The following is a 650,941-nucleotide window of genomic DNA, read 5'->3' as shown; positions in this document are numbered from 1 at the left end:
GTGTGTAGCCCAGGTCATAAGGGGCATGATGATTTGACGTCATCCCCACCTTCCTCCGGTTTGTCACCGGCAGTCATCCTAGAGTGCCCACCATTATGTGCTGGCAACTAAGATCAAGGGTTGCGCTCGTTGCGGGACTTAACCCAACATCTCACGACACGAGCTGACGACAACCATGCACCACCTGTCTCCTCTGTCCCGAAGGAAAGCCCTATCTCTAGGACGGTCAGAGGGATGTCAAGACCTGGTAAGGTTCTTCGCGTTGCTTCGAATTAAACCACATACTCCACTGCTTGTGCGGGTCCCCGTCAATTCCTTTGAGTTTCAGTCTTGCGACCGTACTCCCCAGGCGGAATGCTTAATGTGTTAACTTCGGCACCAAGGGTATTGAAACCCCTAACACCTAGCATTCATCGTTTACGGCGTGGACTACCAGGGTATCTAATCCTGTTTGCTCCCCACGCTTTCGCGCCTCAGCGTCAGTTACAGCCCAGAAAGTCGCCTTCGCCACTGGTGTTCCTCCACATCTCTACGCATTTCACCGCTACACGTGGAATTCCACTTTCCTCTTCTGTACTCAAGCTTTGCAGTTTCCATTGCGACTCGGGGTTGAGCCCCGAGTTTAAACAACAGACTTACAAGGCCGCCTGCGCGCGCTTTACGCCCAATAATTCCGGACAACGCTTGCCCCCTACGTATTACCGCGGCTGCTGGCACGTAGTTAGCCGGGGCTTTCTTCTCAGGTACCGTCACCTTGAGAGCAGTTACTCTCCCAAGCATTCTTCCCTGGCAACAGAGCTTTACGATCCGAAAACCTTCATCACTCACGCGGCGTTGCTCCGTCAGACTTTCGTCCATTGCGGAAGATTCCCTACTGCTGCCTCCCGTAGGAGTCTGGGCCGTGTCTCAGTCCCAGTGTGGCCGATCACCCTCTCAGGTCGGCTACGCATCGTCGCCTTGGTGAGCCGTTACCTCACCAACTAGCTAATGCGCCGCGGGTCCATCTCTAAGTGATAGATTGCTCCATCTTTCCCGATTCAGTCATGCGACCGTATCGCGTATCCGGTATTAGCATTCGTTTCCGAATGTTATCCCAGTCTTAAAGGCAGGTTACCCACGTGTTACTCACCCGTCCGCCGCTAAGTATCAGAGGTGCAAGCACCTCTTCAACTCCGCTCGACTTGCATGTATTAGGCACGCCGCCAGCGTTCGTCCTGAGCCAGGATCAAACTCTCCAAATTGGTGTTTGACTTGCTCAAAAACTTTTATCGCTTTTTCGCTCATCCCGAAGGATTTGCGAGGCAGTTTGTTACTCGTTGTTCAGTTTTCAAAGAGCAATCTATTCTTTCGTTTGTGTTGCTTGTTTTGCTTGCCGTCCGCGTGTTTCTCTCGGCCGGAATTAGAATATATCATGTTAACGTCTATTTGGTCAAGCGTTTTTTAAAAAAAGTTTTAAAAGTTTTTTAAATGCATCATTTTCTCGTTGATTGCCATTGTTTGTCTGTGCATTTATCGACTAAATAATATTACATCATCTATAAATAATGTTCAATCATATAATAAACTATAACTAAAGGTACACAAAGGAGTCTAACCCCAGTAAAGGAGCAGCCAAATGTCTATAACAGAAATTGAACGTATTCGTGCCATACTGCCAAGACAGTTGGAAAGGAGTCGGCACCAGTGCAGCCTCGGGATGGTTGCTTCATATACCCGAATTATCAAAGTCACCGCCGGAGGCACTTGGTATTCACATTCTGGATGCTCAAGGACAGTCCATTACTGAAGGAGAATCCACTTTGCCGTTCACAATGCAGAGCATTTCCAAAGTATTTACTCTTATTCTAGCTCTAATGGATAACGGAGAAGCTGCGGTTTTTGACAAAGTAGGCATGGAACCGACCGGTGATAACTTTAACTCGATGCTTAAGCTGGAGCTTGTACAACCAGGAATCCCATTCAATCCATTGATTAATGCAGGTGCCATTGCGATTTCATCATTAATAGCGGGTAGCAGCCCTGCTGAAAAATCGGCTCGAGTGCTCGATTTTCTGCGTCTTCTTTCTAATAATGATGCTCTAAATTATGATTTGAATGTATACCGTTCGGAATCGGATACGGCTAATCTCAATCGTTCTATGGCTTATTTCCTTAAAGATAACGGAGTGCTTGAAGGTCAGGTTGAGGATGTCCTTGACGTATATTTCCACCATTGCTCCGTATGTGTGACGTGTGCTGACTTGGCTCAAATGGCACTTGTACTTGCACATAACGGTAAAAATCCAATCACAGGAAAAACGCTCATCCCGCGCCGCTACGTTCAGATTGCCAAAACATTTATGATTACTTGCGGCATGTACAATGCATCCGGTGAATTTGCCATTCAGGTGGGCCTCCCTGCAAAAAGCGGTGTATCCGGTGGAATCCTTACTATGGTCCCAGGCCTTTACGGGATTGGCTTGATTGGTCCAGCCTTAAATCGGAAAGGAAATAGCATCGCGGGGGTAGATCTCCTTCAGTCGTTGTCGCAGAAATTCGATTGGAGCTTGTTCTAAATAAAGCTGATTGTACAAAAGAAAGGAGCCCCAATAAAGGCGGCTCCCCCACTATGTCAGGTGCTGAATGTAAAGCGTGAATATTAATCTACAAGCTTTACACTCTTATTCAATACAAAAAATTGCTCTGCCTTATCGCGATGCTCATCCGTAATTTGTCCGCTTAACGCTTTGTAAGCGAGAAATACTGCTGTAGCATCATCAACAAATCCTACGACCGGCAAGAAATCAGGAATAAGATCAATGGGCAATATCCAATACGCTAATGCGCCAACCGCTGTAGCCTTAGCAGATAAAGGTGTCTTAGGATCAGTCGAACAATAGTAAAGCGTTACGACTTCCTTCGCGAACGGTACCTTTGCAGCATGCCGCTTCACTTTTCCCCAAAAGCCTTCCTCCACATACTTGGCTTGCTTCTCATGATCCCCAATTTTCTCTATCCATTTATTTATATCAATTTCCTTTGATTCCGCCGTAGCAGCTCCAAGCTCGTTATTCTTTGCCATCTCTAGGTCTACCTCTTTCGTGGTTTCACTTCCACAGGCTGAGCATTGTGTTTCCAACTGTTCGTCCATTTCGTTACCGCAATTTGCGCATTTGAGAACAGACATCCTGTCCACCTCCTCATGTACTCTTATTTATACTTTCCATATACCACAATAGTTTCATCTTGCAACATAAATAGCATGAATGGTTATTAAGTTAAATATGTAAAGCTGCCTATAATAACGCAAATGATACTGAAAGCTGCTTGGCTTTCTACATTATTTTTATTAGGCTGTCCGAACCTGCTTCGCTTTATAGGGTCCGTGTTTGAGGATAATTTTCTTCATTTGGCTATTTTCACTAAGAGATACCAAAAAAGCACACAGGCGAAACTCACCCGTGTGCTTCCTCTTCTATATAATGCTATCTCATTTACTTGCTAAGCATACTGCTTGTTGATTGACCGCTAACCATTCCGCTGTAATACCCATTCTGTCTCAGCAGCTGCAAATGTGAGCCTTTCTCGATAATAGCTCCATCTTGGAGCACGACAATTTGATCAGCTTGCTGAATCGTATTGAGCCGATGGGCAATAACAAAGCTCGTACGGCCTTTCATAAGCCGCTGCAGCGCCTCTTGTATTTTAATTTCTGTAACAGTATCAATGCTGCTTGTAGCTTCATCGAGAACCAATATAGTAGGATCAGCCAGTATAGCCCTCGCGATAGCCAATAGTTGTTTCTGTCCTTGACTGATCCCGCTGCCATCCATCTTCAGTATTGCATTATAGCCGTCATGCAGACGCGTAATAAATGAATGGGCATTGGCCAGCTTCGCCGCCTGCTCTACCTCAGCATCGGTCGCATCAAGCTTGCCATAGCGAATATTTTCACGTATCGTCCCCTCGAACAGGAATGGGTCCTGCATAACGAATGCCATATGTGAGCGCAAACTTTCGCGTTTGATCGTTCGGCTGTCATAACCGTCAATCTTGATGCTGCCAGAGCTCGGATCATAAAAACGGCACAGAAGCTGGATGAGTGTTGTCTTGCCCGCTCCAGTTGGGCCAACGAGCGCAATAGTTTCACCCGGCTTCACCTGAAAGCTGACATCTCGAATGGTTGATGCGCGGCTCTCGTATGCAAATGTCACATTCTCAAATACAACAGAGCCTGCCAGCATACTTAGATGGCGAGCAGCAGATTCATCATTCCGCTCCTCCTCCTCACTAAGCACATCAAATACCCGTTCCGCACCGGCTATGGCCGAGAGCAAAGTGTTCCATTGATTAGCCAAATCATTAAGCGGTCTCGTAAATTGCCTGGAGTATTCTGCGAAAATAACGATAACACCTACCGTAATGGCATCATTTAATACAAATATAGCTCCAACTCCTGCGATGATAGCGAAGCTTAAATTGTTCAATGCATTCATAAGCTTCGGTATAAAACCAGATATCGTCTGTGCCCAAAAGCCCGAAACTCGGATCCGCTCATTCCGCTGCTTGAACTCCTCAATAACGGTCTGTTCCTGAGAGAAAGCTTTAACAATGCGCTGACCGGAAAGCGTTTCTTCAATGTAACCATTCAAATCGCCTAAATTACGCTGTTGTGCTTTGAATAATCGACCGGTTTGTTTCGTTATCCATTTCATTCCGAGCAGCATAAGCGGCACAACGATGAATGTAAGCAATGTAAGCATGGGACTAAGCGATAGCATCACTGCTACCGTGCCTATTAGTAGAAGGGCGCTTGAGAATACTTGAATAACCGAGCTGTTTAACGAAGCACTTACGTTCTCTATATCATTCGTCACTCGGCTCATTAGCTCCCCATGCTGACGCTTGCTGAAGTAAGGGATGGGCAGTCTATGCAAATGTTCAAACAATTGGACGCGCATGCGATAAACCGTTTTCTGTGATATCGTAATCATCCAAATGCTTTGCAGCCACATCGTAACGGAATAAAGAGCATACGAGGCAGCCATTGCAACCAGAAAAACGACGAACCCGCTGTCTTTATTCATAATAAATCGATCGATTGCGGTTCCCGCCAAATAAGGACCTAGCAGAGACAATGCCGAGCTTAAAATAACCATAACGACAACCGCGGCGAGCCTGCTTTTGTATTCGGTTAAGTACCCCCACATTTGCTTTAAGGTGCGAGATGCATTCTGGGCTCTTGGTTTTTTCTTCGACGTTCCTGCGGCAGCTTTGCTTTGCCCTGGTTGTTCTATGACTCTTTCAGGCTTTGGATATTGAAAGGGATCCTTTAATTGCTTAAGCATGGGATATACCTTCCTTTCCAAACTGCGATTCATAGATTCTAAGATATAAGCTTGATTCCTTAATAAGTAATTCATGAGTGCCCTGAGCAATCAGTTCACCCTCATCAAGCAATAAAATTTGATCCGCTCCTGCAGTTGAGCTAATCTTTTGTGTAATAAGAAGCGTCGTGCAGTTCATATGCTTCAGTCCACTCAATAACGCCGCTTCGGTCTTCACATCAAGAGCGCTCGTGCTGTCATCCAGCAGTAAAATAATAGGCTTTCGCACAAGTGCCCGTGCTATGGTCAACCTCTGCTTCTGACCACCAGATAAATTAACGCCTTTTTGGCCTACGATAGTATTGTACTGTTCAGGGAGCTTCATAATCGTCTCATGAATTTGAGCCAGCTTTGCAGCTTCAATAATTTCTTCGAGGCTGGCGTCTTCCTTGCCCCAACGAATATTTTGCTCCACACTGCCTGTGAACAGCATAATATCTTGCGGCACATATCCGATTTGCTTGCGCAGCTGTTCCAGTTTCAATTGTCGATTATCTATTCCATCAATTGTTATCGTTCCACCCTGCACGTCATAAAGCCTTGGAATTAGCTGAACAAGCGATGACTTGCCTGAACCGGTTGCACCCATAATGGCAATAGTTTGACCCGACTTCGCTTCGAATGAAATATTTCTCAAAACCGACTGCTCTGAATCTGGATATTGAAAGGAAACATTCTCAAATGAAATAGAGCCCTGTCTAAGTTTTACAACTGCATGGCTGTCTATCGAATCCTTAAGATCGATCTCGGTTATTAGAACCTCCTCAATCCGCTGCGCTGATGCACGAGCTCGTGAGAAGTTGACAACAATCATCGACATAATTGAAAGGGCTGCTGTCGTTCTTGTCGCGTAGTTAACAATAGCGACCACTTCTCCAACCGTTGCACCGCTGTTATCAAGCTCGATTCGGCCGAACCACAAAACCGCCATCACGCTAGCGTTCATAACTAGCAATACAATGGGCATCGTCGTCTCCGTTAAACGAAGCGCCGACACTGTTCGATTCATAAGCATTTCACTTGAATGGGCGAAGCGCTTGGATTCATGTTTCATCCGAACAAATACTCTAATGATTCGCATTCCTATCAGATTTTGCTGCATAACGCTATTCACTTGATCAAGCTGCTGCTGAACGGAACGAAATAACCCCTCTCCCTTCTTCAGCACCCAGAGCAGGAACACGGCTAGAAAAGGTACTGCCGCTGCAAGGCACAAAGCAAGCTTAGGTTGAACAATAAATGCCATAACGATGCTGCCAATAACCAGCAGTGGAGCCCGCAGCATTATTCGAAGGCTCATGAACACCGTGTTTTGCAGCTGCATAACGTCATTGGTTAGTCTTGTAATCAGTGAAGATTCCGGGAAACGATTGAAATTGGCGAATGAGAACGCTTGAATTTTGTCGTAGAGCCGCTCTCTTAAATCAAAGCCGAAGCTTTGGCTCACATGAGAGGCAAAGAAGGAGCTTAATATTCCTACTGTGAAGGCGACAATGGAGCATCCAATAAGGACACCGCCCCAATTCAGCACAGTCGATAAATCATTATGACCGATACCGTAATCAATAATTCTTGAAATGATATAGGGCTGAAGCAATTCTACTATCAGCTCGACCAGCATCAGCAACAGCGCAATCACGGCAGCAAAACGATATTTTTTCAGAAAAGAAAATATAGTCAGCATCTTCGATCCTCCAAGTAGAGTAGGTCTTGTTTCTATCGCTACTAGGCGCGAATATACTTATTATATAGGTTTGGAATAAAAATGGCATTTATTTATAATTACAAAGATTTATATGCGAGTCTGTATGTGGGGAATGAGTTGTTTTTCGAAAAAATATGCATTTTCTTATACGCCTCTTATATCCTCATAGTATACTCGGAACATAATGTCATGATTGTAATTGCCGAAGCCCTTGCCATACAAGGTTAGCCCGCCAACATGAGTCGCATCTTCCTTTACCCCGATCCGAAACGTCCAATAATTGCGATCAAGACCGATTTCCCCAATCCCAACCGATGACATATGTTGACCATCTATCAATGTTCCGTCCTCTTGTATCCGGATGACCTTTAATAATCCATACTGATTAATTCGATCCTGCCACCATGCCGGAGAGAATCTCCCTCTTACATCCCCATAATCTCCAGGACTTGTCCACATGCCGATTTCCTGCCCATTTAATGAAAAAGAAATATCTGACGGCCAGTTTTCATTCACCCCGGGTGCTTCCGAGCCAAGCTCCATCGTGATTTCAAGCGCAATTGGACGTTGTCCAGTTAATAAATAATTCGGAACCTTGTATTCAACATAGCCTTTGCCAAACCATAGGATGCCAGCATTCATCCGATCCGGTTCTAGAAAGAAACGCGGATCATCGAACTGCCCGATCATTTTGTCAACTGTAGCAATCCCGCAGGTCGGAGTAATTTCAAATTGTGTAAAATGTCCGACCGGTATGCTAACTTCATGCACTTTCTTCACATCCATCAGAGGATCAGGCAGCTCAATTGAAATAGATCGTTCCGCGAGTGTGCAAATTTTATGTGTGCCTCCTTGCTTGCGAACCATTTTGGTTTGAACGATTCCTGCCTTCTCCAGCTTCCGAATATGCATCGTTACGATTGCACTGCTCAATCCAAGCGATTCTGCAAGCTCCTTTACATTCATAAAATCGGAAGCAAGCAAATTAATAATCGATAATCTAACCGGGCTGGCCAATGCTTCATATAAAGGCAGCCAGGCTTCGTCTGTATTTGCGTGAATCATCCCATTTCCCCTTCCTGCTTTTGTTTGCGGCTATTATATAACAATAGAAGGGCATCCCAAGAGCTGCATTCGCAGCTTTCGGATACCCTCGATTTGCTTGTATATGATTATAGCTTAATACGGATAACGTTCCATGATGCTTTGCCAAGAGTTGCTTCAATTTTACCAGAATCGCTAATTGCAGCATTCCCTGCTGTATGCGGAGTTACACGGTTAGGAGCTTCTGCGGTGTTCGTCATTTGCAGATCCTCATGCTCAAGCACGATATGCTCTATGATTTGGAAGGAACCGAAGCTGCGAAGATCGATTTCAAAAGGCAGCGCTTCTTTAATGTTGCGGTTGACTGCGAAGATCGTTACCTCTTCCTTCTCTTCGTTATGAACAGCTACCGCCTCAAGATAAGGCACATCCGTGAAATCCTTCGAGTCATATTTCGGCGACTTAACAAGCGGTACGAGCACCGTTCCCCGGCCAAAAATACTTGCATGCATGTATGGGAAATAAATCGTTTGCTTCCACGCAGGACCGCCATTTTGCGTCATGATCGGAGCAATTACGTTAACAAGCTGCGCAATACATGCCATTTTCACTCGGTCTGCACGCTTCAGCATACTAATAAGCATACATCCTACGACGAGAGCATCCTCATGGTTATAAACGTCCTCCAGCTGCGGCGGAGCGATTTGCCAAGGATCCAGCTTTTTATCATGCTCATTTGAATGATACCATACGTTCCATTCATCAAAGGAAAGATTAATTTTTTTCTTGCTGCGTTTTTTCGCTTGAATGTAATCACATGTTGAAATGACACTGTTGATAAAGGAGTCCATACCCATAGACTGCGCAAGAAAATTCATCGTGTCCTTCTGCGAATTACCGTAATACTGATGAATGGAAATATAATCAACCGTATCGTATGACAAATCCAATACAGTTGCCTCCCATTCTGGAAATGTCGGCATACCGTTACCGGAGCTTCCGCAAGCTACAAGCTCAATCGACGGATCGACCCAGCGCATCGCTTTGCCCGTTTCGTTAGCCAGACGGCCGTATTCCACTGCGGTTTTGTGTCCGATCTGCCATGGACCATCCATCTCATTGCCTAAGCACCAAGTTTTTATATTGTGGGGTTCCTTGTAGCCATGCTCGGCACGAAGATCACTCCAATAGGAGCCGGATGCATGGTTCGAATATTCAATTAGATTACGAGCATCGTCAATGCCGCGAGTTCCTAAATTAACCGCCATCATCGCTTCTGTATTAGCTTTCTTGCACCAGTCCATAAACTCATTAAAGCCAACCCAGTTTGGTTCAATCGTTCTCCAAGCCAGTTCAAGCCTGCTAGGACGCTTATCTACAGGACCAACGCCATCCTCCCAATTGTAACCGGATACAAAATTGCCTCCCGGATAACGAACAATCGGAACATCAAGCGCTTTGACAAGCTCAAGCACATCCGTACGAAAGCCCTTATCATCTGCTTCTGGATGATCAGCTTCATAAATACCACCGTACACCGCACGTCCAAGATGCTCAATGAAAGAACCATATATCCTTTTGTCGACTTCCCCGATTTGAAAATCCTTATCTACGGTCATAGATGCCTTGCTTGCCATGTGCATTCACCCCATTATCAAATTAACAAAACTATTAATAAATTGCTTATTTATTAATAATAGTATCTATAAATAATATTAAACTACAGCTTCGTAATTAATTCAAGCCTTAATTTTACCACCATTGAATTAATGAATATATTAATTCATGGGTGGTAGTAAGGAAGCTCTGCACGGATATGATCTGAAGGTTATAGTTCCTTCGGTAAAGTAGTTCAAAATCCCTATTAAATAATGAATGTTCTCTTGAGTTAGTCCTCCTTTTCGACTACTATGGAACTATAAGGTAATTCAAGTTTTAGATAACGGCAGGAGTTGAGTACATGAGCAGCCATGCACGCTCACTAGAAGATGCAGCCGAGCATATCATTGACACCCTGAAGCATTTCCTTAAGGTGAATACATTGTTTATCGCAACAAATGACGGCTTTGCCAATCGAATAATTCGAGCATTTAACCGTCACGAGCAACTGATACAAAATCAAGCTCATACTCCCATGCCGCTAAGCTTCTGCAGTCTCGTTTTTTCACAATCGGACTCTGTGCTTATTATTCCCAATACGCTTGAAGATGCTAGAACGGCAGCTTTGCCAATCGCAGAGCAGCTTGGCGTATGTTCATTTGTTGGAGCAGCTGTAAGAACGTCTGATAATCAGACTTGTGCTGCGATTTGCATGCTGGACCGCGAGCCCATTCATCTAGATGAAAGACAAATTGCATTTATTGAATCTTTGTCTTCCTTTCTCGGCTACATCATTGAGCTCGAAAATGCGAGCGTAACCGATAGTTTGACAGGATTATTTAATCGCCGTTATTTGTCCCATATATATAATCATGAATCGGACAAGCAGTTTAGCGTAATGTTCATTGATATCGACGATTTCAAGGATGTGAACGATTCGTTCGGCCATGATTTTGGCGATCTCCTTCTACTGGAAATATCCGCAAGGCTCAGACAAAGCGTTCGAAAAACAGACATCCTCGTAAGATACGGAGGCGATGAATTTCTCATTTGCTTTCAACACTTAGTGGATAATCACGACATCACGGTTGTTGCAGACAAAATTAAGGCTTCCATTAAACAGCCGTTTACGATTAACGGACAGCTCATTCACATTTCCGCCAGCATTGGCATAAGCGCCACTCCCGGCAAAGGCTCCAACCTAAAGAAGCTTATAAGCGATGCCGACCAAGCAATGTACGGCATTAAACAGAATGAAAAGAACCCATAACGGGTTCTTTTCATTTTGTACGCAAATTTAGTGTGAAATAATGCAAATATAAGTTAGTACTTCAGCACCTACTGTACGCTATAACACTACCCTCTCTCCACCCCATGACCTTGCACATCCGTCATAACCTTGGCCAACCAAACATACAATGGTATGAATCGTATTTTCGAATGCGGAGGGATGACGGATGAACCAAGATGAGATTCGCGCACTGGAGCGATCCATCGATGAAATAACGGAAATTGCGCAGGGCTTTGGGCTTGATTTTTATCAAATGCGATATGAGATTTGTCCTGCAGATATTATTTACACATTCGGTGCATACGGTATGCCGACAAGGTTCAGCCACTGGAGCTTCGGAAAAACGTTTAATAAAATGAAGATGCAATATGACTTTGGCCTGAGCAAAATCTACGAGCTTGTTATCAACTCTAATCCCTGCTACGCCTTTCTTCTGGACGGAAACTCCTTAATCCAAAATAAACTCATTGTCGCCCACGTGCTCGCGCACTGCGATTTCTTCAAAAACAATGCCCGCTTCGGCGTGACGAATCGCAATATGGTTGAAAGCATGTCTGCTACCGCTGATCGCGTCCATCAATATGAAATGGAATACGGCACCGAAGCTGTTGAGAAATTTATTGATGCCGTTCTCGCTATTCAGGAGCATGTCGATCCAACGCTCATTAAGCCATACCAGCTGGATAAGAAACGGTACATTGAAATGGTGCAAAAAGATAGCGAGCGCTCCGAATGGAATATCCCTTCAACCCAGTACGATGATTTATGGAATTTAGATCCTGACAGGACGGCTGCTGCAGCTTCTGCTGCCGATTCACAAGCGACAGATGCCAAACGGTTCCCGCCGCGGCCGGAGAAAGATGTCGTTTGGTTTATTGAGGAGTATTCGCCTACACTGGAGGACTGGCAGCGAGATATTATGTCCATGCTCCGCGACGAAATGCTCTATTTCTGGCCGCAAATCGAGACAAAAATCATGAACGAAGGCTGGGCTTCGTATTGGCATCAGCGCATCATTCGTGAGCTTGATCTTACTAGTGAGGAGACTATTGAATTCTCTAAACTGAACTCCTCAGTCGTGCAGCCTTCAAGGCACACCTTAAACCCCTATTATTTGGGCCTGAAAATTTTCGAGGATATCGAGCGCCGTTTCGATAAACCAACGAAAGAGGAACAGGCGCGCTTCGGACGTGTGCCCGGTAAAGGAAGAGAGAAGATGTTCGAGGTTCGCGAGCTGGATTCCGATATTTCATTCATCCGCAACTACCTGACGAAGGATCTGGTTAATGACCTTGATCTTTATATTTTCGAGAAAAAAGGACCTGAGTGGAAAATTACCGATAAGTCATGGGAGAACATTCGCGATCAGCTAGTTTATTCTAAAGTAAATGGCGGGTTTCCTAGTTTGATGGTGAAGGATGGAGATTTCAATCGCGTAGGCGAGCTTTATTTAATACATGAATACGAAGGTATGGAGCTGGATCTCAAATACGTCGAGCGTACGTTGCCTTATGTTGTACAGCTTTGGGGGAAAAATGTTCATCTAGAGACATTTGTAGAGGATAAAAAGATCGTGTTCAGCTGCGATGGGAAGAAGACGAGTAGGAAGTTTGTTTAATTTATAAGGAGGTTGCTTCTTAACTCTTCAATGAAGAACTATCATACATGAAGCTATACAAAAGGAACCCGATATAATTCGATCGGGTTCCTTTTGTTCGTAAAACAAGTGACTATCATTACAAAGATAATCTTCGTTTCGTTTCAACCTATAATCAAACAAAAGTCAAACATAGTCATATTATTTTATCTCAGAAATTCTTTCATATAAGAAATCCACGACATGTTTGACTTCCATTTGGCCGCTAACGCCATGCTTCAAGGCTCCCAGCTTCATCTGCAGTAGGCAGCCCGGATTGCTGGTGAGAAGATAGCTGGCCCCCGTTCGGTTTGCATGCTCCATCTTATGCTCGAGAATTTGACCTGCCATCTCGGGTTGAGTCACGTTATAGATACCTGCAGAGCCACAACAACGGTCTGCTTCTTTCATCTCCACGAAATTGACATTGGCTACTTGTTTCATAAGCTGCCTAGGAGCATTCGAACTCTTCATCACGTTGCGTAGATGACAGGAATCCTGGTAGGTGACCATCACCGGCTCATTAGCGCACGCATTCCGTTCGGCGAACGCCGGAATTCTTCCATGTTCGAACAACAGCATACTTACGTCTATCACTTGAGAAGCAAACCACTCAGCAAGCTCGCGATATTCGGAATCTTCATGCAGCAAATGATCGTATTCCACGAGCAAAGCACCGCAACCGCCAGCATTAGAGACGATATAGTCGATCTCCGCGTCTTTGAACACTTGCACATTCGTGCGAGCAAGATCTTTTGCCCGCTCCATCTCACCGCTGTGTGCGTGAAGTGCCCCGCAGCATACTTGCTCAGTCGGAATGACTACCTCGAAACCAGCTTCGGACAGCAGCTTTACTGTATTGACATTCGTTTCCGAGAACAAAACATCCATGATACAACCCCGAAATAAAGCGACTCTGGCAATTGTTTCCCCTTTGGCTGGATAGACGGTGCCTAACTGTTCAACAACGCCTTTGGCGGTCGCGTCCGGCAAGATTTGTTCCATCTCGCGCATATAGGCCGGAAACAACTGCATCATGCCGCTTCCTCTGACTAGCTTTCGCAAACCTGACTTTTGATAAATCGAAAGCGATCTCCCTAGCCATTTTAGCCTTCCACGGTGTGGAAAGACACCATCGAAGAAAACCTTGCGAAGTCCTTTAACAGGAACACTGTGGACATCATGATCCTCGATCGCATCTCGAGCTTGCTCAATCAATTGTCCGTATTTAACATCAGCCGGGCAAGCCGGCTCGCAAGCTCTGCAGCCGAGGCAGTGGTTCATTTGATCCTGGAACGCCTGATCCGGATCCATAATACCGTCGGCGACCGCTTTCATCAGCGCGATTCGCCCCCGAGGAGATTCCTGCTCGAGACCCGTTTCCTTAAAGGTAGGACAAGCAGGCAAACAAAATCCACATCGCATACAGTTCGTTAATTGATCATAGTCGAGCTTCAATTGCAGCGTCTTGGACATTGGATTGCTGAGTGCAATTGCCGGTTTATTCTGGATTGATCTCTCTGCATTCCCATTAGCCACGTGTAATCACCACTCTTTTTCTAGTCTCTTTAGCAAACATCTTGCCTGGATTCAGTAAGTTATGCGGGTCGAAGGCTTGTTTGATGCCACGCATCACTTCAATGCCTGTCTTTCCGATTTTCCATTCCAGGAATGGAGCTTTGACCAACCCGACACCGTGTTCTCCGGTTATGGTCCCTCCCAGTTCGATCGCCGCCTCAAAAATCTCTTCAAATGCCTGCTCTACGCGATGCACTTCATCATGATCCCTTGCATCTGTAGTTGCCGTAGGATGAAGATTTCCATCCCCCGCGTGTCCGAATGTGGCGATTGAAACATTGTACTTACGAGCAATTTCATTAATACGCAGTACCATATCAGCGATTTTGGACCGTGGAACCGTTGCATCCTCCAAGATGGTCGTTGGACGAAGCCGTGCGAGCGCAGTAAAAGCACTTCGCCGTGCTGTTAACAACTTCTCTGCATGCTCTCTACTCTCCGCCACCTCCACTCTATCTGCACTCTCCGCTTCGCAGATTTCTCGAATACGCTCAATATCACGTTCTACAGCTTCCAAGTCGCCGTCCTGTTCGATCAGAAGAATCGCCTCCATATCACGTGGAAGGCCCAGCTTGGCAAAATCGTCTACGACCCGAATCGTTGGATTATCCATAAATTCAAGAGTTGCAGGGATAATCTTGGCTTCAATAATTCGAGATACCGTTCTAGCAGCCCCGTAGAGATCTTTATACATAGCAAGCATTGTTTTCTTACTCTTCGGAGGCGGTACCAGCTTCAAGGTTGCCTCGGTAATAATCGCGAGCGTACCCTCGGAGCCTACTAACAGTTTGGTTAGATCATAGCCCGCGACATCCTTCATCAGCTTCCCGCCAGTCCGAATAATTTCACCGCTTGCCAAAACGGCTTCAAGACCAATTACATAATCCTTTGTCGTGCCATATTTCAAACCGCGAAGTCCCCCTGAGCACTCGGCGATATTGCCGCCTATCGTCGATATTCGCATACTGCTGGGATCCGGCGGATAAAAAAGTCCAAGCGATTCGATATGTGTGATAAATTCCGCCGTTATGATCCCCGGTTGTACCGTTGCCGTTAAATTTTCCAAATCGACTTCTAAAATTTGATTCATACGATGCATCACCATCACGACCCCGCCATGGACGGGAACTGTGCCGCCACATAGATTAGAACCAGAGCCGCGAGATACAACCGGTACGCTGTAGAATGCTAAGTTTTTCATGATTTCCGCTACCTGATATGTATCCTTTGGATAAATCACGCCGTCAGGGAGGCTTTGAAGCATAGGTGTCCCATCATAAGAATGTGCAACCAATGCCTCTTTATCGTCCCTAAAGTTTTCCTCTCCGACAATTTGGCGAAGCTTGCGAGTTAAAACCCGATCCAGCACGGTGACTTCACTCCCTCTATTCGATATAAGTCAGGTCATCTGATGTGTTACTCGTCAGGTCGTCAGATGACTTTTCTCAGATTATATGCTAATCTTATTACGTTGTATAGTCCTTTTATTATGTCGTGTTCACTTTTAATCAATGGAGGCTTCAATGAAAATAAATACCCAAAAAGGCCATGAGCTGGTCGCTAACCACATTTTACTCAAGATTCAGGATAGAGAATGGCAACCTGGAGAACGGATCCCATCGGTCGTCGAATTGGCCGAGCTTTACGGTGTAGGACGTTCTACTATTAGAGAGGCAGTGAGCGCGCTTAAAGCAATGGGGTGGCTAGATGTTCGACAAGGAGGAGGAACTTTTGTAAAATCGGTGCTTCCAACAGATGTCAAACATGATGCAACTCATTTATTTACTGACGCCGATTCATTAATCGAGCTCCTTGAAGTCCGTATGGCGTTGGAAATTAGAGCTGCATCTCTTGCTGCCGAAAGACGCATCTCCACAGATTTGCTTCGATTAAGAGAACTAATTGCTGAAATGGAGATTGGACTTGAACGTAATGATACGTCAGAGGGCGAACGTGCCGATGTTGAGTTTCACATGGCTATAGTGAGAGCTTCCGGGAATTCCCTGCTGATTCAGCTGATGGAATCAATGTCTGATCGGTTTAACGAGTCCATCCGTCAAACCAGGGAACTTTGGTTTTATAGTGAGAAGGCATCAGCTTCTCGCTTGCTTCACGAGCATCAAATGATATATGAAGCCATTGAGCAACAGGATAAGAAATTAGCTGAGAGCTTAATTACTGACCACTTATCCAAAGTTGAGCAGGTACTCCGGGAGGCTTTAAAAGCCTAATGTATATGCTCAGCTTGTATAATAAATCTCTTTGATAAAAATATCATTCTTGCAGGCATAGCTTTACTTATCGGTTTATGGAGCCGCAGGCTGCACCTGTCTGGCTCCTTTTCCCCCTTGAATCACACGCCTTCGACAAGCTCGATGCCTGCTTCCGCACACGCTTCACACAACTCAACTGCGGGAAGCTTGTCCGTAATGACGCGGTGTACTTGCCCAAGATCGGCAAAGGAGATAAAATCCTTAGCGCCGAATTTCGTATGGTCCATCAGTACATTGACTTCCGAGGCTTGGCGTATGGCCGTTTTTTTGATTTCCGCTTCATACATATTGGAATTGCTGAAGCCATGCTCGGCAGACAATCCGGTCGTTCCCAGGAACACTCGGGTATAAGCCATTGATCCGATCATATTTTCGGCAAATGGCCCGATTACTGTCGAGGTCGCCTCCAAAATCATGCCCCCGGACAAAATCGTCGGTATCCGCTTCTCCTGCAGCTCATTCGCGACGTTAAGTGCATTCGTGACGACCGTAATCGCAAAGCCCGGCTTGAGCGCGCGTACCACCTCAATCGTCGTTGTTCCCCCATCGATAAAGATGTATTCTCCAGCTTGAATGAGCGCTGACGCCGTACGGCCAATACTTGCCTTCTCATCCGCCATAAGCCCAGTTCGATCCTTCAGGGCGATATCCTTGCCGAGCAAAATCGCACCGCCGAACGTCCTTCGCAAAATGCCCGCCTGCTCCAGCTTCTCCAAATCCCGGCGAATCGTCATTTCCGTCACCGCGAACATCGTTTTCATATTATTCATACGGATTTCTCCGTGTATCTCGAGCTGCTCCTTTATCCGTTGCTGCCGATCGTTTAAGCTGGTAGGCATGCTTCGCCACTCCCATTACTATATTTCATTTACGTCTCCTTATTATTGCAATGGTTCAGCCAATGTTCAACTCCCAATTGTACCGAACGGACTGTCCCGGCTGCAAAATAAGCAAACGGCGCTGCTGCGATTCTTCCGCAATACCCTCTACCAAGCCGTTCGACGGCTCAATGCCGAGTACGTAGGTGCCTGCGCCCGCCATTTTCCACTGCACCAAATGAGGAAGCGTATCCGTAGACCAGCTTAACGCTGCGGTCAAAGGAATGGTTCGATTACCTGCTTGTGGAAAATGCGGCTGAAATAGCTTAACCTCCGCCTGCACAGTCGGCTCCAGCCTATGATAATAGACGCGCTCCTGAAAACCCGCCTCTGGTTCCTGCCACCGATCATAGTCTGCATATGACGCAGCAGCATCTCTTGGTGTAACCGAACCGGCAGGAAACTGGATCGTTGACTCTGGAGACAGGAGCGGATAACCAAAATTAAAATGGTAAAGCATCATATGAGGCGCAGGCTCGCTGCCTGCATTTCCCACAAGGTCGGTCACTGTTATTTTGTTCTCTCCAAGGCGTGAGCGAATTTCGCGGTGCATACGCAAATGGCCGCCAAATAATGCGGTTTCCTCGACGGTGCCTCGGATCACCATCTCATATTCATCTCCCTGCCATTCTCCCTCGGCACATACCTGGCGAGCCGGCAGATGGTGAACGCGTCCGTGCAGCCCATAGCTTTTGCCTTCATACGTAGAAGGTGCACCGATATTTATCAAACCACAGGTCATCATGAGACCGCCGGAGGCCGTTCGCAGCCAGCCTGCTCCCTCCGGCTCGTAATACATCGGATGAACGTCGCCTCCAGCAGACTGCCAGCTAATAGGGACGCCGCCAAATTCAGCCAATGAGAAATCAAGGCCTTTGGTCGGGGTGACGGTATACGCTAGCCCTGCACCTGTCCTCACTTGAATAAATTCCATGCCGCGCTCCGGCCCCTCATCCCCCAAATAGCGCCGGATGCCGCCGATTTGCTCGATGCGTCCCACATGCGCAGTCAGTTCCTTGCGCGTCCAGTGCCGGCCATATAAATACATCGATTATTCCTCTATGACAACAGGCATACGCCGGATGTTCGGGTCCGTGAAAATATCAAACTCATCGCGGCTTGTGCTGGAGAACTCCGACACGACCGCTCCCTCGCTCCCAGCTTGGAACCAGTGCAGCGTCTCCGGCGGAATCGTATGCTGTTGTCCGGGAAGCAGCACGATTTCATGGAATACGGTGTAATGCGATTGGCTTCTCGGCGGTATGATTGCTTCAATAGTGTCAGATTGCTCGCCCTCCACATAAAGCAGCACTTTGCCTGCCCGGCAGCGGAACGTTTCCATTTTGCCGGGCAAATCGCCTACCACTGGATGCTTATGCTCCGGACAAGTCTGACCGGGAAACAACACAAGCTCCTTCGCACAATAACGGTCCGTATTAATATAAGTCACAAGCTGAAGCCCCTGCGTCTCCAAATCATTGAGTCCAAAGGATGCTACTTCAAGCTGTTCGCGCTCTTCTGGCGACAACACGATTCCTGCAACCTGAAGCAGCTGAGCCGCGCGCGTTTGAGCGGCCTTAACCTGACTGCGGGTGATCATAGCTTTTTCGTCCCCTTTACCGATTCATTTGTCATCTCAAGATCCCGTGTCCCCTGCCACACCGCTGCGTTCATTTGTAATTGAATGCGAGCTTCTGCAAAAGATGGATTTGGCGGATACGCTTCCCACCCTGCTGCAATGCGTGCTTGCACATCAGCCCAACTTGGGATTCCGCTTACAGCATCCGGCCTCTCGACATTGCACGCGCCGGTGCCCACCGCGCCAAGCAGTGTCTCCTCCGGCTGCAAGCCTTGCAGGAAACCGGAGAGAAAGCCGGCAATTGTGCAATCGCCCGCGCCAGTCGTACCTGCTACCTCCACCTTAAAGCATGGAGCGTACAGCTCACGGTTAAGCCAGCCTGCTGCATCGTCTCCAAGGCCGCAGCGGCCGGTATTCTCAAGCCGTGCTGCTTCACTTGTCGTGCGCAAATACAAACCATGCTCGCCGAGCTTGAACACAACGATAGCCGCTCCCATAGCAAGCAGCTCTGAAGAGAGCTCCGCAAGCAAGGAAGCCTCCACATGCTCAATCAGCTGCTCACTGCCATGACTTTCTTTCATCGCCTCATAAGTCTCTCTTCTAAGCATATACAAAATTTCTTCGATGCTGGGCAGGAACAAATCCACATAAGGAAGCACTTCCGCTAGCAGCCGCTGCCAGTCAATCTGCCCCGCCTTCGCATCCGGGTCCGGCTTCGCCATGTCCATGGACGTGGTGGCGCCTGCTTCCTTCGCCTTTTGCATCAGGCGGCTTAGCTCAGCGCCATTGTGCTCATACATGCGCCGCATGAGCGGCGGATAGCCGAAATGAAACAGCCCCGCCTCCTGTAGTGCTTCTTCTGTTATATCCTCCGCTTGAAACGTATCATTGGCTCCTGTGCAATGAAGGAACATCCGATCTACGTGAGGCGGGTTAATGACAATCGAATAGGAGCTAGGCTCCCCATCCGCTACGATCATGCCTTCGGCAAGCGATTCATGCTGTTTTTTTAAAATCGAGAGAATGGCCTCGCCAAAAAAATCATTGCCTACCTTGCCCATCAGCTGTACAGGAATGCCTAGCCGATGCAAAGCCAGCCCTGTATTGGCAACCGCGCCCCCGGTGGAAAGGGCTGCCTCTCCGATATTGAGCAATTTGCCCGGCACCATTTGGAACGGCCCGCCCTGTATGGAAGGAATAATGTCCAGACAGATATGGCCGCCTACGATGACAGGATAAGAAGCCGCTCGTTTTGCCAACTTAGTTCCCCCATTGAATTGGAATGGTCTTGCCGGATCGGTTCGATTCCAATGCTGCTGTGAATACGCGGTGGCTTCCCTCTGACTCTTCCGGCGTTGCGCAGCGGAACGGCTGCGCCATTCCTTCTGCTCCGTTCGCCACCTCATCGCAAAAGGCTGCCCACATTTGAAGAATCGAATCGGAAAAGCCAAATTCAAAGATTGAGCCCGTAATCGTGCCATAAGCCGATTGGTAAGGCGCATCCATCACATGCCACGCTTGGCTTCCGCCGGGCTCATAAGGCAGCCAGGCTAACTGCTTCGGATTTTTTGTCGAAAACTCGGCGGATAATTGTGTCCCCTGGATTCGTATAAACCATGTATTGGCATGGCCGGGCGCAATTCGTTTCGTGGAAAGCACCATCGGAAACTGCTGCTCCTCCGTCTTTACCTCACATGCCAAAATCGCATTGTCCCACGTCTCGCAAGGCGACATGCCGCCTTTGCCATCTGGCCGCTCTTCCACGACCTTACTTAGCAGCGCTCTAACATTTTGCGGCTGCCAGCCGAAGCGAAGCGGCAGATGGAGCACATGCATGCCCAAATCGCCCATACAACCATATTCGCCATTCGTTGCAATTCTCCGCTTCCAGTTGATTGGCTTTAGCGGGTCGAGGTCACTGGAATGCCAGAAACCGGCTTCCACTTCTATGATTTTGCCAAACTTGCCTTCGGTTACCCACTTAGACAGCTGAAGGGCACCCGGATAGAAAGGAAACTCCGAAGAGCAGCGCACGATGACATTCGGATGCGCTTTCATTTCCTTGCGGATGAGCACATTCGCTTCTTGATCAATACCAAACGGCTTCTCCCCGAGCAGATGCTTGCCCGCCCGAATGATATCCGTATACAGCTGGGCATGCAGGTTATGGGGAACAGCGCAATAAACGGCATCCACGTCCGGGTCAGCCAGAAGCTGCTTATAATCCTGATACGTGCGCTTAATGGTCGGCACCGCTTGTTCAAACCAGGTAGTTGCCGCGGGGTTAGCATCGCATACAGCTGTGATAACCGGAGCGAAATCCACATCCGTCAAATGGCACCAGCGCGCTGCCGCGCTGGCGAATTCTTTGCCCATCAGGCCGCAGCCAATGACGCCGAAACGAATTTCTTTTTTAGACATGAGCTCCACCCTCTCCATTCAAAACCGCAAGTGCCGTCTCCGCGCTGTCTCCTTTATGCACAATGCCCATAAGTGCCTGCGTCATGCGCTCCGGATCGGGATGCTGAATAACATTGCGTCCGTATACGATGCCTGCTGCGCCCTGCTCCATTAATTTCACCGTACGGTTAACGATCTCCTCGTCCGATGCCCGACCGCCGCCGCGTACCAGAACAGGAATGCCCGAAGCGACCTCGATAACCCGATGATATTGTTCGATTTGATCACAAGGATCGGCTTTGATGACATCCGCACCAAGTTCAACCGCTTGACGGACCAGTGGCATGATTTTTTGAATGTCGCCGTCGACCATATAACCGCCCTTTTGCTCGTTAGGCAGCATGACAAGCGGCTCCACCATCAGAACCATGCCAAACCGCTCGCATTCGGTTTTCAGCTTTGAGATGTTTTTGACACATTGATAATGCAAATCCGGCTGGTTCGGGAGCAGCAGCAGGTTTACACATACGGCTACCGCATCTAAGCGAACCGCATGCTCGATCGCGTGATCAACTACCTCGCTGAACAAATATTCCGGCAGCTTGGAGCCGTAAATATTCGCAGCGTCTGTTCGAAGCACAAGACCTGGCTTGTGCTTGCCCGGTATATTTTGCAAATGTCTGGCTTGGCCAAGGCTAAGCTGGATACAATCCGGATTGGCCCGTACGACGGTTTCAACAGCTTCCTTCATATTCTCGATCGATGCCAAAAAAGAAAATTCGTTAAAAAAACCGTGATCAATCGCTACGTCAAAGCATTTGCCTTCCTCGCTGAACATCCTCTTCAACCTTGCCTCTGCTGACATTTGGCTTCACCCTTTATTGTTATTTACAAACATCTTATGTTCGTTTATAACATTATTATAAAATGGCGATAGTCATCTGTCTAGCAAAAATTGTAAGTGAAGAAAATATGGCTGCAAGGATAAGGCATCTTTCCATTTGGAGGTGATGTGCGTATGGATCCACTTATCTGCGTTCCCCTAGACTGGAAAGAAGCTCTTCCTAAGCAGAGAGGCTGACCATCCAGGCAAGTGGCCTAGCTCGACAACCTTCTCTCCCCCAATTTAGTTTTACTGGACGCCAGCTCTAGTCTGCTGGCCAAGCGCTTCTGTGAGGAGCAGCAAGGTCAAGCCTTGACCATACAAGGTGGGGAACACGGGAACCTCGTTGTATGCTTCCAGACTTGCAAGCACGGGGGTGCCCCCCGATACTCCTGCGACTACGCCGCGTTCATTAATCTGCCGCAATAAACCCTCTAATGCCTGATCAGCATGCCCTTTCATGGTATGAGGAACTAGATTCTGTTTCACCGCTAAATACAATCCATATGCAATACCCGCGGAGCCCGATGTTTCCTCATAGTAATCAGGATAATCCAATACAGTAGGCCATAGTCCGCTTGCGTGTTGACATTTTGCCAATGCCATTGCCAGCTTCAAATATCTTCCTTTAATTTCGTCCAAAGTGTCACTACCGCCGCTAACTGACTCGACCTCGCTCAGAATCATAGGAATGCCACAGGCGATCCAGGCATTCGCGCGGTTCCAGCTTGCGCCGGACATCCAGTCGGCGGTTTCGCAGTTCCAGCCATGATAGACTAGGCCCGTATGCTCATCTTGAAGGGCACGAAGATGAATCAGTACCTGCTTTAGTGCCTCGTCCGCCAAGTAACGGCTATTTAGCAGCCGGGCTGCACGTGCAAGGAATAACACTGCCATAAATAGCGTATCTGCCCAAATCTGCTCACGAAAAGAAGCATTCTCTGTCACGGTATGCTCAAAGGCCCCCTCCCTCGTCTGCGGAGCCTCGTTCACCATCCAGTACGCAATTTCTCTCGTTTTCTCTTTATAAAACGCCTTTCCCGTCTCAACGTATAACATAGGAAACACCGCATAAGGCGCCATAGTATTAATGACCTTAGTGGCTCCTGATTCTGCAAGGTTTCTGCTGATCCAATCCTCAGTTTCCTCCAAAATCCTTTCGTCTCCGATAGCCAGACCAAATTGCACAGCTGCTACGATGCCGACTCCCGGATTCCAATCCCACTTCTCCCTATTCATGGCCCAATCGCTCCACTGATGGCCTCCCCACTCGTCCGGTCTACTGTGCATCATATATGAATATACGCTGCGCGCGGCTTCCTCCAACCTGCTCCACTTCAATTCCGATCGCATTTCCATTCCCATTTCTACACCTATTTCTGCATCCATCTCCATGCTTATTTCCCCCTCCTCGTTCAAAAAACATCACAAAAAACGGTTGCGGAATTCAGTAGGCGTAAGCCCGTACTGCTTCTTGAAACTCTCTCGGAAATGATCCTGATCCGTATAACCGATGCGGTCACATACCTCGTAGATCTTAATCCCGGGGTTCTCCAAAAGCCGAGAGGCTTCCTCCATGCGCAACCGAATAATCCAGTGATTCATCGTCATGCCGGTCACTTCTTTAAAAATAACATTCAAATATTTGTCGCTCAGTCCCACCGAGCCCGAAACATCCGATAAGGCCAGCTCCCTGCGTGCGTAATGCTCCTTTAAATACTGAAGCGCCTGCTCCACCAACTTTTTCTTCTTCAAGCTGCCTGCCCACTCCTCTGCAGGCAGCCCCTCCATCAGATTTGGAAGCTTCTCCTTCGCCGATTGCAAGGCAAAGTCCGACTCCTGCCGGGCCTCACGCTCTTTGCGCAGCTGACTCGCAGCCCGCATGAACACGGTTTGGATTTCCTGCGGATCGATCGGCTTTAGCACATATTCCAGCACCTGCAGCTTGACCGCCTGCCTTGCATGCTCAAATTCATTCAACCCGGATAAAATAATGCACCGAACACTAGGCTTTCGTGCTTTGACGGCTGCTATCAGCTCAAGCCCGTTCATGCGCGGCATCCCGATGTCAGTCAGCAGTAAATCTGGTGCCTCACGTTCAAGCCAAGCGAGTGCCTCTTCACCGTTCTCCGCGCTTCCCAGCAGCTTAATGCCCATTTTCTCCCACGGAATCGCCTTAACCAGCATGTCACGCACCGTCTTAACATCCTCCGCAATAAGCAGCTTCAGCATCTCTTAGCCCCCATTTTTCAAAACATTTGATCCGGTGGATATGGCAGCACAATCTCTACACATGTCCCGCCTGATACGTCCAAATAACGCAGGCCATATGCTTTCCCACAGTGGAGCTGGATTCTCCGATGAACATTCATCGTGCCAAAGCCGCTGCCTCCGTTCCTTTTGCCCCCTGTTTGATCACTGTTATTGAGATCGCCGTGAGTACCGGCAGGCTGCTCCATGAGCCTACGATTCATAGCTGCAGCATCGCAGCCGCGCCCGTTGTCCTCGACGCGAAGCACGAGCTTTCTCCCATCAAGCCTGACTGAAATGGTTATCCTGCATTCGGCCGGATGATCCGCAAAACCATGCACGATGGCGTTCTCCGCGAGCGGCTGCAGCGTGAGATGAACGATTCGCGCAGACAGCAGCTCTCCCGGCACCTGAATCACGACCTGCAGCTGCTCCAGCATCATCTGCTGTATATGCAGATAAGCCTCAACTTGAATGATCTCCTCCTCTAGGGAAATCCACGTTTCGCCGCGATTCAAGCCGTATCGGAACACATTAGCCAATGAGCGGACAATTTGACCCGTCTCCAAATCACCAGCCATAATCGCTCTGCAATTGATCAAATCGAGCGTGTTGTACAGGAAATGCGGATTAATCTGAGCATGCAGCAGCTCTAGCTGCAGCGCACGCCGCTCCATCTCTTCTTTAAACGAATTTTCGATTAGACTATGAAGCGTGACGAGCATCGAGGCAAACTTCTGATTAAGCTCATCCACCTCATAGATGCCCGTGTCCTGATAAGGCAGCGGCTCCTTAAACTCAGCCACCTCCGGGCGCTGGATCGCTGCGACAAGCCTCGTTATCGGAACGGTGACCCGCACCACAATCCGCCGCAGCCAGAAGCCTGCTACCAGCAAGGCTGCGGCGGCCGTTGCCGCGCCGATTCCAGAGATAGCAAACGTATATTTGTTGAAATGGCTCTCCGGTACGACCGTCAGCAGCCGCCAGCCGTTCTCCAGCGTATCGAACATTACCCTCTGCTTCTCTCCATCTATCCGCTTAACGATGGAACCTTTTGAGCCCACTATCGCCTGCACATAGGGAAGCTCTCCCACTGATTCAAGAAAGCTGTAACGCTCGCTGAAAATAACCCTGTCGTTCTGATCCAACAAGAGATGGTATCCCTTCTCCAGCGGTGCGTTGTCAAACACGCTCTTAATGCTCCTCGCGCTTGCGCCGATTATGACCGTGCCGATGCTCCGGCCGTCCTTGATGCTCGCTTTTTTCCTTGCCAAATAAATCATCGGCCCGCTTGCGCGGTTCGTCAATTCACCCCACCACAGCGACTGCCGCTCCCCGCTGCTCAAGCCCCGAAGCTTGCCCCCGTTGTACAAATCAGCAGCTTTGAAAATGCCCGTTATCGGATAGAAGTTGTCGGTTGCTAGCTCATAAAGCCCGCTTTCCGGTTCAAGCGCGATCGATACCACATAGGATTGCTGCACGACCTCCCGCGAGCCAAAATCGTTCAACAACGACAGCAGCGACAGGTTTTGCAGATTCGTCTGTAGTGCGAAATAGTCGCTAACGGCTTCGTAAGGCTCCTTGTATTCGTTTTCCAATAAGTTCTCGATGGACTGGTTGCTTATTACAAAGGCGGCCACGTTATTCATCGTGTCGAACTGATACCATACGTTCCGGTACACGAAATTCATCGATTGTTCGGCCATCTTCGCAGTATGGACGTTCTGGACACGGATCAGAATATAGCTGGCCGCCGTTGCAAAAAGCGCGATAAAGGTGACGATCAGTACAAAAATCGGAAGGTTCAATCTGGACAGCAATCCAGAATTCCCCCTCCGCTTACGAAGACGACCAGCCATTCCTTCCCCTCCTTGCTTGGAAAAATTCCTTTTATTGGTCAAAGAGCCTCTGCCCCGCTGCATGAGCAGCGGGGCAGGAGGCTATGAGTCTAGCTGTGGTTACTTTCCTGATTTTTGCTTGAAGGACGCTTCAAGCTCTTCCAATATTTTAGTTCCACCCTGCGATTTCCACTTTTCTGCAAAATCATCAAACTTCTTGATGTCCGCGCCCATAATAATTTGCGTAAACACGGAATCGCGAAGCGTATTTAGCTCCACCAGCTTGGCGATCTTCGTCGGAGAATCCAGGTAGTTGGATGCGTCTGTAATCTGGAATTTGTTGTTGATCGCGACGTCCAGCGACTCCGAGAAACGGAGCGGCAGCGATTCGAGGTATCTCGGCCAGCCAGTGAGGCCTGGAGCGAACAAATAGCTTTGCGTGCCGCGGAAATTGCCGTCCTTGTCCTGCTGCGTCTGCGGATCAACGAGGTCCGTAGCCGTTTTCAGCAAGCCGTTGTCCTCCTTGTAGTCCACGCCTTCAATGCCCCAAACCGTAAGCATTTGGTTTTCTAGCGACAACGATTCCTCGATAATAGCCAATACCTTCTTAGGGTCTTTGGTTTTCACGCTGATCGCATTCATCTGGGAGAAAGGTGCACCCATCGGAGCTACCGCAGTGCCGTCAGCACCAACAAGCGATCCGGTCAAGGCTAATTTCTTATAAGGCTGGTTAGCCTGGTCAGGCAAGCTTCCGTCTGAAGCAAGCTCCCCCTTCTTGATAAGCTCGTTCGTCTCGATTTGTGTGTCGTAGCCATTGGCGGTCGACCACCAGCCCATCCACGAGAACAGCTTGCCGCTGTACAGCTTCGTCCGCAGCTGCTCTTCCTTAATCGTTGCGAATTCCTTATCAATCAGGCCTTCGGCATACATTTTTTGCAGGAACAGTAGCGCTTCCTTCATTTTCGGATCGATATCATAATTGCTGAATTTGCCGTCTTGCTCCGTGAAGAAGCCTGGCGTTACGCCGAACGCTCCAAAAATATGGTCAAATGAGTTGTTCGCATATTTCGGCTCGCCGATCTGCGCAGTGTAGCCGCCAAGCGGAATCACGTCCTTCTTCTCTGCCTTGATCTTCTTCAAGGCGTTGTAATAGTCGTCCAGTGTCTGCGGCACCTCGGTTCCGATGTCCGTCAAATAGTCCTTCCGCATCACCAGATCCCAGCGGTAGCCAGCGCCTGGTCCGCCTTGGTAAGGAATGCCGTAAATTTTGCCGTTAACCTTGGCCTTTTCGAACACTTCCTTCGGAACCTCCCGCATAATGTTCGGCGTATCCTGCTCGTTGATCAGATCGGTCAGATCCACGAACGCTCCTTGCTGGGCATATTTTTGAAAATCGTCCACAAAATCAATTCGCACGACATCCGGAATTTCTCCGCTGGACATTTTCAGGTTAAGCTTTGTTTTGTATTGCTGAACATCGACCATCTCAGGCACGATTTTAATTTTGAGCTTCTCTTCAATCGCTTGCTTAACAACATCCTTCGAAGGATCATAAGGCTTGGAAATATCCTGTGCCTTCAGCCATTTGAATGTATAGGGCTCCTGTACCTCCGGCGCTGCAGTCGCTTCATTTGCCGTTGCTGACGGTGACGGTGAAGGCGAGGGAGACGGCGATGCTGCCCCCGAATTCGTGTTGCTGCTGCATCCCGCGACCAGCATCATGCCTGCCAATGCTGCTGCAAGCACCCCTTGCGGCCAAGCTTTCTTTTTCTTTAACATATATAACAGACCTCCTTCAATGTTATGGACTTGCTATATTTACCCTGATGGGGATAAACCGTTCGGAATGAAGCCAATACCTATCCTTTAACAGATCCAATGAGCATACCCTGCTCAAAAAATCGCTGAATAAACGGGTAGATGACAAGCATGGGCAGCGCAACGATCACAATCGCAGCCATCTGAATGCCGATCGTCGGCGGCGGTGTCGAGCCCGCTTGCTCAAGCAGTTCAGGCGGCAGGCTGGAGCTTGCAATAATCGTCCGCAGGACGAGCTGAACGGGCGCTTTGTGCCAATCGGTCACGTACAGCATGGCATTGAAGAAATCGTTCCAATAAACGACAAGATACAGCAGGCCGACAGTTGCAATAACCGGCATCGATAGCGGCAGCACAACTTGTCGCAATATTCTGAATTCAGAAGCGCCATCAATGGATGCGGATTCCCTCAAGCTCTCTGGAATACCTTCAAAAAATGATTTCATAATGATCATATTAAAGGCACTGAAAGCCATCACCAGAATGAGCACGTAATTCGTATTCAACAGCCCTAGTTCTTTGATCGTAATGTAGGTGGGAATCATTCCGCCTCTAAACAGCATCGTGAATACGAAGAAGAGCATAATCACTTTCCTGCCTGGCAGCCGCTTCTCCGCTAATGCGTAAGCGGAAGTAACGGTAAGGAACAATGCCAGGGCGACGCCGCCGACCGTATTGCGGATCGTGTTACCGTAGGACGTATAAATCATCGAGCCCTTCTTCAGCAAGTAGGTGTAGTAATCCAGGCTGATCGAGGACGGGAACAATATCAGCCCGTTCTTCTCACTAAAGATCGAATACGGCGTAAAAGATACGGAAATGACGTACCAGAACGGAAGGACAATAACGATGGTTAATACCGTTAAAATGACATAGTTGGAGGCGACAAACGCTGTCTCGCCTTTTGTGAGCTTCATCTGCTATCTTCCCTTCGTCAGAAAATGCCGGAATCATTGATGCGTTTGGCAATATGATTGGCAACCAGCACCATCACCAGCCCGATCACACCTTTGATCACGTCGGCTGCCGCGGCAAGACTGAGATTGAATTGCTCAATGCCGACACGGTAAATGTACGTATCCAAAATGTCACCTACCTCGAACACCATCGGATTGTACAGGTTGATTACTTGATCAAGACCAGCGCTCATGACATAACCGACCCTCAGAATAAAAATAACGATGATCGTTCCCGTTATGCCTGGCAGCGTAATGTGAATAATCCGTTTGAACCTCGTCGCTCCGTCCATAATGGCCGCTTCGTACACTTCCGGGTTCAGCCCTGCAATGGCTGCAATATAGATGATCGCTGCCCAGCCCATCTCCTTCATCGCGTCGGTGACAACCAGAATCGTCCGGAAGTAGCCGGGCTCAACGAGCAGATAAGCCGGATTTCCTCCGAAAAACTCAATGACCTTGTTCACGATGCCCGTCTCCGGCGAAAGCAGCAGCGTAATGATCCCACCGTAAACGACCCAGGATACGAAACGCGGCAAGTATACGGCGGTCTGCAGCGTCTTCTTGAACCAGACTGCACGAATCTCATTCAATGCAAGCGCTAACAAAATGGGGCATAAAAAACCGCTGATCATTTTGTACAAGCTAATCAGCAGCGTATTCCGAAAGGCGTTGCGGAACATCTCCGACTCGAACAGCATCTGGAAATACTTGAAACCGACCCACTCACTTCCAGAGAAGCCCTGAATGGCATTAAAGTCCATAAACGCGATGCTGATTCCGGACAACGGGAGGTAATCGAACAGGAATACCCATACGGTTGCGGGAAGCAGCAGTACGTACAAAAGCCTAAATTTCCATATCCTCCTTAGCCGCCTCGTCAGTGATGCTTCTCTTCCTTCGGTGAGCTTAGCGGTTACCTGCTCCATCCGGTTCTCCTCCAATCTTCTCTCTGTATGCTGCTAATAAGGAATGTGCTTACATTAGCTAGCTTAACGAAAATCAGAGTGGAGGAAAACCGGAGCAAAGGACAATAATACAGGGTAAAAGTCTTATTTACATTTCATCTTCTTTAAACACTGGCTTAAACTGGATTTCAAAATGAAAAGCCTTGCTGTCGAAGCGGTATTGCTCCAGCAGCTGCGGTCCACATGAATTCGAGCCGACTCCGCTCATCGCGTAATCCAGATGCACAATCGTTTCCTTTCGTTTAACGAGCTCGTAGGTATGGGCAGCAGCCGTCAGATCCTCCGATGTATAATGAGCCGTTTGGAACGAGAACGGCTCGGATGATTGGAAGGCTAAGCCCATGCCAAGGGCGTTCGTTACCATTGCCCGCTCCGTGCCGAACCGAGAGCCGTTTTCCTGCGGCATAATATAATGCTCGAACATTTCGTCGACCGTCAGCCGGTACCTCCCTTTCTTCACGCTCTGCCTTTTGTCGATATAGCTCTCGTGCGGACCGAAGCCGGTATATTCAACCTCCTCCATCCCTTGCGGCATCGTCAGCTGCAGGCCAAACCGCGGTAGAAACGGCAGGTTTCCCCTCACGTTGACCTGAACCTCAAGCGTAATGACGCCAGAGCGGTCGATCCGCCATACGCTCTCGCCATGTAGAAACGGATGGCGAATATAGCCGCCCAAAGAGAAGTTGACGCGGATGATGACGCCGGACTCGCCTTCGTTCTTCCACTTGGCTTCATACACTTTGGCGCCCGCCCTGTCCAAGCCTTGAGCAGTCCATTCCTTCTTCACATTCATGTCATTGTCTGTAGGAGCGCGCCAAATGTTGAAGGCCGTAGGTGCAGCGAGCATAGGTACGCCATGCTTGCTCATCTCGGTAAAGGCCCCCTTGTGCAGATCGAACACGTAAAGGAAGTCGAAGCCCTCCACCGTAAGCCGCTTGCCTTGCTCACTTACCTGAAGCAAAGTGGCGATATCGTTCTGCTCGCTTGCCGGCAGCCATGCTTCAGCGTCAGCAGCGCCCAGCTCAAACTGCTTGAACATAATCTCGTGCCCGGCTTCTGCCCAGCGTGTCTCCTCTTTCTGCCAGCAGGACAACGTCAAAATAAGACCGGCCTGATCAGCAGACGTCGAATACGGAATATTTAGCGCTTGGGATGTATGGGGAGCCACTTTAAGCTGCCAAATCGTTCCTTGCTCTAAAATTCCGCCGTTTCTCTCAACCTTCCAGCGCAGCGCCAGATGAGAGAGGTCGATAAAATCATACAGATTCGTTATTTTGACAATACCAGCCTTGAGGTTCTCCTCCTCGATTCGGACCGGAGCGATGACCTGCTTCAGCTCCAGCAGTCCCGTATGGGGAATCCGGTCAGGAGTTACCAGTCCGTCAATACAGAAATTGCCGTCATTCGGCTTGTCGCCAAAGTCTCCTCCGTAGGCGTAGTAATCGGTGCCATCTGGCGTCTTCGTCTTAATCCCATGGTCGCACCATTCCCAGACACAGCCGCCCATCAGCTTCGGCTCACGGTAAATGATATCCCAATAATCCTTCAGATCTCCCGGCCCATTGCCCATAGCATGGCTGTATTCGCATAGAAACAACGGCTTGGTCTGGGCAGCGTCTGCTGCATAAAGCTCTATTTCCGCTGGTGAAGCGTACATCCGGCTTTCCACATCCAGAGCGTCTACATCAGTTAAACCTTTATTGATGGATGCGGCGCCCTCATAGTGGACCGGCCTAGAGCTATCGCGTCCCCTTGTCCATTCCGCCATGGCGATATGATTTTCCGCGTAGCCTGATTCATTGCCAAGCGACCATATGATGACGGATGGATGATTTTTATCCCGCTCTACCATGCGAATTGCACGGTCGACAAAGGCAGCCCGCCACTCCGGATTCGCCGATAGCTTATGCACCGCTCCATCCGCCCAGCTCTCGGCGATACCCATCCCGTGGCATTCCAGGTCAGCCTCGTCCACCACATAAAAGCCATAGCTGTCACAAAGCTCCAAAAAGCGCGGATCATTCGGATAATGCGACGCGCGGATCGTATTGATATTATGTTTTTTCATAACATGCAAATCCTTGACCATATGAGCAAGCGGAATCGTCTGTCCAAGCTCCGGGTGCGAGTCATGTCGGTTCACCCCTTTGAGCTTCACTGGTTGGCCATTGATCCGGAATACGCCGCCATAAATCTCAATATACCGAAAGCCTACGGGAATTCGGATAACTTCATTGCCCCCGCGCACATAAAGCTGATACAAATAGGGGCGCTCCGCATTCCACAGCTCAGGCTTGTCGACCACAAGCGTCAGCTGCTCTTTCCCAACTGCATGGCTCTGGCAGTCTGCTATAAGGCTCCCTGCATCATCCCGCAGCTCCAGCTCAACAAACGCCGTCTTGCCACCTTTAATCTCGAGTTCCACCTGAAGCCTCGCCTGTTCCCGATCCTCCGACCATTCCTGCTTGGCAAAAACATCACGCACATGAACGGGCTCGCGAGCCAGCATATACACATCCCGGAAAATACCGGAGTAGCGCCAAGCGTCCTGGTCTTCGAGATAGGTGCCGTCGCACCATTTCAGCACAAGAACAGCAATGCGGTTGCGGCCGGAACGAACATGGCTTGAAATATCAAATTCCGCAGGAACCCGACTTCCTTGGCTATAGCCAACAAATGCTCCATTCACCCATAAGTAGAAGCAGGAGTTCACCCCTTCAAACACAATGTGCTTCTCCTTGCTTTCCCACTGGCCCTTCACATTAAATTCTCTAACATACAGCCCGGCCGGATTCTCATCTGGCACAAACGGCGGATCACAAGGGAACGGGTAGTTCACATTCGTATAATGAAGCTGGTCATAGCCGTTCACCTGCCAACAGGAAGGAACGAGCAAATCATCCCAGCTGCTCACATCCGCCGTTTCCCGGTAAAACTCCTCCTTCACCTCATGAACGCTGGCGTAATAACGAAACTTCCAATTTCCGTTCAAGGTTTGAAAATAGGGCGAGTGTGCCCGCTTACCCGCTTGCGCTGACTCCGAAGTTGCATATGGAATATAGGCCGATCTCGGCTCCTCGCGGTTCACGTGCAGTACATTCGGGTCCTTCCAATATGAGTCCTCAATGATCATGTTATTTGCTCCTCTTCTTCTGCTTGATAAAACATATGCCCATGCTAAAATTATAGGATGACGAACTTGGCTAGCCTAGCCGCCATTTCGTACAACATACCGTACAAAACGGACATTCGAGGTGAAACATGAACCTTTTGGAGCTGCGAAGCAACCTGACCGCCATTCCGTTCGAACTCGGCATTCCTTTCGCGGTGTATACAGTCGGCACGGAAAACCAGCCGCTCATGACCCGTTTGGAGGGCTTCTCCGCCAATCAATGGTTCCTCACCTTCTCAGGAACGGGCTCCTTTCGTTTCTTGGGCGAGGACAATTGGAGCCTTGTCCCGCCCGGCACGCTGCTGTACATTCCTTCCGGCCTGCCTCATGAATATGGTCCGCATGGGTCGGACCCCTGGATTATCGGTTACGTCACCTTTATGGAGCAAGCGGACGGCTTTCTAGCTCATCTTGGCTGCGGAAATCAATTTTTTCGTGCCGAGCTTCAGGATGTAAATAGACCGTACGAGCTGCTCTCTGCGATCTGGCAGCATTCCGGTCCGCAATACAACGCTTGGAGAACCTCTGAGCATTTTTTTGCTTTCTGCCTTGAGATCAAGAAACAAACCAAAGCTGGCAACAGCGATAAACCAACTGCCGATTCTGCCCAAACAGCCCGCTATCCGCATTCGGTCGTTCACCATGCCACCCGCTACATGCAGGATCATTTACAGCGCAACATTACGGTAGCTGAGCTCTCTGCACATGTAGGCTATTCGTCCAAGCAGCTTACCCGTTTATTTCGCGAATCGCTCGATACCACGCCACTGCAATATTTGCAAAGAATTCGGCTGCAGGCGGCGGCATTGCTGCTCGAGCAGCACCCGCATATGACGATACGGCAAACCGCCGCTCATGTCGGCATGGAGCCGGTCTATTTCACCCGCCTTTTCCGCCGCATGTTTGGCGTGGTTCCATCGAAATTAAGAGCTTCAAAATAAGCAGCAATTACGCTCATACCTAGGCGAAGAAACGCAAATAAGGACTGTCCCGCTGAGAGCTCCTCTCTGTACGGACAGTCCGATGATGTTTCGCCAACATTAACCCTCTACTGTTTATGATTCCGCGTTATGCTCGCGATATTGGTTTGGTGTCAGCCCTGTGTACTTCTTGAACGAGGTGAAAAAGGTCGTCTTGGACTGAAAGCCAGACCGCTCCGCGATATCGAGCACCGGCCAGTCGGTGGACACCAATAGGCGCTTCGCCTGCTCCAGCCGCTCCTGATGAATGAAATTAGACAGCGTAATCAGATACGTTTCCTTGAAGACGAGCCGCACATAACTGACGGACAGCACCAAATAATCCGCAATGCTCTCCAGCGTCAGCATCGGATCGTGAAGATGCTGCTTCACGTAGTCAAATATTTCCGACGCTAATTCTTCCTTCCGGCTGGAGGTCGAATGCTTGAGCATAGCGGCATCCATGAACTGGTCGAACTGGCTGTACAGCCAGTCTCTGACATCCATTAACGTATCGAATTTTTGCAGCAGCAGATCAACCCCGCCCTGCTCCTGATCGCCCATTACCTTATTGAAGGCTTTGACGATATAGAAAAACAACAGCTTTAGCTGGAACTGGCACTCCGCATACGTCAGATTTTGCAGCTGGCCGAATATAGCATCGAGCTGCTCGCGTGCCTGTTCCTTTTGTGAGGTGCGGACCGACTGAATCAGCTGCTGCACCCGGTTCTCATCCAGATCGGATTTCCGTTCCTGCAAATACGCACCGAAATCCGCTTCCTTGTATATTTTTTTCTCCTCGTCAAAAAATCTTAGCAGCGTTAAATCACATATGCGGTCGTACAGGCTGCGCATATTGTGCTGGATCGGCGTTTGGTTGCTGATCGCCACAGTCACTTGGAATTGCAGCCAGTTCTCGATTTGCTCCCTGGCTTCCTGCAAAGCCGCGAGCGGCTCTCCGCCTTCGCCGCCTCCGCTAATTAACACCACCAAATGATCGCTGCCCAGATCCACGTTTTCGGACACAAACCCTTGGTTTCGCAAAACCTCTCCAGCTATATTGCCCATAGCGTAAAGAAGCAGCTTTCTTGATGCATACGAATAACGCTCCGAGAACGTTTGAAACCGGTTGATGCGGATGACAGCCATGTAAATGTCTGAGCCAAGCAGTGAAGCCAGCTGATCGTTCATAGGCTCTTGGATCGCTTTATTGTAGGTTCCTTGAAGCAGCCACTGCCTTAAAAACTCGTTTTTGATCACTTCCTGATGGTTGCGAATCATGCTGTTCATCTCCTCCATCGTCTTCACCATATGATCGAGGCCGGACTTGATAATCGTAAACTCCGTATGCTTGTTATGCTCACCCGTCTGCACTGCAGGCGCAACCGTCTTCCTAATCTGCCCCGCGAGCTGGCTGAACGGCTTGAATTGCCGGCGTGAATTCCAGTAGCTTAAAGCCCATAAAACAAGCAGCAGAAAAAAACACATCCCTACGATTTTAAACTGGATGATGTCGATATTTTTGCTAATATCCTTCACCTTGACCGTGGAATATAACGTCCAATCCTCAATCTTGAACGCATGGGAATGAATAAGATAGGTTTGCGTATTAATGGTCATTTGATAATTCTCCGGCCCTTGCCGGGCAATTTGCTCCGCATCGAATGCCGCCGAGCCGCCAAGGATCACACGCTTGCCTTCCTCCAAAATCATAATATTCGTCGTCGTGTCATTCAAATTTTGCAGTAAATATTTTTCCAGCAGCCCTTTGTTCAGCAAAATAACGACATAACCCTGACTCTTAATTTTGGAATAATAGGCAGGCGCAATTAAAGCCAAATAGGAGCTTCCCTTAACGGTATGATCATAAAAACTAAGCGTAGACGGCGGCTCAGTCTGAATGCGCTCCAGCATGCCCTGATCGGCAAAATCGGCAAAGGAATGGATGCCGTCCTTCGAATTAATGACCCGCTGCGTCTTCATATTGATCAAATAGGTCGAGTCGATAAAGGACTGCAAACTCATAAATTTGGACACTGATTTCAGGGCCGTTGACATCACCAGCGGATCGTTGTCATCAGACATCAGCCAGTGGAAAATTTCCGGGTCCTGATAAATATTGAGGGCATAAGCGCGAAGATGCTCCAATTGATATTCGAACCCTTGGCTGACGCTCGCCGTCTTGATCTCCATCAAATGGTTAATATCGTTATACGCTTGCTTCGCATATTGCTGTCTTAACAAATAGGAAAAGAGCAGAATAATAACCGTAAATAAAATGGCGATATACAAAAAATTTCGAAGGTATGTTTTCTCTGGCAATAATCGCAATCTGAACTCCCCTTCTCTCTGTTTCCACTCTTGCTCCCCTTCATTAAAACATAATTTGCAGCTTTTCGGATGTTCGAATATTGATTATGCAGTTTGAAATTGGATTCTTTGCCGCAAAAGAAATAACTAATGCCTGTAAAAGACATTAGTTATTTCTGGTTTCTGTTTATTTGGCTGCCAAAAAGGCATCGATTTGCTTCTGCAGCTCGGTTTGAATTTTTTTGGCTAACGGTGCGGCCTCTGCTTTGAACTTGGCCCAATGTTCATCCGGGGCAACAACCCCGTTGAACAACGCGGTGTAGTATTTGGATTCAATGCTGACATATTGAGAGATTTCATTTACGACTGCCGTGTTGTCGAACGTAAAGCCAGCGAGTTTGTCCATTGTGAAATTCGTGACGTCGGCGCCCCATTGATTAAGCTGTTTTGTCAGGTCATCCTGAGCAGCATCCTGACGGTCGGTAGTCGGATTCCAAATCCAAACATACGGGAACCAGGTATAGCCGCTGCCAATAAATTTGTATTGATCATCGCCAATGGCTTCCCAGTTCTGATCCTTAATGCCATAGGCCAGCAGATCATAATTGTCCTTCTGATTCGCCCAGTCCAGGAACTGAATCGCGCGCTCCTTATGCTTGCTGACGGAAGGCACGCTTATGAAGTTATATTGGAGAGCATTCGTCAGAATTGCGCCTTTCTCCTGATTCATGAGCGTGACTGCTTCAAACTCTGCATCCGGATTGACGCTTTTGAGCGCTTGCTGAATGTCGCTCTTTACGCCAAATTCATTATTCGGGAGAATAGCTACTTTGCCTTGCTTGGCTAGCTCTGATTCATCCTTAATGGCAAGCACGTCTTGACTGATGATTTTGTCTTGGTACAGCTTGCGTGCGTTTTCAATCCATGACCATACCATTGGCTCCATTTGGTCAAATAAATTATAGATCTTCCCGTCATTGTTTTTCGTATACAGAATCAGAGATTCCGACAGCGCCGGGCTTGGCGTAATATTCTCCGTGTTATCCGCCCAGTAATGGCGGAAGGCTCCTTCCGAAAGCCCCTTCTTAACGTCTTGCCCTGCAGGCACCATCGGCGTGACATTAGGCACCTTTTCTTTTACAGCATAAGCGAATTTTATCAAGTCATCATAGGTTTTGATCGGCGCTATGCCAAGCTGCTCGCGCAAATCCTTGCGCACGTAGTAAACTCGGCCTTGCACAAATGTGATTCCGTTCGGAATGCCCATAATTTTGCCGTCAAATTTGTTGGCATCCCACATTTCCTGCGGGCGGTTCTTTAGGATATTCGGTCCATATTGCTGCAGCAGATCATCAAGCGGCTCATAGCTTCCCGCCGCAATTTGCTGCGTAAGATGCAGCCATGGCGCGTCAAAAATCAAATCGATGGCTTCACCGGAGGAGAGCGTAACCTGCGTTTTCTGAGCTAAGTCAGCCCATGGCACAAACACCACATCCAGCTTCACGTTTATCGTATCCGCCATTCGTTTCTCAGCCTCTGCCAGCACAGCGTCAAAATCCTTCGGACGATCTCCAGGCACCATGATCTTCAGCGTAACGGGATCAAGCTTAGCTTGTTCGCCGGTTGAAGCCCCATCCGCATTCGTGGCAGCTGAAGGTTCCACGTTCTTGTTGCTGGAGCAAGCGGCCAGCATGCTTACCAGAAGAAGCAGGGTCAAAGCAACTACGATTCCTTTTTTCGCTCTCATTAATAATGACCTCCTGTTTTTATATATTTAACCGAGATGCTCGGGTAAATCAAGCTAAAAATCAGCCCTTTACGGCGCCGATCGTAATCCCTTTCACAAAATACTTTTGCAGGAAAGGATAGAGAAAGACAATCGGGCCGATGGTGAGGCATACGGTCGCCAATTGAATTGCACTGGACGGGGCCGATACTTGGTAGCTAGCGCCCCCGCCTACATAGGCGGACACGTTAAGATTGGATATCAACTGCCGAATCATAAGCTGTAGCGGATGGAGCTTATAGTCATCGATGAACAGCAGTGACAGATACCAGTCATTCCAGAACTGAATCGCATAAAAGAGTGATACCGTCGCAATGACCGGAGTTGATATTGGCAAAATGATTTTGTAGAAGAGCCGGATATCCCCTGCCCCGTCAATCGTAGCCGCTTCATTAATCTCGTAAGGCAGCGATTTGTAGAAGGCGACGAGAATGAAGGCGTAAAACGGATTGAGCAGATACGGGAGAATTAGCGCCCATAGCGAATCCTTCAAATGCAGCCAATTCGAAACCATAATATAAAACCCGACGAGGCCTCCGCCCAGCACCATCGCAAGGTACGTCAAAAAGGCAAGTGTATTTCTGTACTTCACCTTCGGATGTGCGAGCACGTAAGCGAACATGGCCGTAATGATCACTGCTAGAACAGTACCCACAATCGTCACGAACAGGGAGTTTTTATAGCTATTCAGCAATTGATCCCCTTGCAGCAAATACGTATAAGCGTCCAGACTCCATTCGCTTGGAATGAGTTGATAGCCGTGCTTGAGATAGCTAGCCTCGGAAGCAAAGGAGTCGGCCAGCACGATCCAGAAGGGCACCACGCACACAAGGCTGAACAAGGCGATACAGGCATACATCAGCCAAAGAAATGCTTTTTCTCCCCAGCTTCGGTCGTTTCGGATTTTGGTCCGTACCGGCTTGCCGCGCAAAACCAAATCTTCGTTTTTCATAAGCTCCTCCTAAAATAATTTCGAGTCGGGATCAATTTTGGCGGCGAGCCTGTTAAATAGCAGAATGGTGACCAGCCCCATGACCGATTGGTAGAGAACTACCGCCGAGGACATCCCGAAGTTGCCCAGCTGGCGCAGTGCCCGGAACGAATACGTATCAATAACGTCGGTGGTTGGGAACAGAATCGAGTTATCGCCGATAATGCCGTAGATCATCCCAAAATCCCCGAAGAAGATGCGGCCGACTCCTAACAGCATCAGCACCACGATGACCGACCGGATGGACGGAATCGTAATATGGATGATTTGCTGCAGCCGGGTTGCTCCGTCAATTCTGGCCGATTCGTAATATTCCGAGGAGATGCCGACGATCGCAGCCATGAAGATGACCGAGAAGTAACCTGAAAATTTCCATACGTACACCGCAGTTAAAATGAAAGGCCAAAGCTTGGTGCTTTGATACCAGTTAATCTCATGAATGCCGATTTGCTGCAGCCACTGGTTCAATAAACCGTCGGAGCTCATAAACGCCAGCATCATGAGACTGACAACCAGCCACGATATGAAATAAGGCAGGAAAATGAGCGATTGGCTTATTTTTTTCAAAATGACTGAACTGGCTTCATTAATCATGATGGCAAGAATAAGGGCAATGCCGATGCCAAAAATCAGAAAAAGCAGATTGAGATAAACCGTATTAAAGGTAACCCGAAGCCAATCTTGACCGCCGAAAAAAAACTTGAAATTATCCAGTCCCACCCACTTGCTCTTAAACAATCCTTTGACAGGCTGGAAACGCTCAAACGCGATTAAATGCCCAAACATTGGAATGTAGGAAAATAAGGCCAGAAACACCATTCCCGGAATGGCTAATACGTAAAGCTGACGATTTTTTGTGATCTCCCTAATAAAACCCATAAGCACACTGCTCCTTCCCTGATCCCCTTTGACATGCTGCACAAGTTGTCGTTGCGATCATTGCTGATCCGTGCTTTCACCATAAAGCGTATTTCCGCCAGTGAATAGTTCGAATACTGTCTATCAGGTTCGAAAAGCTACATAATGTCCGTCTACAACGAAAACTCGTATGCCAATTCGCACATTTGGAACCTTTTTATCCTTTGATTTTGCTATTTTGAATTTGGGGCACAAAAAAACCGGTCGAGAGTGTATCTCGCCGGTTGAAGCTTTGTTCTCGAACATTCGGATGATTTTACATAATAAATAGAAACACAAGGCGAAAAGGAATAAATAAGCAAAAAAATGCCATTATAAAGATGGCGGAGCTAGCTGGTTTATTTAGGGGGATGAGGAAAATAAAAACGAACATTTCATTTATTCAATCTGTCATGATGATTATGCTGAGTACTGGTCTTCTGAATCATGTCATCATCATTCCGATACTGCTGGACGCAGCAAAAAGGGATGCTTGGATTTCTGTGCTGCTGGGGGGCGCCTGCGCGCTGGTTTGGGTTTTTATCCTGCATTTCAGTATTAACAAAATCAAAAAGCAGCATTTGTTCGAATGGATCACGAAAGCTTACCATCCGATCGTGAGCCGCATACTTGCAGCTGCCGCGAGCATATATCTATTCGTGATATGCACTCTTACAACCAGAGACACCGTATATTGGATTCATCTCACTTTCTCCCCGGATACACCTATTCTGGTATTTACCATAATATTTCTTTTACTTTCTGCAATAAATGCTTTTATGGGTATCCACTCCCTCGCTAATACTGCTGGAATCTTGCTGCCCTTTGTCGTCATTTTGGGCTTTTTTATAATGCTGTCCAATATGCCTCATAAGGATTATTCCTTATTAAAGCCAATGCTTGAGCATGGCATGAAGCCGGTTTGGAAAGGGGCTATGTACGCTGGAGCTGGCTATGTTGAAGTCATCATGCTTTTCTTTTTGCAGCACCACATCAAGTCGCGCCTGTCGTATCGTTCTTTTATGATTATGATCCTGATCATTTTGGGTCTCACCATGGGTCCGATTATTGGCGCAATTGTTGAATTTGGTCCAGATGAAGCTGATAAGCTTAGATTTCCCGCGTATGAAGAGTGGAGATTAATGACCATTGGTCGATACATTGAGCATCTAGATTTTTTTAGCGTTTACCAATGGTTCAGCGGGGCCTTTCTAAGAATTTCCCTGACGATGTTTCTAATTCTCGACATATTCCAGATCCAAAATCGAAAGTTGAAGGCATGGGTGCTTGGCTGCATTTTATCAGCCATTGTCGTGGTCACCGTTATTCCTTTTAGCGATCAGTTTTTTCTGAACATGATGTCTTTGTATATTCTTCCCTATTCGATATGGGGAATGCTGGTTTTTTCAGTCATTATTGCGGGGCTGATCGGTTTGGCCTACCGGAAGGGGAAAGTAACAACATGAAGGATCTTGACCAAGAGGAATCCCAAACATTCAAGGATAAGGTCTCAAAACTATTCGATTCAAGCTCAGATATAAAGCAAATAACAATCTCTTTGTCGCAATCTGACTCAACTGTTCAACTGGTTTATTGTCTGGGGTTGTGCGATGTGAGCAAAGTGGAGCAACACATTATACCAGAGCTAAAAAATATCCCTGAAGGTATCCTTCAATCAGATAAACTGGATCTCCCGCAAAAGCTTCCGTTTCACACGACACCCCTTCAAACAGATGATCTGGAAAAATCGATGCAACAAGTCGTGCTCAATGGCGATCTTCTGCTCATATTTACTCCTTCGAATGATTGTTACTCTATCACCTTGGCTGACCCCCCAAAACGGCAGCCGGAGGAACCGAATACGGAAGTCTCAACGAGAGGGCCTAAAGATGGCTTTACGGAAGAACCATTTACCAATATCGGCCTTATTAGAAAAAGGCTTAAGACCGATTTATTGGCGGTGGAAGAATTCACGATTGGATCCCTAACAGCTACAAAAGTACATTTATTATATCTAAAGGACACGATCAAGCCTCATGTTCTAACCGAGATTAAGACAAAGCTGACCGATATTCAAGTCAATGGGCTTGTAAGCAGCACTCAGTTGGAAGAAACGCTGACCGGCTTCTCATTTTTTCCTTTGATGTCTTATACCGGAAGACCAGACTTTGCCGTAAATTCACTGCTTCATGGCAAATTTGTAATTGTAATGGGAGGTTCGCCTACCGTGATAGTTGCTCCAGTGAGCTTAAATTTTTTGTTGAATACGGCGGAAGATGCGCAGCTGGTTAACATCTTCGTTGCTTTTACGAGGTTATTAAGGCTGACTGGCGTGATGCTATCCCTGTTTTTGCCAGGGTTCTGGATCGCACTCAATACGTTTCATCAGGATCAGATCCCCTTTACGTTGCTTGCAACCATAGTGAACTCGAGACAGGGAGTACCTCTTCCGGCTCCACTTGAGGCGGTGATGATGCTGATATTGTTTGAGATTTTCCGAGAAGCGGGTATGAGATTGCCTTCTTCTTTTGGCCAGACCTTATCGGTTGTAGGAGGATTAATTATCGGTCAAGCAGCCATCACCGCCGGAATTGCGGGTCCTGGGACGATTGTGATTATTGCGATTTCTGTACTTGCCACCTTTACTCTGGTGAATCAGTCATTGGTCAGCGTCGTCAGCTTGTATCGGATTGTCGTGCTCCTGATTAGCGGCAGTCTTGGGTTATTCGGCACTTTAATATGTCTGCTGGCCCTCATTCTTTATTTGGTCAATTTGCGTTCTTTTGGAACCTACTACTTAACTCCTTTAACTCCGCATCATTATAAGGAAATGTATAAAATTTTCTTTAGAATGCCGTGGGGAAAGAAAAAAGTAACGGCCCTGTCATCTGACAAAACAAGAAATAAGGGATGAATACAAAATGAAGTACATCCGATGTATCCTTGTAACAGTGCTCATCTCGACAATGCTTACGGGTTGTTGGGGGGCGAGGGAAATTGAGCATATGATTTATGTAAATACTGTAGGGATCGATTATGTGAATGATCAGGTAGTTGTCTATGTCCAGATGGTTAATTTTAGTGGGATTGCCAAAAAGGAATCCGGACAGGCACAGCCACAGAAGACATTCATCGGCAAGAGCCAAGGGGATTCATTCGATACCGCGATATTCAATCTTTATGCTTCAAGCCCACAAAGGATTGTCTGGAGCAATGTGAAAACCATCGTATTTAGCGACAAGGCTCTAAAACACGGTATTATTAATCAGGTTCTGGAGGTATGGGACCGGTATTATGAATTCCGCTATACCGTTTGGGCCATGGCTACCAAGGAACCTATGGAACAAGTGCTCAATACCTCCTCAATAAGCGATTTATCGGTTATTTATTCACAACTTAACAGCCCTATGAGAACTTATGAACAAAGTTCAATCATTACACCGCTGTATCTCTACAAGTTTATATGGAAATGGAAAGAAAAAGGTCAAACGGTATTATTGCCTTATCTGGATATTGTGAATAGTTGGACGGATAATAATAAGCCTTCTCCCAATCTCGGCATGGGAGGAGTTTGTGTATTGGACAACCGGAAATTCAGAGGCTGCCTGGAGAGCCATGATGTCTTAGGGCTGCGATGGCTGGATAATAATACAATAAGAACGCCCCTGGTAATTAGAGATAAAAAATCCTTCAAAGCTTTAATGGTAATGAATAAAATCAAATCAAAAATTCATCCAAAGCTGAAGCATGGTAAACCAGTCTTCGATATAACAGTATCTATGCAGGCTACCCTTCCTCAAATAAATATGAGTCTTCATAAGACAAAGCTGGAGCAGCAAGCGACAAAAGAAATTAAAGATCAAATTATGGAAACCTACCGAAAAGGTTTAGAAATGAATACAGATGTTTTTGGACTATCAGGCATATTTTATCGTAGTATGCCAAACGCATGGAACAAGTTGAATGATAATGGAAAAATTCCGCTGGATCAGAGCAGCATTGAGAACATCGTCATTAAGGTGAATCTGGTTAATGGTGGAATATCCAAGATGAAGTGAGAATGAGCGCGATCAACTGCATATTTAGCTAGTATAATAAACCCGATCGAATTCGATCGGGTTTTCTCTTTTACTGCGAGTTGATTTATCCGTGGTTTGCGCTCCTCATCTCCCAAACCTCCATCGATTTGACCGTTAAGCTTCCATTACCCCATATCTGTAAGCCTAATGAGTCCACTCTGCTAGGGTATGCCCTTGTCGTTAAGCTTTTCAATCCGTTCGCATAAGCTTCAATCATCGAGCGGTCCAAGTATATATGAAGCTTCACATTTTCCCCGTTTAGCTCAAGCTTGCCTCCTTGAATGCCTTTACTTCTTTCAAAACGATCCAATGTCGTTTTAGTCCGATTTACTTTCAACATAGCATCGACAATATCGTAGTAGAGCAGCGTTTCTTCTTCGCCATTAGGGGAACGGCGAACTTTAATGCCCATTTGCTCCGCTTTATCCGCTTCCAGCTCCAGCATGATTTCCAGCATGTCGCCTTTGACTTCTTTCAGCAGCACATTTGCTTCTTCCAATGACTTATCCTTGAAGGAGACGAGCTTCTCTCCTCGCAAAGTTTGAAGCTCTTCAATCGGCTCAACGCCGAGACGCCCGTCTTCCCGAAGGAAAACGCTAACTGGCAGCCCACCGTTATGCGCCCATCCCGCACTGTAATCGAGCTGTGGCGTTCTCTCTCCTTGCGCAATCGTAAATATAATATTTCTGCTGGTCTTCGGATCAACCATTCCGCTTGGTCCCGTGAAATGAAATTGTCCGACATCGATCAGCTCCGGCTCTTCTTGATCAGGCGTAAATGAAAATTTATTTTTATCAAAAGATCCGATCCAATAGAATACCTCGACATCTGCACCAGGTCCTACAGGACTAATAAGAAACAGATGTTTTTCATTCCCGTTTTTATCCTTTCCAAGCGGCAACAAAACCGGAAGCTCCCACACAGGTCCTAAATAAGGGTATTTTTTTAAGTCAGACGTGTAGAAAGGGCCTTTGTACTCCCAATCCGTCATATTCTTGGACGTATAGGCAAGCGCAGTGCCTGAACCTCCCTCAATCCCGGATCCGATCAACAAATACCATGTATCTCCTTCTTTCCACACAAACGGATCACGGAAATCTCCGAAAAGGCCGATACCCTTTTGTTGTGTGATGACGGGCTCAGGATGCTTGATCCAGCTAACAAGATCATTATTATTATCCTCAAGAAATGTGCTTCTGGCTAAACCGACGCGTTGATTCGGCTTTACGCTATCGTCCCCTGCGGTAAAAAATAGAGCGGGAACTCCGTTCTCATCGTAGGCCGCACTTCCAGACCATACCCCATCGGGGTCTACCGCATTCTTCTCAGGAGCAAGCGCTACCGGCAGATCTCTCCAGTTCACCATATCGTCGCTTACCCAATGGCCCCAATGAATTTGATGCCAATAGGGTCCTTGTGGATTATGCTGATAAAACAAATGGTACTGGCCATTGAAATAAATAGGAGCATGAGGCTCGTTCATCCAATGTGCAGGAGGGCTCACATGATATTGTGGCCGGTGTCTGTCATCCGTTAGTAAGCTTCTGTCCAATTGGATATCATCATACGGAATTTCAGGGGACTTCCCGCCGTGCGGCTGTAAATCCTCCGCAAATATATTGGCAATTTCCTCTGCATCTAAGGCTTGACTGTACAGTTTCACTTCGTCCATCATGCCATTGAACATATTGAGCGGGAACACTCCTGCAAGAATCGTACTTTGATTATTTTTACCTAGCAGCAAATCCGATTTAGAAGGCGAAATCGCTGCTTTATTAGAGCTGGCTTTCGAGGCTACTTCCTTTCCGTTTAAATAGAGCCTCATCATACCATCGTTCTTCGAATAGGTGGCGGCTACAAAGGACCACTGCTCTTTAACAAGCGGTGCATCATCAGCCCATACCTCCTCCCAATTACCGCCTATTCCGAGCTGCAAGGACCATGATCCGTGACGATACATGCCGAGTATGAATCCTTCTTTGTTCTCTCTATCATGCTGATTAACAATGGCCGAAAGCCTTTGTTCGTCGCCCCACTCGTAGGAACGGGGCGCAACCCACGCGGTGATCGTCAACGCGTCGCCCGGCTGCTTCACTCCATCTGCTGGCCTCGTTACCCATGTTGAATAGCCGTCGAATAGCAGAGCTCCCCCCTTCACCCCTCTTCTCCAAGCTGGATCATGCGTATTCGTAAAACGGGCATCATTGAATACATAATTAATAGGATCTACAAACTCGCTAATCTGGTCCCTGACAGTTTTGCCCGCACCTTCATCGAACGACCATTGCGCCATTAATCCTGATTGCTCTCGAGTCTCTTGCGAACTCATAACAAACCATCCTCCTAATACGATTAAAAAGATACATGCAACTGTTATTACTGCCTTTTTGTTTAAAATCATCTCAGCGATACCACCTGAAGATACTCACATACGACCTTCTCAAGCCACTCACTCCTCTTGACTATTAAAAAAGCGGTTGAATAGAAAAAGCAACCTATTCCAACCGCTGTTTCACCACTTTATAGACTTTCGTTTGCAGCCAGCATTTCGCTGCTAGCATGAATGGAGCTTAATTCATAGACCTCAAGAGAGACGATCCTCGCAGCGCCTCCTGCAGCGAATACTTCAAGGAAGCCATTGCTTGATACAGGGAAAATCAAATCCGACATAACGACCTTTCCATCATTCGCAAACACCTCTACCGAAGACCAATCCACGAAGAGCTGCATCTGAATCCGTCCATTCTCCGGTTGCAGCGATGCTTCATGCTTGCAGGCGAATTGCGGATGAAAGTCTGACTTACCCGATTTTGTACGGTCAATAAATAAAGATTGGGTTCTCGTATCGTAACCGACTAGCGTCGCTTCTTCCGCTGAAGCGTTTAATTTCAGCCCCAACTGCTCTGCATCGCCAATCTCAAATTCCACTTTAATTTCGAGTTGATAAGCAGTCATATTCGTTGATATAGGCTGTTCCGATGCAAGCGGGATTTCTTCTTGGAAAAGTTTCGCTTGGCGAAGACTCTGCAGCTCTTGTACAGGCTGCTGCTTCAACCGGATACCTGCTTCATCTGTATGGAGAGACAACACACGTGGAATCGTCATCGCGCTTCTCCAAGTTTCGGTCGGTGTCATGTTCGCATATTTCCAATTGCTCATCCAGCCCATCAATAATCGTCTGCCATCTGAATTCGGAATGTCGGACCATGAAACGCCTGCGTAATTATCACGTCCGTGATCCACCCACAATACCGTGTCGGCTGTATTTTCGTTAGTGAAGGTTCTTCCGTTAAAGTCCCCAACAAAATACTGCGTTCTAGAGCCTTCAGGGCAAGCAGAATTATCACCGATGCTTACGATAAGCACCCACTTCTTCTGCTCTGTTTGCCCATTAACAGGAAGCTCGAACAAGTCTGGACATTCCCATACTCCGTCGTGAGAGCCTTCAGCAGCGCCAAACTCACCAGTGAACACCCATTCTTTTAAATTGAAGGAAGAGTAGAATCGAATATGATCTCCAGCTGCTAGAACCATAACCCACTGTTTAGATTTCTCATGCCAGAAAACCTTGGGATCGCGGAAATCTACAATTTGTTCTTCCGTAAGAACGGGATTTCCTTCGTATTTGATCCATGTTCTACCTTTATCCTTGCTATAGGCTATACTTTGGCATTGTTTTGTTTTCTCCGAATCCGGATACGTTTTATGATGCGTAAAAATAGCTACCAGTCCAGCACCGCCGGAGAAAAAACCACTCCTATCGTTCCAATCCACAACCGCGCTTCCAGAGAAAATAAATCCATTTTCATCCGGCTCAAGCGCAACCGGAAGATGCTCCCAATGAATAAGATCTCGGCTAACGGCATGCCCCCAATGCATCGGACCCCATGTAGTTCCGCCTGGATAGTACTGATAAAATAAATGATACTCGCCTTCAAAGTAGACCATACCATTAGGATCATTCATCCAATGAGCAGCAGGCGTGAAATGAAACTGCGGCCGGTATTTTTCGGTATAAGTTGCTATTGTCATTGTTCATTCAACACCTTTCGAATTTCATCCATGCCAGGCATAGCCGGTATGGCACCCCTCTTCGTTGTGACGATCGCGCCTACTGCATTGGCGAATGTAATCGCATGTTCAACGTCTTCTTTAGACAGCTCTTCTAACTGTACTTTCATTTCTAACAGAGCGAACAATATACCTCCCAAAAAAGCGTCCCCTGCTCCTGTCGTATCAATCGTATCCACTCGGAAGCCGGGCACCTTGCCGCTTTGTTGGCCAAACCGGTAATAGCAGCCTTCCTCGGCCAATGTAATGAGTACCAGCTTCACGCCGTATGTTTCGGAAATATATTTCGAGCCCTTCTCAAGGTCTTTCGTTCCTGTTATAAACGCAAGCTCTTCTTCAGACAGTTTTGTAATATCGGAATATTTCAAGCCAGCAATTATAGCGCTTTTGGCATGCGTCAGATCATCCCATAGTGAAAGCCTTAAGTTCGGATCAAAGGAAATCCATGCTCCGCTTTTTTTGGCATGCTCCAGTGCATGTAAGGTAGCCGTTCTGGATGGTTCGTGCGTCATTGAAATCGAACCGAAATGAAATATCCTCGCTTGATCAATTAAGCTATAATCTACTTCGTTCTCATGAAGTGTCTGATCGGAGCCCGGTTTGCGGTGAAAGCTAAACGATCGGTCGCCCATATCGTCGAGATGGACAAAAGCCAATGTAGTGCTTACCTCACTCGACACTACCAATCCACCGGTATGCACTTCGCATGTTTCCAGCGTTTCTTTAAGAAATGTCCCAAATTGGTCATTTCCGACTTTGCCTATAAATGATGTTTTTTTGCCCAGTTTAGCTAAAGCAGCCAATACGTTAGCAGGTGCTCCGCCGGGATTACATTCAAATTGTTGGTTCCCATTCTCGGACTTTCCAGCAGGCGTAAAGTCAACAAGTACTTCTCCCAATGCCGTAACATCGTAAACCATATCGTTCACCCACCTAATCCATGCGTTAATAATCTCTCTCTATTAAAGTGAAACCGGAACGAAACGGATCGTTCCGTTCCGTCAGCGTATAAACTAGCCCTGAGCTTGCTTGTATCGCTCCAGACCTTTCTGGTAAAGCTCCATTAGCTTATCAAGACCCATTTCATTCACTTGCTTCACATAACTATCCCATTGTTTGTCGACATTTCCGTCAACAATGAACTTCGCTCTCTGTGTGTTCACATATTTGATCAATTCCGGCTCAATTCGATTGATCACTTCCAGCTCTTCAGGCAGGAAGAAAATGCCCGGATAATTTTCAGCTTCCATGACCGGTTCGTAGTATTTCTCTAAATCTTCCTTACGTTGTTTTGCGCGGGGCTCCATGTCAACGATCGTCTGATAATCCTCTTTCGTGATTACACCAGCACCGTTAGGCGCCACTTGTTGACGATATTCTCCCATCGATTTACCTTCCGGCAGCGGTAAATTCACAAGCTTGCCGTTAGCATCCTTCTCATATATCACATCGATTGGGCCCCAGTGAATTTGCGCTGCCATATAAGGTTCATACTGCTGGTCGATCCAGCGCATCGTAACTTCCGGACTTTTGTTCATCTTCGTGATGACAAAAGTTCCTCTGCCAGGACCCCCGCCATTGCCTCTGCCGATCGTCTTCTGGCCTGTTGGGCCGGTAAGTGGGGGCACAAGTGCGTAATCCTTCGCACGATCTGAACCGACAACTTCTTCAATTTCCCACCATACATAGGAACCGAGTGTTTCGTCAGGCGTTTTTCCTTTCGCCAAATATTGAGGAGCATCTTGAGTGAAAGATTCGGGATCAATTAGGCCCTGCTTATACCATTTTTCATTAAAATACTTCAATGCTTCCTTATATTCAGGCTGAATGGCAGTAAAAATGACTTTGCCGTCTCTAACAATACGGTGTTCAAGATTATCCGGCATCCCGAATGCTCCGAACAGACCGGCAATATCCATACACCAGCCCATATGCATAAAACTGAGCGGGATTTCATCGGCAATGCCGTTGCCGTTAGGATCTTGCGTCTTGAATGCCACTAAAGCATCCGTATATTCATCAAGCGTTTCTGGAAATTTGAGGCCGAGCTTTGTAAGCCATGCCGTATTGATGACATGGAAGAAAGGATTTGTGCCGAGTTCATTTTCTTCCCAGGTAGGAAGTCCATAAATATGTCCGTCAGGAGCCGTAATCGCTGCTTTAATGTCCGGTCTTTGCTCCAAAAGCTTTTTTAAATTAGGGGCATATTCCGAAATTAAATCTTCCAAAGGTATAATTGTGCCGTCTTTGCCGTAAGTAATAAGCTCATAGTCGGAAAAACCTGCACCGTAGAACGCATCCGGCAGATCACCGCTCGCCAGAAGTAAATTTTTCTTTTCTCCGTAATCCGTGTCCGGAATGTTGGTCCATTTAATGCTTACATTCGTCGATTGCTCCAGACGTTTGAAAATTTCCATTTGACCATATTCCGGAGCTAGCTGTGCTTTCGGTGCTACCATTTTCAAAGTAACTTTTCCGTTTACGATCGGCAGCCCTTCTTTATTAATCGCTTGTGCATTGGTGTTGCTTTCTGTGTTGCTGCCTCCCTTGCTCTTCGAGCACCCCGTTAGTGCTATGGTCGTTGCCAGTGCGAGACTTAAAGTAATAGACAGTGCTTTTTTCATCTTTGCTGCGCCCTCCTTTTTTATGACAAACTAATTTTCATCTATAACCCACCCGAGAGGCCTTGCCCGGGGAATTACCTCGATACAGCAACTACCCTTTGATGGAACCGATCATCACGCCTTTTACGAAATACCGCTGAAGGAATGGATACAGTATAAGCAGCGGCAAACTTGCGACAATGATGACCCCATATTTAATCAACTCTGTAACTCTCAATTTCGCAGCGTATGACTCCACATCAACCATCATGTTTGAGTTCACCTGGTTTTGTACGAGAATATTTCGAAGCACCAGCTGGAGCGGGTATTTCACCTCTTCATTCAAATAAATAAGAGCGTCGAAGAAGCCGTTCCAGAAACCTACCACATGAAAGAGCACCATGACCGCGATAATCGGTTTCGAGAGAGGAATAACAAATTGAAAGAAAAAATTCGTGTTAGTGCTGCCGTCGATGAATGCGGCTTCCCGCATTTCATCAGGAATCGTGCTCTGAAAAAATGTTCGGACGATAATAATGTTGAAAACGCCTGCTGCGCCCGGAACGACAAGCGCCCAGATTGTATTAATCATGCCAAGATCCTTGATCAGCAGATAAGTCGGAATCAATCCCCCGCTGAAAAACATCGTCAGCATAAAAAACCACATAAACAAGTTTCTTCCCACAAAGTCCTTACGAGATAGCGGATAAGCTGCAAGGAGCGTAAAAGAGACGCTGATCAATGTCCCTAACGTCGCATAGAGCATCGAGTTTCCGTATCCGATCCATATCGAAGCATCATTAAAGATACGTTGATAACCATCCACCGTAAATCCTTTTGGGAAAAGCCATACATCACCTGAATAAATGTAATTAGGATCGCTAAATGAGGCGATAAGGACAAAGAACAATGGGTATAGAATTAACAGCATGCCGATCGTGAGAATCGAATAGTTGAACAGGTCAAATAGAAAATCACTTTTACTTTTTCTTTTAAATAACAAGCTTTTCATTAGTACGCCACCTCTACCACAAACTAGTTTCTGTTAATTTCTTGGCAACACGGTTAACGACGAACAATAAAATGATGTTAATAACCGAATTAAACAATCCGATTGCAGCCGAGAAGCTGTACTGGGCTTTCTGAATCCCTTGCTCGTACACGTAAGTTGGAAGGATATTTGATGTGTCATAATTAAGATCGCTCTGCATCAAAAAGGCTTTCTCGAACCCAACGCTCATAATGTTACCAAGAGCAAGTACGAGCAGAATGATGATAGTCGGTAGAATGCCTGGAATATCTACGTTGAGTATCCTCTTCCACTTGCTAGCTCCATCCATAATGGCGGCTTCATGCAGCTCGGGACTTACACCCGCCAAGGCTGCAAGATAAATAATTGTCGCAAAGCCTGTTTCCTGCCAGATCCCTGACAGGATGTAAAGCGGACGGAACCACCCTGAGTCGGCCATAAAGAGAATCGGTTCCCCTCCGAAAAGGGTGATGATATGGTTGACCATACCGCTGTTCGGAGACAAAAAGACGTTCAGCATCCCTACAAGCACGACAACGGAAATAAAATGCGGCGCGTAAATAACAGTTTGTACAAACTTTTTATACCTTTTGGCCGTTATCTGATTCAGCATAAGAGCCACAATAATCGGTGTGGGAAAGCCGAAAAGAAGCGATAGAAAGCTTAAAGAAAGCGTGTTCTTAATAATGGCCCAAAAATTATAAGATTCAAAAAACCGGATGAAATGCTCTAATGCAACCCACTCACTACCCCATATTCCTTTGCTCGGTGTAAAATCTTTAAAAGCAATTTGAACTCCGTACATCGGATAGTATCTAAATACGAGATACAACAAAACGACCGGAAGCAAGAACAAATACAATTCGTAGTTTCGTTTAATCTGGATCCACGTTTTGCTCTTTATCTTTGAATTACCCTCCAATCTCGTATTAGATAATTCTTTTGTTGTCAAACTCATCTGATCTCCCCCATTAATGAACTAATCACATCCAGAGTGAACGCTTACAAATCGATAATATGATTCCCATGATGATATTGATAAAGCATTGAAGTGAAATATGAAACGTTTCCAATTCAGTTGAAACGTTTCCAATTTAGCAAAAGACTTTCCACTTAACTATAAAACATTAAGTGGTTTCTCCTTTTCTAAATGTGATAGGGATCCGATAAGTGTCTCTATCTAATGTCTCGCCTTCAATTTTTTTGAAAAGCAGCTTTATTGCAAGTCGAGCCATTTCTTCTACCGGCTGACGAATCGTCGATATTACCGGATGGAAATACGTGTGATCTTGAATTCCATCATACCCGATGACCTTAACGTCTTCTGGAACGCGAATGCCTTGCTGTTTTGCATATTCAATATATTTGGCAGCAAACATATCTGTTATTGCAAAAACACCATCCACATCTTGATAGCGTTTAATAAAATTTCCGTAATAGGATTCATCGTCTTGAACCGGATCCGATTCCTCATAAACGATATATTCGACTCCGAGCGCCTCGGCCTCTTGGACGAAGCCCTCTCTTCTATTCATGGTTTCACTGAAAACCGAAGTAACACTGCCCATAAATGCTGGTTTTTTCGATCCTGCCTTAACAAGCTCTCTCAATGCAAGGCGACCGCCTTCGAAATTATCAGACGTCACGCAGGTGATTTTCTTACTGAAATGGCGGTCGATACTAATGATCGGAATATCCGTGCTCACATTATTCTCGATGTCGTTGTACGTAATTCCGACAATCCCTGCTACCTTGTTTTGCTCTAGCATATCCAAATAGTAAAGCTCTTTCTCTGGCTTGCCCCCGCTGTTGCAAAGCATGAGCTTGTATCCTTCACGATCGAGCTCATCCTCAATATAATAAGCAAGCTCAGAGAAAAAAGGATGCCATATGCTTGGAAGCATTAAGGCCACCATTTTTGATTTTTGCATTTTAAAATTACGCGCTACTTCATTCGGTACATAATTTAATTGTTCAATAGCAGCTTTAACTTTCCTTCGAGTCTCCGGTTTCACAGCTCCGGTATTGTTAATTACCCTTGATACGGTGCCGACAGCCACCCCCGCCAAGATTGCGACATCTTTTATACCAGACATGATTGACCTCCGCTTACATATTTCTAATACATGTATAATAACATCAAGTTGGAAACGTTTCAATACTAAATTTGAAACGTTTCCAACTTTACTTTTGCAGCTCAATTTGATCATAAATGGATAAACTATTTCTTACCGCTATGTCCTATGCATCAGCAAGCTTCTTCAATTCCAGCATTTCGCATTACCATTTCACATGGTTTCGTCGCCTAGGCGAATACTTGCTGATATAAGTGCATGGGTCATAAAGAACTGCTCTCTCACTCGAAAGCCCGACCTTAATAAGGTCGGGCTTTCGTATGAGGCCAGAGATTGCTTTCTTGTAAATTGGGCTAATCTTCTGCGATGAAGTGCAATAATATTTTATTATTCCGCGATATCAGACCACAGTACCAGGTTCGTTATCAAGATACTGCTCATTTATTTCGCTATTATTATTTTTTTATGATAACTTCTGCCATTAAAGTGTTTTTACTTTTGATAAGGGTCAATCGTTTGAATCGTACCATCTTCGTTGTAATGCAATTCCGTATATTTGACGCAGCGCTTATGGTTAACGCCTTCCGACAGCGAACAGTCGTGATAGAACAAATACCATTTTTCTTCGAACTGAACGATAGAGTGGTGAGTTGTCCAGCCGATAACTGGCGTTAAGATCGTCCCCTTAAATGTATAAGGGCCCATCGGGTTCTCGCTGACGGCATAAACCAGCTTGTGCGTGGTACCGGTGGAGTAGGAAAGGTAATACAAATCATTGTACTTGTGTACCCATGGACCCTCGAAATAACGCCGATCTTCGTCGCCTGCAAGAATCGGGCTGCCGTTCTCATCGACAATCGAAATTTCCTGAGGATCAGCTTGAAACGAAAGCATATCCTCGCTCATCTGAGCGACTATTGGACCAAGAGCAGGTGCATCCGCATCCGGCCCCGTCGTATCCGCATCGAAAGCGCCATTCTGCCATTTTTCCAGTTGTCCGCCCCATAGACCTCCGAAATACATATAAGCCTGATTGTTGTCATCTATGAACACAGCAGGGTCGATGCTGAAGCTGCCTTCGATATAAGACGATTGCGGTGTAAAAGGTCCGGCTGGCGAAGCGCTCGTAGCAACTCCGATTCGAAAAATACCATCATGATCTCGCGCAGGAAAAAACAGATAATAGGTATCGTTTTTATAAGCAGCATCCGGTGCCCAAAGCTGTTTAGAAGCCCAAGGGATATCCTTCAGATGAAGGGCCTCACCATGATCTACCACAGGAGAATCGAAGTTATCCATAGACAGGACATGATAATCCTCCATTGCGTACTGATCCCCATTGTCATTATCTGGACCGTCATGATCAAGGTCATGTGACGGGTAAATATAAATTTTGCCCTCAAATACATGAGCGGATGGATCGGCAGTATAGATATGAGTAACTAGTGGTTGATTAGGTTTAATAACTGGATTCATAATGGTTTCCTCCAAATTGTTTTTAATTGATTTGTCATGATTGCTAGAGCTGTGCTTAACAAAATCTTTCATTAGTAGAGCAATTCTACTGAATAAAACTTTCTGTTTTATATATGGAATCATTAAATATTTCTTCACATATAAAAACATTATTTTTACATCATATCTAGAGTTTAGCGCTTACATTAAGTAAATACAACCCATCAATTTTTTATCAATAGAGAAAAGAAGATTCTTGCATGTAACAATCATTATCTATCTGCATCACATTCGCCGCTCGGCAGCCGCTCCGCGCTCCATCTGCTGCATTTCTGCAGCACATTAGCCCCACTACCGCCGCTACGCGCTCCATGTGCTGCACTTCTGCATCACATTCGCCTCACCGCCGCCGCTACGCGCTCTATGTGCTGCACTTTTGCATCACATTCGCCGCTCGACCGCCGCTACGCGCTCCATGTGCTGCACTTCTGCATCACATTCGCCCCACCACCGCCGCTCCGCGCTCCATTTGCTGCACTTCTGCATCACATTCGCCCCGCCACCGCCGCTCCTCGCTCCATGTGCTGCACTTCTGCAGCACATTTGCCGCGCCGCCGCCGCTCCGCGCTCCATGTGCTGCATTTCTGCATTACATTCGCCCCGCCACAGCCGCTCCGCGCTCCATGTGCTGCATTTCTGCATCACATTCGCCGCACCACCGCCGCTCCGCGCTCCATGTGCTGCATTTCTGCATCACATTCGCCCCACCACCGCCGCTCCGCGCTCCATGTGCTGCATTTCTGCAGCACATTCGCCGCACCGCCGCCGCTCCGCGCTCCATGTGCTGCACTTCTGCAGCACATTCGCCGCGCCGCCGCCGCTCCGCGCTCTATGTGCTGCACTTCTGCATCACATTCGCCGCTCCACCGCCGCTCCGCGCTCCAGGTGCTGCATTTCTGCAGCACATTCGCCGCACCGCCGCCGCTCCGCGCTCCATGTGCTGCACTTCTGCAGCACATTCGCCGCGCCGCCGCTGCTCCGCGCTCCATGTGCTGCATTTCTGCATCACATTCGCCCCGCCACCGCCGCTACGCGCTCCATGTGCTGCATTTCTGCATCACATTTGCCGCGCCGCCGCTGCTCCACGCTCCAAGTGCTGCATTTCTGCAGCACATTCGCCGCTCCACCGCCGCTCCACACTCCATGTGCTGCATTTCTGCAGCACATTCGCCTCACCGCTGCCGCTCCGCGCTCTATGTGCTGCATTTCTGCATCACATTCGCCCCACCACCGCCGCTACGCGCTCTATGTGCTGCACTTCTGCATCACATTCGCCGCACCACCACCGCTACGCGCTCCATGTGCTGCACTTCTGCATCACATTTGCCCCGCCACCGCCGCTCCGCGCTCTATGTGCTGCACTTCTGCATCACATTCGCCGCTCGAACAGCTCAAAATGTATAGATTAAAAACTTTGAGACAATATAAGCCAGTCAGAAAGTGTAATCCATATAAATAAACCCTGCTTCATTGAATAGGGTTCTATTTTACTAATACCTGATCATTTTGAATAAATGGACACCGGAGGGAACAACTGTGGATAAGAAGAAGGCAGGAACGAATAAACTCTCGATCTTCGCACTAGGCGGCGTATATGAAATAGGCAAAAATATGTATGTTGTTCAATATGAGGATGACATCCTGGTCATTGATTGCGGATCTAAATTTCCCGATGAGAGTCTTCTTGGCATCGATTTGATTATTCCTGACATTTCGTACTTATTAGAAAAGAAAGATAAGGTCCGCGCTTTAATCGTTACCCATGGACACGAAGACCACATTGGCGGCATCCCTTATTTTTTGAAGCAGCTAAATATTCCCGTGTATGGAACGAGCCTTACGCTCGGATTAATTAAAGGAAAGATGAAAGAGCATCGTCTCAGCAATGTAAGCCTTTATGAAATTAAATCCGATTCCTCGATCGAGCTAGGAAGTCTGAAGCTTACTTTTTTCCGTACGAATCACAGCATCCCCGATTGTGTTGGTGTAGTTATTGATACCCCGGAGGGCACGGTTGTACATACTGGTGATTTCAAATTTGATCTTTCCCCCTCAAATAAGCAATTTCCCGACATTCACAAGATGGCACGCATCGGGGAAAAAGGGGTACTCGCATTATTATCCGAAAGTACGAATGCAGAACGACCCGGATTTACTCCTTCAGAGAAGCTGGTAGGAGAACGGATTAAGGAAGCCTTTCAAAAGGCTGAGAACAAAATATTTTTATCCACGTTTGCATCCAATGTAAGCCGTTTGCAGCAGGTTGTGGATGCTGCTATCGCTACAAATCGCAAGCTGCTATTGCTTGGAAGAAGCATGATCAATGTAGTCACGATTGCATTAGACCTAGGGTATTTAAATATACCTGATGGGATGTTGATTGAAGCAAAAGAAGCAAATGAGCTGTCTCGGGAGCAGGTAGCTGTATTATGTACGGGAAGCCAAGGAGAGCCGATGGCCGCTCTTTCCCGTCTTGCCAGCTCAACCTATCCTCATATTGAAATAATGCCCGATGACACGGTTATATTAGCTTCTTCCCCCATCCCCGGCAATGAAAGAAACGTAGCGAACATGCTGAACCATCTGTATATGCTTGGTGCACACGTTATTCATGGGGCGGGTGCTGCGACAGGCATGCATGTATCCGGTCATGGCAGTCAGGAAGAGCTCAAGCTGATGCTAACGTTGATGAAACCTAAGTACTTTGTTCCAATTCACGGAGAATATCGGATGCTGTACCAGCATAAGCAGTTGGCTGAATCCGTCGGTATCGAGAAAGAACAGATCTTCATCCTAAATAATGGTGATGTCTTAGACATTGCAGAAGGGCATATTCAACAGAATCGCAAAATTATGGCCGGGAATACGCTTGTGGATGGATTAGGAATCGGAGATGTAGGAAACATCATCTTGCGTGATCGCAAGCATCTTGCCGAGGATGGAATTCTTGTAATCGTCATTACGTTAAGTCGAACGGAGAGTGTCATTCTATCTGGACCCGACATCATTAGCCGTGGATTTATTTTTGTTAGAGAATCAGAAACCCTCCTCAATGAAGTAGGCAAGCTGGTTGTTAAAACAATCGGAGACCTCCAGGAGAAAGGAAATGATGGGAAATGGTCGATTCTGAAGCATAAAATCAAGGAATCAACTAGCAAGTATGTGTATGCTAAAACGAAGAGAAGACCGATGATCCTGCCCATTATTATCGAAGTGTAAAATAATGCCCTGTTCCCCTTACTCCTCCACGAGTGATTAAGGGGAACTTTTCAATATTTCATAAATCCCTTTTCAAAATCATATAATTGTTCATTACCGTTTACTTGAGGGGGACAACAATGGAAGAGCAAGCATTATTCGAGCATCGATTCTGGCTTCAAATATTAGGGGATCATGCTCGCTTTATCTTCAATGCCTTGTCGCCAAAAGAGCTCCAGACAATCGAAATGGCGAGCATGTTTATCACGCAGTTCGACCAACTGCTTGAACAGTCACGACAACTGGATGCTTCTGCCCAATTATCCGAACTCAACAAACAAGCATTTGAGTTGGCCTCTCAATTACGCCTATTTAAATTAAACCTTCTGGATCGATTGCTGCTTGGAAAGCTGGCAATTGGAATGACTCCAACCTTTATCAATCATATGGTCAATGAGCTAGAAGAATATATCAAAATTGTTACTGCATTGCTGGAAGGAAAGCCCGTTCCGCATTTTTCTTCCTTGCACCATGATTTGTTATGGCTGCCTGATGCAGCCGGGCATGCATCTATAATCGCATCAGATCTTGATAGAGTCGAAAAAAGATTAATAAAAAAGAGTAAACATTTCGAGAAACATTTTAACGCTTTTTATTTAAAAGCAATTGAATTGACTGGGTATACGAGGACAATGCGTGACCACTATCCCGTTTTGGCAAAATTTCATGAAGACGTAAATATAGAAATGTCCATATTTATGGCTTTCTTAATAGAACTCGAAGAGCTCGAATTAAGTGCAGAGCTGTTAAGTCAGCTAAATCCGCTTGTACCTGATCATATGTTTCGTGAGGAGTGCTATTATTTGTTTAAGCTATCTACATGCGGTGCCATTCCTGTACCGCAATGCGATCCAACTAAACCGAGAATCGACTAGCCCCTATACATCTCTACCCTTAATGGGCCCGCAAGAAGGACACTTTTTAATAAGTGCCCGCTTGCGGGTCATTTCTGTCTTTAGCGGCGATTTCAGTCCCAAATGAATACATGCTTGCTCCATTGCGGATAATTAGGTAAGCATAAAAAATGTTATCCGGTGAGAGGAGCGATACCAATGGAAAAGACCAAATCTCGAAAACTGAATATAACATTCAAAAGTGATATGGAACATGAGGATTTAAGCACGTCTAATGAGAAGAAATCGAAAACCGCTAGCGGGGGAAAGGGGAAGATTTGGGAATTTATCGCGTTAGCTACCATCCCCATGGTGCTTGTATTCGGCAACTCCATGCTCGTACCGGTACTGCCTGAAATGCAGAGGGCGCTTAAAATTAGCACCTTTCAAAGCAGCTTGGTTATCACGATCTTCTCTTTGGCAGCAGGGATCTTCATACCGGTAATCGGTTATTTATCAGATCGATACGGCCGGAAGGTTATCATCATCCCGGCACTGATTGTTTATGGGGCTGGCGGTATTCTGGCCGGTTTCGGAGCGGTTTGGAACTCTTATTCCATCATTATTATCGCTAGAGCCATTCAAGGCATTGCGGCCTCTGGAACAGCACCGATTGCTATGGCGCTTGTAGGCGATTTATACAGCGGCGGTACAGAAAGCAAAGCTCTAGGCTTGACCGAGGCTTCTAACGGAGCCGGGAAAGTACTTAGTCCGATTATCGGATCCCTTCTCGCTTTAATCGTATGGTACGCATCGTTTTTTGCCTTTCCTGTGTTTTGTGCCTTATCTTTGTTAGCCGTTCTTTTTCTGATCAAAGAACCGAAAAAAAACCAGAAACAGAAATTAAGCGAGTATATCAACAAAATAAAACAAGTATTTAAGGAAAAGGGCCGATGGCTCATCACATCGTTCTTGGCAGGCTCGTTAGGGCTTTTTATTTTGTTCGGCGTATTATTTTATTTATCCAACATTCTCGAAGAGAAGCCGTACAATATCGATGGTGTCAAAAAAAGCTTTATATTGGCCATTCCTCTCCTTGGTTTGGTTATTACTTCATATACAACAGGCAGTCTGATTAAGAAGAAAGGACTTTTAATAAGGTGGCTTATGAATATTGGATTGCTTACGATGACTCTATCTCTGGCAGCCACCATTTTCTTTTTCAAAAACATTTATGTATTTATTGGGCTGTTAACGATTAGCAGCATCGGCACTGGTCTGCTTCTCCCCTGCTTGAACACGATGATTACTGGAGCCGTCCAGAAAAGCGAGCGCGGAATGATTACGTCACTTTACAACAGTTTAAGATTTCTAGGTGTAGCAGCAGGTCCCCCATTATTTGGTTGGATGATGGAAAAGTCAGATCGGCTAGTGTTCATTTCCGTTTCTTCCTTGTCTTTGATTACGCTGTGCTTAGTATTTTTCTTGATTAAGCCCCCGCGCGAAATTAGCTGATGATTGAACTGTTAATCTGTGGGCACACGCCTGCAACCGTTCGCATATGATGTTTTTGACATTCGTCATTATGAGAAAACAGAAAACATTATAAGAATTGAGGAGATTACAAATGAAATATTCCCCACGTGCTATTTGGCCCTTAGAGTTGTATGATCCGAGCGGAAATCGTCATGCTTCCAAACTTGAAACGGATAATTGCAGTTCTGATAGCTCCGTGCGTGGCCGAACAATGGTCATTGATAAAGGACTCGGTAGAAATGCATTTATGGATCTGATCGAAACAGCCGCCGATTATATGGACTGCGTCAAATTTGGCTTCGGAACGGCCCCTCTTTATAACCCAGAGCTGCTGCTCTATAAGATCAAGTTAGCCAAACAGCACGGCATATCGGTCATGCCCGGCGGCACCTTGCTGGAGACTGCTGTTCAACAGGATGTTGTACCTTCTTTTTTTGATACAATATGTTCTTTGGGCTTTAACAGCATCGAGGTATCTGACGGTACGATCGAGCTCTCCCGCACAATGCGAACTGAGCTGATCCAAGAAGGTGTAAAGCGCGGTCTTCGTGTTGTAACCGAATACGGGAAGAAGCTGTCAGGCTCGCTCATTGATGCCACGCTTCTAGCTGTCACTATGGAGGAGGACTTGGATGCAGGTGCGGATCTTGTAACGGTTGAAGCAAGAGAATCTGGCGTTAGCGTTGGATTGTTTGATGAGGACGGCGAATGCCGAGAAGATGTGCTTGAATCCATTCTAAAATTCATATCAGATCCCAAAAAACTGATGTGGGAGGCGCCGCTTAAACATCAACAAGTATTTTTATTGCGTCAATTTGGTTCGGATGTGCATCTAGGCAATATAGCTCCTCACGACATATTCTCACTCGAGACATTGCGGCGCGGTCTACGTTCAGATACATTTGGGTTTGGCATACGGGAGAAAGAAGCTAAGGAATATTTGTACATGATCTGATACATGATTGGCACGGCGCTCATTTATTTGAGCGCCATTTTTTTCGTTTCTTAGAATATTGCTCCCGCATGGCGTAGAATCTGAAGAGCTTGCACGTGGTCCTGTTCCTCTACGATAACAGTCAATACAATATCGCGCCCTGTTGTTTGATTCTCCACGCCTCCAGAGCTCATTCCACTGGCACTTTCATAATCAGCGCTCAATGTGCCGGCACTAGAATCCTCCGCATCGCCTCCAACTGTTAAATTGCCTAGACCATCGATCCCGCTAGTCAACGAGTTCATGCCTTGATCTGATCCGTCTCCTGCATGAATGGATGCATCCACGATGCCTAAACCTTTTACTCGTGATAGTGCCTCTTCAGCTTGTTCTTGGCTTTCGAAAAAAGCTTGAATATTTTTTTCAGCCATTTTAAATTACCCCCCAATTTTTGATGTTCGTCGTAGTTTTCCTGATTGTGCAGGGATTTATTCGCTATGCTTGGGTAAATACATATTCCTTAAACGCAGTTCCGATGCAGTTTCTTCGTTGTTAGTAATACCCAGCATAATTTAAGCTTGGCGAGCAAAAATAAGAGGGTAATTAAATCCGATAAGTAAGGGGACGAAATGGATGAAAAAGATGTTGATGCTTTTCTGTGCCTTCGCTTGCTTGACTTTCGTTTTGGCTGTACCTGCTTTCGCAAATACCGCTAACACGACGACTGGCACGACGAACAATTATAACAACAAGGGTATGGGAACCTCGATACCCGACACAATTCGTTCAGACATTAATTATGGAGTCAAAAGCACGGAGCGAGCACTTGGAGTAGACGGCTACACAAACAAAAATTACACAAATACAAGGACCGATGGGTACATGAACAGGAATTACACAAATACGAATATTGACGGCAACGCCACTAGAAACTATATGAACAGATCCACCACAGGAACTGCCGTAAATCCAGCGCTGCATGCTAATAACTACAGAACTACAGCCACAACAACAAACAGAGGCAGCAATTGGGGTTGGCTTGGTTTGTTGGGATTGATCGGGCTAGCTGGCATGAAGAGCCGTGACCGTGAACGCACCTAACTAAACGGATAAAACAACACAACCCCTGTCAATTGACAGGGGTTCTTCTTATGATTTCGTATAGCGATTATTCTCCTCTTCTATAACGGCTTGGAGATGCGTTTATCCGATTGATCCTTCAATAATTCGGATACCGTTACAAATTTAAACCCTCGCTTGTCTAACTCAAATAAAATGATTTCTAACGCTTTTACCGTCTGCATCGAGCCTTGAATATAATCATGCATCAGAACGATATCGCCATTACGAGCATTATTAAGCACCTTATTCACAATTTTGTTTACACCAGGACTTTTCCAATCATTGGTATCTTGATGCCAAGACCACATAACGGTTGTATAACCTAGCATTTTTGCAATTTGAATCGATTTTTCGTTATAGTAGCCACCAGGCGGACGAAATAATAATGGTTTTATTCCTGTCAAAGCCTCCAATGCATGTCCTGTTTTCGTAATTTCTTCTTTAATGGTAGTTGAGCTTATCGAACGCAAAAAGTAAACATGATTAAACGTATGATTGGCAACCTCATGTCCTTCCGCTATCTCTCTCATAATCGTTTGTGGGAAACGTTCTACTTTATTCCCAATAACAAAAAAAGTTGCCTTCGCATGATATTGCTGCAAAAGATCGAGTATTTTATCCGTTGTTTGCGGATAGGGGCCATCGTCGAAGGTAAGAGCTATTTTCTTATCCTCCATCGGAACCTCCCAAACGACCTCTCCCCTTTTCTCGTAAAAATAACGATCCTTCTTAATCGGCGCTTCAAATCCCAGCAATATAAAAACAACGAGTAACAACAATAATGCTTTGCGCTTACCATTCAACAATATATAACCTCCTGCCGGTATGCTGCGATATTAGTCAATCTCTTGGCCAATAAGACTGGTGCAGCAGCAATTTTCATCAATATGTACGAAATCAGTCGACAGCTCTTGTTAAGAAGCTGTCGACCGTTTGAGCTGAAGCTATTAACGGAAAGGTCTTGTTACCGCATTGCCAATATCGCGAATAAGAAGAGTAACATCACTTCCTAATGTCTTTACCGGATGCTCCATGGAATGGGTGCCATCTATGGATCTGATTCTTTCATGCAAATTTGGATCGGAAGTAACATGGATATTATATTGCGGATACTGCGTTTTTAATGCCGAATGAACCTGCTTTTCAATAATCGCTTTTTTTCCTGTGTTATCCACATCGATCCCAACAATAGCATCATTATTGTTTACAACGACCGTCGCTTTCTTTACACCGCTTACGAGCTCAGCTCTATTTACAAGCTGTTTGGCTTCTTGCCCCGTTCCTGCTGCATTCATTTTATTATTTGTTATATTTGATCTGTTATTCGTGCGGTTATATTTTTCGTGATACGTGCTGGTGTTTCCGTTATGGTTATATTTTTGATTATACGTGCTGGTGTTGCCATTATTCAAACTGATGCCATCATGTTTCTTCGTCACCACTTTGTTGTTCGGTACTGACTTGGTTGTCATGCGGTTTACATTATTCGTTTTAGTAGTCTTCTCCTTCACCGTATGGCTCTGACTGCATGCAGACAAAGAAATTCCTAATGCAAGTACCAATACGGATGCAGCTATAGGCTTTAAATGCTTATTCACTATAAACACCTCCTGTTTTGATGTTTATAAGGTCTGCAAACTTGAAGGATTCATACATGGAAAATTCGGCGGATTAAATGTTATCCATCTGCGCAAAGTAATATAGCATGATCATTGTAGGAGGAGATACATAAATGTCCAAATCAATTTCCATTCCACAATTCCCAGAGTCTTATTGGGTAGCGGCAAATGGCGCATTATCGTCATTCTCCAAGCTTGAAGAAGATATTGAAGTCGATGCCGCTGTCGTTGGAGGTGGCATTTCGGGCATAACCACTGCCTATCTGCTCGCACAGAAGGGCCTTAAGGTTGCGCTGCTCGAAGCAGGCAAGCTGCTCAATGGAACTACTGCTCACACCACAGCAAAAATAACGGCTCAGCATGATTTAATCTACGATAAACTTATTAAACAAAGCAGTAAGGAACATGCAGCTTTGTATTTCAATGCGTCTACTGAAGCTCTTGCATTTATTAAACAAACCATTTCTGAACAAAAAATCGACTGCGGTTTCTCGGAACAGGATTCTTATGTATTCACGAACTCAGATAACGATACAAAAAAAATAGAAGACGAAGTGTCTGCTTATGAAGCGATCGGCATATCTGGAGCTTTCACAGATCATATTCCATTAGATCAGATTTCCGTCAAAGCTGCTGCGGTCATGTACAAGCAGGCACAATTTCATCCGTTGCAATATTTAATTACGCTAGTTCGCAAATTTATCGATGCAGGCGGCGTTATTTACGAGAATACGACGGCTGTAGATGTGGAAACCGGGCCTATACCAAGAGTTATGACTAGCGGCAGTCATCGCGTTACATGCAAGCATGTCGTATCCTGTTCACATTTCCCATTCTATGACGGGCTCGGCTTTTACTTTGCTAGAATGCATGCAGCGAGGTCTTATGTGCTTGGGGTTACGATTGAAGAAAGCTATCCCGGCGGCATGTATTTAAGCGCAGAGGAACCTAAGCGCTCTATTCGCTATGCAGAAACATCGGATCACTCCCCTTTGATTTTAATTGGCGGACAAAGTCACAAAACAGGACAAGGAATATGCACAATTAATCATTATGAAGAGCTGAAGAGCTATGCAGAGCAGCATTTCCAACTTAAAGCAATTCCTTATCGCTGGTCAGCACAAGATCTTGTAACAGGCGACAAAATCCCTTACATCGGTCGAATTACAGCCTCTTCTCCGAATATTTACATTGCAACAGGTTATAACAAGTGGGGAATGACTAATGGTACAGTGGCTGCGCTGCTTATTCGCGATTTAATTATGGAAGAGGAAAATCCATATGAACAATTATTTTCACCCTCACGGTCTGTCTCTTTAACAGCTGTGAAAAATCTTATCGTTGACAATGCAGATGTAGCCAAACACTTAATTGCAGGCAAGCTAGAGATGTTCAATAAGAAACCAGAGGATCTAGCGAAGGATGAGGGCTCAGTAGTAAGCCTGCATGGCAAAAGAGCAGGTGCTTACCGAAACGAGGATGGCCTGCTCTACCTCGTAGATACAACCTGTACTCATATGGGCTGTGAGGTTGAATGGAATAATGGAGATCGCACCTGGGATTGTCCTTGTCATGGATCAAGGTTCTCGATAAGCGGAGAAGTCATCGAAGGACCTGCAGAAAAACCGTTGAAGAAGCTGCAGCAATAAGCTTTGGTCCATTGGTTTCAATATCGCAAGAGAAAGGTGAGCATCGGTGAATGAGAAAAAAAAGTGGGACTTAGCCGCTTTAGCATCTATACCATTAATTATGACGCTCGCTAACTCCATGCTGATTCCTGTCCTTCCACTCATGCAGAAGAAATTAAATATTACATCCATGCAAGCGAGTCTAATCATTACGGTATATGCAGCCGTCTCTATCATTTGTATCCCGGTCGCAGGGTATTTGTCAGATCGGTTTGGCAGAAAACGAGTTATTATGATTGGGCTCACAATCGCTGCAATCGGAGGTTTAGTATCCGGCTTGGCTGCGTGGTTAATGCATTCTCATGTATATATCACTATATTGGCAGGCCGCTTCATTCAAGGAATTGGCGCTGCTGGCGCCTTTCCCATTGTCCTTCCTTTGGTGGGAGATATGTTTAAGAATGAGGAGGAGGTTAGCAGCGGACTTGGTATGATCGAGACATCCAATACATTCGGCAAAGTGCTGAGTCCAATACTAGGTGCTGCGCTCGCAATTGTCGTATGGTATCTTCCGCTAGCCGTTATTCCTTTTATTTGTGCAATATCGATTGCTGCGGTAGCTTTTCTCGTTAAAGCACCTAAGCAAAACCAAAATTCGGACAACAGCTTCAAAAAATTCATTCGCTCGACCATTTCCATATTGACCCAAAAAGGACACTGGCTATACGCTATATTTACAATCGGCGGAATAGCCATGTTTATTATGTTCGGATTCTTATACTATTTGTCCTCGGTACTTGAAGACCATTATCATATCGATGGCATATGGAAAGGTCTCCTGTTAGCCATCCCGTTAAGCGCCATTTGTCTCGCTTCTTTTATTACAGGGAAAGTTGTCGGTGAGAAAAAAGGAAGAATGAAGTGGCTTACCGTTATTGGCATGGTTATTTTAACAGCAACGATGTTAACCTGCGGCCTTGTCAATACGAAAGGATTAGTTTTTCTTATATCGTTTATGTTTATTAGCGGGGCCGGTATTGGACTTGCTCTTCCCTGCTTGGACACATTGATTACTCAAGGAATCGAAAAGAAACAAAGAGGTACGATTACATCCATTTACAGCAGCACCCGGTTTATTGGAGTAGCAATCGGGCCTCTAATTACAGCATTAATAATAAAAAATGAAATATTGCTTTTTTGCATATTTGCCAGTTGCGCCTTGCTTTGTTCCGTTCTAGCATGGCTGGCAATTAAACCAAGCAAAGACAAAACAGTAACATGAATGCATTGAAATATCACATCGCATCATTATGTGCGAACACTAAAAAACGGTGGTGCAAGCATAGACCTTGTCCCACCGTTTTCCGTATGAATCGATAATTATTAGATTAGGATAAATTCAATTGTTCTAAGTCCTTCGTCACTTTCTCAACCATTTGAACGAAAGAAGCAAGCTCTTGAGAGCGAGCAGCCTGATTGCGCGCCTCATTCGAGGTATGTACTGATTCATGCCGAACATCCGACAGCTTTTTGTCGATCTCTGTTAGCTTGCCTTGAATGCCTTCAAGCGCATTGCGTGATGAGGCGGCAAGCTTGCGTACCTCATTAGCGACTACTTCAAAGCCACGACCATTCTCGCCTGCCCTTGCTGCTTCAATTGCCGCATTAAGTCCAAGCAAATGAGTCTGATCCGATATGCCGCGGATTAAAGTTCCCATCTCATTAATACTATCAAGCTCATCGCGAAGCTCTTCTAGCAATGTATGCGTCTTCTCTTGCGACTGGGAAGTTGAAATCGCAGTTGCGGCAATGGTTTGTGCACCCTCGTCCAATTCCACCATTAGTGATGCGAGCTCCTGAACGGCACTTGTTACGGTTGTAAGCATCATGGAACGATCATCCGCAAGCTCTTGAATCTGCTGCTGCTCTTTCTCGTTATAAGCTTCAAGAACGTACTGGGAGTCCAGATTAAACATTTTGGTCAATACATGCACAACTTTCTGCCATTGATCCGGAATAACCTTTTGCAGTACGGAAGTAGAAATATCTAAATAGGTCATATAAGCACCTAAATACCAGTTTGTCGTCAATCCGATCCTAGAATGGACAGCTCCTATTTTTATCCGTTTTTCTATAAAGGATTCATCTATCAACCCTTCAGTTAGAGACATATAATACCATCTCTGCGTTTCCTTCAAGCGATCCACTGTGCTAAATCCGGAAATAATAGCCATTAATTCAGGCTGCTTACCGATATTTTCATAAAACTGATCGACTACTTCATCGACAATTTTCTCGAAAATTGGCTTACATTCAGCGAGATACTGTAAATCATGCTCGGTAATTCCTGTATAATCAAGCTGCTTTCTACGTTCTCCTGTTACTTTAATCAATTCGCCCGACTCCTTAGGTGTGTAGTAGACAACTATTCCCTATTATATCGAAAAAAAAATACTTTTCATTATTATCCAATCAATTTATTTTCTCACCTAATATGACGAAAGAAAGGCTGGCGAACATTTGTCCGCCAGCCTTAGTCCTAAACTTATGAAGCCTAGCTTAATCGCATTAGCGGTTCAGCAAGCTTCCAACATAGCGGAGCAATTCATTTCCGCATACCGGGCAATAACCATGCTCATCGATAAGCCGCTTCGTCACTTCATTAATGCGCTTCAGCTGGTTCTCATCCGGCGTTTTGGTGGACGTTGTTATTTTTACAATATCCTTCAGGTCAGCGAACAGTTTTTTCTCCACCGCTTCACGCAGCCGTTCATGGCTTGTGAAATCAAATTTTTTCCCTTTACGCGAATACGAGGAAATTCGAATCAATATTTCCTCGCGGAATGCTTTTTTCGCATTTTCCGACACACCAATTTGCTCTTCTATAGATCTCATAAGGCGCTCATCTGGATCCATCTCTTCACCCGTTAAAGGATCCTTTATTTTCGCCCAATTGCAATAGGACTCGATATTATCCAAGTAATTTTCAAATAATGTTCGCGCAGACTCCTCGTATGAATACACAAATGCTTTTTGAATTTCCTTCTTCGCAAGCAAATCATATTCCTTCCGTGCCACCGAAATGAAATTCAAATACCGCTCGCGTTCTTCCTTCGTTATGGATGGGTGCTGATCAAGACCTTCCTTGAGGGCACGCAGCACATCAAGCGCATTAATGCATTGTGTGTCCTGCTTGATGAGTGCACTTGAGATCCGGTTGATGACATAACGGGGATCAATGCCGGTCATCCCTTCCTCGAGGTATTCGTTTTGCATTTCCTTCAAATCCGCTTCCTTGAAGCCCTCTACTTCCTCCCCATCATACATGCGCATCTTTTTAACTAAATCCATCCCTTGCTTTTTCGTTTCCCTCAGCCTAGTAAGAATGGAGAAAATAGCTGCGGCTCGCAGTGCATGCGGCGCAATATGGATATGCCTCATATCGCTTTGCCCGATCAGCTTCTTATATATCTTCTCCTCGTCCGATACCCTCAGGTTATAAGGAACCGGCATAACGATCATCCTTGAATGGAGTGCTTCATTCTTCTTATTGCTAATAAACGATTTATACTCCGATTCGTTCGTGTGTGCAATAATGAGCTCATCAGCGCTAATCAAAGCGAATCGGCCAGCCTTAAAGTTCCCTTCCTGCGTGAGCGACAATAAATTCCAAAGAAACTTCTCATCACATTTGAGCATTTCTTGGAATTCCATCAAGCCGCGGTTCGCTTTGTTCAGCTCGCCATCGAATCGATAGGCTCTAGGATCAGACTCTGATCCAAATTCGGTAATCGTTGAGAAATCGATGCTGCCTGTCAAATCGGCAATATCCTGTGATTTCGGATCAGATGGACTGAATGTGCCGATTCCAACACGGTTATCCTCCGAGATGAAAACCCGCTCCACGACAACATTCTCAATATCTCCATCATATTCGGTTTGAAGCCGCATTTGGCATGAAGGACACAAATTGCCTTCAATTCGAACGCCAAGCTCGTTCTCAATCTCAGGCCGAAGCTCATTCGGTATAAGATGAAGCGGATCTTCATGCATCGGGCAGCCTTTAATCGCATAGACAGCTCCCCGATCTGTTCTCGAGAATCGCTCAAGCCCCTTTTTGAGCATGGTCACAATGGTCGACTTCCCGCCGCTTACAGGCCCCATTAATAATAAGATCCGTTTGCGAACCTCCAGTCTGCGCGCTGAGGAATGGAAATATTCTTCAACCAGCTTCTCCACAGCATGATCCAATCCAAAAATAGCTTCATTAAAAAATTTATACTGCCTACGGCCTCCAACGTCTTCCACTCCATGGGCTTCAATCATTTCATAAACGCGCGCATGTGCAGTCATGGCCGGTGACGGGTCCTTTCGAAGCAACTCAATATAATCCTTGAACGATCCTGTCCATGCAAGCTTCTCACTCTCAGCCTGATACTCCGATATTCGCTTAAAAATGTCCATACCGTGCCTCCTCCCATCGCTTCCGCATTCCACCAGTCTTCCTACGCCCGGGATTTGTTTCTAGACGCTCTATCGAGTAGTGCTAACCAAATTTTATTGAAGTATTACATTCCTATGCTTATTTGGGTAGGAAATTGACCACTATTTTTGTCCTTCATCCAGCATTTTGCGACAAGCGGATCATTTCCTTTGCTATAATGAGGTATTAGCAGCGTCCTAGACGATTAGGAAGGAGATCATTTAAGTGGCTGTCGCACGTGAGGAAGAGCTCTACAATCCAATAAAAAAATACTATGAGGGGCTTGGCTATACGGTCAAGAGCGAGGTGCTTCATTGTGATTTAGTCGCCATTCATCCAGAGCATTCGGAGACGATAATTGTCGAAATGAAAAAAACGTTCAACCTCGCCTTGCTGCTGCAAGGGGTTGAACGTTTACGATTAAATAACCATGTTGTGCTTGCCGTTGAGCGGAACCGCAAAAAGAGCGGCTCCCATAATCAGCGGTTTGGTGACCTGACGGAGCTTTGCCGTATGCTAGGGCTTGGATTTATGACGGTTACCTTCTACAAGACGAAGCCGCCAGTCATCGATATGCTCTGTGCGCCCGGCGATCCCCCTCAGCGCGGCGTGAGGCGCAAGAAGCAAGCTCAACTGCTCCTTGAGTTCAAAGAGCGCAGCGGCGACTACAACGTCGGTGGCAGCACACGACGCAAGCTTGTTACGGCTTACCGTGAGAAGGCACTGCGCTGCGCGCATGTCCTGCATACAGCTGGCCCGCTTGCCCCACGAGAGGTAGCTGCCTTGACCGGATACCGTCACAGCGGAGAAACGCTGCGGAATAACTACTATGGCTGGTTCGACCGAATCGGACACGGACAATACAGCCTTCGGCCTGAAGGAGCAGCTGCCTTAGCCGAGTATAGCGAAGTGATAGCCGATTGGGTTGCTTCGATTAACTCCGCGCAGTAAATTCTCCAATAGCATCCACGAAACGTTCAACGCCCTGTTTGGTGCGTGCACCCGTATTAAAGGTATAATTCAGACGAGCGGTGTTGCGCTGCGGATTCTTCGCGTAGAAGGAGCTTCCTGGCACGAAGGCAACGCCTTTCTGCACCGCTGCACGCAGCAACGCCTCGGCGTCCAAGCCTTCTGGAAGCTCCAGCCATAGGAACATGCCGCCTTTTGGCTTAACCCAAGTTACACCCGGAAGCGCCTGCTGTTTCAGCAGCTCATGCATTTCAAGCATGCGTTCACCATATGATTGGGATATAAGCTTTATATGGTCATCCAGCTTGAAGCCTGAGAGCAGCTGGCTCAATATTTGCTGGTCAATCGAGCTAGATTGCAAGTCAGCTGCTTGCTTAGCTTTCGCCACCATACCTATTACACTGCTGTCTCCAATAGCCCATCCTGTCCGAAGAGCAGGAGCAACCGTTTTGGAAAACGTGCTTGTATAGAACACAATCCCTTTCTCTGCTTGGCCCTCCAACGAGAACAAGGTTGGAAACTGCTCGCTTTCATCAAATTTAATATCCCCGTAAGGATCATCTTCAATAATCGGCATTTGATATTGCTTGCAAAGCTCCAGCATTCTCCGGCGGCGCTCAGTGCTCCATACGCGGCCAGTCGGGTTTCCGAAAGTCGGCACGGCATAAAGCATCGCTGGACGATGCTCACGTATTAGGCGCTCTGCATCTTCCGGAATAATACCGTCCTCGTCACTCTCTGCTGCCACAACCTTTAAGCCATGCAGCGCAAATACTTGCAAACTAGCCAAATAAGTCGGCTTTTCCACAAGAATCGTATCTCCAGGCTCGGTAAGAACGCCTACCAATAAATCAATTGCTTGCTGTGAGCCTGTTGTTAATATCATTTGATCTGGATTTACGAACATTGCCTTAGCCGCCATACGCTCGCAAAGCTGCTCTCGCAGCGGCAAATAGCCTTCCGTCAAACCATATTGCAGAGCGCCTGCCCCTGCTGTAAATACGCGATCAGCAGCTTCACGCACCGCTTCAACTGGAAACAGTTCCTCGGCCGGAAGTCCGCCTGCAAACGAAATCATGTCCTTCCCCTGTGTAAGCTTCAAAATATCTCTAACTGCTGAAGATTTCAACTGCTCAACTCTTGATGAAAAACGATAATTCATAATGTTTGCTCCTCCTTGCAGGCTTTGCTGCTTTACTATGCTCATACTCTCTATGTTAACAATGTGTTCACAACTTTTAAAGTTTTCTTTTTTGCCACCGTTGGGTATAATAAAGACAGCTTATTGGAGGTGCGAGAACAGATGAACTTTATCATCGTAATGACTGTATTTATTTTGTTTATTGGAGCGATGCTGACAAGCTCGTACAACGATGACAAAACAAGCGGACTATAGGCGAGTGCTATGCTTTTAGTCAAAAAAAATGAAGCTTCCCGAGAGCGTTTTGCTCAACACGGGAAGCTTCATTTCGTTAAAATAGCAGGTCAAAACGCTGATTAGCGCTCCAACTCTGCCATTTCTTCCATACAGACTCCACATACATAACGTTCTTTGAAATCACGCACATCAACCATAGAGCCGCAAAATACGCATTTTGGACGGTAACGCTCCAATATGATATGGTCGCCTTGCACAAAAATTTCAACGGGATCGCCCTCATTCATCAAGTAACGTTTCCGTAATGATTTTGGAAGAACAATTCGACCAAGTTGGTCCACTTTCCTAACTACACCTGCTGGTTTCATCACTTTCACCTCTTCTGTGTCTGGTTTCGCAAGCTATTTTTGAGAAACCTCTGCGTTATAATCTTTCGATGATCCTGCGTTATTTCCTGCCCAAATTAATAATTTCTTAGTATTCTGCAATTAATGAATGGATTTCATTGATAATATTCCATATATTGTTAATATTACCCTCGACCTATCCAAGTCCTGGGAATTGATTCTGCCTTAATGCTTCATACACAATAATTGCCGCGGAATTCGACAAGTTAAGTGACCTAACATTATCGGACATCGGCATTTTAATACATGTATCCATGTTTGCATAAATCAATGTTTCTGGAAGTCCTTTCGTTTCTTTGCCAAATACGAAAAAATCCCCATCCTTATACTCAAAATCGGAGTACAGCTTTTGAGCTTTCGTACTAGCATAGAAAAAACGCCCTTCTGGATATAAAGCAAGCACCTCATCGAAGGAATCATGATATTCCACATGTACAGAATGCCAATAATCAAGTCCTGCACGCTTCAATGTGCGATCATCTGTGTTAAAGCCAAGCGGCCTTACGAGATGCAAATGCGCTCCGGTTGCTGCGCATGTACGTGCGATATTTCCTGTGTTTGCCGGTATTTCCGGTTCTACCAAAACGATATGAAATGCCATAGCTCTCAATCCTACCTTTCATTTGGCCTATTATACACGAAATTCCGTAATATTTTTACACCGAATTTACGTACCGTTAATCTTGGGCATAACTTCTACCTTCATAATAGAAACATAATACGCGGTTACCTTGAAGGAGAGTTGAACAATGCGAAAAAAAATTTTGGTCGTCGACGACGAGCCTTCCATTTCCATGTTAATTGCATTTAATTTAAAGCTGGCAGGCTATGATGTACGATGCGTAAGTGATGGTGAAGCTGTATTCGACATGCTAAAGCCTTTTCGTCCTGATTTGATTGTCCTAGATCTCATGTTGCCCAAGATGGACGGCATTCAAGTATGCCGTGAGCTGCGCAAACAAAACAATGCTGTTCCAATCATCATGCTTACTGCTCTGCAGGACGTAACAGACCGAATAGCTGGACTCGATAATGGTGCAGACGATTACTTAACAAAGCCATTTAGTCCGCAAGAGCTTATATCGCGCATTCAGGCTATATTGCGCCGCGTTCATTCCTTGCCTGGTTCAACAGTGGATACAGCGTTTGATATCGGCCGATTAAATGTTCGCGTCGAACAGCGCGAGGTGCAAATCGACGGCAAATGTGTTGATTTGACACCGAAGGAATTTGAACTTCTTCTGTTTCTTTGCCGACATAAAGGCAAGGTACTCAGCCGTCAGCAGCTGCTTCACGGTGTATGGGATTATCATTTCCTTGGCGATACACGTATCGTGGACGTACACATTAGCCACTTGCGAGACAAAATTGAGAAAAATGCCCGTACGCCTGAATATATTATGACCGTTCGAAATGTCGGCTATAAGCTTAACGGCCCTCATATCGCGGACGGCTCATTAGCTTAGCAAGCCCAAAAAACCGCCCATTCCTTCTAAGAAGAAGGGATGGGCGGTTTTCTATATTCTGCCGATAACGAAGCTTCGTAAGACGTTTAACCGTTTCTCTTCTGGAAGTCGATCATAAATTGTGTAAGCGCCTGGCAGCTTTCCAGCGGCACAGCGTTGTAAGTAGAAGCACGAAGGCCGCCCACATCACGATGTCCCTTTAAGCCAACAAAGCCTTCCAGCTCTGATTCTTTAATAAATTTCTTCTCCAGCTCTTCGCTGTGAATACGGAACGTAATGTTCATATTCGAACGACTTTGCGGCTGAGCGCAGCCGATATAGAATCCGCTGCTTCCATCAATTGCATCATAGATCAGCTTTGTTTTGTCATGATTGTATTGCTCTAATTGAGCAACTCCGCCCCTGTCTTTTATCCATTGCAGCACTAGGCTGACCATGTAAACCGAGAAGGATGGCGGTGTGTTGTAGAGCGAAGAACTCTTCACATGCGTATCGTATCTAAACATGGTTGGAATCGTTTTGGGACTTTCCTTCACTAGATCGTCACGTATGATGACAACTGTTACGCCTGACGGGCCTAGATTTTTCTGGGCACCGGCATAAATAACGCCGAACTGGCTTACATCGATCGGACGACTTAGAATATCACTGGACATATCTGCTATAAGTGGGACATTTCCTGTATTCGGAAACTCTTTGAACTGGGTTCCGCCTATTGTTTCATTCGAAGTGAGATGCAAATACGCAGCATTCTCGGGAACTTCGATTTCAGCCATTGTCGGCATACGCATAAATTTGTCTGCTTCGGTAGAAGCTGCTACAACCGTATCGCCTACCAGCTTTGCTTCCTTCAGTGCTTTATCAGCCCAAGCTCCTGTCATGACATAAGCACCAGGTGAACCCGGACGAAGAAGGTTTAAGGGCAGCATCGCAAATTGCGTACTTGCGCCCCCTTGCAGAAATAACACGTGATAATTGCTAGGAATATTGAACAATTCACGAAGCAAGGCTTGAGATTCATTGTTCACCTGCTCATATAATGCGCTTCTATGCGACATTTCCATAATGGACATGCCCGCGCCCTTATAATCTACGAATTGCTCCTGTGCTTGCTTAAGCACCTCGAGAGGTATTGCGGCTGGTCCTGCGTTGAAATTAAATGCTCTTGTCATATTCGGATACCCACCTCAGCTTCTTTATACATGATATGGTTATGATAGCAATTTTGGAGGAATGCATCAAGTATATTCGTATCGATAAATCACAAAAAGTCGAACGTATGTTGAATAACTGTCATTAAATATTCGGATTTCATACAAAAATATTGCTTTTCAATAAAGAAAAGGACCCTTAAAGGGCCCTTTTCTTATGAAACTTATGAATTGATTAACAATCGTAGTATAGGCTGAATTCATGCGGATGAATTCGGATCGCAACTGCTTTCGCTTCTTTACGTTTCACAGCTACGTAATTGTCGATAAAGTCTTTGGAGAATACGCCGCCTTCTGTTAAGAATTCGGAATCTGCCTCAAGCGCGTTCAGCGCTTCATCAAGCGTTCCAGGAACGCTGCGAATATCTTTTTTCTCTTCTTCAGGCAAGTCATACATGTTTTTGTCGAACGGACCATAACCAAGAGCAACAGGATCAAGCTTACGCTTAATGCCATCCAATCCTGCAAGCAGCATAGCTGCAAACGCTAGATAAGGGTTGGCTGTATTGTCAGGCGTACGGAACTCGATGCGGCAGCCTTTAGCCGTTACAGCCGCGATTGGAATACGGACAGCTGCTGAACGGTTTCCTTTGGAGAATACAAGGTTAACCGGTGCTTCATAACCCGGCACAAGACGTTTGAACGAATTCGTGCTTGGGTTAGTAATAGCAATCAATGCTGGTGCGTGGTAAAGCAGGCCGCCGATATAGTGCATAGCCATTTCACTTAAGTTTGCATAAGCGCCTTTATCATAGAATAAAGGTGTGTCGCCATCGAAAATGGAGGCATGAACGTGCATACCGCTGCCGCTATCGCCAAACAACGGCTTCGGCATGAACGTAGCTGATTTGCCATATTGGCGAGCTGTATTGTGAATAATATATTTAAATTTCATAAGATTATCAGCTGTTTTGGTAAGAGTATCGAAACGGAAGTTAATTTCCGCTTGACCAGCGGTAGCTACTTCATGATGGTGGCGCTCTACGCGAAGGCCTGATTCCTGCAAGAGGCGAACCATCTCGCTGCGGATGTCTTGTTGGGAGTCAACTGGAGCTACTGGGACATAGCCGCCTTTAACCGGAACTTTTGAACCTAGGTTTCCGCCCTCTTCTTTGCGGTTCGTGTTCCAACCAGCTTCTTCGGATTCAACGATATAAGAAGATGAATTCATTGTGCTTTCATAGCGAACTTCGTCGAAGATGAAAAATTCAGGCTCCGGTGCGAAAAACGCTGTCGTACCAATACCAGTCGTTTGCAAATATTCTTCAGCCTTCTGAGCGATGCTGCGCGGATCACGGTCATAACGATCACCATCTGGTGTAAATATATTGCTCATAACGTTCAGTGTAGGATGATCAGTGAAAGGATCAATATAAACGGATTCTGGATCCGGCATCATAACCATGTCAGAGTTTTCGATACCACGGAAACCCTGGATCGAAGAACCATCAAACGCTACCCCGTTTACAAAAGTATCAGCATCAACCTCAGCAGCAGGAAGAGTGATGTGGTGTGCATGACCAAGAAGATCTACAAAGCGGAAATCTACAAACATGATGCCATTTTCTTTAATATTGTCCAAAACATTTTGAACTGACATAATAATTTCCTCCATTTCCGAACATTATCTTTGTATTGAACATTTATCGTTCAACTATTGCTCCAAATCCATGTCGTTATTATAAAACTTGGCTTCAATCTCCGTCAATAGTTATGTCAGGTATTTTTTAAACTCATGTCAGGTATACTTACAAAGTTTAAACAGAAGTTCACAATACCTGACTTCCCGCCTAACAAAAAGAACCGTACATCCTTGCAGAAGCAAGGATGTACGGTTCTTTACGCTTATTATATTTTCCATTCTTTAAAAGCTTCAGCAGGCGCTTTCGGTGTATCAAATTGCTTGCCAACAATTGGAGCAAGCTGCTCAAGCTCCTTAAGAAGCTTTGCGAATTGATCGGGGAACAACGATTGAACACCGTCTCCGGTCATCGAATTATCTGGATCGGTATGCATTTCCACGATTAATCCGTTCGCTCCTGCCGCGACTGATGCCTTGGACATCGGCTCTACCAATTCACGGCGTCCTGTGCCGTGGCTCGGATCGGAGATGACCGGCAAATGGCTAAGCGATTGCAGAACCGGAATAGCCGTTAAATCCAGCGTATTGCGTGTATATGTCTCGAACGTACGAATTCCACGCTCGCAGAGCATAACATTCGGATTGCCGCCTGCCAGAATATATTCCGCTGCATTCAGAAATTCATCATACGTGGAGCTAAAGCCTCTCTTTAGCAATACTGGCGTCTGGATAGTGCCAAGCTTGCGCAGCAAATCAAAGTTTTGCATATTGCGCGTTCCTACCTGAAGGATATCAGCATATTCTGCGCACACATCAACATACTCCGGCGTCATGACCTCTGTAATCGTCAGCAGACCGTGTTTCTTGCCTGCCTCAGCCATCATCGCCAATCCTTCAACGCCGACACCTTGGAAGCTGTACGGACCCGTACGCGGCTTGAACGCGCCGCCTCGCAGCACCTGTCCGCCTGCTGCTTTCACTAGGCGAGCAATCTCGTCAATTTGCTCTGGCGTCTCGACTGCACATGGCCCGCCCATAATAACAAGATTGCTGCCGCCGATTTTGACACCTTTAATATCAATAATTGTATCGTCTGGATGGAAATCACGGCTAGCAAGCTTGTAGGATTTTGAAATTTTTATAACATTCTCTACTCCCTTCATTTGACGCAGATGCTCCGCTAGTGTTGGTTCTGCATTTCCGATAATACCAATTACCGTACGGTCCGTTCCTCTCGATACATGAGCTTGAACACCTGCTTTTTCAATATGGGCTACAATTTCATTAATACGAGCCTCTTCAATCTTTGAATTAGTAATAACGATCATAGGGATCACTCCTTAGTATTTTTTAACAGCAAACAATTAGCTTTCTGATAGACGGGATGCTCATATGATACTAATAATCACATTTGCAGCTTTATCTGGTAATACAGATCATTTCACACTTCAACGCATATACGCTTTATAGCTTTTATGCTTTGCGGCTTCTACGCTTTTAATCACTAAAGTAAATATACAAGAGAAGCTGCCTTTCGTCAACCCATATTACAAAAGTTTCTCCTTCCCTTTGTTAAATCATTTCTACCTGTAGTCGTGTTAATCGGGACAACTAACTGGAATAGCAGCAGCTAAGTTACTAGATTAGGGAGTGATCTCACTTTTTCGATTAATCTTTATAAAAAAACGAATCTCATTCCCCTCCATGGTCAAGGGGAATGAGATTCGTTGTATTCAGCCCATTATACTACTCTGTCTTCTCAGCAGTTGCTGTCGCGGCTGCCGCTTCACCAGCAGTTGATTTAACTCGGATATTAGGCAGCAGCTTATTCATATTGACGGTACGACGTATTTCCCAAGTATCCGAATTTGCGTGATCGTATTGCTCCAAGTACGTAATAACTTCTTTGGTTAGCGGCGTCGGTGTGGATGCCCCAGAAGTTACCGCAACTCGGTCTACGCCCTTAAGCCATTCCTGTTTGATCTCGGACACATCAGACACACGATAAGCTTTGACGCCGGCGATCTCCTCTGAAACCTGTGCAAGACGGTTAGAGTTATTGCTCCTCGGATCACCAACGACGATACATAGCTGCGCTTCACCCGCTTGCTCGGCTACCGCTTCCTGTCGAACCTGCGTCGCCATACATATCTCGTTATGAACCTCAGCTGAAGGATACCGCTCGAGTAAGCGGCTAATGATATGACGAATATCCCATTGCGACATTGTCGTTTGATTCGTAATAATAATACGATCTTCCGGCAAATTAAGCGAAGCAATATCCTCTTCGCGCTCAATGAGATGCACGAGATCCGGAGCTACGCCGATTGCTCCCTCCGGCTCAGGGTGATCCTTCTTGCCGATGTAAATAATATGATAGCCTTCCGCTGTTTTCGCGCGAATCAAATCATGAGTTCTCGTCACGTCAGGACAGGTGGCGTCAACGACAGAAAGCCCTTTCTCGCGAGCCCGCTGACGAACCTCTGGCGATACACCATGCGCTGTGAAAATAACGGTTCCAGTATCGACTTGATCCAATATATCAAGTCGATTGGCACCATCCAGCGTAATAACGCCTGCCTGCTCGAAAGCTTCCGTTACATGCGCATTATGAACGATCATGCCCAAAATATATATGGGCCGCGGTAGCTCTAAGTTTTTGGCTGTTTGCAAAGCCAAAACCATGGCATCAACAACGCCATAGCAGTAGCCGCGCGGTGATATTCTAACAATTTCCATTAATTGCACCCGCTTTCTAACCGGATGTACGTAATAGGCTTTATTCTTTTAATTCATCCGTTGCTACTATTATAGACGAATGAGACGTGTCCGGAAAGGCTAAAGGCAGCCAGATTGTAAACTTCGTTCCATTTCCCTCGCCAGTCGTCACTTCAACAGAGCCCTTATGCTCATCAATAATCCATTTGGCAATCGATAATCCAAGTCCCGTTCCTACTGTAACGCCTCTCGATTCGTCTGCTCGATAGAAACGATCGAAGATATGCGGAATTTCATCCGGATTCATTCCGATACCGGTATCTTCAATGATAAAGCCTAATTCTTGATCTCTGCGTATCGCTCTGAGCTCAATATATCCTTCCGGCGTATATTTAAAGGCGTTCTCAATAAATATGAACAGCATTTGCTGCAGATAATTATGGTTTGCATTGACACGTACCCCAGCCAAGGCGGAGAGGTCGCCAACTTGCCATACAGCAGTACGAGGCAGCAGCTGCGCTCTGCGCACGACCTCTTCTGTCAGCGGCAGCAGGTCTAGCGGTGTTTTCTCCATCGTGTAGCCGGCATCTGCGCGCGCCAGAGCAAGCAAATCATTAACTAGCGTGCTCATCCGCTTCGCTTCTGCCGAAATATCGCTCATCGCTTCCTTCGATAAATCCCAGCGCTCATTGTCAAGCGGAAGCCACTCTCCGCTCTCCGGATTCCTATTCGTTTCCTTCATCTTCGTCCACATCCGCTCCAGCAAATCAATATTTCCCCTTATTGTTGTCAGCGGTGTACGGAGCTCATGCGAAGCATCGGAAACGAATCTGCGCTGAGCCTTATAAGCCTCATCCAGCTCGTTATAGGCCATTTCCAGACGCGAGAGCATAACGTTTAACGTACTTACAAGTCTTCCGATCTCATCCTTCGGACCCATTGCTGGAATTCTGACGCTTAGGTCTGAGCCGCTCTCAATTTGCTGTGTTGAGCGAATAACTCTCTCAATCGGACGGAGAGCCTGCCGTGCAATGATTAATCCAACTGTAAATGCGATAAATACAACGACCAGCGATGAGAAGATTAGGATAGTGCGCAGCCCGCTAAGGAATCTTTCCTCATTGTAGGTAAATACACCGATTTGCAGCAAGCCCACCAGGCTGTTATCACTCCGCAAATATATCCCACGTTGGTAAGTAAGCATATCGTATTTGTGTCCGTTAATTTCCACCTTAACCTTAACAAACCCATCCTTTGGTTTTGCTTTCGCTTCTGCATAGGGAATACTAAATGTGGTTGGAAAATTATTGGATTGCGTAATGGCCGATTCTTTATAATTCACCAGTTGAATATACATGTCTTTCTGGTCAATTCGGAATTGTGATCCGACATACAAATCCAGCTTCTTATTCAGAAAATTAGTTGCGCCTATAATATCTATTTTACTGTTTTGAACACGCATCTGTTCTTTGATTTCCGCATACGTATTCCAGTTTACAAAGAAATAAATACAAAGGCCAAAAACGATCATCGTTACAGCTAACAAGCCCGAATACCAGAGCGTTAGCCGAAGCCGAATAGACATAATGTTAACCTGCCTCTCCGCGAAGCACGTAGCCGGTGCCGCGCACCGTTTGTATGAGTCGATTTTTGCCGCCATCCTCTACCTTCTGGCGCAGCATCGCAATGTATACCTCCAGCACGTTTGATTCACCGCTGAAGTCATAGCCCCAAATTTTTTCCATAATAGCATCACGCGTCAACACACGGCGCGGATTCTGCATAAACAGCAGCAGAAGGTCATATTCCTTGGAGGTCAACTCAATTCTCCGTCCAGAGCGAATGGCTTCCCTCGCATCCATATCCAATATTAAATCCTCATAAAGAAGCTGATTGCTAGCTTGTCCCATTGTATCCGGTTTTCTTCGCAGCATGGCACGCGTGCGTGCAAGCAGCTCTTCCAGCGCAAAAGGCTTAACCAAATAATCATCTGCCCCCAGATCCAGCCCTTTCACCCGATCGGTAACATCATCCTTGGCTGTGAGCATCATAATCGGAACCGTACTGCCGCTTTCTCTTACGCGCCGACAAACTTCCCAGCCGTCAACCTGTGGCATCATAATATCGAGGATAAGCAGGTCTGGTTCAATTTTCAGCAATGCCTTAAGCCCTTCCATTCCGTTAGTTGCGGTCGTAACTTCATAGCCTTCAAAGGCTAAGCTTCTTCTAAGCAAAGATATTATTTTCTCATCGTCATCCATGACTACAATATGCTGTCTCACTATTTGTCCCCCTCTATCTGCAACAAAAAACGCAGAGCTTGCTGTCTCTCTGCGTTTTTCTTTTCACCATTTTACAATTTATTCTACTGCATTCTTGTCACCAATTATGACTTGCAGGTTCATTGCCGTTCCTTTGCGAACAATATTGAGCTCTACCTTATCATTAACCTTTTTCTCTTTAATCGCTGCTATTAATGTTTCCATCGAAGCATATTTCTTGCCGTCTATGCCTACGATAACATCAAATTGCTGTACCCCTGCAATATAAGCTGGAGAATTATAATAAACATTTCGTACAATAGAGCCTTCAACCTTATCCATGCCTAATTGTTTTGCTATTTCAGCCGTTACATTCTGAAGCTCAGCTCCAATATAAGGACTAGCAGGCTTAGGAATAGCTTTGTTATTTTTCAAGTTGTCGATTACACCTTGAATGGTACTCGTCGGAATCGCAAAGCCAATTCCTTGCGCTTGCGAGCTTACTGCCGTATTAATGCCAACCACCTCACCGTTCAGGTTAAGAAGCGGCCCGCCTGAATTACCAGGATTAATGGATGCGTCCGTTTGCAGCAAATGCTCATATTTGCGCTCGCCCTGCGAATCTTGAATATCAATTGGACGCTCCTTCGCACTTAGTACGCCGAATGTTACCGTATGATCGAAGCCGTATGGATTACCAATGGCTACTACCCAATCTCCAATGTTGATATCATCGGAATTTCCAAGCGGCAGCGTAGGAAATGCTTTGTCGCCTTTAATCTTAAGTACAGCTAAATCCAGCTGATAGTCTGAACCGAGCAGCTCAGCTGTGAATGGCTCATCATAGCCTTGTACAATAACTTTAATTTGATCCGATTCTCCAACAACGTGTTGATTAGTCAGAATATAACCTGAATCGTCGAAGAAAAACCCAGTTCCGATACCCGATTGCTGCATTTTGCTATCTTCTTGCTTTCCTTCTTCCTGAGTCGTTCCTGGATAGTTATCTCCAAAAAATTGACGGAAGAAAGAATCATCCAACATAGAGCCGCCAGTGCTCCGTTTCGCTGTATTGACATAAGTTTCAATTTTCACTACTGCCGGACTAGCTGTTTTAAATAATTGAGCGATATTGTCCGGTTTGCCAGCTATTGTTGACGCCGTAGAGCTGCCATTCGTTCCTGCAATTGTCGCGGATGAACCGTTAGAGCCGCCTGATTGCGTTTGCACAGTTACAGCCTGATCCTTCGTAAACCAATTATTTAAGTCAGCCGTGTACATTAGCAAGCCTACTACGATAACACCAGCTAGGAAAGACATAAAAATAGCTGAAAAGGATGTACGACGCGGCTCACGAACCTGCCATCCGCTTTTGCTTGTCTGATTCGAAGGTGTAAACGTCCGAATCGGCGATTGCTGCGGCGCTCTTTGCGTTATCCGTTCAGTCGATTGTTCAGGCTCGCTGCTTGGCTCCTGCGAGCTCGATGCCGTATTTCCATAAGGCTCATCTTGAATCAGCTGCCGCTGCTCCTGAGCAGGCGGTTGGCCGGCCCCATTCCCATCCCCCTGCGGGTTAGCTTTGTAGGGTCCGTAAGAATAGTAGTAAGATGGCTTAGCCGATTGTTCTTGCGGTTCAGACCCCGCTTCATGCTGCGAAACTTCCCCATCCTCAACATTTCTGGGAGAGTCTTGACCTTCCGTATTTTTCTTAAAAAAATCGTCATAGCCGTTTTTGTTGTTTTGATCTTCCATGCAAGTTCTCCTCCTTGATTCTTATTCCAATCATGTCTCCGATAAACAATATGTGGATTCATGTTATTTGATATAGTTCTATCATGCACATTCTACCTTAAAACAATCTTAAAAGGAATTTAAACAGAAATAAAAAAAACGCCCCAAAAATAGTTTTGGCGGCGTTTTTTGATTGTTTTCGTTTGAAATCAGCTAGGAAACAGCTGTTCTACCTCATTCAGCTTTTTATTTGCGCGATCGACCCACTCCTGCTCAATATCCGCATCAGGGTCGGATGGCGTCTGAAACTGATCAAACAATGCGCCCATAACGCGAAATGAAGCTTCAGGATCATTTCCTTCGCGATAGACATGCTTAAGTACGTAAGGGGTGCCAAGCTTAATGGTTGCATCAGTATCTTTCGCTTCTATGTCAATATTGCCGTTAATGGCTTCAAATGGAATACGGAGCCATACCTTTTGCGCCTCATCGAGGGCATGGTCGAAGGAGCCGCTATCGTATTCCCAATTGCCGCCAAGCACGAATTGCTGCGATTCCAAAAACGCCTTTGTCTCCAAAAAGCGATGCTCCTGTGACTGCAGCACGGACGAGAGTGTTATCATAACGGTTACTCCTTTACGCTAGCCATCCGTTCAAGACTTAGGCTAGTTGCTAATCGTAAGTATACCCGTCAACTGATCCATTTATGTGCGATTCGCCCAGCCTTTGCGGTGTGCGAGTACGGCAAGCTGCGTCCGATCCTCAAGCTCGCATTTCATGAGCAAATTGCTCACATGCGTTTTTACTGTTTTCACGCTGATGTGAAGCTCCTCGGCTATTTCCTTATTGGATTGACCATCAGCAATGAGCAGAAGCACTTCCTTTTCCCGCTCCGTTAAGCCCTCATCGCCAGACTGAGATGTACGTTGACGCAAGCCTCTGGTCAAAGCCTGCGACACATCCTGGGTCATCACCGGCATGCCTTTGTAGGCTCCGCTAATGGCATAAATGAGTTCTTCTGCTGACACCGTCTTGAGCACATAGCTGACCGCGCCCGCTTCGATTGCGCCATACACTTTGTCATCCTCAAGAAAGCTTGTCAGCATGACAATCTTCATATCAGGAAAGCTTGCCATTATCGTTTTGGTAGCTTCAATTCCATTCATCCCCGGCATCATTAAATCCATGAGAATAATATGAGGCAGCTGCTCCTCGCCAAAGCCCGCCAGCATTTCAATCGCTGCTTGGCCGTCACTTGCCTCAGCTATAACGTGGAATTTGGGCTCAAGCATAAGATAAGTCCGCAAGCCCGTCCTTACCATATCATGATCATCTACAATCATTATTTTTATAGCATCCGGCATACTCATCATTCAAGCTCTCCCCGCAACAATTTTGGTATCGTAACCTTAACTCTTGTGCCGCTTCCAGGCTTGCTCCAAATTTCCGCTGATCCGCCAAGCTTCTGAGCACGCTCTTGCATCGTCGATAATCCATAGGAGCCGCGTTTCACCTCATCTGGATTAAAGCCTGCTCCATCATCCTGTACAATCATCACAACCTGCCTCTCATTATCCGAAAGCGTCAACGTACAGCCCTTGGCCCCTGCATGCTTCACGATGTTCGCCATGGCTTCCTGTGCGATAAGAAATAGCTGATGCTCCTTAGCTTCCGATAAGGGGTCCTTCAAGCGCCATTCCAGCTCGCCCTGCAAATGGTTTTGTCTGCAATAATCAGGAAACCATTTGTCCAGCGCTTCATATAAAGTACGCCCTTCCAGCTCCATAGGGCGCAATTGAGCAATAAAATTACGCATTTGCTTCTGCGCCAGATTGGACATGTTCACAAGCTGCTCCAGAACAGAATCAGCCCGCTCACGATCTACCTGCTGCAGCTTTGGCAAGGAGGATGCGCACATATGAATGGCAAAAAGCTGTTGGCTTACGGTGTCGTGCAAATCTCTAGCCAGCCTCTTGCGTTCTTCCAGCACCGCCGCTTCATTCGATGCCGATTCCGTCATTACATATTCTTCGCCCCGCATTTGCAGCAGCTTCATCCTCTTCTCCATCTGCTCTGCAAGCTCATTGAATTCACGATATACAACGATAAAAGAATTATGGCCGCCTTCCGTTATCCGAACGCCAAAATTTCCGTTAGAAGCCTGCTTTAAGGACAGATGGAGTGTATCAATTCGTCTCCCAATACGCTGAGCCGCCCAATAACCGCACGCAGCGCTCACAAGCAGGAAGACGGAGGCGGCCGCTAGGCGCACTTCCGTCTTTCCTGTTTCATTTATTAAAGCATTCCAGGTCACAGAGCCAAGGAAATAAGACAGCATGGATGCAAGGACAAACATGCCGATTAATTCCCACTTCCCGCTCCTTAGAAAACGGACCATCATCCGTCAATCACCCTACCTTTGTGACGCGCACATCACCAATGAATGTGCTTACGATCAGCTTAATTTTTTTGTCTGCTTCTCTGTACATAGGCGATTGGATATTGATGTTGGTGAACATGCCGCCTTCCTTCTGGCCTAGAATCTTCACATCACCGATAAAGGCGCTGGAGATCACTTGCACGCCTACCTCATAATCATTAGGAATATAAACCTTCACATCGCCGATAAACGAAGAAACATGGATTTTGGTTTCACCCGCAGACACCTGAGCCTTTGTTAAATCAAGCACAGTATCACCGATAAAATGCGAAATGTTAAGCGGCTTCAGATCCCAGTAATCATGGCCAATGTGAATATCGCCAATAAAGCCTGAGCGCGTTTGCACGCCGGAATCGCCATGATTCCACCATTCCACATGCTCTTTATGATTTTGCTTCCATTCGTTAGCGTTTTTCTTATATTCATTCTTATGGTAATGCTTCCACTCTTTATATTCATTTTTATAATACGATTTGTCTTTCGTTTGGTTCTGGCCCATATCCTCTTGCACGCCTTCTTGCTCATTCATAGCGTATTTTTCCTTGCTCAAATTAACTGCAGGCCCCTTCGTTGGATCGGGGTGAAGCGGCGGCGCAGGAGGAACATTCGCTTGATTCTGGTAGGGACTATATGATTTCCAGTCCTCTTCAGGAGGATTTTGAGATTTGGTCTTAGGCCGCCATATTAAATTAATACCAATCAAGATAACGATCACAGGCCATATATAAGGAATAATATCACTTATAGACCAGGTGAAAAAGTCTAAATTATGTCCGAGGAATATACAACCGATAAGTAATACGATTGCCCCCCACCATCTCGTTCCTCCGCCGCCCTGCGAACAGCCCGCCAACAAGCCTCTTATACCGACAATTATGAGGATAACAGGCCAATACATAGATAACATATCACGAATATCAAAGGTCACATGACCTGTTTGCCTAAGCAAAAACAATATGCCAAGTGAAATAATGATTAATCCGGTAAAAAACCGATTAGCAAAATTTCCATTCACGCGTCACCAACTCCTTATGATTCCATCCTCGTTTGATAAATTAAGTATAGCGAACAGCGTGCATGAGAGAAAGGGACGGCCGATTGAACTTGTTATCCGCCTCTAGACCGAGCTATTTCATTTTTCATCCATTTTAAAGTCATAATATTAAAAAAGTCCACTTAAACACAAAAAAAGAGGAACAGCTTTCGTTCCTCTTTTCTTCTTCCTTGGCTTAGAAAATACTACTTATTAGCTTTTTGATTAGCTTTATTAGCTGCTTGTTGACCAGCAGCATTATTTTGGTTTAATTCATTAGCGAATTCTGCATTGTATTTATTTTTTTGTGCCGCATTATTATTGTTGTTATTTTTGTTCTTAGCCATTGTGTTTTCACCTCCCTGCTCAATCCATAATAGTATGGTAATCTTGCCGCATATTATTCAAGTCTTTTTACGATTCTAGATATGTTTGCGGAATAGGCTTCCCTGCCTCGGTCGCTAGGTTGATATTGTTAAGCCATGCTTGTGAAAGCTTGCCCGTTCCTATCCGAAGCACTTGAACCTCGACTTTGCGCTTGCCCCATTGCTCATATACTTGTTTGATCGTTTCAAAATACAAATCGATCTTCTTCCCTTTTATCGCGGATCCTGTATCAGCTACTACACCGTAGCCGTAACCGGGAATGTACAGCAGCGTTCCAATGGGGAACAGCTTCGGATCGGCCGCTATCGTGGACACTTGATCTCTTCGAACCTTAACGCCCGAATAGGTAATCCCATATTGCGGATGCCCAGGACGTTTGCCCGTTGATTCGACCCCTGCCGTATAGCCCGTGGCGATAACCTCGACTGTTTCCAGCTTGGGGTCCTCATACTTACCCAAGCTTGCCGCCTCCTGAAGACCCGCCTTATTGCGCTTGTTTGCCTTTGAAGAGGCATCTGCAATGCTGCTGTTCGTTGAAGCCCCTGCTGCTTCAATACAGCAGCTAGATATATTTAGAGCGATAACGAAAGCAGACATAGGCAGCAGAACAGACATAACCTTTTTCATAAAAAATAAGCTTGTGACCATCTGGGTTACTTCCTCCTCAGAAGAATAATGCCCCGATGGCCCAAGCTTTATGCGTCAATCTTTATTGTTCTTTGTCTGCAATTTGCTTCTTCAGCAAACTTATTAGCTCATTTAGAGGCATTGCTCCAAGGTCGCCTTCGCCGCGTTTGCGAACGGATACCGCCTCGGCTTGCATCTCATTCTCACCTACAACAAGCATATAAGGTGCCTTCTCAAGCTGCGCCTCGCGAATTTTGTAACCCAACTTCTCATTACGCAGATCGCTCTCAACGCGTATTCCGCTTAATTGCAGCTGTTCAGCTACCTTGCGCGCGTAGCCTTCATAAGCAGTAGATACGGGAATGACTTTTGCTTGAAGCGGTGACAGCCATAACGGCAGAGCGCCTGCGAAGTTTTCCAGCAAGAAAGCAGTCATCCGCTCCATTGTGCTTATAATGCCGCGGTGGATCACGACTGGGCGATGTTTCTTGCCATCCTCACCGATATATTCAAGCTCAAAGCGCTCTGGAAGCAAGAAATCAAGCTGAGCTGTCGACAATGTCTCTTCTTTGCCAAGCGCTGTTTTAATTTGAACATCCAGCTTTGGACCGTAGAAAGCTGCTTCGCCCTCTGCTTCAAAGAATGGAAGCTCAAGCTCTTCAACAACCTCACGCAGCATGCGCTGTGACATTTCCCACATTTCATCATTTTGGAAATACTTCTCTGTATCCTTCGGATCGCGGTAGGACAGACGGAAACGGTAGTCCTTAATGCCGAAATCCTCATACACCTTGCGAATCAAGTTAACAACACGCGCGAATTCTTCCTTGATCTGATCTGGACGGCAGAAGATGTGTGCATCATTCAGCGTCATTGCACGTACGCGGTGCAAGCCAGTTAGCGCACCGGACATTTCATAGCGATGCATAGTTCCTAGCTCGGCAATCCTAACAGGCAGGTCGCGATAGCTGCGCATGTCGCTTTTGAATACCATCATATGATGCGGACAGTTCATTGGACGGAGAACCAGCTCCTCATTGTCCATAATCATTTTCGGGAACATATCCTCGCTGTAATGCTCCCAGTGGCCGGAAGTTTTGTACAGCTCAACGTTTGCAAGAACGGGTGTATATACATGCTCGTAGCCCAAGCTTTCCTCAAGATCAACGATATAGCGCTCCATTGTTCTGCGCAGCTTTGCTCCATTAGGCAGCCATAGAGGCAAGCCTTGACCAACTTCACGCGAGAATGTGAACATTTTGAGCTCGCGGCCGAGTTTACGGTGATCGCGCTTCTTCGCTTCCTCTAAGAAATGAAGATGCTCATCGAGCTGCGCTTTTTTCGGGAAAGCTGTTCCGTATATGCGCTGCAACATCTTGTTCTTAGAATCACCGCGCCAGTAGGCACCCGCTACGCTAAGCAGCTTGAAGGCTTTGATTCGGCCAGTGGACGGCAGATGCGGCCCGCGGCATAAGTCAAAAAACTCGCCTTGATCATACATCGTAATAACCGAATCTTCCGGAAGATCACGAATAAGCTCAAGCTTCAGATTATCGTCCAGCTCGGTGAAGATCGCAAGCGCTTCTTCTCTGCTGACGATCCGGCGACGAATATCAAGATTTTGCTGAACAATCTTTTCCATTTCCTTCTCGATCTTAACCAGATCCTCAGGTGTCAAGGATTGCTCCATATCAATGTCATAATAGAAGCCGTCCTCGATAACTGGACCGATTCCCAGTTTAACATTTGCGTTTCCGTACAATCTTTTGATTGCTTGTGCGAGCAAGTGAGCTGTGCTGTGGCGATATACTTCCAGTCCGTCAGCCGATTCTACTGTTACAATCTCGATCGCTGAATCAGCTTCAATCGGTGTATACACATCGACCACTTTTCCGTTCAGTTTTCCTGCTATAGCATTTTTGCGCAGCCCTGGGCTGATCGATCCTGCTACTTCTTCAATAGTTGTGCCTGCCGCATATTCCCTTACTGCGCCGTCCGGCAAAGTGACTTGAATGCTCATCCTCGTTCATCCTCCTATTTGTTTGTCAGCAATTGTTTCAATTTTTATTAATTTCAAGCAAAAAAGAACACAAAAAAAGCACGTATCCCTAAAAAGGGACGAGTGCTTTGTGCTCGTGGTTCCACCCTACTTCGACTGCGCCGGCCGATTGCTCGTGCTCTGCAGTCCTCGTATGTTCTGGTAACGGAGAATTCCGGTACAGCTTACTAGTGCAGCAAATCTCAATAAAGGAACACCGCAGGTTAGGCTATACAGCTTCAAAGGGGTATATTTGCGGATATTATGGAAGGAAATTTCAGCCTAGTTTCCTCTCTCTGAGCCAAACATCAAGCGCAAACACATGTCTTTTTCATTGCCGATTAGATCTTCTATGTGTGTCATTATAGCTCGACTTATGCGCAAGGTCAAGAGTAAGACAGCGGGAAGCGGATTTCCTAAACCTTAACCCGGAGGCGCCGCCTTCGGGTTCGCTATTTGATTCTAAGGCTGAATGAGCTCGTCGAGGCTGCTGCTGCACGATGCGCATTGCACGCAGACGGTAACTCGCTGGTCAAATATCGATTCAATCGTACGAATAACTTGCATTTCCGGTTGTCTCGTATGAATCTTAATATGCTTCGGCGATACGGCTATGAGCGAGCTAATAACCATATCCTCTATATTCATTTCGGTCTCAAGCATTTCTGCAACAATTCGATCTGATGGAGGATTCGGATCAAGGGGTTGAAAACAGTCATCGTAAATCATGAAATCATGCCCCCCCTTATGGAGCAAATGTACCATTGGCACCTTTGTCTCTTGAAGAAAAACAAAATATTTCAACAGGGATATGAATTCCTGATATTGCTTATCCAGTACATATTCATCCAAAGCATAATCTACAACTTCCGACAATTCCTTGCGGTAAGCCTCTAAACGAAATGTCGTGAAGCCTATCAAATTAAGCTGCGTGTGCGTCTGCAAGTACTGCTCTACCTCAGCAGCAACCTTATTTTTTCTTCTTAACCGGTCAGCGTCCAGAAATTTCGATCCTAGACCGTCCCATTCTTTGCCATGCAGCATATCATGGCAATACTTCTCGATTGCTGCTGTATCTGTTGATACATTATGGCTGTATTTTCTGCGAATAATGGACGCGAGCATATCCGGTTCCAGTTCCCCAACAACAAATTCTGCTATCGCCCGCGAAGCAGCCTTATAGACAGCCGGACCATGTAATTTCAGCTGAAAAAACGGCAAAATGGCCTGACACCCTATTTCTAGCTCGGATATAACGGGAAATGCGACAATTGCTCCTTGTTCAGCATTTGAGCCGATATGTAAATCGACGATTGCTTGTTCCGTCAACAAATGGGTTAATTTGTCCACCGATTGCTGGAGGCTTGTAGGCAATGAAATCGTAAATAGTTCCATAAGCTCACCCCTTTCCTTCCTTATCAGTATATGGTCCAGCAACAAGGGATATACGATGAAGAGATTGGAATGTAAGGGAAGCCTGTTTCACAGCTAAAAAAGCCTGCAATCAACCATCCCTCTAATGAGAGGTGATCGATAGCAGGCGTATGAATTGGCATTATTGTGCTGCTCTAAATTAATTTTGCATTACGAAATCAAGACCAGCCTTTTCGTTGCCATGATACGTTTTCAAAATATTATATTTCGTGTCCCGCTGAGCAGGAATTTTGCCGCATTCACGGATTAGTTGAAGAATAAGATCAATGTTCACTTTGTGAGTGGTGCCTGCCGCTGATACGACATTCTCCTCAATCATCGTGCTGCCGAAATCATTGCAGCCGTAGGATAGCGATAGCTTGCCCATCTCAGGTCCCATCGTCACCCAAGAGGATTGGAAGTTTGGAATATTATCCAGCATGATACGGCTGGCCGCGACAATGCGCAAGTATTCCTCAGGCGGTGCCTTCTCCAGCTTCAAATTCGTATTATCCGGCTGGAATGGCCATGAGATGAAGGCCAAGAAGCCCGTCGAGTCGTATTTGTTCGCTATGCATTCGTCCTGAGCATCACGGATGCGCAGCATATGCAGAGCACGTTCCTCAACCGTCTCGCCAAGACCGTAAACCATCGTCGCTGTCGTGTTCATTCCGTGACGATGCGCAGACTTCATGACATCCATCCAGTCTGTCCATGAACCCTTCATACGGCTGATCTTGCGCCGAGTACGGTCATCCAAGATTTCTGCTCCGCCGCCCGGCAAGGAATCGAGTCCTGCCTCATGCAGCTGTCTAATGACTTCATCCAAAGAAAGGCCATCCGAAACAACTTTCATCTTCTGTATTTCAGCTGGTGAGAAGGAGTGCATCGTAATGTCAGGGAAATGCTGTTTGATCTTGCGAAGCAAATCCAAATAGTACGTAAACGGCAAATTCGGATTCGTACCGCCCTGCATTAGAATCTCTGTGCCGCCAACGTCTATTGTTTCCTGAATTTTGCTCAGGATCGTCTCATCAGGAAGCACATAGCCTTCCTTAGAGCCTGGTGCGCGATAAAAAGCGCAGAATCGGCAATATACATCGCATACATTCGTATAGTTAACATTTCGGCCCACGACAAACGTCGTAATAGGCTCAGGGTGATGTCTCAGCATGATCTGATTCGCAACATGGCCCATCTTTTCAATTTGATCCGAAGCTAGCAATTCCATGCCCTCTTCAAGCTCAATACGTTCACCGCGCAATGCTTTATCCAATATGTGGTCTAACGTTCCCATTCCGCAAGACTCCTTTAATTCTATTCTATTACGTATGTTTATCTCCTCATCCTAACATATATTCCCCCTGTAAGTCATCCGCCGCAGCCGCTTTGTATGTGTCAGAAATAAGAAAAAACGGCTGTCCGTTAGGACAACCGTGTCTTTATTTCTATAAAAAGCTAAGCTCGAAGCGCCTGATCCAAATCCTCGATCAAGTCCTCAATGTCTTCCAATCCAACGGAGTAGCGAACTAACCCATCTGTAATGCCGCGCGCATGTCTGACTTCCTTCGGCATAGCCGCATGGGACATCATGGCCGGATAGGATAGAATACTTTCTACTGCGCCCAAGCTAACAGCTACCAGCGGTATTTGCACCCTGCTGAGCAAGGATTTAGCTCGTTCGCCGCTGCCTACATCAAAGGAGACAACTGCGCCGTAGCCAAGCGACTGCTTCTCATGAACGGCACGGCCAGGGTGTCCTTCTAAACCGGGATAATAAACAGCTGTTACTTCCTTATGACCTGACAGCCATTCGGCTAGTCTGCGGGCACTCCGCTCGCTATGCTCCATTCGCGCTTGCAGCGTTTTCATGCCGCGCATAAGCAGCCATGACTCCTGGGCGCTAAGAACGGTGCCTAATCCGTTTTGAAGCTGCTTCAACCGTTTGGCAAGGCCTTCATCAGCGGTAACCGCAAGTCCTGCCAGCACGTCGCTGTGGCCTCCCAGAAACTTAGTAGCGCTGTGGAGGACAATATCAACGCCATGCTCGATTGGACGCTGATGATAAGGCGTCATAAATGTATTGTCCAGCACTGTTAGCAAGCCGTGTTCCTTCGCCCAAGACGTCGTTTCTGCAATATTCGTAATTTTTAGCGTCGGATTAGAAGGAGTTTCCATGAAAACAGCTTTGGTATTAGGCTGCAAAGCAGCTTTCACCGCTTCGAAATCCGTCATATCCACAAATGTCGATTCAATGCCCAATCGATCCAAGATTGATGTCAACAAACGATATGTTCCGCCATAGACATCTTCCGTTACGATTACATGCTCGCCTGCCGACAGCAGCAGGAACGTCGTCGATATGGCTGCCATACCCGAGGCGAACGCAAAGCCACGTGCACCGCCTTCGAGAAGCGCAATATAATCCTCTAACGCTTGCCGTGTCGGATTGCCGGAACGGCTGTAATCGTATTGCGGCGGATTAAAAATATCATGATGATGGAAGGTTGACGCCTGATAGATCGGCACGCTGGATGCGCCTGTATGCTCATCGATTTCCGAACCGAAATGAAGAAGCTTCGTAGCAAAACGACGATCTGAAGGCTGCCCTTTAATGTTCTCATCACTCATCGTCTATAGCACCTCCTGAGTCTCGCTCGCCGCGGCGGCAAATGCTTGTTCCAAGTCTGCTATCAAATCATCAGCATGCTCAATGCCAATCGAGAACCGAAGCAAGCGGTCATCAACACCGATAGCTTCACGAATTTCCAATGGAATATCAGCATGCGTCTGAACGGCAGGATATGTCATGAGCGATTCAACGCCACCTAAGCTTTCCGCGAACGCAATGAGCTTGATATGGCGAAGGATCGGCTCAACATAACGGGAATCTTTCAAACGGAATGACAAGATCCCTGTATTGCCCGAGGATTGCTTATTCTGAATATCGAAGCCCGGATGATGCGGCAGCGCCGGATAATACACATCCTCAACCGCCGGATGCTCCATTAAATAGCCTGCAATTGTTGTCGCATTATACTGATGGCGTTCCATACGCAAAGCTAAAGTCTTCATGCCTCTCATCAGCAGCCATGAATCCTGCGGTCCAAGCACAGCACCGATTGAATTATGAAGGAATGCCATTTCATCGGACAGCTCCTTGCCTTTCGTTACAATTAAGCCGGCAAGAACATCATTATGTCCGCCTAAATATTTGGTCGCGCTATGAATGACAATATCTGCGCCAAGCTCAATTGGACGTTGAAAGAAAGGAGTAAGCAGCGTATTGTCTACGATGGTAATCAAACCCCTGGATTTCGCCCATGCCGCTACCTTTTCAATATCCGTAATCATCATCAATGGATTTGTTGGCGTCTCGATAAGGACTGCTTTCGTACTCGGAGTCCAAAGCGATGACATGGCGTCCAGATCATTCGTATCTACATAGGAAGCTGTAACTCCGAATCTCGACATGATCCGCTCAAGCAGCCGGTACGTACCACCATACAAATCAAGTGATACAATTAAATGATCGCCTTGGCTAAATAAAGCGAAGATCGTTTGCAGGGCAGCCATGCCAGAGCTGCAAGCAAAAGCAGCATCACCGGATTCCAGCTGTGCCGCAGCTTCCTCAAGAACCGCTCTTGTCGGGCTTTTGGTGCGAGCATAGTCAAATCCTGTGCTTTGCCCTAGTTTGGGGTGACGGAATGCTGTCGCCTGATAAACAGGGAAACTAATAGCTCCTGTTACAGGCTCTTTAATTGAGCCGATTTGAGCCAAATGACTTTCGATTTTCATAATGATCTCGCACTCCTCTATTTATATTTAAATGCCTGCACCCAAATCAAACGGTGTTTGTTGGTAAACATAATAGTTCAGCCAATTCGAGAATAGAAGGTTGGCATGCGCGCGCCATGTTGAAAGCGGCACTGCTGCTGGATTATCGCCAGGAAAGTAGTTTTTGGGCACATCTATGCTAAGCCCTTTGGCTTTATCTCGGTCGTACTCATACTTCAACGAGCTTGGATCGTATTCAGAGTGGCCTGTTACGAATATTTGTCGGCCATCTTTTGAAGCTACAATATATACGCCAGAGTCCGCCGAATCTGACAAAATATCCAGATTTTCAATATGCTCGATGTCTTCGCGGCGTACTTCCGTATGACGGGATTGAGGAACAAAAAACAGTTCATCAAATCCGCGCAGCAAATTAACATTTCTTTTCTCAACCGTATGGGGGAAAACACCGAACATTTTGTTGTCCAAATTATATTTGGGTATGTTGTAGTGATGGTAAAGCCCAGCCTGTGCGGCCCAACAAATATGGAAGGTTGATGTAACGCGCCTTGCGCTCCAGTCCATAATCTCCTTCAGCTCTTCCCAGTAGTTCACATCTTCAAATGGCATATGCTCTACAGGAGCACCTGTAATAATAAGTCCGTCATAATACTCATGCGAAATTTCATCAAACGTTTTATAGAAAGCTTCGAGGTGGTCCGTAGATGTATTCTTGGAGGTATGCGTTCTAGGATGCAGCAGCACAACCTCAACCTGAAGCGGCGTATTCCCTATTAGCCTTAGCAGCTGTGTTTCTGTCGTCTCTTTCGTAGGCATTAAATTCAATATGGCGATTCGCAGTGGTCTGATGTCTTGCTGATAAGCAACCGTTTCATCCATTACGAAAATATTCTCATTATTCAAAATTTCTTTGGCTGGCAAGTTATCCGGTACTTTAATAGGCACACCAATCAACTCCTTGTTTAGTTACCAAAGCTGGAGGCTTTGGGCAGTATGGTCGCTTAAATAACAAAAAGACCTTTTCCGTTGTGAGAAAAGGTCGTATGCTCAGTTAAGAAGCCATCCGCCTCTCTCATCTCCCAGAAACATTAATGTTTCCGCAAGAATTAGCACCGTGCATAGTTATGCCGGTTGCCGGGCTTCATCGGGCTAGTCCCTCCGCCTGCTCTTGATAAGAAAGTAGTCTATTCATTTTTCAGCGTTTACTATTCATTCCTTACTTTAATGCATTGTTTTATGCGCGTCAAGAAGGTACTTTGCATACGATAACGGTGTGGGTAAATATAGGTTGTATTTATGCTTGAATGTAAAGCTGACACGGGAGTATACTAGACAAGAATTATGGCGACTAATTGACTAATAAAGGGGTGGAAATGGACATGGAGGGCGACAGACCGAAGCCTGAACAATATCGAATACGATTACTGCCGGTTCTATGTGAATCCGGGCTCAGTCCGCAATCTATGCCGCATATCCAGTTACGATGACTGAATTTGGCAGCAAGGATTAGAACAGCCCCATGCCACCTCTTTAGCCGGCAGTCTTCTCTGAGGAAAGAAAGGAGCGACTCCGGATGAAAATTCGTCTCGTTAACAACGGTGTTTTTACCCCTATTGAAGATATTGAACAAACGCTTTTACCAGCGCCTGAAGGATTTTATTGGATTGACGCGGACGTTGAGGATCTTGTTGTACTGCAGCCTTTGTTCAGTATGCATGATCTGGCTGTGGAGGATTGCCTGAGTGAAGAAGAGCAGCGTCCCAAAATTGAAATATATGAAAGCCATTACTTTATCGTCATAAACAGCATACGCTTCGATGATGAAGAAATCTTTTTGCGCGCATTGAATATTTTTCTCGGCCGCCACTTTATTATTACGGTTACGAAACAGAAAATTAACGAATTGCGCTCCTTGAAACCACTGCTATGGGAGCAGGAAGTGAGCAGTCCCGATTATTTCCTATATCACCTCGTCGATATGGTTGTTGACAATTATTTTCTTGTTGGCGATCGAATTGACAACCGCATCGAGACGCTGGAAGAAGATATTTTGATGCATACCAAAAAATCACACCTGAACGAAATCATTGGTTTGCGCGGTGAAATATTGTGGCTGAGGAAAATTCTTGGACCACAGCGCGACGTCATTGCAACGTTAAATAAAAAGGATTTAAAGCTGATCGACGATCAGCTCCAGAAATATTTTAGCGATATATATGAAAATGCCTTGAAGATAGCAGAGTCCTTTGATACGTATCGCGAACTCATGGGCAACTTACGAGAAGCTTATCAATCCAGCGTATCCAATCGCGCCAATGAAATCATGCGTGTTTTTACCGCTATTACAACAATATTCATGCCGCTCACTTTCATAACCGGTATTTATGGAATGAACTTTGATTTCATACCAGGCCTTCATATTCGAATGGGAAGTTATATATTGCTAGGAATTATGATGCTGCTTGGCGTAAGCATGTTTTTCGTTTTCCGCAAGAAGGAATGGTTATAACAGCTGAGTATACCATTATACGGAAGGGCCGTACTCGTTTTTAGCCATCTGGGCTTTTTACGGATACGACCCTTTTTGCTGTAGCAAGCTATATCCTTTATAATAAAATAATGCTCAGTAGTGCAGTCTCTAACCTTGAAAGGGGGATTGACGTGAATATCAGCCAGCTTGAAACACTCCTAATGATTTCCAAAACAATGAGCTTTCGTAAGGCCGGCGAGCTGCTCAACTTAACTCAGCCTGCCGTGTCGGCACAAATAAAAAGCTTAGAGGATGAGTTCAAGACGGTCCTTATCGATCGGAACCAACCCGTCACCTTAACGGATCACGGCCAAGTATTTCTAGAGCATGCGGAGAAGATGCTCTCCATCGTTGAAGAGCTGAAGCAGCGGCTTTCTGATTTGAATCTAACGCCGCAAGGACATATTTTGCTTGGCACAACCTCAACGATGGCCATACAAATTTTGCCTCGTGTGCTGTCCTATTTCCAAGATCAATTTCCTTTAATCAAAACAACGATTCATTCCATGTCTTCCTCTCAAGTATTATCAAGCGTTGAGAATGGCTCTGTTGATATTGGAATTACCTATTTAACCGAAAAAAATCCGAATGTTTCCTCCTCTGTCCTCTATTATGATACATTTGAGCTCGTCGTTGCGCCTTCTCATCCAATGAGCAAGCTCACACACACGACCGTTGACACACTTAGAGATTTACCGATGATCATGCTGGCTCCCGAAACGCTTGGCCGCAGATTTATCGATCAAATATTGCGTAAGCATAATGTTCAACCAAATGTCGTGATGGAGCTCTCAAGCAGTGAAGAAGTAAAACGAATGGTCGAAATTAATCTCGGGGCAGCTGTTATATCCAAGCTCGCGATCTCGAATGAACTTCGGCTCGGTACTCTGAAGATGATTAAAGTCCATGAATTTGAGACCAGCCATCCGGTAGGCGTCGTCTATAAATCAGGTCGGTATCTGAGCAGTGCAATGCAGCAATTTCTAAGCGATTTAAAAGGAATGCCAGAGCATCAATTCATTAGCAGCGAATAAGAACATAATGGATAAGGAGCGATTCTAATGAAATTCGACTTACATACCCATCACTTCAGATGTGGACACGCCGACGGCAATATTGAAGATTATATCCTTGCAGGCATAGATGCTGGACTTCAGGCAATCGGAATTTCCGATCATTCCCCTTATTTCTATCATAAGGAGGATCAGCCTTCACCAGGCATTGCGATGGCGAGAAGTGAATTTGCTAATTATATAAGCGAGGTATTGCGTCTGAAGGAAAAATACGAGGGCAAAATAGAAGTTTTGCTTGGTATGGAATCTGATTTCTACCCTCAATATGTGGAAATTTACCGTAGTGCATACAAGGATGTGCCCTTCGATTATTTGATCGGTTCCGTTCATCAAGTAGGCAGTGTCAGCATCTTTAATCGCAATCGTTGGAAAAATTTGAATGAAGCTCAGCATATCGAGGAGAAACGGAGCTATTACGGCCTGATCAAACAATCCGCCCGCTCCGGAATGTTCGATATTCTGGGACACATCGATGCCATGAAAGGTTATTATCCCGCATTCTCTGACATCCCTGCGAATGATGAAATTGATGATGCGCTGCGTACAATAGCTGATAACGGTGTATCCATCGAAATTAATACGTCGGGAAGCACCAAGGATGTAGGGGGATGGTATCCTTCTGACGCTATACTAGAGCGTGCGCTTCACTTCGGGGTCCAAGTGACCTTCGGATCTGATGCTCACAAGCCAAGCCGTGTCGGAGATGAATGGGAGCTTGTGCAGAAGCGGCTGAAGGAGATTGGCTTCTCACAATGGGTGTTCTATAGACAGCGTCAGCAGGTCATTGTACCGTTGTAAGTGAATAAATGAACAAAAAAGGGGACCTGCACGCTGCAGGTCCAAAAAGTATATATTTAAAAGGGGGTCTTGTTTATTATAATAGCCCATTAATGTAATGGGACGATAACAAGACTATTTCATTTGTGTAACAAATTTAGAGGAGATGGACAGTCATGTGGCTCGCAACAGCCATCGGCAGTGCTGTATTGTTCGGATTTGCCGGTTGGTGGATGAAAGTATCTCAGATGCGCGGCGGCTCAACCAGACTGCTGCTGCTTGGTTTATACGGATCAGGGGCGCTCGGTTTTGGCGTTCATGCCGCAATAGAAGGCACACTAGACAAGCTTGCTGATCCGATTATATGGATTGCTGGCATTGTAATAGGAGCCGGCTCTGCATGGGGCAATGCCTTGTTTATGAAAGCTCTTCATTATGGACCTGCAAGCTTAACCTCCCCGCTCACCAATATGAATATCATATTAGTCGTCGCATTATCGACTTTGTGGTATAAGGAACCTCTAAGCGCCTCTGAAGCCATTGGAATAACACTCCTATTGCTTGCCGTTGTTTTCATTGCCTATAAACGGAAGGAACCGCTTACGATTAAGGAGAAGCGCTGGTTTATCATTGTTGGAGCAGCCATACTGTTGTTCGCTCTGCGAAATGGAGGACTAAAGGTTACAGAAGAGCTTGGCTTGCCAAGCGCACCTATTCTGTTCATTGCCTATGCGCTCTCACTCGGCTGGTTTTTCATCCCGGATCATCATGCAGCTCCGCGTTCAGCCAAGCGTACTGGGCTGTGGTTTGGCATTATCGCGGGCTTATTCTCATACGGCGGATTGCAGCTGTATGCTGCTGCGCTCTCAACTGGCCAAGCAAATTTAGCTGCTCCCATATTTGCAACAAACAGTCTCGTTGTTGCTGCCTTGGCTATCGCCGTTTACAAAGAAAAGCTGACCCTTGTTCAGTGGGCAGCCTTTGCTTTTACAATTATAGGATTGATCATCATTCGATTGTAAACGAATAAATTAATTAGATAACGGTTTCACAAATTCCCAGTAATTTCTTAATTCAAATGAACTTACTTTAAGTTTGTACATATGCTACAATAGTATTACAAAAAGCGGGGTGATACGGTTGGATTATTCGACAATGTGCCCAAAGTATGAAGCTGCGGCCGACATATTAGGTAAGAAATGGACTGGCAGAATTATTCGGGTGTTGCTCGGAGGGCCTAAACGGTTCAAAGAGATTAAGGAACAAATACCCGAAATGAGCGACAAAATGCTTACGGACCGTATGAAAGAATTAGAGGCACAAACCATTATTAAACGTCAAGTATATCCCGAAATGCCCGTGCGAATTGAGTATGAGCTAACGGAAATGGGAAAAGAGCTTGAACCAGTCATCGAATCCATCCAAAAATGGGGCGAAGAATGGATGTAATATAAGAAACCGCTTAGGCGGTTTTTTTTATTTCCTGGTTTTATTGAAATAAGAGTCCACTCGATTCCTAATCTCTGAGGATGGCTTAATACCTAACTCACTGAGATATGCAGCTTCGAACTTTGCATAATGTCTAACAATAAGCTCTTTTTTCCCTTGGCTCTCATAAACATCCATTAGGAGTGAATTCATTTCCTCCTCCAACGGGTAGACGTTCAAATAGGTATCGAGCCGTTGTTCGGCCATGCTCCAATTGTGTGCGGCAATCTCAGCTTGAATTAATTGGCGCATAAATGCCGTATATTGCTTTCCAAATCCTTCTTCCATAGAAACCTTCCAAAGATATGGCTTGCCATCAAGCAGCGGACCACTATACAGGGAACAAAGCCTATCCACTTCAGCTATACTAAGTTTGTCATCCAAAAAATCATTTTTTGAGCGCTGAAAGGCAAGTAAATCATACTCCTCATCGCCCGTTTCCAGCAAATATCCATCATTTGTTTTTATTATGTCCATGCCAAAACGATACTCTCTAAGCATTTTTTTTAATAAATAAATGGAATTGTGTAAGTTATGAGATACTCGTTCCTCATCCATTTCCGACCATAATAAGTCTGCAAGCTGCCATTTACTAACCACCCGCCCTGGGTGGCACAAGAAATAAGCGAATAATTCCTCCGTTTTGCGCGTTCGAAGGCGGATAACGGCATCTTCTGCATTGCGCACCTCAAAACCTCCAAAGCAGCGGATCGCAGACAAACGCTTCTTAGATTTGATTGGTGCAGCAGATTGATGGCGATTTATGAGGCGCTCCGCAACCCTTTGAACAGCACTGGGCGTTACCGGCTTCAAAATATAGTCAAGAGCTTCTACTCCGAACGCTTCCAATGCATAATCCTTGTAGGCTGTTGTGAATACGATTTCAGTTTTAATCGACAGCTTGCGAATATTTTGTGAAAGCTCAACACCATTCATCTTCGGCATTTCAACATCTACGAAAGCAACATCAGGCTTTATCTCTTCGAGCTTCTCCAGTGCTTCAATTGGATTGGTGAACGCTCCTACAATCCTATAATTAGCATTTCGACCTATAATGACCTTCATCAAATCCAGAATCGGTTTTTCATCCTCAATAATGACCGCTCGAAACATATAAGCCACTCCTTCAAACCTTTTTCCGTAAATAAAGTCTGCTTTTATCAAAACAAGCTATCGTACTTTTCCCAACCCGTTCCCGCTGCTGTCCAAAGGCAAATACATCGTAACCTTCGTTCCCTGTCCTGCCTCTGAATGAATTGTAAACGCTGCTCCAGGTATAGCATCCAGACGCTTGCGAATATTGGATATACCGATGCCGCCGTTCTGATATTCACCTCTTACCATTTGATAGAGCAAATGTTCTGGTATGCCTATACCGTCATCCTCAACATGTACCTGCATAAATCCTTGACCCTTTTGAATTTTAAGTGCAACGATTCCTTCCCCATCCTTCTCAAATAAACCATGGCGGATTGCATTCTCAACAAACGGCTGAATGCATAAAGAAGGAATTTCAACATATTGAAGACTTTCATCCACATCGCAGATGAAAGTGAACCGATCCCCAAACCTTGCTTTTTCGATCTCGACATAAGCATGTATCAAATCCAGCTCCCTCGTTAAGGGAACAACTAAATGGGCACGGTCGGTATCTAGTATGTAACGAATATATTGACTAAGCATGGATAATAAATGAGCTGCCTTTTCACCATCAGTATAGCAAAATGAAATCACACTGCTTAATGCATTGTATAAGAAATGCGGCTTGATTTGAGCTTGATGAAAGGCAAGCTCATTCTGAATCGCTTCTTGAATAGAGGTTTTCATCGCAATCAGCGTTTGTATTCTAGCAAGCAATGTCTCTCCATCGAACGGCTTGGTTATATAATCGTTAGCGCCAGCCTGAAAGCCGAGTGCAATGTCTGGCGGTGTGTCCTTAACCGTAGCGAATAGAATAGGCAAATCAAGAATGGAATAACCCCCGCGCAGCGTACGGCAAAGCTCGATCCCCGATATACCTGGCATCATGACATCCAGAATAACGAGATCCACACGGGGATACTCTTTCATCTTATCTAACGCCTCTTTGGCAGAGAATGATGTTATGACGTTATAGGGATGATTTCTTAAAATACTTAATAGACTATGTATATTAGATGCCTCGTCATCTACGATTAGGATCGTGTGCTCATGCTGACCTAAGATGTCTAATTGGCCATCTAAATGCTCCAATCGCTGCAGCATTTTCTCCTCCATAGATGCTGCAGCTTCCGTGTACCCGGATATTTCCTCCACCTTCGGCAATGAAAACAGCATGCGCGTCCCTTCTCCGGTCTCGGACCAATCCACACGGATCTCCCCGCCCATTCGCTCAACAAGCTTACGGCTTATATATAAGCCTACTCCCATACCGGTATACCCGTCCATCGGGAGCGGCTCCTCAAGCTGCTCGAAATATTCGAATATCGCTGAAAACTTATTTGGAGCAATCCCAATACCCGTATCCTCTACTGTTATCGTAACCATATTTCCCGCCATGCCTGATAATATTTTAATCCAGCCATTATCTGTATGCTTAATTGCATTATAAACTAAATTATAGAGCACTTGACGCAACCGACTCTCATCTGCCATTACCCATATATCAGGCTTTATCGCGTTCTCCAGACGAACTGATTTCCCCACTAACTCAAATTGCAGCATGTCCAATACAATTTGTACGGCAACTCGGACATCAACGACAGTTGAATGCAAGCGCAGCTCCCCATGCTTCAACAGGCTTACATCAATTAAATCCTGTATGAGCATCGAAAGCTTCGTTGAGGTATCCTTGATCAACCATAGATTCTGTTTTTGTCTCGGAAGCAAGTTTTGTTCCTCATTCTCCAATAGAAAGGAGGTCATATTCATAATCCCATGCAACGGGGTTTTGATCTCATGGGAAGTATTCATTAAAAATTCATCCTTCAGTTGATTAGATACCATTAACTTACGGGAAAGGATCTCTGCTTTCTCATGAGCATTCGAGAACCGCAAAGCGAGCAATAGATTAATAAATACAATAAAACCGATTACACCACATTTTCCCGCCCAATCCGTTGGTACTAGATTCTCTGAGTAGAGGCTTGCGTCTACTAGGAAGATCATCAACGAAATGGCTCCTCCAATAAACAGCATTAATTCCCTCTCTTCAAACGATGACTCTTTACTTTGAATATATAAATACATCATCCTAGCTATCATCCACATAACCAATACAGCCAAATAACCGAAAAATAAATATTTTACACTTATATGATAACGATAAGGCAGCACGACAACCCCGAGAAGATAGACAATAAATGGAGCGAGGAGCAGCTTCATGCTCCTTACTGTCATCAGTCTTGACTCCACCGAGCAGAAAAATAAAATAATAACTATCGCGCTAAGAAATTGACTTATTTCCAACAGCTTGTAGGCTGCATCGAAAGGAACGTTCGGGAGCAGCAGCAGAGAAATTTTCTCGCCATATAATGAACCGTCTAGGGACAGAAGCAGCAAATATAATCCACTCAGCAAATAGGCCTTCTTTCTGCGCCCTAGGAAGTAAAGACAGAGATGATATGCGCCGAACATGCCCAGTATACAAATAATTCCAAAGTCTGAACCCAGCTGTATACCATTAAACCTCGTAATATCGGCTTGTGCACCGAATGGAATTGAGTTGACAATACCGCCAGTTACGTACACATAGTTGGATACCTGAATAAGCAATTCAACTTCTTTATCCTTCGAATGAAAAAAAACGGTATAAGGCGTATTGCCCGAGCTGCCCGACGAGGCATAGGCAGACGGTTGTCCGCTTTCACCTTCCTTTTTTCCATTGATGAATAACCGCTGTGCCATGCGAATGCTCTTTATCTTCAAGCCTAATACTTCATCCTCATCTTGCAGCAGTACTTTTAGACGATATGTACCAAAGCCTTTTCGTTTCATGCCGCCATCTGCTGCTTTCCCCTTCCATGTGCCAGGAACATATAAATATGAGATTTCTGCCTCTTCAGAGCCTTGGCGAAAATCAGCGGGTTCGAGCAATTGTCCTTCATAAAACTCCCATTCACCATCCAGCATGACGGTTCCCCGCTGAGAGAAATCCCAATCGGATAAATCGAGTACCCCCTGTTTTGCTAACGGCATATTTCGATTTGGAACCGTTAAAAGGTAGATACTAGCTGCCAACGCTATAATAAGTAGAATAAGCAAAACAAGCTTCATTATTCGGTTAAAACGCTCTGTACGCAACATGACAGCCCCTTATACCTTTCTAAACTCCACTCATTCTATCATTTATTACTCACACAATTCTCTAAAATTATAAAAAGAAAAACCCCTAACAATTGTCAGGAGTTTGAATCTTAGCTGGTGAGAATTGTCTCTCACGTTCAACTGTTATTTCAAACATGCTTTTCTTTATTTAAACGACATCCAAAACAATCACATTCACCGAATTCGCAGCTAAATTCACAAAAATAAGTCCGTCGTCTACTTGTATTACCGCTTCGCTTGGCACCACTTTCTCATCATTCTTCTTGTTGATATTCGGAATATGTACAAGCGCCGAATCACCGGTTAATGTCATCCTTTTACCTGTAGGAGCTGCATTTATGTCTTTCAATTCCAGCTTAATTGCTTTATCAATGCCATCGGCATTCACAAGCTTGATATAGACATCCATACATACGATGTGCCATAACGAGTACTGTGTGGTTATAAAACGAAGAGGGGGTTTGAGTTTGTTTCAACATTTGATGTTACAGTCAACGTAAAGCGTCAATCGTGATCATAATTTAAAATTCTGATGTTAAATCATATTCTGCAGGGAGCAGGCAGCAAGCAAAACAGCCGATCAGGTATAGATACTCTGATCGGTTGTTATATAATTAGGCTGCCCTTGAAGTAGTTTATGTAAGAAGTTAATGCCCCGATGATGCGATCAAGAGAATGCCCATCACTACAACAATTGAAGCTGTTATTCTTCGCGCGCCTTGCGATTCTTTTAATACAAAAAGGCCGAGCAGCGTGCCAAACACGATACCCACCTCACGCATTGGCGCGATAGTAGATACATTAGCATTTTTAACTGCAAACAAGAAGAGCAGATACGAGCCTGGAGACAATATCGCCCCTATCCAAATGATTTTTGAATGATTGCGAATAACACGCTTTAACCGATCAGGCTTTAAAACAGAAGGAGTTAGACCTAGTAAAAACCCAATATTCGTCACTTCCAGCAGCGCAAGCGGTGAAATATATTGCAAGTTTACTTTATCAATCAGTGTGTAAGTTGTAATACAAAGCCCAACGCTCAGAGCCAAAAGTATAGGTTGAATAAGTGTAGGCTTATGCTCTTTTCCCGAGTTCCACCCAACCATTACGATAAATCCGATCAGCATGCAGCAAATACCTAACCAGCCCCATATAGGCAAAGCTTCACCCAATAAGATGACACCAGCGAATGGAATAAGCAAGGTTGGAGTTCCTCGCATGATGGGATACACTTGTGATAATTCACCTGCTTTATAGGTGTAGGCAAGCAGCATCGAATAAATAGCTTGCATAGCAAGAGACAATCCAATCATCATCCAGCCGTTAAAACTTAATTGCGCTTCAGCCAATTCAATTATTAGCACCGGCATTAAAAAAATGGTTGCGGGAGCATATATCACCCATAAGAACACTGGCTTATCCGTACTTTGCTTGGCAAACATATTCCAGACCGCATGTGCCAAACCGGAACATAAGACGAGGACAAGGTTAATGACAATCATGTTAAAAACACCCGCTCCTTTCATTTCTTTCAACACAATAACACACAAACACACATATATACAATATATCGAAATCAAATACAAATAAATTCTCACAAAAAAAACGACTCTAGGTATTACACCCAGAATCGTTGAACATGAGCTCTTATCATCTCCGTTGTTACCTTTATTCATAAACAATTTCTATTCCGCTTGCTTTGTATTTATCTACAATTGCCCTATCAATCTTAGAGTCTGTTACAAACCGTTCAACTTCTGTGCAGCTGCATACCTTAAGTAAAGAGACCTGATCAAATTTACTGCTGTCCGTCAGTACAATAGTAGATTTCGCATTGGCATGCATAATCTTTTTCACCTGCACTTCACCTATAGCATTATCTGTAATGCCCTCTTCTAGAGTAACACCGCTCATACTCATAAAAAATAAATCAGCATGAAAACGAGATGCGAATTCTTCTGCTAAGTCGCCGATAATGCTCTGTTCTTCATGACGAATAACACCGCCGATCATGATCAGCGTATATCGGGGCATGCTGACCAATTCATTAACGATTGGCAGTGAATTCGTTATGATCGTTAGTCGGTCGAACTTTGCCTTAAGCGCCTTTACAATCTGCAAGTTGGTCGTACTTACGTCCAGAGCGATTGACATTCCTTCCGTTACATATCGGGTCGCAATTCCGGCTAATTCCGTTTTCTCCTCTACGTATATCGCTTCTCGAATAGGCAGCGGAATTTCTTTACTATAGTCCGGTTCTTTCAGAATAGCTCCGCCATGAACCCGCCTTAAATATCCTTCGCTTTCCAAAAACTCCAAGTCACGTCTTATCGTTTCAAATGATACGCCAAACAACTCCATAAGCTCAGAGGCGCGGATCGATTTGTCATTATTTAATTTATTAATAATCAGCTCATGCCGCTGCTGTACAAACAAATGTATCACTCCTTTTCGCTATAACTCCCAAACTTCCTATTCTTAATTAATAATCTAACATATATCTTTACCAAGAAGACTAATTAACAAATTTTTAAAGCTCATAATTAGACGACTGACACAGTTACCAAAGAAAACTGCTGTATTTCGCTGCACGATTGAACCTTCAACACTAGACTAAGGTCGGGCGCGTTTCCGGTCCTTAGATGAATGTGTAGGCAGGTTTAAGCATCTATACTGAGGGAAGTAATAGTAAGAGAGGGGTTCAGTGATGAAAAAACAAAGTGCTGTAAAAGCTTGGGCAATGCTTCTGATGTCTCTTCCGAAGGGGATCATGGCATTTGTTATCGCAGTTGTTGGTTTGAGTGTGAGTTTACCACTAGTCATATTATGGGTTGGCCTGCCTATGCTTGCAGTGACATTTACGGCGTGCAGCAGATTGATGAACAATGAACAGCAAGTCGTTGAAGCTTGGCTTCAAGAAGATTCTCAAAAACATTCTGCTGCGGACAAACAAATATCTCTACATTGGAACGGTTGGCGGTCATTATGGTCTCTTCTTGGACAAGGACGAACATACATGGGTATCTTATACAGCCTAATGCAGCTTCCACTAGGCATCGTAGGGTTTACACTTGCTATCGTCCTGCCGGTTACTGCTTATTCGGTTATGCTTTCTCCATTAGCTTATAAGGTAAGTTCCGAGTTATTCGCTTTTGATCTCTTCGAATCGGATTGGGGATTACATCCTCTTTTCCCAGAAATGACTTCATACGAGCGCTCTTGGGTGGCTGGTGTGGTCGGTTTGGTGCTTGTATTCGTGCTGCCATTTCTTTTAAGAAAGATTGGGCTGTTGTATGCTTCATTTATCCAAGCAATAGCAGCATACGATTACAATACAAATTCCGAACATTCTTTTATATCAAAAGGGGCGTAAGCTGCTGTTAATGCAGCGGATCTGCAGCATAGGCATCGGCTATTTGATGGACATGCTATAATAAGTATAGTGTCTATACCTAATCAAATGTTAAAGGAGATGTTCATTTTGGACAATCAGCAATGGATCGCGCCTGAATACTATAATCTCACTTCCGAAATGGAACAGCATCCTCCCGATAAGATTGCGCTTATTTGGTTAAATGAACTTGGTAATAAAGAGGAAATTACATACGGAGAGCTGCGAAAGCAGGCCAACCAGCTCGCAGGAGGTTTAGCAGATCTCGGCCTTCGCCAAGGTGATCCCGTCCTCGTTATGGTTCCAAGGCGCATTATTGCCTATATCATTTATTTGGCTTGTCTTAAACTGGGGCTGGCCATTATCCCTTCTTCCGAAATGCTTCGAGCCAAGGATTTGTCCTATCGCCTTCGGCATTCTGAAGCGAGAGCCGTTATTGCTTGGTCCGAGGTTGCTCATGAAGTCGATAAGATTACGGAAGATATGCCCGCACTGGATTATCGTCTTTCTGTTTCAGGAAATGAAAGCACAATCTCTTCGAATTGGCTGAATCTCGAACATTTAATGATCGATCAGCCTGATACCTTCACAGCAGTAAATACCCGCAGCGACGATATCGCTATTTTGGCTTATACCTCCGGAACAACAGGCAACCCTAAGGCTGTTGTTCATAGTCATGGCTGGGGTTATGCTCATTTGCGAATCACTTCTTCCCTGTGGCTGGATATTCGCGATTCGGATACCGTCTGGGCAACTGCGGCACCAGGCTGGCAGAAATGGATTTGGAGCCCGTTCCTTGCTGTACTTGGAAACGGAGCAACGGGTTTCGTATACAACGGTCCCTTCCAACCAAACCGCTATTTGCAGTTAATGCAGGAGCATGGCATTCAAGTATTATGCTGCACCCCAACGGAATACCGCTTAATGGCTAAGACAGAAAAGTTGAACCAATATGACCTTTCTAGCCTGCGTTGTGCAGTTTCTGCGGGCGAGCCGTTAAACCAAGAAGTCATCCAAACCTTTCAGCGCGAATTCGATATCACCATCCGAGACGGCTATGGCCAGACAGAGAGCACACTAATTATCGGAACTCTAAAGGACACTCCAATTCGGTTAGGCTCCATGGGCAAGTCGATTGCTCCAGGTATTGTAGAAGTAATAGATGAAGATGGTCATCCGCTTCCTCCGGGAGTTGTTGGAGATATTGCTGTACATTTGAGCATGGCGGCATTGTTCAAATCCTATTACAAGGACCCTGAACGAAAAAAAAATAGCTCGCACGGGAACTATTTCGTAACAGGAGACCGAGCAAGAAAGGACGAAGACGGCTATTTTTGGTTTGAGGGTCGTGGAGATGATATTATCATCAGCTCAGGCTATACGATTGGTCCCTTTGAAGTAGAAGATGCGCTTATGAAGCATCCTTCGGTCAAAGAATGTGCTGTCGTTGCGAGCCCTGATAGCATTCGCGGTCATATAGTTAAGGCTTTTGTTGTACTAAAGGATGATTCAACCGCTTCTCCAGAACTGGTTAAGGAGCTGCAGTCGCACGTTAAAGAATGGACGGCTCCCTATAAATATCCTCGTAAAATTGAATTTATTCAGAATCTCCCTAAGACCTCTTCAGGAAAGATAAGGAGAATTGAGCTGCGGGAACAAGAAAAACAGGCAGCACAACAGTAAGTTGGAAAGAAGACTAGTTTGGATAACTAATAAAAATGGCAATAAAAAAGCAGCCCCGATTTGATTTGGGCCGCTATTTTATTGATTCAGCTAGGTTGCTTTCATGTTCGGATCCGGCGTCTTCTCTTGTTCCAAAACTTGATCCATACGCCCATATCATCATCCCGATACAAACGAATTCCTACAATTTTAAAAGGTGTCCAAATTTCACTAAAATAGTAATGAGGCATAAAAATCCATCCTTAACCACAAATTCCCAAGTTGCAAAAACTAAGAAGTATTTTACTTATTCCATTGAGCTAGTATGTTCAGCAGAACGGTTACAGCTTCAGCTCTTGTTGCATGGTCTTGAGGGGCGAATTCATTATTGCCCTTGCCTTTTACGATGCCCGCTTGCTTCACGTAAGCAACGCTCGCTTTCGCCCACGCTGGAATATCGTTGTCATCTGCGAAACTGGTTGCAGCATTCGCTTCTGTGGACTTGCCCAAAGCTTTAGCTAGAATGACTGCCATCTCTGCACGTGTAATCTCTGCATCCGGACGGAAAGTACCATCCTCATAGCCGTTAATAATACCCGCCTGTACCGCTAGAGCGATTGCTTTCTGCGCCCAAGCTGGAATCTTTGCTGTATCTGCGAATGTCAATTCTGCTCCTGCTTCTTGCGGCTTCAATAAATTCATCAGCATGACTGCAAACTCTCCACGAGTCACGGTATGATTTGGCTTGAACGTACCGTCTGGATAACCCGAGACGATTCCGAGGCTCGCCGCTTGCTTGATGTTATCTTCGGCCCAATATCTAGAGATATCACCTAAGTTAATCGTCGGTGTCGGTGTTGGCACCGGGGTCGGGATAGGCGTTGGCACTGGGGTCGGTGTCGGTATTGGTAAACCGCCTCCACCAGATTCAACCTCTTTAGCACGCGTAACAGTGATTGTATATTCCTTCTTCGTAATGCCGTCCTCTGCTGTTACGTGAACGATGAAGGTGTTCTCACCTACTGTCAGCTGTTTTAAACCTAGATCAGTTTCATTAATCGTTGCTGTTGCGTCACTCTTTGTTGCTGTAACTGTCATGCTCGTTACGTTACTTGCTACATTTGCGGTATAAGCCAATGTGCCGCTATCAAACGTCGGGTTCATTGTCACGCCGCTTAATGTCAGTTCGCTTAGTGCTGCATCTGAGCTTTGTGCCCGTCTTACGATAACTGTATATTCCTTCTTCGTGATGCCGTCCTCCGCTGTTACGTGAACGATGAAAGTATTCACACCTACTGACAGCAACTTTGAACCGAGATCAGCTTCGGCAATTGCAGCCGTTTTATCACTCTTGGTTGCCGTAATTGTCGTACTCGTCACATTGTTGGCTACATCTCCGGTATAAGCAAATCTGCCATTTGTAAACTTCGGGCTCAGTGTCACACCGCTTAATGTCAGTTCGCTTAGCGCTGCATCTGAACTTTGTGCACGTATTACAGTAACGGTATAATTTTTTGTAGTACCATCTTCAGCTCTCACATGGACAGTAATGATGTTCTCACCAACTAACAGCTGCTTCGAACCTAGATCATCAGCTGAAATGGTAGCAGTTGCATCATTTTGGGTTGCTTCAACTATCGTACTCGTCACGTTATTAGCTACATCAGCAGTATATGCCAATGTGTCGCTATCAAACGTCGGACTCATTGTCACGCCGCTTAAGGCCAATGCGCTTAACGCTGCATCTGAACTTGCTGCACGTGTTACAGTAACTGTGTAATTTTTGTTCGTGATGCCGTCTTCTGCTGTTACATGGACGGTAAATGTGTTCTCGCCAACGATCAACTGCTTGGAACCTAGATCAGCTGCTGCAATCGTAGCCACTGCGTCACTCGTGCTTGCTGATACAGTCGTGCTCGTCACGTTGTTGGCTACATTTGCGGTGTATGTTAAAGTGCCGCTGGCAAATGTCGGACTTAGTGTCGCGCCGCTTAACGAAAGTTCACTTAGCGTTGCATCTGTACTTTGTGCACGGGTTACGATAACGGTATATTTATTTGTGGTACCGTCTTCCGCTGTTACATGCACGGTGATCACATTCACTCCTACTGATAGCGGCTTCGAACCGAGATCAGCTGTTGTAATCGTAGCTGTTGTATCTCCCTTGGTTGCAGCAACTGTTGTGCTGACCACATCATTAGCTACATTTGCCGTATACGACAGTGTGCCGCTTGCAAACGTCGGACTCAATGTAACACCGCTTAGTGTCAGTGTACTTAACGTTGCATCTGAACTTTTTGCACGTGTTAAGGTAACGGTATATTTATTTGTGGTGCCGTCTTCCGCTGTTACATGTACGGTGATCACATTCGCTCCTACCGATAGCGGCTTCGAACCGAGATCAGCTGCTGTAATCGTAGCCGCTGCGTCACTCGTGCTTGCTGATACTGTCGTGCTCGTCACGTTGTTGGCTACAATTGCCGTGTATGTTAAAGTACCGCTGGCAAATGTCGGACTTAGTGTCGCGCCGCTTAACGAAAGCTCACTTAATGTTGCATCTGTACTTTGTGCACGGGTTACCATGACTGAATAGTTCTTCTTTGTGATGCCGTCTTCTGCAGTTACATGGATGGTCATTGTGTTCGCGCCAACTCTCAGCGACTTCAAGCCCAGATCATCTTCGCTAATCGTAGCCATTGTATTCACCTTGGTTGCCGCTACTGTCGTGCTCGTCACGTTATTAGCTACATTAGCTGTATACGCTAACGTACCGCTTGCAAACGTAGGACTCAATGTCACGCCGCTTAATGTCAGTGCGCTTAGCGTTGCATCTGCACTTTTCGGATTCCTTACATTGGATTGCACAGTCAAAGTTTGTGGCTCAGACTCCGGTTGCAATGCTGTTGCCGCTACACGAACGGAGATAGTATCATTATCCTTAACTGTAATGTTATCCTCTCTGGTTTTAGAAATCGCTTTATACGAATCGTTATTGACTTTGTACTCCATAGTAGCGGTTACACCGCTTAACTTGGTTGTTTCACCGATCGTACCTTGTGTCAAAACTCCAGTTGTCGGTGCTGCTGCTGACTTGATATCCGCTAGAGTAATCGTCAACGTTTGATCGAGCGATGCAGGTTGGGTCGCCCCCTCCGCTAGGCGAATGGAAATCGTTTCGGCAGCATTGACTGCAATATTGTCTACATTTGAACCCGTAATTGCCACATAAGAACCATTGTTAACCTTATACTCCATAGCACTTGTTACGCCTGTTATCTTTGTCGTTCCTGAATCCGTTCCAACGGCCAAAGCGGCTGTTGTTGGTCCTGATCCAGGCTTGATATCCTTTGATTTGACTGTCAATGTTTTTGCGCTTAATACATCTGCCGCTATACGGACAGTGATCGTATCTCCCGCATTTACAGGAATGTTAACCGAATTATTATCATCAATTACATTATAAATACCATCATTAACCGAGTACTCCATGCCGCTTGCAGCATGGTTTATCTTCGTTGTCCCGCCTTCTATCCCTTTCGTCAAATCTATAAACGCCCATAACTGAGGAAAATGATCAGGGAGCATATACCAATCTGAGGTGAAGTTCCAATCGCTAAAAGTGGTCTTGGATTTCATTTCTGCGGTCAGTCTGCCAACACCTTTTCCACTATCCTTTTGGTTTGTTGTTTCGTTGTCGTAGAAGCTATTATTAAGTGAAGTATAATAAAGTTCACCAACTAAGCCGCCTGCATATTCTCCACTCACACTTCCTAATGCATAGCTATCACTAATTGATCCAAAATAACTATAACCAACTAAACCTCCTACAAAAGTACTCTCTATCAAGTCTCCTGTCGCGTAGCTGTTGCTAATTGTTCCTATTTCATTGTAGCCAACCAAGCCACCAGCATAAATTCCGCTTACAGCCACAGCCGTGTAGCTACCGGTTATTTCATTCCTATTATTCCCAACCAAACCACCTACAAAATAAGATCCACTCACAATGCCTGATGCATAGCTATTGCTTATATTTCCATTATTTTGACCAATCAAGCCGCCTACATATTGATAACCATTAACATTTATATTTTCCAACCTCATATTACTAATCGTACTCATGTTATCTGAAATACCGAATAATCCCACATACATATAATATTGGCTTATTCTCAGATTCTTTATTTTATAACCGTTGCCGTCAATGTTCCCTTTAAAACTCTCACTATCATTCCCTATAGGCTCCCAGCTTGCGTAACTGCTCAAATCAATATCTGCCGTCAGTTTGAAATAGAGATCATTGTCTAATTGATTCCTAACATCATCGAGCTGAGCTGCCGTTTCAATCAGATAAGGGTTCTCTATCATGCCCTTTCCTGCACCTATATACACCTTTTTCACAATTTGATTTACAGACGCATCTGGATAACCCAGTGCCTTTACCACGATACTATGATTGCCTTTTTGCAGCACACCGGCCTTTATCGTAATCTTGCCATTGTGAACCGAATAGTCCGTTCCCGAAACAAGCGAGCGCGCCCCATCCATCACCGCCGTGATCGCTTCGCGCCATAGGGCATTGTCTGCGAACGTAATCTCGATGTCCGTCATGTTATTATTATCAGTTATGTCCGCTGTTAAAGATGGCTGGATAAATTGAATATTGTTAATTTCTAAGCTCTTACTGTAGGGCTCTCCATCGCTATCATTAAACGCTCCTGCTTCAATCTTTATTGCGTTTGCCAAGCCTACTAACGTGTCTTTAAAATTGATTTCAAGCGTACTAGAAGTAGCAGTATAGGTTGAATTTGTCACTGTATCGTCTTCACCAAGTGCAATAAAGTCACCCATACTTGTTCTTTTAACTAATATTTTACTTTTCAAATCTTCCAAAGTGCCTGCGTGTGCAGCATAAACATTAAATGTAATCGTTAATGTTTTATTGAAATTTTGAACGACTTTCGTCATTTCCCCGCTATCAAGCTGTACATCACGATAGAAGCATTTTTTTCTTATGCCCCCTTGAGGATCACCGAATACCTCATTTGAACAGGCCGTACTGTTAGTCACAATTTTAGATATAAAATTATAACTATCAGAAATACCCCAGTATCGTACTTCTTTTGTTCCTTCAAAGCTGCAAGTGTTTTGACTTCCAGCACCTTCATCCGCACAATATGTCCAACCTGGACTGCCGTCTGGCCCCGTGTTTTCTACAGCCGCAGATGCAGGCAACGCAAGCGAAGATGAAAACAAAGAAAATACCATTAGTCCTAATAATAAACGAACCATAAAACCTTTTAATAACACTCGCAAAGAGCCTGGTACTCTTTTTATAACCATAGTTATTCTAACTCTCCTATTGATCGAATTGACTGTTTCTAGTTCTCGTACCTATATGTAGCTATAAGATAACAATACAAATACTAGGCCATAGTTCTTTGGAACGATGTAAAAAGGGGAAAATTCCTGATTCTCTACTCTTCTTTATTTATTCTTGGTATTCCTCCCTCTTTTATACTATTTTTTTGTTGCAGTTTATCTTTTTATGTCGAATCTATTCTCGGCACTATTACTATAAGACTATATTCTCAAAAAAAAAACTCCCCAAACGGGGAGGTAAACGTTAAGAAATGGGTGGTTTCATATCAGTATCATTAATTCATTGGCATGCTGCAGCGCTTGCACTCGATTGTTTACCCCAAACTTACGATACATATTTTTAATGTGAAACTTAACGGTTTCGCCTGTTATGTTTAATCGATGGGCCATTTCCTTGTTTGACAAACCTTCTGCGATTAATCGCAAAACCTTTGTTTCTTGTTCTGTCAGAATTTCTTTAACCGAGCCTCTCGGCAAAACACTAAAAGCCTGAAGCAATTGCTTCATATAGCCAGTTGAAACCACACTATTATTTTTAGAGAGATTACTTTTCTGTGCCTTCAAAAAAACAGTCAGCAGCTCCGCCACTTCAGGGCCTTCATCAACAAAGCTTCGAATGTACCCCTCAGGTTCCGCAAGATGTAGCGCAGCTTCAAACTGAATCCCAGCAGCCTCAGTACGACCTAAGCGCCGAAGCATCACGCTTTGCATAATTAATACTTTGATTTGATCCCGGAGGCGATCCTCCTTCTCTAATATACGGTACATCTGTTCCAATAAGTACAGCGCCTCCTCTATCCGTGCACACGCTGCAAGCACTCTAGCCAAGGATAGATACTCTGCCATACGAATCAGTGAAATCTCATCCGTATGCGCCAGACCGCACCTTCTCATCCAATCAAGAGCAGCTTGGAGTGAGCCTTGCTGCAGGGATAGACAAGCTTGTTCGGCTTCTATGCCCAACATAAATAATTCATAATCGGGGGAGTCGATTTGCAGCGTCAACCTTGCGAGCAGCTCTGATGCTCGGTTTGGATTTCCTTTCGCTTGCTGAATTCTAGAAGCACCTATATAGTTGGGAATCGTAATCCGCGCATAAGGCTCTATGTCCTTACGTCCAAGCGCTTTAAAAGCATAATACTCAGCCTCATCCAGCCGATTCCACTCATACATCAATTTGCTGTAGGAAGCATATAAAAATCCAATAAAGGGGTATTCCTTCTTATCCCCCCATACTGTAATCCATTTCATTAGGAATGTTTCTGCACCATGAAGATCGTTGATATGCGCCAAATAATCATCAAATATATCATAAGCTTGGTATCTGTTACGCCCCATCGTTTGATAGAAGCTGCCTTCTGGCACAAGTCGTTCTACCCATTCGAGATTTGCTGACATTTGTTCCAAGTCCTTTTGAAGATAAGAGGAGATTGAACAAAAAAAGTAGATATTGCCCATTACCTTATGCCATTCCCCATCATTCATTTTCCCCTGCAGCATTTGAAACCGGATTTTCACTTTCTCAATTCTGCTGAATGCGGCTTGCCATTCTCCAACGCCCAGTAAGACTGATATATATAATAAATCGATCATCGGCTTCTCCGCAAAAGCGTTTTCCGGCAAAAGAGATACCCACTTCATTAACAAATCATTTTTTGAATGCACTAATTTATGTAGATTTTTCTCGATTAACCGCACGGCATTCTCTATCTGTTTTCCTTCTAAGTAATGCTCTACCGCCTCTTCGTCGAATCCATGATGCTCTAACCAATTCGCCGCAGCAATATGTACTTGGATCCATTTTTCCAGGTTTGTTCGAAACAATATTTGTTGTAAAAAATCAGAAAGCAGATGATGATACCTATACCAATTTCTCTGGTCATCTAAAGGGATAACAAATAAATTCAGCTGCACTAATTGCTCCAATTGCTCCTGACAATTGCTGTGTCCTGTAACAGCCTCGCATAATGAATGATTCATCCGGCCCAGAATAGAGGTTTCCATTAAAAAAGCGCGTATAGATTCCGATTGATGATGAAATACTTCTTCCAACAAATAATCGGATATATGCTGCTGCTGTCCTTTAAATTGTTGAATGGTCGCATCTATGTTCTCACTTCGCTTCAGAGAGATCGCTGCAAGCTGCAAGCCGCTGATCCAACCCTCTGTCTGATGAAACAGCTCCGTGACTTGCTCTTTTGTAAGTAATAAATCGGTCGTATCCCGAAAAAAAACAAGCCCTTCATCCAGCTTAAAACGCAAATCGTCCATAATGATTCGATGGAATTCGCCTTTTGCCAAAAGTCTGGTGGTTGGTATTATTAAATCGGTACGACTTGCGATATACATGTGAATATGGGAAGGTAAATGTTCGAGCAGATAGGTCATAGAATGGTTTATAGAGGAGAGTTCAATGACGTGATAATCGTCGAGAATAATGACGAGTTCGCCGCTTAATAGACTGAGTTCATTAAGAAGTGCTATAATCGCAGGCTCTGTAGACATCGAAGGTCCTTTCTCAAGAAGCAGCCCTACTGTGGAGCCAAAGCCAGGATCTTTCTCCTGGATAGAAGCAATTACGTATTTCCAGAACTGAATCCAATCATTATCCTGCTTATCTAGCGAAACCCACGCCACAAGTGCATTGCATTGTTTCACCCATTCACTTAAAGCAGTTGTTTTGCCGTATCCGGCCTGCGCGGAAACAAGCGTCAACTTGGCATCCATCCCCTCGTTAAGCTTTTGCATCAGCCTAGGACGGTATACTAAAACGTTACGCACATGAGGGATATGAAGTTTTGTACTTACAATCAATGACAGCCCCTCCGGAAGTGTACCATATTTTACAATTAGCAGCCGTTGCAGAAAATATATCTATTTCTCTATTATATCAGATTAGACAGCATTAAAATACGAAAGGATGCTTATTGCTATGCACCTGACTGGCACCCGCAACAGCATCCAAATACGCCTTCAGATCGTCTCTATAACTTAGTGCAATCCATTAAATCGTACTTTCTATCGGAACCATGTCTCTGCGGCGATAAATACCGAGCAGCAATCCCACCATCGCGAAATGAATGATTTGGCTGGTTCCTCCATAGCTCAAAAACGGAAGCTCGAGATTTCCAAATGGAACAAGACCAAATACCATGGATACCGACCAAATAAATTGTATGACGAATAAAACGCAAATACTTGTTGTAACTCGCTTACCATACTCATCTTTTATAAAAATAACAGAAGATATTAGTCTATAAATAAAACCGAAGATAAGAATCAAAACGGACAAGCCTGCAATCCATCCAAAACAGTATATGAAATAAGGCAGAACTCCCTCACTATGGACATACGGAATACGTAGATTGGCTCCTATACCATGTCCCCACCAATTGTTTGTCCCCATCGCTTCCAGCGATTTTGTGAGCATATAATCCGAATTTGAAGAATCCGTTTTTGAATAGAAGAAAGACATAATCCTGCTTCTCAGGTAATTAGAACTTGGTATTGAAGTCAACATTAAGCTGCAAACACCGACTACTCCAATACTAATGGCCATGCTTATGGCCTGCAATGTGCTTTTACGTGTTATCCAAATATGAACCATAAATATGACAGCATATATGCCAATCCATATAAAGACATTCAACTTTGCCAGAAAAATAATCGGCAGTAAACCGCGATAAGCTAACTGGGCTAGCGTTGAATTCCAATTCCAATTTCTCGCTGGCGCAGCCCCAGCCAACCCAAGCAGCATAGCAAAGATAGATATAGTTGGGACATAAAGAGAAAAACCGCCTCCAACCGTTAGCCATGATCTCTGACCATTCACTTGAAGACCAAACCACGAGCCCAATAGTAACAATATGAGACCTAAAATGAAAAAGTGTTCTGAATATTTTTTGAGTTTCTCATAATCAATCACCCAAAATATGGCCATACATGCTAGACCAACGAATGTGTATAATAGCTTTCGTTCAAAAAATAATATGTAGCCCGGTTGGTCAGCCGACGATTGAATGCTGGCCATAGTCAATAATCCTGCTGCAGATAACAGAAGCAGCGGAAACAGAAGACCCCAGTTTGTGTGTGGACGATGAGCTTTGTTCAGATCCCTTCCAATCTCCTTCGGATCACCCATGCTGCTAACAGCATGTTTTACAGCCTCCTCGTCTGACATGCCGTTTGCCAGATTGTCTGACACATGCTCTTCAATATGACAAAGCAGCTCTGACTTGATTTCATCATGAAGTTTTTTGGCTCTAACTTGCTGGCAGACCGTATTTAGAAATCCTTTAATCTCGGGGTTTTCCAATTCTAATATGCTGCTCATGCCTTTCCCTCCCCCAGCACACAATCAACGGCATTACGGAACAAGCTCCATTCTTGTTTTCGTTCCTCTAGCTTAGATATTCCGGTCTCCGTTATGCGATAATATTTGCGTTTGCGCCCCTCATGGGTTTGCCAGTAAGCCTGTACCCATTCTTCCGTCTCCAAGGTGTGGAGGATTGGATAAAGCGTCCCTTCTTTAAATAAGAAGACTCCGCCTGATTTTTTCTCCATTTCTTTAATAATTTCGTAGCCGTACATTTCGTTACGTTCCAATAATTTCAGGATGAGCGTAACCGTACTGCCTTTCAAAAGTTCTTTGTTGATTTTCATCAGAGCATTCTCCTCAATACATCGAATATCTATACATCGATTATCTATGTATATTATATTAATCCTATAAGTGAAATGCAAGCTTCCATTTTCATGCTCAAATCACCTCATTTCCATCCGGATTGACAAAGTTTTCTCAATCAATTATCATTGATAATAATAATCAATATCAAATAAAAAAAAGAGCCCTCGAATTATTCGAGAGCTCCTATCGATTCCAACGGCTCTATACGCCCAGCCATTTTTTGAATAAGTGCTTAGTTGTATCTTTATTGATCGCCGCAATTGATGTCGTAAGCGGAATGCCTTTCGGACATGAGCGTACGCAGTTCTGCGAGTTGCCGCAGCCTTCGATACCGCCATCTGTCATCAGCGCATCAAGACGTTCTTCTTTGTTCATTTCACCTGTTGGATGAGCATTGAACAAACGAACCTGAGAAATCGCTGCTGGACCGATAAAGCTGTTACGATCATTAACGTTCGGGCATGCTTCCAGACAAACGCCGCATGTCATACATTTAGACAACTCGTAAGCCCATTGACGCTTCGTTTCCGCCATACGCGGACCTGGACCAAGATCATAAGTTCCATCGATTGGAATCCATGCTTTAACCCGTTTCAACGCGCCGAACATGCGCTCACGGTTGATGACAAGGTCACGGACAACAGGGAATGTACGCATTGGCTCAAGTTTTACCGGCTGCTCCAGCTTATCAATAAGGGCGCTGCACGCTTGGCGAGGCTTGCCGTTAATGACCATGGAACATGCGCCGCACACTTCTTCCAAACAGTTGGATTCCCAACATACGGGTGCAGTGCTTGCGCCGTCTGATTTTTTCGGATTACGTTGAATCTCCATAAGTGCGCTTATTACGTTCATATTCGCACGATAAGGAATTTCAAATTCTTCATTATAAGGCTGTGATTCGGGAGTATCTTGACGGGTAATGATGAACTTAACCGTTTTTGTAGCAACAGTCGCTTCAGCCATCGTTATTCTCCTTTCTTCTTGTCGCTCGAGTAATCGCGTTTACGAGGCTTAATCAAGCTAACATCGATGTCCTCATAAGAAATCTGTGGACCTTCTTTCGTCCATTTCGCAATCGTCGTCTTCATGAAATTCTCATCGTCACGTTCTGGGAAATCCGGCTTATAGTGAGCGCCACGGCTTTCGTTACGAAGCAGCGCACCTGCTGTCATAGCTTCAGAAAGCTCAAGCATATTCCAAAGCTGACGAGTGAAGGCAACACCCGCATTATTCCAAGCAGACGTGTCATTAATGTTAATATTGGCATAACGCTTCTTCAGCTCTTTGATCTTGACGATCGTAGCTTCCAGCTTGTCATTGAAACGTACGACGGTCATATTGTTAGTCATGACTTCGCCAAGCTCTTTGTGAATGACATAAGCATTTTCAGTTCCGTTCATTTTGAGAATGCTGTTGAATTTATCCGTCTGACGTTTATTTTCGCGATCAAATACGGAGGATGCAATATCCTCAGCCGATTTCTTCAAGCCTTTGATATACTCGACCGCTTTCGGTCCAGCAACCATACCGCCGTAAATAGCGGACAGCAAGGAATTCGCGCCAAGACGGTTACCGCCGTGATATTGATACTCGCACTCACCAGCTGCGAACAGACCTGGAATATTCGTCATTTGATTGTAATCTACCCACATGCCGCCCATAGAGTAATGAACAGCAGGGAAAATTTTCATAGGAATTTTACGTGGATCATCACCCATAAATTTCTCATAAATTTCAATGATACCGCCAAGCTTAACATCAAGCTCCTTCGGATCCTTATGAGACAAATCAAGGTAGACCATGTTTTCTTGATTGATTCCGAGCTTCTGATCGACGCAGACGCTGAAGATCTCACGCGTAGCGATATCCCGCGGCACTAGATTTCCGTATGCCGGGTATTTTTCTTCCAAGAAGTACCAAGGCTTGCCGTCTTTATAAGTCCAAATACGTCCGCCTTCACCACGAGCTGATTCTGACATCAAGCGCAGCTTATCATCGCCTGGAATTGCTGTTGGGTGAATTTGAATGAATTCTCCGTTAGCATAATTAACGCCCTGCTGGTAAACCGCGCTTGCAGCTGTACCTGTATTAATAACAGAGTTCGTTGTTTTTCCGAAAATAATGCCAGGACCGCCTGAAGCCATAATAACAGCATCAGCACGAACTGTATGCACTTCCATCGAACGCAGATCTTGTGCAGAGACTCCGCGGCATACGCCGTCGTCATCGATAACTGCTCCAAGGAATTCCCAGTGCTCGAATTTATTTACCAAGCCTGCTGCTTCCCACCGGCGTACTTGCTCGTCCAGTGCGTAGAGCAATTGTTGACCCGTCGTTGCGCCAGCAAATGCTGTACGTGAATACTTCGTGCCGCCAAAGCGGCGGAAGTCCAGCAAGCCCTCAGAAGTACGGCTGAACATAACGCCCATCCGGTCCATCAAGTGAATAATTCCTGGCGCGGCATCACACATCGCTTTAACCGGTGGCTGATTCGCGAGAAAGTCACCGCCGTAAATCGTGTCATCAAAATGCTCCCAAGGAGAATCGCCTTCACCCTTCGTATTAACGGCGCCGTTGATGCCGCCTTGTGCGCATACGGAATGTGAACGTTTGACCGGCACAAGCGAGAACAGATCGACGTGCACGCCTGCTTCTGCCGCTTTAATAGTAGCCATCAAGCCAGCAAGTCCGCCGCCTATGATGATAATTTTATTTTTAGCCATTACGCTTCGCTCCTTGTCTACAAACTATCCGATATTCGTAAATGCTAATGCAGCGCTTGCTGCTTCCTTAAATTCATCGCCAGTGAAAGCGACAAGAGAAAGGATAAATAGTGCAGAAACCACAACAAAAATGCCCATGCAAATATACGATGAAATCCGCTGAGCTTTAGGTCCGATCGTAATTCCCCAGCTAATCAGAAACGCCCATATACCATTGCTGAAATGGAATACCGCTGCTAGCACACCGATCGTGTAGAGTACAAACATAACTGGATTGGTTGCAATATCGTGCATTAGTGAGCCTAGCTCCTCATGCGTAACCTTTCCAAGGTATACTTGGATGCGAGTCTGATATACGTGCCAGAATACGAATACAAAAGTAATTACCCCTGTTACGCGCTGTGCGGTAAACGCCCAGTTCCGGCCGTATTTAAAGCGTCCCGTATTTGAGTTCGATTGGTAAGCGACATATAAGCCGTAGATACCATGGAACAAAAGCGGGAGATAGATGCCGAAAATTTCGAGTAAAGGCAGCACTGGCATGCTGTTAATAAAAGTTACACCTTTCCCGAAGCCTTCAGGCCCGCGTTCAAACGCCTGGTAATTGGTCAGTCCGTGCACGACGATAAACATGCCGAGCGGAATGATCCCGAGAAGCGAGTGAAGCTTGCGCGAGAAATACGAATTTCCTTTCATGTCATTCCTTCTCCTTTCAATCCTGTGAATTCTGTCATTCTTTTGTCCAAAAAATATAAGTAATTATGAGTTGGCCTTATATATTACTTATATTTCTGCGCGAAGCGTGTGCTTCCCCCCGCCACTAGAGGCTGTTAGTCCTTCACGCTAGACAAACCATTCTACATTGTAACCCTACCATGTATCTCCGTCAACAAAACTCGACACATATTAGTCACACTTCCCATCCTACTCCTTTTCAGCTTATAATGGAATTGCTTATTTTTTATAATTTCTTATAACAAAATGACATAAGGGGTGCGGTCAATGAATGAAGAAATGCATGTGTTCACCGTTATCGTGGAGCAGTCCAGTATGAATAAAGCGTCAGGCTTGCTCAACTTGTCACAGCCTGCACTCTCACGCAAAATAGCTAAGCTCGAACAAGAAATTGGCGCTCCACTCTTTCGCCGCATTGGCAAACGGCTTGAGCTTACGCGGATTGGGCAGTTAACATACGAATACGCGCTTGAGCTGCGTCAGCAGCATCGCAAATATTTGCAGACATTATCTGAGTTCACAGCGCTCGGACATACTTCGCTTACGATTGGAGCAAGCTTAACCACCTTGCAAACAACGCTGCCCGACCTCATTCAAAACTTGACCTCTACGCATCCTGAAATTGATATTAAAGCTGTAACAGGCAAAACCCATGAAATCGTATCTCTCGTCCGGGATCACAAAGCTGACATTGGAATCGTCGCCTCCAGCATCGAGGATTCAACGCTGCGCTGCATCCCTTTATTCGAGGATCATTTATCTCTTGTGCTTCCACGAAACCAAGTGATTGCCGATAAGGACAAGCTAGGCATACAAGACTTAACCGGGATGCCGATGATCCTGTTCTCTAAGGGAACCTGGTACCGGCTCTTGACGGATGAGCTGTTCGATAAGTATCATCTGCAGCCCGATGTTCGTATGGAAATCGACTCTTTCGAAGCAATATTGCGATTGCTGCATACCTGCAGAGCTGCGACCCTGCTCCCGAAATCCTATATGCGCCATCAGCAGCTGGAGGACAACGAGCTCATTATCGTACCTATACGAGAGTTGGAAGATACCAAACGAACAACGTCGCTCATTCATGCAGATTCAGCTGCTTTGAGTCCGTCCATTCGTCTATGGATCAACGAGCTTGCTGCAAGCTTTGCAACTCATAAGGACAGCCGCTTCTGAAATAAGCGGCTGTCCTTCATTCTTCCCATAATTGCAATTCCAAATCCATATGAGTGCACGATCTATCGTATAACAGTAGTCTCGAAATCTTCGATTTGTTCATTTGTTCCTATAATAACCATGACGTCATTAACCGTGAGCAGATCCGTTGCAGTAGGCGCAATAATAATGCCCTCTGGTTTGTTAATCGCTACGATGCTGCAGCCGAATCTCGCGCGCATATTAAGCTCGCGGAGCGATTTCCCATTAATGCATGTCGGAACAGCAAGCTCAGCAATTGTATAGTCTTTGGACAATTCAATATAATCAAGCAAATTCGGCGAAACGAGCTGATGTGCAACACGTATGCCCATATCCCGTTCAGGATAAACTACGCGGTCAACATCCAGCCGCTCAAGCACACGTCCATGCAGAACGCCCATCGCCTTTGCCACAACCTTCTTAACGCCTAAGTCCTTCAACAAAATCGTGGTCAGAATACTTGCGTGTATGTCATCGCCAATGGCTACAACACCGCAGTCAAAGTTGCGAACGCCAAGTGAGCGCAGCGTCTCTTCGTCAGTACAATCGGCTGAGACAGCGTATGTGAGTACACTGCTCATCTCCTGGACAGCTTCCTCATCCTTGTCGATACCTAGCACTTCATGACCGAGATCAACCAGCTCCCGCCCCAAGCTTGAGCCAAATCTTCCAAGACCTACAATAACAAACTGACTTTTTTTACTCCCCACTTACCTGTTCCCCTTTATCCAATCGTAATTTTTCCTTCAGGATGCCGATACAATTCTTTTTCAGTCCGAGGACCTAGCGCATAAGCAAGTGTCAATAGACCAAGACGCCCAGCAAACATCGTAACCGCAAGAATAAGCTTACTGGCGTCGGACAGCTCCGGCGTCAAGCCGAGTGTTAGCCCCACTGTCGCGAAGGCAGACACAGCTTCAAACAATACAAACAGAAACTTCTGGCCCTCGATCATGGAGAGAAGCATCGTTACAACAATAACTAGCACTAGCGATAACAAAGTAATCGTAAGTGCCTTGAAAATACGATCCTTTGCAAGTCGATAGCGGAATAATACAATATCCTCGCGTCCCCGGATCATCGAAATGACTGCTCCGATCAGTACGGCAAACGTAGTTGTCTTAATACCGCCCCCCGTAGAGCCGGGGGAGGCGCCAATAAACATCAGAATAATAATAAAAAATTGAGTAGCTTGTCGCAGTTCTGTCAGATTAATCGAATTATATCCCGCCGTTCTTGGCATAACGGATTGGAAAAGGGCTGATAATACTTTCCCTCCCCATTCAAGGGAGCCCAATGTCAACGGATTAGAAAACTCAAATACAAAAATAATGATAGTGCCAAGTGCAATTAGTGATCCAGTCACGGTTAATACGACCTTACTGTGCAAAGACAGCTTGCGATTATGACGCCATTCCAGCAAATCGGACATGACGACAAAGCCTAAGCCGCCAAATATAACGAGCAGTATCGCAGTTATACTCACAGTGGGATCAGATGCATATAAGGTCAAACTCCGATAACCGCCGAATATATCAAAGCCCGCATTGTTAAAGGCAGATATGGAATGAAATACGCCATAATAAATCGCTTTGCCAAGCGGCATATCAGCAGCAAATCTGGAAGCAAATAATACAGCGCCGACTAATTCAATCGATAGTGAATAAATAATAACCCGACGAATTAATCGTACGATACCTTCCATGCTGGATTGATTCATCGCCTCCTGCAATACGAGCCGTTCCTTCAGAGAGATCCTTTTGCGGAAAACGAGGGCAATAAGCGTTGCCATTGTCATAAAGCCTAGTCCGCCAAGCTGGATCAACGCCATTAATATGACCTGACCTGCCACGGAAAAGTAGGAGCCCGTATCAACGACAACCAGTCCCGTTACACAAGTTGCTGATGTGGCCGTGAATAAGGCATCTACTAATGACAGCCGCGTTCCGCTCGATGAAGCGAAGGGCAATGTTAATAAAAAGGCTCCCAGCAGTATAATAACAGCAAACCCGCTAACTAGAATTCGTGGCGGCGACCACGCTAATTTAGCATTTATTTTCATATTTCAGCCTTCTTCTTCGTTCCGTCATCTATTAAATCGCGATTAGTAAGCATAAAAAAAAGCACTGGAAACTCAAGTGCTCTGTGCGATGAGTCCTGATCCAAGTTGCCTACGAGGTTAGCTGTCGGATTCGGGCCTGGTCAGGCTGCCCTATTCAGCGGTTCAAGTTGCTTTTCCGCTAAAATTCACCCCATGCCGTCGCAGCTGAATAAACGACTTTCCGTCTATTCTTCATGTGCAACAGCTTATGGTTCCCCCGTTTTCCTAAGGAAATTCGGCATTGCTATTCAATTCGTACAATGTTATCGATTATAATCCCTAAGCTGGTCTAACACAAAGCTTGCATTACGCATAAATAGGCGATATTTGACCAAATCAAGGCACTTGATCGCCGTAGCATCCATCAAGCTTGATAGATATCGTTTTATCTCACTTTCTTGAAAACAATCTTATAGTTTCATTGGATAAATCAGGGATTAATATGATAAGGTATGAACATAGTATATCTATACAATGAAGACAATAGGGGTGAACCAATGATTGAATTTATCAAGCCAAATGAGTGGAAACGATTTCTTTGGGTGGCGATTGCCTGCCTCGTTATTTATGTAGCTGTTGATATTGTTCCCATGATTTCGTCCATTTCATCTGGCGAGTACAACACCAAGGTCATCGACAAATCGGCTGCAGAGCAGCAAGCAGCAGACTTCTCCAAAAAGCACACGGGGCTGGATGTCAAATCAGCCAAAGCTGTGCATCAAACGGATAAAGTATTAAATGGTTATTTATCCAAAGAAGAGCTTGCCAAAACGTACAATGATCAATATGATGCAAGCTTTCCTACTGATACGTTTCGAGTGGATCTGAAATTTGTCCAAGGCGGCAATGGTTTCGTATACGTACATATGCAAAGTGGAAAAATTGTTGCCTGGAATTTTCTTATTGATGGTAAAGAATTACCCAAAACAGAAAAATCGAATCAGATTATCGCTTTTCTGACTGGACAAGGCTTCCAAGCAAGCGAGATGAAACTGGGCAAGCTGTTCCCGAACGGTGAATGGAATATAAAGCCTACCAGCTACTCCATCAAAGAGGCGACTTTTAATATAGACGTGAACGCGTCGATCGTCGATGAGCGCACCGTCATCACCAAATACAAACCAGCCTTTATTGCACCGCCAGCTTATATTAATTATGTAAATAGCCAAGATAAGCTCGCCGGACTGCTTACCGGCTTCGGTTATTTCTTTATGAGCTTCGTCTTATTTGTACTGGCGATCATTTACGCGGTTCTGTATCGCAAATTCACTTCATTCAAGTACGGTATTCTTTTAACTATCGTGTATTTCATAACGTCCCTTATTATGAATTTGAACATTATGGACGGCATTCGTTCTACTATGGGCGAGAACACGATGGCAGACCAAACCGTGATGGTTACAGTTGTATTCACCGTATTGCTGATGTTCCCAATGGCTGCTTCTATTTATATCTCACTCGTGGCTGGTGACGGGCTTTGGAAAGCACAAGGACGCAATTTATGGCCGAGATTCGGACAGCCGGGATATGGAGATTATGTTTGGCGCAGCATGGGGATATCTTATTTATTTACTATCATCCTCTTTGCGATTCAGGCCGTTATCTTTATTGGATTAAAGCTTACGATCGGTACGTGGGGTACGACCGATGCGACGCAATCGCCTTATAACATTAGTATTTTATGGCTTATGCCTGTGCTCGCTTGGGCTGCGGCTATTTCTGAAGAAGCTGTATTTCGGTACTTTGGCATCGGACTGTTCCGCAAATGGTTTAAGAATACGTTCGCCGCGGCAATTCTGCCCACGCTTTTCTGGGCGCTTGGCCATGTTATGTATCCTTTCTATCCATCCTCGACGCGTCTTATCGAGCTTATGATTATCGGTCTGTTGTTCAGCTTTATCTTTATCCGTTATGGATTAATTACAGCCATGTTCACCCATGCGATATTTGACAGTGCAGCAGTCGGAATATCACTATTGACGGTTGGAAGTGCGCCTAATATCATTTCTGCAATCTTCTTTGTTGTATTGCCAGTCCCCATTGCGTACATCATTAGACATTTAAGCAACAAAAAAGGGATAAAGCCGTCCGTTAGGACGACTCCTCCCTTAGAGCAGCTATAATCTGCGAAGCTAATTTTTCACCAATAGACAGGGGCCGAAAGTCTTCGACTGAGGCCTCTTTTATTTTTTTGATCGAGCCGAAATGCTTGAGAAGCAGCTTGCGGCGCTTCTCGCCGATACCCGGAATAGAGTCGAGCTTCGATTCAACCATGGATTTACCGCGCTGCTCACGATGAAATGTAATGGCAAATCGATGCACCTCATCTTGAATCCGCTGCAGCAAATAAAACTCTTGGCTGTCGCGCGGCAGCGGCACAATCTCAGCTGGATCACCCGTCATCAGTTGCGCCGTCTTATGCTTCGCATCCTTGACAAGTCCGCACACAGGAATGAACAAGCCCAGCTCATTCTGAAGCACATCAACAGCAGCAGATATTTGTCCTTTGCCGCCATCGACAACGATTAAATCCGGCGCGGCAAGCTCCTCTTTCAGCACGCGTTCATAACGGCGGCGAATAACTTCACGCATCGTTTCATAATCATCCGGCCCTTGAACCGTTTTGACTTTGTATTTGCGATATTCCTTGCGATCCGGCTTGCCGTCTGTGAACACAACCATCGCTGAAACGGGATTTGTACCTTGTATATTGGAATTATCGAATGCTTCGATCCGGCGCACCTCTTCAAGGCCTAACCATCCTGCCAGCGACTGTGACGCCTTGACGCTTCGCTCCTCGTCCCGCTCGATTAAGCGAAACTTCTCATCGAGCATCACCTTGGCATTGTCCGTAGCCATCGTCACAACCTCGCTCTTGCGCCCTCGCTGTGGCATGAGTACCTTTACCTTCAGCCAGCTGTGCAGCGAAGCCATGACGTCATCAGCGCGCGAGGAAGCGGCCTCGTCAGCCCCTTTCACCACTTCCGCTGCCTCTTCGGCATTGTGGGCCGTCTGCTCCTGCTCCAGCTCCGGTGGAAGCGGCAGAAATATTTGCTTCGGCAGCGCAGGGTTATCACTATAATACTGTGTGACGAACGTCATGAAATCATCATAGGCTTCTCCGTAGAATGGAAAGGTTGAACCATGTCGCTCAATCAGCTTGCCTTGACGCATATACAGAATCTGCACGCACATCCAGCCCTTATCGATTGCATAACCAAATATGTCACGGTCGAGAGCATCAGACATCGTAATTTTTTGTTTCTCCATAACTGCATCAATAGCAATGAGCTGATCGCGAAACTCCTTCGCCCTTTCGAATTCAAGCTGTTCAGCTGCTTCTTCCATCTTGCGCTGCAGCTCAATCTTCACTACATCTTGTCCACCGTTCAGAAAACGTGATATTTCATTAATCATCTTGTCATACTCTGCCTGCTCCACATCAAATTCACATGGCGCTATGCATTGCCCCAGATGATAATAGAGGCATACTTTATCCGGCAATGTCTTGCATTTACGCAGCGGGTATAACCGATCAAGCAGCTTCTTTGTCTGCTGTGCAGCATAGGCATTAGGATAAGGACCGAAATACTTCCCCTTGTCCTTAACTATACGCCGAGTGACTTCCAGCTTAGGATGCTTTTCGTTGGTTATTTTAATATAAGGAAAGGTTTTGTCATCTTTAAGAAGGACGTTGTATCTCGGATGATATTGCTTAATTAAGTTGCACTCAAGGATGAGTGCCTCCATATTGCTTGATGTGACAATAAATTCAAAATCTCTGATCTCCGATACGAGCCGTTGTGTCTTGCCGTTATGGCTTCCGTTAAAATAGGAGCGAACCCGATTTTTGAGCACTTTCGCTTTCCCGACATAAATAATGACACCTTCGCTATTTTTCATTAAGTAACAACCCGACTGATCCGGGAGCAAAGCCAGTTTGTTCCGTATCGTCTCTTTTGCTTCCGCAAGCTGCTGTTCAGCCTGCAAATAATCTCTTTGCTGTTGATCCATGCTCTCGCCTCCGACTGCGATACGATTCTGTACACATTTTAGCATAGTTGAACAGTATTTTGTCTTACAATTGTCACCTGTATTTGCTTTACAACTGTTTGACAGTTTGGGTATACTAATAAAAGCTGAATAAACCGATACTACATAGAGACGACCGCTTATGGTTGTGACTTAAGCATTCGGTCTTTTTCAAGGAGGACGTCAACAATGGAAAATGTAAGAGATCCGCGGGAACATTATAACGAGGAACCTCGCCATGACTTGATGGATGTCGTATTCGGCTTTGGCGGCATGCTCGGTCTTATGACCGTCATTTTCGCAGTAGCTGTAATCGTTAAGTTCATCATCTCGTAACAAGCATAAACGAGCCTTGGCCGTCTCATGACAGCCAAGGCTCGTTTTGCAATTTATTAGGAACAAGACGAGTCTACTATACAATACGAAGCGCTTCTCCAGCCGCTTGGCTGTCGCGCGGCTTGGATGATGGAGGCTGCTGCGTCTCGGGAACCCGCTTCTGAGAGGGCCCGTCATAGCGCGTTCGTTCTGTTCGGTCGATTTGAACAATTCTCCCATCATGAACGGTGATCGTCACATGTCCATAGCTAAGCCCATTCACTTGCTCCGCGATTCGCTCCAGCCACTGCTGATCCACTTCTACCGGTTTTGCCATAAGAAATCCCTCCATTTATTCCATTAGTCTTTTGCAGCTTGCTGACCCGATTTCCACTCCACAATGCTTTTTACAATTAGAGTTACGACGGCAAGCATCACTAACAGCGATGCAACCGCGAAGGATGCAGAAAATTGATATTCATTATACAAAATTTCAATATGAAGCGGCAGTGTGTTCGTCTCGCCTCTAATATGGCCGGAAACGACCGATACCGCTCCGAATTCGCCCATCGCGCGAGCGTTGCATAGAATGACGCCATATAACAGGCCCCATTTAATATTAGGCAGTGTTACTTTCCAAAATATTTGCCAGCCCTTGGCACCCAAACTAGCAGCCGCCTCTTCCTCCTGTATCCCCTGTGCCTGCATCAGCGGAATAAGCTCGCGAGCTACAAAAGGTACGGTTACAAATACGGTTGCAAGCACGATACCCGGTACAGCAAAAATAATTTGTATTCCGCGGTGATCAAGCCAAGGCCCTAGAAATCCCTGCGCTCCGAACATAAGCACGTAGATCAAGCCGGAAATGACTGGCGATACAGCAAAAGGCAAATCGATCAGTGTGATCAAAATATTTTTGCCGCGAAAGCGGAACTTGCTAATCGCCCAAGCTGCCGCAACACCAAATATGGTGTTAACTGGAACAGCAATCAATGCAACGATTAATGTCAGCTTCAATGCTGATAACGCATCCGGCTCTGTAATTGCATGAATATACACGCCAACACCCTTCTTCAGCGCTTCGACGAATACCGAAACGAGCGGCAGCAGCACGATTACGCCGAGAAACAGCATGGCTATAATAATTAATGTCCATTTCACTGGGGCGGACTCTGTTATATGCTTAGGGCGTTTCGATGATTCATGCGATGTATGAACGGTTATTGCACCTGCCATAGATGTACCCTCCTAAAGTTTTGTGTGACAAAACAATCCCCATAGGCATAGCGCTTAGTCCGATACTGTGCGGCGATTCATTCGCCATTGCAGTAGATTGATGACCAGCAGCATAAGGAAGGAAACAACAAGCATAACAAGCGCAATCGCGGTAGCGCCCGCATAATCGTACTGCTCCAGCTTTGTCATTATGAGAAGCGGCGTAATTTCTGTCTTCAGCGGCATATTGCCCGAAATAAAGACAACCGAACCATACTCCCCGATTCCCCTTGCAAACGCTAGAGCAAACCCCGTCAACAGCGATGGCATTAGCTCTGGCAATATAACCTTCCAGAACGTTCGCAAACGATAGGCGCCAAGCATGACTGCCGCTTCCTCCGTCTCTTTCTCGAGATCCTGCAGCACCGGCTGCACGGTCCGTACGACAAACGGCAGACCTATAAAAATGAGTGCTATCGTAATGCCGATTGGAGAGTAAGCGACCTTTACGCCAAGCGGCGCCAGAATAGAACCCATCCAACCGTTTGGAGCATAGATGGCCGTTAGCGCAATGCCGGCTACTGCAGTTGGCAGGGCGAAAGGCAAGTCGACTAAGCTATCTATTATTTTTTTCCCGGGAAAGCGATAGCGAACGAGCACCCATGCAATCAATAAACCGAATACAGCATTCACAAGTCCAGCCAAGAATGCGGTCGTGAAGCTCACTCGATAGGACGCAACAACCCTTGCATTCGTGACGGTGCTCCAGAACTCCGACCAGCTGAGCTCTGCCGTTTTAAAAAAAACGGCAGCCAGCGGAATTAATACAATAATACTTAAATAAAACAAGATGAAGCCTAGCGATAAACCAAAACCCGGCAATACGTTGCGGGACTTGGAACCTTTCATGTGAAGTCAGCTCCGATCTTCATGAATCGCAATTTATGATCCTGGCGTATAAATTTTGTCGAAAACCCCGCCGTCAGCAAAGTGTTTCGTCTGTGCTTCCTTCCAGCCTCCAAAGTCCTTGTCAATGGTAAGCAGTTCAAGCGATTTGAACTGATCTTTATACTTGGCTGCAACCGATTCGGAAATAGGGCGGTAATAGTTTTTCGCTGCGATTTCTTGCCCTTCCTCCGTGTACAAATATTGCAGATAGGCTTCAGCAACTTCGCGCGTACCGCGCTCATCCACAACTTTATCGACAACAGCTACAGGAGGCTCTGCCAGAATGCTAAGCGAAGGATAGACGATTTCAAATTTATCTGGACCCAGCTCATTAATCGATAGAAACGCTTCGTTCTCCCAAGCTAACAGAACGTCGCCGATTCCACGTTCTACGAAAGTTGTCGTTGATCCGCGTGCTCCTGAATCGAGTACGGGTACATGCTTATATAGCTCTGTTACGAATTGTTGTGCTTTTGCTTCGTCATTGCCATTTTGCTTAAGCGCATAGCCCCAAGCAGCCAAGTAATTCCAGCGGGCACCGCCAGAGGTTTTCGGATTCGGCGTAATAACTTCTACTTTATCTTTAATTAGATCATTCCAGTCTTTAATGCCTTTCGGATTTCCTTTGCGAACAAGAAACACGATAGTTGAAGTATAAGGTGAACTGTTATGCTCAAATTTAGTTTGCCAATCTGCTTTAATTAGCCCAGGCTCAACGAGAGCGTCGATATCATAGCCAAGCGCTAGCGTTACAACATCAGCTTTAAGTCCGTCTATGACTGCACGACCTTGTTTACCGGAACCGCCATGTGATTGCTTAATCGTAACGACTTGCCCTGTTTCTTCCTTCCAATGCTTAGCGAAAGCTTCATTGAAAGCTACATAAAGCTCGCGGGTCGGATCATAGGATACGTTCAACAGCTCTACTGGAGGCTTAGGCGTTTCTTTAGCAGGCTCCTTGGTCGTCGCAGCATTCGTTTCTTTATTATCAGCCGCCGGTTTGTTTGTTGCTTTATTAACTGCATTATTGCCGCCTTGACCGCAAGCAGTAATAACCAAAATTAATGCCAATAGTATAATGGCCGAACGAACATGAGAAATTTTCTTCATCATTTATACACCCCTTATTAGTTTTACAGGTATGCGGTAACACTTACGGTTAGCTGTGGAAATTTACGAAGTGCTGCCTCGCATGTAGATGTATACTCCGGTTCGTCCGGTAGTCTTACTATTATTCCTACCTGTTTAGTTGGTTATGGAAGAATCTTACCAGCGCACACCATTTCCTGTCAATACTTAATTTCAAAAATATAATAGCTCTTATAAGAATCCTTTATAGGTTGCGGCATAGCGTCTCAACAAAATAAAAAAAGCCTTGGGCGTTCATCCTTTGCAGGACTACTACCCAAGACTGTTTATGGCTTGCTTTTATTATTTGCGGCCGCGCTTATTTTCTCCTGTAACCATAACAACCTCAACATACGGTCTAATACGGTCCATAATCCGCTGGCCTTTGTGCAGCTCGTCCCCATCCTTGCTCGTGAAGCTGAAATGTTTCTCCAGCGCCTCAAGCTCGTAGTTCGAGGTATAGAATGTGGGTTTGCGCTGCATACGATAGTTTAGAATTGCGCCAAGCACATGATCGCGAACCCATGGGTTCAAATTCTCTGCGCCCATATCATCAAAGATAAGCAGATCGGTCTCCTTCATCATTTCGACCGTTTCCTTCAGCTTGCCAGGCTCATGCATAAGCGACTTTAAATCCTCGACAAAGTCTGGCATATACACAATGACGCCCGAATAACCTGCCTTCGCCAGTTCATGAAGCAGATAGCACATCAGGAAGGTTTTACCCGTTCCGAAGCGACCTGCCAAATAAAGGCCTTCCTCCTGCAAGCCATGCTCCTTCGTGCGATCGATATATTTAAGCACTTGTCCTACAGCCTTCGCTCGCTCCAAATCATTCGTTAATATTTCATCTGATGAGTATCCGCGCTGCAGCGCCTTCTCATCGATATAGAAGCTGCGAACCCGGCTGCGAATTTGATCTTCATTCTGCCTGGCAATAAATTTCTTGCATGCCACCTTGCGGTCATACAGCTGAGTAAGCCCATTCACCGTGTCCGAGCTAAGCAGCGTATAATGGCCTTCAAAGTCGTTCGGACAATGATCAAGTCCAGGACAATTGCTGCAGCTGCGATATTCAGTGACATATTGATAAACACGATTAAGATTAAGACGGATTGTCCGCTCATCTAGATCGGGATATTTCTCTCTTAGCTTTAATACAAGCGGTTCTGAGAGCAGTTCCGTCAGCTTGTGCTCCGCTTGCTCCGTTATGGTTTGGCCTGTTGGCCATGCCTTCAGCAACTCGCCCAATGAATCCATCGTCCGCTCACCTCGCCACTATTTATTTTCCGTCTAATTTACGAGCTAGCTTACGCAGCTCCTCGAGCTCATCAGCCGAGACCGCCGAGGCAGGCTGACCCTCTTGTACGATCTGGATAGAAGGCTTGCGCGAGGTCCCTCGGCTGCTCCCGCCTCCCCGACTGCCGCCTTTGCCGCCGCTAAAGCTTGCTGCTGCTTCCTTGCGGCGTTCTTTATCCTGCTCAACCTGCGCCTGCTCACGCACGTAGAGAACGGCCTTCTCGAACGTATCAATTTGCTTCACCAACATGTTGGACGCGACAGCATCCAGAAAGGTCTTCGTTACCCGCTGCGCTTCGTTAGCTCCAAGAACGTAATGGATAAGTACGTTTATAACAGGCGCTGCCAGCTTATAATTAATATCAATTCGTTCGAATACGCGCTCGATCCAATCGGGTATGGCCCCTGGGAAAAACCGCTGCAGAAAACGGGTATGAGGTTCATTCCGCATCAGCATATTGTATTGCTGAACGTCACAACGTCCATGGAGCTGATTCGGTACCGGCAAATAATCCTGCTCTTGTACTTCGTACTCCTCGGTCAGCTCATCTGCATCGGCCGATTCCTCATCTGCCATGACCTGCGTGCGAGCCAGTGTCCGCTGGCGATCGCCCTCGCGTTTCTTATCCTGTCGGTAAAATTGATTCGCCCGAAGCTGGAGCTCATCGACATTCAATTCACCGCTTTGATCAAAAATACCATCCTCATCAAGCAAGCGGCAAATATCAACTACAGTCAAGCTATATTTGTAAGCAACATAATTAACCTGTGCAAGCTGATCGTCATCTCCACGCAGCCTCTCAACAAAACGGCGGTTTGCAGAATTCCTTGGGAATCGCATAATAATTTCACCGTAAGGGATACCCGCAGTTGCTAGTGCAGGACGTGCTGCCGTTTGACGTGAAGAGGCAACCTCAGTTAAGGCTTGCTCGAATTCATTGTCAACTGATTGCATATTAAGCTTAAATAATTCATAGAAAGGCATCGATATGTTTTCTTTCGTCAATTGTGCATCAGCAAGCTCATCCGGTTCATTTGCTCCAAACGATTCACGCAGGGAGATAACGGCATATTTGCCTATCTTATCTCGAAGCAGCATCGTCAGATGCATATTCCGGAAAAACTCAGCAGGCGAAAGCGGCTGAGCCAGCTCGTATTCATAAATAACATCAGCATTTTCCGGCAATCCTAACCGAGATGTTTGTAGCAATCCGACCGCTTCCAGCTTAGAGGCCTGCTCTATTAAATGTCTGCGGGCCCTCTCATTCATGTCCAGACCCAGACCTAGAAATAGCTTGCGCTGGGGCTCTAATGCTGAATAACCGGTACAGCCTTCTGCGATTCCATGATAAAGCTGCTGGTAGAATGCAACTGCAAATGCGCCAACCATCGGTTGATAGATTAACGATATCATTCTATAATCCAAGCTGCTCAGCGAAAAATCACGAAATATGTAGAAACGATGGTGTTCCGTATATTCCAATAAATTATTGATGCGCATTACGCCAGCTCCATTTCAAACTTTCATTCTACTATTCTAGCATAAAACCTGCTCCACGGGATGGGTCGAAAAATAGAAAAATCCCCCGAATGAGGGATTTTTGTATTTAGAACATTTTGTATCCGCCTTTGCGCAAAGCTTGAATCGCCCAGCCGCTTACATAGGCGCCGACGAGCGCTCCGATTACCGGTATGTAATCTACAATCGTATAATGGGCAAAATTTTCTATTGTGGCGGTAGCTGAATCATCCCAAGGCGCCCATATGCCAAGCGGAATCAACACTAGAATAAATCCATAAATCGGAAACCAAGTTGTTTTGAGCAGCATATTCAGAATAAAGCCGATGCCGAACATCATGACCAAAAACAGCACCGTCGCTATAATTAATTGTAACATCCTAAATTCCCCTTTCAGACTCTCGATTATTAGTTTAATTAATGGTGCTATGGAAGTCAATTAGCTGTACACATTTGTCACAAGACCGCCATTTGCTCCCCTTGGCAACATTCGATACAATAGTTTTAGCAACATTAGGGTGCTTGAAAGGAGCGTTTATCCAATGAGTGAGGCAGCACAAACATTAGAGGGCTGGTACGCCCTGCATGATTTCCGCAGTATCGACTGGACAGCATGGCGCTTAGCCGATGAAAGTGAGCGCAGCCGCGCGCTGGACGAGCTGCATTCCTTTTTGCAGCAATGGTCTGAGGTTGAAGCAAATAAAGAAGGCAGTACCGCCGTATATTCCGTAGTCGGCCAAAAAGCTGATTTCATGTTCATGCATTTGCGTGAAACATTAGAGGAGCTCAGCGCAATCGAGACAGCGTTCAACAAAACAACGTTCGCTAGTTTTACTTATCCTGTTCATTCTTATGTAAGCGTTGTGGAGCTTAGCAATTATATGGCACAGCCAGGCGCTGATCCGATGCAAAATCCGGACATCATCGCTAGACTGAAGCCTACATTGCCTAAAGCAAATCATATTTGCTTCTATCCTATGAATAAACGCCGCGATGGCAATGACAACTGGTATATGCTCAGCATGGACGAGCGCAAGACATTAATGCGCAGTCACGGCATGATTGGTCGTCAATACGCGGGCAAGGTGAAACAAATTATTACCGGCTCTGTCGGCTTCGATAACTGGGAGTGGGGCGTTACCCTATTCGCAGACGATGCTCTTCAGTTCAAAAAGCTGATCTATGAAATGCGTTTTGACGAAGTCAGCGCACGTTATGCGGATTTCGGCGAATTTTATGTCGGCAACCTGCTGAACAGCGAGAAGTTCTCAGCATTGCTTCAAATGTAATGTCCATAACAAAGACCGTCCAAGCCTAATCCTTATACAGCTTGGACGGTTTTTTTCATTGGTTTCGTCGGTCAATCACTATGATAGCAGCAAAAAAGGCTTCCGCTCTAGAACAGCACGAATACTGTTTCTATGCGAAAGCCTCTATGATTAACTCTCGTCGTCCTCTTCGTTTTCCTCTAGTTCAAGACGCTTCGCATCCAGATACTCCTTCGTAGCTCTGTCGCGCTCGCGCCCCTTGTCCTTCAGCCGTTCAATCGCTGGCTGAATAAGTAAATCAACTTCCTTCTGCACCGTATAGGCCAAGTCGTAACGTGTCTGCGATTCTAAGAATGATCCGACCTCCATCAATGCATTATAACGATCAAGCTCATCTCTAGTCAGCAACCCGCGAACTTGTACGCTGCAATGTCTCATTATAGGAATTTACCTTTACGAAGGACAAGTGGAATGCCGCCGATAATGAACAGGTATCGAAGGTCGATCAGCTTCTTCAACCATGCTGCTGTCCGGCCTTTATACTTCTTGCCGAAGGCGATTCCGATTGCTTCGCCTTTGCCTAGCGAAGCTACCGTGCCTTTATTGCTGAATGTAAAACCCTTCAGCGGTTGATTGCGAATCGAAGCAACTAGGTTATGCGCGCAAACGACACCTTGCTGCATAGCGATTTGTGCAGTCGGCGGGTAAGGACGGCCTTCCGGGTTGAACATTAAGGAATTATCACCGACAACATAAATATTCTCGGTACCTGGGGAGCGAAGGAATTCATCAACCTTCACACGTCCGCGCATCGTTTCGAAACCGGCTTCTTCAATAAGTCGATTGCCGCGAATACCACCGGTCCAAATCACAGTTGCGGATTTGATTTCTTCCCCTTCTCCGACTACGACACCCTCTGGCGAGCATTCCTTGATAGCCGTACCAATGCGGAACGTAACACCTTTCTTCGTTAATACGTCCATACCGTATTCAACAAGCTCAGGGTCGAAGCCAGGAAGCGCCGTTGGAGCCGCCTCAATATTATAAATTTTGACAAGGGATGGATCAACGTCAAATTGCTTGCATAGCTCAGGAATGCGGTCGGAAAGCTCGCCGACAAACTCGATACCTGTAAAGCCTGCGCCGCCAACAACAAACGTTAAATAATCCGTACGATGAGGCTCACGTTTGTAACGGGCAAATTGGTATTCAATATGTTCACGGATCAATCGAACCGAGTTAATGCTTCGAATATTCATCGCATGTTCCCCAAGACCAGGTATACCAAATGTCTCAGGCTCTCCGCCAAGGCCGATTACCAAATAATCGTATGACAAAGTGCCATCCTCTAGAATAACCTTTTTTTCCTGAGGACGGATCTGAACTACAGTTGATTTAACGAAATCAATTTTAAATTCATCAATCAATTTAGAAATGCTCACTCGCGCATTCTCCGGATTGTCGGTGCCGGCAGCCGGCATATGCAGATGTGTGGTAATGTAGTGATAATCATGCTTATTCACAAGCGTCACGTCAGCTTCATTGTAGTTCAATTCTTTTTGCAAGCGAAGCGCAGTCAAGACGCCGCCATAGCCTGCCCCAAGAATAACAATTTTAGGTATGTTACTCATTGTATGATCCCATCCATTCCTCTTATCTTTGTATAAATATAAACTTATCGCGCGCTTATATCTCATTTATTTAATGTATGCAGCACCGCTTAAGGATAGCGGCTATCAATTTACAATTCTCACATTGTGAAAAATTACACAAGCTAAACCGAAAGTTTAATAATATAATAAGTTCAGTGTGTTCCAATTGATGCATTCTTATCAATGAAGAAACGTTTGCTAATAAATGACAAAATTCTTCACTTTTTGCAACCATTCCCGTGCTTAACATACATCAGAAATTTTACAGAGTTTTCATCCAAAGTACAAGTGCAAAATGTACGAATTTCTTTAGAAGTCTATACAAATTAATTATTTCCATCTTTTTGTCCGAAAGTTTATAATTGAAATCGTGAAGCTAATAACGAGGAGGTGGCTGCATTGTCTAATGCTTTATCATCCGAAAGCCCTGTCGACATTGTAATTATTGGCGGTGGACCGACTGGATTGTTCGCGGCTTTCTATGGCGGAATGCGCCAGGCATCCGTTAAACTTATTGAAAGCATGCCTCAGTTAGGTGGTCAGCTTGCTGCGCTTTACCCTGAAAAACATATTTATGATGTTGCTGGCTTTCCGAAAGTAACAGCCCAAGAACTAGTTGATCGTCTTAAAGAGCAGCTTGAACTTTTTAATCCAGAAATTTGTTTAGAGGAGAAGGTCTCAAGCGTCATAAAGCATGATGAGCGCCTCTTTGAAATAATAACAGATAAGACCTCTCATTATGCCAAAGCTGTTATCATTACGGCAGGTGTGGGTGCATTCGAACCACGTCGACTGGAATTGCCGGAAGCGGCCCGTTACGAGAAAAAGAACCTCCATTATTTCGTAGGAGATCTTCAGCGTTTTAAAGGAAAGAAAGTACTGATTAGCGGCGGAGGAGATTCTGCTGTGGATTGGGCGCTAATGCTGGAACCGATTGCGGAAAGCGTCACGCTCATCCATCGTCGTGACAAGTTCCGGGCACATGAGCACAGTGTCGAGAATCTAATGAATTCAAAGGTGAGCCTAATAACCCCGACAGAAATTACTGCGCTTCATGGTGATGAATATATCCATAAAGTAACGTTAACCAATGTGAAAACAAATGAAACAACCGAACTTGAAGTGGATGCGGTTATTGTCAATTTCGGATTTCTCTCTTCACTTGGGCCGATCTCCAATTGGGGCATTGATATTCAAGGCGGCTCCATTGTAGTCGACACCCGGATGGAAACAAATGTATCCGGCATATTTGCCGCAGGTGATATAACTACCTATCCCGGCAAGCTTAAACTTATTGCTGTTGGCTTTGGCGAAGCGCCGACTGCTATTAACAACGCGAAGGTCTACGTTGACCCAAGCGCTAAGCTCTCGCCTGGGCACAGCAGTAATATGAAGCTTTAAAAAAGACATAAGGGTATCCATACTTGGCGAAATCATGTCATTCACCTATTGCATAGGTATGCATGGCGTGCCGAGGAGGATACCCTTTTCTACAATCAAATAACCGAGGATCGGGTTATACGGTTATGAAATGGACACATCGATTATGTGGTTAAGGCTCTTGTATCTATTATTTATTATGCAGTAATTTTATGCGCTTCTGGGTTTACGCTCCGGCGCTTCATTTCAATGGCTAGCATTCGAATGAATTCTGCTTCTAATTCAAATTGAATAGCTGCATAATAAGTGTCTACTAGCATTTCGTCAGAGAGTAGGTCCATTACTACACACCCTTTCTTCCATCCTTTGGTTATTTCTTTACAATAGTAGCATAGTACTATTCCAAAGGACAACAGTCCTAGTTATGCACATTATACTGTGGATACTGTGTGCACAGTGTGTGAATATGCGTCGAATGACGAGGAATAACAGCGTGGATAATGTGGATATACTTATCCACAGTTATTTTCCTGTCGTTTTCATAAAAAACTTTAATCGAAATCTCATAATCTATTAATGGAATATATTAACGGCATTAGCTATTATACTCATTTTTAAAAAAGCTATTACATCGTAACCTATTTCTCTTGAAGCAGCCTCTTCGAATTACTGCGGCCTAGTATTAACTTCAAATATCCACATTTTACCTTCTTTATCGATGCCGTAATCAAAACCAAGCTGGCCGATTCCTGGATACTTCCGTTCCAATAAGCTAGTTGAGAGCACCGTTAACGCCCGCATTTCTTTCTTCTTAGGTAATACTTGCGAAGAAGAGAAAGAGCGGCTGATGCCTTGCGCAGCCGTCACGAGCGTGCCTCCGCGGCATAAATTCGTTACGAATAGCCCTGGCTTGGCAATCCGCCCCACTATCGCTCTGTATACCCAGCCTGTCGGCGTTTTCACATACTTCACGCGATAATCAATCGGTCTGCCATCTACCGTAGCCAAATAAATTCCCTTTTGTATAATATAGGCTCGACGTTTCCGTTTTCTATTGAGTGAACTTACCATCTCCCCAAAACTAGTAAATCGTTTCGTCTGCGAATAGTAAGTATAACTATATCCATTAGCTTCACGCGTCACCTTAATGACACCATGACCGCCTGCGCCAACTACTGGCTTTACGACAACCATCTGATGGCTATCCAGCATGCTTTTCAAATGGCCTGCCGTAAATCTTTTTGTAGGTGGAATATGTGGAGCAATCTCGGGATGCGACAACAATACTGATGTCTTCGCCCATTTGCTCGCAAGCTGTCTTCCAGGATTTTCAACCAACGCTATCTATCCCCTTTCCTATTGCTTTATCCATAGCATATGACTGAGTGATACATGTCTCTTGGATGAATGACGGAGGCTAGGAGCCTTTATTGGCATTATTGTGAGCTAGCAACTGACATATACCTAGCTTGATTAATATTTCTATATCAAAAAAACCGCCATTCCGGCCTTTAAAGGCTAGAATGGCGGTTTTGGACCTTCCTGATTGATGCTACTTGCCCGATTGCTTCTCCATCGCTGCTTTCAGCTTGTCAGCTAAACTATTTGATAGAGAGGAATTGTCGCTATACTGCTGAATAAGCTTCTCATTTTGTTTACGGTTTACTTTGCCGCCTTGCTTGTCTCCCAGCATCTCAATCACATTGCACGGCCGGCACTGCGCATACTTTCCTGCTTTGCCGTCATGGATCTCCATCTTCTTCCGGCATTGCGGACAGCGTTTATTGGAAAGGGCCGGCTCCGCCGCTCGCCTGTAGCCGCATTCGCGATCAGAGCATACAAGCGATTTTCCTCGTTTTCCATTTATTTCAAGCAGTGGTTTCTCGCATTCCGGACAGCGTGAATGTGTTAAATTATGCGGCTTGTATTCCTTCGTCACGCTAATAACCTCGGATACCCATTTGGAGGCTTGCTCCCGAACATTGCGCATGAACGCTGCTGGGTCGCCCTTTCCTCTTGCTATGCGCTCCAAATCCTGTTCCCATTTGGCAGTCAAATCAGGACTCTTCAGCTCGCCTACGACGAGTTCGACAAGCTGCTTGCCTTTGCCGGTTGGCATGAGTTTATTTTGCGATCGCGTAATGGTATCCGTTCCCAGCAGCTTCTCAATAATATCAGCGCGCGTAGCGGGTGTTCCCAGACCATGCTTCTCCATGCGGGTCAGCAGTGTCGCCTCCGTATATCGTGCCGGAGGCATCGTCCGAAGCTCCCGAATTCTACTTTGCTTGATAGGCAGAGATTGACCAAGAACAAGTGCTGGGAGCAGCTGTGCCGGCTGGCGGTCAGCCTTGCTCGAACCATCGTTGTCCTCTTCCTCATCATCTGAACTAGAGGAGTAGTTATCGGATTGGTAGATTTCCTTCCAGCCCTTTTCCTTCTCAATCTTGCCCTTCGCATAGAGCCGATCCTTGCCAACCGCCAGCACAACACTCGTCTCATCATAGCGGTATGGGCCATAAAATAAAGCGATAAAGCGCCGCGCAATGAGATCATACAGCCTCCGCTCGTCGGTGCTTAATGCTGATAAATTAACATATTGCTCTGTTGGAATAATAGCATGATGATCCGTTACCTTGCTGTCATCTACGATTCGTTTGGTTACCGGAAGCTGAACTCTCAGCAGCTTCCGCGCCAGCTGCGCATAAGGTCCGACAGCGATGCTTTCCAAGCGCCCCTTTAACGTCGGAACCATATCGCTGCTTAAATATCTAGAATCGGTGCGCGGGTAGGTGACCAGCTTATGCTGCTCATAAAGCTTCTGAAGCACGTTCGACGTTTGCTTTGCTGAGAATCCAAGCTTCTTGTTCGCATCTCGCTGCAGCTCAGTCAAATCATAGGCTTGCGGATGAGGCTCTGTTTTCTCAATCGTACGAAGCTTGTCTACCTTCGCATGACCGTTCTGAATTCGCGCCAGAACCGCTTCGCCATCCGAGCGGCTCCATACTCTTCCGTCATGCGTTTCCTGCTCACGCCATAATGCTGTGAACGAACCAAAATCCGCCATTACATTCCAATACGGTTTTGATTCAAAAGTCTGAATTTCCTGCTCACGCTCCATCAGCATAGACAACGTAGGCGTTTGCACCCTCCCAGCAGCAAGCTGGGCATTGTATTTCGTCGTTAGTGCTCTCGTCACATTTAGGCCAATCAACCAGTCAGCCTCAGCCCGGCACACGGCAGAAGCATACAGATTATTATAGTCTTTACCTGGCTTGAGGTTGTTGAAGCCGTCTTTAATCGCCTTGTCTGTCTGCGATGAAATCCATAGCCGCTTAAACGGCTTGCGCCAATGGACAAGCTCCATAATCCAACGGGCTACCAGTTCGCCTTCTCTTCCTGCATCTGTCGCTATAATAAGCTCGTTAATATCTTGGCGTTTGCACAGCTGAGCTACTGCGCGGAATTGCTGCGACGTTTCCTTCATAATTTTTAGATGCATCTTCGGAGGAAGCAGCGGCAAATCTTCTAAATTCCATGTTTTATATTTGGGATTATAATCCTCGGGCTCAGCCAGTGTCACCAAATGGCCCAGTGCCCAAGTAACGACATATTTAGGACCTTCCATATAGCCTTTATGCTTCTGTCCGCAACCGAGAACGCGGGCTATTTCCTTTGCCACACTCGGCTTCTCTGCTAGTACAAGCGATTTCATTCGGTTATTCGCTCCATTTCATATGATGCACTGTTCACGTAAAATCACATCATTTACTATGACGAAACGATACCATAGGCTTGCAGTCGGCGCAACGCTTCAAGCGTTAATACACCCTTCCATTCAAGCTCGGCTTTCGGCCATACATCCTCGAATTGCCCCCAGCCCCATGGCGGAGACCATGAACCGTCCGCCTCTTGTTTGGAAAGCAAATGACTCAAATTTTTTATAACAACGTCGCTTAGTTCATTGTAATACAAAGACACTGGTGACTCTGCGACCTGCACGGGCATTAGGCAGTAGCTGTCCCACTGAGTTGGATCAGTTGTTACACAATTATTGACCATCTCATCCAGCGCTGGTTTAATTTCCGAAAGCACAGAAGGAGGTACGAGCGCTGCAAAGCGCAAGCAATTAAGCAGCTCGTGAAAATCTTTGCGTGAGGATTTCTCATTAATATATATAATCGCGTGCTGTGTCACTTCATCTAATAAATTCGCTGGAACCCTATCCGGGTAGGTGTGGAAATAGCCAACGATTTCAATTGCTGGATTTCCCCAGCCGTCATGCTTCGCATTGTAATTCCACCAAGGAGCACGCGGCGCTGAATCCACTTCAGGAGGCACGATATCCCAGCCGTTCGGCTGTGATGTATGATACGTTTCGACCAAATAGCGAATTGCACTTTGCACAATGGATGATTGGCTGGTTGCTTTCAGTCGCACTAAATGCTGAAGAGCGACAGTGGTAGCAAGCACTGAAGAGCCTTCCAATCGTATATCCGGCTCAAGAGCGCGTCCGAAGCCGCCATCTGCATTCTGATAAGCGGACAGCTCTCGCAATACCGCCTCCGCAGAGGCGCCTTCAAATTCATGTTCAAAAACGGCTTTTTCAAGCGGCCTTGCCTTCTCCTTCAAAAAATGAACCGCTTGCTCATAATGCTCAGTAGACATTGATGGATCGCTCATGATTAGCCTCCTTAAAGTTTTGTGAAGCAAAACTGCTTCGTAAGCATCATCTTAAAGTTTTGTGAAGCAAAACTAATAATTCAAATTATACACGATTATCCATTTTTATACGGGTATTAATTTAATAGATAGACATACTTTCCCTATATAAATTCATGTTGCTTTTTGGCTCGTTTCATTACATTCTGTAAGAGGTGATAGAATTGAAGAGGTGTTCATCATGTGGAATCTAAATGAAGTATCTAAACATGTGCAATTTTATAGAAGAAATCAACGCATTCCTCATATAGAACAAGTAAGAGAGGCGTATTGGCAAGCAAAGCAAGGTGAGATTAAAGGCGCAATTGAGCTCCTTAATTGGAAGAGGCATTGTTTTTATGTGCGCACGCCAGCTGAAATAGAAACGATGGAGCTTGTGTTCGCTTTTTGCCGCGAGCTGTTTGACTCGGAATCCCTCTCTACTGAATCCTGATATATGAGCTCAGTTGGATGCGGTATACGACGTGTGATATAGTTAATTCAGCTTATTCGTAAGAACATTAATAGTCAGGGAGCGCTATCAGATGAATTTTCGTTTTATTGGTATATTGCTTAGTATACTTCTAGTGTTCAGCGGTATTTCCTTGTATATCGGTTGGAACGGTTGGCTATTTCTATCAACTCTATTTGATTGGAGTAATTCAGCAGTCTATTCTATCTGCGTAGCCATTATTGCTTTTGCATATATCATAGGCCGATTAGCTTACTCTACCCCATTAAGGCCGTTTGCAGAAATCATGAAGCTTATTGGTTCTTATTGGTTTGCCGTACTCGAATATGCTGTACTTATTTTGCCGCCTGCAAATTTAATTGCACTTATTTTGAAAACGGCAGGCGCTGATAAATCTGTGTATATCATAGGTGTAGGCAGCATAGCTTTTATTTTGCTGGCTGCTTTGATCGTTCGCGGTACATGGAATGCGTGGAGCCCTGTTATTCGTACGTATAATGTACAAGTTCCGAAGCAAGCCGGACAAATGGACAAGCTGCGTATTGCGATGGCTTCTGATCTTCATTTGGGGACAATCGTCGGCAATCGGCATCTGGAGCGGTTAGTCCATAAAGTGAAGGAAATCAAACCCGATCTCATCCTGCTGCCAGGAGATATATTGGATGATGATATTGAGCCCTTTCTTCGCAAAAAAATGTCTGCCGTGCTTGGCAAGCTGCAAGCTCCGCTCGGCGTGTTCGCTGTAACTGGCAACCATGAATATATTGGAAAAAAGGTACCTGAATTCATTAATGCCATGCATGCAATCGGTATTCGTGTCCTTATGGATGAATCGGTACTAGTCAACGATAGCTTTTATGTTGTCGGCCGCAAGGATAAAGCCTCAGCCGGCTTCGGTTCTGACAGAAGGCTTCCCATTAACGAGCTAATTGCACCGCTGGATAAATCTCGTCCGCTCATTATGCTGGATCACCAGCCGTCCGATCTTGCAAAAGCGGCAGAGAATGGAATCGATATTTCCGTATCCGGCCATACTCATCGCGGCCAAATGATGCCAAATCATCTCATTACACGGAAATTGTTTGAGCTTGATTGGGGTTATCTAAAAAAAGGAAATCTAAACGCCATTGTTTCCTCAGGCTTCGGCACTTGGGGGCCGCCCGTTCGCATCGGCAGTCGGTCAGAGGTCATTCATATCGAGGTTGAATTCATAAATGAATAGAAGGGAGTTATAAGTGCCTGTTTGGCACTTATAACTCCCTTTTCATTACTAATCCACGTCAGCAATACGCCATTCGCTAGTAGTGTTTTTGCCTTTTTGAAACACGTAAAGTGTGCTGCTGCCCCCAGCCTCATTATTTCTCTCTTCTATGACATGGACGACTGCCTCAAACAATGAGCTTTGTTCTTTTATGGATATAGCTCCATCTATCTCTATGCTTGTAATTGTAAATGAAGATATTGGTCCGGATGATGATCTAGAGGCACGAGCACTTTCCGTATAAAGCTCAAGAAGCTTCTCCCCTTCTCCTTCAGCAATATACTTGATCCTCAAATTAATCAGCTCAATAAGCGGTCGCTCCGCCTCGGAGAAGTCCTCAGTGTCCAAAAAAGCAGGAACGGGTGGCTCGCTCTCTTCCATTGACGGCAAGGGAGTAGATGCAGAATCAGCCGCATCATCAGTCGCCGCGCCTTGATCAATTACACCGTAGCGTTCATCAGCCTGGCTTAACAGCTTCTTCAGCCTTTCGGCTGTAGCTTGTCTCATCGTATACAAGGTGCCGGAATGTTCTGATTTGGCGAATTGTACCCTCTTGAATTGTGGTGATATCCACAACAAATAGCGATTCTCTCCAAGCTTAAAGGAATAAGGAGGCGCCGATATATCGACGATACCCTGTTCCTTTTTGGCAAACCTGACCCCATAAACGAACGTTTTGACTGAGTCACGATCTGTCCATTCCATTTCAGAGTTCGGCTCCTCGTTCTCGAAATCAATCATACGCTGCACAACAACGCGTTCCTCGCTCATGCGAAACAGGAACAGCAGCACCGCTGCAAGTACCGCAACGACAACAAGACCAATAATAACCCCGCGTTTCACCCGATCATCCCCTCCCAAAAGATTCAGATATTGAACGGCTTAAGATGTTAAGTATTGTAAATATTTATCTACTTATTTGGATATAGTAAGGGGGCGTTATTTTCCACCGTTTCACCAAATACTATATTGACAAAAATATATTTTTGTGGTATAATAAAATATTTGACTATTTACATATTGGATTTTCGTTGATAATATATACCCCGTAACGAGAATAGTTAGGCTGAATTAAAGTTCATCTATACAACGGAGGGATAATATGAATATTGCAAGTGGAATCAACATGCTGCCAATCTCAGCAGTAATGAGGGGTCAGATGGAAACGATCTATCCTGTACTGATCTGGGATGAAGAAGAGGCTATTTTAGTTGATACAGGATATCCTGGACAGCTGCCTTTAATACAAGAACAGGTAGAGCGCGCCGGGGTTTCCCTAGACAAGCTTACAAAAATTATTATTACTCATGCTGATCTGGATCATATCGGAAGCCTGCCGGACCTGTTGAACAAATTGACGCAAAACGTGGAGGTACTAGCGAGCAGCTTCGAAAAGCCTTTCATAGAAGGCCAAAAGCAGCTGTTAAAGATTACGCCAGAATCCATAGATAAAGCCGTTAACGCATTGCCGCCAGAAGTTACCGATGAATGGAAAGCCGCATTCAGGAAAACATTAGAGAAGCCTCCAGCAGCCGGTGTGGACGCTACAATCAAAGATGGAATGGAGCTTCCGTATTGCGGAGGAATCGTCGTCATTGCGACCCCTGGACACACACCTGGCCATCTCTCGCTTTATCATAAAGCAAGCAAAACATTAATTGCAGCCGACTCTATGGTCGTCTTAAACGACCAATTGCTTGGGCCAAATCCACAATATAGCATTGATCATCCATTAGCCATACAGTCACTCCAGAAGTTCATTCCTTACGATATTAAGACGGTCGTTTGTTATCATGGCGGATTATTCGCAGACCAGGCTAATGAGCGAATTTTACAAATAACAGAACAATAATTTCGTGCTCATCCCGACTTGCCCTCGTGGCTAACCTTTAGTCTGGCAGCTCTATATGCGATGATACAGATGACTTCAGAAGATCGATTAAATCCTCCTCCATATATTGATATTCATCCGGTATATGGAGGCAGATTAATTTCTTGCCCGACAGCTCTTCGCTAAATTTACTTTGCATGCGACGAACATGCTTCTTCTCCATTGCAAAAATAATATCTGCCCAGCCAATTTGTCCTGCTGTCAGCTTAATTCGTGCTTGCTCCTCTGTACCTGCTGACCTTACTTCATAACCATTCACGCCCTGAAATATCGTTTCTGCTGTTAAGCTGCGCCACTTGTTTCGACTGCATACGAATAAAAGCTTTATCAGACTCTCTCCTTCAAAAAGAATATACGAATTTGATTTATCTTCGATATACGAAACAAAACTAATCATAGCCTTTCTCAAAAAAAGATGGCCGATTAGAATCGTATAACTCTTCCAGTCTATCGATCTGGGCGGACACCTCATGCAGCCAGTCCCAATCATTGGTCATGCTCGCCATAAGCCCATAATTATATTGCTCTGCCAGCTTTCGAGCGTAGGTTGCATTCAACTGCATGCAGCTGTTCATGTCCAGCAGCTCATCCTCCGTTAACTGCCTTTTCTGCTGCAGCAGCCACAGCTCTCCGAGCCGCCAATGAATATTCAACATTATGATCAACCCTATCCATTCATAGTTGCAATCATAATCATTATTTCCTCTACGAAAGCCATTTATAAGCTAATCCCATTCTTTCGGCCAGCTTTGATTCTCATGTAGACCATCACATTGCATACAATCAGCATGGCTCCTACTGCGGCATCTGTAAACCCGACGAAAATAGCATTAAATGGATAGCCGCCTAATTTCGTTATATAAAACACCGTAAATGCCCATATCCCCGCCGAGCTAATAATCAATATGAGGCTTTTTCTAAAAAAGAGTGCTAGCCCAGCCGCAATAGCAGCCATTAACACCGAAGTTAGCAGTACATATAAATTATGGTCCTTTTCTATATTTGTCGGAAAGAAAAGTCTCTTCGGATTCGTATAAGAGAAGTACCACTCCTCACCGGGCAATTGCTTGAATGCAGCCGTGTAGGTTGAGGGTCCTGTTTTCTCCATTGGCAGGTTCGAATAAAGTTTATCGCTCGTTTTATACAAATTCACTTCCAGCTCCACTAGAGGATCACCCTCCCAAAACTTTGCCGGCGTTACGTAATATTGATGAAAGAAGAGCGTGTTAATGACTCCTTTGTCATACATCCCACCTATTTCTGAATACTGGATAACAATGGATTTGGTTTCATTCGCTTCAAAAGATAACGAGAACCGGGTTGCTACGGTTTGGTTTTTACCATCTCCATGCATGGACATGGTTTTGCCGCTTATGGGATCAGTAACGGTATAACGCGGTTTAGCATACCAGTTAAGTGTCTTGCTATCCGTTGCCAAACTCCCAGGAATCACCTTATTACCTTCCATGATAGTTAAACTGCGCGATGATGGAGTAAAGAATAAAACATCCAATTGTTTAATGAAGTCATTCTTATTATTAAGTTCATATTGAACCGATACCTTCGCTTCATTCTGATGGGGAGTAGATACATTTGGAATGGTAAACACGACTTTTTCTCGAACTAAGCTAACATTCGATTGCTCATCCAGCTGTAAAAGTCCTGATCCATCGGCAGGTTCATATAATGGCCCTCCATTAGCACTCGCTAATGCCGCTTCAAGCACGAATAAGATTACAGCGGCCGCAACAACAGTCCATATTCTCCTTAAAAACATGGAATCCCCCCTTTCCCACACCCGTATGCCAAGCATTATGCCAGACCCACCTGCTGCTCGCTCCATACCCATAACCTAGCGGCAAGCTCAGCATTATCCGCTCTTCGAGCCGTAGGCGCTATTTTGTTATCTATAAAATATTCGCCGGTCGTCGTGCTTATTTCATTGCTCGAGGCCATGTAAATCGCTGTCGCTGCACCTTCAAGCGCTGTACGAAAAAAGGGTTTAAGCAGCCGATGTACTGTTTTTCCGAAGCCGGTTTTGCGATCTACTCCAATGCTGGTAGCAACCGCTCCCGGATGGACGCAGTTGACGGTTATCTTCGTATCCCTCAGACGCCGAGCAAGCTCCTTTGTAAATAAAATATTGGCTAGCTTCGATTGGGAATATCCTTTCACAACATTATATCCCTTCGTCAAGTTAGGATCCTCGAAATGGATCGTGCCGGCCTTATGCGCTCCTGAAGATAGGTTGACTATTCTTCCTTGCGGCGCTCGTTCAATAAGCTCCAGCAGCTCGTTCGTCAACAGGAAATGACCTAGATGATTGATGCCGATCTGCGCCTCAAACCCATCAGCAGTCGTCGCCCGCTTCAAGGAAACAACTCCGGCATTGTTCACAAGCACATCCAGCTGACTATACTTTTGTTTGAAATAGGCAGCGAAGCTCCGAATGCTCGCAAGCGAGCCTAAATCGCAAATAGCTAGCTCCAGCTTCGTGCTGCCGCTCTGCGAAAGCGCCTTCTCAAGCGCTTGCTCCCCTCGTTCCTTGCTGCGGCACAGCATGACGATATGAGCCCCCTTCTTCGCAAGCTCTACAGTTGTTGCAAATCCCATACCAGAGTTTGCGCCAGTTACGACTACGAGCTTGCCAGCCATATTTTCTTCTCCCATTAACGGCACCTCCATCTATCTCCTTTTGCTAATTACAGCTTATCACGGGCTGGAAAGAGATGCCTATTTAATTTAATAGTCGCTCAAGCAATTCCACATAAAAAAACCGCATGGCGCTTATACACCATGCGGTAATCCAATTATGCTGCTGCGCCACGCAGCATACTCTTCATATAACTGCTGCAAGCGACGAGGAAGTAAATCGTCTGCATTGCAATGTAAATCCCGATAACTACGAAAGAATAGATCCAATTGGATGATTCCATTAAGTTATCCAGCGCCTTCATTGCGAACAGCGCATGTAAAATACCGACAATGACAGGTACATAGAAGATGATACCGATCTGCGTAACGGCAATTTTGCGTATTTCCCCTTTTGTCATGCCAATTCGAGTTAATGCTTTAAACTGTGCTTGATCATCCTGCAGCTCCGTAAAGAGCTTAAAGTAAATCATGCTGCCGGAAGCGATAAAGAACAGCAGGCTGATGAACATGCCGATAAATAGAGTTAATGAAACTTGCTCCCTCATTTGATCATAAATGGAGGCACGTCGGAAATCCATTTTATCCATAAATTTCTCTGGAACCAAATCCCGCAGCTTCTCCACTGTGCCCGATGAATGCTCCCAATTGCTTAGCTCAAAGCCATACATGACGCTGAGCTTCTCATCAGGTACGCTTGAACGAAGCTTGGTATAAGCGAAATCATCCATAACGAAAGTGTAGTAGTTGCTGTCAAACCAGTTCATAACTCTTGCATCCACCGTACCTGTCAGCGCTAAATCAATTTCCTTTCCATTGATCAATCCTCTAACACTGCCTTCTCCAAAGCCTGGTCTACCATGGGTTTGCTTGACGAGCGTCACTTTACCGCTCTCCGGCTGTATGGGAGACTTGCCGAGCGCTTTCGCCAGCTTGTTATAATCGGTCGCTGATATAATAATAGATCGTGTTCCCTTATAATCCATCTGTTCTTGTTCTGTCTTAACCTTGAAGTCGGCAATCTCGATGCCTACCGCTTTCGCTTCACGAATGACAGGAAAGCCGTCTTGTGCAGCAATGCGTTTCAATTCCTTCCGATTAATAACCTCTTGTGATTCCAAGCCCTTCTCCATATAAGCAATCGTATAAGGAGAATTCTCAAGCATACTCTTCTTGCTGCCTATCTGCATAATATACACCGTGCCCAATGCTGTCATAACGACTGCACTTAGGATCGATACAATAAATAGGATGCGTGCATTATCTTTGATTTTGTAGCCTAGCTGGGCAAAAATAATCATATTCGTCCGTTTGTAATAAACGGACGACCTCTTCTGAATGAATCGCAGCAATACAATGCTTAGCTGCGTAAACAAGAAATACGTCCCTATAACAACTGTAATTAATATGGGTAATGCAAATAATATGAAAGTGTCACTAGTCATGACCAGTGCCAATCCATAGGCAACAGCTAAACATACAACCGCAACCACTACGAGCCACGGGGAAAATACTAGCCTTCCCTTCGGCTTGCGTCCCGCCTTCAGCAAATCAATAATTACGGTGCGTCCGATCCGAAGCGCAGTCCACGCCGATATGAGCATAAACAAGGCGAAAAAACCGCCAGCAGTGAGCCCAATTGCTTGCAAGGGTGCTGCGAATGGAATCGTTTCATTCATGTTTAGCAGAACCGCCAGCGCCATGAAGAAAAGCTTGCTAAACAGCATGCCAAGGCCAATACCTACAGCAATAGCTAAAACGGCAATAGCTGCATTCTCATAAATGACAAGCTTTCTAAGCTGAGACTTTGTCATCCCGAACAACGAGAACAGACCAAATTCCTGCTGTCTTGTCTTCAGGAAAGCCGAATTGGAATAGAGCACGAATAAGAAAGAAAAAATAACAATAATATATTCGCAGAACTTCATCCCTTTTTCAATTTTTCCCGCTGCCATAATATGACCGCTCACGACATCCGGATGCGCAAGAAAAGCGGCATAAATGTAGAAAATCATAACTGAAAATACGCTGCTCAGGAAAAACGCACTGTACGACCGCCAATTGCCTCGGATATTACTAAGAGCGAGCGAACGGAACGTCATCGAAATTACCTCCCAGCACGCTGAGAGCGTCTAATATTTGTTGGAAAAACGCTTGCCTGTTCGCTCCACGGCGTATTTCCGAAAAAAATTTGCCGTCCTTTATAAAAACGATACGCTGGCAATAGCTGGCTGAGAATGGATCATGCGTAACCATGAGTACGGTAGCCTTGAAACGTTCATTCATGTCCTTAAGCGAGTCCATAACATCCTTCGCCGACTTGGAATCGAGATTGCCTGTGAGCTCATCCGCAAGCAAAAGCGAAGGCTGATGAATAATCGCTCGCGCAATCGCTGCGCGCTGCTTCTGCCCCCCGGATACCTCGTATGTGCGCTTGTCCAATATCGCCGTAATTTGCAGCAGTTCAGCAAGCGGAACCAGCTTCTGCTGAATAGCTTTAGGAGAAATCCCCTCCAGCACGAGCGGCAATATAATATTTTCCTTAATCGAAAGTGTATCGAGCAAATTAAAATCCTGGAAGACGAAGCCCAGCTCGAGACGGCGGAACAAAGCAAGCTTTTTGTCAGTAAGCTTATAGGGATTGATACCGTTTATTTCAATTTCACCAGAAGTAGGACGATCAATCGTTGACAGCAGGTTAAGAAGTGTAGTCTTCCCGCTTCCAGACGGGCCCATGACGCCAACAAACTCCCCTGCCTCAACTTGCAATTCAATGTCCTCTAATGCCTTATAGGACACATTGCCTTTAGTGCTGTATATTTTGCCAAGTCCTTTTGCGTGAAGTACGCTCATTTATTTGTTCCTCCCCGAATTTAACTGTTTTCTCGTTTGAATAATTTTAGTATAGACGAGGAGGAGACTGTGAACCCATCGATTTTCCTTTCATTTCTGCCAGAGAACCTTACAAGATTGTCACTTACCCTTCTGTAGATTATCCGCATTACTCCCCAAAATATGTATGCCTCGCGGCTGAAATATCATATTAAATGTCGTTCCCTCTCCGAGAATGGAAGCTGCGGTCAACGTATGCCCTAATCGATTGCAAACCTGCTTCGCCAAATAAAGTCCCATCCCCGTTGACTCACCAGCTGTCCGTCCATTCTCTCCGGTGAAGAACGGTTCAAATATGCGCGGGAGATCATGCTGCGCAATGCCAATACCTTCATCTTCTACCTCTACGCTCCCGCCGCCGTCACGATTTGATTGTATTTGGAATACAAGTTTCTTCGTTCCCGGCTTTCCTTTGCTATATTTAATCGCATTGCTTATTAATTGATTAAATACGAATGTCATCCACTTCTCGTCCGTTTCTACAAATGCCTCACCTATCACTCTTGGGAATATAGAATGACGGATACACAGCTTCTTATTCGAATTGATAACTTTACGTGCAAGCTCATGCAGTGCAATTTTTTGGATATGCAAATCGATTTCAAACTTCTCCAAACGCGAGGTATACAGCATCATTTCAAGTCCGCGCGCCATCCGATCCGTTTCTTCCTGCACGCTTAGAATGAGCTGCTTATACTCATCCTGTGTGAGTGACGGCTGCTGCAGCGCATCCTGTGCCAATAAATCAATGACTGAAACGGGTGTCTTCATATGATGCACCCACTGAAGCACGAAGTGGTTATGCAGCTCCTGCTGACGGCGATATTTGCCTAATTCATTCATATATGCACGGTGCTGCTCCTCCAGCATTTTGCCTACTAGCTGCTGTTCTCTCGTGACGAATGATTTCACAATCATAGTAGCCTGCAGCTCATCTGACCTTTCAGTAGCTTCCAGTAATTGCTCGATGTATGCACGCTGACGCAAATAATCAATCATAAGCCATACTCCGAGAAAAAATAACGCTAATACAACCAAATAATAAACCGTTGCATCTTCCACGCTGCCCGGATACCGCTCTCTCTCCAGCAGCAGCATGCTTACTGACAATGAAAGGATAAGCAGTGCAATAAAAATAAATAGCAGCCGATCACGCAAAAACAACGCCAGCTTCATCGCGGCGTCTCCTTATCTATGCTGCTCATATTCAGCTTATATCCTTGACCTCTTACCGTTTCTATAACCTTTGGAAGCCCGAGCTCCTCCAGCTTCTTCCGCAGCCTAGTCACGTTGACTGTCAGCGTATTATCATCGACGAATTGCACGTCATCCCATAACGCCTCAAGCAATTGCTCCCTTGTCGCTACTTCGCTAGGCCGCCTCATCAGACATTCAGCCAGCAGCTGCTCGTTCTTCGTCAGCTCTACACGAACACCCCACCATTCCAGCTCATTCCGATTCAATAACAAGCGTAAGCCATGCAAAGACAACTCGCCAAACAGATTGGCTCCGACTTCAGCCTCAGTTATTGTTGAAGCAAGCCCACCTCCTATACTCGATGCAGACGCATACTCGCCATAGGTGCGCCGAAGAATACTCTTCACCTTAGCCATAAGCAGATCCAGATGAATCGGTTTTGTTATATAATCATCTCCGCCATTCTCGATCGCCATAACTTGATCCATCTCCCCTGCTCGAGCAGAGATAAATATAATCGGGACGCTGGAACGGGAGCGAATTTGCCTGCACCAATAGTAGCCGTCGAAATAGGGCAGGTTAATATCCAGCAGTACCAATTGCGGATCAAACGCCTCAAGCTCAGGCATTATTTCACGAAATTGAGAAGCTTTAGCCGCCTCAAAACCATATTTATCCATATTGCTCTTCAAGATCGAAGCGATCTTAGCATCGTCTTCCACGATATATATTCGGTACATGATGACCCTCCTTAAAGGTTTACGAAGTAAACCTGCTTCGTAAGCATAAGCTTAGGTTTGCGGAGCAAACCTACTTCGTAAGCATGAGCTTAGGTTTACGAAGTAAACCTACTTCGTAAGCGTAGCAGTATCCGCGCCTAGGATCAATTATAGGCTAGCTGGAGGGCCATGCGGAAGTCATTGCGGTTATGTTAATGCCTTTCTTTCCATCAGCGGCTTTGTTCCCATGCCTTCGACTGATCATCGAAATCACGCCAACGCCGCAGTGCCTCCACATCATGTATGACGAAGCCCCAACGCTTCATTTCAGCGATGCCTTCCTCATGGAGCTTATCCAGCAGACGGTCTCCTCCGTCCCTTGTTGCACCGATTGCACTTGCGAAATAATCATGTGACATCGGAATACCGATGCGCAGCTCACCTTTTGTTTGGCGACCATAATGCTCGGCCAGCTTAAGCAGGAAGAGCTGACCCGGATTATACACATCAGGCCATTTCGACTCATTCAGCTGATGATCCAAGGATTGGATCGATTCCTGCATCGCGTGTATGACAGCTACTGCTGCGCTAGGATAGTGTGCCAAGAAATTCAGAAAGGGCTTAAGCGAAAACATAAGCAGCTCCGTTCGGACAATCGCGGCTGCCGAACGAGAATAGAAGCCATCCGCGAGCAATCCCTCGCCGGGAAAGGTTTCATGCTGCTTCAGAAAGGACAGATTGCTCTCTTGGCCTAGATGATCCGTACGATACGTTTTGACCAACCCTGACAGCACAATGAATACCGCTTCCTTGGCATCGCCTTCCTTATAAATCACTTGATTTCGTGCAATTTCTCTTTTCACCCCATACCAGCTAAGCTCCTCCAACTGCTGCGCCGTAAAATATTTGAAAAGCGGTATTTGGCTCAGTATGTTTTTTCTCGATACGCTCATCATCGTTCTCCCCTCTCTGTTATCTTTCCCCAAACAATCTCATCCTGTTGATCATCGGCCCTTCCTGCGTAATTATCTAAGCTTTTTTCTGTGCACTTATTAGCCAGTAGGCAGTACCGACAAATAAGGCTCCGCCTACAATATTGCCAAGCGTAACCGGGATCATATTATGAAACCAGCCGGCAATGGTAATGGTCTCAGGATGCGGCAGCAGCAGCGCTAGTCCGAGGACCGTCATATTGGCAATGCTATGCTCATAGCCTGATGCGATGAATGCGAACAGCATCCAGAAAATAAGAATCAGCTTAGCCGTGTCTTCCTTAGCTCGCATGGAGGTCCAGATTGCTAGACAAACGAGCCAGTTGCACATAATGCCGCGGAAGAAGAGCTGCAGCGTATCGATATGCATTTTTTTGGCTGCTGCTGTAAATAGCAAATGCTCTGGTTTAATATCAGCAAATAAACCCGTTCCGATAATGAGCATGCACAAGGCCATCGCCCCAAGCAAATTGCCCAAGTAGCTCCATATCCAGTTTTGAAGGGTATCCTTCCAGCTCGTCGCTTTCGCCAGCGTACTGACCGTGAATATCATATTATTGCCGGTAAAAAGCTCTGCTCCTGCGAATATAACTAAGGTTAAGGCGATGCCGAATGACAATCCCATCACGAGCGAGGTGACAGGAGATTGTATGGCAGCTAACGAAGCTCCGATTGTAAATATAAGAATAATTCCAATGCCAACATAAGCTCCAGCCAACCCGGCAGACAATAAATAACGAAACTTGCTCTCTGCGAATAACGCTTTTTTGGCTAAAGCAGATTTTACAGCTATCTCTAATGTGTCTTTAAACATTCAAACTGCTCTCCTCTGATGCTGCCCCTCTGTTCAGGCTGGCAGCCCAATCTGTACCTCGTTGCCTTCTACACATATCGGATAGATTCGAACCTGTCCAGTGCTTGGAGCGTATATTGCTCCCGTCTCCAAATTTATTCTCGACACGTAAAGCGGATCGTATAAGTCATGACCCGAAAGTATACCTTCTGACAATGTTCCGCCATTCCAATGAGCGCTCATATTATCTATGGCAAACAGTCTGTCATCACTCGTGCGGAATACGGCAATCTCATTCCCTTCAACTTGAACGGTATGTCCGATGCTAACTCCAAAACGGTCTAATAAGCCAACGCCATAATAACGGATTGCATTTATGTCCTGCAGCGTTCCAATTTCCATTTCTCTCTCCCTTTCTTAGCATGTATTTTATTTGGTAAAATACAAAGTTCGAGTTTTTCTCATCATAAGTTTTCTTTTCTATTTTAACTTTTACAGCTGCATGTTGTTATCAGGAGAAACCCTGAATTTTCGCCTTGCATTCCCCTATTTTCAGAAAGAGAAGGAGATTCCCGCAATTTGGTCCAAAAAAAAGACAGCAGCAGCAGCTCCAAGTAAATGAGATGCTTCTACTATCCAGTAAACTGTGAATGATAAATTAATGAGAGCCTGTATTTTTATTCTCTTCCTTCGGCACGACAAATCGTACCATAGTGCCATTGCCAGGACTGGACGTAAGCTCAAGATGTCCGCCGACGATGCGAGCTCTTTCTTCCATGCTGAACAGCCCAACGCCACGTCCAACTCGGTCGAGGTTAAAGCCTTGACCGTGGTCAATTACTCTAACCTCGACTTCTTCAGCCCGCTCCTCCAACAATACCTGTGCCTCCGCTACATCAGCATATTTCGCAATATTCGTTAATGCTTCTTGAATAACGCGATAAATGGCTGTCTCTTTGTGGATGCCGAGCCTGCTTTTCAGTCCGGATTCCAGCTTCAGCTGAATGCCGAAATGCTGCGAATAGTTTTCCAAATAGGTTCGGATAGCAGGTACGACCCCAAGATCATCGAGCACGGACGGCCGAAGCTCCCATGCAAGACCGCGAATATCCTCCATCATGCCGGAAACATCCCCACGAATCGTATTCAGCTCAGCAAGCTCCCCATGATCGCTGATAAGTCGGTCAAGCCGAATTAGCAGAGAAAATAAGCTTTGTCCGATCCCGTCATGCAGCTCCCTCGATATCCGTTTCCGCTCATCCTCCTGAATTTCGATGACTTTAACCATCATCTCCTTCAGATCTTGTTCCGCACGCTTCCTTTGCGTCTCTTCACTGCGTATCGCTAAATACTGATAAGGCTTTCCGTTCTCATCCAAGAATGGAACAATCGTCGTGTTCACCCAGTAGAAGCTTCCGTCCTTAGCTCGATTTTTTATTTCGCCTCTCCATACCTGGCCTGAAGAGATCGCCTGCCACAGCTCGCGAAAAAACGCCTTCCCGTGATACCCTGAGTTAATAATCCGGTGATCCTTGCCGATCAATTCCTCACGGGCATACTTCGATATTTCGCAAAACTTATCATTCACGTACTCAATCTTGCCCTTCTCATCCGTAACAGCAACAATTGAGGATTCATCTAGCGCAAATTTCACATCAGCAAGCTGCTTCAGTGACTGATTCACCTGCGCCAGCATCTGCTTATCGTCGATTTGACCTTCCAGCACTGACAACAAATAATCAACATCTGCCCCGATCATATGACGGTACTTTTCGCTGTTATGATTACTCATATGTAAGCAGCCCCTTCTTCAGCGCGAACTTAATAAGCTCTGGACGCGTTCTAAGTCCCAGTTTATCCATCAGATGGCTTTTATGCGTTTCCACTGTTTTTACGCTGATGATGAGATTTTCCGCGATTTCTTTATTGGAATACCCCTTCGCAATCCAGCCCAATATTTCCTTCTCTCGTTCAGAAAGTGTTTCATAAGGACCGCTTTCCTCGCCGCCCTGCTTCATTCTAACGAGATATTCACTCATTAACCGCTTCGTAGCGGTAGGATATAAGTATGCATTCCCCGCAGCAACCGACTGTATAGCAGATAGCAGCTCATCATGAGGGGCGTTCTTGAGAATATAACCCGATGCGCCTATATGTATAGCTCGAAATAAATATTCGTCATCGTCATGCATCGTCAGAATAAGGACTGCCGTATTCGGCAGCAGCTTCTTCAGCTCCGTAGTAGCAGTCATCCCATCCTTGCCATGCGGCATGCTAAGATCCATGAGCACGACATCTGGAAGGAGCTGCTGAGACATTTCAATTGCCTCATCGCCTTCCGATGCTTCCCCAACCACCTCTATATCATTCTTGCCATGCAGCAGCATAGCAAGCCCGGATCTGACCACAGCATGATCATCACAAATCAATAGTTTTATCATTTGCTTCTCCCTTCACCGAAAATTTGACACGTTTACCACCAATGAACACATGTCTCTGTTTTGTATTATAACTTACTTTCTCCTTGTGATGAGTCTTTTCATCTAAAAATGGGATATACTCCATTGTTTTCGAAGCTTGTTATTTCGCATAGGAAAACCGTCCCCCGTCATCGACCATAAGGAACGGCAATTATAAAACAGTTATATATGGTATGGCTACTCCGCGTTTCTTATAAATGCTTAGCCAGCTCCTTCGTCAGTAAGCTCGCACGCTCTGTCTCCTCTGCTTGGTAGGATAGTAGTGAGCGCCTTCCTAATAAAATAACGCCAACAATCCCCTTATCCGTTTCTATAGGCATGCTCAGGGCTATATATAGCTGCTCTGCGAGTAATACAGGCTCGCCCAGCTTGAATCTCTCTTGATCCGACATCGCGGCACCCGTACTTGCAGGTCTACCGGAACGAATGGCGGCTCCGGACAAGCCGGCGCTCGTCTTCTGTTCGACAAGCAGCGTACGTTTGCTAATACTGCCCGCCGCGAAGGTCCAGCGCAGCTTGCGTATTTGGATGTCGATTAAGCCGAGTCCCGCGAAATCGCTGCCAGTCTCAAATCTCAACCGTTCAATACCGGAAGCAATTCCCGCTTCGATCGTCTTCATCGTCGTTCCCCCTTCCTTACCATATTTATGGCATATATGTCCAACCTCAATGTTTGGTTTATTCCTGCTTATCATCAGCTAACTAGCAAATGTCTTAATCCATTCTCTCAGCTGTGCTTTTTATTATAAAGCTATTACAAAGCTTTGTATGTCAGGGAATTCCCTGAATTCAGGAGAAGGGTACCCCGAATATGTGCTGCAGCAGTTCGCTCAATGCCACTCAGGACTTTCTCTCCTCATAATCAGGAGATTCCCTGATTATGCTTGAAGCGCAGCAGATGTATGATGAATATATAACCCGTGTTCAGCTATTTAGAGAAAGTCGGGTACTAACCGATACTGAATGGAGGAATTGACTATGGCTTTAACTGAGACATCATTGCAGACGAACAAAATTAACGAAGCGTGGAGAGGGTTTAAGCAAGGTGCATGGCGAGACCAAATCGATGTACGTGATTTTATTTTATTGCATGTAACTCCCTACACGGGTGATGATACTTTTCTTGCTGGTCCAACGGAAGCTACAGAACAGCTCTGGCATGAGGTAAGCGAGCTGACTCGCAGAGAACGCGAGCAAGGCGGCGTACTGGATGTGGATACGAGCACCCCTTCCACCATTGTCTCCCATGGCGCCGGGTACTTAAACCGCGACCTTGAACAAATCGTCGGCGTGCAGACCGACGAGCCCTTTAAGCGTTCCATCCAGCCTTTCGGCGGTGTCCGTATGGTGCAGGATGCATGCGAAGCGTATGGCTTTAAGCTTCCAGAGGAAATCGTACGTTTATTCACAGATATGCGTAAAACACATAACCAAGGTGTATTTGATGCTTATACAGCGGATATGCGCAGCGCAAGGAAAGCCGGTATTATTACCGGTCTTCCCGACGCTTACGGCCGCGGTCGCATTATCGGTGATTACCGCAGGGTAGCGCTATACGGCGTAGACCGTCTGATTCAGGAGAAGAAGAAGGATATAGAGCTCACAGAGAAGGTTCAAATGACAGAAGCTGTCATTCGTGAGCGCGAGGAGCATGCCGAGCAGATTCGCGCATTAGATGAACTGAAACGTATGGCCGCATCCTATGACTGCGATATTTCGATGCCGGCGCGTCATGCGAAGGAAGCGGTGCAATGGCTATACTTCGCTTACCTAGGTGCCATTAAAGAGCAAAACGGCGCTGCGATGAGCTTGGGACGCGTATCCTCCTTTCTGGATATATACTTCGAGCGTGACTTAATGGAAGGCTCGCTGACGGAGCAAGAAGCTCAAGAAATATATGATCATTTCGTCATGAAGCTGCGGATTGTCAAATTTCTCCGAACACCGGACTACAATGAACTGTTCAGCGGTGATCCAACATGGGTAACAGAATCGATTGGCGGCATGGCTGCTGACGGTCGCTCCCTTGTAACAAAAAGCTCTTTCCGAATGCTGCATACTTTGTACAATCTCGGTCCTGCACCAGAGCCTAACCTGACGGTGCTTTGGTCTACGAGACTGCCAGAGGGCTTCAAAAATTATTGTGCTAAAGTTTCAATCGAAACCAGCTCGATCCAATATGAGAACGATGATTTGATGGTTCCGCAGTTCGGGGACGATTATGGAATTGCCTGCTGCGTCTCCGCAATGAGAATTGGCAAGCAAATGCAATTTTTCGGAGCTCGCGCCAATCTGGCTAAAGCGTTGCTTTATGCGATCAATGGCGGCATCGATGAGAAGCTTGGTATCCAAATTGCTCCGAGAAAAGAGCCGATGTCGGATGAGATACTAGATTATGCCAAAGTGATGGAACGCTATGATGAAGTAATGGACTGGCTGGCCGAGCTGTACATGAATACACTGAACGTCATTCACTACATGCATGATAAATATTGCTATGAGCGTTTAGAATTTGCACTTCACGACCGCGAGATTATCCGTACGATGGCCTGCGGCATTGCGGGCTTGTCTGTAGTAGCCGACAGCCTAAGCGCGATCAAGCACGCTAAGGTCCGGCCCGTCCGCAACCATCTGGGCATCGCAATCGATTTTGAAATCGAGGGTGAATATCCGCAATACGGCAACTCTGATGATCGCGTAGACACCATTGCCGTGCAGCTCGTCGAGACATTTATGAGCAAGCTGCGGAAGCAGCGGGCTTATCGCAATGCCATCCCTACACAATCGGTGCTGACCATTACTTCTAATGTTGTATATGGCAAAAAAACCGGTGCCACGCCTGATGGACGCAAAGCCGGCGAACCTTTCGCGCCAGGCGCGAACCCTATGCACGGCCGTGACCGCAAAGGTGCGCTGGCCTCGCTTGCGAGCGTTGCAAAGCTGCCATATAGCGAGTCGCTGGACGGCATATCCAACACCTTCTCCATCGTTGGGAAAGCACTCGGACGTGAGCCAGAAGCAAGAATCAATAATTTGACAGCTATGCTGGACAGCTATATGTCTAGGCATGCCCATCATCTTAACGTTAACGTATTTGACCGTGCTACGCTCCAGGACGCCATGGAGCATCCAGAGCTGTACCCGCAGCTAACCGTTAGAGTTTCGGGTTATGCCGTTCACTTCATTAAACTATCACGCGAGCAGCAGCTTGAAGTAATAAGCCGAACATTCCACGGTTCGATGTAAGAACGAAGGAGAGGTAATATGATGAACATTCGCCAGCATTTTGGCTCTGATGCAGCTGTCAAAGGGCGAATTCACTCCCTTGATACTTTCGGCACAGTAGATGGTCCCGGCATTCGCTTCGTCCTGTTTATGCAGGGCTGTGCGCTTCGCTGCCAGTTTTGCCATAATCCCGATTCTTGGGATACAGCAGCAGGAGATTTGACTACTGTCGAAGAAGTGTTGGCAGAGATTGAGCCTTTCGTCAGCTATTACAAGCGATCCGGAGGCGGCATCACGGTAACTGGGGGCGAACCGACTCTTCAAGCTCCATTCGTTGCAGCACTGTTCCGCGAGGTGAAGCGCCGATTCGGTCTTCATACCGCCTTGGATACGTCAGGCTTCTGCGAGCCTTCGCATTTCGATTCCTCCGGTCTTTTAGAGGCTACGGATCTTGTGCTGCTCGACCTCAAACAAATCAATAAGGATCGGCATGTGGCGCTCACGACACAATCCAATAAACGAACAATCCGCTTTGCCTGCCACTTGTCCGATGAAGGTAAGAGCATGTGGATTCGCCACGTCCTCGTTCCTGGTGTTACCGATTCTTATCAAGATCTTCTGGAGCTGGGGCAATTTATTGGTACACTGGACCATGTGCAGAAGCTCGAGCTTCTGCCCTATCACCGAATGGGCATCTACAAATGGCAGCAGCTTAAGCTCCCATATCCGCTAGAGGGGATATCAGCTCCAACCGAGGACCAAATCGAGCGAGCTTATCGGCTCATTGATACAGGGCGCCAGGAAGCTTCAGCGTACAAACGCTAGTGCTAACAGCCCATAAGAGCAAAAGCCGTCTACAGCCGTGCAATTCGCACGAGCACGGAGGGCTTTTATCGTTAGGTAAAGTAAATAAATGGTTTTTATTATTATAAAAAGAAACTTTTCAATGGGTTAAGCGTCTACATTTCAGGAGGTGCTGAACATTGAATCAAACGTCCAATTGGCTAAGCAAACGGTTTGAATTATCGTTATTGATTGGATTAACTTTGGCGGTTATCATCATTTCCTTATCGATCGGAGCCAATGGCAAGCATACAAATAAAGATGATGAACGGGTTGACGTTACACCAACCGAATGGATTATTGAATCACCTATCGTATTTTCTGCCGAACCAAATGAAGCTAAGCCATCTGGCTATGAGCTATTCGCCGGAAAAGTTGTGCAGGTAACTCAGACATCCGGAGAATGGGTTAAAGTTAATATTTTCACCTATGATGGACCCTATGATGGTGATATCTGGCTGCCCAGAAAAGTACTGACCCAATGGGAAGCTGCGAAAGCACAGGAAGGAAGGCTCCGTGAAGGTGCTAATGTGTATGCCGAGAACGGATCCATGATTAAGGCGCCTTCGAATACACCGATTCGTATCGAGGAAAGCAGCGGTGAACGTTATCGAATCAGCGCTCCCGGCGGATTTACTGGCTTTATCGATAAAGCCGACTTCCTTCCGAATCCATTTTCAAAAAATTATTAATCAGCCACGTATATTGTTGGCGCAAAGTGTGCAATATAATAGTGATGGTGTGAAGAGAGGTGTGGTTCCGTTGGACCATTTGGTGCTAGGGCTGCAGGAGGAATTTATTTAATCACTTAGCTATAGGAAAGCGAGGGGTTGTGTCGCAGAGTATCTCTGAACACACTCGCCAATAACAATCTCGTAAAACCGGATTGCGAAAAGCGGTGCCCAAGTAATTCTAACCATGTGAAGTGTGAAAATTGAAGAAACTCAACGATCAAACACCATCGGAAAAGAGAGCCTGTAACAGGGCTCTTTTTTTCATGAGCATAGTTATCAGATTTCCAAAAAAAACTCCTAAGCTTAGGATAAATGTTCCACATAAGCTTAGGAGGTATATGATTTTATAAATTATTCATCATTTACAGTGAATTAACATTCGCCCGCAGCAGCAGGTTTGCCAGCAGCCGTAGCCGTACGGAAAGATGATCCGCAGCCGCATGTAGCGCTTGCGTTAGGATTCTCGATGGTGAAGCCGCCGCTCATACCCGACTCCTTGTAATCGATAACGAGACCGTTCAAATATTGAATGCTGTTCCCATCCACCACGACTTTTAAGCCTTGCATTTCAATGGCTTGGTCGCCTTCTTGATCCTCATCGTCGAAGCCCATACCATAGGAAAAGCCGCTGCAGCCGCCTTCCTTCACGCCAATTCTAAGAAATAAGCCAGGTGTTCCTTCTTCCTCCAGCATTTCTTTTATTTTATCAGATGCACTATCACTGATCGTGATCATACGACATCCCTCCATTTATGTGTCTTAACCTTCATTAATAGTGTTCACTTACTTATCTGTAGTATACTCCACTTTGTTCGCTTGCTCAAGAGAAGGGTGCCCATTCTCAATTTCAGCCAATTTCTGCCTATTAAAATAGTTTGTTATTGCCCCTGCTACATAAGAGGTTTATAATAGTTACAGCTTCTTATACGGAAAAGCAAGTTATTTTTTTCACAAGCTACAAACTCAAGGAGGCATTGCCATGAATGTCGTTATACCAACAGAAGACAAACAAATGCAGAGCATTATTGAAAAAGTGCGTCATGGGCAGCGTTTATCGTTAGAAGATGGCGTTTTCTTATATCAATCGGACGATCTGCTCACCATTGGACAATTAGCTAATGAAGTCAATTTGCGTAAAAACGGGAAAAAGGTTTATTTTATCGAAAATATGAGTCTTTACTTCACGAATGTGTGCGAAGCGCACTGTGCATTTTGTAATTTCCGCAAGGATGAGGGCGAAGAAGGCTCGTATACGCTGAGCGGTGAGCAAATGATCGAATATGTAGAGCAGCATTTCCATCCCGGCGTTCGAGAGTTCCATATTGTCGGCGGACATAATGCCAACGTTCCTTTCCAGTATTATGTTGATTCTCTGAGCGCGCTGAAAGCCCGGTTCCCAGAGGTTACATTGAAAGCTTATACCGCAGCGGAAATCGATTTCTTCTCCCGCATCAGCGGACTGACTTACCGTGAGGTGCTGCAAGAGCTGATGAAAGCTGGCTTGCAATCACTAACGGGAGGCGGCGCTGAAATTTTATCCGATCATTACCGCAAAAAAATGCGCGTAGACAAAGCTGATGTCTCGCAATATTTGGAGGTGCACCGCACCGCTCATGAGCTTGGACTGCGTACCCATACGACTATGCTTTACGGATCTATTGAAACAAAAGAGGATCGCATTCGCCACATGATGCATATTCGCGAGCTTCAGGACGATACAAACGGCTTCCAAGTTTTCATTCCATTGTCTATGCAGCCCATCAACCCAAGAGCTGGCATACGCCGTCGCAACTCCGCATTCGAGGACTTGAAGACGATTGCCATAAGCCGTTTAATGCTGGATAACTTCCAGCATATTAAAGCATACTTCATCAACATTGGTGTTCAACTGACACAGGTTGCTTTGACTATGGGAGCATCCGATGCGCATGGAACGATTGTGAAGGAAAAGATCAGCCATGCTGCCGGCGCTTTAACGCCAGAAGGCATTACACGCGAGGATCTGATCTGGCTTATTAAAGGCGCAGGACGAATTCCGGTTGAGCGCGATACATTCTACAATGAAATTAAAGTATATGAGTAAACAACATGACAGCGACACATTATAAAATAATCAACTAGAAGCATGGAGTTGAAGATCATATGAGAAAACTTGTTATTTTGGGTGGTGGCTATGGCGGACTCGCTATCGCGAATGAGCTGCTTGAGAAGCATTTACCGCATGACGTATCCATTGTTTTGATCGATCGTATGCCCTTTCAAGGCTTGAAAACAGAATATTATGCACTAGCTGCTGGTACCGTAACTGATCTGGAGCTTCGGGTTAAATTCCCGATTGATCCAAGAGTCAGTCTGGCTTATGGAGAAGTAACGGATGTCGATATGGAGCTTAAGCTTGTTCATCTTGATGGACAGGATTCCATTGCGTACAATTGGCTTGTTATTGGACTTGGCTGTACCGATAAATATCATGGCATCGAAGGCGCTGAGCAGTTCTCGACAAGCATTCAATCTTTTTCAGCTGCCAGACGCACCTATGCGTTGTTAAACGACGTCAAGCCTTATGGCCAGGTGTCAATTGTTGGAGGCGGCTTGAGCGGTGTAGAGGTTGCAGCCGAGCTGAGGGAAAGCCGTCCTGACCTGAATATTCGAATATTGGATCGCGGACCAAGCGTTCTATCCGCATTTCCAGGTAAATTACAGCGGTTTGTAGCAGATTGGTTTCAGGAGCATAACGTGGAAATGTGGGGAAATGTCGGGCTAACAAGACTCGAAGGCGGCATTCTGCATGATGCGAACAATCCGGCGCCAATTTATACAGATGCAACGGTATGGACCGCCGGTATTCAACCTGTTGAGCTTGTTCAACGCATTCATTTGCCTAAAGATAATCAAGGCAGACTCATCATTAATGAATATCATCAATTGCCTGACTATAACGATGTATTTATAGTAGGCGATTGCGCCGCATTGCCATTATCGCCAAGCGGGCAAGCAGCCGGTGCTCAAGGCAAGCAAATCGCCGAGGTGCTTCAAGCGATTTGGCATGATAAATCACTTCCTCGATTGGGCAAGCTTAAGCTGAAGGGCGTACTTGGCTCGCTCGGCAAGAAAAGCGGCTTTGGGCTTATGGGCGGCACTGCTCTAATGGGACGCGTTCCTAGGCTTGTGAAGAGCGGCGTGCTCTGGCGCTCCAAACGTCATCTTGGCTAAACATTTATAAATCGTCCAGCAGCTTATCCAGCGCTTCACGGTCGGACTGCTGCTGCTCGATTGCTTTCAAAATATTGTCGTAAAGCTCGTCTACCGTATCAGCAGATACAATAGTGCCGTCTACAAGCGCGAATGGGTTTAAATAGCATTCGCCGCAGTTGCCTAGACAGCCATACTCTGTTACTTCATATTCATCATTTTGTTCAAATAACTTCATTATTCGGTCTGTGCCATGATGCATATTGCTGGCACAAAACTCAATCATTAGTTTAAACATTTTGCCTCACCTAACTTTGCTCAGTTACTATCCATTTTCAATTGCTTCACTTTGTACTATAATAGGGGAGAAAGGAGATGATTGCAATGAGTGAACAAGTACAAGACACCATGTATGATGAAGTGTTGGACGTATTGGATAAGCTTCGCCCGTTTCTACAACGCGATGGCGGCGACGTAGAATTGGTTGATGTCGAGGGCGGCATCATCAAACTTCGCCTGATGGGGGCATGCGGAAGCTGCCCAAGCTCGACGATCACGCTTAAAGCGGGTATCGAACGTGCACTTCTTGAAGAAGTTGAAGGTGTAATCGAAGTCGTTCAAGTATTCTAATAAATATATGAACAACGGGTTAACGCCTTTGCGTTAGAATGACGAAGAGTCTTATCATGGCATGGAGCCCAAGCTCCCTTGCCTATTGATAAGACTCTTTTTTTGCGCGCACTACATCCCTTTGATATTGGCCACTATAGGATCAAAGCCGCCTGTGACGTCTATCACGTTGCCGGTTAAGAAATTCGATTTCAGACCACACAGGAAAAGCACGACCCGTGCAACATCCTCGCCAGCGCCAGGCCGGCCAATTGGTGATTCTGAATCATAATCGCTTTCCACTTCTTCAATGGAACGTTCTTTATTCATACCGCGAATATCTCCAGGACCAATCAAATTGACCGTTATTCCATGAGGCGCTTCTTCCACTGCCAATGATTTCGTAAACGATACAAGGCCTGTCTTCGCTGCTGCATATACCGTTCTGTGAGGCCATGCTCTTGCCTCTCCCGCATGTCCGAAGCCGAAATGAATAACCCGGCCCCATTTGCGCTCACGCATCCCAGGAAGCAAGCGGTGGTCTAACAGCATAACGCTTAATAAATTGCCGTTCAGCAGCCGAATAATGGTCGCCTCATCGTATTCGCTGAATAATGTACGCTTTCGTACGAATGGGCCCGCATTATTCACGAGGATATCTACACCGCCTGCCCAGCGTTCTGCCGCATCTGCAAGCTTCTCCACACCCTCAACCGTTGCAATATCGGCTTGAACAGCAAGCGCTTTAACGCCCAGCCGCTCGATTTGTTCCTTTACCTGCTGCGCTTCTTGCTCGCTTTCATAATAATTGATGACAATATTGCAGCCCTGCTCAGCAAGCTGAAGGGCAGTTCGTTTGCCCAATCCCTTCGCGCTTCCTGTAATTAACGCTGTTTTCCCTTTGAACTCCACGGGTCTTCCCCACTCTCGGATTATGGTTGCTTGTTTCGCATTAATCCGCATGCGTATTGAAAAGTGAGCAGCAGCGACTCCATCGCCAAATATAAACCTTGAGTCAAATCGGCCGATTGCTCTGCAATATTTTCCAACGGGACAACTGCCCCATACATACGGTTGCTTTGAATCAAATCGTCCTGCATCTCTGAGTTCATATAATGAATTTCGGTATTTCTTCGTTTGCGAAGCCGATTCATAGATTCCTTGTATTTCTCTTTGACATCATTGAGCTTCCAAGTGAGCTCAGGATGAGCCCTCTTCTCCCTCATATTGCGCAGGACGGTGAAATAAGAGAAATGTGCCTTTATTTGCTCAGTCTCCATATCCAGGAGTTCATTAAGCAGCGTACCAAGCTTGTCCAATAAAGAAAAGACGCGTATAAAAGCATTTTTGTCGAAGTAAATATACCGATTATAATTGATTCGCTCTTCCTCTGTCATTTGAGAGAGGGAGGTGGACGTTATTTGGTGCTGAAACTTTAAAGCAGCATAATGGCTTTGCTCCAGTTCATCCAGAGATGAGGATAGACCCAGCGTCCATATTTCGTATTTGTGCAGCTTATTCTCCTTGTCTCCACTGTCGGCATCTGCTGCGTTTTTGTGCGACAAGATGGAAATGAACTGCTCCATTAGCCGAAAAGTATCTGCAAGTGTTCCTTGTGCTTCTCTCATAGGCTCATCAAATAGAAAACGCAGCATAACTGAACAATCCTTTCTACTGTCAAATGAAACCAAGAGCGAGTACATTTAAAGAAAACCTTATAAAGATTATATTCGCTCCAGCGTTCATCGACAAGCTTTGTGGAAGCCAGTATTACACTTTAGCTGTTCCTTATGAAAGCTGCAAATCATTAGCTTCCGCGGCCATCCCGCAGCCGCCATGATCGAACTAACATATCCATTAATAATCCAAACAATCCGGTAACAATTAAATTATGAAGCAAGTTGGTGAACAGAAACCAATCATTATTCGTAATGGTCAAAGTAAGCCATGCTCCGCTAAAGATTTGAGTCACCACAAGCACCAGCGCCCATGCCGCAGGCTTCGTAAGTCCCTCGCCTTTAGGGCTTACTTTACGTATGTGAAAAAATAATCCAGCAATCGAGATACCAAGCAGCAAAGCAGCTACACGGTGAATAAACACGATGCCGGTTGCTCCGCTTATTTCTGGAACGACCTCGCCATTACAGAGCGGCCAGCCCAAGCAGCCTCCTCCTGAATCGGTGTGCCGTATGAAAGCGCCTAAATAGACAACTACATAACTGTAAATAGACGTTAAGAGCACACGAGGGAAAATGGACCGCGAAACTTGAAACACGGCAGGAGGGCCATCCTTCGCACGGAAGGTCCAAATAACGAGCAGCAATGTCGCGGCAAAAGCAAGCAGCGATATGCCGAAGTGAATAGCCATAACGGGCGGCGATTGCGGCCACATGACAGCAGCAGCCCCCATTAGCGCCTGTACAATCGTAAATAATAAGGCTCCACCCGCATAGAAAAGAGGTTCTTTATAAGCTTGTCTATCTTTCCTGAATTTCTTATAAATGAAAACGGCAGTTGCTAATACAAGAAGCCCTTCGAAACCCGTAACAAGGCGATGAGAATATTCAATCATAGATTCAATCGTGTAAGCAGGAATAAATTTGCCATGGCATAACGGCCAATCATCTCCACAGCCGCGGCCAGAATCGGTATTCGTGACAAGTGCCCCGCCGAGCAGTACAAGTAGCATTCCGATGCACGCTGCAATAGCTAACGTGCGAAAACGGCTGGTTACCATAATAAAATCACCTATTTTCAAAAATATATTTTGTATGAATCAACGATGTCAGATCCCTTACATTTCAATAACAGTTCAATTATAGCTATAAAAAAGAGCAAAAGCCATGTTGAAAATGTGAAACTTCCAAGCAAAAGCCCGCAAAAAAAGGAAAGTCCACACTGTTGAGGGGAGCTTATTATCCCCTGCAGTGCGGACTATCCATTACGAACTTCTTAGTGCCTCGCTAATTTCTATCGCGCGATCTACGTACTGCTCAATTTCTTCACGCGTCTTGCGCAGTTTGCTGACGAATCGAGCTAGCTCTTGGCTATTCCGGAATGAAATAAAGCTTGGTATTCCCAAAATGTTCAGCTCAGAGCATAGATCTGGAAGGTCATCACGATCAATCTCCACGAAGGTCACACGTCCCTCGTACTGTTTCTCCAAATCAGGCATGAACGGATCAATAAAGTGGCAGTCCTTGCACCAGGTCGTTTTGAAAACGGCAATCGTTAGATCGTCGCCAGCCACAGCCTCGCGAAACTCGGCGTCTGTTGTCAATTTTCTCATTTTTGCACCCCTAAATAATTGTATCACAAGTGCATGTTGTGTTTACACTATTGCTTATGCTTCCCGTTCAAACGTAAATAATTTCACATCATCATAGATATCTGTCCATTTAATCGTGGCTTTAAGCGCTTTGGCCAAATCTCGCGCCGGCGCATAAGCCGCCCCGTCAATGACGACTACAGGGAAGGACCATTTCACGTTGTTGCTATTAATACGTGCAGCATCGGTTCCTATTTTAAGCGTTATCGTGTTATTCGTTGCTTCATCGAATATGGTCAGGTTCTTCGTCTTGGCATCATACGTTAATTTTGCCCCTAGCTGCTCTGCCGTATCACGCAGCGGGATAATTGTAATGCCGCCAGCCGTCACGATCGGCGGATTATAATCATCATCTGAATACCACATCAACGTTTGTTTATTGATATGAAGCTTATTTTTCAGCAAATCATATACCGTTGACTTCTCATCAAATTTCTTCAGTATTTGATAACCCTGCATCTCGAATAATTGGTCAACAGGAATAGCATTCTTCGCAGCAACTGGAGCATCGGCTTTGACCACGCCGTTTACATTCCAGGATTCGTTCTCTATTTTGAGCGATAAGCTCTTAATTGGGATCTCTCCGAGCTCTGAATCTGCTTTAGGCTTATAAGTAAGCACATATACTTGTTTGCGTATATCGAGCTTATTATCAATAAAAACATCTGCTTTAATATTCAATTGCTTGCTGAATATTTCGTTCAAATAATCTTGGTCTTCTTCCTCCATTTGCTTCAGCTCTGACTGCAATTCCGTAAGCATAGCTGCAATCCCATCCGCTGCTTCCTTCACCAATTCCTCCGATGCTGGACTTTCCGCTCCATCGAATTCAAAAGGATTTTCTATACCTGCCGCAGCCCATATCTCCTGATTTTTCGTTACTAAATCCAGCACGCCTGCTACCATTTTATTAAGGCCCGCCCGATCAGCTGCTAGAGCGTCTACATATTTTTTCAGCAGCGTCCATATTTCCGGTCCATTAAGATCCATATGTACGCCAAGGAGCGAAGTATTTACACCATTAATGCTTTCAACAGACGGACTAACTGAAATACGTTCGGGATTTGGTAAATTATTGATCGCATAGGCTCCAACAATATCAATAAGTTGCTGACCCAGTGCAGTCATAGAAGCTTCGTCAAGTTTTTTAACAGGCTCAGCCGCTTGAACTTCTCCGCCTAATCCGTTCAATCCCAGCAAGGCTTCGCTCGTTAAGTCAAGCACAAAGGGCTGCTTCGCTCCATCAAGCACTAATACCGCTATTTCCTTTGATATTTTCAAATTGAATGAAATACCCGATGCATCTCCAAAAATGAGGTTGCCGTCTAATGACAAATGATCGCTGTCCTGCATCTTCACATTATCAAGCTGCAGCTTCATATTGGACAACAGCTTTATGAGCGCAGTCTCTTCTTGAGAGGCTCCTTGAGCAGCTGTTTCGTCCCACTCCAGATTCATTTCAATCGATTGCTTGCTTTCGCTGGATTTAACCTTTAAAGCATTATGTAACACCGTGTTGAAATCAAGATTTGAAACCGATTGGCAGCCTGTTACGAATACAAGTATAAATACCATTAATAGTGCTGCCAGCTTACCCTTTGTACCGAACCTTCTCAGCATATAAGCTTCTCCTTTTAGAAACCAATTTTGCTAATCATCATTAGCACATACTTCTCATTTTACAGGAGACTTTATTATTATGTAAATGTTTGGAAATCACTAGTTTTGTCGAAATAGATAAGGTTAACCGACATTTGAAGGCTTACTCTTCTGGATTATGATGAGTATTAATTACAATCTGCTTTTGAGCCTTGTTCCACGTGATAGTCCATCCATTGTGTTGGCATACATCGCGCAAAGGAATCATAAGCTCGTCTGATCTCCAAGCTGGCACGGGCAACAGCCTTATGTCAGCTGCCTCCTCACCGTCAACAAATACAATGTTAGCCCCGCTGCTTCGCTCACTGCCCTCACTCAATTGCTTTATCTTCCCAATCAGGTCCTCTGCTGACTCACCGCTCTTTGCTCCGTTAATACGATTGCCCACTTTGTTAAGCCTTGAATTTAATCCCTCCTTAGTCGTAAAAGTAATCGCAATTCCTGCTTCCTCTGTCAGCTTGAGGAGAGCTTCATTATATGCACCGTATGGAAATGCAAGAACACCGTCCGTATTGCCCAGCTCCTCACGCAATCTCTCCTCAGCCTTTATTAAATCAAGGGTCACTCGCTCTGCATATTCCGCTTCTGTCTCCTTCCTTTGCTTCTTCTTATCATAAATGGCTCTTGCCGTAACAGGCGTTTGAGCTCCCTCTGCATTCACAGCTCCGTAATGATGCATCTCATAGGTATGGCTATAAAAGCCCATGCCGTCCTTTTGCATTTCCCTCATCTGTTCCCACGTCAGTTTTGCTACTCCAGGCAAAGCTGGATCATCAATAGCAGATACAATGACAAAATTCACCGCAGGATAGCCATAACGCTTCAAAATGGGATAAGCAAGCTTATAGAAGCTTTCATAGCCATCGTCGAAAGTAATCAATACAGCATTGTCCGGTACGGTGCCCTTCTCCAGCATAAACCTTAAATAAGTATCCATTCCAAGTACATGGAAGCCATTATGCTTCAGCAATTGCATCTGCTGCTCGAATCGATCAACGTCTAATGTTCCAGCCTTTAAAGGAACGAGTGCAATATCATGATACATCAGCACTGCCACCTGATTTTAATAATAAGCATTATCATTTCTACTAGCTTGGGTCAGCCACTCTATCTTCTGATGAAATACGTTCTCCACAAAAGCCGGCGAAACCATCAGCTTTTCATCATACATGAGCACATCTGCTGCTCCATCCACCATTGTTCCGTCCACAATTAACTGGGCTGCTCGACTGGTTTCTTTATTTGTGCAGCCGGTCAACAGCCAGCCCACCATCATGGCTATAGCTACTACAATCGCAATCGAAGCATGTGTTGTACGAACCATATTCTGTCCCCTCCATCATTCTACTGATGGCTAGTGTAGAGGAAGAATCTTATCGTTCACGCATATTGCCCTTTAACGAAAACTTAATTAATTCTTAATTTTTAGGATAGGTCAGCGGAAATCTGCTTTCGAAGATCGTTTCCTTCGAACTGCTGCTTACCGAAATGGTACCGCCATGAGCTTCGATGATGCTTTTTGTAATGGCAAGACCAAGACCGGTCCCTCCGGATTCAGCCGATCTCGATTGATCAACCCGATAAAAACGATCAAAAATAAACGGAACATCCTGAGCAGGTATTGGTTCTCCAAAATTAACAATTTGAATAAGAGCTTCTTTATCTGATCTTATTATGCGGATTTCAATCTGCCTGCCGGTATGCCCGTATCGAATTGCATTGGAAACGAGGTTATCAAATGCCCGGACCAGAAGATCGCCATCAGCCATAATCGATATGGAGGTTTCCTCTGTAATAATTTCACAACCCATTTCGGCCTTCTCCAAGCTCGGAACAAATTCTTCGGCAAGCTGCCGAATAAAACCAATCATATCGAGCTTGGCTAATGCGAGCGGCATGCCGTTGTTAAGCTTTGTATATTCAAATAAATCGTCAATCAATGATTTCAAATGTTTCGATTTCTCATAGGCGATGTTTACAAAATAGCGAAGCTCTACTTCATCCTGATAACGATCCTGCTCAATCAGCTCCAAAAAACCTAATATGGATGTCAGAGGTGTTCGTAGATCATGTGATACACCGGTTATTAAATCATTTTTCGCTTTTTCTGCATTTCTTTCTTCTTGAAGAAGCTGATTGAATTGCTTGCTCATTACATTAATGCTGCTTGCAATCTCGCTAAGCTCGTCGGCAGATACGATTGGTATTTCATAATCGAGCTTGCCTTCAGCCATCTGCTGCAGCCCAAATCGAATTTCATTCAAGTAAGAAATCATGTTTTTGCTCGTCCAAAAAAACAAAAATAAAAACAACAGGCAGCCAAAAGCGGCTATGACAGGTGTTGAACCAATGTGATTAACAATCCAGACAAGCGTACTGCCGAAGGGTGTATATTGCATGAGAATATAAGCAAGCAAATGACCTGCTATTACAAAGCAGATCATAAGTGCCAGACTATTCAGGAATGCAAGCATAAACGTAAAGCGGATCGTGCGAAACCATTTATATCTTCTTATTCGGCTCACGTTCGGCTTGCCTACAGCAGCACCTAATATGGATTGAAGGTAATGCGTATGCAGCCCCTTATGAATGATGATGAAAATGAGGATGCCTGTGACTATCATAATGGGAATAGAGCCAATATGCTCAACGATCCAGCGCAGAGGCTTGTCATAAGGAGGGATATGGATCATAAAAGCAATAAGCAGGCGCCCAATAACAGCAACGATTACGGTCCATATAAGGCTGGATAGCCAAATTTTATATTTACTTGAATGGATAAGCATAGGCTTAAATATCCTCCATCTTGTAGCCGATGCCCCATACCGTTTTGATAAATTTCGGATTTTGAGTATCCTTTTCTATTTTTTCGCGAATTTTCCGAATATGAACCATGACTGTATTTTTGGATTCCATAAAAGGTTCATTCCATGCCGTCTCATAGATTTTATCCATGCTAAGAACAATACCCTTGTTAACAGCGAGAAGCTTCAGAATCGCGAATTCCCGAGGAGTCAGCTTAACTGGCTGCTGATCCACAGTTACGGTATGCGTCGCTGTATTGATTATAAGATCGTCTATTGTGATTTCATTATCATTTGTTACCGACTGATGATTAAATTGCTTATATCTTCGAATATGTGATTTCACACTGGCAAGCAGCACCAAAGGACTAAACGGCTTTGTTACATATTCATCTGCTCCGATGCTAAGACCTGATATTTTATCAATATCCTGTGTTTTTGCTGAAAGCATAATAATCGGAATATGGTTCTTCTCGCGAATTTTCATGCATGCTTCAAGCCCATCCATCAGCGGCATCATCACATCCAGAATAATGAGATCTACCTTATGCTGCTCCAGCAGCTCCAATGCTTCTAAGCCGTTAGCTGCCTTAAGCATGGTGTAGCCTTCATTCTTGAAATAAATGTCCATCAGCTTCAATATTTCCTTCTCATCATCAACCATCAGAATCGTTTCTCTAGTCATCTATGTAACCCTCCAAGCATTTATCCTATGCATAAAAAAAGACGAAGCTAGTATGAACCTCGTCTTTCTATTAATGAATATAGCATGAAACTTGTTATTTGGAAATTTATCCATAAGGAGTAAAAAGGATTGTCCCTATGGCCGCAAATGCCGCAATAGGAACAATCCTTCATGATGATGCTATTGAGCCCTACTTGCCGCTTTTTACTTCATCAAGCAGCGATAGGTCAAGAAACGCACTGAGATCAAGCTTATCAACAGTTACATCTTTAATATAACCCGCTTCAATTGAAACTATCGCCATCTCTTCGATAGCAGCTTGGCTTACATCAGAAGTCAGTCTCATATGGGAAAGGGCTGCTTTGATGGAATCAATCTCAAGTCCCTTGCCGCTAAGCTCGCTCAGACGCTTGTTGATGAGCTCGTAAGCCTCATCTGGATTAGCATTAATAAATTCAATCGCTTCGCTGTTCGCTTTGATAGCCGCTTTCGCCAAATCTCTGTGATCTTTAATAAATTTATCGCTAGCCACGAGTATGACGAGCGGGTAGTCGCCATTATTCGGCGGTATTTGATCCCAAGGAACGATAACTTTACCAATTCCTTCTTTCTCAATTTGCGTTCCCCACGGTTCAGGAATAAGCGTTGCATGCACTTCGTTCTGACGCAGTGCTACAAGCGTGTCAGAAGGAGCACGAGCCACGATTTGGGCGCCTGAGCTGTCTGTCGTTACTTTGACGCCTTCCTGCTCCAGAAGCAGTCTGAGCGAAATTTCATTCGTACTGCCTTTGGTTGGTATAGCGATCGTTTTGCCAACCAGATCCTTTACAGTCGTTACGCCTGAGTCCTTGCCTGCTACTAGAACAGCGCCTCCGTTATCCGCACCGGAAATAACTCTAAAGTTTTTGCTTTTCAGAAATTGATTTGTAGACGGTCCAGGACCAACGTAGCCAAGATCAATTTGACCCGTTGCAATCGCAGTAGAGAAATCAGAACCATTATCGAAAGCTTGAACTTCTATTTTCACATTATCGCCAAGCTGTTTTTGGAAATATTCCTTTTCCAATGCAACATAACCAGCTGCATGAGTTACGTTTTTGAATATGCCAAGCTTAACGGTAACTGCATTCTTTTTACCGCCGTTGTCTGATGCTGCTCCTTTATCTGCAGTCGTGTTATTACCGCCGCATGCCGATAATACCAATACAAATACTAACGCAACAATTAGACTCCATGATTTTTTCATCTTCATCTCTCCTACCCCTTTATATATATCTATCTCTTGCTCTCTTCTGTTTTACTCCTACTAATTCTATCGGATTAATAATTTTTGTCAATCGAAATTTTAATTGTTTTATTTATCCAAGCCGTACCGAATAAGCAGCTTATCCTCAAGCTTCTTGAAACAGAAGTGGTCTGAGATTGTCCCAAGCACAGCAATAATGATAACAACATTCAGCATTAATGCCGTATCGCCAAGTCCGCGGCCATCCTGCAGCAGCTGGCCAAGCCCCGCTCCGTTAGCAATTAATTCTCCCGCTACTAGAGCGCGCCAAGCGAAAGCCCATGCCACCCTAACGCCTGTTATTAAATGAGGGAATGACCCCGGAATGAGAATTTGCATAAACATTTTCCAGCCGTTGCCGGTGCCCAGCGTTTGCGCTGCACGTATATAAATAGGGGATATGTTCTTGATTCCTGTACGGGTAGCAATAGCCATTGTCCAGGTTGCTCCTAATGCCGTAATGAATATAACAGATTTGTCATTAAACCCGAACCAAATAATGGCGAATGGCAGCCAAGCGATACTGGGTACCGTCTGGAGAGCGATTACAACAAACCCGATTGTATCGTCGATTGCTTTCCACTTGGCGAACATGAAACCGAGCAGCATGCCTACTGATATAGATATCGCGAAAGCAATTAACAGTCTTCTGAGGGAATTCATGATCGCCTCAAGAAGCTGCCCATGGGCAAAGCCTGTATAGAAGGATTCAATCGTCTGAAACAGAGACGGAAACTTCCAGCTCTCCCAGCCAATGATTCTATATGCCGCCTCCCATGCCACCAAAAGTACGATCAAAAACACTGTTCTTCTTAAGACTGTAGGTGTCATCGCCCATCTCCTCCTTTACGACTTTCTCCAGCTCATCGGCTAGGCATTCCATAATGGCCTTCTCTACATGATGCAGCAGGGAATCTGCGCTGTCTCTCGGTCTTGCAGCCTGCACGTTGAACTCCTTCTTGATCGTGCCTGGACGTGTGGACATAACTAATACGCGATCAGAAAGCATGACAGCTTCTCTAATATTATGAGTAATGAACAATATTGTCTTGCCTGTTTTTAACCATATGTCCTCAAGTTCTTGATGAAGCACTAATCTCGTTTGCTCATCAAGCGCAGCAAACGGCTCATCCATTAGCAAGATTTGCGGGTCCATCACAAGCGCGCGGGCAATTGCTGCACGCTGCTTCATGCCTCCCGAGAGCTCATGCGGATAACGGTCTGCGAATTTGCTTAAATGCACCGTACGGATTTGTTCGCGAGCAAGCTCCAATCTTTCCTTCTTCCCTATTCCTTTCTGTTTCAAGCCGAATGCCACATTCTCCAGCACCGTCAGCCAAGGGAACAGGCCATGCTCCTGAAATACGACGACCCGATCGGGTCCCGGCTCCTTCACCTCAGCGCCATTAACCTTGATATGACCTTCATAGCTTTTATCAAAACCTGCAATAAGATTAAGTACGGTTGATTTACCGCAGCCGGAAGGACCAAGCAAAGAAACGAATTCTCCTTTTTTAATCGAAAAGTCTACGTTGTCCAATGCTTGAAAGGTGTTCCCATCTCGTTGAGTAAATATTTTATTGACATTATCCACGTTGATCATCTCGGTTGCCTCCCATTCTTGTTCATTGTCTATTGCAAAATAAAGCGAATTTCATCGCCAATTATTATAAAAACACATACATTCTATTTTTATCGGAATAATTCGAATTGTCAACCTATCAATTGCAGCTTATTCCAATTATTTTATAGAAAATTAAAATATTTTTTGCAAAATATAAAGAAAAAAGAAGCGGAATTTTATAAAGAAGCTCAACAAAAAGGACGCATTCCATATGATTGGATGCGCCCTTATTATTTGTTCATACGACGCGAATTAATGCGCCCTTCTATAAAACGGTTTAAGAAGCAATGTTAATCCTTTGCGAAGAGGAGCCGGGAATGACTTCACATCCTCCGGTGTAATGACTCGAAGCGCTGCCAGCAAAATAACATACAATCCTCCGATTACAATACCTGTAACCGTTCCTGATGCGAGATACGAAAGCTTCGCAGCCCATTTGCTTGTTAAGGCAAGCATTCCATACTCTGCACCCCAGCCAGCTAAAGCAGGCACTGCAATCGCAATGATATACGGTATCCATTTGCTGCCAAGCACATTCAGCTTGACCTCTTTGTTAATTCTTCTTACATTCAATAATGTGATGACAATAAAGCAAGCAGATGAGCCTAGAATAAGACCGTATACACCTAGCCATGGAGTCAGCGCAATACTGCACAGCACCTTCAAGCCGAAGCCGATAAAGGTGTGAAACATCGGCAGATTAGGTTTCCCGATTCCGAACAAAACAGAGTTTGTCGTCATCATTGTAATTTGAAAGATCGTACCTGCTACAAGGAGTGCAACCGTACTGCTGCCGCTAGGACTCGTAAATAAAAACCCTGTTATAGAGTTAGCCGCAACAGTCAGCAGCAATGCGACAGGTACCCCGGTAAAGCATACAATACGCATAACTAGCGAGGCTTGACGCCGAACTTCATCCAGCTTATTCAATGAAAAAGCAGATGATATGATCGGAATCATGGAAGCGCCGAGCGCAATCGCCAGAATTGGCGGTATGCCAGCAAGCGCCATTGCTTTTGTAGAATAATTCGCAAGCACATCCAATGCCTTTTCTTCGCTATAATATGATTGCGTAAGACGCATAAATAGAGAAGTATCGAAGAAATAAACAAATTGAACCGTCATCGCCGTAACGACGGCGGGAATAGACATACTGAATATTTCCCTGTAAATAGTGCGATAGCGCAGGACAGGTCCCGCCTTCACAGCTGAGCTTGTCCCTTTTTGAACCGCACTTTCCAGCTCTTCTTTATCTTGCTTTTTGAGCTTGCGAGCAAAGGTGAGCATAACCGAGATGGCGCCAAGGCTTCCGAACACACTGCCGAAGGCTATTGCCGCCGCACCCTTGTCATCACCCCAGCCCCAGCCAAGTACGAGAAGTGCCAGTCCAATTCCGCCGATAACCCGTAAAATCTGTTCAATAATTTGCGAAATGCCGCCCGCAGCCATAATCTGTCTGCCTTGGAAATAACCGCGCATCATCGCGATAATGGGAAACAAAAGCAATGCGGGTGCAATCGCCTGCAAGGATAATGCGGTATAAGGAACCTTCGTTATCCTCTCATAGGTCGGTGCCAACGTTATCATAGCAATAGCTAGAATGAATCCGGTAATAGCCCCGAACATTAAGGCCGCCTTATATATACGTTTTGCTTCATCAGGTCTGCCAATCGCATAGCGCTCTGAAATCATTTTGCTTATGGAGATTGGAATACCTCCCGTAGCGACCGTGAGCAAGAGCAAATATACTTGATTGGCTGTATTAAAGGCAGACTGCCCGGCAGAACCAAGCAAATAATCGAGCGGTATGCGCTGGAACAGCCCAAGAAAGCGAGCTGTAAACGCTGCGGCCGCTAATATTAGCGTGCCCTTAATTAATGAGTCTTTTTTCAACATAATTGCGTCTTAAAGTCTCCCTATTCTTTATTTCCGATTGGCTCCAAGGGTTGGTGGTTGCCTCTGACAGGTGCTGCTGCATTCGACGGCGCTGCCCAGCGTATGCCGTTTTGAATAACCTGCAATACTTGCGGATTATAGTAAGTAGGGTAAGTTTCGTGCCCTGGACGGAAATAAAATATTTTGCCTTGTCCGCGGTTAAACGTACAGCCGCTGCGGAACACTTCGCCGCCTTCAAACCAGCTCACGAATATAAGCTCGTCAGGTGCTGGAATATCAAAGTGCTCGCCATACATTTCCTCATGCTCAATCGTAATATATTCTGGCAAGCCAGCTGCAATCGGATGCGCTGGATTAACAACCCAGATACGCTCCTTCTCGCCAGCTTCGCGCCACTTAAGATCGCAGCCTGTTCCCATCAATTTCTTGAAAATTTTCGAGAAGTGGCCGGAATGCAGAACAATTAAGCCCATTCCGTTCAACACTCGCTGCTGAACGCGTTCAACGATGCTGTCCTCGACCTGATCATGTCCCATATGTCCCCACCAAATGAGAACATCTGTATTCGCAAGGCGCTCTTCAGTTAAACCATGCTCAGGCTCCTCCAGCGTCGCAGTTGCCACTTCGATATCATCCCCTACCAAGCCTTTGGCAAGCGCATGATGTATACCGTCCGGATATACCTCTTTCACCTCATCATGAAGCTTCTCGTGCAAAAACTCGTTCCATACCGTTACTTTAATCATTTCAAATTCCACCCTTCAATTAATATACAAGCCATAAAATAAACAATACAATCATAAGCAGTTGAAGAATGATCTTCACTACTACGCTTGAAAATAAACCAACAACGGAGCCTACACCAACCTTAAGCGATTTCTCCCAGCTCGTTTTAATAATAAGCTCACCTATTACTGCACCGAGAAAAGGACCAATGATTAGACCAAATGCCGGGATGACGAAAGGACCTAGAATAAGGCCAATCGTACTGCCAATTACCGACGCCCTGGAGCCGCCGAAGCGTTTGACCCCCCAGGCGCTGACTGCGTAATCCGCTATAAACAATACAATAACAATCAGGGTCTGAATAATCCAGAACCAAACACCAAATTCACTGAATGAAAAAAATAAACCATACACAAAAAATGCGCCATAAATAGCGAGCGCGCCAGGCAGGATTGGATAAATAGCTCCTGCCATGCCCACTGCGAACAATAGAATAACCAGCGTCCAGCCTAGTATATCCATTCGTTCATCATCCTTTCAATATATACCGTTTAATCACATCAGCGACTCCATCCTCATTGTTGGAAAGCGTAATATAATCGGCCGCTTCCTTCACCTCTTGCTGCGCATTGCCCATTGCCACACCAAGGCCTGACTCGCGAATTGCGGCAATATCATTCAGGCTGTCACCGACAGCGATAACCTGAGACATCTCAATGTTCAGCAAGCCGCATAGCTCTTGAATAGCGCTCGCTTTGGATATGCCAAGCGGATTGAGCTCAAGGTTAAATGGCGAGGAGTTTGTAATCTCCAGCGCTCCCCAGCTCTGAACCTCATCCAGCAGCTTCTTCCTAATGATATCATCCTCAGTGTAATAGCCAAATTTCAGCCAATGATGTGATTCATAATCGCCAGCAGGACTAATCCATTTCTCTTTGTTATAAATTTCATCTGCGGTATACGCCCAAAACCAAGGCTCACCATGCTCAAGCGCAAGCTCATGCAGACGCTTCACATAAACAGGGCTAAGCAATGTCCGTTTATGGAGGACATGTGGCCGATGCCAAATTTCGCTGCCGTTTACCGTTATCATCGGCGTTTGCAGATTTAGCTGCTCCGCATACGGCAGCGCGCTGCGAAAGCCGCGTCCGGTTGAGAAGCTCACAATTACGCCAGCATCCAGCGCTTTTTGAATCCATTCAGCATTTCCGGAGCTAATTTCACTCGTGTCATTCAATAGTGTACCATCCATATCAAGCGCAAGTAATTTGTAGTCTCCCACTAGTGTCTGTGCCTCCTCGTAAAAACCATTTCAAACTTGAACCCAACTAGTAAATTATTTTAGCACATTTACGCCAGATTCCAAACGAAAGTATATGTAAACATCGTTAATCCCATTTTAAACCTCTACGATCAGAAAAAGCATGCCGTCGCAAGAACTGCGAAGCATGCTTTCTTTGTTGGTGAGATTCAATTCGTCACAAGCTTACCGAGCCACTTCGACAGATACAGAATCTGACTCTCCTGCAGAATCAGAATTGACTTCATTTGCAGGCTCCGCTCCACCTGGGGCAGCTGGGGATTCCTTCTCCAGCATTTCCTGTCCTCTAATTTGCAAAATGTCGAGAGCCTCATCAATTGATTGTGTATTATCTTTGACCTTCTGCAATTCTTCCGATGTTGCTGTTCTAAACTCCATCCAGAAGTTTTCCGGCAGCTTCTCAAAATCTTTATAGCTGTTAAACGTACTTGGCTTCAAATTATAAAAGGCAGCATAATTATGCCCTTCCTCGTCTTTAATATATTTGGTGCGAATCGGCATACCGTTATAATTATTAGATTTGGACTTCACTCTTGAGAATTCGTCGCTCGTTATATAGCTTAGAAATTGCCAAGCCGCTTCTTTGTTTGGCGAGTCTGCACTAATAGAGAAGAGGTTATTGAAACCCATCATTGTACTTTGGTCAGGATTTTGCTGACCGACCGGTACTGTAACCAAATCCCAATTTTTTACGACTTGATCTTTGATTTTCTCATTCTCTAATGCTTGTTTAATTTGGTTAATATAATAATTATCGCCTATTGCCATAGCCAGACGACCAGAAACGAATGGATCCCTCAATAAATAATCCTCATAAGTGCTTCCCATCGCCATATTGCCATCTTCACTGTACATGCTGCTTTCGAAGAAGAGAGCTTTCGAATTAATAGCGTCTAACGCGTTCTGGAATGCATTCCTCCACGAATCCGAATTAATCGTCATTTTCTTCTGGGAAGCATTTACATAGCTTACGCCTTCTGAAGAAGCAAACGTGCTGGCAATATCGAATAAATCCTCGTTATAGCCCATTTTCAGACCATATATTCTTTCTTTAGGCTCACCCTCCGTTGGGAATCGGCGAGCTAGCTGAATAACCTCATTCCAGCTCATACGATCTGTAGGGTATTCAATTTTGTATTCATCGAAAATATCTTTATTGTAAAAAAGAACCTGGCTGTAGAAACTCGGAGAGAATCCAAATATTTTGCCGCCGCCCTGTTCCCTTAAATAATCAAGCATGCCGGGAACAAGTCCTTCAGTGTCATATTTTTCTTTCTCAATTACACTGTCCAGCTCATACAGCTTCCCGTCCATAGCCAATTTTTTGTATTGGTCTGAGCTTAGCATGACAATATCAGGTTTCTTTTCTTCCATAAACTTAACTAATGCCGCGTCATAGTCTTTCGTTTCTTCCGTATACATAGACCGGTTATTTATTACCTCAATATCAATGTTTGGGTATAAAGCAGAGAAGACCATGCCATACTCCTGGAAGAATGAGCCTTCATCATAATACATGACTCTTAGTGTTGATTCCTGATTCTTATCGAGGTCTTTTTTGCCTCCCCCAAAGCTGCAGCCAGATAAAACAAGCGCAAATAATGCTACAGGTATAACGAATTTACTCCAAGCTTTCATATGTAATTCCCTCTCCCTTTCCAATATCTCTCATATGTCCCATATATATTACGAGCGAAATTGGATAAAGGTTGCAATTATTGTTCGATTATTGGCAAATGGATATGAACCATTAGCGGCGAATTTGGCTGTTTATAAAAAAATAAAGAGTTAATTTCAAGATTTGAAATTAACTCGACATCTTATCTGTTTGTAGACGTGCTATTAAGTCAGCTGTCTCAGACGCAGTTTCTTCACGATGACTCCATGTGACGGAGAGAATAGAAAGGCGGCAATAAATAATAGGGAAGCCGCGCAAACCATGCAGCCTGCGATCGAAGCATCCAGCAGAACTGCAGCTCCATAACCTAGGAACGTACTCGCTACTCCTGCCCCAACGCTTAATCCGATCATGACACCGAGGCGATCTGTCAGCAAATAAGCAGTCGATGCAGGTATAATAAGCAGCCCGACAACTAGAATGGCGCCGACACTCTCGAAAGAGCTAACTGTCGCCATGGAGACAAGACCCATCAGCAGGTAGTGAAAGAAGACGACAGGAATGCCGATTGCAGCAGCGAGCGCGGGATCGAAAGCACAAAGCTTGAACTGTTTATAAAATAATCCAATAACCGCTGCAATAACGAACAGTGTGAAACCAAGCAGCCATATCGCTTTCGGCCCCATGCTCACGCCGCCAAGCTCCCATATATTCCAATGGACATAGGCAATTTCACCGTACAATATCGCATCCTGATCGAGGTGCACCTGCCGCGCATACAAGCTTACAAGCACAACGCCAATAGCAAATAACGCGGTAAATACTACGCCAATTGATGCATCGGATTGAATTCCGCTATTTTGAAACATTTGAATAAGGAAGGTGGTCAGCAAGCCGCAAAGCAGTGCTGCGAACATCATTAGCAGCGAATCCCTTGATCCGCTTAGCAGAAAGGCAACAACGATGCCAGGCATAACAGAATGGCTGATTGCATCGCCTATCATCGCCATTTTGCGCAGTACCAAAAATACACCTAAAATGCCGCAGCAGCTAGCTACTAGCGCGCCTGTAAGCAGTATCCAAAAGTCGCTCATAAGGCCGCCTCCTTCTTCAAGCTGTTCTTTGCAAGGGACTCGCTTTCTCGGTTGAAGCGCTGCTTCACACGGTTGCGCATCAATTGTTTGGCGACTAAGCCGCGCTGTGGGCCAAATAGAATAGAAATAAAGAAAAGCAGTGTCGCAGCTAGAACCGTAACCGGACCAGTCGGCAAATTAGATACAGAGGCGCTGATCCACGTGCCGACAGCTCCGCTTGCTGCGCCGAAGACACCTGACAGAACAACCATTAAGCCCAATCGATCTGTCCAATATCTAGCAGATACGGCTGGTGTGATCAGCAGCGCTGCAACGAGCACAACACCAACGGCTTGAATGCCGGCCACGACTGCGACTACGATTAAGAGCATTAGCAATTGTTCAAGAAAAGCAACAGGATAGCCGATTCCCCTTGCAAAGCCTGGATCAAAGGAAATGAGCTTGAATTGTTTAAACAGCAGTGTGCATACGGTAATTAACAGAACACATACGCTTGTCATCGTTATCACGTCCGAAGCAATCATCGAAGCGGCCTGGCCGAATAGAAATTTGTCCAGTCCCGCCTGATTGCCATAGCTTCCATGCTGGATCAAAGTAAGCAACACGATTCCAAATCCAAAAAATCCCGACAATACGATTCCCATCGCAGCATCCTGCTTCAGCTTTGAATTTCTCGTAATATATCCAATACCGAACGTTGCAATAAGACCAGCTGCGCCTGCACCAATTAGAAAAAGTCCAATCGATTTGATTCCCGTAAGCATAAAGGCGATACATATTCCCGGCAATGCTGCATGAGCGAGCGTATCGCCCATCAAGCTTTGTTTCCGAAGATAGGAGAAGCATCCGATAACTCCGCTGCTAAGACCCAGCAAGGTACAGCCGAGAAAGATCCACTGCATATTCGGATCAGCGAGCATTAACCAAATATTTTGCATAATTACTCACCCTTTCCTTCGGAAATGGACAGCGGCTGTATGCTTCGATCAAGAAAGGCGAGTCTGCCTCCATATGTGCGCTGCAGTTGTTCCTGCGTAAAGGTTTCAGCGGTTGGCCCATAAGCCTGCAGCTCCACATTCAACAGCAATACGGAATCGAAATAATCTTGCACTGTCGCTAGATCATGATGGACGACAATGACCGTCTTTCCTTGCAGCTTCAGTTCTTGCAGCAGTGTAATGATAGCTTTCTCGGTTGCCGCATCCACTCCTGCAAACGGCTCATCCATGAAATACAGCTTAGCATCCTGCGCCAGCGCACGAGCCAGAAACACCCGCTGCTGCTGTCCGCCCGACAATTGGCTTATTTGCCTGTTCGCATAATCGGCCATTCCCACCTTGTTCAAACATTCCAGAGCAAATTCCTTGTCCTTCGCACCAGGCCGGCGAAACCAGCTTAGGTGACCATATCTGCCCATCAGCACTACGTCCAGCGCGTTCGTTGGGAAATCCCAATCAACGGATTCACGCTGCGGCACGTAACCAATTAATTTGCGCTGCTGCTTATAAGCCTTGCCGTACACGAGCACCTCGCCGCTTATGCTTGGTATTAGACCTAATGTCGCTTTCATGAGTGTAGATTTTCCGGCTCCATTCGGACCGATCACACCTACCAATTCGCCTTCTGTTACTTCAAACGATATATTACGCAGCACAGGCTTCTTCTGGTAAGCAACACTCAAACCATGAATAGCGAGAGGAGCTGCCATCTTCGCATTATGCTTAGCAGTCATTTTTGTTTGGCTCATATTTATCACTCCGTTTCATTGCTTTTTTCATATTTATTTCAAGGCAGATACGATCGTGTCCACATTATGTCTCACCATTCCGATATAAGTACCTTCAAACGTACCTTCGTCACCCATAGCATCGGAGTATAGCTCCCCGCCAATTTTCACCTCATGCCCCAACTGGCGTGCGCCTTCGATTACAGATTCGATCGATTTTTTGGGAACGCTGGATTCAATAAACACAGCTTTGATCTTTTTATCTACAAGGTAATCACGCAGCTCGCTTACATCCTTCGATCCATATTCAGACATCGTATTCATGCCTTGCAACCCCGTAACAGTCAACCCGTACGCTTCGCCAAAATAGCCAAATGCATCATGCGCCGTAACGAGTATGCGGCTTGCTTCCGGAATTAGAGCGATCTGTTCCTTCGCATAAGTATTCAGCTCTTCAAGCTGCTCGATATACGCTGTGGCATTTGATCGATATGACTCTTCGTGAGAAGGGTCCTTCTCAACTAATGTATCGCGAATAACTTCCGCAGCGGAAATCCACAGCTTTACATTAAACCAGATATGCGGATCATGCATGCCCTCACCCTGCCCGGGGGCGGCGTGCAGCTGCTCTTCTGTCAGATAGGAGGATACGGCAACCGTCGGTTTGCGCTTCTCTAGCCCTTCAAACATTTCTGCCATTTTCCCTTCCAGATGCAGACCGTTATAAAATATAATGTCCGCATTGTCCAGCTTCTTCACATCACCCTGCGATGCTTTATAAAGATGAGGATCAATGCCTGACCCCATTAATCCGCTTACTTCCACATGCTCGCCGCCTACTTGCTTCACGACATCCGTAATCATGCCTGTTGTTGCTGTAATATTAAGTTTTCCTTGTCCGTTAGTCGTTTGCTGACCGCATGCAGATGTAAGGATAGCCGTCATCGTCAGAAAAACAATTGTTATTATAAATCTTCGAAGTGCTGAATTCATTTTTCGCGCTTTACGCATGGTATGACCTCCTAGTTATTTTTTATGTTGGATAGTTTGCCCTTGTGAATATTAGTTTACCTAATGCCTTTTTTTTAATAATACACAAAAATGTTTCTCTTGTGCAACTTTTATTTTGAAATAGGCTTTTATTTTGGGGAAAACAGGCTTTTTCCGGTGTAAACGCACAAAAAAGGCAGGCCGGAGCTTATGCTCCAGCCTGCCTTTTTATCCTTTGTTGCTGCTTATTGACTTGTTCCTGCTTCTCCAGTGTTCGTAGCTGCTGCATCTTCATCCCCAACAGTTGAAGTCGAAGCTTCATCGTTAACTGCCTTCTTCTTCGGAACGCCGTTTAGACCAATTTCCTGATCGTATGCATCGAAAATTTTACGCGCAATCGGTGCTGCACCGTAAGCGCCAAAGCCGCCGTCAGGTATGACTACCGCTACTGCAAGCTTTGGATGATCTGCCGGTGCATATGCGATAAAGACGGCATTTTCTGCTGTTCGGCCCGCAACCTGCTGCTCGGAAGTACCCGTCTTACGCCTAAAGGTATAATCTACGCCTTCAAAGCCTTGTACGCTTACCTTTGACATGCCAAGCTCAATTTCTTTCCAGTATTCCACTGGATAATCAACTGAATTCAATACTTCTGGCGTATAGCCTTGTACGATATTGCCATCAGAATCTTTAATCTCATTCACGAATTGCGGCTTCATCCGACTACCGCGGTTGGCGAGCATAGCAGCATACTGAGCAAGCTGCAGTGTCGTGTAGCGGCCCTGCTGGCCGAATGAGGCGAATATGAGTGCTGATTGGGCGCTTCCTCGTTCAGCCTCTGAGAAATACCCAATAACCCCTTTGGATTCATTAGGCAGACCGCTTCCCGTCAATACCCCTAGTCCGAACTGCTTCATGTAATCGTCCCAAATTTCCACACCGCTTTTCCCGTTAACCGCGGGACGCATATACAGCCTATTGCCGACCATTGCTGCCATAAACGGATTGGAGGAATGCTCGATCGCTCCCGCCCCGTCAATGTTCCCGTATACGTGGCCTTGCGAGTTTTTGATAATGCGTTCATAGCCTTTCTTACCGAAAGAGAATGCGCCAGTATCAGGATAATAAGTATTCGTATTAAACAGCTTCTCATTCAATCCGACAAGTACGGACAACGGCTTCATTGTTGATCCTAGAAACACGATGGAGGAAGGATGCTTATCCCGCTCAGCCTTTGTATCATATTTTCCATAAACGCTTCGAATCGTTCCGTTCTCCAGGACGTTCTGGAAATTCTCGTAATCCTCAGCGCTTATTCTTCCGCCGGACCAAATATTAGGATCGTAATCGGGCATACTTGCCATCGCTACAACTTTTCCCGTATCGACTTCCATTGCAACAGCAAAGCCTGTTTTGGCATATTCAGCCCGTTCATATTTATTAGTCGATGTCGTTATTTTTTTCAATTGGTCCATAATAGCTGTTTCTGTTGTTAATTGTACATTTTTATTAATTGTTAAATAAAGATCCGAGCCCTTCTCCGGATTCGTAATTTGCATCGGTCCGATGATACGCTCCGCATTGTTAACCGGATAACTTTTCAATCCGTTTTTGCCGCGCAGCACATCCTGGTACATAAACTCCAGACCGTCCATGCCTACGTCTTCTTCCTCTAAGTATTTAAGGGTTTCGTCCTTCTCTTTTGTTTTCTCATTATAGAAATCAACCGTCTCGCGAACACCTTTATACTTTTTCAAATATCCAACCAATTGAACCGCTATGGAATCGGTATCGTAATTACGAACGCTCTCCTCCATAATATCTATCCCTTTGAAGTTGGATCGATTTTCCATGAAATAAGCGATTTCTTTATTCGTCAAACCGGATTTAATACGGCGCGGAGTGGAAATTGTATTTCTTCTAAAATCCAAGTCCATTTGGCGGATAATATCCTCAACGGTCATTGCTTTCTCAGGATCTCCGTACTTGGTGAAAACCTTTTCCAATTCAACCGCTAATTCTTTGGATTTCTCCACCGCTGCATTCAACCCCATATCAGGCTGGATACTGAAGTACAAGGATTGTGTCGAAGTGGAATATGCGATCGGATAGCCAGTAGAATCGTAAATATTGCCGCGGATCGGTGGAATCGCGTTAAAACGCGTTCCTTTCTTAGCCCCCTCTGCACTGAGAGTGGGACCTTCCACAAACTGTAATATAGCTAACCGTACAATCAAAACGCTAAATAATGCAAATGTGACAAAGAAAAATAAGTTCAATCGAAAAGAGAAATGGCGCCGATTAATAATTTCCCGCTTCTGCGGATCATCCTGCATCTATTATCACCTCTAAGTCTTCTTCATTAAAATAAATGACTGAATTCTTTATGCCTCGCTTATATGTGTTCGCTCAAATTGCGGCGGATTAAACCAATCTCCAGAAGAAGACCAAGTAGCATCTAATGGAATCCATCCATCATCGCCTTCATGAATCTTCACTTCATTCCAAGCATGAGGTCCAAAGCCCCCGCGTCCGTCTGCGCCCATTCCAGTAACGACTCGAACTTGAAGTCCAGCTGAACGCGCCATTACAGCATACAAACGGGCTATATCTATGCAAACGCCCTTACGCGAATCAAATGTGTCGGCCGGCATTTGTTCCTTCCATATTCCATGCTGTTCATAATTATTAGCTTTGTCCCAATCATAAGCGATACGAGTCCCTAACCAATCATAAAGCTTTCGCGCCTTTTCCTCATCGGTTAGCGCATCCTTTGTTACATAAACCGCAGCCTTCTCAATTTCCGATGGGACTGCATAATCAATAATTTCAAACTTGCGTTTTAAAATTTGTTGAAACTGAGCTTCCACTGCTTTCGTTAGTACCGGGCCTTGCCCTGCCAGCATATCTCCAGCTACCGGAGCAAGCCAAGTTGCTGCTTCCTTATACAACGGGGAGTCTGATATTTTCTCGACATACCATCCGTTAGGCATAAGTGACACATACACAAACAGCAGTGCGACAAATACAAATGAACGTCCTGCGCCGTGCGCTGCGCCAATTACAGCACCTAACGCTCGACTTGCTCCTCTTTTGCTTGACATGCGCAGATCAGTCTCATGCCTTCTGCTCAACATACGCCCCACCACATGCTCGATGACAGGCTCAATGAAAGAAGCGAACGTACGCAGCAATAAATAACTGAGAAGGAATAACACGCCGTAGCGCAGCAATGCGAAATCACGCATACTCGTAAGCCATGTGAACCACGCCTGCTCTAATCCATTCAGATTATGAAGCGGCAGCTTGACATACTCGGTCAGCCACTTAGCAGTTATGGGAGATAACGCATTTGTAAGCACTGCAGCGAGTATCAAACAAACGACTAGGACAACGGCCTGCCATACAAAAAAGAAAAGACGCCTCGCAGAACCTGATGCGCCTCTCTTAACACCTTGTAAAAGCGAGCCTAGCAACAGCAATAAAACAATCATTGCAACAGGCTCCGGCTGCTTAAACCATTGAAGCCATTCGGTCATAACATCACCCGTTCTGTTTTGCTTGATCGATCAAGGACTGTATCGTGCTGTCAAGCTCCCATTTCCCGAGTGAAGCTCCACGGAATGAAACGGCAACCTCATTGGCTCCCGGCTCTCCAGTCAGCTCGACATTGCTTGTTTTCACCGTAAAAGTACCATCTGCATTGGTAACAAACGTAGCATCCTTCGCTCCACCTGCCATTGCATTAATCGCTTCCTGCTTGATAGAGTCTGTAACCTTGGAGCCAATCTCCTTCAGATCATCCATGCTGTAGCCGCTGTAAATAACGAGCCCCAGCACAATAGCAGCAACAATGGCCCATTTGACAACCGTCTTCACAATTCGAACGATTAGAAACAGAACGATGAGGGCAATAACTAGCACTAACCAATGCTCTTTAAAAAATGTGGTCCATGTGTCAATATCATACGTTGAAAAATCTAAAAAATCCAATCCGATCCCCTCCATTATACCTCGTACGAAAACCCATTACAAAATATTATAACCTACGGATTATAAGGCGTAAACGATCACTTCCTTTTTATCCAGACATATCCTGTCCCAACTAGACGTACAAGTATATAAGAATGTTATTGGCTAGGAGGGCAGCCTGTGAAAACCGCTGTTTGGCTTTATTTATTTCTGTTCGTCGCTTTTTTTGATTTGCATGCACAGTATCCAATTCTAACACCATTTGCCATTTCTCTCGGCGCAGCGCCTTCCTTTATTGGACTCATGATGGGCATGTACTCCATTACCCATCTGCCAGGCAATCTCATTGCAGGCTACGGCGTTGATCGCTATGGCAGCCGACTGTTTATCGTGTTTAGTCTTCTTGCTGCGGGTGCCGTGCTCTTGTTCCAGTCTCATGTCACAAATCCATGGGAGCTGCTTCTGCTTCGCTCGATCAGCGGCTTTGTTCTAGCCTTTCTATCCCCTGCTTGTCTTGCGCTGCTGGCCCGATTAAGCACTGATCGGACTGAGCAAGGCAAGCTCATGGCCGGAAATGGGCTCGTTCATACGCTTGCATCCGTTGTATCGCCCGCAGCAGGAGCTTATTTGGTCGCCAAAATTGGCTTTGCAACCGCATTTACTCTTCTCGGCTGGGTACTGATCGTAACTGCGGTTTGTGCTTTGTTTTTCATTAAAGACATCAAAGCCAAGAAAGTGGAGGCACAAGCCGCTTCCTTGCCTGCCATTCAGAAAGAGAAACTGCCGCTTGAGCAAGCAACGCCAATCCCATGGCTTGTGTACTTGCTGCCGATTTCCATCAGCTGCGCACAGGGAATTCTCTCCTTCGAGCTCCCGCTGCTTGCCAAATCACAGGAAGCTATGCTTACAACAGGACTATTGTTTTCCGTTGTCAGTATTGGCGCTCTTGTTACGCTGAGCATGCTTTTTCTAAATCGCGTATCCGCCTATCTTCGAACATTATGGGGCTCGCTAGCGCTCGCCCTTGTCTACTTTTGTATAGCAGCTGACATACCTGCTCCTTTCGCCGTTATGCTGTTGTTTCTTGGAATGGCCAAAGGCATTATTCTGCCAGCGTTGTCTACACTATTAATCGAGCTGAGCGGCGGAGCCCGCTACGGGCGCACATTTTCCGTATTGTCGATCGCCTTCTCAGTCGGAGCATTTATCGGCCCGATGGCGGCCGGGCAATTGCGCGATCAAATATCGCCCTATTACATCGCCTTTATTGGTTTAATGATAGCCGTTTCACTGCTTCCGCTTCATATTTCTCGCGCTCTTCCTCCCCGCACCCATTTTACCTAGAACTGGGTATTCGCACAGGGCTAATGATACACGGGCACATACAATAACTAGTGGCAGATGACCATACTTCAATGTCGGCTGCTTTGTGTCATTAAGCTTTTTTCAAAAGGAAGAGGGGTGACTCCATAGATGTCAGCAAATACGAATGTGGAAGCTGTAAGACAGGGTTACGGCAATGACGGATTTAGGCATAATAATATTGGTATTATTCTTGTATTGTTTATCTTGCTTGTAATCATCGCATGTGTTTGCATGTGCTAATCGTTCTAGAAAAAACGGCTTGCCTCGTGCAAGCCGTTTTTTTGTTTCGAAATGATGTTCAGTGGTAAACTACACTTATGCGGGACAGATCAATTCCCATTCTGCTTGCGCGAGGTGACTGCGATGGACATTGCCATTATTGTGGAAGGAAAAAATGATAAAAGCCGGTTGAAGCGTGTTCTAGAGCCGGATGTGCCTATATTTTGTACGTTTGGCACGCCGGGATCCGTACAGCTCGACAAACTGCGCAAAGATATTGGCAGCAGCCAGGTCTACATATTTACCGATAATGATTCCTCCGGCAAACGGATACGTTTTCTTCTGCGGGACTTATTCCCTGACGCTGAGCATATTTACACCCGAAGAGGATACTCCGGCGTCGAGCACACGCCGCCTGAATATTTAATCGAGCAATTAGAGAAAGCAGGTCTTGAAGAGTATATTGTTTATCCTTTGGACAATGCCCTTTCCGTATGGACCAAAGATGAGTTTTAAGCGAGGATTAGCGATTTATGTCATACGAGTGTTTCGTTTTTGGGGCAGCAATAGACCAATAAAAGCAAAACAGCCGAACAGAGTAGAAACCCTGATCGGCTTTTTATTTAGTACAGCTTTTTCAATTCATCTACGATTTGATCTGCCGTTAAATTCTCATCACTGCCGTTAATCCATTTACGAATCTGTCCATCTTTATCAACAAGCGTAATAACGTTCATATGCATAAAAGTGCCATCTTCATTCTTAATGACTGGCGCGCCAAATTCACCGGCTAATTTATTCGTTTCTGCTTCATCGCCGCGCAGGAAGTGCCAGCCGTTGAAATCTGCATCAAGACGGCTTGCAAAATTACGGATCACCTCAGGCGTATCACGCTCAGGATCAAAAGTAATGGAGATGAGCTCTGCTTTGGTGCCAAGTTTCCCCGAATCAGCAAGCTTATCTTGTACTTGCGACAGCAGGAATGTTGTTGGCGGACAGACGTCTGGGCAATTAGCAAAATAGAAATAAACAATACGAGCCTTGCCGTTCGTAGATTTAAGCGATACCTGTTCACCATTAATATCGGTCATCTGAAAATCAGGAGCAGCCTTTAGAATGGGAAGCGTCTGCTTCGGCTGCATGCCATACGTTATAAACAAATAAATGCCCATTGCCGCGCAAAGCGCGAGTACAGCGATCTTAAAGCTATGTTTTTTGAGAAATACCACTTCTTCCACTCCTTGACTATTATGAAAATTTGGTATTAAGTATCATAACTATAAATATAACCATTAGATAGTTAACGGAAATTAAGAAGTTTATTTTCGCCCATTTGTCCGTATCCTTGGCATTAATTCCGCTTAAGGTATGAACTAGCCATACAGCTCCGAAGAGCACAGAAATAATGAGGAAGTAAATGCCGACATAACCATAAGTATAAAACAGAATTCCTGCTGGAATAAGAAGAGCGATATAAGGAATCATTTGAAGCTTTGTGCGCTTGATCCCCTTCACAACCGGCAGCAGCGGAAATCCTGCAGCACGGTATTCCTCTACTCGTCTAATAGCAAGCGACCAGAAGTGAGCCGGCTGCCATAAGAACAGCAATGCGAATAATATCCACGCGCCTGCATCAATTTCCTGTGTCACCGCACAATAGCCGATTACCGGCGGCATTGAACCAGAGATTCCGCCAATCGAAGTGCTCCATGTCGAGGTCCTCTTTAGCCACATCGTATAAATAACGATATATACAAACCAGCCAAAAAAACCGAGCCATCCAGCTAAAGGATTAACAAATACGAACAATGCGGCAAGTCCGATAACCCCTAATATAATACCGTAAAGCAGCACCGTTCCAGGCTGCATCCGACCTGTAGGCAGCGCGCGATTTTTTGTTCGCTCCATCTTAAGATCTAATTCCCGATCCCAGTAGTTGTTAATGACGGTTGCAGACGCAATCGTCAGCGTTGAGCCTATAAGCATACAAATGAGCAATACAAAGTCAATATCCCATTTGGAAGCGACCAAGAAACCACCGAGTGCAGCAAAAATATTTAACCGAAGCAGTCCCGGTTTTGTTAATGCAATTAAGTCTTTCAGCACGTAGAAGGCCTCCCGAGTTATGCGACAAGACGCCTTTGCGTCTATCTTTTTTTGATGAATCGTTTCTAATCATACCGAAAAAAGCAAACGATGACAATGTTCGACCCCTTTGTTCATCATTTTGTCATGTGAAATGTGACAAATCATTTAGTAACCATTTTGCCAGACGCTCAATACAATGATTATGTAGTTAGATGCCTATGCGAAAGGAAGTGAATCAATAAGTCTATGGCAGTTATCAAAACGAATTCTGAAAATACCAAGATGCTGGCTCGGCTTATGAGAGCGGAAGCAGAGGGTGAAGGCGAGCTTGGAATGCTAATGGTCGGCAACGTCGGAGTGAATCGGATACGCGGCAATTGCTTAGATTTCAGAAACATTCGCTCCATTCCCGATATGGTCTTTCAAAGCCCCGGCGGCTTTGAAGCAACGACTAAAGGGTATTTCTACCAAAGTGCAAGAGACAAAGATATCCGATTGGCGGAGAGAGTCATCAACGGAGAGCGTCAGCGCCCTGCTTCTAATGCACTCTGGTTTTTCAGGCCTGCGGGAAGTTGCCCCGATACTTGGTACGATCAATACAATAGCGGCCGTTACAAAGCCCATTGCTTCTTTATTCCAGCGGAAAGCGACTGTCCTGCTGTATATTAATTTAATATTTTCATTGTGCGAAAGCGAGGAACATGAGAATGTCTAATAATTATCGTTTCAATAATGAAGTAAGTCCAGCCAATACAGGCCCCAATAAAGGCTTTGGTTACGGCGGCGGGTATGGCAATTATCCATATCATATGGGCGGCATGGGCGGTATGGGTATGGGCGGTATGGGCATGGGTCCACAGCCGACTCCTTTTCCTGCTAGTTTCCAGCCCCAACAGGCTAACTTTCAAGCTCAACAAGCTATGCCGCTACAACAACAAGCTATGCCAGTGCCTACTAATGTGCCAAGCGGTTCCTTTGTTACGCCTACCGGTGGGAATATCGTTACGCTTCCTGCAGTTGAGGAGTCATATGTGGAAAACATTTTACGTTTAAACCGCGGTAAAATGGGAACCTTCTATATGACATACGAGAACAATCGGGAGTGGAACGCCAAAATATTCAAAGGCATTGTTGAGGCAGCAGGCCGCGACCATATTATTATTAGCGATCCATCGACAGGTATGCGTTACTTACTCTTGACGCTTAATCTTGATTATGTCACATTTGATGAGCCAATCGCCTACGAATATCCGTTTCAGGGACAAACGATTAGCTCCTCAACACCGCTTGGCATGGCGACGCTAGGTACGGTTAACACTGGCCGTTAAGCTGAGCTGATTTCATCCATTGATTCCTTTAAATGTCCAAATATGCATTTTTGCCTCGCCACCAACGATCCATTCTGTTATGAAGAACCAAGGAGAACGCTCATCGCAGCGTTCTTTTTTGATACGTTCGGCTTCCTCGGCATTCGGAGCATTCCATACTTCTACGAATAGGTTCGGCTGATCCGTTCCTTCATATAAATAAACATCATGCACGTTAGCAAGCAAAGTCTTCGTGTAGTCAAGAAATAGCTGTCTGTGCTCTGGTGCAATTTGGTATTCCGCAAAACAAATATACATGGTTTTTCTTCTCCTTCTAATTAGAACGAATGATAAAAATGCCTTATTCAGCCGATACTAGCTCTAATCAGTTGAATGGGGGCTTTGGCATGGATACAGGAACACATCTAGTTATGGGTATAGGCTTGGCTGGTCTAGCTGCAGTCGACCCTGTTGTAGCTTCAGATTCGTCTCTTCAAACTGCTGTTCTGCTCGGAACGGTGTTAGGTTCACAAGCACCTGATTTGGATGGCATTCTAAGGCTCAAAGGAAATGCTTTCTATATCCGGCATCATCGAGGCATTTCTCACTCCTTGCCTGCCATCGCCATTTGGACAATATTAATTACAAGCATTATTCAGTTATTTTATAAAGGCAGCTTGCCTTGGCTGCATATTGGCGGCTGGGTATTACTTGCCGTTTGTGTTCATGTATTTACTGATTTATTTAATACTTATGGTACACAAGCGATGAGACCATTTACTGAAAAGTGGATATCCTGGAACATTATCCATATATTTGATCCCATTATTTTTACCCTGCATGTCATAGCTATTTTACTTTGGGCCGCCGGTTTCGTAAATCCTGCTGTTTTATTTCCCGCCATGTATGCCTTTCTAGCCGTTTACTACTTATGGCGAACGTGGGCTGCCCGCAGAACTGTTGAGAGAATTCAAGCAATAGATCCCAATCATAACGAAGGGGATCATTATATTGCAATTCCGACTATTTCTTTAACGATATGGAATGTGGTCAAGCAAACAAAAGAAGGCAGCTTTGCCATTGGTAATTTGCGCAGCAGAGCATTAACATGGCTTGATCATGTTCAATGCTCTGATCATCCTGCTGTAACTAAATCAAAAAATGATCCTGCGATCCAATCCTTCTTATATTTCACCAGCTTTGCCTGCGCCGAGATGAATGAGCATAATTGGGGGTATGAAGTAAGATGGTCTGATGTGCGTTATCGCCATCGCAAGCAGTATCCTTTCGTTGGCATACTTCTTATGAACAAGAAGTATGAAACAATCGGCTCCTATGTGGGTTGGCTAAGCGATGAACGATTAATGAAACGACTTCGAATGGATACGTATTAAATAGCGACCAGAAAGTCCCTTGATTCAAATGTAGGGGGCTTTCTGTTTTTGTGTTATTATAGAATTAATAAACAAGAAGCCCAAGGCAGCTGCCTTGGGCTTTGATTAACATAGTGTATTAGGAGTAATTAACGGGATCCGCCAGACAATTGTTGTTCAGCGATTTGAACGAGTTTCTTCGTAATGTAACCGCCCAGGGAGCCTGCATCACGTGTAGAAACATTACCGTAATATCCATCTTGAGGTATTTGCACGCCTAGCTCTTGTGCCGCCTCAAGTTTCATTTGTTGCAAAGCTTGGCTAGATTGTGGAACTACGAGTTGACCGCTTCTGTTTCCTGCCATAATGTATTTCTCCTTTCGTCCTCTGCACTTTAATGTTTGTTGCAAGCTTGCAAGCTTATTATGTGCATGACTCAGGAAACTATGCTTGGTTCATAAAATATATTTACGATTTTTTAAGGAGATATCCGCTATGTCTAAGTCACTTTCTTTGTTTTTTTCGGTGCTTGCTATTCTATTTCTAAGTGCAATGGCTGTCTCCATCAGCTATAACGTTTGGTATGTATTATTATTTGGCCTATTGAGTCTCTTCACCATCGGAGCAGGCTTCATTACAAAAGCGCGTTTACGGAGAAAACAACAAGGCTGACGCTTCGCGCCAGCCTTGTTGTTTGTTTTTTTCTATTCGCGAGGCAGAAGAAAGCCCATCCGTTCTTTTACTTCAATTAATGTCCGTTCAGCAACAATAGAAGCTCGCTCAGCACCTTGCTTCAATATGTGATGAATTTCGCCTGAACTGCGAATTTCATTGTACCTTTCCTGCAGCGGCTCAAGAACAGCAACGACATGCTCCGCAAGATCCTTCTTGAATGGACCATAGCCCTGACCATCATAGCGCTCTTCAACCTCAGCGATCGTCATGTTCGCACAATGTGCGTATATTCCAATCAAGTTGCTTACTTCAGGCTTATTGGCTGGGTCGTATTTTACTTCGCGGCCCGAGTCGGTTGTTGCCCTGCTTATTTTTTTGCGGATAACGTCCGGAGGATCTAGCAAAGCAATAAAGCTTCCGACATTCGGATTGCTTTTGCTCATTTTTTTACTTGCATCATCCAGTGACATGACACGAGCTCCAACTTTCGGAATATATGGCTCCGGAATCGTAAAATATTGTCCAAATCTGGTATTGAAACGATGTGCGAGATCACGTGTAAGCTCCAAATGCTGCTTCTGATCGTCACCAACTGGAACAAGATCAGCATTATAGATGAGTATATCTGCAGCCATTAGAGTTGGATACACAAACAATCCCGCTCCAACTGAATCCTTGCCCGCCGATTTATCTTTAAACTGCGTCATTCTTTCCAATTCACCCATATTGGCAATGGTCGTCATCAACCATCCGAGCTCAGCATGCGCACGAACATGGGATTGGACATATACATTGGCTTTGTTTGGATCAATGCCCGCTGCAATAAACAATGCCGCAACAGCTTCCGTTTGTTCGCGAAGAGCTGCTGGATCCTGAGCAACTGTAATAGCATGCAGGTCAACTACCATAAAAAAACATTCCTCGGTATGCTGTAGCTTGACGAAATTTTGCATCGCCCCGATATAATTTCCTAAGGTAAGCTGACCGCTTGGTTGGATTCCTGATAAGACTTTCTTCATTGAAATATCCGCTCCTTTTATTTGAATAAGGCTAAATAAACGCAAAAAAACCCTCGCCGCAAGGGACGAGAGACCGTGGTGCCACCCTAATTTGCTTATGACACGAGCGCTCTTGACTAGAGACGCAAGGCTGCTTGCCATAAACCTTATTACTCCGTAACGGGGAGCTGCCGTACAAACATCTTCAGCAAACCTAATTGCCGAGTTCCGTTCATAGGCTCCGGGACCCATTCAGCATCGAAGCTTGCACCGGTTCGCAGCAAACACCGGCTCTCTGCAGGCAACTCATTCGAGCTTACTTGTTCCCATCATCGCATTTAAAATGATTATACAACTATCCGACTTATTGTCAAGCGATAAGCATTGTCCTATTCCAACAAATAGAAACATATCATTTAGAATGATGATACAGATTAGTGGAGCATGTCTATTTCAAGAATGAGAAACATATGTTATATTGTTAATCGTAATAATTACTATTAGAAAGGATAAACCTCATGCAGAAATTTTTATATCGTTACGTTACGCCTTTGCTGGGTGTAGGATGTCTCATTATGCTTGCGCTTATCGTAACTCAGCGAGATTTGCCTGACCGCCTCCTCAATTCAGCAAACCTCCAAACTTTTAAAATTATATTTATAAGCGTTATATTAGAAGCATTTCCGTTCATCCTGCTTGGTGTATTGTTCTCAGCGCTGCTGCAGGTTTTCGTAACGGACGAGCTTATAAGAAAATTCACGCCAAAGAATCCAATAGCAGGCGTTCTATTCGGTGCTTTGCTTGGGATCATATTCCCGTTATGCGAGTGCGGAATGATTCCAGTCGTTCGCCGACTCATACGCAAAGGAATGCCTGCTTACATAGGTATTGTTTATTTACTGGCAGGACCAATCGTAAATCCTATCGTGTATACCTCGACATTTACTGCTTTTCGCGGTACGCCTGAAATGGCGTACTCTCGAATGGGACTGGCCTTTGTTATTTCAGTCGTGGTAGGCTTTCTGCTTTATAAATTCATGCGAAAGAGTCCGCTTAAAGCAACCCCTGCTTTGCATGTCATTCACCATAATCATAACCATAAACATAGTCATAGTCATAGTCATGATCATGATCACAGCAAAAATGGATCAGGTTTTCGCGGAAAAGGCGCATCCATATTGTCACATTCTTCTGACGAGTTTTTCGAAATGGGGAAATATTTGATTTTTGGCGCATTCTTAACCGCAATTATTCAAACTGTCGTTGATCGCAGCACCCTTACCGCATTTGCTGAGCAGCCTTTTTTTGCTTATCTTTTTATGATGGCATTTGCATTCATTTTATCGATCTGCTCGACATCTGATGCGTTTATCGCATCCTCTTTTAACGGTGTTTTTGATTTCGGTCCCTTGCTGGCCTTTCTTGTATTCGGAGCGATGATTGATTTCAAAAATTTGTTAATGCTATTATCCACTTTCCGCGTTAAGTTTGTAATAATCCTTACATTATTAGTAGCTGTGTTAACTCTTGTTGGAGCTTGGGTCACGGAGGTATTGATATGATACATCATCTTATTAGAGCAGCCATACTGACAGGCTTCGCTATGTTTATTGTCTATTTGGATCGAACCGGTGAAATGGGAATGTTTATTGCGCCGAGAATGGAGCTATACGTGAAGCTTTCTGCCCTTGGGCTCTACGCAGCAGCCATATACCAAATATATGCCGCATTGCAGAAACGAATCGGCCATACAGCGCCGAGCTGCGACTGCGAACATGAGCCTTCACCCTCCGTCATGAAAAGCATTCTTATCTATGGGCTTTTTATATTTCCGCTGCTGCTGGGCTTTCTTGTTCCTACCGGCACTCTAGGCAGCGCTCTCGCTTCCAAGAAAGGAGTAAATTTCTCCACCGCTGTTAAGCTTGAACAGACTGCACCGCAATCACCACACCCCGATTTGAAACCAGATTCGAAGACAGACGGCTCAATCGACAGTCTTTTTCCTTTCGACGAATATACAGAAGCACATGCGGCATATGGCAAACAACTGTATAAGAAAACTCTTATCCCTGTGCCAGAACATTTATTTATTGAAACCTTAACAACACTTGATCTTTACCGGAATGCCTTTATCGGAAAAGAGGTCGAAATATCCGGATTTGTATATCGTGAGGATGATATGGGAAAAGAACAACTGGTCGTCAGCCGCTTCGTGATGAATTGTTGTTCTGCTGACGCCATGCCCTATGGTTTAATGATTAATTGGCCCAAAGCAATGAATTTCGCGAATGACGAATGGGTGTCTGTGAAAGGGATATTATCGACTGCTGCTTACCAAGACCATGATATTATTTCACTTGACGTAACGAAGATCGAAAGAATTCATGCTCCCGATTCGCCATATGTCTATCCTGACCTTGATTTTGGTCTTTAAAGCAGGGAAACGCTTCATGCGTTTCCCTTGTCCGTTTGTATATCCCCTTTCAACTATGAATCCCAAATGCCATTTTGTTTCGGAATATACCGCGTATTCCAGTTAGACATATTGTAATTCGACTCATAGAGGACACTCGCTGACCAGGAGTTTGCGTTGGAGCGTACAGAGAAATCATATAATATCTCGCCGTGAGTCCATTCTTTTCTAAACTTGAGCGCGTCCATAGCCATTTGGCGGAAGGCTTGTACCTGTGAGCCAGTCAGTCCTTGGCTTGATGTCTCGAACTTCCCATTTTTCGTTTCAATTGGATGATGCTTCAGCCCAAATTTGCCTACTGCATTGTTACGAATTTGAATCAGTACTGTTCCTGCTGTTGCATTCGTTAGCTCACCCTCGAGCTGGCGAAATACAAAATCAACTTGACGAGCCAGCGATATCGAATCCAGTTCCATGACTATCAGCCTCCACTAATAATGAATATGTTCGCGCTTACATATAGGTCTCATCGCATATTATATAGTCCATTTCTATCATTTACAATAGATTAAACGACATTATTTTTAATATTCTAAATAATCCGACTACTTTCTTCTTTAAAATTCCATATATTTAGACAATAAATAAATTCTTCGAAAATTATCGAAAAATAATTGAATCTTTTGAACCATATAAATAATCCTTTAAAGTATTCTCATACCGATAATGGTATCATTTTCTAATTGAGCAAACACCGAAAACGTCATTAGTATTTTCCGAAAAGCCTTTTGCGGGCACGTATTACGGAATTTTTAATAAATCGACAATTATAGACCAATTTCGCAACCGGTGCTATAATATGGATATTCTATTAAAAGGAGCGCTTACATAATGATCCAATGGTACTATTCGCTATCTGTGCGCAATAAGCTGCTGATCAGTTTTTATTTCAACCTGTTGGTGTTTGCTGCTTTAATGCTTGCTGTATTATCATTTTCTGGAGACTCCGTCATCGGTGGCATTATTGTTACGATCATTATGGCAATTGCGGTATTCCCAACCGTTTCCTTTATTGAGAAATCGATTAATGATTCTTTCGATGAGATCAAGGGAACAGCGCTCCGTATTTCGAAAGGCGATTTTACGCAAAAAATTGATACAAGCTCATCATCTGCTCTAGGCGAGCTTGGTCATTCCTTCAACAGCATGATCGACAAGCTGCGGGATATATTAACGGAAACATCGAATATTATTCGCCATGTATCCGAGACAAGCCACAGCATTTTTGACAAAAACAATAATGTTCAAATTGCGATGCAGCAGGTATCCGCTTCTGTAAACGAGCTTGCAACCGGTGCTAATGAAATTTCAGAAGATGTATCACATATGAGTGAATCCATTACTGAAATTGAAGAGAAGGTTTCAGACTATGCAGATTCTACAAAGGAAATGAACACTCGTTCGGAACAGACGCTAGTGCTTGTTGATAAAGGAATGAAAGCTCTTGATGTACAAGCAGAAGGCATGCGCCGCAACGTTGAGGCAACAGCAAAGGTATCCGCAACGATAGAGGATCTGGCTCAGAAAGCAAAAGGAATTAGCGCGATTACGACAACGATCTCTGACCTTGCAGAACAAACAAACCTGCTGTCGCTCAACGCTTCCATAGAAGCGGCAAGAGCGGGTGAACACGGCAGAGGCTTTGCTGTCGTGGCGCAAGAGGTTCGTAAGCTTGCCGAAGAATCGTCTGCATCAACAAAGCAAGTATTCCAATTAGTTAAAAGCATTGATGAGGGTATTAAACATACGATTGCGAATATGAAAACCAACGAAGAGGTAGTCAGGCTTCAAACGGATCATATTAAAGAATCTGAAGTCGTATTCTCAGAAATCGTGGAAAGCGTTCAATTTATTACGAATAAAATTTATGTTTTCTCACAAGAAAGCGATGCAATGCTTGAGAGTGCCCGCAAAATTTCTGGAGCAATTCAGAATATCTCCGCTATAACTGAGCAGTCCGCCGCTGGCACTGAACAGGTTTCCGCCTCTATGAATGAACAAATCGGTTCTGTCCAAGCGGTCGTAGAGGAAACAGAACGGATGCGTACAATGGCTGCTCAATTGCTCAAAACGATAAATGTATTCAAAATGAAATAATAATAAAAAGACCTTCATTCTTCGCCAACGCGATGAGTAGAAGGTCTTTTTGTTCATTCTGTTATTGTTTCTGATTCTCAGAACGGAAGGCCATTCGACGCTCTTCCCGTTCACTCTCCCTTATCTTCGGACACGTAAAGCAATAATAGCCGTCCTCCACCAAATAATATTGGCAGCACGTATATTTCATTCTAATTTGTTTATCTGGACAATCCATTGATTCCGTCAACCGGAATTTCACATCCAATGGATTGTTTTTTCTTCCAAAACGCTGCCCGTCGAGTGACTTCATCAGCTTATAATTCCTAATCGTTTGCAGCTTAACTTCATCGCTCTTATCTGATTTCAGCAGCAGCTCATAGCTATATTCAAATGATGTAGGAAGCTGGCTCCAAAGCATTCCAATCTTAAGCGACCCTACTTTGGCAATTGACTCGAATATCGGTCGAACGGTATGTTGAAAATAATGTCCCAGCTTTTCTGTGACCCAATCGCTATTGTCTAACGGCAGCTGCGGCCCGTCCTCCAGCTCAACATTGCTAAGCAGGAAGCCGCAGCTATAATATTCAATATCATTATAGCTATTCTTATAAATTTCAATCGTTATATTATGGAGTGACAAATTAATGGACTTATTCCATGCTGAAAGAGCATAGAGAAGACCCATTGTCGGACCTCTGAACCAGCCTGTCATATAGGCTTCCCCTACTGCCTGCTCCTTGCCCTTCACAAGAGGTGTGTATAGTGCTAACAAATGCTTCATTTTACTTTCATTCAGTAAATCAATGGCAGCACAACGATAAACAACCAGCTCACGCGGCTGCGTCGTTAGATCATACTCTTTTGCGAGGCATGCCATAATGGAATCATTCATTTCGCTTTTTTTCCTCTCCATAACACCTTATACATGTAATAAATAATGGCTTCTATATTATACATTCATCGATAATGATTATCAATGAAAAGAAATCATCGTATTCCGCAGCTCTCCCAGCTTCTCGATAGTTACCGATACATTATCCCCAGATTGTAAATAAACACGCTGCTCCCTCGGATAGCCGATCACAACTCCTTCAGGCGTTCCCGTCAATATGATATCGCCAGGCTCTAGAGTCATATGCTGCGAAATATAGCTAATAATAGTTCTGCATGAAAAAATCATATCAGCTGTATTGGAATTCTGCTTTTGCACACCGTTAACACGGCATGAAATGGATAGATTATCTGGGTTGCTAATCTCGTCTGCAGTCACTATATATGGCCCCAGCGGGGCGAAGCCGTCACAGCTTTTGCCTAGCATCCATTGTGATGTACGCCGCTGCAAATTACGTGCAGACAAGTCATTAGCGCAGCAATAGCCATATACATAATCAAGCGCATCCGCTTCTGCGACATCCTTCGCCTTCCTGCCGATGACGATAGCAAGCTCTGCCTCATAATCCACCTCGTTGCTTGTATGAGGCAGTACTATAGATTGTTCATGAGCGCTAAGCGCATTAGCAAATTTATTAAACAATATAGGCGAGGTTGGGATATCCGCCTTCGTCTCCTCCGCATGCTTGCGATAGTTAAGACCCACACAGATGATCTTCTGCGGAGTACTAACAGCCGGTGCATATGTAATCATCGATTCCTCAATCAAAAATGCAGGATTTGGATTTTCATTCGCAGCAATAATGAGCTGATCAAGCTCTGCACTCGCCGTCGTGCCGCCTTTAATAGCTTCTTCGACCGATGTGGGTGCTTTGATTTGGAATGTTTGTGATGCAGCTTCAACATCGATAATACCTGCCTCAGTCATTACGCCAAGCTTTACTTGTCCATGGTCAATAAATTGCAGCAGCTTCATTTCATTTCTCTCCTTTTGTTGGAAACATCTATGTATTTATCTTAAGCTTAGCCTTTTTCGATGTAAAGTGTATGAAAGAATACTCCAAGGGTAAAATAGCGGCACGATGCCTATAAATAAATAAGTAAGGAATGATGAGGTATGAAGAGCATTCGGCGTAAAATAATGAAATGCTTTGCATTTGCGGCTATAACGGCTTGTCTTCTTTTTGGTCAAGCCCACTATTCCGCTCCTGCGTATGCTGATGGGACGCAGCAAACATGGTCCAAGCCCGACAAAAAAATAAAAAAACGAAAAATTTCCGGCATATCATGGGTCGAGCTGCATAGACAGTATCCTCATTCATTTCTGTTAAATGGACCTCGCAATAAGAGAAGAGTTGCCCTTACGTTTGATGATGCTCCCGATCCAAGAGTTACACCGGCTATTTTAGATATACTAGCGAAATACGAAGTACGTGCTACTTTTTTTATTGTGGGAAACCGTGCATCCAGAAATCCTACCCTAGTCAAAAGGATACATAAGGAAGGGCATATCATTGGAAATCACTCTTATGACCATGCTGTTTTATCAAAGCTTTCCTTAACCAATTATCGAAAGCAAATCGAAGGCACCGATTCTATTATTAGAAATATTGTCGGCTACTCCCCACACTTTATTCGTCCACCATATGGCGAGACACTGCCGCACCAGGTGAAATGGAGCAAGCAAGCCGGTTTCACAATTGTAAATTGGGATGTCGATTCTGTAGATTGGAAAAACAATCCGAGCGATACGCGAATTATCAAAAATATAAAAAATACACTGCAGCCAGGTTCAATCGTACTTCAGCACGCTGGAGGCGGAAGAGGCCAAAGTTTCGCTGGAACCATTAACGCTTTGCCCAAAATAATTGAAATGCTGCATAACAAAGGTTATGAAATTGTTACACTTCCTGAGCTTGTTGGACAGCCAGCGGCACGTAGGTAACAAAAAAACCGAAAGCTGCTCTCAAGGAGCAGACAATCGGTTTATTATCTATGCTTATTCTATTACGAATAGTTTGACGTTCTGAATACCAAACGATTGCGCTTGGCTCGTCGAGCCTGGAACAAAAATATCAATGCGGTTCCCTTTAATCGCTCCGCCTATATCCGTAGCTGTCGCTACCATTCCGCCTTGCGGCAATCCGTTATAATCATAGCCGGTCACATAAAGCTTTGTGCCCAGTGGAATCAATTTAGGATCAACAGCAATCGTGCCAACCTTCAGCTTGTCGCCAAAGTAGTCGACTGCGCCCCATTTGCCATTCTCGGAAGCTGCTGCTGTATAAGCAGTAGCTTGTACATTTAATGATTTGGAGTATTCTATTTTTTTGCCATTCACAGCGGTTATTGTTTTTGCTGAATCCACAGACGCAGCTTTAACTTCATTTGCCGCTGCTTCTTTTTCCATTGAAGGAATTGTAAGCTTCATTCCAATATATATATTCAAAGGATCTATGCTTGGATTTGCTTCCTGCAGTTTATCTAGCGGTACATTGTACTGCTTGGAGAGCTTCCAGAATGTATCATTGTCTGTCGCAGTATGTGTTTTGGCAGCTGCATTCGCTGTTCCTGCCGCCATCATGACGGACAAGCCAATTACGGCTGCTGCTAAAGTGCTTTTTTTAAACATGAGTTAATTCCTCCGGTGCTCTTCCGACGTTTCACAACTTCGGCAGAGTTATTTGAAATGATAGGGTGTTAAGGGCGACAGGCGCCCTTAACATTTATACATGAGTTTCAATTCCGTTATTAGGAATTAACCAGTAAATTCTTGTACCCATTTGCCGTTCACATAGCCAACACCGATTTTTGTGAAATTATTGTTTAGAATGTTAGCGCGGTGGCCTTCGCTGTTCATCCAAGCTGTCATTACTTCTTGCGGTGTTCTTTGACCAGCAGCAATATTCTCGCCTGCATAGGAATAAGTCACGCCATAAGAACGCATCATATCAAAAGGTGATCCGTATGTTGGTGATGTGTGACTGAAATAATTGTTTACATCCATATCTTTTGCTTTGTCAGTTGCTACCTTTGTTAGAAGCGTGTCGCTCTTCAATGCCGACATACCTGCTTTGGCACGTTCTTGGTTAACAAGATCGATTACTTGAGATTGGAATGCACCCAAGCTAGAATCTCCTCCGGTAGTTGTGCCTGTTCCGGTGCTAGGCTTTGTTACTGTGCCTGTTCCAGTGCTAGGCTTTGTTACCGTACCTGTTCCAGTGCTAGGCTTTGTTACTGTGCCTGTTCCAGTACTTGGCTTCGTTACTGTACCTGTTCCAGTGCTTGGCTTCGTTACTGTACCTGTTCCCGTGCTTGGCTTTGTTACTGTTCCTGTATTTCCAGCAAAGCAATCTGGCAATGAAATAGTAATGCCGTTAAAGAGCTTACTAAGATCCAGACCGTAACTATTAGCAATGTTTTTAAATGCATCTTGATTAAGCATATACGTTTGAATGGTGGAATTTGTTTTCACAGCAGGTGCTGCATTTGCTGTTGGAGCCACTAATCCTGCACCGATTACCGTTGCTGCGATTATACCTGCGACACCTACTCGAATTGGTTGCATCTTCATGAATGATTCCTCCTGTATGATAAGTTTTAAAATATATGAAAGTTGGATCCTAATAACTTGCATATATTTTCTGGCGTAAAGCGTTTGTTCTCCCGACGCCACTTATCTTAACACGGGGTTTTTGTCGTTTCATGACACAATAACTGGTAATATGCCGAAAACAGGCCGCAAAACAGCATCACTGCTGCATTATGAGAATATGCTCATCATCGAATTTGAAACCGTTTCACAATTGGCCGCTAGCTTTGCGAAGCTCCTCTGCCAGGCGGTGAATCTCGTCTTTCTCAGCCTTAGTCGCTGCTGCAAACCATGCAGGAGACAGCCATTTTGAGATAATCGTATTCGCATCTGCTGGGGACATATCCACACTCCTCCAATCCCTTACCAACGCAAGGAAGGAAGCTTTGCTAACAGAGCTGCCTGGACATGTCTTGGCCGGATTCAATTCTCGATGAAACTTAATTTGAGACTCTGGCAGCTTCCACAGCGATATGATTGCATTCGTCAATTTAACAGCAGTCGCAAGCTGAGCGCCTTCAAGTTTCTCCGCTCCCACGTCAAAATTTCCGATCATTTCGAACATGAATGGATGAACACCGTCTAGATCAGCATCATTGTATCCACTTGCCGAAGCCGGAGCCTCAAGTAGTGATCTCCCTTCCCAAATGAAACCGTCTGGATCAATCGTCGCATGCTGAGCTATATCTCCCCAATTGTTTGTCACCGTATGAAAACGCCACATCGCCTGAATGATTTTTATTTTCTCAGCAGCTTTGCGATAATCGGCAATAGTGGGTTTCCATGTTCCATGAACGTGAACCTGAGAGAATTTCACCTTGGAAACAAACGGTTTTAAGTAATCTACATATTCCGCATAAGTGAATCTGCGGAAGTTTTTGCGTTCAGCAGTCATAAATCATCGCACCTTTCAGAAAAACAATTGCTACATCATATGCTATAAACAACCACACTGAGACGTGAGACATAAAAAAAGCAGAACACAGGGAAATCCCATGGTCTGCTTTTGGTCTCGCAGTTATGCTTCTGACTTTTAATTATCGGTTACCTAGCTTGATGTTACCAACATCCGATTTAATATCAATTTTCAATTCACCGCTGCCTATTATACCATCAATATTGCGTTTGGAATTACTATGGTTCATAAAACCATCCCATTCCACCTTGTTGTTTCCTACATCATTCTTAATGCGGATTGTTGCAGATTGTGGTTGTTTATCTACATTTATCGATATATTGCCGGTGTCCGATTGCAAAGTAATATCTCTCAGTAATTGTTCTGCCTCTATACGTATGTTGCCCGTATCCGTTTTGCCTTTTAAGCTGCCACTACCATCCGTTAAGGTAACATTGCCGGTGTCCGTCTCAAAGACGAATTGTTCAACCGTATAATCGTTTATTTTCACGTTACCCGTATCTGATTTTACTTTTATTTTCTCTGTTTTCAGTTGATCAACAGAAATGTTTCCTGTATCCGTTTCAATGTCGAATGATTCCCAAAGTTTTTCCGGCAGCTCGACTGTCATCTTCAGATTAATGATCGATATGCCAATCATAAATTGTTTTTTCGTGTTTCCTGTAATATATAGCGTATCACCCTTTTGTTCCGCCTTAAATATAATCTTATTTATATTTTTTTCGCTTGCGCTGCCTTCAAGCCGTATTTGAATATCTTCCGTACTTCCGCGCACAAATGTCAGATTGAACGTGTCTGTTTCTGCATGAATCGATTTTACGGATGAAGCATCCACAGTCTTCTCCTGCAAATATGCTTCACCTTTAAATTTCGTCATATCACTTTCGCCAAAAACAAAAAACGAACAAATGATTCCAATCCCCAGCATAATAAGCGCTATCGCAACAAGTTTTTTCATTTTTGATTTCCCCTAACTATACGAGTGTTGAATTTCAAATATTTTAATGTCATTTTGAAAAAAGCTTTCGTAAGTGCATTTAATCCGATTATTAGCAGTATCGTTATGGAACAGCTTATTAAACCTAATGTAAGAGCTTGAGCAATATTGAATGTACCGTTCCATAAGCTTTCAATTACAATGCCTACACCTGCTAAACCTACTGCTACGGCAACGGCCCACAAAGCGAGCAGCACGGCAGCCAAAGCCAAATAAGGGCCTAAAATGAATATAATATTGAATAAACCTAAGCTTACCGTAGCGAAAACAGCACGTGAAAGCTTGCTGAAGCTATTATTTGACTCCGCTTGGTCAACCCGGTAGCCAAGCAGCAGCTCGCCCGCAATCAACCTCGGATCGCCAAGCTCGCGAGCTGCTTCCTCTTCGGTTTGGCCATTCTCGTGCGCCTGCTGAAAGTGAATATAATAATCGTACAGCCATTCCTTTCTAACCTGCTCCGGCACCTTCATAAGCAATCCTTCCAACTCATTCATGTACTGATCCCTTATTGTCATGGTTTAAGACCTTCCTCTACAATTTCATTTACTGCATTCGTGAAATCTTTCCATTCGGCGATTAGCATCCGCATATGATTCCAGCCCTCAGCGGTTAAATGATAATATTTGCGCGGAGGCCCTTCCGTCGATTCTTTCAAATAAGTCGAAAAGTAGCCATCCTGCGTTAATCGGTTTAGAAGCGGATAGACGCTCCCAACTGCTACCTCGAATTTCTCGGATATTTTCACTGCTAATTCATATCCATAACGATCTCCTCTGGTAGCGAGTACTAAGACGCAAATTTCAAGCACGCCTTTTTTAAATTGAATGTTCATTTCCTGTCCTCCATTAATGAAGCGGAGTAGATCGCCTCGTGAACGTCCTTATAAAGCTATACTTACTATTCAACAATACAGAATAGCGGGGCGTAAGTGATTTCTAATATCTGTATATTACCATATGGTATTCTACAATGCAAGATAGTGTGCTAAAAAGAATACCCCCGTTATAACGTCTATTTCACGTTCTAACAGGGGTAATGAATATATTAGTTTACACTAACAAATTTGCCTGTTGCTTGTGATTCGAATGCACACAAAATAACTTTCAAGGAAGCGCGTCCATCCTCACCGCTTACAGCAGGTGTAGTATTAGTCAGAATACTTTCAAGGAAAGCATTGATAACACCGCTCGTTTCTTGCTTGTCATTTGTTGAGATTGCACCGACTTTGTACTTTTCAATCGTGCCGTTGCGAAGCTCTACGATGACTTGGTCATCATGATGAGTACCAATTTTCATTACGCCCTCTTCGCACCAGAGGATTGTGCTGTTGTCTTCGCCTTTGTAATAAGTCCAGCTAGCAACAAGCGTACCCATTGCGCCGCTCTTCATACGAAGCAGGCAGGAAGCGTTATCGTCAACATCTGTACCTTGTTTATGAAGCGTTCCAACAAATCCAGCTACCTCGGAAACCTCATCATCAAGCATCCAGCGGATCAAGTCTGATTTGTGCACGCCAAGATCGCCCATTGCGCCCATGATCGCTTCCTCTTTGCGGAAGAACCAGCTTTCAGCACCGTCAATGCTCCAGCCGTCTGGTCCTGGGTGACCGAACGAAGTACGGAACGTAAGCACTTTGCCAAGCACGCCTGATTGCAAAATTTGTTTCGCTTTCACATGCGGCGGCATAAAGCGCTGGTTATGTCCTACCATTAGATGGACATTGTTTTTCTTAGCCGCCTCGATCATTGCTTCTGCCTCAGCATCTGTAACCGCCATTGGCTTCTCTACAAGTACATGCGCACCTGCATTTGCAGCAGCAATAGCCATTGGAGCATGCAAGGCATTCGGCGTACATACGCTTACTGCATCCGGTTTAATTTCTGCAAGCATCGTTTCGAAATCTGCGAATGCTTTCGCGCCGTATTGGTCTGCATAATGCTTTGCACGATCAATAATCGGATCAACAAATGCTACAAGCTCAACGTTCTCATGAGCTGCATATTCTGGGATATGACGATATTTAGAGATTGATCCACAACCAACTACTGCTACACGTACTTTTGACATTACTAATTCCCCTGCCTCTTCACTATTAATTATTCAAGAAATTTTTCTTAAGCCATTCCATACTTTCAGCAACAGCCTCAATTGGCGGATTCGCACATGTATCTTGTTCGACAATTAGCCAATTAACAGATGCCTTCGATGCTGCATCAATAATCGGCAATAACGGCAAATCACCACGGCCAAGCTCAACCGTATCGATTTGTTGGCCTTTCTCGCCTGCGCGGAAATCCTTCAAATGAAGAAGCGGCAAACGGCCCGCATATTTGGCAATATATTCGAGCGGATCTATCCCGGAATATTGAACCCAACCGATATCCATCTCAACCTGCAAATATTGTGGATCGATACGCTCGTACAAAGCGTCAAATACGATTTGTCCGTCAATTTTCACTTCAAATTCAAAATCATGATTGTGATAAGCAAACGTAATGCCAGCTTCACGGAAACGCTTTCCATATTGTTCGAATTTCACAATATGTCCGCGCCATGCTTCCGTGTCGCGAGCGTCAACCGGCAGCCAAGGACAAATCGCATATTTGGCACCAATCGTTTGAAGATAAGCGATTTCCTCATCCAAGCGCTCCTCCAGCAATTGCAAGCCGATATGGCTGCCAATTGCTTGCAAGCCGAGCTCTTGAAGCAAATCACGCATAGCTTCTGCTTTTATGTCGCCATAGCCGGCAAACTCAACGCCTTCATAACCCATTGCAGCAACTTTTCTCAGCGTGCCTTCGAAATCTTCAGCCGTAGCATCGCGAAGGGTGTACATCTGCAATCCAATGTTCATTTTTGTCATGTGCGCTGCACTCCTTTATATCTATTATAATGATGTATTTGATTTTGCTTTCTGACTTCCATTATATCGACAGTTTCAATTGAAAAATAGCCGTTTTATTAACATTTTCTTATGCGATTTTGTTAAAACTCTTATTATTGTGCATAAATTAAATATCAGCCCCGGCAAAGCCTTTTTTTAAGACCGTGCCAGAGCTGATAGGCTGTATGATAGATTAGATATGAATCGTGAACTGGAGTTCTTTAGAACCGGCTTCCAGCTTCAATACGCTGCCGTTAACCTCTGCTTGTACACCATTTACAGAAACGATGTCTCCAAGACCTTTTAAGCCAAAACTAAATGATTTACCGCTGCCAACCACGTGAACAGAAATGGCATTGCCGCTGCGGCTAGCAGAGACCGTCATCTCTGTTGCGCCTTTCATGTCGCGGACTTTTGTTTCCGCCGTACGTCCATCCTCAAGATTATGAAGCTCGAACGAAACACCATCGGCATAATCATAATCCGGTCGAACATCATTTGCGCCAAAAGCAACAATGGAGTTCGGACGTACGAATAATGGCAAGCTTAGGAAATCATAGTTTTCCTTGCGCCAGAATCCGCCCTCTACGATTTCGCCAGTAAGCAGATGTGTCCATTTGCCGGCTGGCAAGTAGTACGTAACATTTCCTTGCTCATTGAAGATAGGAGCAACAAGCAATGATTCTCCCAGCATATATTGGCGATCAAGTGTTTCAGTTGTTGGGTCCTCTGGGAATTCCAATACCATCGCTCGCATAGATGGCAAGCCTTGCTCAGTTGCTTGTACTGCTGTGTTAAACAAGTAAGGCATAATCCGGCATTTCAGCTTCGTGAAGAAGCGAGTAACATCAACCGCTTCTGTGTCGTATGCCCAAGGCACCCGATACGATCTGCTTCCGTGAAGACGGCTGTGGCTCGAGAGCAAGCCAAATGCCAACCAACGTTTGAATACATGGGCAGGAGCCGTATTTTCGAATCCGCCAATATCATGGCTCCAGAAGCCGAAACCAGAAATACCTAGAGATAAGCCGCCGCGCAGGCTTTCTGCCATCGACTCATAGTCTGCGTAGCAATCGCCGCCCCAGTGAACAGGAAATTTTTGTCCGCCAGCTGTTGCCGAACGTGCGAACACGGCAGCTTCGTTTTTGCCTAGCTTCTCTTCCAGCACTTCAAATACCACTTTATTGTATAGCTGCGTGTAATAGTTATGCATCTTCATTGGATCTGAACCGTCGAAATAAACGACATCAGTCGGAATACGCTCACCGAAATCAGTTTTGAAGCTGTCTACGCCCATATCTACGAGATCGCGCAAATAGCTTGCGTACCACTCGCATGCTGCAGGGTTCGTGAAATCAACAAGTGCCATTCCTGGCTGCCACAGATCCCATTGCCATACGTCTCCGTTAGCCTTTTTAACCAAATAGCCGTTTTGTTTGCCTTCTTCAAATAGACGTGAACGCTGTGCGATGTACGGGTTAATCCATACGCAAATTTTCAAGCCTTTTTGTTTGAGGCGAGTCAGCATGCCAACTGGGTCTGGGAAAACGCGCTCATCCCATTTAAAGTCAGTCCAGTGGAATTCACGCATCCAGAAGCAGTCAAAGTGGAATACGTGAAGCGGCAAATCACGTTCAGCCATTCCATCAACAAATGAATTAACCGTTTCTTCATCATAGTTCGTAGTGAATGAAGTCGAGAGCCACAGTCCGAAAGTCCATGCTGGAGGAAGTGATGGCTTGCCTGTCAAATCGGTATATTTGTTTAATACTTCCTTCATGCTTGGTCCATCAATAATGAAATATTCAAGCGATTCCCCTGCTACGCTAAACTGTGCTTTTTTCACTTTCTCCGAAGCGATTTCGAAGGATACAAGCTCAGGCTGGTTAACAAATACACCATAGCCTTTGTTCGAAATATAAAATGGGATGTTTTTGTACGCTTGCTCCGAGCTGGTGCCGCCGTCCTTGTTCCAGAGATCAACAACTTGGCCATTTTTGACAAAAGGAGTAAAACGCTCGCCAAGTCCGTAAATAAACTCGCCAACGCCAATATCTAATTCTTCGCGCATAAAAGTATTGCCATTGTTTTCTTTAATATATGCCATTGATTTTTGCGTACTGCCTGTAATACGCTCGCCATTGCGAATAAAATCAACTGCCCACTCTGATCCTTTGCGGATGTGAACGCTTAAGCCTCCACTTGTGAGAATCGCTTCCTTGTCATTCTCTTCAATAGTGACATGATTGCCTGTTTGTGAAGATAGCTCGAATGCTGGACCGCGCTCTGCTACTCCTTCATGGTGAACAAGCTTAACGCCGATAACGCCTGGAAGCGGAGAGTGGAAATGAACCGTCAGAAGCATCGTATCCAGCATGTTTGCACGAGATACGATAGGCTGCGGGGACGCATAAGCTGTAAGCCTGCCATCCTTTTCATAAAAATCATGAGCCTGTAATGCACTTAGTACTTTGTATTCATCGCGAATGAGCCAGTTGCCGTCTGTAAATTTCATGGACTGAACCAACCTTTCTACTATTCATATTATTTTATTTGCAATGTTTCATAATTGCATTATACTGATAATGAATTATATAAATCTAACAAAATAATGCGCATCTATAGCACTATTTTGATAATATGCCTCTTCGACCGCAGATTTTTCCAATACGACCCCAGGGAGGCTGTTCAAAATGGATCAAACGACCCGTCATGCTCTGAAAGAAGACCGTATGCATGGTGACAATATGTTCCCGCTTGCCGCTTATTGGATTGATCAAGAAGAAGCCGGCGCTCCTGTTCTTGATTGTCATTGGCATTCTGAAGCTGAATTCTTTTTTGTATTGGAAGGCGAAGTTCTGTTTCAGGTGGACACTGACTATTTCCCTGTTAAAGCAGGCGAAGCCGTATATATTGACGGCGGCGACATACATGCTGGTCATGCTCTTGGAGATGCAGGCTGCTCGTTCTGCGCTATCGTATTTGATACACATCTGCTCGCAAGCGCCAGCTATGATGCTGCCCAAGAACGATGCATCCTGCCGCTGCAGGATAAGAAACGCACGTTCCCACGCCACATTAAGCCGAATACCGTTTGGGAACGTACGCTGCTTGAACATTTGCAGTGCATCTTAGATACATGCTCTGATCAGCAAAGGTCGGGCATAGAAGCAGCTATCAAGGGCCGTTTATATTTGATGCTGCATGAAATTGCTGAGGAAGGCCGCTTCTGCAACCGCAGCGAGACCAGCACAGCAGACACAACAAAGATTGACAGGCTTAAGACTGCCATCGTGTATATGCAGCAGAATTTCCATCGTCCGATTCGGATAGCAGAAATAGCCGACCAAATTCCGATGAGTGAAGGTCAGTTTTGCCGCTTCTTCAAAACGATGACAAGACAAACGCCAATTGAGTATCTAAATGCTTATCGGATTAGACAAGCAGCTGAGCTGCTGCTTCAGCCCGAACGAAAAATATCGGCAGTTGCGCTAGATGTCGGATTCGATCATATTAGCTACTTCGTTAAAGTATTTCGCAAAACAATGAAATGTACACCTTCGCAATTTCGTAAAAAACAGCTCGAAACGGTCGATCGCCGTCCATAAACAACGAAACCGACTGATTCTGCTTGCTTTATGGCAAAAGTTACAGCATTGTAACCAAATACTCACCGAATTTTAAGAATTATTTAATAATTATGCGTTACACTATTAAAAAAATTATTCGCGGGATGGAGGACCATACCATGAAAACGATGCTGTTGTTCCAAAACAAAACGATACCTGTCTATTTAACAGACACGAATAAGCAAGCTATTGAAAAATTATCCGCAGTGCTTAACCGAAAGCTTGCTACAGGCAAAAACGCATTAAAAACGTGTATTAAATCATTAATTAGCGTTGAAATTGTAGGCAGCGAAGCTACGCTTCATTCATATTCGGAGCGTGACACTTTAACGATTTCTTTATACTAATACAATAGGGCTCACCAAATAAAAGGACAGGCTGTCATGCAAATTGCATGACAGCCTGTCCTTTATTGTTTTTAAACAAGTTATCAATCAGCCTAATAACTGTTTTACAAAGAGCAGTCCACTTTTTAAGCTATAACTGTGAATTTGCTTGTTGATCTTGCTGCTGCCTCTGCCTGCCGCCGGCGCCGCCAAAGCCCCCGCTGCCGAATCCACCAACACTCAACGTAATCGTATCCGCATCCTGTGTACCGTCCTTCAGCATTACAGACAAAATGTCATCGGTCTTCAAGTCGGCGAGAGTAAGCTCCTTTTCCACCATTTGCTCATTTTCAAAACTTCTGGAAATAATTTTCGTTGCATCGGATACGTGAAGTAGTACCGTTTCATCGGTAAACATAGATTCCATATTCATTCTTCCGCCACCTCTCGCTGAAGCGGCTCCGTCACCTGCTGGTGCTTGCGGACGTTCACCGTCAGCCGGCATTTCTCCATCCGCTGGAGGCTGACCGCCGCCAGCGGGCATATCGTCTGCGCTATTGCCTTGCGGGCGCGCGCCTCTTCCCATTGTCATAGCCGATATAAATAAAGTAATGGTATCTCCATCTATCGCTTTCACTTTTCCTATTAGATCAGCTTGAGCACCCATTGGCCGCATGCCGCCGTTTGCCATTGAGCCGTTTATTGCACCGCCCTGTTGTACTGTGCTTTGCATATCTGTCTGGGACTTTGCCTCTGCCCCGCATCCAGACAGCGCGGCAGCTATTACAACCGTGCTAAGCATTACTTTCCACTTGTTCATCATCTATCATCTCCTATATATTCATTCTGCGTTCCTTATGAGAATAAGGAATTGTAGCATAGGAATATGAACCAGAGATGAACAAGCACTAGGTTAACCTTCTTCGCTTCCAATTGCCTGTAAGGAACAACATCGTTCCAATCCAACCGCAGATGGATGCCGCAATTAGCAGAGAGGACAAAGAAACATGCGAAGAAAGTGAAGCGCTCAGAATAGGCCCAAGCGTTCCACGAATACCGAAGAGCATCAAATGGATGCCGAATACCATCGCCTCGCGACCGGGAGCAAGCCGGAACACGAAGGCAAGGATGCCGATATCCCAAATCGCTTCACCAATTCCTTGAATCGCATTGCCTGTAATAACGGATGCATAATCGCCCCAAAGTCCATAAAGCATTGGCACTACAGCATAGGCAGCGATTCCGCAAAGGAGCGTGTATTTAATATCGATCCGGTCAATCATCCAGCCGGCAATCCAGAAAGTTAGCAGCAATGCGGTGAAATAAGCTACACGAGCATAACCGATTTGCACATTAGACAGCTGAAGCACATCAACCTGAATAATTTGGTACAACGGATTAGCCAGCATATTTCCAAAGCCCGTGAACGTTGTTGCCGCAAGGAAAACAGCTAGCGTTCGATTTCCCTTCACAAGCTTCCATTGCTCCTGCAGTGGAAAACGGCTGCCCGTTTTTATGATTATAGGCTTATCCTGAGCTGTTTGCTTCGCGAGCTTCAATGAATTGAATAGTCCAATCGACAGCATGCCTGCAATAGAAGCTGCAATAAGCGGTCCCGAAGGACCGAAAGCATCTGACCAGGTGCCGACTAAATAAGCAAGCGGAATCATAATAATTCCCATTGCCACCCGAACATAGCCCATAAGTCTGCCTCTTAAATCGGAAGGATATATCCGTGATACAAGCGCTGCGTATGCTGGCGCTTGTATACCCATTAATAGTTGAAAAGCAAGTACGGCAGCCACATAAACAGAAGGATGTGCGAATATGGCAGGCAGCAGCAATAGAAGTCTTCCGATTGCATTCGGAATAATGACAAACGGTTTAGGATTATTCGCCTTCTCAATCCATGTTGCCCAAAAAGGAGAGAACAAAAGCCCGACGGCAGGTGCAGCGGACAATAAGCCAACCTGTAAATTACTTGCTCCTTGCTGAATAGCAAAGGCAATATAGAATTGATTGAGAACAACATTAAACAGACTGAAAAGACAGGATGCTCCAAGATCGATTCGAGCATTTCTCCATACATTCGCTGTCATCGGCATTCCGAATTTCATTATGTGCCGACTTGATTTCATTTCGGACTCCATTTAGCTACCTTCTTCACTGTGTTGGTAGGATAGACAAGAGGATCCCTTGCGCCGCAAGGAATCCTCTCTCTAGCACCTCATTTGATAGGATATTACTACACTAGCAAATATTTGTACAGATAAAATTACTGGCCCAATTATTCCTTTTTCATTCATCATATTTGATGCATTATACTTTCTAATATGACTTGATTATGATAGACTTTTTTAATCGATTACAGCATTTTTTTCACTTAAATTGGAGGGTATACCGTGAGTATAGCAGTTGGGATTGATATTGGAGGAACAAAAGTAGCATATGGATTTGTGGATGAGCAAGGAAACGTTCTTGCCAAAGGCTCAATAAAAACCGACTTATCAGCTGAGCCCGCTGAGATGATTACCCGAATTGCGGATGCAGTTAAAGAGCTGGCAAATAAGAACGAGCTTTCGATGGACACGATGAAAGGCATTGGAGTGGGCGCGCCAGGGCCGCTGGATACGAAGAAGGGCCAGCTAACCTGCCCTCCTAACTTAAAGAGCTGGTGGGGGTTTCCTGTCGTTGAAGCTCTTGAAGCACAGCTGCCTTTACCTGTCACAATGGAAAACGACGCTACTGCTGCCGCATTAGCAGAGAAATGGCTTGGAGCAGCTAAGGATTCTGAGCATTTCATATTCATAACGATTAGTACAGGTATTGGTGCCGGTATTTATATGCACGGAAAGCTCCTTACTGGTTCAACAGGCAATGCTGGCGACGCCGGTTTCATGATTGTAGACCGGGCAGGTACACCGTGGGAACTGGTCGCCTCCGGCACAGCCGTTGCCAAACAAGCAAGCGAACTGCTTGGACGTGATGTTACCTCCAAAGAAGCGTTCGACCTTGCCGCATCAGGTGATCCGCAAATGGCTGAGCTCGTTAACCAAGTATTCAATTGTATAGGAATGGGCTGTGTGTCTCTTATTAACATACTGGATCCTAATAAAATCGTTATCGGAGGCGGCGTGTCTCAGGTTGGAGAGCCGCTTTTCGCAGCTGTCAGAAATTATGTATCCAAAAATGCGCTCAACCCATCCGGCAGACAAACGGTAATTGTTCCGGCAGAGCTGGAACAGGATGCCGGTCTGATCGGCGCAGCCGCATTAGTTCAAGTTGAGTATTAATAGAAGGAATAGAGCGCTAATCCCGGTTTTCAATTGGGATTAGCGCTCTTTTTTCCTCATGAATGATGAAGTCCGATCAAATACGTATTCAAAACCTGCTTCAAGCTTTCATCCACAGCCTGCGGCATACCGAAGCCGCCCTTTTGCTCGATGGAGGCAAAGCCGTGTAAATAACTGCGAAAGCCTCGCACGATATGTATCGTAAGGTCATAGTCCAGTCCGTAAACACGAAGCGTTTCCACCATTATATTAACTAATGCTTGGGCGTACGCCGCATATTCAACATCATCAGCGTCTGGTGCGCGTAGTGTCAACTCATAAAGGCCGGGATGCGCCCGCGCAAAAGCCATATATGCAGCAGCAATTGCATGTATGGCTTCATCTCCAGATTTCCCGTTTATGGCATCATTAATCGATTCCGTCAGCAGCTTTAATCCATAGATGGCAAGCTGCAAACGCAGACCTTTCAGTCCGTTGACATGGTTGTATAAAGAAGGTGAGCGAATGCCCAGCTTCTGTGCCAACGAAGCTAGCGTAACTTCCTCAATGCCGGAAGTATCCGCGATTTCGGCCGCAGCCTCTACGATAGTTGGCAAATCCAATCCTATTCTAGGTGACATTACTGTAATCTCCTCTTCAACATCTATTTTGCCATTGCTCGCTCAGCTTCCGAAATAGCCTTTTCGATGACTTGCTTCGGCTGTACAATCATATTGCCATGACCAGTTGCCAATAGCGTTGGCTTTAAGTCTCTTAGGCGGCGAGCTGTTTCGAGGCTGGTCTGCTTATCCCAAGTCGCCAATGCCGGAAACGGAAACAACCATTTCAGTTGTCCGGATACTGCTACGCCAGCGCGGGTCTGGAAAGCATCTCCCGCTATAAGGATGTTGTTGCGCGTATCAAGAAATGCCATTGAGCCTGGGGAATGTCCAGGAGCGGCTACGGCAAGCAAGGAGCCGACCCGGTCTCCGTCATGAAGCAGTACATCCGGCTTCGTGCTTACGTTCTTCGGCACGCCTCCGCGGATTGCCACTTTCGGTTCAGTCGATTCAAGGGATCGATCGCCTGCCAGAAGCCGAGCTTCTCTAGCAGATATAAATACCTGCGCCGAAGGAAGCAGCGCCTTCAGTCCATCCAGAGCGCCAACATGATCATCATGGGCATGAGTCAATACAATTCGCGTAATCGGTTTTCCTATATCGTCAGCTGCCTTCATAATCGCCTTCACATTGTTTGGCAGAGCAGCATCGATGAGCGTTAAACTATCCCGCTCCTCAACCAAATAACAGTTTACTGGAAACACTTTCGGTAAATAAGTCAGCTGCACAACCGTTTTCTCACGAATAAATCTCATCCCATTCAGCTCCTCAATAATAAAACTAATACCATTAGCTTTATAATAAACTAATGGTATTAGTTTTTGCAAGCCCTATTTTTCGGTTATCGAATGATAAGCTGCTCGCGTCTTGGTCCAATTGACACGCTTGCTACCTTCACACCAGTCGCCGACTCAACAAAATAGACGTACTGCTTTGCCGCATCCGGCAAATCATCAAAATGGCGAATATGAGAAATATCACAGTTCCAGCCCGGCAATCGCTGCAGCACCGGTCTCGCAGAATCGAGCTTGGCTGTTACAGGGAAGGAATCCTTTATTATGGCTCCGTTCAGCTCATAAGAGACGCAAACCGGTATTTCCTTCAGGTAACCCAGCACGTCCAGATTCGTCAGCGCGAGCTCTGTTGCTCCCTGAAGCATGCAGCCATAGCGAGTAGCTACAGCATCAAACCAACCCATTCGACGCGGCCTTCCCGTCAATGCACCATATTCGCCGGCATCTCCCCCTCTGCGGCGCAGCTCATCCGCTTCATCGCCTTCAAGCTCGGTCACGAACGGCCCTGCCCCAACACAGCTGGAGTAAGCCTTAACTACCGCGATAATTCGTGTGATGGCGTAAGGCGGAAGCCCAGCGCCTACTGGAGCAAAGCCAGCGAGCGTTGAAGATGAAGTGGAATATGGATAAATACCATGGTCTGGATCACGCAGAGCGCCAAGCTGTCCTTCCAGCAATATATGTTCCCCATTTCGATAAGCCTCTTGCAGAAGCATGCTCGTATCTGCTGTGAAAGGCCGCAGCTTCTCTGCTATTTCAAGCAGCTCAGGCATAAGCTCTCTTGCAGCTATTGGTTGTCGGCCGTACCATTGCATAAGCAGTACATTTTTGGCTGCCAGCATATGCTCAAGCCGCTGCAATAAACGCGATTCATCATATAAATCCGCCACCTGAATACCGAGCTTCGCATACTTATCCGCATAAAAGGGAGCTATCCCTCGCTTGGTTGAACCAAATCCCCGCTCGCCAAGCCTTTCCTCTTCCAGCTCATCAAATAATCGATGAATGGGCAGTACGAGCTGAGCCCGTTCTGATATGCGAAGCTGCGGTTCGGGAACTCCGCGCGCCATCAGCTCTTCTCTCTCCCTCAGCAGCATCTCAGCATCCAATGCCGTTCCCGGTCCAATGACATTCATAACCGCTGGATCAAAAACACCTGATGGCAGCATATGCAGCGCAAATTTCCCATAGCTGTTAATAATGGTATGTCCTGCATTGCTGCCTCCTTGATATCTAACGACATATGAGGATTTTGCCGCTAACGCATCCGTTATTTTCCCCTTTCCCTCATCTCCCCAATTCGCTCCTACAATGGCTGTTACCGTCAAGCCAATCGCCTCCCTACTTGTGTTTACCTTATATTGTTTATTATAATAGCGGTTATTACATTAGAAAAATTGATATAACTAATACATGACATTAGGTGAGGTAATATCTATGCTTATTAATATGGAATGGTATCGTGTATTTTATTGGACTGCCAGAACAGGCAGTCTCTCGCGAGCAGCTGAGCAGCTTTATATTACACAGCCCGCTGTCACTCATACGATTAAGCAATTAGAGGCTAAACTAGGGGGACAGCTGTTTTTTCGCATGGCAAAAGGGGTCAAGCTCACTGCAGAGGGTGAAGTGCTTTACCACTATATCGAGCAGGCTTACAGCTTCATGGAGACAGGCGAGCGAATGATCGCGGAAATGCATGAATTACAGGCGGGGGAAATACGGATCGGTGCTAGCGATACGCTGTGTAAACATTATTTAATGCCCTATTTAGAGCAATACCACATTGACCATCCTTCAATTCGCATACATATCACTAATCGGACATCACTAGAAACGATAGCGCTGCTAAAGGAGGGCAAAATCGACTTCGGTATTGTCCATTTGCCCGCGGCAGACAAAGGACTTGAAATTCGTGAGAGCCTGACTCTGCAGGATTGCCTTGTAGGCGGGGCATCTTATGCTTTGCTCGCTGATGCTCCATTGGAGCTGGCACAATTAATCGAGCATCCGCTTCTATTGTTGGAGCAAGGAACCAGTACACGACGTTTCTTGGACGATTATGCCGATCAGAACGGTGTCAGCTTCTCACCCGAACTTGAGCTCGGCAGTATCGATCTGATAGCGCAATTTGCGAGAAGCGGCTTCGGTCTAGCCATCATCACTCGTCAATATATTGCGAATGAGTTAGCGGCAGGCGAGCTTATCGAAATTCCGCTTCATCCGCCGATTCCACCACGAAGCATCGGCATAGCCTCGCTGCGCGGCGTTCCTTTATCCTCAGCAGCGAAGCGGCTGCTTGAGATGCTGCCTTAGCAAGCATTAGTCCTTATTGGAGTATAATAATGATGTTACCCTATAGATACTGGAACATTAGTTGGTATTTCTTCGTTATATGTAACTGGGGGAAAACCTCTATTCCCTCGATGCTTAGCCATAGGAAAGGTGTGTTTGGTTTTGTTCAAGCTTAAGGAAGTGTCTAAATCTATTAAAATTACCCTTATAGCTGTAATCATCCTCGTATTCTCGTTAAGCGCTGCGTCCGTTCTCTATTATGGAGATTATTTCTTATTAGGTTCCTACGAGAAGCTGAATAATGACGACGTTAAATATGTAAACAGTGCCCAAATATTATTGAATAAGCATACGCTCGCATATAACAGCGGGAAATCGCCTTCAGCCTTCATTATGCCAGGCATGCCTTTCGTATTGTCCGGTTTAATGCTTATATTCGGACAAGGAGATGGTGCAGTCATTGCGTTCAGGCTGCTGCAGGCTGCATTGCAAGCTTTTTCGATCTATCTCATTTTTGTTTTGGCTCATTCGTTATTTAATAGCCGAACGGCGATAATAGCTTCAATTGCTGCTGCACTTTATTTGCCCGATTATTTCTCTTCAGGCGTTATTTTATCCGAAACGATATTTAGAACCCTATTTATTGCTTTAATCTGCTTCAGCCTGCTGGCCTTGAAGAGTAACCAGACGAAGCATTATATCATTGCGGCGGTTCTAGTGGGACTAGCCTGCTATTTCAAGCCGCATACAATCCTTTTCCCCGTCGTATGGTTTATCGTTTGGCTGGTGAATAAAATTTCATGGAAATCGATCGTTAAATATACCGTTATTGTCTCGATCACCTTAGTTCTGCTTCTATGCCCGTGGTGGATCCGCAATTATGTGGCCTTCGATTCATTTATTCCGTTTACGAAATCTGCTGGAAATCCCATGCTGCTTGGGGCGCTCGTTAATAATGAAGCTCCGTCTCAAGCCTTCTTCCATGCTCATCCTGAATACACAGGCGACAGAAGCAGCTTATTCGTAGGCTCCGATGATGATATGGCGGAAACTGCCCAAAAAATTATTAAATTCGGTTTCACGGAGGAGCCGATGAAATACTTAAAGTGGTATACCATCGATAAGCTGAAGGGGTTATATTACGGGCCTTATTATTGGAAAACGGTGTTTGGTATAAGCGGCATAAGCGTAGGCATCTATCATAGCTTAATTCTAATTTTCGGCTCGATCGGTTTGCTCCTCATGCTAATCCAAGCTTTAAGACGAAGGAACACGCCGTATTTGTTGCTGCTGCTCACATTCGCTTATTTCACAGTCATATACGTTCCATTCGTCGCTTTCTCCAGATATGGCTATCCTAATGTTTTTATTATTGCTATCGCTGCCGCCTTTGCGATAAATCAACTCATGAGCCTCAGAAAAAAAACATAAGCGGTATTCACTTTCATCCATACGCAAAAGAGGCACCCAGCTCAACTCCTGGTGCCTCTTTTTTCTTTTTGCTTATTGATTGGCTTACTCCTTAACAGAGCCCATAACTAAACCTTTGACGAAAAACTTTTGGAGGAATGGATAAACGAGCAGTATAGGGAGCGCACCGATAAAGATTTGAGCTGACTTTACCGTTTTCTGTGAAATGAGCGCTAAATCGGCAGGATTCATGCTCATCGAGCTCATATCACGCTGAATAATTACGGTTTGAAGGAAAGTAGCCAGCGGATATTGTTTTGGATTGCCGATATACAGAAGTCCATCAAACCATGAGTTCCAGTGAAAGACCATGCTGAACAAAGCGAGTGTCGCAATTGCCGGCAATGAAACCGGCAGGTAGATGCTGAATAGCGTACGGAAATGGCCGGCTCCGTCAATAAGCGCCGCCTCCTCCAGCTCCTTCGGAACACCGCGGAAGAAGTTGAGCATTAGAATGGTCAAGAAGACGTTAACTGCCCCCGGAAGCACCAACACCCAGAAATTGTCCATTAGGCCAATCTTCTGAATGACCATATAGAACGGCACTAGTCCGCCATTAAACAGCATCGTGAATACAAACATCCAGGCGTATATATTTCTGCCGCGGAATGCGGAGTTCTCTTTGGATAACGGATAAGCTGCCAAGAAAGCTAGAAACAAAGTCAACAGCGTTCCAATCACCGTTCTCTCTACAGCGATCCACATCGAATTTAAAAAAATCGGATTGTTCGTCGTTTTCTTATAAGCATCCAGTGTGAAATTAACCGGCCATAAACCGACGATGTTGGCATCTGCTGCTGCCTTGGCACTGAGCGATACCGCAAACACATGCAGCAAAGGGATCACGCAGAGCAGAGATAGAACAATCAATAAGATCGTATTGAAAGTGTTGAATACGCGATAAGCGGGTGATTTATGATACATCTCGTATGGCCTCCTCTATTAAAAAATTCTGTAATTAGCGAGTTTATAAGCAAGACGATAAGATATGACGACAAGAACAAAGCTGATTACCGATTTAAATAATCCGATAGCGGTACCAAAGCCCATTTCGCCGTTTAGAATAGCTGTACGATATACAAAAGTATCAATAATATCGCCCTTCGCGTATACAAGAGGATTGTATAGGTTGAAAATCTGATCGAAGCCTGCATTAAGCACATTGCCCAGCGCAAGCGTACCCACTACAATCGCTATCGGAATCATAGATGGAACCGTAATATGGAGCGTCTGCTTCCAGCGGCTTGCGCCATCTACCTCGGCTGCCTCATACAAGGATGGATTGATGTTAGCTAGTGCTGCAAGAAACACTACTGTGCCAAAGCCGAATTCTTTCCATACGTCAGAGAGGATAACGGTGAAGCGGAACCAGTTTCCATTGCCTAAGAAGAAAATCGGGTCTATACCAAATAGTCCTGTTAACAAACGGTTTACTAGCCCACCTTCTGTTGACAGAAGATCGGTTAAAATTCCGCCCAAAATAACCCAAGATAAAAAATGCGGCAAATAAACAAGCGTTTGTACAAAACGTTTCACAAGCTGCTTTCTAATTTCATTCAGAAGAATTGCAAATACGAATGGGGCAAACAGGTTGAGAATCATTTTGAATACAGCGATGATGACCGTATTCCAAATGACCTGCAAGCTGTCTTCTCTCTCGAACAAATAACGGAATTGATCAAGTCCAACCCATTCTGAGCCTGTCAGACCGAGCCAGGGTTTATAATTCTGGAAAGCCATTACAAGCCCACCCATCGGCAAATAGGCGAAAATAAGTAGAAATGCGAGGGACGGAAGCACCATGATATGAAATGGCCATTGTTTTATGAGGTAATAAAACAGCGGTTTTCCTTTTGGTTTGACAACAGGTATCGTTATGTCGTCATGTTGAAGCGTTTGCTGCTGTGACATGTTTGTTCCTCCCGCTGGATGAAATGTAGAACGCAATCAGCCTGTCAGCATGCACATATGCACCGCGTTCCTTATATAAAAATTATATCAGCGCCGTAAAATTCGAAGTAGCTAACAAACCCAACATTAATGGCACAAATGCAACCACTTTTACAGTAAAACATACTTAATTAGCTAAGCGTTTATTCTCTCGTCTTAGCAATCTTTTATCACGCAAAAAAATACGGCCCCCTTAGGGACCGCATTCCTCTAACCAGCTTATTTCGCTACGCTTGAATACCATTCATTAACTTCTTTCGTAATATCATCGCCGCCGGAAGATTTCCAGCTCTTCACGAAGTCATCGAATGAATCAGCCGGCTTCGCGCCATAAATGATTTCATTAAACGTTTGAGCCTCAATTTTCTTCAAATAATCCATGCGTGATTTCATCGTTTTGGTCGTAGGGCCTACAAACATATCCTTCTTGGAAATTGCCTCTTGCTCCATTACTACCGTTGCAGCAAGTGCTGTTTCCGGACCGTACTGAGCAACGACCTCTTTCTCACGGTAGGTTTTCGCTTCATTGCCAGCTGCTAGGTTAAGCAATGCTTTGAATTGTGCATCTGGAATACGAGCGCCGTCGCGTACAATGAAGTAGCGAAGAGGAGCTGTAATTGCGCCGCCAGGAACATCATCCAGATACAGCGGCTTGCCGTTAGCATCAAGCGCATAATCATAGCCTTCGAAAGCGCCTAGCTCAAACGGGCTTCCATCTTGCGGATCAGCTAGGTTGTCAAACAAATAGTTCTCGTATGTGAAAAATGCTTCTGGGTTTTTCATATTTTTATTAAGAAGAATAACGCCGTTTACAAATTGCGTACCGTGACGCATGGCTGTACCGTCTTCACCAGTTGGAATAGCGTAAGGCTTCCATACTGCGCCTTCAACGTTTTTGGCTGTATCAAGCAGCGGCCAACCGCTCATCCAGTATGGACCTGGGATAATGCCCGCTGTTCCAGCTACAGCCGGTTCAGAGGTTTTGTTCTCATCCCATAGAGCTGCTTCACTAGGAATATAGCCTTTGTCACGCCATTCCTTCAGCTTCACTAAGCCTTGCTTCATGCCGGCATTCGTGGAGCCGTATTCCAGTGTTCCATCCGCTGCTACATTCCATTGTGCAGGCAGTGTGCCGTAAGCGCCGAATACCCAAGATGGGTCGCCCATCCAAGTATTCATTGACGTTTTGAAGCCTATGCTGAGCGGTGTTACTTTATCCGGTGTCAGCCCTTGCGGATTTTTGTTTTTGAAAGCATCCATTAGAACCTCAAGCTCAGCCAATGTTTTTGGAGCCTTCATGTCAAGCTTATCCAGCCAGTCCTGACGAATCCAAAGCAAGTAATCATTGTTGTATGCGTAATCCAGAAGCGGAATTCCCATACGCTTGCCATCATTCATATAAGAGTTCCATACGGCAGGATCTAGATTCATCGCTGCTTTCCATTTCTCGCCTGCGTATTTGTCGAACAATGCGCCTGCATCCTGGAACATGCCTGAATCGATTAAATCCTGAGCAAGCAGCTTATCATTAACAACTACAATATCCGGCATTTTTTGTCCGGAGGACATAGCTAGACGCATTTTGGTTGCAAATGCTCCATTGGTATCTGTAACAGACCAAAGCGAATCGACTTTTATGCCCAAAGTGTCAAGTGCCCATCTGGTTGCAACGTTGTTCTCAATCGTTTCTCCCTCGCGGAAGGTAAGTGCTGGATCTACTCCCCATGCAGTGGAGATGGTTACCGGTGGATCGTATTTATCTTTGTAAGGGTTTTCTTCTTTGGTCGCAGCAGGTTTGCTGTTGTCCGGCTTATTAGACGGTTCTGCCTTATTGCCGCTATTCGAGCAGCCAATGATAGCCGATACGATTAGAAGCATACAAAGCGTAAACGTGAACCGTTTTTTCGTTTTTGTATTCATTGTAATCCCCCTCATGATTATGTTCTACATGTTCAATTATAGGCTCAGCCATGTCTCCAGCCTATGACACAATCCGAACATATCAGCACCTTTTGCAACCACTTTACTGCTCCCGGAACTCTTGAGGTGTCATGCCATAATACTTTTTGAACGTTTTGCTAAAATATTGCGGGTTCTGATAGCCTAGCTCGCTCGTTATTTCATATATTTTTTTGTTCGAGTTTTTGAGCAAATAAAGCGCACGCTCCATCTTCATGCCGATAATCCATTCACTTAAGCTTTCGCCTGTTTCCGCTTTAAACACTTTAGAGAGATAAACAGGATGCAGAAACACACGATCTGCAATCGTCTTTACTGTCGTATCCAGACTCAGATTATTAGCTACGATTTCCTGCACCTGCTTGACGATAAAGCTTTTGGCGCTTTCCTCTTTCACCGAAAGCTCGCTTTGCAGCTTATTCAGTACGCCAATGGACCAATCCTCTAAACGTTCCGGTGATAGCACAACCGTCTGATCCATAATGAAATCGATGCCCAGCTCATTGATTTGCGATACGTATTGTCCCTGTCTATGCGCGATATACATGAAGGCGTTCGTCAGTGCCAAGTACACCTCGTACAAATGCTCTCTCGAATATCTCGTATTTTTCAAATCGGCAAACACATCTCTGATCTTATGCTCCACAGCATCCCATCGCTTCGACTCTAGCAGCGTAATAATAGTAGGCGGCTTATACAAGGTTTCCATCGATTTGACAAAGCTGTTATCCTTACTGGTTCGATCCTCCAAATAATGTATAGAATGCTGTTCTTCATTCGCAATCATGAACATCGTGCCTAAACCTGAACGATAGGCTGTCGGAATAGCATTCGGGAACTCAAACCAATCCGTTACGACAATCGAAATATCGCCTTTCAGATAATTACTAACGTTCGCGCGGAGCTTCTTCGCTGCTTCAGCCAGATTGGCTTTGCGCGAGCTGCGGCCTTCCGAGCTATAATCTGTTTTCTCGATCGCTTCCAGCTTAGGCTGTGCCATAATGAGCAAATATTCATGCGGCGCTTTGCAATGCCATACGTGGAAATGGTTAGCAAATGATTCTTCTGCAATATTGCCTACCGCAAATTCCATAAGTGTAGCTGAGCTATAGTCCAGATGAGAGAATTGCTTGCCAAGCTGAACGAGCATCATGACCGTAGGGCGTTCAATCGCAAGAGGAATTTCATATTGAGACAGCTTCTCTTTGATCGTCTTTGGCGAGAGCTGCCTGCCTAGCACCAAGTCGACCATAAAATTTGCACGAAGCACCTTGAAATCAGATTTGCGATCATACAGCAGCTGCTGATATTTTTCCGACTGCTCCCATTCATCCTTCAGCGCTTCAATCGCCCCTGATACTGTTTTCACAAATTCATCGTCATTGACCGGTTTCAAAATATAATCGAATGCTTGCAGCTGAACCGCTTTTTTCGCGTATTGAAAGTCGGAATGCCCCGTTAACAGAATGCACTTGATGTGAGGCCAGCGCTGTCCAATCTCCTGAAGCAGCTCGAGTCCATTCATTTCCGGCATCGCAATATCCGTTACGACAATATCAATGGCGTTTTCTTCGAGAAGCTCCAAAGCTTCGAAAGCGGAAGCGGCTTGGTATACGCTCTTAACACCAATCGACATCCACGGAATCGTCTTCTCCAGGCTTCCCGTTACATAAGATTCATCATCAATCAGCAATACCTCAATCATATGAACTCCCCTTTCCTTTCTAGGCTGGCAACCAAGTGATGGTGACCTTCAGGCCACCAAGCGGCGAAGACGAGAAGCTTACCCCTGCGGAGCCGCGGAAGCGTAAATGCATACGCTGATGCACGTTCCACAGCCCGCAGCCCATATGCTCATCCATGTGATTTTGCATTTTGTGCTGCAGAACTAGAATATCTTCGGCGCTCATCCCCTTGCCGTCATCCTCCACCACTAGGCTGGCTTCATCCTCATTCCAATGTCCTGTAATTTGAATATTGGAGGCGTCGGACCATGCCTCAATGCCATGAATTACCGCATTCTCAACGAGCGGCTGGAGCATAAGCGGCGGGATTTCGAGATGGAGCATATCCGAAGGCAGGTCAATCGTATAATTCAGCCTCGGCATGCGCATGTTCTGAATTTCCAAATAACTAGTTACAAAATTGATTTCCTCGGACAAAGCAACAAGATCACGTTCCTGACGTGTCGTGTAACGGTAATAGTTCGATAAATGATGCGACATCGCAACGACCGCTTCGTTTTTTTCGAGCTTCGCCATACTGGAAATGAAAGAAAAGCAGTTATAGAAAAAGTGCGGATTAATTTGCGATTGCAGCTGCTTTAACCGGGCCTCTCGCACATGAATTTTTTCCAAATAAACGGTTTCGAACAGCTCCTGTATTTGGGCGACCATGAGATTAAAGCGTGTATAAAGAAATCCGAACTCGCTTCTGCCGCGAGGCTTCATGCGGACCGAATAATCACCGTTCTTCAGCTTCTGGAATCCAATAACCAGACGTTTGATAGGCACTTGAACCTGCGCATATAACAAGTAAGCTGCAGTACAGCATAACAATAGCAGACAGGCAATCGAGACATAAAATAACTGATTCGTTTTTTGAATAGGCCTTATAATTTCTGAAATCGGTATATAATCTATCAAATACCAGCCAATGGTTTCGGATTTCACAATATTAACTAAATACTTCTCTTCTCCCAGCTCTATCGTACGACTTTCCATATCCTGCAGCGGCCCTTGTTTAAGCAGATTGATGACATTAGTCGTTCGTTCAATATCTGCCGAGCGGTTATAGATAACGCCAACACCCTCCATATAATAGAAAGGCTCTCTGCGGCTGCCGCTTTTGAACTTGTCCAGCATATCTTTAATGTTCGAGCTGTCGAACTGCACTTCAATAATCAGATTGGAGCCGCTAGGGTCCAAATAGCTGGAGTAGGGTGTTACCGCATAACGCGAGAAGACGAATTGTCCCGTACTGCCATCTCCGACCGTTTTCACCTGCCAGCCCGGCTTTAACCTCTTTTTCAAATCCGCGTCGTCATAATGCACAACATCATGATCGGATATGTCCCTATGAAGAATAGGAGAATAAATATGCAGGCTGCTGCGCCAGTTCGATGAATTTTCTTGAATAGCGAGCTTCGTTTGTATTCTTTTGATGAGAGTAATCATACTCAGATTCAACTCATCCATTTCCGTGAATATATCTCGAAGGGATGAAATATCGGGGTCCTGTATAAGCAAATCAGGCCAGAGGGCCATGGAATCAATGCTCGTATTGATTTGGCTTTGGAAAAAAACGAGCTGGTTCGTATTCGATTTATTAAGCTCCTCACCGAGGACGTCGGTGCTGGTTTTATTGGAATAGAAATAAAGAAGCATTATTGGGGTCAGCATAATGACGATCAGCGCGACGATTTTAGTAAATAAATTGATTTTGGGCATAATGGCTTCGCACCTCTGCAGGATGTCATTGAGGCGACTGCATCAATCGCTTATCGCCCTCTTCACCATACTTGGACATTCCGTTCATTTCAACCTATAATATTGAAATCTATGCAATGTTTTTATAACCATTTGCAGCTGATGCTCACTTTATTTACATCCATAAACCAAAAAAACCGAAATTTCGGTATTTACTCCGAAACGCCAGTTCTTATGGTTTGCTGAATCTAGTTAAAGGATTGATATAAAGCGGAAGTATAATAAGGAATAGGCTCAATGCGATGGAAGATAGCTATTTCCACACCTTCAAACCGTTCCACTAAAGCTTGATTAACGAAGGTATGAACAGTGCCTTTGCGCAGCGGTGTGATCGATAGATGGAGCTGCTTATTTTCTAAATCATCTTTAAATTGCTTCAATCCGATAGGCCAAGCTTCTCCATAATGTATATGATCTGTCAGCAGTCGATTATCCAAGTAAGCGCCGGCAACATCCCCGTCGTACTCTACCTGGAGGAATACATCCGAAACATAACTAGGCCAGTTCATATCTATCTCAACGAGTGCACTTCTCTCTAGCGGTTTTTGGACGGTAAAGGAAGGCTCATACATCGGAACATCCAGCTTGAATGTATGGAATAGTCCCTCTTGCTGACTGCTGGCCTGTCCTTCGCTTGCAAGCCATCCATTCTCCGGTAACGGAGGACACACCGACACGCTCCAACTGGCATTTCCTTCCGAGGTGGTTACAAGACGCTCATCCTTCACATAGAGCCGGCTGTCACTAATAAACAGTCTATCCTCGCCCCAAATATGGAACTTATAAGCGGATAGAGCCTCATCCCTTGAGAGGACGAGTACTTGTACACGCTCGCCGTTCGTAAGCATCAGCGTGAATGCATGCTGCTTGCCAACTAAGGGATGAACAACAATAACCTCCTCTTCCATCGTAACCTCTGCTGATTCAATCGATACAGCCGCAACCGTCGAACGGCAAAATACAAGCTCAGGCTCAAGCGCTTGCTGTGCATAAAATACAAGAAGCGATTGTCCATTCACCTTCAGCTTAGTCAGCGGCTGAACCGTGGCAGTCACGATAAACGCACCTGCAAGCTCTAGATTATAGGGAAGAACCGCACTCACATTCTTCTTCAACGTGAGCGTGCCCTTATGTGGAAATACGACCTTTCCTTTCGCCGTATCCAGCTCAATGCGTACGCCTTCGCGATCAGGCAAGTCAATATGATCCTGGAAGTTGTTCAGGAACAGGAAGCCGGAGCCATCCTTCTGACGGACGCACCAGCGCAGCGATTCCGTATCCTCTGGATGAATGTCCGACTGTCCTACTGGCAGCACTGTTCCCATCGGAGCCAGTATGGATCCGAAAGCGTCCATAAACATGGATAGGGAACGAATGCGGTCATAAGATTCCCCTACGCGGCCAAATTCTCCAAGCGGCGATTGATAGTCGTAAGTCATTTTAGGCAGTCCATATTCATTAAGAAACCCGTGCTTGCCCTCCGGGTTAGAGCCGCCATGATACATATAGTAGCCGAGCAAATTACTTCCGCTTGCCAGCTTGACGAGCGTCATCGCCTCCACGCTCTCCGGGCTTACGTTAGGGCGGGCTGTATAGCTGACCTGCATTCCGCCTGCCATTTCACAATAAGCAACCGGATATTCCAGCGTGTCGTAATGGACAGCCTCAGATGGCTTAACATGCAGATCACGGTAAATATACTCTCCGCTTGGCGGCTGATTCGGAATCCATGGCGTATATGCGTAGCCGGCGAGCATTGGCAGCGTATCCGTCTCCGGAACAGCAGCTCCGCCCCAAGCAGTAGCTGTGAAGAACATCGGCGTAATGCCCGCTTCCTCCGCTAATCGCCGAAGTTCCGCCAGATGCTCGTTGCCCCCCTTGCCCGATGACATGAACACGCCTGCCTTATAGCCCCAAGAATCAAGCGGCGCACCGCAGTGCATGTATTCGTTCTCCAGCTGAACCGCGATAACCGGCCCTCCTTCTTCGAACAAGGAGCCTTTCACCTGCTTCGCGATTTGACGATAAAGGCGCTTCGCATAAAACAAATATTGCGCATCATTCGAGCGGATTTCAAGCGGCTTGCCGAAGACCCAATCCGGAATACCGCCGTTTCTGACCTCGCCATGGCAGAATGGCCCGATGCGAAGCACGAGCGGCAGCTCATGCTTCGCGCAAAGGTCGACAAAGTGGCGCAGATTGCGATTTTCATTCCAATTAAAAAAACCTTCCTCTTCCTCATGATAATTCCAGAAAATATAGGTCGCGATCACATTTACACCGCCAGCCTTCATCTTAAGCAGCTCTTCCTCCCAGTGCAGATAAGAAAAGCGTGCGAAATGAAATTCGCCAACAACTGGAATAAACGGCTGCCCGTTGCGCAGCATATAGAAATTCGTAAAACCAAAGCTTTCGCCCTTCGGATTCGTGCCTTTGCTGCCGGATAGCTTGCCGGGCTTTATTTGTTTATTAGGGCCATCCAGCTTAAGCGAATAAGTAGTCATAAGTACAATTCCTCCTATAAAAATAGCGGTTAATTGTTATATTTGTAAGCTAACATAGCTGGCAGCGCATTCCCTACGAAATCAAACAGCGTCGTATTATCAACCACGTTCGGAGCATCCTTCTGCCAGCCTACTCCAGGCACATAGATCATAATGGGGTCCCAATAAAGAATGCCTATACATCTTCCGTCTGCAACCTGCTTAATGCCGTTCATTAAAGAATACATGAAATCGCGCTGGCCTTCAGGCGTGCTCTCGTATGGCTCCGGTCCGTTGTTTTCGAGCTGCCCTCTCATACCTGCCCCAGTAGTGCTGCACCAGTTAAAGCCTGTTTCCATCAACAAAATATCCTTATTGAAACGTCTGACAAGCTTATCGCAGAATGCGACAAGCTGCTGAACCGAAGCCTGCGTCCAGAACGGATAGTAGGAAGGACCGATAATATCATAAGGCACGCCATATCGCTCGCAATTGCCGAAAAACTGCTCGTACTTCTCATCTTCAGTCGCACCGTCTAAATGAATGACGACTTTGCTGGATTCGGACACTTCCTTCACAGCTTGATAGCCTGCCTTCAGCAGCTCCGCCAGCTGCGGCCAATTGGCAATCGCTCCGTCGGGATAACATATGCCGCCTTGAATTTCGTTGCCTAGTGACACATACTCAGGTATAGTGCCCTGCTTGATCAAACGCTGCATGAATGAACGAGTATATTGATACAAGGCTTCCTTCAGCTCATCGAAGGGCAGGCCTTCCCAGGCATGCGGCTTATGCTGCGCCAAGCCATTCGTCCAGTAATCGCTGTAATGGAACGAGAACTGAATCTGGAAGCCTAAATCCTTGGCACGTTTGACCAAAGCAAGTGTTCTCTCTTCATTCTGATAGCCTCTTTCATCCAACTGATTGGAAGGCCAATAGCTCGGATTTCCGGGGTCATTATAGAGACGTATTCGGACGATGTTATGCCCGTAATCCTTCAGTATTTCAAGCCCGTCTTTCAGCTTGTGATTATCCCGATAAATGCCCCCGTTTTCCTCGACCCGAGGCATTTCGGAAATATCTCCGCCCTTCAGCAGCTCATAGGCTTGATCGCTCTTCACAAGCTCAAACGATTCGATTTTACACCAATTTCCGCCGTTTGCTTCAGTTAAAAGCCCGATCGTGCATTGTCCATCCTTAACCTCTAAACCTCGAATAACAACAGAAATCCAATCCAAGGAAACCGGCAAGCTGGTCATTCGAACGTCTTCATTACCAGTGCCCGCATAAATATAACATTTTTGCTGCCCGCCGCTATTTTGCGACAATGCCGTTAACGTATAAAAGCCATTCTCCAGCTGCTCAATCGTCCTTGACACATTTAAGCGATAGGAAACGGTATTTTGAACCATAAGATATTCAGAAGAGGTTTGTTCAGCCTGCTGGATACTCGCAGACGACTGATCTCCATCAGCATGCAAGCCCCAGTCATCCAGTCTGTTTCCTTTAAACGATATGTGCACGATATACCTCCAAAATATATAATAGTCGTATTCTATGCTAGCGTATCAAATGACCGTGAGCGGATACAGGGTATATTCACAACATATTGGTTGCTAATCAAACCAAGTTTATTCCAGTTCCATCATTGGCTTCCCCCGCTTAAGACGCAAAAAAAACCCTCGCCTTAGCGAAGGGGTTCTTTTGCGTCTTATTGGCCTAACAATATTTTTGCATACGGAGAATCAATAGGCATCATAATGACAGGCTCGTTTTGCAATGTCGTTTTGTAGCTCTCTAATGTACGATAGAAATTATAGAACTGCGGATCGCTGCCATAGGCTTGGTTATAGATTTTTGCAGCTTCGCGCTCACCTTCAGCAATAATTTTTTTCGCATCCGCTTGTGCCTGAGCAATGAGCTCAGTGGCTGTGCGATCGGCTTTGGATGTGATCTTACGAGAAGCCTCATCACCCTCAGATAAATAGCGGGCCGCAATGGATTGGCGATCCGATATCATCCGATTATAAACGCTTTGCTTGTTTGAATCCGGCAAATCGGTACGCTTAATCCGAACATCAATAACTTCAATCCCATAGTTGTCTCTTGTTAATGCAGTAATTACATCTCTCGTGATTTCATCATTAATATTGCCTCGCGCCGTATTTTCACTAATAATGTTATCGTAATTCACTTCCGAAAGCTTGCGTCGAACAGAGTTGTAGACCGCTTCATCTATACGCTGAATTCCGCCGCTGACCGTTTGGACCGTTCTCAAAAATTGCGAAGCATTTGTAATCCGCCATACGGTGTAATTATCAACAACAATAGGCTTCTGATCTTTCGTAAGGATAGTAGTCGGGCTGCTCTCGTACGTCATTTGATATTTTGGAAGCGCCGATACGTTCTCAATAAACGGTATTTTAAATTTCAAGCCAGGCTCTGGAACGGCTCTCATCGCTTCGCCGAATCGGAGCACGACCTTGTACTCGCCTTCCTTCACGATATACATGGAGCCTGAACCCAAAATAACGACTAATAAGACCACAATAAGGGTTATCCATTGGTTTCTCTTCATTGTGAATTACCTCCTTGCGGAGCATCTGCTGCAGGCGGTGTAGTCGTGCTGCTCGATCCGCTGCTGCGCAAAAGCTCATTTAACGGCAAATAGTTAACCGTATCGCTGTTCGAATTCGTAATAAAAATTTTCGCATTCGGCAATATTTTTTCCAGCGTCTCCAGCACCAAACGACTTTGTGTGACATTAGGATTATTTTTGTATTCGCCGAATATCGCATTAAACTTGGCAACGTCGCCTTCTGCATTCAGAATCCGTGACTTTTTCTCGCCCTCCGCATTTTCGAGCAAAGCCTGTGCCTCACCGCGAGCCTTCGGAATGCGATCATTCTCATATTTTGCCGCATTATTAATTTTCGTATTTTTCTCTTCCCTTGCATTCGTAACTTCACGGAAGGCTTCGGCAACCTGTCCGCTTGGCGGTTCAATATCCTGGAACTTAATATCTATAATTTGAATGCCTGTATTGTATTTGGTCTGCAGCTCAATCAGCTTCTCGCGCACCTTGTCTTGAATAACCGTCTTACCATCTGTAATGGCATAATCCAGCTTCTCTGAACCAATAACAGCACGAATGGAAGAACTGGCCGCATTGCGCAGAAACTGCTCCGGATCGGAAATATTATATAAGTAATTGTGAATATTGCTTATTTTCCACTGGACGACTGCATCTGCCGATACGATGTTCTCGTCGCCCGTAATCATCATCGCTTCATCATCAACCGGAGTCACTTGATTGCCTTCTTGGCGATAACCGATATGAATCCGCTGCGTTAGCTCCGCCGGAACGGTGACCGTTTGTTGTATCGGATACGGCCATTTAAAGTGCAGTCCTGCTGAGCTTTCCCCTGTATACTTGCCAAACGTTAGAATTGCTGCTCTCTCTTGCTCCTGTACCGTATAAAATGATGTTGATCCCAGAAAAATGATAATGACTGCCGCAACGATACCAATAACGATTTTCCTTACCGTACTTGGACTAAGCTCAGGCGGCCTGCGACCGCTCATGCTATGGTTCTGCCCCGGGTTCTGGTTTTGATCCATGAAGCTCACTGACATCTCTCCCCTTTTATTTTAAATTTATCCTTACGTTTATTACGCAGCAGATCGCTTATGGTCACATTTTTTTCGTAAAAAAAGCTATTTTCGGCTTATTTCTGTCTTTTCAAGCCAAGTACATTACTCTACATAGAAAAAACGACTACTAGCTAGCTATAAGTTCATTAATCTATTATTATCTTATTCCGATATTTATTAAGATGTAATAGGATCAGACGATGCACAATTAAGAACCCTCAATTGTGACATTGGGGGTTCTTAAACAAGCGATTATGGATTAACCATTTACTCTGACTTTCCAGCCTTCAGCATTTCTCCGATGGCTCCAATGCTTCCTAGCGTCTCAACCGCTCTTGTCGGAATAAATATTTTATTAGCAGGGCCTTTCGATATTTCTGACAGCGCTTCTAGCGAACGGTATGTGAGTATATGCTCATCCAAACCAGCGGAGCGAATCAGCTCAATCCGGTTTTTCTCTGCTTCCGCAATGGCTTGAATGGCCTTTGCTTCGCCTTGTGCTTCAAGCTCCTTGGCATGACGCAAACCTTCCGCCTGCCGAATACGCGCCTCCTTGTCCCCCTCTGCCTTCAGGATTTTACTTTGCTTATCGCCCTCTGCTCGCAGAATCATATCCTGCTTGGCTGCTTCTGCATCGAGGACCATTGCCCTTTTGCTCCGTTCGGCCTTCATCTGCTTATCCATCGCATCCTGAATATCAATCGGCGGCTGAATATCGATGACCTCAACCCGTTCAATCCGCACGCCCCATTTCTCAGTCGCCTCATCTAGCGCAATCCGAATATCGGACGATATTTTCTCACGGCCGGAAAGTGTCTCGTCCAGCTCCATTTTACCAATAATCTGTCTCATAGTGGCTGTACTGATATTGCGAACGCCATATACATAATCCGAAATGCCGTATGTAGCTTGCTCCGGACCCGTCACCTGGTAAAATATGATCGTGTCAATCTTCACTTGTACATTGTCCTTCGTAATAACCGTCTGCGGCGGGACATTAGCTTGCTGTATGCGCAAATCATGGTATGTTCTGACGTGATCAATTATCGGAATTAGGATATTAACGCCAGGCTTTAGAAGCCGATGGAATTTCCCCAGCCGCTCAACAACTCCATTCCTTTGCTGAGGCACGATTTTGATCGATAATGCAATAAACACAACAACCAATACTAATAAAATAATAACGATTATAATACCCATTAATTTGAACCTCCCCATTTCTCAACTTTAAGTACTGCACTCCCTCGGCTAACGACTCTTATCGACTCGCCCTTCACGATCTGGTCTTCTGCAATCGCGCTCCAGGTTTCATTACCGACCTTGACGATTCCCGCGACCTCCGATGCAATATCTTCAAGCACAACCCCTTGCTTGCCTATTAACTCGTCCAGGGCATCCTTATAGACATTAGAAGAATGAATCCTGCGGGTAAGATTTCTAGTGAATAAGGTCAGAATTAGAGCGACTGCGCAGCCAACTACCACCTCCAGCACAATTGCGTCTGGCCAAATCATATCGATAAAGGCCGCTGCCAATGCGCCAATACCGAGCCAGAGTAAATAAAACGTAAGCGTAAGCATTTCGACGACTATTAATATGCCGGCGAGGATAAGCCAAATTATCCATAAGTCCATTCGCTTCCCTCCTCTCTTCATTAATGTATTCGTTAACACTCATCCTAATGATAAGAAAACACTTGCCAAATCTATGCAAATATATGTAGAATCTACAAGGGTCATATAGACAGCCTACATTTAATAGAGGAGCTAATCAATAATGAAAAATACTATTGGGGTCCATGAAAGGCCTCCTATGGGACAAAGCTTACTGCTAAGCTTTCAACATCTCTTTGCCATGTTCGGTTCAACGGTTCTTGTTCCGAACATACTCGGAGTTAATCCGGCGATATGCCTATTAATGAACGGTATAGGCACATTATTCTATCTATGGATTTGTAAAGGCAAAATTCCTGCTTATCTGGGTTCTAGCTTCGCTTTCCTTGCTCCTGCAGGCGCCGTAATTGGTGATCGTGCCGCAGGCGGCGGCAATTATGAAGCCGCTCTTGGCGGATTTATTGTTGCCGGTATTATTTTTACAGTCGTGGCTCTTATTATCCAAGCAGCAGGCACAGGCTGGATTAATGCTGTATTTCCGCCAGCGGCGATGGGCGCTATTGTTGCAATCATTGGGCTAGAGCTTATTCCAACAGCTGCAGGAATGGCTGGCTGGATTGCCGAGAAAGGCAAAGAAGCAACCTGGACACCTGATATAACAATTATTGCGCTTTCGACATTCACGTTAGCGGTAACCATACTCGGCTCCGTATTATTTCGCGGATTTATGCGTATCATTCCTATTCTATTCGGGATCATAGCAGGATATGTGCTCGCCTATTTCATGGGCTTTACCGATTTCAGCCATGTTGGCGTATCCGACTGGGTTCAGTCACCGGAGTTTACATTCCCTAAATTCCAATGGACTGCCATTATCGCGATAGCTCCAGCGGCGCTTGTCGTAATTGCCGAGCATATTGGCCATCTGGTCGTCACAGGTAATATTGTGGAGAAAGACCTTTCGAAAGACCCTGGTCTTCATCGCTCCTTGCTTGGTAACGGTATATCCACAATATTGTCCGGCTTCACGGGCTCTACGCCAAATACGACTTACGGTGAAAATATCGGCGTGCTTGCTATTACGAAGGTATACTCAACCTTCGTTATTGGAGGCGCTGCTGTAATTGCGATTATCCTTTCTTTCTCAGGAAAATTCTCATCACTAATATCAAGTATTCCAGTACCAGTAATGGGCGGTGTATCCCTGCTTCTTTTCGGTGTTATCGCTGCCTCCGGCTTCCGGATGCTCGTTGAATCCAAGGTTGATTACAGCAAACCAACCAATCTTTTCTTGACTACTATCGTTCTTGTTACCGGACTTAGCGGCGCAAAGCTTACTATCGGAGATTTCTCGCTCTCCGGTATGGCACTAGCAACGATTGTCGCCATCGTATTCAGCCTTCTATTCAAGCTGTTCGATGTATTCAAGATTTCCAATGACCATGAGGCTGCGGGTCATTAAATAACAAGATTAAGAGGCTCAACATCAATGTTGGGCCTCTTTTTTTGTTTTTTGGTGAGCATCCCTTTCACCCTCTTCATAGCATAGAGCAAAAGGAGTGAAACCGCATGGCCGATTATCGCATCATTGTAGATCTTTCTGATCGTCAGCTATATTTGCTGGATGGCAATACAGTCGTTAATGCCTACCCAGTCGGTATCGGAAGAATGGTTACCCAGACGCCTACCGGCGAATTTACGATTATTAATAAGCAGCCGAATCCCGGCGGACCTTTCGGCGCTTTCTGGATGGGACTTTCTAAGCCCCATTATGGCATTCATGGCACGAATGACCCTTCCTCCATCGGCAGAATCGTATCGCATGGCTGTATTCGTATGTACAACGAAGACGTTGTCTCCTTATCCCAAATCGTACCTTTAGGAACGCGTGTTACGATTCGAACATAGAAGCAAACGGTTCAATTTCACTTGAAAGGGGTAATATACATAGGAAACCGGAATACGAAGGGAGCTGCTGAATATGGATAATAAACAACTCGAAAACATAATCTCGCAGGCATTGGACCGCCATAAGTACGGCTCCTTAGCTACAGTAGAGCAGAATAAGCCGAAAGCCCGTTATATGGCGATTTTTCATGACGGACTCAAGATCCATCTTGCGACTGATCGCAAGACGCACAAGGTCGAAGAGCTGCGGCAAAATCCAAATGCTTATTTGCTGATTGGGTTTGAAGGTACGGGACCAAAGGAGTTAATTGAGATCGAAGGAACGGCTGCTATAACCAAAAACGAGCATCTGCGCAAAAGCTTATGGAATGACGAGATGAAGCAATGGTTTGACGGACCTGATGATCCCGATTACATCATACTCGATATCACTCCATCACGAATTGTATATGCGGGAAAAGATAAGGAACGGCATGTGTGGGAAGGATAAGCTGAATCTCGTTTTTCACCTATAAGGAAAAAAGAGCGGATCGTCCTAGAAGATGGTGTCCAAAGAGCATGAAGTTCGCTGGAGAGATAGCTCACTTCAAACCCGAATTTTGGAAAACATGAAAAAAATAGCCGTACAGAGTCTATTCCTGTATGGCTATTTTTCTCTTTTGGTCTATGGTTGCTTCCTTCATCAGATTATGGGCAAGCGAAAGCCCCTACCTTCAGACTTACCTTAGGCAAGCTGCGAAGCAGGAAACATCGAAACCCCCGGTATCGGATTTCATATCCACTTTCCGTTGTGCATTTACTTTCTTAGTGAAAGACAAGCTTCTGTCCATTCGCGCATGTCCACGTAGTTTTCGTCATCGTATTGCCAATTGTCAAGATTACTGATTTCGGTTTGCCATTTCTTCGACTTTTCTTTATGATACGTGCTGTATTTGACCAGCGCCTCAATCTGTTCATTCTCTAAGTAAGCGTAATTTTCTTCACAGCCATATCCAGAATCTGCGATGATCGTTCCGGGTAGCTTTCCAACGGTTGGCATTCGCTTCGATCTTTGTTCCATCAACAAAGTAGTGCTCAAGCTTTACATACTTCTCCTCAGCCAACTTAATTACTCTACTTACAGCAGGTAAGCGGGAAATTCAACGCCATCCTTTTTTCATAGACGATTTATGAGATGGCTATAGGCTCATATAGGATCATTGAACGAGCAGTTACGGACATGAGATGCGTTATATGAGCGAATTAGCTGTAAAAGCAAAGTTTACGTACATGAGAGCCGTTATTTCCCTTGGATCGGGTCATAATTGGGACTTTTCGGGACAATAAGGGCTCTGAGGTCCGTAAGCAGCTCGAAAAAGTGGTTTTTGCAGTAAATAAAGCCTCCTGTGTCCATTAACTTTTGCAGACCAAATAAATAGAAGAGAGTGTCCCAAAAGCCTATGGCTTTTGGGACACTCTCTTTGTGGTGATCTGCTCTTTTACAATAAGCTTGATAGAAATCATAAAAAGCCTCTGCATATGTGCAAAGGCTTGAATGATAAGAATATGGTGGTACAATCATGGCCCACTATCTTAAGGGGTAGTATCCAATGGACGTGCAGGTTCAAATCCTGTCTACCGGGATTATGGCAAGTTTACATGGCAGATGATTAATTCCGAAACAACACGAGAATTATTAAAACAAACAATTCTGAACAGAATAAGCGATTACCCCCAGTATGCAGATAGGTCATGTCATAGCAAAACAGTATCTGCTATTCTTCTTCAAACAACCGTTCGCCTTTATGCAGCCTCCAGGCAATTTTAGCTGTATGCGGGAGTTCGCGCGCGGTTGGCGCGTGTGCGGCCAAGTATCGGGTGCAGGCTAACAGCATCGTTTCTTTGGCCTTATCCGCAAAAGAGCCTTCATACGCTTGCCAGCGGTCGTATTCGGCAACTGCTGCCTCATACATTTGGAAAGAATGGAATTCTGCATCCTCCCGCAACAGTGCATGCCCAAGCGTATTAAGAAGCTCCCCAGGCTCACCACCGCCATGAATGTAGTCCATCACCCATTGCGCGGCCGGTCCGACCTGCTGGCGCAGATCGAGCAAATCGAGCAGCTCCTGATGGTTGGCTGGCGCGGTTGAGCCGGAAGGCTTCGGTCGCGCCGCTGTCGGCACATTTAAGAAACGGTCAAGATATACGCTGACGGCTCCGTGAAAAATCGCCCGCTGCAGCAGAGGCTCATCCGATTGCAGCAGCCTTTCGTGTACGGCGTGAGCATAAGTGAACGTATGGAGCACTGCAATCCAATCGCCGAAATCATTCTGCGTATGGAAACGAACGATCCGTTCCGCGGCGGCCAGAGCAACTAGCTGCGCTAATTGTGCCGGAGCTGTTCCCGCGATGATCAAGTCACGCAGCAAAGCGATCGTCTGCTCTGGCGTATCGCTCAGCAGCTGCTTCAGCAGTTGCTCTTGCGAATCAGCAGACAGCCGCACATTCATTGACCCACCGGTGGGCTTCGCCTGCGCCGCATTCTGCTCCAGCTCGTTAACTGCTTGTTTGATCGGCTCTACGAGGTTCATCGGCGCCTGCCACTGGTGTAGCTCTTCGCTCCGTGTTGGACGAGCCATCATCGGAACTAGCGAAGTTAAAATCCGCTCCTTTTGCGATGCCTCCGCCCACTCCAGCGCTTCAAATGCTTTGCTGTGGAAATCGAATACATGCCCCCGTCCAAGTAAAAATGATCTGTTGCGGCGATAAGCATCATTTCCGACAGCCTCTTCGTCTCGATGCCCTTCAAAATAGTGGTGATCAGAACTTTCTCAGCTCCCGGCGTATCCCGCACCTCTAGGCAGCTGCGATACCACTCTGTCAACCGTTCGAACGGCACGTCCGCCGACGGCAGCGCCGACAGCAAGTGGCGGGTTCCTCTGCCCGAGCTACCTCGAGCGACATGGACAAGACCTTGGTACAAGGCAAGTATTTTGCCGTTCTTGTCCAGCTTGTCGACGCTTTGCGCCATCGCAGTAAGAATCGTAAGTCCGGCGTTCCAGCCCGTTCCATGTGTCGTGCCGAATTCGATGCCAATGCGGGCGATTTCCTGCTCCGGCACTCCCGCTTCGATCAGTCCGACGACTGCTTTCGCGATGACGATACCGATATTTTGTTCGAGTCCTTCTTTCAGTTTATGCTTATATTTTGCCGCGCCTTTCGCACTCCTGGAAACCGGATTTACAAACACTTCACCGCTGTCGACCCGCACTTCATACGACGGAACATCGTCCGCCCAAGGATCAAGCGTACCGCCGCTGCAGACGTCAAACCGGGCATGATGCCAATGGCACGTCAAAATCCCGTCGCACAAGCTCCCCATATGGAGCGGAAATCCTAAATGCGGGCAGCGGTTGTCCACTGCGTATACATGGTCTTCATGATAAAAAACAGCAATACCGCCTCGTATAACCTTTGCTCCTTCTTCTTTAAGCGCTTTCAAATTGCCTGCTGAAATCCAGTTTAAACTGATACTCATCGTAACAGCCTCCTTTATTTTTTAAGCTGCGCTCTGAACCATAATAATAGTATATAGTTTTATGATACCTTAAAGTCCTGGCAGCGGCTTCAGCAAAGAGTCGGAAATCAGCAAAAAAAATGTACATCCTTTTGCTGAACGCATATAAGACTAAAGTATGAGGCTGCTCACTTCACTAACAGCACGCACAGCCCCTTCTGCTGTGTTTCTAGCATAAGGGGCTACGTTTCCCGACCAAACTAATGACCTGAACAGACACATCTCTAAAACCCTCAAGACATATTACAGCGAAGAAAAGAAAACATCAAAAAAACCCTTGCGCCGCAAGGGTTTTGGAATTGTTTTATATGGTGCGGTAGACAGGATTTGAACCTGCACGTCCATTGGACACTACCCCCTCAAGATAGCGTGTCTGCCGTTCCACCACTACCGCACAAATGTGTTTATTCGACCCTTCACTAACATCCGCTTTGAGAGAAAAAACGAATGGTGAGCCATGAAGGACTCGAACCTTCGACACCCTGATTAAAAGTCAGGTGCTCTACCAACTGAGCTAATGGCTCCTGCTGTGATGAAATGGCTCTCAGAGCTATTTCAATTGAGGATAGATGGTGACCCGTAGGGGACTCGAACCCCTGTTACCTCCGTGAAAGGGAGGTGTCTTAACCACTTGACCAACGGGCCGTTTCGAACATTTAAAACGCATTTGTTGAGACAACAAAAATGATTATATCAGCTTATCAGCGGAAGTACAAGCTTTTTTTCAATTAAATTCATTGCAGCAAGCAATGATCTCTAATTAATAGTCTCAGTCTTAAATACGTTGTCCAGCTTGTCTTCTGGAGTCAGTCTTTTCTTTAATGGAACCTTCACATCTCTGCCAAGCTCTTTGAAGAACGTCTCCACATCACATTCCACTTTGTCCACGAATACAGTCAAAATACCTCTGTCCACAATCGCTTCATTGCCTTCTGCAGGAACCGTAACTTCAATGGAATACTTTTTCATTAAAGTGTTGCTGTATCGACCGAAAATCTCAAGCAATTCTTCATTGTCGAATTTTGCAATTGCTGCTTGTCCCTTGTTTGTGAAATTCAAATTAAGTTTCATGTATACAGCTCCTCTTCTCTTATGATGCATCTGTCTGACTGTTTATGGTGCCCTGGAACGAAAAAACCACTCTCTAATCAGATTTATGATCTGAATATAAAGTGGCATCATATATCAGAAAAGTGTTAACATGTGACACCTTCTAAATTCACCTATAGACATGGGCAAAAGTAAAATATGGTGCGGTAGACAGGATTTGAACCTGCACGTCCATTGGACACTACCCCCTCAAGATAGCGTGTCTGCCGTTCCACCACTACCGCACATTTATAATTGGAGCTTTCCTTCACTCTCATCCGCTACTCTAAAAGCAAGCAAATGGTGAGCCATGAAGGACTCGAACCTTCGACACCCTGATTAAAAGTCAGGTGCTCTACCAACTGAGCTAATGGCTCTCACTGTGACTGAAATGTAGGCTCTAGAGAGCTGTTTCCATTTTCAATTCGAGAAATTGGTGACCCGTAGGGGACTCGAACCCCTGTTACCTCCGTGAAAGGGAGGTGTCTTAACCACTTGACCAACGGGCCTTATACATTTGATTACATGGAATTTCACGACTGGCTGCGACCCATTGTGACAAATAAAAAAGACCGGTGAACGGTCTTCCCGTCGCAAACACTTGTGAGAAAAAATGTGGCGGAGAGAGAGGGATTCGAACCCTCGCACCACTTACGCAGTCTAACCCCTTAGCAGAGGGTCCCCTTGAGCCACTTGGGTATCTCTCCAAATCTGGCTCCCCGAACAGGACTCGAACCTGTGACAACTCGATTAACAGTCGAGTGCTCTACCAACTGAGCTATCAGGGAAAAGTAAAAGTGACTTTTAATAATGTATCATGGTTAAACTTTTCTGTCAAGAAAAATTAAATTTAATTTCCCGCGACATTTGCCGCATGCATATTTGGCGGGATCAAGCTTGCGCTTCCGCAAATACTCCATGCCGCATTTCGTACATATGAGCTTATATCGAAAAGGCAATGTCTTCCGCTCGACTCGGCTTGGGAGCGACTGACAATAGCGCGATCCGCCAACCTGCGCCAATAAATTTTTGAAATCAGCATCTCGATGTTTATATCCCCGTTTCAAGATGTGCAAATGATAATGACACAGCTCGTGCTTAATAATCTTTTCCGTTTCATCAGGGCCAAATGCTTGTAGCTGATGCGGACTAATTTCTATATTATGTGAGGAAGTAAAATAACGCCCTCCCGTTGCTTTCAAGCGGCTGTTAAATGTCGCTTCATGTACAAACGGACGATTAAAATAGCGCAGTGAAATCTGTTCAACCCATTGCTGCAACGCTTCGTTCTCCATCGATTATTATCCCCCAGCTACTTGAATTTTAAAGCTGTCATACGCTACACTGTCAAGTAGGAATTATAAAATGAGCAGAACAGAAATGTAAATAATGCACACTTACATACCGAGGGGAGATTAAAACCGACTATGGCAACTATGCGCTATGTCTTATTCAAACAAAATGACAACATTTTTTTCGTTGAAATGCCAGCTTCACACGCTTATCAGTTAAGCGCACTTAATCTTAGACTTCATAAAGAAATCGATAAATTGACCGCTGAGCATGTACCAAGCTTGCCTTACGCTGTTGCGGAATGCAATGACGTAGAGCTGCATGAAACATCCATTTCAATCATTTCCGGACTGGACTATATCAATCGCCTTGAACAGGATTTCGCCGGTATTCAAGAAAAATCATATCCGCTTATCTCGCTGCTTACAGAAATCCGCGCGCTCCAAGCGCAGCTCGAGCAGTGGTATGAGGAATACGAGGAAGAACAAAGCAATTAGATAGGACCTGCACGGACATACGCCCTTCCCCATACTTTAATATTACAACAAGTTTGGCATGGGAGGAGGGCGATGCGTATGCCGCAGTGGCTTTGCAACCAACTGATGCACGCATTTTATAAGAAAGACCGCCGACAAGTAAAATTGCTGAATGACTGCTGGTTTTTTTACCGAAGCAAGCTAAGTCCTGGTGAATCAGGTAACGGTACTGAGTTTCAATAGTTATTCTATGTGTAGCAGCTGTCGCCCTTCTTAGACGGTTAATGACGAAATATAAGCCGAGTATACAATACTTATACTTCCTTATAAAGAAAAAACCAGCCTCCTCTAAAGGATTTGGCTGGTTTTTTAGTCATTATTCAAGCTTATAGTTTGTTAAAAAAAGCAATATTATCTATAGGCAAACGTGTGGTTGGATGTCCCACTGCCGCTGCTTTGCCAATTGGAAGCATCAAAGTTGGCAAATAACGATCCGAAATATTGAACAGCTCTTTCACCTGATCGCGATTGTAGCCGCCCATAGGAACCGTATCATAGCCTTTAGCGCGCGCAGCCAGCATAAGCTGCATCGCTACGAGTCCGGTGTCAAATACAACGATTTCCTTCAGCCTTTCAGCTGGCAGCGTGGAGTACATTTTCGTCGAATTCGCAATAAAGTTTGCAGCAACTTCCTCTGTCATATAACCCGCTTCAACAGATGCGCCATAAATTTTATCGGACAAGCTGTACATCTCCAAATCGCCAAGAATTATAATAATTGCCGAAGCTTCAGCTACCTGCTGTTGATTGAAGGCAATTGGAAGCAGCTTCTGCTTCAATTCCGGATCAGTTACAACCAGAAAACGCCAAGGCTGCATATTGGAAGAAGACGGCGCTTTTGTAGCGGTCTCCAATATTTCACGAATTTCCTCTTCGGAAATAGCAACGCTGCTATCGTATTTACGAACAGATCGGCGGCTATTCAGCACTTTGTCGAAAGTGACCTCATTATGATTAGTTTGATTGTGTATCGTTGAATCAATTTGTGTTGTTGTCATATCCATTTCCTCCTAATAATTGTTTAATATTTGATCTATCTGCTCCTGAGAACACAATGAACAGAAATAGCGAATAAACGAAACGATGAACAGTAACTGTATCAATTATTTACACAGTATAAAACGTGTCGTTACTTTTGTCAATTTACTTACTTTAATAAACTATATCCATTTGATCGGAATAATGGATATGTTCTATATAAGCACAAAAAGGCTTGCCTGAAGTTTCAGGCAAGCCTTCCGATAAAATAGCCTATTTAGCCGCGTACAATGCTCCCACAGCGGACTGCAAACCACACACCATGAATTAATCAGGCTTCCGCATGGTTAAGCTTACACGGCCTTTTTTCTCGTCTACACTAAGTACCCACACTGTTACTGTATCTCCGACCGATACGACGTCCATTGGACGCTTAACGAATTTATCGCTTAATTGCGAAATGTGGACGAGTCCGTCATTTTTAATGCCAATATCGACAAATGCGCCAAAGTCGATTACGTTGCGCACTGTCCCGTGCAGCTCCATCCCTGGCTTCAAGTCCTCGATGTTCAGCACATCCGTATGGAATATCGGAGGCGGCAGCTCTTCGCGCGGATCGCGGCCCGGTTTAAGCAAGCTGTCAATAATGTCTCGCAGCGTTGGAACGCCAACGCCGAGCACTTCAGCCAAGCTTTCAACATTAACCTGAGCCAGCTTCGCTTTCAGTTCCTCAGAGCCCAGCTGATTAAGCTTAAGCCCCAGCTCCTTGAACAGCTTATCAACAACATCATAGGATTCCGGATGTATAGGCGTACTGTCGAGCGGATTGACCGCTTCCGGTATTCGCAGGAAGCCGATACATTGCTCATAGGACTTAGCGCCAAGACGCGGCACCTTTTGCAATTGCGCCCTTTTCACAAAACGTCCGTTCTCGTCCCGATATTTCACGATGTTTTTGGCAATTGTTCCATTGATGCCAGCCACATACGAAAGCAGTGAAGCAGACGCTGTGTTCACATCAACACCAACATGGTTAACCGCCGATTCAACGACGCCGCCAAGTGTTTCGTCGAGCCGCTTCTGGCTAACGTCATGCTGGTACTGCCCAACACCGATCGCCTTCGGTTCAATTTTGACGAGCTCAGCCAGCGGATCCTGCAGTCTGCGCGCAATGGAGACTGCGCTGCGCTCAGCTACGTCAAGAGCCGGAAATTCCTCCTGAGCGAGCTTAGATGCTGAATAAACACTAGCCCCAGCTTCATTGACAATAATATATTTCAGATCAGGCCCGCTTGCTGCTGCTGCAGCTTTCCGTTTGCCAATTAGCGTTGCAATGAACTGCTCTGTCTCACGAGAGGCTGTGCCATTGCCGATTACGATCAATTCAACCTTGTACTTATCAATGAATCCATTAATAAGCTTCTCTGCTTCTGCTACTTTATGGTTTGGTGCCGTAGGATAGCACACTGCTACTTCTAACAGTTTCCCAATATCGTCAATAACCGCTAGCTTGCAGCCAGTACGAAATGCGGGGTCTACGCCTAGTACGATATTGCCGCGAACAGGTGGCTGAAGCAATAAATTGCGTAAATTTTCCGAGAAAATCGAAATCGCATGCTCCTCCGCCTTCTCCGTCAGCTCACCTCTTACCTCGCGTTCAATAGAAGGCGATATTAATCGCTTGTATGAATCCTCGATTACTGCAACAAGTACATCGCGGATAGATTGAGCCGTACCGTTCCTAAGCAGCTTCCTCTGCATATGTTCGTGAATACGTTCCGAAGACAAATCAAAGGATACACGCAGCACGTCCTCACGCTCGGCCCGGTTAATGGCCAGTATGCGATGAGGCGGAAGCTTGCGCACAGGCTCCTGATAGCTGTAATACATTTCGTATACCGTTTCTTCAGCAGCGTTCTTCGCTTCAGTCTTTAGCAGTGCTTGATCAAACGTGAATTTACGTACCCAAGCTCGAATCGAAGCATCATCCGCTATGTTCTCGGCGATAATGTCCATTGCACCCTGAAGGGCATCCTGTGCTGACTGAACTCCCTTCGTCTCATTAACGTAACGAGACGCTTCAATAAGAGGATCGCCTTGACGAGGCTGCGACCATAACCAGTCCGCAAGCGGCTCCAATCCTCTTTCCTTCGCTACGCTGGCACGTGTTTTGCGCTTTTGACGGTAAGGACGATATAGATCTTCTACCTCTTGCAGCTTGATAGACTTCGTTATACTCTCCCGCAGTTCATCCGTCAGCTTTCCTTGCTCATCTATAAGACGAATAACCTCACGCTTGCGATCTTCTAGATTTCGCATATATTGCAGCTTTTCTTCAATTGATCTTAAGTCATTTTCGTCAAGCTCTCCGGTCATTTCCTTCCGGTAACGGGCTATGAAAGGTATCGTATTGCCTTCATCAAGCAGTCCTACCGCTGACTTTACTTTCGTAATAGGAATAGTCAGCTGAGCTGCGATAGCCTTGATGATACGATCGCTTTCAGCTGCTTTCTGTTCCGTTGTAAGCTTCGATTTGGCTCCGCTTTCTTCTAATTCCTCTGTCAAATGCTGATCTTTAGAATCCGTCAAACGTCATGCCCCTTTCCTTGCTTCATGCTCCTGTATAAGGATTGTTCGCCATTTCATATCCGATCGTCGTTTTTCCGCCATGTCCTGGATATACAATAACTTCTGGACTTAGCTTATACAGCTTCAAGCGGATAGAGTCATATAAATCACGTTCTCGTCCACCAGGAAGATCCGTACGCCCAACCGACAGTTTGAACAGCACATCACCCGAAAACAAATGATTTCCACATAAAAAGCTGACACTGCCAGGCGAATGTCCCGGCGTATGCATAACTCGGAAGGTTAGGCCAAGCAGATTCAGTATTTGTCCTTCGGCAAGCGCATATTCGGCTTCATCTGTTGAAAGCGGTGGTGTTACGTCCTGCCAGCGCATGGAACCGTTCTTACGCGGATCGGTAAGCCAGTCCGCTTCCAAATCATGAATATATACAGGGCAATTTGCTGCCTTGCGCACCTCATCGACACCACCCATATGATCGAAGTGAGCATGTGTCAGTAATATGGCTTCCACCTTTACCCCTTTCAGACGCTCAAGCAGCCTCTTCGGATTCACCCCCGGATCAATGACGATTGCCCGCTCTTGCGGGGAACCATCTTCTGCAGCGGCTGGTTCATTCACTGTAATTAAATAAGCATTCGTCTGTATTGGCCCTAGCGTAAATGTCTCAACTCGCATATTAGTATCCATAAGCGTCTTAAAGCGACTCCAACAGGGTGCGAAGCTCTTTCACAATGACCGACTGATAGCCAGTTCCTTCACCGTAACGACGACCAATCTCTTGACGAGTAACAGCAAGGTTCTCTTGATAATCAGCTGCTTCGCGGTCTGGATTCTCTTTCTTGAAAGCAATCATCGCTTCCTGTACATGACTCGGACGAGGACCCCATTGCCCAAGCACGGCTCCGCCTGTGTCAGCAATAATGACAACGGGCACCGAGCGTCCGCCTAAAGTCAAAAACTGATCCATCGTATCCAAGTGCTCTTCTAAAATAAGAACTTCAACCTGAATTCCGCTGTTCTCAAGCGCGCGAAATACGACTGGAATATTACGTACAACATCGCCGCACCAATCTGCCATCAGAATGAGAACACGAAGATCATCGCGATTATTAAGCGACTCGAAATATGCCTTGTCTTCCTCATCAGTCCACACAAACTTCTCAGACCAATCCAAAAACTGCTCTTTATTTTTGGTCATCCCATCAATAAACTGCTGTGGACTGATTCCTTTGCCAAGCTTGTCTGCTACACTTTTACTCATATGTATCCCTCTTTCGTTTCATAGTTATAAGTATGTTATATGACTTCATTATACCGATTTGCGACGCGCACGTACAAATTTAAACAGGACATAAACGATAAGCAGCGCAATAGCGATTAGAATGGCAGGTTGTACATAAGCACCTGCTTTCTCATCAATTTGATCCCAATTCTCGCCGAGCGATTTGCCTAAATAAATAAATAAAATAGACCATGGAAGTGATGCCAATGCTGTAAGAAGGGTAAATAGCCCAAAATTCATACGCGCCATTCCAGCAGGAATCGAAATAACCTGTCTCATAACCGGCACGAAACGGGCGGTGAACACAATACCTGCGCCAAATTTATTAAACCAAGTCTCGGCTTTATCAACATGTTTCTTTTTTATCTTAATGTATTTGCCGTATTTCTCGACAATAGGACGGCCGCCGTATCTGCCGATTGCATATAGAATCCAGTTCTGTCCGACTGCACCGAGCGTACCGAATAGAACCGCTCCCCAAAACGAGATGTCCCCCTTCCATACTAGATAGCCGCCGAACCCCAATACAACTTCACTTGGAATAACCTCAATTAATAAACCAATTAATATACCGAAATAGCCCAAGCTTTCAACCCATTGTAAAACATTGTTCAATAATTCATGAATCCATTCCATAACCGCTCTCACTCCGCCTTCCTCATAATGTCTCTACTTGATTCATTTCACATGTGATGAAGCTATTCTAACATACGTGACGGACAGCCTTCCACTTTAGTCATGCTTAAACAAGCCTATGCATAGACTAGCTATAAATGATACGAAAAGATGAGGTGAGCGTTTCATGTCCAAAGTATTAGTTGTCAGCAAAAGACAGATTCAGTTATTTATAATCGTGGCTGCATTAATTATTATTACTGGCGTTTACTTAAGTTGGGATCAATCGCGAGCAGTTAGCGGACAAGCTGCGGAGGCTCGTGTCATTCAGCTTGTTACAGGCGAGCATAAAGCGCTAACAGCCGATGGAAAAGAAATTGAAGTATATCTCTGGCACCCGGGAACCATTATTGTGAACAAAGGAGAGTCCATTGAGCTTCAAATCAATGGCGTCAATGGAAACAGCCATCCTTTTGTCGTTGAAGGCTTAGGGATCAAAGGTGAAGTTCTAAAGGGTAAAGTAACCATTGTGAGATTTACCGCTGACAAAGCAGGAACCTATCCCATCCAATGCTTGACCCATACAGACATGAAACATGGCGGACCGATGGTTGGTTATATTGTCGTGCTCTAGCTGAGTATCCATAATCTCAGTGACCTCCTCCTTCTCGAACGCATACATATGGGATAGAGAGGAGTCGGTTTATCGTGAAGACTAACTCGCAAAAACATAACGCCGGCTATCCGACTGCGCGAAAAATCCGCAGAGCCTGCAGCAACGAGCTTTACCGTACAGTGAAACGAATGAAGCTCTGGATCTCCAAAGATATGATGGATCAAGCGGAAGCCATTTATTTCAAAAAAGTCATCCTTAACCTGACTTGGGTTATAGAAAATGAGAGCAATCGTAAAGCTCAAGCAGACTGGTGGGACGAGAATGTCGGTCCCGAAATAGCAGAGCTGTGGAAGGTTGATCGTGAGAAGCTCTGCTCTGCTTTCCGCGAAGCCTTTGGCGGATGATTGCAAATGAAAAAACCTGATAGCCACTCGCTATCAGGTTTCTTCATGCATCTATTTGCTTTCTTCCTTTAGACGATCACAGGATACCGTTTGGGTGTTCGTTGGATTTCCTCCAACCTGTACCGTCGCCATGCCATTGGCTTCATCAACATTTTCAATCCATACGCTATCTCCATTGCCGTCCAGCTTCACAGCTACCGTCTGCTTTGATTCATAAATTTCTTTAGCGCGAGCTGTATCCATCTGCTGCACCTCCTCCTGAAAAGTTTGAATTCAATCGAATGATTTATCGTTTATTTGGTTTCGTTATCCATCGTATCTGTTGTTGATTCATCAATTAAACCATTATGAAGCGTCACATTGCCGCCGCCCAAGCCTTCGTTAACCATGCGATCAATATCCATAAAATAATCATCTCGCCCCTCGTTTATAGTCTCCGCCTTCACTTGTTTTTCTTCATTATTATTATCAGGCAATTTAAATTCCTCCTCATCGTTTTGAGAAACCACACAATTAAACGTTATGATCCCTGAGAGCTGTAAATAGCCATCACGAAAAATATGCCCGAAATCAAAGCGTGCCATGCATCGTTTATAATAATGGAGATAGGATCTGCAGCAGAGATTCCATCTTTTTTTGCCGCCATGGCCTATTCTTAAATTTCTGCAAATCAAGCTCTAGGCTTTGCTGCAAATCATTAATAAAATCAGCTTCCAGCCGCCCTATGGTTCCTTCATCGAATAGAACAGCGTTCAATTCGAAATTACTATGGAGGCTGCGCATATCTACATTTGCCGTCCCGACAGTCGCCAGCATCTCATCGACAATCATGACCTTGGCATGAATAAATCCGCTTTGGTAACGATAAACCTTCACACCCGCTTCCAGCATCTCCTGAATATACGACAACGTGGCCAGCATAATGAGCTTGGAGTCAGCTATTCCTGGTATGATAAGCTTGACGTCAATGCCGCTGAGTGCCGCCGTTCTAAGTCCCATCAGCAAGCTTTGATCAGGAATAAAATAGGGTGTCGTTAAGTAAATACGAGCTTTAGCAGCCATAATCGCTGCGAACATGACCTCCATAATCTTCTGATCATTATGCCCCGGCTTGCTCGATACAATGAGTACATCTTCCTCCCCATCGCATTGATGCCTAGGCATGTACACATTCCCATCCAGCATCTCTTTTGCCGTGAACGCCCAATCATTCATGAACAGCTCCTGCAAAAAATAAACCGAATCTCCTTCCAAGCATAAATGGGTATCTCTCCAGCATCCAATCTTAGGGTCCTTGCCTAAATATTCATCACCAATATTAATACCGCCAACGAATCCGACCTTCCCATCCACTATCACGATTTTGCGATGATTGCGATAATTCAGCCTTCTATCAAAAAAAGAGATTCGAGGCGGCAGGAAGCAGCTCGTATGTACACCTGCGCTGCGGAGCTCGTTAATATATTTTTCACTTAAATTCAGGCTGCCTATTCCATCATAAATGACTCGAACCTCAACTCCCTCCTTTGCTTTTCGAACGAGAACTTCTAAGAAAACAATGCCGATCTCATCGTCTCGAATCGTGTAATATTCCATATGGATATGATGGGCTGCCCCTTCAAGCTGCTCCAAAATCGCTTCATACGTTTGCTTCCCATTCGTAAGCACTTTTGATTTATTTCTGCCTGTAATCGGAAAAGGAGCAAGCCCTGTAAGCATCGCATAAACCTTCTCTTGATGTGCGAGCTGTTTATTTCGTATATCCTCCGCAGCTTTGATCGTTGACGACATTTTACTAGCGTATCGAAACGTCTCTTGCTTATAGGGCAAAATGCGTCCTCGTCGCGTGAACTCCTTGCCCAGCAGGAGGTAGGCTATAAATCCAATCAGTGGGCAAACCAAAGCGATGAACAGCCAAGCCGTCATTCGAGCAGGACGACGATGCTCCATGAGGAGAATCAGAGCTAACTGCAGCACATAAATAACGAGCAAAATAATCAGCCAAATAAGCCATGTAATCACGATGATTCACCTCTCTTCTTGGCGGATTAAATAAAGTGACAAGTTTCTATAGTCTGAGCGCTTACTGGGGAAGGTATACGGAGGATACAAAAAACCCGTTCGATTAAGTATCCATCGAACGGGCTTCTTGACAAAAAGTTATCTATGTATTTATTGCTTTAAGGTTACGCCATTATTGTTTTTCTCTAGATATGCAAAAATAAGATGATGCATACTCAATCTTTTTGTAATGAAAGTAGGCAGCCATCGATAATGAATCCCTAATTTATAGCCAATCAGCTTAGCAGCTGATTCCATAATCAGCTTAGGAATTAATACCCACTGACCGGATTGTTTAAGCTCTTGTAGCTGCAGCTTGACGAGCTTTGATCCAGCTTTTCCTACTGAGCTGTAAGGAGTAATCCATGTATTGCAGCGCATCGATACTCCATTATCAAAATAACGTTTAAATTGCTGTTTAATGGAGTAATCATGTGAATGGTAAACGACAGCGTCTGCGCAATAGGCTACCTTATAACCTGTTAAAATGCATTTCGCTGACATAAATAAATCTTCATTAAAAATAACCGGCTCTTGAAAACTACCCATAGCCTCAAATGTGTCTCGCCATATGGCTGAACAAACATTAGAACAAAAAAAAGTCTTAATCCCATGTTCCTCGATATGCTCATAAGCCTTTATTTGCGATTCTTCGGGATAATTATATTGTCTAGCCAAGCGTTCCAATACATTTGCTTCTGGCCTTGCAAGCTGCCGCGCATAAGCATAAACAACCTTTTCATCATTTATAAGCGGGCCAGTTAGCTTCTCAATGAGCTTATCGTCATAGGGAAGCGCATCCTGCGTCATGAAGAGAAGAATATCTCCCTTCGCTTGTCTCGCAGCACGGTTTCGCGTTCCACCATGATCAAATTCGCTGCGTTCCACAGACATAACATATGCGCCAGCTTTACTTGCCATTTCCTGCGTTCCATCATCCGATTGAGAATCAATAACTATTATTTCATAAGGCTTGATCGATTGCTGTCCCAGCCCCACTAGCAGCTGCTTCAGCTCAGTACCGGCATTTAATGTAGGAATTATAACCGATACTCGGCATGATTGTTTGATGTTAGTAAGCATTTTTGTTAATCAAGCCCTTCAATACCGTTTTGAAAATAATTTTGATATCAAAAAAGAAAGTCCAATTCTCAATATAAAAAATATCATGTACGATACGATCTTTAATTGAGGTATCACCTCTAAGACCATTGGTCTGCGCCCAACCTGTAATGCCTGGCCTTATTTGATGCTTAATCATATACTTTGGAATTTCTTCTTTAAATTGATTAACGAAATACGGGCGCTCTGGGCGTGGTCCAACTACGCTCATATGTCCTAGCAGCACGTTGAAAAACTGCGGAAGCTCATCCAGACTTGTACGACGCAGGAAACCGCCAAACTTTGTGCGACGTGGATCGCTCTCTACTGTCCACTGTGTATCGGAAACCTTATCCGTTGATACATGCATAGACCGGAATTTATACATGAAGAAGGTTTTGCGATCTAGGCCCATTCGTTCCTGTTTGAATAGAATGGGACCAGGAGAAGTAAGCTTTAGAGCAATTATAATAAATAACATAATTGGTGAGGTAATGACGATTGCAACTAGAGAAAAAGCAATATCAAACCAGCGCTTGAGTACTCGATTGCTTAGTTCATCAAGCGGCACGTCTCTCACATTTATTAATGGAATGCCGGCAAAATTATCAAAAAACGGCCGAGCAGGAAGCAGATCGAAGAAATCAGGAATGATGAGCGTTTTTACTCCCGTCCGTTCACACATTTCAATAATTTCCGCGTATTTCGCATGGGCATCGAGAGGCAGAGCAATAATGACCTCGTCGATAGGTTCTTTCTCCAGCTTCCGCTTCAGATCATTCAGCATTCCAACAATCGGCTTCATATGCCGATGCTCAGGCGCATGCTCCTTCTGATAATCATCCAAGAAACCAACAACCTCATAGCCAAGATCCGGATGCTGCTGTAGGTTATTATAGAAACTGCGACCGACCGAACCAGCGCCAACAATTAATACAAATCGTTTATTAAAGCCTTTACGCCGGAACGAAGCCAGAATCCGTTTCACACAATAACGATAAGCTGTAATGGCTATAAAATTCATAATAAAGAAGAGGGCAAGAAACTCACGAGATATATGGACTTCACGCGTGAAAAAGAACAGGCTTAGCAAGCCAAGAAAACTTATTGTTTGTATTTGCAAGATTCGCAAAATTTCATAGGAATAATTTTTCCTGCGTTTTGGTGAGTAAAATTGAAAATAAAACCCGATTAACACAGCCGAAAAAGAATAAATCGTCCCCCATAGCAAATAAGTAGAAAATGATACGGAGTCGAAGCTCGGCAGCAAGTCACTATCAAATTTAAGCCAATATGCGGCCATAAATACGACCAATGTGCAAAATAAATCAGCCAACATATAAAGTTGCGTCAAAAACCGTTGGTTTTGCCTTAGCATTCGCCGTTTTCACCTGCATTCTCTTAAATTTCGACCCTACCTTATTGTACCAAAAATAGATTGAGAGGAGTACCCTTAATTTACCACATGGTTTTGTACCGCCAGCGAAACCATCCAAACTCACAGCAAAACCTAAGCTCGCATAATCTATTACTTCCCTTTTAGACGCGAAAACAGGTTTGCTGGTTGCACTGCCAACCGCTAAATGTTACTCCTTGCAGTTAATAATTTCAGACAAATAGTCTGGTTACCACTTCACATCAAGATATAGTATAAGAACATAAAATGTACGGGTTTGACGAATATCCTGATTCCGGCTCTCGACAAACCCGTTATAAAAAACTTCTAAAATCAATCACTGTCTTTGAGATAGTGGTTAAGCGCTTCTCTCCAAGGCCGAAGTACGTTCAGACCATTACTACGAATGGCAGTATGATCCATTACCGAATATGCAGGTCTTGGAGCTGGCCTTGGGAAATCTACTGTCGTACAAGGCTCAACAAGAATAGTGGTGCCGCTGTCTTCAAAAATGGCATTAGCAAACTCAAACCAAGAGCAGACTCCGCTATTTGATGCATGGTAGATACCATAAAAATCAGTTTGCACAAGCTCTAGCAAAAAAGCTGCAAGATCATAGGTGTAGGTTGGCGATCCGATTTGATCAGCAACTACTTTGAGCATATCACGCTCTCCAGCCATTTTCAGTATCGTCTTCACAAAGTTATTGCCATATTTCCCGTATACCCATGATGTTCGAACGATGTAATAGCGATCATGTAGTGTCTGTACTGCTTGTTCGCCAGCATATTTTGATTTTCCATACACCGTTTGAGGATTAATCTGGTCATATTCATTGTAAGGGACTGTGCTACTTCCATCAAAAACATAATCGGTGCTTATATAACAAAGCTTTGCACCTATCTCGCGAGCAGCAACTGCTACGTTACGTGTTGCAGCTGCATTCACACGAAAAGCCTCGTCCGGCTCGGACTCGGCTTTATCTACAGCTGTATAGGCAGCGCAGTGTATGACAACATCAGGGCGATGCAGTGCAAATAAATTCCGGCAGGCTGGGAGACTCGTAATATCAAGCTCGCTTCGGCTTAATCCAATGATTTCAGCCGTATCCGTCGTCCATTGCGATAACTCTCGACCAAGCTGCCCATTCGCGCCAGTAACTACGATTTTTAATGCAGCCATATTATTCTTTCGCCTCCAGGCGATCCTTGTACTGGATGTCATAATATTGTTGATAGGAGCCAGATGCAACCTGCTCCATCCACTCTGTATTGCTGAGGTACCAACGAATCGTTTCCTTGATTCCGTCCTCATAGTTAAATTTCGGCTGCCAGCCTAATTCATTACGGATCTTGTCAGCATCAATTGCGTATCTGCGATCATGACCAAGACGGTCCTTCACATAGGAGATAAGCGATTCTGGCTTGCCAAGTTCTTCAAGAATCGTGCGAACAACCTGCAGATTGTTTCGCTCATTACGTCCACCAACGTTGTAAACTTCACCATTAACGCCTTTATGCAATACAAGATCTATTGCGCTGCAGTGATCCTCTACATAAAGCCAATCACGGACATTGAGGCCATCCCCGTATACTGGAAGCGGCTTATCTTGAAGCGCATTCTGAATCATTAATGGAATAAGCTTCTCTGGGAACTGATATGGACCATAGTTATTTGAGCAGCGTGTTATATTGACGTCTAGTCCGAACGTTTCATGATAAGCTCTAACGAGCAGATCCGCTCCAGCTTTACTTGCTGAGTAAGGACTATTTGGCGCAATCGGGGTATCTTCCGTGAAAAGCCCCGTCTCGCCGAGCGTTCCGTACACTTCATCCGTAGAAACTTGAACGAATTTAGTTACGTTATATTGCTTTGTAAGATCAAGCAGCGTCTGAGTACCAAGAATGTTCGTTTGTACGAAAATCTCCGGATGCAAAATACTGCGATCCACATGTGATTCTGCTGCAAAGTTGATAACAGCGTCGATACCTTGTTGGAATAATGGCTCCAATTCGCTTCGTTGCGCAATATCTGTTTTCACGAATGAGTAGTTAGAATGCTGCTCAATCGAGCGCAAGTTCTCAAGGTTACCCGCGTAGGTGAGCGCATCAACATTAATGATTTCGTAATTTGGATAGTTCTTAATCATATATAATATAAAGTTGCTGCCTATAAAGCCGGCACCGCCGGTAACTAGTAATTTCACGAGTCTAACTCACCCTTCATATACAAAGTTGATTTCCGCATTGGCAAGCACTGGATGCTTACCATCCTTATCCGATAAAATCGGAGTCGATGTCGGCCAGTCGATTGCTAGTGCCGGATCGTTCCAAGCGATGCCACGGTCGTGTTCTGGAGAGTAGAGGGCATCAACCTTGTACTGAACCTCACTATTCGGAACGAGCGTACAAAAGCCATGTGCAAAGCCCTGTGGTACGAGCAACTGACGTTTATTGGCCGCACTAAGAATAAAACCTTGCCATTGTCCAAATGTTGGTGAGCCTCTACGAATATCTATTACAACATCATAGATTGCCCCAGCAGTCACTCGAACTAGCTTCGTCTGAGCTTTCGGCGATAGTTGATAGTGCATACCGCGAAGTACACCAGCTTCTACTGACAGAGAATGGTTGTCTTGAATTAAAGCGTATGAAATACCATTAGCATGGGCTACTTCTTCATTATAGCTTTCCATAAAGAAACCACGGTGATCACCAAATACCGCAGGTTCTAGCAATTTAACACCTGGAAGCTTAGAATCTATTATTTTCATATCGTCACCTATTTTTTATAATTTTAGTTTACCAAATTCTTCGACAAACTTAAGATCTTTCGCAAGCTCATTTGCTTTCGTCAACGAAGCATGAGTGCCCGCATCTGTCCACCATCCGTGGAGAATATCATAACTAAGCTCGCCTGCTTCAATATATGCATTATTGACATCTGTAATTTCAAGCTCTCCACGACCAGATGGTTTAAGCGTTTTAACGATTTCAAAAACATTACTATCATACATATATATTCCTGTAACTGCATAATTGCTCTTTGGTTGTTTAGGTTTCTCTTCAATAGAAACGATCTTATCTCCATGCAATTCAGGTACACCATAGCGCTGAGGATCATGAACCTCTTGAATTAGAATTTTTGCTCCCTTATTCTGTTCTTTAAAGTTGCTGACGAACGGAGCAATACTATCATCAAATACGTTATCGCCTAGAATAACGACCATTTGGTCACCATTTACAAAGTTTTCTGCTAATCCAAGAGCTTGCGCAATACCTCCAGCTTCGTCCTGAACTTTATATGTAAAAGATACACCAAACTCGTGACCACTTCCGAGTAAATTTACTACATCGCCCATGTGTTCTTTACCAGTAACAATGAGGATATCAAAAATTCCACATTGTTTTAGCTTAGCAATTGAATGATAAATCATAGGGTATTTACCTACAGGAAGTAAATGTTTGTTAGTTACTTTAGTAAGTGGAAACAGTCGTGAACCAGTTCCGCCTGCTAGAATAATACCTTTCATATTATCTATCACCATCGATTCTATTATTTGTTTCGACACAATTAAAAACCTACTCGATATTTAAGTTCAATTTCATGAAACAAATCGTATATAATAGTAAAGATATTCTAATTAAGCATATCAAATAAAATAAAAGGTGTAACTACTAATGACAACCTCTATTCAAAAAAAGATTATCTCCAGCAGTTCTATTCGTTAAAAAAGTTCTTATATATACGTTCATAAAAAAATGAAACTCATAGTAGACAAGGAAAGATCCTTCTTGTATGGTTAAACCATCCAATATGAGACACTGGCTTACAAATGAATCCTTACTAGTTCCTCCGATTAAAGGAATTACACAAAAATATCTAAGACGAAAGATCAATCTGTTACGACAATATAATAGCATTCTATAAACTTATCGTTACATTGAGATAGCATGATATTAATGGGACACTCCCCAGATCGACCGCGGCAATTGTTTGATGAACAAGTAAAGCAAAAATTGTAATTTAATCTTTTTTACATTTGGAGATACATACTTCTAAAGGAGAGCAACTGATGAAAACTGTTTCAATTCTAATACCTGCTTATAATGAGAAAGACGTTCTGAATTTATTATATGAGAGATTGACAACAATTATTGATAATATAGGATACTACCAATTTGAAATATTGTTTGTAAATGATGGTAGTGTTGATAATACTCTAGATATTATCAAGTCCTTTAGAAAACTTGATAATAGAATCTCTTATTTAAACTTATCTAGAAACTATGGTAAAGAGACAGCAATGATAGCCGGATTGGATTATGTAAAAGGTGATGCTGTGATTATTTTGGATGCAGACTTACAAGACCCACCAGAGCTGATCCCTGAAATGCTAAGATACTGGGAAGAAGGTTATGATGACATCTTCGCCAAAAGACGGAGCAGGGCTGGCGAAACGTGGCTAAAAAAGATAACCTCATCCACTTTTTATAAAGTACTCAAAAAAATGTCTAATATACCCATTCAGGAAGATACAGGTGATTTCCGGTTATTAGATCGTCGATGCGTAAATGCATTAAGAAAAATGCGTGAGTCCCAAAGATACACAAAAGGCATGTTTAGTTGGATTGGATATAAAAAGAAGGAAATATTATTTGATAGAGATCCTAGGGCAGCAGGAGAAACAAAATGGAGTTACCTTAAGTTGATAGATCTAGCGATAGAAGGTATTACTTCGTTTACAATTGCACCACTACGCTTTTCAGCTATTTTTGGATGTATTATTTCTTTTTTTGCATTCCTCTATATGCTTTGGACCATAGGAAAAACGCTTATTTTTGGTGAAACCGTTACAGGATATCCTTCACTGATGACTGCTATTCTGTTTTTAGGAGGGATTCAATTGTTATCTATAGGAATAATTGGAGAATATTTGGGTAGAGTTTTTAATGAAACTAAAAACCGTCCTCTCTACTATATTGATGAATATAATAACGAAAGAGAAAATAATGAAATAATTAATCCAGATTCTATAGTGGCGATTTCAAATTATGTAAGTAAGTGATGTATGTAATATTTATCCAATCTATAATAATATTCTTTTAATGATTATACATAGCATAGTGCTAATATGTAAGTAATAAACTACTATCAAAATAAGTGAGCAAGTAATTAAAGGAGCTTTTAAATAATGAATTATAAAAAAGGAATAATTCTATTTTCTTCAACTCTATTTATGTTTATCTTAGCAATTAACATCTTTATGCCCTACACAGCAGATGAGTATAATTACAGTTTAGTTGCTGGAACTTTTGACCAGCGAGTCTCAAGTTTAATTGATATCGTACGCTCCCAGTGGAACTTGTTTTTCGGTTGGACTGGAAGAAATTTAGTGCATTTTAATTTGCAACTATTACTATGGACTGGAAAAGGTATCTTCAATATTCTTAATACAGTAATGTTTGTTGCATTGATATTTGTAATAATATTATTTACAAAACTTACTCGCTTTAATAAAAAAGAAGACTTTCTATCCATTATGCTTGTTTTATGTTTAGCATGGTTTGGTCTACCTGCATTTGGTGAAACCATTTTTTGGGAAGCTGGAGCAGTTAACTACTTATGGGTAGCAGTAGTAGGTTTGGTTTTCTTACTACCATATCGATATTTACTAGATGGTAAATACTTATTAAAAGATGACAACAAATCAATTGTGATTATGGTCATTCTAGGATTACTAGCGGGATGGTCTCAAGAGAATCAAGCAATAGTTAATTTGTTTATAATCGGGTCTATCTCCCTATATCTCTGGTTTGTGGTTAAAATTAGAACGTTACCAAAATGGTATTATGGTGGTCTGTCTTCTGTAGTAATTGGAAGTATGATACTTTTACTTGCTCCGGGCAATTTTAGCAGAAGCCATTCCGTGGATAATGAATTTACACTGAGTAAAAAGATTCAAAACTTCAAATATGGTACAGAACTAATTTTTGGTGAGCAAAGATATCTTCTTTTATTTTTAGGAGGAGTGATAATATTTCTTTTATCCATAATAATTTTTCGTAACAAGTATATTAAATCTAAAAAAACGGAAGTCGTCTTATCCATTGTATTCATTTTAGGTGGGGTACTTTCAGTTATTGCTATGTTCTTTTCTCCCACATTCCCTCCTAGGGCTTCATTTGCAGCTGGTATTGCATTTTTAGTTGCAATTTCTATTATAGTAAATGGGAACATTGTATGTTGGATAAACAGAAAACTTTTTAACTTACCACTAATTGCTGTAGTAATACTATTGTTCAATTCAATGCTATTTACTTTTCAACAATACAAACAAATGAATGATGAGCATCAAAATAGAATGAAAATTATAAAAGAGCATATTGAAAAAGGTAAGTTGGATGTGAAAATACCAATTTATCAAGATGTTAAATTTACTAAGCATTTATTTGGATGGGATATAACCGGTGATAAAGATCATTACTATAATATTATTATGCAAAGGTATTTTGGTTTAAATACTCTTAAAGGAGTTAAAGGCGATCAAATCGTGACAACTACTTCAATACAGGTTGAATTTGATTCAAACCTTGTAACTAATGATTACAGTGTTTATTATGACATCGGGAAAGGCTTTAATGATCGTCATATGTTTGGAGAATATATAAAAGATAGTGAACTTGCCAAGCAAGTAATATTTCCAATACCAGATGACACAGTTCAGAATTTAAGAATACAATTTGGAGTAGGGGAATATTTTATTCGTTCTATTAATGTTTTAACCGATAATAAGACCTATAAACTTACTCCTACAGAAATTAAAGATCTCTTCGTTCCAGGTTACGGAATTAGTGATTACGTTGTAATAGGGGATGCTGTGAAAGTAAAAGTTGATATTTATGGTGCATTTATCGAAATAAACGGCTTCAATCACCTGTTATCAAATAAATAATACGTTTTGATTATAATCCGATTATCTAGTAGAAAGACTTTTAGATAATCGGATTTATTCAATTAGAATATTGATACCATTCTTATCTGAATTATTCGCCGCATTGTCTTTCCATCCTTGCAATCTGCCAGCTATATTCCTCTAACTCAGCTTGGTGCCTTGTAAGTGAAAAGTAATAATGTTCTGTCGTACTCTCTACAGATGGATTGCCACATATTCTACAAGTTTTGTCTGAGAGGTTTGCTGGATCTAGTAAGGTCGAACAATAATCACATTGATCATCTCGCACAGATTTGTCGCAAGCAGGGAAGTTACCTTCTACATATCGATCAGGCAAAAAGCGTTAAGCGGCTTCGCAATAGGTTTGTTGTATTTCTTTCTTATACTAATAGCCATTTTACAATAAACGAAGAAACATGTGTTGGGCTTCATGATAGTGTAATTTCTGATCAGTACGTGTAGAAAGGTTGTATGTGAATCTTAGTTGTTTAAAACACTCCGCAAAATCCTTATGGTATCGATCTGTAATCTCACTAGGGGTAACACCTGTTGAGTCGCTTGAACATCAACAGGGGGACCATGGCAATCACTGCCCGATACATATAACACCTTTGCTCCCTTCAAACGATAGTAATGTGCCAATACATCTCCCGCAATAAACTTGTAAGTCACCCTAGATGTAGTGAACCATTTGCATAAGTCCACGCTCCACCAATAGATATAGTCTCCAATATGAGCGCCCTGCAAAACGAATACAGTATCTGTAAAATGTAACCCAGTGCCTTGATGGTACTGGGTTTGTTGTATAATGGAAGAAAAGTAAAGTGAGATGAGTCTGTTGTTGCACGTTGGTAGACAAAAAAACGCATCATTTCATGCGGAATTATATAATCTTGTACCTGTCACACCAAGCAGTAGTGATTATGGAAAACAGCTTCCCTCCCTGTTGGCGTAGACACAAGCAAATGGCATCATAGTAACCGTAATTATTGCAGATACCGCCTACTCAGCTAAAGACAATCTAGCGAAGAAGAAAAAAGAAACGATACAACCTGTTGTCCCATTGAATCCCATTGTCCACCATGGGGGAGAGCAACAGGAAGGATTTGAGTACAACAAAGATGCAAATGTTGTGATGTGTCCTACTGGCCAAAGCAGTACAAGGAAGTAAGCAAAGCGGAGAGAGTCGCTCCCTTGTGTTTTATTTTGATGTTGAGAAGTGCAAGACCTGTCCGCTAAACTAGGGATGTTAAAAACTGGGGTCCAAGAGCAAGTAATATTCGATTCGTATCATTGCAGAACATTTTAAGGAACAGATCGCGTTTGAGCTTAGCGATACGTTTAAAGAACGAATAAATCGGAGACCCATAATTGAACACAAAAACGCAGAGATGAAGAGGTTTCACGGGATGGCAACATTTAAATACCGAGGTTTATTTCGCATGCGAATACAAGCCTACCTCACTGCATTTGTTGTAAATGTGAAACGAATGGGGTGCAGTTCAGAACTAGCTGCTTTTTTTAATCCGCATGATCACATTTCCATTTCAAAGCTCACTTCTTCTCAAAAGCAGAACTTTTGTAGGGCTCTCCCTAAGGCAACCATTTCACTAGACTAATTACACTTTCTATTTCATTAATACTAGAACTATTTTACTTTGTTATATGTTACAATGTTGATAATAGGGGATTAAATAGTTCCTTAGCATCTTTATTATTTTTATTTTATTCATAAACTCTACTCCAATCCGCAAAATACTCTTTGTATTTTACTCCCCTCAGGAGAAACACATCTCAACATGTTGTTGGCTTACGAAGATAATAAAAAACTTACATAATCATTTAAATTGTTTATAACGAATTAAATTTTATTCATTGTATAATTAATTGTAACTACTAATTTATTCAATATAGCTACATACTTCTAAAGGAGAGCAACTGATGAAAACTGTTTCAATTCAAATACCTGCTTATAATGAGAAAGACGTTCTGAATTTATTATATGAGAGATTGACAACAATTATTGATAGTATAGGATACTACCAACTTGGAGGAATACAATTACTTTCAATAGGGATAACTGGCGAATATTTAGGTAGACTTTTTAACGAAAAAAATAATAACGATACTAAACTAGTAGTGTCTAATTATGTGAGTAAATGATGAGAGGCAATAAAAGAGAAATTATAACTTATATTATCTTTGGTATTCTTACGACAGCTATTAATCTTATTGTATATGTGATTCTAACCAAAGTAAGTGGGATAGATTATAGAATTGCTACTACAATTGCATGGATTGTTTCAATTCTTTTTGCTTTTATCACGAATAAGATCTTTGTTTTTAGAAATGTAAATCGCGGAGTTTTCTTAATAGTTAGAGAGTTAATGTTATTTGTAGCTTTTAGAGTTTTATCATTTGTGTTAGATATAATACTATTAATTGCGTTAATTCAAATACTTCAAATGGATGACCTGATTTCTAAAGTTATTACCAATGTTTTAGTTGTAATTCTTAATTACATAGCTAGTAAGGTATACATTTTTAAAAGTAGTAAGCAAACTAAAGAGGTTTAAAAATGATAAATTACAAAAAAGGAATAATTTTATTTTCTATAGTACTATTTGTGTTTATTATGGCAATAAATATTTCCCAACCTTATATAGCTGGTGAATACAATTATAGTAATTTCTGGAACTAGTGACCAATAAGTATCAAGTTTAATAAATATAGTAAAATCTCAGTGGAACTTATTTTTTACATGGACCGGAAGGAATTTAGTACATTTTAATTTACAACTTTTGCTTATGACAGGAAAAGAGATCTTCAATTTTCTAAACGCAATAATGTTTTTTATTGATATTTTTACGTAATAACCTGGCGATATGTATCGTCGCTGGGCGATTGAAACGTTCTTTAAGTGGATGAAGCAGCATCTGCGAATCAAGCATTTTCACGGTCAAAGTGATCGTGCGGTTCACAACCAGATTTGGATCGCACTTATCGCCTTCTGCTTGCTCTTTCTCGTGAAGTTGGAGGCGAAGGTCGATCACAGTCTGTTACAACTGAGCCGATGGTTGACGAAATTACTGTGGCAGCCCTACACCCAGTGGTTGGAACGGATGAAGCAAAAGCCGAGTCGAGAATCCAAAGGAAGGTGACGAAGAGAAGCAACCGTTTAATCGGAAAGTCGCCTAACTACTTACTCACGTGAACACATTTACATAAATTATCCAAATGAAAAGAGCTATCTCTAAGAGGATCTTGACCTTTTGGATTCGCAGCCTAAAAAACGTTATCTCAATTTTCAGACATATAGAGGATTAGGGTTTATGCAACGCTAGTGATAAAAGATAGTGAGCTTGCCAAGGAAACAGTATTCCCAATACTAGAAGATACAGTTCAGAATTTAAAAATACAATTTGGGAAATACTTGATTCGCTCTATCAAAGTTGAAAAAGCTAATAAATCTTATAAGATTGCTCCTACTAAATCATAAGTTATTTTGTTCCTAGTAATGGAAATAGCGAATATGTTGTGACAGAAGATCTTGTAATGGTAAAAGTTGATAGCGATGATTCTTTTCTCGAAATAAGAGACTTTAAATATAAATTTTCAGATCTCTAATATTTTTTATGAAATAATAATTAAAAAGCAAGGTTGTAGAGAATATTTGATGAAAACCGTACATAGAAAAAAATCCATTCTAAAAATGGAAAGTTGACTCGGTCGTTGTGTTGACTTAAGTATAGAACAGATAAAGTGGGACCTAACTAGGGCTCACTTTTCTTTTTTATGTTTTATCATAGCGCATGTAATTAACCAAAAGTATGTGGACAGTCATTCGCTTCTGTGATGGCAGGAGCGACAGATTGCCCATTTGGACTGACAATCTTGCTGAAGACTTAACATGCCGATTAGACCATTCAGCAATTGCTTCATAAATTTCGCTACGGATATCGCATATTCGCCGCGCTGCCTTAGGGAGGAACAAACGATCTATCCACAAGCGTTAGCAACGGATAGTGCAAAGTGAGCACCTACAATGTTGAGTCAGAATGAAGAAATCCAAACCGACTGGAAAGCCTGCGCAGGTAGCAGAACATGTGTTACAACTGTAATTTCAAGCAGATGCACCATTACAAAAACTCGTGACGGATATTACGTATTTGCTGTTTGGCGGAAGAACGATATACTTATCAAACTTTTTGGACTTGTATTCCAGAGAGATTATAGTTTACCGTATAGCAGATAAACAAGAAACATCATTTGTGTTCTTGATACGTAGAATCAACTCCCGAGCCGACCAGGAATGATGCTCCATAGCGGTCAGGGCAGTGTGTATATGTAAGTCAGAGGCCTATCAGACGACCGTAAAAAGGAAACGGCATTACCATGAGCATGTCCCGCAAGTGAACGCCCGCTGATAATGCCTCATGGAATCGTTTCTTTCCACTCTAAAGTCTGAAATTCCCTTATAGGTCTCACATATACAACGAAGTTAATCGTTGTACAGAACGTTCGAGACTATATTGCCTGCTATCACTTAACTCGCCATCCAAATCTAAATAACTAGTCGCTTGTTGATTTCCGTCGGCTGGCTGTTTAACTTGCAAGGTGTTTTGATCTCTGTCTCACAGACAAGGGTTAGTCCCTAATTTGCTTGAGTATTTTATTCGTTTCTTCTGTCATTTTCTCAGTGTAATTATCAATGAGCTTCACCGTGAATTGCATTACTCGATGGTAAAGTATATCTCGCTCAGTAATCTTATTCATCTATTGCAACCGATCCGGGTCGTTCATCTATACTGTTTGATTAAAAAATAATTAGACTCTTGCTATCAGTAGCAGCGCCTTAAGTAAAACACTTTCCATTTTAGATTGCCTATATAATTTATTTTTAAACGAATATTTCAATCTTTTAGATACTGAATACGTTACATAAGCATTAAATTCTGTAAGTGTTTCAATTTCGCTAAAGCATACTTTATTACGGTTCAATACAGAATTAAACTCAAGAGCTTGTATTGATCTTATGTTATTATGTAATTTCAAAAAAACGTTCCTAAATTTTTTGCTCCATTTCTTAAATATCGATCGTTCTCCGCCTATTAAATTATTCGAGTGTTGTCTGTATAATATGTTTGATTGCTTATCAAAATAAACTCTACCAAACGCAGAAATACATAAATACATCCACCAATCATGCATAATAATGTTTTGGGTATTTGGTCTTAATTTAATCAAAAGTTTTCTTGCAGGTATATTGATTATCATCGTGCATCCAACAACAACGTTTTCCACAAGAGAATTATTAAGCTTCAATGGTCTCTTGGGTACGGGAGGCCATTCGACTAATCGTTTTAAATCCTCATCAACTAAGGTTGTTCTTGAACAATATAGGATTGGACCATCTTCCATCGAATTGGTTATATAATTTATCCCTGCAAAAAGCTTATTCGGCAGCCAATAATCATCTTGATCAGAAAATGCAAAGTAGTCAAACATCTCATTACTATTTTTCAATAGCTCTAAAAAGCTATCTTTCACTCCAATATTTTCAGCAGCATAAAACATTATTTGATCACTATATTTTTTCATAAACGAATTAATTATTTCAACTGTTTTATCTGTAGAACCATCATCTCGAATTAAAAGATGAACATTTACATTTTCCTGATCTAATATACTTTGTATTTGCTCACTAATATACTTTTCACCATTATACGTCGACATTAGTACTTGGACGTTAAACATTAACCTTTTCTCGCAATTAGGGAAAATTTTATTTTTCTCAACTTCTGATGAAACTTAGGATATCTCACTCTAATATGCTTTTTAAGTTTCTCGAACATAATTGACCTTGAAGCAGACAATTTAACGTTCTTATAATCCTCCGCAATCACATACCATTCGAAAAAGAACTGATGATTTTTCTTAAGTTCTTCCTTCTCGATATGTGGTTTATTATTGAAAATGTCATGTACTGCATCTACAAATTGCTCCGCTGCTTCATCCCAATTGTGCCAATCCCCTGCTGTTTTCAGAGCATTAACTTTAAGTTCGTTTAATTTAGTAGAATCTTCTTTTAACATATTAATATATTCAATAATTCTCTTATCATCGTCTTTTTGTGCAACTAAACCATTGTAGTCAGATACGATGTATTCATCATGTCCTGTTACGTTATAAGTTATAGATGTCCCTCCACAATGAAACATTTCAAGTGGTGGACCAAACATTCCTTCTACATAACTAAGCTTTATAATAACATCACATGATCTATATATATTTGCCGTTTCAAATATAGGTACTCTTGAAAAAACCCTATCGACTCCAGGATATGTATCTACCGGACTAGAAGTAAGCAACCATATCTCGTCTGCCTTAGAATTCCTACACAACTCAATGGTCTTAGGAACGTTTTTGAATCCAACATCAATGGGTCCCTCAACTAAAATTCTTAGTTTTCCTTGTTTCCTCTCAGCATATCTTTCGCCCTCTGTTGAATAGATATCTTTGCGAATTCCATTTTTGACGAGGTACGCTGATTTATTACATTCCGTTTTTAGGTACATCTGTATCCATGTCGCTTCAGTTATTATATGTAGAGGTAAATGATAGGTTGATTCAACAAGCTGTCTCAATGGTTTTTCATGAAGGTCGTAAAAGCGAGACTCAATCGATTGCACAAAGTATGCGTATGTACTCGCAGTGATACGAGTAATTTCATATACCGTTCTCCACCATGTTGCAATACAAATATCATAATTATCCGTCATAGCTTCGTCATAGGTTCTCCAATTTAATATCCTTGCTTCCGGGTGCCAGTGTAACCTTTCCATATTTACTTTTTCTTCAGTAATAATAGTTACTTCTTCTCCATTTTTTTTTGCTCTAATTGCATGCTCGAAAATGACATAACTTCCACCACTTATGTCAGGAGACCCGAGTAATATTGCCCACTTCATTTGTTACCTCTCCTTCACTACCTTAATTCACATAAGAACTCTTATATATGGGTTTTCAACTTATCAATCTCACTATAAAGTTGCTTAATCAAAGCATCTCGCTCATCAATCATATTAGTCATGCTCTTTATTGCATCGTCTCGATCATCTATCATACGAGTCATATTCCTAATTGCTTCATCTCTATCCTTAATCATACTTTCAAAATTATTAATAACTGAAGTTGAATCATCAGATTTATTCTGAAATTCCTCTGTTTTATTAAAATATTTTCTTTTCTTATACCAACTATAAAGGGGAATTAGTACACCAAGCCCCTTCTCTTTTAGTGTAATTGGAGCCCAAAAACTATTGGAGAAGAATCCATGAGGATTCCTTATAAGTTGAAATGCATTATTTATTCTATATACTATAGTACGCTTCTCTAATACAGCATTGAACTCTGTAAATTCAAAAACACCAAAATTTTCATAGTGATAGAGTTTATCAAAAAAAGAAAGTTCTTTTGTTGTAGGCGAAAGTACTAAATCAGAATGAATAAGTGCAAATTCATTTATGAAATTTTCTATATCCAAACTTCTTAAACAGAATATTTCACAAATTTCTTCAAACGTCTCAAACATTCCATTTTGCGCTGGTTGAACTATCTTTTCAAATATCTCTTTTTCTTTCTCATTTTGTATTGTTAATACTCCAACATCAGTATTATTGTCTTTATAAATATAACGATCAGCGCTGCCATGAGTTGCACCCAACATTATTTCGAATAATGCTCTATTTTCATTAAATACTGCAGTTTGATTATTCTTATGAGATACTATCGAAAAAACAATACCTTTTTTATCATTATCTTCTTTCATGTTTCCCAAAGCGACAAGCCCAACATAATACCCGTTAATTGAAACCTGTCCATCATATATATTATATATGTTATCTTGAATTGTTCCCTTCCAACCAACATCTACAATGTGCAATGACTCCATGTTCTTCTTACCACTTAAGTTGCTCACGTATAATTTAAAAAGTTTTTTTTGTTGGGTTCTAACATTTTCATAATAATCTTGAAACGCCTTGTTCTCTAACAAGATACGAAACGGTTCACTTGTAGGGAAATCTTCTTCTTTTTTATTTAAATTAATTTGTAGGTTCAGTGCTAAACTATTTATAAATTCTTCTTCAAAATTCAAACTTGACATGAATTCATATGAGCTGATTTTTCTATATTGTCTAAAGAGATTGTAAAAATCCTCTTGGGTTAATTCCTTTAATGAAGGTAAAAACGTCGACTTTCTAGAAACTTTTAAATAATGTGATTGGATCAGTCGAGAATCTCTGTAGCCTTCAGCTTCTTGATATCTATCGAATAAAACTTTTAAGTATTCTCCTTCTCTAGATAAAAAGAACACATCTTTTACACCCTTGCTAACTAAGTCTTCATATAATTTTTTTGTGAAATAAAAAAGTGAGAATATTATGTTATTAAATGGAGATTTAAATCTATTATCCTTTGCTAAAGCTAGCACATTATCAGAAATTTGCTTATTGTTCTGAAATTTATTTTCTTTCATAAATCTATCATAGAAAGCTACTTGTTTTGTACGATTGATTAAATGAGAATGTATGCTTTTACTTTGAGGTATTTGATGGTCTGACACCTCATTATCGCCAATCATTATAATTTCAGAAGGCCGAATGTCTTTTGACTCCATAACAAAATCAAATAAGCGTCCCGTTCTCTTGGTGAGCAAATACTCACTCGAAACTACAAAATCATCAATATATTCTTCTATCTCATGATAAATAAACAATCTTCGGATAGCTTCCTCTGGGAGGTAAAAATCCGAAACACAAATTACTTTTAATTCTGTCTTAAGTTTTATTTCTTTTATCGTTTCTAACCATACGGGGTCAACATATTGCACTGCTGTCTCTACGTCAATTTCAATATCTAAACATAAATCATAAAAACTCTGATAATCTACTTCGGGTGCTAATATATTTTCTTGCTTAAAAACCATAAATAAATGACCAATTAATTGGTCGTAAGTAAATTCTTTATCTTTCCCGGCACGTTCATTGCTAGTACAAGTTTCAGCTTCTACTCTATTTCTGATGTTGTATATTTCTTGAGCAGTAATTCTACTAGCTAGTTGAATACTGATTCGTTTAGCCCAAATCATCTTTGTATATTCAGGGTGCACTTTCCTGAGTAGAATAGTATCAAATATATCAAAGAAAACATATTTCAAAGATTTAATGTTTGATATACGTTTAATAGCTTCCTTCATCATTACACTCCTAGTTATCTACTTCTTTTTAAAATTAATAATAATTTTTTTGGATTTATAATAATTAATCAATTCACATTGTTCTGTATTCTTAGCATTCAATTTATTCAACTCATTTTCTAAATAACTTAATTTCTCGAGTTCAGCACTTAAACGCGAATTAACTTTTTCTAACTCTTCATCTCTTTCTATTACCAATTTTTCCACAGCTGCTAGTGCAATATCTCTTTCAATGACTAATTTTTCCGTTGCTTTTAATGCAACATCTCGATCGTCTACTAATCTCTCCGTTGCTTTTAATGCAACATCCCGTTCGACTACTAATCTCTCCGTTGCTTTTAAAGCAATATCTTTTTCACTAACTAATTTTTCAATATCAATTATGGTATTATTAAGATTTGAAATATTCTTTTCGTTTTTGGTAATAAGCTCATCTCGATCCTTCACCATATCGGACAGGTCATTGTTCTTAATTTTCTCAAACTCAAATAGTGCTTTATATTCATATATTAAAGCGATATCTTTAAAGTTTTCATGTTCTAATTTTTCATATATGTCTCTACCTTTTGGAAATAACATTCCTAGTCCCCAACTATGTGTAAATTCATAATGGGGGTAGAGGCTCTTAATCTCCTGCCAAAATTGATTCGATCCATATTCTAATGGGCTATGTACGTCATGAAATAATATTATTCCATTTCTATTAAGCTTAGGTAACCAAGTAGTAAAGTCATGTTTGACCGCCTCATACGTATGAAGACCATCAATATGAATAATATCAACAGAATCATCATCAAAATCAGATAAAGCATCATCAAACGTTTTTCGAAGTAAGTTAACATTAATATCATTAAAGTATTTAGATACCGTCTCACTCACAAGTCCTATTACCTCTTCGCCATAGTAACCGGCTTGCTCATCACCACCCCAAGTATCTACTGCATATAACTCAGTTTCTAATTTGTGGTCTTTTATTGATTGCGCAAACGAAAACAATGAGCAGCCATAGTGACTGCCTAGTTCTACAATTCGGACCGGCTTTAAATATTCAACAAAATCATATGCAAATTTACGATGTCCTTCCCAAGGGGCAACACGTAATTTACTATTTAATTGATCAGACTCAAATATCGGATTTTTAATTCGCCATTTTGACAACTTGAATCATCTCCATAATCACTTATAATTATTTAATTTTCTCAATACTAATTTCCTTGATTTTATTATTAAAAATTGCGTGAACAGTTTCAGTAGTAATATTCTTAACTTGAATGATATTATGTGCCCAGCATTGAATCGTGTGCTGTAATTCATGAAACCCTTCACCAATACCAAGAGTTATGAAATAATCATTCTCTTGAATCTCTGGCCAATTAAGATACATCTTAACCAGATATTCTTTATTGGCCTCTATTTTGCCTACTTTAAGATTAGAACTCAATGTATTTTCGCCGAATATGGCGTTTCCGTATTTATCATTAACTAAATATCCGAAAATTAATTCAGTTGTTTCTTTAAAACAGGCTATTCGCATATTTATTTCTACTATAGATTCTTTTGTAACGTATCCTTTATATTCTTCGCCATTTACCATGAATTTAATAGACTTAATTACTACTTCTCCTGCTCCTCCTAAAGCTTCCTTGTCAATTGCAGTCCAATTAGTATCGTCTATACTGGCAGTAATCTGAATAAGATCATCTGAATTCAATTCACTGTTGCTTTGGAAAACTTTTGAATGTACCCTTTTAGTATAAAATTCAATTGCCTTTAGCGGTTCACCGTAAAATACAACCTCACCCCTTGAGAGGACGAGTACATTATCAGCCATACTTGCAATAGAAGAAAGATCATGTGATACTAGTATTTTTGTAACATCATCCATATTCTCTTTCATATATCGATTACATTTTTGCTGAAAGAATACGTCTCCCACAGATAATGCCTCATCTACAATCAATATCTCCGGTTTAAAGCTGATCATAACGGAAAAAGCTAATCTCGCAAACATCCCACTAGAATAGGTTTTAACTGGTCTATTAATAAAATCACCAATATCAGCAAAATCAATGATCTGTTTTAATTTCTCATTCATTTGGTCTTTAGTAAATCCACGCATTGTACCATTAAGAAAGATGTTTTCATAACCTGTATACTCCATGTTAAATCCCGTTCCTAGCTCCAAGAGAGCTGCAACATGTCCTTCTACTTTCTTAGTCCCTGAGCTTTCAGTTAACACTCCCGAGATAATTTTCAATAAAGTTGATTTCCCTGAGCCATTCTCTCCAATAATACCTAAGGTCTCACCTTTTTTAATACTAAGAGAAACATCCTTTAGCGCAATAAATTCAACGTGTTTCTTTTTCCCTAAAATTGATTCCTGAACTCGGTCAATAGGTTTTGAATACAATTTATACTTTTTAGAAATATTATTTAATTGAATTGATATCTCGCTCATTATATCCTCCACTATAAAACATCTGCAAAATGTGGTTTCAGCCTTTTAAATAGCTTATAACCAATAAATAATATTATCGTAGAAATGCACCAAAAATAGAACGATTGGTTATATCTGTGCCAAAACCAAACATTTTCTATAAATGTATCTCGATAACCCTCTACAAGGTAATAAACGGGATTTAACTTGAACAAATAAATGTATTTATCTGGTATTATTTCAGATGACCATACAATTGGAATTAACCAAAATCCAATCTGAACTGCAATCCCCACCAATTGACCAATATCTCTAATAAAGACTACCAGTGAAGAAGTAATTAATCCTATACCCGTTAATAAATAAATACTACAAAACAGATAATATAAAAATTGAATATTAGTAATATCCGGTTTAACTCCATTTGTTAATAAAATAACACCTAAAATAATTAAGAAAATAATGTGGTTATACAATGAAGAAATTATCTTTACAATGGGTAGAATGCCTATTCTAAACGATACCTTTTTCACAAGATAACTATATTCCAAGAAACTATTACTTGAAGTAGAAACACTTTCAGAAACCAAAAACCACATAACCATTCCACAAGCAAGCCATACGATAAATGGGGTGCCATCCGGTCTAGCACCAGATCTAAAACCAATTTCAAAAACAAACCAATACACTAATAAGGTTATTAATGGATTTGCTATTCCCCAAACGATTCCTAGATATGAAGCTGCATAACGAACTTTAAAATCGTTTTTAGAAAGTTCGAATATTAATCTAATCGTAGTTTTTATGTTTTTCATTTTATCAACCATCCAATTTCGTTCTATAAATTAACAGAAACATTCCTTTTATAATATTTAACAATTTCTTCAATGCCTTGCTCTACTGAGTATTTAGGCGACCAATCTAGTTCATGAAATGCTAATTTATTGTCAAGAACACTATGTAAAATATCACCAACTCTACTAGTTGTACTTATTGGTTCTATTTTTTTAATCCCCATAGATTCTGTTAACATAGCATAAAGAGCTTTGATACTTATTCTTGTATTTGTCGAAATATTACACGTTTTTTTACTACCAAGAAAGAGCGCACTATAATTTGCTCTCGCAACATCTTTAACATAAATAAAATCTCTAGTTTGTTCACCGTCACCATGAATGACTGGAACCTCACCTGACAGTAATTTATTCAAAAAAATAGAAACTACTCCTCCCTCACCTTTAGAACTCTGCCTCTCACCATATACATTCGAATATCTTAGTATTGTATAATCAAAATCATACAAAGTAGAATATGTTTTAATATATTGTTCTGGTGTGAACTTAGATATGCCGTAACAAGATAGTGGGGTAATTGGATGTTTCTCATCTATACTTAAATATTCAGGCACTCCATAGATAGCAGCAGAGGAAGCATATACTATCTTTTTTGTATTATATTTAACACAATGATTCAATAAATTAATAGTACCTACTATATTTGATTTAGAATCTGATATAGGGTCTATCATTGAAGAATTTACATCGACTTGTGCCGCATGATGGATAACATAATCCGGTCTAAATTCTTTAAATTCATATTCAAGATTATCTAGAATATCTTTATTAATGAATGTAGCTTTCTGATTGATATTACTGATTTCTCCAGTTGATAAATCATCAATTATCATCACAGAATGGTTATTTTCAACTAGTAAATCAACGATATGAGAACCAATAAACCCAGCTCCACCAGTGACTATTATATTCATATTAGTTTCCCTCCGTATGTATCTTCTATTGAAAGAATATTAAAATCATTCTTATTTCCAGTATAAAATAATTAAGTTTAACTCCAATATTTTCGTCACTCTACCTTCGTTATCTTACCAAACTTCCTTCCATAATAATACCTTATTCTCCCTCCATTACTGAACAAATTGTTGAAATATTGATGTTTGTGTACGTTATTGCCAAAACTCTAATCCAACAAATATGTAAACTTCATACAAATCACTCCTTCTAATATAGTAATCTATTCCCTCTTTTGCTAAAATACACAGAGAAGATACCTAACTACATACTGATTATATAAATAGCGATGAGGAGTACATACGAATGAGCGCACGAAAAAAAACAATGAATAAAACGAATGCTTTAACGTCAAATCCACCGTTTTTAAAGTGGATCGGTACGATTGCGATAGCCCTATTTCTTATCATCTTTCCTTATGATAGAGGGTTGTTTAACGGGTATGAGCTGGGATTTGATTCTGCTCTTTATGGTGCCATGATTTATGGTTTCATTCTCCTCCTGCTAACTGCTGCTTTTATATCCCGAAGCTGGCAGCTCAATAGCTATCGAAGTATTTTGTCGATTGGTGTCCTTATACTTCCGCTTCTTTATTGGCTGTCTTCTTTTCAAGCCGTGTCGAAGTACTACGCCGTCTTTATGGCACTGATATTATTTCTGCTCTCTGCTCTATTCATAAGCGGTATGTATTTTGCAGAGTCCAAGCTCAATCGCAAAGTGATTGAGTATGCGTTAATGCTTACTTCTTATAGCATCGTGCTGTTTGGTTTATTGAATCTATTCGGTCAAATGTATTATAGAGATGCTTTATGGCTTGCACACGATGGTTATCGGCTAGCAGCCGTATTTCAATATTCGAATACTTATGCTGGGTTTTTAGCTGCATTATTTTTAGTTAGTATCTACTACGCTGTGCATTGCATCAGACCGTCCGCACGGATCATTCATGCAGCTATGCTGGTTCCGATATGGATTTCGTTCATGCTTACCTATTCACGCGGAGCTGTAGTCATTATTCCGATTATGGTGCTTATTCTTATTCCATTTCTACGTTTAACGAAACAAATTAATTATTTACTATTTCTCGTATTATCCGTTGTCGTTTCAATGAGTATTTTAGGCAAGCTAACCACTATTACAGAAGCAATTTCAAAGCTCGTACAACCTAATGAAGAGAAAGCACAAACCCCTATTTCACTATTCAGCTCTCTGCCTTTGCAAAGCTGGGGCTTGCTTCTATTGGGAATGGCCATCACAACTGGACTTATCATGCTCTACCATTATAAGGTTAATGTCCACGTAGAAGCGAAGATGAACAAGCTTGCAGCCCGCAAATGGTCCTTCGCTGCCGTTCCTGGAGCTATCATCGTCTTTACTGGAGCCGCCATTGGCGCTCTCACGAGCAGCAGCGCAGTGCGTGGACTGCTCCCCGATAAGATTGCTGTTCGCTTTGAAAACATTAATTTTCAGCAGCATAGCGTGTTAGAACGTCTCACTTTCTATAAAGATGGTCTCCGCGTAGCAGAGGATTATCCCCTGCTTGGTGGGGGCGGTGGAGCTTGGCAAGCTATGTTCGAGCAATACCAGAACAACCCTTATTGGAGCAGACAAGCACACAGTTATTTTGTCCAGGTTCTGGTGGAGTCTGGCTGGATTGGCCTAATCGCTTTAGTTGGACTCATTGGATTTGTTTATTATTTATACATTCGCTCATTTATCCGTTTTCCAGAGCTGCGAGGCAGTCATTTCATCTTTTTTATTATGTCGTTAACGCTCTTAATGCACAGCGCGCTTGATTTCGATATGAGCTTTATCTTTATAAGCGCAATCGTCTTTGTATCTCTTGGCTGCATGCTGGCACCCTATAGCAGCAAGCTTATGATCGAGAGCTTGACTAATAAAACGAAGAAAAGCTGGCAAAAGATCATCTATCCTGCTGCAATAGGCTTGCTCTCTATCGTGTTGCTAGTGACAGCTATACGTGAAAACACCGCTATCCAGAAATACAATAAAGCTTTTAGTTTAGCGGTTCAACAGCAAACATCTTTAAGCGAGCTTCTTATATTAATCAATAAAGCTATTGCAATCTCTCCTAAACATACTGATTTTTCACTAACGAAAGCGAATTGGCTTGAGCAGGGTTATAGGCAAATAGATGAATTTGATATGCTGGACGAAGCTTTAGCTACACTAAAGCTTGCTCAGAAATATGATCCGTATAATCGTATTATTATTATGACAAACTACCGTCTGCTTCAGGAAAAAGGACAATTGGAACAATCAATCGCAATGCTTGAGGAAGGTTTAAGCAAATTCCCATGGGATATTAATATCTATGAAGCTGTTATCACCTCCTATGTAACAGCCAGCAAGAACGCTCTAGCGGCAAACGATACCGCTGCTGCGAGTCAATACAAGGAACGTGTTGACCAACTTTCTAGTGAAATTCAGCGGAGAATGGATCAGCTTGCTTCTCTTCCTCCTGAACAGCAGCAAGGTCGAGCTTTCGCCTTCACAGAAGCGATAAATGAAGCTATCTCTCAGCTTGAGATAGCTTCAACCCAATAATTAAACCCTTTCATAAGACTGTCCATCCGCTTAACTTTTGCGGCATGGGCAGTCTTTCTTCTTTTTTCGATTCATTATTGGCATGTTTTAAGACTGCTAAGAATAAATAGCAATAGAACGTTCTGATTCACTTTTCTCGTATCTTGGCAGAAAGGGGAAATCATTTGAGACGAGCGCGAAAGCCTACATGGTCTTTTGTGGTGATGCGCGGCGCTGACAAAACCGTTAAGCAATTTCATGTAACGAAGCGATCGGTATTTGCCGTTCCTACAATAGCAATTCTCGCGGTTTCGGGCTGTTTTGGAGGTTTGCTATTGAAATCAGCTTATGAGCTGCGGAATTTGGAGGAGCAATTATCGAGGCAGGATGCTCTCCTTGCACATACGGTATCCGAAAAGGATGAAGTTATCGATTCCTTGCAGCAGGATATACTTGGGCTGTCGCGCCAAGCGCAAGAGCTGAACAGTAAGGTTGACGAGCTGCATGAGCTGGAGCTTAGGCTTAAGCAGTTTATTGAAAAGTACGGAAGCTCCATTCCTTCATCAAGCAGCACGGAACAGAAGCTATCAACCTCACGAATACCAGCTATTGCGAAGCTATCCAGCTCCGGCACCAGCAATTATAAGATGAAGCAAATAGCTGCAATCTCCCAGCAAACCGATCTTGACTTGCAATTATTAAATGTCATGGTAGACAGCATGGAACAATCCATGGCGCTTACACTTCAGCATGCGCAAGAGAGACGAATGATGGTGGACGCTTATCCTTCAGGCTGGCCAACCAAAACCATATCTATTACTTCAGGATTTGGTTACCGCAGTGATCCTTTCACTGGCCGAATGACCTTCCATGCAGGCATTGATATAATAGGCATGCTTGGCGACCCCGTATTTAGTGCAGCAGACGGCGTAGTGTCAGAAACAGGGTTTGATAAATCCCTTGGCAATTATATTATTATTGATCATTTAGGGGGATTGCAAAGCGAATACATGCACTTGAAACAAAGTATGGCTAAGGAAGGCGATCTTGTCGTCCGCGGTGAGAAAATCGGGTTGCTGGGCTCAAGCGGCAGAAGCACGGGCCCTCATTTGCATTTTCAAATTTATCAAAAGAAGGTCGCTGTTAATCCTTTACCTTTTCTCGCTAATGAAAGCTAATCACATTCAATATGAAGGAGGAATAATCAAGATGTTCAAAGAAAACAAACGGCTTGCAGCAACGGATACTTTAATCGGGCAGGGCACGCTCGGCGAAGGAAAAATAATTTGTGAAGCCAGTCTACGCATTGAAGGAGAGTATCGCGGCGATATCGAGTGCAAGGGAGACGTTATTATAGGAGAATGCGGTATCGCCAGATCAAACATTACAGCTCGCGATGTGACCGTTGCAGGAAAGGTTTTCGGTGATATTCTAACAACAGGCCGGCTAATCATTACCTCCTCCGGTCATCTGAGCGGCAATATTACCGCCCATACGCTTATCGTACAAGATGGAGGAATGCTTAACGGCAAGTGCAGCATGGAGAAAGCACCGGATCCCAAAAACCGTTCAGTAGCCGAATCGGAACCGCCTATTCTGCATGGCAAGGAACCGAATGCAAAGGAAACTAAAGAGAAATCACGTCAAGCTGGATAACGATTCTTTTTAACTCAATAGATCCCCAACAAAAAAAGCCGTTTCATGCATGTAACTCATCGAGATGAGCACAGCTATGAAACGGTTTTTTTAAGTTGGTATTAAGCCGATATATCCCGCTTGTTAAACACATACCAGGTTAAAGCAATAAATAGAACGTAGTATGCACCGATTATACTTAATGAGAAGCTGAGGCTTGAACCGCTGCCATCCTCCAATACGGTGCTTCCAATATATTTAGTCAGATCTAGATGCATGAATAACAAATAATTGATCCACTCATAATCCAGCATGGCCAGCAGTGGGACGAAGCTGCTGACACCTAACAGCAAGAACAAGGATAAACCAATTGCCAGCCCGCTGCTCCGAAAAATCGTTGACAGCATAAAGGCTAGTGTCATAGTCACCATCAATGTAATAAACTTCATGCCATAAAATCTAAGCAAATAGGCAAATGGCGCCATTTCTCCAGGCAAAGGCACCGTACTTTGTTTAGCCGCGTCTGATGGATTAAGCCCAAAGAGCAGCCAGTTCAACAATAATGAGCTTGCGAATAGGATGATTGTAAGCAAGGCCGCATACAGAGCGTTGGATATGTACTTCGATAACAATACTTTTGATCTGGACCAGGGACGGATGAGCAGCAGCTTAATGGTCCCGCTTGTGAACTCCTCGGCTACACTGCCAGCAGAGACGACAACCGTAAATATGGTCACTAGTAAAAATAAAACAAATGACTCCATCGATATAACATCCCACATCGATGTCTCTCCCTTGCTGAATATTCGCCACATAATCGAAATAAACAGCACCAGAGTGACCATTATAAGCGTCATCACCCATGTTCGAGGTCGACGATATATTTTCATATTCTCATTTCGAACAAGTTGTAAAAAATCAACCAATGCGCTCTCCTCCTGTCACTTCCAAGAACTGGTCTTCAAGTGATTTCACCTGCGCGCGTATGCTGTACACCTTGATGGCGGCAGCTACCAGCGTCGCATTAATGAAGGCCGTGCCTTCTCTATTCGCCTCAATTGAAATAGAATGATTACCCTCAGCAGCAGCGTTTAGCCCTGCAGCTAGCAGTGCCTCTATTGCCCCTTGCTGGCGATCCACCTCTATCAACATATGTGAAATGTCTGCTCGCGTCTCGTCTCCCTTAATCGTACGTACATCAATCAGTTTGCCATTCTGAATAATAGCGACGCGGTCGCACATCAGCTCCATCTCAGAGAGCAAATGGCTTGAGACGAATACGGCAAGACCTTCCTCCTTGGACAGCAAGCGCAAATAATCTCGAAGCTCACGTATTCCAGCGGGATCCAGTCCGTTTGTTGGCTCATCCAGAATAAGCAATCTAGGCTTATGCAGAATCGCCTGAGCTACTCCCAGCCGCTGCCTCATCCCCAGCGAGTAGGTTTTCACCTTATCTCGAATGCGTCCCTCTAGGCCGACAAGCTTGACGACCTCAAGTATGCGATGCTCCGTAATGCCCGGAATCATTCTTGCATAATGGACTAAATTATCATAGCCGCTTAAGTATTTATACATTTCGGGATTTTCTACAATCGCACCTACATGACGAATGGCTTTCTCATATTCCTTTGTTATGCTGTACCCGCCAATCAAAATTTCACCGGCCGTTAGAGACATTAAGCCAACCATCATTCTAATTGTAGTCGTCTTACCCGAGCCATTGGGACCGAGGAAACCGAATACTTCTCCTAGCGGCAAGTCAAGTGTCAGTTGATCAATAATGGTGCGGCTGCCGATTTTTTTAGTTACATTTTGTAATTTAACAATAGGCTGTTCCATCACTCTGCTCCTCCTCTTTAAGAAAATCCTTATTAGTATAAACCATTAAGGAAACAAATGGTAGTTACCAAAAATTGCCTCCTCCTACAGCGGAGCTGTAGTGAGGAGGCAATCATTATTATTTGCTCGATAAGGCTGCACAACATGTTCGGCAACTTTGGCATCCGCACGAAGGAACATTTTATAGTCATAGTTACTAGTCTTGCCTGATAATCCAGCCATAGCATCCAGCTTATCCTGCTCGATACTGCATGAGATGCAATAACCCATTCGATGCACTACTCGGAAAAATCCTGTTCTAAACAATATATCCGCCTCAGGCTTGGAAACCATCTCTCCGCAACTAACACAATAAAAACGGTCCTTTGAACACATCATCCGATAGATCGCTTCCTCTCTATTTCGTAATGATTGTATCAAACCTTCGTTATAAAAGATGCCGTTCTATATGGCAGATGTTCGATTATGTTGACGCTTCGCAATCCATCTGAAAAATTTGGTCCAAAAAGGGATTTGCAGAACGGCTGCCTCTAATAGAAGAGACTGCCAGTTATCCACATATACGATTTTCCCATTACGATGAACAGCAGTTAATTTACCGATAATTTGTGAGAAAGGAACAGGCTTCTCCGGCACATCATAGGTATCTCCTCGAAAGGTATAAAGTACCGACTGCTGGTCATCGTCTATATCAATGATGCGATAAAGCAATAGACGTCCAGCATCACTTTCAAATAAGCATATATCTCCGATCTGCAGCCTATCTTGCTGAACGCGAACGAATGTAGACATATTCCCTTCCCGCAAAAAAGGATACATTGCGTTACCGTAGCATGTCACGTCAATAGAGCCTCGAATCTCAATAACCTTTGCGATAATGACAGCAAGCTCGTTCCTGCCAACCATCCTCTAGTCCCCTATACCCAATTATATTGATTCGTAATTTCTTCCCATGTATGGCCCAGCCTAATCGTATCATCGTCCTGAATACTACTGCCAGTCTGCACCTCGATTAGCTCCATATCCGTAGCCGCACGCAAGCTGTGCCTTGATCGTTCAGGTATTTGGACAGCATCACCGGTCACGACAGAACGGTAAGCTTCATCCTGAATGAGGAGCCCTTCCCCAGAAAGAATCGTCCATACTTCCTTTCTTTTGAAATGCATATGATAGCTGAAATTGTGGCCTGCAGCGATGAATACTCGTCTAATGATTACCTGTTCCCCAGATGCTGATATCATTGAATCAATAATCTTGGCATGTCCCCAGCGTCGTTCCTCATATTTAGGCCGCTCGTTCATTTTCTGCAGCTTTTCATGGAGGATGGAGCCTGAGTCCTTCGTTGTTACAAGAATACCATCGAGGCTTGCCGCTACGATTACATTTTTTAATCCAACAACCGTAATCGGAATATCCAGTTCGTTGATAAGCTGACACTGCTCGCAATCATCCGATAATTCGCCCATGCCTAGACGCTGGAACGTTATCTCCTCCGACAACGATCTCCATGTGCCAAGATCCTTCCATGCTCCTTCATAGCAAACGACGGATATGGAACCGAGTTTTTGAGAGATTTCGGATTCAAAGCTCGATTTGGACAGCTTACAGTACTGCTTATAAAGCTCATCATAATGAATCGGCATACCGTGAGCAATCAGTGACGAGATCATAAAATGAAGCTGGAATACATAAATGCCGCTATTCCATAATGCTCCCTCCCTAATCCATGCTTCGGCTTCCGCTTCAAATGGCCGTTCTTTAAGGACTTTAACATTCTGAGCTGCTAAACCAGCAGAAGCGTGAGAATAATGATTTTTCTCCGGAATAATATAACCGTATTGCTCCGCAGGATAGCTTGGCCTTATCCCAACCATAATCATCTCTGATTTACTTTGTCTGAAGAGGTTCGGAATATGACGGACATATGTGAAAAAATCACTTTCCACATAAGTATCAACCGGTATTACAATAATGGTTTCATTTAAGGCAGCTCCTGCTATTGAATACAAATAAGCAGCTGCTAGTGCGGCCGCCGGGAAAGAGTCGCGTTGCTCTGGTTCAATGATAAGAGGAGCGCTTTCGCCCACCTGCCTCTGCACGACTTCTGCCTGTTGACGGCAGGTTGCAATCCGAGTATGCTCCTGCAGGTTTGCCTCCTTCAGCTGTCTCCATAACCGCTGCAGCATCGATTCCAAATGACCGTCTGGACCTTCGAGCACAGACAAATATTGCTTTGAACGCTTGCTATTGGATAAGGGCCACAGTCTTTTTCCAGATCCACCTGATAATAAAATAATTTTCAACGGATGCGCCCCTTCCAGCAATAGGTGTATTCACAACTAAAAAATACTAGCCGCTATTATAAATTCTTTTCGTATGTATCGGCCTATTGTATAAATGATGGATTTTTTGCTGCTGTGGCTGTCGTACTAGCAATTCGTGATTCATCACGCCGATAATTAAAGAGCGCATTGCATCTGAGCAGATGAATAAGACACCATGAACAAATTGATCGCCAGTCAGCGATTGCCATAAGATTCGTCCGCGAACAATTAGCTGAACATTCGAGATGGACATTCTCAGCTCAACCAAATAATTAGGCTGGATAGGCAGCTGCAAATTAGATATGAAACATAAACCGTTTTGACTAATATTTTGCATAAGAACCGTAGTTGTTGAACTCGTTAGCTGTCTGCCAGCCTTGTTGATTAATCGAAGTTCTGCCTGAACGCCGTCTGTGAAGTGAAGTCTTATATGCGCACGCGAGCTATTGTCTGAAGAAGTCGCCATCCTTCATTCCTCCATCATCATTGTCATCTATTACGCTACGGATTTCCCCTGCTAGAATGGTAGTTCTGCAAGGAATAATACAATAATTATACCCGAGTCGCCGGATGGAATTTGTCGGTTAGTGGACGCAGCTTTTTTCTATTTTGATGAAATTTTGTCGAAAAAAAGGGACTGCCACTTGCTGTGGTTGATCCACAACAGTGACAGTCCCTATTCTTGAATGACTTTATCCTTCTCCCCTATCAATAGACAGAGAGATGATATAGTTATTTCCCGCCTGCACGAGCAAGCTCTTTCTTATTTGCTTCGAAAGCCGCGAGCAATGCTTCTTCACCTTGCAATCCTGTATCTTCTGCTTTGCGAATTTGCTCGAGCATCCGCTTGTAGTCCTTAGGAATAACTTTTACGAATTTTGTAATGGAAGCATCCCAATCCTTTAAGATACGGGAACCAACAGCGCTCTCCGTGCACGCAGTATGCCGCTCGATCAATCCACGAAGCTCTGCAATGTCTTCCGGCTCCTCAAGACGCTCCAGCAATACCATTTCCAAATTGCAAAGGTTGTAGAATTCGCCATTCGCATCATAAATATATGCCACGCCTCCGGACATGCCAGCTGCGAAGTTGCGTCCTGTTTGGCCTAGAATGACTACACGGCCGCCCGTCATATATTCACAGCCATGATCGCCTACGCCTTCAACAACTACACTAGCGCCGCTGTTCCGAACGGCAAAACGCTCGCCGGCTGCACCGCGAATGTATGCTTGCCCGCTAGTAGAGCCGTATAGCGCGGTATTGCCGATAATGACATTCTCCTCAGCAACAAACGTAGCTTTCGGCGATGGAGCAACAATTAGCTTGCCGCCCGAGAGCCCTTTACCGAAATAGTCATTGGAATCACCCTCGATGGAAAGTGTAATACCCTTCGGTACGAATGCGCCAAAGCTCTGTCCTGCGGTACCCACAAAGTGATACGAAATCGTATCCTCGGGCAGGCCAGCTGCCCCGTAACGGCGAGTTACCTCGCTTCCAAGAATCGTTCCGACAACACGATTCGTATTAAGAATCGGGAACGCTGCCTGTACGCGCTCACCTCTTTCAAGCGCTGCTTGTGCCCGAGGCACGAGCTGCTGCATATCAAGTGAAAGCTCAAGCCCGTGATTCTGCTGTTGAACATTATAACGTACAGCATCCTTCGGCAAATCCGCTTCATATAGCATGCCGCTAAGATCAATGCCTTTCGCTTTGTAATGCTCAAGCAATTGATTCGTTTCCAGAATATCAACGCGTCCAACCATTTCTTGAATGGTGCGAAAGCCAAGCTCTGCCATAATTTCACGCAGCTCTTCAGCAATGAAACGCAAATAATTTACAACATGGCTTGGATCACCCATAAATTTCTTGCGAAGCTCAGGATTTTGTGTAGCTACGCCAACGGGACAAGTATCCAATTGACATACACGCATCATGATGCAGCCAAGTACGATGAGCGGAGCAGTAGAGAACCCATATTCTTCAGCGCCAAGCAATACTGCTATCGCAACATCACGGCCATTCATCATTTTGCCGTCTGTTTCAAGCACGACGCGATCACGAAGATTGTTCAGCATAAGCGTCTGATGTGTTTCAGCAAGGCCAAGCTCCCACGGAAGACCAGCATGACGGATCGAGCCCATTGGAGATGCTCCCGTTCCGCCGTCATAGCCGCTGACCATTATGACATCGGCGCGTCCTTTAGCTACTCCTGCAGCAATTGTCCCTACGCCTACACCGGATACGAGCTTCACATTGATGCGTGCGAGCGGATTAGCGTTTTTCAAATCATGAACAAGCTCCGCCAAATCCTCGATCGAATAAATATCATGATGCGGCGGCGGCGAGATTAGACCTACACCAGGAGTAGAGCCGCGAACCTCCGCTACCCACGGGTAAACTTTAAGGCCAGGCAGCTGTCCGCCTTCACCAGGCTTCGCGCCTTGGGCCATTTTTATTTGAATTTCATCGGCATTCACCAAGTAGTTGCTCGTTACGCCGAAACGTCCCGATGCAACTTGCTTAATTGCGCTGCGTCTTGAGTCGCCGTTAGCGTCAGGAATGAAACGAGCTGGATCCTCGCCGCCCTCGCCCGTATTCGATTTACCGCCTAGACGATTCATCGCAATAGCTAGGCTCTCATGCGCTTCCTTGCTGATCGAGCCGAATGACATCGCACCCGTCTTGAACCTTTTCACGATCGACTCTAATGATTCCACTTCCTCAATCGGAACCGATTGACGGCCTTGTTTAAATTTCAGCAAAGAGCGCAGCGTTAGATGCTTCTTATCCTCGCCTTGCACAAGTGCAGAAAATTTCTTGTAAAGCTTGTAGTCGTTAGAGCGTGCTGCCATCTGCAGCGTATGAATCGTCTGAGGCGTAAATAGATGATCCTCGCCGTCTTTGCGCCATTGGTATTCACCGCCGGAATCAAGCTCCTTCTCGCTGCCCTCTTGTTCCGAGAACGCACGGTTATGGTGCTTTAACGTCTCTTCCGCAATAACATCAAGGCCTATACCGCCAATACGGGACGGCGTCCACGTAAAGTACTCATTTATGACATCCTCTTTCAAACCGAGCGCTTCAAAAATTTGGGCGCCACGATAGGATTGGATCGTCGAAATTCCCATTTTGGACAATATTTTAACGACGCCTTTAGTTGCAGCTTTTATTAAGTTTTTGACTGCCTTCTCATGCGATACGCCGCGGAGCATGCCTTGTCTGATCATATCATCAAGCGTTTCGAAGGCCAGATACGGATTTACGGCGTTAACGCCGTAGCCAAGCAGCAGCGCGAAATGATGCACTTCTCTAGGCTCGCCAGACTCCAGCAATATAGCAACCTTCGTCCTTGTTCCTTGACGAATCAGGTGATGATGCAAAGCCGACACAGCCAGCAAAGCCGGAATGGCAGCATTCTCTTTGTCAACGCCACGATCGGAGAGAATAAGCAGGTTATGGCCTTTGGCAATAACCCGGTCTGCTGCTTCACACATTTGGGTAAGCGCAAATCGCAGACCCTCTTCGCCTTTGCTCGCTTCGAAGAAGATCGGAAGCGTAATCGAACGAAAGCCCGGGCGGCGCACATGGCGCAGCTTCGCGAACTGCTCATTGGACAAGATTGGCGTTTCCAGCTTGATATGACGGGAGCTCTCCGGCTCCGGGTTCAGCAGGTTGCGCTCTGGCCCGATTGTCGTGCCAGTTGCTGTAATAATTTCCTCCCGAATCGCATCAATTGGCGGGTTCGTTACTTGAGCAAACAACTGCTTAAAGTAGTTGTAAAGACGCTGTGGACGCTCAGACAAAACAGCAAGCGGTGCGTCATAGCCCATTGAGCCAATAGGCTCTGCGCCGCTGCCAGCCATCGGCTCAAGCACTTTGCGTATATCCTCAAAAGTGTATCCGAAGGCTTGCTGTCTCATTTGCACAGTAGCATGATCCGGCTCAGGCAATTCCGGCGCATCCGGCAATTCCTCCAGATCAACGAGATGCTCATTTAGCCACTCGCGGTAAGGATGCTCTGTTTCAATCTCCGCTTTCACTTCCTCATCCGAAATGATGCGGCCTTGTTCGGTATCAACTAGAAGCATGCGTCCAGGACGCAAGCGATCTTTGTACAATATATCCTCAGGCGGTATTTCAACAGTTCCCGCTTCTGATCCAAGAATGATATGATCATCCTTCGTTACATAATAACGGGCTGGGCGGAGACCATTACGGTCAAGTACCGCTCCTATTTTCACGCCGTCTGTAAAGCCAAGCGCAGCTGGTCCATCCCATGGTTCCATCAAGGTGCTGTGATATTCATAGAATGCTTTGCGCTCATCGCTCATGCTTTCATGGTTTGACCAAGGCTCTGGAACCATCATCATTGCGGCATGAGCCATGGAGCGACCGGATAAAAATAAAAATTCAAGCGTGTTGTCGAACATCGCCGTATCTGAACCATCCGGGTTAATAATCGGTTTAATCTTCTCGATGTCGTCGCCAAATAATTCCGTTGCAAAGAGCGTTTGACGGGCATGCATCCAGTTCACGTTGCCGCGAAGCGTGTTGATCTCACCGTTATGAATCATATAATGGAAAGGATGTGCGCGCTCCCAGCTCGGGAACGTATTCGTACTGAAACGGGAGTGTACAAGCGCCATCGCCGATACAACCGACTCATTATTAAGCTCAGTGTAGAATGAACGGACCTGCTCCGTCGTAAGCATCCCTTTGTAAACGATTTTTCTGGAGGATAAGCTGGAGAAATAGAACATATTGCCGCCTTCTTTGCCGGCATATCGAATCGCAAGCTCAGCGCGCTTACGAATAATATATAATTTCCGTTCAAAAGCCATATTGTCTTGCAAGCTGGCATCCATGCCTATAAACAGCTGGCGTACATAAGGCTTAACAGCCAGTGCGGATTCACCAAGCTTCGCATCATCTGTTGGTACCGTTCTCCAACCGATTACGGTTTGATTCTCCTCTTGTACGATTGCTTCCACTTCACGCTCAATTTCGCTGCGAGCCGCTTCGTCCTGCGGCATAAAAATCATACCGACTGCGTATTGACCTTCCTTCGGAAGCACAATTCCCTGTTCTTCTAATTCCGCTGCAAAAAAAGCATGGGGAATTTGAAGCAATATGCCCGCACCATCCCCGGTATTCGGTTCGCTGCCTTGGCCGCCGCGATGCTCCATGTTCTCGAGCAGCATCAGCGCCTGAGTGATGACCTTGTGTGATTTGATTCCCTTGATGTTGGCCACGAAGCCCATGCCACAAGCATCTTTCTCGAATTGCGGATCATAAAGCCCCTGCTTAGGCGGCAATCCCAAAATATATTCTTTCATTGTGTGCAACCTTTCTATGAGAAGATTTTTGGGTAAGCGTGAACGTGTTGAAATAAGCATCGATGATTACGCATTACGCTTTATTGGACTTGTTTTATCATAGAATGGTAGTCAGCGAAGCGCATCAGCCTGCTCCTTGCCATTTATAAGTTAAACGATTTAAGCCGCTCCGGAAGAGCACTTACGTTTAGTTGATACATACCGAATTCGTATATCGCGACAATACGATTTATTATATTATTTTATCATCCGGCTATAGGGGAAGCAATTTAATATTTTTATAATTGTCGCCTAGATGTTTGTACTTTTTTACAGTAGGCAGAGCTGTTTTCACTCCATTTTTGAACTAACAATTTGTTTGGCGAAACGCGGCCTAACGATAGCAGACATCCGTTGTTTGCTCTTATTTTAGCAAAACAATGCGTGTTTTTTGTATAGCAAGTTAAGGAAGCTTTCAATTTGGGCTTTATAAGTAAAACTTTACGAAGAAAACATGACTAAAATGGTTCAAGGCGAGGTATGATTAGCGTAGATAAATCCAGTATTGGCTATCTTAATTGCGTGATTGCTTTATGAATACAACCTATACAGAACAGAAGCGCAGCATGCACTTTTCTCGCTTGCTGCGCTGGCCGAACATGTCAATGCTAGGTTATTTGTATTCCTTCTGAAGCTGCTGCAGCTGCTCAAGACCTTTGGAAGCCCAGCGCTGCAAGCGGTCAAGCGCTTCTATCTCAGCGGCCGTCGCCGCCTTCAATGAAGCGCTATAATCTGGTACTTGGCCCGAATAACGTTTTACATCACGTTTTAGCACCGTTGTTTTTTCTGTGTAGCTGAGAGCACGGCGTTCATGGAACATGGGAACATCCGGATTATACGGATTATGCAAATCACCCTGCTCGGGATGCTTCAATACGGCAAGCACCTTAACGAGCATACGCGGTCCATTAATCTCTACAAGCTCGCCTACATACTGGCCAGAACGAACCTCCGCTTGCACGATGTCTCCAATTGTTAGATTATGGTCAAATTGATTCATTTGTTCCATCGATCATTAACCCCATTTCTATTATTTCCTTCTGATAGTAAAATATATGTAATTATAGTTTGATCAAGGTTTCATATACTAATCATATACGTATACGCCGTTTAGGACAAATTATCCACCGCATTATTCGAAACGCTCGCGGATAAAACTTGTGTTAGTTGCTCCTGCATCGTAATATGGAAATAGAAAAGTAGGTGGAATGAATGCGTAAGAAAAGAGTGCTTCTGCTCTCTGAAGGCTTTGGCTCCGGTCATACTCAAGCTGCCTATGCGCTCGCAGTTGGATTAAAACAGCTGTGTCCGGGAATTCAAACCCGTGTCATCGAGCTTGGTAAATTCCTTAATCCGGTACTAGGTCCTTGGATCGTATCCGCATATCGGAAAACGGTAAGTAAGCAGCCTAAAATGGTAGGCCTTATGTACCGAAGCAATTATAAAAAATCATTTAATCGGCTTACGCAGCTGGCGCTTCATCGTATGTTTTACACACAAACATCGCAAGTCATATCGCAATTGAAGCCGGATCTTATTGTATGCACACATCCTGGACCTAATGCGGTGGTGGCGAGGCTTAAGCGACTAGGACTTGATATGCCGCTGTATACGCTGATTACAGACTATGATGCGCACGGCTCATGGGTCAGCAAGGAAGTGAACCGATATTTGGTTTCTTCATCACTTGTGAAAGACCGTCTCATCGAAAAAGGCGTACCTGCAAACAGCGTTGAGGTAACTGGCATTCCCGTTCATCCGAATTTCTGGCATACATATGATAAGGAAGCTGTTCGAGAGCAATTTCAATTAAAGGCCATTCCTACCGTTCTTATTATGGGCGGCGGATGGGGCATCATGTATGAAGATAATGCTCTGGAATATATGACGAAGTGGCGAGAGAGCACACAGCTTATTTATTGCGTTGGCTCTAATGAGAAGATGAAGGAAAAGATGCTGGCTGATCCTCTCTTTCAACACCCCAACATTCATGTTCTCGGCTTCACGCGTGAAGTGAACAAGCTTATGGATGTATCGGATTTATTGATCACGAAGCCAGGCGGGATGACCTGCACAGAAGGTATGAGCAAAGGGATACCTATGTTGTTTTACGATCCAATTCCTGGACAAGAAGAAGAAAACTGCGAATACTTCATAAGCAACGGCTACGGTGAAATGCTTGATTCGAATGATACCGTTGATAAATGGTTTTCGCTCATTCACGAGCCTTACGCTTCCGGCCAATTCAGGGACAGCTTACTAACGAAACGCAATCAACAATATGACCCGACGAATTGTCCAAACGCCGTCCTGCGCCTCATGCAGTGACGGCCTTCTTTTTTTCTCATTGAAATGAAGCATAAATTATAGTCCTTTATCCAAATAGTATATCTGAGTGAAGGGAGCTGTTTATTATGAGTTCACCAATGACCGATGGGAAAACCATTATTTTGAGGCTGGAGATGGATACCCATCTAGCCCAATTCGGTAAAGCGGCTACAGCCATCGAGCAGGCTAATGGGGATATTATCGCCATTGACGTCATTCAAACGGACAAAAACAAGAGCATTCGCGATCTGACCGTAAAAATGGCGGAGCAAGGCGCTGCCGAGCGTCTAACTAAAGCATTAGGGGCATTGCCGGGCATTCGATTGATCCATATATCTGATCGCACCTTCCTGCTGCACCTCGGCGGTAAAATAACGATTCAGCCCAAAACACCGATACAAAACCGTGACGACCTATCACGCGTCTATACACCCGATGTCGCAAGAGTTTGTCAGGCCATTCATGAAGAGCCATCGAAGGCCTTTACGCTTACAATCAAGCGGAATACAGTTGCCGTCATATCGGACGGAAGTGCCGTACTCGGTCTAGGCAACATCGGTCCTTATGCAGCAATGCCGGTTATGGAAGGCAAGGCGATGCTGTTCAAGCAATTCGCTGATGTGGACGCGTTCCCCATTTGTCTCGATACACAGGATACCGAAGCGATCATAGCTACGATCAAAAATCTCGCGCCAGCATTTGGTGGCATTAATCTAGAGGATATATCGTCGCCTCGCTGCTTTGAAATTGAAAAGAGGCTGCGGCAGGAGCTTGATATTCCTGTCTTCCATGATGATCAACATGGAACAGCCGTTGTATTATATGCGGGCCTGCTTAATGCGCTCAAGCTGACCGAACGAAGCTTGCATGAGGCGCGTATCGTCGTTTGCGGAATTGGCGCAGCAGGGATCGCATGCACGAAGATGCTGCTTGCCGGAGGAGCCCAGCATATTATAGGGGTCGACCGTGCAGGCATATTAACCGCAGAGCAAAGCTATGACAATCCAATGTGGCAATGGTATACGGAGAATACAAATTCGGAACGAATCAGCGGCAGCTTAGCGGAAGCTCTTCAAGGTGCTGATGTATTTATAGGCGTATCAGCTGGGGGCATACTTTCTCGAGAACTTATTGAGACGATGGCGCAGCAGCCTATTGTATTCGCAATGGCAAATCCCGAGCCTGAAATTAGGCCGGAGCTGGCTGAGGATATTGTAGCCGTGTTCGCAACGGGAAGATCAGATTACCCTAACCAGATCAATAATGTATTATGCTTTCCGGGAATTTTCCGCGGAGCGCTGGATAGCCGCGCTACCATTATTAACGAGGAAATGAAGCTTGCTGCTGCCGAAGCTATTGCATCTGTCATTAGTAATGATGAGCTAAGCCGTCTATACATTGTGCCAAGCGTTTTCAACACGCGAGTCGTGGAGGAGGTCCGCCGCCGCGTCATTCAAGCCGCGCAGGAAAGCGGAGTTTCGCGAAGACAACCTCGGGAATAAATTACATGGTTATAAGCGGCAATCTGTTCTTGCCGTGTGTGCCGCTTAGTATCGTTAATGGTGACTGCTAAGCGGTTTTTTTATGAATAGATTGCGCCGTAAAAGTATGACACCTATCATCTGTTTAACCGTATTAAATATGATATAATAAAATATGGAGCGCGAAGCGCTTTTTCAACAAGCAGCAACATATATTAGCATATAAAGGAATTCCGCTTAGTTCAGTTGTTAAGCTGGCTTTATGTGCAGGTTAGTTGAAGGAAAGGGAGCCTGGTAATGTTTCAAGCTGTAATCGATTTTTTAAAGGATTTCGGACCATTAGGACTGTTCATTCATGCTTTCTTTGATGCAGTTATTTTTCCGATTCCAGCGTTCTTCCTTCAAGTATCATTAAGCTTACTCAATCCCTCTACAGCAATATGGCTGGCCACCGTTGGCTATATAGGCTGCCTCTTAGGAACTCCAGTTGGGTATTACCTAGGCAAACTAATGGGAAAATCCGTGTTATATAAGTTTTTAAAGAAAGAATGGATTGACAGTGCAACCGACCGATTTCAGAAAAATGGCGAAACAGCTATTCTAATCGGATCATTCACGCCAATCCCCTTTAAAGTATTTACTATTTTATCAGGATGCTTAAATTTTCCACTATGGCGCTTGATCGGCTACGCGGCAATCGGAAGGGGGCTTAAGTTTTATACGGTAGGCTTACTATTCTATTTCTACGGCCGGGCAGCAGAAGGCATGGTTAAGAACGTATCGTTATATATTTTCTTAGGCGCAGTGCCAATCGTGGTCATATTCCTCCTATTTCGCAAAAGACTTCGCAAGAAAAAAGAGCTTGAAAAGAATACTTCTGCACCAGCAGTTGACCAACCAGAAGATACAAATATACGGCTTGGATCATAAGCCAGTATTATTTCTTCATTTCTAAATATGCAAATACGTAATATATATTCATAAATAAAGGGCTCTGTTGCCAACAGAGCCCTTTGCTTGCTTAATACTTCCTTCAGCGGTTTAATCCGCATTGCCTCTTGGAAATTCGAATGAACCCTATAGCGCGCTGCCGCCGTATAAAAAGCGATATTCCCAGTGTGTGCCTTCCATGCTGCTGATGGTCACGCCGCCGCTCTCCTTGGAATACGTATGTAGAATCTTTCCGTCTCCTAAGTATATGCCATCATGTGAGATAGCTGCCTTGGATTTGTTTATTCCGGTATATGCGGATGCTTTCGAACCTTTATAGTCCATGAAGAAAACCACGTCGCCACGTTTTAGGTTTTTCCAATTCGTTGTTGTTCCGCCTTTTTTCTTCACATAATCCCCTTGCTGACGCGAGTCAGCCGGCAGCTTCAGGCCTGCGCCGTCAATAAACGCTTGTCTGACAAAATCTGAGCAATCAAATGTCGTAGTTGTGTTGCGGTCAGATCCGTATTCGTAAGGAGTGCCGATATATTTCATGCCTGCCGCGATTACTTTTTCAACTGAACCTTTAACAGATTCCTCTGGGAGGGTTGTTGACGTATCGTTTCCGTTATTCGAAGAGCTGCCTCCACTCGATGACACGCCCCCTGTAACAGTACCTTTGACATCCAAATAGGAGTCTTGTGTGCTTACATATCCACGAATGCCATCGCTATCCTTCACCTCATACCAATAGCTATTCGTCTTGGCGAGTACGGCAACCTGTTCTCCCTTTTTCAAGTAGCGGATTCGTTCTCCCGATGTTGATGGCGATTTCCGGAAAGAAACGGATGCTTTAACGACAGCTGTTGCAATATTCGATTCGACCTTATTTTGAACTTTCAAATAGTTCGATGATGTTGATAAGTATCCTGTTTTCCCTTTGGAGTCCTGAATTTTGTACCAATAAGAATTTACTTTTTCTATAATTGTTACTTCTTCACCTTTTTTCAAGCTGCGAATGATTGACGCGCTTGTGGACGGAGCAGAACGAAAATTCACACCCGATTGAACTTCAGCCGATTGTAATGCCCAAGCGGCAGGAGCTGCTATGGAACTAAACATTAAAGCTGCAGTTATCGTAGCTGTTGCCACTTTTTGCTTCATATTATATTTCATGATGTTGGTCTCCCTTGATGTGTAAATATTGTGGAACTCACCCTATTGTAAGTTCGACAGACATAGACAAGCATCGTCCATTCTTCCTATTTGACGAATTGCAGAAATGGGAACAGAGCCTCAAGCCTTTACAGTTAAAAAATACAAAAAGGACATCTTCGACTCGAAGATGCCCATTGTTAATCAACTACTAACCCTTTCCTCCGTAGGCTGGGCTATGCAACAGCCCCAACGCTCTAAAGGTTCAAATATCCATTTATACAAACGGTACTTTAGACTCATTTTTACCCTAGCCACAAATCATTGGAAACAATTACCGATTTGAATTAATGTATTTTTGTAGCTTTGTTCACAGCATTATCCAAATGCCCGTCAGGCTCCACATGAACATGCACGCTCATAATATTGTGCCTTTTCCTCATACGTTGCTCAATTTCATCGCTTATTTCATGGCTTTCAATTAGCGAGAGATCAGGATCAACCTGTACGATAACATCAATAAGAACATGGCTTCCATGGACGCGGGCTTTAATATCCTTAATTGACTTCACTCCCTTTGTTTTTGCAATTGAAGAACGCAAGGAGGATAGCTCTTTTTCATCAAAACCGTCCGTTAACGCATGAGAAGCGCTATAAAAAATATCCCAGGCCGTTTTGCAAATAATAACGCCAACAGCTATTGCTGCAACGGGATCAAGCCACGGTAACCCGAATTGTGCGCCAATGATTCCGACTGCCGCTCCCGTACTGACAAGCGCATCTGACAGATTGTCTTTGGCGGCAGCTAGGAGCGCCTGATTGTTGATTCGAATAGCCAGCCTGCGATTATAAAAGTATACAGCTCCCATGCAAGCGGCACCAAATAAAGCAATCCAGGCAGATAATAAATTCGGAATATGTTGATTCGAAGCAAACAAAGATTTAATAGCACTAATTAGAACCTGAATGCCTACTGTAGCCATAATGAAGGAAGCCATTAACGCCGCTATCGTCTCAGCGCGAAAATGTCCGTAAGGGTGATCCTTGTCCGGAGGCTTCTGCGAAATCCGTAAGCCAATTAAGACAGCACCTGATGCAACAATATCGGTGAGGTTATTAAAACCGTCCGCAACGAGTGCTCCTGACACAAACCAATAGCCTGCAACGAGCTTAAGCGTAGAAAGTAACAAATAGGAGCAGATACTAACCCATGCACCCTTCTCACCCTGTTTAATCTCCTCATACTGATTCAGTTTCAATTCCCTCCCAAGCACAGATACTTCTATTATCAACTAACCATTATCAATTCAATCCAAACCATGCCTTCTCTTTTTATTGATGAACAGCCTTATGCAGAAAAAGAAGCAGCCGGATAAAAATCGACTGCTTCTTTTTCATATGATCAATCTTTATTCTATTTCGTAGATTTTGAATAATTCATCGAGCATGAGGTTTGCAGCAATTACACCGCCAGATGTATTCCAGATCGCATCGCTCACTCGAATCGCTTTATTGTTCTTCACTACTTGAAGGCTTTGCCAAAGCGGATCCTTCAGCATTTCTTCTTCCATGCTTGTTCCTTTACCATCACCAGTATCATACGTGAAGTAGAACAGCATGTCGGCGTCTACTTCTGGAAGGCGTTCCTTTGTAATTTCTTCTACAAATGTATCTGAATATTTCTGATTATCAGGACGGGTAATGCCAAGCTTGGAAAACGCAATTCCTGTAAAAGTATCTTCTAAGTAAATACGCGTTTTGCCGGCCATAAAGCGTACAACAGAAACTTTCTGATTCAGCTTGTCACCAGCTTTTTCCTTAAATGATGCTGCGCGGCTGTCATAGTCGGCAATTGCTTTTTCGCCTTCTGCTTTTTTGCCGATTGCTTCTGCGTACAATTTAAAGTTAGCTTGCCATTCACCGCGAAGCGTCTCAGAAAATATGGTTGGTGCTATTGCATTAAGCTGGTCATATACTTTTTCTTGTCGTAATTTATTGCCAATAATGAGATCGGGCTTAAGGCTTGCAATAAGCTCCATGTTCGGCTGGCTCTCATCGCCAACAACCGTAACACCTTCCATATCTGCTTTAATGTGATCATACCACGGATCGCCAGTCCAAGATTTGACTGCACCCACTGGTTTAACGCCAAGACCCAGCAGCGCTTCCGTTCCTTCGTTTGTTAGCACCACTATACGAGTTGGCGTTCCTTTAATTTCAGTCTCGCCCATTGCATGTGTAATTTTCCGAACATCTTCCGCTTTAGGTGTATCGGAAGCTGCTGGAGTCGCCGCATTTCCATTGCTATTATTGGAATTAGCTTGGCCGCATCCAGTAACGACTACTGCGATCGATAACAAAGCCGCAGCAGCTGTCCAATTTAATTTTCTTTTTAATGTTTTAAACATTTGTAATTTACTCCCTTTCTCATTGAAAATGATTCTCATTATAACTACAAACGAAACTATAGCAGGAGGATAAAAGAAAGTCAATCCTTTTAGTGATAATGATTTTCAAACTCATTGACAGTGCATCCATGTTACCATAAAATATTTGAGTAGCAACAAGCACCGAGAGAAGAGGAAAAGATAAACTTATGGATACTCTATTAACAACGCGTTCTCGGAAGATTGCTGGGCTTATCGCCTTGTTTCTCTTCTTTGTGGCGGGTATGATTTGCAGTATCGCCTTCGGAGTGACAAATATCAGTTGGCGGACAATCTTACTTTCATACACAGAATTTAACGGCTCGCAAGAGCATCTGATTATCCAGAATGCAAGGATGCCGCGTGCGTTCATAGCCGCTGCTGCTGGGGCTAGCCTGGCCGTAGCCGGCGCATTAATGCAAGGAATAACCCGTAATCAGCTCGCTTCGCCAAGCCTCTTCGGAATAAACGCCGGCGCCGCTTTCTTTATAGTAGTCGGGTCTGCATTCTTCGGAGCAAGCGGTATGTCGGCATTCGCCACACTAGCCTTTATCGGAGCGGCGTTTACATCCATACTCGTGTATGTGCTTGGTTCAATCGGAAATGATGGCCTTACCCCGCTTAAAGTGACATTGGCAGGCGCAGCATTAACAGCCTTTTTCTCATCTCTATCACTTGGTGTTCTGTTAACAGGCGGTCAAACCTTCGATCAAGTTCTGTATTGGTTCGTCGGCTCTGTAGCTGGACGTGATATGAATATTTTCTCAGCGGCAGCCCCATTTACTGCTATCGCACTTATTGGCGCACTTTTTCTAGCGAGACATATGAATGTGCTTGCGCTTGGCGAGGATGTCGCTGTCGGCTTAGGACAAAAAACCATCTATATTAAACTTGCAGCTGGAATCATTATTGTTCTGCTTGCAGGAGGTTCCGTATCGATGGCCGGCCCAATCGCATTCGTAGGTATCATAGTGCCCCATCTGACTCGTTATTTAGTTGGCATTGATTACCGCTGGATCATTCCATACTGTGCAGTTCTAGGCTCCATCCTTCTTTTGGCTGCTGACATAGGCTCGCGTTATATATTATTTCCAAAGGAAGTTCCTATTGGCGTAATGACTGCTATTATCGGTGTTCCTTTCTTTGTATACATTGCTAGAAAAGGAGGAGGAACCCTTAATGAATAATTGGATTACATTTCGAGGGTGGAAACACTCGTTTCAATTGCAGCGGCGAACCATAATGATGATCCTCCTTTTGATTATAGCCAATCTGAGCGCAGTTGTTTTATGCGTCGGCCTAGGCAGCAAATCAATCAGTCTGCCTAACGTTATCCGAGCCCTTCTGGGAATAGGAGACTCATCGGATTCCATGATTATTTTCTCGCTTCGAATGCCGCGCGTAGTCATTGCTATTTTGGTAGGATCAGCGCTCGCCGTTTCTGGAGCTTTGCTTCAAGGCATTGTTCGCAACCCGCTCACTTCACCAGATATAATCGGCATTTCGGGAGGCGCTTCACTCGGCACCGTCATTTTTATATTGTATTTCTCACATTTAAGCATTCGTTACATGCCTATCAGCGCAATAGCAGGAGCATTTGCCGCCGCTTTCCTTATTTATTTATTCGCATACCGCCGCGGCATTACGCCTCTGAGACTCGTGCTGATCGGTATCGGCATGGCAACTGCGCTAACTGCTGTCACTTACATGCTTATTCTGACAGCATCCTTTACACCGACTGCAGTAGCGGTTAAAGCATTCACGTTTATGACAGGCAGCATTTATGGCGTTTCTTGGAAACGGGACGTATGGACCCTGCTTCCATGGATCATCGTACTTTTGCCAGTAGCTATTATTTATGCAAGACATTTAAACGTACAGGAGCTTGGAGACGAGGTGGCAACTAGCGTTGGTAGCTCTGTCCAGATGAAACGAACGATACTTCTAATTATAAGCGTAGCATTGGCAGGCGCGGCTGTAGCGATCGGCGGCGCAATCAACTTTATCGGATTAATGGCTCCGCATATTGCACGCAAGCTTGTTGGACCCGCTTATGGCGGCGTCATTCCTGTTTCTGCATTAATCGGCTCGCTTGTATTGCTTCTGTCTGATCTCGTAGCTAGAACTGCCTTTATTCCACTCGATATTCCCGCAGGCGTCTTTACCGCGGCAATAGGAGCGCCGTTCTTTATCTACTTACTTTATCGTCATCGCAACGGGGCGTAACTAACGATCCCGTTTCTAAATAGATTGAAAGGGAGTGTTTCCCGTGTCCAGCATCCAAGCCAAAAACCTTACTTTATCCTATGGGCAAAAAGCAATTTTCTCCAATCTTGACCTGCAAATTCCGGCAGGCAAAATCACTGTATTCATTGGCAGCAACGGTTGCGGTAAATCTACGCTGCTTCGTTCACTCGCCCGTCTGATGAAGCCAACAGAAGGCTCAATCTTGCTTGACGGCAGTCAGATAGCTAAGCTTTCAAGCAAGGAGGTGGCTAGAAAGCTCGCTATCCTCCCGCAAGGCCCTATAGCACCGGAAGGACTGACCGTTCATCAGCTTGTTAAACAAGGCCGTTATCCTTACCAAAGCTGGCTGCAGCAATGGTCGCATGAAGATGAGAAGCTGGTTAAGAAGGCGCTTGAAGTGACGCATATGAGTGAGTTGTCCAATCGCTCAGTCGATTCACTTTCGGGCGGGCAAAGGCAGCGCGCTTGGATCGCGATGACACTCGCTCAGAATACGCCAACTATTCTGCTAGATGAGCCTACAACATACCTCGATATGACTCACCAGATCGAGATTCTTGATCTGTTATTTGACTTAAACGAGCAGGAGAATCGTACAATTGTAATGGTTCTTCACGACATTAATCTCGCTTGCCGCTATGCGCATCATATTGTAGCGGTCAAGAATGGCCGTATTCATGCGCAAGGCGAGCCCGGAGTCATTATGAACAAGCAGCTAATTCGTGATGTATTTGATATGGAATGCCAAGTAACAGCCGATCCGTTATTCGGAACGCCTCTTTGTATTCCTCATGGCAAGGGTCGCAAGCTTGCGACGCCATTAAACAAGGCATTGTAGACGACGTGCGTAACTGAGTTATCTAACTCATCTCATTAGAGGCATATTGGGGATGGGTTTATGGAGTATAGAGCTAGTTTCTAGCTCTATTTGTTCAATATTGGTTGATTTCATGGAAATAGAGCTAGATTTGGACCTCTGTCAATAAAGTGGACACTTATTTAGGAGAATTAGCTAGCGCTTTTCTTATGAAAAAGCGCAGCAAAGCGAACTGGTGATAAATAGCCAAGTGAGCTATGGATACGTTTGCGATTATAGAAAAGCTCAATGTATTGGAATATTTCATCATAAGCTTGCTTCTTCGTCTTGAATGTCTTGCAGTAAACCAGCTCTTTCTTGAGTACGCTATGAAAAGATTCCATACTCGCGTTGTCATAACAGTTACCTTTACGGCTCATGCTGGCTGTCATCTTATAGGAGGAAAGCTTTTCTCGATATTCGGCAGAAGCATACTGCGAACCACGATCGGAGTGATGGATAAGTCCCTTTTTGGGTTTTTTCGTCTTAAAAGCATCTTCTAATGCGCCAAGGACAAGTTCAACAGTCATTCGAGCAGCAAGCCGCCAACCTACAATTTCACGTGTACAGAGGTCGAGAACACTGGCCAAATAAAGTCGTCCTTCACGACAAGGAATGTAGGTAATATCCGCTGCCCACACCCGGTTAGGCTCCTCTGTAGCAAACTGTTGATTCAGGATGTTCGGAGCTACAGGCTGGTCATGGTTGGAATCGGTGGTGTTTACTCTGAATTTCCTTGAAACACAGGAACGCAATCCTACCTCATTCATATAGTTGCTTACCGTACGTTCACAGGTGTTTATGCCCTCTAACGAGAGCATATGGGTAATCTTCGGACTACCATAGATCCCTTTGGTATCGTGGAAATGATAGTTGATTCGCTCGATTACAGCTGCCTTGCGAAGCTTTTGCTCACTAGGTTTAGCTAGTTTCCACTTATAATAACCGCTCCGAGAAATCTCCATGACCTTGCACATCTTCTCTAGTCGATACTCAGAGCGATGATCTTCGACAAATTGGAACCTTAGTTCTTTTCTTTGCTGAAGATGTGCAGAGCCTTTTTTAAAATGGCCAATTCTTCTTGGAGATCTGCTAGCGCTCGCTCTTTCAGTTGATTTTCGCGTTCTTTCTCTTTTAATTGTTGTTCTAATTGACGAACTTTCTCGGGGTTTGCTAAAGATTCATTGTCGAATTCTCGGTACTTGGCTAACCATTTGTGTACAGTACTCGAGGAAATATTTAATTCTGTAGCAATCTCCGGTACGGACTTCGTCTGATCCTGAATATATTTAACCGTTTGCTTCTTAAAATCTTCATTAAATCGTTGACGTTGCTCCCCCATAAAGGACACCTCTTTCTTCGTTAAGTAAATTATCCATTTCTCCTTAACAGGTGTCCACTTTTTATTCTAGCTCTAATTCTAGCTCTATTTGTCATATTGTTGCCCATTAGAGTCGCATTAACGGGTATATAAAGAAAATAGAGCTAATTTCTAGCTCTATTCCTCCCGTATTATACTACCTTCTAAGAAACAACCTCATAGATCCTTGCTTCATAAGGCTTTAATTCGATTTGACTGCCGTCATTCCACTGTGTCGCCGTATCTTCATATGAACCAAGAACGAGCTTAAGCTCAAGCTGCTTGCCGCCAAACACAGACTCCGAAATTTCAAATGATCGTGATGATTCTCCGTGATTCAACAGCACGATCCATTCTGTCTCTTCATACTCCCGAACATACACATAAAGATGAGGATCGTCTTCACTAATATCGGTGAAATTGCCGTAAACCATGACCGGATTGCTCTTACGAAGCTGGATCAGCTTCCGATAGAACGCAAGTACAGAATGCGGGTCTCGTTCTGCCAGCTCCACATTTATTTCATTATAATTCGGATTAACCTTGATCCAAGGCGTTCCGCTGCCAAAGCCTGCATTGATGTCCGCATTCCACTGCATTGGCGATCTGGAATTATCACGGCTGAGCGGCTGCAACGAGCGTAAGACGTCTAACGGCTCCTTCCCGTTTCCTACTTCCTCCTCATACCTATTAATCATGGCGATATCTTGATATTCCTCTATCGTTTCATAATTCACGCCAGTCATACCAATCTCTTCACCCTGGTAAATATACGGAATGCCAGGCAGCGTGTGGATCATCGTTGCGAGCAGCTTAGCCGATTCCACCCGGTATGTCTTGTCGTTGCCATAGCGCGTTACTTGTCTCGTATGATCATGATTATTAAGGAATTGTGAGCCAAAGCCGCGGCCATTCAATGCTTCGGCCCACTGCTTCTGAATACGTTTGAAGCGAGCCATATCCCAGACCGGCATTTCATCCGCTACTTCGAAGTGAAACAGCGTGTTCAGCTCCTCCCGCTGCTCATCTACGAATAACACCCCTGTCGTTGGCGTAGCAAATGCAATTTCGCCGACTGTCATCATATCGTAATGACGGAAAACCTCTCGGTTCATTTCCTGCAAATAATCATGCAATCCCGGATTATGAGTCAAGTAACGGATATCGAACGGATCTTCTGCATCCGTGAAGTGCTCTGGCTTCGCCAATAGCGCAAGTGCATCCAGACGCAGCCCGTCTACTCCTTTATCCAGCCAAAACCGTAGCATTTGATAAATTTCGTTGCGCACCTCTGAATTAGCCCAGTTCAAATCCGGCTGCTCAATGGCAAAAGAATGCATGTAGTATTGCTCAGTTGCCTCATCCTGCTCCCAGCAGGACGGATTGAAATAAGAACGCCAATTGGTCGGCGGATTAGCAGGATTACCTGCCTTGCCGTCATGCCATATATACCAGTCCCGTTTCGGGTTATTTCGTGAAGAGCGAGATTCCTTAAACCACGGATGCTCATTCGACGTATGATTAACTACAACATCCATCATAAGCTTCATTCCGCGCGCATGCGTTTCAGCAAGCAGCAGATCGAAGTCAGCCATGGTGCCCGCCTTTTCCATAACAGCATAATAATCGGATACATCATAGCCATTGTCCTTATCAGGCGATACATTGAAAGGATTAATCCATAGCATGGTAACACCAAGCGATTGAATGTAATCCAGCTTTTCGATTACACCTTGCAAATCACCAATTCCGTCTCCATTTGAATCCCGAAAACTGCGCCAATAAACTTGATATACAACCGATTCTTTCCACCATGAGATCTTTCCATCCATTATTATCTCTCCTATTCATTATCTATCTATTCATTTTTAGAAATACAAATGGCGCAAACGAGGACATGAAGTCCATCCGCTGCGCCATTCCTTTGCTCCCATACATTCGTTCAGCTTAACCTTTAACCGATCCGCCAAGCATTCCACGAACGAAATATTTTTGGAGGGCAAAAAATACGGCCAATGGCATCAGCATGGATACGAATGCAGCAGCTGTTAACAGATGCCAATCATTTCCTCGTGAGCCGACCATATTCGCAATATTCATGGACAGAACCTGTACTTCAGGCTGGCTGCCGAGGAAAATAAGCGATACAAGGTAGTCATTCCAAACCCATAGAAACTGAAAAATACTAATTGAAGCAAGCGCAGGCACAGAAAGCGGTAATATAAGTTTACTGAAAATCGTAAAATTCGTAGCGCCATCCATAAAAGCTGACTCGAACAAGTCCTTCGGCAGCTGACTGATGGAGGTGTACATAAAATATGTGATTAATGGCAGTCCAAACGCCGTATGCGCAAGCCATATACCGAAGTAGGTACCATTTAACCCTAATGACGTATAGTCCCTTAAAATCGGAATGAGCGCGACCTGCAGCGGCACAACAAGCAAAGCAATTACGATAACAAATAGAGTTTTTCGCCCAGGAAATCTAAGCCAAGCGAATGCATATGCCGCGAAGGAAGCAATAAAGATGGGAATTACAGTTGCCGGTATAGTAACGGCAATTGTATTCCAGAAGGAACGCGACATACCGCTGCCTTTCTCTGTCTTGGTCGTACCGTCTGGCATTGTAATGGAATAGGTTTTCCCGCCAAGCACGGTTTCGTAGTTCTGAGTCGTAAAGTTCGAAATAATCGTCCATTCCTTCTCCTGAACCATTACAAGCCGAGCGCGTCTATTTTCCCAAATCAGACGTTCTCCATCTGCAACCACGCCTTCACGCAGCTGGTCATCCGTAAACGTAACGCCATTTACAACGATTGAACCCTTGAGATCAGTTTCCTTCGGCAGCTGTATTTGTTCCGTTGTCTTCCACTCGCGATGCGGCAGAATGTTCCACCAGCCCGTTGATAATATGTCAGCAGCAGGACGGAACGAGGATACGAGCAGTCCCAGCGTAGGGATCGTCCAGATGAGACAGATGACGGCTAATACGATGTTCACAAGCCATTTCGACTTGCGAATCTTCTTTTGTCTACTCATTTAGAAGCCCCCCTCTCTTCGGAACTGACGCAGGTTAATGATGATTACCGGAGTAACGGCCACAAGAAGCACAATCGCCAAGGTAGAGCCGTAGCCCGCATTTTGGTACATAAAGAGCTGTCTATAGAACTGTGTCGCCACTACATCCGTCTCATATTGTCCACCCGTCATGATCATAACCACGTCGAAAATTTTGAGGGTGAACACAATAATCGTTGTTGTAACTGACAGCAGCGTTCCTGCGATATATGGAATCATAATCTTAAAAAAGATCCTGATCTCGCCCGCGCCATCCATCCGAGCGGCCTCCAACATATCTTCTGGAATGCTCTTTATCGCAGCTGAGAAAATAACCATCGCGAAGCCCGTTTGCATCCAAATGAGGATGACGATGAGAAACAGATTGTTCCAAGGCTGAATCATGCTGAGCCAAGCCTGCGGCTCTCCGCCGAACTTCACTACAATAGCATTCAAAAGCCCAATCTGGTCTTGCCCAGGCTGGTAGTAATAAATGAACTTCCAGATTACGCCGGCAGCAACGAATGATATAGCCATTGGCATGAATATAAGCCCTTTAGCAATTTTCTCGAAGCTGCTGCGATCAGCCAAGATGGCAATCAACAGGCCTAAACTTACACAAGCCAGAGTACCGAAAAACACCCAAAGCAGGTTGTTACGGAGCGCCATAACAAGGAGCCTATCGGTAAATACAGCCACATAGTTGGCGAAACCGACAAAGTTGACCGAGCTTGCATCAAAAAAGCTCAAGTAAAGAGTTCGCAATGTCGGAAAAACAAGCAACCAACCAAGCAGCAGCACTGCTGGTCCGACAAATACAAAAGGCAATATTCTTCGCTTCCATTTATCCGGGTATTGCTCGACTACCCAGTTAAATGAGTAGTAAATGGAATAAATGCCAAGTGCGCCCCATACGACCGCCAGAACCGCATTCATGATGGGCGGAAGGCTTGATTCGCGAAAAAACAAAAAAATGCTCCAGTGAATGGCAATATTTATGACCGGCACCAGCACGGATATTAACAGTAGACGCAGAGCATTGCCTTTCCTAGCCTGTAATTCCATAACGAAACCTCCTTCAAGCTTTGTGAACAAAGCTACTTCGTAAGCATTATCTTAAGCTTTGTGAAACAAAGCTACTTCGTAAGCATCTTCTTAAGCTTTGTGAAACAAAGCATAATTAAAACTAGAGAGGGGCTCTGCCGTTTAGCGAGAAGCCCCTCATTTTCCATCAAGCCGCTGTTATTTCTTCCAGCCTGTTTGAATTTCCTTCAATGCAGTATCCAAATCAACAGTTCCGCTGACCCAGTCTGTCATACCCTTCCAGAACGTACCTGCTCCAACTGCTCCAGGCATGAGGTCAGACCCGTCAAAGCGGATAGTGTCTGCTGTTTTAACGAATTCAGCCATGCGACGCTCTTGATCATTCGGATACCAGGACGGATCCGCGTCATTCATCGGTGCTGTTACGCCACCTGTTTGAATCCATGTTTTGAGCGAATCGCCTGTTGTGAAAAACTCCATAACAGCACGAACTTCTGGACGATCGTTAAACATAGCATAGATATCTCCGGAAATGAGCGCCGGTGTCCCGTACTTCTCATCAATTGATGGGAATGGGAACCAATCATAATCATCAGCAGTCAAGCCTTCAGGGAAGAAGCTTGTAATAAATCCAGCTTGGCGGTGAAGCCATGCTTTCGGTGGATTATCGAATAAAGGTTTAACCGCATCGCCGAATGATGTTGTAGCGATTGATTTGCGTCCGCCGTATACATAATCAGCGTTGAACCAAATTTCAGCCATTTTCTCAGCTGCGTTCTTAACTACTGGGTCTGTGAAAGGAAGCTCACCGGATACCCATTTGTCATAATTTTCAGGAGTTGTCGTGCGAAGCATGATGTCCTCCATCCAGTCTGTAGCCGGCCAGCCTGTTGCCGTACCGCTCTCGATGCCAATGCTCCAAGCCGGGTCGCCGTCTTTTGCAATATCATCCGTTAATTTCATAAGCTCTGCCCATGTTTTGGGTACAGTATAACCTGCTTCAGCGAATGCCTTCTTGTTATACCAAACTAGGCTTTTCACAGAGCTGCGAGCCCAAACGCCCGCCATAATGTCACCGCCAGCGCCTGGCATTGTACCCATGTCCAGCCAGCTTGCATTATATTGCTTGTTTAAGTAGTCATCGCTCAGGAATGATTTAATATCGATAACTTTTCCAGCTTTTGCAAAGCCGCTCAGAAGACCCGGTTGCGGGAAATCTGCAATATCAGGAGCATTATTGCCGTTTACGCGAACCGAAATCGTTGCTTCGAACTCTTTGGAGCCTTCGTAAGCAATATCAATTCCTGTTTTTTCTTCAAATGCTTTAATGCTCTCATTAAATTTCACTTCATCCGCATCAGTGAACGGACCGAACATCGTTACCTTTTTGCCTTTGAAATCTCCATTCATTGCTTTCGCTAGAGCCGAGTCTGACGAATTATTAGTTCCGCCTTCATTGCCTTTGCCAGGATTAGCTGTTGGCTCATTTTTATTATTGTTACTTTTCCCTCCGCAAGCAGTAATTGCCATTGCGAGTACTAACATGAGAATAAAGGTTGTCATTGCTTTCTTTGTTTTTCTGGTAGACACAGACCTCATCCTTTCGTATTTAAGTAACTAATTAATTACATACACGTACTTTACCCGATTGAAACAAAACTCACCCCCTTTAAAATAACAATTTAGACAAACTTTATTCCGAAACCAAAGGGTCAGCTGCTTAGGCCTAAGACAGTTGGTATTTTATCCTTTTTCATAACGCCTTGTAGACTCTCGTATTACTAAACGGTGCGGCAGCTTTTCTCTCAGCTGTTCCACCTTACCTCTTGTAATGAGCTCGTAAAGCTTATGAACACTTCGGAAACCAATGTCGTAGGTCGGCTGATCCATCGTCGTGAGCTTTGGAATAAACATTTCCGCCATTCGGATATTATCAAACCCGACTACGGATATATGCTCGGGGACGTATCTGCCATTCTCTCGCAAGTACGAGATGGTACCCATAGCAAACTCATCAGATGCGGCAAAAACTGCCGTTAGCTCCGGGCAGCGTGTTAATAGCCTTTCTGCTGCTGCAAAAGCATGCTTGAATCGATGCTCAGCATATTCCACGCATGAATCGTAAGCAGCCAAACCATTATCGCGAAGTGCACGTTGGTACCCGTTATAACGCGGCTGGCCTGATATCGTATCTCCAAGAGGAAAACTTATCATTCCGATTTGTCGGTGGCCTTGATCAATCAGATGCATAACCGCTTCATAGGCAGCTTGCTCATCGTCTATGTCAACAGAAGGTATGTCATACTCCGGGGCATTCGTAGATGCTAGGACGAAGGGCAGCCGATAGCGCTGCATCTCTTCGTAATATTCCATATGCAATGAATCGCTTGTAAATATTATGCCGTCTACTTGCTTCTCAAAGAAGCTTTGAACATAGGCTACTGTCCGACTTTTGTCTCGATCTGTATTGCAAATCATTAAGCTGTGATTCAGCATAACGGCTGCATCCTGCATTCCGCGAATCAATCCGGCATAGTATGGATTCTCAATATCCGGAATCATCACGCCAAGCGTATCCGACTTTTTGAATATTAGTCCTCTTGCGAATGCATTCGGTTGATACTGAAGCGCTTGTATCGCATCCAGAACCTTTGAACGCTTCTCCGCCGCGACTGTCTCCGGTGCATTCATAACCCGTGATACAGTGCTTATGGACACTTCGGCATATTTCGCGACATCGTGTATAGTCGGTTTCATGATAGCACGCCTTTCTTGTCATTAATGCTAGGGTAGCAACCATGCTTGGAAAGTTTAAGTTCCCTATATTCCATACTTTATAAGTATAAGTTACCATATATTATGTCTGAAAAGCTTTTCTGAAAACCTTTTCATCGATAGTATAGCTTCTTTTTCACCATTACGCAACCTATTTTCTTTAAAGCTTGTCTCTCCTTAACAAGCAAAAAAACGCCGACCTTATGGTTTCCCATTATGGTCGGCGTTCCTATTCATTTCTTTTCCGCTTAAACCGCGTACATACGCTGGCGAAGCTCCTTCACTTCTGCACTTTCTAAATATTCATCATAAGTCATCATACGGTCAATAATACCGTTTGGCGTAATTTCAATGATGCGATTCGCAATCGTCTGAACGAACTGATGGTCATGTGAAGTAAATAGAATTGTACATTCTGTATCCGTTAGGCCATTATTAAGAGCCGTAATGGATTCCAAATCCAAGTGATTCGTTGGCTCATCCAGAATAAATACGTTTGCGCCCTCAAGCATCATCTTGGAGAGCATGCAGCGAACCTTCTCTCCTCCGGACAATACGCTAGCTTTCTTAATCGCATCGTCGCCTGAGAACAGCATCCGGCCCAAGAATCCGCGAATAAACGTTTCATCCGGATCCTTCGAATATTGACGCAGCCATTCCACAAGGTTCAAATCTACACCGTCGAAATAAGCAGAGTTGTCCTTCGGGAAATAAGCTTGCGTCGTTGTAACGCCCCATGAGTAAGAACCGGCATCTGCCTCAACTTCACCCATTAGCAGTTGGAACAACAATGTTTTCGGCAAGCTGTTAGGACCAACAAAAGCAACTTTATCGCCCTTGTTAATCGCAATCGTGAGATTATCGATGACTTTCTCGCCATCGATGCTCTTCGTCAAGCCGTCAACAAGCAGCAATTGTTTGCCAGCTTCCCGTTCCCCCTTGAAGAGGATAAATGGATATTTACGATTTGACGGGCGAATATCATCAAGCGAAATTTTTTCAAGCAATTTCTGTCTGGATGTAGCTTGCTTCGCTTTCGATTTGTTCGCGCTAAAGCGTTGAATAAAGGCTTGCAGCTCTTTAATTTTATCTTCTTTCTTCTTGTTCTCTCCGCGCATCAGAGAAAGAGCCAGCTGGCTGGACTCATACCAGAAGTCATAGTTACCTACGTACATTTGGATTTTTCCGAAATCGATATCCGCAATATGCGTACAAACTGTATTCAGGAAGTGCCTGTCATGGCTGACTACGATTACAGTGCCTTCGAAATCAGCAAGGAAATCTTCTAACCAACGAATGGATTCGATATCCAAGTGGTTGGTAGGCTCATCGAGCAGCAGAATGTTTGGAGTACCGAACAAAGCTTGCGCAAGCAATACGCGAACTTTCTCATTACCGCCAAGCTCAGCCATCTTCTTGTCATGCAGGTCAGGCGTAATGCCAAGGCCGTTAAGCATTTCTGCTGCCTCTGATTCCGCTTCCCAACCATTCATGTCAGCAAATTCAGCTTCAAGCTCGCCGGCACGCATGCCGTCTTCATCGGTGAAGTCCGCTTTGGCATACAATGCGTCCTTCTCCTTCATAACCTCATAAAGCCTCTTATGGCCCATCATTACCGTTTCGAGTACAACCGACTCGTCATAGGCATAATGGTTCTGACTCAAAACCGCTAGACGTTCACCCGGCGTTATATGCACTTCTCCGTGGGATTGTTCAACCTCACCGGAAAGTATTTTTAGAAATGTTGATTTACCCGCGCCGTTAGCGCCAATCAAACCGTAGCAGTTGCCTGGTGTAAACTTAATGCTTACATCTTCAAAGAGCGCCCGCTTCCCGTAACGAAGCGTTATGCCACTAGTACTAATCATTCTTTAATCCCGTCCTTCACTACGAAATAGCAATATATCGTTTCATTATACCACAGTTCGCTCGGAAACCGAACCTTCTTTTGACTAGTGTATTTCCATCCATACTGCTCATGTATCAATTAATAGCTTTTATGACGTCGCAAACTACACGATTGCTAATAATGTCGCGATTCTCTTCCGTCATGTGGTACATTTTAATGCTTGGAAGCTCTTTTAACGAATCGATTGCAGGATGGTTATCCAAACATATTGTACCTAAGATGACATACTGGTTACTGGAGAACGCCTCTTTAATCATATGCTGAAAAGGAACCGAGAGCATCTGCATAAAGCCGATTTCATCAATAACGGTTATTTTCTTGGAGAGCAGAGATTCGCTAACAGCACGCAAGGCTAAGTTTTCAAATTTATCTACATCAACACCATATCTACCTATTCTCATTGAACTGTTGCTATGAACGCTAGCCATCACATCGCTTTCACCGGTGAGAGTTATACATCTAAAGCCTTCACGGTCTACTGCATTGCGAATTTCCTCCGTATAAAAACCGCCGCATTTGTCCACTCCTAAATGCTTCGCAATTGATTTAATGGCCGTACTTTTACCGATCCGCGGCTTGCCTCTTAGCAAAAAGATCTTATCCATAGCAGCCTCCCGAGCCTAATATTTCAAAATAAAAATACCCCTTCTTAAGTGATCAACATATTGTCATCACTTAAGAAGAGGCTTCTGCTTGTTTATTTCGTTAAGCAGCTAAGGCTGCTGTAATAATAGTGGCTAATCCCAGCTCAGCTTAATTTCATTGCCTGTGCGGGACGATTCGTAGATGGCGTCAAGAATGCGGTTGTTCGTGTAACCCGAAATCGCAGATGTTATAGGCTGCCTGTTTTCACGAATGCAATCGATAAAATGCTGGCTCATCAGAATGCGATCCTCTTCACCATCAAGCGGGGTAATATCATTCTCGACTACCTCGTTATTTGTATGTGTTACATACTTTCCGTTATTGCCCACCATTGCAACACCGCCCTGAGTACCCATTAAATGAATGAAAGGGTCCTCTGACAAAAATGCTGCATGCGCTGCCCAGCTTACTTCCAACGACAGCGTTGCGCCGTTATCAAGCTTAATAAGTGCGGATGCCAAATCCTCGACGTCATAATAACCATCCCAATTCGGAGTTCCCCAAGTACCTACGCCTTGCCGATTCGGCCCGAATTCCGCGTAAGTCGATCCATATACGGAAACCGGCTTCGGGTTACCCATCAAATAGAGAGATAAGTCAAGCATATGAACCCCGATATCAATTAGCGGCCCGCCGCCCGCTTGATCTTTGCGAGTGAACCATGAGCCCCAGCCAGGAATCCCTTTCTTGCGGAACCAGCCTGCTTTCGCATTATATATATGGCCAACATCGCCATTATCAATATGCTGCTTCAGAGCACGGCTAAGTCCTGTCCAACGCATCTGATGCGACATCATTAATATTTTACCGGATTTTTCAGCTTCCTCTACGATTTGGCGAGCCTCTTCGGAATTGATAGCCATCGGCTTCTCCAGCAGGACGTGCTTGCCTTGCTTCAACGCCTCGATAGCAAGCGCAGCATGAAAACGATTGGGAACGCCAATCACTACCGCATCAAGAGTCGGGTCCTCAAGCAATGCTAACGGATTTTCATGGACGGTCTCTATGGCGTACTCCACAGCACGCTGTTCAGCAAGCGGCAAATAAACATCTGTTACAGCAGCCACATCAATTCCCTCTAGCTTATTGAACGTCTGCATGTGGATGTTGCCGATTGCACCTGCCCCAATAATGCCGAGGCGAATATTCGAGTTAATCATTTAAATCCTCCTTAAAATGTTGTGGAGCAATACTTCCTTTGCCTAGTATACCGTTATCGCATCCTTTCGTCATTGCGTGTTTTTGGCACGCTTTTGTACGCGTTTGTCATTTGCCCGACAGAAGCCAAGTCTCCCCATGAGGAAGGACGAGAACTCGTCCTTCCTCAATTTCCCGCTTTCTTCGATCGGCCTCCAATCGGTCGAGAGCCTCGCGCGGCGTATCGTCAGCAAGCTTGAACGCTCCGTAGTGCATCGGTACGAACCATGCTGCGCCTGTATCCATGAAAGCCTGCAGCGCCTGTTCAGGCGTCGTATGCTGCGGACCCATGAACCATTCCGGCTCGTAAGCACCGATTGGCAGGAGCGCTACGTCAATCGAGAAACGGTCGCCAATGTCCTTAAAGCCTTGGAAGTAGCCGCTATCCCCAGCGAAATAAATAGTCGGAGTATCCGATACGACTGGTCGGCCATCATGAAACTGTTCATTTTCGGTTAATATATTCGCTTTTGAAATACTAGCTGTTCCTGCTTTCATTGGTGCTTCTCTGCTAGGGTAGCTGATCCGCTTACCACTCTTGGAAGCTGCCGGCTCGATCACCCAGCCTCCCCAGTGCGAGCTGTTCGCATCCCAAGGATTGCGCCTTGTCGAATGCTGCGAAGGAACAAAGGTGAATTTAACTCCGTTAATATGGACAGACTCCCACCAATGAAGCTCCTTGATGCGAAGGAAACCCTTCTTCCTTAGTTTTGAGCTTAACCCAGCCGGGACAAGCAGCTGCCTTGGTCCAATGAGTCTGCGAAGCGTATTTATATTTAAATGATCATAATGGGAGTGCGAAATCAAGACAACATCAATCGGCGGCACATCTTCGATAGGAATACCCGGCGGCGTTAGTCTTTTTTGGAAAGCCATCTGGTTCGACCAGACAGGATCTGTTATTATATTAAGCCCGCCAAGCTGAATAAAAAACGTTGAATGACCTACCCATGTAAGGGATGGCCACTTTCGATTGTTTTCCAAATAAGCTATATCTGGAACGGCGCTCGGAACGGTGAATGAATAATCCTTCAATTTCAGCCGGCGAATTCGCTCTTGACGCCATCTTTTAAATTGTTTCATTGACGTGTGATGCTCGATCGGATCAATGTTGGCAAATCGTTTCAACTTCAATTGTCCATCCTCCCTTGCCGTGATTTATTATTTTACTAAGATACCAATCTGAAGGTACTTATTGCAAATTAAGATTTTGCAATAAGCGACTAAATAAGACATCGTTTTCTGCCCCATGCATTCGCATCCATATTGAAAATCAGTTACACTTAGTCATATATGTTTACACCTAAGATTACGTATTCGACGCAAATTTTGTTCCTTAAGGAAGAGCACATTTACGACATCATAAAATGCAGGAGGATTCCTCATGAAACTAATTTCAATAGAACCGACGCCTAGCCCAAATTCCATGAAGCTGAATGTTGATGAAATGCTGCCGCGTGGACGCAGACTTACTTTTAAATCCAGCGAAGCAGCTGAAGCTCCTGAGCTGCTGCAGCAGCTTTTGCAAATTAAAGGCGTTCGAAGCTTATTCCGTACGGCTGACTTCATTGCTCTAGACCGTCTTCCGGGTGCAGACTGGGCTGCTATTCTGGGAGAAGCAGGACAACTGCTGCAGAAGGATAACGCTGACAGCGATCAAACCAGTAACGGTATAGGCGCGAATGCAAGCTTCGGCGAGGCTCAGGTACTTGTGCAAATGTATCGCGGCATTCCAATGCAAGTTCGTGTGCGTATGGGAGACGGCGAGGCTCGTTCAGCGCTTCCGCCCCAATTCGCTGAGGCCGTTGGCCGCGCAGCAGGGTCGGGTATGATTCGCGAGCGCAAGCTGGAGGAGTTTGGAGTCCGATATGGAGAGCCTGAGGAAATTGCCGCAGAAATCGTCCGTGAACTGGAAGCTTCTTATACACAGGAACGACTTGAAGCGCTTATTCAAGCTGCCCTCGAGCTAGGAAATGCAGCAGGCACGGAAATGGCTCAGCCTGCAGTCAGGCCGGCTCCATTAACGCTTGAAGAAGCGCAGGAGCAATTCACATCTTCGGATTGGCAGGTTCGTTATGCTGCGCTTGAGCGCTACGTCGCATCTGTTGAAGGCATTCCATTGCTTGCGGAAGCAATTAAAGATGAGAATACGTCTATTCGCAGGCTCGCTGTCGTCTACTTAGGCGACCTTCGATCCCCAGAAGCGCTGCCGTATTTATTTGCCGCATTGCGTGATTCCTCCACTTCTGTTAGACGGACAGCAGGCGATACACTGTCCGACCTTGGCGATCCGGCCGCAATAGGACCGATGATCGAATCGCTGCGTGACAAGAATAAGCTTGTAAGATGGCGGGCTGCCCGCTTCCTCTATGAAGCAGGAGATGAATCGGCAATCGAGGCGCTGCGTGAGGCCGCGAAGGACAATGAGTTTGAAATTCAACTGCAAGCGCAAATGGCGCTTGAGCGGATTGAACGCGGCGAGGAAGCCGCTGGCTCGGTCTGGCAGCAAATGACTGCTGCCAGAAACAAAGAGCAGTAATGCACCCCAAGAACAAAGCAGACCCAAACGACTAATCGTTTGGGTCTGCTTTGTTCTCATGTGTATATTGTTAACGCTGGTATTGAAGCTGAATACGAACAAGCAATGAACCATCTCCACCATACGGCTCATAGCTGGCTTTGTAACCGACTGCTATTTTTGTCCCTTGGAAGGAGGCCTTCAGCGCCTCTGGAAACTGTTCGCCCTGCTTGAATCTAAATTCTAAGCTATTCGTGCGTGAATCCAGTGCTGATTTAATCATGCGTGCGAGCTGTTCAGAGCTAGACACCGTATATTCTGGCTCAAGCCAATGCAAGCCAAGCGACAGCTTCAGCTTACTAAAGCGATCACGCTGTGAAAAATTACCATTTTGCTCCAGTTTACGTATTGTAACCGCATAGGATGTGTTTGCTTCAGGATAAGATTTCGTCCATTGATGATCGACACGCATCTCTTTATCTGATTTCAAATAATAATGATACCGGATCGAGTCATTTCCTGTCTCCGTCGCTTGCGCAGCTTGCGAATTGCCTACTGCCAAGCCGACAGGATCATCCCAAGTCAAATCCAGATGATACCATGCACCGTCCAGCTGCACCATATTCCAAGCATGCTCTCCTGTGTTTACCGTGCCCTCAGCAATACGCACCTTAATACCAGCTTCGTTCAGCATTTTGTAGCCTAGCAGCGAGTAGCCCTGACAAACGGCTTCTCCCAATGTGACTGCATCATACGCTGTATAGTGAGACAAGGTTTGATCATATTCAACATGGCTCACAATCCAATCATGAATAACTTTTATTTTCTCATGATCATTCATGACTGGCGTGATCATGCTCGCCAGCGCCTTCGCTACCACTCGGTCAACGGCTGCTGTTTGCTCTAATGATTCCCGATAACGCGCTTCAATCGAGATCGTCGACTTCGTTCCCCAGCTCCGAATGGTATAAATATAAGATTCTAGAATGTAAGCAGAATAATCATCATGAGTAAGCGCAGCACGAATAACATCTGTCATTTGATCCGAAAGCTTCTGCTTGTCCCCCGTATAGGTGACAGAAAAGCGTTCGGAACGAGCTTTAAATTCCTTGGCAATTGTAAGCTCTAATTGTTCCAGCTGATTTGTTTTCTCCACCGCAGTCACCTCTTTCGACTCCGCTAAAGCGGGAAACAAATCCAGTTTCATATCCATATAGAATACAGCTGCAATAATGACGGCCACGACCAACAGCTTCGAAGCTATTCTATTCATACGAACCTCCTAATCTTGTTGTGAGGCAAAAAGAAGGAATAATAGTACAAGCTTGGGCTGAAACAAAACAGAACATACATGTAATCAAACTGTAATCTTTCTCTCATCTTCGTTTCATCTTATGCTTATATAATAAATTCATGACCCCCCTTTATTATATATATTCTCTTTTGTAGCTTGCAGCCCCGTGCCGCAAGCTTCTTTTTTGACTATATCCCTCGATTGATAGAGCTGCCAGCTCTATAAAGTGCGCACTATATTTACAAATTGCTGCGCTCTCTCCGTTACTTGGTCCAATTTCCCGTCGCGTATCCAATCCAAATTAACAAGCTTGCCGCCCATTCCGACCGCATTTGCTCCTGCCTTGAAGTAATCCGCAATATTATGTAGATCGACGCCGCCAGTGGCCAGCATCGGAATTTCGTTTAACGGTCCGCGGATTTCCTGCAAATATCCGATACCAAGCGTACCCATTGGAAAAATTTTCACTGCATCCGCTCCAGCCTTCCAGGCCTTTACGATTTCTGTCGGTGTCATAACGCCAGGCCAGACGGACAAGCCGCGCTCCTTCCCGTATGCAATGACTTCTTCATCCAAGTTAGGAGAGATAAGAAACTGTGCTCCCGCATTAACAGCCTGTTCAGCAAGCGCTACATCGGTTACCGTACCGGCCCCGATTGCTGCTTTGCCATCGAACTTTGTGCGCCAGCGCTCAATCATTACAGCCGCGCCGGCCGTATTCATCGTAATCTCCATCAAATGAATACCGCCGTCTATTAATGCCTGCGCTGCATGATCAGCATGGCGGTCCTCAATCCCTCTTAGTATCGCTACTATTTTGTGCTGCAACAGCAGCTCCAGCATTCCATTCATTTACGCTTCGCTCCCGACCTATTATTCATTTATTCCCAATATTGCTTCAATATCCGCAAAAATAAATTTGGAAAAGGCAGGCTATCCATATCTTCCTTGCCAATCCAGCGATAATGCTCCGGCCATTGATTCACTTCATATTTCGTCGCTGATTCTGCCGCTAAGCTGTCCGTTTCCAATGCAGCAGCAGTCGTCGCTTCCAGCACGCCAGGCTCTTCGCCCAAATCCGCCAAGTAGAAACGCATCCGCCAATGAATGTGGCTAAATATATGATCGGCGTCCGTGAACCAACCGCGTGGTCGGATCAACAGCTCCGTGTCCTCCTGGAGCATGCGGCCCAGCAGCTCAGCTAATTCCCCTTGCTCCTTCGGTGCTTTCTCATCCAGCCAATTCGCCTTATCAGGTGTTAATAACAGATGCGGAAGCTCCCACATCTGAGCAAGCAAGCCTGTAGCAGGGCGCTGCCTTACAAGTATTTTCCCTTTATTCTCGCCGCTTCCTGCAACAATAGCTGCCGCTCTAAATTCCGGACGCGGAGGCTTCGCCTTCGTTTTGATCGGCAATTCCGTTTCTCTTCCATTTAGGCGAGCTGCACAATGCTCCATCACAGGGCAAGGCAGACAGCTGGGCGATTTCGGTGTACAGACGAGCGCCCCCAGCTCCATCAGCGCTTGATTGAAATCACCGGCTGCTCCTTCTGGAATAAGCGATGCAGCAAGCTTCTCAATACCAATTCGTGTGGATGGTTTCGCTATATCGTCTTCTAAGCAAAAGTAACGTGAGAGGACGCGCATCACATTGCCATCCACCGCTGGCTCAGGCCGATTGAAGGCGATACTCATAATCGCACCGCTTGTATATGGGCCAACTCCCTTAAGGCCTGCTACTGATGCCTTATCATCAGGCACGATTCCACCGTAGCGTTCGACGACCTCCTTCGCGCCCGCCTGTAAATTACGCGCACGCGAATAATAGCCGAGCCCCTCCCAGCATTTGAGAACCTCTGTTTCCGGTGCTGCCGCTAGCGCCTCGACAGTCGGGAATTTACTCATAAACGTATTGTAGTACGGGATAACGGTGTCAACCCGTGTCTGCTGCAGCATAATTTCCGATACCCATACGCGATACGGGTCACGATTTGTTCTCCACGGCAAGTCTCTTTTTACAAGCCGGTACCAGGAAAGTAGCTCTGTACTGAAATAGTCTTTGATCTCTTGCTGTTCCATTAGCTGCTTTCCTCCTCCGTTTTTATTAATGAATATTCCGGCATATTGCCAGCACCCTGCTTCGAAATACGGCGATATTGAATCGGCGTAATGCCTGTATACCGTTTGAAAAGTCTTGATAAATAATGATTTTGCATGCCCACATGATTCGCTACTGAGGCAATCGATAAGCTTGTTTCCGCAAGCAGCTCCTTCGCTTTCGCAATACGGCGATTAGTTACATATTGAATAGGCGAACAGCCCATTCTGCTTTTGAATGAAGATATGAAATAATTCGGGTGCAGGAAGGCAACCTTCGCAAGCTCCTCGATTTGAATGTTTGTATGCAAATTCGATTCAATATAAGCAAGCACTTCATTCCATTTCACGCCTAAGCTCGCTTCGCTCAAGCTATGCTGTTGAAACTTGCTTTCATCCAAATAAAAAGAGATCATTTCAAGCAGTACTGCTTTTAACCGCAATTCTCTCGTTACTGAGGTGCAGTTCTGATAGGTTAACATTTTGGAAAATAGTTGTTTTATCATCTGCTCGTCTTTGACGTATACAAACAGAGGCAGCTGCAGCGAATGAATAAACTCGATATCAAATAGCTCGAATCGGAAATTGCACCAATAACGTCCAAATACTTCGTCTCCTTCCGTTCCGAACGTTTGAGCTGTGCCCGCTGGAAGGAAATAAAGCGTATTCGGCTGAATGGCTTGTCTTACATTATTAATTTCGATCCAGCCTTGTCCTTTATCCATATAGCAAAAACGATAAAACTCCGGCTCGGATTTAGGCACAGACCAACCGGGCAAACTTTCCATATATGCGGTCATGAGGACTTCAACGTGGATATGGTTCAATTGATTGATTAATATACTATCTATTGTCGGTTTCATGAAGTCTCCTGTAGTCAAAATGCGATATAATGTTAAACAAGTCAAATGTTATTTGCCATGCAATCTGTTCCTCTATTATACGAACTATAGCTGCAAATTCATATGGAAGACCAAGGAATGACCTAAACAAACTGAAATCGCAAAATCAAAATGCAAAGTGAGGGATATTAAATGATCCACCGTCGTTTGATACGTTCCAAAATCATATTAGTTGCTTCTGCTGCATTATTTCTTGCTCTCAGCGGCTGCGGCGGAAATCCACAGGGAGGCTCAAAAGGAGGCAGCGCTCTGAATAACGCCCCTTCTGAAGTCGCTTCCGTCTATAAAGCAAACTGTGTCAACTGTCATGGTACAGAGCTGCAAGGACGTGTTGGAGCCGTAACTAATTTGCAGCAGGTTGGATCACGAATGAGTGCTGCCGATATTACGCAGCAAATCGAAGAAGGAGGGGAGACAATGCCTGCCTTTAAGGATCGTCTTACAGCGAATGAAATTGCCGGGCTAGCCCAGTGGCTCGCAAATAATAAATAAGCCATCAAACAAAAAAGGATGCTCGGCATACGTATTGTCGCCGACATCCTTTTTTGTTTATAGCTTACTGCCGATATGCTGACCCGTCAGGCAAGTGGCTGCTGTTGCATTCGTTCAACAACCGCAAATGCCGAAGCTAGCTCTCGCTCATGGGTAATCGTAACATGGATACGCACCTCGTCCGGTGTTAAACCAAGTCGATGCCAAGCCTCTGCTGACAGGCTGCATTCCGGCTTGCCGCTGCTATCAGGCAATATTTCAATATCTGATAAACCTATAATTTGACCTATACCGCATCCGAAAGCTTTCACGACCGCTTCCTTCGCTGCAAATCGGCCAGCCGTAAATTGTGAGAGCCTATGACCGGAATAAGCAGCAGCAAGCTCTCTTTCCCCATACGACAGCACCCGCTCCAGAAAGCGACTGCTTTTGCTTCCGGATACCAATTTGGCTACGCGCGTAATATCCGATAAGTCATGTCCGATGCCGATGATCATGCTAACACCCGCCTTTTCCATGAAGGTGACATTAGCAGATGACTGGAACGAAGTCAAGCATATTGTCAGCTAATAAGCTCATAAATAAGCTTTTATTCGCCAATGACCTTCTCATAATGAATGACGCTGCCATCCGCCTCGGTTACATCTATCGAAATTTTGCTCGGCTTTGAGTAGTCTATGAACACTCCCTGTGCCCTGTACGTATATTTAGTGAAGTCCGGAAATTCATAGAGCTCAGTCCCAGCAGGCTGCAATTCGAAAGGAATCGCGGTTTGCTCGCTTGGCGTACCCGATTGTTTATTGCTGTCGGTTGATACGATTGCGGCGATGGATAATGGCGCGCCTGTTCCTTCAGGCAGCCATATATCAAGCTTCGCTTGCTGCTCCTCAGATGAATCTCCCACCGACACTCGAAGGCTCATATGAGCTTTCTCACCCATCACATGCCAATAAAACGGCTCAGATGCCTGCTGCTGTACAGCAGCATCCTCTGGCGGCGACGTTTGAGATAGCCATCCAGCGAGTATAAACAATACAATTGCCAGCAATACTTCTATTCTCACGCCCAGTATAAGCCCTGATGCAGCTCTCTTCTGCTTATACTCAGCATTAGTTGCCGTCAGATCTGCTGCCGCTTGTGCAATTCTAGGCATGAACAGCAGCTTATGAAGCGCGGCAATAAGCAGAACAAGCAGCATGAAGCCTGTTTTGCCTACAATTAGCTTTCCATAATCCGTTGTCGCAAGCTGCGCCCATGACGTTAAGCGTGTCGCTGACAGCCATATTCCGCTAGCAAGGATAAGCGCCATGCTCGGAACCGCCCAAACCGAGAAACGCTGAGCTACACGATTTAATCGCATGATTGCTCCATTATAGAATGTAAGCGAGAGCAGACCAAGCAAGCCTCCAAACCATACGGCTGCAGCCAGCATATGGCACGCATGCGCAACAACTGCTGCCAAAACACCATCTACAGATGCGTATGCATGGCCGGTTAACGGAAACGTAACAATTATTGCAGTGACAACCAGCAGTTTAACTGGATTCGCCCATTGCTGTTCCCGAACTGGAGCGAATGCCAATAATAGCACAAGCAATGCCAGAACTGGTCTAACTACTGCTATTTTTCCTACCAATGTTTCTGTCGCAATCGTGTAAAGCGGTAAACCTCCAAACTGCTCTGACAGCAAATATAACCTAGTAAGGCCCGATAGAACCCACACTAGGGCTGCTGCTCCGATTAACAATCGTTCAGATCGCAGCGAGAAGCCAAGCGGCGCATCTCCTGGATTTTGCCGCCAAAGCATATACCGGAAAAATAAAACGCCTGCAAGCACCACTCCAGCTAAAATATCGAATACGCGAAGGACGACCATCAAGCCGTATCCGCCTGCGTGATTATGCTCGCCTTCATCGGTGTGAACATGTTCTGCTGCGGCGCTGGTTTCATTGCTTGGCGAAGTCGTTTCCTGTAAATCCGTTGACGGTGGCACTTGCTCTTCAACGCCAGAGGAATTATTCCCTATCGCAGCCGCGGTTTCCTCATCCAAAGCTATCTCTTCGTCATTCTTTTCCGTACTTGTAATCGCTGAATCTGGCTTAGAAGTCGGGTTCGGTATTTGTGAAGCTAGAGGCTTTACTTCAGCACTAGGGCTTGGAGTCGGATTCGCCTTCGCAGCTGGCTTCTCTATCTTTATAGGCTGCTCTGTCCCTTTATCTGTATTACTTGGCTTTGATGCAGGTGTTCCCTTGCTGTCTGTGCTGCTTCCATTATCAATGGGACCGCTCGGCTTAGCAGAAGCACCGTCTAATGAAATGGCATCGTCAGGTTTCTTCTGCTCCAGCTCCATGCCTACTGCGAAGCGAAAGGAGCCTTCGGTTGTATGCGAATCCAGCGAAAGCGCCTGCCAGCTTACTTTATAGATCCCTTTGTCTAGCTTCGGTATCGTATAAATAAGCGTAACATCCCCTTCGCTGCTAAGAGTTCCGGAAATGCTGCTGCCGCTTTCGCTGTTTTGAAGTGATATGGAGCTTAACCCCGTATCGATCTTCTCCGTAAATGTAATGCGGATGGAAGCCGGAGAATCCTTCAGCTCGGCATCCTGGTAAGGTGTGGATTGCGACACATAGGCGTGCGCCGAGACTAAGCTCGGCAGACACGCCCACACTGTAAGTAATAAAACGATTGTGCTTAATAATCTCTTCATAGGCATCCTTTATTTCGTATATATTGCAATTGCTGCTTGCGTTTGGCCTACAGCTGGAAAATATTCAATTGATGCGCCTGCAGCTTCTACTGCAGTGCGCAGCGCTACAAGACCGGAACCTTTATAGGCTGCATCCACATATTGACGAATGAATGAAGCATCTACCATGGTCACACCCTGTTGAATTTTCAAGCTGCTTACGGCAACAGCATCGCTATTCATATAAAGCTGTGGATTGCCTGATGATACGGCACCTGGCAGCTTCGTTGATTTATTCTGAACGGTAAAAGTCAACGTTGCTTCGTAATTGGTTGAGCTGTATTCGCCTTCCTTGGCTTCCGTCGTGCTAGGTTTAGCACGAACTAAGTAATAGTCGGCAGCTCCTGTCGTGAATGAGACCAATCCGTTCGCATCTGTCTTCAGCTCGGTTGCTTCTGAAGTGCTGCGGCGAATGACATCTACATTCGTATCTGCAAGCGGCGCGCCTTTCAACAGCAATTGAATCGAAACCTTCTCATCCGGTGTGATTGCGGCTGGATTGAATTGCGGAATCAGCTCGGCCCGATCCGGGCTTACTTGCTTGGAGAATCCAGTAAGTGCCTTTACCCGATCAAGCACAGGAATGTCTCCCACCGCTACAAATGCTTTCGCACTGCGCAGTGTACGGCTTGCCGCAGTTGCGCTCTTGAAGACGCTGTCTCCTTCTGTTGAAATAATATAAGCGCCCGGCACATTCGATTTAAACGAAGCTACGAAATAATTATTTAATGCTGGCGTTGTTTCAGTAGCCGGTTCCCCCGTATAGAAACGAGTGCTCGTAATATCAGACTTCACTCCTGCTGGTGTCGTTACGTAAACCTTAGATGTATCGCTTCCCCATTGGCCGTCTATGCGATAGCTCTTATGCTCATTTGAGTGGTTTCCGTACATTAACTCTACATAAGAAATCTGTCCTTGAGCTACAATTGGCGTACTTGCCTGCGTCCAGCCGTCATGTGCGAATACAGGTACAGCTGCACTTAATGATAATACTCCTGCTAACGCCATTGCTGCAAATTTCTTTCTTACATTCATAATAAAAACCTCCATTGATTTGATTAACTTACCAAATTGTATCAATGGAGGCCTGCAGGCGCATGACTCGATAGAGCTATACAGTTGTGAACGTTATGCAACAAAATATGCGAGCTACAAGGATACAAGTATATCTTTCTCAAGCTGTTCCGCAGTCAGCGGCTTGCTTATATAGTAGCCCTGCATATAATGGCAGCCAAGCTCCTGCAGCAAATCGTATTGCTCCCTTTGTTCTACTCCCTCTGCTACGATTTGCAGCTTCAAGCTTTTGGAGATGGATATGATCGCTTTGACAATATCGAAATCCTGATGCTCATGCGTCATTTCACGTATGAACGATTTATCTATTTTGAGCATGTTAAGCGGCAGCCGCTTTAATACAGATAATGAGGAATAGCCTGTACCGAAATCGTCCATCGACATATGAATGCCAAGCTCGGATAACTGTTTAAACATCTTAATGGTCGAATCCAGATCATCGATTACAGTGCTTTCCGTTATCTCAATGCATAAATAATGAGGGTTCATTCCCGTCTTCTCCACAATTCGCTTCACCCTATGTACGAAATCCGGCTGCTTCAGCTGTTGTCCAGATATATTAACCGAAATTTTCAAAGGCTTATATCCTCTATTTAGCCACTCCGTGCTTTGGCGGCAGGCTTCTTCTATAACCCATTCCCCTATAGGCACAATAAGTCCAGTCTCCTCGGCTAGCGGAATGAAAGTTAACGGAGAAATAATTCCGCGGGTTGGAGAATGCCATCTTAACAAAGCTTCCACGCCGAATAGCTCACCTGTCTCCATATGGATTTGGGGCTGATAATGCAGCACGAATTGCCCCTTCGCTACGGCATCCTTAAGTTCATTTTCTGTATTAAGACGCCACATCGTTTGTTCAATCATCTGCTGCGAAAATATTTCATAATGATTTTTGCCATCCTGCTTCACCTTATACATCGCAATATCTGCTTTTTTAATTAAAGTATCCGCATCTCCGCCATCACGGGGGAATACACTAATACCTGCGCTCAATGTAATAGTCAAATTAATACCTTCCTCTAATAATAGCGAAGATAAATTTTTGGAAATGGATTGTGCAAAGGCTTCCACCTCGGCTATTTCGTCAAACTGATACATGATGACGAATTCGTCTCCGCCGAACCTGGCAATATGATCATTCTTCCGAACCAATTGCTTCAGCCCGTCGGCTGCAAGCTGCAGCAGCCGGTCACCCATTTGATGGCCATAGCTGTCGTTCACTTTTTTGAAATGATCCAGATCCAGTACAATAACAGCAAAGGATTGCTCTGTTATTTGGGCAGCGGCTGTTATTTCATCATAAAAACGCCGTCTATTCGTTAGGCCGGTTAAGGCATCGTGGTATGCCAAATAACGCATCTTGTCCTCAGCCTGTTTGCGTTCCGTTATATCTCTCACCGATCCCACCATTCTAATCGGTTTTCCTTCGCTGTCTCGCAGCACTTCACCGGAAATAACCACCCAGACATATTCGCCTGAATGCTTAAGCAGACGCGCATCTACCATGAATGCGGCTTGAGTCTCCATATGAGCGTTAAAGGCATGCTGGTACGCAATCCAGTCATCCGTATGAATTAGCATTTCGAAGCGATTCGCTTCCGTCGTGCACAATAAATCATAGAAGCGTTGATTCCAGATGACTTCACCTGTAACAAGATCCAATTCCCATATTCCGTCATTAGAGGTTCTTGATACAATTTCCAATTGCTCTGCTATTTGTCTATATTGTGTTCCCTGCTCCTTTAGCTCTTCTATTAGCGCCTGTCGATCCAGCGTAGTTGCTATAAGATCAAGATAGTGAACAACAGACATATAATCATTCATTTTGCTGACAGCATTGCGCAAGGATGTACCTAGAGCTAACACACTCCAATTATCTTGAATGGTCCGATAAGGAATTAAATAAGTCATTTCACTTTCTTCTGCGAAATTCTCACTTATTATTTGGTCATATGGCGGGTAACTGGTCACGTCTATTACGATTTTATGTCCATGCTCTGAAATAGGAATTATATCTTCATTCTTATGGAAATGAAAACATTCATTTATCGTCAAGTGATTAGATATGGATGACCTTTCATTCCAAAGCCCAAGGCTGCCCCAATGGAAATGGGGGGCTAACGCCCATGATAGATCTCTTATCTTCTCAATCGTATAATTAAGTATAAACTTGTTAAATTCATAGTGTATGCCAAGCTGAGCCATTCTGTTTTTGTCAGACGCAAAAGCTTGAAGGGCAGGTTTGCTTGGCTTCCATTCCTCATGCCTAGAGCTGCAGCCGCAAGAATCACGCGTGACTAGTGCACATTCAATCAGATGCCGCTGCGGCGGATATGGCGCTTTTTCCTCCATTTGACGCAGAACCAGATTAACAGCCATTGCCCCCGCAGTGGGAATATTCTGATTAATGCTTGAAATACTCGGCTTGCTTGTTTTTGCTGTAGCTGTATCGTCAAACCCAATTAAAGCAAAATCATCTGGCACATGATAGCCTAGCTCCATTAGTCGTTCTATTAAACCGATAGCCATCATGTCCGTGCATACGACAGCCGCATTGAAAGGAAATCCTGCATCTACAATCCGCTGTGCTGCCACCCGGCCTCCGAGCATGCTAAAATCCCCCGCATCGATTATATACTCGGGGTTAAAGGGTAATTGGTGCAACTCAAGAGCTTTCTTATACCCGCTTAAGCGCAGCTTCATATCATCTAAGCTTATATGTCCAACAAAACCGATCGAGCGATGACCGTGCTCATATAAATGTTCGACCGCTTTCATAATTGCGCCTTCATTATCGCAAACCACCATTTGACCGTTTACACGCAAACTCGTTATATCCTTCGAGATTGTCACAATTGGTTTTTTCCAACGCTCTGACAGCTCTTGAATATATTCGTCTGTGACTGCGACATTCAATATAATCCAGCCATCGACGTGATCCATCGCGATAGGGCAATCAAACGGCTTGCCGGCAGTGCGAATGGCTAGTAAGCGCGCACCGCTGCTTTGAACAGCCTTCTGAATCGAATTAATAAGCTCACCAAGATAGTTACCGCCAAAAAAAGGGGTGAGTAAGCCGATAGTAGGTTTGCGCTGCATAAAAAATACATCTCCCTTATGTCGTCAAAAGGTTGTATTGAAATCATATCATTTCCAATATGAAAACGGTACCATTAAATCGATAATATAACAGGAGACATCATATTCTCGAAACGCAGCTATAGCCAATTTTTTTAAAAAATGATATTTTGAGAGAAACATTTTTTATTGAGGAGCTGGATGCTTTGCAAATCGGATATACCTCGGTCACGACGCTTTCAACCGCGACTAATTATATGCTTAGAACAGAAAAAAAGAGCACGATTACCTATCGCTCCTATTTCAAACCGCGCGAGTTTGGTCAGCTTCATCTGAGGCTGTGGCACAGCAACGTCGTGGATTCTACTTGGTCAGATGGCATGGAGTCCAAAGCCAATGACTTCGGTGGAAACTGGCGTATTGAATCCTGCTTTGTGGCAGATGGCGGAGAACAGCCTGATGGCAGCGTAGTAGAAGGAAGCTCTTGTCCCCTTACGTTTGATGCCTCTCGCTTCAAGGACGTTTTGCCTGGCGAAAGGTTTTGGAGCGATACAGCTGCTGTTCAAATTCCACACAATCACTTTGTCGCGTTCTCGTGGACAATTACGGTGGAGGGTTTAGAGAATGGCATTCCTTTCAACACTGAAACACCGCTAGCGACTACATATGAATCGGAAGGCAATCTCGCTGAACAGCAAAGCGCCGAAAGCTTTGTCCCTTCAGGAAATAAACAGATTCTGCCTGCTTTGCTTGCTTACAAGAAAGAGGTTTCAAAAACAATCGTTTTTCTAGGAGATTCCATTACACAAGGGGTACGTACGGAGCAGGACGGATATACATTCTGGGCCGCCAAGATCGCAGCTGGATTAGGACCAGACATCGGTACATGGAATATTGGCAGCGGTTGGGGAAGGGCTTATGATTTGGTGGAAGACAGCGCTTGGCTGTCCAAAGCCGCGCAAGGCGATGAGGTCGTTATTTGTTTAGGTGTGAACGATATTGGAACCGGAAACCGCAGCTCTAAGCAGCTGATTGCTGATTTAACTTCAATAATCGAGCAATTGAAAAACAATAAGCCTGCTATAGTCATTTGGCTTTGCACGCTGCCCCCGTTTAATTTTTCCGATGAAATGGAAACAGCATGGCGGACAGTCAACGAGTGGATTCGTTCTGGCGAGCCAAGCGGCGTTTCCGGCGTTTCCGGCATTTTCGATATTGCTGAAGTGCTGGGCGAAGCCGTGCCTAATGACAGGCAAATCAGACCGAAATATATGAGCTCCGAAATGGATCCGCATCCGAATGGTCTAGCTGGAACAGCAGTAGCAGATGCTTTTTTGAATTGGTATTCGCGGTAACGATGGCAATGAGCCGTTTCATAAGACTGAGGGCTGCTTGGATTATCCAGCGCAGCCCTCTCAGCAATTTTTATTTCCTAGTAGTTTTCTGCTGCTTTCCGCTACAATATCTATCGATCAGGAAAGCTATGCCTATTCCGACAGTGTATCTTACCAAATCTATAGTCACATAACTGCTCCCGAGTATTAATGAGCCGAGCAGTGTCCTTCGAATGCTATTGATCCAATCGGCTTGATAAAGCTGGCTGAACTCGATTCCATAACAAAAAATAGCACTTATAAGTACTGCCCTCATAAGGCTCATATGTACCCATATAGTGCGTACGCCTAAATATATCATAGCGGCCCAAAGCGCATCGCCGAAATGGTTCGCTACGAACACGGGCAAGGAGTCAGCAAAGGCTCTTGAGCCTAGCCCTAGCAGCATAACGACGAATACTGCGATTAAGTACGGGATTGTCTTTTTCAAACTAATTCGAGTCTCCTATATAACACGGCTTTTTCAAGTTATTTTGCATGTGCTTGGTAAGCCCTTTTGGGTAAACTCGAATCTCATCCAACTGATTAAGTGCAATCCATTCCACACCTACTTGGTCTGCATCAGGATTATCGCCGGCGAAGGAAGCGTTCTGCGTTTCCATAACACATTCGAAATAAAATTCCACTTGATGAATGTCGCTGTCCCATTTTGCAAATTCATGATTTTGACCAATATACTCTCGAATAAACAGTAAATCCTTTACGCTTACTTGGCAGCCTGTTTCCTCTAAACATTCCCGAATGACCGCGTCCTTAAGCTCCTCGCCTTTCTCTTGACCGCCGCCGGGATATAAATAAAAATAGCCGTCTGAATCTAAATTTTTCGTCAAAAGAATATGATTATCCGCTATGATGACTGCTTTCGCAGAGTTTCTGATTGGTTTCACATTTATCGCCCCTTTATATTAAACTAGCATAGATCTGCTCTATGATGAGAACTCCATCTTTAATCTTCTTAATATAGTAATCGCTCACCAACTGACCACAAAATAAAGGGACTATCCGATGCCGATTGCTCGGTCTAACAGGACAGTCCCAATTAACTCCTCCCACCAGCATTAAATTCCTGGGATCAAGGAGCGCTTGTGTTCGGTTTTCAAATATTGTTTTTCCAGCTTCTCTCGTGCTTCATCGTTAATCGTCTTGCCTTCGAGATAGTCGCTATTATCACCATAGGTGATGCCAAGCTCATTCTCATCGGTTTGGCCATCCCATAGACCGGCAGTAGGCGCTTTGTCGAGCACGCTCTGCGGAACGCCGATATGTGAGGCTAGCTGGCGAACCTGACGCTTATTAAGCGTGCTGAGCGGAGTAAGATCCACCGCACCGTCGCCCCACTTCGTATAAAAGCCAGTAATCGATTCAGAAGCATGATCTGTGCCCACAACAAGCAGGTTAAGGTCAAATGCGAGCGCATATTGCATTACCATACGCGTTCTTGCCTTTACATTGCCTTTGCCGCCGCGGCTCAAATGACGCGGCATACCTAATGATTTAAAACTATGCTCAACCTCTAGCGCAATTTCATCCACGGCTTCAGAAATATTCGTCTCGGCGCGGTGCTTCAGATCAAATGCTTCCGCTACTGCGTAGCTGTCCGCAATGTCAGACTGTTCGCCATACGGCTGGAACACGCCAAGGGTCATATATTCGCGGCCTGTCTCAGCACTGAGCTCATCCGTTGCACGCTTGCAAAGTCCGGCTGCTACCGCACTATCGATGCCGCCGCTAATTGCAATAAGCAGCCCCGTTGTACCCGATTGCTTAATATATTGCTTTAAGAAATCTACCCGCTTGCGAATTTCTGTATCGGGGTCAATCGTCGGCTTCACGCCAAGCCGTTCAATAATTTCTTGTTGTAGGCTCATAACAAAGTCCTTTATTAGCGGCAAAACCGATCGAAAGCATCAGACAAATCAGCTGAAATGTCCGCTGCAGAGCGGTTTTCGATTTGGTGGCGCTCAATAAAGTATACGAGCTCTCCGTCCTTCATCAGCGCGATGGAAGGGGAAGAAGGCGGGTATGGAGCGAAATATTCGCGCGCTTTCGCTGTCGCTTCTTTATCCTGTCCAGCAAAAACAGTGTATAAATGATCAGGTGTAATATCATGCTGGAGCGCCTCAGCAACTCCTGGGCGGCATTGGCCTGCAGCACATCCGCAAACGGAGTTAATAACAACTAGTGCCGTACCCTTTGCGTTCGGCAAGCTTTCTTCTACTTCCTCAGGCGTGCGAAGCTCCTGAATACCAATGCGAGTAAGATCATCACGCATAGGCTGAACCATATCTAACATGTATCGTTCGAATGACATCGACATCGAAACACACTCCTTTAATTACTTTAGTTTAGCTACTATTATACCGTCCGTAATCAAAATAAAGCAACCGGAGCGTGTTCACTCCGGTTGCTCTTTTTCAATAAATTTGTTTGCAGCATCAGGCTTTCCTGCTTTATAGGCCGAATTTTTGTCTGGATGCATAAATATACCGGATTGCGGTACGATCCCTCGTTCAAAAATATCCCTATTCTCAGCTGTCTGAAATCCGATATCTTTGAACGGATGAACCCACTGATCTCCTGCCATGACAGCAGGGTCTGTATCGACGCTCCACTGTGATAGTGGAGAGTCTGGGGATTCATAATCATGGTCGCCAATAACAACGCCGTATTCGTTAATGAACGGCTCACGTTTTCCACGGCCATCAAGAAATTGTGGTAAAAATTCAATTTCATACGGATCGAGGTCTGGATTAATGTAAACTTGCTTCTCAAGCTGCTCTTTGTCCTGTTTGGTCAAACAATCACCCCCGTGCTATGTAGACGGACGGTTGGGTCCGTCAAGCTTTTTGTCAAAGCCGTCGGATTCAGGCTTTTTTCCTTTTTGCGCCGCATCAGCATTTCTTGAAGCTTGCTGTGCTTGCTCAGCCGAACGTCCCTTTTCCTCATCATATTGTGTCAAAACATACGCCTCCTTCCTATTTACAATTGAAATAAACTAATTTCTTATTTCGTATGCGCCCAATGTAGTATGCTCCAAGACGATTTTCTTTATGTTCTCATGCTCACAATAACAAAGGGCTATCCGTGAAGGATCGCCCTTTGCTTGAAATTATTTTGTTAAACTGCCTTTTCCTCCTGCTGCAAATAGAAGGTAACAATGAAGGTCGTTCCCTCGCCTTCTATGGAGTTTACATCAATTTTTCCGTTATGACGCTCCACTATGCTTAAGCAAAGCGGCAGTCCAAGTCCGGTTCCCCGCGTCTTCGTAGTAAAAAACGGTTCAAATAGATGCACCATTTTATCCTGAGCGATGCCTTCCCCATTGTCTGCTATCCGCAGCTCAATTCTATCATTCCAGTAATGCGTACTAATTTGCAAGACGCCATGATCATCCATCGCTTCCATTCCATTACGTGCAATATTAAGGAACATCTGCTTAATCTCTCGATCATTCAGCATAATAAGCGGCATGTCTTCACATAAGCTCGTATCAATGGTTTGCCCGCGCAAATTAGCATCAGCATTCAATAGAGGCAGCAGCTCGTTCAAAATGTCGTTCAAGGAGGAGAGCTCCATCGTTAACGCTCTGTTCTGAGCAAGAGATAAAAAATCGCTTATGATCATATTCGCTCGATCAAGCTCTTCCATAACAATTTGGAAATATTCACGCTGACTAGCTGGGCTTCGCTCCTGAATGAGCTGGACAAAGCCGCGTATGACTGCTAGTGGATTACGTATCTCATGTGTGATGCTGGCCGCCATCTGCCCCACAAGGCTAAGCCTCTCCATTCGACCCACTTCATTCCTCAATTGGCTCAGCTCTGTGACGTCCTGCACCATGAGAGCCGCACCTTCTGCTTCATTATTGAGGAGGCTACGAAGAGAGAAGGTTGTTTTTAACAGCATTTTGTCACCGCTTACAAATGGTACTAACGTGGCTCTAGTGCCATTCAAAGCTTGACTAATCATATTAACAAATAAATCGCCTTGACCTGGTTGAAACGCTTTAGAATAGTATGTACCTAGCAGATTTCCAGATTCCGTAAGCTCTATACGTATATGTAGAAGCTTTAATGCCATTTCGTTATAGTGCGTTATTCGGCCTTCACAGTCAACAACAATGACTGCAAATGATGTCACATCTATAAACTGCTGAAGCTTCTCGACCTCATTTCGATAATTCACTGATAAGCGAGTTACTTCTTCATGGAGCAATTGCTTTTCTTTCACACTTTCAATAATAAATATAGATAGCCAGGTTGCTAACAATGTTGCTGAAACGGTGAGTACGACTTCGAGAACCAAATCAAACGTCCATTCCATGACAGAACCGGTTAGCGTAATAACCAAATACAGCATCAATACTGACATCAACAAAAGCCCGTTACGCTCTTTGCGAAGAGCGCTCAATTGATGAAACGGCCGATAAGAAATGGACATAAGCATGACAAAACCTGCAGTGAACAAAATAAAGCTGGCTAGTTCTTGAAAATTGTCCAGCGTTGGGTATTGTACGATGACACAGATAAGCGTTAATAACGCTAACGCAGGCCATCCCCCATATAAAGAGCCTATCATATAAGGAATCAAATGAAAGTCCAATTGACACCCAAGGAAATTCGGCTCTGTGAGCATGCACAGCAACATGGAAGCTCCGCAAAAAACACCCAGAAAAACGGGCATTCTCTTCCAATTGAGCTCTTTATTATTCCATATTTGGAAGGCGAAGACCGGTAGCAAAGATACTATGAATTGCAATAGCAGATCCTTTAACACGGACGATCAGTTCCCCCTAATCGCATTCCGATTGCTAAGTAGCATATTTTACATTATTTGTAATATGTAGGAGTGATACTATCATTCCCATACTCCGTTACTCCGATTAAAACATAAACTACCTTTTTTTACAATTGCCTTTCCAACCATATTATTATTTCCTTTATACTTTGCTCAGCCTCCAGATCATTATGAAGCTCATGCATGCCGCCCTCCCTGCATATCCAATCACACTTCTTGCCAAGCATTTCGGCTAATCTTGCACTCGCTTCGAAAGAAGTAATGCGATCTGCAGAGCCGTGCATAAGCAGCATCGGTACGTGCAGCGTATCCGCATGAGCAAGAGCCCACTCGCCGCCGTTGCTTATTTCACTAAAGGTATGAAGCGTTATCCTTGTATGGCATAGAGGGTCACCAACAATAGGCGCGGCCTCAAAATAACCGGGACGAAATAAATCGCCCGGAAGCAATCCCGTCGATTGCTGCAGCGTAGGAACGATGCCTGCCAGCCTTCGGCCAAACCATTCTACTGCTGGATGCGGCTTAAAAGCGAGCCTCAGCCACGGGCTCGTAAGAACGAGACCTGCAATAGGCGGCTTAAGTCGCAGCGCACAGTTTATCGCTACATTACCGCCCATGCTGTGTCCATATAGAAAAATAGGAATACCAGCATACTTTCTTCTCGATTCCTCTATTAATAAGGCGACATCGTTTATTGCAGCGCTGAGAGACAAAAGGTGGCCGCGCTTGCCTGGGGAGCGTCCATGTCCATGCTGATCAAGCGCAATAACAGCGAAGCCAGCAGCTGTCAGATGAGTCGCGACGTGGCTATAGCGGTCTCCATGCTCTCCCATCCCATGAACAAGGCAAACTACAGCTTTGGCTTTCTCCTCTTCCGGCATCCATTCTCGAACGAACAAATTTGTTTCCTGTACGCCTGCTAATTGCCATTCTAAGCGCTCCATAAGACTGCCACCTTTCTTTTGTGTTATTATAATATTACTAATAAAATAGCAGGTGGAAAGAATGCAATATGATGCAATAGTAATTGGCGGAGGATCAGCTGGATTAATGGCCAGTATAGCCGCAAGCAAGCAGGGCGCTAGCGTACTCTTGCTCGACAAGGGAAATAAATTGGGACGAAAGCTGGGCATCTCCGGCGGAGGCCGATGCAATGTGACCAATAATAAAGATTTGGATGAGCTGATCAAGCATATTCCCGGCAATGGTCGCTTTCTGCACAGCACCTTTTCTAATTTCAATAACAAGGACATTATTTCCTTCTTCGAGAATTTAGGAATAGCCCTTAAAGAAGAAGATAATGGCCGAATGTTCCCCGTTTCGGATAAAGCAAAAACGGTAGTCGACACGCTCATTAATCAGATCGTCAAACAAGGGGTTAAAATTAATTTGAATGCTCCTGTTGATCATATCATGTATGGAAACGGAAATGTGACCGGTGTTCGTTTAAAATCAGGCGAGACGATTTACAGCAAGAGCGTCATCGTAGCATCCGGTGGCAAATCCGTACCGCAAACGGGCTCAACCGGTGATGGCTATGCGTGGGCGGAGAAAGCCGGTCATTCCATAACAGAGCTCTTTCCGACTGAGGTTCCCTTAACATCGAATGAGCCGTTTATTACGAGCAAAGAGCTGCAGGGTTTATCTTTGAGAGACGTTACACTCTCTGTCTGGAATCCTAAGGGGAAGAAACTGATCGATCACCGAGGCGATATGATCTTTACCCACTTCGGTCTATCCGGTCCTATTGCATTAAGATGCAGCCAATTTGTTGTGAAAGCATTAAAGCAGTATGGGACAGGCAACATTGAGGTAGCGGTTGATCTTATGCCTGATCTGACTCAGGACGAGTGCTATAGCCAGACATTAAAGCTCGCCGAGCAGGAATCAAAGAAAGTAATCAAAAATGTGCTTAAGGCATGTTTGCCAGAGAAAATGATACCGATCCTTCTTCAAAAAGCCAGACTCCCTGATACGCTAACCTATGATCATATTCCAAAGCAGGATTGGTTAGGCTTATCCAAGCTGATTAAGCATTTTCCTATTAGAGTGTATGGCACCTTGTCTATTGAGGACGCGTTCGTAACAGGCGGTGGCATTAATTTAAAAGAAATTAATCCGAAGACGATGGAATCGAAGCTGATGGGAGGCTTGTACTTCTGCGGAGAGATTCTCGATATTCACGGCTACACTGGCGGATATAATATAACCGCTGCTTTCTCAACCGGATATACAGCTGGAACTAACGCTGTACTTAAATAAACGAGAGGCTGCCACTTAAGTTTACACTTAGGCGCAGCCTCTTGTTTATTCTATATCTTTACATCAGCAGATAAGTAATCGATTGTTTCCGGTCCAGCAAAAATGTCATCGTTGTAAACGAAATCGTCATCACGATTATGCAGTCCCTCAGGCTGCTCCGACTCTGCAAATTCACTTGACCAATCCTCATTTACGATATGAGCGGGTATGGGGATAACATCCAAAGAGTAGGCGCTATCTGTTATTGTCTCCGAATCAATCTGAGCTTGCTCGACAAGCTGCCCCCCATGAGATTGCGCGATTTCAAGTGCAGATGTCAGGTCACTTCCTTCCAAATGCACATGCATGCGGCTCCCGTCATGAAGCACGGTGTCATACCCAAGTTCCTTCAGCGTCTCACAAGCAAGCGCTGCGCTCTCGGCATCATTGAAATCAAATAATAGCGCGGAATTATAAGACAAATCCAATCATCCTCTCATGCTTTTTCTATAGCATGCCACTTTTGCCGAAAATCATCATAAAAAATTTCAAATACAGCTGCTGCTTCTAATCATGAGCGGTACTGTAAAAGCAAAAAACTGTCATCCTTATGCAAGGATGACAGTTTTCAATTGATCTATTTATGCACGATAAGGAACGAGTGCCTCATTCATGCTGCGAGTTTGTTCATACACCTGTTGATACACTTTGAAAATGCCCTCATACGCAGCAACCGCCTCAGGCTGCGGTGAATACGAGTCTGCATGCTTAACGAATTTATGTGCGCAGGACTCCAAGCTGTCAAACCAGCCTGATCCATAAGCTGCAAGCATAGCTGCACCTAGGCCTGGACCTTGCTCATTCTCAAGCGCTACGACCTTAGCTCCAAAAATATCAGCCTGCATTTGCAGCCAGACCGGATTTTGCGCGCCTCCGCCAATCGAAATAACAGTATCGACTGTTTTGCCAGCTTGGCGGAACATATCTACCGACTCATTCAGCGAGAAGGTGATGCCTTCCATAACCGCACGTGCAAAATGTATACGCTCATGAGATCCGTCCACGCCAATAAAGCTTGCGCGAATATTAGGATCTGCATGTGGTGTACGTTCGCCAACGAGGTATGGCGTAAATATTAGTCCGCTTGCTCCCGGCTTGATATCCCCTACGCCGTTCAGAAGCTCGTCAAAAGATTCATTTGGCGCAAATGTTTTCTTGAACCAGCTAAGGCTGTAGCCTGCTGCAAGCGTAACACCCATTGCGTAGAAGGAATTTTCTTTACCATGGTTAAAGAAATGAACCTTGCCGGCGAAATCCTTATCCTTATCATTCTCATAGGATAGAATGACACCGGACGTGCCGATGCTGCAAAGCGTCAAGCCTTCGGACAATATGCCCGAGCCGATCGCGCCGCAAGCATTATCGGCTCCACCTGCGAATACCTTCGTATTCGCAGTCAGCCCCGAACGCTCTGCAAGCTGAGGCAATAGAGTGCCTACAAGCTCATGCGATTCCACAAGCGGCGGACAGAAGCTGGCTGGAAGACCGAAAGCTTCGAGCACTTCGCTGCTCCATTCTTTGCCTGCTACATCGAGCAGCAGCGTGCCAGCAGCATCGGAGTAATCCATGTGCAGCTCGCCTGTTAGACGGTAGCGGAGATAATCCTTTGGAAGAAGGAATAGCTTGGCTTTCGCAAACGTTTCCGGCTCATGCTTACGCACCCATAAAATCTTAGGAAGGGTGAAGCCTTCCAAAGCAGGGTTGCGGGTAACAGTGAGCAGCTTGTCGCCAAGCGTCCGTTCTATTTCACGACATTGCTCTGTTGTGCGTGTGTCATTCCATAGTATAGCGTTGCGGACCGGGTTTCCTTCGCCATCGAGCAGCACAAGTCCGTGCATTTGTCCGGAGAAGCTAATGCCTTCAATCGTGTCAGAAGCAATGCCAGATTCAGCTGTAAGCTCGTGCAGTGCTTCAATTGTTGCGTCTACCCAATCATCAGATCTTTGCTCACTCCAGCCTGAATGCTCGTGGAACAGCGGGTAGCTGCGAGATGCTTCTGCAGCTACCGTTCCTTCACGGTCAACAAGCAGCACTTTTACTGCGCTTGTACCTAAATCTACGCCAATAACATAGCTCATTTGTCAGAGGTCCTCCCGACTTAAACGCTGAAAATAACTTCGCTTAGAATTAAGCGGATACGCTCTTGACGGCCTGATTCGTTTTTGATTTCTTTGTTTTGAAGCGCATATTGCTCAAGCGAAGCAAGCGTCGCTTTGCCGGACACGATTTCCGCGCCAATGCCTTCTTTGAAGCTGCGGTAACGATTATCAACGATGTTGTCCAAAATTTTCTCTTCAGTCAACTTAGCAGCCGCTTTAAGACCCCAAGCGAAGCTGTCCATACCAGCAATATGAGCTAGGAATAGATCTTCAGCTTCGAAAGATGCACGACGTACTTTAGCATCAAAGTTAACGCCGCCGCGGCCGATGCCGCCAGCTTTCAATACTTCAAACATCGTTAATGTAGTGGAGTAAAGATCAGTTGGGAATTCATCTGTATCCCAGCCAAGAAGCAAATCGCCTTGGTTCGCATCAAGCGATCCTAGCATGCCGTTGATAGCAGCCGTACGGATTTCGTGCTCGAAAGTATGACCTGCAAGCGTCGCGTGATTGGCTTCAAGATTAAGCTTGAATTTATCTTGCAAGCCGTATTTTCTTAGGAATGCAATCGTTGTAGCTGCATCATAATCATATTGGTGCTTAGTAGGCTCTTTCGGTTTCGGCTCGATCAGGAATTGAGCATCAAAGCCGATTTCTTTCGCATAAGCGATAGCCATTTCGTAAAGGCGAGCAAGGTTATCAAGCTCAAAGCCCATATCTGTGTTAAGAAGCGTTTCATAACCTTCACGGCCGCCCCAGAATACATAGTTTTCCGCGCCAAGCTCTTTACCAACTTCTAAGCCTTTTTTCAATTGTGCGCCAGCGTATGCGTATACATCAGCGTTACAAGTTGTTCCAGCGCCATGTACAAAGCGCGGGTTCGAGAACATGTTAACTGTGTTCCAAAGCAGTTTTTTGCCGGAAGATTTCATGTTGTCTTTCAACATAGCAACGATAACGTCAAGATTTTTGTTCGTTTCTTGCAAAGTTGCGCCTTCTGGAGCGATATCCACATCGTGGAATGCGTAGAAAGGTATATTCAATTTATTCATAAATTCGAAGTTAGCTTCAACGCGAGCTTTCGAACGGTCTAGACCGTCATATTGATCCCAGCCGCGAACCATTGTAGCAGCACCGAAAGGATCTGTGCCGTTAGCGTTAAATGTATGCCAGTAGGCAACTGCGAAGCGAAGGTGCTCCTCCATTGTTTTGCCTAGAATGACTTGGTTAGGATCATAATGTTTGAATGCCAACGGATTATCCGAGCCCTTGCCTTCAAACTGGATTGTGTTAATATTTTTGAAATAACTCATAGTAAATTAAATCCTCCTTCATGGATTTCAATATTTTTTGAAAACGCTCACCACAAGAATAACACGGCAAACTTAGTTTGTCTATTAAACAAACTAAGTTTTGTGTTAAACTAGTAATAAATCTTTTCCCAGTTAAAAAAGCAATCCTGAGTATGTGATTCATGGCATCTGTATATACAACATTTCGTGATACAATATTAGTTACAGAAATTTTGGACGGAGGCTCTCTTTCTTGAAATCGAAACCAACAGGAGACTTAGCGCTCATAAAAAAAATTAATACTTCGATCGTGCTGGAGTCTGTCCTCAAGTATGCACCTCTTTCCAGAGCACAAATCTCGGAGCTGACAGGACTTAACAAGGCGACGGTATCCAGTCTTGTTCAAGACCTGATCGACAGTCATCTCGTAATCGAAAGCGGTCCAGGTCAGTCGAGCGGCGGCAGAAAACCAGTCATCCTGCTGTTCAACGGTACCGCTGGATATGCCGTAGGGATTGATCTTGGCGTTAACTATATCCGCGGTTTATTAGTGGATTTAGAGGGCAATGTTATTGCGGAGGAGCAGCGCGGATTAAAGAAGCATGATGCGGAATTCGCAATCGGACAGCTATCCGAATGTATTGAAATGCTCATCAGCAAAGCTCCTGAAAGCCCTTATGGCATCGTCGGAATTGGCGTAGGCGTACCGGGGATTGTAGATGAGCAAGGCGTCATTCTATTCGCGCCAAACCTAAAGTGGCGTCAAGTAGACCTTCAAAAGCAGCTTGAGGAACGTTTCAACGTGCCAGTCACAATTGACAATGAGGCGAATGCAGGCGCACAGGGTGAGCAGAAGTACGGCGCTGGCCGAGGCATTCCAAACCAAATATACGTCAGCGTTGGGATCGGTATCGGAACTGGAATTATTTTGAACAAGGAGCTTTTCAAAGGCGCATCAGGCTTCTCAGGCGAGCTAGGCCATCTATCAATCGAGTATGACGGCAAGCCGTGCAGCTGCGGCAATCGAGGCTGTTGGGAGCTTTACGCTTCGGAGAATGCGCTTCTGGAACGAGCAGCGCTGCTCGGCTTCGACAGCTTGGAAGAACTGCTGGTCGCCGCTTCGGCGGGAGATATGCAAGTGCGTGAGCTGTTCGCTTCAATCGGAGACTATTTGGGAGCTGGCATTGCAAATATTGTTAATGTGTTCAATCCGAACGTCGTCATTATCGGCAACCGTATGAGTCGCGCAGCCGAATGGCTCCAGCCTTCCGTTCAAGCAGCCATCGACCAGCGGACCCTGCCCTATCACCGCGAAGAATTGCGAATACTATTCGCGGAGCTTCAGGATCAATCCGCTGTCCGTGGCGCAGCTTATTATGCAATTAGCAAGTTTTTCTTGAAAATTAAAAGCTAAATAAGCAATCCAAGTGCAGGATAGATCGTATTGCTTATATTCATCCAGTGAAGTGATCCATCCCATCTTAGATTCATGAAATAGAGCTAGTTTCTAGCTCTATTTCATGAAAACTAACTAATAATTGTGGAATAGAGCTAGTTTTTAGCTCTATTCTGGTCAACCTTCGCCTAATTAGCACAATTCCACCGTTCCTACAGATAATAGAGCTAGTTTCTAGCTCTATTTCATTAAAACCAACCATTATTTGTGGTATAGAGCTAGCTTCTAGCTCTATTCTGGTCAACCTTCGCCTAATTAGCACAATTCCACCGTTCATACGGATAAAAGAGCTACTGTACGCGATGCACACCGACTATGTTCAGAGTCTGTCCATCAATTGTCACTTCAACGTCTGCAGCCTTTACCGTTCCATTGTTATAATAAGCGGTAAACGTAAACAAAAGCTTCCCCTTTGGTAATTGGTCAAACGCCGCATCCCATAATTCTCCCATCCAGCTCGTTTGTGCTGTATTCACTGCATCTAACAACACCGTGTAGGTGCCCATCGAAACCTCTACCCGATCTGCTTTCACCGCCGTACCTGTCACGGTTGTATCAGCCTCCAGTACAAACCTTTCACCAGCCCAGAAAACCGAGTAGCCGCGCGGAGAATCCATATTACCCGTTTTTTTGAGATTGTAGTTTATGCGGTGCTCATTCCACAACTCTGTATGCTTCACATAGCCCTTGACGTAAAGCGGTTGAACGGAGATAGGCTTTGTGATTGTGACAGGCGGCGCAATACCGTCACTAACGGTCAGCCGCATGCTCCACGTACCTGTCTCAGCCATTCTCACCGCAGGTCCCGCTGCTGGATAAACAGGTCCATTCAGCGTGTATTCATAGCTCTTCCTCGTACCTGATGGACTCGTCAACTCATACATAAGTGATAAAGTGTCTCCATCAGGATCACTCGCAGCAGATTGAAATGTAACGGTATCACCTTCAAAGGCCGGCTTTGGTAACCAATTAAAATCAGCGACTGGCGGTTGATTCGTTACAAAATGAATATACGCATAATAACCTTCATTGCCAGCTATATCATGGTCGATCACGGTAACTCGGTATTCTTGGCCAGCAATTAATCCGGATACCTTGTAGGACCTTGCATTAAGCGCTAGTGGAATGCTGTACTCCGGTATACCGTCACCATTCAAATCAATGTTCGTAACACTGCCGTTCGCATTCACTTTCTGCATATAAAACGTTCGGGCTGCATGCCCCGAAGATGGCTCCGTATCACTAAACGCATTAAATCTGACCGTTACTGCATTCGGATCGATCTCTAGCTTCTCATTTACATCCGCCGGTTTTACTGTATCTACGAAGAAGAAGCCATTGGAAGAGTACGGACCCCATATGTAGCTGTCAAAGGCTCTCGCTTTCCAATAATGAAGTCCCTCTGCAAGCGGCGCTGGGGTGTAGCTCGTCGCTGCCATGGCCGATTCTGTATCAACAACCTTGACTCCATTAGAAGCTCGGAAAACCTCGTAATCTATTGCGGTAATGGGATGGTTCTCCGGATCAACCGTAAACACGCGCAGCTGTGGACGATTGCTATTGGTATAGATCGGATGGTCTCCATTCGGACCGTTATAGGATAACAAGAACGTATTTGGCGGTAAGTCTAACACAAAATATCTTATATTGCTTAGATTGGACCATACTCCTGTCGAACTGACTTGTCCTTGTACTTTCACGATGCGTCCCGGTACAATTGTTCCCTCTAGCATTGGATACATGACGGCAGCACCTTCATGTTCCACAGAAAGTGCTATCTCATTCGTATCAACATACGTAAAAATTAATCGATAGACTTCTTGCGGATCATTCTCTTTATCGTAGTAGGTCCACTTAATTGTCGGCTCTTTTATAAGTACAGTAGGTGCTGCGACTGTCGTTCCCGCTGGAGCTGTAATCGTCATAACAGGCTTGGTCTGATTCACTGCTGGCAAAGACGCTTTATAAACAATATGCTGCCCCCAATATGACCAGGCGCCATGGATGTCTCTCACTTGCTCCTGCACGATCAGCTCCACACCAGGACGGTTGTAATACTCTCTCTTCCCAATCGTCCAAGTACTTTCATCTGCCCAGCGTGTTCGAAACATTTTGTCAGATAAGATATGAGCAATATCTGGATCGTAAGAAGTATCATACGTATCGTAATCCAGTGCTTCACCTTCCGCAAACACCTTGCCCGTAAATCGCACATCTGGTTGTGCAATGGGTCTACGATGCACATAGAGCAGCTTTTTCACCGGTTCTGACCATTTGTTATACGCAGGTAATCCTGGATTGTCTTGAGCGCGAAACGTGATTTCGTATACGCCAGGTTTTTCGAGCGCGTTCATGGTTGATCCATAGGTTTTTCCATTATGGATGCTTAACCCTTCTGGATTTTCAAAAAAATTAGGATTATGGCTGTAGGTCCACTCCTGAATCCCCATTGGATCATTCTCGATATCTTTGAATAATTTATCGTAATACATAGGTTCATTAACCAATACGGTTTCATAAGTTTCCTGTGTATATGTATCGCCATAATTCGTCTTCTTTACATTTGAGAACGTCGCTGAAGGCTGTCCGAGTGACATGATGCCAGCATATCCTTTCGAGTACGTGCCGTCAGCGATTTCTATTAACTTAGAATGATTCACATATACACGTTGAATGCCATTAACCGACTCCACTTTTATCGGGTAAGTGTTAAAAGCATTTCGAACTAACGGTTTTGATTGTAAAAGCGACTTAGCGCCGTTTACGACTCGATATAAAGATAAAACATTTTGGCTCCATTCCATCGCATACATATTTTTTTCATTTTGAATTTGGAATCCTGCACCGATAAGCTTGTCATTGGTTAAATCATTAACGCTCGCATTAAACTCGAATGTATAATTCTTCATTGCGCTTCCGGCATCATAAAGCAGGCCGCCCCAGTTATCATCGGATATTTCTATCGTTTGGCTATCCACTGGTCTGAGCCCTCCAGCATCCGGTGTAACGAATGGAATAACGTATTGACTGTCATGGAATACAAAGAGATTTCCATTAGGCAGGATGGGAGACGAGGTTCCCCATCCCGTATTTCCTGTTCGCACCGTGCTTCCTATTAATTGCTGAGTTCGATCCAGAATGAGTGAAGCATCCACGTCATATGATCCCCATCCCATGATTGCCTCAACGATAGGATACACAATATCACCATTTGGAAGAGTGAATATTTTCTCACTGTTAGGAGATATGGCGGATCTCGTGGTTTTACTTAAAAGAGATCCAAATTTAGAAAAAGAATAGTAATAACCATCTACAACACGGCTGTTTGTTACTACTGTTCCATCCGTCCGGACTACGGGGCTAACCAACCCACCGTAATCTCGTATACCCGCTGGACCAAAGCTTTCGAGACTTTCCATGCTGTATCCATTAATGGCTGATAAGTTACTAGTCGAAAATGCTGTTAAAGATGGATAAGAAATTTTCGTATCATTAAACGGCACTCGTACCTGATTAACATAGGCCACGGTTTCATCATCGGATAACGTTACATAAGAGACCTGTACAGAATCATTTAGTGGAACCTGTGTTATAACGCCTTGAGGAGTTATCTTAATCAACATTTCATTGTCCCTATAGCGGCTGTACGTTGCGTATACATCGCCATTTTTAGCGAATGTCATTTTTACATCTGAGAATCTCTCCATAGATGTGCTTACCCCAGGAACCTCCCAAAGAAGCTGCTTACTGTCTAAAGCATACTTATAAAAACGCAGCTCACCTGTATAATTGTTAAAGTTCACATAGCTGTTCATTTGCATAATCGCCAAATACATTGATTTGCCGTCCGGACTAATTTCAAAGTGGACCATATTATTTTTTAGATCCAAATAGTTCAAACCATTTCCGTGCTGGAAGGAAAACTGATCCACTTTATTCCCTTTATTATCAAATACAACGATCGCAACGAGATTGCTGGAACTGGCTGCTGCTGTACGATCCAGAAAATAAAGCTTCTCGTCATTCCCCATCCCCAAAAAAGTTAAATTAGCTGAATCTGAAATAGTGAATCTTCTTATTTCCGTTCCCGTTACTGCATTGCGCTCATAAAAAGTTTGTGGACTGCCTTCGGTACGATCATTAGACATGATTTGATAAGAATAAATCCGATTTCCTGCAAATATTTGAGTGATCAGCTGGCCTTCTGCTAATTTCCATACCGGCTTTTTAGCAATATTCGCTCCCATTCCATACTTAGATCGTCCGTTGGCACCATTTCCTGAATTGGGGTAGCCTACATTAAAATTAGCCATTACCGTTTTTTTCGTAAGGATACTCGAGCCGTCAACTCGCCAGCCCTGCTTATCGGCGTTCCCTCCGCTATACGGCGTTTTTAGAGACCAAGAACGGAATATAGATTCTGGTGTATAGGTTGTTACTGGCGGTGCGCTATCCTCGCCTTGCCCCGGCTGCTGCGTTATCCCAAATACGTTAAAATTAACTTCGGGCGCATAGTTTAATATATCTGTAGCTGCAATGCCCGAATGACCTGCCATACCGTAATCCTCAGTTACAGTTGCGCGGTATTGTCTTTTGCCTACCTTGTTATAATTAACAGCATGAGTATTTTTGAATTTCCCATTATATAGAGTGGTCCAGGCTTTCTCTTCGAAATTCCCATTCCCATTATGATCATAGCGCTCCTCAAGAAGGAGATGCTTCAGAGTGTCGCCATCCGGACTTTCTGCATCTATGTAAAGCATAAAATCATTGCTGCGATATGACTCATCAGGAGCAATTACCTCTACAACAGGAGGCAAATCAGGTACCACTTCCATAATTAATGCATCCCATTCGCTGACTCTACCTGTTGTATCGTATACTTTTCCTTCTATACTGTACTTTCCTAATGCAGATGGCGCAGCTGTAAACCAATTATTCGTATAGGATGCATCACCGACTTTTTTATAACGCGTTTCGGATTTACTAAAATCTATCTTCTGCCCCCTATCAGCTAGCGGCGTGTATGAATTTAATAAATGATGCGGATATTCTAGAGCTCTGCCTTGTATAACACGTGTTATCCCCGAAACAACTGCTACAGGCTTAGGATCAATTACTTGTAAAATCGCTGTATCTTTTTTGGTTCCTCCTTCGCCATCCATAACCGTAAGCTCCGCTTTATAATTGCCGGGCTCATTATAGGTATAGCTGGGATACTCATAATCAAATTGGTTTGGTAACACTCGCTTTAAATTATCTGAAAAATTCCACGTATAGCTTGATACGCCTTTTGAGTTATTAATAAGATTGGATTTTTCTCCAGTAATGATCACAGGAGGATTAAATTGAATCTTCGCATCTAAATCAGGTTTTGGCGTTGGAGTTGGCTCAGGTGATGGGGGTGGAGTAGCGCTTGGGTTAGGCGTAGCTTTCTCTGCAACGTTTATCGTCAATTGCGCCCATTCTGAAACCTTCTTCGCACTATTGGTGACACGCAGCTCAACCATATATTTCCCTTCAACAGTGAAGTCTTTGGCTGTAGGTTTCTTTTGAATGGTCGATCCGGAAGGGGTTTTGTATTTCCATTCTTGTACGGTTATTGCTTCTTTCCCTGGTGAGTAAGAAAGCTTATCATCAAGCTTAGGATCTACTGAAGGTTTAATCGTGATTTCAGGCATGTTTCGATGATCGCCATCTAAATGACTTATAATTGCGATTGGCGTGGTGGGTTCGTTTTTCTTGCTAAACACAATTTGAAAAGGTTTAGTATTATTGTCTTCGTTCGATTCTGCCACAGATAAACCAATGTCAGTCATAGCGGTATATTTGATTATTCCGCTGACAGCTGAAGTAACCTTAACTGTTACGGTTTTAATCTGACCGGGAGGAATGTTTGAGATAACCTCTGACTTTATATTGGTGCCAACGATACCTACGGTAAAGGGGCCAGTATCTGTCTTCCCTTGATTTTTTGAAGTTATCTTTACAGATACATTTTCTCCCACCCATGATGCTGCAGCTGCGGTTATGGGGTCTGTTATGATCTCAGTAATGATGAGATCAGGTTTTGTGGGCGGCGGTGGCAAATCCTCAGGTGGAATTGTAAAAACTTCATACCACCAAGATCCGTCAGGCTGCCATATATTCCACATTTGTACTACGCCAGGTGAAAACTTAGTTCTTGCTTGTTGAATAATGGCGTAGTCCAAAAGTGTATCAGCTGTCCAATTCGCACCTTTAAGTTTATTGTAGCTTTCTAAGAATGTTTTTGAATGTCCGTAGGGATCAATCATGTCTTTTAGCCATTTTTCTGCGTTAGGATGAAAAGATAAATTTGATTGCTTAATGTCTCTTGATGTTCCGATAGCTGTCTCCCATGGCATTCTAACCCAGTTCTTAGCAACACTCTTTGTTAAATTAGAATCACTTTCAAACATCCAGTTACGATATAAATTCCCTTCATAATCCCATCCAAGGTAGCGATATTGACCCTTTTTAAAATCTTGTTGAGACTTATCTATATCTGCTGGACAACCGTAAACAATAACATTAGATCCAATGTTTGATTGATTTAGCAAAAACTTTTCGTTTAAAGCCCCCTTTGAGTTTTTTAAAGGAATACTATAATAATCTATATACTCTTGAGCTAAGTCACTGTATTTAGTAGGAGTTGAACAATTTGTTGCTGCATAGGCGGAGATCGGTATTGATGCTACAAAGAGTAATAAAGATAACAGATATAAAAAAAAACTCTTTTTATATTTCTTCAATTAAATTACGCTCCTATCTTAATAGATACTCCTGTATTATCACTACCTTTATATACTATAAAAACTCTACCATCGTAATTAGTTTCGAGATTACTTCCAGAGTCAGTAGATTTTAACTCATCTATTTTAATATAATTGTTATATGCTTTCTCAAATGATTTTGGATAATAAAATTTTAAAATGTCCTTAACTAAAGCACGAACTTCTTCTGACGAATCATACGTATTAAGGGAGATACGTTTATAATCTTCTACATATTCTATTGTTACTGTATTATCTGAAAAGACATCAGTTCCCTTTAAATTTATAAGCAATGCTTGTTTCCTAGCATAACTCGTACTCCCCTTAAAACTAGGCAAGCTCTGAATCAACGTATTCAACTCTTCCTTCGTCTTCGGATACGCCACAGGCTTGCCATTCTTCGCCGCCAACGTATTGCTCACCATCACAACAGCCTCTGCACGAGTAGCGTTTTTCTCGCCGCCCATTGAACCATCTGGATAGCCCTGCATGATTTCAAGCTTTTTAGCCACAGCTAAGTATCCAGACTTTACGCCTTCCGCATCCTTACCTAGCGCACGTATCGCCATACGAGCGATCTCTTCACGCGTAATCATTCGATTGGGCTCAAACATGTCTTCTGTGTAATCTTCAACTTTAATAATCGACTGCTTCAATCCAATAGCAATATAGGATCGAAACCAACCCGTATCATCCACAAACGGTGTATCCGTATCTTCTACTTTCAATTTCAAAGCAGATACGAGCGACTTCAAAAATTCAGCACGAGTCATATTAGCGTTTGGTTTAAAGGTTTTGGCATCGTAGCCGTTGATCCAGCCTTGGTTCACAGCCGTATCAATTTCCACTTTGGCCCAGTGTGTTTTTGTATCTGAGAATGCAGCAGCCGCTGCTGCTGCTTGAGTTGATGCTATTAAACTAAATGTAATGGTTATAGCCATAATGGTTTTCATCGTTTTGTTCATTAAAAATACACTCCCCTTTTTGTTTTTGGCAGGCATCATGATTCGACATTGCTGTCCCAATTTGTCGCACACTTCTACTGGAACTTCATACTAATTCATCTCCCTAACTCTTTTTCCTTCTTTTCTCATTATTTCCATATCACTAAACGCGTTTATTCGACAAAACAACGAAAAAAAGCACGCCTCTCCCCTCGTTAGAGGGTATAAGCGTGCTTCGCTATACTTCGCATCAATTAAACAAATGTTACTTCACATAGGCTATTCTGTCAATATCCACCAGAATGTTAGGCTTGCGCCCCTTCGAGCGTCTTTTCTTGCGGCTTCTCAACTGGCTTTAGCTTAAACAGAGGTACCAACATCAGCATACCCAAGAACATTATGCCTCCGGCAACACAGTAAATGCCAACCAGTGGAATTACTCGTTTTAATTGTCCGGCTACGAGCGTCATAATAACCATCATTCCCACAAACATTGGACTAAGTACGCCGTTAACCCGTCCAATATAATTCTCATCAGACCATTGCAGGATCATCGTGCTAATACCGATTTGAATTAATGGAAATCCAAGTCCGCTAATAAACTGCAGCACGAGCGTTATAGGAATACTTGTCGATAAGCCGATACCAACCATACATATGGAGCTAAGCAGGATACCAAGCGCAAGCAGTTTTTGCGGCGGTACTTTTTTGGCAATGACCATCACCGCTCCACCGCCTACCAGCATTGCTACTCCGTTCACCATCAGTATATATTGCAAAAATTCCTTTGGCTGATTCAGCCTTTCCAATACAATAAATATACCTAGCGTCTGAGCAATCCCGACTGCCGTACCGGCAAGCGCGAATGTTCCTCCTAGTTTTTTGAGCACTGGGCTGCGCCATACATACTTAAATCCATCGGTAAGATCTTTTTTGAATTGTCCTTTGATCACAACGTTTGTACGTTCTACCTGACGGTCTGCTGGAATGCGGAAAAGAACAACGGCAGACAACAGAAAGGCTACGCCCATAACGCCGATCGAAATCTCAATACCAAACTTTTGATACGAAATAACGCCTAAAGACGGTCCAAGCACCATAAAAATCGCAATTAGCGATTGGAACATCGCCATTGCAGACTGCAGCTGCTCAGCGGGAATATGCTGCTTGAACAGCTTCATCGCCGAAGGCTGCGAGAACTGCGACAAAATCGCAGAAACAAACGTTGCAAAATAGACCATATGCCATGATCCATACATTAATGTAATTAAGACGATAAACACCGATATGGCCGATAAAAAATCACACCAAATCATAGTTAGGCGCGGCTTCCACCGATCTGCGAATGTTCCCCCAATGAATGAGAAAACAAAAATCGGCAGAAATTCAACGAATCCCATTAAACTAATAGAAAACGGATCCGCATTCGTCTTGTCCGTAACATACATCAGAATTGCAAAGTTACGCACCCAAATCCCAATTTGCAGTAAAACGTTAGAAAACAGAATCGTTTGAAAAAATTTGTTGCGGAACAAGCTTTCTCCCGCACTTTGTACAGCATTTGCAGACATTCAAATCAACACTCCTTCAGTATTAATTCCTCTTCACACAGAAGATTATCTCTTTCCCTCTTCCGCAGGGGAATGATAGCCCTTCTCTCCATATGGCTGAAGCTTACTCAGCCACTGTTCCTTTAAGCTCGCAACTTCCCGATTGTATTGATGAACCATATCGACCGGCTGACGTCCTTCGGCGTCCAGCACGTCTTTATAATCATATCGGATCTTTTGGTCCGTTTTAACGGTCTCGAGAACGAGATACGAAAAATTTTCACTACCAAATTGCTTCCATTCCTTCTGCAATTCCTTATTCGTATGGCCATCCATACTAAGCACAAATTGTTCCTTCCCCCAAAGCGCATCCAAATTAGTAGAACCGCCTATATAAATACGACCATTCACATTATTTTTAATTTGAAAAACACCCATTGAACGTTCACGTTCCTGATATTCCGCCGTTAATTGCTTTCTCTTTGCCTTATCTATTTTCTGAACCTCTTTCTTATCATTTTGCTGCTCCTGAGCCTCGCGCTCTTGAATCCCCTGCTTAGCGGATTTATCGTTCTTATTATTTTGTACTTCCTTTTTCACACTCATTACATCCTTTCCTTTGTCTATTCTGACTTGCTCTGTTTCCAGCCCCTTAACCCAATAAGCATGGCCATCTTCATTACGGTCCAAATAACCATAGTCAATCAAGTTGCGGCGCAGCAGCACATAATCCTCTGCCCAGAATTGGCTAAGCAGCTCATTTACTTCTTTTTCTTCATAACGAATGCCGTTTTTAAAGTAAGACGCAATATGCCGCAGCACTGCGAGTTTACGTTTCTCCTTGCGCGGGTATGAAGCGAGCGGACCATCCGGCCCATTCGGCAAATATTGCTTAATCAGATCCGCATACTCGTTTTCAGTGATGACATAGCGCGCATCAACCTGTGTTGCTGTTCGAAGTATAGGTGCAAATTGCGGAGCAGCAACCGAATCTTGCTCCATCAATTCCATAATAGTGAGCACCAGCTTCGCTTGCTTTGCTTTCTCCTTCAGAACAAACCGATGATTACGGATGGTGGATGCGCTGCCTGCACCTGTACGGTTCATCAATTCTGTATCCGATACATTTTCAGCGAACCCGCGAATCAGCTCCTTCTGCAGGTCAGTAAGTCCGGTAAGCTTCTTATCGAGCTCGAGCAAATAAGCCAGCATAGAGCCATGCGTATGTTGTACATGAAGTGCCGCATACTTTCGTGCCTCGTACAAGCGGCCGGTATCCTCATGACGGAATATCTCCCCATCCTCGAAGCGCTCCCCGCAGGTCAAACAATGGTAGGCATCATCCACTGCATCATATACATAGCCCAGCTTTAATTCCTCAATTGAAGAGGACCAGAATCGTTCGTTTAAATCCACTAAACCAAACACCCCTTAGATACGTTTGTTTATTTTATAGACATTATATAATTACGTTTGTTTTTAATCAATGCTTTTCGAAAAAAATAAAAACAGCCACCTAAGAAATTTCCTTAGAGCAGCTGTTCTCTTATTAACCCTATCTATAATGCCGTTTCTCTCCTATCCTTCGGGAGAAGGAATGCAAGCAAGCCAATAAGCGGCAAAATACTGCAGGCAGTCATAACAAAGCTAAGCGTATGTGAATCTGCCAAATAACCGAGCACTACAGCACCTAGCCCGCCCATACCGAATGCAAGACCGGTAATGAGACCCGATGCGGTGCCCACCTTTCCAGGCATGAGCTCCTGTGCGTATACAACGCTCACGGAAAACCCCGATTGCAGAATGAAGCCGAGTAATACGATTAAAGGATAAACCCAAGCAAGCGGCAAATGCGGCAGCACAATTGCAAAGGGAGCAGCTCCAAGTATCGAGAATAACATCATTTTTTTGCGGCCAATCCGGTCTGCCAGTATTCCTCCAAAGAAGGTTCCTGCAACGCCAGCAGCCATAAATAAAAATAATGGAATTTGTGCTTGCTTGATAGTTAAGCCGTATGTTTCCTCCACATAAAACTGATAAAAGTTGCCGATAGCCGCAGCATACCAAGAACGAGCAAACACGATCGCAAACAAAATTCCGAGCGCGAAAGCAATAATCCTCGGGGAGAGCCCGATATGGCCTTTGCCAGCCGCCCGCTTCTTCTGTGCATTTCCGTTATGTATAGCGAGATGCTTCTTATACCACGGCACGACCTTCAATAAAATAATGATCGCGGCAGCCGCAAGCAGCGTTCCCCAGATGGCCCCCTTTTGGCCGAGCGGGATAAAGATAACCATCGTCATTATCGGTCCAAGCATTTGTCCGAAATTGCCGCCTACTTGATAAATGGATTGCGAGAAGGCGCGGCGATTGCCCGCAGCAAGATGAACGACACGAGAGCCTTCGGGATGGAACACCGCGGAGCCAAGACCTACAAATACTACAGCTAACAGCAGCAGATAAAAGTTAGGGGCAAAAGCAAGTCCAACCATCCCTGCCATACTCGATAGCATTCCAAACGGCAGCATCCAAGGAGCCGGCCTCTTGTCGGAAATAAGCCCTACGACAGGCTGCATAACCGAAGAGGTCATATTCAAAGTGAAAGCGATCCAACCAATCTGGCTGAGGCTCAATTGAAGCGAATCTTTAAGAACCGGAAACAATGCGGATACGACCGATTGCATCATATCATTCATTAAATGTACGGAGCTAATCGCAATTAATATCGCATAGACGGTTGCGTGCTTTATGGCGTCAGCTCTCGTGCTGGCGGCTGATTGTTGTGCTGACATAATTAAAGGACCTGCCTTTCTTTATTAAACCGATTCTTCTCCTCACAGTTCGAGGCGAATATAATTCCCTCAGGCAAACTTTAAGCATACGGGACTTGATAATTGCAGCGTTGAATCTGTTTTGATTAGCATTCCACTGTCAGCATCAATGCTGAATACGACGACATTGCCCGTTTTCTGATTAGCTGCAAGCAGATGCAGGCCATCCGGACTAATTACAAAGTTGCGGGGCGTTTCCCCGCCGCAATCGATATGCTGAACGAGAGACAGTTCTCCGCTCTCTTGGTCAACTGCAAATACCGCTATACTGTTATGTCCGCGATTCGAGCCATACAAATAACGGCCAGACGGATCGAGATGAATGTCCGCCGTATCGTTATAGCCGTTGAAGCCTGATGGCAAAGCCGATACCGTATGACCTGCCTCAAGCGTTCCAAGCTCTTTGTCTGCCTTCAATAAAGTAATGGTTGAATCCAGCTCATTCATAACATAGCCAACGGCCAGATTGGGATGGAAAATGATATGACGCGGCCCAGCCCCACGTTGAACCTCAGCTTTGCCATGCAGCGTGATCGTATTCAGCTTCGCATCATAGCGATAAATGACGATAGCATCAATGCCCAAATCCGCTGCGCACACAAATGAGGAATGAGGCATCGGAACAATGCAATGCGCATGAGGCGCATCCTGCCTTGACGAATTAGGTCCAAGCTCACCTTCATGCTGCTGGACGATGGCTTCAGCCGCTAATTCTCCCTGCGCGTTTAGGGGGATCAAGGCAACATTTCCACCCGTATAATTTGCCGCAAAAAGCGCCTGGCCTTTGTCATCCGTGCTTATGTAGCATGTATGCGCGCCATGTGTAAGTGAGCGGCTATTTGACGCTCTAAGCTGGCCGGTTGCTTCATCAATATGAAACGCAACTACCGAGCCGCCGTCCGAATCGCCCGTCGTTGCGGTCTCGCTTGCAGCATATAAATGTTGACCATTCGGATGAACTGTAAGATATGAAGCATTCTCAACACCGTTCACATGCTGAATGATTGATATTTTTCCTGTTTCTCCATTAAAGCTGCAAACATGAATCGTTGTCTCTTCGGCCGCTCCGTACGATCCTATATATAGGATGCCGCTGTAAATCGGGCGACTATTTTCTTTATTCAAATGCTCTCATCCCTTTCCGTTTTTTGCTTTACAGTGAACATAGCATATGACGTCTCGGCAAACAATGTATTTTTATTTAAAATACTTCACAAAAGCTATTGTGACATGTTACAATGGAAGCGCTAACAATTCAGCGATTCACATTTCTAAAGGGGGTAGTTGAGATGATGAATGTTGTACTGAGCGAACGCAATATTTATGAGGATTTCCAGTTGGAATCAGACGTGCTTTATTTCAAGATTGGAATTCAAGGACTCGTAAGCTTCCATGGCAGAAACTATAATATAAAGAAAAGAATGACTGCCGATCAGCTTCGTCAACTGACAAATGAACAAAACTTCTATCAAATCAGCTCTAACTGCTACATTAATATCGGCAAAATCAAAGCCATCGCAGACGGGACCATTTATTTCGGATCTGACATCTCGGAGTCGAAGCAAGTATCGGTCAATCGCCGCAAGCAATTCGTTATCCAGAAGCTTTTCTCAAAGATCTCATCGAACAAGGATCTGCGTATAACGACATAATTGACAGCCAGCCGTCCTATTTCCGTTAAACACGGAACAGGGCGGTTGTTTGTTTCGTTCTGCCCTGTTATTCTAAGGTGGAATAAGTCATTATATAAAATTTTTAGGAGGACTTTCATGACTACGCAAGGACAAGCATTCGAGCAAGCATTCCATGACGAGCAAGCCATTTGGCTGCAATGGGGCCCGTATGAAGCGGCAGTATTGCCGCAGGTAGGAGCCAATCTGATCGCATTCCGTGACAAAGAAAACAATTATACCTTCTTGCGCGAGCCTTCTGCAGAAGAAATGGATGGCTTCCGCGCTAATCCGGGCATTCATGGCATTCCCGTTCTATTTCCCCCTAACCGCTATGAAGACGGCACTTTTACTTGGAATGGCAGAACGTATACGTTTCCAGTTAACGAAGCCAAGACCGGCAACCACCTGCACGGCTTTTTCCATACCGCTGCTTGGAGCGTTGAGGACTTTGGCACGAATAAAACGGAAAGCTACGTTTCACTTCAAATATCAATTAATGAGAGCCACCAGATCTATACTTATCTGCCGCATTGCTTCACGATCAAGCTTCGCTACTCTTTAAGCGACGCCGGTCTTCTGCAGCATGTGTCCGTACATAATGAAGGGACCGACGCAATGCCTTGCATGATTGCCTTTCACACGGCCATCAACGCACCTTTCGCACCGAACAGCACCGTGGATGACTATCGCTACACGCTTACAATCGGCAATCGTTGGGAGCTGAATGAGCGTATGCTTCCTACAGGCAGCTATCAGCCGCTTAGCGCTGAAGAAGAAGCTATGAAGACGACAGGCCTCTCTCCTATATGGGAGTCCATGGATAACCACTATACAACTGAACCACAAAATGGCCGCAACTCAATGGTGCTTACCGATTCCCGCAATGATGTAACGCTAGTATACGATGTTGGAACCGCTTATAAGCAGTGGATGATTTGGAATAACAATGCAACACCAGGATTTTTCTGTCCAGAGCCGCAGCTTAATTTGGTTAACGCGCCAAATGTTGATTTGCCGGCTGACCAAATTGGACTTGTCTCGCTAGAGCCGGGCGGCATTTGGGAAGAAACTAGCCGCTTGTATGTCAGAAAATAAAATCTAAAGTGAAATCGCTGTCATGCGTGAGGCTAAATCGCAAGCAATTGGCGGAAATGAGCTCATATCGTTACAGCTGCATAGAATAGAGCTAGAAATGGACCTCTGTCAATAAAGTGGACACTTATTTAGGAGAATTAGCTAGCGCTTTTCTTATGAAAAAGCGCAGCAAAGCGAACTGGTGATAAATAGCCAAGTGAGCTATGGATACGTTTGCGATTATAGAAAAGCTCAATGTATTGGAATATTTCATCATAAGCTTGCTTCTTCGTCTTGAATGTCTTGCAGTAAACCAGCTCTTTCTTGAGTACGCTATGAAAAGATTCCATACTCGCGTTGTCATAACAGTTACCTTTACGGCTCATGCTGGCTGTCATCTTATAGGAGGAAAGCTTTTCTCGATATTCGGCAGAAGCATACTGCGAACCACGATCGGAGTGATGGATAAGTCCCTTTTTGGGTTTTTTCGTCTTAAAAGCATCTTCTAATGCGCCAAGGACAAGTTCAACAGTCATTCGAGCAGCAAGCCGCCAACCTACAATTTCACGTGTACAGAGGTCGAGAACACTGGCCAAATAAAGTCGTCCTTCACGACAAGGAATGTAGGTAATATCCGCTGCCCACACCCGGTTAGGCTCCTCTGTAGCAAACTGTTGATTCAGGATGTTCGGAGCTACAGGCTGGTCATGGTTGGAATCGGTGGTGTTTACTCTGAATTTCCTTGAAACACAGGAACGCAATCCTACCTCATTCATATAGTTGCTTACCGTACGTTCACAGGTGTTTATGCCCTCTAACGAGAGCATATGGGTAATCTTCGGACTACCATAGATCCCTTTGGTATCGTGGAAATGATAGTTGATTCGCTCGATTACAGCTGCCTTGCGAAGCTTTTGCTCACTAGGTTTAGCTAGTTTCCACTTATAATAACCGCTCCGAGAAATCTCCATGACCTTGCACATCTTCTCTAGTCGATACTCAGAGCGATGATCTTCGACAAATTGGAACCTTAGTTCTTTTCTTTGCTGAAGATGTGCAGAGCCTTTTTTAAAATGGCCAATTCTTCTTGGAGATCTGCTAGCGCTCGCTCTTTCAGTTGATTTTCGCGTTCTTTCTCTTTTAATTGTTGTTCTAATTGACGAACTTTCTCGGGGTTTGCTAAAGATTCATTGTCGAATTCTCGGTACTTGGCTAACCATTTGTGTACAGTACTCGAGGAAATATTTAATTCTGTAGCAATCTCCGGTACGGACTTCGTCTGATCCTGAATATATTTAACCGTTTGCTTCTTAAAATCTTCATTAAATCGTTGACGTTGCTCCCCCATAAAGGACACCTCTTTCTTCGTTAAGTAAATTATCCATTTCTCCTTAACAGGTGTCCACTTTTTATTCTAGCTCTAAAACTAGCTCTATTCCACAAACTTAGGCTGTTTCAGGAGAAATAGAGCTAGAAGTTAGCTCTATTTCTCAGACAAATGGCGGAAATGAGCTCATTTCGCTACAGCTGCATAGAATAGAGCTAGAAACTAGCTCTATTCCACAAACTTAGGCTGTTTCAGGAGAAATAGAGCTAGAAACTAGCTCTATTTCTTAACCTCCGTTATTTCCGACAAATTAAAGCTAAAAACAAAATGGAGCTGCCCCAAGGTCTTAAACGGCTATTGGGGCAGCTTTTTTTTGTAGGACAAGGGTGACTATTGTCGGGAAAGACTGTAAAATGTAAGCATCGCCCCTCTTATGTCGAGAATTGAAGGGAGAATATGATGCGACAGCCATTAACGAAAGCAATCGTACTTGTATGCCTCTTATGTATTTTTTGTGCAGCATCCCCTTATCCAACCGCCGATGCTGGATTTTTCGATCGGATCAAAGACATATACAATACACCAGAGAAAATAAGCGAGCTGGAATCCCAATATTTAGATGCGAAAGCCGCACTGGCAGAACAACAGCAGCAGCTTGAAGAGTCTCTTCAGGCAGCCGAAGAATACGCCCGCCAGCAGCAGGAGCTGCTAGAGCAGAATGAGAAATTCCGCTTGCAGAACGAGCAGCTAATTGCGCAAAACGCCAGCCTGCAGGCTGAGGTAGAGAAAGCGAAGCAGGACAAGCAATCTTTCATACGCAAATTTATTAATACGATTATCATTATCGTCGCTATATTTGCCGCTTATATCATAGCTCTGCGTGTTTGGCGCTATTTGGTATGGCGTAAGCAGACAAGAGCCGGCAGAAGAGGGATCAGCGGATGAATATAAACGTCCCCGTTCAGATCGGACATGTGCACATCAAGCTGGAAGATGAAGAGAGACTGCATGTGCTTCACCCCAAGTCTATTATCGCCTATCAGGGAGCACCGCAGAACCGTGAAGATCGCTTCATGGATTTGGCTGGCATGTACCGCAAGAAGAAATGGATTCGTTCTCTTCTGTCAGGACCTGCTGAATTCATCATTGGCCTGCCTCGGGGATGCTCGCTCGAAACGGTGGAAATTGATGCAAAAAGCGATCTACTGTTCGATTTTCGCCATGTCATTTTTTTCTCAGACGGCATGAAGCTGAAATCTGTCGTACAGAAGCTCAAGAACGCTTGGATTACTAAGGAATTTGTACGGATGCGCTTCACTGGACCAGGCAGGCTTGGCATTATAACGGCCGGCGATATGAAATCGATTCAGCTGCAGCATGATCGTCCGCTTTACGTAGAGACCGGGGCTCTTGTTGCCTATCCTGCGAACGCGTCTATTCAGCTGTCTGTATACGGAAACAAGCTCGCCAGCCAGCATATGAATGTGCAATGGGAAATTCGCGGCAGCGGCCCTGTCTTGATTCAGACCGGCTCCCGCGATGTCGAGCTTGAGGAGCAGCTGCAAAACGGAGGCTTCATTAAGCGGGTATTGCGTGAAGTGCTGCCTTTTGGCGGCATTTATATTAAATAAAAGAGGCTGGCCTATCGTCATTAGACGAAAGGCAGCCTCTTCTGCATTAAATACCTTGAATAGAGAAACGATGTGTATAAACGCGGTTTGCGAACAAAATATGCTCGTTCTCCGGACGCTGACCCCAGCTGTCATGGCCGCCTACACCCATCTGCTTATGATTCACTCTCACGACTGTCTTATCGCTGACTGGCAGCTTATGAATATGATCATGCGCTTCCAGCTCAAATGGTGTATAAGGCAGTACATTAAGCTCGAAATACGGCGACCCCTTCAATAGAAGTCCTTCTCCTAGCGCGTTGGTTACTTCCGCTTGGCGAACGTCCATTTTGTTGCCGCACTCCTGCGGACGAATGTAGGGAACCATCTGATCCTTAACTTTGCCATTATACCGTCCCAGTTTGCCGCCTGTTTGCCGGTCAAAGTAGGTTTCATCCGGCCCTTTGCCATACCAGCTCACTTGATCAAACTGTGCAGGCATATGGAAGAGGATGCCTACCTCTGGAATTTCGGGCAGGCTCGCGCCCGGCTGCAGCTCTTCATATACCTGCACCTCGCCATCTCCGCTCACCTTATAAACGATCGATAAGAAGGATACGACTGTAGTCGGCAAGCTATAGAACACTTGAACAGTCAGCATGCTGCCTTCAATCCCGTAAGAAAGGCCGCGAAGCACCCGTTCGGCACCTGCCTCTCGCCAAGTCGCTGAACGCTCATTCTGCTTGTTGCCGCGATCATTATCCGTGTAAGCCCGCCAGAAGTTCGGAGCCAACTCATGAGACAACCGTTCAGCTCCCTTCCAATTGTAAGACACAAGGCTTCCTCTCTTTTTGTCGAAGGCAGCAGTGAAACACTGTCCGCGAACGATTACAGCTGCTTCTGTATCCTCTACTGCAATTGCAGGCTTCGCTTCTACTCGCTCAATGCCTGCTTTAATGGGTGCAGGCAGAACGAATTGCTCGAACGCAATCTCATGTCCCGCATCGGCCCAAAGCTTATTTTGTTTCAATAGAAGCTGAACCGTTAATATCGCTTCCTCCGTTCCGCTGGACAGCTCCGGCAGCGTGTATGGAATAGCTAATGTTTCTTCCGTTTCCGGTGCTGCCGCTGCTTGTGCTGTGCCTTCCTGCACCGTAACGCCATCAATCGCAACCGTCCAAGCTAGCGTAAACTGATCAAGCGAACTGAACAAATGACGGTTTGTCACCTTCAGCACACCACTCGCCAAATCTACCGCTTCGAACTTTGCGTTCTGATAAACCTTCTTGACCTCTTGAAGCTTAGGAGATACAGAGCGATCCGCGAAAATAATACCGTTTCCACAGAAATTGCCGTCATTAGGAGAATCGCCAAAGTCGCCGCCATACATCATTTTCACGACACCATCTTGATCCGTTACACGAATGGATTGATCGATCCAATCCCAGATGAAGCCGCCCTGCAGCACCGGATACTTCTCGAAAATATCCCAATACACATGCAAGCCGCCGCATGAATTGCCCATTGCATGACTGTACTCACATAAAATAAACGGCTTCTGCGGATTATTCCGCGCATACTGCTCGACACCTTGCGGACTTGTGTACATATGGCTTTCAATATCTGAAGCTGCTTCAGAAGCACGCCAATGGAACGCTCCTTCATAATGAACGACACGCGAAGGATCAGCTTCACGCAGGTAATCATGCATTTTAATGAAGTTGTCGCCGCCAAACGATTCATTGCCAAGCGACCAAATGACGATGGAGGCATGGTTCTTGTCGCGCTGCAGCATGGAGTTACAACGATCAAGCACGGCATCTGTCCATTCCGGCAAGCTTCCCGGCACAGCAGAGCCTAGCTCCTTCTGTCCATAGGACCAAGCGCCATGTGTTTCTAAATTCGTTTCATCAATGACATATAACCCGTATTCATCACAAAGCTTATACCAAAGCGAGTTATTCGGATAATGCGACGTACGCACCGCATTAATGTTATATTGCTTCATGAGCTGTATATCCTTCAGCATATCCGCCTCGCTGATCGCGCGGCCAGTGTCGCAGGAGAACTCGTGGCGGTTTACACCCTTGAACATAATTCGGCGACCATTAATTTGCATCAAACCGTCTTTAATTTCAAACTTTCGGAAGCCCACTTTACAGCTTAATGCTTCAAGCAGCACGTTATCCTCATTCCTTAGGCTCAATATTAAAGTGTACAGATTGGGCTGCTCCGCGCTCCACTTGAGCGGGTTGGCGACATGTCCGCGAAGAGTTGCCGAAGTGAATTCCTCGCCTTCGACTTTCGTCTTCATCGTTAACGGCGATGGGAATACGGCATTCTGATTCGCGTCGAATAAGGAAGCTTCAATCGTTAGCTCGCCAAGCTGATTGCCGAAATAGTTCATTAGCTTCGTATCCACGATGAACTCGGCATCCTGATACTGCTTATCAAGCTCTGTTTTCACAAAATAATCGTAAATATGCGCTTCTGGCGTTGTATATAAATAGACATCCCGGAAAATACCGCTCATCCGCCAGAAATCCTGATCCTCAAGCCAGCTTGCATCAGACCAGCGATACACCTCAACGGCAAGCCTATTCTCGCCTTCTACTAAGTATGGAGTAAGATCAAATTCCGATGGAGTAAAAGTATCCTGGCTGAAACCGACAAGCTCTCCGTTAAGCCAAACATAGAATGCGGATTCTACGCCTTGAAAGCTTATAAAGACAGGCTTGCCCGTCCAGCCGGCAGGAACGGTAAAGCTGCGTGCATAAGAGCCTACCGGGTTGTAAGCAGTCGGCGCGAACGGAGGTTTAATATCCTCCTTGCCAACCCAAGGATATACCACATTTGTATATTGCGGATAATCATAGCCCTGCAGCTGCCAATGGGCAGGCACCGCTATGTCATCCCAGCTGCTATAGTCATAATCTTTTTCGTAAAAATTTGCAATTCGAGATTGAGCATTCGGAGCAAATGCAAACTTCCACTGTCCGTTCAACAATAAATAATTGGTTGATTGGCTGTGCTTGCGTCCCCATGCCTCCTCTATTGTATTAAAGGGCATAAGCGATGCATGAGCTTCCATTCGATTCAATTGAAAAAGCTCCGGATTGTTGTTCCATTCCGGATAGCCATTAGCAGGCGGTGAATATATTAGTTTTTTACGCAAAACAGTCAGCACCTCTCCCCTATATCTTTACATGATATTCACAGTATAAATCATTCAACATCTTTGTTTAATCCTACAATTTTCAAGTGTTTCTATAAAAATATGAAACTAACGCTACGCCAAATAATAAAAGCTGCCCAGGCATACGATCCCCCTGAACAGCTTTATTCACTACTATTTCCTACAGCTGAAGCTGTTTCAAATTATAGAACTCACCCTTGCTCGACATCAGCTCATCGAACGTTCCAACCTCTACAATTCGGCCCTTCTTCATAACAACAATGCGATCAGCATCGCGAATGGTAGACAAGCGATGCGCGACGATAAACGTTGTTCTGCCCTTAATGAGCTCCTGCATCGCCTTCTGAACATGGAATTCCGACTCATTATCAAGTGCGGAGGTCGCTTCGTCCAAAATAATGATTTTGGGATCGCGGACAAGTGCACGAGCAATGGCAATCCGCTGGCGCTGGCCGCCTGAAAGCTTACCGCCATGCTCGCCCACCATCGTATCCAGACCATTCGGCAGCTGCTCAATGAACTCAGACAGATTAGCCATTTCCACTACACGCTGCACCTGCTCTTCGCTAATTTCACGCAGGCCGTATGTAATGTTGTCGCGAATCGTTCCTGAGAACAAGATATTCGTCTGGGGCACAACGGCCAAATGCTTCCGATAGCTGCGCAGGTCAATGTCGGCTAAATTAATGCCATCCATCAGCACTTTGCCGCCTGTCGGCTGCAGGAAGCCGATGACCAAATTGAGCACGGTCGATTTCCCTGCACCGGATGCGCCGACAAACGCGATGCTCTCGCCCGCCTTGACGTCAAGCGTAACATCCTCCAGCACATGGTACTCACTGTCAGGATACATCAGCTCTACGCCTTGGAATGAAAACTGTCCGCGTACATCTGCTAGCTTTGTTTTACCGCTATTATTCTCAATATCCTTTGAAACGAGAATTTCTTTAATGGAATGTATCGATTCCAAACCCTTGGCAATTTGCGGATAAATGTTAATAAGGCCGGTGACGGATGCCAAGATCATAGCAAAAAAGCCTTGATACATGACCACATCGCCCACTTGAATTTCTCCATTATAGGCGAGGTAAGAAGTAAACATTAAACATAGCACCTGGAAAATTTGGAATGTAACCCAGTTCGTTGATCCGAAAAAAGCTTCAACCAAATCAAGCCGATAGCCTTTGCCTTGAATATTTTGCAGGGTTGAATCAATCTTTGCGATTTCAACCTTCTCCAGCCCGTGAGCTCTCGTGATGGGAATCATCTCGACCATCTCTGACACACGCGAGGACATTTGCTCAATTTCCTTGCGGAACTCCTTGTTCGACTTACGGATTTTCCGGCGGAAAATCGTTACGATTGTAATGGACATCGGAATCGTTAGTACAAAAAACAGCGAAACGGTCCAGCTGCTATTCAATGTAATAATGAACGAAACGATAATATTAACGACTGCGGGCGCCAAAGCTAGCATGAACTGCTTCGACATCATCTCAACCGCTTCCACATCGCGCAGCACCTTTGATTGCAGCTTCCCTGCCGGAAGCTCGCGATGCGAGTTAATCGACAGCTGCTGCAGCTTGCGCACAAGCGCGCTGCGGAGTCCCGCTTCCACGTATCTGACCGCACGGCTTAGAAAGGAGATATACGCCGCGTGCGTCGGTATATTTTGCAATATAACAATTAATATAATGAAGAAATTCATCCAGATGCCGCTAATCGGATACTTGGCTGGATTAGTTGCAATATTAATGATATTGGCTGTTACAATCGGCAGTACATAAACGGGCGCACTTTTTATCAACAAAAAAATTAAAGAAATGAATAAATTTGCGAAATTACCTTTGTACAGGGATAACAGAAACTTTAACGGACTGCTGTTCTCCTCCAGCGCCGCATTCTCAAACGTTTTTGCCAAACCCTTCGATCCGCCCAGCTTGAGGTTAGCGTTTGCGGCTCTCTCTGTCATTTGCTCTCCATCCTTCTGCAGCTCTATATGTCGTTTGCCTGGAAGCAATCACCACCTGCTACCGCCACAATCTTACGCTCATTTCCCGATACTGTAAATGTGTAATCTGGCGTTAAACTTATTCGATTTGGCTCCATCAGCTAGCGATACTTTCCTTTGTAGTCCTTCGGCGTTTCTCCGACCATTTTTTTGAACAGCTTATTGAAATAAACCGGATCGCTATAGCCGACCAGCTGCGATATTTCGTAATTTTTCAAATGGGGATGATCGGTCAAATAAAGCTTAGCTTTCTCGATTCGAATGTCAATTAGATAGTCCGTCAGTGTCATTCCTGTTTCCTGCTTGAACAGCCGGCTTAAATAATTGGCACTCATCCCGACTGTATCGGCAATGCGCTCCATTTCGAAATTTTTGTCATATTCCTGTTCCAAAATGCTTTTCATCTGTTCGATAACATGATGCTCTTTCTCTTGCGAAATAGAATCTTGTCCGCTTCCAGCAGTTTCAGCGTTTTCCAACTTCAGCTCGTTTCGCTCTTGCTTAAGCCTTGCAAGCAGATCGTATAAATTTGTTTTATCAATTGGCTTTAGCAAATAATCACGCACTCCGAAACGGAGCGCCTTGCGCGCATACTCAAATTCACTAAAGCCGCTAAGCACAATGGTTGCGATCGACTTATCCCGTATATGCTCAATGAGCTTGAGACCATCCATCATGGGCATTTTGATATCGGTAATCAACACATCCAGCTCGCCTTCGCTCAGCTTTGAAATATGTGCCCATGCGTCCATGCCGTTGCTGTATGAGCCTATAACCGTAATATCCAGGTCCATATTCGTCAAAATTTTGTGTAAACCCAGCCGAATAAATTCCTCGTCGTCTGCAATGATGATGTTCATGTTTGCTCGTCTCCTTTGGCAGATTCCTCATCTAGTTTGCGCTAAATTGGGGGCAACTGCAACGAAAAGAAAGCGGGCGGCTTATTTAACCGCACCGCTTGTAACACCCGCGAAAATGTATTTTTGCAAGAACATGTACATGATAGCAGTTGGAATCATAATTATGAGGATTGCAGATGATACCATTTGCCAATCACCGCTGTTGACTCCGAAGAAGCGCATCAGTGATGTGGAGATGACGACATGCTCAGGTCTTGGTAAATACAATAATGGAATGAACATATCATTGTAGATAGCAATCGTCTTCAAAATAATAATCGTAGCTGTAGCTGGCGCAAGCAGCGGGAAAATGATGGTGCGGAATATTCGAATTAGCGAAGCACCTTCCAGCATTGCGCTCTCGTCCAGCTCATAAGGAATGTTTTTGATGAATTGAAGATAAATATAAATTTGCAATATATCCGCGCCTACGTAGATAAGCACAGGGCCGAGCAGATTGTTAGTCAACCCAAGCGTTTGAATCGTCTTATAATTGACAACCTGGGTTGTAATTGACGGGATGATTGTAGCAAATAGGAACAACCCGACAAGAACACCTTTAAATTTGAAATTAAAGCGGCCAATCGCGTAGCAGAAAGCTGAACCGATTAGAATATTCAATATAAGCGTTAATGCAATAATGAATAAGGTATTCCCGAAGGCATTAATCATATTCGCTTGCTTAAATGCCTGCGCAAAGTTTTTCAAGTAAAAAAAGCTGTCCGGCAGCGAAATGGACGATTTGGTTTGAAATTCCGCCTTCGTCTTGAAAGCATTGACGACAATAATATAAGGCGGGAACAATATCGCTAGGGCCGCTATTAAAAGGGTTAAATATTTGAATGAATCCCAAAGCTTATTGGCTTTAGTCATTTATTATTCCCCCCTTCCGTTCAACAAGAAGCGTTGAATCGATAATACGATAATTACGAATAACAATAAGACTACGCTCATCGCTGAAGCCAGGCCATAGTTGTTAAACTGGAAAGCCGTCTCGACAATTTTCATAACGAATGTTTCACTGGCCCCCGCTGGGCCGCCTTTGGTAAGGACATAAGGCAAATCGAAAACCTCTAAAGAACCCGTAACTGTTAAAAATAAGTTAAGCTCAATAATCTTGTAAATGTTAGGCAGCGTGATGCTAATAAATTTCTGCCAGCCATTCGCACCGTCAATCGATGCCGCTTCGTAAATATCACTTGGAATGGATTGAAGCGCTGCTAAATAAATTACCATATTGAAGCCCATAAACCGCCAGAAGCCGATAGATGCCAGCGTGTAGTTTACAAATGATCCGTTTCCTAACCAGCTTGTTTCGGACAAAGCGCCGAATCCAAGCTGTCCAAGTAAATAATTTAATGATCCATTCGTTGTATCAAAAACGTAACCGAATAAGTATGCTACAGCAACGCCATTAAGGATGTACGGAAGAAATAGCAGCAATCTAAAAAAGTTTTTTCCTTTTAGTTTGCTGTTAAGCACCACAGCGAAATAAATCGCGGCGATATTCTGTACAATTCCGACAGCGAAATAGGCAAAGTTATGTTTAAACACGCCAAAAATTTCTGGATTGGAAAATACCTCTTGATAATTGGACCAGCCGATCCAAGGCTTATTCGGACTCAGTCCATCCCAGCTCGTAAAGCTTAGGCGTATAAGCTCAAGCGCCGGATAATAGGCGAATGTGAAGAGGAGCAGAAGCGGTAATGCGACAAAGCCAAACACGACATAATTTTTCTGTGTTTTAAAAGGCAGCCTGCTAAACATGATGACACCCCATCCTTCCTGCGACTTTCTATTATCAGAAAGTACAGAATGGATGACCGGTCAAGTGGCCATCCATTCTGTACGCAATCCTTACAGACCTAGATCTTTTTTCGCTTTCGCCCAAGCTTTGTTTACTTTATCAAACACTTTTTGAGGATCTTTGGACAATACGAATTCTTGTACAACACTTGCTTGGTCAAGCTGTGCCTTGTTTTGAATTTGAGTTGCAGCATCTACTGGCTGTGCAGGCTCGAAGTATTTCACATTAAAGCTGTTGAATTCTGCAAGCTGTGCAAGCTTCGGCTCTTTGGATTTCAAAGTTGGAATAAAGCCAGCGAAATCATCATAGCCAGACTCTTCAATAATCCATTTCACGAACGCTTTAGCTGCTTCTACGTTACCTTTTTTGTTAATGGCATAGAAGTAGTCCGGGTTAAGTGGAGCTTTCGCTACGCCGCTGTTGTCAGCAGGGAATGGGAAGAATCCGATGTCTTCAGATGGTGCGCCGTTCTCGATAACTTGATTGATAACCCAGTTTCCAAGCAGGTACATACCGAATGTACCGTTAGCTACTTCTTTCTTCGACTGCTCCCAGTTTGTGGAGTTAACGTCTTTCTCTAAGAAACCTTTCGTGTAAAGCTCACGAAGAATTCCCCATGATTTACCGTATGCATTGTCAAGCGTATAAGGCGTATCTGTTTCAGCGCGTAGATTTTGGTGTGCTGGTTCTTCACCGATAATGGTTGGAACATCATATACCCATGCATCCAGCGGCCATTTGTCCTTGAAGTTGGAAGCCAGAGGCACAATGCCTGCATCTTTCAGCTTCTGTGCAGCAGCAAGGAACTCATCGTAGGTTGTCGGAACCGCTGTAACGCCTGCTTTTTCGAATGCTTTTTTGTTGTATACAATGCCGACAGTTGAACCGCCGGAAGAAATACCGTACATTTTGCCTTCATGAGCCTTCAAATCTTTGAAATAAAGCTCATCCGAGAATTGAATATCATCAAGCGGTGTGAAATAGTTAGGCAGTTCAGAATTCGGAATTGTCGGGACAAAAACTACATCTGGGAAGTCACCGGAAGCGATCCGAACTTTCAGGGATTGGTCATAGTCTGTTGTCGTTTCGAAAGTAAGATTTACGCCCGGGTATTTCTCTTCAAAGCGCTTTTTATAATCAACGTATTCTTTGTCTACCATGTCCGTACGGTTAGTCAAGAAGACAACCTTCCCTTTAATAGTTGAAGCCTCTTCTGTACCTTTATCGTCCGGTTTTTCTGTTGCGGTGTTGTTCGCTGCAGGCTTGTTAGTTGCTGGAGCATTACTCGTATTATTTCCTCCGCAAGCCGCTAAAGATGTTAGCATAATTACAGAAACAAATGCTAACGAAAAGAACTTTTTCATTTTTTATTTCCCCCTTTTTCATATTTGATTCCGCTTACATTCCGATAATAACCCATTAGAGACCGTTCTAAAATGGTTTAAAATATTATTTATAGTCTTAAACTGTCATGTTCTGAAAACGTTATCTTTGTTATAACGGCTCGATTTCACTTGGATTTTGAGCGCGATTTCGCTTATTAAATGAAGCGTATTTTTGAGAACCGTCCGAATTGAAGAAATCTATTGCAAACCCTATAAAAATCATGTTTACTTGTTATATAACAAAGTGCTTTTTTAGTAATAACAAATCAACCATAAACAAAGCGAGGCGACTCAAATGACAAATAAGACAGCCTATATCGGCGGTATGACATGGGGTTGGACAGGCGTGCGCGGCACGTGGACTGGTCCACAAGCTGAACGTTCTATGGAACTTATGACTGAGCGTTTAAGCGTGAACTGGACAGCTGTCACACTAGGAGCTCTGCAGGACCATCCGCAAGCAACGGAAATTAAGTTTCGCGAGAAGCCTACTGTAACGGATGATGAGGTTCGTTTCGCTATTCATAAGGCGAAAGAGCTGGAGCTTCAGGTTTGTCTAAAGCCCGTCGTTAATTGCGCGAACGGAACATGGCGTGCGCATATCAATTTCTTTGATACAGACGTTCCTTGCGAGCCTAAATGGTCTGAATGGTTCGCCTCCTATACGGAATTCATTCTTCACTACGCACGCATCGCCGAGGAAACCGGCTGCGAGATGCTCTGCATCGGCTGCGAAATGGTCCAAACCGATCGCCGCGAGAATGAATGGCGCAAATTGATTGCGGACGTGCGGGAAGTATACTCCGGCATCATTACGTACAATTGCGATAAATACCAAGAAGGTGCAGTCAAATGGTGGGATGCTGTTGACGTCATTTCCTCCAGCGGCTACTACCCAATCGATAAGTGGGAGGAGCAGCTTGACCGTATTGAGAAGGTCGTTAAGCAATACGAAAAGCCATTCTTCTTCATGGAAGCAGGCTGTCCAAGCCGTGAAGGCTCCGAGTACTTGCCGAATGACTGGGGACTGCCGGGAGCGCCAAGTGAAGAGGTGCAGCGCCGTTTCTATGAAACGATGTTTGCTCACTCTGATAAGCGCGACTGGGTCGGCGGGTTCATGCTTTGGGATTGGCCTGCTCGCCTATATGAGGAAAGCGATGCGGCTGCCAATGATGATTACTGCATGTATGGCAAGCAAGCAGAACAAACCGTTCGTAATTACTACTCATCCAAAATAAAGGAATCCGCAAAGGAGAGTTCAGTGAAATGAATGTTTTGAATCAGCAATGGTTGGAGCGCATTGAGCAGGAGCTGGAGTCTAATATCCTCGGCTTCTGGATGAAGCATACCGTTGACGAACAAAACGGCGGCTTCTATGGATTTATTAGCAGAGACCTGACCGTTAATCCCGAGGCGGGGAAAAGCTTGGTCCTGAACACGCGTATTTTGTGGACATTTGCTTCTGCGTACCGCATTTTAGGCAATGAGCAATATTTGAAAATAGCTGATCGGGCATACAACTATGTAAAAAAGCATTTTATCGATAATGAATTCGGTGGCCTATACTGGATGGTCGATGCAGCAGGCAGCCCGTTGGAAACGAAGAAGCAGGTTTACGGACAAGCCTTCGCCATTTACGCTTTCTCTGAATATTACCGTGCGACGGGGAATGAAGCTGCTCTCCAGCAGGCTATTGAGCTGTTCCGTACGCTTGAGCGCTATAGCTATGACAAGGAATACAAAGGTTATTTCGAAGCATTGACGCGTGAATGGCAGGAAACGGATGATAACAGCTTGAGCGAGAAGGATTTGAACGAGAAGAAGTCTATGAATACGCATCTTCATGTTATGGAGGGCTATACGAACCTTTATCGCGTCTGGAAGTCCGATGAGCTTCACGCCAAACTGAAGGAGCTTATTGAAATAACAATTAAGCACATCGTCAATCCCGATAATGCGCATTTCATCCTCTTCTTCGACGAGCAGTGGAACTACAGGTCAGAGCATATTTCATACGGACACGATATTGAAGGCAGCTGGCTGCTATTTGAAGCTGCGGAAGTGCTCGGCGACGAAGCGCTGCTGGAAGAAGTGAAAGCAATCGCTATTCGGATGGCAGAAGCAACTTTTAACGAGGGCGTTGATGAAGACGGCGGTTTGCTTAATGAAGCAGGACCGGATGGACTTATCGATACGCATAAGGATTGGTGGCCGCAAGCAGAAGCAGTCGTCGGATTCTACAATGCTTATCAAATGACCGGGGAAGAGAAGTACCGCGACGCCGCTGTGCGATCTTGGTCATTCATCGAAGATTTCATCGTAGACAAAGAGCATGGAGAATGGCTTTGGAGTGTAACGCGAGATGGAACGCCGAGCGACAACATCGAGAAGGTCAGCCCTTGGAAATGTCCTTATCATAACGGCCGTGCATGCTTCGAAATGATTGAACGCCTGAAGGGCGCACCCACACACTAATGGAGGTTATAACAATGAGTAAATTCAATGAACGCAAGCAATTGCTGACAGAACGCTATGAGGCGCTCGTTCAGCGCAAGAACGAGCCGGTGGAGCTTGGAAATGGCGTATTCGATCGCTATATCCATCCGGTCTTGACTGCTGAGCACGCACCGCTTACTTGGAAATACGATTTCAATCCGGAAACTAATCCTTTCTTCATGGAGCGCCTTGGCATCCACTGTGTTTTCAATCCAGGTGCAATCTCATTGAACGGCAAGTTTTATCTCGTTGCTCGCGTTGAAGGCAATGACCGCAAATCCTTCTTTGCAATCGCCGAAAGCGACAGTCCAGTAGAAGGCTTCCGATTCTGGAGCCATCCTATCCTTCTTCCAGAAACAAGTGATCCGGACATTAACGTGTATGACATGCGTCTTGTGCAGCATGAGGACGGCTGGATTTACGGCCTATTCTGTACGGAGAGAAAAGACCCGGCTGCACCGAAGGGCGATCTATCCAGCGCAATCGCGCAATGCGGCATCGTCAGAACGAAGGACTTGAAGCAGTGGGAGCGACTTGCTGATCTGAAAACAGCTTCCAACCAGCAGCGCAACGTAGTGCTTCATCCTGAATTTATTGATGGCAAATATGCGTTCTACACTCGTCCTCAGGATGGCTTCATTGATACAGGTTCAGGCGGCGGTATTGGCTGGGGTCTATCCGATACAATCGAGAATGCAGTCGTAGAGAGCGAGATTATTATCGACGAACGCCATTATCATACGATTAAGGAAGTAAAGAACGGCCAAGGACCTGCACCAATCAAGACCGATAAAGGCTGGATTCATATTGCGCACGGCGTTCGCAACACAGCTGCCGGCTTGCGTTATGTGCTTTACGCTTTCCTATCCGACCTTCAAGAGCCAAACAAAGTAACGCACCGTCCAGGCGGACACTTGCTCGCGCCAGAAGGCATCGAGCGCGTTGGAGACGTATCGAACGTTGCTTTCTGCAACGGGGTAATCGCGCAGGATGATGGCAAAGTATACATCTACTATGCATCATCTGACACACGCTGCCATGTTGCAGCTACAACGGTTGATCAATTGCTAGACTATTGCATCAACACGCCGGAAGACCCGCTTCGTTCCCACGCATGCGTGGAACAGCGCATTGCTTTGATCGATCGTAATTTGCAGCTGCAAGGCTAGAACCGAATAGGGGTGTCTCGCATGTCTTAACAGACATTACGGGACACCCCTTCGTTATGGCAAATACTTAAAATTTAGTGATGCTATTGTTATTGTATTACCATTCCACGTCGACCGTTATGCCTTCCGGAGCAGAAGGATAACGAATGAGCACCGTGCTTGAATCCGCATCGTACTGGAATGCTGCTACTTTGTCTCCAGCTTTGACGCTGCGCGGCTCATCCGGCACACGAAGACGCGTACTAACCATAATGTCAGCCGGAGCCTCTGATACGAAGGTGATCCGGTTTCCATCCGTCCGTTCGCCTCGTATCCGCGACGAGCTGACGAGAATGCTCGTTCCGCCAAGCGACTTGCTTGCGTAGTTTAAATCATACAGCAGGCTATCCTCGCCAGCATGCAGTTCCACGGAGCTCCTCACCGGCAGGCCCGCTTCGAACAGATCAATGAACAAGCCTTGCAGGATAATCGGCTTCTCAGCCTCATTCTCGTCCAGCATATGAGTGATGACATATGGCCCGCGTCTAATATGCAGCGTATCGCTCTCTTTGTATTCATTCATTTCTCCACGAATTTCGAGCGACCGCCTTACGGCATTCCTTACAAGCTCTGCCCCTGCCGTTGAACGGGAAAGCTCCGCCGGATTTTCTAGGAAAAACAACAAAGCACCGTCGCCTACTGCATATTCCCCTGCTTCAGGATTTCGGCTCAAGCCCAGCGATTCGAATAAATGCTCTTCAGGCCTAGCATAAGAGCGGCGGCCATTGTCGCGGTTCCACCATTCCCGAACGTCGTGGAACGGGTCCGAACCGTCACCAACATAAATTAGAATTCCGCCTTCCCTCACCCATTGTCCAATCGCTTGATGAATGCCTGGATGCTCCGGCTTCATAAATTCATAGCTGAGCAGCAGAACTCTGTAGCCATCCAAATAACCAGGGAAGGTCAGAATGTTGTCGAGCTGCACCGGCCTAAGCGGAATGCCAGACTTAACGAGCGGAAGAGCTAAGCCGTAGAACGCAGACCAATCAAGAAGCTCCTTCTGCTCAGCGCTCAGCTCCTCGGCAGAAGCGGTGCCATCATATTTGACGCCATCGCTCGCCGCTTCTTCATCAGCGATGACATCGCCTCGTTGGTACATGGCAGAATTGGACAAGCAAAGGCCTATTCCAGCTGTATACTCGTCTTCTTCAGCAGACTCTTCAAACTTATGCATGTCGCGCAGCACATTCATGACGGTCAGAAGCATTGTGGCATAATCGCCAGGGATGGTTTCTTTCCCTTTCCCGTCCTCCGTCGGATAGCTGCCCTCGAATACACGACGCGGCCAAGGGCATACCTCGTACTGCTTCACCTCAGGATGCAGCAGAGAAGCAACGACAGTAGAGCGGTAGTTTTTGCGGTAATCACTCCAGCTATAGCGGGGGTTATCTTCAATGGGATCATGAAGAAACCACATTTCGCGCCCAGTGCCTCTCGTAAGCTCCTGCATAATTCCATATTCCAAATAAGCCGTCTCGAAGGTTCGCTCTCGGCGTACCCCCTTGTATACGTTAGGCGTTCGCGCTGTCCCCGTCCAGATTTGAGCAATGAACCCGTCGCAGCCAGGCATTGAAACAAGCAGCGCCTCAGGACTAATAATTCGCCACTGCGTGTAATTAATCAAGCTGTGGGTAGGAATATAGAAGCGTACGACCCTTCCATAGGTAACAAGGGAATACTCCTTCATTTGGCTGCAAATACGATCAAGCGCTCGGTAATACATGGCTGCCTTCAGCTTGGAAGCACGGTACTGAGCGTCCGGCGAGGAGTGGGGTGGAATCCATTCCTCGCCATAATAATTGAGCCACTCTCGCTTGAAGGCATCTGAATATCCAGAGGCTGCCCAAAATTCCGGCTCCTCCAAATGAATCGCCTCTGCGCCGGAGTCGATCGCTCGCTTGATATGAGAAGCTAAATATTCGGCAAACGCCACGGTTGGAACCATATATGGAACATCCACACCGTGAAGCAGATGCTTGCCGCTTCGATCCATCTGAGCCTCATCCCAGTGCTCGCGACCGTCGAAGCGACCGTACAGATAGTCCTGATATTCTCCCCAGGACACGCCCGTCATTAAATGGATCGTATAGCCAGCCTTTCTCCAGCCTTCTATCCGCTCCGGCAAATCATCTGATATTCCGTATACCATAACAAAATCAGTTCGCAAATCATACTTCGGACCGTATGGCCTCGATTCCTGAAAACCGGTCCATTCCGACCGGCCTTGCGACTTTATGGCCAAATCGCATCCTCCTTTAATTCGGCATTTGAAGCAAAACAACTTCCTTGCCCTTCAGGTTTTCATTTGTAAACTGAATCGCTTCCTGATATCCCGTTTTGTTCATCTGTCCGCGGAGATCATTAATAACTTTAAGCGCCGCTTCATCGGATTTGGCGAAAATTGCAACCTTCCAGACGTCGCCTATTTTGTCCATCGATGGCTTCAGCGTCTCCCATTTATCAGACTTCATTATCACATCGCCTGCATTATAGGCCGATATAACGCTGATTCCATTAGGACGGAGAATTTTGCGCGCATTATCCATAGCGGCAAGACGTTCCTGATCCGCCCAAATATCTCCGCCGCCGACCGAATTAATCCGGTCTTGACCCGACATGCTCTCTAGACCGATGCTGATTCCTTCGTTTTTCCTCAGCTTGCCTGTTGTATCTTCTGTAAATTTATCGAACCACTCTTTTTTGGCTACTGGCTTGCCATTCTCCATATCCCAGTGCACGCCCTGTACGCCGTACCGAACGAGCAGGAACCCTTCGTCAGAAGCCAAATAATCCAGCAGGCGAAGCGCTGCGTCTACATTTTTCGATTTTTTCGGTATAACTGTTACGTTATTGCCTTGAATGCCGAGGTCAACAGGACGGTCTGCTGCGGCTCCTGCACGCTCCAAAGGTCCAACAGGAACATAATCGGAGCCCGGATGCGCTTTCACATAATCCTTGGAAGCATCAAGAATAGCGGGATAGTGAGCAGCTAATACAGCGATGCGGCCCTGTTTAATCTTCTCATTCGCAATCGGATCTGTTTGTGTGAATGCTTCTGGATCCAACAGCCCTTCAGCAAGCAGCTTGCGGTAATAAAGCGTATAGTCCTCGTAAGCCTTCGTGAAGAAGCTGTTCTCCAGCGTGCCATCGCCTTTGTCTATATAACCAGAGCCGTAGAACATCGTATTCGCGATACCGACTGCCCAGCCGTCATGGAAGCCGCCCAGCGGAATGACTGGCATGCCGTTCTCGCTGAGTCCAGCATCCTTAATTTTTTTCAGGAAGCTGTACAGCTCATCCTTCGTATGAACCGATTGCGGATCAACGCCGATCTTTTCGGCAATATCCTTGCGTACATAGAAGCCGTAAAGCCAATCCATAGCATCCTCAGGCGTTGCCGGATGGTTCTGATATAGCAAAAACTGCTTGCCGCCGTAGGCATTGAATGCTTTCTCGTAAAGGGCGGGCGGAACATTCTCCTCCGCTATCGCTTTAGCGAGGTTCGGATACTTATCAAGCTTATCCGATAAATCGACCAGCTGATCTTCCTTAGCTGCTTTAATAATGCCGTCTAATTCGCCGCCCCAAGCTGGACCCGTATAAATGTCCGGCATATCTTGGGTCGCGAAAATGGTATTCACCTTCTCAACCTCACTGCCTTTCGTGTATTCCCATTGAATTGTAATGCCTGTTTTTTCTTTAATAACCTTCTCAACCGCCGTCATATCCACATCGCTGCCTGTTGAACCATTCCAGTTGTGAAGGACTTTGAGTGTTACTTCTTTATTTGCATTGCCGCTGTTCGTAGTTCCCCCGTTGTTCGAAGACGTGTTGCCCTTCCCGTCGCCATTGTTACTGCTGCAGCCGAACAGCGCTCCCGCCATTAGAACGACCGCAAGAAATAACGAAGTGCTTTTTACTCTTTTGTTCTTCATAAAAACCCTCCCCTAAACGGAATAAGATATGATAAAGTCCTGCTTGCGGACGATTATCCCTTGACAGAGCCGATCATGACGCCCTTGACGAAGTAACGCTGCAAAAACGGGTATATGCATAATATCGGAAACACGGTAATGACGAGCAGTGCCATCCGAAGTGATTCCGGCGTTGCTCCCGCCATATTGACACTGACGGTCTGGCCGCCCTGCTGCGCCGCCCTCTGCATGGAGGAGGAGAGAGATTCTGCCTCGGTCAGCATTTGCTGCAGCAGCGTCTGAACAGGAATCAAATCTTTATTGGACACGTAATAGGCGCCGGTGAACCAATCATTCCAATGCGTAACGCCTATAAATAAAGAGATGGTCGCAAGAACCGGGCCAGACAACGGTAAAATAATTTTCAAAAAGATCTGAAGGTCGCCGTATCCGTCTATGCGTGCCGATTCCTCCAGTTCCTCCGGAATGCCTTGCAGAAACGTGCGGAGAATGACGATATGCATGAAACTGAATAGCATCGGAATGACATACACCCAAAAGCTATTTACAAGATGCAGCTTCTGCAGAGTAATGAAATACGGAATGAAGCCTGCGCTGAAGATCGTCGGCAAAAAAATGTAATAGGTAAAAAAGGTGCGCCCTGGCAGCGTTTTTTTGGAGAGCGCATAAGCCATCAGCGTACATAGCGCTACGTGCAGAAACGTGCCGATCACCGTGCGAAGCAAGGTGATTTGATAAGCCTTCCATATTCGGGCATTATCGAAAACCTCCGCATAATTGTGCAGCGTAAATTTGCGGGGAAAGAAATAGAGAGCACCCATCATCGAATCTTTGCCGTCGTTGAGCGAGTAGACCAGAATATAAATAAACGGATAGATCATCGATAAACCAAACAGCGTCAAAAAAATATAATTCAAGCAGTTGAAAATGGAAAATTGGCGCTTTGCCATATCAAACCTCTCCTTAAAACAGGGATACGTCGCTCACTTTACGGGCAATTCGGTTAACAGTTACGATTAGAATGAGCGCAATGATGCTTTGGAATAATCCGACTGCGGCCGCATAACTTAGTCGTCCCTCGCCGATACCGGCGCTAATGACATGCACATCGAGTACGCTGCCGATTGCCGAGGTAGCTGGGCCGTTTAGGAGCAGCAGCTGCTCGTAGCCGGCGCTCATCAGACTGCCGACAGAGAGAATGAACAGAATGACTGCGATATTGCGAATGCCAGGCAGTGTAACATGCCACATTTGGCGAAGGCGTCCCGCTCCGTCTATCTTTGCTGCTTCGTAAAGCTGCTGGTCGATGCCAGCAATAGCGGCCATATAAATGATCGAGTTCCATCCAATGTTTTTCCAAATATCCGAGCCTACAATAATTTGATAAAACCATGTCGTATTATTCAGAAATTGAATCGGCTCCATGCCTAAGGAACTCAGGAAATCATTGAGCGGACCTCCATACGGTGTCAGAATTCGCTGCATCAGCGTGACAACGACGATCCAGGATACGAAATAGGGCAAATACGAAAGCGTTTGCACAGTCTTCTTGAATTTAACGTTACGAACCTCATTCAACAGAATAGCTAACAGAATAGGCATCGTAAATCCAATAAGGAGCTTCATAAGGCTGATAATAATCGTGTTGCGAATCAAATCTAATGATTGATAATAGGAAAAGAATTGCTCGAAATATTTCCAGCCTGCCCAAGGGCTTCCCGTGAAGCCCCCAGAAAATTTGAAATCACGAAAAGCAACCTGAATGCCGAAGAGCGGGACATAGGAGAAAAGAAAAAACCAGATGATGCCGGGCAGCATAAACACATACAACAGCTTGTGCCGCCAAATTCGCTTCCATAATACAGATTGCGTCATATGCCCTGCCTCCTAGCCAATCGAATTGTTTTGATTTCGAACGGAGTGAAGGATAACGTGAATGCTCCGTTCTCCGCATGGATAGTGTCAATTGGAGCCTCCATTAAATCGGTAATCCATGCTTCTGCTAGTTGGATGTCTGCAAAGAGCTTGAACGTCAAATGAGTACCAGCGGTCTCGTATAAACGGATGATCAGGTCACCGCCATCCTCTGCTTGCTTCAGCGTCTCCACCATTACGTTCGGATGATCTACGCTTAGAAATGATTTCGCTTCAGGCAGGCTGCAATCCGTGCCGCTGGCAGTTACGCGAACAGAACGCAACGGTACATTCAACTCGTAGCCATGCTTATAGACCTCAGCTTTAACATGATCCCCTTGATGTGGATATAACGAGTAAGTGAATGAATGCTCAGCGCGGTCCGCTTCAGGATCGGGATAGGATGTGCTTCGCAAAAGGTTTAGATCGAGCACATTCTTCCAAGCCCGGTGTCCGTACTTGCAATCATTAAGCAGCGCTACTCCGTAATCCGGCTCCGAAAGATCAATCCATTGATGCGCACATATTTCATCCTTCGCATAATCCCACAGCGTGTTGCGATGCGTTGGCCGCTTAATGTAGCCGAATTGGATTTCGCAGCTTGCGTTGTCCGTCCGAATATCAACCGGGAAAGATGTTCGCAGCATTTTTGCAGATTCCTGCCAGTCTACCGTTGTAGCGAAATCAATGCGGCGGCTGCCATGCGTCAGCGTAATCTTTTGGGTCAATGTCGATTGGCCGAACCTGTATGTGAGCCGCAAGCCAGCTGTTGGCCCGTCTTGAAATACAGACGACTCGACAGGGTGAAGTGCTTCTCCCACGGTTTCCCGGTAGTCCTGTTTAATATCCCAAGCATCTCCTTCATCATGATAAAGGGTTAGCTCGTTAGCTCTCTGGCCTTTCGGAACAATTTCTCTTCCGTTTTCCTTATCCTTTATAGACAAGATGGTGAAATCCTCATCGAACGTAACCGCGAGCAAATCATTTTCCACTTGTCTGTTTACAGCCGATACTCTCATATCCGAAAATACAGTATGATCAAGTTCATTTACTGCTGCTTCCATGATTTCCACTGCTGCCGCCGTCTCGGCCTTCCCCTTGCTGAGAAAATCACTATTCACTATGGCGTAGCCCATAGCAGGAACCTGAACGCGCATCCAGCAGTTGTCCTTATGAACCCATTCCTCCCGATCCCAGGACAAGGAGTTAAAGAAAACATCTGAACCCTTGTCAGCGGGAAGCGTTCCAGCAACGGCTTCGTACGCCTCTCCAATCATTTCCTCGACTCGGTCCAGCAGCACAGCGTAACGCTCCAACGATTCATCGTATACTCGCTTAATAGAAGAACCAGGCAATATATCATGGAACTGATAGAGCAGCACTTCCTTCCATATGCGCTCCAGCTCCTCGGCAGGATAATCGCTCTCATTCATCAGTCCAGCTATTACGGCTGCATATTCGAGTTCACGCAGCGATTTCTCCAGCTTCCGGTTATAGCGTTTGTTCCGGGCTTGACTCGTCAACGTGCCTTGGTGCCTCTCTAGATAAAGCTCACCAGACCAAGTTGCGTAGCGCTTCGAGCCTTCAGACAGCCGTTCGAAAAAGATGGAGGAAGGCTCTTGAACGACCGGACTAAGTCCCTGCATATTTTTTTCCCGCTGCAATCGCTCGAGATGCTCCTCGCCTGGACCGCCTCCACCATCACCGATACCGAACAGCATCAAGCAATTTTCCGACACATTCTTATCTAAATATTCTTTCTCCGCTTTTAGGATCGAGCGCGGAGCGGCCGGACTGTTATACGTATCCTCTGGCGGCATATGGGTCAATACACGCGAACCGTCGATGCCTTCCCAGTGGAAGGTATGGTGAGGATGACGGTTGTAAATACTCCATGACAGCTTCTGGGTCATCATATAATCAACGCCCGATTTTTTCAAAATCTGGGGCAGACTCGCGGTGTAACCGAATACATCAGGCATCCAAAGCGACTTCATCTCCTGACCGAATTCGGCTTGAAAATACCTCTTTCCGTAAAGAATTTGACGGATCAGCGATTCTCCGCTCGGCACATTCGTATCTGACTCGACCCACATCGCTCCCTGCAGCTCCCAGCGTCCTTCTTGAACGCGCTCCTTGATGCTCGCATAAAGCTTCGGATAATGCGTCTTCATCCAATCATAAAGCTGTGGCTGACTCGCCCCAAATATGTAATCGGGGTAACGCTCCATCATTCGCAGAACGGTTGAAAATGTACGAGCCCCCTTGCGAATGGTTTCTCTTATCGGCCAGAGCCACGCCAAATCCATATGTGCATGGCCAACAGCACTTATGGTAAGCGATGGATCACCGCCGCGCTTCTCCAGCTGTTCCCGCAATAGGCGAGCCGCCTCAGCGACCCGTTCCTCGGTAAACGCAATTAGCACATTCGATGCATCGTACAACGCTTGAAAAATACGCGCTCTGCGCGCCGACCCTTCATGCAGGCGTTCCGCTGTTTCCAGCAATACTTCTGCATCATAGTACAGCTGGCGAATGTCTTCGCGGCAGACCGCAATCAACGCTTCTTTCAATGTGCCGCTTCGGAAGCGTCCGAACAAATCATTGCAGCCAGCATCGCCCCATATATCGATTATTTCATCACCAGTCGAGCTTTCGCTAATGTATACGACCCGCTTACCTGGAAGTCCAAGCTCGTAATCGAACTCTGAATTGATATTGGTAAGCCCCTGAGCAGGCGTTCCCTCGTCATCAACAAGACAAAGCTCACCATTGACATCGATAAGGAGCACAAGCTTGGAACCCTTCGCCTCTTCAGTCACTTTCCCGCTGAAGTGAAACCAAGCGCAATCCCATAGGCTCCCCCACCGGTCTCCCGGAGTAAGTTCGATTCGCTGGCCTGACTCTCTAGCCTCGTAGGAGACCGGCTCCTGCGTAACCCATGCTGTTACATTCAGCTCTGAGAGTGGCATATAGATTTGGTCTTTCAATCGTTCCAGCGCCGATTTCAATTGCTCCGTTCTCACTTTTTCATAAGGCATTTGGAGGTCTCCTTTATCATTCGGTTATAGCTTTCATTCCGATTTCATTGTTTGCAAGAGCTTCTGACATCACAAAATGTAATGTAAGCGATCTCAATTTGTTCACTTCAATAGGTTCAACACAATCAATCATTCAATACTCGAATCTCTCGTATATGACAATTCATAACAATCAGCCTATACATATAATAATATATACATTTTATATATTCAATATGTAAATAAAAAAATCTTTTCCATAATGGAAAAGATTTTTTGAAAAAGTATATGCTTTTGATTAGATCGTGGGATTCGAACCCGTTGTTTGTCCGATAACAAGCTCAGGCTTGATTAAAGTTTTGGTATATTTATGGCTGTCGTTCGTTCCATTCTCGATAATGCCAAGCAGCGTTTGGGCAGCGCGATAGCCCATCTCATGCTCAAACTGCTTTATATGCGTAAATACGCTGAACTCTTCAACGATTGATGTCGGATCGTCGAAGCTAATAATCGATAAATCGTCCGGCACCTGCAGCCCTGCTTTTTTGGCCATCTGGTAAATTTGAACGCCAAGCCTTCCATTAAGCGTAATATATGCCGTAGCCATTCGGCTGCGAATGTAACGGTATAACGGATGCTTCTCCGAATCCTTTGGGCTGCCTACTTGAAATTCGGTAATCATATGGGCGGGATTAATGAGCGCTCCTTTGTTCTTCAAAGCATCCATATAGCCTTCAATCCGTTCCTGCACCGTAATCGTTTGCAAAGGAGAATCGGAGCAAATAGCAATTTCCCGATGTCCGAGCTCCCATAAATAATCGACGGCAAGGCTTGTACCCAGCCTTCCATCCGCAGCGATATAATTGGTCTCTACACCCGGCAGGTAGCGGTCAATGAGCACAAACGGATAACCGCTGAACTTCATGCTTATGATTTCCTCGTTATAGTTTTCTTCATCCACAGGAAAGACTAGAAGACCTTCTGCTCCCGCTTCCTTCAGCGTTTTGAACGCCTCTTTCTCCCTGTCAACATCTCCCCCGGACAGCAGAATCATGCTGCGGTAGCCTTTTTCGTAGAGCGCTCTCTGTACGCCTTCGATTAAACGAATGGCAAAATAATCATAAATGGACGGCATGACGAGACCTATGATGCGCGTCCTTCCTAAGACAGCTGCTCGTTCTACATGGATTGTCGGCGCTGCGGGCAGCGCTTCCTCCATTTCTTCCGGCTCGCCGCTGCTGACGAAGCTGCCTTTTCCGGGCACTCGAGTAATAATATGATCATTCGCTAAACCTACCATGGCGTTGACAACCGTAATTTTACTAACATTGAAGAGCTGCATTAGATCCTTTTCGGTTGGAACGCGGTCTCCAGCTTTCAAGCCCTCCGTTGCAATCAGGTCACGGATATAATCCTGGATTTTCTGGTAAAGCGGCGTACGCACTGTTGAACTCATTTGCAATCACCATTCATATTAATATTTGTAATATATATTATATGGTTACTCACTATTAAGCAATAGCGCCATATAGATGGGAAACAGCTAATATATATATATAATATGTATATTGTAGCACTAATTCGAAAATGACAATACGTTATATTACAGCGTAAGTCTATTACTTTGCGTTTTATTTTAAAATATTACAAATATCCTCCAGCTTTAAGCCTCTCGAACCTTTCACTAATAGAAGATCATTTGCATCAAGTATCGCAAGACATGCAGCCGCTAGATCATCTTTGGATGTGAAATGCTTCGATTCCCCTTCTAGGGTGGATTCCCGAAGGATATCCGTAATAATTTGGCTTACCGTTCCAAAGGTATATACGGTGTGTATTTGTGCAGGATCTATGCTTTGGGCAATATTCGCATGAAATTCAATTTCTTTATCCCCTAGCTCCAGCATATCTCCTAACACTAATACCTTTTTATTAAAACCATCTAAGCTAACAATCGATTCTATTGCCGCTTTCATTGAGGCGGGACTAGCATTCCATGCATCATTAATCATTAAGAAGCCTTTGGAAGAAGGTATTCGTTCCATTCTCATCGCAGAGAGCTGTACGTTTGCAAGTCCCGATTGAATATCGTCTGGATGAATATGAAAGAGATCGGCAGCAGCAATCGCGGCAAGCACATTGCTAATATTGTGGCTCCCTAGCAGAGGCAGACGAAATTGTTCCTTATGTCTGTTTATGGAGAAGGCCAGATGGGAAGCGTTTTGTGCTGCTTTCAACGGATAATATTCATTGTCGGCTGATTGTCCAAAGCGGAGCGTGGATAGGGTTGGTGGAAGCTCTGTTCTGGCAAGCTTATTAACGAGCAATGGCTCATCTCCGTTATAAATGAAGGTCCCAGCAGGGTTTAGTCCCTCGAGGATTTCTAACTTAGCTTCAGCAATTGCTTCCCTGGAGCCAAGACTGGACATATGAGAAACACCTATCATCGTAATAATCCCAATATCGGGCTTTGCAATGTCGGATAAAACCTTGATTTCTCCTCTATTGCTCATACCCATTTCCAGAACAACAATATCCGTATCTTCTTCTACTTCTAACAAAGTTAAAGGAAGTCCATACTCCCCGTTTAAGTTTCCCTGTGTTTTTTGAACTTTATAGGTGGTGCTCAGCAAGGACGCCACCATGTCCTTAACTGTGGTTTTACCATTGCTGCCGGTAATGCCTATCACCTTGCTGTTTAATTGGCTCCGATAAGTTTTGGCTATACGTTGAAGTGCTTCCAGTGTGTTATCCACGACTATGAGGGGCACACCTTCTGGAAGCGGATAATGGTCCTTTTGCCATAAGGATGCAACTGCTCCCTTCTCAAAAGCCTGCTTTACATACTTATGTCCATCGTCTATTCTGACGATCGGAATATATAAATTTCCAGCCGTTAAGGTTCTGGAATCAATGGAGACGCCATGAACCATTTGATTAGGGAATAGCTGAAAGTCCTCTGTACTTTGGGAACCGCCAGCCATTTTTATTATTTCCTCAATAGAACGCGTGATCACTCATATCCCCCCTAATTCATTACTTCCTATAACTATGACACAAATAACATGATGTTGTTTCTTCCTCATCTTTCTCCTCCGACGAAGCAGCATGTTGCGTTTTCATTATTTCTTTTCTTCCTTATTCCGGTAAATATCCGTCTATTTTACTTTACCACTTACTGATGAACTGACAAGTGAAACTTTGTTTATGCCATTTTTGTATTTTCAAAGTCATTGCCAATTAAATCCACCTATGATAAAGTGAAGATAGATGAAGTTTGAATTAAGTAACCTATTTCAATGTAACAGGGTGTGATGGAATTGGATGAGAAGAAACTAAAGCTGGGCATTCCCAAAAACGAAGGGCAGCTATCGATGATGTTTACAAGAGGGGGCCCCCGTGAAGGCGCAGGCAGAAAAAGCATCGGAGAAACAAAGAAGGTATCTCTCACCTTATCCCAAGAAATATGGGATGAGCTTGATAAGAGGTGCAGTCAGCAGCATTGTTCACGATCGGAGCTTTTACGAGGAATGATTGAAGCTTGCCTGACTAAGTAAAGCCGAAGGATAGGTGAGGCTTTTTGTTAATTGAGATAGCACAACCATTATTATATAAAGCGCTGCAGGCCGTCTCTAGAGCCATGTCATCGCAAAACGTCATTCCTATTCTGTCTGGCATTAAAGTGCAAGCTGACGCTGCTGGATTGTCTCTTACAGCTGGTCAAACAGGCTTGCTTCTGCACTATCATATCCCCTGTGATAACGAACAATTGCAGATCAAGCAAATGGGCAGTATCGTTATACCAGCATATTATTTCATCCATATCGTACGTCATTTGCCGACAGGCTCACTCTCCCTTGGGAGCAATGAAGATTTGAAGGTGATTATTCAAGGGGGTAAGGCGGTTTATCATTTATGCGGAATGAACGCTGAACTATTTCCTCAGGTCGCTCAGACCGATTACTCCCATACAATGAGCTTTCCAAATGGCTCTCTCAAAAAAATAATCGACGGGGTTTCATTTGCCATTTCATCTTCCCAATCAAGGCCTGTATTAACTGGTGTAGCATGTATAAGGGAAGATAATCAGGTTAAATGGGTAGCAACAGATGGCGTTCGTTTAGCTTCAAGAATAACTCCTATTAAGAATATCGCTCTAACAACTGCTGCTATCATTATTATTCCAGGAAAACATCTTATCGACTTCTCTCGCATGTTAAATGATGAGCTTGCAACAACCGATATATGCATCCAAGATCATATGATCGTATTGAAAACAGGCAGCCTACTCATGCAATCCTCTCTACTTGAAGGCAGCTATCCTTGCACCGACAGACTTAAGCCAGACTCTTTTTCAACTGAGATAACTCTAGACAGAAATGATTTTTTGCGAGCCCTTGAACGTGTATCTCTATTAGCCGGGGACAGTGATGTTGTAAAGCTGGACATCATCTCCTATCATAAAGTTGAATTATCTTCCAAAACAACAGCAGTAGGAGATGTAATGGAAGAAGTCGATATGGAAGCCTGTATGGGAGAAGCGATCTCAATTTATTTTAATGGAAAATATATGATTGATATTATAGGTGCGGTGGATTGCAGTAAGGTGATGCTGAGACTAAACGGCAAATGGAGCCCGATCATCGTGCAGCCTATGGATAGTACTAACTCTTTGTACATCATTACTCCCATTAGATGGCGCGATTAATTCAGAATTAGCTTCATTTTATGTATAAATATTCTTTGATGGAGGAGGGATACAATGGTGGAGCTCTATAAGTACAAGGGCGGATAAGCGCCGCAATCAAAATGATCGATTATGTAATGCCGTATTTGGAAGATCAGAAATAACTATAAATCGCCAAGCGGCTTCGAACCGCATGCTATAAAGAATATCATCATGGCATAGGATTGTTCCGAATTGGATAGCTCCTCATACGACTTCTTCATAGATTCAAATTCGCTATCCGATATTATTCCAATATCATGCATGCCTTTGAATCGATTAGTATTAAATTGTTGTTTAAAGCCTTCGACGCCATGCAGATCGCTATGCTGAATGATGGCATCCATATCGACATTCCTATAACCTGCCTCCGTTAGTAAGCGCGGCAGGCTTCTGCCAATATAACGATTTCCTCCTTTGGCATGTTGAGACCTAGCTATCTTCTGTAATATGGAAGGCAGGTCGTCCATATCCGGATGAATAACCCCAAATAAACCGTCATCAATATCGATGATAACAAGCTTACCACCTGGTTTGAGAATCCGCATTAGTTCCTTTGCCGCTTCTAAAGGATGATGAAGATGAAGAAACAGCAAGCGTACAATAACAAAATCAAATACTTCGTCTTGGAATCCCGTGTTATATATTGAAGCCTGTACGAAATGAAGCCGAGCCTCTGAGAGCGGCTCCAACCTGGATTTTGCTTGATTAATCAATTGTTCGTCTATGTCTAGAGCCGTTATTTCGCTATTTGGCAGGCTCTCCATTAGTTTTTCTGTCACAAAGCCTGGACCACATCCAGCGTCCAGCACCATCATTCCGTCCTGCAGTCCAAACCATTGCAAAGAGCGATATTCTTTTTCCCAGGCCATTAATGCTTGAACCTTTAGGCGGATTATTTCTGCTTCCAATCCAATACTGCTGTTCTGAATATTATAGGTTGAGCTGTGCTTCATTTCCTTCACTCCTTTTCCTTCTTCATTCTCTCTCCCCATTTAACGGTAAAATTATTTTCTTTAAAAGAGAAGCTTTATAAACTAATATTTCATATTTTAATGAAGGAAAAATGCTCATCAGCACAGGATTAATTCTTATCTTTTCCAATCAATAATCGCATTACAGTTTTAGAAAAAATTAGTATAATATTTACAAAGTACAAGGACACCCATTATTGAAAGAGGAGCTGCCTCCATGGAAAAACTTTTGGTAGATATAGAGTGGCATGAACAGAATGAACAATGGAAGCATTTATTAGATCGGATAGATGACGCAGCTATACATACGATGAATCAAGGTTTTGAGGCCGAGGTTGCGAGATTGGACTTGGATCAGAAAAGCTTTGTATTAAAAACATGGAATAAGGATTCCAGGCCAAACATCCAATTGCAATATCAATTGCTTAAGCTGCTGATAAATAAAGGCATCTCCGTTCCGAGCCCTGTTGCTTGGGGAGCGAACCGTTCGGACGAGTTTCAGGTTTTGTTGACGACTTATGCAGGAGGCCATGAATCCAAGTACGATGCAAAGGCATTCCATGATTTCGGATGTTTATTAGCTAGCATACATAAGATAAAGGTTAACGAGGATGAACGACAGCAGCTGGCAAACTACGGTTTTATCGATTATTTTTATTCAGATATTGATCAATATCCAGATATTCGTGCTGCACTTGTCCATTTAGTAGAAATCGCTTCCATAAAGCAAAATCGAATCATTCATGGTGATTATCATTGGTCTAATGTTGTCGGCGAAGATGGTCAATATGTAGTCATTGATTGGACAAACGGGCAGATGGGCGATCCGCGATTCGATTTCGCACAATCTCTGGTTCTCAATAAACTTTTGTTTCCTTCCGAATGGAAAACATCGGTATTCCGAGCTGCATATTTAAAAGAAAATCCTATCCCCGAGGAAGAAATCGAAGTTTTTGAAGCGATAGTATGTCTTAAGTGGCTTATTTATACGAGAAGCGGATTTGTACCGACAGGCCCTAAAACTCTCGATCGAGTGAAAAAAATGATAAAAGCGAACTCCTATCTAAAAGAATGGGAATTTGCAGAGGTACCTAAACCGAAGAAAAAAATAACGAGTAAAACCAGCAGCCTCGATACCATTTACAAGCAATTTCCCTTGCTGCAATCTAAGGAAACCGTTCTGAAGAAAATCGATGAAACCCATGTTGATGATATGTGCGGCATTTACTATATCGATCGTATTTGCGATAAAAATCAATTATTGAACTGGGTCAGTCATTTCGAACGCGGCTTTTATAAGAAAAAGTGCATCACCTGGGGAGTTTTCAGCACTGAGAATAGTGACCGATTAGTTGGCATAATGAAGGCTCATATGAGCGTAAAGGCTAAGGAGGTCATGATTGAATACAATATGAATAGATCTACTGACGTTTCTGATATTGCTGCTGATGCAATAAAAACTTTGTTGGCATACTTATTTGAAACAGTCTCCATGACAAAAGCTTTTATTGAAGTAGCTGTACATGACGAATATGCCAAGAAGGAACTGCTCCGTAATGGCTTCATTGCTGAAGACTCCATTCGGCAGGCAGCCGTACGAACAGGCAAAGGGAAGGAGATCGTAGATGTGCAGGTTTACTGTAAGCTAAGGGATCTCCCTATAAATTAAAATTCATTCGATGAAGCTGCCGATTCTTAACCGCGGCAGCTTATATTGATATAATGAGCTTGCATGGAAGATAGTCGATTCAAAGATTGTTCGGCGCGCTGATTAGAGAAAGAGATAGACCGATTGATCCGCGAATACAAGGTAGACCACCAGAGCTCACTTAATCCCGTTTCTTGCTCTATTATGGCGCTGCGAATGCTATTGGCTTCACTATTGGAGATTTGATGTATTTCTGACCACTCTGTTAACAATAGATCAATTTGAGCATCCTCATCCTCCATCTGGAATAATAAATGGATCTTATCCTCTTCTTTCATTGGTAGGCTTCCTCTCCAACTGAATTCATACTGTTCATTTCATTTATTAGTTTTTTGCGTGCCAAGCTTAAACGATATCTTACTGTCCCGGGCGGGATTTCAATTATTTCTCCTATCTCGGTACTATTCATATGGCCGATCACCTGCATAACAAGTACAATGCGTAATTGTTCTGGCAAGTTATTTATAGCTTTTTCCATGAGGCGCATATCATTTTTCCTTTGATAGGCTTCCTCCGGTGAGTGAACCGAATTGGCGGGCAGTAGGGGATTCGCTTTAAGCTGCTCTTCTGCTTTCAAACGAGATGCTCGGCTCCGATAATAATCCGTTATAATGTTTTTTGTTATTTTAAAAAGCCAGAATCGGGATTTATCCAGTCCCATGTCATATCCAATATGAATATGATTCCATATTCGAAGAAAAGTTTCTTGAAGCAATTCTTTCGCACTATCCTTGCTGCTGACACGCCCTAATATATAGGCATAAACAGCCTTGTGGTATTGGTCATACATTTGGTTAAAAAACGATTCATATGCCTTATCGCTCATTATTGAGCCTCAAACAAAATTTCACCCATTTTCTCTTCTGTCAGAGCAAGCAATAGGGGAACGAGCTTCTTATTGGCAGCTACGAGCTTGCCCATTAATATAATTTCTGAAACTTTTTCTTGCAAAATCTCGACAGTCACATCGGATTCTATCACGTAATCCCCCATAAGAATCATCGTTATTGGCTCTTTCATGTAGCTGAAAAAATCCTTGTCAAAACGATCATTTCCTGTAAATACTCTATAATTTAGTGATTTGCAATAAATAATTTGTCCTGTCATTTGTGAAATAACGGAACTGAGAGCTCCTTCGCTTCCCTTTGGGACGTATAACTGTCCTGTAATGATTAGGCTTTTAAATCCAACCTTTGTGAAAGGCGAAGTAATATACAATTCTCCGGAAATAACTAATATTTCTTCGCTATCGCCACTTGCATTCTCCAGAAAATCTCCGCCGATTTTCAGAGTTCCGCTTAACTGCCTTACTTTGCTTCCCTCCGGAATGGTTACTATTGTACCCACATGACTCATTGGAATGCTTGCAAGGCTGCCTTGAAATGCATCAGAAATCAAGATTGTTCCAATAAGATGGATTGATGTAACATTACGTAATTCATCAATAGATCGCATATTTCTAAGATCCAACAGGGCAAGATGAGTTATTTTACCTTTCCTGGTGTTTACTTCGTTCTCGATTTGATTCATCACTATTCATCCTCCATAAAAAATAATTGTTATAATAATGAAGACGTTATAGTTGGCAAAGTGTTGGGTTCATTCAAAAAGCGTTCAAGCCGTTCTTTTATCTCTTTCCACTCTTCATCAATAAAGCTATATATAACATAATCTCTTTGGTTGTATTTCTTTCTAAATACCCCTTCTCTTAATGCACCCAATCGTTCAATTGCCTTTTGCGATCTCATATTATCCGGAGTCGTAATAATTTCAACTCGAACAGCCGCCCATTGTTCAAACGCAAAGCGCAGCAGCAAATATTTGCATTCTGTATTTACTCTTGTTCGCCAAACTTCAGGCGTGTACCAGGTTGAACCAATATTTAAATTGCGATTAACGTCCGATATTCTCAAATATCTGGTTGTACCAATTATTTTATTCAGGCTTTTATCAAATACGGCATATGGAAATTGTTCGTTTTCCTTTCTGCCATCCAGAGCCTTATATACGAACGTCTCCATATCCTTGATAGAAGAAATCTCGATTGGATAATGAGTCCAAATGATCGGATTTCTGGAGCACTCGTATAAAGGTTCGATATGCTCCTCTGCTAACGGCATTAATACGACACGCTCACCTTCCAATTTATCAAATAGCATCCAGTCAAACTCCTTTGGATATAATCGGTTCCATAAATTAACATTCTCGATTGAGTTTGTTTTTCCTTTTAGCGGAACCTAAATAAAGGAAAAGGCCGCAGTGCTTAATCGCCTGCAGCCTTTTCCTTTATGCTTTTATTTATCCGGTAATTGCATCAACCTTCGTTTGATCTGCGTTCACACATCGTTTACATACGGTTACCGAAGTGCCGCTAGATGTGGCGCGTGGATACAATAATTTTATTCTTGAGCGGCTGCAAACGGGGCATGTTCCCCTGCCGCGTGAAGGTAGATTCCAGAGTGTGCGTCCCCTTTTAGATTTTGCCATTGTCCATTCCTCCTTTCTGCTTCTTTTTTGTTCTGCTGCTTTCCAAAGCGATTACGGACAAATTAAATACAAGTTCACTTTATCGATTCTAAACGCTTCAATATTTGTATTATAATTCCTTTTAGTTGGCATCTGGAAGATAATAAATGACTATAACTAAACAGTACTATTGAGGGAGTGTTGTGGAATTGGGATCATTCGGTGAGGGCTGGACAGAATAGAACTAGAAACTAGCTCTATTTCGCATATTCTAATACTTTTCAGTGAATTAGAGCTAGAAACTAGCTCTATTGGCGGGGGATTCGGCGGAATTGGCCTTAGTTGGTGACCTCTGAGCGGAATAACGCTAGAATCTAGCTCTATTCCACAAAAACGGATTACTTTGAGTGGATTAGAGCTAGAAATTAGCTCTATTATCTGAGGATCGGCGGTACTGCGCTCTTTCGGCAAGTACTGGGCAGGTTGAAAGCGCAGTACTATCTAAAACGGAAGGAAGACCAGCTGCCATGATATCTGCTGCTGGTCTTCCTTCTTATAACATTCGTTATTTAGTTAAATGCTTTGCTTGTGCGGTCGATTCACGGTAAAGCAGCTCCCCTGCCAGCAGCAGCTTCTCCATCGGTTCCGCTTTGCTCGCGATTCGCCCAAGCAATCGTTCAACCGCACGTTTGCCCAGCGATTCTTTAGGTACGTGAACCGTCGTTAGTGCGGGAGTCATGCGGAATGAATCATCAATATTATCAAATCCGGTAACTGACACGTCCTGCGGTACAGCTACACCGAGCTCCTTAAGCGCATTTACCGCTCCAATGGCAATCTCGTCATTCGCACAGAGAAGCGCTGTTGGAAGCGTTCTAGCCTTTAACCGTTTGCTTGCCCACTGTTTAATTGGTTCTTGGAACTGCTCATGCTCAAACCCTTCTACAGAAAACAAGCCCCCCTCCTTGCTGCCGTTCATATCCATTCCTGCTCCGGCTCCACGCTCAGCGTCTTCCTGCTCCTCCATTGCGCTTCGGAAGCCTAGGAAGCGGTCCTTGAAGCTTCTCGAATAAGATATATCGCCGATAAAGCAAAGCTGCTTATGGCCTTTACCGATCAAATTTTTCGTTAGGCGATACATGCATTCATAGTTATTCGTAAATACAGTGTCCGTTGGAATCAGCATATCCTCATGATCGACAAGCACCATTGGCAGGCCGATTCGATGTACCTCCAGCAGCAGTGGAGTTGATATTTCACCTACGCCAATAAGTCCTAATATGCCGTTCGGGTTCAAGAAATGAACGAAATGGTCAACACTCTGTTCTGACACGATGACCATACCGTAGCCATCCTCTTCGAGCCGCGACGCAATGCCATCCAAAATTCGCCCCCAATATAGGGACTCCTTTGTTTGAAACCGAATATTAGGCATAAGCACAAGTACCGACTGCTTCCCTGCTGCAGGTACTCTGGGCAGCTGTTCCAGCTTCATTGTTTTGACATACGAATTTTTTTGCGAAAAATAACCGAGCTGTGAGGCGGCTTGAAGAACCCGCTCCTTCGTCGTCTCGCTGACACCATCCTTGCCAGAGAGCGCTTTAGAAACAACAAACTTTGAAACGCCCAAATGGTCGGCAATTTGCTGCATCGTGATCTTCTTAGACATCGCTGTACTCCACCTTAACTTTTCGAAATATTTTGCGCTTCTTTCCAGCGCTCATTGTACTGTTTGAAAATAGTATTCAAATCAGGTGCGGCAATCCACTCTTGAATATGGTTTCCAGACCAAAACTCAATTCGTGCCGTATTTGCCAATTCTAGAAATTGGTCACTCGCTATTTGCCGCTCTAGAAATGAAATGTTAAAGGATAGGAACTGTTGGAATTGCGGCAGCGAAGGTTCCTTATTATCATCCACAGGCAGAAAGCCTGAATCATCTACATACCCGGAATCGTTTACGAAAAACTTTACCCAAGCTTCCGCTAACTGTTTGTTTTTGCTAAATTTACTGACGCCAAGAAACCAATCCGGGCTGAGCGGTGCAAAGCGCGTGCCGCTATTATCATAAGGGAATGGAAAAAATCCAATGTCTTCGGATTTCGCCCCAGCCGCAATCACTTGGTTAATAACCCAATTCCCCATCAAATACATTCCCGCTCTGCCATGCGCGAGCTCTGTTTTTGATAATTCCCATTGGTTAGTTAGCAGCTGTTTTTCCACATATCCGCGATTTATCAATGTTTTTACAATGGATATGGCTTGTCCCCACGGATTATCAATAGCCCATGGCTCATCCGTAAACGCCATATTATTCAAATAATTCGCGTCTCCCGTCATATAACTGACGAGGTCCTCGCTCCATGACATGAGCGGCCATTGTGCGCCATAATTCAAATAAACGGGAACAATGCCTGCTTCCTTCAGCTTCTCACAAGCCTTATAGAATTCATCCAGCGTTGTGGGGACTTCGGTAATTCCTGCTGCTTGAAAGGCTGCCTTATTATATACAATCCCCGTTGTCGAAGCACCCGTAGCAATTCCATAGCGCTTATTTCCATACTTCTTAAAGTCAGCAAAGCGAATATGCTGAAACAGGCTTTCATCCAGCGGCTCAAAATAATTAGGCAAATCCTCATTTTTGATATTGTTTGGAAGCAGCAGCACATCTCCGAAGCTCCCGGTGGAAAAACGGATCATAATGTCGCTGACATAATTCGTTATGCCCTCGAATTGCACGGTCACACCCGGATTTAGCTCTGCAAACTTATCGGCGTATTTTTGAAAAACACCATTCTCAATGAGATCAACTCGGTTCGTCAGAACATTGAGCTTCACTTGATCATCGGGCTGGTTGGCAGCATTGGGTATATCCGTTTCTGCGGTTTGGCCTATTGACTCCTTCTCGCAGCCAGCAATTATAATTATGCTTAACAGAACAACAAGCACTAGCATAGAAGTGTATTTGTTCATTCTGCGTCTCTCCTTGCTTCTAATGGGAGCTGTAAAATAACCTCCGTGCCTTCATTCGGCTTGCTCTTTACCTTTAAGCCATACGCATTGCCATAATGAAGCTTAATGCGTTCATTCACATTTTTTAAGCCAATACCGCCTGTTTTCTGCTTTTCGCCGGTATCCTCTATCTCAATACCTGCAAGAGATCGATTTAAACGATCAAGCGTTGCCATATCCATTCCGACTCCATCATCCTTAATTCGAAGCAAAAGAATATGCTGTGTGCATTCTCCGATCAGCTCAATGCGCATAAAGGGCTTATTATCATCCATGCCATGATAAATGGCATTCTCCACTATAGGCTGCAGTACCAGCTTAATGATTGGATAGCTTCGCAGCTCTTCACTGATGTCCGTCTCCAAGCGAAAGCGATTGGGATAGCGGTAATTGAGCATCTCCACATAATTGTGCATATGCCCAACTTCGTTTTCCAGCGTCACTTCCTCATGCAAATCGCTAATGCTGTAGCGCAGCAGCTTGCCAAGTATAGCAATCATATCCGCAGCGATATGATCATCATTCAGCTCAGCTGCCATCCGAATGGATTCCAGTGTATTATACATGAAGTGCGGATTGATCTGACTCTGCAAGGCCTGCAGCTCCGCTTCCTTCTTCTTCGTCTCCATAACATATATGTCTTGGATTAGATGGTCGATTCGGACAATCATTCGATTGAACTGGTTGCCCAGCTGTCCAACCTCATCACGATGCTTAACCTGAAACTGAACATTGAAATCGCCCTCTTGCACGTTCTTCATCAAGCGCATCATCTTGCGAAGCGGATTTGTTAACGCGAATGAGAATACAAAGGAAATGAACAAAGCGACGATTATCGTTATAATTGTAGCGATCCAGGTTACATTGCGTATAACGACTGCGTCCTTGGTCAACTCACTGTCCGGAATCGATGTAATAACCTTCCAGTTCGTATTAGGCGATGTCGTATAAATATACAGCCGATTGTAGCCATCGCTCTCCAGATAAAAGCTTCCTTTCGTCCCTGTCGCCTGTACAACAGATGGATCATCTTCAATATTCGTACCCATTCGCTCTTTATCGCTGTCGTATATGACATTGCCAAGCTCATCTATAATGACTGACTTGCCGCTTGTCACCTTATCCAGCTCGCTCATTTGATCCTCAATGACGCTTATATTGGCATCTACCGCGATCATACCGATCGGCTTCAGCTGCTTGTCGATCACTTTGCGAACAATCGTAAACACGTATCTCTCGCTCTGCAAATTACTAGTATACTTCTCCGTGCTGAATAGCTTGGCTTCTCCGCCCGAGGACTTTATTTGCTCCAACCAGTTCTCGTAGCTTTCCTTCACATTAAGCCGAATTCCGCCGCCCGTCGTGGAATAGTAGCCATTCCCATACTGATCGAATATATAAACCGAATTCGCTCCACGTTTAATCGCATTGATGAAAGAAATATTTCCTTCTATGCCTCTTTGAATTTTCAGCAGCAGGTTGAAATCATCCGGCATTTGATTCGAGTTTTCTCCTGCAGCTGATTGCCGCTTCTCATAATACGAATTGGATTGAATCAAATTTTGTTTAATATCATCCTGATAGGCGGGAATTGATGAAATTCTACTCATATCCTCAATATAGTCATCCACTCGCACCATCATATTTTCCAGCATTTTGGTTGAATACACGATCGTTTTCTCTTCAATGGATCGCGAGTAATTACTATAAGAGATATAGCCAATAAACGATAAGGGCAGCGTTATTAGCAGCAGGAAGACAAGAAACAGCTTCCTTTCCATTCTCATTCCGCCAATAGCCGCCCAGATGCGCTGCGAGCGTTTTTTCAAGCTCATTCCAATTCCCCTATTCTTATATAGCCGGCATTACATTTCCACCGTTTACAGGTATGTAAGCACCTGTTATGAAGCTCGACAAATCCGATGCTAAGAAAGCGACTGTATTCGCGATCTCTTGATCAGTGCCTCTGCGTTTCAAAGGTACGCTGCGTGAATAATCATTGTTCTCCTCCGTATGGCTTGCTCGGTCGCGATCGCTGATCGTCCAGCCCGGTGCAACCTGATTAACGGTAATGCCATGCTCGCCCGCTTCTTTCGCGAGTACGCGGTAAACGCCGTCCATTCCCCGCTTTCCAGCCGTATACGCTGATTGGCTGGGGAAATTCTGCATGGAGCATTCCGTATTAATGCCAATGATTCTTCCTCCCTTGCGTTCAATCATAGCGGGAACGAATGCTTTCGCCAAATACACGCTTTGAAGCACACAAGATTCAAATTGGCTTACATAATCAGCGATAGGCTGCTCGAGAATGCTTGTCCACTGATATTGAATAACCGCATTAGCCACAACGATATCCACATGACCAAGCTCCTTTGAAACCTGCTCCTTCATCGCGTAAATGTGCTGCTCATTCGTAATGTCTGCCTGAATAGTTATTGCGCGTCTTCCGAGCGCTGTAATTTCCTCCTGAAGCTCTTTCGCCTTTGATTCGTTATTATGATAGTGCAGTACGATGTTAGCGCCGCAGCTCGCCAATGTACGTGCCATAACACGACCCAAATCGCCAGTTGCTCCCGTTATTAAAGCAGTCTTATTCGTCAGATCGATTTGCATGGTATATATCACCTTTCTATTCGAAACGGATTTGTTATATGTTTTATTATTAATTATGCTACCAAAAAACTCAACTCTTTTATTAATGGCATAAATAAGTACCTCATTTACATACATGTAAATGACTCGGCGAATTAATTTACAAATTGGTTATCTTTATCAGCTGCTCGAACTATGATTTTAAGCAATATTCCTTGTGATTTCGACTATTTTCATGTATATTACAGTCTATACCCACTCTAATTATTCACATATGTATTAATAATAAGAATTATCCGGAGGTAATTAAGTGAAAATCGACCTATCTGAGCAAAGCCTGCCTATATTTGAGGCCATCTCAAGTAATGTACGCATTCAAATTATTCATCTACTATCCAAAAAATCAATGAATATTCGCGAGCTGGCCGAAGCATTAGGCCTAAGCAGCGCTATTATGACGATGCACGTTAAAAAGCTGGAGAAAGCTGAAATTATCCGTTCTGAGATGACACCGGGAAAAGGCGGCGCCGCTCAGAAGGTTTGCTCGCTTAGTATGGATGGACTTGAAATCGCTTTTCCGCGCAAGGATGTCATTCAACGTGAGTCCAGAAGAACCGAGGTATCGATTGGCCACTATACCGACTTAAGCATCGTGCCTACCTGTGGGATTTGTACAACAGAGAATGTAATTGGCATATTCGACGATCCGAGATATTTCCTTGATCCTGATCGGGTTAACGCCAAAATTTTATGGTTCTCGCAAGGCTACATTGAGTATAAAATCCCGAATTTTTTGCTGAGCAGCGAAAATCCGGAGGAGCTTGAAATATCGATGGAAATCTCGTCCGAGGCGCCCTTGACCAATATGAACTGGCCCTCCGACCTCACCTTTTTCTTCAACGGCGTTAATGTCGGAAGCTGGACAAGTCCGGCTGACTATGGCGGCAAAGGCAAGCTAAACCCATCATGGTGGTTTGATGATGTCAATCAATTCGGCTTGCTGAAACGGCTCATTATTAAGAAAAGCGGCACTTACATGGACGGCATCAAGCTATCCAATGTTAGTCTGGACGATATTGATATACCTAGCAGCCACTGGACATTCCGGATTGCCATTCTAGAGGATGCTGAGCATATCGGTGGAGTTACGTTATTTGGCTCGGGCTTTGGCAACTACAATCAGGATTTGATCTTCAAGCTTTATTATACAAAGGTGGCCCAAGAGGAGCGTGCACTGACGCTTTAATACAAAGAGGAATCCAAGCTTTCTGGATTCCTCTTTTTTCTATTCATATAGAGTACCTGTTACATCCCGCCGAATATATCATGCAGCCTATCCCAGTTTTCTCCGACCCACCTATTTTCGATCCGAAAGCGTCTTAAAGGTTGTGTATCCCGTTCTTTTCCGACCCAGACCCATTCTGCTTCCTTCCACCAGGTTAATTTAATAGACCTTATCAATTTCTCTATTGATAATTCCCTATACTCTCGGTAACCTGCAATAAAGGCGGCTACTTGTCTCAACTGAATTGAATCATTGTGCAAAGCACAGGACAAAATTGATCTTGAAATATCAAATTCAGGATACACATAGTGCATACGGTCAAAGTCCAGAATAGCAGAAACAGAATCTGGGTTGAATAATATATTATCTACAAACAAATCCCAATGTCCCCAGCCCGGCTCGCATTCTGAGAAAATGTCCAAATCCGTTTCTTCAATTATTTTTCTTTGTACTTCCAAAGCAGATAATGTTATATCGCATTGCAGAGAATGAGCTTCGCGCCATCTTCTATTCCAGTTCTCATTCATCCATTCCTTTTTCCGAATATTCCAATGCAAAGGCTGGTCACCCGTAATGTTATCATTCAATAGAAGATGCATTCTGCCAGTGACCTGCCCCAAATGATACATTTGCTGTTCATTCGCTGTTCCGGCCTTCACCATATTTCCTTCACAAGACTCCATCAGAACAAAATGCTCGCCAGATGGCGTGCTAAGTACATATTTCCCTCCATTAGAGAACAGCTTAGGAGAAGGTATGCCCGCTTTATACAGGCTGTCCTGCTTAGTCAAAGCGATCTCTAGTCCATCATAAAGAGACTCGGGATAGCGAATTTTATTATATTGCTTCACGAAGAAATCTCCCGCATCGGTTACCATATTCCACTTCAAATTCATATATCCTAATTCAATTGGAGAATAACAGATGACATTTATCCCAAACATGGCAGTTATCGAATCAAATATTTCATTGCGGATACTTTCAGCATCATGACTTATGGCACAACACTCCCAGATTACATATTTATTAAATGAAGCGATTTGCAGAAGGGACGGCTCAACATGCTTGTTAAGCATGCGAGCCGCCCCTATAAATGATCTACTTCGCTTTCTCCTCAGGCGGAAGAAGAACAATTCGCCCATCGCCAAGCTCGACACGCAGCTTGTTGGAATTTTTCACTCCGATGGATTCCAAGTAATTAGAAGGCACTTGAAGCCGTCCCGCCTTATCAAGCACAGCATACTCCACATGCGTGCCTCCCTCTTCATCCATTTCCTCCAGCGCAGCAAGCTCCTCGGCATAAGAGCGTTTACGCAGCATTTCCGAAGAAATTTTGCCATCACGAATCGCAGCCACACGATCAACCTTCTTCGCTAATTCTGGATCATGCGTAACGATAACGACGGTTATGCCAATTGTCCGATTGAGTTCTCGAAACAGATCTAGAATCTGATTCGCCATCCGTGAGTCTACTGAGCCTGTTGGCTCATCCGCAAGCAATATCTTCGGGTGATTGGCGAGTGCAATCGCAATTGCCACGCGCTGCTGCTCTCCGCCGGAAAGTTCGTACAGCTTATTATTTGCCCGGTGACTAAGTCCTACTGCATCAAGCAGCTCCTTAGCACGCCAGCGCTTGCGGCTTCCCGTAAGAAGAATTGGCAGCTCTATGTTCTCTTGCGCCGTTAAATAAGGAATGAGGTTTCTCGCATTATTTTGCCAGACGAAGCCTACACTTTTCCGTTTATAGCGGACAAAATCACGTTCCTTGAACTTGAGCATATCCTTCCCGTCAACCATCAGCTTGCCTGCAGTCGGGCGGTCCAAACCGCCCAGCATATTAAGAAGCGTCGACTTTCCGCTGCCGCTGTTGCCGATGATTGCCATAAGCTCGCCGGCTTCGATTTGCAGATCCAAGCCTTGCAGGGCGAATACTTCCAGATCAGCTGTTTTATAAATTTTGACTAGCCCTTCGCAATGAATCATCTGTCAATCCTCCCCTAGCTTAAGCGCTTGATGAATACGCAGTTGCGACAGCATGAAGGCTAATATACCGAGACCAATGAGCAGCATAAATCCTACCAATATATAGATGCGCATCAAGTCTGTGGAATCAAACATAACTTTAAACGGCGGTACAAGACTGCTCGGATTAAAGGCAATTTGAAAGTTAGGTACATATAACAAGCTGGCGATATTGCCGACTAGAATACCAATTAACACCGAAACACCGGAAGTAAGCAACTGCTCGATTCCAAGCATTCCGATTAATTGACGCAACGATAAACCAATCGCACGCAGAATACCGTTTTGCAGCGTACGGCCGCGCAGCGACAGCACCCAATACAATAAGAAGCCGATAAAGCTGACTAAAATCGATAATACGAAGCCTAGTGTCAAAATACCATTCAAAGCCATCAAGAACGGATCATTTTTCGCCTGAACCAGCTCTTCTCTCGTATTAATAATACTCGTGACCGGTATTTTCGATTCCGTCAGTCCTTCATAGAACTGTGCCGTCGTCACGTCTGGCTTCAGTTTAACCCAAACCTCGTAAGGCTCAAGTGCAATCTGAACCTGAATGCGCGGCAAATGGCCAACAATGAGCATTGGAGCATTATCCAATGTTTTCTTGCTTACATCGACGCTGCCTACCGCAGGGTTCGGATTAAAGGTTGGGAAGTAATCAATAATGCCGAATACCTTGAACGGCTGCTGCGTGACATCGCCCCAGCCTAACCAAATAGTATCGCCGGGCTTTGCTTTCTTCTGGTCAGCCAATGTTCGGGAAATAAGCACGGCTTGAGGATCAGCTGCTATCAAATTCAAATAATCATTAATGGGATAATCCAGCAGGCTGTCACGGAACCAAGTCGTTTCCCCAAACTCATCCGTATCGATTCCCATTAAAGTGGCTGCTCCGTTATTTTCATTTACGCTAAAGCTTACTTCCTTCTTAAATACTTTTGCCACTGATTCAACACCGTTAATCGTTCGGAACGGCTCAAATGCAGGTTCAAGATAATGGACAACCGATGATACACTTGTAGTTGGCGCCTGAGAAGGCGCGCCTGGCATGGCAGGCGGCGGAGCATCATTGGCCCACTGCGATTTCAATATGATCTCGGCGCCATTCCCATAGCGTATACGGTCCTCCGTATTATTGTTGATCGTTCTTGCTGCCGAAGCACTGAAAACGCCAGTGGCGATGGTCATAATGAGAAATATCATTAGAAATTGATACTGCGTGCTTGACCGGCCAACCTGGATCAATGTGGCATAAACGGATGGCGGCCACCACTTTTTGCCGATCCAATATACCAATCTTAGCACCCACGGATACAGACGCAGCAGAAGCAAGCCCGCGCCCATAATAAATAAAGCAGGTACTACGAATTGCAGCGGATCAATATTCAAATCATCTGCGTTCAATCCTAAGCTTTGTAAATCTGCAAGCCGTCTCTTAAAGGTATACAGTCCATAAATAGCAAGGGCAAGCGCAATGACATCGAGAAACATTTTGTGCCACAGCGGAGATTTCAACAGCCTTGCCATTTGCTGCTTATGTCCGACTATCGTAACCCGAGTCGCCATAATGATAGGAATAAGCATAATAACAAAGCAGATACCGGAAGCAATAGCCCCGTAACGGTATGACTCCGCAGTCAATCTGACCGGCAGGCGAACACGCTGTACAAATTCAAGAAATCCATTGGATGCTCCTAGCAATTCCGTTAGTACAACGCCAAGCAGCGGACCTATGCCGAATGCAATACCGCATAAGATGATGCCCTCCACGGCATAAGAGGTAATAACCTGCCAGCGTGCTGCGCCTCTGCTTCGCAATACGGCAATTTCATTCTTCTGGCGATCCGCAATGAGATTGGACACCATGAACATATAGAAGCCTAGCATGATCAATACCGGCACATTGAGTGACCACATGAGAGTCCGCAGTTGCTCTGCTCGCTTCAAATACTTCGAAATCGTATCTAGCGCAGGCGTTTCCGAGACGGTCTGATACATCGTTACGCTATTTAGCATGACATTGCGAATTTTGTTCGTCGTTAGAACGAAATTATCGATGTACCGAAGCTCCAGCTTCGAATAATCCAGCACAAAAAACCACCCAATTGAAGCGATCGGCAATCTGGCTTCCTGCAAAAATTGTTTTGTTGACACACTATTGTTAATCACGAAGCTGTTCGTTAATTCGTTTAAATTTGAATCTCTAAAGTAAGGATCATCATCCTCTTTCTTGTCAAATACGCCGACTATCTTATACTTTATTTCCCCGGCAATTTTGTCGTCGTTGACGTGATATTCCGAGTTAACGACCGCTTTATATTGAATGAGTGCACGAGGTGTGACAAGCACCTCATATACCCCGTCAACCGGCTGCTCCGCTGCGGGCATTCTACCATCCGTTAGCTTAATATGAGCTTCAAGATCCGTGAAGGAACGAATCGATACCGATTTGAGCGCTTTGTTCAGGTTCGTCTCCGGATCATCCTTCAGTCTGATCTTCATCGTCTTCGTTTGAAAATCGGTTACAAGCTCCTGTACCGGGATATCGAAATTTGCTGACGCTTGATCATGAATATAATTATCGATTTTCGTGAAAATGGTGTTCATTTGCTCGGGCGTTTCTTTCGCGAAAAATAATTTATTATAATGAGAGCCAGGATATACGTTATTCTTGGCCTGCATTGTCTCCAAATCCTTTACGAGCATTCGCGACAATACGGCTTCGGAATAAATCGGCATACTGCTAACCAAAGCAACAGATATTAACAGCCCCATAAACAAACTGGCGACAAGCCACTTATTTTGTACCATTTTGCGCATAATCATCACAAACAAAGCCACTTGAAAACCTCCCTAGCGTAAACGGCTGAAGCCGTACTTGCGGTAAAATCACCTTATTGCAAGACGACAACTGCGCCTTCTTCCAAGCCCTTCGTTATTTCTATTTCAGTAGAGCCTTTAATGCCTGTCTCTACATCGATTTCGCGAATTTTATTGCCTTCCTCCAATGTTCGTACGAATGTTCTTCCAAGAAAGCTGCGAACGCCGCTGCGCGGAATTTTCAGTACATCATCCCGCTGCTGCAAAATAATTTTCACATCTGCGAACCCGCCGATTGCGGCATCGCTTGGCAATTCCGCCAATTCGATATAAAGTGTTTTGGAATAACGCTCCTGCAGCATTGGATTTAATGTAGTCGGAGCCGATGAAGGCGTTTGCACGACTTTCCCCTGTACCACTTTCGTTCCAAAGGTAACCTTCGCTGGGAACCCAACGTTCACGCCGCTGATTTCCGATCCCGTATCAACACGGAGCGCTATTCGCAGCTTAGAAGGATCAGAAATAATGACAAGCGTCTGATAGGCATCTACGAAATCCCCTGGCTCTAGATCCTCAACAAACGTCACCTGTCCGTCCATCTCTGCGACCAGCTGTTTGCTGTTGAAGGTGGTCATCAATCGTTCAAGCTTTAAACTCTCAACATCCATTTGCAGTTGAGCAATCTTTAATGTGTCGCTATCATCATTTAATTTTGCCTGCTTAACTGCTAGTTTAGCTTTCTCAACCGAAAGCTGCTGCTCCTTTAACTGAATATCCAGTCCATCCACACCCAGCTGGACAAGCACATCGCCCTTCTTGACCTGATTGCCGGCAGAAACCAACATTTTAGCGATGCGGCCTCCTTGCCCTTTGAATTGTGCAATCTCATAATCGATAGATTCGAGGCTGCCATTTCCGTTAATTTCCTGTGAAATCGTCCCCTTCTCCACAACAACTGTACGATAGCTCTCTTGTGCTGGTTTTACGAGCGGCGGCTTCAATGCATTCTCTTCTGCAGGAAGCAGCGAGCACCCTGTAAGTGAAGCGCTGATCAACAGCGCAAATGACCAGCCGAGCATTTTCTTAAACTTGTGCGACAATTTGTCCATCCTCCAATTCATACACATGGTCAACAATTTCCATAATAGCAGGGTCATGCGTAGTCATAATGATTGTCATTCCAGCCGTTTCTACTAAATCGCGAAATACCTTCATAATTTGCAAGCCCGTACGACTGTCCAGCTCCGCAGTCGGCTCATCGGCAAGCAGCAGCTTAGGCTTATGGGCAATGGCCCTAGCAATAGCTGTTCTTTGCTGCTCCCCTCCGGACATCTCGAAGGGCCGATGGTGCATCCTCCCCTTCAGGCCAACCTGCTCCAAAGCCTGAATCGCAGATTCCTTGCGGCCGTTCGACGGTATTCCAGCAACTCTTAATATAAATTCTACGTTTTCATAGGCGGACATCAGCGGTATAAGAGCAAAGGATTGGAATATAAGCCCCATTTCCTTGCGTCTTACAAGATCTCTTTCTTGGTTGGACATCGTCGTCAAGTCGCGTCCATCGAACATAATCTGCCCGTCTGTTGGCCGATCGAGCGCGCTCAGCAAGTTAATTAGCGTTGTTTTCCCTGAACCGGATCTCCCTTTGAAGGCAATCAGCTTTCCTGAAGGAATCGATAGATCAACGCCCTTCAACACCGTAACTGCGCCGCTTCCTCGTCCAAAGGTTCTTTTTAAAGCGCTTGCACGAATGATATCTTCTGTTGCTGACTGCATATTTTGACAATCCTCCATTCCCATATAAACATGAACATTTGTATCTTTTTCCATTTTAACCTTGGGCATCTAATCATACAAGCAATAAAAAAATAACAAACTGACGATGAATATCGATCAGATTGCTATTTTCATATTAAATATCCAGTTTTAAAAAGAAAATAACCGCTGTTACAGTTAATATGCTTAAAATAGTAGAAACAAACACGGATTGCGAGGCAAATTCAGCTTCATTGTCGAATTCAACCGCAAGCAGCACACTGCTTAGAGATGTAGGTACGGCTGAGGATACAATTAATGCAGCTGCGGTCAGCTTGTCAAATGGCATCAGCGATACGATAAGCCATGCAAGCAATGGTCCTGCAACGAGTCTCAGCATGCCCGAGAGACTTACGTCGATGAGCAGCGAACGTTTGATCTTCCACTCCATATTGCCAAGCTGCACACCTAGCGTAATCAGTGCAGTCCCTATGAAAGCATCTGCTAAATATTTCAATGGCGTAGCAATTGGCTGCGGAATAGGAACCTCAAAGCCTCTTAATAGGAAGGCAATCGGAATGACGTAAATAATCGGCATGGAAATAATGGTCCGCCATATCATCCGCATGTCGGCCTTGTGCGCATTAACATTGTAAATGCCGTATGTATTGGGCACAAGCGATTGCACCATCATAATGAGCACCTGGATGGCGAGCGTATCTTTGTTCCCAGCGAAAGCAAGCTGATTCAGCGGAATACCGTAGTTGGCGCTGTTATAGAACAGCACGCTGTTCCGCATCGCGCTCTTCATGCTTGGTTGATACCCTCTCAGTCGAACGACGACTTCAACGATAATGTACTGCGCAACCATAAATACGGCAAAGAATAAGAGCACTTTAACGATAATATTTACCGAAATAATCGTCTTGTATAGCAAATCGAACATAATAGCTGGCGAGAATAAATAAAAATTCAATTTGGACAATGTTTTAATATCAAGCTTGAATGCTCGCTGCAGCATGATCCCAAGGGAAATCATGATGACCATCGGAAGCACGTTCGTTAATAAAATATGGAGAAAAATACTCATAACTGCATCTGCTTCTCTCTATTATATCGTGTTAGTAGACCGGATTGACGGCTACGTTAGTATACTTCACTAATTTTAATAGGATTGAGGCTGATTAATCAAGCTATGATTTCAAACTTATATACTTATCCTAAGTTCTCCCTTTGTTTCAAACTGCACTCAAAAGTTTATATATAACTAAGAAATGGTATTACCGTTGGTCCACAAGATCAGCAAATAAGATTAGAGGAGAGATGACAATGTCACGAGAAAACTCAAGTAGCGGATTATTGCTGGGTACAATTGTAGGAGGTGCCATTGGTGCGGTTGCAGCGCTATTGTTAGCTCCTAAATCAGGCGCAGAGCTTCGGGAGGATCTATCTACTAAATTCCAAGCTGTGAGCGAGAAAACAAAAGACATTGCCACTACTGTCGGACAAAAAACAAAAGACATCGCAACTACAGTTGGGCAAAATACAAAAGAACTAGCATCCAGCATCAAAGATGAAACGTCTGATTTGGTAGAACACGCTAAGAAGTCCAACCAAAATATTATGGACTCCCTTTCTTCCACCAAAGAAGAGGTTAAGGATGATCTCGTCTCCTCCGGGAGATGAATCAATGAAGGATGAACTGGCAAAAACGATTAACTCTATGGCTCCCACCGAGGAAGAAATAAACAAGCTCGGTGAAGATATGGAGAAGATGGACACCAATGCGGAAGTGATTGAGAAGGGCTTCATTCCTGATCCGGTTCAATAACATAAATCAAATACACATTACAAAAACTCCCTTTCCGTAAACACTTCGGAAAGGGAGTTTTGACATATAATAAATCAATTAAGTACGTATATCAGGAATATTCTCCATCAACAAAACCTTTAGCTTCTCGATCGCCCTCTTCTGGATGCGAGACACGCTCATCTGAGATACCCCCAGCTGATCTGCGATATCCCGCTGGGATTGACCATTATGATACGCGAGCACTAAAACCGTCTTTTCTTCTTCCTTCAACTGATCCAGCGCCTCTTCCAGATCAAGGCGGCTATCTACTTGATGATAATCGTCTTTGTCCGAGCCAATCAGGTCTCCGATCGTAGCGGCGCTTTCTCCTTCACTGGAGAGCGGTGTATCTAGCGATACATAATGATACGCTTCACGACAAGACAGCACCTCAATCGTTTCCTCGACAGATAGACTCAAATGATCTGCAATCTCTTCCATCTTCGGCGAGCGTCCAAGCTCAACCGTTAAATGATCGATAGCCTGCTGAATCAGCAAGCCTTTTTCCTTAATTCGTCTTGGCACTTGGATATACCATGACTTATCACGCAAATAATTTTTCAGATGGCCAATTATGCTTTTCATCGCATAACCCTCAAATGGAATTTCTCTCGAGCTGTCATATTGTTTAAACAAGCGCAGCATGGAAAGCTGACCGACCTGATATAGATCCTCATAGAGGTCAGGTCGGCTGCGCGACATTTTGGTAGCGGCCATCTTAACAATTGGTTCGAAATGCTTTAGCAATTGTGTAGCCGTATCATTACAATTCGTTTCTTGATAGTAAGCCATCTTCTCAATCGTTTCTTGCGGCTCTAGGCAGGATGGATTCGGATTCATGCCATCTCCTCTTTCCTACCAATTAGCTTGGTCAGTATCACTTCCGTACCTTTCTCCGTTAACACTTCCACTTTATCCATTAGAGCCTGCATCATAAAGAGACCAAGCCCTCCAGCCGTTATTTCACTTAAATCTTTATTGTGATGCGAAGCATTCTTGTTTAATGCCTGCTCGTATTTAAAGCTCGTTCCATTGTCTTTTATTCGGATAGAAATTCCTTCTTCCTCAAGCTCGAAACGAATATCAACTACCCCTTGCTGCTGATTGGTATACGCATGCAGTACGACATTCGTACACGCTTCCGTTACTGCTACCTTCATATCTTCTATTTGTTCATAGTAAAAGCCTGCTTTTTGCGCGATTCCAAATAATGTAACTCTAACAATATCGATATATTCCGCTTTAGCGGGAATCGTTAAATGAATGAATTGGCTCATAATTTCCCCTATCCTCTCTGGTGTGTTCCCGATTGCAGATTACACTTTTACTTTTTTTACTTTATTATAAAATCTGATAGTCGATATAATGCCGTCATAGACGGTGCTCAGCATGCCAGGCTCTTTCAGAGGCTTATTGCTTTCTCTTTTTATGGATGAGACTAAGCTCGCTGCTGATTCCCTCGCCACTCCGGTGAAAGAATGGATCGCGTGGCCAATGTCATTAACAGAAGTAAACAATACATCGAGAGATCTAAGCTTCGTACGCACGTCGCGAGTCATTTCATTCGTATTATGAATAGCTTCTTTCACATCCACGCTAATTTGAGTCACCTCTGTTCTCAGCTGTCCAATAGTTTCTCTTGTTTCCTCTAGGGTGCCTCTAAGCGTCTTCAACGTTTGAACAAGGGAATACAATAAGACAAGAAAGGCTACAGCTATAACAGCAACGCTAATTTGAATGACAATATCCATACAAGTCACCACTTTCTTTTTTTATTAGATACCCGATAAATGTGAATTTGAAACAGTGACACTGTCAAATGGATTTGAAAATCAAGGAACAAAAATTGTCCTTTAATAGATTCATGCTATAATAGAAGGAATGAAATAGAGTCGGAATGTATGACGAATAAACATTGATTTAAAGGAGATTATGATATTGCGAAATATTAAATTGAATATTCGTTGGAAGATTATGATTGGTTATTTTTTGATCATATGCTGCCTTGCTGTATCTATTATCGTTGTCAATAATCGGATATCTTCCTTACAGACTGAAATAGAGACAATCACAACGCGGGATATCGAGGTTCAGAATCTAATTACAACTATACGTTATAATGCTATTAGCATGGAGACAAGCCAGCGCGGCTTCGTTATTACGGGCAATGAATCCTATCTAGATCCCTATATAAAAGGCAAATCCGAGTGGCTGGCCAATTATAATACGCTCTATCAATATATTTCTGATGATCCCAGCGTAAAAAGAGATTTAGAAGAAATAAAGGTCAATATTGAAACCTGGATCGATACCGCAGGAGAGCCTTCTATAGCATTGAGAAAAGCAAATAAAACACAGGAAATTATTGAATTTTTTAATGCGGATAAAGGAAAACAAGATATAGATAAGCTCCGAGTGCAGTTTGAGTCGATGCGCCAAAAAGAAATACAATCAACCAAAAACCATATCATTCAGTTAGAAAATAAAAATGATATTCTTATTATCAGTCTTTATGTCATGCTCATTATCGTTTCTGTTATTGCCTTTATGATCATTTCTTTCGTATCAGGCTCCATCACCAAAACGATCAAACAGGTAGTCAAGACGATTTCCGACATTGCTTCGTCCGAAGGAGATTTGACTACTCGAATACATGTAAAAACAAATGATGAAATCAAAGAACTTGCCGAAGCGACCAATAATCTCCTGGATAACATAAACGGACAAAATTGGATTCAAAAAAAGGTAGCCGAAGTGGCCACCATGAATCAAGGAATTAATGATATTGATACTTTGGCGGAAGCTTTCCTCTCCAAGCTTGCTCCAACGCTTAATGCAACTTATGGACTATTTTATATTAGCCGGGGCACTGGAGATAAGCAGAGGCTGGATAAGATCTTTTCTTACGCCGGTTACGGCGAGAACGAAGCGATCTCCAGCTTCCGTATCGGGGAGGGACTCATCGGTCAAGCTGCGCGTGAGAACCGTACGTTCCTGCTCAATTCTACTCCGGAGAACCCGATTCAAATTACATCAGGAATGGGTAATTTTCCACCGCACAGCATTCTAATTGTACCGATTGAATTTGAAAAAAAGGTAGTTGCCGTCATCGAATTCGCATCCGTTGAACCGTTCAATTCGCAGCATCTTAAGCTATTGGAGCAAATCCAAGGACACTTTGGCGTTGCAATCAATAATGTTGCAGGTCGCATGGAAGTTGAGCGGCTGCTGAGTGAATCACAAGTGTTAACAGAAGAGCTTCAAACACAAACCGAAGAATTGCAAACTCAGTCGGAAGAGCTTCAAATGCAGCAAGAGGAAATGCGCATGACTACCGAGCACCTGGAAGAGCAAAATCTTTTTGCCGAACAAAAAACAAAGGAATTGGAAAAAGCGAAGGAAGAGCTAGAAACCTATTCCGAACAGCTCCGAAAGAGCTCGCAATACAAAACTAATTTTCTTGCCAATATGTCTCATGAGCTTCGTACTCCGTTAAACAGCATCTTGATTCTTTCCCAGCTGCTGGCCGAGAATGAAAACAAGACGCTTAATGTGGAAGAAGAAGGGTATGCTAATGTTATTCATACTTCCGGGAATGATTTATTAACGCTTATTGATGATATTCTCGATTTATCCAAGATCGAGGCCGGAAAGGTACTGCTCACGATCGATGAAGTAAATGTATCCGAAATACCGGAGCATATGCAGCTTAATTTCAACAAAATAGCTGAAAATAAAGGGTTAGCATTCCATGTGAATATAGCTGAAGACGTCCCAATTGTCCTGTATACGGATGGTCAGCGACTACAGCAAATTTTGAAAAACCTATTATCCAATGCTTTTAAATTTACGGAGACCGGATCAGTCGCCTTGAATATCAAGCATGCTGATCCGAACAGTGTTAAAAAGTATGTTCCAGCGCAATTGAATACTGAGGTATTAGCGATTTCAGTAACGGATACCGGTATTGGGATTCCGAAAAACAAACAACAGTTGATTTTTGAAGCATTCCAGCAGGTAGATGGCGAGACGAATCGCCTATACGGCGGAACTGGCTTAGGCTTATCGATTTGCAATGAATTTGCAAGACTGTTAGGCGGCAGCATTATTGTTGATAGCGAGCCTAATAAAGGAAGCACATTTACTTTATTTATACCTAATCTGCCAAATGCGGAGAAGGAGCAGCTTATTGCGTCTCAATATGAGGTGGCAGCAGCCGTTCCTAGCGAAGACATGAAGCAGGAGGAAATGACTCACTCAGCGGCAACAAGGAAATCGTCAGAATTTGAGATTTCCTTGTTTAAAGGAAAGAAAGTGCTTCTCGTGGAGGACGACTCGCGCAATGTCTACTCTCTAGTCAAAGCGCTCGAGCACAAGCAGTTTGACGTGACCGTTGCAAGCAACGGAAAGGAATGCTTGGAAATCGTCGAGCAGCAATCCGACTTTGATTTGGTACTGATGGACATTATGATGCCGATTATGGACGGGTATGAAACGATGAGAGCTCTTCGTCTTGATTCCTCAGAAATGAAGAATACGCCTATAATCGCCTTGACAGCTAAAGCGATGAAGAGCGATCGGGAAAAATGCTTAGAAGCTGGTGCTTCCGATTATATTAGCAAGCCATTAAATATGGATCAGCTATTCTCACTCATGCGTGTATGGCTGACTAAGCAGGTGGGTAATTAATTGACTAATTCTTTTGAAGAAGATGTGTTCGAGTTCGGACCTGATTTGAATCCAAATAATGAAATTGAGCGAATTGAAATTAACTTATTAGTAGAAGGTATTTTTAGCGCATACGGCTTCGATTTCCGCAATTATTTAAGATCCTCGCTTCGCAGGCGGATCTATCACCGGATGAATTTGGAGAGCCTTCCTACTATCACTTCGCTTTTGGATCGAATTTTGCATGATCCGCTCATGTTGGAGAGATTGTTAAATGATTTCTCGATCAAGGTAACCGAAATGTTTCGTGATCCTAGTTTTTTTCACTCCATTCGCAAGGAAGTCATTCCCCTACTGCGTGATTATCCCGAAATCCGTATTTGGCATGCTGGCTGTGCCAGTGGGGAAGAAGCTTATTCAATGGCCATTTTATTGCTGGAGGAAGGTTTGCTATCCAAATCGAAGATATACGCTACCGATATGAATGAGAATATTATCCATATCGCCAAGCAAGGGAAATTCTCGCTTAAACGGATGCAATCCTTCACGAAAAACTACCTCCAATCAGGTGGTATTAAAGAGTTTTCATCGTATTACACTACGGATGAAGAGTTCGCTCTATTTCATCCGTTTATTAAAGAGAATATTATGTTCGCGCAGCATAATTTAGCTACAGATCGTTCATTCAATGAGTTTCACGTCATTTTATGCCGCAATGTTCTTATTTATTTTGATTCAGAATTACAGAACCGCGTGCATAATTTGTTCTTTGAAAGCCTCGCCCCGCATGGGTTTTTGGCTTTAGGCAATATGGAAAGCTTAATTACGGACCACAAACCGGACTATGCGGATTTCAATGCGCCGGAACGCCTTTTCCGTAAAATAAAAGATTGATTGCAGCACAAAAAGAGGCTGTCCAGAAGGTCATGAAACCTTGAGCGGTAGCTCAAAATTTATGATTTTCTGGACAGCCCTTTCTATACAGCCTGCCTTCTTCGTAACAGCTCATATCTGCTAATGGAAATAGAGCTAATTTTTAGCTCTATTTCTCCAAAAGTAAGCTAAGTTGGTGGAATAGAGCTAGTTTCTAGCTCTATTTCGCTCATTTATCATCAGATGAGCTCATATCTGCTAGTTTTCTTGGAAATAGAGCTAATTTTTAGCTCTATTTCTCCAAAAGCATGCTAAGTTGGTGGTATAGAGCTAGTTTCTAGCTCTATTTCGCTCATTTATCATCAGATGAGCTCATATCTGCTATTAATGAAAGAATGGCGGTACAGGAATAACCCCCTAAACCGCCATTCTTTCATTATTACAACATTTTTGTTCAAAGTGAGCTATCTCTCCAGTGAACTTCCTACTTTTGAGACAGCTTTTTCTATTTATAAGTGTCCCTAAGAATACTCCTTGGTTGCCGATAAGAACTTGGTTAAGCATACCTCGGTTCCATCCTCAGTAGTCTTAACATCTACCTCATCCATGAGCGCCTGCATTAAATAGATGCCGAGGCCTCCTACACGCAGCCCGCTTACTTCTACGTCCGGCAGTGGTGCTGCCTTATCCAGCGCATTCGGAATAGAGATAACTGAGCCGCTGTTCTTCACTTTGATGGTTAGGCCTGTAGTGTCAGACTCGAAGCTAATATCTATAACTTCACTGGCAACATCCTTAGCACCATGAATAACCGCATTATTGCATGCTTCAGATACAGCTACCTTCATATCCTCGATATCTTCATAGGAAAAGTTCATTTTCGTCGCGATTCCAAAGAGGCAGATTCTAACCATATCTATATAGTCTGCATGGGCCGGTATTTGTAAACGGATGGCATTCATGCTTGAGCCTCTGTCCCCTCTGTTAAATATCTGGATATGCCTGTTAAATCAAATAAACGTTTAATCGCTGGCGGTATCTCACGCACGTAGAATGGCGCTTTAAGCTCATCGCGCAGCTTCAGAACCGAAACAATAATACCAATACCGGTACTATCGATATATTTGAGATTTTTCAGATTTAGAACAAGCGTCTTATCCGTACGATTAATGACAGGCTCCAATGCAGATCTAAGCTGAGGCACAACAGATAGATCCAATTCCCCTATTATATGCAAAATATGCTGTGAGTTCGTTTCTTCATGTTCGATTTGAAATTGCTCAGCTTTCATTCATTTCACTCCGCTCACTTTTGTTTAATAAATAATAACAATATCATTACGTTAGTACAAGCCGTATAAGCGATACATCACATCGATAAATTATGGAAATAGCTAACGGAGGTTAGCTGCTTCGTGTCAGAATCAATAAAAAGCTTTAATAAAGCTTCATTCCGTTCAAATACGATGCCATCCTCCGTTATATAATCTGGTTCTCCCAGTGCTGCTTGTAAATCTTCCACTGTTGCGGGAATGACTGCATCATCAATGAGCAAGCTTCTTGAAAGATCTTCAATTTCAACAAAATCTACGATTCCATCACTAAAAATGATATTCATAGCAGGGTATTGATAAGTTTCAATACCTTCCAAATACTCATCCGCTATAATCTGCTCAGGTTGGCCAAGCTTCTCAATTACACTAGCGGGATCATCGTATAAAGAAACATTGTTGACCGTTTGAAGCATAAGCTGCTGCTCTTTGGCTGTTTCATTCATATTCACCGCTTGTTCAGCCTTTGCTTCTGTTGCATTTGGTTCAGGCGAAAGGGTCATAGAAGCGATTATAATCTTATTCGCTGTTTCAAAAAGCGTTTCCGTCTTAACTTCGATTCGATTAGGCGTTGCTAAGTAAGCATCCGTTGTCCCTTCGAAATCGCCTGAAGAAACGAAAATACTGCCGATTAAACAGCCAATTAAAAAATAAGTCTTCATATGGAAGCCCTCCTATACGCATTGCAGTACTAGGTTCCATTGCATGTAGTCATTGATCGGTCGATACAGCTTATAATTACATATAAACGGTTCTGTTAGATTTGAAACAGTTATTATCAATTCTTTTTGATACATGTATGATCCAATTATTTCGTGAATATACAAACTATACAAATATCATCTTTCTGAATACCGTTCGTATGCTCCGCTAATACTTGCTGGACATGCTCTAATGGATCAACAATTTGCTTGTTTGCTAACTCACCAACCAGCTTATTAAGCTGAACGTCTCCGTCATCCATGAGCATTTCACTCAACCCATCAGTGTAAAGCATAATTTTCACATCTTCCTTGTAAGCAATTGTTCCTTTGGTGACATCCAAATTTTCAAATAATCCTATTGCACAACACCCCTCCGTAAGGAGTGTCGTGTTATTGTCTATTAGTAATCTCCCTGGCGGGTGACCGGCGTTCACATATTCAATAGTTCGATTGTTCGTATCAATGACTAAATAGATAGCCGTAAAATAGTAATTCAATAGCTCTTCTTTCTTATAAAGCTGTTTCATGTACCGATTCAGCTCACGCATAACGAGCGCTGGATCTGTTATATGAGTTATCGTATCCCGCAGCACGGATGAAATATACATACACACTAAGGAGCTTGCAATGCCATGTCCCATCATATCGAGTAGAATGATGCCATAACGGCTTTCATCGATCCGATACCAGGCGTAAAAGTCGCCAGCAAGCTCTGAGGACGGCTGATAAACCGCGCTGATATCAATTTTCTCATCATTAATTGGCTGGCTTAATACATTACGCTGAACCTTCTTAGCAAGATCAAGCTTGAATTGCATCAGCTTGTCTCTCTCTTTATGCCAATCAATCTCATGCTTAAGTCTGAGAGCTGAACGAATACGGGCTAGCAGCTCCATTTTGTTAATCGGCTTCATCACGTAATCACTTGCTCCTGCATCCAAGGACTCGGCCATCTTGCTGGAGTCTCCCAGCGCTGTAACAAATATAATAGGTACATCCTTATAGCGCTCAACTTGCAAAATTCGTTTGCACGCTTCTAAACCATCAATTTCCGGCATCATCATATCCATTAAAATAAGGTCTACATTAGTCGTTGCAGCTGGACATGTCGAATCAATATCCAGTAGCTTGTACAGTTCGACAGCCGATGAAACGACCTTCAAGTCACCGTAGCCTGCTTTATTTAGAATAGCTTTAATAATGAGCTGATTTGTAGCATTATCATCAACAATTATAATACTCATATTGTAAGCTCCTTTAATAGTATATACTCTACATTTTGAGCATGTTTGATTGAGTAGTCAATCTTTATCCTGTCAGCGGAAAATAAGTAAATATAAGAAAAGCCATATGTTTAAAAAAGATTTAATACGCATGGCTTTGCTTATATGAAACAAGGCCTACCCGACTGGATAGGCCTCCTTCCATTTAAGCGTAACAGGGGCAGTGCTTATACGACATAGTGTGGATAGTAATATACGGCAGGGTCATAGTCCTCGCCAATATACTCGGTGCCGCCCCAAGCGATAACCAGAATCTTGTCCTGATCCATATCACGCTCTAGCCGTTCTGAGTCCATCTTGGAAATACCAAGCGATCTCATCTTGGCGCGAAGCTCGTCACCGTTTGAACGGAAGATATTGGCGATTGCTGTTCCTAAGCCTTCCTCTGCAACACCGATATTTTCTGCATCCGTATTATCAACAATGCGTTTCGTACGATCTTTATCATGAGTCAATACGAAGATATTATCTTTTGCATAGCCTTCTGATTGGAATTTATATACCTGCTCTTGTACCTCTGCAATATTATTCACTGTGTGTACCTTAGTATTAGATAGATTATTCATTGTAATTCCTCCTATTTGTCCCAAATGTTTATTTCTTCTCATTAGTTGTTTTAGACTAGCCTAATCATTTACGAAACAATTTAACTGGCTCTTCTTCGACCGACAATGAGAGATACGATAAAGAGAACTATAAATACGATGAACAGCACTTTAGCTATTCCTGCTAGTGCGGAAGCAATTCCTAGGAAGCCAAAGATACCTGCAACAATGGCAAATATGAAAAATAATAGAGCCCATCCTAACATTAGAATCACCTTTCTTTCTAATTGTTTTTTGCTAACTTGACATGTAATTAACCACACTAGCACCCTTTGAAACAGCGTAATTACTGGCATTATCTTAAAAACCAATCTTATTTCGGTGCTTATAATGAAAGGATTTATGTTTATTTTTTCAAATGTTTCAGGGGCGTTGGATTTAGTTTAAAGAGAGTACACGAATTAAATTAGCAACTGAAAAGGACTGGTGATGATCGATGGAAAAACAACGTACTCACGTCAATGGCATCGATTTAGTCTATGAAGAGTGTGGAAGTACGAACGAGAAGGTTATTGTTTTAATCCACGGCTTCTGTGGATCATCTCAATACTGGCAAAAAATTTGTCCGCTTATGAGCGATGAATATCGTATCATTATTCCTAATCTTCGAGGCCACGGTGGTTCTTCTAGCCCGGAGGGCACGTATACGATGGATGTAATGGCTGACGATATTGCCAAGCTGCTGGAAACACTTGGAATAGATAAGGTGGTTATGTTCGGCCATTCCTTAGGAGGTTATGTAACGGCTGCATTTGCGGAGAAATACCCTGAGAAGCTGAAAGGATTTGCACTTATTCATTCCACTGTACGTCCCGATTCCGATGAAACGAAGGAAAAACGGGTTAGAGACATTGCCGACATTCGCGAAAAAGGAATTACAGCTTTCGTCCGCAACATTATTCCTGATTTATTTAATGAAGAAAAGCTGGATGAAATGCGCGATGATGTGAATGAATTGATTCGTGTCGGACAACAAATGAAAGCAGAAGCTGCTATTTCAACTATACAAGGCATGATGCAGCGCCCTGACCGAAGCCATGTGCTCGCTGAAGCCGCATTCCCTGTTCTACTGGTAGCAGGCGCTGCAGACGGACTCATTAAGCCGGATGACTCCTTTTCTGTCACTAGCGCGAATGATGCCGAATCAACCTATAAATATCCGCATACCCTTGAAACCACTTTCGAGGATGTCGGACATATGAGCTTATTGGAAGTATCGGACCAACTCGCACGAGTCATGTCAACTTATTTGAAAACATTGCGAGAGAAAGAGAAGACAAGAAGCGAGGTTAAGGATTTACCAGCGGATCACGGTTGCTGACCGCCCGTATAATAAATGTTTCAAATTCAGTCAAGCTGGTTAAATAAATAGGGCAGGCAATCATTCTGCTTTACAGATTGCATTCGCAAATAATTAGAAGCTTGTTCGAAGGCCGCAAGGATAGCTTCTTCATTGAATGGGAGAACGTGTTTAACCATGCAAGGAACGACTTTAGTAAACCATGCAACAAAAATCAGCTGTAAAAAGGATAAAAACTCTTTTCTTATTCTTTTATCCATTATGAAGCATATCGGTCCCGTACCGATTAGCGTCAAATAACATCATAAAACAACTTTTGAAGGGCTGTCTCAAAAAGTAGATTAACTACTTTGGGGGCAGCCCTTCTGGCGTTATTCTCTTCCAATTCCTGTACTTGTATGGTAGTATGGTAGTGTAATGTGAAAGGAATGATTTTATGGACTTTGGTACTCGTCCACAGCCTGTTTCAACAAGAGAACTGGTCTATTCGCAGCTAAGAGAACAAATATTAAAGCTTGAGCTCCCTCCTGGGACATCTCTATCTGAGAATGAGACCTCGTTATTATTTAAGGTCAGCCGTACACCCGTTAGAGAAAGCTTCCTGCGACTTGCTCAGGAAGGACTTGTGCAAGTGCTCCCGCAGCGCGGAACGTTCGTATCGCTAATTGATACGGCGCTGGTTGAAGAAGGAAGGTTTATGAGGGAGCAGCTTGAGAGCGCTATCATCGTTCTTGCATGCAGCCAATTTCCCGAGCAAGCTTTAGCGCAGCTAGATTGGAATATTGAGCAGCAGCGCCTCTGTGTACAAAAGAAAGATGACAAAAGCATGTTCGAGCTTGATGAAGCATTCCACCGCATCCTGTTCGACGGATGCAGCAAGAGCAATATTTGGGCTGTCATGCAGCAGATGAATGCGCATCTCAATCGAAGCCGGATGCTGCGGTTAGTCGATGACCATAATTGGGAGCTTCTATATGAGCAGCATCGTGATATGGCTGCAGCAATCAAAGCACAGGATGGATCAACTGCCAAGCAGTTAATGAAAGAACATCTGAACCTGAACATTGTGGAGCAGGCTCTTCTGAAAGAGAAATATCCGAATTTCTACAAATAATAAACGGGAGGTTCATGGGGATGAAAATGACGTTCAGATGGTTTGGCGAGGGTAATGACACGGTTCCCCTCAGCTATATTAATCAAATTCCAGGTACAGACGGTATCGTCTGGTCTCTGCATGATGTGGCTGCTGGCGAGGAATGGCCGATGGAGCGCATTCTGGAAATCAAGCAGCAAGCTGAGCAGGCGGGATTACATATTGACGTTGTTGAAAGCGTTAACGTGCATGAGGATATTAAGCTGGGCTTGCCTTCACGGGATTTATATATTGATAATTATAAGAAGACGATTGAGAAGCTGGGAAGCGTTGGGGTTAAAGTCATCTGCTATAATTTTATGCCTATTTTCGACTGGCTGCGCACCGATCTTCATAAACCGATGGGGGATGGATCAACGGCATTATTTTATGAGAAAAGCCGAATTGCCGATGCAGATCCCTTTCATTTAGTAGCAGAAATCAACTCGAACTCGGAGCTTACTATGCCAGGCTGGGAGCCTGAGCGGCTGCAGCATTTAACGAGCCTGTTCGAGGCTTATCAAGGCGTAACAGAAGCTCATCTTTGGGAGAACCTTCGTTATTTCCTAAATGAAATTATTCCGGTCGCAACTCGGAACGGCATTCGAATGGCTATTCATCCGGATGATCCGCCTTGGTCCGTGTTCGGCTTGCCGCGCATTATGACCTGCCAAGAAAATTTCCGTACTTTCTTGAAGCTGTACGACAGTCCATACAATGGAATTACGCTTTGCAGCGGGTCGCTTGGGGCTAATCCAAATAACGATATTATAGCGATGATTCATGAATTTGGGGATCGTATTCCGTTCGCCCATATCCGCAATGTTCGTGTATTTGAGAACGGCGACTTTATTGAGACATCACATCGCACGCAGGACGGCACGGTTGATATTGCTGGCATCGTGCGCGCTTATCACGAGATTGGCTTTACGGGCTACGCAAGACCCGATCATGGCCGCCACATCTGGGATGAGCAGTGCAGACCTGGCTACGGGCTGTATGATCGCGCGCTCGGCATTATGTATTTGTGGGGACTTTGGGATGCGTATCAGCTTCAGCATTCAAATACCGTTAAGGAAGAGAAGGTGTCCAGCTTATGAGCAAGTTGCCAAAGCATGAAGCATTAGAAGGCAAGGTCGCCGTAGTTACTGGCGGAGCAGGCGTATTATGCCGCGTTATGGCTCTGGAGCTAGCCCGTCAAGGCACAAAAGTAGCAATACTTAATCGTACGCTGGAGACAGGAATGGCTGTAGCGGAGGAAATTCGGGCTGCCGGCGGTGAAGCCATCGCGATTGCTTGCGATGTTACAAGTGTAGAAAGTACACAGGCGGCTGGCGCTGCTGTGCTCGCACAGTTAGGCCCATGCGATATATTGATCAATGGTGCAGGCGGCAATCATCCAAGCGCGAATACGACGAATGAAACATTCAAGCCGGAGCATTTAAATGTCGAGAATGTAACAACACTGTTTAATTTAAGCATCGATGGCTTCCGTAACGTCATGGATCTCAATTTTGTCGGCACGCTTATTCCTACTCAAGTATTTACCGAGCAGATGCTGCAGCGGCAAGGCGCGACTATTATTAACATCTCATCGATGAGCGCCCCATCGCCTATGACCAAGGTGCCGGCTTACAGCGCAGCCAAGGCTGCCATCGTTAACTTCACTCAGTGGCTTGCTGTCCATCTTGCTGAGTCAGGCATTCGTGTCAACGCTATCGCTCCCGGCTTCTTCCTAACGAATCAGAACCGTAAGCTGCTTCTGAATGAAGATGGCTCACTAACCGAGCGCTCAGGCAAGATCATATCGCATACACCAATGAGGCGGTTCGGCAAGCCGGAAGACTTGCTTGGCGCTTTGCTATGGCTTGCGGATGATACGACCTCTGGCTTCGTCACAGGCACAACCGTACCCGTTGACGGCGGATTCCTCTCCTATTCTGGAGTTTAAAAAGCGAAACTACATTATTTACTCTTTCCCTTCTGAATAAAAGGTGCGTTATTATGCCACCTTACAGAAGGAAGGGAAGGTGATAAGCGATGACATCGTCCAAAAGCCGCCGTGAAAATGCTTGGAACCAACGCAAGCAAACGCAACAGCCTCACGGTAAAGTGAAGTCTTTTGAAGAACTCAGCCAAGAAGACGACAGCTCTAAATCCAAATCATAACCATACATTTTCTATATCGGGCAGTGTATGCTCCATCCCGCCTCTAGGCTATGATGGAGCATACGCTCGATCATAAGCAGTTGCAGCTGTGAAATCAAGCTCTGTTAAGCCTCCATCATGCCAAGTCGTCATACGGAGCGTAACTAGCTTATAATCAATGGCAATAAAGGGGTGATGATTCAGCTCCTCAGAAGCCTGCGCTACTAGGTTCACAAATGCGATGCTCTCTGGAAAACTGGGGAAACGATACTTTTTGATGATCCACTTGCCATTTTCCCGCTTCCATCCTTCGGTTTGATTCAAATGCTCTTCGATTTGTACTTCAGTAAGCTTCATCCTTGTGCACTCCCTTATCTCCATTGGAATTGAACGGCTTAAACGATATAAACTCGTAATCAGTGCTTCAATTAATAAGATAGATTGCTGCATGTAACTAAGTAGCACAAGAAATTGTTTCATTGTTTACGGACATAAGATCCGTTATTTGTCTTTTTTAATGCATTAGAAAATGCTAACGGACATGAGATTCGCTATTTCCCCCATCACGAACAAAAATGGATGCTTTTCGTCCAAATAACGGCTTTGATGGGTTAACCCCCTAATTCTGGACACTACCACGTTCATTCTAATAAGTTCGCATCATAGCGCAATATCTTTAGGTTTTATCAATCCTTGTTTGACTAAAGAAAGATATTCCTTAGGTGGCCAGTCCTTGAGGCTGCCATGAATACGATGGTTGTTGTAGTACTTCAAAAAACGATCTACCTCGGTAAAAGCTTCTTCGTAAGTCTCAAAACAATTACGTTGGTAGCATTCTCTTTCCAAGATGCTGTGAAAGGACTCAATATAAGCATTTTTGTTAGGGGTTCGGTTTGGCGTACGTTCATGTTCAATGCCAGCCTGTTCACAAAAGGCATAGAAAGCCTTGCTAATGAACTGCGGTCCATTATCTGTGCGAATAACCAAAGCATGGTCTTGTACATTCACATTTCGCTTCAGCAGCGCTTTTTGTAAGGTAAGCAGCACAGCCTGCGTATTACAGGCCTTCCCTTTGTAATAGGCGACGATGGCTCTGTCAAATACATCAATAATACTAGCTAAATAGAAATGACGCCGTTTACCTGCTACATAACCGTACTTAATGTCCATTTGCCACAATTGGTTAGGTCCCGTTACCACTCGGTTATTCGCTACACGTTTAGGTACTTTATTTGTACGTTCCCTTTGCGGCGCTAGGATATATAATGCTTTACAGAGGCGGTAGACCTTTTTCTTGTTAATCACGAGTCCATATTTTCGACGTAGAAGAACCGTCAACTTGCGGTATCCAAACGCTTCGTTAGGGCCGCCGATCAGTTGCCTTAAGTAGCTTTTAATCCGCGTGTCTGCCACTTTTTTACCGTTGATGTCAAAAGAGAAACCAGGAATGGGCCGCCCTTTACCGATTGGCTTCTGAGGTTCAGAATGCTTCAGGCGATAATAGTACGAAGAGCGTGGCACCTGGCAGATGCGTAGAACCGTACGGATGGGAAAACCTAGGCTAATCCAATACATCGCTATTTCCAGTCGGGGTACTTTTTTTTAACCAGATCTTTAAGAATGTTATTCTCCAATTCTTTTTCGCCCAGCAGCTTCATCGCTTCGTTGTATTTCTTTTGAAGCCCATCAAGTTTAGCTGCGTCCTTTTTTAGCTTCTCCACATCATCTTGTCTCTTGACCATTAGCTCGCCCACCTCGTCCTGATATTGACGAACCCAGTTGCTTAGCGTTTTAGGAGACATACCATGCTTTCTCGCCACCACCTCTGTACGGTAGCCGGCTAGCACCTCTACGACGAACTCCTTCTTTGCTTCAACAGGGCACCTAAACCTTCTTTTCATCGATCTATTCCTCACTTCGTTTAGTGTATCTGAAGTGGCAGAAAGTGTCTAAGTGGTTTAGGGGGCTTTATAGTTGATGTCCGCAATACTCCCAAAACAAAGATATTTGCTGTATATAACGGCTCCTGTGTCCGCTAACAAGTATATTATAGCCTCATTTCCTATTCATTGCTGATAGATGACTGAATAATAGGATGCCATTCATAAAGATCCCGCACATCGCATTGGACTGTATCCGCAATAGATATAGCTGCTTTAAGAGGCATGACTCGCTTATTGTCGATATAATCTCCTATCCGCTCAGGCTTGATGAACAGCGCCCTCGCGAGCTGCTCCCTCGTCATGCCGCAATCGTGCAAGCGCTGCTCCAGCAAGCAGTTTCCCAGCTCTAGTTTCATCGATAATTGCCCTCCTTCTAATTAAGCCTATAACACCATTGTTGCCTAAATTCCATCATAATGCTCATCCTATCAAATAAAAAGCAGCAGACATATCGTCCGCCGCTCTGCTTTAACGCTTTCTTAAACAATTCTTTTTTTTAGCTGTTTACCTTTTCTTTCGTGTAGCGGTTAGCCGGAATCGGCAAACCTAAGTTGCCGCGCAGCGTATCCGATTCATATTCCTTCCGGTATATGCCCCGCTCCTGAATAATCGGAACAACCAGCTCTACAAAATCTTTTAATCCGCTAGGAATCGATGTGTGGATGATAAACCCGTCCGCAGCTTCTTCCTCATGCCATTGCTGAATAAGATCAGCTACCTTCTCAGGTGTGCCGATAAACGGTCCGCGAGGGGTTGCAGATTGAAGCGCCACTTGCCTGAGCGTTAGCTTGTTCTCTTTGGCCGATTTCTTAATTTTGTCCGTTCCGCTGCGGAAGCTGTTGCTGCCCAGGTCCCTTAGCTCAGGGAATGCTTCATCCAGCGGATACTGAGAAAAATCATGATGCTCGAAAAAACGTCCTAGGAAATTGAGTGCATTCTCAATCGAAACCAGCTCTGCCAGCTCTTGATATTTACGCTCCGCTTCCTCTTCCGTGCGGCCAATGATTGGTCCGATGCCCGGCAGGATGACGATGTCATCAACGGAACGCCCCTCTGCCACTGCGCGATCCTTCACATCCTTATAGAAGGCTTTGGCCTCTTCTATGCTCTCATGTCCGGTGAATACCGCATCTGCCTCTTTTCCTGCAAGCCGCTTGCCGCTTTCTGATGAGCCTGCTTGGAAAATAACCGGATGCCCCTGCTTCGAGCGGGCAATATTTAGCGGTCCTTGAACGGAAAAATATTGTCCCTTGTGATCAAGCCGGTGCAGCTTGGAGGGATCGAAGAACACGCCTGCTTCTTTATCTCTTACGAAGGCGTCATCTTCCCATGAATCCCAAAGCCCGCGTGTTACTTCCAAATATTCCTCGGCGATTCGATAACGCTCATCATGTGTAGGGTGAGTCGTTTTGCTGAAATTGCTGGCAGAGCCTTCGAGCGGCGAAGTAACGACATTCCAGCCGGCACGTCCGCCGCTAATATGATCAAGAGAGCCAAACTGTCTTGCAACGGTGAACGGCTCGCTGTAGGAGCTGGATAAAGTGCCGACTAGACCTATTTTGGACGTAACAGCAGCCAAAGCGGATAATATCGTAAGCGGTTCAAACCGATTGAGAAAGTGTGGAATCGATTTTTCATTAATGTATAATCCATCGGCAATAAAAACAAGATCGAATTTCCCTGCCTCCGCCGTTTGTGCCTGCTGTGTATAAAATTGAAAATTCACGCTTGCATCGGCTGGCACTTCAGGATGGCGCCAAGCCGATACATTGCCTCCAACGCCATGAATTAAAGCCCCAAATTTAATTTGTTTGCGATTCCCCATTATACGTACCTCCTCAAATTGATGATCGTATCCCTAAGCCTGAAGCAATGCCGCTTCCTTCAATGAAAGAAGATAGCTCTTGACGAGCGTTTCTCCGTTGTACAAATCTTTATCGAAAGCCCGCTTAAAGCCTAGCCGCTCGTACAGTCTGACAGCGGACCCCATCATATCGGATGTATGAAGATGTAGCGTTTCTGCACCCCACTCCCTTGCAAGCTTAGCGCTAGCTCTTATGAGCTCCGTCGCTACACCGTAACCGCGAGCTTCATGAGATACGGCCAACAGCCGAATTATCGGCGAATGAATGTTGAGGTCCGTACGTCCGTATGCCGCCTCGGAGGAATCAAACAGAAATACACTGCCGACAATTTTGCCATTGCGTTCAGCAACTAAGCGCGCTTTTGTTAATGCTCCTGCATTAGCTGCCAATATGCTTTCCTTATACTGATTCCAGGCTGGCTCCGGCAGCTCCCGTTCATATTGTCCATAAGCGTCCAATAGCACTTCCTCGACTGCGGCTTGATCCGCGGGCTTACTAAATCGAATCGAAATGGCTTCACCTGACATGTCTCCACCAGCTTTCATCCAAATGGGTTGTACGGATATACATCTAAATCATGCGGTTGGAGTCTAGCGCTCCATGTGCTGCACTTCTGCATCACTTTCGCCGCTCGATCGCCGCTCAGAGCTCCATGTGCTGCACTTTTGCATCACATTCGCCGCTCGATCGCCGCTTCGCACTCCATGTGCTGCACTTCTACATCACATTCATCGCTCGATCGCCGCTTCGCACTCCATATGCTGCACTTTTGCATCACATTCGCCGCTCGATCGCCGCTTCGCACTCCATGTGCTGCACTTCCTCCTAGGCCCCCTAATTAAACTGGAGTCCTCCCATCCAATAATTTAAACTTAGGACAAGGGAGATGAAGCAGTATGGGAAAAAGGCTGAATGAGGAAGCACGCCTTAAAATTGTTCGAGAAGCGTTAGCTGGTATCAAGGTGGGGGTGTTATCCCGCATGTATAGCATCCATCCGGAAACGATCCGTGCTTGGATCAGGGACTACCGTGATACAATCCCACTAGAGGAAATCCCAATGGCAGATGAACATCTGCAAGAGCTTCAACGGCTGCAAGAGGTAGAACAACGCTATGAAAAGGCCGTTAAGGTGCTCGGTGAGAAGGAACTCGAAATCGAGATTCTACGTGAACTGCTAAAAAAGAAAGCCCCCGCTTATCCGAGAAATTCGAAATAGCAGACCTATTTATTAAGCGGGGGGAAGCAACTGCAGTGGTTCTGCGCATCCTTGGGCTATCCGAATCCACCTACTACGACCGTAAAAAGCGAGCCACCAGCCAGACAGTGGAATGTCCTGCAGGTGACCGGAGAGGTCGACCTGTTCCAGGCTATTCATTCACAGTAACAGGGGAAAAAGTTAGTGACGAACAAATTAAGGAATGGCTGCTAGAGCTCATTGAAGGCGAAGAACACGTCTACGGCTACAAGTTGCTTGCACACTGCATCCGGAACCAACGTGAGCTCCCTCTGAACAAAAAGAAAGCGTACCGTCTCTGCAATGAGTTAGATATCCTTCAAAAACAGCGTAAACGAATTCCGGCACATCCGCGCAGACTACCAAAGAACCGGGTAGTAACGGGGGCTAACCAGCTGTGGCAAATGGACATTAAATACGGCTATGTCATCGGACAGGAGCGTTTCTTTTTCGTGCTCAGTATCATCGATGTGTTTGACCGCGTTGTCGTTGGACAATATAGGGGGCCGGTATGTGAAGCCAAGCATGCTGTCCAAACGTTATATGGGGCGCTTCAGAACCGCATAGAATCAGGCGATACGATGCCGGTGATTCGAACAGACAACGGACCGCAATTCGTTAGCAAATTGTTTGGAGACACGTGCGAGAGTCTGGAGGTCGTGCATGAACGCATCCCACCCCGGACACCGAATATGAATGCCTACATCGAGTCGTTCCATAGCCTACTTGAACGAGATCTTTTCAGCCTTAAGAGCTTCATGACCTTTGAGGAAGCCTATGAGGCACTCGATCACTATATGGACTTTTACAATAATCGCAAGATGCACGGCAGCTTGAAGCTGATGCCTCCAGTTAAGTTTTCAGCGTGGGTCAATACACTGGAAGACTCATCTGCCTTCCATAAAGCCATGTAATAACTCAAAAAAACAAGTGAGTCTACGAAACCAGTAAAATTGTAGGGCAAGACTCCAGAATTAGGGGGCCTAGCCGCTTCTGCATCACATTCATCGCTCGATCGCCACTTCGCACTCCATGTGCTGCACTTCTGCAGCACATTCGCCGCTCAATCGCCGCTCCGCGCTCCATGTGCTGCACTTCTGCATCACAATTCGCCGCTCGATCGCCGCTTCGCGCTCCATGTGCTGCATTTCTGCATCACATTCATCGCTCGAGCGCCGCTCCGCGCTCCATGTGCTGCACTTCTGCATCACATTCATCGCTCGATCGCCGCTCCGCGCTCCATGTGCTGCACTTCTGCATCACATTCGCCGCTCGGTCGCCGCTCCGCGCTCCATGTGCTGCATTTCTGCATCACATTCGCCGCTCGATCGCCCCTCCGCGCTGAATGTGCTGCACTTCTGCATCACATTCAGCGCTAGATCGCCGCTTCGCGCTCCATGTGCTGCACTTCTGCATCACATTCGCCGCTCGGTCGCCGCTCCGCGCTCCATGTGATGCACTTCTGCAGCACATTCATCGCTCGATCGCCGCTCCGCGCTCCATGTGCTGCACTTCTGCATCACATTTGCCGCTCAATCGCCGCTACGCGCCGCTTTGCGCCTGCTTAATCCGGCGAATTTGAGCCAAATGATTCGTTACATGAGCGACAAAAGCAGGAACGATAGCTGCAATCGCAACAGGATCGCCTTTGGCATTAATGCCTGCCTTGTTCCACTCTTCATCAGTCAGACGATTAAATAGCAGACCATTATACTGAACCAACGCCCGAGCTGCGTTAAGAATATCCTTTGCATGGCCCTCGTTCGCCTTTTGACCGGATACCCAAGCATCCTGATTAAAGGCTGGAAGACGCACTTCTGAGCCGGCCAATATGTCGCGAATACGAAAGGATACAACAATGCTGTGATCAACAAGATGGGAAAGCACCTCAGTTACGCTCCATGACTGTGAAGAGCCTTTCCATTTAAGCTGCTCCTCAGAAAGCTCGGCAATTTCCTGCTCGATTTCATCGTAAGCGTGCAAATACGCTTCAACCTGAGCTGTTGACTGACTCATATATACTCCCCCTTATCATTAACTAAAGTTATCTAATCTTCACTTAAGCGAAACGGCTTAATTGGAATAAGCGAAGATCATAAGCATCTTTTTTTTGTTCTATTTTATCGGCCAATATTTCTCCGACTACGCTTGCGAATTTAAAGCCATGCCCGGAGAAGCCGCCAGCAAGCAGCACATTAGCATGCTCGGGATGCGTATCTATAATAAAATCCTCGTCAGGCGTAAACTCGTATTTGCATACCGCGCTTTGCAGCAGCCTGCCAGCCGCTCCAGGAATAAAAGCTTCAAGTGCGCGGCGAAGATCCGCTTCGTCCTCCGGATAAGTACCAAACGGCGCGATCGGCTGACCAGGCAGCCATTCTACACCTGTATCATGACGTCCTATCTTAACGCCTGCTCCTCCAATGCTTGGGAATCCATAGTAGACGCCATCTGTGCCTCCCCAAGTAAAACCCGGGAAAACTCCTGCATCAAATTCGTTGGATTCCGCTTCGAACCAGCCTACGACCTTACGAACGGCCCGAATCGGAAGCGTGACATACGGCGAAAGCAGTTTGAACCAAGCGCCTGCAGTAATAATCAGCTTGGTTGCTGTGAAGGAATCCTTTTCCGTATAGACGGTTACCTGTGCTCGTTCGTTCTTGATCGTGGTAACAATGCTATTTACGAGCAGTTCCGCCCCGGCTGCGATCGCCTGCTCCTTATAAGCTGCAACGCATTTCTCGCTGTATAGATAGCCTGCATTGGGTTCATACATGCCTTGAAAGGAGCCAGATAGCTTTATGCCCGGGAAACGGCGATTAATCTCATCCGCCCGAAGCCGTTCGACTTGAACACCATGGAGAGCCGCATCATCAAGCCTATTGTCATAATTGTAAAAGCTCGTTTCCGCCATGTTCAATACACCTGATCGCTCAAGGAGCTTCTTGCCCGAAAGCCTCTCCAGCTCCAGCCACCGCTCATCCGCACGCAGCGCCATTCTCACATAGGTTTCTCCGCCATGATAAGCATGCCGAATGAGGCGCGGCTCACCGTGATGGCTGCCCATGCTGTGCGGAGGATCAAAGGCATCGATCAGCAATGTTTTCGCTCCTCGCGCCACCAGCTCATATCCCGCACTCATCCCCATTGAGCCCGCTCCTACGACGATCACATCATATGATTTCGGAATGCTGTCGTCCTCCTCGAAGGCTCTCCTCAGACAGCTTGCTTAAAGCGTCAATCGCAAGCGCAGTGAAGAACGAAGCTGCAACAGGCAGCGCTCCCTCATCCAAATCAAAAGCGGGATGATGCCATTCCTGCGGTCCTGCCGTTCCTAGAAATACGAATACGCCTTCTGTTTCCTTCAAATAGAAAGCGAAATCCTCGCCTGCTGGAGACGGAGACGGCTCAACAACCTCGTATCCCAGCGCTTCAGCCGTCAACGCAGCTTGCTCGGCCCACCTCCCACTATTAACGACTGCCGGCGGTCCTTCGATCCAGCTTACCTGCGCCTTCGTATTAAATGCGGAAGCTACACCATTTACGACCTGCTCTAGGCGAGTTCGTACTTTAAGGCGCACTTCCTCATCGAAAGTGCGGAGAGTCCCATCGAATACCGCCTTCTCCGGAATGATATTCCAAGCTGTTCCCGCATGCAGCCTTGTCACGCTAATTACCGCGCTGTCGAGCGCACTCACGTTCCGGCTGACGATGGATTGCAGCGCTGTAATGATATGAGCCGCCGTTACGATCGGATCAAGTCCTGCCTCCGGAACCGCTGCGTGACTGCCGCGTCCTTCGACCTCGACAATAAAGCCGTCAGCCGCAGCCATGATTGGTCCGCTCTTGATTCCTATCGTTCCAATGGGCAGATCAGGCTTATTATGCATGCCGAATACAGCCTGCACCCCATTCAATGCGCCGCTTTTGATGAGCTGAATGGCGCCCTTTGCCTTCTCCTCAGCGGGCTGGAATAGAAATCGAACCGTACCCTGCAGTTCCTGTTCACGTTCCTTTAACAGAAACGCCGTTCCAAGGATCGCAGCTGTATGGAAATCATGGCCACAGGCGTGCATCTTGCCCGGCACCTTCGAGGCGAAGGACAGTCCCGTCTCCTCCTGAATCGGAAGCGCATCGATGTCAGCTCTCACCGCGATGACCGGTCCTCCATGCAAGCCGCCAACCTCCGCAATAACGCCTGTTTTGAGACCATAATCAACGATTCGGATGCCTGCTTCCGTCAGCCATGCCACAATGGAGGCAGTCGTTTCAAATTCTTCATGGGACAGCTCGGGATGCTCATGCAAATGCCTGCGGATGGTTGACAGCTGCTGCCCAATGGAGCCAGCAGAGAAATCACTCATACCAATTCCTCCTCGAACGCTTCCTTCAATAGCTCGAATGAACGAATGCGTTTGGCAAAGTCAGGCACAATGGTGGTGAATATAAACTCATCGACGCCGTATTGCTCTTGTATTTCAAGCAGCCGCTTCCGCACCGTCTCCTTCGTGCCGCGCGTAATATCTGCCTCTCTCTCTTCTGCCGTATAAGTCTCGCCCGCTTGTCTGGCGAATTCTTCCGCTTGCTCAAGTGATCCTACATTTATTGTTTTGCCGCTTGCGAGCGTTACTCTTACGCTCTTGAAATGTCCAGCCAAAGCATTCGCTTCTTCCTCTGAATCCGAGGCGATGACGGACAAGGCGAGAATGGTCTTCGGCACTGCTCCATGCTCTCTATTGAACTGAGTCCGGTAAGCTTCCAAAGCTTTATGTGCCGTATCGGGGTCATTGTTAATAAATAAAGCAAAGGCATAGGGATAACCCTTCTCAGCAGCCAGCTCTGCGCTGGAAATACTCGTGCCAAGCAAATAAATATCGGCTGGTTGCACGGGAATGGGACTTGCCTGGAGGCCTGGCAGCGGATGCTCATTTCCCGTTGGCGCGTGAAGCAGCCCCTCAAGCTCCGTCAGCTTCTCTGCGAGAGCAGCAGATTCCGCTACACCCTTCTGCAGCGCCTTCGTTGACCGCGGCAGACCGCCCGGTGCACGTCCGATGCCGAGCTCAACCCGTCCCGGCGCCAAGGAAGCAAGCACGTTGAAATTCTCTGCCACTTTATAAGGGCTGTAATGCTGAAGCATGACGCCTCCCGACCCTATTCGTATCGATTTCGTTTGCGCGAGCAAATAAGCAATCAGTACCTCCGGCGAGGAGCCTGCCATTCCCGGCGAATCGTGATGCTCCGACACCCAGAAGCGTTCAAAACCAAGCGTCTCAGCCAACTGCGCCAGCTTAACTGTATTGCCGAGTGCTTCTGAAGCAGTTTGCCCGGGAAAAATAATACTTTGATCCAAAATGCCAAATTTAAGTGACATGACGCTGCACTCCTTTATCGTTTATCGTTAGATGGAATAAATGCCTTCGGGGGTGATCCGTTTCAAAAATTGTTTGGTTCGTTCTTCCTTTGGCGATCTAAACAGATCACGCGGATTACCCTGCTCGACGATAATGCCTTCATCCATAAAGACAACATGACTGGCAACGTCCTGAGCAAAGCTCATCTCATGGGTAACGATAATCATCGTGATGCCTTCCTTTGCTATTTTCCGAATAACGGCAAGCACTTCCCCGACCAGCTCTGGATCAAGCGCTGACGTCGGCTCATCGAACAGGATAACCTCTGGATTAAGCGCCAGCGCTCTTGCGATACCGACCCGCTGCTGCTGACCGCCGGAGAGCTCGCTCGGATAAGCATCGAGCTTATTGCCAAGCCCGACCTTCTCCAGCAGCTCCACGCTTCTGCTGCGGGCTGACTCTTTCGGCTCTTTCTTCACGATTATGAGACCTTCCATCACATTTTCAAGCGCAGTCCTATGACGAAATAGATTATATTGCTGGAATACCATTGCCGATTTCTGGCGAAGGGTATGAATATCCTTTTTGCCGGAACGTTTGCAGTTGACCGTGAAATCATCAATGGAGATCACGCCGTCATTTGGCTTCTCCAAATAGTTGATGCAGCGCAGAAGCGTTGTTTTGCCGGAGCCGCTTGGCCCCAGTATTGCAACAACCTCGCCCTTCTCAACTGTAAGATCAATTCCTTTCAACACCTCATTGCGTCCGAAGCTCTTTCGTATCTTAGTCAGCTTAATCATGAAACACCGCCTCGGTTGTAAAGGTTGAAGCGCTTCTCGGCTAATGCGGTCAGGCGCTCGATTATAATGGTCAGTCCCCAAAAAATAATAGCAGCAGCAAGGTAAGCTTCGAAAAACTTCCAGTTCGTTGTCGCAACAATTTGCGCTTTCGCGTTAATATCGACGACCGATACGGTAAAGGCGAGCGTAGTCCCATGCAGCATGCCGATCACCATATTCGATAAGTTAGGCAAGCTGGCTGCGAAGGCTTGAGGCAATACAATCCGCCTTGTCGCTTGCGTTGTTGTCATGCCAATGGAATATGCGGCTTCGATTTGTCCTTGGTTTACCGCGAGCAAGCCTGATCTAACGACCTCTGACATGTAAGCACCCGCCGTGATAGAGAAAGAAATATACGCAAACCCGATCATCGGTATGGATACCGATCGAAATGATAAGCCAAGTGCCTCAGCCAAGCTGTCTACGATGATTGGCAGTCCGAAATAAATGAGCAATAAGTGGGTGAGCATTGGCGTTCCACGAATGAACGTGACGTAGGAAGTAGCGATTGGATACAATACCGGAATTTTATACAATCTAATAACGGCAACTGCCGTACCGATAAGCAGCCCGCAAAATACGGATACAGCCGTTATGGCCAAAGCTGTAGGCACAGCGGTTAGCAGCTGAACAAAAGCGGTCCATATGAATCCGAAATCAAGCTTCATTCTCCCTTCCTCCTCTACTAAAGCCTATTCCGGCAGATAACCAGCGATATCTGAGCTTTTTGCTGCTTTGCTCCTTCTTTTCTGTAGCAGCACGTCGATTATGCCTTTGCATTCTTCGCTCCAGTAAATGGAACAGCTGCTCGAGTCCAAAACTAATGACAAAATAGATGAGAGCGAGCGAAATATACGTTTCTACAAAATGTCTGGACATCACGGCAAGCGTCTGCGACTTTCCCGTCAACTCCATAATTCCGAGCGAGAAGGCTAATGAGGTATCCTTCAAGTTCGCAATTACCAAATTTGCAAATACCGGTATTGATATCGCAATCGCCTGAGGAAGCACAATTCGCGTAAAAGCTTGAAAGCCCGTCATCCCAACCGCATAAGCCGCTTCGACCTGACCGCGATCAACAGCGCCAACCGCGGCTCGTATCATTTCTGCCAAATAAGCCCCGCTATGCAGCGCATAAGTTAAAATGACGAAATACAAGGCAGGTACTCTCGACACATCCATATGAACAAGCTTCAGCACTTCAGGCAGACCGTAATAAAACAAAAAGAGCTGAATTAAAATCGGCGTCCCTCGGAAAAAGGATAAATAGATTTGCGAAAATCGCCGTAGAATCGGAATCTTATAGAGCTGGGGAAGGGCGACGATAAACCCGACGCCCAGCCCGATTACGATGGAGCTCACCACGATGAGGAGAGTGATTCTCAAGGTAGGCAGCAGCTTTATTAGATATTCAAGCACATAGCTGATATCAATTGGTTCTCCCATCCCGCCATCTCACCTTTCACCATACGTTTATTTCGTTTCTTTGGAAGTAAAGTCATCGCCCAGCCATTTGGCACTTAGCTTAGCTAGTGTGCCATCAGCCTTCAGCTCTTTAATCGCCACGTCCACTGCATCAGAAAGCTTCTGACCCTCTGGATCATTCTTACGGAACATGAACAATATATCTGCTTCGCTAAGCGCTGGACCTACTGTCTTTAGCTCATTCTTCGTATCGACTAGCGATAGCGTAAAGTCTGCGGATAGAAAGGCGTCTGCGCGTCCCGACGTCACTTGTGCAACACTGTCGTTTGCGCCGCCGTTTTGGTAAACAATTTTTATGGCGTTCGCATTGGCCTTGTTATAGTTTTCGAGAATCGTTGATTGTGCGCTTGTAGCTGTAGTCAGTACTTTCTTGCCTTTCAGATCATCAAGCGATTGAATGGAATCATTGTCTTTGGCTACTACGATTTTATTTCTCCAGTGGGCGTAGGGCTCCTTATTGAATAGGTACTTCTCTTCACGCTCCGGATTTTTCTCCATTTCATGCGCAACCATATCAATTTTTTTCGTTTCCAAGCTTAACAGCAAATTCGTAAATTCAAGCGTTTGGATATCGAATTCATAATCGGGAAGCCGATTGTCAATTTCCTTCACCAACTCCACGTCAAATCCGGTTAGCTTGCCGTTCTCATCAATAAAGCAAACTTTCGGAAATTGTGTTCCCGTACCTACTACAATTTTCTTGACTGTCTTGGATGTTTCTCCGCTTGCTGACTTCACATTCGTATCCGCATTATTTCCGCAGCCCGCCAGTGTAAGTGCAAGGACTAACGCAATCGATATCATAAGGCTTTTCTTCATTTTCAATTCCCCCAACTCATTCCGATTTTTAAACCTTATAATTCCTACCTGTTAAGTAAGATTTAACGGTGAATTCACTTTACCATCCCCTTACCAGCCCCGTCAATGCTCTTGCTAATAGAGATTTTCTATATGTAAATCAGCTTTTTTTATTAAGTTTTGTGAAATGGAAACGTCCGCTGCTCCAGAAAGAGCAGCGGACGATTACGATTAATTAAACTATTCCGATCAGCTTTACTGACAATATAAATGTATCATAGCGAACGACTCGTTTCATAATAGAAATTATTTATAATAGCTTTCATTTTACCGATAAGCTTTGCTTCTCATGGGCTAAGCTTTTATTAATTTCTATGATTGATTCAAGAAATTCGGTGTGCTCGCCATGATGCGAGATGACATTTGTTTGTAGATAAATGCCCTCCGTTCCCGGCACTCGGATCGGGTAAAGCTTACCCTCCCGTATTTCCTGCTGCGCGCACAAATTGGGCAGAAACCCAATACCTGCTTTCTGTATGACCAGCTTCTTGGCCATTTCGGAATTATCCGTCTGTATTTGAATATTGGGCGGTATGTCGAGCGTTTCAAAAACCCGATGAATGCGAAGCCAATCTAATGAGCCGCATTCAAAAAAAACGAGCGGCTGCTCGGCGATTTCTTTAATCGTAATATTCTCATTTTGAAGAAAAGGATGTTCCTCATAAACATAAAGCCTTATGGGATCTTCATAGAACTTAATGGATTGCAAGCTGGGATGATTCACATTACGAACAAACCCGATGTCTACCTCCTTGCTCAGCACCTTGCCTACGATCTCATCCGTCGTGCTTGTCACAAACTTATAATGGGTATTCGGAAACTTCTGTTTCAAGCGTGGCAATAAATCTGGAATAATATAATTAGAAACCGACACCGTACAGCCGATTCGGAATTCATTCGGGAGCGATTTCTTCTGATTAATATGAAGCTTCCCCTTCTGATAGATAAGGAGCAGCTGCTGCGCGTAGGGGAGAAAACGTTTGCCGTCCTCTGTTATTTGAACCTGCTTTCCCTGTCGGTCAAACAGCTTGCAATCCAGCTCATGCTCAAGCGATTTAATACGAGCCGTAACAGATGGCTGGGATAAATACAAAGCGTCTGCCGCTTTGTTGAAGCTTCCGCAATGAATAACGTATACGAATGCCTCTATATTCTCTATGTTGATTGGAAACACCTCCGGCACAACTAATACCAACTAAACCAATAAGATTATAATATTTTAAAAATAACAAACTAAACTGCCGCTGTCAACAAACATCAATGCGGTATGAGAAAAGGTTAGCTGATAATTAATGGCGAAGTATTTTATACAAATACTCAACATTTAAATCATTGTTACTATTAGGGATAATGTAATTAGAACGTAAATGGGGAGTGATAGGATATGGATGAAAAACCACAATGGTTGGTTCGGCAAATTACGCTGCAGGATGATTTCACACTTTTGCACCAAATGATGAATGATACAGCAAAAAGATTTAATCCCGATCCCACCTTTCAAGGGTTAAGCACCACTACCGATGAGCTTAAGGAGGAATTCTCAAACGTTTCCCTAAAGAATGGTTTTCTTGCGGAGCAAAATGGTCAGATTATTGGGTTTATGGGCGTTTCTTTATCACCAATAACGAAGAACGGAAACATTATATTCGGCTGTATCGAAGGTTACGAAGATGTATTAACCAAATTAATAGAGGTAAGCATAGAAGTCGTAAGGAAGAACGGTGGAGAAAAGCTTTACAAGTTTACTTTCAGCAAATTTGGCCAAATCAGAAATAGTGAAATTTCCTTATGGGAGAAATTTGGCTTCCTATCAGAAGAATATTCTAATGTGCAAATTTTGCTACATCTCGACGATTGGATGGAACCAGAGCACTTCAATAATGTCAACATTACGCTCCCGTCCCGTGATGAATATGAAGCTATCAAGAAGTTATTAATAGATGATGGTGAAAGCTTTATCTCCGAAAGAATGGATGACCCAGCAAGTGTCCTGCTAACTTTACGTGATGAGCATACGAATGAAATAATGGGATTGGCCTACTATCATGTCGATGTAGAACCGAAAAGCAGCAGCCAACAAGAAAATCTTAGTGCTTATGCATTTACGCTGTATTTCAGACCTGTATTTCAGTGGAGTAAGTCAGAGATGCAGAGGCTGCTGCATGCCGCATTGCTTTCAACGAAGCAGCTCGGGGTTAGCCACGTCATTACTCGAATCACTTTGAAAGACTTCAATATTTTTGCCCTTATGATTCGAGAAGGCTTTGACGATTTTGGGATAGAAAATATGAGTACTATTCATTTATATAAAAAGGTGTGATATGAAAAAATACGTCAATGCCAAGGATATATTGCCTGAACATTTGATCAAGGAAATTCAGAAGCATGTCAGAGGCAAGCACATCTACATCCCACAAACAGAGCGGCAAACTTGGGGAGAAGCTACAGGAATTCGTGAAGAGTTAAACGAACGAAACGCTGAGATCGTTAAGAAATATAAGTCCGGGTTTACTATTAGCCAGTTAGTAGATCTTTACAGCTTAAGCGAAGATCGGGTACGGCGAATTATTTATGATAGACAGAAATGATAGAAGAAACAAGTACGCTTATAGAAAAAGCCCCTCTGCCATGAAGCTTGCAAAGGGGCTTGCCTATGAGCTAATCTAACGAATAACCGTCTTGCCACTTGCAGTAGTATCATTATTACTGAATTTTAAGAATAGCTTGCGCAGGTACGGCAGGACGAAGTAATCTAATCCGAATTTACCGGCGTTTGTGCCTGCAACCAAGATGATCGTTCCGATAAGGATCATCCAAGGGTTAGTCGATACGGTGCCTGCGAACATAAACATGAAGTTCATCAGAAGTCCGAAGAAGGCAGCGATCGTAGTGAGTGCCCCGATAATAAGTCCCAGACCTACTAGAAATTCACCTAGTGGAATCATAAAATTAATAATTTTCGCGTTTGGCAAAGCGAAATGCTCTACGAATGCCGTGAATGTTGGATAAATAAGCTCATTCGTCGCTTTGTCTACAACCGGATTGCCAATTGCTCCTTTCAAGAAACCACTTGCATCAAATCCACCAGTTAGCTTATGCCAGCCTGCACTCATCCATTCCCATCCCAAGTAGACGCGTAGCAAAAGCAACAACCCTGCTGCATATTTATTTTCTCTTACCCAGCCCATTAACATGATGATCCGCTCCTTTTTTTTGAACGAGATTCAAACTCTGTAATCAAGAGATTAATAAGGTTAAACCGAAATCGTTTCAATAAGCTCCTTCAGCTTGTTAGCCGAACGATGCAGCAATGCCTTCTCTTCCTCTGTAATCGGAATATCCAGCACCTCCCTGACTCCTTGACGATCAACAACACAAGGTACGCCCATATAAACATCGGATAAGCCGTGATAATTCTCAACAAGCGTTGATACGTTTAGTACGGCCGATTCATTGCGTAAAATAGCTGTTACAATGCGATCCAGCGCAAGCGCTATGGCATAGTAAGTCGCACCCTTCGCTTCGATAATTTCATAGGCTGCATCTCTAGTGTGAACGAATATATCAGCCTGTTCTTCCTCGGTCAGGTTAAGCTGGGATCCTGCCACATTCGCTAGACTCCATACTGGAAGCTCAGAATCGCCATGTTCTCCAATGATGTGGGCATGAACGCTGCGCGGATCCAGCTGCAGCTTCTCGCCAATCAGATAACGGAAGCGCGCACTGTCGAGAATGGTTCCGGAACCTATAACTCGATTCGTCGGCCAACCTGATTTCTGCCAGCAGAAGTAACTCATAATATCGACGGGATTCGTTGCGATAAGCAGGATGCCGTCCTCATTGTATTTCAGCACTTCAGAGACGATGCTCTCATAAATAGCGATGTTGCGCTTTAATAGATTAAGCCGCGGCTCGCCAGGCTTCTGTGCTGCTCCTGCCGTAATGATGACGATATCAGCACCTTTGCAATCCTCGTAAGATCCTGCCCATACCTTGGTCTGCCCGAGAAACGGCATGCCATGATTCATATCCAGCGCGTCACCTACCGCCTTCCCTTCATTCGCATCGATAAGAACGAGCTCATCCATTCTGCTGCGAAGCAATAACGTATATGCCGTCGTGGAGCCTACTGCTCCAACACCAATAACTACAACTCTTGTCTTTTTCATTTCTATTCCACCTCATCAAATGGTTTATTTACAAAGTAGTACATGACACCCATAAGAACTGAACCGCCAACCAAGTTTCCTAGCGTCACCGGCACTAGATTGTGTATCATGCCTCCTAGCGATATCGTACCGGGATGATTCAGCACCAGTGCAATAGCGAAGGTGCATAGATTTGCAATGCTGTGCTCGTAGCCAGAGATGAAGAAACAGAATACAAACAGCATCATTGCGAACAGCTTTGGTCCATCCCCACGCAGTGTCATCGGTACGAAGAAGGCTAAACAGACTAACCAATTACAAAGCAATCCTCGAAAAAACAATTCCAGCATCGGTGCATGCAGCTTCTTCTCTACTACGCTTAACAGAAAGCCGTTAACGGATGCATCCTTGAACAATCCAGTTGCCCAGATCAGTAAGGCAAAGGCGACCGCTCCGAGAAAATTTCCTGCGTAGCTCGTGCACCACAGCTTGATTACATTGCGCCATTTCATTTTGCCGCGAAGCGCTGTAAAGGTGTAGTAAAAGGTGTTGCCCGTAAAAAGGTCACCGCCTCCATAAGCGATAAGAATAATTGCTGCACCAAACGTAATCGCCGCCATGGGATAGGTAAGCGGACTGTGCTCGACATAGAAGAAGCTCCCTGTTTTGAATGCTACGATTACACCAAAACCAATAAACATACTGGCTAACATGGATCTCAATATATATCGCAGCTTGCTTGCCATAAACACCTTTTGCTTCTTCAGAGCAAGCTGTTCAACTCTTCTTAAAGGAACATGCTCCATTTATCCACCTCCTAAAGCCCGTATAGCCTAATCAAAATAGCTAGTATTCAGAGCATTTATTCATCGTTTCTGCTTCTCTTCATCCGCCTTTGCTGCTGGCGATGCTTTGTTGTTTCGCTTTCCATACCCTTATTCTAGGTTAAAATATTCCAGTTGTATGTCGGGGAATTCCCTGAAATATGAGTCAGGGTATACGGCAAAAAAAGCCGAAATAATGGGGAGCTTCCCTGATACTCAGCCATTCTATATCCATTTAGAATAGAGGAAAGAGATGTAATGAGAGGGGTTTAGCGGCAATGGCCATTAGCGAATACACCGTTCTGCATGAAGAAGAGAGCAAGCGGGATACCGGGGTAGCTGCTTTTTTCACGAAAGAGAACTTTAATAAGCTCAAAGGAATTATGTATACAAAGAAAGTAGATGAACACGGCCGCTTATTCCAAGAGGGCGAATCAGCGGAGTTCATGTATTATGTAAGGAAAGGCCGCGTTAAGCTTACGAAAACAACAGACACCGGAAACAAAATTACGCTTTACCTTCATCATACGGGCGATATGTTCGGTCAGATCACACCGTTTCAGCCTTCTATTCAACCGTTCAGCGCAGAAGTGATTGAGGATGCTGAATTTGGAGTTATCGATCAAAGAGATCTGGAGAGGCTGCTGCTTCATAACGGAGACCTAGCTATCGAATTTATGAGATGGATGGGTGCCATGTACCGGATGACACAGGTTAAATTCCGCGACCTGCTGCTTTATGGGAAGCCTGGCGCACTCTGCTCGCTGCTTATTCGGATGAGCAACTCCTACGGAGTAAAACAAGGTGATAATATTACGATCAACTATAAAGCAACCAATATGGATCTTGCGGAAATGATCGGTGCTACACGGGAAAGCGTCAATCGGATGCTGAACACTATGCATAAATCGGACATTATCGATATTAAAGGAGGCACCATTACCATTAAAGATATGAAATATCTTCAGAGCACTTGCCGCTGTGAGCAATGCCCCGTTGAGATTTGCAGGGTGTAACTCGGAGCAAAATGGTGGGTAACGTAAGCGAGCAGCGTAGAAATACGTCTTATACACGTTATGCAGATGACAATAATTGTGAGGTGTGAAGTGCGAGAATTGTGTAGGCTACAAAGTTGGTGTACAATCATAAAACGTTGGTCAACAGGCATTTATAGAGAGAGCACCACACTGCGTATTAGGCAGTCAGTGCTCTATTTTTTTGCATATTGTCACACAGTGAGATAATCGGCGCTGTATAAGCAGATTCAAATTTTGATAGCGTTACTCGACAACCATTGCAATTTCTTCATATTTCTCGTCAAACGAAATGCGAAGCGATTTATTTTCCAAATACCATATATTATCCTCTTCGATAAAATAAATAATGCCATCGACTTCTTGGCTAATCCCCAAATTTCTTGGAGTATCTTTAATAACACCTAGAGATAGACCAGGATGAACGCTGCCACAGCCGCCTAAACGGACATAAATGCGTACCGCATCTCCATCTACTAATTCCATTTCTGATTTATACCAGCGTGCCGCCGTTTGCTCCACCACTAGTTTCATCGTCTGCCAGCTCCTTTATTCTGATCTGTAAACACACCTAGCCTTGTCCATGGACCTTTAGCCTAACCTGGTTGATTAACCGTGAACCTCTATATCAAACACCAGAATGTTGCAGCTTATCGTTTGATTTGTATGACTTCATTGCAGGGCTTCTCTACTTCATCATCACGAATTTACTGGGCACTGTCAACCTTTGCTTCAAAAGAACGATAGCAATCGGGAAACGTTTTGGCTGCAAAACATATTCGTCATGTTATCCGTTGGCATGAGCTGTTATCGCTGCTCTAACATCATTAATTGAAACTAAACGCGAAAATTTTGCACCATTTGAACCTGAGAGACTAGTTAGTTTCAAAAAGTAATGTTATCTCCATCATATGCTGCCTCCCTCATCATTTAGTTTCAATATGTGAATTTATTCCGCCTATATTTCGTAGATCACAACTGCATCCAACTCCACATTCGCATCCTCATCAACAATAATAGCTGTATCCCGTAAATATACGGAATACAGCTATTTATTGATCAATCTATCCACTCTGTTAACTATTGATGAAGCTACTCTTCCATAATCCCAGACCATAAGCCGTGCAGCAGCTCCTTCAGCAATAAGGATTGCTGCCATCTGTCGCTGATTTCCTGCTTGCGCCCACTGTACTCATCAACCGTGATCGCATATGGAGCGGGACCCAGCTCACATACAACCGGGAAGCTTTGACTATCGGCCGCTCTTGACAGCCAGTGCTTCATCCCTTGCTTCCACCAGCGTTTGTAATGCGGAACCATAGTATGCTCAGCTTGAGCTCCAATATCTACCTGCACCTGTTCGCCATTGGATACTCTCGCATGAATGCTTGCTGTATGGACAAGCACCTCTTGTAGAAGCTTCTCTGCTTCATCCGAAATGGTGTGCATTTCACCGGCGACCACAAAATGCGAGAAATCGATCGTTAACGGGAGGTCGCCAAGCTGCTGAACATAATCAACGGTGCGAATCAAATCTTGAGTAATGGTACCTCGATGCGTCTCGATAAATACTGGAATTTCATATTCAGCTGATAAATGGTTCAGATCACGCAGCAAATTTACGGCTGGCTTATCGATGAGAAAAGGGATCATCACCTGCGTATTAATAAAGTCGATCCCGCCGTACCCCTTAGCCTTCTGAAGATACTGTTCCATTTGGGCAGCCTCTGTGGGATAAGCGTTTACGCTAAATGCTAATCCGTTATCGTCCAGAAGCCTCCTCCACACTTCCTCATCCTCTGGTGAAGGGATAAATCCATTAATGCCATCGAAGCCTGCAATTGCAATCTGCCGTACTTTCTCCTCAACCGTCCATTCACGTCCATTCTCGCCTAGACCCGACATCCCCCACCAGGACATATGCACGGCGAGCTCGTTATTACGATTAATGCGGGTAGACGTTTTCGAATTCAACACCGCATGGTCCTCCGTCCGTATTATCCTCCAGCTCAATCGGCGTACCGTCAGCTCGATAGAGCGGCTTATAGAAATGCGATATTTTTGAAGCTGATTCATTCGCATAATGGCAAATAAATGCGCGGCGGAATTGATCCTTTGTCTTATTGCGATAAGAACCGTGAATCAGATTGCCATTAAAGAAAAGAACATCGCCTTTATCCATAATGGCCGGCACAACCTTCTCATCCTTAGGCGGCTTAACATAGTGTGTCGTAAAAGATTCATTAGAGTCGGCGAGGTCCGGACATACGATGTCATAATCATTCGTCTTCGGTACAATAAGCAGCCCGCCGTTCTCCTCGTTCGCAGCATCTACAGCTGTCCATGCTGCTATACAATTCCCAGGCTCAACCTGCAAATAGAAATTGTCCTGATGCAGCGCCTGACCTCGCGAGCCCGGCGGTTTATAATAGAACATGCTTTGCGCCGCCAATGCTTCTTCCTCATACAGGTCCGCCAGAATATCTAGAACAGGGGCGTGCAGCATATATTTTTTGGCTGTTTCATTAAATCGATGCGGATGCATGACTCTCGGATAACGCTTCAGCGGGTCAGTCTCTTCCAACTCCAGGCTAGGTTCGAAATAGCCCGGTATCGTCTGATGACTAATTTGCTCGAACGTTTCTTCGATTTCGGTTAACTGCTCTGTAGTAAATAAGCTTTTTACGATTAAATAGCCTTGCTCCTGGAACTGCTGCTTCTGCTCTTGCGACAATGCTCTTAATGAAATGCTCATGTCACTTCCTCCTTATGACACTTCCTTTATTGCTTTAAGTATAGAAGATAGAGGGGGGGAGATGAAGTAACAATCTTGCTTATTTGTCACACAATCCTGCTATGCGGCTAGTCATTCCATTAGAATTGCGGTATGCTTATTTCAACAAAAAATGGATGGAGGCCTGTACTTGGCTAGAGTAGATTCGCCTTCCGATTATTCTGGAGAAGACCGCGGCTTCGTCATCGCCGGCCACTTCAATGAGCCCGATACCTACACGCACAGCCGCCCTTCAGGAATGGAAGATTGGCTAATTACGTATACGATTGGCGGAGAGGGCTATTTCAAAACGCCAGAAAAGCAGCTGCTGTGCATGCCGGGGGACGTTACCTTGCTGCGTTCAGGAACACCGCATCAGTATGGCACATCGAAAGGAAAGGAGTGGCATTTCCTTTGGGCTCATTTCTCCGGTAATTGGATGCCGGCCAGCGTTCTCCCCGACCACCCGATATATAATCAGACGGTTGCTAATGACACTTCCAGAAAACGTATTTATCGCGCTTTTATGAGAATACTAATAGACTCCAGAGAACGAAACAGCTATTGGAATGAGCTTTGTCTCACCTCTCTTAACGAAGTACTCATTGTGCTGGCTCAAAGAAGACAGCAAAGACTCGATAGCCGCGTTGAGGAGACGCTTCACCGATTGTCACAGAGCATGCGCGAGCCTATCACAATAGACGAACTTGCCCGCTCCGTAGGCTTGTCCCCGTCGAGGCTATCCCATCTTTTCAAGGAAAGCACCGGACAATCTATTATTGATGCATTAAATGGCATGCGAATTCGTCAAGCTGCGCTTCTGCTTGAGCATACAGACCGGAGCTCGGCGGACATTGCCTACGATGTCGGCTTTATCAATTACAATCATTTTATTAATCAATTTCATAAATGGATGGAGATCAGTCCGAGTGGTTATAAGAAAAAAATGCGGCAAAAATCTTAATAATAGATCATGCGAGGTTTGTTATAATTGCAATCGTGGTATATGAATATATCGTATACATTTCACACGGTCTGTGTGCCATATAGGCATGCGATTTTCTCGAAAGGAGAAGCATTTGGATGGAGTTATTTATTGCAATTTTGATTCTCCTTGCTCTCATAGGCGTTTCAAATGTTATCAATCGTCAAATTCCTTTTGTTCCCGTTCCACTTATTCAGATTGCTCTCGGCGCAGCCGTAACGATCATCCCCTCAGGCATTCATCTGCAGCTGGAACCTGAAGTTTTTTTCCTGTTATTTATCGCTCCGCTTCTTTACAACGATGGCAAGCATACGCCCCGCAGTGAGTTGTGGCGGCTTCGCGCTCCTATTTTCCTGCTGGCTGTTGGTCTTGTGTTTACAACCGTATTTTTGCTTGGATATGCGATTCACTGGATGATCCCGTCTATCCCGCTTCCGGTTGCATTCGGACTTGCTGCTATTTTATCGCCAACCGATGCAGTAGCCGTTAGCGCATTGGCAGGAAGGATTCAGCTTCCGAGGAGTTTGATGCATTTGCTTGAAGGAGAAGCACTCATGAACGATGCTTCTGGACTTGTCGCCTTCAAATTTGCCGTTGCAGCTGCTGTGACCGGCGCCTTCTCTTTGCCAAAGGCAAGCGTTAGCTTCTTGATTATCGCGATTGGCGGTCTTGCTGTCGGTGCCATATTGGCTTCACTGGTAACGGGACTGCGCTTCATGCTGCGGCGTTCCGGTCTTGAAGACGAAACGATGCATATGCTCATACATATCCTAACTCCCTTCGCACTCTATATAACCGCAGAGGAATTAGGCGTATCCGGCATTCTAGCTGCGGTAGCCGGCGGCGTCATGCACGCGGTTGAGCGTGATCGCTCCTATAAAGCAATGCCGCGGACCCATGAGGTTTCCGACAATACGTGGTCTGTCATTATCTTCATCTTAAACGGACTCGTATTTGTAATTCTTGGCTTACAGATACCCGATGTTTTCAGTATTATTTGGATAAGTCCTGATTTTAATAATTTCAAGGTAATCTTTTATGCCTTGGTCATATTCTTGATGCTCATCCTGCTACGTTTTTTGTGGACCTTTGCCTTTTCAAAGGGCGGAAAAATATTTGGCGGAACTAAAAATGATAAGCAGCTTTCCTTCAAAATGCTTGCGATGACTTCATTATCCGGCGTTCGTGGAGCTGTAACGCTTGCAGGCGCATTCTCCATTCCACTCTTTATTGATAATGGAAGTCCTTTTCCAGAGCGTAGCCTTGTTATATTTCTCGCTACGGCCGTCATCTTGCTTTCGCTGCTTTCAGCAAGCATCCTGCTTCCCCTTTTAGCCAAAAAAGATGGAGGTCAAGATGCAGAGCTTGCAAAGAAAGAACGACAGGGTGAACTCAAAATGATGAGCGCAGCTATTCAAGCCATTCATTATGCAACGGATGAGAGCAATGAAGCGGAAGCCGCTGCAGCAATTGCTGATTATAATCGATGGATAAGGCAATCCCAGCCGAATGGGCATAAGCAAAGCAACATTCGCCTCAATAAGAAAGAGGTGGATTTGCGGATCGAGGCAATCGAAATTGAGCGTCTAACCACTCGCAAACTTCTGAAAAAAGGGGAAATAAGCAAGGAACAGGCTGCATTATTTCTCGGCAGCTTAGAGCAGCTAGAGCTTATTTTGTCTCGGCGTACGCATCTCTGGTACATCGTCCTGAAGTATATAGCTAGAGAATTGAGAGCTATTACATCCAAAGATCCTGCGAGAAATGCTACAAGCAAGCTATCCAAGCCTGATCGTGACGTGTTGAAAAAAATTAAATTGGAAACAAGCAATGCTGTCATCGAATCCTTCGAAAAGCTGCGAACCTCCCCGAACAAAAGAGATGTGGAGGTCATTATAAACCATTACCATATGATTAAAAATAGGCTGTCAAAGCCGTATTCAAGAGGGCAGGCCGAATTCAATGGGAAAGAAGAAGTGAAAAGAGATTTGCATTGGATAGCCATACAAGCAGAACGGGATGAAGTTCAAAGGCTGTATGAACGCGGGGAAATTACACGTGATATTGCGAATGAGCTGAGACGGATTACTCGCGATAGAGAGGCTTATATTCTTGAGCAAGAATAAGTTTAGCATAAATGGGGCAGATCCTACAGTAGATCATCTACTGAAGTATCTGCCCTTTTTGTTTAACACACTGATTCACTTAGGGTTCAAAACCGCTGGCATCCATTTCGGTCCTGATTTCTTCCGGCAATTTTCGCGATGCATTAGGCACTTCCCGCGGTTTATCATCAATCACATCCGATGAATAGATAACAATGCTCATTTGACCGCCGCCAGCAAAGGCTCTAATGAGGATCGGCTGATTGTATTTATTTTGGAATACGAAATCAGGGCCGTACCAGCTCACCGTTGCGTCGCGGCCGGGCGGCACGTAGGGCACATTCTTGCTATGGGAATAACGCTGTATAATTTGCAAGCCAGCGCGGTCTATAGCATTAAATAAGGTGGATGAGGTTTGACAAATGCCCCCGCCAATATCCTCCGACACCTCCCCTCTAACGATAACGGGAGCACGAAGATAGCCTTTCTCCTTCGTTCGTTTCCCTACAACGCCATTAAAGGAGAATGTCTCGCCAGGAAACACGACATAATTATTGATCGCTTTAGCCGAAAGCGAAATATTATAAGAGCGGTTTTTATTATTGGAATTAAAATATGTAGTATACTGACCAATCCTTTTCCCTTGTAGGGAGGACATAAGCTCGCTGTCCACCTTCGGATATACCTTCATTAAGGGAGCTTCCAAATTTAATGGCGCACCTTCATAAATAAAGCTATGAAACTGCACCTGAAATGCTCTGCGGTCAAGCTTACTGCCTGCTATCTCCGGAATGATTCTGCCGCCGCCATCTAGCGAAGCATTAATAGGCTCCCGTCGCACACGCTTTTCAATTATCCCCATCAATTTATTCAGCTTGCCCTCATTTACAATCGGCACTCCGGGCAGCGGCTCCATATAGTCAAACCGGTTTACTTCCTCAATGGTTTGACCATCCAGCTCAATCTTTACATATTGAGGTAATTCAGCATGCTGAAAAAGAAATAAAATGGCTAAAAGAACATGCAGTCCCATATACAATCATCTCCTCCATTTTGTATCTAGAGTAGTATGAGTTTAATTTGATTAGGACATGCACGATAAACAGCTCACATATTTTTAGATGTATTTGCTGAAAATACGATTATACAAAGATTATAGCAATGTGATATGGATGGAGGAAAATGAGGTGAACAATCATATAAAGTATATCCTGTCTATTGGGACTGCTGTTCTGCTGCTCATACTACTTGCGATGCCGATAGGTGTAGAGGCTGCGGAAAAAAACAAAAAAGCCGCGCTGACGATTACAGTCCGTTCGAGCCCAAATTCCACTTATATGAGTGAGCTCGATATCGAAAGCAAAGAAATGTATCAAGCTTTACAAAATGCAAAGCTGGAGACTGCTGCAGAAGGTTCATTCTTTCCAGATATCGAAATCAGCTTGCGCAATGGACATTCTAAAACACAGCTTCGATTAGAGCGGATAGGAAGTCTATGGGACGAATCCGAACATAAACGAATTATTTTACCGAAAGCAGGCTCAGACAAACTGCTTCATTTAGCAGAAGCGCTCCGTACTCACCATTATGGTGAAAGGATTCCTTGGGAAGAGGCCAAGCTCATCTTACCTAATAAAAGCATATTTACCGTTACCGATTTAGAAAGCGGACTTACTTTTCATGTTCAGAGACGCGCAGGAAGAGACCACGCCGACGTACAGCCCGTAACGAAAGAAGACACTCGAATAATGAAACAAATCTATCAAGATCATTGGAGCTGGAAGCGCAAAGCCGTACTTGTTCATTCCGATCAGCATTGGATCGCTGCATCGATGAATGGCATGCCCCATGGAGGCGATGGAATACCGGAGAACAATTTCTCTGGACACTTCTGCATTCACTTTCACCTGAGCAGCACGCATAAATCGAATGAGCCAGATATCACCCATCAGGTTATGGTAAACAAAGCAGCCGGCAACCTGACAGCTTATTTCGACTCTGCCGCACCTCATGTATTAGCTAAAACTTTTATCGAAGTAATGAATCATCAGGATAAGGATCTGCTTAAGCAGCTATCAACAGGACTTCCCGAACAAAAACTCGCTTATTTCGTTCAACAATTAGAGTCACTTCGCTCAATTCGCGTGCAAAAGCAGGCTAAGCCTAAGAACAGCAGCATGAACAGCAATAGCGAAATAACGGACAGCTTGACTGCTGAGATTAAGTTGCCTATTACAATCGAGAGCAAAAACCATTCTCCGCAAAGCATGCATTACCAGTTTCTATTCAAACGGGAATCCACACAATCACCTTGGCGGTTTCAGGATATTCAGTACTGAATATCCTCTTTCCGCTTAAGCCTTGTGCATCTAATTGGAAGACATGCTATAATTATGTTTGCATTTACTAGAGGTTAATCGGATCCTTACTGGAGGCCAGAAAGAGAGTAAATGAGAAGTTCAGGAGGGAGTCTTTAGCATGTTCGAAAAACGATTGAAGCAGCTGCGAAAAAAAAGAAAACTGACCATGCAGGAGGTTGCTGATTACTTAGGGGTTGCAAAAAGTACATATGCGGGTTATGAATCCGGTTATCGTCAGCCCACGCTGGAATCGATCCAAACGATAGCAAGAAAGCTGCATACATCGGCCGATTATCTTCTAGGCCTTACTGATTATCCAGAACCGCCTGCAGAATTAAATCATAATGCTAAACAATATTTAAATTATGAGCAGCTGCACTGGGACGGGGTTCCTTTGGAAAAGGACGATCTCGATTTGATTCGGCATTTGCTCGAACGCGTGCTCCGAGACCGTACTTTGCCAAAGAAAGAATAATAGAAATTACAGTAGCTTCATCAGCTTCGCTTCAAACTCACCCTTTAACTTCTCCATCAATGCGCCGTATGCTTGCTGCCACTCTTTTATGACCTCTGGCGAGACGGAAGCTTTGTCCGCTCTTACCGTTATTTCTTGAAACTTGTTATCACAAGCGGACCCTACATCCGCCAATTGCTTTGCCACCTTGTCATTAAACGCCAGAAGGGCATATGGATCTGTCTTATCAAGCTGCGCCATGCTTTCTTCTGCATTTACTAATACCTCATTCATATCCTGTGTGCACGACGCTTGCAGCTCTATGATTTCTTGTTCATACTGCCCGGTTTGAACGACAGGCGGTGGTGTTACCGCTGTGCCTGGCTTCTCGGTCGTCGATGGGAGCTCAGCTTCTGGCTTGCTGCCTGGTTTTGTATTCGGTTTGACCGTGCTGGTAGGCTTCGTTGCCTGAGCATTGCCGTTATTATTATTTTTATCCGGTGCGGCTGGTTTTGTATTCGTCGGCAAATTCGACTTTTCCTCGTCAATGACCGGCGTTTCAGTTCCTGCCTCAGCCTGTGTCTCAGGAGTGGCCGCTATCTCGTCAGTTGCTGACGGCTCAGCTTCTCCTTCAGGAGCCAAGCCCTTCTCTTCGGAGTCCGCGGACCCTACTCCTTCCTCTGATACCAACACCTGTTCTCCGCCGTCTGCATGAACGAGCAGCTTTTGCTCTGAAGATTCCTTCCAATGCAGTCCGCCCCATGTAAGCAGCAAAACTAATGTTATGGAGGCCAATATCACATTTATAGCATCCGGCTTCTGTAAGCGGCGTCGCCTTTTTTTGCGTTTATGTTGTTTATCCATCTTAGCTTGATACCACCTTCTGATCATTGAAATAGGCCAGCCTTTGTTCTCCCAGAAAGAGAAGCAAAGGCTGGCTGCTGCTTAGAAACGCATTAAATCTTTAATTATAAGAGCTATCACTTTATTAACCTTATTCCTTGTTTCATTAATCGCTTTATTCTTGACGCCTTTTGATGCGTTCACTTTATTAATCTCAGTGGCCGTTTCATTGCCAGCCACTATGGCGTCCATAATTAATCCTAGTTTCTGCGTATCGTTTTTGGCTTCTTTTAGCCTTTTGGTTATATCGGCTATCTTGACATCAAGCGCCTTCATTACATTATTTATCGCAGTCTCTGGATCAATGACTCCACCATTATCTCTTACAAGAGTTATCTCTTGCTGGAATATAATCTGTCCCGAGCCTCCAAATGCATTAGGCAATGTCGCTTTGATAACAACAGTACCTTGGTTCACCTTCTTGGATAAGGTTACCTTGCCTCGCGGCGTTACTGTGATGTTCTTGTTTTCAGTTACATTATCCCAGCTCAAGCTGGTGGAAGGAATTTCTTTGCCTAGAAGCATCAGCCCATATTCGAGCTCGCCCCCGTTATCGGAAATTTTCACCGTTGGCACGACTGAGGCACGTACATAAGCTGCATTCCATACGTTTTTCGCTTTTTCTTCATACTTCAGCTTGGACTTGAATTTCTGAATGACCGATTGCACATCTGTCGATTTGACGCCTAAATTAAACAGTACCTCGCTTAGCACATAGCTTTCTTTTTGAGCCAATACGGCAGTCCATGCATTGTTTTGGACGGTATTCAAGTTGTCCTTGCTGCGAAGCAGCTTAGCAAAATCCTGCTCCTTCATGCCTACCACCGTATCGCGAACAGCTCCTTCTATTCCTCCGAGCTCTTTGCCGTCTCCGAACATCAGAATCAATATATCGTCAATCGTAAGATTGGCAGTACCACCGGCATCTGCAAGCACCTTCAGCGTAGCTTGGAAATCCTTATTTCCGCGCATGGCTTCCAGCTCTGCCGCTGTCGGTGCATATTGGAATGAACTGATGGCTTTGATAATTTCAAAGAAACCCTTCTTCAACTGCATTTGGTCAACGGACTTCGGAAGATTAGGAGCAATCTTGTTCCAAACTTGATCGATCCAAGCATGATCCTTAGCAGCATTAAGCCCAGCTATTTCATTCTTGAGATTCCTTACATCCTTAACATTCGCTGAACCGCCTGCCTCAAGCGCTGCATATACCTTCGCCATCCGCTCAAGGAATGGCTCAGCAGGGAAGAACGCTCCTTCACTTTCCTTTGCAGTCAACGTCACTTCCTTCTGAAAAATGACTTTAGCTGATCCGCCGTAAGGGTTTACCAGCTTGGCTTGAATAACTGCTGATGCATTCATTACTTTTTTGGCAAGAGTAACTGTACCGTTCGGCAGCACCGTTACGTCCGCGCTTCCTGACACTTTGCTCCACACAAGCACGGGCGCAGGAACATCTATTCCAATCACCTTCAAGCTGTACTCATGCTGGCGCCCATCATTGCTTACCTTTACCGACTCGGATGACTCAGAACGCATATACGCAATCGTCATCGCATTAATGGCCGGCTCCGCTTTTTTCAGCTTAAGCTGGAAGTTCACAACCGTCGCCATCACATCCTGAGGGGTAATGCCCAGTCCACTCATAACGGAGCTTAGCTTATAGGCTTCGGTTTCACCTAGCAGCTGGCCCATAGCTTGAAATAGAAGCGCTGTGATTTCCTGGTTATTCCCAAGCAAGCGCATGAGCTCCGTTGGCGGCAGGCTTGCCAGCTTGTCCCTAACGGTCCCTTCTATACCTTTAAGTGACTTAAAGTCTCCAAACATAAATAGGAGAAAGTCGTCCATCACTAAGTTGGAATCTCCGCCAGCAGCCGCAATCGCTTTCAGCGTTGCCCGGAATTCAGCATTTGTTCGTATCGCTTCCAGCCCCGATGCATCTGGGTCATACTGGATGGAGCCTACCGCTTTGATTATTTCGAACAAGCTTGTCTTCAGCTTCGCCTTATCCGCAGACGCAGGAAGCTTCAGGGCGATCTTATTCCAAAGCGGTGCAATTAACGCTTGATCCTTAACGGAATCTAGTCCGGCTATCTCATCCCGCAAGTTTCTAACATCCTGCATGTCAGCCGGGTCGCCCGCTGCAAGTGCAGCATATAGCTTATTCATGCGTGCCAGAAATAGTTCAGAAGGGAATTTGCCCTCTTCCACTTCCTCGCCTGCTCCGGTTAACGTTACTTCTTTCTGAAAAATAACCTTTGCTGATCCGCCATACGGATTCATAAGCTTAGCTTGAATAACCGCCGAAGCTTTAGCCGTGCCAGCAGGAATGCTCACTGTACCGTTCGGTAATACGCTTACCTCAGAGCTTCCAGAAGCTTTGCTCCAGATCAACACCGCAGAAGGAACATCCACGCCAAATACTTTTAAACTATAATTATGAACTCGCCCATCTTCGCTAATCTTCACTGATTCCTGCGAGGTAGAGCGCATATAGGCTACAGTCATTGCATTAATAGCCGGTTCAGACTGTTTCAGCTTCATTTGGAAATTAAGGACCGTCGCCTTGACATCGAGAGGCGATATGCCAAGCTTATTCAGAATCGAGCTAAACTTGTAATCCTCCGTCTTTCCGAGCAGCTGCTCCATGGATTGAAGCAATACAGTCATGATCCCTTGCTTATTTCCGAGCAGCGCCATCAGCTCTATTGAGGACTTCTTAGATAGCTGGTCGCGTATGGTTCCCTCAACGCCTTTAAGGCTGCCGCCGTCACCAAACAGAAATATAAGAAAATCATCTATAGTAATGTTAGGATCGCCACTGGCAGCTGCGATAGTCTTCAACGTTGAACGGAACTCAGGATTGGTGCGAATCGCTTCAAGGTTCGAAGCTCCAGGGTCATATTGGAATGAGCCGACAGCCTTAACGATTCGGAATAAGCTAGCCTTGAGCTCGCCTTGATCGACGGATTCTGGAAGCTTGGCGCTAATTTTAATCCATATGGGATCAAGCAGCTTCTGTCCTTCTTTCTCGTCGAGCGCCGCGATTTCATCGCGCAGCTTCCTTACCTCCTCCACATCAACTGGGTCGCCCGCTGCAAGCGCAGCATGCAGCTTATTAAGCTGCTCCAGAAAAGCTTTTGAAGGCAGCTCCGCTTGAGCCGCATTCACCACGTCAACAAATCCAAGCTTCTCCGCCAGCCCTTTCTGGCTAAGCGGAAAACCGCCAATTGATGTAGCAAGCATGGAAACCGCTATTGCGGTCATCGTTACTTTTTTTCTAATCGTCATCACATTCACCTCTACTTATTATTTTTGAATTAAAATAGAAGAACGGGCATTTGCTGCTTTACGCCTTGATTAAGACTAGGACGGCCAACCGAATAATAAATGAAATCAGTTCCTAGCAAATTTTCTTCTTTAAACACATTTCGTCCATCTATAAGAATCGGCTGCTTCATAATCGCTTGAAGCTGTCCGAGGTCAACTGTCGTAAATTCATCCCATTCAGTCAACAGACAGAGCGCATCAGCGCCTTTTGCCGTTTCGAGCGCCTGATCACACCACTCCACATTCTCAATGTTGTAAATGGTACGAAAGTTGGACATGGCGATCGGATCATACGCTTTTACCTTTACGCCGTTTTCGACCAAATGCCGAATAATTTCCACTGCTGGCGAGTCGCGAACATCATCGGTATTCGGCTTAAACGCCAAACCCCAGACTGCTATCGTTTTTCCTCGCAGCTCACCGCTAAATATCGTCTCCAGCTTCCGAATGACACTCCAGCGCTGATCCTGATTGACTTCCACAACAGAGCGCAGCAGCTTGAATTCATAATCAACATGGCCCGCAATTTGGATCAGAGCACTAGTATCCTTCGGAAAGCAAGAGCCGCCATATCCTATTCCCGCTTTCAGAAAGGAAGGACCGATCCGTCTGTCATAACCCATTCCTTCCGCTACCTGCGTCACATCCGCGCCAACTTTCTCGCAAATATTGGCGATCTCATTAATAAATGAGATTTTGGTTGCTAGAAACGCATTGGATGCGTATTTAATCATCTCTGCGCTCCGAATATCCGTCACAACAATATGTTTGGTTAACGGCTCATGCAGCAGCATCATCGTGTCAGCCGCACTTTGGCAGTTAGCGCCTATGATGATTCGGTCAGGATGCAGCGTATCTTCAATCGCTGAGCCCTCTCTCAGAAACTCTGGCAGCGAAATGCTGTCGAAGCGCTCTTTAGTATGAGATTTGATCAAGATCGCCAGTCGCTCATTGGTACCAACCGGGACCGTGCTTTTTACCGCAATAATTTTGTAGCCGTTCATCGCTTCCGCGATTTCAATTGCAGCCTGATTAATATAAGCGAGATTCGCCTCGCCGCTTGGCAGCGGAGGTGTTCCGACAGCCAATATAATAATATCGGACCTGCGAATCGCTTCGGGCAAATCAGTAGTGAAAGATAACCTTCCTGCCTCCCGGCTCGCCGTGGCAAGCTCCTTAAGGCCCGGCTCATAAATCGGAATGCCGCCTGCATTCAACATATCAATCTTATCGGCATCCTTATCCACGCATATAACATGGTTACCAAGCTCCGCATAACAGACGCCAGATACAAGTCCAACATAGCCCGTTCCGATAACCGTAATATTCATCTTCCCCGCTCCTTCCTTGCATTTCCCGTCATTATGCAGAACATATTTCCAAAATTTCATCCCATTTGAAAGCAAGCCTTACAATATCCTCTTCAATAAGCTCCGTGCCTGTCTGCACTTCGATGATATCCATATCCGTTTCTGCGCGCAGGCTATGTTTGCTGTCTTTCGTAATTACTAGAACATCGCCGGCTTTTACTTCAAATCGTCTACCGTTAAGCACCATCTCCCCATGACCGCTAACGACTGTCCATACCTCGTTTCTAAGCTGATGGTATTGGTAGCTTAGATTTTGGCCTGATGTGATGCAAATTCGTTTCGTCAGCACTTCATTGCCATCTGGATATTTCAAATAATCAAGCACTCTATAGCGTCCCCAGCGCCGCTCCTCATACATAGGACGCTGATCGGAATGCTTCATTATCTCTTTAATAAGCGGACTGGATGATTTGTCTGATACCAATATGCCGTCAGGACTAGCTGCGACAATAACATTCGATAGATTCAGCAGTGTAATCGGTATATCCAACTCATTGATCACATGGGTATTGTTCGAGCTATTGCAGATGATTCCTTTGCCAATCAAAGGCGTTTCTATTTCCTCGGTCAGCGTGTTCCACGTCCCGAGATCCTTCCAGTCTCCTTCATAAGACAGCGCTACAATATGATTGGACTTCTCCACAATCTCGTAATCAAAGCTGTTCTTCGGGAGCCTGCCATACTGCTTGAGCATCTCGTCATACTGAATCGGATACTCATTTGCTATCAATATATTAATTAGAAAATCAAGCTTAAATGCGAATACGCCGCAGTTCCAAAGCGCAGCCTGCTCGATCATCGCCGCTGCTTCCTCTTCTCGCGGCTTTTCTCTAAAGCTGTGCACGCCTACGAAATTCTGATCCGCATGGGCATTGATGTCTGGTACGATATATCCATATTTCTCAGAAGGATAGCTCGGCTTTACGCCCATTAGAGCAAGATCCGCTCCCGATTCATTTAATACGCGGTCAAGCTCCTTCGTCTTATGAAAAAACGATTCATCCACATAGGGATCGACCGGCATGACCACAACGGTTTCATTCAAGCTAACGCCTTGAACGGAATATAAATAGGCAGCCGCCAGTGCTATGGCTGGAAAGGTATCTCTTCTTTCTGGTTCAACGATGACTTCGATCTCGCTTCCAAGCTGGCTGTGAATCATTTCCACCTGCGGCTTGCTGGTTGCGATATAAGCATGCTCGCGCAGCCCAGCATTCGAAATTTGTCCCCATACGCGCTGAACCATCGATTCCCGTTCTCCGTCAGCATTTTTCAGCACCTTCAAAAATTGCTTGGACCGCGACTCATTGGATAACGGCCATAATCGTTTGCCTGATCCGCCTGAAAGAAGCACTATTTTCATCGTGATACCTCCTAAAAGTTTTGTTGAGCTGACCGTCCTGTTTAAACTACGAAACAAAAGCTTTCTTCGTAAGCCAATGCTTAAGGTTTTGTGGACTAAACTACCTGTGAATCATCGTTTTTTACAACCAATTGAGCTGATTTAATACCGCTCGTCCATGTATTGTAGTAATTGGAATTTTTGCCGTATGAGTTATCCAACAGCGTATTAGGCTTGTCCATCAAGCAGGATAATATATGTCCATGCAGTCTTGAGGTTTGTACATTTCGATAACCGCTGAAGCGCTTGACTGCCTTATCCACGAGATAATCGGTGTATTTGCCCCAGATCGTATGCATGGGCAGCGGGCCGCTCCCTTTAGACATCATTCTGACGATCATATTTATTGACTTTTTCTCCACTCGGTTATAAAGGGAGGTCCAGTCCAAATAATCACCGCGGCCCGACATTTCAAGCTGCTCCTGCTCTTTCGTCTTCTCGATGTCTGTACGGAAGAAGCATAGGAGCTCCTTGCCGGGACTGCTTTTGGGCAAAATCGGCCATAGCTGATGCGCCATATCAGGTGATAAATAGATGCTGCAGCTATGAAACTTCTGAGCTGCCATTTGATAGGAAAGGGTGTCTCTTACATAGAGATGGACATCGTTATGCCTATTGAAAACATGAGCAGTTCGATCGAATTCCGACTCTTTATCGTAGAAGATCGTTTGCGGCAAAATAACAATTCGGTTGTTAGGGTAGCTCGCAATAATCTTCTCGCGCAGCTTCTGATGCGCAGGATACAAATCTCCGAAATTTCCGCCGCCATGCAGTACAATGATCTGATCCCTCGGAATCAACAGCGAATCAGGGAAGTCAAGGACGCTGTAGCGTGCTTGCACTGAAATATTGTAGTCCTTAAAAAAAGCTTCCGTGCCTTTCATGATCAGCAAATCTCCACCGTTGCTATGAACGGGATAATCGATATAGTAGATGCTGGAGCCCTGCGGAATAACATTCAAAATTTGGCGCAGCTGTCCTTTCAATTCGTCCATAGGGTGAACATTCGGTTCAATTGGCATTTCATTGCGCTCCTTTATGCTTGATCTTGTCTTTCAAACGATCGAATAAAAATTGAAAATCCTTCTTGTCGAACAACATGCCTCGCAGCCCCACCTTGAAAACAATCCGCATCGATGCCATCGTTACCGCCAAGCGGATGATTGCCCCTATTAATAGGGCAAGCGCAATTCCATTTAGCCCGTAAAGCGGAGTAAATACGAAAAACAATCCGATAGTGGCCGCCAAGGCGATGAGCTGCCTGATCAATACAAGCCCAGGACGCCCCATAGCATTAAAGGAGGATGCTAGAATCCATGAGCCCCCGCCAAGAATGCATTCAATGGAGAGAAGATAGAACGCTCCGCTTGCTTCAAGGAATGGCGCCCCGAACAGAATACCCATCAAGAATTGGCCGATAAACATGCAAGGTATGACGACGATTGTCATGAGCAGCATGGACAGCCGGAATGCTCGGCCGACGGTTGCAATAATGGTTTGTTTATCCATACCTGTGACCTTCGGAAAAATAACACTCGTAATAGCGTTCTGCACCACATTGAATATGCGGGACAGCGCATAGACAACGGTGTATAATCCTAGGTCTCTTGCAGTCAGCATGGAAAGAATGATGATTTTATCGAATTGGGTGTACATGGTGCCAAGCAGCTCGACCCCGAATACTTTGCTTCCATAGCCGAACAACGCTTTTGCCGCCAGCCGATTTCCAAGTCCTCGCAGCCAATTGATGCGCAGTGCATCCCTTATGCTGTAGATGGACCATGCGATCATGACCGCGCTTGTTACTAGAAACACAAGTGAAGCATAATGCAGGCTTAAGCTGCCGATCGCCCAAAGCGCAATAAGTCCAATCAGATTGCAGAGCGGAACAGACAAGCGCAGCCCATTGTATACGGTAAATTTGCCAGTACTCTGAGCAAGTGCGGATATTAAATTTATGGCCAGCAATATAGGAAGCATGAGCACCGTATACCATCTCGCGGTTTGAATAACGGCTGCGGGATAGCTGCTCAGCCATGAAGGCAGCCAAATCCATGCGATTACCCCGACGATTATGCTGACTGGAATTTGAAACAGAAATCCAGCCCTTACGAAATCTGCTCCGTTTCCTTTATTTTGTTTGATATTGTAAATTAGCGAGGTTGGCAGCCCGAACCCTACGAGTCCCGCCAGCAGCGTGGGCCAGAAAAGAATAGCTGAGAATTCTCCTTTGCCGACAACTCCGAACATGCGAGCCGTCACAATGGAGGTCAACGTGCTGATGACCATAACCAAAAGGTTAGTTGCGCTAGTCTTGAATATCGTCTGGACGAGTCCGTTTCCCCTCCATACTTTATGAATGGCGAGCTGTGACATCCTTCTCGTCAACCCCTACTGTTATATCGCAGGATGCCGACAAGCGATCCATTGCGGTAACATATGTTAACAATCTGTCTAATGAATTTCTTGAAATGAAAAATAGAAATGAGTGCTGATCCTAAAGCCTGCATCAGACGAATACTATGCTTTAAGACAGCTAATGCGCTTCTATCCTGCCGTTTTACCGCATCGCTTACACCCTGCCAAAAGATTCGTTTCAGAAACCATTTCTTAGTGGTGCGTTCTTTTGCTATTTTGTGCTGAACAGAAGCAAACGGCGTGTAGTACACCTTATAATCCTTGCGAAGCCTCGCAATCAGCTCACTCTCCTCGCTCGACAGCAGATTGTTGCCGACTCGACCCAAATCCTCGCGAAAAGGGGCTATTTGGCGGAATAGACTTGCTCTGAAAGCGACATTCGCACCGTATGGAATGGACGGTGCAGGCATTTCCTCCACTCCGCTTGAATAATCAAGTATCGTGAATACCGAGCGATGCTCTTCTGGAATCCACTTCGGTTCCTGTGCTTCCCATATCGGATCAATCTTGCCGCCAACGCAGCCAATCAGCGGATCGCTTTCGAACACATTCACAATGTGCCGCACCCAGTGGCGTGAAGCAAGCGCATCATCATCGAGAAAAAGTATGTATTCGCCCCTTGCCTCCCGTATCGCCCTGTTCCGGGCAACTGATAGTCCAAGCTTATTCTCCAACAGATAGCGAATCCTTGAACCATGAACCTTAGCTAGCTTAAGCACCACCTCAGCCGTATGATCCGTAGACCGGTTATCAATAACGACAATCTCGATCTTTTCTTTATCAAAGCTTTGAGCAAGGACGCTTTCAATCGCCTCTCCTGTATCCTTGGCTCGGTTATGGGTGCAGATGGCCACCGTTACTTTCATCCTTTATCCCCATCCTTGATACACTTTTTTTATTTTTAGCGCGATTGCGCTCCAATCGAGATCCTTCAGCACTTCATCATAATTTGGCGCTGCTTGCTGTCTCTTCACATGAAGGGCAGCTTTCAGCGCATTTTCCAATCCGTTATCATGATGCGGATCGTAGCGGACAACCATATCCTCCGTGAAATATTCATTTATGAAATCATTGTCCGGCATTACGATCAGCTTCTTAAAGGAAAGCCCCAGTATAGCGGAGCCCGAAGTTGTAATTTCTTTGTAAGGCATGACCATGACATCGACGGCGCTGATCAGGTCCGCAACCTCTTCATTGGGAATAAAGCGCATATCCAGAATGATATTTTCGGTATCCTCTACACGTTTCAGATAAGACTCCATTGCTTGATCCGCTTTTCCCGCTATAATCAAATAATCATTTGGAGTTTTCACTGCATTGAACGCTTCGATCAAATCCTCAACACCTTTGTAGGCTTTAATGGCGCCAAGGAATAAGTAGGCATGCGCATCGGCGCTAATGCGGTAACGCTGTCTGAAATCTATTCCGCTTGGCTTGTAAACACCCAAATAATGACCATGCTTCACTACGAACAGCTTGCCCTCCGGAACGTTGAATTCCGACATAACCTTCCGTTTTATCGACTCGGATGCAACGATCAGCTTACTGCAAAATTTGCAGATTAACGTTCGCATGAAACGCTCCAGCTTCGGGTATTTCACCTGATGCGGATAAAGATTATGAATAGTCCATACGAGTTGAACGTTGCGAAGCTTTAAATAAAGCATGGTCATTATAAATAAGAATGATTTCACGATAAACAGCAGCGGATTGCGATTCTGATAGGCATGGTGCATCCAGTGTATGTGGACAATATCTCCCGGCTTCGTTCGACCGACGCCGAGCAGCAGCTTGCCGTGCTTCAAATCCACAATGTCCATACCAGCGCCATTCAGCGAATCGGACAATAAATCATTGTAAAAATTGAGTTCGCTCGATTTCGGCCACATCCATACTTTCATCAATTGCTCTCCCTACCCTTGCTTCAATAAATTCCACTCTATGCACCTTAAGGTCAGGCCTTCTCTTTAGTTGTATCTGCGGATCCAATCGGTCGGCACCTCAATCTCGCGGATGACCTTGGCCGGCGTTCCTCCAGCCAGTACATTCGCGGGAATATCCCGCGTCACGACGCTTCCGGAGGCAATTACAGTATTTCTGCCGATTGTTACGCCTGGAAGTATAACGACGCCTCTGCCAATCCAGACATTATCCGCAATTTCTATCGCTTTGCTTGACGACTTATCCTGAATATCTACAGGGTGGAAATTGGTATCAATCATATTTACCATTGGGCCAATGATCGTATTGCTGCCAATACGAATGGACATCGTACAGCCGATATCTAAGCCGTAATTAAAAAACACATTGTCTCCAACCCACAGCTTGGCTCCTTTATTGACGGAAATAGAAGACGGAAATGGTTTCGCGTGAAAGGAAATGTTCCGTCCCACCACAAACTCGCCTTTGTTCTTCACGGTCAGCTTCCCGGAAATCCGGCCAAACCGGCCGGCCGAGCTTGTCTTGATCGGCAAAACAACCGCGCCTTTCAGCACAGCAAGCAGCTTGCCGAAGCTCAATTGATTGTATGAAATACTCATATTATCCCGCCGCTTCCGACTTCAATTTCTGCGCCAACAATAAATGGTAAGTAGATTCTACCTTGCGTGCGATCGTGCTCATATTAAAGTCGCTCATCACGCTTCTGTAGCCTTCATTCGAAAGCTCCTGATGATCAACAGCTTTGTCATACACCAATCTGATGGTTTGATAAAGCTCTTCAACATCTCCGTCCTTCACAATAAAGCCGCCTCTTGTCTGATGAATGATTTCCGGCGCTCCGCCGGAATCTGACACAATAACTGGCGTATGAACGAGCATCGATTCAATAATGACTCTGCCAAACGGTTCGTTTAACGAGAAATTAATCGTAAGGTCGCATTCCTTCATCACTTCAAGCGGTTTTTTGCTATAACCGTAGAAAATAACGTTCTGCTCCAAGCCGTAATCGATAACCTTCTGGATCATTTCGTTGAAATAGCCTTGCGAGCCGTCAACCGATGCGTCTCCTACAATTAAGAGCTTCCAATTGTATTTATGGTTATCAGCTAGTTTCTTGACGGCCTCGATTACGAGATGGTATCTTTTCCACTCTACAATTCTTCCAAACGTCCCGATAACAAGCGTGTCATCCTCCATAAAGCTTCGGCTCTTCAGAGTCAAAGACAATTCCGGATCAACGCCGTTATAAATAATTGTCTTATTGCTGCCCTGGATCGAATTCGCTACAAAGTGCGAGATACAAATGACTTGATCGAAAAACTTTGGAAGCACTTGATTGAACATCCGCAAATGCGTGTAATCCCGGTGGTGCCAGACCAGCTTGCATGAAGTTAGAAACTTTAGCGGAGCCGTGTACCAAGGTGCTCTCCAGCCATTGGCATGGATAATATCGATCTGATTTCTTTTCACGAAAGCCTTCATCCGAAATATGGTTTGCAAATAGCCCATACCGAATTTTTTCTTAATGCTATGAAGACTCAGCGGAAAATGACGGTATTCGGTTCTGATTTCATCCAAATATTCCGCATGGCCGGGACTGAGCAAAAATATTCGATATTTGGATGTATCCAAGTAATTGATTAAATGAATAAGACTTTGCTCCGCGCCGCCTTTCTTATCCGCATGTGTGACAAACATGACATTAATTTTGACCTTATCCATTCACAGCACCTGCTTCACTTTATAACTAGCGTTCAACGAATGAATGAATCCATTCAGTACTTCTTTATGGTTGTAATGCTTGCGCAGGAAGCTTTGCGACGCATCCAGCAGCTTTTTGGCCTTATCCGGGTTGTCGAACAGCTCTTTGATTTTGGCGTAAAACTGCTCCGGCTTGTCTGCAATCATAATGTGCTCATTATCCACTAAGCCAGTACCCTCATAGCCGATTGAAGTCGAGATGACGGGCAGTCCATTCTGAATCGCTTCAATCGTCTTCAGCTTAACGCCGGCACCGTTTTGCATCGGATTAACGAATAAATAACCGCTATTGTATATGTCATCCAAGCTTTTCGGAGTATCATGTACGACCACGCGGGTCAAATTATAAGGCTCCAGCCAGCTAAGACTTTGCTTTCTGCTGTTGCCTGCGATGATGAATTGGTAATCCTGCTCCTTCAGCATCAACGGATGAATATGCTCCAAATACCACTGGATCGCTTCTCGGTTATTCGGCATAAACAGTGATCCGATAAACACGACCTTCTTACTTTTGAAAGCATTCATTCTGAACCTTTCATTCGTAACCGGAGGCGGCAGGAAAAGGCTTTTGACAGAAGGATTAAGCTTATGGAAGCTGTCAAACTCCTTGCTGGAAATAAACAAATATTTGTCGACCTTCTCCAGCATCTTCTTCTGCAATACAGTGAACTTGCTGCTCTCCATGTGATAGTACATTTTGTGGATTATATTTTTGGTGCTTCTGGCAAGCGCTTTGAAGTATACCGCCTCATCGTTATGAACCCGCAAAATAACCGTTTCATGCTTGATTTTCGGATTAGAGAGGATGGGATACACATAATCGCCCTCCAGCAGCACGTAATCATAATCCCCTTCCAGCTCAACGTTCCGCAGCTCGCTTCGGGACTGCACCTGCATCGGGATGGCATGAAGCAGATCCGCCAGCTTGCTTCTACGGCTGCAAAGCCTAATATCTTCTACATAGACGTACGCGGCTTCCATATCTTCATTAGAAGGCATTTGCTTGCCGCAAACGACGAGATGGATCTTCCAGCCCAGCTCAGCCAGAACTTTAATTCTTCCCCATGTATCGACCCTTCCGCCATGGTCGGCTGGAAAAGGAAAATCACTGCAAACAACTAGTATTTTCATTTGGCCACCCTCGACGTATTGGATTGATTGAAATCGTTATTGCCTAGAAATAAGCTAATAAAGGCGAATAACAGCCACACTTCATATTTAATTTCAAGCGTAACTAAGAGCAGAGAGAAAAGAATGAACATAAGGGCTAGAAATATGATTGAGTTCGATTTAGCCTTTATAATCAGATTTTTGGCCATCATGTAGAAGAACACGAAGGAGAATATCCCCCCGAACATCACCCACTGGAAAAATCCTGATTTGACACCCAAGTTTTTAGCCGAGCCTGAATATTGCATCAGTTCTCCCGTATTAATCTCGCTTACGCCAAAAGCGTTGTAATAGAAATGAGTCATCATGCTGATCGAATCATCCATGTATTGGTTGAAATAAACCAAATATGCGCCAGTTCCAACGCCGAACGGATGATGAAAAATGGTGAGCAGCGCAATGATGATCGTTCCCATTCTCGTGTAGGACGAGGTATAGTTCTGAATATCATTATTGAATGACTTAATCAGCCCGCCCGAGAAATAAACAATAAACATATACATCGCCAGCACAACTGCAATGAGCAGTACAAAATTTCTCTTTTTCCTGAAATCCATAAATTTGATCATCGTTACGACAAGCGTCAGCATGCTAATAATTAAGAAGCCTTTCGAGCCTGTATTAAACAAATAAAATAGAAAAAAGATAGATATATACCCAATTGACAGCTGCTTAGCAAATGCACTCAAATATTGGGTCAAATAAATGAGAATGGCTGAATAGACGACGATGATAGAGCCCGTTGTACTGCTCTCCGACGTCAGCAGCCTTACTCTCCAATAGGGGTGGCTCCCTGAGTGCAGGTATGTGAATGCGTTCGGCATGCTCATAAGCTCCAAAATCATAATGACTGCAAGCAGCGTCACTGCTGCGAGAAAACAGCCATAAAGCATTTTAAAGCTTTTAATTTTGGAAAAGACGAGCTGCATATGTCTGATATAGAGCAAAATTAAACCAAAATAAATTAATACCTTAACCGCTTTTCCTAGCAGATTCTCCGATCCATAGCTGTAGCTGCCCTGCAAAAACTGAACCAGAATATAAGCGATACTGACAAAGCTCAAATAAAGAATGAAAGCAAATAAATACGTTTGAAGCTTTGATCCGTACATCACTCTCTTATGCTTCGCAAGCATCGTAATTTCGCAGAATACAAACAGCGGGAGCAGCACAATAATAGGCGTTCTACCGATTTCACCGATCTTATTAACCAAAGGAAAGTCTTGATAGACGGTGAGCATCAATAGAATGACCAGATAAACGGCCAAAAAGAATTGACCTTTGCTTTGAAGCTTAGCTAGTTTTTCAGTTGCCGTAAGGTTGGTTTGCAAGCCACTGTTCATCTTCTCTCCATCCTTGTAAATCTAGACATATTTATTGACGGTTACCGAATAGCTGCCACGCGAAGTTTTTAAGGCATCCTCGTATAAACGGTCAATTTGCTTGTTCATTTTATCCGAATGGAATTTGTCATAAAAAATAGTCTCACCGGTGCTGCCCATCGCTTCCAACGTGTTTTTATCGAGTGAATGAATAATGTCAGCCAGCTCTTTCTTTTGATCAAAATCAAAAATATAGCCGTTGACGCCATGCTCGATAATTTCCGGAAGCGCTCCCCGGTTGCTGGCGATAACAGGCTTCTTGTTTCTCAGCGCCTCGATCGCAACAATGCCGAAGCCCTCCCAGCGCGAGGGAACGATGACCGCATCACATGCTTTCATATAACGGTCAATTTCCGAATTGTTCACCCAGCCGATCTTGACGGCATTCGCAGGAAACTCATAATTGATTTCCTCCAATACGGTATCTCCAACCAGGTACAGCACCACATTCGTAAATTTTTGCTCGTTAAACAGCTCCAGCAGCAGATCAAATCCCTTTTGCCGATCAAAGCGGCCCACGTAAAGTAAATTAATTTTGTTTTCATCTACTGTGAACGGGAGCAGATTCGCCGACGGAGCATCCGAAACACCGTTGTAGACCACAACCGATTTCTTGGCAGGCAAGCCGTAATTGATGCTCATTTCGTATTCATGCTTGGATATGTTGATAATGAAATCAGTCCGAAGCGCGAGGACCTTCTCCACAAAGGCGAACAACTGTTTTTTCCAAGGCTTCGTGTCCATTAGAAAGGCCCAGCCATGTGCGCAATAGACTACCGCAGGACGCTGCCTTTTGGTAAATAGCAACGTCCGCAAGAAAAAACCTGCGAACGTGCCATGAACATGCACGATATCCGGCTTGATTTCATCAACCTTCTTCCCGATGGCTCTCATCGCCTGAAAGAAATATTTCGGCTTCCTCTTGTATGGATACAAGTGCAGCCGTTCAGGGCTGATTTGCAGTGAATCCCGATTGGAATTTTGCTCGGAAGCCATCAGATAAATATCATGGTTGTCCGCTTGATATCTCAGCACTTCATTAAGGTGTGTTTCAATGCCTCCCTTTGTAAACTCCGATATATGAAGGACTCTTGCCATGTTCACACCTCCTGAAGTTTTGTGAAGTAAAAAATGGTTCGATTAGAATGCATCCTTGGAGCCTGCAATTGCTTTGAATGTTCGCAATATGATTTTTATATCAAACCAAATGCATCTCTTCTCAATGTAGGTGATGTCAAGCTCAACCATTTCTTTAAAAGACAAATGGTTTCTTCCGCTCACCTGCCATAGTCCTGTGCAGCCCGGCGTTACAGATAAGCGCTTCTTGTCATACTCTGTATATTCAGCAACCTCTCTCGTTAGAGGCGGCCTTGGACCAACTAAGGACATTTCTCCTCTCAGCACATTAAGCAATTGCGGAAGCTCGTCGATACTCGTTTTCCGAATGAATTTTCCAACCTTCGTAACCCGCGGATCATCCTTCATCTTAAACATAGCTCCGCTGATTTCATTCTTATCGAGCAAATCCTTCAGCTTGTCCTCCGCTCCTGTTAGCATGGAGCGCAGCTTGAACATCCGAAACGGTTTTTCGTCCTTGCCGATTCTTGTTTGATAGAAGAATACAGAACCCTTCGGGTCCTCCCATTTAATTAGAATCGCGATGATGGCTAGCAGCGGGCTTAATAGAACTAAGCCCGCTAATGAACCAACGATATCGATCGTACGTTTAACGACGGAGTAAACGGTAAGACTGCGGCTGTTAGCTTGTTGAGCTAAGCCATGAGAATAGTTCAGTACCGCTTCATCCCCATACTCAGTCTGCCTCATACTTTCTCACCTCTGCCTACAAGTATTTGCTTGCGCAGCTCACGCTCCATTAATTCTTCGATTCCCGTCATTAGCGGGTGTCTAAGCTCCTTATTCCGAAGCGCAAAATCGATAGTCGTCATAATAAAGCCAAGCTTCTCGCCCACATCATAGCGAATGCCTTGGAAGTCGAATGCATAGACCCCTTGGTCCATATTCAGCTTCTGGATCGCATCGGTCAGCTGAATTTCACCGCCTGCTCCAAGCTCATGCTGACCTAAATAATCGAATATATCCGGTGTCAGAACGTAGCGTCCCATAATCGCCAAATTCGAAGGAGCTTGTCCTTGCGGCGGCTTCTCAACGAACCGATTAACCTCGTAAAGATTATCCACGCGCTCGCCCGGGTCCACGATACCGTAGCGGTGCGTTTGGTCAACGCCAACCATCTGTACGCCGATTACGGAACGTCCTGTCCGCTCATACTGCTCGATTAATTGCTTGGTGCATGGTACATCAGCTTCTACGATGTCATCCCCAAGCAGAACTGCGAATGGCTCATTCCCAATGAAATTACGGGCGCACCACACAGCATGTCCAAGTCCCTTCGGTTCTTTTTGCCTTATGTAATGAAGATTCACGTTCGATGATTTTCGTACTTTTTCTAATATCTCGAATTTCCCTTTTGCCTCTAGCGTATGTTCGAGCTCGAATGCAATATCGAAGTGATCCTCGATAGCCCGCTTGCCTTTGCCTGTAACAACAATGATGTCCTCAACGCCTGATTCAATTGCTTCCTCCACGATGTACTGAATGGTTGGCTTATCCAAGATAGGAAGCATTTCTTTCGGCATTGCTTTTGTTGCCGGTAAGAAACGGGTACCTAGTCCTGCGGCGGGAATAATGGCTTTAGTCACTTTTTTTATCATTTGATCTCACCCTATCCTATTCATTAAATGATTTGTATTTGTAAGAATGATAGCTATGATCGTACCGTGACAGGGCATCTAACCCCACCTCACATCACGCCCTCGACGATGAACGTCTAAGGTCAGCTGACCCACAGCATGATCGAGTGCCTCCGGTGATAGAGGTGCAGGAGACATTACCTATTTTTAAATCTCTCTCACTGCTATAAACAAACATATCTAAGCTTCGCTACGTTCTCCGTAGTAGTAAGAATAGGTTTCCGAATTATTTCGATTAATTTTATTTAGAACAACACCAATCAGCCTTGCTTTCACATGCTCTAGTAAAGCCTTTGATTTAAGAAGGACCTCCTTCTTCACCTTTCCCGAATTGACCACGAGAACGACGCCATCGCTTTGTGTTGCTACAATTTGCGCGTCCGTGACGGACAGAATAGGCGGCGTGTCGATGATTATGACATCGTACATTTCCCTGACAGATACGAGCAGATCAGCCATCTGATCGGATGAGAGCAGCTCGGACGGATTGGGCGGTATAGGACCGGAATGAATGATTGAAAGGTTCTCTGTATTCGTATGTTGAATCACTTTCAGCAGCTCATCCTTGTTGAATAATGCCGTCGTAAGGCCAAAGCGATTCGACTTGCCAAATATTAAATGCTGCGATGGCTTCCGCAAATCAGCATCGATTAGCAGCACTCGTTTGTTTGCCTGCGCAAATGCGACGGCCATATTAGCGCATGTAGTGCTCTTGCCTTCACTCGGCTTAGAAGAAGTAACCATAATGACCTGCAGCTTCTGATTGATCGTTGAGAACTCGATGTTCGTCCGCAGCATGCGATAACCTTCGGAGATCGGTGACTTCGGATTAATTTCCGTTATAAGATTCCATTTAGGCATCAAGCGAGACATTGCTTTTCCCCCCCAGCGTTGTCGATTTCGGAGCTAAATTCCTCACATTCTTGCTATCACTCTCATCAAATATTGGAATCGCAGTCAGTACTGGAACATCAAGCAGCGACACGACATCGTCCTCGGTCTTAATGGTGTCATCCAAGTAGTCCAGCAGGAATGCGATCCCTACACCGAGCATCAACGAAAGCATGAAAGCTACAGCAATATTCATATTTGCGTTCGGAGCGATCGGATTATGCTTTTCCTTCGGGTCGGCTTGGTCCAATACCGATACATTGTCTACCTTCATCAGCTCGGGAACCGACTTCTGAAAAACGACTGCTACCGCGTTTGCAATATTTGCTGCCTTCTCATAGGAATCATCCCTTACGGAGATGGACATTACCTGCGTTTCATTAACCGAGCTCACACTAACCTTGCCGATAAGTTCTCCAAACGATACGCCAAGCTCTGGATACTCTTTCACGACTTTCTTCATCATTCGCGGTGTTCTGAGAATCTCTTTATAGGTTTTAATTAGACCAATTGTGGAGTTTATGGAGCCTACGTCTATACTTGAGATCAGTGAGCTGCTCTCTTTGTATTGGTTGACAATTAATTTCGCGGATGCTTCATATTTCGGTTCGATGAAGTAGTTGGAGTAAATACCGATAGTCAGACAGCTTACCGCAATAATCAAAGTAATCATTAGCAACCTTCTTTTGACGATGATCCAATATTGTTTCAATTCCAAATTATTTCCTCCGTTACTGGTTAAGTATGGCTAGCGAGTTAAACGGCCAAAACGACTCCATACGAATATGTTCTACTAATAGTTATTCGTAACGCGAACATTTAGACAGGATTTGTCCCATCATTATTTAAGTAAGTACAAATTCGCAAATACATTATGTTCGTTTTCCTGCATTCATCAAACCATCAATCGTTCCGCCATTTATCATATGATCGACCATTGTTTCCGAGCCGAAATCAAATCCGAGCTTTCTTAACAGCAGCGACAGCAGCTTTGACATGTCGATCGGCTCGTTCCGAGGAATATAACCCGTAAATAGAAGCAGATCGGATATGGCTCTCGGTTTCTCCAGCTCAGCTCCGCTGTTCAGAGATAAGTCTTCGGATAAAATATTCAAAAACTTTTTGAGCTCAACTTGCTTTTGTTCGTGACTCGTCATAGTCATATTCGAAATCCTCCCATTCTCAAATATTTCGTTCATTTCCGTTTATTAAATGAAATGCACGTCATTTTTTTGATTAAGAGGGTTTTATATTTTCCCTCAACAGGTACCAGGCTATCATTGTGGCCTGCCTCCTCTTTGCACTTAAGTATGACACATAAGCCCATAATTCATGAGGGAATAAAGACATAGTGCCGATTAGACAATCATACTCATTTTATTCCTTAAAGAATTCTAATTTATCGGGATTAGACAATAATAATTAACTTATTAAGGCTATTTATTTGATAATTTTGACACTATAGAACGCTTCATGTCATCTCCTGTTGAATATCATTCATACTCACTTATACCTATATCAAAATATGCTTTTTTCCTTGTTAAATAAAGGATTCAAGCTATGTATATCTAACATGAAGCTGCTTTTTTTATAAAATAATTTATTGTTTTTATGAACAAAGGAGGGACTATTGTCTAGCATCCCGAAAAAATAGGCCATAACACACGATTCGACAATTTTCGCGATGCTTTTCATTAGAAATTTTTCATCTATGTAAGCGTTTTATTTTGCAGAAAAATAAAAATAACGGCTTTTTTCTCCAGAAATAGTAGTATTCCTTCTCCTTAAAAAACCATTTTATCGTCCGTTTACAGGGGGGGTCCTGCTTCATTTCCTCATTCAAAGAAATCGGATCGGGATTATTTTACCATTCATCAAGTTTGTGATAACGCTGTAGAATCACTTATTTTATGCCCCAATAACGCTCATTTCTATTACGTTTTTACTATTTCTAATCGTGCTGCTCTCGTTCAAGTAAGCTCATTTTCCCTTCCCTTGTTTAAGCATAAGAAAAAGGCAGTCAGCACCTGATCTCACAGGTCTGAACTGCCTTTCATTTCTCACTACTTATTAGGCCATTGAAACGATTGAATCGTCTTTTTGTTTGCGATGAGCAAATACGAAATACGTTAATGTCAATGCACTAAAGATGAAGAAGAAGATTAATAAAATGCCTGCATTATTCCAAAGTGCACTGAAATCTCCGCTGGAAATGATGGCCTTGAAGCCGGATACCGTATAGGTCATCGGCAGCCATGCATTAATTCCCTGCATCCAATTCGGGATGAGCTCCAGAGGGAAAGTACCTGCAGACGTTGTTAATTGGAAAATTAACACTAGAATTGCAAGGAATCGACCCGGCTGATCAAATACTGTCACGAGGAATTGTATCAAGCTCATAAAGGTAAGGCTAACTATGAACGAGAATAGGCAGAATAATGCCACATTCTGTACTTCGAGCCCTAGTCCAAACAACAGAACCCCATCTACAATAAGTGATTGCAGCAGACCGATGGAGAGCATAACGAGCAGTTTGCTTACAAACCAGCTCCAGCCGTTAGAAGGCCGAATAGCTGGCTCCTTAACAGCAAATACGATTGTTAGAAGAAGTGCGCCCACGAACAATCCTAACGAAATGAAATAGGGTGCAAACCCAGTACCGTAGTTTGGCACGCTCTCTTTCACTACTGTCTCCGTATCAATAGGAGCCGCGAACATATCAATCATATCATCGCTGCCGTGAATGGCAGATGTCGCTTTGGCCGCTTCGCCAAGTTTAGACGAAAGCTCTTCCGTGCCGTCCGTTAATTGGACTAATCCGTCAGTCAATTGAACCGCACCGTCCGTAAGTTTTCCGGAACCGTCAATAACCGTGTTAATGCCTGTTGATAAGCTGCCTAATCCGCTATGCAGCTTCTGCGAACCGGCAAGCAATGATGCCGATCCCGTTACTAATTGTTTTCCTCCAGCTGTTGCTTCGCCCAGCTTCGTACCGAATGCATCCAAGCCTGCAGAGAGCTGGTTCAATCCTCCGCCCAAGGAGCTGGCTCCAGCCGATAGCTGCTGCTGTGCTTGCGAAACGGCAGTCGCGCCAGCAGCAAGCGATTTGCTTGATTCAATTAATTTTTGAAAGGTAGGATCTTCCGCGAGAGCAGGCATTGCCGCTGCATATTGTTCCAGCGCTTGCGCGAGCTGAGCCGAACCCGCCTCCAGCTGACCAGCACCTTCAGTTGATTTCTGAAGTCCGGCTTGCAGTTGCTGAGTTCCTTTAACGGCGGATACAGCACCCTGCGATAATTGTGTATTAGCAGTCTGAAGCTTACCCATCCCGTCAGTCATGGAATCAAGACCGGTTTTCAGCTTGCCGGCGCCTTTCTCTAATTCCGAGCTGCCGTTCACTAGCTGCTTCACACCGTCTTGCATCGTAACGGAGCCTTCCGTCAGCTTAGCCAAATTTTCAGTAATTTGCTTCGCTCCGTCTTTCGCAGTGAGTGTACCGCCAGCAATTTGAGCCGCCCCGTCACTTGCTGTTGCGAGACCTTCGGATAGCTCGGTAACTTGATCAAATACGGTTCGAGCATATTCTTTGGTTACTTCTTTGTTCAATTGCGCTTTCATCTTATCAACAGCAGTACTGCCTATTTGTGATGATAAGAAGTTCAAGCTCTCATTCGGCAAAAAACGGATAATGGCCGGTGAAGGCTTATCTGATGTTAATGTCGTTGTTTGTTCTGAGAAATTGTCTGGGATTTCAATGGCTAAATAGTAGGTATTGTTCTTCAATCCCTCTTCTGCCGTCTCTTTGTCTACGAAGCTCCACTTGAACACCTTGTTTTCTTTAAGCTTATTTGTAAAGTCTTCACCGATAGCTAACGTTTTTCCGTTAAAATCAGCTCCTGCGTCCGAATTGACGACAGCTACAGGAAGCTCCTCCATTTTGGCATAGGGGTCCCAGAATGCATTCAAGAATAATCCGCTATACAGGACAGGAACCATAAGAATAGCAAGAACCGGAATTAACACTTTTTTGTTGCGAACGATGGCAGCCAGCTCACTGCCGAATTGACGAATACCTTTCAAAGTATGCTCCACTCCTTTTTTTATAAAACAAATACTTCATAAAATGAATCAAAATAATAATCCAAATGAACATTTTGGTCATTTGGTCATTTTGTGCCAAAAAAAAACGTCATTAGACGATCAAGGACGAAATGAGCTTCCTTAAGGAAGCTCTTTTAAGCCGAATTTAAACAGACCTGTGAAATATCTGCTTATCTGTTCCTTCGATAACGGTTCACGTGTTCGATTCCATTCTACTGCAAGTGCAAGATAGGTACGCAATATAAGATAGGCGGTCAATTCTGGATCGTCACTCTTGATCTCGCCTTGCTCGATGCCGTGTCTGACCTCTTGTTCAATAAAGCCGACTACAGCTCGTTCAATAAGAATTAATCCTTCTTGAACCATCGGTGTTCCAATATCACGCAGCTCTTGGTTCAGCTTCATAAACAGCTCATGCTGCTCTCTGAACTGCAATATGCCATGCAATACATTGTTGAGGTTCTCAAAAAAGGGCTTATCTCGATCAATCACAGCACGAGCTACTTCTCTCATCTCAACGGTCAAGTTTCTAATAATCTCACTGAAGAGATCTTCTTTCGTTGCGAAAAAAGTATAGATCGTTCCTTTACCTACACCCGCAAGTTTCGAGATAAGCTCCATCGTCGTCGCTTTATAACCGAACATTGCGAATGATTTAGCTGCTGCTTCTATAATTTGTTTTTTTCGGTCGAACGGTTTGCGTTCCGTTTCCAGCTTTATCTCCTCCTCTCCGGCTGCTAACTGACCATCGACTGACCAAAAGTACAATTCGGTCAATCGCTCATGAATTCAGTTTAGCACGATAGTTCGAATTTCGCAATATGCTGTTTCTCCATGAGCATTGGACAATTAAGGGATGCTTACTGTCTCCTGACGCGTTTCATTAGGCAGTTTTAACGCAATCGTACCCGAGTCCGTAATGATGGTGCCTGCACCAATTTTTTTGTAGCCCGTTATTACAAGTTCGCCTTGTCCATTTATTTGGCCGCTTTCTTCCCAGCTGCTATCGCCGAAGAAGCCTGTTCCATAATACAGAAGCGCTTTATTCATTTTCGGCATCGAGCCTTTACTGTCCTTTAGTTTATTATCCAATAATGCTTGGATAGATTCGGTTGTTTCATCCGCAATATGAGCCTGCCACGTTACAACAGGGAAATCATTTTTGAATTCATAAAAAGATATGGTTTCATTTCCTTCAATCTTGTAAAAGCGAAGCGCCTCTCCCTCGGGGAATAAATATTTTTGACTATAATCTTCATGCTCATGCAGCGTTGTTAATGGAGTATGCTCATAATGCATCTTCGTATTAGATAAACTCATCGCAAGCTTGCGTGAAGTAATAAGATCGCCATTGTAAAGGACGGCTTGCTGCCCGGCGCTTAATGGCGAATGAATGGAAACGGTATTGTTTTTCCACTCTACATTGTAACCATAGAACTGCGATAGAAACCGTAAAGGGACAAACACACGGTTATTTATATTTTGAATCGACACGTCTAGTGATAGCGCTTCGGAATCATTCATTTTTCCATATACCATTGCTTTATTTTCGCCAACAGTCAATTTGACCTTCTCCGACCATTTGCTTATTGTTGCAGTCTTCGTATTCTGGTCCCATGCTACTGATGCGCCTAGCGCTTCTGAAACAACACGAATTGGAACTAACACCCGCCCCTTATTCAGGATAGGAGCTGCATCTGTTTTAATCGGTTTGTTCTCAACCATAATTTTCACTGAATCAGCTGCATAAGCAGTTGAACCTACCGTTAACATGCTTAGTGCAGCTAATGCGCAAATCCATTTTTTCATGCGTCAACACTCTCCTTTTTATATACTTAAACGAAACGCAGGATGATTTGTTGCCGTATCCCTACATATAAGTACCCTTTATCTGTGATTAGTTAACAAAATCAAAAAGAAGCTGTCCCAAAAGTACAATATACCTGAGGCTCTCCCTCGAGGTTTATGACTTTTAGAACAGCCTTCTTTACAGCATCGTCGTATAAGCTCATATCTTCTATTCTTCTTAGGAATAGAGGAGCTAACTTCTAGCTCTATTTCACTTTACCTTGCTTTGGAATAGCACTCGGTTCTCATATCCATCAAATCATTTTAATTTAATCCGGACCATTTAGAACGTTTCAATATCCTTTACTTTTTGTTTCTTCCACGCCATCTCATAGATGACTGGAACGACGACCAACGTTAATACCGTTGAAGTGAACAATCCGCCAATAACTGTTATAGCCAATCCACCGGATATGAGGTTCGTAGATGAACCCGATAACGCAAGCGGAACTAGGGCTAGAATTGTCGCGCAGGCTGTCATCAAGATCGGTCTAAGACGAATTCTTGATGCCTCTACGATTGCTTCTGTAATCTGCATGCCCGATTTACGGTTATTTTCGACGCGATCTAGCAGAACGACCGCATTCGTTACGACAATACCGACAAGCATCAGCATGCCGATCATGGCACTCATCGACAATGATTGCCCCGTAATGAGCAATGCAGTAAGCGAGCCTACTGGGATGAAGATCAGGGATGACAAGATGATAAACGGTGTTCTCAAACCTCCGAACGTCATGCTCATCACGAGGAATACAAGACCGACAGCTGCAGCCATAGCAATTCCCATACTCGTAAACCCTTCTTTTATCATGGCCAAACCGCCGCCATAGCTTACTTCAACACCGCTAGGCAACGACAAGCTGGCGATATCCTTTTGAACCTGCCTCGTAACTGCTGCCGTTTCGGTTGATTTAATCGTCCCGCTTACTTTAGCATAGGATTTGCCATCGTCATGATTAACTGTAATCAATGCATCCCGAACTGTGATATCCGCTACATCCTTGAGCTTCATCACACCACCCGCAGTCATAATTTGGATATTCTCAAGATCCTTTTTGGATGAAATCTGCTGTTTGTAAGCTAATGAAACAGATCTCTCTTCATGATCCAAATTAAATATGCCAGCATCTACCGGTCTTAATTGCTCATGAACGGTTTGCATAATCTGATACGGGCTAATATTCGCATCTATCCCTTTCTGATTAAGCGTCAACTCCCATTTCGACTTCACTTCATTCATATTGTTCGTGACGTTTTTCAAATCACTGTTCTGATTCATAAGGTCTTCAATTTGTTTAGCAGCTGTCGATAAATCATCTACATTATTGGCGTATAGACTTACATCGATGTTATCGCCGCTTGGAATTCCTTGTTGTTCGCCTTCTTTGACATTAACTATGGCATCAGCCACTTCAGCTGATACGAGGGGACGAAGGTCTGTGTTTAATTTGGTGACCATTTCATCCATATTCGTGCCTTCTATAAATTGTACACTTACTGTTGCTTTATTTTTGCTGGAAGATCCTCCTCTAAGGGGATTTCCAGAAGATCCGCCCAGAGAAGCCTCAAACTTATCGATGCCATTCAAGCCTTGAACATAGCTTTCGACTTTTGCTGTGAGCACATTGGTTTGTTCCATGCTGCTCTTCGCGGGTAATGTCAACACAATGGTGGCTGATGGAACGCTGCCTGCTGAGATGAATTCCAATCCGAGGAGCGGAATTGTACCAAGAGACCCGACTAGCAGCAAGATAGACAGTCCGAGCACGAGTGCTTTTCGTTTCAATGCTCCACGCAGTAACGTTTCGAAGCCGTTCGTCAGCTTATTGTTCTCCTTGTGCGGTTTAACCCGATTGAAAAATTTCGATCCCAGCACAGGAATGAGCATGACGGCTACGAGCAGCGAGGTGACAATGGAGATAACTACCGCAAGAGAAAAGGGCCGGAAGAACTCTCCAATAATGCCGCTGACAAAAGCCAATGGAGCGAAAACGACAATCGTTGCAACAGTTGAGGAGAAAACTGGACTAATGACCTCTTTGGTAGCGCGATAAGCAAGCGCCTTGCCCTTCAATTTGTCGCCGTTTTCTTGCCGCCATCTGTAAATATTTTCGATGACTACAATGCTATCATCCACGATTCGACCAATCGATACGGCTATTCCGCCAAGTGTCATAATATTAAGCGTATACCCCATTTGATCCATCACAGCAATGGTGGCAAATATGGAGATTGGCAAGGAAAGCAGGGATATGACTGTTGCCCGAATGTTCCTCAGAAACAGGAAGATGATAATGACGCAAAATAATGCGCCGAATAGTCCTTCCTTAACTAATGAAGAAATTGATTTTTCAATTTCTTGCCCTTGGTCCATGACAACATGCACATCAAAGTGATTTGTTTCCTGGTAGGAAGCGAGCACCGCTTTAACCTCATTGGCAACTGCAGGCGTATTCGCATCTTGAGTCTTGATCACTTCCACGCTATAACTGGCTTCGCCGTTATAGCGAGTGATCTCTTTTTGCGACGAAATGGTTGTTATCGTTGCGATGTCTGCAAGCTTAGTAGGTTCACTTATCTTGGCAATAGATGGATCTAACTTGCCTCCCTGAGGTGATGCACCGCCAAGGCGCAATTGCTCAAGCTGTGTTATTGAAGTAACTTTCCCGCTTAAACGTATAGGAATGGTTGTATCATTTTGAGTGACAGAACCAAGCGAAAGACCATAATTAAGCGATTGTAATGCACTTTGGATGGCGCTTATTGTAATTCCTTTCTGAGCGGCCTTCTCTTTATCTACAACAACACGTAATTCTTCAGAAACCAAGCCTTTTAGATTTACTGAACTAACACCATCTAAAGACTTCAGCTTGGGAACAATTTCATTCTGTAGCTTATTTGCAAGAGCCTCCGTATCGTTGTCCGTAGAGAACACCGCTGCCTTATAGATCGGAGCTGCTCCAATAGATAACCGCTGAACAGAAATGGTTGCCTTATCGGACAAATGCAGCTTATCCAGCGCTTGCTCAATTTCAACCGTTCTTTTCTCCATATCCGTACCAAAAGGAAATTGGATGGATATGCTGGCACTGCTTTCTGTTGTGCTGCTCGTTAATGTATCGTAATCATTGAAGCTCTTTAGGCTGTTCTCTATAGGATTCGTAATCTCATTCTCCATTTCCTCGGTAGAAGCTCCTTGGTTAATCGCTTGGATAAACACTGCTGGAAACTCCAAATCCGGAAACGTCTGCTGCTTAATCGTTGTGGCAGAGAACCCTCCGTATACTAATATAAAAACAAATAATAGAATGACTGCGAAGCCATTCTTCAAGCTAATTTTGCTCAAAAAACTCATTCATTTCTTTCCCCTCTCCTTTATCTAGTTCTTATTATACTTGTCCAATTTGTACTCACTGTGAACTTTTTGAAATTAGGTTTCGCAAAAGCTTGAAAGGCATTATTATTGCATAAAAAAGCCATGCTATTATAAAATAGCATGACGTAAACTCGATTCCATCTATTTAATGAGGGAAAAAAACAGTAAATGTGCTCCCCTCACCTTGTTGGCTTATCACTTGAATGTCACCTTGATGCAAATCAATAATTCGTTTCACAATGGATAAACCTATGCCATTTCCACTAATAGATCTGTCTCTAGACTGGTCCTCCTTATAGAAGGGTTTAAATATGTTATGGATTTCTGCTTCCCCGATGCCTAGGCCATTGTCCGTTATTGCTATTTCAATGCCCTCGGCATTCTCTTTCCCTGTCACCTGTATTTTTCCGTAATCGTTCGTAAATTTGATGCTATTGCCGATAAGATTGGCCCATACTTGAACGAGCTTGTCTTCATCCGCCCGAACGAAAATCTCCTTTAACTCAATCTCGATTTCAATATGTTTTGAAGACCACTGAGGCTCTAAGGAAATAAGAACGTTGCGGATTTGTTCGTCCAATCGAAAGCTGTGTACATTCAGCTGAAGATGATCGTATTCGAGAGAAGACAATTGCAGAAGATCTTCGCTTAACCGAGATAATCGATTGCTTTCTTCCTCAATAATATTAAGCAGGCGCATACGGCTTGCCTCGTCCATCTTCTTGTTTTTGAGCGCTTGTGTAAATCCTTTAATTGAAGTTAATGGAGACTGGATTTCATGGGAGACATCAGAAACAAATTGACGCCTTATTTTTTCAAGCATACCGAGCTCATGTGCCATCTGATTAAAACTCGTTGTCAGTTGACCAATTTCATCTTTTCGTTTCGTGCTCAAATGAATGCTGAAATTACCCCTAGCCATCTTATGAGTAGCCTTGGTCAGATGTTGAATCGGTCGAACGATATATCGTACTGATAAAATAATAAGAAAACTTCCAAACAGCAATACAATCAATAATTGCGTTCTGAACAGCCCGCCTAGCATTCTCCCAAAGCTTTCGAGATTGAGTGAAATAAACAATGCGTAAGACTCGCCATCGATGGCAAACGGAAGACCGACCCCGAAATGCTTAAAACCTTTTCCTTGATTTCCATGGTAGACACCGCCTGTTAAGACAGACTGAAGCTTCTCATTGCTAATAGGTGCAGTATCCTCAGACTTTGAGCTAGCCTCAGGGATAAATCTGCCGGTATGGTCATATAGACGTATCGAATACAACGCCATCGATGACATCCCTCTAATTAACACATCGCGATTATCCGGTGCTGACTCCTTGTAAGCCTCAATGATCGTTTTTCCACTGGATATAAGATTATTTTGTACAAGCTCGATAAGCCGATCTTTATACAACCGCTCTGTTATGAAAAAACCGATCATCAAGCTGACTAGAACCGACCCAAGAAAATAACAGAGCATCCGAACGTAAAGAGATTTAATCATGGTACACCTCAAGGCGGTATCCTAATCCTCGAAGGGTTACAATTTTGAAATCGTATTCGTAAGCACTGAATCGATCCCTCAAACGTTTAATATGCGTATCGATAGTACGCTCGTCTCCTTCGTATTCATAACCCCAAATCTGCTGAAGCAGCGTGTCGCGCGTATAAACTTTGCCATGGTGAATAGCAAGCATATAGAGCAGCTCAAACTCTTTGAGGGGAATGGTATCAGTGAATCCCGTATCCGTATAACGGATCTGGTAATTGGTCTTATCTAAGACGACTGTTCCTAATTTAACCGTCTGTGAAATGGAAATGCGATATCGTTTCAGCAACGCTTTAACCCGCAGAACCAGCTCGACAGGCTCAAATGGTTTCACCAAATAATCATCGGTGCCCAGCTGAAATCCTTTTATTCGTTCGGCTGGCTCTCCTTTTGCGGTTATCATAAGTATGGGCTTATCTCCTGTCTCACGAAGCTTGCGGCATAATTCCCATCCATCGATACGGGGCATCATAACATCCAAGACGATCAAATCCACGGAATGCTGGCAATAATATTGCCAAGCCTCCTCTCCATTGGACTTCTCAACGACAATCATGCCTTCGTCTTCTAAATATAACTTGATCAATTCCCGAATATGTGCTTCGTCATCTACTACCATAACGGTCGTCAACCCGCTTGCCCCCTTAAAATACACTTTATAATCCGTGGGATTGTTTCTTCTTTTTATTGTATCTGCGCCATATAATTACGCCCATAACAAATAAAATAATCATCATTATAATAAGATAGAAACCTACTCCCTCAGACATAAGCCCTATAGGAATTAATGTCAAAATAAATATATAAATCATATTCCCTAGAATCGTACCATAAAAAAACCATTTCAGTTTCACGGCACTCATTCCGACTGCAATATTAATAATACTGTTAGGCAGCAAAGGGAAAATTCTCATCAAAAAGACAAAATAAAATTCATTATTTTCAATTTGTTTAATCAATTTCCGGGCTATCTTCTTCTTACTAAACACTTGCAAACCATTTCTAACAATAAAAAATGTCACAGCAGCTCCAGCAACACTGCTAAACCAGCTCCATAAATACCCATAGAATGAACCAAAAATAGAGATGTTAATCGTAATTAACAATAAGAGCGGAAAAACAGAAAATGCATTTTGAACAATCATCAACAGAAATGTAATGAGAAGCAGCAACGGAATATTGTCTTGGGCTAATTCCAGCAGCTGCTCAGGATCGAAGTTCAATATCAAAGAAGGTATTTCCATGTACAATAGCAGTATAATGGCAGAGACAATAAGCAGAGCAACAATTATTTTCGTCCGAATTTTTATTAGAGATCACCCTTAGCCAGACGTGATGATAGCACCTGTAGCAAAATAAGCCGAAAAAGACATCGTCAAAAACAGCAATTTCCCTTTCGTTGATCGTAACATAACAATTTGTACTGTATGTGAACAGGGAAAAATGCCTAATGTCTGTTTTACAGCCCAACACAAAAGCCACAGTTGTATGACTTTAGTCATATGACTGTGGCTTTCCTATGATGCCTGCTTCTGCCTGCAAGGAAGTACTCTTTCCATTAAAGGCTTGCTTCATAAAACAAATCTTTCCAACTGCCTTACCGTATTATTAAGTTCATGTTCTTTGCCAACAAAATCCAGCAGTGCATGAATAAGTACCGATTTAGGGTTCTCGTTTGCCAATTCCTCTTGGAGCAATGCAATCGCATCGTTCAGCTCTGTTTTTCGGAACTGAGTTATAGAAAGTTCCTTGACAGTAGATATTAAGTCTTGAAGAAGGCTAGTCTTATAATTTTCCTTAAAAATCGACCTTCCGGCTGTCTCGCAGCACATACCATAATTCATGATCGCATTTTGCAGAATCGGCTCTGTTTTCTTAAAGACGATACATGCGGCCAATTCTTCAATTCGGTCCACAACATAAGCTGCAATGGCTCTGACATCCAGCAGTTTTTTTTCATAAATCAACAAGAACATAAATTCCCTCATGATCCCGTTATACATTACAACTAAATCCCATATGTTGGATTTGGCTTCTTCTCCAAGCAAACGAAGCAAACCTATTCTGCTATGCTCCAATAGGCTTTCTCTTAAGCGAAGGAAGTACGGGGCGAATTCTCCCTTTGAAGCGTCCAGCTTCTTTATATCATGCATAATGAACTTATTGTTAAGGAAAAATTCAAAATGACACTCGGTTTCAAGAATAAATGCTTCTTTCAATGAAAGCGATGGATCTAATCTAATGCTTTCCATTTTAGTAAACAAAGTATCCTGTAGTGATTCGTTAAATGCGATAAACAAATCTTCCTTCGATTGAAAAAATTTATAAAATGAGCCTTTGGAGATTCCGCAATCATCGGCAATATCTTGAATGGAAGTAGCTGAGAAGCCATGTTCTGAGAAATGCCGTATAGCGGATTCCATAATGTTCCGTCTAATAATGCTCAACATTATCCCTCTTTCCAAAAATAATTGTTTGACTTTGAATTGAAATGAAGTAAAATAAAGTTTATTGTTGACCGACGGGTTTTTCATAAAAACTATAAGTCAATGTTAATGCTATTATTACATTTCGTCAAGGAGAGGAACTTCTATATGTCAAAGCAAGCCACGGCTGCGGCAGCAACAGCCCAGCCAGAGTTTTCAATTAAGTCGCTCATTATGCCCCTAATGGCCGTAATCATCGGGATGATTATGGTTATACTGGATAGCACGGTCGTTAATGTCGCAATTCCCAATCTACAGCATTATTTCAATACTTCGCTCAAAGGGATTCAATGGACGATTACAGGTTACACCCTAGCCCTGTCTGCAGTAATTCCCTTGGCAGGCTGGATGACCGATAAGTTCGGTGCTAAACGGATTTTTCTTATTACAATAACCTTATTTACGCTGGGCTCCGTATTATGCGCACTCGCTCAGACGGCCGATCAACTCGTTCTATTCCGGGTTATTCAAGGACTTGGCGGCGGAATGGTCGCACCTATTGGGATGGCTATGATCTTTAAGCTCTCGCCTCCTGATCGCAGAGGTTCCGTAATGGCTATGCTCGGTATTCCTATGCTGCTAGCGCCAGCTGCCGGACCGATTCTGTCAGGTTGGTTAATTGGTGTCGCTTCATGGCATTGGATATTCCTTATTAACCTGCCTATCGGTATTGCCGCATTGTTGGTAGGTTTGAAATATTTGCCTGTTCTTGAGCGCCAGAAAGCCCCTTCACTTGATATTCTGGGAATGATATTAGCGCCAATTGCCTTCTCCATGCTCGCATTCGGTATGAGCGAAGGAGGCACGGATTGGACTTCTACTCGAACGTTAACAGGATTGATTGTCGGAGGCGTTGCGTTAATTCTGTTTATTATCGTAGAGCTTAATCAGAAACAGCCGCTTCTTGAGCTTCGTGTATTCGGCTCATCCGATTTCACAAGAGGTGTTCTCTTAACCTGGGTTTCTCAAATTGCACTCATTGGTTCCATCCTGATGGTTCCATTATTCTTGCAAAATCTTCTGGGCTATACACCGCTTCAAAGCGGATTAACAACACTTCCAATGGCTTTAGGTTCTGTTGTGTTCATGCCAATCGGAGGTAAGCTATTTGATAAGGTGGGAGCTCGTCCGCTTGCCTTTGTTGGATTAATTATTATTACCGTCGCTTTATACTTGTTATCCCATATTGGTCTAGAGAGCTCGAAGATGGCTATTATGCTTCCACTGGCTATGATGGGAGCCGGAATGGGCTTGTCGATGATGGCACTCAATACACATGTATTGAATTCTGCACCACTTCGACTCGTTAGCCGGGTAACGCCGCTTACGACTGCTACCCAGCAAGTCGTAATGTCATTCGCTATCGCTGGATTAACAGGATTCTTAACATCTAGAATTACTCATTATATGACCGAAGCAGGGGCAAACGGTAATCCTATCCAAAGCCAAGCAAATGCATTCGATGACCTCTTCTTCCTTACCTCTTGTATCGCAGCATTTGGGGTTCTAGTCAGCCTCACGCTGCGTAAACCGCGTGTGAAAGAAGATCCAAACGCAGATGCAGCAGGAGAAAAACCAGATCCATCGATGATGATGGGGCATTAAGAGTTATAAATTCATAGACAGTTAGAACAGCAATCGCCCTTTACTTGGCCTACTTGGCCAGGTGAAGGGCGATCTTTTTAATATTATGAACGTTTACTAGCCTTTGACAGAACCGCCTGTCACCTGCATAAAAGATTTATTTGCAAAAGCATATACGATTAGAATCGGCAAAATTGATAAGCAGGCACCCGCCATAATCAGATGGGTTTGCGTGGCTGCAGTCGTACCATATCTTAAATCCGCTAAACCAACCGTCAAGGTTTGTAATTTAGGGTTTGTCATCGTAAAAACAAGTGGCAGGATATATTCATTCCAAGCATTCCGGAAGGCAAATAATGCTGCGACGCCTAAACCCGGCTTTAATAATGGAACAATAATTCGCCAATAAACCGAAAAGAAATTACATCCATCAATGTATGCTGCTTCATCCAAATCCCGAGGAATTCCTTTGAAGAAACCGATTAGAATAAAAAAGGTAGTGGCATGGGCACTGATTAGAATAAAGATAATGCCCCATAACGAGGAATTCAAATGTAATTTCACCATTAGCTCAAATTGCGGTCTGATAACAACCGCACCAATAGATATAAACATCGTCGCTGCTTGAAGACTAACATATAAGCTCTTTCCGAAAAAACTTCTGCGATCCACAGCATAGGCGGCCATCGAAGCCAAAAGCAGTGTCCCAATCGTCGTAAATGTACTAATAAATAAACTATTCCAAGTGAACTTAGCAAAGTCAGCTTGTTTCCAAGCCTCCAAGTAGTTCGAGAAATGCCAAACGCTAGGAAGAATAGTAGCGCCCGCTGTCAGCTCTGCATTTGTTTTGAAAGAGCCAAATAACGTAACGAGCACAGGAAACACCGTAAAAACGGCAATAAGCCCTAGAAATACCCAAAGAATTAATCCGGAAAATATACGGTTCGCTCGCCTGCCAACTTTAGTTATCGGAGCGGTATTCGTTGCTGGTGCTGTGTTCATTACAGCAATCCCCCTAAGCTAAAAAATACGGTTTAATCGTTTGGATAACCAGAAATAACCTAATGTAATGAGTCCGACGATTATGGCAGACATAAAGCCAACAGCGCTACCATAGCCAATTTGTTGAATCATAGTCGAACTAGAAGAAATCGGGAAGAACATTCGATATACATACAGATACATAACCTCTGTTCGTCCGATCGGACCGCCTTCTGTTAATACCATAATACTTTCGTAGCCCTTTAATGATATGGTAATCGCCAGCATAATAATCATTTGCAGCACGGGCCCCAGCATAGGGATAGTAATGTAGAAGAACTTTTGAGAAGCATTCGCTCCGTCTAGCGAAGCGCTCTCATAGACATCATCTGGAATGTTTTGCAGACCAGCGAGGAAGAGAAGCATATAGTTTCCTATTGCACCCCAGATAGCAACAATGATAGAGGTTACCATGGCTAGGTCGGGACCAAGCCAATCAATACTTTTGGAGATGATATGGTATTTCAATAAAAACTGGTTTAATATTCCGTTGTAAGAATTAAAAATGTTAAAAAAGACGATGGAGATTACCGCAGTACTCAGCACCGTTGGCATAAAATAAATCGCTCTTAAAAAATTTTTGCCTTTAAGTCCTTTATTTAAAATTACTGCTAAAATTAATGATAACGGAATCGTGATTATGATTTTCCCCATCGCATAGACCGCGGTATTCACAACCGAGTTCCAGTAGGCTTCATCTCTCATCAAGCTCGCAAAGTTACCAAAGCCGATAAATACTTCTTCTCCATATCCGGGATAATCATAAAACATATATCTAATCGCCCATACAATCGGATAAATACCTAGCACCAAAGTGAATATTAGACTGGGCAAAATAAATGAGTAAGATTCTCCTAATTTGCGTAGACTGGTCATGTTCGATTTCATCTCCTTAAATAACAAGGATAGGGCATACGAGATGCTCCTATCCTTTTTTGGCATGAACCATGCATAGAAGTATTATTTGACTAGCATTCCTTGCATGCTCTTAGCATTAAAGTCTGGCATTGCTTCAGTTGTTACATCCCCAGATGCTCTAGCTTTATCAAGTGCAGCATTGTACCGGGTATTCACATCTGTAATCATCTTATCCAAATCTCCGCCGCTAATCGCATATTTAATAAATAGGTTTGGAAAATCCGTTCCTTCTACAGTCACTTTCGGCGAAATAGGCCATAAACCATCATATTGTGTAGGAAGGAAACCCTCAATACCAGGAATTTTCGGGTCTTTGGACTGTGCTACAATTGCTGGAAGAAGAGATAAGCCGTAGCCATCTTCATAATATGTTCTTAATACTTCATCACTGTACATGTACTCTAAGAATGTCCAAGCTTCTTTTTTGTTTTTAGTCTGACTGCTGATGGAAAGCCATGGACCTGTTTTCCAGTAGCCTGCTACTCCTGCAATGTCACCGCTAATTGTTGGAGGCAAAGCAGCTGACCAGTTGACTTCTGTGGGGAACTGCGATTGATATACACCCGGCTCAGCGGAAATCGATAAGTACATACCGATCTTTCCTTCAGCAAATTGAGCACGCAGCGGATCAATGTCCAGCGCCTCTACGCCCGGCAGCATACTGCCGTCATCCTTCATTTGTTTAAAAGCTTTCATGATATCTGCAAATCCAGAAAAATCATATTTGCCTGTTTTGAAATCGTAGCCATAACCGCCGATTCCACTTAACTCAGCGATCGATCTTGGAGCTTTTTCAAAAGAGTTGTCTGCTCCTTTAAAGTTAATTGCAAAGCCATAGGCACCAATGTCTTTGCCTGCTTCAGTAAGCTTTTTCGCAACCTCAACCATTTCATTCAATGTTTTTGGAGGGCTTGTGATACCTGCTTTGTTAAAAAGATCAACGTTGTAAATGAGTCGGCTTGAATATCCGTAGTTGGGAAGGGAAAATATTTGGCCATTCATCATGTTTGATTTATCAATAAGTGCTCCTTGGAATTTAGTCTTCATTGCATCATTCATATAGCCATCCAGAGGTTCCAGATACCCTTTCTTAACGAAAGGAATAAAGTTGCTTGGTGTCGTTCTGATAATGTCCGGAGCTTGCTTGCTAGAGAAAGCGATATCAACGGACTGGTTATAGTTCTCAGACAGCCCTTTCAACTCTACCTCAATATTTTCTGTATTGGTTTCGTTAAACCGTTGGACAACTTCTTGAATATAAGTCAAATCATGCCGATCCTCTGTCCAATAGTTAAGCTTGACCTTCGGAGCTTCCTTTGTGCCCTCCACAACAGCTTCGGTAGTTGCCTTTGGTGCCGGCTCATTTGTCCCCTTAGTCGAGTTTGTAGAATTTCCGTTACCAGAGGAGCATGCGCTCAAACTAAGAGCAAGGAGTGCAGCTACAGTAACCATTCGCGTTTTATTAAACATGAACTTTTCAACCCCTTCGGTTTTTTTATTACTGGTGATATCCATTATTATAATTAACCGAAGTCAAAGGCATAATGGGATAAAACTATTCTCAAGGGGGATTTTCCGACGATCTTTGCGCCTATTTGTAATAGGCCTGTTTGAACTCTGAAGGTGTCATTCCTGTATTTTTCTTAAATATTTCGCTGAAATAGCGACGATCCTCATAACCAATATCAGCTGCAACCTCCTGAACCTGATGGCCTTTCATTAGCATTAATTTGGCTTGATCAATTCGTTCATTCGTTACAAATTGAAGGAAGGTTTGGCCTGTCACCTTTTTGAATAAATTGCTAAAATAGCTGCTGCTCAGATGCACCAGCTTAGCGCATTCATTCACGGATAAATCTAAATGAAGATGCCCCTTCGTGTATTCAATAGCTTTATGTATAATGCGCTCAGCCTCTGTTGTTCTATGTTTATCTTGTAATACGCAGCCATTAATACATAGCTGCTCAAGAGATTTTTGCAATTCCAGTAACGACATCCGATCCGTATTTTTATGTGCTTCAATGTCCGCTTTTAACCCCTGCAAATCTTCCGTATGCAGTTTTTCCTCTAATACCCTCAGAACCATATAAACCAATTCATCATACATCGTAATCAAATATTGCGGATGCGGCAGCGGCTGTATTTTAGCGCAATCCTCATAAATCTGCTGCAATACACCAAGCGCCAGCTCCTGATTTCCTGAACGCACAGCAAAGAGAAGCTCCTTCTCCTGGTCTAAGGAATAGGTACGTATTTGTGAACTCATCTGACCGACATCGCCATAATGAAACACCCCATTGCCGCCCGTATAAAAGTTATAGGACAATGCGCTTATGGCCTGCTGATATCCGAGATAAATTTCTGAAATGAGGTTTACACTTAGGCTCACCCCAATCGAGACGGTATGACGCGAATATTGTGCACAATGATTACAACAAATCTCGGCTAATGATCCAGGCTCTATCTGATCTGTTGAATTATAAATGACGACAAGGCGGTTCATGCTTTCTCTGAATACGACCCCTTGTGTATAGGCGTTAATCGTCTCCTCCAAAATATTTTGCAAAGCATAACGAGTTAGCTCTACTTCACTGATGGGCAGCGTTTGAATGGTTTTCGAGAATCGATCGATCTCGACGACCATCACAACAAAGCCCTCTCTCTTTAAATCAATTTCAAGGAACTCCCATTTATCTCTCGCACTTTCCTCGCTTGATGAATAACGGATGAGCAGGTTAAAGTATTCCTGCCTTAAGAGCGGCTTGCTCTCTCTTACTCTAGCTTCCATCTCATATATTCTTTTGTGCTTGCTCCGCTCAAGCTCAATTTCTTCAGTTGCCTTCAGGACAACCTCTATAATATCCTCCATTGAAAAAGGTTTAGCTACAAAATCAAAAGCCCCGTATCGAATTGCCTGCTGAGCATAGCTAAATTCCGTATAGCCGCTTAGAAGGATGACTTTGCATGCTGGAGATTTTTCTATAATTCTACGCGTTAATTCAAGACCATCCATAACCGGCATCCGAATATCCGTCAATATGATATCCGGATGCAGCTCCAAAGCAATTCTGAGCCCTTCCTCACCGTCTAAGGCAGTACCAATGATCTCAATTCCATAATCAGCCCAAGGGATTCCAAGAGATATCCCGTCTATTACACTCATGATATCATCCAGCACACACATGCTAATCCGTTTCTCCATACCCATCTCTTCCCTTCATATTGATTATTAAAGTAATAGTAGTTTTCTGATCTGGAACACTTTCGAAGATCATCTCTGAATCTCCGCCATAATAAAGCTGCAGTCGGTGATAAATGTTGCGCAGCGCATACCCCGTCTTCTGAGTGGGCACTTGTAAACTTTGCTTAATCTCATCTACATTCATGCCACTCCCATTATCCTCTACAGCAATAATGAGATGCTCCTCCGTTTTTCTAATCAATATATCAATAATGCCGCCTGATTTACGATTTTTGAAACCATGTAAAATTGAGTTTTCAACCAAGGGCTGCAAAATAACTTTGAGGATTGTAATGTCCACGATGCATTCTTTTTCTACGTCTACCACTACATTATAGTCAAATAGATTCGTATAGCATTTTTTTTGAATGAATAAATATTGTTTCACATGATCGATTTCTTTCTCTAATGTCGTGTAATCAAATCCATTATTTAAACCAAGCTGGAACATCCGCGATAAGGAAAGAACCATTTCCTTGACATCGTCGGATTGATTCAATTGCGCTTTCCAATAAATCGTATTTAGCGTGTTATACAAGAAATGAGGATCGATTTGCGCTTGTAATGCTTTAATTTCCGCCTTACGTTTCTTAATTTCAATTTCACCAGTTTCCTTGATGGATAGAGCTAATTCCTCTAGCATACTATTGAATTTTCTTCCGACCTGAGAGACCTCATCCCGATATTCGCTTTCAAAGCGAACAGTTAAATCATTCGTGTGTTCCACTTTCACCATTAAGTTTCGCAGCTTAAGCAATGGCTTCAGCAGAACGGCTGTGAGAATATTGGAATAAATTATGGAAAGTAATAAGCATCCAATCATAATTAAAATCGAAACCCATTTGATCATACGAATTTGTTTTAAAAGATCTGACTTCGATTGGACACTAAGCAGGATCCAGTCCTCTGCTAAAGAGAGGCTTGCATAATTAACCAAATAGGATTGTTTCGTTCCTTTATATTCAAAACTACCTTTCGTATCCCGATTTATATTTTCAACAAAGCCACTTTCATTAAAAAAACTCGAAAAGCGGGATTGCGAAAAAAATACCGGGTCCCCCTTACTCGAGACCAAATGAAACCGTTGATCTGTTTCTTCTACATTTTTCAAAAGCATATCAATCAACGCTTGTTCTTTAATATTCACGATAATGTAAATCTCACTATTCTGGTTTTCCGTAAGCGGTTGCATAACTAACGTAATAACCTTTTCTTTTCTCCGAAAAAAGGTATCCTCATGTCCTTCGATCCAAATAGCATGCTGATATTCCGTAATGAGTCTGTACATATCGGTATTGAAAAAAGAGTTTTCTTTCAACCGCACATAATTAGTTGGATAAAATTCACCAATTGACGTTGTTATAAGAATAGACTGAACCGCTGGCTCCAAGGCTTGGATTTGTGAAAATGGCGTTTGAATGGACGATAATAGCTGATAATAGTTTTGCTTATCGCCCGCTGATGTATTTTTAATGATGTCCTTGAAAGATTCGCTGATGGTCAGCGTCATAACCGATACGATAATTTGCCTTAGCTTCTCATCGAATACCTGGGCAGACTTATTCAAGCTATTCTGGCTTAGTTCGGAGGCGTTTCTCTTCAGTACGCTGGCTGCAATGAAATAAGTCATCGTCCCCGTCGTGCTAATCGCTAATGTGATCAAGATGACAAACGAAATCCAAATCCTCTTCTTATACGATAGCTGATACAACCATTGCTTATAGTTCAACCGGCTCTCTCCCCCTGTTAGGCTCTGACTTATCTATCGAAATCTATCGTATCAAATTACGATAAATCAGTATATAAAATACGTCCCGAGCTAAATCAGCATCGAGACGTATCCCAAACTTATTCGATTAATTGCGCGACAGTGGAAAGATCTTTGATATCAATTATGCCATCCCCATTTACATCCGCTGCCTTATATTTATCCCAGTCTGGACTTTTATCTGTCTTACCGAATGCAGCCGCAACGATGCCTAGGTCACCAATCGACACTTTGCCATCACCGTTCAGGTCGCCTTTAATGTAACCAATGCTTATACTGTGGGTAGCGCTCGCAAGCGGCGTTTCAACGCCATTTCCATCAGCCAAAATAATGTTTGTCAGCTTAACATCAGTAGAAGCTGTCTGGGTGTTCGATTTTGCTTTAAGCTTCAAGCTTAATAGATCGCCGTCCGAATGAATCGCATTGCCTTCTCCTAGGCTCGCGAGTATAATTCGAACTTTCCCTGGCGCTTTCACCTCTTTGCTTATGACTTGCAAGCCTGTTTTCAATGACGTTGCATCGACAAAATCCAATTTAGCCGGATCAAAATTAAGTGTAAGCTCCTCGGCATACACATTTTGAGTTACATTGTTCAAACCAAAATTAAGGTCGAAAGCTTTTCCCGCCATTACAGACGAATCTCCGGTTAGGGAAGCACTTACTTCAGCTGTGCTGGAGCCCTTTACTGTAATAGAATCAGTCAACGTAATTTGGTTTGATGAGTTGCCTACATACACCGCGTACGTTCCTTCATGTGTTGTCCAATGATTGGCATCTGCATCCCAAGTAGACATAGGATGGTTCGAGGCTGCCGGATCAATCGTGATCGAGATCTGCTTCTCCTCACCTGGAGCAAGCCAAACCTTCTTGAAGCCTACAAGACGCTTCGGAGGTTGGTTCGCTGTCTTCGGCAGGCCTAAATAAACTTGAGGCACCTCGGCTCCTGCAACGTCACCGGTGTTCTTCACGACAAATGACACCTGGAACGGCTTGCTTCCATCAGAGGTTTTCTGCGAAACCGCTAGCTTGGAAATTTCGAAATTCGTGTAGGATAGACCATAGCCGAAAGCGAACAGCGGATCGATGCCTTGGGCGTCGTACCAGCGGTAGCCCATTTCAAGACCTTCGCTGTACGTCGCTGTCAACGGCAGGGGACCCGCTCCGTCGGGGTCAATCCCCGGCCACTGCGCAGGCGTGGCGGTTGCGGCTTCCCGCTCTTGGGTCGGGAACGAGATTGGTAGTTTGCCGGAGGGATTGACGATCCCCAGCAGCAGGTTGGCGACGATGTTGCCGTCCTCCTGCCCTGGATACCAGGCCTCAAGGACCGCCGGCACCTTGTCGAGCCACGGAAGCAGCACCGGGCCGCCGTTCTTGAGGACGACGACGGTGTTCGGATTGGCTGCAGCCACCGCCGCCACCAGTGCATCCTGGTTCACTCCGTCCGTAACCGGCAGCGCGAGCGATGTGCGGTCGACTCCCTCACGGGAGATATCGCCGACCATCACCACGGCGACATCAGACTTCGCAGCCAGCGCCGCGGCCTCCGCGATGTTGCTGGCGTTGTTATAAGTGACCGAGGCGTCGGAGCCCAACGCGTGGAGCGCGTTGTTCAGGCCCTGCTCGGGCGTCACAGTATAGGGCGAGGTCACGACGATCTCATTCGAGGGTCCCTGCGAGTTGAACTTCGCCGAGCCGGCGAACGTCGGGGTCCCGATGAGTGCGACCGATTTAAGTGAGGCCGCCTTCAACGGCAGTGTGCTGTGGTCATTCTTCAATAGGACGCTGCCCTGTTCCCCGATGTCCTGGATCCGCCGCCCGTTGGCCGCGAAGTCGATTGGACTCAGGCTGTTGATAGGGTCGTCGAACTGCCCCAGCTCGATCATCACAGTGTACCGCCGGTCGAGCTGCTTGTTGATATCGGCGACAGTCAGCTCACCCGTATCCAAAGCCTGGTGGATCAGCTCAGGGGTAAACCAGCGGGGGCTGGCGAACTCGAGGTCAAGGCCTGCCTTGATGGCCGGTGCCGTGCTGTGTGTTGCCCCACGGTCGGACATGACATAGCCCTTGAATCCCAGGTCCTCGCGCAGCCAATCGGTGAGCAGTTCAGAGCTCTCGCAGGCGTACACGCCGTTCAAGTGCGGATAGGAACACATGACTGATGCGAGGTTGGCTTCTTGGATCGTCATTTCGAACGGCAGCAGGTATAGCTCGTGCATGGTTCGGTCGTCGACGATGGTGTCCATGGTCTGGCGGCTGGTTTCCTGCTCGTTGGCCGCAAAGTGCTTGGCGACGGACTGCACCCCGTGTGCCTGCACGGCGTTGACCTGGGCGACGGCCATGACTCCCGCGAGGTAGGGGTCTTCACCAAAGTACTCAAAATTGCGTCCGGCGTTCGGAACCCGGCCCAGGTTGATGCCTGGAGTGAGCAGCACGTTGTGGCCGCTGGCACGGGTTTCCTCCCCAATGATGTCGCCCCACGCCGATGAGACGGCCGGGTCGAACGATGAGGCGACAGTCAGAGCACTGGTCAGACCCGTTGAAGTCGGTGCCACAGCGCAGTCCCCACCGCCAAAGGGACCGTTGGTCATCCGGAGAGTGGGGATGGCCAGCTCGGGGATCCCTTCGACGTGGCGCCCCTGCGAGGAAAAACCGCATCCGGGGATGTTGGTGTTTGCCACCGGCTTCATAGCAATCTGCTGAATCTTCTGATCGAGGCTCATCGCATCAATAAGTAATTTAGATCGCGCCTCAGGCGCTAACGACTTGTCCATCCAAGGCAAATCGGACGAGTCAGCCAGCTGAATAGTATCGGCGCTAACCGCGCCAACGGCAAAGCTAAGACTCATGGATAGAATTAGTAATCCTAGCGAAAGCTTCTTCGAATAATAAGATAAAGATTTCAGATAAACCCCTCCTAATAATAATGATCGCCTTTGGGCATTTGCTTAAGTAGATTCGTTCTGTTAAATGTTATGTTCCCCATCCATTCACTGTTGGTAAGCGAAAGCAAAATGTCGGATATCCCGCCGTTTATTACTTATACCGATCACCTCCCTTTCATCCAATAGATATAGAGCTCTATGAAACAACTTGCATAAAATGGATCGGGAAGCCCTCCTACGAATGTAGGAGGAGCTTCGTTTAAATGAATAGCATCCCGGGATCCATTTGCTTCTCAGTTACTCAATTAATTGCGCGACAGTAGAGAGATCTTTGATATCAATTATGCCATCCCCATTTACATCCGCTGCCTTATATTTATCCCAGTCTGGACTTTTATCTGTCTTACCGAATGCAGCCGCAACGATGCCTAGGTCACCAATCGACACTTTGCCATCACCGTTCAGGTCGCCTTTAATGTAACCAATGCTTATACTGTGGGTAGCGCTCGCAAGCGGCGTTTCAACACCATTTCCATCAGCCAAAATAATGTTTGTCAGCTTAACATCAGTAGAAGCTGCCTGGATGTTCGATTTTGCTTTAAGCTTCAAACTTAATAGATCGCCGTCCGAATGAATCGCATTGCCTTCTCCTAGGCTCGCAAGTATAATTCGAACTTTCCCTGGCGCTTTCACCTCTTTGCTTACGACTTGCAAGCCTGTTTTCAATGACGTTGCGTCTACAAAGTCCAATTTAGCCGGATCAAAATTAAGAGTAAGCTCCTCGGCATACACATTTTGAGCTACTTTATTCAGACCAAAATTAAGGTTGAAAGCTTTTCCAGCCATTACAGACGTATCTCCTGTTAGCGTAGCACTAATGTCAGAAGTATTTGCTTCATAAGATAATCCAAAACCGAATGTGTAGCCATCACCAACTGCATTCGTATAAGTGTAGTCGAACGCTTCGGCGTAGCCTGGTACGTCCGGTGCGTTTTTCTCTACTGCCTCTTGGCTAGCTGGGATCGTGATCGGCAGCTTACCAGTAGGGTTGAAGCGCCCGCGCAGCACGTCGAGCAGGGCTTCAGCCTTAACGCTGTAGGTTGCCACTACAGCTGCAGCGGCGGGTTCAACCTCGTTGATAACCCACGGATTGGTCATGTTGATCACTAGGGCAGTCGGAACGGCCGCCTCGATCTGTTTGACCCGAGCAACGTCGATACCAGTGAGTGTGCCCAACTGAATCTCCACTGTGGAGAGGTCAGGGTACTCGTATGGTTTCGGACGTAACACCACAAGTGCTGCGTTCGCCTCCTCGAGCTTATTGACAATTTTCACCGATGGATCTTCCTTAGCGATGACCTCCTTCATTGAAGCGGTCTGAGCGACACTGTTGGTACCGTTGAAAACCTCCACGTACAGCTTTGTAGTGGCGAGTTTTGCATCGGTCAGCGGCAGCAGTCCCTCATTGTTGCGCAAGAGTGTAACCGACTCGCGGTGAGCCTCGTCGGCCCGTGCCTGGTTTGCAGGTGAGTCTGCGATTTCCTGAGCCGCAGCCGGGTCAACGTACGGGTTCTCGAACAGTCCGAGATCGAATATCTCCGTAAGCAGAAGTGTCAATGAAGGAGTGAGTTCCTCTTCTTTGAGCACACCCTTGTTAACCGCGGAGATGAGTCCGCTTGGGTCGTTGCTGTCTGAGAAGATGCTCGTTCCGGCGCGGATCGCCTTAGCAAATTTCTCCTCGATCGTCAGGCCCTCTACGCCATAAGCCATGCCGGCCAGCACGCCGCTGTCGCTGTTCACGTAGCCTTTGAAGCCCAACTTGTTCCGCAACAGGTCGGTGATAATGCCCTCGTTGTAGGCACCTGCCACCTGCTCGAACTGCTCGGTTTCAGAGTACCAAAGCTCTTTCGGGAGCTGATCGGCACTCTCGTTGCTAGGAACGTTGTAGAAGGACATGATCGCGCTCGCCCCTGCGTCAATTGCAGCCTGGAACGGTGGAAGCTGATACTTGAACAAGCTTCCAGGCGTCGGGTAGAGCGTATACTTGCCGTGCGGTAAGTGCGGGTCCAGACCTTTTACTACAGGCCCGTCACCAGGGAAATGCTTGATGGTATGGACAACAGACTCGCTGTTGATCTTTTCCCCTTGGAAGCCTTTAACAACCTCAGTGGCTATCATCGAGTTTAGCTCTGGGCTCTCGCCGAAAGTTTCGCTGATACGGCGCCAACGCGGCTCTGTCGCGACCTCAACCTGGGTGCCATAGATCTTCCGGATGCCGGACGCGCGCCACTCTTGGCGGGCGATCTCTGCAAAGTCGCGGATAAGGGCTTGGTCTTGTGTTGCCGCCATGCCCAAGGGTCCAGGCCAAGAGGAGAACTGTCCAGAGGCCTCTTGGAAGCCGAACTGGAGAGATTCTGCAATATTGTTTCGCGGGTTGGAGGTGAATACGATCGGGATACCCAGCTTTGTGGCTTCCGCGATCTCCTGATACGTGTTGTTCCGTGTAGCTATATCGAAGGCAGTAGGGTTGTCGCGTAGGATGAAGTAACGTAGGTTGCGATTTTGGATGAAATCGTTGACGGTGGTAGCGCTAGGATTAGATGTGATGTTCATGAGGCCAGCTTTCTCCGACACGCTCATGCGCGGTATGAGGTCGGCCACGCGCTCTGCTGTAGATTTCTCCCAGTTTTCATAAATGTCCAGTTCACCATTACCGTTTAAATCCTTGTACTTCTTGCCATCAATCGTAAGTATATTCTTCATATGACTAGAGATAATAGGCTGTGTTGCGCCATTAGCCGCACTTGCGTTTGGTAAACCAAGCGAAGATAATAACAACGAACCAAGTAAAAGCAACGCAACTGGTTTAGATTTTATTGAGATCGAATTCATATTCTATCCCCTCACATTAATTATATTTTATACGCTTTGCCATTCCCTTCTTAGGCTTTCGTTGTTGAGATTTCCTTAACTTTTAATGACCCGTACCAAAAATCTTCATAAACCTCGTTTACTTAAGATGGACTTCACATTTTATAACTATCACCTCCTACATTACTATCGTCATAGAACTAGAATCGAAGGAAGTGGTCTAACCTACTTATACAAATTTGTATAAATGTTGTACATCAATACAGCTGCTTGAGCCCGATTCGTTGTTCCTTTTGGATCAATCATGCCGCCTGACCCCTGAACAAGTCCCATTTTGACCATTGCAGCAACGCTTTTAACAGCATAATCAGCTATTTTCGCATGATCCTTAAATTGGCTCAGTTGTTCCTCATTCGGGTCTGTTGTCATTTGTTTAACCAATCTCAACGTACGCTCTGTTAATACGATCATGTCTTCCCTTGTAATTGGCTCGTGAGGCAGGAACATATTGTTGCCTACGCCTTCCGTAATGCCGAGGCCTCTGGCGATTCTCACAGCATCATGGAAATAATCACTTTCTTTCACATCTGCAAATTCGCTTCCAGCTCCCTTACTTACGTCAACCTCTAAAGTCCGTACTAACAAGACTAAAAAGTCGGCGCGTGTAACGGACTGACGAGGAGCAAACGCCTTGTCTGAGATACCGTTGATAATCCCTTTGGATGCCAAAACCTCAATTTGGTTTTTTGCCCAACCCAAAGCAGCAATATCGCCAAATGTTTTTTGTACAAATGCAACGGCGTACTTGCTTAAGTGTGTAGTCGAGAAAATGACTGTGCCCGTAGTGGCATCATATCTGCCATTAGGAACCGGAACCACTTTCCCCTCCTCGTTTAAATACCATACAACGATATGCTCAGAGCTCTTTAATTCCTCTGTGTTCGGTGTATAGGGCACGACTACCGTTATAGGGGCATCCGGGTTATTCCAATAGATTTTTTTGTCACCGCTATACAGGCTTATGTCTCTAACAGGTCGATCACCAATTTGCTTCCCTAAAGCTTGGTCTAGTTCACTGGCATCGATTTTTCCGATCCTCAACCGTATGCTATTGGCAGTTATTTCACCTACTTTAAACATTTTATTGGATATTAAAATAGTCCCAAGCGGCGAAGTTACCTTTATTTGGATTAAACCTCCAATAGCTGCGAAAGCGGATGTCGGTAATTCCAGTTCATAAGCTGTTGCACCCGGTATTTCTTTAATGACAATCTCTATATTTTTTACTCCTTTTTCATTGGCCGCTACTTGCTCGACTGCCTTATCCCAGTCTGCCTGGGTTACAATTGCAGTTGCCGTTTTCGTTGCAGAATTCATCTTTACGTCCGGGTTTAGAATCCCTGGTTTTGACTGATTAATTGGCGGATTTACAGAGCCTGGGTCTCCTGAATTTCCGCTAGTAATCGACGCGCTCGCCTTCGTATTTGGAAGATACGTATGTCCGGTCAACTGGCTATCCACCGTTTGAACAGATTTCAGCTCTAGTGCAGCGCTTCCTTGTCGAATTGTTTTGAACGTTATGGTCGCTAGATTTAAGGCGCCGTTCTCACCCGCTACTTTATGTAACTTGGTACTTGCAAATCGTAATTTATTACCTTCAAGCAACGGTTGGATGGAGAATCCTCCAGATATTCCGCCTTGGACACCCTTGTATTCCAGCATCGTTTGATCAAATTCGAGACTGAATTCATATCCATACATATCCCGCAGATCATTCCCGGTAACGGTAACCTGCAGCTCATTGCCTAATGCTACCTGACTGTTAGTCACGTTTAAAGTAAAGGAAGGCGCGGTATCTGCATACGTTACCAGAGGAGGGACATATACAAAGCACATTAATAAAATTAAGCTGAGCAAATACGATTTTTGTCTCACGATGAAGGCTCCTCCCATGATTGAGACAGGAGTAAAGGCTGCGCTCTCCCCCTGCTTCTCAGTTACTCATTTAATTGTGCTACTGCTGAAAAATAGAAAATATCAATTTTATCATCCGCATTCATATCTGCTTGCTTAAACGCGGTCCAATCTGCATCGTAATATTACAACGTTCAAACACTCACACATTGTTCTTTATTAAGCGCATACATAAATATTAAGAAAACGTTATGCTTCAGGTGGACATCTCAGCAAATCACCTCCATCTAATTGCTTAGTCATTCGGTGGCTTTGTCTTACTCCCCTGGTTGCAATGCTTTATCTGTCTTGCGGAAACACGGTGCCATTCCGTTATCTGATACATTAGCCGTCGCTATGTAAGAGATTAGGTTAATCATAATAGAACTATATCTGAAACATAACGGGACAAAACTATTGTGAAGGGGGAGATTCCTATGCAGTGTATTTAATAAAATTTACAGTGTTAATTTATTTGGGGAATAAAAAAAACGAGCTCCCTGGGGAAGCCCGTCTAGGCAGGTAAATCAATATTTTTGGTACAATCAAGTGAGCTTCAAGCTGCTCCATGATAAGTAAATGCATATAACGGCTAGAACAAAGAAGACCGTTGAAATTTGACGATTTCTACGCATTTTGAACCCATAGGCACAAAAAAAGATTGCTGCAGTTAATTTAGCTAAGCTTCGGTAATAACTATTGTCCGAGAAGGCTGAGCTGCTAAATATAATGGATACAAGCAGAGTTGTTAGGATCAGCATTTTAAACCACAAAGGCTCTTTCATGAATTGATAATACATAGATTTAATCCGCTTCATAATGATATCAATTCCCCTCTATGTGTCTCTAATTGTTCTTGTTCACCTGAATAGGAAATAAATAGCCCACAAGCAATCCGCTTTTTTCAAAGTGTCATTCTTGTGGGCTAAACCTATTTATATCTTATAAGCCTTCATAGCTTTGCGAATTTCTTTAAAGGTAGGCCGTTTGCCATACATAAGCACACCTGTGCGGTAAATTTTAGCGGATATCCATACAGCCACATAGATGGTGACGAACAGGATACCGATCGAGGTGCAAATTTCCCATACCGGCGGATCTGTTAAGCCTAGTCTTAGCAGCATAACGAAAGGTGAGAAAAACGGAATAAAGGATGATACTTTGACAAGCATGCTATCCGGGCTTGTGATGCTGAATATGGAAATGTAGAAGCCGGCCAAGGAAAGCATAGTAATAGGGAGGACGGCTTGACCCAGATCCTCTGTACGGCTGACGATTGAGCCTACAGCCGCAAACAATGTTGCGAATAATAGATAACCAGTTAAGTAGAACAATACCGCGAATATAAGCAGCTTCGGATCAATTTTCGTTAAATCAATATTGAATTGTTCAAGCAATTTATTATTATGCGGCAGACTTACGTTAATAATTAGGACGAGAACATACACGGATACTTGGATCAAACCTACGAGAAACATACCAACGATTTTTCCGAACATTTGCTTCAAAGGAGATACGCTCGTAATGAGCAGCTCCATAACGCGTGAGCTCTTCTCAGCTGTAATCTCTGATGCAATGAGCTGACCTGTAATCATAATGGCCATAAACAGCAGGACAACGATTAAATAGACAAGACCCATATTTACAGCTTGTTGCTCAAGTGATTTTCCATCATCTACATTTGTCGTACCATCTGTTGCCGAAATTTGCATCGTAGCAATTTCAATCGGTGCGTTAAGCAGAGCAAGCTGCTCAGCTGTTAAACCAGCATCATGCAGGATGGTTCCTTGACGAATAATTTGAAGAGCGCTTTGAATGGGGCTAGTCGACTCGTACGCCATCAGCTTCTCGGATTTATATGTCATCTCTGGGAAGCCGTTCTCTGACATTTTGCCAAATTGGAGATAGCCTACAATATCTTTATCCGCAATCGCTTGTTTCAGCTGTTTCTCGTTCTCTGAAACCGAGCCTTTATCTTCGTATGGGACTAATTTAATATCTGATTTTTCCTGTGCTTCGAAATAGGCCTTCAATTGATCACCTGTCGCCGAATCTTCCGCTGACTTAGAATGAATATATCCAATCTGGCTTACTTTGTCACCACTGTTGAATTGCGAGAAAATATAAGGAAGATTAATTCCGATAGTCATAATAATGGCAATGATCAAAGTTGTAATCAAAAACGCTTTTGCTCTGAATTTGTTTTTTAACGTAAAGCCCACTACTGTCCAAAAGCTATTCATGGCTATCACCGCCTACCGTCTTAATAAATATTTCATTCAATGTCGGTTCCTTGATTTCAAATCTCGTAATGGTCGATTGCCCCATCGCATGCCGCAAAATATCTCCACCAACCGCTTCGTTTGCAATGCCAACCTCATAGCCATATTCATGACGTACAACATTCGTAACACCAACAATTTGATTAAGGCCAGTTATTTCATTCTCCGTGTTTAATATAACGCGTTCCTTCGGGAATTGCTTCTTAATATCCTTGAGGCTACCTTTCAACACGACATTGGAACGATGCAGAATCGTAATATTTCTACAAAGCTCCTCTACATGCTCCATCCTGTGGGTTGAGAACAAGATGCTCGTTCCAGTGTCGCGCAGCTCCTTGACCGTTGATTTCAACAGCTCTACGTTGACCGGATCGAGACCGCTGAATGCCTCATCAAGAATGACGATTTTCGGCGAATGAATGATGCTTGCGATAAATTGAATTTTTTGCTGATTTCCTTTGGATAGCTCCTCAACCTTTTTATTGTAATACTCAGGCACCTCGAAGCGATCCAACCATTTCTTAAGGTTTTTGTCAGCATCCTTCTTCGACATCCCCCGCAGCTGTCCCAAATAAATGAGCTGGTCACTCACGCGAACCTTTGGATACAGCCCTCTCTCCTCTGGCAAATAGCCTAGATTACGCAATTCATTATTGCTGTATGCTTTACCGTTGTACAATATTTGGCCTTCATCCGGATAAATAAGGCCCAGCACCATTCTCATCGTTGTCGTCTTGCCGGCACCATTCGCCCCAAGCAAACCGTAAATCTCTCCTTCGCTAACTTCAAAGCTAATTCCGTTTACTGCAGTTTTGTCGCCATACTGCTTAACAATTCCTTCCACTTTCAATGGATTCATTCTAAATTCCCCTCTTTTCATTTAATCTTGTACTCAAACTATTTTGCAATAATAATGCGCTCATAATTTCATCCAGTTCCAGCGCCTGTCTGCTGACTAGCTGCAAGCCTTCTCTTGCGCACCATTGCTCCGCCTCCGCAGCTTTACTTGTTGTAATACGATAAGTGGTTCCGCCTGCATGATCTACGCCGCATTGTCCTGGCATAGTTGCGGCCAGCTTCTCTGAAAGGTCAGGTCCAGTGACAAATAAAGTAAACCAGCTGCTGAACAGCTCATCCTTCTCATACATGCCAAGCACCATTCCACGATCCATAAATACGATAAAATCGGCAAGACGTTTCACTTCTTCAATAATATGGGAGGTCAGCAGAATGGTTCGATCTCCTTGATCCATATAACGATGAAGAATGTTGATCATCGTTTTCCAGGCTAATGGATCAAGCCCCGAGGATGGCTCATCGAGCAATAATAGCTCTGGACCATGTGCCAGCGTTAATGCAAATTCAAATTTACGGCGCATACCCTTCGACATTTTGCCAAGGAGCTGATTATCATCAACCTCCAATAAGTGCAATAGCTCTCGATAGCGGTTCACATCCCAGCTCTCATACCAAAATTGATAGAACTCCGCTTTTGCAGCAGCCTTCATATTGTTCTCATGCGATAAGGATTCCTCCGGCAAATAACCGATTCGCTTCTTTAAATCTACTGATGGTCCCTGCTCCAATCTTTGACCTAATAATTCGATCAATCCTTCGTCTGGTTTAGCTAAATCGAGCATTAAACTGAAACTGGAGCTCTTTCCGCATCCATTCGGTCCCACAATGGCAGTAATGAATCCCTTCGGTATACTCATATTTAGCGGACCAAGTCGGAATTTAGAACGATTCTGTACTACGCCTGTAAACTGAATCGCATTCGTCTCAACCATCGTTCTCCCCCATCCTCACTCATAATATTTATTCATGACTTCCTTAAACATGGTTTCAAGCTCATTCTCCGTACACTGCACGCGCTTTCCGGCTATAACAGCTTGATCTAACGCTTCAATCACGGCAGATAGTCGATGACGATCACGTTCGAGCTCTCCTACCTTGGCAACATAAGTGCCGGTTCCTTGTCTGGTTCGCAGTAAGCCCTCTGCTTCCAAGTCATTATATACTCGCTTTACCGTTATAACGCTGCATTTTACCGTTTGAGCAAGCTCTCGAATCGATGGAAGCAGTGTGCCTTCAGTTAGCTGTCCGCTAACAATCAAAGCACGCAATTGAACTTCAATCTGATGGTATAGTGGCTCGGCGCTTTGATCGTTTATTTGTATCGGCAGCAGTATGACTTTCACCTTCTTTCCTTCTCGATTGTCTAAGCTCTATAACTCCGCTTCTCAAGTCGGTTTTCTATTCGTTTCATTCCTATAAATAAAGCCAACGCCGTTATAGCCAGTGCAACAAGAACAATCCAGCCATTGCCATCTTCTATGAAATGGAGGGAGGTTATGACGATATTCCCAATCTTGAGTAAAGCCAAGCACAACGTGAGAATGAGATATAGGAGAATATACAATAAATTCATTATAAAATACGTTTTTCCCGTATGGCCAAGCTCCCAATATACATACATCGATGCAATCGTCAACGAGTAGGCAAACCATAACAATCCATATAAAGCAAAGTAACCTATCGATATATTTACATCATTCATATAGACGATTAAGTACTGCAAGCTGAAGAAGACAAGCTGTGTTACAAATAATACGATTGTCAATTGAATCAATCGGCCAATTGCTATTTGCTTAGAAGATATTGGCATCGTTCGCCACTGCGCTATCTTATGCGTATACGCATCATTTTTCCAATAACGCATCATCGACTGGTTGAAGCAAAAGGCTAGACAAGGAAGAATAGTTAAGTAAACAAAATCCATTGCCCAGTTAATCGAACCTGTTTCGTCACTATTCGCATCCAAAAACAAAGGAACTGTAAATAGCAATAAATAACCGACGATCAAAAGCGATATCAAGCTTTTCCATCTATCCTTTGCCAGCTCATGCTTCGCTAGGAACCAAGCACCTTTCCACACATTCACATTATTTTCTCCTCTCAACATCAACAGTCAATATACTGTATATATCCTTATACACAGTATATTGACTAACTACGACGATGTCAACCCTTTCCAACAAAACAAAATAAAACCGTGCTAATGCAAGAGATAATCTCTTACGATAGCACGGTTTTTAATGGGGATGATTGAAATGTTTTAGCCGAAAATAGCGTCAATAACAGGCTTAGTATGTCCGCCTGGGTACATAAGGTAGAGAAGAATATAGACCATCGTTCCTGTTATGGCTGTAACAAACCATATGAGCGAAGTCACCTTTCCCCACTTCCGATGCTTTGCAAATTTCTTCTTGTATCCAAGCGTAAGCGTCGTTATTCCAAACACAGCCGCTACAGTCGCCAGCACAATATGGAACAGCAGGAAAACAAGATAATATGGTTTCAACCAATCTGGACCGCCCCATGCGGTGTTCCCAACAAATATAGTACGAGAAACATATACGATGAAGAAGATAGACGCTGCTATTGCTGCATAGACCATCATCTTCTGATGCTCAACCAACCTGCGTTTAATCGCCAGTCTCCAGCCAATAGCAACAAGTACTGCGCTTAGTACGATAAAAAAGGTACTGATTGTTGGCATAATATTAAAACTATTCAACGTTACCCCACCTATTAAAAAATATGACGGCTAAGCCGTACCGGTATTCGTATTCGGTAAATCATCTTCAGTTTGTTCACGTTTGAACCATTGTTTGAAAATATAGGCCAAAATAAAACCGTACATAAACTCCTGAACCAGTTTCATCACAATACCACCAAGCTGCTGGTCCTCAACGACATCCATGAGATTAAAGAACTGCGGACCGCTGAAGGTATCAAGCAATCTGCTAGGATCCCCTGTTACACAATATCCCATTGCCGTTACCCATACATTCGGATCATTGTATATCGCATACAAAGGGGTAGTGGCGAAAATAATTAGTGCGCATGCCGGTGTTAACAAAATACCATTCGCAAATACGTAAGCCATTCTCTTCAAGTCAGTTAAACGATTCCATTCTGGAACTGGACAAGCGATTTGCCACCACATCATAAAAGAAGTAATGAGCAGCACCGAATAATAAAGACGATGCACGGAGAAGTGCGTCATCACATAGTCATGGACAATAGGAACATGGTAAATGGAAAAAAGCATATTAAAGAGCACCAATGTAATAATAGGATTCATCATTGGGCTTAACTTTTTCCAAAATGAACCTGAAAATAGTTTGCGCCAAACAAAGCCTGGCACGCCTAGTAATACTAATGGCGGTACGATTAAATAGGAGACTGACATATTGATCATATGAAACGTAAACATAAGATGACCTAATAAGTTAAGAGGTCCTCCATGAGCTAAATAAAACATAATAGCAGCAGACACGAACATCACCTTTTGGAGGAGGGTCGCTGCTGGTTCCTGTGGGTAATGCTTCTCCCGCCATGGACCAATTAAGTAGAAATATAGAATAACGACTGCCGTCATTCCGAACAGAAACATTGGGGTCCACAATTCTTCGAAGCGGAAATACTGTAAGCCAAGCATCGTGGAAGCTCCTTTCCATTACATTAAGCTCATTTTAGAAAAAAGGAGGGACCCAGCTTTGGGAACCCTCCTCTCCTTCATACAAATGATGGTTTTACCACCAAGCCCAATACTCCGCCATAATGACGCAAGTAAATACGATAAATACACCCATCAAAATTCCGATAATCGCAAACGTATGACCGCGATCCTTCATATGCATCCAGACTGCCATTTGAATAAATACTTGTAGAATAGCCAATCCGATTAAAATGATGTAAGTAAAATCCTTGTTTATTTCTCCGCTGATAACTGTCGCAAACGCAAGAAATGTTAGCAGTACGGAAAAAATAAACGAAATGATGGCCTTTTTGGGGCCTTCAACTTTATAACGCTTGGTGCTTCCCTCTGTGGCTGTATGATTGCTCGCCATGGATTATACCACCTTTCCCATCAAGTAAACGACGGTGAAGATAAATACCCATACAACATCGATAAAGTGCCAGTACAAACCAGCTATATATGTCTTTGGCGCGGTAACAACAGTCAAGCCTTTTCTCATCAACTGCATAATAATCAAGCTTATCCAAACTATACCGAAAGCAACGTGTGCTCCGTGGAAGCCTACAAGCGTATAGAAGGATGAGCTGAATGCACTAGTTGTAAAGCCATGGCCTTCATGTATATAGTGAGTAAACTCATAAATTTCTAGGCCCAGGAAGGCTAAACCCAGAACAACAGTAACAATGAGCCAGCTTATCAACGCCTTCACTTTATTCGTATGAAGAGCGTGAATAGCGAATACGCTGGTCAAGCTTGATGTTAAAAGCAATGCTGTTGCGAGCGCAACCAGTGGAAGATCGAATAGCTCATCCGCTGTAGGACCATCTAATACTTGATGGCGAAGCGCCAGGAACGCTGAGAACAATGTTCCGAAAAGTACGGTTTCGCCTCCAAGAAACAACCAGAAGCCTAATATCTTATTGCGTCCCTCGAGGGTCGCCTTTTCGGGCTCATGAGGCAATTGCCCTTCTACATGCGAGTGTGCACTCATGCTTTTCCCCCCATATCTTTAAGAATTTCGTCTTCTTCAATATGAAAACCATGGTCGTCAATGACTGAACGAAGCACCATGCAAGTAAATAGCACGAGCAGGCCGACGATACCAACTGCATAGCCCATTTTGAACGAACCGAACAGATTGCCCCATTCTGGAGCGTACATGAAACCAAGAGCTGCTATAAACAATCCTACTCCCATGAAGAACGGCAGAATCGATGGAGAAGGCATATGAATCGGGCCTAGCGGTTCAGCAGGCGTCATGCCGCTGTGACCATCCATTTTTTCTTTCCAATAAGCGTCATAACCGCGAACAAGCGGTGTTTGAGCAAAGTTGTACTCTGGCGGTGGAGATGGAATCGTCCATTCCAGTGTACGACCGTCTTCCCAAGGGTCAGCTGGTACATTTTGGGGTTTGAATGCCGTAGTTACGATATTCAATAGGAAGAATATTGTACCAAAGCCCATCAAGAATGCGCCCACTGTACTAATCATATTCATTTCATTAAAGCCAAGACCGTCCAGATACGTCCAAATACGACGCGGCATTCCAAGCAAGCCAAGGAAATGCTGAACAAAGAATGTCATGTGGAAGCCGATGAAGAATGTCCAGAACGTCCATTTGCCTAGCGTTTCATTAAGCATACGTCCGAACATCTTCGGCCACCAGTAATGAAGGCCTGAGAATATACCTAGTACCAATCCGCCAACAATAACGTAATGGAAATGTGCGACTACAAAGTAAGAATCGTGATATTGGAAATCGGCAGGCGCTGCTGCCAGCATGACGCCGGTAACGCCGCCCATTACGAAGGTAGGAATAAATCCAACTGCGAACAAATTCGCTGTTGTGAATTTAATGGAACCGCCCCACATCGTAAACAACCAGTTGAAAATTTTGATACCTGTCGGAATCGCAATAAGCATCGTTGCAATCGAGAACAGAGCATTCGCAACCGGTCCAAGACCAACTGTGAACATGTGATGCGCCCAAACCATGAAGCCCAAGAAGCCAATCAGGATTGTAGCGAATACCATCGAGCTGTAACCGAACAAACGCTTGCGAGAGAACGTGCTTACTACTTCGGAAATAACGCCGAAGGCCGGCAGGATGAGGATATAAACCTCAGGATGCCCAAATATCCAGAAAATATGCTCCCAGAGGACGGTATTTCCTCCCCCAGATGGATCAAAGAAATTGGCATCGAATAGTCGATCGAACATAAGCGCTGCAAGGCCGACTGCAAGAGCCGGAAATGCGAATAGGATAAGCGCCGAAGTTACGAAGACCGTCCATGTAAATAGTGGCATACGCATAAACGTCATACCTGGAGCTCTCATATTAATAATCGTGGCTAGAAAGTTGATACCCCCGATTAGTGTACCAATACCTGCAATCTGAAGTCCCAATACATAGTAATCAACACCATGCTGGCCGTTATAGGTCGTACCCGCTAAAGGAGCGTAAGATGTCCAGCCCGCATCAGGAGCGCCGCCAGTAAACCAGCTGACGTTAAGCAAGACACCACCAAACAAAAATGTCCAGAACCCTAAAGAGTTAAGGAAAGGAAACGCAACGTCTCGTGCGCCGATTTGCAGCGGTACAACCGCATTCATAAGCGCAAACAAGATCGGCATGGCTGCTAGGAAGATCATAGTCGTACCATGCATAGTTATTAGCTCGTTATATGTATCCGCGCTAACAAAGTCATTAAGCGGCTTCCATAATTGAACCCGGATTAATATCGCTTCCAAACCGCCAACTAGGAAGAAAAATCCGCCGGCGATCAAATACAAAATCCCAATTTTTTTATGGTCAACCGTTGTCAGCCAGTCCATAAGACCGCTGTGTCGTTTCACCGTATGCGTATGCGCATGAGCCAAAGTAGGTACCTCCTTCAATCACCGATAAATTATTGTTCGTAGTTAAGTTTCAGTTCAGATAAATATTTCGCAATGCCTTCAAGTTCTTGCTCAGTCAAATCGACTTTACCCATTTGGTTGCCCGGTTTTACATCATCCGGATTTTTGATCCAACGGTGAAGATTATCATAAACAGAGCCTTCATTGCTATATTTAGGTTCATCGGTGTTAACAAGTATACCTCCGACAGATTGACGGCTTCCGATACCCGTTAAGTTAGGATAAGCAGGTCCGCCCATATCTCCTACTGCATGACAAGCAAGACATTTGCTTTCGAATGCAGCAGCAACTGCTGGATCACTAGGAAGAGCTACAGGTTCTTGAATAGCGGCTACCCAACGATCGAATGAGGACTCGTCCACTGACTTCACTTTGAAATCCATTAGTCCGTGTGAAGGACCGCAAAGCTCGGCACATTTACCAAGGTAAACGCCTTCTTTTGGAGCTGAGAAGTACATCATATTTTCGTTAGCACCAGGGTTTGTATCAATCTTGCCTGCAAGCGATGGAACCCAGAACGAGTGAATCACGTCTGCTGACTTCGCTTTAATGGAGATTGTTTTTCCCTTTGGAATAATAAGCTCTTGCGCTGTTTTAATACCGTAATCCGGATATTCGAATTCCCACCAATATTGGTGCGAAGTCACGACTACTTGAATCGCATCCGGGTCTTTACTGTAATCCTTAGCTAAATTAAATACGGATTGTACAGTTGGAACCGCGAGAATAACAAGCAGAACAATTGGAATAACTGTCCAAATAATTTCCAGCTTGTGGCTTCCTTCGATTTGCTTCGGTATTGTTTTGTCTCCTTTGCGTCTGCGGAAACGAATAATGACGTACAAAGAAATCGCAAACACAGCAACAACCACGATCAACATGATTCCAATCGTTAGCTTCATCAGTCCGAATTGCTCTTCCGCTACAGGTCCCTGGGGATTTAGCGCAGACAAATCAGCCCGTCCGCATGCCGCTAGCACCAGTACCATCATGGCCATAAGCGGCGCTAGCCGTTTAAAATAATGCCACCGTTTCATCATTAATCAACCCCACTTTTGACATTTTCGCAGTTGCCTGAATTCACGTGGCAAGCGGCTAACTGCGTGTTTCACAGATGTTTTATAACTCCTGCAACTAAATTCATCTTATTAAATATAAAGTTGAAGCCTCTTTTTGTCAATGTTACAGGAAGAGTTCACAAATTGTTCTCAAAGCTGTCAAAAATCGCAGTACGTCAACGTTTTTAGCTTTCCTCATCCATTGGCTTAGTCTCTCCAAATTACTTACCCTCTGCCATTCATTGTGCACCAAAAGTATGGTCAATTATGTATGGGGAATAAACGTATATTTATTTTTTAATAACAAAAGCTAAAGGCATTATCGAATGAATGGGGGTCCGTTCTTAATGGTAAAACGAATGGCTGCGCTGCTGCTTTCTGCTGCTGTCCTTTCTTCGGCTGCCGGCTGCAATTACAGGGAGCTTGCCCAAAAAAGTGATACTGACTATGGCAGCCGTCAAGTCAATGATCCGAAAATGATTCATGCAAAGTTATACGGTCCACTGTCGAATAACGCTAATCAGCATGATAATGCCTTCTTTGAATACAGCTCCGTCATCTCGCGCAAAGTAACAGAGCTGAATGGCATCGCATCCGCAATTGTCATGCTTACCGATAAAAACGCATATGTTGGATTAATGCTGGACTGGACAGCCGTAGGAACACGCAATTCAGGCAGACACCGTGAGCAGGACAATACAGGGACGACGGAAGGCGTATACAATCGTGAAAATGGAAATCCATATGGCAATGGCCGTTTGCTTGTATCGCCTTATAATTCTTATTTTTCCGTCAATGACGTTAATGACTTATCGAATGAGCTTAAACAGACAGTGGCAAAAACCGTGCGTGATCTTGCTCCTACTGTCCAAGAGGTGCATATTTCCGCTAATATGGATTTTGTCAATTATTTTAATGAATATGCTAAGGAAGCTTGGGGCGGAAGATCTCTTATGCCATGGGTAGACTCATTCAATACACTCGTCCAATATCATTTTGCCGGGGGCAAGGAAATGCCGACACCCATTACTTTGCCTGAAGTAAATAGAAGTTCAGAGCAGCATATGAATGAATAAAAAAATCGCTTCCTATTATATATAGTCAAAAAGAGGGTGTCCCAAAAGCACCATAGGCTTTTGGGACACCCTCTTTATTAATAAAATTACCGCTTTGGTGAAAAACCGCTAACTTCAGACAATATAGCCTCTGTTTGTGCCAAAATCTCTTCGGACAGCACCACATTAATGGCCTTTACATTCTCTTCGATCTGCGATGGACGGCTTGATCCGATAATAGCTGAACTTACTCCTGGCTGACGAAGCACCCATGCTAATGCAAATTGAGAAAGCGTTGCTCCGATGCTACCCGCAAGCTGTTCCAGCTTCTCTGCCACCTGTAGTACATCCTCGCGCATATAGCTGTTAATAATGCCGTTAGTTTTATCGTTTGCAGCACGGCTGTCTGACGGAGCAGCTTGGCCCGGTTTATATTTCCCGGTCAATATTCCTTGAGCAAGCGGTGAGAACACCACTTGTCCCATCCCTTCACTTTCACAAACCTGTAGCACATCCTTCTCAATATAACGCTCAAACATATTATAAATCGGCTGATTCGAAACAAGAGGACGCAGGCCAAGCTTTTTGCTTCTTTCAGCCGCATCCGTGATTTGAGCAGCAGACCATTCACTTATGCCTGCATAGAGTACTTTACCCTGTGCAGTCAAATCATCCAGTGCTCGAAGCGTTTCCTCAACCGGCGTCTCGTTATCGAATCGGTGGCATTGATATAGATCAATATAATCTGTTCCTAGACGCTTCAAGCTCGCCTCACACTGTTCCACAATATGCTTGCGTGAGAGTCCGCGATCATTCGGCCCTGAGCCCATCGGGAAAAACACTTTTGTCGCAAGCACATAGCTGCTTCGTGTATACGCTTTCAAAGCTTCCCCCATGACCTTTTCTGCTGCTCCAGTATTATAGGCGTTCGCCGTATCGAAGAAGTTAATGCCTAATTCATAAGCTTTATGTATGCAAGCCTGCGCTGTTTCTGCTTCTGTGGCAGTGCCATAAGTCAGCCAGCTTCCAAGTCCAATTTCACTTACCTTTAATCCACTCTTACCTAGCCTTCTATAGTTCATTTGCATGTGCAATCACTCCTCATTTATAATGTCTCCATAAACAGTGTATAGTAGTTTCTAATAGAGTTAAAGTAGTGAATGTTTTTTCATTATATTATCTTAAATATATATACTATACTTATGGATAGTAATAAGCAGAGAGGGGTACTTCTATTTGAGTGCGCATAATTACATACCGAAAGAGCCTTTACATATCGAATGCAATATCGAGAAAACATTGGATGTTATTGGTGGGAAATGGGCATTTCTAGTACTAAGGGAGCTGTTTGGCGGCACCAAAAGATTTGGAGAAATACAGCGGCTAATTCCTGCTGTAAGTCCCCGCGCGCTAACAAGTACGCTCCGTCATCTTGAGGATAAAGGCGTGCTTGAACGTAAAGTATTTCCTACTGTTCCGGTAACCGTCGAATATACACTTACACCTAAGGGCGAGGATTTGCATCATATTTTAAAAGAAATGAAGCTTTGGTCGGCGAGATGGACCTAGCTTATTTATGCGGAATGCGGTTTTCTAGCCATGCATTATAGCCCGCTTGAAATCGATCACGCGCTGTTTGATAAATACGACGATCGCTTTCATTTCGTGACAATCGTTCCAGGCGGACAAGCTCCGCCTCAAATTGCTCGAGCAGCATAGAGACCCGATCTCCCGGCTTCGTTTGATTGCCGCTTGTTTGTAATCCCTCAATTCCCGTTTGCAGCTGCAGTTCTCCATTGCTGTCTATTTGTGCAAAAAAAACGTCTTCCTCTTTCAATTTATTTTTCTTCAGCTCATGCAGGAGCCAATTTCGATCATAACCCGCCTCATGGAGAACATCTTCTAGAATATTACCGTCTATCACGACGGTCTTAGCTTCCCGTCCAGGGGCAATTTTCCACCCAAGCAGTTCAGGCGTGATCGGCTGATATTCCTTTTTCAGCAGAACATTGACCTCACCGCTTTGCTCCATGACGGCAAACTCAACATCAGCTACGCGATAGACATCCTTCTTGCGCAGCTGCTCTAACATTTCGTCCATCGTCAACCGTTCCTTAAGCAAGTTTTTTTTAATTAATTGTCCATTTTTAATTAACACGGTTCCTTTGCCATCCACAATATCTCTCATTTTTTTGCTTTTTACTGTTGCAAACTCCATCCCAACAGATACACCAACCCACACTATTAATGAGACAATTCCTAAGTACCATAGATTATCGAGCTCTAGTGAAATATAAGCAGCAATATTACCAATAGTTATGCCCGTTATGTATTCAAACAAAGAGAGCTGTGAAATTTGACGTTTGCCTAGTACTTTCGTAAGCGCAAATAATATGACCATTGCTGCCATTGTTCGAACAATAATTTCAATCCAATCCGGCATTTACATCCCCCTTATCCCGATTCGCGGATATTTCCAATACCTATATTGTCCAAAAGACAAAAAAACATTCACATTTCAAATTGATGTTGCTTTTTCAATTATTTTATAGTATAGTAATAAGTAATGTACAATATTTAACCCCAGAGTATCCCCAGCAAGATTCAATGTAACCCTCTGATTTTGATTTCTTTTCTGTTAATTCCAAATCATGTTTCGTGCTGTATTTCTGATTCACACTGGCGCGGTCATCGGAGCCGCGAGGACGGAAGAGAGGTAGGGCTTTCGTTGTTTTAGGATGCAAGTCTTTTGTCAACTTGATACACATGCAGTTTGCTGTTAACAAGGGGATCCCACACGGCCCTTCAATAAGAAGAGGCTCGGTTAAATATATGATACAAATAAGGGCTGTCCGGCTAGCGCATTTATGCGCTCTGCCGGACAGCCCTATCCAATTTTCAAGCCTTATTATTTAGTTAGCACTGGCGTAATGCCAGCGTTTAGCTTGCGATATATTTCTACAGGAAGCTTCGGCTCACGATCAAAGGTTAGCAGGCCGTTCTTCTCCTGCTCGACATCTGTCAGCTGTGTGTAGCAGTAGCCCTGCAGTCCACCTGCTATAATAACGGGGCGCATCACCGCAATTAAACGATTCAAAAAGTCCTGATCGTTTTGCGCAGAAGAATAACCCCAGCCTTCCGCATTATCCCGAATATAGGAAATTCCGCCAAACTCCGACAACTGTACCGGCTCACCATTATAAGAGAAGCCTGGCACAATAATCTTTCTTCCTTGAGGATCGCTCTTAATTGACAGCTCTGGTGTAGCATACCGAAGCGCCAAAATTTCTTCTCGGCTCTCATAGTCATGAATGGTATAAATATCAGATTTCACATGCTCCCAGCCATCGTTTGAGATGACAGGTCTTGTCTCGTCGAGAGATTTAGTTAAATAATAAAGTGTCGAGGCATGGTACTGCTGCTTTTTGTCTATTAATATATTTGGCGTTCCCCAGCTTTCATTAAGCGGAACCCATACAACGATACAAGGATGATTGTAGTCGCGATGTACAGCCTCTTGCCATTCATTCATGATACGAGATACGTATTGCTCCGAGTATTGATAAGCATTCGCCATTTCGCCCCAAACAAGCAGACCAAGCTGATCACACCAATACAGATACCGCGGATCTTCAACCTTCTGATGCTTCCTCGCGCCATTAAATCCCATCTGCTTCGCTAATTCAACGTCCATGCGCAGCATTTCATCGCTTGGAGCTGTGAGCACACCGCCAGGAAAATAACCTTGATCCAAAATTAACTTCATATAATAAGGACGATTATTTAAACAAATAACACCATCCTCAATTGAGATCTTCCTCATGCCGAAATAGCTTTTCACCCGATCAAGTTCTCGTTCGCCTTCAAGCAGCGTAAATTCTACATCATATAAGTTCGGTTTCTCTGGCGACCACCAGCGCCCGAGACCATGATCGTTGAAGTCATGAAGCTTAATCGACACTTCCTCTTCCTGCGCCATAACCCGGATAACATCCTCAGCTATTAATTCGCCTTCAAAAGATATTTTAATGCCGAGTCGCAACCCTGCGTGTAATTCTGATCCTTCTATTACACTGCGAATATGGATTTTGTTCGAATCAATATCCGGCGTTAACCTAACGCTGCTCACATGGGCGGCATTTACGGCTTCGATCCAAACCGTCTGCCAAATGCCAGTCGTCCGCGTATAGAAGACCTGCTCCGAATTCTCTTTCCAATACTGCTTTCCTCTAGGAAGCGTGACGTCTTTGCTATAATCTTGAGCGCGCACAACTATACGATTTGCACCTGATGCATTCAAAACAGCAGTAATGTCGGCATGAAATGGCGTATGACCGCCTTCATGGCTTGCTACTAAATGTCCGTTTACCCATACTTTCGCTTCGTAATCCACTGCACCGAAATGGATAAGGATTCGCTTGCCTGCATATTCAGAAGGAAGCTCGATATTTTTGCTATACCAAACGATATCATGGAACGACTTCTCATTAATGCCGCTCAGCTCACTTTGATAGCAGAACGGCACTTGAATTTTGCGATCAAATTGCTTTCCCTCAAACCATTTATTATCACTGCCCACATTCGAATCGTCATAAGTGAATTCCCATTCTCCATTTAGATTAAGCCAGGATGATCGTTCAAACTGTGGTCTTGGATATTCATTTCGTAACGGATAAATCATATTCCCACTCCAGTCCTATTGCTTATGCTTTGTATTATTTTTTTAGCGGCTTTACTGTCAAATCACTGAAGGACACCGCAGATCGTTCCGAACGAATGCCTATCTTTCCATGCAAAAATGGATTAGGATCGGTGTAATTAATGAGGGGTTTTGCACCATCCCCTAGATAAACTTGAATATTACCGCCTTTTGCGACAATTCTAATCGAATACTTTCGTCCAGTTTCCAACTGTGCAGTTTCACTGGACACCAGCATTAAGTCATAATTCATTCGATTCAAGGTCAGCTCTGAAGAAGAAATGCCGATGTAATAGCCCATCGCCGCATCCCTCACTTGAGCAGGATGGTAAGATTCATTTGACTCTCGAATAAATACGCCTCCGCTATCAGACTCTGCACCCAACTGAACGTCAACCGATAATTCATACTCATCCCAATTGTCATTTCCAGCGAATATCATGTCATCATCAGAACCGCTGCCCGTATATGTGCCATCTGCCTGTTCAAATAATCCAATGGCTGTTTGAACGGACAATTGATCAATTGGCTGCTGTTTATCCAACATATCGACAGCGAACAGCTCGAATGATTGAAGTTCAACCACTCCACTTTTCAGCTGCACCTTAAGCTCATGAAAACCTGCCGAAATATCCATTGTTCCTATACGAAGCTTAGCCGTGTCCTCTATAAAAGCTGGATCATCAGCTTTGATCTTCGTCTTCACCGCTTCTCCACCGTCTATGGACCACTCTATCACTACATCCTTATTGGGCTTCTGAAGCGTCAGGCCTATTCCATATTTCGAAGTATCCTTCACATTGAGCTTGTATTTCAACCAGTCACCACTCTGCTGCAAGCTTACCGAATAGCTACCATCATCCAGCTTGTGAATAGGTACACCGTCCGATTTCCGGAAGCCGCTTGACTCCGAATGCTTCTGTTTCATATGAAAGCCTCGCTCAGCTTCCTTTAAATAATGAACAGCTTCAATAGATCCAGGTACAGGCTTATACGCCTCAAAATCACTGCTTCCGTCGGCTTCATTCGTGAAAGCGGTAAATTCATAGATCGGTTTCGAATCAACGGCGATATAACCAATTTTGCCGCCAGCAGGTGCAGATGCAGACTCCTCCAGCTTCTTCATTCCGTCGAAGAAGACGAGCACACTGTCTTCACGTTGTTCAACACGAATCGTGTGCAGCTTCGTGTAGTCGAACTCTTTCGGAAGCTCTGCTTGCGCGACCTGCTGCTCCGTTCCATTTCTCATCGTCACATATTGGAGCTCATGCTTGGATGGCAGCAGCTTGACAGCCGCATAATTAGCTTCATCTACATAGGAGAATAAAGCTGCAATCGCGCTATTGCCCGCCGCTGCGTCCGTATCATTCAAACGGAAATTATATTCCGCAATAAATATTCCATCTGTGGTTCCTTTGCTAAGTACTTTTTCTCCATCAGCTGACTCTGTTTTCTCCCACTGATCGGATAAGCTGTCCTCCGATAGCCAGCCATACACGGTAGGCATCGCAGGCGCCGGCTGCTTATGATCATTCGTCGGGCCAAATACGACCAGCTTATCGCCGTTATAAGCAAGGCGGTCAATGTTCAGTTCACGAACAGGCGGTCCTTCAGCGGAATGTCCAATCAAATTATGGTAAGTAATATAATAAGAGTCCATATCCGGGCCCAGCACAGTCGCACTGTGGCCAAGTCCTTTAAATTCATCCTTCACATTAATAATAATGGGATTGTTTGAAGGGATTGTGTAATCACCGAATGGGCTATTCTTTGAAACCGCATAGTTAACACGATAGCCGTTGCTAAAAACGTGATTGCCCGTATAAGTCATATAGTACAAGCCATTTCGCTTCCAAATCATGGACCCTTCTGTCCAATGTCCAAGAAATGCGTTCGTTGTTATGCCAATATCAATCGTAAACGGATCAGGCATTTCATGAGCAACAATGCCTTGCGTTCCTGCATTCGTGAAATACCATTTGCCATTGTCATCAATAAAAACAGAACCATCAATGGAATTTCCTAGATTGTCTGTTTTGACAACGAACGGACCGGTTGGACTGTCACTTTGCAGTACATAATGGCCTTGGCCCGCAGGCGATGTATACAAATAGAAGCTGCCATTCCAGTAAACGACTTCCGGTGCATATGCTCCAGTTGTTATGGGATCTTCAGTTACCAGACCTTCATAGCTCCAATCTACTAAGTTCTTGGAGCTCCAAGCTTTAATGCCTGGTCTCCAATCTTTGGTGCTGCAGTATAAATAAAACTTGCCGTTGTATCGCATGATGAAAGGATCTCCAATACCATAATCCTCCCACTCTTGATCGAGCTTAAACGAGTTCGTATACAATTTAGAATCCTCCTCCAACAGGATGACTTCTTTCTCTTTTGGAATCGATTGACAACCGCTTAGTATGAGCATAATCGAAACGGCTAGGAAGACGACTGCCTTCGACAGCCTCGATTTTCCCAATATACATATTCTCATCCCATTAACCCTTTAAACCACTAATAGCCATTGATTCAATAAAATAGCGTTGGCAGAAAAAGAATACGAGAATAACCGGAATCATAGAAATGATGGATGCTGCCAAAATGACCGGATAGTTAGAGGAGCCCATGTACTGCGATTGCATAGAAGCAATGAGTACTTGAATCGTTTGCTTCTGAGGCGAGCTTAAATAAATAAGCGGCCCCATAAAGTCATTCCAAATATGCATGAAGGTTAGCGCTGCTTGAGCTGCAACCGCAGGCTTTGCAACCGGCAAAGCAATGGTCCAGAAAGTTCGGAAGAAACTGCTTCCGTCCAGCTTGGCTGCTTCCACTAACTCATTCGGGAGACCGCCCGCCAAGTATTGGCGCAGGAAGAAAATAACGACGATATTTCCGAACAAACCCGGCACAATGAGCGGCAGAAGCGTATCTGTCCAATTAATATGCGAGAAGCCAATGAACTGGGGTATCATTACTACCGAAAAAGGAATCATCATTGTTCCAAGCAAGGATAGAAAAATAGCATCTTTAAACGGGAATTCAATTTTTGCAAAAGCATATGCTGCCATGGTTGATACGAACAACCCAATGACGAGAACGAATACGACGATAATCATACTGTTCATAAATCCGCTAAGCAAAGGCGAATCATTCCAAGCTGTAATATAGTTCTTGAAAGTTGCAGGGTCTGGAATCCACTTAGGCGGAATTTCGAAAACGTTGCGTTGATCTTTTAATGAAGTGGATATCGTCCAGACAAACGGCGCCAGCATAAGAATGGAGCCGACACAAAGGATTAATGCCACCCAAAGGTTTGTTAGTCGTTTCTGTTGCATGTTGATTCAAACTCCCCTCACAAACTGTAACGGTAAAGTACTAATCGTTATAAACCCATTTTTTTGACAAGCGGAACTGAAGGAGTGTAACAATGAAAATAATAAGGCCAAGAACCCAAGCAATCGCACTGGCATAGCCCATATTAAAGTACTTGAATGCATTCTCGAAAATATAAAATACAACTGTTGCTGCGCTGTACTGGGGACCACCATCGCCTGCTAGCACATAAATCTGGCTAAAGGACTGGAATGCTCCGATAACGCCCATAACAATGACGAAGAAATGAATATTCGTCAGTAGCGGAATCGTAATTAGCCTCAGTTTTTGGAACGCACTCGCGCCATCCACTTCTGCCGCTTCGTAATACGTGGTAGAAATAGATTGAAGTCCGGCTAAGTAAAGCACCATTGTACCGCCAACGCCTCCCCATACTCCTATCAAAATCATGGAAGGTTTAATCCAACTCGCGTTTCCGAGCCAGTTAGGCCCTTGAATGCCAAACCAACTCCACATCGTTTGATTAAGTAGACCGTAATCTTGATTCAGAATCCATTGCCATAGCAATGATACTGCGATGATCGGTGAAATGACTGGCAAGTAATAAATCGTCCTAAGAAATGAGATCCCTTTGATCGGGCGATTCATCATAATAGCAAGCAATAGCGCAACAATCATTCCAATCGGGATGCCAAGCATCATAAAAACGGTGTTATACAAAGATTTATAAAACTTCTCATCATGGAATACTTCAACATAGTTCTCTAAACCAATATATTTGGGCGGCGTAACCAAGTCCCATGACGTGAAGCTTAACCAAACCGAGTAAATAAGCGGTGCCACTCCAAAAATAAGAAAGCCAAGCACAGGCGCAGCCACAAACAGATAGGCCCATGCATATTCTTTGCGGATATAACTAGGTTTTCTTTTTTTCATGCATACACATCCTCGCACTAACTATTCGTGTTCATTTAATAGATAATATTGAATTTAATCCATTTCGTATCCTTCGAGCCGTACTTCACTGGCGGGTGTCCATAATCCTCAATAATAACCCTCTTTTTATTACGTTTGACGCCCTCCCTTTTTCTATTTATTACGTATAAACTGTAAGCGCTTCACTCAATGAACTTATTATAAATTATATTGTTATATGTTTATATACTGAATATAATATAAAAAATACCTTTGTGCCTTAGAACGGCACAAAGGTATTGTCGTATAGTTTACATTTCACAAAATTTCACTGGAACAACGATACGCTGCGGTTCGTACTCGCCTTGTAATTGTGCATGAAGCAATTCAACCGTAAGTCTGCAAATTTCATCTTCATTTTGCTGCAAATAGGATACATCCTGGAAATCAGGCCGGTCAAAGCAAACGAGCTTAATATCATCAGGAACTGATTTCTTCAATCGTTTAGCTGCGTAATACGTATAGTTGGTCAATTCCACATTGACTACGAATGCAGCTGAAATCGCTGGACGCTCACTCATAAAGGATTCAATAATATGCTGAGCGTTGCCACTAGATATATCCTCAATTTTCAGTATGCACCACAAATCCTTATCAATCGGAAGCTTCTTCGTTAAATAGGCTTTCTCAAATCCGATTAGTCTTTCCTCTGTTGCCGTATTCGTAATTTCGGGAGTAATAAGCGCAATATGCTCATGGCCGTTGTCGAGAAGATGAGTAATCGCCTCTTCAGTACCGTTCACATTATCTGAGCTAACACTATACGTGCGGATTTCCTTCAAAAAACGATCAATGAGCACATGCGGAAACCTATCGAGCGACAGTCGCAAAATACTATCGTTATAGCGTTCCTCCTCCGTTGGAAACACAATTAATCCGCGCACATTGGATGCGACCATGGATTCTATGGCTGCACTCTCTTCTATTTGCGACTCTCTCGTAACTCGAACCTGCAGACTGTAACCGCTCGCAGTTACGTACTTTTCAATAGAATCAAGAATTTTCTGATCAACCTTCGTTTTCATACAAGGCAAAATGAGACCAATAACATCTCTTGCGTTGCTTCGATTATCAAATTCCCCAGCCGATTCGCCTTCCTGCTTTACAAACGTGCCTTTACCTTGCACTCGGACGAGCACCCCTTCATCCGCTAAGCCAATCAGTGCATTCTTGCTTGTGATTTGGCTGACTCTGTATTGATCCGCAAGCTCTTTCTCGGAAGGAACACGATCACCGGGACGTAATTTTCCAGTTTTAATCTGCCCTAAAATATCAATTTGGATTTGTTTATATAAAGGAAAATTTTTCATGCCAGCTCCCTCTCCATATATTAATATATTAAGTATACTAAATAAAATTATATCTGTCTTTATTAATTTAATCCTATACACTTAAAAAACGATGTCTTAAGGTAATAACCTTAAAACATCGTTTTGTCTTTTTTCTATTCGGTTTATTTATTGCCCTTGTCATATAATTCTTGCAGCTTCGGCTGTAATTCTTTTGCCCATTCCGCTGCAGTCATCTTGCCATCCCATACTTGGCCGGCCTCTTGCCGGAACGTATCAAGCCATTTCGTATCCTTCGAACCGAAGTCCACTGTCGGATGTCCATAATCCTCAATAATATCTAGAAACACTTGACGATTAGCAGGCGCTTTGTCATAAGACACAAACTCGCCCTTCGCCATATCAATCAAGTTAGGCACTGCTTGGCCCAGCTCATAGTTTTGCTTCTGTCCTTCTACATCAAGTGCAAGGAATGCAGCTAAGTTAAACGCTTCCTGTGCATGCTTGGATTTGCTGGACACGGAATATCCCATCGATCCAACCCACGTTCCTGCTTTGCCTGTCGCAGGATTCACCGGCCATGCTGCGATATCCCATTCAAACGGCAGATCCCAGAAAGCAGGTTGATCCCAAGGTCCCATCGGGAACATGCCTACTTTGCCCGCTACAAATCGCGAATAAGAATTCATTGCTTTCTCGTCCTCAGGCGATGGCGATACTTTGTGCTTCAGGCGCAGGTCTGCTACCCATTGCATCGCATTTGTAAATTCAGGCGTATCGATTGTAATCGTACCTGTGCTGTAGTCGATGAAGTCTCCGCCGCTTGCCCATACCGCTCCATCAAGATTAAAGTTCGCTCCGCCGTAAATGTCGATCTTTCCATCGCCATTCTCATCCTTCGTCAGCTTCTTCGCTGCATCAAGCCAGTTATCCCACGTCCATTTGCCAACCTCTGCTGGCGGCAATTCTACGCCGGCTTCCTCAAACATTGTTTTGTTGTAGGCCATTGCCCACGGGCCTACATCCTTCGGTAATCCATACAGATCGCCTTGGCCCAGCTGCTTGCCGTCATAACGGTAACGATCCAGCGCTTGTTTCCATACATTGCCCTCTTGGAACAGCTCTGTTGTTTCTAGAAACGGCTGCAGGTTTTGAATCGTGCCTGCTTCTGCATATTTGTAAAACTGGGGTCCCGATACGTAGAATACGTCCGGCGTTTTGCCTGATGCGATTAGCGTAGACAGCTTCTGGTTATACTCTGCTGGCGGCACGCTCGTGTATTCGACCTTTACGTTCGGATATTTCGTTTCGTAAGATTTAATCAGCTTCGTGAATATGTCTTTCTCCTGCGGACTGCCATGACCCATAAACGAAATTTTCACTTGCTCTTGCGGGGTGGTGGTTGCACCCGCATCCTCTTTATTCCCCACATTACCTTTTGTGGCAGAACCATTGCCATCTTTAGTCGATGAACATGCCGATAGCAGCATTCCGAAGCATAATAGAAGTACAAGTCCAAGCTTTACTGATAACCCTTTTTTCATTACGTTTGACGCCTCCCTTTTGTGTTAGTGCGTAAACTACTTTTCCTTTAAGCAAGAATCTTGAAAAGCGAAGGTCATTAAGCCAGATACTATAACAAGGCTGTTTGCACAACTCCTCTTTGCAAGCGCTTCCTCAATGAACTCATTCTAATTTATATTGTTATACTTTTAAATACTCTATTTAGTATAAAAAAGCAGTTTCTTATGTTGAACCCTTCTAAATTGACTGCATTCATATACTTTTTTGTCTGTTATCACAAGATTCAGCTATTTTCTGCTTCGATTCGCATCGATTCCCCATAATCCAGCAACCATATATACTAACTTTAATATATATTTAAATAATAATATATTTTACACTCTTTTTCGAAGCGCTTATAGACATGCTACGCCAATGGGGCAATATTGACCGGGTTGAGTTTATTCGAAATGATGCTACTAACGGAGTCGTTTCAGGCGGTATGTATGACTCGTGTATACTAACAGCGGAAAAAGCACTCGAGGTTGATGGTTGGGGAACTGCGAATCATTCAAATGTACAGATCGTGTAAGTTAATTCATTCATAAGAGCAGCAGGCCTTTTATAATTAAAATGGCCTGCTGCTTTTGGCTTAATAGGTTCGACTATTCCTCATAAATCATCTTTCGTGTCATGCCGCCGTCAATCGTAATATGCGTACCCGTCACAAAATCATTACTGGGGTCAGTTAAATAGAGACATGCCCGCGCGATATCTTCGGGTTTGCCTACCCTTCCCGATGGATGCTGATGATGATCTACAGGACGCAGCTTACTGTAATCGCCATTCTCGATCCAGCCAGGGCAGATCGCATTAACCGTAATTCGCTCTCCGCCTAGTGATACCGCCAGCGCATGTGTAAGTGAAAGAATCCCTCCCTTAGAAGCGGCATAAGCTTCCGAATTGGGCTCCGACATCATAGCCCTGGTAGACGAAATGTTCACTATCGCTCCACCACCACTTATTCGCATCAATTTCACAGCTTCACGCGAGCATAGAAATGTACCTCTCAAATTCGTGTTGATCACGCTGTCCCATTCATCAATTGTCAGCTCGAGCGGCGACTTCCAGATGCCAAAGCCAGCATTATTAATGACTATATCTAGACCTCCGAGCATGGTCTCAACATCTCGCATAAGCTGGACAACTTCTTCCGGCTTGCTTATATCGGTGACAAAGGATAAAGAATCATAGCCTTTGTCTTGCAATAGCTCCGCTGTCTCCTCCAGCCCATCCTCATTCTTATCGACAATGACAGGCAATGCTCCTGCTTCGGCATAAGCTTCAGCGATTACTCGTCCAATTCCGCCGCCTGCTCCCGTTATGAGAACTATTTTTTCAGCAAATGTAGGAATCACTTTTTATTCCTCCGTTCTTTTATTCCAGACTTGTTACCATTATACTATAGACACTTCAAATTACGGTTAAACTTGAATAGAGCCGTATTCATATTTATAATCTCAGCAAAGTAGGTCTTTATAGATGACAATAAACGAGCAACCCCTCTATCGTTTCAGCGAGGCTCCAATATGGGAACTGCAGCGTGCTTATTTCGATGAGCAGGGAATAAAGGCATGGCAGAATGAAATTGTTCCGCAGTACATTACCAACAATCCAACAATCGCAAACGCATATGCGGAAATTATTTTTGGATTTCTTCAAGATCGGGCAAGAAGTGAATCTACATCAGAGCCCGTTGCAATTGTTGAGCTGGGAGCTGGCTCTGGCCGACTCGCATTTCATATTTTGAAGGAGCTGTGCGGACTAATTGATTACGCAGGTTTGCAGCTCCCTCCTTTTCGCTATATTATGAGTGATTTAGCTTCCAAAAACATCGCCTATTGGCAGGAGCACAGCAGCTTGCGCCCATTTGTTCAGAAGGGCATTTTGGATTTCGCTGTATTTGATGCTGTACAGGATACGGAATTGCGCTTAACACAATCCGGCGATTGCATCCAGTATGGAGACTTGCAGCAGCCACTTCTGATTATAGCTAATTATTTTTTTGACAGTATCCCGCAAGAGCTTATTTATGTGGATGAAGGCAAGATTTATGAGTGCAGAGTTTCCATGCCGCTTCCAGATGATGCCTCCAATCTCAGCGCATCTGAGATTTTGAAGAAGCTGGAGCCCGAGTACCATTACCGCAGAGCAACCCAATACGAGCAGAATTCATATCCTTACCGTGATGTTATCGCGCTTTATCAACAAGAGCTTGAGGATTCGCACATTTTGTTTCCGGCCATTGGCCTGTCCTGCTTAGAGCGGCTTGGTCAGCTATCCAAAGAAGGCTTTCTTCTCCTAACAGGGGATAAGGGTGATCATCGGATAGAAAACTGGAAATTTGCTGAGCCGCCGCAGCTTATTCATCATGGCAGCTTCTCTTTAACTGCTAATTACCATGCGATTCAATCGGTTTTGGAGCAAAAAGGCGCTCTCGCCCTCTTCACAGGCCATCACTACAGAAACTTAAATGTAGGCTGTATTCTTATGCTTCTAGACCCGATGAGCTATGCTCATACACGATTAGCCTATCGCAGATTTGTAGATCACTTTGGTCCCGATGACTTTTTCAGCTTAAAAGAATGGTTCGATGAGCATTTGGATCAGATGAATCTATCACAAATCCTTTCCTTTTGGCGTATGAGCGGATTCGACGCTCAACTATTCCATCAAGGCGCAAAGCGGATTTCAGCTTTACTCCCATCTAGCGCTGATGAAGAAATGGAGGATATCCAGCTAGGCATTCAAACGATGTGGACAAGCTATTATCTGATGGGAGAGAAGCATGATTTAGCTTTAGACTGCGGCATGCTCTTGTATCAGATGGAGTTGTATGAGGATGCATTAGTTTTTTTCGAACGATCACTCAGTGAATGCGAGCCTGATGTTGCCTTATTATATAGTTTGGCCATTTGCTGCTACGAGCTTGGTCATGATTCCGCTTCTTTGGAATATGCGAACAAGATTATAATGATGGAGCCTAAGAATGAAGGAGCTTTAGAGCTAATTGCTCATTTAAGCTAGTGTTACCTCGGTAAACACACACCAATGGCTGTCTCATAAAAATGCCATACCACTTATGATGACAGCTTTGCTGTGTTTGCCGACTATTCATTGTATCTCCACTTTCCCATCAGCTCCGGTTACAAATTCATTCCTGCATAGCACACTAAGCTACACTTCCGCAGCAGTTGCAGCATCGCAATATTTAGTTCCCTCCCTATACTCAAATCCGGCCCTACATATGTGATCTGTGACTAACTTGTGTCATCTTCGTTTGAATTTCCGTAAGTGGTTGTGATTTTTTTCACATTATTATTGATTAATGAGATCAGAGAGCATATTATAGGTATAGGAAGACGTTGTGAATGTTTTCACATAGTCTGGTCGGTACACGTTGGATCATTCCTGCTCCGGCTCACTATTAATCGTCAATCTTGTCAACACGCATCTCATTCGTCTTTTATTAATTGTAGTCGTTACTCATCGGAAAGTATGTGAATTATTTCACATTAAAGAAGGCAGCTGTCAACGCAGCACATTCCCTTCACTTAACTAATAGGAGGCTATTAAGATGACTATGAAAATCGCTGTTATTGGTTGTACTCATGCTGGAACTGCTGCAATTAAAGAAATGGCTAAGCTGTATCCGGAAGCTCAAATTACCGTTTATGAACGGAATGACAATATCTCGTTTCTGTCGTGCGGTATTGCCCTGCATGTGGGCGGCGTTGTGAAGGATGCAGAAAAACTATTTTACGCTACTCCTGAGCAGTTGGCTGAGCTTGGTGTTACGACTAAAATGCGTCATGACGTGCTGGCCGTGGATACCGATGCAAAAATGCTCTTGGTGCGCAGCCTCGCAACAGGTGAACAATTTACCGATTCGTTCGATAAGCTTGTTCTAACGACAGGCTCGTGGCCGATCATACCGCAGATGGAAGGTATCGAGCTTGAGAATATCGTGCTCTGCAAAAACTATGAACATTCGCAAACCATTATTGAAAAAGCCAAAAATGCGAATCGCATCGCCGTCATTGGCGCAGGCTATATCGGAATTGAACTCGTAGAGGCCTTCGAGCAGCTTGGCAAGCAGGTTACATTAATCGATAATATGGAACGTATTTTATATAAATATTTAGACGAACAATTTACGGATTTGGCTCAACAAGCTTTGATCGACAAAGGAATCACAATCGCAACCGGACAAACCGTTACTTCGTTTACGGGAAAAGAAGGCCGCGTTGCAACAGTCGTAACGAACGCAGGCGAATATGAAGCGGATCTCGTCGTGCTATGCATCGGCTTCCGCCCGAATACAGAGCTTCTAAAAGGACAGGTCGATATGCTTCCAAACGGAGCAATTATTGTGGATGAATATATGAGAACAAGCAAAGAGGATATATTCGCCGCTGGCGACAGCTGTGCGGTTCATTATAATCCAACTGGTCAGCATGCATATATCCCGCTCGCAACTAACGCAGTTAGGATGGGAACGCTCGTAGCCAAAAACCTCATCTCGCCAACTGTTAAGTATTTAGGTACTCAAGGCACTTCGGGTATCAAAATTTATGATTATAATATCGCTTCGACCGGTTTAACCGAAACGGGTGCAATCGCTGCCGGTATGAATGTGAAAAATGTCACAATCATAGACAATTATCGTCCCGAATTTATGCCTACATTCGAGAAAGTTACGTTGAAGGTCGTGTATGAGAGCGATAGCCGAAGAATTGTTGGCGCCCAAGTCCTCTCGAAGGTCGATCTTACACAATCGATTAATACACTGTCGGTCTGCATTCAGAACGGCATGACAATGGATGAACTAAGCTATGTTGATTTCTTCTTTCAGCCTCATTACAATAAACCGTGGAACCTCTTGAATCAAGCCGGTCTGCAGGCCATCTAAATGATAAAATCAGCAAAGAAGAAGCTGCTTCCTGAGAGGAAGCAGCTTCTTCCGTTTTTCTAGCCTTCTACCATTGCTATTTACTCTTTGTCAGCGGGCGGCGTTCCGAAATTCGGCGTACCATCATCGTTCCATGTGAAAACTTTAGCGCGTGCATGACGATTGGGATCAAATAACGGATCACCTTCAATTTCCTTATAGCTGCGAGCGTGATACACCAATATATCCTGCTCTCCATCCTCAGATACGGTGAAGCTGTTATGCCCTGGTCCATATTGGCTTGTTGCAGGATTGCTCATGAAAACCGGCGACTGTGATTTCACCCAAGATGCCGGGTCAAGCAAATCATCGGAGTCTGAAGCTGTTAACAGCCCCATTGCATAATTATGGTTAGTCGCACTGCCCGAAAAGGTCATATAGATCTTCCCGTTTCGCTTCAGCACCGCCGCACCTTCATTAACCATGAAGCCAATGACTTCCCAATCAAATTCCGGCTTCGAAATGAGCACCTGCTTGCTCTTCAACGTCCATGGATTGCTCATCGTTGCAATATACAAGTTCGTGTTTCCTTGGATAGCAGGGTCCTGCTGAGCCCATACTAAAAACTGCTCTCCATTATGTTCAAAGCTTGTAGCGTCAAGAGAGAAGGAATCCCAGTCTGTAATGATTTGTCCTTTTTCCTTCCACTCGCCTTCAAGCGGATTGGCCGACTCATTCTCAATGACATACATTCGGTGCTTAAAAGGCGAATCACTGCGTGCCGCAGCGAAATACACATACCATTTGCCTGCGATAAAATGAAGCTCAGGCGCCCAAATGTTTTTACTCATCGGACCGCTCTCATGCTGATTCCATATAACAACCTTATCTGCATCTGTAAGACCCTCAATCGTTCTCGACCTTCTTAATTCAATGCGATCGTACTGGGGTACAGATCCCGTAAAATAATAATAGCCATCCGTATGCTTGATAACCCAAGGATCGGCCCGCTGTTCAATTAACGGGTTGCGCAGCTGTGTCTGCGATTGCTTGGATGCTTGTGTATTCATGTACTCTCTCATTCCTCCAATAAAATTGTATATTTATCGTTTTCCTATTCATTCCGATCATCTATTTCCAAACGGCAGACCTTATTAATTTCATTTGGCAATTAAACTATTTACATATAGAATAAATGAATAGTTACTTTGGGTTTGATAGCGCTTTATTTGATTCTCGGCCTCTATTCTCACAACTAGATATAAATCAGCTGCAAAATTTACATTATCCTATTCGAGCGGAGTGAATGCATGAAAATTGATATATCAAATACCCATTTGCCTATTTATGAAGCACTTGCCAGTGATGTTAGATTAAAAATCATTCAGCTGCTCGCCCAGCAGGAAATGAATATTAAGGATCTAGCGCAGGCGCTTGAATTAAGCAGTCCCATTATGACCATGCATGTCAAAAAGCTGGAGAAAGCCGGATTAATCAGCTCTGAGATGGTTTCCAGCAGCGGCGGAACGAAAAAAATGTGCAAGCTTATAACCGACTCAATCGTAATCGATTTCCCTTCCAAGAATCGTCCAGCGCTTCGAACCTATCACGAATCCATCATTTCCGTTGGCCATTATACCGACTTCGAGATTGAACCTACCTGTGGCCTCGCCACAACAGCAAAGGTCATAGGTATGTTCGACGAACCGCGTTTTTTCCTTGATGCGGATCGCATCAATGCCAAGATTCTCTGGTTCGGAAGCGGCTTCATCGAATATAAGGCTGCTAATTTTTTGCTGAAGAGCGAGAAGCCAACTGAGCTCGAAATTTCTTTTGAAATTTCATCAGAAGCCCCATCTGCCAACGAAAACTGGCCGTCCGATATTTCGTTCTATTTGAACGATACCAAAGTAGGCATTTGGACAAGTCCTGGTGATTTCGGAGGCAAGCGCGGCAAATTTACACCTGACTGGTGGTGGGACGGAATTAATCAATATGGATTGCTAAAAGTATTGAAGATCACGCCGAACGGAACGTACATCGATGGCCAGAAAATTTCTGACGTAAACCTCGATCAGGTTAGCATATTAAACAAGCAGTGGAAATTCCGTATAGCCGTAGAGGAAGACGCTGAGAATGTCGGCGGAGTCACTCTTTTTGGCACAGGCTTCGGGAATTACAATCAAGACATTATTTTCAGACTGTATTATGAAAGGAACGAGTAGAGTCTTACGGATAAGCCGTATGACTCTTCCCCTTTATGGCTTGGCTTTCAGCCTTAGTATCGTAATCGATTTCTTTGGCAGCTCAAGCTTGAATTCATTAGTCAGCCCATCTACCGCTTGCTCCACTGGCTTCACAGCCAAAGGCTCTGCAAATGAATTTTCTGCATTCAAATCATCGGAATAAAGCGATAGCTTTGTTCCTTGCAGAGCTGCCTTCACCCCCGCCAGTTGAACATCCACATGCACATCGTACCCGGCGGCATTGACTGCTTTCAGAATCCAATCACCGCTCTGCTCATCCTTGCCCGCAATGAAATAGAACGGCTCCTCAGCCTGTATGCCGCCGCGCCCTGCCTCGTAGGACTGACCATTACGCAAAACGACGGTTGCTGGCAAAACGCTCGTTGCAACATGGTTCCCGAACATCTGCTGCACAGCATAATTCGGAGTGCCAAATACTTGCGAATTATTGAACCAAATCAAATCCGGCGCCCATTGCGAATATCCTTCCTTGCCGAATAGCGGAGCATAAGAAGCCATCGCCACAACATCGGAATTACGCTCTAGCCCAATCATAAATGCCGCTTCAGCTAGTGCTGAACCGAAATTATTCGACCGGCTTCCATTATGCGCCGCATATTCGCCGACAAATACTTTAGGACCGCTGCGGTCATAGGAATCATAGCGATTCGAATTAGACAGAAACCAATCCGGATTCATATAATAATGCTCATCTACAATATCGGTTGGCTGCGACTGCTGCCAGCGCCACGCTTCCTCGAAGATCGGACCCGCTGGAGATGGACCTGCTGAGGCAATAAGCTCAATATCGGGATACTGTTTCTTAATAGCCTCCTGAAACTGTTGGAATCTGATGAAGTAATCAGCTCCCCAATGCTCATTGCCAATCGCCAGGTAATGTAGACCAAACGGCGCAAGATGTCCATTCTTCGCCCGCTTCGCTCCCCATTCGCTATCGATAGAGCCGTTCGCATACTCAATCAAATCAAGCGCATCCTGAATATAGCTGGCTAGCTCATCTATAGGCGCAGTATCAGAGTGGCGGAATTGATCGCCCATTCCAGCGTTCACAACAGGCAGCGGTTCCGCCCCCAAGTCTTCGCTTAACTGAAAATATTCATGAAAGCCAAGTCCGTAACTTTGATAATAAGGCGTCGTTAGAGCGCCGCCGCCCCATAAATTCTCATTTGTCTTCCTCTGTGCAGCATCTCCAATGGAATCCTTCCAGTTATAGCGGTTGTCGATTCCGTCTCCTCCGACAATACTTCCGCCGGGAAACCTTATGAAAGCGGGATTCAAATCTGCGAGCATCTGAACCAGATCGGCGCGCAAGCCGCCTGGTCTGTTCATCCAGGTTTTGTGCGGGAACAACGAAATCATATCGACATCAAGCTCACCTACTCCTGATGCGCTTAATACAAGCCGCCCGTTCAACGCATCTGCTGATGGCGTTATCGTCATAGAATGCTTGCTAAATTCCGCTCCAATACCGGCTATCTCAGCTTCACCAATACGATGGCCGCCATCATCCTCCAAATACATATGCAGCTTAGGAACTACCGCACTGCCGCTTCTGGCATAAAGAGAGAAATCATAGCTTTCGCCTTGCTTCAGCGCCATTCCACCAAAACCGCTATTCGCTACAGCGAACGCATCGTCTGCTCCCGGCGCGTTCACCTGCATCGTTAAATAATGCGGATTATTAGCATTAAGCGGCCTTTCATTACGAACCTCAATCGTCCCGTCACCATCGCCGGCAGATTGCCTCGCCCAGTTCCAGAGTGATTGCGAGAATTCGAAGGAACGGTTCTCGACCAGCTCGGCGTACACTCCGCCATCACCTGCAAAATTGATGTCCTCGAAGAAAATGCCGAATAATGTATGGCTTACAGGTGCACCAAGCTGATCTGCTCCAATCGAAATAGCATAATCAGCAGCGCCTTCTTCCCACACCCGCAGCGGAATTTTTTTCTCGTCAAATGCTTTTCCTTTGCTTATCTTGGCCGTTAATATGACCTCTTGGTCACCTGCACCGCTTGCCGGTCTCGTAACAGTACCCTTGTCATCAACCGTACCAGCGTTATCCGATGACCAAGCGACAGAAGAACCTCCCGGACCTGTGCTCGGCAATGTCAGCGCTGAGACAACACGCTCGCTGCCCCCTAGCTCCAGCCATTCTGACGTGAAAGCGACGATTTCCTCGTCATTCATCCCATCAGTCAGCACATCAGCAACCTCATTTGCTGCCAAAGCTTTGCCATAAAGCCGCACCTCATCCACTTGTCCAGACAGATAAGGATCAACGTCGAACTGTGATTTCCCAATGAAATTACTAGTCGTGCCTGCCATATCGCTTGGTTTAATAGACAACTCGTCATTTCGAGCAGCCTCGCGGCCGTTCAAGTATAGAACGCCTGAAGATCCCGTCCATGTGAAAGCAATATGTGTCCAGCTGTCTACAGGCAATTCGGTGGCAGCATCAATGATTTGCTCGCCGCCCCCGTTTTTGATTGCTATTTTTACTTTGCCGGTTTCCGACATTGGGGTTAGAAATAAATACCGATCTGTTCCATTGCCGAAATCAAATATACGCTGCCATGTACGAAGTTCATTCACATTCACCCATGCGGATAACGTCAGCTCTTCCAACCCGTTCAACACCGCTGTCGGCAATTCAGCATATGCGTTTATGCCATCCAGCTCGAATCCGCCGCCGAAACGTCCCTCGGGAACAAGCTTTCCGCCTTTCAATAACGCCCCATTATCATGACCCGATTGATCTTCCGCTTCACTGACAGCCGCACCTTCTGCAGCATCCATGTCGAAGGTATAGCGCAGTACCAAGAAATCGTTAAAGGCTGGAACGGTTTCTGCTTTTTGTTCCTTTTGCCGCTCCGATGCTAAGGGAAGCAGCAGCCAAATAGCTGCCGCAACCGCACCAAGCAGCAGTATGGAGCATATCATCCATCGCTGTTTATTTTTCATTCTGCACCGCTTTCTTAGAAGAACAGCTCCAGCTTCTTCTACTCACCCGCAATACCCGAGCGCTCTACACTCTCTACGAAGTAACGCTGCGTGAACATATAGAGAATTAAAATTGGCAAGATCGTAAGCATAACGCCTGCCATAACCTGGTTTTGGAGCGTCGGAGCCATCCCAAGCGTGCCTGTTGATACCGAACTGGCGGCTTGCTGAATATCCAAATTTGCATTCCCATTGAAGAACGCCATATTTTGAGCAAGATTGAAATATTCCGGAACGAGCAAGTATAAATTCGGCTCAAACAAATCATTCCAATGCCAGACGACCGAAAACAAGAAGACGACCAGCATCGCAGGCTTAGCGAGCGGAAACATGATCATCCAGTACGTGCGGAAAGCGCCCGCGCCGTCAATTCTTGCTGCTTCCTCCAACACGTTTGGAAGCGTACGGTAGAACTGGATAAAGATTAGAACGAACAAAGAGCCTTTCAGGCCATGGCCGAGTAAAGCCGGAACGATAAAGGGCAGATGTGTATTTACCCAGCCCATATCAAGGAAAAACTTGAATAATGGCACGACAAAGGTTTGTGGCGGAACTAGAAATGTAAATACAACCAAGGCTAGAAAAAAGGCTTGCCCCGGGAAACGAAAGCGCGCGAAGCCGTATCCGACTATAGAGCAGCTCACGACCTGAAGTATGGCGCTGCCGAATGAAATAATGATACTGTTCAGCAGCCCCGGCCAAAATTTGATTTCATCCATCGCAATCGCATAATTTCGTAAGCTGAACTGCTTCGGAATCCACTGAATCGTCGCATCCGCTACATCTTCGGGCCGCATCAGCGATTTGGATACCATGTATAGCAGCGGGTAAACAAATACAAATGCCAAGCTCAATATGACCAAATAAAAGAATAGGGTCCCAACGATGCCCCGTCCGCGCTTAATCCACGTCACTTTCCAGACCGCTTCCGCTTTACCTTGCAGCTCGCTATATTTTTGCTGCACCCCACTTGTTGAATTCATAGCCTCTACCCCCTTCCTTCGGTCGCTGATAAGCTTCTGCGGAAGATGAAGAAGACTATCGCAAGCACAATCGATATGACGATAAAATAGATCCAGCCTAATGCAGAACCATAAGCATAATCATTTGCCCTAAATGCCGTGTTATTAATGTAATCCATAATTTTGTTATCCGTCTTCGTGAAGGAATTAACGATACTAAAGAGCGTATTCACGAAAACCATCGGCATAATCATCGGAAACGTAATTTTCCAGAAGCTTTCCCATTTCGTCGCTCCATCACATCTTGCCGCTTCATAAAGCGCGGGTGAGATCGTCTGCAAGCCTGCAATAAAAATTAGAATTTGTACTCCTGAGTCCCACATAACCAATGTTAAGGAATCTGCGTAAATAAGAAGATTCTCAAGGAAATCGCCTGGAATGAGGCCATTCAGCTTCTCAAATAAATCATATTGAGCAAAAATCGGCAGCTTCGTCGCGCCTTGCTCCAGCAATTCACGCAGAATCGCACCGGATGCGATAATAACGGGCAGAAAGAATATGCCCCTGAACAAAATACGTCCTCGAAAATTACGATTTAGCAGCAATGCACTCAGCATTGCAAAAATAAGGATTAGCGGTACTTGGGTCAGCATCGTCGTTAAAGTGCTTTGCAAACGAGGGACAAAATCGATATCCGTTGTGAAAGCGGCTCTATAATGCGTCAACCCCGTATACACGGCCTTCAGTCCATCCTTTGAAACTTCTAGATTATTCAGCGAATAGTAGAGCGACATACTGAGCGGAACGAGCATGAACATCAAGAAGCCCGCGATCCATATGGAAATGAACGAATAGCCTTCAAGGATGTGGCGGCTTCTCATCGACAGCCTAAATTTTTTGCCCATGTTCATTTCCCTCCGTTCTGCATGGCGAAACCAGCTGCCGGTACAGATATGCCGTCAACAGTCGCTGCTGCTGCGCCGTAATTGACAATAACTTTTGTTCCATTCGCATAGGTCGTGCGGAATAGCTTATCGCCGAGCGCTTCATGATCCGTAATGGCTTGATTCGAAATGGCCGTATAAATAGGTTCAAGCTCCCCGTATTGCTGAACAGCTTCATCAATCCATGTCGTATATTGCGAGCTCCACAAGCGGTCTTCCATTGTTCTCTGAAGCTTCGAGGTTGGCTCATAGGTCAGTTCAAGACTTGGCAGCGCGCCGTACTCAACCATACGCAGCAGCTCGTTCCGAGCGTCATCCCGAAGATTAATAGAAGCGGCTGTATAAGGCAGCAGGCCGTGAAGCGCAATTTGATAGAATGGAACCGTCTCATCATTGTAGATGAAATGGCTGGAATCCATTGGCGCTTGGCTTATTCCATCTATATGGCCTAACATATAGCCAAATCCATAATCGATGGATGCACCGCCGACAGCCTCGCGTACCGCGTCGGCAGCCTTCACCCACGCATTAGCCGTTTCACCGCGAGAAGTTATCGATTTCTTATCGATGTCAGAGTAAAGCGTATCGCCCCAGTACGCGAGATGAACACCTGAAATACCGAGCTTCGCGTAGTCCTTCAATTCTTTATTCAAATGCTTGTTAATAACACGCTCCGGTTTCATCCAGTAAAATATACGGCTGTCATCATTCCATCTGCTTCCGATGTAATATTCATTGCTTACAGCGACTTCATGGTCCATGCCGCGAATAGCGTCTTTGCTTTTTTTCATGCCGTCGCTTTTGGAGAATGCTCGTGCATAATTGGCTTCCAAATAAAGCGATACACCTTTATTGGACGCATAGGCAGCAAGCTCCTTCAGCGCCTTTTGACCGCCAAGCTTCTTCTCCACTGGGAAATGGTCAGGCTGATCCCCGTACAAGCCGCCCTCTGACCATCCAGAGAACGTAAGCTCCAGATTCTTGATTCCTTTATTCTGGAAAGCATCGATGATTTCTTGTGCCTGCTTAAATGTAGTCATCGAGATAAACGTTTGTCCAAGCACCTCGTCACGCAGAATACCGCCAAGAAGCTTTACTTTAACTGGAACGCCGGACTGTTCAACCGGCTTAATGCCTTCCACGGTTTGAAGGTATTTCCCATATGCCTTCGCCATTCCTACATAATCAGCTTGATCCTCCTGAAGCAGCATATAGCGCGACTGACGATCTCCCTTGATCCAATCTCCCTGGAAGAATGGAATTTCACCGGATGTGCCGATAAAAATAACATCATTCCAACGGTAAACGAATTCAGTTGATGTTCGATAATAAGAAATAGCGCGAATGCCTGATGGGGTTCCGTTTATTTTCGCATCATATTGGCCTTTGGTAACGATACCCAGCGATCCTATTCCGTTGCGATAATTTCCGAATACCGGAAGCGCAATCTTCTCCTTCGGAGCAAGACGCTGTCTCCACTTCTCATCGAGAATGATATTGGACTGCGTAACATACGCAGGATCCGAGCCATAAATCATTTCGGAATAACCTGCGAAGTATTGCGGATGAGTCGCTTTATACTTCATGAGCGCTCCCGAGCCGTCCGGCAGGAAGATCGCCCCATCGTCTGTATCCGCAGCTGCGTTCCAGAAAGGAAGCGGTTCAATGCTAATAAATTTCGCTTTACCGGTTTCCTTTATGGAGCTTTCTGGAATCGTTAATTCGAAGCCATCCGCAAGCAAGCGGTACTCAATGGCAAATTCCAGCTGCTCTTTGATGAATTGGAAAATGACTTTTGCGCCATTCTCAATTTTCTCGATTTTCAGCTTATTTTCTTTTTCCTTCGTCAAATAAGTCTGAACGGTATCCGAGCCCTCGGTATACTTCACATGAACGGCAGCGTCCATATATTTCTTGTTGTTAGGCATCGTCGTACGCGGCAGCTGCGGCGTACCGAGCCATTCTTTCTTCGTCTTCTTATCTACTAGACGAATGTTTCCTGTTTTCTCATCGATATACATAATGTAGCTATCATTAGCGGCAATTTCCTTAACCGCAGATACATCGTATAGCTTCACTTCTTCTTCGGCCGCGGGTTCCTCCGTATCTGTCGCAGCTGACTCTTCTACCGGCTCCGCTTCCACAGCATCTGCAACCGCTTCTACAGCTGAATCATCACTGCTTTCTGGCGAGCTGACACTCGTATCCTCCACTGCCTGCACCTGGATGCTGCCTTCCGCGGTCCCGAAGTGAGGGAATATGCTGACAACGAGCAGCAATGCCGCGATAATAAGCCATTTCCGTTGTTTCCTCATCTCGTCCACCTACCTTCGGAAGTTTACTTCTTTGAACATGTCGACTACAAAATTAATGAGCTGATTGATCAATCCGAACAGCAATATGCCCACAAACCAAATGATCAATATGCCTACGATGCTGAGCAAGGTAATCCACACCATCTTCACAAGCTCAAAGTCATGTACAATTCTTACTTTCAGCAGCAGGAGCCAGCCTACCCAGAAGAGGGTGAAATGAATAAGAAAGGTGTACATGGAGCTTTCATCCAGCGCCAAAATATTCGTTAATAGCGTAATAGGTACAATGAATATCGCATAAGGCACAAGTGCAAATGCACTTCCGACGAATACTTCCTTGAATTTCCCTTCGCCATCAAGAATCGCGCTAACCGCCCAGTTAGATACCGTCCAAGTGAATAACGGTACCACGATCCATATAAACTCATTCAGAAACGAAATTTCATATGGTTCTCTCGTTTGAAAAGCATAGCCTGTTATTAAGATCGCAACCATCTTCGCGATGTAGGCTAATCCGACAATGAACAGCGCCTGCAGCCATTTAACGCGTCCTGGCTCTTGGATGTCATGGAAGAAATCTATCGGGTGAACAATTACCTGTCGCATCAATCTAAAGGTTGCGATCATGGGGCACCCCTCCCTTTATATGAGCCGCTCCAGCCAATCTGCGAGCTGACAGCATGATCCGCACTCTTCTCCATAAGAAAGGAAGGATATAGCGAAGAGCGATAATAATGACAACAATAATAAGGCATATCCAAGCAAAGTTCTCTCTGATGTATTCCTTGCGATACTCTTTGAAAGCAATGGAATAATCATAGCGTGATCTTGCCAGCTCGAAATAGGTCATCGCATCCTTATAATTCTCAGCCTTGAACAGCGATTTCCCAATTGCGAGGTAAGCCAGATCAAAGTTCCCATTCAAATGCAGCACTTCATTCCACAATCCCTCAGCCTCTTTGTAGCGGCCGTCTACGAATAGTCTTGATGCATCATGCACCAATTCAGCAAAAGGAGTCGTACGGAATAAATCAACGCGATTGCGCCCTTTATCCACTACAAACACAGTGCCGTCAGGTGACTGCGCAAGGCTTGAAGGGGTTATAAATAATCCATTCTGGTCGCCAAGGCCGCCGAATACGAACAAGAAATTACCGAGCTTATCGTACTGGTACACTTTGCTGGACTGCAGATCAAGCGCTGTAATCACGCCGTCTTTATCTACGGCAAGGTCAAGAAATGAAGGGACTGAGAAGGGCCCGTTATCGAATCGGCCGCCATACCTGCGCGGAACAATATTAAGCGTATCCACGCCAACTGGCGAGAGCCGCTTCAATTGGTTCATCTCCGTTCCAAGCGTCGAAGTATAGATAAAGCCCTCTTCATCCTGTACTGCATTCGAAAATTCAAGCGGCTTTACAACGCTAAGCTTCGCCTTCTGTTCATCGGTTGCTACCAGCTTATTAATCAATCTGCTCCAGCTGAAGCCGACATGGTTCGCACCATAGAAGCCTTTAAACTGACCGTTCGGATCAATTTGAATAAGCCCTTGCGTATTGCCGTCGCTCACGACGAACATATAGTTGCGCTTGTCGACAAGCAGCTTCGACGGAGAATAGGAGAAGGTTGCTCCGAGAAGCGGATTCTCGGGCTTGCCGAACTGATTCTGAAATTTGCCCTTTTGATCAAAAATAGCAATTCGCTGATTTTTCGTGTCGGCAACATAGATGGTCCCATCCTGCTTTACGAATACGCCCTTAGGCTCGTAAAGCTTGCCGTCGCCTTCCTCATCACCGATAATGCCCAGCAGCTCATGCTTCTTATTTAAATGCACGATTCGGCTGTTACCCGTATCAACGATATAAATCGTACCGTCATCAGCGAGAAAGACATCCTCTGGCGCACTGAAGGGGCCCGATGATAAGTCATAACCGTCAATAGAACTCTCATATATGTAGCCGTTAATCGAATGAACATCATCACCCAGCTTGTTCCGCGTGTACCCTTCATAAGGAGAAGCTGCGTACGTTTGTACCGGTAGAGCTGTAACTAACATCAGTAAAGCAATTGCTGTACTGACAACGAATCGGAATTTCGAAACCTGCTTCATCCCGGTTGTCCTCCTACTCTTTCAGACCTGAATGCGCCATTGTTTGCAGCACCAAGCGCTGCGTTACGATAAAGACGATTATCGTCGGCACAATCATCAATAAGCTGGCTGCGGCCAAGGTGCCGACACGCGCAACAACGCCATAACCGCCGCTTAACGTTTGTATGGCGAGCGGCAATGATTTCATATCTTGATCGGTCGTATATACCATCGCTGGGTATGGATCATTCCAGGCAGATATAAAGCTGAATAATGCAAATGTAGCAATAGCCGGCTTCAGCATCGGTATGACAACGACCCAGAACACCTTCCATTCGGAAGCGCCGTCTATCCGCGCTGCTTCCAGCAGCGCATCTGGAATTTGGCGCAAAAACTGCGTCATGAGAAACATGCCGACGGGAGCTGCCAAATAAGGCAAGATCATAGCCCAATACGTGTTAATAAGCCCGATTTTGCTAATGAGCAAATATTGCGGAATTTGTACAACGAGCGGCGAGAACATAATTGCGAGTACGACCATGTTGAAAATCGCACTACGAAATGGCATATTATGCTTCGCCAGCGGATAAGCTGCCATTGCGGATACGATAATGCCAAAGCCGACAATACAGGAGCTGATCAGCAGGCTGTTGAATATAAACCTGGAGAACGGAACGCTAGTCGTTCCTGTTATCAGCAGCAAATCGCGAAAATTAAGAAAAGTCGGATTCATCACAAAAAAGCGCGGCGGAAATAGGAACAGTTCGCTTATCGGTTTAAAAGCAGTTGACACCATGTAAACGAGCGGAGCCAGCATCAGAAGACCGAACAGCGTCAGAAATAGATAAAGGAAAAAACCGCCCCAATCTACTTTCTTGCCTTTCACTAAGCCAGTCATATCGGTTCAGTCCTTTCCTAACCATTTGAATATGAGACGATTGAGTCCGATCATCATGACGAACAGAACAACGGCGATTGCCGCGGCATAACCCATCTCGAATTTAATAAACGCATAATCAAATAAATGTGTCAGAATCGTATGGCCCGCATAGAGCGGACTCGGCAAGCCAACAAGCTGCACGCTGACATCGAATACCGTAAGCGAGGAGACAACCTGCAGGACGGCGCCAAACAACAGCTGCGGCTTAACTGAAGGTACTGTAATATAAATAAGCTGCTGCCATCTATATTTAATACCGTCAATTTCTCCCGCTTCATAGAGATCCTTAGGAACGTTCTGCAATCCGGCAAGAAAGGCAAGAAAGCCCACGCCCATAGACATCCAAAGCGATACGATAATGATAACCGGAACAATGGAATTAATATTTTGCAGAAATAAATAGGGCTCATCGATGATGCCCAGCTTTGCTGCGAAATAGTTCAGCAAGCCCTTCCGATCACCCGCGAACAGATAAAGCCACACAACCGACATAGCTGTTGCGCTCGTAATCGAAGGCGTGTAATAACAAAGCGTATAGAAAAAACGGTATTTCTGCGGAATTTGGCTGATCAGCCATGCTAAGATAAAAGCCATAGCATAGCCGACCGGGCCTGTTATGAAAGCGAATTTTAGCGTGATGCCGATTGCTTTCAGAAAGATATCGTCATCGACGAACAAGAGCCTGTAATTGGATAGCCCAATAAATTTCGGCGCTTCTAAAATATTGTAATAGGTGAAGCTCAGCACAACCGAAGTAACGACCGGTACGATCGTAAACAGCGTGAACAGAATGAGGAATGGGGCGAGAAACAGGTAGGATACCTTGTGTCTCTTCACTTCCTGCCATAACAGCGATAGCTTGCTTGGGTTGCGGAGGCGCTCCGCTGGAATAGCCGTTGCTGCCGCCGGATCAGTTTTGGTTATCACGGACTATCGCCTCCTTTTGACGCTTCTTTCTTAGCTGCTACTTCATTAAGACCAAATTCCTCGCGTTTTTTGCGCAATTCCTTATCGATTTCCTTAACGCCCTGCTCCACCGCTTCGCGCGGTATTTTACCGTTCAAGACGATTTCGTTCCAAATATTCGCGATATGCCTTGTCGTGTAGTAACCTCCGATGACGACCTCGCGCTCTTTGAACCATTCCCATTGCTCCAGGATGGCATTGATATCCGCGGTTTGCCACGGCATACGCTTCAATGCTTCAATATTCGCCGTATTCCAGCGCGCCTCTACACCGAGCAATGCTTCCAGCTCAGAACCGAATCTTTCCTGCGTATCGGCACTAGTCCACCATTTCAAAAATTCCCATGATTGTTGCTTCATGTCGGTATCCTTGAATATCATGCCCGTCTGTGCCAATCCGCCCGTCGAGCGATTAATTCGGCCATCCTCCTGCTTAATGCCCGGCATTGGCTTCATTCCCCACCAGCCCGTTAGCTCCGGGGCTGCCGTAGAGAGAAGTACGTACGTGGAGTAATCCGCGACGCCGATCGGCATTTCGCCCGAACGGAAACGGTTATAGAAATCAGCCTGCTTTGAAATCTTGAAATTTGTAAATAAACCCGTCCACAGCTTGAACGCCTTCATCGCCTCTGGTGAATCCAAATTTGAGAATTTCCCGTTTTCACGGTAAAACTCGCTGTTCTGTTGAAACAGGAACGGAGCAAATTCATTAATGGCTACCCCCGGATTATTCGGAGCATGCGGATAGAAGAAGTCCATGCCGTTCTGCTGCAGGATTGGAATTAAGTCCATCACTTCCTGCCACGTATCTGGTATTTGATCCTCGGTAATCCCTAATTGCTGCATAATATCTTTCCGGTAGAAGAGCATATTAAATTTTTGATTTTCCGGTATCGCGTAGCTGCCGCCGTTATACTTGTAAGGGATAAGCGCCCCCGGTCTGAAACGAGCTGCTACCTCTTCGTAATCATCGTACTCCTCCAAATTGACTAGCCCGTTACGCACCGCGTAATCAATCGGAATCTCGCCCTCGACGCCAAGCGCCACGTCCGGCGCGAGTCCCGCTGTGCTTGCAAGCAGCAGCACCTGCATCTGCTGAGCCGGGATCACGTTCACATTCACTTTAATGCCCGTTTCCGTCGTGAAATCCTCGTCGATCATTTGTTTAATAATATCGACCCAATCGCGGCCTCTTGCCACCCATACGTCCAGTACCTGCTCGTCTTCATAGACGTTGCCGATTCCGCCGTAATTTTTGGTGAAGGAGCTCCCAAAGTCGTAAATCATCGTACCTGTTCTTGCCAGCCAGCCAGCAGCCGGTTTGGGCCAAGCTGTGTCCGGTGATTTGATAATCAAATAATCGAGCAGAAGGCTCTGCTTGCTAAGGCTGCTTACCCATGTGCCAAGCGAAGCCTGCAAATCGGTAAACTGCATCATCCGGCCTGGTATGGTCATGGTGTCATTGGACATGCTTAGAAGCACGTCACGCGCTTCGAACAGCGTGCTTACCTCTGAGCTGCCTTTCTCAACGCCAAGCGCATACAGCCCTTTAATCGTTTCATCCAAGCTTTTCGCCATCAATTGAAGGCGCGGCACGAGATTCGCGATATTTTGCTCTAATCGCCAGTCGCCGTTCGGATCGGGATTCGTTCCCGTTACCTGAATGACCTCGCGGCCTAAATAGGACATTTTGCGAACTGTATCGGTTACCGTCTCGAGCATTCCCCCAAGCGCGCCAACCTGTACCTCCATGCGAATCGTATGCTTGCCCTTCTCTAAATAGTAGAGAAACGGCTCTTTGTTCTCGCTGTCTTGACCAAATTTGGAAATTTGGAATTCAGCCTTGTACGGGAAAGAAATTTCGTTCATTTCTTTGAAAGGAAGCTTCCCGTCAATCGTAACGGTACGCTGTACCGGAATCCCGTTCAGAAACCATTGCCCATAACGGGCTCCGATTTCGTATAAGCCGCTCTCCGGCACATCCGCTTCCCACTCCGCCCACTGCCCGCCTGTACGCCAGCTTGCCCCGCCAAACGTATTAAGCACGATCGAATCCTTCTTGAAAGGTTCCGTTAACGGCTCCCTGTCCTCGATACGCTTAAGTGTTGGATCGGACTTCAAGGTCGACAGCTCGGCTTGCACCTTAATGAGCTGATTTTCCACTTTCTTATAGCCCTGCTGCTCATACGTGCTGAGCACTTCTGAATATGTAGGCACATGAACTGGGGAATAAATATGAATCTCGCCAACTGCAGCAGGCTCACGTACGGCTTGAAGGCGCAGCGTATGCTTGCCCTTCGTTAAATAAAAACGGAAAGGCTCATATACCTTGCCTTCGGAATCACGGAATTCACGATATTGCCAACCTGTTGTCTCTTCCCTGCGCGGATTAAATTCATTTCCTTGATTATCAAACCAAGGCTCTCCAGCTTCCTTCCACATCCGCTGAAATTCCAGCTTCTTCGCCTGAAAGAAAGGATATGCCCCGTCAATTTGAACGCCGCGAACGATGGACGAGCGCTTGCCCTCCATTGCAAAGTAGCTCATTCCTATTTGATAGTAGCCGTCCTGCGGCACTTCAAAGGTATAATCAGCCCAGCTGTCCTCATCAATAAGAGCCAAAGCTTTACCCGGTTGATCACCGAGCCCTGATTCAATGCGAGTACCCGCTGCACTTATTGCAGTGTAGTCATTTGAAGCAATCGTAATGTTAAAGCCTGCTGAATCAGCTGCACCCTGCTCATTCCAGCTGTTCACATATTTATTAAAAGACGGCTCGAGCTTATTGCCGGCGTCTTCACCTTCCAAAATAGACGTTTCATCAATTCCCGTATCCAGCACAATTCCAGCCATTGCATCATCGTTGTAGCCCCTTGAATTGTTCCACCACAATAAGAAACAAACCAACGCGGCAATGACAACCAATGTTACCTTATACTTGCTTAACCAACGGATCACCAAGGAGCACCCCCTTGCCATACTAGCGTAAACGGCATACGTTTCGCATTGAAATAAAGGCATTATGATTTAAAAGAACCGAATCATCCTTCCAGGGAAGGATGATTCGGACAACAAAGACAATAGTTCACCGACAGAGCTATTGCTGAAGCTCTTTAATCAATTTATCCTTTTCAGCCTTCAGCTTGTTCTCAATATTTTCTTGCGTTTGTTGAATAGCTGTTTTCGAATCGATGTTTTTATCGAGCGCCGCGAGCACGCCTTCAACCCATAGCGGCCAAGCCATGCCGTCAAGACGAGTGTAGCGTCTAACTGGAAGCAAGCCTGCAAGCTCATCGTAGAACTTGTAATCCTCTTGATCGCCGAGGTATGGATTGGTATGAGCAAGATACCAGCCTTGGCTAGTTATGTTTTTGTAATCCGGTTGTACGGATTGTTCAATCCAAAGCTTCCAAGCCGCTTCGGTCGTCGTAATGAATTCAACGAATGCCCAAGCTGCATCTTTGTTGCTGCTTTGTGCTGGTATAACGAATGTTGATCCACCCATGCCGACGTTAAGACCAAATGGCATAGTTGTTGCTCTCCATTTACCTTTTTGATCCGGGAAGTTTGCTTCCAGATCACGTGCGCCGTAAGTTCCTGCTACATACATTGGAGACTCGCCTTTTTTCACGCGCTGCTTGCCTTTATCGCTGTAGATGCTGTCATGCGGAGCAATCTTCAACTGATTGACTTGTTTCGAAATATCCAAAAACTTCACGAACTCATCTGTGTTGCGAACCCAATTCATTTCGCTGTCATAGTAACCATACGAATCGCCAAGCCAGTGAACGGGTGAATCACGCCATTCCATCGAATACTTGCCGTTTGCTTTCAACGTTTGTGCTAGCGTGAAGAAGTTTTCTGGCTCTTGAATGTATTCGCCTAGCTCAGCGGGATCGGAAGGCAAACCAAGCTCTTCAAAAATATCTGCGCGATAGTAAGTTACAGCTGGTGTAACATCCCAAGGCATACCGAGCAATTTAGTGCCGTCAATGGAAGACCAACGGTTCCAGTTATACTCAGATACTAGGCTTTGGTATTTGCCAGCGTCATACTGCGGCTGAAGCAAATCCTCTAGCACATTGCCTGTGCTGTAGCGAGGGAATTGGCCTTGCTCAACAAGGGCTACGTCCGGTGCGCCTTTACCGGCAGCAAGCGTTGTTTGCAGCTTATCGTGCAAATCGCCGAATGGCACGAAGATCGTTTTCAGCTTAATGTTGGGATACACTTCATTAAAAGCTTTTTGAAGAGCAGCATCCTTCTCCTTGTTATCAAGGAATGTCCAGAACGTTACCTCGCCGGAAATAGATGGATCGATCGTTGATTTCGCTGTTTCATCGGCTGGTTCTGTGGCTTCAGCTACAGGTTCAGTTGTAGCCTTGTTTCCGTCTGTATTGGCAGGTGCGTTAGTCGCTCCTTTGTTTGTTCCGCCTCCGCTTGAGCATGCAGAAACAAGCATAATTAAAGCCAACATGAAAATGAAAGTGCTTGCAAGCTTTTTCATTAAAAGTTCCTCCCTTGAATTTTGGATAAAGCGTTTACATTTGTTGTCTTAAACGATATAGTCAAAGGTATCTATAACGAGCAAGGCTGCTTCTACATACGTTTAATACATTTGTTAATTGCTAGCCAAATTTTATTCGTGCAGCAATTTTTTCTTTTTTGTAGCGCGTGTTGTAATGACTCCCTTTGATCCATAAATCAAATCAGCATTTCCGACTAACAACGCTCCTTTATACTAGGAACCGACACGTTTCACTAGACTTATAAGCAGCATATTTGTCTAATAGCTATGTATGCTTATATTTTAATGAAAGTGTTAATCGTAAATTCAAAAATAAATTGTTACCGGATAATGCCCGCGCCATTACTAGACTAATCTTGCACCTCCTCGGGAAGTAACCATTATATTAATTGATTAACAACTTTATTACATGATTAGTGTAACACGAAATTTTACGTTTTCAAGTCCCAATATTCATTTCTTCGCATTTTTTCTGAATAGCTATTTTCTGAACTTCGGCACGATCTATCTATTGATTCCTGTAACAAAGTTATTTTCTTCATTCCGTTCCTCACAACTACAAAAAAAATCACCCTGTATACAGAGTGATTAGCATTTTTATAAATTAGTTTTACGCCTTCATTCTTTGGAGCCTAAGCGCATTCAGCACAACTGAGACGGAGCTGAAAGCCATTGCCGCACCTGCAAGCCACGGTGCAAGGAATCCTGCAGCTGCGATAGGAATTCCGATTACATTATATGCAAGCGCCCAGAATAGGTTTTGTTTAATGTTCGCCATAGTTACTCGGCTCATCGAAATCGCAAAGGAGATACTGTTCAAATCTCCGCGCATTAACGTAATATCCGCTGCTTCCATCGCAACGTCGGTGCCTCCGCCGATAGCCATTCCAATATTAGCCGCTGCGAGTGCCGGCGCATCATTCATGCCATCGCCAACCATGGCTACCTTCCGCCCTGCCGCTTGGAGCTCCTGAATAGCTTTCGCTTTCTGCTCTGGAAGAACCTCCGCCAGTACGCGTTCAATGCCCACCTGCCTTGCAATCGCCATCGCAGTCCGTTCATTGTCGCCCGTCAGCATGATCACGTCCAGACCCATTTCCTTCAGCTTGGCAACAGCAGCGGCAGACGATTCTTTCACTGTATCCGCTACAGCAACCATTCCACCATATTGTCTATTAACAGCTATAAGCATAACCGTTTTCCCTTCCGATTCCAGCTCCTGCTGCTTGCTCCTGGCAGATTCAATGCTCACGCCATGCTTTTCCATCAGCTTGCGTGTTCCAATGAGCAATTGCCGCCCCTCAATTGTCGCTTCAATCCCATATCCCGGTATAGCTTCAAACTGCTGCGCCGCAGGCAGGTCGATTGACCTTGCCATAATGCCGGTAACGAGCGCATCCGCAACGGGATGCTCTGAATTGCGTTCAGCAGCGCCCACCCAGCTTAACAGTTCTTTCTCCTTGTACCCCTCGGCAACAATGACATTGGTCAGTTCAGGCTTTCCTTTCGTTACCGTTCCTGTTTTATCCAGTACAACTGTATCGACCTGGTGAGCACTCTCCAAATGTTCCCCGCCCTTGAATAGTACGCCAAGCTCAGCGGCACGGCCTGAGCCGGCCATAATCGAGGTTGGAGTGGCAAGGCCAAGCGCACAAGGACAGGCAATGACAAGCACTGCAATTGCCTTCTCCAAAGCATGGCCCAGATTGCTAGACTCAATGAACAGATACCAGATGATAAACGTAATTGCAGCAATAGCCGTTACAATCGGCACAAATATACCGGAGATGCGATCCGCTATCCGTTGGATCGGTGCTTTCGAGCCTTGCGCTTCCTCCACAACCTTAATAATTTGAGCAAGCGTTGTTTCCCTTCCTATTCGGTCTGCTTGCATGCGAAGAACGCCATTCTTATTTATTGTAGCTCCAATCAGCGTATCTCCCTTGCGTTTGTCTACCGGCATACTCTCACCTGTGAGCATAGATTCATCAACCGTTGATGCGCCATCCAATACGATACCATCAACTGGAATTTTCTCACCTGGCTTAACCAGAACCTTATCGCCTACTAGAACATCATCTATCGCGACACGCTGCTCCTCTCCGTTCCGAACAACAACAGCCGTTTGCGCACGCAGCCCCATTAATGTCTTAATGGCTTCCGATGACCTGCCTTTCGCTAAAGCTTCGAGCAGCTTGCCTAATACGATCAGTGTAATCAAGACCGCACTCGTCTCATAATAAAGCTCCACCTCGTTCGCCCCATGTCCAGATGCGCCTAATGAAGCAAGAGTGACATATAGGCTGTAGAAGAAGGCGGCAGACGTTCCAAGCGCTACCAGCACGTCCATATTCGCACTGCCGCTTCGAAGTGCCTTATAAGCGCCAACATAGAACGGCCATCCGATGATGAATTGAACCGGAGCCGCAAGCACTAGTTGGAACCAGGCATTCATAAACAAAGCGGGTACAGGAATGAAGCTTGTAAAAGAGAAGTGTCCTGCCATCGCCCAAAGCAAAGGCAAAGAGAGCACGATAGCAGCGGTAAGACGCAGCTGTTGTTTCTTAATCTCCATCCGCTTGTATTCACTTTGACTAATACCTTCGTCGCCTTTGTTATTAATAATGCCGTAACCCAGATCTATAATTTTTTGCTCCAGCTTCTCAGCGTTTATTACATTCGAATCATAACTGACGGATGCGCGTTCAAGCGCCAAATTGACATTAGCCTCCACGCCATCCATCCGATTGAGCCCTTTCTCAATTCGATTTGCACAGGCCGCGCATGTCATGCCCGTTATTCCAATTGTCGTCTGCGATTTCGCCATTCTTGCTCACCTTTCTCCCGCATACCCGTAGGGGGTATATATTTCTGTAAAAAAGAGAGGCTTCAATTAGCCTCTTCTTCAATCATTATTTTAAACTACATCATAGCCTTGATCCTCAATTGCCGCTTTAACGGCATCAATCGTCACCTTTTTCTCATCATATTCAACCGATACCTTCTTGTTTGCCAAATCAACCTTGCCGCTCGCGCCAGCATTGCCAACTGCTTTCTCCACCGCGCTTACACAATGTCCGCACGTCATTCCTTCTACCTTCAACACTGCATTTGCCATAATCAAAACCTCCTCTAATTATTTCATTAATTTTTTGACAGTTGTAAGAAGCTCATCGATAACTTCCGTTTCACCTGCTTGAATTCGTTCGACGATACAGCTCTTCATATGGCCCTCAAGGAGCAGCTTGCCGACGCCGTTGAGAGCGGATTGAACTGCAGCAATTTGATTAAGCACCTCATCGCAATAGGTATCCTTCTCAATCATTGCTTTCACGCCACGGATTTGCCCTTCTATCCGATTGAGCCGCTTCGTCAAGTTATCCTTTATTTCCTGTGAATGATGGCTCTTGCGCGGTGCATTGGCATCACAGCAGTCAGCAGAAGGATGCGTATGTGTATGATTCCCATCTTTTATTGTATTATCATCCATCCAGCATACCTCCATGGGGTATATATTTCTAATACCAGAATAGCATACCCCCACCAGGTATGCAAGAATCATTTTATTCTTTTTGTGAATCCACAGAAACGCTATTCACATGGAATACTTTATGCTACGATCCTCTTAGTTAACTATACTTCTTCTAATTCTGATCAATTAAAAAAATGAAAAAACCGAAAGGATGAATCAACATGAAAGCACTTATCAATTTCGCCCATCGCGGCGCAAGCGCCTACTGTCCCGAGAATACGATGGCTGCCTTCTCGAAAGCGCTCCAGCTTGGCGCAACAGGCATCGAAACGGACATTCAATTAACGAAGGATGGTCAGATCATCATTATCCACGATGAATCATTAGTACGTACCGCAGGATTAGACCAGCTCGTCAAAGACACCGACTATGCTCAGCTTCAGAAGCTTGATGCAGGCAGCTGGTTTGGTCCTGAATTTCTGAACGAGCGTATTCCAACACTGGAACAGCTGCTGGAGCTAATTAAGCCTACCGATGTCATCCTTAATATTGAACTCAAAAATGGTGTCATCCAGTATCCTGACATCGAACAAAAAACAATTGATCTGGTACGTGCTTATCAAATGACGGAGCGCGTTATCATCTCCAGCTTCAATCATTATTCACTCAAGCTTTGCAAGCAACTGGCCCCTGAAATCCGTACAGGCATCCTCTATATGGAAGGTATTTACCGTCCCTGGGATTATGCAGCAACGCTTGAAGCAGATGCGCTCCACGCCTTTAAATATGCCGTAACAGCTGAATGGACTGCAGAAGCTGCTGCTCATGGCATTGCCTATCATCCCTTTACCGTTAACGAGACTGCGGAAATGGAACGCCTCATTGATGCAGGCGTAGCTGGAATTATTACAGACTATCCTGATCGCTTAGCACATATTCTGACAAGGAGAGGAGCTTAAGCGTTGAAAAAAACATGGCTGCTTGGGTTTGGTTTTTTTAGCATTAGCATTACTTGGGCGCTGTACAACGCATTTGTTCCTTTTTTCCTTGAAAAGTTTTTTACAAGCACAGCGCTAATCGGCTTTATGATGACGATTGATAATTACTTTGCCCTGTTTTTGCAGCCATGGATCGGCAGCCGAAGTGATCGCACGAACAGCCGTTTTGGCAAAAGAATGCCGTATTTGCTTATAGGAATGCCGCTTGCCGCTGTATTCGGCGCATTGATACCTTGGCATACCGGTTTGTTGACACTCATTCTATTCATGGTGCTGATGAATCTATCCATGAGCTTATATCGGTCGCCGACTGTAGCGCTTATGCCGGATATTACGCCGGACAATAAACGAACTCAAGCTAACGGAATTATTAATTTTATGGGTGGTGTAGGCTCTATCATCGCCTTTGCAGGGGGTGCAGTGCTTTATGAGAAGCATCATTCGCTGCCGTTTCTGTCCGCATCTATCATAACGCTTATTTGTTTAGCTATTCTTTATTTCATCATAAATGAAAAGCGTAATACCACCTTAACACCAGTTCCACTCGTGAAAAAGGAGCCTATTTCGTTCAAAGGGGAGTGGAATCGGCCAACAATCTTTCTGCTAGGTGCGATCTTCTTTTGGTTTCTGGCCTATCAAGGCGTGGAGGCGCTCTTCACGCTATACGGAAAAAATCAGCTGCATCTAACGGAAGGCCAAGCCTCCTTCTCGCTTGCTTACTTCTCTCTGGCATTCGTGCTCGCTGCTATCCCTAGCGGATTATTAGGAAAGCGTTTTGGTAAAAAGCTCATTATCGCCATTGGCATCATCGGGCTGATCATCATTTATGGAGCTATAACGTTTGTCGATACACTAATGTCGCTTCGACTGCTGCTTGTTGCAGGGGGCATATTCTGGGCTATGATTAATATTAATTCTTATCCCTTCATTGTTGCGCTCGGCAAGGAGCAGAGCATAGGGACACGAACCGGCATTTACTACTTAATTTCATCTCTTGCTGCTATCGCTTCACCGCCGTTAATGGGCGGATTAATCGACCTTATGGGTTACTCTGTGCTGTTCTACGTCGCATCCGGCAGCATGGTAATTGCCTTTCTATTCTTGCTCGGCGTGCAGGACAAAGGCTTGTCAAGAACGCCTCCGTCTACCGCTGCTGATACATCCACCCTAGCATAGCTGCAGAACCAAAAAATCCGGTCCGCGTCGGTTAGACAACGGTCCGGATTCTTTTATAACTATCATTAATGGATGCTGCCTTTGCTGAACCCGCCGCCCATAACATCGGACACGTGCTCGATCGCAATAAATGCACTTCCATCAACAGATTGCACAATGGACTTTAGCTTGGCTACTTCAAGCCGGGATACAACACAATAGATCATTTGCGTATCTTCCTTCGAATAACCGCCTCGCGCTTTAATGAAGGTTGTTGTGCGGCCCAAGCGATCGATAATCGCCTGTGAAATCTCTTCATACTCACTCGAAATAATGGTTACCGATTTCGATTCATCAAGACCCTCGACTACAATGTCTATCAATTTAATGGCTATGTAATACGTAAACATGGAGTACATTGCAGAATCCCATCCATAAACAAAACCAGCAAAAATAAAAATGACAACGTTGAATATCATAATAATTTGTCCGACAGGCATGCGCAGCTTCTTCGAAATTAGAATAGAAACAATTTCCACACCGTCGAGCGAGCCGCCAAAGCGAATGGTAAGACCAACACCTGCACCTAGAATAAGTCCTCCGAACAGCACAGCCAGCAGCTTCTCTTCGGTAAATGCTTCAACATGATGCAGCATTTGAGTAGTTATCGACATGACTATAATGCCGTAGAGCGTTGATATGGCAAAGGTTTTCCCTATTTGCTTATAGCCCAGAATTAGAAATGGGACGTTCACGAGAAATAAATAAACGCCGAGCGGCAGTGGTGTTAGATAAGCCAACATAATGGAAATGCCAGCGATGCCGCCATCAATCACACTGTTAGGGACAAGAAATAGTTCCAATGCTACACCCATCAATATGGAGCCGATAGTAATGAAGATAAATCTTTTAAAAAGCTCCGTTTTGGATAAACCTTTATGCGCCTTTGCCAAAACTTTAACCTCCGTTTTATCTGTTTCTATCTTTTGACTTTAGCACAAAAACGGCCATTTTTCAAAATTTTTGATACGGAGTGTTAAACTATATCCCATACCTTTAACATACATATTCCATAAATGTATCATTTTATTCGAATTCAATCGCTTTGAAAGAAGAATGACTTTAGTCTACGTAGCCTGCAACGCCTTTATCCATTAAATAATCCATCTCTGCATCCAAGATCGATTCTACGACGAGCTCGTTTGACTTCACATCTGGGCGGCTTAGCACATAATCCACCAGCTCATCGCCATCAATTTCGACTTCGCCGTTCTTATCTTCCTTTGCGTTGTTAATGAAAGCATGCTCATGCTTTAATACTAGCTTAATCAGCTTCTCATCCGCGTCTGTTTCTTTCGCTATGTAGTTGATTAGCTCTTGCTCGTTAATTTGTTCACTCATTGTTCATGTCATCTCCTATTTGTTTGTTAATTCCATTGTACCACAATCATTTATTGTTTATGAAAAACGACTATTTATGCTTTTTGAAGAAATTGATTGCCGTGCAGCTCATAATATAGTCCTCTTTGCGCAAGCAGCTCCTCATGACTGCCTCTTTCCGCAATTTCACCATCTTTGATGAATAGAATCGTATCCGCATTCCGTATAGTGCTCAGGCGGTGGGCGATAACGAAGCTTGTTCTTCCTTGCAGTAAATGCTTCATCGCCTCTTGTATTTGCAGTTCTGCCAGCGTATCAACACTGCTCGTTGCCTCATCCAAAATAAGCAATGCGGGGTCAGACAATATCGCGCGTGCGATCGTAATCAGCTGCCGCTGTCCATGACTAATATTGCTCCCTTCAGCCGATAGCTCCGTCTCATAGCCTTGAGGCAGCTTCATTATGAAGCTGTGCGCATTCGCTTGAACCGCTGCTGCCTTCACCTCGGCATCGGCAGCATCCAGCTTGCCATATCGAATATTGTCCATTATCGAGCCTGAGAACAAGTGAGCATCCTGCAGTACGATGCCAAGCTGGCTGCGAAGGCTGTTTTTATCGAGATAACGAATATCCTCATCATCGATAAATATGTGCCCCGCATTGATTTCAAAGAAACGTCCGATCAAGTTAATAATCGTTGTCTTGCCTGCGCCTGTTGGTCCTACTAATGCGATCGTTTCCCCTGGCTTAGCCGTAAAGCTGATGTCTCTTAGAGCGGCTGTACCTTCGTTGTAAGAAAACATTACATTTCGAAATTCCACTTTACCAACAACCGCTTCTATTGGCTTCAGTCTTTTCGCTTCCTCATACTCCGAAGGAATATCCATTATCTCGAATACCCGCTCTGCTCCTGCAACGCCCGATTGAATCATATTATATTGATTCGCTACTTCATTTAATGGACCGCTGAACTGCTGGGAATAGCCGAGGAAGCTGATTATTACACCAACAGTAGCCAAATCATGCACAGCCAGCCATCCCCCGACGCCAGCAATGATCAAATAGCTGATATGGCGGAACATATTCATAAACGGACCCATCGTGCCTGAATATATTTGCGCTTTAATGCCGACCTTCTTCAATTTCAGATTGGCATCGCTGAACCGCTTGGCCATCCGCTCCTCTTGATGGAATAAAGCTACGACCTTCTGGCCGGTCACCGTCTCCTCAATAAAGCTGTTCAAGCCGCCAAGCTCCTGCTGCTGACCCTTGAACTGGCGCTGTGTCATTCTCGCAATCCGCTTCGATACGAATACAATAACCGGAATAACCACAAGCGCAACAAGCGTGAGCCAGCCATTCAGAAGCAGCATCATTGTAAAGGAGCCGACTAGCATAATAATGCTTGAAATAATCTGGATTAAGCTCTGATTAAGAGAGTTGGTCACGTTATCGATGTCATTCGTCGTACGGCTCATGAGCTCGCCGTGATTTTTACTGGAGAAGTACGGAATAGGCAGCTTCTGAAAATGGACAAACAAATCCTTTCGCAAGCTCCAGACCGTTCTCTGCGACACTTCTGCGAGAAAAACAGCTTGCAGCCAGCCAACTAGGCTGCTCGCTGCGTATACGCCCAGCATGAGCAGGCATAAAGAAAATAAACCATCATAATTTTGCGCAATTATATAATCATCTAATGCTTTGCCGAGTAAATAAGGCCCTGCAAGCGTAAGGCCAGCGGCTGCAATGGTCAGCATAATCACACTGACGAGCTTGGCACGCTGTTGAAACAGGTAAGTGCTAAGCTTCTTTAATGTTGATAAGGTATGATTCATTCGCTAAGCTCCTTGCTGAGATAAGGCAATTTGCTGGTAGAGCTTGCTTTGTTCAAGCAGCTCCCGATGCGTGCCAATCGCTGTTATTCGACCGTCCTCAAGCACAATGATTCGATCTGCTTGCTCGACGGAAGCTATCCTCTGCCCGATAATAAGGCAGGTACTGCTCTTCATCAAGGTTTGCAAGGATTGACGAATGAGCATATCAGTGTTCAAATCAACTGCGCTCGTACAATCGTCGAGAATGACGATCTTCGGTTTAAGCAGCAGGGTGCGAGCAATTGATAAGCGCTGCTTCTGTCCGCCAGACAAATTGACGCCCCGCTGTCCAAGAACGGTATCATAGCCTTTATCCAGCTTCATAATAAACTCATGCGCCTGCGCCGCTTTGGCTGCCGCCTCAATCTCCTCCTGCCCTGCTTCGGGCTTGCCATAGCAAATATTGTCGCGGATCGTACCGCTGAACAGCAGCGCCTGCTGAAGCACCATTCCAACCTCGCGATGAAGCTCCCTAGGATCGATTTCACTAATAGGAATCGAGTCAATGCATATCCTTCCTGCAGTAGCTTCATAGAATCGCGGTATCATGCTGACCAGTGTCGATTTGCCTGCACCGTTCACCCCCACGATTCCAATCGTCTCACCCGGCTGGGCTGTGAAATGAATATCGCGCAGAACGGCATTTGCCAAATCTCCTTCATAGCTAAAGCTGACATGCTCGAAGGAAAGACGGCCCGCTCCAATCATCGCATTGCTTGTCGGCACTAGCTTGGCTGCAAGCTTATCCGCCGGCAAATCCAACACTTCATTAATACGGTCAGCAGATGCCTTCGCACGAGATATCTCCATCAGCTTGTTGCCGAGCCCTAATGTAGAGAATAGAAGCTGCGTTATGTAAGTTAGAAATGCCGCTAGACTGCCAACGCTAAGCGACCCTTCCTCGGAGAGCAATCCTCCATACCAGAGGGCGGCTACAATACTGAAATTCAAGATGATAGACATTAGCGGAGTATTAAGCGCTACAATTTTTGCCGCTTTCAAACTCGCATGCAGCAGGCTTGAGTTTGTTTCATTAAAGCGCGCCTCCTCGTAATCTGAGCGTACGAACGCTTTAACAACGCGAATGCCGGATAAATTCTCTTGCATCACGGTATTCACTCCATCAAGTCTTTGCTGCATCCTGGAGAAGAGGGGAATTGTAATTCTAGTCGTAAGGACAAGGAAGGCAATAAGCAAAGGAATCATAGCCAGCAAAATAACAGATAATCGCGGGCTAATGGTGAAAGCCATAATCAAGCATCCGATAATAATGAATGAATCGCGGGCAAACATGCGCAGCATCGATAACACAAGGTTTTGAATTTGCGTAATATCTCCCGTAAGCCGCGTCACAATCGAACCGGACCCGAATCGGTCAAGCGAGCGCAGCGACAGGGATTGAATTTTTTGAAACAGCTCCTGCCTCAGGTCTGCGCCAAAGCTCTGCGAAGTAATCGTAGAAAATACGGTACACCCAACACCGCAGATCAAGCCGATAATAGCAGCAAGCAGCATTTTTGGTGACGTGCTTGCGATATGGCCTAAATTTCCTTTCATAATTCCTTCATTCACTATGCTTGCCATAAATCTCGGCTGAAGCAGGTCCATGCATACCTCAAGCAGCATAAATAACGGAGCCAGCACAGCCGTCAGCCAATACTTCTTCACAAATCTAGTAAGCTTTAACAAGTCAGCACCTCAGTATCGGAAATGATAGTAGTACAATTATACCATTTCAACTCTATCAAAATAAACGCAAACAAAAACGAGCTATTCAGAAAATGGTCCTGAACAGCTCGTTTCTTCAACCTTTATCGCTATGCTGCGGCTTCATTTCGATAAGGCATACTCGTATATTTTATCGTCTTTTCCATGCATTGAGTTATTTCTAAAGTAAAGTATATTTTTATCCTCTTTTATAAATTCGAGCTGATCGCCCCTTTGTATATCGTCCCGCTCCGCATAATCTTGTTCGGCGGCGTTAAGCAGCTCCTTGTACAGTAATATCTTCTCGTTAGTAGCTGTATAGATGAGGGTCAACAAGGCTAATGGATTCGCTGGACGAATCAGCAAATAATGGTCTCCAATACCTTCAACAAAGTAATCTCCTTTTGCGCCTCCCAGCCCCTCTAAATCATAAGCATTAGCGATTTCTCCCGTTTTATCATCTATCACATAGGCCTTTTGGCCATCTGTCATTACAACATTATTTTTATACATACGAACATTATTTTGAGTGCGGTAATAATAATGAGCAGTAGTCTGCTTCTTAATTTGTTTGTTATATAAATAAAGGCTGTATTCTGTCCTATTAACCATTGGTTCCCCATAATCGTTGCTGACCGATACAAGGATATTTCCTTCCGGGGTAAGGTCTGCTGACAGATTGCCGCCTCCAGGCCTCTTAAGCTCCAAATTGGTTAGTTTACGATAGCTTTTGCTGCTGTCCGCATAATACAAATCGCCGGTTTGCCATTGCAATGAAATCAGCTCACCGCTGGATAGCTTCACATTCTGATAAAGACTGTCAATGTATACGGTCTGCGTTTTCTCATCCCAGCTTACATCTCCTTCAGCTATTTGGGATACAAAACGGAGCGGAACGAATACTCTGCCATTTATCATTTTGGCTGGTACGTCTAGTGTATGCTTCACACCATTCAAATAAGCTGTTTTGCTTCCTACCGTTAGTTCGATTTTATTTTTTGGGCCGCTAATTTTCACGACCTTTGTTTGATTATTCCATTCTGTTTTCTGGTATAGCGCATCGGATACGAATCGTACAGGGACAAGCACGCGTCCATTTTCCAATTGGGGGGATACCTCGAACGGAATAATTGATCCACCCAGATTAACCTTAATATTCGACTTTGCCGCAGCTGCAGCTGTGAATGGAACAAGCGCTCCAAGAAGCAGAAAACAAATGAAAATAAGCGAAAACCGTTTCATACTGCACTCTCCTTTGTTATTGTTTTTTTGCGAGCTGCCTGTTACTATAAGACTAACATTTAACTGCTGTGCGTGACTGGCGGAGCATGGGTAACCATGAGGAAGCGCGCAGATGATCAGCCGTACGCCTGGGCAAAGGTAAGGGGGACATTCCCCCTTGCCTTTTTATGTTTTTCGATAACCATTCGAAGGAGCTGGGTTATATGATGACGGAAAAATTGATTTTGGACGGTAATCGTGTTGCGAATGATATTAAAGAACAACTGCAAGGGAGAGTAGATGCACTCTCCCAAAAAGGGGTAATTCCTTGCCTTGCCACCATCTTAGTCGGTGACGATCCCGCCTCTGAGACCTATGTTAAAATGAAAGGCAACGCATGCCGAAAGCTTGGCATTGAATCGAGGCGCATCCATCTGGATAGCAGCATTTCGACCGAAGGCTTGATCGACGTTATTCAGAAGCTCAATGAGGACCCGCTTGTTCATGGTATCCTGCTGCAGCATCCTGTTCCTCATGGAATCGATGAGCGGGCTGCTTTCGAGGCAATAAGCATTCACAAGGATGTGGATGGAGTTACCGCGCTCGGCTTTGCACAGAATGCTTTCGACTATGCCTCCTTTCCATCTTGTACGCCTGCTGCTATTATGGCCATTCTCGATTACTATGAAATTCCGATCGAGGGTAAGCATGCAGTCGTCGTAGGACGCAGCCCGATTCTTGGAAAACCTGTATCCTTAATGCTTTTGAACCGAGATGCAACCGTCACTACATGTCATTCTAAGACGAAGAAGCTTCCTAAATTGTTACAGCTCGCAGATATTGTTGTGGCGGCGGTCGGCAAGCCAAAGCTTATTCAAGGAGATTGGATTCGCGAAGGGGCTGTCGTGCTGGATGCCGGCTACAATGCCGGAAACGTCGGAGATGTCGATTACGAATCATGTCTAGCCAAAGCTAGCGCAATTACTCCGGTGCCAGCAGGTGTTGGCCCCGTAACGATTGCCATGCTGCTGAAACATACGGTCGATGCAGCAGAGAAATCGATAGCGCGATAAGCAACCTCTTAAAAAAGGCGATTTAAGTTCATATACTGAACATAAATCGCCTTTTTTTTTTCGTTTAAAGCTGCCCCTGTACGTTCATCCATCGCAGCACCGCTAGCCAGCAACATTAAAAACAGTCTAACCGTCAGAAATAGAAATGACTTAACACGATAAGGGGAGACTCTAACATTGCAAGTAAAAAAGATGCGCTTTATCGCAATAGCAACCTCCATGGCAGCTCTTATTTTGTTTGCAATTGATGGATTTTGGATTCATACCGGTGAGCTCTTTGACGGACTAGGACTTCTGTCCAGCTTCATCCTGCCTCCAATAGGCATTGTATTTGCTATACTAGCAGTCAATAAAACAGGCTCCATGCGAGACATGGTCCTTATTCTGCTTAATGTTTTCGCGCTGCTGCTTTTCTTTATGTGGATGTTTTTTGGCACCCTATTTTTTGGGCCTTAGTATCTGACATACTTACTTCAGCCGTTTAAGGTATAATGGAGGCTTCTAATATATAAGTTGAAGGATGAGTAAACTCTGAAACATACGAAGCAATCACCGTTATTTATTTATACCTATGGCTATCGGGAAGAAGAAACCGCCTTATGCCTTTTAGAAATGCGTGCATTTTTTGGGAAAGATGCAGCTTCAGGCATCCTTATGAGCGATCAAGCTGTCGATCCAGACCGCAGTCCGTTTATGAAGGAGCGGCTTGAAGTCATGTATCAGGGTGACAGCTTAAGCGATATATGGGAGCAGGTTAAGGAGATTCAGCTGCACGAGGCGACCTTCAAGGTCATTTTCGTCAAAATGAATGACCTGGCTCCTGAGCATAAAATTGATTTCGAAGATGCGCGAAGCATTGAACGGGATATTGGGGAATATATCGATGCGGAAGCCGATGTTCGCCATCCCGATTTCGTTTATGGCATTATCACTTTGGGAGGGCGCTGGTACTTCGGCAATTATGTCAAAAGCAAAGCGATATGGCTGGGACATATGCAGAAGCCGCGGAGCTATTCCATCGCACTCAGCACACGCGTAGCGCGCGCAGCAGCGAATATTGCTGTTCCGATTCCAAACGGAATAAAAGCCATCGATCCGTGCTGCGGAATCGGAACCGTACTCGTTGAGGCTCTCTCCATGGGCATCGACATTGACGGGAGGGATATTAATCATTTCATCGTCCGAGGTGCCAGAGAGAACTTGAAGCATTTCGAGCTGCAGGGCGAGATCATATGCGGGGATATCGCTGATATTAACGATCAATATGATGCTGCCGTTCTCGATTTGCCCTATAATCACTTCTCGAGAACGACGCCTGAGGAACAGCTTTCCTTAATTCAGCATACTCGCCGCATCGCAAAAATTGCGGTTATTATTTCAGTAGATCCTGTAGATGATATGCTGGCAAACGTCGGCTTCACTATAACAGATCGCTGTACAACTCGAAAGGGCAGCTTCATTCGGCATATCATCTTGTGCTCTTAAGCTTATTTGAAGCCGTTATAAGCCAGCCATGATGCGCATACGTCCGTCCAGCCCTTCGTATGCTCTTCTTCCTCTGCCAATCCTAAGCCATGTCTGCCCTTTGTATAGACATGAAGATCGAATGGCACATGATGCTTGCTAAGCGCAGCTGCGAATAGGAAGCTGTTCTCGACAGGAACAGCTGAATCGTCCGATGTATGCCAGATGAATGCTGGCGGTGTGTCAGCCGTTACATTACGTTCATTGCTATGCTGCTCTATCGTTTGAAGCTCCAAGTCTTGGCCCAGCAAGTTATCCCTAGAGCCAATATGAGTGTAGGGCTCGGTCATTGTAATAACGGGATAGCATAGAACAAGCAAATCCGGCCTGCAGGATTGTGTTTCTACTGCTTCTTCTGCTAACGCATCACCAAGGTCATAGCTTGTTCCTGCATTCGCCGTCAAATGACCCCCCGCTGAAAAACCGAGTACGCCTACTTGATCAGGATTAATACGGAAGCGCATGGCTTCTTGCCTCACCGTTCGTATCGCTCTCTGCACATCAAGAAGTGCGCATGGATAAGAATAGGGAGCTACACGATACCGCAAAACAAAGGCAGAAATGCCGATACTGTTCAGCCACTGCGCGATTGGTTCTCCTTCATGATAAGCTCTTCCCCCATAACCGCCACCGGGGCAAATGATCATCGCCGGGCGGTTATTGCCTTCCACTAAATAGGGTGTTATCGCGGGCTGATCCTCCGCCGAGTCCCCAGCCGCATAAGGAGCACCATTCTCCCATAGTAAAAGCTCATTCCGTTCGCTCTTCATCCCTATGTTCCTCCTCTATTAATTAACAAAAAGATGCTAGCTTTCAACATAATATACAAAATCCCACTTAGCAAGGCGCCAGTGGGATTTTGTATTTATTTCGATGGGGAAAGCGCACCAAGAAAACCAACAATTGCTCCGAGCAAAGAGCCTGCTGCAACCTCACGAGGCTGATGGCCTAAGCTTTCCTTCAGCTTACTGCGCCGTCGTTTATGATAGAAGCCCGGATGCTCACCTGACAGCTTCTCCACATCCTCATCTAAATCATTAACCTGCATTGCAATTTCTCCTGCATGCCTGCGTATGTTCATTGCATCATACATAACGATAATACCCAGCATAGCCGATATGGCAAACTCTGGTGTGCGTAAGCCGTATTTCTTAGCCGTATATACAGAAAGCGCTGTTACTCCGCTAGCATGTGAGCTGGGCATGCCGCCGGAGCCTATCATTTTCCGGCAGTCCCACTCGCCAGTTTTTGCATAGTGCATAGGCAGCTTCAGCAGTTGAGCAGCTCCTACAGCTAATAATGCCGTTCCTAGTCCTCTATTTGGCACAGCAGCGCAACCTCCCGTTATTAATCTCCCCTCAGTTTGCCCTGTTGCCATTCAAATCATGTAGCAGATCCGACCAAAAATCCGCTGCTTGCAAGCGGCTTCGGCAGCAGCTGCAAACAGCGGATTCGATTATTTCATATATATAAATCGCTCGCCAGGTGCGAACATATGAAACTTCTTCGCTGGATAATGGCGGTATATATAGTCGACGAAATAGGACGGATTCTCATCATTATGCGGAAATAAGCCATAGTGCATCGGAATAAGCAGGTCAGCATTAATTTGCACCGCTATTTCTACCGCCTCGCGATAATTGCAGTTGCCGACGATTCCCTGCCCGCTTCGAACATAATCCCGTCCGTTAATAGGCAGCATCGCTATATCAATTTCTTTGCTTTGCAGCCATGTCACCAGCTCCGGAAATCCAACCGTATCTCCTGCATGATAGAGCTGTATCTCTCCGAAGGATACTGTGTAGCCAAGAAACTTATGCTCGCCCGCTGTATCCTGCTCGAATTGTTCGTGCTTGGCTGCGTAAGCTTCAAGCTTAATGCCGCCGCTTAGCTCCAGCGTTTCCCCATGAGAAATGCCAATAAGCTGCTCATCGCAGAAACCCCACTCTTTCATGAGAGACAAATGAGCTCTGGGGACGATAAAGCGTGTTTTGGATGATTGTCCAATCGTCTGCAAGGTCATCTTATCCATATGATCATCATGGTGATGCGAGCATATAACATAATCCACATCTTCACATTGTGATGGCTGAAGCGGAGATTCGAACGCCCGCATCCAAGGCGCCCCAGCCTTCTCATACACCCAGTTCGTCAAATATGGATCGAATAGAATCGTCATGCTCTTCCATTTGACAAGAAAGCCCTCCTGTCCCAAAGCCCATAGTGCCAAGGCTTGCTCCGGCAGCAAGGTTTCCTCCACCTGCTTCTTTAAGGCATCACCGCTTTTGTACACCTTCAAGTTCCCTCATCCCTTCTCTTCTATGAGTCGAATACGCAAATCCTTCGTAAACCAAAGTCGATAGCTGATAAGACTTAGAATAATGCTAGTAATCGCTGCGGAGCTTGTGAAAGCAAACACAATTAAAATTTGGTAACGAACGGCCTCGATGGGATTGGCCCCTGCCACAATCATCCCCGTCATCATACCTGGCAGCTGAACGAGACCAACCGTCTTCATGCCGTCAATCGTTGGAATCATGCTTGATTTGACTGACCTCTTCATAACCTCCTGAATGGCTTGTCTAGCTGTTGCACCTAGTGACAGCAGCGTCTCGATTTCCCCCCTGGATGCGCTAACTTCTCTTCGCATCTGGTTCAAGAACAAGCCTGACACTACCATCGCATTGCCAATCGTCATTCCGCTAATAGGGATAATATACTGCGGCGTTGCTTCAATAATCCGAAAGCCAAGCAATAGCCCCATCATCATAAGCTCCGTTGACGTAATTGCGATTGCGATCTTCCATACGATCCCTTTGAGCCCGGCTCCTCTTTTCCCTGCATTAAAAGAAGCGATCGTAATCATCAGAACTAGTATAAGTGCAATTAAAATCGGATTGCTTGTATTAAATATGAATTGCAGCACATAGCCGACTAGCAGAAGCTGAACGGCAGAACGGACCGTGCCTACGGCAATATCCCGCTCAAGCCCGAGCTTCTGCCATACAGAGACAAGCATCGTGATCATCACAAACAACAAAGTAAAGCTAAGCGCTAGAATGGACATGGGTCCTCCTTATATGACACAGACGGTGCTTGAACGTAATTTCGTGCTAGCTCCGTAGCCGGCTGTTCAAAAAATGCTTCGGTCGAGCAATTTTCCAGCAATGTCCCCTCACCCATGAACCATACCGTCTGGCTTATTTGCTTCGCTTGTTCGATATCATGTGTAACCCAAATCATCGTCGTTCCTTCTTGTTGATGCCATTCCTGCAGCACCTGCTCGACCATTTGTTTGCTGCTCCGATCGAGTGACGCCGTAATTTCATCAAGAAGAAGCACTTCGGGATGCAGAAGCAAAGCTCGGAGCAGGGATATGCGCTGCTTCTCTCCACCGGATAATTCCAAAGCGCTTTTGCTTAAGTCCAAATGATCGAGTCCCAGCCGCGGCAGTAAATGGTTAACAAGCTTGTCCTCATACGGTATGCGGTGAAGCAAGCTGACTGTCTTTAAATTGTGCTCAATGCTTCCCGTCAGCATAACAGACTGCTGTGCTACATAGCACACCTTCATTCTCCATAATCTTGGATCCATTTCGCGTTGTGATATATTATGTAAACCAATATCTCCTTCATCCGCATGCTCCAGAGAGGCTAGAATACGAAGCAGCGTGCTCTTCCCTTGACCAGAAACACCCAGCAGGGCAATTACAGTCGGATCCGCAATTTCAGCCGTTACATTAGCGAATAAGGCTTGATTCTCTTTTCCTTCATGTTTCTTTCTAAGCTGCTGCATATGGAACACTGGTTTCACGGATTCCCTCCATTCCGCTTTTTTAACATTATAGCATAGCATTATTGAGCTATTCCTTCTGAAATACAGCCGAAATTCGAAGCAAAAGGCTGACTGCCCGCCTCCGCAAAATATACGGAAGCAAACCGTCAGCCTTTTCAAATCTTGATATGCCTTAAGCTATTACTTTATAGCTGCGTCAATTTCTTTAACCATAGCCGCAACGGACATAAGACCGCCGCCGGAAAGGTACCAATATTCAGGCTCAAGATAAACGATATTGCCTTCTTTGAATGCTTTTGTATTCTTCACGAGAGCATTCTCAACAGAAGAATGTGCATCCCCTTCGCCTGCTACTACTGCATTGCGATCAACGACGAACAAATAATCCGCATCTTTCTCCGCAACGTATTCATAGGTTACCGGTTGGCCGTGCGTCGATACTTCAATGCCCTTATCTACTGCCTGTACGCCAAACACGTCATGAATGATGCCGAAGCGTGATGCTTCACCATATGCACTGATCGCGCCTTCGTTAGCCAAAATAATAAGGCCGTTTTTGCCGCTTGCCGTTGCTTTATCATTCAAGGTTTTGATGGAATCATTGATTGAAGCAAGCTCTGTTTCTACTTCAGCTTCCTTGCCAAAAATTTGACCAAGCGTTTTCACGTTGTTCGTGAATGACTCCATGTAGTTTTTCGTATCCACGCCCATATGAATGGTTGGTGCAATTTTGCTAAGCTCATCGTATGAATCTGCTTGGCGGCCAGAGATGATGATCAAGTCTGGTGCAATATCATTAATTTTCTCGAAATCCGGCTCTTTTAGAGCTCCTGCATTTACATATTTAGCATCTTTATATTTCTCAAGATATGTTGGAAGGCTCGCTTGTGATACAGCAGCTACTTCGACACCTAGTTTATCAAGTGTGTCCAATACGCCATAGTCGAATACGACAACTTTGCTTGGATTAACAGGTACAACCGTTTCACCTAGCTGATGCTTAACAGTTACCTCAGTCAGCGCCGGAGTTTCTGATCCTGCAGGCGCTTCTGTTTGTGGCGCATTTGTCGCGCCGCTTGCTGGTTTATTCCCGCCGTTATTGGCGCCGCATGCTGCGATCACCATAGCGAATATTACTAGAATGGCTACAACAGGTAAAGACTTCTTCATTCCAATCACCCCTAGATCATTTTTTTTGTAAATTCAAAGGTTTGAACAACTATAGGTAGACTTGCTTGATTAAGAGAAATAGATACCGATACGGTTTCCGTTAATGATTTCAATTGGAATGTCCATATCGTATATTTCCTTAAGAATGGCGCTGTCTATAATCGTCTCCGTAGAGCCTTCCTTGACGATTTTTCCATTCTTCAGCGCCACGATATAATCGGAGTAACAAGAAGCAAAATTAATATCGTGAATAACTAGTATGACCGTCTTGCCCAGCTCTTCGACTAGCCTGCGCAGCACCTTCATAATTTGAACGGAGTGCTTCATATCGAGATTATTAAGCGGCTCATCGAGCAAAATATATTCCGTATTCTGAGCGATAACCATTGCGATGAAAGCACGCTGGTTCTGGCCTCCGCTCAGCTCATCGAGATACTTGCCCTGCAGATCTACCAGATCCATATAAGCGATCGCTTCATCAACCTGCTCCCAATCTTCCTTCGTCAGCTTCCCTTGTGAGTAGGGGAATCGACCGAAGCTTACAAGCTCTCTAACCGTTAAGCGAAGATTAATATGATTCGACTGTTTTAGAATAGAAATCTTTTTGGCAAGATCCTTGCTCTTCCAATCACTCAATTCTTTGCCTTCTATGAGCACCTGACCGCTATCCTTCGTCAACAATCGGCTAATCATCGACAGGAGCGTGCTCTTGCCCGCACCGTTAGGACCGATAAACGAGGTGATCTTGCCTTTCTTGATTCCAACGGATACCTCTTCAATAACAGGCTTGCCTCCGTATGCTTTGGATACATTTCTGACCTCTATCATGCTTTCTTCTCCCTTAGCAGCAAATATAAGAAGTACGCTCCGCCGATGAAGTTAATAATGACGCTTACCGTTGTCTCGAATGCGAATACCCGCTCTACGATCAGCTGACCGCCGACTAAAGCAATAATACTGATCAATATGGCTCCCGGAATAAGGATGCTATGGCGATAGGTGCGCATGAATTGATAAGCAACATTCACGACGAGCAGTCCGAGGAACGTAATTGGCCCTACTAATGCGGTCGATACAGCGATTAGGATCGCGACGATCACCAGCATTCTTTTGACTATGTAATCGTAAGGAATGCCCAGATTGACCGCATGCTCCTTGCCGAGCGACATTACATCCAAATATTTGCCTAATCTCGTGCTATAAGCAGCTACCAGCGCGATGATAATAATGGAGATAACCAGCAAGTCCGTGTTGACATTATTGAAGCTGGCGAACATTCTTCCCTGTACGATAAGAAACTCATTCGGGTCTATTAAAACCTGCATGAATGTAGACATGCTTCCGAACAGCGTTCCAAGCACGAGTCCAATCAACAGCAGGAAATATAAATTTCTGCCTTCCCTTTTGAACAGCAGCTTATACAGTACCCCGACGAATGCAATCATCAGGCCAACGGTAATAAAAAAGTTCAACTGTTTATTTGTGCTCGGCAGACTCATAGAGCCGAAAACGTAAATAACAAATGTCTGAATGAGCATATACAACGAATCAAGCCCGATAACGCTTGGGGTCAAAATCCGATTGTTCGTGATGGTTTGAAAGATCAGCGTAGCGTACGCTATTGCGCCTCCGGTAATGGCGATCGCCAGCACCTTCTTCAATCTTCTTGGCAGCGCATAGTCCCAGTTAGGCCCGAGATGGATGAACAGAAACAGTACGATCAGTGCGACGGCCAGCAGCGCAAGAAAACTCAGTTTAACCTTCATAAGCCTTTCTCCTCATCAACAAGTAAAGAAAAATAACACTGCCAATGACACCGATTGTAAGACCGATCGGTATTTCATATGGGAATATAATGAGACGGCCGATAATATCGCACACCAGCACGAATATCGCTCCAACCACTGCCGTATGGGCTAAGTTTTTCTTCAAATTATCGCCCATATAAAGCGTCACTATATTCGGAATAATAAGGCCGAGGAAAGGCAGCGTTCCTACGGTCAAAATAACAACAACAGATACGAGCGCAACGATAACAAGGCCAATATTTACGACAAGCTTATGATTCATTCCTAAATTCGCAGAAAATTCTTGACCTAGCCCAGCAATCGTAAATTTATTCGCATAAAGGTACGCAAGGACGAGAAGCGGTATGCTGACATAAAGAAGCTCATAACGACCGCTCATGACGAGCGAGAAGCTGCCCTGCAGCCAAGAAGAGATATTCTGAATGAGATCATTCTTATAAGCAAAAAAGGTAGTTACAGAGCTGATTACATTACCAAACATCAGCCCTACTAGCGGAATAAAAATCGTGTCCTTGAACTTGATTCGATCAAGGATCTTCATAAATAGGAATGTGCCAGCTAGCGCAAAAGCGAAAGCGAGCAGCATCTTCTCAATCGTGCTTGCAGATGGGAATACCATTAAAGCGACAAGTATGCCGAGTCTAGCTGAGTCATCCGTTCCGCCAGTCGTAGGCGATACGAACTTGTTGCGGCTGAGCTGCTGCATAATGAGCCCTGTTATACTCATGCCGAAGCCTGCCAAAATAATGCTGATCAGCCTCGGAAAACGGCTAATCATAAGCACCTGCTGCTGCGCTTCGGTCAGACTAAACAGGTCAAGCGGCGATATGTCCTTTACTCCGATAAATAGGGAGGTAATAGATAGTACAATAAGCACAACCAAGAGATACCATAGCTTCATCCTAATTCCTCGAATCGTCATAAATATTATCAGAGATAATCATTCTCAATAATAGTTAAAAAAATACGCTGTTCATGGTTATTCGCTTGCGATTGATAACCATTATCAGCAACATTTATTATGTTACACTAAATAAAAATGATCGGAATGGACTTTTCTATTTACGGGATGGATTTTTCTATACGTCTAATAGATGTGACGAGAAAGTGAACGAGAATAAGCTAGATGAAGTTGCCTATCCACCTAGCTTATTCTCGGAATTTGTATTGAAAATATAGTTCCTTCATTTTTTATGCTAGTCACCTTTATTTTCCCCTGCATGGATCGAATGATTTGGTAGCTAACCATCATGCCAAGGCCTGTCCCACTCTCTTTTAAAGAATAGTAAGGCGAGCCTAGACCATTCAGTTGTTCCTTCGTCATGCCTATTCCGTAGTCTTTCACTACGATCTCTATATATTTAGTCGAATCAGGCGTACAGCTAACTTCGACCGTACCGCCATTCGGCATCGATTCTATCGCATTTTTCACAATATTGATGAGTACCTGATTTAATTTTTGGGGATTGGATTGAATGAAACAAACATCACTAATGGTTAATTCGATTAAAACATCACAAGAAGAAGCATATACTTGAAGAAGATTAACGACCCTTCTCATTTCATTTCCGACATTTACTCGTTCATCGATATTTTCGCTTGGCTTTCCGAAGGATAAGAAATCATTAATAATGCCATTGGCCCGATCCAATTCCTCAATCGAAATTTGGACATATTGATCCCTTTTATCGGAAAAAGCGTTTGCAGCAAGCAGTTGAAGGAAGCCTCTTGTCACCTGCAATGGGTTCCTGATCTCATGCGCAAATACTCCTGTTAAATCACCAATCACACGCAGTCTCTCCGAATTTTGGAAATCAGTGCGCAATTGATGCACTTCCGTTAATTTTTCGTTTAAAGCAGCGAACAGCCACGTAAGTCCGACTACAAAAGAGAAATGTATAATATAGAGAGAAAGGGTTTTAGAAGTAATGCCCCCAAGAAGATAAAATGAAGTAATTCCGACAAGCGTATAATACACAGACAGGAAAACCGTTATTTTAATTCTGTTCTCAGGCTTTTGTTTCGTGAACGATTTCGAAATATATAAGAACAGAGGAACGCAGCAAGCCAATGAAAATAGTGTATTGTAAAACCCGAGATCGAAGCCGATGCTGAAACGATAGACTATAATTAACACCGTGAGAAATAAACCCATTCTATAGCCGCTGTATAATGTACCCAGCAGCAATGGGATGATTCGGATATCCAAATGGCTGCCGTCACCGAATCTAACAGGCATAGACATGCAGAGAAATACAGATACTCCCCACAGCAAGGACAACATGAAATCAGCGTATCGTTTCTGAAGAAGACGCTCAGCAAAAAACACCTGATATATAAATAATGGGATCGCAATTAATGATAGCTGCAGCAAATAATCTTTGATCAGACTCATGCTCATATCCTCTCTCATTCGGTTTATCATTAATTGTTAGTGGAGTGAGTTAAATATAATCCTTTTTAACTATGATTATCAATTCATATTTGATATTAAAAATACTTTTTTTGTATTTTATATTCAAACACAAAAAAGCCCGGTTACGGTCTCGCGACCTGAACCGGACTTCTATTGAAATCGTCCCCGTTTACAACTCTACCATCGCTTTAATAACCTTCGATCCCGGCTTCAGCCAGCTCTCGAAATGATGGATCATTTCCGCGAAAGGCACGCGGTGCGTAATGAAGCTGTCCACTTCCACACTGCCGCTCTTAACCGCCGCCATCACTGCAGCAAAATCCTCAATCGTCGCATTGCGGCTGCCCATAAGCGTCAATTCCCGCTTATGAAACTCAGGATCATTAAAGGTCAGATCCGCTTTGACAAGACCAACATAGACAAGCTTGCCTCCATGCGCTACCAAACCGAATGCATCGGTCATGGATCTCGCACTTCCTGTGGCATCGACGACAACGGTCGGAAATTCGTTATTCGTCAATGCTGCAAGACGCTCCTTAGCGCCTTGCAGCGCATTCACGGTCTCATCTACCTTCGCCCACTGACGGCAAAATGCCAATCGCTCCTCTTGAATGTCCATAGCAATAACACGTGCTCCGCAATGCTTCGCAAAGGCCATAACGCCCAGCCCGATCGGCCCAGAACCAATGACGAGCACGGTTTCTCCTGCCCGAAGCTCAGCGCGGCGAACCGCATGCGCGCCGATGCTCAGCGGTTCCAGCACCGCCGCTTGGTCAAGCGTCAATCCATTCGTTACAAGCAAATGCGATACCGGAACGACAAGCTTCTCCCGCATGCCGCCGTCAATATGGACGCCGAGCACCCGCATATCGGTGCAGCAATTGGTTTTGCCATTACGGCAAGCAATACATACGCCGCAGTGCATATAAGGAATAATGCTCACCTGATCACCGATCTTGACGCTTCCACTCGGATCATCCGCCTGCTCTACGATACCTGCAAGCTCATGGCCCAGCACTCGCGGATAGGAGAAGAAGGGCTGGTTTCCTTTGAACGCATGCATATCAGTACCGCAAATACCAATTCTGTGAATACGGACAACCGCTGTCTCAGGCTGCAAAGCCGGCTCCTCCTGTTCGACATACATCAACTGATCCACTTGTTCACATACAATCGCTTTCACCTTGCGTAGCACCTCCTTTATAAGATAATGTCTGCATTATATTCTGGTCTTCCGCTTTTCCAGCTTTTATTATGAATGGGCTCCAGTATAGCCAGCACCTCATTTAGCAGCTCTTGATCAAGCGCCTCATCGGTCCACTCAATATTCTTACGAATATTGACCGGGTTAGCGGTGCTGACAAGTGTAGTTGGAATCCGTTCATTCGCGGTTGAATATTGTACTGCCAGCTTTGTAATATCTGCTCCTTGAGCTGCGCAGTAGTCGGCTGCCTGCTTGCAAACCTCACGAATTTCCGCACTAGCGGGATGCCAATCGGCCGCTGGTCGTGTACTAAGCAATCCCATTGACAGCGGCGAAGCATTCACGAGCCCAACTCCCTTCTCCTCTATAAGCGGAACGGTTCCAAGCAAGGACGAATCATTTAGCGAGTAGTGGCAATAAGAGAGCACCGCATCCAGCTCTTTATGGGCGAGCGACTGTTCAAATACTGCCAGAGGAAGTCCCGAAACGCCGGAAAACCTGATTTTCCCCTGCTGCTTCAGCTTATCCAGCGCCAAGAAGGCTCCTTCTGCAACCTCAGCAAATGGTGCAAACTCAATATCATGCAAAAATAAAATATCAATATAGTCCGTTTTCAGACGCTTCAAGCTTTCATCCACGCTGCTAATTATGCGCTGCTCGGAGAAATCGAATTGCTCCGCTCCATAGCGGCCAGCCTTCGTACTTAATAGGAAGCGATCGCGTGGAAGCTCGGCAATCGCTTTGCCCAGCACTGTCTCTGCCTTCGTTAAGCCGTAATAAGGTGAGACATCAATTAAATTAATGCCTAAATCGACCGCTGTATGAACGGTGTGCACACTTTCCGCATCATCGGTCTCTCTGAAGACCGATCCCAGCGATGATGCGCCAAAGCTGAGCACGGACACATCCAATCCGGTTTTTCCAAGCTTGCGGTATTTCATTCCATCTCACCCTACCCTTTTCGCTTGTGTACAAGCCATTGTCGGAAACGAGCTGCCGCCTTCAACTGCTTCTATAAAATAACGCCGTCTTTAAAAATAGCAATTTCCTTAAAGCCATTCCGCTCATTATTCGTTTGCAGCTCGCCTGAAGCAAGGCTGATGAGCTGTTCCCACAGTTCATCCGTCAATGTATCCATGCTTTTGCCTTCCAGCAGCTGCCCCGCATTAAAATCGATCCAGTTCTTCTTGCGGCCAGCCAGCTCGCTGTTGGTCGCAATTTTGACCGTCGGCACAGGGCCGCCAAACGGCGTGCCTCTTCCAGTCGTAAACAGTACAATATGGGCACCGCCTGCTGACAATGCCGTTACAGAAACGAGGTCATTGCCCGGCGCTTCAAGCAAATTTAGCCCTCTGCTCGTAATGCGCTCACCATAGGGTACGACATCCTGCACAATAGCATGGCCGCCTTTCTGAGTGCAGCCAAGTGATTTCTCTTCCAGTGTACTAATGCCGCCTGCCTTATTGCCCGGCGATGGGTTCTCGTAAATTTCTTGATCATGCTTAATGAAATATTGTTTGAAATCATTGATCAAATGAACAATTTTCCCGAATACTTGTTCATTTGCCGCACGATTCATCAGTATAGTCTCAGCACCGAACATTTCCGGTACCTCAGTCAGTATTGCCGTCCCGCCTGCTTCAATTAGACGGTCGGAGACTGCGCCTACAAGCGGATTCGCTGTGATGCCGGATAAACCATCCGAGCCGCCGCATTTCAGTCCAAGCTTCAGCTTGGATACCGGTACTGGCTGACGCTTGAATCGCTCTGCGTATTGGACAAGCTCATCTACAAGCTCCAGCGCTTCCTCAATTTCATCCTCTGCCTCCTGTGATTTCAGAAACTTGACTCGCTCTGGGCTGTGCTCGCCAATCGCCCGTTTGAAAGCGTCGATTTGGTTATTCTCACAGCCTAGACCGATAACAAGCACGCCTGCTGCATTCGGATGATTCACGAGCGAGGCAAGCAGCTTCTGGGTATGGACGAGATCATCACCAAGCTGTGAGCAGCCGAAGGGATGTGCGAAATGATAAACGCCATCCACTCGCCCCTCATACCTCGCATATGCTTTTCTAGCTACGATCTCGCAAGTTTTGTTAATGCAGCCAACCGTATTAATAATCCATATTTCATTGCGTATGCCTACCTCGCCATTGTCCCGAATATAGCCTTGGAACATGCGCTCCGCAGCAGACGATACTTCTTCAGCTGGCTCAACTGCTGACGGCTCATAGGCATATTCAAGGAAACCCTTGAGGCCCGTGCCCATATTATGCGTATGCACCCATGTGCCCGGCTTCAAATCCTCTTTCGCCACGCCAATCGAGTAGCCAAACTTCATCACATGCTCGCCCTCACGAACGGCATGCGTCAGTATCTTATGGCCCTTCGGTACATCATCCAGCAGCTCCAGTGAATAGACACCCTCCGCATTCAAGCCAGCCTCGTGGCCTGTACCTTGCAGCAGCAGCTTATCTCCTTTGGCGAAAGGCTGCAGCGCAATGATGACGTGATCATCCTCATGTAATCGAACCCAGCTATTCATTGGCTTCCCGCTCCATTTCCGCAATATTCTCGCTCAGTACCTTTGTGAGCTTTGGCCATTCCGCCGCCAGATCCCGTCCCCATACGCTCTCTAAGCTAAGCAGTCTTTCGACCGTTTGCGGAAGTGTCCATTTCTCTTCGCTTGCCTCTGTCCATACAGCTTCTATCAGCTCCAGCAATCCCGCATCATCGCGAACGATATAAGCTTTGCCGTCCAGCGTCGTGCCCTCGAAGCCTGCATCCGTCGCCTTGACCTTGTAATACCGCAGCAAGCCGGCAAAGCCCTGCGCTAATCCGCTCGGGACAGCTATGTCCTCACCTGCATAATGGAGCAGGGAAGGAAGCAGCCGCACTTTAAATTTGCTCAAGCTATTCATCGCAATATCCGCAAGCCGGTGGCGAATGAATGGATTAAGAAAGCGCTCATACACATCGGCGGCATAAGCCTCCAGCTCATCCTGGGCAATGGCAAGCGATGGAATAATTTCCGTTTCTACCGTCCCGCGAACAAGCGGCCCAAATGCCGGATGCTCCATCGTTTCCCGAACCTGCTCCATCCCGTGCAGAAGACCAAGCGGCGTCATTAGGGTATGGGCACCATTCAAAATACGCACCTTTCTAAGTTGGAAAGGACGCAAATCGCTTACCCAGTGAACATTAAGTCCCGCTTGGCGCAGCGGCAGCAGCTTCTCTAGCTCTGGCTCCCCTTCAATTGCCCATAGATGATAGGGCTCAGCCGTGCTTAACATCGGATCGGAGTAACCCCATTCGCTAAACCATGCCTCAGCCTGCACTTCGTCCGGATAGCCCGTTACGATCCGATCCACAAGTGAGTTCAAAAACCGATTATGCTCCCTTATCCACTGCTTAAATGCTTCAGGATAGCCCCAATCGTCGCTATAGCGCAGGATGCAGTTGCGAAGCTCATCACCATTGCGCTCCAGCAGCTCACAAGGCAAACAAACTAAGCCGCGCTGCGGGTCGCGATCAAAGAACGTAAAACGACGATACAGCAGCTGCGCGAGCTTGCCGGGGAATGACTGAATCGGCTGCCCGTCCACCAGCGCCTCCGGCCGATAGACAAGCCCTGCTTCCGTCGTGTTGGATACGACTAGCTGCAAATCTGGATTCTCAGCCTGGGCAAGATAGGCATCCCAATTGGAATAAGGGTCAAATACGCTGCCGAATACCGAAATAACCTCTTTCCGCTGAACGCTCTTGCCATTCTCCAAGCCGCGAATGACAAGCGTAAATAGTCCGTCTTGCTCGGCCAACGCATCGATCTTCGGTTTGCCGCCTGGTCTCGGCTGATTGACGGCAATGCTTCCTTTATATAAGCCCAATTTGCGGCATTCATGAATCATCCAATCAAAGAAACCCCTAAGGAAGTTGCCCTCGCCAATTTGCAGTACAGTAATCGGCGCACTCACGGCTTGCTCCATACTGGAGCGCTGCTGCTCATTCAGATGATCGCGATTTAAAATAGTCATAATTTATAAAACTCCTTCGCATTTAGTCCGAACAGCCTCTCCCGTTCAGCTTCACTCCACGAGGCCGGAATAGCCTCCTGCAATATTTCAATTACTTCATTGTAGGTCGCTGCAAGCAGGCAAACTGGCCAGTCGCTACCGAACATCACTCTTTGCGGTCCGAACCATTCCAGCACCCCCGATATATACGCTGAGAAATCGGACGGCTTCCAATTGTTATGATCGGCCTCCGTCACCATGCCCGACAGCTTGCAAAATATATTAGGATGCGAAGCAATTTGCTGCATCTGGCTTTGCCATGGCTCAACTACGCCTTCCCGAATGCGCGGCTTCGCAATATGATCAATGACAGCGCGCAGGCCCGGCACTTTCTCAAGCAGCAAGACGACTGGCTCGAGCTGATGAGACACGACAAGCAGATCCACCGGAACATCCTGCTCGGCAAAAAAAGTGAGCGCTTCCACGAAATGAGGCTCAAGCACCGCATTCGCATCCGACATCTCTTGGATCATGACACGAAAGCCGACAAACTTCGGATGGCTTGCGAATTTCTCATAATGGCTGCGGTAATGAGGATCAGCAAGATCAAGCCAAGCCACGACACCGATAATGCTATCCGTTGTTTCGCTGAGTTCGAGCAAATAATCAGTTTCTGCCAGCGTTGCCGCCGCCTGCACGACAATCGTGCCGTCTAATTGATGGTTGATGAAATGAGGCTCCATATCCTCAGGCAAAAAATCACGGTAAAGAACCGGAATTTCCGGTGTAATCCAGCCGTAATCTCCTCGCTCAATACTCCAGTAATGCTGATGCGCATCAATTCTCACCTTGTCGCCTCTTTTCTAGCTTAATGTTTATACTCTCATTATAGATAACAATATCGATGTATTAAATGCTCTATTATTGCTTATTTGTACTCTTTTTTGATATTTGCTACAATGAGGCTGACTATAGCTGCCAATGAGGTGTTTGTATATGTATCCCTATCGCAAAAAGTTTGATGCCGTGACTGCTTTTCCGTTCGAAATGGTCTATAAGGATACGAAGAGCGCTCAGAATGAGCTGCCTGATCATTTTCACGATTGGTATGAGCTCGTATATATTTATAGCGGCAGAGGCACTTTTTTTATCGATCAAACGATCTATGATGCAGGCCCAGGTGATATATTCATGATACCCGGCAATACGATTCACCGCTCCTTTCCCGATCCTGACAATCCGAAGACATCAACTGCCTTGTTCTTCAATGCATCATTCGTACATAGCCAGCCGCTAGGCGATTCATTCTCTTATTTGCGCTGCTTTGAGCAAGCCAAGCGGCGCAAAGCGTACAAGCTCGCGATAACGACACAAGAAAAGCAACAGATGATAAGCTTGATTGAGAATATTCACACGGAAGAAGCGGAGAAACAGCAGGGGTATCGACAAGCGGTGCTGCTGCATATGCAGCAAATTTTGCTGCTTCTAGGCCGTATTCTAAACAGCGCTGAAGCGGATCAAACGACCTCAAACTCGCATCCGGGATGGATGACGACAATTTTAACGTATATCGATGAGCACCCGGACAGCCCGCTAGGCTTATCCCATCTTGCTAAGCTGGCTTCCGTAACACCTGCCCATTTCTCCCGTGTATTCAAAAAGCTGACCGGCCTGAACGTAACCGAGTACGTCACGACGAAACGAATCATTCATGCGAAGGAGCTGCTTATGGAGACAGATGTCAATATTTCAGATATTGCAGAGCGCTGCGGCTTCGAAAGCCTACCCCATTTCCACCGCATGTTCAAGAAGCTCACTGGCATAACTCCTGCTCACTATAGGAAGAGCGAATAGAGCAGCTTGCTAACTGCAAAAGCTCCCGCTAATCCCGCCTCCTTCTGCACTAGCAACCCATGCATATTGGGCAGCCCTATGGTGCACAAAACATAAGTTAAATCATTATCACGGTACAATTAAAAAAAGCGCAAGAGAAGTTCTGCACTTTCGTGCATGAAGACTCCCCTTGCGCTTTATGGCTCTATTCTTATCCTTCGATCAGTTTCTTATAAGCATCCATTTGTTTCTGCAGCTCGGCAAGCACCTTGTCGTAGCCAGCTGTCTTCAGCTTGCTGCGGAATTTCTCGACGGCTTGCGCGGGTTCTCCTGCTTTCCCATACGTAATCGCAGGCCCCATCTCGCCCGTTACCTGCGTAATCGCGGTAAGCTCAGCCTCAACCGGCGTTTTGTCGAACACGAATTGGCCATATGGATAAGGCTTCTTGATTTTGTCATATTCTGCATACAGTGTTTCTTCTAGTTTATCCCATGTGGTTACACTCGGGATTTCAAATTTATCGACGCGGCCGCCCCAGAAGTCAGCATAGAATGAATCCTTCGTTTCGTCATAGCCGGCTGGCTGCATACGCTTGCCGTCTTTCACTTCATACTGAACCCCTTCAATGCCATAATTGATCAGTTGATAAATTTCCTTATCGTTACGGATTAAATCATAAGCCATTAGAGCGCGCTCTGGGTTTTTACTATGCGCACCGACGGATGTACCGCCATGTGTAATCGAAAGCACGGTTAAATTATTGCCTCTAGTACGTCCGAAAGGAAACATTTGCAGCTCAGAGCCCGGCTGGTCCTTGTCCATGGTCACACGCAAGCCGCCGAAGGTTTGCGTATGATGCTGATCAAGTCCCGACAATCCAGCACGCAAAGCAGAGCGATTATCATTTTTATTGTTCAGCACATCCTCGCGCCAGTACCCTTTATCTGCCCAACTCTTCATCATCGTAGCGAAATCCAAGAAGGTATCCTCAAATACCGGGCTCACTACCGTATATTTCTCTTCGAAGGATTTCGTCGTAAATACCGGTAAATATCCTGTTGAGATCGGCAGCTCTAGCTCATCTGTATAGGACTGTGCAAAACCTCCCCATATGCTTGTTGATGCAACGGCATCCCAAGGAATTACGCCTTCCTTGTTATCCTTTATAAACTGAAGATATTTGCCAATGCCTTCCCAATCCTTGATGGGGTCGGTAATGCCCGCTTCCTTCGCCCAGTCTCCGCGGTAGAAGAAGCCGTGGTTTACCCATTGTGTATAATCATTCTCAGGAATGAGTACGATTTTGCCATTATATTTGCTTTCCGCCCAATCCTCTTTCGGAATGGAGTTCCACGTTTGCGGCGCATATTCCGGCAGTAAATCATCCAGCTTCATAAAGGCGCCGCGCTGTGCGTTGCCCCATGTATCGAGCCAATCGGTACCGATCGTAATCAGATCGATCGCTTCACCAGACGCCAGCAGCAGATTGTATTTGGTCTGCCAATCTGCCCACTCGACCCACTTCCACTCGAGCTCTGCATTAATTTTTTCTTTCATTTTTTTGTTAACCTCAGCTAGAACCTTCTCGAACTGTCCGTTCTTGGGCTTGTCGCCAAGCACCACATAACTGATTTTGACGAACTTGGATGTATCTGCTCCCTTGCTGCCATTCGTTGTTTTCTTACTATTACTGCCTGAACAAGCTGCAAGACTAATGATCATCATGATGGCGATTAGCAAAGCGGAAACCTTCTTGACACTCAACATCGCAATTCTCCCCTTTGTTTTCATAAATCGGGCAGCGCCCGTTATGTGAAGTGGCCCGTTAGAGCCCGCGGCACATCAACCTTTTACAGCACCAACTGTAATTCCCTTTATGAAATACTTTTGTACAAATGGGTAGAACAAAATGACAGGTCCGGTAGCGACCACTGCGGTAGCCATCTTCATAGATTCTAGCGGCATATCGCGAAGCGGCACATTGGATGCCGCTGACGAGTTACGAATAAAGTCGGCGCTCGTCACCACGTTATACAAGAACAGTTGAAGAGGACGATACTTCATATCCGCCGAGAGGAAGAGCATGGAGTTATACCATTCATTCCAGTAGCCTAGAGCGATAAACAAACCTATTGTTGCTAGAGCCGGTGTCGTCATGGGGAGAATCAGCCTTAGAAAAATAGTAAAGTCGCCTGCTCCATCGATTTTGGCAGATTCGGTAATCGCATGCGGGATGGAGCGTACGAAGCTTTTCATCATAATAATGAGAAACGGGCTCAGCAGCCCTGGCAGCAGAACGGCCAAATAATTGTCCTTGAGCGTCAAGTACTGGGTCATCAGCAGGTAGAAAGGAACAAGTCCCCCGGAAAACAGCGTTGTGAAATAAATAAAAAATGAAATGCCGTTCCGGTATCCGAAGTCTGGACGCTGCAGCGCGTACCCGGTCATTGCAACGAGAAAGAGGCCTAATGCTGTCCCCAAAACGGTGATCGCCATAGTCACAAGGTAGGAGCCGATAATAAGATCAGGGTTCTCAAAAACGATTTTGTACGCAAAGGTGCTAAAGTCACGCGGCCACAGATTGAAGCCATATTTCTTAATCGTCCCCTCCGCCGTAAACGAAGTGCCGAGCACGAGCAAGAAAGGCAGCAGACAGCATAGCGCAAAAAACGAAATGAACACATATCCGAAAAACTTAACGATAATCCCGCTAATATCCGTACGGATGCTTCGTGATTCTTCCCTATTTTCCATATTCGACACCTCCTAAAATAACGAGTTTTCGGGCGACGCCTTTCTCACAAGCCAGTTTGCAGTCAAGACGACTATAAAACCAAATACGGATTGATAGAGGCTCACCGCGCTGCCAATCGAGAAATTAAAATTCGTCATAAGAGCACGGAACACATACGTTTCAATAATATCAGTCGTTGGATACAAAGCTACATTGTTTGCGCCTACAAGGTTGAAGAACAAACCAAAGTTTCCTTTGAGAATGCCTCCGAGCGAGAACAACATGAGGATGATGAAGGTTGGCTTCAGCCAAGGAAGCACGATATACATAATGCGTTGAAAAGCATTCGCGCCGTCAATTTCTGATGCTTCGATAATTTCATTATCAAGTCCCATGATGGCTGCAAAATAAATGATCGACCCGTAGCCGGTTGACTGCCAAAGATAGGTCAGCACAATGATAAACGGCCATATTGTCGGATCAGAGTACGTCTTGACAGGCTGCATGCCAAACGATTGCAGAACGCTGTTCAATATTCCGTAATCATAGCTCAATATGTTATACGCGATCAGACCGATAAGCACAGCTGATATGAAATGGGGCAGGAACATTAAGGTTTGCGTTATTTTTTTGAACCATTTGCGGCGAATCTCATTTAAAAGGATGGCTACAAATATTTGCAGCACATTTCCAAGAACGATGAATACCAGATTATAGGCAACTGTATTGAAGGAGAGCCGCCACAAGTCACCGTTAATGACAAGAAAACGAAAATTATCGAATGCGACAAACGGGCTTTTGAAAATGCCGTCGGAGTAATTGTAGTTAATGAATGCTAAATACAGTCCGGGCATCGGCAGATAAGCAAAGACGATAAAGAACGCGATGGCCGGCAAGCACATGAGCAGCAATGTTTTGTTATTCCAAAATCGTTTGAGCTTGCCGCCGCTCATGCGCTGAAGCTTCCTTTCCGGCTCCCTTTCGGCAATGGCTGTTTCCATTCTATTTCCCCCTCGAATTGTTCACTAGACGGATATGAATTGAATAGATTCCAATCGTCCTTGCTTCTCCAGGTCTACCGCCTCAAGCATAATCGCCAAGCTTCCCTTTCCCTCTTCATACCAAGCTCCCGGTAGATAGAAGGAATCCGGGCTGCCACCCGTCAACACAGGTCTGCCCGTATCACTCGGCAGCCAAATTCGGCCAACGATTCGCCCCTCCAGGAATACGGTCAGCTTAAGGCCGGTGCCTGCTGCCTTTGCCCTCCAGCCTGCTGCCGCTTTCGAATTAACGGTCGAAGCATACAGCCATGCAGTCTCACCCGGTTCAAGCGTGATAGGCAATTCTGTTGGCGCTCCGTTTATTCGCTCTCTCTCTGCATGCTCAAACAGCTCTGATTCCTCCGCTGCTCTCACTGCCCATTCAGAAGCCTTATGGCCTTCATACAAATAGACCTGTCCGGATGGCAAACCAAGCACACGCTCAACGTATACCGCAAGCTCAACGGTTTCTCCAGCCACAACATGCTCCGAAATATCGAAATAAGGATCAAATGGATGAATAGAACCCAATTCTCGACCTCCTACAAACAAACGGGCAAGTGATTGTAAACCTTTGAAATGCAGCGTCCACGAGCTGGCGTCCTCGGATGCCTTAAATGTATTCCGGTAATATTCGAAAGCCGGATGATCCGGAGACAGCCAACCTCCGAAGTTAACGAGCGGCCACATCGTGTAATCGGTTGATTCAATAAGCTCCGTTCGCAACACCCGGTCCGATGCGCGATATACGCTCCAGTTGCTGCTCAGATTGCGAATTTCTGTTATCGCCGACACGTCTTTCATCCCTTTCATGGAATGGAGACGAAGCCCCGGCAGCCTTGCGTCATCAAAGTTGGAATGGCCCCACGTTTCTACTCTGGCAAACAGCCTTCCGTCTTGAAGAGCATGGGAGTATGGAAGATAGGCGCTGCCTCCGCCAGGCGTTACAGTTCCAGCATATTGGCCTCCTGCATACAGCGATACGACATCACTGCTTTGTCTAATCAAATAGCCCTGTACCGCTTGCCCTTGCATCAACTGCACAGCGCCTTCATAGAAGGCATAGCCGCGATATATTCCTGCCTGTTCTAAGTAATCCATCTTCTCCAAAATGAATGAATTGCGCTCGTCATTTACGGACAAAGGCGCTGCTGCATCGAATAAGGTGAGCTTCCATTCGCTCGCCGCTTCCTCTGGAATGCTTGAATAAATGTACGGATTCCCTAATTGGATGGCTCCGTTTTCGTCCAGCCCCTCCATATGGAGCGCTTTCCTTCTATCGTTTATATAAAGCTTCAGCTTTCGCCCATCTGCCGCAACGATCTCACAGCAGCTATCCTCTTCGCCGTCGAAGGAGATTGTTAACCGGCCTTCCAACAATTCGCAAGCTGCATGAACCGCATTTACATCGATTGGCGAATCTATTCGAATCCTTATTTCGCCTCTTCCTTCCGTGTGGAAAAAAAGCGCCGTTACTTCAGCTGATTGTTCCGTTAGATAGAGCTCCGCTGTCGAGCTTTCGAGCAGCCCTTCGAAGCCCCAAAGGCTTAACGGAACTTCGAATGGGAGCGCTAGCGACCTTCCAGCTATTAGCGTAATGCCGTATTCAGCAGCAGAAGCGTCCTCGTTAGCTGCAGCTGCAATTGCAACTTCTTTATTACGTTCATCCAAATTCGTAATAAATAGTAAGCTGCCGCCGCCTTTTAGCTGAAGCACGAAGGGGCCTGCTATTCCTGCCCGGTCTCCGATTAAGTTCCATGTGGAGGATATTCCACCTTCGGCAACTGCTTCTGCAAGCGGGGCGCCGAATGCAGCGATCATTCGGCCGAGCATCCGCCCTTCATAGGCTTCCTCGCGAATATGTCCCTCCGGTGAGATCATCCCGCCAAAATCATAATCCGAGGTCATAAACGCCAGCGGTTTACCCCAATTGTTCGTAGCGTTTGTAAATCCGAAATCCGTGCCTGACACCTGCAAGTACGGTCCAAGCAGCTTAGCCCCGCAGGAAAGCAATCTACGAAGCAAATAATGCGCACGATTCGTTTCTGTAACGAGCAGCGGATAACCCAGTGCTGCTAAGGTTTGACTATAATGAAGCACCTTCTGCTCAAATTCTGCTTCTCGGTTATTGGGATAGAAGTTGCAGGTCAGAACCACTTCCTCTGCCAGCCCCGATGCTTGCAGCAAGCCTCCTTGCCCCGCGCAAGCGAACAGCGGTACCGTAATGCCGTGGTTCAGGGCCATATCTCGCAAGGCACTAATATAGCCTTTAGGGTCATGACAGTCGTAGAAGTCGAGTTCATTATCCAGCTGAACGGCGATTATGGTACCTCCCTCTCCGACTTGATGCTGCTTTAGCAATGGCAGTATGCGGTCGAACCATTTCGCAACATATCCGAGGAAGCCTGCATCATTATCTCGAAGCTTCAGCCCCTTTGTCAGCAGATAAGCAGGCAAGGCTCCACCGTCCCATTCGGAGCAAATATAAGGGCCTGGTCTTGCAACAACGTATAATCCGGCTTCCGCCGCTGCTTCCAGAAATGACGCTATGTCACGTTCTCCGCCGAAATCCCATTTCCCTTCGGCCGTTTCATGATAGTTCCAAGGAAAATAAACATCGATGCTGTTATAGCCGAATGCTTTGAGCTGCTCCATCCGCTCTTTCCACAGCGCTCTTGGAATGCGGAAGTAAAATAACGAGGCACAGAGTAGAATTTGAGAGGTTTCTTCAATGATTACGGCATTCTTGTCAAATTTCACGGCTGCTTTCGTTTCAATTTCCATGGACATGTTATAACCTCCAACGAAATGGACTAAGAGCTCGATTAATGTAACCCGTTTCATGTAACCCGTTACATTTATAGAAAAAAATAAATACACTCCAAGACCGGTATTAACAGAACGCAATTCTGCACGGTACTCTGATGTGTATTTGTGTAATAGCTTTTGTAGGAAGAAGCTTAGCTGATTATGTAACGGGTTACATTTTTAGCGGCGACGCCATATAATCTTTTTACAACTTGATTTTATTCACAAATGTAAGCGTTGTCAATTTATTTTTTTAAAACTGATTCATAATGTTCATTCTCTGCTCGCGGTGGGGCTGTCGACTCCCTGACAATTAGCTCAGGCCTTATTTTTGTGCTTTTGCTTATCTTGTTTTTGGCGATCATTTGATGAAGCAGCTCTGCTGCACTCCGCCCAACGTCATAGCATTTCAAAGAGATCGTCGTCAATTCTGGAATGCTGTTAGAGGCATAGGGTATATCGTCGAATCCTATTAGCGACAGCTCTTCAGGAACGCGAATTCCGGCATTGTGTGCCGCCTTCATTACACCGATAGCTACTAAGTCGTTCGCGCAAAAAACAGCAGTTGGACGCTCCGGCAGCTGAAGCAGCTGATTCATGAATAACTTGCCGCTCTCTACGGAAAAGCCCCCATCCATTATCCATTCATTGCGGATTTGCAGCCTATTCTTCTCCATTGTTTTCATAAAGCCACGAATGCGCTGAATCGTGTTGGACATTCGTTTAAACCCGCCCACGAAAGCAATTTTCTGATGTCCAAGATCGATGAGATGCTGCGTTGCGAGCTCAGCTCCCTCAATCTCATCGGCATATACACGTGCCATTCCTTCGCCTGGCAAGTTGCCATTAATAAGTAGAAGCGGTACCCGTTTGCTAGCTTCAACAACCTCACCGACCAGCTCCTTGCTCGGCTTTGACAGATTGATTCTTCCGCCAATCATGATGATGCCATCTACCTGCTTCTCCATAAGAATATTTAAATATTGCGATTCACGCACATATTGCTCAACAGAATCGCCATTTGTCGACACGGTATCGCATAGAAAGAATGTATACCCTCTGCTGCGCGCCTCCTGATCCAGACCAGCCAGCACCTCGGGGAAAAAAGGGTTTGTAATGTCCGGCAGGATAACGCCAATCATCCCAGTTTCCTTCTTGAACAAGCTTCTCGCAAGCGCATTCGGCTGAAATTGATGCTTCGTTATCAACTCCATTACACGGTCTCTCGTCGATTTTTTGACCGGCGCTGTATTATTGATAACGCGTGACACAGTGGCTACTGAGACGTTAGCTTCCCTAGCAATATCATATACAGTAACCGTTTTAATAGCGGCTCACCCCCATTCTATAGTTTCTTTCTTCAGTAGAATAACAGAATTCGGGTCAAATAGAAACGAAATCCTCCTAATATTTGCATATTACACCGAGGAGCAATCTTGGTGCATAATCATCACTAATTTGAGAGGTTTGACGGTTATCATTAGCGGATACTTCCACTATGAATCTTTCATATGCTATCTAGTAAGCTTTAAACGGCTCATGAAGGAGGTATAGTATGATCCGCTCCAAAATACAAACGCTTAGATACCGTGTAGGCAAGAACAGCTATCTGATCATTCTTATTCATCAGTCAGCGGCGGCAAGCGCGCAGCAAGGCAATGTTCTGGCAAGCAATGCCGTAAATATTCTCATGCACAAGAAATCGGCCCGCCGCTAATCTGTCTTCACCTGTGAGGCAGGCAAGCATGAGAGGGGGTGTAGGCATGAGAAAAAAATCGTCAAAAAATACAATTAAGTTTGGCAACGGCAGAACAAATATCAAGCTGAAGCAAGGCGCCAGCGCAAGCATAGGACAAGGCGGCAATGCAATTGCGATCAATGCATCAGAGATCGGTGTTGTTCGTATTCGTCCCGGTCAGCAGTAACATCCTTCCTTATAGCAAGAAACCCTGACGCATAGTGCCAGGGTTTCCTCTTTTATTTTCTCTTGTAATAAGTGATAGCCAGCGCTAATGCCAGCACAGACCCTTTCACAATATCCATCGCATAATAAGGAACGGACAGCATAATGAGACCGTTAGACAAAATACCAATCAGCACCGCTCCGGCAAAAGTGCCGAAGGCATTAGGCTTCCCTGCACCTAGTACCGAATAACCGATAAAAGCAGCTGCAACAGCATCCATTAAATAAGGTCCGCCCGCATTGACCTCCGCATTCATAATACGCGCACCGAGCACAATTCCCCCAATTGCAGCAAATAATGCAGATACCAAATAAGCAATTAATCGGTACTTGCTGACTGCGATGCCAGAGAGCTTAGCTGCCTCGGGATTGCCGCCAATCATATACATATAACGTCCATGCTTCGTGTAATTCAGAAATAAATGAACTGCTGCCACCACGACTAGCATAATGACAATGATCCAAGGGACCTGTCCAATTTTCCCGAATGCCTTTGGTATTTGTCCCGTAGCGAAATCCCCGTTTGGCATAATCATATTTTGGGATATCGTAGCCCCACGCGTGTAGGTCAGTGCAACGCCTTGAAAGACGAACATGGTCGCGAGCGTCATCAGCATATCCTGAATCTTGAAATTGATGACAAGAAAAGCATTTATCAATCCGACAACAAGGCAGAAAGCAATCGTAATCGCAATGCCTAAGCCAGCAGATTGTCCGTGCCACACATACATGGAGATGACTAGCGCATTCGCCAGCGAAGCTGTTGATCCTACAGACAGATCGAAGCCGCCAACAGCCAGCGAAACGGTAAGACCGATTGCAATAATCGTAACGATGGATATGGACCGCAAAATATTAATGATATTGGATGAATTGAGAAAGCTATCCGTCATTGTTCCGAATACCGCGATAAGCAGCAGAATGGTAATAAGCGTTCCGTATTTATATAAAAATTCAAAGAAGTGAAACGGCTTTTTCTCTCGCATAGAACCAGCAGCATTCATGTTCATAATCCTCCCGTGCTGTACAATAAAATTTCTTCCTCATTCGTCTTATCTGATTCCAGCTCTTTAATCATGCGCCCGTCATACATGACATACACCCTGTCCGTAATGCCTGTCATTTCCGAAATTTCACTGGATGCGTACAAAATACATTTCCCTCGGGCGGCGAGCTCCGCAACTAAATCATAAATATCTCTCTTTGCCCCTACATCGACACCCTTAGTCGGCTCGTCAAAAATATATACATCCGCATCAACCAAGAGCCACTTGCCAATTGCAACCTTCTGCTGGTTTCCGCCTGAAAGGTTTTTGACCTTTGCTTGTTCATTGGGTGTTTTGATGCCTAGATTTGCGATCATTTCAACAGCTGCCTTCTTTTCCGCTGCAGAACTAAGCCATGATCCCCATTTGGCAAATCTAGATAAGCTTGCTGCGGTCAAATTAACAGAAACAGCTTCATCGACAAATATTCCCTCGCGGCGCCGTTCCTCAGGAACAAGTGCTATGCCGCTGCGTACAGCTTGATGAGGCGATTTGATTCGAAGCTTCCGTCCATTCAAATACATATCTCCGGTTGACGCCCGAGAAGCACCGAACAGAGCGCGGCACAGCTCGGTCTTCCCAGCGCCAACCAATCCCGCTAGGCCAACGATTTCTCCACGGCGTATATGCAGATCAACATCATTCACCTTGCCGCTGTCATGAATGCCCCTTGCTTCAAAGCATATCTCGCCAATCTCTCTTTTCCTGCATGGAAATTGACCGTCCAATTTGGCGCCAAGCATATGCTCCACAACTTGCTGATGATCAAGCTTCCTTATTTCATCTCTTACGACAAGCCGGCCGTCCCTCATTATTGTAATATCATCACATATTTCAAATAGCTCAGGCAGTCGGTGGGATATGAAGATAATGCCTACCCCATCCGATTTCAATAGCCGTACGAGGCGGAATAGCTGCTCTGTTTCCGTCTTGCTAAGCGGAGCAGTTGGCTCATCCAATACGAGAAAACGACATTTCATCGCAACCGAACGGGCAATCAGCACCATTTGTTTCTCCGCCAGCGTCAAATCTTGTATTAGCTTTCTCGTAGAAACCTTTACATTCATTCGCTCCAAAATAGCTTGCGCTGATTGATGCAGCCCCTTCCAGCGAACCCAGTGACGGCCTGTCATGTCATGCACGGTTTTCTCCAGCATAATGTTTTCACCAACGGTCAGATTGGCAATTAATGCGGTATCTACCTCTTGATAAACCACTTGAATGCCATGCTGCTTCGCTTCCTTAGGAGAGCGAATTCGAGCTTCCTTGCCGTCCATCAGAATATGACCGGTGTAATGCCCATACGCGCCAGCAAGCACCTTCATAAGCGTCGACTTTCCCGCTCCGTTCGCTCCGATCAGCGCATGCACTCTGCCTGCGGCGGTATGGAAATCCACATCCGTTAACGCCTTCACACCTGGGAAGGCAATTGAAATCTGTTTCATCTCTAGACGGCTTGCCGCTGATACTGTCACCAGGCGCACCTTCCTCTCTAAACAGGATACAGCGCCCATATCTCAGTGGATAAGGGCGCTTGTAGGGTAAATCAATTAAACCATTATTATTATTTGGTGTGTATCGCTTTCAAGCCTTTCATCCAGTCTTCTGCGAAGGCATCAGAAATGCCCCAGCCTGGGATGATACTAGCAAGTGTGACCATATTGACCGGCTCTGCCGATGTTTTCAATTTCTCCTGATCGATAAGCGTAGCGTCTAAATGGTAAGAAGCAGGTGTTTCTTCTCCCGCTAATTTCTTAGCGAGCAGTCTTACGTTCACGGCACCAATCATTTTCGGATCAACAGCAGCAGTTGCGACCCATGGGCTGTTCTCTTCCTGCATAATTTGCAAATCTGCATTCGAGACATCAATGCCGTAAATTTTGATCTCCGTACGCCCAGCCTCAATCAGCGCTCTAGCTGCTCCAATTGCGAATGCATCCCAAGTGGCGAAGATTGCATCAATTTCGCCTTTAGGGTATTTGGTCAGCATAGCTGCAACCGCATTTTGTGTTTCTACTGAAGTATTCTCGGTAGCTACGCCAAACCGCTCAAGCTCTTTAATACCTGTATATTTCGCTAAAGTATCCTTGTAAACATTGTTGCGGCGAACCATTGGCGGGAAGCCGTCAACCCATAAGTAGACAATCTTGGCGTCCTCTCCTTGCTCCTTCACCAGTTGATCAAGCGCATATTGGGCAAGCGCCGCATCATCCTGCGAGGTAACCGTTACGCCGGAAATATTCGCAAGCTCGTCAACGGAATCGAAGGTTACGACTTCAATTCCTTTGTCTCTTAGCTTCTGAACCGCAGCTACTGTAGCAGGATCGTCACCATGTGATATAACTACGCCGTCGTAGCCGCTATCCGCTGCTTGATCAAGTGTGTCCAAGAATTTAGCGGTATCGCCGTTAGCGGAGAAGGTGTCGACTTTGAAGCCTAATGACTCCCCTTCTTGCTTCGCTCCAGCCAGAAATTGTGCTGTATGGTCATCTCCGCCAATTTTACGGATCACTTTTAATTTTATTTGTTTTTTTGCAGCAATCGCTTCAGGAAGATTCTCAACCTGTGCGCCAGCTGATTTATTGGTGCCCGCGCCGTTTGCATTACCGTTCTTCGCTTGTCCGCAGCCTGTAATAACCATCACAAGTGCCAACATTAAAACGAATAACGTTTGCAGCTTTTTGTTTTTCATGTTTTTCCCCCCAAGTATTATGTATATTTATTCATTCTTTAGTAATCCTATAGGATTTAACATTAACCGTCAATACCCTTTTATTACTTTAAAATATACACATAACAGCAAAGACCAGCCCCGATAGGAGCTGGTCTTTGCTGTTATGCATATAGATACTTGCTACAGAGCGTATAGCTTTAGCAAATCTTCTGTCTGATTATCCTTGGTCTCGTCCAACACTTCGTCCTTCATGCCTTCCTTTATATCAATCCCGTTCTTTTCCCAGCAGGCTACGCATTTGCTTTCTTCATCACATTGGTGGGCTTCCAGGCATGTATAGCAAAACTGCAGATAGTTGTTCGTGAACCTTTTTTGGTTGTCTTCCATTATGACCACTCCTGTCATTATGTTTACAACTCAAGTGTAGCAGCATTTCCAGCATTTAGATGTGATATTGCTCACAGCAGCCGCCTCTTTTCCCGATTGCTTTCAAACATTAATTCAATAGGTTATCTCTTTACTTAAGGAAACTTTTTCTAGTTTTTCATCGTCTATAGCATGATGGAAAATAGCTTGTTGTAGGAGGCACGTCGTTGCTAAAACAATTCATTTGTTTGTTCATTTTTCTATCCTTACTCAACGGCTGCCAAGCTTCGTCCAACTCGATCGCTATGGATGTAATACCTGCTTCAGCACCCCCTATCGTAAAGGACGTACCTGACACACAAGAACCTAAAGAGAACATAACGCCAATCCTTATCTACTCCTTGCCAGATGAGATTTTTGAAAAGCCGCGTACTTCTATCCCTTATTATCGTAACGGGGAAATTCTCTTCTTCCCTGACCTTGTCTTTGAGCAGCATGAAGAAGGGCATCAACCGTGGCTTGCAAATGGGATGGATGTCGTAACAGCCGCAGTATCTAATCTGACTGGCGAAGAATGGCCCTTCAAGGACCAGAAGCTTTCATACAAAAAATCAGACGAACGCTCGACGGCTAGCGGCATTATTATTAAAGAGATCAATAACGAGCTGATTACATTGTTTTCGCCCACAATCGGAACCTATGAAATTCAGCTAAAGTCTCCAGCGGATACAAGCGTCCTATTTATAAGCAAAATTACATTACAGCCCGAGTAAACGCAATTCATCCATCAAAAAATAGACCCGTCTTTATTCGACGGGTTAAAATGCCTATCCGGCAAACCGGATACTGTTACATTATTTTGTTAAGCTCCAAACAGCCTCATCAGCAAAATGCCGACAAATGCCAGCGTAATACCGGTAATCTCCGTTTTGGTGAATTTCTCCTTCACAACAAAGCGAGTATAAAGAAGCACAATAAGCACATTAAGCGCTGTTACGGCGGATACAAGTCCGGCTTTGCCATGATCGAACGCGGTTATGATCAGCATCATGCCGAATGCGTTCGTTGTACCGATGGCAAGTCCAACCATAAATGTGCGTTTTTCACTCCATGATGCGGAGCTTATTCCTGTTCTCTCGCCGGAGGATGCTTGCTGCGATACCTGTACGTCCCGCTTAGGTGCGCCCGCCGCCTGCATGACCCGCTCCTGTCTGCTTCGTTCCAATTGCTTATCTCGTACCCACCAGATTCCGAAGCAGCTTGCGCCGGTTATGAACATTAAGAACATCGTTGGAAACAACTCTGCCTCCATAATGGTGGACCACTTTCCTGACAGATCATTCACCGCGAACAGCAGCATAGCGAGTAATCCCCACTGCGCGCCTTGCAGATTGCTCAGTGAAATATCGTTCGAGATTCTGACAAGCAGAACACCGCCAACAATGACGATGAATGCAACCAGCTGCATCGCATGCAGCTTCTCCCCCCACAGCCCATACGCAAATATAACGACGAGGACTGACGGCAGCGCGGTCAGTATTGCAACAAGCGATGCTTTGCCAACCGCAAACCCCTTGAACATGCTCGCATTCGCGCCGAATGAAAACAGCCCCATTTGGATGCCGATAAGCGCTGCTAACGTCCAATTAGAGTTAAAGGCGATTGCGCACAGTCCATTCACGAGTGCTCCCATCGTGAAGGTTCCGCACAGCAGCAAATTCCGATTAAGCTTTTTTTGACTCGTCCAATGATAGGAAATTCCGCGCAATCCGAAGCATAGCGCGGCGAACACGGAATAAGTAAGCCACATAAGAGCTGAAAGCACCCCTTTCTTAAATCAATCCTTTGATAGCGTAAACATAACAGCTCCAATCATAACAAGAGGAGCGTCTTTTGTCTGTATCAAAAGAGCTTAATGCTTCAAAAGGCTCAAAGAGCTTTGATCTAAATAAAGTATTGGAGATTAATAACAGTGATTGTATAATAACTTCTATTGGTGTTTCTATTCTTACAAAACCAATCTATTTATCCTAATCAAATAAGGGGATTTTAATGAAACCAATTGCAAAAAGACCGTATCTGCCTGAGCTTGAAATCACTAGAGCCTTCGGCATTATGGCGGTCGTTATGATTCATGCTACATCTGCTGCTTATGCAAGATATGATCACCAATCCGCGATATATCCGCTATACGTTTTTTTGAATATTTTCAGTAAATTTGCAGTGCCTGTTTTTATTTTTTTAAGCGGCTTTGTTTTGTTTTACAATTATTACGACAAATCGTTTACAGCGAAAACAATCATTGAATTTTACAAAAAAAGAATAAGCAAAATTGTTATCCCTTTCCTGCTTTTTTCAGTGTTCTATTATAGCTTTACGAAAGTGGCCTCGTATGGTTTTTCTGATATTCAAACATCTATCGGTTATTTTACGAGCAAGCTGTTTCTTAAAGATCTGATCATCGGCAAAACATATACACATCTATATTTCGTCGTCATCATCATTCAGTTTTATGTCATTGCGCCATTCATGCTGTATGCGGTGAAGCGATTCCCTTCTCTTGGCAAGCATATCGTTTGGATCGGCCTTCTCATACAATGGCTATTTATTTTCAAGCTCGCACCTGAGCTTAGTCTTAAGAATCGCGGCAGCTATTGCTTTACTTATATGTTCTATTTTACGACTGGAGCGTTTATCGGTATTTATTATATAAAGCTTGTTCATTGGATCAACATAACCAAACAGAATCGCACGCCTCGAAAAGTATTAGCATGGGTAATACTATGGACGTTATTTATAGCAGCGAGCCTTACCGAGGTCTATGTTTATTATTATTTGCAGCTGCACAAAAAACTTTTATTAAGCGGGAATCAGCTGGAGTTTATTGATGAGCTGCGCTGTGTATTAGCGAGTATTCTACTCATTCAGCTTTCGATTTGGATTTATTCGAAATGGAGCGCATCGATCGTTAAGGTGCTCATTCATCTCGGTGCCTCCTCATTTGCTATTTATCTGATGCATCCTGCCCTGCTGTATCTCTATAGAAGAATGGACTTCAACTCGAAGCCTATAATTTATCATGCTTCAGTAGCCGGCGGATTCGTGCTTGCATTGCTGCTGCCGTGGCTGATTGCAGCCATTTCCTCCAGGCACAAGTGGCACTGGCTCGTATTCGGACCGCTGCCGGCGAAGAAGAAGCCCGTCACGGCTAAAAGCCCGAGCCATTTAAATACAGGAGCATAAACAATCAACAAAGCGTCTCTTTTTGAGACGTTTTTTTGTTTTATTTCATGCTTGTCCGAAAAATGAATCCAAAAAAGTATTGCTCTTCCTCTATTTTGAGTATACTATTAAGAACAAGAATATATTTTAAGTAAGTAATAAACTAAAAGTAAGTAATATTAAATATAAAAGGAGTGACTTCCATGTCATCACGCTTGGATCCACAAACTTCGCTAGGCGAAGTGAAATTAAAAGTGAGTCAATTAGAAAGATCCATACCGTTCTATGAGGATGTAGTCGGATTGAAGCTGCTGATGCATGATGAGGATAAGCATACCGCATCCTTTACGGCTGACGGTCACTCTGTTCTGCTCATACTAGAGGAAATTCCGAATGCGGTTGTACCGCAAAGAAGAGCCCATGCAGGATTATACCATTTTGCTTTATTGCTTCCGGATCGCCTAGCTCTATCCCTTTCGCTTAGAAATTTGATTTCCACGGGCATCCATATCGGGCAAGCCGATCATCTGGTCAGTGAGGCGCTCTACATCGCGGACCCAGACAATAACGGCATTGAAATCTATGCAGACCGTCCACGGGATCAGTGGAAGCGTGATGCTGAAGGCAGCTATGTGATGGCTACTGATCCGCTTGATTGGGAAAGCCTGCTTGCTCTAAGTGAAGGCGTAGAGTGGAACGGCATGCTTCCGGGCACAATCATGGGCCATATCCATTTGCATGTTGGTGATCTGAGGCAATCTCGTGCTTTCTATGAAGGAAAGCTCGGATTTGATGTGGTAGGCGATTATGCCCAAATGTCAGCCGTATTCGTGTCTGCCGGCGGGTACCATCATCATATGGGGATGAATATTTGGGCAGGAGCAGGCGCTGCTTTGCCATCCGACAATACAGTAGGGCTTGCCTATTTCACTATTATGTTTCCAAATGCTGAAGCGCGTGAAACGATTCTGAACCAGCTGCGAAGATCAGGTGTTGCTATCCATGAGCAAGCGAATGCGATAGTTGTTCATGATCCGTCGGGTATTGCCATACATCTGGCTGTCCAAGCAGACTAATATAGCTTTGCGTTCTGTCCGTATATGTTTCGGTACATCTTCGGAGACAGGCCTTCCGCTGATCGGAACACGCGAATAAAATAACTGGGTTGAGCGAAGCCGCATCTCGCCGCAACCTCAGTCACGGTTAATGCCGTTGTCGCAAGCAGCAGCTTGGCTGCTGCGATTCGGCATTCTGTGACATAATGATTTGGGGTCTTGCCCATAACCTGCTGAAACAGCCTCAGAAAATGATAGTTGCTGTAGCCCGAAAGTGCCGCCATACGCTCCAAGCTCCATGCTTCCTCGCATTTATGCCGAATTTGATCGGCAGCTGCACGAATCGCATTCTGCTTCTCCAAAGCCGAAGAGCCCTCCAGACGTTCCGTATTTTGTTTCAATTGCGCTAATATTTCGTACAACAATGCAGATAATCGCGGTTCATTACTCGTCTCAAAAGGATGACACAGCGCATACATCTCCTCCATCAGCTCTTTAAAGCGTTCCCCATTGGAATAGGTAAACAACCATCCACCGAAATCATCAGCCTCACGAAGCATTGGCAGCGGTATTTGCGTATCGAAATGGATCCACCGTACGTCCCAAGGATCGTCAGTGCTTGAGCCATACTGCTGGAAGGCATGCTTAGGAAACAAGAAGCCGTCCCCAGCCTGCAGCTGCAGTCTTTCCCCTCCAATCCCATTAATAACATACCCGCTTCCGCTGAATATGAAATGCAAATTATAATGCTTCAACTGCCCCTGCTCTCTTCGTTCAGCATGCTGGGGAAACTGTTTATATCGACCTACTAAATCAGGGTAGCATACATACTCGGAAAATGAAGGCTTCGGAACAATATAGTGCTGATACATGGTATTCCCCCTCATGAATGAAGTTCGCAATATTGTATCATAAATAGCAGGATATTGTCATTTACGCAGCAGATAATTGATTTTACAATAAATAATGAATGTTAGGATTAGCAATATAATTGTATTCTATTCTTGATTGGGAGGGTTAAACCATGAAGCACAACGATGCCTTGAATCAATTCCGCCTTGGCGTTTGTTATTATCCTGAGCACTGGCCAGAGAGTCTATGGGAGGACGACTACCGCCGCATGAAGGAGCTTGGCTTCTCCATTGTTCGCGTAGCAGAATTCGCTTGGTCCATGTTTGAACCGGAGGAAGGCGTATTCTCATTTGAGCTGTTTGACCGTGCTCTTGAACTTGCACACAAGCACGACCTAAAGGTCATTCTTGGCACTCCTACTGCAACACCTCCGGCTTGGCTAACCCATCGCTACCCTGAGGTGCTGAATGTTACTCAGGACGGCGTGACGCTGCATCACGGCCTGCGCCGTCATTATAACTACAGCAGTTCGAAATATCGTGAGCTATCTGCCATCATTACACGCAAGATGGCTGAGCATTATAAGAATCATCCAGCTGTTGTCGGCTGGCAAATCGATAATGAATTCAACTGTGAAATTAGCGAATTTTACGCTTCGGCGGATCATGACGCATTCCGTGAATGGACGAAAGCGAAATACGGTACGCTGGATAAGCTGAATGAGGCATGGGGCACTGTTTTCTGGAGCCAGACGTATTCCGACTGGGAGCAGGTTTATTTGCCGCGTCCGACTCCAGCTCACAAACAACCGAATCCGCATCAAGCGCTTGACGAGAAACGTTTCATTTCCGACAATACGATTTCCTATGCGAAGGTACAGGCCGATATTTTGCGCGAGGTCGCTCCCCATCACTGGGTAACAACAAACGGTTTATTCGGGCATCTGGACAGCCACCGCATGCAGGATGATCTGCTCGACTTTTTCAGCTATGATTCCTATCCGCAGTTCTCGACGATTCATTACGATAAAAGCGAACAAAATCCGCTTGCCGACAGAGGCTGGAGCCAGACGCTCGGCGCCGTGCGCTCCATCTCGCCAAACTTCTGCATTATGGAGCAGCAAGCAGGACCGGGCGGTTGGGTGAACCGAATGGATATGCCTTCACCAAAACCAGGCCAAATGCGGCTGTGGACTTATCAATCCATCGCTCACGGCGCCAACATGGTCGTATACTTCCGCTGGCGGACAGCAACCTTCGGCAATGAAATCTACTGGCATGGCATCAATGATTACCATAACCAGCCGAACCGCCGAGTACGCGAGGCGGGACAAATTGGCGGAGAGCTTGCGCATGCGGGCAGCCGGATCGCTCCGACGAAATTCAAAGCAGATATCGCGCTGCTTCGCGATTATGATAATGAATGGGACGGGGAATACGATGTGTGGCATGGTCCATTCTCGTGGCAAAGCGGTAAAGCGTGGTACAAGGCGCTCACACGCCGCCATATCCCGAGCGATACCATTTATATTCGCAGCGGCACGACGATTGAAGATCTTCGCCGCTATAAGGTGCTCGTTTATCCGCATCCAGCTATTATGCGCGATGAGACAGCTGCCCTTCTGGAGCAATATACGCGTGAAGGCGGAATTATTATATTCGGCTGCCGCACAGGCTATAAAGATGAGCGCGGCCACTGCTACATGCGGCCATTCCCAGGAGCTGCGGCTGGGTTATGCGGTATTTCCGTCGAGGAATTCACGATGGTTAAGGGTACACGCCCAGAAACCTTTATGAAGTGGAGCAGCGGTGAGGAAGCATTGACCGGAGCAGATGCTTTCAATGATGTGCTTCAGGTCGAGGATGACTCCGTTGAAGTCATGGCCCGCTACGCATCCGACTATTATGCCGGTAAGCCCGCCGTTACGAAGAATGTATTCGGCCAAGGCGAGGCATGGTACTTCGGCGCTGTATTCAATGAAGCCTCGGCTTTGCAAATCATCGAACGACTGGGGCTCGTATCGCCAGCGGCAGATTGGCTGACGCTGACTCCAGACGTTGAGCTTGCGATCCGCGAGGATGCGGAAGGACCGCTCTACTTCTTGCTCAACTACAGTGAACAACCCGCATTCATAACGATCAGCGAAGAGAAAACCGATCTCCTCACCGGTCAAACGATGAGCGGCAGCGTAACCCTCGATGGCTACGGCGTAATGGTGTTAAACTAATTCGATAGGCAAAGCCCCGAGCTGACTGAATCAGCTCGGGGCTTTTGTTTGGATGTTCGCACATTTCGCACATTTCGCACATTTCGCACATTTCGCATGTTTCGCCCATTTGGCTTTCTCGCGCTATTCTTAGGTAATAGAGCTAATTTCTAGCTCTATTCTCTTCAAACTAACCAATATCTTCTAAATAGAGCTAGTTTCTAGCTCTATTCCCTCGCATTCCGCAAAGCCGAAAAGCTCTTCACACTTTGATGCACCCTACACCTTAAACACAGGAGCTGCAGCTGAGACTTCTCAATCTGAAGCGTTGTATGTTCGATATGAAATTTGTCCGCAATGAGCTGAATCGCTTCCTGCAGAATAGTCTGGCAGTCCGCCTCATCCTCAACGATAAGATGACTGCTTAATGAATGAAGCCCTGACGTAATGGTCCAGACATGAAGATCATGCACTTCTTTAACGCCTTGGATGTGCAGTAAAGCCGTCGTCACTTGTTCAACGTTAACTGATGCAGGTGTTCCCTCCATTAAAATATGAACTGTTGATTGGATAATTCCCCATGCGCTTCGCAATATGAGCAACGCTACGACCACGCTTATTATAGGATCGGCCATATACCAAGAAAACAAGGACATTAACAGTCCGGCAATAATCGCGCCAACCGAGCCTATCGCATCGCCGATTACATGCAAATATGCGCTGCGGACATTGAGATTGTCTTTCACATCGCCATTCCGCATAAGAAACCATGCGCTCGCTAGATTAGTCAATAAGCCTATAATAGCAATAATCATCATGGTGCCGCTTGCTACGACTGGCGGTTCACCAAACCGCTTGATCGCCTCGGCGATAATGAAAGCCGCTATGACAAACAGCGTAATTCCATTCAATAATGCAGCCAATACTTCAAAACGGTGGAAACCATAGGTCCGCTTAGGTGAAGAAGCGCGAACTGCGAACCACATAGCTGCTAAGCTTAATGCAAGCGCCGCTGTATCACTGAGCATATGCCCCGAATCGGCCAGCAAAGCTAATGAATGAGTCAGCAAGCCTCCAGCGAACTCCAAAAACATAATGCCACCTGTGATGATCAGTGCGATAAGTAATCCCGCTTTATTATTGGGCCCATGATGATGTCCAAGATGATCGTCATGGCTATGTGAATGTCCGTGGTGGTCGTGAATTAAACTCGATTGGCTATCCGATTGTTTTTCGTATTTCTTTTGCTTAATCTGATCCGTTGTTCTACTCATCATGCTCTCCTCCGATAATCAATAACATATGAATACTTGCTCATATGTTAATTATATATTGATCCTATCGTTCCTGCAACTTTATATATTTTCAGCTAGCCGTTAGATTTGATATACCAGGTCAAAAAAAATAAGGCGCATCTCTGCACCTCATAAGTTATTTCATCTTTCCAGCGGCTTGACTGCTTCGCTGAGCTTAAGCTCCAGTTCTGCAATATACTCAGCACGCTGCTTCTCGCTCCAGCCAAGCTGATTAGACATAGCGGCGATCACAGCTGCTTTCCATTTCTGCACGTTAGCAATACGGAAAAACAAGTCCCCTGTTCGACGAATAAAGAAATCAGCAGGCTTTACTGTCATCTCCGCTTCCATGGAATACCGAAGCTGCACGGCAAGCACCAGCGGCAGTTCGAAGGAAGCTGCCCATTCTGCCGTGCTCCCTGCCAGCGCAAAGATCTGATCTACGTTAGAGCCGTAGCGTTTGGCAAGAAAGGCAGATTCCTCTTTCGTGAAGCTGAAATGAACACCTTCGGCCGTTTTCTTGCTTACGAATGCCGCGAAATGCTGAGACCCACCAAGTTCCCCTCCCGACATCGGCAGCGTTTTGGTTGAACTAGCGCCATAACCGCCGCTCCTTGCTGTATCGTCAAGTAATTCAACAACTTTGTCCACGACGGTTTCTGCCATTTTACGATAACCGGTCAGCTTGCCGCCTGCAATGGAAATTAAGCCGGATTGCGACACAAATATTTCGTCTCGACGTGAAATTTCGGAAGGCGACTTTCCTTCCTGCTGAATAAGCGGTCGAAGTCCTGCCCAGCTTGATTCCACATCCGCCTCCGTAAGCTTCAGCTTAGGAAACATAAAGTTAACCGCATTCAGCAAATAGGTACGATCCTCCATGGTCATGACAGGATTAACGGTATCGCCCTTGTAATTCGTATCCGTTGTTCCGAAATATGCCTTCCCTTCCCGCGGTATCGCGAACACCATGCGCCCATCCGGCGTATCGAAATAGACGGCTTGCCGCAGAGGAAAACGGCTCTGATCGAATACAAGGTGAACACCCTTTGTTAATCGCAGCGTTTTTCCTTTTTTGGAGCCATCCATTTCGCGTAGCTCATCTACCCACGGACCCGTTGCGTTAATGACCTTGGAAGCTGTAATATCAAATTCCATCCCGCTAATCGTATCCCTTACCAAAGCTCCTGTAATCTTGCCATCCGGATCGTAGCGGAGTGTTTCCACCTTCGCATAATTCACTGCGAGAGCCCCCGTCTCCACCGCTTTCTTCATCACTTCAATTGTGAGTCTCGCGTCATCCGTTCGGTATTCCACATAATAGCCGCCGCCCTTGATGCCTTTCTGCTTCAGAAGAGGCTCCTTCGCTAACGTGTCCGCTGCACTCAACATTTGGCGTCGCTCGCCTCTCTTCACACCCGCCAGAAAATCATATACACGCAGGCCGATGGAGGTCGAGAATTTGCCAAACGTCCCGCCTTTATATAGAGGCAGCAGCATCCATTCCGGTGTCGTCACATGTGGTCCATTCTCGTATACAATTGCCCGCTCCTTGCCAACCTCTGCAACAACTCCGATTTCCAGCTGTTTCAGATAACGCAGTCCCCCGTGCACCAGCTTCGTTGAACGACTTGATGTTCCCCCAGCGAAATCCTGCATTTCCACCAGTCCAACCTTTAATCCGCGCGCTGCTGCATCGAGTGCAATGCCGGCTCCCGTGATACCGCCTCCGATAACAAGTATATCGATAGATGAATCCTTCATTTTCGTAAGCAGCTCGATACGGTTTTGTGAAGCAAATGCATCTTTTCTTCGTTCAGTGTTCATCTTATGTCCAGCCTCCCAGCTGTTATATTTACTATTGTTGGTATAGCAAAAAAAACCACTCAAACCGCTTCCTCCCCAATAAAGGGGTCAGAAGCGGTTCTCGTGGTTTCTCCAAATCTCCAACCGAATATTAACTTGTCGTTATTATAACATAATTAGTGCGCGAAAGCCATCGCTGCTTTAACCGCACGATGCCATCCATTGTATAGCTCATCTCGTTTCTCTTCCTCCATGGTCGGCGTGAAGACGCGGTCTACCTTGCGCAGGTTCGCAAGCTCATCACGGCTTTCCCAGAAGCCAACCGCAAGCCCTGCAAGGAACGCTGCCCCAAGCGCTGTCGACTCGTTCACAACAGGTCTTTCTACGGGTACGCCGAGCAGGTCGCTTTGGAACTGCATAAGCAAATTGTTAGCAACCGCACCCCCATCTACCGATAACGATTGCAGCGGCAAGCCTGATTCCTCTTCCATGACGGACAGCACATCCTTTGTCTGATACGCCAGCGATTCCAGCGTCGCGCGGACAATATGCGCCTTGGATGTTCCTCTCGTAAGACCGAAGACCGCACCGCGAACATCGCTGTTCCAATAAGGCGTTCCTAAACCAACGAAAGCCGGTACTGCATATACACCCTCCGTGGATTCGATTTGTGCAGCTAGCGTTTCGGATTCAGCGGCGGTTTTGATCAGTTCAAGCCCATCTCGCAGCCATTGGATGGCAGCACCTGCTACAAACACGCTGCCCTCGAGCGCATATTCAAGCTTGCCGTCCACCTCCCAAGCTATCGTAGTAAGCAGCCCCTTCTCCGATACGATCGCATTCGTTCCCGTATTCATGAGCATAAAGCAGCCGGTGCCATACGTATTCTTGGTATCGCCTTCTTGGAATGCATTCTGGCCAAAAAGTGCCGCTTGCTGGTCTCCTGCCGCTCCCGCTACCGGTATTTCACAGCCGAATAATTTCTCTTCAACCTTACCATATACCTCGGATGAAGAACGAACCTCTGGCAGCATGCAGCGGGGAATGTTTAAAATACGCAGCAGCTCATCATCCCAACACCGTTCATGAATATTGAACATGAGCGTCCGTGATGCATTGGTCACATCCGTAACATGAACGCTTCCGCCAGTCAGCTTCCAGATCAGCCATGTATCAATCGTTCCGAACAGCAGCTCGCCCTTCTCTGCTCTTTCCCTTGCTCCGTCAACATGCTCCAGCAGCCAGTTGAGCTTCGTCCCCGAGAAATAGGCATCGACAAGCAGGCCTGTGCGTTCATGAAAGATTTGTCCATAGCCTTCCTTCTTCAGGCGCTCGCAAATATCCGTCGTTTGGCGAGATTGCCAAACAATCGCGCTATAAATCGGCTCGCCAGTCGCCTTATCCCATACTACTGTCGTTTCACGCTGATTTGTAATACCGATTCCGGCAATCTGCTCTGCGGCTGCTCCTGTTTTGGCGAGAAGCTCCGCTATAACACTCTTCGTGGATTCCCAAATAAACAACGCATCCGTTTCCACCCAGCCAGGATGCGGATATTGAAGTGGAAGCTCCTCGCTCGTCATATTGATAATTACGCCGCTGCGATCGATCAGCAGTGCACGCGTGCTTGTTGTCCCTTGATCCAATGCCAATATGTAGGTTTCCATCCTATCACCCCTTCTTCTGTGCTGCAGCTGCTAAATCGTTGCTTTCCATAATTCCTTCCGCGAGGTCGTTATAGCAGAAGCCCCAGCCTCAAGCGCCTGTCTAATATGCTCCTGCGTCCTAATCAGTCCTCCTGCAATAATCGGGATGCCGCTGCGCTCCTTCACTTCCTGAATGATGTCAGGGATAACGCCCGGAAGCACCTCAATATAATCGGGACGATACTTATCCAGCAGTGAATAGCTTCGTTCTAGCGCATCCGAGTCAATCAGAAATAACCTTTGAATGGCGATCAGCCCGTTCTGCTTCGTACGGCTGATAACGCTTGCACGAGTAGATATAATTCCAGCCGGCTGAATCGATTGACAGAGAAATTCGGCTGCGGATTCATCATTTTTCAGACCGTCGATTAGATCAGCGTGCAGCAGCACCTTCTTCTCATGCTGCTTGGCTAGATCAACTATCGATTTCAACTGTCCCAAATGGCCTCCCAGCAGCACCATGTATGAATAAGGAGAGGCAAGAACAGCTTCTACATCCTTCAGCTTATGCACGGCAGGCAGTATACGCTGACCGTTCAGCAATAATGACATGCTCGCCACCTCCATGCGTATAATAACAGTCAATCTCAATATGCCAGATTTCCTGATCCTTGACAATAGAATAGCCTAACAGCTCTACGAAAAAGAAAGCTATCCCGCGGTCTGAGACCTTATAGGATAGCTTTCGTTTCCTTATTATTCATGCTTGAGATGCTGCAGCGTCAGCATGAAAATTTGCTCTACATGATCATCGTCAAGCGAATAAAATACGGTTTTTCCGACCTTTCTTCGCTTTACAATTCGCATATTCCGCAGCAGTCGCAGCTGATGAGAGATAGCAGATTGTCCCATTGCGAGCACTTGCGTCAGATCGTGCACGCACAGCTCCGATTGCACGAGTGCATGTATCATCTTCACTCGCGTAGGATCGCCAAGCGCCTTGAACAAATCCGCTAATTCAACTGCGGTTGATTCATTAATTAAATGGCTTTTTACATTCTCTATGTTTGCGTCTGTGCCCCCGCATGTATCAGCACAGGTTGCAGCAACGTGATTATCCATGATCATCCCACCAGATCTATTTGTCCTAAAGCACATTATAGCATGATTTTACAGTGTTCGCTTCCCATGCCAAGGCTGTATCCTCTATAATTATAAAAAAAGCACTGCCAGCTCGCATCCACAGGAAGGAGCAGGCACAAAAGGTTGTGAGTCAACATGTTTACTTTAAAGGAAAAGCTCTACCTGCTTCAATTGCTCAAGAAACAAAATCGCAAACGAATATTCAGCTTTGGCAAAAAAGATCCTTCGCACGACCGCCTAGTAGAGAAGCTGGAGCAAATGGTTCGCAATGAGCAGGTGAACCGAGAACAACTATAAGCGGCATTCTAACTTTACTCGCACATCCAGACACAGGAGGAATTATGACAGGAAAGACTCATCTCGCAATTGGAGTGGCTGTTGGCGCAGCCGCTTCTATCTATTACCCATTCACTTTCCAAAATGCTGCTTTCTATATAACAGTAGCAGGCTTTTCCGCATTAAGCGCCGATCTTGACGGTCCAAGCATGCTTAGCAGCAAGCTAGGCAAATTGTCCAAGCTCATACGAGAGTTTACATTATGGATTGGCCTTCTTCTCGCAGGCATGATTGTGTATGCCTTCTTTATGGAAAAATCACTTTCACCGATTTACATAGGCGCTGCCGCAGCTGTATTCCTGCTTGGTCTCGTTGCCAAGCAAGGCGTAATCCGAAATATACTCGTCAGCGTTGTTGGCCTTTTGGTTATGTATGCCGGATATACCTATGGGATGAATTGGCTTATCGGTTTTGGCTTATTTGTAGGTTGGGCACCATGGCTGAAGCATCGCGGCATGACACATACGATCTGGGCTGTTCCAATCTGGGGCGCTATTGCGTTAGGTCTCGAAAACCAAATCAAGGTGGATGGTATAGCAACAGTCGCTATGCTAGGTTACTTTTCTCATCTTGCAGCTGATACATTAACGCCAAGCGGCGTGAAATGGCTGTATCCTTTGACAAAGAAATCATTTAAGATTCGTCTTTAATATACTCCCCAAACCAAAAAGCAGTACGCCGCGGCGTACTGCTTTTTGGTTGCCATACCGATGAGTTAAACAGTTTAGACCGAACAAATCATTTGATAATAACCCGGAACAGGCTTGTATCCAAGCTTTCGATTGATCGTTAGCATCGGAATATTCAATGAGTCGTTATTGGTCCGAATATATCGGAAGCCTCTACGACGCGCCTCTTCAATGGATCTTATTTTGAGCGCTAAAGCAATCCCTTGGCCGCGGTATGCCGCATCCACGCAGGTATAATCATTGTATACGCTCTGTGAATCCTCAAAGACCATCAGCTCCACCGCGCCTACAATGCGCTCTTCATCAAGTGCCAGCAATACTAGCGAGCTATCAAAGTCGGTCCGATCTACTTTTCGCTTGCGCCATTCGCTGTACCACATGTATTCTCCCTCGAAACCAGGGATATCCGGATGAGTCGTGCGATACAGCTCGAATAATTGCCGCTCAATTTCCTCACCTGGCAGGTCAGTCAAGGCAGCGAATCGGATTCGGCTATTCGTGGGGCGAGACAACTGCTCTATTCCAGCAGATGCAGGCTCAGCAAGCTCAATGACGGATTCGAACAAATGCCGCTCCGTTTTGAATTCACGAGCAGCAGCGAATGCTACCGATTCCGGCTCATCGTCACGAACCTCGCAAAAGATTCGATTAGCTCTCACTTCATGCGTGTAAGCCATAAGCGCTTCAAACATTTCTTGTCCCGTACCACGCCCCCGCTGCTGAGCATCTACAATGATCTGCTCATACAACACGCCTGGAGGCGACCAAGGGGCTCGCCAAGCATGACCATAGCCCACAATCTGTCCCTCGCTGTTCTCAGCAATCAAGCGTACGCGATCATGTCCTGTTAATCGATCATTCTCGTCCCGGCTAAGCGAGCCTTTTGCCGGAATAAGGGCGTCCTCCTCCATCATCTTCTGGACGGTTACCGCTTCCGAGTAGTGGCCGCTCATGATCCGTGCAACAGTTTCATAATCATCAGGCACCAGCATATTGCGAATAATAATAGTGAATCATCCTCTCTAGTTCATCTCTGTTACAGCGAATTCATATACTCGATTTATTATGATTTAACTGTAATTTCCAAGCGTGAACTAAACAAGGTAATGTTTAATTTAAACCATTTTATTGGCAAAGGAGAAAGCCGCTCCTTCAATACGTGGAGTAGCTTGTACTTTTGATATAGCTCTCAATAACGCCATACAGAACATGGCTCTTAATCGGCTTACTGATATAGTCATCCAATCCGCAGTCCAAATATTTCTCGCGATCGCCTTTCAGTGCATTTGCCGTAACGGCTACAATATAGGGGCAAATGCCTGGAGGCAGGCTTTTTTGAATGGCCTCCGCAGCCTCAAGGCCAGACATGAGAGGCATGTGCACATCCATGAATACAATATCGTATCGTTGGCGCTTAACAGCCTCCACGGCTTCGATTCCATTCTCAACAATATCCGCATCATAACCAAACTTTTCAATCATCTTTTTGATGACAGTTTGATTAACTTTATTGTCCTCTGCTATCAAAATTTGAAGCGGGCGCTGCGGCTGTTGTTCCTTATAAGTAGTCAAATCTCCTTCAAGTATATGCCCATATTCCCCTACCTGGAAACAGACATTGAACACAAAGGTAGATCCCGCCCTGTCATTATGCTCATACCAAATCTGGCCGTCCATTAATTGTACAAGCTTTCTGCTAATCGCAAGTCCTAGTCCGGTTCCCTCAACCTTGCGATTCATGAAATGATCTACTTGGTAAAAGGGATCAAATAAATGAACAACCTTCTCATTCGGAATACCAATACCTGTGTCTACGACTGTAAATTGAAGCATTAAATCGTTATGCTTATGCATCATCTTCTCTACTGAAACGATGACATCCCCATTCATAGTAAACTTAATAGCATTGCCGATTAAATTGATCAGCACCTGTCTTAGTTTCATAAAGTCGCCGAAGACGAGAGATGGAACATCGGGATTAATAGAGATCGAAACCTTTACATTATTCTCTATTGCTTTGGCCATCAATACGTCAACTGTATCTTTAACAATATCACGTACGTCAAATTGTACTTCCAATAAATCTGCCTTGCCTGATTCGATTTTGGAGAAGTCCAAAATGTCGTTAATAATCATAAGTAGCGTATCGCCGCTTTTCTTCATTATTTCTACATATTCCTTTTGCTCATCATCCAAATCTGTGTCCATTAGCATATCCGTCATACCAATGACACCGTTCATCGGCGTGCGGATTTCATGGCTCATCACAGCTAAAAACTCACTTTTAGCTTGATTCGTCTTCTCGGCTGCTTCTTTATCAATCAGCAATTTCTTTTGTTCCGTCATATCTTTGGCGATGAGATAGAAACCAACATTTTTTAATTTTATTATAATAGGCGCAATTGTAATTAATACCTCAACCTCTTGACCATTCTTTTGCTTGATATGATCGATACTTCTTTCAACATCCATATAATTTTCGTTGTTCGCAAGTATTTTTTTAAGGTTCCTCTTGCCCACAATTTTTGAAATACTTGTTCCTATCATTTCATTCGTAGAATATCCCGTAAGCTGTTCCGCCATAATATTGGTATTAATAACGTTACCCTTCAAATCAAATGAAATAATAGCATCATGATTATATTTTTTTAATGATTTATAACGCTCAACGGATTCTTGCAGCTTCATTTCTGCTTGCTTGTTTTCCGTAATATTAACAATTTGTAGAATGAAATAAAGAGGTGTTCGGTCAGTCTCATCCCGCAATAGCGATACATGCAAGGAAGCCCAGACAACATGTCCATCCTTGTGCACATATCTCTTTTCATAGCTGAAGGAAGAACAGACGCCATCTAAGAGGTCTTTAATCAGGCTGTCCTTTATATTATTATCATCTGGATACGTAATATCTTCATCTGAAAGCTTCAGAAGTTCTTCACGTGTATAACCGAATATTTTGCATGCGGCGGGATTAACCCCTACCCACCTGCGCTCCATAGAGACCAAGGCTATACCTATTGGCGCATAATTATATACATGTTCGAACAAAGCGTACTGATTCACCTGTACATCCTCCATACTCGCATTCCCCTTCTCTGACCACATATTAATATTATAACGCAAGTTATTTAACAAAACATAAAAACACTTCTATGTGGTTTATGCAAAGTAAGCCGTGATCTTATTGAGATAAGTGCCGGGATGGAGGGCGGGATATTGGTAAAACTCCTTGCTATCCGTTATTTGCCGTGAAACGAATAGATCATAATCAATCATTTTTTTCACTTTAGTTGCAAAATCCTTGCTCTTAACCAACAGACCCAGCTCGAAATCATGGCGTGCGCTTCTTTCATTCATATTATAGGAGCCGTGGAACACACAATCGGATCGTTTGTCATACGATATTTTCCAATGGGAGAATCGTTCCGTTTCACTATAGTCGTAGAAGGATACTCCCATCATGAAGGGGTCATACATATTGCTGCGGACTGCTGCTTCGTTAGTGGGATGATCATTCACCCGCAAGGAGTTGCAAATCGTAATATGCTTGGCTTGCTCACAGCTCAAGCTATTTAATAGCTCCCAGAAGTCTTGGTCGATGAAATAAGGATTAATAATAATGGTTTCATCGCTAACATAAGAAATTAAGGATAGATGATACTGTTGGATTAAATTAATTGGATTTCCTGGAAAGCTAGATAACAACGTACATTCCTCATAACCGAAATGCCTATCCACGTCCGGATAATAAAAAGAATCATTCGGATCAAACAGATCTCCGCACAGCGCTGTCCATTGATGATAAAAGATGTTATTCATAGATTTGGCAGCTGCGCCTTTGATCCGGAAACAACCGTCATGCCATTCTTCCGATTTACTTGGAATACCGAGCTGTGTTCCATCGAGCTCTATGATTTCCGCAGCTTGGATCGGCGTATCATATAAATATTGATCACCGATATTGATGCTTCCCAAGATGGAGGTCACACCGTCAATAACGATAAACTTTCGATGATTCATAATATCCAATCCGGTAATGGCTTGCTGTTGTATGCAATCTTGGAGAAATAAGCTGCTTTCCGACACACCTCGCGATGCCAGCACCGTCCTTCTCTGCTCCCAATCCGAATCCTTATAACAAGAATGAAACGTGTTAAGCAGCTTTCCACCGGCCTTTGTCAACTGATCGGCAATACTTTGAAAGTCTCCGAATTCCACATTATTCTCATACCCGATTGACGTAATCTCATAATCCACCATAACTCTTACAATGATGCCTCTAGACAAAGCAGATAATAACGCCTGCGCAATTCGGTTGCCCGATTTATCATTGAAGAAGAGCATCACAGACAAGTGGATATAGCGTTCAGCTGCATTTACTTCATCCAATATGATCTGCAAGCAAGCCGGTCCATTCACATAAGCTTCAACTCGGTTATGCTGAGTCGTTTGCGGTGCCAACGCGGCAAGCTTGGCAAGGTCCAGATCATTTACCATAAAGGCTAATTGTTCAAGCGTCTCCTGCTCAACATCAGGAATAGCGATAAGCTGTTCAGCAGAAGTGAAAAATCCACCCAGCTCTTGCCGATAACTTGCTGCCTCTGATCGCTGGAGATGCTGCTCCGCGAAGCGAACAGCTCCCTCTGCCTCGGTTACATATTTATCCAGAGGTCCTTCTGACATGACATAATTTATAAAATGAAGCATCCCTTCTAACAGAGAATCATTCCAATTATCCATCTCTATACGATTAAATTCCATGGGAAGATACCTTCTCTCAACCTTGATTTCATATAGCTGTACTATATAGTAAACAAAAAAGAGCGAAAATCCGCTTTTATTTCAAATTTTCGAAAAACAGCTTAATTTTCATTTATATACAATTGTTTGAACGCTCACCATTATGGGGTAAATGTAGACTATCAACGGATGGAGGTGGAATAAGATGAATGAGTTTGAGAAAGATGCCGATGGTGTTAAGCAGACGAGCAAAAGGGATCATCCTGAGCAATATCCTACCGACAAAGAGAGCTTGTTCGATAAATACAAAAGCCAGCAAACGGTTGATCCGATTCCGGTGGAGGACTTGAAGATGGAGAAGCAGGAAGAGAAAAACAAGGATAAAACGAAGCATCGTTCCTCCAGCGAAAATAAATATAAGTAATGCTCATTCATGATGCAATGAAGAGCAAAAAAAAGCTGCTGATGAATTCCATCAGCAGCTCTTTCTATTATTTACGCAGCCATGAGTTAGCCAATGAAATCGCTCCGTGTGCGGCGGCTGTATCAGCCAAGGCATGCAGCATGACGAAATCATGAATAATCCCTTGGAATCGCACTGCTGTTACATCAACGCCTGCCTCCCGAAGCTTATTCGCATAGGCTTCACCTTCATCCCTCAGCACATCAGCTTCACCCGTAATAACCAATGCAGGCGGAAGGCCGGTCAATTGCTCAATGGAAGCACGCAGCGGAGAAGCCGTTATTTCCGCGCGTTGGTTGGGGTCGGTTGTATATTGATCCCAAAACCACATCATGCCGTCACGCCGCAAAAAATAACCTTCAGCAAATTGATGATAGGAATCGGTATCAAATGAAGCATCCGTCACAGGATAAAACAGGAGCTGCTTATGAATGGGCGGTCCGCCGCGTTCTTTGGCCATCAGCGTAATAGCTGCCGCCATATTCCCGCCAACGCTGTCGCCAGCTACAGTCAAGCGCTCTGCATCCATTCCGTGCTTATGGCCGTTCTCCGCAGCCCACTTCACTACGGCATAAATCTCCTCGATTGCGGTTGGATATTTCGCCTCGGGAGATAAGCTGTAATTGGGAAACACGATACATGCGTGAGCGCCAACCGCCAGCTCTCGAATGAGCCGATCATGCGTATGCGCATTGCCAAATACCCAGCCCGCTCCATGTATATATACAATAACCGGGAGATTCTCAGTTGCATTTGGGGGCCGAACTATTCGGACCGAGACATGGCCGCTTGGTCCGCCCTCGATCGTGAGCTCCTCTGAATCAACCGTCTGCTTATGAATTGGGCTTGATTGTACTTCATCTACAGTCTCACGGCCCTTCTCGGGCTCTAAGTCAAACAGATAGGGTGGTTTCGCATTATCCTGAGCGAATTGGAGTGCAGCTTCTTCGAGCTTAACAACATGTGACATATATATTTCCTCCTTATCGTTTCTACATTAATACACGAAAAAGCTAATTAATAAACATGGCTAAACGATCGATTTGCTGCAGCCCAAAAAAGCCGTTCGTACAATGCGATAGCATCTGCACGAACGGCCTAATATTAATAAAAAATTATGCTTGCAAAATGTGCTGAAAATCATCTTAAATGTTTAAAATCGTTCTGAAATCACCTTGCCCTGCGTAAAAAGCAGCAAGTAGTCGCGCCCGCCAGCCTTCGAATCCGTCCCCGACATATGAAAGCCGCCAAAAGGATGCACACCGACTAATGCTCCTGTGCATTTGCGATTAAAGTAAAGATTCCCAACATGAAACTGCTCGCGCGCTTGCTCCAGCCTGCTGCGATTGCGCGAAATAACGGCTCCTGTTAAGCCGTATTCCGTATTGTTCGCAATATCGAGTGCAGCGTCAAAATTAGCCGCTTTAATAAAGGCTAGGATCGGCCCGAATATTTCCTCCTGCGCAATTCGCGCGTAAGGTGATACATCCTTAATAATAGTAGGCTCAATATAATAACCGCTGCTATCCCCTGTTCTGCCACCTTGCACAATAATGCCTTCCTTGCGGCCTACCTCAATATATTTAAGCACACTTATATAAGCCCGCTCATCGATAACGGGACCTATATCCGTTCGCTGCTCATGCGCTCTGCCCATTCGGAGCTGCTTTGTCCTTGCCGTCACTTTCTCAATGACCTCGTCATAGACAAGCTCATGGACGACCGCACGCGAACAGGCCGAGCATTTCTGGCCCGAATAGCCGAATGCAGAAGCCGTAATCGCCTCTGCGGCCAGATCAAGATCTGCATCTTCGTCCACAATAATTGTATCCTTGCCGCCCATCTCCGCAATGACACGTTTTATCCACTTTTGATCCTGCTGTGTATGCGCGGCCTTCTCATTAATGCGCAGTCCGATCTCACGCGAGCCGGTAAAGCAAATAAAGCGAGTCAGTGGATGCTCCACTAGAAAATCGCCTACCTCATTGCCTGCGCCCGGCAGAAAATTGACAACCCCGTCGGGGAGACCGGCTTCCTTGAGAAGCTCAACAAACTTGGCTGCAATAACGGCAGTCGCGCTTGCGGGCTTGAGTACAACTGTATTCCCAGCTGCAACGGCAGCCATCGTCATGCCTGCTAGAATGGCCAGTGGAAAGTTCCATGGCGGGATAATAATGCCAACGCCAAGCGGAATATAGACGAGCTCGTTATCCTCGCCAGCTGTCGTAATTAATGGCTGGCGCTCTGCGAGCCGCTCCATTTCCCGTCCGTAGTATTCCAGAAAGTCGATTGCTTCTGCTGTGTCTCCATCCGCTTCAGCCCAATTTTTGCCCGCTTCATAAACGAGCCAAGCCGAGAATATATGCTTGCGTGCACGCAGCAGAGCCGCTGCTTTGTATAGCACCCTCGCTCTTGCGAAAGGGGATACACGTTTCCACTCCTCAAACGCTGCCGCTGCGGCAAGTATCGCCTTGTGCGCAAGCGCTGTGTCAGCCTGCGATACGATGCCAATAAGCTGCTTTACATCAGAAGGATTGATCGATTTACGTTTGGTGATGGTTTCAATCTGGTCCGGTCCAATCTTAAGCCTATATTCTTGCCCCAGCTCGGACTCCACCTGCCGCAGCGCCTCTTGAAAAGCGTAAATATTATCGGTTATCGCAAAATTAGTGAAAGGCTCGTTCTGGAATGGTTCCCGCATAAGCGTATCCCTCCTACTCCTTCGAATCCTATTTCATTTCACATTATTGCTCACAGAATCTGTTCGCCTAACAAAGAGCCGATCAGCTCCACCGCAAGCTTAGCCGTTTCGTTATTCGTATCTAAACTAGGATTAACCTCGACGAATTCCGCTGATGTCACAAGACCGGACTGATAGAGCAGCTCCAGCGCAAGATGCGCTTCCCGGTAGCTGAGACCGCCTTTGACTGGCGTTCCTGTCCCCGGAGCTTCCTGAGGATCTACACTATCGATGTCGAAGCTGACATGCACCCCGTCAGTCGTCTGCCTCATCTGCTCCGTGACCTTATCCATAACACTCGCTATGCCAAGCCGATCTATGTCATGCATCGTATAACAGGCTATACCTAATGATCGGATATATGCCTTCTCGCCTGGATCAAGCGACCTCGCGCCGATGATCGCAACATGCTCCGGCTTTATTTTGGGATGAATGCCTCTAAGAGTCGTTAAGCTCGCAATGCCTCTTCCGAGGCTGATGCCGAGTGACATGCCGTGAATGTTGCCCGACGGACTTGTTTCTTCCGTATTAAGGTCAGAATGCGCATCAAACCAAATGACGCCCAGTCTAGCATAATGATCAGCCAATCCCGCAATAGTTCCAATGGATATGCTGTGATCGCCGCCAAGCACTAATGGGAAATCACCGCCCGCTACGAATTGGGATACACGTTCTCCAAGCTGGCTGCTTATGTCTATAACCTCTGCCAGATGCTTAGCATTATCGGTAAGAATTAGCGGCAGCTGAGGAGATAGAGAGATCTCGCTTGTTAATCGGTAACCAAGGCTCAGCTCGTTGAGCTTATCAAGCAATCCCGCCGCATAGAGCATGCTTGCAGGTCCTTGCTCTGCTCCGACGCTCCCCGCTCCTTTGCCAAACGGGACACTAACAATCGCAATGGTTTGCTTGTTGTTCATCGCTGTCAGCCTCCTGCTGTACGGTTTATCTCAAAAACAGCTTGAAGCCGCTCAAAGGCCCAATCGATTTCCGCTTCCGTAATAATAAGAGGAGGAGCTAACCGAATAACATGCTCATGGGTTTCCTTGCACAATACACCTAGTTCCATTAATTTCTCACAATAAACTCTTGCGGGTACGGACAGCTCTATTGCAATCAATAAGCCGCGCCCTCTAATCTGGACAATATCCGGATGGTTAAGCACGGCAAGCTTTCTCATAAAATAATCTCCCTGTCTACTGGAACGCTCGGCCAGCTGCTCAGCCAGCGTCACTTCAATTGCGGCGATAGCTACTGCGCAGCTTAGCGGATTACCGCCAAACGTAGATCCATGGGAGCCTGGTTCAAACACGTCCATAATAATGGAATCGGCAGCGATGGCCGACACGGGCATGACTCCGCCGCCAAGCGCTTTGCCCATAATATAAATGTCGGGTATAACACCTTCCCAATCGCAAGCAAACCTTTTTCCCGTACGGCCAAATCCGGTTTGAATTTCATCCGCGACGAGCAGCACTCCATTCTCCCGGCACAGCCTAGCTGTTTGTTGAAGAAATCCGTCAGCCGGAATCCGAATACCCGATTCCCCTTGAATAGGCTCGATAAGTACAGCTGCCGTATTCGGATTAATAGCTGCGTGCAGCGCATCCAGATCGCCATATGGCACCAGACGAAACCCCGGCGTAAAGGGACCGAAGCCTTGCCGGTAGGCAGCGGTGGAAGAGAATGAAGTGACCGTAACGGTTCGGCCGTGAAAATTGCCCTCGAAGACGATGATTTCCGCTTTTTCATCAGCAATTTTTTTGATGCTGTAGGCCCAGCGCCGTACTGCCTTAATAGCCGTCTCGACCGCTTCTGCTCCGGTATTCATAGGTAGAATCCGTTCTTTGCCCGTATAGGCCGCCAGCTTCTCACAAAATGCACCCAGCACTTCATTGTGGAAAGCTCGCGACGTAATCGTTACCTTATCCGCTTGCTCCTTCATTGCTTCCATAATGCGAGGATGTCGATGCCCATGATTCAAGGCCGAGTACGCGCTGAGCATATCCATATAACGCACGCCCTCTGAATCATTCATCCACACGCCATCTGCATGGCTAATGACAATTGGCAGCGGATGATAATTATGAGCGCCGTATCGCTCAGCAAGCTCAATATCCTTCTCTGCTCGGTTCATCATCTGCTCCTTTCTGCATGCCTTGCAAAAAATAGCTGTTTTTGCAGTTTATGCGGCTCCGAGGACACAAATAACAATGAAGCCTATTTAGAATGCCGTCAGCACAAATAAAGGGCCGACCCATAAGTAGATCATCTACTTATGGGTCGGCCCCTTATAGCTATTAGTTGCTTCTGCTCATAAACCGATTCCAGCCCTGTACTAAATTATCCCGCGTCCAATTAATATGATTGATGTCCGAATAGAAACGATAAGCACATTCAATCGATAATATTAAATCCAAGTAAAGATCATATAAGGCTATTCTAGCTCGTTGTGAGGGTGTGAGCTCTGATAGCCCATAGCCATCGAAAAAGGACTGTGATTGATTGAAATGACCGAAATATATTTCCAGCAGCGGATCACCCCATAATGCACGTTCGAAATCGATAAGCCCAGTAATCGCTGCGTCCTTCACAAATATGTTGCCGTCCCACAAATCCCAGTGGACTAGCCTCGGCTCTATTACTTCATCCAGCGCATCCAAACGAAGCGAGATCTCTTGACGAATTGTCTCGTATGAAGCCGGCAGCCTCACATTCTCTCTCTCGCCATCTGCCAATACATCCAGCAGCATACGATGAAACGTTGTTTTCCAAGGAGTTCCCGGCTCATCCGTGTGTGCAAAGCAGCCAAAGCTTTCGCCGCGTATTTCATTAATTCGACGGTTATATATGCCAAGCTGATGCTCAATCCCGCTGCGCTGCTCATCAGTCAAGCTTTTTTTCACCTTATTGTAAGGCTCTCCCTCAAGCTTCTCCATGACGAAATATTCACAGTTTACAATCGACTTCGTTTGATCATAGGCGTAAATCTGCGGAACAGGAATAGAACCCGTTTGCTTCACTAAGCGCATGACTTCAACCTCAGCGGCCATAATATGCTGCTCGTAGGTCATCATTTTGGTGTTGGAAGGCGGTGCGACCTTGATAATAACGTTTCGTCCATCTTGAAGCGTAACGGAATACGCACTGTTCGCACATCCATCCGTTAATTCTACATTAGCTGTTATCTTCTGCCCAAATGTTAGCTCGGCTATTGCCGAGATCTCGACTTCCGTAAGCTTCCTCTTGATTCCGCTTTCCATCGTCGTTCGGCTCCTCCTTGTAAAACCGTATCATTTTGGCTGATCATGATTTATTGGCTCGTATGGCTCTTTTCTTTGCGCAGCCGCTTCACGGCGCCGTTTAAACCAAGACCAAATTGCAGCTGGGATGGCAATGAGTACAATCCAGAACTTTTTGAGAAGCACTGCACCCGCTACGAGCAGCCCTGCTTTCTTGGCAGCGACTAATCCAGCGCCTCCCAGAATAAGGCCCGTTAAACCAAATTCCGATATTTTGTCAGAGGAAGAATCAAAGTCAGAATAGCGACTTCCTTCATTAATCGAATAATTAGGCAAAATAAGCGTTTGCAGCGTTTGGACGTCCTGGTCAAGCCTTGTTGGATCGGTCACGAGCAGTGATGATACATAGCCTTCGCGAGTCAGCATCCGAACGTTATAATTGATGATAGGCTCGCCGGTGCTGTCCTCAGCCTCTAGAGCCCAAACCAGCGTACGATTCTCTTCATTATAAAACGGCTCCGTATGCCAGCCCTTTACATAAAGACGATCTTCCTCCACGCGATTCTTATTCGCTTCCTCTGTCCCCTGCTTATAGCTCTTGAGAAGCGCCTTAGCATCAATCTTGTTTTTCTCCGCATCCGAAATATGGCCGGCATCGACATATTCAAATACGACAAACCAATTTTCGTTCTCGTCTACGGGGAACACGCTGCCGATATCCGTATCATACGTTTGATTGCCTATGTATTCCTGAATGATTGCCGTATCTTTCTTGTCCAGGTAAAGCAGTGATTCATCCAGCTTGAGCGAGGATATGTCTCCTACTTGAACGGTATCACCGCCTTCTACCCAAGTTACCTCAGGTGAGGCCTCGGCTGCGGATGCTGTCGAAGCCATTAGCATAAAAACTGTGAATAAGCTAACAAAAAGCTTGGTAAATCTCATCAAATAACCCCCAGAAATTAATAATACCTTCGCATTTATCATTATTTGTCGCCTATGACAAATTTTTAAATGATAACGAATTATATTATCCTATTTCCAGCATTTTGAAACAAGTGGGTAGAGAAAATATTTATTTTATTTCATTTGCAGCCGCATCAAAGTGTTCTTTACAATACGCAAACACCATTTGTTCTTCATCCTCTTCCAGTTCAAAATCAATATAACGGTTAGAGGAGGTCGTCAAAAACTCATACTTAGCTATACGGGCGCTGCCATCCTCGATGACATAAATCACACGGAGAGAAACCCCCTCATCATGATGAAGCTCATCATCCTCCGCAACGTCCAGATCAAGCAGAAATTCATATCTTTCCCCTGTCAAAATGCCGAACGGGTCCTTCATAAGCTCTACGCTATATTCGGTTACAGTAAACATTCGATCCACTCCTTCTCTGTCTTTCTAACTCATTCTAACAAAATAAGAGGCAGTCCGAAACTTGCTAAGCAAGTTTCGGACTGCCTCTATCGAATCGCTGCTCTACTTATGACAAGCTGCTAAGCGTTTCTGTCAATACAGGTACGATTTGTGATTTGCGGGATACAACGCCCTTCAACACCGCTTTATTGTCGGACAACGTCACATTGTAAGCTTTCTCAACAGCATGAGCTTGAGCGCCCAGTGCAAGAGCAATGGAATCATTGTTCAAAATATCGGTAACGACAAGCACGAACAGATCAAGCCCTTTAGTCGCAATTTTGTCATTAAGAGCTGCTTCCAGCTCCGCTTGGCGTGAAAGAACATCATTCGTATCCACCGCATTCACTTGGGCGATTTCTACTTTGTAGCTGCCCATTGCGAATTCCTTCGCATCGAGGGAGATCAGCTGTGCAATCGTTTTGTCGCTTAGATCCGCGCCCGCTTTCAACATGTCCAGACCATAGCTGTCTGCGTCTACGCCAGCAATTTCTGCAAGCTCACGAGCGGCTGCTACGTCTTGCTCCGTGCATGTTGGAGATTTGAACAGCAGGGAGTCAGAAATAATAGCAGAAAGCATAAGTCCAGCAATTTCTTTGCGAATGGCTACGCCATTCTCTTTATATAATTTATTCAGAATCGTTGCTGTGCAGCCAACAGGCTCAGCGCGGAAATAAAGCGGGTGACTTGTCTCGAAATTAGCAATACGATGGTGATCGATAACTTCCAGCACACGCACTTGATCGATGTCATTCGCACTTTGCTGACGCTCGTTATGGTCAACCAAAATAACTGTATCCGTCTCATCCGCAACGTTCTCAATGAGACGCGGAGCTGCAATTCCGAAATAATCCAAAGCATATTGTGTTTCGCCGTTAATATCGCCAAGACGAATCGCTTCTACGTCAGCGCCTAGCTTTGTTTTGAGCTCTGCATAAGCAATAGCCGATGTAATCGTGTCGGTGTCCGGGTTTTTGTGTCCGAAAATAAGTGTTTTAGTCATTAGGAGTACTCCTTAAAGGTTATTTTTCGGCTGGGCTCCCCTGTGGGTCTAATCCCAAATCCGTTTACTAAAAACCATTATAACTTTAAGTACTCTTTATTCCTATACCTTTACACCGAATTACTAAAAAATTTATAAAAACATCATTCTCTCTTATGCTTTATAAGCCTTCAAGAACTGAACCGCTTTGCTAATATCGCCCTCTGGATTCGTGCCGACCTCGCGCTCAATCGTTAAATAGCCCGCGTATCCAATCTCCTGAAGCGCACGCAAGTAGGCTGGCCAGTCAACGCCGCCTTCGCCAAGGGGAACCTCGCGGAATGAAGGGCCGGCTTCAGCCATCGAAGCAATATTTTCATGATTAAGCGAGACCTCATAGCCGTAGTCGCCGTATACATCACGTGGATCAATGTGACCTAGCTTTAAGCCATCTTTGGCATGGGTATGCACGATATAATCCTTCAGCGTATATACGCCTTGAACCGGATCATCGCCTGTAACCATGACCATATTCGCCGGATCGAAGTTAACCGCAACGCCCTTTGTCCCAAGCCCATCGAGGAAGGACTTCAGATGCGAAGCCGTTTCGGGACCTGTCTCAATAGCGAAAAACGCTTTCATCTCGTTCGCATAACGAGCCAGCTCCTCGCAAGCTGTATGCATCGTCTCGTATACGCGGCTATTCCTATCATCCGGAACAATTCCGATATGCGTCGTGATAATATTCGTTCCAAGCTCCATGCCCAGCTCCATAATGCGTTTAGACTTGTCAATCTTGGCGCGGTTTTGTTCGGGGTCCTGAAAGCCGTGTCCGCCCAAATCTCCGACCAAGGCAGAAATCTCAAGCCCGAGTGATTCAATATACGCTTTCCACTCTTTCCTTGCTGCTGCGGATAGGTTGGCAGGATCAAGCTCTCCTTGAACGGCATACATCTGTACGCCGTCTGCCCCAACCTCCTTTGCTTTGAGCAGGCCTTGCTTTACGCCAACTTGAAAGCTATCGACAATAACACCAATTTTATTCGTGATTATTGGGTTTCCCATTATGAATTACCTCCTTTGTTTATAGTTCATTCCATACTCTCTTAACGAACTCAAAGCCAATCCGTGTTCCTTTGCGGCAATCTTCCATACCTTCGAATTCAATGGAAATATAGTCATCATAGCCGCTCTCTTTGACCTTGCGCAGCACATAGGGGATATCGATGTCGCCATGCCCGACAATTGCACCGCGCAGCCAATTGCCGTTTGATGAATTAAACCAGCCTTCGCCTGGATTATCCTTGGAAGAGCGGTAATAGAAATCTTTCACATGAACCATTGATGCCATGCTGATGTTATTCGCTACTGCCGCCGCAGGGCTTTCGTCCACACAGAGGAAATTGCCGATATCGAGCGTCGTTCTGAAGTTAGGACGGTCCACCAAATTAACAAGAGACTTCACGCGATCACTGTGCTGAATAAAGAAACCGTGATTTTCTACGCTTGTCGTAATTCCGAATGGCAGCGCGTAGTCCGCAATTTCTTGGCAAGCCTTAGCCAGCCTCGGCAGCTCTTTAAGAAAGTTGACAATGGACAGGTCCCCCGATGAGGCAACATCATGACGCATTTTTCTAACGCCCAGCGCCGCTGCAACATCAACCTCCCGCTTCAGCCGCGCTACTTCCTGCTCGAACTGCTCGTCATTCAAGCCCGAGAAGTTCGCACCTACGGCATAATTGGATATTTCAATTCGGCTTTCCTTCGCCTGATTTTTAATAACCTCAATTAATTCCGGATTATCTACGAGATTGAAACCAAGCGGCACGATCTCAACATGCTCTGCGCCTATAGACGCAATATAATCAATGATTTCGGCAATCGACATTTCACCGGCACTTAGTGCTTGGTACAAGCTGTACATGCTAATTCCTAGCTTCATAGACGAACTTCAGCTCCTTTGGCCGCGGATTCATAAATTCCGCACAATATTTTCATTATTTCAACGCCGTCCTGAACGGGACTGATAGGCTGTTTATTATTCGAAATGCATGCAGCAAAATGATTGATTTCATTCTGGAATGCGCCGTCAAAATGAAACCCAGGATGATCAGTTTGCGGATAAATGTTAACAATCGTATCATTCTGCTCGGTTACGATTACCGTTTCCGGATCGATTTCAAAGCCGCCCTTCTCTCCAAACAGCTTGACTGTGCCATCATTATCTTTAGCATGCAGAGTGAAGCTTACATCCATAAGTAAAGAAGCTCCATTCTCAAAGCGGATAAGCGCATTCGCCATATCCTCGACCGTGTTTTTCTCAGCATCATAGTCAGCAGCCTGATAGAAGCTCAAGTTGCGCACATTCGAACGATTGCCAAGCTTCTTGTATGTATTTGCACTTACGGAGACAGCCTTCGGACGCCCCATCATATACCAGCATAAGTCGATGATATGAACGCCAATATCGATCAATGGGCCGCCGCCTGAGCGTTCAATATCGGAGAACCAGCCGCCTGGATTTCCTAAGCGTCTAATATTAGATGCTTTGGCGAAATAGATTTCGCCGAATTCGCCCCTGTCCGCCATCGAGCGAAGCAGCTGCGCATTTGTATCATAACGACGTACGAAGCCCACTTGAAGCAGCTTACCAGAACGTTCTACAGCTTCTTGTACGAGAAGCGCTTCCTCAACGGTTCGACATAGCGGCTTCTCCACAAGCACATGCTTCCCTGCATCCAGTGCGGCAATACTTATTTCAGCGTGCGTGTTATTCCAAGTGCATATACTAACTGCATCAATAACAGGATCGGCAAGAAGCTCCCGGTAGTCGGTAAATACTTTTGTCGCGCCGTACTTTTCTGCTGCTTGCTTTGCACGTTGTTCATTTAAATCACAGACCGCATAGATTGTTGTATTCGGATTGTTCTTATAAGACTGCAAATGCATGGCTGAGATAGAGCCTGTTCCTATAACGGCGATTTGTATCGGCTTCATTGCTAATCTCTCCTTTGTTATCCTAGGGTTTTACCCTCTACACTTTCGTATTATAATGGTTTAAACGAACAACTCCATGCAAACGCGTGCGATTTATTTGTACAATTGTGCTATCTATAGGAGAGGTGTCGATGTAGTGGAAAAATTCGAATCGTTACGCGAGCCGATGGATATGCCTGACCCGCATTTTCCGATCAAATTTCATCGTAACTTTGCTGATCATCAAGGCAAAATTATATTTCCTCACCACTTTCATGAGCATCTTGAGTTTCTCTATTTCGTATCCGGCGAAGCTACCATTGAGTGCGGCTCCACAACCATCCACGCGACAGCTGGGGATTTGATTGCCGTCAACAGCAATGAGCTGCATTACGGTATCAGCCAATCGTCCAATTTGTTCTACTATGCCCTTATTGCCGACATTTCTTTGCTGCACAGCCAGGTCGTTGATGCGGCAGAAACAAAGTTTATTACACCTATTACGCAGAATAGGCTGCTCCTTCGCAATCATATTAGCGGCGACAGCAGCGTCACGTCATGCATGCTCGCTATCATTAACGAGCTGGAGCAGCAGGAGTTCGGGTTCGAGCTAGCAATAAAGTCTGAACTCTATCGGCTGCTCACCTTGCTGCTGCGGGGGCATGTCGCGACCGTTCTTACCCCAGATGAATACGCTGAACGGTTGAAAAATATTGCCCGCTTCGCACCCGTATTTCAATACATAGAGAAATGCTACCAGGAGGAGCTGAGCGTCGATATTCTCGCGAGCATGGCAAGCTTAAGCCGCTTTCACTTCAGCCGTTTATTTAAGGAATTAAGCGGCCGAACCGTAACGGAATACATAACGGCGACCCGACTCGACAAAGCCGATTATTTGCTGCGCCACAGCCCGCTGTCCGTATCGGAGGTAGCTGCCGCAACAGGATTCAATGATATTTACTACTTTAGCCGGACTTTCAAGAAGCATAAGAAAGCATCCCCTTCATCACTGCGGGGAAGCTAGTATTCCACAATACAAGGAAGGAGTGATCAAGATGGTGAAAAAACTAGTAAAGGGGCTTGTCTCTCTTATTGCTGCTGTTGTGCTCCTGTTGGGCTGCTTTCTGCTCTATATAACGATTACAGATTATAAGCCGGCACCAGTCGTCGAGCTAACAGTTGAAGCAAACAGTGAGAACATCATTAAACAAAATGAGCCTTTCACGGTTACCACATTCAACATTGGTTATGCCGGACTAGATCATAACCAGGATTTCTTTATGGATGGAGGGAAGCAGTCCCGCTCCAGCAGCGAAGAACAAACGAGGATGAATCTAGCAGCCATCACCGCTTTCATGAAAGAAGCAGCCTCTGACTTCTATCTGGTGCAAGAAGTGGACACCAAATCTTCTCGAAGCTACAAAATCAATGAAGCCTCCTACCTATCGAATGAGCTCGACCATTACAGTCATGTGTTTGCTATAAACTACAAGGTTCCTTGGGTACCAGTCCCGATCCTTGATCCGATGGGGTCTGTCAATAGCGGTTTATTAACGCTATCCACCTTCGAAAGTACAGAAAATCTAAGATACGACCTGCCAGGCAAAGAAAGCTGGCCGCGGCAGCAGCTTGAATTGGATAGAGCTTTCCTCGCATCCAGATTGCCTGTTGATAACGGGAAAGAGCTTGTCCTCGTTAATCTTCATTTATCTGCGTTTGATAAAGGCGGCCTTATCCGTAGACAACAGCTCGAATTCTTATCGGACTATATAAAGAAGGAAAATGAGAAAGGCAATTATCTGATCATAGGCGGAGACTGGAATCATGCTTTGCCTGGCACCGACCCGGGAGCGTTTCCCACCACGCAAGCATGGCCGGAATGGCTGCAGCCATTCCCTGCTGATTTCACGCCTGAGGGCTTTCAATGGGTCGTCGACAGCAGCATACCTTCCGTTCGGACAGTGGATGTTGCTTATACGGCAGGCATCAATTTCCAAGCCGTCATTGATGGTTTTCTAGTGTCTCCTAATATTACTGTTGTTGCCGTACACGGTAATAAGCTTGAATATGAGCACAGTGATCACAATCCAGTAACTGCACAGTTTATTTTGCAATAGCGATACTCATGCAAAAGGGTGCCCATGGGCACCCCTTTTGCTTTTGCTAATTCGAACCTTAACCTTGCTGAGGCGCTGATTCCTTGTCTATGTTTAAAATCCGATAAAGCTCATCCAGCTTTTGTATTTCATAGGTTGGTACGATTTCGGTATGATTAGATTTCATTGTAGGATTGAACCAGCATGTATCCAGACCAGCCAGCTGACCGCCTACAATATCCGCACTAAAGGAATCTCCAATAATCAATGCCTTTTCTACAGAGAAATCAGGAATCCGCGCAAACACATAATCAAAATAAGGCTTCATTGGCTTCTGATAACCGGTGTCCTCTGACACAAAAACACCTTTAAATAACGGATGTAGACCTGAACCACGCAAACGTTTATCCTGAGTTTTGGAAACGCCGTTCGTAACAATGTACAAATCATATTTATTTTGAAGATCTGAGATTAATTCCATTGCCCCCACAACCAGCTGATGCCCCTCTTCCAAGAAGCTGCGATAGCTCTTCTCCAATAAGGCTCCGTCAACCTCATGACCGTATTCTTTAAATAGCAGGGAATAGCGCGTATTCACTACCTCATCACGATCGATTTTCCCTTCTTCAAACGATTTCCAGAGCCCTTGATTTATTTTCTGATAATGGGCTTTGATTTCAGTCGTTAAGGTCATTTTCTGAGAATCGAAAAGCAAACGCAACGCTGCATCCTCAGCAGCACCGAAATCCAATAACGTATCATCTACATCAAATAATAAGGTTTGGTATTTTTTCAAATTGATCTCTCCATCTTTTGATGTTATTTCTAGTCGTATTGTTAGCTCAATTATATGCCTTCTGCTTCTCAATTTCACCGCCTAGTTTAAATACAAAAATACCGCCTGCAATGACCACCACGCCTATTAACTGCATGAAAGTAAAAGGGATCTTCTCTAAACCAAACAACCCTAGTGAATCCCACAATAAAGCAAAAACGAGCTGTGAGGATAGAACAATTGAAATGGCATACGTAGCACCCAGCAGCTTTATGCCCTGCACTAGACAGATGACCACCCCTACTCCAATCGTACCGCTGGCCCAGTACCAAGGCTTCATATTTTGCAGCATAAATAAATGTGAGCCTTCCATAATTAGACCGATGGTCAATGAAGCTAGAAATCCCATACCTAACACTAATGAAGTTGTCGCCCAAGAACCTGTACGCTCATTTACCTTGCTGTTGAATATATTTTGCAAACTAATCAGCGAGCCTGCGATGAGCGCCATTAGTAGTCCAACAATCATAGTTCCTACACTCCCATCACTAATTATTCATAGATATTACGACTTGCCAGCGCACTTAATCCTTCTCTGTCTTTAATCTGAATGAACTCTTTGCTGCGCTCAACAAGCCCCTCTGTACAAAACTGCCTAATGACCCGATTCAGATGTCTAGAGCTGGTTCCGATTAAATTGGCCGTATCCTTAATGCTGGCTATGCTTAACTTCCCATCAAATAATGAATCGGATTCGTCAATAGAGACAGACAATAAATAACTTGCCAATCGCACTTCCACAGGATACATCAAGTTGAAGCTTAACGAGGAGGATTTTATATAAAATTTTTGTGTAATGATTTTAAGTAGAAACTGCAGCAGCGACGAATCATCACTTGCATATTTTCTCAGCCACCGATGATGAACACCGATCATACAAACAGATGATACAGCTTCTACCGTATTGATAATTTCAGTTCCCTGAACGTATTCAATATCCCCGATCATCTCAAGCGGTGTTTTGAAAGAAAGAATAAGCGTTTTGCCCTCTACCGAGGTGGTATAGATTTTCACCTTCCCCTTAACAAGTATATATAGATACTGTAAAGGCTCTCCTTGGGAACAGATGAGCTCACCTTGATCGAAGCTGTATAGTGATAAATGCGGCATTAATTGATCATTAAACACCGATGCTATTCCATGGGCGTGCAAATATTCAACAACTTGCTCACGATCCTTCATTTCTTTCATAACTCGATTTCGCCTCCAGCGTTCACCTTATAGCCTTGGGGCATATTTTTGCTTTCAATAACGTAATAGGACCACACCGGCTATCATCATTCCGATACCGATAAACTGGGATAGCCTCATTTTCTTTTTCGCTATTCCGAACCAGCCGTTAATCTCGATTAGAAAGGTGAGGCTTAGTTGAGCAATCAGAAGAGCAGACACAGAAAGGGTAACACCGATTTGATGAATGGCCGTCACATTACTAAATATAATTAATGCCGCTAAGGCGCCGCCAGTCAAATATAACGGCTTTACTTCCTTAAACGATTGCCATTTGCCATCTCTTACAAACATCAGAATAGACAAGGCCACAATGAATCCGGTTAGCTGGGTTATCGTCGCCGCCTGCCAAGTCCCAATGTCCTCACTAATTCTTGCATTTGCTACTCCTTGTAAAGTAATGAAAGCCCCGCCTAAAAAAGCAAATATAATGCCTTTCATGTTTTCTCTCCCCCCAATTAGATCTCTTTATTATTAAATGACAAATCCAATTAGGTTGGGAAGGACATATGTCCTCAGCTTATCCATTAACCATTCACCGATAAGGGGACCTCAAACTCTTTCACATAACAGGCATTGCCCGTAATCTCTATCTCTTCGCCATCGTTTGTTACGGCTACACGTATTCTGCCGTCTCTTCCGATCTCTTGTCCTTGTTCAATCAAAAGGTTTAATGAGGATTTGTTTTTCTTATCTATATATTTTGCGTAATATGCTCCCATTACTCCAGAAGCCGTTCCTGTGACGGGGTCTTCAATCGTACCGGAAAAAGGCGATGAGAAATGACGAGCATGCATATCAGCATTCGTATCGTATGTTTCGAAACAAAATGGATGGATTGAGGCTCTAGGCATTTCTTCTAATATTTCCGGAAAGAGCTTGTTATTGGGTTTCATTCTCTCAAAGGCGCTAAGTGTTCTTATTGGAACCAATAACGTCCATGTTCCAGTACTTCCATACACGGCAGGCAATTCTGTCATTATATCCTTTACCTCTATGCCCAAAGAAGCTGCCAAATCTGGATATGATCCGTGAAATGCTTGGAACTCAGGACAAGCTTGCTGCATCGTTATTTGCAGCTCTCCATTCGTATGGGAAAGAAGCTTAATGGGGAAAATGCCTGCTTTTGTTTCGATCGTCAAATCCATTTTAGCTCCGAGCAGCCCTCTTTTCTTCCATGCATAAATGGTTGCCATCGTTGCATGACCACATAAATTTATTTCATGGCCAGGTGTAAAATAACGAATTTTCAAGTCAGCCCTTTCGGATTGAAGGGGAAAAGCTGTCTCATTGAAGCCAACTTTTTCGGCTATTTCCCGCATTTGCTCCTCCGTAAGATTTTCTCCATCCAAAACAACTCCAGCCGGATTTCCTTTATTAGGGATGGTACTGAATGCATCGTAATGATATACCTTGATTTTGTTCATATGCGCCCCTCCAAATTTCTATTACCCAATTTTTCCCTATATTATATCATGTCTCTTACCAATCCCGTCTAACATAAATGCTCAAGCTAGCTTTTTATGTTGTAATATTTGTAAACAAATGGTATTAATGAAAGATAAATAAACCATTCGAGAGAAGGTTATCTGTCATGGTTAAAGTATTTAAAAAAGAAAAAGCCAAATATGAGGTCCTTCATTCCTATAATCGCATCCTTGAAATGTGGTCAACCGAGTTTCAAGAAATGGATGTTCCGACCATGTATGGCATGACCCACTGTATTGCTTCCGGAAATAATTCGAATCCGCCGCTTCTATTATTTCATGGCGTAGGTGATAATTCTGCAGTTATGTGGATGCTCAATATGAAGGAATTATCGAAGTATTTTTATTGTATAGCTGTAGATACTATTGGCGGACCAGGAAAAAGTGTTCCAAACGATAATTTTACGAAAAAAAAGTTTGATCAAGTGCAATGGATCTCTGAAATTTTAAATTATTTTAATTTAGAAAAGGTTAGCCTTGCAGGTGTCTCTAACGGTGCATACATGGTATACAACTATGCAGCAGCAAATAGTGGCAGAGTGAAGAAAGTGATTTGTATGGAGGGCGGAATGGTTACCAAACCAATCCAAACGATGCTGCGGACCATTCTACTGATGTTTCCTGAAATAATGATTCCTACACATACCAATCTTCTTCGCATATTAAAAAAGCTGAGCTCTCCAAGCTCAAATCTATTTGATCGATACCCAATAATAGCAGAGCATCTCATTTTATTAATGAAAAGCCATAATCAGCAAGCCATGTTTGCGCATAAGCTCGTCAAATATGATCGAGCAAGCGGCATCGCAATAAGAAATAAGCTTTATTTTCTAATAGCAGAGCATCAGATAGATATGAAGAAGGATTTAATGGATATTTTAAAGAAAGATGAATTTCACTATAAAGTGATAGCTGACGCAGGACATGGCATTAACCATGAACAGCCTGATACCATTAATAACGAAATGATTCGATTTCTGTTAGAGCAATAATCCTTTATACAAACCCCCTCCATAAAATGATTAGTAATTGTTTCATAAGTTTAAAAAGTGGTAAAATCGGGCACCTTAAGTATGACAGAGCGGCATCGCTGCTTCGCATATTTATGACCTGGGAGGAATACAGCATGAACAGAAAATTGTACCTCGTTTTAACGATTACAGCTCTTGCTATCGTAATGGCATTAAGTGCATGCGGTAAAACGAATAACACCAACAAAGGCGGCACTCCTTCTCAAAGCCCTGCAGCAGGCGGTGGCGGAACAAAGGAAATTACCGTAACGGCTAAAAATTTCGAATTTGATCAGCCTGATATAAAACTAAAAGTAGGCGATACGGTTAAGCTTACTCTCAAGAACGACCAAGGCAACCACGGTCTTGCTATTCCAGAACTGAATGTGAGCATCAAAAACGGCGAGTCCGCTACTTTTACAGTAGATAAAGCCGGCAGCTACGCTTACAATTGTTCCATCCAATGCGGCGCCGGCCATGACAATATGGTAGGCACAATTACCGTTTCTTAACGTTGAATCACAAATAAACAGGGGCACTCCTTTAATGGAGCGCCCCTGTTTATTTAAAACAAATATAATTAATCGATCGTCTCATCAGTTGTATGAATGGACTCATTACGTTCATTATTCTGAACAACACGAGCTGGTCTTACGACCCAATTCTCACGGTTCATTCGTTTAACTGTAGTTATCCGCTCATTTCTAACCCCGCCGTTGCCATCCGTTGGCGTAGCTTGTACTTGCTTTTGGCTGCTGTTTTTGGCGTTTACTTTGTCTTTGCTTTTAGTGCCGCCTGCAGGCTTGCCTCCATTATGTTTTCCTTTATTCCATACGCGTCCTTTACTCATACCTACACTTCATTTCTCTGCTTATTTGTGTACCACAATTATAGCACAGCACCCGCCAGCAGCACGAATAATACAAGATATGCTGAAATGGTGCAAACGATATACAAAGCGCGATGTTCCTTAGCAACCTGGTATAAATCCATTGCCCCCGTTATAGATAGTATGAGCGTAGACAATAAGGTTACTGTTAATACAAATATGGACAGTTTAAAGCTCATCAGAGCCAAAATTCCTGATATTATAAATCCTGCCCCTGCTATGTACTGCATCGCTCCAATATGTGTAATTAACGATTTAATAGACTGGCGTTGCCCGCCCTTCCAGGAACCGATAGACCAAATAGCTGCAAGCAATGAAGCGCTTGATAAAATTGCGATCAAGAACATTTTCCCATATACAGCAGCGCTTATCGATCTGCGTGTCTCAAAAAGATCGGCAAAGCTCGAAATCCCCCCGAAACCAAAGGCGCGCATAATGACACTCTCTACCTTATTGCCTATAAACATAGCCCATATTAGAAATCCAATAATAGCAGCCGCAATTCCTAAAACTCCATAAACGAAATCTTTAGTTGAATGAAGATTCAAGCTTTCGAGCGGGTTTGTCAGCAATCGTATAATTACATTCTTATCCACTTGTTTAACTGAATCATTCATATCATCTAATAAAGATCTCTGCGCTCTTGCTGCTCCCGCAGCTACTGGCGGTAAATCCTCCATTCTGCGCGCTGATTCCTCGCTCGTAATTGGCTCATCCTTATTTTTATTTAAATCCATCTTGATGCCTCCCATTAGTATAATTATTCATTCCTTCTATTCTACTTGATTGCAGCTGGAAACAACATCCTAATGTATAGCTGCATGATTAAATCGGATGATCGAGAAATCATCCACACTTGACGATAATATTGCATTCCTTATGGGATATAGATTAGGAGTAATCCTCAGCTCAATCCCTCTGCTTAGCAGCTTGCTGATCAAATTATTTACTGGCTCCACGCTGACCGGCACTATCGTTTCCGATGAAACATAATATCCCGCTATAGAATCCAGCAGCTTGAATTGTCGTTCCTCAAAGGTATACTTAAAAATCGTCGTATTATGGATGCGTTCAAGCCAGCTTGTTTCCACCGATATAATCGTATTGGCAGCAGTACTAGAAAAAAAACGTTCCATATCATTTGGTGTTACCTGATCCGATTTCGAATATATGACTCTAGGACAATCTCTTGGAAAAAGATAGTTTACCGAATGCTCTTCATCAATTGCCCAAACGACTGGCGGCATTTCCTTAATATTTTGTTTCAGCTGCGGAACAAATTTGTTAATATCCGGATTCTCGCTGAAATGATAAAGCATCGGCTTTCCTCCTTAAGGCTTACTTCAATAGTCGTATTATATAGTGGAAATGGATTAAATTCAATTTTTTTCAAATTAATCTTGCATTTGAGAGTAAACTAAATTACTCTATAAAGTAAGGAGGCGATGACATGTTTGATGATTTGCAGCTAAATGTTCCCCTGCTCCGGCGGCGTGTTCCCAATCTTACGACGGTCGCTCGAGCAGCAGGCTTGCGTTCAGCTACGGTTTCCAATTTGTGCACGGGTAAAACACCCGTAGGTCGTGCAGAGGTTCGTACGATTGCGGCACTAGCCGCATTGGCGGGCTGCAGCTTGGATGAGTTAATAATTCGAGGGAGTGGTGTAGCAATGATTGAAACGGGTATCAAGGCTTTAGATCTGTTTGCTCCTGTTGTACGCGGCGGTACGGTTGGCTTGGTAGCGCGCCCTGGTATGGGACAGCTGGTTCTGCTTGGAGAACTTATGCTGCGATTGAGAAAACGTGGATTCGCCACCTTCCTATGGGACCCTCAAACCGATGTTCCAGGACTTAATCTTGTAAGGGAACACGCAGAAATCATTTGCACCAATAAGGAAGAGGTCTATAAACAAATTATTGCTATACGAGATGAACGTGATATATTGCTCGCAGTTGATCGCACAATGGTATTATCAGGCGAACTGTTTTCTTTGCGCGAGCAATTACAGGAAGCAGGCACCAGACCGGTCACCTTTGCTCTAGTCGACACAAGAGGGGAAGCCGCAGATGAAGAAGCTCCGTTTGGCCCACTGGATACACTATGGCGTTTCGATACGGACTTAATCAGTCGAGGTTTTTACCCTGCAGTAGATCCGGTTTTCTCTACGTCTACCGTATTGGAAGGGGCACAATTGGATGCCGTACACCTGACAATCCAACAGAGAGCCAGAAAACTATTACGCCGTTACAGAGAGCTTCGGCCATTAGCAGCTGCGCAAGGATTAGAGAAAATGACGGAGTTTGACAGACAATTATATAAACGGGGCGAACGATTGGAATCATTCCTTACACAGCCATTCTTTGTTGCTGAACCCCATACTAAAAAACCAGGCGAGACGTTATCTCTATACGATACGCTTGATGATGTACGTCGCATTCTTGATGGAGTTATTGATGATTTGGAGCCAGAGCAATTATTTTTCAAAGGACGCTTAGTCATACCGCAACCATAAGAAAAGCATAAACAGCTTTGCCGTCCAGTGACGGCAAAGCTGCGTTAAACACAGATATACTTTCTTTTCTTTATGTGGATCGTCCCTTTATTTATCTAGCACATAGGCAAGAAGCAAGGCAGCTGTATTCACAATCGCATCCAAATGCGTTCGTTCCATTCCATGTGATGCATGAACTCCGGGCCCGATTAAAGCTGCGCGAATATCATTTCCACCTCTTAGCGCTGCAGATGCATCCGAGCCATAGTATGGATATATATCGATAGCATGCGGAAGTTTTTCACGTTTAGCCAGCTCTATCAGCTTTGACGTCATTTGGTAATCATAAGGCCCTGTGGAATCTTTGGCACATATCGAAACATCATGCTCGGTCGCTGATAAATCATCTCCAATTGCCCCCATATCAATGGCAATAAATTCGGATATGTCTGATGGAATGGAGGAGCTTCCGTGTCCTACTTCTTCGTATGTAGATAGAATGATTTTCAGCGTATTAGACGGAGATTTTCCTTCCCGTTTAAACCACTCCATGAGACCGAATAGAGCCGCTACACTCGCTTTATCATCTAAGTGCCGAGATTTGACCCAGCCGTTCGGCATTATGCGAGTACGAGGATCCCAAGATATGAAATCTCCTACCGCAATGCCAAGCTTCTCCACATCCTCTTTGGATTTCACCAGCTCATCGATCCGAATTTCCATATTCGCTTCTTCCCGCTTCCAATCTCGAGCATCGGGATATACATGCACGGATGCCTTCGTAGACAATACCGTTCCCTCGTATTTCCGTCCGTCGCGGGTGTGAATGAGACAGTATTCTCCTTCTACCGTATGCATGGCATAACCACCAATCGGCGTTAAACGAATCATTCCGTTCGATTTGATCGAGCGGACCATCCCACCGAGCGTATCGAGATGTGCGGATATGCCAATCACTTTATCGTTCTTTTCCCCCGGAATTGTAATTATTCCATTTCCTTTGGGCGTAATTTCTAGTGAATATCCTAGCTTAGCCGTTTCAGTTCCGATATATTTCATGATATCCATACAATATCCGCTAGGACTTGGTGTTGTTAGCAAGGCTTCCAGCAAACCGGTGACAAATTCTCGGTTTAATTGCGGTTCAAGTGGTGTAGACATAGTCATGTCCCCTTTCGTTTACATAGCTCAAAATAAATTCGGCGTTAATCCGCCATCTGTTCAATTGTACGCGATTCGCTTGCAGGATCAAAATTTATTATGATTGCAACAATGACATCCATCCTTATTTCTCCAGAAACAACCCCAGTTTGTGGAATAGAGCTAGTTTCTAGCTCTATTCGGTCAAGCTTTCGCCGCAGGAGCTCATATCCGCCACTCGCGTGAGAAATAGCCAGCATATATGGAAAGGGGGCGTCTCCCAAGGTCATTGACCTTGGGAGACGCCCCCTTTTGTAACATTTATTCTTTCACGGAACCGAGAGTAATACCATGGATGAAGAAGCGCTGCAGGAATGGATAAACGATCAATACAGGAATCATAGCTATAAAAATTTTGGCGGCATTCAGCGTCTGATTGGAAAGCTCGCTTAGCTTTTTATACTCGTCCTCCGTCATGGTTGTCGTATCAATGGTAACAACGAGCTGCTGAATATACGTTTGCAGCGGATATTTATCAGTCGAGGACATAAGAACCAGCCCATGAAAAAATTCATTCCAATGATAAACAATTCCGAACAGAGTTATGGTAGCCAGTACAGGAACTGCTAGCGGCACATAAAGCCGTACCAGCGTGTACCAGGGCCCAGCACCATCAACAAGGGCGGCCTCCTCCAGCTCTTTGGGCAGGTTCCGGAAAAAGTTAACGACAAGAATAATATGGAATACTTGCAATCCTCCTGCAAATACGAGTCCCCATACGGTATTCATGAGTCCATAGGATTTCATCGCCATATACCAAGGTACAAGTCCACCGTTGAAGAACATCGTGAAAACGAGCACCCACATAAATATATTGCGTGGCCGGAAGGCTCTCGTCGTTTTCGATAAAGGATAAGCCGTCAAAACAACGACAATAAAGTTCAACGTCGCACCGAGAAGTACACGCTGCAATGATATGCCAAATGAGCGTATGAATTTCTCATCACTCATAATCTGATCGTAAGCGTTCAGATTAAATCCAATCGGCCATAGACGGACAATGCCAGCTGCGGCTGCGGCTTTATCGCTGAGGGATAAGGCAAACGTATACCATATCGGCATTACGCACAGCAGTCCTATGGCTAATAGTATGATGACTAGAAGAATATCCATTGCTTTGGCGCCAAAGGTTTTTTCTGTAACCATTATGCGATGCTCCCTTCAACCCGCAAACATGAAGCGAGATTGGCTTCTTTTCTCGTTTTGACTTCAATTGGTGTTAAAAAATACGATAGTTCGCAAATCGAGAAGCCAAATAATAAGAAATAACGATTAAAACGAAACTGACCACTGATTTTAATAATCCCATTGCCGTAGCTAGACTGAATTGAAGATTTTGTAATCCAGCACGATAAACCCAAGTATCAATAATATCACCGGTTGAATATACGAGTGGATTATACATGTTGAATATTTGATCAAAACCCGCATTCAATACGTTGCCTAGACTGAGTACTGCAAGCAGCACAATGGTTGTCGTGATGCCGGGAACTGTAACGAATCGCAGACGCTGCAGCCTTGTCGCACCATCGATAGCAGCTGCCTCATATAATGCCGGATTTATTGAAGTTAATGCGGCCAAATATATGATCGTATTAAAGCCAAATTCCTTCCACACGTCGCTCCCTACGACGATATAAGGGAATAGATCAGCGCGTGCTAAGAACAAAATAGGTTCTACTCCAAAAAAAGTAAGCATGCCGTTCACTGGCCCTTTAAAAGCAAAAACATCAAGCAAAATACCTGAGAGAATAACCCAAGATAAGAAATGCGGTAAATACACAATCGTTTGTATCCATCTCTTCATTACGATTACTCGCAGCTCATTCAGCATGAGTGCGAAAATTAGCGGCACTAGCAAATTGCCTATTATTTTTAGAACCGCGATGTAAATCGTGTTGAACATAATGGTTTTACTATCTGAAAGCAAAAACATGTATTTGAAATTTTCCAGTCCAATCCACTCTGATTTAAAAATGCCCAAGCCAGGGTTGAAATCCTGAAATGCCATCACTATGCCGAGCATGGGAACCAAGCTGAACAAGATCAGCCATACCATTCCCGGCAGAAGCATGAGGTAATAATGTTTTTCAAAGCCCCTGTTTGTCATGCTTCACTTCCCTCCTCAGCCTAATTGGAATGAAAAGGCGCCTTTATTCGAGACGCCTTTTTTCTCCATTTACTTCTTAACAGCCTCAGCAACTTCCTCTGTTACTTTGTCGCCATCCTGCTTTTTCCAATCCTCGACGAACATATCGAATGATTCCAGCGGTGCAGCGCCCATAATAATTTTGAGGAAGGTTTCCGTCTCCAGCTTCTCAAGATTCGCCCAGCGGCTTTCCATCGTTTTGGTTTGTGAATAGGTTAAGCTGTAAACCTCGTTGCGCTTCTCCATCAGCGGCTTGCCGCCTACGAAGATAGAATACAGACGGCTCCACGCCCCCATATCATCTGTGTTCCAATATTGAATGTCGTTTTTGTCATAAGGCTCCAGCTTCGTCTTCGTTACTTTGTTCGCATCATCGACCAGCAGCTTATAGCCTGGAATGTTCAGATCCTCCGGCTTCTTCGTACCAGCCAGCACTTCTTGCAAGCTTTGCAGCGTGAACTCAATTTCGTCTACTGGTGCATATACAATCCGGACAGGATAGTGATCCAGTGTTACAGAAACATCGAAGGTAGCTTCATCGCGAACGAGCAAATTCAATAACTTCAATGCAACCTCAGGATGTTCATATCCTTTTCTTACAGCCAAAAACTGCGAGGAAGGCGTAGCCATATGCGGGCTGTACTCTCCATTCTTATCAAGCGGAAGCGCATAAGCCTGCCAGTTTGCGGTCGGATCGTTCTTGATAGCATCAGGCAGCGGCCAGTATCCCATCCAGAATGGACCGAAGAAAATGCCTGACTTGCCGGCAACGACGGGCTCAGCCGCATCTTTACGAATACTCATTTCCCTGTCAATCAACCCTGCTGCATACATCTCGCGCAGCTTGGCTAGCGCATCCTTTACTTCCGGTTGAATGGAACCGTATACCGGTTTGCCATCTTTGCCTTCCAGCCAAAAGCCCGGATAAGCGAGATATGCGGAGAAAATAGGATCTAGTCCGAATGTGTTATTGCTTGAAGTAATAAAATTGGCATGAATTTTGCCGCCTGCCTGCGGACCGGAAATTCCGATTGTATCCTTCTGATTGTTGCCGTCCGGATCCTGCTCAACGAATGCTTTAGCTACAGCTGCCAGCTCATCAACTGTTTTCGGCACTTCAAGCTTAAGCTTGTCAAGCCAATCCTGGCGGATCCACATCGTATGGACAGCATCACCACGCGCCGTCACATTCGGAAGCGCCATCATTTTACCGTCGAAGTTAACCGCTTCGAGTGCGCGTCCTTCTGTTTTCTCAATAATGCCCTTAATGGCTGGTGATGCGTACTGATCAAACACCTCCGACAAGTCAGCCAGTTGACCAGCTTTGACCATCTGTCTGAGCTGTGCGTCATTGACAATGACCAAGTCCGGCAAATCATCGCTGGCAATAGCTAGGTTAACCTTCTGGTCGTAATCCTTGCCTTTCGATGCTTGCCAAACGATCTTCGTATCCACATTTAACTGTTCCTTAATGTGGCGAGTATATTGGTTATTTTCGGGCGTGTCACCTTGCGGAAGACTTTTGTCCGTTGGATCGATCCCCTGTCCAATGCGAATCGTTACAGGATCTTTATATTTGCCGAACGGATCAGCTGCAGCCGGCTGCTCCGTTACTTTATTTCCATCCTTCGAATCCGCAGCTGGTGATGGACTTTTCGAGTTATTATTACTGCCGCATGCTGTCACAACCACCATTAGAATTGCGATACATATAAACCCTATTTTTTTAACCGCTTTCATCTTATCCCCTTCTTTCTTTACGAATATGACTAACGCTTTAAAGATATCATAGAAAGATATGGGCCTATATGAGTGTATCGTAGCGAGTAGGGGTAGAGTGATGTACGCAAACCAAAAAAGGAGAGAGAACAGATCTCCCCCCTTCAATCAGACATTTCTCCCCTGCCGCTGCTGTTGACGGAATTCACTGGGCAGCATGCCGGAATGGCTTCGAAAGACGCGGCTAAAGTATTTCTCATCTGAATATCCGGTATGCTCCGCAATCCATTGGATTGTTTTGGTTGAATGCAGCAAATATTCTTTCGCTTTCTCATATCTAGCATATCTCAAATACTCATTGAACGGCTTACCCGTTAAATCCTTAAAGCACTGACTGAAATAGCTCCGGCTCATATTGACACGCCGTGCCACCTCGACCGCATGCACCGACCGATCTATTTCCTCCTGAATAATCTTAACCGCCCGCATAATACAGTCTGTCACTTCCGGTGAGTATTGTGGTTTAACGACAGATTGAACAGTTTGGTCACGAATCATTTGAAGCCTAATGCTCGCATCATGCCAGCTCTGAATGTAATACTGCGATTGAAGCTTATCTCCCGTTAGCGAGGCATAAACCCGATTCCATTCGGTCTCCAGTACGAGAAGCAAATGAACAACTCTAGCAGGAGGCATTCGCAATGATTTCAGCTCTGACAGCCAATTGAGAAAAATCTGCTCCTTCTGAACCCATTCAAAGGATAGCCATTGCTCCTTCAGCAACAAGAAGCGGTCCTCCGCAATGACAGAATTCTCTTCCTGCAGCTGTGCGAGTGTACGCTCATAGAAAGTCTTTTCTGCACAATAATCGTAAAAGAAGCCCATATGCCGGTACGAACGCAGCGTGCGATGGATACTATTCATCTTCTCGCCGGTCAATCCGCTTAGCTTCATACAGTTCCATCCGTATTGTTCGCTCATGGCCTCAGCTAGTTTCAACAACGGCTTCGAATCTGGCTTCAGCTGAGCTTGCGGCTTCCATAACCAAACATTGAGATCAACCTCCTCAAGCTCATCATTCTGAAATCGATCCGAAAGCCAAGACAGATTCGGATTTCCTTCCTTTGAAAGGAATACATAAACAGTATCCACATCATGATTAACGGAAAGCGCCGAGCCAGAGCTCGGAAGATGTCTGAACCCTTCCTCTTCTATTCGTCCGTGAATGCGTCCCAATACTTCCTCCAGACGCTCCTTCTCAAGCTGCACTTTCGCGATATAATCGAGTGCACCGAGCCTCAATGCCTCTTGTATGTAATTGAAATCCTGATGCAGCGTTAGTATGACCATGAAAAGCCTTGGATAACGCTTTCTCGCTTCACGCATAAGCTCCATGCCGGACATAACAGGCATTGCAAGATCGGTTAACATCAGATCAACGGAATTCGTTTCTAGAAACTCAAGCGCCTTTTCTCCGTTTTGCGCTTCTCCCACAACCTCCATGTCGAAATCAGACCAGGGCATCACAGAGATGAGCCCTTTCCGGACGAGCTTATCGTCATCAACAATAAGTACTTTGATCATATATCTATCCCCTCCTTGCTATTATGAACCGGCAAGCGCAGCGTAACGGTCGTTCCCTCTCCGACAATACTTTCAATCTCCATGCTGGCTCGTCCTTCATAATAAGAAGCCAGTATTCGTTTCACATAATTCATGCCAATTCCCATTCCTACAATCTCATTCTCTACATGCTCCGGCTGCATGAGATTTCGAATCGTTTTCTCCGACATGCCTGCGCCATTATCACGAATGGAAAATACAAGCTCTTCCCTAAAATGAACATCTACATATATGGAGCCGGTATCGTCCAGCCCATGATAAAGCACATTCTCGACAAGAGGCTGTAAAATAAATCGAGGAATGGGATAATCCAATACTTCTTCATCTGCATCAATTCTGACATCGAACTCGAAGTTATAACGAATTTGCTGTAAGGTCAAGTAATGACGAAGCGCATCCAGCTCATCCCGTACTGTGGAATGCTTGCCCTGCTTGCCGAGATTATAATAAAGCAAATTATTGAGAGATACGACTAAGCGGTCAATTTCACTTTGACCATTCATTACCGCCAGCCAATGGGCAGTATCCAACGTATTCATCAAGAAATGAGGATTAATTTGATACAGCAGCTTCTCAATTTCCAAATCCGCTCGACGTTTCTCTTTCTGCTCCACTTCCAGGAACAGCTCGCCGACTTGCGATTTCATGGACTTGAATTGATGAAGCAAATGATCAAACTCCGGAATTTTCATTTTTAGAGACTCTGACTGATAGTGGTTGTTTGTCATTCCTTTTATCTCTTTATTGAAATTTTTAAGAGGCTTATAAACCATGCGCCACAGCAGCCATCCGAGCGTAAGATTCATCACGAGAAACAGTAAAGTAAAGGAGGATAATTGAACGATCCATCGATCGCGTTCCCGATTGAATTCTGATTCTTTGATCACCGAAATAACGCTCCAGCCTTGACTTGTTGTACTCTTATACCAATAATAGCCGTTTTTATTGCCCGTCTCTTTACCGGAAATATGCTCCTCAAATAACGTGTTTCGAGCAAATGCATCGCTTAATTCCGTATATACAATTTTCCCGTCTTTATCAAGCATCAAATGGGATAAGCTGCGGCCGATTTGATCGTAATCCAAAATATTTTGCGCAAGCTTAAATCCCGACTCAATATAAATATACACATCCTGACGATCGGGAAGGCCGCCCTGCCGCAGAGCGGACAGCACCAGCTGATTATCATGAGGATTATAGCTCGCATGCGGACCAAAATAACGTATACTATGATAGCTGAACAATAGAGGAAGCGTGTCAGGATCAAATGACTCATCTACACGTAGATTTTCGAATGCGACCTTCCCTTCATCTTGGTAGTAATACAGCGTCAACCCGATATTCGGGTTTGTAAAGGTAATCGAGCCTAATTCAATTCCGATCGCATCTACCAATTTGCTTCTTTCATAAGGTTCATTTTCATTTAACAGCTGATCAAGCTTCTGTCCGACGCTTCCTTGGAAGGAGAGCTGCTGCGAAACATGATTCAAGTTGTTAATCGTATTTTCGAGTGATAATTTAATTTGCTTCAGATTGCCTTGAATGCCCGCATTGATTTTGTTCGTCATAATAGATGTGATCGCATAATACGAGATTATACTGCTGCAAAATATAGGTATCAGCGTACTAATAAGAAAAATGTAAAGAATACGTCTTTTCAATGTGAAATATTCATACAGATATCTCCGGCTAAAGTGCAACAAGCGATCATCAGTCTCCTATCGTCAAAATCTGCTAGTGTGATCTATATCACATTTTATACTAGCACATAATGAATATAATAGAAGAGTGATATAATGTGCACATTATACAGGAGGATCTAACATGACATTTAGTTTAGTACGCAAGCTTGTGCTAGGCATCTTGATCGTATCTACCGTTACTTATAGCACCAGCGCCTTCTTTATTTTTCAACTAAAGCCGATTTTAGCACCTGACATGACTGATTGGATCTATATTACAGGAGTGCTTGTACTCGGCATACTGTGGACATGCTTTCTTGGATGGCTTGCTGCGCAGTTTCTTATTAGGCCGCTGCTCCGATTGACAAAGGTTGTCGATATAGTAGCGTCTGGAAATTTAAATATCACAATTCCACCCTATTCGTTTAATGACGAAATCAAACAGCTGCATCAATCGTTCCAACTGATGCTAAATAATTTGCGCCAAATGATTGCCGATGTGTCGGACAGTGTTGCCGTTACAGATCGGAGCGCCACAACGCTTGGATCTGCCATTGGGCAAGCGACCAATCAAATAGAAACCATTGCATTAACGATTGAGCGTATGGCTGAGGGTGCGGCTATACAAGCAGATTCCGCGCAGCAAATGCTTCATTCCGCAGAGCAAACCGCTGAGACAGCACAGGATATAAATAACGAGGCGGAACGCGCAATCGACATTGCCGGGACAATGGTTGGTACGATTTCTGCAAATGCAGCCCAGCTGCGTTCATTGGTTGATGGAATGCTTCATATATCGGAAACTAGCGAAAAAACACTTGATATTGTACGCAACCTGGAAGTCCAAGCAGGTGAAATTAGTCAAATCTCACAGCTTGTCAGCCAAATTGCCGATCAAACTCATTTGCTTGCCCTTAATGCTTCTATTGAAGCCGCTCATGCTGGAGAACAGGGTCAGGGCTTCGCTATAGTCGCTCAGCATATTCGCAAGCTGGCTGCGGACAGCGCTGCTGCTGGGGAGCATATAAATCAGCTGGTTGGACAAATGCAGGAGCAAACCTTAACGGTTGTCAATGAAACAGACAAGCAGGTACGGCTTATCCGTCATGAAACAACGATAGGCGAGAATGCTAAGCTTGTTTTGGACGAGGTCGTTTCCTCCGTTCATGAAACAGCCTCAGCATTGCAAAGCATTGTAGAGCATATTACGATTCAAACCGGGCAAATAAACAGCACATTTGATAAAGCGAAAAATATTGCTGGTACCGCCTTCGCAATTTCTGAGGGTGGATCTCACATATCAAGTGCAGCTCAGGATCAAACAGCGGTCATGCAAGAAATATCTGCTTCCTCTGAGCTTCTTCTGAATGAAGCGCAAGGCCTGAAACAGAAGACTGTCGTATTTGTTGTCAACTAATCTTTCAAGAACAAGAGCAGGCGCTCTATGGCAGCCTGCTCTTGTTCTTTTTATGAATACCTATTAACCGTTATTATGCTGTTTAAGAAACGCTTCGATTTGTTTGATATGATGCTCGTCATGATGAATGAATACGTCGACGAATTTTTTATAGGTATAATTTTGGTTATCAATTTTAAATTTAATAGAGTCATTGTACTGCTTGTTCAAGAGATCAAGCAATTGCTGTCTTGTTCTCACAACATCCGTAATGAGCATATTCAAATCGGTATAATGGGCAGCCAAAGCAGCTGCGACCTTATTATGCTCTTCTATATCTACGAAGAAAAGATTAGCGCCCTCGGTGAAATTCGGTACCATCATTTCGCTGCTATTTTTATCCCAATTCATCATATGAGTAAGAATTTCTCGAATTGACCATTTGCCTTCTGCAATGGGTTGGAGCCATAGATCATTGCTGCCAAGACCTTTCAAATTTTGTAACCAGATCAATAACTCAGAAAACTTACTTAGCGTCTTATTGGGTTTAACTGCCATGTATATTTCAATCTCCTTTGCATTCTTATTACCCCAAAATATACCATATAACACCGTAAAATGCAAACATATGTTCTTATAGCAGGAAGAGAGCAAAATACAAAAAAAGCTCCTAAGATCTAATGATCTTAAGAGCTTTGATGAAATACATATATGCCGATGAGAGGACTCGAACCTCCACGGTTTCCCTCACGATTTTGAGTCGCGCGCGTCTGCCATTCCGCCACATCGGCAAGTTATAAAGATGGCGTGCCCTAAGAGATTCGAACTCCTGGCCTTTTGATTCGTAGTCAAACGCTCTATCCAGCTGAGCTAAGGGCACATATTAGTATAAGAAAGGAATGGAGGCGCCACCTAGACTCGAACTAGGGGTAGAGCTTTTGCAGAGCTCTGCCTTACCACTTGGCTATGGCGCCGTATTAATGGAGCGGAAGACGGGAATCGAACCCGCGACCCTCGCCTTGGCAAGGCGATGCTCTACCGCTGAGCCACTTCCGCATATGAAACATAATTATGGGGCGATCGAGGGGAATTGAACCCCCGAGTGTCGGATCCACAAACCGATGCGTTAACCACTTCGCCACGACCGCCACGTTGAAAGCATATGGATCGTTGAAAGTCAGGAATCTATCAACGGTGCCATTATCACTAATGAAAAAAAATAAAACCCACTGTTGTGGGTCAAGCGTTAATGCAAGCATTAACAGCTTACGCCCTGAAAACTGGATACGAAAGGTAGGTTTGCTGAAACCTTACTGCTGTTGTCTGCCGGATGTATGGGTCCAAACAAACTGTTTTAGGATAAGCCCTCGACCGATTAGTATTCGTCAGCTCCACACATTGCTGTGCTTCCACCCCGAACCTATCAACCTCGTCGTCTTCAAGGGGTCTTACATACTGGGAAATCTCATCTTGAGGGGGGCTTCACGCTTAGATGCTTTCAGCGCTTATCCCGTCCGTACTTGGCTACCCAGCGGTGCTCCTGGCGGAACAACTGGTACACCAGCGGTACGTCCATCCCGGTCCTCTCGTACTAAGGACAGCTCCTCTCAAATTTCCTGCGCCCGCGACAGATAGGGACCGAACTGTCTCACGACGTTCTGAACCCAGCTCGCGTACCGCTTTAATGGGCGAACAGCCCAACCCTTGGGACCTACTTCAGCCCCAGGATGCGATGAGCCGACATCGAGGTGCCAAACCTCCCCGTCGATGTGGACTCTTGGGGGAGATAAGCCTGTTATCCCCAGGGTAGCTTTTATCCGTTGAGCGATGGCCCTTCCATTCGGTACCACCGGATCACTAAGCCCGACTTTCGTCCCTGCTCGACTTGTAGGTCTCGCAGTCAAGCTCCCTTATGCCTTTGCACTCTACGAATGATTTCCAACCATTCTGAGGGAACCTTTGGGCGCCTCCGTTACATTTTAGGAGGCGACCGCCCCAGTCAAACTGTCCACCTGACACGGTCCCCGAACCAGTTTCATGGTCCTAGGTTAGAACTCCGATACGATCAGGGTGGTATCCCAACGTTGCCTCCACACAAGCTGGCGCTCATGCTTCAAAGGCTCCCACCTATCCTGTACAGATCGTACCAAAGTTCAATATCAAGTTACAGTAAAGCTCCATGGGGTCTTTCCGTCTTGTCGCGGGTAACCTGCATCTTCACAGGTATTAAAATTTCACCGGATCTCTCGTTGAGACAGCGCCCAAGTCGTTACGCCATTCGTGCGGGTCAGAATTTACCTGACAAGGAATTTCGCTACCTTAGGACCGTTATAGTTACGGCCGCCGTTTACTGGGGCTTCGGTTCACAGCTTCGGGTTTAACCCCTAACCGCTCCCCTTAACCTTCCAGCACCGGGCAGGCGTCAGCCCGTATACTTCGCCTTACGGCTTCGCACAGACCTGTGTTTTTGCTAAACAGTCGCTTGGGCCTTTTCACTGCGGCCCCCTCAGGCTATTCACCTTACCGGGGCACCCCTTCTCCCGAAGTTACGGGGTCATTTTGCCGAGTTCCTTAACGAGAGTTCTTCCGCGCGCCTTAGCATGCTCTGCTCGCCTACCTGTGTCGGTTTGCGGTACGGGCACCTAGATCTCACTAGAGGCTTTTCTTGACAGCCGGAGTACATGACCTTCGCTACTGCAATTTTCGCTCCCCATCACAGCCCAGCCTTTATGATCGACGGATTTGCCTATCGATCAGCCTCACTGCTTGGACGGACTATTCCATCAGTCCGCGTCACTGCCCTTCTGTGTCACCCCATTGCTCAAACAATCTTCGGTGGTACAGGAATTTCAACCTGTTGTCCATCCACTACGCCTTTCGGCCTCGCGTTAGGTCCCGACTTACCCTGAGAGGACGAGCCTTCCTCAGGAACCCTTAGGCTTTCGGCGGACAAGATTCTCACTTGTCTTTTCGTTACTCATACCGGCATTCTCACTTGAATACAGTCCACCAGTCCTCACGGTCCAACTTCAATCCGTATTCAACGCTCCCCTACCCAAGTACCATATAGGCACATGTCATAGCTTCGGTGGTGTGTTTAGCCCCGTTACATTTTCGGCGCAGAGTCACTCGACCAGTGAGCTATTACGCACTCTTTAAATGATGGCTGCTTCTAAGCCAACATCCTGGTTGTCTTTGCAACTCCACATCCTTTCCCACTTAACACACACTTGGGGACCTTAGCTGATGATCTGGGCTGTTTCCCTCTTGACAATGGATCTTAGCACTCACTGTCTGACTCCCGAGTAGCACGTCTATGGCATTCGGAGTTTGACTGGACTTGGTAACCCTTGGCGGGCCCCGCACCCAATCAGTGCTCTACCTCCACGACGCTCATTCCTCGAGGCTAGCCCTAAAGCTATTTCGGGGAGAACCAGCTATCTCCGAGTTCGATTGGAATTTCTCCGCTACCCCCACCTCATCCCCGCACTTTTCAACGTGCGTGGGTTCGGGCCTCCAGTGCGTGTTACCGCACCTTCACCCTGGACAGGGGTAGATCACACGGTTTCGGGTCTACGACCACGTACTTATTCGCCCTATTCAGACTCGCTTTCGCTGCGGCTCCGTCTTCCCGACTTAACCTTGCACGTAATCGTAACTCGCCGGTTCATTCTACAAAAGGCACGCCATCACCCATTTAACGG

Annotated in this window: 568 protein-coding genes, 13 tRNA genes, 2 rRNA genes, 5 pseudogenes, 3 riboswitches and 1 other annotated feature (2 of these 592 cut by a window edge); of the genes and pseudogenes, 139 read left to right on the top strand and 449 right to left on the bottom strand. The window is 44.9% G+C overall.

The window, feature by feature from the left end; translation table 11 throughout:
* Window positions 1-1,241, bottom strand: a 16S ribosomal RNA gene (locus CEF13_RS07480) (it extends 259 nt beyond the left edge of the window).
* A 374-nt stretch (window positions 1,242-1,615) separates the two neighbouring features.
* Between CEF13_RS07480 and glsA the strand changes: the two are divergent.
* Window positions 1,616-2,555, top strand: a pseudogene (gene glsA, locus CEF13_RS07475) (glutaminase A).
* An 83-nt stretch (window positions 2,556-2,638) separates the two neighbouring features.
* Here glsA and CEF13_RS07470 read toward each other — a convergent pair.
* The 5 genes from CEF13_RS07470 to arfA all read right to left on the bottom strand — a co-directional run bounded on the left by CEF13_RS07470 (window position 2,639) and on the right by arfA (window position 9,752).
* Window positions 2,639-3,166, bottom strand: coding sequence for a YkvA family protein (locus tag CEF13_RS07470; RefSeq protein ID WP_102710125.1), 528 nt, complete (start codon window positions 3,164-3,166; stop codon window positions 2,639-2,641).
* Between the two features lie 307 nt (window positions 3,167-3,473).
* Window positions 3,474-5,327, bottom strand: coding sequence for an ABC transporter ATP-binding protein (locus tag CEF13_RS07465; RefSeq protein WP_102710124.1), 1,854 nt, complete (start codon window positions 5,325-5,327; stop codon window positions 3,474-3,476).
* Complete coding sequence (locus tag CEF13_RS07460; protein WP_102710123.1) at window positions 5,320-7,050, bottom strand: ABC transporter ATP-binding protein; 1,731 nt, start codon at window positions 7,048-7,050, stop codon at window positions 5,320-5,322. The genes CEF13_RS07465 and CEF13_RS07460 overlap by 8 nt, the downstream gene beginning before the upstream one ends.
* Before the next feature lie 165 nt (window positions 7,051-7,215).
* Entirely contained in the window at window positions 7,216-8,136 is a 921-nt protein-coding gene (locus CEF13_RS07455) for an ArsR/SmtB family transcription factor (protein WP_102710122.1), read from the bottom strand.
* Window positions 8,137-8,243: 107 nt separating this feature from the next.
* Window positions 8,244-9,752: an arabinosylfuranosidase ArfA gene (arfA, locus tag CEF13_RS07450; RefSeq protein WP_102710121.1), complete on the bottom strand. Its 1,509-nt coding sequence runs from the start codon at window positions 9,750-9,752 to the stop codon at window positions 8,244-8,246.
* A gap of 323 nt (window positions 9,753-10,075) precedes the next feature.
* Between arfA and CEF13_RS07445 the strand changes: the two genes are divergently transcribed.
* Both CEF13_RS07445 and CEF13_RS07440 read left to right on the top strand, forming a co-directional pair.
* Complete coding sequence (locus tag CEF13_RS07445) at window positions 10,076-10,984, top strand: sensor domain-containing diguanylate cyclase (RefSeq protein ID WP_102710120.1); 909 nt, start codon at window positions 10,076-10,078, stop codon at window positions 10,982-10,984.
* Window positions 10,985-11,171: 187 nt separating this feature from the next.
* The gene (locus tag CEF13_RS07440; RefSeq protein ID WP_102710119.1) at window positions 11,172-12,623 is read left to right on the top strand and encodes a SpoVR family protein; all 1,452 of its coding nucleotides are present in this window, start codon (window positions 11,172-11,174) and stop codon (window positions 12,621-12,623) included.
* Between the two features lie 180 nt (window positions 12,624-12,803).
* Here CEF13_RS07440 and CEF13_RS07435 read toward each other — a convergent pair whose 3' ends face one another.
* Together CEF13_RS07435 and CEF13_RS07430 are read right to left on the bottom strand one after the other, a co-directional pair.
* On the bottom strand, window positions 12,804-14,117 hold the full coding sequence (locus CEF13_RS07435) for a (Fe-S)-binding protein (RefSeq protein WP_102716263.1): 1,314 nt from the start codon (window positions 14,115-14,117) through the stop codon (window positions 12,804-12,806).
* Window positions 14,118-14,172: 55 nt separating this feature from the next.
* On the bottom strand, window positions 14,173-15,588 hold the full coding sequence (locus tag CEF13_RS07430; RefSeq protein WP_102710118.1) for an FAD-linked oxidase C-terminal domain-containing protein: 1,416 nt from the start codon (window positions 15,586-15,588) through the stop codon (window positions 14,173-14,175).
* 154 nt (window positions 15,589-15,742) lie between these two features.
* On the opposite strand from CEF13_RS07430, the gene CEF13_RS07425 reads away from it, so the two are divergent.
* Window positions 15,743-16,450, top strand: a complete 708-nt coding sequence (locus CEF13_RS07425; RefSeq protein ID WP_243864719.1) for a FadR/GntR family transcriptional regulator — start codon at window positions 15,743-15,745, stop codon at window positions 16,448-16,450.
* A gap of 122 nt (window positions 16,451-16,572) precedes the next feature.
* Here CEF13_RS07425 and CEF13_RS07420 read toward each other — a convergent pair whose 3' ends face one another.
* The 13 genes from CEF13_RS07420 to CEF13_RS07360 all read right to left on the bottom strand — a co-directional run bounded on the left by CEF13_RS07420 (window position 16,573) and on the right by CEF13_RS07360 (window position 33,195).
* Window positions 16,573-17,331: a DeoR/GlpR family DNA-binding transcription regulator gene (locus tag CEF13_RS07420; protein ID WP_102710116.1), complete on the bottom strand. Its 759-nt coding sequence runs from the start codon at window positions 17,329-17,331 to the stop codon at window positions 16,573-16,575.
* 55 nt (window positions 17,332-17,386) lie between these two features.
* Window positions 17,387-18,418, bottom strand: coding sequence for an aldose 1-epimerase family protein (locus tag CEF13_RS07415; RefSeq protein WP_102710115.1), 1,032 nt, complete (start codon window positions 18,416-18,418; stop codon window positions 17,387-17,389).
* A 3-nt stretch (window positions 18,419-18,421) separates the two neighbouring features.
* Window positions 18,422-18,970 (bottom strand): D-lyxose/D-mannose family sugar isomerase, encoded by a 549-nt coding sequence (locus CEF13_RS07410; RefSeq protein ID WP_102710114.1) that lies wholly within the window; start codon window positions 18,968-18,970, stop codon window positions 18,422-18,424.
* Complete coding sequence (locus CEF13_RS07405; protein ID WP_243864733.1) at window positions 18,967-20,208, bottom strand: carbohydrate kinase family protein; 1,242 nt, start codon at window positions 20,206-20,208, stop codon at window positions 18,967-18,969. Before CEF13_RS07405 ends, CEF13_RS07410 begins: the two co-directional genes overlap by 4 nt.
* A gap of 1 nt (window position 20,209) precedes the next feature.
* Window positions 20,210-21,370 (bottom strand): Gfo/Idh/MocA family protein, encoded by a 1,161-nt coding sequence (locus tag CEF13_RS07400; RefSeq protein ID WP_102710113.1) that lies wholly within the window; start codon window positions 21,368-21,370, stop codon window positions 20,210-20,212.
* Window positions 21,363-22,214 (bottom strand): class I fructose-bisphosphate aldolase, encoded by an 852-nt coding sequence (locus CEF13_RS07395; RefSeq protein WP_102710112.1) that lies wholly within the window; start codon window positions 22,212-22,214, stop codon window positions 21,363-21,365. Before CEF13_RS07395 ends, CEF13_RS07400 begins: the two co-directional genes overlap by 8 nt.
* Window positions 22,215-22,481: 267 nt before the next feature.
* Window positions 22,482-23,627, bottom strand: coding sequence for a glycoside hydrolase family 88 protein (locus CEF13_RS07390; protein WP_102710111.1), 1,146 nt, complete (start codon window positions 23,625-23,627; stop codon window positions 22,482-22,484).
* A 30-nt stretch (window positions 23,628-23,657) separates the two neighbouring features.
* On the bottom strand, window positions 23,658-24,464 hold the full coding sequence (locus CEF13_RS07385; protein WP_102710110.1) for a response regulator transcription factor: 807 nt from the start codon (window positions 24,462-24,464) through the stop codon (window positions 23,658-23,660).
* 17 nt (window positions 24,465-24,481) lie between these two features.
* Window positions 24,482-26,341, bottom strand: a complete 1,860-nt coding sequence (locus tag CEF13_RS07380; protein ID WP_166742890.1) for a sensor histidine kinase — start codon at window positions 26,339-26,341, stop codon at window positions 24,482-24,484.
* Between the two features lie 99 nt (window positions 26,342-26,440).
* Window positions 26,441-28,099 carry an extracellular solute-binding protein gene (locus CEF13_RS07375; protein WP_102710108.1) on the bottom strand — a complete coding sequence of 553 codons (1,659 nt, stop codon included), beginning with the start codon at window positions 28,097-28,099 and terminating at the stop codon, window positions 26,441-26,443.
* 80 nt (window positions 28,100-28,179) lie between these two features.
* Window positions 28,180-29,055: a carbohydrate ABC transporter permease gene (locus tag CEF13_RS07370; protein ID WP_102710107.1), complete on the bottom strand. Its 876-nt coding sequence runs from the start codon at window positions 29,053-29,055 to the stop codon at window positions 28,180-28,182.
* 17 nt (window positions 29,056-29,072) lie between these two features.
* Window positions 29,073-30,023: an ABC transporter permease gene (locus CEF13_RS07365; protein ID WP_102710106.1), complete on the bottom strand. Its 951-nt coding sequence runs from the start codon at window positions 30,021-30,023 to the stop codon at window positions 29,073-29,075.
* A 127-nt stretch (window positions 30,024-30,150) separates the two neighbouring features.
* A complete protein-coding gene (locus tag CEF13_RS07360; protein WP_102710105.1) occupies window positions 30,151-33,195 on the bottom strand; it encodes a glycoside hydrolase family 2 TIM barrel-domain containing protein in 3,045 nt (1,014 codons plus the stop codon).
* A 128-nt stretch (window positions 33,196-33,323) separates the two neighbouring features.
* Between CEF13_RS07360 and CEF13_RS07355 the strand changes: the two genes are divergently transcribed.
* The gene (locus CEF13_RS07355) at window positions 33,324-34,175 is read left to right on the top strand and encodes an AraC family transcriptional regulator (protein ID WP_102710104.1); all 852 of its coding nucleotides are present in this window, start codon (window positions 33,324-33,326) and stop codon (window positions 34,173-34,175) included.
* A gap of 114 nt (window positions 34,176-34,289) precedes the next feature.
* Here the strand turns inward: CEF13_RS07355 and CEF13_RS07350 are convergent, their stop codons facing one another.
* The 4 genes from CEF13_RS07350 to CEF13_RS07335 all read right to left on the bottom strand — a co-directional run bounded on the left by CEF13_RS07350 (window position 34,290) and on the right by CEF13_RS07335 (window position 40,159).
* Window positions 34,290-36,524 carry an AraC family transcriptional regulator gene (locus CEF13_RS07350; RefSeq protein WP_102710103.1) on the bottom strand — a complete coding sequence of 745 codons (2,235 nt, stop codon included), beginning with the start codon at window positions 36,522-36,524 and terminating at the stop codon, window positions 34,290-34,292.
* 166 nt (window positions 36,525-36,690) lie between these two features.
* Window positions 36,691-38,250, bottom strand: a complete 1,560-nt coding sequence (locus CEF13_RS07345; RefSeq protein WP_102710102.1) for an extracellular solute-binding protein — start codon at window positions 38,248-38,250, stop codon at window positions 36,691-36,693.
* Window positions 38,251-38,311: 61 nt separating this feature from the next.
* Window positions 38,312-39,241: a carbohydrate ABC transporter permease gene (locus tag CEF13_RS07340; protein WP_102710101.1), complete on the bottom strand. Its 930-nt coding sequence runs from the start codon at window positions 39,239-39,241 to the stop codon at window positions 38,312-38,314.
* 9 nt (window positions 39,242-39,250) lie between these two features.
* On the bottom strand, window positions 39,251-40,159 hold the full coding sequence (locus CEF13_RS07335) for an ABC transporter permease (RefSeq protein ID WP_102710100.1): 909 nt from the start codon (window positions 40,157-40,159) through the stop codon (window positions 39,251-39,253).
* Between the two features lie 389 nt (window positions 40,160-40,548).
* Here CEF13_RS07335 and CEF13_RS07330 point away from each other — a divergent pair, with 389 nt between their 5' ends.
* From CEF13_RS07330 to CEF13_RS07320, 3 genes are read left to right on the top strand one after another with little or no spacing between them, the layout of a single operon-like run.
* Window positions 40,549-41,643 (top strand): GerAB/ArcD/ProY family transporter, encoded by a 1,095-nt coding sequence (locus CEF13_RS07330; RefSeq protein WP_102710099.1) that lies wholly within the window; start codon window positions 40,549-40,551, stop codon window positions 41,641-41,643.
* Complete coding sequence (locus CEF13_RS07325) at window positions 41,640-43,091, top strand: spore germination protein (RefSeq protein WP_102710098.1); 1,452 nt, start codon at window positions 41,640-41,642, stop codon at window positions 43,089-43,091. The genes CEF13_RS07330 and CEF13_RS07325 overlap by 4 nt, the downstream gene beginning before the upstream one ends.
* A 7-nt stretch (window positions 43,092-43,098) precedes the next feature.
* On the top strand, window positions 43,099-44,235 hold the full coding sequence (locus CEF13_RS07320) for a Ger(x)C family spore germination protein (protein WP_102710097.1): 1,137 nt from the start codon (window positions 43,099-43,101) through the stop codon (window positions 44,233-44,235).
* A gap of 85 nt (window positions 44,236-44,320) precedes the next feature.
* Here CEF13_RS07320 and CEF13_RS07315 read toward each other — a convergent pair whose 3' ends face one another.
* The 11 genes from CEF13_RS07315 to CEF13_RS07265 all read right to left on the bottom strand — a co-directional run bounded on the left by CEF13_RS07315 (window position 44,321) and on the right by CEF13_RS07265 (window position 56,756).
* Window positions 44,321-46,585, bottom strand: coding sequence for a GH32 C-terminal domain-containing protein (locus CEF13_RS07315; RefSeq protein ID WP_102710096.1), 2,265 nt, complete (start codon window positions 46,583-46,585; stop codon window positions 44,321-44,323).
* 191 nt (window positions 46,586-46,776) lie between these two features.
* Window positions 46,777-48,288, bottom strand: coding sequence for a glycoside hydrolase family 32 protein (locus tag CEF13_RS07310; protein ID WP_102710095.1), 1,512 nt, complete (start codon window positions 48,286-48,288; stop codon window positions 46,777-46,779).
* Window positions 48,285-49,247 carry a carbohydrate kinase family protein gene (locus CEF13_RS07305; RefSeq protein WP_102710094.1) on the bottom strand — a complete coding sequence of 321 codons (963 nt, stop codon included), beginning with the start codon at window positions 49,245-49,247 and terminating at the stop codon, window positions 48,285-48,287. The genes CEF13_RS07310 and CEF13_RS07305 overlap by 4 nt, the downstream gene beginning before the upstream one ends.
* Before the next feature lie 93 nt (window positions 49,248-49,340).
* A complete protein-coding gene (locus CEF13_RS07300) occupies window positions 49,341-50,951 on the bottom strand; it encodes an ABC transporter substrate-binding protein (protein WP_102710093.1) in 1,611 nt (536 codons plus the stop codon).
* A gap of 91 nt (window positions 50,952-51,042) precedes the next feature.
* Window positions 51,043-51,942 carry a carbohydrate ABC transporter permease gene (locus tag CEF13_RS07295; protein WP_102710092.1) on the bottom strand — a complete coding sequence of 300 codons (900 nt, stop codon included), beginning with the start codon at window positions 51,940-51,942 and terminating at the stop codon, window positions 51,043-51,045.
* Window positions 51,943-51,955: 13 nt separating this feature from the next.
* Window positions 51,956-52,918, bottom strand: a complete 963-nt coding sequence (locus CEF13_RS07290) for an ABC transporter permease (RefSeq protein WP_102710091.1) — start codon at window positions 52,916-52,918, stop codon at window positions 51,956-51,958.
* Between the two features lie 169 nt (window positions 52,919-53,087).
* Window positions 53,088-54,056, bottom strand: coding sequence for a LacI family DNA-binding transcriptional regulator (locus CEF13_RS07285; RefSeq protein ID WP_102710090.1), 969 nt, complete (start codon window positions 54,054-54,056; stop codon window positions 53,088-53,090).
* A gap of 471 nt (window positions 54,057-54,527) precedes the next feature.
* On the bottom strand, window positions 54,528-55,511 hold the full coding sequence (locus tag CEF13_RS07280; RefSeq protein WP_102716261.1) for a glycoside hydrolase family 43 protein: 984 nt from the start codon (window positions 55,509-55,511) through the stop codon (window positions 54,528-54,530).
* Between the two features lie 420 nt (window positions 55,512-55,931).
* Window positions 55,932-56,192, bottom strand: a complete 261-nt coding sequence (locus tag CEF13_RS07275; RefSeq protein ID WP_102710089.1) for a hypothetical protein — start codon at window positions 56,190-56,192, stop codon at window positions 55,932-55,934.
* Window positions 56,192-56,548 carry a hypothetical protein gene (locus tag CEF13_RS07270; RefSeq protein ID WP_102710088.1) on the bottom strand — a complete coding sequence of 119 codons (357 nt, stop codon included), beginning with the start codon at window positions 56,546-56,548 and terminating at the stop codon, window positions 56,192-56,194. Before CEF13_RS07270 ends, CEF13_RS07275 begins: the two co-directional genes overlap by 1 nt.
* A 7-nt stretch (window positions 56,549-56,555) precedes the next feature.
* Window positions 56,556-56,756 (bottom strand): hypothetical protein, encoded by a 201-nt coding sequence (locus CEF13_RS07265; protein ID WP_102710087.1) that lies wholly within the window; start codon window positions 56,754-56,756, stop codon window positions 56,556-56,558.
* Window positions 56,757-57,086: 330 nt separating this feature from the next.
* On the opposite strand from CEF13_RS07265, the gene CEF13_RS07260 reads away from it, so the two are divergent.
* The 4 genes from CEF13_RS07260 (at window position 57,087) to comA (ending at window position 62,132) form a co-directional block, all read left to right on the top strand.
* Entirely contained in the window at window positions 57,087-58,769 is a 1,683-nt protein-coding gene (locus tag CEF13_RS07260; RefSeq protein ID WP_280531296.1) for a ribonuclease J, read from the top strand.
* 119 nt (window positions 58,770-58,888) lie between these two features.
* The gene (locus tag CEF13_RS07255; RefSeq protein WP_102710086.1) at window positions 58,889-59,683 is read left to right on the top strand and encodes a DUF2935 domain-containing protein; all 795 of its coding nucleotides are present in this window, start codon (window positions 58,889-58,891) and stop codon (window positions 59,681-59,683) included.
* A 177-nt stretch (window positions 59,684-59,860) separates the two neighbouring features.
* A complete protein-coding gene (locus CEF13_RS07250; RefSeq protein WP_102710085.1) occupies window positions 59,861-61,156 on the top strand; it encodes an MFS transporter in 1,296 nt (431 codons plus the stop codon).
* 112 nt (window positions 61,157-61,268) lie between these two features.
* Window positions 61,269-62,132 (top strand): phosphosulfolactate synthase, encoded by an 864-nt coding sequence (gene comA / locus CEF13_RS07245; RefSeq protein ID WP_102710084.1) that lies wholly within the window; start codon window positions 61,269-61,271, stop codon window positions 62,130-62,132.
* A gap of 50 nt (window positions 62,133-62,182) precedes the next feature.
* Here comA and CEF13_RS07240 read toward each other — a convergent pair whose 3' ends face one another.
* On the bottom strand, window positions 62,183-62,542 hold the full coding sequence (locus CEF13_RS07240) for a hypothetical protein (protein WP_102710083.1): 360 nt from the start codon (window positions 62,540-62,542) through the stop codon (window positions 62,183-62,185).
* A 202-nt stretch (window positions 62,543-62,744) separates the two neighbouring features.
* On the opposite strand from CEF13_RS07240, the gene CEF13_RS07235 reads away from it, so the two are divergent.
* Window positions 62,745-63,212, top strand: coding sequence for a WGxxGxxG family protein (locus tag CEF13_RS07235; protein WP_102710082.1), 468 nt, complete (start codon window positions 62,745-62,747; stop codon window positions 63,210-63,212).
* An 80-nt stretch (window positions 63,213-63,292) separates the two neighbouring features.
* On the opposite strand, the gene CEF13_RS07230 is transcribed toward CEF13_RS07235, so the two are convergent.
* Entirely contained in the window at window positions 63,293-64,039 is a 747-nt protein-coding gene (locus CEF13_RS07230; RefSeq protein ID WP_341806383.1) for a polysaccharide deacetylase family protein, read from the bottom strand.
* 141 nt (window positions 64,040-64,180) lie between these two features.
* Window positions 64,181-64,831 carry a YhcN/YlaJ family sporulation lipoprotein gene (locus CEF13_RS07225; protein WP_166742888.1) on the bottom strand — a complete coding sequence of 217 codons (651 nt, stop codon included), beginning with the start codon at window positions 64,829-64,831 and terminating at the stop codon, window positions 64,181-64,183.
* Between the two features lie 134 nt (window positions 64,832-64,965).
* Between CEF13_RS07225 and CEF13_RS07220 the strand changes: the two genes are divergently transcribed.
* Both CEF13_RS07220 and CEF13_RS07215 read left to right on the top strand, forming a co-directional pair.
* Entirely contained in the window at window positions 64,966-66,501 is a 1,536-nt protein-coding gene (locus tag CEF13_RS07220; protein ID WP_102710080.1) for an FAD-dependent oxidoreductase, read from the top strand.
* A 46-nt stretch (window positions 66,502-66,547) separates the two neighbouring features.
* On the top strand, window positions 66,548-67,762 hold the full coding sequence (locus CEF13_RS07215; RefSeq protein ID WP_102710079.1) for an MFS transporter: 1,215 nt from the start codon (window positions 66,548-66,550) through the stop codon (window positions 67,760-67,762).
* A 106-nt stretch (window positions 67,763-67,868) separates the two neighbouring features.
* Here CEF13_RS07215 and CEF13_RS07210 read toward each other — a convergent pair whose 3' ends face one another.
* Both CEF13_RS07210 and CEF13_RS07205 read right to left on the bottom strand, forming a co-directional pair.
* Entirely contained in the window at window positions 67,869-68,873 is a 1,005-nt protein-coding gene (locus CEF13_RS07210; RefSeq protein WP_102710078.1) for a globin-coupled sensor protein, read from the bottom strand.
* A gap of 175 nt (window positions 68,874-69,048) precedes the next feature.
* Window positions 69,049-70,944, bottom strand: coding sequence for a PrkA family serine protein kinase (locus tag CEF13_RS07205; protein ID WP_102710077.1), 1,896 nt, complete (start codon window positions 70,942-70,944; stop codon window positions 69,049-69,051).
* 244 nt (window positions 70,945-71,188) lie between these two features.
* Here CEF13_RS07205 and CEF13_RS07200 point away from each other — a divergent pair, with 244 nt between their 5' ends.
* Window positions 71,189-71,914 carry a DUF2161 family putative PD-(D/E)XK-type phosphodiesterase gene (locus CEF13_RS07200; protein ID WP_102710076.1) on the top strand — a complete coding sequence of 242 codons (726 nt, stop codon included), beginning with the start codon at window positions 71,189-71,191 and terminating at the stop codon, window positions 71,912-71,914.
* On the opposite strand, the gene CEF13_RS07195 is transcribed toward CEF13_RS07200, so the two are convergent.
* The 3 genes from CEF13_RS07195 to trmL all read right to left on the bottom strand — a co-directional run bounded on the left by CEF13_RS07195 (window position 71,898) and on the right by trmL (window position 74,318).
* Window positions 71,898-73,094: an aminotransferase-like domain-containing protein gene (locus CEF13_RS07195; RefSeq protein ID WP_102710075.1), complete on the bottom strand. Its 1,197-nt coding sequence runs from the start codon at window positions 73,092-73,094 to the stop codon at window positions 71,898-71,900. The two genes, CEF13_RS07200 and CEF13_RS07195, sit on opposite strands and share 17 nt — an antisense overlap.
* Window positions 73,095-73,429: 335 nt before the next feature.
* A complete protein-coding gene (locus CEF13_RS07190) occupies window positions 73,430-73,678 on the bottom strand; it encodes an AbrB/MazE/SpoVT family DNA-binding domain-containing protein (protein ID WP_102710074.1) in 249 nt (82 codons plus the stop codon).
* Between the two features lie 175 nt (window positions 73,679-73,853).
* Window positions 73,854-74,318 (bottom strand): tRNA (uridine(34)/cytosine(34)/5-carboxymethylaminomethyluridine(34)-2'-O)-methyltransferase TrmL, encoded by a 465-nt coding sequence (trmL, locus tag CEF13_RS07185; RefSeq protein WP_102710073.1) that lies wholly within the window; start codon window positions 74,316-74,318, stop codon window positions 73,854-73,856.
* A gap of 148 nt (window positions 74,319-74,466) precedes the next feature.
* Between trmL and CEF13_RS07180 the strand changes: the two genes are divergently transcribed.
* A complete protein-coding gene (locus CEF13_RS07180; protein WP_102710072.1) occupies window positions 74,467-75,183 on the top strand; it encodes a response regulator transcription factor in 717 nt (238 codons plus the stop codon).
* Between the two features lie 86 nt (window positions 75,184-75,269).
* Here the strand turns inward: CEF13_RS07180 and serC are convergent, their stop codons facing one another.
* The 19 genes from serC to metA all read right to left on the bottom strand — a co-directional run bounded on the left by serC (window position 75,270) and on the right by metA (window position 97,367).
* Entirely contained in the window at window positions 75,270-76,355 is a 1,086-nt protein-coding gene (serC, locus tag CEF13_RS07175) for a 3-phosphoserine/phosphohydroxythreonine transaminase (protein ID WP_102710071.1), read from the bottom strand.
* 214 nt (window positions 76,356-76,569) lie between these two features.
* Window positions 76,570-77,994: a type I glutamate--ammonia ligase gene (gene glnA, locus CEF13_RS07170; protein WP_102710070.1), complete on the bottom strand. Its 1,425-nt coding sequence runs from the start codon at window positions 77,992-77,994 to the stop codon at window positions 76,570-76,572.
* A 248-nt stretch (window positions 77,995-78,242) separates the two neighbouring features.
* Window positions 78,243-79,304 carry a 3-deoxy-7-phosphoheptulonate synthase gene (gene aroF / locus CEF13_RS07165; RefSeq protein ID WP_102710069.1) on the bottom strand — a complete coding sequence of 354 codons (1,062 nt, stop codon included), beginning with the start codon at window positions 79,302-79,304 and terminating at the stop codon, window positions 78,243-78,245.
* 418 nt (window positions 79,305-79,722) lie between these two features.
* Window positions 79,723-80,715 (bottom strand): 4-hydroxy-3-methylbut-2-enyl diphosphate reductase, encoded by a 993-nt coding sequence (locus tag CEF13_RS07160; protein WP_102710068.1) that lies wholly within the window; start codon window positions 80,713-80,715, stop codon window positions 79,723-79,725.
* A gap of 40 nt (window positions 80,716-80,755) precedes the next feature.
* Window positions 80,756-82,279 carry a sensor histidine kinase gene (locus CEF13_RS07155; RefSeq protein WP_102710067.1) on the bottom strand — a complete coding sequence of 508 codons (1,524 nt, stop codon included), beginning with the start codon at window positions 82,277-82,279 and terminating at the stop codon, window positions 80,756-80,758.
* Window positions 82,280-82,283: 4 nt separating this feature from the next.
* Complete coding sequence (locus CEF13_RS07150; RefSeq protein ID WP_102710066.1) at window positions 82,284-82,976, bottom strand: response regulator transcription factor; 693 nt, start codon at window positions 82,974-82,976, stop codon at window positions 82,284-82,286.
* Between the two features lie 78 nt (window positions 82,977-83,054).
* Window positions 83,055-84,707, bottom strand: coding sequence for a S1C family serine protease (locus CEF13_RS07145; RefSeq protein WP_102710065.1), 1,653 nt, complete (start codon window positions 84,705-84,707; stop codon window positions 83,055-83,057).
* Between the two features lie 188 nt (window positions 84,708-84,895).
* Window positions 84,896-85,309, bottom strand: a complete 414-nt coding sequence (locus CEF13_RS07140; protein WP_102710064.1) for a YugN family protein — start codon at window positions 85,307-85,309, stop codon at window positions 84,896-84,898.
* Window positions 85,310-85,390: 81 nt separating this feature from the next.
* Entirely contained in the window at window positions 85,391-86,050 is a 660-nt protein-coding gene (locus tag CEF13_RS07135) for a response regulator (RefSeq protein ID WP_424991980.1), read from the bottom strand.
* 5 nt (window positions 86,051-86,055) lie between these two features.
* Window positions 86,056-87,087, bottom strand: coding sequence for a sensor histidine kinase (locus CEF13_RS07130; RefSeq protein ID WP_102710062.1), 1,032 nt, complete (start codon window positions 87,085-87,087; stop codon window positions 86,056-86,058).
* 7 nt (window positions 87,088-87,094) lie between these two features.
* A complete protein-coding gene (gene liaF / locus CEF13_RS07125; RefSeq protein ID WP_244917055.1) occupies window positions 87,095-88,141 on the bottom strand; it encodes a cell wall-active antibiotics response protein LiaF in 1,047 nt (348 codons plus the stop codon).
* 224 nt (window positions 88,142-88,365) lie between these two features.
* A complete protein-coding gene (locus CEF13_RS28730; protein WP_166742887.1) occupies window positions 88,366-88,506 on the bottom strand; it encodes a hypothetical protein in 141 nt (46 codons plus the stop codon).
* 67 nt (window positions 88,507-88,573) lie between these two features.
* Window positions 88,574-89,194 carry a 3D domain-containing protein gene (locus CEF13_RS29425; RefSeq protein ID WP_279588942.1) on the bottom strand — a complete coding sequence of 207 codons (621 nt, stop codon included), beginning with the start codon at window positions 89,192-89,194 and terminating at the stop codon, window positions 88,574-88,576.
* 61 nt (window positions 89,195-89,255) lie between these two features.
* Window positions 89,256-91,193 carry a threonine--tRNA ligase gene (thrS, locus tag CEF13_RS07115; protein WP_102710061.1) on the bottom strand — a complete coding sequence of 646 codons (1,938 nt, stop codon included), beginning with the start codon at window positions 91,191-91,193 and terminating at the stop codon, window positions 89,256-89,258.
* Between the two features lie 480 nt (window positions 91,194-91,673).
* Complete coding sequence (locus tag CEF13_RS07110) at window positions 91,674-92,606, bottom strand: putative sporulation protein YtxC (protein ID WP_102710060.1); 933 nt, start codon at window positions 92,604-92,606, stop codon at window positions 91,674-91,676.
* A gap of 178 nt (window positions 92,607-92,784) precedes the next feature.
* Window positions 92,785-93,921, bottom strand: a complete 1,137-nt coding sequence (gene mqnC, locus CEF13_RS07105; protein WP_102710059.1) for a cyclic dehypoxanthinyl futalosine synthase — start codon at window positions 93,919-93,921, stop codon at window positions 92,785-92,787.
* 161 nt (window positions 93,922-94,082) lie between these two features.
* On the bottom strand, window positions 94,083-95,255 hold the full coding sequence (locus tag CEF13_RS07100) for a trans-sulfuration enzyme family protein (protein WP_102710058.1): 1,173 nt from the start codon (window positions 95,253-95,255) through the stop codon (window positions 94,083-94,085).
* 3 nt (window positions 95,256-95,258) lie between these two features.
* A complete protein-coding gene (locus CEF13_RS07095; RefSeq protein ID WP_102710057.1) occupies window positions 95,259-96,422 on the bottom strand; it encodes an aminotransferase class I/II-fold pyridoxal phosphate-dependent enzyme in 1,164 nt (387 codons plus the stop codon).
* A 27-nt stretch (window positions 96,423-96,449) separates the two neighbouring features.
* Window positions 96,450-97,367: a homoserine O-acetyltransferase MetA gene (gene metA, locus CEF13_RS07090; RefSeq protein ID WP_102710056.1), complete on the bottom strand. Its 918-nt coding sequence runs from the start codon at window positions 97,365-97,367 to the stop codon at window positions 96,450-96,452.
* 124 nt (window positions 97,368-97,491) lie between these two features.
* Window positions 97,492-97,600: riboswitch (SAM riboswitch) on the bottom strand.
* Between the two features lie 395 nt (window positions 97,601-97,995).
* Here metA and corA point away from each other — a divergent pair.
* The 5 genes from corA (at window position 97,996) to CEF13_RS07065 (ending at window position 102,251) form a co-directional block, all read left to right on the top strand.
* The gene (corA, locus tag CEF13_RS07085; RefSeq protein ID WP_102710055.1) at window positions 97,996-98,931 is read left to right on the top strand and encodes a magnesium/cobalt transporter CorA; all 936 of its coding nucleotides are present in this window, start codon (window positions 97,996-97,998) and stop codon (window positions 98,929-98,931) included.
* A gap of 152 nt (window positions 98,932-99,083) precedes the next feature.
* Window positions 99,084-99,986 carry a LysR family transcriptional regulator gene (locus tag CEF13_RS07080; RefSeq protein ID WP_102710054.1) on the top strand — a complete coding sequence of 301 codons (903 nt, stop codon included), beginning with the start codon at window positions 99,084-99,086 and terminating at the stop codon, window positions 99,984-99,986.
* Window positions 99,987-100,013: 27 nt separating this feature from the next.
* Window positions 100,014-100,823 (top strand): histidinol-phosphatase, encoded by an 810-nt coding sequence (locus CEF13_RS07075; protein WP_102710053.1) that lies wholly within the window; start codon window positions 100,014-100,016, stop codon window positions 100,821-100,823.
* Window positions 100,824-100,978: 155 nt separating this feature from the next.
* Window positions 100,979-101,824, top strand: coding sequence for a DMT family transporter (locus CEF13_RS07070; RefSeq protein WP_102710052.1), 846 nt, complete (start codon window positions 100,979-100,981; stop codon window positions 101,822-101,824).
* 118 nt (window positions 101,825-101,942) lie between these two features.
* Window positions 101,943-102,251 carry a winged helix-turn-helix transcriptional regulator gene (locus CEF13_RS07065; RefSeq protein ID WP_280531295.1) on the top strand — a complete coding sequence of 103 codons (309 nt, stop codon included), beginning with the start codon at window positions 101,943-101,945 and terminating at the stop codon, window positions 102,249-102,251.
* Window positions 102,252-102,278: 27 nt separating this feature from the next.
* Here the strand turns inward: CEF13_RS07065 and CEF13_RS07060 are convergent, their stop codons facing one another.
* The 5 genes from CEF13_RS07060 to CEF13_RS07040 all read right to left on the bottom strand — a co-directional run bounded on the left by CEF13_RS07060 (window position 102,279) and on the right by CEF13_RS07040 (window position 109,040).
* Window positions 102,279-103,403 (bottom strand): response regulator, encoded by a 1,125-nt coding sequence (locus CEF13_RS07060; RefSeq protein ID WP_102710051.1) that lies wholly within the window; start codon window positions 103,401-103,403, stop codon window positions 102,279-102,281.
* A gap of 57 nt (window positions 103,404-103,460) precedes the next feature.
* Window positions 103,461-106,574 carry an ATP-binding protein gene (locus CEF13_RS07055; RefSeq protein ID WP_102710050.1) on the bottom strand — a complete coding sequence of 1,038 codons (3,114 nt, stop codon included), beginning with the start codon at window positions 106,572-106,574 and terminating at the stop codon, window positions 103,461-103,463.
* Between the two features lie 169 nt (window positions 106,575-106,743).
* The gene (locus CEF13_RS07050; RefSeq protein ID WP_102710049.1) at window positions 106,744-107,004 is read right to left on the bottom strand and encodes a hypothetical protein; all 261 of its coding nucleotides are present in this window, start codon (window positions 107,002-107,004) and stop codon (window positions 106,744-106,746) included.
* A gap of 238 nt (window positions 107,005-107,242) precedes the next feature.
* The gene (locus tag CEF13_RS07045; RefSeq protein WP_102710048.1) at window positions 107,243-108,097 is read right to left on the bottom strand and encodes a DMT family transporter; all 855 of its coding nucleotides are present in this window, start codon (window positions 108,095-108,097) and stop codon (window positions 107,243-107,245) included.
* Window positions 108,098-108,263: 166 nt separating this feature from the next.
* A complete protein-coding gene (locus tag CEF13_RS07040) occupies window positions 108,264-109,040 on the bottom strand; it encodes a DeoR/GlpR family DNA-binding transcription regulator (protein ID WP_341806381.1) in 777 nt (258 codons plus the stop codon).
* 262 nt (window positions 109,041-109,302) lie between these two features.
* Here CEF13_RS07040 and CEF13_RS07035 point away from each other — a divergent pair, with 262 nt between their 5' ends.
* Both CEF13_RS07035 and mbcS read left to right on the top strand, forming a co-directional pair.
* Complete coding sequence (locus tag CEF13_RS07035) at window positions 109,303-109,968, top strand: sensor domain-containing protein (RefSeq protein WP_102710046.1); 666 nt, start codon at window positions 109,303-109,305, stop codon at window positions 109,966-109,968.
* A 105-nt stretch (window positions 109,969-110,073) separates the two neighbouring features.
* Window positions 110,074-111,669, top strand: coding sequence for an acyl-CoA synthetase MbcS (gene mbcS, locus CEF13_RS07030; protein WP_102716255.1), 1,596 nt, complete (start codon window positions 110,074-110,076; stop codon window positions 111,667-111,669).
* 282 nt (window positions 111,670-111,951) lie between these two features.
* On the opposite strand, the gene CEF13_RS07025 is transcribed toward mbcS, so the two are convergent.
* The 7 genes from CEF13_RS07025 to CEF13_RS06995 form a co-directional block, all read right to left on the bottom strand.
* On the bottom strand, window positions 111,952-116,988 hold the full coding sequence (locus tag CEF13_RS07025) for a cadherin-like beta sandwich domain-containing protein (RefSeq protein ID WP_102710045.1): 5,037 nt from the start codon (window positions 116,986-116,988) through the stop codon (window positions 111,952-111,954).
* Between the two features lie 300 nt (window positions 116,989-117,288).
* Complete coding sequence (locus CEF13_RS07020) at window positions 117,289-119,841, bottom strand: winged helix-turn-helix domain-containing protein (RefSeq protein ID WP_102710044.1); 2,553 nt, start codon at window positions 119,839-119,841, stop codon at window positions 117,289-117,291.
* A gap of 190 nt (window positions 119,842-120,031) precedes the next feature.
* Window positions 120,032-121,360: an FtsW/RodA/SpoVE family cell cycle protein gene (locus tag CEF13_RS07015; protein WP_102710043.1), complete on the bottom strand. Its 1,329-nt coding sequence runs from the start codon at window positions 121,358-121,360 to the stop codon at window positions 120,032-120,034.
* Window positions 121,357-121,689 carry a PadR family transcriptional regulator gene (locus tag CEF13_RS07010; protein ID WP_102710042.1) on the bottom strand — a complete coding sequence of 111 codons (333 nt, stop codon included), beginning with the start codon at window positions 121,687-121,689 and terminating at the stop codon, window positions 121,357-121,359. Before CEF13_RS07010 ends, CEF13_RS07015 begins: the two co-directional genes overlap by 4 nt.
* Window positions 121,690-121,915: 226 nt before the next feature.
* Window positions 121,916-122,680, bottom strand: coding sequence for a succinate dehydrogenase iron-sulfur subunit (gene sdhB, locus CEF13_RS07005; protein WP_102710041.1), 765 nt, complete (start codon window positions 122,678-122,680; stop codon window positions 121,916-121,918).
* A 2-nt stretch (window positions 122,681-122,682) separates the two neighbouring features.
* Complete coding sequence (sdhA, locus tag CEF13_RS07000; RefSeq protein WP_102710040.1) at window positions 122,683-124,440, bottom strand: succinate dehydrogenase flavoprotein subunit; 1,758 nt, start codon at window positions 124,438-124,440, stop codon at window positions 122,683-122,685.
* Window positions 124,441-124,464: 24 nt separating this feature from the next.
* A complete protein-coding gene (locus CEF13_RS06995; RefSeq protein ID WP_102710039.1) occupies window positions 124,465-125,136 on the bottom strand; it encodes a succinate dehydrogenase cytochrome b558 subunit in 672 nt (223 codons plus the stop codon).
* 306 nt (window positions 125,137-125,442) lie between these two features.
* Between CEF13_RS06995 and CEF13_RS06990 the strand changes: the two genes are divergently transcribed.
* Window positions 125,443-126,351, top strand: coding sequence for a LysR family transcriptional regulator (locus CEF13_RS06990; protein ID WP_102710038.1), 909 nt, complete (start codon window positions 125,443-125,445; stop codon window positions 126,349-126,351).
* 62 nt (window positions 126,352-126,413) lie between these two features.
* Here the strand turns inward: CEF13_RS06990 and CEF13_RS06985 are convergent, their stop codons facing one another.
* Both CEF13_RS06985 and CEF13_RS06980 read right to left on the bottom strand, forming a co-directional pair.
* Window positions 126,414-127,082 carry a potassium channel family protein gene (locus CEF13_RS06985; protein WP_102710037.1) on the bottom strand — a complete coding sequence of 223 codons (669 nt, stop codon included), beginning with the start codon at window positions 127,080-127,082 and terminating at the stop codon, window positions 126,414-126,416.
* A gap of 14 nt (window positions 127,083-127,096) precedes the next feature.
* Complete coding sequence (locus tag CEF13_RS06980) at window positions 127,097-128,434, bottom strand: TrkH family potassium uptake protein (protein WP_102710036.1); 1,338 nt, start codon at window positions 128,432-128,434, stop codon at window positions 127,097-127,099.
* 91 nt (window positions 128,435-128,525) lie between these two features.
* Window positions 128,526-128,724, bottom strand: a riboswitch (cyclic di-AMP (ydaO/yuaA leader).
* A 246-nt stretch (window positions 128,725-128,970) separates the two neighbouring features.
* Here CEF13_RS06980 and CEF13_RS06975 point away from each other — a divergent pair.
* Entirely contained in the window at window positions 128,971-130,596 is a 1,626-nt protein-coding gene (locus tag CEF13_RS06975) for a CPBP family intramembrane glutamic endopeptidase (RefSeq protein WP_166742886.1), read from the top strand.
* Here CEF13_RS06975 and uvrC read toward each other — a convergent pair.
* Complete coding sequence (uvrC, locus tag CEF13_RS06970; protein ID WP_102710034.1) at window positions 130,565-132,487, bottom strand: excinuclease ABC subunit UvrC; 1,923 nt, start codon at window positions 132,485-132,487, stop codon at window positions 130,565-130,567. The two genes, CEF13_RS06975 and uvrC, sit on opposite strands and share 32 nt — an antisense overlap.
* A gap of 207 nt (window positions 132,488-132,694) precedes the next feature.
* On the opposite strand from uvrC, the gene CEF13_RS06965 reads away from it, so the two are divergent.
* The gene (locus tag CEF13_RS06965; protein WP_102710033.1) at window positions 132,695-132,841 is read left to right on the top strand and encodes a YqzM family protein; all 147 of its coding nucleotides are present in this window, start codon (window positions 132,695-132,697) and stop codon (window positions 132,839-132,841) included.
* Window positions 132,842-132,917: 76 nt separating this feature from the next.
* Here the strand turns inward: CEF13_RS06965 and CEF13_RS06960 are convergent, their stop codons facing one another.
* The 7 genes from CEF13_RS06960 to CEF13_RS06930 all read right to left on the bottom strand — a co-directional run bounded on the left by CEF13_RS06960 (window position 132,918) and on the right by CEF13_RS06930 (window position 139,308).
* Entirely contained in the window at window positions 132,918-133,157 is a 240-nt protein-coding gene (locus tag CEF13_RS06960) for a YezD family protein (RefSeq protein ID WP_102710032.1), read from the bottom strand.
* Between the two features lie 23 nt (window positions 133,158-133,180).
* Entirely contained in the window at window positions 133,181-134,056 is an 876-nt protein-coding gene (cysW, locus tag CEF13_RS06955; RefSeq protein WP_102710031.1) for a sulfate ABC transporter permease subunit CysW, read from the bottom strand.
* A gap of 54 nt (window positions 134,057-134,110) precedes the next feature.
* Window positions 134,111-134,944 carry a sulfate ABC transporter permease subunit CysT gene (gene cysT / locus CEF13_RS06950; RefSeq protein WP_102710030.1) on the bottom strand — a complete coding sequence of 278 codons (834 nt, stop codon included), beginning with the start codon at window positions 134,942-134,944 and terminating at the stop codon, window positions 134,111-134,113.
* 33 nt (window positions 134,945-134,977) lie between these two features.
* Window positions 134,978-136,093 carry a sulfate ABC transporter substrate-binding protein gene (locus CEF13_RS06945; protein ID WP_102716254.1) on the bottom strand — a complete coding sequence of 372 codons (1,116 nt, stop codon included), beginning with the start codon at window positions 136,091-136,093 and terminating at the stop codon, window positions 134,978-134,980.
* Window positions 136,094-136,414: 321 nt separating this feature from the next.
* Window positions 136,415-137,371, bottom strand: a complete 957-nt coding sequence (gene dnaI, locus CEF13_RS06940) for a primosomal protein DnaI (protein ID WP_102710029.1) — start codon at window positions 137,369-137,371, stop codon at window positions 136,415-136,417.
* A 22-nt stretch (window positions 137,372-137,393) separates the two neighbouring features.
* The gene (locus CEF13_RS06935) at window positions 137,394-138,911 is read right to left on the bottom strand and encodes a replication initiation and membrane attachment family protein (protein ID WP_102710028.1); all 1,518 of its coding nucleotides are present in this window, start codon (window positions 138,909-138,911) and stop codon (window positions 137,394-137,396) included.
* Between the two features lie 106 nt (window positions 138,912-139,017).
* Window positions 139,018-139,308, bottom strand: a complete 291-nt coding sequence (locus CEF13_RS06930) for a YuiB family protein (protein WP_102710027.1) — start codon at window positions 139,306-139,308, stop codon at window positions 139,018-139,020.
* A gap of 163 nt (window positions 139,309-139,471) precedes the next feature.
* Here CEF13_RS06930 and hemQ point away from each other — a divergent pair, with 163 nt between their 5' ends.
* Entirely contained in the window at window positions 139,472-140,218 is a 747-nt protein-coding gene (gene hemQ / locus CEF13_RS06925) for a hydrogen peroxide-dependent heme synthase (RefSeq protein ID WP_102710026.1), read from the top strand.
* 150 nt (window positions 140,219-140,368) lie between these two features.
* On the opposite strand, the gene CEF13_RS06920 is transcribed toward hemQ, so the two are convergent.
* Together CEF13_RS06920 and CEF13_RS06915 are read right to left on the bottom strand one after the other, a co-directional pair.
* Complete coding sequence (locus tag CEF13_RS06920) at window positions 140,369-140,635, bottom strand: hypothetical protein (RefSeq protein WP_102710025.1); 267 nt, start codon at window positions 140,633-140,635, stop codon at window positions 140,369-140,371.
* The gene (locus CEF13_RS06915; protein WP_102710024.1) at window positions 140,635-141,828 is read right to left on the bottom strand and encodes an NAD(P)/FAD-dependent oxidoreductase; all 1,194 of its coding nucleotides are present in this window, start codon (window positions 141,826-141,828) and stop codon (window positions 140,635-140,637) included. Before CEF13_RS06915 ends, CEF13_RS06920 begins: the two co-directional genes overlap by 1 nt.
* Before the next feature lie 420 nt (window positions 141,829-142,248).
* Here CEF13_RS06915 and CEF13_RS06910 point away from each other — a divergent pair, with 420 nt between their 5' ends.
* On the top strand, window positions 142,249-143,250 hold the full coding sequence (locus tag CEF13_RS06910) for an NAD(P)/FAD-dependent oxidoreductase (protein WP_102710023.1): 1,002 nt from the start codon (window positions 142,249-142,251) through the stop codon (window positions 143,248-143,250).
* Window positions 143,251-143,426: 176 nt separating this feature from the next.
* Here the strand turns inward: CEF13_RS06910 and sda are convergent, their stop codons facing one another.
* The 4 genes from sda to CEF13_RS06890 all read right to left on the bottom strand — a co-directional run bounded on the left by sda (window position 143,427) and on the right by CEF13_RS06890 (window position 147,909).
* A complete protein-coding gene (gene sda, locus CEF13_RS06905) occupies window positions 143,427-143,570 on the bottom strand; it encodes a sporulation histidine kinase inhibitor Sda (protein ID WP_102710022.1) in 144 nt (47 codons plus the stop codon).
* A 325-nt stretch (window positions 143,571-143,895) separates the two neighbouring features.
* Window positions 143,896-144,567 (bottom strand): YheC/YheD family protein, encoded by a 672-nt coding sequence (locus CEF13_RS06900; protein WP_102710021.1) that lies wholly within the window; start codon window positions 144,565-144,567, stop codon window positions 143,896-143,898.
* A gap of 214 nt (window positions 144,568-144,781) precedes the next feature.
* Entirely contained in the window at window positions 144,782-146,941 is a 2,160-nt protein-coding gene (locus CEF13_RS06895) for a DNA topoisomerase III (protein ID WP_102710020.1), read from the bottom strand.
* 56 nt (window positions 146,942-146,997) lie between these two features.
* The gene (locus CEF13_RS06890) at window positions 146,998-147,909 is read right to left on the bottom strand and encodes a hypothetical protein (protein WP_102710019.1); all 912 of its coding nucleotides are present in this window, start codon (window positions 147,907-147,909) and stop codon (window positions 146,998-147,000) included.
* A gap of 220 nt (window positions 147,910-148,129) precedes the next feature.
* Here CEF13_RS06890 and CEF13_RS06885 point away from each other — a divergent pair, with 220 nt between their 5' ends.
* Together CEF13_RS06885 and CEF13_RS06880 are read left to right on the top strand one after the other, a co-directional pair.
* Complete coding sequence (locus tag CEF13_RS06885) at window positions 148,130-148,381, top strand: hypothetical protein (RefSeq protein WP_102710018.1); 252 nt, start codon at window positions 148,130-148,132, stop codon at window positions 148,379-148,381.
* 91 nt (window positions 148,382-148,472) lie between these two features.
* Window positions 148,473-149,621: a metallophosphoesterase gene (locus tag CEF13_RS06880; RefSeq protein WP_102710017.1), complete on the top strand. Its 1,149-nt coding sequence runs from the start codon at window positions 148,473-148,475 to the stop codon at window positions 149,619-149,621.
* Window positions 149,622-149,669: 48 nt separating this feature from the next.
* On the opposite strand, the gene CEF13_RS06875 is transcribed toward CEF13_RS06880, so the two are convergent.
* Window positions 149,670-150,503 carry a YhfM domain-containing protein gene (locus tag CEF13_RS06875; RefSeq protein ID WP_102710016.1) on the bottom strand — a complete coding sequence of 278 codons (834 nt, stop codon included), beginning with the start codon at window positions 150,501-150,503 and terminating at the stop codon, window positions 149,670-149,672.
* Between the two features lie 259 nt (window positions 150,504-150,762).
* Between CEF13_RS06875 and CEF13_RS06870 the strand changes: the two genes are divergently transcribed.
* On the top strand, window positions 150,763-151,512 hold the full coding sequence (locus CEF13_RS06870) for an MBL fold metallo-hydrolase (protein WP_102710015.1): 750 nt from the start codon (window positions 150,763-150,765) through the stop codon (window positions 151,510-151,512).
* 37 nt (window positions 151,513-151,549) lie between these two features.
* Here CEF13_RS06870 and CEF13_RS06865 read toward each other — a convergent pair whose 3' ends face one another.
* The 14 genes from CEF13_RS06865 to CEF13_RS06800 form a co-directional block, all read right to left on the bottom strand.
* On the bottom strand, window positions 151,550-151,879 hold the full coding sequence (locus tag CEF13_RS06865) for a low molecular weight protein tyrosine phosphatase family protein (RefSeq protein ID WP_102716253.1): 330 nt from the start codon (window positions 151,877-151,879) through the stop codon (window positions 151,550-151,552).
* A gap of 61 nt (window positions 151,880-151,940) precedes the next feature.
* A complete protein-coding gene (locus CEF13_RS06860; RefSeq protein ID WP_102710014.1) occupies window positions 151,941-152,207 on the bottom strand; it encodes a DUF7667 family protein in 267 nt (88 codons plus the stop codon).
* Window positions 152,208-152,269: 62 nt separating this feature from the next.
* A complete protein-coding gene (locus tag CEF13_RS06855) occupies window positions 152,270-153,328 on the bottom strand; it encodes a hypothetical protein (protein ID WP_146022686.1) in 1,059 nt (352 codons plus the stop codon).
* Window positions 153,329-153,363: 35 nt separating this feature from the next.
* On the bottom strand, window positions 153,364-154,206 hold the full coding sequence (locus tag CEF13_RS06850; RefSeq protein WP_102716252.1) for an SDR family oxidoreductase: 843 nt from the start codon (window positions 154,204-154,206) through the stop codon (window positions 153,364-153,366).
* A 155-nt stretch (window positions 154,207-154,361) separates the two neighbouring features.
* Complete coding sequence (locus CEF13_RS06845) at window positions 154,362-156,305, bottom strand: ABC transporter permease (protein ID WP_102710012.1); 1,944 nt, start codon at window positions 156,303-156,305, stop codon at window positions 154,362-154,364.
* Window positions 156,280-157,056 (bottom strand): ABC transporter ATP-binding protein, encoded by a 777-nt coding sequence (locus CEF13_RS06840; RefSeq protein WP_102710011.1) that lies wholly within the window; start codon window positions 157,054-157,056, stop codon window positions 156,280-156,282. Before CEF13_RS06840 ends, CEF13_RS06845 begins: the two co-directional genes overlap by 26 nt.
* A gap of 120 nt (window positions 157,057-157,176) precedes the next feature.
* Entirely contained in the window at window positions 157,177-158,271 is a 1,095-nt protein-coding gene (locus CEF13_RS06835) for a sensor histidine kinase (RefSeq protein ID WP_102710010.1), read from the bottom strand.
* A complete protein-coding gene (locus CEF13_RS06830) occupies window positions 158,268-159,032 on the bottom strand; it encodes a response regulator transcription factor (protein ID WP_102710009.1) in 765 nt (254 codons plus the stop codon). The genes CEF13_RS06835 and CEF13_RS06830 overlap by 4 nt, the downstream gene beginning before the upstream one ends.
* Before the next feature lie 209 nt (window positions 159,033-159,241).
* Window positions 159,242-159,997: a Crp/Fnr family transcriptional regulator gene (locus CEF13_RS06825; protein WP_146022685.1), complete on the bottom strand. Its 756-nt coding sequence runs from the start codon at window positions 159,995-159,997 to the stop codon at window positions 159,242-159,244.
* A gap of 43 nt (window positions 159,998-160,040) precedes the next feature.
* A complete protein-coding gene (locus CEF13_RS06820) occupies window positions 160,041-160,817 on the bottom strand; it encodes a formate/nitrite transporter family protein (protein ID WP_102710007.1) in 777 nt (258 codons plus the stop codon).
* Window positions 160,818-160,850: 33 nt separating this feature from the next.
* Window positions 160,851-161,198, bottom strand: coding sequence for a nitrite reductase (NAD(P)H) small subunit (locus tag CEF13_RS06815; RefSeq protein WP_102710006.1), 348 nt, complete (start codon window positions 161,196-161,198; stop codon window positions 160,851-160,853).
* Window positions 161,199-161,454: 256 nt separating this feature from the next.
* Window positions 161,455-162,588 carry a sensor histidine kinase gene (locus tag CEF13_RS06810; protein WP_102710005.1) on the bottom strand — a complete coding sequence of 378 codons (1,134 nt, stop codon included), beginning with the start codon at window positions 162,586-162,588 and terminating at the stop codon, window positions 161,455-161,457.
* Window positions 162,581-163,237 carry a response regulator transcription factor gene (locus tag CEF13_RS06805; RefSeq protein ID WP_102710004.1) on the bottom strand — a complete coding sequence of 219 codons (657 nt, stop codon included), beginning with the start codon at window positions 163,235-163,237 and terminating at the stop codon, window positions 162,581-162,583. Before CEF13_RS06805 ends, CEF13_RS06810 begins: the two co-directional genes overlap by 8 nt.
* Window positions 163,238-163,467: 230 nt before the next feature.
* A complete protein-coding gene (locus CEF13_RS06800; protein ID WP_102710003.1) occupies window positions 163,468-163,896 on the bottom strand; it encodes a GAF domain-containing protein in 429 nt (142 codons plus the stop codon).
* A 358-nt stretch (window positions 163,897-164,254) separates the two neighbouring features.
* Here CEF13_RS06800 and pflB point away from each other — a divergent pair, with 358 nt between their 5' ends.
* From pflB to CEF13_RS06785, 3 genes are all read left to right on the top strand, one after another.
* Window positions 164,255-166,522 carry a formate C-acetyltransferase gene (pflB, locus tag CEF13_RS06795; RefSeq protein ID WP_102710002.1) on the top strand — a complete coding sequence of 756 codons (2,268 nt, stop codon included), beginning with the start codon at window positions 164,255-164,257 and terminating at the stop codon, window positions 166,520-166,522.
* An 18-nt stretch (window positions 166,523-166,540) separates the two neighbouring features.
* Entirely contained in the window at window positions 166,541-167,326 is a 786-nt protein-coding gene (pflA, locus tag CEF13_RS06790) for a pyruvate formate-lyase-activating protein (RefSeq protein ID WP_243864717.1), read from the top strand.
* 158 nt (window positions 167,327-167,484) lie between these two features.
* Window positions 167,485-168,036 carry an SH3 domain-containing protein gene (locus CEF13_RS06785; protein WP_102710001.1) on the top strand — a complete coding sequence of 184 codons (552 nt, stop codon included), beginning with the start codon at window positions 167,485-167,487 and terminating at the stop codon, window positions 168,034-168,036.
* A gap of 414 nt (window positions 168,037-168,450) precedes the next feature.
* Here the strand turns inward: CEF13_RS06785 and erpA are convergent, their stop codons facing one another.
* A complete protein-coding gene (gene erpA / locus CEF13_RS06780) occupies window positions 168,451-168,813 on the bottom strand; it encodes an iron-sulfur cluster insertion protein ErpA (protein WP_102710000.1) in 363 nt (120 codons plus the stop codon).
* A 244-nt stretch (window positions 168,814-169,057) separates the two neighbouring features.
* Between erpA and mqnE the strand changes: the two genes are divergently transcribed.
* Both mqnE and CEF13_RS06770 read left to right on the top strand, forming a co-directional pair.
* Window positions 169,058-170,161 (top strand): aminofutalosine synthase MqnE, encoded by a 1,104-nt coding sequence (gene mqnE, locus CEF13_RS06775; protein ID WP_102709999.1) that lies wholly within the window; start codon window positions 169,058-169,060, stop codon window positions 170,159-170,161.
* Window positions 170,162-170,220: 59 nt separating this feature from the next.
* Window positions 170,221-171,291 (top strand): NAD(P)/FAD-dependent oxidoreductase, encoded by a 1,071-nt coding sequence (locus CEF13_RS06770; RefSeq protein ID WP_102709998.1) that lies wholly within the window; start codon window positions 170,221-170,223, stop codon window positions 171,289-171,291.
* Between the two features lie 4 nt (window positions 171,292-171,295).
* Here the strand turns inward: CEF13_RS06770 and CEF13_RS06765 are convergent, their stop codons facing one another.
* Window positions 171,296-171,568: a YuzB family protein gene (locus CEF13_RS06765; protein WP_102709997.1), complete on the bottom strand. Its 273-nt coding sequence runs from the start codon at window positions 171,566-171,568 to the stop codon at window positions 171,296-171,298.
* 86 nt (window positions 171,569-171,654) lie between these two features.
* Between CEF13_RS06765 and CEF13_RS06760 the strand changes: the two genes are divergently transcribed.
* Window positions 171,655-171,900, top strand: coding sequence for a NifU family protein (locus CEF13_RS06760; protein WP_054026871.1), 246 nt, complete (start codon window positions 171,655-171,657; stop codon window positions 171,898-171,900).
* 111 nt (window positions 171,901-172,011) lie between these two features.
* On the opposite strand, the gene CEF13_RS06755 is transcribed toward CEF13_RS06760, so the two are convergent.
* From CEF13_RS06755 to CEF13_RS06640, 24 genes are all read right to left on the bottom strand, one after another.
* Complete coding sequence (locus CEF13_RS06755) at window positions 172,012-172,791, bottom strand: SDR family oxidoreductase (RefSeq protein ID WP_244917054.1); 780 nt, start codon at window positions 172,789-172,791, stop codon at window positions 172,012-172,014.
* A 20-nt stretch (window positions 172,792-172,811) separates the two neighbouring features.
* Complete coding sequence (locus CEF13_RS06750; protein WP_102709995.1) at window positions 172,812-173,534, bottom strand: Cthe_2314 family HEPN domain-containing protein; 723 nt, start codon at window positions 173,532-173,534, stop codon at window positions 172,812-172,814.
* Between the two features lie 152 nt (window positions 173,535-173,686).
* On the bottom strand, window positions 173,687-174,616 hold the full coding sequence (locus CEF13_RS06745) for a COX15/CtaA family protein (RefSeq protein WP_102709994.1): 930 nt from the start codon (window positions 174,614-174,616) through the stop codon (window positions 173,687-173,689).
* Between the two features lie 204 nt (window positions 174,617-174,820).
* Window positions 174,821-175,168 (bottom strand): thioredoxin family protein, encoded by a 348-nt coding sequence (locus CEF13_RS06740; protein ID WP_102709993.1) that lies wholly within the window; start codon window positions 175,166-175,168, stop codon window positions 174,821-174,823.
* Between the two features lie 54 nt (window positions 175,169-175,222).
* The gene (locus tag CEF13_RS06735) at window positions 175,223-176,827 is read right to left on the bottom strand and encodes a copper amine oxidase N-terminal domain-containing protein (RefSeq protein ID WP_102709992.1); all 1,605 of its coding nucleotides are present in this window, start codon (window positions 176,825-176,827) and stop codon (window positions 175,223-175,225) included.
* 142 nt (window positions 176,828-176,969) lie between these two features.
* Window positions 176,970-177,911: a polysaccharide deacetylase family protein gene (locus CEF13_RS06730; RefSeq protein WP_102709991.1), complete on the bottom strand. Its 942-nt coding sequence runs from the start codon at window positions 177,909-177,911 to the stop codon at window positions 176,970-176,972.
* Between the two features lie 18 nt (window positions 177,912-177,929).
* Complete coding sequence (locus CEF13_RS06725; RefSeq protein WP_102709990.1) at window positions 177,930-178,190, bottom strand: hypothetical protein; 261 nt, start codon at window positions 178,188-178,190, stop codon at window positions 177,930-177,932.
* 94 nt (window positions 178,191-178,284) lie between these two features.
* Window positions 178,285-179,652 carry a HAMP domain-containing sensor histidine kinase gene (locus CEF13_RS06720; RefSeq protein WP_243864716.1) on the bottom strand — a complete coding sequence of 456 codons (1,368 nt, stop codon included), beginning with the start codon at window positions 179,650-179,652 and terminating at the stop codon, window positions 178,285-178,287.
* Between the two features lie 4 nt (window positions 179,653-179,656).
* Window positions 179,657-180,355, bottom strand: a complete 699-nt coding sequence (locus CEF13_RS06715; protein WP_102709989.1) for a response regulator transcription factor — start codon at window positions 180,353-180,355, stop codon at window positions 179,657-179,659.
* 190 nt (window positions 180,356-180,545) lie between these two features.
* On the bottom strand, window positions 180,546-181,601 hold the full coding sequence (locus CEF13_RS06710; RefSeq protein ID WP_102709988.1) for an ABC transporter substrate-binding protein: 1,056 nt from the start codon (window positions 181,599-181,601) through the stop codon (window positions 180,546-180,548).
* Between the two features lie 108 nt (window positions 181,602-181,709).
* The gene (locus tag CEF13_RS06705; RefSeq protein WP_208414654.1) at window positions 181,710-182,471 is read right to left on the bottom strand and encodes an ABC transporter permease; all 762 of its coding nucleotides are present in this window, start codon (window positions 182,469-182,471) and stop codon (window positions 181,710-181,712) included.
* Window positions 182,401-183,243, bottom strand: coding sequence for an ABC transporter ATP-binding protein (locus CEF13_RS06700; protein ID WP_102709987.1), 843 nt, complete (start codon window positions 183,241-183,243; stop codon window positions 182,401-182,403). The genes CEF13_RS06705 and CEF13_RS06700 overlap by 71 nt, the downstream gene beginning before the upstream one ends.
* A 273-nt stretch (window positions 183,244-183,516) precedes the next feature.
* The gene (locus CEF13_RS06695; protein ID WP_102709986.1) at window positions 183,517-185,160 is read right to left on the bottom strand and encodes a putative polysaccharide biosynthesis protein; all 1,644 of its coding nucleotides are present in this window, start codon (window positions 185,158-185,160) and stop codon (window positions 183,517-183,519) included.
* A 20-nt stretch (window positions 185,161-185,180) separates the two neighbouring features.
* Window positions 185,181-185,906 carry a ThuA domain-containing protein gene (locus tag CEF13_RS06690; RefSeq protein ID WP_102709985.1) on the bottom strand — a complete coding sequence of 242 codons (726 nt, stop codon included), beginning with the start codon at window positions 185,904-185,906 and terminating at the stop codon, window positions 185,181-185,183.
* A gap of 19 nt (window positions 185,907-185,925) precedes the next feature.
* On the bottom strand, window positions 185,926-186,408 hold the full coding sequence (locus tag CEF13_RS06685; protein ID WP_102709984.1) for a DUF456 domain-containing protein: 483 nt from the start codon (window positions 186,406-186,408) through the stop codon (window positions 185,926-185,928).
* 7 nt (window positions 186,409-186,415) lie between these two features.
* Window positions 186,416-187,168 carry a Cof-type HAD-IIB family hydrolase gene (locus CEF13_RS06680; protein WP_102709983.1) on the bottom strand — a complete coding sequence of 251 codons (753 nt, stop codon included), beginning with the start codon at window positions 187,166-187,168 and terminating at the stop codon, window positions 186,416-186,418.
* Between the two features lie 204 nt (window positions 187,169-187,372).
* Complete coding sequence (locus CEF13_RS06675; protein WP_102709982.1) at window positions 187,373-188,845, bottom strand: ABC transporter substrate-binding protein; 1,473 nt, start codon at window positions 188,843-188,845, stop codon at window positions 187,373-187,375.
* A 204-nt stretch (window positions 188,846-189,049) separates the two neighbouring features.
* On the bottom strand, window positions 189,050-189,919 hold the full coding sequence (locus tag CEF13_RS06670; RefSeq protein WP_102709981.1) for a metal ABC transporter permease: 870 nt from the start codon (window positions 189,917-189,919) through the stop codon (window positions 189,050-189,052).
* A complete protein-coding gene (locus CEF13_RS06665; RefSeq protein WP_208414653.1) occupies window positions 189,916-190,857 on the bottom strand; it encodes a metal ABC transporter permease in 942 nt (313 codons plus the stop codon). The genes CEF13_RS06670 and CEF13_RS06665 overlap by 4 nt, the downstream gene beginning before the upstream one ends.
* Window positions 190,858-190,859: 2 nt before the next feature.
* Window positions 190,860-191,627, bottom strand: a complete 768-nt coding sequence (locus CEF13_RS06660; protein WP_102716248.1) for a metal ABC transporter ATP-binding protein — start codon at window positions 191,625-191,627, stop codon at window positions 190,860-190,862.
* 72 nt (window positions 191,628-191,699) lie between these two features.
* A complete protein-coding gene (locus tag CEF13_RS06655; protein WP_102709979.1) occupies window positions 191,700-192,656 on the bottom strand; it encodes a metal ABC transporter solute-binding protein, Zn/Mn family in 957 nt (318 codons plus the stop codon).
* 224 nt (window positions 192,657-192,880) lie between these two features.
* Complete coding sequence (locus CEF13_RS06650) at window positions 192,881-194,971, bottom strand: peptidoglycan D,D-transpeptidase FtsI family protein (protein ID WP_102709978.1); 2,091 nt, start codon at window positions 194,969-194,971, stop codon at window positions 192,881-192,883.
* Window positions 194,972-195,019: 48 nt separating this feature from the next.
* The gene (locus CEF13_RS06645; protein ID WP_102709977.1) at window positions 195,020-196,174 is read right to left on the bottom strand and encodes a transglutaminase domain-containing protein; all 1,155 of its coding nucleotides are present in this window, start codon (window positions 196,172-196,174) and stop codon (window positions 195,020-195,022) included.
* 4 nt (window positions 196,175-196,178) lie between these two features.
* Window positions 196,179-196,628, bottom strand: a complete 450-nt coding sequence (locus CEF13_RS06640; RefSeq protein ID WP_243864715.1) for a hypothetical protein — start codon at window positions 196,626-196,628, stop codon at window positions 196,179-196,181.
* 159 nt (window positions 196,629-196,787) lie between these two features.
* Between CEF13_RS06640 and CEF13_RS06635 the strand changes: the two genes are divergently transcribed.
* Both CEF13_RS06635 and CEF13_RS06630 read left to right on the top strand, forming a co-directional pair.
* Window positions 196,788-197,951: an MFS transporter gene (locus CEF13_RS06635; RefSeq protein WP_102709975.1), complete on the top strand. Its 1,164-nt coding sequence runs from the start codon at window positions 196,788-196,790 to the stop codon at window positions 197,949-197,951.
* Window positions 197,952-198,335: 384 nt separating this feature from the next.
* A complete protein-coding gene (locus CEF13_RS06630; RefSeq protein WP_102709974.1) occupies window positions 198,336-198,707 on the top strand; it encodes a ribonuclease M5 in 372 nt (123 codons plus the stop codon).
* A 107-nt stretch (window positions 198,708-198,814) separates the two neighbouring features.
* Here CEF13_RS06630 and CEF13_RS06625 read toward each other — a convergent pair whose 3' ends face one another.
* Window positions 198,815-199,420, bottom strand: coding sequence for an SCO family protein (locus CEF13_RS06625; RefSeq protein ID WP_244917053.1), 606 nt, complete (start codon window positions 199,418-199,420; stop codon window positions 198,815-198,817).
* A gap of 19 nt (window positions 199,421-199,439) precedes the next feature.
* Window positions 199,440-200,357 carry a heme o synthase gene (gene cyoE, locus CEF13_RS06620; RefSeq protein ID WP_424991979.1) on the bottom strand — a complete coding sequence of 306 codons (918 nt, stop codon included), beginning with the start codon at window positions 200,355-200,357 and terminating at the stop codon, window positions 199,440-199,442.
* A gap of 168 nt (window positions 200,358-200,525) precedes the next feature.
* On the opposite strand from cyoE, the gene CEF13_RS06615 reads away from it, so the two are divergent.
* Together CEF13_RS06615 and gerQ are read left to right on the top strand one after the other, a co-directional pair.
* Window positions 200,526-200,948, top strand: coding sequence for a cell wall hydrolase (locus tag CEF13_RS06615; protein ID WP_102709972.1), 423 nt, complete (start codon window positions 200,526-200,528; stop codon window positions 200,946-200,948).
* A 38-nt stretch (window positions 200,949-200,986) separates the two neighbouring features.
* Window positions 200,987-201,607 (top strand): spore coat protein GerQ, encoded by a 621-nt coding sequence (gene gerQ / locus CEF13_RS06610; RefSeq protein WP_102709971.1) that lies wholly within the window; start codon window positions 200,987-200,989, stop codon window positions 201,605-201,607.
* Between the two features lie 12 nt (window positions 201,608-201,619).
* Here gerQ and CEF13_RS06605 read toward each other — a convergent pair whose 3' ends face one another.
* Entirely contained in the window at window positions 201,620-201,904 is a 285-nt protein-coding gene (locus CEF13_RS06605) for a hypothetical protein (protein WP_102709970.1), read from the bottom strand.
* 89 nt (window positions 201,905-201,993) lie between these two features.
* On the opposite strand from CEF13_RS06605, the gene CEF13_RS06600 reads away from it, so the two are divergent.
* On the top strand, window positions 201,994-202,980 hold the full coding sequence (locus tag CEF13_RS06600) for a metal-dependent hydrolase (RefSeq protein WP_102709969.1): 987 nt from the start codon (window positions 201,994-201,996) through the stop codon (window positions 202,978-202,980).
* A gap of 128 nt (window positions 202,981-203,108) precedes the next feature.
* On the opposite strand, the gene CEF13_RS06595 is transcribed toward CEF13_RS06600, so the two are convergent.
* Window positions 203,109-203,324: an alpha/beta-type small acid-soluble spore protein gene (locus CEF13_RS06595; protein WP_102709968.1), complete on the bottom strand. Its 216-nt coding sequence runs from the start codon at window positions 203,322-203,324 to the stop codon at window positions 203,109-203,111.
* A gap of 130 nt (window positions 203,325-203,454) precedes the next feature.
* Here CEF13_RS06595 and CEF13_RS28725 point away from each other — a divergent pair, with 130 nt between their 5' ends.
* Complete coding sequence (locus CEF13_RS28725; RefSeq protein ID WP_166742885.1) at window positions 203,455-203,631, top strand: DUF5325 family protein; 177 nt, start codon at window positions 203,455-203,457, stop codon at window positions 203,629-203,631.
* Window positions 203,632-203,663: 32 nt separating this feature from the next.
* Here the strand turns inward: CEF13_RS28725 and trpS are convergent, their stop codons facing one another.
* A complete protein-coding gene (gene trpS, locus CEF13_RS06590; protein ID WP_102709967.1) occupies window positions 203,664-204,653 on the bottom strand; it encodes a tryptophan--tRNA ligase in 990 nt (329 codons plus the stop codon).
* Window positions 204,654-204,711: 58 nt separating this feature from the next.
* Window positions 204,712-204,974, bottom strand: a binding site (T-box leader).
* A 176-nt stretch (window positions 204,975-205,150) separates the two neighbouring features.
* On the opposite strand from trpS, the gene CEF13_RS06585 reads away from it, so the two are divergent.
* Window positions 205,151-206,194 (top strand): permease, encoded by a 1,044-nt coding sequence (locus tag CEF13_RS06585; RefSeq protein ID WP_102709966.1) that lies wholly within the window; start codon window positions 205,151-205,153, stop codon window positions 206,192-206,194.
* Window positions 206,191-207,066, top strand: a complete 876-nt coding sequence (locus CEF13_RS06580) for a TIGR03943 family putative permease subunit (protein WP_102709965.1) — start codon at window positions 206,191-206,193, stop codon at window positions 207,064-207,066. Before CEF13_RS06585 ends, CEF13_RS06580 begins: the two co-directional genes overlap by 4 nt.
* Window positions 207,067-207,119: 53 nt before the next feature.
* On the opposite strand, the gene CEF13_RS06575 is transcribed toward CEF13_RS06580, so the two are convergent.
* Window positions 207,120-207,521: an O-methyltransferase gene (locus CEF13_RS06575; RefSeq protein WP_102709964.1), complete on the bottom strand. Its 402-nt coding sequence runs from the start codon at window positions 207,519-207,521 to the stop codon at window positions 207,120-207,122.
* Window positions 207,522-207,939: 418 nt separating this feature from the next.
* On the opposite strand from CEF13_RS06575, the gene CEF13_RS06570 reads away from it, so the two are divergent.
* Entirely contained in the window at window positions 207,940-209,202 is a 1,263-nt protein-coding gene (locus CEF13_RS06570; protein WP_166742892.1) for a methyl-accepting chemotaxis protein, read from the top strand.
* Between the two features lie 61 nt (window positions 209,203-209,263).
* On the opposite strand, the gene CEF13_RS06565 is transcribed toward CEF13_RS06570, so the two are convergent.
* Complete coding sequence (locus CEF13_RS06565; protein ID WP_102709962.1) at window positions 209,264-210,076, bottom strand: hypothetical protein; 813 nt, start codon at window positions 210,074-210,076, stop codon at window positions 209,264-209,266.
* Between the two features lie 81 nt (window positions 210,077-210,157).
* Window positions 210,158-211,051: a fumarylacetoacetate hydrolase family protein gene (locus CEF13_RS06560; protein ID WP_102709961.1), complete on the bottom strand. Its 894-nt coding sequence runs from the start codon at window positions 211,049-211,051 to the stop codon at window positions 210,158-210,160.
* 141 nt (window positions 211,052-211,192) lie between these two features.
* Here CEF13_RS06560 and CEF13_RS06555 point away from each other — a divergent pair, with 141 nt between their 5' ends.
* Complete coding sequence (locus CEF13_RS06555; protein WP_243864714.1) at window positions 211,193-212,020, top strand: polysaccharide deacetylase family protein; 828 nt, start codon at window positions 211,193-211,195, stop codon at window positions 212,018-212,020.
* A 54-nt stretch (window positions 212,021-212,074) separates the two neighbouring features.
* Here the strand turns inward: CEF13_RS06555 and CEF13_RS06550 are convergent, their stop codons facing one another.
* The 9 genes from CEF13_RS06550 to yicI form a co-directional block, all read right to left on the bottom strand.
* The gene (locus CEF13_RS06550) at window positions 212,075-212,707 is read right to left on the bottom strand and encodes a 3D domain-containing protein (protein ID WP_102709960.1); all 633 of its coding nucleotides are present in this window, start codon (window positions 212,705-212,707) and stop codon (window positions 212,075-212,077) included.
* A 126-nt stretch (window positions 212,708-212,833) separates the two neighbouring features.
* Complete coding sequence (locus CEF13_RS06545) at window positions 212,834-213,649, bottom strand: CAP domain-containing protein (RefSeq protein ID WP_211297038.1); 816 nt, start codon at window positions 213,647-213,649, stop codon at window positions 212,834-212,836.
* A 226-nt stretch (window positions 213,650-213,875) separates the two neighbouring features.
* Window positions 213,876-214,562 (bottom strand): peptidoglycan recognition protein family protein, encoded by a 687-nt coding sequence (locus tag CEF13_RS06540; RefSeq protein ID WP_102709959.1) that lies wholly within the window; start codon window positions 214,560-214,562, stop codon window positions 213,876-213,878.
* 142 nt (window positions 214,563-214,704) lie between these two features.
* The gene (locus tag CEF13_RS06535; RefSeq protein ID WP_102709958.1) at window positions 214,705-215,541 is read right to left on the bottom strand and encodes a DUF4097 family beta strand repeat-containing protein; all 837 of its coding nucleotides are present in this window, start codon (window positions 215,539-215,541) and stop codon (window positions 214,705-214,707) included.
* Window positions 215,538-216,095, bottom strand: a complete 558-nt coding sequence (locus tag CEF13_RS06530; RefSeq protein ID WP_102709957.1) for an HAAS signaling domain-containing protein — start codon at window positions 216,093-216,095, stop codon at window positions 215,538-215,540. The genes CEF13_RS06535 and CEF13_RS06530 overlap by 4 nt, the downstream gene beginning before the upstream one ends.
* Complete coding sequence (locus tag CEF13_RS06525; protein WP_102709956.1) at window positions 216,092-216,412, bottom strand: PadR family transcriptional regulator; 321 nt, start codon at window positions 216,410-216,412, stop codon at window positions 216,092-216,094. The genes CEF13_RS06530 and CEF13_RS06525 overlap by 4 nt, the downstream gene beginning before the upstream one ends.
* A gap of 212 nt (window positions 216,413-216,624) precedes the next feature.
* Window positions 216,625-217,647: a Gfo/Idh/MocA family protein gene (locus CEF13_RS06520; protein ID WP_102709955.1), complete on the bottom strand. Its 1,023-nt coding sequence runs from the start codon at window positions 217,645-217,647 to the stop codon at window positions 216,625-216,627.
* A gap of 25 nt (window positions 217,648-217,672) precedes the next feature.
* Window positions 217,673-218,443: a sugar phosphate isomerase/epimerase family protein gene (locus CEF13_RS06515; RefSeq protein ID WP_102709954.1), complete on the bottom strand. Its 771-nt coding sequence runs from the start codon at window positions 218,441-218,443 to the stop codon at window positions 217,673-217,675.
* Between the two features lie 214 nt (window positions 218,444-218,657).
* Entirely contained in the window at window positions 218,658-220,979 is a 2,322-nt protein-coding gene (gene yicI, locus CEF13_RS06510) for an alpha-xylosidase (protein WP_102709953.1), read from the bottom strand.
* Between the two features lie 178 nt (window positions 220,980-221,157).
* On the opposite strand from yicI, the gene CEF13_RS06505 reads away from it, so the two are divergent.
* Both CEF13_RS06505 and CEF13_RS06500 read left to right on the top strand, forming a co-directional pair.
* Window positions 221,158-222,072, top strand: coding sequence for an AraC family transcriptional regulator (locus CEF13_RS06505; RefSeq protein ID WP_102709952.1), 915 nt, complete (start codon window positions 221,158-221,160; stop codon window positions 222,070-222,072).
* 140 nt (window positions 222,073-222,212) lie between these two features.
* The gene (locus tag CEF13_RS06500; RefSeq protein ID WP_102709951.1) at window positions 222,213-222,440 is read left to right on the top strand and encodes a 3-dehydroquinate dehydratase; all 228 of its coding nucleotides are present in this window, start codon (window positions 222,213-222,215) and stop codon (window positions 222,438-222,440) included.
* Window positions 222,441-222,570: 130 nt separating this feature from the next.
* On the opposite strand, the gene CEF13_RS06495 is transcribed toward CEF13_RS06500, so the two are convergent.
* Together CEF13_RS06495 and CEF13_RS06490 are read right to left on the bottom strand one after the other, a co-directional pair.
* Window positions 222,571-223,242, bottom strand: coding sequence for a hypothetical protein (locus CEF13_RS06495; protein ID WP_102709950.1), 672 nt, complete (start codon window positions 223,240-223,242; stop codon window positions 222,571-222,573).
* A gap of 85 nt (window positions 223,243-223,327) precedes the next feature.
* Entirely contained in the window at window positions 223,328-224,569 is a 1,242-nt protein-coding gene (locus tag CEF13_RS06490; protein WP_244917051.1) for an MFS transporter, read from the bottom strand.
* A gap of 252 nt (window positions 224,570-224,821) precedes the next feature.
* On the opposite strand from CEF13_RS06490, the gene CEF13_RS06485 reads away from it, so the two are divergent.
* A complete protein-coding gene (locus tag CEF13_RS06485; protein ID WP_102709949.1) occupies window positions 224,822-225,712 on the top strand; it encodes an ROK family protein in 891 nt (296 codons plus the stop codon).
* A 56-nt stretch (window positions 225,713-225,768) separates the two neighbouring features.
* On the opposite strand, the gene CEF13_RS06480 is transcribed toward CEF13_RS06485, so the two are convergent.
* From CEF13_RS06480 to CEF13_RS06470, 3 genes are all read right to left on the bottom strand, one after another.
* Window positions 225,769-226,332 (bottom strand): TetR/AcrR family transcriptional regulator, encoded by a 564-nt coding sequence (locus tag CEF13_RS06480; protein ID WP_102709948.1) that lies wholly within the window; start codon window positions 226,330-226,332, stop codon window positions 225,769-225,771.
* A gap of 23 nt (window positions 226,333-226,355) precedes the next feature.
* Window positions 226,356-227,066 (bottom strand): MBL fold metallo-hydrolase, encoded by a 711-nt coding sequence (locus CEF13_RS06475; protein WP_102709947.1) that lies wholly within the window; start codon window positions 227,064-227,066, stop codon window positions 226,356-226,358.
* Window positions 227,067-227,152: 86 nt separating this feature from the next.
* The gene (locus tag CEF13_RS06470; protein WP_102709946.1) at window positions 227,153-228,433 is read right to left on the bottom strand and encodes an adenylosuccinate synthase; all 1,281 of its coding nucleotides are present in this window, start codon (window positions 228,431-228,433) and stop codon (window positions 227,153-227,155) included.
* 109 nt (window positions 228,434-228,542) lie between these two features.
* Between CEF13_RS06470 and CEF13_RS06465 the strand changes: the two genes are divergently transcribed.
* Window positions 228,543-229,421: a LysR family transcriptional regulator gene (locus CEF13_RS06465; RefSeq protein WP_102709945.1), complete on the top strand. Its 879-nt coding sequence runs from the start codon at window positions 228,543-228,545 to the stop codon at window positions 229,419-229,421.
* Window positions 229,422-229,562: 141 nt separating this feature from the next.
* Window positions 229,563-230,831: an ArnT family glycosyltransferase gene (locus CEF13_RS06460; RefSeq protein WP_102709944.1), complete on the top strand. Its 1,269-nt coding sequence runs from the start codon at window positions 229,563-229,565 to the stop codon at window positions 230,829-230,831.
* Window positions 230,832-230,915: 84 nt separating this feature from the next.
* Here CEF13_RS06460 and CEF13_RS06455 read toward each other — a convergent pair whose 3' ends face one another.
* From CEF13_RS06455 to CEF13_RS06405, 11 genes are all read right to left on the bottom strand, one after another.
* The gene (locus CEF13_RS06455; protein ID WP_102709943.1) at window positions 230,916-231,794 is read right to left on the bottom strand and encodes a carbohydrate ABC transporter permease; all 879 of its coding nucleotides are present in this window, start codon (window positions 231,792-231,794) and stop codon (window positions 230,916-230,918) included.
* A gap of 18 nt (window positions 231,795-231,812) precedes the next feature.
* On the bottom strand, window positions 231,813-232,673 hold the full coding sequence (locus CEF13_RS06450) for an ABC transporter permease (RefSeq protein WP_243864724.1): 861 nt from the start codon (window positions 232,671-232,673) through the stop codon (window positions 231,813-231,815).
* A gap of 366 nt (window positions 232,674-233,039) precedes the next feature.
* Entirely contained in the window at window positions 233,040-234,740 is a 1,701-nt protein-coding gene (locus CEF13_RS06445; protein WP_166742884.1) for a type 2 periplasmic-binding domain-containing protein, read from the bottom strand.
* A gap of 103 nt (window positions 234,741-234,843) precedes the next feature.
* The gene (locus CEF13_RS06440; RefSeq protein ID WP_102709941.1) at window positions 234,844-236,484 is read right to left on the bottom strand and encodes a response regulator transcription factor; all 1,641 of its coding nucleotides are present in this window, start codon (window positions 236,482-236,484) and stop codon (window positions 234,844-234,846) included.
* 19 nt (window positions 236,485-236,503) lie between these two features.
* Complete coding sequence (locus tag CEF13_RS06435) at window positions 236,504-238,228, bottom strand: sensor histidine kinase (RefSeq protein WP_102709940.1); 1,725 nt, start codon at window positions 238,226-238,228, stop codon at window positions 236,504-236,506.
* Between the two features lie 227 nt (window positions 238,229-238,455).
* The gene (locus CEF13_RS06430; protein WP_102709939.1) at window positions 238,456-240,771 is read right to left on the bottom strand and encodes a beta-galactosidase; all 2,316 of its coding nucleotides are present in this window, start codon (window positions 240,769-240,771) and stop codon (window positions 238,456-238,458) included.
* A gap of 29 nt (window positions 240,772-240,800) precedes the next feature.
* Window positions 240,801-242,273, bottom strand: a complete 1,473-nt coding sequence (locus tag CEF13_RS06425; protein WP_102709938.1) for a glycoside hydrolase family 53 protein — start codon at window positions 242,271-242,273, stop codon at window positions 240,801-240,803.
* A 188-nt stretch (window positions 242,274-242,461) separates the two neighbouring features.
* A complete protein-coding gene (gene hflC, locus CEF13_RS06420) occupies window positions 242,462-243,328 on the bottom strand; it encodes a protease modulator HflC (RefSeq protein WP_102709937.1) in 867 nt (288 codons plus the stop codon).
* Window positions 243,325-244,371 carry an FtsH protease activity modulator HflK gene (hflK, locus tag CEF13_RS06415; RefSeq protein ID WP_243864712.1) on the bottom strand — a complete coding sequence of 349 codons (1,047 nt, stop codon included), beginning with the start codon at window positions 244,369-244,371 and terminating at the stop codon, window positions 243,325-243,327. The genes hflC and hflK overlap by 4 nt, the downstream gene beginning before the upstream one ends.
* A gap of 300 nt (window positions 244,372-244,671) precedes the next feature.
* Entirely contained in the window at window positions 244,672-245,604 is a 933-nt protein-coding gene (locus tag CEF13_RS06410) for an SPFH domain-containing protein (protein ID WP_102709936.1), read from the bottom strand.
* Window positions 245,604-246,038: an NfeD family protein gene (locus CEF13_RS06405; protein WP_102709935.1), complete on the bottom strand. Its 435-nt coding sequence runs from the start codon at window positions 246,036-246,038 to the stop codon at window positions 245,604-245,606. The genes CEF13_RS06410 and CEF13_RS06405 overlap by 1 nt, the downstream gene beginning before the upstream one ends.
* A gap of 142 nt (window positions 246,039-246,180) precedes the next feature.
* Here CEF13_RS06405 and uraA point away from each other — a divergent pair, with 142 nt between their 5' ends.
* The 3 genes from uraA (at window position 246,181) to CEF13_RS06390 (ending at window position 248,415) form a co-directional block, all read left to right on the top strand.
* The gene (uraA, locus tag CEF13_RS06400; protein ID WP_208414650.1) at window positions 246,181-247,479 is read left to right on the top strand and encodes a uracil permease; all 1,299 of its coding nucleotides are present in this window, start codon (window positions 246,181-246,183) and stop codon (window positions 247,477-247,479) included.
* A gap of 107 nt (window positions 247,480-247,586) precedes the next feature.
* On the top strand, window positions 247,587-247,925 hold the full coding sequence (locus CEF13_RS06395) for a L,D-transpeptidase (protein WP_102709933.1): 339 nt from the start codon (window positions 247,587-247,589) through the stop codon (window positions 247,923-247,925).
* Window positions 247,926-247,998: 73 nt separating this feature from the next.
* Window positions 247,999-248,415, top strand: coding sequence for a pyridoxamine 5'-phosphate oxidase family protein (locus tag CEF13_RS06390; protein WP_102709932.1), 417 nt, complete (start codon window positions 247,999-248,001; stop codon window positions 248,413-248,415).
* Window positions 248,416-248,721: 306 nt separating this feature from the next.
* On the opposite strand, the gene CEF13_RS29000 is transcribed toward CEF13_RS06390, so the two are convergent.
* From CEF13_RS29000 to CEF13_RS06325, 13 genes are all read right to left on the bottom strand, one after another.
* The gene (locus CEF13_RS29000) at window positions 248,722-249,003 is read right to left on the bottom strand and encodes a hypothetical protein (protein WP_211297037.1); all 282 of its coding nucleotides are present in this window, start codon (window positions 249,001-249,003) and stop codon (window positions 248,722-248,724) included.
* Between the two features lie 676 nt (window positions 249,004-249,679).
* On the bottom strand, window positions 249,680-250,495 hold the full coding sequence (locus CEF13_RS29570) for a hypothetical protein (protein ID WP_341806375.1): 816 nt from the start codon (window positions 250,493-250,495) through the stop codon (window positions 249,680-249,682).
* A gap of 65 nt (window positions 250,496-250,560) precedes the next feature.
* Complete coding sequence (locus CEF13_RS29565) at window positions 250,561-251,442, bottom strand: Rieske (2Fe-2S) protein (protein ID WP_341806374.1); 882 nt, start codon at window positions 251,440-251,442, stop codon at window positions 250,561-250,563.
* Window positions 251,443-251,790: 348 nt separating this feature from the next.
* Window positions 251,791-251,875 (bottom strand) — tRNA-Leu (locus CEF13_RS06370).
* A 54-nt stretch (window positions 251,876-251,929) separates the two neighbouring features.
* Window positions 251,930-252,005 (bottom strand) — tRNA-Lys (locus CEF13_RS06365).
* Between the two features lie 46 nt (window positions 252,006-252,051).
* Window positions 252,052-252,126: transfer RNA gene (locus CEF13_RS06360), tRNA-Glu, on the bottom strand.
* A gap of 111 nt (window positions 252,127-252,237) precedes the next feature.
* Entirely contained in the window at window positions 252,238-252,552 is a 315-nt protein-coding gene (locus CEF13_RS06355; RefSeq protein ID WP_102709930.1) for a hypothetical protein, read from the bottom strand.
* 178 nt (window positions 252,553-252,730) lie between these two features.
* A tRNA-Leu gene (locus CEF13_RS06350) sits at window positions 252,731-252,815 on the bottom strand.
* Between the two features lie 56 nt (window positions 252,816-252,871).
* Window positions 252,872-252,947 (bottom strand) — tRNA-Lys (locus CEF13_RS06345).
* Window positions 252,948-253,004: 57 nt separating this feature from the next.
* A tRNA-Glu gene (locus tag CEF13_RS06340) sits at window positions 253,005-253,079 on the bottom strand.
* A gap of 107 nt (window positions 253,080-253,186) precedes the next feature.
* A tRNA-Ser gene (locus tag CEF13_RS06335) sits at window positions 253,187-253,277 on the bottom strand.
* Window positions 253,278-253,282: 5 nt separating this feature from the next.
* A tRNA-Asn gene (locus CEF13_RS06330) sits at window positions 253,283-253,358 on the bottom strand.
* Between the two features lie 33 nt (window positions 253,359-253,391).
* Window positions 253,392-253,865 (bottom strand): SprT family protein, encoded by a 474-nt coding sequence (locus tag CEF13_RS06325; RefSeq protein ID WP_102709929.1) that lies wholly within the window; start codon window positions 253,863-253,865, stop codon window positions 253,392-253,394.
* A gap of 132 nt (window positions 253,866-253,997) precedes the next feature.
* On the opposite strand from CEF13_RS06325, the gene CEF13_RS06320 reads away from it, so the two are divergent.
* Together CEF13_RS06320 and cmpA are read left to right on the top strand one after the other, a co-directional pair.
* Complete coding sequence (locus CEF13_RS06320; protein WP_102709928.1) at window positions 253,998-254,360, top strand: hydrolase/acyltransferase; 363 nt, start codon at window positions 253,998-254,000, stop codon at window positions 254,358-254,360.
* Between the two features lie 78 nt (window positions 254,361-254,438).
* Window positions 254,439-254,582 (top strand): cortex morphogenetic protein CmpA, encoded by a 144-nt coding sequence (cmpA, locus tag CEF13_RS06315; protein ID WP_102709927.1) that lies wholly within the window; start codon window positions 254,439-254,441, stop codon window positions 254,580-254,582.
* 143 nt (window positions 254,583-254,725) lie between these two features.
* Here the strand turns inward: cmpA and CEF13_RS06310 are convergent, their stop codons facing one another.
* From CEF13_RS06310 to uptA, 5 genes are all read right to left on the bottom strand, one after another.
* Window positions 254,726-255,397, bottom strand: a complete 672-nt coding sequence (locus tag CEF13_RS06310; protein WP_102709926.1) for a nitroreductase family protein — start codon at window positions 255,395-255,397, stop codon at window positions 254,726-254,728.
* A 307-nt stretch (window positions 255,398-255,704) separates the two neighbouring features.
* Entirely contained in the window at window positions 255,705-257,942 is a 2,238-nt protein-coding gene (locus CEF13_RS06305) for a Tex family protein (protein ID WP_102716241.1), read from the bottom strand.
* Between the two features lie 46 nt (window positions 257,943-257,988).
* Window positions 257,989-258,642 (bottom strand): MBL fold metallo-hydrolase, encoded by a 654-nt coding sequence (locus CEF13_RS06300; RefSeq protein WP_102716240.1) that lies wholly within the window; start codon window positions 258,640-258,642, stop codon window positions 257,989-257,991.
* 19 nt (window positions 258,643-258,661) lie between these two features.
* Window positions 258,662-259,228 carry a thioredoxin family protein gene (locus CEF13_RS06295; protein ID WP_102709925.1) on the bottom strand — a complete coding sequence of 189 codons (567 nt, stop codon included), beginning with the start codon at window positions 259,226-259,228 and terminating at the stop codon, window positions 258,662-258,664.
* Window positions 259,229-259,276: 48 nt separating this feature from the next.
* Window positions 259,277-259,885 carry an undecaprenyl phosphate transporter UptA gene (uptA, locus tag CEF13_RS06290; RefSeq protein WP_102716239.1) on the bottom strand — a complete coding sequence of 203 codons (609 nt, stop codon included), beginning with the start codon at window positions 259,883-259,885 and terminating at the stop codon, window positions 259,277-259,279.
* A gap of 166 nt (window positions 259,886-260,051) precedes the next feature.
* Between uptA and CEF13_RS06285 the strand changes: the two genes are divergently transcribed.
* Together CEF13_RS06285 and CEF13_RS06280 are read left to right on the top strand one after the other, a co-directional pair.
* Complete coding sequence (locus CEF13_RS06285) at window positions 260,052-260,498, top strand: cupredoxin domain-containing protein (protein ID WP_102709924.1); 447 nt, start codon at window positions 260,052-260,054, stop codon at window positions 260,496-260,498.
* 74 nt (window positions 260,499-260,572) lie between these two features.
* Complete coding sequence (locus CEF13_RS06280) at window positions 260,573-260,884, top strand: dehydrogenase (RefSeq protein ID WP_102709923.1); 312 nt, start codon at window positions 260,573-260,575, stop codon at window positions 260,882-260,884.
* A 51-nt stretch (window positions 260,885-260,935) separates the two neighbouring features.
* On the opposite strand, the gene CEF13_RS06275 is transcribed toward CEF13_RS06280, so the two are convergent.
* From CEF13_RS06275 to CEF13_RS06235, 9 genes are all read right to left on the bottom strand, one after another.
* A complete protein-coding gene (locus CEF13_RS06275; RefSeq protein ID WP_102709922.1) occupies window positions 260,936-261,127 on the bottom strand; it encodes an H-type small acid-soluble spore protein in 192 nt (63 codons plus the stop codon).
* Between the two features lie 50 nt (window positions 261,128-261,177).
* Window positions 261,178-261,360, bottom strand: coding sequence for a hypothetical protein (locus CEF13_RS06270; protein ID WP_102709921.1), 183 nt, complete (start codon window positions 261,358-261,360; stop codon window positions 261,178-261,180).
* A gap of 115 nt (window positions 261,361-261,475) precedes the next feature.
* The gene (cls, locus tag CEF13_RS06265; RefSeq protein WP_244917050.1) at window positions 261,476-262,906 is read right to left on the bottom strand and encodes a cardiolipin synthase; all 1,431 of its coding nucleotides are present in this window, start codon (window positions 262,904-262,906) and stop codon (window positions 261,476-261,478) included.
* A 150-nt stretch (window positions 262,907-263,056) separates the two neighbouring features.
* The gene (locus CEF13_RS06260; protein ID WP_102709920.1) at window positions 263,057-264,028 is read right to left on the bottom strand and encodes a glycosyltransferase family 2 protein; all 972 of its coding nucleotides are present in this window, start codon (window positions 264,026-264,028) and stop codon (window positions 263,057-263,059) included.
* Window positions 264,018-265,424, bottom strand: a complete 1,407-nt coding sequence (locus CEF13_RS06255; RefSeq protein WP_102709919.1) for an undecaprenyl-phosphate glucose phosphotransferase — start codon at window positions 265,422-265,424, stop codon at window positions 264,018-264,020. Before CEF13_RS06255 ends, CEF13_RS06260 begins: the two co-directional genes overlap by 11 nt.
* 351 nt (window positions 265,425-265,775) lie before the next feature.
* Window positions 265,776-266,624, bottom strand: a complete 849-nt coding sequence (gene rfbD, locus CEF13_RS06250) for a dTDP-4-dehydrorhamnose reductase (protein ID WP_102709918.1) — start codon at window positions 266,622-266,624, stop codon at window positions 265,776-265,778.
* 1 nt (window position 266,625) lies between these two features.
* A complete protein-coding gene (gene rfbB, locus CEF13_RS06245; RefSeq protein WP_102709917.1) occupies window positions 266,626-267,648 on the bottom strand; it encodes a dTDP-glucose 4,6-dehydratase in 1,023 nt (340 codons plus the stop codon).
* 9 nt (window positions 267,649-267,657) lie between these two features.
* Entirely contained in the window at window positions 267,658-268,215 is a 558-nt protein-coding gene (rfbC, locus tag CEF13_RS06240) for a dTDP-4-dehydrorhamnose 3,5-epimerase (protein WP_102709916.1), read from the bottom strand.
* Between the two features lie 15 nt (window positions 268,216-268,230).
* Entirely contained in the window at window positions 268,231-268,974 is a 744-nt protein-coding gene (locus CEF13_RS06235) for a sugar phosphate nucleotidyltransferase (RefSeq protein ID WP_102709915.1), read from the bottom strand.
* A gap of 543 nt (window positions 268,975-269,517) precedes the next feature.
* On the opposite strand from CEF13_RS06235, the gene CEF13_RS06230 reads away from it, so the two are divergent.
* Both CEF13_RS06230 and CEF13_RS06225 read left to right on the top strand, forming a co-directional pair.
* Window positions 269,518-270,510, top strand: coding sequence for a glycosyltransferase family 2 protein (locus CEF13_RS06230; protein WP_102709914.1), 993 nt, complete (start codon window positions 269,518-269,520; stop codon window positions 270,508-270,510).
* 126 nt (window positions 270,511-270,636) lie between these two features.
* Window positions 270,637-272,397, top strand: coding sequence for a DUF3329 domain-containing protein (locus CEF13_RS06225; RefSeq protein WP_102709913.1), 1,761 nt, complete (start codon window positions 270,637-270,639; stop codon window positions 272,395-272,397).
* A gap of 91 nt (window positions 272,398-272,488) precedes the next feature.
* On the opposite strand, the pseudogene CEF13_RS06220 reads toward CEF13_RS06225, so the two are convergent.
* A pseudogene (locus tag CEF13_RS06220) lies at window positions 272,489-273,006 on the bottom strand (class I tRNA ligase family protein).
* Window positions 273,007-273,277: 271 nt separating this feature from the next.
* Here CEF13_RS06220 and CEF13_RS29140 point away from each other — a divergent pair.
* From CEF13_RS29140 to CEF13_RS29655, 6 genes and pseudogenes are all read left to right on the top strand, one after another.
* Window positions 273,278-273,890 (top strand): annotated as a pseudogene (locus tag CEF13_RS29140) (transposase); the annotation flags it as partial.
* Between the two features lie 448 nt (window positions 273,891-274,338).
* The gene (locus tag CEF13_RS06210) at window positions 274,339-274,560 is read left to right on the top strand and encodes a hypothetical protein (protein ID WP_102709911.1); all 222 of its coding nucleotides are present in this window, start codon (window positions 274,339-274,341) and stop codon (window positions 274,558-274,560) included.
* Window positions 274,560-274,973: a GtrA family protein gene (locus CEF13_RS06205; RefSeq protein ID WP_102709910.1), complete on the top strand. Its 414-nt coding sequence runs from the start codon at window positions 274,560-274,562 to the stop codon at window positions 274,971-274,973. Before CEF13_RS06210 ends, CEF13_RS06205 begins: the two co-directional genes overlap by 1 nt.
* Window positions 274,974-275,120: 147 nt before the next feature.
* The gene (locus CEF13_RS29660; RefSeq protein WP_424991978.1) at window positions 275,121-275,270 is read left to right on the top strand and encodes a DUF6056 family protein; all 150 of its coding nucleotides are present in this window, start codon (window positions 275,121-275,123) and stop codon (window positions 275,268-275,270) included.
* Between the two features lie 12 nt (window positions 275,271-275,282).
* A complete protein-coding gene (locus tag CEF13_RS06200) occupies window positions 275,283-275,558 on the top strand; it encodes a transposase (RefSeq protein WP_102709909.1) in 276 nt (91 codons plus the stop codon).
* A 981-nt stretch (window positions 275,559-276,539) separates the two neighbouring features.
* Window positions 276,540-276,713 (top strand): annotated as a pseudogene (locus CEF13_RS29655) (hypothetical protein); the annotation flags it as partial.
* 511 nt (window positions 276,714-277,224) lie between these two features.
* Here CEF13_RS29655 and CEF13_RS06195 read toward each other — a convergent pair.
* Genes CEF13_RS06195 through CEF13_RS06165 form a run of 7 tightly spaced genes read right to left on the bottom strand, consistent with a single transcriptional unit; the run spans window position 277,225 to window position 285,861 of the window.
* Complete coding sequence (locus CEF13_RS06195; protein WP_102709908.1) at window positions 277,225-278,154, bottom strand: glycosyltransferase family 2 protein; 930 nt, start codon at window positions 278,152-278,154, stop codon at window positions 277,225-277,227.
* Complete coding sequence (locus tag CEF13_RS06190; protein WP_102709907.1) at window positions 278,154-279,368, bottom strand: glycosyltransferase; 1,215 nt, start codon at window positions 279,366-279,368, stop codon at window positions 278,154-278,156. The genes CEF13_RS06195 and CEF13_RS06190 overlap by 1 nt, the downstream gene beginning before the upstream one ends.
* A 41-nt stretch (window positions 279,369-279,409) precedes the next feature.
* Window positions 279,410-281,656: an HAD family hydrolase gene (locus CEF13_RS06185; RefSeq protein WP_102709906.1), complete on the bottom strand. Its 2,247-nt coding sequence runs from the start codon at window positions 281,654-281,656 to the stop codon at window positions 279,410-279,412.
* A gap of 18 nt (window positions 281,657-281,674) precedes the next feature.
* The gene (locus CEF13_RS06180) at window positions 281,675-282,814 is read right to left on the bottom strand and encodes a class I SAM-dependent methyltransferase (RefSeq protein ID WP_208414644.1); all 1,140 of its coding nucleotides are present in this window, start codon (window positions 282,812-282,814) and stop codon (window positions 281,675-281,677) included.
* Window positions 282,815-282,842: 28 nt separating this feature from the next.
* Window positions 282,843-284,114 (bottom strand): ABC transporter ATP-binding protein, encoded by a 1,272-nt coding sequence (locus CEF13_RS06175; protein WP_102709905.1) that lies wholly within the window; start codon window positions 284,112-284,114, stop codon window positions 282,843-282,845.
* A gap of 11 nt (window positions 284,115-284,125) precedes the next feature.
* The gene (locus CEF13_RS06170) at window positions 284,126-284,908 is read right to left on the bottom strand and encodes an ABC transporter permease (RefSeq protein WP_102709904.1); all 783 of its coding nucleotides are present in this window, start codon (window positions 284,906-284,908) and stop codon (window positions 284,126-284,128) included.
* 23 nt (window positions 284,909-284,931) lie between these two features.
* Complete coding sequence (locus CEF13_RS06165) at window positions 284,932-285,861, bottom strand: NAD-dependent epimerase/dehydratase family protein (protein ID WP_102709903.1); 930 nt, start codon at window positions 285,859-285,861, stop codon at window positions 284,932-284,934.
* A 346-nt stretch (window positions 285,862-286,207) separates the two neighbouring features.
* Between CEF13_RS06165 and CEF13_RS06160 the strand changes: the two genes are divergently transcribed.
* The 3 genes from CEF13_RS06160 to CEF13_RS06150 all read left to right on the top strand — a co-directional run bounded on the left by CEF13_RS06160 (window position 286,208) and on the right by CEF13_RS06150 (window position 290,104).
* Entirely contained in the window at window positions 286,208-288,469 is a 2,262-nt protein-coding gene (locus CEF13_RS06160) for an O-antigen ligase family protein (RefSeq protein WP_102709902.1), read from the top strand.
* Between the two features lie 164 nt (window positions 288,470-288,633).
* The gene (locus CEF13_RS06155; RefSeq protein ID WP_102709901.1) at window positions 288,634-289,626 is read left to right on the top strand and encodes a M23 family metallopeptidase; all 993 of its coding nucleotides are present in this window, start codon (window positions 288,634-288,636) and stop codon (window positions 289,624-289,626) included.
* 31 nt (window positions 289,627-289,657) lie between these two features.
* The gene (locus tag CEF13_RS06150; protein WP_102709900.1) at window positions 289,658-290,104 is read left to right on the top strand and encodes a bactofilin family protein; all 447 of its coding nucleotides are present in this window, start codon (window positions 289,658-289,660) and stop codon (window positions 290,102-290,104) included.
* 101 nt (window positions 290,105-290,205) lie between these two features.
* On the opposite strand, the gene CEF13_RS06145 is transcribed toward CEF13_RS06150, so the two are convergent.
* From CEF13_RS06145 to kapB, 8 genes are all read right to left on the bottom strand, one after another.
* On the bottom strand, window positions 290,206-291,009 hold the full coding sequence (locus CEF13_RS06145; RefSeq protein WP_102709899.1) for an ABC transporter permease: 804 nt from the start codon (window positions 291,007-291,009) through the stop codon (window positions 290,206-290,208).
* Window positions 291,002-291,922 (bottom strand): ABC transporter ATP-binding protein, encoded by a 921-nt coding sequence (locus tag CEF13_RS06140; RefSeq protein WP_102709898.1) that lies wholly within the window; start codon window positions 291,920-291,922, stop codon window positions 291,002-291,004. The genes CEF13_RS06145 and CEF13_RS06140 overlap by 8 nt, the downstream gene beginning before the upstream one ends.
* A gap of 84 nt (window positions 291,923-292,006) precedes the next feature.
* The gene (locus CEF13_RS06135) at window positions 292,007-292,300 is read right to left on the bottom strand and encodes a hypothetical protein (RefSeq protein ID WP_102709897.1); all 294 of its coding nucleotides are present in this window, start codon (window positions 292,298-292,300) and stop codon (window positions 292,007-292,009) included.
* Between the two features lie 66 nt (window positions 292,301-292,366).
* Window positions 292,367-292,828 (bottom strand): S24/S26 family peptidase, encoded by a 462-nt coding sequence (locus tag CEF13_RS06130; RefSeq protein WP_102709896.1) that lies wholly within the window; start codon window positions 292,826-292,828, stop codon window positions 292,367-292,369.
* Window positions 292,829-292,839: 11 nt separating this feature from the next.
* Window positions 292,840-294,225: a sugar phosphate nucleotidyltransferase gene (locus CEF13_RS06125; RefSeq protein ID WP_146022682.1), complete on the bottom strand. Its 1,386-nt coding sequence runs from the start codon at window positions 294,223-294,225 to the stop codon at window positions 292,840-292,842.
* A gap of 46 nt (window positions 294,226-294,271) precedes the next feature.
* Window positions 294,272-294,712 carry a PilZ domain-containing protein gene (locus CEF13_RS06120; RefSeq protein ID WP_102709894.1) on the bottom strand — a complete coding sequence of 147 codons (441 nt, stop codon included), beginning with the start codon at window positions 294,710-294,712 and terminating at the stop codon, window positions 294,272-294,274.
* Between the two features lie 266 nt (window positions 294,713-294,978).
* Window positions 294,979-299,583 (bottom strand): glutamate synthase large subunit, encoded by a 4,605-nt coding sequence (gene gltB / locus CEF13_RS06115; RefSeq protein ID WP_102709893.1) that lies wholly within the window; start codon window positions 299,581-299,583, stop codon window positions 294,979-294,981.
* Between the two features lie 652 nt (window positions 299,584-300,235).
* Window positions 300,236-300,631 (bottom strand): kinase-associated lipoprotein KapB, encoded by a 396-nt coding sequence (kapB, locus tag CEF13_RS06110; protein ID WP_243864710.1) that lies wholly within the window; start codon window positions 300,629-300,631, stop codon window positions 300,236-300,238.
* 203 nt (window positions 300,632-300,834) lie between these two features.
* On the opposite strand from kapB, the gene CEF13_RS06105 reads away from it, so the two are divergent.
* From CEF13_RS06105 to CEF13_RS06095, 3 genes are all read left to right on the top strand, one after another.
* Window positions 300,835-301,950 carry an MGDG synthase family glycosyltransferase gene (locus tag CEF13_RS06105; RefSeq protein WP_102709892.1) on the top strand — a complete coding sequence of 372 codons (1,116 nt, stop codon included), beginning with the start codon at window positions 300,835-300,837 and terminating at the stop codon, window positions 301,948-301,950.
* 86 nt (window positions 301,951-302,036) lie between these two features.
* Complete coding sequence (locus CEF13_RS06100) at window positions 302,037-303,452, top strand: NAD-dependent malic enzyme (protein ID WP_102709891.1); 1,416 nt, start codon at window positions 302,037-302,039, stop codon at window positions 303,450-303,452.
* A 276-nt stretch (window positions 303,453-303,728) separates the two neighbouring features.
* Entirely contained in the window at window positions 303,729-304,361 is a 633-nt protein-coding gene (locus CEF13_RS06095; RefSeq protein WP_102709890.1) for a YqaA family protein, read from the top strand.
* Between the two features lie 147 nt (window positions 304,362-304,508).
* Here CEF13_RS06095 and CEF13_RS06090 read toward each other — a convergent pair whose 3' ends face one another.
* The 3 genes from CEF13_RS06090 to CEF13_RS06080 form a co-directional block, all read right to left on the bottom strand.
* A complete protein-coding gene (locus tag CEF13_RS06090; RefSeq protein WP_243864709.1) occupies window positions 304,509-305,537 on the bottom strand; it encodes a C40 family peptidase in 1,029 nt (342 codons plus the stop codon).
* A gap of 326 nt (window positions 305,538-305,863) precedes the next feature.
* Entirely contained in the window at window positions 305,864-306,769 is a 906-nt protein-coding gene (locus CEF13_RS06085; RefSeq protein ID WP_102716234.1) for a cation diffusion facilitator family transporter, read from the bottom strand.
* Between the two features lie 156 nt (window positions 306,770-306,925).
* Window positions 306,926-307,924: an ABC transporter substrate-binding protein gene (locus CEF13_RS06080; RefSeq protein WP_102709889.1), complete on the bottom strand. Its 999-nt coding sequence runs from the start codon at window positions 307,922-307,924 to the stop codon at window positions 306,926-306,928.
* 188 nt (window positions 307,925-308,112) lie between these two features.
* On the opposite strand from CEF13_RS06080, the gene CEF13_RS06075 reads away from it, so the two are divergent.
* Genes CEF13_RS06075 through CEF13_RS06065 form a run of 3 tightly spaced genes read left to right on the top strand, consistent with a single transcriptional unit; the run spans window position 308,113 to window position 311,027 of the window.
* Window positions 308,113-309,129 carry a FecCD family ABC transporter permease gene (locus CEF13_RS06075; RefSeq protein ID WP_102709888.1) on the top strand — a complete coding sequence of 339 codons (1,017 nt, stop codon included), beginning with the start codon at window positions 308,113-308,115 and terminating at the stop codon, window positions 309,127-309,129.
* On the top strand, window positions 309,122-310,168 hold the full coding sequence (locus CEF13_RS06070) for a FecCD family ABC transporter permease (RefSeq protein ID WP_102709887.1): 1,047 nt from the start codon (window positions 309,122-309,124) through the stop codon (window positions 310,166-310,168). Before CEF13_RS06075 ends, CEF13_RS06070 begins: the two co-directional genes overlap by 8 nt.
* Window positions 310,169-310,211: 43 nt before the next feature.
* Entirely contained in the window at window positions 310,212-311,027 is an 816-nt protein-coding gene (locus tag CEF13_RS06065) for an ABC transporter ATP-binding protein (protein WP_102709886.1), read from the top strand.
* Window positions 311,028-311,197: 170 nt separating this feature from the next.
* On the opposite strand, the gene CEF13_RS06060 is transcribed toward CEF13_RS06065, so the two are convergent.
* The 11 genes from CEF13_RS06060 to CEF13_RS06010 all read right to left on the bottom strand — a co-directional run bounded on the left by CEF13_RS06060 (window position 311,198) and on the right by CEF13_RS06010 (window position 324,115).
* Window positions 311,198-312,121: an IS3 family transposase gene (locus CEF13_RS06060; RefSeq protein WP_244917140.1), complete on the bottom strand. Its 924-nt coding sequence runs from the start codon at window positions 312,119-312,121 to the stop codon at window positions 311,198-311,200.
* Window positions 312,070-312,387, bottom strand: a complete 318-nt coding sequence (locus tag CEF13_RS06055; protein WP_102709085.1) for a transposase — start codon at window positions 312,385-312,387, stop codon at window positions 312,070-312,072. Before CEF13_RS06055 ends, CEF13_RS06060 begins: the two co-directional genes overlap by 52 nt.
* Window positions 312,388-312,569: 182 nt before the next feature.
* Window positions 312,570-314,237 (bottom strand): glycoside hydrolase family 13 protein, encoded by a 1,668-nt coding sequence (locus tag CEF13_RS06050; RefSeq protein ID WP_102709885.1) that lies wholly within the window; start codon window positions 314,235-314,237, stop codon window positions 312,570-312,572.
* 115 nt (window positions 314,238-314,352) lie between these two features.
* A complete protein-coding gene (locus CEF13_RS06045) occupies window positions 314,353-315,444 on the bottom strand; it encodes a carbohydrate ABC transporter permease (protein ID WP_102709884.1) in 1,092 nt (363 codons plus the stop codon).
* On the bottom strand, window positions 315,445-316,527 hold the full coding sequence (locus CEF13_RS06040; RefSeq protein ID WP_102709883.1) for a carbohydrate ABC transporter permease: 1,083 nt from the start codon (window positions 316,525-316,527) through the stop codon (window positions 315,445-315,447).
* 177 nt (window positions 316,528-316,704) lie between these two features.
* A complete protein-coding gene (locus tag CEF13_RS06035) occupies window positions 316,705-318,105 on the bottom strand; it encodes an ABC transporter substrate-binding protein (protein ID WP_424992001.1) in 1,401 nt (466 codons plus the stop codon).
* Window positions 318,106-318,249: 144 nt separating this feature from the next.
* Entirely contained in the window at window positions 318,250-319,263 is a 1,014-nt protein-coding gene (locus tag CEF13_RS06030) for a LacI family DNA-binding transcriptional regulator (protein WP_102709881.1), read from the bottom strand.
* A 266-nt stretch (window positions 319,264-319,529) separates the two neighbouring features.
* Entirely contained in the window at window positions 319,530-321,149 is a 1,620-nt protein-coding gene (locus CEF13_RS06025) for an ABC-F family ATP-binding cassette domain-containing protein (protein ID WP_102709880.1), read from the bottom strand.
* A gap of 115 nt (window positions 321,150-321,264) precedes the next feature.
* Window positions 321,265-321,795, bottom strand: a complete 531-nt coding sequence (locus CEF13_RS06020; protein ID WP_102709879.1) for a nucleoside-triphosphatase — start codon at window positions 321,793-321,795, stop codon at window positions 321,265-321,267.
* A gap of 132 nt (window positions 321,796-321,927) precedes the next feature.
* On the bottom strand, window positions 321,928-322,995 hold the full coding sequence (locus CEF13_RS06015) for a Gfo/Idh/MocA family protein (protein WP_102709878.1): 1,068 nt from the start codon (window positions 322,993-322,995) through the stop codon (window positions 321,928-321,930).
* A gap of 106 nt (window positions 322,996-323,101) precedes the next feature.
* Window positions 323,102-324,115: an MBL fold metallo-hydrolase gene (locus CEF13_RS06010; RefSeq protein WP_424992003.1), complete on the bottom strand. Its 1,014-nt coding sequence runs from the start codon at window positions 324,113-324,115 to the stop codon at window positions 323,102-323,104.
* A 301-nt stretch (window positions 324,116-324,416) separates the two neighbouring features.
* Here CEF13_RS06010 and CEF13_RS06005 point away from each other — a divergent pair, with 301 nt between their 5' ends.
* Window positions 324,417-325,571, top strand: a complete 1,155-nt coding sequence (locus CEF13_RS06005; protein WP_102709876.1) for a virulence factor — start codon at window positions 324,417-324,419, stop codon at window positions 325,569-325,571.
* A gap of 70 nt (window positions 325,572-325,641) precedes the next feature.
* Here CEF13_RS06005 and CEF13_RS06000 read toward each other — a convergent pair whose 3' ends face one another.
* From CEF13_RS06000 to CEF13_RS05985, 4 genes are all read right to left on the bottom strand, one after another.
* The gene (locus CEF13_RS06000) at window positions 325,642-326,823 is read right to left on the bottom strand and encodes a transglutaminase domain-containing protein (protein ID WP_102709875.1); all 1,182 of its coding nucleotides are present in this window, start codon (window positions 326,821-326,823) and stop codon (window positions 325,642-325,644) included.
* A 240-nt stretch (window positions 326,824-327,063) separates the two neighbouring features.
* Window positions 327,064-327,696 (bottom strand): bifunctional 4-hydroxy-2-oxoglutarate aldolase/2-dehydro-3-deoxy-phosphogluconate aldolase, encoded by a 633-nt coding sequence (locus CEF13_RS05995; RefSeq protein ID WP_102709874.1) that lies wholly within the window; start codon window positions 327,694-327,696, stop codon window positions 327,064-327,066.
* A 29-nt stretch (window positions 327,697-327,725) separates the two neighbouring features.
* Window positions 327,726-328,922 (bottom strand): A/G-specific adenine glycosylase, encoded by a 1,197-nt coding sequence (mutY, locus tag CEF13_RS05990; protein WP_102709873.1) that lies wholly within the window; start codon window positions 328,920-328,922, stop codon window positions 327,726-327,728.
* Window positions 328,922-329,803: an AraC family transcriptional regulator gene (locus CEF13_RS05985; protein ID WP_102709872.1), complete on the bottom strand. Its 882-nt coding sequence runs from the start codon at window positions 329,801-329,803 to the stop codon at window positions 328,922-328,924. Before CEF13_RS05985 ends, mutY begins: the two co-directional genes overlap by 1 nt.
* A gap of 171 nt (window positions 329,804-329,974) precedes the next feature.
* On the opposite strand from CEF13_RS05985, the gene CEF13_RS05980 reads away from it, so the two are divergent.
* Window positions 329,975-330,334 carry a c-type cytochrome gene (locus CEF13_RS05980; protein ID WP_102709871.1) on the top strand — a complete coding sequence of 120 codons (360 nt, stop codon included), beginning with the start codon at window positions 329,975-329,977 and terminating at the stop codon, window positions 330,332-330,334.
* 86 nt (window positions 330,335-330,420) lie between these two features.
* Here CEF13_RS05980 and acpS read toward each other — a convergent pair whose 3' ends face one another.
* The 4 genes from acpS to CEF13_RS05960 all read right to left on the bottom strand — a co-directional run bounded on the left by acpS (window position 330,421) and on the right by CEF13_RS05960 (window position 337,253).
* On the bottom strand, window positions 330,421-330,831 hold the full coding sequence (gene acpS, locus CEF13_RS05975) for a holo-ACP synthase (RefSeq protein WP_102709870.1): 411 nt from the start codon (window positions 330,829-330,831) through the stop codon (window positions 330,421-330,423).
* A gap of 92 nt (window positions 330,832-330,923) precedes the next feature.
* Window positions 330,924-333,041 carry a copper resistance CopC/CopD family protein gene (locus CEF13_RS05970; RefSeq protein ID WP_166742989.1) on the bottom strand — a complete coding sequence of 706 codons (2,118 nt, stop codon included), beginning with the start codon at window positions 333,039-333,041 and terminating at the stop codon, window positions 330,924-330,926.
* Between the two features lie 9 nt (window positions 333,042-333,050).
* A complete protein-coding gene (locus CEF13_RS05965; protein ID WP_102709868.1) occupies window positions 333,051-334,115 on the bottom strand; it encodes a DUF4198 domain-containing protein in 1,065 nt (354 codons plus the stop codon).
* A 114-nt stretch (window positions 334,116-334,229) separates the two neighbouring features.
* On the bottom strand, window positions 334,230-337,253 hold the full coding sequence (locus CEF13_RS05960; RefSeq protein WP_102709867.1) for an EAL domain-containing protein: 3,024 nt from the start codon (window positions 337,251-337,253) through the stop codon (window positions 334,230-334,232).
* A 185-nt stretch (window positions 337,254-337,438) separates the two neighbouring features.
* On the opposite strand from CEF13_RS05960, the gene CEF13_RS05955 reads away from it, so the two are divergent.
* Window positions 337,439-338,587 carry an SGNH/GDSL hydrolase family protein gene (locus CEF13_RS05955; RefSeq protein ID WP_244917049.1) on the top strand — a complete coding sequence of 383 codons (1,149 nt, stop codon included), beginning with the start codon at window positions 337,439-337,441 and terminating at the stop codon, window positions 338,585-338,587.
* A 70-nt stretch (window positions 338,588-338,657) separates the two neighbouring features.
* Here the strand turns inward: CEF13_RS05955 and CEF13_RS05950 are convergent, their stop codons facing one another.
* The 8 genes from CEF13_RS05950 to CEF13_RS05915 form a co-directional block, all read right to left on the bottom strand.
* Window positions 338,658-339,056, bottom strand: a complete 399-nt coding sequence (locus CEF13_RS05950) for a ribosomal maturation YjgA family protein (RefSeq protein WP_424992002.1) — start codon at window positions 339,054-339,056, stop codon at window positions 338,658-338,660.
* A gap of 1 nt (window position 339,057) precedes the next feature.
* Window positions 339,058-339,513, bottom strand: a complete 456-nt coding sequence (locus CEF13_RS05945; RefSeq protein ID WP_102709866.1) for an NUDIX domain-containing protein — start codon at window positions 339,511-339,513, stop codon at window positions 339,058-339,060.
* A gap of 171 nt (window positions 339,514-339,684) precedes the next feature.
* Entirely contained in the window at window positions 339,685-340,494 is an 810-nt protein-coding gene (gene nadE, locus CEF13_RS05940) for an ammonia-dependent NAD(+) synthetase (RefSeq protein ID WP_102709865.1), read from the bottom strand.
* 14 nt (window positions 340,495-340,508) lie between these two features.
* Window positions 340,509-340,943, bottom strand: a complete 435-nt coding sequence (locus CEF13_RS05935; protein ID WP_102709864.1) for a BrxA/BrxB family bacilliredoxin — start codon at window positions 340,941-340,943, stop codon at window positions 340,509-340,511.
* Window positions 340,944-341,021: 78 nt separating this feature from the next.
* Entirely contained in the window at window positions 341,022-341,423 is a 402-nt protein-coding gene (locus CEF13_RS05930) for a DUF3905 domain-containing protein (protein ID WP_102709863.1), read from the bottom strand.
* A gap of 15 nt (window positions 341,424-341,438) precedes the next feature.
* Window positions 341,439-341,585: a hypothetical protein gene (locus CEF13_RS29135; RefSeq protein ID WP_243864946.1), complete on the bottom strand. Its 147-nt coding sequence runs from the start codon at window positions 341,583-341,585 to the stop codon at window positions 341,439-341,441.
* 158 nt (window positions 341,586-341,743) lie between these two features.
* A complete protein-coding gene (locus CEF13_RS05920; RefSeq protein WP_146022681.1) occupies window positions 341,744-343,402 on the bottom strand; it encodes an ATP-binding protein in 1,659 nt (552 codons plus the stop codon).
* A gap of 128 nt (window positions 343,403-343,530) precedes the next feature.
* Entirely contained in the window at window positions 343,531-344,367 is an 837-nt protein-coding gene (locus tag CEF13_RS05915; protein ID WP_102709862.1) for an alpha/beta hydrolase, read from the bottom strand.
* Window positions 344,368-344,428: 61 nt separating this feature from the next.
* Between CEF13_RS05915 and CEF13_RS05910 the strand changes: the two genes are divergently transcribed.
* Entirely contained in the window at window positions 344,429-345,685 is a 1,257-nt protein-coding gene (locus CEF13_RS05910) for a BaiN/RdsA family NAD(P)/FAD-dependent oxidoreductase (protein ID WP_102709861.1), read from the top strand.
* A 50-nt stretch (window positions 345,686-345,735) separates the two neighbouring features.
* Here CEF13_RS05910 and CEF13_RS05905 read toward each other — a convergent pair whose 3' ends face one another.
* The 3 genes from CEF13_RS05905 to xylA form a co-directional block, all read right to left on the bottom strand.
* Window positions 345,736-346,146 carry a hypothetical protein gene (locus CEF13_RS05905; protein WP_102709860.1) on the bottom strand — a complete coding sequence of 137 codons (411 nt, stop codon included), beginning with the start codon at window positions 346,144-346,146 and terminating at the stop codon, window positions 345,736-345,738.
* A gap of 159 nt (window positions 346,147-346,305) precedes the next feature.
* Window positions 346,306-347,802 (bottom strand): xylulokinase, encoded by a 1,497-nt coding sequence (gene xylB, locus CEF13_RS05900; protein ID WP_102709859.1) that lies wholly within the window; start codon window positions 347,800-347,802, stop codon window positions 346,306-346,308.
* A gap of 20 nt (window positions 347,803-347,822) precedes the next feature.
* Window positions 347,823-349,136, bottom strand: a complete 1,314-nt coding sequence (xylA, locus tag CEF13_RS05895) for a xylose isomerase (RefSeq protein WP_102709858.1) — start codon at window positions 349,134-349,136, stop codon at window positions 347,823-347,825.
* A gap of 232 nt (window positions 349,137-349,368) precedes the next feature.
* Here xylA and CEF13_RS05890 point away from each other — a divergent pair, with 232 nt between their 5' ends.
* Window positions 349,369-350,529: an ROK family protein gene (locus CEF13_RS05890; protein WP_102709857.1), complete on the top strand. Its 1,161-nt coding sequence runs from the start codon at window positions 349,369-349,371 to the stop codon at window positions 350,527-350,529.
* 332 nt (window positions 350,530-350,861) lie between these two features.
* Here CEF13_RS05890 and CEF13_RS05885 read toward each other — a convergent pair whose 3' ends face one another.
* From CEF13_RS05885 to CEF13_RS05860, 6 genes are all read right to left on the bottom strand, one after another.
* Window positions 350,862-357,152, bottom strand: a complete 6,291-nt coding sequence (locus CEF13_RS05885) for an Athe_2463 domain-containing protein (protein WP_146022680.1) — start codon at window positions 357,150-357,152, stop codon at window positions 350,862-350,864.
* Window positions 357,153-357,349: 197 nt separating this feature from the next.
* Complete coding sequence (locus CEF13_RS05880) at window positions 357,350-358,330, bottom strand: S-layer homology domain-containing protein (protein ID WP_166742991.1); 981 nt, start codon at window positions 358,328-358,330, stop codon at window positions 357,350-357,352.
* A gap of 284 nt (window positions 358,331-358,614) precedes the next feature.
* A complete protein-coding gene (locus CEF13_RS05875) occupies window positions 358,615-359,880 on the bottom strand; it encodes an MFS transporter (protein ID WP_102709854.1) in 1,266 nt (421 codons plus the stop codon).
* Window positions 359,881-359,925: 45 nt separating this feature from the next.
* Window positions 359,926-361,275, bottom strand: a complete 1,350-nt coding sequence (locus CEF13_RS05870) for a DUF2087 domain-containing protein (protein ID WP_102709853.1) — start codon at window positions 361,273-361,275, stop codon at window positions 359,926-359,928.
* 143 nt (window positions 361,276-361,418) lie between these two features.
* Window positions 361,419-362,651 carry an MFS transporter gene (locus tag CEF13_RS05865; RefSeq protein ID WP_102709852.1) on the bottom strand — a complete coding sequence of 411 codons (1,233 nt, stop codon included), beginning with the start codon at window positions 362,649-362,651 and terminating at the stop codon, window positions 361,419-361,421.
* A 69-nt stretch (window positions 362,652-362,720) separates the two neighbouring features.
* Window positions 362,721-363,815 carry a lactonase family protein gene (locus CEF13_RS05860; RefSeq protein ID WP_102709851.1) on the bottom strand — a complete coding sequence of 365 codons (1,095 nt, stop codon included), beginning with the start codon at window positions 363,813-363,815 and terminating at the stop codon, window positions 362,721-362,723.
* A 164-nt stretch (window positions 363,816-363,979) separates the two neighbouring features.
* Here CEF13_RS05860 and CEF13_RS05855 point away from each other — a divergent pair, with 164 nt between their 5' ends.
* A complete protein-coding gene (locus CEF13_RS05855) occupies window positions 363,980-364,342 on the top strand; it encodes a LytTR family transcriptional regulator DNA-binding domain-containing protein (RefSeq protein ID WP_102709850.1) in 363 nt (120 codons plus the stop codon).
* Between the two features lie 117 nt (window positions 364,343-364,459).
* Complete coding sequence (locus tag CEF13_RS05850; protein ID WP_102709849.1) at window positions 364,460-365,458, top strand: aldose 1-epimerase; 999 nt, start codon at window positions 364,460-364,462, stop codon at window positions 365,456-365,458.
* 137 nt (window positions 365,459-365,595) lie between these two features.
* Here the strand turns inward: CEF13_RS05850 and CEF13_RS05845 are convergent, their stop codons facing one another.
* Together CEF13_RS05845 and CEF13_RS05840 are read right to left on the bottom strand one after the other, a co-directional pair.
* Window positions 365,596-366,519 carry an IS3 family transposase gene (locus CEF13_RS05845; RefSeq protein WP_244917140.1) on the bottom strand — a complete coding sequence of 308 codons (924 nt, stop codon included), beginning with the start codon at window positions 366,517-366,519 and terminating at the stop codon, window positions 365,596-365,598.
* Complete coding sequence (locus CEF13_RS05840; protein ID WP_102709085.1) at window positions 366,468-366,785, bottom strand: transposase; 318 nt, start codon at window positions 366,783-366,785, stop codon at window positions 366,468-366,470. The genes CEF13_RS05845 and CEF13_RS05840 overlap by 52 nt, the downstream gene beginning before the upstream one ends.
* A gap of 438 nt (window positions 366,786-367,223) precedes the next feature.
* On the opposite strand from CEF13_RS05840, the gene CEF13_RS05835 reads away from it, so the two are divergent.
* Both CEF13_RS05835 and CEF13_RS05830 read left to right on the top strand, forming a co-directional pair.
* Complete coding sequence (locus CEF13_RS05835; RefSeq protein WP_102709848.1) at window positions 367,224-367,709, top strand: hypothetical protein; 486 nt, start codon at window positions 367,224-367,226, stop codon at window positions 367,707-367,709.
* Window positions 367,706-368,395, top strand: a complete 690-nt coding sequence (locus CEF13_RS05830) for an AIM24 family protein (protein ID WP_102709847.1) — start codon at window positions 367,706-367,708, stop codon at window positions 368,393-368,395. The genes CEF13_RS05835 and CEF13_RS05830 overlap by 4 nt, the downstream gene beginning before the upstream one ends.
* Window positions 368,396-368,441: 46 nt before the next feature.
* Here CEF13_RS05830 and lacZ read toward each other — a convergent pair whose 3' ends face one another.
* The 6 genes from lacZ to CEF13_RS05800 form a co-directional block, all read right to left on the bottom strand.
* A complete protein-coding gene (gene lacZ, locus CEF13_RS05825) occupies window positions 368,442-371,549 on the bottom strand; it encodes a beta-galactosidase, LacZ type (RefSeq protein WP_102709846.1) in 3,108 nt (1,035 codons plus the stop codon).
* Window positions 371,550-371,730: 181 nt separating this feature from the next.
* The gene (locus CEF13_RS05820) at window positions 371,731-373,590 is read right to left on the bottom strand and encodes an ABC transporter ATP-binding protein (RefSeq protein ID WP_243864937.1); all 1,860 of its coding nucleotides are present in this window, start codon (window positions 373,588-373,590) and stop codon (window positions 371,731-371,733) included.
* 92 nt (window positions 373,591-373,682) lie between these two features.
* Window positions 373,683-374,441: a response regulator transcription factor gene (locus tag CEF13_RS05815; RefSeq protein WP_102709845.1), complete on the bottom strand. Its 759-nt coding sequence runs from the start codon at window positions 374,439-374,441 to the stop codon at window positions 373,683-373,685.
* 81 nt (window positions 374,442-374,522) lie between these two features.
* Window positions 374,523-375,353 carry a carbohydrate ABC transporter permease gene (locus tag CEF13_RS05810; protein WP_102709844.1) on the bottom strand — a complete coding sequence of 277 codons (831 nt, stop codon included), beginning with the start codon at window positions 375,351-375,353 and terminating at the stop codon, window positions 374,523-374,525.
* Between the two features lie 3 nt (window positions 375,354-375,356).
* Entirely contained in the window at window positions 375,357-376,247 is an 891-nt protein-coding gene (locus CEF13_RS05805; protein WP_102709843.1) for a carbohydrate ABC transporter permease, read from the bottom strand.
* A 90-nt stretch (window positions 376,248-376,337) separates the two neighbouring features.
* A complete protein-coding gene (locus CEF13_RS05800; protein ID WP_102709842.1) occupies window positions 376,338-377,651 on the bottom strand; it encodes an ABC transporter substrate-binding protein in 1,314 nt (437 codons plus the stop codon).
* Window positions 377,652-377,967: 316 nt separating this feature from the next.
* On the opposite strand from CEF13_RS05800, the gene CEF13_RS05795 reads away from it, so the two are divergent.
* The 3 genes from CEF13_RS05795 to CEF13_RS05785 are packed head-to-tail and all read left to right on the top strand — an operon-like array spanning window position 377,968 to window position 381,337.
* On the top strand, window positions 377,968-378,942 hold the full coding sequence (locus CEF13_RS05795) for a glycoside hydrolase family 113 (RefSeq protein WP_102709841.1): 975 nt from the start codon (window positions 377,968-377,970) through the stop codon (window positions 378,940-378,942).
* Window positions 378,939-380,147, top strand: coding sequence for an AGE family epimerase/isomerase (locus CEF13_RS05790; RefSeq protein ID WP_102709840.1), 1,209 nt, complete (start codon window positions 378,939-378,941; stop codon window positions 380,145-380,147). The genes CEF13_RS05795 and CEF13_RS05790 overlap by 4 nt, the downstream gene beginning before the upstream one ends.
* A 14-nt stretch (window positions 380,148-380,161) precedes the next feature.
* Window positions 380,162-381,337 (top strand): glycoside hydrolase family 130 protein, encoded by a 1,176-nt coding sequence (locus tag CEF13_RS05785; protein ID WP_102709839.1) that lies wholly within the window; start codon window positions 380,162-380,164, stop codon window positions 381,335-381,337.
* 97 nt (window positions 381,338-381,434) lie between these two features.
* On the opposite strand, the gene CEF13_RS05780 is transcribed toward CEF13_RS05785, so the two are convergent.
* The 7 genes from CEF13_RS05780 to CEF13_RS05750 form a co-directional block, all read right to left on the bottom strand.
* Window positions 381,435-383,621 (bottom strand): hypothetical protein, encoded by a 2,187-nt coding sequence (locus CEF13_RS05780; RefSeq protein ID WP_102709838.1) that lies wholly within the window; start codon window positions 383,619-383,621, stop codon window positions 381,435-381,437.
* 13 nt (window positions 383,622-383,634) lie between these two features.
* Entirely contained in the window at window positions 383,635-385,314 is a 1,680-nt protein-coding gene (locus CEF13_RS05775; RefSeq protein ID WP_243864936.1) for an extracellular solute-binding protein, read from the bottom strand.
* 53 nt (window positions 385,315-385,367) lie between these two features.
* Window positions 385,368-386,264: a carbohydrate ABC transporter permease gene (locus tag CEF13_RS05770; protein ID WP_102709837.1), complete on the bottom strand. Its 897-nt coding sequence runs from the start codon at window positions 386,262-386,264 to the stop codon at window positions 385,368-385,370.
* A gap of 13 nt (window positions 386,265-386,277) precedes the next feature.
* Window positions 386,278-387,189, bottom strand: coding sequence for an ABC transporter permease (locus CEF13_RS05765; protein WP_102709836.1), 912 nt, complete (start codon window positions 387,187-387,189; stop codon window positions 386,278-386,280).
* Entirely contained in the window at window positions 387,186-390,269 is a 3,084-nt protein-coding gene (locus CEF13_RS05760; protein ID WP_102709835.1) for an alpha-mannosidase, read from the bottom strand. The genes CEF13_RS05765 and CEF13_RS05760 overlap by 4 nt, the downstream gene beginning before the upstream one ends.
* Before the next feature lie 277 nt (window positions 390,270-390,546).
* Window positions 390,547-391,704 carry a substrate-binding domain-containing protein gene (locus CEF13_RS05755; RefSeq protein ID WP_102709834.1) on the bottom strand — a complete coding sequence of 386 codons (1,158 nt, stop codon included), beginning with the start codon at window positions 391,702-391,704 and terminating at the stop codon, window positions 390,547-390,549.
* Window positions 391,705-391,879: 175 nt separating this feature from the next.
* Window positions 391,880-393,265, bottom strand: a complete 1,386-nt coding sequence (locus tag CEF13_RS05750; protein ID WP_102709833.1) for a UDP-N-acetylmuramoyl-tripeptide--D-alanyl-D-alanine ligase — start codon at window positions 393,263-393,265, stop codon at window positions 391,880-391,882.
* Window positions 393,266-393,562: 297 nt separating this feature from the next.
* Here CEF13_RS05750 and CEF13_RS05745 point away from each other — a divergent pair, with 297 nt between their 5' ends.
* The gene (locus CEF13_RS05745; RefSeq protein ID WP_424992000.1) at window positions 393,563-393,805 is read left to right on the top strand and encodes a ribbon-helix-helix protein, CopG family; all 243 of its coding nucleotides are present in this window, start codon (window positions 393,563-393,565) and stop codon (window positions 393,803-393,805) included.
* A gap of 23 nt (window positions 393,806-393,828) precedes the next feature.
* On the top strand, window positions 393,829-394,956 hold the full coding sequence (gene dnaN / locus CEF13_RS05740) for a DNA polymerase III subunit beta (protein WP_102709831.1): 1,128 nt from the start codon (window positions 393,829-393,831) through the stop codon (window positions 394,954-394,956).
* A gap of 143 nt (window positions 394,957-395,099) precedes the next feature.
* Here the strand turns inward: dnaN and CEF13_RS05735 are convergent, their stop codons facing one another.
* A complete protein-coding gene (locus CEF13_RS05735; RefSeq protein ID WP_243864934.1) occupies window positions 395,100-395,930 on the bottom strand; it encodes a class I SAM-dependent methyltransferase in 831 nt (276 codons plus the stop codon).
* 235 nt (window positions 395,931-396,165) lie between these two features.
* On the opposite strand from CEF13_RS05735, the gene CEF13_RS05730 reads away from it, so the two are divergent.
* Window positions 396,166-397,617: a phosphotransferase family protein gene (locus tag CEF13_RS05730; protein WP_102709829.1), complete on the top strand. Its 1,452-nt coding sequence runs from the start codon at window positions 396,166-396,168 to the stop codon at window positions 397,615-397,617.
* A 26-nt stretch (window positions 397,618-397,643) separates the two neighbouring features.
* On the opposite strand, the gene CEF13_RS05725 is transcribed toward CEF13_RS05730, so the two are convergent.
* From CEF13_RS05725 to CEF13_RS05685, 9 genes are all read right to left on the bottom strand, one after another.
* Window positions 397,644-397,934 carry a hypothetical protein gene (locus CEF13_RS05725; protein WP_102709828.1) on the bottom strand — a complete coding sequence of 97 codons (291 nt, stop codon included), beginning with the start codon at window positions 397,932-397,934 and terminating at the stop codon, window positions 397,644-397,646.
* Window positions 397,931-398,482 (bottom strand): RNA polymerase sigma factor, encoded by a 552-nt coding sequence (locus CEF13_RS05720; protein ID WP_102709827.1) that lies wholly within the window; start codon window positions 398,480-398,482, stop codon window positions 397,931-397,933. Before CEF13_RS05720 ends, CEF13_RS05725 begins: the two co-directional genes overlap by 4 nt.
* Entirely contained in the window at window positions 398,482-399,189 is a 708-nt protein-coding gene (locus CEF13_RS05715; protein ID WP_170067038.1) for a hypothetical protein, read from the bottom strand. Before CEF13_RS05715 ends, CEF13_RS05720 begins: the two co-directional genes overlap by 1 nt.
* A gap of 26 nt (window positions 399,190-399,215) precedes the next feature.
* A complete protein-coding gene (locus tag CEF13_RS05710; RefSeq protein ID WP_102709825.1) occupies window positions 399,216-399,815 on the bottom strand; it encodes a GNAT family N-acetyltransferase in 600 nt (199 codons plus the stop codon).
* Window positions 399,816-399,954: 139 nt separating this feature from the next.
* Window positions 399,955-400,143 (bottom strand): hypothetical protein, encoded by a 189-nt coding sequence (locus CEF13_RS05705; protein ID WP_102709824.1) that lies wholly within the window; start codon window positions 400,141-400,143, stop codon window positions 399,955-399,957.
* Between the two features lie 544 nt (window positions 400,144-400,687).
* Window positions 400,688-401,791: a LacI family DNA-binding transcriptional regulator gene (locus tag CEF13_RS05700; RefSeq protein ID WP_102709823.1), complete on the bottom strand. Its 1,104-nt coding sequence runs from the start codon at window positions 401,789-401,791 to the stop codon at window positions 400,688-400,690.
* A gap of 14 nt (window positions 401,792-401,805) precedes the next feature.
* Window positions 401,806-403,095 carry an ABC transporter substrate-binding protein gene (locus CEF13_RS05695; protein WP_102709822.1) on the bottom strand — a complete coding sequence of 430 codons (1,290 nt, stop codon included), beginning with the start codon at window positions 403,093-403,095 and terminating at the stop codon, window positions 401,806-401,808.
* Complete coding sequence (locus CEF13_RS05690) at window positions 403,092-404,969, bottom strand: cache domain-containing sensor histidine kinase (protein WP_102709821.1); 1,878 nt, start codon at window positions 404,967-404,969, stop codon at window positions 403,092-403,094. The genes CEF13_RS05695 and CEF13_RS05690 overlap by 4 nt, the downstream gene beginning before the upstream one ends.
* Window positions 404,970-404,985: 16 nt before the next feature.
* Window positions 404,986-405,747, bottom strand: coding sequence for an SDR family NAD(P)-dependent oxidoreductase (locus tag CEF13_RS05685; protein ID WP_102709820.1), 762 nt, complete (start codon window positions 405,745-405,747; stop codon window positions 404,986-404,988).
* A 289-nt stretch (window positions 405,748-406,036) separates the two neighbouring features.
* On the opposite strand from CEF13_RS05685, the gene CEF13_RS05680 reads away from it, so the two are divergent.
* The gene (locus CEF13_RS05680; protein ID WP_102709819.1) at window positions 406,037-406,972 is read left to right on the top strand and encodes an ArsR/SmtB family transcription factor; all 936 of its coding nucleotides are present in this window, start codon (window positions 406,037-406,039) and stop codon (window positions 406,970-406,972) included.
* Between the two features lie 59 nt (window positions 406,973-407,031).
* Here CEF13_RS05680 and CEF13_RS05675 read toward each other — a convergent pair whose 3' ends face one another.
* The 6 genes from CEF13_RS05675 to CEF13_RS05650 all read right to left on the bottom strand — a co-directional run bounded on the left by CEF13_RS05675 (window position 407,032) and on the right by CEF13_RS05650 (window position 414,701).
* Window positions 407,032-408,087, bottom strand: a complete 1,056-nt coding sequence (locus tag CEF13_RS05675) for a phosphotransferase (protein ID WP_166742982.1) — start codon at window positions 408,085-408,087, stop codon at window positions 407,032-407,034.
* 22 nt (window positions 408,088-408,109) lie between these two features.
* Entirely contained in the window at window positions 408,110-408,994 is an 885-nt protein-coding gene (locus CEF13_RS05670) for an ABC transporter ATP-binding protein (RefSeq protein ID WP_102709817.1), read from the bottom strand.
* Window positions 408,995-408,997: 3 nt separating this feature from the next.
* Window positions 408,998-411,877: an ABC transporter permease gene (locus tag CEF13_RS05665; protein WP_244917048.1), complete on the bottom strand. Its 2,880-nt coding sequence runs from the start codon at window positions 411,875-411,877 to the stop codon at window positions 408,998-409,000.
* 53 nt (window positions 411,878-411,930) lie between these two features.
* Window positions 411,931-412,956, bottom strand: a complete 1,026-nt coding sequence (locus tag CEF13_RS05660; RefSeq protein WP_102709816.1) for an efflux RND transporter periplasmic adaptor subunit — start codon at window positions 412,954-412,956, stop codon at window positions 411,931-411,933.
* Window positions 412,940-413,632, bottom strand: coding sequence for an ABC transporter ATP-binding protein (locus tag CEF13_RS05655; RefSeq protein ID WP_243864932.1), 693 nt, complete (start codon window positions 413,630-413,632; stop codon window positions 412,940-412,942). The genes CEF13_RS05660 and CEF13_RS05655 overlap by 17 nt, the downstream gene beginning before the upstream one ends.
* Before the next feature lie 136 nt (window positions 413,633-413,768).
* Complete coding sequence (locus CEF13_RS05650) at window positions 413,769-414,701, bottom strand: AEC family transporter (RefSeq protein WP_102709815.1); 933 nt, start codon at window positions 414,699-414,701, stop codon at window positions 413,769-413,771.
* 239 nt (window positions 414,702-414,940) lie between these two features.
* On the opposite strand from CEF13_RS05650, the gene CEF13_RS05645 reads away from it, so the two are divergent.
* Both CEF13_RS05645 and CEF13_RS28720 read left to right on the top strand, forming a co-directional pair.
* Window positions 414,941-415,297, top strand: a complete 357-nt coding sequence (locus tag CEF13_RS05645; protein WP_166742981.1) for a YtxH domain-containing protein — start codon at window positions 414,941-414,943, stop codon at window positions 415,295-415,297.
* A 4-nt stretch (window positions 415,298-415,301) separates the two neighbouring features.
* Complete coding sequence (locus CEF13_RS28720; RefSeq protein WP_166742980.1) at window positions 415,302-415,442, top strand: hypothetical protein; 141 nt, start codon at window positions 415,302-415,304, stop codon at window positions 415,440-415,442.
* Window positions 415,443-415,520: 78 nt separating this feature from the next.
* Here CEF13_RS28720 and CEF13_RS05640 read toward each other — a convergent pair whose 3' ends face one another.
* Genes CEF13_RS05640 through CEF13_RS05630 form a run of 3 tightly spaced genes read right to left on the bottom strand, consistent with a single transcriptional unit; the run spans window position 415,521 to window position 417,214 of the window.
* Complete coding sequence (locus CEF13_RS05640; RefSeq protein WP_102709813.1) at window positions 415,521-416,303, bottom strand: sigma-70 family RNA polymerase sigma factor; 783 nt, start codon at window positions 416,301-416,303, stop codon at window positions 415,521-415,523.
* Entirely contained in the window at window positions 416,300-416,740 is a 441-nt protein-coding gene (gene rsbW, locus CEF13_RS05635) for an anti-sigma B factor RsbW (RefSeq protein WP_102709812.1), read from the bottom strand. Before rsbW ends, CEF13_RS05640 begins: the two co-directional genes overlap by 4 nt.
* 39 nt (window positions 416,741-416,779) lie before the next feature.
* On the bottom strand, window positions 416,780-417,214 hold the full coding sequence (locus CEF13_RS05630; protein WP_102709811.1) for a DUF948 domain-containing protein: 435 nt from the start codon (window positions 417,212-417,214) through the stop codon (window positions 416,780-416,782).
* Between the two features lie 181 nt (window positions 417,215-417,395).
* Here CEF13_RS05630 and CEF13_RS05625 point away from each other — a divergent pair, with 181 nt between their 5' ends.
* Both CEF13_RS05625 and CEF13_RS05620 read left to right on the top strand, forming a co-directional pair.
* Window positions 417,396-420,152, top strand: a complete 2,757-nt coding sequence (locus CEF13_RS05625) for a response regulator (protein ID WP_208414848.1) — start codon at window positions 417,396-417,398, stop codon at window positions 420,150-420,152.
* On the top strand, window positions 420,153-421,025 hold the full coding sequence (locus CEF13_RS05620) for a CheR family methyltransferase (RefSeq protein ID WP_208414846.1): 873 nt from the start codon (window positions 420,153-420,155) through the stop codon (window positions 421,023-421,025).
* A 500-nt stretch (window positions 421,026-421,525) separates the two neighbouring features.
* On the opposite strand, the gene CEF13_RS05615 is transcribed toward CEF13_RS05620, so the two are convergent.
* The 6 genes from CEF13_RS05615 to CEF13_RS05590 all read right to left on the bottom strand — a co-directional run bounded on the left by CEF13_RS05615 (window position 421,526) and on the right by CEF13_RS05590 (window position 425,132).
* On the bottom strand, window positions 421,526-421,966 hold the full coding sequence (locus CEF13_RS05615; RefSeq protein ID WP_102709810.1) for an ATP-binding protein: 441 nt from the start codon (window positions 421,964-421,966) through the stop codon (window positions 421,526-421,528).
* Window positions 421,963-422,295: an STAS domain-containing protein gene (locus CEF13_RS05610; protein ID WP_102709809.1), complete on the bottom strand. Its 333-nt coding sequence runs from the start codon at window positions 422,293-422,295 to the stop codon at window positions 421,963-421,965. The genes CEF13_RS05615 and CEF13_RS05610 overlap by 4 nt, the downstream gene beginning before the upstream one ends.
* 77 nt (window positions 422,296-422,372) lie before the next feature.
* Window positions 422,373-422,996, bottom strand: a complete 624-nt coding sequence (locus tag CEF13_RS05605) for a hypothetical protein (protein ID WP_102709808.1) — start codon at window positions 422,994-422,996, stop codon at window positions 422,373-422,375.
* 146 nt (window positions 422,997-423,142) lie between these two features.
* Window positions 423,143-424,282, bottom strand: a complete 1,140-nt coding sequence (locus tag CEF13_RS05600; protein ID WP_102709807.1) for a fused response regulator/phosphatase — start codon at window positions 424,280-424,282, stop codon at window positions 423,143-423,145.
* Window positions 424,283-424,488: 206 nt separating this feature from the next.
* Window positions 424,489-424,887 (bottom strand): YflT domain-containing protein, encoded by a 399-nt coding sequence (locus CEF13_RS05595; RefSeq protein WP_166742979.1) that lies wholly within the window; start codon window positions 424,885-424,887, stop codon window positions 424,489-424,491.
* Between the two features lie 80 nt (window positions 424,888-424,967).
* The gene (locus CEF13_RS05590; protein ID WP_102709806.1) at window positions 424,968-425,132 is read right to left on the bottom strand and encodes a DUF1328 domain-containing protein; all 165 of its coding nucleotides are present in this window, start codon (window positions 425,130-425,132) and stop codon (window positions 424,968-424,970) included.
* A gap of 230 nt (window positions 425,133-425,362) precedes the next feature.
* Here CEF13_RS05590 and CEF13_RS05585 point away from each other — a divergent pair, with 230 nt between their 5' ends.
* The 5 genes from CEF13_RS05585 to CEF13_RS29130 all read left to right on the top strand — a co-directional run bounded on the left by CEF13_RS05585 (window position 425,363) and on the right by CEF13_RS29130 (window position 429,527).
* Entirely contained in the window at window positions 425,363-426,247 is an 885-nt protein-coding gene (locus CEF13_RS05585; protein ID WP_102709805.1) for an alpha/beta fold hydrolase, read from the top strand.
* A 415-nt stretch (window positions 426,248-426,662) separates the two neighbouring features.
* Window positions 426,663-427,340, top strand: a complete 678-nt coding sequence (locus CEF13_RS05580) for a GntR family transcriptional regulator (RefSeq protein ID WP_102709804.1) — start codon at window positions 426,663-426,665, stop codon at window positions 427,338-427,340.
* A gap of 20 nt (window positions 427,341-427,360) precedes the next feature.
* Window positions 427,361-428,458 carry a mannonate dehydratase gene (gene uxuA / locus CEF13_RS05575; protein WP_102709803.1) on the top strand — a complete coding sequence of 366 codons (1,098 nt, stop codon included), beginning with the start codon at window positions 427,361-427,363 and terminating at the stop codon, window positions 428,456-428,458.
* A complete protein-coding gene (locus tag CEF13_RS05570) occupies window positions 428,455-429,309 on the top strand; it encodes an SDR family oxidoreductase (protein ID WP_102709802.1) in 855 nt (284 codons plus the stop codon). The genes uxuA and CEF13_RS05570 overlap by 4 nt, the downstream gene beginning before the upstream one ends.
* 89 nt (window positions 429,310-429,398) lie before the next feature.
* Window positions 429,399-429,527: a DUF6254 family protein gene (locus CEF13_RS29130; RefSeq protein WP_243864930.1), complete on the top strand. Its 129-nt coding sequence runs from the start codon at window positions 429,399-429,401 to the stop codon at window positions 429,525-429,527.
* A 48-nt stretch (window positions 429,528-429,575) separates the two neighbouring features.
* On the opposite strand, the gene CEF13_RS05565 is transcribed toward CEF13_RS29130, so the two are convergent.
* The 6 genes from CEF13_RS05565 to CEF13_RS05540 form a co-directional block, all read right to left on the bottom strand.
* Window positions 429,576-429,863 carry a 4a-hydroxytetrahydrobiopterin dehydratase gene (locus CEF13_RS05565; protein ID WP_102709801.1) on the bottom strand — a complete coding sequence of 96 codons (288 nt, stop codon included), beginning with the start codon at window positions 429,861-429,863 and terminating at the stop codon, window positions 429,576-429,578.
* Between the two features lie 303 nt (window positions 429,864-430,166).
* The gene (locus CEF13_RS05560; RefSeq protein ID WP_102709800.1) at window positions 430,167-431,081 is read right to left on the bottom strand and encodes an IS3 family transposase; all 915 of its coding nucleotides are present in this window, start codon (window positions 431,079-431,081) and stop codon (window positions 430,167-430,169) included.
* 2 nt (window positions 431,082-431,083) lie between these two features.
* Window positions 431,084-431,407 carry a transposase gene (locus CEF13_RS05555; protein WP_102709321.1) on the bottom strand — a complete coding sequence of 108 codons (324 nt, stop codon included), beginning with the start codon at window positions 431,405-431,407 and terminating at the stop codon, window positions 431,084-431,086.
* 161 nt (window positions 431,408-431,568) lie between these two features.
* Window positions 431,569-431,805, bottom strand: coding sequence for a helix-turn-helix domain-containing protein (locus CEF13_RS05550; RefSeq protein WP_102709799.1), 237 nt, complete (start codon window positions 431,803-431,805; stop codon window positions 431,569-431,571).
* A gap of 140 nt (window positions 431,806-431,945) precedes the next feature.
* Window positions 431,946-433,274, bottom strand: coding sequence for an LLM class flavin-dependent oxidoreductase (locus tag CEF13_RS05545; RefSeq protein WP_102709798.1), 1,329 nt, complete (start codon window positions 433,272-433,274; stop codon window positions 431,946-431,948).
* A 33-nt stretch (window positions 433,275-433,307) separates the two neighbouring features.
* Complete coding sequence (locus CEF13_RS05540; protein WP_102709797.1) at window positions 433,308-433,841, bottom strand: GNAT family N-acetyltransferase; 534 nt, start codon at window positions 433,839-433,841, stop codon at window positions 433,308-433,310.
* A gap of 369 nt (window positions 433,842-434,210) precedes the next feature.
* Here CEF13_RS05540 and CEF13_RS05535 point away from each other — a divergent pair, with 369 nt between their 5' ends.
* Window positions 434,211-434,531, top strand: a complete 321-nt coding sequence (locus CEF13_RS05535; RefSeq protein WP_102709796.1) for a helix-turn-helix domain-containing protein — start codon at window positions 434,211-434,213, stop codon at window positions 434,529-434,531.
* 35 nt (window positions 434,532-434,566) lie between these two features.
* Window positions 434,567-435,463, top strand: a complete 897-nt coding sequence (locus tag CEF13_RS05530) for an IS3 family transposase (protein ID WP_102709795.1) — start codon at window positions 434,567-434,569, stop codon at window positions 435,461-435,463.
* A gap of 90 nt (window positions 435,464-435,553) precedes the next feature.
* Here CEF13_RS05530 and CEF13_RS05525 read toward each other — a convergent pair whose 3' ends face one another.
* The 10 genes from CEF13_RS05525 to CEF13_RS05480 all read right to left on the bottom strand — a co-directional run bounded on the left by CEF13_RS05525 (window position 435,554) and on the right by CEF13_RS05480 (window position 444,265).
* Entirely contained in the window at window positions 435,554-435,766 is a 213-nt protein-coding gene (locus CEF13_RS05525) for a hypothetical protein (RefSeq protein WP_102709794.1), read from the bottom strand.
* 325 nt (window positions 435,767-436,091) lie between these two features.
* A complete protein-coding gene (locus CEF13_RS05520; protein ID WP_102709793.1) occupies window positions 436,092-436,565 on the bottom strand; it encodes a DinB family protein in 474 nt (157 codons plus the stop codon).
* 43 nt (window positions 436,566-436,608) lie between these two features.
* Window positions 436,609-437,739, bottom strand: coding sequence for an N-methyl-L-tryptophan oxidase (solA, locus tag CEF13_RS05515; RefSeq protein WP_280531336.1), 1,131 nt, complete (start codon window positions 437,737-437,739; stop codon window positions 436,609-436,611).
* On the bottom strand, window positions 437,723-438,913 hold the full coding sequence (locus CEF13_RS05510) for an amidohydrolase (RefSeq protein ID WP_102709791.1): 1,191 nt from the start codon (window positions 438,911-438,913) through the stop codon (window positions 437,723-437,725). The genes solA and CEF13_RS05510 overlap by 17 nt, the downstream gene beginning before the upstream one ends.
* Window positions 438,910-439,920: an LLM class flavin-dependent oxidoreductase gene (locus CEF13_RS05505; protein WP_102709790.1), complete on the bottom strand. Its 1,011-nt coding sequence runs from the start codon at window positions 439,918-439,920 to the stop codon at window positions 438,910-438,912. Before CEF13_RS05505 ends, CEF13_RS05510 begins: the two co-directional genes overlap by 4 nt.
* 27 nt (window positions 439,921-439,947) lie before the next feature.
* The gene (locus CEF13_RS05500; protein WP_102709789.1) at window positions 439,948-440,700 is read right to left on the bottom strand and encodes an amino acid ABC transporter ATP-binding protein; all 753 of its coding nucleotides are present in this window, start codon (window positions 440,698-440,700) and stop codon (window positions 439,948-439,950) included.
* Window positions 440,697-441,407 carry an amino acid ABC transporter permease gene (locus CEF13_RS05495; protein ID WP_102709788.1) on the bottom strand — a complete coding sequence of 237 codons (711 nt, stop codon included), beginning with the start codon at window positions 441,405-441,407 and terminating at the stop codon, window positions 440,697-440,699. The genes CEF13_RS05500 and CEF13_RS05495 overlap by 4 nt, the downstream gene beginning before the upstream one ends.
* Window positions 441,397-442,185: an amino acid ABC transporter permease gene (locus CEF13_RS05490; RefSeq protein WP_102709787.1), complete on the bottom strand. Its 789-nt coding sequence runs from the start codon at window positions 442,183-442,185 to the stop codon at window positions 441,397-441,399. Before CEF13_RS05490 ends, CEF13_RS05495 begins: the two co-directional genes overlap by 11 nt.
* Window positions 442,186-442,212: 27 nt before the next feature.
* Window positions 442,213-443,043 carry a transporter substrate-binding domain-containing protein gene (locus CEF13_RS05485; RefSeq protein WP_102709786.1) on the bottom strand — a complete coding sequence of 277 codons (831 nt, stop codon included), beginning with the start codon at window positions 443,041-443,043 and terminating at the stop codon, window positions 442,213-442,215.
* A 301-nt stretch (window positions 443,044-443,344) separates the two neighbouring features.
* A complete protein-coding gene (locus tag CEF13_RS05480; RefSeq protein WP_424991993.1) occupies window positions 443,345-444,265 on the bottom strand; it encodes a LysR family transcriptional regulator in 921 nt (306 codons plus the stop codon).
* Between the two features lie 201 nt (window positions 444,266-444,466).
* Here CEF13_RS05480 and CEF13_RS05475 point away from each other — a divergent pair, with 201 nt between their 5' ends.
* Window positions 444,467-445,402: a hypothetical protein gene (locus CEF13_RS05475; protein WP_102709785.1), complete on the top strand. Its 936-nt coding sequence runs from the start codon at window positions 444,467-444,469 to the stop codon at window positions 445,400-445,402.
* A gap of 1 nt (window position 445,403) precedes the next feature.
* Window positions 445,404-445,670, top strand: coding sequence for a CD3324 family protein (locus CEF13_RS05470; protein WP_102709784.1), 267 nt, complete (start codon window positions 445,404-445,406; stop codon window positions 445,668-445,670).
* Window positions 445,671-445,745: 75 nt separating this feature from the next.
* On the opposite strand, the gene CEF13_RS05465 is transcribed toward CEF13_RS05470, so the two are convergent.
* The 3 genes from CEF13_RS05465 to CEF13_RS05455 are packed head-to-tail and all read right to left on the bottom strand — an operon-like array spanning window position 445,746 to window position 448,036.
* The gene (locus CEF13_RS05465) at window positions 445,746-446,276 is read right to left on the bottom strand and encodes a DoxX family protein (protein ID WP_102709783.1); all 531 of its coding nucleotides are present in this window, start codon (window positions 446,274-446,276) and stop codon (window positions 445,746-445,748) included.
* 60 nt (window positions 446,277-446,336) lie between these two features.
* Complete coding sequence (locus CEF13_RS05460) at window positions 446,337-447,251, bottom strand: L-lactate dehydrogenase (protein ID WP_102709782.1); 915 nt, start codon at window positions 447,249-447,251, stop codon at window positions 446,337-446,339.
* Window positions 447,252-447,253: 2 nt separating this feature from the next.
* Window positions 447,254-448,036, bottom strand: a complete 783-nt coding sequence (locus tag CEF13_RS05455) for a formate/nitrite transporter family protein (protein WP_102709781.1) — start codon at window positions 448,034-448,036, stop codon at window positions 447,254-447,256.
* A 296-nt stretch (window positions 448,037-448,332) separates the two neighbouring features.
* Here CEF13_RS05455 and CEF13_RS05450 point away from each other — a divergent pair, with 296 nt between their 5' ends.
* On the top strand, window positions 448,333-449,070 hold the full coding sequence (locus CEF13_RS05450; RefSeq protein WP_102709780.1) for a Crp/Fnr family transcriptional regulator: 738 nt from the start codon (window positions 448,333-448,335) through the stop codon (window positions 449,068-449,070).
* A gap of 264 nt (window positions 449,071-449,334) precedes the next feature.
* Here CEF13_RS05450 and CEF13_RS05445 read toward each other — a convergent pair whose 3' ends face one another.
* From CEF13_RS05445 to CEF13_RS05435, 3 genes are all read right to left on the bottom strand, one after another.
* Window positions 449,335-449,622, bottom strand: coding sequence for a HesB/YadR/YfhF family protein (locus CEF13_RS05445; RefSeq protein WP_102709779.1), 288 nt, complete (start codon window positions 449,620-449,622; stop codon window positions 449,335-449,337).
* A gap of 558 nt (window positions 449,623-450,180) precedes the next feature.
* Window positions 450,181-451,065 (bottom strand): sugar phosphate isomerase/epimerase family protein, encoded by an 885-nt coding sequence (locus tag CEF13_RS05440; protein WP_244917047.1) that lies wholly within the window; start codon window positions 451,063-451,065, stop codon window positions 450,181-450,183.
* Window positions 451,034-451,843, bottom strand: a complete 810-nt coding sequence (locus tag CEF13_RS05435) for a phytanoyl-CoA dioxygenase family protein (RefSeq protein WP_102709778.1) — start codon at window positions 451,841-451,843, stop codon at window positions 451,034-451,036. Before CEF13_RS05435 ends, CEF13_RS05440 begins: the two co-directional genes overlap by 32 nt.
* A gap of 169 nt (window positions 451,844-452,012) precedes the next feature.
* Here CEF13_RS05435 and CEF13_RS05430 point away from each other — a divergent pair, with 169 nt between their 5' ends.
* Both CEF13_RS05430 and CEF13_RS05425 read left to right on the top strand, forming a co-directional pair.
* Window positions 452,013-452,825, top strand: a complete 813-nt coding sequence (locus CEF13_RS05430) for a helix-turn-helix domain-containing protein (protein WP_243864845.1) — start codon at window positions 452,013-452,015, stop codon at window positions 452,823-452,825.
* 119 nt (window positions 452,826-452,944) lie between these two features.
* Window positions 452,945-454,972 (top strand): Na+/H+ antiporter, encoded by a 2,028-nt coding sequence (locus CEF13_RS05425; protein WP_102709776.1) that lies wholly within the window; start codon window positions 452,945-452,947, stop codon window positions 454,970-454,972.
* A gap of 79 nt (window positions 454,973-455,051) precedes the next feature.
* On the opposite strand, the gene CEF13_RS05420 is transcribed toward CEF13_RS05425, so the two are convergent.
* Complete coding sequence (locus CEF13_RS05420; protein WP_102709775.1) at window positions 455,052-455,984, bottom strand: VanW family protein; 933 nt, start codon at window positions 455,982-455,984, stop codon at window positions 455,052-455,054.
* A 154-nt stretch (window positions 455,985-456,138) separates the two neighbouring features.
* On the opposite strand from CEF13_RS05420, the gene CEF13_RS05415 reads away from it, so the two are divergent.
* Window positions 456,139-457,290, top strand: a complete 1,152-nt coding sequence (locus CEF13_RS05415; protein ID WP_102709774.1) for a hypothetical protein — start codon at window positions 456,139-456,141, stop codon at window positions 457,288-457,290.
* A gap of 139 nt (window positions 457,291-457,429) precedes the next feature.
* Window positions 457,430-457,786: a helix-turn-helix domain-containing protein gene (locus CEF13_RS05410; protein WP_102709773.1), complete on the top strand. Its 357-nt coding sequence runs from the start codon at window positions 457,430-457,432 to the stop codon at window positions 457,784-457,786.
* Between the two features lie 6 nt (window positions 457,787-457,792).
* Here the strand turns inward: CEF13_RS05410 and CEF13_RS05405 are convergent, their stop codons facing one another.
* The 26 genes from CEF13_RS05405 to CEF13_RS05280 form a co-directional block, all read right to left on the bottom strand.
* Window positions 457,793-458,629: a hypothetical protein gene (locus tag CEF13_RS05405; protein WP_102709772.1), complete on the bottom strand. Its 837-nt coding sequence runs from the start codon at window positions 458,627-458,629 to the stop codon at window positions 457,793-457,795.
* 81 nt (window positions 458,630-458,710) lie between these two features.
* A complete protein-coding gene (locus CEF13_RS05400) occupies window positions 458,711-461,959 on the bottom strand; it encodes a hypothetical protein (RefSeq protein WP_102709771.1) in 3,249 nt (1,082 codons plus the stop codon).
* A 29-nt stretch (window positions 461,960-461,988) separates the two neighbouring features.
* Window positions 461,989-463,329 (bottom strand): UDP-glucose dehydrogenase family protein, encoded by a 1,341-nt coding sequence (locus tag CEF13_RS05395; RefSeq protein ID WP_102716221.1) that lies wholly within the window; start codon window positions 463,327-463,329, stop codon window positions 461,989-461,991.
* A 31-nt stretch (window positions 463,330-463,360) separates the two neighbouring features.
* Window positions 463,361-464,731, bottom strand: a complete 1,371-nt coding sequence (locus CEF13_RS05390; RefSeq protein ID WP_102709770.1) for a sugar phosphate nucleotidyltransferase — start codon at window positions 464,729-464,731, stop codon at window positions 463,361-463,363.
* 95 nt (window positions 464,732-464,826) lie between these two features.
* On the bottom strand, window positions 464,827-465,792 hold the full coding sequence (locus CEF13_RS05385) for a polysaccharide pyruvyl transferase family protein (protein ID WP_102709769.1): 966 nt from the start codon (window positions 465,790-465,792) through the stop codon (window positions 464,827-464,829).
* 1 nt (window position 465,793) lies between these two features.
* Window positions 465,794-467,146, bottom strand: a complete 1,353-nt coding sequence (locus CEF13_RS05380) for an oligosaccharide flippase family protein (protein ID WP_102709768.1) — start codon at window positions 467,144-467,146, stop codon at window positions 465,794-465,796.
* A gap of 8 nt (window positions 467,147-467,154) precedes the next feature.
* A complete protein-coding gene (locus tag CEF13_RS05375) occupies window positions 467,155-468,054 on the bottom strand; it encodes a glycosyltransferase (protein ID WP_102709767.1) in 900 nt (299 codons plus the stop codon).
* Window positions 468,055-468,057: 3 nt separating this feature from the next.
* The gene (locus CEF13_RS05370) at window positions 468,058-469,089 is read right to left on the bottom strand and encodes a glycosyltransferase family 4 protein (RefSeq protein WP_102709766.1); all 1,032 of its coding nucleotides are present in this window, start codon (window positions 469,087-469,089) and stop codon (window positions 468,058-468,060) included.
* A 66-nt stretch (window positions 469,090-469,155) separates the two neighbouring features.
* A complete protein-coding gene (locus CEF13_RS05365; RefSeq protein WP_102709765.1) occupies window positions 469,156-469,728 on the bottom strand; it encodes an LbetaH domain-containing protein in 573 nt (190 codons plus the stop codon).
* 1 nt (window position 469,729) lies between these two features.
* Window positions 469,730-470,851, bottom strand: a complete 1,122-nt coding sequence (locus CEF13_RS05360; RefSeq protein ID WP_102709764.1) for a glycosyltransferase — start codon at window positions 470,849-470,851, stop codon at window positions 469,730-469,732.
* The gene (locus CEF13_RS05355) at window positions 470,852-472,021 is read right to left on the bottom strand and encodes a glycosyltransferase family 4 protein (RefSeq protein ID WP_102709763.1); all 1,170 of its coding nucleotides are present in this window, start codon (window positions 472,019-472,021) and stop codon (window positions 470,852-470,854) included.
* Window positions 472,018-473,403 (bottom strand): hypothetical protein, encoded by a 1,386-nt coding sequence (locus CEF13_RS05350; protein ID WP_102709762.1) that lies wholly within the window; start codon window positions 473,401-473,403, stop codon window positions 472,018-472,020. Before CEF13_RS05350 ends, CEF13_RS05355 begins: the two co-directional genes overlap by 4 nt.
* A 21-nt stretch (window positions 473,404-473,424) precedes the next feature.
* On the bottom strand, window positions 473,425-474,540 hold the full coding sequence (locus CEF13_RS05345; RefSeq protein ID WP_102709761.1) for a glycosyltransferase: 1,116 nt from the start codon (window positions 474,538-474,540) through the stop codon (window positions 473,425-473,427).
* A gap of 42 nt (window positions 474,541-474,582) precedes the next feature.
* Entirely contained in the window at window positions 474,583-475,269 is a 687-nt protein-coding gene (locus CEF13_RS05340; RefSeq protein WP_102709760.1) for a sugar transferase, read from the bottom strand.
* Window positions 475,266-476,174 carry a UTP--glucose-1-phosphate uridylyltransferase GalU gene (galU, locus tag CEF13_RS05335; protein WP_102716220.1) on the bottom strand — a complete coding sequence of 303 codons (909 nt, stop codon included), beginning with the start codon at window positions 476,172-476,174 and terminating at the stop codon, window positions 475,266-475,268. The genes CEF13_RS05340 and galU overlap by 4 nt, the downstream gene beginning before the upstream one ends.
* Window positions 476,175-476,396: 222 nt before the next feature.
* Window positions 476,397-477,089 carry a CpsD/CapB family tyrosine-protein kinase gene (locus CEF13_RS05330; RefSeq protein WP_102709759.1) on the bottom strand — a complete coding sequence of 231 codons (693 nt, stop codon included), beginning with the start codon at window positions 477,087-477,089 and terminating at the stop codon, window positions 476,397-476,399.
* The gene (locus CEF13_RS05325) at window positions 477,070-477,825 is read right to left on the bottom strand and encodes a YveK family protein (RefSeq protein ID WP_102709758.1); all 756 of its coding nucleotides are present in this window, start codon (window positions 477,823-477,825) and stop codon (window positions 477,070-477,072) included. Before CEF13_RS05325 ends, CEF13_RS05330 begins: the two co-directional genes overlap by 20 nt.
* Window positions 477,826-477,979: 154 nt before the next feature.
* Complete coding sequence (locus tag CEF13_RS05320; RefSeq protein WP_102709757.1) at window positions 477,980-478,270, bottom strand: hypothetical protein; 291 nt, start codon at window positions 478,268-478,270, stop codon at window positions 477,980-477,982.
* 907 nt (window positions 478,271-479,177) lie between these two features.
* Window positions 479,178-481,187, bottom strand: a complete 2,010-nt coding sequence (locus tag CEF13_RS05315; RefSeq protein WP_243864847.1) for a YhgE/Pip domain-containing protein — start codon at window positions 481,185-481,187, stop codon at window positions 479,178-479,180.
* A 141-nt stretch (window positions 481,188-481,328) separates the two neighbouring features.
* On the bottom strand, window positions 481,329-481,922 hold the full coding sequence (locus CEF13_RS05310; RefSeq protein ID WP_102716219.1) for a TetR/AcrR family transcriptional regulator: 594 nt from the start codon (window positions 481,920-481,922) through the stop codon (window positions 481,329-481,331).
* 135 nt (window positions 481,923-482,057) lie between these two features.
* On the bottom strand, window positions 482,058-483,017 hold the full coding sequence (locus CEF13_RS05305; protein WP_102709756.1) for a copper amine oxidase N-terminal domain-containing protein: 960 nt from the start codon (window positions 483,015-483,017) through the stop codon (window positions 482,058-482,060).
* A gap of 322 nt (window positions 483,018-483,339) precedes the next feature.
* The gene (locus tag CEF13_RS05300) at window positions 483,340-486,414 is read right to left on the bottom strand and encodes an efflux RND transporter permease subunit (protein ID WP_102709755.1); all 3,075 of its coding nucleotides are present in this window, start codon (window positions 486,412-486,414) and stop codon (window positions 483,340-483,342) included.
* Between the two features lie 166 nt (window positions 486,415-486,580).
* Window positions 486,581-487,936 (bottom strand): sensor histidine kinase, encoded by a 1,356-nt coding sequence (locus CEF13_RS05295; RefSeq protein WP_102709754.1) that lies wholly within the window; start codon window positions 487,934-487,936, stop codon window positions 486,581-486,583.
* A complete protein-coding gene (locus CEF13_RS05290) occupies window positions 487,929-488,612 on the bottom strand; it encodes a response regulator transcription factor (RefSeq protein WP_102709753.1) in 684 nt (227 codons plus the stop codon). Before CEF13_RS05290 ends, CEF13_RS05295 begins: the two co-directional genes overlap by 8 nt.
* 25 nt (window positions 488,613-488,637) lie before the next feature.
* Entirely contained in the window at window positions 488,638-489,210 is a 573-nt protein-coding gene (locus tag CEF13_RS05285; protein ID WP_166742938.1) for a TVP38/TMEM64 family protein, read from the bottom strand.
* A 342-nt stretch (window positions 489,211-489,552) separates the two neighbouring features.
* Window positions 489,553-490,428: a TetR/AcrR family transcriptional regulator gene (locus tag CEF13_RS05280; protein WP_166742939.1), complete on the bottom strand. Its 876-nt coding sequence runs from the start codon at window positions 490,426-490,428 to the stop codon at window positions 489,553-489,555.
* A 147-nt stretch (window positions 490,429-490,575) separates the two neighbouring features.
* Here CEF13_RS05280 and CEF13_RS05275 point away from each other — a divergent pair, with 147 nt between their 5' ends.
* Window positions 490,576-492,072: a DHA2 family efflux MFS transporter permease subunit gene (locus CEF13_RS05275; RefSeq protein WP_102709750.1), complete on the top strand. Its 1,497-nt coding sequence runs from the start codon at window positions 490,576-490,578 to the stop codon at window positions 492,070-492,072.
* Between the two features lie 96 nt (window positions 492,073-492,168).
* On the opposite strand, the gene CEF13_RS05270 is transcribed toward CEF13_RS05275, so the two are convergent.
* From CEF13_RS05270 to coxB, 19 genes are all read right to left on the bottom strand, one after another.
* Window positions 492,169-493,053, bottom strand: coding sequence for a carbohydrate ABC transporter permease (locus CEF13_RS05270; protein ID WP_208414768.1), 885 nt, complete (start codon window positions 493,051-493,053; stop codon window positions 492,169-492,171).
* A gap of 18 nt (window positions 493,054-493,071) precedes the next feature.
* Window positions 493,072-493,968 (bottom strand): carbohydrate ABC transporter permease, encoded by an 897-nt coding sequence (locus tag CEF13_RS05265; protein WP_102709749.1) that lies wholly within the window; start codon window positions 493,966-493,968, stop codon window positions 493,072-493,074.
* Window positions 493,969-494,052: 84 nt separating this feature from the next.
* Window positions 494,053-495,480 (bottom strand): ABC transporter substrate-binding protein, encoded by a 1,428-nt coding sequence (locus CEF13_RS05260; protein WP_102709748.1) that lies wholly within the window; start codon window positions 495,478-495,480, stop codon window positions 494,053-494,055.
* A gap of 121 nt (window positions 495,481-495,601) precedes the next feature.
* On the bottom strand, window positions 495,602-497,212 hold the full coding sequence (locus CEF13_RS05255; protein WP_166742940.1) for a response regulator: 1,611 nt from the start codon (window positions 497,210-497,212) through the stop codon (window positions 495,602-495,604).
* Window positions 497,196-498,980, bottom strand: a complete 1,785-nt coding sequence (locus CEF13_RS05250) for a sensor histidine kinase (protein WP_102709746.1) — start codon at window positions 498,978-498,980, stop codon at window positions 497,196-497,198. Before CEF13_RS05250 ends, CEF13_RS05255 begins: the two co-directional genes overlap by 17 nt.
* Window positions 498,981-499,099: 119 nt before the next feature.
* On the bottom strand, window positions 499,100-501,865 hold the full coding sequence (locus CEF13_RS05245; RefSeq protein ID WP_102709745.1) for a glycoside hydrolase family 3 C-terminal domain-containing protein: 2,766 nt from the start codon (window positions 501,863-501,865) through the stop codon (window positions 499,100-499,102).
* 333 nt (window positions 501,866-502,198) lie between these two features.
* Entirely contained in the window at window positions 502,199-504,793 is a 2,595-nt protein-coding gene (locus CEF13_RS05240) for a glycoside hydrolase family 3 N-terminal domain-containing protein (RefSeq protein WP_102709744.1), read from the bottom strand.
* 204 nt (window positions 504,794-504,997) lie between these two features.
* The gene (locus CEF13_RS05235; protein WP_166742941.1) at window positions 504,998-506,707 is read right to left on the bottom strand and encodes an S-layer homology domain-containing protein; all 1,710 of its coding nucleotides are present in this window, start codon (window positions 506,705-506,707) and stop codon (window positions 504,998-505,000) included.
* A 953-nt stretch (window positions 506,708-507,660) separates the two neighbouring features.
* On the bottom strand, window positions 507,661-508,968 hold the full coding sequence (locus CEF13_RS05225) for an ABC transporter permease (RefSeq protein WP_102709741.1): 1,308 nt from the start codon (window positions 508,966-508,968) through the stop codon (window positions 507,661-507,663).
* The gene (locus CEF13_RS05220; RefSeq protein ID WP_102709740.1) at window positions 508,961-509,866 is read right to left on the bottom strand and encodes an ABC transporter ATP-binding protein; all 906 of its coding nucleotides are present in this window, start codon (window positions 509,864-509,866) and stop codon (window positions 508,961-508,963) included. Before CEF13_RS05220 ends, CEF13_RS05225 begins: the two co-directional genes overlap by 8 nt.
* 1 nt (window position 509,867) lies before the next feature.
* Window positions 509,868-510,797: an ABC transporter ATP-binding protein gene (locus CEF13_RS05215; protein ID WP_102709739.1), complete on the bottom strand. Its 930-nt coding sequence runs from the start codon at window positions 510,795-510,797 to the stop codon at window positions 509,868-509,870.
* Between the two features lie 15 nt (window positions 510,798-510,812).
* Window positions 510,813-511,199 carry a GntR family transcriptional regulator gene (locus CEF13_RS05210; RefSeq protein WP_102716217.1) on the bottom strand — a complete coding sequence of 129 codons (387 nt, stop codon included), beginning with the start codon at window positions 511,197-511,199 and terminating at the stop codon, window positions 510,813-510,815.
* A 29-nt stretch (window positions 511,200-511,228) separates the two neighbouring features.
* Complete coding sequence (locus CEF13_RS05205) at window positions 511,229-511,951, bottom strand: hypothetical protein (protein ID WP_102709738.1); 723 nt, start codon at window positions 511,949-511,951, stop codon at window positions 511,229-511,231.
* 174 nt (window positions 511,952-512,125) lie between these two features.
* The gene (locus CEF13_RS05200) at window positions 512,126-512,569 is read right to left on the bottom strand and encodes a DUF420 domain-containing protein (RefSeq protein WP_424991994.1); all 444 of its coding nucleotides are present in this window, start codon (window positions 512,567-512,569) and stop codon (window positions 512,126-512,128) included.
* Between the two features lie 48 nt (window positions 512,570-512,617).
* Window positions 512,618-513,514 carry a cytochrome c oxidase assembly factor CtaG gene (gene ctaG, locus CEF13_RS05195; RefSeq protein ID WP_102709736.1) on the bottom strand — a complete coding sequence of 299 codons (897 nt, stop codon included), beginning with the start codon at window positions 513,512-513,514 and terminating at the stop codon, window positions 512,618-512,620.
* A gap of 94 nt (window positions 513,515-513,608) precedes the next feature.
* Window positions 513,609-513,926: a cytochrome C oxidase subunit IV family protein gene (locus CEF13_RS05190; protein ID WP_102709735.1), complete on the bottom strand. Its 318-nt coding sequence runs from the start codon at window positions 513,924-513,926 to the stop codon at window positions 513,609-513,611.
* A 3-nt stretch (window positions 513,927-513,929) separates the two neighbouring features.
* The gene (locus CEF13_RS05185; RefSeq protein WP_102709734.1) at window positions 513,930-514,547 is read right to left on the bottom strand and encodes a cytochrome c oxidase subunit 3; all 618 of its coding nucleotides are present in this window, start codon (window positions 514,545-514,547) and stop codon (window positions 513,930-513,932) included.
* Window positions 514,544-516,391 carry a cytochrome c oxidase subunit I gene (gene ctaD / locus CEF13_RS05180; RefSeq protein WP_102716216.1) on the bottom strand — a complete coding sequence of 616 codons (1,848 nt, stop codon included), beginning with the start codon at window positions 516,389-516,391 and terminating at the stop codon, window positions 514,544-514,546. Before ctaD ends, CEF13_RS05185 begins: the two co-directional genes overlap by 4 nt.
* Window positions 516,392-516,465: 74 nt before the next feature.
* Window positions 516,466-517,515, bottom strand: a complete 1,050-nt coding sequence (gene coxB / locus CEF13_RS05175; RefSeq protein WP_102709733.1) for a cytochrome c oxidase subunit II — start codon at window positions 517,513-517,515, stop codon at window positions 516,466-516,468.
* A 365-nt stretch (window positions 517,516-517,880) separates the two neighbouring features.
* Between coxB and CEF13_RS05170 the strand changes: the two genes are divergently transcribed.
* Window positions 517,881-518,609 carry a hypothetical protein gene (locus tag CEF13_RS05170; protein WP_102709732.1) on the top strand — a complete coding sequence of 243 codons (729 nt, stop codon included), beginning with the start codon at window positions 517,881-517,883 and terminating at the stop codon, window positions 518,607-518,609.
* Between the two features lie 86 nt (window positions 518,610-518,695).
* Here CEF13_RS05170 and CEF13_RS05165 read toward each other — a convergent pair whose 3' ends face one another.
* A complete protein-coding gene (locus tag CEF13_RS05165) occupies window positions 518,696-519,670 on the bottom strand; it encodes an aldo/keto reductase family protein (RefSeq protein ID WP_102716215.1) in 975 nt (324 codons plus the stop codon).
* A gap of 154 nt (window positions 519,671-519,824) precedes the next feature.
* Between CEF13_RS05165 and CEF13_RS05160 the strand changes: the two genes are divergently transcribed.
* A complete protein-coding gene (locus tag CEF13_RS05160; RefSeq protein ID WP_102709731.1) occupies window positions 519,825-520,157 on the top strand; it encodes a winged helix-turn-helix transcriptional regulator in 333 nt (110 codons plus the stop codon).
* A 1-nt stretch (window position 520,158) separates the two neighbouring features.
* Here CEF13_RS05160 and CEF13_RS05155 read toward each other — a convergent pair whose 3' ends face one another.
* The 7 genes from CEF13_RS05155 to CEF13_RS05125 all read right to left on the bottom strand — a co-directional run bounded on the left by CEF13_RS05155 (window position 520,159) and on the right by CEF13_RS05125 (window position 530,425).
* On the bottom strand, window positions 520,159-521,031 hold the full coding sequence (locus CEF13_RS05155; protein ID WP_102709730.1) for a DUF421 domain-containing protein: 873 nt from the start codon (window positions 521,029-521,031) through the stop codon (window positions 520,159-520,161).
* A gap of 465 nt (window positions 521,032-521,496) precedes the next feature.
* Entirely contained in the window at window positions 521,497-523,269 is a 1,773-nt protein-coding gene (locus CEF13_RS05150) for a glycoside hydrolase family 2 protein (RefSeq protein ID WP_102709729.1), read from the bottom strand.
* 34 nt (window positions 523,270-523,303) lie between these two features.
* A complete protein-coding gene (locus CEF13_RS05145) occupies window positions 523,304-525,763 on the bottom strand; it encodes a family 43 glycosylhydrolase (RefSeq protein WP_166742942.1) in 2,460 nt (819 codons plus the stop codon).
* Between the two features lie 19 nt (window positions 525,764-525,782).
* Window positions 525,783-526,619 (bottom strand): carbohydrate ABC transporter permease, encoded by an 837-nt coding sequence (locus CEF13_RS05140; protein WP_102709727.1) that lies wholly within the window; start codon window positions 526,617-526,619, stop codon window positions 525,783-525,785.
* Between the two features lie 40 nt (window positions 526,620-526,659).
* Window positions 526,660-527,553 carry a carbohydrate ABC transporter permease gene (locus CEF13_RS05135; protein ID WP_102709726.1) on the bottom strand — a complete coding sequence of 298 codons (894 nt, stop codon included), beginning with the start codon at window positions 527,551-527,553 and terminating at the stop codon, window positions 526,660-526,662.
* Between the two features lie 290 nt (window positions 527,554-527,843).
* Entirely contained in the window at window positions 527,844-528,902 is a 1,059-nt protein-coding gene (locus CEF13_RS05130) for a GntR family transcriptional regulator (RefSeq protein ID WP_102709725.1), read from the bottom strand.
* A 143-nt stretch (window positions 528,903-529,045) separates the two neighbouring features.
* On the bottom strand, window positions 529,046-530,425 hold the full coding sequence (locus CEF13_RS05125; RefSeq protein WP_102709724.1) for an ABC transporter substrate-binding protein: 1,380 nt from the start codon (window positions 530,423-530,425) through the stop codon (window positions 529,046-529,048).
* A gap of 383 nt (window positions 530,426-530,808) precedes the next feature.
* Here CEF13_RS05125 and CEF13_RS28715 point away from each other — a divergent pair, with 383 nt between their 5' ends.
* Window positions 530,809-530,976 (top strand): hypothetical protein, encoded by a 168-nt coding sequence (locus CEF13_RS28715; protein WP_166742943.1) that lies wholly within the window; start codon window positions 530,809-530,811, stop codon window positions 530,974-530,976.
* Between the two features lie 73 nt (window positions 530,977-531,049).
* Here the strand turns inward: CEF13_RS28715 and CEF13_RS05120 are convergent, their stop codons facing one another.
* Window positions 531,050-531,802: an SDR family NAD(P)-dependent oxidoreductase gene (locus tag CEF13_RS05120; protein WP_102709723.1), complete on the bottom strand. Its 753-nt coding sequence runs from the start codon at window positions 531,800-531,802 to the stop codon at window positions 531,050-531,052.
* Between the two features lie 124 nt (window positions 531,803-531,926).
* On the opposite strand from CEF13_RS05120, the gene CEF13_RS05115 reads away from it, so the two are divergent.
* Together CEF13_RS05115 and CEF13_RS05110 are read left to right on the top strand one after the other, a co-directional pair.
* Window positions 531,927-533,471 (top strand): SAM-dependent methyltransferase, encoded by a 1,545-nt coding sequence (locus CEF13_RS05115; RefSeq protein ID WP_102709722.1) that lies wholly within the window; start codon window positions 531,927-531,929, stop codon window positions 533,469-533,471.
* Between the two features lie 556 nt (window positions 533,472-534,027).
* Window positions 534,028-535,356, top strand: coding sequence for an FAD-dependent oxidoreductase (locus CEF13_RS05110; protein ID WP_102716214.1), 1,329 nt, complete (start codon window positions 534,028-534,030; stop codon window positions 535,354-535,356).
* A gap of 80 nt (window positions 535,357-535,436) precedes the next feature.
* Here the strand turns inward: CEF13_RS05110 and CEF13_RS05105 are convergent, their stop codons facing one another.
* The gene (locus CEF13_RS05105) at window positions 535,437-536,405 is read right to left on the bottom strand and encodes a glycoside hydrolase family 43 protein (RefSeq protein WP_102709721.1); all 969 of its coding nucleotides are present in this window, start codon (window positions 536,403-536,405) and stop codon (window positions 535,437-535,439) included.
* 240 nt (window positions 536,406-536,645) lie between these two features.
* Here CEF13_RS05105 and CEF13_RS05100 point away from each other — a divergent pair, with 240 nt between their 5' ends.
* Window positions 536,646-537,560 carry an ArsR/SmtB family transcription factor gene (locus tag CEF13_RS05100; RefSeq protein WP_102709720.1) on the top strand — a complete coding sequence of 305 codons (915 nt, stop codon included), beginning with the start codon at window positions 536,646-536,648 and terminating at the stop codon, window positions 537,558-537,560.
* A gap of 33 nt (window positions 537,561-537,593) precedes the next feature.
* Here the strand turns inward: CEF13_RS05100 and CEF13_RS05095 are convergent, their stop codons facing one another.
* The 13 genes and pseudogenes from CEF13_RS05095 to CEF13_RS05035 form a co-directional block, all read right to left on the bottom strand.
* Complete coding sequence (locus CEF13_RS05095; RefSeq protein ID WP_102709719.1) at window positions 537,594-540,566, bottom strand: alpha-L-arabinofuranosidase C-terminal domain-containing protein; 2,973 nt, start codon at window positions 540,564-540,566, stop codon at window positions 537,594-537,596.
* A gap of 38 nt (window positions 540,567-540,604) precedes the next feature.
* Window positions 540,605-541,588: a carbohydrate ABC transporter permease gene (locus tag CEF13_RS05090; RefSeq protein WP_102709718.1), complete on the bottom strand. Its 984-nt coding sequence runs from the start codon at window positions 541,586-541,588 to the stop codon at window positions 540,605-540,607.
* A gap of 5 nt (window positions 541,589-541,593) precedes the next feature.
* Window positions 541,594-542,472 carry a carbohydrate ABC transporter permease gene (locus tag CEF13_RS05085; RefSeq protein WP_166742944.1) on the bottom strand — a complete coding sequence of 293 codons (879 nt, stop codon included), beginning with the start codon at window positions 542,470-542,472 and terminating at the stop codon, window positions 541,594-541,596.
* Between the two features lie 2 nt (window positions 542,473-542,474).
* Window positions 542,475-544,826 (bottom strand): DUF5696 domain-containing protein, encoded by a 2,352-nt coding sequence (locus CEF13_RS05080; RefSeq protein ID WP_102709716.1) that lies wholly within the window; start codon window positions 544,824-544,826, stop codon window positions 542,475-542,477.
* 9 nt (window positions 544,827-544,835) lie between these two features.
* Window positions 544,836-545,453: a YIP1 family protein gene (locus CEF13_RS05075; protein WP_102709715.1), complete on the bottom strand. Its 618-nt coding sequence runs from the start codon at window positions 545,451-545,453 to the stop codon at window positions 544,836-544,838.
* Window positions 545,437-546,936 carry an NHL repeat-containing protein gene (locus tag CEF13_RS05070; RefSeq protein WP_102709714.1) on the bottom strand — a complete coding sequence of 500 codons (1,500 nt, stop codon included), beginning with the start codon at window positions 546,934-546,936 and terminating at the stop codon, window positions 545,437-545,439. The genes CEF13_RS05075 and CEF13_RS05070 overlap by 17 nt, the downstream gene beginning before the upstream one ends.
* A 13-nt stretch (window positions 546,937-546,949) precedes the next feature.
* Window positions 546,950-547,813, bottom strand: a complete 864-nt coding sequence (locus tag CEF13_RS05065) for a carbohydrate ABC transporter permease (RefSeq protein ID WP_102709713.1) — start codon at window positions 547,811-547,813, stop codon at window positions 546,950-546,952.
* 6 nt (window positions 547,814-547,819) lie between these two features.
* Complete coding sequence (locus tag CEF13_RS05060; RefSeq protein ID WP_244917046.1) at window positions 547,820-548,782, bottom strand: carbohydrate ABC transporter permease; 963 nt, start codon at window positions 548,780-548,782, stop codon at window positions 547,820-547,822.
* Window positions 548,779-551,778, bottom strand: a complete 3,000-nt coding sequence (locus CEF13_RS05055; protein ID WP_166742945.1) for an extracellular solute-binding protein — start codon at window positions 551,776-551,778, stop codon at window positions 548,779-548,781. Before CEF13_RS05055 ends, CEF13_RS05060 begins: the two co-directional genes overlap by 4 nt.
* Before the next feature lie 139 nt (window positions 551,779-551,917).
* Window positions 551,918-553,324, bottom strand: a complete 1,407-nt coding sequence (locus CEF13_RS05050) for an ABC transporter substrate-binding protein (protein ID WP_102709711.1) — start codon at window positions 553,322-553,324, stop codon at window positions 551,918-551,920.
* A gap of 631 nt (window positions 553,325-553,955) precedes the next feature.
* Window positions 553,956-556,145, bottom strand: a pseudogene (locus CEF13_RS05045) (heavy metal translocating P-type ATPase); the annotation flags it as partial.
* A gap of 117 nt (window positions 556,146-556,262) precedes the next feature.
* Window positions 556,263-556,463 carry a copper ion binding protein gene (locus tag CEF13_RS29650; protein WP_102709709.1) on the bottom strand — a complete coding sequence of 67 codons (201 nt, stop codon included), beginning with the start codon at window positions 556,461-556,463 and terminating at the stop codon, window positions 556,263-556,265.
* 18 nt (window positions 556,464-556,481) lie between these two features.
* Window positions 556,482-556,835: a metal-sensitive transcriptional regulator gene (locus CEF13_RS05035; protein WP_102709708.1), complete on the bottom strand. Its 354-nt coding sequence runs from the start codon at window positions 556,833-556,835 to the stop codon at window positions 556,482-556,484.
* A 203-nt stretch (window positions 556,836-557,038) separates the two neighbouring features.
* Here CEF13_RS05035 and CEF13_RS05030 point away from each other — a divergent pair, with 203 nt between their 5' ends.
* On the top strand, window positions 557,039-557,776 hold the full coding sequence (locus CEF13_RS05030) for a glycerophosphodiester phosphodiesterase (RefSeq protein WP_102709707.1): 738 nt from the start codon (window positions 557,039-557,041) through the stop codon (window positions 557,774-557,776).
* 3 nt (window positions 557,777-557,779) lie between these two features.
* Window positions 557,780-558,991 carry an SLC45 family MFS transporter gene (locus CEF13_RS05025; protein ID WP_102709706.1) on the top strand — a complete coding sequence of 404 codons (1,212 nt, stop codon included), beginning with the start codon at window positions 557,780-557,782 and terminating at the stop codon, window positions 558,989-558,991.
* Between the two features lie 65 nt (window positions 558,992-559,056).
* Here the strand turns inward: CEF13_RS05025 and CEF13_RS05020 are convergent, their stop codons facing one another.
* The 5 genes from CEF13_RS05020 to CEF13_RS05000 all read right to left on the bottom strand — a co-directional run bounded on the left by CEF13_RS05020 (window position 559,057) and on the right by CEF13_RS05000 (window position 565,173).
* The gene (locus CEF13_RS05020) at window positions 559,057-559,923 is read right to left on the bottom strand and encodes a YitT family protein (RefSeq protein ID WP_102709705.1); all 867 of its coding nucleotides are present in this window, start codon (window positions 559,921-559,923) and stop codon (window positions 559,057-559,059) included.
* A 169-nt stretch (window positions 559,924-560,092) separates the two neighbouring features.
* A complete protein-coding gene (locus tag CEF13_RS05015) occupies window positions 560,093-560,371 on the bottom strand; it encodes a hypothetical protein (protein ID WP_102709704.1) in 279 nt (92 codons plus the stop codon).
* Between the two features lie 74 nt (window positions 560,372-560,445).
* Window positions 560,446-562,185: an ABC transporter ATP-binding protein gene (locus CEF13_RS05010; protein ID WP_102709703.1), complete on the bottom strand. Its 1,740-nt coding sequence runs from the start codon at window positions 562,183-562,185 to the stop codon at window positions 560,446-560,448.
* 3 nt (window positions 562,186-562,188) lie between these two features.
* Window positions 562,189-563,913: an ABC transporter ATP-binding protein gene (locus CEF13_RS05005; RefSeq protein WP_243864850.1), complete on the bottom strand. Its 1,725-nt coding sequence runs from the start codon at window positions 563,911-563,913 to the stop codon at window positions 562,189-562,191.
* A gap of 141 nt (window positions 563,914-564,054) precedes the next feature.
* Window positions 564,055-565,173, bottom strand: coding sequence for a copper amine oxidase N-terminal domain-containing protein (locus CEF13_RS05000; protein WP_102709702.1), 1,119 nt, complete (start codon window positions 565,171-565,173; stop codon window positions 564,055-564,057).
* Window positions 565,174-565,235: 62 nt separating this feature from the next.
* Window positions 565,236-565,314: riboswitch (ZMP/ZTP riboswitch) on the top strand.
* A 65-nt stretch (window positions 565,315-565,379) separates the two neighbouring features.
* Between CEF13_RS05000 and CEF13_RS04995 the strand changes: the two genes are divergently transcribed.
* The 3 genes from CEF13_RS04995 (at window position 565,380) to CEF13_RS04985 (ending at window position 567,710) form a co-directional block, all read left to right on the top strand.
* Window positions 565,380-566,225 carry a bifunctional 5,10-methylenetetrahydrofolate dehydrogenase/5,10-methenyltetrahydrofolate cyclohydrolase gene (locus CEF13_RS04995; protein WP_146022769.1) on the top strand — a complete coding sequence of 282 codons (846 nt, stop codon included), beginning with the start codon at window positions 565,380-565,382 and terminating at the stop codon, window positions 566,223-566,225.
* Window positions 566,226-566,402: 177 nt separating this feature from the next.
* Complete coding sequence (locus CEF13_RS04990; RefSeq protein ID WP_102709701.1) at window positions 566,403-566,681, top strand: hypothetical protein; 279 nt, start codon at window positions 566,403-566,405, stop codon at window positions 566,679-566,681.
* A gap of 75 nt (window positions 566,682-566,756) precedes the next feature.
* Complete coding sequence (locus CEF13_RS04985) at window positions 566,757-567,710, top strand: TRM11 family SAM-dependent methyltransferase (RefSeq protein ID WP_102709700.1); 954 nt, start codon at window positions 566,757-566,759, stop codon at window positions 567,708-567,710.
* A gap of 2 nt (window positions 567,711-567,712) precedes the next feature.
* Here the strand turns inward: CEF13_RS04985 and CEF13_RS04980 are convergent, their stop codons facing one another.
* The 15 genes from CEF13_RS04980 to CEF13_RS04910 all read right to left on the bottom strand — a co-directional run bounded on the left by CEF13_RS04980 (window position 567,713) and on the right by CEF13_RS04910 (window position 583,003).
* Complete coding sequence (locus tag CEF13_RS04980) at window positions 567,713-568,519, bottom strand: alpha/beta hydrolase (protein WP_102709699.1); 807 nt, start codon at window positions 568,517-568,519, stop codon at window positions 567,713-567,715.
* A 95-nt stretch (window positions 568,520-568,614) separates the two neighbouring features.
* Window positions 568,615-569,076 (bottom strand): divergent PAP2 family protein, encoded by a 462-nt coding sequence (locus CEF13_RS04975; protein ID WP_244917045.1) that lies wholly within the window; start codon window positions 569,074-569,076, stop codon window positions 568,615-568,617.
* A 129-nt stretch (window positions 569,077-569,205) separates the two neighbouring features.
* Window positions 569,206-570,042 (bottom strand): MBL fold metallo-hydrolase, encoded by an 837-nt coding sequence (locus CEF13_RS04970; protein WP_244917144.1) that lies wholly within the window; start codon window positions 570,040-570,042, stop codon window positions 569,206-569,208.
* A gap of 12 nt (window positions 570,043-570,054) precedes the next feature.
* Window positions 570,055-570,816 carry an ABC transporter permease gene (locus tag CEF13_RS04965; protein ID WP_102709696.1) on the bottom strand — a complete coding sequence of 254 codons (762 nt, stop codon included), beginning with the start codon at window positions 570,814-570,816 and terminating at the stop codon, window positions 570,055-570,057.
* Window positions 570,804-571,562: an ABC transporter ATP-binding protein gene (locus tag CEF13_RS04960; protein WP_244917044.1), complete on the bottom strand. Its 759-nt coding sequence runs from the start codon at window positions 571,560-571,562 to the stop codon at window positions 570,804-570,806. Before CEF13_RS04960 ends, CEF13_RS04965 begins: the two co-directional genes overlap by 13 nt.
* Window positions 571,563-571,724: 162 nt before the next feature.
* Window positions 571,725-572,714 (bottom strand): siderophore ABC transporter substrate-binding protein, encoded by a 990-nt coding sequence (locus CEF13_RS04955; protein ID WP_102709695.1) that lies wholly within the window; start codon window positions 572,712-572,714, stop codon window positions 571,725-571,727.
* A 69-nt stretch (window positions 572,715-572,783) separates the two neighbouring features.
* Complete coding sequence (locus CEF13_RS04950) at window positions 572,784-573,542, bottom strand: iron ABC transporter ATP-binding protein (RefSeq protein WP_102709694.1); 759 nt, start codon at window positions 573,540-573,542, stop codon at window positions 572,784-572,786.
* Entirely contained in the window at window positions 573,539-574,480 is a 942-nt protein-coding gene (locus tag CEF13_RS04945) for an iron chelate uptake ABC transporter family permease subunit (RefSeq protein ID WP_102709693.1), read from the bottom strand. Before CEF13_RS04945 ends, CEF13_RS04950 begins: the two co-directional genes overlap by 4 nt.
* The gene (locus CEF13_RS04940; protein WP_102709692.1) at window positions 574,470-575,423 is read right to left on the bottom strand and encodes an ABC transporter permease; all 954 of its coding nucleotides are present in this window, start codon (window positions 575,421-575,423) and stop codon (window positions 574,470-574,472) included. The genes CEF13_RS04945 and CEF13_RS04940 overlap by 11 nt, the downstream gene beginning before the upstream one ends.
* A 243-nt stretch (window positions 575,424-575,666) precedes the next feature.
* Complete coding sequence (locus CEF13_RS04935) at window positions 575,667-576,917, bottom strand: ATP-binding protein (RefSeq protein WP_166742946.1); 1,251 nt, start codon at window positions 576,915-576,917, stop codon at window positions 575,667-575,669.
* A gap of 190 nt (window positions 576,918-577,107) precedes the next feature.
* Complete coding sequence (locus tag CEF13_RS04930; RefSeq protein ID WP_102709690.1) at window positions 577,108-578,121, bottom strand: zinc-binding alcohol dehydrogenase family protein; 1,014 nt, start codon at window positions 578,119-578,121, stop codon at window positions 577,108-577,110.
* Window positions 578,122-578,138: 17 nt separating this feature from the next.
* Window positions 578,139-579,083, bottom strand: a complete 945-nt coding sequence (locus CEF13_RS04925) for an aldo/keto reductase (RefSeq protein WP_102709689.1) — start codon at window positions 579,081-579,083, stop codon at window positions 578,139-578,141.
* Between the two features lie 71 nt (window positions 579,084-579,154).
* A complete protein-coding gene (locus CEF13_RS04920) occupies window positions 579,155-580,687 on the bottom strand; it encodes a UxaA family hydrolase (protein ID WP_102709688.1) in 1,533 nt (510 codons plus the stop codon).
* Complete coding sequence (locus CEF13_RS04915; protein WP_102709687.1) at window positions 580,680-582,176, bottom strand: tagaturonate reductase; 1,497 nt, start codon at window positions 582,174-582,176, stop codon at window positions 580,680-580,682. Before CEF13_RS04915 ends, CEF13_RS04920 begins: the two co-directional genes overlap by 8 nt.
* Window positions 582,173-583,003: an amidohydrolase family protein gene (locus CEF13_RS04910; RefSeq protein ID WP_102709686.1), complete on the bottom strand. Its 831-nt coding sequence runs from the start codon at window positions 583,001-583,003 to the stop codon at window positions 582,173-582,175. The genes CEF13_RS04915 and CEF13_RS04910 overlap by 4 nt, the downstream gene beginning before the upstream one ends.
* A gap of 148 nt (window positions 583,004-583,151) precedes the next feature.
* Between CEF13_RS04910 and CEF13_RS04905 the strand changes: the two genes are divergently transcribed.
* Entirely contained in the window at window positions 583,152-584,009 is an 858-nt protein-coding gene (locus CEF13_RS04905) for an AraC family transcriptional regulator (protein ID WP_102709685.1), read from the top strand.
* A 190-nt stretch (window positions 584,010-584,199) separates the two neighbouring features.
* Here CEF13_RS04905 and CEF13_RS04900 read toward each other — a convergent pair whose 3' ends face one another.
* The 5 genes from CEF13_RS04900 to CEF13_RS04880 form a co-directional block, all read right to left on the bottom strand.
* Window positions 584,200-585,756, bottom strand: a complete 1,557-nt coding sequence (locus CEF13_RS04900; protein WP_208414769.1) for a DUF3502 domain-containing protein — start codon at window positions 585,754-585,756, stop codon at window positions 584,200-584,202.
* 75 nt (window positions 585,757-585,831) lie between these two features.
* Window positions 585,832-586,743, bottom strand: coding sequence for a carbohydrate ABC transporter permease (locus tag CEF13_RS04895; protein WP_102709684.1), 912 nt, complete (start codon window positions 586,741-586,743; stop codon window positions 585,832-585,834).
* A gap of 12 nt (window positions 586,744-586,755) precedes the next feature.
* The gene (locus tag CEF13_RS04890) at window positions 586,756-587,676 is read right to left on the bottom strand and encodes an ABC transporter permease (protein WP_243864865.1); all 921 of its coding nucleotides are present in this window, start codon (window positions 587,674-587,676) and stop codon (window positions 586,756-586,758) included.
* A gap of 72 nt (window positions 587,677-587,748) precedes the next feature.
* Window positions 587,749-590,553 carry a beta-galactosidase gene (locus tag CEF13_RS04885; RefSeq protein WP_166742947.1) on the bottom strand — a complete coding sequence of 935 codons (2,805 nt, stop codon included), beginning with the start codon at window positions 590,551-590,553 and terminating at the stop codon, window positions 587,749-587,751.
* A gap of 263 nt (window positions 590,554-590,816) precedes the next feature.
* On the bottom strand, window positions 590,817-591,899 hold the full coding sequence (locus CEF13_RS04880) for a LacI family DNA-binding transcriptional regulator (protein ID WP_102709681.1): 1,083 nt from the start codon (window positions 591,897-591,899) through the stop codon (window positions 590,817-590,819).
* A gap of 227 nt (window positions 591,900-592,126) precedes the next feature.
* On the opposite strand from CEF13_RS04880, the gene CEF13_RS28710 reads away from it, so the two are divergent.
* Window positions 592,127-592,288: a hypothetical protein gene (locus CEF13_RS28710; RefSeq protein ID WP_166742948.1), complete on the top strand. Its 162-nt coding sequence runs from the start codon at window positions 592,127-592,129 to the stop codon at window positions 592,286-592,288.
* Between the two features lie 46 nt (window positions 592,289-592,334).
* Entirely contained in the window at window positions 592,335-592,496 is a 162-nt protein-coding gene (locus CEF13_RS28705; protein WP_166742949.1) for a hypothetical protein, read from the top strand.
* 52 nt (window positions 592,497-592,548) lie between these two features.
* Here CEF13_RS28705 and CEF13_RS04875 read toward each other — a convergent pair whose 3' ends face one another.
* From CEF13_RS04875 to CEF13_RS04860, 4 genes are all read right to left on the bottom strand, one after another.
* Complete coding sequence (locus CEF13_RS04875) at window positions 592,549-593,538, bottom strand: ABC transporter permease (protein ID WP_102709680.1); 990 nt, start codon at window positions 593,536-593,538, stop codon at window positions 592,549-592,551.
* A 2-nt stretch (window positions 593,539-593,540) separates the two neighbouring features.
* On the bottom strand, window positions 593,541-595,025 hold the full coding sequence (locus tag CEF13_RS04870; RefSeq protein WP_102716208.1) for a sugar ABC transporter ATP-binding protein: 1,485 nt from the start codon (window positions 595,023-595,025) through the stop codon (window positions 593,541-593,543).
* A 119-nt stretch (window positions 595,026-595,144) separates the two neighbouring features.
* Window positions 595,145-596,272, bottom strand: a complete 1,128-nt coding sequence (locus CEF13_RS04865; protein ID WP_102709679.1) for a sugar ABC transporter substrate-binding protein — start codon at window positions 596,270-596,272, stop codon at window positions 595,145-595,147.
* 162 nt (window positions 596,273-596,434) lie between these two features.
* On the bottom strand, window positions 596,435-596,641 hold the full coding sequence (locus CEF13_RS04860; RefSeq protein ID WP_102709678.1) for a hypothetical protein: 207 nt from the start codon (window positions 596,639-596,641) through the stop codon (window positions 596,435-596,437).
* A 206-nt stretch (window positions 596,642-596,847) separates the two neighbouring features.
* On the opposite strand from CEF13_RS04860, the gene CEF13_RS04855 reads away from it, so the two are divergent.
* Window positions 596,848-597,393: a hypothetical protein gene (locus CEF13_RS04855; protein WP_102709677.1), complete on the top strand. Its 546-nt coding sequence runs from the start codon at window positions 596,848-596,850 to the stop codon at window positions 597,391-597,393.
* Between the two features lie 89 nt (window positions 597,394-597,482).
* On the opposite strand, the gene CEF13_RS04850 is transcribed toward CEF13_RS04855, so the two are convergent.
* A complete protein-coding gene (locus tag CEF13_RS04850) occupies window positions 597,483-598,430 on the bottom strand; it encodes a DMT family transporter (RefSeq protein ID WP_102709676.1) in 948 nt (315 codons plus the stop codon).
* A gap of 242 nt (window positions 598,431-598,672) precedes the next feature.
* Between CEF13_RS04850 and CEF13_RS04845 the strand changes: the two genes are divergently transcribed.
* Both CEF13_RS04845 and CEF13_RS04840 read left to right on the top strand, forming a co-directional pair.
* Complete coding sequence (locus CEF13_RS04845) at window positions 598,673-599,863, top strand: acyltransferase (RefSeq protein ID WP_102709675.1); 1,191 nt, start codon at window positions 598,673-598,675, stop codon at window positions 599,861-599,863.
* A 182-nt stretch (window positions 599,864-600,045) separates the two neighbouring features.
* On the top strand, window positions 600,046-600,918 hold the full coding sequence (locus CEF13_RS04840) for a VOC family protein (RefSeq protein ID WP_102709674.1): 873 nt from the start codon (window positions 600,046-600,048) through the stop codon (window positions 600,916-600,918).
* Here CEF13_RS04840 and CEF13_RS04835 read toward each other — a convergent pair.
* On the bottom strand, window positions 600,915-601,769 hold the full coding sequence (locus CEF13_RS04835; RefSeq protein WP_166742950.1) for a helix-turn-helix transcriptional regulator: 855 nt from the start codon (window positions 601,767-601,769) through the stop codon (window positions 600,915-600,917). The genes CEF13_RS04840 and CEF13_RS04835 overlap by 4 nt on opposite strands.
* Window positions 601,770-601,921: 152 nt before the next feature.
* Between CEF13_RS04835 and CEF13_RS04830 the strand changes: the two genes are divergently transcribed.
* On the top strand, window positions 601,922-603,976 hold the full coding sequence (locus CEF13_RS04830) for a beta-galactosidase (protein WP_102709672.1): 2,055 nt from the start codon (window positions 601,922-601,924) through the stop codon (window positions 603,974-603,976).
* Window positions 603,977-604,182: 206 nt separating this feature from the next.
* Here the strand turns inward: CEF13_RS04830 and CEF13_RS04825 are convergent, their stop codons facing one another.
* The 5 genes from CEF13_RS04825 to CEF13_RS04805 all read right to left on the bottom strand — a co-directional run bounded on the left by CEF13_RS04825 (window position 604,183) and on the right by CEF13_RS04805 (window position 609,824).
* The gene (locus tag CEF13_RS04825) at window positions 604,183-605,229 is read right to left on the bottom strand and encodes a cation diffusion facilitator family transporter (RefSeq protein ID WP_102709671.1); all 1,047 of its coding nucleotides are present in this window, start codon (window positions 605,227-605,229) and stop codon (window positions 604,183-604,185) included.
* A gap of 162 nt (window positions 605,230-605,391) precedes the next feature.
* On the bottom strand, window positions 605,392-607,077 hold the full coding sequence (locus CEF13_RS04820) for a glycerol-3-phosphate dehydrogenase/oxidase (protein WP_102709670.1): 1,686 nt from the start codon (window positions 607,075-607,077) through the stop codon (window positions 605,392-605,394).
* A 155-nt stretch (window positions 607,078-607,232) separates the two neighbouring features.
* Complete coding sequence (gene glpK, locus CEF13_RS04815; RefSeq protein WP_102709669.1) at window positions 607,233-608,723, bottom strand: glycerol kinase GlpK; 1,491 nt, start codon at window positions 608,721-608,723, stop codon at window positions 607,233-607,235.
* Between the two features lie 30 nt (window positions 608,724-608,753).
* Window positions 608,754-609,314 (bottom strand): glycerol-3-phosphate responsive antiterminator, encoded by a 561-nt coding sequence (locus CEF13_RS04810; RefSeq protein ID WP_102709668.1) that lies wholly within the window; start codon window positions 609,312-609,314, stop codon window positions 608,754-608,756.
* Window positions 609,315-609,458: 144 nt separating this feature from the next.
* A complete protein-coding gene (locus CEF13_RS04805; RefSeq protein ID WP_102709667.1) occupies window positions 609,459-609,824 on the bottom strand; it encodes an ArsR/SmtB family transcription factor in 366 nt (121 codons plus the stop codon).
* Window positions 609,825-609,980: 156 nt separating this feature from the next.
* Between CEF13_RS04805 and CEF13_RS28700 the strand changes: the two genes are divergently transcribed.
* Complete coding sequence (locus CEF13_RS28700) at window positions 609,981-610,142, top strand: hypothetical protein (protein WP_166742951.1); 162 nt, start codon at window positions 609,981-609,983, stop codon at window positions 610,140-610,142.
* Window positions 610,143-610,186: 44 nt separating this feature from the next.
* Entirely contained in the window at window positions 610,187-610,831 is a 645-nt protein-coding gene (locus tag CEF13_RS04800) for a metal-dependent hydrolase (protein WP_102709666.1), read from the top strand.
* Between the two features lie 74 nt (window positions 610,832-610,905).
* Here the strand turns inward: CEF13_RS04800 and CEF13_RS04795 are convergent, their stop codons facing one another.
* From CEF13_RS04795 to CEF13_RS04785, 3 genes are all read right to left on the bottom strand, one after another.
* A complete protein-coding gene (locus tag CEF13_RS04795) occupies window positions 610,906-611,862 on the bottom strand; it encodes a GNAT family N-acetyltransferase (protein ID WP_102709665.1) in 957 nt (318 codons plus the stop codon).
* 160 nt (window positions 611,863-612,022) lie between these two features.
* On the bottom strand, window positions 612,023-613,948 hold the full coding sequence (locus CEF13_RS04790; RefSeq protein ID WP_102709664.1) for a PAS domain S-box protein: 1,926 nt from the start codon (window positions 613,946-613,948) through the stop codon (window positions 612,023-612,025).
* 81 nt (window positions 613,949-614,029) lie between these two features.
* A complete protein-coding gene (locus tag CEF13_RS04785; protein ID WP_102709663.1) occupies window positions 614,030-615,631 on the bottom strand; it encodes a phospholipase D-like domain-containing protein in 1,602 nt (533 codons plus the stop codon).
* A gap of 184 nt (window positions 615,632-615,815) precedes the next feature.
* Here CEF13_RS04785 and CEF13_RS04780 point away from each other — a divergent pair, with 184 nt between their 5' ends.
* Window positions 615,816-616,034: a hypothetical protein gene (locus CEF13_RS04780; protein WP_102709662.1), complete on the top strand. Its 219-nt coding sequence runs from the start codon at window positions 615,816-615,818 to the stop codon at window positions 616,032-616,034.
* A gap of 67 nt (window positions 616,035-616,101) precedes the next feature.
* On the opposite strand, the gene CEF13_RS04775 is transcribed toward CEF13_RS04780, so the two are convergent.
* The 11 genes from CEF13_RS04775 to CEF13_RS04725 form a co-directional block, all read right to left on the bottom strand.
* Complete coding sequence (locus CEF13_RS04775) at window positions 616,102-617,043, bottom strand: alpha/beta hydrolase (protein WP_102709661.1); 942 nt, start codon at window positions 617,041-617,043, stop codon at window positions 616,102-616,104.
* A 183-nt stretch (window positions 617,044-617,226) separates the two neighbouring features.
* The gene (gene pruA / locus CEF13_RS04770) at window positions 617,227-618,774 is read right to left on the bottom strand and encodes an L-glutamate gamma-semialdehyde dehydrogenase (protein WP_102709660.1); all 1,548 of its coding nucleotides are present in this window, start codon (window positions 618,772-618,774) and stop codon (window positions 617,227-617,229) included.
* 50 nt (window positions 618,775-618,824) lie between these two features.
* Window positions 618,825-619,730, bottom strand: coding sequence for an arginase (gene rocF, locus CEF13_RS04765; protein ID WP_102709659.1), 906 nt, complete (start codon window positions 619,728-619,730; stop codon window positions 618,825-618,827).
* 5 nt (window positions 619,731-619,735) lie between these two features.
* Complete coding sequence (locus tag CEF13_RS04760; protein ID WP_102709658.1) at window positions 619,736-620,947, bottom strand: ornithine--oxo-acid transaminase; 1,212 nt, start codon at window positions 620,945-620,947, stop codon at window positions 619,736-619,738.
* A 163-nt stretch (window positions 620,948-621,110) separates the two neighbouring features.
* Window positions 621,111-622,073 carry a phosphotransferase family protein gene (locus CEF13_RS04755; protein WP_102709657.1) on the bottom strand — a complete coding sequence of 321 codons (963 nt, stop codon included), beginning with the start codon at window positions 622,071-622,073 and terminating at the stop codon, window positions 621,111-621,113.
* Between the two features lie 30 nt (window positions 622,074-622,103).
* Window positions 622,104-622,997, bottom strand: coding sequence for a DUF2167 domain-containing protein (locus CEF13_RS04750; RefSeq protein ID WP_166742952.1), 894 nt, complete (start codon window positions 622,995-622,997; stop codon window positions 622,104-622,106).
* A gap of 130 nt (window positions 622,998-623,127) precedes the next feature.
* Window positions 623,128-623,433 carry a DUF6509 family protein gene (locus CEF13_RS04745; protein ID WP_102709655.1) on the bottom strand — a complete coding sequence of 102 codons (306 nt, stop codon included), beginning with the start codon at window positions 623,431-623,433 and terminating at the stop codon, window positions 623,128-623,130.
* 106 nt (window positions 623,434-623,539) lie between these two features.
* Window positions 623,540-624,475: a manganese-dependent inorganic pyrophosphatase gene (locus tag CEF13_RS04740; RefSeq protein WP_102709654.1), complete on the bottom strand. Its 936-nt coding sequence runs from the start codon at window positions 624,473-624,475 to the stop codon at window positions 623,540-623,542.
* Window positions 624,476-624,628: 153 nt separating this feature from the next.
* Window positions 624,629-625,519, bottom strand: a complete 891-nt coding sequence (locus CEF13_RS04735; protein WP_102709653.1) for a sugar phosphate isomerase/epimerase family protein — start codon at window positions 625,517-625,519, stop codon at window positions 624,629-624,631.
* A 19-nt stretch (window positions 625,520-625,538) separates the two neighbouring features.
* The gene (locus tag CEF13_RS04730; protein ID WP_102709652.1) at window positions 625,539-626,396 is read right to left on the bottom strand and encodes a sugar phosphate isomerase/epimerase family protein; all 858 of its coding nucleotides are present in this window, start codon (window positions 626,394-626,396) and stop codon (window positions 625,539-625,541) included.
* The gene (locus CEF13_RS04725) at window positions 626,393-627,451 is read right to left on the bottom strand and encodes a Gfo/Idh/MocA family protein (RefSeq protein ID WP_102709651.1); all 1,059 of its coding nucleotides are present in this window, start codon (window positions 627,449-627,451) and stop codon (window positions 626,393-626,395) included. The genes CEF13_RS04730 and CEF13_RS04725 overlap by 4 nt, the downstream gene beginning before the upstream one ends.
* A gap of 136 nt (window positions 627,452-627,587) precedes the next feature.
* Between CEF13_RS04725 and CEF13_RS04720 the strand changes: the two genes are divergently transcribed.
* Together CEF13_RS04720 and CEF13_RS04715 are read left to right on the top strand one after the other, a co-directional pair.
* Window positions 627,588-628,454 carry an AraC family transcriptional regulator gene (locus CEF13_RS04720; RefSeq protein ID WP_341806419.1) on the top strand — a complete coding sequence of 289 codons (867 nt, stop codon included), beginning with the start codon at window positions 627,588-627,590 and terminating at the stop codon, window positions 628,452-628,454.
* Window positions 628,455-628,485: 31 nt separating this feature from the next.
* Window positions 628,486-629,547 carry an endonuclease/exonuclease/phosphatase family protein gene (locus tag CEF13_RS04715; RefSeq protein ID WP_102709649.1) on the top strand — a complete coding sequence of 354 codons (1,062 nt, stop codon included), beginning with the start codon at window positions 628,486-628,488 and terminating at the stop codon, window positions 629,545-629,547.
* Between the two features lie 58 nt (window positions 629,548-629,605).
* On the opposite strand, the gene CEF13_RS04710 is transcribed toward CEF13_RS04715, so the two are convergent.
* The 5 genes from CEF13_RS04710 to CEF13_RS04690 all read right to left on the bottom strand — a co-directional run bounded on the left by CEF13_RS04710 (window position 629,606) and on the right by CEF13_RS04690 (window position 633,018).
* Window positions 629,606-630,322 carry a YjjG family noncanonical pyrimidine nucleotidase gene (locus CEF13_RS04710; RefSeq protein WP_102709648.1) on the bottom strand — a complete coding sequence of 239 codons (717 nt, stop codon included), beginning with the start codon at window positions 630,320-630,322 and terminating at the stop codon, window positions 629,606-629,608.
* 46 nt (window positions 630,323-630,368) lie between these two features.
* The gene (locus CEF13_RS04705; protein ID WP_102709647.1) at window positions 630,369-630,830 is read right to left on the bottom strand and encodes a DMT family transporter; all 462 of its coding nucleotides are present in this window, start codon (window positions 630,828-630,830) and stop codon (window positions 630,369-630,371) included.
* 23 nt (window positions 630,831-630,853) lie between these two features.
* Entirely contained in the window at window positions 630,854-631,552 is a 699-nt protein-coding gene (locus tag CEF13_RS04700; protein WP_102709646.1) for a Crp/Fnr family transcriptional regulator, read from the bottom strand.
* 54 nt (window positions 631,553-631,606) lie between these two features.
* Window positions 631,607-632,032: a DMT family transporter gene (locus CEF13_RS04695; RefSeq protein ID WP_102709645.1), complete on the bottom strand. Its 426-nt coding sequence runs from the start codon at window positions 632,030-632,032 to the stop codon at window positions 631,607-631,609.
* Between the two features lie 86 nt (window positions 632,033-632,118).
* Window positions 632,119-633,018: a PhzF family phenazine biosynthesis protein gene (locus CEF13_RS04690; protein ID WP_102709644.1), complete on the bottom strand. Its 900-nt coding sequence runs from the start codon at window positions 633,016-633,018 to the stop codon at window positions 632,119-632,121.
* Window positions 633,019-633,185: 167 nt separating this feature from the next.
* Here CEF13_RS04690 and CEF13_RS04685 point away from each other — a divergent pair, with 167 nt between their 5' ends.
* A complete protein-coding gene (locus CEF13_RS04685; RefSeq protein WP_102709643.1) occupies window positions 633,186-634,070 on the top strand; it encodes an alpha/beta fold hydrolase in 885 nt (294 codons plus the stop codon).
* 134 nt (window positions 634,071-634,204) lie between these two features.
* On the top strand, window positions 634,205-634,600 hold the full coding sequence (locus CEF13_RS04680) for a cupredoxin domain-containing protein (RefSeq protein ID WP_102709642.1): 396 nt from the start codon (window positions 634,205-634,207) through the stop codon (window positions 634,598-634,600).
* Window positions 634,601-634,668: 68 nt separating this feature from the next.
* Here CEF13_RS04680 and CEF13_RS04675 read toward each other — a convergent pair whose 3' ends face one another.
* The 3 genes from CEF13_RS04675 to CEF13_RS04665 form a co-directional block, all read right to left on the bottom strand.
* The gene (locus CEF13_RS04675; protein ID WP_102709641.1) at window positions 634,669-634,938 is read right to left on the bottom strand and encodes a hypothetical protein; all 270 of its coding nucleotides are present in this window, start codon (window positions 634,936-634,938) and stop codon (window positions 634,669-634,671) included.
* Between the two features lie 38 nt (window positions 634,939-634,976).
* Entirely contained in the window at window positions 634,977-635,714 is a 738-nt protein-coding gene (locus CEF13_RS04670) for a hypothetical protein (RefSeq protein WP_102709640.1), read from the bottom strand.
* A 69-nt stretch (window positions 635,715-635,783) separates the two neighbouring features.
* The gene (locus tag CEF13_RS04665; RefSeq protein ID WP_102709639.1) at window positions 635,784-636,296 is read right to left on the bottom strand and encodes a DUF6886 family protein; all 513 of its coding nucleotides are present in this window, start codon (window positions 636,294-636,296) and stop codon (window positions 635,784-635,786) included.
* A gap of 131 nt (window positions 636,297-636,427) precedes the next feature.
* Between CEF13_RS04665 and CEF13_RS04660 the strand changes: the two genes are divergently transcribed.
* Window positions 636,428-637,489: a helix-turn-helix domain-containing protein gene (locus CEF13_RS04660; RefSeq protein ID WP_102709638.1), complete on the top strand. Its 1,062-nt coding sequence runs from the start codon at window positions 636,428-636,430 to the stop codon at window positions 637,487-637,489.
* Between the two features lie 87 nt (window positions 637,490-637,576).
* On the opposite strand, the gene CEF13_RS04655 is transcribed toward CEF13_RS04660, so the two are convergent.
* The 6 genes from CEF13_RS04655 to CEF13_RS04625 all read right to left on the bottom strand — a co-directional run bounded on the left by CEF13_RS04655 (window position 637,577) and on the right by CEF13_RS04625 (window position 645,727).
* On the bottom strand, window positions 637,577-638,629 hold the full coding sequence (locus CEF13_RS04655; protein WP_102709637.1) for a M42 family metallopeptidase: 1,053 nt from the start codon (window positions 638,627-638,629) through the stop codon (window positions 637,577-637,579).
* Between the two features lie 300 nt (window positions 638,630-638,929).
* The gene (locus CEF13_RS04645) at window positions 638,930-639,814 is read right to left on the bottom strand and encodes a carbohydrate ABC transporter permease (RefSeq protein WP_102709635.1); all 885 of its coding nucleotides are present in this window, start codon (window positions 639,812-639,814) and stop codon (window positions 638,930-638,932) included.
* Window positions 639,815-639,887: 73 nt separating this feature from the next.
* Entirely contained in the window at window positions 639,888-640,778 is an 891-nt protein-coding gene (locus CEF13_RS04640) for an ABC transporter permease (protein ID WP_102709634.1), read from the bottom strand.
* 69 nt (window positions 640,779-640,847) lie between these two features.
* Entirely contained in the window at window positions 640,848-642,557 is a 1,710-nt protein-coding gene (locus CEF13_RS04635; protein WP_102709633.1) for an extracellular solute-binding protein, read from the bottom strand.
* A gap of 147 nt (window positions 642,558-642,704) precedes the next feature.
* Entirely contained in the window at window positions 642,705-644,120 is a 1,416-nt protein-coding gene (locus CEF13_RS04630) for a response regulator (protein ID WP_102709632.1), read from the bottom strand.
* Window positions 644,117-645,727: a sensor histidine kinase gene (locus tag CEF13_RS04625; protein ID WP_243864853.1), complete on the bottom strand. Its 1,611-nt coding sequence runs from the start codon at window positions 645,725-645,727 to the stop codon at window positions 644,117-644,119. Before CEF13_RS04625 ends, CEF13_RS04630 begins: the two co-directional genes overlap by 4 nt.
* A 256-nt stretch (window positions 645,728-645,983) precedes the next feature.
* Between CEF13_RS04625 and CEF13_RS04620 the strand changes: the two genes are divergently transcribed.
* Entirely contained in the window at window positions 645,984-647,258 is a 1,275-nt protein-coding gene (locus tag CEF13_RS04620) for a methyl-accepting chemotaxis protein (RefSeq protein ID WP_102709631.1), read from the top strand.
* A 63-nt stretch (window positions 647,259-647,321) separates the two neighbouring features.
* Here CEF13_RS04620 and CEF13_RS04615 read toward each other — a convergent pair whose 3' ends face one another.
* The 7 genes from CEF13_RS04615 to CEF13_RS04585 form a co-directional block, all read right to left on the bottom strand.
* Window positions 647,322-647,795: a DinB family protein gene (locus tag CEF13_RS04615; RefSeq protein ID WP_102709630.1), complete on the bottom strand. Its 474-nt coding sequence runs from the start codon at window positions 647,793-647,795 to the stop codon at window positions 647,322-647,324.
* A 154-nt stretch (window positions 647,796-647,949) separates the two neighbouring features.
* Window positions 647,950-648,028 (bottom strand) — tRNA-Leu (locus CEF13_RS04610).
* A gap of 12 nt (window positions 648,029-648,040) precedes the next feature.
* Window positions 648,041-648,117: transfer RNA gene (locus tag CEF13_RS04605), tRNA-Arg, on the bottom strand.
* A gap of 20 nt (window positions 648,118-648,137) precedes the next feature.
* Window positions 648,138-648,211, bottom strand: a tRNA-Cys gene (locus CEF13_RS04600).
* Between the two features lie 7 nt (window positions 648,212-648,218).
* A tRNA-Gly gene (locus CEF13_RS04595) sits at window positions 648,219-648,293 on the bottom strand.
* 16 nt (window positions 648,294-648,309) lie between these two features.
* A tRNA-His gene (locus CEF13_RS04590) sits at window positions 648,310-648,385 on the bottom strand.
* Window positions 648,386-648,592: 207 nt separating this feature from the next.
* Window positions 648,593-650,941, bottom strand: a 23S ribosomal RNA gene (locus CEF13_RS04585); it runs 587 nt beyond the window's last position.

This window comes from Paenibacillus castaneae, assembly GCF_002884445.1.
GTDB lineage: Bacteria > Bacillota > Bacilli > Paenibacillales > Paenibacillaceae > Pristimantibacillus > Pristimantibacillus castaneae.
The sequence above is the reverse complement of the archived record's forward strand: the minus strand, read 5'-3'. Positions and strand labels throughout refer to the sequence as shown.

What these genes read in the sequence shown, in the direction of transcription:
- CEF13_RS07470 (WP_102710125.1), bottom strand. Translation starts at nt 3,166, where the DNA reads ATGTCTGTTCTCAAATGCGCAAATTGCGGTAACGAAATGGACGAACAG.
- CEF13_RS07465 (WP_102710124.1), bottom strand. Translation starts at nt 5,327, where the DNA reads ATGCTTAAGCAATTAAAGGATCCCTTTCAATATCCAAAGCCTGAAAGA.
- CEF13_RS07460 (WP_102710123.1), bottom strand. Translation starts at nt 7,050, where the DNA reads ATGCTGACTATATTTTCTTTTCTGAAAAAATATCGTTTTGCTGCCGTG.
- CEF13_RS07455 (WP_102710122.1), bottom strand. Translation starts at nt 8,136, where the DNA reads ATGATTCACGCAAATACAGACGAAGCCTGGCTGCCTTTATATGAAGCA.
- arfA (WP_102710121.1), bottom strand. Translation starts at nt 9,752, where the DNA reads ATGGCAAGCAAGGCATCTATGACCGTAGATAAGGATTTTCAAATCGGG.
- CEF13_RS07445 (WP_102710120.1), top strand. Translation starts at nt 10,076, where the DNA reads ATGAGCAGCCATGCACGCTCACTAGAAGATGCAGCCGAGCATATCATT.
- CEF13_RS07440 (WP_102710119.1), top strand. Translation starts at nt 11,172, where the DNA reads ATGAACCAAGATGAGATTCGCGCACTGGAGCGATCCATCGATGAAATA.
- CEF13_RS07435 (WP_102716263.1), bottom strand. Translation starts at nt 14,117, where the DNA reads ATGTCCAAGACGCTGCAATTGAAGCTCGACTATGATCAATTAACGAAC.
- CEF13_RS07425 (WP_243864719.1), top strand. Translation starts at nt 15,743, where the DNA reads ATGAAAATAAATACCCAAAAAGGCCATGAGCTGGTCGCTAACCACATT.
- CEF13_RS07420 (WP_102710116.1), bottom strand. Translation starts at nt 17,331, where the DNA reads ATGCCTACCAGCTTAAACGATCGGCAGCAACGGATAAAGGAGCAGCTC.
- CEF13_RS07415 (WP_102710115.1), bottom strand. Translation starts at nt 18,418, where the DNA reads ATGTATTTATATGGCCGGCACTGGACGCGCAAGGAACTGACTGCGCAT.
- CEF13_RS07410 (WP_102710114.1), bottom strand. Translation starts at nt 18,970, where the DNA reads ATGATCACCCGCAGTCAGGTTAAGGCCGCTCAAACGCGCGCGGCTCAG.
- CEF13_RS07400 (WP_102710113.1), bottom strand. Translation starts at nt 21,370, where the DNA reads ATGTCTAAAAAAGAAATTCGTTTCGGCGTCATTGGCTGCGGCCTGATG.
- CEF13_RS07395 (WP_102710112.1), bottom strand. Translation starts at nt 22,214, where the DNA reads ATGTCAGCAGAGGCAAGGTTGAAGAGGATGTTCAGCGAGGAAGGCAAA.
- CEF13_RS07390 (WP_102710111.1), bottom strand. Translation starts at nt 23,627, where the DNA reads ATGGAGATGGATGCAGAAATAGGTGTAGAAATGGGAATGGAAATGCGA.
- CEF13_RS07385 (WP_102710110.1), bottom strand. Translation starts at nt 24,464, where the DNA reads ATGCTGAAGCTGCTTATTGCGGAGGATGTTAAGACGGTGCGTGACATG.
- CEF13_RS07380 (WP_166742890.1), bottom strand. Translation starts at nt 26,341, where the DNA reads ATGGCTGGTCGTCTTCGTAAGCGGAGGGGGAATTCTGGATTGCTGTCC.
- CEF13_RS07375 (WP_102710108.1), bottom strand. Translation starts at nt 28,099, where the DNA reads ATGTTAAAGAAAAAGAAAGCTTGGCCGCAAGGGGTGCTTGCAGCAGCA.
- CEF13_RS07370 (WP_102710107.1), bottom strand. Translation starts at nt 29,055, where the DNA reads ATGAAGCTCACAAAAGGCGAGACAGCGTTTGTCGCCTCCAACTATGTC.
- CEF13_RS07365 (WP_102710106.1), bottom strand. Translation starts at nt 30,023, where the DNA reads ATGGAGCAGGTAACCGCTAAGCTCACCGAAGGAAGAGAAGCATCACTG.
- CEF13_RS07360 (WP_102710105.1), bottom strand. Translation starts at nt 33,195, where the DNA reads ATGATCATTGAGGACTCATATTGGAAGGACCCGAATGTACTGCACGTG.
- CEF13_RS07355 (WP_102710104.1), top strand. Translation starts at nt 33,324, where the DNA reads ATGAACCTTTTGGAGCTGCGAAGCAACCTGACCGCCATTCCGTTCGAA.
- CEF13_RS07345 (WP_102710102.1), bottom strand. Translation starts at nt 38,250, where the DNA reads ATGAGAGCGAAAAAAGGAATCGTAGTTGCTTTGACCCTGCTTCTTCTG.
- CEF13_RS07340 (WP_102710101.1), bottom strand. Translation starts at nt 39,241, where the DNA reads ATGAAAAACGAAGATTTGGTTTTGCGCGGCAAGCCGGTACGGACCAAA.
- CEF13_RS07335 (WP_102710100.1), bottom strand. Translation starts at nt 40,159, where the DNA reads ATGGGTTTTATTAGGGAGATCACAAAAAATCGTCAGCTTTACGTATTA.
- CEF13_RS07330 (WP_102710099.1), top strand. Translation starts at nt 40,549, where the DNA reads ATGAGGAAAATAAAAACGAACATTTCATTTATTCAATCTGTCATGATG.
- CEF13_RS07325 (WP_102710098.1), top strand. Translation starts at nt 41,640, where the DNA reads ATGAAGGATCTTGACCAAGAGGAATCCCAAACATTCAAGGATAAGGTC.
- CEF13_RS07320 (WP_102710097.1), top strand. Translation starts at nt 43,099, where the DNA reads ATGAAGTACATCCGATGTATCCTTGTAACAGTGCTCATCTCGACAATG.
- CEF13_RS07315 (WP_102710096.1), bottom strand. Translation starts at nt 46,585, where the DNA reads ATGAGTTCGCAAGAGACTCGAGAGCAATCAGGATTAATGGCGCAATGG.
- CEF13_RS07310 (WP_102710095.1), bottom strand. Translation starts at nt 48,288, where the DNA reads ATGACAATAGCAACTTATACCGAAAAATACCGGCCGCAGTTTCATTTC.
- CEF13_RS07305 (WP_102710094.1), bottom strand. Translation starts at nt 49,247, where the DNA reads ATGGTTTACGATGTTACGGCATTGGGAGAAGTACTTGTTGACTTTACG.
- CEF13_RS07300 (WP_102710093.1), bottom strand. Translation starts at nt 50,951, where the DNA reads ATGAAAAAAGCACTGTCTATTACTTTAAGTCTCGCACTGGCAACGACC.
- CEF13_RS07295 (WP_102710092.1), bottom strand. Translation starts at nt 51,942, where the DNA reads ATGAAAAGCTTGTTATTTAAAAGAAAAAGTAAAAGTGATTTTCTATTT.
- CEF13_RS07290 (WP_102710091.1), bottom strand. Translation starts at nt 52,918, where the DNA reads ATGAGTTTGACAACAAAAGAATTATCTAATACGAGATTGGAGGGTAAT.
- CEF13_RS07285 (WP_102710090.1), bottom strand. Translation starts at nt 54,056, where the DNA reads ATGTCTGGTATAAAAGATGTCGCAATCTTGGCGGGGGTGGCTGTCGGC.
- CEF13_RS07280 (WP_102716261.1), bottom strand. Translation starts at nt 55,511, where the DNA reads ATGAATCCAGTTATTAAACCTAATCAACCACTAGTTACTCATATCTAT.
- CEF13_RS07275 (WP_102710089.1), bottom strand. Translation starts at nt 56,192, where the DNA reads ATGCAGAAATGCAGCACATGGAGCGCGGAGCGGCTGTGGCGGGGCGAA.
- CEF13_RS07270 (WP_102710088.1), bottom strand. Translation starts at nt 56,548, where the DNA reads ATGCAGCACATGGAGCGCGGAGCAGCGGCGGCGCGGCGAATGTGCTGC.
- CEF13_RS07265 (WP_102710087.1), bottom strand. Translation starts at nt 56,756, where the DNA reads ATGCAGCACATAGAGCGCGGAGCGGCAGCGGTGAGGCGAATGTGCTGC.
- CEF13_RS07255 (WP_102710086.1), top strand. Translation starts at nt 58,889, where the DNA reads ATGGAAGAGCAAGCATTATTCGAGCATCGATTCTGGCTTCAAATATTA.
- CEF13_RS07250 (WP_102710085.1), top strand. Translation starts at nt 59,861, where the DNA reads ATGGAAAAGACCAAATCTCGAAAACTGAATATAACATTCAAAAGTGAT.
- comA (WP_102710084.1), top strand. Translation starts at nt 61,269, where the DNA reads ATGAAATATTCCCCACGTGCTATTTGGCCCTTAGAGTTGTATGATCCG.
- CEF13_RS07240 (WP_102710083.1), bottom strand. Translation starts at nt 62,542, where the DNA reads ATGGCTGAAAAAAATATTCAAGCTTTTTTCGAAAGCCAAGAACAAGCT.
- CEF13_RS07235 (WP_102710082.1), top strand. Translation starts at nt 62,745, where the DNA reads ATGAAAAAGATGTTGATGCTTTTCTGTGCCTTCGCTTGCTTGACTTTC.
- CEF13_RS07220 (WP_102710080.1), top strand. Translation starts at nt 64,966, where the DNA reads ATGTCCAAATCAATTTCCATTCCACAATTCCCAGAGTCTTATTGGGTA.
- CEF13_RS07205 (WP_102710077.1), bottom strand. Translation starts at nt 70,944, where the DNA reads ATGGACATTTTTAAGCGAATATCGGAGTATCAGGCTGAGAGTGAGAAG.
- CEF13_RS07195 (WP_102710075.1), bottom strand. Translation starts at nt 73,094, where the DNA reads ATGAATTATCGTTTTTCATCAAGAGTTGAGCAGTTGAAATCTTCAGCA.
- CEF13_RS07190 (WP_102710074.1), bottom strand. Translation starts at nt 73,678, where the DNA reads ATGAAACCAGCAGGTGTAGTTAGGAAAGTGGACCAACTTGGTCGAATT.
- trmL (WP_102710073.1), bottom strand. Translation starts at nt 74,318, where the DNA reads ATGGCATTTCATATCGTTTTGGTAGAACCGGAAATACCGGCAAACACA.
- CEF13_RS07180 (WP_102710072.1), top strand. Translation starts at nt 74,467, where the DNA reads ATGCGAAAAAAAATTTTGGTCGTCGACGACGAGCCTTCCATTTCCATG.
- serC (WP_102710071.1), bottom strand. Translation starts at nt 76,355, where the DNA reads ATGACAAGAGCATTTAATTTCAACGCAGGACCAGCCGCAATACCTCTC.
- glnA (WP_102710070.1), bottom strand. Translation starts at nt 77,994, where the DNA reads ATGTCAGTTCAAAATGTTTTGGACAATATTAAAGAAAATGGCATCATG.
- aroF (WP_102710069.1), bottom strand. Translation starts at nt 79,304, where the DNA reads ATGATCGTTATTACTAATTCAAAGATTGAAGAGGCTCGTATTAATGAA.
- CEF13_RS07160 (WP_102710068.1), bottom strand. Translation starts at nt 80,715, where the DNA reads ATGGAAATTGTTAGAATATCACCGCGCGGCTACTGCTATGGCGTTGTT.
- CEF13_RS07155 (WP_102710067.1), bottom strand. Translation starts at nt 82,279, where the DNA reads ATGTCTATTCGGCTTCGGCTAACGCTCTGGTATTCGGGCTTGTTAGCT.
- CEF13_RS07145 (WP_102710065.1), bottom strand. Translation starts at nt 84,707, where the DNA reads ATGGAAGATCAAAACAACAAAAACGGCTATGACGATTTTTTTAAGAAA.
- CEF13_RS07140 (WP_102710064.1), bottom strand. Translation starts at nt 85,309, where the DNA reads ATGATAACACTCTCGTCCGTGCTGCAGTCACAGGAGCATCGCTTTTTG.
- CEF13_RS07135 (WP_424991980.1), bottom strand. Translation starts at nt 86,050, where the DNA reads ATGCCGGATGCTATAAAAATAATGATTGTAGATGATCATGATATGGTA.
- CEF13_RS07130 (WP_102710062.1), bottom strand. Translation starts at nt 87,087, where the DNA reads ATGATGGTCCGTTTTCTAAGGAGCGGGAAGTGGGAATTAATCGGCATG.
- CEF13_RS28730 (WP_166742887.1), bottom strand. Translation starts at nt 88,506, where the DNA reads ATGGCTAAGAACAAAAATAACAACAATAATAATGCGGCACAAAAAAAT.
- CEF13_RS29425 (WP_279588942.1), bottom strand. Translation starts at nt 89,194, where the DNA reads ATGGTCACAAGCTTATTTTTTATGAAAAAGGTTATGTCTGTTCTGCTG.
- thrS (WP_102710061.1), bottom strand. Translation starts at nt 91,193, where the DNA reads ATGAGCATTCAAGTCACTTTGCCGGACGGCGCAGTAAGGGAATATGCG.
- CEF13_RS07110 (WP_102710060.1), bottom strand. Translation starts at nt 92,606, where the DNA reads ATGGAACTATTTACGATTTCATTGCCTACAAGCCTCCAGCAATCGGTG.
- mqnC (WP_102710059.1), bottom strand. Translation starts at nt 93,921, where the DNA reads ATGGGAACGTTAGACCACATATTGGATAAAGCATTGCGCGGTGAACGT.
- CEF13_RS07100 (WP_102710058.1), bottom strand. Translation starts at nt 95,255, where the DNA reads ATGAGTGATGAGAACATTAAAGGGCAGCCTTCAGATCGTCGTTTTGCT.
- CEF13_RS07095 (WP_102710057.1), bottom strand. Translation starts at nt 96,422, where the DNA reads ATGAAAATCGAAAGTCATTTGGCTCAAATCGGCTCAATTAAAGAGCCT.
- corA (WP_102710055.1), top strand. Translation starts at nt 97,996, where the DNA reads ATGAAAATTCGTCTCGTTAACAACGGTGTTTTTACCCCTATTGAAGAT.
- CEF13_RS07075 (WP_102710053.1), top strand. Translation starts at nt 100,014, where the DNA reads ATGAAATTCGACTTACATACCCATCACTTCAGATGTGGACACGCCGAC.
- CEF13_RS07070 (WP_102710052.1), top strand. Translation starts at nt 100,979, where the DNA reads ATGTGGCTCGCAACAGCCATCGGCAGTGCTGTATTGTTCGGATTTGCC.
- CEF13_RS07060 (WP_102710051.1), bottom strand. Translation starts at nt 103,403, where the DNA reads ATGTTTCGAGCGGTCATTATTGAGGATGAAAAACCGATTCTGGATTTG.
- CEF13_RS07055 (WP_102710050.1), bottom strand. Translation starts at nt 106,574, where the DNA reads ATGTTGCGTACAGAGCGTTTTAACCGAATAATGAAGCTTGTTTTGCTT.
- CEF13_RS07050 (WP_102710049.1), bottom strand. Translation starts at nt 107,004, where the DNA reads ATGGATGTCTATATCAAGCTTGTGAATGCCGATGGCATTGATAAAGCA.
- CEF13_RS07045 (WP_102710048.1), bottom strand. Translation starts at nt 108,097, where the DNA reads ATGATTGTCATTAACCTTGTCCTCGTCTTATGTTCCGGTTTGGCACAT.
- CEF13_RS07035 (WP_102710046.1), top strand. Translation starts at nt 109,303, where the DNA reads ATGAAAAAACAAAGTGCTGTAAAAGCTTGGGCAATGCTTCTGATGTCT.
- CEF13_RS07025 (WP_102710045.1), bottom strand. Translation starts at nt 116,988, where the DNA reads ATGGTTATAAAAAGAGTACCAGGCTCTTTGCGAGTGTTATTAAAAGGT.
- CEF13_RS07015 (WP_102710043.1), bottom strand. Translation starts at nt 121,360, where the DNA reads ATGAGCAGCATATTAGAATTGGAAAACCCCGAGATTAAAGGATTTCTA.
- CEF13_RS07010 (WP_102710042.1), bottom strand. Translation starts at nt 121,689, where the DNA reads ATGAAAATCAACAAAGAACTTTTGAAAGGCAGTACGGTTACGCTCATC.
- sdhB (WP_102710041.1), bottom strand. Translation starts at nt 122,680, where the DNA reads ATGGCTGAAGCGACTGTTGCTACAAAAACGGTTAAGTTCATCATTACC.
- sdhA (WP_102710040.1), bottom strand. Translation starts at nt 124,440, where the DNA reads ATGGCTAAAAATAAAATTATCATCATAGGCGGCGGACTTGCTGGCTTG.
- CEF13_RS06995 (WP_102710039.1), bottom strand. Translation starts at nt 125,136, where the DNA reads ATGAAAGGAAATTCGTATTTCTCGCGCAAGCTTCACTCGCTTCTCGGG.
- CEF13_RS06990 (WP_102710038.1), top strand. Translation starts at nt 125,443, where the DNA reads ATGAATGAAGAAATGCATGTGTTCACCGTTATCGTGGAGCAGTCCAGT.
- CEF13_RS06980 (WP_102710036.1), bottom strand. Translation starts at nt 128,434, where the DNA reads ATGAAAATAAATGCTAAATTAGCGTGGTCGCCGCCACGAATTCTAGTT.
- CEF13_RS06975 (WP_166742886.1), top strand. Translation starts at nt 128,971, where the DNA reads ATGATTGAATTTATCAAGCCAAATGAGTGGAAACGATTTCTTTGGGTG.
- uvrC (WP_102710034.1), bottom strand. Translation starts at nt 132,487, where the DNA reads ATGGATCAACAGCAAAGAGATTATTTGCAGGCTGAACAGCAGCTTGCG.
- CEF13_RS06965 (WP_102710033.1), top strand. Translation starts at nt 132,695, where the DNA reads ATGGAAAATGTAAGAGATCCGCGGGAACATTATAACGAGGAACCTCGC.
- CEF13_RS06960 (WP_102710032.1), bottom strand. Translation starts at nt 133,157, where the DNA reads ATGGCAAAACCGGTAGAAGTGGATCAGCAGTGGCTGGAGCGAATCGCG.
- cysW (WP_102710031.1), bottom strand. Translation starts at nt 134,056, where the DNA reads ATGGCAGGTGCAATAACCGTTCATACATCGCATGAATCATCGAAACGC.
- cysT (WP_102710030.1), bottom strand. Translation starts at nt 134,944, where the DNA reads ATGAAAGGTTCCAAGTCCCGCAACGTATTGCCGGGTTTTGGTTTATCG.
- CEF13_RS06945 (WP_102716254.1), bottom strand. Translation starts at nt 136,093, where the DNA reads ATGAAGAAAATTTCTCATGTTCGTTCGGCCATTATACTATTGGCATTA.
- dnaI (WP_102710029.1), bottom strand. Translation starts at nt 137,371, where the DNA reads ATGGATTCATTGGGCGAGTTGCTGAAGGCATGGCCAACAGGCCAAACC.
- CEF13_RS06935 (WP_102710028.1), bottom strand. Translation starts at nt 138,911, where the DNA reads ATGCGCATCAATAATTTATTGGAATATACGGAACACCATCGTTTCTAC.
- CEF13_RS06930 (WP_102710027.1), bottom strand. Translation starts at nt 139,308, where the DNA reads ATGTTACAATTAATTATAGCGACGGTGCTGTTTTTGGTCATGATGTTC.
- hemQ (WP_102710026.1), top strand. Translation starts at nt 139,472, where the DNA reads ATGAGTGAGGCAGCACAAACATTAGAGGGCTGGTACGCCCTGCATGAT.
- CEF13_RS06920 (WP_102710025.1), bottom strand. Translation starts at nt 140,635, where the DNA reads ATGAGACATTGCAGCGTACAAGTTCGCGGGTTGCTGACTAGAGATGAG.
- CEF13_RS06915 (WP_102710024.1), bottom strand. Translation starts at nt 141,828, where the DNA reads ATGAGTAACATACCTAAAATTGTTATTCTTGGGGCAGGCTATGGCGGC.
- sda (WP_102710022.1), bottom strand. Translation starts at nt 143,570, where the DNA reads ATGGACCTACTCTCTGACGAAATGCTAGTAGACACTTATTATGCAGCT.
- CEF13_RS06895 (WP_102710020.1), bottom strand. Translation starts at nt 146,941, where the DNA reads ATGAAATCGCTTGTACTAGCAGAGAAGCCGAGTGTGGCAAAGGAAATA.
- CEF13_RS06890 (WP_102710019.1), bottom strand. Translation starts at nt 147,909, where the DNA reads ATGAGCGATCCATCAATGTCTACTGAGCATTATGAGCAAGCGGTTCAT.
- CEF13_RS06885 (WP_102710018.1), top strand. Translation starts at nt 148,130, where the DNA reads ATGTGGAATCTAAATGAAGTATCTAAACATGTGCAATTTTATAGAAGA.
- CEF13_RS06880 (WP_102710017.1), top strand. Translation starts at nt 148,473, where the DNA reads ATGAATTTTCGTTTTATTGGTATATTGCTTAGTATACTTCTAGTGTTC.
- CEF13_RS06870 (WP_102710015.1), top strand. Translation starts at nt 150,763, where the DNA reads ATGAATATTGCAAGTGGAATCAACATGCTGCCAATCTCAGCAGTAATG.
- CEF13_RS06860 (WP_102710014.1), bottom strand. Translation starts at nt 152,207, where the DNA reads ATGTTGAATATTCATTGGCGGCTCGGAGAGCTGTGGCTGCTGCAGCAG.
- CEF13_RS06855 (WP_146022686.1), bottom strand. Translation starts at nt 153,328, where the DNA reads ATGTTTTTAAGGAGAATATGGACTGTTGTTGCGGCCGCTGTAATCTTA.
- CEF13_RS06850 (WP_102716252.1), bottom strand. Translation starts at nt 154,206, where the DNA reads ATGGCTGGCAAGCTCGTAGTCGTAACTGGCGCAAACTCTGGTATGGGA.
- CEF13_RS06845 (WP_102710012.1), bottom strand. Translation starts at nt 156,305, where the DNA reads ATGACGTTCCGTTCGCTCGCTCTTAGTAATATCCGAGGCAATTGGCGG.
- CEF13_RS06840 (WP_102710011.1), bottom strand. Translation starts at nt 157,056, where the DNA reads ATGAGCGTACTTCACGCAAAAGGACTTGGCAAAATATACAGCACTAAA.
- CEF13_RS06835 (WP_102710010.1), bottom strand. Translation starts at nt 158,271, where the DNA reads ATGAAGCTGGCGTTGTTTTTGCGTGATCGGCTGCTATTTATTTTTATT.
- CEF13_RS06830 (WP_102710009.1), bottom strand. Translation starts at nt 159,032, where the DNA reads ATGTACCGAATATATATCGTGGAAGACGATGCTAAGATCGCTTCGATC.
- CEF13_RS06820 (WP_102710007.1), bottom strand. Translation starts at nt 160,817, where the DNA reads ATGTTTAAAGACACATTAGAGATAGCTGTAAAATCTGCTTTAGCCAAA.
- CEF13_RS06815 (WP_102710006.1), bottom strand. Translation starts at nt 161,198, where the DNA reads ATGGAAATTGGAACGCTGCAGGACATAAATGCAATCCGTTATTATGGC.
- CEF13_RS06810 (WP_102710005.1), bottom strand. Translation starts at nt 162,588, where the DNA reads ATGAGTAATCATAACAGCGAAAAGTACCGTCATATGATCGGGGCAGAT.
- CEF13_RS06805 (WP_102710004.1), bottom strand. Translation starts at nt 163,237, where the DNA reads ATGATAAAACTATTGATTTGTGATGATCATGCTGTGGTCAGATCCGGG.
- CEF13_RS06800 (WP_102710003.1), bottom strand. Translation starts at nt 163,896, where the DNA reads ATGAAGACGATCGAAGCGGGAATTGCTTCCGGTATTGAACGGTTGAGA.
- pflB (WP_102710002.1), top strand. Translation starts at nt 164,255, where the DNA reads ATGGCTTTAACTGAGACATCATTGCAGACGAACAAAATTAACGAAGCG.
- pflA (WP_243864717.1), top strand. Translation starts at nt 166,541, where the DNA reads ATGATGAACATTCGCCAGCATTTTGGCTCTGATGCAGCTGTCAAAGGG.
- erpA (WP_102710000.1), bottom strand. Translation starts at nt 168,813, where the DNA reads ATGATCACGATCAGTGATAGTGCATCTGATAAAATAAAAGAAATGCTG.
- mqnE (WP_102709999.1), top strand. Translation starts at nt 169,058, where the DNA reads ATGAATGTCGTTATACCAACAGAAGACAAACAAATGCAGAGCATTATT.
- CEF13_RS06770 (WP_102709998.1), top strand. Translation starts at nt 170,221, where the DNA reads ATGAGAAAACTTGTTATTTTGGGTGGTGGCTATGGCGGACTCGCTATC.
- CEF13_RS06765 (WP_102709997.1), bottom strand. Translation starts at nt 171,568, where the DNA reads ATGTTTAAACTAATGATTGAGTTTTGTGCCAGCAATATGCATCATGGC.
- CEF13_RS06760 (WP_054026871.1), top strand. Translation starts at nt 171,655, where the DNA reads ATGAGTGAACAAGTACAAGACACCATGTATGATGAAGTGTTGGACGTA.
- CEF13_RS06750 (WP_102709995.1), bottom strand. Translation starts at nt 173,534, where the DNA reads ATGCTGCGTTTTCTATTTGATGAGCCTATGAGAGAAGCACAAGGAACA.
- CEF13_RS06745 (WP_102709994.1), bottom strand. Translation starts at nt 174,616, where the DNA reads ATGGTAACCAGCCGTTTTCGCACGTTAGCTATTGCAGCGTGCATCGGA.
- CEF13_RS06740 (WP_102709993.1), bottom strand. Translation starts at nt 175,168, where the DNA reads ATGAGAAAATTGACAACAGACGCCGAGTTTCGCGAGGCTGTGGCTGGC.
- CEF13_RS06735 (WP_102709992.1), bottom strand. Translation starts at nt 176,827, where the DNA reads ATGCTGAGAAGGTTCGGTACAAAGGGTAAGCTGGCAGCACTATTAATG.
- CEF13_RS06730 (WP_102709991.1), bottom strand. Translation starts at nt 177,911, where the DNA reads ATGTATCATGATATTGCACTCGTTCCTTTAAAGGCTGGAACATTAGAC.
- CEF13_RS06725 (WP_102709990.1), bottom strand. Translation starts at nt 178,190, where the DNA reads ATGGTTCGTACAACACATGCTTCGATTGCGATTGTAGTAGCTATAGCC.
- CEF13_RS06720 (WP_243864716.1), bottom strand. Translation starts at nt 179,652, where the DNA reads ATGCTTATCCATTCAAGTAAATATAAAATTTGGCTATCCAGCCTTATA.
- CEF13_RS06715 (WP_102709989.1), bottom strand. Translation starts at nt 180,355, where the DNA reads ATGACTAGAGAAACGATTCTGATGGTTGATGATGAGAAGGAAATATTG.
- CEF13_RS06710 (WP_102709988.1), bottom strand. Translation starts at nt 181,601, where the DNA reads ATGAAAAAATCATGGAGTCTAATTGTTGCGTTAGTATTTGTATTGGTA.
- CEF13_RS06705 (WP_208414654.1), bottom strand. Translation starts at nt 182,471, where the DNA reads ATGACACCTACAGTCTTAAGAAGAACAGTGTTTTTGATCGTACTTTTG.
- CEF13_RS06700 (WP_102709987.1), bottom strand. Translation starts at nt 183,243, where the DNA reads ATGATCAACGTGGATAATGTCAATAAAATATTTACTCAACGAGATGGG.
- CEF13_RS06695 (WP_102709986.1), bottom strand. Translation starts at nt 185,160, where the DNA reads ATGTTGAAAAAAGACTCATTAATTAAGGGCACGCTAATATTAGCGGCC.
- CEF13_RS06690 (WP_102709985.1), bottom strand. Translation starts at nt 185,906, where the DNA reads ATGATTAAAGTAACGGTATGGAACGAGTTTTTGCACGAGAAGCTTCAT.
- CEF13_RS06685 (WP_102709984.1), bottom strand. Translation starts at nt 186,408, where the DNA reads ATGGATATACTAGGCTGGACGCTGGTTATTCTATTGTTCGCAGTGGGC.
- CEF13_RS06675 (WP_102709982.1), bottom strand. Translation starts at nt 188,845, where the DNA reads ATGAAAGCTTGGAGTAAATTCGTTATACCTGTAGCATTATTTGCGCTT.
- CEF13_RS06670 (WP_102709981.1), bottom strand. Translation starts at nt 189,919, where the DNA reads ATGAGCGACTTTTGGATACTGCTTACAGGCGCGCTAGTAGCTAGCTGC.
- CEF13_RS06665 (WP_208414653.1), bottom strand. Translation starts at nt 190,857, where the DNA reads ATGCAAAATATTTGGTTAATGCTCGCTGATCCGAATATGCAGTGGATC.
- CEF13_RS06660 (WP_102716248.1), bottom strand. Translation starts at nt 191,627, where the DNA reads ATGGCAGCTCCTCTCGCTATTCATGGTTTGAGTGTTGCTTACCAGAAG.
- CEF13_RS06655 (WP_102709979.1), bottom strand. Translation starts at nt 192,656, where the DNA reads ATGCGTAAAGCGCGAAAAATGAATTCAGCACTTCGAAGATTTATAATA.
- CEF13_RS06650 (WP_102709978.1), bottom strand. Translation starts at nt 194,971, where the DNA reads ATGCAGGATGATCCGCAGAAGCGGGAAATTATTAATCGGCGCCATTTC.
- CEF13_RS06645 (WP_102709977.1), bottom strand. Translation starts at nt 196,174, where the DNA reads ATGACCGAATGGCTTCAATGGTTTAAGCAGCCGGAGCCTGTTGCAATG.
- CEF13_RS06630 (WP_102709974.1), top strand. Translation starts at nt 198,336, where the DNA reads ATGGACATTGCCATTATTGTGGAAGGAAAAAATGATAAAAGCCGGTTG.
- CEF13_RS06615 (WP_102709972.1), top strand. Translation starts at nt 200,526, where the DNA reads ATGGCAGTTATCAAAACGAATTCTGAAAATACCAAGATGCTGGCTCGG.
- gerQ (WP_102709971.1), top strand. Translation starts at nt 200,987, where the DNA reads ATGTCTAATAATTATCGTTTCAATAATGAAGTAAGTCCAGCCAATACA.
- CEF13_RS06605 (WP_102709970.1), bottom strand. Translation starts at nt 201,904, where the DNA reads ATGTATATTTGTTTTGCGGAATACCAAATTGCACCAGAGCACAGACAG.
- CEF13_RS06600 (WP_102709969.1), top strand. Translation starts at nt 201,994, where the DNA reads ATGGATACAGGAACACATCTAGTTATGGGTATAGGCTTGGCTGGTCTA.
- CEF13_RS06595 (WP_102709968.1), bottom strand. Translation starts at nt 203,324, where the DNA reads ATGGCAGGAAACAGAAGCGGTCAACTCGTAGTTCCACAATCTAGCCAA.
- CEF13_RS28725 (WP_166742885.1), top strand. Translation starts at nt 203,455, where the DNA reads ATGTCTAAGTCACTTTCTTTGTTTTTTTCGGTGCTTGCTATTCTATTT.
- trpS (WP_102709967.1), bottom strand. Translation starts at nt 204,653, where the DNA reads ATGAAGAAAGTCTTATCAGGAATCCAACCAAGCGGTCAGCTTACCTTA.
- CEF13_RS06585 (WP_102709966.1), top strand. Translation starts at nt 205,151, where the DNA reads ATGCAGAAATTTTTATATCGTTACGTTACGCCTTTGCTGGGTGTAGGA.
- CEF13_RS06580 (WP_102709965.1), top strand. Translation starts at nt 206,191, where the DNA reads ATGATACATCATCTTATTAGAGCAGCCATACTGACAGGCTTCGCTATG.
- CEF13_RS06575 (WP_102709964.1), bottom strand. Translation starts at nt 207,521, where the DNA reads ATGGAACTGGATTCGATATCGCTGGCTCGTCAAGTTGATTTTGTATTT.
- CEF13_RS06565 (WP_102709962.1), bottom strand. Translation starts at nt 210,076, where the DNA reads ATGAATGATTCCATTATGGCATGCCTCGCAAAAGAGTATGATCTAACG.
- CEF13_RS06560 (WP_102709961.1), bottom strand. Translation starts at nt 211,051, where the DNA reads ATGAAGCTGCTGCAATTTATTGACCATGGACAAGTAAAGCTTGGCGTA.
- CEF13_RS06555 (WP_243864714.1), top strand. Translation starts at nt 211,193, where the DNA reads ATGAAGAGCATTCGGCGTAAAATAATGAAATGCTTTGCATTTGCGGCT.
- CEF13_RS06550 (WP_102709960.1), bottom strand. Translation starts at nt 212,707, where the DNA reads ATGTTTAAAAAAAGCACTTTAGCAGCAGCCGTAATTGGCTTGTCCGTC.
- CEF13_RS06545 (WP_211297038.1), bottom strand. Translation starts at nt 213,649, where the DNA reads ATGAAGATGCAACCAATTCGAGTAGGTGTCGCAGGTATAATCGCAGCA.
- CEF13_RS06540 (WP_102709959.1), bottom strand. Translation starts at nt 214,562, where the DNA reads ATGACTGCTGAACGCAAAAACTTCCGCAGATTCACTTATGCGGAATAT.
- CEF13_RS06535 (WP_102709958.1), bottom strand. Translation starts at nt 215,541, where the DNA reads ATGAAAAAACTTGTTGCGATAGCGCTTATTATGCTGGGGATTGGAATC.
- CEF13_RS06530 (WP_102709957.1), bottom strand. Translation starts at nt 216,095, where the DNA reads ATGACAATAAGGGATCAGTACATGAATGAGTTGGAAGGATTGCTTATG.
- CEF13_RS06525 (WP_102709956.1), bottom strand. Translation starts at nt 216,412, where the DNA reads ATGAACATTCAATTTAAAAAAGGCGTGCTTGAAATTTGCGTCTTAGTA.
- CEF13_RS06520 (WP_102709955.1), bottom strand. Translation starts at nt 217,647, where the DNA reads ATGTCAAAAGTACGTGTAGCAGTAGTTGGTTGTGGATCAATCTCTAAA.
- CEF13_RS06515 (WP_102709954.1), bottom strand. Translation starts at nt 218,443, where the DNA reads ATGACAAAAATGAACATTGGATTGCAGATGTACACCCTTCGCGATGCT.
- yicI (WP_102709953.1), bottom strand. Translation starts at nt 220,979, where the DNA reads ATGAAATTTACAGACGGCAACTGGCTCATTCGCGATGAATACAAAGTA.
- CEF13_RS06505 (WP_102709952.1), top strand. Translation starts at nt 221,158, where the DNA reads ATGGATCAAACGACCCGTCATGCTCTGAAAGAAGACCGTATGCATGGT.
- CEF13_RS06500 (WP_102709951.1), top strand. Translation starts at nt 222,213, where the DNA reads ATGAAAACGATGCTGTTGTTCCAAAACAAAACGATACCTGTCTATTTA.
- CEF13_RS06495 (WP_102709950.1), bottom strand. Translation starts at nt 223,242, where the DNA reads ATGATGAACAAGTGGAAAGTAATGCTTAGCACGGTTGTAATAGCTGCC.
- CEF13_RS06490 (WP_244917051.1), bottom strand. Translation starts at nt 224,569, where the DNA reads ATGGAGTCCGAAATGAAATCAAGTCGGCACATAATGAAATTCGGAATG.
- CEF13_RS06480 (WP_102709948.1), bottom strand. Translation starts at nt 226,332, where the DNA reads ATGTCACCTAGAATAGGATTGGATTTGCCAACTATCGTAGAGGCTGCG.
- CEF13_RS06475 (WP_102709947.1), bottom strand. Translation starts at nt 227,066, where the DNA reads ATGAGATTTATTCGTGAGAAAACGGTTGTGCAGCTGACTTATTTACCG.
- CEF13_RS06465 (WP_102709945.1), top strand. Translation starts at nt 228,543, where the DNA reads ATGCTTATTAATATGGAATGGTATCGTGTATTTTATTGGACTGCCAGA.
- CEF13_RS06455 (WP_102709943.1), bottom strand. Translation starts at nt 231,794, where the DNA reads ATGTATCATAAATCACCCGCTTATCGCGTATTCAACACTTTCAATACG.
- CEF13_RS06450 (WP_243864724.1), bottom strand. Translation starts at nt 232,673, where the DNA reads ATGGTGCTTCCGTCCCTCGCATTTCTACTTATTTTCGCCTATTTGCCG.
- CEF13_RS06445 (WP_166742884.1), bottom strand. Translation starts at nt 234,740, where the DNA reads ATGAATACAAAAACGAAAAAACGGTTCACGTTTACGCTTTGTATGCTT.
- CEF13_RS06440 (WP_102709941.1), bottom strand. Translation starts at nt 236,484, where the DNA reads ATGATTGAGGTATTGCTGATTGATGATGAATCTTATGTAACGGGAAGC.
- CEF13_RS06435 (WP_102709940.1), bottom strand. Translation starts at nt 238,228, where the DNA reads ATGCCCAAAATCAATTTATTTACTAAAATCGTCGCGCTGATCGTCATT.
- CEF13_RS06430 (WP_102709939.1), bottom strand. Translation starts at nt 240,771, where the DNA reads ATGACTACTTATTCGCTTAAGCTGGATGGCCCTAATAAACAAATAAAG.
- hflC (WP_102709937.1), bottom strand. Translation starts at nt 243,328, where the DNA reads ATGAAGAGAAACCAATGGATAACCCTTATTGTGGTCTTATTAGTCGTT.
- hflK (WP_243864712.1), bottom strand. Translation starts at nt 244,371, where the DNA reads ATGGATCAAAACCAGAACCCGGGGCAGAACCATAGCATGAGCGGTCGC.
- CEF13_RS06410 (WP_102709936.1), bottom strand. Translation starts at nt 245,604, where the DNA reads ATGGGTATTATAATCGTTATTATTTTATTAGTATTGGTTGTTGTGTTT.
- CEF13_RS06405 (WP_102709935.1), bottom strand. Translation starts at nt 246,038, where the DNA reads ATGGACTTATGGATAATTTGGCTTATCCTCGCCGGCATATTAATAGTC.
- uraA (WP_208414650.1), top strand. Translation starts at nt 246,181, where the DNA reads ATGAAAAATACTATTGGGGTCCATGAAAGGCCTCCTATGGGACAAAGC.
- CEF13_RS06395 (WP_102709933.1), top strand. Translation starts at nt 247,587, where the DNA reads ATGGCCGATTATCGCATCATTGTAGATCTTTCTGATCGTCAGCTATAT.
- CEF13_RS06390 (WP_102709932.1), top strand. Translation starts at nt 247,999, where the DNA reads ATGGATAATAAACAACTCGAAAACATAATCTCGCAGGCATTGGACCGC.
- CEF13_RS29570 (WP_341806375.1), bottom strand. Translation starts at nt 250,495, where the DNA reads ATGAACCTCGTAGAGCCGATCAAACAAGCAGTTAACGAGCTGGAGCAG.
- CEF13_RS29565 (WP_341806374.1), bottom strand. Translation starts at nt 251,442, where the DNA reads ATGAGTATCAGTTTAAACTGGATTTCAGCAGGCAATTTGAAAGCGCTT.
- CEF13_RS06355 (WP_102709930.1), bottom strand. Translation starts at nt 252,552, where the DNA reads ATGAAACTTAATTTGAATTTCACAAACAAGGGACAAGCAGCAATTGCA.
- CEF13_RS06325 (WP_102709929.1), bottom strand. Translation starts at nt 253,865, where the DNA reads ATGGAGAACGAAGCGTTGCAGCAATGGGTTGAACAGATTTCACTGCGC.
- CEF13_RS06320 (WP_102709928.1), top strand. Translation starts at nt 253,998, where the DNA reads ATGGCAACTATGCGCTATGTCTTATTCAAACAAAATGACAACATTTTT.
- cmpA (WP_102709927.1), top strand. Translation starts at nt 254,439, where the DNA reads ATGCCGCAGTGGCTTTGCAACCAACTGATGCACGCATTTTATAAGAAA.
- CEF13_RS06310 (WP_102709926.1), bottom strand. Translation starts at nt 255,397, where the DNA reads ATGACAACAACACAAATTGATTCAACGATACACAATCAAACTAATCAT.
- CEF13_RS06300 (WP_102716240.1), bottom strand. Translation starts at nt 258,642, where the DNA reads ATGCGAGTTGAGACATTTACGCTAGGGCCAATACAGACGAATGCTTAT.
- CEF13_RS06295 (WP_102709925.1), bottom strand. Translation starts at nt 259,228, where the DNA reads ATGAGTAAAAGTGTAGCAGACAAGCTTGGCAAAGGAATCAGTCCACAG.
- uptA (WP_102716239.1), bottom strand. Translation starts at nt 259,885, where the DNA reads ATGGAATGGATTCATGAATTATTGAACAATGTTTTACAATGGGTTGAA.
- CEF13_RS06285 (WP_102709924.1), top strand. Translation starts at nt 260,052, where the DNA reads ATGTCCAAAGTATTAGTTGTCAGCAAAAGACAGATTCAGTTATTTATA.
- CEF13_RS06275 (WP_102709922.1), bottom strand. Translation starts at nt 261,127, where the DNA reads ATGGATACAGCTCGCGCTAAAGAAATTTATGAATCAAAGCAGACGGTA.
- CEF13_RS06260 (WP_102709920.1), bottom strand. Translation starts at nt 264,028, where the DNA reads ATGCTTACTAACATCAAACAATCATGCCGAGTATCGGTTATAATTCCT.
- CEF13_RS06255 (WP_102709919.1), bottom strand. Translation starts at nt 265,424, where the DNA reads ATGCTAAGGCAAAACCAACGGTTTTTGACGCAACTTTATATGTTGGCT.
- rfbD (WP_102709918.1), bottom strand. Translation starts at nt 266,624, where the DNA reads ATGGCTGCATTAAAAATCGTAGTTACTGGCGCGAATGGGCAGCTTGGT.
- rfbC (WP_102709916.1), bottom strand. Translation starts at nt 268,215, where the DNA reads ATGAAAATAATAGATTCTAAGCTTCCAGGTGTTAAATTGCTAGAACCT.
- CEF13_RS06235 (WP_102709915.1), bottom strand. Translation starts at nt 268,974, where the DNA reads ATGAAAGGTATTATTCTAGCAGGCGGAACTGGTTCACGACTGTTTCCA.
- CEF13_RS06230 (WP_102709914.1), top strand. Translation starts at nt 269,518, where the DNA reads ATGAAAACTGTTTCAATTCTAATACCTGCTTATAATGAGAAAGACGTT.
- CEF13_RS06225 (WP_102709913.1), top strand. Translation starts at nt 270,637, where the DNA reads ATGAATTATAAAAAAGGAATAATTCTATTTTCTTCAACTCTATTTATG.
- CEF13_RS06210 (WP_102709911.1), top strand. Translation starts at nt 274,339, where the DNA reads ATGAAAACTGTTTCAATTCAAATACCTGCTTATAATGAGAAAGACGTT.
- CEF13_RS06205 (WP_102709910.1), top strand. Translation starts at nt 274,560, where the DNA reads ATGAGAGGCAATAAAAGAGAAATTATAACTTATATTATCTTTGGTATT.
- CEF13_RS06200 (WP_102709909.1), top strand. Translation starts at nt 275,283, where the DNA reads ATGTATCGTCGCTGGGCGATTGAAACGTTCTTTAAGTGGATGAAGCAG.
- CEF13_RS06195 (WP_102709908.1), bottom strand. Translation starts at nt 278,154, where the DNA reads ATGTTTAACGTCCAAGTACTAATGTCGACGTATAATGGTGAAAAGTAT.
- CEF13_RS06190 (WP_102709907.1), bottom strand. Translation starts at nt 279,368, where the DNA reads ATGAAGTGGGCAATATTACTCGGGTCTCCTGACATAAGTGGTGGAAGT.
- CEF13_RS06185 (WP_102709906.1), bottom strand. Translation starts at nt 281,656, where the DNA reads ATGAAGGAAGCTATTAAACGTATATCAAACATTAAATCTTTGAAATAT.
- CEF13_RS06175 (WP_102709905.1), bottom strand. Translation starts at nt 284,114, where the DNA reads ATGAGCGAGATATCAATTCAATTAAATAATATTTCTAAAAAGTATAAA.
- CEF13_RS06170 (WP_102709904.1), bottom strand. Translation starts at nt 284,908, where the DNA reads ATGAAAAACATAAAAACTACGATTAGATTAATATTCGAACTTTCTAAA.
- CEF13_RS06165 (WP_102709903.1), bottom strand. Translation starts at nt 285,861, where the DNA reads ATGAATATAATAGTCACTGGTGGAGCTGGGTTTATTGGTTCTCATATC.
- CEF13_RS06160 (WP_102709902.1), top strand. Translation starts at nt 286,208, where the DNA reads ATGAGCGCACGAAAAAAAACAATGAATAAAACGAATGCTTTAACGTCA.
- CEF13_RS06150 (WP_102709900.1), top strand. Translation starts at nt 289,658, where the DNA reads ATGTTCAAAGAAAACAAACGGCTTGCAGCAACGGATACTTTAATCGGG.
- CEF13_RS06140 (WP_102709898.1), bottom strand. Translation starts at nt 291,922, where the DNA reads ATGGAACAGCCTATTGTTAAATTACAAAATGTAACTAAAAAAATCGGC.
- CEF13_RS06135 (WP_102709897.1), bottom strand. Translation starts at nt 292,300, where the DNA reads ATGATGTGTTCAAAGGACCGTTTTTATTGTGTTAGTTGCGGAGAGATG.
- CEF13_RS06130 (WP_102709896.1), bottom strand. Translation starts at nt 292,828, where the DNA reads ATGGTTGGCAGGAACGAGCTTGCTGTCATTATCGCAAAGGTTATTGAG.
- CEF13_RS06120 (WP_102709894.1), bottom strand. Translation starts at nt 294,712, where the DNA reads ATGGCGACTTCTTCAGACAATAGCTCGCGTGCGCATATAAGACTTCAC.
- gltB (WP_102709893.1), bottom strand. Translation starts at nt 299,583, where the DNA reads ATGAAAGAATATATTTTGGGATTGCCGCCTAAGCAGGGGCTTTATGAT.
- kapB (WP_243864710.1), bottom strand. Translation starts at nt 300,631, where the DNA reads ATGGAACAAATGAATCAATTTGACCATAATCTAACAATTGGAGACATC.
- CEF13_RS06105 (WP_102709892.1), top strand. Translation starts at nt 300,835, where the DNA reads ATGCGTAAGAAAAGAGTGCTTCTGCTCTCTGAAGGCTTTGGCTCCGGT.
- CEF13_RS06100 (WP_102709891.1), top strand. Translation starts at nt 302,037, where the DNA reads ATGAGTTCACCAATGACCGATGGGAAAACCATTATTTTGAGGCTGGAG.
- CEF13_RS06095 (WP_102709890.1), top strand. Translation starts at nt 303,729, where the DNA reads ATGTTTCAAGCTGTAATCGATTTTTTAAAGGATTTCGGACCATTAGGA.
- CEF13_RS06090 (WP_243864709.1), bottom strand. Translation starts at nt 305,537, where the DNA reads ATGAAATATAATATGAAGCAAAAAGTGGCAACAGCTACGATAACTGCA.
- CEF13_RS06080 (WP_102709889.1), bottom strand. Translation starts at nt 307,924, where the DNA reads ATGTTTAAAACATTAAAAAGAAAATTAAATTGGACAGCTGCTGCGGCT.
- CEF13_RS06075 (WP_102709888.1), top strand. Translation starts at nt 308,113, where the DNA reads ATGGATACTCTATTAACAACGCGTTCTCGGAAGATTGCTGGGCTTATC.
- CEF13_RS06070 (WP_102709887.1), top strand. Translation starts at nt 309,122, where the DNA reads ATGAATAATTGGATTACATTTCGAGGGTGGAAACACTCGTTTCAATTG.
- CEF13_RS06055 (WP_102709085.1), bottom strand. Translation starts at nt 312,387, where the DNA reads ATGGGGGAGCAACGTCAACGATTTAATGAAGATTTTAAGAAGCAAACG.
- CEF13_RS06050 (WP_102709885.1), bottom strand. Translation starts at nt 314,237, where the DNA reads ATGGATGGAAAGATCTCATGGTGGAAAGAATCGGTTGTATATCAAGTT.
- CEF13_RS06045 (WP_102709884.1), bottom strand. Translation starts at nt 315,444, where the DNA reads ATGAGTAGACAAAAGAAGATTCGCAAGTCGAAATGGCTTGTGAACATC.
- CEF13_RS06040 (WP_102709883.1), bottom strand. Translation starts at nt 316,527, where the DNA reads ATGGAATTACAGGCTAGGAAAGGCAATGCTCTGCGTCTACTGTTAATA.
- CEF13_RS06035 (WP_424992001.1), bottom strand. Translation starts at nt 318,105, where the DNA reads ATGAGGTCTGTGTCTACCAGAAAAACAAAGAAAGCAATGACAACCTTT.
- CEF13_RS06030 (WP_102709881.1), bottom strand. Translation starts at nt 319,263, where the DNA reads ATGAAACCGACTATACACGATGTCGCGAAATATGCCGAAGTGTCCATA.
- CEF13_RS06025 (WP_102709880.1), bottom strand. Translation starts at nt 321,149, where the DNA reads ATGATTAGTACTAGTGGCATAACGCTTCGTTACGGGAAGCGGGCGCTC.
- CEF13_RS06020 (WP_102709879.1), bottom strand. Translation starts at nt 321,795, where the DNA reads ATGGATAAGATCTTTTTGCTAAGAGGCAAGCCGCGGATCGGTAAAAGT.
- CEF13_RS06015 (WP_102709878.1), bottom strand. Translation starts at nt 322,995, where the DNA reads ATGATTAACTCGAATATTCGCCTCGGCATTATTGGGGCAGGTGCAATC.
- CEF13_RS06010 (WP_424992003.1), bottom strand. Translation starts at nt 324,115, where the DNA reads ATGAAACAATTTAAAAGATGGCGTCAAGAGCGAATTCGCCGGCTGAAA.
- CEF13_RS06005 (WP_102709876.1), top strand. Translation starts at nt 324,417, where the DNA reads ATGAAACTAATTTCAATAGAACCGACGCCTAGCCCAAATTCCATGAAG.
- CEF13_RS06000 (WP_102709875.1), bottom strand. Translation starts at nt 326,823, where the DNA reads ATGAATAGAATAGCTTCGAAGCTGTTGGTCGTGGCCGTCATTATTGCA.
- CEF13_RS05995 (WP_102709874.1), bottom strand. Translation starts at nt 327,696, where the DNA reads ATGAATGGAATGCTGGAGCTGCTGTTGCAGCACAAAATAGTAGCGATA.
- mutY (WP_102709873.1), bottom strand. Translation starts at nt 328,922, where the DNA reads ATGGAACAGCAAGAGATCAAAGACTATTTCAGTACAGAGCTACTTTCC.
- CEF13_RS05985 (WP_102709872.1), bottom strand. Translation starts at nt 329,803, where the DNA reads ATGAAACCGACAATAGATAGTATATTAATCAATCAATTGAACCATATC.
- CEF13_RS05980 (WP_102709871.1), top strand. Translation starts at nt 329,975, where the DNA reads ATGATCCACCGTCGTTTGATACGTTCCAAAATCATATTAGTTGCTTCT.
- acpS (WP_102709870.1), bottom strand. Translation starts at nt 330,831, where the DNA reads ATGATCATCGGCATCGGACATGACTTATCGGATATTACGCGCGTAGCC.
- CEF13_RS05970 (WP_166742989.1), bottom strand. Translation starts at nt 333,041, where the DNA reads ATGAAGAGATTATTAAGCACAATCGTTTTATTACTTACAGTGTGGGCG.
- CEF13_RS05965 (WP_102709868.1), bottom strand. Translation starts at nt 334,115, where the DNA reads ATGAATGTAAGAAAGAAATTTGCAGCAATGGCGTTAGCAGGAGTATTA.
- CEF13_RS05960 (WP_102709867.1), bottom strand. Translation starts at nt 337,253, where the DNA reads ATGCAGCGCAAACCTACTATCGGCTTACTCACCCCTTTTTTTGGCGGT.
- nadE (WP_102709865.1), bottom strand. Translation starts at nt 340,494, where the DNA reads ATGAGCCTACAACAAGAAATTATTGAACGGCTTGGCGTGAAGCCGACG.
- CEF13_RS05935 (WP_102709864.1), bottom strand. Translation starts at nt 340,943, where the DNA reads ATGTCGATGTCATTCGAACGATACATGTTAGATATGGTTCAGCCTATG.
- CEF13_RS05915 (WP_102709862.1), bottom strand. Translation starts at nt 344,367, where the DNA reads ATGGAGCGCTTAGAATGGCAATTAGCAGGCGTACAGGAAACAAATTTG.
- CEF13_RS05910 (WP_102709861.1), top strand. Translation starts at nt 344,429, where the DNA reads ATGCAATATGATGCAATAGTAATTGGCGGAGGATCAGCTGGATTAATG.
- xylB (WP_102709859.1), bottom strand. Translation starts at nt 347,802, where the DNA reads ATGAGCTATGTTATTGGCGTAGATTTAGGTACAAGCGCAGTAAAAGTG.
- xylA (WP_102709858.1), bottom strand. Translation starts at nt 349,136, where the DNA reads ATGAGTTATTTCAAAAATATTAACACAATCCAGTTTGAAGGCAAGGGC.
- CEF13_RS05880 (WP_166742991.1), bottom strand. Translation starts at nt 358,330, where the DNA reads ATGAACAAAACGATGAAAACCATTATGGCTATAACCATTACATTTAGT.
- CEF13_RS05875 (WP_102709854.1), bottom strand. Translation starts at nt 359,880, where the DNA reads ATGTCTGCAAATGCTGTACAAAGTGCGGGAGAAAGCTTGTTCCGCAAC.
- CEF13_RS05865 (WP_102709852.1), bottom strand. Translation starts at nt 362,651, where the DNA reads ATGTCAGCACAACAATCAGCCGCCAGCACGAGAGCTGACGCCATAAAG.
- CEF13_RS05855 (WP_102709850.1), top strand. Translation starts at nt 363,980, where the DNA reads ATGATGAATGTTGTACTGAGCGAACGCAATATTTATGAGGATTTCCAG.
- CEF13_RS05850 (WP_102709849.1), top strand. Translation starts at nt 364,460, where the DNA reads ATGACTACGCAAGGACAAGCATTCGAGCAAGCATTCCATGACGAGCAA.
- CEF13_RS05840 (WP_102709085.1), bottom strand. Translation starts at nt 366,785, where the DNA reads ATGGGGGAGCAACGTCAACGATTTAATGAAGATTTTAAGAAGCAAACG.
- CEF13_RS05835 (WP_102709848.1), top strand. Translation starts at nt 367,224, where the DNA reads ATGCGACAGCCATTAACGAAAGCAATCGTACTTGTATGCCTCTTATGT.
- CEF13_RS05830 (WP_102709847.1), top strand. Translation starts at nt 367,706, where the DNA reads ATGAATATAAACGTCCCCGTTCAGATCGGACATGTGCACATCAAGCTG.
- CEF13_RS05815 (WP_102709845.1), bottom strand. Translation starts at nt 374,441, where the DNA reads ATGAACATCATCATTGCAGACGACGAGGAATTTATTCGGCTGGGTTTA.
- CEF13_RS05810 (WP_102709844.1), bottom strand. Translation starts at nt 375,353, where the DNA reads ATGACTAAAGCCAATAAGCTTTGGGATTCATTCAAATATTTAACCCTT.
- CEF13_RS05805 (WP_102709843.1), bottom strand. Translation starts at nt 376,247, where the DNA reads ATGTTTAGCAGGCTGCCTTTTAAAACACAGAAAAATTATGTCGTGTTT.
- CEF13_RS05800 (WP_102709842.1), bottom strand. Translation starts at nt 377,651, where the DNA reads ATGAAAAAGTTCTTTTCGTTAGCATTTGTTTCTGTAATTATGCTAACA.
- CEF13_RS05795 (WP_102709841.1), top strand. Translation starts at nt 377,968, where the DNA reads ATGACAAATAAGACAGCCTATATCGGCGGTATGACATGGGGTTGGACA.
- CEF13_RS05790 (WP_102709840.1), top strand. Translation starts at nt 378,939, where the DNA reads ATGAATGTTTTGAATCAGCAATGGTTGGAGCGCATTGAGCAGGAGCTG.
- CEF13_RS05785 (WP_102709839.1), top strand. Translation starts at nt 380,162, where the DNA reads ATGAGTAAATTCAATGAACGCAAGCAATTGCTGACAGAACGCTATGAG.
- CEF13_RS05775 (WP_243864936.1), bottom strand. Translation starts at nt 385,314, where the DNA reads ATGAAGAACAAAAGAGTAAAAAGCACTTCGTTATTTCTTGCGGTCGTT.
- CEF13_RS05770 (WP_102709837.1), bottom strand. Translation starts at nt 386,264, where the DNA reads ATGGCAAAGCGCCAATTTTCCATTTTCAACTGCTTGAATTATATTTTT.
- CEF13_RS05765 (WP_102709836.1), bottom strand. Translation starts at nt 387,189, where the DNA reads ATGACGCAATCTGTATTATGGAAGCGAATTTGGCGGCACAAGCTGTTG.
- CEF13_RS05760 (WP_102709835.1), bottom strand. Translation starts at nt 390,269, where the DNA reads ATGCCTTATGAAAAAGTGAGAACGGAGCAATTGAAATCGGCGCTGGAA.
- CEF13_RS05755 (WP_102709834.1), bottom strand. Translation starts at nt 391,704, where the DNA reads ATGAGTTCAACAGTGCGTACGCCGCTTTACCAGAAAATCCAGGATTAT.
- CEF13_RS05745 (WP_424992000.1), top strand. Translation starts at nt 393,563, where the DNA reads ATGGAATTGGATGAGAAGAAACTAAAGCTGGGCATTCCCAAAAACGAA.
- CEF13_RS05735 (WP_243864934.1), bottom strand. Translation starts at nt 395,930, where the DNA reads ATGAAGCACAGCTCAACCTATAATATTCAGAACAGCAGTATTGGATTG.
- CEF13_RS05730 (WP_102709829.1), top strand. Translation starts at nt 396,166, where the DNA reads ATGGAAAAACTTTTGGTAGATATAGAGTGGCATGAACAGAATGAACAA.
- CEF13_RS05725 (WP_102709828.1), bottom strand. Translation starts at nt 397,934, where the DNA reads ATGAAAGAAGAGGATAAGATCCATTTATTATTCCAGATGGAGGATGAG.
- CEF13_RS05720 (WP_102709827.1), bottom strand. Translation starts at nt 398,482, where the DNA reads ATGAGCGATAAGGCATATGAATCGTTTTTTAACCAAATGTATGACCAA.
- CEF13_RS05710 (WP_102709825.1), bottom strand. Translation starts at nt 399,815, where the DNA reads ATGCTATTTGATAAATTGGAAGGTGAGCGTGTCGTATTAATGCCGTTA.
- CEF13_RS05705 (WP_102709824.1), bottom strand. Translation starts at nt 400,143, where the DNA reads ATGGCAAAATCTAAAAGGGGACGCACACTCTGGAATCTACCTTCACGC.
- CEF13_RS05700 (WP_102709823.1), bottom strand. Translation starts at nt 401,791, where the DNA reads ATGTCTAAGAAGATCACGATGCAGCAAATTGCCGACCATTTGGGCGTT.
- CEF13_RS05695 (WP_102709822.1), bottom strand. Translation starts at nt 403,095, where the DNA reads ATGAACAAATACACTTCTATGCTAGTGCTTGTTGTTCTGTTAAGCATA.
- CEF13_RS05690 (WP_102709821.1), bottom strand. Translation starts at nt 404,969, where the DNA reads ATGAGCTTGAAAAAACGCTCGCAGCGCATCTGGGCGGCTATTGGCGGA.
- CEF13_RS05685 (WP_102709820.1), bottom strand. Translation starts at nt 405,747, where the DNA reads ATGCAAATCGATCTGACGAATAAGACTGCTTTAATAACGGGAGCAACT.
- CEF13_RS05675 (WP_166742982.1), bottom strand. Translation starts at nt 408,087, where the DNA reads ATGCTTAACAAGCATGTTGAGCCGTCCCTTCTGCAAATCGCTTCATTT.
- CEF13_RS05670 (WP_102709817.1), bottom strand. Translation starts at nt 408,994, where the DNA reads ATGATTCATTGCGAAGGGCTAGTCAAAATTTATAAAACAGCTGATCTG.
- CEF13_RS05655 (WP_243864932.1), bottom strand. Translation starts at nt 413,632, where the DNA reads ATGCAGTCAGCAACAGAAGATATCATTCGTGCAAGCGCTTTAAAAAGA.
- CEF13_RS05650 (WP_102709815.1), bottom strand. Translation starts at nt 414,701, where the DNA reads ATGAGTATTTTTCTCCATATTTTATTAACGAACGTGCTTCCGATGGTC.
- CEF13_RS05645 (WP_166742981.1), top strand. Translation starts at nt 414,941, where the DNA reads ATGTCACGAGAAAACTCAAGTAGCGGATTATTGCTGGGTACAATTGTA.
- CEF13_RS28720 (WP_166742980.1), top strand. Translation starts at nt 415,302, where the DNA reads ATGAAGGATGAACTGGCAAAAACGATTAACTCTATGGCTCCCACCGAG.
- CEF13_RS05640 (WP_102709813.1), bottom strand. Translation starts at nt 416,303, where the DNA reads ATGAATCCGAATCCATCCTGCCTAGAGCCGCAAGAAACGATTGAGAAG.
- rsbW (WP_102709812.1), bottom strand. Translation starts at nt 416,740, where the DNA reads ATGAGCCAATTCATTCATTTAACGATTCCCGCTAAAGCGGAATATATC.
- CEF13_RS05630 (WP_102709811.1), bottom strand. Translation starts at nt 417,214, where the DNA reads ATGGATATTGTCATTCAAATTAGCGTTGCTGTTATAGCTGTAGCCTTT.
- CEF13_RS05625 (WP_208414848.1), top strand. Translation starts at nt 417,396, where the DNA reads ATGATATTGCGAAATATTAAATTGAATATTCGTTGGAAGATTATGATT.
- CEF13_RS05615 (WP_102709810.1), bottom strand. Translation starts at nt 421,966, where the DNA reads ATGAATGCCATCCGTTTACAAATACCGGCCCATGCAGACTATATAGAT.
- CEF13_RS05610 (WP_102709809.1), bottom strand. Translation starts at nt 422,295, where the DNA reads ATGAAAGCTGAGCAATTTCAAATCGAACATGAAGAAACGAACTCACAG.
- CEF13_RS05605 (WP_102709808.1), bottom strand. Translation starts at nt 422,996, where the DNA reads ATGAAGACTTATTTTTTAATTGGCTGTTTAATCGGCAGTATTTTCGTT.
- CEF13_RS05600 (WP_102709807.1), bottom strand. Translation starts at nt 424,282, where the DNA reads ATGAGTATTATAATTGTTGATGATAATGCTACAAATCAGCTCATTATT.
- CEF13_RS05595 (WP_166742979.1), bottom strand. Translation starts at nt 424,887, where the DNA reads ATGAATAATCTATCTAATACTAAGGTACACACAGTGAATAATATTGCA.
- CEF13_RS05590 (WP_102709806.1), bottom strand. Translation starts at nt 425,132, where the DNA reads ATGTTAGGATGGGCTCTATTATTTTTCATATTTGCCATTGTTGCAGGT.
- CEF13_RS05585 (WP_102709805.1), top strand. Translation starts at nt 425,363, where the DNA reads ATGGAAAAACAACGTACTCACGTCAATGGCATCGATTTAGTCTATGAA.
- CEF13_RS05580 (WP_102709804.1), top strand. Translation starts at nt 426,663, where the DNA reads ATGGACTTTGGTACTCGTCCACAGCCTGTTTCAACAAGAGAACTGGTC.
- uxuA (WP_102709803.1), top strand. Translation starts at nt 427,361, where the DNA reads ATGAAAATGACGTTCAGATGGTTTGGCGAGGGTAATGACACGGTTCCC.
- CEF13_RS05570 (WP_102709802.1), top strand. Translation starts at nt 428,455, where the DNA reads ATGAGCAAGTTGCCAAAGCATGAAGCATTAGAAGGCAAGGTCGCCGTA.
- CEF13_RS29130 (WP_243864930.1), top strand. Translation starts at nt 429,399, where the DNA reads ATGACATCGTCCAAAAGCCGCCGTGAAAATGCTTGGAACCAACGCAAG.
- CEF13_RS05565 (WP_102709801.1), bottom strand. Translation starts at nt 429,863, where the DNA reads ATGAAGCTTACTGAAGTACAAATCGAAGAGCATTTGAATCAAACCGAA.
- CEF13_RS05560 (WP_102709800.1), bottom strand. Translation starts at nt 431,081, where the DNA reads ATGTATTGGATTAGCCTAGGTTTTCCCATCCGTACGGTTCTACGCATC.
- CEF13_RS05555 (WP_102709321.1), bottom strand. Translation starts at nt 431,407, where the DNA reads ATGAAAAGAAGGTTTAGGTGCCCTGTTGAAGCAAAGAAGGAGTTCGTC.
- CEF13_RS05550 (WP_102709799.1), bottom strand. Translation starts at nt 431,805, where the DNA reads ATGAAACTAGAGCTGGGAAACTGCTTGCTGGAGCAGCGCTTGCACGAT.
- CEF13_RS05545 (WP_102709798.1), bottom strand. Translation starts at nt 433,274, where the DNA reads ATGGGGAATCGCAAACAAATTAAATTTGGGGCTTTAATTCATGGCGTT.
- CEF13_RS05540 (WP_102709797.1), bottom strand. Translation starts at nt 433,841, where the DNA reads ATGTCAGGTGAAGCCATTTCGATTCGATTTAGTAAGCCCGCGGATCAA.
- CEF13_RS05535 (WP_102709796.1), top strand. Translation starts at nt 434,211, where the DNA reads ATGGGAAAAAGGCTGAATGAGGAAGCACGCCTTAAAATTGTTCGAGAA.
- CEF13_RS05525 (WP_102709794.1), bottom strand. Translation starts at nt 435,766, where the DNA reads ATGAATGTGATGCAGAAGTGCAGCACATGGAGCGCGGAGCGGCGCTCG.
- CEF13_RS05520 (WP_102709793.1), bottom strand. Translation starts at nt 436,565, where the DNA reads ATGAGTCAGTCAACAGCTCAGGTTGAAGCGTATTTGCACGCTTACGAT.
- CEF13_RS05510 (WP_102709791.1), bottom strand. Translation starts at nt 438,913, where the DNA reads ATGAGTGATTTCTCTGCTGGCTCCATTGGGCAGCAGCTGTCAACCATC.
- CEF13_RS05505 (WP_102709790.1), bottom strand. Translation starts at nt 439,920, where the DNA reads ATGTCACTTAAATTTGGCATTTTGGATCAAAGTATTATTTTTCCCGGG.
- CEF13_RS05500 (WP_102709789.1), bottom strand. Translation starts at nt 440,700, where the DNA reads ATGATTAAGCTGACTAAGATACGAAAGAGCTTCGGACGCAATGAGGTG.
- CEF13_RS05495 (WP_102709788.1), bottom strand. Translation starts at nt 441,407, where the DNA reads ATGAAGCTTGATTTCGGATTCATATGGACCGCTTTTGTTCAGCTGCTA.
- CEF13_RS05490 (WP_102709787.1), bottom strand. Translation starts at nt 442,185, where the DNA reads ATGGGAGAACCAATTGATATCAGCTATGTGCTTGAATATCTAATAAAG.
- CEF13_RS05485 (WP_102709786.1), bottom strand. Translation starts at nt 443,043, where the DNA reads ATGAAGAAAAGCCTTATGATATCGATTGCGTTAGTCCTTGCACTTACA.
- CEF13_RS05475 (WP_102709785.1), top strand. Translation starts at nt 444,467, where the DNA reads ATGGATGAAAAACCACAATGGTTGGTTCGGCAAATTACGCTGCAGGAT.
- CEF13_RS05470 (WP_102709784.1), top strand. Translation starts at nt 445,404, where the DNA reads ATGAAAAAATACGTCAATGCCAAGGATATATTGCCTGAACATTTGATC.
- CEF13_RS05465 (WP_102709783.1), bottom strand. Translation starts at nt 446,276, where the DNA reads ATGTTAATGGGCTGGGTAAGAGAAAATAAATATGCAGCAGGGTTGTTG.
- CEF13_RS05460 (WP_102709782.1), bottom strand. Translation starts at nt 447,251, where the DNA reads ATGAAAAAGACAAGAGTTGTAGTTATTGGTGTTGGAGCAGTAGGCTCC.
- CEF13_RS05455 (WP_102709781.1), bottom strand. Translation starts at nt 448,036, where the DNA reads ATGGAGCATGTTCCTTTAAGAAGAGTTGAACAGCTTGCTCTGAAGAAG.
- CEF13_RS05450 (WP_102709780.1), top strand. Translation starts at nt 448,333, where the DNA reads ATGGCCATTAGCGAATACACCGTTCTGCATGAAGAAGAGAGCAAGCGG.
- CEF13_RS05445 (WP_102709779.1), bottom strand. Translation starts at nt 449,622, where the DNA reads ATGAAACTAGTGGTGGAGCAAACGGCGGCACGCTGGTATAAATCAGAA.
- CEF13_RS05435 (WP_102709778.1), bottom strand. Translation starts at nt 451,843, where the DNA reads ATGAGCATTTCATTAAGAGCATTGTCGCAAGAGCAGAAGCAGCAGTTC.
- CEF13_RS05425 (WP_102709776.1), top strand. Translation starts at nt 452,945, where the DNA reads ATGGAGTTATTTATTGCAATTTTGATTCTCCTTGCTCTCATAGGCGTT.
- CEF13_RS05420 (WP_102709775.1), bottom strand. Translation starts at nt 455,984, where the DNA reads ATGGGACTGCATGTTCTTTTAGCCATTTTATTTCTTTTTCAGCATGCT.
- CEF13_RS05410 (WP_102709773.1), top strand. Translation starts at nt 457,430, where the DNA reads ATGTTCGAAAAACGATTGAAGCAGCTGCGAAAAAAAAGAAAACTGACC.
- CEF13_RS05405 (WP_102709772.1), bottom strand. Translation starts at nt 458,629, where the DNA reads ATGGATAAACAACATAAACGCAAAAAAAGGCGACGCCGCTTACAGAAG.
- CEF13_RS05400 (WP_102709771.1), bottom strand. Translation starts at nt 461,959, where the DNA reads ATGACGATTAGAAAAAAAGTAACGATGACCGCAATAGCGGTTTCCATG.
- CEF13_RS05395 (WP_102716221.1), bottom strand. Translation starts at nt 463,329, where the DNA reads ATGAATATTACGGTTATCGGAACGGGCTATGTTGGACTTGTATCTGGC.
- CEF13_RS05390 (WP_102709770.1), bottom strand. Translation starts at nt 464,731, where the DNA reads ATGAAAATAGTGCTTCTTTCAGGCGGATCAGGCAAACGATTATGGCCG.
- CEF13_RS05385 (WP_102709769.1), bottom strand. Translation starts at nt 465,792, where the DNA reads ATGCCAATTGAACCGAATGTTCACCCTATGGACGAATTGAAAGGACAG.
- CEF13_RS05380 (WP_102709768.1), bottom strand. Translation starts at nt 467,146, where the DNA reads ATGTCACAGCTCGCCATTCATAAAGTATGGAGGGGAAACGGACTCGTC.
- CEF13_RS05375 (WP_102709767.1), bottom strand. Translation starts at nt 468,054, where the DNA reads ATGAAAGTAACGGTGGCCATCTGCACCCATAACCGAGCCAAGGATACA.
- CEF13_RS05370 (WP_102709766.1), bottom strand. Translation starts at nt 469,089, where the DNA reads ATGAAAGTATGGATGTGGCCGAAATCGAGCGAACTCAATTTTTACAAT.
- CEF13_RS05365 (WP_102709765.1), bottom strand. Translation starts at nt 469,728, where the DNA reads ATGAGTATTTCATACAATCAATTGAGCTTCGGCAAGCTGCTTGCTGTG.
- CEF13_RS05360 (WP_102709764.1), bottom strand. Translation starts at nt 470,851, where the DNA reads ATGGATAAGGTCAAAATTAATGTCATGTTTGTCACACATGCGGATAAG.
- CEF13_RS05355 (WP_102709763.1), bottom strand. Translation starts at nt 472,021, where the DNA reads ATGAAAATACTAGTTGTTTGCAGTGATTTTCCTTTTCCAGCCGACCAT.
- CEF13_RS05350 (WP_102709762.1), bottom strand. Translation starts at nt 473,403, where the DNA reads ATGAACAGTGGCTTGCAAACCAACCTTACGGCAACTGAAAAACTAGCT.
- CEF13_RS05345 (WP_102709761.1), bottom strand. Translation starts at nt 474,540, where the DNA reads ATGGCAAGAGTCCTTCATATATCGGAGTTTACAAAGGGAGGCATTGAA.
- CEF13_RS05340 (WP_102709760.1), bottom strand. Translation starts at nt 475,269, where the DNA reads ATGAGGCAGACTGAGTATGGGGATGAAGCGGTACTGAACTATTCTCAT.
- CEF13_RS05330 (WP_102709759.1), bottom strand. Translation starts at nt 477,089, where the DNA reads ATGTCTCGCTTGATGCCTAAATGGAATCTTATAACGGAAATTAATCCG.
- CEF13_RS05320 (WP_102709757.1), bottom strand. Translation starts at nt 478,270, where the DNA reads ATGACTATGACGAGTCACGAACAAAAGCAAGTTGAGCTCAAAAAGTTT.
- CEF13_RS05305 (WP_102709756.1), bottom strand. Translation starts at nt 483,017, where the DNA reads ATGAAAAAATGGATTTGCGCATTAGCTGCACTAAGCATGTTAACGGTA.
- CEF13_RS05300 (WP_102709755.1), bottom strand. Translation starts at nt 486,414, where the DNA reads ATGAGTTTTTTGAGCAAAATTAGCTTGAAGAATGGCTTCGCAGTCATT.
- CEF13_RS05295 (WP_102709754.1), bottom strand. Translation starts at nt 487,936, where the DNA reads ATGATTAAATCTCTTTACGTTCGGATGCTCTGTTATTTTCTTGGGTCG.
- CEF13_RS05275 (WP_102709750.1), top strand. Translation starts at nt 490,576, where the DNA reads ATGTCAAAGCAAGCCACGGCTGCGGCAGCAACAGCCCAGCCAGAGTTT.
- CEF13_RS05270 (WP_208414768.1), bottom strand. Translation starts at nt 493,053, where the DNA reads ATGAACACAGCACCAGCAACGAATACCGCTCCGATAACTAAAGTTGGC.
- CEF13_RS05265 (WP_102709749.1), bottom strand. Translation starts at nt 493,968, where the DNA reads ATGACCAGTCTACGCAAATTAGGAGAATCTTACTCATTTATTTTGCCC.
- CEF13_RS05260 (WP_102709748.1), bottom strand. Translation starts at nt 495,480, where the DNA reads ATGTTTAATAAAACGCGAATGGTTACTGTAGCTGCACTCCTTGCTCTT.
- CEF13_RS05255 (WP_166742940.1), bottom strand. Translation starts at nt 497,212, where the DNA reads ATGGAGAAACGGATTAGCATGTGTGTGCTGGATGATATCATGAGTGTA.
- CEF13_RS05245 (WP_102709745.1), bottom strand. Translation starts at nt 501,865, where the DNA reads ATGAGTCTTAGCTTTGCCGTTGGCGCGGTTAGCGCCGATACTATTCAG.
- CEF13_RS05240 (WP_102709744.1), bottom strand. Translation starts at nt 504,793, where the DNA reads ATGAATTCGATCTCAATAAAATCTAAACCAGTTGCGTTGCTTTTACTT.
- CEF13_RS05225 (WP_102709741.1), bottom strand. Translation starts at nt 508,968, where the DNA reads ATGAATAGCTTTTGGACAGTAGTGGGCTTTACGTTAAAAAACAAATTC.
- CEF13_RS05220 (WP_102709740.1), bottom strand. Translation starts at nt 509,866, where the DNA reads ATGAATCCATTGAAAGTGGAAGGAATTGTTAAGCAGTATGGCGACAAA.
- CEF13_RS05215 (WP_102709739.1), bottom strand. Translation starts at nt 510,797, where the DNA reads ATGGTTGAGACGAATGCGATTCAGTTTACAGGCGTAGTACAGAATCGT.
- CEF13_RS05200 (WP_424991994.1), bottom strand. Translation starts at nt 512,569, where the DNA reads ATGCCAACAATCAGTACCTTTTTTATCGTACTAAGCGCAGTACTTGTT.
- ctaG (WP_102709736.1), bottom strand. Translation starts at nt 513,514, where the DNA reads ATGCTTGGCTTACAGTATTTCCGCTTCGAAGAATTGTGGACCCCAATG.
- CEF13_RS05190 (WP_102709735.1), bottom strand. Translation starts at nt 513,926, where the DNA reads ATGGCGAGCAATCATACAGCCACAGAGGGAAGCACCAAGCGTTATAAA.
- CEF13_RS05185 (WP_102709734.1), bottom strand. Translation starts at nt 514,547, where the DNA reads ATGAGTGCACACTCGCATGTAGAAGGGCAATTGCCTCATGAGCCCGAA.
- ctaD (WP_102716216.1), bottom strand. Translation starts at nt 516,391, where the DNA reads ATGGACTGGCTGACAACGGTTGACCATAAAAAAATTGGGATTTTGTAT.
- coxB (WP_102709733.1), bottom strand. Translation starts at nt 517,515, where the DNA reads ATGATGAAACGGTGGCATTATTTTAAACGGCTAGCGCCGCTTATGGCC.
- CEF13_RS05170 (WP_102709732.1), top strand. Translation starts at nt 517,881, where the DNA reads ATGGTAAAACGAATGGCTGCGCTGCTGCTTTCTGCTGCTGTCCTTTCT.
- CEF13_RS05165 (WP_102716215.1), bottom strand. Translation starts at nt 519,670, where the DNA reads ATGAACTATAGAAGGCTAGGTAAGAGTGGATTAAAGGTAAGTGAAATT.
- CEF13_RS05155 (WP_102709730.1), bottom strand. Translation starts at nt 521,031, where the DNA reads ATGCCGGATTGGATTGAAATTATTGTTCGAACAATGGCAGCAATGGTC.
- CEF13_RS05150 (WP_102709729.1), bottom strand. Translation starts at nt 523,269, where the DNA reads ATGATTTATCCGTTACGAAATGAATATCCAAGACCACAGTTTGAACGA.
- CEF13_RS05140 (WP_102709727.1), bottom strand. Translation starts at nt 526,619, where the DNA reads ATGCAACAGAAACGACTAACAAACCTTTGGGTGGCATTAATCCTTTGT.
- CEF13_RS05135 (WP_102709726.1), bottom strand. Translation starts at nt 527,553, where the DNA reads ATGAAAAAAAGAAAACCTAGTTATATCCGCAAAGAATATGCATGGGCC.
- CEF13_RS05130 (WP_102709725.1), bottom strand. Translation starts at nt 528,902, where the DNA reads ATGAAAAATTTTCCTTTATATAAACAAATCCAAATTGATATTTTAGGG.
- CEF13_RS05125 (WP_102709724.1), bottom strand. Translation starts at nt 530,425, where the DNA reads ATGAAAAAAGGGTTATCAGTAAAGCTTGGACTTGTACTTCTATTATGC.
- CEF13_RS28715 (WP_166742943.1), top strand. Translation starts at nt 530,809, where the DNA reads ATGCTACGCCAATGGGGCAATATTGACCGGGTTGAGTTTATTCGAAAT.
- CEF13_RS05115 (WP_102709722.1), top strand. Translation starts at nt 531,927, where the DNA reads ATGACAATAAACGAGCAACCCCTCTATCGTTTCAGCGAGGCTCCAATA.
- CEF13_RS05110 (WP_102716214.1), top strand. Translation starts at nt 534,028, where the DNA reads ATGAAAATCGCTGTTATTGGTTGTACTCATGCTGGAACTGCTGCAATT.
- CEF13_RS05105 (WP_102709721.1), bottom strand. Translation starts at nt 536,405, where the DNA reads ATGAATACACAAGCATCCAAGCAATCGCAGACACAGCTGCGCAACCCG.
- CEF13_RS05100 (WP_102709720.1), top strand. Translation starts at nt 536,646, where the DNA reads ATGAAAATTGATATATCAAATACCCATTTGCCTATTTATGAAGCACTT.
- CEF13_RS05095 (WP_102709719.1), bottom strand. Translation starts at nt 540,566, where the DNA reads ATGAAAAATAAACAGCGATGGATGATATGCTCCATACTGCTGCTTGGT.
- CEF13_RS05090 (WP_102709718.1), bottom strand. Translation starts at nt 541,588, where the DNA reads ATGAATTCAACAAGTGGGGTGCAGCAAAAATATAGCGAGCTGCAAGGT.
- CEF13_RS05085 (WP_166742944.1), bottom strand. Translation starts at nt 542,472, where the DNA reads ATGGGCAAAAAATTTAGGCTGTCGATGAGAAGCCGCCACATCCTTGAA.
- CEF13_RS05080 (WP_102709716.1), bottom strand. Translation starts at nt 544,826, where the DNA reads ATGAGGAAACAACGGAAATGGCTTATTATCGCGGCATTGCTGCTCGTT.
- CEF13_RS05075 (WP_102709715.1), bottom strand. Translation starts at nt 545,453, where the DNA reads ATGATCGCAACCTTTAGATTGATGCGACAGGTAATTGTTCACCCGATA.
- CEF13_RS05070 (WP_102709714.1), bottom strand. Translation starts at nt 546,936, where the DNA reads ATGAAGCAGGTTTCGAAATTCCGATTCGTTGTCAGTACAGCAATTGCT.
- CEF13_RS05065 (WP_102709713.1), bottom strand. Translation starts at nt 547,813, where the DNA reads ATGACTGGCTTAGTGAAAGGCAAGAAAGTAGATTGGGGCGGTTTTTTC.
- CEF13_RS05050 (WP_102709711.1), bottom strand. Translation starts at nt 553,324, where the DNA reads ATGAAAAAGCTTGCAAGCACTTTCATTTTCATGTTGGCTTTAATTATG.
- CEF13_RS29650 (WP_102709709.1), bottom strand. Translation starts at nt 556,463, where the DNA reads ATGGCAAATGCAGTGTTGAAGGTAGAAGGAATGACGTGCGGACATTGT.
- CEF13_RS05035 (WP_102709708.1), bottom strand. Translation starts at nt 556,835, where the DNA reads ATGGATGATAATACAATAAAAGATGGGAATCATACACATACGCATCCT.
- CEF13_RS05030 (WP_102709707.1), top strand. Translation starts at nt 557,039, where the DNA reads ATGAAAGCACTTATCAATTTCGCCCATCGCGGCGCAAGCGCCTACTGT.
- CEF13_RS05015 (WP_102709704.1), bottom strand. Translation starts at nt 560,371, where the DNA reads ATGAGTGAACAAATTAACGAGCAAGAGCTAATCAACTACATAGCGAAA.
- CEF13_RS05010 (WP_102709703.1), bottom strand. Translation starts at nt 562,185, where the DNA reads ATGAATCATACCTTATCAACATTAAAGAAGCTTAGCACTTACCTGTTT.
- CEF13_RS05000 (WP_102709702.1), bottom strand. Translation starts at nt 565,173, where the DNA reads ATGAAACGGTTTTCGCTTATTTTCATTTGTTTTCTGCTTCTTGGAGCG.
- CEF13_RS04995 (WP_146022769.1), top strand. Translation starts at nt 565,380, where the DNA reads ATGACGGAAAAATTGATTTTGGACGGTAATCGTGTTGCGAATGATATT.
- CEF13_RS04980 (WP_102709699.1), bottom strand. Translation starts at nt 568,519, where the DNA reads ATGAAGAGCGAACGGAATGAGCTTTTACTATGGGAGAATGGTGCTCCT.
- CEF13_RS04965 (WP_102709696.1), bottom strand. Translation starts at nt 570,816, where the DNA reads ATGTCCATTCTAGCGCTTAGCTTTACTTTGTTGTTTGTGATGATCACG.
- CEF13_RS04955 (WP_102709695.1), bottom strand. Translation starts at nt 572,714, where the DNA reads ATGAAGAAGTCTTTACCTGTTGTAGCCATTCTAGTAATATTCGCTATG.
- CEF13_RS04950 (WP_102709694.1), bottom strand. Translation starts at nt 573,542, where the DNA reads ATGATAGAGGTCAGAAATGTATCCAAAGCATACGGAGGCAAGCCTGTT.
- CEF13_RS04945 (WP_102709693.1), bottom strand. Translation starts at nt 574,480, where the DNA reads ATGAAGGTTAAACTGAGTTTTCTTGCGCTGCTGGCCGTCGCACTGATC.
- CEF13_RS04940 (WP_102709692.1), bottom strand. Translation starts at nt 575,423, where the DNA reads ATGAAGCTATGGTATCTCTTGGTTGTGCTTATTGTACTATCTATTACC.
- CEF13_RS04935 (WP_166742946.1), bottom strand. Translation starts at nt 576,917, where the DNA reads ATGAGTCTGATCAAAGATTATTTGCTGCAGCTATCATTAATTGCGATC.
- CEF13_RS04925 (WP_102709689.1), bottom strand. Translation starts at nt 579,083, where the DNA reads ATGAAATACCGCAAGCTTGGAAAAACCGGATTGGATGTGTCCGTGCTC.
- CEF13_RS04920 (WP_102709688.1), bottom strand. Translation starts at nt 580,687, where the DNA reads ATGAATAGCTGGGTTCGATTACATGAGGATGATCACGTCATCATTGCG.
- CEF13_RS04915 (WP_102709687.1), bottom strand. Translation starts at nt 582,176, where the DNA reads ATGACTATTTTAAATCGCGATCATCTGAATGAGCAGCAGCGCTCCAGT.
- CEF13_RS04905 (WP_102709685.1), top strand. Translation starts at nt 583,152, where the DNA reads ATGTATCCCTATCGCAAAAAGTTTGATGCCGTGACTGCTTTTCCGTTC.
- CEF13_RS04900 (WP_208414769.1), bottom strand. Translation starts at nt 585,756, where the DNA reads ATGTTGAGTGTCAAGAAGGTTTCCGCTTTGCTAATCGCCATCATGATG.
- CEF13_RS04895 (WP_102709684.1), bottom strand. Translation starts at nt 586,743, where the DNA reads ATGGAAAATAGGGAAGAATCACGAAGCATCCGTACGGATATTAGCGGG.
- CEF13_RS04890 (WP_243864865.1), bottom strand. Translation starts at nt 587,676, where the DNA reads ATGAGCGGCGGCAAGCTCAAACGATTTTGGAATAACAAAACATTGCTG.
- CEF13_RS04885 (WP_166742947.1), bottom strand. Translation starts at nt 590,553, where the DNA reads ATGTCCATGGAAATTGAAACGAAAGCAGCCGTGAAATTTGACAAGAAT.
- CEF13_RS28710 (WP_166742948.1), top strand. Translation starts at nt 592,127, where the DNA reads ATGATCCGCTCCAAAATACAAACGCTTAGATACCGTGTAGGCAAGAAC.
- CEF13_RS28705 (WP_166742949.1), top strand. Translation starts at nt 592,335, where the DNA reads ATGAGAAAAAAATCGTCAAAAAATACAATTAAGTTTGGCAACGGCAGA.
- CEF13_RS04875 (WP_102709680.1), bottom strand. Translation starts at nt 593,538, where the DNA reads ATGAATGCTGCTGGTTCTATGCGAGAGAAAAAGCCGTTTCACTTCTTT.
- CEF13_RS04870 (WP_102716208.1), bottom strand. Translation starts at nt 595,025, where the DNA reads ATGAAACAGATTTCAATTGCCTTCCCAGGTGTGAAGGCGTTAACGGAT.
- CEF13_RS04865 (WP_102709679.1), bottom strand. Translation starts at nt 596,272, where the DNA reads ATGAAAAACAAAAAGCTGCAAACGTTATTCGTTTTAATGTTGGCACTT.
- CEF13_RS04860 (WP_102709678.1), bottom strand. Translation starts at nt 596,641, where the DNA reads ATGGAAGACAACCAAAAAAGGTTCACGAACAACTATCTGCAGTTTTGC.
- CEF13_RS04850 (WP_102709676.1), bottom strand. Translation starts at nt 598,430, where the DNA reads ATGTGGCTTACTTATTCCGTGTTCGCCGCGCTATGCTTCGGATTGCGC.
- CEF13_RS04845 (WP_102709675.1), top strand. Translation starts at nt 598,673, where the DNA reads ATGAAACCAATTGCAAAAAGACCGTATCTGCCTGAGCTTGAAATCACT.
- CEF13_RS04840 (WP_102709674.1), top strand. Translation starts at nt 600,046, where the DNA reads ATGTCATCACGCTTGGATCCACAAACTTCGCTAGGCGAAGTGAAATTA.
- CEF13_RS04835 (WP_166742950.1), bottom strand. Translation starts at nt 601,769, where the DNA reads ATGTATCAGCACTATATTGTTCCGAAGCCTTCATTTTCCGAGTATGTA.
- CEF13_RS04830 (WP_102709672.1), top strand. Translation starts at nt 601,922, where the DNA reads ATGAAGCACAACGATGCCTTGAATCAATTCCGCCTTGGCGTTTGTTAT.
- CEF13_RS04825 (WP_102709671.1), bottom strand. Translation starts at nt 605,229, where the DNA reads ATGAGTAGAACAACGGATCAGATTAAGCAAAAGAAATACGAAAAACAA.
- CEF13_RS04820 (WP_102709670.1), bottom strand. Translation starts at nt 607,077, where the DNA reads ATGAACACTGAACGAAGAAAAGATGCATTTGCTTCACAAAACCGTATC.
- glpK (WP_102709669.1), bottom strand. Translation starts at nt 608,723, where the DNA reads ATGGAAACCTACATATTGGCATTGGATCAAGGGACAACAAGCACGCGT.
- CEF13_RS04810 (WP_102709668.1), bottom strand. Translation starts at nt 609,314, where the DNA reads ATGTCATTATTGCTGAACGGTCAGCGTATACTGCCTGCCGTGCATAAG.
- CEF13_RS04805 (WP_102709667.1), bottom strand. Translation starts at nt 609,824, where the DNA reads ATGGATAATCACGTTGCTGCAACCTGTGCTGATACATGCGGGGGCACA.
- CEF13_RS28700 (WP_166742951.1), top strand. Translation starts at nt 609,981, where the DNA reads ATGTTTACTTTAAAGGAAAAGCTCTACCTGCTTCAATTGCTCAAGAAA.
- CEF13_RS04800 (WP_102709666.1), top strand. Translation starts at nt 610,187, where the DNA reads ATGACAGGAAAGACTCATCTCGCAATTGGAGTGGCTGTTGGCGCAGCC.
- CEF13_RS04795 (WP_102709665.1), bottom strand. Translation starts at nt 611,862, where the DNA reads ATGCTGGTGCCTGATGATTATGAAACTGTTGCACGGATCATGAGCGGC.
- CEF13_RS04790 (WP_102709664.1), bottom strand. Translation starts at nt 613,948, where the DNA reads ATGGAGGATGTACAGGTGAATCAGTACGCTTTGTTCGAACATGTATAT.
- CEF13_RS04785 (WP_102709663.1), bottom strand. Translation starts at nt 615,631, where the DNA reads ATGGAATTTAATCGTATAGAGATGGATAATTGGAATGATTCTCTGTTA.
- CEF13_RS04780 (WP_102709662.1), top strand. Translation starts at nt 615,816, where the DNA reads ATGAATGAGTTTGAGAAAGATGCCGATGGTGTTAAGCAGACGAGCAAA.
- CEF13_RS04775 (WP_102709661.1), bottom strand. Translation starts at nt 617,043, where the DNA reads ATGTCACATGTTGTTAAGCTCGAAGAAGCTGCACTCCAATTCGCTCAG.
- pruA (WP_102709660.1), bottom strand. Translation starts at nt 618,774, where the DNA reads ATGCGGGAACCATTCCAGAACGAGCCTTTCACTAATTTTGCGATAACC.
- rocF (WP_102709659.1), bottom strand. Translation starts at nt 619,730, where the DNA reads ATGAACAACAAGCAAACCATTGCGATTGTTAGTGTCCCGTTTGGCAAA.
- CEF13_RS04760 (WP_102709658.1), bottom strand. Translation starts at nt 620,947, where the DNA reads ATGAACCGAGCAGAGAAGGATATTGAGCTTGCTGAGCGATACGGCGCT.
- CEF13_RS04755 (WP_102709657.1), bottom strand. Translation starts at nt 622,073, where the DNA reads ATGGAAAGCGGAATCAAGAGGAAGCTTACGGAAGTCGAGATCTCGGCA.
- CEF13_RS04750 (WP_166742952.1), bottom strand. Translation starts at nt 622,997, where the DNA reads ATGAGATTTACCAAGCTTTTTGTTAGCTTATTCACAGTTTTTATGCTA.
- CEF13_RS04745 (WP_102709655.1), bottom strand. Translation starts at nt 623,433, where the DNA reads ATGTTTACTGTAACCGAATATAGCGTAGAGCTTATGAAGGACCCGTTC.
- CEF13_RS04740 (WP_102709654.1), bottom strand. Translation starts at nt 624,475, where the DNA reads ATGACTAAAACACTTATTTTCGGACACAAAAACCCGGACACCGACACG.
- CEF13_RS04735 (WP_102709653.1), bottom strand. Translation starts at nt 625,519, where the DNA reads ATGGGAAACCCAATAATCACGAATAAAATTGGTGTTATTGTCGATAGC.
- CEF13_RS04730 (WP_102709652.1), bottom strand. Translation starts at nt 626,396, where the DNA reads ATGAAGCTAGGAATTAGCATGTACAGCTTGTACCAAGCACTAAGTGCC.
- CEF13_RS04725 (WP_102709651.1), bottom strand. Translation starts at nt 627,451, where the DNA reads ATGAAGCCGATACAAATCGCCGTTATAGGAACAGGCTCTATCTCAGCC.
- CEF13_RS04715 (WP_102709649.1), top strand. Translation starts at nt 628,486, where the DNA reads ATGGTGAAAAAACTAGTAAAGGGGCTTGTCTCTCTTATTGCTGCTGTT.
- CEF13_RS04705 (WP_102709647.1), bottom strand. Translation starts at nt 630,830, where the DNA reads ATGATTGTTGGACTACTAATGGCGCTCATCGCAGGCTCGCTGATTAGT.
- CEF13_RS04700 (WP_102709646.1), bottom strand. Translation starts at nt 631,552, where the DNA reads ATGAAAGAAATGAAGGATCGTGAGCAAGTTGTTGAATATTTGCACGCC.
- CEF13_RS04695 (WP_102709645.1), bottom strand. Translation starts at nt 632,032, where the DNA reads ATGAAAGGCATTATATTTGCTTTTTTAGGCGGGGCTTTCATTACTTTA.
- CEF13_RS04690 (WP_102709644.1), bottom strand. Translation starts at nt 633,018, where the DNA reads ATGAACAAAATCAAGGTATATCATTACGATGCATTCAGTACCATCCCT.
- CEF13_RS04685 (WP_102709643.1), top strand. Translation starts at nt 633,186, where the DNA reads ATGGTTAAAGTATTTAAAAAAGAAAAAGCCAAATATGAGGTCCTTCAT.
- CEF13_RS04680 (WP_102709642.1), top strand. Translation starts at nt 634,205, where the DNA reads ATGAACAGAAAATTGTACCTCGTTTTAACGATTACAGCTCTTGCTATC.
- CEF13_RS04675 (WP_102709641.1), bottom strand. Translation starts at nt 634,938, where the DNA reads ATGAGTAAAGGACGCGTATGGAATAAAGGAAAACATAATGGAGGCAAG.
- CEF13_RS04670 (WP_102709640.1), bottom strand. Translation starts at nt 635,714, where the DNA reads ATGGATTTAAATAAAAATAAGGATGAGCCAATTACGAGCGAGGAATCA.
- CEF13_RS04665 (WP_102709639.1), bottom strand. Translation starts at nt 636,296, where the DNA reads ATGCTTTATCATTTCAGCGAGAATCCGGATATTAACAAATTTGTTCCG.
- CEF13_RS04660 (WP_102709638.1), top strand. Translation starts at nt 636,428, where the DNA reads ATGTTTGATGATTTGCAGCTAAATGTTCCCCTGCTCCGGCGGCGTGTT.
- CEF13_RS04655 (WP_102709637.1), bottom strand. Translation starts at nt 638,629, where the DNA reads ATGTCTACACCACTTGAACCGCAATTAAACCGAGAATTTGTCACCGGT.
- CEF13_RS04645 (WP_102709635.1), bottom strand. Translation starts at nt 639,814, where the DNA reads ATGGTTACAGAAAAAACCTTTGGCGCCAAAGCAATGGATATTCTTCTA.
- CEF13_RS04640 (WP_102709634.1), bottom strand. Translation starts at nt 640,778, where the DNA reads ATGACAAACAGGGGCTTTGAAAAACATTATTACCTCATGCTTCTGCCG.
- CEF13_RS04635 (WP_102709633.1), bottom strand. Translation starts at nt 642,557, where the DNA reads ATGAAAGCGGTTAAAAAAATAGGGTTTATATGTATCGCAATTCTAATG.
- CEF13_RS04630 (WP_102709632.1), bottom strand. Translation starts at nt 644,120, where the DNA reads ATGATCAAAGTACTTATTGTTGATGACGATAAGCTCGTCCGGAAAGGG.
- CEF13_RS04625 (WP_243864853.1), bottom strand. Translation starts at nt 645,727, where the DNA reads ATGACGAACAAAATCAATGCGGGCATTCAAGGCAATCTGAAGCAAATT.
- CEF13_RS04620 (WP_102709631.1), top strand. Translation starts at nt 645,984, where the DNA reads ATGACATTTAGTTTAGTACGCAAGCTTGTGCTAGGCATCTTGATCGTA.
- CEF13_RS04615 (WP_102709630.1), bottom strand. Translation starts at nt 647,795, where the DNA reads ATGGCAGTTAAACCCAATAAGACGCTAAGTAAGTTTTCTGAGTTATTG.